At 65.5% G+C, this 905,760-nt stretch carries 815 protein-coding genes, 8 tRNA genes and 12 pseudogenes (2 of these 835 running past the window's edge); 358 read left to right on the plus strand and 477 right to left on the minus strand.

What is annotated here, in order from left to right:
- From ACZK13_RS09310 to ACZK13_RS09325, 4 genes are all read right to left on the minus strand, one after another.
- On the minus strand, positions 1-220 hold the start of the coding sequence (locus tag ACZK13_RS09310; protein WP_014037028.1) for a 1,2-dihydroxy-3-keto-5-methylthiopentene dioxygenase. It extends 338 nt beyond the left edge of the window; the window shows 220 of its 558 coding nt (coding positions 1-220); the start codon lies at positions 218-220; its stop codon lies off the left edge, out of view.
- 92 nt (positions 221-312) lie between these two features.
- Positions 313-954: a methylthioribulose 1-phosphate dehydratase gene (locus tag ACZK13_RS09315; RefSeq protein WP_049424694.1), complete on the minus strand. Its 642-nt coding sequence runs from the start codon at positions 952-954 to the stop codon at positions 313-315.
- 523 nt (positions 955-1,477) lie between these two features.
- Positions 1,478-2,905: an amino acid permease gene (locus ACZK13_RS09320; protein WP_049424691.1), complete on the minus strand. Its 1,428-nt coding sequence runs from the start codon at positions 2,903-2,905 to the stop codon at positions 1,478-1,480.
- An 82-nt stretch (positions 2,906-2,987) separates the two neighbouring features.
- Complete coding sequence (locus ACZK13_RS09325; protein ID WP_478482479.1) at positions 2,988-4,463, minus strand: amino acid permease; 1,476 nt, start codon at positions 4,461-4,463, stop codon at positions 2,988-2,990.
- A gap of 133 nt (positions 4,464-4,596) precedes the next feature.
- On the opposite strand from ACZK13_RS09325, the gene ACZK13_RS09330 reads away from it, so the two are divergent.
- Positions 4,597-5,211: an NUDIX hydrolase gene (locus tag ACZK13_RS09330; protein ID WP_125895397.1), complete on the plus strand. Its 615-nt coding sequence runs from the start codon at positions 4,597-4,599 to the stop codon at positions 5,209-5,211.
- 78 nt (positions 5,212-5,289) lie between these two features.
- On the opposite strand, the gene serA is transcribed toward ACZK13_RS09330, so the two are convergent.
- The gene (gene serA, locus ACZK13_RS09335) at positions 5,290-6,531 is read right to left on the minus strand and encodes a phosphoglycerate dehydrogenase (protein ID WP_014037034.1); all 1,242 of its coding nucleotides are present in this window, start codon (positions 6,529-6,531) and stop codon (positions 5,290-5,292) included.
- Positions 6,532-6,700: 169 nt separating this feature from the next.
- Here serA and ACZK13_RS09340 point away from each other — a divergent pair, with 169 nt between their 5' ends.
- The 3 genes from ACZK13_RS09340 to ACZK13_RS09350 all read left to right on the plus strand — a co-directional run bounded on the left by ACZK13_RS09340 (position 6,701) and on the right by ACZK13_RS09350 (position 10,360).
- Positions 6,701-8,089, plus strand: a complete 1,389-nt coding sequence (locus ACZK13_RS09340; RefSeq protein ID WP_049400143.1) for an FAD-binding oxidoreductase — start codon at positions 6,701-6,703, stop codon at positions 8,087-8,089.
- 62 nt (positions 8,090-8,151) lie between these two features.
- Positions 8,152-8,451: a DUF2388 domain-containing protein gene (locus ACZK13_RS09345; protein ID WP_125895394.1), complete on the plus strand. Its 300-nt coding sequence runs from the start codon at positions 8,152-8,154 to the stop codon at positions 8,449-8,451.
- Positions 8,452-8,461: 10 nt separating this feature from the next.
- A complete protein-coding gene (locus ACZK13_RS09350; RefSeq protein WP_478482480.1) occupies positions 8,462-10,360 on the plus strand; it encodes a DUF7844 domain-containing protein in 1,899 nt (632 codons plus the stop codon).
- On the opposite strand, the gene ACZK13_RS09355 is transcribed toward ACZK13_RS09350, so the two are convergent.
- Positions 10,338-11,414, minus strand: a complete 1,077-nt coding sequence (locus tag ACZK13_RS09355; protein ID WP_032128780.1) for an ATP-binding protein — start codon at positions 11,412-11,414, stop codon at positions 10,338-10,340. The genes ACZK13_RS09350 and ACZK13_RS09355 overlap by 23 nt on opposite strands.
- Entirely contained in the window at positions 11,414-12,130 is a 717-nt protein-coding gene (locus ACZK13_RS09360) for a response regulator (protein ID WP_020424480.1), read from the minus strand. The genes ACZK13_RS09355 and ACZK13_RS09360 overlap by 1 nt, the downstream gene beginning before the upstream one ends.
- A 129-nt stretch (positions 12,131-12,259) precedes the next feature.
- Here ACZK13_RS09360 and ACZK13_RS09365 point away from each other — a divergent pair, with 129 nt between their 5' ends.
- From ACZK13_RS09365 to ACZK13_RS09380, 4 genes are all read left to right on the plus strand, one after another.
- Positions 12,260-13,408 (plus strand): efflux RND transporter periplasmic adaptor subunit, encoded by a 1,149-nt coding sequence (locus ACZK13_RS09365; protein ID WP_125895391.1) that lies wholly within the window; start codon positions 12,260-12,262, stop codon positions 13,406-13,408.
- Between the two features lie 36 nt (positions 13,409-13,444).
- On the plus strand, positions 13,445-16,594 hold the full coding sequence (locus tag ACZK13_RS09370) for a multidrug efflux RND transporter permease subunit (RefSeq protein ID WP_478482481.1): 3,150 nt from the start codon (positions 13,445-13,447) through the stop codon (positions 16,592-16,594).
- Complete coding sequence (locus tag ACZK13_RS09375; RefSeq protein WP_293796829.1) at positions 16,575-16,967, plus strand: nuclear transport factor 2 family protein; 393 nt, start codon at positions 16,575-16,577, stop codon at positions 16,965-16,967. The genes ACZK13_RS09370 and ACZK13_RS09375 overlap by 20 nt, the downstream gene beginning before the upstream one ends.
- Positions 16,968-17,050: 83 nt before the next feature.
- The gene (locus ACZK13_RS09380) at positions 17,051-17,746 is read left to right on the plus strand and encodes a COG3650 family protein (RefSeq protein WP_125895388.1); all 696 of its coding nucleotides are present in this window, start codon (positions 17,051-17,053) and stop codon (positions 17,744-17,746) included.
- Between the two features lie 50 nt (positions 17,747-17,796).
- On the opposite strand, the gene ACZK13_RS09385 is transcribed toward ACZK13_RS09380, so the two are convergent.
- The 6 genes from ACZK13_RS09385 to ACZK13_RS09410 all read right to left on the minus strand — a co-directional run bounded on the left by ACZK13_RS09385 (position 17,797) and on the right by ACZK13_RS09410 (position 21,891).
- The gene (locus ACZK13_RS09385) at positions 17,797-18,330 is read right to left on the minus strand and encodes a hypothetical protein (RefSeq protein ID WP_253144503.1); all 534 of its coding nucleotides are present in this window, start codon (positions 18,328-18,330) and stop codon (positions 17,797-17,799) included.
- Positions 18,320-18,886: an elongation factor P-like protein YeiP gene (gene yeiP, locus ACZK13_RS09390; RefSeq protein WP_005409468.1), complete on the minus strand. Its 567-nt coding sequence runs from the start codon at positions 18,884-18,886 to the stop codon at positions 18,320-18,322. Before yeiP ends, ACZK13_RS09385 begins: the two co-directional genes overlap by 11 nt.
- Positions 18,887-18,934: 48 nt before the next feature.
- A complete protein-coding gene (locus tag ACZK13_RS09395) occupies positions 18,935-19,705 on the minus strand; it encodes an SDR family oxidoreductase (RefSeq protein ID WP_049457458.1) in 771 nt (256 codons plus the stop codon).
- 100 nt (positions 19,706-19,805) lie between these two features.
- Complete coding sequence (locus ACZK13_RS09400) at positions 19,806-20,702, minus strand: hydroxymethylglutaryl-CoA lyase (RefSeq protein WP_049400129.1); 897 nt, start codon at positions 20,700-20,702, stop codon at positions 19,806-19,808.
- Positions 20,699-21,100 (minus strand): VOC family protein, encoded by a 402-nt coding sequence (locus tag ACZK13_RS09405; protein WP_132810027.1) that lies wholly within the window; start codon positions 21,098-21,100, stop codon positions 20,699-20,701. Before ACZK13_RS09405 ends, ACZK13_RS09400 begins: the two co-directional genes overlap by 4 nt.
- Before the next feature lie 2 nt (positions 21,101-21,102).
- A complete protein-coding gene (locus ACZK13_RS09410) occupies positions 21,103-21,891 on the minus strand; it encodes an enoyl-CoA hydratase-related protein (protein WP_478482482.1) in 789 nt (262 codons plus the stop codon).
- A 119-nt stretch (positions 21,892-22,010) separates the two neighbouring features.
- On the opposite strand from ACZK13_RS09410, the gene ACZK13_RS09415 reads away from it, so the two are divergent.
- Genes ACZK13_RS09415 through ACZK13_RS09425 form a run of 3 tightly spaced genes read left to right on the plus strand, consistent with a single transcriptional unit; the run spans position 22,011 to position 24,381 of the window.
- Entirely contained in the window at positions 22,011-22,265 is a 255-nt protein-coding gene (locus ACZK13_RS09415) for a FeoA family protein (protein WP_032128790.1), read from the plus strand.
- On the plus strand, positions 22,262-24,127 hold the full coding sequence (feoB, locus tag ACZK13_RS09420) for a ferrous iron transporter B (protein ID WP_253144507.1): 1,866 nt from the start codon (positions 22,262-22,264) through the stop codon (positions 24,125-24,127). The genes ACZK13_RS09415 and feoB overlap by 4 nt, the downstream gene beginning before the upstream one ends.
- On the plus strand, positions 24,127-24,381 hold the full coding sequence (locus ACZK13_RS09425) for a DUF6587 family protein (protein WP_253144509.1): 255 nt from the start codon (positions 24,127-24,129) through the stop codon (positions 24,379-24,381). Before feoB ends, ACZK13_RS09425 begins: the two co-directional genes overlap by 1 nt.
- Positions 24,382-24,523: 142 nt before the next feature.
- Here ACZK13_RS09425 and ACZK13_RS09430 read toward each other — a convergent pair whose 3' ends face one another.
- From ACZK13_RS09430 to ACZK13_RS09445, 4 genes are all read right to left on the minus strand, one after another.
- Positions 24,524-24,985 (minus strand): DUF4304 domain-containing protein, encoded by a 462-nt coding sequence (locus ACZK13_RS09430; protein WP_346485290.1) that lies wholly within the window; start codon positions 24,983-24,985, stop codon positions 24,524-24,526.
- 116 nt (positions 24,986-25,101) lie between these two features.
- On the minus strand, positions 25,102-25,683 hold the full coding sequence (locus ACZK13_RS09435; RefSeq protein ID WP_253144514.1) for an NAD(P)H-dependent oxidoreductase: 582 nt from the start codon (positions 25,681-25,683) through the stop codon (positions 25,102-25,104).
- 55 nt (positions 25,684-25,738) lie between these two features.
- Complete coding sequence (locus ACZK13_RS09440) at positions 25,739-26,134, minus strand: MerR family transcriptional regulator (RefSeq protein WP_032128795.1); 396 nt, start codon at positions 26,132-26,134, stop codon at positions 25,739-25,741.
- Between the two features lie 4 nt (positions 26,135-26,138).
- Complete coding sequence (locus ACZK13_RS09445) at positions 26,139-26,900, minus strand: 3-oxoacyl-ACP reductase (RefSeq protein WP_430541967.1); 762 nt, start codon at positions 26,898-26,900, stop codon at positions 26,139-26,141.
- Between the two features lie 138 nt (positions 26,901-27,038).
- On the opposite strand from ACZK13_RS09445, the gene ACZK13_RS09450 reads away from it, so the two are divergent.
- The 6 genes from ACZK13_RS09450 (at position 27,039) to recJ (ending at position 35,859) form a co-directional block, all read left to right on the plus strand.
- Positions 27,039-27,719, plus strand: a complete 681-nt coding sequence (locus tag ACZK13_RS09450) for a 4-hydroxy-tetrahydrodipicolinate reductase (protein ID WP_346485321.1) — start codon at positions 27,039-27,041, stop codon at positions 27,717-27,719.
- Positions 27,720-28,027: 308 nt separating this feature from the next.
- The gene (gene carA / locus ACZK13_RS09455) at positions 28,028-29,155 is read left to right on the plus strand and encodes a glutamine-hydrolyzing carbamoyl-phosphate synthase small subunit (protein WP_032128798.1); all 1,128 of its coding nucleotides are present in this window, start codon (positions 28,028-28,030) and stop codon (positions 29,153-29,155) included.
- 148 nt (positions 29,156-29,303) lie between these two features.
- On the plus strand, positions 29,304-32,546 hold the full coding sequence (gene carB, locus ACZK13_RS09460) for a carbamoyl-phosphate synthase large subunit (RefSeq protein WP_032128799.1): 3,243 nt from the start codon (positions 29,304-29,306) through the stop codon (positions 32,544-32,546).
- An 8-nt stretch (positions 32,547-32,554) separates the two neighbouring features.
- Positions 32,555-33,019, plus strand: coding sequence for a transcription elongation factor GreA (greA, locus tag ACZK13_RS09465; RefSeq protein WP_026347191.1), 465 nt, complete (start codon positions 32,555-32,557; stop codon positions 33,017-33,019).
- A 4-nt stretch (positions 33,020-33,023) separates the two neighbouring features.
- Positions 33,024-33,941, plus strand: a complete 918-nt coding sequence (locus ACZK13_RS09470) for a phosphoglycerate mutase (RefSeq protein WP_180837618.1) — start codon at positions 33,024-33,026, stop codon at positions 33,939-33,941.
- Between the two features lie 160 nt (positions 33,942-34,101).
- Positions 34,102-35,859, plus strand: a complete 1,758-nt coding sequence (recJ, locus tag ACZK13_RS09475; protein WP_253144516.1) for a single-stranded-DNA-specific exonuclease RecJ — start codon at positions 34,102-34,104, stop codon at positions 35,857-35,859.
- A gap of 83 nt (positions 35,860-35,942) precedes the next feature.
- On the opposite strand, the gene ACZK13_RS09480 is transcribed toward recJ, so the two are convergent.
- Positions 35,943-36,992 carry a DUF1176 domain-containing protein gene (locus tag ACZK13_RS09480; protein ID WP_253144519.1) on the minus strand — a complete coding sequence of 350 codons (1,050 nt, stop codon included), beginning with the start codon at positions 36,990-36,992 and terminating at the stop codon, positions 35,943-35,945.
- Positions 36,993-37,123: 131 nt separating this feature from the next.
- Between ACZK13_RS09480 and ACZK13_RS09485 the strand changes: the two genes are divergently transcribed.
- Complete coding sequence (locus tag ACZK13_RS09485; RefSeq protein ID WP_253144522.1) at positions 37,124-40,033, plus strand: VIT domain-containing protein; 2,910 nt, start codon at positions 37,124-37,126, stop codon at positions 40,031-40,033.
- Positions 40,034-40,147: 114 nt separating this feature from the next.
- On the opposite strand, the gene ACZK13_RS09490 is transcribed toward ACZK13_RS09485, so the two are convergent.
- Positions 40,148-41,350, minus strand: coding sequence for an acyltransferase family protein (locus ACZK13_RS09490; RefSeq protein ID WP_180837614.1), 1,203 nt, complete (start codon positions 41,348-41,350; stop codon positions 40,148-40,150).
- Positions 41,351-41,525: 175 nt separating this feature from the next.
- Here ACZK13_RS09490 and ACZK13_RS09495 point away from each other — a divergent pair, with 175 nt between their 5' ends.
- The 8 genes from ACZK13_RS09495 (at position 41,526) to ACZK13_RS09530 (ending at position 54,215) form a co-directional block, all read left to right on the plus strand.
- On the plus strand, positions 41,526-42,386 hold the full coding sequence (locus tag ACZK13_RS09495) for a LytTR family DNA-binding domain-containing protein (RefSeq protein ID WP_107432702.1): 861 nt from the start codon (positions 41,526-41,528) through the stop codon (positions 42,384-42,386).
- A 70-nt stretch (positions 42,387-42,456) separates the two neighbouring features.
- A protein-coding gene (gene prfB, locus ACZK13_RS09500; RefSeq protein ID WP_097048047.1) for a peptide chain release factor 2 occupies positions 42,457-43,582 on the plus strand; the annotation gives its coding sequence in 2 pieces (ribosomal slippage) (positions 42,457-42,531 and positions 42,533-43,582; 1,125 coding nt in all).
- Between the two features lie 154 nt (positions 43,583-43,736).
- Positions 43,737-44,519, plus strand: a complete 783-nt coding sequence (locus ACZK13_RS09505; protein ID WP_180837613.1) for a helix-turn-helix transcriptional regulator — start codon at positions 43,737-43,739, stop codon at positions 44,517-44,519.
- A 607-nt stretch (positions 44,520-45,126) separates the two neighbouring features.
- A complete protein-coding gene (locus ACZK13_RS09510) occupies positions 45,127-46,512 on the plus strand; it encodes an NAD-dependent succinate-semialdehyde dehydrogenase (RefSeq protein WP_478482483.1) in 1,386 nt (461 codons plus the stop codon).
- Between the two features lie 63 nt (positions 46,513-46,575).
- Entirely contained in the window at positions 46,576-48,216 is a 1,641-nt protein-coding gene (locus tag ACZK13_RS09515; protein ID WP_478482484.1) for an acetolactate synthase large subunit, read from the plus strand.
- A 432-nt stretch (positions 48,217-48,648) separates the two neighbouring features.
- Complete coding sequence (gene lysS, locus ACZK13_RS09520) at positions 48,649-50,145, plus strand: lysine--tRNA ligase (protein WP_478482516.1); 1,497 nt, start codon at positions 48,649-48,651, stop codon at positions 50,143-50,145.
- Between the two features lie 205 nt (positions 50,146-50,350).
- Positions 50,351-51,490: a cyclic di-GMP phosphodiesterase response regulator RpfG gene (rpfG, locus tag ACZK13_RS09525; RefSeq protein WP_478482485.1), complete on the plus strand. Its 1,140-nt coding sequence runs from the start codon at positions 50,351-50,353 to the stop codon at positions 51,488-51,490.
- Between the two features lies 1 nt (position 51,491).
- Positions 51,492-54,215 carry a response regulator gene (locus tag ACZK13_RS09530; RefSeq protein WP_478482486.1) on the plus strand — a complete coding sequence of 908 codons (2,724 nt, stop codon included), beginning with the start codon at positions 51,492-51,494 and terminating at the stop codon, positions 54,213-54,215.
- A 12-nt stretch (positions 54,216-54,227) separates the two neighbouring features.
- On the opposite strand, the gene rpfF is transcribed toward ACZK13_RS09530, so the two are convergent.
- From rpfF to betI, 5 genes are all read right to left on the minus strand, one after another.
- Positions 54,228-55,097: a diffusible signal factor synthase RpfF gene (gene rpfF / locus ACZK13_RS09535; protein ID WP_012480080.1), complete on the minus strand. Its 870-nt coding sequence runs from the start codon at positions 55,095-55,097 to the stop codon at positions 54,228-54,230.
- Positions 55,098-55,296: 199 nt separating this feature from the next.
- A complete protein-coding gene (locus ACZK13_RS09540; protein ID WP_049399434.1) occupies positions 55,297-56,973 on the minus strand; it encodes a long-chain fatty acid--CoA ligase in 1,677 nt (558 codons plus the stop codon).
- A 222-nt stretch (positions 56,974-57,195) separates the two neighbouring features.
- Positions 57,196-58,878: a choline dehydrogenase gene (betA, locus tag ACZK13_RS09545; RefSeq protein ID WP_014037074.1), complete on the minus strand. Its 1,683-nt coding sequence runs from the start codon at positions 58,876-58,878 to the stop codon at positions 57,196-57,198.
- Between the two features lie 101 nt (positions 58,879-58,979).
- Positions 58,980-60,452 carry a betaine-aldehyde dehydrogenase gene (gene betB, locus ACZK13_RS09550; RefSeq protein WP_478482487.1) on the minus strand — a complete coding sequence of 491 codons (1,473 nt, stop codon included), beginning with the start codon at positions 60,450-60,452 and terminating at the stop codon, positions 58,980-58,982.
- A gap of 38 nt (positions 60,453-60,490) precedes the next feature.
- Positions 60,491-61,081, minus strand: a complete 591-nt coding sequence (gene betI / locus ACZK13_RS09555) for a transcriptional regulator BetI (RefSeq protein ID WP_005416394.1) — start codon at positions 61,079-61,081, stop codon at positions 60,491-60,493.
- Positions 61,082-61,251: 170 nt separating this feature from the next.
- On the opposite strand from betI, the gene ACZK13_RS09560 reads away from it, so the two are divergent.
- Positions 61,252-62,802, plus strand: coding sequence for a BCCT family transporter (locus ACZK13_RS09560; RefSeq protein WP_032129837.1), 1,551 nt, complete (start codon positions 61,252-61,254; stop codon positions 62,800-62,802).
- A 188-nt stretch (positions 62,803-62,990) separates the two neighbouring features.
- Here the strand turns inward: ACZK13_RS09560 and acnA are convergent, their stop codons facing one another.
- Positions 62,991-65,744, minus strand: a complete 2,754-nt coding sequence (gene acnA / locus ACZK13_RS09565; protein WP_125895862.1) for an aconitate hydratase AcnA — start codon at positions 65,742-65,744, stop codon at positions 62,991-62,993.
- A gap of 302 nt (positions 65,745-66,046) precedes the next feature.
- Between acnA and ACZK13_RS09570 the strand changes: the two genes are divergently transcribed.
- The 3 genes from ACZK13_RS09570 to acnB are packed head-to-tail and all read left to right on the plus strand — an operon-like array spanning position 66,047 to position 69,311.
- Positions 66,047-66,271, plus strand: coding sequence for an AbrB/MazE/SpoVT family DNA-binding domain-containing protein (locus tag ACZK13_RS09570; protein WP_005409505.1), 225 nt, complete (start codon positions 66,047-66,049; stop codon positions 66,269-66,271).
- A 6-nt stretch (positions 66,272-66,277) separates the two neighbouring features.
- Positions 66,278-66,676: a type II toxin-antitoxin system VapC family toxin gene (locus tag ACZK13_RS09575; RefSeq protein ID WP_008267153.1), complete on the plus strand. Its 399-nt coding sequence runs from the start codon at positions 66,278-66,280 to the stop codon at positions 66,674-66,676.
- Between the two features lie 43 nt (positions 66,677-66,719).
- The gene (gene acnB / locus ACZK13_RS09580; protein ID WP_478482488.1) at positions 66,720-69,311 is read left to right on the plus strand and encodes a bifunctional aconitate hydratase 2/2-methylisocitrate dehydratase; all 2,592 of its coding nucleotides are present in this window, start codon (positions 66,720-66,722) and stop codon (positions 69,309-69,311) included.
- 273 nt (positions 69,312-69,584) lie between these two features.
- Here acnB and ACZK13_RS09585 read toward each other — a convergent pair whose 3' ends face one another.
- The 63 genes and pseudogenes from ACZK13_RS09585 to ACZK13_RS09895 form a co-directional block, all read right to left on the minus strand.
- Positions 69,585-70,658 (minus strand): protein-glutamate methylesterase/protein-glutamine glutaminase, encoded by a 1,074-nt coding sequence (locus ACZK13_RS09585; RefSeq protein ID WP_153854877.1) that lies wholly within the window; start codon positions 70,656-70,658, stop codon positions 69,585-69,587.
- Positions 70,655-71,251, minus strand: a complete 597-nt coding sequence (gene cheD / locus ACZK13_RS09590; RefSeq protein WP_008264676.1) for a chemoreceptor glutamine deamidase CheD — start codon at positions 71,249-71,251, stop codon at positions 70,655-70,657. Before cheD ends, ACZK13_RS09585 begins: the two co-directional genes overlap by 4 nt.
- On the minus strand, positions 71,248-72,117 hold the full coding sequence (locus tag ACZK13_RS09595) for a CheR family methyltransferase (RefSeq protein WP_050509861.1): 870 nt from the start codon (positions 72,115-72,117) through the stop codon (positions 71,248-71,250). The genes cheD and ACZK13_RS09595 overlap by 4 nt, the downstream gene beginning before the upstream one ends.
- A 37-nt stretch (positions 72,118-72,154) precedes the next feature.
- Entirely contained in the window at positions 72,155-74,428 is a 2,274-nt protein-coding gene (locus tag ACZK13_RS09600; protein WP_180837605.1) for a methyl-accepting chemotaxis protein, read from the minus strand.
- Between the two features lie 737 nt (positions 74,429-75,165).
- Positions 75,166-77,544 carry a methyl-accepting chemotaxis protein gene (locus ACZK13_RS09605; protein WP_478450786.1) on the minus strand — a complete coding sequence of 793 codons (2,379 nt, stop codon included), beginning with the start codon at positions 77,542-77,544 and terminating at the stop codon, positions 75,166-75,168.
- 101 nt (positions 77,545-77,645) lie between these two features.
- Positions 77,646-78,029, minus strand: a complete 384-nt coding sequence (locus ACZK13_RS09610; protein ID WP_010482470.1) for a hypothetical protein — start codon at positions 78,027-78,029, stop codon at positions 77,646-77,648.
- A 136-nt stretch (positions 78,030-78,165) separates the two neighbouring features.
- Positions 78,166-78,657: a chemotaxis protein CheW gene (locus ACZK13_RS09615; protein ID WP_049401162.1), complete on the minus strand. Its 492-nt coding sequence runs from the start codon at positions 78,655-78,657 to the stop codon at positions 78,166-78,168.
- Between the two features lie 243 nt (positions 78,658-78,900).
- Entirely contained in the window at positions 78,901-79,674 is a 774-nt protein-coding gene (locus ACZK13_RS09620) for a flagellar brake protein (RefSeq protein ID WP_032129226.1), read from the minus strand.
- Between the two features lie 158 nt (positions 79,675-79,832).
- Entirely contained in the window at positions 79,833-82,082 is a 2,250-nt protein-coding gene (locus tag ACZK13_RS09625) for a methyl-accepting chemotaxis protein (protein ID WP_125895426.1), read from the minus strand.
- A gap of 351 nt (positions 82,083-82,433) precedes the next feature.
- Positions 82,434-84,422 (minus strand): chemotaxis protein CheA, encoded by a 1,989-nt coding sequence (locus ACZK13_RS09630; RefSeq protein ID WP_032129224.1) that lies wholly within the window; start codon positions 84,420-84,422, stop codon positions 82,434-82,436.
- Between the two features lie 45 nt (positions 84,423-84,467).
- The gene (locus ACZK13_RS09635) at positions 84,468-84,833 is read right to left on the minus strand and encodes a response regulator (RefSeq protein WP_005409521.1); all 366 of its coding nucleotides are present in this window, start codon (positions 84,831-84,833) and stop codon (positions 84,468-84,470) included.
- Positions 84,830-85,138 (minus strand): STAS domain-containing protein, encoded by a 309-nt coding sequence (locus ACZK13_RS09640; protein WP_014037092.1) that lies wholly within the window; start codon positions 85,136-85,138, stop codon positions 84,830-84,832. Before ACZK13_RS09640 ends, ACZK13_RS09635 begins: the two co-directional genes overlap by 4 nt.
- A gap of 285 nt (positions 85,139-85,423) precedes the next feature.
- A complete protein-coding gene (locus tag ACZK13_RS09645; RefSeq protein ID WP_478482489.1) occupies positions 85,424-86,626 on the minus strand; it encodes a chemotaxis protein CheW in 1,203 nt (400 codons plus the stop codon).
- Entirely contained in the window at positions 86,623-87,405 is a 783-nt protein-coding gene (locus ACZK13_RS09650; RefSeq protein ID WP_005413243.1) for a ParA family protein, read from the minus strand. Before ACZK13_RS09650 ends, ACZK13_RS09645 begins: the two co-directional genes overlap by 4 nt.
- A gap of 4 nt (positions 87,406-87,409) precedes the next feature.
- Entirely contained in the window at positions 87,410-88,426 is a 1,017-nt protein-coding gene (gene motD / locus ACZK13_RS09655) for a flagellar motor protein MotD (RefSeq protein ID WP_032129222.1), read from the minus strand.
- Between the two features lies 1 nt (position 88,427).
- Positions 88,428-89,168, minus strand: coding sequence for a flagellar motor protein (locus ACZK13_RS09660; protein WP_253143083.1), 741 nt, complete (start codon positions 89,166-89,168; stop codon positions 88,428-88,430).
- A gap of 101 nt (positions 89,169-89,269) precedes the next feature.
- Complete coding sequence (locus tag ACZK13_RS09665; protein WP_253143084.1) at positions 89,270-91,102, minus strand: chemotaxis protein CheA; 1,833 nt, start codon at positions 91,100-91,102, stop codon at positions 89,270-89,272.
- A 2-nt stretch (positions 91,103-91,104) separates the two neighbouring features.
- Complete coding sequence (locus ACZK13_RS09670; RefSeq protein ID WP_006442968.1) at positions 91,105-91,710, minus strand: protein phosphatase CheZ; 606 nt, start codon at positions 91,708-91,710, stop codon at positions 91,105-91,107.
- Positions 91,710-92,102: a chemotaxis response regulator CheY gene (gene cheY / locus ACZK13_RS09675; RefSeq protein WP_006365466.1), complete on the minus strand. Its 393-nt coding sequence runs from the start codon at positions 92,100-92,102 to the stop codon at positions 91,710-91,712. The genes ACZK13_RS09670 and cheY overlap by 1 nt, the downstream gene beginning before the upstream one ends.
- Positions 92,103-92,159: 57 nt before the next feature.
- Positions 92,160-92,903, minus strand: a complete 744-nt coding sequence (locus ACZK13_RS09680; RefSeq protein WP_049401180.1) for an RNA polymerase sigma factor FliA — start codon at positions 92,901-92,903, stop codon at positions 92,160-92,162.
- Positions 92,900-93,787 carry a MinD/ParA family ATP-binding protein gene (locus tag ACZK13_RS09685; protein ID WP_049401182.1) on the minus strand — a complete coding sequence of 296 codons (888 nt, stop codon included), beginning with the start codon at positions 93,785-93,787 and terminating at the stop codon, positions 92,900-92,902. Before ACZK13_RS09685 ends, ACZK13_RS09680 begins: the two co-directional genes overlap by 4 nt.
- Positions 93,774-95,396, minus strand: coding sequence for a flagellar biosynthesis GTPase FlhF (flhF, locus tag ACZK13_RS09690; RefSeq protein ID WP_201119052.1), 1,623 nt, complete (start codon positions 95,394-95,396; stop codon positions 93,774-93,776). Before flhF ends, ACZK13_RS09685 begins: the two co-directional genes overlap by 14 nt.
- A gap of 145 nt (positions 95,397-95,541) precedes the next feature.
- On the minus strand, positions 95,542-97,602 hold the full coding sequence (gene flhA, locus ACZK13_RS09695; RefSeq protein ID WP_153855598.1) for a flagellar biosynthesis protein FlhA: 2,061 nt from the start codon (positions 97,600-97,602) through the stop codon (positions 95,542-95,544).
- Between the two features lie 44 nt (positions 97,603-97,646).
- Complete coding sequence (gene flhB / locus ACZK13_RS09700; protein WP_107432403.1) at positions 97,647-98,777, minus strand: flagellar biosynthesis protein FlhB; 1,131 nt, start codon at positions 98,775-98,777, stop codon at positions 97,647-97,649.
- A gap of 118 nt (positions 98,778-98,895) precedes the next feature.
- Positions 98,896-101,028: a putative bifunctional diguanylate cyclase/phosphodiesterase gene (locus ACZK13_RS09705; protein WP_121503205.1), complete on the minus strand. Its 2,133-nt coding sequence runs from the start codon at positions 101,026-101,028 to the stop codon at positions 98,896-98,898.
- Between the two features lie 164 nt (positions 101,029-101,192).
- Complete coding sequence (gene fliR, locus ACZK13_RS09710; RefSeq protein WP_253143085.1) at positions 101,193-101,984, minus strand: flagellar biosynthetic protein FliR; 792 nt, start codon at positions 101,982-101,984, stop codon at positions 101,193-101,195.
- Positions 101,985-101,997: 13 nt separating this feature from the next.
- Entirely contained in the window at positions 101,998-102,267 is a 270-nt protein-coding gene (locus ACZK13_RS09715) for a flagellar biosynthetic protein FliQ (protein ID WP_012510965.1), read from the minus strand.
- 82 nt (positions 102,268-102,349) lie between these two features.
- Positions 102,350-103,129: a flagellar type III secretion system pore protein FliP gene (fliP, locus tag ACZK13_RS09720; RefSeq protein ID WP_043395553.1), complete on the minus strand. Its 780-nt coding sequence runs from the start codon at positions 103,127-103,129 to the stop codon at positions 102,350-102,352.
- Position 103,130: 1 nt separating this feature from the next.
- Complete coding sequence (gene fliO, locus ACZK13_RS09725) at positions 103,131-103,550, minus strand: flagellar biosynthetic protein FliO (protein ID WP_125895418.1); 420 nt, start codon at positions 103,548-103,550, stop codon at positions 103,131-103,133.
- On the minus strand, positions 103,547-103,882 hold the full coding sequence (fliN, locus tag ACZK13_RS09730) for a flagellar motor switch protein FliN (RefSeq protein WP_012510967.1): 336 nt from the start codon (positions 103,880-103,882) through the stop codon (positions 103,547-103,549). The genes fliO and fliN overlap by 4 nt, the downstream gene beginning before the upstream one ends.
- Entirely contained in the window at positions 103,879-104,883 is a 1,005-nt protein-coding gene (fliM, locus tag ACZK13_RS09735; RefSeq protein WP_032129211.1) for a flagellar motor switch protein FliM, read from the minus strand. Before fliM ends, fliN begins: the two co-directional genes overlap by 4 nt.
- Positions 104,884-104,893: 10 nt before the next feature.
- Complete coding sequence (locus tag ACZK13_RS09740; protein ID WP_049421892.1) at positions 104,894-105,409, minus strand: flagellar basal body-associated FliL family protein; 516 nt, start codon at positions 105,407-105,409, stop codon at positions 104,894-104,896.
- 192 nt (positions 105,410-105,601) lie between these two features.
- Entirely contained in the window at positions 105,602-106,738 is a 1,137-nt protein-coding gene (locus tag ACZK13_RS09745; protein WP_125895417.1) for a flagellar hook-length control protein FliK, read from the minus strand.
- Positions 106,738-107,205: a flagellar export protein FliJ gene (gene fliJ / locus ACZK13_RS09750; RefSeq protein WP_005416437.1), complete on the minus strand. Its 468-nt coding sequence runs from the start codon at positions 107,203-107,205 to the stop codon at positions 106,738-106,740. The genes ACZK13_RS09745 and fliJ overlap by 1 nt, the downstream gene beginning before the upstream one ends.
- A 3-nt stretch (positions 107,206-107,208) precedes the next feature.
- The gene (locus ACZK13_RS09755) at positions 107,209-108,594 is read right to left on the minus strand and encodes a FliI/YscN family ATPase (protein WP_032129207.1); all 1,386 of its coding nucleotides are present in this window, start codon (positions 108,592-108,594) and stop codon (positions 107,209-107,211) included.
- Positions 108,591-109,232, minus strand: a complete 642-nt coding sequence (locus ACZK13_RS09760; RefSeq protein WP_032129206.1) for a FliH/SctL family protein — start codon at positions 109,230-109,232, stop codon at positions 108,591-108,593. The genes ACZK13_RS09755 and ACZK13_RS09760 overlap by 4 nt, the downstream gene beginning before the upstream one ends.
- Entirely contained in the window at positions 109,229-110,215 is a 987-nt protein-coding gene (fliG, locus tag ACZK13_RS09765) for a flagellar motor switch protein FliG (RefSeq protein WP_024958226.1), read from the minus strand. Before fliG ends, ACZK13_RS09760 begins: the two co-directional genes overlap by 4 nt.
- A 7-nt stretch (positions 110,216-110,222) precedes the next feature.
- Positions 110,223-111,869 (minus strand): flagellar basal-body MS-ring/collar protein FliF, encoded by a 1,647-nt coding sequence (fliF, locus tag ACZK13_RS09770; protein WP_253143086.1) that lies wholly within the window; start codon positions 111,867-111,869, stop codon positions 110,223-110,225.
- A 12-nt stretch (positions 111,870-111,881) separates the two neighbouring features.
- A complete protein-coding gene (gene fliE, locus ACZK13_RS09775; RefSeq protein WP_253143087.1) occupies positions 111,882-112,247 on the minus strand; it encodes a flagellar hook-basal body complex protein FliE in 366 nt (121 codons plus the stop codon).
- Between the two features lie 409 nt (positions 112,248-112,656).
- Positions 112,657-113,073 carry a hypothetical protein gene (locus ACZK13_RS09780; protein ID WP_253143088.1) on the minus strand — a complete coding sequence of 139 codons (417 nt, stop codon included), beginning with the start codon at positions 113,071-113,073 and terminating at the stop codon, positions 112,657-112,659.
- A 189-nt stretch (positions 113,074-113,262) separates the two neighbouring features.
- Positions 113,263-114,768, minus strand: a complete 1,506-nt coding sequence (locus ACZK13_RS09785; RefSeq protein ID WP_049421906.1) for a sigma-54 dependent transcriptional regulator — start codon at positions 114,766-114,768, stop codon at positions 113,263-113,265.
- Positions 114,765-115,142 (minus strand): response regulator, encoded by a 378-nt coding sequence (locus ACZK13_RS09790; protein WP_010485922.1) that lies wholly within the window; start codon positions 115,140-115,142, stop codon positions 114,765-114,767. Before ACZK13_RS09790 ends, ACZK13_RS09785 begins: the two co-directional genes overlap by 4 nt.
- A gap of 14 nt (positions 115,143-115,156) precedes the next feature.
- Positions 115,157-116,566, minus strand: a complete 1,410-nt coding sequence (gene rpoN / locus ACZK13_RS09795) for an RNA polymerase factor sigma-54 (protein ID WP_049398121.1) — start codon at positions 116,564-116,566, stop codon at positions 115,157-115,159.
- A 285-nt stretch (positions 116,567-116,851) separates the two neighbouring features.
- Positions 116,852-117,484: a response regulator gene (locus tag ACZK13_RS09800; RefSeq protein WP_010485918.1), complete on the minus strand. Its 633-nt coding sequence runs from the start codon at positions 117,482-117,484 to the stop codon at positions 116,852-116,854.
- Between the two features lie 91 nt (positions 117,485-117,575).
- On the minus strand, positions 117,576-118,154 hold the full coding sequence (locus ACZK13_RS09805) for a PilZ domain-containing protein (protein WP_253143089.1): 579 nt from the start codon (positions 118,152-118,154) through the stop codon (positions 117,576-117,578).
- Entirely contained in the window at positions 118,151-118,441 is a 291-nt protein-coding gene (locus ACZK13_RS09810; RefSeq protein ID WP_125895720.1) for a hypothetical protein, read from the minus strand. The genes ACZK13_RS09805 and ACZK13_RS09810 overlap by 4 nt, the downstream gene beginning before the upstream one ends.
- On the minus strand, positions 118,438-118,857 hold the full coding sequence (fliS, locus tag ACZK13_RS09815; protein WP_049398118.1) for a flagellar export chaperone FliS: 420 nt from the start codon (positions 118,855-118,857) through the stop codon (positions 118,438-118,440). Before fliS ends, ACZK13_RS09810 begins: the two co-directional genes overlap by 4 nt.
- 125 nt (positions 118,858-118,982) lie before the next feature.
- Complete coding sequence (fliD, locus tag ACZK13_RS09820; RefSeq protein WP_049421909.1) at positions 118,983-120,323, minus strand: flagellar filament capping protein FliD; 1,341 nt, start codon at positions 120,321-120,323, stop codon at positions 118,983-118,985.
- Positions 120,324-120,506: 183 nt separating this feature from the next.
- Positions 120,507-122,051: a flagellin N-terminal helical domain-containing protein gene (locus ACZK13_RS09825; protein ID WP_253143090.1), complete on the minus strand. Its 1,545-nt coding sequence runs from the start codon at positions 122,049-122,051 to the stop codon at positions 120,507-120,509.
- Positions 122,052-122,273: 222 nt separating this feature from the next.
- A complete protein-coding gene (locus tag ACZK13_RS09830; protein WP_317618044.1) occupies positions 122,274-123,056 on the minus strand; it encodes a flagellin in 783 nt (260 codons plus the stop codon).
- A gap of 33 nt (positions 123,057-123,089) precedes the next feature.
- Positions 123,090-123,821: pseudogene (locus ACZK13_RS09835) on the minus strand (flagellin N-terminal helical domain-containing protein); the annotation flags it as partial.
- 86 nt (positions 123,822-123,907) lie between these two features.
- Complete coding sequence (gene flgL / locus ACZK13_RS09840) at positions 123,908-125,116, minus strand: flagellar hook-associated protein FlgL (protein WP_049398114.1); 1,209 nt, start codon at positions 125,114-125,116, stop codon at positions 123,908-123,910.
- Positions 125,113-126,993 (minus strand): flagellar hook-associated protein FlgK, encoded by a 1,881-nt coding sequence (gene flgK, locus ACZK13_RS09845; protein WP_253143091.1) that lies wholly within the window; start codon positions 126,991-126,993, stop codon positions 125,113-125,115. Before flgK ends, flgL begins: the two co-directional genes overlap by 4 nt.
- 8 nt (positions 126,994-127,001) lie before the next feature.
- Positions 127,002-128,201 carry a flagellar assembly peptidoglycan hydrolase FlgJ gene (gene flgJ / locus ACZK13_RS09850; RefSeq protein ID WP_032127379.1) on the minus strand — a complete coding sequence of 400 codons (1,200 nt, stop codon included), beginning with the start codon at positions 128,199-128,201 and terminating at the stop codon, positions 127,002-127,004.
- A 1-nt stretch (position 128,202) separates the two neighbouring features.
- Positions 128,203-129,339: a flagellar basal body P-ring protein FlgI gene (locus tag ACZK13_RS09855; protein ID WP_049421917.1), complete on the minus strand. Its 1,137-nt coding sequence runs from the start codon at positions 129,337-129,339 to the stop codon at positions 128,203-128,205.
- Positions 129,340-129,341: 2 nt separating this feature from the next.
- Complete coding sequence (flgH, locus tag ACZK13_RS09860; RefSeq protein WP_010485899.1) at positions 129,342-130,034, minus strand: flagellar basal body L-ring protein FlgH; 693 nt, start codon at positions 130,032-130,034, stop codon at positions 129,342-129,344.
- A gap of 22 nt (positions 130,035-130,056) precedes the next feature.
- The gene (gene flgG / locus ACZK13_RS09865) at positions 130,057-130,842 is read right to left on the minus strand and encodes a flagellar basal-body rod protein FlgG (protein ID WP_005409571.1); all 786 of its coding nucleotides are present in this window, start codon (positions 130,840-130,842) and stop codon (positions 130,057-130,059) included.
- Between the two features lie 102 nt (positions 130,843-130,944).
- Positions 130,945-131,694 (minus strand): flagellar basal body rod protein FlgF, encoded by a 750-nt coding sequence (locus ACZK13_RS09870; RefSeq protein ID WP_032127377.1) that lies wholly within the window; start codon positions 131,692-131,694, stop codon positions 130,945-130,947.
- A gap of 32 nt (positions 131,695-131,726) precedes the next feature.
- Entirely contained in the window at positions 131,727-132,950 is a 1,224-nt protein-coding gene (gene flgE / locus ACZK13_RS09875; protein WP_107431886.1) for a flagellar hook protein FlgE, read from the minus strand.
- Between the two features lie 32 nt (positions 132,951-132,982).
- Positions 132,983-133,666: a flagellar hook assembly protein FlgD gene (locus ACZK13_RS09880; RefSeq protein WP_253143092.1), complete on the minus strand. Its 684-nt coding sequence runs from the start codon at positions 133,664-133,666 to the stop codon at positions 132,983-132,985.
- Positions 133,667-133,689: 23 nt separating this feature from the next.
- Complete coding sequence (gene flgC, locus ACZK13_RS09885) at positions 133,690-134,097, minus strand: flagellar basal body rod protein FlgC (protein WP_010485892.1); 408 nt, start codon at positions 134,095-134,097, stop codon at positions 133,690-133,692.
- A 3-nt stretch (positions 134,098-134,100) separates the two neighbouring features.
- Positions 134,101-134,496, minus strand: a complete 396-nt coding sequence (gene flgB / locus ACZK13_RS09890) for a flagellar basal body rod protein FlgB (protein ID WP_005409576.1) — start codon at positions 134,494-134,496, stop codon at positions 134,101-134,103.
- A gap of 137 nt (positions 134,497-134,633) precedes the next feature.
- Complete coding sequence (locus ACZK13_RS09895; protein WP_032127374.1) at positions 134,634-135,578, minus strand: chemotaxis protein; 945 nt, start codon at positions 135,576-135,578, stop codon at positions 134,634-134,636.
- 177 nt (positions 135,579-135,755) lie between these two features.
- On the opposite strand from ACZK13_RS09895, the gene flgA reads away from it, so the two are divergent.
- The 4 genes from flgA to ACZK13_RS09915 all read left to right on the plus strand — a co-directional run bounded on the left by flgA (position 135,756) and on the right by ACZK13_RS09915 (position 138,440).
- Positions 135,756-136,412 carry a flagellar basal body P-ring formation chaperone FlgA gene (flgA, locus tag ACZK13_RS09900; protein ID WP_253143093.1) on the plus strand — a complete coding sequence of 219 codons (657 nt, stop codon included), beginning with the start codon at positions 135,756-135,758 and terminating at the stop codon, positions 136,410-136,412.
- A gap of 75 nt (positions 136,413-136,487) precedes the next feature.
- Positions 136,488-136,793 carry a flagellar biosynthesis anti-sigma factor FlgM gene (gene flgM, locus ACZK13_RS09905; protein ID WP_049421929.1) on the plus strand — a complete coding sequence of 102 codons (306 nt, stop codon included), beginning with the start codon at positions 136,488-136,490 and terminating at the stop codon, positions 136,791-136,793.
- The gene (locus ACZK13_RS09910) at positions 136,790-137,128 is read left to right on the plus strand and encodes a flagella protein (protein WP_049399388.1); all 339 of its coding nucleotides are present in this window, start codon (positions 136,790-136,792) and stop codon (positions 137,126-137,128) included. The genes flgM and ACZK13_RS09910 overlap by 4 nt, the downstream gene beginning before the upstream one ends.
- Before the next feature lie 91 nt (positions 137,129-137,219).
- The gene (locus tag ACZK13_RS09915) at positions 137,220-138,440 is read left to right on the plus strand and encodes an ATP-binding protein (protein WP_019337422.1); all 1,221 of its coding nucleotides are present in this window, start codon (positions 137,220-137,222) and stop codon (positions 138,438-138,440) included.
- Between the two features lie 199 nt (positions 138,441-138,639).
- Here the strand turns inward: ACZK13_RS09915 and ACZK13_RS09920 are convergent, their stop codons facing one another.
- The gene (locus tag ACZK13_RS09920; RefSeq protein ID WP_032127372.1) at positions 138,640-140,412 is read right to left on the minus strand and encodes an EAL domain-containing protein; all 1,773 of its coding nucleotides are present in this window, start codon (positions 140,410-140,412) and stop codon (positions 138,640-138,642) included.
- Positions 140,413-140,416: 4 nt separating this feature from the next.
- Positions 140,417-142,519, minus strand: a complete 2,103-nt coding sequence (locus ACZK13_RS09925) for a sensor histidine kinase (RefSeq protein WP_253143094.1) — start codon at positions 142,517-142,519, stop codon at positions 140,417-140,419.
- 131 nt (positions 142,520-142,650) lie between these two features.
- Here ACZK13_RS09925 and ACZK13_RS09930 point away from each other — a divergent pair, with 131 nt between their 5' ends.
- Positions 142,651-145,410 carry a bifunctional diguanylate cyclase/phosphodiesterase gene (locus ACZK13_RS09930; RefSeq protein WP_253143095.1) on the plus strand — a complete coding sequence of 920 codons (2,760 nt, stop codon included), beginning with the start codon at positions 142,651-142,653 and terminating at the stop codon, positions 145,408-145,410.
- Positions 145,411-145,527: 117 nt separating this feature from the next.
- Here the strand turns inward: ACZK13_RS09930 and ACZK13_RS09935 are convergent, their stop codons facing one another.
- The 9 genes from ACZK13_RS09935 to ACZK13_RS09975 form a co-directional block, all read right to left on the minus strand.
- The gene (locus ACZK13_RS09935; protein WP_253143096.1) at positions 145,528-146,055 is read right to left on the minus strand and encodes a hypothetical protein; all 528 of its coding nucleotides are present in this window, start codon (positions 146,053-146,055) and stop codon (positions 145,528-145,530) included.
- Between the two features lie 139 nt (positions 146,056-146,194).
- Positions 146,195-146,659, minus strand: coding sequence for a hypothetical protein (locus tag ACZK13_RS09940; RefSeq protein ID WP_253143097.1), 465 nt, complete (start codon positions 146,657-146,659; stop codon positions 146,195-146,197).
- 112 nt (positions 146,660-146,771) lie between these two features.
- Positions 146,772-147,119 (minus strand): hypothetical protein, encoded by a 348-nt coding sequence (locus tag ACZK13_RS09945; RefSeq protein ID WP_478482490.1) that lies wholly within the window; start codon positions 147,117-147,119, stop codon positions 146,772-146,774.
- A 97-nt stretch (positions 147,120-147,216) separates the two neighbouring features.
- A complete protein-coding gene (locus tag ACZK13_RS09950; RefSeq protein ID WP_049399379.1) occupies positions 147,217-147,432 on the minus strand; it encodes a hypothetical protein in 216 nt (71 codons plus the stop codon).
- 98 nt (positions 147,433-147,530) lie between these two features.
- Complete coding sequence (locus ACZK13_RS09955; RefSeq protein ID WP_005409587.1) at positions 147,531-148,721, minus strand: methyl-accepting chemotaxis protein; 1,191 nt, start codon at positions 148,719-148,721, stop codon at positions 147,531-147,533.
- A gap of 164 nt (positions 148,722-148,885) precedes the next feature.
- Complete coding sequence (gene hflD, locus ACZK13_RS09960; RefSeq protein ID WP_253143099.1) at positions 148,886-149,500, minus strand: high frequency lysogenization protein HflD; 615 nt, start codon at positions 149,498-149,500, stop codon at positions 148,886-148,888.
- A complete protein-coding gene (gene mnmA / locus ACZK13_RS09965; RefSeq protein ID WP_107431878.1) occupies positions 149,497-150,639 on the minus strand; it encodes a tRNA 2-thiouridine(34) synthase MnmA in 1,143 nt (380 codons plus the stop codon). Before mnmA ends, hflD begins: the two co-directional genes overlap by 4 nt.
- Positions 150,636-151,097: an NUDIX hydrolase gene (locus tag ACZK13_RS09970; RefSeq protein WP_180838539.1), complete on the minus strand. Its 462-nt coding sequence runs from the start codon at positions 151,095-151,097 to the stop codon at positions 150,636-150,638. Before ACZK13_RS09970 ends, mnmA begins: the two co-directional genes overlap by 4 nt.
- A gap of 1 nt (position 151,098) precedes the next feature.
- Positions 151,099-151,572, minus strand: a complete 474-nt coding sequence (locus ACZK13_RS09975; protein ID WP_032127360.1) for a hypothetical protein — start codon at positions 151,570-151,572, stop codon at positions 151,099-151,101.
- 112 nt (positions 151,573-151,684) lie between these two features.
- Here ACZK13_RS09975 and clpS point away from each other — a divergent pair, with 112 nt between their 5' ends.
- Positions 151,685-152,011 carry an ATP-dependent Clp protease adapter ClpS gene (gene clpS / locus ACZK13_RS09980; protein WP_006444529.1) on the plus strand — a complete coding sequence of 109 codons (327 nt, stop codon included), beginning with the start codon at positions 151,685-151,687 and terminating at the stop codon, positions 152,009-152,011.
- Positions 152,012-152,149: 138 nt separating this feature from the next.
- Here the strand turns inward: clpS and ACZK13_RS09985 are convergent, their stop codons facing one another.
- The gene (locus ACZK13_RS09985; protein WP_180838538.1) at positions 152,150-152,962 is read right to left on the minus strand and encodes an APH(6) family putative aminoglycoside O-phosphotransferase; all 813 of its coding nucleotides are present in this window, start codon (positions 152,960-152,962) and stop codon (positions 152,150-152,152) included.
- 138 nt (positions 152,963-153,100) lie between these two features.
- Between ACZK13_RS09985 and clpA the strand changes: the two are divergent.
- The 3 genes and pseudogenes from clpA (at position 153,101) to ACZK13_RS10000 (ending at position 156,144) form a co-directional block, all read left to right on the plus strand.
- Positions 153,101-155,387: pseudogene (gene clpA, locus ACZK13_RS09990) on the plus strand (ATP-dependent Clp protease ATP-binding subunit ClpA).
- Between the two features lie 182 nt (positions 155,388-155,569).
- Entirely contained in the window at positions 155,570-155,848 is a 279-nt protein-coding gene (locus ACZK13_RS09995) for a type II toxin-antitoxin system RelE/ParE family toxin (RefSeq protein ID WP_125895706.1), read from the plus strand.
- Between the two features lie 8 nt (positions 155,849-155,856).
- The gene (locus tag ACZK13_RS10000) at positions 155,857-156,144 is read left to right on the plus strand and encodes a HigA family addiction module antitoxin (RefSeq protein WP_032127356.1); all 288 of its coding nucleotides are present in this window, start codon (positions 155,857-155,859) and stop codon (positions 156,142-156,144) included.
- A 48-nt stretch (positions 156,145-156,192) separates the two neighbouring features.
- Here the strand turns inward: ACZK13_RS10000 and ACZK13_RS10005 are convergent, their stop codons facing one another.
- The 4 genes from ACZK13_RS10005 to aat all read right to left on the minus strand — a co-directional run bounded on the left by ACZK13_RS10005 (position 156,193) and on the right by aat (position 158,189).
- Positions 156,193-156,570: a hypothetical protein gene (locus ACZK13_RS10005; protein WP_032127355.1), complete on the minus strand. Its 378-nt coding sequence runs from the start codon at positions 156,568-156,570 to the stop codon at positions 156,193-156,195.
- 129 nt (positions 156,571-156,699) lie between these two features.
- Positions 156,700-156,972, minus strand: coding sequence for a hypothetical protein (locus ACZK13_RS10010; RefSeq protein ID WP_125895705.1), 273 nt, complete (start codon positions 156,970-156,972; stop codon positions 156,700-156,702).
- A 171-nt stretch (positions 156,973-157,143) separates the two neighbouring features.
- Entirely contained in the window at positions 157,144-157,362 is a 219-nt protein-coding gene (infA, locus tag ACZK13_RS10015; protein ID WP_005409596.1) for a translation initiation factor IF-1, read from the minus strand.
- 86 nt (positions 157,363-157,448) lie between these two features.
- Positions 157,449-158,189, minus strand: coding sequence for a leucyl/phenylalanyl-tRNA--protein transferase (gene aat / locus ACZK13_RS10020; RefSeq protein WP_125895704.1), 741 nt, complete (start codon positions 158,187-158,189; stop codon positions 157,449-157,451).
- A 72-nt stretch (positions 158,190-158,261) separates the two neighbouring features.
- Between aat and ACZK13_RS10025 the strand changes: the two genes are divergently transcribed.
- Both ACZK13_RS10025 and ACZK13_RS10030 read left to right on the plus strand, forming a co-directional pair.
- On the plus strand, positions 158,262-159,530 hold the full coding sequence (locus ACZK13_RS10025; RefSeq protein WP_253143100.1) for a hypothetical protein: 1,269 nt from the start codon (positions 158,262-158,264) through the stop codon (positions 159,528-159,530).
- Positions 159,531-159,635: 105 nt separating this feature from the next.
- Positions 159,636-160,913, plus strand: a complete 1,278-nt coding sequence (locus tag ACZK13_RS10030; RefSeq protein WP_253143101.1) for a hypothetical protein — start codon at positions 159,636-159,638, stop codon at positions 160,911-160,913.
- Between the two features lie 21 nt (positions 160,914-160,934).
- On the opposite strand, the gene ACZK13_RS10035 is transcribed toward ACZK13_RS10030, so the two are convergent.
- A complete protein-coding gene (locus ACZK13_RS10035; protein ID WP_253143102.1) occupies positions 160,935-162,059 on the minus strand; it encodes a GNAT family N-acetyltransferase in 1,125 nt (374 codons plus the stop codon).
- A gap of 101 nt (positions 162,060-162,160) precedes the next feature.
- The gene (gene trxB / locus ACZK13_RS10040) at positions 162,161-163,132 is read right to left on the minus strand and encodes a thioredoxin-disulfide reductase (protein WP_197581033.1); all 972 of its coding nucleotides are present in this window, start codon (positions 163,130-163,132) and stop codon (positions 162,161-162,163) included.
- A gap of 233 nt (positions 163,133-163,365) precedes the next feature.
- Between trxB and ACZK13_RS10045 the strand changes: the two genes are divergently transcribed.
- The 5 genes from ACZK13_RS10045 (at position 163,366) to ACZK13_RS10065 (ending at position 170,579) form a co-directional block, all read left to right on the plus strand.
- Positions 163,366-165,726, plus strand: a complete 2,361-nt coding sequence (locus ACZK13_RS10045) for a DNA translocase FtsK (protein ID WP_032127351.1) — start codon at positions 163,366-163,368, stop codon at positions 165,724-165,726.
- A 39-nt stretch (positions 165,727-165,765) separates the two neighbouring features.
- On the plus strand, positions 165,766-167,709 hold the full coding sequence (locus ACZK13_RS10050) for a DUF3857 domain-containing protein (protein ID WP_253143103.1): 1,944 nt from the start codon (positions 165,766-165,768) through the stop codon (positions 167,707-167,709).
- Positions 167,710-167,820: 111 nt separating this feature from the next.
- Complete coding sequence (gene lolA / locus ACZK13_RS10055; protein ID WP_024958744.1) at positions 167,821-168,459, plus strand: outer membrane lipoprotein periplasmic chaperone LolA; 639 nt, start codon at positions 167,821-167,823, stop codon at positions 168,457-168,459.
- 206 nt (positions 168,460-168,665) lie between these two features.
- Positions 168,666-169,964, plus strand: a complete 1,299-nt coding sequence (locus tag ACZK13_RS10060; RefSeq protein WP_253143104.1) for a replication-associated recombination protein A — start codon at positions 168,666-168,668, stop codon at positions 169,962-169,964.
- 225 nt (positions 169,965-170,189) lie between these two features.
- A complete protein-coding gene (locus tag ACZK13_RS10065; RefSeq protein WP_253143105.1) occupies positions 170,190-170,579 on the plus strand; it encodes a DUF805 domain-containing protein in 390 nt (129 codons plus the stop codon).
- Between the two features lie 131 nt (positions 170,580-170,710).
- Here the strand turns inward: ACZK13_RS10065 and ACZK13_RS10070 are convergent, their stop codons facing one another.
- Entirely contained in the window at positions 170,711-171,481 is a 771-nt protein-coding gene (locus ACZK13_RS10070) for a methyltransferase domain-containing protein (protein ID WP_253143106.1), read from the minus strand.
- 278 nt (positions 171,482-171,759) lie between these two features.
- Here ACZK13_RS10070 and ACZK13_RS10075 point away from each other — a divergent pair, with 278 nt between their 5' ends.
- The 9 genes from ACZK13_RS10075 (at position 171,760) to ACZK13_RS10115 (ending at position 181,841) form a co-directional block, all read left to right on the plus strand.
- Positions 171,760-172,788, plus strand: coding sequence for an alpha/beta hydrolase (locus tag ACZK13_RS10075; protein ID WP_253143107.1), 1,029 nt, complete (start codon positions 171,760-171,762; stop codon positions 172,786-172,788).
- Between the two features lie 122 nt (positions 172,789-172,910).
- Positions 172,911-174,287, plus strand: coding sequence for a YncE family protein (locus ACZK13_RS10080; protein ID WP_253143108.1), 1,377 nt, complete (start codon positions 172,911-172,913; stop codon positions 174,285-174,287).
- A gap of 51 nt (positions 174,288-174,338) precedes the next feature.
- Positions 174,339-175,385, plus strand: a complete 1,047-nt coding sequence (locus ACZK13_RS10085) for a heme/hemin ABC transporter substrate-binding protein (protein WP_253143109.1) — start codon at positions 174,339-174,341, stop codon at positions 175,383-175,385.
- On the plus strand, positions 175,382-176,425 hold the full coding sequence (locus ACZK13_RS10090; RefSeq protein ID WP_253143110.1) for a FecCD family ABC transporter permease: 1,044 nt from the start codon (positions 175,382-175,384) through the stop codon (positions 176,423-176,425). The genes ACZK13_RS10085 and ACZK13_RS10090 overlap by 4 nt, the downstream gene beginning before the upstream one ends.
- Positions 176,422-177,183, plus strand: coding sequence for a heme ABC transporter ATP-binding protein (locus tag ACZK13_RS10095; protein ID WP_253143111.1), 762 nt, complete (start codon positions 176,422-176,424; stop codon positions 177,181-177,183). Before ACZK13_RS10090 ends, ACZK13_RS10095 begins: the two co-directional genes overlap by 4 nt.
- A 64-nt stretch (positions 177,184-177,247) precedes the next feature.
- Entirely contained in the window at positions 177,248-177,997 is a 750-nt protein-coding gene (locus ACZK13_RS10100) for a hypothetical protein (protein WP_253143112.1), read from the plus strand.
- A gap of 415 nt (positions 177,998-178,412) precedes the next feature.
- Complete coding sequence (fusA, locus tag ACZK13_RS10105; protein WP_253143113.1) at positions 178,413-180,449, plus strand: elongation factor G; 2,037 nt, start codon at positions 178,413-178,415, stop codon at positions 180,447-180,449.
- Positions 180,450-180,702: 253 nt separating this feature from the next.
- Positions 180,703-180,975: a hypothetical protein gene (locus ACZK13_RS10110; protein WP_005409616.1), complete on the plus strand. Its 273-nt coding sequence runs from the start codon at positions 180,703-180,705 to the stop codon at positions 180,973-180,975.
- Positions 180,976-181,085: 110 nt separating this feature from the next.
- Positions 181,086-181,841, plus strand: a complete 756-nt coding sequence (locus ACZK13_RS10115; protein ID WP_032127340.1) for a SapC family protein — start codon at positions 181,086-181,088, stop codon at positions 181,839-181,841.
- Here ACZK13_RS10115 and ACZK13_RS10120 read toward each other — a convergent pair whose 3' ends face one another.
- From ACZK13_RS10120 to ACZK13_RS10170, 11 genes and pseudogenes are all read right to left on the minus strand, one after another.
- Positions 181,842-184,166 (minus strand): ATP-binding protein, encoded by a 2,325-nt coding sequence (locus tag ACZK13_RS10120; protein WP_253143114.1) that lies wholly within the window; start codon positions 184,164-184,166, stop codon positions 181,842-181,844.
- Positions 184,163-184,909: a LuxR C-terminal-related transcriptional regulator gene (locus ACZK13_RS10125; RefSeq protein ID WP_253143115.1), complete on the minus strand. Its 747-nt coding sequence runs from the start codon at positions 184,907-184,909 to the stop codon at positions 184,163-184,165. The genes ACZK13_RS10120 and ACZK13_RS10125 overlap by 4 nt, the downstream gene beginning before the upstream one ends.
- A gap of 150 nt (positions 184,910-185,059) precedes the next feature.
- Entirely contained in the window at positions 185,060-185,593 is a 534-nt protein-coding gene (locus tag ACZK13_RS10130) for a lipocalin family protein (RefSeq protein ID WP_253143116.1), read from the minus strand.
- 8 nt (positions 185,594-185,601) lie between these two features.
- Positions 185,602-186,677, minus strand: a pseudogene (locus ACZK13_RS10135) (SAM-dependent methyltransferase).
- A complete protein-coding gene (locus tag ACZK13_RS10140; RefSeq protein WP_253143117.1) occupies positions 186,674-187,459 on the minus strand; it encodes a DUF1295 domain-containing protein in 786 nt (261 codons plus the stop codon). The pseudogene ACZK13_RS10135 and the gene ACZK13_RS10140 overlap by 4 nt, the downstream one beginning before the upstream one ends.
- A complete protein-coding gene (locus tag ACZK13_RS10145; protein ID WP_049399330.1) occupies positions 187,456-188,001 on the minus strand; it encodes a DUF2878 domain-containing protein in 546 nt (181 codons plus the stop codon). Before ACZK13_RS10145 ends, ACZK13_RS10140 begins: the two co-directional genes overlap by 4 nt.
- Position 188,002: 1 nt before the next feature.
- On the minus strand, positions 188,003-189,262 hold the full coding sequence (locus ACZK13_RS10150) for a class I SAM-dependent methyltransferase (RefSeq protein WP_253143118.1): 1,260 nt from the start codon (positions 189,260-189,262) through the stop codon (positions 188,003-188,005).
- Complete coding sequence (locus ACZK13_RS10155; protein WP_253143119.1) at positions 189,259-190,026, minus strand: DUF1365 domain-containing protein; 768 nt, start codon at positions 190,024-190,026, stop codon at positions 189,259-189,261. Before ACZK13_RS10155 ends, ACZK13_RS10150 begins: the two co-directional genes overlap by 4 nt.
- Complete coding sequence (locus ACZK13_RS10160) at positions 190,023-191,300, minus strand: NAD(P)/FAD-dependent oxidoreductase (RefSeq protein WP_253143120.1); 1,278 nt, start codon at positions 191,298-191,300, stop codon at positions 190,023-190,025. The genes ACZK13_RS10155 and ACZK13_RS10160 overlap by 4 nt, the downstream gene beginning before the upstream one ends.
- Before the next feature lies 1 nt (position 191,301).
- Positions 191,302-192,252, minus strand: coding sequence for an acyl-CoA desaturase (locus ACZK13_RS10165; protein ID WP_125894033.1), 951 nt, complete (start codon positions 192,250-192,252; stop codon positions 191,302-191,304).
- An 82-nt stretch (positions 192,253-192,334) separates the two neighbouring features.
- Entirely contained in the window at positions 192,335-193,102 is a 768-nt protein-coding gene (locus ACZK13_RS10170; protein ID WP_253143121.1) for a hypothetical protein, read from the minus strand.
- 134 nt (positions 193,103-193,236) lie between these two features.
- Here ACZK13_RS10170 and ACZK13_RS10175 point away from each other — a divergent pair, with 134 nt between their 5' ends.
- The 3 genes from ACZK13_RS10175 to ACZK13_RS10185 are packed head-to-tail and all read left to right on the plus strand — an operon-like array spanning position 193,237 to position 195,237.
- Positions 193,237-193,860: a sigma-70 family RNA polymerase sigma factor gene (locus tag ACZK13_RS10175; protein WP_032127329.1), complete on the plus strand. Its 624-nt coding sequence runs from the start codon at positions 193,237-193,239 to the stop codon at positions 193,858-193,860.
- Positions 193,857-194,531: a ChrR family anti-sigma-E factor gene (locus ACZK13_RS10180; RefSeq protein ID WP_478482491.1), complete on the plus strand. Its 675-nt coding sequence runs from the start codon at positions 193,857-193,859 to the stop codon at positions 194,529-194,531. Before ACZK13_RS10175 ends, ACZK13_RS10180 begins: the two co-directional genes overlap by 4 nt.
- Positions 194,532-194,544: 13 nt before the next feature.
- On the plus strand, positions 194,545-195,237 hold the full coding sequence (locus ACZK13_RS10185) for a Rossmann-fold NAD(P)-binding domain-containing protein (RefSeq protein ID WP_253143266.1): 693 nt from the start codon (positions 194,545-194,547) through the stop codon (positions 195,235-195,237).
- Positions 195,238-195,239: 2 nt separating this feature from the next.
- On the opposite strand, the pseudogene ACZK13_RS10190 reads toward ACZK13_RS10185, so the two are convergent.
- The 3 genes and pseudogenes from ACZK13_RS10190 to ACZK13_RS10200 all read right to left on the minus strand — a co-directional run bounded on the left by ACZK13_RS10190 (position 195,240) and on the right by ACZK13_RS10200 (position 200,335).
- Positions 195,240-197,641 (minus strand): annotated as a pseudogene (locus ACZK13_RS10190) (response regulator).
- A complete protein-coding gene (locus tag ACZK13_RS10195) occupies positions 197,634-198,101 on the minus strand; it encodes a response regulator (protein WP_125894043.1) in 468 nt (155 codons plus the stop codon). The pseudogene ACZK13_RS10190 and the gene ACZK13_RS10195 overlap by 8 nt, the downstream one beginning before the upstream one ends.
- On the minus strand, positions 198,098-200,335 hold the full coding sequence (locus ACZK13_RS10200; protein ID WP_263009988.1) for an ATP-binding protein: 2,238 nt from the start codon (positions 200,333-200,335) through the stop codon (positions 198,098-198,100). Before ACZK13_RS10200 ends, ACZK13_RS10195 begins: the two co-directional genes overlap by 4 nt.
- A 251-nt stretch (positions 200,336-200,586) precedes the next feature.
- Here ACZK13_RS10200 and ACZK13_RS10205 point away from each other — a divergent pair, with 251 nt between their 5' ends.
- On the plus strand, positions 200,587-200,880 hold the full coding sequence (locus ACZK13_RS10205) for a hypothetical protein (RefSeq protein WP_125894047.1): 294 nt from the start codon (positions 200,587-200,589) through the stop codon (positions 200,878-200,880).
- 16 nt (positions 200,881-200,896) lie between these two features.
- Here the strand turns inward: ACZK13_RS10205 and ACZK13_RS10210 are convergent, their stop codons facing one another.
- Together ACZK13_RS10210 and ACZK13_RS10215 are read right to left on the minus strand one after the other, a co-directional pair.
- Positions 200,897-201,382 (minus strand): TspO/MBR family protein, encoded by a 486-nt coding sequence (locus tag ACZK13_RS10210; protein ID WP_125894049.1) that lies wholly within the window; start codon positions 201,380-201,382, stop codon positions 200,897-200,899.
- 70 nt (positions 201,383-201,452) lie between these two features.
- Positions 201,453-203,648, minus strand: coding sequence for a hypothetical protein (locus tag ACZK13_RS10215; RefSeq protein WP_253143124.1), 2,196 nt, complete (start codon positions 203,646-203,648; stop codon positions 201,453-201,455).
- 133 nt (positions 203,649-203,781) lie between these two features.
- Here ACZK13_RS10215 and ACZK13_RS10220 point away from each other — a divergent pair, with 133 nt between their 5' ends.
- Complete coding sequence (locus ACZK13_RS10220; RefSeq protein ID WP_253143125.1) at positions 203,782-204,261, plus strand: GNAT family N-acetyltransferase; 480 nt, start codon at positions 203,782-203,784, stop codon at positions 204,259-204,261.
- 89 nt (positions 204,262-204,350) lie between these two features.
- Here the strand turns inward: ACZK13_RS10220 and ACZK13_RS10225 are convergent, their stop codons facing one another.
- Positions 204,351-204,959, minus strand: a complete 609-nt coding sequence (locus ACZK13_RS10225) for an FMN-dependent NADH-azoreductase (protein WP_125894055.1) — start codon at positions 204,957-204,959, stop codon at positions 204,351-204,353.
- 276 nt (positions 204,960-205,235) lie between these two features.
- Between ACZK13_RS10225 and ACZK13_RS10230 the strand changes: the two genes are divergently transcribed.
- The 4 genes from ACZK13_RS10230 (at position 205,236) to ACZK13_RS10245 (ending at position 208,737) form a co-directional block, all read left to right on the plus strand.
- Positions 205,236-206,180, plus strand: a complete 945-nt coding sequence (locus tag ACZK13_RS10230) for an IS481-like element ISStma3 family transposase (protein ID WP_012510977.1) — start codon at positions 205,236-205,238, stop codon at positions 206,178-206,180.
- A 110-nt stretch (positions 206,181-206,290) separates the two neighbouring features.
- Complete coding sequence (locus ACZK13_RS10235; protein ID WP_125894057.1) at positions 206,291-206,716, plus strand: DoxX family protein; 426 nt, start codon at positions 206,291-206,293, stop codon at positions 206,714-206,716.
- Between the two features lie 89 nt (positions 206,717-206,805).
- Positions 206,806-207,699 carry a LysR family transcriptional regulator gene (locus ACZK13_RS10240; RefSeq protein WP_253143126.1) on the plus strand — a complete coding sequence of 298 codons (894 nt, stop codon included), beginning with the start codon at positions 206,806-206,808 and terminating at the stop codon, positions 207,697-207,699.
- 165 nt (positions 207,700-207,864) lie between these two features.
- A complete protein-coding gene (locus ACZK13_RS10245; protein ID WP_317216585.1) occupies positions 207,865-208,737 on the plus strand; it encodes a pirin family protein in 873 nt (290 codons plus the stop codon).
- Between the two features lie 40 nt (positions 208,738-208,777).
- Here the strand turns inward: ACZK13_RS10245 and ACZK13_RS10250 are convergent, their stop codons facing one another.
- A complete protein-coding gene (locus ACZK13_RS10250) occupies positions 208,778-209,626 on the minus strand; it encodes a helix-turn-helix domain-containing protein (protein WP_346484551.1) in 849 nt (282 codons plus the stop codon).
- A gap of 90 nt (positions 209,627-209,716) precedes the next feature.
- Between ACZK13_RS10250 and ACZK13_RS10255 the strand changes: the two genes are divergently transcribed.
- Positions 209,717-210,178 (plus strand): DUF6265 family protein, encoded by a 462-nt coding sequence (locus tag ACZK13_RS10255; RefSeq protein ID WP_125895913.1) that lies wholly within the window; start codon positions 209,717-209,719, stop codon positions 210,176-210,178.
- On the opposite strand, the gene ACZK13_RS10260 is transcribed toward ACZK13_RS10255, so the two are convergent.
- Positions 210,160-210,648: a DUF3693 domain-containing protein gene (locus ACZK13_RS10260; protein WP_478482492.1), complete on the minus strand. Its 489-nt coding sequence runs from the start codon at positions 210,646-210,648 to the stop codon at positions 210,160-210,162. The genes ACZK13_RS10255 and ACZK13_RS10260 overlap by 19 nt on opposite strands.
- A gap of 132 nt (positions 210,649-210,780) precedes the next feature.
- Here ACZK13_RS10260 and ACZK13_RS10265 point away from each other — a divergent pair, with 132 nt between their 5' ends.
- From ACZK13_RS10265 to ACZK13_RS10310, 10 genes and pseudogenes are all read left to right on the plus strand, one after another.
- A complete protein-coding gene (locus tag ACZK13_RS10265) occupies positions 210,781-210,945 on the plus strand; it encodes a hypothetical protein (RefSeq protein ID WP_187296455.1) in 165 nt (54 codons plus the stop codon).
- Positions 210,942-211,103 carry a hypothetical protein gene (locus ACZK13_RS10270; RefSeq protein WP_187296456.1) on the plus strand — a complete coding sequence of 54 codons (162 nt, stop codon included), beginning with the start codon at positions 210,942-210,944 and terminating at the stop codon, positions 211,101-211,103. The genes ACZK13_RS10265 and ACZK13_RS10270 overlap by 4 nt, the downstream gene beginning before the upstream one ends.
- A 375-nt stretch (positions 211,104-211,478) precedes the next feature.
- Positions 211,479-212,357, plus strand: coding sequence for a rolling circle replication-associated protein (locus ACZK13_RS10275; RefSeq protein WP_187296460.1), 879 nt, complete (start codon positions 211,479-211,481; stop codon positions 212,355-212,357).
- Positions 212,354-212,644, plus strand: coding sequence for a single-stranded DNA-binding protein (locus ACZK13_RS10280; protein ID WP_053443007.1), 291 nt, complete (start codon positions 212,354-212,356; stop codon positions 212,642-212,644). Before ACZK13_RS10275 ends, ACZK13_RS10280 begins: the two co-directional genes overlap by 4 nt.
- Before the next feature lie 3 nt (positions 212,645-212,647).
- Entirely contained in the window at positions 212,648-212,869 is a 222-nt protein-coding gene (locus ACZK13_RS10285; protein WP_053443008.1) for a hypothetical protein, read from the plus strand.
- A 17-nt stretch (positions 212,870-212,886) separates the two neighbouring features.
- Positions 212,887-213,129 carry a hypothetical protein gene (locus ACZK13_RS10290; RefSeq protein WP_053443009.1) on the plus strand — a complete coding sequence of 81 codons (243 nt, stop codon included), beginning with the start codon at positions 212,887-212,889 and terminating at the stop codon, positions 213,127-213,129.
- A gap of 263 nt (positions 213,130-213,392) precedes the next feature.
- A complete protein-coding gene (locus ACZK13_RS10295) occupies positions 213,393-214,637 on the plus strand; it encodes a hypothetical protein (protein WP_478482493.1) in 1,245 nt (414 codons plus the stop codon).
- On the plus strand, positions 214,637-214,957 hold the full coding sequence (locus tag ACZK13_RS10300) for a DUF2523 family protein (RefSeq protein WP_053443011.1): 321 nt from the start codon (positions 214,637-214,639) through the stop codon (positions 214,955-214,957). Before ACZK13_RS10295 ends, ACZK13_RS10300 begins: the two co-directional genes overlap by 1 nt.
- Positions 214,954-215,415: pseudogene (locus tag ACZK13_RS10305) on the plus strand (zonular occludens toxin domain-containing protein); the annotation flags it as partial. The gene ACZK13_RS10300 and the pseudogene ACZK13_RS10305, both read left to right, overlap by 4 nt.
- Positions 215,416-216,140: 725 nt before the next feature.
- On the plus strand, positions 216,141-216,767 hold the full coding sequence (locus tag ACZK13_RS10310) for a TraX family protein (RefSeq protein WP_478482494.1): 627 nt from the start codon (positions 216,141-216,143) through the stop codon (positions 216,765-216,767).
- Here ACZK13_RS10310 and ACZK13_RS10315 read toward each other — a convergent pair.
- From ACZK13_RS10315 to ACZK13_RS10325, 3 genes are all read right to left on the minus strand, one after another.
- Entirely contained in the window at positions 216,764-217,096 is a 333-nt protein-coding gene (locus ACZK13_RS10315) for a hypothetical protein (protein WP_478482495.1), read from the minus strand. The two genes, ACZK13_RS10310 and ACZK13_RS10315, sit on opposite strands and share 4 nt — an antisense overlap.
- 185 nt (positions 217,097-217,281) lie before the next feature.
- The gene (locus tag ACZK13_RS10320) at positions 217,282-217,620 is read right to left on the minus strand and encodes a DUF3653 domain-containing protein (protein WP_478482496.1); all 339 of its coding nucleotides are present in this window, start codon (positions 217,618-217,620) and stop codon (positions 217,282-217,284) included.
- Positions 217,621-218,330: 710 nt separating this feature from the next.
- Positions 218,331-218,612 carry a hypothetical protein gene (locus ACZK13_RS10325; protein ID WP_032966721.1) on the minus strand — a complete coding sequence of 94 codons (282 nt, stop codon included), beginning with the start codon at positions 218,610-218,612 and terminating at the stop codon, positions 218,331-218,333.
- 156 nt (positions 218,613-218,768) lie between these two features.
- On the opposite strand from ACZK13_RS10325, the gene ACZK13_RS10330 reads away from it, so the two are divergent.
- Positions 218,769-219,863: a site-specific integrase gene (locus ACZK13_RS10330; protein ID WP_050557867.1), complete on the plus strand. Its 1,095-nt coding sequence runs from the start codon at positions 218,769-218,771 to the stop codon at positions 219,861-219,863.
- 205 nt (positions 219,864-220,068) lie between these two features.
- Here the strand turns inward: ACZK13_RS10330 and ACZK13_RS10335 are convergent, their stop codons facing one another.
- The 5 genes and pseudogenes from ACZK13_RS10335 to ACZK13_RS10355 form a co-directional block, all read right to left on the minus strand.
- Complete coding sequence (locus ACZK13_RS10335; protein ID WP_032966722.1) at positions 220,069-221,199, minus strand: hypothetical protein; 1,131 nt, start codon at positions 221,197-221,199, stop codon at positions 220,069-220,071.
- On the minus strand, positions 221,196-221,828 hold the full coding sequence (locus ACZK13_RS10340; RefSeq protein ID WP_032966723.1) for a Cap15 family cyclic dinucleotide receptor domain-containing protein: 633 nt from the start codon (positions 221,826-221,828) through the stop codon (positions 221,196-221,198). Before ACZK13_RS10340 ends, ACZK13_RS10335 begins: the two co-directional genes overlap by 4 nt.
- A 245-nt stretch (positions 221,829-222,073) precedes the next feature.
- The gene (locus ACZK13_RS10345) at positions 222,074-222,790 is read right to left on the minus strand and encodes a hypothetical protein (RefSeq protein ID WP_032966726.1); all 717 of its coding nucleotides are present in this window, start codon (positions 222,788-222,790) and stop codon (positions 222,074-222,076) included.
- 283 nt (positions 222,791-223,073) lie between these two features.
- Positions 223,074-223,688: a hypothetical protein gene (locus tag ACZK13_RS10350; RefSeq protein WP_032966728.1), complete on the minus strand. Its 615-nt coding sequence runs from the start codon at positions 223,686-223,688 to the stop codon at positions 223,074-223,076.
- Between the two features lie 438 nt (positions 223,689-224,126).
- Positions 224,127-224,756 (minus strand): annotated as a pseudogene (locus ACZK13_RS10355) (cation efflux transmembrane domain-containing protein).
- Between ACZK13_RS10355 and ACZK13_RS10360 the strand changes: the two are divergent.
- Positions 224,755-225,246 (plus strand): MerR family transcriptional regulator, encoded by a 492-nt coding sequence (locus tag ACZK13_RS10360; protein WP_232418982.1) that lies wholly within the window; start codon positions 224,755-224,757, stop codon positions 225,244-225,246. The pseudogene ACZK13_RS10355 and the gene ACZK13_RS10360 sit on opposite strands and share 2 nt — an antisense overlap.
- Before the next feature lie 19 nt (positions 225,247-225,265).
- Here ACZK13_RS10360 and ACZK13_RS10365 read toward each other — a convergent pair whose 3' ends face one another.
- Positions 225,266-226,747, minus strand: a complete 1,482-nt coding sequence (locus ACZK13_RS10365) for a porin (protein ID WP_005413324.1) — start codon at positions 226,745-226,747, stop codon at positions 225,266-225,268.
- A 32-nt stretch (positions 226,748-226,779) separates the two neighbouring features.
- Positions 226,780-227,808 (minus strand): alpha/beta hydrolase, encoded by a 1,029-nt coding sequence (locus ACZK13_RS10370; RefSeq protein WP_005413325.1) that lies wholly within the window; start codon positions 227,806-227,808, stop codon positions 226,780-226,782.
- A 506-nt stretch (positions 227,809-228,314) separates the two neighbouring features.
- Between ACZK13_RS10370 and ACZK13_RS10375 the strand changes: the two genes are divergently transcribed.
- On the plus strand, positions 228,315-229,802 hold the full coding sequence (locus ACZK13_RS10375) for an EAL domain-containing protein (protein ID WP_232418984.1): 1,488 nt from the start codon (positions 228,315-228,317) through the stop codon (positions 229,800-229,802).
- A 172-nt stretch (positions 229,803-229,974) separates the two neighbouring features.
- Here ACZK13_RS10375 and ACZK13_RS10380 read toward each other — a convergent pair whose 3' ends face one another.
- From ACZK13_RS10380 to ACZK13_RS10400, 5 genes are all read right to left on the minus strand, one after another.
- A complete protein-coding gene (locus tag ACZK13_RS10380) occupies positions 229,975-230,406 on the minus strand; it encodes a BLUF domain-containing protein (RefSeq protein ID WP_032966734.1) in 432 nt (143 codons plus the stop codon).
- Between the two features lie 1,205 nt (positions 230,407-231,611).
- Positions 231,612-233,189 carry a PepSY-associated TM helix domain-containing protein gene (locus ACZK13_RS10385; protein ID WP_005413328.1) on the minus strand — a complete coding sequence of 526 codons (1,578 nt, stop codon included), beginning with the start codon at positions 233,187-233,189 and terminating at the stop codon, positions 231,612-231,614.
- An 8-nt stretch (positions 233,190-233,197) separates the two neighbouring features.
- The gene (locus ACZK13_RS10390) at positions 233,198-233,497 is read right to left on the minus strand and encodes a hypothetical protein (protein ID WP_005413329.1); all 300 of its coding nucleotides are present in this window, start codon (positions 233,495-233,497) and stop codon (positions 233,198-233,200) included.
- On the minus strand, positions 233,484-233,768 hold the full coding sequence (locus ACZK13_RS10395) for a hypothetical protein (protein WP_262238437.1): 285 nt from the start codon (positions 233,766-233,768) through the stop codon (positions 233,484-233,486). Before ACZK13_RS10395 ends, ACZK13_RS10390 begins: the two co-directional genes overlap by 14 nt.
- Positions 233,769-233,835: 67 nt before the next feature.
- Positions 233,836-236,031 (minus strand): TonB-dependent siderophore receptor, encoded by a 2,196-nt coding sequence (locus ACZK13_RS10400; protein ID WP_005413331.1) that lies wholly within the window; start codon positions 236,029-236,031, stop codon positions 233,836-233,838.
- A 1,013-nt stretch (positions 236,032-237,044) separates the two neighbouring features.
- Here ACZK13_RS10400 and ACZK13_RS10405 point away from each other — a divergent pair.
- The gene (locus tag ACZK13_RS10405; RefSeq protein ID WP_080101810.1) at positions 237,045-237,347 is read left to right on the plus strand and encodes a helix-turn-helix domain-containing protein; all 303 of its coding nucleotides are present in this window, start codon (positions 237,045-237,047) and stop codon (positions 237,345-237,347) included.
- A 233-nt stretch (positions 237,348-237,580) separates the two neighbouring features.
- Here the strand turns inward: ACZK13_RS10405 and ACZK13_RS10410 are convergent, their stop codons facing one another.
- The 9 genes from ACZK13_RS10410 to ACZK13_RS10450 all read right to left on the minus strand — a co-directional run bounded on the left by ACZK13_RS10410 (position 237,581) and on the right by ACZK13_RS10450 (position 245,981).
- On the minus strand, positions 237,581-238,198 hold the full coding sequence (locus ACZK13_RS10410) for a flavodoxin family protein (protein WP_080101811.1): 618 nt from the start codon (positions 238,196-238,198) through the stop codon (positions 237,581-237,583).
- 105 nt (positions 238,199-238,303) lie between these two features.
- Positions 238,304-239,344 (minus strand): lipid A deacylase LpxR family protein, encoded by a 1,041-nt coding sequence (locus tag ACZK13_RS10415; RefSeq protein ID WP_162292552.1) that lies wholly within the window; start codon positions 239,342-239,344, stop codon positions 238,304-238,306.
- Between the two features lie 543 nt (positions 239,345-239,887).
- Complete coding sequence (locus tag ACZK13_RS10420; protein WP_050557869.1) at positions 239,888-240,631, minus strand: cation diffusion facilitator family transporter; 744 nt, start codon at positions 240,629-240,631, stop codon at positions 239,888-239,890.
- A gap of 97 nt (positions 240,632-240,728) precedes the next feature.
- A complete protein-coding gene (gfa, locus tag ACZK13_RS10425) occupies positions 240,729-241,304 on the minus strand; it encodes an S-(hydroxymethyl)glutathione synthase (protein ID WP_005413334.1) in 576 nt (191 codons plus the stop codon).
- Positions 241,305-241,360: 56 nt separating this feature from the next.
- Positions 241,361-242,470: an S-(hydroxymethyl)glutathione dehydrogenase/class III alcohol dehydrogenase gene (locus ACZK13_RS10430; RefSeq protein ID WP_005413335.1), complete on the minus strand. Its 1,110-nt coding sequence runs from the start codon at positions 242,468-242,470 to the stop codon at positions 241,361-241,363.
- A gap of 265 nt (positions 242,471-242,735) precedes the next feature.
- Entirely contained in the window at positions 242,736-244,025 is a 1,290-nt protein-coding gene (locus tag ACZK13_RS10435; RefSeq protein WP_032966740.1) for an NAD(P)/FAD-dependent oxidoreductase, read from the minus strand.
- Between the two features lie 72 nt (positions 244,026-244,097).
- Complete coding sequence (locus ACZK13_RS10440) at positions 244,098-244,970, minus strand: carbon-nitrogen hydrolase family protein (protein ID WP_005413337.1); 873 nt, start codon at positions 244,968-244,970, stop codon at positions 244,098-244,100.
- A complete protein-coding gene (locus ACZK13_RS10445) occupies positions 244,967-245,572 on the minus strand; it encodes a GNAT family N-acetyltransferase (RefSeq protein WP_017354477.1) in 606 nt (201 codons plus the stop codon). The genes ACZK13_RS10440 and ACZK13_RS10445 overlap by 4 nt, the downstream gene beginning before the upstream one ends.
- A gap of 1 nt (position 245,573) precedes the next feature.
- Positions 245,574-245,981: a ketosteroid isomerase-related protein gene (locus ACZK13_RS10450; RefSeq protein WP_005413338.1), complete on the minus strand. Its 408-nt coding sequence runs from the start codon at positions 245,979-245,981 to the stop codon at positions 245,574-245,576.
- A gap of 131 nt (positions 245,982-246,112) precedes the next feature.
- Here ACZK13_RS10450 and ACZK13_RS10455 point away from each other — a divergent pair, with 131 nt between their 5' ends.
- Entirely contained in the window at positions 246,113-247,072 is a 960-nt protein-coding gene (locus tag ACZK13_RS10455; RefSeq protein WP_032966742.1) for a LysR family transcriptional regulator, read from the plus strand.
- Between the two features lie 85 nt (positions 247,073-247,157).
- Here the strand turns inward: ACZK13_RS10455 and ACZK13_RS10460 are convergent, their stop codons facing one another.
- From ACZK13_RS10460 to ACZK13_RS10560, 21 genes are all read right to left on the minus strand, one after another.
- Entirely contained in the window at positions 247,158-249,809 is a 2,652-nt protein-coding gene (locus ACZK13_RS10460; protein ID WP_032967168.1) for an excinuclease ABC subunit UvrA, read from the minus strand.
- 41 nt (positions 249,810-249,850) lie between these two features.
- Entirely contained in the window at positions 249,851-251,179 is a 1,329-nt protein-coding gene (locus tag ACZK13_RS10465) for a replication-associated recombination protein A (protein WP_005413341.1), read from the minus strand.
- 54 nt (positions 251,180-251,233) lie between these two features.
- A complete protein-coding gene (locus tag ACZK13_RS10470; protein ID WP_032966743.1) occupies positions 251,234-252,538 on the minus strand; it encodes an NAD(P)/FAD-dependent oxidoreductase in 1,305 nt (434 codons plus the stop codon).
- A gap of 15 nt (positions 252,539-252,553) precedes the next feature.
- Positions 252,554-253,384 carry an S-formylglutathione hydrolase gene (gene fghA / locus ACZK13_RS10475; RefSeq protein WP_005413342.1) on the minus strand — a complete coding sequence of 277 codons (831 nt, stop codon included), beginning with the start codon at positions 253,382-253,384 and terminating at the stop codon, positions 252,554-252,556.
- Positions 253,385-253,452: 68 nt separating this feature from the next.
- Entirely contained in the window at positions 253,453-254,781 is a 1,329-nt protein-coding gene (locus tag ACZK13_RS10480; RefSeq protein WP_005413343.1) for a DUF3422 family protein, read from the minus strand.
- Between the two features lie 504 nt (positions 254,782-255,285).
- A complete protein-coding gene (frmR, locus tag ACZK13_RS10485) occupies positions 255,286-255,561 on the minus strand; it encodes a formaldehyde-responsive transcriptional repressor FrmR (RefSeq protein ID WP_017354484.1) in 276 nt (91 codons plus the stop codon).
- A gap of 212 nt (positions 255,562-255,773) precedes the next feature.
- Positions 255,774-257,753 carry an excinuclease ABC subunit UvrB gene (uvrB, locus tag ACZK13_RS10490; protein WP_005413344.1) on the minus strand — a complete coding sequence of 660 codons (1,980 nt, stop codon included), beginning with the start codon at positions 257,751-257,753 and terminating at the stop codon, positions 255,774-255,776.
- Positions 257,754-257,987: 234 nt separating this feature from the next.
- Positions 257,988-258,923: a bestrophin family protein gene (locus ACZK13_RS10495; RefSeq protein ID WP_238380115.1), complete on the minus strand. Its 936-nt coding sequence runs from the start codon at positions 258,921-258,923 to the stop codon at positions 257,988-257,990.
- 120 nt (positions 258,924-259,043) lie between these two features.
- The gene (locus ACZK13_RS10500; RefSeq protein ID WP_005413345.1) at positions 259,044-261,065 is read right to left on the minus strand and encodes a cache domain-containing protein; all 2,022 of its coding nucleotides are present in this window, start codon (positions 261,063-261,065) and stop codon (positions 259,044-259,046) included.
- A 9-nt stretch (positions 261,066-261,074) separates the two neighbouring features.
- The gene (locus tag ACZK13_RS10505) at positions 261,075-262,472 is read right to left on the minus strand and encodes a sigma-54-dependent transcriptional regulator (RefSeq protein WP_100468442.1); all 1,398 of its coding nucleotides are present in this window, start codon (positions 262,470-262,472) and stop codon (positions 261,075-261,077) included.
- Positions 262,473-262,971: 499 nt separating this feature from the next.
- On the minus strand, positions 262,972-263,817 hold the full coding sequence (locus tag ACZK13_RS10510; RefSeq protein WP_005413346.1) for an ATP-binding cassette domain-containing protein: 846 nt from the start codon (positions 263,815-263,817) through the stop codon (positions 262,972-262,974).
- Entirely contained in the window at positions 263,807-264,490 is a 684-nt protein-coding gene (gene modB, locus ACZK13_RS10515) for a molybdate ABC transporter permease subunit (RefSeq protein WP_005413347.1), read from the minus strand. The genes ACZK13_RS10510 and modB (ACZK13_RS10515) overlap by 11 nt, the downstream gene beginning before the upstream one ends.
- A 3-nt stretch (positions 264,491-264,493) precedes the next feature.
- Positions 264,494-265,237: a molybdate ABC transporter substrate-binding protein gene (gene modA / locus ACZK13_RS10520; protein WP_478482497.1), complete on the minus strand. Its 744-nt coding sequence runs from the start codon at positions 265,235-265,237 to the stop codon at positions 264,494-264,496.
- Positions 265,238-265,324: 87 nt separating this feature from the next.
- A complete protein-coding gene (locus tag ACZK13_RS10525; protein ID WP_032966746.1) occupies positions 265,325-265,684 on the minus strand; it encodes a hypothetical protein in 360 nt (119 codons plus the stop codon).
- Complete coding sequence (mobA, locus tag ACZK13_RS10530; protein WP_005413350.1) at positions 265,681-266,247, minus strand: molybdenum cofactor guanylyltransferase; 567 nt, start codon at positions 266,245-266,247, stop codon at positions 265,681-265,683. Before mobA (ACZK13_RS10530) ends, ACZK13_RS10525 begins: the two co-directional genes overlap by 4 nt.
- Complete coding sequence (locus tag ACZK13_RS10535) at positions 266,213-266,731, minus strand: molybdenum cofactor biosynthesis protein MoaE (protein ID WP_005413351.1); 519 nt, start codon at positions 266,729-266,731, stop codon at positions 266,213-266,215. Before ACZK13_RS10535 ends, mobA (ACZK13_RS10530) begins: the two co-directional genes overlap by 35 nt.
- Before the next feature lie 3 nt (positions 266,732-266,734).
- Entirely contained in the window at positions 266,735-266,995 is a 261-nt protein-coding gene (locus ACZK13_RS10540; RefSeq protein WP_005413352.1) for a MoaD/ThiS family protein, read from the minus strand.
- Positions 266,995-268,248: a molybdopterin molybdotransferase MoeA gene (locus ACZK13_RS10545; protein ID WP_005413353.1), complete on the minus strand. Its 1,254-nt coding sequence runs from the start codon at positions 268,246-268,248 to the stop codon at positions 266,995-266,997. The genes ACZK13_RS10540 and ACZK13_RS10545 overlap by 1 nt, the downstream gene beginning before the upstream one ends.
- Positions 268,245-269,258 (minus strand): bifunctional molybdenum cofactor biosynthesis protein MoaC/MoaB, encoded by a 1,014-nt coding sequence (gene moaCB / locus ACZK13_RS10550; protein WP_032966747.1) that lies wholly within the window; start codon positions 269,256-269,258, stop codon positions 268,245-268,247. The genes ACZK13_RS10545 and moaCB (ACZK13_RS10550) overlap by 4 nt, the downstream gene beginning before the upstream one ends.
- Positions 269,259-269,266: 8 nt before the next feature.
- A complete protein-coding gene (gene moaA / locus ACZK13_RS10555; RefSeq protein ID WP_005413355.1) occupies positions 269,267-270,307 on the minus strand; it encodes a GTP 3',8-cyclase MoaA in 1,041 nt (346 codons plus the stop codon).
- 31 nt (positions 270,308-270,338) lie between these two features.
- Positions 270,339-272,612, minus strand: a complete 2,274-nt coding sequence (locus ACZK13_RS10560; protein WP_005413356.1) for an FdhF/YdeP family oxidoreductase — start codon at positions 272,610-272,612, stop codon at positions 270,339-270,341.
- 477 nt (positions 272,613-273,089) lie between these two features.
- Between ACZK13_RS10560 and fdhD (ACZK13_RS10565) the strand changes: the two genes are divergently transcribed.
- The 3 genes from fdhD (ACZK13_RS10565) (at position 273,090) to cydB (ending at position 276,473) form a co-directional block, all read left to right on the plus strand.
- Positions 273,090-273,950: a formate dehydrogenase accessory sulfurtransferase FdhD gene (gene fdhD / locus ACZK13_RS10565; RefSeq protein ID WP_407073101.1), complete on the plus strand. Its 861-nt coding sequence runs from the start codon at positions 273,090-273,092 to the stop codon at positions 273,948-273,950.
- 109 nt (positions 273,951-274,059) lie between these two features.
- On the plus strand, positions 274,060-275,448 hold the full coding sequence (locus tag ACZK13_RS10570; RefSeq protein WP_005413357.1) for a cytochrome ubiquinol oxidase subunit I: 1,389 nt from the start codon (positions 274,060-274,062) through the stop codon (positions 275,446-275,448).
- Positions 275,449-275,459: 11 nt separating this feature from the next.
- A complete protein-coding gene (gene cydB / locus ACZK13_RS10575) occupies positions 275,460-276,473 on the plus strand; it encodes a cytochrome d ubiquinol oxidase subunit II (RefSeq protein WP_005413358.1) in 1,014 nt (337 codons plus the stop codon).
- A 2,143-nt stretch (positions 276,474-278,616) separates the two neighbouring features.
- Here the strand turns inward: cydB and ACZK13_RS10580 are convergent.
- The 3 genes from ACZK13_RS10580 to ACZK13_RS10590 form a co-directional block, all read right to left on the minus strand.
- Positions 278,617-279,177, minus strand: a complete 561-nt coding sequence (locus tag ACZK13_RS10580; RefSeq protein ID WP_032966748.1) for a cyclin-dependent kinase inhibitor 3 family protein — start codon at positions 279,175-279,177, stop codon at positions 278,617-278,619.
- Positions 279,178-279,272: 95 nt separating this feature from the next.
- Positions 279,273-279,707 carry an NIF family HAD-type phosphatase gene (locus tag ACZK13_RS10585; RefSeq protein WP_032966749.1) on the minus strand — a complete coding sequence of 145 codons (435 nt, stop codon included), beginning with the start codon at positions 279,705-279,707 and terminating at the stop codon, positions 279,273-279,275.
- Positions 279,708-279,802: 95 nt separating this feature from the next.
- Entirely contained in the window at positions 279,803-280,603 is an 801-nt protein-coding gene (locus tag ACZK13_RS10590; RefSeq protein WP_032966750.1) for a hypothetical protein, read from the minus strand.
- Positions 280,604-280,698: 95 nt separating this feature from the next.
- On the opposite strand from ACZK13_RS10590, the gene ACZK13_RS10595 reads away from it, so the two are divergent.
- Positions 280,699-280,944 (plus strand): helix-turn-helix domain-containing protein, encoded by a 246-nt coding sequence (locus ACZK13_RS10595; protein WP_017354505.1) that lies wholly within the window; start codon positions 280,699-280,701, stop codon positions 280,942-280,944.
- Positions 280,945-281,415: 471 nt separating this feature from the next.
- Here the strand turns inward: ACZK13_RS10595 and ACZK13_RS10600 are convergent, their stop codons facing one another.
- Positions 281,416-282,693, minus strand: a complete 1,278-nt coding sequence (locus tag ACZK13_RS10600) for a hypothetical protein (RefSeq protein ID WP_478482498.1) — start codon at positions 282,691-282,693, stop codon at positions 281,416-281,418.
- A gap of 633 nt (positions 282,694-283,326) precedes the next feature.
- On the opposite strand from ACZK13_RS10600, the gene ACZK13_RS10605 reads away from it, so the two are divergent.
- Genes ACZK13_RS10605 through ACZK13_RS10620 form a run of 4 tightly spaced genes read left to right on the plus strand, consistent with a single transcriptional unit; the run spans position 283,327 to position 288,409 of the window.
- Positions 283,327-284,046 (plus strand): hypothetical protein, encoded by a 720-nt coding sequence (locus tag ACZK13_RS10605; protein ID WP_032966753.1) that lies wholly within the window; start codon positions 283,327-283,329, stop codon positions 284,044-284,046.
- Positions 284,039-285,892, plus strand: coding sequence for a hypothetical protein (locus ACZK13_RS10610; RefSeq protein WP_005413361.1), 1,854 nt, complete (start codon positions 284,039-284,041; stop codon positions 285,890-285,892). The genes ACZK13_RS10605 and ACZK13_RS10610 overlap by 8 nt, the downstream gene beginning before the upstream one ends.
- A 57-nt stretch (positions 285,893-285,949) precedes the next feature.
- Positions 285,950-286,954, plus strand: a complete 1,005-nt coding sequence (locus ACZK13_RS10615; RefSeq protein ID WP_005413362.1) for an AAA family ATPase — start codon at positions 285,950-285,952, stop codon at positions 286,952-286,954.
- 15 nt (positions 286,955-286,969) lie between these two features.
- Complete coding sequence (locus ACZK13_RS10620) at positions 286,970-288,409, plus strand: hypothetical protein (RefSeq protein WP_005413363.1); 1,440 nt, start codon at positions 286,970-286,972, stop codon at positions 288,407-288,409.
- A gap of 425 nt (positions 288,410-288,834) precedes the next feature.
- Here the strand turns inward: ACZK13_RS10620 and ACZK13_RS10625 are convergent, their stop codons facing one another.
- A complete protein-coding gene (locus tag ACZK13_RS10625) occupies positions 288,835-289,449 on the minus strand; it encodes a sigma factor-like helix-turn-helix DNA-binding protein (RefSeq protein ID WP_080101813.1) in 615 nt (204 codons plus the stop codon).
- Here ACZK13_RS10625 and ACZK13_RS10630 point away from each other — a divergent pair.
- From ACZK13_RS10630 to ACZK13_RS10640, 3 genes are all read left to right on the plus strand, one after another.
- Positions 289,439-289,648 carry a hypothetical protein gene (locus ACZK13_RS10630; protein WP_128988313.1) on the plus strand — a complete coding sequence of 70 codons (210 nt, stop codon included), beginning with the start codon at positions 289,439-289,441 and terminating at the stop codon, positions 289,646-289,648. The two genes, ACZK13_RS10625 and ACZK13_RS10630, sit on opposite strands and share 11 nt — an antisense overlap.
- Before the next feature lie 132 nt (positions 289,649-289,780).
- Entirely contained in the window at positions 289,781-290,407 is a 627-nt protein-coding gene (locus ACZK13_RS10635) for an SEC-C domain-containing protein (RefSeq protein ID WP_050557871.1), read from the plus strand.
- Positions 290,408-290,820: 413 nt separating this feature from the next.
- The gene (locus tag ACZK13_RS10640; RefSeq protein ID WP_125893261.1) at positions 290,821-291,768 is read left to right on the plus strand and encodes a CXC family chemokine; all 948 of its coding nucleotides are present in this window, start codon (positions 290,821-290,823) and stop codon (positions 291,766-291,768) included.
- A gap of 213 nt (positions 291,769-291,981) precedes the next feature.
- Here ACZK13_RS10640 and ACZK13_RS10645 read toward each other — a convergent pair whose 3' ends face one another.
- Complete coding sequence (locus tag ACZK13_RS10645; protein ID WP_032966756.1) at positions 291,982-294,027, minus strand: helix-turn-helix domain-containing protein; 2,046 nt, start codon at positions 294,025-294,027, stop codon at positions 291,982-291,984.
- Between the two features lie 968 nt (positions 294,028-294,995).
- On the opposite strand from ACZK13_RS10645, the gene ACZK13_RS10650 reads away from it, so the two are divergent.
- Positions 294,996-295,940: a hypothetical protein gene (locus tag ACZK13_RS10650; RefSeq protein WP_478482499.1), complete on the plus strand. Its 945-nt coding sequence runs from the start codon at positions 294,996-294,998 to the stop codon at positions 295,938-295,940.
- Positions 295,941-296,085: 145 nt separating this feature from the next.
- Here ACZK13_RS10650 and ACZK13_RS10655 read toward each other — a convergent pair whose 3' ends face one another.
- On the minus strand, positions 296,086-296,802 hold the full coding sequence (locus ACZK13_RS10655; protein WP_478482500.1) for a hypothetical protein: 717 nt from the start codon (positions 296,800-296,802) through the stop codon (positions 296,086-296,088).
- A 790-nt stretch (positions 296,803-297,592) separates the two neighbouring features.
- Between ACZK13_RS10655 and ACZK13_RS10660 the strand changes: the two genes are divergently transcribed.
- The 8 genes from ACZK13_RS10660 to ACZK13_RS10695 all read left to right on the plus strand — a co-directional run bounded on the left by ACZK13_RS10660 (position 297,593) and on the right by ACZK13_RS10695 (position 306,715).
- A complete protein-coding gene (locus ACZK13_RS10660; protein ID WP_478482501.1) occupies positions 297,593-298,462 on the plus strand; it encodes a hypothetical protein in 870 nt (289 codons plus the stop codon).
- Positions 298,463-298,700: 238 nt separating this feature from the next.
- Positions 298,701-299,144 (plus strand): RidA family protein, encoded by a 444-nt coding sequence (locus ACZK13_RS10665; protein ID WP_478482502.1) that lies wholly within the window; start codon positions 298,701-298,703, stop codon positions 299,142-299,144.
- Positions 299,145-299,360: 216 nt separating this feature from the next.
- On the plus strand, positions 299,361-299,978 hold the full coding sequence (locus ACZK13_RS10670) for a TetR/AcrR family transcriptional regulator (protein ID WP_478482503.1): 618 nt from the start codon (positions 299,361-299,363) through the stop codon (positions 299,976-299,978).
- 77 nt (positions 299,979-300,055) lie between these two features.
- Entirely contained in the window at positions 300,056-301,159 is a 1,104-nt protein-coding gene (locus ACZK13_RS10675; RefSeq protein ID WP_478481595.1) for an efflux RND transporter periplasmic adaptor subunit, read from the plus strand.
- Complete coding sequence (locus ACZK13_RS10680) at positions 301,156-304,251, plus strand: efflux RND transporter permease subunit (RefSeq protein ID WP_478481596.1); 3,096 nt, start codon at positions 301,156-301,158, stop codon at positions 304,249-304,251. Before ACZK13_RS10675 ends, ACZK13_RS10680 begins: the two co-directional genes overlap by 4 nt.
- A 15-nt stretch (positions 304,252-304,266) precedes the next feature.
- Positions 304,267-305,127, plus strand: a complete 861-nt coding sequence (locus ACZK13_RS10685) for an oxidoreductase (RefSeq protein ID WP_478481598.1) — start codon at positions 304,267-304,269, stop codon at positions 305,125-305,127.
- A 109-nt stretch (positions 305,128-305,236) separates the two neighbouring features.
- Positions 305,237-305,716, plus strand: a complete 480-nt coding sequence (locus tag ACZK13_RS10690; protein WP_478481599.1) for a TetR/AcrR family transcriptional regulator — start codon at positions 305,237-305,239, stop codon at positions 305,714-305,716.
- 105 nt (positions 305,717-305,821) lie between these two features.
- Positions 305,822-306,715 (plus strand): NAD(P)/FAD-dependent oxidoreductase, encoded by an 894-nt coding sequence (locus ACZK13_RS10695; protein WP_478481601.1) that lies wholly within the window; start codon positions 305,822-305,824, stop codon positions 306,713-306,715.
- A gap of 112 nt (positions 306,716-306,827) precedes the next feature.
- Here the strand turns inward: ACZK13_RS10695 and ACZK13_RS10700 are convergent, their stop codons facing one another.
- Positions 306,828-307,583, minus strand: a complete 756-nt coding sequence (locus ACZK13_RS10700; protein WP_478481603.1) for a hypothetical protein — start codon at positions 307,581-307,583, stop codon at positions 306,828-306,830.
- Between the two features lie 167 nt (positions 307,584-307,750).
- On the opposite strand from ACZK13_RS10700, the gene ACZK13_RS10705 reads away from it, so the two are divergent.
- From ACZK13_RS10705 to ACZK13_RS10715, 3 genes are all read left to right on the plus strand, one after another.
- Positions 307,751-308,506: a tetratricopeptide repeat protein gene (locus ACZK13_RS10705; protein ID WP_478481604.1), complete on the plus strand. Its 756-nt coding sequence runs from the start codon at positions 307,751-307,753 to the stop codon at positions 308,504-308,506.
- A 455-nt stretch (positions 308,507-308,961) separates the two neighbouring features.
- Complete coding sequence (locus ACZK13_RS10710; protein WP_478481606.1) at positions 308,962-309,318, plus strand: hypothetical protein; 357 nt, start codon at positions 308,962-308,964, stop codon at positions 309,316-309,318.
- Between the two features lie 81 nt (positions 309,319-309,399).
- A complete protein-coding gene (locus tag ACZK13_RS10715) occupies positions 309,400-309,789 on the plus strand; it encodes a hypothetical protein (protein ID WP_478481607.1) in 390 nt (129 codons plus the stop codon).
- A 17-nt stretch (positions 309,790-309,806) separates the two neighbouring features.
- Here the strand turns inward: ACZK13_RS10715 and ACZK13_RS10720 are convergent, their stop codons facing one another.
- From ACZK13_RS10720 to ACZK13_RS10735, 4 genes are all read right to left on the minus strand, one after another.
- Positions 309,807-310,538, minus strand: a complete 732-nt coding sequence (locus ACZK13_RS10720; RefSeq protein WP_478481608.1) for a hypothetical protein — start codon at positions 310,536-310,538, stop codon at positions 309,807-309,809.
- A gap of 60 nt (positions 310,539-310,598) precedes the next feature.
- Positions 310,599-311,696, minus strand: coding sequence for a hypothetical protein (locus ACZK13_RS10725; RefSeq protein WP_478481609.1), 1,098 nt, complete (start codon positions 311,694-311,696; stop codon positions 310,599-310,601).
- A gap of 140 nt (positions 311,697-311,836) precedes the next feature.
- Complete coding sequence (locus tag ACZK13_RS10730) at positions 311,837-312,313, minus strand: nuclear transport factor 2 family protein (RefSeq protein WP_478481610.1); 477 nt, start codon at positions 312,311-312,313, stop codon at positions 311,837-311,839.
- Positions 312,314-312,374: 61 nt separating this feature from the next.
- Positions 312,375-312,941, minus strand: a complete 567-nt coding sequence (locus ACZK13_RS10735) for a TetR/AcrR family transcriptional regulator (protein WP_478481612.1) — start codon at positions 312,939-312,941, stop codon at positions 312,375-312,377.
- A gap of 169 nt (positions 312,942-313,110) precedes the next feature.
- On the opposite strand from ACZK13_RS10735, the gene ACZK13_RS10740 reads away from it, so the two are divergent.
- Both ACZK13_RS10740 and ACZK13_RS10745 read left to right on the plus strand, forming a co-directional pair.
- Positions 313,111-314,064, plus strand: coding sequence for an alpha/beta fold hydrolase (locus tag ACZK13_RS10740; RefSeq protein ID WP_478481614.1), 954 nt, complete (start codon positions 313,111-313,113; stop codon positions 314,062-314,064).
- 826 nt (positions 314,065-314,890) lie between these two features.
- Positions 314,891-316,399 carry a S1 family peptidase gene (locus ACZK13_RS10745; protein ID WP_346484574.1) on the plus strand — a complete coding sequence of 503 codons (1,509 nt, stop codon included), beginning with the start codon at positions 314,891-314,893 and terminating at the stop codon, positions 316,397-316,399.
- A gap of 72 nt (positions 316,400-316,471) precedes the next feature.
- Here the strand turns inward: ACZK13_RS10745 and ACZK13_RS10750 are convergent, their stop codons facing one another.
- The gene (locus ACZK13_RS10750) at positions 316,472-319,117 is read right to left on the minus strand and encodes an excinuclease ABC subunit UvrA (protein ID WP_478481617.1); all 2,646 of its coding nucleotides are present in this window, start codon (positions 319,115-319,117) and stop codon (positions 316,472-316,474) included.
- Between the two features lie 180 nt (positions 319,118-319,297).
- Between ACZK13_RS10750 and ACZK13_RS10755 the strand changes: the two genes are divergently transcribed.
- From ACZK13_RS10755 to ACZK13_RS10770, 4 genes are all read left to right on the plus strand, one after another.
- A complete protein-coding gene (locus tag ACZK13_RS10755) occupies positions 319,298-319,576 on the plus strand; it encodes a hypothetical protein (RefSeq protein ID WP_219630815.1) in 279 nt (92 codons plus the stop codon).
- 123 nt (positions 319,577-319,699) lie between these two features.
- On the plus strand, positions 319,700-319,954 hold the full coding sequence (locus ACZK13_RS10760; RefSeq protein ID WP_049463392.1) for a hypothetical protein: 255 nt from the start codon (positions 319,700-319,702) through the stop codon (positions 319,952-319,954).
- On the plus strand, positions 319,951-320,373 hold the full coding sequence (locus ACZK13_RS10765; RefSeq protein ID WP_071228246.1) for a low affinity iron permease family protein: 423 nt from the start codon (positions 319,951-319,953) through the stop codon (positions 320,371-320,373). Before ACZK13_RS10760 ends, ACZK13_RS10765 begins: the two co-directional genes overlap by 4 nt.
- Before the next feature lie 313 nt (positions 320,374-320,686).
- Positions 320,687-321,184 carry a YciE/YciF ferroxidase family protein gene (locus ACZK13_RS10770; protein ID WP_005416567.1) on the plus strand — a complete coding sequence of 166 codons (498 nt, stop codon included), beginning with the start codon at positions 320,687-320,689 and terminating at the stop codon, positions 321,182-321,184.
- 39 nt (positions 321,185-321,223) lie between these two features.
- Here the strand turns inward: ACZK13_RS10770 and ACZK13_RS10775 are convergent, their stop codons facing one another.
- From ACZK13_RS10775 to ACZK13_RS10790, 4 genes are all read right to left on the minus strand, one after another.
- On the minus strand, positions 321,224-321,958 hold the full coding sequence (locus ACZK13_RS10775; RefSeq protein ID WP_197615156.1) for a DNA-formamidopyrimidine glycosylase family protein: 735 nt from the start codon (positions 321,956-321,958) through the stop codon (positions 321,224-321,226).
- Positions 321,951-322,583 (minus strand): DUF72 domain-containing protein, encoded by a 633-nt coding sequence (locus ACZK13_RS10780; RefSeq protein WP_478481618.1) that lies wholly within the window; start codon positions 322,581-322,583, stop codon positions 321,951-321,953. The genes ACZK13_RS10775 and ACZK13_RS10780 overlap by 8 nt, the downstream gene beginning before the upstream one ends.
- A gap of 125 nt (positions 322,584-322,708) precedes the next feature.
- Positions 322,709-323,176 (minus strand): BLUF domain-containing protein, encoded by a 468-nt coding sequence (locus ACZK13_RS10785; protein WP_478482517.1) that lies wholly within the window; start codon positions 323,174-323,176, stop codon positions 322,709-322,711.
- Positions 323,177-323,413: 237 nt separating this feature from the next.
- The gene (locus tag ACZK13_RS10790) at positions 323,414-323,752 is read right to left on the minus strand and encodes a hypothetical protein (RefSeq protein WP_197615158.1); all 339 of its coding nucleotides are present in this window, start codon (positions 323,750-323,752) and stop codon (positions 323,414-323,416) included.
- Positions 323,753-323,956: 204 nt separating this feature from the next.
- Here ACZK13_RS10790 and ACZK13_RS10795 point away from each other — a divergent pair, with 204 nt between their 5' ends.
- Positions 323,957-324,349, plus strand: coding sequence for a response regulator (locus tag ACZK13_RS10795; protein WP_180837258.1), 393 nt, complete (start codon positions 323,957-323,959; stop codon positions 324,347-324,349).
- Between the two features lie 112 nt (positions 324,350-324,461).
- Here the strand turns inward: ACZK13_RS10795 and ACZK13_RS10800 are convergent, their stop codons facing one another.
- The 7 genes from ACZK13_RS10800 to ACZK13_RS10830 form a co-directional block, all read right to left on the minus strand.
- Positions 324,462-324,890: a BLUF domain-containing protein gene (locus tag ACZK13_RS10800; protein ID WP_049463400.1), complete on the minus strand. Its 429-nt coding sequence runs from the start codon at positions 324,888-324,890 to the stop codon at positions 324,462-324,464.
- A 157-nt stretch (positions 324,891-325,047) separates the two neighbouring features.
- Positions 325,048-325,740: a glycosyltransferase family 2 protein gene (locus ACZK13_RS10805; RefSeq protein ID WP_197615159.1), complete on the minus strand. Its 693-nt coding sequence runs from the start codon at positions 325,738-325,740 to the stop codon at positions 325,048-325,050.
- A complete protein-coding gene (locus tag ACZK13_RS10810) occupies positions 325,737-326,324 on the minus strand; it encodes a class I SAM-dependent DNA methyltransferase (RefSeq protein ID WP_180837078.1) in 588 nt (195 codons plus the stop codon). The genes ACZK13_RS10805 and ACZK13_RS10810 overlap by 4 nt, the downstream gene beginning before the upstream one ends.
- The gene (locus ACZK13_RS10815; protein ID WP_478481620.1) at positions 326,321-327,079 is read right to left on the minus strand and encodes a PIG-L deacetylase family protein; all 759 of its coding nucleotides are present in this window, start codon (positions 327,077-327,079) and stop codon (positions 326,321-326,323) included. The genes ACZK13_RS10810 and ACZK13_RS10815 overlap by 4 nt, the downstream gene beginning before the upstream one ends.
- Positions 327,067-328,008, minus strand: a complete 942-nt coding sequence (locus tag ACZK13_RS10820) for an acyl-CoA dehydrogenase middle domain-containing protein (protein WP_197615162.1) — start codon at positions 328,006-328,008, stop codon at positions 327,067-327,069. Before ACZK13_RS10820 ends, ACZK13_RS10815 begins: the two co-directional genes overlap by 13 nt.
- A 102-nt stretch (positions 328,009-328,110) precedes the next feature.
- Positions 328,111-328,617, minus strand: a complete 507-nt coding sequence (locus ACZK13_RS10825; RefSeq protein ID WP_125893182.1) for a hypothetical protein — start codon at positions 328,615-328,617, stop codon at positions 328,111-328,113.
- A 10-nt stretch (positions 328,618-328,627) separates the two neighbouring features.
- The gene (locus ACZK13_RS10830; RefSeq protein WP_253143150.1) at positions 328,628-329,791 is read right to left on the minus strand and encodes a zinc-dependent alcohol dehydrogenase; all 1,164 of its coding nucleotides are present in this window, start codon (positions 329,789-329,791) and stop codon (positions 328,628-328,630) included.
- 147 nt (positions 329,792-329,938) lie between these two features.
- Between ACZK13_RS10830 and ACZK13_RS10835 the strand changes: the two genes are divergently transcribed.
- From ACZK13_RS10835 to ACZK13_RS10845, 3 genes are all read left to right on the plus strand, one after another.
- Complete coding sequence (locus ACZK13_RS10835) at positions 329,939-330,127, plus strand: hypothetical protein (RefSeq protein ID WP_080355380.1); 189 nt, start codon at positions 329,939-329,941, stop codon at positions 330,125-330,127.
- A 100-nt stretch (positions 330,128-330,227) separates the two neighbouring features.
- Positions 330,228-330,866 carry a DUF6766 family protein gene (locus tag ACZK13_RS10840; protein ID WP_180837084.1) on the plus strand — a complete coding sequence of 213 codons (639 nt, stop codon included), beginning with the start codon at positions 330,228-330,230 and terminating at the stop codon, positions 330,864-330,866.
- Positions 330,867-330,869: 3 nt separating this feature from the next.
- Positions 330,870-331,421 carry a cysteine hydrolase family protein gene (locus tag ACZK13_RS10845; RefSeq protein ID WP_253143151.1) on the plus strand — a complete coding sequence of 184 codons (552 nt, stop codon included), beginning with the start codon at positions 330,870-330,872 and terminating at the stop codon, positions 331,419-331,421.
- 24 nt (positions 331,422-331,445) lie between these two features.
- On the opposite strand, the gene ACZK13_RS10850 is transcribed toward ACZK13_RS10845, so the two are convergent.
- Both ACZK13_RS10850 and ACZK13_RS10855 read right to left on the minus strand, forming a co-directional pair.
- Positions 331,446-331,679: a hypothetical protein gene (locus ACZK13_RS10850; RefSeq protein WP_049422290.1), complete on the minus strand. Its 234-nt coding sequence runs from the start codon at positions 331,677-331,679 to the stop codon at positions 331,446-331,448.
- A gap of 320 nt (positions 331,680-331,999) precedes the next feature.
- Entirely contained in the window at positions 332,000-332,887 is an 888-nt protein-coding gene (locus tag ACZK13_RS10855; RefSeq protein ID WP_006367409.1) for a LysR family transcriptional regulator, read from the minus strand.
- Positions 332,888-333,055: 168 nt separating this feature from the next.
- Between ACZK13_RS10855 and ACZK13_RS10860 the strand changes: the two genes are divergently transcribed.
- From ACZK13_RS10860 to ACZK13_RS10875, 4 genes are read left to right on the plus strand one after another with little or no spacing between them, the layout of a single operon-like run.
- Complete coding sequence (locus tag ACZK13_RS10860; RefSeq protein WP_253143152.1) at positions 333,056-334,285, plus strand: MFS transporter; 1,230 nt, start codon at positions 333,056-333,058, stop codon at positions 334,283-334,285.
- Between the two features lie 11 nt (positions 334,286-334,296).
- Complete coding sequence (locus tag ACZK13_RS10865) at positions 334,297-335,283, plus strand: aldo/keto reductase (RefSeq protein WP_180837090.1); 987 nt, start codon at positions 334,297-334,299, stop codon at positions 335,281-335,283.
- Between the two features lie 25 nt (positions 335,284-335,308).
- Positions 335,309-335,785: a (R)-mandelonitrile lyase gene (locus ACZK13_RS10870; RefSeq protein WP_065723301.1), complete on the plus strand. Its 477-nt coding sequence runs from the start codon at positions 335,309-335,311 to the stop codon at positions 335,783-335,785.
- Entirely contained in the window at positions 335,782-336,819 is a 1,038-nt protein-coding gene (locus ACZK13_RS10875) for an alpha/beta hydrolase (RefSeq protein ID WP_180837092.1), read from the plus strand. Before ACZK13_RS10870 ends, ACZK13_RS10875 begins: the two co-directional genes overlap by 4 nt.
- 21 nt (positions 336,820-336,840) lie before the next feature.
- On the opposite strand, the gene ACZK13_RS10880 is transcribed toward ACZK13_RS10875, so the two are convergent.
- From ACZK13_RS10880 to ACZK13_RS10910, 7 genes are all read right to left on the minus strand, one after another.
- On the minus strand, positions 336,841-338,724 hold the full coding sequence (locus ACZK13_RS10880; RefSeq protein ID WP_478481625.1) for a PepSY-associated TM helix domain-containing protein: 1,884 nt from the start codon (positions 338,722-338,724) through the stop codon (positions 336,841-336,843).
- Between the two features lie 46 nt (positions 338,725-338,770).
- Entirely contained in the window at positions 338,771-341,227 is a 2,457-nt protein-coding gene (locus tag ACZK13_RS10885; protein ID WP_478481626.1) for a TonB-dependent siderophore receptor, read from the minus strand.
- A 108-nt stretch (positions 341,228-341,335) separates the two neighbouring features.
- Positions 341,336-342,379, minus strand: a complete 1,044-nt coding sequence (locus tag ACZK13_RS10890; RefSeq protein WP_253143155.1) for a FecR family protein — start codon at positions 342,377-342,379, stop codon at positions 341,336-341,338.
- Positions 342,376-343,062 (minus strand): RNA polymerase sigma factor, encoded by a 687-nt coding sequence (locus ACZK13_RS10895; RefSeq protein ID WP_253143156.1) that lies wholly within the window; start codon positions 343,060-343,062, stop codon positions 342,376-342,378. Before ACZK13_RS10895 ends, ACZK13_RS10890 begins: the two co-directional genes overlap by 4 nt.
- A gap of 120 nt (positions 343,063-343,182) precedes the next feature.
- On the minus strand, positions 343,183-343,863 hold the full coding sequence (locus ACZK13_RS10900) for a DUF3313 family protein (RefSeq protein WP_478481628.1): 681 nt from the start codon (positions 343,861-343,863) through the stop codon (positions 343,183-343,185).
- A 265-nt stretch (positions 343,864-344,128) separates the two neighbouring features.
- A complete protein-coding gene (locus ACZK13_RS10905; protein ID WP_258015728.1) occupies positions 344,129-344,539 on the minus strand; it encodes a hypothetical protein in 411 nt (136 codons plus the stop codon).
- Between the two features lie 175 nt (positions 344,540-344,714).
- Positions 344,715-345,833, minus strand: coding sequence for an AraC family transcriptional regulator (locus tag ACZK13_RS10910; protein ID WP_263010003.1), 1,119 nt, complete (start codon positions 345,831-345,833; stop codon positions 344,715-344,717).
- Positions 345,834-346,182: 349 nt separating this feature from the next.
- On the opposite strand from ACZK13_RS10910, the gene ACZK13_RS10915 reads away from it, so the two are divergent.
- From ACZK13_RS10915 to ACZK13_RS10935, 5 genes are all read left to right on the plus strand, one after another.
- A complete protein-coding gene (locus tag ACZK13_RS10915) occupies positions 346,183-347,271 on the plus strand; it encodes an efflux RND transporter periplasmic adaptor subunit (protein WP_253143160.1) in 1,089 nt (362 codons plus the stop codon).
- Positions 347,268-350,315 carry an efflux RND transporter permease subunit gene (locus ACZK13_RS10920; RefSeq protein ID WP_180837108.1) on the plus strand — a complete coding sequence of 1,016 codons (3,048 nt, stop codon included), beginning with the start codon at positions 347,268-347,270 and terminating at the stop codon, positions 350,313-350,315. The genes ACZK13_RS10915 and ACZK13_RS10920 overlap by 4 nt, the downstream gene beginning before the upstream one ends.
- A gap of 2 nt (positions 350,316-350,317) precedes the next feature.
- Positions 350,318-351,847, plus strand: coding sequence for a TolC family protein (locus ACZK13_RS10925; RefSeq protein ID WP_180837110.1), 1,530 nt, complete (start codon positions 350,318-350,320; stop codon positions 351,845-351,847).
- Between the two features lie 76 nt (positions 351,848-351,923).
- On the plus strand, positions 351,924-352,499 hold the full coding sequence (locus ACZK13_RS10930) for a TetR/AcrR family transcriptional regulator (RefSeq protein ID WP_478481631.1): 576 nt from the start codon (positions 351,924-351,926) through the stop codon (positions 352,497-352,499).
- 119 nt (positions 352,500-352,618) lie between these two features.
- Positions 352,619-353,212 (plus strand): TetR/AcrR family transcriptional regulator, encoded by a 594-nt coding sequence (locus tag ACZK13_RS10935; RefSeq protein WP_478481633.1) that lies wholly within the window; start codon positions 352,619-352,621, stop codon positions 353,210-353,212.
- A gap of 9 nt (positions 353,213-353,221) precedes the next feature.
- Here the strand turns inward: ACZK13_RS10935 and ACZK13_RS10940 are convergent, their stop codons facing one another.
- Entirely contained in the window at positions 353,222-354,526 is a 1,305-nt protein-coding gene (locus ACZK13_RS10940; RefSeq protein WP_478482518.1) for an NADH-quinone oxidoreductase subunit D, read from the minus strand.
- 128 nt (positions 354,527-354,654) lie between these two features.
- Positions 354,655-355,536: a LysR family transcriptional regulator gene (locus ACZK13_RS10945; protein WP_197615223.1), complete on the minus strand. Its 882-nt coding sequence runs from the start codon at positions 355,534-355,536 to the stop codon at positions 354,655-354,657.
- A gap of 151 nt (positions 355,537-355,687) precedes the next feature.
- Here ACZK13_RS10945 and ACZK13_RS10950 point away from each other — a divergent pair, with 151 nt between their 5' ends.
- Positions 355,688-357,250 (plus strand): MFS transporter, encoded by a 1,563-nt coding sequence (locus tag ACZK13_RS10950; RefSeq protein WP_478481635.1) that lies wholly within the window; start codon positions 355,688-355,690, stop codon positions 357,248-357,250.
- Positions 357,251-357,395: 145 nt separating this feature from the next.
- Here the strand turns inward: ACZK13_RS10950 and ACZK13_RS10955 are convergent, their stop codons facing one another.
- Positions 357,396-358,379, minus strand: coding sequence for a LacI family DNA-binding transcriptional regulator (locus ACZK13_RS10955; protein ID WP_197615175.1), 984 nt, complete (start codon positions 358,377-358,379; stop codon positions 357,396-357,398).
- Between the two features lie 156 nt (positions 358,380-358,535).
- On the opposite strand from ACZK13_RS10955, the gene ptsP reads away from it, so the two are divergent.
- The 5 genes from ptsP to ACZK13_RS10980 all read left to right on the plus strand — a co-directional run bounded on the left by ptsP (position 358,536) and on the right by ACZK13_RS10980 (position 365,744).
- Positions 358,536-361,046 (plus strand): phosphoenolpyruvate--protein phosphotransferase, encoded by a 2,511-nt coding sequence (ptsP, locus tag ACZK13_RS10960; RefSeq protein WP_197615176.1) that lies wholly within the window; start codon positions 358,536-358,538, stop codon positions 361,044-361,046.
- Positions 361,043-361,999 carry a 1-phosphofructokinase gene (gene pfkB / locus ACZK13_RS10965; protein WP_197615177.1) on the plus strand — a complete coding sequence of 319 codons (957 nt, stop codon included), beginning with the start codon at positions 361,043-361,045 and terminating at the stop codon, positions 361,997-361,999. The genes ptsP and pfkB overlap by 4 nt, the downstream gene beginning before the upstream one ends.
- A 74-nt stretch (positions 362,000-362,073) precedes the next feature.
- A complete protein-coding gene (locus ACZK13_RS10970; protein ID WP_478481637.1) occupies positions 362,074-363,780 on the plus strand; it encodes a PTS fructose transporter subunit IIC in 1,707 nt (568 codons plus the stop codon).
- 14 nt (positions 363,781-363,794) lie between these two features.
- Positions 363,795-365,048 (plus strand): carbohydrate porin, encoded by a 1,254-nt coding sequence (locus ACZK13_RS10975; protein ID WP_197615179.1) that lies wholly within the window; start codon positions 363,795-363,797, stop codon positions 365,046-365,048.
- Between the two features lie 96 nt (positions 365,049-365,144).
- Positions 365,145-365,744: a fasciclin domain-containing protein gene (locus ACZK13_RS10980; protein WP_198283157.1), complete on the plus strand. Its 600-nt coding sequence runs from the start codon at positions 365,145-365,147 to the stop codon at positions 365,742-365,744.
- Positions 365,745-365,882: 138 nt separating this feature from the next.
- On the opposite strand, the gene ACZK13_RS10985 is transcribed toward ACZK13_RS10980, so the two are convergent.
- Both ACZK13_RS10985 and ACZK13_RS10990 read right to left on the minus strand, forming a co-directional pair.
- Entirely contained in the window at positions 365,883-366,404 is a 522-nt protein-coding gene (locus ACZK13_RS10985) for a DUF6622 family protein (protein WP_478482519.1), read from the minus strand.
- Positions 366,405-366,500: 96 nt separating this feature from the next.
- Positions 366,501-367,337: a S1 family peptidase gene (locus ACZK13_RS10990; RefSeq protein WP_293793838.1), complete on the minus strand. Its 837-nt coding sequence runs from the start codon at positions 367,335-367,337 to the stop codon at positions 366,501-366,503.
- Between the two features lie 190 nt (positions 367,338-367,527).
- Between ACZK13_RS10990 and ACZK13_RS10995 the strand changes: the two genes are divergently transcribed.
- Positions 367,528-367,806 (plus strand): hypothetical protein, encoded by a 279-nt coding sequence (locus ACZK13_RS10995; protein ID WP_032127271.1) that lies wholly within the window; start codon positions 367,528-367,530, stop codon positions 367,804-367,806.
- Positions 367,807-367,837: 31 nt separating this feature from the next.
- Here the strand turns inward: ACZK13_RS10995 and ACZK13_RS11000 are convergent, their stop codons facing one another.
- Both ACZK13_RS11000 and ACZK13_RS11005 read right to left on the minus strand, forming a co-directional pair.
- Positions 367,838-368,707 carry a methylenetetrahydrofolate reductase gene (locus ACZK13_RS11000; protein ID WP_293793973.1) on the minus strand — a complete coding sequence of 290 codons (870 nt, stop codon included), beginning with the start codon at positions 368,705-368,707 and terminating at the stop codon, positions 367,838-367,840.
- Positions 368,707-369,621, minus strand: coding sequence for a LysR family transcriptional regulator (locus ACZK13_RS11005; RefSeq protein WP_197581239.1), 915 nt, complete (start codon positions 369,619-369,621; stop codon positions 368,707-368,709). The genes ACZK13_RS11000 and ACZK13_RS11005 overlap by 1 nt, the downstream gene beginning before the upstream one ends.
- A gap of 176 nt (positions 369,622-369,797) precedes the next feature.
- Between ACZK13_RS11005 and msuE the strand changes: the two genes are divergently transcribed.
- Genes msuE through ACZK13_RS11020 form a run of 3 tightly spaced genes read left to right on the plus strand, consistent with a single transcriptional unit; the run spans position 369,798 to position 372,488 of the window.
- Positions 369,798-370,379 (plus strand): FMN reductase, encoded by a 582-nt coding sequence (gene msuE, locus ACZK13_RS11010; RefSeq protein ID WP_032127268.1) that lies wholly within the window; start codon positions 369,798-369,800, stop codon positions 370,377-370,379.
- A gap of 58 nt (positions 370,380-370,437) precedes the next feature.
- Positions 370,438-371,415 carry a DUF1852 domain-containing protein gene (locus ACZK13_RS11015; RefSeq protein WP_121503311.1) on the plus strand — a complete coding sequence of 326 codons (978 nt, stop codon included), beginning with the start codon at positions 370,438-370,440 and terminating at the stop codon, positions 371,413-371,415.
- 38 nt (positions 371,416-371,453) lie between these two features.
- A complete protein-coding gene (locus ACZK13_RS11020) occupies positions 371,454-372,488 on the plus strand; it encodes a methionine synthase (RefSeq protein WP_180837136.1) in 1,035 nt (344 codons plus the stop codon).
- Here ACZK13_RS11020 and ACZK13_RS11025 read toward each other — a convergent pair.
- Both ACZK13_RS11025 and ACZK13_RS11030 read right to left on the minus strand, forming a co-directional pair.
- Entirely contained in the window at positions 372,445-373,068 is a 624-nt protein-coding gene (locus tag ACZK13_RS11025) for a hypothetical protein (RefSeq protein WP_258015729.1), read from the minus strand. The two genes, ACZK13_RS11020 and ACZK13_RS11025, sit on opposite strands and share 44 nt — an antisense overlap.
- A gap of 24 nt (positions 373,069-373,092) precedes the next feature.
- On the minus strand, positions 373,093-373,305 hold the full coding sequence (locus ACZK13_RS11030) for a hypothetical protein (protein WP_012511105.1): 213 nt from the start codon (positions 373,303-373,305) through the stop codon (positions 373,093-373,095).
- Between the two features lie 245 nt (positions 373,306-373,550).
- Here ACZK13_RS11030 and ACZK13_RS11035 point away from each other — a divergent pair, with 245 nt between their 5' ends.
- A complete protein-coding gene (locus ACZK13_RS11035) occupies positions 373,551-374,798 on the plus strand; it encodes an arsenic transporter (RefSeq protein WP_180837137.1) in 1,248 nt (415 codons plus the stop codon).
- A 26-nt stretch (positions 374,799-374,824) separates the two neighbouring features.
- On the opposite strand, the gene ACZK13_RS11040 is transcribed toward ACZK13_RS11035, so the two are convergent.
- The gene (locus tag ACZK13_RS11040) at positions 374,825-375,832 is read right to left on the minus strand and encodes a serine hydrolase domain-containing protein (RefSeq protein ID WP_478481639.1); all 1,008 of its coding nucleotides are present in this window, start codon (positions 375,830-375,832) and stop codon (positions 374,825-374,827) included.
- A gap of 248 nt (positions 375,833-376,080) precedes the next feature.
- Positions 376,081-377,733 carry an ABC transporter ATP-binding protein gene (locus ACZK13_RS11045; protein ID WP_180837141.1) on the minus strand — a complete coding sequence of 551 codons (1,653 nt, stop codon included), beginning with the start codon at positions 377,731-377,733 and terminating at the stop codon, positions 376,081-376,083.
- 113 nt (positions 377,734-377,846) lie between these two features.
- On the opposite strand from ACZK13_RS11045, the gene ACZK13_RS11050 reads away from it, so the two are divergent.
- From ACZK13_RS11050 to ACZK13_RS11065, 4 genes are read left to right on the plus strand one after another with little or no spacing between them, the layout of a single operon-like run.
- Entirely contained in the window at positions 377,847-380,237 is a 2,391-nt protein-coding gene (locus ACZK13_RS11050) for a TonB-dependent receptor plug domain-containing protein (protein ID WP_258015731.1), read from the plus strand.
- 6 nt (positions 380,238-380,243) lie between these two features.
- On the plus strand, positions 380,244-381,707 hold the full coding sequence (locus ACZK13_RS11055) for a DUF3526 domain-containing protein (RefSeq protein WP_478481641.1): 1,464 nt from the start codon (positions 380,244-380,246) through the stop codon (positions 381,705-381,707).
- Positions 381,704-383,059, plus strand: coding sequence for an ABC transporter permease subunit (locus ACZK13_RS11060; protein WP_180837147.1), 1,356 nt, complete (start codon positions 381,704-381,706; stop codon positions 383,057-383,059). The genes ACZK13_RS11055 and ACZK13_RS11060 overlap by 4 nt, the downstream gene beginning before the upstream one ends.
- A gap of 12 nt (positions 383,060-383,071) precedes the next feature.
- Complete coding sequence (locus ACZK13_RS11065; RefSeq protein WP_100468543.1) at positions 383,072-383,782, plus strand: ABC transporter ATP-binding protein; 711 nt, start codon at positions 383,072-383,074, stop codon at positions 383,780-383,782.
- On the opposite strand, the gene ACZK13_RS11070 is transcribed toward ACZK13_RS11065, so the two are convergent.
- The 3 genes from ACZK13_RS11070 to ACZK13_RS11080 form a co-directional block, all read right to left on the minus strand.
- Complete coding sequence (locus ACZK13_RS11070) at positions 383,779-385,620, minus strand: asparagine synthase-related protein (RefSeq protein WP_197615183.1); 1,842 nt, start codon at positions 385,618-385,620, stop codon at positions 383,779-383,781. The genes ACZK13_RS11065 and ACZK13_RS11070 overlap by 4 nt on opposite strands.
- A 13-nt stretch (positions 385,621-385,633) precedes the next feature.
- The gene (locus ACZK13_RS11075; RefSeq protein WP_180837151.1) at positions 385,634-386,335 is read right to left on the minus strand and encodes a lasso peptide biosynthesis B2 protein; all 702 of its coding nucleotides are present in this window, start codon (positions 386,333-386,335) and stop codon (positions 385,634-385,636) included.
- A gap of 75 nt (positions 386,336-386,410) precedes the next feature.
- Positions 386,411-386,572 carry a hypothetical protein gene (locus tag ACZK13_RS11080; protein ID WP_012511114.1) on the minus strand — a complete coding sequence of 54 codons (162 nt, stop codon included), beginning with the start codon at positions 386,570-386,572 and terminating at the stop codon, positions 386,411-386,413.
- A gap of 205 nt (positions 386,573-386,777) precedes the next feature.
- Between ACZK13_RS11080 and ACZK13_RS11085 the strand changes: the two genes are divergently transcribed.
- Entirely contained in the window at positions 386,778-387,704 is a 927-nt protein-coding gene (locus ACZK13_RS11085) for a hypothetical protein (RefSeq protein ID WP_180837153.1), read from the plus strand.
- Between the two features lie 471 nt (positions 387,705-388,175).
- Positions 388,176-388,859, plus strand: coding sequence for an AraC family transcriptional regulator (locus tag ACZK13_RS11090; RefSeq protein ID WP_238378259.1), 684 nt, complete (start codon positions 388,176-388,178; stop codon positions 388,857-388,859).
- A gap of 49 nt (positions 388,860-388,908) precedes the next feature.
- On the opposite strand, the gene ACZK13_RS11095 is transcribed toward ACZK13_RS11090, so the two are convergent.
- Positions 388,909-389,913 carry an extracellular catalytic domain type 1 short-chain-length polyhydroxyalkanoate depolymerase gene (locus ACZK13_RS11095; protein WP_478481642.1) on the minus strand — a complete coding sequence of 335 codons (1,005 nt, stop codon included), beginning with the start codon at positions 389,911-389,913 and terminating at the stop codon, positions 388,909-388,911.
- Between the two features lie 221 nt (positions 389,914-390,134).
- Between ACZK13_RS11095 and ACZK13_RS11100 the strand changes: the two genes are divergently transcribed.
- The 4 genes from ACZK13_RS11100 to ACZK13_RS11115 are packed head-to-tail and all read left to right on the plus strand — an operon-like array spanning position 390,135 to position 397,047.
- Positions 390,135-392,297 carry a TonB-dependent receptor gene (locus ACZK13_RS11100; protein WP_478482520.1) on the plus strand — a complete coding sequence of 721 codons (2,163 nt, stop codon included), beginning with the start codon at positions 390,135-390,137 and terminating at the stop codon, positions 392,295-392,297.
- Between the two features lie 32 nt (positions 392,298-392,329).
- Positions 392,330-393,208, plus strand: a complete 879-nt coding sequence (locus ACZK13_RS11105) for an alpha/beta fold hydrolase (RefSeq protein ID WP_180837154.1) — start codon at positions 392,330-392,332, stop codon at positions 393,206-393,208.
- Positions 393,205-393,681 carry a MaoC family dehydratase gene (locus tag ACZK13_RS11110; RefSeq protein WP_180837156.1) on the plus strand — a complete coding sequence of 159 codons (477 nt, stop codon included), beginning with the start codon at positions 393,205-393,207 and terminating at the stop codon, positions 393,679-393,681. The genes ACZK13_RS11105 and ACZK13_RS11110 overlap by 4 nt, the downstream gene beginning before the upstream one ends.
- Before the next feature lie 36 nt (positions 393,682-393,717).
- Positions 393,718-397,047 carry a hybrid sensor histidine kinase/response regulator gene (locus tag ACZK13_RS11115; RefSeq protein WP_180837158.1) on the plus strand — a complete coding sequence of 1,110 codons (3,330 nt, stop codon included), beginning with the start codon at positions 393,718-393,720 and terminating at the stop codon, positions 397,045-397,047.
- A 4-nt stretch (positions 397,048-397,051) separates the two neighbouring features.
- Here ACZK13_RS11115 and ACZK13_RS11120 read toward each other — a convergent pair whose 3' ends face one another.
- Positions 397,052-397,726: a response regulator transcription factor gene (locus ACZK13_RS11120; protein ID WP_180837161.1), complete on the minus strand. Its 675-nt coding sequence runs from the start codon at positions 397,724-397,726 to the stop codon at positions 397,052-397,054.
- 129 nt (positions 397,727-397,855) lie between these two features.
- Between ACZK13_RS11120 and ACZK13_RS11125 the strand changes: the two genes are divergently transcribed.
- Positions 397,856-399,502 carry a fatty acid--CoA ligase gene (locus tag ACZK13_RS11125; RefSeq protein WP_180837163.1) on the plus strand — a complete coding sequence of 549 codons (1,647 nt, stop codon included), beginning with the start codon at positions 397,856-397,858 and terminating at the stop codon, positions 399,500-399,502.
- Positions 399,503-399,629: 127 nt separating this feature from the next.
- Here ACZK13_RS11125 and ACZK13_RS11130 read toward each other — a convergent pair whose 3' ends face one another.
- The 3 genes from ACZK13_RS11130 to ACZK13_RS11140 all read right to left on the minus strand — a co-directional run bounded on the left by ACZK13_RS11130 (position 399,630) and on the right by ACZK13_RS11140 (position 404,037).
- On the minus strand, positions 399,630-400,121 hold the full coding sequence (locus ACZK13_RS11130; protein ID WP_180837165.1) for a hypothetical protein: 492 nt from the start codon (positions 400,119-400,121) through the stop codon (positions 399,630-399,632).
- Between the two features lie 178 nt (positions 400,122-400,299).
- Positions 400,300-401,043, minus strand: a complete 744-nt coding sequence (locus tag ACZK13_RS11135) for a FadR/GntR family transcriptional regulator (protein WP_032127248.1) — start codon at positions 401,041-401,043, stop codon at positions 400,300-400,302.
- 102 nt (positions 401,044-401,145) lie between these two features.
- Positions 401,146-404,037 carry a TonB-dependent receptor gene (locus tag ACZK13_RS11140; protein WP_478481645.1) on the minus strand — a complete coding sequence of 964 codons (2,892 nt, stop codon included), beginning with the start codon at positions 404,035-404,037 and terminating at the stop codon, positions 401,146-401,148.
- Between the two features lie 241 nt (positions 404,038-404,278).
- Here ACZK13_RS11140 and ACZK13_RS11145 point away from each other — a divergent pair, with 241 nt between their 5' ends.
- The 7 genes from ACZK13_RS11145 (at position 404,279) to ACZK13_RS11175 (ending at position 413,287) form a co-directional block, all read left to right on the plus strand.
- Positions 404,279-405,718 (plus strand): polysaccharide lyase 6 family protein, encoded by a 1,440-nt coding sequence (locus ACZK13_RS11145; protein ID WP_180837169.1) that lies wholly within the window; start codon positions 404,279-404,281, stop codon positions 405,716-405,718.
- On the plus strand, positions 405,715-407,943 hold the full coding sequence (locus tag ACZK13_RS11150) for an oligoalginate lyase (RefSeq protein WP_253143188.1): 2,229 nt from the start codon (positions 405,715-405,717) through the stop codon (positions 407,941-407,943). Before ACZK13_RS11145 ends, ACZK13_RS11150 begins: the two co-directional genes overlap by 4 nt.
- Positions 407,940-409,244 (plus strand): MFS transporter, encoded by a 1,305-nt coding sequence (locus tag ACZK13_RS11155; RefSeq protein WP_180837173.1) that lies wholly within the window; start codon positions 407,940-407,942, stop codon positions 409,242-409,244. Before ACZK13_RS11150 ends, ACZK13_RS11155 begins: the two co-directional genes overlap by 4 nt.
- Positions 409,245-409,304: 60 nt before the next feature.
- Positions 409,305-410,057, plus strand: a complete 753-nt coding sequence (locus tag ACZK13_RS11160; protein WP_293793350.1) for an SDR family NAD(P)-dependent oxidoreductase — start codon at positions 409,305-409,307, stop codon at positions 410,055-410,057.
- Positions 410,058-410,078: 21 nt separating this feature from the next.
- Complete coding sequence (locus ACZK13_RS11165; RefSeq protein ID WP_478481647.1) at positions 410,079-411,266, plus strand: GDSL-type esterase/lipase family protein; 1,188 nt, start codon at positions 410,079-410,081, stop codon at positions 411,264-411,266.
- A 10-nt stretch (positions 411,267-411,276) separates the two neighbouring features.
- Positions 411,277-412,296 carry a sugar kinase gene (locus ACZK13_RS11170; RefSeq protein ID WP_125893108.1) on the plus strand — a complete coding sequence of 340 codons (1,020 nt, stop codon included), beginning with the start codon at positions 411,277-411,279 and terminating at the stop codon, positions 412,294-412,296.
- Between the two features lie 61 nt (positions 412,297-412,357).
- Complete coding sequence (locus ACZK13_RS11175) at positions 412,358-413,287, plus strand: DUF6708 domain-containing protein (RefSeq protein ID WP_125893106.1); 930 nt, start codon at positions 412,358-412,360, stop codon at positions 413,285-413,287.
- Between the two features lie 58 nt (positions 413,288-413,345).
- Here ACZK13_RS11175 and ACZK13_RS11180 read toward each other — a convergent pair whose 3' ends face one another.
- Positions 413,346-414,797: a S41 family peptidase gene (locus tag ACZK13_RS11180; protein ID WP_478444641.1), complete on the minus strand. Its 1,452-nt coding sequence runs from the start codon at positions 414,795-414,797 to the stop codon at positions 413,346-413,348.
- 86 nt (positions 414,798-414,883) lie between these two features.
- Positions 414,884-416,458 (minus strand): S15 peptidase family protein, encoded by a 1,575-nt coding sequence (locus ACZK13_RS11185; protein WP_478481648.1) that lies wholly within the window; start codon positions 416,456-416,458, stop codon positions 414,884-414,886.
- 152 nt (positions 416,459-416,610) lie between these two features.
- Between ACZK13_RS11185 and ACZK13_RS11190 the strand changes: the two genes are divergently transcribed.
- Positions 416,611-417,915, plus strand: coding sequence for a hypothetical protein (locus ACZK13_RS11190; RefSeq protein ID WP_430541926.1), 1,305 nt, complete (start codon positions 416,611-416,613; stop codon positions 417,913-417,915).
- Positions 417,916-418,204: 289 nt separating this feature from the next.
- Positions 418,205-418,945, plus strand: coding sequence for a DNA/RNA non-specific endonuclease (locus ACZK13_RS11195; protein ID WP_180837186.1), 741 nt, complete (start codon positions 418,205-418,207; stop codon positions 418,943-418,945).
- 77 nt (positions 418,946-419,022) lie between these two features.
- Here the strand turns inward: ACZK13_RS11195 and ACZK13_RS11200 are convergent, their stop codons facing one another.
- On the minus strand, positions 419,023-419,940 hold the full coding sequence (locus ACZK13_RS11200) for a zinc-dependent alcohol dehydrogenase family protein (protein ID WP_478481649.1): 918 nt from the start codon (positions 419,938-419,940) through the stop codon (positions 419,023-419,025).
- Positions 419,941-420,176: 236 nt separating this feature from the next.
- Here ACZK13_RS11200 and ACZK13_RS11205 point away from each other — a divergent pair, with 236 nt between their 5' ends.
- Positions 420,177-421,106: a LysR family transcriptional regulator gene (locus ACZK13_RS11205; protein ID WP_049401502.1), complete on the plus strand. Its 930-nt coding sequence runs from the start codon at positions 420,177-420,179 to the stop codon at positions 421,104-421,106.
- Positions 421,107-421,140: 34 nt separating this feature from the next.
- Entirely contained in the window at positions 421,141-421,836 is a 696-nt protein-coding gene (locus ACZK13_RS11210) for an HAD family hydrolase (RefSeq protein WP_049401501.1), read from the plus strand.
- A 7-nt stretch (positions 421,837-421,843) separates the two neighbouring features.
- On the opposite strand, the gene ACZK13_RS11215 is transcribed toward ACZK13_RS11210, so the two are convergent.
- The 4 genes from ACZK13_RS11215 to ACZK13_RS11230 are packed head-to-tail and all read right to left on the minus strand — an operon-like array spanning position 421,844 to position 423,897.
- On the minus strand, positions 421,844-422,074 hold the full coding sequence (locus tag ACZK13_RS11215; protein WP_478481651.1) for a hypothetical protein: 231 nt from the start codon (positions 422,072-422,074) through the stop codon (positions 421,844-421,846).
- On the minus strand, positions 422,071-422,496 hold the full coding sequence (locus ACZK13_RS11220; protein WP_180837190.1) for a VOC family protein: 426 nt from the start codon (positions 422,494-422,496) through the stop codon (positions 422,071-422,073). Before ACZK13_RS11220 ends, ACZK13_RS11215 begins: the two co-directional genes overlap by 4 nt.
- Positions 422,497-422,506: 10 nt before the next feature.
- Entirely contained in the window at positions 422,507-422,974 is a 468-nt protein-coding gene (locus tag ACZK13_RS11225) for a helix-turn-helix domain-containing protein (protein ID WP_180837192.1), read from the minus strand.
- Positions 422,971-423,897: a LysR substrate-binding domain-containing protein gene (locus ACZK13_RS11230; RefSeq protein ID WP_180837193.1), complete on the minus strand. Its 927-nt coding sequence runs from the start codon at positions 423,895-423,897 to the stop codon at positions 422,971-422,973. Before ACZK13_RS11230 ends, ACZK13_RS11225 begins: the two co-directional genes overlap by 4 nt.
- Before the next feature lie 91 nt (positions 423,898-423,988).
- Here ACZK13_RS11230 and ACZK13_RS11235 point away from each other — a divergent pair, with 91 nt between their 5' ends.
- The 5 genes and pseudogenes from ACZK13_RS11235 (at position 423,989) to ACZK13_RS11255 (ending at position 426,813) form a co-directional block, all read left to right on the plus strand.
- Positions 423,989-425,029 (plus strand): hypothetical protein, encoded by a 1,041-nt coding sequence (locus tag ACZK13_RS11235; RefSeq protein WP_180837195.1) that lies wholly within the window; start codon positions 423,989-423,991, stop codon positions 425,027-425,029.
- Positions 425,026-425,907, plus strand: a complete 882-nt coding sequence (locus tag ACZK13_RS11240) for a TolB family protein (protein WP_180837197.1) — start codon at positions 425,026-425,028, stop codon at positions 425,905-425,907. The genes ACZK13_RS11235 and ACZK13_RS11240 overlap by 4 nt, the downstream gene beginning before the upstream one ends.
- A gap of 68 nt (positions 425,908-425,975) precedes the next feature.
- Positions 425,976-426,044 (plus strand): annotated as a pseudogene (locus ACZK13_RS11245) (GFA family protein); the annotation flags it as partial.
- Between the two features lie 45 nt (positions 426,045-426,089).
- Positions 426,090-426,512 carry a GFA family protein gene (locus ACZK13_RS11250; protein ID WP_258015734.1) on the plus strand — a complete coding sequence of 141 codons (423 nt, stop codon included), beginning with the start codon at positions 426,090-426,092 and terminating at the stop codon, positions 426,510-426,512.
- Positions 426,505-426,813, plus strand: coding sequence for a DUF6958 family protein (locus ACZK13_RS11255; RefSeq protein WP_180837201.1), 309 nt, complete (start codon positions 426,505-426,507; stop codon positions 426,811-426,813). Before ACZK13_RS11250 ends, ACZK13_RS11255 begins: the two co-directional genes overlap by 8 nt.
- Here the strand turns inward: ACZK13_RS11255 and ACZK13_RS11260 are convergent, their stop codons facing one another.
- Positions 426,814-428,169 carry a sigma-54 interaction domain-containing protein gene (locus ACZK13_RS11260; RefSeq protein ID WP_180837203.1) on the minus strand — a complete coding sequence of 452 codons (1,356 nt, stop codon included), beginning with the start codon at positions 428,167-428,169 and terminating at the stop codon, positions 426,814-426,816.
- A gap of 396 nt (positions 428,170-428,565) precedes the next feature.
- On the opposite strand from ACZK13_RS11260, the gene ACZK13_RS11265 reads away from it, so the two are divergent.
- From ACZK13_RS11265 to ACZK13_RS11290, 6 genes are all read left to right on the plus strand, one after another.
- Positions 428,566-429,096, plus strand: a complete 531-nt coding sequence (locus tag ACZK13_RS11265) for a hypothetical protein (RefSeq protein ID WP_164079503.1) — start codon at positions 428,566-428,568, stop codon at positions 429,094-429,096.
- Positions 429,093-429,710 carry a hypothetical protein gene (locus tag ACZK13_RS11270; RefSeq protein ID WP_180837205.1) on the plus strand — a complete coding sequence of 206 codons (618 nt, stop codon included), beginning with the start codon at positions 429,093-429,095 and terminating at the stop codon, positions 429,708-429,710. Before ACZK13_RS11265 ends, ACZK13_RS11270 begins: the two co-directional genes overlap by 4 nt.
- 43 nt (positions 429,711-429,753) lie before the next feature.
- Positions 429,754-431,070: an adhesin gene (locus ACZK13_RS11275; RefSeq protein ID WP_180837207.1), complete on the plus strand. Its 1,317-nt coding sequence runs from the start codon at positions 429,754-429,756 to the stop codon at positions 431,068-431,070.
- A gap of 99 nt (positions 431,071-431,169) precedes the next feature.
- A complete protein-coding gene (locus tag ACZK13_RS11280; protein WP_180837209.1) occupies positions 431,170-431,874 on the plus strand; it encodes a C39 family peptidase in 705 nt (234 codons plus the stop codon).
- A 13-nt stretch (positions 431,875-431,887) separates the two neighbouring features.
- A complete protein-coding gene (locus ACZK13_RS11285) occupies positions 431,888-432,637 on the plus strand; it encodes a hypothetical protein (RefSeq protein WP_049461055.1) in 750 nt (249 codons plus the stop codon).
- Positions 432,638-432,683: 46 nt separating this feature from the next.
- Positions 432,684-433,976 carry a transporter gene (locus tag ACZK13_RS11290; RefSeq protein WP_032127219.1) on the plus strand — a complete coding sequence of 431 codons (1,293 nt, stop codon included), beginning with the start codon at positions 432,684-432,686 and terminating at the stop codon, positions 433,974-433,976.
- A 61-nt stretch (positions 433,977-434,037) separates the two neighbouring features.
- On the opposite strand, the gene ACZK13_RS11295 is transcribed toward ACZK13_RS11290, so the two are convergent.
- Both ACZK13_RS11295 and ACZK13_RS11300 read right to left on the minus strand, forming a co-directional pair.
- Positions 434,038-435,297, minus strand: a complete 1,260-nt coding sequence (locus ACZK13_RS11295) for a hypothetical protein (RefSeq protein WP_180837211.1) — start codon at positions 435,295-435,297, stop codon at positions 434,038-434,040.
- A gap of 4 nt (positions 435,298-435,301) precedes the next feature.
- Positions 435,302-435,610 carry a Pepco domain-containing protein gene (locus tag ACZK13_RS11300; protein WP_152906899.1) on the minus strand — a complete coding sequence of 103 codons (309 nt, stop codon included), beginning with the start codon at positions 435,608-435,610 and terminating at the stop codon, positions 435,302-435,304.
- A gap of 251 nt (positions 435,611-435,861) precedes the next feature.
- On the opposite strand from ACZK13_RS11300, the gene ACZK13_RS11305 reads away from it, so the two are divergent.
- The 4 genes from ACZK13_RS11305 (at position 435,862) to ACZK13_RS11320 (ending at position 440,569) form a co-directional block, all read left to right on the plus strand.
- Positions 435,862-437,001 (plus strand): SPFH domain-containing protein, encoded by a 1,140-nt coding sequence (locus ACZK13_RS11305; protein WP_180837216.1) that lies wholly within the window; start codon positions 435,862-435,864, stop codon positions 436,999-437,001.
- Positions 437,002-437,021: 20 nt separating this feature from the next.
- Positions 437,022-438,374 (plus strand): TFIIB-type zinc ribbon-containing protein, encoded by a 1,353-nt coding sequence (locus ACZK13_RS11310; protein ID WP_478481657.1) that lies wholly within the window; start codon positions 437,022-437,024, stop codon positions 438,372-438,374.
- Complete coding sequence (locus ACZK13_RS11315; RefSeq protein WP_032127215.1) at positions 438,371-438,628, plus strand: hypothetical protein; 258 nt, start codon at positions 438,371-438,373, stop codon at positions 438,626-438,628. Before ACZK13_RS11310 ends, ACZK13_RS11315 begins: the two co-directional genes overlap by 4 nt.
- A 276-nt stretch (positions 438,629-438,904) precedes the next feature.
- Complete coding sequence (locus ACZK13_RS11320) at positions 438,905-440,569, plus strand: tyrosinase family protein (RefSeq protein ID WP_180837220.1); 1,665 nt, start codon at positions 438,905-438,907, stop codon at positions 440,567-440,569.
- Positions 440,570-440,622: 53 nt separating this feature from the next.
- On the opposite strand, the gene ACZK13_RS11325 is transcribed toward ACZK13_RS11320, so the two are convergent.
- Together ACZK13_RS11325 and ACZK13_RS11330 are read right to left on the minus strand one after the other, a co-directional pair.
- Positions 440,623-441,519 (minus strand): tyrosine-protein phosphatase, encoded by an 897-nt coding sequence (locus ACZK13_RS11325; RefSeq protein WP_180837222.1) that lies wholly within the window; start codon positions 441,517-441,519, stop codon positions 440,623-440,625.
- Positions 441,520-441,536: 17 nt separating this feature from the next.
- Positions 441,537-443,825 (minus strand): TonB-dependent receptor, encoded by a 2,289-nt coding sequence (locus ACZK13_RS11330; RefSeq protein ID WP_478481659.1) that lies wholly within the window; start codon positions 443,823-443,825, stop codon positions 441,537-441,539.
- 123 nt (positions 443,826-443,948) lie between these two features.
- Here ACZK13_RS11330 and ACZK13_RS11335 point away from each other — a divergent pair, with 123 nt between their 5' ends.
- The gene (locus ACZK13_RS11335) at positions 443,949-444,593 is read left to right on the plus strand and encodes a TetR/AcrR family transcriptional regulator (RefSeq protein WP_125894803.1); all 645 of its coding nucleotides are present in this window, start codon (positions 443,949-443,951) and stop codon (positions 444,591-444,593) included.
- Between the two features lie 47 nt (positions 444,594-444,640).
- On the opposite strand, the gene ACZK13_RS11340 is transcribed toward ACZK13_RS11335, so the two are convergent.
- On the minus strand, positions 444,641-444,895 hold the full coding sequence (locus tag ACZK13_RS11340) for a hypothetical protein (protein WP_125894805.1): 255 nt from the start codon (positions 444,893-444,895) through the stop codon (positions 444,641-444,643).
- Positions 444,896-445,121: 226 nt separating this feature from the next.
- Between ACZK13_RS11340 and ACZK13_RS11345 the strand changes: the two genes are divergently transcribed.
- The 3 genes from ACZK13_RS11345 to ACZK13_RS11355 all read left to right on the plus strand — a co-directional run bounded on the left by ACZK13_RS11345 (position 445,122) and on the right by ACZK13_RS11355 (position 448,606).
- Positions 445,122-446,081, plus strand: a complete 960-nt coding sequence (locus tag ACZK13_RS11345) for a cation diffusion facilitator family transporter (protein ID WP_180837228.1) — start codon at positions 445,122-445,124, stop codon at positions 446,079-446,081.
- A gap of 72 nt (positions 446,082-446,153) precedes the next feature.
- Positions 446,154-446,780, plus strand: a complete 627-nt coding sequence (locus ACZK13_RS11350) for a DNA-3-methyladenine glycosylase (RefSeq protein WP_125894809.1) — start codon at positions 446,154-446,156, stop codon at positions 446,778-446,780.
- Between the two features lie 116 nt (positions 446,781-446,896).
- On the plus strand, positions 446,897-448,606 hold the full coding sequence (locus tag ACZK13_RS11355) for a sensor domain-containing diguanylate cyclase (protein WP_125894811.1): 1,710 nt from the start codon (positions 446,897-446,899) through the stop codon (positions 448,604-448,606).
- Between the two features lie 77 nt (positions 448,607-448,683).
- On the opposite strand, the gene ACZK13_RS11360 is transcribed toward ACZK13_RS11355, so the two are convergent.
- Both ACZK13_RS11360 and ACZK13_RS11365 read right to left on the minus strand, forming a co-directional pair.
- A complete protein-coding gene (locus ACZK13_RS11360; protein WP_253143201.1) occupies positions 448,684-450,627 on the minus strand; it encodes a MacB family efflux pump subunit in 1,944 nt (647 codons plus the stop codon).
- A 2-nt stretch (positions 450,628-450,629) separates the two neighbouring features.
- Positions 450,630-451,811, minus strand: a complete 1,182-nt coding sequence (locus ACZK13_RS11365) for an efflux RND transporter periplasmic adaptor subunit (RefSeq protein WP_253143202.1) — start codon at positions 451,809-451,811, stop codon at positions 450,630-450,632.
- Between the two features lie 236 nt (positions 451,812-452,047).
- Between ACZK13_RS11365 and ACZK13_RS11370 the strand changes: the two genes are divergently transcribed.
- The 4 genes from ACZK13_RS11370 (at position 452,048) to ACZK13_RS11385 (ending at position 455,576) form a co-directional block, all read left to right on the plus strand.
- A complete protein-coding gene (locus tag ACZK13_RS11370; RefSeq protein ID WP_253143203.1) occupies positions 452,048-452,614 on the plus strand; it encodes a hypothetical protein in 567 nt (188 codons plus the stop codon).
- A complete protein-coding gene (locus ACZK13_RS11375; RefSeq protein WP_430541927.1) occupies positions 452,611-453,381 on the plus strand; it encodes a response regulator in 771 nt (256 codons plus the stop codon). The genes ACZK13_RS11370 and ACZK13_RS11375 overlap by 4 nt, the downstream gene beginning before the upstream one ends.
- Before the next feature lie 3 nt (positions 453,382-453,384).
- On the plus strand, positions 453,385-454,461 hold the full coding sequence (locus tag ACZK13_RS11380) for an ATP-binding protein (RefSeq protein ID WP_253143205.1): 1,077 nt from the start codon (positions 453,385-453,387) through the stop codon (positions 454,459-454,461).
- Positions 454,462-454,649: 188 nt separating this feature from the next.
- Positions 454,650-455,576, plus strand: coding sequence for an ABC transporter six-transmembrane domain-containing protein (locus ACZK13_RS11385; protein WP_006369083.1), 927 nt, complete (start codon positions 454,650-454,652; stop codon positions 455,574-455,576).
- 594 nt (positions 455,577-456,170) lie between these two features.
- Here the strand turns inward: ACZK13_RS11385 and ACZK13_RS11390 are convergent.
- Positions 456,171-456,785 carry a TetR/AcrR family transcriptional regulator gene (locus ACZK13_RS11390; protein WP_125894821.1) on the minus strand — a complete coding sequence of 205 codons (615 nt, stop codon included), beginning with the start codon at positions 456,783-456,785 and terminating at the stop codon, positions 456,171-456,173.
- Between the two features lie 170 nt (positions 456,786-456,955).
- Between ACZK13_RS11390 and ACZK13_RS11395 the strand changes: the two genes are divergently transcribed.
- The 5 genes from ACZK13_RS11395 (at position 456,956) to ACZK13_RS11415 (ending at position 462,399) form a co-directional block, all read left to right on the plus strand.
- The gene (locus ACZK13_RS11395) at positions 456,956-457,792 is read left to right on the plus strand and encodes a siderophore-interacting protein (protein WP_197615913.1); all 837 of its coding nucleotides are present in this window, start codon (positions 456,956-456,958) and stop codon (positions 457,790-457,792) included.
- 195 nt (positions 457,793-457,987) lie between these two features.
- The gene (locus tag ACZK13_RS11400) at positions 457,988-460,165 is read left to right on the plus strand and encodes a TonB-dependent receptor (RefSeq protein WP_253143206.1); all 2,178 of its coding nucleotides are present in this window, start codon (positions 457,988-457,990) and stop codon (positions 460,163-460,165) included.
- Positions 460,166-460,217: 52 nt separating this feature from the next.
- On the plus strand, positions 460,218-460,517 hold the full coding sequence (locus ACZK13_RS11405; RefSeq protein ID WP_197615915.1) for a DUF3649 domain-containing protein: 300 nt from the start codon (positions 460,218-460,220) through the stop codon (positions 460,515-460,517).
- Positions 460,514-462,124: a PepSY-associated TM helix domain-containing protein gene (locus tag ACZK13_RS11410; protein WP_478481662.1), complete on the plus strand. Its 1,611-nt coding sequence runs from the start codon at positions 460,514-460,516 to the stop codon at positions 462,122-462,124. The genes ACZK13_RS11405 and ACZK13_RS11410 overlap by 4 nt, the downstream gene beginning before the upstream one ends.
- Positions 462,121-462,399: a DUF3325 domain-containing protein gene (locus ACZK13_RS11415; RefSeq protein WP_478444667.1), complete on the plus strand. Its 279-nt coding sequence runs from the start codon at positions 462,121-462,123 to the stop codon at positions 462,397-462,399. Before ACZK13_RS11410 ends, ACZK13_RS11415 begins: the two co-directional genes overlap by 4 nt.
- 302 nt (positions 462,400-462,701) lie before the next feature.
- Here the strand turns inward: ACZK13_RS11415 and ACZK13_RS11420 are convergent, their stop codons facing one another.
- Positions 462,702-463,790, minus strand: a complete 1,089-nt coding sequence (locus tag ACZK13_RS11420) for a DNA glycosylase AlkZ-like family protein (protein ID WP_478444668.1) — start codon at positions 463,788-463,790, stop codon at positions 462,702-462,704.
- Positions 463,791-463,867: 77 nt separating this feature from the next.
- Positions 463,868-464,452 carry a TetR/AcrR family transcriptional regulator gene (locus ACZK13_RS11425; protein ID WP_478444669.1) on the minus strand — a complete coding sequence of 195 codons (585 nt, stop codon included), beginning with the start codon at positions 464,450-464,452 and terminating at the stop codon, positions 463,868-463,870.
- Positions 464,453-464,691: 239 nt separating this feature from the next.
- On the opposite strand from ACZK13_RS11425, the gene ACZK13_RS11430 reads away from it, so the two are divergent.
- Positions 464,692-466,938 carry a TonB-dependent receptor gene (locus ACZK13_RS11430; protein ID WP_253143211.1) on the plus strand — a complete coding sequence of 749 codons (2,247 nt, stop codon included), beginning with the start codon at positions 464,692-464,694 and terminating at the stop codon, positions 466,936-466,938.
- A 67-nt stretch (positions 466,939-467,005) separates the two neighbouring features.
- On the opposite strand, the gene ACZK13_RS11435 is transcribed toward ACZK13_RS11430, so the two are convergent.
- From ACZK13_RS11435 to ACZK13_RS11445, 3 genes are all read right to left on the minus strand, one after another.
- Positions 467,006-469,690, minus strand: a complete 2,685-nt coding sequence (locus ACZK13_RS11435) for a class III lanthionine synthetase LanKC N-terminal domain-containing protein (protein WP_253143212.1) — start codon at positions 469,688-469,690, stop codon at positions 467,006-467,008.
- Between the two features lie 168 nt (positions 469,691-469,858).
- Positions 469,859-469,984 (minus strand): hypothetical protein, encoded by a 126-nt coding sequence (locus ACZK13_RS11440; protein ID WP_012511180.1) that lies wholly within the window; start codon positions 469,982-469,984, stop codon positions 469,859-469,861.
- A 167-nt stretch (positions 469,985-470,151) separates the two neighbouring features.
- Positions 470,152-470,817: a TraX family protein gene (locus tag ACZK13_RS11445; protein ID WP_253143213.1), complete on the minus strand. Its 666-nt coding sequence runs from the start codon at positions 470,815-470,817 to the stop codon at positions 470,152-470,154.
- A 114-nt stretch (positions 470,818-470,931) separates the two neighbouring features.
- On the opposite strand from ACZK13_RS11445, the gene pip reads away from it, so the two are divergent.
- Entirely contained in the window at positions 470,932-471,879 is a 948-nt protein-coding gene (gene pip / locus ACZK13_RS11450) for a prolyl aminopeptidase (protein ID WP_253143214.1), read from the plus strand.
- 56 nt (positions 471,880-471,935) lie between these two features.
- On the opposite strand, the gene ACZK13_RS11455 is transcribed toward pip, so the two are convergent.
- The 5 genes from ACZK13_RS11455 to ACZK13_RS11475 all read right to left on the minus strand — a co-directional run bounded on the left by ACZK13_RS11455 (position 471,936) and on the right by ACZK13_RS11475 (position 478,057).
- Positions 471,936-472,880, minus strand: a complete 945-nt coding sequence (locus ACZK13_RS11455; RefSeq protein ID WP_253143215.1) for an IS481 family transposase — start codon at positions 472,878-472,880, stop codon at positions 471,936-471,938.
- A 121-nt stretch (positions 472,881-473,001) separates the two neighbouring features.
- Complete coding sequence (locus ACZK13_RS11460; RefSeq protein WP_253143216.1) at positions 473,002-474,189, minus strand: hypothetical protein; 1,188 nt, start codon at positions 474,187-474,189, stop codon at positions 473,002-473,004.
- A gap of 80 nt (positions 474,190-474,269) precedes the next feature.
- Complete coding sequence (locus ACZK13_RS11465) at positions 474,270-476,729, minus strand: TcfC E-set like domain-containing protein (RefSeq protein ID WP_478481663.1); 2,460 nt, start codon at positions 476,727-476,729, stop codon at positions 474,270-474,272.
- A gap of 69 nt (positions 476,730-476,798) precedes the next feature.
- Positions 476,799-477,293, minus strand: a complete 495-nt coding sequence (locus tag ACZK13_RS11470; RefSeq protein ID WP_100434714.1) for a CS1 type fimbrial major subunit — start codon at positions 477,291-477,293, stop codon at positions 476,799-476,801.
- A 110-nt stretch (positions 477,294-477,403) separates the two neighbouring features.
- Positions 477,404-478,057 (minus strand): CS1 fimbrial subunit B flags: Precursor, encoded by a 654-nt coding sequence (locus ACZK13_RS11475; protein ID WP_478481665.1) that lies wholly within the window; start codon positions 478,055-478,057, stop codon positions 477,404-477,406.
- Between the two features lie 352 nt (positions 478,058-478,409).
- Between ACZK13_RS11475 and ACZK13_RS11480 the strand changes: the two genes are divergently transcribed.
- The 7 genes from ACZK13_RS11480 to ACZK13_RS11510 all read left to right on the plus strand — a co-directional run bounded on the left by ACZK13_RS11480 (position 478,410) and on the right by ACZK13_RS11510 (position 485,254).
- Entirely contained in the window at positions 478,410-478,709 is a 300-nt protein-coding gene (locus ACZK13_RS11480; protein ID WP_253143219.1) for an EF-hand domain-containing protein, read from the plus strand.
- Between the two features lie 293 nt (positions 478,710-479,002).
- Positions 479,003-479,302 carry a hypothetical protein gene (locus ACZK13_RS11485; RefSeq protein ID WP_032129479.1) on the plus strand — a complete coding sequence of 100 codons (300 nt, stop codon included), beginning with the start codon at positions 479,003-479,005 and terminating at the stop codon, positions 479,300-479,302.
- A gap of 62 nt (positions 479,303-479,364) precedes the next feature.
- Positions 479,365-482,124, plus strand: coding sequence for a magnesium-translocating P-type ATPase (gene mgtA, locus ACZK13_RS11490; RefSeq protein ID WP_253143220.1), 2,760 nt, complete (start codon positions 479,365-479,367; stop codon positions 482,122-482,124).
- Positions 482,125-482,155: 31 nt separating this feature from the next.
- Complete coding sequence (locus ACZK13_RS11495; RefSeq protein WP_012511185.1) at positions 482,156-482,893, plus strand: MgtC/SapB family protein; 738 nt, start codon at positions 482,156-482,158, stop codon at positions 482,891-482,893.
- Positions 482,894-483,022: 129 nt separating this feature from the next.
- Positions 483,023-484,078 (plus strand): sensor histidine kinase, encoded by a 1,056-nt coding sequence (locus tag ACZK13_RS11500; protein ID WP_253143221.1) that lies wholly within the window; start codon positions 483,023-483,025, stop codon positions 484,076-484,078.
- The gene (locus ACZK13_RS11505) at positions 484,071-484,712 is read left to right on the plus strand and encodes a response regulator transcription factor (RefSeq protein ID WP_049401455.1); all 642 of its coding nucleotides are present in this window, start codon (positions 484,071-484,073) and stop codon (positions 484,710-484,712) included. Before ACZK13_RS11500 ends, ACZK13_RS11505 begins: the two co-directional genes overlap by 8 nt.
- Positions 484,709-485,254: a DUF1697 domain-containing protein gene (locus tag ACZK13_RS11510; RefSeq protein WP_253143222.1), complete on the plus strand. Its 546-nt coding sequence runs from the start codon at positions 484,709-484,711 to the stop codon at positions 485,252-485,254. Before ACZK13_RS11505 ends, ACZK13_RS11510 begins: the two co-directional genes overlap by 4 nt.
- Before the next feature lie 99 nt (positions 485,255-485,353).
- On the opposite strand, the gene ACZK13_RS11515 is transcribed toward ACZK13_RS11510, so the two are convergent.
- Positions 485,354-486,526, minus strand: coding sequence for a low temperature requirement protein A (locus ACZK13_RS11515; RefSeq protein WP_253143223.1), 1,173 nt, complete (start codon positions 486,524-486,526; stop codon positions 485,354-485,356).
- Between the two features lie 9 nt (positions 486,527-486,535).
- The gene (locus ACZK13_RS11520) at positions 486,536-486,802 is read right to left on the minus strand and encodes a hypothetical protein (protein ID WP_253143224.1); all 267 of its coding nucleotides are present in this window, start codon (positions 486,800-486,802) and stop codon (positions 486,536-486,538) included.
- A 243-nt stretch (positions 486,803-487,045) separates the two neighbouring features.
- Here ACZK13_RS11520 and ACZK13_RS11525 point away from each other — a divergent pair, with 243 nt between their 5' ends.
- The 4 genes from ACZK13_RS11525 (at position 487,046) to blaL1 (ending at position 491,845) form a co-directional block, all read left to right on the plus strand.
- Positions 487,046-487,528, plus strand: coding sequence for an RNA polymerase sigma factor (locus ACZK13_RS11525; RefSeq protein WP_253143225.1), 483 nt, complete (start codon positions 487,046-487,048; stop codon positions 487,526-487,528).
- Complete coding sequence (locus ACZK13_RS11530; RefSeq protein WP_478481667.1) at positions 487,525-488,376, plus strand: FecR family protein; 852 nt, start codon at positions 487,525-487,527, stop codon at positions 488,374-488,376. The genes ACZK13_RS11525 and ACZK13_RS11530 overlap by 4 nt, the downstream gene beginning before the upstream one ends.
- Positions 488,377-488,447: 71 nt before the next feature.
- Positions 488,448-490,877 carry a TonB-dependent receptor gene (locus ACZK13_RS11535; RefSeq protein WP_478481668.1) on the plus strand — a complete coding sequence of 810 codons (2,430 nt, stop codon included), beginning with the start codon at positions 488,448-488,450 and terminating at the stop codon, positions 490,875-490,877.
- A 95-nt stretch (positions 490,878-490,972) separates the two neighbouring features.
- Positions 490,973-491,845: a L1 family subclass B3 metallo-beta-lactamase gene (gene blaL1, locus ACZK13_RS11540; protein ID WP_125893566.1), complete on the plus strand. Its 873-nt coding sequence runs from the start codon at positions 490,973-490,975 to the stop codon at positions 491,843-491,845.
- A 128-nt stretch (positions 491,846-491,973) separates the two neighbouring features.
- On the opposite strand, the gene ACZK13_RS11545 is transcribed toward blaL1, so the two are convergent.
- The 3 genes from ACZK13_RS11545 to ACZK13_RS11555 all read right to left on the minus strand — a co-directional run bounded on the left by ACZK13_RS11545 (position 491,974) and on the right by ACZK13_RS11555 (position 495,275).
- Positions 491,974-492,513 (minus strand): DUF411 domain-containing protein, encoded by a 540-nt coding sequence (locus ACZK13_RS11545; RefSeq protein ID WP_478481669.1) that lies wholly within the window; start codon positions 492,511-492,513, stop codon positions 491,974-491,976.
- Positions 492,514-492,628: 115 nt separating this feature from the next.
- Entirely contained in the window at positions 492,629-492,964 is a 336-nt protein-coding gene (locus ACZK13_RS11550; protein WP_478482521.1) for a hypothetical protein, read from the minus strand.
- Between the two features lie 25 nt (positions 492,965-492,989).
- Positions 492,990-495,275: an FdhF/YdeP family oxidoreductase gene (locus tag ACZK13_RS11555; RefSeq protein WP_478481670.1), complete on the minus strand. Its 2,286-nt coding sequence runs from the start codon at positions 495,273-495,275 to the stop codon at positions 492,990-492,992.
- A gap of 243 nt (positions 495,276-495,518) precedes the next feature.
- On the opposite strand from ACZK13_RS11555, the gene fdhD (ACZK13_RS11560) reads away from it, so the two are divergent.
- Complete coding sequence (fdhD, locus tag ACZK13_RS11560) at positions 495,519-496,367, plus strand: formate dehydrogenase accessory sulfurtransferase FdhD (protein ID WP_478481672.1); 849 nt, start codon at positions 495,519-495,521, stop codon at positions 496,365-496,367.
- A gap of 38 nt (positions 496,368-496,405) precedes the next feature.
- Here fdhD (ACZK13_RS11560) and ACZK13_RS11565 read toward each other — a convergent pair whose 3' ends face one another.
- A complete protein-coding gene (locus ACZK13_RS11565) occupies positions 496,406-496,942 on the minus strand; it encodes a carboxymuconolactone decarboxylase family protein (RefSeq protein ID WP_125893574.1) in 537 nt (178 codons plus the stop codon).
- 105 nt (positions 496,943-497,047) lie between these two features.
- Between ACZK13_RS11565 and ACZK13_RS11570 the strand changes: the two genes are divergently transcribed.
- The gene (locus ACZK13_RS11570; RefSeq protein WP_478481673.1) at positions 497,048-497,929 is read left to right on the plus strand and encodes an AraC family transcriptional regulator; all 882 of its coding nucleotides are present in this window, start codon (positions 497,048-497,050) and stop codon (positions 497,927-497,929) included.
- Between the two features lie 93 nt (positions 497,930-498,022).
- Here ACZK13_RS11570 and ACZK13_RS11575 read toward each other — a convergent pair whose 3' ends face one another.
- The 8 genes from ACZK13_RS11575 to ACZK13_RS11610 form a co-directional block, all read right to left on the minus strand.
- Positions 498,023-498,583 carry a TetR/AcrR family transcriptional regulator gene (locus ACZK13_RS11575; RefSeq protein ID WP_478481675.1) on the minus strand — a complete coding sequence of 187 codons (561 nt, stop codon included), beginning with the start codon at positions 498,581-498,583 and terminating at the stop codon, positions 498,023-498,025.
- 4 nt (positions 498,584-498,587) lie between these two features.
- On the minus strand, positions 498,588-500,120 hold the full coding sequence (locus ACZK13_RS11580) for an MFS transporter (RefSeq protein ID WP_478481676.1): 1,533 nt from the start codon (positions 500,118-500,120) through the stop codon (positions 498,588-498,590).
- 152 nt (positions 500,121-500,272) lie between these two features.
- A complete protein-coding gene (locus tag ACZK13_RS11585) occupies positions 500,273-501,019 on the minus strand; it encodes a hypothetical protein (protein ID WP_478481678.1) in 747 nt (248 codons plus the stop codon).
- Positions 501,019-501,633 (minus strand): DUF3299 domain-containing protein, encoded by a 615-nt coding sequence (locus ACZK13_RS11590; RefSeq protein ID WP_478477292.1) that lies wholly within the window; start codon positions 501,631-501,633, stop codon positions 501,019-501,021. Before ACZK13_RS11590 ends, ACZK13_RS11585 begins: the two co-directional genes overlap by 1 nt.
- The gene (locus ACZK13_RS11595) at positions 501,623-502,174 is read right to left on the minus strand and encodes a DUF3299 domain-containing protein (protein ID WP_478477294.1); all 552 of its coding nucleotides are present in this window, start codon (positions 502,172-502,174) and stop codon (positions 501,623-501,625) included. The genes ACZK13_RS11590 and ACZK13_RS11595 overlap by 11 nt, the downstream gene beginning before the upstream one ends.
- A 2-nt stretch (positions 502,175-502,176) precedes the next feature.
- A complete protein-coding gene (locus ACZK13_RS11600; protein ID WP_478481680.1) occupies positions 502,177-503,430 on the minus strand; it encodes an ABC transporter permease in 1,254 nt (417 codons plus the stop codon).
- Complete coding sequence (locus tag ACZK13_RS11605; RefSeq protein WP_180838716.1) at positions 503,423-504,118, minus strand: ABC transporter ATP-binding protein; 696 nt, start codon at positions 504,116-504,118, stop codon at positions 503,423-503,425. The genes ACZK13_RS11600 and ACZK13_RS11605 overlap by 8 nt, the downstream gene beginning before the upstream one ends.
- The gene (locus tag ACZK13_RS11610) at positions 504,115-504,648 is read right to left on the minus strand and encodes a ZrgA family zinc uptake protein (protein ID WP_478481681.1); all 534 of its coding nucleotides are present in this window, start codon (positions 504,646-504,648) and stop codon (positions 504,115-504,117) included. The genes ACZK13_RS11605 and ACZK13_RS11610 overlap by 4 nt, the downstream gene beginning before the upstream one ends.
- Before the next feature lie 32 nt (positions 504,649-504,680).
- Here ACZK13_RS11610 and ACZK13_RS11615 point away from each other — a divergent pair, with 32 nt between their 5' ends.
- Entirely contained in the window at positions 504,681-505,157 is a 477-nt protein-coding gene (locus ACZK13_RS11615; RefSeq protein WP_125893594.1) for a MerC domain-containing protein, read from the plus strand.
- Positions 505,158-505,243: 86 nt separating this feature from the next.
- Here the strand turns inward: ACZK13_RS11615 and ACZK13_RS11620 are convergent, their stop codons facing one another.
- Positions 505,244-507,376 (minus strand): TonB-dependent receptor, encoded by a 2,133-nt coding sequence (locus tag ACZK13_RS11620; protein WP_478481682.1) that lies wholly within the window; start codon positions 507,374-507,376, stop codon positions 505,244-505,246.
- 188 nt (positions 507,377-507,564) lie between these two features.
- On the opposite strand from ACZK13_RS11620, the gene ACZK13_RS11625 reads away from it, so the two are divergent.
- From ACZK13_RS11625 to ACZK13_RS11645, 5 genes are all read left to right on the plus strand, one after another.
- Entirely contained in the window at positions 507,565-508,419 is an 855-nt protein-coding gene (locus tag ACZK13_RS11625; RefSeq protein ID WP_478477299.1) for a helix-turn-helix domain-containing protein, read from the plus strand.
- A gap of 99 nt (positions 508,420-508,518) precedes the next feature.
- Positions 508,519-508,896 (plus strand): copper homeostasis periplasmic binding protein CopC, encoded by a 378-nt coding sequence (gene copC, locus ACZK13_RS11630; protein ID WP_125893600.1) that lies wholly within the window; start codon positions 508,519-508,521, stop codon positions 508,894-508,896.
- Positions 508,897-508,906: 10 nt separating this feature from the next.
- Positions 508,907-509,791, plus strand: a complete 885-nt coding sequence (copD, locus tag ACZK13_RS11635; RefSeq protein ID WP_346486696.1) for a copper homeostasis membrane protein CopD — start codon at positions 508,907-508,909, stop codon at positions 509,789-509,791.
- Between the two features lie 45 nt (positions 509,792-509,836).
- Positions 509,837-510,535, plus strand: a complete 699-nt coding sequence (locus tag ACZK13_RS11640) for a heavy metal response regulator transcription factor (protein ID WP_253143237.1) — start codon at positions 509,837-509,839, stop codon at positions 510,533-510,535.
- Entirely contained in the window at positions 510,532-511,899 is a 1,368-nt protein-coding gene (locus tag ACZK13_RS11645; protein WP_346486699.1) for a heavy metal sensor histidine kinase, read from the plus strand. Before ACZK13_RS11640 ends, ACZK13_RS11645 begins: the two co-directional genes overlap by 4 nt.
- 65 nt (positions 511,900-511,964) lie before the next feature.
- On the opposite strand, the gene ACZK13_RS11650 is transcribed toward ACZK13_RS11645, so the two are convergent.
- Entirely contained in the window at positions 511,965-512,858 is an 894-nt protein-coding gene (locus tag ACZK13_RS11650; RefSeq protein WP_197615637.1) for a LysR family transcriptional regulator, read from the minus strand.
- A gap of 106 nt (positions 512,859-512,964) precedes the next feature.
- Between ACZK13_RS11650 and ACZK13_RS11655 the strand changes: the two genes are divergently transcribed.
- Complete coding sequence (locus tag ACZK13_RS11655; protein ID WP_478481683.1) at positions 512,965-513,708, plus strand: SDR family oxidoreductase; 744 nt, start codon at positions 512,965-512,967, stop codon at positions 513,706-513,708.
- 113 nt (positions 513,709-513,821) lie between these two features.
- On the opposite strand, the gene ACZK13_RS11660 is transcribed toward ACZK13_RS11655, so the two are convergent.
- Genes ACZK13_RS11660 through ACZK13_RS11670 form a run of 3 tightly spaced genes read right to left on the minus strand, consistent with a single transcriptional unit; the run spans position 513,822 to position 519,312 of the window.
- Positions 513,822-516,899, minus strand: coding sequence for an efflux RND transporter permease subunit (locus tag ACZK13_RS11660; protein WP_478481685.1), 3,078 nt, complete (start codon positions 516,897-516,899; stop codon positions 513,822-513,824).
- Entirely contained in the window at positions 516,896-518,068 is a 1,173-nt protein-coding gene (locus ACZK13_RS11665) for an efflux RND transporter periplasmic adaptor subunit (RefSeq protein WP_180838008.1), read from the minus strand. Before ACZK13_RS11665 ends, ACZK13_RS11660 begins: the two co-directional genes overlap by 4 nt.
- The gene (locus ACZK13_RS11670; protein WP_478481686.1) at positions 518,065-519,312 is read right to left on the minus strand and encodes a TolC family protein; all 1,248 of its coding nucleotides are present in this window, start codon (positions 519,310-519,312) and stop codon (positions 518,065-518,067) included. The genes ACZK13_RS11665 and ACZK13_RS11670 overlap by 4 nt, the downstream gene beginning before the upstream one ends.
- A 62-nt stretch (positions 519,313-519,374) precedes the next feature.
- Here ACZK13_RS11670 and ACZK13_RS11675 point away from each other — a divergent pair, with 62 nt between their 5' ends.
- Both ACZK13_RS11675 and ACZK13_RS11680 read left to right on the plus strand, forming a co-directional pair.
- Positions 519,375-520,049: a response regulator gene (locus ACZK13_RS11675; RefSeq protein ID WP_006370279.1), complete on the plus strand. Its 675-nt coding sequence runs from the start codon at positions 519,375-519,377 to the stop codon at positions 520,047-520,049.
- Positions 520,042-521,421 (plus strand): sensor histidine kinase N-terminal domain-containing protein, encoded by a 1,380-nt coding sequence (locus tag ACZK13_RS11680; protein ID WP_180838010.1) that lies wholly within the window; start codon positions 520,042-520,044, stop codon positions 521,419-521,421. Before ACZK13_RS11675 ends, ACZK13_RS11680 begins: the two co-directional genes overlap by 8 nt.
- A gap of 435 nt (positions 521,422-521,856) precedes the next feature.
- Here ACZK13_RS11680 and ACZK13_RS11685 read toward each other — a convergent pair whose 3' ends face one another.
- The 3 genes from ACZK13_RS11685 to ACZK13_RS11695 all read right to left on the minus strand — a co-directional run bounded on the left by ACZK13_RS11685 (position 521,857) and on the right by ACZK13_RS11695 (position 525,050).
- Positions 521,857-524,202, minus strand: a complete 2,346-nt coding sequence (locus ACZK13_RS11685) for a GH92 family glycosyl hydrolase (protein WP_478481687.1) — start codon at positions 524,200-524,202, stop codon at positions 521,857-521,859.
- 102 nt (positions 524,203-524,304) lie between these two features.
- The gene (locus tag ACZK13_RS11690; RefSeq protein ID WP_478481689.1) at positions 524,305-524,628 is read right to left on the minus strand and encodes a thioredoxin family protein; all 324 of its coding nucleotides are present in this window, start codon (positions 524,626-524,628) and stop codon (positions 524,305-524,307) included.
- Between the two features lie 5 nt (positions 524,629-524,633).
- Entirely contained in the window at positions 524,634-525,050 is a 417-nt protein-coding gene (locus ACZK13_RS11695; protein WP_293793200.1) for a host attachment family protein, read from the minus strand.
- Positions 525,051-525,212: 162 nt separating this feature from the next.
- Here ACZK13_RS11695 and ACZK13_RS11700 point away from each other — a divergent pair, with 162 nt between their 5' ends.
- The 3 genes from ACZK13_RS11700 to proP all read left to right on the plus strand — a co-directional run bounded on the left by ACZK13_RS11700 (position 525,213) and on the right by proP (position 527,405).
- On the plus strand, positions 525,213-525,440 hold the full coding sequence (locus tag ACZK13_RS11700; protein WP_197615645.1) for a hypothetical protein: 228 nt from the start codon (positions 525,213-525,215) through the stop codon (positions 525,438-525,440).
- 85 nt (positions 525,441-525,525) lie between these two features.
- Positions 525,526-525,654, plus strand: a complete 129-nt coding sequence (locus tag ACZK13_RS11705; RefSeq protein ID WP_256200907.1) for a hypothetical protein — start codon at positions 525,526-525,528, stop codon at positions 525,652-525,654.
- 263 nt (positions 525,655-525,917) lie between these two features.
- Positions 525,918-527,405 carry a glycine betaine/L-proline transporter ProP gene (gene proP / locus ACZK13_RS11710; protein WP_478481691.1) on the plus strand — a complete coding sequence of 496 codons (1,488 nt, stop codon included), beginning with the start codon at positions 525,918-525,920 and terminating at the stop codon, positions 527,403-527,405.
- A gap of 84 nt (positions 527,406-527,489) precedes the next feature.
- On the opposite strand, the gene ACZK13_RS11715 is transcribed toward proP, so the two are convergent.
- From ACZK13_RS11715 to ACZK13_RS11765, 11 genes are all read right to left on the minus strand, one after another.
- The gene (locus ACZK13_RS11715) at positions 527,490-528,107 is read right to left on the minus strand and encodes a hypothetical protein (RefSeq protein ID WP_478481693.1); all 618 of its coding nucleotides are present in this window, start codon (positions 528,105-528,107) and stop codon (positions 527,490-527,492) included.
- Positions 528,108-528,216: 109 nt separating this feature from the next.
- A complete protein-coding gene (locus ACZK13_RS11720; protein ID WP_049462504.1) occupies positions 528,217-528,843 on the minus strand; it encodes an ATPase in 627 nt (208 codons plus the stop codon).
- A 3-nt stretch (positions 528,844-528,846) separates the two neighbouring features.
- Complete coding sequence (locus ACZK13_RS11725; RefSeq protein WP_005413623.1) at positions 528,847-529,188, minus strand: type II toxin-antitoxin system prevent-host-death family antitoxin; 342 nt, start codon at positions 529,186-529,188, stop codon at positions 528,847-528,849.
- Positions 529,189-529,259: 71 nt separating this feature from the next.
- On the minus strand, positions 529,260-530,855 hold the full coding sequence (locus tag ACZK13_RS11730; protein WP_478481695.1) for a sensor histidine kinase: 1,596 nt from the start codon (positions 530,853-530,855) through the stop codon (positions 529,260-529,262).
- A 9-nt stretch (positions 530,856-530,864) separates the two neighbouring features.
- Positions 530,865-531,269 (minus strand): response regulator, encoded by a 405-nt coding sequence (locus ACZK13_RS11735; RefSeq protein WP_019337750.1) that lies wholly within the window; start codon positions 531,267-531,269, stop codon positions 530,865-530,867.
- Between the two features lie 136 nt (positions 531,270-531,405).
- Complete coding sequence (locus ACZK13_RS11740) at positions 531,406-532,860, minus strand: surface lipoprotein assembly modifier (protein WP_180838016.1); 1,455 nt, start codon at positions 532,858-532,860, stop codon at positions 531,406-531,408.
- Between the two features lie 90 nt (positions 532,861-532,950).
- The gene (locus tag ACZK13_RS11745; RefSeq protein ID WP_032129432.1) at positions 532,951-533,715 is read right to left on the minus strand and encodes a Slam-dependent surface lipoprotein; all 765 of its coding nucleotides are present in this window, start codon (positions 533,713-533,715) and stop codon (positions 532,951-532,953) included.
- A gap of 53 nt (positions 533,716-533,768) precedes the next feature.
- Positions 533,769-536,891 (minus strand): TonB-dependent receptor, encoded by a 3,123-nt coding sequence (locus tag ACZK13_RS11750; protein WP_478481697.1) that lies wholly within the window; start codon positions 536,889-536,891, stop codon positions 533,769-533,771.
- A 183-nt stretch (positions 536,892-537,074) separates the two neighbouring features.
- Positions 537,075-538,028: a FecR family protein gene (locus ACZK13_RS11755; RefSeq protein ID WP_478481698.1), complete on the minus strand. Its 954-nt coding sequence runs from the start codon at positions 538,026-538,028 to the stop codon at positions 537,075-537,077.
- Positions 538,029-538,110: 82 nt separating this feature from the next.
- A complete protein-coding gene (locus tag ACZK13_RS11760) occupies positions 538,111-538,614 on the minus strand; it encodes an RNA polymerase sigma factor (RefSeq protein ID WP_049462496.1) in 504 nt (167 codons plus the stop codon).
- A gap of 185 nt (positions 538,615-538,799) precedes the next feature.
- A complete protein-coding gene (locus tag ACZK13_RS11765) occupies positions 538,800-539,726 on the minus strand; it encodes a LysR family transcriptional regulator (protein ID WP_180838019.1) in 927 nt (308 codons plus the stop codon).
- A gap of 151 nt (positions 539,727-539,877) precedes the next feature.
- Here ACZK13_RS11765 and ACZK13_RS11770 point away from each other — a divergent pair, with 151 nt between their 5' ends.
- The 4 genes from ACZK13_RS11770 to ACZK13_RS11785 all read left to right on the plus strand — a co-directional run bounded on the left by ACZK13_RS11770 (position 539,878) and on the right by ACZK13_RS11785 (position 542,707).
- Positions 539,878-540,744, plus strand: coding sequence for a pirin family protein (locus ACZK13_RS11770; protein WP_478444701.1), 867 nt, complete (start codon positions 539,878-539,880; stop codon positions 540,742-540,744).
- Positions 540,745-540,815: 71 nt separating this feature from the next.
- Entirely contained in the window at positions 540,816-541,496 is a 681-nt protein-coding gene (locus ACZK13_RS11775; RefSeq protein ID WP_154263694.1) for a hydrolase, read from the plus strand.
- Positions 541,497-541,550: 54 nt separating this feature from the next.
- Positions 541,551-542,192 carry a hydrolase gene (locus tag ACZK13_RS11780; protein ID WP_180838021.1) on the plus strand — a complete coding sequence of 214 codons (642 nt, stop codon included), beginning with the start codon at positions 541,551-541,553 and terminating at the stop codon, positions 542,190-542,192.
- Between the two features lie 116 nt (positions 542,193-542,308).
- Positions 542,309-542,707 (plus strand): OsmC family protein, encoded by a 399-nt coding sequence (locus ACZK13_RS11785; RefSeq protein ID WP_478481700.1) that lies wholly within the window; start codon positions 542,309-542,311, stop codon positions 542,705-542,707.
- A 28-nt stretch (positions 542,708-542,735) separates the two neighbouring features.
- On the opposite strand, the gene ACZK13_RS11790 is transcribed toward ACZK13_RS11785, so the two are convergent.
- From ACZK13_RS11790 to ACZK13_RS11815, 6 genes are all read right to left on the minus strand, one after another.
- Positions 542,736-543,065, minus strand: a complete 330-nt coding sequence (locus ACZK13_RS11790; RefSeq protein ID WP_478481702.1) for a hypothetical protein — start codon at positions 543,063-543,065, stop codon at positions 542,736-542,738.
- A gap of 97 nt (positions 543,066-543,162) precedes the next feature.
- Positions 543,163-544,908 carry a putative porin gene (locus ACZK13_RS11795; protein ID WP_478481704.1) on the minus strand — a complete coding sequence of 582 codons (1,746 nt, stop codon included), beginning with the start codon at positions 544,906-544,908 and terminating at the stop codon, positions 543,163-543,165.
- A gap of 42 nt (positions 544,909-544,950) precedes the next feature.
- Entirely contained in the window at positions 544,951-545,616 is a 666-nt protein-coding gene (locus ACZK13_RS11800) for a TonB family protein (RefSeq protein WP_136637921.1), read from the minus strand.
- Positions 545,617-545,655: 39 nt separating this feature from the next.
- Entirely contained in the window at positions 545,656-546,069 is a 414-nt protein-coding gene (locus tag ACZK13_RS11805) for an ExbD/TolR family protein (RefSeq protein WP_478481706.1), read from the minus strand.
- 10 nt (positions 546,070-546,079) lie between these two features.
- The gene (locus ACZK13_RS11810; RefSeq protein WP_478481707.1) at positions 546,080-547,864 is read right to left on the minus strand and encodes a DUF2341 domain-containing protein; all 1,785 of its coding nucleotides are present in this window, start codon (positions 547,862-547,864) and stop codon (positions 546,080-546,082) included.
- Positions 547,865-547,902: 38 nt separating this feature from the next.
- Entirely contained in the window at positions 547,903-549,519 is a 1,617-nt protein-coding gene (locus tag ACZK13_RS11815) for a ShlB/FhaC/HecB family hemolysin secretion/activation protein (protein ID WP_049399765.1), read from the minus strand.
- A 201-nt stretch (positions 549,520-549,720) separates the two neighbouring features.
- On the opposite strand from ACZK13_RS11815, the gene ACZK13_RS11820 reads away from it, so the two are divergent.
- Entirely contained in the window at positions 549,721-550,056 is a 336-nt protein-coding gene (locus tag ACZK13_RS11820; RefSeq protein WP_121503439.1) for a hypothetical protein, read from the plus strand.
- 130 nt (positions 550,057-550,186) lie between these two features.
- On the opposite strand, the gene ACZK13_RS11825 is transcribed toward ACZK13_RS11820, so the two are convergent.
- Entirely contained in the window at positions 550,187-550,651 is a 465-nt protein-coding gene (locus tag ACZK13_RS11825; RefSeq protein WP_180838024.1) for a general secretion pathway protein, read from the minus strand.
- A gap of 104 nt (positions 550,652-550,755) precedes the next feature.
- On the opposite strand from ACZK13_RS11825, the gene gspH reads away from it, so the two are divergent.
- From gspH to ACZK13_RS11840, 3 genes are read left to right on the plus strand one after another with little or no spacing between them, the layout of a single operon-like run.
- Positions 550,756-551,202, plus strand: coding sequence for a type II secretion system minor pseudopilin GspH (gene gspH / locus ACZK13_RS11830; protein ID WP_049462512.1), 447 nt, complete (start codon positions 550,756-550,758; stop codon positions 551,200-551,202).
- Positions 551,199-551,561: a type II secretion system minor pseudopilin GspI gene (gene gspI, locus ACZK13_RS11835; protein WP_478481709.1), complete on the plus strand. Its 363-nt coding sequence runs from the start codon at positions 551,199-551,201 to the stop codon at positions 551,559-551,561. Before gspH ends, gspI begins: the two co-directional genes overlap by 4 nt.
- On the plus strand, positions 551,558-552,172 hold the full coding sequence (locus ACZK13_RS11840; protein ID WP_125893654.1) for a prepilin-type N-terminal cleavage/methylation domain-containing protein: 615 nt from the start codon (positions 551,558-551,560) through the stop codon (positions 552,170-552,172). The genes gspI and ACZK13_RS11840 overlap by 4 nt, the downstream gene beginning before the upstream one ends.
- A 378-nt stretch (positions 552,173-552,550) precedes the next feature.
- Here the strand turns inward: ACZK13_RS11840 and ACZK13_RS11845 are convergent, their stop codons facing one another.
- From ACZK13_RS11845 to ACZK13_RS11915, 15 genes and pseudogenes are all read right to left on the minus strand, one after another.
- On the minus strand, positions 552,551-564,949 hold the full coding sequence (locus ACZK13_RS11845; protein WP_478481710.1) for a filamentous haemagglutinin family protein: 12,399 nt from the start codon (positions 564,947-564,949) through the stop codon (positions 552,551-552,553).
- Positions 564,950-565,155: 206 nt separating this feature from the next.
- Positions 565,156-566,350 (minus strand): annotated as a pseudogene (locus ACZK13_RS11850) (substrate-binding domain-containing protein).
- A gap of 217 nt (positions 566,351-566,567) precedes the next feature.
- The gene (gene gspF / locus ACZK13_RS11855) at positions 566,568-567,767 is read right to left on the minus strand and encodes a type II secretion system inner membrane protein GspF (protein WP_180838029.1); all 1,200 of its coding nucleotides are present in this window, start codon (positions 567,765-567,767) and stop codon (positions 566,568-566,570) included.
- Between the two features lie 7 nt (positions 567,768-567,774).
- Entirely contained in the window at positions 567,775-569,208 is a 1,434-nt protein-coding gene (gene gspE, locus ACZK13_RS11860; protein ID WP_329893618.1) for a type II secretion system ATPase GspE, read from the minus strand.
- The gene (gene gspD, locus ACZK13_RS11865) at positions 569,205-571,595 is read right to left on the minus strand and encodes a type II secretion system secretin GspD (protein ID WP_478481712.1); all 2,391 of its coding nucleotides are present in this window, start codon (positions 571,593-571,595) and stop codon (positions 569,205-569,207) included. Before gspD ends, gspE begins: the two co-directional genes overlap by 4 nt.
- Positions 571,592-572,119, minus strand: coding sequence for a type II secretion system protein GspM (gspM, locus tag ACZK13_RS11870; protein ID WP_032128120.1), 528 nt, complete (start codon positions 572,117-572,119; stop codon positions 571,592-571,594). Before gspM ends, gspD begins: the two co-directional genes overlap by 4 nt.
- The gene (gene gspL / locus ACZK13_RS11875; RefSeq protein ID WP_125893664.1) at positions 572,116-573,279 is read right to left on the minus strand and encodes a type II secretion system protein GspL; all 1,164 of its coding nucleotides are present in this window, start codon (positions 573,277-573,279) and stop codon (positions 572,116-572,118) included. The genes gspM and gspL overlap by 4 nt, the downstream gene beginning before the upstream one ends.
- Entirely contained in the window at positions 573,276-574,181 is a 906-nt protein-coding gene (gene gspK, locus ACZK13_RS11880; RefSeq protein ID WP_125893666.1) for a type II secretion system minor pseudopilin GspK, read from the minus strand. The genes gspL and gspK overlap by 4 nt, the downstream gene beginning before the upstream one ends.
- A gap of 9 nt (positions 574,182-574,190) precedes the next feature.
- A complete protein-coding gene (gene gspG / locus ACZK13_RS11885; RefSeq protein ID WP_014037416.1) occupies positions 574,191-574,628 on the minus strand; it encodes a type II secretion system major pseudopilin GspG in 438 nt (145 codons plus the stop codon).
- A gap of 57 nt (positions 574,629-574,685) precedes the next feature.
- Positions 574,686-575,270 carry a hypothetical protein gene (locus ACZK13_RS11890; RefSeq protein WP_125893668.1) on the minus strand — a complete coding sequence of 195 codons (585 nt, stop codon included), beginning with the start codon at positions 575,268-575,270 and terminating at the stop codon, positions 574,686-574,688.
- A gap of 120 nt (positions 575,271-575,390) precedes the next feature.
- Entirely contained in the window at positions 575,391-575,942 is a 552-nt protein-coding gene (locus ACZK13_RS11895; RefSeq protein WP_032128125.1) for a hypothetical protein, read from the minus strand.
- 58 nt (positions 575,943-576,000) lie between these two features.
- Positions 576,001-576,981: a FecR family protein gene (locus tag ACZK13_RS11900; RefSeq protein WP_253143248.1), complete on the minus strand. Its 981-nt coding sequence runs from the start codon at positions 576,979-576,981 to the stop codon at positions 576,001-576,003.
- Positions 576,982-577,050: 69 nt separating this feature from the next.
- The gene (locus ACZK13_RS11905; RefSeq protein WP_032128154.1) at positions 577,051-577,581 is read right to left on the minus strand and encodes an RNA polymerase sigma factor; all 531 of its coding nucleotides are present in this window, start codon (positions 577,579-577,581) and stop codon (positions 577,051-577,053) included.
- Between the two features lie 16 nt (positions 577,582-577,597).
- Positions 577,598-578,278, minus strand: coding sequence for an STN domain-containing protein (locus tag ACZK13_RS11910; protein ID WP_125893671.1), 681 nt, complete (start codon positions 578,276-578,278; stop codon positions 577,598-577,600).
- A gap of 479 nt (positions 578,279-578,757) precedes the next feature.
- Entirely contained in the window at positions 578,758-579,222 is a 465-nt protein-coding gene (locus ACZK13_RS11915; protein ID WP_099553468.1) for an Lrp/AsnC family transcriptional regulator, read from the minus strand.
- 127 nt (positions 579,223-579,349) lie between these two features.
- On the opposite strand from ACZK13_RS11915, the gene ACZK13_RS11920 reads away from it, so the two are divergent.
- The 5 genes from ACZK13_RS11920 (at position 579,350) to ACZK13_RS11940 (ending at position 583,628) form a co-directional block, all read left to right on the plus strand.
- Entirely contained in the window at positions 579,350-580,081 is a 732-nt protein-coding gene (locus ACZK13_RS11920; protein ID WP_253143250.1) for an AzlC family ABC transporter permease, read from the plus strand.
- On the plus strand, positions 580,078-580,392 hold the full coding sequence (locus ACZK13_RS11925; RefSeq protein WP_032128129.1) for an AzlD family protein: 315 nt from the start codon (positions 580,078-580,080) through the stop codon (positions 580,390-580,392). Before ACZK13_RS11920 ends, ACZK13_RS11925 begins: the two co-directional genes overlap by 4 nt.
- 673 nt (positions 580,393-581,065) lie before the next feature.
- Complete coding sequence (locus ACZK13_RS11930) at positions 581,066-581,539, plus strand: hypothetical protein (protein ID WP_125893677.1); 474 nt, start codon at positions 581,066-581,068, stop codon at positions 581,537-581,539.
- A 134-nt stretch (positions 581,540-581,673) separates the two neighbouring features.
- Positions 581,674-582,102, plus strand: a complete 429-nt coding sequence (locus ACZK13_RS11935; RefSeq protein WP_125893679.1) for a PAS domain-containing protein — start codon at positions 581,674-581,676, stop codon at positions 582,100-582,102.
- Positions 582,099-583,628: a diflavin oxidoreductase gene (locus ACZK13_RS11940; RefSeq protein WP_253143251.1), complete on the plus strand. Its 1,530-nt coding sequence runs from the start codon at positions 582,099-582,101 to the stop codon at positions 583,626-583,628. The genes ACZK13_RS11935 and ACZK13_RS11940 overlap by 4 nt, the downstream gene beginning before the upstream one ends.
- Positions 583,629-584,101: 473 nt before the next feature.
- Here the strand turns inward: ACZK13_RS11940 and ACZK13_RS11945 are convergent, their stop codons facing one another.
- The 19 genes from ACZK13_RS11945 to moaA (ACZK13_RS12035) all read right to left on the minus strand — a co-directional run bounded on the left by ACZK13_RS11945 (position 584,102) and on the right by moaA (ACZK13_RS12035) (position 603,982).
- Positions 584,102-584,770, minus strand: a complete 669-nt coding sequence (locus tag ACZK13_RS11945; RefSeq protein WP_125895820.1) for an ATP-binding cassette domain-containing protein — start codon at positions 584,768-584,770, stop codon at positions 584,102-584,104.
- The gene (gene modB / locus ACZK13_RS11950) at positions 584,760-585,443 is read right to left on the minus strand and encodes a molybdate ABC transporter permease subunit (protein WP_049459011.1); all 684 of its coding nucleotides are present in this window, start codon (positions 585,441-585,443) and stop codon (positions 584,760-584,762) included. Before modB (ACZK13_RS11950) ends, ACZK13_RS11945 begins: the two co-directional genes overlap by 11 nt.
- A 3-nt stretch (positions 585,444-585,446) precedes the next feature.
- Positions 585,447-586,190, minus strand: a complete 744-nt coding sequence (modA, locus tag ACZK13_RS11955; protein ID WP_125895821.1) for a molybdate ABC transporter substrate-binding protein — start codon at positions 586,188-586,190, stop codon at positions 585,447-585,449.
- 19 nt (positions 586,191-586,209) lie between these two features.
- Positions 586,210-586,986: a helix-turn-helix domain-containing protein gene (locus ACZK13_RS11960; RefSeq protein ID WP_012511268.1), complete on the minus strand. Its 777-nt coding sequence runs from the start codon at positions 586,984-586,986 to the stop codon at positions 586,210-586,212.
- Positions 586,987-586,997: 11 nt separating this feature from the next.
- Positions 586,998-588,212, minus strand: coding sequence for an oxygen-independent coproporphyrinogen III oxidase (locus tag ACZK13_RS11965; RefSeq protein ID WP_253143252.1), 1,215 nt, complete (start codon positions 588,210-588,212; stop codon positions 586,998-587,000).
- A 142-nt stretch (positions 588,213-588,354) separates the two neighbouring features.
- Positions 588,355-589,686, minus strand: a complete 1,332-nt coding sequence (locus ACZK13_RS11970; RefSeq protein ID WP_478444721.1) for an MFS transporter — start codon at positions 589,684-589,686, stop codon at positions 588,355-588,357.
- A 23-nt stretch (positions 589,687-589,709) separates the two neighbouring features.
- The gene (locus tag ACZK13_RS11975) at positions 589,710-590,609 is read right to left on the minus strand and encodes a peptidylprolyl isomerase (RefSeq protein WP_180838503.1); all 900 of its coding nucleotides are present in this window, start codon (positions 590,607-590,609) and stop codon (positions 589,710-589,712) included.
- Between the two features lie 3 nt (positions 590,610-590,612).
- A complete protein-coding gene (gene narI, locus ACZK13_RS11980; protein ID WP_180838504.1) occupies positions 590,613-591,320 on the minus strand; it encodes a respiratory nitrate reductase subunit gamma in 708 nt (235 codons plus the stop codon).
- Positions 591,317-591,997 (minus strand): nitrate reductase molybdenum cofactor assembly chaperone, encoded by a 681-nt coding sequence (gene narJ / locus ACZK13_RS11985; protein WP_065723459.1) that lies wholly within the window; start codon positions 591,995-591,997, stop codon positions 591,317-591,319. Before narJ ends, narI begins: the two co-directional genes overlap by 4 nt.
- Positions 591,997-593,541: a nitrate reductase subunit beta gene (narH, locus tag ACZK13_RS11990; protein ID WP_253145116.1), complete on the minus strand. Its 1,545-nt coding sequence runs from the start codon at positions 593,539-593,541 to the stop codon at positions 591,997-591,999. The genes narJ and narH overlap by 1 nt, the downstream gene beginning before the upstream one ends.
- A complete protein-coding gene (locus tag ACZK13_RS11995) occupies positions 593,541-597,296 on the minus strand; it encodes a nitrate reductase subunit alpha (RefSeq protein ID WP_253145114.1) in 3,756 nt (1,251 codons plus the stop codon). Before ACZK13_RS11995 ends, narH begins: the two co-directional genes overlap by 1 nt.
- 72 nt (positions 597,297-597,368) lie before the next feature.
- Complete coding sequence (locus tag ACZK13_RS12000; protein WP_253145112.1) at positions 597,369-598,787, minus strand: NarK family nitrate/nitrite MFS transporter; 1,419 nt, start codon at positions 598,785-598,787, stop codon at positions 597,369-597,371.
- A gap of 144 nt (positions 598,788-598,931) precedes the next feature.
- Positions 598,932-599,297, minus strand: a complete 366-nt coding sequence (locus ACZK13_RS12005) for a hypothetical protein (RefSeq protein ID WP_253145110.1) — start codon at positions 599,295-599,297, stop codon at positions 598,932-598,934.
- Positions 599,294-599,842 (minus strand): molybdenum cofactor guanylyltransferase, encoded by a 549-nt coding sequence (mobA, locus tag ACZK13_RS12010; protein WP_478481714.1) that lies wholly within the window; start codon positions 599,840-599,842, stop codon positions 599,294-599,296. The genes ACZK13_RS12005 and mobA (ACZK13_RS12010) overlap by 4 nt, the downstream gene beginning before the upstream one ends.
- Before the next feature lie 138 nt (positions 599,843-599,980).
- Positions 599,981-600,481, minus strand: coding sequence for a molybdenum cofactor biosynthesis protein MoaE (locus ACZK13_RS12015; RefSeq protein WP_049401277.1), 501 nt, complete (start codon positions 600,479-600,481; stop codon positions 599,981-599,983).
- Positions 600,482-600,484: 3 nt separating this feature from the next.
- Positions 600,485-600,745, minus strand: coding sequence for a MoaD/ThiS family protein (locus ACZK13_RS12020; RefSeq protein WP_049444672.1), 261 nt, complete (start codon positions 600,743-600,745; stop codon positions 600,485-600,487).
- On the minus strand, positions 600,745-601,998 hold the full coding sequence (locus ACZK13_RS12025; RefSeq protein ID WP_253145099.1) for a molybdopterin molybdotransferase MoeA: 1,254 nt from the start codon (positions 601,996-601,998) through the stop codon (positions 600,745-600,747). The genes ACZK13_RS12020 and ACZK13_RS12025 overlap by 1 nt, the downstream gene beginning before the upstream one ends.
- Complete coding sequence (moaCB, locus tag ACZK13_RS12030) at positions 601,998-602,993, minus strand: bifunctional molybdenum cofactor biosynthesis protein MoaC/MoaB (RefSeq protein ID WP_043033279.1); 996 nt, start codon at positions 602,991-602,993, stop codon at positions 601,998-602,000. Before moaCB (ACZK13_RS12030) ends, ACZK13_RS12025 begins: the two co-directional genes overlap by 1 nt.
- Before the next feature lie 8 nt (positions 602,994-603,001).
- Entirely contained in the window at positions 603,002-603,982 is a 981-nt protein-coding gene (moaA, locus tag ACZK13_RS12035) for a GTP 3',8-cyclase MoaA (protein ID WP_253145097.1), read from the minus strand.
- Positions 603,983-604,176: 194 nt separating this feature from the next.
- Here moaA (ACZK13_RS12035) and ACZK13_RS12040 point away from each other — a divergent pair, with 194 nt between their 5' ends.
- Positions 604,177-604,581, plus strand: a complete 405-nt coding sequence (locus ACZK13_RS12040) for a ribonucleotide reductase subunit alpha (RefSeq protein WP_317618064.1) — start codon at positions 604,177-604,179, stop codon at positions 604,579-604,581.
- On the opposite strand, the gene ACZK13_RS12045 is transcribed toward ACZK13_RS12040, so the two are convergent.
- Positions 604,575-604,904, minus strand: coding sequence for a hypothetical protein (locus ACZK13_RS12045; RefSeq protein ID WP_253145093.1), 330 nt, complete (start codon positions 604,902-604,904; stop codon positions 604,575-604,577). The genes ACZK13_RS12040 and ACZK13_RS12045 overlap by 7 nt on opposite strands.
- A 567-nt stretch (positions 604,905-605,471) precedes the next feature.
- Between ACZK13_RS12045 and ACZK13_RS12050 the strand changes: the two genes are divergently transcribed.
- The gene (locus ACZK13_RS12050; RefSeq protein ID WP_071227924.1) at positions 605,472-605,846 is read left to right on the plus strand and encodes a hypothetical protein; all 375 of its coding nucleotides are present in this window, start codon (positions 605,472-605,474) and stop codon (positions 605,844-605,846) included.
- A gap of 45 nt (positions 605,847-605,891) precedes the next feature.
- Here ACZK13_RS12050 and ACZK13_RS12055 read toward each other — a convergent pair whose 3' ends face one another.
- Entirely contained in the window at positions 605,892-606,227 is a 336-nt protein-coding gene (locus tag ACZK13_RS12055; RefSeq protein WP_253145091.1) for a DUF6984 family protein, read from the minus strand.
- A 220-nt stretch (positions 606,228-606,447) separates the two neighbouring features.
- Between ACZK13_RS12055 and ACZK13_RS12060 the strand changes: the two are divergent.
- A pseudogene (locus ACZK13_RS12060) lies at positions 606,448-606,709 on the plus strand (IS3 family transposase); the annotation flags it as partial.
- 37 nt (positions 606,710-606,746) lie between these two features.
- Here the strand turns inward: ACZK13_RS12060 and ACZK13_RS12065 are convergent.
- Together ACZK13_RS12065 and ACZK13_RS12070 are read right to left on the minus strand one after the other, a co-directional pair.
- Positions 606,747-607,322 (minus strand): hypothetical protein, encoded by a 576-nt coding sequence (locus tag ACZK13_RS12065; protein WP_229298137.1) that lies wholly within the window; start codon positions 607,320-607,322, stop codon positions 606,747-606,749.
- A 4-nt stretch (positions 607,323-607,326) separates the two neighbouring features.
- On the minus strand, positions 607,327-612,069 hold the full coding sequence (locus tag ACZK13_RS12070; protein ID WP_253145089.1) for an RHS repeat-associated core domain-containing protein: 4,743 nt from the start codon (positions 612,067-612,069) through the stop codon (positions 607,327-607,329).
- A gap of 307 nt (positions 612,070-612,376) precedes the next feature.
- On the opposite strand from ACZK13_RS12070, the gene ACZK13_RS12075 reads away from it, so the two are divergent.
- Positions 612,377-613,318 (plus strand): aspartyl protease family protein, encoded by a 942-nt coding sequence (locus ACZK13_RS12075; RefSeq protein WP_478481716.1) that lies wholly within the window; start codon positions 612,377-612,379, stop codon positions 613,316-613,318.
- A 155-nt stretch (positions 613,319-613,473) separates the two neighbouring features.
- On the opposite strand, the gene arsH is transcribed toward ACZK13_RS12075, so the two are convergent.
- Positions 613,474-614,127 carry an arsenical resistance protein ArsH gene (gene arsH / locus ACZK13_RS12080; protein ID WP_253145085.1) on the minus strand — a complete coding sequence of 218 codons (654 nt, stop codon included), beginning with the start codon at positions 614,125-614,127 and terminating at the stop codon, positions 613,474-613,476.
- Positions 614,128-614,214: 87 nt separating this feature from the next.
- Between arsH and ACZK13_RS12085 the strand changes: the two genes are divergently transcribed.
- From ACZK13_RS12085 to ACZK13_RS12115, 7 genes are all read left to right on the plus strand, one after another.
- Entirely contained in the window at positions 614,215-614,544 is a 330-nt protein-coding gene (locus ACZK13_RS12085) for an ArsR/SmtB family transcription factor (RefSeq protein ID WP_049423024.1), read from the plus strand.
- 15 nt (positions 614,545-614,559) lie between these two features.
- A complete protein-coding gene (locus tag ACZK13_RS12090; protein WP_253145076.1) occupies positions 614,560-615,063 on the plus strand; it encodes an arsenate reductase ArsC in 504 nt (167 codons plus the stop codon).
- A 14-nt stretch (positions 615,064-615,077) separates the two neighbouring features.
- Positions 615,078-616,109, plus strand: coding sequence for an ACR3 family arsenite efflux transporter (arsB, locus tag ACZK13_RS12095; protein WP_253145119.1), 1,032 nt, complete (start codon positions 615,078-615,080; stop codon positions 616,107-616,109).
- Between the two features lie 161 nt (positions 616,110-616,270).
- Entirely contained in the window at positions 616,271-616,618 is a 348-nt protein-coding gene (locus ACZK13_RS12100) for an RcnB family protein (RefSeq protein WP_253145074.1), read from the plus strand.
- Positions 616,619-616,690: 72 nt separating this feature from the next.
- A complete protein-coding gene (locus tag ACZK13_RS12105; protein ID WP_253145064.1) occupies positions 616,691-617,227 on the plus strand; it encodes a Cif family virulence factor in 537 nt (178 codons plus the stop codon).
- A 49-nt stretch (positions 617,228-617,276) separates the two neighbouring features.
- The gene (locus ACZK13_RS12110; RefSeq protein WP_253145055.1) at positions 617,277-617,903 is read left to right on the plus strand and encodes a hypothetical protein; all 627 of its coding nucleotides are present in this window, start codon (positions 617,277-617,279) and stop codon (positions 617,901-617,903) included.
- A gap of 82 nt (positions 617,904-617,985) precedes the next feature.
- Positions 617,986-618,378 (plus strand): diacylglycerol kinase, encoded by a 393-nt coding sequence (locus ACZK13_RS12115; protein ID WP_032129972.1) that lies wholly within the window; start codon positions 617,986-617,988, stop codon positions 618,376-618,378.
- A gap of 49 nt (positions 618,379-618,427) precedes the next feature.
- On the opposite strand, the gene ACZK13_RS12120 is transcribed toward ACZK13_RS12115, so the two are convergent.
- The 4 genes from ACZK13_RS12120 to ACZK13_RS12135 form a co-directional block, all read right to left on the minus strand.
- Entirely contained in the window at positions 618,428-619,183 is a 756-nt protein-coding gene (locus tag ACZK13_RS12120) for a DUF3307 domain-containing protein (protein ID WP_253145053.1), read from the minus strand.
- Positions 619,184-619,279: 96 nt separating this feature from the next.
- Complete coding sequence (locus ACZK13_RS12125) at positions 619,280-619,972, minus strand: hypothetical protein (RefSeq protein ID WP_180838520.1); 693 nt, start codon at positions 619,970-619,972, stop codon at positions 619,280-619,282.
- 2 nt (positions 619,973-619,974) lie between these two features.
- Positions 619,975-620,385 (minus strand): hypothetical protein, encoded by a 411-nt coding sequence (locus ACZK13_RS12130; protein WP_253145051.1) that lies wholly within the window; start codon positions 620,383-620,385, stop codon positions 619,975-619,977.
- A gap of 84 nt (positions 620,386-620,469) precedes the next feature.
- The gene (locus ACZK13_RS12135; protein ID WP_125895728.1) at positions 620,470-621,387 is read right to left on the minus strand and encodes a M14 family metallopeptidase; all 918 of its coding nucleotides are present in this window, start codon (positions 621,385-621,387) and stop codon (positions 620,470-620,472) included.
- 145 nt (positions 621,388-621,532) lie between these two features.
- Here ACZK13_RS12135 and ACZK13_RS12140 point away from each other — a divergent pair, with 145 nt between their 5' ends.
- The 6 genes from ACZK13_RS12140 (at position 621,533) to ACZK13_RS12165 (ending at position 629,576) form a co-directional block, all read left to right on the plus strand.
- Positions 621,533-622,186, plus strand: a complete 654-nt coding sequence (locus tag ACZK13_RS12140; RefSeq protein WP_125895727.1) for a DUF3348 family protein — start codon at positions 621,533-621,535, stop codon at positions 622,184-622,186.
- Positions 622,187-622,196: 10 nt separating this feature from the next.
- Positions 622,197-624,461, plus strand: a complete 2,265-nt coding sequence (locus tag ACZK13_RS12145) for a DUF802 domain-containing protein (RefSeq protein ID WP_180838521.1) — start codon at positions 622,197-622,199, stop codon at positions 624,459-624,461.
- Positions 624,458-625,096 carry an OmpA family protein gene (locus ACZK13_RS12150; protein WP_071227907.1) on the plus strand — a complete coding sequence of 213 codons (639 nt, stop codon included), beginning with the start codon at positions 624,458-624,460 and terminating at the stop codon, positions 625,094-625,096. Before ACZK13_RS12145 ends, ACZK13_RS12150 begins: the two co-directional genes overlap by 4 nt.
- Positions 625,086-625,463 carry a DUF2894 domain-containing protein gene (locus tag ACZK13_RS12155; RefSeq protein ID WP_253145048.1) on the plus strand — a complete coding sequence of 126 codons (378 nt, stop codon included), beginning with the start codon at positions 625,086-625,088 and terminating at the stop codon, positions 625,461-625,463. Before ACZK13_RS12150 ends, ACZK13_RS12155 begins: the two co-directional genes overlap by 11 nt.
- Positions 625,464-625,775: 312 nt before the next feature.
- Positions 625,776-628,094: a TonB-dependent receptor gene (locus ACZK13_RS12160; protein WP_253145047.1), complete on the plus strand. Its 2,319-nt coding sequence runs from the start codon at positions 625,776-625,778 to the stop codon at positions 628,092-628,094.
- A gap of 21 nt (positions 628,095-628,115) precedes the next feature.
- The gene (locus ACZK13_RS12165; RefSeq protein WP_253145045.1) at positions 628,116-629,576 is read left to right on the plus strand and encodes an esterase-like activity of phytase family protein; all 1,461 of its coding nucleotides are present in this window, start codon (positions 628,116-628,118) and stop codon (positions 629,574-629,576) included.
- Positions 629,577-629,689: 113 nt separating this feature from the next.
- On the opposite strand, the gene ACZK13_RS12170 is transcribed toward ACZK13_RS12165, so the two are convergent.
- From ACZK13_RS12170 to ACZK13_RS12210, 9 genes are all read right to left on the minus strand, one after another.
- The gene (locus ACZK13_RS12170) at positions 629,690-630,448 is read right to left on the minus strand and encodes a 2,3-dihydro-2,3-dihydroxybenzoate dehydrogenase (RefSeq protein WP_253145043.1); all 759 of its coding nucleotides are present in this window, start codon (positions 630,446-630,448) and stop codon (positions 629,690-629,692) included.
- Positions 630,439-634,329 (minus strand): amino acid adenylation domain-containing protein, encoded by a 3,891-nt coding sequence (locus tag ACZK13_RS12175; RefSeq protein WP_478481719.1) that lies wholly within the window; start codon positions 634,327-634,329, stop codon positions 630,439-630,441. The genes ACZK13_RS12170 and ACZK13_RS12175 overlap by 10 nt, the downstream gene beginning before the upstream one ends.
- Entirely contained in the window at positions 634,326-634,583 is a 258-nt protein-coding gene (locus tag ACZK13_RS12180; protein ID WP_180844389.1) for a phosphopantetheine-binding protein, read from the minus strand. Before ACZK13_RS12180 ends, ACZK13_RS12175 begins: the two co-directional genes overlap by 4 nt.
- On the minus strand, positions 634,583-635,215 hold the full coding sequence (locus ACZK13_RS12185) for an isochorismatase family protein (protein ID WP_253145040.1): 633 nt from the start codon (positions 635,213-635,215) through the stop codon (positions 634,583-634,585). Before ACZK13_RS12185 ends, ACZK13_RS12180 begins: the two co-directional genes overlap by 1 nt.
- Positions 635,215-636,867: a (2,3-dihydroxybenzoyl)adenylate synthase gene (locus tag ACZK13_RS12190; protein ID WP_253145038.1), complete on the minus strand. Its 1,653-nt coding sequence runs from the start codon at positions 636,865-636,867 to the stop codon at positions 635,215-635,217. The genes ACZK13_RS12185 and ACZK13_RS12190 overlap by 1 nt, the downstream gene beginning before the upstream one ends.
- Positions 636,864-638,057 (minus strand): isochorismate synthase, encoded by a 1,194-nt coding sequence (locus ACZK13_RS12195; RefSeq protein ID WP_253145036.1) that lies wholly within the window; start codon positions 638,055-638,057, stop codon positions 636,864-636,866. The genes ACZK13_RS12190 and ACZK13_RS12195 overlap by 4 nt, the downstream gene beginning before the upstream one ends.
- Positions 638,054-639,250: an MFS transporter gene (locus ACZK13_RS12200; protein ID WP_253145034.1), complete on the minus strand. Its 1,197-nt coding sequence runs from the start codon at positions 639,248-639,250 to the stop codon at positions 638,054-638,056. The genes ACZK13_RS12195 and ACZK13_RS12200 overlap by 4 nt, the downstream gene beginning before the upstream one ends.
- A 154-nt stretch (positions 639,251-639,404) precedes the next feature.
- Positions 639,405-639,716 carry a DUF3817 domain-containing protein gene (locus tag ACZK13_RS12205; protein WP_049462784.1) on the minus strand — a complete coding sequence of 104 codons (312 nt, stop codon included), beginning with the start codon at positions 639,714-639,716 and terminating at the stop codon, positions 639,405-639,407.
- Positions 639,717-639,841: 125 nt separating this feature from the next.
- Positions 639,842-640,777 carry a TIGR03571 family LLM class oxidoreductase gene (locus ACZK13_RS12210; RefSeq protein ID WP_253145031.1) on the minus strand — a complete coding sequence of 312 codons (936 nt, stop codon included), beginning with the start codon at positions 640,775-640,777 and terminating at the stop codon, positions 639,842-639,844.
- A gap of 66 nt (positions 640,778-640,843) precedes the next feature.
- Here ACZK13_RS12210 and ACZK13_RS12215 point away from each other — a divergent pair, with 66 nt between their 5' ends.
- From ACZK13_RS12215 to ACZK13_RS12235, 5 genes are all read left to right on the plus strand, one after another.
- Positions 640,844-641,293: a GNAT family N-acetyltransferase gene (locus ACZK13_RS12215; RefSeq protein WP_253145029.1), complete on the plus strand. Its 450-nt coding sequence runs from the start codon at positions 640,844-640,846 to the stop codon at positions 641,291-641,293.
- A 119-nt stretch (positions 641,294-641,412) separates the two neighbouring features.
- Positions 641,413-642,933, plus strand: a complete 1,521-nt coding sequence (locus tag ACZK13_RS12220; protein ID WP_253145027.1) for a thioredoxin family protein — start codon at positions 641,413-641,415, stop codon at positions 642,931-642,933.
- 284 nt (positions 642,934-643,217) lie between these two features.
- Complete coding sequence (locus tag ACZK13_RS12225; protein WP_049401323.1) at positions 643,218-643,847, plus strand: superoxide dismutase; 630 nt, start codon at positions 643,218-643,220, stop codon at positions 643,845-643,847.
- Positions 643,844-644,419, plus strand: a complete 576-nt coding sequence (locus ACZK13_RS12230) for a flavin reductase family protein (RefSeq protein WP_033833194.1) — start codon at positions 643,844-643,846, stop codon at positions 644,417-644,419. Before ACZK13_RS12225 ends, ACZK13_RS12230 begins: the two co-directional genes overlap by 4 nt.
- Positions 644,419-644,754, plus strand: coding sequence for a tetratricopeptide repeat protein (locus tag ACZK13_RS12235; RefSeq protein WP_032129997.1), 336 nt, complete (start codon positions 644,419-644,421; stop codon positions 644,752-644,754). Before ACZK13_RS12230 ends, ACZK13_RS12235 begins: the two co-directional genes overlap by 1 nt.
- A gap of 5 nt (positions 644,755-644,759) precedes the next feature.
- Here ACZK13_RS12235 and ACZK13_RS12240 read toward each other — a convergent pair whose 3' ends face one another.
- Together ACZK13_RS12240 and ACZK13_RS12245 are read right to left on the minus strand one after the other, a co-directional pair.
- Positions 644,760-645,908, minus strand: a complete 1,149-nt coding sequence (locus tag ACZK13_RS12240; RefSeq protein ID WP_088026244.1) for a fatty acid desaturase family protein — start codon at positions 645,906-645,908, stop codon at positions 644,760-644,762.
- Between the two features lie 11 nt (positions 645,909-645,919).
- Positions 645,920-646,990: a ferredoxin reductase gene (locus tag ACZK13_RS12245; protein WP_253143733.1), complete on the minus strand. Its 1,071-nt coding sequence runs from the start codon at positions 646,988-646,990 to the stop codon at positions 645,920-645,922.
- 92 nt (positions 646,991-647,082) lie between these two features.
- On the opposite strand from ACZK13_RS12245, the gene fabR reads away from it, so the two are divergent.
- The 4 genes from fabR to ACZK13_RS12265 all read left to right on the plus strand — a co-directional run bounded on the left by fabR (position 647,083) and on the right by ACZK13_RS12265 (position 653,503).
- Positions 647,083-647,739 carry an HTH-type transcriptional repressor FabR gene (fabR, locus tag ACZK13_RS12250; protein ID WP_005409961.1) on the plus strand — a complete coding sequence of 219 codons (657 nt, stop codon included), beginning with the start codon at positions 647,083-647,085 and terminating at the stop codon, positions 647,737-647,739.
- A 440-nt stretch (positions 647,740-648,179) separates the two neighbouring features.
- The gene (locus ACZK13_RS12255) at positions 648,180-650,546 is read left to right on the plus strand and encodes an autotransporter family protein (RefSeq protein ID WP_253143732.1); all 2,367 of its coding nucleotides are present in this window, start codon (positions 648,180-648,182) and stop codon (positions 650,544-650,546) included.
- A 259-nt stretch (positions 650,547-650,805) separates the two neighbouring features.
- Entirely contained in the window at positions 650,806-652,965 is a 2,160-nt protein-coding gene (locus ACZK13_RS12260; RefSeq protein WP_253143731.1) for a TonB-dependent receptor plug domain-containing protein, read from the plus strand.
- Positions 652,955-653,503 (plus strand): thioredoxin-like domain-containing protein, encoded by a 549-nt coding sequence (locus ACZK13_RS12265; RefSeq protein ID WP_253143730.1) that lies wholly within the window; start codon positions 652,955-652,957, stop codon positions 653,501-653,503. The genes ACZK13_RS12260 and ACZK13_RS12265 overlap by 11 nt, the downstream gene beginning before the upstream one ends.
- Positions 653,504-653,687: 184 nt before the next feature.
- Here ACZK13_RS12265 and mntR read toward each other — a convergent pair whose 3' ends face one another.
- Positions 653,688-654,158 carry a manganese-binding transcriptional regulator MntR gene (gene mntR / locus ACZK13_RS12270; protein ID WP_006372477.1) on the minus strand — a complete coding sequence of 157 codons (471 nt, stop codon included), beginning with the start codon at positions 654,156-654,158 and terminating at the stop codon, positions 653,688-653,690.
- Positions 654,159-654,274: 116 nt separating this feature from the next.
- Between mntR and ACZK13_RS12275 the strand changes: the two genes are divergently transcribed.
- Entirely contained in the window at positions 654,275-655,606 is a 1,332-nt protein-coding gene (locus tag ACZK13_RS12275; protein ID WP_125894403.1) for an Nramp family divalent metal transporter, read from the plus strand.
- Positions 655,607-655,696: 90 nt separating this feature from the next.
- Here the strand turns inward: ACZK13_RS12275 and ACZK13_RS12280 are convergent, their stop codons facing one another.
- From ACZK13_RS12280 to ACZK13_RS12295, 4 genes are all read right to left on the minus strand, one after another.
- Positions 655,697-656,023, minus strand: a complete 327-nt coding sequence (locus tag ACZK13_RS12280) for a thioredoxin family protein (RefSeq protein ID WP_032130003.1) — start codon at positions 656,021-656,023, stop codon at positions 655,697-655,699.
- Positions 655,995-656,462 (minus strand): flavodoxin, encoded by a 468-nt coding sequence (locus ACZK13_RS12285; RefSeq protein WP_430541952.1) that lies wholly within the window; start codon positions 656,460-656,462, stop codon positions 655,995-655,997. Before ACZK13_RS12285 ends, ACZK13_RS12280 begins: the two co-directional genes overlap by 29 nt.
- A gap of 25 nt (positions 656,463-656,487) precedes the next feature.
- Positions 656,488-657,528, minus strand: a complete 1,041-nt coding sequence (locus ACZK13_RS12290; protein WP_024957408.1) for a ribonucleotide-diphosphate reductase subunit beta — start codon at positions 657,526-657,528, stop codon at positions 656,488-656,490.
- Positions 657,529-657,675: 147 nt separating this feature from the next.
- Positions 657,676-660,039 carry a ribonucleoside-diphosphate reductase subunit alpha gene (locus tag ACZK13_RS12295; protein ID WP_253143729.1) on the minus strand — a complete coding sequence of 788 codons (2,364 nt, stop codon included), beginning with the start codon at positions 660,037-660,039 and terminating at the stop codon, positions 657,676-657,678.
- 433 nt (positions 660,040-660,472) lie between these two features.
- Between ACZK13_RS12295 and ACZK13_RS12300 the strand changes: the two genes are divergently transcribed.
- Together ACZK13_RS12300 and ACZK13_RS12305 are read left to right on the plus strand one after the other, a co-directional pair.
- Positions 660,473-661,450, plus strand: coding sequence for a zinc-binding dehydrogenase (locus ACZK13_RS12300; protein WP_253143728.1), 978 nt, complete (start codon positions 660,473-660,475; stop codon positions 661,448-661,450).
- A 245-nt stretch (positions 661,451-661,695) separates the two neighbouring features.
- On the plus strand, positions 661,696-664,320 hold the full coding sequence (locus ACZK13_RS12305; protein ID WP_478481723.1) for a TonB-dependent receptor: 2,625 nt from the start codon (positions 661,696-661,698) through the stop codon (positions 664,318-664,320).
- Positions 664,321-664,396: 76 nt separating this feature from the next.
- On the opposite strand, the gene betT is transcribed toward ACZK13_RS12305, so the two are convergent.
- Both betT and ACZK13_RS12315 read right to left on the minus strand, forming a co-directional pair.
- Positions 664,397-666,376 (minus strand): choline BCCT transporter BetT, encoded by a 1,980-nt coding sequence (gene betT / locus ACZK13_RS12310; protein WP_049400600.1) that lies wholly within the window; start codon positions 666,374-666,376, stop codon positions 664,397-664,399.
- A gap of 195 nt (positions 666,377-666,571) precedes the next feature.
- Positions 666,572-666,952 carry a VOC family protein gene (locus tag ACZK13_RS12315; RefSeq protein ID WP_006372781.1) on the minus strand — a complete coding sequence of 127 codons (381 nt, stop codon included), beginning with the start codon at positions 666,950-666,952 and terminating at the stop codon, positions 666,572-666,574.
- Positions 666,953-667,097: 145 nt separating this feature from the next.
- Here ACZK13_RS12315 and ACZK13_RS12320 point away from each other — a divergent pair, with 145 nt between their 5' ends.
- The 3 genes from ACZK13_RS12320 to ACZK13_RS12330 all read left to right on the plus strand — a co-directional run bounded on the left by ACZK13_RS12320 (position 667,098) and on the right by ACZK13_RS12330 (position 671,572).
- Positions 667,098-667,616: a sigma-70 family RNA polymerase sigma factor gene (locus ACZK13_RS12320; RefSeq protein WP_032970849.1), complete on the plus strand. Its 519-nt coding sequence runs from the start codon at positions 667,098-667,100 to the stop codon at positions 667,614-667,616.
- The gene (locus ACZK13_RS12325) at positions 667,613-668,557 is read left to right on the plus strand and encodes a FecR family protein (protein ID WP_253143726.1); all 945 of its coding nucleotides are present in this window, start codon (positions 667,613-667,615) and stop codon (positions 668,555-668,557) included. Before ACZK13_RS12320 ends, ACZK13_RS12325 begins: the two co-directional genes overlap by 4 nt.
- 69 nt (positions 668,558-668,626) lie before the next feature.
- A complete protein-coding gene (locus ACZK13_RS12330; RefSeq protein ID WP_253143725.1) occupies positions 668,627-671,572 on the plus strand; it encodes a TonB-dependent receptor in 2,946 nt (981 codons plus the stop codon).
- A 125-nt stretch (positions 671,573-671,697) separates the two neighbouring features.
- On the opposite strand, the gene ACZK13_RS12335 is transcribed toward ACZK13_RS12330, so the two are convergent.
- The gene (locus tag ACZK13_RS12335) at positions 671,698-672,021 is read right to left on the minus strand and encodes a DMT family transporter (RefSeq protein ID WP_125894389.1); all 324 of its coding nucleotides are present in this window, start codon (positions 672,019-672,021) and stop codon (positions 671,698-671,700) included.
- Positions 672,021-672,374 (minus strand): SMR family transporter, encoded by a 354-nt coding sequence (locus ACZK13_RS12340; RefSeq protein ID WP_010485170.1) that lies wholly within the window; start codon positions 672,372-672,374, stop codon positions 672,021-672,023. The genes ACZK13_RS12335 and ACZK13_RS12340 overlap by 1 nt, the downstream gene beginning before the upstream one ends.
- 160 nt (positions 672,375-672,534) lie before the next feature.
- Between ACZK13_RS12340 and ACZK13_RS12345 the strand changes: the two genes are divergently transcribed.
- The gene (locus ACZK13_RS12345; protein WP_253143724.1) at positions 672,535-673,386 is read left to right on the plus strand and encodes a LysR family transcriptional regulator; all 852 of its coding nucleotides are present in this window, start codon (positions 672,535-672,537) and stop codon (positions 673,384-673,386) included.
- A 95-nt stretch (positions 673,387-673,481) separates the two neighbouring features.
- Here the strand turns inward: ACZK13_RS12345 and ACZK13_RS12350 are convergent, their stop codons facing one another.
- Positions 673,482-674,402, minus strand: a complete 921-nt coding sequence (locus tag ACZK13_RS12350) for a M14 family metallopeptidase (RefSeq protein ID WP_253143723.1) — start codon at positions 674,400-674,402, stop codon at positions 673,482-673,484.
- A 131-nt stretch (positions 674,403-674,533) separates the two neighbouring features.
- Between ACZK13_RS12350 and ACZK13_RS12355 the strand changes: the two genes are divergently transcribed.
- The 3 genes from ACZK13_RS12355 (at position 674,534) to ACZK13_RS12365 (ending at position 679,268) form a co-directional block, all read left to right on the plus strand.
- Complete coding sequence (locus tag ACZK13_RS12355; RefSeq protein WP_253143722.1) at positions 674,534-676,615, plus strand: TonB-dependent receptor family protein; 2,082 nt, start codon at positions 674,534-674,536, stop codon at positions 676,613-676,615.
- Between the two features lie 62 nt (positions 676,616-676,677).
- Positions 676,678-678,450 (plus strand): chloride channel protein, encoded by a 1,773-nt coding sequence (locus tag ACZK13_RS12360; RefSeq protein ID WP_478481726.1) that lies wholly within the window; start codon positions 676,678-676,680, stop codon positions 678,448-678,450.
- A 101-nt stretch (positions 678,451-678,551) separates the two neighbouring features.
- Positions 678,552-679,268 (plus strand): MgtC/SapB family protein, encoded by a 717-nt coding sequence (locus tag ACZK13_RS12365; protein ID WP_012511332.1) that lies wholly within the window; start codon positions 678,552-678,554, stop codon positions 679,266-679,268.
- 73 nt (positions 679,269-679,341) lie between these two features.
- On the opposite strand, the gene ACZK13_RS12370 is transcribed toward ACZK13_RS12365, so the two are convergent.
- Positions 679,342-679,749: a MerR family transcriptional regulator gene (locus ACZK13_RS12370; RefSeq protein ID WP_125894379.1), complete on the minus strand. Its 408-nt coding sequence runs from the start codon at positions 679,747-679,749 to the stop codon at positions 679,342-679,344.
- 63 nt (positions 679,750-679,812) lie between these two features.
- Here ACZK13_RS12370 and ACZK13_RS12375 point away from each other — a divergent pair, with 63 nt between their 5' ends.
- On the plus strand, positions 679,813-680,640 hold the full coding sequence (locus ACZK13_RS12375) for a class I SAM-dependent methyltransferase (RefSeq protein ID WP_180844364.1): 828 nt from the start codon (positions 679,813-679,815) through the stop codon (positions 680,638-680,640).
- Positions 680,641-680,725: 85 nt separating this feature from the next.
- On the opposite strand, the gene ACZK13_RS12380 is transcribed toward ACZK13_RS12375, so the two are convergent.
- The 4 genes from ACZK13_RS12380 to ACZK13_RS12395 form a co-directional block, all read right to left on the minus strand.
- Positions 680,726-681,016 carry a DUF6959 family protein gene (locus ACZK13_RS12380; RefSeq protein WP_019659952.1) on the minus strand — a complete coding sequence of 97 codons (291 nt, stop codon included), beginning with the start codon at positions 681,014-681,016 and terminating at the stop codon, positions 680,726-680,728.
- A 121-nt stretch (positions 681,017-681,137) separates the two neighbouring features.
- Positions 681,138-681,974 carry an OmpA family protein gene (locus ACZK13_RS12385; protein ID WP_125894375.1) on the minus strand — a complete coding sequence of 279 codons (837 nt, stop codon included), beginning with the start codon at positions 681,972-681,974 and terminating at the stop codon, positions 681,138-681,140.
- A gap of 61 nt (positions 681,975-682,035) precedes the next feature.
- Positions 682,036-687,063 (minus strand): YadA-like family protein, encoded by a 5,028-nt coding sequence (locus ACZK13_RS12390; protein ID WP_253143720.1) that lies wholly within the window; start codon positions 687,061-687,063, stop codon positions 682,036-682,038.
- Between the two features lie 235 nt (positions 687,064-687,298).
- Positions 687,299-688,279, minus strand: a complete 981-nt coding sequence (locus ACZK13_RS12395; protein ID WP_253143719.1) for an AraC family transcriptional regulator — start codon at positions 688,277-688,279, stop codon at positions 687,299-687,301.
- 686 nt (positions 688,280-688,965) lie between these two features.
- Here ACZK13_RS12395 and ACZK13_RS12400 point away from each other — a divergent pair.
- The 13 genes from ACZK13_RS12400 (at position 688,966) to ACZK13_RS12460 (ending at position 701,553) form a co-directional block, all read left to right on the plus strand.
- Entirely contained in the window at positions 688,966-689,157 is a 192-nt protein-coding gene (locus tag ACZK13_RS12400; protein WP_019337868.1) for a Flp family type IVb pilin, read from the plus strand.
- A 66-nt stretch (positions 689,158-689,223) separates the two neighbouring features.
- Positions 689,224-689,769 (plus strand): A24 family peptidase, encoded by a 546-nt coding sequence (locus ACZK13_RS12405; protein WP_478481728.1) that lies wholly within the window; start codon positions 689,224-689,226, stop codon positions 689,767-689,769.
- Positions 689,766-690,242 carry a TadE/TadG family type IV pilus assembly protein gene (locus ACZK13_RS12410; protein ID WP_049398481.1) on the plus strand — a complete coding sequence of 159 codons (477 nt, stop codon included), beginning with the start codon at positions 689,766-689,768 and terminating at the stop codon, positions 690,240-690,242. The genes ACZK13_RS12405 and ACZK13_RS12410 overlap by 4 nt, the downstream gene beginning before the upstream one ends.
- Positions 690,243-690,265: 23 nt before the next feature.
- Positions 690,266-691,303, plus strand: a complete 1,038-nt coding sequence (gene cpaB / locus ACZK13_RS12415; protein WP_478481730.1) for a Flp pilus assembly protein CpaB — start codon at positions 690,266-690,268, stop codon at positions 691,301-691,303.
- 18 nt (positions 691,304-691,321) lie between these two features.
- A complete protein-coding gene (locus ACZK13_RS12420; RefSeq protein WP_201116484.1) occupies positions 691,322-692,680 on the plus strand; it encodes a type II and III secretion system protein family protein in 1,359 nt (452 codons plus the stop codon).
- A gap of 27 nt (positions 692,681-692,707) precedes the next feature.
- Positions 692,708-693,964: a CpaE/TadZ family protein gene (locus tag ACZK13_RS12425; RefSeq protein WP_317618055.1), complete on the plus strand. Its 1,257-nt coding sequence runs from the start codon at positions 692,708-692,710 to the stop codon at positions 693,962-693,964.
- Entirely contained in the window at positions 693,949-695,298 is a 1,350-nt protein-coding gene (locus ACZK13_RS12430) for a TadA family conjugal transfer-associated ATPase (RefSeq protein WP_049398477.1), read from the plus strand. Before ACZK13_RS12425 ends, ACZK13_RS12430 begins: the two co-directional genes overlap by 16 nt.
- 2 nt (positions 695,299-695,300) lie before the next feature.
- Positions 695,301-696,257, plus strand: a complete 957-nt coding sequence (locus tag ACZK13_RS12435) for a type II secretion system F family protein (protein WP_346485484.1) — start codon at positions 695,301-695,303, stop codon at positions 696,255-696,257.
- Positions 696,258-696,285: 28 nt separating this feature from the next.
- Positions 696,286-697,221: a type II secretion system F family protein gene (locus tag ACZK13_RS12440; protein WP_346485482.1), complete on the plus strand. Its 936-nt coding sequence runs from the start codon at positions 696,286-696,288 to the stop codon at positions 697,219-697,221.
- Positions 697,221-698,117, plus strand: coding sequence for a tetratricopeptide repeat protein (locus ACZK13_RS12445; RefSeq protein WP_478481733.1), 897 nt, complete (start codon positions 697,221-697,223; stop codon positions 698,115-698,117). The genes ACZK13_RS12440 and ACZK13_RS12445 overlap by 1 nt, the downstream gene beginning before the upstream one ends.
- A complete protein-coding gene (locus ACZK13_RS12450) occupies positions 698,114-698,572 on the plus strand; it encodes a DUF3613 domain-containing protein (protein WP_346485479.1) in 459 nt (152 codons plus the stop codon). Before ACZK13_RS12445 ends, ACZK13_RS12450 begins: the two co-directional genes overlap by 4 nt.
- An 8-nt stretch (positions 698,573-698,580) precedes the next feature.
- Complete coding sequence (locus ACZK13_RS12455; protein ID WP_478481735.1) at positions 698,581-700,740, plus strand: TadG family pilus assembly protein; 2,160 nt, start codon at positions 698,581-698,583, stop codon at positions 700,738-700,740.
- Positions 700,741-700,839: 99 nt separating this feature from the next.
- On the plus strand, positions 700,840-701,553 hold the full coding sequence (locus tag ACZK13_RS12460; protein ID WP_478056729.1) for a DUF2968 domain-containing protein: 714 nt from the start codon (positions 700,840-700,842) through the stop codon (positions 701,551-701,553).
- Between the two features lie 69 nt (positions 701,554-701,622).
- Here ACZK13_RS12460 and ACZK13_RS12465 read toward each other — a convergent pair whose 3' ends face one another.
- Positions 701,623-702,009, minus strand: coding sequence for a hypothetical protein (locus ACZK13_RS12465; protein ID WP_478481737.1), 387 nt, complete (start codon positions 702,007-702,009; stop codon positions 701,623-701,625).
- A gap of 186 nt (positions 702,010-702,195) precedes the next feature.
- Between ACZK13_RS12465 and ACZK13_RS12470 the strand changes: the two genes are divergently transcribed.
- Positions 702,196-703,020, plus strand: coding sequence for an alpha/beta fold hydrolase (locus ACZK13_RS12470; RefSeq protein ID WP_049423090.1), 825 nt, complete (start codon positions 702,196-702,198; stop codon positions 703,018-703,020).
- Between the two features lie 158 nt (positions 703,021-703,178).
- On the opposite strand, the gene ACZK13_RS12475 is transcribed toward ACZK13_RS12470, so the two are convergent.
- The 7 genes from ACZK13_RS12475 to ACZK13_RS12505 all read right to left on the minus strand — a co-directional run bounded on the left by ACZK13_RS12475 (position 703,179) and on the right by ACZK13_RS12505 (position 709,958).
- Complete coding sequence (locus ACZK13_RS12475) at positions 703,179-704,828, minus strand: MFS transporter (RefSeq protein ID WP_478481739.1); 1,650 nt, start codon at positions 704,826-704,828, stop codon at positions 703,179-703,181.
- Entirely contained in the window at positions 704,822-706,105 is a 1,284-nt protein-coding gene (locus ACZK13_RS12480; protein ID WP_478481741.1) for an alginate export family protein, read from the minus strand. Before ACZK13_RS12480 ends, ACZK13_RS12475 begins: the two co-directional genes overlap by 7 nt.
- The gene (locus ACZK13_RS12485) at positions 706,084-707,931 is read right to left on the minus strand and encodes an amidohydrolase (protein WP_180844381.1); all 1,848 of its coding nucleotides are present in this window, start codon (positions 707,929-707,931) and stop codon (positions 706,084-706,086) included. The genes ACZK13_RS12480 and ACZK13_RS12485 overlap by 22 nt, the downstream gene beginning before the upstream one ends.
- Before the next feature lie 119 nt (positions 707,932-708,050).
- A complete protein-coding gene (locus ACZK13_RS12490) occupies positions 708,051-708,476 on the minus strand; it encodes a DoxX family protein (protein ID WP_253143712.1) in 426 nt (141 codons plus the stop codon).
- A gap of 2 nt (positions 708,477-708,478) precedes the next feature.
- Positions 708,479-709,135 carry a hydrolase gene (locus ACZK13_RS12495; protein WP_071229098.1) on the minus strand — a complete coding sequence of 219 codons (657 nt, stop codon included), beginning with the start codon at positions 709,133-709,135 and terminating at the stop codon, positions 708,479-708,481.
- Positions 709,132-709,575 carry a helix-turn-helix transcriptional regulator gene (locus ACZK13_RS12500; RefSeq protein WP_053091059.1) on the minus strand — a complete coding sequence of 148 codons (444 nt, stop codon included), beginning with the start codon at positions 709,573-709,575 and terminating at the stop codon, positions 709,132-709,134. Before ACZK13_RS12500 ends, ACZK13_RS12495 begins: the two co-directional genes overlap by 4 nt.
- A 50-nt stretch (positions 709,576-709,625) precedes the next feature.
- Positions 709,626-709,958, minus strand: a complete 333-nt coding sequence (locus tag ACZK13_RS12505) for a hypothetical protein (protein WP_032128091.1) — start codon at positions 709,956-709,958, stop codon at positions 709,626-709,628.
- Between the two features lie 96 nt (positions 709,959-710,054).
- Here ACZK13_RS12505 and ACZK13_RS12510 point away from each other — a divergent pair, with 96 nt between their 5' ends.
- Positions 710,055-713,087, plus strand: coding sequence for a sensor histidine kinase (locus ACZK13_RS12510; RefSeq protein WP_478481742.1), 3,033 nt, complete (start codon positions 710,055-710,057; stop codon positions 713,085-713,087).
- Positions 713,080-713,733 (plus strand): response regulator, encoded by a 654-nt coding sequence (locus ACZK13_RS12515; RefSeq protein ID WP_107432195.1) that lies wholly within the window; start codon positions 713,080-713,082, stop codon positions 713,731-713,733. The genes ACZK13_RS12510 and ACZK13_RS12515 overlap by 8 nt, the downstream gene beginning before the upstream one ends.
- 735 nt (positions 713,734-714,468) lie before the next feature.
- On the opposite strand, the gene ACZK13_RS12520 is transcribed toward ACZK13_RS12515, so the two are convergent.
- Positions 714,469-715,662, minus strand: a complete 1,194-nt coding sequence (locus tag ACZK13_RS12520; protein WP_478481744.1) for an MFS transporter — start codon at positions 715,660-715,662, stop codon at positions 714,469-714,471.
- A 93-nt stretch (positions 715,663-715,755) separates the two neighbouring features.
- Between ACZK13_RS12520 and ACZK13_RS12525 the strand changes: the two genes are divergently transcribed.
- Positions 715,756-716,685 carry a LysR family transcriptional regulator gene (locus ACZK13_RS12525; protein ID WP_478481746.1) on the plus strand — a complete coding sequence of 310 codons (930 nt, stop codon included), beginning with the start codon at positions 715,756-715,758 and terminating at the stop codon, positions 716,683-716,685.
- An 89-nt stretch (positions 716,686-716,774) separates the two neighbouring features.
- Here ACZK13_RS12525 and ACZK13_RS12530 read toward each other — a convergent pair whose 3' ends face one another.
- Entirely contained in the window at positions 716,775-718,232 is a 1,458-nt protein-coding gene (locus tag ACZK13_RS12530; RefSeq protein ID WP_478481748.1) for an amidohydrolase family protein, read from the minus strand.
- Between the two features lie 51 nt (positions 718,233-718,283).
- Positions 718,284-718,985, minus strand: coding sequence for an ankyrin repeat domain-containing protein (locus tag ACZK13_RS12535; RefSeq protein WP_478481750.1), 702 nt, complete (start codon positions 718,983-718,985; stop codon positions 718,284-718,286).
- Between the two features lie 122 nt (positions 718,986-719,107).
- Between ACZK13_RS12535 and ACZK13_RS12540 the strand changes: the two genes are divergently transcribed.
- Both ACZK13_RS12540 and ACZK13_RS12545 read left to right on the plus strand, forming a co-directional pair.
- Complete coding sequence (locus ACZK13_RS12540; RefSeq protein ID WP_478481751.1) at positions 719,108-719,989, plus strand: LysR substrate-binding domain-containing protein; 882 nt, start codon at positions 719,108-719,110, stop codon at positions 719,987-719,989.
- A gap of 132 nt (positions 719,990-720,121) precedes the next feature.
- On the plus strand, positions 720,122-720,559 hold the full coding sequence (locus ACZK13_RS12545; RefSeq protein WP_197616799.1) for a DUF3806 domain-containing protein: 438 nt from the start codon (positions 720,122-720,124) through the stop codon (positions 720,557-720,559).
- Between the two features lie 115 nt (positions 720,560-720,674).
- Here the strand turns inward: ACZK13_RS12545 and ACZK13_RS12550 are convergent, their stop codons facing one another.
- Positions 720,675-721,835 (minus strand): amidohydrolase, encoded by a 1,161-nt coding sequence (locus tag ACZK13_RS12550; RefSeq protein WP_197616801.1) that lies wholly within the window; start codon positions 721,833-721,835, stop codon positions 720,675-720,677.
- A 182-nt stretch (positions 721,836-722,017) separates the two neighbouring features.
- Between ACZK13_RS12550 and ACZK13_RS12555 the strand changes: the two genes are divergently transcribed.
- Positions 722,018-722,659, plus strand: coding sequence for a hypothetical protein (locus ACZK13_RS12555; RefSeq protein ID WP_049398456.1), 642 nt, complete (start codon positions 722,018-722,020; stop codon positions 722,657-722,659).
- A 27-nt stretch (positions 722,660-722,686) separates the two neighbouring features.
- Here the strand turns inward: ACZK13_RS12555 and ACZK13_RS12560 are convergent, their stop codons facing one another.
- Together ACZK13_RS12560 and ACZK13_RS12565 are read right to left on the minus strand one after the other, a co-directional pair.
- Positions 722,687-723,319: a hypothetical protein gene (locus ACZK13_RS12560; protein ID WP_478481752.1), complete on the minus strand. Its 633-nt coding sequence runs from the start codon at positions 723,317-723,319 to the stop codon at positions 722,687-722,689.
- 104 nt (positions 723,320-723,423) lie between these two features.
- On the minus strand, positions 723,424-726,150 hold the full coding sequence (locus ACZK13_RS12565; RefSeq protein WP_478481754.1) for a TonB-dependent receptor plug domain-containing protein: 2,727 nt from the start codon (positions 726,148-726,150) through the stop codon (positions 723,424-723,426).
- 219 nt (positions 726,151-726,369) lie between these two features.
- Here ACZK13_RS12565 and ACZK13_RS12570 point away from each other — a divergent pair, with 219 nt between their 5' ends.
- Positions 726,370-726,969 carry a GNAT family N-acetyltransferase gene (locus tag ACZK13_RS12570; protein WP_125895868.1) on the plus strand — a complete coding sequence of 200 codons (600 nt, stop codon included), beginning with the start codon at positions 726,370-726,372 and terminating at the stop codon, positions 726,967-726,969.
- On the opposite strand, the pseudogene ACZK13_RS12575 reads toward ACZK13_RS12570, so the two are convergent.
- Together ACZK13_RS12575 and ACZK13_RS12580 are read right to left on the minus strand one after the other, a co-directional pair.
- A pseudogene (locus ACZK13_RS12575) lies at positions 726,966-727,740 on the minus strand (CDP-diacylglycerol diphosphatase). The gene ACZK13_RS12570 and the pseudogene ACZK13_RS12575 overlap by 4 nt on opposite strands.
- 67 nt (positions 727,741-727,807) lie before the next feature.
- Positions 727,808-728,464, minus strand: a complete 657-nt coding sequence (locus tag ACZK13_RS12580; protein WP_049463092.1) for a hypothetical protein — start codon at positions 728,462-728,464, stop codon at positions 727,808-727,810.
- A 171-nt stretch (positions 728,465-728,635) separates the two neighbouring features.
- Here ACZK13_RS12580 and ACZK13_RS12585 point away from each other — a divergent pair, with 171 nt between their 5' ends.
- Positions 728,636-728,932 (plus strand): I78 family peptidase inhibitor, encoded by a 297-nt coding sequence (locus ACZK13_RS12585; protein ID WP_006373100.1) that lies wholly within the window; start codon positions 728,636-728,638, stop codon positions 728,930-728,932.
- A 44-nt stretch (positions 728,933-728,976) separates the two neighbouring features.
- On the opposite strand, the gene ACZK13_RS12590 is transcribed toward ACZK13_RS12585, so the two are convergent.
- The 9 genes from ACZK13_RS12590 to ACZK13_RS12630 all read right to left on the minus strand — a co-directional run bounded on the left by ACZK13_RS12590 (position 728,977) and on the right by ACZK13_RS12630 (position 738,614).
- Complete coding sequence (locus ACZK13_RS12590; protein WP_478450857.1) at positions 728,977-729,939, minus strand: IS110 family transposase; 963 nt, start codon at positions 729,937-729,939, stop codon at positions 728,977-728,979.
- A 293-nt stretch (positions 729,940-730,232) separates the two neighbouring features.
- Complete coding sequence (locus tag ACZK13_RS12595) at positions 730,233-731,117, minus strand: hypothetical protein (protein ID WP_125894609.1); 885 nt, start codon at positions 731,115-731,117, stop codon at positions 730,233-730,235.
- 191 nt (positions 731,118-731,308) lie between these two features.
- Positions 731,309-733,015, minus strand: a complete 1,707-nt coding sequence (dld, locus tag ACZK13_RS12600) for a D-lactate dehydrogenase (RefSeq protein WP_125894607.1) — start codon at positions 733,013-733,015, stop codon at positions 731,309-731,311.
- Complete coding sequence (gene lldD / locus ACZK13_RS12605) at positions 733,012-734,151, minus strand: FMN-dependent L-lactate dehydrogenase LldD (RefSeq protein ID WP_125894605.1); 1,140 nt, start codon at positions 734,149-734,151, stop codon at positions 733,012-733,014. Before lldD ends, dld begins: the two co-directional genes overlap by 4 nt.
- Positions 734,152-734,155: 4 nt before the next feature.
- Positions 734,156-734,920: a transcriptional regulator LldR gene (lldR, locus tag ACZK13_RS12610; protein WP_049398449.1), complete on the minus strand. Its 765-nt coding sequence runs from the start codon at positions 734,918-734,920 to the stop codon at positions 734,156-734,158.
- 53 nt (positions 734,921-734,973) lie between these two features.
- Positions 734,974-736,632: an L-lactate permease gene (lldP, locus tag ACZK13_RS12615; protein ID WP_180837660.1), complete on the minus strand. Its 1,659-nt coding sequence runs from the start codon at positions 736,630-736,632 to the stop codon at positions 734,974-734,976.
- 222 nt (positions 736,633-736,854) lie between these two features.
- Positions 736,855-737,307: an MgtC/SapB family protein gene (locus ACZK13_RS12620; protein WP_005410036.1), complete on the minus strand. Its 453-nt coding sequence runs from the start codon at positions 737,305-737,307 to the stop codon at positions 736,855-736,857.
- 159 nt (positions 737,308-737,466) lie between these two features.
- Positions 737,467-738,225 (minus strand): SDR family NAD(P)-dependent oxidoreductase, encoded by a 759-nt coding sequence (locus ACZK13_RS12625; protein ID WP_049398446.1) that lies wholly within the window; start codon positions 738,223-738,225, stop codon positions 737,467-737,469.
- Positions 738,226-738,320: 95 nt separating this feature from the next.
- The gene (locus ACZK13_RS12630) at positions 738,321-738,614 is read right to left on the minus strand and encodes a hypothetical protein (RefSeq protein WP_125894599.1); all 294 of its coding nucleotides are present in this window, start codon (positions 738,612-738,614) and stop codon (positions 738,321-738,323) included.
- A 57-nt stretch (positions 738,615-738,671) separates the two neighbouring features.
- Here ACZK13_RS12630 and ACZK13_RS12635 point away from each other — a divergent pair, with 57 nt between their 5' ends.
- Complete coding sequence (locus ACZK13_RS12635; RefSeq protein WP_125894597.1) at positions 738,672-739,625, plus strand: helix-turn-helix transcriptional regulator; 954 nt, start codon at positions 738,672-738,674, stop codon at positions 739,623-739,625.
- A 404-nt stretch (positions 739,626-740,029) separates the two neighbouring features.
- On the opposite strand, the gene ACZK13_RS12640 is transcribed toward ACZK13_RS12635, so the two are convergent.
- The 3 genes from ACZK13_RS12640 to ACZK13_RS12650 all read right to left on the minus strand — a co-directional run bounded on the left by ACZK13_RS12640 (position 740,030) and on the right by ACZK13_RS12650 (position 743,904).
- A complete protein-coding gene (locus tag ACZK13_RS12640; RefSeq protein WP_253143700.1) occupies positions 740,030-741,940 on the minus strand; it encodes a CocE/NonD family hydrolase in 1,911 nt (636 codons plus the stop codon).
- 219 nt (positions 741,941-742,159) lie between these two features.
- On the minus strand, positions 742,160-742,546 hold the full coding sequence (locus ACZK13_RS12645) for a DUF4440 domain-containing protein (RefSeq protein ID WP_253143699.1): 387 nt from the start codon (positions 742,544-742,546) through the stop codon (positions 742,160-742,162).
- Positions 742,546-743,904 (minus strand): MFS transporter, encoded by a 1,359-nt coding sequence (locus ACZK13_RS12650; RefSeq protein ID WP_125894591.1) that lies wholly within the window; start codon positions 743,902-743,904, stop codon positions 742,546-742,548. Before ACZK13_RS12650 ends, ACZK13_RS12645 begins: the two co-directional genes overlap by 1 nt.
- A gap of 105 nt (positions 743,905-744,009) precedes the next feature.
- Here ACZK13_RS12650 and ACZK13_RS12655 point away from each other — a divergent pair, with 105 nt between their 5' ends.
- Complete coding sequence (locus ACZK13_RS12655) at positions 744,010-744,906, plus strand: LysR family transcriptional regulator (RefSeq protein ID WP_125894589.1); 897 nt, start codon at positions 744,010-744,012, stop codon at positions 744,904-744,906.
- A gap of 99 nt (positions 744,907-745,005) precedes the next feature.
- Here the strand turns inward: ACZK13_RS12655 and ACZK13_RS12660 are convergent, their stop codons facing one another.
- Positions 745,006-747,801, minus strand: a complete 2,796-nt coding sequence (locus ACZK13_RS12660) for a beta-glucosidase family protein (RefSeq protein ID WP_125894587.1) — start codon at positions 747,799-747,801, stop codon at positions 745,006-745,008.
- Positions 747,802-748,138: 337 nt separating this feature from the next.
- Here ACZK13_RS12660 and ACZK13_RS12665 point away from each other — a divergent pair, with 337 nt between their 5' ends.
- The gene (locus ACZK13_RS12665; protein WP_049422820.1) at positions 748,139-748,573 is read left to right on the plus strand and encodes a VOC family protein; all 435 of its coding nucleotides are present in this window, start codon (positions 748,139-748,141) and stop codon (positions 748,571-748,573) included.
- Between the two features lie 283 nt (positions 748,574-748,856).
- A complete protein-coding gene (locus ACZK13_RS12670; protein WP_125894585.1) occupies positions 748,857-749,561 on the plus strand; it encodes an AraC family transcriptional regulator in 705 nt (234 codons plus the stop codon).
- A gap of 9 nt (positions 749,562-749,570) precedes the next feature.
- Here the strand turns inward: ACZK13_RS12670 and ACZK13_RS12675 are convergent, their stop codons facing one another.
- Positions 749,571-750,461, minus strand: a complete 891-nt coding sequence (locus ACZK13_RS12675) for a sterol desaturase family protein (RefSeq protein WP_125894583.1) — start codon at positions 750,459-750,461, stop codon at positions 749,571-749,573.
- A 131-nt stretch (positions 750,462-750,592) separates the two neighbouring features.
- On the opposite strand from ACZK13_RS12675, the gene ACZK13_RS12680 reads away from it, so the two are divergent.
- The 7 genes from ACZK13_RS12680 (at position 750,593) to ACZK13_RS12710 (ending at position 759,364) form a co-directional block, all read left to right on the plus strand.
- Positions 750,593-751,543: a LysR family transcriptional regulator gene (locus ACZK13_RS12680; protein ID WP_185749963.1), complete on the plus strand. Its 951-nt coding sequence runs from the start codon at positions 750,593-750,595 to the stop codon at positions 751,541-751,543.
- Between the two features lie 92 nt (positions 751,544-751,635).
- Positions 751,636-752,286, plus strand: coding sequence for a DsbA family oxidoreductase (locus ACZK13_RS12685; RefSeq protein ID WP_121503545.1), 651 nt, complete (start codon positions 751,636-751,638; stop codon positions 752,284-752,286).
- 35 nt (positions 752,287-752,321) lie between these two features.
- A complete protein-coding gene (locus tag ACZK13_RS12690; protein WP_125894581.1) occupies positions 752,322-753,329 on the plus strand; it encodes a cyclase family protein in 1,008 nt (335 codons plus the stop codon).
- A 296-nt stretch (positions 753,330-753,625) separates the two neighbouring features.
- The gene (imuA, locus tag ACZK13_RS12695) at positions 753,626-754,240 is read left to right on the plus strand and encodes a translesion DNA synthesis-associated protein ImuA (protein WP_125894579.1); all 615 of its coding nucleotides are present in this window, start codon (positions 753,626-753,628) and stop codon (positions 754,238-754,240) included.
- Between the two features lie 9 nt (positions 754,241-754,249).
- Positions 754,250-755,659: a Y-family DNA polymerase gene (locus ACZK13_RS12700; RefSeq protein ID WP_125894577.1), complete on the plus strand. Its 1,410-nt coding sequence runs from the start codon at positions 754,250-754,252 to the stop codon at positions 755,657-755,659.
- Positions 755,660-755,665: 6 nt separating this feature from the next.
- A complete protein-coding gene (locus tag ACZK13_RS12705; protein ID WP_253143697.1) occupies positions 755,666-758,776 on the plus strand; it encodes an error-prone DNA polymerase in 3,111 nt (1,036 codons plus the stop codon).
- An 81-nt stretch (positions 758,777-758,857) separates the two neighbouring features.
- Entirely contained in the window at positions 758,858-759,364 is a 507-nt protein-coding gene (locus ACZK13_RS12710; protein ID WP_006373615.1) for a hypothetical protein, read from the plus strand.
- 134 nt (positions 759,365-759,498) lie between these two features.
- On the opposite strand, the gene ptsJ is transcribed toward ACZK13_RS12710, so the two are convergent.
- Complete coding sequence (gene ptsJ / locus ACZK13_RS12715) at positions 759,499-760,785, minus strand: MocR-like B6 salvage transcription factor PtsJ (protein ID WP_253145284.1); 1,287 nt, start codon at positions 760,783-760,785, stop codon at positions 759,499-759,501.
- Between the two features lie 76 nt (positions 760,786-760,861).
- Between ptsJ and ACZK13_RS12720 the strand changes: the two genes are divergently transcribed.
- The 9 genes from ACZK13_RS12720 to ACZK13_RS12760 all read left to right on the plus strand — a co-directional run bounded on the left by ACZK13_RS12720 (position 760,862) and on the right by ACZK13_RS12760 (position 768,748).
- Complete coding sequence (locus tag ACZK13_RS12720; RefSeq protein WP_253145286.1) at positions 760,862-761,635, plus strand: YggS family pyridoxal phosphate-dependent enzyme; 774 nt, start codon at positions 760,862-760,864, stop codon at positions 761,633-761,635.
- On the plus strand, positions 761,632-762,333 hold the full coding sequence (locus tag ACZK13_RS12725) for a glutamine amidotransferase (RefSeq protein ID WP_253145297.1): 702 nt from the start codon (positions 761,632-761,634) through the stop codon (positions 762,331-762,333). The genes ACZK13_RS12720 and ACZK13_RS12725 overlap by 4 nt, the downstream gene beginning before the upstream one ends.
- Positions 762,330-762,554, plus strand: a complete 225-nt coding sequence (locus ACZK13_RS12730) for a hypothetical protein (RefSeq protein WP_125894569.1) — start codon at positions 762,330-762,332, stop codon at positions 762,552-762,554. Before ACZK13_RS12725 ends, ACZK13_RS12730 begins: the two co-directional genes overlap by 4 nt.
- A 98-nt stretch (positions 762,555-762,652) precedes the next feature.
- Positions 762,653-763,159, plus strand: a complete 507-nt coding sequence (locus ACZK13_RS12735) for a hypothetical protein (protein ID WP_253145300.1) — start codon at positions 762,653-762,655, stop codon at positions 763,157-763,159.
- 127 nt (positions 763,160-763,286) lie between these two features.
- A complete protein-coding gene (locus ACZK13_RS12740; protein ID WP_253145302.1) occupies positions 763,287-763,796 on the plus strand; it encodes an RNA polymerase sigma factor in 510 nt (169 codons plus the stop codon).
- Positions 763,793-764,719, plus strand: coding sequence for a FecR family protein (locus ACZK13_RS12745; RefSeq protein ID WP_032129372.1), 927 nt, complete (start codon positions 763,793-763,795; stop codon positions 764,717-764,719). Before ACZK13_RS12740 ends, ACZK13_RS12745 begins: the two co-directional genes overlap by 4 nt.
- A 64-nt stretch (positions 764,720-764,783) precedes the next feature.
- Entirely contained in the window at positions 764,784-767,255 is a 2,472-nt protein-coding gene (locus tag ACZK13_RS12750) for a TonB-dependent receptor (RefSeq protein ID WP_253145304.1), read from the plus strand.
- Positions 767,242-768,042, plus strand: a complete 801-nt coding sequence (locus ACZK13_RS12755) for a ChaN family lipoprotein (protein ID WP_253145306.1) — start codon at positions 767,242-767,244, stop codon at positions 768,040-768,042. The genes ACZK13_RS12750 and ACZK13_RS12755 overlap by 14 nt, the downstream gene beginning before the upstream one ends.
- Positions 768,035-768,748, plus strand: coding sequence for an energy transducer TonB family protein (locus ACZK13_RS12760; RefSeq protein WP_049398426.1), 714 nt, complete (start codon positions 768,035-768,037; stop codon positions 768,746-768,748). Before ACZK13_RS12755 ends, ACZK13_RS12760 begins: the two co-directional genes overlap by 8 nt.
- Here the strand turns inward: ACZK13_RS12760 and ACZK13_RS12765 are convergent.
- The 8 genes from ACZK13_RS12765 to ACZK13_RS12800 form a co-directional block, all read right to left on the minus strand.
- Complete coding sequence (locus ACZK13_RS12765) at positions 768,745-769,179, minus strand: RidA family protein (protein ID WP_134951330.1); 435 nt, start codon at positions 769,177-769,179, stop codon at positions 768,745-768,747. The two genes, ACZK13_RS12760 and ACZK13_RS12765, sit on opposite strands and share 4 nt — an antisense overlap.
- Before the next feature lie 180 nt (positions 769,180-769,359).
- On the minus strand, positions 769,360-770,262 hold the full coding sequence (locus tag ACZK13_RS12770) for a cation diffusion facilitator family transporter (protein WP_253145308.1): 903 nt from the start codon (positions 770,260-770,262) through the stop codon (positions 769,360-769,362).
- A gap of 28 nt (positions 770,263-770,290) precedes the next feature.
- Positions 770,291-772,579, minus strand: coding sequence for an Orn/Lys/Arg family decarboxylase (locus ACZK13_RS12775; protein ID WP_006373744.1), 2,289 nt, complete (start codon positions 772,577-772,579; stop codon positions 770,291-770,293).
- Between the two features lie 20 nt (positions 772,580-772,599).
- Complete coding sequence (adiC, locus tag ACZK13_RS12780; RefSeq protein WP_006461445.1) at positions 772,600-773,952, minus strand: arginine/agmatine antiporter; 1,353 nt, start codon at positions 773,950-773,952, stop codon at positions 772,600-772,602.
- Between the two features lie 76 nt (positions 773,953-774,028).
- Positions 774,029-775,462, minus strand: a complete 1,434-nt coding sequence (locus ACZK13_RS12785; RefSeq protein ID WP_346486592.1) for a DcaP family trimeric outer membrane transporter — start codon at positions 775,460-775,462, stop codon at positions 774,029-774,031.
- Between the two features lie 517 nt (positions 775,463-775,979).
- The gene (dsbG, locus tag ACZK13_RS12790; RefSeq protein WP_049422839.1) at positions 775,980-776,822 is read right to left on the minus strand and encodes a thiol:disulfide interchange protein DsbG; all 843 of its coding nucleotides are present in this window, start codon (positions 776,820-776,822) and stop codon (positions 775,980-775,982) included.
- A 30-nt stretch (positions 776,823-776,852) separates the two neighbouring features.
- Entirely contained in the window at positions 776,853-777,656 is an 804-nt protein-coding gene (locus tag ACZK13_RS12795; RefSeq protein ID WP_032129380.1) for a TlpA disulfide reductase family protein, read from the minus strand.
- A gap of 80 nt (positions 777,657-777,736) precedes the next feature.
- Entirely contained in the window at positions 777,737-778,804 is a 1,068-nt protein-coding gene (locus ACZK13_RS12800) for a GlxA family transcriptional regulator (protein WP_032129381.1), read from the minus strand.
- Positions 778,805-778,990: 186 nt separating this feature from the next.
- Between ACZK13_RS12800 and ACZK13_RS12805 the strand changes: the two genes are divergently transcribed.
- From ACZK13_RS12805 to ACZK13_RS12835, 7 genes are all read left to right on the plus strand, one after another.
- Entirely contained in the window at positions 778,991-779,404 is a 414-nt protein-coding gene (locus ACZK13_RS12805; protein ID WP_253145312.1) for a heavy metal-responsive transcriptional regulator, read from the plus strand.
- 89 nt (positions 779,405-779,493) lie between these two features.
- Positions 779,494-779,569, plus strand: a tRNA-Ala gene (locus ACZK13_RS12810).
- Between the two features lie 54 nt (positions 779,570-779,623).
- Positions 779,624-779,699, plus strand: a tRNA-Glu gene (locus tag ACZK13_RS12815).
- A gap of 184 nt (positions 779,700-779,883) precedes the next feature.
- Positions 779,884-779,959: transfer RNA gene (locus tag ACZK13_RS12820), tRNA-Ala, on the plus strand.
- A gap of 49 nt (positions 779,960-780,008) precedes the next feature.
- Positions 780,009-780,084 (plus strand) — tRNA-Glu (locus tag ACZK13_RS12825).
- A 46-nt stretch (positions 780,085-780,130) separates the two neighbouring features.
- A tRNA-Ala gene (locus ACZK13_RS12830) sits at positions 780,131-780,206 on the plus strand.
- A gap of 47 nt (positions 780,207-780,253) precedes the next feature.
- Positions 780,254-780,329: transfer RNA gene (locus tag ACZK13_RS12835), tRNA-Glu, on the plus strand.
- A gap of 165 nt (positions 780,330-780,494) precedes the next feature.
- Here ACZK13_RS12835 and ACZK13_RS12840 read toward each other — a convergent pair.
- Positions 780,495-780,911 (minus strand): GNAT family N-acetyltransferase, encoded by a 417-nt coding sequence (locus ACZK13_RS12840; RefSeq protein ID WP_010484960.1) that lies wholly within the window; start codon positions 780,909-780,911, stop codon positions 780,495-780,497.
- Positions 780,912-780,988: 77 nt separating this feature from the next.
- Between ACZK13_RS12840 and ACZK13_RS12845 the strand changes: the two genes are divergently transcribed.
- Positions 780,989-781,945, plus strand: a complete 957-nt coding sequence (locus ACZK13_RS12845; RefSeq protein WP_253145314.1) for an SOS response-associated peptidase family protein — start codon at positions 780,989-780,991, stop codon at positions 781,943-781,945.
- Positions 781,946-781,990: 45 nt separating this feature from the next.
- Here ACZK13_RS12845 and ACZK13_RS12850 read toward each other — a convergent pair whose 3' ends face one another.
- Positions 781,991-782,188 (minus strand): hypothetical protein, encoded by a 198-nt coding sequence (locus tag ACZK13_RS12850; RefSeq protein WP_010484956.1) that lies wholly within the window; start codon positions 782,186-782,188, stop codon positions 781,991-781,993.
- 69 nt (positions 782,189-782,257) lie between these two features.
- Positions 782,258-782,638: a response regulator gene (locus ACZK13_RS12855; protein ID WP_032129385.1), complete on the minus strand. Its 381-nt coding sequence runs from the start codon at positions 782,636-782,638 to the stop codon at positions 782,258-782,260.
- A 132-nt stretch (positions 782,639-782,770) separates the two neighbouring features.
- Between ACZK13_RS12855 and ACZK13_RS12860 the strand changes: the two genes are divergently transcribed.
- The 3 genes from ACZK13_RS12860 to ACZK13_RS12870 all read left to right on the plus strand — a co-directional run bounded on the left by ACZK13_RS12860 (position 782,771) and on the right by ACZK13_RS12870 (position 785,021).
- A tRNA-Leu gene (locus ACZK13_RS12860) sits at positions 782,771-782,856 on the plus strand.
- A 70-nt stretch (positions 782,857-782,926) separates the two neighbouring features.
- The gene (locus tag ACZK13_RS12865; RefSeq protein WP_032129386.1) at positions 782,927-783,469 is read left to right on the plus strand and encodes a GNAT family N-acetyltransferase; all 543 of its coding nucleotides are present in this window, start codon (positions 782,927-782,929) and stop codon (positions 783,467-783,469) included.
- A 115-nt stretch (positions 783,470-783,584) separates the two neighbouring features.
- Positions 783,585-785,021 carry a GGDEF domain-containing protein gene (locus ACZK13_RS12870; RefSeq protein WP_197616933.1) on the plus strand — a complete coding sequence of 479 codons (1,437 nt, stop codon included), beginning with the start codon at positions 783,585-783,587 and terminating at the stop codon, positions 785,019-785,021.
- Here the strand turns inward: ACZK13_RS12870 and ACZK13_RS12875 are convergent.
- Positions 785,018-786,844: a methyl-accepting chemotaxis protein gene (locus tag ACZK13_RS12875; RefSeq protein WP_253145316.1), complete on the minus strand. Its 1,827-nt coding sequence runs from the start codon at positions 786,842-786,844 to the stop codon at positions 785,018-785,020. The two genes, ACZK13_RS12870 and ACZK13_RS12875, sit on opposite strands and share 4 nt — an antisense overlap.
- Before the next feature lie 255 nt (positions 786,845-787,099).
- Positions 787,100-787,702: a GNAT family N-acetyltransferase gene (locus tag ACZK13_RS12880; RefSeq protein ID WP_229655231.1), complete on the minus strand. Its 603-nt coding sequence runs from the start codon at positions 787,700-787,702 to the stop codon at positions 787,100-787,102.
- Between the two features lie 95 nt (positions 787,703-787,797).
- On the opposite strand from ACZK13_RS12880, the gene ACZK13_RS12885 reads away from it, so the two are divergent.
- Positions 787,798-788,886, plus strand: coding sequence for a DUF5694 domain-containing protein (locus ACZK13_RS12885; RefSeq protein WP_121503560.1), 1,089 nt, complete (start codon positions 787,798-787,800; stop codon positions 788,884-788,886).
- 39 nt (positions 788,887-788,925) lie between these two features.
- Here ACZK13_RS12885 and ACZK13_RS12890 read toward each other — a convergent pair whose 3' ends face one another.
- From ACZK13_RS12890 to ACZK13_RS12935, 10 genes are all read right to left on the minus strand, one after another.
- Complete coding sequence (locus ACZK13_RS12890) at positions 788,926-789,156, minus strand: hypothetical protein (RefSeq protein ID WP_049400551.1); 231 nt, start codon at positions 789,154-789,156, stop codon at positions 788,926-788,928.
- A 62-nt stretch (positions 789,157-789,218) separates the two neighbouring features.
- The gene (locus ACZK13_RS12895) at positions 789,219-791,408 is read right to left on the minus strand and encodes a PAS domain S-box protein (protein ID WP_253145318.1); all 2,190 of its coding nucleotides are present in this window, start codon (positions 791,406-791,408) and stop codon (positions 789,219-789,221) included.
- A 207-nt stretch (positions 791,409-791,615) separates the two neighbouring features.
- Positions 791,616-794,003 (minus strand): Tex family protein, encoded by a 2,388-nt coding sequence (locus ACZK13_RS12900; protein WP_253145320.1) that lies wholly within the window; start codon positions 794,001-794,003, stop codon positions 791,616-791,618.
- Between the two features lie 207 nt (positions 794,004-794,210).
- Positions 794,211-794,426, minus strand: a complete 216-nt coding sequence (locus ACZK13_RS12905) for a hypothetical protein (protein ID WP_005410085.1) — start codon at positions 794,424-794,426, stop codon at positions 794,211-794,213.
- Between the two features lie 756 nt (positions 794,427-795,182).
- On the minus strand, positions 795,183-795,587 hold the full coding sequence (locus ACZK13_RS12910) for a hypothetical protein (RefSeq protein ID WP_428993093.1): 405 nt from the start codon (positions 795,585-795,587) through the stop codon (positions 795,183-795,185).
- A gap of 44 nt (positions 795,588-795,631) precedes the next feature.
- Positions 795,632-795,835 (minus strand): PspC domain-containing protein, encoded by a 204-nt coding sequence (locus tag ACZK13_RS12915; RefSeq protein WP_006374017.1) that lies wholly within the window; start codon positions 795,833-795,835, stop codon positions 795,632-795,634.
- Between the two features lie 65 nt (positions 795,836-795,900).
- Entirely contained in the window at positions 795,901-796,272 is a 372-nt protein-coding gene (locus ACZK13_RS12920) for a YfeK family protein (RefSeq protein WP_071229599.1), read from the minus strand.
- Between the two features lie 54 nt (positions 796,273-796,326).
- Entirely contained in the window at positions 796,327-797,394 is a 1,068-nt protein-coding gene (gene phaC / locus ACZK13_RS12925) for a class III poly(R)-hydroxyalkanoic acid synthase subunit PhaC (protein ID WP_478481759.1), read from the minus strand.
- A complete protein-coding gene (gene phaE / locus ACZK13_RS12930) occupies positions 797,391-798,467 on the minus strand; it encodes a class III poly(R)-hydroxyalkanoic acid synthase subunit PhaE (protein WP_125895986.1) in 1,077 nt (358 codons plus the stop codon). Before phaE ends, phaC begins: the two co-directional genes overlap by 4 nt.
- Before the next feature lie 22 nt (positions 798,468-798,489).
- Positions 798,490-799,104 carry a CDP-alcohol phosphatidyltransferase family protein gene (locus tag ACZK13_RS12935; RefSeq protein ID WP_032130352.1) on the minus strand — a complete coding sequence of 205 codons (615 nt, stop codon included), beginning with the start codon at positions 799,102-799,104 and terminating at the stop codon, positions 798,490-798,492.
- A 344-nt stretch (positions 799,105-799,448) separates the two neighbouring features.
- On the opposite strand from ACZK13_RS12935, the gene ACZK13_RS12940 reads away from it, so the two are divergent.
- Positions 799,449-800,099 (plus strand): class I SAM-dependent methyltransferase, encoded by a 651-nt coding sequence (locus tag ACZK13_RS12940; protein WP_253145322.1) that lies wholly within the window; start codon positions 799,449-799,451, stop codon positions 800,097-800,099.
- A 545-nt stretch (positions 800,100-800,644) separates the two neighbouring features.
- Here the strand turns inward: ACZK13_RS12940 and ACZK13_RS12945 are convergent.
- The 5 genes from ACZK13_RS12945 to ppsR form a co-directional block, all read right to left on the minus strand.
- The gene (locus ACZK13_RS12945) at positions 800,645-802,009 is read right to left on the minus strand and encodes an MATE family efflux transporter (protein WP_125893946.1); all 1,365 of its coding nucleotides are present in this window, start codon (positions 802,007-802,009) and stop codon (positions 800,645-800,647) included.
- Positions 802,010-802,127: 118 nt separating this feature from the next.
- Positions 802,128-802,757, minus strand: a complete 630-nt coding sequence (locus ACZK13_RS12950; protein ID WP_253145325.1) for a DUF2239 family protein — start codon at positions 802,755-802,757, stop codon at positions 802,128-802,130.
- 125 nt (positions 802,758-802,882) lie between these two features.
- Positions 802,883-803,371 (minus strand): NUDIX hydrolase, encoded by a 489-nt coding sequence (locus ACZK13_RS12955; protein ID WP_049462146.1) that lies wholly within the window; start codon positions 803,369-803,371, stop codon positions 802,883-802,885.
- Positions 803,372-803,413: 42 nt separating this feature from the next.
- On the minus strand, positions 803,414-803,923 hold the full coding sequence (locus ACZK13_RS12960) for a DUF1249 domain-containing protein (RefSeq protein ID WP_049398213.1): 510 nt from the start codon (positions 803,921-803,923) through the stop codon (positions 803,414-803,416).
- Between the two features lie 148 nt (positions 803,924-804,071).
- Positions 804,072-804,893, minus strand: coding sequence for a posphoenolpyruvate synthetase regulatory kinase/phosphorylase PpsR (ppsR, locus tag ACZK13_RS12965; protein ID WP_006452040.1), 822 nt, complete (start codon positions 804,891-804,893; stop codon positions 804,072-804,074).
- 145 nt (positions 804,894-805,038) lie between these two features.
- Here ppsR and ppsA point away from each other — a divergent pair, with 145 nt between their 5' ends.
- Both ppsA and ACZK13_RS12975 read left to right on the plus strand, forming a co-directional pair.
- Positions 805,039-807,417 (plus strand): phosphoenolpyruvate synthase, encoded by a 2,379-nt coding sequence (gene ppsA / locus ACZK13_RS12970; RefSeq protein ID WP_154263887.1) that lies wholly within the window; start codon positions 805,039-805,041, stop codon positions 807,415-807,417.
- A gap of 130 nt (positions 807,418-807,547) precedes the next feature.
- Entirely contained in the window at positions 807,548-808,441 is an 894-nt protein-coding gene (locus ACZK13_RS12975) for a mechanosensitive ion channel family protein (protein WP_050509854.1), read from the plus strand.
- A gap of 87 nt (positions 808,442-808,528) precedes the next feature.
- Here the strand turns inward: ACZK13_RS12975 and ACZK13_RS12980 are convergent, their stop codons facing one another.
- The 5 genes from ACZK13_RS12980 to ACZK13_RS13000 all read right to left on the minus strand — a co-directional run bounded on the left by ACZK13_RS12980 (position 808,529) and on the right by ACZK13_RS13000 (position 812,425).
- Positions 808,529-809,644, minus strand: coding sequence for an alkene reductase (locus tag ACZK13_RS12980; RefSeq protein ID WP_253144229.1), 1,116 nt, complete (start codon positions 809,642-809,644; stop codon positions 808,529-808,531).
- Positions 809,645-809,783: 139 nt separating this feature from the next.
- A complete protein-coding gene (locus ACZK13_RS12985) occupies positions 809,784-810,659 on the minus strand; it encodes an EcsC family protein (RefSeq protein ID WP_121503571.1) in 876 nt (291 codons plus the stop codon).
- A gap of 159 nt (positions 810,660-810,818) precedes the next feature.
- Complete coding sequence (gene orn / locus ACZK13_RS12990) at positions 810,819-811,391, minus strand: oligoribonuclease (protein ID WP_107431636.1); 573 nt, start codon at positions 811,389-811,391, stop codon at positions 810,819-810,821.
- Between the two features lie 74 nt (positions 811,392-811,465).
- Positions 811,466-811,990 (minus strand): tRNA adenosine(34) deaminase TadA, encoded by a 525-nt coding sequence (gene tadA / locus ACZK13_RS12995; protein WP_253144231.1) that lies wholly within the window; start codon positions 811,988-811,990, stop codon positions 811,466-811,468.
- Positions 811,991-812,065: 75 nt separating this feature from the next.
- Positions 812,066-812,425, minus strand: coding sequence for a winged helix-turn-helix transcriptional regulator (locus ACZK13_RS13000; protein ID WP_253144234.1), 360 nt, complete (start codon positions 812,423-812,425; stop codon positions 812,066-812,068).
- Between the two features lie 78 nt (positions 812,426-812,503).
- On the opposite strand from ACZK13_RS13000, the gene ACZK13_RS13005 reads away from it, so the two are divergent.
- The 3 genes from ACZK13_RS13005 (at position 812,504) to ACZK13_RS13015 (ending at position 814,042) form a co-directional block, all read left to right on the plus strand.
- Positions 812,504-813,271, plus strand: a complete 768-nt coding sequence (locus ACZK13_RS13005; RefSeq protein WP_253144236.1) for an NAD(P)H-dependent oxidoreductase — start codon at positions 812,504-812,506, stop codon at positions 813,269-813,271.
- Between the two features lie 68 nt (positions 813,272-813,339).
- Entirely contained in the window at positions 813,340-813,777 is a 438-nt protein-coding gene (locus tag ACZK13_RS13010) for an acetyltransferase (RefSeq protein ID WP_478481760.1), read from the plus strand.
- Between the two features lie 58 nt (positions 813,778-813,835).
- Positions 813,836-814,042, plus strand: coding sequence for a hypothetical protein (locus tag ACZK13_RS13015; protein ID WP_049413573.1), 207 nt, complete (start codon positions 813,836-813,838; stop codon positions 814,040-814,042).
- 22 nt (positions 814,043-814,064) lie between these two features.
- On the opposite strand, the gene ACZK13_RS13020 is transcribed toward ACZK13_RS13015, so the two are convergent.
- Complete coding sequence (locus tag ACZK13_RS13020) at positions 814,065-814,571, minus strand: GNAT family N-acetyltransferase (protein WP_478481762.1); 507 nt, start codon at positions 814,569-814,571, stop codon at positions 814,065-814,067.
- A 243-nt stretch (positions 814,572-814,814) separates the two neighbouring features.
- On the opposite strand from ACZK13_RS13020, the gene ACZK13_RS13025 reads away from it, so the two are divergent.
- From ACZK13_RS13025 to ACZK13_RS13035, 3 genes are read left to right on the plus strand one after another with little or no spacing between them, the layout of a single operon-like run.
- The gene (locus tag ACZK13_RS13025) at positions 814,815-815,486 is read left to right on the plus strand and encodes a hypothetical protein (protein WP_478481764.1); all 672 of its coding nucleotides are present in this window, start codon (positions 814,815-814,817) and stop codon (positions 815,484-815,486) included.
- Between the two features lie 40 nt (positions 815,487-815,526).
- Positions 815,527-816,180 carry a hypothetical protein gene (locus tag ACZK13_RS13030; RefSeq protein WP_049436610.1) on the plus strand — a complete coding sequence of 218 codons (654 nt, stop codon included), beginning with the start codon at positions 815,527-815,529 and terminating at the stop codon, positions 816,178-816,180.
- Complete coding sequence (locus tag ACZK13_RS13035) at positions 816,177-817,505, plus strand: XVIPCD domain-containing protein (protein ID WP_180837949.1); 1,329 nt, start codon at positions 816,177-816,179, stop codon at positions 817,503-817,505. Before ACZK13_RS13030 ends, ACZK13_RS13035 begins: the two co-directional genes overlap by 4 nt.
- Positions 817,506-817,559: 54 nt before the next feature.
- On the opposite strand, the gene ACZK13_RS13040 is transcribed toward ACZK13_RS13035, so the two are convergent.
- The 22 genes and pseudogenes from ACZK13_RS13040 to ACZK13_RS13145 all read right to left on the minus strand — a co-directional run bounded on the left by ACZK13_RS13040 (position 817,560) and on the right by ACZK13_RS13145 (position 839,316).
- On the minus strand, positions 817,560-818,834 hold the full coding sequence (locus ACZK13_RS13040) for a hypothetical protein (RefSeq protein WP_478482522.1): 1,275 nt from the start codon (positions 818,832-818,834) through the stop codon (positions 817,560-817,562).
- A gap of 97 nt (positions 818,835-818,931) precedes the next feature.
- Complete coding sequence (locus tag ACZK13_RS13045) at positions 818,932-819,939, minus strand: XVIPCD domain-containing protein (protein WP_478481765.1); 1,008 nt, start codon at positions 819,937-819,939, stop codon at positions 818,932-818,934.
- Between the two features lie 57 nt (positions 819,940-819,996).
- Positions 819,997-820,533, minus strand: a complete 537-nt coding sequence (locus ACZK13_RS13050) for a hypothetical protein (RefSeq protein ID WP_032129521.1) — start codon at positions 820,531-820,533, stop codon at positions 819,997-819,999.
- Positions 820,534-820,930: 397 nt separating this feature from the next.
- Positions 820,931-821,068: pseudogene (locus ACZK13_RS13055) on the minus strand (TrbL/VirB6 family protein); the annotation flags it as partial.
- A gap of 495 nt (positions 821,069-821,563) precedes the next feature.
- The gene (locus ACZK13_RS13060) at positions 821,564-822,079 is read right to left on the minus strand and encodes a DUF4189 domain-containing protein (RefSeq protein WP_164080294.1); all 516 of its coding nucleotides are present in this window, start codon (positions 822,077-822,079) and stop codon (positions 821,564-821,566) included.
- A 719-nt stretch (positions 822,080-822,798) separates the two neighbouring features.
- Entirely contained in the window at positions 822,799-823,314 is a 516-nt protein-coding gene (locus ACZK13_RS13065) for a DUF4189 domain-containing protein (protein WP_263010118.1), read from the minus strand.
- 596 nt (positions 823,315-823,910) lie between these two features.
- Positions 823,911-824,423, minus strand: coding sequence for a DUF4189 domain-containing protein (locus ACZK13_RS13070; protein ID WP_182266333.1), 513 nt, complete (start codon positions 824,421-824,423; stop codon positions 823,911-823,913).
- Between the two features lie 58 nt (positions 824,424-824,481).
- Positions 824,482-825,246 (minus strand): annotated as a pseudogene (locus ACZK13_RS13075) (type IV secretion system protein); the annotation flags it as partial.
- A gap of 44 nt (positions 825,247-825,290) precedes the next feature.
- Positions 825,291-825,827, minus strand: coding sequence for a DUF4189 domain-containing protein (locus ACZK13_RS13080; RefSeq protein WP_478481767.1), 537 nt, complete (start codon positions 825,825-825,827; stop codon positions 825,291-825,293).
- A 9-nt stretch (positions 825,828-825,836) separates the two neighbouring features.
- A complete protein-coding gene (locus ACZK13_RS13085; protein ID WP_253144252.1) occupies positions 825,837-826,997 on the minus strand; it encodes a TrbL/VirB6 family protein in 1,161 nt (386 codons plus the stop codon).
- 79 nt (positions 826,998-827,076) lie between these two features.
- Positions 827,077-827,874, minus strand: a complete 798-nt coding sequence (locus ACZK13_RS13090) for a hypothetical protein (protein ID WP_049398226.1) — start codon at positions 827,872-827,874, stop codon at positions 827,077-827,079.
- 59 nt (positions 827,875-827,933) lie between these two features.
- The gene (locus ACZK13_RS13095) at positions 827,934-830,372 is read right to left on the minus strand and encodes a VirB4 family type IV secretion/conjugal transfer ATPase (protein ID WP_032129524.1); all 2,439 of its coding nucleotides are present in this window, start codon (positions 830,370-830,372) and stop codon (positions 827,934-827,936) included.
- 81 nt (positions 830,373-830,453) lie between these two features.
- On the minus strand, positions 830,454-830,762 hold the full coding sequence (locus tag ACZK13_RS13100; RefSeq protein ID WP_006374695.1) for a VirB3 family type IV secretion system protein: 309 nt from the start codon (positions 830,760-830,762) through the stop codon (positions 830,454-830,456).
- Entirely contained in the window at positions 830,755-831,165 is a 411-nt protein-coding gene (locus ACZK13_RS13105) for a TrbC/VirB2 family protein (protein WP_006374697.1), read from the minus strand. Before ACZK13_RS13105 ends, ACZK13_RS13100 begins: the two co-directional genes overlap by 8 nt.
- 73 nt (positions 831,166-831,238) lie before the next feature.
- Positions 831,239-832,222, minus strand: coding sequence for a lytic transglycosylase domain-containing protein (locus tag ACZK13_RS13110; protein ID WP_071227599.1), 984 nt, complete (start codon positions 832,220-832,222; stop codon positions 831,239-831,241).
- A gap of 3 nt (positions 832,223-832,225) precedes the next feature.
- A complete protein-coding gene (gene virB11 / locus ACZK13_RS13115) occupies positions 832,226-833,269 on the minus strand; it encodes a P-type DNA transfer ATPase VirB11 (protein ID WP_049398229.1) in 1,044 nt (347 codons plus the stop codon).
- Between the two features lie 14 nt (positions 833,270-833,283).
- Positions 833,284-834,549: a TrbI/VirB10 family protein gene (locus ACZK13_RS13120; protein ID WP_006374750.1), complete on the minus strand. Its 1,266-nt coding sequence runs from the start codon at positions 834,547-834,549 to the stop codon at positions 833,284-833,286.
- The gene (locus ACZK13_RS13125) at positions 834,546-835,325 is read right to left on the minus strand and encodes a TrbG/VirB9 family P-type conjugative transfer protein (protein ID WP_006374751.1); all 780 of its coding nucleotides are present in this window, start codon (positions 835,323-835,325) and stop codon (positions 834,546-834,548) included. The genes ACZK13_RS13120 and ACZK13_RS13125 overlap by 4 nt, the downstream gene beginning before the upstream one ends.
- Entirely contained in the window at positions 835,322-836,377 is a 1,056-nt protein-coding gene (locus ACZK13_RS13130) for a VirB8 family type IV secretion system protein (RefSeq protein WP_032129528.1), read from the minus strand. The genes ACZK13_RS13125 and ACZK13_RS13130 overlap by 4 nt, the downstream gene beginning before the upstream one ends.
- A 91-nt stretch (positions 836,378-836,468) precedes the next feature.
- The gene (locus tag ACZK13_RS13135; RefSeq protein WP_032129529.1) at positions 836,469-836,915 is read right to left on the minus strand and encodes a hypothetical protein; all 447 of its coding nucleotides are present in this window, start codon (positions 836,913-836,915) and stop codon (positions 836,469-836,471) included.
- A 427-nt stretch (positions 836,916-837,342) separates the two neighbouring features.
- Entirely contained in the window at positions 837,343-839,022 is a 1,680-nt protein-coding gene (locus ACZK13_RS13140; protein WP_478481768.1) for a type IV secretory system conjugative DNA transfer family protein, read from the minus strand.
- 36 nt (positions 839,023-839,058) lie between these two features.
- On the minus strand, positions 839,059-839,316 hold the full coding sequence (locus tag ACZK13_RS13145; protein WP_478481770.1) for a hypothetical protein: 258 nt from the start codon (positions 839,314-839,316) through the stop codon (positions 839,059-839,061).
- A gap of 235 nt (positions 839,317-839,551) precedes the next feature.
- On the opposite strand from ACZK13_RS13145, the gene ACZK13_RS13150 reads away from it, so the two are divergent.
- The gene (locus ACZK13_RS13150) at positions 839,552-840,763 is read left to right on the plus strand and encodes an MFS transporter (protein ID WP_478481772.1); all 1,212 of its coding nucleotides are present in this window, start codon (positions 839,552-839,554) and stop codon (positions 840,761-840,763) included.
- Between the two features lie 16 nt (positions 840,764-840,779).
- Here the strand turns inward: ACZK13_RS13150 and ACZK13_RS13155 are convergent, their stop codons facing one another.
- Entirely contained in the window at positions 840,780-841,259 is a 480-nt protein-coding gene (locus ACZK13_RS13155) for a MerR family transcriptional regulator (protein WP_125893909.1), read from the minus strand.
- Between the two features lie 89 nt (positions 841,260-841,348).
- On the opposite strand from ACZK13_RS13155, the gene ACZK13_RS13160 reads away from it, so the two are divergent.
- The 4 genes from ACZK13_RS13160 to ACZK13_RS13175 all read left to right on the plus strand — a co-directional run bounded on the left by ACZK13_RS13160 (position 841,349) and on the right by ACZK13_RS13175 (position 843,901).
- Positions 841,349-842,587 (plus strand): NADH:flavin oxidoreductase/NADH oxidase family protein, encoded by a 1,239-nt coding sequence (locus ACZK13_RS13160; protein WP_478481773.1) that lies wholly within the window; start codon positions 841,349-841,351, stop codon positions 842,585-842,587.
- 93 nt (positions 842,588-842,680) lie between these two features.
- Positions 842,681-843,157 carry a hypothetical protein gene (locus ACZK13_RS13165; RefSeq protein WP_049398236.1) on the plus strand — a complete coding sequence of 159 codons (477 nt, stop codon included), beginning with the start codon at positions 842,681-842,683 and terminating at the stop codon, positions 843,155-843,157.
- 103 nt (positions 843,158-843,260) lie between these two features.
- On the plus strand, positions 843,261-843,530 hold the full coding sequence (locus ACZK13_RS13170) for a hypothetical protein (RefSeq protein ID WP_010484830.1): 270 nt from the start codon (positions 843,261-843,263) through the stop codon (positions 843,528-843,530).
- A 125-nt stretch (positions 843,531-843,655) separates the two neighbouring features.
- Positions 843,656-843,901, plus strand: a complete 246-nt coding sequence (locus tag ACZK13_RS13175) for a hypothetical protein (RefSeq protein WP_049398237.1) — start codon at positions 843,656-843,658, stop codon at positions 843,899-843,901.
- 45 nt (positions 843,902-843,946) lie between these two features.
- Here the strand turns inward: ACZK13_RS13175 and ACZK13_RS13180 are convergent, their stop codons facing one another.
- Positions 843,947-845,476: an FAD-dependent monooxygenase gene (locus tag ACZK13_RS13180; RefSeq protein ID WP_478481775.1), complete on the minus strand. Its 1,530-nt coding sequence runs from the start codon at positions 845,474-845,476 to the stop codon at positions 843,947-843,949.
- Positions 845,477-845,558: 82 nt separating this feature from the next.
- Here ACZK13_RS13180 and ACZK13_RS13185 point away from each other — a divergent pair, with 82 nt between their 5' ends.
- Both ACZK13_RS13185 and ACZK13_RS13190 read left to right on the plus strand, forming a co-directional pair.
- On the plus strand, positions 845,559-846,203 hold the full coding sequence (locus ACZK13_RS13185) for a TetR/AcrR family transcriptional regulator (RefSeq protein ID WP_478475991.1): 645 nt from the start codon (positions 845,559-845,561) through the stop codon (positions 846,201-846,203).
- Between the two features lie 73 nt (positions 846,204-846,276).
- Positions 846,277-848,418 (plus strand): TonB-dependent siderophore receptor, encoded by a 2,142-nt coding sequence (locus tag ACZK13_RS13190; RefSeq protein WP_478481777.1) that lies wholly within the window; start codon positions 846,277-846,279, stop codon positions 848,416-848,418.
- Between the two features lie 56 nt (positions 848,419-848,474).
- Here the strand turns inward: ACZK13_RS13190 and ACZK13_RS13195 are convergent, their stop codons facing one another.
- Positions 848,475-848,756 carry a hypothetical protein gene (locus tag ACZK13_RS13195; RefSeq protein ID WP_071227584.1) on the minus strand — a complete coding sequence of 94 codons (282 nt, stop codon included), beginning with the start codon at positions 848,754-848,756 and terminating at the stop codon, positions 848,475-848,477.
- 208 nt (positions 848,757-848,964) lie between these two features.
- Here ACZK13_RS13195 and ACZK13_RS13200 point away from each other — a divergent pair, with 208 nt between their 5' ends.
- The 8 genes from ACZK13_RS13200 (at position 848,965) to ACZK13_RS13235 (ending at position 856,218) form a co-directional block, all read left to right on the plus strand.
- A complete protein-coding gene (locus tag ACZK13_RS13200; protein WP_032128606.1) occupies positions 848,965-849,639 on the plus strand; it encodes a response regulator transcription factor in 675 nt (224 codons plus the stop codon).
- Positions 849,639-850,988 carry a sensor histidine kinase gene (locus ACZK13_RS13205; protein ID WP_032128607.1) on the plus strand — a complete coding sequence of 450 codons (1,350 nt, stop codon included), beginning with the start codon at positions 849,639-849,641 and terminating at the stop codon, positions 850,986-850,988. Before ACZK13_RS13200 ends, ACZK13_RS13205 begins: the two co-directional genes overlap by 1 nt.
- A 323-nt stretch (positions 850,989-851,311) precedes the next feature.
- Positions 851,312-851,728, plus strand: a complete 417-nt coding sequence (locus ACZK13_RS13210) for a hypothetical protein (protein WP_478481779.1) — start codon at positions 851,312-851,314, stop codon at positions 851,726-851,728.
- A gap of 135 nt (positions 851,729-851,863) precedes the next feature.
- Positions 851,864-853,054 (plus strand): efflux RND transporter periplasmic adaptor subunit, encoded by a 1,191-nt coding sequence (locus ACZK13_RS13215; RefSeq protein ID WP_478481780.1) that lies wholly within the window; start codon positions 851,864-851,866, stop codon positions 853,052-853,054.
- Positions 853,051-855,015, plus strand: a complete 1,965-nt coding sequence (locus tag ACZK13_RS13220; RefSeq protein ID WP_478481782.1) for a MacB family efflux pump subunit — start codon at positions 853,051-853,053, stop codon at positions 855,013-855,015. Before ACZK13_RS13215 ends, ACZK13_RS13220 begins: the two co-directional genes overlap by 4 nt.
- A 90-nt stretch (positions 855,016-855,105) precedes the next feature.
- Complete coding sequence (locus tag ACZK13_RS13225; protein ID WP_478481784.1) at positions 855,106-855,501, plus strand: hypothetical protein; 396 nt, start codon at positions 855,106-855,108, stop codon at positions 855,499-855,501.
- 26 nt (positions 855,502-855,527) lie between these two features.
- A complete protein-coding gene (locus ACZK13_RS13230) occupies positions 855,528-855,905 on the plus strand; it encodes an EF-hand domain-containing protein (RefSeq protein ID WP_049463021.1) in 378 nt (125 codons plus the stop codon).
- Positions 855,906-856,020: 115 nt separating this feature from the next.
- Entirely contained in the window at positions 856,021-856,218 is a 198-nt protein-coding gene (locus ACZK13_RS13235) for a hypothetical protein (RefSeq protein WP_032128612.1), read from the plus strand.
- Between the two features lie 109 nt (positions 856,219-856,327).
- Here the strand turns inward: ACZK13_RS13235 and ACZK13_RS13240 are convergent, their stop codons facing one another.
- The 4 genes from ACZK13_RS13240 to ACZK13_RS13255 all read right to left on the minus strand — a co-directional run bounded on the left by ACZK13_RS13240 (position 856,328) and on the right by ACZK13_RS13255 (position 859,875).
- Complete coding sequence (locus ACZK13_RS13240; protein WP_478481785.1) at positions 856,328-857,650, minus strand: Smlt3024 family type IV secretion system effector; 1,323 nt, start codon at positions 857,648-857,650, stop codon at positions 856,328-856,330.
- A gap of 31 nt (positions 857,651-857,681) precedes the next feature.
- A complete protein-coding gene (locus ACZK13_RS13245; RefSeq protein WP_478481787.1) occupies positions 857,682-858,545 on the minus strand; it encodes a Smlt3025 familytype IV secretion system inhibitor in 864 nt (287 codons plus the stop codon).
- 76 nt (positions 858,546-858,621) lie between these two features.
- Positions 858,622-859,029, minus strand: a complete 408-nt coding sequence (locus tag ACZK13_RS13250) for a hypothetical protein (protein WP_478481789.1) — start codon at positions 859,027-859,029, stop codon at positions 858,622-858,624.
- A 498-nt stretch (positions 859,030-859,527) separates the two neighbouring features.
- The gene (locus ACZK13_RS13255; RefSeq protein WP_253144280.1) at positions 859,528-859,875 is read right to left on the minus strand and encodes a winged helix-turn-helix transcriptional regulator; all 348 of its coding nucleotides are present in this window, start codon (positions 859,873-859,875) and stop codon (positions 859,528-859,530) included.
- Positions 859,876-859,977: 102 nt separating this feature from the next.
- On the opposite strand from ACZK13_RS13255, the gene acuI reads away from it, so the two are divergent.
- The gene (gene acuI / locus ACZK13_RS13260) at positions 859,978-860,967 is read left to right on the plus strand and encodes an acrylyl-CoA reductase (NADPH) (RefSeq protein ID WP_478481791.1); all 990 of its coding nucleotides are present in this window, start codon (positions 859,978-859,980) and stop codon (positions 860,965-860,967) included.
- Positions 860,968-861,035: 68 nt separating this feature from the next.
- On the opposite strand, the gene ACZK13_RS13265 is transcribed toward acuI, so the two are convergent.
- Positions 861,036-861,770 (minus strand): hypothetical protein, encoded by a 735-nt coding sequence (locus ACZK13_RS13265; RefSeq protein ID WP_229301048.1) that lies wholly within the window; start codon positions 861,768-861,770, stop codon positions 861,036-861,038.
- Positions 861,771-861,949: 179 nt separating this feature from the next.
- On the opposite strand from ACZK13_RS13265, the gene ACZK13_RS13270 reads away from it, so the two are divergent.
- Positions 861,950-864,703, plus strand: a complete 2,754-nt coding sequence (locus tag ACZK13_RS13270; protein ID WP_478482523.1) for a UvrD-helicase domain-containing protein — start codon at positions 861,950-861,952, stop codon at positions 864,701-864,703.
- Positions 864,704-864,835: 132 nt separating this feature from the next.
- Here ACZK13_RS13270 and ACZK13_RS13275 read toward each other — a convergent pair whose 3' ends face one another.
- Positions 864,836-866,167 (minus strand): IS4 family transposase, encoded by a 1,332-nt coding sequence (locus ACZK13_RS13275; RefSeq protein WP_253144285.1) that lies wholly within the window; start codon positions 866,165-866,167, stop codon positions 864,836-864,838.
- A 609-nt stretch (positions 866,168-866,776) separates the two neighbouring features.
- Positions 866,777-866,866 (minus strand) — tRNA-Ser (locus tag ACZK13_RS13280).
- Positions 866,867-866,990: 124 nt separating this feature from the next.
- Here ACZK13_RS13280 and ACZK13_RS13285 point away from each other — a divergent pair.
- Complete coding sequence (locus tag ACZK13_RS13285; protein WP_253144287.1) at positions 866,991-868,061, plus strand: DUF4241 domain-containing protein; 1,071 nt, start codon at positions 866,991-866,993, stop codon at positions 868,059-868,061.
- A gap of 81 nt (positions 868,062-868,142) precedes the next feature.
- Here the strand turns inward: ACZK13_RS13285 and ACZK13_RS13290 are convergent, their stop codons facing one another.
- Complete coding sequence (locus ACZK13_RS13290) at positions 868,143-869,135, minus strand: LysR family transcriptional regulator (protein WP_005410175.1); 993 nt, start codon at positions 869,133-869,135, stop codon at positions 868,143-868,145.
- Positions 869,136-869,257: 122 nt separating this feature from the next.
- Between ACZK13_RS13290 and ACZK13_RS13295 the strand changes: the two genes are divergently transcribed.
- Together ACZK13_RS13295 and ACZK13_RS13300 are read left to right on the plus strand one after the other, a co-directional pair.
- Entirely contained in the window at positions 869,258-869,845 is a 588-nt protein-coding gene (locus tag ACZK13_RS13295; RefSeq protein ID WP_201116706.1) for an FMN-dependent NADH-azoreductase, read from the plus strand.
- A gap of 225 nt (positions 869,846-870,070) precedes the next feature.
- A complete protein-coding gene (locus ACZK13_RS13300) occupies positions 870,071-870,421 on the plus strand; it encodes an SH3 domain-containing protein (RefSeq protein WP_049460795.1) in 351 nt (116 codons plus the stop codon).
- A 142-nt stretch (positions 870,422-870,563) separates the two neighbouring features.
- On the opposite strand, the gene serS is transcribed toward ACZK13_RS13300, so the two are convergent.
- A complete protein-coding gene (gene serS, locus ACZK13_RS13305; RefSeq protein ID WP_032129791.1) occupies positions 870,564-871,844 on the minus strand; it encodes a serine--tRNA ligase in 1,281 nt (426 codons plus the stop codon).
- A gap of 113 nt (positions 871,845-871,957) precedes the next feature.
- Between serS and ACZK13_RS13310 the strand changes: the two genes are divergently transcribed.
- Together ACZK13_RS13310 and ACZK13_RS13315 are read left to right on the plus strand one after the other, a co-directional pair.
- Entirely contained in the window at positions 871,958-872,596 is a 639-nt protein-coding gene (locus ACZK13_RS13310) for an energy transducer TonB (protein ID WP_049399657.1), read from the plus strand.
- A 119-nt stretch (positions 872,597-872,715) separates the two neighbouring features.
- Entirely contained in the window at positions 872,716-873,288 is a 573-nt protein-coding gene (locus ACZK13_RS13315; protein ID WP_032127721.1) for an energy transducer TonB, read from the plus strand.
- Positions 873,289-873,636: 348 nt separating this feature from the next.
- Here ACZK13_RS13315 and aroA read toward each other — a convergent pair whose 3' ends face one another.
- The 4 genes from aroA to ACZK13_RS13335 all read right to left on the minus strand — a co-directional run bounded on the left by aroA (position 873,637) and on the right by ACZK13_RS13335 (position 878,538).
- Positions 873,637-874,944: a 3-phosphoshikimate 1-carboxyvinyltransferase gene (gene aroA / locus ACZK13_RS13320; protein ID WP_253144289.1), complete on the minus strand. Its 1,308-nt coding sequence runs from the start codon at positions 874,942-874,944 to the stop codon at positions 873,637-873,639.
- A gap of 76 nt (positions 874,945-875,020) precedes the next feature.
- On the minus strand, positions 875,021-876,220 hold the full coding sequence (gene pheA / locus ACZK13_RS13325; RefSeq protein WP_253144291.1) for a prephenate dehydratase: 1,200 nt from the start codon (positions 876,218-876,220) through the stop codon (positions 875,021-875,023).
- A gap of 51 nt (positions 876,221-876,271) precedes the next feature.
- Positions 876,272-877,357 (minus strand): 3-phosphoserine/phosphohydroxythreonine transaminase, encoded by a 1,086-nt coding sequence (gene serC / locus ACZK13_RS13330; protein ID WP_253144293.1) that lies wholly within the window; start codon positions 877,355-877,357, stop codon positions 876,272-876,274.
- A gap of 374 nt (positions 877,358-877,731) precedes the next feature.
- Positions 877,732-878,538, minus strand: a complete 807-nt coding sequence (locus ACZK13_RS13335; protein ID WP_253144295.1) for an FHA domain-containing protein — start codon at positions 878,536-878,538, stop codon at positions 877,732-877,734.
- A gap of 125 nt (positions 878,539-878,663) precedes the next feature.
- On the opposite strand from ACZK13_RS13335, the gene ACZK13_RS13340 reads away from it, so the two are divergent.
- From ACZK13_RS13340 to ACZK13_RS13350, 3 genes are all read left to right on the plus strand, one after another.
- Positions 878,664-878,939, plus strand: a complete 276-nt coding sequence (locus tag ACZK13_RS13340; protein ID WP_005417302.1) for a polyhydroxyalkanoic acid system family protein — start codon at positions 878,664-878,666, stop codon at positions 878,937-878,939.
- An 80-nt stretch (positions 878,940-879,019) separates the two neighbouring features.
- Entirely contained in the window at positions 879,020-879,511 is a 492-nt protein-coding gene (locus ACZK13_RS13345; protein ID WP_253144297.1) for a phasin family protein, read from the plus strand.
- Between the two features lie 236 nt (positions 879,512-879,747).
- Positions 879,748-880,758 (plus strand): restriction endonuclease, encoded by a 1,011-nt coding sequence (locus tag ACZK13_RS13350; RefSeq protein WP_253144299.1) that lies wholly within the window; start codon positions 879,748-879,750, stop codon positions 880,756-880,758.
- A gap of 119 nt (positions 880,759-880,877) precedes the next feature.
- Here the strand turns inward: ACZK13_RS13350 and ACZK13_RS13355 are convergent, their stop codons facing one another.
- The 4 genes from ACZK13_RS13355 to ACZK13_RS13370 all read right to left on the minus strand — a co-directional run bounded on the left by ACZK13_RS13355 (position 880,878) and on the right by ACZK13_RS13370 (position 883,662).
- A complete protein-coding gene (locus ACZK13_RS13355; RefSeq protein WP_232528032.1) occupies positions 880,878-881,255 on the minus strand; it encodes a type II toxin-antitoxin system HicB family antitoxin in 378 nt (125 codons plus the stop codon).
- A gap of 23 nt (positions 881,256-881,278) precedes the next feature.
- Positions 881,279-881,461, minus strand: a complete 183-nt coding sequence (locus tag ACZK13_RS13360) for a type II toxin-antitoxin system HicA family toxin (RefSeq protein WP_253144301.1) — start codon at positions 881,459-881,461, stop codon at positions 881,279-881,281.
- A gap of 73 nt (positions 881,462-881,534) precedes the next feature.
- Positions 881,535-882,263, minus strand: coding sequence for a histidine utilization repressor (gene hutC / locus ACZK13_RS13365; RefSeq protein ID WP_253144304.1), 729 nt, complete (start codon positions 882,261-882,263; stop codon positions 881,535-881,537).
- Between the two features lie 28 nt (positions 882,264-882,291).
- Positions 882,292-883,662: a formimidoylglutamate deiminase gene (locus ACZK13_RS13370; RefSeq protein WP_478481794.1), complete on the minus strand. Its 1,371-nt coding sequence runs from the start codon at positions 883,660-883,662 to the stop codon at positions 882,292-882,294.
- A 67-nt stretch (positions 883,663-883,729) separates the two neighbouring features.
- Here ACZK13_RS13370 and hutI point away from each other — a divergent pair, with 67 nt between their 5' ends.
- The 4 genes from hutI to hutU are packed head-to-tail and all read left to right on the plus strand — an operon-like array spanning position 883,730 to position 889,006.
- A complete protein-coding gene (gene hutI / locus ACZK13_RS13375) occupies positions 883,730-884,953 on the plus strand; it encodes an imidazolonepropionase (RefSeq protein ID WP_032127726.1) in 1,224 nt (407 codons plus the stop codon).
- Complete coding sequence (gene hutH, locus ACZK13_RS13380) at positions 884,950-886,491, plus strand: histidine ammonia-lyase (protein WP_253144309.1); 1,542 nt, start codon at positions 884,950-884,952, stop codon at positions 886,489-886,491. The genes hutI and hutH overlap by 4 nt, the downstream gene beginning before the upstream one ends.
- Positions 886,488-887,342: an N-formylglutamate deformylase gene (gene hutG, locus ACZK13_RS13385; RefSeq protein ID WP_253144312.1), complete on the plus strand. Its 855-nt coding sequence runs from the start codon at positions 886,488-886,490 to the stop codon at positions 887,340-887,342. The genes hutH and hutG overlap by 4 nt, the downstream gene beginning before the upstream one ends.
- Positions 887,339-889,006 carry a urocanate hydratase gene (gene hutU / locus ACZK13_RS13390; RefSeq protein ID WP_111150194.1) on the plus strand — a complete coding sequence of 556 codons (1,668 nt, stop codon included), beginning with the start codon at positions 887,339-887,341 and terminating at the stop codon, positions 889,004-889,006. Before hutG ends, hutU begins: the two co-directional genes overlap by 4 nt.
- Before the next feature lie 128 nt (positions 889,007-889,134).
- Here hutU and ACZK13_RS13395 read toward each other — a convergent pair whose 3' ends face one another.
- Positions 889,135-889,803 carry a GAD-like domain-containing protein gene (locus tag ACZK13_RS13395; RefSeq protein WP_253144316.1) on the minus strand — a complete coding sequence of 223 codons (669 nt, stop codon included), beginning with the start codon at positions 889,801-889,803 and terminating at the stop codon, positions 889,135-889,137.
- 189 nt (positions 889,804-889,992) lie between these two features.
- Here ACZK13_RS13395 and ACZK13_RS13400 point away from each other — a divergent pair, with 189 nt between their 5' ends.
- The 3 genes from ACZK13_RS13400 (at position 889,993) to ACZK13_RS13410 (ending at position 894,932) form a co-directional block, all read left to right on the plus strand.
- Positions 889,993-891,429 carry a beta-lactamase family protein gene (locus ACZK13_RS13400; protein WP_253144319.1) on the plus strand — a complete coding sequence of 479 codons (1,437 nt, stop codon included), beginning with the start codon at positions 889,993-889,995 and terminating at the stop codon, positions 891,427-891,429.
- Positions 891,430-891,701: 272 nt separating this feature from the next.
- Complete coding sequence (locus tag ACZK13_RS13405) at positions 891,702-892,664, plus strand: IS110 family transposase (RefSeq protein WP_478481796.1); 963 nt, start codon at positions 891,702-891,704, stop codon at positions 892,662-892,664.
- 156 nt (positions 892,665-892,820) lie between these two features.
- Entirely contained in the window at positions 892,821-894,932 is a 2,112-nt protein-coding gene (locus tag ACZK13_RS13410; protein WP_253144100.1) for a TonB-dependent receptor family protein, read from the plus strand.
- A gap of 46 nt (positions 894,933-894,978) precedes the next feature.
- On the opposite strand, the gene ACZK13_RS13415 is transcribed toward ACZK13_RS13410, so the two are convergent.
- The 6 genes from ACZK13_RS13415 to ACZK13_RS13440 all read right to left on the minus strand — a co-directional run bounded on the left by ACZK13_RS13415 (position 894,979) and on the right by ACZK13_RS13440 (position 899,225).
- Positions 894,979-895,497 carry a hypothetical protein gene (locus ACZK13_RS13415; protein WP_317618056.1) on the minus strand — a complete coding sequence of 173 codons (519 nt, stop codon included), beginning with the start codon at positions 895,495-895,497 and terminating at the stop codon, positions 894,979-894,981.
- A 13-nt stretch (positions 895,498-895,510) separates the two neighbouring features.
- Positions 895,511-896,383 (minus strand): hypothetical protein, encoded by an 873-nt coding sequence (locus tag ACZK13_RS13420; protein ID WP_253144098.1) that lies wholly within the window; start codon positions 896,381-896,383, stop codon positions 895,511-895,513.
- Positions 896,383-897,228 carry an energy transducer TonB gene (locus tag ACZK13_RS13425; protein ID WP_253144096.1) on the minus strand — a complete coding sequence of 282 codons (846 nt, stop codon included), beginning with the start codon at positions 897,226-897,228 and terminating at the stop codon, positions 896,383-896,385. Before ACZK13_RS13425 ends, ACZK13_RS13420 begins: the two co-directional genes overlap by 1 nt.
- 52 nt (positions 897,229-897,280) lie before the next feature.
- Positions 897,281-898,060, minus strand: a complete 780-nt coding sequence (locus ACZK13_RS13430; RefSeq protein WP_253144094.1) for a hypothetical protein — start codon at positions 898,058-898,060, stop codon at positions 897,281-897,283.
- 153 nt (positions 898,061-898,213) lie between these two features.
- A complete protein-coding gene (locus tag ACZK13_RS13435; protein WP_049463189.1) occupies positions 898,214-898,597 on the minus strand; it encodes a nuclear transport factor 2 family protein in 384 nt (127 codons plus the stop codon).
- Positions 898,598-898,649: 52 nt separating this feature from the next.
- Positions 898,650-899,225, minus strand: coding sequence for a TetR/AcrR family transcriptional regulator (locus ACZK13_RS13440; RefSeq protein ID WP_253144092.1), 576 nt, complete (start codon positions 899,223-899,225; stop codon positions 898,650-898,652).
- A gap of 69 nt (positions 899,226-899,294) precedes the next feature.
- On the opposite strand from ACZK13_RS13440, the gene ACZK13_RS13445 reads away from it, so the two are divergent.
- Complete coding sequence (locus ACZK13_RS13445) at positions 899,295-899,840, plus strand: thioesterase family protein (protein WP_012511531.1); 546 nt, start codon at positions 899,295-899,297, stop codon at positions 899,838-899,840.
- A gap of 37 nt (positions 899,841-899,877) precedes the next feature.
- Here ACZK13_RS13445 and ACZK13_RS13450 read toward each other — a convergent pair whose 3' ends face one another.
- Complete coding sequence (locus ACZK13_RS13450) at positions 899,878-900,309, minus strand: hypothetical protein (protein WP_180837537.1); 432 nt, start codon at positions 900,307-900,309, stop codon at positions 899,878-899,880.
- A gap of 68 nt (positions 900,310-900,377) precedes the next feature.
- Positions 900,378-901,508 (minus strand): agmatine deiminase family protein, encoded by a 1,131-nt coding sequence (locus tag ACZK13_RS13455; RefSeq protein ID WP_478481800.1) that lies wholly within the window; start codon positions 901,506-901,508, stop codon positions 900,378-900,380.
- Between the two features lie 105 nt (positions 901,509-901,613).
- On the opposite strand from ACZK13_RS13455, the gene ACZK13_RS13460 reads away from it, so the two are divergent.
- Complete coding sequence (locus ACZK13_RS13460) at positions 901,614-902,474, plus strand: LysR family transcriptional regulator (RefSeq protein WP_253144086.1); 861 nt, start codon at positions 901,614-901,616, stop codon at positions 902,472-902,474.
- Positions 902,475-902,544: 70 nt separating this feature from the next.
- Here ACZK13_RS13460 and ACZK13_RS13465 read toward each other — a convergent pair whose 3' ends face one another.
- From ACZK13_RS13465 to ACZK13_RS13475, 3 genes are all read right to left on the minus strand, one after another.
- Positions 902,545-902,898 (minus strand): hypothetical protein, encoded by a 354-nt coding sequence (locus ACZK13_RS13465; RefSeq protein ID WP_253144084.1) that lies wholly within the window; start codon positions 902,896-902,898, stop codon positions 902,545-902,547.
- 738 nt (positions 902,899-903,636) lie between these two features.
- The gene (locus tag ACZK13_RS13470) at positions 903,637-904,440 is read right to left on the minus strand and encodes an SGNH/GDSL hydrolase family protein (RefSeq protein ID WP_253144082.1); all 804 of its coding nucleotides are present in this window, start codon (positions 904,438-904,440) and stop codon (positions 903,637-903,639) included.
- 49 nt (positions 904,441-904,489) lie between these two features.
- The gene (locus tag ACZK13_RS13475; protein WP_125892057.1) at positions 904,490-905,455 is read right to left on the minus strand and encodes a DUF2268 domain-containing putative Zn-dependent protease; all 966 of its coding nucleotides are present in this window, start codon (positions 905,453-905,455) and stop codon (positions 904,490-904,492) included.
- A 138-nt stretch (positions 905,456-905,593) separates the two neighbouring features.
- Here ACZK13_RS13475 and ACZK13_RS13480 point away from each other — a divergent pair, with 138 nt between their 5' ends.
- Positions 905,594-905,760: the 5' portion of a hypothetical protein gene (locus tag ACZK13_RS13480; protein WP_180837533.1), read on the plus strand. Its footprint extends 817 nt past the window's final position; only the first 167 of its 984 coding nucleotides appear in the window; its start codon is at positions 905,594-905,596; the stop codon falls past the right edge of the window.

Below are 905,760 nucleotides of genomic sequence, written 5' to 3' on the forward strand. Positions count from 1 at the left end.
CGCTCTTGAAGCCGCGCTCGGCAACCAGGCGGTCGATGTCGGCGCGGTAAGCGGCGAACACTTCATCCTGGCTGGCGCCCGGTGCGACCGGTGCGGTGGCCTGCCAGCGCTCGAAGGTGACGCCGATCTTCTGCAGCTCGGCAGCGATGACCGCGCCGTCCTGGGTATCCAGAAGCGGCGATTCGGGGCGGGTGTCGTCGTAGATGCGCAGTCGGCTCATGGCGGCAGCTTGAACGTCTCGGGGGGAAGACAGGGTAGCAGGGTGGGCACGAGGTGCAGATTCCGGATCGGCATCTGCACCTGCGTGCGGGTTCAGCCGCGCAGCTTGCGCAGTTCCAGCTCGCAGTGGAACAGGAACTCGAACGCTTCCAGGTGGCGGCGTGCCTCGGCCATGTCGCGGCCCCAGGCATACAGGCCGTGGCCGTCGATCAGGTAGCCCCACAGGTTCTGACGGTCGAGCAGGTCATCGACCTGCTTCGAAAGCACGTTCATGTCCTGGGTGTTGGCGAACACCGGCACGTCGATGGCCATCTCGTGGGTGCTGTTGCCGGCGAAGGCCTTCAGCAGCTCGTAGCCTTCCAGGCGGATGTGGCCCTGCGGCGCGTACAGGCGCGAGGCGACGGTCTGCACCGGCGAGTGGGTGTGCAGCACGCAGCCGATTTCCGGGAAGCGGCGATACAGCTGGGTGTGCAGCAGGGTTTCGGCGGACGGGCGCAGCGGGCGGCCGACGGCCTGGCCGTCGAAGTCCACCACCATGATGTCGTCCTCGATCAGGCGGCCCTTGTCCTTGCCGGAGACGGTGATCGCGGCGTGGCGGTCGTCCAGGCGGTGGGAGAAGTTGCTGCTGGTGGCCGGGGTCCAGCCGGCGTGGGCCAGTTCGCGGACGTTGTCGATCAGCAGCTGGGCCAGTTCGCTCAGGCGCGCGGTGTCGTACGGGAAGGTGGGGGCGTTCATGCCGGCGATTTTACTGGATTCGGCCAACGGCTGAGCCCCTCGTGGCTGTCTCGCCGGGCTGGATTTCTTGCTTTGGCCGGGCGGGTGGGCTGTGCAGGGGACGCCGTAGACCCTTCCTTGGGGGCTTGGCCGCGGCATCCATGCCGCGGACACCCCTGCACAACCCACCCGCCCGACCACGGACAGGTTCCGTGCGCGTCAGCCACGGAGTGAAGAAGGAAAGGCAGAAGCGGGTCGCGGCGCTGCGCTTGCTCGGAGCCGAGCATGGCTCGGCTCTACAGAGAATTCATTTCCCAGACCGAATTCATCCACGCATGGCGTGGATCCACCGGATGCGCCGGGAGACTGTCATGGGCGGGGAGGCATGGGTTCGCGGGGGTATCCGCGCCATGGATGGCGCGGCTAAGCCTCCATGGACGGATTCACGGCGTCCCCCGCGAACCCATGCCTCCCCGCCAAACCCCTCAGCCCAGCTGTTGCCGTTGCTCCGGGCGGGTGCAGGGCCGCAGGCCCTGCAATCCCTTTACTTCACCCGCAGGCGGCTGTGCCTGAAGCCGTAGCAGAAATAGATCACGAAGCCGACGAACGTCCACACCCCCATCAGCATCCAGTTGTGCATCGTCATCGCCGACAGCAGGGCAAGGCAACTCAGCACGCCCAGGCTGCAGATCAGCCACGCCATCGGCATGCGGAACGGACGCGGCAGGTCCGGCTGGGTGCGGCGCAGGATCAGCACGCCCGCGCACACCGCCGCGAACGCGATCAGCGTGCCCATCGAGGTCAGCTCGCCGAGGATGTCCAGCGGGAACAGCGCCGCCAGCAGCGCGATGCCGATACCGGTGATCACCGTGTTGATGTGCGGGGTACGGTACTTCGGGTGGATCTTGGTGAACACCGGCGGCAACAGGCCGTCGCGGCCCATGATCATGAAGATGCGCGGCTGGCCGATGATCATCACCAGCACCACCGAGGACAGGCCGACCAGTGCGCCGACCTCGACCACCCAGCGCAACCAGCCCAGCTGCGGATGCGCGGCCACCGCGGTCACCACCGGCTCGTCGGTGCCCAGCAGTTGGAACGGCACCAGGCCGGTCATCACTGCGGCCATCGCGATGTACAGCACGGTGCAGATCACCAGCGACAGCATCATGCCGAACGGCATGTCGCGCTGTGGATTCTTCGATTCCTGCGCCGCCACCGACACCGCCTCGAAGCCGATGTAGGCGAAGAACACCATCGCCGCACCGCGCAGCACGCCTTCCATGCCGTACTTGCCGGGGCCTTCGTTGGCCGGAATGAACGGGGTCCAGTTGCTGGTGTCCACGTACTTCCAGCCGACCACGATGACCAGCACGATCAGGCCGGTCTTGAGCACGACCATCGCCATGTTCATCGCCGAGGACTTGCTGATGCCGACGTAGCACAGCCAGGTCAGCAGCAGTACCAGCGCGGCGGCCGGCAGGTTGGCGATCGCGCCGGTGGGGCGCAGCTGTGCATCGAGTGGGGCACTGACCAGCGCCGCCGGTAGATGGATGTCGAACTGGCTGAGCAGGCTGAGGAAATAGCCGGTCCAGCTGACCGCGACCGCCGAGGCGGAGACGCCGTATTCGAGCACCAGCATCCAGCCGATGAACCAGGCCGAGAGCTCGCCGAAGGTGGCGTAGGTGTAGGTGTAGGCGCTGCCGGAGACCGGCACCATCGAGGCGAATTCCGCGTAGGCCAGTGCGCAGAAGGCGCAGCAGATGGCGGCCAGTACGAAGGACAGCATGATGGCCGGGCCGGCGTGGTTGGCGGCGGCCTGGCCGGTGATGACGAAGATGCCGCCGCCGATCACCGCGCCGATACCCAGTGCAGTCAGCCCCCAGGGGCCGAGGTGGCGGCGCAGGCTCAGGCCGTTGGCGTCTTCATGGGCGGCATGCGGGTGCTTGGTGGCCCACAGTTGCTTGAACATGTGTGGTGGTCTTGTCGAAGCGCGCCATGACCGGCGCGCGGGGAAAACGGACGGGCCGGCGCGAGGCCGGCCCGTAGGCGGATCAGGGCGACTTGGCCAGCTTGCTGTTGCGGATGCCGTAGCCCAGGTAGATCAGCAGGCCGAGCAGGGTCCAGCCAACGAACAGGTGCCAGTGCACCACGAACGCCTGCCAGAACAGGAACAGGCAGGTGGCTGCGCCGAGGGGGCAGATGATCCAGACCGCCGGCACGCGGAACGGGCGGTGGATCTCCGGCTTGGCATAGCGCAGCACCAGCACGCCGATGCAGACCGTGGCGAAGGCCAGCAGGGTGCCCATCGAGACCAGTTCGCCCAGCACGTTCAGCGGTACCAGGCCGGCCAGTGCCGCGGCGATCACGCCGACCACGATGGTGGCGACGTACGGGGTGCGGAAGCGGGCGTGGACCCTGCCGAAGAACTTCGGCAGCAGGCCGTCGCGGGAGATGGTGTAGGCGATGCGGGTCTGGCCCATCATCATCACCAGCACCACCGAGGACAGGCCGGCGATGGCGCCGATCTCGACCAGGGTCTTCAGCCAGGACAGGGTCGGGTAGGGTTCCAGCGCGGTGGCCACCGGCTTGTCGGTGCCCAGCAGGTGGTACGGCATCATGCCGGTCAGCACCGCGCAGACGATGATGTAGACAATGGTGCACACGGCCAGCGAGCCGAGCAGGCCGATCGGCATGTTGCGCTGCGGGTCCTTGGTTTCACCGGCGGCGGTGGAGACCGCATCGAAGCCGATGTAGGCGAAGAACACGATGGTGGCCGCACGGAACACGCCGCTCCAGCCGAACTCACCCGCCACGCCGGTGTTTTCCGGGATGAACGGCTGCCAGTTGGCCGGGTCGATGTGGGCCGCGCCGATGCCGATGAACAGGCAGATGACGGTGACCTTGATCGCCACGATGATCGCGTTGACGAAGGCCGATTGGGTCACGCCCACGTACAGCAGGCCGGACACCGCCGCCACGATCAGTACTGCAGGCAGGTTGAACAGCTTGCCTGAGGCGATGAACTCGCTGCCGGTCCAGGCGATCGGGGCTGCGCTGAGCGCATCCGGGAACGGCATGTGCAGCGTGGTGGTGATGAAGCTGATCAGGTACGCCGACCAGCCCACCGCGACCGAGGCCGAGGCGAACAGGTATTCCAGCACCAGGCACCAGCCGATGAACCAGGCCATGCCCTCGCCGAGGGTGGCGTAGGAGTAGGAGTAGGCGCTGCCGGAGACCGGCATCATCGCCGCGAATTCGGCGTAGCACAGGCCCGCCAGGGCGCAGGCGAAACCGGCGATGACGAACGACAGCATCACTGCCGGGCCAGCGTGGTTGGCCGCAGCCTGGCCGGTCAGCACGAAGATACCTGCGCCGATCACCGCACCCACGCCAAGCAGGATGAGGTGTTTAGCCGTGAGGGTCCGTTTCAACGTGGCTTCGCCGTCCAGGCTGCCTTCGATGGGTTCGCCAGCATCGACGTGCCCGGCCGGTTCAACCGGCTTGACCCTCAACAGAGCTTTCAGCATGCAGTACTTCCTAGTGATCGGATTGGGTGGGCCGCCGATACGTTGCCGGCAACCCTGGAATGGTGAAGGCCGCGCGAACGGCCCGCTGTACCTTAGCCAAAGCTGAAGCCAACGCACAAGCGCAATCGCAACAATGAACGGCGATAATGAGCAGTATTTTTCCAAACGCCGCCCATTCATGAGCCAGACCGCCGAAACCCTTGCCGTGCTTGACGATCGCCTGCGTGGCCTGCTGCGGGACTACGCCCGCCGCGAGCCCGCCCACGACGCATTGGCTGCCGAATTCGGCACATTGTTGGACGATCCGGAAGATCCGTTCCGGCGCGAGCGGCTGGCCGGCCACTTCACCGCCAGCTGCTGGCTGGTCAGTGCCGACGGCCAGCGCCTGCTGCTGACCCATCACCGCAAGCTGCAGCGCTGGCTGCAGCTGGGCGGCCACGCCGACGGCGACCGCGACCTGGCCCAGGTGGCGCTGAAGGAAGCTGAGGAGGAATCGGGACTGAGCGGCCTGGTGCTGGAAGACCCGGCCATCTTCGATCTGGACAAGCATTGGATTCCGGAGCGCAAGGACGTGCCGGGGCACTGGCACTACGACGTGCGTTTCGTGATCCGGGCGCTGGGTGGCGAGGCCTTCGTGCTCAGCGAGGAGTCGCTGGAACTGGCCTGGCGGCCGGTGACCGAGGTCGCGGCCGATCCGGAATCGGACGAATCCATGCAGCGCATGGCGCGCCGGTGGCTGACGCGCTGAAAAAAAAGGGGACGGAGGGGATTAAGTCGTTTATCCCGCATGTGCCGCAAACGACTTAATCCCCTCCGTCCCCTTTTTTCAGTACAGGATGCGCGTGCGCAGCGTGCCCGGAATCGCGGCCAGCTCGTCGCGCACGGCGGCGGCTTGTTCCTCGCTGGCGGTGATGTCGATCACCACGTAGCCCACCTTCGGGTCGGTGCGCAGGAACTGGCCGTCGATGTTGACGTTGTGGCGCGAGAAGATCTCGTTGACCTTGGACAGCACGCCCGGCACGTTCTGGTGGATGTGCAGCAGGCGCAGGCTGTCGGCGTGCTCGGGCAGGGTCACTTCCGGGAAATTGACCGCCGACAGGGTGCTGCCGTTGTCGCTGTAGCGCACCAGCTTGGCGGCCACTTCAACGCCGATGTTGTCCTGCGCCTCCAGCGTGCTGCCGCCCACGTGCGGGGTCAGGATCACGTTGTCGTGGCGGGTCAGCGGCGATTCGAAGATATCGCCATTGCCCTTCGGTTCGACCGGGAACACGTCCAGCGCGGCGCCGCCGACGTGGCCGCTGGCCAGGGCCGCGTCCAGCGCATCGATGTCGACCACGGTGCCGCGCGCGGCGTTGATCAGGTGCGCGCCCTTGCGCATCTTCGCCAGCTCGGTGCTGCCGATCATCCACTGCGTGGACGGGGTCTCCGGCACGTGCAGGGTGACGATGTCGGCGCGCGCCAGCAGGTCGTCCAGGCTGGCCGCCGCACGGGCATTGCCCAGTGCCAGCTTGGTTTCCACGTCGTGGAAGATCACCTGCATGCCCAGCGATTCGGCCAGCACGCCGACCTGGGTGCCGATGTGGCCGTAACCGATGATGCCCAGCGTCTTGCCGCGCACTTCATGGCTGCCGCTGGCCGACTTCGACCAGCCGCCGCGATGGCATTCGGCGTTCTTCTGCGGAATGCCACGGGTCAGCATGATCGCTTCGGCGATGACCAGCTCGGCCACGCTGCGGGTGTTGGAGTACGGCGCGTTGAACACCGGGATGCCGGCCAGCTCGGCCGCGTCCAGGTCGACCTGGTTGGTGCCGATGCAGAAGCAGCCCACCGCGATCAGGCGCTTGGCCTCGGCCAGCACTTCGGCGCTGAGCTGGGTGCGCGAACGGATCCCGACGATGTGCGCCTCGGCGATGCGCGCCTTCAGTTCGTCCTCGGGCAGCGCCTTGGTGTGCGCTTCGATCTGGCTGTAGCCGGCGGCGCTGAATACCTCCACGGCGGTCTGGCTGACCCCCTCCAGCAACAGCACGCGGATATCCTGCTTCGGGAACGAGGTCTTCTTCGGCGACATGGGGCGACACGGCCAGTGGGACAGGGGCTGACCACTATGCCAGATCGCAGCGACCATGGTGCAGTGCGCAATTGGTTGCATCCGTAGCTATCTGCACGGCTGCGGGGCTGGACGCTGGCGCGTGCCGCTGGCACGCTTGCCCGTTCTTCACGCACCGCGCTGGACCGTCATGACCGATTCCCGCATTGCCTCGCTGCAACAAGCCTGCCCCGGCCTGAAGCTGAAGACCGATCCGTCCGACCTGGAGCATTACGGGCGCGACTGGACCCGGCGCTGGACGCCGGCGCCGCTGGCGATCGCACTGCCGGCCACGGTCGAGGAAGTGCAGGCGGTGATGCGCTGGAGCGCAGGCGAGGGCGTGGCCGTGGTGCCGTCCGGTGGCCGCACCGGCCTCTCGGGTGGCGCGGTGGCCGCCAACGGCGAGCTGGTGCTCAGCCTGGAACGGATGAACAAGGCACTGGCCTACGACGCGGTCGATCGCACCCTGGTGGTGCAGGCCGGCATGCCGCTGGAGGCCGTGCACAACGCCGCGCTGGATCACGGCCTGATCTACCCGGTGGATTTCGCCGCGCGCGGGTCCTGCTCGATCGGCGGCAACATCGCTACCAATGCCGGTGGCATCCGCGTGATCCGCTACGGCAACACCCGCGAGTGGATCGCCGGGCTGAAAGTGGTCACGGCTGATGGCGAGTTGCTGGAGCTCAACAAGGGCCTGATCAAGAACTCCAGCGGCTACGACTTCCGCCAGCTGCTGATCGGCTCGGAAGGCACGCTGGGCGTGATCGTCGAAGCCACGGTGAAATTGACCGATCCGCCGCCGGCCAGCAATGTGATGCTGCTGGCCGTACCCAGCTTCGAGGTGCTGATGCAGGTATTCGCCGCGTTCCGCGCGCGCCTGCAGCTGCAGGCCTTCGAATTCTTCACCGACCGGGCGCTGGAGCACGTGCTGGCGCATGGCGCGCAGGCGCCGTTCGACGAAGTGCACCCGTATTACGTGGTGACCGAGTTCGCGGCCGGCGACGAGGCCCAGGAAGCGGCGGCGATGGCCGCGTTCGAGGACTGCATGGGCAATGGCTGGGTCAGCGATGGCGTGATCAGTGCCAGCGACGCGCAGGCCGCGCAGCTGTGGCGCCTGCGCGAAGGCATCACTGAGTCGCTTGCCCGTTACAAGCCCTACAAAAACGATGTTTCGGTGCGGATCTCGTCGATGCCGGCGTTCCTGGCCGAGACCCAGGCGCTGATCGGGCAGGCCTATCCGCATTTCGACGTGGTCTGGTTCGGCCACATCGGTGACGGCAATCTGCACATCAATGTGCTCAAGCCGGACGACACCAGCGACGCTGATTTCGTGGCGCAATGCGAGCACGTAACCAAGCTGTTGGCGCAGGTGCTGGCCCGCTTCGATGGCAGCATCTCGGCCGAGCACGGCATCGGCCTGGTCAAGAAGGGCTACCTGGACAGCACCCGCGGCCCGGCCGAGATCGCCCTGATGAAGGCGGTCAAACGCGCGTTCGATCCCCAAGCGCGGCTGAATCCCGGCAAGCTGTTCGACGTTTGAGCCGGGCAAATCCTTCACGCACCCGTTACGCTCCACGCTTCCTAACAACCGGCTTCGAACCGATGACCCGTCCGCTTCTGCTGCTCGCCCTGCTGTCCCTGCCGCTGGCCGGCTTCGCTTCCAGCTTCGCCGGCACGTCGGCCGGTTCGGCCACGGGTGCTTCCTCCGGTTCCTCGGGCAGCAGCTCGGGTGACGACAAGGTGGTGATGGCTGCACGCGACGATGCCGCTGCGTTCGTCGCCAGCGACGGCCAGATCCGTGGCGCTCGCCTGCAGGCGGCGCTTGTCCACCTGCGTGAGCAGAGCACTGCCGCACAGCAGCAGAGCGACCTGGAACTGGCCCGCGCGCTGCTGGCGCGTTGATCCGGGCTGCATGACCTCGGCGTCATCGCTTTCTGTAGAGCCGAGCCATGCTCGGCTGAACGCCCAGCGCACGCGGATCGCAACAGCAGCCGAGCATGGCTTGGCTCTACAGTGGTTTGGGCGGTGGAACGCAGCCACGCACGGCGTGGCTCTACTGCTGATCGCTCATGTCGCGCACGCAGCCGATCGCCTGCAGCTCGATCCTGCAGGGCTGAGCCCTGCACAGCAGCAGGTGGCGACGCAGACCCTGACCGACGTACAGTCATTGTTGCCAGATGGCCTGCTGCGCGCCCTGCCGGCGCAGGTGCAGGTGCGCTGGAGTGATGGCCTTCCCGCCGATGTGCATGGCCGCGCCTTCGCCGGCCGCATCACGTTGCGCCGCGATCTGCTGGATGATGCCGTGCCCGGTGCGCGCCGCGCACGCCGCAGCGCGCTGGTACACGAACTGAGCCATGTTGCCGACCGTACGGCGGCGAACTGGTCGCGCAGTGTGCGCTGGCGTGATCTGGCCGGATGGCAGCGCAAGCCCTGGCATCTCGGCCGTGGCGGCAATGACTTCCGAGACCGTAGTCCCGATGCGTATGAACTGAAAGATCCGGCCGAGTACCTGGCAGTGAACGCCGAGCATTTCGTGCTCGATGGCGAGTTCGCCTGCCGGCGCCCCGCGTTGGCGCAGTGGTACCAGGCTCACTTCGGAACCCCGCCATCGCTGCCGCAGTCGCACTGCGCGACCACGCTGCCCTTGCTCCAGGCCGAATCGGAAGAAGGCGCTGCATCGCTGCTGCACCTCGATCCGGCGCGCGTCTACGCGGTGGACTACCTGTTCGCCGAAGGCAGTGCGCAGCCGATGAGTCGCTGGGGCCACAGCATGCTCCGGCTGGTGATCTGCAAGCCGGGGCGCGCACCTGGGCAGGATTGTCGCCTGGACCTGGAATACCACCGTGTGCTTTCGTTCCGTGCCTTCGTTGGTGACGTGCAGATTTCCAACTGGCGTGGCCTTACCGGTGGCTACCCGTCGCGACTGTTCGTGCTGCCGCTGCAGCAGGTGGTGGATGAGTACACCAAGGTGGAACTGCGCGGGTTGCAGTCGCTGCCGTTGCAGTTGTCGCCCGGCGAGATCGCCAGCCTGCTCGAGCGCACTGCGCAGGTACACTGGAGCTATGACGGGCGCTATTACTTCGTCAGCAACAACTGCGCGGTGGAAACCGCCAAGCTGCTGCAGGCGGGTGTGCCTCGGCTGGGGGAGGCCGGGCTGGCCCAGTTGAGTCCGCGTGGTTTGAAGCGTCGGCTGTCGCAGCTGCATGTGCTGGACGAGCAGGTACTCACGGACCGCAATGCAGCACAGGCGCAGGGTTACTACTTCGCCTCGGCACGCGATCACTACCAGCAGTTATTCGGCGTGGCGGCAGCCCAGCTGGCATTGCCCGCACGCGACGTACGCGGCTGGTTGAAGCTGCCCGCACAGCAGCGTGCGCTGTGGTTGCTGCAGGGCGACCTGCGCGCAAGCGCCGGCCTGCTGCTGCTGGAACAGGCTGCGCAACGCCGCGCCGAGCTGCGCGCGCGCGATGTGCTGAAACGGCGCCTGCTGGCCGCACCGGACAGTGCCGAGACCCGGGGCCTGCGCCAGTTGCTGGAGCAGGGTGGGCAATGGCTGCGCCCGGGTACGCTGCTGGCGGACGGCGGCTACGGGTTGCCGCTGGCCGATGAGCAGGCGGTGCTGGCCGAAGCGGTTGCCACCGCCAGCGCACAGGCGGTGCCGGCCTGGCAGGCGCTGCGCGTACAGCTGCGTCAGCAGCTGCCGGAGAAGCAGCGCAACGAAATGGATGCGATCGACGCCAACCTCGCTGCGCTCGGTGCCCGCCTGCGGGAACAGGCAGCCACGCCGGCTATTGGCGCGGCAGTTCGATAACGAAACGGCTGCCACCAGCGTTGCCCGCCGTGCAGTAGACGCGGCCGCCGTGCGCGTCGGCGATGGCCTTGACCACCGCCAGGCCGAGCCCGCTACCGCCACCCTGGCGCGAACGCGAACCGTCGGCACGCATGAACGGAGAGAAGATGTCGGCGTGCAGCTCAGGGTCGATGCCCGGGCCCTCATCCTCGATCGCTACCTGCACATGGCCCGGTGTGTCATGCACGGCAATCCGCACCTTGCCCGGGCTGGCATAGCGGCGCGCGTTCTCCAGCAGCGCCAGCAGCGCCTGGCGCAGGCGGGTCGGGTCGCAGTGCGCGTTGTGTTCTTCGCGGCTGGTTTCCAGCTCCAGCACGAAGCCGGCGGCGCGGAACTGGGGATCGACCAGGGTCATCACCGAATGCACTTCGGCCACCACGTCGGTACGTGCGCGGCGCACGTCCAGCCGCGCATTGTCGGACAGGCTCAGCACGCGCAGATCCTCGATCAGTCGTGACAGGCCCTCGACCTGGGCGAGCAGGCTGCGGAACTGTGATTCGTCCGGCTGGAAGACGCCCTCGGCCAGGCCCTGCAGGCGGCCGCGCAGGATCGTCACCGGCGTCCGCAGTTCATGGGCGATGGCTGCATGCCACATCGCACGCTCGCTCTCCACGTGCTGCAGCCGCCGCGCCATGGCATTGAAGTCCTCGACCAAGGTGGCCACTTCGCCCGGCGAGTTTTCCTCGACGCTGGCACGAGCGCCGAGGTCGCCGCCCGCGAGCGCGCGCACGCTGTCCACCAGCGAATTCAATGGCGACAGGATGCGATGGGCAAGACGGAACGAGGCGGCGATGGCCAGCGCCAGGCCGGTCAGGATCACGCCGACCATCCATGCCAGTTCAGGGCCGGTCGGCAGCCAGCTTTCCGGCTCCTCGGTAGTGCCGGGGAAGAATTCGACCAGGACCGCATACAGCAGCCACGATGACAGGATCATCATCACGATGACGCCGATCACCATCAGCGACATCGAGACGATGATGTGGCGGCTGAGCCCGGAGCGGCGCAGGCGGGCCATCAGCGGTCGGCCATCAACCGGTAGCCGACGCCACGCACGCTGGCCGGCACGTTGACCATGCCCACTTCATCCAGCTTGCGGCGCAGCTTGCTGACATGGCTGTCGACCGTGCGCTCCAGCGCCTCGCTTTCCGGCAGGCATTCGTGCATCAGTTCACTGCGGCTGAAGATGCGGGTCGGCGCCAGCGCCATGCAGTGCAGCAGCTTGAACTCGGTGAGCGTGAGCAGCACTTCGTGGCTGTAGCCTTCGCCTTCCACGTGTACGGCGTGGGTGGCCGAGTCGATCAGCAGCGGGCCCGCCCGCAGCGCGGTCGGGGCATCCACGCGCGAGGCGCGCAACGTACGCCGCAGCACGGCGCGCACGCGCGCCGCCACTTCGGCCGGATTGAATGGTTTGACCACGTAGTCATCAGCGCCCATGCGCAGTGCGGTCAGCTTGTCCAGGTCCTGGTCCAGTGCGGTCAGCATGATCACCGGCGTCTCGCCGCGCTGGCGCAGCTGGGTCAGCACGCTCCAGCCATCCAGCCGCGGCAGCTGCACGTCGAGCAGGACCAGGTCGGGGCGGGCGCTGCGATGCAGGTCCAGTGCGCTGTGGCCGTCGGCGGCGCGCAGCGTACGCAGTCCTTCGCGTTCCAGATAGGCGGTAAGAATGTCGGCGATCTCGGCCTCATCCTCGACGATCAGGACGAGGGCGGCGAGGGCAGGGGCGGCATGCATGCAGGGGCGGGGCCTTAAGGTGCTTGCCTCCATCGTATCTCCACAGTTCCTCCATCGAAACCCCATCATCGCCACGCACACTGGGTTCTTCAGAACCTATCAGCCGCCCGCGCGGCATTGTGCACAGCAATGAGAACCTTCAGGACTCCGGTCGCGTTGATCGCGGCCCTCGCCCTGGCCATGACGGCCTGCTCCACCCCCGAAGCCACGCCCGAAGCCGCACCCCGCGTGAGCGTGGTTACCGTCGGCCCGCAGGTGGTGCAGCGTGACGACGAACTGCCTGGCCGCGTGGCCGCCGTGCGCACCGCGCAGATCCGAGCGCAGGTGGGTGGCATCGTGCAGCGCCGGCTGTTTGACCAGGGCGCGGAAGTAGACGCCGGCCAGGCCCTGTTCCAGATCGATCCGGCGGCCTTCCGTGCCGATGTCGATTCGGCACTGGCCGCGCTGCAGCGCAGTGAGGCCGCCCTGGGCCGCAGTCGCGTGCAGTCGCAGCGCCTGCATGCACTGGCCGCGGCACAGGCCGTCAGCCAGCAGCATCGCGACGATGCCAGTGCCGAGTACGAACAGGCCCGTGCCGCGGTGAATGAAGCGCGCGCGATCCTGGCCCGTCGCCAGCTCGACCTGCGCTATGCCACGGTCAGCGCGCCGATTGCCGGCCGCATCGACCAGGCGCTGGTGACCGAAGGTGCACTGGTCGGCGTGGCCGATGCCGAGCCGATGGCGGTGGTACAGCAGATCGACCAGGTCTACGTCGATGTGCGCCAGCCGGCGGCCCAGCTGGAATCGCTGCAGCGCAGTGCTGCCGGTGGTGGCGAGCTGCCGGTGACGATCATCGGTGCCGCCGGCAAGCCGCTGCCCGAGCGTGGCCAGATGCTGTTCTCCGGCATCAACGTCGATGCGCGTACCGGTGATGTGATCCTCCGCATCCTGGTCGACAACCCGCAGCGCCAGCTGCTGCCCGGCATGTATGTGCGCGCGAAAGTGCCGCGGGGTGCACCGGCCAGTGCGCTGACCGTGCCGCAGCAGGCCGTGCTGCGCAGCGCCGGTGGCCAGGCTTATGCCTGGGTGATCGGTGGCGATGGCAAGGCGGTGATCCGCACGCTGGAGGTCGACGGCAGCGTTGATCGCCAGTGGCTGGTGCGCACCGGTCTGAAGGCGGGCGAAAAGGTGGTGGTCGAGGGCCAGGAACGCCTGCAGGAAGGCGTGGTGGTCGATGCGCGCGACTGGCAGGTGCCGGTCGCCAGCGCCGGCGCGGTGCAGGCCGGCAGCAAGGGCTGAGCCTTTCCCGGGCCAGCCCCTCCAGGAAAATCCAACATGGCACGTTTCTTCATCGATCGCCCGGTGTTCGCCTGGGTGCTGGCGATCTTCATCATCCTGGCCGGCGTACTGGCGATTCCGCACTTGGCCGTGGAGCGCTATCCGGCGGTCGCGCCGCCCAGTGTCAGCATCTATGCCAGCTACCCGGGGGCCAGCCCGCAGACGCTGAATGATGCGGTGGTCGGGCTGATCGAGCGCGAGCTGTCCAGCGTCAAGCACCTGCTGTACTTCGAATCGTCGGTGGACACCTCCGGCGAAGCCTCGATCACTGCGACCTTCAAGCCCGGTACCAACCCGGAGCTGGCGCAGGTGGACGTGCAGAACCGGATCAAGGCGATCGAGCCGCGCCTGCCGCGCAGCGTGCGCCAGAACGGCCTGTTCGTGGAGGCCGCCGATTCCGGCTTCCTGATGCTGGTCGGCCTGCGTTCGCCGGATGCCAGCGTCAGCGAGGCCGCGCTGGGCGATTTCATGGCGCGCAACATCATCGAAGAGCTGCGCCGCATCGATGGCGTCGGCCGCGTGCAGCTGTTCGGTGCCGAACAGGCGATGCGCGTTTGGCTGGACCCGACCCGGTTGACCGGCTACGGCCTGACCATGGGCGATGTGGCCACCGCCATCGAGCAGCAGAACCTGGAGATCTCGCCCGGACGCATCGGTGATTCGCCGGGTGTTCCAGGCCAGCGCATCACCGTGCCGCTCAGCGCCGATGGGCAGCTGTCCACGCCGGAGCAGTTCGCAGCCATCGTGCTGCGCGCCGGGGCAGACGGTTCACGGGTGGTGCTGGGCGATGTCGCCCGCGTCGAACTGGGCGCGCAGAGCTATGCGTGGGGCACCCGCGAGGATGGCCACCCAGCGACCGCCGCCGGGGTGCAGTTGCGTCCTGGCGCGAACGCAGTGCGCACCGCGTCGGCGGTCCGTGAGCGCATGGCCGAACTGGCGCCGCTGCTGCCGCGCGGCGTGGAGTCGAGCATTCCGTTCGACACCGCACCGTTCGTCAAGATCTCGATCCAGAAGGTGGTGCAGACGCTGCTGGAGGCCATGCTGCTGGTGTTCGCGGTGATGTACCTGTTCCTGCAGAACTGGCGCTACACGCTGATTCCGGCGCTGGTCGCACCGATCGCGCTGCTCGGCACCTTCGCGGTGATGCTGGCACTGGGCTTCTCGATCAACGTGCTGACCATGTTCGGCATGGTGCTGGCGATCGGCATCATCGTCGACGACGCCATCGTGGTGGTCGAGGGCGTGGAACGGATCATGGCCGAGGAAGGACTGCCGCCGCGCGAGGCCACCATCAAGGCGATGCGCGAGCTGACCGGTGCGGTGATCGGCATCACCCTGGTGCTGACCGCCGTGTTTATTCCGATGGCGTTGGCCAGCGGCTCGGTGGGCGCGATCTACCGCCAGTTCACCGTGGCGATGGCGGTGTCGATCCTGTTCTCGGCGCTGCTGGCATTGAGCCTGACGCCGGCGCTGTGCGCGACCCTGCTGCGCCCGAATACCCATGGACACCATGGTCGTGTCGGGCTGTTCGGTGCCTTCAATCGTGGCTTCGAGAAGATGACCGGGCGCTACCAGCGTGGCGTGGCCTCGGTGCTGCAGCGCAGTGGGCGGGTGATGGGCGTGTTCGCCGCACTGGTGGTGGCGCTGCTGCTGGGCCTGCACTGGTTGCCGGGCGCATTCCTGCCGGAAGAAGACCAGGGCTATTTCATGACTTCGATCCAGCTGCCGGCCGAAGCCACCGCCGAGCGCACGCTGGCCGTGGTCGAAGCCTACGAGCGGCACGTGGCCTCGCGTCCGGGCATCGGCTCCAACCAGTCGATCCTCGGCTACAGCTTCTCCGGCTCCGGCCCGAGCGCGGCGCTGACCTACACCATGCTCAAGGACTGGAGCGAGCGTGCAGGCGCCACCGCGGCCGGCGAGGTGGAGGCCGCGCAGAAGGCGATGTCCACGATTGCCGAGGGCGAGGTGATGAGCGTGATGCCGCCGGCGATCGACAGCCTGGGCCGTTCGTCCGGCTTCTCGCTCGCCCTGCAGGCGCGTACTGGGCAGAGCCAGGCCGAACTACGCGCGGCCCTGCAGCAGCTGCTGAAGCTGGCCGAGGCCAGCCCGCTGCTGTCCGAGGTGCATGCCGATGGCCTGCCGGCCGGCACCAGCGTGCGGCTGGACATCGACCGGGCCAAGGCCGAGGCGATGGGCGTGGGCTTCGAACACATCAGCAGCACGCTGTCGGCTGCGATGGGCTCGCAGTACGTCAATGACTTCCCCAACAAGGGCCGGTTGCAGCAGGTGATCCTGCAGGCAGACGCCTCGCACCGGATGGAACTGGAGGACGTGCTGAAGCTGTACGTGCGTAACAGCGAGGGCGGCATGGTGGCGCTGTCCGAACTGGTGACCCCGCACTGGACCGAGGCGCCGCTGCAGCTGCAGCGCTATCTCGGCTTCCCGGCGCTGAATCTGTCCGGCGCCCCGGCCTCCGGCGTGTCGACCGGTCAGGCGATGGCGGAGATGGAGCGGTTGGCGGAGAAGCTGCCGTCTGGCTTCACCCTGCAATGGACCAGCCAGTCGCTGCAGGAGCGCGAATCCGGTGCGCAGGCGCCGTGGCTGTTGCTGCTGTCGATGCTGGTGGTGTTCCTGGTGCTGGCGGCGCTGTACGAGAGCTGGTCGATTCCGCTGGCGGTGATGCTGGTGGTGCCGCTGGGCCTGCTCGGCGCGGTCGCCGCCGTGTTGTTGCGCGGCATGCCCAACGACGTGTTCTTCAAGGTCGGCATGATCACGGTGATCGGGCTGTCGGCGAAGAACGCGATCCTCATCGTCGAGTTCGCACGCCAGCTGCAGCAGCAGGGCCGTGGCCTGGTCGAAGCGGCCTTGGAGGCGGCACGGCTGCGCCTGCGGCCGATCGTGATGACCTCGCTGGCGTTCGCGCTGGGCGTGGTGCCGCTGATGCTGGCGCAGGGCGCATCGAAGGAAACCCAGCAGGCGATCGGAACCGGCGTGTTCGGCGGCATGGTCAGTGCGACCGTGCTGGCGGTGTTCTTCGTGCCGGTCTTCTATGTAGTAGTGCAGGGTGCGCGGCAGTGGATCGCGCAGCGCCTGCGCAGGCGCCGGCCGATGCCGGAAGGAATCGTGGATGGAACGGAACATCGTTGAAGATCTGCACGAGCAACAGTTGATGGCGCTGGAGCAGCGCCTGTGCGCAGCGCTGCTGGAAAATGATCACGATGCGCTGACCGCGCTGGTATCGCCGGCCTTGTTCATGATGGACGGCCATGGCGGCCGCATGCTCGACCTGCCGTGGCTGGGCGATTGGCTGGCCGGTGGCCTGCAGGTACGGAACCTGCAGTTGCACGCGGTGGAAACGCTGCTGTGCGGACGCCTGGCATTGTTGTCCAGTGACGTGCGCTTGTCGGTGCGCGGGCAGGGCCAGGAGCGCGAGCTGAAACTGCGCCTGCTGCGGGTCTGGACCTGCAGTTCCGGCGACAGTGGCGCACAGTTGCTGTCGATGGCGGTGCTGGCCGCGTGAGTGCGGTCAGGCCGCTTTCAGGCCCCGCTCACCGGCAGGTGGTAGGGTCGAAGATCTCTGTAGTGTCGACAAGGAGTCGAGCCATGCGTGTAGTCCCCAGTCTGTTGGCAGCCTCCCTCGGGTTGGTCCTGGCCGCGTGCCAGCCGGCACAGCCACCCGCTGCGGGCGGCACTGATGCCGCGCCGCCGGCCGCGCCCGAACCGGCTGCCAGCACCGGCGCCGGTACCGGCAGCGAGACCATGTACCGGTGTGGTGATCTGAACGTGCGCGCGACCTTCAATGGCGAGGATGCGGCGACGGTAGTGATCGGCGAACGTACCTTCGCCATGACCTCCGAGCGTGCGGCGTCGGGCGCGAAGTATGGCGATGGCCAGGGCAACAGCTTCTGGACCAAGGGCAGCGATGACGGCCTGTTGAGCCTGAAGGGCCAGGCCGATCGCGAGTGCCATGCGGTCGAAGCCACCGAAGGCGATGGCAGCGCCGGCAATGCCGCGTTCCGTGCCACCGGCAATGAACCCGGCTGGCTTGCAGTCGTTGACGGCGATGCGCCGGGCCTGCAGGTGGAAGTCGATTACGGCGAGCGCCGCTTCGATGTGGCCAAGCCCGCCGAGGGGGCCGACGGATGGAGTGGCAAGGCGTCCGACGGTACCGACGTCAAGCTCAGCTTCCAGCGCACCACCTGCCAGGACGACATGAGTGGTGAGGCGTTCGAGGCCAAGGTGAACCTGACCATCGGCACCCGCCAGTACCACGGCTGCGGCAATTTCGGCGCGAAGTAACGCCCGATTCCGCGGATCGGTGACGCCGGGCCATGCCCGGCGTGCATCGATCAGCCCCCGCAGGGCTTCAGGTCGAGATCGAAGTCCAGGTCATAGCGGCCGTTGATCCCGATCAGCGCTGCGCGGACAGCGCAGTCACCGCGATGACGCGCGACCAGATCGGTGAAGTTCTTCTCGCGGCCTTCGCAGTATTTGGCGCTGGCCTCTTCCAGTTCACGGCGACGCTCGTCGTCGTACGGCTCTTCGCCGGCAAAATGCTGGCAGGTGTTCTCGCGCGCGAGGAAGGCCTGCACGTCGGCCGGCATCGCGCAGTAGATGCGCACGTCGTCGACGTCATACCCATCCTCCGGGACCGGACAGCCTGCGGCTGCACGTACCTTGTCCAGGTCCTCTTCGCCCGAGGGCTGCTCGGTAGCGGGCTCCGCTTCGGCGATGGCCTCCACGGCGGCCGGTGCCTCCACCGCTGGTGCGGCGGTCACGGCCGGTTCGGCTGGCGTGGCGTCGGCAGCATTGTCCGCTGCCTGCGGCGAACATGCCGCAAGCAGGGACAGGCAACCGATCAGCGCAAGGCGCTTAGTCGGCACGGCCAGCGAATTCGCCGGTGGCGGTGTTCACCAGCACGCGCTCGCCGTTGACGATGTACTCCGGCACCATGATTTCGATGCCGGTGTTGAGCTTGGCCGGCTTCGGGCGCTTGGTGGCGGTGCCGCCCTTCAGTTCCGGCGGGGTTTCAATCACTTCCAGCACCACCGAGGCCGGCAGCTGGATCGCCACCGGCTGCTCGTCGATCACCTGCACGTAGATGCCGGTCAGGCCGTCGGTGATGTAGCCGGCGTCGTCGCCGATCACGTCCGCGTCCAGGGTGTACGGGGTGTAGTCCTCGTCATCGAGGAACACGAACGCATCGCCGTCCTTGTACGAATAGGTGGACTGGCGGCGCAGCAGTTCGACCTCGACCAGGTTGTCGTCGGCATCGAAGCTGGCATCGAGCTTGTTGCCGCCCGGCACGCTGTACATGATGAAGCGGAAGCGGACGTTGCCGCCGCGACCCTGCGGCGAGCTGCGCTCGATGTCGCGGATCTGGTACACGCCGTTGTTGTACTCGACGACGTTGCCCTTCTTGATGTCGTTGGCTTTCATGGTGATCTAGGTCGTTGGGGGAGGGCGCCGTCCCGGCGCCGGGGGGAATCACTTCGGAGCGAGGCGGGTAGCGCCGTCCAGGCGGATGGTCTCGCCATTGAGGTAGGTGTTGCCGAGGATGAAGCCGACCAGGCTGGCGAAGTCTTCCGGCTTGCCCAGGCGCGACGGGAACGGGATCGACGCGGCCAGCGACTGCTGCACCGCCTCGGGCATGCCGTCGACCATCGGCGTCCAGAACACGCCTGGAGCAATCGTATTGACGCGGATGCCGAAGCGCGACAGTTCGCGCGCCATCGGCAGCGTCATCGACACCACGCCGCCCTTGCTGGCGGCATACGCGGCCTGGCCAATCTGGCCTTCATAGGCGGCGATGCTGGCGGTGTTGATGATCACGCCGCGCTCGCCGTCGGTGCCGGCCTCGTTGTGCTGCATGCGGTTGGCCGCGGCCTTTGCAACGTTGAAGCTGCCGACCAGGTTGACCATCACCGTGCCCTGGAAGCCGGCCAGCGGCATCGGGCCTTCCTTGCCCAGCACGCGGCCAGCGCCGAGGATGCCGGCGCAGTTCATCGCCACGTTCAGGCCGCCGAGGAAATCGTGGGCCTGGTCGATGGCTGCCGAAACGGCCGCTTCATCGCTGACGTTGACGTTGAAATAGCGGGCCTTGTCGGCACCCAGCCCGGCAACGGCGGCTGCGCCCTTGTCGTCGTTGAGGTCGAACAGGGCCACCTTGCCGCCCTGGGCGACGAGGTGCTGGGCCACGGCCAGGCCGAGGCCGGAGACGCCGCCAGTGATCACGGCACGTACGGAAGACAGCTGCATTGAACGGTCCTGCAGGTTCGAGAACCGCCGATTCTAACGGAAGCCGTGACCGCCGCTGTTGTGCACTGCGCCGCCGGTGCAGGGCGGCGCAGTGCAGCGGTCAGCCGGCGGCGGCCAGTGCCTGGCCGGTGCGGCTGGCAGTGGCGCGGCCGAGCAGACCGGCCAGCCAGCGGCCGGTCTCGGCCAGTGCCGGCAGGTCTACGCCGCTGTCCAGGCCCAGGCCCTGCAGCAGGTAGACCACATCCTCGCTGGCGACGTTGCCGCTGGCGCCCTTGGCATACGGGCAGCCACCGGCGCCGGACACCGCGCTGTCAACCACGCGCACGCCTTCTTCCAGGCAGGTGGCGATGTTGGCAATGGCCTGGCCGTAGGTGTCGTGGAAGTGCACGGCCAGTGCCGCCATTGGAATCTCGGCGGCAACCGCCTGCAGCATCGCCCGTGCCTTGCGCGGGGTGCCGACGCCGATGGTGTCGCCCAGCGAGATTTCGTAACAGCCCATCTGGTGCAGGGCGCGCGCCACCCGCACCACGTCGGCCAGTGGCACCTCGCCCTGGTAAGGGCAGCCGAGTACGGTGGACACGTAACCGCGCACGCGCACGCCATCGGCGGCGGCGCGGCGCAGGATCGGCTCGAACCGGGCCAGCGATTCGTCGATGCCGGCATTGGTGTTGGTGCGGTTGAACGCCTCCGAAGCGGCGGTGAACACCGCCACTTCCTCCACGCCCACCGCACGGGCGCGGTCGTAGCCCTGTTCGTTCGGTACCAGCACCGGGTAGTGGATGCCGGCCCGGCGCTGGATGCCGGCGTAGACCTCGGCGGCATCGGCCAGCTGCGGGATCCACTTCGGGCTGACGAAGCTGGTCGCCTCGATGCTGCGCAGGCCGGTGGCCGACAGGCGGTTGATCAGTTCGATCTTGTCGGCGGTGGACACCGACTGCTTTTCGTTCTGCAGACCGTCACGCGGGCCGACCTCGACGATGCGGACGTAGTCGCTCATGCGGCCACCTCGTCGGCAGGGCGGTGGCAGACCGCCTCGATGTTGTTGCCATCCGGGTCGAGCACGAAGGCGCCGTAGTAGTCGGGGTGGTACCACGGGCGCAGGCCCGGCGCGCCGTTGTCGCGACCGCCGGCGGCGAGGGCAGCGGCATGGAAGGCGTCCACCTGGGTGCGGCTGGCGCAGGCGAAGGCCACGTGCACGCCGTGGCTGGCGGTGCCGCCATTGCCGAGCCAGAAGAACGGCTTGCCCTCGCTGCCGAAGCCGATGTGGTCGTGCGCGCCGGTCTGTTCGGCGGTGACTTCCATCACCACGCCGATCTGCAGCGGCGCCAGCGCCTGCAGGAAGAAGGTCTTGCTGCGCGCCAGGTCGGCGCTGGTCAAACCAAGATGATCGAGCATGTTCAGGCTTCCGTGACCCAGTGGGGCGCGCGCTTGTCGAGGAAGGCGCCCAGGCCTTCCTGGCCCTCGGCGGACACCCGCAGGCGCGCGATCAGGGCGGCATTATCGCGATCCAGGGCATCGCGGTCATGGCTGTCACGCACCTGCCGCACCAGCTGCTTGGCGCTGGAAGAAGCGATCGGGCCGGCCTTGTCGAGCAGGGCCAGCTGGCGCTGCACGGCCTCGTCCAGGCGTTCCGGCTCGACCAGCTGGTGGACCAGGCCGATGCGCAGCGCAGTCTCGGCGTCGAAATGCTCGCCGGTGGCGAACCAGCGACGGGCCTGGCGCGGGCCGATGGCCTCGATCACGTAGGGCGAGATCACCGCCGGCAGCAGGCCGAGCCGGCTTTCGGTCAGGCCGAAGCGGGCCGCGGTGCTGGCGATGGCGATGTCGCAGCAGGCGACCAGGCCGACGCCGCCACCGAAGGCCGCGCCGTGGACCCGGGCCAGGGTCGGCTTGGGCAGCTCGTCCAGGGTGCGCATCAGCCGCGCCAGGGCCAGCGAGTCCTCGCGGTTGTCGGCCTCGCTGGCGGCGGCCATGCCACGCATCCAGTGCATGTCGGCGCCGGCCGAGAAGGAGGCGCCGTGGCCGGCCACCACTACCGCGCGCACCGCGTCGTCGCGTCCGGCGGCTTCGAGGGCGCCGGTCAGCCGCGCTATCAAGCCGGCGTCAAAGGCATTGTGCAGCTCGGGCCGGTTCAGCCAGAGGGTGAGGACGGCGCCGCTGCGCTCGATCTGCAAAGCATCGTTCATGGGATTCCAGGGTCACTCCATACCTGTATGGATCATAGCGGGCCATTGGTCATGGGCCATGACGCGACGCGGGAATGTTAGAATCGAGAACCATTTACATCCAGCAGAGAATGCGCTAGATGACGCTGTCCGAACTGCCGCTGCACGCCTCGGCCGTGGTCGAGTCCGTGCAGGACCTCCATGCCAACGATGCCATCGCCCGTCGCCTGCGCGAGCTGGGTTTCGTGAAGGGCGAGGAAGTGCGCCTGGTGGCCAAGGGCCCGGTCGGTGGCGAGCCGCTGCTGGTGCAGGTCGGGTTCACCCGGTTTGCGCTGCGGATCAGTGAAGCCAAGCGCGTCGTGGTCGACGCCAACCGCCAGGAGCGTCGCGCATGACCGCTGCAACTTCTACCGCGCCCCTGCGCATTGCGCTGGTCGGTAACCCCAACAGTGGCAAGACCGCGCTGTTCAACCAGCTGACCGGCAGCCGGCAGAAGGTTGCCAACTACACCGGCGTCACCGTTGAGCGCAAGGAAGGCCGCCTGCGCGCGCCGTCCGGCCGCGAGTTCGCCGTACTCGACCTGCCCGGTGCCTACAGCCTGCACCCGGCCAGCCTGGACGAGGCGATCACCCGTGACCTGTGCCGGGGCTTCTACCCGGGCGAGGCTGCACCGGACGTGCTGCTGTGCGTGATCGACGCCACCAACCTGCGTCTGCACCTGCGCTTCGCGCTGGAACTGCGCGAGCTGGGCAAGCCGATGGTGGTTGCGCTGAACATGGTCGATGCGGCCCAGCGCCGTGGCATCCAGGTGGACGTGGCCGCGCTGGAGCGCGAGCTGGGCGTGCCGGTGGTGGAAACCGTGGCGGTGCGCAAGCAGGGCGCCAAGGCCCTGGTCGAGCGCCTCGATGCGATGGTGCCGCACCTGGATGCGCCGGTGCCGGGCCCGGAAGGTGGCATCGACTACCACGCCAAGGTGCGCGAGATCCTGTCAGTGGCCGTGCGCATGCCGGCACGGACCGCCAAAGTCGACGACGCGCTGGACCGCTGGCTGCTGCACCCGGTGTTCGGCCTGATCAGCCTGGCGGTGGTGATGTTCCTGATCTTCCAGGCGGTGTATGCCTGGGCGACACCGTTGATGGACGGCATCGAGGCCGGTTTCGCCTGGCTTGGTGCCTTCGTCGGCAGCGTGCTGCCGGAAGGCCCGCTGGCCAGCCTGCTGACTGACGGCATCATCGCCGGTGTGGGTGGCGTGGTGGTGTTCCTGCCGCAGATCCTGATCCTGTTCTTCTTCATCCTGGTGCTGGAGGAATCCGGCTACCTGCCGCGTGCGGCGTTCCTGCTCGACCGCATGATGGCCGCCGCCGGCCTGTCCGGCCGCTCGTTCATCCCGCTGCTGTCCAGCTTCGCCTGCGCGGTGCCGGGCATCATGTCCACGCGCAGCATCCAGGACCCGCGTGACCGCCTGGCCACGATCCTGGTGGCGCCGTTGATGACCTGCTCGGCGCGGCTGCCCGTGTACGCGCTGCTGATCGGTGCATTCATTCCGCAGAAGACGGTGTGGGGCGTGTTCAACCAGCAGGGCCTGGTGCTGTTCGGCCTGTACGCGGCGGGCATCCTCAGTGCGCTGGCGATGTCGTGGATCATGAAGAAGTGGCGCCGCGACAAGAGCGAGCACCCGCTGATGCTGGAGCTGCCGTCATACCGCCTGCCGCACGTGCGCGACCTGGCGGTCGGCCTGTACGAGCGCGGCATGATCTTCCTCAAGCGTGTCGGCGGCATCATCCTGGCGCTGACCATCCTGCTGTGGGTGCTGCTGTCGTTCCCGGCGGCTCCGGCCGGCGCCACCATGCCGGCCATCGATTACAGCTATGCGGGCCAGATCGGCCATGCGATGGCGGTGTTCTTCGCGCCGCTGGGCTTCAACTGGCAGATCTGCATTGCGCTGATTCCGGGCCTGGCCGCGCGCGAAGTGGCGGTGTCCTCGCTGGCGACCGTGTACGCGCTGTCCGCAGCCGATGACGATGCCGCCAGCCAGGCGCTGACCCCGCTGATCAGCGATGGCTGGTCGCTGGCCACCGCACTGTCGCTGCTGGTCTGGTACATCTATGCCCCGATGTGCATCTCGACGCTGGCCACCATCAAGCGCGAGACCAACTCGTGGAAGCAGATGGGCTTCGCTGCGTTCTACCTGTTCGCGGCGGCCTACGTGGCGGCGCTGATCACCTACCAGGTGACCAAGGCACTGGGAGGCGGCTGATGGATACCGGCCTGCTGCTGCAGTACCTGATCATCGCGGTGGCCGTGCTGGTCAGTGCCTGGGTGGTGCTGAAGAAGCAGTTCCCCGGCACCGTGCGCAGGCTGCGCGGGGCGCTGGCGCTGGCCCTGCTGAAGCCGGGCCGCGCTGCCTGGCTGCAGGCGCTGGGGCGGAAAATCGCGCCGCCGGCGACGGGCGGTGGTGGTGCCTGTGGCGGTTGCGACAGCTGCGGGCCGACGCCGCCGAAGCAGCACTGACGCTGCTTTTCCTGCCCTGGTGGGTGCGAACCTTGGTTCGCACGCTTGCGGGCTTCATCCACGCATGGCGTGGATCTACTGTGGGTTTTCCGCCACGCATGGCCGCCACGCATGGCGTGGATCTACCGGACCTCGGCTGGATTCAAACCTCTCTACGGATGATCGCGCGGAAACTTCCGTCCTGATTCAATCGCCGCACCGACTCCCTGTTTCCATGGGTTGTCGCGAAGCCCGCCACGTCGGCAAGGGCATCGAGCAGCAGGCATTTCATCCCATCGCGATTGCCGGCCTCCAGCAGATCATCCAGATCCTGCTGGATAAAAGCCCGGCGCAGGCCGGGCGTCTCTTCGATCCGCCAGTCGACATGAGGCGTGGGAATGCTGGAGCGGTATCTGAAGGCGGTTTCAAGGTCGTCAGGCGCGAGGGGATACGCGAGCAGTTCTGGAAAGTAGAGCCCGGCATTCACATAGAAGCCCCGGCTTTCGCTGGCGCGTTGGTGATTGACGACAAGCAGGGCGGCATCCAGCAAGCGGTAGCGGGTCGTCGACGTGCCGGAAAAGCCGGTCTTCCTGGCGCACTTGCTGAAGACAGTCGAGGATTTCATGGGCTTTGCCTGGGCCGTAAGAAGTGCCTACAGCCTTGAGGCGCGGTGCCTGGCGGTCAATTGGCAAACGCGACACATGGAATGTGGCCGGCATTTCATCCACGCATGGCGTGGATCTACCTGGCGCGTGAACCCAGCTCTGCTGCCAACGCCAGCCACTTGCTGCGTTGTGCTGGGGTACTGCTGCGCACCGCACCGAGACGGCTGACCCGCACAGGGCGGATGCCGCAGAATTCCAGGAGGGGGGCGCGGATCTGGGTGATGCCCGGGTCGCGGTAGATCCAGCGGTAGTACCAGGGCGGCGTATCCAGCGTGGTGATCACCCGCGCGCTGCGCCCGGCCAGCAGCCGGTCCCACCACACCGAATCGCGCCGGTAGCGGAAGGCGTACCCCGGCAACAGCACGCGGTCGAAGAAGCCCTTCAGCAGGGCCGGCATCGCGCCCCACCAGGTGGGGTAGACCAGGACCAGATGATCGCAGGCTTCAATCGCATCGGCGGCATCCTGCAGATCGGCTTCCAGTGGCTGGATCTGGCGGTAGCCGTGTCGCAGCACCGGGTCGAATTCAAGGTCGCCCAGTGCGATCAGGCGCACCCGGTGGCCGGCGTTCTCGGCGGCCGTGGCATAGCGCTGGGCGAGCGCGCCGCACAGGCTGTCGCGGTCGGGATGGCCGAGCAGGATCAGGATGGAACGGGACACGGCAACCTCGGGCAATGGAAAGTGCGCGAGGCTGCGGTCTGCCCCAAGGGCAGAGTCAAGCCTGGGTCGTGCAGCCGCTGGGTTCCAGCACGCAGTCATTGCTGCCGGAGAGCAGCCACTGCTGCAGTTCGTCGCTGACCTGCTGCAGGTCGAGCTCGACCTGCGCCAGCCGTGCCCGCTCGCTGGCAATGCGGCTGCGCTGCTGCTCAAGCAGGGTCAGCACTGCCTGCCAGTCGAGCCGCCCGTCGCGGCCCTGCAGGCGCGAGATTGCCGCCAGCGTGATACCCAGCCCCAGCGCCTGGCGGATCAGCTGCACCCAGGCCACGTCCTGTTCGCTGTAGTCGCGGTAGCGGTTCAGTCGTGGCACCGGCGGCAGCAGGCCGCGCGCCTCGTACAGTCGGATGGCCTTGGCGCTGGCACCGGTCAGGCGGCTGACCTCGGAGATGCGCATCGGCTCAGTCCCGCACCAGTCCGCCATCCACCACCAGGTTCTGGCCGGTCACCGCGCGTGACCACGGGCTGGCGAAGAACAGCGCGGCATCGGCGAATTCGGTCGGGGTGGTGACGCTGCGCAGTGGGGTGTTGGCGGCGATGTAGTCGAATACCGCTTCGGGTGTGGCGGCGCTGGCATCGGTGGTGCGCAGCAGGCCGCCGGACAGCATGTTGACGGTGATGCCGTGCGGGCCGAGGTCGCCGGCCAGGGTGCGGGTCAGCGACAGCAGTGCGGCCTTGGCGGCGGTGTAGTCGTGGTAGGGCACCACCGGGTTCTGGAACAGGTTGGTGCCGATGTTGATCACACGGCCGAAGCGGCGGGCCTGCATACCGGGCAGGGCGGCCTGCACGGTGTTCAGCGCGCCATGCACGCTGCCCTCGAACTGCGCCTGGAATGCCGGCCAACCGATTTCCGCGGCGCCGTCGCGGGCATCGCCATTGAACGAGAAAGCGGCCAGCGCGTTGTTGACCACGGTGGTGACACCTTGGCCGAAGTGGGCCAGCGCGTGCTGCAGCATCGCATCGACCTGGGCGCGGTCGGTGACATCGGCCGGCAGCGCGATCGCCTGGCCACCCAGCTCGCTGGCCAGCGCGCGTGCGCCGGCCTCGCTGCGGTGGTAGTTGATGATGACGCGGGCGCCCTGGGCGGCGAAGGCGCGGGCGATGTGCTGGCCAAGGCCGCGACCGGCGCCAGTGACCAGCACCAGCTGTTCGCTGATCTGCATGAAGGAGCTGCCATCCATTGCATGAAAGGGCATGCAGCGTAGCAGCGATGGCGCTTGCCGGAGCGGGCGTGCTGCCGCTAGCCTGCAGGCATGAACCAGACTCCCCTGCGATTGCTCATTCACGGTGCCTCCGGGCGCATGGGCCAGGCCCTGCTGCGGCTGGCCGCCGAACATCCCGAAACCCTGCAGATCGTGGCTGCAGTGACCGGCCGTGCGCCGGCACAGCGCGTGGTCGACGGCGTGCCGTTCTTCGGCGCCAGCGAACTGCCTGGCGCGCCGGTGTTCGATGTGGCGATCGACTTCAGCCTGCCGGAGGGCTTCGACCCGATGCTGGCGCTGTGCGTGGAGCGGGGTGCGGGCCTGGTCTCGGGCACTACTGGCATCTCCAGCACACAGCGGCAGGCGCTGGAGGCCGCGGCGGCGTCCATCCCGCTGGTCTGGGCGTCGAATTTCAGCCTGGGCGTGGCGGTACTGGACGAGCTGGTCGAGCGCGCGGCGCAGGCGCTGGCCGGCTGGGACTGTGACATCGTCGAATCGCACCACACGCAGAAGAAGGACGCGCCGTCGGGCACCGCGCTGACCCTGGGCGCGGCTGCGCAACGGGGCGGGGCGGAGCCGCACTACGCCAGCCTGCGTGCCGGTGACATCGTGGGCGAGCACCTGGTGCAGTTCACCGGTCTGGGCGAGCGCATCGAGCTGGTGCATCGGGCCACCAACCGCGACATCTTCGCCCGCGGCGCCCTGTTCGCCGCCCGCCAGCTGCAGGGCCGGGCCCCGGGCAGCTACCGGGTGCGGGACCTGCTGGACGGCCCCCGGTAACGGTCCAGGCCGATGGTAGATGCCAACCTTGGTTGGCAGGCTTTCCGGGAAGCGCCAACCAAGGTTGGCGTCTACCAGGGTCATGGCGGCCCGCATACGCCGCCGGATTGAAATGAATGCGCAATCGCCTGTTCATGAAGTGCGATAACCGCTGGCGCGAGCGCCCCGGCAGCGCTACAATTCGCACTCGCCGAATCACGAAAGCCGGACCGGTCCCAGACCGCACGTCCGCGCTTTTTTGCAACCGGATTTCCGTGAAGCGCAGGCGTGACTTCGGCAGCCCCCTCGGTAGCCAAAGTGAGATTCCCGTGACCCAAGCCGCAATCCTCGTCCTCGAAGACGGCACCGTATTCGAGGGCGAATCCGTAGGCGCGCCCGGCCTGTCCGTCGGTGAGGTGGTGTTCAACACCGCCATGACCGGCTACCAGGAAGTGCTGACCGACCCGTCCTACGCCCGGCAGATGGTCACGCTGACCTATCCGCATATCGGTAACACCGGCATGACCGACCAGGATAATGAAGCGTCCAAGGTGTGGTCGGCCGGCCTGATCGTGCGCGATGTTCCCCGCCGTCCCAGCAACTGGCGCAGCCAGGTGTCGCTGCAGGACTGGCTGATCCAGCGTGGCGTGGTCGCCATCGCCGGTATCGACACCCGCAAGCTGACCCGCATCCTGCGCGAGAAGGGCGCGCAGAACGGTGCGCTGATGGCCGGTGACATCGACGTGGAAAAGGCACTGGAAGCTGCCCGCAAGTTCCCGGGGCTGAAGGGCATGGATCTGGCCAAGGTCGTCACTACCGAGAAGACCTACACCTGGACCGAGGGCCAGCTGGACCTGGATGCCAACGCCTTCGTCAGCGTGCCGGCCAAGTACAAGGTCGTGGCCTACGATTTCGGCGTGAAGACCAACATCCTGCGCATGCTGGCCGAGCGTGGCTGCGAAGTGACCGTGGTGCCGGCACAGACCCCGGCCGCCGAAGTGCTGGCGCTGAAGCCGGATGGCGTGTTCCTGTCCAATGGCCCGGGTGACCCGGAACCGTGCGACTACGCCATCGAAGCGATCAAGACCTTCATCGACGTGAAGATCCCGACCTTTGGCATCTGCCTTGGCCACCAGCTGCTGGGCCTGGCCTCGGGCGCGCAGACCATGAAGATGGGCCACGGCCACCACGGTGCCAACCACCCGGTGCAGGACCTCGACAGCGGCCGGGTGATGATCACCTCGCAGAACCACGGCTTCGCGATCGATGAAGCGACCCTGCCGGCGACCCTGCGCGTGACCCACCGCTCGCTGTTCGATGGCACCAACCAGGGTGTCGCCCGCACCGACGTGCCGGCGTTCTCGTTCCAGGGCCACCCGGAAGCGTCGCCGGGCCCGACCGATGTCGGTCCGCTGTTCGACCGCTTCGTGGTGCTGATGGAGCAGGCCAAGGCGTGATCAGTACGCCGCCGGCCCCCCGGTGGCGTCGCGATGGACCGTAAACCCCGCAACGCTGCTGCCGCTGGCGCGGCGCTGCGGATCAAGATTCCTGATCGACAGCGTGCGATCACCCCCCTTGTCACGCTGTACTGACTTAGAGAAGAAAATGCCCAAGCGCACTGACCTCAAGACCATCCTCATCATCGGTGCTGGCCCGATCGTCATCGGCCAGGCCTGCGAGTTCGACTACTCCGGCGCCCAGGCCTGCAAGGCCCTGCGTGACGAGGGTTACCGCGTGGTGCTGGTCAACAGCAACCCGGCCACGATCATGACCGACCCGGAGATGGCCGACGCCGTCTACATCGAGCCGATCAACTGGCAGACGGTCGAGAAGATCATCGCCAAGGAAAAGCCCGATGCGCTGCTGCCGACCATGGGTGGCCAGACCGCGTTGAACTGCGCGCTGGACCTGGCCGACAACGGCGTGCTGGAGAAGTACAACGTCGAGCTGATCGGCGCCAAACGCGAAGCGATCCGCATGGCCGAAGACCGCGAGCTGTTCCGCGTCGCCATGGGTGAGATCGGCCTGGAATGCCCGACCGCCGCCGTCGCCCACACCCTGGACGAAGCGCTGGAGATCCAGACCCGCGTCGGTTACCCGACCATCATCCGCCCCAGCTTCACCCTGGGCGGCAGCGGTGGCGGCATCGCCTACAACCGCGAAGAGCTGGTCGAGATCGTCAGCCGCGGCCTGGAACTGTCGCCGACCACCGAAGTGCTGGTGGAAGAGTCGGTGCTGGGCTGGAAGGAGTTCGAGATGGAAGTGGTCCGCGATACCGCGGACAACTGCATCATCGTCTGCTCGATCGAGAACCTGGACCCGATGGGCGTGCACACCGGTGACTCGATCACCGTGGCGCCGGCGCAGACCCTGACCGACAAGGAGTACCAGCGCCTGCGCGATGCCTCCATCGCCGTGCTGCGCAAGATCGGCGTCGATACCGGTGGCTCGAACGTGCAGTTCGGCATCAACCCGAAGACCGGCCGCGTGGTCGTCATCGAGATGAACCCGCGCGTGTCGCGTTCCTCGGCGCTGGCCTCCAAGGCCACCGGCTTCCCGATCGCCAAGGTCGCCGCCAAGCTGGCCGTGGGATACACCCTGGACGAACTGAAGAACGAAATCACCGGTGGCCTGACCCCGGCCTCGTTCGAGCCGTCGATCGACTACGTCGTCACCAAGATCCCGCGTTTCGCCTTCGAGAAGTTCCCGGCCGCCGATGCCCGCCTGACCACCCAGATGAAGTCGGTGGGCGAGGTGATGGCGATGGGCCGTACCTTCCAGGAGTCGGTGCAGAAGGCCCTGCGTGGCCTGGAAACCGGCAAGGTCGGCTTCGACCCGACCGGCCTGGACCTGAGCAACGAAGAAGACCTGCAGACCCTGCGCCGCGAGCTGAAGGCCCCGGGCCCGGAGCGCCTGTTCTTCGTCGCCGATGCGTTCCGTGCCGGCATGAGCGTGGAAGAGATCTACGCACTGTCGTTCATCGATCACTGGTTCCTGGACCAGATCGAGGAAATCATCGCGGCCGAAGCCGAAGTCGCTGCCGGTGGCATCGACGCGCTGGACGCCGCCCGCCTGCGCAAGCTGAAGCGCGCTGGCTTCTCCGACGCGCGCCTGGCGCAGCTGACCGGCACCAACGAAGCCGCCATCCGCGCGCTGCGTCGTGCGCACAAGGTGCGCCCGGTCTACAAGCGCGTGGATTCCTGCGCCGGTGAGTTCTCCACCGGCACCGCCTACCTGTACTCGACCTACGAGGACGAGTGCGAGGCCGCGCCGAGCAACCGCGACAAGATCATGATCCTGGGTGGTGGCCCGAACCGCATCGGCCAGGGCATCGAGTTCGACTACTGCTGCGTGCACGCGGCACTGGCGCTGCGCGAGGATGGCTATGAAACCATCATGGTCAACTGCAACCCGGAAACCGTGTCGACCGACTACGACACCTCCGACCGCCTGTACTTCGAACCGCTGACCCTGGAAGACGTGCTGGAAATCGTCGAACTGGAACAGCCGAAGGGCGTGATCGTGCAGTACGGCGGCCAGACCCCGCTGAAGCTGGCGCGCGCGCTGGAAGCCAACGGCGTGCCGGTGATCGGCACCAGCCCGGACTCCATCGACCTGGCCGAAGACCGTGAGCGCTTCCAGCAGCTGGTCGACAAGCTGGGCCTGAAGCAGCCGCCGAACCGCATCGCCCGCAACGACCAGGAAGCCCTGCTGCTGGCCCGCGAGATCGGCTACCCGTTGGTGGTGCGCCCGAGCTACGTGCTGGGCGGCCGTGCGATGGAAATCGTCTACGGCGAAGCCGACCTGGCCCGCTACGTGCGCGACGCGGTGAAGGTGTCCAACGATTCGCCGGTGCTGCTGGACCGCTTCCTCGACAATGCCGTGGAGTGCGACGTCGACATCATTGCCGATGCCCAGGGCAACGTCCTGATCGGCGGCGTGATGGAGCACATCGAAGAAGCCGGCGTGCACTCGGGCGATTCCTCGTGCTCGCTGCCGCCGTACTCGCTGTCGGCTGAAACCCAGGCCGAGCTGCGTCGCCAGGTGGTGGAACTGGCCAAGGCCCTGAACGTGGTCGGCCTGATGAACACCCAGTTCGCGATCCAGACCAGCGATGAAGGTGCCGACACCATCTACCTGCTGGAAGTGAACCCGCGTGCTTCGCGCACCGTGCCGTTCGTGTCCAAGGCCACCGGCATGCCGCTGGCCAAGATCGCCGCCCGCTGCATGGCCGGCAAGACCCTGGCCGAGCAGGGCGCGACCAAGGAAATCGTGCCGGACTACTACTCGGTGAAGGAGGCGATCTTCCCGTTCGCCAAGTTCCAGGGCGTCGACCCGATCCTCGGGCCGGAGATGCGCTCCACCGGTGAGGTGATGGGCGTCGGCCGCACCTTCAACGCTGCCTTCGCGCGTGCGCAGGAAGCCGGTGGCATCAAGGCACCGCCGGTCGGCAAGGCCTTCGTCTCGGTCCGCGATCCGGACAAGAAGCGCGTTCTGCCGGTGGCCAAGGCGCTGCTGGCGCGTGGCTACAGCCTGGTCGCCACCCGTGGCACCGCCGCGTGGCTGCAGCAGCACGGCATGGACTGCGAGATCATCAACAAGGTGGTCGAAGGCCGTCCGCACATCGTCGACTCGATCAAGAACGGCGAGATCGTCTACATCGTCAACACGACCGAAGGTCGTTCGGCGATCAACGACTCGTTCTCGATCCGTCGCGAGGCGCTGCAGCATCGCGTCACCTACTCGACCACCATTGCCGGCGCCAAGGCGCTGGTGGATTCACTGGAATTCCGCGGCACCGGCCCCGTCTGGTCGCTGCAGGAGCTGCACAAGGAGTTGAATGCATGAGAGCCCCCATCACGATGAAGGGCGCGCAGAAGCTGCGCGACGAACTGGATCACCTGAAGTCGGTCAAGCGCCCGAAGGTCATTGCGGCCATCGCCGAAGCGCGTGAGCATGGCGACCTGAAGGAGAATGCCGAGTACCACGCCGCGCGCGAGGAGCAGGGCTTCATCGAAGGCCGCATCAAGCAGCTGGAAGGCGAGCTGTCGCACGCCGAGATCATCGACGTGAGCAAGCTCAATGCCGGCTCGAAGGTGGTGTTCGGCGCCAGCGTGACCCTGGCCGACGTGGAAACCGACGAAGAGAAGAAGTACCAGATCGTCGGTGACCTGGAAGCGGACATCAAGCTGGGCCTGATCGCCATCTCTTCGCCGGTGGCGCGCGCGATGATCGGCAAGCTGGAAGGCGATTCGATCGTGATCGACGCCCCGGCCGGCCAGCGCGAGTACGAGATCGTCAGCGTCAGCTACGTGGACTGACCCGGTGGCAACGGCGACCCTGCTGTTGCCCGCGCGCAGCCGCTTTGCAGCGGCTGCGCTGCCTGATGACGTGGCGCGTGCCCTGGGCCGCGCCAACGCCTCGCAGTTCGAAGCCGGCGAGCGGGCACAGCTGCAGCGCCATTTCACGGTCGCCGCGCCGCACTGGCCGGTGGCCGCACTGAGCCGCCAGCGTGACGTCGGCGATGCTGCCGGCGCGTGCTGGCTGCGTGCCGATCCGGCCTGCATGGTGCCGGACATGCACGGTGCGCGGATGATGGCCTATGGCGAAACACTGCGGCCGACGCTGGCCGACAGCCTGGCCCTGCTGCCGGTGCTGCAGCCGTTGTTCGCCGATGCCGGGTTCGTGCTCGACGCGCCCGATCCCTCGCGCTGGTACCTGCGGCTTCCGATCGACCTGGCCCTACCGGACTTCGACAGTCCGGACGAGGTGCTGGGCGATGACCTGTTCTCGCACCTGCCGGAAGGCGAGGGCGGTCGCCGCTGGCGGGCGCTCATGACCGAAGCGCAGGTGCTGCTGCACAACCATTCCTGGAACCAGCAGCGCGCCGCGCAGGGACAACAGCCGATCAATTCGCTGTGGTTCTGGGGCGGTGGCGTGATGCCAGTGTCGGTCAACACGGCGCATGCGCAGGTGCGCAGTCGTGATGCCCTGCTGCAGGGCCTGGCTCTGGCGGCGGGCGTGGCCGTGGATGGCGAGCAGGCGGTGGATGCACTGGTCGACCTGCGCCAGCTGCGCTCCCTGCAGCAGCTCGGCAATGATGCGATCCGGCCACTGCTGGCCGCGCTGAAACGCGGCGAGCTGCAGCGACTGGTGCTGGATTTCGAGGATGGCCTGCAGTTTCAGCTGGATCGTGGCCAGCGCTGGCAGTTCTGGAAAAAGCCGCGGCAGCTTCACGATTGAGCGGGATCGGATCCGTTTTCCATGGGAAAACGGCTCTGACCCCCGATGTTTGCCGGGGTTGCCGGCCAGCGGCCGGCACTACCGCCGGAGCCGGGCGCAATCCCGCCAGCCTCTCCCACGCGCGGTATCATCCCTCTGTCTTTCGTAACCGGCGATGCCGATGTCCCTTGCCGCCGATGCCGTGCAGCCCTCCTCTGATACGCCGACGATCCGCCGCCGCGATGCGGTTGCGCCCGCCAACTGGCCGGAGGGCACTCTGCCGTTGCTGGCGCGGCTCTACGCCAGTCGCGGTGCCGGTACCCCGGAGCTGGCGCTGCCGAAGCTGGGCAGCCTGCATGCGCCCGAGCTGCTGACCGGCATCGACGATGCAGTGGGCCTGCTGGTCGAGGCCATCGCCAACGACAAGCGCATCCTGGTGGTCGGCGATTTCGACTGCGATGGTGCTACCGCCTGTGCGGTCGGTGTGCGTGGCCTGCGCATGCTCGGCGCGCAGCATGTCTTCCACGCGGTGCCGAACCGCATGGTGCACGGCTATGGCCTGTCACCTTCACTGGTGGAGGAGTTGGCCGAGCTGCAGCCGGATCTGCTGGTCACGGTCGACCACGGCATTGCCTGCCACGCGGGTGTCATCGCGGCCAAGGCGCGTGGCTGGCAGGTGCTGGTCACCGATCATCATCTTCCCGGTCCGCAGCTGCCGCCTGCCGATGTCATCGTCGATCCGAATCTGGACGGCGATGCCTTCCCCAGCAAGTCGTTGGCCGGTGTCGGCGTGATCTTCTACGTGCTGATGGCGCTGCGCCGGCAGATGCGCGAGGCCGGCGTCTTTGCCGATGGCAAGGGGCCGGACCTGACCACGCTGCTGGACCTGGTGGCGGTGGGCACCGTTGCCGACCTGGTGGCACTGGATCCGAACAACCGTGCGCTGGTCAGTGCGGGCCTACGCCGTCTACGCGCAGGGCAGGGCTGTGTCGGCCTGCGTGCGCTGATCGAAGCCAGTGGCCGTGATGCCGCGCGACTGACCGCCACCGATATCGGCTTCGCACTCGGCCCGCGCCTGAACGCGGCGGGCCGGCTGGAAGACATGGCGCTGGGCATCGCGCTGCTGCTGACCGAAGACCCGCGCCAGGCGCGCGACATCGCGCAGACGCTGGAGCAGATCAATTCGGAACGGCGCGCCGTGCAGCAGTCGATGACTGACGACGCCGAGCAGGCGTTGACCCGCGTGGTGCTGGACATGGCCGGCCAGCGACCGGTGGCGGCCTGCCTGTTCGACGCCGACTGGCATCCCGGCGTGGTCGGCCTGGTCGCGTCGAAGATGAAGGATCGGCTGCATCGCCCGGTGATCGCCTTCGCGCCGGCCGAACCCGGCGCCGACACGCTGCGCGGCTCGGCGCGCTCGATTCCCGGCCTACACATCCGTGACGCACTGGCGCTGGTCGATGCGCGGCATCCGGGTCTGATCGAACGCTTCGGAGGTCACGCCATGGCGGCCGGCCTCAGCCTGCGGCTGGATCACGTCGATGACTTCAAGGCCGCCTTCGTCGCCGTGGTGCTGGAAATGCTCGACCCGGCGGCACTGCAGCAGCAGGTGCTGAGCGATGGCGAACTGGCCGCAGATGAGCTGGATCATCGCCACGCCGATGCCCTGCGGTTGGCCGGACCGTGGGGTCAGGGCTTCCCCGAACCGCTGTTCGATGGCCACTTCGAAGTGGCCAACTGGCGCGTCCTGAAGGAACGCCACCTCAAGCTTGAATTGCGCCTGCCAGGCGTACCCAGCACGATCAACGCGATCCACTTCGGCGGCTGGCACGGTAACGCGCCCGGCCGTCATGTGCATCTGGCCTATCGACTGGCCTGCGATGACTATCGTGGCGGCAGCGCCATCCAGCTGATCGTCGAGCACTGCCTGCCTGCATGAAAAAGGGGACGGAGGGGATTAAGTCGCTTGTGCCTTGTTTGCCACTTGCGACTTAATCCCCTCCGTCCCCTTTTTCTGTGGCGTCAGCGGACCTCGCTGACCAGCATCGGCAGTTCCCAGGTGCCACCGGGCACGCCCCGGCATAGACCCGGTGCCACCTCGGACGTCGCGATGAAGTTCGTCCCGTCCCACGTCCAGGTTGCGTGCGAAATGCAGTCAGCGAGGCCGCGGCCCTTCTGCGCGGCAATGATCTGGCCGTCGGTGTAGTCGATCGCATCGCTGGTCACCCATTGCGCCTGGAACGGCGCGTGCGGGCTGGCGACCCAATAGCCATCGCCGATGTTGTAGGCCCCGCGCCAACACGGGACCGTGACCAGCACATGCTGCGCGTCCAGGCGCCGGACCTGCAGCGGGGAGTTGCTGAGCGGAACGTCGGCATCAGTTTCCTGCAGGCCTTCGCAGCTGTCGTCCTCCAGCGTGGCGCGCAGTGCTGCGCGCAGGGCGGGTGAGGCGGCCAGCCGAGCAAACGCGGGATCATCCGGAGTTGAGTCCAGGGTAGCGGCCTTGCGCACAACCGGCACCGGCAGTGCGGCGGGGACGCTGGATTCAGGCGTGCTGCCCTTGCGCATCACGGCGCCGGGCGTGCCGAGGCGGCCCTGGTACTCATCGATCTTCAGCAGTACCGCCGCGGCACCCTTGTCCGACAGCGGCCAGCGATGGCCAGCGCCATCGGTCACGCTGATTCCACCGCCGCGCACCAATGCGTAAAGCAGTGCGCTGGTCTGCGCAGCAGTCACGCTGTGCCTGCCTGCGCTCTTCAAGGGAGCAAGGACACCCAGGTCCTGTTGCTGGATGCGCAGATGCAGCGCGCCCTTGGGCTGGGTCTGGCCTTCTTCCGGCTGCAGCGTCAGGCGGCCCTGGATGGCCTGATCCGGGCCGCCCTTGCGGGTGAGCAGCACACTCAGGGTGCTGTCATCGTCGGTGGCGTAGCCGGCGGCGCGGCAGGTCAAGGTGTTGTCACAGGCCACGACCCAGTCGTGGTGCTGGAAATACAGGCTTTTGGCCGGAGCCGCAGCAAGGGCCGTCAGGGGGCAGGCCAGTGCCAACAGAGTGGCCAGCAGGGGCAATCGCATCGGCATCCTTGCGCGTGTGGGAGCGTGGGGCATGGTGCCTGTGGATGGGGGCAAAGAAAAGCCGCGCACGGTCCAACCCCATTCCGGCTGTCCGTGCGTTCAAATGTCCACGATCCCTCTGGAGCCCTGTCATGGTCTTCGTCCGTTGCTGCGCTGTGTTGTTGCTGGCCCTCGCGGCCGGGCCTGTCGGCGCTCAGTCGCCACGCATTGCCAGGCCGCAAGCCACCACCCCGCTGTTGATTGCGCCCGCCGCCGAACAGCCGGTGCAACTGCAGCGCGCCCGCATCGAAGGCGAGGTCCAGGCCGGCGTCGCCCAGACCCGGATCACCCTCGAATTCCATAACCCGAACCGGCGCGTGCTGGAGGGCGAGCTGCAGTTCCCGCTGGCCGATGGCCAGCAGATCACGGGCTTCGCGCTGGACATCAACGGTGAACTGCGTGACGCCGTGCCGGTGCCCAAGGACCGTGGCCGCCAGGTATTCGAGGAAATCGCCCGCCGCGGTGTCGACCCGGGCCTGCTGGAACAGACCGCCGGCAACCAGTTCCGCCTGCGCATCTATCCGCTGCCGGCCGGTGGCAGCCGACGCGTGCAGCTGGTGATTCGCGAACCGCTGGCCTTCGCCGGCCAGGGCTGGCAGTGGACGCTGCCGCTGCAGTTCGCCGCTGGCGCTGCATCGGTTGAGCTGAAGCTGCAGGCGCCGGAAGCGGCCACCGCAGGTACGGCTCCGTTCCGTATCAACGCAGGCCGGCTGCAGTGGCAGGGCAGGGGCGCGCAGTTGCCGGCGCAGCTGCAGTGGAGCCTGCCGGCGGCACGTCAGGCACAGGTGCAGGTAGCACCCTGGCAGGATGGTCACTACCTGCTGGCGCAGCTGCCGGTGACGGTCAGCCGCACGCCGCGCACGCTTCCCAGCGAAATCGGCCTGCTGTGGGACGGTTCCGGTTCGGCGGGCCAGCGCGATCGCACACGTGAGTTCGCCTTGCTGGATCGCTATTTCGCAGCGCTGGGTGACGGCACTGTGGCATTGACCGTGCTGCGTGACCGTGCCGAACCGATGCGTCGCTTCCGTGTCCGTGCAGGCAACTGGAGCGAGCTGCGTGCAGCACTGCAGGCCGTACGCCCTGACGGTGCCAGCGCGCTGGCGCAGTGGCAGCCGCAACCGAGCGTGAAGGAATACCTGCTGGTCAGCGATGGCCTGCTGACCTATGGACCGGAAGCACTGCCAGCACTCGCACCGCAGCAGCGCCTGTTCGCGGTCAGCAGTGCTGGTGCGCGAACCGATGTAGTGCGCCTGCGCGGCTGGAGCGAAGCGCATGGCGGTCGCTTTGTCGCGCTGGGCAAGGATGTTGATGCGGCCGCTCGCGAACTGCTGTCGTCGCCGTTGGACGTGCAGGTCGATGCGGGCCGTGGCGTACAGGATGTTGTGATCGATCGTCGCAGCGAGGCCGAAGGCTGGCTATGGCTGCATGCCCGCCTTGCGGCGGACGGCGTGCCGATGCGGGTGCGCGTGGGCGGCGGTGAATGGCAGGCGCTGCCGGCAACGCAGAAGCGTGACGACGGTGAGCTGCTGGCCGGCTTGTGGGCGCAGGCCCGTCTGCAGCAACTCGGCGCCGACCGCCGAGGCAACCGCGAGGCAATGCAACTGCTGTCGCAGCAGTTCGGCCTGGTCGGACCGGACACCTCGCTGATCGTGCTGGAGACCCTGGAGGACTACCTGCGCTACGCGATCCGCCCGTCCGGCAAGCTGCGTGCCGAGTACGATGCCCGCTTCGCACGGCAGGTGAGCGATCGCGCCGCTGCCGATCGCCAGCGCCTGGACCAGGTTGCCGCACGTTGGAAGGAGCGCCAGCAGTGGTGGAACCGAAGCTGGCCGAAGGGAGCGCCTCCGCAGTTGAAGGGCGGGGCGCTGGAAGTTGCATCCGCGGACTACGCGATGGACTCGGCGCCGGTGGCGATGCTCGCCGCGCCGGCCCCTGCGGCACCACCCGCGCCGGCACCGATGGCCGCCGCCGAGCAACGCATGGAAGCCAGCAGCGCGCGTGCACGTCGCTCAGCGTCCGCATCGAACAAAGCACTGGATGTGGTCGCGCTCACCGGCAGCGTTGTCGCTGCATCCGCTGCCGCCAACGAGGGCGAGCTCGGCATCCAGCTGGCGGCCTGGCAGCCGGATTCGGCCATCGCCCGGCGGCTGCGCCAGAGCCCGGCGTCGCAACTGTATGACCGCTACCTGGCCGAGCGCGATGCACATGCCGACAGCAGCGCGTTCTTCCTCGATGTGGCCGATCTGTTGCTGGAGCAGGGCCAGCGCGAACTTGCACTGCGCGTGCTGTCGAACCTGGCCGAGATGGACCTGGACAACCGCCACCTGCTGCGTGTGCTCGGCTACCGGTTGATGCAGGCGGATGCCCCCGCGCTGGCGGTGCCGGTGTTCGAGCAGGTGCTGGCGATGGGCCAGGAAGAACCGCAGAGCTTCCGCGATCTTGGCCTGGCACTGGCGGATGCGGGCAAGCCGCAGCAGGCGTTGGCGCCGCTGTATCAGGTGGTGGTGCGGCCGTGGGACAACCGCTTCGACGGCATCGCCCTGATCGCGCTGGATGAGCTGAACAACCTGGTGGCACGCAGCACGCCACGGCTGGATACCCGCAGCATCGACCCGCGCCTGCTGCAGGCGATGCCGCTGGACCTGCGCGTGGTGCTGTCGTGGGATGCCGACAACAGCGACATGGACCTGTGGGTGACCGACCCGAACGGCGAGCGCGCGTACTACGGCAACCGCCTGACCTACCAAGGCGGGCAGATGTCGCAGGACTTCACCGGCGGCTATGGCCCCGAGCAGTTCTCGCTGCGCAATGCCAAGCCCGGCAAGTACAAGGTGGAGGCCAATTACTTCGGCAGCCGCCAGCAGCTGGTGACCGGTGCGACGACCCTGATGCTGCGGCTGACCACGCACTGGGGCACGCCGAAGCAGAAGGACCAGATGGTCACGATGCGGCTGAAGGACCGCGCCGAGACCGTGCTGGTGGGCGAGTTCGAGGTGAAATGATCGATCCCGGGCTTTTGTAGAGTCGAGCTTGCTCGACTGCCTCAAGGTGGAGCCGAGCCTCGGCTCACGGCAGAAGCAGCCGAGCGCGGGCTCGGCTCTACAACGGCACCGAACTCAGCGCGCCGTTGCGGCGCGTGCAATCGGCGACGCTGGCGGATCGGCACGGAGGCCGAACAGCGGCCGCAGCCAGCGCGAGCGGCGGATCAGCAGCTCGTGGATCAGCAGGCAGCCGCCGATGGTACCGGCCAGCAGCAGGGCCGGTTCCATCCACGGGCCCAGTTGCAGTGGCTTGAGCCAGAACAACAGCACGATGATCAGGCTCTGGTGCAGCATGTACCAGGGATAGATGGCCTCGGTGCAGTACCGCAGCCAGCGGAACGGGCGATCAAGGAACACCTTTCCCCAGCCCAGGATGGCCAGCAGCACGGTCCAGACGTACAGCGACTGGCTGGTCCGGACCTGCAGGTCCCAGAACGGTTCGGGCCATTGCCGCAGGGGGGAATCGGCCGCCAGCACCTGGCCAAGGATGCGCAGGCCCATGTACCAGCCGACCGCCGCCAGTGCCAGCCACAGCGTGGTGCGGCGCAGGGCCACCACCCGTTCCCAGAACAGTGGCTCGCGACTCAGCAGGTAGCCGGCCAGGAACACCGTGGCGTACTTCGCGTGCTGGTACCAGTCGCCGAGCAGGGCATTGGTGGACGGATAGATCGGCTCCAGCCAGATCACCCAGGCCAGCAACAGGGCGAACGGAATGCCAATCAGCAGCGCGGGCGAGGCTGCAACGCGTGCCATCGCGCCGCGCACTACTGTCGTTCCCAGCAATGGCATCAACAGGGCCAGCGCCAGGGTGTAGTTCCACAGGTAGGCCAGGTACCACAGGTGGTTCCAGGTGATGCCGTACTGCCAGCCGGCGAAGCTGCCTTCCGGCCAGGGCCGCACCTGCCAGTAGCGCAGCAGGAAGTGGCCGAAGCCCGGTGCCACATGGCCGTTGGACACGCCTTCGCAGTACGGCTGGATCGGTACGATCACGAACATGCCGAACAGCAGGGGCAACAGCAGCTTCCAGGTGCGCAGGCAGGCGAAGCGCAGCAACCTGCCTTCGGGTCGCATCAGCGCGATGGCGATGCCCGAGATCAGGAACAGCAGTGACATCCGCCAGCGATTGACGAACACCATCGGCCACTGCAGCCATTCGGCCGTGTGCACGCTCTTGAGGTGGAAGCCCCAGTCGTCCACATAGGCCATGGCGGTGTGATAGAGGATCAGCAGGGCGAAGGCGAACACGCGCAGGGCGTCGATGTCGTGGCGTCGGGTCATGGGGGTGGTGTGCCGGAGAGTCGAGCCAAGGTGACGCCGCCCGGTCCGAGCAGCGACTTCCAAGGGGCCGCCGGAAGCCGCGCAGTGACCAATGGCGGGGGTGGTGGGACCAATGGAGCCGCTACCCTCGGTCCCTTGAGGCAGGCTGGAGCACCGCAACGACATGGATGCAGCAATGACCCAGGGCCGACCACCGCGCTGGCGCACGTCAACCCGCCTGCTGGTATGGGCGGCCATCCTGTCCGCTTCAGCAGTGACCAATGCGCTGGTGGAAGTGATGGATGCCGGTCGCCGTGGTGCCGATCTGGGTTTGTGGGAGCCGATGATCTGGGAGTTCAGCAGCCTCGTCCCGATCCTGCTGACCCTGCCGCTGCTGTGGCGGGCCTGCGAGCGTTGGCCGCTGCATGCCGATACCTGGAAGCAGCGATTGCCGCTGTATCTGCTGGCCAGCGTCGGCTGGTCGCTGCTGCACGTGGTGGGGATGATGCTGCTGCGGCACCTGGCCTATGGAGCGCTGGGCTATCGGTACCAGGACGATGCCGGCTGGCTGGAGCGTTTTGCGTACGAATACCTGAAGGATGTACGCACGTTTGCGATGTTCGTGGCACTGGAGCACTTTGCGAGCTGGTTTGGCCGGCGCCGGCAGGGTGAGGCGCACCTGCTGGCCGAGCCCGATGTCGGCCCGCCGGTGGAGCCGGTCGAGCGCCCCCAGCACTTCCTGGTGCGCAAGCTGGGCAAGGAGTTCCTGGTCGCCACCGCCGACGTGGAGTACGCCCAGGCGGCGGGGAACTACGTGAACCTGCGGGTACGCGGCCACGACTACCCGCTGCGGATCACCATGGCGGTGCTGGAGCAGCGGCTGGATCCGGGCGAGTTCCTGCGCCCGCACCGCAGCTGGCTGATCCATCGCGGCCAGCTGCGCTCGATCGAGCCGCTGGACGGGGGCGAGGCCCTGCTGCACATGGCCGATGGAGCCAAAGTGCCCTGCAGCCGGCGCCAGTTGCCGTTGCTGCGGCAGGCGCTGGGGGCAGGGTGAGGCCCTCATTCCGGGCATCCCCGGCCTGCGGTATCATTACCAGTCATCTTTTGAATGCATAACCGCCGACATGATCGAACTGAATCCTGTCCGCCAGCGCATCACCGATCTGACCGATCGCGTGCTGTCGCTTCGGGGGTATCTTTGACTACGACGCCAAGAAAGAGCGTCTTGAAGAAGTAACGCGGGAGCTGGAAAGCCCCGACGTCTGGAACAACGCCGAATACGCCCAGAACCTGGGCCGCGAGCGTTCCAGCCTGGAAAAGACCGTGGGCGGCATCGCCTCGGTGCTGGACGGCCTGGCTGATGCCACCGAACTGCTTGAGCTGGCCGAGTCCGAGCAGGACGAGGACACCGCGCTGGCCGTGGTCGCCGACCTGGACAAGCACCAGTCGCACGTCGAGAAGCTGGAGTTCCAGCGCATGTTCTCCGGCGAGATGGACAATGCTGCCGCGTTCGTCGACATCCAGGCCGGTGCCGGTGGCACCGAAGCCCAGGACTGGGCCGAGATCCTGCTGCGCATGTACCTGCGCTGGTGTGAATCGCGCGGCTGGAAGACCGAGCTGATGGAAGTCTCCGGTGGCGACGTCGCCGGCATCAAGTCGGCTACGCTGCGCGTGGAAGGCGACTATGCCTACGGCTGGCTGAAGACCGAGACCGGCGTGCACCGCCTGGTGCGCAAGTCGCCGTTCGACTCGGACAACCGCCGCCACACCAGCTTCACCTCGGTGTTCGTGTCGCCGGAGATCGATGACAACATCGACATCACCATCAACCCGGCCGACCTGCGTACCGACGTGTACCGTTCGTCCGGTGCCGGTGGCCAGCACGTGAACAAGACCGAGTCGGCGGTGCGAATCACCCACATCCCGACCAATATCGTCGTGGCCTGCCAGACCGGCCGTAGCCAGCACCAGAACCGCGACAACGCGATGAAGATGCTGGCCGCCAAGCTGTACGAGCTGGAGATCCAGAAGCGCAACGCCGAGAAGGACGCCGTGGAAGCCACCAAGTCCGACATCGGCTGGGGCAGCCAGATCCGCAACTACGTGCTCGACCAGAGCCGTATCAAGGACCTGCGTACCGGCATCGAGCGTTCGGATACGCAGAAGGTGCTGGACGGCGACCTGGACGAGTTCGTCGAGGCCAGCCTGAAGGCCGGCCTGGCCGTGGGCTCCAAGCGCGTCGATGCCTGATCGACGTGCCTGCGCGGAGATCGTCACCCTCGCGCGCAACGCCGAGGGTGGCTGAACTGGCTTTACTGTAGAGCTGAGCCATGCTCAGCTGCTGTTCGCGCGGTAGTAGATGCGTCGAGCATGGCTCGACGCTACAACAGGTACGGCGGTAGCGATGATGCGCAGCGAAAGTGAACGCAAGGAACTCGGCGGCTTCCTCAAGGCCTGCCGCGCCCGTGTCGATCCCGCCACGCTCGGCCTGCCGGCCGGGCGCCGGCGTACCCCGGGCCTGAAGCGCGAGGAAGTGGCACTGGCGATCGGGGTCAGTGTCAGCTGGTACACCTGGATCGAGCAGGGCCGCGAAGTGCGCGCCTCGCCCGAAGTGCTGGAGCGCCTGGCGCAGGTACTGCGCATGAGTGACGACGAGCGCGCCTATGCGTTCGCGCTGTCCGGCTACGGCGTGCCACTGGAATCTCCCGACGAAACGGTGACCGATGGCCTGCGCCAACTGGTCGAAGCGATGCAGCCGATCCCGGCTTACGTGCGCAATACCCGTTACGACATCCTGGCGTGGAACCCGGCCATCGCCGAGCTGTTCGTGGATTACAGCCAGCTGGCGCCGCACGAACGCAACACGCTGCGGCTGATGTTCCTGTATCCGCCGTACCGCACGCTGATCCTCAACTGGGAAGAAATGACCCGCGGCCTGCTGGCCGGCTTCCGCGCGGCGATGGCGCAGGCGCCGGACAAGGCCCCGTTCCTGGCGCTGGCCGAGGACATCGCCACGCACAGCGAGGAGTTCCGCCAGTGGTGGCCGGAGCACGACGTGCGCCGGTTCGACGAAGGTGCGAAGAAGCTGAACCACCCAACGCGCGGGTTGCTGGACCTGCAGTACGTGGCGTTGGTGCCGGAGAGCCGGCACGACCTGTCACTGGTGACCTACCTGCCGCGTAGGTAGGGGGTTGTTCGGCAGGGCTTGCAGCCCTGCACCTGCTTCAAGCCGAAGCAACGGCAACAGCAACAGCGAGCTATCCGTGGCTTGGCGGGGCGGTGTCGGAGTGCGGGGACGCCGCAAGTACGTCCGTGTAGGCTTGGCAGCCGCATCCATGCGGCTGACACCCCGCACCCCGACACCGCCCCGCCTCTGACAGATTCCGGCGGCTGTTGGTAGGTGTCGACCTTGGTCGACACATCTGTCAGATATCGAAATTCATCTGAAGTTGGATCCGTTCCGACAGATCGCGGAAAACTGTCGAATGCGGGATGGGTCCGGTTGCGGGGGCGTGAGCCGCATGGATGCGGCGACCGAGCTTACATGGACGTACTTGCAGCGACCCCCGCAACCGGACCCACCCCGCCATCCCGCAGGAAACCAGCTTGTGCTGTTGCTTCGGCTGTTGCTGTTGCTTCGGCGGGTGCAGGGCGCAGCCCTGCCGATAACCCCATTCAGGCAGGTAAGTGCAGGTCACAGGATAAGCAGACGCCTTGTTGTGCCCGTCGATCGGGTCCACATTCCTGTGCAGGAGACGGGCCGCCGCCCGTTGTCGAGACACCAGGAGACCTGCATGTCCGCTGCCCCCAGCACCGCCATTTCCCGCGATCCGGCCACCGGCCAGCAGATCGCCAGCCATCCCTTTGCCACCGACGCCGAACTGGAAACAATCTTGGATCGCGGCCAGGTTGGCTTTGCGGCCTGGAGCGCCAAGAGCCTTGAACAGCGTGCAGACGTACTGCGTGCGATGGCGGTGGTACTGCGCCGTGACCGTGAAAAGCTGGCTGCACTGGCCACCGCCGAAATGGGCAAGGTCCAGGCCGAGTCGCTGGCCGAGATCGAGAAGTGCGCCGTGCTGTGCGACTGGTACGCCGACCACGGCGCGCAGTTCCTGCGCGACGAACCGACCCAGGTGCCCGACGACAAGGCTTACGTGTCCTACCTGCCGCTGGGCGTGGTGCTGGGCATCATGCCGTGGAACTTCCCGTACTGGCAGGTGATGCGCGCGGCGGTACCGATCCTGATGGGCGGCAACGGCTTCCTGCTGAAGCCGGCCGAGAACATCGTCGGTACCGCGCAGCTGCTCGACGCCGCCTGGCGCGATGCCGGTCTGCCGGAAGGCACCTTCATCGCCGCCAACATCAGCCGCGACGGCACCAGCCGCGCGATCGCCGATGACCGCATCGCGGCGGTGACCCTGACCGGCAGCGTGGCCGCCGGCCGCAGCATCGCCGCCCAGGCCGGGCAGGCGCTGAAGAAGGTGGTGCTGGAACTGGGTGGCTCGGATCCGTTCATCGTGCTGGCCGACGCCAATCTGGACGCTGCCGTCGATGCAGCGGTGGCTTCGCGCTTCCAGAACACCGGGCAGGTCTGCATCGCCGGCAAGCGCATCATCGTTGAAGACGCGGTCTACGACCGGTTCGTGGCGCAGTTCTGCCAGAAGGTGCAGGCGCTGACCATCGGCGACGGCCGTGAAGCCGGCAACCGTATCGGCCCGATGGCACGCCAGGACCTGCTGGAGCAGCTGGACGCGCAGGTACGGGCCTCGGTGGACGCGGGCGCGAAGCTGCTGGTTGGCGGCCATCAGCTGGATCGCCCGGGTGCGTTCTACGCGCCCACCGTGCTGGCCGACGTGGAGCCGGGCATGCAGGCTTTCGATACCGAAACCTTTGGTCCGGTTGCCTCGATCAGCCGTGCCCGCGATGCCGACCATGCGGTGGAACTGGCCAACCAGAGCGAGTTCGGCCTCAGCGGCAACCTGTGGAGCGGCGACCGCGCGCGGGCCATGCAGCTGGCGCGCCGGCTGCAGACCGGCGGCGTGTTCGTCAACGGTTTCTCCGCCTCTGACCCGCGCGTGCCGATCGGTGGCGTGAAGAAGAGCGGCTTCGGCCGTGAGCTCTCGCACTTCGGCATCCGCGAATTCGTCAACGCGCAGACGGTGTGGTTCGACAAGCGTTGACGCGTAGCTTCCATCCTTCCTGCAACGATCCATCATCAGTCCAGCGAAAAGGACGGCATTCCAATGTCCAAGGGTTCAGATCTGCTCGTCGCCGCGCTTGAGAACGAAGGCGTCGAGCGTATTTTCGGTATTCCCGGCGAAGAGAATCTCGACGTGGTCGAGTCGCTGCGCCATTCCAGCATCGAGCTGGTCATCACCCGCCACGAACAGGCGGCCGTGTTCATGGCGGCCACCTATGGCCGCCTGACCGGCAAGCCGGGCGTGTGCCTGGCCACGCTTGGCCCGGGCGCGCTCAACTTCACCACCGGTGCCGCCTACGCGCTGCTTGGCGCGTGGCCGGTGATCATGATCACTGGCCAGAAGGGCATCGTCGCCAGCAAGCAGGCGCGTTTCCAGATCGTCGACATCGTCAGCACCATGAAGCCGCTGACCAAGCAGGCGCGGCAGATTGTCTCGGCGCGCACCATTCCGACCATCGTCCGCGAGGCGTTCCGTACCGCGCTGGAAGAGCGCCCGGGCCCGGTGCTGCTGGAGCTGCCCGAAGACATCGCGGCCGATGAGGTCGGGGACGTAGCGCTGATTCCGCCGCACGCGGTGGATCGTCCCATTGCCAGTCCGGAAGCACTGGACCGCGCGGCGGAGATCATCCGCAACGCCAAGCGCCCGCTGCTGATGATCGCCTCGGCGGCGTCGCGGCCGCAGTCCAGCGAAGCGTTGTCGGCATTCGTGCTGCGCGCGGGTATTCCATTCTTCACCACGCAGATGGGCAAGGGTGCGGTGGCCGGTGGTTCGGGCCTGTACATGGGCACCGCCGCGCTGACCGAGCGCGACTACGTGCACATGGCGATCGACCAGGCCGACGTGATCGTGACGATCGGCCACGAGGTCACCGAGAAGCCGCCGTTCGTGATGCGCCCGGGTGGGCCGACCGTGATCCATATCGGCTATTCGCAGGCGGCGGTGGAGCAGGTGTACTTCCCGCAGGTGGAAGTGATCGGTGACATCGGCCGTTCGCTGACCCAGCTGGCCGACCGTATCGAAGGTGCAGTGCCGAACGCCGACGCGCTGCTGCCACTGCGCGCGACCATTCTGGAACACTTGGCTGACCGTGCCGAGGAAGCTGGATTCACCCCGCAGCGGCTGGTGCACGACGTGCGCCATGTGATGCCGCCGGACGGCATCGTGGCGCTGGACAACGGCATGTACAAGATCTGGTTTGCGCGCAATTACCGCACCCAGGTGGCCAATACGCTGCTGCTGGACAACGCGCTGGCGACGATGGGCGCGGGCCTGCCGTCGGCGATCATGGCCTCGATCCTGTACCCGCAGCGGCGGGTGTTGGCGGTGTGCGGCGATGGCGGATTCATGATGAACAGCCAGGAGCTGGAGACCGCGCGTCGGCTGGGCCTGAACCTGGTGGTGCTGATCCTCAACGACGGCGCCTACGGGATGATCCGCTGGAAGCAGGCGGTGGATGGCTTCACCGACTACGGCATGACGTTCAGTAACCCGGATTTCGTGAAGTATGCGGAAGCCTATGGCTGCAAGGGGCATGAGGTGACGGCCAGCGAGCAGTTCATCCCGACGCTGGAGGCGGCGTTCAACGAGGGTGGGGTGCACCTGGTATCGGTGCCGATCGACTACTCGGAGAACCAGCGGGTGCTGGTGGACGAGCTGCGGCAGGCGTTCCCCGGGAACGGTTGACGCCTACCGGGGCATCGGTTCCCCGGAATCCGGTAGGTGTCGACCTTGGTCGACACGCGGACCGCCAACCAAGGTTGGCGGCTACCAGAGCGGCGGGCAGCGGACCTGGTAGGTGTCGACCTTGGTCGACACGCGGACCGCCAACCAAGGTTGGCGGCTACCAGAGCGGCGGGCAGCGGACCTGGTAGGTGTCGACCTTGGTCGACACGATGGAGCGCCAACCAAGGTTGGCGGCTACCAGGCGGGCAGTGGGCCTGGTAGGTGTCGACCTTGGTCGACACACGGACCGCCAACCAAGGTTGGCGACGACCAGGCAGGAGCCCGGCCCAGGGCTGGGGCGGGGCGGTTTTGGTATGCTGGGCAACCGGCTGTGCCGGGCGCAACATCCCCCCTCACTACACGATTCCCGCAGATCCATGAGCGAAGCTACCGATACCCCCCCCCGTTGACGAAAACAAGTTGATCGCCGAGCGCCGCGAGAAACTCAAAACGCTGCGTGGGCAGGGCATCGCGTACCCGAACGATTTCCGTCGCGAGGACTTCGCCGGCCGCCTGCAGGAAGAATTCGCCGACGCCGAGCAGTGGACCGCTGAGGCCCTGGAAGGCAACGGCCGCCAGGTGAAGATGGCGGGCCGCCTGATGGCCAAGCGCATCATGGGCAAGGCCAGTTTCGCGCAGATCCAGGACGAGTCCGGCCGCATCCAGCTGTTCCTGCAGGGCACGGTGCTGGGCGATGCCTACACGGCCTTCAAGGGCTGGGACGTGGGCGACATCATCGCCGTCGAAGGCGGCCTGACCCGTACCAAGACCGGCGAGCTGTCGGTCAAGGCCGAATCGATCCGCCTGCTGACCAAGTCGCTGCGCCCGCTGCCGGACAAGTGGCATGGCCTGGCCGACGTCGAGCAGCGCTACCGCCAGCGCTATGTCGACCTGATCGTGACCCCGGAGTCGCGCGCGGTGTTCATCAAGCGCTCGAAGATCATCCGCGCGATGCGCGCGTGGCTGGACAACCGCGACTTCCTCGAAGTCGAAACGCCGATGATGCATTACATCCCCGGCGGCGCGGCGGCCAAGCCGTTCACCACCCACCACAATGCGCTGGACCTGGACCTGTACCTGCGCGTGGCGCCGGAGCTGTACCTCAAGCGCCTGACCGTGGGTGGCCTGGAGCGCGTGTACGAGATCAACCGCAACTTCCGCAATGAAGGCGTCAGCACCCGCCACAACCCGGAATTCACCATGATGGAGCTGTACGAGGCCTATGCCACGTACAACGAGATCATGGACCTGACCGAAGGCGTGATCCGTGACGTGGCCACGACCGTCAACGGTTCCACCGAAGTGGAGTGGGATGGCGCGAAGATCGACCTGGGCCCGGCGTTCCGCCGCTGGCGCATGGATGAGGCGGTCCGCCACCACAACCCGGAAATCTCGGCCGCTGATTGCACTGACCGCGATGCGCTGCTGCGCCATTGCGAGCGCTTGAACATCCGCGTCAAGCCGTCCTACGGCTGGGGCAAGCTGTTGCTGGAGATCTTCGAGGCCACGGTCGAGCACACCCTGATCCAGCCGACCTTCATCACCGACCATCCGGTCGAGGTCTCGCCGCTGGCCCGTGCCAATGACAACGACCCGGGCTACACCGACCGCTTCGAGCTGTTCGTCAACGGCAAGGAGCTGGCCAACGGCTTCTCCGAACTGAACGACCCGGAAGACCAGGCCCAGCGTTTCCAGGCCCAGGTGGCCGCGAAGGAAGGCGGCGACGACGAGGCGATGCACTACGACGCCGACTACATCCGTGCGCTGGAGTACGGCATGGCCCCGACCGGCGGCCTCGGCATCGGCGTTGATCGCCTGGTGATGCTGCTGACTGGCAGCAGCTCGATCCGTGACGTGCTGCTGTTCCCGTACATGCGTCCGGAGCAGTAAGTCGTCTTTTTGACTCCTGTTTGTGCGCGCCGTCGCGAAATGAGACGGCGCGATTGACGCCTCCCGCACTCGGCGTATCGTTAATGCACTACCTTGACGTCTGTTGTGGCTTGATCGGCGCCAGGGGGAGTGCGCACTGTGGAGAGTCCGCTTCACAATGTGATGACGATCATGAACCGGGACGCATGACACGGGAGTCAGGCCGATGCAGGGTGCGAGCGTTCGCAGCGGCAGGGTATCCTCGCCTGCTGATGATCCAGCATGGTCGAGAAACCAGGCAGAGTACGCGTTGAACATCGTCATTGTTGACGACCAGACGTCCGCCCGGACGATGCTGCGTCACGTCATCGAAGATATCGCGCCGGAACTGAGCGTGTATGACTTCGGTGATCCGTTGACCGCATTGGCCTGGTGCGAGGCGCATCCGGTCGACCTGCTGCTGCTCGATTACCGCATGCCGGAAATGGACGGGCTGGAGTTCGCCCGCCGTTTCCGTCGCCTGCCCAAGCATCGCGACATTCCGGTGATCCTGATCACCGTGGTCGGCGACGAGCCGATCCGTCAGGCGGCGCTGGAAGCGGGGGTCATCGACTTCCTGGTCAAGCCCATCCGCCCGCGCGAACTGCGTGCGCGCTGCTACAACCTGCGGCAGCTGCGCCAGCAGACCGAGAACGTGAAGCAACGCGCCTTGTCGCTGGAGCAGCGCTTGCTGGCCAGCATGCACGAGGTTGAAGAGCGTGAGCGCGAGACCCTGTCGCGATTGGCTCGGGCGATCGAGTTCCGTGATGCTGGCACCAGTGCCTACCTCGAACGCATGGCGCGCGTGGCAGGGCTGATCGCCGAGCAGCTCGGCCTGCCCGAAGACGACGTGCGCCTGATCGAGATGGCCGCGCCGCTGCATGACATGGGCAAGATCGCCATTCCCGATGCAGTGCTGCTCAAGCAGGGCAAGCTCAACGACGAGGAGCTGGCGATCATGCGCCGGCACCCACGCATCGGCCATGAGCTGCTCAGTGGCAGCCAGAACCGCTTCATCCAGGTCGGCGCATTGATCGCGCTGCGCCACCACGAACGTTACGACGGCAGCGGCTACCCGGATGGGCTGGTCGGTGAGGCGATTCCGCTGGAAGCGCGCATCGTCGCCGTGGCCGACGTCTTCGACGCACTCATCTCACCCCGTCCGTACAAGGAAGCATGGACCATGGAAGCCACACTGGCCTATCTGTATGCCCAGCGTGGCCGCCTGTTCGATCCACGCTGCGTGGATGCGCTGATGCGCGGCCACCAGCAGTTGATGGATATCTGCGCCCAGCACTCGACGGCATCGACGCGACCGGGTGGGTGACATGCAGGACCTGTTCGCACGCGTGAAGCGCCGGTTGGCGCAGCGTCCGGATTCGGAGCATGGCCAGGCGATCGTGCGGGTGGCGCTGATCTCGCTGATCCTGGTCTATGTGCTGCTGTCCGGTGCCCGTCTGCATCGGCTGGATCAATACCAGGGCGTGCTGGCAACGGTGCTGACCGGGCTGGGCCTGTCACTGCTGCTGATTGGCTGGTTGCTGTGGAAGCCGGAGCGCTCCGATCCGCGGCGGGTGGCCGGGATGCTGGCCGATTACGGCCTGATCGCGGTCGGCATGATCCAGATGGGTGAGCCGCTGGCGTGGGTGTATGCGGTGGTGATGTGGGTCACGGTGGGCAACGGCCTGCGCTTCGGGCCGCGTTACCTGGCCGCGGCCATCGTGCTGGCGATGGTCAGTTTCGGCACCACCGTGCTGTTGACCCCTTACTGGCAGGCCAACCTGGGGCTGGCCATTTCCCTGTGGTTGGGGTTGCTGGCAGTACCGTTGTGCTGCTCCTCCCTGCTGCGCCGAAGGATGCGACATCCGACCATGGATACGACTCCCGCCGCTGGCTCCGACAAGCGCTCGCTGCTGGCACGCTTCAAGCAACGCCTGTCCGGGCGCGAGGACAGCGAGCACGCGCAGAACCTGATCCGCATCATCATCACTGCGCTGTTCATCAGCTATCTCGGCTGGCGCTCGCTGAGCGGCGGCGGTGAGGCATTGACTGCGACGTGGCTGATCCTCGCCTTCGAGCTGACCATTTCCGCCGGCCTGCTGACCGCGATCCTGGTTAATCCGGGTGTGTCGCATGTGCGCCGGGTGATCGGCATGCTGACCGACTACACCTGCATGGCCTGGATCATGACCATCCAGGGTGAGCCGGCGGCACCGCTGTATGCGGTGATGCTGTGGGTCACGATCGGCAACGGCATGCGCTACGGCAGCACCTACCTGCGCGTGGCCACGGCCATGGGCTGCCTGGCCTTCCTGTGCACGGTGATGCTGTCGCCGTACTGGCGCGGCCACGACTATCTGGGCTGGGGCCTGCTGCTGGGCCTGGGCGCGATTCCGCTGTACTTCGATTCGCTGCTGCATGCCTTGACCCGGGCGGTGGCAGAGGCGCGCCAGGCCAACGAAGCCAAGAGCCGTTTCCTGGCCAACATGAGCCATGAGTTCCGCACGCCGTTGAACGGGCTGGCCGGCATGACCGAAGTGCTGGCCACCACCCGCCTGGACGACGAACAGCGCGAGTGCCTGAACACCATCCAGGCCTCGACCCGCAGTCTGTTGGCGCTGGTGGAAGAGGTGCTGGACATCTCCGCGATCGAAGCCGGCAAGGTGCGCGTGGAGTGGCACGAGTTCGCGCTGGCCGACGTGCTGCAGGCGATCAACCTGATCCTGACCCCGCAGACCCGCTCCAAATCGCTGGACTATCGCGTGCAGGTGGATGACAACGTGCCGCCGCGCCTGCTGGGTGATGCCGGTCATCTGCAGCAGATCCTGCTCAATCTGATGGGTAACGCGGTCAAGTTCACCGACAGCGGCTACGTGCATCTGCGCGTGTCCAGCCCCGATGTGCTGGGTAGCGAGCGGATGCGCCTGCGATTCGAGATCGTCGACAGCGGCATCGGCGTACCGGTGGCGCTGCGCGGCCGGCTGTTCAATGCCTTCGAGCAGGGCGATGTCGGCCTGGCCCGCCGCCATGAAGGCACCGGTCTGGGCACCGCCATTGCCAAGGGCCTGGTCGAGTCGATGGGCGGGCAGGTCGGTTATGCGCCGAACAGCCCGCGCGGCAGCGTGTTCTGGGTCGAGATCACGCTGGACGTCGCAGACACCTCATCAGCCCCGGCGGTTCCGTCCGAGGTGGCTGAAGCCGGCAATGTCATCGCGTTCTCCAATCCCTTCCTGCGCCATCGTGCGCGCGTGCGCAGCCTGCGGGTGCTGGTGGCCGACGACCACGAAGCCAACCGCATGGTGCTGCAGCGGTTGCTGGAGAAGGCCGGCCACAAGGTCACCTGCGTCAATGGCGGCGCCGAAGTGCTCGATGCGTTGGAGCAGGCCAGTTACGACGCAGCGATCGTCGATCTGCACATGCCCGGCATGAGCGGACTGGACCTGCTCAAACAGTTGCGGGTGATGCAGGCCAGTGGCATGCCTTACGTTCCGGTCATGGTGCTGAGCGCGGACGTCACCCCCGAGTCCATCCTGCGTTGCGAGCAGGCCGGTGCGCGCGCCTTCCTTGCCAAGCCCGTGGTGGCCACCCGTCTGCTGGAAGTGCTGGCCGATGTCGCCGCCAACACCCGCGCCGAGTCCGGCATCCAGTCGGTGCCGGCATTGCCGGTTGGCGATGGCGTGCTCGATACCGCGGTGCTGGACGAGCTGGCGTCGCTGGGTATGGGCGATGGCTTCGAACGCAAGTTCATCGACCAGTGCCTGGCGGACGTCGACGCGAGCATGGGCCAGCTGCAGGGCTGCGGCGAGCACCAGGCCTGGGAGGATTTCCGCGAGCACGCACACGCGCTGCGCGGTGTGGCGAGCAACCTGGGGCTTGTCCAGGTTGCCGCCTCCAGTGGCGAAATCATGCGCATGGCGGACTGGCAGCTGAAGGGTGAATGGAACGCCCGCCTCGGCAGCCTGGCGACCGCACTGCGCAACGGCAGGAATGCGTTGGCTGCCCGTAGTGCGGGAGCATCGCACCGCGACGACAGCGAGCGCAGCCCGTCCTGACCCGCCAGACGGTCAGGCCGGGTCGCCATTGCGCCGGGCCTGCGCCCGTACCAGCCGATCCATGGTGCGCAGGGACTTCTCGCCGAGCTGCATGGCGGTGTCCACCCAGATCTCGGTGATCCGCATCATTTCATGCAGCGGCACCATGGTGGCGATCTCGTTGACCTCACGCATCGCCGCCCACGCGTGCGGAATGCGCCGGCTTTCCTTGATCACCTGTTCGACCGCGGCAACGCCTTCGCCCACCGGCACCACGATGTCGACCAGGCCCATCTCCTTCAGCTGGCTGGCGGTGTAGAGGTTGCCTTCCAGCATGATCTTCTCGGCCAGGCGCGGGCTGATCCGCTGGCACAGGAAGGAGTAGGCGCCCATGCCAGGGAACAGGTCGAACAGCACCTCGGGCAGGCCCATCAACACGCCTTCCTCGGCGACGATGGTGTGGCAGCTCAGTGCGGCCTCGAAGCCGCCACCCAGTGCATTGCCCTGGACCAGGGCGATGCTGTGGGCACGGGTGCCCAGGCCGGCATGGAAGGCATGCACGCCGCGCACGCAGCGTTGGGCATAGTCGAGCAGGCGGGCGCGGTCGCCCTCGCGGATCAGGCGGCAGAACAGTTCGAGATCGCCACCCAGGTTGAACACGTCGCTGTCCGAGGCAAGAACGACATGGGGTGACAGAGCGTGCGAGGCGCTGAGGCGATCGCCCAGTTCGCGCTGGTAGTCGACGATGTCATCGACCAGACGCGAGGCGAAGCACGGCCGGCCCGGCTGGTTGACCAGGTTGGCGTGCATGTGGATCCAGTAGACATCCCGCTCGGGTTCTTCGGTGATACGCAGGGTAGGGTGCTGCGAGGGACGGGTGATGATGGGGCGTACTGCGGACATGGGAGTTCTCCGTGTGACCGTCCGGCCAACCGCAGAGCGGACGGAGAGGAGTGAGGGGGCGGGCTGAACGTGCGGCGGCGACTGATTCTATGCACCCGTCGTGAACCGCCCGCAAGCGCTGTACCGGCCATGTTCCGGTAATAAAAAGACCCCGCCGTCTCCGGCGGGGTCCCTGTACTCTCCCGTTGCCCGGAAACCCTTACTGGGCGGGCGTATCACGCAGCTCGCGACGGAGGATCTTGCCGACGTTGGTCTTCGGCAGCTCCTTTCGGAATTCTACGATTCTGGGGTGCTTGTAACCGGTCAGGTTTGCCCGCGCATGTTCCTTGACCATTTCCGCGGTCAGGTTCGGGTCCTTCTTCACGATCACGACCTTGACCACTTCGCCGGACTTTTCGTCCGGGACACCGACGGCGGCGACTTCCAGCACGCCCGGCATCATCGCGATGACGTCTTCGACCTCATTCGGGTACACGTTGAAGCCGGACACCAGGATCATGTCCTTCTTGCGGTCGACGATGTAGAAGAAGCCCTGTTCGTCCATCTTCGCCATGTCGCCGGTGTGCAGCCAGCCGTCCGCATCGATGGCGGTGGCGGTTTCTTCCGGACGCTGCCAGTAGCCCTTCATCACCTGCGGGCCCTTGATGCACAGCTCGCCCACTTCGCCCAGCGCCAGGATGTTGCCGTTGTCGTCCTTGATGCAGGCATCGGTGGACGGGATCGGCAGGCCGATGGCACCGTTGTACTCGGGCAGGGTGAGCGGATTGATGCAGGCCGCGGGCGAGGTCTCGGTCAGGCCATAGGCTTCGACCAGGGTCACGCCGGTGACCTTCTTCCAGCGTTCGGCCACGGCACGTTGCACCGCCATGCCGCCGCCCAGGGTGAACTTGACCGAAGAGAAGTCGATCTCGTCGAAGCCCGGGGTGTTGAGCAGGCCGTTGAACAGCGTGTTGACGCCGGTGATGGCAGTGAAGCGGGTGCCCTTGAGCTCCTTGACGAAGCCCTTCATGTCGCGTGGGTTGGTGATCAGGTGGTTGCAGCCACCGAACTTCATGAAGACCAGCCCGTTCGCGGTCAACGCGAAGATGTGGTACAGCGGCAGGGCAGTGATGATCACTTCCTTGCCCGGCTCGATGCCCGAGGTGGACAGCCACGCCGACGCCTGCTGCATGTTGGCGATCAGGTTGCGGTTGGTCAGCATCGCACCCTTGGCCACGCCGGTGGTCCCGCCGGTGTACTGCAGGAAGGCAATGTCGTCGTGGTCGATCTCGACCGCCGGAAGCGCGTGGCGGCTGCCCAGCTTGAGCGCCTGCTTGAAGCGGACGGCGCCCTTGATGTGGTAGTTGGGCACCATCTTCTTGATGTACTTCAGCACGAAGTTGACGATCGCGCCCTTGGCGCCGAGCAGGTCGCCCAGGCCGGTGGTGACCACGTGCTTGACCGGCGTATCGGCGATGACCTGTTCGACGGTGTCGCCGAAGTTGTCGACCACCACCAGGGCGCTGACGCCGGCATCAACCAGCTGGTGCTTGAGTTCGCGCGCGGTGTACAGCGGGTTGACGTTGACCACGGTCAGGCCGGCGCGCAGCACGCCGAAGGTGGCCACCGGGTACTGCAGGCAGTTGGGCATCATCAGGGCGACGCGGTCACCCTTCTTGAGCTTGAGCTCACCCAGCAGGTAGGCGGCGAACTGGGTGACCAGCGCGTCCGTCTCACCATAGGTGAGGACCTTGCCGAAGCTGGAGTAGGCGGGACGGTCGCGGAATTTCGCGACGGAAGCGTCGAAGACCGAGGCGACCGAATGGAATTCGTTGACGTCGATTTCGGCGGGAACGCCTTTCGGATAGCTCTGCAGCCAGGGACGATCCAGACTCATATTCCCCCTCCAGGAATCGTGATGTTTTAGGTTACGGCCCTGAGCGTATCGATAATGGCCGTTCATTGCAGCATACCCCGCCGTAGGGAAAACGCGAAGAGGCCCCGAGGGGCCTCTTTGCTTGGTAATGCCGGCCGCTGGCCGGCATCTGCGCTCGATCGGGATTCCGGTGGATGCCGGCCAGCGGCCGGCACTACCGCGGCCCCAAGCGGGGCGCTTGCGTCAGCCCTGCTTGCGTACCGGTGCGCCGTTGGCCTTGTAGTACGGCGCGGTGCTGCGGGCCAGCGGGGTGCGGCCACGGATCACGTCGGCCAGCTTCTCGGCCATCATGATGGTCGGCGCGTTGAGGTTGCCGGTCACCACCTGCGGCATGATCGAGGCATCGACGATGCGCAGGCCTTCCAGCCCGTGCACGCGGCCCTGGCCGTCGACCACCGCCATCGGGTCATCGGCATGGCCCATCTTGTTCGAGCACGACGGGTGGTAGGCGGTCTCGGCATGCTCGCGGACGAACGCATCGATCTGCGCATCGGTCTGCAGTGCGCTGCCCGGCGAGATCTCGCGGCCGCTGTACGGCGCCAGTGCCGGCTGCGCGAAGATCTCGCGGGTGATCCGGATCGCCGCGCGGAACTCGCGCCAGTCCTGGTCGTGCGACATGTAGTTGAACAGGATGCTCGGATGTTCGCGCGGATCCTTCGAACGCACGTGGATGCGGCCGCGGCTGGGCGAGCGCATCGAACCGACGTGCATCTGGAAGCTGTGCGCCTTGATCGGGTTGGAGCCGTTGTAATTGATCGCTACCGGCAGGAAGTGGTACTGCAGGTTCGGCCAGTCGAACTCGGCGTCGCTGCGGATGAAGCCGCCGGCTTCGAACTGGTTGCTGGCGCCGATGCCGGTGCCCAGGAACAGCCACTCGGCACCGATGGCCGGCTGGTTGTACAGCTTCAGAGCCGGGGCCAGCGAGACGGGCTTCTTGCACTCGTACTGCAGGTACATCTCCAGGTGATCCTGCAGGTTGGCGCCGACGCCCGGCAGGTGGTGCACCAGGTCGATGTCCAGGCTGCGCAGCAGGTCGGCAGGGCCGACGCCCGAGCGCTGCAGGATCTGCGGCGAGGCGATGGCGCCGCCACACAGCAGCACTTCGCGGCGGGCGGTGGCACGCTGCGGTTGGTCGTTGTGCAGCCACTGCACGCCCACCGCACGCTTGCCCGAGAACAGGATGCGGTCGGTCAGCGCGTGGGTGACGATGGTCAGGTTCGGGCGCGGCTTGGCCAGGTCCAGGTAGCCACGGGCGGTGCTGGAACGACGGCCCTTCGGGGTCACCGTGCGGTCCATCGGGCCGAAGCCTTCCTGCTGGTAGCCGTTGAGGTCGTCGGTGCGCGGGTAGCCGGCCTGCACGCCGGCCTCGACCATCGCAGCGAACAGTTCGTTGTTGCCGGCCTTGGGCGTGGTCACCCGCAGCGGGCCTTCGCCACCGTGGTAGTCGTTGGGGCCGATGTCACGGGTTTCGGCCTTGCGGAAGTACGGCAGGCAGTCCAGGTAGGTCCAGTCTTCCAGGCCCGGCATGCTGGCCCAGTTGTCGTAGTCCATCGCGTTGCCGCGGATGTAGCACATGCCGTTGATCAGCGACGAGCCACCCAGCCCCTTGCCACGGCCGCAGTCCATGCGGCGGTTGTTCATGAAGGGCTCGGGATCGGTCTTGTACGCCCAGTTGTAGCGCTTGCCCTGCAGCGGGAAGGCCAGTGCCGCCGGCATCTGGGTACGGAAGTCGAGCCGGTAGTCCGGGCCACCGGCTTCCAGCAGCAGCACGCTGACATCGGCATCTTCGGTGAGGCGGGTGGCCAGCACGTTGCCGGCCGAACCGGCGCCGATGATGATGTAGTCGTACTCGTTATGGGTGCTCATGGGTGTCTCCTGCAGGCCGGGGCGCGCTGCATGCAGGCGTCCCGGCGGAATGTCGGATCGGCACGATGGCCGGACGTGGGGCGCGCCCGGAGGCGCGCCGGTCAGAACACGCTGGCGTAGTCGCCCAGCTCCACCTGCACCGACTTGATGCGGGTGTAGTGGCCGAGGGTGGAGAGGCCGTTCTCACGGCCGACGCCGGATTCCTTGTAGCCGCCGACCGGCATTTCGGCCGGCGATTCGCCCCAGGTGTTGATCCAGCAGATGCCGGCTTCCAGGCGGTGGATGATGCGATGGGCGCGGCTGACGTCCTTGCTGACCACGCCAGCGGCGAGGCCGAAGGTGGTGTCGTTGGCACGACGCACCACTTCGTCTTCGTCGTCGTAGGCGAGGATGCTCATCACCGGCCCGAAGATCTCTTCCTTGACGATGGTCATGTCATCGCGGCAGTCGGAGAACACGGTCGGCAGCACGTAGGCGCCATTGGCCAGCGCGCCTTCGGTGGCACGGCCGCCACCGGTCAGCAGGCGGGCGCCTTCGGCCTTGCCGCTTTCGATGTAGCGCAGCACGTTTTCCATGTGCGGGAAGCTGGTCAGCGGGCCGAAGTTGGTCTCGGCGGCCATCGGGTCGCCGATGCGGATGCGCTTGACGCGCTCGACCACGGCGGCTTCGAACGCGGCCAGCATGCGGCGCGGCACGAACACGCGGGTGCCGTTGGTGCAGACCTGGCCGGAGCTGAAGAAGTTGGCCATCACCGCGATGTCGGCGGCGCGGTCGAGGTCGGCGTCATCGCAGATCACCAGCGGCGACTTGCCGCCCAGCTCCATGGTCACTTCCTTCAGCGACGAGGATGCGGCGCTGGCCATGACCTTCTTGCCGGTGGCGACGCCGCCGGTGAAGGAGATCTTCTCGATCACCGGGTGCTCGGTCAGCCACTGGCCGATCTCGCGGCCCGGGCCCTGCACGACGTTGAACACGCCGGCCGGCACACCGGCTTCGGTGTAGATCTCGGCCAGGCGGATCGCGGTCAGCGGGGTCACTTCCGACGGCTTGAACACCATCGCGTTGCCGGCGGCCAGGGCCGGGGCCGACTTCCACATGGCGATCTGGATCGGGTAGTTCCACGCGCCGATGCCGGCGACCACGCCCAGCGGCTCGCGGCGGGTGTAGAAGAAGCTCGATTCGCGCAGCGGCAGCTGGATGCCTTCGATGGCCGTGGCCAGGCCAGCGTAGTACTCGACCACGTCGGCACCGGTGACGATGTCCACGGTGGTGGTCTCGGCCAGCGCCTTGCCGGTGTCCAGGGTTTCCAGGTGGGCCAGTTCGTCGTTGCGCTCGCGCAGGATCTCGACGGCGCGGCGCAGGATGCGCGAGCGTTCCATGGCGGTCATCGCCGCCCACACCTTCTGGCCTTCGGCCGCGCTCTGCACGGCGCGTTCGACGTCGGCCTGGCTGGCGACCTGCACTTCAGCGATCACCTCGCCGGTGGCCGGGTTCACGGTCTTGAAGGTCTTGCCGCTGGTGGCATCGACGCGCTGGCCGTGGATGTAGAGCTGTTGGACGGGCAGGGTGGTCATGGGGCGTACTCCTTGGAAGGGGGCGGGTGCTGAAGCGCTTATAGCGCGACTGCCTGCAACTGGAAGTCGATGTAGCCGTAAGCGATGCGCCGGGACTTCTCGGCGTTGAACTGGCCGCCGACCAGGCTGCCGCGCAGCCACAGGCCGTCGATCATCGCGGCCAGGCCACGGGCGGCCAGGCGGGCCTGCGGGTGGGGCAGCAGGCGGTTGAACTGGTGGCACAGGTTGGAGAACAGGCGCTGGTCGTTGGCGCGCTGCAGCCGGGCCAGTTCCGGCTGGTGCATGCTGGCGGCCCAGAAGGTCAGCCAGACGCGCATCGCGGTGCCGTTGATCTGGCTGTCGTCGAAGTTGCCATCGACGATGGCGCGCAGCTGCTCGCGCGGGTCGTCACCAGCGTCGGCACGGTAGCGGGCGACCGCGTCCTTCAGTTCACGCAGGATCTGCCGCATTGCAGCATTGAGCAGGCCGTCCTTGTCGCCGAAGTAGTGGGCGACGATGCCGCTGGACAGCCCTGCTTTCTTCGCGATGGTGGCGACGGTCGCATCGGCCATGCCGATCTCGTCGATGGTCTGGAAAGTGGCCCGGATCAGCTGTTCGCGCCGTACCGGTTCCACGCCTTTCTTCGGCATTGTCTCTCCACGGATTGCGACCCGAAGGATCGGGCTGCCCGCCATTATGCTTTTTATTGATTGAACGTTCAATCAATAAACCCTAGGATGCGCTCGCGCCCCACGCCATGGGCCCGGTTTACCGGTCCGGCCCCGCCCATGTGCCCCCTCGGACTTGATGAGACGACCCCATGTCTTCCCTGGCTCATCCCAAGCGTTCGCCCCTGCGCTTGAACCGTTTTGTCTTCTTCAGCTCTTCGGTGTCGATCGGCATCCTCGGGCTGCTCACCGTTCTTTATCCCGAAAGCAGCGAGCACTGGCTGCAGTGGGCGCAGGCCGAAGTCTCGGCGGCGTTCGGCTGGTGGTACATGCTGCTGATCGTGCTGTGCCTGGGCTTCGTGCTGTGGCTGGCGTTCTCACCGTATGGCCGCATCCGCCTGGGCCACAACGAGGAATCACCGGCCTTCGGTTACGTGGCCTGGGTGTCGATGCTGTTCTCGGCCGGCATCGGCATCGCGCTGCTGTACTACGGCGCCTACGAGCCGCTGGACCACTTCCTCAATCCGCCCGGGCAGCCCGGCGGGACCGTGGCCGCCGGCCGCGAGGCGATGGTGCTGACCTTCCTGCACTGGGGCCTGCACGGCTGGGCGCTGTATGCGCTGGTGGGCGTGGCGCTGGGCTACTTCGCCTACCGCCGCGACCTGCCGCTGGCGCTGCGCTCGGCGCTGTACCCGATCTTCGGTGAGCGCATCCATGGCCGCATCGGCGACATGGTCGATGGCTTCGGCATCCTTGCCACGCTGATCTCGATGGTGACCAACCTCGGCATCGGCGCGCTGGTGGTGCAGTCCGGCCTGGTCTACCTGTTCCACATTCCGGATACGCCGCAGGTGCTGGTGGCAATCGTGCTGGTGATGATGGTGGTGGCCACCATCGGCGTGGTGGCGGGTGTGGAGAAGGGCATTGCCTGGCTCTCCAACCTCAACGTGCGCCTGCTGTGCGGCCTGCTGCTGTTCGTGCTGGTCACCGGCCCGACCCTGCACCTGTTCGATGGTCTGATCCAGAACACCGGCGATTATCTCGGCGCATTCGTGCGCAAGAGCTTCGACATGTACCTCAACGACCCGAAGGGCCGTGAGTGGATGGGCTCGTGGACGCTGTTCTACTGGGCGTGGTGGATCGCCTGGGCGCCGTTCGTCGGTCTTTTCGTGGCGCGCATCTCGCGTGGCCGCACCATCCGTGAAGTGATCATGGGCGTCCTGCTGATCCCGCTCGGCTTCACCCTGGCGTGGCTGTCGATCTTCGGCAACACGGCTATCGACCTGGTGCTCAACCACGGCCAGGCGATCCTGGGTGACGTGGCCCAGCATGATGCGGCGATGACGCTGTTCAAGCTGCTGGAGTACCTGCCCGCCGCGCCGTACGTGGCCGGTGCCGCGGTGGTGATCGGCTTCGTGCTGTTCCTGACTCCGGTCGATTCGGGCACGCTGATGATCGCCAACCTGTGCACGCGTCGCGTCGACGATGGCGTGGAGGACGGCCATGACGCGCCGATCTGGCTGCGCGTGTTCTGGGCAGCCGGCATCACCGTGGCCAGCGTCGGCCTGCTGCTGGCCGGCAACTTCAGTGCGATGCAGACCGCGGTGGTGCTGTGCGGCCTGCCGTTCTCGTTCACCCTGGCGTTCTACATGTGGGGCCTGCTGAAGGCACTGCGCACCGACCCGGACGCACCGCGCCGGTGATCGGGCACCTGGCATCTATCCCGATGCCGTCGGTGACGCAGTAGAGCCAGGCCATGCCTGGCTGCGGAGAAACAGGAAGGGCCGGATCCGCGAGGATCCGGCCCTTCTTCTTGTTGTAGAGCCGAGCCATGCTCGGCTGATGCTGTGGCAATGTAGCCGAGCGCAGGCTCGGCTCTACAGGTGACGCGTTACTTGCTGGCCAGCTGGCGCAGCACGTACTGCAGCAGGCCGCCATGGCGGAAGTACTCGACTTCCTTCGGGGTCAGCAGCATCACCGAGACTTCGAAGGTCTTCTTGGTGCCGTCGGCCTTGGTCGCGGTAACCGTGGCGCGCTTGCTGGCACCGTCCTGCAGGCCGGTGATGTCGATCACTTCCGAACCGTCCAGGCCCAGGCTCTGTGCGTTCTCGCCGTTGCGGAACTGTAGCGGCAGCACGCCCATGCCGACCAGGTTGGAGCGGTGGATGCGCTCGAAGCTCTCTGCCACGACCGCCTTCACCCCCAGCAGCAGGGTGCCCTTGGCCGCCCAGTCACGCGACGAGCCGGTGCCGTATTCCTTGCCGGCCAACACCACCAGCGGCACCTTGTCAGCCTTGTACTTCATGGCTGCATCGTAGATCGCCAGCTTTTCCGGCTGGCCGCCGCCGGCCGGGTAGTACAGGGTGTTGCCGCCTTCCTCGCCACCGAACATCAGGTTCTTGATGCGGATGTTGGCGAAGGTGCCGCGGACCATCACGTCATCGTTGCCGCGGCGGCTGCCGTAGCTGTTGAAGTCGGCCGGCTGCACGCCGCGCTCCTGCAGGAAGCGGCCTGCAGGCGAGTCCTTCTTGATGTTGCCGGCCGGGGAGATGTGGTCGGTGGTGATCGAATCACCGAACAGGCCCATCACGCGTGCACCGTGCACATCGTCGATGCTGCCGGTCTGCATGGTCATGCCATCGAAGTACGGCGGGTTCTTGATGTAGGTGGAGGCATCGCTCCACTCGTACAGGTTGCCGTCCGGCGAAGCGATGGTGTTCCAGCGGGTATCGCCCTTGAACACATCGGCGTAGTTCTGCTTGAACATCTCCGGGCCGATGGTGGCGGCGATGACGTCGCCGATTTCCTTGTTGCTCGGCCAGATGTCGCGCAGGAACACCGGCTGGCCATCGCTGCCGGTACCCAGCGGCTGGGTGGTCAGGTCGATGTCGGTGGTGCCGGCGATGGCATAGGCCACCACCAGCGGCGGGCTGGCCAGGTAGTTCATCTTCACTTCGGGGTGCACGCGGCCCTCGAAGTTGCGGTTGCCGGACAGCACCGAGGTGACCACCAGATCGCCGGTGGCGATGCCGGCGCTGACTTCGGTCGGCAGCGGGCCGGAGTTGCCGATGCAGGTGGTGCAGCCGTAGCCGACCACGTAGAAGCCGATCTTCTCCAGCTCCTTCAGTACGCCGGCCTTTTCCAGGTAATCGGTGACCACGCGCGAACCTGGGCCGAGCGAGGTCTTCACCCACGGCTGGCGGTTCAGGCCCTTGGCGGCCGCGTTGCGGGCCAACAGGCCCGCGCCGATCATCACCGCCGGGTTGGAGGTGTTGGTGCACGAGGTGATGGCCGCGATGACCACCGCGCCGTCCTTCAGGCGGACCTTGCGGCCTTCGGTTTCGATGTCGGCGTAGCCCTTGGCCAGCTGCTCGTTGCCGACCGCGGCACCGCCGCCTTCGTTGACGAACGAGGAGACATCGTCGCTGCGCTTGTCACGGTTGGTGGTCAGGCCAACCAGGGCTTCGCGGTAGTTCTTCTGCACGTCTTCCAGCAGCACACGGTCCTGCGGACGCTTCGGGCCGGCCAGCGACGGCTTCACCGTGCCCATGTCCAGTTCCAGCGTGGTGCTGTACTGCGCGTGCGGGCTGCCCGGTTCGTGCCACAGGCCCTGCGCCTTGGCATAGGCTTCAACCAGATCGATCTGCTCTTCGCTGCGGCCGGACAGGCGCAGGTAGTTCAGCGACTCGGCGTCGATCGGGAAGATGCCGCAGGTGGCGCCGTATTCCGGCGCCATGTTGCCAATGGTGGCGCGGTCGGCCAGCGGCAGGTGCTGCAGGCCGTCACCGTAGAACTCGACGAACTTGCCGACCACGCCCAGCTTGCGCAGCATCTGGGTGACGGTCAGCACCAGGTCGGTGGCGGTGGCGCCCTCGGGCAGCTTGCCGGTCAGCTTGAAGCCGACCACCTGCGGGATCAGCATCGACGACGGCTGGCCGAGCATGGCCGCCTCCGCTTCGATGCCGCCCACGCCCCAGCCCAGCACGCCGATGCCGTTGATCATCGTGGTGTGGCTGTCGGTACCGAACACGGTATCGGGGTAGGCGACCGCCTTGCCGTCCTTGTCCGCCGTCATCACCACGCGGGCCAGGTTCTCCAGGTTCACCTGGTGGACGATGCCGGTGTTCGGCGGCACTACCTTGAAGTTGTCGAAGGCCTTCTGGCCCCAGCGCAGGAAGCCGTAGCGTTCCTGGTTGCGCTGGAACTCGATCTTGCCGTTGAGGTCCAGCGCGTCCGGCTTGCCGAACACGTCGACCTGCACCGAGTGGTCGATGACCAGTTCGGAGGGAATCTGCGGGTTGATCTGCTCAGGCGAGCCGCCGAGCTTGACCACCGCGTCGCGCATCGCGGCGAGGTCGACCACGCAGGGCACGCCGGTGAAGTCCTGCAGGACCACGCGCGCCGGCATGAAGGCGATTTCGGTGTCCGGCTCGGCCGCCGGGTTCCAGCGGGCCACGGCTTCGATGTGGTCCTTGCCGACGGTGATGCCGCCGTCCTCGTGCCGGAGCAGGTTCTCCAGCAGGATCTTCATCGAGTAGGGCAGGTGGGAGATATCGAAGCGCTGGCCCAGCGTGGGCAGGCTGAAGTAGTCGTAGGTCTTGCCGCCGACGTTCAGCTGGCTGCGGGTGGAGAACGAATCGCTCATGCGGGGTAACTCCTTCTTGCGGATGGCTTGCAGTGGCCCGCGCATGGGCGGACCTGCTTGCGGTCGCCGCGGGCCTGACGGCCCCGGTGGTCCCAGTATGAACCCCAGACTGAATGGATTCATCCGGGCCGGGTTCCGGCCTGCGGCATCGGTTCCAGACTACAGGGGAAGGTGTATGGCGTATGTCACGTTTGTGGCCGATCCTTTGCGAGGCAAGGGCTGGCGGGTTGCCGGTCCTGTTCAGGGTGGAAGTATGCCCGGGGAAGTATGTATAATTTGTGCATACTCTGGAGGGCCTACCGATGGAAGCCACTGTTGCAGAACGCGGACAGATCACCCTGCCCAAGGCGGTGCGTGATGCCCTCGGCCTGACCAAGGGCACGCTGCTGAAGGTCGAGCTGGACGGCAGCCGCATCATCCTGCGCAAGAGTGTTGACGATGCCATTTCACGGGCGCGCGGCAAGTTCGCGCTGGACGGTTTCGAATCGTCCGACGCAGCGGTACGTGCGGTGCGTGACGAGGAATAAGCCGTGATGATCGCCGTCGACTCTCCGGTGCTGGTCGAGCTGCTCAGCAATGGCCCGCAGGCCGATGCCGTGGAAGCCATCCTCAGGCAGAGCCTGGTCGGTGGCCGCGTGGTGGTCTGCGGCGCGACCCTGGCCGAGGTCTGCGCATCGCTGCGTGGCGGTGCCGAGGTGCTCGAAGCGCTGGAAGAAATGGGCGTGCACTTCAACCCGATGGAAGCCAAGTCGGCGCTGCGCGCCGGCGAGATGCACCGCCGCCACCGCCAGCGCAGCGGCAGCCGCCGCAGCCTGGACGAATTCATGGTCGGCGCCCACGCACTGCTGCAGTGCGATGGCCTGATCACCTGGAACGACACGTTTTACCGCGACTACTTCAAGGGCCTGAAGCTGATCGTGCCGCAAGCCTGAGCCCATTTTGTTTTCTCAACCTACGCATTACCCGGGAGTTGTCATGTTGGAAGCCTACCGCCACCACGTCGCCGAGCGCGCTGCGCTTGGCATCCCGCCGCTGCCGCTGAGCGCGCAGCAGACGGCCGATGTCATCGAACTGCTGAAGAACCCGCCGCAGGGCGAGGCCGAGTTCCTGCTCGACCTGCTGACCCACCGCGTGCCGGCCGGCGTCGATGACGCGGCCAAGGTCAAGGCCTCGTACCTGGCGGCGATCGCCCTGGGCAGCGAGCAGAACCCGCTGATCAGCCGTGAGCGCGCCACCGAACTGCTGGGCACCATGCTCGGCGGTTACAACGTCGCCCCGCTGGTGCAGCTGCTGGACGATGCCAGCGTCGGCACCATCGCCGCCAACGGTCTGAAGAAGACCCTGCTGGTGTTCGATGCCTTCCATGACGTGCAGGAAAAGGCCAAGGCCGGCAATGCCAACGCCCAGTCCGTGCTGCAGAGCTGGGCCGACGCCGAGTGGTTCACCAGCAACCCGGAAGTGCCGCAGAGCCTGACCGTCACCGTGTTCAAGGTGCCGGGCGAAACCAACACCGACGACCTGTCGCCGGCGCCGGACGCGACCACCCGCCCGGACATCCCGATGCACGCCCTGGCGATGCTGAAGAACAAGCGCGACGACGCGCCGTTCACCCCGGAAGAAGACGGCAAGCGCGGCCCGATCCAGCAGATCCTCGACCTGAAGGACAAGGGTCACCTGGTCGCCTACGTTGGCGACGTGGTCGGCACCGGTTCCTCGCGCAAGTCGGCCACCAACAGCGTGCTGTGGTGGACCGGTGATGACATTCCGTTCATCCCGAACAAGCGCGCCGGTGGCGTCTGCCTGGGTTCGAAGATCGCCCCGATCTTCTACAACACCATGGAAGATGCCGGTGCACTGCCGATCGAGCTGGACGTGTCGAAGATGGAGCACGGCGATGTGGTCGAGCTGCGTCCGTACGAAGGCAAGGCGCTGAAGAACGGTGAAGTGATCGCCGAGTTCCAGGTCAAGTCCGAAGTGCTGTTCGACGAAGTGCGCGCCGGTGGCCGCATTCCGCTGATCATCGGCCGTGGCCTGACCGGCAAGGCACGCGAAGCGCTGGGCCTGGCCCCGACCGACCTGTTCCGCCTGCCGGTGCAGCCGGTCGATACCGGCAAGGGCTTCTCGCTGGCGCAGAAGATGGTTGGCCGCGCCTGTGGCCTGCCGGAAGGCCAGGGCATGCGCCCGGGCACCTATTGCGAACCGAAGATGACCTCGGTCGGCTCGCAGGACACCACTGGCCCGATGACCCGTGACGAGCTGAAGGACCTGGCCTGCCTGGGCTTCTCGGCCGACCTGGTGATGCAGTCGTTCTGCCACACCGCCGCTTACCCGAAGCCGGTGGACGTGAAGACCCACCACACCCTGCCGGAGTTCATCTCCACCCGTGGCGGCGTCTCGCTGCGTCCGGGCGACGGCGTGATCCACAGCTGGCTCAACCGCATGCTGCTGCCGGACACCGTCGGCACCGGTGGTGACTCGCACACCCGTTTCCCGGTGGGCATTTCGTTCCCGGCCGGTTCGGGCCTGGTTGCCTTCGCCGCTGCCACCGGCGTGATGCCGCTGGACATGCCGGAGTCGGTGCTGGTGCGCTTCAAGGGCAAGATGCAGCCGGGCGTGACCCTGCGTGACCTGGTCAACGCGATTCCGCTGTACGCGATCAAGTCGGGCCTGCTGACCGTGGCCAAGGCTGGCAAGAAGAACATCTTCTCCGGTCGCATCCTGGAAATCGAAGGCCTGCCGGAGCTGAAGGTCGAACAGGCGTTCGAACTGTCCGACGCCTCGGCCGAGCGTTCGGCGGCCGGTTGCTCGGTGCGCCTGACCAAGGAGCCGATCATCGAGTACCTCAACAGCAACATCACCCTGCTGAAGTGGATGATCGCCGAGGGTTACCAGGACCCGCGTTCGCTGCAGCGCCGTATCGAGAAGATGGAAGCGTGGCTGGCCAACCCGGAGCTGCTGGAGCCGGATGCCGACGCCGAGTACGCCGCTGTCATTGAGATCGACCTGGCCGACATCCATGAGCCGATCGTGGCCTGCCCGAACGACCCGGACGACGTGAAGACCCTGTCCGAAGTGGCCGGCGCCAAGATCGACGAAGTGTTCATCGGTTCGTGCATGACCAACATCGGTCACTTCCGTGCGGCTGCCAAGCTGCTGGAAGGCAAGCGTGACCTGCCGACCCGCCTGTGGGTGGCCCCGCCGACCAAGATGGATGCCTCGGAGCTGACCAAGGAAGGCGTGTACGGCACCTTCGGCGCCACCGGTGCACGCATGGAAATGCCGGGCTGCTCGCTGTGCATGGGCAACCAGGCGCAGATCCGCGAAGGTTCCACCGCGATGTCGACCTCGACCCGCAACTTCCCGAACCGCCTGGGCCGCAACACCAACGTGTACCTGGGTTCGGCGGAACTGGCGGCGATCTGCTCGCGTCTGGGCCGCATCCCGACCAAGGAGGAGTACATGGCGGACATCGGCGTGATCAACGCCAATGGTGCGGAGATCTACCGCTACATGAACTTCGACCAGATCGAGGAATACCAGGACGTGGCCAAGACGGTCGCCGCCTGATGCGGTAACGAAAAGCCCCCGGCTCGCGCCGGGGGTTTTTTTGTGGGCCGACGACGCATGGTAGTGCCGGCCGCTGGCCGGCAACCCGTTGAAACGAAGAAGCCCCGGTGAAAGCCAGGGTTTTTTTTGTTGCCTGATGGCCTGTAGCACCGAGTCCATGCTTGGCTGCTGTTCGCGCCATGCGCGATGAGTCGAGCGTGGCTCGACTCTACAACGGCATCCACGCATGGCGTGGATCTACTGCAAGCGGAGTCCTTGAGCCGGGGCGCGCAATCAGCCGCGCGCCAGCGCCAGCAACCGTTCCGCAATCCGTTCCAGCGGCACCTGTTCCTCGGCGGCGCCGAGCTTGAACGCGGCACCGGGCATGCCCCAGACCACACTGGTGGCCTCGTCCTGCACCAGCGTCGGTGCGCCGGCCTGACGCATTTCCAGCAGGCCGCGTGCACCGTCATCGCCCATGCCGGTGAGAATGGCACCGATGGCGTTGCCGCCAGCGTTCTGCGCGACCGAGCGGAACAGCACATCGACTGCCGGCTTGTGCCGGTTCACGGCCGGGCCGTCGTCGACCCGGCAGCGCCAGCGCGCACCGTCGCGGATGATGCGAAGGTGCTTGCCACCCGGTGGCAGGTAGGCGTGGCCCGGCAGCACGGCTTCGCCGTCGCTGGCCTCGCGCACGGCCATCGCCGAGTGCCGGTCCAGGCGTTCGGCGAAGGCGCTGCTGAAGCTGGCCGGCAGGTGCTGGGTCATCACCACGGCCGGGCCGTCGGCGGGCATGCCTTCCAGCACCACACGCAGCGCTTCGGTGCCACCGGCCGATGAGCCGATCGCGATCAGCCGGTCGGTGGTGCGGAACTGCGGTGCAGCTGGCCGCATTGCAGGAGCTGCTTCCAGCAGGAGTTTCGGAGCGGCCGCACGCACCAGCGGGCGCACCCGTGAGCGCGCCGCCATCTTGACCTTGGCGATGATCTCGTCGGCGTAGCCCTGCAGGCCGCGCGCCACGTCCAGTTTCGGCTTGGAGACGAAATCCACAGCACCCAATGCCAGTGCCTGCAGGGTGGTGTCGGCGCCGCGTTCGGTCAGCGAGGAGATCATCACCACCGGCAGCGGGTGCAGGCGCATCAGGTTTTCCAGGAACGCCAAGCCGTCCATGCGCGGCATTTCCACGTCCAGGGTGATCACGTCCGGGGCCAGGCGCTTGATCTTCTCGCGCGCCAGCAGCGGGTCGGCGGCGGTGCCGACCACGTCGATGGACGGATCGCTGGACAGGATCTCGGTGAGCATCTGGCGCACGACGGCGGAGTCGTCGACGATCAGGACCCGGCAGGGGGCGTTGCCGGTCAGGGTCATTCGAACAGCTCCACGCCACCGGTGACCGGGGCCTTGGACAGGCGTGCACGCACGGCCGATTCGGTCGCAGCCACTTCGGCTTCATGGGCATGCGGCAGACGCTGCACCACCACGCGGCCGGTATCGGCGAAGAACCAGATCTTGCGCGGATGGATGCCGCACAGGTCTTCGGCGATGATCGGAATGTGCTCGGCCTGCAGGTACTGGCGCACGAACTCGGCGTTGCGGGTGCCGACCGGATTGCTGGTGAACCCCTTGAGCACGTTGGCGCCGCCGAACACCTTGGCCTCGATGCGCTTGCGGTGCGCGCCGCGCTTGAGCATGTCGTTGATCAGCAGTTCCATCGCGTAGCTGCCGTAGCGCGCGGGTGCGCCATCGCCGGCGTTGCCTTCGGGCAGCAGGAAGTGGTTCATGCCGCCGATCTTCAGCACCGGGTCGCGCAGGCAGGCGGCCACGCAGGAGCCGAGTGTAGTGGTCAGCGCGGTGGTGTCGTCGACCACCAGGTACTGGGTCGGCAGCAGCTTGGCCGCAATGGTCTTGAAGCGCGCGTCCTGGTAACGCATCACATCATCGGTACGCAGCGATGCGTTCATGCGCCGGCCTTTGCCGCACGGCGGTACAGGGTGCGTCCGCAGGGCTGGATCAGGTCGGCGGCGTGCAGGTAGTTCTCCGAGTGGCCGGTGTAGAGCAGGCCATCGTCGGACAGGTGCTGCACCAGCCGGCCCAGGATCGCGCGCTGGGTCGGCTTGTCGAAGTAGATCATCACGTTGCGGCAGAACAGCGCATCGAACGGGCCACCGACGTCGTAGCGCGGCGCGAGCAGGTTCAGCGGACGGAACTCGATCAGCTCGCGCAGTGCCGGCAGCACGCGGCACTGGCCCTCGTTGGGGCCGCTGCCGCGCTGGAAGTAGCGGCGGCGCAGGTCCGGGTCGAGGCTGGTGACGCGGTCGATGTTGTAGACGCCACGGCCGGCCGTGGCCAGCACCTGGGTATCGACGTCGGTGGCGATGATGCGTACCGGTGGCTTCAGGGTGCCGAAGGCTTCGCAGGCGGTGATCGCCATCGAGTAGGGCTCTTCGCCGGTGGAGGCGGCGCACGACCACAGCAGCAGCGGCGTGCGGCTGGAGCGCTGCTGCAGCTCCTCGCGCAGCTTGTCGAAGTGGTGCGGCTCACGGAAGAACGAGGTCAGGTTGGTGGTCAGTGCGTTGGTGAACGCCTGCCACTCGTCACCGTCTTCCTGCTCCAGATGGTCCAGATACTGCTGGAAGCTGCGCATGCCCAGCGTGCGCAGGCGGCGCGACAGGCGGCCATAGACCATGTCGCGTTTTGCCGGGGCGAGGGCGATGCCCACGCGCTGGTAGATCAGGTCGCAGACGCGGCGGAAATCACGGTCGGCGAACTCGAATTCGCGCGGGCCGGTGACGATGGGAGTAGGACTTTGCACGGGGGACGTGTCCATCGGCAGAGGCGGCGGCCGAAGCCGCCGCGGGTGGGTCTCAGAATTCCTGCCAGTCGCTGTCGCTGGCGACGAAGGTGCTGGCGTTGCTGCTGCGGCGGACCGGTGCTGGCGTCGGAGCCGGCCGCGGACGCGCCACGGCGGCGGCAACATGCGCCGGCTCGACACGCGCGGCCACTGCCTTCATCGCGGCCGAGACCTGGTTGTCCAGGCGGAAGATCGCCACGGCGTCGGCCAGCTGGCCAGCCTGTTCTTCCATCGCACGTGCGGCGGCGGTGGCTTCTTCCACCAGCGCAGCATTCTGCTGGGTGGTTTCGTCCATCTGCACCACGGTCTGGTTGACCTGCTCGATGCCAGCCGACTGCTCCTGCGAAGCCGCGGAGATCTCGGCCATGATGTCGGTCACGCGCTGCACCGAGGCGACGATCTCGCCCATGGTGCTACCGGCCTGGTGCACAAGGCTGGAGCCTTCGGCGACCTTGCCGACCGAATCATCGATCAGGCCCTTGATCTCCTTGGCCGCGGCGGCCGAGCGCTGGGCGAGGGTACGCACTTCGCTGGCGACCACGGCGAAGCCGCGGCCCTGTTCGCCGGCACGTGCGGCTTCCACTGCGGCGTTCAGCGCCAGGATGTTGGTCTGGAAGGCGATGCCGTCGATGACCGAGATGATCTCGGCGATCTTCTTCGACGAAGCTTCGATGGCCGACATGGTGTTGACCACCTGGCCGACCACGCTGCCGCCTTGGGAAGCAACACCCTGTGCGCCGATCGCCAGCTGATTGGCCTGGCGGGCGTGCTCGGCGTTCTGGCGCACGGTGGAGGTCAGTTCCTCCATTGACGCGGCGGTTTCTTCCAGATTGGCGGCCTGCTGCTCGGTACGGCGCGACAGGTCACTGTTGCCCGAGGCGATCTCACCGGCGGCCAGGGTGATGCTGCCGGCGCTGGCCTGGATCTGGCCGACGATCTGGGTCAGCTGGGTGACGGTGGTGTTGGCGTCGTCCCGCATGCGTGCGAACACGCCCTGGTAGTCGCCGTGCATGCGCGCGGTCAGGTCGCCTTCGGCGATGGCCGACAGCAGCTGCGAGAGCTTGCCGAGGTTGTCATCGCTGACCGCCATCATCGCGTTGAGGTTTTCCAGCATCAGGCGGAAATCGTGATCGAAGCGCTGCGCGTCGCCACGGCGGCTGAAGTCGCCTGCGGCGGCGGCACTGGCCAGCTGCTTGATCTCGGCGTTGATGCGGCCGAGGTTGGCCTTGACCGTGTCGACGGTGGTGGTCATCGCGGCCTTCTCGCCGGGGTAGCGCGCGACGTCGCGGCTCAGATCGCCCACCGCGTACTGCTGCACCACGTCCAGCACATCGTGCAGGGTCTGCACGTGGCCGCCGACCAGGGCATTGGTTTCCTGCACCATCAGCCCGTACTCGCCGGGGAAGGCGCTGGCATCGATGCGGTAGCTCAGTTCGCCGCCGTCGTGGCGACGCGCCATCTCGCGCTGGCCGCTGATCACCGCGTGCAGCTGCTGCTGCATGCCCGACATGGCGTCCAGCAGGCGGCCGGTCTCGTCATGCGGCTGCGGGCCGATGTGGCTGTCCAGCTTGCCGCGGGCGATACCCTCGGCGACGGCCGTTGCCTGCTTCAGCGGTACGGCGATGCGGTTGCCGATGAGCCAGCTCAGGGCCAGCACGATCAGTACCAGCACGCCACCGGAGACGGCCATGATGGCGGTGAACACCAGTGCCTGCTTCTGCACGTCGTCCATGTAGACGCCACTGCTGACCACCCAGTTCCAGGGCGCGAACAGGCCGGCGTAAGCCACCTTCTCGACCTCGCCCTTGCTGCCGGGCTTGGCCCAGCGGTAGTTGACGAAGCCGCCACCGGCCTTGGCTGCTTCCACCTGGTCGTAGTAGATGCGCACGCCGTCGTCGGTGCGGAAGTCCTTCATGTCCTTGCCGACCAGGTCCTTGCGGAACGGGTGCATCAGCAGGCGGTAGCCGGTGTCGTAGATGTTGAAGTAGTAGGCATCGTTATCGGCGCGCATCACTTCCAGCGCCTGCAGGGCGGCGGCCTTGGCAGCGTCCTCGCTGAGCTCGCCGGTACCGGCCAGGCGATGGTAGTGCTGGAGGATGCCGTAGCTGAGTTCGACCTGGGTCTTCAGCGCGGTCTTGCGGGTCTCGGTCAGGTCGAGGTACTGCATGCGGGCGGCGATCACCGAGAGCGCGATCACGCCAAGCGCGATGAGCAGCGTCAGCAGGTTGAGCTTGCGCCGGACGGAGAGGTTGCTGAAGTAGTGTTGCCAGCGATGCATGAGATTCATCGAGCAGGACCAGGTCGAAGCGGGCGGGCGGCGCCGTGCCGGTCACAGCGGGACAAGCGGTGACAACCCCGTTATCGGCCGCGCGGGCGGGGGATTGAGGTGCGGTGTCCGAACGTATTCAGGTTTCCTTGCAGCGGCGGCTGCGGCGCTGCCTGCGGCAGGCTTTTGAAGCAACAGCAACAGCAACAGCAACAGCAACGGCGGTTGGTCGGCTCTGAATTTTCAGTGGGTGGCTGGATCGGGGTGGGCTGGCGGGACACGCCGTAAACCCGTCCTTGGGGGCTCGATGGCGCCATCCATGGCGCCAACGGTCCCGCCAGCCCACCCCGACCCAGCCCTCTCGGCATTCCTGTGACGGACGGCAAGAGCGTTGGCTTTCCAAGTGGGAAGAGGGGGCAGATCCGTTTTCCTGCGGAAAGCGAATCTGAACCCGGAAGCGGTGCTGTTGCTCTTGCTCTTCTTTCTTCAATCCGGGGTGGACGCGCACGGAAACTGTCCGTGGCCGGGAGGGTGGGCTGCGCAGGGGCGTGAGCCGCATGGATGCGGCGACCGAGCTTACATGGACGTACTTGCAGCGGCCCCTGCGCAGCCCACCCTCCCGGCCAACCCTCAGTAGCCACGCGCCTACCGCGACCACCCCGAGGGGCTTCGCCGTTGGCTGGATATCCAGATACCCCGTAAACAAAAACGCCCCAGCGCAGGGCCAGGGCGTTCTCGTACATCAGGTCAGGCAGGCATCAGAATTCCTGCCAGTCTCCATCGGCCAGTTCGGTGGCCATGGGGCGACCACCGGCGGTGCGGCGGGCCGGCGGGGCGACCGGGGCCGGTGCGGCCGGTGCGGCAGCACGCGGGACCGGGGCAGCGGCGATGCGCGGGGCAACCACGGTCTCGGCTTCATCCACCACGAAGATCGACACGGCCTCGCTGAGGTGACCGGCCTGTTCTTCCATTGCGCGTGCGGCGGCGGTGGCTTCTTCCACCAGCGCGGCGTTCTGCTGGGTGGTTTCGTCCATCTGCACCACGGTCTGGTTGACCTGCTCGATGCCAGCACTCTGTTCCTGCGAAGCCGCAGAGATCTCGGCCATGATGTCAGTCACGCGCTGCACCGAGGCGACGATCTCGCCCATGGTGGCGCCGGCCTTGTGCACCAGTGCCGAGCCGTCGTTGACCTTGCCGACCGAATCGTCGATCAGGCCCTTGATCTCCTTGGCCGCGGCGGCCGAGCGCTGGGCGAGGGTACGCACTTCGCTGGCGACCACGGCAAAGCCACGGCCCTGTTCGCCGGCGCGTGCGGCTTCCACCGCGGCGTTCAGCGCCAGGATGTTGGTCTGGAAGGCGATCCCGTCGATGACGCTGATGATCTCGGCGATCTTCTTCGACGAGGCTTCGATGGCCGACATGGTGGTGACCACCTGGCCGACGACTTCACCGCCCTGCGAGGCGACGCCATGCGCGCCGATGGCGAGCTGGTTGGCCTGGCGGGCATGCTCGGCGTTCTGGCGCACGGTGGAGGTCAGCTCCTCCATCGAGGCGGCGGTTTCTTCCAGGTTGGCGGCCTGCTGCTCGGTGCGGCGCGACAGGTCACTGTTGCCCGAGGCGATCTCGCCGGCGGCCGAGCTGATCGCGCGGCTGGACTGCTTGATGCGGGTGACGATCTCGCTCAGCTGCGCGGCGGTCGCGTTGGCGTCGTCGCGCATACGGGCGAACACGCCCTGGTAGTCGCCATGCATGCGAACGGTCAGGTCACCCTGCGACAGCGCGGCGAGCAGGCCGGAGATCTGTTCGATGCTGCCGGCGTTGGCGTCGAGCAGGCCGTTGATCTGCTGGGCCAGCTGCAGGAAGAAGCCTTCCTTGTCGCTGGAATCGATGCGGCCGGACAGGTCGCCGGCAGCAGCCTGGGCGATCACGCGGGCCACTTCGGCTTCCACCTGCGCTTCCTGGGTGCGGTCGCGCCATTCCACCACGTAGCCGACGGTGTCGCCGCCTTCATTGCGGATGGTGGAAACCACCTGGGCGAACTGGGCATCGCCGTACTGCATCGGGCGACGGGCGACGCCGTGTGCCTTCAGGTTGCCCAGCAGGGTCTGGTCCATCTCGCCGCGATGCTCCAGCACGGTGACCGGCTTGCCGATCAGCGAGGCCTGCGCGTCGAAGTCCGGCAGGTCGCGGCGCACGTCGTCCTGGTACTGGCTCAGGGTCTGCTGCAGGGCGCGATTGGTGTAGACGATGGTATTGCTGGTGTCGGTCAGGTACACGCCGGTGGAGCTGTAGTCCAGCGCGGTGCGGATGCGCAGGTTCTCGCGGGCGATGGCCTGGTCGGTTTCGGTGCGCTCGCGCAGGTCGCGCTGCATGCGCTGCATCGCCTGCATCAGTTCGCCCACTTCGTCCTGGCGGCTGACGTCGATGTGGCCATCGAGCTTGCCGCCGGCCACATCGTTGGCAACCGAGACGGCGCCGCGCACGCTGCCGACCAAGGCACGGGCAAACAGCCAGACCAGCACCAGGCCGAGTGCGGCGCCGCCCAGCAGGGCGATCACGGTCAGCACGGCCGAGGCGGAGTAGGTGGATTCGGCCTCTTCGCGCGAGGCGCGGGCGAGGCGGTTGTCTTCGGCGATCAGCGCTTCCAGCGCCGAAGCGGCCTTGCGGTGCTTGGTGCGGGTCTCGCCGACGAAGGTATCGATGGCGTCGTCCGGCAGGTCCAGTTCCAGCATCTCGGTGACGCTGTCATAGGAGGCCAGGGCGTCCTTCCATTCCTTGGCGAAGGTGTCGAACAGCTTCTTCTGCTGTGCGTTGTCGACCAGCTTCGGATAGTCCTTGATCGACTTGTCCATGCTGGTACGCAGCTCGACGGTCTGCTTGCGTGCATCAGCCTTGACGTCGTCACTGGCGCGGATCAGCTGCTGGTAGGCGGCGTTGCGGTATTCACCCAGCATGCCGCGCATCTCGCCGGCCATGCGGATGCTCTCCATGCGAGAACCCGCCAGCTCGGTGGTGACGTTGTTCAGCGAGTGCAGGCCGCGATAGGCGACGATACCCTGCAGCAGCATCACCAGCAGGAGGACACCGAAGGTCAGCAGCAGCTTCGGCATCAGTTTCAGGTTGTTGATCCACGGCATGGGCGTTGCGAGCTCCTAAGGCAGACGCGCCCGGGCATCGGGCCCGGTTGCAGCAGAAACCACGCCGGCACCAGGTCCGGCGTGGTTCGACGGACAGCGGATTACTTGATGTTTGCCAGCTTCAGGCCGGCCGGCGAGCTGACTTCGATTTCGGCGCGCGAGGCGTCGCGCTGGATCTTGCCGATCACGCAGACGGTCTTGCCTTCCAGGGTTTCCAGCGGGAAGGAGAACTTGCCGCGGTTCTCGCCAGCGATGCGGGCCGAGAAGGTGTGGCGCGGGAAGGCGCCGCCCATGTACAGGAAGGTCGGCTGGCCTTCGGAACCTTCTGCATAGCGGGCCTTCTCGACCTTGCCGCAGACCATGCCGTCCTTGCCGACCGAGCGCGGTGCCAGTTCCGGCGGGATCATGTCGGCCGACTGGGCGAACGCGGCGGAAGCAGTGGTGGCCAGGACAGCGGCCGAAACGAACGCAAGCAGGGACTTCATCGAGGTGTATCTCCGGGGATGGTGATGGTCGTTCCGGTTCTGCGCGCTCCTGCGCGACCGGCTTCTGTCCCCCTATCGGCACTGCCGGAGGGAACTGAAGGGGTTTGTGACCAGAACGTGAAGCAGGTCCGTTCGATCAGGCAGCGGCGTCTTCAACGACGCTGGCCTGGCCCATGTCGGCGCTGTCCAGCAGAGTCTCGATGTCGAGCAGGATCAGCATGCGGTCGTCCTGCGTGCCGATGCCGGAGATGAAGCGGGTATCGACGGCGGCGCCGAATTCAGGGGTCGGGCGGATCTGCTCGGCCGACAGCGGGATCACGTCCGAGACGCTGTCGACGACGATGCCGACCACGCGGTCGTCGACGTTCAGCACGATCATCACGGTGAAGGCGTCGTAGCGGGCATCGTCCAGGCGCAGCTTCAGGCGCAGGTCGATCACCGGGACGATGGTGCCGCGCAGGTTGATCACGCCCTTGATGTAGTCCGGTGCATCCGGGACCCGGGTCACCGCGTCATAGCCGCGGATTTCCTGGACCTTGAGGATGTCCACGCCGTAGTGCTCGGCACCGAGGGTGAAGCTGAGGAATTCGCCACCGGCGCTGGCGGCGGAGCTGGTCTTGTCGTTCATCGAGGGGTCCTGGTTCTGCCGGAAGTCCCGGTGTCAGGCTCGATATCGGCCCCTCGTCGGGGGACTTTAGGTGCCGGGGGAAGGCATCCACGCATGGCGTGGATCTACCGGGGAAGATGGGGGCATCCACGCATGGCGTGGATCTACACGGGAAGCGCTAGTGCCGGGCGCTGGCCGGCAACCTGGCAACAATGTGGATGCGGCCATTGCCGGCCAGCGGCCGGCACTACCGGTCGGGAGGCCTTACAGCTCGCCGTTGCGGCGCGCCTTGCGCTGGCGGTCGATGCGGAAGATGTAGCGCTGGATGGCACTGTCGGCGCCACGCGGCAGGATGTCGAAGCGCATGCCCACGCGCTTGATCTCGATGCCATTGGGTTGGCGCTGCGGCAGCAGGTTGCAGACGACCAGCTCGATCTCCAGGTCGGGGCCGTCGGGCAGCGACAGCATCGCCGGGTAGCGCTTCTGCAGGCTGAACACCGCGCAGTCGGTAGGCACGGCCACCGCCAGGCCGCCGCCACTGATGTCCACCACCCGCATCGACAGCGCTTCGGCACGGCTCTCGCCGGCGGGGATCAGCAGCTGGGGTGAATCGGTGACTGGCGTCTCCAGCCGGTACATCTCACGTCGCTGCAGATGGACCAGTTCGTCCGGCAGAGGGGCACGGAAGGCGACGTGGCCGTCGTTGTCCACACGTTGCAGTGCCTGCAGGCGGAACCGCACCAGCACGCGTTCGAGCTGGGCAAAGCACAGCAGATGGTCGGCCTGTTCGGCGGCGCGGTTGGACGCCTCCTGCGGGCTGCCATCGAGCAGCAGGGTGTCGTCGTCCTCGTCGAGCTCAAGCAGCGCGGTCGGGAACGAGCGGTCGCGGCCGTCGATATGCGCATTGATCAGTGATCGCTGGTCGATCAACGATCGCAGCAGCTGCCGCAGCTGGCGCGGATTACGGACCAGGAAACGTTCGTCAGCGGCATCAGCCGCGTGGACATCATGCACTGCAGTGTCGTTGCCGTCGGACATGGAATCTACGGTCAGGGGCGGGCGCCAGCACGCGTTGGCGCGAGGCTCGATGGGGATATCGGCCACTGTGCCCGATTATGAAGTGAGAATTGCATCACTTTCCATGCGTCAGGGGTCGGATCCCTTTCCCGAAGGAAAGGGATCCGACCCCGGGTACATCAGAACTCCTGCCAGTCGCCGTCTGCGGCCAGCGCCGGCTGGGCCGTCGCCGTGCGCAGCGTACGCGCCGGGACCGGCTTTGCGGCCGGTGCGGCGGCTGCGACCTGGCGCGGCACCGGTGCCGCCAGCGGGCGTGCCGGGATGGCCGTCGTGCCCTGTGATGCCAGCCGGAAGCGGGCCACGGCTTCACCCAGCTGCACGGCCTGGTCTTCCATTGCACGTGCGGCAGCGGTGGCTTCTTCCACCAGCGCGGCGTTCTGCTGGGTGGTCTCGTCCATCTGCACCACGGTCTGGTTGACCTGCTCGATGCCGGCCGATTGTTCCTGCGAAGCCGCAGAGATCTCGGCCATGATGTCGGTCACGCGCTGCACCGAGGCGACGATCTCGCCCATGGTGCTGCCGGCCTGGTGCACCAGGCTGGAGCCTTCGGCGACCTTGCCGACCGAATCATCGATCAGGCCCTTGATCTCCTTGGCGGCCGCAGCCGAGCGCTGGGCGAGGGTACGCACTTCGCTGGCGACCACGGCGAAGCCACGGCCCTGTTCGCCGGCACGTGCGGCTTCCACTGCGGCGTTCAGCGCCAGGATGTTGGTCTGGAAGGCGATGCCGTCGATGACCGAGATGATCTCGGCGATCTTCTTCGACGAGGCTTCGATGGCCGACATGGTGGTGACCACCTGGCCGACCACTTCACCGCCCTGCGAGGCGACGCCATGTGCGCCGATGGCGAGCTGATTGGCCTGGCGGGCGTGCTCGGCGTTCTGGCGCACGGTGGAGGTCAGCTCCTCCATCGACGCGGCGGTTTCTTCCAGATTGGCGGCCTGCTGCTCGGTGCGGCGCGACAGATCGCTGTTGCCCGACGCGATCTCGCCAGCGGCGAGGGTGATGCTGGACGCGCTGGCCTGGATCTGGCCGACGATCTGCGTCAGCTGCGCGACGGTGGTGTTGGCGTCGTCACGCATGCGTGCGAACACGCCGTTGAACTGGCCGTCCATGCGCGCGGTCAGGTCGCCGGCGGCGATCGACTGCAGCAGCTGCGAGAGCTGGCCGAGGTTGCCGTCGGCGACCTGCATCATGCTGTTGAGCTGCTCGATCATCACGCGGAAATCGTGATCGAAACGCTGCGCATCACCGCGCTGGCTGAAGTCGCCGGCTGCGGCGGCCGAGGCCAGCTGCTGGATCTGCGTGTTGATGGCCAGCAGGCTGGCCTTGGCCGCATCCATCGACTCGTGCAGGATCGCGCGGCTGCCGGGCAGGCGGCGTGCGTCCGGGGTGAGGTTGCCGGTGGCGTACTGGTTGAGCACGTCGATGGCATCGCGGATCGCGTCGAGATGTTCGAAGATGACCGTGTTGATGCCGCTGGCCAGCTGCCCGTAGACGCCCGGGAAGTCTTCCGGAATGCGATGGCTGATGTCCGGACCGGCGTGCATCTGCGCCATCAGCTGGGTCTGCTCGGAGAAGCGGCGCAGCATCGCGGTCATTTCGGTGGTGGCGGCCAGCATCTTGCCGGCTTCGTCCTTGCTGGTGGCCTGGGTGCTGACGCTGAGATCGCCACGGGCAACGGCCTGGATCGCGTGCACGGCCTTGCCGAGCGGGCCGGTGACGGCGCGCGAGATGACCGTTGCCAGCGCGGCTGCCACCAGCGACAGCAGCACGATGCAGCCGATGATGGCGATCATGCTGGCGCGGTGGGTGGCATTTGCATCGGCGATCTTGGCATCCATCAGGCCGGCGATATGGGTGCCGAGGGTCTTCATCGCAGCGAACAGGTCACGGCGGGCCGGGCGCGACTGTTCGTCGGAGATCTGCCGTGCCAAGGTGCCGTCGCCTGCCGCGACGGCTTCGCGCATGGCCTTGTTGGCAGCGAAGTAGCGGTCCAGCTGTACGTTGGCCGCAGCGTACAGCTCGCGCTCCTTGGCCAGGGCTGGCAGTGCCGAGTAGGCGGCCAGTTCGTCATGTACGGCCTTGGCGGTGTCGTCCATGCGCTTGTAGTAGTCGGCCACCTTGTCAGGCTGGTCGAGCATGCTCAACAGAGCCAGCTCGTAGGTGCGGAACTCGCCGAGTTGCGAGCGCGCCTCGCCGAGATGCTGCACCGAGGGAATATCGTTGCTGGCCATCTCGCCCAGTTGCTTGTTGGCCTCGTTGAGCCGCAGCAGTGCGAATGCGCCGAGGACGAGGGTCATCAAGGTGGTGAGGGTGAACCCCACGGCCAGCTTGCGGGCGATGGGCAGATCGTGGAACCACTTCATGCAGGGTGCTCCAGGTGGGCAGGGCGCCGGCGTCGTTGCGTCGGCTGGGGGGGGTGCAGAGCGAACGGTGGTGCCCGGTGGGGGTTCGGTGACGGCCGTCAAAGCGAAATAGCGGCGCAGTTCGGATGGACTTTATGGACGCAGATCACATTCGGTTGCGTAGGGATGACGTCGCGAAAGTGGTGCCATGACAGGGCTTTCGCTTGAACGGCAAGGTTGCACCCGAAACCTTCGTGCAGACGGAGTTCACGGTATGCCTGGCGAAGCGAGCGCGGTCAGATCGTGGCCGTGCGCGCAAACGAAAACCGCCGCCCCGAAGGGCGGCGGCTCAGTGCACGCATTCAACGTGGATCAGGCGGCCTGCGGCATCCGCAGCGAACGCACCAGACCGCCGATGTCGACGATCAGGGCCACGCGGCCATCGCCAAGGATGGTGGCACCGGATACCCCGCCGATGCGGCGGTAGTTGTTCTCGATGTTCTTCACCACCACCTGCTGCTGACCGACCAGCTCGTCCACTTCCAGCGCAATCTTCTGGCCATCACCTTCAACCACCACCACCAGCGATTCGCTGCCCGGTGCGCGGTTGCCGTAGCCGTAGTACTCGCTCAGCGACAGGATCGGCAGATACTCGCCACGCACGCGCAGCACGCGGCCTTCGCCGGCCATGCTGCGGATGTCCTCGGCCTGCGGCTGCAGGGCCTCAAGCACATAAGCCAGCGGCAGGATCAGGGTTTCACCGGCCACCGCCACGGTCATGCCGTCGAGGATGGCCAGGGTCAGCGGCAGGCGGATCAGCGTGCGGGTGCCAGCGCCGAGGCTGCTTTCGATCTGGACCTCGCCCCCCAGCGCCTGGATGTTGCGGCGGACCACGTCCATGCCAACGCCACGGCCGGACAGGTCGGTGACTGCATCGGCGGTGGAGAAACCCGGCTGGAAAATCAGGTCCCAGACCTGCGAATCGGTCGGGTTGTCCGGCACCGCCAGGCCGCGTTCGGTGGCCTTGGCCAGGATCTTGGCGCGGTCCAGGCCGCGGCCGTCGTCGCTGACTTCGATGACGATATGGCCGCCCTGATGCGAGGCTGCCAGGGTGATCGTGCCGGTCTCGTCCTTGCCCGCACCGCGACGCACGTCGGGCATTTCCAGACCGTGGTCGATCGAGTTGCGCACCAGGTGCACCAGCGGATCGGCGATCTTTTCGATCAGGCCCTTGTCCAGTTCGGTGCCTTCGCCGACGGTGCGCAGGCGGACCTGCTTGCCGAGACGGCTGGACAGGTCGCGGACCAGGCGCGGGAAGCGGCGGAACACCGCATCGACCGGCAGCATGCGCACGCCGATCACCGCTTCCTGCAGATCGCGGGTGTTGCGTTCAAGCTGGTCCAGGCCGGCGAACAGGCTCTCGGCGTGGACCGGGTCCAGCGCGTGCGAGACCTGCTTGAGCATGGCCTGGGTGATGACCAGTTCGCCGACCAGGTTGATCAGCGCATCGACCTTGTCGACGCTGACCCGGATCGAGGTTTCGGCTTCCTGGCCGCCAGCGCTGCTGGCAGCGGCGGCGGGTGCCGCCGGTACAACGGCAGCCGGTGTGGAAGGGGCGGGTGTGGCAGGTGCCTCGGTGGCGAGGCTCGGCGGCGCAGCCGGACGGATGTCCAGTTCGCAGTCGTCCAGCACCCAGGCGAAGGTGTCTTCAATCTTGCTGCGCGGCACCTTGCCAACAAGTCCCAGGTCCCACGCCAGGTGGGCCTCGAGCGGGTCGAGCTGGGCGAAGCCGGGCAGGCGTTCCATGCGCGCGGCGACCTGCAGCGAACCCAGGTGCTCAAGTTCGCGGATGATGCGCAGCGGGTCGTTGCCGCTCATGAACAGCGATGGCGCCGGGGTGAAGCCGATCTGCCAGGCTTCCGGCGTATCGTCCACCTTGGCTGCGGCGGCCGCGGGGGCGCTCGCTGCGGCCTCGCCGGAAAGAACCGCCTCCAGGCGCGCCTTCACCGCAGCAACTGCGGCGGGATCGGCGGCCTGGCCGTGTTCGGCTTCGCGCAGCAGGGCGCGCAGCACGTCCACCGAGGACAGCATGGCGTCGACGGCGTGGCCTTCCAGCGCCCGCTTGCCGGCACGCAGCTCATCGAGCAGCGTTTCCAGCACATGGGTCAGGCCGGCGATCGCATCGAAGCCGAAGGTGCCGGCGCCGCCCTTGATCGAGTGGGCGGCGCGGAACACCGAATTGATGATCTCCGCGTCCTGCTGCCCCGATTCCAGGGCCAGCAGGCCAGCCTCCATCGCGTCGAGGCCTTCGCGGCTCTCCTCGAAGAAGGTGGCGTGGAAGCGTTGCAGGTCCATGCTCATGGCAGTGGTGGTCCGGAAGCGAAGAAGGGGAGCGGTGGCGGGCGATCAGCCCAGCACTTTCTGCACGGTGGCGACCAGCTGTTCCGGATTGAACGGCTTGACCAGCCAGCCGGTGGCACCGGCGGCCTTGCCTTCGGACTTCTTGTCGGCGGCCGATTCGGTGGTCAGCATCAGCAGCGGCGTGAACTTGTAGTCCGGCAGCTGGCGCAGTTCGCGGATCAGCGCGATGCCGTCCATGTTCGGCATGTTGACGTCGGTGACCACCGCATTGAAGCGCTGGCCCTTGGCGCGACCGAGCGCGACCGCGCCGTCTTCAGCTTCTTCGACGGCAAAACCGGCCGAGGTGAGGGCGAAGGACACCATCTGGCGCATTGACGCCGAATCGTCCACCACCAAGATACGTGCGCTCATGCAGCGTTCTCCACAGATTTCAGGTTGTCATGGGTTACGTCCAGGCCCAGGGCCTGGGTGACGCCCAGCAGGCGCGCGGCGTCACGGAAGGTTGCAGTGCAACCGTGGAAGCCGGTGCCGAGGCCTGCCTCGCGGCGGGCCTGCACGAACGCACACAGCACCTGCACGGCGGCCGTGTGGATGCGGGCGACCTGGCTGGCATCCAGGGTCAGCTCGCCTGCCTGCGCCACCAGCGGGGCGAGGCGGTTCTTGAGCTCGGTGGTGCTCTCGATGCCGAGATCCCCACCCAGTTCGACAGTGCTCATCGTTGCTCCGGACAAACGGTTCCGTGATCCATAACGGCACCCCGGCGGGGTTCTTTAGGGGAATCGACGCGGTGCGTCGATGCGGTCGCTGTTGAAAAGGGGACGGAGGGGATTAAGTCGCAACTGGCTCGGCGCTTTGCGCCGATGCGGTGCCTGTCGGGGACGCAAGGCGTTGATCCGTTGGATCAATACCTTACGTCCCCACTGCGTGGTCGCGGTTGCTGAGGGTGGCTGCGGGAGCGCCTGGTCGATTGCGACTTAATCCCCTCCGTCCCCTTTTTTCGTTCAACTCAACAACCGGGTGGCATCCAGCAGGATCATCGGGCGCTGGCTGACCCTGGCGACGCCACGGAACAGGTCGTTGGAGATCTGGCAGATGCGCGCGGTATCGGGTGGCTCGATCTGCGAATCGGTGAGGTTGGCGACATCTTCCACTGCCGACACGCGCAGGCCGATGGTCTCGCCGTCTTCCTCCAGCACCACGATGCGGGTCTGTGAGTCGTCTTCGGCGGCCGCGGCGCCCAGGTGCAGGCCGAGGTCCATCACCGGTACCACCTGGCCACGCAGGTTCATGATGCCCAGCATGGCCGGCGCAGTGCCGCGCAACGGCAGCAGCGGCACCGGCAGCACCACTTCCTGCACTTTCAGCAGTTCCAGTGCATAGGCCTGGGTGCCGCAGCGCAGGCGCAGCCAGCGCGAGGTGCGCTCGCCGGCGCGTCGGTTCTGCGGATGCGGGCTGCTGGCGGGCCGATGTGCCTGTGCCTGCAGCTCCTGCCAGCTGCTCGGGCGGTTGCCTGCTGGCGCGTCCACGGCCACGCGCGGTGGCGGCGCGGCATCGGTGCGTGCAACTGGAGCGGGTGCTGCGACCACGGCCGCTGGTGGCGCAGGAACGTCCTCGCCGCCCGCAGCGGCCTCGAACGCGGCCTCCAGGCCGGGGCTGTCGGTGTGGGCGAGTCGATGGCTGTCGGCCGGATCGGTCTCGTAGATCACTTCGTCCGGCAGGTCGTCCCATGTAGGTTCCGGGCCGGACTTGGCGGTGGCGGGAGCAGGGGCTGTCTCGTGGATCACCTCGTCAGGCGGGTCATCCCAGGTCGGTTCGCGCTCGGGGGCGGCGACAGGCATTGCGGCGGCCTCGAAGGCGGCCTCCAGTGCTGCGTCGTCCTCTGCCGCGGCAGCAGCAACAGTCTCCGTTTCGTAGATCACTTCGGCGGGCAGATCGTCCCAGGTGGGTTCGCGCTCAGCCGTTGCGGCCGCGTCGAAGGCGGCTTCGAGTGCGGCGTTGTCGACGGCAGGCGCAGCGGCGACGGTCTCGGTTTCGTAGATCACCTCGGCCGGCAGGTCATCCCAGGTCGGCTCGCGTTCGCCGTCGGCTGCAATTGCTGGGCACGCTTCGTCGCTCGCCGGCGGCGGTGCAGCCGGTGGTGCCACGGCGATCGCTTCGCCCAGCAGTTCGTCCAGGTAGTCGTCCAGTACACCGGTGCTGTTCATGCGGCCTGCTCCAGGGCACGGGCGTCCTCGCCGAGGATCCAGTTCAGCGCGCGGCGATAGGCGGCCAGGCCGCGGCCCGGGTAATCCTCACCAACGCTCGGCAGGGTCAGGCCGGCGGCGTTGCTGATGCGGGTGTCGATCGGAATCGCGTCTTCCCACACACGGGTGCCGTGACGATCCTGCATCGTGCGCAGCGACTCGTTGCCGGCGCGGGTGCGGCGATCGAACAGGGTCGGCAGGATCGAGATCGGCAACGGGCGGCGGCGCGAACGTTCGACCATCTCGCCGGTGCGGACCATGCCATCCAGGCCATGCAGGGCCAGCGGCTCGGCCTGGGTGGGGATGATCAGGCGATCGGCTGCGGCCAGCGCATTGATCATCAACAGGCCGAGGGTGGGCGCGCAGTCCAGCAGGATGTAGTCGTGCTGGCCCTGGTGGCGCGCAAGCGCATTCTGCAGCGCCAGGCCAAGGCCAGGCTGGTTGGCGCTGCGGCGTTCCAGCGTGGCCAGCGCGGACTGTGCGCAGACATAGTCCAGGCCATGGATGCTGCTGGCATGGCACAGGCTGGAAAGATCGGCGGGCGGGGCGCCGAACAGCTCCAGCACGCCAGCCGGCGGCGGGTCTACCGGTACGCCGAACGCGCGGCTGAGCGAGGCATGCGGATCGAGGTCGATCAGCAGCACGCGATGGCCAAGTGCGGCCAGTCCGCGGCCGAGGGCGAGGGTGGTGGTGGTCTTGCCGACTCCGCCCTTCTGGTTGGCGACTGCCCAGATGCGCATCGGATTACTCCTTCATTGCCGGGGGAACGGCGGCGCCGACGCGGCTGCCAGCCGGCACCGGCGGCAACTTCACCGGTGCGATGGGGGAGGTGGGGGCGGTAGCCGGAGTTGCCGCGGCTTGTTCGGTATCGGTGTTCCGGGTGGCGCCGGTGGCTGCGTTCAGGCGCTGGCCGAGTGGGTCCACCGAGTGCGAGGTGTCGGCCAGGATGATGACCATCACCCGGCGGTTGCGGTTGCGGCCCTGCGCGCTGTCGTTCTCTTCGCGCGGGCGGAACTGGCCGTAGCCGACCATCGCCAGCCGCGACGGCTGCACGCCCTGGTCGGCGAACAGGTGCACCACGCTGGCCGCGCGCCCGGCCGACAGTTCCCAGTTCGACGGGAAGGTGGCGGTGGCGATCGGTACGTTGTCGGTGTGGCCTTCCACGCGCACGCTGTTGGGTACGTCGCGCAGGACCTCGGCCAGGCTGGCCAGGGTCTGCCGCGCATGCACGTCCAGCGCCGCCGAGCCGGTGGGGAACAGGATGTCGCTGTTGATCTCGACTTCGATCCACAGCTCGGTGCGGCGCACGCTGATCATGCCGCGGTCGATCAGCGGCGCCAGTGCGGCGGTCAGGCGGTCCGCGATGCTGTTGAGCTGGCGCTCGGCGCGCGCGATCTGCTCCTGGTTGTGCACCGAAACAGGCATACGCATCTGCGAGGCCATCGACGGCAGCAGGGTCGGGTCGTGCGACGGCGCAGGCGCCGAGGGCCCGATCTTGGTGCCGGACTTGATCACCGAGGGGCTGTCCCAGCCGCCACCCTGCACCTGCTTGTTGCCGACCTGTACCGGATTGATCGTGCGCGGCGCGCCCCCGAAGGCATCGGTCAGCGCGTCGGCCATGATCCGGTACTTGCCTTCGTTCACCGAGGAAATCGCGTACATGACCACGAAGAAGGCGAGCAGCAGCGTCATCAGGTCGGCATAGGGGATCGCCCATGCTTCGTGGTTGGCGTGCTCTTCGTGGTGCTTGCGGCGGGCCATGTCAGTGCAGGAAGCCGGAGAGGTTGGTTTCAATGTTGCGCGGGTTCTCGCCCTGGGCGATCGAGATCAGGCCTTCAATGACCATTTCGCGGTCGCGGGTGTTGTGCGAGATCACACTCTTGAGCTTGGCGGCCACCGGCAGGAACAGCAGGTTGGCCGAGGCGATACCGTAGATGGTGGCGGTGAACGCTGCGGCGATGCCGTGGCCGAGCTTGCTCGGGTCGGCCAGGTTCTTCATCACCGCGATCAGGCCAAGCACGGCACCAATGATGCCCAGCGTCGGTGCATAGATGCCCATCGCTTCGAAGACCTTGGCACCGGCCTGGTCCTGGTGTTCCTGGCTGCCCAGTTCGATTTCCAGCATGTGCCGCATCGATTCGGGTTCGACGCCGTCCACCAGCAGCTGCAGGCCCTTGCGCAGGAACGGGTCCTGCTGTGCTTCCACCTGCGATTCCAGGCCCAGCAGGCCCTGGCGGCGGGCGATGTTGCTCCACTCGACGATCTGCTGGATCAGTTCGCGGCGATCGCTGTGCGGCGGGCGCACGACCCAGCGCACGATCTTGAAGGCATGCTTGAACACCGCCGGCGAGGTGTGCAGCAGGATCGCGGCGACGGTGCCGATGATGACGATCACGAACGCCGCAGGCGACCACAACGACGCCAGGCCGGCGCCCTTGAGGATGCTGCCGCCGACCAGCGAGGCCAGGGCGAGAAAGAGTCCAATGAGGCTGAGTCTATCCATGGTTCCGGTATCGGCGTGTATGAATGGGACTTGAGACACCGGTAGATCGCGTACAGACGGTGGTCACAGTTTTCGGGGCGCCGGGCATGGCCCGGTGGGGTTCATCGCAGCCCGTCCACGTCCAGGATCAGCGCCATGCGACCATCGCCGATCAAGGTTGCACCGGCATAACCGCGCAGGCCGCGCAGCGCTTTCGGCAGCGGCTTGATGACCACTTCCTCACGCCCGCGTACCTGGTCCACGACCAGCCCGAAGCGCGCTTCGCCAGCCTGCAGCACCACGATGGTCAGCAGCGGCGAGGCTGCCGGCGTCACATCCAGCCACTGGCGCAGATCGACCAGCGGCAGCGTGTGCGAGCGGCGGTCGAGCACGGCACGGCCATCGAACCAGCCCAGCGAGGTGCGCGGCGCGTGCAGCACTTCCATCACGCGGGCCAGCGGCAGCGCATAGACGTCCTCGCCGGCCTGCACCAGCAGGGTCGGCAGGATCGCCAGGGTCAGCGGCACGCGGATCAGGAAGCGGCTGCCACGGCCCAGCTCCGACTGGATCTGGATCTGGCCGCTCAGTTCGCGGATGCGTGACTGCACCACGTCCATGCCGACGCCACGACCGGAGATGTCGGTGACCTGCTGCTTGGTCGAGAAGCCGGGCAGGAACACCAGGTGCAGGCACTCCTCGCTGCTCAGGCGCGCGGCGGCTTCCGGATCGATCAGGCCCTTCTCGCGCGCCTTGGCACGCAGCTTTTCCGGGTCGATGCCGGCGCCATCGTCCTGCACCTCGATGCTGACGTAGTCGCCTTCCTGCTGTGCGGACAGGCGCACATGGCCCATCCGTGGCTTGCCCTGTGCCTCGCGCAGGTCGGGCATTTCCACGCCATGGTCGATGGCGTTGCGGACCAGGTGCACCAGCGGGTCGGCCAGCGCTTCCACCAAGTTGCGGTCGAGCTCGGTCTCGGCGCCGATCAGTTCCAGGTCCACTTCCTTCTTCAGCGAGCGGGCGACGTCGCGGGCAACCTTGGGGAAGCGCGAGAACACCTTGCCCACCGGCTGCATGCGGGTGCGCATCACTGCCGACTGCAGGCGGGCGGTGGCGATATCCAGAGTGGACACGGCCCGGTCCAGCTCTTCATCGCGCAGGCGTGCACGCAGGGTCTTGAGCCGATTGCGTGACAGCACCAGTTCGCCGATCAGGTTGACGATCGCGTCCAGGCGCTTGGTGTCCACGCGCACGGTATGTTCGGCCTCGGCCAGCGGCTTGGCGGCCGGCTTCGCCACCGGTGCCGGTGCGGCGACCGGGCGCGGCGCTGCGATCGGTGCCGGTGCCACCACGGCCGCAGGCTTGGTGCCCGGTGCCGCGCCACCGTGCAGCTGGTCGAGCAGGGCTTCGAACTCGTCTTCGCTGATCAGTCCGTCGTCGGCCTTCTTCGCTGGCGCGACCGCGGTCGGCGCGTTGCCACCATGCAGCTGGTCGAGCAGAGCCTCGAATTCGTCGTCGGTGATCAGGTCGCTGCCACCCGCGGTGGGTGCTGCGGCGGCGGCGGGTGCAGCCACGGCACCGCTGTGCACGTCGAACTGTGCGATCAGGTCCGGCGGCGCATAGCCCGGCTCGGTGCCGGAGGAAACCGCGTCCAGCATCGATTGCAGGTAGTCCAGCGATTGCTGGGCCGCGTCGAAGTGGTGGGCCTGCAGCACGGCCTGGCCGGCACGTGCGGCGCCCAGCGCCTCTTCAGCGGCATGGCACAGCTCGACCATGGCGGTGACGCCGAGGAAGCCGGCGCCGCCCTTGAGCGTGTGGTAGCCGCGGAACACCGCGTTGAGCTGGTCGCTGTCCTGCGGTGCCTGCTCCAGCGACACCAGCTGTTCGCCGAGGCGATCCAGGATTTCCTGCGCCTCGATGATGAAATCGGCAGTGATGTCGTCGGATACCGCGCTCATGCTTACAGCCCCAGATCCGACAACAGGTCGTCGGCGTCGTTCTGCGAGACCGCGTGGCGGTCCAGTCCCTTCAGTGCCGGCCCGGCCAGTTCCGGGTCGGTGCGATGCTGTTCCGGCGGCAGGCCGAGCGCGCCGAAGCCTTCGTGCACGCGGCGGACGATGCCGACCACGCGACGGATGATCTGCCCGGTCAGGTCCTGGTAGCTCTGGGTCAGGGCGATCTCGGTCAGGTTGTGGCGGATGCGCTCGAGCTGCGCGTCCTGGCCCGGCTGCAGGCCTTCGGCGCGCAGCTGTTCGGTCAGGCTGCGGCATTCCTCGGCCAGGTCCAGGGTGCGGTGCGTGGCCTGTTCGGTCATCGCCACCACGTGGTCCAGTCGCGCGCAGGCGTCGTCCAGTTCGCCGGCTTCGCTCGGCACGGTCGGCAGTTCGCCCAGCGCCTGTCCCAGCTCGCGGGCCAGCCGCGAGAGGCCGCTCATCATCGGCTGCGTGCGCAGCGCGACCAGCCCGTCGATGCGCTGCCGCCAGGCGGCCTCGTCACCGGACTCGAGTGCGTCCAGGGCTTCCTGCAGGCGCAGGGCGAGGGCGTTCTTGTCGACCGTGGTATCCATCAGGCGCTGGCCGCCAGGCGTTCGAAGATCTTGCCGAGCTTCTCTTCCAGCGTCTGCGCGGTGAACGGCTTGATGATGTAGCCGTTCACGCCGCTCTGGGCGGCTTCGATGATCTGCTCGCGCTTGGCTTCTGCCGTGACCATCAGCACCGGCAGGGTCTTCAGCTTGGCATCGGCACGGATGGCCTTGAGCAGCTCGATGCCGGTCATTACCGGCATGTTCCAGTCGGTGACCACGAAATCGAACGGCTGGCTCTGCAGCAGCGACAGCGCGGCATGCCCGTCCTCGGCTTCGGCGGTATTGGTGAAGCCCAGATCGCCCAGCAGGTTCTTGACGATTCGACGCATGGTCGAGAAGTCGTCGACGATCAGGATGCGCATGTTCTTGTTCAAAGCAGAATTCCTTTGTTGTTCATTCCGGACGGCCGGGGGCAGCCGCCTCGGGGATGTTCATTCTTCGAGGCCTGCGTCGGCAGCCTCGAACAGCTTCAGCCGGCCGCGCAGGCGCAGTACCGCCTGGCCGTGGATCTGGCAGACCCGCGACTCGCTCACGCCGAGCACCGCGCCGATCTCCTTCAGGTTCAGTTCCTGCTCGTAGTACAGCGAGAGCACCAGTTGTTCGCGCTCGGGCAGGTGGCCGATGGCCTTGCCCAGCTCGCGACCGAACTCACCGCGCTCCAGTACCTGCTGCGGGGTCGGCCCGCCCTGGGCGACGGTGTCCAGCTCGCCCTGGTCCTCGATGCGCGATTCCAGGCTCAGCACCTGGCCACGTGCAGCGTCTTCCATCAGCCGCAGGTACTCAGGCAGCGGCATCTCCATCGCGGCGGCCACTTCAGTGGCGCTGGCGGCACGGCCACTGCTCTGTTCCAGGCGGCGGATGGTGGCGGCGGCATCACGTGCACGGCGGTGCACCGAGCGCGGGACCCAGTCACCACGGCGGATCTCGTCGATCATCGAACCACGGATGCGGATCGAGGCGTAGGTCTCGAAAGAAGCACCCTGGTCGGCGTCATAGCTGCGCGAGGCTTCGATCAGTCCCATCATGCCGGCCTGGATCAGGTCGTCGACCTCGACGCTGGCCGGCAGGCGCGCGGCCAGGTGGTGGGCGATGCGCCGCACCAGGTCCGAATGCTGGGCGATGACTTCGTTTGCCGCCGAGCGCTGCACTTCCCTGTACTGGGCTGCGCCTTTCATGCCGTCACCCCACGCTGCTTGAGGATGCGTTCGAGGAAGAACTCGACGCCGCCACGCGGTTCGGTCGGCGCCTGCCAGCGCGCGGTACGGCGCGCGATCTCGGTGATCGCCAGCGCCGCCGGGCTGGACGGATAGGCCTTCACCACCGGCTGCTGGCGCTGCACCGACAGGCGCAGCCAGTCATCCTGCGGCACGCAGCCCAGGTAGTTCAGCGAGACATCGGCAAGGAACTTCTCACAGACGCGGGTCAGCTTTTCGTACAGCACGCGGCCCTCGTTCGGGTCGCGCACCATGTTGGCCACCACCTGGATGCGGTCCACGCCGCGCTCGCGCGACAGCACCTTGATCAGTGCGTAGGCGTCGGTGATCGAGGCCGGCTCGTCACAGACCACCACCACGGTGTCCTGTGCGGCCTGGCAGAAGGTCAGCACGCCATCGGTGATGCCCGCGGCAGTGTCCACCACCATGATGTCCAGCTCGCGCTCCAGTTCGGAGAACACGTTGACCAGGCCAACGTGCTCGGCCGGGGCCAGCTCGGCCATGTGGCGGCGGCCGGATGCGGCCGGGACCACCAGCACGCCGTTCGGGCCTTCGACGATGACGTCATCCAGCGTGCAGCGGCCGGCGACCAGGTCGGCCAGCGTAAAGGTGGGGTTCAGGCCCAGGATCACGTCGATGTTGGCCAGGCCGAGGTCGGCGTCCAGCAGCAGCGTGCGCTTGCCCATTCCAGCCAGGGCCACGGCCAGGTTGGCCGACACATTCGTCTTGCCCACGCCGCCCTTGCCGCCAGTGACCGCAATGGTGCGCACAGGGCCGAGCGGCTCGCTGCGGGTGGCCGACAGCGGGAAGGTCTTGGTCAGCTTGGCGTACTCACGCGACGGCATGGTTCAACTCCGGGTTGCAGGGCATATCGGCCGCGCGGCGCAAATCTTCAAGGCGAAGTACAAGATTGGCTGCACTGGCCCGGTGCAGGTCCTCCGGGACGTCCTGGCCATCGGTCACCCAGGTGATCGGCAGGGCATGGTCCACGGCCACCGACAGGGCGTTGCCGAAGCGGCCGGTCTCGTCCAGCTTGCTCAGTACCAGGCCCTGCAGGTTGGCGGCGCCGAAGCGGCGGACCACCTCGTCCATGTCGCCGAAGCTGGTGTTGGCCGGCAGCACCAGCAGGGTGCGGACCTGGCGGGCGGCACGCAGCCACTGCAGCTGGGCGGCCAGGGCGCGGTCGCGCGGGCCCAGGCCGGCGGTGTCGATCAGCACCAGCTTGTAGTCCTTCAGGCGTTCCAGCAGCTGGTCCAGGTCGGTGCCGCTGTTGGCCTCGTGCACCGCGATGCCGAGCTGGCGGCCGTAGCCGTACAGCTGCTCGCGGGCACCGATGCGGGTGGTGTCGGTGGTGACCAGGGCCACGTCACGCGGCGCGTGCTTCTCGGCGAAGCGCGAGGCCAGCTTGGCGATGGTGGTGGTCTTGCCGGCGCCGGTCGGTCCGACCAGTGCGATCACACCACCTTCTTCCAGCGGGTCGACCGGGGCGATCGGCAGCTTGCGCGAAATCAGCCCCAGCATCAGGCCGCGGCCTCGATGGGCCTCGGTCTCCAGCGGGATCTGCATGGCCACGTCGCGGGCCAGGCCGGCATCGAAGCCATACTCGTCCATCAGGTCCAGCGCGGTGGCGCGCACCGGGCAGCCGCGCAGGCGCTCGTCGGTGAAGCGGTTCATCTCGCGCTCGATCACATGGCGCATGCCGGCCACTTCCTGGCGCAGCTGGCGGATCTCGGCGTCGTCCTGGGCCACCAGGGTCAGTGCCGGGGCTGGGGCCAGCACGGGGGCAGCGCCGGTTTCGTCGCTGGCTTCGACCGGTGCCGGTTCGCTGGCAACGATCCCGGGCTGCGCTTCGGTCACGGCAGCGGTCGGCAGCGGCGGCGGCTGCACGGCCGACGTCGCGCTTTCGTGATGCGTCTCGTGCGGCGGGTCGATCTGGAAGCGGGCGCGGTTGGCCGGTGCGGCGGTGCTGGGCGCCGGTGCGACGATGGCTTCGGCGAACGGAGCGAAGATCTGATCCGGCAGCGCCGGTTCGTTGACGGCGGCGCGTGCCAGGGTGGCGGCGAAGCCGGTGCTGCCGCGGGTCGGCACGATCTCGTCGGCGCTGTCCAGGGTGCGGCCGGTGGCGCCGACCGCAGCGCGGGCGAGGGCAGCCACGGCCGAGGTGGTTGCGGCGACCGGTTCCGGTGCCGGGGTATTGCTGCGGCGGCGGGTGACCGCGGCGATCACCGCGTCGGCGGCGGTGCGCGGCTTCGGCGCCGGCGGCGGAGCGATGTCACGACGCGAGGCTTCCAGTGCACGCTGCACGGCGCTCTCGTCGTAGTTGGCGGCGGCGACGATCTCGATGCCTTCCTCGATCCGGCGGTTGGACAGGATCACGGCGTCAGGACCATGTTCCTTGCGCACCAGGTTCATGGCCGAGCGCATGTCGGCGGCGACGAATCGTTTGATTTTCATGCTGTGGTCACGGGACGAAGACGGCGGGGTGGCGGTCGGAGAACTCGGGTGGTCGGTGGTCTGCACGGTGCGGGTTCCCCTTGGTATCTGTCTGTTGCGTTGGTTCGAAAGTGGTGTCTGTTTTCTGGCGCATCGGAGGGCGGCGTCAGCTGATCGTTCCGACCAGCTTCAGGCGCTTGTCCTCCGGCACCTCGCTGTAGGCCAGGACCGACAGCGACGGAACGCTGTGGCGGACCAGGCGGGCCAGCGCGGCACGCACCGGGCCAGGTACCAGCACGACCGCGGGCTCGTTGCGGGCTTCCTGCTTGCTGACACATTCGGCCAGGCTCTGGTGCAGTCGCTCAGCGAGTCCGGGTTCCAGCGCGGCGCCGTTGCCCTGCGTGGACTCCTGCAAGACACGTTCCAATTGTGGGTTGAGCGTGAACACCGGCAGCTCCGCCGACATTCCGGCGATCTCCTGCACGATGAAACGACCCAGCGCGGTGCGCACCGCGGCGGTCAGTACGGCCGGGTCCTGGCTGTTCGGAGCGTGTTCGACCAGTGCTTCGGCGATCTTGCGCAGCTGGCGGATTGGAATGCGCTCGACCAGCAGGTTCTGCAACACGCGCACCACCGCCGACAGCGGCAGCGCCTTCGGCGTCAGATCTTCGACGAGCTTGGGCGCGCTCTTGGCCAGGTTGGCCAGCAGGTGCTGCACTTCCTCGTGGCCGAGCAGCTCGGGCGCGTGTTCGCGGATCAGGTGCGACAGATGGGTGGCGACCACGGTGGCCGGATCGACCACGGTGTAGCCCAGCGTTTCGGCCTGGGCACGCTGGTGCGGTTGGATCCAGGTCGCGTCCAGGCCGAACGCGGGGTCCTTGCCGGCGATGCCTTCCAGCGCGCCGAGCGCGCTGCCCGGGTCCAGTGCCAGCTCGCGGTCCGGATGGATCTCGGCGGTGGCCACCGGTACGCCGTGCACCAGCACGCGGTAGCCGTTGGCCGGCAGTTCCAGGTTGTCGCGGATGTGCACCGACGGGATCAGGAAGCCGACGTCCTGGGTCAGCTTGCGCCGCACGCCCTTGATGCGTGCCATCAGTTCGCCGCCCTGGCTGCTGTCCACCAGCGGAATCAGCCGGTAGCCGACCTCCAGGCCCAGCGGATCGACCGGGCGCAGTTCGTCCCAGCTCAGTTCGGCAGTCGGAGCCGGCGCGGCCGGGCGGCCGAGTGCGTTGAGCGCGGCAGCGTCATTGCCTGCGGCTGCCGGATCGGTGGCCGCGGCCTTGCCCTTGCGGTAGACCTTCCAGGCGATGAAGCCGAGGATCGCGGACAGTGTCAGGAAAGCGACGTTGGGCATGCCCGGCACCAGGCCGACCACGCCGATGATGCCGGCGGTGATCGCCAGCGCACGGTACTGCCCGAACACCTGGCCGGTCATGGCCTGGGCCATGTCCTGCGAGCGCGAGGCGCGGGTGACCAGCATGGCCACGGCGCTGGAGACCAGCAGCGCCGGCAGCTGCGCCACCAGGCCATCACCAATCGACAGCAGGGTGTAGGTGGCAGCGGCATCGCCAAACGGCATGCCATGCTGCAGCACGCCTACGGCCAGGCCGCCGAGCATGTTGATGAACAGGATCAGGATGCCGGCAATGGCATCACCACGGATGAACTTGCTGGCACCATCCATCGCGCCGTAGAAATCGGCTTCCTCGCGGACTTCCTCGCGGCGCAGCTTGGCTTCTTCACGCGTCAGCAAACCGGCGTTGAGGTCGGCGTCGATCGCCATCTGCTTGCCGGGCATCGCGTCGAGGATGAAGCGCGCGGTCACTTCCGAGACGCGGCCGGCGCCCTTGGTGATGACCACGAAGTTGATGATGGTCAGGATCGCGAACACCACGATGCCCACTGCGTAGTTGCCGCCGATCACGAATTCGCCGAACGCGGCGATGACCTTGCCCGCGGCGTCGTGGCCGTTCTGGCCGTTCAGCAGGATGACGCGGGTGGAGGCGACGTTCAGCGCCAGCCGCAGCATGGTGGTGATCAGCAGCACGATCGGGAAGATCGTGAAATCCAGTGGGCGCTTCACGTAGACCACCGCCAGCAGCACCATCAGCGAGATGGCGATGTTGAAGGTGAACAGCGCATCGAGCACCGGCGCGGCCAGCGGGACCACGACCATGGCCAGCAGGGCCAGCACGATCAGCGGTGCGCCAAGGCCCTGGCGGATCATTTCCAGCGCGCGGCGGGTGTTGAAACCGGTGGAGGGCTGGGCGCTCACGGGCGGCCTCCCTTGCCGAATTCATCCACCTGGATGTGCGGGGCGTCCGGCATCGGGCCAGTGCGCCAGGCGCGCAGCTGGTAGACGTAGGACAGGACCTGGGCGACGGCCGAATACAGTCTCACGGGGATTTCCTTTCCGAGTTGGCCTTCCCGATACAAGGCGCGTGCCAAAGGCGGGGCGGAGACGATCGCCACCTTGTTGCCGTCGGCCACTTCACGGATGCGCAGGGCGGTCTCATCCACACCCAGGGCGACCACTTTGGGGGCGTTCATGGCGCCGCCCTCGTACTTAAGGGCCACCGCGTAGTGGGTGGGGTTGACTACCACCACGTCGGCAGTGGGCACCGCCTCCATCATCCGGCGGTTGGCCATCTGCTGTTGCAGCTGGCGGATGCGGCCCTTGACCTCCGGGCTGCCCTCGCTTTCCTTCATTTCCCGGCGCAGCTCTTCACGGGTCATCTTCAGCTTGCGCATCCAGTTCCAGCGCTGGTAGGGCGCATCGATGGCGGCCAGCACCAGCATGGCGCCGGCGGTGGCCAGCAGCAGGCGCAGGGTGAAGCCGAGCCCGTCGGTGATGGCGGTCTCCAGCGGGTGGTGAATCAGCCCGCGCAGGGTGTCGAAGCCGGTCCACACCACCAGCCCGGCGGCAACGCCGACAAAAGCCACGCGCAACAACGACTTGGTGAACTCGGCGATGGCTTCCGGGCCATACAGGCGCTTGAGCCCGCTCATCGGGTTCATGCGGTTGAAGTCGGGCATCATCGCCTTCTGCGACCAGCGCAGGCCGCCCATCACCAGCGGGGCGACGAAGCTGGCCAGCAGGCAGACCAGCACCAGCGGCGCGATCACCAGCATGAACTGCAGCAGCAGGTCGCCGAAGTGGCCGAACAGTTCCTTCGGGTTCTGCCGCAGGCTCTGCTCTGGGCTGAGTGCATGCTTCATCCAGGCGCTTGCACCACGGCCGATCGAGCCGCTCATGGCCATCACCGCCAGCACGCCGGCGCCGAACACGGCGGCCGTTCCGAGCTCGCGCGAGCGCGGCAGGTTGCCCTGTTCACGGGCGTCGCGCAGGCGTTTTTCGGTAGGTTGTTCGGTCTTTTCGCCGGCGGATTCGTTCTCGGACATCACGGGCACTGCGGCAGGGGATGCCGGGGTGCGTGCAAGAAGTGTTCCGTGATGGGTTCATGTGCCAACCAAGGTTGGCATCTACCAGAGCAAGTGCAGGTGGGAGCGCAGCCTGGATTTACCCCGGCGGGTGCTGCGTCGGCGGGCTCTGCGCCAGTTCCACCCGAGGCCGCGGCAGGTCATGCAGCTGCATGAAGCGCGCCGCATCCACCGGACGGCCGAGCAGGTAGCCCTGCAGGTAATCGCAGCCCAGCCGCTCCAGGTAGGCGCGCTGCGCGGCGGTCTCCACGCCCTCGGCGACGATGTCCATGTCCAGCGCGTGGCCCAGCGCCACGATCGCCGAGACGATCACCACGTCCTCGGCGCTGTGCTCCAGGTCGCGTACGAAGGCGTGGTCGATCTTGATTTCGGTGGCCGGCAACCGCTTCAGGTACAGCAGGCTGGAATAGCCGGTGCCGAAGTCATCGATGGAGATGCCCACGCCCAGTGCCGAGAGCGCCTGCAGCAGGCGCAGGCTGGTATCGGTATCGCGCATCACCGTGCTTTCGGTGATCTCCAGCACCAGGTGGCGTGGGGCAATGTCGTAGCGTTCGATCACTTCACGCACATCCTGCAGCAGGTGCGGCGAACTGAACTGCACCGGCGACAGGTTCACCGACATCGACCAGCCCTCGTGGCCGGCATCGTGCCAGCGGCGCAGCTGCTGGCAGGCCTGGTCCAGCGCCCAGCGCCCGATCTCATTGATCGCACCGCTGCGTTCGGCCAGCCGGATGAAGCGGTCCGGCGGGATCAGGCCATGCTCCGGATGGCGCCAGCGGATCAGCGCTTCGGCACCGGCCACCTTCTGCGTGGCTACCTGGATCTTCGGCTGGTAGTGCAGGAACAGCTGCTCGCTGCCGATGGCCCGGCGCAGGTCGGCCAGCAGCCGGAACTGTTGTTCGGCGCTGTCATTCATCCAGTCGGCGAACAGCACGAAGGCGTTGCGTCCGGATTCCTTGGCCTGGTACATCGCTGCATCGGCAAAGGCCATCAGCTGCCGCTCGCTGGCAGCGTGATCCGGACAGATCGCCACGCCGATGCTGGCGGTCACCTGCAGTTCGTTGTCGGCCAGCAACGGCCCGCTGCCGACCGCCTGCAGGATGCGCCGGGCCAGCGTCGGCAGGTCCTCGTCGTGCTCGATGCGCACCACCAGCACGAATTCGTCACCGCCCAGACGGGCCAGCATGTCGTTGGGCCGAAGCAGCTGGCGCGTGCGTTCGGCCACCGCAACCAACAGTGCATCGCCGGCCTGGTGGCCGTAGGCATCGTTGACCTGCTTGAAGCCATCCAGGTCCATGAACATCACCGCGAAGCGGCTGCCGCCCTGTTCGGCCTCGGCCAGCGCCTGCACGATCCGACGCTGCAGCAGCAGGCGGTTGGGCAGGCGGGTAAGCGGGTCGTGCAGTGCGGCCTGGGTCAGTTCCTGCTGTGCGTCGGTCAGTGAGGTACTCAACAGGGAATTGCGCAGGCGCAGCAGCTGCGCCTCCACCCGCTGGTCCAGCCAGGAGACCACCAGCACCACGGCCAGGATGGCGACGGTCAGCACCACCACCAGCATGGCCAGCCATTCGCTCTGCAGCCCATCGCCGACGGCTGCGCCGCAGATGCTGCCTTCCGGAAAGCGTGCGGCGGCCATGCCGGTGTAGTGCATGCCGACGATGGCCAACCCGAGCAGGCCGGCAGCCGCGAGCCGGTCGCCGACACGGGTGCGCTGCGCGCGCAGGCGGAACGCCACGTACAGCGCCGTCCACGAGGCGGCCACCGCCACCATCAGCGAAAAAAGCAGCCAGCCCGGGTCGTAGTCGATGCCCGGCTGCATGCGCATTGCGGCCATGCCAACGTAATGCATGCCGGCAATGCCGGTGCCCATCAGCAGCGCGCCACCGGCCAACCGCGGGTGGGGCAGGGTACGCAGCGAAACCAGCCATAGCGCGAACACCGATGAGGCGATCGCCAATGCGAGGGAAAGCAGGGTGATCGGCAGGTCGTAGCCGAGCGGAATGGGCAGATCGAAGGCGAGCATGCCGATGAAGTGCATCGACCAGATGCCCAGGCCCATGGCGAAGCCACCACCGAGGCGCCACCACCACGCCGCGCCCTTGCCGGGTGCAGTGACCGTGCGCCCGGCCATCGCCAGCGCGGTGTACGAAGCCATCACGGCCACCAGCAGCGAGATCGCCACCAGCCACGGGTTGTACGTGCCTACCAGCATTCGTCAGTCTCCCGGACCTGCCTGTCGACGGAAACCACGGTGGGGCATGCATGAGGCAGGCCGACGCACGGCGCCGGCCACGTGCGGCATCCCCCCGGTTGCCGCGTATTCACTCTAACGCGCAGACCCGGGGGAAGGGCAAGCAGTAAAACGTGATGATCCGGTCAGTGTGTGACCGTGTCCGCAGCCTGGAAGGCGGCATCGAAGAGGCGCTGTACCGGCGGACCCATTTCCCCGGCCAGCAGCGCCAGCAGGAACAGGCCCAGCAGCAGAGACACTGGCAGGCCGAGCTGGATCGGGTTCAGCGCCGGGGCCGCACGGGCCAGTACGCCGAACGCCAGGTTCACCGCCAGCATTGCCACAGTCAGCGGGATCGCCAGGGTCAATGCGCCGCGCAGTACGGTCAGCAGGAAGGTTGGGGCGATGCTGAAGAAGGCGTGCGGGTCCGGCAGCGGGGCGCCGATCGGCAGCGCCCGGTAGCTGTCCACCACCAGCGAGATCAGCGCCAGGTGCCCGTTGGCGGTGAAGAACAGCAGGCCGAACAGCAGATAGAACCACTGGCCGATCACGCCGGAGGTGCCGCCACGCAATGGGTCACTCATCTGCGCGAAGGCCAGGCCGGTGCCCTGGGCGATCAGTTCGCCGGCCATCGCGCCGGCCTCGAACACCAGCCGAAGCAGGAAGCCGATGGATACGCCGATGGCCAGTTCACGGGCGATGGTAAGGACCGTGGCGGCATCGAAACCGGTCCAGTCCGGTACCGGCAGCAGCAGCGGCGCCAGTGCGATGGCCAGGGTGCCAGCCAGCACCACGCGCACCCGCGCGGGAACGGCACGGGTGCCGACCATCGGCATGGCCATGGCCACTGCGCCGATGCGCAGCATGGTCCACAGCACGGTGCCGATCATGCCGAAGGCCTGCAGGCCGTCGGCAGCCATCTGGGTGGCGGCGTCCATCGAAGCGCGTGTCCTAGCCGATCAGGTGTGGAATGCGCTGGAACAGCAGCGTGGTGAACTCCACCAGGTGGCCGATCAGCAGGCTGCCCAGCGCGAACAGCACCGCGGTCAGCGCCGCCGCCTTGGCAACGAAGGCGATGGTCGGCTCATTGAGCTGGGTCGCGGCCTGCACCACGCCCACCACCACACCGACCACCAGCACGGTGAGCAGCAGCGGGCCGGCCACCCACAACACGGTGATCAGGCCGCCACGCAGTTCGGTCAGGGCAAGTTCGGGAGTCATTCGGGTTCCATCTGCTCATGTAGAGTCGAGCCGCGCTCGACTGTGCTTCTGTAGAGTCGAGTCATGCTCGACTGCCTCTCGATCACGCCGGATTGAAGCTCGCCGCCAAGGTGCCGACGGTCAGCACCCAGCCATCCACCAGCACGAACAGCAGGATCTTGAACGGTGCCGACACCAGCATCGGCGACAGCATCATCATGCCCATCGACATCAGCACGCTGGCCACGACCAGGTCGATGATCACGAACGGAATGAAGATCAGGAAGCCGATCTCGAAGGCGGTCTTCAGTTCACTGGTGACGAACGAGGCGACCAGCACCGGGAACGGGATCGCGTCGGGGCTGGCGTAGGTGCCATGCCCGGCGATGCCGGCAAAGGTCATCAGGTCGGTCTCGCGGATCTGCGCCAGCATGAAGGCGCGTAGCGGCGAGGTGGTCAGCGTCCAGGCGGTCTGGAAGTCGATCTCGCCATTGAGGTAGGGCGCCATGCCGGTGCTCCAGGCCTTGTCCCAGGTCGGCAGCATGATCATTGCGGTGAGGAACAGGGCCAGGCCCAGCAGCACCTGGTTGGACGGCGTCTGTCCGGTGCCCAGTGCCTGGCGCAGCAGGCCCAGCACGATGATGATGCGGGTGAACGAGGTCAGTACCAGCAGCATCGACGGGATCAGGGTGATCGCGGTCATCAGCAGCAGGGTTTGCAGCGGCAGGCTGACCGGTGCACCGCCGATCTTGCCGACGTTGATGTCCGGCAGCGGCGTGGTCGGGGCACCGGGTGCGGCGAATGCCAGCGCCGGCAACAGGCACAGGGCGAGCATCAGCAGCCACGGCATCAGGGTGGCAAGACGGGTACGGGTGACACGCATGTCAGGGATCCTTGCGCAGCCGCTGCTGCAGCAGCTGGGCGAAATTCGGCAGGTTCTTGAAGTCCGGCACGCGCACCGGCGCGGGCGCCGGCAGCGGTTCGGGCAGGGTGTGCAGGGTGTTGATACCGCCGGCGGTGACGCCCAGCAGCAGCTGCTGGCCGTTGACCTCGACCACCACCACGCGCTCCTTGGCACCGACACTCAGGCTGGCCACCACCTTCATGCCGTCGGCCGGGCGGAAGCCGCTGCCGGGCAGGCGCTTTAGCAGCCAGCCGAGGCCGATGACCAGCGCCAGCACGGCCAGCAGCGCCAGCACCGCACCGAACAGGCTCGGTGCGGCGGCCGCGTGCTGGCCGACCTGCGGACCGATCGGTGCGGCGGTCTTGCCGACCGCCAACAGGGTGGAGGCCAGCAGGCTCAACGCAGTCTCCGGATCCGCTCGCTCGGGCTGACCACGTCGGTCAGGCGCACGCCGAAGCGGTCGTTGATCACCACCACCTCGCCGTGGGCGATCAGGGTGCCGTTGACGAACACGTCCAGCGACTCGCCGGCACCGCGTTCCAGTTCCACCACCGAGCCCTGGTTGAGCTGCAGCAGATTGCGGATCGGCAGGCGGGCACGACCGACTTCCAGCGACAGGGTCACCGGCACGTCGAGGATCACGTCCAGGTTGAGGTCGGCGCCGGCCCCTTCTTCGGCCTGCAGGGTGCCGAACTGGGCCGGGGTCGGTTCGAGGGCGTCGATATCGTTCATTGCGGGTCTTCCTGGATGACGGGTGCGCGCGGGCGGGTGCCCGGCGGATGGGTAGCGGTGATCTTCACGGCGTTCATGCCGTTGGCGATGCCGAACTCGCCGGTGAACACCGGGATGTTCTCCACGCACAGCGGCACCTGCGGGCTGAGCTCGATCGGCAGGATGTCGCCGACCTTCAGCTGGGTCAGGTCACGCAGGGTCATGCGCTTGCTGGCCAGTACGCTGGACAGGGTCACCTCGGCGATGTTGAGCTGTTCGCGCAGGGTCTGGCCCCAGCTTTCGTCGCGATCATTGCGGTCGCTCTGGATGCCAGCGTCGAGCAGCTCGCGGATCGGTTCCAGCATCGAATACGGCAGGGTCACATGGATGTCGCCGCCACCGCCGTCGAGCTCGACGTGCAGCCGGCACACCACCACGTACTCGCGCGGCGTCACGATGTTGGCGAAGTGCGGGTTGATCTCCGAGTTGATGTACTCGAAGTCGACATCCATCACCGGTGCCCAGGCCTCGCGCAGGTCGGCGAAGGTCTGCTTCAGCAGCAGGTGGATCACCCGCATTTCGGTGGCGGTGAACTCGCGGCCTTCAATGCGGGTCGGGTAGCGCCCGTCGCCGCCAAAGAAGTTGTCGACGATGGCGAACACCAGGGTCGGTTCGAACACGATCAGGCCGGTACCGCGCAGCGGCTTGAAGCGGATCAGGTTCAGGTTGGTCGGCACATACAGCGAGTGCATGTAGTCGTTGAACTTGATCAGCTCGATGCCGCGCACCGACAGTTCGGCCGAACGGCGGATCAGGTTGAACAGGCCGATCCGCCACAGGCGCGCGAAGCGCTCATGGACCATTTCCAGGGTCGGCATGCGACCGCGGATGATGCGGTCCTGGCTGGCGAAGTCGTACGAACGTGCTTCGCCTGACGGCGGTTCCGCATCGGTCTCGACCGCGCCACTGTCCACGCCGTGGAGCAGGGCATCGATCTCGTCCTGGGACAGCAGATCATTCATCTGTGGGCCCTTACTGGGTCACGAAGCTGGTGAACAGCAGATCGTCGGCGCCGTTGCTGCCGGTCTCGGCCTTGAGCACTTTCTGCACTTCGGCCAGCGAAGCGGCCTGCAGCTTCTGCTTGCCGGCGATGTCGGCGATCTGGTCGGGGCTGACCTGCGAGAACAGCATCAGCAGGCGTGCGCGAATGGCTGGCGCATGCGTCTTGATCGCTTCCAGTGCAGCGGGATCGCGGGTCATCAGCTGCACTTCCAGCTGCAGGTAGCGCGGGCCGTCGACCGGGCCGTTGAGATTGACCACGAAGGCCGGGTCCAGCGCGAAGTACTGCGCCGGTGCCGGAGTACTGGCCTTCTTCGGGGCCTGCGCGGTCTTCTCTTCGTGCTTGGACTGGGTGAAGAACCAGACGCCGCCACCGGCGGCAGCGGCGGCGAGCACGGCCACCAGTGCGGTGATCAGGATCGGACTACGCGGCTTGGCGGCCTTGTCCTTCTCGGCGGTCTTCTTGGTTTTGTCAGCGGCTGCGGCCACGGGGTGAAGCTCCTGAGGGTTGCTTCACCGGGATATGCAAGGGGTGTGCCGGAGCCGGGGCAGAGGGGTGCGACGGAATTCCGTCGGGGTGCCGGTGGGGCCGTGCGGAGCACGCTCCGCACCCACCAACGCGATACTGGTAGGTGCCAACCGTCCCGCTCTGGTGGGTGCCAACCTTGGTTGGCACGTCTGTCAGGCGTACGCGTCCAGCAACCCGCGCTGGCGGATCAACTGCGCGGACGACACGCTGGCCTCGCCCGGCGACGGTTCTCCGTCACCCGCGATGCCGCCGCCACTGGCCTGGCCTGACGCATTGCCGTCACCACCGGGCGCCTGATGACCAACATCAGCATGAGCCAGCTGGAAGCCCTGCTCGCCGAGGAGTTCGCGCAGGCGCGGCAGGCTGCTTTCCAGTGCCTGGCGCACATCCACGTGTGGGCTGCTGAAGCTGGCATGCACCTTGTCGCCGTTCAACTGCAGGCGCACATCGACCGGGCCCATGTCGTCCGGACTCAACCGGATGTGGGCGTGGCCGATCTTCTGGTCGGCCAGCCAGCCCAGGCGCGCGCCGACGGCCTGGTCGAAACCATCGTCACCGAGCACCGGCTTCGGCGTCGGCTCGCCATTGAAGATGGCATTGCCGGTGGCCAGCGCGGCTTTCAGATCCTGCACGGCCGCATTGCTTGGCGCATGCAGCAGCGGCGCTGCGGCACGGTCGCCGATGAAGGTTGCGTCGCTGTCTTCGCCACGTTCGTTGCGCTTGCCGGGCAGCACCAGTTCAGGCAACGGCAGCGTGGCTGTCTGGTCGGTGCCGCTGCTGGTGGTGGACGATGTGGCAGCCGCCGCTGTGGATGGCAGGGCTGCGGCGGCCGGCAGTGCGGCGGGGGCGGGTAGTGCGTTGCCGTCTACGTCGGTAGCCGTTGCGGCCACTGTTGGCAGAGCGGCGGCAGGATCGGCAGGCGCGGGTACCGCCAGCACCAGCCCGGCCAGGCCGAGTGGCGGCCAAGGGGCTTCCTCGGTCGCCGCCGGGGTGTCCTTTTCGGCAACCGGCTTGGCCGGTGCTGTGGGCACCGTGGCGGCGGTCTCTTCGGGGACGGCAGTGCTGTCCGGCCTGCGCTCGGCGCCGGCCTGGCCAGTGCTGTCCGATGCCGGTCCCTGCGTGGACGGCATAGGCGAGTTCGAGGGTTTCGAGGGTGCATCGGCAGCCGGCGAGCCACCGTGCAGCAGTTGGCTGAACTCCTTGTTGCCATCACCGCGTGGCGCGCGGGGTGCGCTGCTGCCGGAATGCTGTGGCTGCGCGTTGGCGCTGCTGGCCAATGGCGCGGGCATCACGAGCGGCCCCCCTGCTCGGCGCCGTCCTGATCTTCGGCCTGCACCAGGCGGGCGCGACGCGCGCCAATGTCGTCCATCTCGCGCTGGTCGCGGCGGTCCGTCACTACCTTTTCCTGTGCGCGGTAGCTGGCGGCCAGCTGTTCCAGCACGGCCTTGTCACGGCTGGCCAGGATCAGGCGGGCGCGCTCGGCTTCCACCTTTTCGCGGTTGCCGTTGACCGTGGCCTGCTGCTGCTCCACCGCACTGTCGAGACGGTCGAGGAAGGCGCGCCGGTTCAGCAGCTGCGCCGGGCTGGTCGCCGCCATCTGCGCGTTCGCGTATTCCTCGGCATAGCGGCGCAGTTCGTCCAGTCGCGATAGATGGGTATCGAGCACGCGCTGGCGTTCGGCCAGATCGCGGGCGACTGCGTCCTCGTGTTCCTGGGCCCGCTTGAGCAGGGGATCGATGCGCTTGGACTGGTTCATGGCTTAACTCTCTTGTTCCACCAGGCGCTGCAGTGCCGCCTGGCTGTGCGGGAGATCTGCGGCCTTGGCGACGTCCTGGCCGAGGAACTCCATGATTTCCGGCCAGCGTTCCAGGGCTTCGTCGGTGGCCGCGTCGTTGCCGCGCTGGTAGGCACCGATGGCGATCAGGTCACGGTTGGCCGAGTAGGCCGAGACCAGCCGCTTCAGCTTGCGGATGCGCAGGCGCCACGGTTCGTCGGCGATTTCCGTGACCACGCGGCTGACCGACGATTCAACGTCGATGGCCGGGTACAGGCCACTGTCGGCCACGCGCCGCGACAGCAGGATGTGGCCGTCGAGGATCGCGCGCGCTGCATCGGCGATTGGATCCTGCGGATCGTCGCCTTCGGTCAGCACCGTGTAGAACGCGGTGATCGAGCCACGGCCCTTGGCACCATTGCCGGCACGCTCGACCAGCGCCGGCAGCTTGGCAAACACCGACGGTGGGTAGCCTCGGGTGGTCGGTGGTTCGCCGACCGACAGGCCGATCTCGCGCTGCGCCTGGGCGAAGCGGGTCAGCGAGTCCATCAGCAACAGCACGTTCAGGCCCTGGTCGCGGAACCATTCGGCGATGGCGGTAGCGCGATAGGCACCATGCAGGCGCGCCAGCGGCGGCCGGTCGGCGGGACTGGCCACCACCACGGCGCGGCGCAGGCCTTCCTCGCCCAGCGTGGTCTCGACGAAGTCGCGTACTTCGCGGCCACGTTCACCGATCAGGCCGACCACGATCACGTCGGCGGCGGTGTAGCGGGTCATCATGCCCAGCAGCGTCGACTTGCCGACGCCGGAACCGGCGAACAGGCCGACACGCTGGCCGCGGCCGATCGGCAGCAGCGCGTTGATCGCGCGCACGCCCACGTCCAGCGGCTGGGTGATCGGCTCACGCGCCAACGGATTGATCGACACGCCGGCCATGCCGACATGGCCCTCGGCGCGGATCGGGCCCTTGCCATCCAGCGGCACGCCGTCGCTGTCGATGACGCGGCCGAGCAGGCCTTCACCCACTTCCACGCCGCCACGGCGCGCGGACGGCACCACCCGCGCATTGGGCAACAGGCCATGCAGCTCTGCGCTGGGCATCAGGTAGGTGCGCTCGCCGGCGAAGCCGACCACTTCGGCATCGACCCAGCCACCATCAACCACTTCCACCTTGCAGCTTGCGCCCAGCGGTGCCTCGCAGCCGACCGCTTCCAGCGTGAGCCCGACCGCGCGGCGCAGCACGCCCTCGCGGATCAGGCCGCGGCCATGGGCAGTATCCACACGCAGGCCATCGAGGCGACGGGCCAGGCGCAGGTTGCGGGCCATGGCCCAGTCGGCCGGTGGCGGCGTCGGCTGCTGATCGGGGTTCATGCATTGGCTCCGGTCTGGCGGATCACCGCGTCCAGCGCGCCGCGCAGGCGGGCTTCCAGGGTGCCGTCGATGCGCACGGCTTCGGCGTGCACGCGAAGATCGCCGCGGCTGAGGCTGGTGTCTGGCACCAGGCGCTGTTGTGGCGGCAGGCTCAACAGCGGGGCGAGGGCGGCGATGTCGTCCGGGTGCAGTCGCACTTCCACTTCCCGGGTGCTGCCACCCACCGCGTCGATGGCCTCACCGACCAGCTGTGCCAGCAGTGCCGGGTCGGCTTCATAGGCGCGGCCGACCAGCGCACCGGCGATGCGTACCGCCAGCTCGCCCAGTGCGCCGACCACTTCGTTCTCCAGCCGCACCAGCGGTCGGCTGAAGTTGTCCAGGATGCCTTCGATCTGCGCGGCGAGACGACGCACCTCCGCCTGGCCCTGGCCGTAGCCTTCGGTATGGCCGTGCTGGAAGCCTTCCTTCTCTGCGCTGTCCTGGATGGCCTGGATTTCCTCCAGGGTCGGCAGCTGCAGCGGCGGCTCCGGCTCGTGTTCCGGGTCCGGCTCGGTGAGTTCGAACGCATCCGCCTGATCCAGCACCGGTTCGGGCTGGGCCAGCAGGTCCGGGGCAAGCCAGCGCACGACGTTGCTCACAGCATGGCCTCCGCGCTGCCACCGATGGTGACGGTGCCTTCATCGGCCATGCGCTTGACGATGGCCAGGATCTCGCGCTGTGCGCCTTCCACGTCGGACAGGCGCACCGGGCCGCGGGCTTCCATGTCTTCCAGCAGGATTTCGGCCGCGCGCTGCGACATGTTGCGGGTGATCTTGTCGCGCACCTTGATGTCGGCACCGCGCAGGGCCAGGCCCAGGCGCTCGCCGCTCACTTCGCGCAGCACCAGCTGCATTTCGCGGTCGTCCAGGTCTACCAGGTCGTCGAACACGAACATCAGGTCCTGGATGCGGTTGCTCAACGGCGCATCGATGCGGGCGATCTCGCCCAGGATCGCCTGGTCCTGGCCGCTGTCCATGAAGTTCAGGATGTTGGCCGCGCACTGCACGCCGCCAATGTTGGACGACTTCAGGTTCTGGTTGCCGGCGAACTGGCGCTCCATGATCTCGTTGAGTTCATTGAGTGCGTTCGGCGGAATGCCGTCGAGGGTGGCGATGCGCAGCAGCACGTCCACGCGGGTACGGTCGGGCAGCAGCTTCAGCGCGTCGGCGGCCTGGTCGGTTTCCAGGTGCGCCATCACGATGGCGATGATCTGCGGGTGCTCGTTGCGCACCAGGTCGGCCACCGCACGCGGGTCCATCCACTTCAGCGCGTCCAGGCCGGTGGTGTTGCGGCCGAGCAGGATGCGGTCGATCAGGTTGCCGGCCTTCTCGCTGCCCAGTGCCTGCACCAGCATGTTGCGGATGTAATCGTCCGAGCCCACGCCCAGCGAGGTCTTCGAGCCCAGCTCCTGGCCGAACTGGTCCATCACCCGTTCCACCTGTTCGCGGGTGATGTCGGTCATGGTGGCCATGGCGATGCCGATTTTCTGAACTTCCTTGGGTTCCATGTGACGCAGCACTTCGGCCGCATCCAGCTCACCCAGCGAAAGCAGCAGTACGGCGGCGCGCTGCACGCCAGTCAGTGCGGCCTCAGTCATTGGCCACCCAGCCCTTGACCACCTGGGCCACGCGCTTGGAGTCGGTCTTCACGGCTTCACGCGCCATCCGCAGTCGTTCCTCATATGAATCCACCGGCAGGGCCAATGCATCCGGCCCGCCCAGGCTGGCCCGGTCGGCGCCCAGCGCCGGCAGCGGCATGCCATCGTCATCGACCAGCTGCACGTCCGCGGTATGCGGCTCCAGTGCCAGCTCGTCGTTCTTCTTGTTCTGGCCGGTGATCGCGCGCAGTGCAGGGCGCAGCACACCGAACAGCAACGCCAGCACCACCACGGCACCCAGCAGCATGCGGCCGGCGTCGTGCACCCACGGCAGCTCCCACCATGCCGGGCCTTCGACCGGCGTGGTGTCACGCACGAACGGGGCGTTCATCACCGACACGGTGTCGCCACGCTCGGCGTTGAAGCCGACGGCCTGCTTGACCAGCGCCTCGACGCGGGTCAGTTCGGCGGCCGACAGCGGCTGCGGGCTCATCTTGCCGTTGGCACCGGCGCGCGGGACGTTGTCCACCAGCACCGCCACCGAGACGCGCTTGATGCGGCCAGCCGGCTGGCGGGTGTGCTGCAGGGTGCGGTCCAGCTCGTAGTTGCGGGTCGCATTCTTGCTGCTTTCGGTCGGGGCCTGCGCAGTGGCCGGTGCGGCCTGCTGGCCCGGCGGGCTGTTGCTGGTCGCGCCCGGCACGCCCTGCGGCCCCGGGGTGCTGGTGGTGTTCTCGCTCATCTGCTCGCTGCGCAGCTTCTGCGGTTCACCGTTGTAGAGCTCACGGGCTTCCTCGGTCACCGAGAAGTCCATGTCCACGCTCACTTCCGGATTGACGCGGCCAGGACCGGTCATCGGCTCCAGCAGCTCGCGGATGCGCTGGTTGAACGAGGTTTCCTGGCGGCGGACCTGCTCGAACTGGGCCGCATTGACCGCCGCTTCGCTGTTCGGGTCGGTGATGCTGAGCATGCGCCCGCTCTGGTCGACCACCGTCACCCGTTCCGGAGCGAGGTCCGGAATGCTGGCCGCGACCATGTGCACGATGGCGTCCACCTGGCTGCGTTCCAGCTGCTGGCCGCCACGCAGTTCCAGGGTGACCGAGGCGCTGGCCACGTCGCGCTGGCGGGTGAAGGCGCTGGGCTTGGGAATGGCCAGGTGCACGCGCGAATCGCGCACCGGGCGCAGCGTGTTGATGGTGCGCGACAGCTCGGTTTCCAGCGCGTGCTGGTAGCGTGCGCTTTCCACGAACTGGCTGACGCCGAAGCCCGGGTCGCGTTCCATCAGCTCGAAGCCGAGCTTGCCGCTGTCGGTCAGGCCGGAGCCGGCCAGCTTCAGGCGGGCGTCGTGCAGGTTCTTTTCCGGCACGGTGATGCCACCGGTGGCCGGGTCGAGCGCGAACGGGATCTGCGCGGCGCGCAGCAGGTCGGTCGCTTCAGCGGTGGCCTTCTGGTCCAGGCCGGTATACAGCGGGACCATGCCGGGCTTCTGCGACCAGAAGAACACGGACAGCCCGGCCGCTACGGCCACGGCGATCATCGCCATCAGTCCGAGCCGACGGGTGATCTGCAGGCTTTGCAGCCGATCGAACCACTGGCCCGCCTTTTCGGCGTTCAGGGATTCCTTGGAGAGCGACAGGGCCATGCGGTTCTATCCTTACAGCGGCATGTTCATCACGTCCTGGTAGGCCTGGACGAGACGGTTGCGGACTTCGACGGTGGCGCGGAAGGCGATCTGGGACTGCTGCGAGGCGACCATGACCTTGGCGAGGTCGGCGCTGGGGTCGCCCATTTCGAAGGCTTTTGCCAGGGCGCCGGATTTCTGTTGCGCGTCGTTGACGCCGGCAATCGCACCACGCAGGGTTTCGGTGAAGCTGACCGGCTGGGCCTGCGGTGCATCCAGCACCGTGCCCGGCAGGGCGTTGCTGCGCGGCGTTTCGCCCAGCGGGTTGAGCGCCGGTTGTCCCATCTGGGTCTGATAGGAGCGGATCTGCGAAAGGATCGACGTGACGGAGTGGGACATCTGCAACGGTTCCAGAAACAGGGGATGGGGTTGTCTGCTGGAGCAGGTGCAAGTGCCGTGCCGAAACCGGTTTTCGATTCAGTGAAGTGAGGGTTTTGGGTGTGCTGGCAGGGCTGCGCCCTGCACCCGCCGAATCAACGGCAACGTCAACGTCAACGGCTGGCGATCCGTGGGGGGCGGGGTGGGTCCGGCTGCGGGGGACGCCGTAAACCCGTCCTTGGGGGCTTGGCCGCGGCATCCATGCCGCGGACACCCCCGCAACCGGACCCACCCCGCCTTCGACAGTTTCACGCTGCTGTCGGAACGGCAGAAGCTGCTCTTGGTGGGTGTCGACCTTGGTCGACACGTTTTGGCCGGCACGGGATCCGACCCAATGGAGGCGCCATTTAACCGGCGTCGGTTTTCTGGCCTATGGCTGCAGGGTCCAACGGCCGGAATTCTGGCGCTGGCGCGGTGCGATAGGGCCGTTGTGCTGGGTGTAGATGAAACGGCCCTGGTGGTCGGTCTGGCAGATCAGCAGCAGGGTGTAGTGGGTAGAGCCGGCCGGGTGGGCTTCGGTCATCTGGATTTCCGCGATATGCGGGGCCAGGCGCTGATAGCGGTAGCTGCCGCCGATGCGGAGGTCGGTGCCGAGGATGTCCAGCACGTACTGGCTGCCGGCAAAGCTGACCTGCACCATGCGTCCGGCATTGGGGTTGTCCGGTGCGTACAGCGGGTCGCTGAGGTTGGTGAACTGGCGTTGGTCCAGCGTGGTGGGCAGGGTGCAGTCGGCGGCGCTGGCCAGGGCCGGGCAGAGCAGGGCGGCGAGCAGGGTGAGGCGATGCATGGTCGGAGCTCCTTGGGATGTCCTTGCCATGCTCCGCACTGCGGCGGTGATGTCTTTAGGAAAACGTGCAAATGCAATGGGGTCAGATCTCTTTCCGCAGGAAAGGGATCTGACCCCAGGTACTGGAAACACCAACGCCCGGGCAAGCCCAGGCGTTCGTGCCCCCTTCATGCTGGTCGCGAGCTTCAGTCAGCCGGCCAGTTCGGCCTGCTCGCGTTCGATGCCGTACTTGCGCAGCTTTTCCACCAGGGTGGTGCGGCGCAGGCCGAGCAGCTGGGCGGCGTGGGCGACGACGCCCTGGGTGCGTTCCAGTGCTTCGTTGATCAGGCCCAGTTCGATGTTGGCCATGTGGTTGCGCAGGTCCATGCCTTCATCGGGCAGCGCCGCCGGTGCTGCGGCGCGATTGACGGCAATGCCGTGCTCCAGCGCCGGTTGGTTGCCGCCGCCCGGGGTGTGGAACGAGAAGCTGCGCAGGTCCAGGCGTTCTTCGCTGGCCGTCGGCTGTACCGGTGCCGGTGCGGCCACCGCTGCCAGTGCAGCGTCGCCACGGTAGCGGGCCGGCAGGTCCTGCACGCGCACCGATCCGCCCGGGTGCAGCACCGCCAGGCGCTCGACCAGGTTGGTCAGTTCGCGCACGTTGCCGGGCCATTCGTAGCCGGCCAGTGCCTGCAGCGCTTCCGGGGTGAAGCGCACTTCGCCACGGCCGGTGCGGGCCAGCTGTGCGGCGATGGTTTCCACCAGCGCCGGCAGGTCTTCGCGACGCTCGCGCAGGGCGGGCACGTCGATCGGGAACACGTTGAGGCGATAGAACAGATCCTCGCGGAACTTGCCTTCAGCAATACGGGTTTCCAGGTCGCGGTGGGTTGCGGCCACAACGCGTACGTTGCAGCGGATGGTCTGGTTGCCACCCACGCGTTCGAAGCTGCGCTCCTGCAGCACGCGCAGCAGCTTCACCTGCATCGGCAGGCTCATGTCGCCGATTTCGTCGAGCAGCAGGGTACCGCCTTCGGCCATTTCGAAACGGCCCTTGCGCGCGGTCAGTGCGCCGGTGAAGGCACCCTTTTCGTGGCCGAACAGTTCGCTTTCCAGCAGGTCGGCCGGAATGGCGCCGCAGTTGATCGCCACGAACGGGCCGTCGCGGCGCGGCGAGCGCTGATGGATGGCGCGCGACACCACTTCCTTGCCGGTACCGGATTCGCCCAGCACGAGCACGGTGGTGTCGAATGCGGCCACCTGTTCGATCATCGTGCGCAACGCAGTCACCGCCGGACCGTTGCCGGTCGGGCCCTGGTCCTGGGCGGCGCCGGCCTGGTGCTCGGCGTCCAGGCGCTTGAGGCTGGCGCGGCGCAGCAGGGCTTCCATCTGCGCATGGCGCAGCGGCGTTTCCAGCGGCCAGATGTTGGCTTCGTGCAGGCCGTGCTGGTGGGCAAAGGCTGCGGCATCACCGTCGGCCAGCAGTACCGGCGGCGGCAGGCTGCTGCCGCCCAGCCAGTTGTACAGCGCGGTGCTGGCAGCGGTGTCGTCCAGGCTGCCGACGATCACGGCCATCCAGTCGTTCTGGCGCTGGCGACCCAGGTCGAAGTCGGCCGCGTCGGAAACCCAGCGCGGGTTGAAATCCATGAATTCCAGCAGGGCAACGGTGCGCTCTGCGCGCACGGCGTCGTTGTCCAGCACCAGGATGCGCGATTCGCTCACGATCGATCCTCCCTGAGGCCTTCCAGGATCGGCATGACTTCCTGGATGTAGGACAGCTTGCTGACAAAATTGTCGGCGCCAGCGCGTAGCGCGTGTTCGCGGTGCTCGGCGTCGTCGAAGTGGCTGGCGATCACGATGTACGGTGCATCGTCCTGCGACTTGATCAGGCGGGTGGCCTGCAGGCCGCCCATTTCCGGCATCGCCAGGTCCATCAGCACCACCTGCGGGCGCAGCGTTTCCGAGCGCTCGATCGCTTCCAGACCGTTGCCGGCGCTGCCGACGATCTGCAGCCAGTCGATCTTGCGGAAATGGCGCATCGCCGCGTTGATGAAGCCCTCGTGGTCATCGACCAGCAGGACCGTGAGCTTGTTCATGTCCAACATCCTTTTCAGCCCACCCGGGCCAGCTGCGGTTGCCTGGCGCCAAGCCGGCGCCGTTCACGGGCCGGGGCGATGTCCAGTTGTTCTCGGTATTTTGCGACGGTTCGGCGGGCAATGTTCACCCCCTGGCGCGACAGCAGGCCGGCGATGGCCTCGTCGGCCAGCGGCCGGCCGGCCGGTTCGGCGTCGATCAGGCGGCGGACCATGGCCTTCACGGCCTGGCCGGAGACGCTGGCGCCTTCCAGGCGCACGGCGAAGAAGTGCTTCAGTTCGAAGGTGCCGCGCGGGGTCTGCAGGAACTTGCCGGTGGTGATGCGCGAGACGGTGGACTCGTGCATGCCGATTTCCTCGGCCACTTCCTTCAGGGTCAGCGGCGCCATGGCCTCCTCGCCACGCACCAGGAACGCGGCCTGGCGCTCGACGATCACCCGCGCGGTGCGCAGCAGGGTGTCGTAGCGCATCGACAGGCCGCGGCTGAACCAGCGCGCTTCCTGCAGCATTTCGCGCAGTGCCGGTGCGGCCTCGCTGGTCTCGGCCAGGGCCTGTTCGTACTGGCTGTTGATCGAGACGCGGCGGCTGGTCGCCGGATTCAGCGCCACCTTCCACTGGTCGTCGGCGTGCCAGGCGACCACGTCCGGCACCACCACGGCATTGCGTTCGGGCAGCAGGCTGTCACCCGGGCGCGGCTGCAGCGAGAGGATCAGGCGCACGGCTTCGCGCACGTCGTCGATCTCGGCGTCGTGCAGGCGGGCGAGGGCGGGGTAGTCGTGCGCGGCCAGCGCGTCGAGCGCGCCATCGAGAATGCGTGCCGCCAGGTGGCGGGCGGGGACTACGCCGTGCAGGCTGCGCAGCTGTGCCTGCAGGCCTTCGCGCAGGTCCTGAGCGGCCATGCCGGCCGGCTCGCCATGCAGCAGCTGCTGACGGATGGCTTCCACGCCGTCGGCGGCGATGTCGAACTGGGCGCTGGCCAGCAGCTGCAGCTGGTCCAGCGGTGCCTGCAGGTAGCCTGCCTCATCGCAATGGTCCAGCCAGAAGGCGGCCACGGCCAGCTCGCGGTCATCCATGTCCAGCGACAGGCGCTGCAGCACGCGCAGCTGCGGGTCGCTCGATTCGCCGGCGGCGATGCGCGCCATGCGGTCGTCGTCGCCGTCCTGCCAGCTGGCGCCGGCCACGTCCCACATCGACGACTCGGGCAGCTCGTCGAACGCAGCGGTTTCCAGCGTGGTGGCGCCGGCCTCGGTGGCTTCGGCGGTGGGTGCTTCAGCCTCTTCGATCTCCAGCAGCGGGTTGGAGTCCAGCAGGCGCTGGATTTCCTGTTCCAGGTGCAGGCCATCAAGCTGCAGCAGCCGGATCGACTGCAGCAACTGCGGGGTGAGGTGAAGTTGTTGGCCCAGCTGGGCCGAGAGTGCAGCCTTCATCGTGGTTCCCCGGCACCGCTCCCCGGCGCCTTGTGGAACGCATCTTGCTTTTGATCCGGCGGGGGCGGAATCAGGGGGTTCCTGAGGGGCTTCGTGAATGTCCTGACAGGGTGTAGGGGTATTCCCTACATTGTCGCGGAATGTTGACGATGATCGCCGCTAAGTTGCTGATTTCCGGTGTGGGTGCCGGGTTAAGCGGGCTGCGCCGTGTACGGATTCCTGTCGGGGCGTGTCGGGGTGACGGGAATTCGTCGTCAGTGCGGATCTGACCTCCTTCGCGGAGGATCACTCCAGCTCGTGCTGGTGGCGCGCGGCCAGCAGCAGCAGATCGTTGGCGCGGCGACAGCCCAGCGACTCCATCATGCGTGCGCGGTGGGTTTCCACTGTCTTGACGCTGATGCCGAGGTCGGCGGCGATTTCCTTGTTGCTTTCGCCCTTGCCGATGCGGCGCAGGATCTCGCGCTGGCGCGGCGACAGTGCGGCGATGCCGGTGGGTTTCTCGCGACCGAGCATCGGTGCCAGCATCTTGGCGGAGATCTGCGGGCTCAGGAACACCTGGCCGGCGTGCGCGGCACGCAGCGCCAGTTCAAGCTCCTGCGGTGCGGCATCCTTGACCAGGAACCCGACCGCACCGCGATCGAGTGCATCGCGTACGTGCGCGGCGTCGTCGTGCATGGTCATCATCACCACCCGCGTGCCGGGGGCGCGCAGGCGGATGTCGCTGAGGGCTTCCAGGCCGGTGCGGCCGGGCAGTGACAGGTCCATCAGGACCACGTCCGGGGCGTGCTGTAGGGCCAGCTGCAGTGCCTGCTCGGCATTGCTGGCCTCGGCGACGAGCTGCACGTCGGCAAACCCCTGCAGCAGCCGCGCCAGGCCGGCGCGGACCAGGGTGTGATCGTCGACGATGAGAACTCGCACAGGCACGTTGGAGGTCCGTGAGGGGAGTCCACCTTAACTTAGCTGAACGGGCGCGCCAAGGGTTGCCCATCCGGCGTCATGGTGGCAGGTTTCAGCGGGCGCGGCGTGCTTCGGCCACCTGGCGGCGATGCAGGCGGAACAGATGCCGCTCCATTGCCATCTCCAGGCCATCGCCAAGACGCTGGAAACGCAGCCACAGATAGTGACCACCGCCACCGTCCGCCGCTTCGGCGATCACGTCCACGGGCAGGTCGATATGGTCAGGCAGCCAGTCGCTGGGCTGCAGGCGCACCAGGCCGGCCTGGCCGGGGCTGGCGCCGCTGCGCGGCCCCAGTTGCAGGCGGATGCCACGGCGCGACCAGCGCACCGGGCGCAGCGTCAGTTCCTGGCCCTGCTGGCGTACCAGACGGCCGAGCAGCACCATCGCCAGATCCAGCTTGGCTTCCAGCCGCTGCAGTTGCAGGCTGGACTCATTGCGGTCGTCGTGCTCGTCAACGCGGCTGTCCTCGACCAGGGCCAGGCTGCGCAGCAGACCTTCGGCACTGCTGGTGCGACCGGCGGCGCTGCCTGCCTGGAACTCGGCCGGCAAGGCCAGCTCGCAGCTGAGCGTTTCGTCGAACAGCTCGCTTTCGGCGGGGTGGTGCAGCGACGTGGTCGGCAGTTGGGTCATGCGAGTGATTCTGCCTGCAGGTAGGCATGCGCCGCGCGAAGGGAGCGGCCGGTGTGCTTCAGGTGAGCTGCGGCTTCATCGCGGAGGGAGATCATGCGCGCCAGTACGCGTTGCTGGTGGTCGCGCAACGCGAGGATGGCGGCATCACTGGGGCGCTCGACAACCAGCGACAGGGCAGCCACGGCTTCCAGGTGTTCGGCCATCAGCCGTTCGCTGGTGTCGTGGTCCTCGCCCTCGAGGCTGGTTTCCAGCGTATCAAGGGCGTCGTGCATAGTCTGAAGGTTCATGGCGCCACCGCTTTGGTGACCTGGCGCTGGTCTGCCGGAATCGCGTTCCAGGCCGAGTCGATCTCCACCATCAAGCCCAGGGCTTCCTTCAGTGCGGTCGGATCGTTGTGCAGGTTGCCCTCGGTCAGGCGCATGATGACGAAGTCGTACAGTGCCGACAGATTGCCGGCAATCTCGCCACCGGCTTCGTGATCGAGCGAGCCGTTGAGGTGGCCGACGATGGCGCAGGCTTCGCCGATGGCCTTGCCCTTGCGCGCCTGGTCATTCTGCTGCAAAGAGGCTTCAGCGGTGCGGATGCGCTCGCAGGCACCGGCCAGCAGCAGCGCTACCAACTTGTGTGGATCGGCATCGACGACCGAGGTGGTCACGCCGACTTTTCGGTACTGCTCGGCGAACTGCCGATTGGAACCGTACATAGGGGAAGTCTCCTGGAATGCCTGCCCATCCGCGTGGGTTGAGGGGTTCGGCACGGGTCTAACGGGTTATCGGCGCAGCCGGGGCTCTTCTTGAGTACCGACTGCGCCGGAAAAATGCCTGGAAATCAGTTGCCGAGCTGCTGGATGAGCGAGCCGCCGGCCGATTGCATCTGTGTGACCATCTTTTCCATCGCGGTGAACTGCTTGGTGTAGCGGTCGGCCACCTTTTCCATGTTCTTGTCCAGCTCGTCCAGCTGCTTTTCCAGTGCCTTGATCTGCTTGTTCAAGGTCGCCGTACGCTGGGTGATCGTGCCGGTGGTCGCGTCCAGGCTGCTCTTGAGCAGTTCGGTCATCGGCTTGCCCAGCGCGCCCTCTGCACCGAACAGCTTGGTGGCGGCCTCCGGGTTCTTCGCCAGCGCGGTGTCGAGCTTGGCGCCATCAAGGCTCATGCTGCCGTCGGCGGCAATGGTGATTCCCAGATCCTTGAGGTCGTTGACGTTCGCACTCAGCTGGGCGCGCAGCTGCTGCTGCAGGCCACGGACCATGGCGTCGCCGGTCATGGTCGAGGCCGTGCGCGTCTCAGCGTTGTAAGCGCTGGAATTCTTCAACGTGGTCTGGATGCCGTTGTAGGCGGTGATGAAGGCCGTGAGATTGGTCTTCAGCGTGCTGTTGTCCGGAGTGACGGTCAGCGTCTGCGTCTCGCCTTCCTTCGCCTTGGTCAGGGTGAGGCTGATGCCGGGTACCAGGTCGGTGATCGTGTTGGAGCTGCTGGTGCGGGTGAAACCATCCACCACCACCACTGCATCCTTGGCGGGCACCATCTCGGTCATCTTCGATGCGGATGTGCCGTCATAGGCCAGCTCGGAGAGTCCGCCATTGCCGCCACTGGCGCTGACCTTCAACGCGCCCTTGCTGCCGGAATCAACGGCGGTCAATACCAGGTGCATGCCATCGTCGGCGGTCACCACGGCCGCGGTGACGCCCTTGCTCTCGGCGGCGGAATTGATCTCGGCTGCGATCTTCTCCATCGTCGCGCCGGGTTCGATGTTCACGCTGATGGACTTGTCGCCGTATGCGATCGTCAGCGTTCCGTCGCCAACCACGGCGTCCTTTGTATACGCCTTGGAGCTGAGCTTCTGGTTCTGTGCCAGGGATTTGACTTCCACCTGGTGGCTGCCCGCAGCGGCCTTGCCGGCGGTCGTGCTGGTGTCCAGGGTCGCAGTGAAGTTCGACTCGGTTGGCGTGCTGACTTTCAGGCCGGGGGTGGCCACACCCTTGACCAGGGTCTTCAGCGCGCTCTGCAGACCTGTCATCCCGCTTTTGATGGTGCCAAGCGCCGAAAGCTTGGCGCTGGCGGCAACACCCGCCGAGTTGATCTGCTTTTCCCGGGGCTCGCGTTCCTTGGCGGTCAGCTGTGCAACCAGGCTGGGAATGTCGAGGCCGGAACCAATCGTGCCGATGGCCATGAGGGGAATCCTTTTTCTTGGACGGGCCGGGCGGGTGTCCTGCACCTGCTATCGGCCTGGGAGGGGCGAGCTTGAGCGTGGAAACGCTCTCCAGCCTTCTGCAAGGCCCATGCCAATCCGCCACCGGGCACGAAGAAGGGGGCTTGCGCCCCCTTCCCGTTGTTGCCTTGTACTACCGCTGGATCAGCGCAGCAGGCTCAGCACGTTCTGGCTGGACTGGTTGGCCTGGGCCAGCATGGCGGTACCGGCCTGCTGCAGGATCTGGTTGCGGGTCAGCTCGGCGGTTTCCGAAGCGTAGTCCACGTCGCGGATGCGGCTGCGGGCAGCCGACATGTTTTCCGACGAGGTGTTCAGGTTCGCAACCACCGAGGTGAAGCGGTTCTGGATCGCACCCAGGTCGGCGCGGGCGGAGTTGATCGAGTTCAGGGCTGCGTCCATCGCCAGGATGGCGTTGTCGGCACCGTCCTTCGAGGAGATGTCGAGATCAGCAAAGCCGGTCTTGGCCCCACCTGCAGCGTAGTTGTTGGTGGCAGCGGCGGTCAGGCCAGTCTGCTCCTTAACCGCAGCGGCATCGTCTCCGCCGGCTACCACGCCGATGGTGAAGTTGCCTTCCTTGCCGGTCAGCTGGACCTTGCCCTCCACCAACGCGGCAGTGACACCGGTTTCATGGGTCTTGGCATTGACGGCATTGACCATCTGAGTGGCGCGGTCGCCTGCATTCTTCGCGCCATCCAATTCAATCGTAACCGGCTGGCCCACAGCACCGTTGACGGTGCCCGCGATGGTGAAGCTGGTCTTGTTGTAGCTTGCCGCTACTGCCTGGGTACCATTCGTCACGGCTGCCGCAAAGCCCGCGCCACCGAAGCCGCTGCCTGCCTGGCCGCCAGTCTGAGCGATGGTGAAGTTCGAACCATCGGCCTTGCTGAATTGAATGTTGTTGCCGGCAACCGTACCGGACACCGAGATACCGGCCGCCTTCAGTGCATCGCTCTTGTCGTTGATCGCGGTCTGGATGTCAGCTGCGCTTACAGCGGTGCCTGCGGCGCGGTCAATGATATCGACGCCACCAACGCTCAGCTTGAATGCAGTGGCACCCGTGGTATCAACTGCAGTGAACGTGCCGGAGACGGCGGAAGTGGACTTGACTGCTTCCACAGCGCCGCCGTCCGGGAGTCCGCCAGTTACCGAAGCGTCATGCGATGCGCTGGTCCAGTTACCCAGCTTGCTGATGTTGGCGTTGGCAACCTGCGAGATGTTGATCGTCTGGCCCTGGTTGGCGCCGATCTGGAATGCCTGGTTGGTGAAGGTACCGTCCAGCAGGTTGGTGCCGTTGAAGTTGGTCTGTTCGGCGACGCGCTGAATTTCCTGCTTCAGCAGCTGCACTTCGGCGTTCAGGGCCTGACGGTCGGAATCAGAGTTGGTGGCGCTGCGCGACTGCACGGCCAGCTCGCGGACGCGCTGCAGGTTGTTGCCGATCTCACCCAGTGCGCCTTCGGCGGTCTGGGCCAGCGAGATGCCGTCGTTGGCGTTGCGGGCGGCCTGGTTGGCGCCGCGGATCTGGGTGGTGAAGCGCTCGGAGATCGCCAGGCCGGCGGCATCGTCCTTGGCGCTGTTGATGCGCATGCCCGAGGACAGGCGCTGAATGGTGGTGGCCAGGTTGGCGCCGCTGGTGCCCAGGTTGCGCTGGGCGTTCAGCGACATGGTGTTGGTGTTGATGACTTGTGCCATGGTGCGGTTTCCTTGTAGGCAGTGTGTCCGGCAGAGCAGCCTGACCGGTTTCGGGGGGCAGTGGCTGGCGTCCCCCCAAGGGGTGTGCTACCGCTGCTGAAATCAATAACGGCACTACCCCTCCGGCCTTTAGCGGAGTTTCGATCCTTTTTTCTCTGGTCAAACGAAAAGGCCCCGCCATCTGCATGGCGGGGCCCGGCTCCAGCTCGAGTGGTGCAGGTATTACGACTGCAGCAGGCGCAGTACGTTCTGCGGCACCTGGTTGGCCTGGGCCAGCATGGCCGTGCCGGCCTGCTGCAGGATCTGCCCGCGGGTCAGTTCGGCGGTTTCCTGTGCGTAGTCAACGTCGCGGATGCGGCTGCGTGCGGCGGACAGGTTCTCCGAATTGGTGTTCAGATTGGCGATGGTCGAGGTGAAGCGGTTCTGGATCGCGCCGAGGTCGGCGCGGGCCGAATTGACCGACTGCAGCGCCGCATCCATGGCGAGGATGGCGTTGTCGGCGTTGGCCTGGTTGGAGATATCCAGTTCTGCAAAGCCCGTCTGGGCCGTACCTGCGGTGAATGCCGTGCCATTGGTGGCGCTGCTGCCTGCCGTCAGGCCAGTGGCATTGGCCAGCGCGGTGGCGCTCAGCGAGCCACCAATGGTGAAGTTGCCTTCCTTGTTTTCCAGCTGCACCTTTCCGTCGATCAGCGATGCGGTGACGCCGGTTTCGTGGGTCTTGGCGTTGATGGCGTTCACCAGCAACGTATTGCGTTCCGAGGCGTTCTTTGCGGCGCCAACGTTGATGTCGACCACGCCACTGCCATCGGCCTTGGTCAGCGTCAGCTGGCCGGCAGTGATGGCGGGGAAATCAGCAGCAATTGCCGGCGTGCCGTTTTGATGGTTGGCGACAAAGGCGCCAGTGGCGAAGCCCTCACCGGTACCAGCGCCGGTGACGGTGATCGGCAGATCATTGCCGTCGGCGCGCGAGAACGCCAAGGTGCCGGCAGCGACGGTGCCACTCATGGTGATGCCGGCGGCGGCCAATGCATCGGACTTGCTGGCCAGTGCTGCGGTAATGTCAGCGGCGGTGACATTGGCGCCAGCAGCAGCGGTATGGATCGAAATGCCGCCTACTGAGAAGCTGAAAGCAGGAGCAGCGGCCGCGACATCATTGAAAATGCCGGAGGTACCCGAGGTCGTCGGAATCGCAGCCTCGGCGCCACCGGTCGCAGTCTTGCCGGCCACGCTTGCCGGGGTCGAGGCACTGGTCCAGTCGCCCAGCTTGTGCACATTCGCATTGGTGATCTGCGAGATGTTGATGGTCTGGCCCTGGTCGGCGCCGATCTGGAAGGCCTGGTTGGTGAAGCTGCCGTCCAGCAGGCTGGTGCCGTTGAAGTTGGTCTGCTCCGCAACGCGCTGGATTTCCTGCTTCAGCAGCTGCACTTCGGCGTTCAGCGCCTGGCGGTCCGAGGCCGAGTTGGTCGCGCTGCGGGCCTGAACGGCCAGTTCGCGGATGCGCTGAAGATTGTTGCCGACTTCGCCCAGTGCGCCTTCAGCGGTCTGCGCCAGCGAGATGCCGTCGTTGGCGTTGCGCGCGGCCTGGTTGATGCCACGGATCTGGGTGGTGAAACGCTCGGAGATCGCCAGACCGGCGGCGTCGTCCTTGGCACTGTTGATGCGCATGCCCGAGGACAGGCGCTGGATCGAGGTGGCCAGCGAGCTGCTGCTGGTGGACAGGTTGCGCTGAGCGTTCAGCGACATGGTGTTGGTGTTGATGATCTGTGCCATGGTGCTTCTCCGTGGTTGCTCGGTTGTTTCGGTGTGGAAGGCGCGGGACGCGCCGTGCTGGAAGACGGATGGAACGGGGAAAGGGACTAGCGGATCTTGTTGAACAGGGACATCGCCTGCATCTGGCTGAAGATCGTCTGGGCGGCTTGAAGGGCGGCGGTCTCCAGCTTGTATTGGCCGATGGCATCGGCGTAATCGAGGTCGCGCATCGTCGAGAGGGTGCTCTTGACGGTGACGGCTGTGGCTTCGCGGGCGCTGGCCGCGGTATCGATGGCGGCCAGCTGGGCGCCGCCCTTGGCGCGGGCGTCGATCATCGTTTCCGAGGCCCTGTTGAGGTCGCGGATGCTGGACTGCAGCGTGTTCTGCAGCGCCGTGCGCTGGCTTTCGGTGGACGGGTCGGTTTCCAGTGCGGCGACCAGTTTGTCCAGGGTGGAGAAGATGTCGCGGCTACCCGCGTCGCTGACGTTGAACTGATCACCGGCGGCTGGCTTGCCCTCGATGCGCATGCGTACGCCGCCAACGACAATGTCCTCGCCGGGTTTGTGGGTTCCGCTGCCGACCACTGTGCCGGTGCCATCAACCACCTCATAGGCACCTTCGGCAGTGCCGGTGAAGCGGACATTGAGCGTGCCGCCGGCCCAGCTGCCGCTGCCGTCACGGCTGACTGAGGTCAACAGGCCACTGCCGGTGTTGCCGGCGGCCGCGCTGGCATCCACACGGCCATCGCCGGTGGGGATGCGCATGAAGATCTCGCTGCCGGGCAGGGCGTCGGAGACCAGTTGGCCCGGTGCCACCTCCACCTGCCGCTGGTTCTGGTCACCGCTGTAGGTCACGGTGCCGCCGCTTCGCTGGAACGGGGCGTCAGCGTCGTTGCTGCCACCGAACAGGTAGCGTCCGCTGCCATCCCGGGAATTGGCCAGCGACAGCAGGCTTTCCTGGATGGTCTTCAGCTCGCTGACGATGGCCTTGAGGTCACTGGCCTTGGGCACCGGGCTGTTGGCCTGGATACTCAACTCCACGGCGCGCGACATGAGCTCATTGACCTGAGCCAAGGCGTTTTCCTGCAGGCCCAGGCGGTTCTGCACGCTGTTGGCGTTCTTGCCGAGCTGCTCGAGCCCGGCCACGACACGGTCCAGGCCAACGGCCGTACCTGCAGCGACCGGGTCGTCCTTGGCGGAGGTGATCTTGCTGCCAGTCGCGATCTGCTGCTCGAGGTGGCTGATTTTCGACTGCTTGGCGAGCATCAGCGACACGGACTGGTTGAACATCATCCCGGTGGAAATTCGGCTGCTCATCGACGGACGGCTCCCAGGATGGTCTGGAACATGTTGTCGGCGGTGGAGATCAGCTGTGAGGCGGCCTGATAGGCCTGCTGCAACCGCAGCATGTCGGCTGCTTCCTCATCCAGGTTGACGCCGGAGATCTCGTCGCGGGCTGCCTGCGCCTTGTCCGTGATGACCTGCTGCGCGTCCAGCGAGTACTCGGCCGAACGTGCCGCCGCGCCGACCTGCGTGGTCAACCCCCCCAGCGCACCGTTGAGGGTGACGGTGCCGCCGTTGAACGCCTTGGCGTCCTCGACCTTGGCCAGCTTTGCCGCGTTGCTGTTGTCCGACGAGCCTGCCGGAGTAGGGCTGATATTGAAGGTGTCGCCGACCTTCGGTGCGCCGTCCAGCACGAAGCTCCAGCCATTGGCGCTGATGGTCTGGCCCGGCGTGTAGGTCTGCGGCGGCCCACCGTTGATGGTGTAGGTGGTCGCCGACGTGAACACGATTGCGGCTGGGTCGCGCAGGTTCGGATTGGATACGTCGTTGACGGTGACGCCGGTCAGCTTCCCGGTGCCGGTGTTGGCCAGTGCAGCCGTACCCTTGACCGCTGCCGCTGCGGCGATGCGGGAGGGATCGGTGATGGCGGTTTCCAGGCTTCCGGCGACGCCCGCGGTCGGCTGCAGGAGGAAACGGTCGTTGGTGGCCGGGGTGCCGCCGACCACCAGCCTGACGCCATTGATCACCAGCGGATCGGCGGTCGTGCCCGTACCGGTCAACGCAACGGTGGCGCCAGTGTCGGCGCGGGTTGCCTGCCACTGGGTGCCGTCGAACTTGAGGACGATGTTCTGTGCCTCCAGCTTGGAGAGGTCACCGTAGGTCGCAGTGAGGCTGCCGGTACCGGTATTGCTCGCGTTGGGCGTGACGCGTGGGTTGCCGATGGTGAAGAAGTCGCCGCCCATCTTGCCGTACAGGTCCACGCCCTGGTGGTGCGCCTGGTTGAAGCTCTCGGCCAGGCCGACGGCGAGCTTGCCCAGTTCGGCCTGGGCCGGTGTCAGCACGGTTTCGCGGAACTCGAGCATGCCGCCGATCTTTCCGCCCACTGCCTTGGGATCGAGCGTGATCGTGTTGCCCTGGGTTTCCAGCGCCAGTTGCAGGCGTTCGGGCTGGTATGGATCGGTCACCGTAGTGACCTTGGACGCGGTCGTGCCCACCACCAGCGCATTGCCGCCTGCGGTATAGACGTTCATCACGCCGCCATCCTGGACGACGGCAGTGCCACCGGTGTAACCGATCAGCTGCGAGATCAGCTGGTCGCGACGGTCGAGCAGGTCCGGCGCCGCGTTGGCCACGTTGCTGCCAATGGCGCCGTTGATCTGCGCAATCTCCTGCGCCAGGCGATTGACTTCCGTGGCGCCGGCAATGAGCCCGTTGTTGACCTCGCTGCTCAGGTTGTTCATCTGCGTGTTGAGCTGCACGAAGCGGCTCGCCAGGGCCTTGCCGCCATCGAGCAGGCTCTGCCGGTCGGCCGTGCCGGCCGCGTTGGACGAAAGGCCACTGACGGCGTCGAAGAAGTTGGACCAGGAGCCGGCGACATTCGTGGCCGGGTCCGAGAACAGGGCATTCACCCGGTCGGCCATGCCCGAAAGCTGCTTCAGGCGTGCCAGCTCGCCGCTGCTGTCGAGCAGGCGCGAGATGGCCAGCTGGTCGGCAGCACGGCGGATATCGGTGATGCGGGTGCCGCTGCCAACGTCCCCAAAGCCGTAGTTCTGCGGATCAGACGTGGCGAAGTCGACCTTCTGCCGGCTGTAGCCAGGGGTGTTGATGTTGGCGACGTTGTGGCTGGTGGTCGCCAACGCACGCTGGAAGGCGAGCAGGGCACCAGTACCGGTGGAAAGTACGCTGGACATGGGGTTCCTCAACGACGAGTGATACCCAGCGCCGCGGTTGCGGTGCTGGCGAAGGTCTGGCCAAGGCGTGAGCCGGCATCGGCGACGGCGCTGACGGCGCGCTCGATGGTCGGTCCGCCGGCGATCGCGGCGATCTTGGCCGCATAGCGCGGATCGGTGGCGTAGCCGGCGCGCTGCAGGCCGCGGGCGAAGCCCTGCACGTCGGTGCCGGCCTGCAGGGCCTGCTGGTAACGCGGGCTGGTCTTCAGCAGGCGCACATAGTCGGCGAAGCTCTCGGCCGGCGAACTGTAGGCGCGGAAGCTGGCGGTCTCGTTGCGGCGCACGCCATCGACATATTCGTGGGTGCCGGCCACGGCGCGCTGGCCGTTCCAGCCATTGGCCTTGATGCCGAACAGGTTGTGCGAAGTGCTGCCGTCGGCATGCTTGATGTGGCGCTTGCCCCAGCCGGTTTCCAGCGCCGCCTGGGCGACCAGGGCGCGGGCATCCACGCCCAGTTCCTTGGCTGCACTCTGCGCGTGCTGCCAGATGCTGGCAACGAAGCCTTCCGGGGTGTGCTCGCCCAGCTGGGCGACGGCGGTACGGGTGGCCATCGCATCGGCCGGGCTGATCGCGGTGCCGCGATTGCTGGCGGTGGCGGACCACTGGTCGCCGTTGGCGGCCCAGTCCTCGCCCTGCAGGCTGCCGATGTACGGATCCTCGGTGCCCAACGAGCGGTGCATGCTGCTGCTCTCGCGGCCGGCGATCAGGTCCAGCGCCTGTTCCATCGGTGCGACTGCCGCCTGCGCACCGTGCTGTGCACCGGCGGCCATCTGCTGCAGCAGGCGCACGGCCTGACTGCCGTCTTCCAGCGGCAGCGACGGTGCCGGCTTGGCCGGTGCATTGAGCTGGTAGGCACGACTGGCCTTGGCCGGGTCCACGCGGGTATCCAGCGCCGGGCCGTCGGCGGCCTGGCCGGACAGCTGCCGGCTGATCATGCCCGACAGGCCCAGGCCCTTGCCGCGGGTCATCGCCTCGGCAATCTTCTGGTCGTACATCTCGCGGAACATCTTGTTTTCGCCGGGGAACAGCGAGTCGCCGAAGCTGGCGTCACGCATGCTCTTGACCAGCATCTGCGCGAACTGGCCTTCCAGCTGGCGCGCGACCTTGTCGATCTTGGCCGGATCGTTCTGTTGCGCCGGGTGCAGATCGAATGCGGGAGTGATACGCATATCAGATCACCTCGAGCTCGGCACTCAGTGCGCCGGCCTGCTTCAGGGCTTCCAGGATCGCGATGAGATCGCCCGGTGCCGCGCCCACGGCGTTCACCGCGTGCACGATCTCGTCCAGGGTGGTGCCGCCGCTGAACTTGAACATGCGGCTGCCGTCGTTGGTGGCGGTGATGGTCGACTGCGGGCTGGCCACGGTGCGGCCGCCGGACAGCGCATTGGGCTGGCTGACGTTGGTGTTTTCCTGGATGGTCACGGTCAGCGAACCATGCGAGATCGCCGCAGGTCCCACGCGCACCTGTTGGCCGATGACCACGGTGCCGGTACGCGAATTGACCACCACCTTGGCCGGGGCGCTGCCGGGGGTCAGTTCCAGGTTCTCGATTCGCGCCAGCAGGCCGATGCGTGCGCCCGGATCGGTCGGCGCGGTAACCGCTACGGTCACGCCGTCGACCGCACGCGCGGCACCTTCGCCGAAGGCGTTGTTGAGCGCGGCAACCATGCGCGAGACCGTGGTGAAGTCGTTGTTGTGCAGGTTCAGGGTGATGTCGCCGCCGTTGGCCAACGGATCGGGCAGGGCACGTTCAACGGTGGCACCGTTGGGAATGCGGCCGACGCTGGGCACGTTCACCGAGACACGGGAACCATCCTTGCCCTGCGCACCAAAGCCGCCGACGATCAGGTTGCCCTGGGCGATGGCATAGATCTGGCCGTCAGCACCGCGCAGCGGCGCCATCAGCAGCGAACCGCCACGCAGCGAGACCGCGTTGCCGATCGAGGACACGGTGATGTCGATCGGCTGGCCCGGCTTGGCGAACGGCGGCAGTTCGGCGTGGATCGCCACGGCGGCCACGTTCTTCAGCTGCGGGTTGACGTTCGGCGGCACGTTGACGCCCAGTTCGCCGAGCAGGTTCTTCAGGCTCTGCACGGTGAAGGGTGCCTGGCTGGTGCGGTCGCCGCTGCCATCCAGGCCGACCACCAGGCCATAACCCACCAGCGCATTGCCGCGCACGCCGCCGACCTGGGCTAGGTCCTTGATGCGCTCGGCGCTGGCAGGGGCAGCCACGACCAGCAGCATCAGCGCGACGAACGACGCCATGCGTCGCTGCCAGGAAGAAGAGGAGAAGAGTTTCATGGCCATACTCAGAACGGCGTCAGGCCGGAGTTGAAGAAGCGGCTCAGCCAGCCCATCGCGTTGGACTGCGCGACGGGACCGCGGCCGCCGTAGACGATGCGGGCCTCGGCCACGCGGCTGGACGGAATGGTGTTGTCCTGGCTGATGTCGCCCGGGCGCACGATGCCCTGCACCTGTACCAGTTCATCGCCCTGGTTGAGCCGCAGGTTCTTCTGCCCCTGCACCACCAGGTTGCCGTTGGGCAGGCGTTGGACCACGGTGACGGTGACGCTGCCCTGCAGGCGGTTGCTCTGCGCGCTGTTGCCCTTGCCGGTGAAGTCACGCGCGCCCTTGGCTGTGGCACTCAGGATGTCCTTGCCGCCGAGGGTGACCGGAGCGCCGAGAATGGACGGCGTTCCCAGGCTCAGGTTCGATTCCTTGTTGGTGGCCGTGTTGGCGCTGGTCTGCGCGGTGGTGTTTTCCAGCAGGGTGATGGTCAACAGGTCGCCAACATCGCGCGCGCGCCGGTCCGAATACAGCTGCAGGGTCGGGCCGGCAGCGTAGATCGCACCGGCGGTCGGCTGTGCCTGCGGCGGCATGATCGGCTGGATCGGTGCCATCGTCGGGTAGGGGCGCACGTCGCCCGCGATCACGCAGCCACCGAGCAGGGCGGCCACGGCGCAGGCGAGAGCAGTGCGGGCGAAGTTGGAAATGGGCGACATGGCGGTTTCCCGATTTGGCCGGTCAGAGCTTGTTGTTGAGATAACCGAGCATCGAGTCGGTGGTGGAGATCGCCTTGGCGTTCATCTCGTAGGCGCGCTGGGTTTCGATCATCGACACCAGCTCTTCCACCACGTTGACGTTGCTGCCTTCCAGCGCGCCCTGCACCACAGTGCCGAGGCCGTTGAGGCCGGGGTTGCCGTTCTGTGCCGGGCCGGACGCAGTGGTCTCCAGGAACAGGTTCTCGCCACGTGCCTGCAGGCCAGCGGGATTGACGAAGTCGGTCAGGGTCAGTGCGCCGACTTCCACCGAGGCGGCGCCGTCGGCCATCTTCACGCTGATGGTGCCATCGGTGCCGATGGTCACCGACTGCGCGCCTTCGGGAATCTGGATGCCCGGCTGCACCGGGTAGCCGCTGTTGGTGACCAGCTCGCTGTCCTGGTTGATCTTGAACGAGCCATCACGGGTGTAGGCCGAGCTGCCATCAGGCATCTGAACTTCGAAGAAGCCGCGGCCATTGACCATCACGTCCAGGGCGCGGCCGGTCTGCTGCTGGCCACCCTGTTCAAAGTTCTTGGCGGTGGCGACCACGCGCACGCCGGTACCCAGCTGCAGGCCGGTGGGCAGCTGCGTCTGCGCCGACGAGGAGCCGCCGGGCTGCCGTACCTGCTGGTACAGCAGGTCTTCAAAACTGGCACGGTCCTGCTTGAAGCCGGTGGTGTTGGTGTTGGCGAGGTTGTTGGAAACCACCGACATGCGCATCTGCTGCGCATCCAGTCCGGTTTTCGCGATCCACAATGCCTGGTTCATCTTCGATGTCCTGTCTGCTGAAGCCGGCCGCGTGGTGCGGCCCTTGTATGCGGGTGTGCAAGCGGTGTGCCAGCGCCGGCATCAACCGGCGCCGGAATTCCGTCAGCTGCCCAGGCGCAGCATGCTGTTGGCGCTGCGCGCGTTTTCGTCGCCGTGCTTGATCACCTGCACCTGCATTTCGTACTGGCGCTGCAGCTGGATCATCTGCACCAGCGCGCCAGCGGCATCCACGTTGCTGCCTTCCAGCTGGCCGCTGTGCACGGCCGTGCCCTGTGCCGGTGCGAACGGCTGCAGCGGGTCGGTGTTGCGGAACAGGCCATCCAGCCCACGCTCCAGGCGTTCATCCGGTGCCTGCACCACTTTGATGCGACCGATCTGCGCCATGGTCTGCGGACCTTCGCCCTGCGGGATGATCGAGAGCGTGCCGTCGGCACCGATCTCCATCGCCTGGTAGGGCGGAATGGCGATCGGGTTGTTGTTGTCATCCAGCACCGGGCGGCCGCTGGAGGTCACCAGCTGGCCGTTCGGCGTCACCGACAACGCCGCGCCGCGCGTGTACGCCTCGCTGCCGTCACTGGACTGCACGGCCAGCCAGGTGCCGGTCTGCAGGGACAGGTCCAGCGGTTTGCCGGTGATGTGCTGCGAACCGGGCGTGCGGTTGAATCCGGCGTCGACATGCAGCGCATCCACCCGCGAGGCAAAGCCCGGGCCACGGATCGGGAAGGCTTCGGTGTTGGCCAGCGCTTCCTTGAAGCCGGGGGTGTCGGAGTTGGCGAGGTTGTGGCTGAGCGTACCCTGCGCCTGCAGGGAGGCGCGGGCACCGGTCATCGCCACGTAAAGGGCTTTATCCATGCGGGGAGTTCCGTGACAGGGTCAGCAGGTCATCAACGGATGTTGATGACGGTCTGGGTGATCTGGTCCTGCGTGGTGATCATCTGCGCGTTGGCCTGGAAGTTGCGCTGCGCGGTGATCATGTTGACCAGCTGCTCGGTGAGGTCGACGGTGGACGCTTCCAGCGAGCCGGCCTGGATCTTGCCGAGGTTGGAGGTGTCCGGCATGCCGGTGCGCGGCGTGCCCGACTCGAACGTCTCCACCCACAGGTTGTTGCCCTTCTGCTCCAGACCCTGCGTGTTGTTGAACGTGGTCAGTGCGACCTGGCCGAGGGGCTTGTCGTCGCCGTTGGAGTAGCGGGCATAGACCACGCCGGTTTCCGACACGGTGATCTCGTTGAGCTTGCCGGCGGCGTAGCCGTCCTGCTGGGTGTTGCGCAGCGCGAACTTCTCGCCGTACTGGGTCGAGCCGCTGATATCCAGCGTCATGTTCAGCTGGCCCGCGCCGGTGGTCGGGGTGAAAGTACCGAGGCTGACCTTGCCGTTGGCAGGATTGGTCAGCTTGCCGCTGTTGTCGAACGTCACCGGGGTCGGTGCGCCGGCCGGCTGGCCATCCACGTAGTTGCGCACGGTCCACTCGTTGGGGTTGGCGCCTTTCACGAAGTACGAGACCTGGATGTGGCTCACGCCCAGCGAGTCGTACACGGTGATGCCGCCGCTGGAGTGGTTGTAGCTGTTGGAGTCGGTCGGATCGAAATTGGTGACCGTCGGTTGCTTGGCGTTGGCGGGCAGGGTGAAACCGACCTTCACTTCGCTGGTCTGCTTCGGCGCGCTGTCGGTAGTCAGCAGCTGCAGGTCCACCAGGCGGCCTGCATCGAAGTTGGTGCCATCGGCGTTCGGCGCGAACACCTGCAGGCGTGCGCCCTGTGGGTTGATCACATAGCCGGCGGAATCGGTCTGGAAGTTGCCGGCACGCGAGTACACGCGCGAGCCGTTCATGTTCATTGTGAAGAAGCCCTCACCGGAGATCGCCATGTCCAGGCTGCGGCCGGTCTGCTCGTTGTGGCCCTGGATGAATTGTTGGGCCACGTTGGAAACACGCACGCCCGAGCCGGTCTGGTTCTTCGACAGGCCGTAGCTGGTGGAGGCGAACAGGTCAGCGAACTCGGCGCGTGATTGCTTGAAGCCGGCGGTATTGACGTTGGCGACGTTGTTGGCGGTGACGCTCAGGTCGGTATTGGCGGCATTGATGCCGGACAGGGAGACGTTGAAGCCCATGGGATGCTCCTGGTAGATGCGGAATGTGCGGCTCAGCTGACGCGGAGCACGTAGTCGATCGGGGCCGTGCCCAGGCCCTTGAGATTCAGGTACAGGCCGTCGGAGCCGACGGTCACGCTCTCCACCGGGGCCTGCACGAAGGTGGACAGCTTGGTGCTCTTGCCGGCGGTGTCGACGTGGTTGGCGACGATGGAGTACTTGCCCGGTTCCATGCGCTTGCCGTTGGCGTCCTTGCCGTCCCACTGAAACGCGGTTTCGCCAGCGGCCTTGGCTTCTACGCTCAGCGAGGTGACCTTGGTGCCGTTGGCATCGGTGATGTCGACGGTCACGATGCCGGCCGAGGGCGCAGCCACCGTGCCTTCGACGCTGCCTTCCTTTTCCAGTACCAGCTTTTCCGACGGCACCAGTACCTGGTGGCCAACCAGCGCAGCACCGCGCAGCACCTGGTCGCTGGCCATCGATTCCTGGAAACCCTTCACCGTCTTGTTCAGATCGGTGATGCCCTGCACGGTGGACATCTGCGCCATCTGCGCGACCATCTGCGTGTTGTCCATCGGCTTCAGCGGATCCTGGTGCTGCAGCTGCTCGGTCATCAGGCGCAGGAAGTCCGCCTGGTCCAGCGTGTTCTTCTTCTTGGTGGCGTTGCTGTTCGGGGCGTTCAGGCCCAGCGCGGAATAGACGTCCTGGCTGGTCTGGTTGTTGACGGCGGTGGTCATGGCGGTATCCGGTGCTGCGGGCCTCAGCGGCCCATGGTCAGGGTGGCCAGGGCCAGTTCCTTGGCGGTGGTCAGCATTTCCACGCCGGCCTGGTAATTGCGCGAGGTCGAGATCAGGTTGACCATCTGCGCCACCGGATCGACGTCGGGCTGGTAGATGTAGCCATCGCCGTCGGCCAGCGGGTGGCCCGGTTCATAGCGCTTGATCGGCGCGGCTTCGCTCTGGGTGATCTCCTTGACCTTCACCGACGTGATGTTCGGATCGTTCTTGCTGGTCACTGCCTGGAAGATCGGTTCCAGCGGCTTGTACACGGCATCGGCGGAACCGGCGACGGTGTCGGCGTTGGAGAGGTTGGAGGCGATGGTGCTCATGCGCACCGACTGCGCCTGCAGCGCGGAGCCGGCGATATCGAATATCGGCAGGTTGCTCATGGCTTATTGCCCCGTGATCGCGGTCAGCATGGAACGCACCTTGCTCTCGACGAAGCTGAGCGAGGCGCGGTATTCGAGTGCGGCGCGGCCATAGGCGGCACGCTCGGCATCGGGATCGACGGTGTTGCCGTCCAGGCTGGGTTGCACGCCTTCGCGCGCGATCTGGAACGGGTTCAGGCCACTACTGATCTCGTAGTGCTGCTCGTGGGTGGTGGCCATCAGGCCATTGGCATCCTGCCCCTGGGCGTGGCGCAGGGCGGCATCGAAGTCCAGGTCCTGGGCCTTGTAGCCGGGAGTGTCGGCATTGCCGAGGTTGCTGGCGATCAGCTTCATCCGCTGTTCGCGCAACGGCATGGCCTGGGCGTGGACGCCCAGGTAGTCGGTAATCAGGTTGCGCACGGTGCACTCCCACAGGAACGTTGCCCGGGAAGCTGCAAGGGGTGTGCCAAATTCGAGAGGGTAGTGCCGGTCGCTGGCCGGCTTCCCGGATTGTCTGTGGTTGCCGGCCAGCGGCCGGCACTACCGGATCAGAGGCCTCAGGCCGCCATCGCGACCTTGCGCAGGCGGTCCAGCACGAAGTCGGCCAGTTCGTGCGGCGAATACTTGGCGACGAAGGCGTTGGCACCGACGCGCTCGACCATCGCATTGTTGAATACGCCCGACAGCGAGGTATGCAGCAGGACATACAGGCCGGCAAGGCCCGGGTGGCGCCGGATTTCCGTCGTCAGCGTATAGCCGTCCATGGCCGGCATTTCGATGTCCGAGATGACCATGGCATAGCGCTCGGCGGGGTTCTCGCCCGAGGCCTGGATCTGCAGCAGGTGGTCCAGCGCCTGCTTGCCGTCGGAAAGCAGGGTGGCACCCACCCCAAGCTGGTCCAACACGCTGCGGATCTGTTGGCGGGCTACACGAGAGTCGTCCACCACCAGCACCTGCAGCTGCGGGCCGTCGGCGGGCATTGCCATCGCCGGGTCGAGTACTGCTTCACCGCGTACCTGGGCGATATCGGCCAGCACGCTTTCAACGTCGATCACCTGGATCAACTCGCCCTGGAAGCGGGTCACCGCCGTCAGATAGCTCGATTCGGCGCCCAGTTCCGGTGGCGGATGGATGTCTTCCACCGCGATGTTGACGATGCGCTCCACGCCGCTGACCAGGAAGCCCTGGATCGAGCGGTTGAACTCGGTGACGACCAGGTAGCCGGGCGAGGTGTCCGCATCGGGCTCACGCTCGGGGTGGCCGATGGCCAGGCCCAGGTCCAGCACCGGCACCGAGCGGCCACGGACGTCGGCCACGCCGGCGAACTGGCTGGGCAGTCCGGGTACCTGGAACAGCTCCGGGCGGCGCAGGACTTCCTGCACCTTGAAGACATTGACGCCAAAAAGCTGACGTCCGCCGAGGCGGAACAGCAGCAGCGCCAGGCGATTGTGGCCGGCCAGTCGGGTCCGCTGGTCGATCCGGTTGAGCAGGTCATGGGACATGGCTGCTGTATCGGCGGGGTGGGCCCCGAACTTGAGCGCTTTTGTAGAGTCGAGCCATGCTCGACTGCTCTGCTCCGGACGGCCAGTCGAGCATGGCTCGACTCTACAGAAGCCGCTCCGTCGATCTGGCACACCCCTTGCACGCACCTGGGCCAGATCCCTTCGACAGGAGGCGCCATGCGCCGGGTCACATCTCTGTTCGCCATCGCGCTGGCGCTGGCCCCGCCGTGGGCGGTTGCCGCCGACTGGCAGCCGGTGGCCAGTATCCGCACCGCCGCGTTGTCGACGCTGCCGGCCGGCAGCGAGGGCGAGGCCCAGGTGGCCGATGCGCTGCGCTTGCCCAGGTGTGCTGGCGCGCTGCAGGTGCAGCCCACCGCCAACACCACGGTTGAAGTCAGCTGCCCCGATGCCGGCGGCTGGCGCCTGTTCGTGCCAGTAAAGGTGCGGCGCAACCAGACCGTGCTGGTGCTCAACCGCGGAATCGGTACTGGAGAATCCCTCACCGCCGCCGATATCACCACTGCCCAGCGTGATGCCGCCCGGATTGCCGGTGCGGTGCTGGCCGATCCGAATGCAGCGATCGGCCGCATCGCCCGCCGTCCGTTGCAGGCCGGAGCCCTGCTGTCGAACAACGATCTGGTGGTGCAGCGTCTCATCAAGCGAGGAGACAATGTGGCCCTGGTTTCGCGTCGCGGCTCGGTCGAGGTCCGTATTGCAGGCCGTGCGATGGGCGATGCCGGTGAAAACGAACGGGTCTCGGTGGAGAACCTGTCCTCGCGGCGGATCGTGCAGGGCACGGTCGATGCCGCCGGTGACGTAATCGTGGCGCGTTGATTTACCGCAAAATATCCCTAAAGATCACGGCCCTGCGGCCGTTATCCCTTGTGAACGGCAACTCCAGGACACCCCATGAGCCAGAAAATCGACGGCAACCTGCAGGTCCCCCAGGCACTGCGCAGCGTGACGACCCCGGCCAACAAGCCCGGCGTCAGCACCGATGCGGCGACGCGCCCGGTCGAAGCGGCCGACAGCCTGCGCCTGACCGGCGAGGCCACCAATCTGCAGGCCATCGAGCGTGAGCTGACCACCGCCCCGGCAATCGACGCCCAGCGTGTGGCCGCAGTGCGCGAGTCGCTGCAGAACGGCACCTACAAGATCAATCCGGACGCGATCGCATCGCGCATGCTTGAGCTGGATCAGCAGCTGCACGGATGACCGCGCCGATGAGCGAACAACTGCAGCGGCTGGCCCAGGCGCTTGACGTTGAACGTCAGGCGCTGGTCGATCATGACGTACACGCGCTGATCCGGGCGACCGGTGCCAAGCTGGAGGCGCTGCGTGCACTGGAAGGCACGCCGCCGCTTGGTGAGGGGGATCACCTCCAGGAACTGGCCGAACGCAACCGAGCCAATGGCGTGCTGCTGTCGCGCCGGCGCCGCGAGGTCGATTGGGCGCTGCGCCAGCTCGGGCGTACCGAGGCCTCCTCCTCCTATGATGCCAAGGGCCAGTCGCATACGGTCACTGCGCGGCGCCCACTCGCCATCGCCTGACGCGACGGCGGTCGCACATCCCACCCCCGCGGGCTGAAGCCCGCCGCACGACCGCGTATATTGGGCGCCTGTTCGAATGCCCCGAGTCGCCGTGTCCGCTGCCAACGCCCTGGTTACCGCCCCCCTTCCGCCGCAGCCGGTGCTGCAGGCGCTGCTTGAGCGCCTGCGCGAAGGGCTGCTGCTGTTCACCGAAGACGGGCAGGTGGCCCTGGCCAACCCGGCCGCGCAGAACCTGCTGGCCAGCGGTGAGGGCGGCGGCCTGCCACCGCCGCAGCGCCTGCGTGAACTGCTGCCGCCTGATGCATTGGAGCAGGCGCGCCAGCATGGTCACTGGAACGGCAGCCTGCCGCTGGGCGAGGGCGTGGTCATCGCCCATCTGTATCACCACGGCCCGGTCGGCCAGGGGCACTTCCTGGCGTTGTTCCGCCATATCGAAGGCCAGGAAGACTACGAACGCGAATTGCAGCAGCGTCATGCAGAGCTGCGGCAGGCCTACCTGCGCCTCAACGGTACCCAGGAAAAACTGCTGCAGTCGGAGAAGATGGCCTCGATCGGCCAGCTCGCCGCAGGCGTCGCGCACGAGATCAACAACCCGATCGGCTACGTGCACTCCAACCTGGGCAGCCTGCAGGAGTACCTGCGCAGCCTGTTCACCGTGATCGAAGCCTACGAGCGCGCATTGCGGGCGCCGGACCCGAAGGCGCTGATCCCGGAGATTGACGATATCCGTGACCGCCTGGACATCGATTTCATCAGCCGCGACCTGCCGCAGCTGATGGCCGAGTCGCGCGAAGGCATCGAGCGGGTGACGCGCATCGTGCGTGATCTGAAGGACTTCTCGTATTCCGGCCGCGACGAGTCGTGGAAGCTGGTCGACCTGCACGCGGGCCTGGAATCGACCATCAACATCATCTGGAACGAGCTGAAGTACAAGGTCACCCTGGTGCGGGAGTTCGGCCAGTTGCCGTTGGTGGAGTGCCTGCCGTCGGAATTGAACCAGGTCTACATGAACCTGCTGCTCAACGCCGGCCACGCCATCGCCGAGCGCGGCACGATCACGGTGCGTACCGGCGTTGATGGCGATCATGTATGGGTCGAGTTTGAAGACACCGGCGGTGGCATCTCGCCGGAACTGCGCCAGCGCATCTTCGATCCGTTCTTCACCACCAAGCCGGTCGGCAGCGGCACCGGCCTGGGCCTGTCGATCTCCTACAGCATCATCAACAAGCACCACGGCCGCATCGACCTGGACAGCACCCCGGGCGTGGGCTCGCGCTTCCGCGTGGTGCTGCCGGTGAAGCAGCCGCGCTGACCGCTTCAGGTAGTGCCGGCCGCTGGCCGGCAACCTCATTGAACCCGGCATCGAGAGCAGCCGGCCAGCGGCCGGCTCTACCAGGGCTTGTCCCAGACCTGGATTCGCGCTTCGGGTAGTGCCGGCCGCTGGCCGGCAACCTCATTGAACCCGACATCCAGAGCAGCCGGCCAGCGGCCGGCGCTACCAGAGGGGATCGTTACCGCAATGGGCGATCCTCGCCGCCATCTCCGCTTTCCACCGGCGCCGGACCGGCGTTGCTGCGGCGCTGTTCCTCATAGGTGCGGAACGCCTGGTGGATGTGCTTGCGCAGCTCGTCGTCGTTCCACGGCTTGGTCAGGAAGCGATAGATCGCACCGCGGTTGATCGCGTCGGTCACGGTGTTCAGATCGGTGTAACCGGACAGCACCAGGCGGATCGTGTCCGGGTACAGCATCTTCACCCGGCCCAGGAACTCGGTGCCGCTCATGTCGCTCATGCGCTGGTCGGACAGGATCACCTGCACGTCATTGATTGCCAGCAGGTCGAACGCATCGCGCACGTTGCCGGCGGCCAGGATGCGGTAGCCGTCGCGACGGAACAGACGCACCAGCGAGCGCAGTACGTTCTCTTCGTCGTCCAGCAATAGCAGCGTGCGGTCGGGACGGGTCTCGGCAAAGGCTTCCGGACGCAGGTAGCGGCGGCGCAGGGTCATGCCGGCGGCATCGGCCGACATCGGTTCGCCGAACAGATAGCCCTGGAACACATCGCAGTCGTTGCGGCGCAGGAAGCCCAGCTGGGCCTGCGATTCCACACCGTTGGCGATCACGGTCATGCCCAGCTGGTGGCCCATGGCGATGATCGCGCGGGCGATGGCGGCCTCGCGGTTGCCGGCCGGTGCGCTCTTGATGAAGCTGCGATCGATCTTCAGCTTGTCCACCGGGTAGCGGACCAGTGCACTCAGGCTGGAATCACCGGTGCCGAAATTGTCCAGGCTCAGGCTGATGCCTTCGTTGCGCAGATTGGCCAGCGTCTCGTGCACGAAGTTGACGTTGTTGGTGAGCGCGCTTTCGTTGATCTCCAGTGTCAGCATCTGTGCCGGCACGCCCGCGGCCTGGATCAGGCCCATGACTTCAGCGAAGAAGTTGGGCCGCAGCAGCTGCAGGGTGGAGACATTCACCGCGATGGTGAAGTCGTCGAAGCCCTGGTCGCGCCACAGGCGTGCCTGCTTCAGTGCGCCTTCCAGCACCCAGGTGCCGATCTGCACGATGATGCCCAGCCGCTCGGCGGTGCGCATGAAGCGCTCCGGCACCAGCATGCCCAGCGTCGGCGACTGCCAGCGCAGCAGCGCTTCCATGCCGACCACGTGGCCATCGCGGGCGCTGACCAGCGGCTGGTAACGCAGTTTCAGTTCGCCGTTGGGAATGGCGTCCACGATCTGGCGGGCGATGATGCTCTCGCTGTGCGCGCTCGGTGGCGTATCCACGGCGTGGATGCGCACCGCGTTGCCGCCTTCGCGGGCCGCCTGGTACAGCGCATCCTCGGCGTGATCAAGCAGGCGCGAGGTGCTGCTGGCATGGTCCGGGCACAGGCTGACACCCAGCTTGCCGGTCATGAACAAGGTGTACGGCAGCACCGACAGCGGCAGCTCCATCTGCTGCCGGATCTCCTCGGCGAAGTCCTCCGGCAATGGCACGTCGGCGGTGCGTGGCACTGCGATCAGGAACTCATCGCTGCCGTGGCGCCACAGCTTGCCGCGACCACGCAGGTAGGACTGCAACCGCTGCGCCACCAGCACCAGGGCCTGGTCACCCACCTCGGCGCTCATGTTTTCGTTGACCGAGGCGAAGTGGTCGATGTCCACGTGCATCAACATCAGTGCGGTGCCGCCCGAGGCCGCCTCGGCGACCATCGCCTGCAGCTCGGGGTTGCCGGCGCCAAGGCGGTCAGGCGCATCATCGATGCTGACCGGGGGCTGGTTGGGATTCCACATAGGCTCAGTAGTCCGGTGACTCAACGGCGGCCATGCTGGCCGCCTGGTAGGGGAGGTGTACGTCGATCAGGGTGCCTTCGCCGTGTGCGGATTCGATCCGCACATGGCCACCGACGCTCTGCGCACGCTCACGCATCACGATCAGGCCCAGCCCGCGCGGACCGTCCGGGTCGAAGCCCTCGCCATCATCACGGATCTGCAGGTGCAGGCCGCGCTGGCCGACATCGCGCAGCTGCAGCTGTACCTGGCTGGCGCGGGCATGGCGCAGGGCATTGGTCAGGCTCTCCTGCGCGATGCGGAAGCAGGCCTGCTCGATGCTGTTGTCAGGACGTTGTGGCAGCGGTTCGATCTCGGCCAGCAGTTCCACCGGCGAGGAACGGAACAGCACCCGTGCCTGCCAGCTCAGTGCGGCCTCCAGGCCCAGGGCATCCAGCTGCGGCGGGCGCAGCAGCGTGGAGATGTCGCGCAGCTTGGCCACGGTGGTGTCGGCCAGGCTGACGATCTGCGCCAGATCCTCGGCGCGGCGCTGTGGATCATGCTCGTCCTGCGCAGCATGGGCGGACAGCTTGATTGCGGTGATCGCCTGGCCGATGTCGTCGTGCAGGTCGCGCGAGATCGCGCGGCGTTCGTCTTCCTGCAGCGAGAACAGTCGGCCGGCCATCGCCTGCAGCTCACGGTTGCTGGTTTCCAGTGCAGTGCGGGTGCGTTCGGAATCGCTCAGGTCGCGCACGATCAGCAGCTTGCAGTCGCGTCCGCCATAACGCACTTCGCCCACCGCCAGGCCGGCATGGAAGCTGCGGCCATCCGCGCGCTGCATCGCCACCATGCTGCTGTGACCGGGCCCCAGGTGTGGTTGGCCTGCACGCAATTGGCTGCGCACGCGGGCCAGATCGGCGCTGTCCACCAGTGCTGACAGGGGTTCGCCCAGCAGGGTGTGGCTGCCATAGCCGAACAGGCTGGCGGCCCAGGCGTTGGCGTACAGCACGTGTTCGTCGGAGAGGATGACCACGCCGTCGGGCAGTACTCGTACCAGCTCGCGGAACTGTTCCTCGCGCTCGCGCAGCAGGCGTCGCGACTGCTCGCGCTCCGTCACGTCCTGCAGGGTGCCCAGCACGCGGTTGCGGCCGGCCTCGTCGATGCCGCTGGCCGCACGCAGATGCACCATCAAGGCGCGCCCATCCATCGACAGCAACGGCAACAGCACGTCCACCTGGACCGGCTCGCCGGAGCAGAGCTCGGCCAGCAGCTGTTCGGTCTGGGTGGCGGTGGCCGGGTCTGCCGGCACCAGCAGTTCGTCGAAGCGATGCCAGCGCCGCGCCTCGGGCGGGCGGCGACCGAGCAGGCGATAGACCTGGTTCGAATAGCGGCCAAGTCCCGTGGAGGGGTCCAGTTCCCAGGCGCCGATGCGCGCCAGCTCGTGGGCTTCTTCGACCCGCGCCAGCGCCTGGTCACGGCGCAGCTGGGCCAGGTCTTCAGCGGTGCGGTCGATGGCAATCAGCAGGCGGGCGTTGTGGCCGTCATAGCTGATGGCGTTGGAGCGCAGCTCCATCTGCCGCAGCGAGCCGTCACGCAGCTGCAGCTGGGTACGCAGGATGCACAGTTCCTCCGGTGCCTCGCGGATCGCTTCCAGCTTGGTCTGCAGCGCCAGGTCCTGGCCTGGCGGCCACAGCGAATCGATGGTCTGCTCCAGCAGTTCGTCACGGTCCCAGCCGAAGGCCGTACAGGCCGCCGGATTGGCATCGAGGATCGCCAGCGTATCGAGGTCGTAGACCAGGATCGGGCCGGGGTTGCCTTCGAACATCTGCCGCAGGCGCAGCTCCGAGGCCTGCTGACGTGCATGGGTGTGCAGCACGTGCTCGGCCAGCGGGCGCAGCAGCAGATACAGCAGGCCCGCGCTGGCAAGGGCGAAGAACGAGCCCTTCAGGCCCTGCCACAAGGCCGCCTGCTGCGGGTCGGGCACCAGTGCCTGCACTGCACTGTCGGTGGAGATCATCCAGGCCAGCGCCATCGCCAGGTAGCTCAGCACCACCCGGCGCCGGTCGCGGCTCAGCGCCTGCGCCATCCGCGGGTCGGGAACTGGGGCGTTGCCGGTCGGTTCTGCGGGCATGGACAGGGCGGAAGAAAGGGGCGCCGGCCATCTTACCGCGCAGGTGCGCCCAGACCACTCAATTATCCGCCGCAGGCGCCGTTAACCACTGCGTGCCCCGCTGACGGGCGTGTCATCCGGAGCAAGATCGCGTGGACCAAGGGATCATCGCCAGCCTGCTGCAGCACCCGCTTGCGTCGGCGCTGGTCATCGTCGACCGCACGGGCCGCCCGCTGGCGGCCAATCCGGCTGCGCGCGAGCACGGCCTGCCGGCGACCGTGGCTGCGTATGCGCCGATGCTGGAAGATCTGCGCCTGATGGCCGCCGATGGCGGCATCGTGGCCTGCACGCTGCCGGGTGGCCCGCACGGTCACTACGACGGCCACCTGCGCGCCGTGCATGATGGCGCCGGCAACCTGCTGGCCTTCACGCTGAGCATTCCAGAGCCGGTGCCGCTCGGCGGCGGTGGGCGCTGGGAGCTGGCGCTGGACAGCGCCGGGCACAGCCTCTGGGACTGGGACATTCCCAGCGACCGTGTGGTGCGCACCCCGGCACTGGGCGATGAAACCGCTACCGAGATTCTGGCCCGCGTGCACAGCGAGGACATCGCCCAGGTGCGGGCTGCACTGGATGAGCATCTGCGTGGCTTGAGCGAGCAGTACAGCGCACAGTTCCGTTTCCGCCAGGCCGATGGCCAGTGGCGTTGGGTACTGGACCGCGGGCGCGTGGTCGCGCGCACCGCCGATGGCCAGCCGCTGCGCATGGTCGGCACGCATACCGAAATCGAACAGCAGAAGCAGCTGGAAGGGCTGCTTCAGGAACAGCAGCTGCACCTGAGCGAGGCCCAGCGCATCGCCAGCATGGGCAGCTGGTCGTTCGACCCCAACAGCGGTCACTTCTGGTGGTCGCCGGAACTGCGTTCGCTGCTGGCGCTGGAGCAGGGCGCCGTGCCCGGCCAGCGCCGCTGGCTGAAGCAGCTGCACCCACGTTCACGTGGCGCACTGCGTGCAGCCTGGCGACGGTTGTGGCGCGATGGCCGTGCCGCCAACCTCGAACTGGAGCTGACCCGTGGCCATGAACCGTCGCAGCACCTGCGGCTGTGGATGCAGCCGCTGCTGGACATGGATGGCCAGCCCAAGCGGCTGCTTGGCCAGGTGCAGAACATCACCGAGCAGCACCAGACCGATGCGCTGATCCGCTGGCGTACCGAGCTGCTCAACCGCGTCTCCGCGCTGGGCCGCATCGGCGGCTGCGAAATCGAGGTGCAGACCCGGCACATGCAGTGGACCGAGGAGTGCTACCGCATCCACGGCCTGCGCAAGGAGCCGATCACTCTCGATCAGGCGCTGGCGCTGTATACCGAGGATTCGCGCAATGCCTTCGAGGCGGCGCTGGGCCGGATCGCTGCGGGTGGACTGCCCGAACAGCTGGACCTGTGCTTCTATCGCCAGTCTGGCCTGCGCGTGTGGGTGCAGGTGCTGATCGAGCTGGATCGCCGCGATGGCCTGCCGCCACGCTTCGTGGTCCTGTTCCGTGACATCACCCGCGAGCGCGAGGCCAACGAGCGCATCGAGCTGCTGGCGCACTACGATCTGCTCACCGGCTTGCCCAATCGCGTGCTGCTCGGCGAGCAGACGGCAGAAGCCATCGAAGAGGCGCGCGACCGCGGCACCTCGCTGGCGATGCTGTTCATCGATCTGGATGGCTTCAAGACCATCAACGACAGCTTCGGTCATGCCACCGGTGATGCGCTGCTGAAGGCTGCCGCCACCCGCCTGCACCAGAACCTTCGCAACAACGACCTGTTCGGCCGCTTCAGTGGCGACGAGTTCATCGTGGTGTTGCGCGACCTGGCCGAGCCGGAAGACGCCGGCCACGTGGCGCGGAAGCTGATCGCTTCGCTGGCCGAGCCATTGCGCCGTGGCGAGACCACGTTGAAGGTCGGTGCCAGCGTCGGCATCGCGATGCTGGGCGATGCGCAGACCGATTTCGATTCACTGCTGCGTGCCGCCGATGCCGCGATGTACGCGGCCAAGGAAGCGGGGCGCAACACCTACCAGTACTACAGCCAGGACGCATTGGCCCGCATCCAGCGCAAGCTCGAGTTGGAGCATGCCCTGCACGGGGCGATCGAACGCGAAGAGTTCAGCCTGGCCTACCAGCCGCTGCTGCATGCGCACCAGGGCGAGCCACCAGCGATCGAGGCACTGCTGCGCTGGCATCGTCCCGGCATCGGCTACTGCAGCCCGGCCGAGTTCATTCCGATTGCAGAGAAGTGCGGCGAGATCGTGCGCATCGGCGACTGGGTACTGAATGAAGCCTGCCGCCAGGCGATCGCCTGGGACCGGGCTGGCCTGTGTTTCGACCGCATCGCGGTCAACGTGTCGGCGGTGCAGTTGCGTGACCGTGGCTTTGCCGAGCGGGTGATCGAGATCTGCCATGCCCACGGCTGGCCGCCGCAGCGGTTGGAGCTGGAGCTGACCGAGTCGGCGCTGATCCGTGACACCGACATCCTGCGCCATTGCTTCGACGTGCTGGAACGGCATGGCGTGCCGCTGGCGGTGGATGATTTCGGTACCGGCTTCTCCAATCTGAACTACCTCAACCGTTTCCCGGTGGGGCGCCTGAAGATCGACCGCAGTTTCGTGCAGGGCATGCTGCATGACTCGGGCACGGCCGAAGTGACCCAGGCCATCGTGCACCTGGGTCACGCGCTGGGCATGAAGGTGGTGGCTGAGGGCGTGGAAACGCACCAGGAAGAAGACATGCTGCGTCGCCAGGGCTGCGACGAGATCCAGGGCTACCTGTACTCGCGCCCGCTCAGCCCGCGCGACCTGGCGCAGTGGCTGCGCCAGCAGCACGCCGCGCCCGGGCGCACCGACGCTGCCAGCGAGGTCGTGCTGGCGCGCTGAGGCTGGCGCCGGGCCATGCCCGTCGGGATCGCCGCACGCCGACGCACCGCTCTGGTAGGTGTCGACCTTGGTCGACACGAATGCCGGTGCTCGCGATCATCCACGCATGGCGTGGATCTACTGCGATGCGGCAACCATTCGCTGCGGAAATTCGGAGCGAAGCCGTGCGCGCACTGCTTCCACCACATGTGCATAGCGTCGGCGCTGGATGAAATAGCCCATGTAGAACAGCAGCAGGGCCACCAGCATCGGCGACGCAGCCGGGCGGACCAGGATGATCGGCACCAGCATCACTGTCAGGCCCAGCGCGAACCAGCTGCACCGCCCGACCACCCGCACCTCCCTGCGTCGTGCGTCGATCATCACCCGCCCGCGCATCAGCGGAAAGTAGCGGCCGCCAAAGCTCGGCGCGAAGCTCTCGCGAAAGGCGATACTGCCGTCCGGCAGCGCGCGGAATACCAGGCGAAGCCAGGTATCGGCCGGCAGATCATGCTCCAACCCGGCCAGCGAAAGCTGCGCCAGCTCTGCGGGCGTAGCGGCGATGCGCTGATTGAACAGGACGATGCCGGTGCGGAAGAAGAACGGCGCCCACAGCACAAGCAGCAGGACTTCGATCAACAGCACGGCGATCAGGGCGATGGCCATCGGTCTTCCATGAACGGGACCTGCGCATCATGCCATAGCGATTTCGCCACCCCAGTAGATCCACGCCATGCGTGGATGTTGCCCGGAACCAGCTACCGTCCTCGCGGGGCGGTCCAGTGAATCGAGCAGTCTCCTGGATTCAATCGTCTTCCACCAGATCGCTGAGATCCAGAATCTGTGGATCAACACTGTGCGCGACGATGCTTCGGAGCATTCCAGCCTTTGGGCGTAGGGCATAGCAATGCATCGTATGGATGGGATTGAATTCCAGCCACGGCCAGGATGAGTGCCCCACGATAACCGGCATGTTGAAATTGATGTCTTTTGGATCATCCAGTGGAAGGGTCCATTTGCCGCCGTGATGCTCCCACACTACATCGCCCAGATATCGTGCAAACACAATCCTCAGGCCATCCTGTTCGTCCTCCGACAACGTTGCAGCCATCGTCGTGTACAGCGTCTCCAGGCGATCAAGGCTCTCCAGGCTGCCGTCAAGGTCGACGCCGCGGAGCTGTGCTTGTTCGATCAGCCATTCAATCTGATCGTCCATGATGATCAGAAACTGTTCGAAGGTTTCTCGCGCTTCTTCCGGATTGAATGCCATGCGGCCACCAGGGAGGGAGAGCGACGAGTGTGCCCCGGGCCTGTGATCCACACCATGCAACAAGTCCGAAAGGGTGGAGGGGCGATCGCATGCACCCACGCATGGCGTGGATCTACCGTTTCATCAATGCGATGCCTGCAATGGAATAGCTGGCGATCAACAGCCCGAACACGTACTCCGCGACGATGATCAGCCAGAAGGTCATCGGCTCGATGTCCCGCCATGCATCAATGGTGCCGGCGCGGTGATGGCTTAGATGGACGTGCCCGGTGTTGATGGCAGTTGCCGCCATCCAGGCACATAGAAAGGCCATCAGCATGAAGAGCAGGCTGCCGAACAGGAATGCGACAGGTCTATGCCGGGGTGGCCGCAAAGTGGCGTAGGCGGGGCGCCAGGTGAAGGTGGCCGCGATGAGCACCATCACAGCAAATCCCAGCCAGGTCATGAACGTGGTGCTCATGCGACGACACTCCGTGTCCAGCCGTAGATGGCATGGGCGGATCATGCCATGGGTTTGGAGCGGGTGGTGGTGAAGACCATCCACGCATGGCGTGGATCTACCTCAAGGCTTCCCCATCCAACCCCAGGTCCCACGCCAGACCCAGCAGCGCGTCGTCCGTGCGGGACAGGGCAGGGCGCGCATCGGCCAGCTGCTGCAGTTCGCGGATCTCCTCACGTGCTACCTCTTCCAGCTGCTGCAACTGCTCACGCACGCTCGCGTTGCGCGGGCGCTCGGTGTCGGCGAGGGAGGGCAGGGCGCGGATCAGGGTCATGGTGCGTGTACAGGATGCATCCAACGGCGGGTTACAGGCAAAGGCCCCGGACGAACCGGGGCCTTGCGGGCTGCCGGCAACGGCAGCGGACATCAGGATCAGAACAGCTCGACGGTGCCGGCGCCCATGCTCTGCTGGGCAACCGGCTTGTGCGGCGGGCGTTCCCATTCGCTGCGCAGTTCGCGCAGGCGGCTGCCGGTGCGCTGCAGGGCGGTGGCGATCTCTTCGTCGAACACGCCGCCATTGCGGTGCAGCAGTTCCTGCAGGGCCACCGCTTCGCGGTTGATCGCGGTCAGGCGGTCCAGGTGGGTGTGCACGCCGCCCAGCGCCTGGGTGGCGATGTCCTCGAACTGCAGGGCGCGCACGGCTTCGGCCACGCTGCCATCGATCGAACGGGCGCACTCGGACACTTCGCGCATGCCGTCACCCAGCGAGGCGTTGATCTGCGCGACGTTGTCGAGCATTGCCGCCGCTTCCTGGCGAGCTTCGCGGGAGCGGTCCATGTCACGCGAGGCCATGTGCGAGACCGTCTCGCGCACCTTGGCGATGGCGTCCTTGGAGCTGTGTGCCAGCTTGCGGATCTGCTCGTTGAAGGTGGTCGAGCGCTCGGACAGGTTGCGCACTTCGTCGGCGACCACCGCGAAGCCACGACCGGCTTCACCGGCACGTGCCGCTTCAATGGCAGCGTTCAGGGCCAGCAGGTTGGTCTGGTCGGCGATCGACTTGACGTCTTCCAGCAGCGCGAAGATGCCATCCAGGTGCTGCGCCATCTGGTCGATGTGCTGCACCGTGGTGCTGCTCTGGCCGCTCACCTGTTCCAGCGCTTCGACCAGCTGTTCCATGCGGTGGCTGGCGTGCTGGGCGAAACGGGCAACGTCGAGGCCGGCATTGCCTTCGTCACCGGCGCGGTCGACGATGCGCGACAGGGCCTGGCTCTGCTGGCGCGACTTGCGGTTCATCGCATCGAAGCTGCCACCGAGGCTGGAGACGGCCTGGCGGATCAGGTCACGGGCGCGTTCCACTTCGCCGCGCGAACCCTCGATCTCGTTGCCGACGAAATTGCGCAGTTCGGTCAGCAGCTGGTCCTGCTCACGCAGGACACGGGCGTGTTCCGGGGAACGGTGTGCCTGGGCGCGGGTGGTCCACCACGCAAAGCCGAGCCAGCTCAGCGTCATCGTGGTCAGGATCGCCCAACGCAGGGCGGCCGGCCATTCGAAACCGATGGCGAAGGGGAGCAGCAGGGTCAGAGCCAGGGGGGCGGCCAGACGGATGAAAATGCGTGAGTACATGGACGTTCTCGGGAGGTGCACGGAGGATGTATCGGCCGTACCCCCTTTCTCTTTAACGTCGAAATGCCTCGAAGTGCATTCTGAATGCGCCGGTTTTCCGACGCCTCGGCGGCTTCGGGGTCAGAGCCCTTTCCTTGCCGGAAAAGGATCCGACCCCATGGGGCTCAGGCCAGCTGGCGGTCCACGGCCTCGATCATCGCCTTGCGGCTGAACAGGAAGTCCCAGTAGCTGCCGCCCAGCTGGCGCCACAGCACTGCCGAGCGCACCGCGGCCAGCAGCAGGGCGCGGATCTCGGCAACCACACTGGCCTGGCCCAGGTAATGCGGGTTGCCCTGCACCATCACCCGCGGCTTCAGGTGGCTGATGGTGTCGGCGTACAGGCCACCCAGGTTGGCCAGCACGTCCGGGTGGCCACTGTCGCCCAGCTCGACGGCTTGGCGCTGGGCGCGTTCGATGCCCGAGGCGACCTTGTTCACGGTGGCGCCGTCCTGCACGAAGCGGCGCTCCAGCTGCAGCACTGACAGGGCCAGCTTGGGCAGGATCGGGTCCTGGCCCTGGCTGCGGAAGTAGTTGTGCAGCAGGCGCAGCCCAGCCTTCAATGCATGGCGGTCACCGAACACCTCCTGCGGCGAAGACGCGTCGACGCGGAACACACTGTCCACGGCGGTGCGCACGGCAGCGGCGTCGGAATGGCCGGTATCGGCGATGCGGCGTACCTGCTGCAGGGCCTGGGCAATGCCGGCCAAAGCCAGGACGCGGTCGTCGACAGTGAAACTCATGCAGCGATTACCTCAAAAGGGGAAGGGGTGGTGCGCAGGCGCTGTTCCAGCGGCGCATCGGTGGCGGCGATCACCGCGCCACCCAGGCACACATCACCGTCATACAGCACCAGTGATTGACCGGGAGTAACGGCGCGCTGCGGGCGCGCAAAGGTGACCAGCACGCTGCCATCGTCCAGCACCTCGACCGTACACGGCTCGTCGGGCTGGCGGTAGCGGGTCTGCGCGGTGCATTCGAAGCGCCGTGCCGGCGGCGCGCCGGCAATCCAGTGCGCGGTTTCCGAGCGCAGGCGGTCGGACAGCATCCACTTGCTGTCGCGGTCCTGGTCCACGTACAGCACGTTGCTGGCCACATCCTTGCCGACCACGTACCACGGCGCGGCCGGGCGGCCACGCACGCCGCCGATGTTCAGGCCCTCGCGCTGGCCCAGGGTGAAATAGAAGACGCCTGGGTGCTCGGCGATCACACTGCCGTCGGCCGGGTCCAGGATCTGCCCGGGCTTGGCCGGCAGGTAGCGGCCGAGGAACTCGCGGAAGTCGCGCTCACCGATGAAGCAGATGCCGGTGGAGTCCTTCTTGGCGTGGGTCGGCAGGCTGACGTCACGCGCGATCCGGCGCAGGTCGGTCTTTTCCAGGTCGCCGATCGGGAACAGGGTGGCCGCCAGCTGCGCCTGGCCCAGCTGGTGCAGGAAGTAGCTCTGGTCCTTGGAGCGGTCGGCACCACGCAGCAGCAGCCACTGGTGGCCGCGCTGGGCCACGCGCGCGTAGTGGCCGGTGGCGATGCGCTCGGCGCCCAGCTCGCGGGCGGCATCCAGGAAGTGCTTGAACTTCACTTCGCGGTTGCACAGCACGTCCGGGTTCGGGGTGCGGCCGGCCGCGTACTCGGCCAGGAAGTGCTCGAACACGCCCTGCCAGTACTCGCTGGAGAAATCACGGAAGTGGAACGGGATACCGAGCAGGCCGCAGACGGCCACTGCATCGCGGCGGTCGTCCTCGGCGCGGCAGTCGCCGCTGCCGTCGTCGGCCCAGTTCTGCATGAACAGACCGGCTACGGCCTCGCCCTGCTGCACCAGCCGCCAGGCGGCGACCGAGGAGTCGACGCCACCGGAGACGCCCACCATCACGCGCGGAGTGCTCATGCGACCTCCCGGACCAGCGAAAGCGGATGGCGCTGGCCACCCAGGAAATCAGCCACCACCTGCCAGACCAGCGGGCTGCGCAGGAGCTCCGTGGCGGCCTGCAGCTCGGCCGGGGTCAGCCACAGCGCGCGATCGATGCCGGTGTCCAGCGGCTGCGCCGGGTCGTGCGAGACCGGACGCGCCGCATAGCAGAAGCGCAGGAAGGTGGTGCCGTCGCCGGCCGTCCACTGGTAGCAGCCGATGAAGTGGGTCAGCTGCACCGTCCAGCCGGTTTCCTCGCGGGTCTCGCGCAGGGCTGCCTCGGCCAGGCTTTCGCCCGGCTCGAGGTGGCCGGCCGGCTGGTTCAGCACCTGGCGGCCGTCGATGGTCTCCTCGACCAGCAGCACGCGGCCGCCGTCGACCACTACGGTGGCGACAGTGGCGTGCGGTGCCCAGCGCGGGTCCGGCGTGGTGTTCAACTCAGAACTCGTCCTTCTTGGTCAGTTCCAGCTCCATGGCGTCGGCGGTGCGGATGGCCGCATCGATGGCGTCGCTGAGCTGGTCGGCCGTGGCATCGGCGTCGATCTTGACCACGAACATGGCGGTGGTGTCCTGCTTCACCCAGCCGCCCATCTTGGCGTCCTGCGAATCTTCCAGCAGGCGGTTGGCTACGGCCACCGGGAACTGCTTGGTCTTGGCGTTGTAGGCCGGCGACCAGATCTCGCGGATGTTGTGGGTGCCGAAATCTTCCACCGACGAGCGCACGTAGACCATCTGGGTGCGATCACCCTCGACGTCGAACACCATGCGGTAGTCGCCGTCCTCGTCGACCTCGTAGGTATAGCCCAGCTTGTCCAGGTGGCGGGCCACGGCCTTGTCGGCCTGGGTCTCGGCGGCGGCGGAGCCGGCGGCGGCCAGGGCGATCAGCAGGGCGGGGAGAAGGGTCCTTTTCATGAAGATCCTGTGAAACAGTGTTGAGAGAGGATGCAATTGTGACGGTGGGCGTGCGTGCCGTCCAATCTGCGGCAGGCCGACGCAGGCTGGCCCGTGCCTCTATAATGGGCAGATGCCCCATGAGTCTTCCCCCGATTCCCATCACGAGCACGGCGTTGCCGTGGAGCCCGCGCGCCCGGAAGTGGCGCCGCCACCGTTCTACCAGGTGATGCTGCTCAACGACGACTACACCCCGATGGATTTCGTGGTGGACGTGCTGCAGCAGTTCTTCAGCATGGACCTGGACAAGGCCACGCAGGTGATGCTGCACGTCCATACCCGTGGCCGCGGCGTGTGCGGGGTGTTCACCCGCGAAGTGGCCGAGACCAAGGTCGCCCAGGTCAACGAGTACTCGCGGATGAACCAGCACCCGCTGCTGTGCACGATGGAAAAGGCCTGACCGGCTGCCGGTTTTCATCCGGGCACATCGACTCCGGACCCGGTGTGCCCACCAAGGTGGGCACCTACCAAGGCAGGGGCCTGTATCGATAATGGATGGGGCGTGCCCACCAAGGTGGGCATCTACCAGAGCGCGGGATCAGCCCTCCGCCAACGCCTCCAGTGCCATCCGCGCCACCGCCTCGTCGACTTCGGCGGGGTCGCCATCATCCCGGAACCACACCGCTGACAGCCCCGCGCTGGCTGCGATCCAACGCAGCAGGCGCGTGCGTTCCAGGCCCGCCAGCGCGCCGACCTGTTCCAGCCGGGTGGCAAACCGCTCGGGTCGGGTGGCCACATGGATGCCGGGGCCGCACAGGTCCGGATTACTGAACATCGTCGTGTAATCGAACGCGCGGTCGCCCAGCAGCCGCTTCGGGTCGATCGCCAACCAGCCGCGCGCGCCGAAATCGAGCACGTTGTCGTGGTGCAGGTCGCCGTGCAGCGGCCGGATCTCCTGTTCCTGCTGCAGCAGTCCCTCCGCCAGTGATCTGCACTGTTCCAGCAGTGGCGGCAGCGCAGCCCTTGGCTGCAGCAGGTCGGCGAACCATGTTCGCAGGCAGACCAGTTCCGCTGGCGGTGCGCTCCGTGGCCGGTGCAGCCGTTGCAGGACCTGGCACAGGATCGTGGTGCAGGTGTCATCGTCGCCCTCGATCGAGCGCTGCCGCAGCGAGTCGCCGCCGGCACGTTCGATCAGGATCGCCGGCCCCTCGTGGGCCAGCAGGCGGGCGGCGCCGTCACCGTTCCACCAACGCAGCAGGCGATGGCTGTTCTGCTCTTCGGTTTCGCTGCTGATCTTCAGCATGGCCGGCTCGCCGGCGGCGGTCAGCACCGGCCAGAGCCGGGCATGGGGCGTTTCGATGGCTGCGCCATCACGCCGCAATCGCCAGCGGCTCAGGTAGGGTTCGCTCATGCTGGGTGGGCTGTCCTGGAGTGAATGAAGATCAATCGATTCGCACTGATAACGCCATCTGAACGCAGCAATCCGCTAGGGTGATGGAAATCGCGTAGTCAGGCCGCATATTGTCCCCATCTGCCGCCGGAGTAATCCATGTTCAGCAAAGACCTCGAACACACCATCGGCCAGTGCTACAAGCGCGCCCGTGAGGCCCGGCATGAGTTCATGACGGTCGAACACCTGCTGTTGGCACTGCTCGACAACCCGTCCGCCCAAGCCGTACTGAAGGCCTGTGGCGCCGACGCCGAACGCCTGCGCCAGGAGCTGGAGCAGGCCATCGAGGCCTCCGTGTCCCGCCTGGCCGAAGATGACGGCCGCGATACCCAGCCGACCCTGGGCTTCCAGCGCGTGTTGCAGCGGGCCGTTTACCACGTGCAGTCCTCGGGCAAGAAGGAGGTCACCGGCGCCAATGTGCTGGTCGCCATCTTCGGCGAGAAGGACTCGCACGCCGTCTACTACCTCAACCAGCAGGATGTCACCCGGCTGGATGTGGTCAATTACCTGTCCCACGGCATCGCCAAGCTGGGCGAGGAAGGCGAGCAGCCGTCGTCCTCCTCCGAGGGCGAAGGCCGCATCGAAGGCGGGGAGGGCGAGCCGAAGGGTGATGCCCTGACCGAGTTCGCCAGCAACCTCAACGAACAGGCCCGGGCCGGTCGCATCGACCCGCTGGTCGGCCGTGCCGACGAGATCGAGCGCACCATCCAGGTCCTGTGCCGCCGCCGCAAGAACAACCCGCTGTACGTGGGTGAGGCGGGCGTAGGCAAGACCGCCATCGCCGAGGGCCTGGCCCGCCGCATCGTCGAGGGCTCGGTGCCCGACGTTCTGGCCGATGCGGTGATCTATTCGCTCGACCTGGGCGCGCTGGTGGCCGGCACCAAGTACCGCGGCGACTTCGAGAAGCGCCTGAAGAGCGTGCTGACCGCGCTGAAGAAGGTGCCCAATGCGGTGCTGTTCATCGACGAGATCCACACCATCATCGGTGCTGGCTCGGCGTCGGGCGGCACCATGGATGCCTCCAACCTGATCAAGCCGGCGCTGGCGTCCGGAGAGCTGCGCTGCATCGGCTCGACCACCTTCCAGGAGTACCGTGGCATCTTCGAGAAGGACCGGGCGCTGGCCCGCCGCTTCCAGAAGATCGACATCGTCGAGCCGACCGTCGGCGAGACCTACGAGATCCTGCAGGGCCTGGAAGTCCAAGTACGAGCTGCACCACGGTGTGACCTATTCCGACGAGGCTCTGCAGGCGGCGGTGGACCTGTCGGTGAAGCACATCGGCGACCGCCTGCTGCCGGACAAGGCCATCGACGTGATCGACGAGGCGGGCGCCCGCCAGCGCCTGCTGCCGGAAGGCCAGCGCAAGGAACTGATCGACGTCGAGGAAGTGGAGGCGATCGTCGCCAAGATGGCGCGTATCCCGACCAAGCAGGTCAGCGCCACCGACAAGGATGTGCTGCAGCACCTGGAGCGCAACCTGAAGATGGTGATCTTCGGCCAGGACCCGGCCATCGAGACGCTGTCCTCGGCGATCAAGCTGGCCCGTTCGGGCCTGGGCAACCCGGAAAAGCCGATCGGCAACTTCCTGTTCGCCGGTCCCACGGGTGTCGGCAAGACCGAGGTGACCAAGCAGCTGGCGCTGCAGCTGGGCATCGAGCTGGTCCGCTTCGACATGTCCGAGTACATGGAGCCGCATTCGATCAGTCGCCTGATCGGTGCGCCTCCGGGCTACGTCGGCTTTGACCAGGGCGGCCTGTTGACCGAGAAGATCGTCAAGACGCCGCACTGCGTGCTGCTGCTGGATGAGATCGAGAAGGCGCACCCGGACATCTTCAACATCCTGTTGCAGGTGATGGACCGCGGCGTGCTGACCGATACCAACGGTCGCGAGGCCAACTTCAAGAACGTCGTGCTGGTGATGACCACCAATGCCGGTGCGGCGCAGGCCTCGCGGCGTTCGATCGGCTTCACCAAGCAGGACCATGCCACCGACGCGATGGAGACCATCCGCCGCAGCTTCACCCCGGAATTCCGCAACCGCCTCGACGCGGTGGTGCAGTTCCAGGCGCTGGGCTTCGAGCACATCCTGCGCGTGGTCGACAAGTTCCTGATCGAGCTGGAGATGTTGCTGCAGGACAAGCACGTCAGCCTGTCGGCCACCCCGACCGCGCGCGACTGGCTGGCCCACCATGGTTTCGACCCGCTGATGGGTGCCCGCCCGATGGCCCGCGTGATCCAGGACAAGATCAAGCGTCCGCTGGCCGACGAGCTGTTGTTCGGCAAGCTGGTCAACGGTGGCAAGGTCAGCATCGATGTCCGCGATGACGAGCTGGTGGTCGAGACCCAGGCTGAGCCGGAGCGGCTGCTGCCGGTCACGGTGGAATGAGCTGATGCCATAGGCTTGGCGTGAAAGACTGGAAATGACAAGGGCGGCTTCGGCCGCCCTTGTTGTTTCCAGGGGACTGTCGTCCGCGGCCTTGCTTGAACGGAACGGAGGTGCCAATGCTGTCTTCTGGTCGCGATAGGGTGTTGCCCTGTTTGTATCGCGAAACGATACAGGATACAGTGATGATCATCGGTTTTCGCCACAGGGGCCTCGAGCGGCTCTACCGTTCCGGCAGTAGCAGTGGAATCCGCCACAGTCACGCCAGCAAGGTGTTGTTGATCCTGTCGATCCTGGATGTTGCTTCGGGTCCTGAGGATCTGGCCATGCCTGGATTGCGTCTGCATAAGCTCCGGGGCGGCCTGAAAGGGCATTGGTCTGTATGGGTCAATGGAAACTGGCGGATTACCTTCCGTTTCGCCGGCAGCGACGTGGAGCTGCTGGATTACCTGGACTATCACTGAGGCCGCGCATGATTCATCACCATCCGCATCCCGGGCAGGCGATCAAGGCAATGGTCTTTGATCCAATGGATCTGTCTGTGACCGAAGCGGCCGAGCGCCTGGCAATGTCGCGGGTAGCCCTTTCGCGGGTTCTGAACGGCAAGGCGGGCATCAGTCCTGACCTGGCCATCCGCCTTGAGATGGCGGGGGTGAGTACTGCGGTTTTCTGGATGGGGCTGCAATCCAGCTACGATCTCTGGTTGGCACGGCAGCGCGCGCAACCGAGAGTGTTGTCGCTGGTTGCCGCGACGCGTTGACGTATATCGCGACAAGGGCGGCTTCGGCCGCCCTTGTCCTGTCTGGGGTCAGCGGCTGCGGCGGCGCGCCTCACGCTTGAATCGCTCGGCATCGATCGGCTCGATGCGTGCAACCTCGCAGCTGCCGCGACCTGTGTCCAGTGCGCTTCGGCCCTCGCTGCACAGCTCGTCAGCTTCTTTGCCGTCGGTCTTGAAGCCGAGGCGGGTGGCCAGTACGGCAGAAGGGCAGCTGTTGCGGAAATGCACAACATAGTGGTCTTCGCCGGAGCGAAGCAGGATGTTCTTGTCGGCGCCGGCGCGAACGATCTGCTGTTCGCCGGTCAGTGATACGCACTGTGCCGGCGCGGTGTCGGCGGCATGGGCGGACGACGCCAGCAGGGTGACGGCAGACAAAGCCAGGGGGATGAGCAGGGAAGACAGGTTCATGGCGGGGCAGGGGGCAGCGATCCGGACTGGATCGGATCCCAAGATGCCGCCGCCGCTGCAAATGCGAATCTGCCGCAAGCAGGGCTGACCGACGCCACGGTGAGATCGGTCACGATGACCTTTGGCGCCTCAGGCCGCGATCGAACGGAATCCCTGCTGGCGCCCCTGGTCGCCGCCGTCTTCGATGACAAAGGCGACCGCCTCGTGCGGAATGTGCAGGCGCTGCTTGAGGGTGCTGCCCATATGCGGAATCTCGCGCTGCACGGCCAGGTACAGCGGGTGCGAGGCGTCCATGCTGGTGCAGACTAGGCAGGGCTGGCCGAACCAGGTGCCGTCCGGGCCCTTGCTGGCGTAGCAGCGGCTGGTGACGGACTGGGGGTCCAGGACGATCAGGTGGGTCATGCGCGCAACGCCTTCTGTGAAGAACGCATTGAGTCTAGAGTCGCGGCGCGATGCGGTATTTCGGACAGGGACGAAAATCGATCGGTCCCGGTGCCGGTCGCTTTCTTCCGCGCACGACAAAGGGCCAGCAGCGAGGCCGGCCCTGTCGGAGTGGCGCAATGCGCCGACCGCTTACTTCATGCGGTAGGTGATACGACCCTTGGTCAGGTCGTACGGGGTCATTTCAACTTTGACCCGGTCACCGGTGAGGATGCGGATGTAGTTCTTGCGCATGCGGCCGGAGATGTGGGCGATGATTTCGTGCCCATTTTCCAGACGAACGCGGAAAGTGGTGTTCGGCAGCGTCTCGCTGACGGTGCCCTCGAACTCGATGGAATCGTCTTTCGACATGTAGTCCTGTGCGGTTCAGAAAACGGCCACGCTGGGCCTAAGGCGCGGTATTTTACGCGTGATGGGCCCGGCTTGCAAAGTTTGTGTTAACCCCCGGCCAAACGCTGTGCTGGCAAGCGTCCTACCGCCTGGGTCCAGGGGCCTTCACGGCCGTCATGGTGTACGGCCTGACGGACGTGCTCCAGGAAGTCCGCGCGCGGCAGGTGCTCGGCGCCCATCCGCAGCAGGTGCGGATTCTCCACCTGGGCATCGATCAGTTCCCAGCCCCAGCCACGCAGGGTGGCTGCCAACGCGGCCAGGGCGATCTTGGAGCCGCCACTGGCGCCACTGAACATGCTCTCGCCGAAGAACATGGCGCCGATCGCGACGCCGTAGATGCCGCCGACCAGTGTCTGCCGATCCCAGACTTCGAAGGAATGGGCGAAGCCAAGGTCGTGCAGTTGGCTGTAGGCCTCGACCATCGCCGGGCTGATCCACGTACCGTCCTGGCCAGGGCGTGGTGCGGCGGCGCAGGCGCGCATCACCTGGCTGAAGGCGGTGTCGGCGGTGATCTCCCACGTGCTGCTGCGCAGCTGGCGGCGGAAGCGGCTGGACAGATGCACGCCGTCGGTGCGGAACACCATGCGCGGGTCCGGCGACCACCACAGGATTGGCTCACCCTCGCTGAACCACGGAAAGATACCGCCGGCGTAGGCATTGAGCAGACGCACCGGATGCAGGTCGCCGCCCACCGCCAGCAGGCCATCGGGCTGGCGCAGTGCGGTCTCGGCCGGAGGGAAGGGGGCGTCCGGCGCATCGGCCAGGCGCCAGGGCAGCTGGCGGGTCATGGGGCCATTGTATTCGTCGTGGTGATTCGTGATGTCTGGCACCATCACTGTTCACCGGCAAGGAGCCTCCGAATGAGTGACTCGATCAGCGCCATCCTCGACCTGCATGACGCCCCGCGCACGCGCAACGACAGCCAAGGCATGCTGCTGTCACTGGCCACTGAACAGCCGCGTCAACTGGGAGAGTTGATGCTGCAGGCGCTGGCGCGGCCTTCGCCGAGCTCGGCCTTCCTCGACATGGCACTGGACCTGCTGCCGGATGACGCGGTGCCCGCGGTCGCGGCCGACGCGTGGCGCCGCTATCGCGCGGGCGAGCGCGGTGACGTGTTGACGAGCGTGATGGAGTTCGCCAGCTATCAGGCGCCGCAGGTGCTGCAGGACGATTGGGAGGCATTGCTGGCGGTCGCCAGTGAGGATGAGGTGCAGTTGGCCACGCAGGTCTGGCAGGGCCTGCCCAGCGCGACGGCCGCGCATTGGGCGCAGGTCCTGGCCGAAGCCGATGACGATCGCGAAACGGCGCGGGCCAGGGCGTTGCTGCTCGCCGCCCAGCCCGAAACCTACGCCATTGCTCGCGGCTACCTGGTCGACTGGGGGCGCTTGGATGCCGAGGTCTGGGCGCACTGGGCCGGCGTCGCCGAAGGTCCGCAGCCGCGTCGCCTACATGGCGAGCGGCCATTTCACTTCCGCTTCGGCCGCGAACAGCATCGCGCGCAGCAGGCGGACGAACCGAGCTGGCGCAAGCGCACCTGGCGCCTGCACCCGACCTGGAATGGTGGGCAGGTACACCATGCTGGGCAGATGGGAGGGCCGCTGGAAGCGCTGTGTAGCAGCTGCCATGCGCCGCTTCAGCGCCTGCTGCAGACCGATGCCGCCGCGCTGCAGCCGGGCGCGTCGGGCGAGATCACGCTGGGGCTGTGCCTGGACTGCTGCGGCTGGGAAGACCCGCCCGTGCGTTTCTATCGCCACGATGCCGACGGTCTGCCCACCTGCCATCCCAGCCAGCACCGTGCGGTGCCGAGTACGCCCACCGACAGTGGCGACCTGATGCGGGCCGAGGTGGGCCTGGTGGCGCTCGAAAGCGCGCGCTGGCAGCAACAGGACTGGGGCCAGTCCAATCATCGGCAGAACCTGTCGCGTGTGGGCGGAGCGCCGAGCTGGGTGCAGAGTGCGTGGTACCCGGCGTGCATCGATTGCGGCGAAGAGATGCCGTTCGTGATGCAGCTGGATTCGACACTGCCGACCACGGGTGAGGGCAGGCTGCTGTGGGGCAGCGGCGGCATGCTCTATACGTTCTGGTGTGCAAAGTGCCGGGTGAGCGGGCACTTCTGGCAGTGCACCTGACGGCCCCGGCTGCCGGAACGCTTCCTTATTTTTTGAGATTTGTTGCATTCCCGTGGGATGCATTGCCAGTCACCCTCTAGGTTTACATGCCCTGAGCTGACCGCCATGACCTGTGTCGTCGCCATGCGAGAGCTGCTTGAAATGGCCCGAATGCCGGAAGGCTCAGATGGAGCCTTGGTTGCGATGCTGGATCTCTATGAGCGTGATCCTGCCGCCATCTCGACACTGCTCATCCTGGCGATGAAGGCTCGTTTGGAGAGGAACGGGATGCTAAGGGCTGCGGCTGAGTTGCTGCCGGATGACAGTGCCGCAGAGGTGTGCCGGTTTGCCTGGAGTGAGTTCAAGAACGGTAGCCGCCACTGGCTGGTGGCCGGGATTGCGGCGCAGGCGGCCTATCGTGTCCCCGGATTGCTTCATGATGACTGGGATGCCGTCCTTCACCTGTCGGCCCACGAGCCAATAGAAGGCCCGTTCTGGTGGGAGCTGCCGATTGAGGTCGGCCGGAGATGGATTCAGAACGCAAGAAGGGCATCGTCGTCTGCTGCTGGCTTGCCCGGATTACCGCTTGAGATGAGTGGGGTTGTGGAGTTCCAGGAGGCCGCGCGTGACCTGTCCGGTTCACGGGATGAGCCGTGGGCGGCAATTGGAAGGGAGGGATTGTCTGGTCTTGAGCTGGGCTCGGGACGCGCGCTGCATGGATGGCGTGGTTTCCACCTGCGTTTCAGTGCACAGCACCAGCGCTTGCAGCTGGCAGAATCCACAAGGGTCGAGCGCCGCCTCCAGCGCCTACATCCCACCTGGAAGGATGGGAATGCGCAGGCAACGGGGCATATGGGCGGTCGCCTGGAAGGGCGATGTGGAATATGCGACTCCCCGTTGCAGCGCTTGCTGGAACTGGAGCTGGCGTTGATCGGCCCCTGCACCCTCTCGAAGGTGACGCTCGGCATATGTCTGGACTGCCCCGACAATGGAGAGTCTGGTTGGTGCCACGGAGATCCCGTGTATTTCCGCCACGATACACAAGGCCTTCCCAGCGCCCATGAATCGCAGGTATTCGATCCGCGGGCATGTCCTGAAACGCCGACCAACCTGATCGAGGCGGAGGTCGATCTGGTCGAGCTTCCGGGGCGGTTCTGGCAACCGCCGAATTATGTGGGTGGCTGGCAGAATTACAGCCGAGTGGGTGGACTGCCATCCTGGATCCAGAGCGGCCTCTATCTGTCCTGTCCCGATTGTTGCCGCACGATGTTCTTTGTCATGCAGCTTGATTCCCACATCCCATTGGACGATGGCTCCCTGATGCAGTGGATGAATGGAGGCATGCTCTACACATTCTGGTGCGACCAGTGCAGGATCAGCGGCCACTACAGCCAGTACAGCTGAACCAGTCGAGCCAGCTCGGCACTACGGCCCTGCGCGGAACGGCCCATGCCCCTGCAGCTCCTGCTGGTAACGCCGCACATTGCGCCGCTCCTGCCGGCACCACTCCTGCAGCGCTTCCGCGAAGTCCGGATCGGCCACCCAGTGCCGGCTGCGCACCAGCGTCGGCAGGAAACCGCGTGCCAGCTTGTGCTCGCCCTGTGCGCCCGGCTCGAAGCGGGTCAGCCCTTCGCGCAGGCAATACTCGATGCCCTGGTAGTAGCAGGCCTCGAAGTGCAGGCCGGGCAGCGTGGCGCCGCCCCAGTAACGGCCGTACAGCGTGTCTCCACCGCGCAGGCATAGCGCGCCGGCAATCGGCTCGCCGTCCTGTTCGGCCAGGAACAGCACCAGCCCCCGACCCAAAGAAATGGCCAGGTGACGCAGGAAGGTCTCGGTCAGCGCCGGGGCATTGCCGTACTCGAGGAACGTCTGCAGGTAGAAGCGGTACATCGCCTGCAGATCGGCGCGGCTCGCTTCATCGCCGTGCACCACGCGGAAGGTGATGCCCTGGCGAACGACCTTGGCCCGTTCCTGGCGGATGTTCTTGCGATGCTTGTGGTTCATCGCACCGAGGAACTGGTCGAACGTGGCCCAGTCGCCCGGGTTCTGCCACTGGAACTGCACGTCCTCGCGCAGCAGCCAGTCATCGCCGAACAGCGCCTCGTCGCCGGCGGTATGGAAGTTGATGTGGGCCGACGACACCCCCAGTGGCGGCAATGCGTCGCGCAATGCCGACAGCAATGCGGCGCGCTCTGAATCGTGACGGGCCAGCAACCTTGGGCCAGTGACCGGCGAGTACGGCACCGCGCCCAGCCACTTCGGATAGTAGTCGCGGCCATGACGGGCATACGCGTTGGCCCAGGCATGGTCGAACACGAATTCGCCGTGGGAGTTGGTCTTCAGGTAGCCCGGAATGGCGCCGACCAAGGTGTCACCTTCCCATAGCGTGAAGTGCCGGGGCTGCCAGCCCCAGTCCTCGCGCAGGCAGCCGTGCTGTTCAAGCCCGGAAAGGAAGGCATGACTGACGAAGGGGTTGCGGCCGTCGTGCAGGGCATCCCAGTCGGTGGCGGAAACGGACTGCAGGGAGTCGAGGAAGCGGAGGGAGGGCATGAGGGAAGGATAGGGCAGATGAAACAGAAAGGCCGACGCACTGGCGTCGGCCTTTTGCCTGAGTCGAGCTTGGCTCGACGCTACAGAAGCAGATCCGCTTCTCAGCCGGCCTTGCCCTGTGCGTCCAGGTAGCGCTCGGCGTCCAGTGCGGCCATGCAGCCGAAACCGGCCGAGGTGATCGCCTGGCGGTAGTGCTGGTCGGCCACGTCGCCGGCGGCGAACACGCCTTCCACCGAGGTCTGGGTGGCATTGCCGCCGAGGCCCGAGCGGATTTCCAGGTAGCCGTTGTTCATCGCCAGCTGGCCGTCGAACAGGGTGGTGTTCGGGTGGTGGCCGATGGCCACGAAGAAGCCGTGGGCGTCTATGTCGCGGGTGCTGCCGTCCAGGGTGGACTTCACGCGCACGCCGGTCACGCCGGCGTCATTGCCCAGCACTTCCTCCACCTGGTGGTGCCAGACGGTCTCGATCTTGCCTTCGGCCACCTTCTTGAACAGCTTGTCCTGCATGATCTTCTCCGCCTTCAGGGTGTCGCGGCGGTGGACCAGGTAGACCTTGCGGGCGATGTTGGACAGGTACAGGGCCTCTTCCACGGCGGTGTTACCGCCGCCGACCACGACCACGTCCTGGTCGCGGTAGAAGAAGCCGTCACAGGTGGCACAGGCGGACACGCCGCGGCCCTTGAACTCGTCCTCGGTCGGGATGCCCAGGTACTTGGCGGTGGCGCCGGTGGCGATGATCAGGGCATCGCAGGTGTACTCGTGGCTGTCGCCGATCAGCTTGAACGGGCGCTGCGACACATCGGCGGTGTGGATGTGGTCGAAGATGACCTCGGTCTCGAAGCGCTCGGCATGGGCCTGCATGCGCGCCATCAGGTCCGGGCCCATCAGGCCGTGGGCGTCACCCGGCCAGTTGTCCACCTCGGTGGTGGTCATCAGCTGGCCACCCTGCTGCAGGCCGGTGATGACGACCGGCTTCAGGTTGGCGCGGGCGGCGTAGACGGCGGCGGTCCAACCGGCCGGGCCGGAACCGAGGATGACGAGGCGCTGGTGGCGGGAGGGCAGGCTGGTGCTCATGTAGACTCGCGAAAAGGTAGATGGGACAAGGCGCTGGCGATGTTTGCGCAGCATCCGTGGCTGGTCATAGAGTGGCGGCTGGGGCAGGGCGATTCAAGCCGATGAACAGAACGCCGTCATCCAGCAGTGGTTCCGGCCCTCTGATTGCCCTGTCAGATGTCGCATAACTGAAAACTGACGCCGTCTCATTTATTATCAATCACTAACAGCGCATTCCAAAGGTATGGTCTAAGGTGGCGAAGCAGGTCCCCGAACGCTCCAAGTCCGACGACAGCAAGGCGTCACGTCGCACGGCCGCGGCGGCGACGACCGACAATCCACGCCGCCAACGCCTCTGGCGCGACCTTGGCCTGATCGCCATCGCGCCGGCGCTGCTGTACCTGGCGGCCAGTCTGTTCACCTATTCAGCGACCGACCCGGGCTGGTCGCACACCGGCAGCGTGGTCGCGCCAGTGCACAACCTCGGCGGCCGCGCCGGCGCCTGGATCGCCGACGTGCTGCTGCAGCTGTTCGGCTACATCGCCTTCCTGCTGCCGGTGGTGCTGGGCGCGCTGGCGTGGATCGCCATGTTCGGCCTCAAGCGCGAGAGCAAGGGCGAGAACGACCTGGACCCGGCGCTGCGCCTGGTCGGCCTGGTCGGCTTCCTGATCGCCGGCACCGGCTTCCTGCATGTGCGCCTGTTCAGTGGCGATGTCTCCAGTGCCGGCGGCATCCTCGGCAAGCTGGTGGGCAACTCGCTCACGGTGGGCTTTGGCGCGCTGGGCGCGAACCTGTTCGTGCTGGTGCTGCTGCTGGCCTCGATCACCCTGGCCACCGGGCTGTCCTGGTTCACGGTGATGGAGAAGATAGGCCGCGGCGTGATGTCGCTGGCGCCGTTGCTGGCGCGCAAGAAGGAAGAAGTCACCGAGTGGCAGCAGACCCGGGTGATGCGCGAGGAGCGCCAGGAAGTGCGCAAGGCCGATGCCGAGGTGCGCGCCAAGCGCGAGCCGGTGAAGATCGAGCCGCGCCCGGAACCGGTGATCGAGAAGAGTGACCGAGCCAAGCGCGACACGCAGATCCCGATGTTCCGTGGCGTCAACGGGGATGGCTCGGACCTGCCGCCGCTCGCGCTGCTGGACGACCCCAAGCCGCAGCCGGTGGGCTACGACAAGGAAACCCTGGACGCGCTGTCGCGGCAGATCGAGTTCAAGCTGAAGGACTTCCGCATCGACGCCCAGGTGGTCGGCGCCAACCCCGGCCCGGTCATCACCCGTTTCGAGATCGAGCCGGCGCCGGGCATCAAGGTCAGCCAGATCAGTTCGCTGGACAAGGACATCGCGCGCGGCCTGTCGGTGAAGTCGGTGCGCGTGGTCGACGTCATTCCGGGCAAATCGGTGATCGGCCTGGAAATTCCCAACGTCACCCGCGAGATGATCTACCTCTCCGAGCTGCTGCGTTCGAAGGAATACGACAAGTCGGCCAGCGTGCTGACCCTGGCGCTGGGCAAGGACATTGCTGGCCGCTCGACCGTGGCCGATCTGGCGCGCATGCCGCACCTGCTGGTGGCCGGTACCACCGGTTCGGGCAAGTCGGTGGCGGTCAACGCGATGGTGCTGAGCCTGCTGTTCAAGGCCTCGCCGAAAGACCTGCGGATGCTGATGATCGACCCGAAGATGCTCGAACTGAGCGTCTACCAGGGCATCCCGCACCTGCTGGCGCCGGTGGTCACCGACATGAAGGAGGCCGCCAACGGCCTGCGCTGGTGCGTGGCCGAGATGGAGCGCCGCTACAAGCTGATGAGCGCGGTGGGCGTGCGCAACCTGGCCGGCTTCAACAAGAAGGTGAAGGAAGCCCAGGACGCCGGCCAGCCGCTGATGGACCCGCTGTTCAAGCCGAACCCGGAACTGGGTGAGGCGCCGCGTCCGCTGGAGACGCTGCCGTTCATCGTCATCTTCATCGACGAATTCGCCGACATGATGATGATCGTCGGCAAGAAGGTGGAAGAGCTGATCGCGCGCCTGGCACAGAAGGCGCGTGCGGCCGGCATCCACCTGATCCTGGCCACGCAGCGCCCGTCGGTGGACGTGATCACCGGCCTGATCAAGGCCAACATCCCGACCCGCATCGCCTTCCAGGTCAGTTCCAAGATCGACTCGCGCACCATCCTCGACCAGTCCGGCGCAGAAACCCTGCTCGGCCACGGCGACATGCTGTACCTGCCGCCGGGTACCGCCATGCCCGAGCGTGTGCACGGCGCCTTCGTCTCCGACGAGGAAGTGCATCGCGTGGTCGAACACCTCAAGGCGATGGGCCCGGCCGATTATGTCGACGGCGTGCTGGACGAGGTGCAGACGATGGGCGACGGCGTGGTCGTCGGTGCCACCGGCCTGCCCGAGAACAGCTCTGCCGGCGATGAGTCCGACCCGTTGTATGACGAAGCGCTGCGGGTGGTCACCGAGACCCGTCGCGCCTCGATTTCCGGCGTGCAGCGCCGGCTGAAGATCGGCTACAACCGTGCAGCGCGACTGATCGAGGCCATGGAAGCGGCCGGCGTGGTCAGCCCGCCCGAGCACAACGGCGACCGCACGGTGCTGGCACCGCCGCCGCCGAAGTAAGACCCGACGTATCCCCCACGACGTCCAAGGAACCGACGCATGCTTCACCCCGTACCAAGCGCGCTGGCACTGGCGCTGGCAGCCTTCCTGGCTGCCGGCCCGGCACTGGCAGACACCGCCACCTCCGCGCCCGCCACGGCGCCGCCTTCAACCAGCGGCGATACCGAAGCCAGCAATAATTTCAGCATTGTCCGCTACCGCGCCGACTATCAGGTGCGGCCGGATGCAGGCAATGTGCAGACCGAAACCTACGAAGTCCTGCTCAAGACCAAGGCCTCGGTCGAGCAGTTCAGCCAGGTTCGGCTGAGCTACAGCGAGAAGATGGAGACGCTGGAAGTACTCGGCGCCTACACCATCACCGCCGACGGCCAGCGCCGCGACGTGCCGGCCGACCGCATCTACACCCAGGAAAGCTATTCCAGCGCCTCGGCGGCGATGTATGCCGACCGCAAGGTGCGGGTGATCGTGTTCCCGAACCTGGCCCCGGGCACGCGCCTGTTCTACCAGGTACGCCGCACCCAGGCCACGCCGTACTTCCCCGGCTACTTCGGCCTGTGGGAAACCTTCAATGTCTTCACCGAGTACGAGGACGCCGAGGTCACCCTGAGTGCGCCGGCCAACCTGCCGATGTTCGTCGACAGCCGCGGCGTGCAGGGTAGTGATCGCCCGACGGTGAAGAACGGCCAGGCACAGTGGCGCTGGCGCTACCAGCGTCGCGAAGCCATGCCAGCACAGAACTGGTCGGCGGCGGGCTGGGAGTTCGGCCCGAACATCATGGCCAGCACCTATCGTGACTGGTCGCAGATGGGTCGCGCCTACCAGCTCAAGGCCGGCCCGGCCGCGCAGGTCACGCCGGAACTGCAGGCGCTGGCCGATGAGATCACCGCTGGCATCAGCGACCGTCGCGATCAGGCCGACGCGTTGTACCGCTGGGTGGCGCAGAACATCCGCTACGTGGCGGTGTACCTGGGCAATGGTGGCCTGGAGCCGAACAGTGCGCAGAGCATCCTCGACAACCACTATGGTGACTGCAAGGACCATGTGACGATCCTGGAGGCGCTGCTGGCGGCCAAGGGCATCGCCAGCTCGCCGGTGCTGATCGGTGCCGGCGGTGGCCCGACGCTGCCGAAGATCCCGGTGCTGGGCCGCTTCAACCACGCCATCACCTACATCCCCGAGTTCGATCTGTACCTGGATTCGACCACGGCGTGGGCGCGCTTCGGGCAGTTGCCGGAAGGTGACCTGGGCGCACCGGTGATGCGTACCCGCGACGCCTCACTGGCGCGCACCCCGGCCAATACGCCGGAGCGCAATGCCACCTCGATGGAGGTGCACTTCACCTTCGACGCCAACGGCAACCTGCGCGGCGAGACGATTCCGAAGCTGGGCGAGAACGCCGAGATCGGCATGCGCGCCCAGTTCTCCCAGCTCAACGCGCAGAACCGTGCGCGCGCTGAAGAGCAGATCATGGCCGCGTCCGGTTTCGATGGGCGAGGGCAGCTGCAGATCCAGGGCGTGCCGGTCGACCTGACCCGGCCGTTTGGCTATCGCATGGCGTTCCAGGCCGAGGACTACGCCGACTTCAGCGTGGCCGGCGGCATGGCCGTGCCGGATCCGCCGGGTGGCGAGTCGGTGCGTGGGCTGTACGCCACTGCCTCGGCGCCGGCCAACGAAACGCCGTTCTACTGCAATGCCAGCCTGCGCGAGGAAACCTATCGCCTGCAGTTCCCGGCCAATGCGCCGATCATCGCCATCCCGGCCAGCCAGCGTTTCGCCAATGCAGCCGGCGAGTACCGGGTGGACTGGAGTCGCGAGGGGCAGGAGGTGATCGTGCACCACCGCTTGCAGCAGAATGCAGTGCGTGGGCCAGAGGCGTTGTGCCAGCCGCAGGACTATCCGGCGTTCCGCGCGCTGTATCGCGAAGTGCGGCGTGGCTTCCGCGGCCAGGTGCTGTACGGCAAGCTGCCGGGATCCGGTGGCTGAATCGCCGATGGACGTTCAGGGCGGCATAATGTCGCCCTGATCGCCCATTCATCTTTCCCCGGGCACACTGGCAACCACCTTTCCTGGCGCCCGCGCCCACAGGATTCCCGCATGAACTTCCGCTTCCGCCGTTTCCTTGCCACCACCACCCTGGCCGTGGCCTGCGCCGCCGCCGGCAGCGCCTGGGCTGGCGCCCGCGATGACCTGAAGACCTTCACCAGCGGCCTGAAGGGCCTGGATGGCCAGTTCAGCCAGCAGGTGTTCGACAGTCGCGGCAAGGTGAAGGAATCGACCAGTGGCCGTGTGGCACTGTCGGCGCCGCGCCTGTTCCGTTGGGAATACGTGCGCCCGCACGAGCAGTTGATCGTGGCTGACGGCAGGAAGGTCTGGATGTACGAGCCGGACCTGGAGCAGGCCACTGTTCGCGAGCAGGGCAAGGAAGAGCAGAACAGCCCACTGACCGCGCTGATCAACCCGGCGCTGCTGGAACAGCAGTACGACGTCAGCGAAGAGGCCGCGCAGCGCGATGGCCTGCAGTGGCTGTCGCTGTCGCCGAAGCGTGAGACCGAAGCCAGCTTCCAGTACGCCGCGCTGGGCTTCAATGCCCAGGGTCTGGCCAAGATGGAAATCACCGATGCGGTTGGTCAGCGCACCGTGATCAGCTTCAGTGGCTGGAAGCGCAACCCGGGCTTCGCGGCGGGCACCTTCAGCTTCACCCCGCCGAAGGGCACCGACGTCATCGGTAATTGATCTGTGGCCCGGCGCAAACGCTCTGGTGGGTGTCAACCGGCACCGTCTTGGTGGGTGTCAACCTTGGTTGACACGCTTTTGATCTGCCGGCCAGCGGCCGGCACTACCGGAATCGTGGCCACCCGGCGCGGTACAATGGCCGTGTGCCAAGACATCGCTCCACTTCATTCCCCGGCCCCGATCTGCTGAGCGTTGATCGGGAACACATGCGCCCGCTGGCCGAGCGCATGAGACCGCGAACCCTCGACGAAATGGTCGGGCAGAAGCGCCTGCTCGCGCCGGACAGTGCGCTGCGCCGCGCGGTCGAATCCGGTCGCGTGCATTCGATGATCCTGTGGGGGCCGCCGGGCTGCGGCAAGACCACGCTGGCCCTGCTGCTGGCCGAATATTCCGACGCCGAGTTCCGTGCGATCTCCGCAGTGCTGTCCGGCCTGCCGGAAGTGCGCCAGGTGCTGGCCGAGGCGGCGCAACGGTTCGCCGAAGGCCGCCGCACCGTGCTGTTCGTGGATGAGGTGCATCGCTTCAACAAGGCGCAGCAGGATGCGTTCCTGCCGCACATCGAGCGCGGCACCATCCTGTTCGTCGGTGCCACCACCGAGAACCCGTCCTTCGAGCTGAACTCGGCGCTGCTGTCGCGCTGCCGCGTGCATGTGCTGGAAGGTGTTTCGCCTACCGACATCGTCGAGGCGCTGGAGCGTGCGCTGGGTGACCGCGAACGCGGCCTGGGCGAGGAGGGCATCGAGGTCGCCCCCGAGCTGCTGCTGGAAGTCGCGACCGCCGCCGACGGCGACGTGCGCCGCGCGCTGACCCTGTTGGAAATCGCTGCCGAGCTGGCGGGCGGGGAGGGTGGTCGCATCACCCCGCAGACCCTGACCCAGGTGCTGGCCGATCGCACCCGTCGCTTCGACAAGGGCGGCGAGCAGTTCTACGACCAGATCTCAGCGCTGCACAAGTCTGTTCGCAGTTCCAACCCGGATGCCGCGCTGTACTGGCTGACCCGGATGCTCGATGGCGGCTGCGATCCGTCCTACCTGGCCCGCCGGCTGACCCGCATGGCCATCGAGGACATCGGTCTGGCCGATCCGCGCGCGCAGAGCATGGCGCTGGAGGCCTGGGACATCTACGAGCGGCTGGGTAGCCCGGAAGGCGAACTCGCGTTCGCTCAGTTGGTGCTGTACCTGGCCAGCACCGCCAAGTCGAATGCAGGCTATGCGGCCTTCAACCAGGCCAAGGCCGATGTGCGCGAGAGTGGCACCGAAGAAGTGCCGCTGCACCTGCGCAATGCGCCGACCAAGCTGATGAAGGAGCTGGGCTATGGTGCCGAGTACCAGTATGACCATGATGCGGAAGGCGGTATCGCACTGGACCAGACCGGCTTCCCGGATGCGATGGGCGAGCGCGTGTATTACAACCCGGTGCCGCGCGGCCTGGAAATCAAGCTGAAGGAAAAGCTGGACAGGCTGCGCGCCGAGCGCGAGGCGGCAAGGGCGGCAAAGGGTCGTTGAGCCCGCTCTTGTAGAGTCGAGCCATGCTCGACTCCGCTCTTGCACGGACTACGGGTGCCTTCTGGAACAGCAGTCGAGCATGGCTCGACTCTACGGAGGGCAATGGCAGTCGAGCATGGCTCGGCTCTACAGGGGGCAATGGCAGTCGAGCATGGTTCGTCGCCACATTGTCCTGTGCGCCTGCATTTGGCACACTCCGCGGCTTCTCTTTCAAGGATCGATGCCGTGCAGGAAATGATTCTGCCGTTGAAGCGCTACGCCCAGTTCGAGGGCCGCGCCAACCGCCGCGAGTACTGGATGTACCAGCTGTTCCTGTTCCTGGTCGCAACCGCGGTGATGCTGCTGGCCGGTGTGCTGGCGATCCTCCTGCGCAACAGTCCCGATGCACTGGCCGGCATTCTGATTGGCATGGTGGCACTGCTGGGCGTGATGTGGCTGGCCACGATCGTGCCGCTGATTGCCGTGACCGTACGCCGCCTGCATGACTGCAATCAGTCGGGCTGGCTGTTCCTGCTGGCGCTGGTGCCGGGCGGTGGCATTGTGATCATGATCTTCTCGCTGCTGCCGGGCACGCCGCAGGAGAATGTTTACGGTCCGGTGCCTTCGGGGCCGTGAGGCTGCGGGAGTCGAGCATGGCTCGACTCTACAGAAGCGGGGGGAGGGGGCGAAGCCGGCGTGATGCCGGCTTCGTCATTTGCAAGGGGGTGTCGGTTGCGCGAGGCAGGATACCGGAGGGGGCTGACGGCCTATGCAGCGCGAGCCGTTATAGGCAAGCCCAGCGGGCTGTCGTGGATGATGCCCCATTGCGGGTATTGGCTATCGTGCAGCTTGACGTCAACAAAGCCGGCTTCCCCCAGCAATCGCACCAGATGAGGATACGAATAGATCCTCAGTTCCAAAGTTGAGCCGTCACCACCATGGAAGGACAGGTCAGAGAATCGTTGCTCCCTGCCATCGCTGGTGATGTTGACAAGAACCCGATCCGCACCTTTGCCCTCGATCCGGTAGTCGTTGAGCTCAGGGAAGTGCTCAATCGTGACCTCGTGAAATCCATAGGGAACGGTGAGCACAAGCAGCCCGCCCGGCTTCAACAATGCCCGCAGGTTTTCGAGCGTGCGCTCGCAGGGCCCATCCACGTGTTCCAGTACATCTGAGCTGACAACAAAGTCATATTTTCCCAGGTAGTGTGCGGCTGGGTGACGGATGTCCAGCATGGGGCGCTTGTGGAAGTAGGTATTGATGTAATCGAACTTGCGCCGCAGGGCATTAGTGTAGATATGGGCGTCGGTCATGCCGATTCCCTTGATCTGTCCGCGCCTGGGGATCCGCTCAAGCACGCGGATCTCCCGCGCTTGGTCCATCTCCGACTGCAGGGCTGCCATGAGGGCACGGAAGCGCAGAGTGGATCCGCAGCCAATACAGCTGCGGGTTTCCCTTTCGGCGATGGCCTCGCGGGATGCTCGCAGGCGGAAACCGCAGATGTTGCACGCGGGCCTCTCGGTGGTCGGTATGCTCACGGGGAAGACGTGTGGGCGAATCGTGTCGAGCCCTTTTCGGGCAAGGCTGCGGCAAATGGCGTACACGCTATGACAGTCCCTGTTCTTGTTGATACCGCCTAGCTTGCCGTATGGCCGTGGCGCGAATCCAGCCTGCCCATTGTCTCGTTTCGTGCCGAAGGCCCTCATGCGCGCGTGATACACAGTGTGACGTTCGATCGATGTGATAATCATTCGCGTTTAAGGTAGACTGCGGTCCCTTGTGAACCGGCGGCCCTGGGCCGCTTCTGCCGCCGCTGATGAAGCATTTCGTCCCGCCTTCGCGCCGTGGTCCACTGGCCCGCGGCCTGGTCGCCTTGATGATGGGTCTGCTCTTGGCCACCCCGTACGTCCATGCGCAGCAGCGCAATCCGCTGCAGAAGATCGGCCACACCGTGCTCGACGAGCCGGCGGTCAGTTATCGCTTCGAGCATTTCGTGGTGGACAGTCCCGACCAGCAACGCCGCTGGCGGGTGAATGTGGCGATCCCGGCCAAGGCCAGCAAGGCGCCGCTGCCGGTGCTGTACGCGCTGGATGGCAATGCCGTGGCGATGGTGCTGGATCAGCCGTTGCTGGCCGAGCTGGCGGCACGCAAGGCGCCGCCGGTACTGGTGCTGATCGGTTATGACAACGACCTGCGCATCGATTCCAAGGCGCGCACCCGCGACTACACCGCGTGGATCGACCGCGCCGACGACGAGAGCGGTACGACCCAGGCGGTCGGTGGCGGTGCTGCCGCGTTCCTGGATGTGATCGAACGCCGCATCAAGCCGGAAGTCGAGCGCCGCGCACGCATTGATACGCAGCAGCAAGCACTCTGGGGCCACTCGCTGGGTGGGTTGTTCGTGCTCAATGCGCTGTACACCCGTCCCGCCGCCTTCCAGTCCTATCTGGCGGCCAGTCCGTCGCTGTGGTGGAGCCAGGGCGCGGCGCTGGGTGATCCGGAACAGCAGTTCGTGCAGAACGTGCATGGCCAGCCAGCAACGCTCTGGCTGATGCTGGGCGGTGCCGAGCGTGTCGGTGATCGCGGCAAGCGCGACATGAACAATCCGCGCGTGGTCGCACACCTGCGCCGCATCGGTGGTGCCACCCCGGATGCGGCGATGCAGCTGTCCGAGCGGTTGGCCAAGGTGCCGGGCATGCGCGTGCAGTACCGCGAGTTCGACGGCCTCGGTCACGGCCCGATGCTGCCTGCGTCGTTCCATGCCGCGTTGCATGAACTGTACGGCGTGACCGACCGCAGCGCCGGTGACGGCGCGCCCAACGGTGGTGACAACGCCGCCGAATGAACCCCTTCGCATGCCACGGCGTGCGACCCCACTACCCAGGCGAGGCTGCCGATGTGCAGCGGCCCAGGCAACCGATGAATCCCGCGTCACGTGGCGCGGCCTACGTGTGCAAGGAGCCTTCCATGTCGTTCCGTCCGTCTTTCCGTCTCACCTCTCTCGCCGCTGGCCTGTTGCTGGCCGTGACCGCTACCGCACAACCGGTGTTCGATCAGCCGGCCAACGCCACCTTCAAGGGCGAGGTCGTCTCGCGCGGTGAGAACGTGGTTCCCGGCAGCACTGCCGACGTGGTCGGTCGCGGTTTCGTGCCGGGCCAGAAAGTCAGCCTGTTGCGTGGCGACAGCGTACTCAACACGCAGCCGCTGGTGGTCGATGCCGATGGCAACTTCAAGACCCAGCTGAGCATTCCGGCCGACGCCGTGCCGGGTACCCACCCGGTGGTGGTGCGCGCCAGCCAGCCGGCTGCAGCCACCGTGCTGAAGCTGCGCGTCTCGCCGCAGCTGCCGCTGTCCGGCCAGGCGCAGTTCGCCACCCAGTCCAACAAGCTGGTGCCGGGCCTGTATCAGTCCGCCTACAGCGCCGCCAGCAACGCGGTGTTCGTGACCTCGGCCGTGGGCCGCCCGCCGGTGACCCAGTCGCAGCTGTTGAAGCTGGACCCGAAGTCGCTGAAGGTGACCAAGGCGATCACCCCGGCGCAGGTGCCGGGCAGCACCAATGGCGCGGTCTACGCGGTCTACGGCGTTGGCGTGGATGACACCAACGGCAATGTATGGGTCACCAACACCCGCCAGAACTCCATCGCGGTCTACCGCCAGAAGGACCTGTCGCTGGTCCGCCAGTTCCCGGTCGATGCCGTGCCGCACGCGCGCGACGTGGTGGTTGATGGCACCCACGGCAAGGTGTTCGCCTCGGCCACGGGCGAGGACCACCTGTCGGTGTTCGACGCCAAGACTCTCAAGGAGCTGCCGGCGGTGACGCTGGAGTCCGGCGTGGACGACGGCAAGTTCACTCCGATGAGCCTGGTGCTGGACGAGAAGGGCGGCAAGCTGTTCACCGTCAGCATCGGCACCCCGGAAGCGGCAGTGATCGACGTGGCCAGCGGCAAGGTCGAGAAGGTCATCGACCTGGGCAACTCGATCAGTGCCTCGGGCGTGGCCTTCGACGCAGCGCGCAACCGCCTGTACGTGGCCTCGCAGGGCACCGACAACCTGCTGATCGTCGATGTGGCCGCCGGCAAGGTGCTGCACGATGTGCCGGTCGGCGCCGGCGCGCTGAACGTCGCCTTCGATGATGCCTCCGGCCTGGCCTACGTCAGCAACCGTGGCGCTGGCACGGTCACCGTGGTGAACGGTGACGGCAAGGTGGTCGCCAACCTCGACGGCGGCACGCTGCCGAACCACGTCCGTGCCGATGGCAAGGGCAACGTGTTCGCGGTGAACAAGTCGCGTGGCGCCGAAGACCCGAAGGGTGACCGCATCACCCGCATCACCCCGAAGCAGTAAGTCACACGGCAGGGCGGCGTGCGCGTCGCCCTGCCAGCAAGGAGAACGAGCATGAACATCGCGTCCCGTCTGCGCCTGTGTGCGCTTCCGTTGGCTGTCTCGCTGGCACTGGCTGCCTGTGGCGGTTCATCGACGCCCTCGGACACCGGCAAGCCGGTTGAACCCGCCGCCGCAACCGCGGCTGGCGAAGCCGCGTTGCCGGCTGGCTGGCAGCGCGTGGCCGGCACCGATATGCCGGCCGTGCGCGATCAGAAGGCTGTGCTGCCGGCCCAGGTGCATTCCGATGACGGCGCCGACGTCGAGGTGACCGATACCAGCCGCATCATTGCCGGTGGTGACGACGTGATCGCGGTGATCGAGGCGCTGGGACTGGACAAGCAGGTGTTCGCCGCGCCGACCAATACCACCACCCAGGCTGGCCTGGCTGCCCCGCACCAGTTCCTGTTCAACCGCACCACTGGCGTGGAGGGCGTGCTGAGCCTGCAGGGCTCGCTGTTCCTCGGCAACAGCCTGCGCCGCCACACCGAGCTGGCGAAGAAACTGCGTGAGGTGGGCGAACCGGCGGTGGTCATCGATGACCTGCAGCCGGCACCGGACAAGGTGCGCAAGGTCGCCGCCGCACTAGGGCTGGCCGAGGCAGGGCAGGCACTTGCCACGCAGGTGCAGCGCCAGCTCGATGAGGCCGCAGCGATTGGCAAGGGCCTGGGCCATGCGCCACGACTGATCCACGTGTCGGCCACCGGCGCCGGTGGCTCGCCGACTGTTGCGGGTGCCGACAGCGCATCGGCGCAGCTGATCGCACTGGCTGGTGGTGTCAACATCGGCACCGAGGCGGGGGTGAAGAACTACTCGCAGCTCAGCAATGAGGGCGTAGTCGCTGCCGCACCGGAGGTGATCCTGGTGACCGAGCATGACCTGCAGCTGTTCGGTGGTGCCGAGGGCTTGTGGAAGGCGTACCCGACGCTGAAGCAGACCCCGGCCGGGCAGGCCAATCGGGTCTGGGTGATGCCGGATGTGCAGCTGAAGTACACCAGTGTCGGATCAGGTGCTGGTGCGCTGGCGCTGGCCAAGGCCCTGGCGGCGTTGCCGAAGGCATGAGTCCGGCGGATCGGCGCCGCCGTCGCGGGCGGACGATGTTGCTGGTGGCGCTGTTCGCACTGCTGGGGGCAGTGCTGGCCTCGTTCGCCGTGGGCCCGCTGCGGCTGCCGCCGATGGAGGTGATGCAGGCGTTGGCGGTGAAGCTGGGTCTGCTCGATCCACAGGCGGTCAGCAGCCGCGATCTCGCTGTGGTCTGGCAGCTGCGTATTCCGCGTGCCCTGTTGGGCGCGATGGTCGGTGCGTCGCTGGCGATGGCCGGTGCCAGCCTACAGGGCCTGTTCGGCAATCCGCTGGCCGATCCCGGCATTGTCGGTGTCAGCCAGGGCGCCGCACTGGGTGCAGTTGCCGCCATCGTGCTGGGTGCTGCGGGCGCGGCCGGTTGGCTGGTGCCGGTGGCCGCGTTCGCTGGCGGCGCACTGGCCATCGGCCTGACCTACGCATTGGCTCGGCCCGGCAAGGGCACGGGCAACGCCACGCTGCTGCTGGTCGGTATCGCGATGGCCGCGTTCTGCTCGGCGCTGATCGGTTTCCTTACATATATCGCCAGCGAAAGCGAGCTGCAGTCGCTGGTGTTCTGGCAGATGGGCTCGCTGGCGCGCGCCAACTGGGCCGATGTGGCGGCCGTGGTGCCGTTGTTCGCCATCGGTGTGTTCGCACTGCAGCGATTGGCTACGCCGCTGGACATGCTGGCGCTGGGCGAACGCCAGGCACAGCACCTCGGGCTGGATGTCACCCGCACGCGTCGCCGCCTGGTGGCGTTCAGTGCGCTGCTGGTGGGTGCGGCGGTGGCGTTTGCTGGTTCGATCAGTTTCGTCGGCCTGGTGGTGCCGCACGTGGCGCGCCTGCTGGTCGGCCCTGGTCATCGCTGGTTGCTGCCGTTGTCCGGCCTGCTGGGTGCACTGCTGATCGTGGTGGCCGACACCGCCGCGCGCACATTGGATCCGCCGGCGGAGATTCCGCTGGGCCTGTTCTCGGCTGCGCTGGGCGCGCCGTTCTTCCTGTGGCTGGTGCTGCAGCAGCGCCGCAAGGCCGCACCATGAGCGTGTTGTTGAAGCTGCACGAAGTGGTGGTGCGCCGCCAGCAGCGCGAGATCCTGCACGGCATTTCGCTGGCGTTTGAACCGGGTACGGTCACCGCACTGGTTGGCCCGAATGGCGCGGGCAAGTCCACGTTGCTGGCTGTGGCGGCAGGTGACCTGCGTGCCGACGCTGGCGAAGTAAGCCTACTCGGCAAGCCGTTGGCCGGTTACAAGGCCGGGCCGCTGGCACGCGAGCGCGCGGTGATGCCGCAGGAGCATGGCGTGCGCTTCGCCTTCAGTGTGGAAGAAGTGGTGGCGATGGGGCGGCTTCCGCATCCGCCGGATCCAGCCGTGGACGACGCCCAGGTGGAAGCGGCAATCGATGCCGCTGAACTGCAGGCGCTGCGCCTGCGTGAGGTGCAGCAGCTGTCCGGTGGCGAGTCCGCCCGGACCACGTTCGCGCGCGTGCTGGCGCAGGACACGCCGCTGCTGCTGCTGGATGAGCCAACCGCAGCGCTGGATCTGCGTCACCAGGAACGCACGCTGCGCAGTGTCCGCGCCTGTGCCGAAGCCGGTGCGTGCGTGATCGTGGTGCTGCACGACCTCAATCTGGCCGCGGGCTATGCCGACCGCATCGTGCTGCTGGAGCAGGGCAGAGTGGCAGCCGATGGCACGCCGTTGCAGGTGCTGACTGAAGAAAACCTGCAGCGGGTCTACCAGCAGGACGTGGTGGTGTTGGAGCATCCAAGGCGTGGGGTGCCGCTGGTGGTTGTGACCTGAGCGTCCAGTCGTTCTGCGCGGCCACGTATCATGTGCAGTTCGTTTTCTTCAATGGACTGATGCAATGATCCGTACTGTTTCACATGGCGTGCTGCTCTCGGCAATGGTCGCCTCCGTATGCGCCGCCAGCACCGCGTCCGCATCCTCGGTCTCCCTGATCAAGGCCGCCGAGCAGGCCTCGCTGATCGAGAGCCGGTATTCCGCCGGCGGGAGTGCTCCGGTGGTTCCGGTGACGACCCGCTATTTCGCCAGTGATGAAGTGCTCATCAGCTGGGATGACCAGCAGGTGCTGATGCTGTGCAGGGAGGCGGTGTACCTGCAGATTCCTGCCGGCAAGGCAGGTGACGTTGCGCTGGACGCTGAACAGCGGCAGATGATTGCCTATCAGGCAATGATGTCCGGCCTGGGTTCGCTTGCGACCGTGGCCGAAGCGGCGGGGGATTCGGTGGTGGTGGCAGACGACGGTAGCGAGACCCGTCGCGCAGGTGAGAGCAGCTGGGCCTACGGGGTGGAACGCCATGACGTCACTACCCAGCGCATGGCCGATGGCGCGCTGCGGATCCGGGCGCGCAAGACCGAGACCGTGAACAAGGCCAAGCCTGCGGAGCCGGACGACATGTTCAGTACCGAAGACGACCAGGCGACGCGACTGTCGGAGCTGGCGCCGGTCGGCAGCTGGACCGAGGTGGTGGTCCATGGCGGCCCGCGCCAGGCGCAGGTGGATCCGACGATGTCGTTGAAGGGATGGATCTCGATGGGGGACGACCAGGCTGCGACCGTGGCTGAGGCGCGCAAGCTGCATGAGTGCAAGTGAGGCAGGGTAGGGGTCAGAGCCCTTTGCCGTGGCAAAGGGATCTGACCCCTTTCATTGTCGGCCTCATCGTTCTATTTATGTGCGCAATATTCACTTGCGCGCCAGATTGGCAGGTCTAGAATGCGCCCCATGAACCGGATGCCGCTCCTGAAGTTTTTCACCCTGACCCGCGCAAGCGCGGAACGGGCGTGTCTGCCTGGAGCCCCACGAGGCCGTTGAAGCGGCCATCACTGGAGCTTCGACAGAGCGCCCTCCGGGGCGCTCTTTTCGTTTCCGCAGTTCCATTTCCCGTAACCCGATGTACCGCAAGGAGAACGTGCCATGCACCAGATCGCAGAGACCGAACGCTAGCCGCGCGCCCTGTCGCCAACCGGGGTGCGCGGCCCCCGAAGTTGGCTTTGCAGGAACCTTTCTCATGAACACACAAGTCCTTTCCCGCCGTCGCAACCTCGGCATCATTGCCCACATCGACGCCGGCAAGACCACGCTGACCGAACGCCTGCTGTGGAAAAGCGGCGAGATTCACCGCGTCGGCGAAGTGCACGACGGCAATGCGACCACCGATTTCTCGGCGATCGAGCGCGAGCGTGGCATCACCATCGGCGCCGCCGCCGTGCAGGCGCAGTGGGCGCCACGCGACCTGCCGCCGCATCGGCTGACCCTGATCGACACTCCCGGCCACATCGACTTCGCCATTGAAGTTGAGCGTTCGCTGCGTGTGCTCGACGGCGCCGTGGCTGTGTTTTCGGCCGTGGATGGCGTGCAGCCGCAGTCGGAAACCGTGTGGCGCCAGGCGCGTCGCCATCGCGTGCCGCTGATCGCCTTCGTCAACAAGATGGATCGCGTCGGCGCCTCGTTCGAGCGCGTGCTGGAGCAGCTGCAGGACAAGCTGCAGGCGCGGCCGTGGGCGCTCGGTGTGCCACTGGGCAGCGAAAGCGACTTCAACGGCTGGGTCGACCTGGTCGATGAGCGCGTGCTGCACTGGCAGGATGGTGCCGTAACCACGGTGACCCCGTGGGACGACGCGGCGCGCACCCTGTGGCAGCCGCAGCGCGACGCACTGGTCGAGGCCGTGGCCGACCACGACGAACTGCTGGCTGATGCCTGGCTGGAAGGTCGCGCAATCGATGCGGAACTGCTGCGGGCGGCGATCCGGCGCGCGACGCTGGCCGGTGCAGGCGTGCCGGTGCTGGCCGGTGCCGCGTTCAAGGACAAGGGCATCGAGACGCTGCTGGATGCGGTGGTCGATTACCTGCCGTCGCCGCTGGATCGGCCTGCAGTCACCGCCGAAAGCGAGAGCGGCGAGGTGGTGCTGCCGCCGGATCCGGACGGTCCGCTGGCGGGCCTGCTGTTCAAGATCACCCACCAGCAGCACGGTGCGCTGAGCTTCGTGCGGCTGTACTCGGGCACCTTGAAGGTCGGTGATGCCGTGGCCAGTTCGCAGCATCCGCAGGGTCGACGTGTCAGTCGCCTGGTGCGGGTGCAGGCCGACCAGACCCACGACATCGAACAGGCCGTGGCCGGTGACATCGTCGCGGTGCTGGGCTGGAAGGATGCCGTCAGCGGTGAAACGCTGAGCGGGCGTGCGCAGCCGCTGCGCCTGGAGAACATCCAGGCACAGGCGCCGGTGCTGGCGTGGCGGCTGGAGCCGGCGCGGGCGGCCGACCTGATCCGGATGGCGCAGGGCCTGGCCAGCCTGGCCCAGGAAGATCCGTCGTTCCGCGTCGAGACCGATCGCGACACGGCGGAGACCCTGGTCTGGGGCATGGGCGAGCTGCACCTGGAGGTGATGGTCGAGCGCCTGCGCAGCGAGTGGAAGGTCGACGTGGGCGTAGGTGCGCCGCGCGTGGCCTACCAGGAGACGCCGCTGCGTGTGATGGCCGGCGTGGTGGGGCGGCTGGTCAAGCAGACCGGTGGCCAGGGCCAGTTCGCGCATGTGGTGCTGGATGTATCGCCGCGCGAGGACGACCAGGTGGTGTTCAACGACCGCATCGTCGGTGGCGTGGTGCCGCGCAGCTTCATCGGGGCGGTGGAGAAGGGCGTGCGTGCCGCGCTGTCGGAAGGTCCGCAGGGCCATCCGGTGGTCGGTATCGAGGTCAGTCTTGTCGATGGCCAGACCCATGCCAAGGACTCGTCGGAGATGGCGTTCCACCGTGCCGGTGCCGAGGCGATCAAGGCGGCGCTGGTGGAGGGCGGTACGCAGCTGCTGGAGCCGGTGATGGCGGTGACGGTGCATTCGCCGTCGGCGTCGGTGGGTGATGTGGTTGGCGACCTCAACCGCCGCCATGGTCGCATTGCCCGCATCGACGACCAGGACGGTCGCGCCGAGGTCAGCGGCTTTGCGCCGCTGGCGCAGCTGGTGGGTTACACCACATCACTGCGTTCGCTCAGCCAGGGGCGGGCCAGCAGTGAGGCGCACCTGCATGGTTACGAGCCGGTACGCGCTGCATGAGGAAAGGCGAGGGGAGCCCGTGAGCGGGCTCCCTTTTTTTGTCGTCGGGAACGCCCATCCACGCATGGCGTGGATCTACCGGGTGATCGGGTTGCAGGCCCTGCAGTAGATCCACGCCATGCGTCGATGAATTCGCATCGACACCGGGATAATGCACTGCATCGCAACAAAACTGCAGAAAAAGCTGGATTAAAGTGATGCCTCACGATAAATTGCGCACCCCCCGTTGCTCGCCGCCGCCCGCACCCCTCTCATGCGTGATGACAAAGACCCCGGAACCCTGGAGCTGACCCTGCCGCGAAAGCGCGGTCGTCCGCCCAAGTTCGGGTACGCAATGAGTGACGCGCAGCGCGCAGCACGCTACCGCGCGCGCCGGGCTGGGCAGGCCAACCACGCCGATGTGCGCTCCTGCTCGGACATGGTGCTGCTGGACAAGATCCGCGCTGCGGTGAGCGCGCGCGACACCGAGCTGGCCGGGTTCCTGGTCCACGTCCTCTGGCAGCGCTACCCCCTGCAGTTGAAATAGGCCGTCGGTGGGGTGGCCGTTGTCATCGAGCTTGTTGATAATGCGGGATTCAGGTTGTTCCCGCTGGCGCGCCCGGGATGGCAGGCGCGCATGATCGAACGGTTCCCAAGATGACGACCACCAGCGACACCACCACCGAAGCGGCGCCGAGCAGCGCCCCCCTGTTCTACACCCGTCCGGTGCCGCTGCAGGCCGATGTGCATGCCGATCTGCGCATCCTGCCGGGCAGGCTCGAGTTTGCCGCCGGCAACAACGCCATTCCGCTGGTGCTGGGCGAGTTCTCGCTGGCCCTGCACCACTTCCCGATCCTGTTCGCCGGCCCGACCGCCGTGCCGATGGCCGCCGTCGGCGTTTCCGATCAGAACCTGTTCATCAAGGACGGCCTGTGGGAAGACGAGGCCTATATCCCGGCCTACCTGCGTCGCCACCCCTTCATCTTCATCGACACCGGTGCAGACAACGACTTCCTGCTGGGCATCGACGAAGAGAGCGCGCGCGTGGTCAAGGGCGGTGACGAAGGCCAGCCGCTGTTCGTTGATGGCAAGGCCACCGACATGGTGCAGCAGGCGTTGGAGTTCTGCGGCCAGTACACCCGCGAACACGAACAGACCCAGGCCTTCTCCAAGGCCCTGATCGACAACGGCCTGCTGGTCGAGCGCAACGCCACCGTGCGCACTCCGGATGGCCGCGAGTTCAATCTCAACGGCTTCCTGGTGGTGGACGTCGAGAAGTTCGTGGCGCTGCCGGAAGCGACCGTGGTCGAGTGGCACCGCAGCGGCTGGCTGGCGCTGATCCACCAGCACCTGATGTCGCTGGGTCGCTTCAATGACCTTACCCGTCGCCAGGTCGAGCGCCTTGCGGCCTGATCAGGTCGATGGTGCGGCTTCCGCCCTGCGGGAGCCGTGCCACTGCTGCAATCCCCGCAGCAGTCGCCGCGCCTCGACCCAGTCAGGCGCGGCTTCATGCCCCAGTTCCCACAGGTCGGCCGCCGTGCCGGCCTGATCCGTTGCCCGGCACATCTGCAGCGTTCCCTGCAGCCGGTGTGCATGATGGAGCAGTGTCGAGGCATCGGCGTCCTGCACGGCCTGTTCAATCCTGGCCAGCTCATGGGCAATGTCCGCAGCGTAATCCGGCGCGGCGCGAGGGGTGTCATCGGGCGCAGTGCCGTGCGCCGAGGGCGGCAGGTCCAGCGCCTGCAGCAGGCTCGCAACCTGCAGCGGCTTGACCAGGATGGCGTCGAAGCCGGCCCTTCGGCAGCGTGCCGCGTGCCGGCGCCCCGTGCGGGCGGACAGGGCAATCACTCGCAGAGGTGCCTGTGCCTGCGCACGCAGCTGCTGCGCCAGTGCATAGCCATCCGAGCCGCGAAGCCCGATATCCAGTACGACCGTGCCGCGCGGTCGTAGCGCTTGCTCGGCCAATGCGGCGTCGGCATCGGCAACCGCGCGTACATCGGCGCCCAGCCGACGCAGTTGCTCTGCGACGACATGCCGGCTGAGTGCATGATCTTCGACAAGGAGCAGGTCGATGCCGGTCAGTGGCGACTGCTGCAGCGGCTCGATGGGCGGCTGATCGCCGTGAACGGCGCGGACCGGCAATCGCAGGGTGAAACGGCTGCCGCGCCCATGCACGCTGTGTGCGGTCAGGTTGCCGCCCATGGCAACGGCCAGTTCGTGCGCAATCGTCAGGCCCAGTCCGCTGCCGCCACGTCTCTGGCCATCCTCGTTCTGCTGGAATGGTCGGAACAGAAGCGCCAGTTGAGTGGGTGCGATGCCGATGCCGCTGTCGATCACATCCAGCAACAGCTCCCGGGGAGACAGGGCGGGTTGTAGTTGCAGGCGCACCTCGATACCGCCGACATCGGTGAATTTCAGTGCATTGCCCAGCAGGTTGTCGACAATCTGGCGCAGTCCATCAGCATCGAGCACAACCACCGGCGCTGGATCGGGCGCGCGATCCAACTGGAGTGACAGCCCTCTCCGCAGTGCCTCCGGCCGGATTGCTTCCAGTGCACGGGCACAGAGTTGGCCGACGTCGCAGGGCGTGGGATGCGGCCTGAAGCTGCCGCTGGCAAGGCGCGAGAACGCAAGCGAGCGATCGAGCAGCCTGCGCAGCGAGTGGCCGGCGGCAAGGGCAGCCGCGAGCAGTTCACGCTGCCCCTTGGGCAGGTGTGACTGGCTCAGCAGGTCGATCGAAGCCAGTACTGTCTGCGCGGAATTGCGCACTTCATGGCTGATCATTCCCGCCGCGCGCCCGAGGCGTTGTTCCGCGCGGCCGATTCGCCAGCGTAACGCCTGCCAGAGCACGGGCAGGCCGATGAGTGCCGCGGCCAGACACAGCAACCAGAGCAGGAGCGGGGAACGCACACGATCCAGTGCGCTCTCGATGGATGTGGGCAGCATCTGCTGCGCCCACAACTCCAGCAGGCCTGCGTGCTCTTCGAGGGTGATGGCGCGCAGCGCCTGATCGATGCGCGCCAGCAGCTGCTGGTCCTCCCGGCGGACAAGCAGGTGCAGATCGGTAGAGAATCCGCTGTCGAACGGGTGCAATTGCAGGTTTCCCGTGAAGTGCTGCCGGATCATCGAGTGCAGCGTTGCTTCCAGGCCGATCGCAGCATCGGCGTTGCCGCTTTCAACAGCGGCCAGGGCCGCATGGCGGTCGGGGAGATGCAGGAGGCGGATCCGGGGGTGGTGGATCGTCAGCCAGTCGGCATAGGGGCCGCCGTCAACCACGGCCAGCAGCTGCGCCCTCACGCCGGTAATGTCACGGGGCGGGCGCCCATCTTTACGCACGGCCAATACCGTCTTGCCGCCATGGAAGGCGCCGGAGGCCATCAGGTCGGGACAGGGAAGCGGGTGATGCGAGGGGCTGCCCATGACCAGCACCAGGTCGGCCTCGTCCCGGCAGACGGCAGCGACCGCTGCGCTCGTGCTGGGGTAGTTGAGATCGCGGAAGCGCAGGCCGGAATGCCGAGCCACAAGCTTGGCATAGCCATGGGCGAGGGTGGGCAGTGCGCTTGAATCCGCCAGCGTTGGGGGGAGCGGTCGCAATGATGGCGCGGTGGCAACCCGCACTTCGCGGCCGGCGGACCATCTCCGCAACTGTGCATCCTCGGCCGATGCAGCCGGCAGCAGGATCAGGGCCAGCAACAACGTGCACGACGTGCGCAGACGGAGGCGAACGCGCCGCCTCATTGGAGCTCCAGCTGCTGCCGCAGTGCATAGATCTCCACGTCATTACGCAACCCGAGCTTGCGCAGGGCGGCGACCTTCTGGGTGCTGACCGTCTTGACGCTGCGGTGGCGGCGCAGCGCGATCTCCGAGACAGTCAGGCCGGCCAGGAGCAGGTCCAGCACTTCGCGTTCATTGCGGCTTAGTTCCTCGCGGCACGCCGGGAACAGGCAATCAGCAGGGAGGCGGCACAGCCCCTGCGAGATGCGCACGATGGCATCAGACAGCATCTCCAGGGGCTCGGACTTGCTGACTACGCCGGAGATGCCGCTCGCCAGCAGGTGGTCGATGCGGGTGGTTGGCGTCAGCGTGGCGAAGGCGAGCAGGGGGATATGTGGAAAACACTTGCGCAGCAGGGGAACCAGCTCATCACTGCTGCGGTCGCCAGGCGCCAGGGTGAGATCGATGATGGCGACATCGACTGCCAGCTGGCGGAGGCTGCCGATGAGCTCGTCGCTGCGGGTGTGGCTGGCGACAATGCTGAAGCGAACGTCGTGAGACAGGTGCAGGGCGGTGCCGCGGCGGACGATTTCGTGATCGTCGAGGAGTGCCAGCCGCAGTCGGCGCGGTGCAGGATATCCATTCATGCGCAGGGAGGTGATCGGCGCCCGCAGGGCGTGGCGAACATTCTGGCGCCGCTGTCGCGTCGAGCATCGAACTTGTTGGAATTTTGCGATTATTCCTAAGAATCGATGCGTAAAGCCCATCAATTCAATGCCGCCGATTGATGAGGTGGATCGTCAGGCCCCAGTTACGCGCTTCGGGGTCGCGAAGCCGGCAGCCGGGTTCCATGTAGACATTGAGATTGATCAACCACTGATGCTTCAGGAAGATCCGCCCGGGGAGAAGGCTCCGCGTCATCTCACCGACTGCGGCACCCGCCTCAGCTTGTGGGTGTCGTAACCCATGGCCGCAATCCGCTCGACCGCTTGCTGGTAGTCACTGTCCGATACCTGCGGGGTGCGGGCCATGTACCAGACGTAATCGCGCTTGCTTCGTGCCACGATGGTCTGATGGTAGCTTTCATCGAGCCAGGCGATCACGTACTCAGCCTGGATCGGCCAGATGAACTGCATGCCCCAGATCGCGCCGTTGCCTTCCTTCTCGACACGGCCGACGGGGTGCATCGACTTCTGTGGCGCGTCGAAGCTGCCTTTGCGGTAAGTGAAGGTGGTCTGGATGCGTCCATCGGGGCGCAGGGCATAGCTCTCCACGGCGTCGAAGGCCTCGCGCTCAGGGCGCGACGGGATATGCGCGATTACGTACCAGTCGCCCATGAAGCGCGTTACATCCACCGATGGCGGACGCGGTAACGGGCGGGTGTCGCTGGAGCTGCAGCCGGAACCGAACAGGCCGACCGCGATCAGGGGGAGCAGCGGAAACATGCGCATCGGGCACCTCAGCGGGGTCGGAACAGATAGTGGGCCACCAGCCACTGCTGGCCGTCGTCGTAGCCGAACAGCTCGGCGCATGCCATCCAGAACATGCGCCAGCGCTGCCACCAGACCTTCGCTGCAGCCTGGCCATAGGTGGCGATCAATACCGGCATCACCCGCTCGCGGGCTGCATCCTGGTTGGCCAGCCAGTGGTCGGCCGTGCGCTGGTAATGGGTGCCGTCCAGCAACCACCGTTGCTCCAGGCGCAGGTCGCGCTGGAAATGCAGCAGTGTGTCGGCCGCCGGCATCAGTCCGCCGGTAAAGAAGTGGCGACCCATCCAGTTGTCGCCGCCGTCTGTCTCGAACGGATACATCAGTGTGCGATGGGCGAAGATGTGCACGAACAGTGCACCGTCCGGTTTCAGCCACCGTGCGATGCCTGCCAGCAGGCGCTGGTAGTTGCGTACGTGCTCGAACATCTCCACCGAGACACAGCGGTCGAACCGGGCCGTCGGCAGGTCAAGCTGGTTGACGTCGCGGGTCATCACCTCGACGTTGCCCAGGCCACGCGCCTGGCACTGCGCCATGATGTACTGGCGTTGGCTGTGCGAGTTGGAGACGGCGGTGATATGCGCCTGCGGGTAACGTTCGGCCATCCACAGGGTCAATGAGCCCCAGCCGCAGCCCAGCTCAAGTATCTGCTGGCCATCGGCCAGTCCGGCGCGCTGGCCGTACAGTTCCAGCATGGCGTCCTCGGCCTGGTCCAGCGTTTCGCGCCCGGTGGCGTAGTAGCAGCTGCTGTACTTCAGCCGCTTGCCCAGGCAGGCCTGGAAGAATGCCGCGGGAACTTCATGTAGTGCTGGCGGTTGGCCGCTTCGGTATGCAGCGCGAGTGGGCTGTCGGCCAGCTCGGTGATGCGCTGGCTGAAGCGTGCCGATTGGCCTTCGATGCCGCCTTCGCTTTCCTCATGCAGGCGTTGCGCGCACAAGCGGCGGATGCCCGCACGCAGCGCCGCATCGGGCACCAGCCCACGTTCGGCCCAGGCGATCAGCCCGGTTTCCGCATCTTCGGCCGGATTCAGTGACGGGATCGCGCTCATGCGGAATGCTCCTTGGAAGAACGGGGGAACCAGGGAAAGAACATCGAGGTAGTGCGCTGGTAGGCGCGGTAGTCGTTGCCGCGGCTGCGCAGCGCTTGCATTTCAGTGAAGGGAATGCCGCTGAGATAGCGCAGGAACACGTACATCAGCAGCGGGCCGGCCCAGGCCAGCCACCACAGTGGCGAGCCGACCGCGAGCAGGACATAGCTGAACCAGTGCAGCCACTCGAAGAAGTAGTTGGGGTGGCGGGAGTAACGCCAGAGCCCCTCGCGGCAGGTGCGGCCCTTGTTCGCCGGGTCGGCGCGGAAGCGGGCCAACTGGCGGTCGGCCAGGCTCTCGCCGCCGACGCTCAGCAGCCAGACAAGTGCGGCGGCCACGATCCACAACGTCGTGGTTGTCTGCGGATTGTCAGCCACCGCGAGGAAGGGCATGGCGAACAGCACGACCAGCAGCGCCTGGGCCATGAAGAAGCCGAAGATCTTGCCTTGATGCCCTTGCCAGTGCTCGCGCAGATAACGGTAGCGGCCGTCTTCCTGTTCGTGGCGGACCCGGTGCCACAGGTGCAAGGCGAGTCGACTGCCCCACAGGCCACCGAGCACGCCGAGCGCCATCCGTGGCGCCGCCGCACCATCGCCGAGCCACGCCAGCAACAGGGCTGATGCGCCCACGCCCTTGGCCCAGAGCACATCGACCACGCCGATGTTGTGATGGCGGCGCTGCCAGGCCCAACCCCAGCTCATCACAAGTACGGCATACAGCAGCACCCACAATAGATTGATCATGACGGTGCTCCTGCCAAGGGCGGCGGGAGGGTGCGGGAGCCGCGACGAGCGGCCATGCACAGCAGCGAAAGCGCGATGCTCCAGCCCACACCCAGCACCAGCAGGCCCTGCCACAGCGGCGCAGTGAAACGGACCGCCTCGAAACCGCGCGCTGCGGAGAGATACGCCAGCGGGGCCAGCAACAGGCCAAACAGGGCTGGCAGGGCAGGGTGGCGCAGCAGGAAGCGCATCGAATTGGTCAGCGTCATCGCAAACGCGGCCCACAACGCCATGATCCAAAGGGGCGGAGTCCAGCCCAGCGGGGCAGCAGCGTAGCGCACGGCGCCGCTGGCGGCGGCACTGGCGTCGACCAGCCACGCGCAGGCCAGCGCCAGCAGCATCAGCCGAAGGTCCAGCCGAGGGTGCGGTGAAGTCAGCAGCTGGCTGCCGATATAGATCGTTGCGGCCAGCAGCGCCGGCCACTGCCAGCCTCGCCCTGCGCCGGCCACGGCACACAGCCAGACCAGCTGGTTGCCAAGCAGATTGGTCCAGAACCGGCGCATGTCAGCGGCTGTCGCCCGCAGCGAGGACGGGCCGGTGGTCCGGACGGGCCAGCAGCAGATGCGAGACGCCGATCGAACGTTCCAGGAAGCCGCCCTCGCAATAGGCCAGATAGAACTCCCACAACCGGCAGAAGTGCGCATCAAAGCCCTGCGCCTGCACCGCAGGCAGCTGGGCCAGGAAGCGCTGGCGCCAGGCGCGCAGGGTCAGTGCGTAGGAGTGGCCGAAGTCCTGCTGGGCGATCAGCTGCAGGTCGCTGGATCGGGTCTTGGCGGCCATGATCGCGTTGATCGATGGGATGAAGCTGCCCGGAAATACATAGCGCTTGATGTAGTCGACGCTGCGCCGGGCCTGTTCGTAGCGATGGTCCTCGATGGTGATGGCCTGCAGCAGGGCAACGCCATCCGGCTTGAGCAGGCGTTGCAGCGTAGCCATGTAGGTGTCCAGGTATTCGGCGCCGATCGCTTCGATCATCTCGATCGACACCAGCTTGTCAAACTGGCCCTGCAGGTCGCGGTAGTCCTGCATCAGCAGCGTGACCTGGTCCTGCAGGCCCGCCGCCTCTACGCGCTGGGCGGCCAGCGCATGCTGTTCCGCGGAGATGGTGGTGGTGGTCACATGGCAGCCATAGTACTGGGCGGCGTGTACCGCGAAACCGCCCCAGCCCGTGCCGATCTCCACCACGCGGTCGCCTGGCTTGAGTTGCAGCTGCTGGCAGATGCGGTCCAGCTTGCGCCGCGAAGCAGATTCCAATGACTCGGATTCGCTGTCGAACATCGCCGACGAGTACATCAGGTCCGGCGACAGGAACAGGGCAAAGAAGTCGTTGCCCAGGTCATAGTGCGCGGCGATATTGCGGCGGCTGCCTTCACGGCTGTTGCGGCGCAGGCGGTTCCAGACCCGCAGCATCCCCCCACCCAAGCGGGCCGGGCCACGCTCCATGCCGTCGAGCAGATCGCGATTGCGCACCAGCAGCCGGATCAGTGCCACCAGATCATCGCAGTGCCACTCGCCCTTGATGTAGCTCTCACCTGCGCCCACGCTGCCTTGCGCAGCAACCTTGCGATAGAACGCCGGGTCATCGATGGTGACGGTGACATGCAGTTCACCACGGGCGTCGCCCAGCCAGACCTCGCCGAGTGCATCGCGCACGCACAGCCGACCGTCGCGCATGGGGGCCAGCTGGGCCAGCAGGCGGCGGCGCAGGAACGCGTCCAAGGCGCCGGGGCGCGGCAGGGCAACCCAGGGAGTCATCGAGTTCATCGCGGTTTCTCGGTAAGAGTGGGGTGGTCGTGCACCGGGTTGCGTTTCAACCACAGCCGCAGTGCGTGCCAGTGAATGGCGGCCACCACCTGGGTGGTCATCAGGGGATAGCAGGCCAGAACCCGGGCCAGCCCGCGGCCATCCAAGGCACGCCGCTGCATGGCCTGGGTGGCATCAAACTGGCGCACGCCGTCCCGCCAGACCTGCATGTGCACGCGCAGGTCCTGGTCGGGGCAGTTGAATCGCCAGTCGTAGCCGCAGTCCATCGGCATGAACGGCGAGACATGGAAGCACTTGTCGAACTGCCAACGCAGTGAGCTGCCTTCGTGCGTGGCGGTAGCGACCGGCAGCACATAGGCGTGCCGTTCCTTCCAGGGCGTGTTGGTGATCTCGGCGACAATGCAGTCCAGCGTGCTGCCGTCGGCCTGGTAGCAGTAGTAGAAACTGACCGGGTTGAACACGTGCCCGGCAAAGCGAAGATGGGTGAGCAGGCGCACCGGGCCGGTCGGCCGGTAGCCAAGCGTGTGGGCAGCGTGATCGCGGATGGCATCGGCCAGTGGCCGTGCGGGATCGCCGAAGTAGTCGCTGCGGCGGAACTCGGCCAGGTTGCGGCGATTGACCGACCACAACCAGCGTCCGGCGAACACCGTATCGAGTTCGTCCAGATCGAGCAGCAGCTGGGCGATGGGGTAACGGAAGGCATGCGGGTGCGGATGATGCCGGCGATGCACCACCTGCCCGATGTAGAGCGCGCTGGCACTCATGCCGCCACCTCATCCGAGGCGGATGCCAGCCGATGTGGAGCGCAGGCCTGCAGGGCATCGACCACGCGGCGGGCGCTGCGGATGCCATCCTCATGGAAGCCCCAGCCCCAATAGGCGCCTGCGAACCACGTATGGCGACGGCCCTGCAGTTCCGCCCAGCGCTGCTGTGCCCGCACCGCGGCGTGGTCGTGCACCGGGTGGGCATAGCGCAGCGTACGCAGTACGTTGGCCGGATCGATTGCCTCGCTGCGGTTGAGGGTAACCACCAGGGGCGTATCGCCGGGCAGGCCCTGCAGCAGGTTCATGCAGTAGCTGACCGTGCAGGGCGCGGCGCGATCCTCTGGCACGTGCGCGTTCCATGCCGCCCACGCCTTGCGGTTGCGCGGCAGCAAAGAGGCATCGGTATGCAGTACGGCCTCGTTGGATTGATAGCGGATGGCGCCAAGGACCTCACGCTCGATGGCATCGGCGTCGGCCAGCAACGCCAGCGCCTGGTCGCTGTGGCAGGCCAGGATCACTTCGTCGAAGGCCTCCGCGCCGGCCGCGCTGTGCACGCGTGCACCCCAGGGCATGCGTTCGACCATCCTGACCGGGCATTGCAGCCGCTCATGCACCCGCCAGCGGCGGCGCAGCGCATCCACGTAGCGCGCCGATCCCCCGCTGACCACCCGCCAGCTCGGGCGCCCGGTCATCTGCAGCATCTGGTGATTGGCCATGAACTGGGCCAGGTAGCGCGCCGGGAAGTCCTGCACGGTGGCGGTCGGTGAGGACCACAGTGCCGAGGCCATCGGCAGCAGGTGCTCGTCGATGAAGGCCTCGCCATAGCGCTGGCTGCGCAGGTACTCGCCGAGCGTGGGGCCGTCTTCCTCGGCCAGCAGCAACGGCGCATCCCGATAGAACCGGCGCAGGTCGGCCAGCATGCCCCAGAATCGAGGTGACACCAGGTTGCGGCGCTGGCAGAACAGGCCATCCAGCGAGGTGGCGTTGTACTCCACGCCGCTGCGCTCGCTGTGCATCGAGAAGCTCATCGTGGTCGGCTGCGAAGCCACACCCAGCTCGTCGAAGAGCGCGGTCAGCAGCGGATAGTGCTGGGGATTGAACACAATGAAGCCGGTGTCCACCGCCATGCGCACGCCATCCACCTGCACATCGTGCGTGTGGGTATGGCCGCCCACGTAATCGTTGGCCTCGAACAGCGTGACGTCGTGCTGGCCATCAAGCCACCAGGCACTGGCCAGCCCCGCGATACCCGAGCCGATGACGGCGATGCGCATGTCAGTACCTCGCCTTGGCCAGGACCCACTCGGGGATGGGCTTGAGACCTTTGACCAGGCCCAGGGCCGCCATCGCGCGCAGTCCGTACCAGGTCAAATCCACTTCCCACCAGCGGAAGCCCTGGCGGACAGTGCCGGGAAAGAAGTGGTGGTTGTTGTGCCAGCCTTCGCCGAAGGTGAGCAGCGCCAGCCAGAGGTTGTTGCGGCTGTCATCGCGTGTGTCGAAGCGGCGGCGGCCGAATCGATGCGCCAGCGAATTGATGGTGACCGTGGCATGGAACAGCACGATGGTGGAGACGAAGAAGCCCCACACCAGCAGCTGTGGGCCGGAGGTGTGCAGGCCCGGTGCCCAGCGCTCCAACCCGGCGCCCAATGCATACAGCGCTGCGGCCAGCAGTACCGGTACGGCCGTATCGAAACGGTCCAGCCAGCGCAGTTCGGGGAAGCGCGCCAGGTCCGGTACCCGTGACAGATCGGTGGCGAACGCCTCGCGGGTCAGGAACCAACCCATGTGGCTGCGCCAGAAGCCGCCCTCGCGTGGCGAGTGCGGATCCAGCGGCTGGTCGGCATGGCGATGGTGATGGCGATGATGGGCGGCCCACCAAAGCGGCCCACGCTGCACGCTGGAGGCGCCGATGACAGCGAACACGAACTGCACCGGCCGCGATGCCTGGAAGGTCCGGTGCGAGAAATAGCGGTGATAGAACGCCGTGATGGCAAACATGCGCACCGCATAGAGCACTGCGGCGACGATCACCGCTGTCCATGAGATTCCGACCCAGAGCACAGCGATGCAGGCCAGGTGCATCAGTGCGAATGGCACGGCGCGCAACCAGTCGATGCGGCCGGGCTGTTCGCCGGTGGTCTCTGCGACGTTGCCGGTGTCGATCCAGCGCTGCAGCGTACGCAGCAGGCGCGAGCGTCGACGGGGGAGGGGCGCTACAGAGGCCATTGGGGGATCTCGGCGGGTGTCGTGTCTACCTGTACGCAGCAGCGCGTGCAATGGATGCGCTGCGACGCGAAGAATCTCGACTTCACCTGGGCGTCACGGCGCAGCGGTCGACCAGAGGATGCGTCCAGGCCTGCTGCCATTCCGCGGCAGTCTGCTCGGCAGCAGGCGAGCTGAAGCGCACCGTCACCTGCGGATAAGTGCCGCGTGCATCGCGCAGGTTGCTGGTACCGCGGAATTCCAGCAGGCGGCGGTCGGTGCTGGCATAGACGAGTGACAGACGCGGGGCGATGCCGCCGTACCAGGTGTCCAGACTGACGTCGATCGACTGCCCATCAATACCCTGCCAACGTACCGGACCGATGCGCCGCACCTGCACCGGGAAGTAGCGCTGCCGCCCAGGCACCAGGAAGGGCAGACTGATGCGTTCGCCGCGCAGCAGCGCCGGCCAGTGCAGGCGCACCGCAGCGTCGAACCCTGCATCGATCACCGCGTCCGGCGGCAGTTCAAGCCGGCGCTGATGCGGCTGGCTGGCGGCATCTTCCTTCCAGGCAATCGACACCGAGTCGCCAGTGGCGTCGACTTCGGCGGTCTGGCCGCTGCGGCGGTCCTGCAGCGAATAGCCCCGTGCCTGCGGGCGGGCGCTGGCGGGCAGATGCTTGCGGGCGAAGGGCTGGCCATCCGGGCACTGGTACAGCACCCAGCGTTCGGCACCCTCCGTTGCCTCGCGCCGCCAGTGCACTTCACGGTAGAGGATGTCGCCCTGCGCGGAGGTGGCCACACCCTCATTTCGCAGCCAGGGTGCCGCCAGCGCGGCGTGGGGCAGGCACAACAGCAGCCAGGCAGTGCGCATGGTGTTCATCCGGAAGCGGAGGTCTCTCAGGTCATACGGCGGGGGCGCCCGGTTGGATGCGCAGTGCCGACTGCATCCAATGGCTGCCCCTGCGCGTACAGAGGAAGACCTTCACCTGCCCGCCGCGAACGCAGATGTACCCTGACGCCGCCAGCACACTCCTCAACTTCGATACCGCACGCACCGTGTCCAGTTCCCAGCAGCCGAGCAGCGAGCCGACGAACTGGGCCGGTGACATGGACGGCGTGGCGCGGCTGCGCGACCGCGAGTGTTTCATGCGGATCTACGACTACTTCATGCCGCGGCTGTGCGTGTACCTGCGCGGCCTGGGCGCACCCGATGCCGTAGCCGAGGAGCTGGCGCAGGAATGCCTGTTGCGCCTATGGCTGCGGGCCGCCGATTTCGATCCGGCACAGGGGGCGCTGAGTACGTGGCTGTATCGCATCGCCCGCAACCTGCATATCGATCGAGTGCGCCGTGAGCGCAGCTGGATGCAGGTGCAGGCGGCAGTGGAGGACGCGGCGACGCTGGATGTGATCGAGCGCAGCAGCGCCGAGCAGTTCGCCGACCAGGCGCGTCTGCGCCAGCGCATCAACGAGCTGCCTGCGGTGCAGGCACGGCTGGTGCGGATGTCCTATTTCGAAGCCAAGAGCCACAGCGAAATCGCCGAAGCGCTGGGTATGCCGCTGGGGACGGTCAAATCGCACCTGCGCCGTGCCTTCCTGCAACTGCAGGCGAAAGTGGGAGGTGTGCTGTGAATCCGCACCACCACCTGCACGAATCCACGCTGATGAGCTATGCCGCCGGTGCGCTGCCGGCGCCGTTGAGCATCGTGGCCGGTGCCCATCTGGAGCAGTGCCCGCATTGCCGTCAGCGCCTGCGCGATGCTGAGGCGATCGGTTCGGTGCTGCTGGAGCAGACCCAGCCGCCTGCAACCGACACGCTGCGCGAACAGTTGCGCGAGGCCATGCTGATGCAGCTGGCCACGGAAACGCCGATGGCCATGGCGGAATCCCTGCGCCCTATGCCGAAGGATCGGCCCGAGGCTGATCCCGATCATCTGCCGGCGTCACTGCATCCCTACTTTGGCACCTCGCTGGGTGACCTGCGCTGGCGTTGGATGGCGCCGGGGGTGCACTGCATCCGGGCCGAGCAGATGCCCTCGCTGATCATGCTGAAGATCGCCCCCGGCAAGTGCCTGCCTATGCACAGCCATGGCCGCAGCGAGCTGACCCAGATCCTGCGCGGTTCCTACAACGACGCGCTGGGGCTGTTCGCGCCGGGTGACGTTGCGGATCTGGACGAGGAGGTGGAGCACCAGCCGGTGACCGCGCCGGGTGTGCCGTGCATCTGCGTGTCTGCGTTGGATGCGCCGTTGGTGTTCAGCGGTTGGCTGGCGCGGAAGATCCAGCGTTTCGTGAAACTCTGAGGCGGGTGCGATGATGGTCGGGACGGGTGCATTACGGATTCTGTTGACCGGTGCCGCAGGCCTGGTCGGGCAGGGTGTGGTGCTGGCCTGCCAGCGCTCACCGCAGGTCTCCCGCCTGACCGCGCTGGTCCGTCACCCCGGCAGTCTGAGCGGTACCGGCAGCGAACTGATTGTCCCGGACTTTCTGCGTATCCAGGAGCGGGTGGAGGAGCTTGCCGGGTTCGATGCATGCCTCTACTGCGCCGGTGCGCCACCGGTCGGCACCGCCGAGGCCGAGTACCGACGCGTTACCGTGGACACCACGCTGGCGGTGGCCCGTGCCTGGGCGGCCGCGAATCCCGAGGGATGCTTTCTGTATGTATCCGGTGCGGGTGCAGACCCTCAGAGCCGGCTGATGCCGCTGAGGGTCAAGGGCGAGACCGAAGTTGCTTTGCAGGCCCTGCCGGTGCGCTCGGTGATGCTGCGCCCGGGTGGCGTCAGGCCGGTCGCGGGAACCGGCACCCGTCATGCCCTGTTGAAGCCCTTGTACTGGGGCGGCGCGCCGTTGATGAAGCTGGCCGGTGCGATTGCGCCTTCGTTGATGACCAGCAATCTGGCCCTGGGCCAGGCGATGATTGCGCTGGCCGCCAGGGAGCATCCGCCGGCCACGGTGGAGTGCGCGGACATCAACCGGATCGCCGCTGGCATGCGCGATCCGGCGTCCTGACCTCAGTGCGGCGTCGCCTCCAGCGCGGTGCGCACCGCCGCTGCAAGATCACTGCGGGTAAACGGCTTTGGCAGCAATGAAACGGCGCGTCCCTGGCTGCCCACCTGGTCGTGGTCGCGTGGATAGCCCGACGTGAACAGGACGGCGACTTCCGGCCAGCGTTCACGTACTTCGTGCACCAGTTCCCAGCCCGACATGCCGGGCATCACCACGTCCGAGAACAGCAGATCCACCTTGGTGTCGGGGCGTTCCAGCAGCCGCCTAGTGCGGAGGGTCCGTCGTGGGCTTCCAGCACGCGGTAGCCGAGCAGCCGCAGCGCATCCACCGTGTGGGCGCGGACATCGTCATTGTCCTCGGCCACCAGAATGGTTTCCTCGCGCGGTGAGTAACCCGCCAGGCCGGTCTGTGGGGTGCGTGCTTCGCAGGGCAGGGACAGCGGAGAGCGCGGGAACATCATGGTGATGCTGGTACCGCCGCCTTCCACCGAGTCGATCAGCACGTGGCCACCGGACTGCTTGACGAAGCCATGCACCATGGACAGGCCAAGCCCGGTGCCGCGGCCAACCTGCTTGGTGGTGAAGAACGGCTCGAACACGCGCGCCAGGGTCGCTGCGTCCATGCCGTGGCCATTGTCGCGCACCCGCAACATCACGTACTCGCCTGGCGTTGCATCGGGAAACAGGGCGGCGTAGTCGTGGTCGAGGTGGCTGTTGTCGACTTCGATCACCAGCCGGCCGCCATGCGGCATCGCATCGCGGGCATTGACCGCCAGGTTCAGTACGGAGGCCTCCAGCTGGCTGATGTCGATCTCCACGCACCAGATGTCCTCGGCGTTGCGGATCTCCAGCTGCACCAGCTCACCCAGTGCACGCTGCAGCATGTCGTGCATGTCCAGCAGGCGTTCGTTGAGGTTGGCGGCCTGGCTGTGCAGCGGCTGGCGACGGGCAAACGCCAGCAGGCGCTGGGTCAGGCTGGCGGCACGGCCGACGCCTTTCAGTGCATTGTCCAGTGCACGGCTGACCATTGCCCCGGGTTCTCCGGCGCGTTCGTTGAGCAGCATGGCGTGCTCGACGTTGCCGGAGATGACCGTCAGGATGTTGTTGAAATCATGGGCGATGCCGCCGGTGAGCTGGCCGACCGCCTCGATCTTCTGTGACTGGCGAAGCGCGTGTTCTGCTTGTAGCCGCGCGGTGGTTTCCACCGCCTCGGAGACCACGGCGGTGACCACGCCTTCGGTATCCAGCAGCGGGCGGAACGAGAAGTCGAAGCTGCGCCGCCCGGTCGGGAGTTCCAGTTCCAGTGCATGCAGCGAACTGCGGCCCTGTACGGCTGCGGCGACGGCCTGGTCGATCAGCGCACTGATGCCATCGGTTGTGGCAAACCAGAGCGATTCGCCGAAGCGCGCGCCAACAGTGTCCTTCTTGTCCGCAAGCACCGCGGCCAGTGACGCGTCATTGGCATCAACCACGCGTCCGGACAGATCCAGCAGCACCTGATGCTGGAAGCTGGATTCGAAGATCGCCTGCAGGCGCCGCTTGCTGGCCCGCAACTCGGCGGTGCGTGCCTGCACCTGTCGCTCGAGAACCTGGTTGTCCTCGCGCAGCGCCAGTTCGGCCTGCTTCAACAGTGAAACATCGCTGCCCATGCAGATGTAGCCGACCACGCTGCCATCGGCCGCATGTTCCGGTACGCAGTCCATCTGCACGAATCGTGATTCGCCGCTGCGGTGGACCAGTTCGACCTGGAAGCTGGTGCGCTCGCCCTGCAGTACCCGCTCCAGGCTGGGCAGGGCGTGCTCGAAGGCGGAAATGCCGCTGACATCCCGTGCCGCGCGACCCAGCAGTTCGGCCAGGCTGACGCCGTGCCAGTCCAGGAACGCCTTGTTCGCGAAGCGGTAGCGATGCGCCGTGTCGAGCTGGGCGATCAGCGCAGGGACGGCATTGGTTACCTGCTGCAACTGCGCCTGGCTGTCGTTCAGTGCGGCCTGCGCCTGCACAAGCTGGGTGCGTTCATGGGCCTCCTGCCGCGCACGACGGATCGCATCCGGCAGGCGCTGCAGGCGCTGCTTGACCACGTAGTCGCGCGCGCCGCGGGTCAGCGCCTGCACGGCCAACTCCTCGGTAAGCGTGCCGGAGACGAAGATGAAGGGCGTCTGCGGAATCCGCTCGCGCGCCAGCGCCAGTGCAGCGTCGCCGTCGAATCCGGGCAGCACATGATCGGCCAGGATCACATCGAAGGCGCGATTCTCAATTGCCTCGATGAAGGCATTGCGGGTCCACAGGCGCTCGGCCTCGAAATCGAGGCCGGCACGCTGCAGCTGTGCGCTGATCAGCTCCGCATCAAGCGCGCTGTCCTCCAGCATGAGGATGCGCAGGCGCTCGCTGCGGCGCGATCCATCACGCATTGTGCTGCCCCGAGCCGTTGGGCCGATGCGGCGGGGGCTGGTTGGTGATGCCCCAGAACATGCCCAGCCCTTGGATGGCGTCGAAGAACTCCTTGAAGTCCACTGGCTTGACCACGAATGCGTTCACGCCCAGTTCGTAACTGCGCACGAGATCCTGTTCTTCGCGCGAAGAGGTCAGCATCACCACCGGGGTGCTGCTCAGCTGTGCGTCACCACGCACCTGTTCCAGCACTTCCAGGCCGTTCACCTTGGGCAGCTTCAGGTCCAGCAGCACCACCACCGGGCCGCCGTGCATGGCGCCGGCGAACTTGCCTTCGCAGCGCAGGTAATCCAGCGCTTCGGCGCCGTCACGTACATGGATGACATCGTTCAGCAACTGGCAACGCGACAGCGCCGCCAGCGTCAGCTCTGCATCCTTGGGGCTGTCCTCTACCAAGAGGATCGGCCGCAGGTCCCTCATGGGTGATCTCCTGTGGAACGGGGTAGGGTGAAGTGGATCGTGGCGCCCTTGCCAGGTTCGCCCTCGGCCCAGGTCCTGCCGCCGTGGCGGCCGACGATGCGGCGCACGTTGGCCAGGCCAATGCCGGTGCCTTCGAATTCCTCGACGTGGTGCAGGCGCTGGAATACGCCGAACAGCTTGTCCACGTAGCGCATGTCGAAGCCACAGCCGTTGTCGCGCACGAAGAAGTGGTCTTCGTCGTCGTTTCGCTGGTGACCGACCTCGATGACCGCCTGCTCGCGCTCGCGGGTGAACTTGATCGCGTTGGCCAGCAGGTTCTGCCAGACCAGGCGCAGCATCGTCGGGTCGGCTTCGACCTCCGGCAACGGCGCAAGCGTCCACTGCACGTCGCGGCCGCTGTAGTCCAGGACCAGGCTCCGGCGCACATCCTCGGCCAGCGCGGCCATATCCAGCCGCGCCCGGCCCAGCGTAGAGCGGCCCATCTGCGAAAAGCTCAGCAGGTCGTCCACCAACGTTCCGGCAGATTTGGCCGACTCCACGATCGTATCCAGGAAGCGGCGCTCGGTATCGTTGAGGCGTTCGCCGGCCGAGCTGCCCAGCAGTTCCGAGTAACCGACGATATGGCGGAATGGCGCGCGCAGGTCATGGCTTACGGAGTAGGAAAACGCTTCGAGTTCCTTGTTGCTGCGGACCAGCTGCTCGTTGAGCTCAGCCATTTCCTCGGCCTTGCGCAGCACGATGTCGACGATGGCCGTGCGCATCTCGTGCGCGGCATCGCGGTCGGCGTCGTTCCACGGCAGGCTGCGCTGCTGCACGGTCTCTTTCCATGCTTCGAATGAACTGCGCGGGGACAGTGCCACGCCGGGCGCCGCCGCTTTGCGTGGGTCGCCCCCCCAGCGCACGGTGTGCACCACTTCCGGGCGGAACCACATCAGATAGCTGTCGTGCAGCTGCGAAATGGACACCGCCAGTACGCCGCTCGCCACGTCGGACAGGCGCGCGCCGGGCGCCCAGTCGGCTGCCAGATGGTCACTGCAGTACGTTTCCTGCCCGGCCTGCTGTGCGGCCAGCCAATCGGCCAGGGCCAGCACGTCGGTCGCGGGCGGGCACTGGCCCACACGCATGCAGTCGCCCTTGTGCACAATGGCGGCGCCTGCGGCACCGGTCAGCGACAGCAGGCTGGCTTCATCGTGGCGCAGCGCAGCCATGAAATCCTCGTCGCCGGCCATGCGTGCCAGCAGCTTGACCAGCACCGAGCGGCGCGCCACGCGTTCTTCGATGGCGCGTGCACGCTCCTTCAGCGCGATTTGCAGCGACAGGATCTGGCCCATGAATTCACAGGCGGTGCGCACGTGATAGGGCAGGCGGCGCGGCTGCATCGTGTGGCAGGACACCAGGCCCCACAGCTGGCCCTCATGCACCAGCGACACCGACATCGACGCGCCGGTGCCCATGTTGCGCATGTACTGCAGGTGCACGGGCGAAACGCTGCGCAGCACGGCCAGGCTCAGGTCGGTGGCCGGCGCGTCGCGGTGCTCCTCGCTGCGCATCAGCGGGGCAGGGGTGTAGTTGTTGTCCGCGATCAGTCGCACCCGGTTGCGCCGATACAGCTCGCGGGCCTGGGCCGGAATGTCCGACTCGGGGAAGCGCAGGTCCAGGTAGGACGGCAACTGGCCGTTGCCATCCTCGGCGACCACGATGCCGTTCCAGCCGGCATCGAACTGGTAGACCAGAGTGCGGTCGAAGCCGGTCAGCCGACGCATGTGCGCGGCCGCCAGCTGGCACAGATCTTCCACGGTGGTAGCCGATTCGATGCCGGTCATCAGTTCGCGGATCGACGGATACAGTTCTTCCAGCGAACCCGGTTGGCCGGGAACCGGTGCCTCCAGCTCGATCAGCAGATCGCTGGCGGAGCGATGCACCAGCAGCTGATGCCGCCCGTGGCCGTCCAGGTGCACAGCGCCTACATGGGCGCTGCTGCCCACCGTGGCCTGCTGGAACAGCGCCTGGAAGGGGGCCAGCACGCCGCCCAGTACCTCGCTGACGTGCTGCATCAACGGTTCGCCGAACTGCTTCAGCAACCCCGGCTGGCTGATGGCGCGCTCACGCACCCGCAGTGACTGAGGCTCCACTACCAGAAGCACCCCATATGGCTGGATGGCACCGGGCGTATGAATCGGTTCGCGCGCACAACGGGACTGGGCGGTGTCGTGCGTGGACTCAGCAGAAGGCATCAAGGGCGGGACTCATGATTCGTGGATGGCTGGAAAGGCCCAGCGTCGCATCCGGCATGCATGGATGGTGAAGCAAAATCGTGCATTCGCCTACCAGCACGTTCGCGTGAAGAGCGTTTCATTCAAACCTGAATTCTTCATCTGACCATTCCAACAGCACTTGCATGTTTCGCGAAAGGTACATGTGCGCTGCACGCGCGCTCGACACCGACTTGCCTAGGGTGAACGCACATTCCTGAGTGACCACGCCCGTGAACCTGCAGACCTTGCCTTCAACGCCATACCGCATGCTTGCCGACAGCTGCCAGTTTGAGCTGCTGGATGTGGATGCCCTGCAGGATCCGGCCAGTGGGCGCCTGCTCCACCTGTACTCGCTGGTTGCGCGCTGCCTGTGCTGCGAGACGGTGTTCAAGGCGGAAGAGGGGCAGGGACTGGTCAGCCACACCGCCGCGCGGGTGGTGCGATGCCCCACGGGTTGTGGCCAGCAGGCGTTCAAGCCGGCATTGCTGCGTGCATGGAAGCCGCAGCGCGTCGCACAGGCCTGAGAGCACTGATACTGGCTCACAGCACCCCGGGATTGGCGCGCCACACCGCGAAGTTCAGCGCCGAGGCAAACGATATCCAGGCCAGGTAAGGCAGCAGCATCACCGCCGCACCGCGATGGATGCGTGCGAAGGCAACGATCGTTGCGCAGACCAGCGTGATCAGTACCAGGATGTCGACGAAGGCCAGCGCTCCCAGCTTCCAGCCGAAGAACAGCCAGCTCCAGAGGGCATTGACGGCCAGCTGCACCAGATAGAGCACCAGGGCCGGTTGCGCGTTGCGCCAGCCGCGTTCGCGCCAGACCAGCCACGCCGCAATGGCCATCATCGCGTAGAGCAGGCTCCACACCGGGCCAAACACGCTGGCAGGCGGTGCCCAGGCAGGCAGGGCGAGGGTGGCGTAGAAGCTGGCGGCGGAGGCCGATGCCCATGCGCCGACTGCGGCCGCCGCAAAGGTGGCCACGCCCCATCCCAGAAGACCCAGAGCCTGTGAACGCCGCTTCATTCCGTACCGCTCCATCCTGCGTTTACCGCTCATACGAACGGAAGCGGCAAATGGATGCAGCCCGGGGCGATCAGTCTGAAGAACCTGCGGCGCTTCCACCTTCGGCAGCCGGCAACAGCGAAGGGCGCTGATCGAACCATTCACGCGCCTTGGCCAGATGCCACTGGCGCTGCTCGCCATCAAGCTCGATGCCGGCGCCCAGCAGCCCCCAGCGCAGATAGAGATCGCCACGCTTGCGCTGCTCCAGCAGATCCAGCCGCGCACGTACCGACAGGCGATCATTCTCGGCCTGCAAGCCGTCGATCAGCAGATGACCCGGGCGCCAACGCAGCGTGGCCTGTGCATCGACCTGGCCGGAGTCGAGCAGGGACAGCGTCCAGCGCGGGTAGTCGGTGCGCTTGGCGAACACGGCCAGCAAGGGGCGTGCATCGCTCAGGGTCAGATCGGTGATAGCGTCCACCTGGAACGGGGACTGCGCGTCGATGCGGCCCCGCTTGAACACGGCGCGGCCTTTCCACGCGCTGCTGGAATCGGTGCCGGCCACCTGCACATTGCGCAGCTCCACGGTGGTGCCGGACAGATCGAAATGGCGCTGGTTGAAGTCCCCGCGGCGAAGCGTCGCGTTCACGTCGACATCGCCGCCCATGTCCAGGCCCGCCACCTTGGCGCTGGCATTGCGACCTAGCAGCCGCGCGGTGCCATGGCCGACGCGGCCATCGGTGTCGAGCGTGGCGTCGCCGCTGAGGCTGCCGGAGCCACGCAGCAGGCGCACCTGTTGAGAGCCAAGGTAGCGGTTGTAGGCGGCCAGGTCCGGGATGGTCGCTTGGCTGAAGCGCAACCGCGCACGAACGCCCTTGCGCAGTTCCTGCAGGCGGCCATCGCCGGTGAGGTCCACGGCCAGGTCGCGACCGTCGAACAGGCGTACATCCTTCGCATCGCTTGGGCGAGCGGTGAAGCGGGGCAGCCGGATCGCCAACTGTGCCTGAGTGGGGCTGCCGGCCTTCAGCTCGCCATGCGCACTGGCCGTGCCGGCCAGCCGCACGCCAGCGACCTCGGCCACGGCGGCAGCCGAAGGGATGTCCACGGTACTGCCTTCGATCAGTTCGCCATTGCGCAGGCGCAGATCTGCTTTCAGGGTGCCGCCGCCATCCAGCTGCAGCCACGGTTTGCGTACGAACAGGGCAGGGATCCAGTTGAGCGAGGTGAAGGTCCATTCGCCGCGCACAGTGCCGGAGCTGCGTTCCAGCAGCTGGGCAGGGTGCTGGAATGGAATCTCGCGCCCGGTGATGTGCAGGTCGGCATCGATGCCAGCGGCCGAATCCGGGCGTGGCGGCAGGCGGGCCTGCAGGCGCAGGTCGTTGGCCACGTTGAGCTGCAGGGCCAGCACGCCGCGATCGGGTGCGCCGTCGCCGAGGTAGAGCGGAACCTGCCAGAGCGCGTGGTCACCAGGTTGCAACTGGCCGTCCAACAGGTGGACCGCCAGTTGCAGGTGACCGGGAACCGGCGAACTGGAGATGCGGGGCGTCTGCGCGTCCGTATCCATGCGCAGGCCCTGGCTGCGCGCATCCACTTCAAGTTGCGCATGCAGCAGCTTCAACTTGGCCAGGCCGGGCGCCTGGTCGCGATAGTGGCGCGGATAGCTGAAGCGCGCGGTCAGATCCATGTCGCCCAGCAGCTGCACGCCGTCATAGCTGGTGTCTGCCTTGCTGAACGAGACTTCGGAATCGAACAGTTCGGACGGGCCGCCGCGCAGCTGCTTGAGGAACCCGACCGTACCCTGGCCCTTGCCGATGATCAGCAGCTTGCCGAGCCGGGCACTGCGGATGCTGTCGCTGTGGATGGCGTCGAAACGCAGGGTCCAGCCTTGGTCGCTACGCGGCGGTGACGGAATGGCGTCCTCGACGCGACTGATCTCGGCCGACACGCCAGTGGCCTGCAATCGCGGAACCCGCACTTCGCGGCGGAACAGGGGCAGGACTGCCAAGCGGGCGCTGGCACGCTCGGCGTGCAGTACGTAGACGGTATGGTTGACGTGACCGCGCATATGCACGTTCCAAGCAATGACGTGGCCCGGCAGCAGCGTGATGGCCGGGCCGGTCGTCATCACGAACTTGTGCGGCTTGCGGTTGGTGACCTGGTCGAACAGCGGGGTGTTGAGGAAGATGTTGCCGGCCAGCAGGTAGAGAACGTACACGCCCAGCAGGATGTAGCCAGCGACGCGCCATCGGCGGAGCCGGTGCGGGATGCGCGCGGGAATAGGTGGCATGTACTGTTCCAACGGCTGGAATTCACTCAACTATTGCGGAACCGATGGCGGTGGCGCGTGAAGCGGGTGCGGGGCGCTTGCTGGATTCTGCTAGTGTCCGCCTTGCCCACTACGCCGATCCGCGAGGAATCGCATGGAAATCCGAGCTGCCACCGACGGTGACTTCGGCGCCATGTGGGCGATTTTCAAGGCGGCCATTGCGATGGAGGATTCGCTCCCGTTCGCCGGCACCTTCGAGGCCGGCACCTTTCGGAGCCATTGGTTCGGAGTGCAGGCGGCCTTTGTGGCCGTTCTGGAAGGGCGCGTGGCCGGAATGTACAAGATGGGCGCCAACTTCCCGGATCTGGGTGCGCATGTGGCCAGCGCCACCTATGTGGTCGATCCTCGGGTACAAGGTCGCGGCATTGGCCGGGCGCTGGTGGAGCACAGTCTTGATCGAGCCAGATCGGAAGGCTTCCTGGCCATGCAGTTCAATTACGTGGTCAGTTCCAATGCGCCAGCGGTTGAGCTGTACCGGAAGCTGGGCTTTGCCGTGGTCGGGACGCTACCGGCGGCGTTTCGGCATCGAACGCTGGGGTTGGTTGATGTATATGTGATGCACCGGTTCCTGTAGACAGCGATATCGCTGTCCATCGGCTTCGGTGCGTCGGGCGGAATGGGATTGAAATGCCGTGGCGATGTGTATCGCCGACGGCACAGCTATCAGGCGAAGACGCGCTCGATGTCCTGCTGGGCGTGCCGCAGTGCCTGTGCGCGCGCATCGTCGCCCATTGCCAGACCTTCGGCCCGGATGAACTGCAGGTCGGTGACGCCGAGGAAGCCGAACAGGCTGGTCAGGTAGGTTTCGTGATGGTCCATGGCCGCACCCGGCACATCACCGGCGTACATGCCGCCGCGGGTGGAGGCGATAAGCACCCGCTTGCCGCCCGCCAGGCCTTCCGGCCCCTGTGCGGTGTAACGGAAGGTCTTGTCGACAATCGCAATGCGGTCGATCCAGGCCTTGAGCTGGCTGGGAATGCTGAAGTTGTACATCGGTGCCCCGATGACGACGACATCGGCCTGCAGGAAGGCATCCAGATCGTCGGCACCGAGCGCCACGTCCTGCTGCAAGGCATCGGCTTCGATGGGGGCGCCCTGGGCAGCGGCAAGGTGGGGCGGAGCAAGGTGGTCGACCGGTGCCAGGGCGAGGTCGCGGTAGGTCACGTTCACGTCGCCATGCTGCTTGCGGGCAGCTTCGATGAGCTGGGCGGTGAGCTGGCGGCTGACCGACTGCTGGCCCAGGATGCTGGAATCAATGTGCAGGAGCTTCATGGCGGTTCTCGTAGTGGAGGGTAGGACGGGCCCGGCGAACGCACTGCCATGGGCCACGGCTGCACTCTATTTCGGGGCATTGGGCCCCACTAGCCGATTGCAGCGGATTTCATTCGTCCACGGATGGGGGCAATCCCGCTGTGGGTGGATTCGTCCATGAATGGACGGGTGAATTCCCCCTGGGGCGGCTAGTTGTGATCTCTCTGTAGGTTGTTCATCCGGGACATCTTTGGAAAATGGTGGTTACCACACCGTTCCAGTCCCCAAAGAGCCCGGATGAACAATCATAAAAATGCCCGTTTGACGCCGTTTAGTCGAGCGCTTCTGGTCCGCCGCATCCTCCACGAGGGCCTACGCCCGGAAGAAGCAGCTCAAGCGTGTGGCGTAAGTGTGCGTACGGCCTACAAGTGGCTGGCCCGATTCCGCCAGTTCGGGGCACCGGGCCTGGAAAACCGCAGCTCACGGCCTCACCAGACGCCGCATGCCACACCTGCTCCGGTAGTCGAGCAAATCAAGGAGCACCGCCGTAAACGGCAGACCTACCTGACCATCTCCAAGGCGCTGGGGGTCGGCCACAGTACGATTTCAAGGCTGATGCGCGCCCACGGCCTCAATCGGTTGTGTCGGCTTGATCCGCCCAAGGAGGTGATCCGATACGAATACGATCAGCCCGGAGGGCTGCTGCATCTGGACATCAAGAAGCTGGGCAACTTCCAGCGGCCAGGGCACAGAACCGATGCCAAGCGCAGGGGAAACGCCGCCGGCGGTGGCTGGGGCTACGTCCACGTGGCCATCGACGATCACTCCCGGGTCGCCTTCAGCAGCGTCCACCCCAACGAACAGGGCGAAACCGCCTGTCAGGCGTTGCTGGGCGCTCTGGAGTACTACGCCAGCCTGGGAATCACCTTCAAGCGGATCCTGACCGACAACGGTGCCTGCTATCGCTCTACCGCCTTTGCCAAGCTGCTCAAATCCCTTGGGATCAAGCACATCAGAACCAAGCCCTACACGCCGCGGACCAATGGCAAAGCCGAGCGCTTCATCCAGACCAGCCTGCGCGAGTGGGCTTACGCCTGCGAGTACGCATCCTCGGACCAGCGCAATTCCGTGTTGAACCAATGGCTGCACCACTACAACTGGCACCGTCCCCATATGGCGATCGGCGGCCAGCCACCTATCTCAAGAGTACGGCTGAACAACGTAGTGGGTTTACACAGCTAGTGGGCGGTGGAAGGGGCGCCTAGAGTGCGTCCCGCTGGCAATGATGATGTCGTCGTTCCTGCCGCTGCCACCGTCCCTCTTGTTTCAACACGCCTCCAGGAAATGCAGACATGTCCACTTATTCCACAACCACCTTTGGTGCCTCGTCCTCCACCCGCCTGCAGGGCGCAGTCGAACTGCTCGGCCGCCTCCTGCTGGTCGCACTGTTCCTGCTGTCGGGATTCGGCAAGCTGAGCGCCTACGAGGCCACGGCGGGGTACATGGCCTCGGTCGGTGTCCCCGCGCTGATGCTGCCGCTGGTGATCCTTGCAGAGGTCGGCGGAGCGCTAGCGATCGCAGCGGGTTGGCAGACCCGGCTGGTCGCCATGTTGCTTGCCGGCTTCACCCTGGCTACCGCCTTCCTGTTCCACAACAACGTTGCTGATCAGACGCAGATGATCATGTTCCTCAAGAATGTCTCCATTGCCGGTGCATTCCTGATGCTGGCCGCCAACGGCGCAGGCCGGTTCAGCCTGGATGCGCGCAAGGCCCGATGAGGGCAGGGCGCTGCGCCGAGCGCCGCGACACCATTTGCAACACAATGCAGGGACCTCCGTACCGGAGGTCGTCTGCATGGAGACCACGGGTGATCGATCTCAATGATGTGGCCCTGTTCGTACAGGTGGCCAAAGCCGGCAGCTTCGCCGAGGCCGCGCGCCGGATCGGCATGCCCTCCAATACTGCCAGCCGGCGCATCCAGCAGCTGGAAGAGCAGCTGGGTGTCCGGCTGCTGCATCGTTCCACCCGCAAGTTGACCCTGACCGATGCCGGTGAGGGCCTGTACGCACGCAGCGTGGAGCAGATCGAGGCGCTGGCGGACGCCACCCTGGAGCTTTCCGAGGGAAGCGAAGTGCCGGTGGGCAAGGTGCGCGTCGCCGCGCCGGTGGACTTCTTCAACTGGTTCCAGCTGGAGTGGGTGCAGTCATTCCTGCAGGCCCATCCACGGGTCCGCCTGGAGTTCGTGCTCAATGACGCGCGCGCCGACCTGGTCGCTGACGGCATCGATGTTGCGATTCGCGCAGGTGCAGTCACCGGGCCAACACTGATCGCGCGCCGGGTGGGCAACAACCGTGCAGTGTTGGTGGCCAGCCCGGCCTACCTGGGGGCACGGGGAGCGCCCAGCTCATTGGAGGAGCTGTCCACGCACGACTGTATCGCCGTGCCCTCGGGCTCAGGGCGCACGCAGTGGCGCTTGATGGGGCCGGATGGCCCCGCCGACGTCGAAGTGCGAGGGCGATTCAGCGCCAACTCGGCCTTGGCCTTGACCAAGGCCTGCGTGGCCGGCATGGGCATCGCGCTGCTGACCGAGGCGATGGTGGCGCAGCCGTTGCGGGAAGGGACGCTGGTCCAGGTCCTGCCCGACTACCGTATTGATGGGCTGGAGTTGTTCGTGGTCTACCAGAGCCGGCGGCAGTTGCCACGCGCCGCCAGCGCGTTTGTCGACTTCGCCACGACCCATCTGATGCTGGGCAACTGGTAAGCACCTGAGCGGGAGGCGCTGCCGCCTCCTCGCGTGGCAGCCATTGCTCCAACGATGGAGGAATGAAATCCGAACTGGCGGGCTACTGCCATGAGTGCTCAGTGCCTACCTTGGGCGTACGACGTCGTCGCGACGTTCGAAACCCGCTTCCAAGGAGACCACGCCATGCTTGCCGTCCACCCCTCCGAATCCACCGCGATGTCTCCGGTCGCCTCCGTGCGCCGCATCGTGCATCGCACCCGCGGCCGCAGCCACGGACCCATCACCCGGCTGGTGAGTCCTTCCGACCTGGGCGAACGTCTCAAGCCGTTCGTCTTCCTCGATCTCATCGACGCGCGCGATCTTTCGCGCGCCGAAGCCCCTGCGCTTGGCCTGCATCCGCACTCGGGCATCGCCACGCTCACCTGGCTGCTGGAAGGGGCCGTCGACTATGAAGACGACCAGGGCCGCCAGGGCAGTATCGAGGCCGGCTGGATGGAGTGGATGCAGGCCGGCAGTGGCGCGTGGCACGGTGGCGGATTCGGTGATTCTGATCGCCTGCGCGGTTTCCAGTTGTGGCTCGCGTTGCCACCTGCATTGGAGCTGGCTGCACCTTTCAGCCGCTACATCGGCCCCGAGCAGATCCTCAGCGAAGGCCCGGTGACCGTATTGCTGGGAGCGTACGGCACGGCCCGCAGCCCCATCGATGCCCCGGCACCGATCAACTACTTTTCGGTGAAACTGCGGGCGGGAGAATCGTGGCGGTTCCAACCGCCGCCGGGACATGACGTAGCCTGGGCCGCCGTGAGCGTGGGCTCGCTGCGTGTGCCCGAAGCGATCGGTGCAGGTGAACTGGTGGTCTTCGAGGAAGGCGGCCACGAGGTCGCGTTCTTCGCCCGCGAGGACACCGAGTTCGTGTTCGGTACCGCAGCACAGCATTCGTATCCGCTGGCAACAGGCTACTACTCGGTCCATACCAGCCCGCAGGCGCTGAAGGCGGGTGAGGCGCGGATCCGGGAGCTGGGGAAGCAGATCCGGACGGCGGGAAGCGCTGGCTGATGGAGTCGGCTCTGGAGCAGGGCAGGAGGGCGGGGCCCAGCTATCCTGAGTGGCCGCTACTGCTTCCGCGCACGAAGGCGGCTGCCAGCCGCAGTGCATCGTCGCTGCCACGATCGCCACGCAGGGCATTCACCAGCCGGCCGGGCGTTACCCCGGTCCAGCGGACAAGATCATGCGTGGCATGGGCCTGGTCGCTGTAGCCGTGACGTGCGGCTGCAGTGGCAATGCTGGTGGCTTCTCCATCCAGGGTGTGCAGAATCGCCTGCAGACGGCGCACACGAGCGTACTCCTTCGGGGGCATGCCCACCGCGGCCAGAAAGCGGGATTGCAGGCCGCGCAGGGACATGCCAAGCCGCCGCGTCAGTTCGGCAATGCGCAGATCGCCCTGCATCGCATCCAGCTGCGCAACCGCCTGTTCGACACGTTCGTCCAGGACGAAGCTGGAACAACGATCCCGCAGGACCTGCCAGAGAGGCTCGGGCGTGTTGGTGGCCGCACTGGCGCGTGCGGCGGCACTGAACGTTTCGGCAAAGGAAGCATCCAGCGTGTAAAGGTCCGGGGCCTGGTCACGAAGGCCGGGCAAGCGGGCACCGGCGATCAAGGCGCTCGCGGCCGGCTGCAGCCGCACACCGATGCAGAACACCGCACCAGCGGCCTGCAAACGGATTGGCCCTGACTGCTGTGCCGCGAAACAGAACGGTAGATCGGAACGGATACGGCCATCTGTGCCATGCAGCTGCAGCGGCACGCCCACTTCGGCCAGCAGCTCGCAACGGCCATCGGGATAGATAACCTGCACGTCATTCCCGGGTGCGTCGTCCTGCAGCCACCAGATGCACTGGACGTGACGGCGGAGGTCGTCGGGGGCAGGGTGCTCGCAGTAGTCCATGCGGCATCGGACGCCATCCTGCGCGTTTTTACAAGCGCCCTCGGTGTCCGTGCCGCTAGCCTGCAGCCAACCCAACCAGGAGGTCAGGACATGTTGAAGTCGAAGGTGGCGGTGCTGGGCGCTGGCCTGGCGTTGGGAAGTGGCGCGGCTATGGCCGCACCGGCCGAGTTCGACTGGCTGGCCGGGCATTGGTGCGGCGGTACCGAGGAGCGCAGGCTTGATGAGGTCTGGCTGCCCGAGGCCGGCGGGGCCTTACTTGGGATGTCACGGACGCTGAGCCACGGCGATATGGAGTCATTCGAGTACATGCGCCTGGTGCCGGCGGGCAAAGCGGCTGGCCTGCATGTGCAGCCCAATGGCGTGGCGCCAACCACGTTCGTCATTGCAGACCATGGCGCGAACTGGGTGGTGTTCGAGAATCCGCAGAATGACTTCCCGAAGCGCATCGAGTACCGGCGTGATGGCACTGCGCTGAAGGCGAGCATCTCCGGTCCGGGTGATGACGGGAAGATCCTGCGGATTCCGTTTGACTATCAACGCTGCGGGGATTGAGTGGGAACGCTGGCCAGGAGTGAAGTCAGGGATCTGAGGACTGGTGAGGCTCTGGCTTCTTGGGTAGCGATCTTGCCCGTAACATAATATACAGAATGCGGCTGATCTGAGCCGGAAAAGCCTTGTGAATCAATGGCTTTAGCGCGGGCGGCGCCTGGTGCTGCGAACACTACCAGCGCCAACACTGCGGCGACCGCGCTCAACCTGTCCAACATCGATTTCCACATCGCGCGCTCGGCCGGGGATGCCGCGCGTTCCGCATGGATGCGTGCCGTCCATGCCGGTCCATCGAGCTTTGCCATGGCGCAAAGCTGCGCAATTCGCTCATCAGGAATGGGATTCCGGGCCTGTCGCCAATTTGAGACGACGGCGCGGGTGACCCCCATGCGCTGAGCTAAAGCATTGTCTGAAGGGAGATTTGTTCCGACACGGGCTTGGTCGAGCAGCTGGTTGACGGCGTCCATGTACACGATTCCGTTGACAGGGTGTATTCGGGGAACTATACATCGGCCCCGTATGCGGGATCGCATACGCCCGCCACCGGCACCCCAAGGCCGTTGGCGGGTTCCCTTGGGGTAGGGGCTTGGGGACGGGGTAGGGCAATGGATGCGCTTATCGGGGTCGTTCTTGCTGGCTGCATTGCGGCCGTCTCCTTCGGGCTGGCGCTGATTCCGCGCCGCCTGTCTGTCGCACTGGCTGCGACTCGATCCAATCCGGCCGCTGAGGGTGCCGTCATCGCCCAGGCACTGGCCGAGGTGCGCCGATGATCCCGGCTCCGCCCATCTTCATCACTGCACCGGTCGTCCAAGTGGCAGGCGATCCGCTCGATCTGTTCCTGCGCGTCAACGTGATCGCATTCGGCGTGTTCGTTCTCTGCGCCTGCGTCGTCATGTGGATTGCCGACGACCGCGAGGCCGGGCGATGAGCGATCTCAAGTTCTGGGCCCCGATTGTGGCGGGCTGGATTGTCGTCGTCGTCTTCATCGGATGGTCAATGGGCATGGAAAGGCGCAAGAAATGACCACCGTCCTCGACAGCCTGTACCGCTGGTTCTTTCGTCTACCCGCGTGCACTCCGGGTCACTGCTACTGCCGACGCACCTGCATCTGCTTGATTCAGGAGCCGGAAGAATGAGCGCTGTCCAGCAGCTGCAATGCGCCTTCTGCGGCAACGTCGTCACCTACCTGTTCAAGGGTGGCTGCTGCTTTGAATGCACCGAGTCGGACGGCCGCATTGAAATTCCACCGACTCCCGTTGATCCGCGCTCCCCAGAGTTGCGGGCATTCGACCTGTCCGTCGCTATGGACAGGGCAGGGCAGCGCAGCGTGGAAATCGCCAACGAGGACATGCGCCGTTCGCAGCGCGCTTCTGGCACGTCCCTGCAAGAGTATTTCCGTGTCGGGGAACTGCTGAAGGGCGACGGCCGCGCAGCGGCCGACGCCCTTGGGCTTGTCTATTACAAAACAAGTGACACGCCGGTCCGTCTTGGCCGGGTCACCATCGAAATTGATCCCCTTCTAGCGAAGGCGCAGCGGCTGCGAAAGTCCGTCATCACCGGAGCACGGCTTCATGACCAAGAGGCGCAAAAAGGTTCGCGCCGTGGCGCGTGGTACTTCCTCACGCTCACCTACAGAGACGGAAGCGATAGCAGCCCTCGTGACGTTAGCGAGCTACTTAAGCGCATGCGCGGCTTCTTCAATCGAACTCGAGATCGGCGAGAACGGTGGAAAGGTGAAGTGTTCCGTTACGTATGGGTCGGCGAACTCACTCAGCGCCTTCGCCCCCATTACCACGTGATGGTGTGGGTGCCCAAGGGCATGTACTTCGGCAAGGTCGATCAGCGCGGCTGGTGGCCTCATGGTTCCAGTCAGATTGAGAGGGCCCGCAACTGCGTCGGCTATCTCGCGAAGTACGCCAGCAAGTTCACCAGCGTCGTGGCAGGCGCATTTCCCAAAGGATTCCGAACCAGTGGCGTCGGTGGACTCAATGAAGAGTCCAGGCGCGAACTGCGTTGGTGGAAAGCACCTAAAGAGGCCCGCGAGGCGCTCGGCGGTGAGGCAGACATCCGCAAGATCAAAGGCGGGTGGTTCGACAAGGCTACCGGGGTGTTCTGGCCGTCCCCGTGGAAAGTCACATTCGCATTCGGCCGGACAATCGCTTGGAAGGTGATCCCAATATGAAAGTTGAAGTCATGACCGATCAGGTCGAAACCCGTTCTTTCCCCGCGCGCGACGGCAAGGCTGCTGTCCATTTCCGTGAGCAGAAAGCTGCCGTGCTTCGCCCCGGAGATTTCCCGCTTCCGTTCAAACTGACGCTGGATGACGACCAGCAGCCCTACAAGCCCGGCACCTACGACCTGTGCCCGACGTCGCTGGAAAGCAACAAGTATGGCGGCCTCGATTTTGGTCGGCGCATTCGTCTTCTGACACCGTCGCCCGCTCCGGGTCCGGTCGCACAGAAGGCCTAAACCATGTCCGATCCGGCGCCCCTCTACGTGGTCGGTTGTGCTGCTGAGAACGTGCAGCAGGACGGCACGTGTTCGGTGCCGGTCTGGATGCCGTACCACCAGCCAGTGTTGCCACCCCTGACATTGGCTGATGGAACCCTTGTCGCGTTCTCCATCGTTGGAGTTTGGGCAATCGGGTTGAAAGCGCGCCTCGTGTTCCGCGCGGCGCGCATAGGGGTCTACTGATGACGAGGAAAATCAAAATGAAGTTCATGAACGCTGCTCGCCGTTTCGGCGCTTCGACCGTCGCCAAGATTGGCGCCGGTACTACCGCTCTTGTCGCGTCGGGCGCCGCTCTGGCCTCTGGCGGTGCGAGTTCCCCAGGTGCGGCCATCGCAGGTGAAATGGCCGGTGGCAAGGCCGATATCGGCGTGGTCATCGGTGCGTGCGCTGTGCTGATCGGCCTGATTCTTGTGTGGGCTTACACCCGCAAGGCTGCGAAGTAAACGGGCTGGTTCTGAAACCGGGGGCGCACGGCAACGTTCGCCCCCTTTTTAATTGGGGGAATCGTCATGGGCTATTTCATAATCGTTGGTATCTGCGGCGCATGTTGGCTGGCGTTTGAGGGCATGTAATGAGGCGTGCCCTACTACTGTTCTTCATGGCAATACTCTGCGTTGGCGGCGTTGCAGTTCCGGAGCGAGCTGAGGCACGCGATGTTGTGAAATGCAATTCGCAGCGCAGTCCGCCGTGCACAATCCCTGAGGCGATGGCCGAGTGCGAGGGGTACAACCCGTTGCCGTATGGCAACTATGTCGCGATCAATAGTCGGCGGTGTGTGCTGGAGAAGAGGGGTAGTGATTACGGCTGGGTGATTCTTGAGGCAGATTTCAAGCTGCACAACGGATCATCTAGTGGCTGGGTAAATAATCAGACCTTCGATTGGCGGCAAAGCTGCGAAGCCAATCAGGGCAAGGTGACGCCGTTCTTTCCGCCTTCGGGCTCAGTTCGTTGCATTGACGGCTGTGAGGTCACTTACCGCGATAACGGCGATGACACCACGACCTACAGCAACAATGGTCGCTACTGTGCAAAGAAGCCCGACTGTGCTGCTCAGGGCAAGAACATGGTGTGGAACGCCATGCTCGGCGTTTGCCAACCTGTGCAGCCCGAATGTCCTCAAGGCAAGGTAAAAGTTGGCAATGCCTGTGCTGAAGAGAAGTCATGTCCTGATGGCATGGCGTTGGTAGCAGGCTCATGCAAGAAGGAAGACAACGAGTGCCCTGCGGGCATGATTCGTAGCCCGCTTGGCAGCTGCATTCCCGGTGATGGTCAGTGCGCCCAGGGTGAGGTGCGAGGGCCAGACGGGACCTGCAAAAGAGACAAGAACAACGACGGGCAGCCTGACACGGATGATCCCGAGAGCTTCTCTGGTGGTGATACATGCGAATCGCCCCCTTCATGTAGTGGGTCGCCAATCATGTGCGGACAAGCTCGCATTCAGTGGCGCATCGAGTGCAACACGCGCCGTAACAACAACATCAGTGGTGGTCAGTGTACGCAGGCCGGTATGCCGACGTGCACTGGTGAGAAATGCAATGCCATGGAGTACACCCAGCTTCTGATGCAATGGCGATCTGCATGTGCCGTGGAGAAGCTGGCTGCCAAGCAAGACACACCAGGCCAAGGCGGTACTCAAGGTGATGCCAATGGCAATGGTGTAGCTGATGTGCTTGAGGGCAGGGGAGGCGTTACCCCAATCGGTGATGGCGCAGCCGACGTTGCCAGCGCAAAAAAGTGGGGCATTCCACTTTCAACCGACAAGCTCGACACCAGCAACATGTTTGGCGGCGGCGGGTCGTGTCCGCAGCCACCTTCAATCACGATCATGGGCAAGACGGTGAGTGCAGGTGACGTCCCATACTTCTGCCGAATTGCAGCGATTCTGCGCGGGCTGATCCTCATCTTTGGTGCGTATACGGCAATTCGGATTCTTATGGGAGCGGTCTTCTAATGGGCATGGTTTCTGACTGGATCGTAGACGCGACAACGTCGCTTGTTGGCAAGCTGAAGGATGCGGCAGCGGGCATGCTGGGAAAGATGCTTGCAACCTTCGGGCTCACTACCGTCACGTTTAATGCACTACTGCCAAAGTTGAAGGAGTTCGTTCTTCAGTTCATTGGCGGCATTGATGGTCAGGCGATGGAAATGCTGTCTTACCTTGGTGTTGGCACGTGCTTTTCGATGATCTTTTCCGCGCTGACGGTGCGCATGGCGTGGAAGATTTTCATCGTGCCTAAGTCAGTTGCCGATGGGCTGGGGTCGGGCTCATGATCTACTGGTACACGGGCCAGCCTGGACACGGAAAGACGCTGCACGGAATTGAGCGGCTTCTTGAATTCAAGGATCAGGGGCGGATTGTGTACGCCTGCAATATCCGTGATTTCGACTACGCTAGAACAGGCGTACTGGAAATGACGCCGGAACAGTTCAAGGACTGGCCGAACTTCTTGCCCGATGGTGCTGTTGCGCTCGTAGATGAGGCGTACGAACACGGCATGCTGCCCAAGCGTCCGACAGGCTCTAAGGTTCCGCATCACGTCGAACAGCTGGCCAAGCACCGCCACAAGGGTCTGGATTTCATCTTCATCAGCCAGTCGCCGGATAAGCAGTGCGATCAGTTCGTGCATGATCTGATTGAGCGCCACGTGCATGTGCGCCGCCGTTTCGGCACGAAGTTTGTCGATCTTCGCGAGTTCGATAAGTTTGAAGCCCGGGCAGAGAAAGCAACGCCGCTGGTCACGAAGCGTCGCACACTGCCCAAGCGACCTATGGGCATGTACAAGTCCACTGAGCTGGACACCACCGAGCGGCGTATCCCCTGGTACGTCATCGCGTTGCCGGTTCTGGCCATTGCCGCCGTCCTTATGATGTATTTCGCGTTCGGGCGCATGGACAAGCGAATGAACGGCGGAGACAACCCCGGAGTCGGCGTTACTGCTCAAGCGGCTACACCGCACGACGGAGCATCGGCGACGGCGGGCGGTGCGGCCGCGCCGAGCCCGGCACAGCCACTCAAGGAATATGTCGACAAGTTCCTCCCGCGCGTCCCATCGCAACCGTGGAGCGCACCTGTCTATGACGGCGCGCTTAGTCTTCCGGCCGAACCGCCGCGCATCTTCTGCATGTCGTCGCTCGGCGGGCAGAACGGTCTTGGCGAACAGGACGATCCCAGCTGTACATGCGTGACGGAGCAGGGGACGCGGTATGAACTGGCGGACGAGCCGACTTGTCGAATGGTTGCGCGTAGTGGTCAGTACGAACCCTACTTGCCCAAGCGCGAAGATCGGCTTGTTGATGGGCAAACGCAGATAAATCGTGGCATGCAGGAAATCAATCAACGCCAGGTTGAAGGCACGGCCATTGCTCGCAGTCAGCGAGCTATGGGGAGTTTTCCGGAGTCTCCGCCCATCAGCACAAGCAGTTATATGACGACACCGCCGGGGGAGAATCGGCTATGACAAGCGGCGGGCGTGAATTGCTTAAGTGGCTGGCGTTGGTGTTGATGACCGGCGACCACGTTGTGAAGGTGCTGGATCTTGGCTATGTGCCGGTGGTTTCGGAGCTTGGCCGGGGCGCGTTCCCGGTCTTCGCGTTGGTGATGGCGTTCAATCTGGCTCAGCCAGGAGCGAACATTTCGAAGTCCGTACAGCGTTTGGCAACTTGGGGCATCGCCGCAACGCCCGTTGCTGTCCTGGCATTCGGCCAGTTGCTACCGCTGAATGTGCTGCTGACGTTCGCTGCGGCCGCTGCTTGTGTGTGGGCCATTGAGCGCCGGTACTGGATTCTGGTCGCGTTCCTTGCGGTCATCGCCCCTGCATGGCTGGACTATGCGTGGCCGGGCGTGTGGCTCGTTCTCGCTGGATGGCGCTGGTATAGAGGGCAGGGTGGTCAACCGTGGTTGGTGTGGGGCTGCATGGGCCTGTTGTGCGCCTACAACGGTAACGCGTGGGCGTTGCTCGCCATTCCAGCGCTGCGGCTGGCCCACTTCAACGTTGCTGTGCCGCGCTCCGGCAAGATCTTCTATGGCTACTACATCGGCCATCTTGTGGCGTTGCTGCTGATCGCAGCCATTCTTGTCTAGCAGGGATCGTTGGGTAGGTCTCGCCAGCCGCCTTCGATTCGCTTGAAACGATGGCCTTGCATACAGCGCTCCCCGTCGCCAAGTGGGCGCTGTTGCACAGTTGGGAGTACACGGTCGAGTTGAATGGTTCTGCGAACCGCAGCTACGTCCGCCGCGTTCTCAGCTTCTAGTTTTCGCATGTCGCGATCTATTTTTGCTTTGAATTCAGCTTCTTCTTGGGTCGTCATCGGGCGCATCAGCTCGCGGGTCATCGCCGCGGCCTGCCGCCGAGCATTCCACTCGATCAGCCCCATAGCGATCACGATAAGTGCCACCGCGGCAACGGCCATGTAGAGCCAGGGCGACGTTGGTTCCTGTCTTGGTGTTGCGTGGCGTTGATGGCTTCGGAACCGGACCTCTTGCAGGTCTGGAGCACTAAAGGTCGGTTCGTGTCGTTCGCGGTCCATACGGTTCCCCAGGTCGTCCTGCGCGCATTCTAGCTGGGGTGTAGGGGCAGCGCCCCTACGGAAGCGCCTCACACGCGCTGACGGCGCTTCGGCCCCGGTACCGGTAGGACTGCTGCTGGCGGCTCGGCGTCGGGGCCAGTCATCGTCACCGATGACCGCTTTTCCCGGCGATGTGCCAAGGCATCAGAGAGGTTCACGACACTGGCGGCGTTGAAGGACAAGGGTTTCCGGGGCTTGCCGATCGCGCGTCCGGCCTCCATCATCCGGCGCCATTCCTGCGCTTGCGCAGCAGTGAGCGACAGCCAGGCCAGATCCTCGGGCAGCAGTTCGCGTCCCTCGGGCGTGACCAGTCGGCCACCCTTAAACGAAAAACCGGCCCAAGGGCCGGTCAGTTTCCGATCACGCACGATCAGGCTCCATGCCAGAGTAGGTGCCGGGGAAGCGGCAAGAGGCGTGCCAGCCACCCCAAGATGATCTGAACATAATATACATTATGCGAAATGCTGTATAGGGCTGTAGCGGCGTTCGTGTCCTCCGCACTGCCCTATGCGAGTGTCAGTTTTCTTGGTTCTTGTTGATTGACGGGGAGAAGTCGCCCCACCTACTACGAAAAGTCGCCCCATTTTCTACGGAAAGTCGCCCCACATTTGACGGAACTCCCATCAAGGCGCCCCTAATTCGACGAAGCTACGAAACTGATGCCCCAGATTTGATCGAACGGCAGACAAGTTGCCCCAAGAGTCTCGGTTGGTGGTTGCTCAATTTAACCTGCGAGTGAACCCTTGTGCCACCGGCGAAGATCGCGGTCTGCGTATCGGTGATTCTGGGCGCTGGGGGAGCAAGCCTTGGCAAATCGCGCGCCGCTCCGCGTGCGGCTAATCTGGGCCTGCAGGCCCGCGCTTCCTGCCCTGATTAAACCGAGATCTGCAGGGGCGCGCTCTTTGATTTTGAGTTTGTCCGATGGCGGGCTCGGGGCTGCATGACTGATGGCAGATGTACGTCACGCTACGGCAGTCTCCAAGGCCAGCATCTTCTTTTGCCGGGATCGCGATAGTTCCAGCTGTGGCGAGGACCATAGTGGTGCCTTGGGAGGCGCCACTGAATACGTCCCTCAGGGTCACAGCCGCTGATTGATCCATGCCCAGGTCGTGTTGGATAGGTAGCCTTGGTGGCTGCCTGTGTAGACATGGGTGACAAAGATCCGGTCGTTCCCATCAAGACGCTGCCTGAGATCGGTGCATAGAGCGTCGGCGGATAGGCTCGTTGAGATCCATCGCACGGTCTCAAGGCCGGGATCGGCGACGTTTTCGTGCCGATTCAGGTGGTTCAGAAACGCTGTCCGCTTTGCTTCGTAGTTCGCTTCGCGGTTCAAGTTCCAGGTCACTACATAGACGGCCATTTCGATCCTTCGAGTGTGACACTCAGTGTGTCGGCGCGATCATAGCAAGTGTGATACACGTCGCGAAAATGGCTGCCCCGCCCTATTCTTTGATGGTTCCGATAAGATATATTTATCGGAACTCGGGAGATTTTTGCGCTATATTTTCAATCACTTATGAGCGACCTCCTGCCAACTCTGACCACCGCGGCTCCTGCCAAACCGACCGTGGCGCAGCTCTCGCAGTCCTCGGCGGACGCGGTACGCGAAGTCTTCGCCGAAGCGGCCTCGGCCAACACCACGCGCAGTTACGCCACCGCATTGCGCTACTGGGCGGCCTGGTACCAAGGCCGCTACGGAGTGGTCATCGCCATGCCGGTCGACGCGTCTTGCGTGATCCAGTTCATCATCGATCATCTGGCCCGGCGCTCAGGCGACGCCCTGACCTGGGAGCTGCCGCCGACACTGGATGCGCTTTTGGTAGAAGGCAAATTCAAGCAGCGCCAAGGACCGCTCAAGCTGTCGACCATCGTCCACCGCGTTGCGGTGCTCTCCAGCGCCCATCAATTGCTCAAGCTGGCCAATCCCTGCGAAAGCAGCGAGGTTCGGCAGCTGTTGGCCAAGGGCCGTCGCGCCGCACATAAGCGCGGCGAGCGGCCGAGCAAGAAGACGGCGATCACTGCGACCGAATTGATGGCGATGATTGCGACCTGTGAGGACGATCTTGTTGGGAAACGTGATCGTGCCCTGCTCTACTTTGCCTTCGCCAGTGGTGGGCGCCGGCGGAGCGAGACGGCCCATGCCGCCTTGAGCAAGCTTGCGCCGATCGACGGCGGGTACCTCTACCACCTGGATGTCGGTAAAACGCTTCAGGAGGGCGTCAAAGCAGGCGGCTCGCCGGACAAGCCCTTGTTAGGTCCACCGGCCGAAGCGCTTCGCACCTGGATCGAAGCGGCTGGACTGCAGGAGGGTGCCCTCTTCCGCCAATTAACACGCGGGAAAGTTGGGGCCGGCTTGTCACCGAAGTCGGTGGCCACCATCATCCAGAATCGCGCACGCGCTGCCGGGTTGGTGGGGAGCTTTGGCGGTCACAGCCTACGATCGGGTTTCGTGACGGAAGGTGCTAGGCAAGGAATTGCCCTGCCAGCCATCATGGCAATGACCGATCACCGATCGGTGGTGAGTGTAATTGGCTACTATCAAGCCGGTGCAGCCGAAACGAATCCGGCGGCCCGAATGCTGGAACGCTCAATAAAGTCAACTTCGGATTGACTGCCTTGGCAGTCGCGGCGAAAGCCGCCCTGCCCGTCAGGGCATCGTCCCGCCCGCCTTGATGACCATGACCGACCATGGGCTGCGGTCAGCGGTCGACCACCTCCGGGCCGGCGCCGTCAACACCAACGCGGCCGCGGGCCTGCTTGATAGTCGCGGGCCGGCCCTTGGTCCTCGATGCCACTACGACTGGGGCGCGCAATTCCTATTGGACGATCACATGCTCCACCGCGCGTCGACTGTTCTCCAGGCTGGGGGATTCCTGCATGTACAGGGTCGAATCCTGTTCCCGCGCCACCTGCCGCAACAGCTTGTCCATCTCCATTGATAGTCGCCACAGCGCGGCAGCTTTCTCGGGCGTATCCAGGATGCGCCGCGAACCATCGGGCGTCATCAGCGCTTGAGCCTCGGTGGGATTGTGATAGCACCAATCCAAGTGCCGTTGCGCCTCCGTCAGGATTGCCAGCTCCCATTGCGCGCCGGCGCGCAGTGCGGCCAGGTCCGCGTGATAGAGCAAGCCGGCGATCTCAAAGCTGGATAAGCCGATCATCGTGCCCTCCTCTTCTGCGTCGGCTTTGACGTTCTTGCATAGCCGGATCGCTTTGCGGAGGCCGCCGAACGCCACAATATCTCGGTCTGACACCCGCTTAATATGGAGAAATGGCAAGTTGTCGATCGTAACGTGGTCGAACTTGTGGTAGATAGAGACGCCACGATCGTATTCCAGTCCACTAAGCTGGTACTGCAACGTATCCCACCACACCGCAGGGACGACATCGACAGGACGAGCTAGCGAGCCGCCGCTGAGCTTGACGGCCTTTGCATTGGTCGCATCTACGTCGACTGCCGGAAAGGCGGCGCGCAAGGCAGACTCGCTCGTGCGACGTAGATCGCGCAGCAACAGCAGGGTGTCGCGAACCGGCGGGGAGTAAGCTCCGCGCTGGGCCCGAACACCGCCTGGCGCGTAATACAACGAACCCAGCCCAATCGTCAGCAGATCCACATCGCTGACGCCCCGAATATGCACATTTAATGGCACCGAACCCTGCAAACGATAGGTGGTGCCGAGTCCTTCGGCCGCCAACCGCTGTCGCAGTTGGTTCTCGACCCGGCTGGCGGTCTCGACGCTGATGCGCGTGTAGTCGGGATCGACCTCCTGCATGGCGCCCAAGGCGTAGCGGGTGGATGGTTTGCCCCCGGCCCGCCGCTCATAGGCCTCCCCCAAGAGCTGCTTGCGGAGGATCTCGACCTGTTGATCCGCGGCAACTGCGGCGGAGCGGTCAGCACCCGATCGCCGGGCGCGCAGCTTCTGGAGCCGATGATCGATTGCGGTCATGATTGGCGCCTCCAGCGCATTCGACCGTAGGTCGCACGCCCTCGACCATTGAAATAGTCACCTTCGGCCTGCTGTTGGTCCGCGCTGACAGTCATGTCGCAGAAGCCTACGTGATTGGCAAGATTAGGTTGATCGATACGCGCATCATTGCGATAGTTATAAAACAACCGGTAGCCACCAGCTTCATCGTGCATCAGTGCCGCGACCACGCTATCGGACCCGGATTGCTCGGTGGTCAAGCGAATTCGTAATCGATCCCAGCTCTGGGCAATAGACACCGTACCGGTCCAGTCTCGCGCCGACGCATCGTCCGCCCCGCCATACGAAGTCCCCTCGCAGCGCCACTGCCCCTGCAGATCGGGGACTTTCAGCAGCCGTGACAGCCAAGGAATTCGCCAGAGGTGGCGGTCGAATAGCCAATAGAGGATCAGGTACACGGCCCCCGCACCGATGAGCGCCATTACCGAGGGCGTCAGGTGCGCAGGTAGGCCGTACCTTGCGGCCAGATCGATCACCCGCAGGACCAAGTAGACAATGCCCGCTGAAATGGCGGCTGCCGCAGTCCCCAAGTAACGGCCGATCTTCGCTCGACTGATCCCGTCCAGCAGGACGTACTCATGACTCCTCATGCCTTCTGCCCCATTGCTTGAGTCACTAATGTGCCGCGCCATATCGGGCGCCCCTAGCGTCATTCACTATAGCCCCGGTCAGTCGCACTGACTGAGACAGGCACCAAGGCTATGGCTTCGGCATCGAATTGCCTATGCGATCTTACGGACATGACTGCTCGCCACCTCTAGAGCAACGCCGTCACGCCCGCACTTCTGGCGTGCAATAATCGTGAAGCGGAACTTGCGCCCAGTTGAGCATTTTGTCATTCATTCTTGTTGATATGAGTGATGTATGCATCAACTTTTCTTATAAGGCCATGAAGGTTTATGGTCGCACGATGAATGAAGTCGTCAATTGAATTCGGGCTGAGCGACAATTCGTCGCCATCGGGCCTAAATAACCTGCCAATTCTTTCGCGGTGCGCCGGCTTTTTCACCATCCCGCCGAAATGGACTATGGTGTGCCGAATCGTAAACATCTCGTCCAACATGCGTGGGCACTGCGTAGTTTCCCAGTTGGACGTTTCAAACTTTAGTGCCAGCTTGAGATGCTTGTAGATGTAATAGATCTTCCTGAGCACCTTGTTGCCGTTTTGCACATCAACATTAAATTCCTTTGCGAACTCGCCATACCTTTCTCCATCTGACTCTTCTAGCCCCATGATTGGGAACAGCGAGCTTACGAAAGCCTCTGTGCATGCGCAGATGCTTACAACGCACTGCCTGCGTACCATCTCGCCATACTCTCCGCCTCGAAGATACGCACTGAGGTCATCAGCGCTTATGATGGTTGTGTAGCCATCAGGAAAATCGTCGCTTAGCCTAGCGAACCCGCTGAGTTCGACCAGCGACAAAAGTTCTTGCGTGTATGTGCTGCCAATTGCAACTTTGGCTACCTGGTCGAGGCTTCTATAGAAATCTTCGCACAGAGAGAGCAAGTCATTGTTTTCGATGTGGATCGAAGTTGCGATGTTTGCCATTGCTGTTTTGCCCGATTTTTCGGCCGAATAGGCGGCCCCGTGAGTCTGACTGCTGATGGTCGATACGATTAAGGGGTTTTACCTAGACTCATGCCTGGGTGAGGCCTGCCACTGCGGCCAAATGCCCTTAGCGTCACGACTTAACTTGGAACGCATTCCCGGCCGCACATCGGTCGCGCCAGGAGTTACCTCAACTATTTCATTGGAGGTCAGTTCCACGATTCCGGCAGAGATGGGGTGAGGCAGGACCGGATCGCAGCCCGAGCCAGTGCGGTGCCACTACCTAAATCCCTCCCAAATCCTTGAGTACGGCCTGCCCTTTCTGCAGGAATCCAACGAGCAGCCGCCCTCCTGCCACCTGCCTCCCCAACTGCTCGTTGAGGTAGCTGGCCTGCAAACGCGCATGGGCCAGGAGATCCGTCTGGGCCATGCTGGGCGTTACGGCTCGGAGCGGTTCGCCTGGCGACGCCAGCTGCCCCCCGATCGACTGGACCACGCAAGGTCGCTGGCTGTCATTTTTGGCATATGCCGTTGCCATCATCCGACGGTTCTTCGGCGACCAGCCACCAAGCACCAACTCGGTTCCGAGCTGCTCGATCGGTAATCCCGCCTCGACGGCCGCCCTCTCGTAGTTCGGCCACAGCTGGTCCACCACCAGCCCCAACTCAGCAGATAGCTGTTCCATTGTGAAATCTGCCCGGAAGCTGGCCTGGAGTACCAGTTCATAAATTCGGAGGAAGAATTGCGTAGAACCTCGCGTAGCAAGCATTAGGTTGTGCTGAGGGATCAGCAGCAGCTTTGCCCCTGCGGAATGTGCCCCTGTGATCGCGTCCTCTGCAAGGGTATCCACTGCGACGACAAGGTGGTCACGAGTGAGCAGAAGGTTGAGGATGCTCATAGCGGGCTCGCTTAGATGTTCGCAGACTATCGCCTTCCACTCCCCTTCCTGTCCAGACTGCCATGACCTCCGAAATCACAGAAATCCTTGATCGCCTCCGTGCATGCGAGGCCGTGCTTGAGATGCACCGCGGCTACCTAAAGGCAATGGAGTATGCGCTGCGGGTTTCGTTTCTAACACACCAAGATCCGGGGGTTCTGCTCGACACGTGGACCAGATTGCTCCCCTCGATCGCTCAAAGTCACGAGAGAGACGGCGGCCAGGAATTTGCGGCCGCATTTCAGCAATCCCTTACAGTTCTCACTGAGCAGATCGGCGCCGAGTGCAATATGCCCTAGGCACCCAAAGCGTAGGGCTCAACGAGGCCGGCAACGTCCGCTCTCGCTCAGCGGCGAGCATTAAAATGGCGCGAGGGCTTCAACCTTTACTACCCTCGCGTCACTCCTTCGTCGTTGTACGACACGCGGGCCATGCTTCTCCAATCACTTCCAGTGCAGATTTGATGAATAGCAGGGCGATCACCGCGCCAGCTACGATGTCCGGCCAGCCGCGTCCGGTCAGCGCAACGACAACGGCAGCCACTAGTACACCGAAGTTGGCTGCGACATCATTGCGGGAGCACTCGAAGGTGCTTTTCATGTTGATGTTGAGCGCGCGGAACCGCCACAGCAATGTCAGGCACACCAGATTGGCCATCAGCGCGATGGCTCCGAACCCCAGCATCAAGCCGCTGGAAGGCGGCACGCCGTGGACCAGCTTGCTGACCACCTCCACCACGATGAAGACAAAAAAGGCCAGGATCAGTAGCCCCTTGGCGAGGACTGCGCCAGCTTCCCAACGCGCCCCCCGGTTCACCGCCCACAGGCTCAGGCCCTATACGATTGCGTCACCCAGCATATCCACCGCATCAGCCTGCAGAGTACTGGAGCGCGCCACGATGCCCGCGCGGAACTCGATGAGGAACATCACCAGATTGATGACGAGCACCGCCACTAGTACGCGTCGCTGCGCACTATGGAGAGCCAAGGCTTCCAGTTCCTGGCGCTTGTGGCCGCAGCAGTGGTCCATGGATGACTCCCGCCAAGCTGTGGCCTGGCTTGAGAAAGGTTCGGACCATCGTTATCAACCCTGTAGCCACTACAAGGTCAAGCCCATGTCCAACCACCTAACCATCGGCCAGCTGGCCCGCGAGACCGGCAGCAAGGCCGAAACCATCCGTTACTACGAAAATATCGGCCTGCTGCAGCCGCCGCTACGGTCCGTGGGCAACTACCGCTACTACGGCGCCCAGGACCAGAGGCGCCTGTCGTTCGTTCGCCGGGCGCGGGAACTGGGCTTCTCCATCGAGCAGATCCGCGAGTTGATTGCCTTTGGTGAACAGCGCGAGCACGAGTGCAGTTCAGTGGATGACGTGGTGAAGGCGCATATCGCCGACATCACACGCCGGATTCGCGACCTGCAGGCGCTGCAGGGCAAACTGAAGCGGATGATCGGCAATTGCCCGGGCGGCCGCGTAGCCGATTGCAGGGTGCTGGAAGCCCTTCAGTCGCAGCCATGACCCTGCTGACCCATCCACATCAGAACGAAACCTGCGCTCGCACGCCCATGGTATTGCCGGAATCAGGCCCCTGGGCGTTGCCGACCTTGTTGTCGGTCTTCCAGTGAACATAGTTCAGCATCAGGCGCGACCAGTTGTTGAGGTACCAGTTCACCCCGAGCGTCCATGCGGTGCCCTCGCCGCCCCGGGCCGCATCGAGAAAGTCGTAGCGGTCATAACGCGCAGCCAGCTCGAAGGCGCCAACGCCACCTTCCTGCACCGGGCGCAATACCCGTGTGGTGCCCCATACCCCGGAGCGGCTGCTGAATCCGGGGCGCTCGCCGGTGATCAGCCAGCCTGCGTAGATCGATGTCGCCCGCTGGTCGACCGAGTCGACCGTACGTGACTCGATGGTGCGGGTGGTTTGTTCGGCGAAGGCCCAGACCGGACCATACACTCCGCCCAGCTCCAGCCCCCAGGCGCGGTTGTCGGTGACGTTGGCGATGGAGCTGGCCGACACGCGCACGTTGCCGTTCCAGCCCAGCGCGATCGGAGAGGTCTTGTTGATGCTGCCCACGTCCTGGCCGAGATTCTCGTACCAGTACCAGCCCCCCAGATGCACGAAGCCTGCCTGCCCGCGTAGTGGGTTCCAGTGTGCGCGCAGCAGATACGCAACGGTGTCGCTGGCCGTGCTGTCATTGCCGATATCGTCGCCGGTCACCGCCACACTGGCGTGCCAGCCATCACCGATCACCTTCGTGGTGACGCCCAGCCCGTAGTACCCGCTCTGCTGGGCTCCGACCGACGCCACCGCATTGCGCTGCATGAAAGGCGTATTGACGCCGCTGGTGCTGCCATCGAGGCCACGGTCCTTGAGCTTGTTGCCCACGTAGATTTCCGTTGGCAGGCCACTCACCCGCGTGTCCCAGGACAGATAGGTGTCCTTCAGCGAGACATCGTTGCCCGCAAAGTCCGCATCGATCTTGTAACCCAGCGGTCCCATCCGGCCTTCGGCACCGAGGCGGCCGCTGGCCAGGTCGGTGCCGGTGATGTTGCGTGCGTCGAACGCGGATCCGTGGGTACTGCTGAAATCGACCATCACCCGGCCGCGGGGGTGGAAGGTGAACTGGCCATCACTGCTGCGGAACTCAGGGCCGCCCTTGCGCCAGCGCACATTGCCACCCCCTCCTCCACCGGTTGCGGCGAGCTGTGCCACCTGTGCCTGCAGAATGGCCATGTCGTCCTGGCGGGTGTCAGCGATGGCCGCAGCCAGCTGCGCATCGACGCCCGCACCGCTGCTGGGTGCCGCGCCGGTACTTTGAGCGGTCCCCTCCAGTGCAGCCAGGCGTGCGCTCAGCTGCTCCAGCAGTGATGCCTGCTCGCGCAGTTGCTTTGCCTGCTGCTGCACCTGCGCACGCAATCCGGCTTCGGTATCGCCAGCCGCGGCCAGCACAGAGGGGGAGGCCAGCAACAGGCAGCCGCCGGCAGCCGCGCCAAGCGCGGCACGATTCAGTGAATTCATGCAGTTCTCCCGAATGAAATACGGTGCGCGGCTCAGTCGCCCGCGCCATCATCGTCAAGCTGAGCTGCAGCGGCGGGTATCGCGCTGGCATCGTGCGGCTGCAGCCGCGCAAGCGGCGGCCCGAGGTAGCCGTGGCTGCGCGCCCAGTTGGCAAAAAGCCGCGGCCACTGCGCCACCAATGTTCCGGGCTTGCCCAGCCCCCAGCTATGGCCTCCGGCTTCGAACAGATGCAGCTCCACCGGAATGCCTGCCGCATGCGTGGCCTGGTACATCGCCACGCTGTGGCCGACATCGACGGTGCGATCGTCCACGGCCTGGGCCAGGAACACCGGCGGCATGTCCTTGCGGACGTGTTGTTCGACCGAATAGGCCTGCTGCGCGTCGCCTTGGCTGGCCAGTTCCCGCTTCGACCGGGTGTGGTCCAGCGGCGCGCGCATTGAAACGACCGGATAGATCATGCCAAGGAAGTCCGGACGCGCGGACAGCTGGTCGGCTGCATCCACCGGCGGATACAACGGCGCATCGAAGCGCGTGGCAACGATCCCGGCGAGATTGCCGCCGGCGGAAAAGCCCAATGCGCCGATGCGCTCCGGATCAACCCGCAGGCTTGCGGCCTGCGCGCGCAGCAGCCGCATGGCGCGCTGGCCATCCTGGAACGGCGAAACCGGTGCCCATCCATCGGCAGGCAGCCGGTAGTACACCACGGCTGCGGTGACACCCAGCGATTGCAGCCACTGCGCGGTCGGCTTGGCGGCGCTGCCGATCTGGATGCGGAAGTAACCCCCGCCGCCGAAGATCACCACGGCTGTTCCGTTCGGTTTCAGCGGTCGGTAGATCTCCATGCGCGCGTCGCTGATTCCCGAGACCGCGCCCTTCGCGCTGCCTTCGACGCCGGTCCGTTCCGGTCCACGCGCGCGTTGCTGCCAGTGGTCCTGCGGCCACAGCGGAACCACCTCGGGTGCCAGTGCAGGCGGCGCCGCTGGCACCGCGCCGGCAAGCAATGGATTCAGCAGGATCAGAAGCACTGCCAGCCCGCGCAGCTTCCCCGCATGCAGACTCATATCACGCCCTCCCGTCGGCCTCTACGGGGGGAAGTGTGCGTCGAGTTGCGCTGGCGACCTATAGCCGGATGGGACTAGCTGGGCCGTGCTCTTCTGTGTGCGCCGCAACATCAAAGTGGACACCTTTGGCTGGAGAGTCGCCATAGGATTTGCCATGACAATACTGTAAGGCTTCCTGGTCTTCTTACCCCTCCCCGCTCCGGCAACTGGCTCTCTACTGCTGATGACAGCGCTGCTGTCCATGGCAAGCGACTCGCGCGATGTTTGGCAGATTATGGCTCGGCTCTACCCGGGCCACTGCGGCGGGATGCCCTCGTAAGCGATACATGCCCCCGCGCTCTTCAAAGCATCTCTGCAGTTCTGTGACAGAGTGCCGATACATCTTAAGCAGCAATGCGATTCTGATTCAGCGCCGGAGGCAGTTCCGTTCAAGGGGGAGCCGATTGACCGCCACCAGCAACCGCACTCGATTCCTGTTGACAATTCTAGGGCCTGTAGCTCTGTCCATGCTAGCGATGCTGATCGTCGCCCAGGCCGTTCTTTACGTGGAGGACAGCGAGTCCACAGAGACCATTGCTGAAGCCGTCGTGGTCCGGGCAGAGACTGTCTCGCAGGCAAGAAGGGTCGCTTCAGACGCGGCGCTAAGGTCTACCTTCGCGTTGTGTTCCGACGCCGACATTCGAGCACTCAAGGAAGTCGCTTTCGATTCCAGTTATATGAGTGACGTGGGCCGGATCCAGGATGATCACCTGCTGTGCAGTGCGCTTTGGGGAAGGATCGTTCCGTTCAAGCTTCCTGCGCCGCACTATTCATCGGGCGATACCAAGCTATGGAATACGTCCGATCTCGTTGGCTCGCCTTACGGAGGCACCAACCTGATCGCCCAGGGCCGGACATTCACGGTGTCATCGCCCTCGTCCTTCGATGGCTTGGACCCGGCGAGAACCAGCACATTCACTGTCGAAACGCGTGATCGCTCCTATGTGTTCCGGAGTGTGGAGCCTGCAGCGGACGCCAGTGAAGCCACATCATCCCGCATACGGCTGAGCCGATGCAGCAACAAGGCAAACGTCTGTGCATTCGTATCACGGCCCCGGCGGGGCATCTGGGACCTTGCCCCCTCTCTGCTCTACACCATCATCGGCATAGGTGCCGCGCTTGGCATTACCTTCTCGTACCTCCTAATTCGTCGAAACAGGACCGCAAGGCAGACGCTCCAGCAGCGCTTCAGCCTTGCCATGCGCCGAAACGAGATCGAGTTGGTGTATCAGCCTCTATACACCGTTGTGGATAGGCACCTTGTCGGGTTCGAAGTGCTAAGCCGCTGGAGCCCAGTTGGCGAAGGCGAAATATCTCCTGGCATCTTCGTACCAATGGCCCGCCAACTTGGCCTGAGTTCAGATCTTTTCCGGTACGTACTGTCGAAGGCGCTGAGAGAGATGGCACCGGCCCTCGCCGGCGAGAATGCACCATACCTGAGCATAAACGCTGAGCCCGTTGACATGGCTTCGGAGGACACTGTTCGTTTCGTCGTAAGCGTCACGCAGCAGGCCGGTGTTCTACCGGATCAGGTCAGGATCGAGATCACCGAACGTGAGGAACTGGTCTGCCCTGGCGTAACCGCACACATGGCAGCGTTGGCAGCATTGGGATTCCGATTCCTCATTGATGACTTCGGAACTGGCAGCTCCAACTTCTCACACTTTGCCCAGTCCCCCTTCATCGGTATCAAGATTGACCGCATGTTCGTATCGGCCATCACCGAGGAATCACCCTTGCGCCCGGTGTTGCCGGGCATATACCAGATCGCTCGCCAGCTCGGCCTGGAGGTGATCGTGGAAGGAGTGGAGACTGCAGAGCAGGATGCATTGCTGCAGCAGATCGCGCCTTCTGCAGTAGGCCAAGGATGGCTATACGGCATGCCTGTCCCGGCTGAAGCCGCCGCTGTCCTGGCCAAATCACACAATGGCGACGAGCCATTCACTGACCCGTGAATGGCTCCTGTTCCACTATGTACCCGCGCCGAGGAATGGCGCAGCAAGACGAAAGACCACTGTTACATGCACGAGCCTTCCCCACTCAGTGCAACCGAACGGTTGATGGTGTTCACACCCATCGCTGTTGACGCCCCGAAAGGGCATCGTCGAGATCGGATCTGAGTCGAACCTATGCGGCCTGCACGTAGGGGGCTACAGCTGCGGCCAGCACATCAATTCCCCACACCGATCCAGCAATTTCCTCAGGCTCACTCTTCTTGAAGCGCGACCAATCGGCCCTTGCCAGCTTGCCCACGAGCAGCTGATCGGCGGGAAGCCGATGCATTGACCAGTAGGGGAACTGCCTCGTAGATACGCGGCCTCTCGCCAGTTCTACGACGCCCGTGTGGCTCGTCGATTGCAGCACGCGCTCATAGACGCTGGCGACCCCATCTTCCGGGCCTTCAAAGTACTGCACGAATCTAGCTCCGTCGTACAGCAGAACTCCCGTCACGCCTGCAACTTTGTTGAACCTCGCAGCATCGGCTACGAGCGCTTCCAGCTGATCAATCGAAAGACCTTCAACTGCTTCGCTTGCGTATACAACGGCCCGAATGGGCATGGTCTTTGCCTTGAAAGAGGGCCACATCGGCACCTATTCACACTCTACCACTCGGCACAAGTAGGGGCCGGGATGCGCATTCTTAACTCTTCAGAATCTGCTGCTCCCATCAACGAACCTAACGCCCGAGCAAGCCGCATTATGGGCGCCCCACGTTCAGGACTTCGTTCATCTTCATGCGCGACATCGGACAGTTCTATGTAACAAGCGTCGAAGGAGTGACCCGTGCAGATGGCACCTTGCTTCAGGTAACCCGCATTGATTGCTCCTGCTTGAAATGCTCACGGCAGTTCAGAGCGACCCCCGGGCATGGACTGGTTGACCTCAATGGTGCTGCAGCTCTCGACTGCCCTGGCTGCGGGAACCACCAGTCGGTCAGTCGTGCCAGGCTTGAGGAATTCAGCTCACAGGGCAGCGAGTAGGCGGCGGCGCTACGGCGCCTCAACATCACGCCCACGTTCCCGATATCTCCTTAGCCGTATCTTTCCGCAATAGACCTACTTCGATGCCCCGATGAGTCACACCGGCATATTCAAGATCACTGATCTCACCTATAGGCTTGGCGCAGAGGGTGGCTTGGCCCGTGCCCTGCAGATTGAAGCCACCTGCACTGCCTGCGGGGCAGCCGGCGTGTGGAACGAGCAAGAGATGGAGCATGTCAAAGGGGGAACCGTGTTGTCCTGCCCCGTCTGCGGTAAGCGCCAAGCAATCAGCAACGCCCGCCTGATTGCCTGTCCATCAGATATCCGTCACCCCCGAAGCTGAACGAGACGTGGTTCACATTTTCCATCGTCTGGCGCGACAATCGTGACAGGGGCCTGTCGGCCCCCGCCACGGGGAGTGGAGCCATGTTCAAGCGAGGGGAAGACGCGTTCCTGGTGCTGGAGCTGCGTGTAAGGGAGTGCGAGCGCCGTATTGCAAAGTCCGATGGCCGAACCAGGGCATTGGAATGCGCCATGCGGGCGGTTGTCTCCAGCGCTTCCAATCCCGCGGCCTTGCGCGCCGCGTGGGCGCAACTGATTCCGATGGTCGTGGAGAGCCATGCCGACGAGCGTAGAGAAGCGACCAACGACTACCTCGATGGACTACGCCAAGGCCTCAAGTTCGTTGCTGAGCAGATTGACGCGGCCGCAGAACGACCCTGCCCTCCTCGGAGATAGTTCCGAAGGCCGATCTAATCCTCGGTCACTTGATCGCGCCCTGCCCTAGGGCGAATTCCCTTCGATGGCCCAAACGCTGTCCTTGTGGCCGACCTTTGCGCGCTTCCTGGATTGCCTCGCCAGTTGCCAGAGAATGGCAGCAGCGACAAACGCGGTCGCGTCCACCGCCACCCCCGCACTTGAATGGTTCCAGGTGCCGGGGACGCCGGCCAAAGCCGCAAGGCTGCCGACCGGGATCAGTGCCGTCACTATCGCGCCAACGTACAGCAGCTCATAAGCGGAGCGCGCGGCCCCACGCAGGAATGCCCAGGCCACTGCCAGCAGGAAGGCCACATAGTAGATGCCTTCGTGCCATGCCGGGACATTGGCAACCAGCCCAGGGAGCCACTTGGTAGCGGCCAGTGTTGCCGAGACGCCGATGACACAGCCTAGGGACACTCCGATGGTCAGAGATCCCAGCACCCGGGTGGATCGCTTCTGCTCCGGCAGGTTGGCATCGCGCTGCTTCTTGCGCCGTGACTCGATCCATAGCAGGTTGCCGGTGTAGAACACGATCGCGCCGCCAAGCCCAAGCAGCAGGTACATCCAGCGCACTGGGTTTCCGCCAAAGCTGCCGAAGTGAAGCATGAAGAAGGCATTGACCGCCGTATCCCAACCGCCCATGTGGCCGGGGAGATCATGCGCATCCACCTCGCCGGTGTAAGGATCCAGATGAGTGCTCATGTAGGTGCGGGCGCGGGTGCCGTAGCGGATATCCAGGCCGGTGACCCGCCCCTCGACCACACTGCCCTTCTGCTGGAAGCCCAGGCTGTAGACCTCGAAACCTGGCAGCTGTGCCTCTACCTTTTCCAGCAGTGCCGGCGCAGGCAGAGGCTGGGCGCCCGGAGCGGGCCCGGCGTCATGCTCCTCGCCCCATTGGATGCCGTTGGGGTAAACCACCTTGTCCTGGATGTCGTAGATCTGATCGTGGAACGCGAATACCACGCAGGTCACAGCCATGATCAGGTGGAACGGCAGGCTGACAATGCCCAGCGCGTTGTGCACATCCAGCCACATGCGCTTGATGTTCCTGCCTACCCTTACGGCGAAGAAGTCTTTCACCAGCGTTGGCAGCAGCACGATGACGCCGGAGATCAATGCCACGGCATACATCAGCGCAATGATGCCCATGATGGGGCGCGAAACCGCATCCGGGAACGGCAGGCCGACAAACTGGTGCAGCGTATCAACAAGCTGCGCCACGGGCGCCTTGCGCAGCTGCTCCACCTGAAGCCGCCCCTTCGCGTCGAAGCTTGCGCCAAATTCGGTGAACTGCCGCGGCTTGTCGCCACGTACTCGCCAGATCACCCGGGCAGGTGCCTCCGGCGAGGTCTGCACCATCACGCTGTAGTTCTTCGCCGCCTCGGGGTGCGCCTTCAGCACGGCCACCAACAGGTCCGGCGCGCGTGCCATCGGCACGGGTGCAGACAGTGTTGAAGGCGGTGTGGCCCATCGCTCCAGCGGCTTCTCGAACATGGTGATCGAGCCGGCATAGAAGGCAACGAACAGCATCAGGCCAGCAAGGATGCCGACCCAGATGTGCACGTCCTTGTAGACCTTGATGATGTCGTTGCGGATTTTCATGTGAGGTCTCAGCCCAGATGGCTTCGCGCCAGCCAGAGCGCGCCAAAGGCCACAGCGTTGGCAGCGCCCAGCCACAGCCAGGCGCGTGCGCTGCTACGGAAAAGGAAAACGAATGACAGGATGGGTGCCCACAGCAGCGCAACCAGCCACATGTTGAACTGGGCTTTGCCACCGCCGCCATCAATGCCGCCGGGCCCGAACCAGGCAAAGAGGCCGGACAAGGCCAGGGAGAGCCCGAAGCCCAGCAGTACGCCGGCGCAGGTCTTTCCGAACCAGTGCCGGCTCTGCAGCTTGTCAGGGCTGGCCATGGGCACCTCCACGCTTTCGTGCGCGCCAGACACCCAGGAAGGGCGCGGCCGACCAGACCAGCATCAGGATCGTCAACCAGGTGAAGAAGGCCGCACCGCTTCCCATCAAAGACAGGAACAACGCCAGCGAGACCAGCGACAAGGTGCTGCCGGGAATCCATTTCCCGCGGACAGGCCAAGGTCCGGCGCGCCGCCACTGCTGCTTCGGTGACGCCAGATAGAACAGCCATGCCCCAGCCACACCCGTGGCTGAAGCCAGCAACGCTATCACGACTGACATTGTGGAAGTCTCATACGAAAGCCCCGTGACCTGGCTGGCCGGTCACGGGGCAGAAGGGTTACCAGGTGAACCGGGCGGTGGCCGTGACGGTACGTCCCGTGCCGAAGAAGCACGAGGAGACACCGCTGCACGTGGTCACGAAACGCTTGTCGGTCAGGTTGCTGACGTTGAGCGCGAACTGCGTGCCGACGCTTCCGATCGCGCCCACGTCGTAACGGATGGCCGCATCCCACATCGTGTAGGACGGAATCAGGTAGACGTTGGCGCTGTCACCGTAGCTTTCGCCGTTATAGCGGACGCCTGCGGCAAGGCTCAGGCCTGCGAGTGCCCCGCCCTGGAAGGTGTAGTCGCCCCACAGCGCGGCAGTCCAGTCCGGGACCATCGCCAACTGCTTGCCCTGATAGCCGTTGTTGCTCTTGGTGACTTCCGAGTCCATCCAGGATGCGGCGCCGATCACGCTGAATCCATCCAGCGGGGTGATGCGGCCTTCCAGTTCAACGCCGCGCACGCGACCTTCGCCATCCTGCACCTGGCACTGGCTGGACCCGGTGGTGCCACAGGTGTTGTGGCTAGGATCCGGATCGTTGGTCAGGATGTTCTGCTGGCGCAGATCGTAGGCCGAAAGCGTGATCAGGCCATCGAATCCAGACGGCTGATATTTCACGCCCACTTCCCACTGCTTGCCGGTGATCGGGTCGAAGGGCGCCCGGTCGAAGGACTGGGTAGCCGTGCTGCCGGCCGGCTGGAACGACTCGGCGTAGCTCAGATACGGGGTCAGGCCGTTGTCAGCCACGAACAGGATGCCCGCGTTGCCGCTGAAGGCTTCGTTCTTGATGCGGCTGGGCGTGCGTGCGCCGTAGCGGTCCGTGGCGACGGTGTACGACTGCGTCCAGGTATCGTCCTTGGTCCAGTCATAACGGCCACCCACGGTGAAGCGCCACTTGTCCAGCGCGATCTGGTCCTGCAGATAGGCGCCGGTCTGGCGGTTCACGCCACCGGAATAACTGATGCTGTTGGTGACCGGAACATAGCCGGTGTAGATGGGATTGAAGATGTCGATCGGCGCCGGATCACGCATCGCACCGCGCGCCGCATCCCAATCGGCCTTCTGCCAGTCCACACCCACCAGCAGCGTGTGTTCGGCCGAGCCGGTCTGGAACTTGCCGGTAATGCGGGTGTCGATCGTGTCGCCTTGGGAGTCGCCCTCGCCCCAGGTGGCGCGCCGCTTCTGGGTGCGTCCGTCCGGGTTCAGGCCGCCATTGGTCACTACGGTGCGGAAGGTCGATTCAACGTTGGTGTGGCGAGCGCCCTGGCTCAGGGTCCAGTTCTCATTGAAGGCATGCTCGAACAGCCAGCCGGCCGTCCAGATCGTGCGGTCGTAGGTGTTCCAGTTCGGTTCGCCAATGAAGGTCCTGTTCTTCATGCGCCCATAGGGGGTGGCCTTGAGCGTTCCGTCCATCGGCAGGAACTGGTAGGTCGAGCCGCCGTCGTCGCGCTGATAGAGGCCCAACACCGTCAGACGGGTGCGCTCGGCGATCTGGAAGGTATAGCTGGGAGCCAGGAACCAATGCTCCTGCTGGGTGTGCTTGATCTGCGTATCACCGTCGCGATACAGGCCCACCAGACGACCCAGATGGCGCTTGTCGTCCGACGCTGCGCCCACATCGAACGCGCTGCTGTACTGACCGTTCCCGTCCAGGCCCAACTGCAGCACCTGCTGCTGGTCGGGGGTCGGGGTCTTGCTGACTTGGTTGACCATGCCACCCGGAGCCACCTGGCCATACATCACGGCCGACGGCCCCTTCAGCACCTCGACGCGCTCCAGGTTCCAGCTGTCCACCATGGTCCGGTTCCACTGGCCACCCTGCGGCGCCCGCATGCCGTCGATGGTGACGTTGTTGCTCCAGCTGCCGGCATCGAAGCCACGGATGCGGAAGTCGTCGACCCGGTTGTCGATGCCGCCGCTTTCCAGGACAACGCCGGCCACGTAGCGCATTGCCTCGTTGAGGTTCTGCACGCCGCGGGCGTCGAGCTCCTCGCGGGCAATGACCGAAACCGATTTGGCCATTTCGGCAACAGGGGTATCGGTCTTGGTCGCGCCGGAGGTGTGGGTGGTCGTTCGATAAGCGTTGACCCGCACGGCATCCAGCGTGGTGGCACTGCCATCGGGTGTCTGCGGTGATGAATCTTCAGCGTGCCCCACCAGCGGCAACGCCAGCATCAGGGCAACGGAAGTGGACAACAGGGTGCGCATGGGCACTCGGGAGGTAAGGGTGATCTTGGACATTGGAGGGCCTACGGTAGGAAGTGCGCCCTAGGCGGCAGCTGCGGCGGCGTTAATTTCGCGTTAAATAATACCAAATGCAAATCGTTCGCACTAGCATCCGGATTCACCTCACCCTTCTCGCGCTCTCCGCTCCTTCGCCCCGGATCGAACCGCGGCGCACCAGCAAGTGCGCGAGGACGCTTCCCAACTACCCCGGCTTAGCTGCGCCCTTCTCCGTACCGGGGTGCCCAATATGTCCACAACGACGGCCACCAACACAACGAAGCTCAGCACTGAACTTGCCGACGGCTGCAATCTGGCCGTGGTCATCAATGTCCGGGCCCTGCAGTTGCGGGGCTGCGCTGTCTCCGAGCAAATGACCGGGAACTGGTACTCGTAGCTTTGCCAACGCCTGGGCCCTCCGTTCGCGACTGCCTGCATTGATTCCCTTTTCGGATCGCGGCGGGCAGGATTGGGGCAATGAGCTTCTCCAGCTTCTGCAGTCCTGCGGATTGGTCCAAAGCATGAGCCGCTTCGCAAATGCTGGCCCAATGCAGTTGCAGAGAGCTTCATGGGCACCCTTAAGACGGAAAAGGCTGCCGATCCGCACTCCCCCGAGAGCGAGCCAGTCAATCCACCGCGGCCTACCCAAGGCCTCTACAATCCACCGGCTGGTCTGTCGGGTGCCAATCCCCCAACACCCATACTTCCGGGCTCATGGTCGTTGCCTTAAGTTGCTTCATGGCGTCCGTTCTGAGGGAGCACGGTCACGTCGCCATGGCGAAGCAACCACCTGTCGCTGCCGCGATCATGCAGCCTACTCAGTACCCGTTGATGTCGAACATCATGGATGCATTTCCAAGTCAGCTACGGTGGAGCAAGCTTGTGTCCTATGTTCCTTAGGGAATTGACTTATGTGGTGCGCCCGGCGGGTAGCTGTCGTGTTGTCTGGTCTAATGCCTTCCTAGGCTAGGACCCTACCCCATCGGAGAAACAGCCCCATGACCACTACGTCCCCTCCTCGCTTGCTGACAGCCACAGAAGTTGGCGTCTGCATCCGCCAGCTCCGTGAGCAGCGCCGCTGGTCACAGGAGCAACTGGCTGTGATAGCAGGACTGAATGTGCGCGCCATTCAGCGGGTTGAACAGGGCAAATCGGCCAGTTTCGACATTCGACGCGCGTTAGCTCACGCCCCTGAACTCAGCGACATCGACGCAATCAGTAAGCCCTTCCGGCTGCCCACGACCGAGGAACTGCAGGCGATGCAGGCACAGGTCGAGGACCGAGTTCGCCACTCTGATTGACTAATATCATGAGTACCGCGACTGCCAAGACTTGTACTCGGAAACCGAGAGGCTCGTTGTCTAACGGACGGCTCGACAATCGCGAATGAAACCACCTCACGAAACTCTCGGGACGGCCCTGGGCAGTTGACGAGCGTGCAGCAAGGGTTGACGCGGCGATTGGCATAGCGCTGGCCAAAGCGAGGGGTGCCGACTAAACGCAGCACTGGCCGGGGGCATTCATGGTTGGTCGGTCACATCAGATCCGTAATTCTGAGATCATCTGGGTCCGATCTTCTGAACCAGGCACGCTTGCGCGCCAAAGGCCGATGCTCGAATGATCGCGCACCTCGTCGAACTATCTCTCGCCCAAGGAGCTCAATAGCTGACTGCTTCCATGATCCTCTGGATGTAGTGACTAGTACGACCTTTTTCCCAGGGAACATGTTGCTCCTAACAAACTCCCAAGCCGGCGGCGCTGGGCAACCACGCCAGATGGGTGTTCCCAAATAGATAGCGTCATAGGGAGCTAGATCCATCCACGCGGGATTTATCCACGCGTCATCAAGCCCCCCATCAGCCATAGCATTCACCCACCCGGCCAAGCCTAATGAGTAGTCAAATGCTTCGACAGCACGCAGATCGGCGTGTAACTGGTCCGCCAGATAACTAGAGGCTAAGGCGGTGTGCCCAGAGCGAGAGTAGTAGACCACCAGGGCATCGGGTAAAGGAGATCTCGATGGGGCCGGCGCCTTTAGCTTCTGAAGTTTCTCCAGCCTTCGTCGCGCTGCCCACACGACACAGCAATCAATCACCTTGATCCCAGCGGCAAGCGCGACGATGACTACGACGAGCTTAGTGATTAGTATCATTCAGTACTCTCCATCATGCACTCCCCCGTTACTTCTGTAGTCGCTCTGCGAGGTACTGCACTCAAGGACATTGCATGGTCGAACACCCGCGATCGTCGCCATCCACTATAGCGAGCGGCTAATAGTGAAGCTTCCGAACACCGGCGACTGGCGCTGGCCATAGAACTCGCGGGTGCTGTGGTAACGCGCCATTGCGAATTTCCAGCGCCCGCGCATCACCGCGATGCCGTAGCCGCCTTGGGCGACCACGTGGCGCTTGTCCACGCTGTGGCTGTTGCGGAAGGTGTTGCCATCCAGGGTGATGTCGCGGATCACCCATGCCGCGTCGGTGGTCGCAAACAGGTGCCAGGACCAGGCGCTGAGGCGGCCGCCACGGGTGGGCGCGGTGTTCTCGCCGGCCGGGCGCAGCGGAGTGCTGCCGAAATCGTCCGGCAGCTTCCAGCCGAAGCGCACTTCGCCACCGGCATTGGCCTTGGTTTCCAGGTTGCCGATCGCACCACCATAGTGGCTGATCGCATCCCAGCCCCAACCACTGGCATTGACGCTGGCATCGGCAGGCCAGCGGCGCATGCGCTCGTGGGTCAGCATGAACACCGGCTCGTTGTGCAGCTGGTTGTCCCAACCCTTGAACTTCTCGTCCCCCAGCGCGTCGTGCACGGCGTTCTGCACCTGCCTGCCCTGGGCCCAGGGCCCGACCACGCCCACGGCCAGCTGGATGGTCTGCAGGCGGTCGCCGCTGCGTGCGTTGAAGCCGAAGCTGGCCAGCAGCACGCCGGCATACGGCCGGTCATCCTCGATCAGGTCGCGGCGGGTCGGGTCGGTGGGGGTGAAGATGGCCTGGCCGATGCTGAAGATCATGTTCTGCTGCTCGAACCTGCCGGGGTGCAGGCCTTCCAGGTACTGGTTCACCCAGCGCGCCATGCGCGGCAGGCACGGGTCGGCGGTGTAGTCGACCAGGTTCGGCGAGACCAGGGTCAGCTGCGCGCCGTTGGTATAGCCCTGGTCTTGGTGGCGGCCACCGAACAGGTCGTTGTCGACGCGGAAGCTGATCTGCGGCGGGTGGTCGCGCATCGCGTCCGGGCCACATTGTTCGGCCGCCTGGGCCACCGGGGCTCGGGCAGCGGCCAGGAACACGAGTGCCGCCATCACAGACAACCGACTAAGCGCCAGTCTTTTCATGGGCTTGCTGCCATTTGACTCAATGTGAGGTTCAATTGAAGATCTAATGCGCTGTCGCAGTAGACCCGGAGGAAGGGGTTTGAGCCATACACCAGGCCATCAGCCGGCCGCACGCCAATTGCTTTCAAAGGCGGCGCATCCCTGCAGCAGTATCTAGCGCTCTTGGGCTCGCCAAGACGTTCGCCTGAGCAAGAGATCGTCCAGGCCCTCCCTAAGTGCCGCAACAGCCGGCGCCCCAGGTGCTGACCTAGACTGAAGGGCACGTCACCTCGCTGCGAAGCAACGTCAGCCGCTCAAGATGGACGTTTCAGAATCACAGTCAGTTTGTTGATCTCTGACTGAGAGAATGGCCACCCCGCCAGCAACTCCGCATCATGTGAGGTGGGGCATATGCGCTCGGCGGGCTCGCCAGATGCGTCCAGGAATGACTCCGGTCGCAGCGAGTTTTGTGGAAGGCTCCCAATCGCAGGGCTAGCCTCCGTGCTGAGCACGGAGGCACCACCGCACTAGCTACTTACGCCGACCTGTCCACGCCGAAATGGAGCTACGAAGCAATCTAATGGCCCAGACTGCGACAACCGACGCGCCGATGAGGCCTGTGATTGAGTCCAGCCATGTCACGTCCCAGATCATTCCCACGACAAGTGCAGTAATTGCGAGTGCCGTTACAGCGGTGTCCGTAGCGACGTGAAGATAGGCCGCACGAAGATTGGGACTCCTGCGCGCACCGGGCCCCTTCTCGTCAGCATGGCGCTCATGCGGAACGTGGCAGTGATCAACCGCAGCACCTTCGCGATGGTAGGCAGAATGTAGCCACCGCGCTGAGAATATATTTGTAATCAAACCCGCAACGGCGATGGCAAGCGCTTCTGAGTACTGAACAGCCTCTGGCGCATGGAGACGCTCCGTCGATTCATAGGCCATCGAAGCGGCAATCCAAAGCATGATCATCGCGCTTACGCTCGCCGCGATGAGCTCAACCGCTAGCACCCGAGCCGCGCGCTCTGGGCGGCTCTGATTCCGCTCAGCGTACCAAGCGATAGAAAGTGCGAACAGGAGCACCAGCACGTGAGAGCTCATGTGCCAGCCATCTGCGAGAAGAGCCATCGAGTTGAAGGCCCATCCTCCAGCAATTTCGACGGACATCATGACCGCAGTGAGAGTCGCGGCCTTCGTAATTGCCCGTGCGTTGCCGGTGCTCTGTACGCCCTGCAGAGTCCGCTCGTGCATTGCGTTGGGGGGAAGCAAGGACATGGTCGAAGACTCCAGGCTCTGAGCGAAAATGTATACGCCGGTGGCGTACTGTCAGGAAATACCGCCCCTTGCATGCAAGGGGCGGCATTTACACTACTTAGGAGAGAACGCCGCTGAGTCGTGCAGCATGCGCGGACAGCGCATCCATGAGCGGCGGGTTCAACACGTCGTACGGCTCCAGGGACAGAGCCTTCAGGCGGCTACGGACGCCGTCCATCTGTTCCGGCCTTGCGCCGCCGCCTTCGATGATCGAAGACACGAATGCGGCGAAGCGCGGTTCTTCCCAGCCCTTCTGTTCGGACAGTTCAACGTGAATGAAATCCAGGCCGTAGAAGGCATGGGACTTGTTCTCGATGCGGCCAAACATGTGGACACCGCAGTCCTTGCACGCGTGGCGCTGGATGGTCGCAGCCGGATCGACAATCGCCAGCTTGTCGGCGTTCGCCGTGATCGAAACGGTATCGCGGGGAACGACACCGACCACGGAGAAGATGGCGCCTTCCGGCTTCCAGCACTTGGTGCAACCACAGGCGTGGTTGTGGGCCACATTGCTTGCGACGGAGATCTCAACCGGCTTGTCAGAGCACAGGCACTTCAGCGTGCCGCCCTTGAAGCCGGCGGTTCCGGCAACGACGCCGGAATCGACCGAGGGATGGATAGTTTGGTGTTGCATGGACTTAAACTCCTATTGTTGGAAGTGCAGCACCGGTTGCCCGGTGCTGCGGTGCATCAGTAGTTGATGACAGTACGAATGGACTTGCCTTCGTGCATGAGTTCGAAGGCTTCGTTGATTGCTTCCAGGCCCATCGTATGGGTCACGAACGGAGCCAGATCGATCTCACCCCGCATGGCGTCTTCGACCATGCCAGGCAGCTGGCTACGGCCCTTCACACCACCGAAGGCACTGCCAATCCAGCGACGACCGGTCACGAGCTGGAACGGACGGGTGGAGATCTCCTGACCAGCACCGGCCACACCGATGACAACGCTCTGGCCCCAGCCGCGGTGTGCACACTCCAGCGCAGAACGCATCACATTGACGTTGCCGATGCACTCGAAGCTGTGATCGACGCCCCAGCCGGTCATCTCAACGATGACTTCTTGAACCGGACGGTCGTAATCCTTCGGGTTCACGAATTCGGTTGCGCCGAACTGCTTGGCCAACTCGAACTTGGACGGGTTGGTGTCCACTGCGATGATGCGACCAGCCTTCGCCTGACGAGCACCCTGGATCACCGCCAGGCCGATGCCACCGAGGCCGAACACGGCCACGCTGTCACCTTCCTGCACCTTGGCCGTGTTGTGCACCGCACCAATGCCAGTGGTGACACCGCAACCGAGCAGGCAGACGTGCTCCGGATTCGCTTCCGGATTGATCTTGGCCAGAGAGACTTCGGCCACGACGGTGTACTCGCTGAAGGTCGAGCAGCCCATGTAGTGATACAGCGGCTGGCCGTTGTAGCTGAAGCGGCTGGTGCCATCAGGCATCACGCCCTTACCCTGGGTGGCGCGTACGGCAACGCACAGGTTGGTCTTGCCGCTCTTGCAGAACAGACACTCACCGCATTCTGCGGTGTACAGCGGGATGACGTGATCGCCGGGCTTCACACTGGTCACGCCCTCGCCCACTTCGACAACGATGCCGGCGCCTTCATGGCCCAGCACCACCGGGAACAGGCCTTCAGGGTCATTGCCCGACAGGGTGAATGCGTCGGTATGGCAGACACCGGTGCTGGTGATCTTCACCAGTACTTCGCCCTTCTTCGGCGGAGCAACATCGATTTCGACGATCTCGAGCGGTTGACCGGGACCGAATGCAACGGCTGCACGGGATTTCATGTGAGTTCTCCTTGGGTGTAACGAGATAAGTGCGACAACGGTCTTTGGGGCGAGCTTGATCAGTGGAACATCGGGCGCGCCGCCCCTGGCGCCGGCTCTAGAACGCGTTTCAATCAGGTCGAATGCGCCTACAGCATTCTTCTTGGCGAGCTGTTGGGACCAAGTATTGGACTTCGATGGATTGCTGTATATGGAATAGATTGGATTTCATAATTCCTATCCATGGAATTATTAACTCACAGCTCCGCCCCCCAGCTCGCCCGCATCAATGCAACTTGAGGCGAGGCTCCGTACTCCGTCCCAATGCGTCTGCCAGCATGCGAGCAACCACCCGGCGTGTACCGAACAGGCTCCTCTGATGCATGCGATACAGTGAGATGTAGAACATCCTGGCCAGCCAGCCCTCGACCTTGAATGACCCCATGAGGTTGCCCATCAGCGTGCCAACGGCGCCCTCCCTCGACAGGGACACCAGCGATCCATAGTCCCGATAGGTGAAGCTGGGCAGCGGGCGCCCCTCGATACGGCGGGCAATTGCCAGCGCAAGGAAGTGAGCCTGCTGATGAGCGGCCTGTGCCCTTGGAGGCACGTTTGTACCGCTGTGTCCATTCGGGCAGGCTGCACAATCCCCGAATGCGAAGATGTTCGGATCCTGCGTTGTCTGCAGCGTTTCAGATACCTCGAGCTGGTTGATGCGATTGGTCTTGAGGTTCCCGAGGGATGCAAGGAAGACGGGAGCACGGATGCCCGCCGCCCATACCTTCAGCCTCGCAGCAACCTTGATGCCATTGGCGAGTTGCAGGCCCTCTTCATCCACCAGGGTGACAGCCGAGCCACACATGACACGAACGCCTTCATGTACAAGTCGCTCGGCTACCGGCAGGCTCACGCGCTCTGGCAGAGCTGGCAGCACTCGCGGACCAGCCTCGATAAGCGTGATCTTCAGATTCTCGGGAGAGATCTTGTCCAGCCCATAAGCGCTAAATTGCCTCGCAGCATCACGCAACTCGGCAGCCAGCTCGACACCGGTGGCACCGGCGCCGACGATCGCAACCTCCAGTGTTTCTGACTTGCCACGCGCTTGCGCGCCCATGTACTCGCTCAGCAGCCGCTTCTGGAAAGCAATGGCGGCATCGGGATCGTCCAGGAACAGGCAATGATCCGCTGCACCGGGAGTTCCAAAGTCGTTCGTTCCGCTACCCACGCTGATCACCAGGGTGTCGTAGGAGATCGAGCGACGGGGCGCAATAACGTTGCCCTCCTCATCGTACAGTGGGGCAAGCTCGATCTTTCTGGACTTCTGATCCAAACCCGTCATCCGCCCCAACTGAAACTGGAAGTGATTCCAGCTAGCCTGGGCGAGATAGTTGAGCTCACTTTCTGCGGCATCCAACGCGCCTGAGGCAACCTCGTGAAGAAGTGGCTTCCACAGATGCGTCATCCGAGCATCGACAAGAGTGACTTTTGCTCGCCCTGAGCGCCCGAGCTTCCGGCCCAGCTGCGTAGCCAGCTCCAGCCCTCCGGCCCCACCACCAACAATGACAATACGATGCATTTTGATTCCCCAGGTATTTGAGTTGCCAGCGACGCCCACGAGCACTTCATGGCTCAGGCATCTAGACGTTGGTTAGTTCAGGACCTCAACGGAATGGAAGCGGAGCTGACCATCCCAATCCTTGTCGACGGCTACCTGCGCTCGTGCACGGCTTGCTTCGAGCGCTGCGAAGTCAATGTCAGCAATCGCCCACTCCTGATCGTCGGAGGTCGCTGCGAGCACGCCGTCACTGGGGAAGCCATGGTCCATCGGTGAGAGGATCATTGCTTCACCGGTGTTGATATCAAGCGCTTCACTCCAGTCGGCGACGCCGGCGGTGACCGCCTTTGCCACAAACATCCGATTCTCAAGCGCTCGCGCTCGGCACCCAACATCGACACGGGTGGCACCGGCGTCGGTGTCGGTGCAACTTGGCACCAACAGCAAGCGCACCCCTGCCTCCTGCTGGAGGCGAACAGGAAGCGGAAATTCGCTGTCATAGCAAACCGCAATCCCGACACGCTTTCCGTCCTGCTCAAACGCCGCGATGCGATCGCCAGGCTCGATGACAACTGCCTGCTTCTCGAAGCCAGTAAGCTGAAGCTTGTCCTGCCATCCGCTGCGACCATCAGCTGTGAACCACCAGGCACGGTTGCGATACATCCCATGGGATGTTGCGGTGAGGAACGTTCCTGCCTGGATGGTCATTCCCAGTTCGACAGCCAAGGTGCTATAGAGCTCACACCATGCGCTCTGATAGATCTGGAGCGACTCCAGGGTGGACCTCAGGCTAAGCTGAAGAGCTTCTGGAAGAGTCGAACCCAGTTCCAGCGACAGGTATTCCGGAAGTACTGCAAGCTCAACTCCTTGTTCCCTTGCGTCATTCAGAATTCGGCGCTGGCGCGCAGCGAACTCGGCAAAGGTCTTCGGACGACCGATCACGTACTTAGCTGCTGCAATCTTCATGTAACGTCCTCCAAGGAACGGAGCCAAAGTGAAAGTGTCTGCTCGGTTTCGTGCGTGGCCCCATGCTGCCGCCAGGGAAGAGCGACCTTCATCGCGCTCTGTTGTGCATACCCACGGCGAGTCCAGAAGCCTTCATTGCTTCGATATCCAGGTGGCCTAAGCGGATCAGTCTCCGACCGAACCACCGACGCGAAAGAAGACCACTTGAAGCCCTTTCGTCGGGCTTGCTCCTCTCTTCGATCAAAGAAGACGTGGCCCAAGCCAGCTCCTCTGTACTCCGGCCTCAGTACGGACTCCCCGCAGTAGAAGACTTCTTCTGGCCGGGGACCGTGCTCCTGGAAGGGACGAATGAAAGCGGCATCGGCGCTCAACAAAGGAAGGCCAGTCGATGCACCTACAACGTCCCTTCCATCCCTGGCCAGGACAACGATGCCCCCGTCAGACGTCGCATAGTTGCGGAGGTAGTGACGCTCATAGTCCATGTCTCCTTCGTACAGGTAGGGATAGCTACTGAATATCTCGATCCGCAGCTGAGCGACGCGATCGAGCCAGTCCTCGATTTCGGTGCCGACCAGTACCTCTACTCGCACGTTGGTAGCCATTTCAGGGCGCCTTGTGGACCTGGGAAATCCAGTCCTCCAGGTTGTAGTAGTTGGTAACGCGCGCAATCTTTCCATCACGGATGTCAAAGAACGCGCCACCGGGAAGAACATAGATCTGCCCTGCCGCTGCAGGGAGACCTTCGTCCGTGTGGTGGTAGAGTCCGTGCACCACGTACTCCGCGCCGGCACGCGCACCATCGCTGCTGTACATCACCACGATGTCGTGAAGCTGCTCGCTGTAGCAGGAATCCATGCGGCTCAGGAACGCGCGGAATGCGTCGATCCCTACTTCGCGATTCCCCTGATTTAGATCGTGCACAACGTCATCAGTGAGCATCGAGAGCATCGCGTCGCGATCACCGCGGTTGAATGCCTGGTAGTACTCTTCGATGTAGTTGAACTTGCTCATCAGGTTCTCCGGTCAGGTGAGGGTGTGGAGGAATTCTGGAGACCTGAAGAATTGTTGTATATGGAATTGATGGGATTTCATAATTCCCTAAAATGGAATAATATGAGCCCAACGACCACGGGGGCCTTGAGATGAACAGCGAGCTGGATCTTCTAAAGACGTTTAGGGCCGCGGCTGAGGCGCCGAGCTTTCGTGAGGCCGCTGTTCGACTGGGAAGCTCTCCTCAGGCCATCACCCGAGCGATACAGGCCCTTGAAAGTCATTACGGGGAGCTGTTGTTCCACCGAAGCACACGCCAGGTTCGCATCACGGCCTTTGGGGAGGATCTCTTACATCAGCTGCGGCCGGCGCTTGAGGGCTTAGACAAGCTGTGGCGCCCGCGAACCAAGGCGACGGCCTCACAGATTGTGGGCACAGTCCGAATTAGTGCCCCTCACAGCATGGGCTCCAGGGCAGTTCTTGCCGCCTTGGATACAGTGACCCAAAGTCACCCGGGAATTGTCTTGGACGTTCGCTTAAGCGATCGGGTTGCAGACGCTGTCGATGAAGGGATCGATGTCGGAATCCGCGTCGGCTTCATGCGTGATAGCAGATTCATTGCGAAGAAGGCAGGAGAGATGCGACTGCACATCGTTGGCTCCCCCGCACTTGTAGAGAGAATCGGAGCACCAGCGGAGACTAGCGAGCTCTCGCGGTTTCCACTGGTTGCGTCGGTGGACATCAATACAGGCAGGCCCTGGCCCTGGTACCTGGCTGGAGGCGTACAGGTGGCGCCGACAGCACCGGCCTTCATTGCAGACAATGCCGACATGGAGATGGCAGGGGTCATTGCGGGCTTGGGGTTTGCCCAACTTGCTGATTACATGGCTGCCCCACTCATTCAGTCAGGTGTTCTGCAGCGTGTGATGGAAGAATTCGATCCTGCCCCGTGGGGCTTGTACGTCTATCGGCCACAACGCGGCCCAGTCTCACCTCGCGTCAGAGTAGTTTTCGATGCACTCCATTCCGCCGTCGGAGCACTACCGAGCCTTATGCAGATGACGCCCTCCCCCACCTCGGCCCTAACGCCATCCAAAGCAGGGAAGCGCTAACGCCGAGTCGCTTGGCCGCTCTCTGATACGGGATCTGGCCACCATGAGCGCCAGGGACGCTCATGGTGGCCAAAAGAGCGTCGGGTCAACCCGCGCGGGCGAGTTCCTCAGCCAAGAAGGGGGCGGTACGGCTTCTCTTCACGCGAGCGACCTGTTTTGGAGTTCCTGCCGCCACGATCTGCCCGCCCGCGTCACCGGCACCTGGACCCACGTCGATTACCCAATCCGCCTGAGCAACGGCACGCATGTCGTGCTCGATCATGACCACCGTATTGCCGGAATCAACGAGCCGCTGGAGCTGCACAAGCAGCCTATCCGCGTCCGAGGCATGGAGGCCCGTAGTAGGTTCATCCAGGACATACAGTGTCCGCCCGCGCTGGCTCCGTTGAAGCTCTGTGGCCAGCTTGATTCGCTGCGCTTCACCACCCGATAGCTCGGTAGCCGGCTGGCCCAGTCGAAGGTATCCAAGGCCGATCTCCTTCAGCAACTGAAGTGGGCGAGCGATCGCGTCCTCATCGCCAAAGAATTCACGTGCATCCTCCACAGTCATCCGCAGAACGTCTGCAATGTTCTTACCGTTCCAAAGCACCTTCAGCGTAGCCTCGTTGTATCGCGCACCGTGGCACGTTGGGCACGGTGCATAGACGCTAGGCATAAACAGCAGCTCGACGCTCACGAATCCCTCCCCTTCGCACGTCTCACAACGTCCCTTGGCCACGTTGAAGGAGAATCGACCTGCGTCGTAACGTCGACGCCGCGCATCTGGTGTTGCGGCAAAAAGCTTTCGAACATGATCGAAAAGGCCGGTGTAAGTCGCGAGATTCGATCGCGGCGTCCGTCCGATTGGCTTCTGATCAACCTGGACGAGACGCTGAATAGCATCGACATCTCCGCCGAGGTGTCCCCCTGTCGTCTCGATGACGGTTGGCCCGTCTGCTGCCCCCGTTTCCACCGCGTCGTCCTCAGGCTCGTGCCCAAGTTGAAGCATCATCAGCTCCGGCAACGCCTGGGCGACGAGGCTGGACTTGCCCGATCCCGAAATCCCGGTCACCGCGGTGAGGATGCCCAAAGGTATCTTTGCATCAATGCGCTTCAGGTTGTGACGCTGGATGCCCTGAAGTTCCAGCCAACCACTCGCTTGACGCTCTTGGCCACTAGGGGGCGGGACCTTGTCAAAGAGGTACAACGCGGTACGTGACTCGTCGATGTCACGAAGACCATCCGGCTCTCCACTGTAGAGCACTTTGCCGCCCCGCTCTCCCGCCTCAGGCCCAACATCCACCAACCACTGGGCACGGCGCATCAGCTCCAGATCGTGCTCCACAACAAATACGGAATTACCACCGTCGCGGAGGCGGTCCAAGGCGTCATAGAGAGCCTGGCTGTCGGAGGGATGAAGGCCTGCCGACGGCTCGTCCAACACGTACACCACGCCAAAGAGCAGCGAGCTCAACTGCGTGGCGAGTCTCAATCGCTGCAACTCGCCAGCGGACAATGTCGGCGTAGCGCGATCCAAAGTTAGATAACCAAGCCCAAGGCCACGCAACTGACTGATTCGGCTCATCACTCCACTAGCGAGGCGCTGCGCGGCCAGGCGCTTCTCCTCCGACAGCGCTGAGGTGCGGCGGACGTCAGGAGACACCGCGTGGACCGCCCGCCCACTGGCCGCCCTATCGGCGCGATCACGACGGGTGGCCTCCTTGTTCGCCTTCCCCCCGCCAGCATGAGCACTGAAGTCTCCTCGAGAAATGGGCTCGAGCAGGGACGCCAGTTGGTCAAGAGGCATCTGCATGAATTGACCAATGTCCACACCCGCAAATGTCACTGACAGCGACTCTGCCTTAAGGCGCTTGCCATGGCAGGTGGGACAAAGCTTTCCCTCCATGTATCGCGATACGCGGCGCCTCATCAGGGCACTTTGCGTGTTAGCAAACGTGTGCAGGACATACCTACGGGCGCCAGTGAAGGTTCCCATGTAGCTTGGCTCAGTCTTACGCTTCAGGGCCGCACGCGTCTCCGCTGGCGTGAACCCAGCATAGACCGGCACAGTGGGCGACTCCTCGGTAAACAGAATCCAATCGCGGTCCTTCTTGGGAAGGTCCTTCCAAGGTCTATCAATGTCGTAGCCCAGCGTCACCAGAATGTCGCGAAGGTTCTGCCCGTGCCATGCAGGTGGCCACGAAGCAATGGCACGCTCACGGATGCTCAGCTTTGGATCCGGCACCATGAGGGCCTCTGTCACCTCGTACACATGGCCAAGGCCATGGCAGGTCGCGCATGCGCCCTGGGGAGTATTGGGTGAGAAGTCCTCGGCATAGAGCATAGGCTGATCAGCCGGATATGCTCCCGCGCGGGAATACATCATACGAATGAGGCTGGATAGCGTGGTGACGCTACCCACCGAAGATCGCGCATTGCTGGCACCACGCTGCTGCTGCAGTGCTACCGCTGGCGGGAGTCCATCGATGGAGTCAACATCAGGGACGCCTGCTTGATCGATTAGGCGTCGAGCATAGGGAGCAACGGACTCAAAGTACCTCCTTTGAGCTTCCGCATAGATTGTCCCGAATGCAAGAGATGACTTCCCGGAACCGGATACACCGGAAAAGACGACCAGTGCGTTGCGAGGAATTGAGACATCAACGTCTCTAAGGTTGTTCTCACGCGCACCGCGCACCTCTACAAGGCCGCTTGCTGCGACACTGCAGGAAGCTTCACCGAATGTGGCGTTTGGCATGTGCATGTCTCTGTAGGTTGTAGACGTTAAGTTCAGCTGGATCACTGGCCCGAAGAGGGATCGGCTTCGGTTTGCGATGCCTCTTCATCCAAGGCTCGCTGCCATGCCTGTCTCTCAGCCAAGGCGCGCTCAGCTCCCCGATCAGTGGGCCGATACCAGTTCGGCCTCTCCACACCCTCCGGCAGGTACGTCTGTCCAGCTGCGTAGCCGTCTGGCTCATGATGCGCGTAGCGATATGCTTGTCGATACCCCATCTGCCTCATAAGCTTCGCTGGAGCATTCCGAAGATGCATGGGAACTGGTAATGATCCGTGCTCCTTGACGAAGGCCCTTGCTAGATCCCAAGCCGCATAGGACGCATTCGACTTGGGGGAGAGCGCCAGATAGGTCGCAGCCTGGGCCAAGACAATTTCACCTTCAGGAGAGCCAAGTCGCTCATACGCCTGCGCAGCGTGGATGGCCAAGTGCAGAGCGCCCGGATCAGCATTTCCGATATCTTCGCTTGCCATAACAATCATTCGACGTGTGACCTGGCTCACGTCCCCGCCCCCATCCAGAATGCGCGCTAGCCAGTAGAGGGAGGCGTCGGGATCAGAGCCACGCAGTGATTTGTGAAACGCGGAGAGCTGCCAATAGAACTCGTCCCCACCCTTATCGAATCGACGCAGTGACGGGCTGGTGGAGCGCTTGGCAAACTCAAGATCCACCTCTTCCACCCGCTTCTCAGAGGCCGCAGTTGAGACCTGCTCGAGAAGATTCAGGAATCTGCGGCCATCACCATCAGCGAAGCCCTTCAGCAGCTGCAATGCGGGATCGGAGAGGTCAACGCCTCGCAAGTGAGGTCTGGCGCGTTCGTAGAGCTTCTCAAGATCTGCGTCAGACAGAGGCTCAAGTGTGTACACCTGCGCGCGCGAAAGCAGCGCCGAGTTAACGGCCAGTCCTGGATGCTCTGTGGTGCCGCCCACCAGCGTGAGTAGCCCTGATTCAACGTGAGGTAGCAGCGCATCCTGCTGGGCCTTGTTGAACCGGTGAATTTCGTCGACGAAAAGTACCGTGGAGCGACCGCGTACGTCGAGTTCGGCCCGCGCATCATCAATGGCCTGCCTGATGTCCTTTACCCCGGCGAGTACGGCGGAGATCGCAATGAAGTGACTGTCAGTCACCATCGCTGCGAGGCGCCCCAGGGTGGTCTTACCGACGCCCGGGGGCCCCCACATGATGAAGGAGTGCAGACTTCTTGCTTCAAAGGCAAGACGCAAAGGCTTCCCCGGCCCCAGCAGGTGCTGCTGCCCAACAAACTCGTCGAGAGACTTCGGTCGTAGCAGTTCGGCCAGGGGTGCCCTTGGTTTCGCTGTGAATAGATCTGCCAAGGTGTTCTCCTTCGGGAAGTCAGTTGCGAGTATGCATTCGGAGCTTCTTGGCCCCTATTTCAGCTTCCCATCCAATGAGCCGCTTGTGGCATTGCTTGCTTTATCACGGAGGATGATGCGAGCTCCTCTGTATCCAACGCTATGATTCCATACCCAGCTCATTGCGACGCTCAGGCGATTTCGCACTCCGATAAGGAAGTAGATGTGAGCGAGCTTCCAGATCCACCATGCGATTCCTCCGCTCAGCTTTAGCTTCCCCATATCGATTACTGCAAGGCTGCGTCCAATCGTGGCGAGGTTGCCCTGGTGCCGGTACTTGAATGCAGCGGTCCTCCGCGCCCCTGTTATCAGCCCTTCAATCTGGCCCGCGACGTACTTGCCTTGTTGCTTGGCCGCCGGCGCGATTCCAGGAACGGTCTTTCCGTCCGCAGTGGCTGATGAAGCAGTGTCCCCAATCACGAAGATGTTGGGGGAACCAGGCACCGTTAGATCAGGGCCGACGATTGCGCGCCCCGCCCGATCTGATTCGGTGTCGAGCCAACGTGCGGCTGGAGACGCCTGAACTCCGGCTGCCCAGACGATTGTGGATGCCGCCAGCTTCTTGCCATTGAGCATCACCCCATCAGAGGCGCACTCTGTGACAGGTGCCCCCAACAAAACGGATACCCCAAGCTTCTCGAGGGCGCGCCTCGTGTACTCGGAGAGCTTTTCAGGAAAGACAGGAAGCAGCCGCGGACCCGCTTCAATGAGAAATACCCGGGTTTTGCTGGGATCAACTGACCGAAAGTCATCCTGCAGCGTGCCTCGCGCCAGCTCCGCGATGGTTCCGGCAAGCTCGACACCTGTAGGCCCGCCACCAATGATCACAAAGGTTTGAAGGGCTTCTCGAACCTCGGGATCATTGCAGAGCTCCGCTTGCTCGAACGCGCTCAGGATCCTGCCTCGAATGGTTGTTGCGTCCTCCAGGCTCTTCAGGCCTGGAGCGTACTTCGACCATTCGTCATGCCCAAAGTAGGCATGTGTCGCTCCCGTAGCGAGCACAAGGGTGTCGTAAGGGTATCGAGTGCCGTCCTGAAGGATCACTTGGCGGGCAGCTTTATCCACACCCTCGACCTCCGCCATGAGGGTCCTCACCTCCGGGCGGTCACGGAACAGATAGCGGATCGGCCATGCAATCTCCGACGGTGACAGTGACGCACCAGCTACCTGGTAGAGCAGCGGCTGGAACAAGTGATAGTTCCGCCGGTCAATGATTGTTACATCGACATCCACTCCTTCAAGGTGCGTGGCGGCCTCCAGTCCGCCGAAGCCCGCCCCAACGATCACAACTTGATGACGATTTCTGGAGGTCTTGATCACGGCAGCACTCCCTAATTAGGTGCTCAGTGCCGATGCGTGGTGCTTGAGGTGATCGGCAATGAAGCTGGAGATGAAGTAGTAGCTATGGTCGTAACCATCGCGAAGGTTCAGCGAAAGCGGATGATTCGCCTTGGCGCATGCATCTCGAAGCAGTTCAGGGCGAAGCTGATTCTGCAAGAAGTCATCACTGAGCCCTTGATCCACCAGTAGGGGCAGGCGCTCCTTTGCATCTGCAATCAGCTCCACGGCGTCATACTGCCGCCACTGCTCCTGATCTCCCCCCAGGTAGGCCGAAAACGCCTTCTGGCCCCAAGGAACCTGGGTGGGCGCCACTATCGGAGAGAAGGCGGATACGCTGCGATAGCGACCTGGGTTTCGCAAAGCGATGACCAAGGCACCGTGGCCGCCCATTGAGTGGCCGCTAATTGAGCGAGCCTGGCTAACAGGGAAGTTCTTCTCAACGAGAGCAGGCAGCTCACTTACAACGTAGTCATACATGCGGTAGTGGTCAGACCACGGTGCCTCGGTGGCATTGACGTAGAACCCCGCGCCTTGGCCGAGATCGTAAGCTGGATCATCCGCGACGGACTCTCCGCGCGGACTTGTATCCGGAGCAACGATGGCAATGCCATGCTCAGCAGCGAGCTGCTGCACTGCAGACTTGGTGATGAAGTTCTGCTCTGTGCACGTCAGGCCAGAGAGCCAGTAGAGAACAGGTACCGGGCCGCTGGACGCCTGTGGAGGGAGATAGACTCCAAACTTCATGGTGCAACCAAGGCTGGATGATTCATGCTGGTAGACGTCCTGCCATCCACCGAAGCTTGCGTGACGCTCAATGCGTTCCATTGTTCTTTCCTCTGAATTGAATTTGATAGGCCATCTATCGCGAATCGAATGTGGCCTTAAGCGAGGCTTTAGGCCTTGTCCTCGACTGCCGAGTCACCGTGTGCATGCCTAATCCTTCGGACAATCCACCAAATCAGCAGCAATACAGCGGGAACCAAGATCGCAGTGACGGTTGCTGCGATGTCATGCGTCCCAGGCAAACCCTTGAGCAGGTATGCGAGAAGACTCACGACGTAGTACGAGATGGCGGCCACCGACAAACCTTCCACCGTCTGCTGCAGGCGCAGCTGAACCTTCGCCCGTTCATTCATGGACGCCAGTAGGTCGCGGTTCTGCCGCTCGAGCTCAACATCAATCCACGACCGAAGGAGCGAGATTGAGCGCGTCAACTTGTCTGAGAGCTTCCCCTGTCGCTCCTTCACTGACTGGCAAGTTCGCATGGCCGGTGCAATCCTTCGATACAAGAAGTCCGCCCAGGTGCTATAGCCGGCAACTTGATCCTCCGCCAACGCATCCAGTCGCTCTTCAACAATTTCGTAGTAAGCCCGACTTGCACCAAACCTATAGAGATTTGCCGCGGCGTCCGCCTCCAACTCTGCAGCCAAGCTGGTCAAATCCGAGAGGAGTACGTCACTGTCACGACGTCCACCGGAGGCCCTGCGCATCTCTTCAGTAATTGCAGCCAGACGCGCCTCCATGCGACGAAGATTCGACGTCATGGAGCGAGTCAGCGGTAGCGCTAGCAGGGCAAGCGTTCGGTATGTCTCGACCTCGAGCAGTCGTTGTGCCAGCGCCCCTGCCCGCGCCGGAGTCAGGCCGCGATCAAGGATGAGCATGTGGGTTAGCCCTTCCTCGTCTTGCCGGAAGTCGGTCACAATGGCCGCGGCACCGTTCTCAACCAGCGAATAGCAGCGGCTGACGGGATCAAAGCAATCTATTTCCTTCTCCGCCTCCGCGGTCCAAGGCAAAAGCCTGACGCTAACAGCCGAGATCACGGGTCCTGGCGGCTTGAACCCCTGTCTAAACGGGTTGTCCCCACAAGGCTCACCTGTTTCTGAGCTCAGTGGTGCGCTCCAGAGGTAGGAAGAGAACTCAGTGTGCTTCTCGCAGTGCAGATCGCCCTCATTCCACGTAAGCGCGTGATGAGGTGTGGTGTGATCCTCGACTGCAGCCCCCATACGACCTGAAAGATCGTCGATCGCGGCACGATCTCGACTCATGTCCCCTTCTGTCATGAAGGAGAGCTGGAGAAGGCTTCGCGGAGACTGGGTGAGCAGGTGCGGTCGCGCATGGACTTCCTCAACGGCGGCGCGGCGGTCCGCGTGCGCCGGCATCCCATATACGTAGCCTTCTGCTGGCGTGCCTGCAGCTTGGCTCAGGCCGGATGGGTCATTCATACATAGCCTCAAGAATGGATGATCTTCTAAACACCGCTCACGGGAGGTCTATCACTTGCTTGTGCGATAGCTCAGCGAAAGGTCGCGTGGTGGAACCGGCTCTGGTGTAGGGCGGTAGTGGGAACCACAACAAGCTGGGAGGACGGCACCGCATAGATCGCAGGCCCTTGCTCTCCCACCTTCCAAGCCAGGCGCGGACCACATGGGAGTCGCAACGAGGCTGGAAGCTCACTTCAAAGGGCCTGCCATGACTCAGTCAGATGCGGAAAGCAACGATGCCGACAGAGATTGCCCGCTCCAAGAAATACAGACAGGCGCAACTCGACTGACATCATCCAGCATGCCTTGGAGCCTCCTGGAAAGGCCTCAACGTCCTAGTCGTGACGCCCTAACCCACGAAGGGGTTAGGAATGGCGGGTTCTACTTGGAAATGAAGTAGTTCGGACACCCATAGATTGCCTCCTCTACTTAGTACTAGCGCCATCAAGCAATGTCGCGAACTGACTAACGGAGATAGGAGCGGACAATAGAGATGGTCTCGTCAATCGACTTCCTTTGAGAGTCGGTGTGGGTGTCGCTATGCGGGAACTCTTCACGCAGATAGCTCTCCAGAACCGTCGCCATCAAACCATTGACCGCCCCGCGCACAGCAGCAAGCTGCTGAAGTACTGCAGCACATTCCGCCCCGCTCTCCAGAGCCTGCTCCAATGCAGCCACCTGTCCGCTGATCCGACGTACGCGGGTAAGGGCCTGCTTTTTCTCCCGAGGGCTGTGAGGCATTGCGCACCTGTCCGTATCACATGAGGGGACGATACTATACTCCCCGATAGTATGCAAGCTAGCAATCTGGGAGGGTCTTTAGCTCCGTCAACTGAGTCTGCGCCTGATTTCGAGCAGCCGCCAGAGGCCAGTGAAAGGCCCCTCTCGCCCCACCCGCACACCAGAAAAGGCGGGCTCCTGCAGGAGCCACGCCCCACCACTCGGGAGAGTGGTTACATGTAGATGAATTGGCGGTATAGCTTGTCTAGCTCCAGCCGGACGAACTCGATCTCCTCCTCGTCCCCGGCATCAGAGAGATCCAGAAGCTGTCGCTCCTTTGATGTAATTCGATCACAGAGATCTTCTAGGCTGGCGCAGAACTCCGCTGAATGGGCTTGCGACCGGTCAGGGCGAGCCTCTGTTGATCCCAACATTCCGCGAGACGTTGACGGGGTGATGCCGAACTCCTCATTGAACGCGATCTGATGCTGTCGCCTGTCATCAGTCTCAGAAATGGCCTGCCGCATCGCACTGGTGATCGTATCGGCATACATGATCGCCTTACCGCGCGAGTTTCTTGCAGCTCGTCCAATCATCTGAATGAGGGCCTGGCTCGACCGAAGGAAGCCCGCCTGGTCCGCATCAACGATAGCGACCAGAGAGGCCTCGGGAATATCGAGCCCCTCTCTCAGCAGGCTGATACCCACTAGCACATCGAACTCGCCGGCCCTCAGCCCATTGATGATCTCAACTCGATCCTCTGCCTTGATATCCGAGTGCATGTACTTCGCACGCACCCCTTGATCCTCGAGGAACTCGCACAGCTCCTCAGCAGACACCTTTGTCAGCGTGGTCACCAAGACCCTGTCGCCCTCTCGTACACAACGGGCGATCTCTGACAGAAGATCGCACCTGTAGCCCTCCCTAGGCCTCACCTCTACCAGCGGATCGAGCAAGCCAGTGGGCCTGATGAGCTGGTCAATCAATCTTCCCTTGGATCTCCCAATCTCATAGGCGCCAGGCGTAGCCGAAACGAAGATCGTCTGGGGCTTGATGGCTTCAAACTCAGAGAAGCTAAGCGGTCTGTTGTTCATTGCCGAAGGTAGACGGAACCCGTACTCGATTAGAGTCTCCTTCCTGCTCTGATCGCTCCTGAACATTGCCGCGATCTGAGGAACCATGACGTGCGACTCGTCAACAAATAGCAGGCCATCCTTCGGGAGGTAGTCCATGAGCGTCGTCGGCCTAGCTCCTGACGGCTTTGAGTTCAGGTAACTGGAGTAGTTCTCCATGCCAGAGCAATATCCCAGCTCCCTCATCATCTCCACGTCGTTCGTGATCTTCTCGTAAAGCCTATTTGCCTCAACGATTCGACCAGATGCGTTGAGCTCCGCCACCCTGGCCTCCAAATCCTTGAGGATGGCCTTCGTAGCCTCATTGATTTCTGTTTTGGGGCTTGCGAAGAGTGTCTTTGGAGAAACGAGGTAGCGCGTCTCATCGCCAAGCTTCTTCCCTGTAACCGCATCAATCCAGATGAGCGACTGCACTCTCCCCTCGTCCGTGAGCTCTACTCTAATTGCCTTGTACTCAGAGTCGGCGGGAAAAATATCGACCACATCGCCAGACACACGGAACGTGCCACGCTTCAGGGTCCGCTCAGTCCTGTCGTACTGAAGCGATGCAAGCCGACGCAGGAAGTCCCTCTGATCCAGCTCGATTCCAAGCGCAAGCTCAACCTGCAGATCCCGGTAGCTCTGTGGGTCTCCCAGTCCATAGATTGAGGACACCGAAGCGACAACAATCACGTCTCTACGCTCAATCAGAGACTTCGTAGTCGATAGTCGAAGCCTCTCAAGGTGATCATTGATGGCTGAGTCTTTCTGGATGTAACGATCGCTACCTGGGATATAGACCTCTGGCTGGAAGAAGTCGTAGTAGGAAACGAAATACTCCACGGCGTTCTCGGGGAACAGCGCCTTCATCTCCCCGTAGAGCTGAGCAGTCAACGTCTTGTTTGGCGCAAGAATGAGCGTGGGTCGCTTCAGCCGATGGATCACATTGGCCATCGTGAAGGTCTTCCCTGACCCTGTAATTCCCTTCAAGGTCTGATGTGTTGCTCCCTCCTCGATGCCAGCAATCAGCCTGGCAATCGCCTCGGGCTGATCCCCCGCCGGCGTATGATCCGAATGCATCACGAACATATCTGTTGACATCACTCTTGCTCCTGCTAGCTCAATTTTTGATCGTTATGGAAGTTAAAGCCGTCTAGAATATTCCGCCGCATACGTGCGGACAGAATCGGATGAGCGACACGAATGCTACCTTTGGGCAAGTTCTTTCCAGGTGAGCCTCGTAATCCATGGCTGACTGACGCTAGGGCATGAGCTTGCCTGCTGGAAAATGCCGGAGCGGCCTCACAAGTGCACCGACCTTCCTCCGCTCACACCTCACTCCTCCCTACGTGGCTGCTGCACTGGCTGCTGTACCGACTCCTGATCGACCACAGTCAGGGCCAGCGTAGACATTAGCTCTGTCTCGATCGTCCTCTGCATTGAGTAGATCGGGAGCGCGTTCGGCGCGGAACTGAATGGCTCCTCCAGCTGACGGCCCAGCGCATCGAGACCAAAAAACGTGTACGCCACAATGAGCACCGGTAGAAAGGTCCACCACCCCAATGTTCCTGCCAGCGCAAAAGGAAGCGTTGTGCAGAATACGATCGCAGTCCGGTGAAGCAGCAGCGAATACGAGAATGGAATCGGAGTATTGAGTATCCTCTCGCACCCACCTTGGATACGAGCCAAGTTGGCAAGCTGCTTATCCAGCACCGAGTACTGAATCGAGTCGATCCTTCCCTCATGAGCCAGATGGGCAAGCTTCAAGCCAATGCCCTGGAGCACAGCGTCCGTCGGATTCGGGCCTTGTGATGCCTTGCCAATATCCCACCAAGGTGCGATCGCATGGGCTTCGTCGGCTCGGCGCAGTCGAGAATAGAGGCCCGCACTGAAGCCACACAGGCCTCGCAGGATCTGTGCTCGGCTGTTTGGATCCAGCAGGGACGTCTGCCTGGCTATCGAGCGACACGCTATGACCAGGTCACCCCAAAGGTGCCTCGCCTCCCACCATCTGGAGTAGCAAGCGTTGTTTCGAAAGCTCATGAATACGGAAAGTGCGATACCAATGAGCGTGAACGGAACGCCACTGAAGCGAGCAAAGATTCCTGGATGCTCCGTTGATGCGAGCACCGCTCCTGCGGTCACAATGCTAATCAGTAGTAGATGCAATGCGATCCTGGGCAGGATGGTACCCCTGACGGCAAACGCAACGTCCCACAACGTCGGCTGCCTTCGCATTCTCGTTTCAACATCTGGGAGACGGTGTGTCATGCCAACCTCTGATTCATTGATCGACTGCTGGCGTCGATACGCCCAGGCAACAAATTCCTTCCACTTGAGTTCGAAATGCGAATGACATCACGCCGTTCGCATGACACTGCTACAGCAGGTCTAATGCAGTTCATCGTCGGCAGCCTCGGGCATCCATAGTTCAATGACCGTCCCTGTCAGGCCGGTTCTCTCCACAGACAGGCTGCCACCGTAGCGGTTGGCAAGCATCTGACTGATGGAAAGACCCAGCCCGGTACCTTGACGATGTTTGGTCGTAAAGAATGGCTCAAAAATTCGGACCAGAATATCCTGAGGAATGCCGCTTCCAGTATCTGAGACTCGCAAAGCGACGCCAGGGTGACCATGAACGTCGTCAACGTCCAACGTCGCCAATCCCAGCGTTCCGCCCTTCTGCATCACATAGATTGCATTGATCATGAGGTTCACAAGAATTTGCTGCAGCTCGCCCCGATTGCCCGTTACGAGCCGTGTGGACAGGAAGTTCTCCTCTATCTTCACGGGATGGCGCTTGATGAGGTGTTGAATCAGGGGCAGCGTCTCCAACATCAGCGTGGCAGGCTCTAGCAGCTCACTATGACCGGAGTACTCACTGGGCTTGGAGAACTGCAGCAACTTGGAAACAATGGTGCTGATACGCCCAATCTGATCCTCAATGAGGTCAATCTCTTCTCCAAACCGCTGACCCTCGGGCTCCCTGATCGAGTCACGCAGAAGCTCGAGGTTCCCCTGCATGACGGCAAGCGGATTGTTGATCTCGTGCGCTATTCCTGCTGCGATCTCGCCAATTGTTGCCAGCTTCTCAGTGACAATCAGGTGCTGGGTCGTCTCTTCCAACCGTCTATTGGCTAGTGCGAGACCAGCAGTTCGCTCCTCTACCCTGGAATTGAGCTCCTCGTTCCAGGCGACCAGCTGTCGTTCCTTCTCTTCCAGCTGACAGAGCAGCTGGTCCAAGTGCGAAGCGACACGTCCGATTTCATCATTGGATGCCCCTGCTCCGGAGCGAGCACTGCGGTCACCCGCCTTGACCCGTCCAATTGCCTGATCCATCCGCTCAAGTGGCTTGAACACGCCGCGAGCGATGTACAGAAAAAGGGGTACGGTGATGACTGCAACAAGCAGGCAACCGAACACGATCGCTCCGATGGAATTTCGACGGGCGGTGGTGAATGGCTCCTCCAGAAAGCCCACGAAGAGCATACCAATGGGTACGCCCCGGCCATTGAGAATGGGCATATAGCCGGCAATGTACCAATCATTGACTACGTAGGCTCTTGCCTGCCAGGTCTTTCCCTGGCCCAGCACGGCCTCGGCCACTTCAGAAGACACCCGTGTCCCCGACGCTGGGTTCCCTCCCGCCAACAACGCGTTGGTGCTGATGCGGGTATCACCAAGGAAGATGGAGGCTATCCCTGTTGCGCCAGTACGCAGGGCCTTATCTCGGTAGACAAGATCAGTGATCTGCTTGATGAATTCGGTGTTGTGGTTCAGCAGGGTACCCGCAATCAAGACGCCGACCTGATTGTTTGGCAGTGCAACCGGCGTTGCAGCTTGAATCATTAGGCCCCGCTTCTCACTCTGGGCCGAATCGACAGGATTCCTTGCGTTATGCGGACGAATGACCTCGGCCCGTGCAGCGAGCTTTGGGGAGATCTCCATCAGATCGTCCCGGCTTACCACCCCCACCTCCACGCTGGACGCCCCCTTCAGGGCCTTTTCGATGACTGACCAGTCCAAGTCAAGCTCAGCTGGCGAGGCCGGCTCGCTACTAGCCAACAAGCGACCGTTTGAATCCAACAGTGCGATGAAGTCTAGTGAACCACCTTGGGCTTTCGACGCTAGTAGGCTGCCAAGCTCTGCATTCTTGTTGACCCCCTGGCTAATGACGCCATGGAAGCTCTGCGAATCAGCAATCGCAGCCAGCGTCGCGCGGTCGTTGACGAGCAGCTGGTTCATGTACTGTCCCGCAACTTTCAGGTCCCCGCCAACCTTCGAGGCGAGCAGTCGGTCGAAGCGCAAATCCCATTGGTAGATGAGTCCGCCGACGATAGCCGGCAGGATCACAAACATTGGAAGGATCGCGATTAGAAGCAGGCGGAAGCGAACTGATCGCGCTCGGTTCATTGCAGATTCCTAGGCTGATACATTCCAACTGGAGCACTTACGATCAATCGTCTTTCGCGATATGCCCAAGATCGTGGCCGCTCTTTCGCGATCTCCGCCAGTCTCTCGAAGCACTGCAAGGATGTGCCTGCGCTCGACCTCCGAGAGCAGCCGGCTTCGTGGGTCAGAGAGTGACTCCAACCGCTCAAGCTGAGTCGGAAAGTGTCCGAGTATCAGGCTACGCTCAACGTAGTTGTGAAGCTCGCGGACGTTCCCGGGCCACGAGTAGCTCTGAAGATATGCCCGGGTCCTTTCGTCGATCGGAATCGGTTGAAGGCCAAGCTGCAGCCCCAGCTCACGCATGAAGCCCGCCGCCAGCTCCAACACATCAGCGCCGCGGTCATGAAGGCGAGGAAGCGACACCTCGAGAACGTTGATGCGATAGTAGAGATCCGACCGGAATGTTCCATTCTTCACTTCCGCAACCAAATTCTTGTTGGTTGAGAAGATGAATCTGACATCGATCGGAATCTCCCGATCTGCGCCAACTGGTCGTATCCGTCTATCTTCAAGCATCCTTAGCAGCTTTCCTTGGAGAGCCAAGGGAAGATCAGCGACTTCGTCAAACAGCAATGTTCCGCCTTCTGCATAGGCGACCAGTCCTTGGCGAGGCGAGTTCGCTCCACTGAACGTTCCTTTGAGACTCCCGAACAGTTCAACGTCAATCAACTCGCTGGGAACAGCTGCACAATTTATTGGAATGAAAGGATGAGATGCCCGTGCGGACAACGCGTGCAGCGATCTTGCGGCAACCTCCTTTCCAGAGCCGGATTCTCCAGTGAACAGCACGCTACTGGGCAGTGGTGCGACCTTCGCGATCAGATCCTTGGTGGCCTGAATCGCACGCGAGCTACCTGTGAGCCTGTCTCGAAGCGCAGCTGGTGCACCGGAGCCATGTAGCTCGTGACGGAGAATGGCATTCTCCCGCCGTAGGCGACCGCGTTCCAGGCAGCGCGATATAGCGGCCAGCAACTGATTGGTTCTGAAAGGCTTGAGAAGAAAATCAGCCGCTCCCGCGCGGATAGCGCCGATAGCGGAATCCAAGTCTGCGTACGCAGTAATCAGAATGAAGTCGGCCAAGACCCCTCCCCTGCGCTGGTCCTCCAGCCACGCGATGCCACTCTTCCCTGGCAACACGTTGTCCACAATCACGATGTCAAAGTGGCGCTCCGTCAGATGCTGCTCCGCTTCAATGGTGTCAGCTGCAGCTTCCACAGCTTTGCATCGCGGTCGCAAGGCACGAACCAAGAAGCTACGCATGCCAGGTTCGTCGTCAACGATCAGTATCGATGAGCGCGCAAGGTCCGGCCATGCAAGATCGCCGTTTGCGCGCTCTTCGGAAGATTGGTTGGCGCTCTTTGGCGTCATGTTTCCCTCAGTACAATTGAAGCGTGGCTAGTTCCGTCGATTCGTGGTCGAGTTCATTTCGATCTTTCGACCGCTAGATGACGGGTGACATATCGAACAAAACACCCCCTCTCACGACGTAGGACGTTGTGCACCAAAGGCCAGTCTGAGACGTTCAATGCTGTCGACCTCAGTCATATGCCAATCCGGAATTCTTGCCCTATGAGCCTCGTATCGACCTCTTGGTGGCCAAACGGACCGGGGGCTCCTCGCCATATTGCCCAGAGCGCCAATGGCCTCCGTGCCCCTCCAAGCCCCTTGGCGGTCGGCCGCCACGGGAGGCTGGAGAAGTCTCGCTCCCTTCGAGCGGATCATTACGCCAATTCGGCCATATGGGAAGCGCTGGGTGCGCGTTGTCCCCGCCTCGGCCGGAGCCACGCAGCGCGGCCAAGCGCGGGCGAGTCGATTCGCCTTGCAAGAAGGTTCAGGCCCTACCGCTCGCCTACCGGCATAGAGATGCCTATGCACCAGGGTCGTCTCCCATTTGCGCGGCTCGCGGGCAGATGTATCGTGGCTTTGGGCTCTCTGAGTCTCCGACCGACTGATAGTTGCTCTTCCCCTCAAGACCCGGGCTTGTTGGGGAGCTGACTAAGGATGGTAGAAGGCGGGGCTGACGGGTCGGCCTCTGACGCGAGCCGGGAGGAGAGGTCAGTCGCCCATTTTCGATGCAGGCGATCTGGCCCCCAAATATCTCAATGTCGTTGGGATCATGGCTGATCAGCAGCAGTGGAATACCGGCCCCGTCCAGCACGGCCTCCAGCTCCTGCCGCAGGTGCTGGCGAAGATCATGGTCCAGCGCGGAGAACGGTTCATCCAGCAGCAGCGCCTGCGGCTGCGTCACCAGGGCGCGTGCCAAGGCGGTACGCTGGCGTTGGCCACCGGAGACCTGCGAGGGCAGCAGATCGCCCACCGTGTCGATGCGGAATGCGTGCAACCACTGCTCCACCGCATCGAAGCGCTGGCCGATCCGCGGATTCAACCACCCCTTCTCCAGACCGAACGCCACGTTCTGGCGCACGCTCAGATGCGGGAACAACGCGTAATCCTGGAACACGTAGCCCAGCCGGCGGCGTTGCGGCGGCAGATCCACGCCGGTGGCCGCATCAAACAGGGTCTGCCCCTGCAGCCGTACATGACCCTGGCCCGGCCGTAGCAGCCCAGCCACCGCCTTCAAAGTCAGGCTCTTGCCGGCGCCTGAAGGCCCGAACAGCACCACCTGCCGCTGCGTGCACTGCAGCGATACGTCCAACACAAAATCCTGGCCGGCCCCCTGCAGGCCGCGCTGCACCTGCAGGTCAAGCCACATCGCGCAGCTCCCGGCGACGCCCGCCCACCAGCCGCGCGGCCAGCAACAGGATCACGATACAGACCACCGAAGTCAGGATCACCAGCGCATTTGCCTTGCCATCCTGGCCGGCCTGCACCGCCTCGTAGATGGCGATCGACAACGTCTGCGTGCGGCCCGGAATGCTGCCCGCCACCATCAGTGTCGCGCCGAACTCGCCCATCGCGCGTGCAAACGCCAGCAACAGGCCAGCGAGTATGCCGCGCCAGGCCAGTGGCAGCGTGATGCGGAAAAACACCGCCGCTTCGGACACACCCAGCGTGCGTGCGGCCTGTTCCAGCTGACCGTCCACTTCCTCGAACGCCGCGCGTGCCGGCTTGAACACCAGCGGCAGCGAGGCCACCGCCGCAGCAATCACTGCAGCCTGCCAGGTGAATACCAGGTTGATGCCGAACCACGACTGCAACCACGCGCCGATCGGGCCGTTGCGACCGATCAGCACCAGCAGGTAATAACCCAGCACGGTCGGTGGCAGCACCATCGGAAGGGTGAGCAGTGAATCCAGCAGCTCACGGCCGGGAAATCGCCGACGCGCCAGCAGCGCGCCCAGTGCCACGCCCAGCACCAGATTGATCGCAGTGGCCCAGCCGGCCACCTTCAGCGACAACCACAGTGCGCTCCAGTCGAGATCCATGCCTCAGGGCTTGCCGAACCCGTGCTTGGCCAGGATCGGCTGGCCCTGTGCCGAACGCACGAAGGCGGTGAAGCGCTTTGCTTCAGCCGGTTGCGCGCTGGCCTTGGTCACCGCCAACGGATAGGCAATGCGCCCCGCCACCGGCACCGCGAAGGCACAGCGCACCCGGTCGGGCATCGCCTGTGCGTCGGTGGCATAGACGAAGCCGGCATCCACTTCACCGCGCGCCACGTAATCCAGCGACTGGCGTACGTTCTGCGTGGTGATGGTCTTGCCCTGCACTGACGGCCACAGGCCTGCCGCTTCCAGCGCGCCCTTGGCATAGCGTCCGACCGGCACGCTGTCCGGGTTGCCCAGCGCGATGCGCTGCACGCCGGCACCGGCCAGATCCTTCAGGGTACGCGGCGAGGCCTTGGCCTGCGGCGGCACCACCACCCACAGCGCATTCACCGCGAACACCTCGCGGGTACCGGCCGCCAGCAGGTCCTGCTGCTGGGCCTGGTCCATCGTGGTTTCGTCGGCCGACGCGAACACATCCACCGGTGCGCCGCGGCTGATCTGCTGCAGCAGTACGCCAGACGCGGCGAAGTTGAAGTCGACCTTGGTCCCCGGGTGCGCCTTCTCATAGGCGGCGCCCAGCTCGCGGAAGCTCTCGGTCAGGCTCGATGCCGCCGACACCGTCAGCTCGGCCGCCCAGGCCGGCACCGTGGCCAGCAGTCCCAGCAACAACAGTCCAGCTCGTTTCATCATTGGTTTCCCCGTTTGGTTGGGTTTAGATCGGTTTCACCGCCTATCCTTGGCATCGCAGGCGCTACATAGGTGGCCCGCCCAGAGCTAGGCAGAGGGTGCACGACGGTGCGGACCTCGTTGGCGCAGGCTGTCTCGTACATCCACATCGAATTGAAGCTGCAGCGAGATGTCATCACCCAGCGCGATGCCAAAACCAAGACCATCACGACAGGGCAAACGTGATGCCAAGGACTGAACCGCTTCGCGAGGAAGCATCAACCGGCAGTACTCGCTCCCCTCCAGAAGCACCGCCTGTTGCCCTGCATGCAGTGATAGCACCATGCCCCAGCCGCGATCGCCGCCGAACCGCGTCAGGTTCTCCACCGATTCGCCGGCCAGCAACTGCGCTAGCTCCTCTTCATCAACGCGCAGACGAACTGCCTGCCGCTGTAGCTGGACTTTCATGATGCAATGAACTCGAGCTCGGTTGAGGTGTTGCAGTTGAGTAGCTGGTCGTATTCGCTATCCGCCAGTGGCAGCTCGATTGCGCCCAAGCGTTCTCGCAGGGCGCGTAGCGAGCGGTGCGCCGCCGGATTCTCGATCAATTCCCGCAACACATGCCGGCAATGGTCATCAATCTGCAACCGCATCGGCAGGGGTTCTTCCGCAAACAGCACACAGGCAGCCGAAGGCGCATCACGTAACCGTTGTAGTAACGCCGGGGTCACATTGGGCGTATCCACCGGAAGCACCAGAGCGGCAGCGTCCGGCATGCACATGGCCACACTGTAGAGCCCGCCCAACGGGCCGCAGCGTGCCACGCGATCAGGAATGCCACCGAAGGCCGGGTAGTTGCCACTCACCCATACCCTTTCCGCACCTGCCTGTCGCAGCAGGCCACGCATGTGCTCTAGCAGGGTTCGCCCGTGCCACGGTAGCAGCGCCTTGTCACGGCCCATCCTGCTGGAAAGACCACCGGCCAGCACGATGCCGTCAGTGGGAATGTTCGTGATCGTGTGCACATTCATGGGCATTGTCATGAGCTTGCGTGGGTTCGTTATCCGCATGGCAGAGACTGCAGCCTTCGGTCCACTCGCTGTCGCCGTCCTCGTAATGCTCCTGCTTCCAGATCGGGCACTGGTGCTTCACCGCCTCGATCAACTGCCGGCAGGCCCGGAACGCCTCGTCTCGATGCGGGCTGCCGGCAGCCACCACCACCGCCACATCGCCAATGCCCAACCGGCCCTTGGCGTGGGCCACATACAGCTTCAGCTTCGGACCGAACGTCGCCTCGACCTCGGCGGCCAGGCGCTTGAACTCGTTCAACACCAACGGCTCGAACAGGTCGTAGGTGATCCCGGTCACCGGCCGGCCGATGTTGACGTCGCGCACCTTGCCGATGAACACGTCGATGCCACCGAAGCCCGGATCAGATACCGCCGCGATGCCTTCGGCCGGATCGATCGCCGCCTGCGCGCGGTCCACCACCTTCGCGATGATCTTCCCGCTCATCGCTCAGCCCCCGCTCACGGGCGGCAGGATCGCCACCCGGCCATCGTCGGGCAGCGCCTCGTGGTCACGCAGCACGCGTTGCTGGTCGGCGAACGCCGAATAATCCAGCAGGCCGGCACGGAAATCCGGCCAGCGCAGCGGCAGCAGTTCGCGCAACGCCTGGCGCAGGTCGGCCACGGTGCCACCGGCCACATCGACGGCGATTTCGCGGCTGGCATCCAGATCGGAAAACGCACCGAACAATTGCAGATTCACCTGTTTCATCATGACTCCTGGCTCACCAGCTGCAGCGGTTCGTGGTGACCCCAGCCCTGCACGCGCACGTAGGTGCCGGCGCTGGCCAGGTCACCCTCGGCCTCCAGCACCACCCAGGCGTTGGCCTGCAGCATGGACATCAAACGGAACGACTCCTGCCCGGACAGCACACGCGCACTCAGGCGCCCCTGCCCGTCCATTTCCACCCGCGCACGCGCGTGGAAGCGCAGGCCCGGCGGCTTTCGCACGTCGGCCTGCAGCGGCAGCTGCAACATGACTTCCGGCGCCAGCCCCAACAGGCGGCGTAGCACCGGCTCGACGAAGAAGCGCTGGCCCACGGCAGCGGAGACCGGGTTGCCCGGCAGGCCGAAGTACAGTGCGCCATTGGGCAGCACCGCGAACAGCAGCGGCTTGCCCGGGCGGATCGCCACCTTGTGGAATACGATGCGTGCACCACGCTCGCGCAGCGCATCCGGAACGAAGTCGTAGCGACCGGCCGAGACCGCGCCGGTACTGATCAACACCTGCGCGCCGGCGGCCAACGCCTCATCCAGCACGGCATTGAACGCGGCCACCTCATCACCCACCGTGCCCTGCCAGACCACCTCGGCACCGGCCGCCTGCAGGCGGCCCACCAGGTAGGGGCGATTGCTGTCACGGATCTGGCCCGATTCCAGCGCCTGCGCCGCCTCGGTCACCAGTTCCTTGCCGGTGGCGATCACCGCCGCCCTCGGCCGCGCCACCACCGCCACCTCACCCACGCCCAGGGCGTGCAGCAGGGTGCGCGCATTGATATCCAGCACCTGCCCGGCCTGCAGCACACGCTCGCCTTCGCTCACGTCCTGGCCGCGCAGGCGCACGTTCTGGCCCGGCTTCACCGTCGCGGTCAGCGCGATGCGGGTCGGCCGGCCCGCGTCGCTGGCAAGGACCTGCACATTCTCGACTGGCACCACCGTATCCAGCCCGGATGGCATGCGTGCGCCGGTCATGATTTCCCACGCACCCTCGCCGCCTTCTGCGCTGGCATCACCGGCGGCCTGCCAGCCCTGCACCGCGAATTCGGTACCCGGCTCGAACACCCGGCCCTCGGCGCGCAGCGCGAAGCCGTCCATCGCCGAGTTGTCGAACGGCGGCAGCGACTGCCCACTGTGGATGTCGGCAGCCAGCGTCCGGCCCGCGGCCTCATGCAGGCGCAGGGTCTCGGCCGGCAGCGCCGTGGCCGCGTCCAGCAGGTGTTGCAGGGCGTCGCTGTAGGCAATCATGCCGCGCCCCCATGGGCATGGCCGCCGCCATCGACCATCGCCAGTGCGTGGCCGAGCACCGGCGCCAGGATGTCCAGGCACTGTGCCGCCGCCTTCGGGCTGCCCGGCAGCGCGAACACCAGCATGCCGCCCAGTTGCACCACCTCGGCGCGGCTCAGCCAGGCCATCGGCGTGTGCTGTGCACTCAGTGCCCGCACCATCTGCGCCAGGCCATGTACCGGCCGCGCGTTCAAGGAACGCAACGCCTCCGGGGTCAAATCACGCGGGCCCAGCCCGGTACCGCCGGTACACAGGCACAGGCGCACGCCCTCGGCGGCCAAGGCCTGCAGGCGGCCCGCCAATGGCTCGATGCCATCGGGCAACACCTCAGCGGCCACCACCTCGCCGCCCAGCTTTTTCAGGCCGGTCACCAGGGTCGGGCCAGAGATATCCTCATAGGTGCCGTCGCTGGCGCGATCGCTCAGCGTGATCACCGCGCAGGCCGCGCCCTCCAGGCCCTTCGGCGCACGCGGCTTGAAACGCGTGCGCTCGGCATCGTCCATGCCGTCGGGGTGCAGCCAGACACCGCGCTTGCCGCCTTCCTTGAACAGCAGGCGGATGCCTTCGATGCGCAGCGCCGGCTCCACCGGCTTGCTCAGGTCGTACAGGGTCAGCAGCGCCGCGTTGACGCCGGCCAGTGCCTCCATCTCCACGCCGGTGCGCGCCTCGCTGGCGCACTCGCACCACACTCGGATCGCCTGCCGTTCCGGTACCGGCGCGCAGAACACCTGCACCAGTTCCAGCGGCAGCGGGTGGCACAGTGGCATCAGCGTCGAGGCCATCTTGGCGCCCTGCAGGCCGGCAATCTCGGCCATCACCAGCGCATCGCCCTTGGGCAGGCGGCGCTCGACGATCAGCGGATAGGCCACCGGACCGGCGTGCAGCTCGCCCACCGCCACCGCCCGTCGGCGGGTGATGCGCTTGTCGCGGACATCGGCCATATGGAAGGCCGCATTCAATTCCCCACTCATCGTGTTGCTCATCCTCCGATGGAGGCCAGGTGCGGGGTCAGCCCGGTCTGGCCCTGGTGCAGTCCATGCCCGGCCGCTTTCAGGCCAAGCTGGGTGGTGATGCGTGCCAGCAGCGCGTCATGGTCGTCGTCGTTCTGCAGCAGCGGCCGCAGCGGCACGCCGAACTCGCCGAACAGGCACAGCCGCAGGTCGCCCTTGGCGGTCACCCGCAGGCGGTTGCAGCCCTTGCAGAAATCACGCGAATACGGCGCGATGATGCCGATGCGGCCGCGATGGTCGGGGTGGCCGAATTCGCGCGCCGGGCCGGCGTCGGCCGCGCGCGGGCGTTCGTGCCAGCCGGCAGCCAGCAGCTGCTCGATCACCACGTCGGCGCGCAGGTGATGGCGCTGGAAATAGGCTTCGTTGTCGCCGGTGCGCATCAGTTCGATGAAGCGCACGCTGAAGGGGCGCTCGCGCAGGTAGTCCATCCACTGCGGCAGCTCATCATCATTCAGGCCACGCAGCAGCACCGCATTGAGCTTGATGGCCGGCAGGCCCAGTGCCTGCGCCAAGGCCAGGCCCTGCTCGATTTCCGGCAACCGGTCATGCCCGGTGATGGTTGCGAAGCGCTCGCGCTGCAGGCTGTCCATGCTCACGTTCAACGCCGTCAGCCCGGCGCGGTGCCAGCCCGGCAGGCGCCGCGGCAGCAGCGTGCCATTGGTGGTGATAGCCACCTTGGCGATGCCCGGCACCGCCGCCACGGTGGCGATGATCTCGTCCAGATCCTTGCGCAGGCTCGGCTCACCGCCGGTCAGGCGGATCTTGCTCATGCCCAGCGCCGCGAACGCACGCACCAGGCGCGCGATTTCATCCACCTGCAGGAAGCGCGGGCGGCCGTCGGCCTGGTAACCGTCGGGCAGGCAGTAGCTGCAACGGAAGTTGCAGGCTTCGGTCAACGACAGGCGCAGGTACGGAAAGCTGCGTCCGAAACCGTCGGTGAGTTGGCGGGGATGACCTGCCAGTGCGCCCTCACCTACCGGCTCTGGCGCCCGAATGAGCTCGGCTGACATTCTTAGTCCTCCCTACGACATGCCGGCGCAATCACTGTGAAATGACCACCCTGACCGGGATCGACTTCGCCGCGGGGGTACCACTGATGCGATCGAAGTAATCCAGAGGTAGCAGTGGATTGAGTTCAGGGTAGTAGCCCGCAATCGCGCCACGCGGCATCGGATAGTCAAGCACAGTCAACCCATCGACCCGCCGGCAGACGCCATCACTGGAGATCGTCTCGAGGCTCACCTGTTCCTCCTTCCCAATCCCTCGTGCTACTCGATCTTCCAGGTTCATGAAGAGGATCATTCGATCGTTGTACACACCGCGATAGCGATCGTTGTAGCTGTAGATTGTCGTGTTGTACTGGTCATGGGAGCGAACCGTGGCCAGCCGAAGCATAGTGGGATCCTCGACCAGGTCGTTCACTTCAAGACCCGGCAACACCAGAATATTGGCCTTCCCGTTAGGTGTCGGCCACTCACGGCGGCGCGGCGGAATGTCCAAGTGGAAGCCACGCGGCGCCTGGATCCGTTCATTGAAGTCTGCGTAGATGCCGGGATAGACCGCCGCGATCAGCTCACGAACATGGTTGTAATCGTGCATGCAAGCTGCCCAGTCGACCTTGCTGTCCGGCAGTGTTGCCATTGCCATGCGGCACACGATCTCAACTTCCGGAAGAACATGTTCACTCACAGGCTCCAGCACTCCACGGGATGCGGTGACATTCGACATGGCATCCTCGATGGTGACAAACTGCTCACCTAGCGGGGTATGGATCCACTCCGAGCGCGCCACCACCGGTAGGATCAGCGCCTCCTTGCCATGCACTAGGTGGCCACGGTTGAGTTTGGTGGCGATGCCAACCGTAAGCTCAAGACCACGCATTGCCCTGTAGGCAATTTCGGTATCAGGAACAGCATGGATGAAGTTCCCGCCCATGCCGATGAAGACCTTGGCGGTTCCAGCCAGCATCGCCTCAATAGACTCAACCACATGGTGCCCATGTTCGCGCGGCGGTTCGAACCCGAACACGTCGCGAACTTGGTCCAGGTAGCGTTGCGTCGGCTTCTCATCAATGCCGACGGTACGGTCGCCTTGCACGTTGGAATGGCCGCGAATAGGAGCAATGCCCGCCCCGGGCTTTCCGAAGTTGCCGCGCAGCATCAGCAGATTGGCAACCTGCTGCAAAAGGCGAGATCCTTGCTGGTGCTGGGTCAGGCCCATGCCATAGCAGATAATGGTCGCACGGGAACGGATGTAGATCTCTGCACAACGCAGAATCTGCTCCTTCTTGATCCCGGACACTTGGAGGATCTGGCTCCACTCCAGGGACATCACTTCTTCACGCAATGCCTCCAGCCCGACGGTGTGCTCGGTCAGGAATTCGTGATCGAGAACAGACTCGCCGGCCGCTTCCCGCTCGAACATAGCCTTCATGATGCCCTTGATCAGGGCCAGGTCACCGCCGATGCGAATGTGTACAAATTCACTGGAAATCGCGGTGGAGCCAAACGTGGCCATTTGCACGACGTCTTGGGGCTCGGCAAAGCGAATCAGCGCACGTTCCGGCATAGGATTGACCGCGACAATTGGAGCATTACGCTTCCGCGCCTCCACCAGGTTGGACATCATTCGTGGTGAGTTGGTGCCTGTGTTCTGGCCGATGACGAAGATGGCCTCAGCATGCTCAAAGTCATCGAGCACGATAGTGCCCTTGCCGACGCCAATTGCCGGCGGCAACCCCCGGCTGGTCGGCTCGTGGCACATGTTCGAGCAGTCCGGGAAGTTGTTGGTTCCGAACTCGCGCACGAAGATCGAGTACAGGAACGCGGCTTCGTTCGGCGTCCTCCCCGAGGTGTAGAACTCAGCCTCATGCGGGCTGGACAGGGCCTGCAGGTGTCGCCCGATCAGCGCGAAGGCTTCATCCCAGCTACAAGGAACGTAATGGTCGGTTACCGGGTCATATCGCATCGGCTCGGTCAATCGACCCTGCATCTCCAGCCAATAGTCGGACTGCGCCATCAGCTCCTGGACAGTGTGCTCCGCGAAGAACTCACGCGTGGCGCGATGCTTGGTTGCCTCCCATGCCAAGGCCTTCGCACCGTTTTCGCAGAACTCCAGCTTCTTGGTGTGATCTGCATCCGGGAAAGCGCAACTGGGGCACTTGAATCCCCCAGGCTGATTCATCGACAAGAGCGCTTTAGATCCCTTGGCAATGACGCTCTGCTGCATCAGAACCTTGGCGGTTGCACCGGCGGCACCCCAACCACCGGCAGGATGGTCGTAGGCTTTGTAACGGGGGATCTTCTGCTCTGACATGACAGGCACTCGCAGCATGCAATTGGGAGTGGGAAAAGTTAAGCACGCGACGGCCTCCCCTTCCACGGACAGTATGTCCACCCTGCCCAGACAAGACGTCCGGCGTACACGCCGGGGATCGAATCGAGGCACTGGTGTCCGATACGAGTGCCTCAACGGACCCGAAGCGCTCATCCTGGCCCTCACCACGAACAGGTCTTCACGCCACCCGCCATCGATTGTAACCATCTAATTTATCGGGCGTTTTCTAGCTACAGACACCTGTAGCGGACAGGCGGACCACAGCCCCTCGAACAGAATGTCGGATCAACTCAGCCAAACTGTCCATCTGCGAACATTTGTAAATTTTGACCGCAGCGGGGTGTACGCCTTGGGATACTCTCCGCACTGTCAAACCACTAAGAAGTCCCCGACCCGAGGGACCCTGCACGCCCAGATCATCGTTACCGGCTTCCCTCCCCGCCAGGCCTCATCTCCATGCAAGCGCCCAGCCCAGTACCTGCCAACGAGCCCTGCGGCATCGCATATCGAAGAACCCTTCGGTGGCGTGGTGGCGAGCGCGGCTCAATCATGGACAGCGTTGCCGAAGAAGTGCCTGTCGCGATGCTCTACAACGACAATCCTTTCTCGGTGATGATGGCCAGCCCAACGGATCTGGAAGACTTTGCGCTGGGCTTTTCCATGACGGAGGGAACAATTTCTGATCCCTCCCAACTTCTCCGGATTGAAGTGAGGCCATCGCTGGAAGGCATTGAGCTGGCGATGGAAGTCACAGATAGTGCGCCCATCGTGTCAATGCCCAAGGACGCCACCCGCAACCTACCCGGGCGTAGCGGTTGCGGGCTATGTGGAGCTAGTCGACTGGAGCAAGTGCTCAGAATGCCTTTGCCAATCGACCGACCCACCACCTACTCCGCCTTGGCGCTACGCGTAGCGCTGTCCTCGCTAGAAGGGCTACAGCCAATGAACGAGGCTGCCGGCTCAACCCACGCAGCAGCGTGGGCTCTCCCGGACGGAGCTATCGAAGTGGTACGCGAAGACGTAGGCAGGCACAACGCACTAGATAAGCTCATTGGTGCAATGAGGCGCTCATCGACTTCAACCAACGAAGGTCTCGTGCTTCTATCTAGCCGTGCTAGCTACGAAATGGTGAGTAAGGCCGCCTATGCAGGCATGGCGATCGTTGCAGCGGTATCGGCACCCACAGCCTTAGCCATAGATCTCGCAAAGGCAGCAGGAATCTGTCTTGTCGGCTTCGCGCGCTCGGATGGCTTCAATATCTATTCACACCCCCAGCGCCTACTCGATTTGGAAGCTGCACACCTAGCAGCCGTATGACACCAGATGACGCCTGCCGTGCAATAAGCAAGGATCTCCGCCGATGAAATTGCCAAGCACGATCGGAACTTGAGCCGCTAGCCACCACCCACCCCCTATTGGGATCGTTATGGACGCCCTCCTCCTTTCCCGAATTCAGTTCGGCTTTCTCATCAGCTTCCATGTGCTCTTCCCTGCCTTCACCATTGGCTTGGCCAGTTGGCTTGGTTTCGTGGAATGGCGCTGGCTTCGAACCCGCAACCCGGTGTGGCGGGATCTGTTCTTCTTCTGGCAGAAGATCTTTGCCGTGTCCTTCGGCATGGGCGTGGTAAGCGGTATCGTCATGGCGTTCCAGTTCGGCACAAACTGGCCTCGTTTGAGCCAGATCGCCGGAACCGTAATCGGCCCCCTACTGACTTACGAGGTCCTGACAGCCTTCTTCCTGGAGGCAAGTTTCCTCGGAGTGATGATGTTCGGCTGGGGGCGAGTATCACCACGCCTGCACTTCTTTTCCACATGCATGGTCGCACTTGGAACGCTCTTTTCAACGTTCTGGATTCTTGCCTCCAACAGCTGGTTGCATACGCCTGCGGGCTACGAAACGATCAACGGAGTGGTCCATCCGGTTGACTGGTTCGAGGTTGTGTTCAATCCATCGTTCCCCTATCGACTGGCCCATATGGCAATAGGGTCATTCATAACAACCTGCTTCGTGGTGGGTGGTGTTGGCGCCTGGTACCTGCGGCGTAAGGAGCACGTCGAAGCCGGCCGCAAGATGCTTGGGGCGGCTGTGATATTTGCGGCCATTACCGTTCCTGTTCATATTTTCGTGGGTGACATGCATGGTCTGAACACCCTCAAGCACCAGCCGATGAAGATCGCAGCGGTAGAGGCTCACTGGCATCAGGGCCAAGAAGGTGAAGGAGTTCCGCTGGTCGTCTTCGCTGTACCAAATGAGAAGGAAGAGCGGAACGATCTTGAGATCGCGATTCCGCGTGTTGGCAGCCTCATCCTGACTCACTCCATGGATGGAACCTTCGCACCGCTGACATCCGTACCGGCGAGCGAACGGCCTCCGGTCACGCCTGTGTTCTTCGCATTCCGGATCATGGTTGGGATAGGCACCCTCATGCTACTGCTCGCCTGGCTTTCTGCTTTCACCCTGGCCCGCCGTAAGCTGTTCGATTCCGGGGCCCTGCTGCGCGCTTGGAACTGGATGCTTCCAAGTGGGTTCGTTGCTTTGGTGGCCGGCTGGTTTGTCACCGAGATGGGGCGCCAGCCTTGGATTGTCTATGGCGTTTTGCGAACGGCTGATGCCGTGGGACCGCAAACGGCCTGGATGACAGCGATCTCACTCGCGGTCTATGTCGCTGGATATGCGTTCGTATTTGGTTGGGGCATCTGGTATCTGGTCAAGATCCTCCGACATGGCCCACATGCCCAAGACGGAAGTCCGTCGCTAGAGGGTGGTGATCGCACACCTGCACGGCCTATCTCGGCCGCTGATCAATCTCTCTGAGGAACGCTGACATGGACTCGATGACCTGGTTGCCCATCGCCTGGTTCGCCGTCATCAGCTTCGGCGTCCTGATGTACGTCGTCCTCGACGGCTTCGTACTCGGTATTGGCATTCTCGCGCCCTTTGCCGAGGATGAAGAGCAGCTCGATGTGATGATGAACACCGCTGCCCCAATATGGGATGGCAACGAAACCTGGCTGGTGCTCGGCGGAGCCGGATTGCTAGCAGCGTTTCCAACAGCCTATGCAGCGCTTCTTTCGGCCCTGTACCTTCCAGTACTTCTGCTGCTTGTATCATTGGTTTTCCGGGGGGTCGCCTTTGAGTTCAGGTTCAAAGCCCATCGCTCCAAGAGGCTTTGGAGCGTGGCTTTCGGCCTTGGCTCGCTTCTGGCCGCGTTCTCTCAAGGAGTGATTCTTGGCACGGTGGTGCAAGGCGTGCCAATGACTGGTGACACCTACGCTGGCGGACCATTCCTATGGTTCAGCCCCTTTGCCATGCTTACCGGAGCAGCCTTGGTTGCCGGCTACGCCTTGCTTGGAGGCACCTGGCTAATCTTGAAGACCGAGGGGCGAACCCAGGCACTTGCCAGGCGCCTGACCCGCCCCCTGGTGGTCGCCGTGATCGTGGCCATGGGGCTCGTGAGCAGCTGGCTGCCGTTCCTTGATCTGCGACTAATGACTCGCTGGTTCAGTGACGGGAATTTCTGGTGGCTGTCCCCCGTCCCCCTTCTTACGCTCGCCGTGGCAGTGGCGCTGTGGCGCGCGGAGAAACGCCCCACTCATGATCTTGCCCCTTTCCTACTGAGCCTGTCGTTGTTTGTCCTGGGCTACCTAGGTCTCGTACTCGGCATGTGGCCGTACCTGCTCCCGCCCGGATTGACGATCTGGGATGCAGCAGCGCCAGTGTCGTCGCTTGGCTTCAGCCTGGTCGGCTTGGCGGTCATGCTTCCGGTCATCCTGGGCTACACCGCCTGGTCATACCGCGTTTTCCGCGGCAAGGTGAGTGCGAGCACGAGCTATCATTGAGCGTGATATACCACCCATTCGCCTGATTAGCCAATACGCCCGGCCTCCCAGAATCGTGTATCGCCCTAAGACACACAGGATGTGATGAATGAGGCCTTCAGCCGACCCTGAATCGTATGCCTTCGGATCGAACTGACTTGAAGGAAAGTCGATGATTCACGGTGAGGTGGTAGAAGAACGCCTCACACCAACGAAGCCGCCTAGAAAGAAGGACTACATCATGTATGGGGCCGCTACGAGATAGCCACCTGACAAGAGTGAGTGGGTCCCTTCCCGACAGCATGGGGCTAAGTAGCTCAACAGTAGAGCCTCTGGCCAACGTGCAAACCCACGGCCGTACGGATCTTAACCATAGGTGGAAGCCCTCCCGCTCAAGCCTACGCCTTTCAGCAAGCTCCGCTCTGAGCTGACGCCGGCGAACTTGGCGGGCTATCTCCAAGTGTGGCGAGTACTCCCCCTTGCCATGATAGGCAACCTTCAGGACGTAGCCCCGGGCCCTGGTAGGAATCGGTGAGTACGAAGCTCGAACACGCGCAAAGAAGTACCCCGCGAAAACGGCAGTTGCGACGAGAACAACATGAAGTTCGCTCGGGGCGATACGGTATCCACTCGCGGTGAAGAACTGGACGCAAACAAGTCCATCACAACCCGTAGGAATCAACGTTCGATACAACGTCGTCCCGGGAACATACAAGAGAAAAATGAAGCCATAGGCGCACCATTTCCAGCAATGAACTCGCTGATCCAGCACCGGCTCCCAACTGAGCTCTCTTTTGGGGCGGCGCAGAACGTAAGCGCCAATGAAGAGCAGCGAAGGAACGCCCAATAGCAGCAGCAGGTCGATGATCTTCTGAATTGAGTACATGGCAGGGTACTTAGAACGTCGCTCCGGAGCTCCTGGGCAAACGGGATGCCATCGACTGGATTCGTGGCCGGGACGACCCGCCAGGAGTCTGGACAGAGCTGTATCGGCCGCGCGACATGGAACTTGAACCACTGATTCGTCCATGCTCAATGGCCTACTCGCGCTCCTCGGCATAGCACGGCTCCCCAAAGAACCTAGAACGCCGCTGGAGGAAGCGACGGGACTTTCACTCACAACTCCAGCGCAGCCACGGACAGCAGTGTGGTGATATCTGAAGATCAGATGGACGCGAACTCGCCTCGCTGCTATGCTGGTGAACTAGGCGAGCGATCTGAGAGACAAGTGGCCTATGTTGTCACCCAACCGACCCTCATTTCGCATTGGCCAGAGTTGGACGATTTCGTTCGTTCAATCGGCCCGTTCTTAGCCTGCGCCTGGTGCGCACTGGAGCGCTCAAGGACCGTAAGCGGGCCTGTTGCCGCCGAGGGCTTGGCCTCAGCCGCACTCGATACGCTTGCCTCACTTCGCGTACTGCAGCGCATTCCCATCGCAGCCCCCAATTCCGGGGCGAGGTCCTTGTATGAGCCTCTGGCATGGACCTATCAGGCCGCTTGGTCACGTCAGGACGTGAGTCTGGAGGCCAGGTTGACCAGTACGCTTACCCGATGGGCTGCCGAATGCCCGTCCACTGCCAAACGGACCTTGGGAACCTCGCTCGCAGAGAGCGAAGCCCGTGCATACCTGGCCAACCTGCTACGCAAGTATCGGCTATCTCCCACGCTGGGCAATGGCCTGAGATCGACCCAGCTCCCGGAGTGGAATGCACTGAGCTTGGGACGCAAGAGGTATGTACTGTGGGCCGGCATGCGCAACGTTGCGTCGGAGTTCCTGAAAGCTCATCTGGACGAGGAGGCCGCCCGTCGGGTACTTGATCGAGAGATCAGCAGGAGATGCACTTGGCTCGTTAGCCGAGTTCAATCGGGAGCACTTGACCCGACTGACTTTTGCTTCGTGCCAGGCCATGGCTGGCGTCAGCCGTTGATCTTGGACGTGGCAATGGAGACCTTTATCCCTCTGGGCAGACAGTACTGGCTGCAGCCAAGTAGCGACTGGAGGCTTTAGCGGATACTCTCCGCGCCGCGTCCACTAGTGGGCGCGCGACCCAGCGAATCCGGTGTCAGCGGTCAACTAGATCGCGTAGGTATCGGTGGCGCCAATAGCCAGGGCCTGGCCTTGAACGACTGATGAGCTCGCCACGCGTTTGATCTGGAAGGGCAACTACGAGCGCAGTCCCTGTGCCCATTGCTGCAGGAACTCCTCCTGGACAGCGGTCTCGATGGCACCCGGCCTGACACGTCGCACCGAGCCAATGGCAGCCTGCGCTGTTCGCTCAGCCCCTGACTGCAGTAGAAGCATCGCTGCGACAGTGCCGGCTCGCCCCAGCCCACCCTTGCAGTGGACCACAATGCGCAGGCCCGAATGCAAACTCCGAACGAGCATTGACCCCAGTACTGGCCATCGTTCGAGCAACCTCTGGTCAGGCGCTGCGCCATCCGTGATTGGAAGGCCATGCCATGAGATGCCCTGCCCTTCAACCACTTGAGGCAAGCACTCGATCCGCAACTCACTGAACTCCCACGGCTCGAGTAGCGTAATCAGGTGGCTGGCTCCCCAACGCTGAATCACAGAGACATCCACATCGATGTCTCTCGCCCATGCCCCCGTCATCGCAACTTCTTGGTACTTACCTGGCGCGAAGGTCACACCAATTGCCCCTCCCCTTTCGCCAACCGGGAGTTCCGCGATAGCTAAAGGGTGGGTCAAACTTGTTCGAATCATGTCGGATCTCCTGAACGACAGCCCATTCCTATGCAGCAACCGGCGCTGCTGGCTGGAAGAGCTGCACCCGCCAACCCACTCACTAAGCACACCAACTACAACGGAACAACCAATCGTTCCTTCAGCATCTCAAGGGCCACTTCCAGGCCGGCGTCATCCGCGTCATATGGAGCGCCGAACAAAGAGACCTCAATCCAATAGCGCTCCTGCCCCGGATGGATGTAGTCCGAGTGATCGTCCAGCAACAGCGCTGCACCCAGGATCGGAGACACATACCGGAGGTCCTTCGTTGCCCCTCCCCAGAATGTATATGGCAACTCAGCGAACCAGCCTGGCGCGCTCCCTTCCTCGACCAGCAGCCGCGAAATCCTGCGGAAAGCTGCCTCAGGGACCGTGGTGTAGATGACCAGATGCTCGAAGAGTTCATGAGCGACCTCAAGGAACTGATAAAGCCCTGGGCGTGGAATCTGGCTGACAGCATTTGAGATCAGCGTCCCCTCGAGATCGAGAGCAAGGATGGTCGGTCGCATTGAGCGCTAGAATCCTCATCAGTAGTTGGACACTTGGATCTGGAGCGTTCCGCGCTGCGCTTGGTCATCGGACGCAGTTGCTGAACGCCAATGAGTCAGATATCTGAGAACTTCTCGGCTTGCTTAAGCTGATTCTCCAGAGAATGGATCTTTTCCCTATAGTTGGCAGCTATGTAGGGCTTGTCATTGAAGTCCAAAGCCGTCTGAGGAATTAGTTCGAGCTCGACTCGCGTTGAAGACGCTTGTCGAATTGCCAGTGTCGACCACGCATCATCACCTTTTACGAAGCCAACATTGAAGCGCGCCGTGACGCCGTGGTTCGGCTTGAGGCCATCAATCGATCGGAAGTCGCTGTGCACCCGCGACTTTGCCGTGGGCTGAGCTTCGCCATTGATGTAGAGCGTCGCCGCCCAGCTGGCCTGGCTGAGCGCCAAAGTTGAGCTATTGGCAATTCGCGCCTCAATGACCGGCTTCGGGCCAAAGAAGCTGTCCTCGATCCGTAACGTTGCGCCACTCGCACGCACTCTTTCTAGTTCGGTGATCGTCGGACGCTGTGTGTTGGCCTGCTCCTGCAGAGCAAGAATTTCTTTTGGATGGGCATCCCTAATCTGCTTGATGTGCCCCCTAACCACCTGTCTTATAGATGCATTCGGGTAGGCCTTGTTCAGCTCAGCCAGATCAAGGTCGGCAACGGCCCAGTTGAAGGCATCCCGCTCATGGGCACTCAGCTCGGCGTCAATCGCGTCAATCGACGCTCTGTATTGCTCCTGCGTGCCGTCAGTGACCAACTTCCTGTCTACTGGACCGCTGCAGGCGGCAACTAGGACCGTCAGAGCAAGCAGCAAGCCCTGCCTGCCCCAGCCAGCTGCGTCGCGTCGACGTTGTTCTTTGATCATGCCCTTCCCCTGTCAATGAGAAGCACAGGATATCTGGTTTTTAGATATCGGAGAACTGGATATAGCTTCTGAAGCCGCTCAACCAGGGTGCGGCCGTGGCCAAGACAATCCATCGCAAGGAATACGCCGCCCTGATTGAGACCGTCAGAGACGCGCGCTTGGCTGCTGGCCTTACCCAAGTACAAGTGTCCAGCAAGCTGGGGCGCAGCCAGTCGTTCATTAGCGATGTTGAGACAGGGAAGCGCAGGGTTGACGTCGTGGAGCTTAGGGACATAGCGCGCCTGACAGGCCTATCCCTGGGCAAGCTCATTGCCGACTTTGAGAAGCGACTCAAAGACTGACTTTACTGAGCTATGGCTCAGTCTTCTTCAGATGCGTACCACTAGGCTCACACATAGTGCCCAGCGGCCGTACCATCACCGCCAATGCGCGCTGGACCTGGTGACCCCGAAAAGCCCTTCCATCGTCGCGGAGGAGGAGCATGCCATCACGAGAACGATGCCATGACCGCTTTGCTTGCCATCCTGGCAATGCTTTCCGGCAGCGCTGCCGCGTGGCTTTGCTACCTGGCCTCACCGCAACAGCAGTACGCGGCCACCTGCCGGCATTGTCCCGAGGAGAGGCTCGTCGACCGTTGTGCCAGACATTTAATGATCGGGCGCCGGCGCGATGGGTCATCTCCGCCCCCTCCCCCTGCCGCGCTCGTCCCGTTCATTCGGCCACTGCAAGGCGCTGAACCTAGGATCTTGGGTAAGGAATACGGAGCTTGTTCAGTGCCCGCCTCCGCGGTGGACATGAGTGATTACAACGATCTACGCACTCTCCATCGGATGGGAGTGCGCCTTGGCGCCACCTGGCTCTTCGTGGGCAGCCATCAAGCGAATAATCGCGTCTTCGGGCAGCAGAGCTTGCCTTCTTCCCGTTGCTAGTACCGAGGTTGCCCACTCCCAGGCAACGTTATTGAAACTGACGGACCGTCGCACGTCTTCGCTGGCGTCTTCGAACGGCACCTTCAGTTTGATTCTCGGCCCCAATCCAAAGCGAAGGTCAAAGCCGTAGTCGACCGAGAGCAGTCGGCGAAGCTCCCGCGTTGGGCCGCCGGGGACGTAGCCCGTCCAGCCATTGGCTTTCATGTGAAGGATGGTGCTGCGCAGCCAATCTGCCTGGGCATTGAGCACTCCCCGGTCCAGTTCGAACTCAACGAACGTGTCAGAGGCCATTGGGAAAACATATCGGATAAGGTACTCGAAAAGTTCCGGTGCGATCGCTCGCAAGCCCGTCACAGTGGCGGCCATCAGCATGATTCCATGCAATGAACGTCCGATGTCAAACGCACGCGACGCATCACCCGCTTCATGGGCTTCCCGAACGAGTACGACGGCAGCAGCGATCGCCTGCAGGTCTGCCTGCCCCTCAAGGCGGATTAGCGGCTGGACCGGGGCGGTGCGCCGAACATAGCGCCCCATCGCCAATGCCCGTTCTTCGAATAGGGCACTTTGGATCGATGGCCGCAGTCGCTTCAGCAGCTTGTCACCGTCGCCACCGATCGGCCGACGCACATCCAGCAGGTCCCAGCTCGGATCCTCCAGCAGGTAGCTAGAACGCGGGACCTGCTGTTCACAGGCATAGACCGTCTCAGCACTTGGGAGGTGCTTCCCCACAGCGTACTTGGCCCACACGTTGTGGTGATACAAGCCATCACGGTAGGTGTGTGGCTGCAGTCGCTGTCCGACGCCGTAGGCGGTGGATTGGTGCAGGCGTATGCGTAGCCCTTCAAACCAAACGCCAGCTCTAAGGACGTTCAACGCCTTCTTCAATGATCTGGGGCGATCGGATTGGGCAAAACACAGCATGTTTTCTAGCCGGGCTTCGTGATAAGGCTTTATCCTTTTCAATGGCTTAGCAGACATCTTGGTGTGGAAATAGAGTAACGATTTACTCCAGCTTGCCATCTGTGCAAAAGCCAATGCAATGACTACGCTAGTGCCATGACTGAGCGTGACACGATCGTGGACCCACTGGCTCGCTTGCTGGAGCAGGATTTGCTGCAGCGCTATGGACCAATGATTGGCCAGGATGATCTGCGGCAAGCCTTGGGCTACAGCTCTTCCGACGCCTTCCGCCAGGCCCTCGCTCGAGGGGTCTTGCCCGTTCCTGTTTTTGCCATCGCACATCGGCGCGGCAAGTTCGCACTGTGCAAGGATGTCGCGCAGTGGTTGGCCCAATTACGACATCACGCACAAGGCGTTGAGTCGGCAGGATGCTAGTAGCCACAGTTTCGCGCCCAGTCGGGGCTGACTGCGTTGTTCGCGCCGACGCCTGCTGCACTTGTCGGCGTCGATGACCCTGTCGGCGTCGTTTACGTAACTGTTGCAGATGGATGCAGCAGAGCCTCGCGCCCGGAGCCGCCCCCCAGTTGCTGACGGTAAGGAGAACATCCTCGCAGACCTAGTTCAGAACTCCGGACCATAGAAATGAAAAATGCCCCCGTTGGCGCGGAGGCATTTGGCCTCTCGTCGGAGCGAGAGGTGGTGAGCACTAGTAGAAGCTGACATCAGGCTCGCGCATTTCTCCCCCCAAGTCAAGTCGCCCAATGCCGGCGGCTGGGCACTCGTGTGCGCTCGCTCGGGCCAGTCGACCCCGGCAGACAAGAGGCGTGCTGAGTTTCCCTGGCCGCGCATGGTGCGAAGCAGCGCACACATGCGCCGCAACAGGAGAAACCAATGACTGCAGGAGCAGCGGCCACCGCCTCGGGCGTGGCCACGTCACATCACGTTGACGCTTCACTGAACTACACACCCCGTCCGCTCAAGCGAGGCCAGCGTAGCCGGCGCGAGGTTTTCGTGTTCCAGTCCCCGCGCAATGGCCGCGTGGTCACCGTCGCCGACGCCAGTGCGTTTGCCTACGCCCTTCTGCTCGAGTTCGATCCAACCGTGCGAACCTACGTGGAAAGGCCGCGGCAGCTTCAAGTAACGAGCAAGAGCCGCATAGACCTGAGCTTCTGGTCGGAGCGAAATGACGGCACCGAGCGATTTGATCTGATCATACCGGCCGCCCGTACTCTGCAGAGCACCACAGGCTCAATGGCGCTGCCGGGAAAGCAGGAGCTCATCGAGATTGGGACTCGCAACGGGGTCAATCTGACACTGGTTACCGAGCACGAGCTGACCTCCCAGTTGTCCCAGATCGCCGTTGCCTACGAGCTGTTGCCACTGGTATGGGATAGCGCCCGTATAAGCGCGCGGGCTGCGATCGCTGAGCAGGTAAAAGAGCTGCTTAAGCGCGCCGCTCGTCTGAGCCTGCTCAGCGTTGCAGCTGCCCTGCCCTATACCTCCAACCAGGTGCGAGCCACGGTGGCCTGGATGGTTCACCAGGGCGTGGTCCACCTGATCGACCATACCCCCGGCGCTTCGGACGCCGTACTGGAGCTCGTCCGTGGCTAATCCTCCCTATCTCTACGATGCCCAGGAGCTGGCCACGTGGTACCGGCCGAATGTGAATGAGGTGCGGGAAGAAGACCGCGACTCCTATCGCCGTGCTGAGGCCGCGCTGCTCGGGGTGGTCACCGGGCAGCTCTCCCTTGCGCGGGCGGCCAAGCTGCACGGACTGTGTCGTAAACGCCTAAGGCGGATGGTAGCCCATGCGCCGGGCGTCCATGCCGACGGCATGGCCAACGGATTTCGCGTATGTGTGCCCTACGGCACCTATCAGCGCATGCCAGGAGCATCAGGCGAGGTGTCTGTTCCTAGCAGTGGCGGGCCCGGAAGCATCGCTCAGCTGCTTCAGGCGCTGCCTGCAGTGCGTGACCTGGTGGAGCGCTTCACAGACCCATTGCCGCCAGGGCGTGCACCAAGGGCATTCTCCCGCCTACATGAGCGCATTTGCGCGGAACTGCGTCGACTGGATCTCTCTGACCACTACCCCCTGAACACGCCTGACCATGGGCGCAGAGCCCTGCTCGACTACCTGCGTCGTGACCGGCTTGCCGCGGTCGTGCCGGGGACGCTGGAGCTGGAGCCTATGGCTGTCCATAAGCTGGAAGACGCCTTCCGAGGCAGGCTGTTTGATCGTACGGAGTTCGACGCGCACCGCATCGATGTCGAAGGCACCTTGAGTGTTGAGCTTCCGGATGGCGGGGTTGCAGAGCGGCCCATCACTACCCTGTGGCTTCTGGTAGAGGTGGAGGTGCGCTCCAGAGCCATTGTCTCGTGGTCCCTGCGCGTTGGTCGTGGCTACAACAACCTCGATGTGGCCACCTGCCTGGCATCGGGACTTCGCCCGTGGTCGCCTCGCGAGCTCACCATTCCTGATCTGGCCTATGCGCCCGGTGCGGGAATGCCAACGGGACTGGAGCCGGCATTGGCCTCCAGGCGCTCGCGCTCGATCGCCCTGGACAACGCCTTGGCCCACTCAGCCCTGGAGCTGGAAGCTTCGATGTGTCGCTCCCGCGGTGGCGTGATCATCTTCGGCCGCGCCCACGAGCCCCGATCTCGGCCTATTGTCGAGCAGCTGTTCTCGCGCTTGGAGCGCGGAGCACTGCGCCGGATCCCTGGCGGCTTTGAGCCTGCCAAGTCCCTAAATGAAAGCAGGCGACGGATAAGCAAAGTCCCTGGGAATGAGCACTACTTCAATCTGGGCGCATTCGAAGAGCTGCTTGACGTCATCATCGCAAACTACAACGCTACGCCGCACCCAGCGCTGGGGAGCCTGTCTCCTCTTCAGTTCCTCAGGACCCAGCCCTGCTCGGCCTTTGCTTTCAGTCCCGATGTCGCCGAGCAGGACGCCGCGGACCTGTGCACGGTCCTGGTTCCGTTGGTCGTGCATGGCAACAGGCCCCAGGGTGTGATGCCCCACGTCAACTACAAATATGTCAAATACCGTGGACCCGGCCTGGATGGGCGCTGGGAGCTGATCGGCAAGACGGTGCTCGCTCGCGTCAATCGCAATGACCTACGTACGTTGACATTGATGAAGAGCGTCACCGCTCCGTTGTGCGGTGTACGCGCTGCAGACCCTTGGGCCCGCACGGCACACGATGAGACGACCCGATCTTTGATCATGCGATGGATCAAGAATCGCGACGGGTTCAGCGTTGCCGGTGCTGATTGCGCAGTTGTGGCCTATGTGGGCTTCCTCAAAAGCAGGATGCAGACCTCACAGCTGGCGGTCGATCAATTGGCGCGCATGGACGCGGCGACACGCCCAGTGTCTCGCCAGGCTGTTGAGCCTGACTGCTACAGCACGGCTATCACGATGGCAACCGACGGCTGGATCAGCCTGGATGAATAGTGCGACGCCTGATCGCCTCCTCGCCAGCTCTGCCACCGCCAACTTCCAGACCTTGCCATGAAACACACCCACAGCAATCCGCTGATTGCCTCCCACCATCCGTTGCTGGTCCCCGATGGTTACCAGATCAACACCAAGCCCACCGAGCGGCTGGCCAATTTCATTCGTAAGAACATCTTTGAAGGACACCACGGGTGCTCGGCCTATGGAGGCGGCGGCGTGGGGAAAACCACCGCCATTGCCTACCTCACCGACAATGCACCGCGCTGGCTGATTGACAGCGACAAATCCCCGATGGGTGTGGCGATGCGGATGGTCATGGCCAGCGGCATTCGTCGCACGGACCGCGCCTTCTGGTCGACCATGAATGATCGGATGGGGATCGGTAGCTCAAGCGCAACCTCAGCAGCGGCAGGGATGGCCAAGCTCAGGAACCTGATCAGCAGCCGCTGCGGCCAAGCCGGCGTGAGCAGGATGGTCCTGTTCATCGACAATGCGCAGCGGATCACCGAGGCCGAGTACGAGTACCTGGAGGATCTGGACAGTATGGTCAGAGAGGACCGGCTGAGCCTGTTCTTGGTGCTGATGCGCCAGAGTGACGCCGAAGGCGTGGACGTGGGCGATGACTGGCGTGATCGTGCAACCCACAGCATCCGGCGCTGGTTCATGGCCACCGCCCCCTTTGGCCCATTGATGGGCCTGGATGAGGCCAAGCATGCCTTGGGCGGTTACGACAGCAGTTGGTGGCCAACGCCTGACATGCCCTACAGCCGCTACTTCGCCCGCTCCGCCTTCGACGGCGGCTGGCGCCTGGCGATGGAGGCCCCGCTGATCTGGCAGGTGATGGGAGAGCTTCGAAAGAAGGGAAAGTTGCCGGAGAGCCAGGCCTGGCCGATGGCAACGTTCACCTTGATGGTGCGTCATTTGCTCCACGACATTGCATTTCGGCAGAAGGACTTCACAGGCTTCACCGCCGACCAGGTGGCCACCGCCCTGCAGAACTGCGGCTATCTGCGGTTGGAGTACGTCCGGGCGCGCATGCGTATGCCTCTGACGAGCTGACGGAAGGAGCACGTAATGGCCTGGAACGACGATATCCAAGGGCAGCCGGCAGTGCCACGCATGATAGGGGCTGACCTCAGCCCCTATCCCTACATCTCCGGCTACGGATTGGCTCAACGCATCACGGCGTTTGCCCTCCCCGCCGGTGTGGAGCTGACGGCCCTTGGCTTCAGGAATCGAAAGGGGATGGATGTTCTGATTGCGACCCAGCGATTGGGCAAGCCCCGATCGAACTTCCTTTGGAGCTTGGCGTTGACCGACACGAAGGTGGGGGCATATTGGGCCCCGGAAGTCTGGTCGCCAACCGACTGCCCAGGATTGTTCTCTCGGCATCCGAGACCGCTTCGGCAATGCTGGGAGTGCGCTGAGCACGGATACCACAGTGCGCTGTTCCAGCTTCCCTCCATCACTCGTTGCCCCTGGCATGGGCTGCGGCTCAGCTGTACCTGCCCGCAGTGCGGTCAAACCCAGTTCGCCCGCTTCAATGATAAAAATGCGCTGGGTGTCTGTGCCTGTGGATACATCGCGATGAACGCCCGGACTGCGCTTGCAGGCATGCGCAGCTTCCCAACGTATCAATGCGCTTCGTGGGCCGAGGTCTACTTGGAGTGGGCCCAGCGTCAGCGGGAAAGACGAGTTCTCTATGTGCCCGAATCCAACCAGGCATGGGATCAGGCCTATGCCGCAGTGGCTGCCCCGCCTGCCTATCTTGTCACTCGGGAGCTGCCTGCCTCTAGAACGGCACCGACACATTTCGTGTTTGAAGGCGTTGGCGCAGATCCTGACCACGATTGCCTGTGGGGCTTCTCGCACCTGGGTGGCCCCCAAGTCTTCCGCTTGACGCCTTTGCCCAAAGGCGTCATTGACCGGCTGGCGGCCATCACGGATCAGGCCGTTGCGGAAGTGGCGAAACAGGAGCGCGAAATGGTGCCAAGCGAAGGTCACGCTCGCCCGCTCGATTCAACGTCAGCGTCGCCGGCCAGAGATCGCACATTCCTTATCGGCCCCTATGGCCTGTCGGAGAGCGGTCATGCTTGGCTCAGCCTGGCGGTAGTGGACAAGGAGCTGACGATTGCCTGCGGAAACGCCCTACTGCACTTTTCTGAGAAACTGCGCACGTCTCTTGAACTGCATCTGTCTCCGCAGGCGAGCGTGGCGTCGGTGCTTGGTTCCATCGGCGGCCGCAGGCACCTTGTGGACGCAATGATGGATTGCGTATGTCGTGCTTATGACCAAGGTCTTAGATCGCGGCTGTGCCACCCCACACAGAAGCCGAAGAATGCGCAGGCCAGCACTCTGGAGGTTCCACTGATTGAACTGCAGATCCGTGATGGGGCCATTGCCAGGGTTCAGGTGGCGTGGGCGCCCTCTCCTTCGGAAAAACGGGCGCCAAGCCTGCCGGCGCCCTGTGACATTCGCGAGGTTTCACCGAGGTCGAAACCGAATTCGGCGTAGAGAAGGGAACGGGAGGGTCTGCGACGACGTGGGTCACATGATCCTTGGAGAAGGTAATCTCTGTCTCTTCGGCCGACAAGGGTGCTCAGAAGCGGAGGCGAGCAGCGACTCGTGCAATTTCAAGCGCTAGGGCTGCGCCTGCGGTCGACTCGCGGCGACGGGGGCGATGGGTCCAGTGTTCGGGACGGTAGTGAGCCTACGCAGGTTTGGTGCATATTCAGGCGTAGCGAAAGCGCTACCTGGTGGCATTTGAGCCAAGATTGGACCGAATTCGGTGAGGCTATGCAAGCTGTTCCGACGGGTGCAGGAAGGGGGCTGTACGTGACGGCCGGAATTTCGACGTTGTCCGATAGCACAGAGACTGGCGATTCTGGATCATCGCGTCACCCCTAGGAATGGCAAATAGAACCGTGAGTGCCGTTTAGCTAGGGAGTTCCTTCTGAACCTACGGATTCCACCATGACCACTGCCTGCCTCGTTTTGACCCAGCCGCCGAGCTGGCGCATGGTGAGCGCCCAGACCAGATTCAGCTGCGCCGCACCGGAGTGGCGAATAGCAGCCCTCGATTGCGTCATGTCCAGCGGGAGCCACTCAGGCAAATGCCCGGCCAGAACCATGGGATCGGCCTCGCTAATCTGGACGATCTGAACCGGAAGCGGACGTCCCAGTATTTCCCGTCCGTAGTCACTTGCCCCTTGGAGCGTGAGAGTTCCTCCGAGCAGGGGGCGCAGTTGCTGCTCAGCCTCTTGGACCGAAACTGGGCCAAGGCCGGCGCATGCCTCAACCAGTGCCTCGAAGCACGCAGCCTCCAAAGGGGTATTCCCCAAGAAGGACAGCTGCCTAGATACAATCTGGCGGATTCTCTCTCGAGTAATCCCGTGCACCTCGCCAATTGCACGCAGGGTGCTCTCATCCTCGCCCTGCCCGCCATAGCGAGCCCTGAAGACCAGGGCATTTCTCTCTGCACGCGATGGTGCATGGGCGCGCCGTGTCAGAATGCTGGCGAGGCCGCATCTCTGGGGAAGTTCAATGGCGACGATTGATTACACGCAAGCGGTCAAATACGACGTTGAGCGGGCTCTCCTCAACAGCCGTCGCACCGTTCTATCGGCGCGGCTGAGTCATGAACGCAACTGCGCTCAGCCCTATGCTCACGCAATAAGCAAACTTCAGGCTGAGATGCGTGATGTTGCCGTGCTTGTTCGCCGGCTCAGTGTCCGGCTGGAGCCAAAACGCTGAGACAGTGACACCGTGCGCCGCTGGCCCGCCCAGTACATGTCAGCGGCGAGGACTCGATGCCAATCTCATCGGAAGAGACGCTGGGGCCGTAGGCTGGAAGAAGTAGACGTAACGACCCCAAGGAGCTTTGCCGTGAGCACAATCACCACTACACCGCCCAAAATCACCATTGCGGTGCGTCGTCTGACCGATTCCGTCGTACTTGGCGCAGAGCCGATCTATCTCCCCGTCCGGCCTGAAGCCGACGCGATCGTGCATGAGTGCTTTCCCAATGTGCAGGCCAAGATCGCCCGGGATGGCGGCCAGATGCTGTGCGGTTGGCAGCTTTGGGAGTGGCCGGATGTGCTGGTGGAGGCAGAGTTCCATGCTGTGTGGGTCAGCCCGTGCGGGGAGCCGATCGACGTCTCGCCAAAGCCCGAAGGTGAAACGCGCATACTGTTCGTTCCGGACCCGGGCAGGCGCTACGAGGGCTTGGCCATCGATAACGTCCGAATGCCGCTGAGCGACGATCTGCTGATCAGGCATTTCATCCAAATGTCCGAGGCCATCGTGGGGGTCATGAATCGAGGCAAGCGAGCAACGCAGTACGGCCACGTCAGCGTTCCCGCCAATGAGATTCAGCCGCTTCTGCAGGCAAGAGCTTTCCTGGGGCAATCACTCGCCGCAGGGCTCCGCGAGCATACGCCGTGCCTATGCGGCAGCGGCCGCAAGTATGCGCGTTGCCATGGTAGCCACGTAGAGGCCTTCTTTGGCTCTTGATGGTGGCGTTCTTGGCTCATTTGAATTGTCGTCAATCCAAAGCAACGCCGTTGCTTCTAGCGCAGCGTCGGTAGCTGGAATCAGTGCGCCCCAAGCGAACTCAGGCCTGGTGGCGACTGATTGCACTCTTCCTAGCGGCGCCCTGGGAACACGAACAATCACCCGCATCGCTCGTTAATTACGACGTGCCCTCCAGGCAAGAGGTGAGTGCTGCATTGCAGCATCCGACCGCGCTGGCACCGAGATCAAGCGGCCACAGCAGATGTCGCCGTTCGAGCGGCCGGACCGCGTTTTTGGCGCTCAGGCCTTGCACTTAAAGGCCTAGTGCAGGAGAACTGCGTCCTGCCAGTTGCCTGCCGTACCCGAAAGGTGTATTAGTAGCAATACTACTAACCGCGCTCTTGGAGGCAATGATGTCTTCTGATTTCGCTCCAGTCCCGCCACGGCCGAAGGGTTGGGACGACCTCTTTGAGATTACCCATGGGCTTCATGGAATCCCTATCGAGGAGATAGAACGCGGGAGAGTCGATTATGAGTACACATTCAGCTCCAACGATCTTCGCCCCTGTGGCCGGCTGGGGTGCGAGCAAAAGCACTGTCATGGCTGGCTTGTCGCCTTGGCTGGAGGGCGTTTCGTCAACATTGGGAACGACTGCGCGTTGAAGTACGCCCAGGCGGGTTTATGGTCGTCAAGCATCAGGAACTATAGAGAGCAGGAAGCCTCCAGAGCTCGGGCGGTCGCGCTTGTAGAGGTGAGAGAGCAAGCGCAGGGGAAGCAGTATTGGTTGGACAATTCTCCTGAAGTTGATCGTGCAATCGCGCTGCTCCAGTCATTCTCAGTTCAAGCCCGCGGCGGGCTTCTTAAGGAGCTTGAACGGCGCGCCGAGCGTGGGCACGTAGACATAGAGAGCGAACGACGGCTGACCGATGATGAAGTTCAGTTGCGACGGGCGATGCTTGCTGGCCGCCGAACAGAAGATGAGCCAATGCCGTATTTGCCCACTGTGGAGAGGGTCGTTGTAGGGCGCATTGAGGGGCTCGAGTGCTTCAAGGGCAACGGAAATCCGGAACGGTTAAGGATGGACCTTCAGCGGTTGGTCGAGACATTGTTGAAGTGGTCTCCCGCACAGAAGGATCGCAGCGCCCAACGCGCCCTGCTTCAAGCGACCCGTGATCTGGCGCCACTGAGCAATCGCTTGAATTCCAGCATTGTTGCAGCTGGGCGATTCTTTACCGAATCCAATCTTGAGACGCTGATGCGCCTGGAAATTATCAGATCTCAGGGCATTCAGTCGATCAAACTTGATGGAGTCGGCGGCGTTATCATTTCTCGCCTGCCGCACTGGAGACAGGCCGCCTAGGCTCCGCGCCAAGTCTCGTAGGTTTGATAGTTCGATTCCGGTGGGCAAGGCGCATGCCAGCCTGGCTAGATCCCTAGCGAAAGCTCGGCGCCCCTCCCCTCAGCCCCCCTTTCCCCGAGTCTTGATCAGTGGGTGAACTGCGAAGGAGCTCGCCTAAACAGCCCAATGTTGTTTCCGAGAGCGATTGGTAAGGCCGCAACCTCTGAGTGAGCTTCAGTTACCCTCTTCAAACTCATCCTCTGTCGCCCCCATGACTTCGACGAGCGCCCTTCTGGTCCTGCCATTGGCGGTTACTTTGTATGCCGTCCCGGCAGTGCCTCCCAACGAAACCACATACTTGATCAAGCCAACCATCCTGGTCTCGGTCAGTGTGAGCATGATGCCACCTGCATCATAGTCGCCCTCTCCCAAATGCAGGAAGGCCTTGGCGGGCACGCCGGCGTAGAGGTTACTCAGCGAGCTCTTGCTAACCGTGTTGACCCAGCTAACGTCGCCGGAGCTGGAGACGCTGACCTCCCGATGGTTGACCAGTGGTCCACTACTAGTTCCTACCCGGCCCTGCGCCTCGGTCAGGCGTGCAGCGTTAATCGGCCAGCCTCGAATTGCAAAGATGCCTCGATCAACTTGGCGCAAGAGGGGCGAGCAAGCCAAGGCAACAGAGAAGGAGATGGCGTTGAGTCCAAGATTTACGACCAATGATTGATGAAGTTCGCTGCGAGAGGCCAGCCCGCCTCGAAGCTTGAGTTCCTCAACGATTGATTGTGCAACTCCCTTCTTGCCCTCACGAGGCGCACCAGGGTTAGCCAGCCGGAAGTCGTCGCCTTGTTGGCAGACTAGAACAGGCGTCTTGGCGAGAACCCTTTGAACGACCTCCATTGGCGGCCAAATGCCGGCATCTTCTGCAACATCAGATGAGGCGCCACGTGAATAGCGTGTTACGCCGCTATAAATGACCTCGATGTCAAGTGCACCCTTTGCATTGGAGAGGATATCGATCGCCCGGTTCACGACTCGATTCGCGCTCCCGTCAACACCAAACCAATACCAGGCTTGATCGTCATCGACCCACTCGAATCCTGGGGCATGAGCGATGATTGAGCGGAACTCATCAGGAGCGATCCAATCTCCGTGCTGGCGCATGGTCAAGGCCCAGACGAGATTGATCTGGGCGGCACCACAATGCCGGATCGCCGCCTTGGACTGCGAAATCCCCGCCACAAACCACGTGGGCAGCTGCCCAGGAAGGACCACCGGATCTCCCTTCTTGATCTGAATGATCTGAACGGGAAGAGATCGCCCGAGCACCTCGCGCCCGTAGTCAATTGCGCCCTGCAAGCTCAGTGTCCCACCCAAGAGACTCCGCAACCGCTCTTCAGCCTCTGGAACTGCAACAGCTCCCAGCTCCTGACACGCCTCTGCTAGTGCATCGAACTGCGCTGTTAGGACGGTGGTCGTCGGAAGGAAGGACAGCTGCTTGTCCACGATCTGACGGATGCGCTCGCGGGTGATTCCATGAATCTCCCCTATGGCACTCAATGTGCTCTCGGAATCTCCCTGCCCGCCATAGCGGGCCCTGAAGACCTGCGCATTTCGCTCGGCATGGGAGGGCGCATGCGCGCGCCGGCTTAACAGACAACCGTTGAATAGAATCTCCTCGTATAGATCCGTCGGAGAAGCCATGGACGCTATCACTTCAGCTTGAATGGCCCGCCCCTGGCGCACGTCGAAATCGGGACCAGGGGGTTCAACGCAGCATGCCTCAGCGATGGCACAGATATCCTTGTACTTAGGAATTCTGCTGATTCCCGGGTTCTCCCATGCTGCCACTGACATATGCGATCGTCCTATGCGGTCCGCCAGCTCCATCTGGGTTAAGCGGCCTCTTGGATTATCGCGGCGCGCGGAGCGGAGCCAAAGCTTCAGCGCATTGCGCGATGCTCGGGGAAGTACAACCGTTTTTTCTGAAGGAGTGAGGTCCAGCACAGTTGGGCAAAGGTAGTCGGCCGCCTGTACTACAAGATCGTGGGCAGGATAGCCGGTAGCGGCGGAGATCTTTTTGATTTCCTCTGGCAGAGGAGTGTCTTGACAATGCAAGCTGAAGAGCTTGACGAGTCGCTTCCTCTGTATCCCTGTCTTTGCATGGATATCCGAGATGCCCTCGGATCGCTGTAACGAGAGCGACATCCAGTTTTTGATGATCTCAACCGCGGACTCGTCTGAAAGCTCTCCTGCTTCGGTACCGATCCACCCGTCCAGCATCTCCCCCTCCCTGCCTTTTACGGCGTTCCTTGGAGATGAATATCGCGTTCCAGCCACCGACTGTCCACTCTGCTGTCGATTGCGCCGTTCAAGAGCGTCAGACTCGGCAACAATAGAGCGCCACGAGGAGCAGCTCTATGATCCGACGGACCTAGCACCCGGGAGAAGGAAGGTGCCGCCGGCCAGCATCACTCGCTCAATTGAGCCCCCTCTCGCGAAATCTGGGGCACATTGCCCGGGGTTCTAGCGCAAGCGGGACACCTTTTCCGGAGTTCGCGGACGATGGGGCGCTTTTTCCGTAGTTCACTAAGAACGGGGCGCATTTATCGTAGTTCGAACTACGGACAGTTCACCCAATCCATGTCGCCAAACTATAAGAATCAATGGCTTGCAGATGGGGGACATCGTCCCCGTCAATCACTTGTCCTTTTGCTTAGGATCGTGCCCCTTGTTGATTCTATTGAGAATTGACGAAGCAGGTAAATCTGTTACCAAGCGCCAAGTAAAAGTGTTCCGCGTTCGAACACAGCGCCTTTGGAACATGAGTCTTTGCTCTTCATCCTACGATCCTATTCCGGCCTGGCATGCCGAGTGCTTCAAGCCAAGATGCAGCCATGCTGCCCGCGCTTGGGCGGGCTCAAGCTAAGGATTCTTTCGAAAGAACTTCAAATGCAGCCATCGCGCCCGCACTTGCACTCCGAAGCGTCAGGTACCATGGCATAGACGCTAAGGCTCAACTTCCGAGACTCCCTCAATGAACGACACTGATCGAGAGATCATGCTGGTTGCCATGTTAATCGTCGGATTTGCGGTCTCATTTGTCTGTTGGGCTGCCTGGCTAGCTCGCAGAACGCGACTTGCGCGGAGTCAGTGGACTGGCCTCCGGCGCAAATAAGGCAGCACAGCGCTATTGTTTTGGGCGTCTGCGAAGGGCCGGATTTGTGCGGTCGGGAGAAGCCATCGAAGGGTTGAAGCCGTTCGTTCCTTACCTCGAGGAACGGCGCAACCCGAACATGATCTTGGTGCCAACCTACGGCGGGAACTCCGAGCTCGACGTCATGCTGGCCGGCCTGTTGCCCGACGACATCCTGGCCAAGGCTGGTCTCGAACGCCGACGCTCTATGATGGGCCTGATGTACATGCACAACGACTTGCCTGCAGACTACGGTGCGCGGGCACGAGCTGCATTTGCGCACTACATCTGGACGCGCTTGTCTCCGCGAGCGCGTTTGGGTCAAGGCGCCTTCAACGCGCGCTCGCCACTGCGACTGCTCGCCGGCGACACCCCATACTGGGCACACCGCCTATATCGCCTGGCACTGGCCAGGCGCGATGAATTCTTCGCTCCCACGACGCACGAAGACGAGACCTGGAAGCCGCTCGCAGAGTTACGCGCCGGTATCTTGGCCGGCCTGCCTGAGGAAGAGAGACACGTGTTCGATATCCAGCGGCCTCTGATGGGCGGCGACGTCTGGGACGAGTTTGATGCCGACGAGCGCGAGGAGGTGCTTCAGAGCGCGATCGACGGCGACGGTGTCCTCGAGTCGCTCGATCCGGTGGTCGAGCTGCTGCACCGCCACCGGACGCACGAGGACTTCTCGGCCGCGAACTCCTGGATCAAAGAGGATTTCGAGCGCAGCTTCTATTCCAAACGGGCGAAATTGAAAGTCGACTTAGTCGAGACCATCGACGATGCACCGGCTTATGCGCTGGAGCCCAACGAGCCGTACGAGCAGGTTCTGTTCCGCGATGTGATCGCAATGCTCGATCAGAAAGAGCGTCGCCTTGTGATAGCCCTGCGGCTCGGCAAGAGTGCCTCCACCATCGCGCGCGAGTCGGGTCTGCGCGGCCACGCGTCGGTTTCGCGACGCATCGCCGCGCTCAAGACGAAGGTCGCCCAACTACTAAATTGAGCTGAAGCGCCAGCGATCGCTCGTCACCGGCGCTTTGGCGACCGCGGAGCCACATGCCGATGGCCATCCCAGCGGCGCCCAGTACGCGCCGACCTTGCCTCGGTGCGAACCATGGCGCCTCCAGAATCCATCGCTCCGTAGCCTGCTACGTCCTACCTGCTGGCTCGAGCCAAAACCGGCAGCTGAAGTTGTTGAGCCGACGATGGAAGGCGTCGGCGCGCGCCTGGAAAGTTTTCGGGATCGCTGCGCCGTCGCCGCCCTGCCGAAAGTACTCGGCAAGCGAATGGAGCCCGTTGTTCATTAGTTGCTCCCACTCGCGCCAAAGCTCGTCCTGCAAATCCTGCGCACGCTGACTGGCGCTCGGTTTTCGCTTTGGGGCCGGCACTGAGTAGTCAGGGTGTGGATCATGCGAGTGAGTGAACGTGATAGTACCGTGCGCCCACTCGGCCTCGGCCGACGGGCGCCAGCGGTAGTGCACCCGCACCGACAGCGTCCTCGTGAAATTGCTCGGTGGAATGATTTGGTCGTCGACGAAGAAGCGCTGACCTTCCATTTCCTGCGTCTCGACCCGCTGCTGCATCTGCCGAACCGCGTTGCCCAAGTTGCTGCCGGCACGGCGGGCGCGCTCACCGGTGTCAGCTAACTTCTTCGTCGCCTTGGCTCCCGCGTAGGCCTGTAGCGCCACATCGAACTCGCGAAGCCTGGCGGCGATAAACGGCCCGCAACTGTCCAGCCGTAAGTCGCGCAATGGCGATCCTAGTCGCCGGGCGTCCAGGGAAGCTGAAATCTCCCGATCCAACGCCTGCACATTGACCTCTCGCAGGGCCTCTTGTTCATCGCACGGAATATTGATGACGCTCAACTCGGACTCCGTATATTGGCGGTGCGGGATGCCGCGATTCTCTTGGTTGGTGGCATGTCCTAGGAACTTGCGCGCGTGCTCGAGAGCAGGGTGTTTGTGTAGATGGCCGGCACATTATCGCTGCGCGCGGGCGCGAAGTCTGGCCAATCCGGGGGGGGGGGCTTGTCCCCGGCCTGGCGCTCCCGCAGGCTTGGCCCGAACCGCGTCGCCAAGCGGGCCTGCGCCGTCGCGAGGCCGCTCGCGGCCCTCGTTCGGCTGGTCTCGGCATGCCCCCTCCCCTGCTCGTTGGCCCGGAGCCGGCCGACTGCTTCCGGGCCAAGCATGGTGAGTCGGGCCTTCAAAGCCTTGAGGGTGGTCGCCAGGGAGTCGCTCTAACCACACTGATGGTCCCGACCGACCATCGGTCGATCACGCAGGCGAAGGACCACTTTCAGTCCGCCAGCACCCTGGTCTCGATTAGCGCCGTCGCGACTGCTGAGATGGCGGTGCGGCACGCTAGGGTGCCGGTAGGCAGTTCGGTAGCTATCGTTCCGCCAACGGCATGTTGCTCGGGGACCGCCGATACCATGCCACTCGCCCACAGCAAGTACTGGGACGCAGAAGATGTCGAAGCAGACACCGGAGCCGCATGGCTGGCTCTCCTCGCCACCGCACACACGCGTTGACCATATCCCGAAAGGAGTCCGTGTAGACGTTCACCGTCTTGAGGGAATGCTTAGCCTTGCCCATCGCTGTCCGCCAGAGTGCGGATGGGCCATGATTGCATGAAGCTTTCCTCTCTTAGCAAGCCATGTCCAGCTCCTCGTCCCCAGAAACCTTGGAAGCCATCGGCCTGAGCGTTGCCTTTGAGGCGCTGCGCGATTTGGTGAACCGGCTGCTGATGGAGTTCTTGCCCTTGACCGGCCACCCCGGGGAAGTGCAGGTGCTCTTCAGATCGACGCCCCATCGCGATCTGTTCTACATCCGCTTGCTGGACTTCGTTCATGAGGGGGGTAGCAAGGCACTTCTAGGCGAAAAGATGTCGTGCCTGGAGGTGCTGGAGCGGGCCGGCGCCAACCCGAGGTTATCCGGCGCGGGGCACGCTCACGCTCTTGCCGACGCCGTCGCAGATCTACGCACTTGGCTCGATGAAGTGATTCATCCAAAGTTCTGGCTGGGAAACATAAACGTCCATGCGAGGCTGTCAGTCACCCGTCTGCAACTACTGAAAATCGCGGGGAATCAAGCCAAGCACAACCTGGCGCGCCTGACGGGCGTTGCGCAGCAGGTGCAAGCCCTGCTTGCTGAGCATGGCCACAACGTTCCATTGGCCCAGATCCCGTTCGCGTTGGATGACTTCCGTGAGCACTTGGGAGAGAACGTCTTTATCTACTACGGAAGCTGGCTGGCAGAACTGATCAATAACATCACATGGGCGTTGTATCGTTACATCCAACCCGTCTACCACCGGTCGGTGGTCTATGAGGACGGACCGATACCCGGGATGTATCGTTTTCTTCCTCTTCCGGGAGTGGTCCCCGATTCTCCCGAGCACTGGTGGTTTCATCGGCTGCTCAATGAAGCTCGGCGCCCTCCCCCCGTCCCCTCTTTCAAAGCGTCGCGCTTCCTGAAGGAACAGTCATCGCTGGAATGGGAGGACGAGGAGCACATGGGTCCGTAGCCGCTTCCTATTCTCAAGGAGCGGGGCTGATCCAGACCGTCCCAATTGCGGGTGATAGCCTGTCGCCCTCAACCTTACCCCCGATAAATCTTCCTAATCCCCTGCCCCGCCGATGTCCGCTTCTGGCCAGGAGCGGACTCTGGGGCTTGCGCAGCTACTCTCGCATTACCCTTTCGGGGCAGGCGGGCTTCCGAGCCTACCGGCAGACTGCTGCCTTTCCTCTAAGAAGGACAACGAAATGAGCACATCCAACCGCAGGACGGCCAGCTTTGGCGTGCCGTGGGAATCGGCATATGGTTACGTGCAGGCGGTGCGCGTGAACAATTCGATCTTCGTGTCAGGCCAGCTCTCACACACGCCGGAGGGCCAACTGGTAGCGCCGGCGGCTCTGGGGGCTGATGGGAAGCCTGCCAACTTCGACACCATGGAGGCGCAGATGAAGCGCACCTATGAGAACGCCCAGGTGTTGTTGGCCGAGCTGGGTGGATCGCTGGCGGATGTGGTGGAAGAAACCCTTTTCGTAATCGATGTGCCGGCTGCGTTCGCCGCCAGCGGCAAGGTCAGGCCTGCCGTCTATGGCCAGGCTGTCCCGCAGGTGGCCAGCAACCTCATCGGAGTTTCGGCGCTCGCCTTCCCCGAACAGTTGATCGAGATCGCGTTCCGGGCTGAAGTGCAGTCGTAGGACGCCTTCTGGATCGAGCGAGCGATGCCATGGGAAGCCCGCATGCCACCAGGCGTGCGGGCTTTCGCTTTTCGGTATTCGGTTTGCAGGTCGCATAGCACATCAGACAGTCCCAGTCCGCTTCCGGCCAGAAGCGCGCATGCGAGCAATTAAGTGACTAGTACCCGCAGTTCGTCACACGTTGATGGTTCATGGAAGCTTGGTTAAGCTTCGCAGATGAACACTGCAACTGCCCCAGCTGGTCCCGGCCGTGGGCCGGCCACGCACGATATCCGCGACCAGATTGTTGTTGCGGCTACTGAACACTTCAGTCACTACGGGTACGAGAAAACCACCGTTTCTGACTTGGCCAAGGCGATCGGCTTTTCAAAGGCGTACGTCTATAAATTCTTCGAATCGAAGCAGGCCATTGGCGAGGCGATCTGCTCCAACTGTCTGGCACAACTTGAACAGGAAATCGGTCAGGCGCTCGAGGGTGTAGAGCAGCCTGCAGAGCGGATGAGGAAGCTTTTCAAGGCATCAACCGAGGCTCACCAGCGGCTCCTCTCCCAGGACCGGAAGCTCTATGAGATCGCGCAGTCAGCTGCCGCAGAGCATTGGCCTTCCGTGCTGGCATACGAAGACAGACTGCGCGCTCTGCTTCAGCAGCTTCTGCTGCAAGGTCGGGATTCAGGTGATTTTGAGCGCAAGACGCCTCTTGATGAAGCGACCGACGCCATCTATCTCGTGCTGCGCCCTTACCTGAACCCTCTCCTATTGCCGCATAGTCTTGACCACAACGATCAGGCCCCCACGCTGCTTTGCAGCCTCGTTCTGCGGAGCTTGTCTCCCTGAAGAGGCTGCTTAGTGACTATTGACTAGTTTGGTCACACGTAGCAAAGTTCCGTCCAAGTCGGATCGACGGAACTCCCATGCGGCAGATTGTTAACAATTCATTATTCATTGCACTTGCCGTTGCCCTGGTCGGCTGCGGTACTGAAGCGCCGCCAGACCCTAGAACAAAGGCGCCCTTGGTCCGCACGGCGACTGTGGGGGGAGACAGCGCTGCGTCTCGCACATTCACAGGAACGGTAGCGGCGCGGGTCCAGAGCGATCTCGGATTCCGCGTTTCAGGGAAGGTATCGCAACGCTTGGTCGATGCTGGACAGAAGGTCCGGCGCGGGCAGGTCCTGATGCGAATCGACCCGGCCGACCTTCAGCTGTCGGCGCAGGCACAGCAGCAGGCCGTCGTAGCCGCACAAGCCCAAGCCCGGCAGGCTATTGCCGATGAGGCGAGGTATCGCACCCTGCTCGGTACGGGCGCCATCTCGGCCTCGTCATACGACCAGAGCAAGGCCGCAGCTGATGCAGCACGCGCCCAGCTCAGTGCCGCCATAGCCCAAGCGCAGGTGGCAAGCAATGCCAATCGCTACGCAGAGTTGCTAGCCGATGCTGACGGAGTCGTCATGGAGACGCTGGCCGAGCCGGGCCAGGTAGTTAGCGCCGGCCAACCCGTCGTCCGACTGGCCAGAGCAGGAGAGCGTGAAGCCATCGTGCAGCTCCCCGAGACACTGCGCCCCGCCTTGGGCACGGTCGGGCAGGCCAAACTCTACGGGGATCGCGGAAGTCCAGTACCTGCCAGACTTAGGCAGCTCTCTGACGCGGCTGACCCGCTGACACGCACCTATGAGGCCCGCTACGTCCTGGACGGCTCGTCGGCAGAGGCTCCTCTGGGCGCCACGGTGACGGTGGAAATCGCAGTTAACGCCTCAGCGACTGCTCCACTTCTGGTGCCGATTGGCGCCCTGTTCGATCCCGGGAAAGGGAACGGGGTTTGGGTACTGGAGGGCAAGCCCGTCAAGGCCGTCTGGCGCCCCGTTCAAGTGGTAGGACTCTCGGATGACATGGCGCAGGTCAAGGGCGATCTGCAATCCGGGCAGAAGGTCATCTCGCTTGGCGCTCATCTCATAAGGAATGGCCAGGTGGTCACGCCCTTGGGTGAGGGCAAGGACGCACGCAATGGAGCTCAGCCATGAGCGAAGGCCGCTTCAATCTTTCCTCGCTGGCAGTTCGCGAGCGCCCCATAACCGTCTTTCTACTGTTCCTGATCACGGTGGCGGGGGTCCTGGCCTTCTTCCAGCTTGGCCGTGCCGAGGATCCCCCGTTCACGATCAAGCAGATGACCGTCGTCACTGCGTGGCCAGGGGCAACGGCGCAGGAAATGCAGGACCTGGTAGCCGAGCCGCTGGAGAAGCGTTTGCAGGAACTGCGTTGGTACGACCGTTCCGAAACCTACACGCGGCCAGGATTGGCCTTCACGATGCTGTCCCTGCGCGATGCGACGCCGCCCTCGCAGGTGCAGGAGGAGTTCTACCAAGCGCGCAAGAAGCTTGGAGACGAGGCAGCGAGACTACCGGCTGGTGTTATCGGGCCGATTCTCAATGACGAATATGCAGACGTGACGTTCGCGCTTTTCGCACTGAAAGCCAAAGGCGAGCCACAGCGGCTTCTGGTACGCGATGCAGAGGTGCTGCGACAGCAGCTGCTGCACGTGCCTGGTGTCAAGAAGGTCAACATCATTGGCGAGCAGCCCGAGCGCATCTTCGTATCCTTCTCGCATGATCGGTTGGCTACCGTAGGCGTCACCCCCCAGGACATATTCACGGCCCTCAACAGCCAGAACCTGCTGACGCCTGCCGGTTCGATCGACACCCGCGGACCGCAGGTCTTCGTTCGGGTGGACGGCGCCTTCGATAGCCTGGAGAAGATCCGTCAGACGCCGATCGTGGCGCGGGGACATACTCTAAAGCTATCCGATGTCGCCACAGTTGAGCGCGGCTACGAAGACCCCGCGACGTTCTTCGTTCGCAACAACGGGGAGCCTGCGCTGCTGCTGGGCGTCGTCATGCGTGACGACTGGAACGGACTGGATCTTGGCAAGGCACTGGAGTCCGAGGTTGGCAAGATCAACGAACAATTGCCTCTTGGCATCTCGCTCACCAAAGTAACCGATCAGGCCGTGAACATCAGTTCGGCGGTCGACGAGTTCATGGTCAAGTTCTTTGTCGCGCTGCTTGTTGTGATGCTGGTTTGCTTCATCAGCATGGGCTGGCGCGTCGGCATCGTTGTCGCAGCGGCCGTGCCCCTGACGCTTGCAGCAGTCTTCGTCATCATGGCCGCCACGGGCAAGAACTTTGACCGCATCACGCTAGGCTCGCTCATCCTGGCCCTGGGGCTGCTTGTGGACGACGCCATCATCGCCATTGAGATGATGGTCGTGAAGATGGAGGAGGGTTACAGTCGTGTGGCTGCCTCGGCCTACGCGTGGAGCCACACTGCTGCACCGATGCTGTCCGGCACGTTGGTCACCGCCATTGGGTTCATGCCCAACGGTTTCGCCCGATCCACCGCAGGCGAATACACCGGCAACATGTTCTGGATTGTTGGCATAGCGCTCATCGTGTCCTGGGTGGTGGCCGTGGTGTTCACGCCCTATCTTGGCGTGAAGCTGCTGCCCGACATCAAGACCGTGGAGGGCGGGCATCAGGCCATCTACAACACTCGCAACTACAACCGCTTCCGCGCATTTCTGACGCGCGTGATCGCGCGCAAATGGCTGGTCGCCGGCGCGGTGGTCGGCCTGTTCGCGCTGGCCGTCATCGGCATGGGCGTGGTCAAGAAGCAGTTCTTTCCTACCTCGGATCGGCCCGAAGTACTGGTCGAGGTGCAGATGCCTTATGGCACCTCCATCCAGCAGACCAGTGCCGCAACGTCGAAAGTCGAGGCCTGGCTGGCAAAGCAGGAAGAGGCACGTATTGTCACCGCCTACATCGGTCAGGGGGCTCCACGCTTCTTCCTGGCGATGGCGCCGGAACTGCCGGACCCGTCGTTTGCCAAAATCGTGGTGCTCGCTGGTGATGACAAGGAGCGCGAAGTTCTGAAGTTCCGGTTGCGCGAAGCAATCGCCAGCGGTCTGGTACCCGAAGCGCAGGTACGGGTCACCCAGATCGTGTTTGGTCCGCCATCCCCGTTCCCGGTCGCCTACCGGGTCATGGGGCCGGACCCGGACAAGTTGCGCGAGCTCGCTGATCAAGTGGGCCTGATCATGCGCAGCAACCCGATGATGCGCACGGTAAATACGGACTGGGGTCCCCGCACTCCGACATTGCACTTTGCGCTGAACCAGGATCGCCTCAATGCCGTGGGACTGACCTCAAACTCGGTGGCCTCGCAACTACAGTTTCTGCTCAGTGGTGCACCGCTCACCGACGTGCGCGAGGACATTCGCTCCGTGCAGGTGGTAGGCCGCGCAGCGGGCGATACGCGCCTGGATCCCGAGAAGATTGCAGACTTCACATTGGTCGGCAGTGCCGGTCAACGCGTCCCGCTCTCGCAGGTGGGAACCGTAGAAGTACGTATGGAGGATCCTATCCTGCGTCGACGTGATCGCACACCCACCATCACGGTCCGCGGCGACATTGCCGAGGGCCTCCAGCCGCCTGATGTCTCGACGGTAGTCCTGAAGGATTTGCAGCCGCTGATCGAGCGGCTCCCGGCCGGCTACCGCATCGAACAGGCCGGTGCGATCGAGGAGTCCGGCAAAGCTACGACGGCGATGCTCCCACTGTTTCCCATCATGATCGCCCTTACCCTACTCATCATCATTCTGCAGGTGCGCTCAATCGCCGCAATGATCATGGTGTTCGCCACCAGTCCGCTAGGCCTCATCGGCGTGGTGCCTACGCTGCTCCTCTTCCAGCAGCCCTTTGGCATCAACGCGCTAGTTGGATTGATCGCGCTGTCGGGCATTCTGATGCGCAACACCCTGATCCTCATCGGGCAGATCCATCAGAACGAGCAGGAAGGGCTGGGTGCATTTGATGCGGTCGTCGAGGCGACTGTGCAGCGGGCGCGCCCAGTCATCCTGACGGCGCTGGCTGCGATTCTGGCCTTCATTCCCCTGACGCATTCGGTGTTCTGGGGAACGCTGGCGTACACGTTGATCGGCGGGACATTGGCAGGAACCGTCCTCACGCTGGTCTTCCTGCCAGCGATGTACGCGATCTGGTTCAAGATCAAGCCATCCCTACCCGATGCAGTCGAGCCGGCGCTCGGGCCTGCGCACTGAGGAGCACTCCATCACATGAACGCGCATCCAATCCAGAATGCAGCCATGGGAAAGAAGATTGTTCTGGTCACCGGCGTCTCTTCCGGAATCGGGCAAGCCAGCGCAAAGGCGCTGGCCAACGCAGGTTGTGTGGTATATGGCAGCGTTCGCCAGCTTGAACATGCGCAGCCGATCAAGGGCGTGACGCTGGTACAGCTTGATGTCCGTGAGCAGGCAAGCATTGATCGTGCAGTGGCCATCATCTTTGCCAGGGAGGGGCGCATTGACGCTCTGGTGAACAACGCGGGTCACAACCTGATTGGTGCAGTGGAGGAGACCGAAGTAGCTGAAGTCGAGTCGTTGTTCGACACGAATGTCCTAGGCGTGATCAGGGCCATTCGGGCCGTACTGCCCTCCATGCGAGCGCAGCGCGCTGGTCAGATCATCAACGTGAGCTCTGTGCTCGGATTTCTCCCTGGACCTTACATGGGCGTTTACGCGGCCAGCAAGCATGCCTTGGAAGGGCTGTCGGAGAGCCTGGATCACGAGGTTCGTCAGTTTGGGATACGGGTCACTCTGGTGCAGCCCTCCTTTACCAACACTGGATTCAAGATGAATACACAACGAGCCAGTACATCCATCGCCGACTACGACTTCGAGCGCGAACTCGCACTGGATGCGATCGCTCGCGCGTCCGATGAGGGCACGGACGCAGCGCTCGTGGCCGGTACCATCGTCGAGGCGGTTCTCGGCAATTGGAAGATGCGTCGCGCACCCGCGGGCCACGCGTCGCTGTTGGCGAAGTTGCGGCGCTTCATGCCTGCCGCGCCAGTGGATGCCAGTCTGCGAAGGGCCTTTGGGCTGACCAAGCCCAAGGCGCATGGCGGGCGCTCCTGAGATGAATGGATCTGCGAAGCGTTGGGAGCGTGCGCGCGCGCATACCCGGGCGTGCATTCTTGAAGCCGCCGCCGAAGCGTTCCAGTCCTCCGGCTACGACAATACGTGCATGCAGCAGATCGCCGATCTCGCGGGGTACACCAAGGCGACTGTTTATGCACACTATCGTGACAAGGCGCACCTCTTCACGGCCGTCATGAATCTTCACGCATCGAGCCTTCCCGAGCTCGTTATACGTACTCACCCTGGGGCGGACCTCAAAGAGGAGTTGGACTATGTCTCCCTGGCGATCCAGAAGCTGGCTCAGGTGGAGGTGTGTCGACGCTTCTGCGGGGCGCTCCGCCATTCCGTAACTGGCACAACCGCTTACGCCGAGCTCTGGAACGCTTACCTTGCCCCCTTTAGGGCATACATTTGCTCGGCCTTGGCTCGCAAGGGAGTCGAGAGGGCAGAAGAGCACGCCAGTCTGTACCTTCAGTTGCTGCTGCAGGCAAATTCCCTGCAGGTGGCGCCGCAGCCGGCGACCAATGCCGGCGCAATGTTGAGCGTGTTTCATCGGGCTTTTCAGCAGTACAGTTCACGTGGATAGATCATCGCAACTGGGTTGCATCCTCTGGCACTTCTTGCGTGCATTGTTGGACCGCATGAGCCAGAGCACCTGCTGCCCTTCCACTGCCATCACGGAGCTATCAGTATGAATGACGTCATTATTATCGGCGGCAGCTTTGCCGGCCTCGCGGCCGCACTTCAGCTTGGCCGCGCCCGTCGGAAAGTCACCGTTCTCGATACCGGCCTGCCGCGCAATCGATTCGCCGGCCATTCGCATGGACTGCTTGGTCACGATCACAAGCCGCCACTGGATATTCTGGCGGAGTCACGGTCGCAGCTGGCCCGTTATCCGGCGATCAGCCTGGTCAAGGCACGTGCCGAAGGCATTTTCGGCACGATCGATGACTTCTCAGTGCTGACGGAGGATGGCATGCGTCTTGGCGCACGCCGCTTGATCCTTAGCTATGGTGTGGTTGACCAGATCCCCGATGTTCCAGGTTTTGCAGAATGCTGGGGAAAATCCGTGGTCCCTTGCCCCTATTGTGACGGTTTTGAGGTTGCGGGACAGCATTGGGGACTCGTCTGGTCCGGCCCGCAGTCGCACAATCAGGCCAGGCTGTTCCTCGACTGGACCGACAGATTGACGGTCATCGCTGATGGTCACGACATTCCTCCCGACATCCGGGTCGATCTGGAGCATCGAAACATATCCGTCGTCGATGGCCGGATGGTCGAGATCGCACATCATGGAGGTCATATCTCTACCGTCAATCTTGATACGGGCAGCAAGGTGGCCGTCGACATCCTGTTTGCGCATCCGCGGAATAGACCTTCGGCAAATCTGCACGAGTCACTGGGCCTCACCACGGTGGAGACGCCCGCCGGCATCACCCTTAAGGTAGACGAGCGCCGCCAGACCAGCGTGCCCGGTATCTACGCCGCGGGCGATCTCACCACGCCCTTCTTGCCCTCGGTAACCCAGGCAACGTCGCAGGGCGCAATGGCGGGAATCTTCGCCCAGCAGTCGATGCTGGCCTGAGAGCATTGATTGGAGATAAGCGCGTATGCCGACAGAATTCAACTGTCTGGTGCAACCGTTACACCCTCGATAAGAATCCGAATCCCGTACTTCGTCCGATGTCTGCTTACGGCTAGAGGAGGTCATCCGGCCTACCCTTGATAAACATCCCTAATCGCGACTGGACTGGCTTTGAGGGCAAAACGGCCTTTCGCACGATCTCCAGTCTGCTCACGTCGCTCACAGGCACAAGAATTGCAGCCTTCCGCGACGGATCCCAAAGCACATAGCTATCACCCAAACGCCCTACTAGGCCCAAGCTGCCTTGCACCTTCTCATCAATGGTCACATTGACCGTGTACTCGCTGCTGCCAGAAGTAATCGACTTGGCGCGCTCGAAGCCAAGCCAGTTTGACGAGATCGGGACATAGACAATCATCACGAGCGCATAGACCAGCCACGGCGAGTCCTTCACGGCGGCCGGCAACACTGGGGACAGGCGCACCACCATTGCACACATGCCCGTCAGCACCACACCTATCAAAACGGGCCAGGCATTGGACAACCAAAGCAAGGCGCCCATTCCAACAAGACAAAGGGCCAGGGTCAGCCACATCAGCAGATTGGCTCGGGACGGCCTCGCTGTCACCTTTCCTTCGACCCACCCTCCAAACAGCAGCGCAATCAGTATGAAGAACAACACCATGCCAATGCCCGCAAGCCCTGCCAGCGCAAGCTCACTCACCGCAACAAACTGAAAGGGATCCAGGCCGAAGTGCCCCCAATACGCCTTCAGATAGAAGGCCCCTTGAATCAAGCCAAACGTGACCAGCGCCGAGCCCCATCCGGCAACATCGGCCATCGTTAGCGCTTTCTGCGTACGCTCCATGCATCCCTTCCATCAAGGCAACCCCGCCACATAGTGACATGCAGCGCTCCGCCTAGCAGAATCCAACCCAATTTACGTGACGCGTCACGCCCAGTCGACACCACCCCATTGGCGACCCACCGCTCCCCCACTATAGTGCCAACCCTCACAAGGACGAGGCGGCACACATGCCCTATATCGGAATCGGACTCCATGTACTGGCAGCCATCTACTTCGCGGTGCACGCCATCCGCTCGGGCCAGAGCCTCTATTGGCTCATCCTGCTCTTCTCGTTCCCGCTGCTGGGCAGCGTCGTCTACTTCCTTGCGATCTACTTCCCGGAAGCCCGCAACTCGCGCGGCGCCCGTCAGGCCATCCGCTCCGCCAAGCAGCTCATGAACCCGGGTCAGGACCTGCGCACCGCACGTGCTGATCTGTCGCGAACGCCCACCGTGCAGAACCGGGTTCGTCTTGGCATGACGCTGCTGGATGCCGGCCAGGCGGAGGAAGCCAGAACCCTGCTTGAGCAGGCCGCAAGCTCGCCACTGGGCGACGACCCCTACATCCTGACCGGCCTGGCGCGTGCTCGCCTCGAGTCCGGGCACGCCGCGCTTGCAGTCGAGACGTTGGACGACCTGTTTGCCCGCCATCCGGACGTGCGCCGCAAGCCGGAACAGACCCTGCTTTACGCGCAGGCACTGGCTGCTGCCCAGTCGCCCGACGCCCGCGCCGCGTTCGAGCGCGCTGTGGAATGCGGAAACGACGCGGCGGCCCGCTGCCTCTACGCCGAGTGGCTGATGGCGCAACCGCAGCCTGCCGACCGTGAGCAGGCCCGCAGCCTGTTCGCCAGCATCATCGACGATGCCCAGCATTGGTCGCGCCATGCGCGCAGCCACAATGCCGCATGGCTGGAGCGGACCAAGGCCGCGTTGAAGGGCCGCTGACGCCTGGCGGCCTTTGGCAACCCTGTCGCATCCGCCTCGTTCACGGCCTCGCCGGGCGGATGCCGACAGCGCGCAGGACTGCACCATCGACATCGCCGATAGCCTTACAGGGCATGGCTCCCGCCTCATTACGCCGCATGCAACGATTCTGAAAATGTTGAAAGTGGTGACGGCATCGGCCTTACTGCATTGGCATCGCGCACAGCCGGGCGTATTCCTTTCCGTGCCACCGAAAACAGGTGGCCGGGATTCGAAACCCCGGTAGTTCGCTGAAGTAAACGCTTGCCAGCCGGCATCACCCTGTGTGGTGCCGGCTGGCAATCCGTCGGCCGGCTATGGCGGGCGGTGCGTGGAGGCCTTGTGCCTGCCGGTTCAGCGAACACCGGGTTTCGAACCACGCACCGTCCGCCACCTTTATCGGTGGCGGCTTCTGCATGCACGCAAGGAGCCCAGCCATGACCCAGCCCCACTCCCCTGCCCCGCACCCGATCTACGACGCGCCCGCCAACGGCCCCGGACTGGATCCGAACACGCTCATCGCCCTGCTGCATAGCATCGGCTCCGGCGCTGCCTCCGATGGCCAGCCCTGGCCGGAGCGCCACCAGATGCCGGGCCGACGCATCGCCCTGGCCGACACCGACTGCTCGCTGGCGGGCCTTCGCGTGGTGTTGGAGATCCTGTTGGCCGCGCAGCGTGCCCGCGAGAACGGTGAACTGGAGCAGTATGTCGGCCCGCGCGTCATGGAGGGGCTGATCATGGCCGGGCTGGGACTCACGGCGCACGCCATCGATCGGGTACGCCCGGAGGGCTGAGTGGCTTGCTGCCGCTGGGCGGCCACAGCGCTGTGCCTCGCGGCAGTGGTCGCGGCACAACCTTGGTGGTCGGCGCCGCCTGTGCCCGAGCCGCTCGCGTTCCAGAGCATCACCGACAATCGCTTTTCTCAGCTGCGCCGCCACGCGGTGCAGTTCGTGGAGGCTCGGCCTCGGCAGGGCTTCCAGTTCGTTGAACGGCAACGGGATGTCTCTTTCCAGATTCGCTGCAACGGCATTCCGGTGCTCTTGCTGGAGAGGCGCTCGCGACATCTGCTGTTGCGTGTCTCACTGGACGCGAAGCAGCGGGCGCCCGCCGTTGTGCGGTTGCGGGCGCTCCTCCAATGGCAACTGGAGCCGTTGGATTACCTGGAGCAGGTGCTGGCTGGCGTGCCGGAACCTGTTCTGTTGGATCGGGTGCTGCAGATTCTTGCTGGTGATGTGTCTGATGGGGCGCGATGTGGCGTGCCGTAGTCGAGCATGGCTCGACTCTACAGAGCCGCGGGCTGCGGCGGCTCAGGTTCGTGGATGGAGCCCTCGAGCAAGGCCACGTAAGTGTCCAGGCGGGTGCGCATGCTGATCAGCATCCAGCCCAACAGGTACAGCAGCAACATGGCGAAGATCAACAATGCGCCGACCAGGCTGACGTCGAAAGCGCCAGCCCAGTCGCCCCATTTCCATCCCCGGAACTGCAGGTAGAGCGCAATCAACAGCGGGAACGGCCCAAGGCGTTGCAGTCCGCCGTACATCAGGCCCATGCGCTCGATCATATTGGTTCGGAGCGTGCTGACGTAGCGCAAGCGTCGCTCGCGCTCAATGCGAGGGAAACTGCGAAGCTCGGTAACCACGGCTTGCCAATGGGCGAAGTCGCCGTCCATCTCCATGGCGTGCGACAACCGTGGCTGACTGAACTGGCGGATGCCTCTGCGGGCGGCCAGAGCGCCTCCAAGAATGAAGCCTCCGATCTCGATCGACAGGCACGCAACAACCACTTTCAACACCACACTGACGGGTAGCCACCGATCAGGCAGCTGGCCACAGAGAATGCCGACGATCGCGGCGGCCAAACCAACGCGAAACGCCCACGTCTCCACCCTGCCCGCCTTGGGGGAGATGCTGAGTTGAACCAGCCCCTGCACCCGCTGGTAGAGCCAGTGGAAGGTCAGTTCCTGTGAATCGGTCTTGGCCGGCGAATCGAGTTCGCCCCCTGTCTGCATGTCCATTGCGTCCCCTGCCCCGGCTACGATGCCGGCCGTAGCATCGTAGCCGACTCACAGCTGCTCTCAGAAATAGAATCCGATATTGAGGTTCAGCCGCGAATGCCAGCGCGAGGGGCCGCCGTTGTTGATGCCGATGCCATCGCCGCCGGCAAACCACATGTTGCGGCCTGCAATCCAGTCGACATAAGTGAGCATCACCCCCTTCTGCAAGCTACAACCGCTAACGTTCTGCCAGGAGTCGCGCACCCCGCTGCTGTGCCCCACCGGGCGCGTCATGCTGAGGTTGTTGTAGCAGGTCAGGTCGTCCAGCCAGCCGCGCGGGCCAAAGGAATAGGCAACGTTGGCACTGGGCACATCGGCCTCGGCCGCGATTTCAAACGGGGCCTGGAATGCCGACAGTGCGATGCGTTCGCCGGGCACGTTATAGCGGTACCGCGCCCATTGCAGCTGCGTGGTCCAGCCATCGCGCTTCCACTGCGCGTGGACGGCCGCGGCCTGATGGTCGTGATGGCGGCGGTTGCGGGTGTTCTGCACCTTGCCTACGAAGGCCGATGCGCCGACCAACAGCTCGCCGCCCGCCCAGTGACGCGATTGCTCAACGCGTGCATTGAATCGCTGCCGTTCGCGATACGGCAACGCATCGGTCTGCGCCACATCGAAGGAATAGCGATCGTAGCGCGCCCCGGTTCCATACTCGTCACCTGAGAACCAGCCGAGGTGCCAGGTGGTATTGCCGGCCTGGTGAATCACCACAACGCCTGGATCATAGTTATCCTCGATGCCCAGGTAATACCCGGACCCGAACCAGAAACTCTGCGAGACCGTGGGCAGCAGGCCGAAGGGCACCTGCTGGATACCGGCCTTCAGCTGCGTGGCATCGGTGAACTGCCAACCCGCATAGGCATGATGGATGGCGTCGAAGCCATCATGCCAACGGTACTGGGCAGAGAAGGAGAAAGGCCCGCTGCCGGCATCGATGTCGGCGCGAAGCAACTCCAGCTGCAGGCGGCTGGTGGGCCCGTAATCGAGCCAGCCATAGTTGAATCGAACTGCGCCACCGAGATCGAAGTGGGGCGCTGCATTGCGGTCTTCGCCGGCCGCGCGCGCTTCGAGCGATGGCGCGACCAGTGCTGCTGCGATGATGATGGGAAATGCCCTCACGGTCGCGTCCTGCCTCCTGTTCTGCGAGTGAAAGCACTCGATTCTAGCCTTGGCGCGCGTCATGCCTCAACGTGAGGCATGACGTACTGCGACGAGTAGGTTACGCAATGGAGGGTGAAGCGAACGTCGGCCAGCCGTGCTCACATACCCAGATCAGACAGCCCCGGGTGATCATCCGGGCGACGCCCCAGTGTCCAGTGGAACTTCCGATCGCTTTCCTTGATCGGCATGTCGTTGATGCACGAAAAGCGGCGCTGCATCAGGCCATCGGTGCCGAATTCCCGGTTCTCGTTTCCATAGGAGCGGAACCAGTTGCCGGAGTCGTCATGCCACTCATAGGCGTAGCGCACGGCAATGCGGTTGTCGGTGAAGGCCCATAGCTCCTTGATCAGCCGGTACTCAAGTTCCTTGTTCCACTTGCGGGCCAGGAACTGCCGGGCCTCCTCGCGGCCATGGGTGAACTCGGCGCGGTTGCGCCACTCGGTGTCCAGCGAATAGGCCAGCGAAACCTTGTCGGCATCGCGGGTGTTCCAGCCGTCTTCGGCAAGACGAACCTTCTCGATGGCCGATTCAGGGGTGAACGGGGGAAGTGGCGGACGGGGTGCTTCAATGGACACGGTGGGGCCTCCAATCAAGTGGATGAACGGGGTGCTTCGACGGGCTTTGATGGCTCGGGCGTCAGCGCCTGGCCTGCTCCAACAACACCTTTGCAACATCCCTTGCAGTGTCTGCGGCGTCGTAGTCGCCCATCACGCGCGAGACGGTGATGGCGCCTTCCATGAGAACCAGCAGCTGCCGCGCCAGTGCTTCCGGCTGCTGGATACCCAGTTGCGTGGTGAGTTCCAGCGTGTAATCCAGCAGCTTCTGCTTGTGATGTCTGGCGATGTGGCGGATCGGATCGTCGGGGTTGCCGACCTCGCCTGCGGTGTTGATGAAGGCACAGCCGCGATAGCCCTCGGACTGGAACCACCCCTTGAGCACGGTGAACATGCCGAGGATGCGTGCTTCCGGGGTTTCGGCCTTGTCGCACTCCTGCTGGAACCAGTCCAGCCAACGCACGTCGCGCGCGTTCAATGCCGCCGCGGCTACCTGGTCCTTGTTTTCGAAGTGACGGTAGATGCTCTTCCGGGCAACGCCGGAGGTCTTCACCAGCAGGTCCATGCCGGTGGCGTGGATTCCGTTCTGGTAGATCAGCGCCTCGGCCGTGGCCAGGATCTTCTGCTGGGTTTCGGTGGTTGTGTTCACGGCGCCAAGGTAGAACGCGCGTTCTACCTTGTCAACGGGCGGCGCGGCGACCTCTCGCGCGGGCGAGCTCGCTCAGGACGATCTATCAAGAAATTCGTACATGTCATCATCCAGGCGCCCGATTTCGGCCGCAAAGTACGTCTCACCACCCACCCATGAGACGCCCCGCATGAAAACCTTCGCCCGCACCTTGGCCATTGCCACCCTCGCCCTGTCGGTCCAGGCCGGCCTGTCCGCGCAGGCCGCCGAACCGGCCAAGCCGGCGGCAGTCACCAGCATCGCGCGCACCGCCAGCTATCTCACCACCGCCGATGGCGTGCAGCTCTACTACAAGGACTGGGGCCCGAAGGACGGCCCGGTCGTTACCTTCAGCCACGGCTGGCCGCTGAACTCGGACAGCTGGGAATCGCAGATGATCTTCCTGGCCAACCACGGCTACCGCGTCATTGCCCATGACCGTCGTGGCCACGGCCGTTCCAGCCAGCCTTGGGATGGCAACGACATGGATCACTACGCCGATGACCTGGCCACGGTGATCAACACGTTGGACCTGCATGACGTCACCCTGGTGGGCTTCTCCACTGGCGGCGGCGAAGTGGCGCGCTACATCGGCCGCCATGGCATCGGTCGGGTGAAGAAGGCGGTGCTGATCAGCTCGGTGCCGCCGTTGATGCTGAAGACCGCCGACAACCCCAATGGCCTGCCGATCGAAGTGTTCGATGGCATCCGCAAGGCGCAGATGGACAACCGCGCGCAGCTGTACAAGGACATCCCGTCGGGCCCGTTCTACGGCTTCAACCGCCCGGGCGCGAAGGTATCGCAGGGCCTGATCGATGCCTGGTGGGCGCAGGGCATGCAGGGTGGCCACAAGAACACGTACGATTCGATCGCTGCATTCTCGGCCACCGATTTCCGCGCCGACCTGAAGAAGTTTGATGTGCCGACGCTGGTCATTCACGGTGACGACGATCAGATCGTGCCGATCGATATCTCCGGCCGCCAGTCGGCGAAGCTGATCAAGGGCGCCAGGCTGATTGTTTACCCGGGCGCGCCGCACGGCCTGACCGACACCCACAAGGACAAGGTCAACCAGGATCTGCTGAGCTTCCTGCAGGAAAAGTAAGCAACAGGGGCTCCGGCAATGCGCCGGAGCCCGTCCCACATAAGCGTGTTTCTGCCCTGCCGCGTGTCCGTTCCCGGTCAGAGCCGTCGCCGCGTGGATTCGGGCGGTGCAGAATTTCATCCGGGCCCGGCTGCAAGGGCGTGGAAATGGCCATGCCAGAACCTCGGCCCCCGACAATAATCCTCCCCCTCCTTCACACAATAACTCTGCTTTACAGGGAGGGAGCGGGTAAGCTGAAAATACGCGTTCGTGAAAGTGGTCACAGTTAACGGCGGGGAAAGTCAATACCTTCAAGTCCGCTGCAACCTAATTGCTGATAATGCGATTGATTTCCAGGCGGACCATCAATCGGTTGTGACATGGAGGTGGGGATGGGCATGGTCTCTGGCAGCTCTTCAGCAACGCTTGCGGCTCTACTTTTTCTGATGACCACCTGCGGCGCATCCGCGACCCCGTCGGCGAGCGCCAGGGAGGCCCGATCACTGGTACTTGTCACGCTCTCGCCTGCGCAAAGTGCGGTCCTTGCAACTGGACTGCTCAGGGGGGTACTGAGGCCAATCAATGGCTGTGTCTACTTCGTGGACCCAGGTGGCACGGCATATCTTGCAGCATGGCCTCACGATTACTCGCTGGCCATGAAGGGCGGCGTTCCCGTAGGCGTGCAGAGCATCCGATCGGGGAAAATAATGGAATTCGGAACCGCCGCATCATTCGGAGGGGGGCATGGAAGTGAACTGCTCCGTTCGAGTCTTGCTGCGTCTATTCCGGCTGCCTGTACGGGCCCACTCATGACGATTCATTTGATGCGTCAGGCAAAGGAGCAGCCATGATTAGTCTGCGCACGAAGCTATCCATGCGTGCCCTGACATTGTCCGCCCTCGGTGCGTTCGCATTCTCCCTGCACGGCCAGCCGATAACTGGCAACCCCACGGCACACACCTACTCGCGAACGTTCAATGTATCTGAGGCCGAAGCAAAATACAGGTCGATGAAATCGATCTCTGCGGCAGGTCTGGAAGCCAGGATTCAGGCATCTGAGCCGGATACGTTTGGTGGCTTGTACGTTGAGCATGAGCCAGAATTCAAGATCGTAGTGCTGTTCACGAATAGGCCGAAAGAGACCTTGGCAAAGTACACGCAGGATCCTGTATTTACCGGCCGCACTTCCGCTCAATCGCTCGAGATGCTCTTGGCGACCCAAGCCGAGGCAGAGGCCCAGCTTCTCGCAAAGAAGGTTGGGTTCGAGTCGGGCGTTGATATCAAGCGGTCCATTGTGACCTTTTACGTGAAGGATGAAGCGGCCGCTAGACGCGCACTCCGACCATTGCTGGGCGCTATCGATTTCATGGCGATCAAGCAAGTGAAAGGCTTTACTGTCACTACCGCAATCTCCGGCGGCCATAAGTTGACCGGTACTGCCTTCAGTTGCACTACTGGCTTCAACGTCTTCGACGCAGATCGTGAGCTTGGCGTCCTCACGGCCGGTCACTGTGACAATACGCTGACCTATCAGGGCATTGCCGCGCCTCTCGTTTTCCAGAGCGAGCAGAACGTAGGCGACTACGATGTCCAGTGGCATAAAGAGCCGCCCAGGGGCCCGCGCCACGCGCAGACAAATGAAATCTCCCTGATCAACGGTCCGTCGCAGACGCTCGAAATAACCAGCACACTTCCCTCCAGTTCGACGCATGTGGGGGATGTGATCTGCAAGAGTGGAATTCACGGCCATTACGCTTGCGGGACCATTGAGGATATGAATTCAAGGTCCAATCATAATGGGGGCATAGGCAGGTACATTCGTGCACGCAACCTTTCTCCAGGTCCTCTCAGCGTCGAAGGTGACAGCGGTGGGCCGGTCTTTTCGAACAATGCGGCCCTCGGCGTCATTCACGGCCGGGGCGGTGAAGACACGGGATTTGAGAACGACCTGTTCTACATGCCCATCGAGCGGGTTTCAGCACTTGGTGTTTCCGTATTGACGGAGGCCTTTGAAGTTACCGGCATCGCAGATCGCACTGAAAATTATTTCAGGCCATTTTCCGTTCCGGTTGCGTACAAGGGAGTTCCGAAGTTCCCGATAGAGTTGACGCTGGAGCGCCCCGTGTGCCCGAGCGGGCCCTGCGAACCCGCCACGGAAACGTTGCCGGACAAGATGCCCTCCCCGCTCAACTACACATGGGCCTGCTTCTACCCCATCGTGCTCTACCCGCCTCCCGTCATTCCCCCTCCCCCGTTGACCTGGAGGGAGCGGATTACCTTGAAGGATGCGTCTGGAATCACCGCCGAGCCCGTTGAGTACAACCTGCACTGCAGTGGATGCCCTGATTGTCCATAGCCCGCATCTGTTGATGAGTGCAGTGCTGGAACCACGTGCGTGGATTCTTCGTCAGCCGAGCATGGCTCGGCTCTACATAAGCGCCAGCTCCCTGGCAAGGAACGGCGCCGTCCTGCTGCCTTTGGCGCGAGCCACCTGTTGCGGCGTTCCTTTCGCGACGATGGTGCCCCCTGCCCCGCCAGCTCCGGGGCCTACGTCAATCACCCAGTCCGCCTGTGCAACCGCCCGCATATCGTGCTCGATCATCACCACGGTATTGCCCGCGTCCACCAGCCGCTGCAGCTGCACCAGCAGCCTGTCCGCATCCGATGCATGCAGGCCGGTAGTGGGTTCGTCCAATACGTACAGCGTGCGCCCGCGCTGGCTGCGCTGCAGCTCGGTGGCCAGCTTGATGCGTTGCGCCTCACCCCCGGAAAGCTCCGTGGCTGGCTGGCCCAGCCGCAGGTAGCCCAGGCCGATCTCCTGCAGCAACTGCAACGGGCGGGAAATGGCCTCTTCCTCGCTGAAGAACGCATGCGCCTGGTCCACCGTCATCTGCAGGACCTCGGCGATGTTGCGGTCATTCCACTGCACCTTCAGCGTGGCGTCGTTGTAACGCGCACCGTGGCAGGTGGGGCACGGCGCATAGACGCTGGGCATGAACAGCAGCTCGACGCTGACGAAACCCTCGCCCTCGCAGGTCTCGCACCGGCCCTTGGCCACGTTGAACGAGAAGCGGCCGGCATCGAAACGGCGGCGGCGCGCGGCCGGCGTTGCGGCGAACAGCTTGCGCACGTGATCGAACAGCCCGGTATAGGTGGCCAGGTTGGAGCGCGGCGTGCGGCCGATGGGCTTCTGGTCGACCTGCACCACCCGCTGGATCGCGTCCATATCGCCTGCCAATGTGCCCCGCGTCGTTTCGATCACGGTCGGTCCGTCGGTGGGCGCGCTATCGGCGCGGTCGTCGGCAGGCTCATGCCCGAGGTGCAGCAGCAACAGCTCGGGCAGCGCCTGCGCCATCAGGCTGGACTTGCCGGAGCCGGAAATGCCGGTCACGGCTGTCAGCAGTCCCAGCGGCACCTGTGCGTCCACGCCCTGCAGGTTGTGGCGGTGGATGCCCTTCAGTTCCAGCCAGCGGTTGGCGCTACGCTGTTGGCTGGCAGGCGCCGGCACCTGGTCGAACAGATACAGGGCCGTGCGTGAATCCTGGATCTGGCGCAGGCCGTCGGGCTCGCCACTGTAGAGAACGCGCCCGCCGTGTTCCCCCGCCTGCGGACCCACATCCACCAGCCACTGCGCGCGGCGCATCAGCTCCAGATCGTGTTCAACAACGAACACCGAGTTGCCGCCGTCGCGCAGCCGTTCCAGTGCGTCGTACAGCGCCTGGCTGTCGGCCGGATGCAGGCCGGCCGAGGGTTCATCAAGCACGTACAGCACGCCAAACAGCAGCGAGCTGAGCTGCGTGGCCAGCCGTAGGCGCTGCAGCTCGCCGGCTGACAGGGTTGGCGTCGCACGGTCCAGCGAGAGATAGCCCAGGCCCAGGTCACGCAGCTGGCGTACACGCGCCATGACTCCGCCTGCCAATCGTTGTGCGGCGAGGCGCTTCTCTTCGGACAAGGCCGAGGTCAGGCGCACGTCCGGAGCGCCCTCGTGGGTCGCCTGGCCACTCGCGGCCCTCCGGGCGCGATCGCGGGGTGTCGCGCTCCTGTTGGTGCGAGCGCCCTTGCTGTGCGCGCCGAAATCACCTTGTGCGATGGGCTCCAGCAGCGCCGCCAGCTGGTCCAGCGGCAGCCGCATGAACTCACCGATATCCACCCCGGCAAAGGTGACCGAGAGCGCCTCCGGCTTCAGGCGCTTTCCGTGGCAGGCCGGGCACAACCGGCCTTCCATGTAGCGCGACACGCGCTTGCGCATCAGCGCGCTCTGGGTATTGGCAAAGGTGTGCAGCACGTAGCGGCGCGCGCCGGTATAGGTGCCCATGTAGCTGGGCTCCTGCTTGCGCTTCAGTGCGGCGCGGGTCTCGGCGGGCGTGAACCCGGCATAGACCGGCACGGTGGGGGCCTGCTCGGTGAACAGGATCCAGTCCCGGTCCTTCTTCGGCAGCTTCTTCCACGGTATGTCGATGTCGTAGCCGAGCGTGACCAGGATGTCGCGCAGGTTCTGGCCATGCCATGCCGGCGGCCAGGAAGCGATGGCGCGCTCACGGATGCTCAGCGACGGGTCCGGAACCATCAGCGCTTCGGTTACTTCGTAGACATGCCCCAGGCCATGGCAGGTGCTGCAGGCGCCCTGTGGCGTATTGGGCGAAAAGTCCTCGGCGTACAGCATGGGCTGGTTGGCCGGGTACGCACCGGCACGCGAGTACATCATGCGCACCAGGCTGGATAGCGTGGTCACGCTGCCCACCGATGAACGCGCATTGCTGGCGCCGCGCTGCTGCAGGGCCACTGCCGGCGGCAGCCCGTCGATGGCATCCACATCGGGCACGCCCGCCTGGTCGATCAGGCGCCTTGCATAGGGCGCGACGGATTCGAAGTAGCGCCGCTGCGCTTCGGCGAACACGGTACCGAAGGCCAACGATGACTTGCCGGAACCTGATACGCCGGAGAAAACCACCAGTGCGTTACGCGGAATGGAAACGTCGACATTCTTGAGGTTGTGCTCGCGGGCACCACGCACCTTGACGCAACCGCTGGCGGCGGCAGCGCATGACGATTCACCAAAGGGGGTGTTGGACATTTCAGCGTTCCTGCATTCGGCGGGCGGGCCGCGCAATGGGCGCGCCCGGTAGGCCATTCTCGCTGCTGCGGAGTGAATGGTGTGAGGGCGCAGGAGGTGGAATGCCACTTTCACCTCCCCTTGCTACGCCGTTGCGCGGCCAAGGGCTAGCGTGAGTCATCTGCACGATAGGAGGCGATCATGCATCCCGATGTACTTGGCTGGATCGCCACGGCGGTCCTGATGGCGACGTTGATCCGGCAGATGGTGAAGCAGTGGCAGTCGCCAAACCCCGAAGCGGTATCGAAGTGGCTGTTCGTGGGCCAGATGACCGCGTCCGCGCTGTTTACGGTGTACAGCGCGATGCTGGGCAGCACCGTCTTCGTGGTCACCAATGCGATGCTGCTGTTGACGGCCGTGGTGGGCCAGGTGATGGCCTGGCGCCGTCGCGGCCGGTGCAACGCTCCCCCGCCCTGCTGATTGTTAACGCGTATTGCCTGAAGGATTGACATCACGTTGCCCCACTCTTGATGGGGCCGCTCACAGTGCACTCCTATGCTGGGCCCGCCACCTGACTGGTGGTGATCAACCTGGAGATTCACCATGCAACGTGATCAGAAAGACCTTCCCCACCCGGACCCGGAAGCGCAGAATCCCGATCCTGTCAGTCCACTGCAGGCGAAGCTGCACAACCGCCGCAACCATGACGAAGCGCTGCAGGAAACCTTCCCCGCCAGTGACCCGATCTCTCCCTTTGTTGCTGCACCAACCCCGGAAGAGCAGGCCAAGCGCCTTGGGGAGCGGGTCACGCTGCCAGACCGCCGCACGGATAAGGAGGCCGCGGGAGGTGACGCGTGATCCGGCGCGGTTTTGCCCGTGTGGCGGCCGCAACGGCACGATTGTCCGGCAGCCTGGGCGCATTCGTCGCCGCGCTGGGGGTGATCATCACCTGGGCCGCCAGCGGGCCGGCCTTCCACTTCAATGATACGTGGCAGCTGGTGGTGAATACGGGAACGACCATCGTGACCTTCCTGATGGTGTTCCTGATCCAGCATACGCAGAACGCCGATACGGCCGCGCTGCACATCAAGCTGGATGAGCTGATCCGGGTCAGCAAGGATGCCAACCAGGAGCTGTTGAACCTGGAATCGATGGAGCCCGCTCACCTTGAAGAGATTCGCCAGCGTTACGAGGCGCTGGCGAAGACCGCGGCAGACATCAAGTTCAAGAAAGAGCGTTGCATGCCCTGCGAGGTGGACGCGGCCGCCGAGGCCTGAAAGGCGCCGCGACGACGGCAGACCCGCGTGTGGATGTCCTGGTGCAAGGCACTGCCTGGCAGGGCCTTGCAGGGCTGTTCCGACGGAGGCCATCGACCGGGGACGCAAGCAGTCCCAAGCTGCGATGCCATCCTGAAGCCATGCCGAAGGCCTGCCGGCATTGAAATGCAGCCACACACAGTGACAGGCGCCGCTTCGTGAAGACGGCGCGCAGGCTTTCTGCTGACGTTCCCATGCAGCCTTCACCTGGCCCCTGCTTTGGCGCAACCGGGCGACGCCTACGCTGAGCGCTCCACTCAACGCGGAGCCCACTATGGCTATCAAGACGGCGGAAGACCTGTTCATCCACGAACTCTCGGACATCTACAGCGCCGAGAAGCAGCTGACCAAGGCCCTCCCGCGCCTGGCCCGTGCGGCCGAGAATCCGGATCTGGCGGCGGCGTTCGAAACGCATCTGGAAGAAACCCAGGGCCAGATCGAGCGCATCGACCAGGTAGTGGAGGTGCTTGGGATCCGCCTGAAGCGCATCAAGTGCGCGGCAATGGAAGGTCTGGTAGAGGAAGGTAAGGAAGTGATCGACAGCATCGACAAGGGCCCTGTGCGCGATGCCGCCCTGATCGGTGGCGCACAGAAGGTCGAGCATTACGAAATTGCGTCCTACGGCACCATCGCCGCGCTGGCCAAACAGCTGGGCTACAAGGATGCCCTTCCCTTGCTGCTGGAGACGCTGGAGGAAGAGAAGGCGACCGATGAAAAGCTGACCCTGCTGGCCAAGGGCGGCGGCAATGCCAAGGCCGCGCAGGCTGCCTGAGCCGCGTCGAATGCAGCCCGGCCGCCATGGAAGGCGGCCTCAGGGTTCGTACAGCACCTGGTCGTTCGGGCAGAAGAATGTGCGCCGCCGGGTGGTACCCATGTACAGCTTGCTGATCGGGCCACCGCAGACCGGGCAGATCCTGCGCGTGTGTACCTGCCAGTGCTTCTTCAGCTCGAAGCGGCGCTTCCACTCCAGGAAATCGAAGCTGTAGGTGCGTGCCTGCGTGATCAAGGCGGTGAGCTTGCGCGGCGGCAGGTTACCCAGGCGAGTGGTCGGGTGCACGCCTATGCGGAACAGCACCTCGTTCTTGATGATGTTACCGACGCCGGCGAAGATTGTCTGGTCCAGAAGCGCGTCACAGACCAGGACGCCTGGCATTGCCTTCAGCTTGCGCCGGGCCAGCTTCGGATCCCAGGCATCGTTCAACACATCCGCGCGCCAATCATAGACGTCGTCCAATGGCTCGCCAATGAGTTTTACGGAACAGGCATAGAAGTTCAGCTCGCCATTGTCGAACTCCAGGGACACCCGCGCAGGGGTTGGCTTCCGTTCGTCGATGCGCCAGCTGCCGAACATCATCAGATGGATGCGCAGGGTCTGGTGGCTGAACTCCAACAGGAAATGCTTGCCCCAGCTTCGAACGGCTTTCACCCTGCGTCCTTGAAGTGGCGACAGATCGATCCGACTGTTCCCTGAAACCGCGCGGACGACGTGCCCTTTGAAATGCCTCGCAGCCTCGCACAGCAGGACGATGGATGGTCCCTCAGGCATGCTCTCCCTCCTGCAGCAGGGCCTGCAGGCGCAGGGCGTTGCTGGTGGCGTGGCCCAGCGCGGTATTGTCCAGTACGAACCAGACTGATCGTTGCGTATCCGATTCGAGCTCTAGCTCCCGCGCCAGGCCCGCCAAGGTCTGTTCGCTGTAGGCGCTTCGATAGATCTGCGGCTGGCCGTGCCAGCGCCAATAGCTCCACGTGCGGTCCCCGCCGGGAATCGCAGCTGAGGGTGCCCGTGCCGGGTCCGCTGCAACCCGGGCAACACCATGGTCGCTCAGCAGGGCGTCCGCTTCCATAGTGAACCAACTGGGATGGCGCGGCTCGCAGGCCACATCGACCTGGGTACGTGCACGCAGACCATGCAGAAATCCCTCCGCCGTCGCCGGTTCGTATGCCAGGCTGGGTGGCAACTGGAGCAGCAGCGGACCCAACCTGTCACCCAGTGCCAGCACGCCATCGAGGAACCGCTGCAGCGGTGGCATTGCATCGCGAAGCCGGTGTTCATGGCTGATCGAGCGCGGCATCTTCACTGCGAAGCGGAAATGGTCCGGCACGCTCGCAGCCCACCGTGCATAGGTGCTGGGCAGGTGCGGACGGTAGAACGAGGAGTTGATCTCGACCATGGGCAGGCGGGTGGCGTAGCGCTGAAGAACGCTATTGCCCTGCCCAAAGGCTCCCTGCGCCGACCGGGACAGCGACCAGCCAGCGCAACCAATGCGTGTCGGACCAGGCGGCGACGGAGCTGTGTTCACCGCGCCACCCAGCCGTCAGGTTCCAGAGCGCTGCTGGCGGCGCCGTCCACATTTGACTGCGTCACCCACAGCAGGCGATCGAGCGCGCTGGTGCCTGAAGCCAGCGCCGATCCGCTGCGCACGAAGCCTGTCCAGTCGGAGATGGCAATCTTTCCCAGCGCCAGTTCATCCACCCGCACGCAGCACATCCGCCAATGGGGGAACTGCCGCCGGCCCACCCTCCCCCGGTTGAGTTCGACCACGCCACTGTGGCTGCCGGCTGCCAGGATCCGCTTGTACGCGCTGCTGATCCCCGCTTCGGGGCCTTCGAGGTACTGCAGGAAGCGGCTGCCATCAAATAACAGCGTACCGGTGACATCGGCGGATTCATTGAACAGCACCGCGTCCATCACAAGCTGCTGCAGTCGTTCCGCAGTCAGGCTGTCGGACGCTTCACTTACATAGGCAATTGCGCGAAGAGGCATGACACCACCGGTTGTTGCAGACAGCCCTACCTTAGCGACGCGCATCGTACGCGCGGTGAGACCGGTGTGGAGGTTGCGTCGAGCTGTGGCGTGGCCGCTGCGCATCGCGTCTACACGCAACGTGCGCTTCAGATGTGCGCACGCGTGCCAGCACATGGCGGGCTTCAGCCGCGACGGCGGCCGGCATGGGCTGACAGTGGCAATCAAGGCGGAATGCCGTATCGGCGCAGGTCGCACTCAGGCGGTCATCGAGCTGGAGAGTGCCGCGCCCGGGAAACCCCTGGGCCTGGCCGGGTCGCGGCCCGGTTCCGCCGAAATCAGCGCCTGCATCACGTGATGCTGGACGCGATTCCCACTCTCCTCCATGCCCACGAAATACACAAAACGGCCATCGAACTTGGCCTGCGCCCCCTCCAGGGCGGTGTTGGCCTGAACGGCTCGCTTCAGCGACTTCATCCATACCCGTTCGGGTGTCCGGTCAAGCTCTACAACAACGGCGGTGCCACCGCAGTCCAGGGACATGCTCTCGACACGCAGCACGCGTGGCGAAGCGGGATCGGTTCCAGGTCGATGCATGGCAGAAGCTCCAGTGTCGAAGATGGCGGCAATAATCCATGGCCGCTGCCAAAATGCCGTCAAGGAACGCCGGGCTCTTTCCACGCCACCTCGACAGCATTGGCGACACCTTCCCAGCTTCGCACCGGGCTGACATTCCACACTCGCAGCCTTGATGCAGCACAGCACACACTGCAGTTCCCGAGGCAATACAGGCATGCGCGCATGCAACCCGATATGAGCCGGCGCAGGTGCAACCTGCTGCTGGTGGAGGATCAGTTCGATCTGGCCGCACTGATGGAGCAGGCGCTCGAAGACGGGGGGGGCCAGGTAACCCATGCGTATAGCGTGTTTGATGCGATGGGGCTGTTGGAGAAGCAGACGTTCGATGGCGCCGTGCTGGATGTGGAGCTTCGTGACGGCGTGGTCTTTCCGGTTGCCGATCGCTTGGCCGAGCTTGGCATCCCGTTCCTGTTTGTGTCTGCGGTCTATGACCAACTGGTGCCGCAGCGCCACCGAAGCGCGGCCTTCGTGGCCAAACCTTTCCACATCGCCCAGTTGCAGCAGGCCGTCCAACGCGTGATGGGCGATGCCTGCACGCCCTTGACCACGCACTGATCCTGCGTCGCAGTCAACTCAGTGGGGTGTCAGCAAGGGAAAACCCGTTTCACTTGTCCTGCGCCGCCCTGCGAAATTCGGGAGGGTCGGCCTACAGCAACGCGTCGACCAGTCAGGCCGCTTTAGCATAGGGTTCGACGATCGAGAGGAGCTTTTCCATCGCGGTAGCTCCCGCCTGGTTCGTCGCCGCCCGCTGGATGAAACTGGTCCAGTCAGCAAGGGCGATCATCCGCAGCTCATCCGCACTGACTGGCAGGCAGCGCATTGGCCAGAACGGCAACCGCCGTTGCCCGACACGCCCGCGAGCAAGCTCCATCAGGTCGGTGTGACTGCCGGCGCCACTGACGCGGGAGAAGGCCACATCCAGCCCATCGGCGGGGCCCTCCATGTATTGCAGGAAGTGCCGGCCGTCGAATAGAAGCACGCCGGTCACACCCGCTGATCGGTTGAAGCGGGCCGCATCTTCCATCAGTGCTTCCAAGCGCGCGGACGTGAATCCAGCGACGGCTTCGCTGACATAGACAATCGCTCTGTTCGGCATGGTGGCGCTCCTGCTCTCCCGGTCGCTCAATCTAAGGCCGGTGTCGTTGAGAGACCGTAAACGCCAAACGTGAATTGGTCACATATTGCCCGGCGAACCGGGGTTTTTAACAGCATTTCCGTTGCATTCCGCCATGGCGCGCCGAAATGCCTGATTTTCAAGTCAACAGGATTGGCTGGCCCGCCGCCGAAGCGGCGCCCGCCGCTCCCATCTCCGCCAGATAGGCTGAAAATCCCCCTGTCGCGCGTCCTGCCAGGCGGGCACTGGTCATGACGAGCGGCGCACCCGCCCACCGCACATCAGCGCCGAGGCGCTGCAATGTCCTCACCAGCTGGACGTCCTCCCCGCAGTGCAGCGGCGAAAAGCCGCCTGCCGCACGATAGGCCTGGGCGGAAACACCCAGGTTCGCACCGTGGATACGCCCATGATCGTCCCCCCATTGCTGCCGCCTCCGGAACGCCTTGCGCAGGCGCTCCTCGGCGCTGCAGTTCGTTGCGATGTCCACCAGCCCGCAGAAGACGTCCGGGCGTGCCTCAAGCTGTGCGATCAGCCACTCAGGAGGTACCTCGCTGTCCGCGTCCGTGCTCGCCAGCCATCTTGCACCCCGACCCAGCAGCTCGGCGGCGGCGGCGGCCCGGGCGATGCCCACGCAGCGTGCATCCAACCGCAGCGTATCAACCCGTTGCTGGGCGCAGATGGATTCCGTGGCGTCCGAACAATCGTCCAGCGCAACAATCACCTCCACCGCTTCGCCACCCAGCCCGGGATTCAGGGCCGCCCTCCTGATCGACTGCAGGCACCGCTCCATGCTGGCGGCCTCGTTGTGGGCCGGAACCAGCACGCCTATCACCGCAGGCCCTCCAGTCGGGCCAACGACATCGCGCCGCGCGTCCAGCCCTGCAGTACGAAGTCCGCGTCGCGATAGTGGAAGGCCTCCTGCAGGCCTTCACCGAGGCATCGATGCACGACCTCGGTGCGGCTCGCGCGCCCCGGGAACGAGGGCAGCCAATGGCAGGCCACCAGCAGTCCATCATCACGAAGCGCTTCCCCGATACCGGTGCGCAGCTCGCGCAGCGCGCCGGCTCCCAGGTAGTAGCCCATTTCGCCGCAGACGATCAGATCGAAGCGGCCCGGCGGCCATTGCTCGGGATGGCTGGCGCAGTGGACCTGCACGTGCGGCAGGTGGGCCAGGTTGCGGCGCGCCTGGAACGCAGCACGCGGGCTGATGTCGGTTGCCAGAAGGCGCTCGCAGCGGGCGGCCAGGGCCTCGGTCAGCACGCCATTGGAACAACCCAGCTCCCACCCGCGAATGAAATGGCGCTGGCTCAGGCTTGCCAGCAGCAGTGCACGCTTGCGTTCTTCATACCATCGGCTTCGGTAGCCGAACGGGTCCTCCTGCTCATGCAGGTCATCGAAGTACGGTTGCGCGCTCATGCCAGGAATACCTCGTAGTTTCGGAAGAATCGGGTCAGTACATGCGCGGGCAGCACCGGAGGGCTGTTCAAGCCCGGCACGTCGCCCGTCTGCGTCCGGAAATGCGCGATCGCGTTTCGTTTCGCGGCCGCCACTGCTGAAATGTCGACCAGTCTGGGCACCTCCCACGCCATATGTGCACAGGCCGGATCCAACCAGTGCCATCCCCAGACCGGGTACTCCAAGCGGCGGCACCTCACCGCCCGGGCGGCGCGGCAGGCAGCACGCCCTGCCGCTTCATGGTCGGGGTGGCCATCAAACCGCCATGGCGCCAGGACCAGGTCACGCGGCTGCAGATGCTGTTGCAGCCAGCCTTCCAGGCCCTGTTCGTGCGTGCTGACCGCGCCGTCGGCGATACCCAGGTGAAATATGGAACCGGCCGGGATGCCGAGTTCGCCAAGGGCCGCGGCAAGCTCCGCCCGCCGTGCCGACCGCAAGCGCCCTGGCGTCCACCACGGCTCGCCCGGATAGCATGCTTCGCCGTCCGTCACGGCAACGACGCTCACCTCCATGCCCTGCCCCACTGCGTGATGGAGCAGTCCGCCACAGCCGAGGATTTCGTCATCCGGGTGCGGCGCGACCACCACCAGGCGGTCATGCCCGGTGCACAGCCCGCTTGCCGGTGTGATCGGCTGCTGCCAGAGCCAATGGCAGCGCAGCCATGCCTGCTCCTGGGTTCCTTCGCCTTGCAGCGGTGCATTGGCTACAGCGCCCATGTCGCCTCCTGGGCCGCCCGCTGCACACCCAACCACTCCCAATCGCGGTCGGCGTGGTTCTGGCGAAGGAACACGGCCAGGTCCGCGCAGCGGTGGGCATGGGCGTCTTCCAGGCACATGGGGGCCGGGCCCAGGGCCCGACCCGCCAGATCCAGCACGCGCGTGGCCGCACGCTCGATCACGCAACGTACCCGCACCACGTCCTCGCGATGCGCCGATTCGGGCTCGGCATCGATGCGTGCCGCCAGTTCGCGAAGCAGCGCCGCGGCCGGCGCCAGCGCGAGGTCCACTTCGCCCAGTAGACGTGCGCGATTTCCCTCGGTGCAGGCGGATCGCATGCGCTCGGCCAGCGCGACCGCTGCGCCAAACCAGACCGCCGCAATACCCGCGCCTCCATGCCAGAAGCCCGGTCGCTGCAGATAGTCATCGCGCGCGCCCAGTATCACCATCGGCGCGGCATCAAAGCGCACGGTGGTGGACGGAATCCCGGCCATGCCGACGGCGGGCCAAGGCTCACCCGACAGCGTCGTCCAGTGCTCCGCCGCGACCTGGCATAGCCACACCCCCTGAGCGCTGCGAACCGTGACCAATGCGGCATCCACCCAGGCGCTGCCCGAACACCAGGGCTTGTCCCCGCGCAGCCTGCCCTCGGCGTCGATGCGGAGTGTGCTCGCCGGGCCCTCTGCGGCCCACACCGCCCACAGTTGGCCTTCAGTAGCCGACGGTGCCTTCAACTCGGCCATGATCGCCTGCGCGTCGTAGTGTGCCTCCAGCACCTTGGCCAGGCAGAGATCTTCGCCCCCCAACGCCGCAAGCGCCCTCCAACGATCCAGTGTCTGCCCGCATCCCGGTAATGGCAGTTCAGGCTGCTGGACGAGTACCTGGCGGGCGCGGTTGATCAATGATGATGGCGGCGTCACATCCTGCATGAGGGCTTCTGCAATGAAGATATGTCATGAACGTAGGCGGCAGGCGGTCACATCACTGTCTTGGAGGTGTGGCGGGCACATGAATGCCCTGCGCAGTGATCCTCACGCACCTGTCCCACGCCGTTGCTGCCTCACGCGCAGGCACTGCTGCAATTCCCACAGCCATGGCAGCACCACCAGCACCAGCGCAGGCAGCAGAACGAGCCACCAGGTCTCAAGCGCCGCAGGATCCATGCTCAGCGACCAACGCGGCTGCGCGTGCCAGCCGACCCAGCCCAGCAGAACCCAGGGCGCGGCATCGAGCACGCTGTGTACGTGCTGCTCCGCTGGACTGATACGCCGGCGACCGTCCGCGCTGACGGTGTCGAAATAGCCGGTGATCGCGTGTGCGGTGACCAGAAGCGCCAGGAGCGCGACGAGTGACCGGGTATTCTCCAGCAGGAGCCATGCCAGAACGCCACTGCCAATCAGCAGTAGCTGCAGCCCGTGCAATGCGCTTTCCCGCAACGCAGAGGTGTGCGGCAGGTCGGTACGCCGGTGGAAATGGAAGTCGAGCCAACCGGCGGCCAACCAGAGCGCATAGACGCACGTCATGATGATCGCGCTCATGTCGGCACGCTCAAGGTGTCAATACGATCTTGCGGCAGTCGTCGTCCTTGGCATCAAACATTGCATAGCCTTGCGCTGCATCGGCCAGGCGCATCCGGTGCGAGATGATGTCACCCGGGTCCAGCTTTCCTTCCATGATTGCGTCGAGCAGTTCCGGCATCAGTCCCTGCACATGGGTCTGCCCCATCTTGAACGTCAGCCCCTTGTCGAACGCGTCACCCAGCAGGAAGCCATGGATGAAGCCGGCGTAGACGCCTGGGATGCTGACCACCCCGCCGCGGCGTGCTGCCGCGATGCACTGCCGGATCGCCACGCCGCTGCTGCCTTCCAGTTTCACGGCGGTCAATGCTGACTCCAGCGCACTGCCCTCGGCCTCGAAGCCTACCGCCTCGATGCAGGCATCCACGCCCCGCCCACTGGTGTGGGCAAGAATGAAATCGGCCGGGTCTTCGATCTCGTTGAAATCGATGGGGGTCACCCCGTAGGCCCGGCGCGCATAGTCCAGGCGGTAACGAAGATGGTCGACCATGAAGATGGTCTCCGCCCCCAGCAGCCGGCAGCAGGCCGCGCTCATCAGCCCTACCGGGCCCGCACCGAAGATGGCCACCGTTGAGCCCGGCTTCACCCCTGCGTTCAGCGCGGCCTGGTAGCCGGTGGGGAGGATGTCAGACAGGAACAGGACCTGCTCGTCGGCTACGCCTTCCGGAATACGTAGCGGGCCCACATTCGCCTTGGGCACGCGCACGAACTCCGCTTGGCCACCGGCAACCCCGCCATACAGATGGCTGTATCCGAACAGCGCGGCCGGCGGCAGAAGGCCCTTCTGATTCAGCGCGGCGCCCTTGCCGGTATTGGTGGTTTCGCAGGCGGCATACTCGGCCAGCCGACAGTGGAAGCACTCACCACAGGCGATCACGAAGGGAATCACCACCCGATCCCCCGGGTTGACCTGGGTGACGCCGCTGCCGACCTCTTCCACGACGCCCATGAATTCGTGGCCCAGCACATCGCCGTCGTGCAGATCGGGAATCTTGCCCCTATACAGATGCAGGTCCGAGCCGCAGATGGCGGTAGCGGTAACACGCAGGATCAGATCGTCGTCAGCCGCCAGTACCGGGTCCGGCACGGTCTCGACACGTACATCCTTGCGGCCGTGGTAGGTCAATGCCTGCATCGCGCTTCTCCAGCAAGAGGGGGTTCCAGCATCGCAACACCCCCTCCCCCTGCGGTGACATCCCGGTGTGCATGGTGTTCATTTCGCGACGTCACCGCGTTAACCGGATTGATTGCACGCTTCAACCTCCTGCTGCAGGAGCAACCCATGACCGACAAACTCCCCTTCAATCCGACCACGGACGTGGATGATCAGTCGAAGGCACATACGCCGGACAAGCGGCGCAATGATCGAGCCAGATGGAAGGAGCACGACATGCCCGACGATGGCGATGGGCCCAAGGCTGTACCCGAGGACTACGAGCGTCCTGATCCCGATCCAACAGGGAAACGTTGAGACCACATCACATTCTGGATGCGCAGCAATCACAAGTCATGGCGCTGCGACCGCGCAAGCTTCATGCATGGTCTCTGGAACAGCCTGAACGAGGTGTTGCATGTGGAAGCGCAACGGTCTCTCGCTGGTGCTGCTTGTGCTCACCGTCGTATTCATTGGTGGGCAGGCAATTGCGGGACATCACGTGCACAACCAGGAGCTGGTGCAGCACGGACGCACGCCGATCGATCTCTGGCACTACTTGGCAACCGGGCATTTCGTCAGCGCCACATTTGAGAACTGGGAGAGCGAATTCCTGCAGATGGGGATGTATGTCCTTCTGACAGTGAGCCTTCGCCAGCGCGGTTCGGCCGAATCGCGGCCCTTGGACCCTGCGCAGGAACAGAATCGCGTCGAGCCGGGGGCCACGCCCTGGCCCGTGAGGCTTGGTGGCGCATGGAAGATCATCTATGGCCATTCGCTTGCGATCGCCTTCGGCCTGTTGTTCCTGACCAGCTTTACGCTCCACGCATTGGGAAGCTGGCGAGCCGAACAAGCCGAGCAGCAGCTGCAGGGCCTGCCAGTGCCGGGCTTTCTCGAGCACCTGGCCAGCAGCACGTTCTGGTTCGAATCCATGCAGAACTGGCAAAGTGAGTTTCTGGCCGTGCTGTCTCTGGTTGTGCTGACCATCTTCCTGCGCCAGAAGGATTCGCCACAGTCCAAGCCGGTCGAAGCGCCCCATGCCCAGACAGGAGATTGAGGCATGGCACGTGCCCCTTCTACCGCCCTGCTGATCATCGACATGTTCAGTCGTTTCGACTTCCCAGGTGCAGATGCGCTGGCGCCAGCGGCAGAGAAGGCGGCCCGGCAGATCCGCTGCCTGAGAGACCACTTCGATGACCAAGGGTGGCCAGTCATCTATGCCAATGACAACTTCTCAGATTGGAAGCGGGACTTCCGCCAGCAAGTGGAGCAGTGCCAGCGGGACGGGGGGACGGCTGCCCGAATTGCCACAACCCTCTCCCCCCTGCCCGGCCACTATTTCGTGCTCAAGCCCAAGCACTCGGCGTTCCTCGCCAGTCCCTTGCCGATTCTGCTGGCCAAGCTGGGAGTACGCCGTCTTTGCCTCACTGGCATGACGGCCGACTCGTGTGTCCTGGCCACGGCGCTGGACGCCAACGCCAGGGAGTTCGAGGTCGTGGTGGCATTGGAAGCTGTGGCGGCGATGCCCTCCCAGAAACGGCGTGCACTGGCAGTGCTGGTGAACTCGGGTGCAGCCCGGGTCGCTCGACTTTCGTCGCTGGTCTCTGCGTAATCGGCAGGGTCAAACCGAGGCAGCTCAGGCCCGGTCCGCTACACCTTGTACACCGGCATGACCGGCGCAATGTGCACAGCAGAAGATCTGGCCCTTTCCTTCAACGCCATGTCCGATAACCGCGCAGTCGCAATGTGCACAGCGCGGTGCGAATGCATGGATGGCGCACTCGAACGAATCGAAGGTTCCGCTGCGTCCGCCCTGCTGCAGGGTGAAACTCTTGTCGTAGTTGTTGCCGCAGACATCACAGGTGGCCATGTCGCACCTCTTTGTGCGTAAGGGAGGTGCAGTGTGGTGAGCGCGGGTGTCGGTGGCCGTGAACGCAGCGTGTCCAGGAGGTCCAGAATACGCATTGCAAGGTACTCGTAGAACGTGCCCCGCCCAGTAGACGGGTGGGCTGTCCAAGCGTGCGTTCTGCCTGGTCAAACTCTTGCCGCGTTCTGCATCGGTTGGGATGCGGCACGTTTCCGGATCGGTAGCGAAGAACCCGCACGCGAGGGCCGGCTGCAGGGCGGCGATCCAGTTCCAGTGAGCCCATCGCGGCTGTGATGCCGGACGGTCATCGAGGCAACATCGACCTAGACCCGCAATGCCTCCAGCACCAGGCTGAACGCCGGGGAAGGCTGCCGCCTGCTCGGGTAATACAGATGATAGCCGGGGAACAGCGGGCACCAGTCCTCCAGTACCCGCACCAGGCGGCCGCTTTCCAGATGGGGTGCCAGCTCATCAACGGGCAGATGCACCAGGCCCAGGCCATCAAGCGCGGCATCGACCATGTGCGGTGACGTGCTGAACACCAGCGGGCCATCCACGCGCACATTGATCTCGCGACCCTTCTTCTCGTACTCCCACACATACAGTCCACCGCTGGTGGGAAGACGGATGTTGATGCACCGGTGACCAGTCAGATCGCCCGGCACCTTCGGCATTCCGTGCGCAGCGAAGTAGCCCGGCGTCCCTGCGGTGGCCATGCGCAGGCGTGGGCCGATGGGCAGGGCGACCATGTCCTTGTCGATGGATTCGCCAAGGCGAACACCGGCGTCGAAGCGGTCGGCAACGATGTCACGCAGTGCATAGCTGACATCGAACTCGATGCGGATGTCCGGATAGCGGTGCAGCAGCGGCATCAGCTTGGGCAGCAGCACCGTGCGCAGTACGTGGTCGCCGCTGGTGATCCTGACCTGCCCGGCCGGTGTGTCCCTCAATGCAGTAAGAGCTTCGAGCTCCATTTCGATGTCGTCGAAGTGGTTGCCGATCGACTGCAGCAGGCGCTCGCCGGCCGTGGTCGGCGAAACGCTGCGCGTCGTGCGCGTCAGCAGCCGAATACCGAGACTCTCTTCCAGGGTCTTGATGGCCTGACTCAGTGCGGACTGGGTAACCCCCAGCACGCCCGCCGCGCGGGTAAAGCTGCCCTCCCGCGCTACGGTCACGAAAGCCAGCAGGTCATTGAAGTTGCGTCGTGCCATGCGTGCAGTGTGTCACAGGAATTAATTAGCACAACTAATTGAGCCATTCGCAATTGATTATCTAATCAAACACCCGCGCGTGGTCCAGACTGGCCCCCTCCCCCACCACGGGAGCTCCGGCAGCCGGAGCTTTCCGCCGTCATCGCGCTTCTGGGCCTGGAAACCTTCATGAGTTCACTCAATCTCCCCCCGACCGGGGCGAGCACGGCCGCGCCTGTTCGCTCGGCATCCCCCAGGGAATGGGGTGCCGTGCTGGCCCTGTCACTCGGCGCCTTCGCGCTGGTCGCTTCCGAATTCATGCCGGTCAGCCTGCTGACGCCCATCGCCACGGACCTGCGGGTCAGTGAAGGCCAGGCCGGACAGGCCATCGCGGTGTCCGGCGGGTTCGCCCTGGTCACCAGCCTGCTGGTCTCGCCACTGGCCGGGCAGCTGGACCGCAAATGGCTGCTGCTGGGCCTCACTACCGCAATGATCCTCTCGGGAACGCTGGCGGCACTGGCGCCCAGCTTCCCGGTGTTCATGCTGGGCCGTGCGCTGATCGGCGTGGCCATCGGTGGCTTCTGGGCCATGTCGGCGGCCACCGCCATGCGCCTGGTTCCTTCGCACCAGGTGCCCCGTGCACTGGCCATCGTCAACGGCGGCAACGCGCTTGCCACGGTCATTGCAGCGCCGATGGGCAGCTACTTCGGCGCCATCATCGGTTGGCGCGGTGCGTTCTTCTCGCTGGTGCCGGTGGCTGTGGTGGCCCTGCTGTGGAAGATCGCCGCGCTGCCATCGATGAAGGCGACCGCCGGGCGCGCTTCCTGGAATGTGTTCGCGCTGTTGAAGCGCCCGCCGGTGGCGTGGGGCATGGCGGGCGTGAGCCTGTTCTTCATGGGCCAGTTCTCGCTGTTCACCTACCTGCGCCCGTTCGTGGAAGCCACGCTGCACGTATCACCTTCGACGTTGTCGCTGTTGCTGCTGTTGATGGGTGCTGCGGGCCTGGCCGGCACGGTGTTGATCGAGCCCTTCATGCACAAGGCACTCTTCCGCACACTGGTGCTGCTGCCCGCACTGATGGCCGTGGTGGCGGTGTGCATGATCCTGCTCGGCAACACGCTGCCGAGGGTGGCGGTGTTGTTCGCCCTGTGGGGCCTGCTTGGCACGTCGGCGCCCGTGGCCTGGTGGTCGTGGCTGGCCCGCACCCTGCCCGATGACGGCGAGGCCGGTGGCGGCCTGATGGTAGCCGTGGTGCAGATGGCCATCGCCATCGGTGCGACCGTGGGCGGCCTGCTGCTGGACCACCAGGGCTACCGCGCCACGTTCTGGTTCAGCGCTGTCCTGCTGTTGGGCTCGGTGGTCACGTCCTGCATCGCTGCGCGCTCGGCGCAGCACCATCGCCTGCCTGTCCATACCTGAAGGAGTCCCCCATGCACTACACCTGTCTGGGCCGATCGGGCCTGAAGATCAGCCGGCTGGGTCTTGGCACCATGAACTTCGGCGAGCTTGCCGACGAGTTAACCAGCTTCGCCATCATGGATGCCGCCGTGGACGCCAGCATCAACTTCTTCGACAGCGCAGACGTCTACGGCGGGCCGCAGTCGCCGGACATGGCGCAGGGCTTCGGCCTCTCCGAAGAGATCATCGGGCGCTGGCTCAAGCGCGGTGGCAAGCGTGACGGCCTGGTACTGGCGACCAAGGTGTACCAGCCGATGGGGCTGGGCCCGAATGATCGCCGGCTGTCGGCGTACCACATCCGCCGCGCCTGCGAGGCCAGCCTGCGCCGGCTGCAGACCGACCACATCGATCTGTACCAGATGCACCACGTGGACCGGGCCACGCCATGGGAAGAAATCTGGCAGGCCATGGAACAGCTGATCCGCGAAGGCAAGATCACCTACGTGGGCAGCAGCAACTTTGCCGGCTGGGACATCGCCACCGCACAGGGCGTGGCTACTGCGCGGCACACCTTCGGCCTGGTGGCCGAGCAGAGCCTGTACAACCTGACCCAGCGCACGGTGGAGCTGGAAGTGATCCCGGCACTGCGCTACCACGGGCTGGGCCTGATTCCCTGGAGCCCGATCGGCATGGGCCTGCTGGGAGGCATGCTGAAGAAGGTCGCCAATGGCCGACGCGCTACCCCGCAGCTCCTGCAGCGTATCGAACAGCTGCGCCCGCAGCTGGAAGCGTATGAAACGTTCTGCGATGAGCTGGGCGAGGTGCCCGCCGACGTGGCGCTGGCCTGGCTGCTGCACAACCCGGTGGTGACCACCGCGCTGAGCGGTCCCCGCACGGTGGACCAGCTTTTGCAGAACCTGAAGGCCCCTGCCCTGAAGCTCTCAGATGCCTCACTGGCTCGACTGGATGCGATCTGGCCTGGCCCCGGTGGCGAGGCGCCCAATGCCTACGCCTGGTAATCCCCCAACTCCTGGAGTACTCCCCATGTCCATGCTTCTCGGCACGTTGATATCCATGGCTGCGCCTGCCACCGGCGGCGGCCCGGCCAGTGACGATCTGAGCATAACGCCTGCTGGCAGCGCATCGTCCGTGGCGGGCCCCGCTGACTACTTCACCGGCAACGTGCGCATCGACGGCGGCTTCCAACGCCCTGCGCCGGCACGCGTAGGCGGTGCGACGGTCACCTTTGAGCCCGGCGCACGCACGGCCTGGCACACCCACCCGCTGGGCCAGACCCTCATCGTGACAGCGGGCGTGGGCTGGGTGCAGCAGTGGGGTCAGCCACGCCAGCAGATCCGTCCGGGTGACACCGTGTGGATCGCCCCGGGCGTGAAGCACTGGCATGGCGCAAGTGCCGCAGTGGCGATGACCCACATCGCGATTGCCGAGGCGGTGGATGGCAGCCCGGTGACGTGGCTGGAGAAAGTAAGCGACGAACAGTATTCGGAGATGCGCGAATGAAGACGCTGCTGCTTTCTCTGGTCCTCGCGGCCATCCCCCTCACTGCAGTTGGACAGGACATGGCCCACGGCGCGGACAACTTCTATCACAGCACTCAGCTCACCAGCGAGAAGGTGCGCTTCAACAACCAGTACCACATGCAGATCGTCGGCAATCTTTACGTGCCGAAGAACCGCAGGCCTGGGCAAGCATTACCCGCCATCATCGTGGGCCATCCCATGGGCGCGGTGAAGGAGCAGAGTGCGGATCTCTACGCACAGAAGCTGGCTGAACAAGGTTTCGTGACCCTGGCTATCGACCAGTCATTCTGGGGTGAAAGTGCGGGCGAGCCCCGCAATGCAGTTGCGCCGGACATCTATGCCGAGGCCTTCAGTGCAGCCGTCGATTACCTGGGCACGCAGCCACAGGTGGATCGCGAACGGATCGGCGTGCTTGGCATCTGCGGCAGTGGCAGTTTCGTGATCAGTGCGGCCAAGATCGACCCGCGCATGAAAGCCATTGCTACCGTCAGCATGTACGACATGGGCGCTGCGAACCGCAGTGCCCTCAACCGCTCGCAGAGCGTTGAGCAGCGCAAGGCCGTGATTGCTGCTGCCGCGCGCCAGCGTTGGGTCGAAGCCGAGGGCGGCGCCGCACAGTACACCTCCGGCACGGTGCATAGGCTTGAGGCAGAAACTCATCCGATCCAGCGCGAGTTCTACGACTTCTACCGAACGCCGCGTGGCGAATTCACGCCGGCCGGCTCATCACCGCAGCTCACCACCCACCCGACGCTGACCAGCAACGTGAAGTTCATGAACTTCTATCCGTTCAACGACATCGAGACCATTTCGCCGCGTCCGATGTTGTTCATTTCGGGTGATCAGGCGCATTCAAAGGAATTCAGCGAGGAGGCCTACCGACTGGCGGGACAGCCGAAGGAACTGTTGTGGGTGAAGGGTGCAGGCCACGTGGATCTGTATGACCGGACCGATCTGATTCCGTTTGCAGCGCTGGGGGCGTTCTTCCGGAAGAGCCTGGACGGAAGCATGTGACAGGCCAACGCCCGCCTGGCCTCACCCCGTCCGCAGCACTGCCACCAGCACCCCCATCAGGGCACTCCCCGCCGCCAGACTCAGCCACACCCTCCCCACCCTGCGGGTACTGAAGACGCCCACAGCAACGGCAATGAACAGCACGAACCCCAGCAGTGAGCTGGCCAGGACCGAAACGGCTGTCCTTACCCCTGCCAGCACGGGCAACAACAACGTCAGTGCCGTGGCCGTAACGGCAGTGATCAGGTATCCGCCCAGCGAGGCGGCCAGCACGCGGCTCGCCACCTGCCAGCGATAGGCCGGTTCCCGCCCGGCCGGAGGCTTGGCCGGGCGCGCCGCCTCCGGTGCCCGGGGCCAGCGGCGCTGCAGCATCAGGGCCATTCTTGCCAGCATCAACCCGAATGCCAGTGCGACCAGCTCCACGCCGGCCTGCTGCCACGCGCCCCGCTGCAGATACATCAGCAGCCCCTGCCCGGTGGTTGCCATGTTCACCAGCGGCAGCGCCAGGCACAGTGCTGCAGCCAGCCACAACTGCTCGATCCAGGCCAGGCGCGGTGGGCGCCACAGCGCGTGCAGCACCGAGGCAGCGCAGGCAGCAAGAAAAATGCGTATTTCCCATGCGCTGCGATCGCTCATTCCCAATGGCAGCAACCGATTGCCATGCAGGTAGACGATGCTTGCCAGCGCCACCCCGGCCAGCGATGCCACGTTGAATGCTTCCACGCAGCGGTAGATGCCCGCCGTGGCCGCGCCGAACTCATGCTCGCTGCGCTTGCGCCGCTTGATGGAGAACAGCAGCGTGCCGATGGCGATCATCGCCGTGCCCAGCAGGCCGCTGATGAAGTACAGCCACTTCATCGGCCAGCCGCCGAAATCGGCCTTGTGCAGTGCTTCGATGGTTTCGTGCACCTGTACGGCACCAATGACATGCGGATGTGCACCATGCTGTTGCAGCAGCGCGCCGCTGGCAGCATCGAACGTCACCCGGCTGGCCTCGGTCAGCAGATGCCTGTCTGCGCGCCCCACGGGCTTGCGACCGATCACCTCCACCACGCTGTGCACGGTGCCGGGCGCCTGGATCACGATCAATGCCGGCGGCTGCCCGATGATGGCCTGCGCGCGTGCCAGCAGGTGCTGCAGGTCCGGCAGTTGCGCGGTGGATACCAGGATGCCTGGCGGAGTCGGCTGCACAGGCGCCAGCTCGGCTTCGTAGCGCGCATAGGCGTCATCGGCATCGCCATAGGCCGCATGCACCGGCCACGGCAGATAGCTGCTGTAGAAGAAGGTCAGCCCGGTGTAGCCGATCATGAACAGGAACGGCAGGGTCAGCACGGCACTCAGGTTGTGCGCATCCAGCCAACTGCGCTGTCCCTTGCCCGGGCGGAAGGTGAAGAAGTCCTTGAAGATGCGTTTATGCACCACCACGCCGGACACCAGCGCCAGCAGCATGCAGGCGGTGATCCAGCCGACCAGCCAGTAGCCGGCCATGCCGCCGTGCAGGGTGTAATGGAAGGACATGAAGTTGCGCCCGCCTTCGGTTTCCCGAAGACGAGGTGGAGGCTGTGGCATGCCGGTGCCGGCATCCACCCAGCCTTCGTGCCCCGTGCCGTCGCCATCCTCCCATGACAGCTCCAGCGGCCAGCCCCGCTGGACAGGCCAACGGATCTGCCATGCCCGGGCATCGGCGGCGTTGGCGGCCAGCCAGTGCTGCGCACGTACCGCCTGCATTTCCGTGTCCACCGCCGGCGAGGAGGCCGGCACGGGGCCGGCCTCCATCCATCGCGTGATCGGCTCACGGAACACGCTGAGCGTGCCGGTCAGGAAGATCGCGCACAGCAGCCAGCCACAGGTAAGGCCGCACCAGGTGTGCAGCCACGACATGCTCTGCCGGAAGCCCGCTTTCATGCCTGCCCCGTGGCGGGCAGGCCGTTGCCCCGCCGGTTGCGGAAGATCACAGCGAGCCGCGCAGCGTCAGCATCAGATTGCGGGGTTCGCCAAAGAAGTTGCCGCGGCGGATCTGGCTGATCATCGCGTAGTAGCGGGTGTCGAACAGGTTGGCCACGTTGACGCCTACGCTCCAGCGCGGATTGATCCGGTAGCCGGCGCGCAGGTCCCACACGGCACGTCCCGCTGCGCCCATGCGCCAGTCCGGGTCGTCGTAGGCCGGATAGGAGTAGCTGCTCTGTGCCGATACACCACCGCCCACGGAGAACGCGTTCCACTTGTCCGGCAGCTGGTAGGACGTCGACAGGCGCAGCAGGTGGCGGGGCGTCTCGGCGCTGATGGTCGCGCCCTCATCGTCGCGGCTGGTGACGTGGGTATAGCCCGCCATCATCTGCCAGCCCGGCGCCAGTTCGCCGCTGGCCTCCAGCTCAAAGCCCTTGCTGCGCAGCTTGCCGCCATTGCGGTAGCAATCGGACGACGCCAGCGAGCCACGGCAGCTGCCCGGGTCGGATTCGTCCACCACGGCGTTGCCGGTCTTACGGATGGAGAACACCGCGGCGGAGACATTCAGGCGGCCATCGTTCAACTCACCCTTCACGCCCAGCTCGTAGTTGGCGCCGATGGCCGGATCCAGCACCGAGCCGGACGCGGTGACGTACGAGCTCTGCGGCTGGAAGGTATCGGCGTAGCTGGCATAGACCGACCATTGCGGACCCAGGTCGTAGACAAGGCCGGCGTACGGGGTGAATTCGTGCTTCTGTTCGTAGTCGCGGCTCTTGGCGCCGGTGAAGCCATCGCTGGACTGGTACTTCACCCAGCTCAGCCGGCCACCCAGCGTGAGGTGCAGCGGTTCTGCCAGCTGCAGACGCAGGTTGCTGTACACGCCGCTCTGCTGGGCGCGGGCGTTTTCTGACCAGTCCCACGCGGGCTGCAGCGGCTGCGCGATGGCGCTGTGGTCGGGTGCGTAGACATTGATCGGCACGTCGATGGCCAGGTCCGCCGAGCTCTGGCGGGTACGCTGGCGCGACCACATCGCGCCCAGCAGCAGCTGATGGCTGCGGCCGAAGGCGTCGAAACTGCCGGTGGTGTGCAGGTCGATGCCATCACTACGCACGCGCGAGCGGTTGAAATAGATGTCATAGAAGCGCGAACCGATGCCGGTGGCGCGGTCCACCCCGCCCAGCGGAACCGCGACACGCTGGTCCAGGTCCGACTCGGTGCGGTTCACCGACAGGCGTGCCTTCCAGCGTTCGTTGAAGCGGTGCTCCGCCTCTGCAAAGGCTTCGTCGACGGAGCCCTCCTGCCGGTTCCAGTCCTGGATGAGCGAGGTGGAACGCTTGATGTCCAGCGCACCGCCATCGGTGTAGCGCGGCAGGCCGAACAGCCAGTAGCCGTCGGTGTCACTGGCCTGATGGCGCAGGCCGAAGGTCAGCGTGGTATCCGTGCCCAGATCGGCATCGATCACCCCATAGGCCACCGGCGTCTTCGATGAGGTGCCCCGCTGGAAGTAATCGCGGTCCTGGTAGGCGGCGACCAGTCGGCCGCGCACGCTGCCGGCGGCATTGAGCGGGCCACCGCCATCGACTTCGACACGGTAGTTGTCCCACGAGCCCACGGTTGCGGCCAGATCCAGATGAGCCTGGTCGCGCGGGCGCTTGCGCACCATGTTGATTGCTCCGCTGGGGTCGGCCGCGCCGAGCATCATGCCACCGGCACCGCGCAGCACTTCAACCCGTTCCAGCACGGCGGTGTCGATCGGCAGCCAGCCCACCGGGGCATAGACGATGCCGGCCACGCCGTCGACCAGATAGTTGCTGTCGTCCACGGTAAAGCTGCGGATCGAGAACTTGTGGTTGCCGAAGTTGCGGGCGGTCTTGGTCACGCCGGTGGTCTGTGCCAGCGCTTCGTCCAGCGTGGTGAGGTTGCGGTCGTCCAGCTGCTGGCGGGTGATCACGCTGACCGACTGCGGGGTCTGGCGGATGCTCTGCCCCAGCTTGCCCAGGCTCAGCTCACGTGCCGTGTAAGCGCCATCGCTTGGGGCATTGGCGGTCACGTTCACCGTCTGCAGGGTGGTCTGGGCCTCCTTGCTGCGCGCAGGTGTTGCTGCTTCCTGGGCCAGGGTGAACACGCCCGGACGGGTGGCATTGACACGCACGCCACTCCCCTCCAGCAGGCGCGCCAGTGCCTCCTGCGGCGTGTAGCTGCCGGTCAAGGCCGGGGCGCGACGGCCCGCCACCGCCGATTCGCTGAACAGCACCTGCTGCCGGGACTGCTCGGAAAAGCGGCGCAGTGCGGCATCCAGCGGTTGCGCCGGAATATCGAACTGCACGCGCGCAGCCGGCTGCGCCTGTGCAATGGTCGGCGCTGCCAGCGCGCTGGAAATGCACAGTGCCAGCAACGGCAGCCGCTTGGCGTGTACCCCCGTAGAGAACGCGCCAGCAACAAGTGCGCGCTTGATCTTCATGTACCCCATTACCGCTCCATCATGCTTGGCCGCTACTGGCCTCACTGGGGTAAACGGAAAATGGCGGTGGGGTGGGAACCCGCGCCGGAAGAAATTTTCGTTCCGGCGTCAGCGGGTGACAGGCCGTTCGTCGATGCGATAGCCGCCCTGGGCAGTGCGGGTCACCTGCACGGGCAACAGATCCGGCAGCGCTTCCAGGAAGGTGGCCGGGGCATCGGTGGCTGCGTAGCCGGAGACCGGCAGGAACTTCAGCCCTGGCTGGCCCAACGTGACGGGATGGCCCAGATACTGCCCGACCTCCTGCGCCACTTCGTCCAGCGGGGTGCGCCGGAACACCAGGCGTCCATTGCGCCAACCGCCAATGCTGTCTGCGCTTGCGGCGATGGGGCGATAAGCAGCGGTGAGCGTGGTAACGGCCAGGCCCTGTTCGGCGCGCAGGCTGACCGGCGAGGCACCTTCGGCGCGATCCGGCTGCACCCGCACGTGCCCATGCAGCACCTTGACCACGACTTCGCCCGGCCCATTGCGCACATTGAAGGCCGTGCCGACCACCGTCACCCGGCTGCGCTGGGCATCGACGGTGAAGGGTCGGTCGGCCGCCGGGGCGACCTCGAAGAACGCCTCGCCCTGGCTGAGCACTACTTCACGGCGGGATCGATAGAAATGCACGGCCAGCGTGCTGCGTGCATTGAGCGAAATCCGTGAGCCGTCCGGCAATTGAAGATCACGTATCTCGCCCGCACCGGTGGCCACGTCCTGTACGTAGCTGGGCGCGGTGTACCAACCGTAGCCGACGTACCCCAAGGCCAGCATTGCCGCGGCGGCAGCCGCCGCAATGCGGGGCAGGCGCCACGAGCGTGCACGCCGCGCCGCCCTGCCCCGCCGTAGAGCGGCAGGTGCAGGTACTGCTGGAGTGATCACCGCATGCGCGTCCGAGGCCAGTACGGGGCGTGGCAGCTGGCCCAGGTCGTGCCAGGTTCTGGTCACATCGGCGAACGCCTGTCGATGTGCTTCGCTCCCGGCCAGCCAGTGCTGCAGGGCCGCCTCGTCCTTCGGTTGCCAGTCCGCATCCTGCCGCCGTACCAGCCACGCGGCCGCCGCCTCATGCAGGGCAAACGGGTCGAAACCTGCGGGAGAAGGGAGATCGGTCATCGGCAGGGAAAATCAGCATCGATGGCAGGCGCCAACGCCTCGCCCGCCTTGGTCGGGCGATGCAGTTCCTGCATCTGTGCCAGAGACGCATAGCGTACCCGCACTTCGCAGTAGGCAACCGCTCGCGACAGGTGCTTGACCACCATGCGGCGGGAGATCTGCATGCGAGCGGCCACGTCCTCCTGGGTCAGCCCATCGAAGCGGCAGAGCACGAAGGCCTCGCGTTGACGTTCCGGCAGCTCGGCCAGCGCTTCTCGCAGGCGCTCCAGGCGCTGCCGCTGGGCGCTGAGCTGCAACGGGCACTGTGATTCATCGCTGGTGATGGCTTGGCCCGCATCCTCGGCATCTGCCAGTGGCAGGGTCTGGAGACGGCGACCTGCGGTGTGCTCACGATACTCATCGGCCACGGTGTTCATCACCGTTCGCCGGAAATAGGCGCCTTGCTGGTCGCACGAGGCCAGTGCAGGGTTTGCCGCCAGCCATTTGACTGCACCGTCGTGCAGGGCGTCCTCACCGTCCGCACCTCTGACACGCGCAAGGCTGCGCAGAATGGGCCCGCGCCAGCGGGCATAGGCTTTCGCAAGGAGGTTCCCGCCCGTTGGCGAGGCGTCTTCCGGAATGCCCGCCTCCGTGGATGAGGCCCGATCCGCGTTGCTGCCCGTGCCCCGGCCTAGCGTGGACACATCACCCTCAGGGCAAATGCCTGCGGTCTGCACAGGTGGGGCGGGGAATTCACGTTGGGAGCCGGAGTTCTGGCCGCCATAGGCGGCGGAAGGGGTGGGATGCCGCAAGTGTAGTGAGAGTCATTTGCAATTGGAACTCCCTACCCCCTCCCTTTCCTGCAGCCGCGGTTCGGATGAGGCCTGGGAACCGGGGTGAAGCGCACGGCAGTTGCGCTCTCCGGGAAGCTGCCGTGATCGCACCATTGGCGCGATGAACTCCACCGCCTCAATCGCGAACCGGCCTGCAAGCGCCTTGGCGTGACCGTCCTGGGTGTAGCTTTTCCGGATGTCCCTCATATCGGCTTCGTCGGCGAGCAGCAGCAGTGCTACCTGCCTGCCAGTGCCTGCGTCGATCGCCTCGATCTCGAGGGAGAGCTGCCCCTTGCTCACCGGTCCCATCAGGACCGATGTGGCAATGTTCAGGCCGACAGACACCTCCTTCACCGAGGTGATCCTTGCAAGCAGCAACAGCCCCGTTCCCGGCCGCCCTGCCCCGCTCCAGCCCAGGCGCCTGTCGATCTGCCGCTGCAGCTGACTGCTTACGGCAGCCTTGAGGCGATCACCGACGCCCGGGCTCAGCGTTGCAGCTACCTCTGGCATCAGCAGGACGGGGGCGAGAGTCACCGTCTGGAAGTGCCCGTGCGTGCTACCCGCTGGCACGATCTCCATCCGACGTTCCCCGTGGATGCTGAGACCTGCATAGGTCCTGGCCTGGTTTGACCTGACCACATGCACCGGACTGCATGCGGCCAGCAACAGCATTCCCACTCCTGCGAGGAGCCGCGGAACCCGCCGCCACAAGCTGCCTTTCGCGACGCGTCCGGAACCGGATGTTCTGGCCAGAGTGGCAGTTCGATCGCCGCCTGATGAATGACGACGGCAGCAGGGAATTGCAGAGTGCATGACTTTCACAGGTTGAGTGGAACGGAATCAATCGAGGTCGAACATCCCCCATGTGCGGGGCTCGCCTTGGCCGGTCCGGAATGCCGGGCCCGACGATTGCAGGGTGTCGGCAGGATGTCGGCAATCACCAATGCAACATGTGCTTCGGATCGAACAGCACGCACGACACTGCCATGATGATCACGACAAGCACCGCGAATCCTGTGGCAATGGCGCCTCTGAGAAATCCAATCCGGATGAGGATGTGCTTCAACAGGGCCACCTCGCCAAGCAGCAGGACAAAGAGAAGTCCTGCTTGTGCTGCGGCAAGCAGTGCATAGACCAATGCCCAGCACCCCCATGCGATGGCCGCCACACGAATGACGGACGCCGGAAGGTCCATCAGCAGCCCCACCACGATCAGCATCGTCACCGCAATGGTGATCGTGCGCATGTTCTCAGCCACGTTCTTCAACGTAGCGCCTTCCCGCGCCAATCGATCGACCTCAAGGAATCTCGCCGCGAGTTTCGATTCAAACAGCCGTATGCGCTTCATGGTTCTACCCAGGTGAAGGAGGGGTGGCTGGAGAGGACTGCACACGCACTGGTGCAATGGACTACAGACGCGCAACCACCACCGGCAGCACGGCCCGGCGGCAGCCCCGACGTCATTGGGTGGCCCGGTCTCTACCGATGGCTACCCGCCGTGCTGGAACCAGGGTGGATGCTGTCTACCTGGATTCCCGGAACTCGGTTGGCAGGCAACCCGCCCAACGCTTGAATGCGCGGCGGAATGCACGGGCGTCGGAATATCCAACCGCGTCTGCAATTTCGGCGATGCTCAACTCTGAGTTCAGCAGGAGATCGCGGGCCCGCTCATACCTCGCTTCGTCCCGAATCTCCCTATAACTGGAATCCTGGCGGCTCAGGCGGCGGCGGAGCGTTCTTTCACTGACATTGATCAGGCTCGCAAGTTCGCTCTGCTTGGTCGTTGACTCGATATCACATCGAAGGTGGCTCGACAGGGATTCAACAATCTCATTGCGGCCCCCTCGCGTTGGAAGAAGTGAATCCAACTGCTCTCGGACAATTCTTGAATTGACCCGATCGAAACCGGGCAAGCGCGCGCTCAGCCAATGTGAGTCTATGGTCAGGCGATTGACGCCAGCATCGAAGCGGACAGGGCACTGGAAGAATCGTCGATAGACTTCAGGATCAGAGGGCTTGGGGAGTGAGAAATCAACCCTGAGTGGCGCGAATGATGGTCCAATTACGTATCTGCTGACCGCAACGAATCCGGCGAACGCGTCCTCGACCAGCACCGACTCCAGTTGAATGTCGAATCGTTTGAACCGGACTTCCATCCTCACTTCCCTTCCCACCTCCTCCACCGTGTGGATCAGCATCGAGCCGATGGCTTGCTGATGGGTGAGGCCGTACGTCAGTGCATCGCCGTAGGTCTCGCAGGTGAGCATTGCCAATCCGGGTACGCCCCAGGAAATGGGCGTCTGTCTGGCTCCCAGTGCCAGGCCCAGCGCAGGTTCGCCCAGCAAACGCTCAGCCCGCATGAACAACTGGCGCATCTGGCGGTAGGACAGCCTCACGTCCCTCATTGATAGATCGCGATAAGTGAAGCCGAGCCCGCGGCATAGCTCTTCCGGAGAGAACCCCCGGTCCTCGACCAAGCCGAGGATTGCCCTCGCCCCGGTAGGCACTATCTCGGCAATCTGCGATTCGCTTGCGGCGTTTGGATCTTCAGAAGCCTGGAGACCGGCAGCATCCAGCGCGGGATCCTCGCCGGCGACAGGCCAGTCCTTGAATGCCGGCAAATTCTTGGGGATAGGGGCCATCACGTCTTCGAAAGGTAGTGCGACGCCCACATAGTCGGGCCGCCAGGGGACCTGTTTCAACGTGGCGGACACATTCTGGCCTTTTGGGTCCCCTGCCCGACCTCCAATGTCCCTTTGAGGGCACCGACAGTAACCATGCCCTCACGTCGCTGACCAGATTCAGGCTGGGACATCTCATGCGACGAGGGATCACCAGGCGCGCCATCTGTCCCAGATGACCTGTTTGAGCCCCCGCGTGTCCACAACTGTCCTGTTCGGGGTGCAGGTGTCCCCCTAAATTTACGCCGCCTGCAGACCTGACCACACCGCGCTGGTCTGTGGAACTGACCACCCATACAAGGAATCGAACGTGAAAACCCATATGACCTGGTCATTGGTGCCTCGTCTCAGCGCGCTGGCCATTGCCCTGTCCGCGATGACGGGATGTTCCGATACACCAGAGAGCGGGACGGCAGAAGCCCGCACCGCGTATGTCGCCTCCGTTCGACAGGCTGCTGGCGATCAGCGCGCTTACATCGGGACCGTGCGTGCCACGCAGCGAGGACAGCTGTCCTTCCCGGTCTCCGGAAAGGTCTCCGCGGTACTTGTTGAACCGGGTGACGTTGTACGCAAGGGACAGGTGCTTGCTCGACTGGATCCGGTCCCCTTTGCAGCGCAGGAGGCGTCCGCTGCCGGCGACGTCGCACGCGCGCAGGCCGCACTGGACGAGGTCCAGCGACGCGTCGAGCGACTGGATGTTGCGCAGAAGGCTGATGCGCTCAGCCCGGCGGAGATGACCGCCGCGAAGGCCGAACTGGCGGCTGCCAATGCGGCCGTCCGCAATGCCCGCGCGCAGCACGAGCTCGCCGGCTGGTCGCAAGGCGAAGCCACGCTGAAGGCAACGTTTGACGGAGTCGTGGCTGCCCGAAACGTTGAAGTTGGACAGTCCGTGGGCCCCGGCGCTGTTGCCATCCAGGTCGATGGTGCGGGCCGCGAGCTGTCTGTCGCGATTCCGGGCACTGCTCCCCTGGCTGTTGGGCAGGTGGTCAACCTGATCAGCGGCTCGGACACCGTGGCGAGCAAGGTGCTCCGTGTCGACGGCCGCGTTGATGCAGGCGGCGTGCGTACCGCATACATCGCAGTGCCCGAGGCGGCGACCGTGGGTTCGACCTGGTCGGTCCGGATCACAGGAACGGATACAGGCCCAGCCAGGCTTCAAGTGCCATTTCGGGCTGTTCTGCCGTCTGCCGTTGGCGGCAAGGGCCAGGTGCTTCGGCTGGCAAAGGATGGCAAGACGACCGAGCTGGCGGAGGTAGATCTGGGTCAGTATCACGGTGACTGGATCGAGGTGAGCGGGCAGATTTCCGCCGGTCAGCGTGTCGTGGTTGCGGGTGCCAAGGCCATCCGTCCGGGCACGCTGATCAAGCCCGTCGAAATGAAGATGGGATCAGAACAATGAGCCTCTCCTCATTCTCGCTGGCGCGCCCCCGCCTGACCTTGCTGGCGATTGTAGCGATCGTCCTCACCGGCCTCATTCTGGCGCTGGACTTCCCATCCACTGAAGAGCCCCCCATCACCATTCGCACGGCGACGGTACTCAGCTTCATGCCGGGCGCCGGCGTGGACCGGGTCGAGCAGCTGGTCGCTCGCCCGATCGAGGAGAGCATTCGTGGCATGCCGGAGGTCAAGCGCATCCGGACGACTGTTCGTCCAGGCTTTGCGTTCACCTACGTTGATCTCTATCCCACCGTGGAATCGGAAAAGATCCCCATCGTGTGGCAGCGTTTGCGCTCGCGCATGGGGGACATCCAGAGCCAGCTTCCCGAGGGAACGATTGGCCCGGTCGTGGACGACGAATTCGGTCGGGTTGCGGTGATGACCATGGGCCTGACCGGCGAAGGCTATAACGCAGGCGAGCTTCGGGCAGAGGCACGCCGCCTGCGCGATGAGCTGTTCCGGCTGCCCGGGGTGGAGCGTGTCTCGCTCCACGGCGTGAGGGACGAGCAGGTCCAGATCATCCTGGACGTGCCTTCCCTGGCTGCGCGTGGGCTCAACCCCAATGTGATTGCCGACGCGGTTTCCAGGCGCAATGTCATTGCGCCGGCAGGTTACGTCGAGATCGGGGGTTCGGAGATCGCGCTCAACGTGAGCGGTGACGCCGACAACCCGTCCCAGCTGAAGAGCACGCCAATTCCGCTGCCGAGGGGTGGCTCGGTGCCCCTGGGCGCCCTTGCGCGAGTGGAACGGGTGACCCAGGACCCGCCGATGACGGGTGCATTCGTGAATGGCACGCCGGCCGTGGTGATAGCGGTCTCCATGGCGCCAGGACTCAACGTAGTCAGCTTCGCCGATCTGCTGCGCGGCGACGTTGAACGGCTTTCGGAAACGCTGCCGGCCGGCATGCAGCTTGTCCAGATCACGGATCAGGCCGAGGTTGTTTCCACCCAGCTGCTGCGTGTTGCCAAGGTTTTCCTGGAGACCCTGGCCATCGTCATGGCGGTCGTCGTGCTGTTCCTTGGAATGAGGACCGGCCTGATCGTCAGCGCCATCGTGCCGACCACGGTGCTGGGGACGATGGCAATCATGAAGATCCTGAACATCGATCTGCACATGATCTCGGTGGGTGCAATCATCATTGCCCTGGGCCTGTTCGTTGACAACGCGATCGTGGTTGCCGAGGACATGGAGCGGCGGCTCTCGCTGGGTGAGTCGCCGGACCAAGCTGCCGCTCACGCAGGCAGCACGATGTTCGTGCCGCTTCTGGTTTCTTCGCTGGCGATCATCCTCGCGTTCATGCCGCTGGCCATCTCCAGCACGGAAACCGGCGAGTATCTGCGCAGCCTCGGCATCGTGATGGCCATCGCGCTGCTGTTGTCGCTGGTCATCGGCGTTACCCTGATTCCGCTGCTGTGCAAGTACTTTGCCCATCACCATGCCGAACTCAGCCGCACCGCACGCGCGGTCGAGCGGCTGACGGGCTGGTACCGGGGCAAGGTCCGCTGGATCCTGGGGCACAAGGCCATCTACATCGGCGTAATGGTTGCACTGCTGGCAACCTCCGGCTGGTTGTTCACCACCGTCCCCAATGAGCTGATGCCGCCGTCCGAGCGCCATCAGCTGCAGATGGCCATCGAGCTGTCCCCGGATTCCAGTCCGGCCAATACGATGGCGGTTGCTCACCAGATCAGCAAGGTACTGGCCGACGAGAAGCTCGTTCCGGAGATCTCCAGCCACGCCCTGTACATGGGCGATGGTGGCCCACGCTTCATTCTGGCACTCAATCCCCCTACTCCTGCAGGACACCGCGCGTATGCCGTGCTGTCACTTGCGAAGGGCGTCAAGCATGAAGCGGCCATTGAGCGGCTGCGTTCTGTGATGGCAACACACTTCCCGGATGTGCGGGTGGAGCCCAAGCGGTTCTCGATGGGGTCTTCGGATGCCGGCGTAGCGACGTTCCGCATCTCCAGCAGCGACGGCGCACATCGGATTGCCGCCGAGAAGCTGCTGCGCACGCTGCAGGACACGCCGGGGATGGTGGATGTATCCAGCGATGCCGAACGCCAGGTTGTCCAGCTTGATGTGGACGTCGATCAACCCAAGGCCCAGGCCGCAGGCATCAGCAGCGCGGACATCGCCAAGAGCATGGACATGCTGCTGACCGGCGCAACGATCTCCCGTTATCGTGAGGGCGACACCGTTCTCCCGGTCATCCTCCGCGGAGAGGCGGCACTGCGCACGGATATCGGCCAGCTTGAGGCACTCCCGATCCAGAAGGCGGATGGCAGCGGAAGCGTGCCCCTGGGCCAGGTGGCCAAGCTTCGGTTGGCGCCGCAGCTGTCTTCAATCCAGCGAGTGAACCAGACGCGCGCGGTCACCGTGCTTGCAAAGAGCTCCGAGCTGACCGCCCAGGGGATCGCGGACAAGGTCGAGCCACTTCTTTCCGAATTCCGCAAGCAGGGCGTGCGGGTTGAACTCGGTGGCGAGATCGAAGAGAGCAAGAGTGCCAACGAAGGCATCGAGAAGCTGCTCCCGCTCTGCCTTGCTGCCATGTTCCTGTTGTTCGTATGGCAGTTCGAGAGCATCCGCAAGAGCCTGATCGTCCTGGCGAGCATTCCGTTCGTGGTCATCGGCGCGACCTTGGCACTCAAGCTGAGTGGCACCAGCCTGACCTTCATCGGAACACTGGGGCTGCTCGCACTTGCCGGCATCATCGTCAACAACGCGATTCTGCTCATCGATGCGATCGACGAAGGCCAGCGCGATGGCTTGCCTCCTCTCCAGGCCATTGAAGAGGCTGCAGCAAAGCGCCTGCGCCCCATCGTCATGACCAAGATGGTCTGCATTCTCGGCCTTGTCCCGCTGCTGCTGTTTGGGGGTTCCATGTGGACCAGCATGTCGATCGTGATGATCGGCGGCCTTGCCCTTGGAACGCTGATCACGCTGGGTCTCATTCCAGCGCTGTATGCCGCGCTCTACCGCATTCACCCGGCCGAGGAGGCATGATCATGTCTATTGGAAATCGAGTTGCCTGCCTGTCGATTGCTGTGCTTGTGGCCCTGTCTTCTGGCTGCGCCTCTGTGGCCCCCAGGACCGAGATCCCTGACGCCGCAGCCCGGCATCATGTGGGCCAGGCACCCACGCCGGCGGCGCTGGACGCGGATGTCCTGCCCGGGACGCCCAACAGGCAATGGTGGAAGGACTTCTCCGACCCCAACCTGGATGCGCTGGTCAGCCTGGCCATGCGCGGGAATCATGACCTGAAGTCTGCCCTTGCCGCCGTGGTGGAAGCGCGCGCACTGGCAGGCGCAGCGCGCAAGGACTATCTGCCGAGCGGTGCGCTGCAGGTCAAGGCCGAAGCCATGCAGTCCGCCCAGATCGAAGCGGATCCCTATCGCCAGGATCTTCCCCGCCCCCCTTCCCAGAGACTGCTGTCCGCCGGACAGATGTTCTCCTGGGAGCTGGATCTGTTTGGGCGCATTGGCACCGCCGCAGCCATGGCCGATCGCAAGGCCGATGCGGCGGCGGCTGACGCGAGATCAGCTGCCGCAGTGCTCCAGGCCGAGGTTGCGAAGAACTACTTCCTGCTCAGGATGGACCAGATCAACCTGTCCTCTCTTGAGCGGGAGGTTGAGCTGAGCAAGGCGCGCGTTGTGCGTGTGAAGGCCCGGTATGCGGCCGGGCTGGTCGATCGCAGGGAGGCACTTGCGGTCGAATCCGAACACGCCGAGCTGGTGGCGCAGGAGGCGGCAACCGCTACCCGGCTGCAGGCGGACAGGGCCGGATTGGCGGTTCTTGCAGGCCGCTCGCCGACCGCGCAGGATGACGCCTGGGAGGCGTTGCTGGCCCCGGCTCCACTGCCGGCCCCACCGGATCTTGCATCGCTTGCGCAGCCGACCGACCTCCTGGCGCGGCGGCCAGACGTCGCCAAGGCCGATGCACTCCTGCGAGCAAGCCTTGGCAACGTCGTACTCGCCGAGCGCGCGCACCTTCCGCGCCTCACGCTGAATGTTTTCGGCGGCATCCTTGCACCGTTCGGTTCGCTGGGCGATTCCAGTGCAAAGCGCTTCTCGGCCGGCCCGGAGCTTCAGTGGGAGTGGCTGAGCTTTGGCCGGAAGAAGGCCAGGGAGGAAGCCGCTCGCGCCGGCAGTGATCAGAACTGGCATGCCTTCGAGCAGACCGTGCTGACGGCGCTGAAGGAGAGTGAGGACTCCCTGCATGCGTGGACGAGTTCCCAGGTCAGGATGCAGCAGGCGGTAAATGCCGAGGCACTCAGCAGCAGATCTTCGGCCTATGCCTCTTCCCGCGTGGACGCCGGAATCGAGCCGAAGGATGCCGGCCTGCAGCAGCAGGCGCTGCACGAAAAGGCGCGCAGAGAGCTTGCGGCGGCACAGGCCGGGCTGCTGATGGCCCACGTGCAGGTGCAGCTGGCGCTGGGGGCATGGCAGCCCGAGAAGGGGGACCCGGAGATTGAAATCGGCAGGCCCATCGCTTCCCGGAAGAGCGCCGAAAGCGAAGCATCCGCGGCGCATCACTGACTGGCTCGAACGGCAACCCGCCAGGCCGTACCGGCCTGGCGGATCGTTCGTCGCCCGCTACATGAGGAAAACTATCTTGAACGCTACCCACAGTTCGTCCGTGCGTGTGCCCGGCATACTCATCCGCGAAACGGCAGCGCTTATCGTCCGCAATGGCCGGTCTTCGGTGACCGTCAGTGAGATTCTCGAATGCTCGGGCGTCAGCCGTGGCGCGATGTTCCATCACTTCTACTGCAAGCAGGATCTCATCGACGCCACTTTCTCGTGCTGGCTGCAGAACTTCAATCAGGATGTGGAACGGAGAATGCGTGCCAACGGGCTCCGCCCCGGCGCATTCACCAACGCCTACGTGGAATCGGTGGTCGAGGGCTGCAGGCGGCACGACGTTGCAATGCTCTCGGCCCTGATCATCCGCCTGGACCTGACCCAGGTATCCGCGTCGCAGTGGATCGAGTGGATGAAGAAGAAGCTGGCCACCGAGCCGTCCGAGGCCGACGATCCCGCGCTGAGGTCTGCGCGTCTCGCTGCCGATGGTCTGTGGCTTGGCTCACTGTCCTGCCCTGTCCCAGCCAATGAACCGAAGATCGACATTCAAACGCCGCAGATCCCGGTGCAGCGCTGTGGCCACGGTCCGTCCCATCGCCTTGTCTAAGGACGCTCAGGACGCGCGGTCGCGCGCTCATCGAACAGCAGGGATGCAACCGTGCCATGGCTAGAAGAACCAGGGAGGACGCACACGCCACGCGTGAGAGGATCCTCGATGCCGCACTGGTGTGCCTGCTGCGCCATGGGCCCGCGGGCGCCACGCTGGAGCTGATCGCCACCGAGTGCGGCCATTCGCGCGGCGCGATCTACTGGCACTTCGGGTCCCGTCAGAACCTGCTGGGTGAACTTTCCGCGCGTGGGCGGCCAGATGCACCCGAGGGACTGCAGGAGGCCGCCATCCGGCAGTGTAGTGACCCGTTCAAGCTTCTGTTTGCGGACCTGGTCAGGGTCTTTGATCACACGCGCCGCACCCCACGCGTTCGCCGGACGGTTGAGCTTCTCCTGCGCTCTGGTGAATCACGTGAGCTGGGCGGCATAGGTGACGTGCTCGCAGCGTGCGCGATGCCGGAGGTCCGCATGCTGGAGCTTGTATACCAGCGTGCAGGAGCACTGGGCCAGCTCCGTGAGGGCGTTGATGCAGCCACCGCGTCGCGCAGCCTTCATGCGATCGCGGTCGGTGTTCTGCTGGGATCAATCCTGGAGCCCGGCATCCTCGACCTGGAGATGGGCGGGGCGCGCACCGTGGAAGACCTGCTCAGGCTGCACATGGCTGTTCCCTTCGCGGCCGCCGGAGCGTGGCTCAGCCCATGCGTGGGCTGACCCGGTTCCTCATCGATCCACTTCGCCGAACACAATGTCGTAGGTGCCAATCATGGCGACGACATCCGCCAGCATGTGGCCCCTGACGATTTCATCCAGAGAAGAGAGATGAGCGAAGCCGGGAGCACGCAGGTGCACCCGGAACGGCTTGTTGGCGCCATCGGAGATCAGGTAGCAACCGAACTCGCCCTTGGGCGCCTCGACCGCTGCGTAGGTCTCACCTGCCGGCACCTGGTAGCCTTCGCTGAAGAGCTTGAAGTGATGGATCAGCGCTTCCATGTCGGACTTCATCTCCTGCCGGGACGGCGGCGCCACCTTGAAGTTCTGGACCATCACCGGGCCGGGGTTGGCGCGAAGCCAGTCGACACATTGCCGGATGATGCGGTTGGACTGCCGCATCTCCGCGACACGGCACAGGTAGCGGTCATAGCAGTCACCGGCGCTGCCAACCGGAATGTCGAAGTCAACGGCATCGTACTTCGCGTAGGGGCGCTTCTTCCTCAGGTCCCACGCCACGCCCGAGCCTCTCAGCATCACCCCGGTCATGCCCCACTCCATGGCCTGCTGCGGGCTCACAACGCCAATGCCCACCGTGCGCTGCTTCCAGATTCTGTTGTCGGTGAGCAGGGTTTCGTACTCATCAATGCGGTTCGGGAACTCGCGGGTGAAATTCTCGATGAAATCGAGCAGCGCCCCTTCTCTCGCGGCGTTCAGCCGCCGCAGCTCCTTCCCCTTCTTCCAGCGTGACTCCTTGTACTTCGGCATCTGGTCAGGCAGATCACGGTACACACCGCCGGGCCGGTAATACGTGGCATGCATTCGAGCGCCGGATACCGCCTCGTAGCAGTCCATCAGCTCTTCGCGTTCCCGGAATGCATAGAGCATCACGGCCATGGCGCCCAGGTCCAGCGCGCCCGTTCCGATGTTCATGAGGTGATTGAGGATACGGGTGATCTCATCGAACATCGTGCGGATGTACTGTGCCCTGATGGGCGCCTCGATTCCCAGAAGGGTTTCAATCGCACGTACGTAGGCGTGTTCATTGCACATCATGGATACGTAGTCCAGCCGATCCATGTAGCCGATGGACTGGTTGAAGGGCTTGGACTCCGCCAGCTTCTCGGTACCCCGGTGCAGCAGGCCCACATGCGGATCCGCGCGCACAACGGTCTCGCCATCCATCTCAAGCACAAGGCGCAGTACCCCATGTGCCGCAGGATGTTGGGGGCCGAGGTTCATCACGTAGTTCCGGATCTCGGTATCCCGCCGATCACCGCGCACGGGAGCGGGGCCGCCCGCCGTCGTCCGCTTCATGTTCATCCAATAGCTTCCGTAGACCGAACGCATTCAGCGGAAGTGCTCAATGCTCCAAGCGTCGATGCTACTTCGACGTGGAAGGCCGGTTATGGACTGCTTGGTCTGGAATGTGCGTGCGCTGCGCTTCAGCCCACCGCGCTGAGTGCGCGGACCGAACACGCGCCATCGCCTGCGCGAAGCAATTGTTCCTCCAACGCTTCGATCGCAGGCGTCCGCACGGCTGCACTGCGCATCAGCCGGAAGCTCGCTGCGGGGAGCACAGGAAGGCCCAGTCCACTGCCCGCAATCATCAGGCCATCCTGGATGTCATCCTGGAGAGCGACAGTGATGGCGAGCCCGGACTTCGCAGCCGATCGCAGGCCCTGCTGGTTCGGCGAGGTAAAGGTGACGCGCCATTCCAGGCCGGCTTCAACAAGTGCTCCGATGCACACGTCGCGGTGCATGCACGGGCTGGGCGCGAGTGCGAGTGGCAGCGTCTTTTCCGGTTCGTGCTCAAATCCCGAACCGATGGCCCAGACGAAACGTGTCCGCCTCAGAACCGGCCACACAACGTCCTCCCGCAGGAACAGGTTCACCGCCAGGTCGAGTGTTCCCGCCTGTATCTGTTCGTTCAGCGCCCCATAGGACTCCACGGCTACATCCAGCCGCACCGCGGGGAACCTGCGGGAGAAGCGCGACAGCATTGCGGTCAGCCGGTCGCCGGCATAGGTCTCCGGCACACCCAGGCGCACTGCCCCGGTAACGGGAGCCCTCTGGAACCGGCGAACCAGCAGGCTCTGGGCAGCAAGAATCTGCTCGGCATGTCGCAGGAAGTCTTCGCCGTCTTCGGTGAGTGTCACGCTTCTCGTGGTCCGTTTCAGCAAGGCGCTGCCCGCCTGCTCTTCCAGCTTCCGGATCTGGTGGCTGATGGCGGACTGGCTGAGGTTCATGCGCTCACCCGCCTTGGTGAAGCCGCCGGTCTCTACGACGGCGACAAAGGCGCGCAGCAGGTCGGGGTCAAAGAACACCGGGGCAATCCATGATGAGGATTGATCAATTCTATTAAATCAAATCATTTTTATCATCATGGAAGTCCCTCCAAGATGGCCGCTCACTTGAAACGCGCAGCTGCAGTCGCCCCGGCAGTGCGCCAGATCCCGGACCTGCCTGAGGAGACCCATGACTTCCCTTTCACCTGCTGCTCGAGACCGCCTGACGCTTTCTGCGGCGTGCTTGGCTTCCCTGATGTTCGGGCTGGAAATCTCCAGCGTGCCAGTCATCCTGCCGATTCTGGAGACAGAGCTTGGCAGCAGCTTCAGCGGCCTGCAGTGGATCATGAATGCCTACACCCTCGCCTGCACGACGGTGCTGATGGCGGCTGGCGCTCTGGCGGATCGGTACGGGCGCAAGCGCATCTTCGTGATCAGCCTGTTGCTGTTCGGCATCACATCCCTGGCCTGCGGCCTTGCTCGAAGCGGAACGGCGTTGATCGTGGCTCGATCACTGCAGGGTGCGGCGGGAGGCGCAATGCTGGTCTGCGTGTTTACAGTGCTTTCCCATCAGTTCAGTGACTCCGCACAGCGCGCCAAGGCCTTTGGCATCTGGGGCGTGGTCTTTGGCATAGGGCTGGGTTTCGGGCCGGTCATTGGTGCTGGCGTTGTTGTCATCAGCAGCTGGAGCTGGGTGTTCCTGGTGCATGCGCCCCTGGCAGTGGGCGCGACGGCTCTCGCCGTTCTGGGCATCCGGGAATCGTGGGCGCCAAGCCAGCGGAAACTGGACCTTGCGGGAATCGTCTCGCTGTCAGTGGCCGTCTTTTCCTTCACCTGGTACATCACCCAGGGCATTCCTGCAGGCCTTGCAAGCGCCTCTTCCAAGGCGGCCGCTCTGGTTGCCGTCATCAGCCTGGCGGTATTCATCGCGGTCGAGCGCAGGGTGCCGGACCCGATGTTCGATTTTTCCATCTTCGGCAACCGGCGCTTCTCGGGCGCATTGCTGGGCTCGATGGGCATGAACTTCAGCTTCTGGCCACTGATGGTGTACCTGCCACTGTTCTTCCAGCACGGACTTGGCTACTCAAGCATCGCGACCGGCCTGTCTGTCCTGGCATACACATTGCCGTCGCTGCTGCTGCCGCCTTACGGCGAGCGTCTCGCTGTACGCTTCGGGCCTGAGCGCGTGATCCCCGCTGGGATGTTTGCCATGGGCGGCGGGATGCTCATGATGGCGATCGGTGCAGGCGCGGAAAACGCGAGCTGGTTGACCCTGCTGCCAGGCTGCATTCTTGCGGGCTCGGGCCTGGGCGTGATCAATACGCCCGTCACCAACACGACGACCAGTTCCGTGCCCAGCGATCGCGCCGGCATGGCATCCGGCATGGACACCAGCGCCAGATTCATCAGCTTGGCCATCAACATCGCGGTGGTGGGGTTGATTCTGGTGAAAGGTACCTACTACGCACTTGAAACGAACCTGCCCGGCGGTGACCCTTCGCATCTGCGGTCGCTTGCGGAGGGATTGTCCGCAGGTACTGCGCACCTGGATGAGCTGGCGGCCACTGGCCAGGCAGTGTCCCTTGACGTAGCGCATCAGTCGCTGCTTTTCGGCTACCGACTGGCCATGGTTTACGCGGGCGCTTGTGCCTGTGCCTTGGCCGTTGTCAGTGCGCTTACGTTCCGGGGCGGTCATCCCGGGATCACATCGTCCGCCAGGAATCGAAACTGCCAGACGACGTCCGAGGATTGAGCTGAACATGCTGCGCCCATGCGTGCGACGCCTGTTCGTAAAACCGGCCACGATCATCGGCGGAATGGGACCGGGCGAAGGAGCAGCCATGATCCACATGTGCGCGAGGGTATCCATCGATGGACGGCCGCAAACAGCCGCGAGGTCATCGCAAGGCCGTTGATCCCCTCACCACGCACCGACCGGTCATCACCAGCCGGCGTACCGGCAGCTCCGGCTCGCGCAGGCGCTCAAGCAACAGCGACATCGCTGCGCGCCCCATCTCTTCGACCGGCTGTTCGATCACGGTGATGCCCGGCTCGACCAGTTCGGTCCAGCGTTCGTTGTCAAAGCCCGCCAGCGCCAGCGCGTCCGGAATTGCCAGGCCTGCACTGCGGGCCGCCTTCAACGCTCCCATGAGCAGCAGGCTGTTGCTGGCGACCAGCGCCTCCGGCCGTGATGGGTCGGCCAGCCACTGATCGAGCGTTGCAATGGCCGCTTCAGCCGTGGGCTCAACTTCGCGGTAATCCGGCTGAAGCCCATGTGTACGCATCGCAGCGAGATAGCCGTCGCGACGCTCGGCCGCCGTGGTGCTGGTGCTGCCGAACAGGCCGCCGATACGGCGATAGCCGCGCGCGACCAGATGCTCGACCAGGCCCGCCATCGCGGCCGGATTGTCGAGCACCACGCTGTCGATCGACCCGCCGGGTGCGGCGCGGTCCACCAGCACCGTCGGATAGCCCAGTGCGAGCCGTTCCAGGCGCCCCACCGTGGTGCGGGTGGGCGCAAAGATCAGTCCACTGATGCGTTCCTCGTGCATCAACTGCAGATACAGCGCCTCGCGCTCGGGGTCCTCGTCGGTGTTGCAGAGGGTGACGCGCAGGCCTTCACGATAGGCAACCTCCTCCACCGCTCGGATCAGCGCCGTGAAGAACGGGTTGCGGATGTCCGCCACGATCAGCCCGATGATGCCGGTGTGCCGGGCACGCAGGCGCCGTGCCTGCAGGTTGGGGTGATAGCCGGTCTGGCGGATCGCCGCCTCCACCCGGCCACGCACGGCCTCGCTGACCGGGCCGCCGCCGAGCACGCGCGACACCGTGGACTTGGAGACCCCCGCCACGCGCGCGACGTCGTTGATGCTGATGCTCATTGGAACCGTTCCCGGAAACTTTTACTGTTCGAGGCCGGATGGCCATTCAGGACAATGCTAACGCCAAAGGACTATTGGCTTTTTGTGCAGTGCACATTGAAATGATGTGTGGGAACGTTCCCAATACGCCATAGCACCCCCTTCCCGGAGCCCGTCTTGCAGCCCTTGACCTCTCCAGCCCCCGTCAGCCGGGAATTGATCCGCCTGGATGCGCGGGCGCTCGACAAGGCCGACGCCATCGCTCAGGTGGCGCAGATGCTGGTCGCCGCCGGCTGCGTTGCGCCGGCTTACGAGGCCAGCATGGGGCGTCGCGAGGCGTTGGCGAACACCTTCCTCGGCCATGGCGTGGCCATTCCGCACGGGCTGGGCGAGGACCGTCACCTGGTGCGCCGCGATGGCATTGCCGTGCTGCAGTTCCCGCAAGGCGTGGAGTGGAATCCGGGCCAGGTCACCCGCTTGGTGGTCGGCATTGCCGCCCAGTCCGATACCCACATCACCCTGCTGCGCCGGCTGACCCGACTCATCCAGGATGACGCAACGCTGCAACGCCTGTTCACCACGGCAGATGCGAGCGAGATCATCAGCGCGCTGACCGGCGATGTTGCGACCACAGCCCCCAATGTGCCGGTGACTGACCTGGCCGACCGTTTCGACTGGACCATCGCCTATCCCAACGGGCTGCACGCACGCCCGGCCACGCGCTGGGCCGAAACAGCGCGCGGCTTCGCGGCCCGCGCACAGGTCCGAGCGGGCGATCAGGCTGCCGATGCCAAGAGCCTGGTGGCGCTGCTGCAGCTCGGGTTGCGCCATGGCGACGCGGTCAGCGTGTCTGCTGAGGGCGCCGATGCCCCTGCCTTGCTGGCCGCGCTGCGCAAGGTCATGGACGGGCTGGTGGCACAGGAAAGGGCCGATGCCGAGCGCGCGGCGCAGCGCAAGGCCGCGCCGGTTGCGGGCTGGAATCCGCCCGACGCACAGGCGGCGATCGTCGGCATCGGCGCCAGCCCAGGCCTGGCGATCGGCCCGGTGCATGTGCTGGCCAGCACGCATGCCGACGTTGCTGACCGCCCCACCCCGCTCGGCGAAGGCGGCGCACGCCTGCAGGAGGCGCTCAGCCGCACCCACCAGCAGCTGGCTGCACTGCAGGACGACACCCAGCGCCGGCTCGGCGCCTCGGATGCGGCAATCTTCAAGGCGCAGGCCGCGCTGCTCGACGACACCGATCTGATTACCCGTACCTGCCAGCTGATGGTCGAAGGCCATGGCGTTGCATGGTCCTGGCACCAGGCCATCGAGCAGGTCGCCTCCGGGCTGACTGCCCTGGGCAATCCGGTGCTGGCCGGGCGCGCCGCCGATCTGCGTGACGTGGGCCGGCGCGTACTGGCACAGCTTGATCCGTCCGCAGCGGGTGGCGGCCTTGCCGACCTGCCTGCTCAACCCTGCATCCTGCTCGCCGCGGACCTGTCGCCGTCCGACACGGCCAACCTCGATACCGGTCGCGTGCTCGGCCTTGCCACCGCACAGGGCGGACCGACCTCGCACACCGCGATCCTCTCACGCACGTTGGGCCTGCCGGCGCTGGTCGCCGCGGGCGCGGAGCTGCTGGCGATCAGCCCGGGCCGCGAGGCGATCATCGATGGCAGCAGCGGGCGCCTCTATCTGTCTCCGTCCGAGGCCGATCTCGCCTCGGCCCGTGCGTGGATCGCCGAACAGCAGCAGATTCGCGAGCGTGAAGCGGCGCAACGCGCGCAGCCGGCACAGACCCCTGACGGCCACCGCATCGACATCGGCGCCAACGTCAACCTGCCCGAGCAGGTGCCGCTGGCACTGGAGCAGGGCGCGGAAGGCGTCGGCCTGATGCGCACCGAATTCCTGTTCCTCGAGCGCGGGAGCACGCCCAGCGAGGATGAGCAGTACGCCACGTACGTGGCGATGGCCAAGGCACTCGACGGCCGCCCGCTGATCGTGCGCGCGCTCGATATCGGTGGCGACAAGCAGGTCGCTCACCTGGAGCTGCCACGCGAGGAAAATCCGTTCCTCGGCGTGCGTGGCGCGCGCCTGCTGCTGCGCCGCCCCGACCTGCTGGAACCACAGCTGCGTGCGCTGTATCGCGCGGCGAAGGACGGCGCACGCCTGTCCATCATGTTTCCGATGATCACCTCGGTGCCCGAGCTGATCGCACTGCGCGCCATCTGCGAACGGTTGCGCGCCGCGCTTGAGGCACCCGAAGTGCCGATCGGGATCATGATTGAAGTCCCTGCCGCAGCAGCCCAGAGCGATGTACTGGCGCGCCATGCCGACTTCTTCTCGATCGGCACCAACGACCTGACCCAGTACGTGCTGGCGATCGACCGCCAGAACCCGGAACTCGCCGCCGAGGCCGACAGCCTGCACCCGGCCGTGCTGCGCGCGATCCGCGCCACGGTGGAAGGTGCACGCCTGCATGGGCGCTGGGTTGGCGTCTGCGGCGGCTTGGCCGGCGATCCCTTCGGTGCAATGCTGCTGGCCGGCCTGGGCGTGGACGAACTGTCGATGACCCCGAACGACATCCCGGCCGTGAAGGCACGCCTGCGTGGCAACGCGATGACCGATCTGCAGGCGTTGGCCAATAGTGCACTCGACTGCGAAACCGCCGAGCAGGTACGTGCCCTCGATGGAGTGCGCGCATGAGCGCCCGCGCCGTCACCGTTACCTTGAACCCGGCGATCGACCAGACCGTGCGGCTGGCGCACCTGCAACCGGGCCATGTGCATCGTGCCCGCAGCACCCGCGACGACGCCGGCGGCAAGGGCATCAACGTGGCCGCCTGCCTGGCCGATTGGGGTGTGCCGACCACCGCGCTGGGCGTGCTCGGCGATGGCAACGACGGCGTGTTCAGCGCACTGTTCGCCGAGCGCGGCATCGCAGACGCTTGCCTGCGCATTGCGGGCCGCACCCGCACCAACATCAAGCTGGTCGAAGAGGCCAACGGCGAGACCACCGACATCAACCTGCCCGGCCTGTCACTGCGTGATGCCGATCTGGACGCGGTATCGCGCCGACTCGACGCCCTGCTCCAGCCGGACCTGCCGGTGGTGCTGTCCGGCAGCCTGCCGTCCGGGCTGCCAGCCGATGCATGGGCGAGACTGCAGGCGCAGGCGAGCGCCGCCGGTGCGCGCGTACTGCTGGACACCAGTGGCGACGCGCTGGCCGCGGCGTTGAGCGGCGCACAGGGCGCACTGCCCTACGCGATCAAGCCCAACCGCCACGAACTGGAGGCTTGGACCGGTACGCCGCTGCCGGATCGCAGCGCCCTGCGGGCCGCAGGCCACGCCTTGGTCGAACGCGGAGTTGCGCTTGTGGCGATCTCGATGGGCGCCGACGGCGCGTTGTTCATTGATCGCAGCGGCGTCCTGATCGCGCGACCGCCGCGACTGGCACGCGGCAGCACGGTCGGTGCTGGCGATGCCATGGTCGCCGGCATCGCCGCCGCCTTGCTGCAGCCCTCCCTCGATCTGGCAGCGTGCGCACGACTGGCGACGGCGTTCTCGATGAGCCGGCTGGAGAGCGGCGACGCGCGACGGCTGGATCCGGCACAGGTGCGCGCGTGGACCGGCGATGTACTGATCGAGCGGTTGGATTGAAACCCCTGCAGAGGGAGCTGCGGCTGGCCCGCCCCCTCCTGCAAGGACGAACCCGAAGAATTCCAGGAGTGCCCATGCAAGCTTCCACCGTAGTCATCGCCGCCGGCGAACGCAGCATCGAGGCGGTGCTTGCCGCCGAAGCGCTGCGCCGCGCCGCCCGCCAGCAAGGGGCTGAACTGGCGATCGAAATCCGCAGCGACCAGGGCGTGACCGGGGCACTGCCCGCCACGCAGGCCGCCGCCGCAACGCAGCTGCTGCTGGTGGGTGACGGCGAGGCGGATCCCGCGCGCTTCGGCAGCGCCCAGATCGTACGCGCCAGCCTCGGTGAGGTGCTGGACGACCCGCTTGCCGTGCTGGCGCAGCTTGCCGCGACGTCCGGAACCGCGCCCGCCGCGGACGCCAGCAAGCACATCGTCGCCGTCACCTCCTGCCCGACCGGCATCGCCCACACGTTCATGGCGGCCGAAGGCCTGCAGCAAGCCGCCAAGGCATTGGGCCACGCGATCCGGGTGGAAACCCAGGGCTCGGTCGGCGCGCAGGACGCATTGAGCGACGAAGAAATCGCTGCCGCCGACCTGGTGCTGATCGCCGCCGACCGCGAAGTCGATCTGTCACGCTTTGCTGGCAAACGCCTGTTCAAGAGCGGCACCAAGCCGGCGATCAATGACGGCCAGAGCCTGATCCGCAAGGCGCTGGCCGAGGCCAGCGTGCAGGCGGGTACGGCGGCTCCAGGCCGCACCACCGAAAAGGCCAAGGTCACCGGTCCCTACAAGCACCTGATGACCGGCGTGTCGTTCATGCTGCCGTTCGTCACTGCCGGTGGCCTGCTGATCGCACTGGCGTTCGCGCTCGGCGGCATCTATGCCTTCGACGATGCACACAAGGGCACGCTGGCTTGGTCGCTGTTCCAGATCGGCGCCAAGTCCGGCTTCATGTTGATGGTGCCGGCGCTGGCCGGTTACATCGCCTACTCCATCGCCGATCGCCCGGGTATCGCGCCGGGCATGATCGGCGGACTGGTGGCAGTCAACATGGATGCGGGCTTCATCGGCGGCATCCTGGCCGGCTTCATCGCCGGCTACGGTGTGCACTGGATCAATCGTGCGCTGCGCCTGCCGCGCAGCCTGGAAGGCCTCAAGCCGGTGTTGATCCTGCCGGTGCTGGGCACGCTGCTGGTCGGCTTGCTGATGATGTATGTGATCGGCACCCCGGTCGCCGGACTGCTGGCCTGGCTGACCGACTGGTTGCGCGGCATGCAGGGCAGCAGCGCGATCCTGCTCGGCCTGCTGCTGGGCGGAATGATGGCGGTGGACATGGGCGGGCCGGTCAACAAGGCCTCCTACGCGTTCTCCACCGCACTGATTTCCAGCCAGGTCTACACGCCGATGGCTGCGACGATGATCGGCGGCATGACGCCGCCGCTGGGCATCGCGTTGGCCACATGGCTGTTCAGCAACCGCTTCACCGCCGAGGAGCGCGGCACCGCCGGTGCCGCGGGCGTGCTCGGCCTCAGCTTCGTGACCGAGGGCGCGATCCCCTACGCCGCACGCGATCCGCTGCGCACCATTCCGGCGCTGATCCTCGGCTCGGCCGTGGCCGGTGCGATCTCGATGGCCGCAGGCGTCGAGCTGAAGGTGCCGCACGGTGGCGTGTTCGTGCTGCCGATCCCGAACGCAGTCACGCACCTTGGCGTCTACCTGCTGGCATTGGTGGCCGGCGTGGCCGTCACCGCCGTCGCGCTGCGCGTCCTCAAGAAGCCGGTCACGGCTCCCACCCTGTAAACGGAACCTCGCCCATGACCTCCCCTTCCCGCCGCCTGTTGCCGTTAGCGATCCTGCTGGCCCTGCCGTCCGTGGCCGCAGCCGCCGACGCGAGTGACGTCTTCACCCCCAAGCTGGCATACACCGGCGAGGCAGCCGCCACGCTCGATGGCGGCAAGCGCGGCGGCACGGCGTATGCCGGCCAGCTGATGTTCGGTGCCGACGTGAACCTGAACGCTGCGTTTGGCTGGCGGGGCGCGACGATCAAGGCCTACGGCATCAACCGCCATGGCACCAACCTGGCCAACAGCCGTACCGGCAACAGCACCTCGGTGCAGGAAATCTACGGCGGCCAGGGCACGCGCCTGGCCAACCTGACGCTTGAACAGAAACTGCTGAACGACCGTTTGGTGCTGGAAGCCGGGCGCAGCGTCGCCAACATCCATCACCTCGGTTCGGAGCTGTGCCAGTACTTCCAGGGCAATTCGGCCTGCGGCAACCCGACCTACGTGTTCCGCACCAGCAGTTTCACCTGGTGGCCGGTATCGAGCTGGATGGCCGATGCCACGGCCTGGGTGACGCCCGATGTCTATGTGCGCGTCGGCGCCTACCAGGTCGATCCCAGCCAGGCCGAGGACGGCCAGCACGGCCTGAAATGGAGTACCAGTCAGGCCACCGGCTGGATCGTGCCCTACACGCTCGGTTGGCGCAGCCCTGCTTCGGCACGACTGAAAGCCCGCTACGAACTCGGTGGCTGGCAGGACAACTCGACCTATCTGGATCCGCTGCGCGATGCCAACGGCACCCCGGCGCTGCTTAGTGGCCAGGACTACGCGAACCGCCGTGGTCGCTCCGGGGTGTTCGCCCGCTTCGAGCAGCAACTCACCGGGGATGGTGCCGGGCGCGGCCTGACCCTGTTCGGTGCGGCGCTCAAGGGCACCTCCGGCCAGCTGATCGAGGATCATTTCCTGCAGGCGGGCGTGGTGCAGAAAGGCACGTTCGCCGGCCGGCCGCAGGACAGCATCGCGTTCGTTGTGACCCAGCAGAAGTACAGCAGCATCGCCTTGGAGGACCTGCGCCTTGCCCGTGCCGCGGCAGGCGGTAGCGGCACGCCGCACGGGAGCCAGGTGATGATGGAACTGAGCTATGGCATCCAGCTCACCCCGCAGCTCCGGATCGCACCGAACCTGCACTACATCGTGCATCCGGACCAGTTCAACGAACCCGCCCGCCAGCGCGACCTGCCGAATGCGTTGATCGCCGGCATGCGGGTTGATTGGAGCCTGTAAGCCAAGCCAATGGCGGCCTTCCTGCCGAACTGCGTGGCGCGAAACGATTGGAGCAGAATCCGCTGCATCCAATCCGCGCCCCGGGCCGTAATGAGGATGCCCGCGCATTGCGGGCGCCAATCCGAGGGTCGCACCGTGAACGCTCTCCAGCGAATTTCCGCCGCAGTCAGCCTCGCCGTCCTTGTTTCAGCAGCTTCTTCCAGCTTCGCCGCCAACACTGTCATGGTTGGTGGCGCAGCGATGTATCCGACCAAGACCATCGTCGAGAACGCCATCAACTCCAAGGACCACACGACCCTGGTCGCCGCAGTCAAGGCGGCGGGCCTGGTCGACACCCTCAACGGGGCGGGTCCCTTCACCGTCTTCGCCCCTACCAATGCAGCCTTTGACAAGCTGCCTGCCGGGACTGTCGACACCTTGGTTAAACCGGAAAACAAGGCACAACTGACCAAGATTCTTACCTACCACGTGGTGCCAGGCACCTACACTTCCGCGCAGCTCGTTGCAGACGCCAGGAAGCATGGCGGGAAGGCGACGCTGAAGACCGTGCAGGGCGAACCACTTACGATCTCTCTCCACGAAGGCAAGCTGTGGGTTATCGATGCCAAGGGAGGCAAAGCGGGCATCAGCATTGCTGATGTAGGCCAGTCCAATGGCGTGATCCACGTGATCGACACTGTACTGATGCCGAAATGATGCGGCTTTGGGCAGCGGGCATCCGGAACGATGCCCGCTACCAGCATGCTGAGCTGGGGGCCCCGCCAGTGGCGGCGCACCTTCCTGCCCGTGCCACTGAAACCAGCATTAGCGTGACGCGTCACGCGCAAATGAGGTTCAGGTTGCCGCTTTCCACCCTTTCGCCGCCGCGTCCAGTCGCAACGAGGCCAGATAGCGGCAGTACTTGCCAATGAAGAGGCCGGTGAAGCCCCCTGACAGCAGCAGGTAGGCCGCACTGGCGCCGGCATTGGCGATCAATGGCGGCGACACCGCGAATGCGACTTCGAAACCGTACTTCACCAGGAACGTGAGCAGCAGCAGGGGCAACACGCTGTAGTCCGCGTTGCGCCAGAGCGTTCCGGTGGCGCCATCCAGGGTCAGCTTCACGTGGCCCAGCAGCAGCCACCCCAGTGCCGCGCCGGTGCCGATGCCGGCCAGCCACTTGCCCCAGGCGCTCCAGGACACTCCATAGCGATGGCTGATCGACCAGGCGCCCCAGACGGTGAACAGCGCAGGCACGACGGCCAGTTTCTGCAGTGACGTTTCGCCCGGCTTCATCGCGGCAATGCCGCGTGTGACCAGGAACGCCAGGAGAAGCCAGACCCAGGCGGGTGTCTGCGAGACGATCTGCTGGAGCATGTTCACGAGCGGTCCCCTTGTGATGAGTGGTAGCGAGGTGTCCTCGCCATGGCGCTCACTATTGGCAATCACGCGGCCCGCGGCCAGTGACAGCTGTCAGTCTTCGAGTGTTACGGAGCGGCGGTAGTCGGGCGCGCCCAGGACGCTCTCGATCCAGCCCACATAGCGCGATACCCGCACGTTGTGCACCACCTGGCCATAGAAGCCGGCTTCAAGAGCATGCTCGGGAACGGCGCTGATCCACGAGCCCAGCCCCACCAGCTGCCACGCGCCGTGTTCCCCGATGACCAGCGGGCCGCCACTGTCGCCGTTGCCCAATACGCCTTCCAGTGGGAGGCCCTGTGGCGGGGCATCGAACCGATACCAGAGGTAGCGATCATTGCCACCGGTAATGGCGTTGTATGCGCGCCGCAGCGATGTGCGATGCGGCCCGCCCGGCACCAGTCCAATCGCCCCATTGCCAGTGGCGCCCTTTCCGATCAAGGCGGCGACCTGCGTGACCTCGGCACTGCCGCGATAGAGCGACACGGGCTGCACATCGTTCACGGGGGCCGTGAGCCTGATCAGCGCAATGTCATCCGATCCGGCCAGGAACGCATGGATCTTCGCCGGGCTCCCCGTGGCCAGTGCTTCCTTGCCCAAGGCTTCCGGCATTCGCCTGTAGCCCGGATGCACGACCACACGTTCCACGCCGTAGTCCTTGCCGTTGATGGCGATGGTCTGCCCCATACCCTTCATCGGTGCGGCATGCGCTGCGGTCAGCACCCACTGCGGGGCGATCAGAACACCCTGCCCTTCACCCGGCATGTCGGCCAGGGCGGGAAATTCTGATCCCTCGATCCGGTAACGGGCATCGTCCACGTCGTGGCGGATGACCATGGCCCCGGCAGCGAGCGGCAGCGCGGCAAGCGCGAGGAACAGCCAGCGGATCATGAGGGCCTTCATCCTTGCGGTCAGTCGCTGCAGCCTAGCCGAACACGCCGGGCCAAGGGGAGGCATCCGACCAGACTCCCGTGTTCGACGACGAATGCGGGAGAACCGGCCCCGAAGCCGGGGCGGCCACAGGCCGTTAACAGCCCCGCTCTATGCTGGAGCCTCATTGGAGACCCATGAGGTACGCGGCATGACCAGACTGCACACCCTGATGTTGACCGGCTGCCTGCTTGCACTGAGCCCACTGGCCTCGGCCGAAACCGTGAACCTGACCAACAGCGCCGACGGTGCCAATCGCGATGCGGGCATCGCGGCGGTCAAGAAGAAGCTGCAGGACGCGTGCACCGACCGCAAGGGCTCGCCCGATGCGGCTTCGTTCGAGGTGGTCTTCGAGAAGACCAGCGAGAACCCGAACGTACCCAAGCCGTACTACGTGGACGGCAAGATGAAGTGCGAACTGCCGGGCTGAAGGGCCCAGCCACGCGATCATCGATAGAGCATCAAACGTTGGCGGTCGACGTGCGCCGCCGGTACCGCTCTATCCAGCCCAGTGATGGCGCAATGCCACCGAACGGGAAGAAGTGCGGGCTGACCGGGCCATGGGCGTCCGTCAGCCCACTCAGCAGGCGATCCATGAACACCTCCGGCCCTGCCGTTCCCAGCAGCCGGCCGATCGAGATGCCGTACCGCGCCAGCATCGATGCACTGGCACCCACGCCGCACATCGCGGCGTAGTGCGCCAGCCGCGCAATGCTGGCCGGGCCCGGCACGCCCACCAGTACCGGAACCGTGATGCCACGGGCGCGCAGCGCATCCAGCCAGGCCAGCACGATATCGGCATCGAAGGCGAACTGGGTGATGATCAGCGGTGCCATGCCTCTCGCCTCGATGGCCTGGCATTTGCGTTCCAACACGTGCCACCGGTCCTCGGCGGTCATCACCGGATGGCCTTCCGGATGCCCGCCGATGGCCACAACCTTGATGCCGTAACGCTCAAGAAGGCCGGTCTCGATGATCGAGGTACTGTCGGCAAACGGCCCTGCGGGCGCGGAAAGATCACCGGCGATCAGCAGGCACTTCTCTACCCCCGCTTCGCTGGTGGCGCGTTCCAGGAACCGCGCAAGCGCCGCACGCGACCCGATGCGGCGGGCAGAGAGATGGGGCATCGGTTCGAAGCCGAGTTCGCGCACCGTGCACGCGGCCGCCAGCCGGGCGTCGTCGTCCTCGCTCGCCAGGTAAGGGATCGAGATCGTCGTTCCCGGAGCGATGCGATCCGCTTCCGCACGCAGTGCCGGCATGGCCTTCGCGCTCACTTCCAGAGAAAACGCGTCGATGAAGGTTTCCGTCCGCTGCGATCCAGGTGCGGGCATCAACGGGCTCCGCCTGCATTGCCGGCGATCGGCGTGCTGTTCCGGGCCAGCTCGACGAAGGCCTGCAGATAGTCGATACCCGTATCGGCCTCACGCGCACCCAGGTAGATCTGCTTGGGAATGCCCTTCGCCCCCAGGCGCACCGGCACCACGTCCATGCGTGCGGCATATTCCTCCACCAGCCAGCGCGGCATCGCGGCCACGCCACGGCCGCTGGCCACCATCTGCATCATGATGTCGGTGGTTTCGATGGTCTTGTGGCGCCGCGGCGTGATGCCGGCCGGCAGCAGGAACTGGTTGTAGATGTCCAGGCGCTCGAACGGCACCGGGTAGCTGATCAGCACTTCCTGGCCGAGCTGGCGCGGCTTTACGTGATCCACCTTGGCCAGGGCGTGATTCCTGGCCACCACCAGCACCTGCTCGTAGTCGAACACGGGCACGAACTTCAGGCCCGGCTTCAGCAGCGGATCGGGCGTGACCAGCAGGTCGATCTCGTAGCCGAACAGCGCGCCAATACCGCCGAACTGGAACTTCTGCTTTACGTCCACATCGACGTCCGGCCAGGCGGCCAGGTACGGCGAGACGATCTTCAGCAGCCACTGGTAGCAGGGATGGCATTCCATGCCGATGCGCAGTGCGCCGCGCTCGCCCTGTGCGAACTGGCCCAGGCGCTCCTCGGCCAGGTCCAGCTGCGGCAGCACGCGGTTGGCCACCGCCAGCAGGTACTGCCCGGCCTGGGTCAAGCGCAGGCTGCGGCCTTCGCGCAGCCAGACATCGGTGCCGAGCTGCTGCTCCAGCTTCTTCATGCTGTGGCTCAGGGCTGACTGGGTCAGGTTGAGCACGCCGGCGGCAGCAGTCAGCGAGCCCTGTTGCTCGACCTGCTGCACGATGCTGAGGTGGATCCGTTCCAACATGACGATGAATACCGCTCATGGATTGGTGAAGTAATACCATTTTACGTCATGGAAGGGCATGACTAGGATCGGGTCATGCCTTCGGTTGCCTGCCAGCCCGGTCACCTCGCCGGCCTGCAGGACTGCGCCCCCGCAGATCGCCCGAAGGAGTTCCCCCTCCTGCTGAAAGCGAACAGATGACCCGCCCCCTCCGTATCGTCGCCGTCTCCGGCGGACTGCAGCGCCCCTCCAGGGCTGCAACCCTGGCCGAGTACCTGCTGGACCTGATCGGCGAGGACGTTGCCTGCGAGCCGCACCTGATCGAGCTGGGCGAACTGGCGCCGCAGTTGGCCGGTGCGCTGTGGCGCTCGCAGCTGCCCGAGGCTGTGGAGCGGCAGCTGGTGGCCGTTGAACAGGCAGACGTACTGGTGGTGGCCACGCCGGTCTACCGCGGTTCGTACACCGGCCTGTTCAAGCACTTCTTCGATTTCATCCACCAGGATGCGCTGGTCGACACCCCCATCCTGCTGGCCGCCACCGGCGGCAGCGAGCGCCACGCACTGGTGATCGACCATCAGCTGCGGCCGCTCTTCAGCTTCTTCCAGGCGCGCACCCTGCCCCTCGGCGTCTACGCCACCGACCGCGATTTCGCCGAGGGCCGCGTGCACAACGAGGCCCTGATCCAGCGCGCACGGCTGGCAGTGCAGCGGGCACTGCCCCTGCTTGCCCTGTCCCATCGCGCAGCGCCTGCCACTGCCGAGACCGCTGCAGTGCTTTGAATGCCGAATGCCAGCGACCCGCATTCGGATGTCACCCCCGCAACCCGGAACGCCGCCCATGACGACCGAGAACTTCACCTTCAGCATCACGCGCATCCCTTTCAACGAGGACTACCAGCCCGCTGACGGCACGCGCATCACCACCAACTTCGCCAACCTGGCTCGCGGCGAGTCCCGCCAGGAGAACCTGCGCAACACGATCAGCATGATCAACAACCGCTTCAACGATCTGGCGCACTGGGACAACCCGAGTGCGGACCGCTACGCCGTTGAGCTGGACATCATCTCGGTGGAGATGCACATCGATGGAGCCGACGGCAGCGATCCGTTCCCGCTGATCGAAGTGCTGCGCCCGACCATCGTCGACACGCACACCGGCGCGCGCACCGAGGGCATCGTCGGCAACAACTTCTCGTCCTATGTGCGCGACTACGACTTCAGCGTGGTACTGCCGGCCAGCAACGAGGGAAAGGCCACCTTCGGCATTCCGGAAGGCTTCGGTGATCTTCACGGCAAGCTGTTCCAGCACTTCCTGGAATCGGAGGCCTACCGCGCCAATTTCAGCAAGGGGCCGGTAATCTGCATCAGCGTCTCCAGCAGCAAGACCTACCATCGTACCGAGAACCACCATCCCATCCTGGGCGTGGAGTATCGCCAGGGCGAGTTCTCCCCCACCGACCAGTACTTCGACAAGATGGGCCTGCAGGTGCGCTATTTCATGCCGCCGGGCAGCGTCGCGCCGCTGGCGTTCTACTTCCAGGGCGACCTGCTGGGCGACTACTCGAACCTGGAGCTGATCGGCACCATCAGCACGATGGAGGCATTCCAGAAGATCTACCGGCCGGAGATCTACAACGCCAATTCCGTGGCCGGCAAGGTCTATCAGCCCAGCCTGAAGCACCAGGACTACTCCTCCACCCGCATCGTCTACGACCGCGAAGAGCGCAGCCAGCTGGCGGTCAAGCAGGGCAAATTCACCGAAGAGCACTTCATCAAGCCGTATCGCGCCGTGCTTGAGCAGTGGGCTGCCCGCTGATCCACCGATTCCCCATTCGCCCCAGGACACAGAACGCAATGTCGACGAAGAAACTGCTCCCTACCTCCACCGCCGGCAGCCTGCCCAAGCCCTCCTGGCTGGCAGAGCCCGAAAAGCTCTGGTCGCCCTGGAAGCTGCAGGATGAAGGCCTGACCGAAGGCAAGCAGGATGCCCTGCGCCTGTCCCTGCAGGAACAGCAGCACGCCGGCATCGATATCGTCAGCGACGGTGAGCAGACCCGGCAGCACTTCGTCACCACCTTCATCGAGCACCTCAGCGGCGTCGATTTCGAGAAGCGCGAAACCGTGCGCATCCGCAACCGCTACGACGCCAGCGTGCCGACCGTGGTCGGTGCCGTGAGCCGGCCCAAGCCGGTGTTCGTGGAGGATGCGAAGTTCCTGCGCCGGCAGACCACGCAACCGATCAAGTGGGCCCTGCCCGGCCCGATGACCATGATCGACACCCTGTACGACGCGCACTACAAGAGCCGAGAGAAGCTGGCCTGGGAATTCGCGAAGATCCTCAACGAGGAAGCGAGGGAGCTGGAAGCCGCTGGCGTCGACATCATCCAGTTCGACGAGCCCGCCTTCAACGTGTTCTTCGACGAAGTGAACGACTGGGGCGTGGCCGCACTGGAGCGTGCGATCGAAGGACTGAAGTGCGAGACCGCCGTGCACATCTGCTACGGCTACGGCATCAAGGCCAACACCGACTGGAAGCAGACGCTGGGCTCGGAGTGGCGCCAGTATGAAGAGTCGTTCCCGAAGCTGCAGACCTCCAACCTCGACATCATCTCGCTGGAATGCCACAACTCGCACGTGCCGATCGACCTGATCGAGCTGGTGCGCGGCAAGAAGGTGATGGTCGGCGCCATCGATGTGGCTTCCAGCACGGTGGAGACGGCTGAAGACGTGGCCAGCACCCTGCGCAAGGCGCTGCAGTTCGTGGATGCCGACAAGCTCTACCCGAGCACCAACTGCGGCATGGCGCCACTGGCCCGTGAAGTGGCACGGGGCAAGCTGCGTGCGCTCAGCGAAGGGGCAAGGATCGTGCGCGAGGAACTTTCGGCGTAGCCTTGGCCGGGAACGCACTCCCTTCCGGCCGCCGGGTTGACGGAGCCTGGCCTGGTATCGACCAGGCTCCACCCCGCCCCGGCACCTCGGGCCTGGCCAGCATCGCCGGGGGCCGCGGCGCCAGCGCCGCCTTGATCCGTCCCATCTCCCCCGCCCCGGCCTCGGCCAGGCGGCGGGCCTGCTGCCGCTGCTCCCGCGTAGGCGCCGGAGGTGATAGAGCACCGGTATCTACCAGCCGCGCCACCGCATCGCGCAACCGCAACTGCGGGCAAAGCCGGGCGGCACACCATCGCTCGGCGTAGCGCTTGGCCTGGCGAGCATTCACGGCGGCCACGACCTTGGGCTGGGGTGATTTCCGCGCGGCGAGGAACAGGCGGACGCCGAGCACGGCATGCGGCACGACGCTGGCCACACAGCGGCCGTTCCACCACAGGTCCCAGCGGTCACCGCTCTGCACCCAGCCGGAGGGCCGGGTAGCGGTCATGAAATCGGGAGGGCTGGAGGGTGAATGCATGGCCCGAAGAATACGGTCGGCCGTCGCATGGAATGAGATTGCGGATTTGCGCTGGCGACCTCTCAACGCTTCTGCCGTAGCGAAGCCCTCTCACCACTCTGGGCCGAGCAGCTTCTCCACCTCGGTTTCGAGCTTCTTTGCGGCTTCGGCCTGCGAGGCTACCTTGATGCACAGCCCGGACTGCGCGGGACCCGGAGTCAACTGGTAGCGGTTGATGGTGCCGCCGCCGTCGCCATCCAGCTCCACCCGGGCCACCAGGGTTCGGCCGTTGGCATTGAAGATCCAGTCCCGGTATTCGGACATCGTTGATTCCATGCGTGAGACTTTGAGTGGCCTTCACTCTAAGCGGAGCGACGGTGAAGAGCGCCCGAAGAAAACGTTCGCGGAGCGTGGGTGCCGGGGGCACGCGGCAAGCAGACAAGCATGGGCTGGGCTCCACAGCTCGGGCGCGGCTCACGGAGTATGATGCCGCCTTCCCCGAACTGCCGTGATTGCAGCGGGCGCGTTCCTGCGAGGTACGCGTCGGCGCCGCTGAGACACCCCGCCCGATGCTCGCTTCCTACTCCTCTTTCCTCATCTGGGCGGCCTTGGCCATTGCCACCGTAGGCCTGCTGTTACGGCCATTCCGCATTCCGGAGTACGTGTGGGCACTGGGGGCTGCTCTTCTGCTTCCACTGCTGGGAGCGATGTCGGTCGGCACGACCTTGCACGCGGTGGCCGAGGGCCGCGATGTCTATCTGTTCCTGGTCGGCATGATGGTGCTGGCCGAACTGGCCCGGCGCGAAGGCCTGTTCGACTGGCTGGCGTTGTACGCGGTCCGTCATGCGGGAGGCTCGGGACGACGCCTGTTCGACCTGGTGTTCCTGGTCGGCACGCTGGTGACCGTGTTTCTTTCCAACGATGCCACGGCGGTGGTGCTGACCCCGGCGGTCTACGCAGCCTGCAAGGCGGCCCGTGCCAACCCCCTGCCCTATCTGTTCGTCTGTGCGTTCATCGCCAATGCGGCCAGCTTCGTGCTGCCCATTTCCAACCCGGCCAATCTGGTGGTGTACGGCCAGCACATGCCGCCCTTGATGCAGTGGCTGGCACAGTTCGCGCTGCCGTCGCTGGCCGCGATCGGCGCCACCTATCTGGTGCTGCGCTGGGTGCATCGGCGCGAGATCGCGCAGCCGCTGGTGGCGGCGCCGGCGCATCGCCCGCTGACCGAAGGCGGCCGGCTGAGCGCGCTGGGCGTGTTGTTCACCGGCACCGTGCTGCTGGTGACCTCCGCACTGAACGGCCCGCTCGGCCTGGCCACGTTCTGCGCAGGCACGCTGAGTGTGGCACTGGTGGCGATGCGCCAACGACGCAGCCCGTTGCCGCTGCTGCGCCATGTGTCATGGGGCGTACTGCCGCTGGTGGCCGGCCTGTTCGTGCTGGTGGAAGCGGTAGCACAGACCGGTGTCATCCAGGCGGCGGCCAGCGCGCTGCAGGCCGTGGCGCAGGCATCACCGCACCAGGCCAGCTGGCTGGCCGGTGGCGCGGCGGCGTTGCTGAGCAACGTGGCCAACAATCTGCCGGTCGGCCTCGCCGCAGGCTCGCTGGGCCAGATGGCCGACCTGCCGGCACAGACCCGCGCCGCATTGCTGGTCGGCGTGGACCTGGGCCCCAACCTGTCGGTGACCGGCTCATTGGCCACGATGCTGTGGCTGGTGGCGCTGCGCCGCGAGGGCGAGCATGTCAGCGCGCTCGACTTCCTGCGCGTCGGCGCGCTGGTGATGCCGCCTGCGCTGATCGGGGCGCTGTTGCTGCTTTAGTCGGGCGCTGCCGGGCGCGCCCCGGACTATGGGGTCTTGCCTGCAGCAATCTTCCCGACCAGGGCATCGATCGCCGCTTCCATGGCATGCGCGGTCTGGTCGCCACTCTGGTTGGTGATCACGAAGATGCCCAGATCGTGCTCGGGCATGATGTAGATGTAGCACTGTGAGCGCGGTACGCCACCGTGGTGGGCATAGAAGACGCCCTTCTGGCGATCGCCGGCGACGATGTTCCAGAAGTAGCCGATGCTGAACTCGTCGTCGAATCTGGCCAGGGCGCGATGCGATTCCTTTACCACCGGCCCATTGGCCAGTTGGAACTGAAGGTACTTCACCATGTCCGGGACGGTTGCTTTGACGTTGCCGGAAGCGCCCCATGGCAACTGTGGCATCGGCGTGGTCGGTACGGGGTTGTCGCTGTGATAGCCGGCCGCCAACCGCGGCGCTTCGGCATCATCCAGCCTGATCCGGAGGCCGGTCATCGCCGCGGAGTCGCTGAAGAAGCCACGCAGCAGTGATGCGTAGTCGGTCTTGTAGGCCACCTCCAGAACATGCGCCGCCAGCTCGGTCCCTGCGCTGGAGTAGGCGTATTCCTTGCCTGGCATCCGCGGGATCTGCACGGCGTGCAGGTCCCGGAGGAAATCCGTCTTGCCGTAGTGCGCGTAGAGCGCATTGAGTTCGCCCGGCGTGCGGTGATCGGTAAAGTCCTCCAGTACCGTGTTCGCGCGCTCCGGCAGCATGTTCGGCAGGCCACTGGTGTGCGACAGCAGGTGGCGGACGCGGATGGGTTGGCCCTGGTACTGCAGGTTGGGATAGTCGCCCTGCAGGTACGTGCGAACGTCATCCTCCAGGCCCACCCTGTCTTCCAGCACCGCATTGGCCATCAAGGTGCCGGCCAGCGTCTTGCTCAGTGAGCCGATCTCATAGAGCGTGGCATCGGTCGGCGCGCCGGCTGTACCGGCCACCATATCGCCGCGATGGCGGATGAAGGTCCTGCCCCGGTACACCACGCCGATGGAGGCCGAGTGCAGCAAGGGCTGCTCGATCAGGGTCTGCGCAACCTCGTCGATCTATGCCCCCGGTTCCTTCGATGGCGCCTTCCCGCCCGTGCATCCGGCACCAAGGAGTACGACGGACACGACGAAGGCATGAAACCAACGTCTGTTTCGAACGGTCATCGAAGTGGCTTCCATGCGTTGGCGCTTGAAGGGCGATCAGGAAAGAGCGCACACGATAGTCGATTGTCGAGACGAACACGCTGGCTGCGGAGCGCCTCCTGGCCCTAAGCATCGCCCCCGAGATCAATCACCCGGTCAGTCGGGCTCACGATGCCGCGCCGATGGGTGATGGCCACCACGGTTACATCGTTCGCCAGTGCGCGGATATGGTCCATGATCTCGCGTTCAGTGGCCTCATCCAGCGCGGAGCTTGCCTCGTCCAGAAACAGGATCGCCGGCTCGCCATACAGTGCACGGGCAATCGCGATGCGTTGGCGTTCCCCGCCGGACAACTTCAGGCCCCGCTCGCCCACCGTGGTTTCCAGCCCCTCGGGCAGCGCCTCGATCAACGGCAGGATCGCAGCCTTGCGTGCGGCATGCCGCAGCCGATCATCATCACGCGCGCGCCCGAGCAGGATGTTGTCGGCCAGGCTTTCGTTGAGCAGGATGACATCCTGCGGAACCACCGCGACAGCGGCATGCCAGGCCGCACGGTCGATCCGGGACAGGTCAAGGCCATCGACCAGGATCCGGCCACGCTGGGGATCGATCGATTTCAGGGCGAGCTTGAACAGCGTCGACTTCCCTGCCCCGGTCGGCCCGATCAGGAAATTGATGCCGCCACGTTCGGCCTCGAAGGACACATCGCTTACCCCGCGACCGTTGCCATAGCGGTGGCTGACCTGCTGGAACTCCAGGCCACCGCTTTCCCCGGCGAAGCGCTGGGCATCGGCCACCTGCTGCTCCTCGGGCGCCGCCCACAAGGTGGAAAGCGGAGCCAGCATGCTCCACGAGCGCGCGACGTCATCGATCGAACGGGCGATCATCTCGAACGGCATGTTGAGCTGGAGCAGCAGCAGATTGAACAGGACGATGTCGCCGACGCTCAGACCGCCGCTCTGGTAGCGCGGCAGCAACAGATGGAAGGTAACGATGAACTCGACCGCCAGGCCGATGCCCAGCAGCGCAATGAAGCCGATCCGCTGCAGTACGTAGGCGCGCCAGCTGTCGCGCACCTCCTGGGCCTTCTGCTCGAAGCGCTGCACCATCCAGGCGCTGCCGCCGAACTGGCGCAGCGTCTCCATGGCATTCATGGCATTGCCGACGAAGCGCGCGTTCTGCTGGCCGGCCTCGACCGCAGCTTCGCGATGGATGCGTGCGCGCCGGGTAGCGATGGCGGAAAGCGTGACGGCTACCGTGCCGTAGGCCAGCACGATGGCCACCACCTGCAGGTTGATCAACGCACCCAGCGTTATCAGCGTCAGCAGGATCTGCAGGGCACTGGGAATGAAGGCCACCAGCCCCAGCTGCACCACGATCTTCAGCGCGCCACGGCCTTTCTCCCCTGCAACCTGCAGCTCGGCGGCGTTGTACTCCAGGAAGAAGCTGTTGGTCTTCTTCAGCAGACGGGCGAAGTAGCGGGTACTGGTGATGAAGCCAAGATTCTCGCCGCTGAGGAACGACAGGTACTGCACGGTGTTCTGCAGGGCGCTGCCAGCGCCAAGCATGACCGCATACAGCAGGAAGCCGCCCGCGAGAGCGCCGACCCCGTCGATGGGCAGACGGTCGATCAGACGTGAGAAAAGATAGGGCGCCGCAACATTGGCCAGGCTGGATAGCACGACACTGCCGGCGATGAGCAGCAGCAGCCTGCGGTCAGCCTTCCAGTACGTGCCCAGGATTTCAGCGACGGGCGGCGGAACAGCAGTCTTCTTCATCGGCCTGGTTCCGGCGTGGACTCAACCCTATAATGATATGCTATAACATATCCATTCAGGAGCGACGTAGCCACGTCGCAGGCCACTTTCGGATGGGATCGATGGACCGGGGAATGACGAACGTATCCGCTGCCATGCCACGCGCGCTCATGGCCCTCAGCATTGCCGCTGCACTGTTGGCCAGCGTGCCTGCGATCGCCCAGAACCCCGGCGATGCCCGGCGTTCGCGGGCCGCAGGCGCAGCACCCGAGGCGCCGACCGCCACCCTGGACAAGGTGCTGGTGGTCGGCAGCAACATCCGCGATGCCACTGGCGGAGGCGCCTCGCCGGTGATCGTGATCGACAAGGAGGCCATCGACCGCACCGGCGTGGCCACCGTGCAGCAGCTGTTCGAGAAACTGCCGCAGAACTTCGGCGGTGGCGCCAATGGTGCCAACGTCGCCAACCTTGGCGTCGACCGCGATACCGGCAACAACTTCGGCCAGGGCACCGCCATCAACCTGCGCGGTCTGGGAACCGGCACCACGTTGACCCTGATCAACGGCCACCGCGTGACCTCGTCGAACCGCTACCAGTACGTGGATGTCTCGCTGATACCGCTGAGTGCGGTGGAACGCGTGGAGATCCTCACCGATGGTGCCTCGGCCATCTATGGCACCGATGCGGTCGGCGGTGTAGTCAACATCATCCTGCGCCGCGACTTCACCGGGTATGAGACCGCTGTGCGTTACGGCGCCGTGACCACCGGCGGCATGGAGGAATACCAGGCCTCGCAGTCGGCAGGCTGGTCGTGGGATGGTGGCCATGTGCTGGCCAACTACGAGTTCCTGAAGCAGAGCAACCTGCCGGCGGTGGACAAGGATTTCTCGAAGAACGTGCGGGTCAAGCCGTACGACCTCTACCCCGGTTCGAAGCGCCACAGCCTGTACGTAGACGGCGTGCAGCAGCTCAGCGATGTGCTGACCCTGAACGTGACCGGCTCGTTCGCCAAGCGCGAGATGGACACCACCATTTCCGGCACGGCCGACGAAACCCGGTTGTTCCCGCATACGCGCCAGTTCGACCTGTTCGCCGGCCTGACACTGGACCTTCCGCGTCAGTGGCTGGCGCGCCTGGATTCGGGGTTCGGCAGGAGCGATGTGTCCTATCAGCGCACCACCATCACCGGCAGTTCGGCCAGTACGGCGCCACCGACCGATACGAACTCCGAATCGCGTTACCTGGACCTGGTCGCCGACGGTGAGCTGTTCAGCCTGCCCGCCGGTGGGGTTCGCGCGGCATTCGGCGCGGGCTATCGCCGCGATGGCTATGAACTGATCGATCACCGCGGCCTGGAAAAGCCGCTCGACCTGCAGCGTACCGTGAGGTCCGCTTTTGCCGAGCTCAACGTTCCGCTGCTGAAGGATCTGCCGGGCGTGCGCAGCCTGTCCCTGACCGCCGCAGCGCGCTATGACGACTACAGCGATTTCGGTTCCACGCTGAACCCCAAGTTTGGCCTGCTGTGGGAGGCGACCCAAGGGCTTTCGTTCCGTACCAGCTACGGCCGCTCCTACCGGGCACCGGTGTACCAGGACATGCAGTTGAACAACACCGTGGTGGTGGCGAACGTGCCCAACCCGAGTGCAGCCAATGGCAACACCATCCTGATGATGCTCTCCAATGGCAATCCCGATCTGGGCCCCGAACGGGCCAAGACCTGGACCGGCGGTTTCTCGTTCGCGCCGCCGTCGCTGCCGGGGCTCAAGATCGATGCGAACTACTACCACATCGAATACGCCGACCGTATCGGCAGCGGCTTCGGCGGCAGCTTCCCGTCGCTGTTCCTGCAGTCCACCGCACCTTACGCAGACATCCTGACCACCAATCCCACGCAGCAGCAGATCCAGCAGGCACGCCAGCTGGGCGTATCGGGGCTGGGCCTGTTCGTCTCGCGCGTGGGGCCGTATGCGTTGCCGCCAGGCATGGACGAAACCAACAGCCAGGTGATCCTCGACAACCGCTTCCGCAACAACGCCTTCACCCGGCAGCGTGGTGTCGACTTCAGCGGATCCTATGGCTTCGATGCCGGCCAGACCCACATCGGGCTGAACCTGGCCGGGCAGTACATCATCGAGTCGAAGCGGCGCGTGACCAGTACGTCGCCCGAGGTGGATGCGGTGAATTCGGTTTACTACCCGGTGGACCTCAAGATGCGCGGTGGCATCGCGCTGAGCCGGCAGCAGGCCGCGGCGGGGATCTTCGTGAACTACGTGGACAGTTATCGCGACCCCGCCAATGTCGCCCGGCCCCACATCAGCTCCTGGACGACCGTAGATCTGAACCTCGCCTACCACTTCGGTGCATCGGCGGACCCGCAGCGTGGCACCTCGCTTGCGTTCAACGTGCAGAACCTGTTCGACCGGGATCCGCCGTTCATCGTCAACAGCATCAACACCGGCTATGACCCCACCAATGCAACAGCGCTGGGTCGCTTCCTGTCCATGACGCTGACGCACCGCTGGTAAGCCGCCATGCGCGCCGAAGCCCCTGCCCTGTCCCGGTCCGTCATGGCCATCCAGCAGGCGTTTGCTGTTGCGGCAACCCAGCTCACGCTGATGTGGCGCGAGCGGCGCGTGCTGTGGCTCGCCCTTGCCCTGTTGCTGATTGCGGGAGCATCGGTGCTCAGTGGTGCTGCACGCCTGACCATGCATGCGCAGGAGCGCCAGGCAATGAGCGAGGAAGAGGCGCGGCTCTGGGACAGCCAGGGCACAATCGACCCGCATAGCGCCGCACATGTGGGGCGTGCCATTGCTGCCCCTGTGCGGCCACTGGCTGCACTGGACCCGGGGCTGACGGACTACCTGGGAACCTCGGTGTTCATCGAAGGCCACGCGCAGAACCCGGCCCGGCACCGTGCCGTGGATGGTGGCACCGCACTCAGCCGCTTCGAGGGTTTCTCTGCGGCGTGGGCGCTGCAGGTGGTGGCGCCGCTGCTGATCATCCTGGCCGGGTTCGCCACACTGTCCGGCGATGTGGCCTGCGAGACGCTGCGCCAGGAACTCGGTACCGGCGCCTCGGCCGGCGTGCTGATCTGTGGACGCTTGATTGCCCTGGCGGCCGCCTCGCTGCTGCTGGTGCTGGCCATGCTGCTGATCAGTCTTCCGGGGCTGTCCATCCAGTACGGCGACGCCACGGATCTTGCCGCCCTGCTCGCACTGGCGGCCGCCTACCTGCTCTATCTGCTGGTGTTCTGTGCACTTACCGTGGGGGTGTCGGCACTTGCCGGCTCGGCACGGACGTCACTGGTCGTGCTGCTCGGCTTCTGGGTGGTGTCCACACTGCTGCTGCCGAGGGTGGCGCCTGCGGTTGCCGAATCCCTGTACCCGACCCCTTCGGCACCGGCGTTCAGGACCGGCGTGACCGAAGAAGCGGAGAACGGCGCGGATGGCCATGACCCGGCCGACAAACGCCTTGATGCCCTGCGCACGGCGTTGATGGCGCGCTACCGGGTCGACAGCGTTGACGACCTGCCGCTGAACTTCCGCGGTGTGGCGCTGGAGTTTGCCGAGGCCAACTCGACGCGCGTCTACAACCGCCATTTCGATCGCCTGCATGCCACCTACCAGCAGCAGGACGCCACCCAGCGCCTGTTTGGCCTTGCCTCGCCGACGCTGGCGCTGCAGTCCTGGTCGCGCGCCTTCGCCGGCACGGATTTCCCGGCGCATCTGGCGTTCCTGCGCGGCGTGGAGGACTACCGTTATCGGTTGATCCAGGCACTCAACCAGGAAGTGAAACTGCACAAGGCACCACAAGGCGGGAAGCATGTGGCCGACATCGCCGGCATCACCCGTTCAGTGCACTACCGGCCGCCGCAACAGACCCTGGCCGGTACCGCTACCGCGCAGCGCGGAAATCTCGTCATTCTGCTGGCCTGGCTGATGCTGGGTTGCGTGGTGGTGCTCATCTCCGCTCGGAAGCTGGGGAGATCGCCATGAACGTTGTGTCGATTGCCCGCTATGAGATCCGCCGATTGCTGCGCGATCGAGCGCTGCCGGTGCTGCTTGTCCTGCTGCTCGGGCTGGGTGCCTACGCCGCGTGGAACGGCCGCGCATGGGTGGACCAGCGGGAGGCGGCCATCGCCCTGATCAAGCAGGAAGAACAACAGACGAAGGAACGCAGCCGGGCATTCGTCGGCAAGGCGCCCTCGGTGCTGCCCCGCACTCAGCCGGTGCTTGCGCCTGCCGCCATGGCACCGCTGTCGATCGGCCAGGCAGACGCCTACCCCTACACCGCCGATGTGGTCGCGCTGGGCGATCCGACCCAGCTGCTCAAGCACGTCTGGGCCGACATCGGCAATCCAGCGGCACGGGCTGCGGGACGGTTCGACCTCGCCTTCGTCATCGTCTTCCTGCTGCCGTTGGTCATTCTCGTGGCCACCCACGATCTGTGGTCCCGTGAGCGCGAGCGCGGCATCGCGGCGCTGGTGCTGTCACAGCCGGTGTCGGCAACGCGCCTGCTGATGGTCAAGGTGCTGGCCCGTGGCCTGATGGTGCTGCTGCCCGCACTGGCCATCCTCCTGGCGGTGACGATCGGGGCCGGCGCGCGCAGTCCTGCGGGCCTGGCCATGCTGGCCCTGACCGTCCTCCTGTACGGCGCGTTCTGGCTGGCCCTTGCACTGCTGATCGGCTGCCTTGCCCGGCGCACCACCGAGGCGGCCATCGCCGCCGGCGCGCTGTGGCTGCTGATCGTGGTCATGGCGCCGTCGCTGGCGCTGGCCACGGTGAATCTGATCGCGCCGCCGCCGTCACAGATGCAGTTCGCCACCGAAGTAAAGGCGATGCAGTCCGATATCGCCACGCGCCAGCGGCGCGAGCATGCGAGGTCGGCGCCAGTGAATTCGCCGTCCCCCGTCATCTCCGACACTGTGCGCCAGGCCTACGCCGATCGGGTTGCAGCTGACCGGGAACTGGAACGCCTGATCGCCTCGCATGCGCAGGCCGAGGCCGCATATCGCCAGGTTCTGGACAAGGTGCGGCTGCTGCTGCCGGCCGTCGCGACACAGGACGCGCTCGACCGCATCGCAGGCTCGGATGCCGACCGCGCGCTCGACTTCCAGGGACAGGTCCACTCCTTCTGGCAGGCGCGGCGGCTGTTGCACAAGGCCTATCTGGATCGTGACGCGCCGCAGACCTTCGAAGAGTACGACACCCTGCCCCGCTTCCAGTTCCACGAAACAGCCGGCGTCGCCCAACGTGGTGTCCTGGCCGATCTCGCCGCACTGATCATTGCCACCCTGCTTGTCCTGCTTGCAGCCGGTGCATTGCGCAGCCGGCTGGCAACGCCCTGAGTAGACGTCCACATGCTGTCTGCAAAAAGCCTGGTCATGGAACACGGTGCACATCGGGCGCTGGATGACGTCAGCTTCGAGGTGAAGCCCGGCGAGATCTTCTGCCTGCTGGGCGCCAACGGCGCCGGCAAGTCGACCACCATCAAGCTGTTCCTTGGCTTTCTGAAACCCACCTCCGGTGCGGCCGAAGTGGACGGTCTCAGTGCGCACCAGCAGCCGCAGGAGGTACGCCGGCGGCTGCTGTACATCCCCGAGACCGTGGCGCTGTACGACGAGCTGACCGGCTACGAGAATCTGGACTACTTCGCGCGCCTGGCCGGTGTCGAGGAACGCTCGCCAGCGCGGTTGAAGGACGCACTCAGGTCCGCCGGCCTGGCGACCGACGCATTCGGGCGACGCGTGGGCCTCTATTCCAAGGGCATGCGGCAGAAGGTCGGCATCGCACTGGCCATCGTCAAGGAAGCCAGGGCCCTGTTGCTGGATGAACCCACCTCGGGCCTGGACCCTACGGCGTCAGCCGAGTTCCACGAGCTGATCGTGCGGGAACGCGATCGCGGCACAGCGATCCTGATGGCCACCCACGATCTGTTCCGTGCCCGTGAGGTGGCGACCACGATCGGCCTGATGCGGGCCGGCCGCCTGCGCAGGACGCTTGATGCCAGCACGATCACCGCGAACGATCTTGAGAGCCTGTACCTGGAAGAAATGAGCCGCAGCGCCTAGGCCACGGCGGCCGCCTGCGCGCCACGCTGGCCGGACCAGCGCCGCAGCCACGCTTCGATGTTGATCTGCGGGCCGAAGATGCCGAGCACCTGCGATGAGTGGTCCGGGCCGACCTGCTGGATGCCGGCATCGGCCAGCGCGCTGTCGAGATAGCCGCGCTTGGCCAGCATGCCGTCAACCAGCAGATTCCTGATGAACTGCTTGTGCCCCTGGGTGACCGCCACGGAGTGATCATCCAGATAGGATTTCACCTTCCGCGACAGCAGCGCATCCGGTAATAGTCCCTTCATTGCACGCCGCGCGATGGTGCGGTCTTCCGCGTCCGCGATGAGCAGGTGCAGCGGAATGCGCGCGAACAGTTCAACAAGCGGCTGCGCACTGATCGGCGATACACCATGCCAGTGGCCGGCGCCTTCGAACGGATCAAGGACGCTGGTCGGGAACACCATCCGGCCGATATGGGCCAGCTTGTAGGGTGATACGCGATGGCCCTGCGCCTGCGCATGCCGCAACCAGGCCGGCTGCAGGCCATCCTGTTCGGCGCGGTCCACCCGCACCCATGGGCACGGTTTGCCCCAACGGCCATTGATGCTGCCTGGCCGCTTGAGCAGACCATGGACCATCGCATCCTTCAGCACGCCGTACAGTGAATCGCCGGACTGCGCGGTTTCGAAGGCGACGCGGAAGAAATCCCGGTCGATGCCGCGCCGCCAGGCGTAGTCGATCGCAGCGGCATTGCCCTTGAAACGCAGGAACACCGCATCACCGCCAACACCGGTGAACTGCACGGTGTCACCGTCGAAGGCCACGTCACGGCGGTGGAGAAGATAGCCGGAACAATGCGCCGGCCGGGCTGTACGCGGGAAGGTCATGATCTCTTCCAGCGCGCAGTGAGGTTGCCTTCGGTACTCGATGTATTCGCAACGCCTGCCCGAGGAATCACTGGCCCCTTGCACTGCCATCCGCGCGAACAGCCGTTCGTCGGCGCCGATGCCATCATCGTAGTGGTGAACACACGTCACCTCCGGTGCCGACGGCGCCTGCAACAGGCCGGCCAGGATGATCGAGGAATCCAGACCGCCCGACAGCTGCAGCTGGATGCGCCGGTGCGGGCTGGCCAGTGCACCGATGCAGCCCAGCAGCGTGGAACGCGCCAGCGACACGGCTTGCTGAAGATCTTCGATCGGCGCGTCGCGGGCCAGCCGCACCACATTCCACTGGCACTGCCGGCCCACCGGTTCGCCGTTCCGGATCGAAACCGCCTCACCGGCTTCGACGGCAGTGACTTCCTCAAAGCCGGTCTGCAGGCCATCACGAAACGGATACAGCAGCGAATAGGACAGGAATGACCAGTCGACGTTGAACTCGCGCAGGCCCAGCAGCAGGCAGTCTTCCATGTTGGAGAAGACCACCGTCAACTGGCCCACGGTGGTCATGTAGCACGGGATCTCCGCGGTGGGATCGCGCAGCACGAACCAACTCGCTGTCTCTGGCTGGTAGCCAAACGCCACGTATCGCCCCCAGTACTGCTGGACGATGCTCCGGCCAAGGCTGCTGCAGGCGGTGTCGGCCGAGCCCGCATCGAGGCGCACGCGGCCGGGCACGGTGCCTTCGCTGAAATCCTTGTGGAACAACGCACCGAGTACCACCAGCGCATCCGATCGACTGGATTCGAAATAGCCGGGGTTGTCACTCTGCGCATAGATCGCAGCACCGTTGTCGTTCAACACGCAACCAATGCCAGGCAGCGCGGCCTCGATGCGTTGCACGGCCTGTTGCGCCTGGGCTGTTGCGGCGTCAGAGAGGGTGTTCCAGAGCACGGCGATGTATCGGTACATGCGTCAGGTTTGGTTACAGCACCAGAATGGGAACCATCCGGCGCAGGTTGAAGGGAATGTCGGTCAGCACGTGATCGCCGTGCTGCAACCAGCAGTGCGCGGCGAACGGCTGGGTTCTGACCGCGAACACCCAGCGCGGCACGATGCCGTACTTCGACAGGAACTCGCGCATCGCCAGGCAGTAGAGAAAGCACTCATCAGTTTTCCTGAAGGCCAGGGGTCGTAGCCAGTCGAACACCCGGACCCGCGACGCCAGTTCTTCAATGCTCACATGCGTGCCGTGGTGGTGATCCGCTCGACGGCGCTCGGCAGACACCGTGGCACTGAAAGGAAGGAATGTTCTGCTGCAGGCGGCATGGGCACACGAGACAATGAAACGACGCAGGTCCCGAGCCATGATCGGTGGACGGCCGCGAGGTGCGCCCTCGCGCACCCAGTACCGTGGCAGCGTAATGGCAGGGCTGGCGGCGGATTTGCCCAGCAGCGGGTCCGCGGTGATCAGGCGGCGGTCGATCAAGGCCTGCAGAAGCCTTGGCGTGCTTGCGTCATCGGACTGCAGGGGCCAATCGAGAACGAGCTTGCCAAGGCCCGCGGCGCCGCGCCTTTCAAGGGAAAGATACTTACCCGTGGCCTGGTCCAGAATCACCATCGCATCGCCGGTGACACAGACGTGGGCGTGCTTTGACAGGAAGTACGGGGCGGCTGCCTGCTCCATCATGCGCTCCTGCGCCGGAACCGGAGAAGCGGTGCATGCAGGGCATGCACCGCAGATGCGACGTTGTGCGGAAGATCAGGGCGACGTGGTCGGGAACACGCCATCCCACAACGTGCCGTGGTTGTGCGCCTTCGTTTCCGAAACCACCGAGCCCAGCTCGATCAGTTCGCCTCCCACACCCTGATCCTCAGGGTTCTGCTGTCCTGCCACTACACCCAGCTCAATCAGCTCGTTCATGAACATCTCCTCTAGTCAGTGGATGTATCCATGCGTTGCGTTGGATCGCGTTGCATTGGATACGGAGCAGCCAAGCCACCATCGCCGCCACAGTGCGGGGCGATTGCCGCCAAGGCATCGAAATGTTACGATATAACATATTATTTTGGCGTGACGAACGACGCCAACGGCCCGCTGTCGATGCGACACATGAGAGGCAAGAGGGATGAACACCGAAATCAGTGCTGACGGGCTGGATCCCACGCTTCTGCTGAAGGGGATGTTTCCCCTGCCGAAGCTCATCCGCTTCGTACGGGAGCGTTGCCCCCCGGGACGCTTCGACGAGGCTGCGCTGGTGGAGGAATGGCGGACGGCACGTGCCGAGGTGCTGAGGCTGCAGCAGAAGGAAGCCGGTGAGGCCGACGCCATCAATGTCCATGCGTTGGCGGATGAGATGCTGCCGCTGGCTGAGCAGACGCTGCGACAACCCTCGATGCACCGGATGACGAGTGTTCTGCCACGCAGTTGGCAGATGGTCGAGATCGATCGACTGGTGATCTTCCAGGAGTGCATCAACCTGCGTCACATCGATCAGTTGGCGGCATCCCTGACCGCCTCGCCCACCGCGCAGGAGGTCATGCAGCTTGTCGCGCGCAGCGGCAGCCATGCACATCCGGAAGTGCGCTTCACCCAGTCCGATGGCAGCTACACCTTCGCGTCCACCTCGAACGACCTGCGCTTCCTCGATGTGGCGACCCTCGATCCGGCTGCCATCGCCGACTACGAGCCGTTCGGCGCAGCCAGCCACGCCGTCGTCATCTATCTGGGTTTCAGTGACAACCTGATCAGCGCCACCCGGTTCGGCAGGCGCATGGTGCTGACCAATGGCTCCCATCGCCTGTACCTGCTGCGCCGGCTCGGGTTCAGCCATGCGCCCTGCCTCGTCACCGATGCCTCCGACAGCGACCTCAGCGAGGTTCTGCTGCCGGCGGCGGTCAAGCAGGATCGCGGATTCTACCTGTCTTCCCCGCGTCCGCCGCTGTTCAAGGACTATGTCGATCCTCGCCTGACCTGCGTCGTGCCGGTCACCCGCAAGCACTACGCTCTGAGGGCCAAGCTCGACCTGCAGAGGATCACGGTTCCGGCGCTGTAATCCTGGGCCGAACCCTCCCCTCCCTGGGGCCACGTCGACAGAGATGGCCGGATTGGTGAATCACCTGGCGGAACTGTCGAATGACGCCTGTCGGGTTGACCCATACGCTTCCCATCCTCAACAAGAGAGGATGTCAGCGTGATTGAACAGCCACGGACCACCGAACCCGCAGGAAAGGACACGCCGATCGTCCATGTCCTGATGGGACTGATCTGTGTCTGGCACCGGCGCCAACCGGGGTCGGCACACGATGACCAGTGAGCGCCACCGTGCTGTGCGGCGTCCCTCTCGGACCTAGGCGCCGCCGTGGAGATTTCGATTGCGGGGCTGAGCGAGGTTGGGCCCGACTATCCGGACCGTGTCGATCTTCCGGTGATGGTGCTTGGGCTGGACCCCATTCCAGATGCCTGGCAGATGCCCTTCCATGCGCACCGGAAGGCACAGCTGCTGGTTGCCACGCGCGGCTTGATCATGCTGGAGACTGCAGCCGGCCTGTGGGTGGTTCCCCCACAGGGTGCGATCTGGATTCCCGGTGGCCTGTCCCATCGGGCCAGCAGCAGTGGGCGGCCGCACGGGTTCGTGGTGTTCGTGGAACCCGGTGTCGTGCCGGGGCTGCCGACGCACTGCGCTGCAATGGCGATCACCCCGTTCATGCAGGCCTTGCTGGAGCGGGCGTCCGCCCTTCCCGGGCACTACGAGCCCGGCAGCGCGCAGGACCGCCTGATGGCCGTGTTCCTGGATGAGCTGATCGCCGCGCCACCGGAGTGGCTCCATCTGCCCATGCCATCCGATGCAAGGTTGCGCCGGCTTGCCAACGCAATGCTGGACACGCCAGCCGAACGGGCAACGCTTGAAGTCTGGGCGAGCCGGATTGGAATGAGCGAGCGCAACATGTCGCGCCTGTTCTCTGGAGAAACCGGTTTAAGCGTAAGGCGCTGGCGCAGGCAGCTGCATGTTGTGGTCGCGCTGCCGCTGCTGGCCAAAGGCAGGACAGTACAGGCCGTTGCGGACCACCTGGGCTATGACAGTGCCGGAGCGTTCGTGACCATGTTCCGCAAGACCGTGGGTGCGCCGCCCAAGCGTTTCCTGGCGGAGCGAGGCACTCGGCAGCGGGCATCGGACGCCGACGATCAGCGGCCGCAGGAGCCACGTTGACGGATGCGGGAGCGCGTGGCTCCCGCACCGGCAAGGATTGTCCTTCCCCTCAGCGCTGGTAGTCCTTCAGGAACAACCAGGTGATCAGCGTGGCATCCGGCCCCTTCGGGTCGGTGAACGGCAGGCCGGACTGGCTGCCGCTCCACGCATGGCCCATGCCCTGCACCACATAGTGCTGCACCAGCGTCCTGCCACCGTAGGCGTAGGTATCCACCGTATACGCACGTCCACCCGGCACCTGGCCGTGATAGGTGCTGGTCGGCACGTACTTCACCGAGTCGTTGTCCAGACCGTCGTCGGCCAGATCATTGGTCTGCAGGAACTGGCGCACGGCCTGCTGGCCGTTCACCGGATTGACGGTGAGATCGGCGCTGCCATGGAACACCAGCACCGGCAGCGGTCGCGGCGACGGCGATCCCGAGCACTGCCAGGCCAGACGGCCATTGCTGTCCGGCGAATAGATGCTGCCGGCCAGCAACGCATAGGCGCTACCGGAAATCGTGGTCGCACCCTTGAACATGCCACCGGAATGGATGGCGCCGGCAGCGAACACATCCGAATAGCAGGCCAGCATGATCGAGGTCATCGCGCCGCCCGCGGAAATGCCGGTGACATACACCCGGTGCGGATCCACGCTGTAGCCCGCTTTCACCTTGTCCACGATGCCGGCCAGGATCGAGGCTTCGCCGCTGTCGCGGGCCTGGTTGATCGGCAGCTGCCAGTTCCAGCAGCGGGCCGGATTGGAGGTGACGTTCTGCCGGGGGTAGACCACGATGAACCCCTCCGTGTCGGCCACATCATTGAAGCCTGACGCCTCGCCCATCAGGTTCGGCCCGGTCACACAGCCATGCAGCACCAGCAGCAGCGGCAGCGGCCGGCTGTCGTCATAGCCGGCCGGCACCCATACCTGGTACTCGCGGGCGCCGAACAGATTGCCGTAAAGGCCGATATCCCAATGACCGGCCGGGCCAGCGGCAACCGCGCTGCCCGCCATCGCCAGCCAGCTGCACAACACCAGCAGTACCGCCTTGATCGAATCGATTCCGGATTTCATGACCAGATCCTCGTGCGTGAGTCGTGGATGAAGGAGTACCGGGGACCGCTTCCGGCTGGGGGCGCGCCCAGTATCCGCATCCACGGGCCGCTGCCGACTGGACCTAGGTCCACTCGCTGCTGGCCGATGACACCGCTAGCCTTGGCTGCAGGGGTGGCAATGGGCCATCCGCACGCTCATGCCTGGGGGAGGACCGAATGAAACGGAATTGTTTGAGTCTCATGATCGGCGCGCTGCTGGCCACGGGGCCGGTACTGGCACAGGAATCACCGACGGCAGGCAGATCCGCTTCGCCGACCAACCTGGACAGCATCAAGGTCACCGCGCGCAAGCGTGAGGAAACCCTGCAGGAGGTGCCGGTTGCCGTCACCGCATTTACCTCCGAGGCGCTGGACAAGATGAATGTCCAGGACATCAGCGACCTCGATGCGCAGGTGCCCAACCTGACCATCTACGCGGCGCGCGGCGCCAGCAGCACGGTCACTGCCTACATCCGTGGCATCGGCCAGTCCGACCCCACCTGGGGCGCGGACCCGGGCGTCGGCATCTACCTGGATGACGTCTACATCGCACGTCCGCAGGGTGCGCTGCTGGATGTGTTCGATGTCTCGCGCATCGAGGTACTGCGCGGCCCGCAGGGCACGCTCTACGGCAAGAACACCATCGGCGGCGCGATCAAGTACATCTCGCGCGGCCTGCCCACCCAGACCGAGGGCTTCGCCCAGATCACCGTGGGCAACTACAGCCAGCTGGATGCGAAGGCGGCCATCGGCGGCCCGATTGGCGGCGCCGACAGTGGCCTGCGCGCCCGCGTGGCGGTGGCCAGCATGAACCACGACGGGTTTGGCGAGAACACCTTCAACGGCCAGCCGGTCAGCGACAAGCAGATCAATGCCGCCCGACTGAACGTCGGCGCGTACGCGGGCGATGACTTCGACGTGCAGTTCGCACTGGACTGGATCGATGACCAGTCCGGCATGCGCGGTTCGAAGATGCTGGCGCCCAATCCGTTCCTGCGCGCATACCCGCCGATGGACAGCCGCTATGACATCCGCTCGGGCATGCGCAACCTCAACAACGTGGAGAGCAAGGGTGCCTCGGCTACGGTGAACTGGCGGCCGAACGAGGACATTGCGCTGAAGTACGTGGTCGCCAAGCGTGAATCGGACAGCGAGGCCAACATCGACTTCGATACCGCGCCGGTCAAGCTGGCCGACGTGGCTGGCACCTATCACGACGACCAGGTCAGCAACGAAGTGCAATTGAACTACGATGCCGGCGGCCGGGTGCGCGGTGTGGTCGGCCTGTACCAGTTCAGTGGCGAGGCGGGCGGCCAGATCCAGAACAACTACTTCAGTGCGCAGTTCGCCGACAACCAGGGCAAGGTGTTGACCGACAGCATCGCGCTGTACGCGGACTGGACCTTCGACCTGACCAGCAAACTCAAGCTGGATGTAGGCGCCCGTTACACCGACGAGGACAAGCGCGCGATCGTGCTGAACCGCCTGTACGCCGACCCGGGTTTCAGCCGGCCGGTGGCGGTGACCGCGGACTTCGACAAGAAGACCAACTTCAAGAACGTCTCGCCCAAGGTCTCGCTGGACTACCAGATCACTCCGGACATCATGGTCTACGGCCTGGCCACGCGTGGCTTCAAGTCCGGTGGCTACAACATCCGCGCCAACGCTGTGGCCGTGCCACGCTCGGCCGAGCCGTTCGACGACGAGACCGTGGACAGCTACGAGGTCGGCAGCAAGATGGCCTTCCTCGACCAGCGCCTGTTCCTCAATCTGTCGGCCTTCTACAACAAGTACAAGGACATCCAGTTGTCGGTGTTCACCGGCCTGGATACCAATGGCGATGGCGTCGATGACTCCTTCTTCGGTGATTTCACCAATGCCGGCGCAGGTACGGTCAAAGGCCTGGAAGTCGAGTACCAGTACCTGCCCAGCCAGCACTGGCTGATTTCCGGCAACCTGGCGTGGCTGGATACCAAGTACGACGAGTACATGGATCGTGGCGTCAACGTGGCCAGGCAGATGAAGTTCACCAACGCGCCGGAGTTCTCGGGCGCGTTCAACGTGGAGTACCGCACCGAGCTGGCCAATGGCAGCAACCTGTCGGCACGGGTGAGCTACAGCTACCAGAGCGAGGTGTGGCCGACCACCGACCTGAGCCCGGTGATCCGCCAGCAGGGCTACGGGCTGGTCAATGCCGGCGTCATCTGGCGCCTGGATGATGCGTGGACCTTCTCGCTGCAGGGCACCAACCTGGCCGACAAGGAATACCGCACCACCGGCTACAACATCCCGGCGGTCGGCACGCTGATTGGCTTCTATGGTCCGCCACGCCAATATAGCCTCAGCGTCCGTTACGATTTCTAGCGCATCCGTTACGATCTCCAGGAAGCTTCTGCATGACGCAGTCTTACGACGACCTTTACTGGAACAGCAATGATGGGTTGCGCCTGCACGCGCGCGACCATGCACCCGATGCGGGGCGGGCAGCGCGTGGCACGGTGGTCTGCATTCCCGGGCTGACCCGCAATGGCGCCGATTTCGATGCGCTTGCCGATGTGCTCACCGCCGAGGGCTGGCGCGTGATCGCGGTCGACCTGCGCGGTCGCGCAGGCTCGGAACGCGCATATGACCCGTCCAGCTACAACCCGCGTGCCTATGCGGATGACATGGTTGCGCTGCTGCGCTCGCAGAACATCGCCAAGGCGGTATTCGTCGGCACCTCGCTGGGCGTGCTGGTGACCATCACCCTCGCCTCGCGCGCGCCCGAGCGGATCGCGGGCGCAGTGCTCAACGATGCCGGCCCCAAGGTGCCGCGTGAGGCGCTGGCACGGATCGGCAAGTACGCCGGCAAGCCGGTGCCGCCGATGGACCTGGTGCAGGCCACCGCTTACGTGGAATCCATCGGCAAGGCCGCGTTCCCTCGCTTCAGTACCGACGACTGGCGGCAGATGGCGGTGCGCACCTTCCGCCCGCGCAGCGATGGACTGCTGGAGCTGGATTACGATCCGGCCGTGATCCGAACGACACGTCCGTGGCTGCTGTGGTTGCTGCGGCCGGTGCTGTGGCGTGCGGTTCGTGGGCTGACCGCACGGGTGCCGGTACTGGTGGTGCGCGGTGCGCTGTCCGACATCCTGCCGGCCGATGTCGCGCGGCAGATGGCGGCCACCTCGGAAAGTGCCCGCCTGGTGGAAGTGCCGGATGTGGGACACGCTCCGATGCTGTCCGAGCCAGAGGCACGTGACGCGATCCTGGCCTTGCTGGAGCGTGTGGCGTGAGTGCGGAGAGCAATCTGCCTCCCGCGCTGCAGGCGTTGCAGCAGTGGGCGGCCAGCGAGCGGGTGAGTGGCGTGACCCACGTGGACCAGGCGCGCATCGATGCCTTTGCCGACGCCACCGGCGACCACAACTGGATCCACGTCGATCCAGGCCGCGCGCAGACGCAGCTGCCGGGCGGGCAGACCATCGCGCACGGTTTCCTGCTGCTCTCGCTCACCGTGCAGGACGATGTGGTCGCCCTCACCGGCTTCCCCGGCATCGCCCATGTGCTCAACTACGGCCTCAACAAGGTCCGCTTCCTGGCGCCGGTACCCAGCGGGTCCGGGGTGCGGGTGCGCTCGCAGCTGGTGTCACTGGACGCGCGCCAGCCGGGCCAGTGGCTGCTGACCCAGCGCAAGGCCGTCGAGCGGGTTGCCGATGGCGAGCTGGCACTGGTCGCTGAGCAGCTGTCACTGATCGTGGTCGTCCCCTAGCACCACCCTGCCCGGTTCTCTCCCTACACTGGAGCGATGTTGACGCCCTCCATCGTCCTCTTCGCCTGCATTGCATGGACCGCACTGCTGTTTGGCGTGGCGCTGTGGGGTGAGCGCCGGGGGCACCGGCTTTCGAAGGCATGGCCGCTCATCTACGCGCTGTCGCTGGCCGTGCACTGCACCGCGTGGACCTACTACGGCGCGGCCTCGCAGGGACTGCAATGGGGCTTCCCCATTCCACCCACCCTGGCCGGCATGGCGTTGATCTTTGCCTTCGGCCTGCCGTTCCTGCTCCGCCTGGGGCGGCTGGCCAAGCAGCACAACAGTGCCACCATCGCTGATCTGGTCGTCGCACGACTGCGTGCCGATCGCGGCCTCGGCTTCACCATCACCCTGGTGGCACTGTTCGGCATCATTCCCTACATCGCCCTGCAGCTGAAAGCCGTCAGTCAGGGCCTGGGCGCGCTGCTGGGCGATCGTTTCGCGCCTGCTGCCGCGCAGCTGGACATGTCGTTCTGGTTCGCCCTGACGATGGCGGCGTTCACCCTGCTGTTCGGTGCACGCAAGGCATCGGCCACCGAGCCCAATCGTGGCATCGTGGTCGCACTGGGGCTGGAGTCGGTATTGAAGCTGGTGGCGCTGCTCGCCATTGGCCTCTATGCGGCGCTGTCGGTGCGCCAGGCGGGCACGCCGCTGCTGGAAAAGATGGCGCAGCTGCCGCCACCGGCCATCATGCCGGACTATCTGACCATGGTCGCGCTGGGGGCGATCTCCGCGTTTACCCTGCCGCACCAGTTCCATGTCGGCGTGGTCGAACTGCGCCAGACCTCGGACCTGAGGACGGCACGCTGGTTGTTCCCGGTCTACCTGCTGCTGATCGGGTTGCCGTCGGTGCCGATGGCGCTGGCCGGTGCCGCGCAGCTGCCCGCATCGGTGTCGCCTGACCTGTACGTGCTGGCGCTGCCGCAGGCCGGTGGCCACCACCTGCTGGCGCTGCTGGCCTATCTGGGCAGCCTGAGCGCCGCCACCGGCATGATGATCCTGTCCGGGCTGACCCTGTCGATCATGCTCGGCAACCATGGCTTCGGCTCACGGTTGCTGGACGGTATTGCCGGCGGTGCCGCGGCGGCCGACCTGCGTCCACGCGTGCTGGCCTTCCGCCGTGCCGGCATCCTCGCCGTGTTCCTGATGTCGTGGCTGTACAGCCGGGCGATGAGCGACACCGAGGCACTCAGCGATTTCGGCCTGATGTCCTTCACCGCCCTCTCGCAGCTGGCGCCGGCGGTCCTGCTGGCGGTGTATCGCCCGCGCACGCCCTCTCCGGCCATCATCGCCGGCATCGTGCTGGGGTCGTTGGCCTGGCTGTGGCTGGTGCTGCTGCCGATGGTGATCCCTGCCTCGCCCCCCGCCTCGGGGCCCGATGACCTGCACTGGCTGTCCGTGGTCTCGCTGCGCCTGCAGTCGGGCCATATCGCCATCAGCATGGGCGCCAGTCTGGCGGTCAACCTGCTGACGGTTGCGCTGGTGTCGCGCGCGGTGCGTCCCTCGTTGCCGCGACGACGGGATGCGGTGGCAGCAGCCTCGCTGCGCAGGACGGCCGGACGCTTCCTCGGCCAGGAGCGGGCCCGGCAACTGATGGATGGGCATGCCGGGCAGCTGCTGGACGACGACCGGGTCATCACCATCGAACGCGAACTGAGCGCCGTGGTCGGCGCGGGCATGGCGCGCCTGCTGGTGGAGGCCGCTCGCGATGGCGGTGCCGCGCCCTTGGATGCGGTGACCCGTGCTGTGGGCGAAGCCACCCAGGCGCTGCGCTTCAACCAGCGCCTGCTGGAAGCGGCGTTGGAAAACATGAGCCAGGGCATCAGCGTGGTCGACGCGCAGCTGCAGCTGGTGGCCTGGAACAGCCGCTACGCCGCGTTGTTCAAGTTTCCGCCCGAGTTGCTGCAGGTCGGGCAGCCGGTGGTCAATCTGACAGCGTGGGCGCTGGCCGAGCTGAAGATCGGTGACGGCCCCGGTGACACTCGCGACAAGGCTTTGCAGCGTCGCGTCGCACACATGCGGCGTGGCACGCCGCATCTGTCCGAACGGATCTTCCCCGACAACACCATCGTCGAGATCCGTGGCAATCCGATGCCCGGCGGTGGCTACGTGGCCACCTTCACCGACGTCACCGCCTTCCGCCGCGCCGAGGAAGCGCTCAAGCGCAGCAATGAAACCCTGGAGCGCCGCGTACAGGACCGCACCGCACGGCTGGAACAGGCAGTGCACGAAGCCGAGCGCGCGAACGTTGCCAAGACACGCTTCCTGACGGCGGTCGGCCACGACCTGATCCAGCCACTGCATGCGGCGCAGCTGCTGACCGATGCGATGTCGCAGCACATCGAATCGGAGTTCCTCGACAGTTTCCTGCGCCAGATCCGTGGTGCGCTGGACTCCACCGACGACCTGCTGTCCGGGCTGCTGGATATCTCCCGGCTTGAGGCGGGTGGACTGGTCGCCGATCCGCGCCCCTTCGCGCTGTCGACCGTCCTGGATCCGCTCGCGCAGGAGTTCGCGGTACTGGCGGCGGCGCGCGGCCTGCAGTTCCGTTACGTGCGGACCCAGGCATGGGTGCACAGTGACCCGCTGCTGCTGCGCCGTGTGCTGCAGAACTTCCTGGCCAATGCCATTCGTTACACCCGCCATGGCGGTGTGTTGCTCGGTGTGCGCCGCCAGGGACAGGCACTGCTGATCGGTGTGCATGACACCGGCCCCGGCATTGCTCCGGAGCAGCAGGCGGTGGTGTTCGAGGAGTTCCACCGGGTCGATCGCAGCAACGGCCAGGGACTGGGCCTGGGCTTGACCATCGCGCACCGCATCGCCGACCTGCTGCACGCACCCCTGCACCTGCGCAGCGTGCCCGAGCACGGCTCGGCCTTCTCGATCAGCGTGCAACGCGCAGCACCCCCTGCGACCCCGCGCAGCTCACCGCCAGCGGCGGGCAGCAGCGCGCTCAAGGGAGTCCGCGTGCTGGTGGTCGACAACGACCCGGACGCACTGGAGGCGATGCGGCAGCTGCTGCTTTCCTGGGGTTGCGATGTCGTCGCGGCAGGCCAAGCCGATGACATCGGACCGTCAGCGCACGAGGCGGCGCTGTGGCTGTTCGACTATCACCTGGATGATGGCGATACCGGTGTTGCGCTGTGGAAGCGGCTGGTAGGCATGCATGGGCCGCGTCCGACAGTGATCCTCAGTGCGGATGCCGGCAGCGATACGCGCGAGGCGGTGCGCGGCGTTGGGCTGTCCCTGCTCAACAAGCCGTTCAAACCGTTGGCGCTGCGCTGGGCGATCAACCACCTGCTGGCGGCCAGCACCACGCCCTGACCGGTCAGGGCTCAGGCAGTTCTTCGATCTGCCGGGACGGATCGGCCAATCCCATTTCGTGCAGCACGCGGATGGCCTGCGCGCGGTTGCGCACGCCCAGCCGCTCCATGATGCGTGTCATGTGTGCCTTGACCGTGCGCAGCTGTACGCCCAGCCGGTCGGCAATCTGCTTGTTGAGCAGGCCCTCGGCCACCAGCCCCAGTACCTTGTACTGATGTGCCGACAGGCTGGCCAGGCGCGCGGCCAGGTCGGCATCCCTGCTGAACGTCGCCACCCGGGCCACCGGTTCGCGCAGCAGCGCCGGGATCCAGCGCTCGCCCACCAGCACGGACTGCAGCGCGGACTGCAGCTCGTTCAAACCCGAGCTCTTGGGCAGATAGCCCGCGGCGCCAAGGTCGATGGCACGCCGGATGACCTGCGGCTCCTCGTTAGCGGAGACGATGATGATCGCCAGGCCCGGCTGCAACGCACGGATCGTGGCCAGCCCGGCCAGTCCGTGGTTGCCCGGCATGTGCAGGTCCAGCAGCATCAGATCGATCGACTGGTTCTCGATCACCTCCAGCACGCTGTCCAGCGAATCAGCTTCGCTGATCTGCAGATCGGCGACCGCCTCTTCCGCCGCGCGATGCAGTGCCGCGCGGAACAAAGGGTGATCGTCGGCGATGAGCAGGGTGGGCATGTCCTGGCGAGATTATCAAATCGGGTGCGCGCGGGAACAGGTACCTAGGTACGCTGGTGCAGCAGGAAGGGCTTGCTAGTGTGGTGCGGAGAAGGCCGGCGACCGCAACGCCGCCCACGAGGAAATGCCATGTCATCCGCTCCCACTCCCGATGCCCATGCCTATCCACTGCTGATCAAGCAGCTGCTGCTGATGCCGCTGGCGGTGAGCCCTGAACAGGAAATCGTCTACGGCGACCAGGTCCGATTCGACTACCGCACCCTGCAGGCGCGCATCGGCCAGCTGGCCGGCCTGTTGACCTCGCTGGGAGTCGGCCACGGCGACACGGTGGCGGTGATGGACTGGGACAGCAACCGCTACCTGGAGGCCTACTTCGCCGTGCCGATGATCGGTGCGGTGCTGATGATGGTGAACGTGCGCCTGGCCCCAGAGCAGATCGCCTACACGCTGAACCACGGCGGGGCGCGGGTGATCCTGGCCAACCGCGAGTTCCTGCCGCTGCTGGACGCCATCGACGAGCAGCTGCCGGACCTGCGCACGCGCATCCTGCTGGACGATGCAGGCGGTCCGCTGCCGCCAGGCTTCGCCACCGAGTACGAAGCGGGGTTGCGCGATGCCACGCCGATCGTCCGCTTCCCGGACTTCGACGAGAACGCCCGTGCCACGGTGTTCTACACCACTGGAACCACCGGGCTGCCCAAGGGCGTGTATTTCAGCCACCGGCAGCTGGTGTTGCATTCGCTGGCGGCGATGGCCGCGCTTGGCGGTGCACCCCGTCAAGGCCGCCTGCATCGCGACGATGTCTACATGCCCATCACCCCGATGTTCCATGTGCACGCGTGGGGCCTGCCCTACGTGGCTACGGCGATGGGCATCAGGCAGGTCTATCCGGGGCGCTACCTGCCTGCGACGCTGCTGGCATTGATCGCCCGTGAGAAGGTGACCTTCTCGCACTGCGTGCCAACCATCCTGCACATGCTGCTGGAGCATCCGGACGCGGCGCAGACCGACCTGGAAGGCTGGAAGGTGATCATCGGCGGTGCCGCCCTGCCGCGTGCGCTGGCGCAGCGTGCGCTGGCGCGGGGCATCGACATCTTCGGCGGCTATGGCATGTCCGAGACCTGCCCTCTGCTCACCATCGCCCAGATCGACGTGGACAGCGTGACCGATGCCGATGAGGTGCTGTCGCTGCGCACCAAGGCCGGCATACCGGTACCACTGGTGGACCTGCGCATCGTCGACCCGGACATGAAGGATGTCGCCCACGATGGCATCGCCACCGGAGAGGTCGTCGTGCGCGCACCCTGGCTCACCCAGGGCTACCTGCACGATCCGGATGCATCTGCAGCACTGTGGGCAGGAGGCTATCTGCATACCGGGGACATCGGCAACATCGATGAATGCGGCTACCTGAGGGTGACCGACCGTATCAAGGATGTGATCAAGACCGGCGGTGAGTGGATCTCCTCGCTCGCCCTGGAGGACATCATCGCCCTGCATCCGGCGGTCAGCGAAGTCGCGGTGATCGGCATCGCCGACACGAAATGGGGCGAGCGGCCGTTGCCGCTGGTGGTCAGGCAGCCTGGCAGTGAGGTGACCGAAGCGGAGATCATCGAACTGGTCGCTGCGCGAAGCCGCTCAGGGGACATCTCACGGTATGCGATTCCGGAACGGGTCAGTTTCGTGGAATCGATCGAGCGGACCAGCGTGGGCAAGATCAACAAGAAGAAGCTGCGTGGGTTGCATGACCCAGCGACTGGCTCGGGCCGTGGGTGATCTCCGCCCGATCGCCGAGGTCAGTGTTCGCACGGCGAGGTATGGAGCGGCACCCCGGAACCATGATCTCCCGAGGTACCACTGTACTGCAGCAGACCTGGTTCAGTTCTGCCAGGACCGGTCACCCTCAGTCGATGCAGGGTCCCTTCGCAGCGATCTCCGTGCCGGATCCCTTCGCACCGATGCTGGCGGGGCCCTGGCATGCGTCAAAGCTGTACTTGATCAGCTTCCACGCCCCACTCGACCACCGGTATGTCCACGACTCGGAAGCACCGCTCGGCAAGGTATTGGAGATCGAGATGACCTCTCCCTCCACACCACGTGCAGGCAATGGAACAGGCGGGCCCGCCGCACCGGCCGGCTTCAGGCTGCCAGCAGACTGATAGCTGTGCGAGATGGCCAGTTCGCCCGTCTGCAACGCCGGCGCGTAGGCGGGCGAATTCCGTTTGATCCAATCGACGATGTAGCCGGCTTCCAGCGAATCCGGCGCGTACGTGGCCTTCGTAACTACAGTGGCGGTCGCGGTGCCCGCGATCGGTCCTGCATTGACGCCCCCACCGGGGACTCCACTCAGTGCCAGCACCAATGGCAGCGCCGCGCCCAACAGCGAGAACTTCATACCCTGCTCCTTGTGTGTATGCAGCTTTCTCAACGGGCCGTCTATGACCCGCGGGCAGTGTAGGCATTGCGGACAGGCTGGGCATCGGCGCAGTCATGCCCATTTCTCATATCCATCAGGCTTCGAGCGCGAGCTGTCCTGCTGAAGGTCGCAGCGCCGATTGTGTTGAACGCGGCGCTCAGATCCGCGTCGTTGCCATGAACCGTTCGCGGTCCTGCTGCGTACGGCGGCGGATCTCCTCCAGCGCCTGGCTTTCGGTCGCCTGCAGCATGGCTTCGAACAGGCGCTGGAAGTGATGGCGCATCGCATTGCGCGCGGCCACTGGATCACGCGCGCGCAGGGCTTCGAAGATCGCCATGTGCTCGTCCGCACGGCTGGCGCCATCATCATGGCAGACCCGGGCATAGACCTCGGTCACCCGCGGCAGTTCGCTGCGCATGCGCCAGATCTGCTGCACGAAGAATTCCACCACCGGGTTGCCGGAAAGCCGTGCGATGGCCAGGTGGAAGCGGCGGTCGTACTCGCCGGCTTCCGCGTCACTCAGGTCGCGACGGCACAGCGCTTCGGCCAACGCCTGCAGCTCGGCAATGCCGGCATCATCCAGATTGCTGGCAGCCAGAGCGGCGGCCTCGGCCTCGAATACCGCGCGGGCGGCGGTGAGGTCGAAGGCGCTGACATCCGGCAGACCGCCGGACGCCTGCGTCGGGCGCGGTTTCACATGCACGCCCGAGCCGATGCGGATGGCGATCCAGCCCTGCGCTTCCAGTGCGATCTCGGCTTCGCGGATGGTGACCCGGCTGACACCGAACCGTTCGGCCAGCTCACGCTCGCCCGGCAGCCGCGAGCCCGGCGGAAATTCGCCATCCTCGATCAGCTTGCGGAGCTTGGCAGCGATGGTCTGGTAAAGGCGGTTGGCGGACATGCGGCTGACCCTTGGCGATTCCTTCCGGGTCCCTGCCCTGCCACCGCGGCCGGCAAGGGTCCGGTTGGAGCGACGGCGCGACCACTGGCCGCGCCGCCCTGTTCAGAACTTGTATCGTACACCGAAATACGCACGCCGCCCGTAGGTCACCACTTCGCGGAAGTTCCCATAAAGCGGCTGGTAGGCCACGCGCGGCTCGTTGGTCAGGTTCATCAGCTCCAGCGACAGCGACAACTGCTTGTTCACCCGGTAGCGCAGGCGCAGGTCCACGCTGGTGTTGTCATCGTAGTAGCGGTTCTGCTGCGCGGTGTTGCCGGTGAAGTCCTGGTAGTAGTGCGAGCGGAACTTGCCGATGGCCTGGATGTTGAAGCGCCCGACGTCCCAGTAGATCGAGCCGGACAGCACGTGCCGCGAGAAACCACTCAGGCCAGCCGGTGGCACGATGGCCGGAATGATCGTGCCATCGCTGGCCAGCTGCTCACCCAGTCGCGAGTCCTGGGTCCGGTAGTCGGCATCGGCGTAGTTGTAGCTCAGCTTGAAACCCAGCCCGTCGAACGGCTTGGGCAGGTACGACAGTCGATGGGTAGCGGTCAGCTCGAAGCCGGTCAGCGTGCTGTCCTCGTCGGTGGTTACCTGCTGCCGCACCGGCACGGTCACGCTCTGGCCGTCGATGGTGTAGGTCTCCGGCACCAGCGCAGTGGCGGTGCCGCCGTTGAACTGCTTCCAGTACGCCGCGCCGGCCAGCATCGTGTCCGGGTTCGGGTACCACTCCAGGGAAAGGTCGCCGTTCCAGGACATCAGCGGCTGCGCGGCGGGGTTGCCGCTGGCGCTGATGTCATCCAGCGCGTCGGCCAGGTTGCCGTAGGTGGCATCACTGCTCACGTTGATGGTGCGCCCGGCACCCAGCGCGGCAATGTCCGGCCGTGACATCGCGCGATATGCACCGACCCGCAGCAACACGTCCGGGCGCAGCTCGAAGGCCGCGTTGAGGCTGGGCAGCAGCTTGTCGTTGCCCGCCTTGAACACCTGCGTGCTGTACTCGCCGGTGGGTTGCAGGCGGATCGTCCCGTCACCGTTGTCCTCGATGCGCAGCCCGGTTCGCACGCCTTCAGAACGAACATCGGTCTTGACCCAGCGCAGGCCGAGGTTGCCGGTCACCGGCAAGCCGAACAGGGTGCTGCTGAACTCACCCATCAGATAGAGCGCGCGTGTCTTCTCGGTGATATCGACATTGTTCGGATCCTGGAAACCCGGATCCAGCCCGCTGTCGAGGCTGCCGCGGAACGACTGGTACAGGCAGTTCGGATCGAAGTACGCCCACGAGGAGATCGTGTTTCCGCTGGCGGCATCCATGAAGTCATCCTGCGGGAAGGGTGCACGGCAGGCCTGGTTGGCGGCGATGATCTTCGCTTTGTCGGCCGCCACGCGCTGGTCGTAGTCGGTTACCAGGGTGTTGTCGCGCAGGCGGTAGTCGGCCTGGCTGGCGCGCACGCCGCCCTTGATGCGGGTGAAGAAACCGGACTCCGGCATGAAGCTGGCATCGAAGCGGCCGGCCTTGATCCTGTGGTCATTCTCGGTGGCGCTGGAGGTCACCCGCGCCGCGCCGGTGTAGGCGTCCCAGTTGTTGGGGTCGAAGTTCGGCGCCAGGGCAACACTGGGCACTTCGCCGTGCCAGTCCCAGTCATAGTCCACGTAGCCGGTGGCACCACTGCTGATACCGGGCACGACGGCATTGTTGACGTCGCGCTGGTTGGCGCGCAGGCGGGTCATGCGCTCGCTGTCGAGGCGATTGGTGTGCGAGTAGGAAAGATCGGTAGACAGCTCCCAGGCCGGGGTCGGGCGCAGGATCAGGTTCAGGCCACCCCCGGTGTATTCCTCGCCACGCCAGTAGCGGTTGGAGGTGGAATCAATCGAGGTGCTGCCGTGCAGGTGGCGCACGATACCGTCTTCGTCAACCTCGCGCTGGGTGATGCCGCGTCGTGCGTTGGACAGGCTCAGATCGCTGCGGTTCTCATACCAGTTGCGCTCGGTGTGCTCGAAGTCGAGGTTCACTTCAACCACATCATTTGGCCGCCACTGCAGCGCGGCGAACTCGCTCTGCCGGTCGTTGCGCTCCTGCTTGAGCCGGTAGATGCGGCTGCTCGGCACCAGGTAGTACGGCGCGCCGTTGGCGATGGCCTGCGCGGACACTTCGTTGCAGTTGGCATTGCCCACGTTCTGCGTGCCATCGCAGGCATACCAGGTGGAACCGCTGGTAATGCTCTCTTCCGGATCGGTGCCGTCCAGGCGCTGGAAGCCCAGCGAGATGCCCAGCTTCTGCCCGTTGCCGAACTCGAACTGATCGATGTAGCTGGCGGTGCCGCGATAGCCGATGCCGTCCTTGTCACGGTACTTGCTGTCGTACTCCGCCCAGCTGCCGCGCAGGTCCAGCTGCACTGCACGCTTGCCGTACTCCAGTGGGCGCACTGTTTCCAGGCCGATGGTGCCGGCCACGCCGCCTTCGATGATGTCGGCGCGCTGGGTCTTGTAGATGGCCACCGTGTTGATCAGCTCGGCCGGGAACATGTTGAAGTTCACCGAGCGGTCGCCGCTGCCGTTGGTGATCTCGCGGCCATTGAAGTTGGTGCTGCTGAGGAAGGCGCCCAGGCCCCGGATCGAGATCTCCGAGGCGCCGGTCTTGTCGCGGGTCGAGGCGGCGCCGGTCAAGGTCTCGATCGCATCGGCCAGCGACGGTGCCGGCAGGTCGCCGATGTCATCGGCCGAGAGCACGTCGGCGATGACCGTGTCGTCGCGCTTCTTGTTGATCGAACTCTGCATTGATTCGCGGATGCCGGTGACCTGCACCTGGTCCAGCGTGGTGGGATCCTGCCCTGACGCGTCCTTGCTGGACTGCGCCTGGGCCGCGGGCATGCCCGCCAGCACGGCAAGCAGCGCCACGATCAGGGGTGTGGGGGACAACGAGATGCTGTGCACTGCTCCGGCGGGTCGCCGCATGGTTTCCTCCTCCCAAAGGATCGCCTGCATGCCAGGCGTGGGACGCAGCTTCGGCACGGCGACATGAAAATGTCAACCAATTGGTATGCGAATGTTCAAATGCCTTTCATCCATACCAGTTGAATGCAATTTAATGTGCTCATGCAGCATGACTTTGCGCGAAAGCTGGCTTACAACGGACCCGGAAGTGGTATGCAGACCCACCCTGAAACGACGGCCCGGCCGTCTCTGGAAGGATTTCATGCGCATTCGTCCGCTTGCTCGACATCCGCTCAACAATCCATCACTGTTTTGCCTGACCACTGGTCTGGCAATGTGCCTGACCACTTCAGCGGCAAGTGCAGCCAGCTGGCTCGTCCACGATGTCGCTGAGTTCACTACCGCCGCCTCGGCGCTGCAGCCCGGCGATGAGATCGTGTTGGCTGACGGCACCTGGACCGACGCGCGATTGCTGCTGAAAGGCCAGGGCACGGCAGCCGCGCCGATCGTGTTGCGCGCGCAGACCGCCGGCAAGGTCGTCCTCAGCGGACGTTCGGACCTGCGCCTGGCGGGTAGCTACCTGCAGGTGTCCAACCTGGTGTTCCGCAACGGCTATACGCCGGGTGATGCGGTGGTGGCGTTCCGCGAATCCAGCAAGGCGGTGGCCCGCCACAGCCGGGTGACCGGCCTGGTGATCGATGACTACACCAACCCCGATGCCAGCGACCAGGACTACTGGGTATCGCTGTATGGCAGCAACAACCGGTTGGATCACAGCCAGCTGCGCGGCAAGACCAACGCCGGGCCCACGGTAGTGGTGGTGCGCGATGCCACCCAGGGCCTGGACAACCAGCACCGCATCGACCACAACTGGTTCGGACCGCGCCCGGCGCTGGGCGTCAACGGCGGCGAAACCCTCCGCGTCGGCACCAGCGACACTTCGTTGAGCGATTCCAACAGTACGGTGGAGAACAACTGGTTCGAAGGCTGCGACGGCGAGACCGAGATCATCAGCAACAAGTCCGGCGGCAATACCTACCGCGGCAACGTGTTCTACCGTTCGGCCGGCGCGCTCACGCTACGCCATGGCAACGGCAACCGGGTGATCGACAACGTGTTCCTGGGCGACGACAAGGCCGGCACCGGCGGCGTGCGCATCATCAATGCCGACCAGACCGTCAGCAACAATTACTTCGAACGATTGGCCGGCTCCAGCAACCGTTCCGCGCTGGCGGTGATGGACGCGCAGGCCGATCCGCCGCTGTCCGGCTATGCGCCGGTGGTGAATGCCACGATCAACCGCAATACCTTCGTGGACGTGGCGAAGATCAGTTTCGGCGTCGGCCATGATGAAGCCAAGGGCATCGTGGTCGCCGCCAGCAACAGCCGCTTCAGCGCCAACCTGATCGTCAACCGCACCAGCAGGAACCCGCCGAATGCCGCCAGTTCGCTGGCCGGCATCGACTTCAGTGGCAACGTGCAGTCACCGGCAGCCAGCACCGTATTCCCGGGCGGCGTAGAGGGGCGTGGCGTCAGCCTGCAGCAGGCTGCCAGCGGATTGTGGGTGGCAGCGCCCGCCCTGCCCGCCGTGGGCGCCGATCCTGCCCTGGCGATGACCGCGCGCGAGGCGACCGGCGTCGACTGGTATCCCAAGGTGGGCGAAGTTGCCCTGTCACGCACCCGCAATGGAGTTGATCGATGAGGTTGCAGCCGCTGTTCGTCTCCCTGGCCCTGGCCACCCCCTTTGCCCTGCTGCCGGCCGCGCCGCTGTTCGCAGCCCCCGCTGCCGCAGCGAGGCAGGCCGACACCGCGCCGGTGCTGGTGACCGCAGCGCAGTGGCAGCGGATGGCCAGCGAAGGCGGCCGCTACCCGTGGTTCGCCAAGGAACAGGCGCGCACGGAAAAATCGCTGAAGAAGATGATGAAGGCCGGCATCGACGTGCCGGTACCGAAGGACAAGGGCGGCGGCCGCACCCATGAACAGCACAAGCGCAACTACCAGGCCCTGATGGCGGCCGGCACCCTGTACCGGCTGACCGGCGACAAGGTCTATGTCGACTACGCGCGCGACATGCTGCTGCAGTACGCCAGGCTCTACCCCACCCTGGGCCCGCACCCCGAAGGCCGCGGACAGATTCCAGGCCGCGTGTTCTGGCAGGTGCTCAACGATTCGGTGTGGCTGGTCAACGCCATCCAGGGCTACGACGCGATCCGCGACGCGCTGTCCGCCGAGGACCGCGACACCATCGAATCGAAGGTGTTCCGGCCGATGGCTGAGTTCCTCGTCAGCGAGCCGAAGAACTACGACCAGATCCACAACCACGCCACCTGGGCGGTGGCCGCCACTGGCATGACCGGCTACGTGCTGCGCGACCCTGAGCTGGTGGAGAAATCGTTGCGCGGCAGCCAGAAGAACGATCAGTTCGGCTTCCTTCGCCAGATCGACCTGCTGTTCTCGCCCGATGGCTATTACGAGGAAGGCCCGTACTACCAGCGCTACGCACTGGCACCGTTCCTGCTGTTCGCCAACGCCATCGAACGCAACGAGCCGCAGCGCAGGATCTTCGCGCGCCGCGACGGCGTGCTGCTGAAGGCGGTGGATGTGCTGGTGCAGTCCAGCTATGACGGCCTGTTCTTCCCGATCAACGATGCCATCCTGGACAAGGGCATCGATACCGAGGAACTGGTGGCCGGTATCGGCATTGCCTATGCGCGCACCGGTGACGACCGCCTGTTGTCGGTGGCCCAGCAGCAGAAACGCCTGCTGTTGTCCCCCGAGGGACTACAGGTGGCGCAAGCACTGGCCGCCAACAAGGCCAAGCCCTTCGATTACCGTCCGATGCTGCTGCGCGATGGCCCGGACGGCGACCGCGGTGGCCTGGCGATCCTGCGCATGAACGGCGAACGCGGCCAGGCGCTGGTGCAGAAGGACACGATGCAGGGCATGGGCCATGGCCACTTCGACAAACTCAACTGGCTGTTCTACGACAACGGCAATCCGGTGGTGACCGACTACGGCGCTGCCCGCTTCCTCAACGTGGAAGCCAAGCGGGGTGGCATCTACCTGGCCGAGAACCGCAGCTGGGCCAAACAGACCGTGGCCCACAACACCCTGGTGGTGGACGAACAGAGCCACTTCAAGGGCGACTGGAAGCGCGGCGAGGAGCATGCCCCGCAGGTGCGCTTCTTCCAGGCCGATGCCGATACCCAGGTTGCCTCGGCGACCATGCGCGATGCCTACCCCGGCGTGGTGTTCACCCGCACCCAGGCGCTGCTGCGCCACCCCGACCTGGGCCTGCCGGTGGTGCTGGACCTGCTGCAGGTGCACGGCGACAAGGCCGCGCGCTACGACCTGCCGCTGCACTTCAACGGCCACATCGTCACCACCGGCTTCGAGGCAGAACACTTCCCCACCCAGCGCCCGGTGCTGGGCAAGGACAACGGCTACCAGCACCTGTGGCTGGATGCACGCAGCACGCCCGGCAGCGAATCGCGTTCCCTGGCGTGGCTGCTGGATGGGCGCTTCTACACCTACCGCTTCGGCAGCAGTGCGCCGGCACAGGCGCTGCTGGTGGAAAGTGGTGCCAACGATCCCGAGTTCAACCTGCGCCGTGAACCGGCCCTGCTGCAGCGCGTGGAAGGCCAGAAGGACGTGACCTTCTTCAGTGTGCTGGAGCCGCATGGCGAGTACAACGGCACCGCCGAGTACGTGCACGGCGCGGACAGCCGCATCAAGGACATCGTGCGCAGCCGGGGCAGCGATGCAGCGGTGATCGAACTGCGCCTGGCCAGCGGTGCACGCATCGCCCTCGGCGTGGCCGACGACAGCAGCGCCAAGGGCGAGCACAGCGTGACCGTGGACGGCCATGCCTACCGCTGGAGCGGCAGCCATGCACGCATGGACCGCAGCAAGGGTGACGGAAAATGAACGGCCCTGCCGTGGTGGCCAACCTGCGCAAGTTGCCGGTGCGTTCAGCAGTGCGCTGGTTGATCGTGGGCCTGATCGCCGTCGCTACGGTCATCAACTACATCGACCGCAATGCACTGGCGGTGATGTGGCCGGAAATCGCCAGGGAAGTAGGCGCGACCAAGGACGACTATGCCCTGCTGGTAACGGTGTTCATGCTGTTCTACGCCGCCGGCCAGTTCCTGTTCGGGCGCCTGTTCGACATGATCGGCACGCGCCTGGGGTTCGCCCTGTCGATCAGCGTGTGGTCGATCTCGATCGCGCTGCACTCGATCACCCATTCGATGCTTTCCTTCAGCCTGGTAAGGGCGATGCTCGGCATCAGCGAAGCGGGTGCGTGGCCCGGCGCGGTCAAAGCCAATGCCGAGTGGTTCCCTGCGCGCGAACGCGCGTTGGCGCAGGGCGTGTTCAACGCGGGTGCGTCGATCGGCGCGATCGTCTCCGCACCCGCCATCGCCGGCCTCTATCTGTGGCTGGGCTGGCGCGGCACCTTCGTGCTGGTCGGTGCGATCGGCTTCCTGTGGCTGCTGCCGTGGCTGTTTGTCTACCGCGCCGGGCCGGACAAGCATCCGTGGGTGAGCGATGCCGAGCGCCGGCTGATCCAGCAAGACCAGGCCGGGCAACAGACAGAGGCGGCGCCCAAAGCCAGCGTGCGCGAGCTGCTGGCCCATCGCCAGAGCTGGGGCATGCTCGCCTGCCGCTTCCTGCTGGATCCCATCTGGTGGCTGTTCGTGTCCTGGCTGCCGATCTATCTCGCTGAAACCTTCGGCTTCGACATCAAGCAGATCGGCCTGTTCGCCTGGGTACCCTTCGTCGGCGCGATGCTGGGCAGCCTCAGTGGCGGCTGGCTGTCGGGTCGCATGATCCGCGCCGGACACAGCGTGGACCGCGCCCGCAAGCTGGCCATCACCCTGGGGTGCGTGATCATGGCGCCTGCACTGCTGGGTGCTGTGCTGGCCAACCAGCCGCTGCTGGCAGTGCTGGCAATCGCTGCGGTGCTGTTCGGCTTCCAGGTAGCCATCGGCAACATCCAGACCCTGCCCGGCGACCTGTTCGACGGCCGTTCGGTGGGCACGCTGGCAGGCCTGGGTGGCCTGGCGGCGGTCGCCGGCACCTTGATCACCACCTGGCTGGTGCCGGTGCTGACCCGCCACTCCTACGCCCCGATCTTCATCCTCGTTGCCGCGCTGGTGCCGCTGTCGCTGGCTGCGCTGTGGTGGTGGACCGGACCTATCCAGAAGCTCGACCGTCGCGGCGGCTGAGCCTGGGTCTCCTTCTTTTCCAAGTACTTCCATTCCCCCGCAAACCAAGGAGTTTTCCGCATGTCGTTCCAGGACAAGGTGGCCATTGTCACCGGTGGTGGCCGCGATATCGGCCGCGCCGTTTCGATCAAACTGGCTGCCGCCGGTGCACGCGTCTGCATCAACTACGCCCATGATGAAGCCAGTGCCCAGGAAACGCTGGCAAAGATCCAGGCGGCCGGTGGCCAGGCCATCGTGCATCGCGCCGACGTCACCGATGCCGCCGCCGTGGCCGGCCTGGTCGCTGCGGTACAGGCCGCGTTCGGCGAGCGTATCGACCTGCTGGTGAACGTGGCCGGTGGCATGGTGCAGCGACGGCCGCTGGCTGACATCGACCCGGCGTTCTTCCACGCCGTGATGGACCTGAATCTGACCTCGACCTACCTGACCACGCACGCGGTGGTGCCACACATGCGCGACGGCGCAGCCATCGTCAACTTCGCCTCCCAGGCAGGTCGTGATGGCGGCGGCCCGGGCGCATCGATCTACGCCACCGCCAAGGCGGCAGTAATGACCTTCACCCGTGCCATGGCCAAGGAGCTGGGGCCGAAGGGCATCCGCGTGAATGCACTGTGCTGCGGCATGATCGCCACCCGCTTCCATGATGAGTTCACCAAGCCGGAAGTGCGCACGGCGGTTGCCGGCGCTACCCCGCTGCGCCGCCAAGGGGCACCGGACGAAGCCGCCGACGCTGCTGTATTCCTGGCCTCGGATGCGGCGGCGTTCATCACCGGCACGAATCTGGACGTCAACGGCGGCACCTACTTCTCCTGACACCTGACCGGACTCCTGCCCATGCAGCGCTGGACACTTCTGTTTTCATTGACGCTCTGCTCCGCCATGACGGCGCCCGCTGTGTGGGCCGCACCCGTGTGGGTCACTGCCTGGACGGCCGCGCCCGCGCCCGACCGCAAGGACGGAACGTCCGATGCGCCGGTACAGTTCGCCGCACAGACCGTGCGCCAGGACATGCGTATCGGCAGCCGTGGCGATGCGCTGCGGCTGCGCATCAGCAACGAGCTCGGCACGGCGCCCTTGCGGGTCGAGGACCTGCGTGTGGGAGTGAAGAACGGCAAGGCCGCACCGCTGCCGGCAACGGTGGATGGCCGCGCGGTCATCGAGGTGCCGGTGGGTGCCGCGCTGCTGAGCGACCCGGTACCGATGCCGGTGGCGGCGCTGCAGGAGATCAGCGTAACGGCCTACTTCCCGCAGCCTACCCATCCCGCCGTGCGCCGCACCGAAGTGCGGGTAGCGGACGGCAGGCAGACATCGGTTGCCGACAGCGTGCGGCTGAGCTACCAGCAGAACGTGTTCTCGGCAGTGATGGTGCAGCGTGATGATCGTCCCCAGGTAATCGTGGCGCTGGGCGATTCCATCACGGAAGGCGCCACCGCACGTCGCAGCACCTTCAACCAGTGGCCGGAGCGGTTGGCGCAGCGCCTGCAGCAGGCCTGCCCGAACCGGTTCGTGGTACTCAACCAGGGCATCAGCGGCAACAAGCTGCTTGACCATGGCCGCAGCCACAGTGCGCTGTCACGATTGGATCGCGATGTGATCGCGGTGGCCGATGCCGATCAGGTGATCCTGTTCGAAGGCATCAATGACATCCGCCACGGCGGTGGCGCGCAGCCGCTGCCTGGACGCAATGCGGCGGACATGCTGCTGGGCTATCAACAGGTTGCGGCGCGGCTGCATGCGCACGGCATCCGCGCCTGGCTGGGTACGTTGACCCCGTTCGGCGGTTCCGAGCGCTACGAGTCCGTGTCCGCCGCCACCCGCACCACGATCAACCAGTGGGCACGCGGCGGCAACAGCGGCTTCGATGGCATCATCGATTTCGATGCCGCACTGCGTGACCCGAAGGCAGCCGAATCGTTGCCCAACGAGATCACCCGCGACCATCTGCATCCCAACGACGAAGGCTACCGGCGCATGGCCGATGCCATCGATCTGCGCATGCTGGGCTGCACCACCCCCGAGTGAGAGAGAACCGATGAGCCGCGTCGTTTGTTTCGGTGAGTTGCTGCTGCGCCTGGGCGCACCCGGTCGTGAACTACTGCTGCAGACGCCGCAGCTGCAGGTTCATGTGGGAGGCGCCGAGGCCAATGTGGCGGTCTCGCTGGCCAGCCTGGGCCACGATGTGCAGATGGTCAGCACAGTACCCGGTAACGCGCTGGGCCGGCATGCCGTGGCCGAGCTGCGGCGGCATGGCGTGGGCGTGGCCGGCGTGCGTGAAGTGGAGGGTGACCGCATGGGCCTGTACTTCCTGGCGACCGGTGCGGTGCAGCGCGCCAGTGAAGTGGTGTATGACCGGGCCGGTTCTGCATTCGCAAACAGCAGCGCCGAGGATCATGCGTGGCCCGCCCTGCTGTCCGGCGCGCACCTGCTGCATGTCTCGGGCGTCAGCCCGGCGCTGGGCGCCAACGTGGCCGAGTCGGTGCTGGGTGCCGTGCGTGCGGCTCGCGCGGCCGGTGTGCAGGTGTCTTTCGACGGCAATTACCGTCCCTCACTGTGGCGACGCTGGGATGGCGACGCAGCGGCGATCCTGCGCGAGCTGTTCGCCGAGGCCGACATTGCCTTTGCCGATCATCGGGACATCGAACTGGTGCTGGGGCTGCACTTCGCGCAGGACGACGCGGTCGCCCGAACCGAAGCCGCTGCCGCCGCTGCCTTTGCCGCGTTCCCGCACCTGCGGTGGCTGGCCTGCACCCAGCGCGAGGTGATCAGCGCCGACCATCACGTGCTCGGTGCGCTGCTTCTGGGACGCGATGGAACCCGCGCGCAGGCCCCTCCGAGGCCGCTGCCCGGCATCGTTGATCGCATCGGCGGTGGCGATGCCTTTGCCGCCGGCGTCCTGCACGGATTGCTGTCCGGTCTGGACGCAGAAAGCACCGTCCGCTTCGGACTGGCCGCGGGCGCGTTGAAGCACGCTGTTCCCGGCGACTTCAGCCCTGCCCGCGAAGCTGAAGTCCGGGCACTGATGGAGAGCCACCCGTTCGACGTTCGTCGCTGATCTCCCCCCGGGAGAATCCCGCTAGAATCCAACGGGCGCCGGAATCGCGCAGGGATCGCCCATGGATTACACCGGATACACGCGCAAGTTTCCCAACAACCGCCCACTGAATGCGTTTGATCGCGAGCACCGCCTGCTGCAGAAGAAGCGGCTGGATGTCGTGCCGCTGGCACAGCTGTGCGTGGTGAAAATGAATTCGAACGGCCTGGTTTCGGTGGATCGCTGGTTCGCCGCGCGTGGCTTTGCAGCCCTGCTGGGCGCGATCGGCATTGCCTTCGGGCTGGGCGGCGTGCTGATGCTGCTCTGGTTGCTGATCGTGAACAGGCTACCCAACGAAAATGGCCTGTGGGAGGCGATATTCATCGGCATGGCGATGCTGGCCGCCTTCACTGCAGCGAGCATCTGGGTGGCTTGCCTCGAGCTGTTCCGCTGGACCTACTATCCGATCGCGCTCGATCGCAAGCACCGGCAGATACACGTGTTCCGGCTGGATGGCACCACCCTCAGCGTGCCCTGGGACCAGGTCTATTTCACGCTTGGCCGCGGAACCGGAACCTTCGGATGGTACAACTGGGATGTCCGCGGACTGATCCTGGACGCGGATGGCGTCACAGTACGGGAGACGTTCGCGTTCTGCATCGCGACCTCTCGCATCGAGAACGCACATGCCCACTGGGAGTTCCTGCGGCGCTACATGGAAGAAGGACCGGCAGCCGTCGTGGACGCGGTGCACTGCTGCATGCCGCTGGACGGCAAGCGCGAGAGCTTCGCGTCCGGCAAGGAGCGAATCTTCGCCGAAGACGCGCAGCTCCCGGGTTTCATGTGGCTCACGATGCTGCCACTCAACTACCTGCACACGATCATGCGCTGGGTGGTGATGCAGACCAGCAGGATTCCGCAGTTTCCACCGGACATCGAGGCGCGCCTGACACCGGACGCCGGTGATCCCTGTGTCCGCGACGCTTCGATGAATCCACCGGACCTGCGCTGACCCAGCGTTGCGTCCGGCAACAGCACGTGGGAATCCCGCGTCATGGGCAGGTGCGTCCTCACAGCGCCAGCAGCCACGCTTCCAGTGCGCGTGTGTCCCGCATGTCGCCGTCAAAGCGACGATCCGGAACATGCGGTTCATTGGAACCGCGCACCCGGCCTCGGAAAACCTTCATCGGTACGGAAATCCTGGCCAGGCCGCTCGGCAGCCGCTCCGGCCTGACATCCATGTAGAGGCTGTCGGCCGAAGTCTCGACGCCGACCTGCATCGCGCCCAGCCGTTTCCACAGATCCAGTGCATCGAGGCAGGCCGAGCCGCAGGAGGCATCGGCCACGATCACCACCCTGCCCCTGCGCAGCGGAGCGGCCGGGCCTGCGGTTGCAGCTGTATCTGCCCTGGCCTCGGATGGCTCGCGCCACACTGCCTCACCCCGGCCGCGTGCCCGTGCCATGCCCGTCGTCACCGATTCCAGCATGCGACGCAGCTCTGGCGACGCGTCGGGCGCCTGCACCAGCTTCTGCAGGAAGCCGCGCAACTGGGCGATGTTGGCCTCGGAGGTCCGCCACTCCACCCAGCTGGGATCGGACAGCGCGTCCACGGCGGCACGGCCCCAGATCAATCGCGCCAGTTCGATGCTCCATTGCGAAGCACCGCCACTGTTGCCACGCACATCCAGCACGACCGACGGTGCCTGCTGCAGTGCTGCGGCTTCTGGAGCAAGCTGCTCGAGCAGCGCGGTCAGTTCCTTGAAGTTCTGCTCCGTAGGGTCGGCATTGAAGCTGCTGGTGGTGATCCAATAGCCACCGCCTGGCATCGTGTGCCAGCCATTGGCCGGGCGGAAGCTGCGCCGGGTATCGGCCAGGCGCGCCTTGCGCTGTGCCGCCTGCAGTGGCTGCCACTGCAGCGCGTAGGGCTTCTCGCGTCCATCCACCTGAAAAACGCAGCTGCGCAGCGTGGACACGAACGGATTGCCCTGCTCCAGCAGCACTTCGCCGCCACCCTGGATGCGGCTGGCCTGCAGGTTCCAGCGCCCGCTGAAGTCACCCACCCGGCGCGCAGCCAGTGTCTGCGCATCGATGCCGTCACAGGACAGCAATCGAGCCCCCAGCGGCGGATGGCCCGGACCACCGTCCACGGTCATGACCACCTGCGCATCACCGTCGAAACCGGTCAGGAACCCCGGCCACTGCGTTGGAAGATCGGGAGCGTCGGCAAGCGCGTTGAGGCTGACGTGACCGTCATTGAAGGAGGCTGCGTAACCCTTCATCGCCCACCAGTAGCCTGCGAAGCTGTCGACATTGGCCGCGCGCGAGCGGGCAAGCGCCGAGGCGGCCTCCAGCTGCGGAACGAAACCCGGATTCCGCAGATCCACGGCGCCCGGATGGCTGCCGCGCATGGCGGCGTCGGCAGCGTCCAGATCCTTCAACAGCGTGTCCGACCAATCGCTCGGCGCGCCTTCCGCGGTGGGCGCCGCAAGCACCGCACCGAGCAGCAGCCCTGCAATGACCATGGATTCATCCCTTTGCCGGAACAACGCCAGTCTCGCAGTTTTCCAGCCTGGCGTACCGCGCCCGCCGCAACGAGCGCGGCCTTCCATCAATGCAACGGCACCTTCAACACTGATGGCGCATTGGCCGGCGAACTGAAAGTCACCGTGCCACCCAGCTGGCTGATGCCCGCGTAGCGCAGGTCCACGGTGTCCACCACCAGGGTCAGGCGGCTGCCGGCCGGAAGGTTCCAGCTGCTGGCTTCCAACCGCAGGTCGATGGTCTTCGCCTGCCCCGGCGTGGCACCACGCAGCGTATAGGGCTTGTGGCTGATCAGCTGGCCGTTGCCCAGCACATCCTCGGCGTACAGGTAGGCGTACAGCGTGGTGTTGGCGCGGCTGAGCGTGACGGTCAAGCGTACCTCCGGCGTTCCATCCAGGCGCTGCGCACTCCACTGGATCGGCCCCTGCCAGACACCTGCGGCGTTGCGGCCCACGAAGGGCACATAGGCACCCGGCGGCAGGTTGATCATCTGCAATGCACCGGAGGCCATCGCCACGCCGGAATTGGCGGCGGTCAGCAGCCCGCTGCCGATCCGGTAACTCCAGCCGGTGCTGCTGCCGCTCGCGACCAGGCCGCCCGTGGGCAGCAGAAGTCCTTTGGGTGCGCTCAGCGCATAGCTGACAGCGCCGGCATTGGTCGCCTGCCAGTTCGGATAGGTACTCCAGCTGCCCTTCTGCGATTTCAGCTGTACTGCAGGCTGGCGGTCGATGCCATTGGCTTCACCCTTGAGGTAATGGTCGAACCAGTCGCCCACCGAATCGTAGACCTCGTTGGGAACACCCAGAGCGCCAAAGGCTTCGTTGAGCGCATGATCGCCATGGCGCAGCTGCAACTGCTTGGGGCCTTTCAACCGGGTGAAGAAATCGACCAGCTGGCCTGGCGGGAACAGGCTGTCGTTGAAGGCGTTGGCGAGGAACACCGCTGGCTGGTTGGCGTTGATCTCATCGATGCTGGACCCGGGGCTGCGCTGCGCCGCCACCGGCAACAGCGAATCCACCGCGCCCTGGTAGTTGCCGACCAGTACATTGCGATTGATGGTCGTCAGTTCCGGTCCCGGGCGGCCGGTGGCCAGGCCGGCTGCCACCAGCAAGGCGATGCCCTGCGCGCTGGGGGTGTCGTTGCTGTACAGCGAGGCCTGCAGATCGGCCCAGCCACTCAGCGCCGCCACGGCCTTGATGCGTGGATCGCGCGCCGCCGCCAGCAGGCTGGTGCCTGCGCCGTAGGAGATGCCCGAAACACCGATCCGGGCCGGATCGGCGCGGGTGTTGTCCAGCGCCCAATCAATCAGGGCGCTGACATCTTCGACCGTGGCTGGCCCTGCGATGTCGATGCTGCCGCCGGACTCCCAGAAACCCCGCGAGCTGTAGCTGATCACCACATAGCCGCGCCGCGCCAGCGACTGCGCCACCCCCACATACTCCACGCTGGGTACCGCCCAGCTGCTGGGCATCACCAGCAGTGGATAGCGCCCGCTGCCCGCGTCCTGCGGTTCGATGACGAAGGCCCCGAGAGGCGTTCCATCCCAGCTGGGAATGGTCCGGTGGGTGGTCTTGACCGTAGCGGCCCAGGCGGTGGGCGCCAGTCCGGTCAGCAGGATCAACAGCAGCAATACCTTGCGCATCGTCGTCTGTCCCCGTCGGTGGTGGCGCAACGGGTTGGACCGTACCAGTGCGAATGGTGGGTGGCACCTTGCGACGCAACATGACGTTTGCTGCATTGCCGGCCTATGGGATCGATGCTATGAGAGCTGGGCCCCAAGGATGAATGGACGTCATGAGGTCACGCTTCCTGCTCTTCGCTGTACTGGCGCTATGTGCGCAACGAACCGTGATGGCCAACGAGCAGGCGTTCTCCGATGCGGCGGCCCGCGAGGTCTTCCGGCGCGCCGAACAGCTCTGCAACGGAGACCGGGGTCGATTGTGGGGTCAATCCCTGTGCGGGCCGATGATGCTGGTGGATCCAAAGAGCCGGCAGGTCATCGCCTCGCAGGCAGACGCACATGGTGCGCTGAAGGAGCGCGGCGATGTGTTCGCAGGCCAGCTTCCGTCTGATGCGATCGTCGCCAACACCGCCGTGGACTGGTCCGGCACACGCTGGACGCAGCTGCTCTGGCCATTGCCGCAGGACGCGTCCAGACGCAGTACGCTGCTGGCTCACGAAATGTTCCATCGCCTGCAGCCGGCGCTGCCCATCATCGCGCCGGCGGAGGGTGGAAACGAACACCTCGACACGCTTGAAGGACGTTACTGGCTGCAGCTGGAATGGCGCGCGCTTGCGGACGCACTTGAATCCACCGATGCAGTAGCGCAGCACGCTGCGATGACGGACGCGCTCGCATTCCGCGCCGAGCGCTACCGCCGGTTCCCTGCGGCCGCGCAGGAAGAAGCGGCGCTGGAATTGAACGAGGGCCTGGCCGAGTACACCGGCGTGTTCGTCGGCAATCCGACGCCGTCGACACGTATCCAGGCGGCACTGCATGACCTTCGCGCACACGTGGGTGATCGCAGCTTCGTCCGCTCTTTCGCCTATGCCACCGGCCCGGCCTATGGCCTGCTGCTGGACCAGGCGGCACCTGGCTGGCGCGGCGACCTCGCCCACCAGGCTCGCGATCTCGGCACGCGTCTGGCCGAAGTGACGCAGGCCCCATTGCAGCTGGACGCGACCGCGCTGGGAGCGGCTGCCGCGCGCTATGACGGGCCGGAGCTGCACGAAGCCGAAACGCTGCGCGAACAGCAGCGCCTTGCGCAGCTGGAACACAACCGTGCGCGCTTCGTGACAGGCCCGGTCGTGCGCCTGGATCTGCGCAACATGCGCATCCAGTTCGATCCCAACACCATGCAGCCGTTGCCAGGGCAAGGCATGGTGTATCCAGCAATGCGGCTGTCCGACATCTGGGGCAGCCTGGATGTCACCGACGGTGCGTTGCTGCAGAGCGACTGGAAGGTCGTATTCGTGCAGGCCCCGGCAAGTGCTGAACCGCCACTGGAGGGGCCGGGGTGGTCGCTAAGCCTGAAGCCGGGATGGTCGCTGGTGCCGGGAACACGCAAGGGCGACTACGTGTTGAAGACGAACCCCTGACCATCGCTACAGGCAGCGCGATGTCCTAGCACGCCTGCGTTTCATCCACGCGCCCCATGATCTGACACATCTCCAGTGCTTGCGCGCTGTCACAGCTTCGTCGTTTCGCCATTGACCGAAAGACGACAGCTTGTGACGCTTACGACACCGCACGGCCTCCGCGGCCCTGTCATCGCGGTCACGTCCCACGCATTCCGCACTACCCGACTCCGCAGTGTCCTCACATGACCTCGCTCCGGCCCGGTCGTGGCGGGCGGCTGCGTCCTGAATCCTCTGCTGGAGAATCGCAATGCGCCTTGCAGGTTTCTTCTTCGCGTTCGTCCTCAGTACCTTCGCCGGTGCCGCCCAGGCCCAGGTCGTCACCCTCAACAAGGGCGGCTTCGTGCTCACCTACGACTGCAGCATCCACAGCGCCACCCGCTACGAATACACGCTCACCGCCGACACCGGCTCCGCCGCGCGCCCGTCCAGCTTCTACAAAGACCCGGACCTGCCGGCCGGCTGCCTCGGCCAGAACAGCACCGCGTCGTATGCCAGCATCCGCAGCGGCTATGACCGCGGCCATCTGGTGACCTCCAACCACATGGACTACAACGCGACCTACATCCGTCGCGCCAACTACATGACCAACATCGTTCCGCAGGTTTCCAGCTTCAATCAGGGCGTCTGGGTGAAGGCCGAAAACGTGGCCGAGTGCTACCGCGACATCGCGCCGGTGGATGTCTACGGCGGCGTTGTCTATGGCGACGCGTCCAACGATTACTTCCTTGCCAGCCACGGCATTCCCACGCCGGAGTTCTTCTGGAAGACGATCATCACCCGCGACCCGAACACCGGCACCGCCAAGGCGATCAGCTGGATCATCCCGAACGAAGCGAACCTGGGCACCCTGGACAGCTACCTGGTGACCATCGCCGACCTCGAGGAGCTGCTGGGCGCCAGCTATGTGGCGATCAACGCGCCCGCTTCGCTGAAGAACATGCTGCCGGCCACCACCTGGCCGCAGCCGGCGGGCTGTGATCTGAGCTGATCCGCCAGGACGCCCGTGCGGTCGCGAATCCGACCGCACAGGCGCACTTCGCCTGGACAGGTACGGCGCAGTTGGATTCAGTGCTCTGCCACCTGCACCACCACTTTGCCGAACGGCCCCTGATGCAGTGCTGCCAGTGCCGCAGGCAGGCCGGCGAACGAATGCACGCTGTCGATGACAGGCTGCAGGCGCTCGCGTTCGATGAAGCCGTTCATCCCCTCGAAGGCCCGGCGATGGCCAACCGAAACCCCCTTCAGGGTCGCGCGGCGCAGCATGAGAGGAACCGCCGGCATGTGCAGGTTGGGATCCTCGAGGAAGCCGATCTGCAGGATGTGCCCGCCCACTGCGAGCGCCTCCACGCTCTGGGCGAGGTTGCCGCCTCCGAGCAGCTCAAGCACATGATCGACGCCCTGCCCTCCGCTCAGCTCCATCGCTCGCGCGCCCCATGCAGGATGCTGCCGCGTGTTGATCGACGCCCATGCACCCAGCCGTTCTGCAAGGGCAAGCTTGCTGCCACTGCGTGAAGTCACGATTACCCGGGCTCCCAGCCGCTGGGCGAACTGCATCCCGAACAAGGAAACGCCACCGGTCCCCTGCACAAGCACGGTCTGGCCAGGAGCGAGTTGGCCGGCCTCGACCAGTGCAAACCAGGCCGTCAGCGCCGCCACCGGCAACGTGCTGGCCTGCAGGTCAGACAACGAGGGGGGCGTAGCGACTGCCACGTCCTCCGGCAGCACCACATACTCCGCCAGCACTCCCGGCAGCGGACCGCCCAGGGACAGTCCGTGCTGCAGCATCTCGGGCGGAGGCGCGCCATCGAGCCACTGCGTCCAGAAATTGCCCATCACCCGCTGGCCAACGCTGAAGCGTCGCGCTGGGCTTCCGGTTTCGACAATGACGCCGGCCATGTCCGAAGCGGGAACAAACGGGTGTGGCAGCGGACCGGACAACAGTCCGCCGTCGATCACCAGGCGATCGCGGTAGTTGAGCGACACGGCACCGACCTTGACCAGTACCTCACCAGGGCCTGGCCTGGGAATGGGGCGCCGTACGCAGCGCAGGTGAGCAAGGCCCGGGGCATCGAGCTCCCAGACCTTCATGGTCGAAACAGACATGGGAAATCACTCATTGGCGCGCGGAAATGCGCCAGGAAAGTCTATTGACGCATGGATGTGTTCAGTGACGGGATATTGTCGATACACTGAATCCATAAATTCCCCAATTGACGCATATGACCAGCTACAGTGCGGCGCGCCTACAGGGCATCAGTGTGTTCGTCCAGGCCGTGGACGCCGGCAGCTTCACCGCAGCCGGTCTGCGCATGGGGCTGAGCAAATCGGCCGTTGGCAAGAGTGTGGCCACGCTGGAGCGGCGACTGGGCACCCGGTTGCTGGATCGCACCACGCGCAGGCTGGCGCTCACTGTCGAGGGCGCCGAGTTCTACCAGGTCTGCCGGCGCATCCTGGCCGAACTGGACGAAGCCGAATCCAACGCAGCGTCGCGGCGGCAAGAGGTTTCCGGCCTGTTGCGGGTCAGCCTGCCGGTAGCGTTCGGGCAGCGCTGGGTGATGCCGGTACTGATCGGACTGGCGCAGCGCCATTCGCGGCTGCAGCTCGATGTCAGCTTCACCGACCGCAGGGTTGATCTGCTCGAGGAAAACGTCGATCTGGCCGTCCGCCTGGGGCCGCTTGACGACAGCAGCTCGCTCTCTGCCCGCGCGCTCGGCCGCCAGCATGCCGTGATATGCGCTGCACCCGGATACCTGGCGGCACGTGGCGTCCCGGTGCGCGCCGAGGATCTTGCCGGACACGACTGCATCACCTTCGGCCGGCAGGGGCACGCGCTGCCCTGGACGGTGCCGGACGGCTCCGGCGGGCTTGTCCAGCACCGCATTGAAGGGCGCCACCGCATCAGTGACGGCGATGCGCTGCGTAGCGCATTGCTGGCCGGGCTGGGCATTGCAGAAGCGACCACCTGGCTGGTGGGGGACGCGCTGCGCAGCGGCGCACTGGTGGCCGTATTCCCTGCCTCGGGTAGCGCGGGCGCGCCCCTGCATGCGCTCTGGCCTACCACCCGCGACCTTGCTCCCAAGGTGCGTGCCGCAGTGGATGCGCTGGTCGAGGCGTTCGTTCCGTCTCCACCGTGGGAAAATACCCGCTGATCGCCCCCATGGCTGTTGTTTCAAGGAGCTGTAGATGTCCCGTTTCCCCTTCGATGCCGTGCTGTTCGACTGCGATGGCGTACTCGTTGATTCCGAGCCGCTGGTCGCCCGCGTGCTTTCGGAAATGCTGACCGAGCGCGGCTGGCCGCTGACCCCGGCGCAGGCCGGTGAGGTGTTCCTGGGCCAGTCCGTGGCCCATCTGGCCGGCCTGATCGAAGAACGCACCGGCAAGCCGTTCACCGAGGAATGGCTGGAAGAGTTCCGCCAGCAGCGCAACCGCGCGTTGGAACGTGACCTGGTTGCCATCCAGGGTGCGCCCGAGGCGGTGCGTGCGATCGCGGTGCTCACCGGCGGCCGGATTGCCTGCGCGTCCGGCGCCGATCTGCACAAGGTGAAGCTGCAGCTGGGCAAGGTCGGCATCCTTGATGCCTTCGGGGCCCACGTGTTCAGCGGCCAGGACATGCCGCACACCAAGCCGCATCCGGATGTCTATCTGGCCGCCGCCGCTGCGCTGGGCGTGGACCCGAAGCGTTGCGCGGTGATCGAGGACACTGTTACCGGTGCAACGGCCGGTGTGGCCGCTGGCGCAACCGTGTTCGGCTTCAGTGAAGGCGGTCCGCACCACAGTACGCCGGAGGCCCTGCGTGCGGCGGGTGCACAGGTGATCTTCCAGCGCATGGAAGACCTGCCCGCCCTGCTTGCCGCCCATGCGGTCGACGCGGTCGCCTGACCTTGCCTCAGCCCGCAGCGCCGAGTGCGGCGCTGCGGCGCCTTCCGGCGTAGTGCAGCACGAACAGGTAAAGGCCGGTGAACAGTTGCAGGAACAGGGGTGGCAACGGCGAGTAGGTGAGCCACGCCGCAGGCTCGCCCTGTCCCATCGCGCGCATTACGAAGTTGGCGATCACCGCCAGGGTGAACACGATCGAGGTCCAACGATGCACGGGCCGTGCCCAGCCACCGCGGCTCATTGCCGGCGCCTCGCTTCGGAACGGGCTTCGATCATCTTCCAGCCATTGCCTGATGGATCGCGGAATCCGGCGTCCACGGCGCCATAGCGCTCGATCGGCTCCTGGGTGAATTCCACGCCCAGCGCCAGCCATTGCGTGTAGCACGCCTGGCAGTCATCCACGGCCAGCACCAGCGGCGGCATTGCGCCCTTGGCCACCAGCTGCTGCAGCGAAAGCGCGGTGGCCGCATCGTGGGTGGGCGGGCCAGGCACGAACAGGCCCAGCTGGAAACCGTCCTGGCCCGGGCTGCGTACCGTCAGCCAGCGGTAGCTGCCGTTGCGTACATCGGTATGCACTTCGAAGCCGAGCTTGCCGACATAGAACGCGAGCGCCTCATCCTGGTCGCGCACATACAGGCCGACCGTGTTCACAGTGTTCGTCATGGGACCTCCCTCAGGTGGGGTCCACGTTAGCAACCGCCTCGCGGCGACGCTTCTCCAAAACTGCGATCTTCAGGTCCGGTCGCTGTGCGGCACGTGCGTGGCATTCCGGCACGCTGGCCGACGCCGCCTGGCCTGCACGCTCACGCTCACGCTCACGCACATTGCCCGGGCTGTCACCGGTGATGTCACGGAAGATGCGGCCAAAGGTGCCCAGGCTGCTCCACCCGGTCTGCACGGCGATTTCGGTGACCGGCAGGTCGGTGTCACGCAACATCGCCACGGCCCGTTCGATGCGGCGGCTGAGAAGATACCGGTGCGGCGGCAACCCGAATGCCTGCTTGAACGAGCGGGCGAAGTGCGCCGGCGACACCGCACTGACCTCGGCCAGGCGTGTGACTGGCCATTCCTCATGGCTGGCCCGGTCCATCCGGTCCTTGGCACGCAGCAGGCGTCGCAGCAGTTCGGGGCTCTGGTTCACGGCGTCACCGCTTGGGCCAGATGATGGCGTGCTGCGTGCCGTGCCTCGGCGGCCTGTTCGACCACCCAGTCACGGAATGCGATGACCTTGGCGCTGCCACTCCGCGCCGAGGGCGCCACGAACCAGAAGCTGCGACCGTCGCTGGCGACACCCGGATGCGCCTGCACCAGGCGCCCGCTCTCCAGCTCGGCCTGGAACAGGATCGGCGAACCGATGGCGATGCCCTGCCCTGCGATCGCGGCACCGACATCCAGATGCTCGACGGCGAAGGGCGTGACCAGACTCCCTGGTGCCGGCGGTGGAAGGTGCCCGTGCGCGGCGAACCACAGGGCCCACCAGTCCGGCCGACCGAGCAGGGGAATCTCCAGCGCGGTGCTGCCCAGCCCACGGGCCGCCGGCAGCAGCGCCGGCGCACACAACGGCATGAAAACGCTGGGGAACAAGGGCGTGGCCTGCAGCCCAGGCCACTCGCCATTCCCGTTGCGGATGGCGGCATCGAAGTGGCCGGCGGCCAGATCCTGCGGCTCTGCCGACAGGTCCAGTTCCAGCAGGAGCTGCCCATGGCGGGCGCGGAACGTACCCAGCCGCGGCGTCAACCAACTGGTGCCCAGCGTTGGCAGTACGGACAGGCGCAGTCGCGCCGCATCCATGCCAGCGGCGCGCATGAAGCTGGCGCGTAGTGCGTCGAATGCCCGGGTGGCTTCCTGCGCGACGCTGGCACCCACCACCGTCAGTTCCACGTGCTGTGCGTGGCGCAGGAACAGGCAGGTACCGGTCTGGGCCTCCAGCCGCCGCACGTGATAGCTCACCGATGCCGCAGTGGTGTCGAGCTCCTCGGCGGCACGCGCGAAGCTGCCCAGCCGCGCCGCCGCCTCGAAGGCGCGGATGGCGGCAAGCGATGGCAGCTGGCGTTGGGTGACCATAAGTGTGACTTAGCCTGAGCCCCGATATCTGCGTGGTCAATCCCCTTCGTACCCGCAACGATGGGGGCACCTTCGGTAGGGGATCACGCATATGGATCGACGGCAGTTCCTGGTCACCCTGGCCGCCACGGCCGCGTCCACCGCCCTGCCCTCCGGATGGGCCCTGGCCAGTCACAGCGAAGACTGGAAATGGTTGCAGGGCAACTGGCTGGTCCGGCACCAACGCCTGAAGGAGCGGCTGGTGGGCGATACCCGCTGGGAGTCCTTCACGGGCGCCAGCGCGGTCTGGCTCACCCTGGGCGGGCTCGGCACCATCGATGACAACGTCATGGCACTGCCTTCGGGTCCCTACAGGGGCCTGGGCGTGCGTGCCTTTGATCCGGTGTCTTCCACGTGGTCGATCTGGTGGATCGATGGCCGCAATCCTGCCCATATCGAAGCCCCCGTACGCGGCGGTTTCAAGGGCGATGCCGGCAACTTTCGCGGCACCGACCGGATCGACGGACGCCCCATCGACGTGTGGTTCCGGTGGCACGCCATCCACGGCGAGGAGCCGTGGTGGGAACAGGCATTCTCCGACGACGCCGGTGCGCACTGGGAGGTGAACTGGCGCAACTGGTTCCGCCGCACGGCTGCGGCCCCCTCTCCGCTTCCGAAGCTGCCGGATGCACCGGGCGATTTTGATTTCCTGGTGGGCCATTGGAACGTGCGCCATCGTCGCCTGCGCGCCCGACTGGCAGGCAGCGATGCGTGGGACGCGTTCAACGGCACCCTGCACAACTGGCCGGTACTGGGAGGATTCGGCAACGTAGGTGACAATCTGATGGACGTGCCAGGAGCGCCGCTGCGTGGCATGGGCATCCGCGCCTGGAATGCGGCTGAGCGGCACTGGCTGAGTTGGTGGCTGGATGGCCGGGAACCGACCCGGATCGGCGCGCCACTGCTCGGCCGTTTCGAGGCCGGTGTCGGTCGCTTCTTCGGCGAAGACCAGCACGACGGACGAGCAATCCAGACGCGGGTGATCTGGTCACGCATTACCCCGCGTTCGGCGCGCTGGGAACAGGCGGCCTCGACCGATGGCGGACGCAGCTGGGAAACCAACTGGGTCAGCGACTTCGAGCGGCAGGCATGAAGGCGCTGCTGGCCGTGATGCTGCTGGTTGCTGCGTCGCCTCCCGCGTCTCCATCCAGGGTGCTACGGATCGTCGGACCCGCCGAGCGCTTCGCCCCGGGCGTTGCATCCACGCAATACGACGAGATTCGACTGACCTTGAGCCCGGACGGTAGAACCGCACTGTGGTTCAGCCGCAACCGGCCCGGCGGTCCAGGCGGGTATGACATCTGGGTCTCCCGCAACGATGGTCAGCGCTGGCGGCCAGCGATGCCGGTGCCGTTCAACTCGCCGGGGCGCGACTTCGATCCCGCCTTTTCCGCCGATGGCCGCGTGGTGTATTTCTGTTCGGATCGAGCAGGCGGCCAGGGTGGTGACGATCTGTATCGGGTCAGCGTGGGGAGCGACGGCCGATTCGGGGAACCGGTCAATCTTGGCCCCGCAGTGAACAGCGCGGCCGATGAGTTCGCGCCGATGCTCTCACCAGACGCAGCCACGCTGCTGTTCTCCAGCAATCGTGCAGGCGGTGCGGGTGGCCATGACCTCTACGTCGCAGCGATGGTCCGTGGCGTGGCGCAGCCCGCGCGGCCGCTGCCCGGAGACCTCAATACCTCGGCGCAGGAGTTCGATGCCACCTTCCTCGGGGATGGCCGTACTGTGGTCTTTGCCCGCGCTCTCGACTTCGGCAGCGCACCGGTGCGCCAGTTCATTGCCTACGAACGTGGAGGCCGTTATGACGCGGGCCATGCATTGCCCTCGCCCTTGAACGAGGCGTCCAGCGACAGCTACGGCGCGATGCTGGATGGCTCGCAACCCGGCACGTTGACCTATTCGGCGCGGCGTGCGGACGGTGCAGGGTTGGACCTGTACCGCATCCACTACCGGATGAAGCGCCCTTGAAGGCGGATGTTGTCGATTCCCGGCACCCCGGTTCGTCGAGAGGATGAATACCCCAGGAGAAAATGCAGATGCCCTCCCATCAGTCCCTTGCCTGCGCCTGCGGCCAGGTCCGCCTGACCGCCACGGGCCAACCCATTGCCACCGTCGAATGCTGCTGCGACAGCTGCCGCAAGGCCGGCGCCATGCTGCAGTCGCTGCCCCGAGCACCCGAAGTACTGGGCCCGCACGGCCAGACGCTTTTCGTAATGCACCGCAAGGATCGCGTCAGCATCGACGCCGGACATTCCATGCTGCGTGCGTTGCGCTTGTCCAGCAGGGGCGGCAGCCGCCGCGTCCTGGCGGGCTGCTGCAATACGCCGCTGTTCCTGGAGTTCAGTGGCGGCCATTGGCTGAGCCTGTATGGCCTGTTGTGGCCCGCATCGGCAAAACCCGCAGTGGAGATGCGGACGATGATCAGTGATCTTCCTGATGCGTCTGTCCTTCCGGACGATGTGCCGAACCTGCAGACCCGGTCGCTGCGGTTCTATGCACGGTTGATGAAGGCGTGGATCGCCATGGGCTTCCGCAGCCCTCGCATCGAAGTCGCGGGAGATAGCCATGTCTGAGCCCGAGCGGATCGAGATCGAGAGCATCACCACGCCCGGGCACACCCAGCGTGTGGATCGTGCCAAGTATCTCGCCATGCGCCATGCCTTGCTGCAGGCCCTGCCTGCGCAACCTCCAGGCCTGACCGTTGCGCAGGCCAAGCAGGCGCTGCTGCCGCACCTGCCCGCCGCCCTGTTCCCGGCAGGCGCCACCGCCGGCTGGTGGTTGAAGGCCGTGCAGCTGGACCTGGAAGCCAAGGGCGTGATCGAGCGCGTCACGGGCAAGCCGTTGCGCCTGTTCCAGCACCTCGCGGCCGGCTGATCAGCGCTGCGCAGGCAGCTCCAACCGGTGCTTGCGGCACAGGCGATACACCGTCACCCGCGAGATCTGCATCTGCCGCGCGCACTCGGAAACGTTGTAGCCGGTCTGGCGCAGGGTCTGCAGTAGCACATCGCGCTCGGCCTGGCCCCGCGCATCGTGCAGCATCGCCCCAGGCAGGACCGCCACCGATGCGCCCAGCTCCAGGTCACGCTCGCTGATCAGCTCGCCCTCGGCCATGATCGCTGCACGCTGCACACGGTTCAGCAGTTCGCGTACGTTGCCGGGCCATTCGAAACGCCGCATGGCCTGCAGTGCGGCCGGCGCAAAGCCGCGTGCACGCACGATGTGGCGCTGCCGGAAACAGCGCAGGAAGTGTTCGGCCAGCAGCTGCACATCGGCACCGCGCTCACGCAATGGTGGCATGAGCAGGCGCAGCACGTTCAGACGGTAGTAGAGATCGCTGCGGAACCGGCCCTGCGCCACCGCGTGTTCCAGTTCCACGTGGGTGGCAGCCAGCACTCTCACATCCGCCCGCAACGGCTGGCTGCTGCCGACGCGCTCGAAGGTGCCTTCCTGCAGTACACGCAACAGGCTGGTCTGTGCCTCCGACGGCAGGTCACCGACTTCGTCCAGAAACACCGTGCCGCCGTGCGCGGATTCGAACACGCCGATCTGCCGCTTGTCGGCACCGGTGAACGAGCCACGTTCGTGGCCGAACAGCTCCGACTGCACCAGGTTGGCCGGAATCGCACCACAGTTCACCGCAATGAAAGGCCTGCCAGCACGCCCCGACAACGCATGCAGCGCATGTGCGGCCAGTTCCTTGCCTGTACCGGTTTCGCCGGTGACCAGCACCGGCAGCTCCACCGGCGCGAACTTATGCAGCACCGTGCGCACCGCATGCAGCGCAGCGCTTTCGCCAATCAATGCGTGCGGTCCCTGCCCGCTGCAGGTTGCGTCGACAGGCGGATCATCTGCGTCGAACTGCTGGCGCATTGCGCAGACCAGATCCTGCAGGCCGAACGGCAGCGTGAAGCGGGCACGGCATCGCTGCAGCAACGGCAGCCAGGCCGCTGAAGCAGGTCCGCCACCCGGTGGCAGTACCGCCAGCCAGGGTAGATGCTGGTGCTGCTCGATCCACGGTACCAGCAGCTGCAGCGCGACCGCATCGAGGTGGCGCAGATCGAGCACGGCGAGCAAGCGATCGCGCCCGCGCAGGCCAATCGCCATGGCGGGATCGGGACGGATGCTGCGCACATACCAGCCTGCTGCCGCCAGCGCACTGCGTTCGTTCGCCAACGGCTCGCCAAACCAGAGCACGCAACGTGACGTTGAAGCCTCCGGGACCGCTGCCATGCTTCCCCCAGCATCCGGACACCGTCGGCGGACTGTCAGGCAATCACCGGCGTGCCGCCCCCCGCCGGGACCTCTACGGCCACCGGGGCGGCCTTTGTTGGGCGGATCCTAGCGCTTCCCTAAACGGCGGCGCAATGAGCAGTGCGTCAAGAAATTCCTGGCTGAAGCGGCACCGTTGCAGACCGCGACGCCACCTGTAACACGGATGCGACAGTCGCCCGCCGCCCTTGCCCTGCAGTGCCTGGGGCTTCGAAATCCCAACAATTCCACGACGTGCCTGTAACAGCGTGGCAGCAGCCCGGTCAGGTGCGGCACGGTGCCGACATTGGCCGGTGGGCACTTCGAAGTTGGCACGGTTGATGCGTGGTTCCGCCGCACCCATCGCGGGAGATCGGCATGGACGGCTCCACCCTGATTCGCGGCCTGGCCGCAGCACTGGCAGTGGCCCTGCTGTCGGTTGGCGCGGGCGCATCCGCATCCGGCGCCCGCCAAGGCGTGAAGGCACAACCGGGCGAGATCGTCCTGCTGCGGGATGTATCCGCGCGCCCGGCATACCGCATGGCACCGCCGGGCATGGCGCTGATTGCCGACCCGAAGCCGCAGCGCGAGATCGCCACCGCATTGGGTGCCGGCGGCACAACAACCGGCATGGACGAGTTGAGCGATGAGGACTATGCCGGCATGGGCGCCGGCCAGGCCGCGTCCATCGCGGCGCCGGGTGGCACCACCGTTGAACGGGTCACCCAGCAGGCCCTGGGCGGCACGCTGGGCCGCAGTGGCGACGGCATGGTCGGCAGCAATCTGGGGGGAGCCATGAGTGGGCCGCTCGGTGCGGTCGGCAGCAGCACCCGCGGTATCGCCGATACCGTGCGCGGCGCACTGGCCCAGTTCCCGCTGCAGGGCACGGCCCCGGCAGGTGGAAAATGAAGGCGCTGCACGGGTTGCTTCTGCTGCTCGCTGCCGCGCCCTGGGCGACCCGGGCCGATGACTACAGCGGCATGCTCGCCTATCTCGACGTGGCCCGCATCGACGGCCACGCACTTGCCGGAACAAATGGCGCCATCGCCGTGAACCAGGCCGCCGGCGACCTCAACGTGCAGGCCAACCTACGGGGTATCGCCAAGGGTGATCGCGCCGACGTCGCGATCAATGCGCGGCAACTGCAGCAGGGCAACCGCGTGCTGTCCGGGCCGCTGCAGGCCACTGCATTCATTGGCGGTGACGCACTGGCCGGTGCCAGTGGCATCGCATCCATCAACCAGGCCAGCGGCATCGCCAACACGACGCTCAACGTCGTCAGCGCGACGCTGGCCCGACAGGGCATACGCGAAACCGACGATACGGTCTTGGCCGCCGAGGGTTCCGCGTTGGCAGGGGGGCGGGACGACACCGGTCACGGCGTCGCGACGGGCACCCGCAGCGCAGGTGTAGCCAGCACCGCACTGCGGGGATTCGACGGGGTCCTGCAACTCAATCAGATCGCGGGCAACGGCAACGACACGGCCAACGTATTGGGCCTGGTCGTGCAGGACCGCCCGTGACAACCACCCAACCGATGCACCACCTGATGAGAGAGAGGGCACCATGAAAGCGACCGTCAAACAGACCATGCTCGCCATGGCGATTGCCACTGCCTCGACCGCCGCTGCGGCCAATGGCTGGGACAACCAGAACGCCAACGCGAACATCAATCACAACCACACCGTCAGCGAAACCCGCAACGACACGCACAACCACACCGACAACGACGTACGCAACCGCACCGTCAATGTCAATGTGCAGAAACACAGCAACATCCAGGCCGACGAACGCAAGGAAAAGAACAACCACGGCGTCGACGTGAACCTGGAGAAGGACCTGCGGCTGAGCACCGACATCAATTTCTCCGGTGACCCGAACATCACCGGCGACATCGACCTCGACTCGGCGGCCATTGCCGTGATCGACAACCGCCAGTCGATCAGCAACAACGCCACCAGCAACAGCCTGGTCACCAACAGTGCTTCCATCGGTGACAGCGTGGGTGCCGGCGCCTCGGGCAATCTCGGCTTCAACGTGGTGTCCGGCGACAACAACGCGCAGGACAATGCCGCGTCGCTGTCCGCTGCCGATGCATCCTTCAGCTTCGGCATGGCCGACGCTGAGGTGTTCGTCAACCAGGCCGGCTTCGGCAACGCCACCATGAACTCCGGTGTCACCAACGCCGCGGGCCTCGGCGGCAATGCCTTCGGTGGTGCTTCGGGCAACATCGGCGTGAACATCGCCTCGGGCAACAACAACGAGCAGAAGAACGCGCTCGCGGCCTCGGTAGCGACCACTGCGGTGGCGCAGTCGAGCATCAGCTCCAACCAGGTCTCCACCGGCAACACGGTCAGCAACGCCGGCTTCGTGCAGTCCTACACGGACACCGTGCAGGTCGGCATGCGTGGCGGCATCAGCGGCCTGACCCTGGCCTATGGCGCGGGCACCTACCGCGGCACCGGCAACGCCTACCAGATGGCCAACTACTATCTGGATACATGGAATGGCGAGCTGCCACATCCGGGTGGCAACAGCACCGGCCACATCGACCTGGACAACGAGATCCAGAACGCCACGATGAACCCCAACCGGCCGGGAGTGGGCGGCCTGGGCTTCGATACGCGTGAGAGTGGCACCAGCCAGTTCGTCGAACTGGGCGTGGCCGATCTGTACGCCAGCCTCAGCGGCACGGTCAGCACCACGCGCTGGGTGAACGTCAACGCCACCAACACCTCGGCGTTGTCCGGCAGTGCCTTCTCCGGCGCCTCCGGCAACATCGGTGTGAACGTTGCTGCGGGCACCGGCAACCTGCAGGCCAACAGCCTGGCCCTGGCCGTCGCCCAGCCCAGCACCGGCGGCGGTGGCGGCAGCGGCGAGTAAGCGCAACACCCCGGCCGTCCGCCAATGGCCGGGTCCCCGGGAGCCCCTGTTCCTCCTCCCCCTTGGGACAGGGGCTCCCCCCTGCTGCCGGAGAACGTGATGATCCGTTGCCGCCTCTCGTTGCGCCTGCTGGCGATGCTGTTGCTGCTGGGTACCGCCTCCGCGTGGGCGGGCGAGGTGCGCTTCAGCGGCGTATTGCCCAATGGCGCGTTGCTGCAGCAGAAGGTGGAGAGCATGCAGGAGCGGCGCTACCGCAACGTGGTGCGGCAGCACACCGATTACAGCTGCGGGGCCGCCGCACTGGCCACCATCCTGCGCCACGCCTACCACCTTGATACTGACGAGGCGACGGTGATCGAGGGGATGATGGGGGTCTCCGATCCCGCTCTGGTAGCCGAGCGCGGCTTCTCGCTGCTCGACATCAAGCGCTACGTGGAATCGCTGGGCATGCGCGGTCGGGGCTACCGCATCGATGAAACACGACTGCGCACCCTTCGCGTGCCAGGACTGGTGTTGATGGACGTGCGCGGTTTCCGCCATTTCGTGGTGCTCAAGCAGGTGCGCAACGGCATTGTGGAAGTGGCCGACCCGATCCTGGGCAACCGCAGCCTGGCCCTTCCGGAGTTCCTGGCCGCCTGGCCATCGCGCGCGGTCTTCGTGGTGATCGGCAGCGACTTCGATCGCAACACCGCTCTTCTGCAACCCAGCGAACGGCCAAGCGCCCGCGCGCTCTACGCGCGGCAAGGGCCGATCACCGATGCCGAACTGGTCGACTTCGGCTTCAGCCACGCCGACCTGTTCTGAAGGAGGTTCGACCATGTTCCGCCAACCGATGATGATGGCTCTGCTGCTGGCCTTCCCTTCCCTGCCTCTGCAGGCGGCAGAGGGTGCTCCCGGTCGCGGCCTGAAGGAAATTCCGGACCCGGAACTGAGCCTGATGCGGGGGCGCTACACCGTGGGTGGCAACAACGTTGCCTGGTTCGGGGTCACCATGGTGTCGCAGTGGCAGGCCAGCAACGGCGCGACGCTGCAGGGCAGCCTCACCCTGGGCATGGACTTCCGTGGTGGTGGCGCGCCGAAGCTGAGTTTCCAGCCCAGCGTGCATGTCACGGCAGCCGATGCGCCGCTGCCCGATACCCACGGACGCAGCATCGACAGCAGCGGCCTGGCCAACGCCAGCGGCCTGGTGCAGAGCGTGCAGGTGGCCGGCGATGGCAATGTCGCGCGCAACGTCACCACGCTGACTGTCCGCGAGGGTGGCGTGCCAGCCGTTCTCTCTGATGGCGCAGGCAACGTCACCGCGCAGCAGGCCGGCGCCAGCGCGACCGCCGTGCTGGAAGGCAACCAGGCACGCCTGCTGCTGCAGGTGGATGGCCAGGGGCTGGTGCAGCAGTGGATCCGCAATGGCAGCGTCGGCCAGGGTATCGCCCTCGCCGGTGACGGCCAGATCGCCAGTAACCAGCTGCGGCTGGAGCTGGTGCGCAACGCCGTGGGCAGCAACCTGCCGTTGAGCCAGAACGTGGCCCAGGCGATTGCGTTGAACCGCGGCATGGGGCCAGGCCAGTAACAGGGCCTGGCATTGGGGGAAACGCTCCACAACGCAGGACACCAACATGCACACCCTGATGAGGATCACCCCGTTGGCGCTGGCGGCGCTGGCGGGCACCGCCCTTGCCGCACCGCCGACGTCCGACGATGGCGCTGACGTGCAGGCCCTGGCCAACCAGCTGGAACAACTGAAGGCCAACTACGCACAGGAAGTGCGGCGGTTACGCGAACTGGACATGCAGGTCCAGGCCATGCAGGCGCGATTGAGCGGGCGGGTTGGCCCGGTCACGGCCCCCCCGGCCGCGCCATTGGCGCAGGCGGCGGCCGCCGCGGTCCCGCCGAGCAGCGAGGGCTACGCCAGTACCGCCGCCGAGGCGCAACAGGCCAAGCAGGAGTCGCGGCGCAGCGTGGACGACGTGAAGCAACAGCAATCGGCCCTGTTCTCCCGCCGCTTCACCATCGAGAACAGCCTCACCTACGCCCGCTACGACCGCAAGCAGCTCACCCTCAACGGCTTCCTCGCGCTGGACGCCATTTTCCTCGGCAATATCGCCATCGAGAACGTGGAGTCCGACTCGCTGACCTACAACGTGGCGGCCCGCTGGGGTGTCAGCCCGAACCTGACCCTGAACCTGGACGTGCCCTACCTGGCCCGGCGCACCGTATACCAGAAGGGCGGCGCCGGCGGAGCAGCGGCCGCCATTGCACAGGAAGAGACCAACGGCAACGGCCTGGGTGATATCGGGCTCAGTGCGAACTACCGGTTGTTCGGCGAACGCGGCTGGCGCCCTGAGACCGTGCTTACCGCCGGCGTCACCGCCCCCACCGGGCGCGCACCCTACGGCCTGGACTGGAAGGTGATCGAGCGCGATGACGACGACTACATCCGCTTCGCCGTGCCGCGCGAGCAACCCACTGGCAATGGCGTATGGCAGGCCAACCTGGGCCTCTCGATGGTGAAGACCGCCGACCCGGCCATCCTGTTTGCCAACATCGGCTACGTGCACTCCATCCCGCGCGGGTTCAACGACATCGACAGTAATCCGGACACGGTGAACCCGGGCGATGTGAAGCTGGGCGGCTCGGTGTACTTCGGCGCAGGCGTGGCCTTCGCATTCAACGAGCGGACCAGCCTGAGCCTGTCCTTCAGTGACCGCATCAGCGCACGCGCTTCCACCCGCTTCCAGGGCGGCAAGTGGATGAAGGTAATCGGCAGTGATGCCAATGCGGCATCACTTAACCTGGGCGTGACCTATGCGCTGAACCAGCACACCACGCTGGTGACGCTGCTGGGCATCGGGCTGACCCCGGATGCGCCGGACTTCACGTTGGCGTTCAAGATTCCGTACATGCTGTAGCTACTTGAACAACTCGTCCCAGCCAGTCATCGGCATGGCTGGGACGGCTGCACTGCCCTCATTATCGGTATCGACTGAATACACACTCCAGAAGTGTGTCCATCGCCTTTGAATAATTGCCCTGCAGACTATAGAGGAGCTTCATCCGGCGAAAGCGCCGTTTGATCTCTTCATCAGAGAATTCAGGCGATCCCGATCGGTTTGCGAGGAAGAACCCATCGATCACCGGACTCAGCACCGCCTCGACGAGCTTTACTGGATAGCCACGCCCAAGAATGGGCCTGATCTCTTCCCGGAATCGGGAGTAGTCAGGGACGTCTTCGAGCGAGCACTCATCAAGAAGTGCATGGATGTCGCATGCGAATGCATCGGCGTCGGCGGAGAACCGCACTTCGATGTCTGGCAACAGATCAGCAGCCCGGGCGAATGCACGATCGATCAGATCTGCAACCAATACGATCTGTTCGAACGTCGCTTCATCCTCACAGCAATCGCGCAGTGCCTGTCGCATCGCCCCAAGCCGATCTGGGAGAGCAGGATGAGAGCCCGCATCAGTCGCATGATCGCCCAAGCGTTCCAGCAAGGACCACGACTGTAGCGCGAACTCCGCAGCTGCATAGTTGAGCATGTGGAAATTCGGATCATCATCACGCGCCGAACTGGCGTGCATCGAGAGCTGCACCGCGATGTAGTCGCAAACAAGCTCCTCCTCCACGGGCCCGACGGCTTCTGGCCGCGCCTCTCGCAGCTTATCCTCAACGTCGCACATCACATGCGCGAGTTCATGTGCAACCAGAAAACGCTGAGCACGCATGGCGAGCTCGCTGGCATAGACGCGCTGATGCTTTGAGATTTCGTAGTCAGGGCCGAAACTACCCTCGCACTGCCACCAGACAATCTCGCCCAGGATGCGCGCCAACTCGTCGAGCTCAAGCCCCTTGGAAGGATTGCTTTCAAGGCGAATGAGCGCACTGGAAAGAGGCCTTGCGACCCGATAGAGATACTCGGGGAGCGCTGATGTCATCACGATGCCGTAACTCCCGTCCTGGAACGTTTGGACGTATACGGCTGGGTTGTACTCGTAGATTTCCGCAGCTGAGATCCGACCATCGTCAAGGCGGCTGATGATGGACTCTGGAAGCAGGGGCCGCAGATCCTGAAGAACCATCTGCACCCGACAGGCGGCATCTGGCAAGCCAGTTGCCGCAGGTAGTTCCAGTTCCTCGGCAATCTCCGCGATCAGCTCCGGGCGCACTTTGCCTAGAGGATGATCCTGCTCCCGCTTCCGACGCTCGATGAAACTGCTGGCCTCAGTACTCATCTCATCAGCCCTTCCGCTTGAGCTTGAGCTTAAGCCCCGCCTGGGTCCCAGCAGAGAACTTCCCGAGCAACTCAACGCCGCCGCTTGCGGTTACGGCCAACGAAAGTTCGATTTCATCCACAACGACTGAAGTCGAGGCCAAAAAGCCGTCCTCCAGCATCTTCGAGAAATGTTCGGCCATCTTCCGGACACTATCATCCATTTCCATGGCACCTACTTCAACCACACGTGCCATGCCCGAACGCATCGACGCCAGGCCGTTTCTTACATTGCCTTCGGAAGGCTCTTCAACCAGAACGCGAATAACATCCATGAATCCCCCTGTTCGTCCGTTGATACTCTGAATTTCATATTGCCTCGCTCGAGGCAGGCTGATTATGTCCCGGCGGGGCGCCCTGACGCCAGATCAATCTACTGCCCGGACCTGCTGAGCCATTCGCGGCACAAGCGGTCGAAGGCAGAGACGGCATTCACCCACCGGCACCACAGCCGCCCCCGGCCACTGCTATATTCAGTCCAGCTCGGCAGGCATGGTGCCTGCCCTCGAATCACAGGGAGTTGGTCATGGGTCTGGTACAGGCGGTGAAGGGTGCGGTCGGCGGTGTGCTGGCCGACCAGTGGAAGGACTTCTACACCGTGCCGGCGGGCCTGCCGTCCACGGCGGCCCTGTTCGCGGCGGTGCCGCAGGGCACCAACGCCGGCCGCGGTTCCAACACCAGCGGCTCGTCCAACATCATCACCAACGGCTCGAAGATCATCGTGCCGGAGGGCTACGGTCTGCTGCTGTTCCAGGACGGCGCGATCACCGCGTTCGTCGCCGAACCGGGCGGCTACGAGTGGCGTTCGGACGACCTGAACTCGCAGTCGATCTTCGCCGGCGACGGCCTGGTCAGCACCTTCATCAAGCAGAGCTGGGAGCGCTTCAAGTTCGGCGGCCAGCCGGGCTCGCAGCAGGCGGCCTACTTCGTCTCGCTGAAGGAACTGCCGGACAACCGCTTCGGCACCCAATCGGAAATCTACTGGGACGACGGCTTCCTCAATACCCAGGTCGGCGCGGTCACGCGTGGTTCGTACACGCTGAAGATCGTCGACCCGATCCTGTTCGTGAAGAACTTCGTACCGGCCAGCTACCTGCAGCCGGGACAGGTATTCGACTTCACCGATCTGGACAACGCCGCGGCCAGCCAGCTGTTCAATGAAGTGGTCGGTTCGCTGGCGCCGGCCTTCAGCCTGTATACCAACGACCCGAGCAAGGGCAACCGCATCACCAAGCTGCAGCAGGACTCGCTGGGCTTCGCGCAGAGCCTGTCGGCTGCGGTCGAACAGGGTTACCAGTGGAAGTCCGACCGTGGCCTGGCCATCGTCAAGACCGCTATCGTCTCGATTGAATACGACGCCAATACCCGCGAACTGCTGAAGACCGTGCAGCGCGCCGATGCGTTGTCCGGTTCGCGCGGCAATTCCAACCTGCAGGCCAGTGTCGCCCAGGGCATCCAGTCGGCCGGCGAGAACGGCGGCGCGGCCGGCCTGGTCGGCGTCGGCATGGCCTCGGGCATGTTCGGAGTGGGTGGCATGCAGCAGCCGGTCACTCCGGCCGCGGATGACCCGGTCGCCAAGCTGAAGAGGGCCAAGGAAATGCTGGACCTGGGCCTGATCACCCAGAGCGACTATGACGCCCTGAAAGCCAAGGCACTGGGCCTGTAACAGCAGGACGCACAACGAACATGTCCGATCCCCGAAACGGCCCACCGCCGCTGCCCGGATCCGCGCCCGCGACGCCGCCGCCCTTGCCGGCGGCGTCGTTGGATGGGCCCGGTTCGCCGCAGGACGTCCCTCCCCTGCCCGGCAGCTTCCCGCTGGACACCTCGAAACTGCCACAGGCCATCCGCGATGAAGTGGAAGCGCCCGATCCTGTGGCCATCGATACTTCGGCCAGCGAGCTGAAGGACGGCCTCAACCGCTGCCCGAAGTGCGGCGCCACCGACATCCGGCCCAAGGCCGGTACCGATATCCTGGTCTGCCTGTACTGCCGTCACGAATGGCATGGCGCACGCGTCGAGGAGGAGTTCGGGCTGGGCGAGGCCATCGACCAGCTGCGCGGCACCGTCATCGCCTCCGGCGCACGCGACATCGATGCCGACACCTCGGCGTTGATGACCTTCAAGTGCACGGGCTGTGGCGCAGAAGTCACGGTCAACACCGAAAGCACGATGACGGCGCGCTGCCACTGGTGCCGCCACGTCTTCGGCGTCAACGAGCAGATTGCCAATGGCGCGGTACCCGATGCGGTGCTGCCCTTCCACATCAAGAAGGACGATGCGGTCGCGCGCATCCGCCAGTTCGTCGACAAGCGCCGGATGTTCGCGCTGAAGGCGTTCAAGGACCAGTTCACCCCTGAAAACGTGGCGGGCGTGTTCCTGCCCTACATGATCGTCGACAGCAATGTCAGCGCTGCGGTGGCCGGCAAAGGCGAGATCAAGACCCGTGAATACACGGTCGGCAGCGAGAAGAACAAGCGCACCCTCTACGACGCCGATGTCTACCAGGTCGAACGCCAGGTCGATTTCACCGTCGACGATCTTCCGCTGGAATCCTCGGCCGAGCGCGGCAACCTGGATACCCGCGCCAACACCAACAACATCATCAACACCATCCTGCCGTTCGATACCAAGAACGCGGTGAAATGGAACGCCTCCTACCTGGCCGGCTTCACTTCGGAGAAGCGCAACCTGGATGTGGAAAAGCTGCGGCCGCGGCTGGAAGACCAGCTGCTGTCGATTGCCCGCGCACAGGTGGAAGGCTCGGTGAAGCGCTACAACCGCGGCGTGCGCTGGGAGCAGGAACAGCTGGAGGTGCATGGCACCCGCTGGGTGTCGATGTACCTGCCGGTCTGGCTGTACTCGTACCATCAGCCTGGCAAGAACGGCGGCATGCTGCACTACATCGCGGTGAACGGCCGTACCGGCGAAACCATGGGCAGCGTGCCCGTGCAGCAATGGAAGATGCTGCTGGCGGCCCTTGCCACCGGCACCGTCATTGAAGCCCTCGCAATTGCCTTCCTGGTGGCATCGACATGAGCGACGACAGTGGCCTCTGGCTGTTGGCGGCAGGTCCGGCCGGCGCAACCGCGCTGTACTGGGCGTTGTACCGCTATTACCGCAACACCGACAAATCGCATTCCTTCGAGCACGAGACCGAAATCGAGGCGCAGCCCGTGACCGGTTCAGACCAGCAGGTGGGCCGGGTCACCGGCACCGAGGAAAAGCGCATACGCGGTGACAACGTGTACGAGTACCGGAAACGGGTGGCAAGGGTGAAACCCGACCAGTAGAGCCAGGCCATGCCTGGCTGATCGACAACGTCGCAACGACGACGGTGAACAGCTTCAGCCGGGCAGATGTGTACGCGCCTGCGACTGTGGCCTGCTTCGCAGATCAGCTCTGTTTGCCATGCCTATACTACCGCCGCTTCCACCCCTGCCATCGTTGCACCTGCCGGTGGAAGCGGCGGGGCTGGATGTCCCCGCCGGGCCGGCCGCCACGCTGCCGCCGGTCCTGCCAGTGATTTGTAACCCAACGCGGTTCAACCAATCACCAGGGGGAAGGCTATGCGCTACACACGTCGTGATTTTCTTGCCACCACCGCCAGCGCTTCATTGGCGTCACTGGTAGCACCCGGGGCCTGGGCCAGCGGTGCTGAGCCGGCCGGCAAGGCCGCACAGGCACGCTACCACCGCTACAACGTCACCAGCCCCGAAGGCCAGCGCATGCTGGCCAGCTATGCACGCGGCATCAAGGCCATGCTGGCATTGCCGGCAGACGATCCACGCAACTGGTTCCGCAACGCCTTCGTGCACCTGATGGACTGCCCGCACGGCAACTGGTGGTTCTACGTCTGGCACCGTGGCTATGTCGGCTACTTCGAACAGACCATCCGCACGCTCAGCGGTGATCCGCAGTTCGCCATGCCCTACTGGGACTGGACCGAGCTGCCACGGATTCCCCCGGCGATGTTCGACGGCGTATTGACGCCCACTGACAGCGCCTACGCGCCGTATACGCGCAACCTGGCGGTCTTCACCCGATTCATGCGCCCGGCGCTGCAGCGCTACTGGGACACGCTGGATGCAGGCCAACGCGGCCAGCTCAAGTTCCGTGGCTACCTCACTGCAGACGATGTCTGGAACGATGTGACCGGCTACAGCGTCGCGGAAAAGACCGGCATCTCGGGCAATGCGGCCTATGCGATCACCTGCGGCGCCCGCTACCTCTGGCGCGAGAATCCCGGCTTCGATGCAAAGACCGCTTCGGCCGTGTCTCCCGACACCATCCACGCGGGGCTGTCGCCGGTCGAGTTCTACAACGACGATGTCAGCCGCAGCTTCACCAGCTCGCGTACGGCCTCGCACGTGGTGCAGCCTGACGGCGCCACGAAATTCTCGGTACTGGAAGGATTCCCGCACAACAAGGTGCACAACTGCATCGGTGGCGTCGGCGCGGTCGATCCCGGCCCCTACGGCAACATGACCAACTTCCTGTCACCACTCGATCCGATCTTCTACCTGCACCACGCCAACATGGACCGCCTGTGGGATGTCTGGAACCAGCTGCAGCAGTCCCGCGGCAAGCCGATCATGCCCGTCAATGTCGACCAGCGGCGCCAGTTCATGAACGAACCGTTCCGCTTCTTCGTCGATGCACAGGGCAAGCCCGTTGGCGAGCGTCCGGCCAGTGCGTTCTTCTCCACCACGGCCTTCGACTACGACTACGTCTACGCGCGCCGCAACGACATGCTGGAGGCGGTCACGCTGCCAGCAGCTGCCGGCGCGGTGCGGCTGGTGCGCGGCACACGCTCCGATGGCGCCGTCCGCGTGGCTGTCCCCAATGAGGCGGTGCGCGCGCACCTGACCACATCGGGCCCGCGCCAGTTGATTGCCGAAGTGACCCTGGAGCGACCACGCGGCTTGAACAATACGCGCGAGTTCGACGTGCTGATCAACGCACCGGCGGGCACCGCCTCCGTGGCGGCCGACAGTCCGTACTACGCCGGCACCGTATCGTTCTTCGGGCCGACCATGGCCGGGATGGATCACAGCCACCCAACCACGTTCGCGGTGCCGCTGCCGCAGAAACTGGGGGCCCTGCAGGCACTGAATGCCGCCGATGGGGGAACGACCACGCTGGAGATCCGCCTGGTCGCATCGTCCGGCCAGGCACCGCAGACATTCCCGGTACTGGATGCCGCCATCCTGGTAGCGCCGCCGCAGCCGTGATGACGCACGGCAGGTGCCGGGCTGTCCGGCACCTGCCCTCGGCCTGGCAGTCTTCAGCCGGCCTGCCCCAGCCGCACCTTCAACTGCTGGATCTCCTGCTCGCTCACTCCGATCGACTTCAGGTACCCTTCCGCACCACCATACTGGCTGTGCAACGCCGCCAGGAACTGCTCCATGTTGTCCGGTGCGGTACCGGCCATACCGGCCATCTTGCGGGCGATCTCGGGGTTCTGCTTGACCAGCGCCATGATCTGCGCGTTCATCGCGCTGTCCTTCGGCTGCCCTTCCAGGTAGTGCGCGGAGATCGCGTAGTTGTGCACGATCTCGGCCTTCGGCACGCCGGCCAGATCCAGCAGCAGGCCAGCGATGATGCCGGTGCGGTCCTTGCCGGCCGTGCAATGGAACAGCACGGCACCATCCTGCTGCGCGGCGATGCGCTGGAACACCTGCTTGAACTGCGGCTGGCTGTGCCCCAGCCACTGCACATAGGCTTCGCCCAGCGAATCCGGGAAACTGGTCATCATCTTCTGCAGGTCCATCTTCTCGGTGCCCATCAGCGAAATGCGCTGGTAGGCAAAGCGATCATCCCTGGCCAGCAGGTCCGGCGACTGCGCCTCTTCATCGGCGGTACGCAGGTCGATATCCAGCTTCACGCCGGCCGCGGCCAGGGCATCGCGGTCGGCATCGGTGAGGCGGCCGAGGTCTGCGGTGCGCACGAACGCATCGGCCGGAATCGGACCGTGGCGGCCCTGCAGGCCGGCGAAGGTACGCACGTTCCAGGCGCCCTGCAGCGGGATCACGCGCTGCGCATCGGCAGCGACGGGCTTCACGTTCGCAACGGCCGTCGGCTTCGCGGCGGCGACCTGCGGCGCATCAGCGGCAGCAGCCGTCGCAGCCATCGGCAGGCTGAGCATCACGGCCAGGACAAGTTCGGTAGAGCGGTGCTTCATGGAATTCTCCGTTCGAATCAGAAGTTGACGGCCACGTCCAGGCCGAAGGTGCGCGGGTCGTTGAAGATGCCGCTCTGGCCCAGCGCTGCGCTGTTGATCTTGTAGAACAGGTGCTGCTCATCCAGCAGGTTGCGCGCCCACAGCGAGAACGACATCGTGGTGCCGGTGCTGTTGACCGGCACATCCACCAGCGCCACCCGTGCGTTCACCACGAACGAGCTGTCGGTCAGCATCTGGTCGTACTCGCTGGTGTAGTAGCCATCGGACCAGTTGCCGTCCACATGGAACTTCAGTGCCGAGAAGTTCGCGAACGGCACCAGGTAGTCGACCGACAGGCTGCCGGCGTTCTTCGGCGCCAGCAGCGGCTGGACCGTTACCTGCACCCCTGCACCGAACGGGTCCGTCGCGGTCTGCGCGTCGATCTTCGTATAGGCGTAGTTGAGGCCGAGGGTGAGGTTGTCCACCGGCATCACGTTGAACTCCAGCTCTGCGCCGCGCGACTTGCCATCGCTCAGTGCATTGGTGGTGACCATGGTGGTGCGGGTTTCGCCGCTGTTCGGGTCGAACGGCAGCGAGAAGTCCACCTGCTTGTGCGCGATGGTCGAATCGAATACCGCCAGGTTCAGGCGCGCGCGGTTGTCCCAGAACTGCGATTTGAAGCCCAGCTCATAGGCCGTCACTTCTTCAGGACCGAACGCGCTGTAGTTGGTCGAGCGCGAGTTGGCACCGCCGGCCTTGAAGCCGGTGCTGTACTTGGCATAGACCATCGCGTGCTCGCCGAGGTCGTAGGCGATATTGACCATCGGGTCGAAACGGCTCCAGCGATCCTTGAACGCAAGGTTGGTCGCCGCACCATTGACGATGTACAGGCTGCCCTTCTTGTCATCGCGGGTATAGCGGCCACCCGCTGTCAGGTGCAACCGCTGCATCGCTTCCGGGGTCCACGTGGCCTGGCCGAAGACGCCCAGGCTGTCGGTCCAGGCCTTGCTGGCGCGATCGATGCGTACCCGCGAGAGATCCAGCGGGTTGGTCGCCGGATTCACGGTGTAGCTGTTGCCACCCGGCCCCCAGACCAGCATGTTCGGGGTCTGCGCATTGTCACCAGCGGTCTCGTGGTAATAGAACGCACCGCCCAGGAACTGCACCTGCGAGGTGTTGCCGATCAGCTGGAATTCCTGGCTGTACTGGTGCTGGTAGACCTGGGCCAGGCTGTAACGCCCGAAGGGTATGCCTGCGCCACCATAGGCCGAAATCGCATCGACCAGGCCCATGTCGAACTGGCCCTGGGTGAGTTCACGGTAGGAACTGATCGACTTCAACTCCAGGTTGTCGTTCAGCGTCCACGACAGGTTCAACAGATGGCCACTGGTCCGTCCGATGTTGTCTTCCTGCGGCCCGCCCAGGATGGCGCTGTCGCGGCGATCCTGGCTGGCGCCGGCCTTCTGCAGGGGGCTGAGGTAGGCGCCTGGCACCAGCACCTGGGTGTGATATGGCGTGGTGGCATCATAGGAGCGATCGAACGCGTACAACAAAGAGAAGTCATCGCTCGGCTGCCACAGCGCACTCAGGCGGGCGCCGCGCTTGTCGTAACTGTTGAAGTCACGCTCGCCGCGCATCGGATTGTCTGTGGTGCCGCCACGCTTGGCCTGCACGGCGTCGATCTTGAAGCTGACATCGCCCACCTTGGGCAGATCCAGGTGCAGCGCACTGTTGTAGCCGCTGAAGTTGGACACGCCCGCGCTGACGTTGCCGCCAAACTCGCCGGTCGGCGCCTTGGTGACAATGCTCACCGCGCCGCCTTCGGTATTGCGGCCGAACAGCGTGCCCTGCGGCCCCTTCAGCACTTCGATGCGCTCCACGTCGTAGAGCATGCTGCCCAGGCCCTGCGCGCGGCCCATGAACACCCCGTCGACGTAGATGCCGACGCCGGCATCGCGGGCCGGTTGGTTGGCGTCGCCGGAGGCACCGATGCCACGGATGCCGATGTTCAGCGCAGAACTACGGGTAGCGAACGGCGTGACCCGCAGTGATGGGATGGAGCCATCGGACAAGTTGCCCAGCGAAATCGCGCTGCGGTCCTTCAGCGCTTCGGCATCGACCACCGATACCGAGATCGGGGTCTCCTGCAGGTTGGTGGCGCGTTTCTGCGCAGTCACCATCACCTGGTCAAGGGCGACCACGGTGCGCGCGGCATCGGCGGATGCCTCGGCGTCGGCGCTGGGACTGTCTTCGGCATGGGCCAGCGCCGGCAGTGCGGCGGCAATGGCGAGGGTGAGCAGCGGGCGGTGCAGCAGGGCGTGGCGCATCGGACTCATTCGCGGAAGGAGAAGGCCGGCGCAGTCTGGGAGGCGGGAATTACAAATGAATGACCGTTCATTCACACCTTTTGTGACGTACTATCCCGCCTCTGGACGCCCCGACTTCATGCAATGACGCCGAAAACCGCCCTAGCCGCACCCGCTGACGCCCCTGCCGCCGCCCATGCCGAAGCCCAGCGCCGGCGCATCCTCGACGCCGCCCAGAAGTGCTTCATCACCCGTGGTTTCCATGCCGGTTCGATCGGCGATATCGCTGCCGAGGCCGAGATCAGCCAGGGGCTGATGTACCGCTATTTCGCCAACAAGCGCGCCCTGATCCTGGCCCTGATCGAGCGCCAGCTGCGCCACGACCAGGCCTCGATCAGCGAGATGCCGGTGGCGTCCGATCTGATTGATGGGCTGCTGGAGTGCTACCAGCAATGGGCGCGCGGCGAAGTGCTGCCGATCCACGGCAATGCCATCGCCAGCGTGGCCCTGTATGCAGAGATCAATGCCGAGGCGCATCGCGACCCGATGCTGGCCGAGGTGCTGCGTACCCATGACAAGCAGACCAGTGCCGCGATCCATGCCTGGTTGCGCCAGCGCGATGCCGATCAGGGCCGGATCGTGGACGAGGAGCAGATTGCAGGCCGCACCCTGCTGCTGCGGCTGCTGGTGGAAGGTCTGGCCATGCGCGCCGTGCGCGATCCGGACCTGCCGCCGGAGCGGGTGCGGGCGCTGCTGGCCGATGCGATTGGTCGTGTGATGGCGGATTGAACGGTAGTGCCGGCCGCTGGCCGGCACCCCGGGCAAAAACGGTGGTATCAGATGAAGAAACGGGCGGGCAGAGCCTTATGCACGGCCTTCGCGCGCTCGCCGAAGTACCAGGTCGCCAGCGCGAGGAACCCGATGACGATCAGCAGCCCGTATCCAGGGCGTCCCCAGCTTGCGATCGGGACTGCGCTTGCCGCTACGAAAAATTTGCCACCCGCAGCGAGCAGGAGGGTGTTGGAGATCCGCGCGACGCTGGCGCAGAGCAACAGACTGAGGAGGGCGGACCAGGAAAATTTGTGATTCATCGAAGTCTCTTCAGGTTACGGAGAATAGTCAACGTCGCTTCGAACACGGTTGGCCACGAGGACTGACCCCAGCGTAGGGCCTGGCGTCTGCATTCCTGCCTCCTAACCGGCTTGATCGCAGCGGCAGTTGGGCGCCTGCCCGGCCCCGGCACATCGGACACGTGCACATCTCGGGGACATGCCCGTCCGCAAGATCAGGCATCCACCTGCCCTCCCCCTTGCCTTGATGTCTGCCCCCACCGGTTCCCGTCTGGTCATCTACGCCGCCCTCGCGGGCAACCTGGCCATTGCCATCGCAAAGTTCATTGCTGCCGGCATCTCCGGCAGCTCGGCCATGCTCAGCGAGGGCGTGCATTCACTGGTCGACACCCTCAATGAGGTACTGCTGCTGTACGGCCTGCGTCGTGCAGGCAAGGCCCCTGACCCGGTACATCCCTTCGGCTATGGCCGCGAGCTGTACTTCTGGAGCTTCATCGTCGCCCTGCTGGTGTTCGCCGCGGGCGCCGGCGTCTCAGCGTACGAGGGCATCCAGCATATCCGGCAGCCGGAGCCGGCCACCAACCACGCGTTGAGCTACGGCGTGCTGGGTATTTCCATCCTGTTCGAGGGCGCTTCCTGGTGGGTGGCGCTGAGAGAATTCCGGCGTACCAAGGGCAAACTCGGCTACTTCGAAGCATTCCGCCGCAGCAAGGACCCGTCCACCTTCACCGTGTTGCTGGAGGACAGTGCCGCCCTTCTGGGCCTGGGCTTCGCGCTGATCGGGCTGCTGGCCGCCCAGCTGCTGGAAATGCCGGTGCTTGATGGCGTTGCATCACTGTGCATCGCCGGCGTGCTGGCCGCAACCGCCTTCCTTCTGGCGCGTGAGACCAAGGGCCTGCTGGTCGGAGAACCTGCCCACCCCGCGGTGGCCGAGCGGATCATGGCGGTGGCCGAAACCGATCCGGACCTGCGTCGCGCGAACGGCGTGACCACCATGCAGATGGGGCCGGAACAGGTCGTGGCGATGCTCAGTGCCGAGTTCGAGGACGATCGGCGGACCCCGCAGATTGAAGCCTGCATCACCCGCATCGAAACGGCGGTGAAGCGGGAGTATCCGGAACTGGTTGCACTGTTCATCAAGCCGCAGACGCCCGAAGTCTATGCCGCGCGGCGCGCGGCACTGGCCGCGCCGCCTGCGCCGGAATGATGCTGCGTCTGCGCCCGTTTCACCTGACCGATGCCACAGTGCCACCGTCTTTCACCCGAGCCTGCCACTACCGTGCCGGACTGGTTGCCCGCTTCACTGCAGATCCTTCCGCGCCGCTTCTACCAGCGCCCTTCGACCGACGTTGCGCCCGAGCTGCTCAACAAGCTGCTGGTACGCAACGATGGTCGCGCGGCGCGCATCGTCGAGGTCGAGGCCTATGCCGGCAGCATCGATCCGGCCGCGCACTCCTATCGCGGGCAGACGCCACGCACCGCCAGCATGTTCGGTGAGGCCGGCCATCTGTATGTCTACTTCACCTACGGCATGCACTGGGGCAGCAACGTGGTCTGCGGCGAAATCGGCGAGGGCGTCGCCGTCCTGCTGCGGGCCGCCGAGCCGATGGCGGGGCTGGAACGAATGCGCGAACTGCGCCCGGCGGCCCGACGTGACCATGATCTGGCCAGCGGCCCCGGCAAGCTCTCGCAGGCCTTCGGGCTGGACCGCGGCTTCGATGGCGCAGACCTGGTGACCGGCAGCCACGGCATTGTCATTGCCTGCGATGGCGTGCCTCCCCCCGAGGATCCGGTGGTCGGGCCCCGCATCGGCATCACCCGTGCGGTGGACTTTCCCTGGCGTTGGCATGTTCGCGACCACCGTCACGTTTCGGTGCGCCCCTCGCGCGGGCCCCGCAAGCCCTGACCGGGATGCGTCACGTCGGCGTCACCCCGTCGTGGCGATACATAACGCGCTACGCACTAGCGTGGTGCATGACAGCCGCCGAAGCCGCCCTCGCCACCCCAGCCTTGAAACGCGCCATGGACGAAGCCGACCGCCTGCTTGAACTCGACCGCCTGCACCTGCTCGACACGCCACCAGAGCCTGTTTTCGATGCGATCGTCGCCGCCGCGCGTGCCGCTACCGGCATGACCATGGCTCTGATTTCAGTTGTTGCCGACGAGCGCCAGTGGTTCAAGGCCAACATCGGGCTGGAAGGTGTCAGCGAAACCGCGCGCGAGATTTCATTCTGCACCCATGCCATACAGCAGGACACGCTGTTCGAGATTCCGGACGCGCGCCAGGACCCGCGCTTCGCCAGCAATCCACTGGTCACCGGCGGCCCGCGCATCCGCCACTACGCGGGGATCTCGCTGGGCTCGGCGCATGGCGCGCGCATAGGAACGCTGTGCCTGCTCGACCCGATGCCGGGCGTTCTGTCTCCCTCCCAGCGCGAATTGATGGTGCATCTGGCCCGGGTCACCACCCAGGTGCTGGAGCAGCGCAGCACGCTGATGGCCCAGGTCGGCCAGGCCAAGGCCCTGCATCGTGAGCTGAAGCGCAGCGAGGATTTCCTGGAACGCACCAACCGCGCGGCCCGGGTGGGCGGCTGGGAGATGGACCTGGTCAGCAACGAAGTGCGCTGGACCCGCGAGACCAAGCAGATCCATGGCGTGCGCAGCAACTTCGAGCCGACGCTCGAAACTGCGCTTTCGTTCTATCGCGAGGACAGCCGAAACATCATCCGCACGGCGGTGCAGCGTTGCATTGATGAAGGCACGTCGTGGGAGGTGCAGCTGCCGATGACCACCGCCGACGGACGAGCCATCTGGACCCGCGTGGTTGGAGGCCGGCAGCAGGTCGATGGCCGGCCGCGGCTGGTCGGGGCCATACAGGACATCACCGAGGAGCGCGCCGCGCTGGATGCACTGGAAGCAAGCGAAACCCGCTACCGGCGGCTGTTCCACTACAGCCTTGGCCTGATCTGCACCCACACGCTGGAGGGCGTGCTGACCTCGGTGAACCCAGCGGCCGTGCAGTCACTGGGCTTCGATGAGAGCTACATGATCGGGCGCAGCTTGTGCGACCTGATGCCGCCGGAGAAGCGGGCCGCGTTCAAGGCGTATCTGGAACGCATCGCAGTCAACCACACCGATGCCGGCGTCATCGAGCTGATCGCCGCCGATGGTACCCGGCATTTCTGGGCGTATCACAACGTGCTCGACAACGAGGCCACCCCACCCTACGTGCTCGGCCATGCGCAGGACGTCACCGCACTGCGGATGCAGGAACAGCAGTTGCGCGAGATGTCCTTCAAGGATCCCCTCACCCAGAGCTACAACCGCCGCTTCCTGCCCCGCCTGGACGAACTGATCGACAAGCCTTGGGCCTGCCTGATGTTCGATCTGGATCATTTCAAGCAGATCAACGACACCCAGGGCCATGCACGGGGTGACACGGTGCTGGTCGAGTTCGCCGCCTTCCTGCGCGCTCCACTGGGGTCAATGGAAAGCGTAGTGCGTATGGGTGGCGACGAGTTCATGGTGGTGCTGACTGCACCGGAACCGGGACGGCTGGCCACGCTGGAGCAGTGGTATGCGCAGCATGCCGGGCAGTCACCCACACCCTTCTCGCTGGGCGCGACCCACCACGCACCCGGCGAGACGGTGGCCGACACCCTGCAGCGCGCCGACAGCCGTCTGTATCGCGAGCGTGCACGCGTGCGCACGCATCCGCGCCCCTCATCCTGAGGCTGCTCCTGTGGAGCCAAAGGCAACGGCTCCTGCCGTTGCCTTCGGCTCCACAAATGCCTGCACCGGGCCTGCGCCTACTCCGCTGCCAGCGCCTGGATCGGGTCCAGTTGTGCCGCGCTGCGCGCCGGGAAGTAGCCGAAGCCAAGCCCGATCGCAGACGAGCACGCCAGCGCGGCAAGCACCGGGCCCGCCGTGAACAGGAACGGCACACCCAGCGACAGCAGGCTGGACAGCGCACCCACGCCGAACGCGAACAGCACCCCCAGCACGCCCCCGAACAGGCAGATCAGCACGGCCTCGATCAGGAACTGGCGCAGGATGTCGCCCTGCCGCGCGCCCACCGCCAGCCGCACGCCGATCTCGCGCACGCGCTCCTTCACCGAGACCAGCATGATGTTCATCACCCCCACCCCGCCGACCACCAGCGCCACTGCTGCGATGGCCGAAACCAACGCTGCCATGGTCTGGCTGGACTTCATCACCGCCTTGCGGATCTGGTCGGCGTTGTAGATGAAGAAGTCACGACGGCCATGCAACCGCTCCAGCTCGGCCCCCAGCGAGGCCTCGGCGGCGTTGGTGGGCACGTCGTCGCGCACACGCACCGTGATGCTCTCCAGGCGCTCGCTGCCCAGCAGCCGCGAGGCCGCCGAGGTATACGGCACGTAGACCGACGGGGTTGCACCGCCAGCGAACGCATTGGCCCCGACCACACCGATCACCTCCACCGGCATGCCGCCCAGCAGCACCGTGCTGCCAATCGGGCTGTCGCTGAACAGCGCTTTGGCGGCCTTCTGGTCGACCACGCCCACGGCACGGTGCGCATGGACTTCGGCGTCGGTGAAGAAGCGGCCGGCCTTCAGCCGCAGCCCACGCACGCGGGGCATGTCGGCCCCCACGCCCAGCACCTGGGTGTTGGCACGCCGGTTGCCCTGCAGCGCTGCCACCGATCCGCTCAGGTTCGGGCTTACGCTGTCCACGTAACTCAATGCCGCAAGATGGTGCGCATCGCCCACCACCAGCGTCTCGATCTCCGCCGAGCGCGGGTCACCGAAATCCGAGCCCGGGAAGATCTCCAGCGTGCTGGCGCCCAGTTCGTTGATCTGAGATTCAACCTGCGCCTGCGCACCCTTGCCCAGCGCAACCACGGTCACCACCGCCGCGACACCGATGATGATGCCGAGCATGGTCAGCAGCGTGCGCAGGCGATGGGCCAGCATCGAGCGCACGGCCATCCGCGCGGCTTCGCGAATCGCATCCATGCGTGCGCGGCGCTCGGTGACCGGCGACACGCCGCGTTCGGTCCCGGGTGTTTCAGCCACAGCACGCGATCCCCGCTCGCCGCGGTCGGTCACCACCCGGCCGTCGGCGATCTCGATCACCCGCGCCGCGTTGGCGGCAATCGCCGAATCGTGTGTCACCAGGATCACCGTGTGGCCCTGTGCATGCAGGCGCTTCAGCTCGGCCATCACCTGCTGGCCACTGGCGTGATCGAGCGCGCCGGTGGGTTCATCGGCCAGCACGATCGCGCCGCCGTTCATCAGCGAACGGGCAATGGACACGCGCTGCTGCTGGCCGCCGGACAGCTGGCTCGGCCGGTTCGCCATGCGTTCGCCCAGCCCCAGCGTCTCCAGCAGCGTGCGTGCACGGGCAGTGCGCACGTCCGCCTCCACGCCGGCATAAACTGCCGGCAGCGCCACGTTCTCGGTGGCACTCAGGTTCTCCATCAGGTTGTAGCGCTGGAAGATGAAGCCGAAATGCTCGCGGCGCAGGCGTGCCAGCGCGTCCGGCGCCATCTGCTCGGTGGCCTCGCCGCTCACCCGATAGCTGCCCCCGGTCGGCCGGTCCAGGCAGCCAAGGATGTTCATCAGCGTGGACTTGCCCGAGCCCGAGGGGCCGATGATGGCGATGAACTCGCCGGCATCGATGCGCAGCGAAACGTCCTTCAGCACCACCACCTCGCCGGCGGCGGAGCGATAGGCGCGCGATACGCCATGCAGTTCCAGCAGTGCGTCGGCCATGCTCACATCCCCAGCAGGCTGGTCGGTTCGGATTCGCCGCCGCTGGGCGCCTGGCCGACCACCACGTTCTCACCCTCGCGCAGGCCGGACAGGATCTGCACGGCGGTGGCGGTGCGCAGGCCGGTCGTCACCGCACGTTCCTGGGCGCGGCCCTTGGTGTCGAGCACGCGCACGGTTCCACGGCTGCCGTCCTTGCCATCCGAATCGGTCAGCGCCGTCAATGGCACCTGCAGCGCGTTGGCAACCCGTGCCAGCTGCAGGGTCACCTTCACCGTCATCGAGGGCTTCAGCTTCAGGCCGGGATTGGCCACGTCGAACAGGCCGGCGTAATACACCGCCTTCGGCGTCTGCGCAGAGCCACCCGCATTGCCGGTGGCGACGTCGGCAATCGAGGAGGGCGCCGGTTCCAGCTGCTGCAGGTGGGATTCATAGCGGCGGCCGCTCGGCCCCAGTGTCGAGAACCACAACGGTTGCCCCGGTGCCACCAGCTCGACGTCGGCCTCGGCGATCTCGGCGCGCACGGTCATCGTATCCATCTGCGCCAGCATCACGATGGTCGGCGTGGTCTGCATCGAGTTCAACGTCTGCCCGGCCTTGGTGACGATGGCCACGATGTAACCGTCGCTGGGCGAAACAATGCGGGTATAGCCCAGGTTGATCCGTGCGGTTTCGACCTGGGTCACGGCCTGCTCGATCTGCGCCTGCAGCGCGGCCACCTCCGAACGTGCCGCATCGCGTGCCACGCGTGCGGCTTCGAAACCTTCCTGTGACACCAGGCGCGACGCCACCAGCTGCGACTGCCGCTGGTAAGCGCGACTGGCCTGCGCGTAGCGGGCCTCGCTGGCGGCATGCTGGGCACGCAGCGTATTGGTAGCCGCCTCGGCGCTGCGCAGTGCGATGCGCTGCGGCTGCGAATCGACCTCGGCGATCAGGTCACCGGCTTGTACGCGCTGGCCCAGCACCACATGCAGGCGCTTGACCTGGCCGGACACCTGCGCACCCACCGCCACCAGCTCCTTGGGATGGACCCGGCCGACCGCCTGTACGGTCTTCTCCAGATCTGCCACCCTTGCCGGCGCAGTGATCAGCGCGGCATCATCGCCGCCGGCGAACGCCCACCATCCAGCGCCGGCGGCCAATGTGGCCACCGTAGCGGCAATGATCCAGGTCCTGCGGTTGCTCATCGAAACGCCCGGCTGCGTGCAGTCGCCCAATGCGACCGCCGAAACCGCAGTCTGGAAGCCGCGGATGGACGTTTCTTGGAGCCACTGTGGAGATTGCATGGAGGCGCGGCAGCCGTTCAGGCACCAGCCCCGCGCCTGAATGCTGCAGCCTGCGTCCACGCAATCTCGACACAATCTCGACCGAGTCTCCATCAACGGTCGCTAGCCTCGTCGGCCTCGCCGACTGCCCGCCTGCCGTGTCCCTTTCCCATCCAGACCTGCCACCCATCGATGTGCGCCGTGCCTACCTGGCGTGGTGTGCGCCTTCGCCGTGGTTGATCGCCGTCGTGTTGGCATCGACCACCAGCTGGATGCTGGCCGCGTCGGATCCGTTACCCCCGCTGCTGGCGGGCTTCGGGGCCGCCGCCCTGGTGGGGTTCCGCAGCGATGGGCCCGGTGGCACCGGCCGTTCCGGCGCTCTCGCGTCGCTGGCGCTGATTGGTCTGGCGGTCTGGGCGGCAACGCACCCGGTCGCCGACGTCACCCTGCATCTACTGGTCGCCCTTGCCACTCTCGCGATCGTCGCCCTGCTGGCACTGCGCCTGCGCGCCATCCTGGGCATGGCCTCGCGGCTGCAGGCCCGGGTAAACACCACCCCCATGGCATCGCGCTGGAGCAAGCTGCCGGCGGCGGTGTCCACCCTGGTGCTGCAGCAGCTGCGCGGCCCAGGTGCAGTGGAACCCAGCCTGCAGCGCACGCTGGTGCTGGCCACCCTGGCCTGGGCTGCCAACGAAGAGGCGCAGGACATGCAGTGCCGACGATGACCCTGCCCCAGATCCCGCCCTTGCCCACCCTTGCCCCGAACCCGCATCACGCAATGAACGATCTCCGTACCCGACAGGCACCCTTGGTGCTGATTGCCGAAGATGAGGGCGAAATCGCCGACATCCTCAGTGCCTACCTGGCCCGTTCCGGCCTGCGCAGCGCCCGCGCCGCCGACGGGGAGGCGGCACTCGCCAGCCACCGCCAACTGCGTCCGGACCTGGTGCTGCTGGATGTGCAGATGCCAAAACTGGATGGCTGGCAGGTGCTGAGCGAACTGCGACGGATCGGCAACACCCCGGTCATCATGCTCACTGCGCTCGACCAGGACGTGGACAAGCTGACCGGGCTGCGCGTGGGCGCCGACGACTACGTGGCCAAGCCATTCAATCCGGCCGAGATCGTCGCCCGCATCCAGGCCGTGCTGCGCCGGAGTTCCCGGACCGTGGTCGAAGCGCCCAACGGACTGATCCGCCAAGGGCCCTTCGAGATCGACCTGCGCAGCCACGAGGTGACCGTGCGCCATGGCGAGCAGGTGCACGAACTGAACTTCACCCTCACCGAGTTCCGGCTGCTGGTGCACATGGCGCGTGCGCCACGGCAGGTACATGCGCGGGCCGATCTCCTGCATGCCTGCCTGCCCGAGGGCGACGCGCAGGAACGCACCGTCGACAGCCATGTCAGCAAACTGCGGCGCAAGCTGGAGGATGTCGGCGTGATCGGCATTCCCGCCACCATCCGCGGCGTCGGCTACCGCTTCCTGGACTGAATGATGAACCCCAAAGGCAAGAGCATCGGACGCCAGATCACGCTGTCCATCACGGTGGCCTCGCTGTGTTCGACGGTGCTGTCGATCAGCGGCTTCTACCTGTTCTATTACCTCATGGAGGTGTTCTATCCGCGCTGGTACGACGAGCCGGAAACGATCATGCCGTCCGGGCTGGAATGGCTGTGGATCGGATTGACCGCCACCGTGGTCGTCATCTTCGCCACGCTGGTCGCCTCGCGCCTGACCCGGCGCATCATCACGCCGTTGAACTCGGTGGCCGAAAGCCTGCGCCGGGTCGCCAGTGGCGATCTGGAAGCGCGTGCACGCGGTGGTGATACCACGATGGCCGAAGCGGCCACGCTGGTCAGCGATTTCAACTCCATGGCAGAACGGCTGAGCCGGATGTCCGAGAACCGGGTGTTCTGGAACGCGGCGATCGCGCATGAACTGCGCACGCCGATGACCATCCTGCGCGGCCGCCTGCAGGGCATCGCCGAAGGCGTGTTCGAGCCGGGGCCTGAGCAGTTCAACAGCATGCTTACCCAGCTGGAAGGCCTGACCCGCATCATCGAGGACCTGCGCGTGGTCAGCCTGGCCGAGAGTGGCCACCTGGATCTGCGCCTGCAGCGCAGCGATGTCAGCGTGCAGGTGGCCGCAGTGGTGGAAGCCATGTCCGAGGCACTGAACGAAAGCGGGTTCTCGGTAACGCTGGACGCACGGCCGTCGCTGGCGGATTGCGATCCTGCACGCATCCGCCAGGCGGTGCTGGCGCTGCTGGAGAACGCGCGTCGCCATGCCATTCCCTGCCCGCTGCGGGTGTACGTGACGCTGGCCGAAGGCCATTGCACCGTCACGGTGGAAGATGGCGGCCCCGGTGTGCCGGACGACCTTCGCGACAGCATCTTCGAAGCCTTCCAGCGCACGGATGTTTCCCGCTCGCGGCAGAGTGGTGGCTCCGGGCTTGGCCTGGCCGTGGTGCGTGCGATTGCCGTGGCCCATCACGGAACAGCGCTATGCCGGGCCACCGAACGTGGTGGCAGTGCCTTCGAAATCCGCTGGCCGGTGCATGCCCGCCGTTGAGGCGGTAGACACTGCCCTGGTAGCGGCCCACCTTGGTGGGCATTTGCATCGCTGAACGGCGCCGGTTTCTCCACGCAATCTCCATCGTCCCTCCATGCCTTCTCCAAAGGGTTGCAGATACTGGGCGCGATCCGGGAGATGGCAGGCATCCGTCCCCTGCCCTGACTCCGACCCACCCAGGCACCCGCATGAAACCCCCACACGATCCGGCGGCCGCCGCCGGCAGCATCGGCCAACAGAACGCGGCCGCCACCCTCAAGGCCATCCTGCGCACCTACCCGTGGCAGCTCACCGGCACGTTCTCGCTGGTGGCGCTGGAGAACGCGCTGCTGCTGGCGTATCCGCTGTTTGCCGGCTTCGCGGTGGACGCGATCATCCGCGGCGACATCGGCCACGCCATCTCCTACGCCGGCGTGGTGCTGTTGTTCTGGCTGGTCGGTGCCGCCCGCCGTGCGGTCGATACCCGTACCTTCACCCGCATCTATGCCGACCTGGCGGTGAATGTGGTACAGGCACAGCGCAGGCTGGGCCACGCCACCTCCACCTCGGCCGCACGCGTGGTGCTGGCCCGCGAGTTCGTCGACTTCTTCGAGAAGCACGTGCCGATCATCGCCACCGCGCTGGTATCGATGTTCGGTGCGGCGGTGATGCTGCTGGTGATCGAACCGCTGGTGGGCGCAGCGAGCCTGATCGCGCTGCTTGGCGCAGTGTTGCTGATGCCGTCGTTCGCACGCCGCAACGAGCAGCTGCATGGGCGGCTGAACAACCGGCTGGAACATGAAATCCGACTGGTTGACCGGGTCAGCCCCTCGGTGTTGCGTCGCCACTACACCACGCTGTCGCGGCTGCGCATCCTGCTCTCCGATCGCGAAGCGGGTGCCTTCGTGGTCGTTGGCGCAGCGGCAGCGGTACTGTTCGCGCTCACCATCGGCCGTCTCGCCACCACCGATGGGGTTACCCCGGGCCATGTGTATGCAGTGATGACCTATCTGTGGACGTTCGTCGGCAGCCTGGATGATGCACCGTCGATGGTGGATCAGCTGGCGCGGTTGAAGGACATCGGCCGCCGCGTCAGCCCCGGCATGGAAGATGCGGAGCACAAGGACGCCGCTTGACCGGTAGATGCCCACCTTGGTGGGCAACGATGTATCGCGGCGCCAACCAAGGTTGGCGACTACCGGGGCAACGGTGCCAACCAGGATTTGCGGTTACCTCGCGGAAGGACATCGGCCGCCGCGTCAGCCCGGGCATGGAAGATGCGGAGCGCAAGGATGTCGCTTGACCGGTAGATGCCCACCTTGGTGGGCACCGACACATCGCGGCGCCAACCAAGGTTGGCGACTACCGGGGCAACGGTGCCAACCAGGATTGGCGGTTACCTCGCGGAAGGACATCGGCCGCCGCGTCAGCCCCGGCATGGAGGATGCGGAGCGCAAGGACGCCGCGTGACCGGTAGATGCCCACCTTGGTGGGCAACGATGTATCGCGGCGCCAACCAAGGTTGGCGACTACCGGGGCAACGGTGCCAACCAGGATTGGCGGTTACCTCGCCGAAGGACATCGGCCGCCGCATCAGCCCGGGCATGGAAGATGCGGAGCGCAAGGATGCCGCTTGACCGGTAGATGCCCACCTTGGTGGGCAACGATGTATCGCGGCGCCAACCAAGGTTGGCGACTACCGGGGCAACGGTGCCAACCAGGATTGGCGGTTACCTCGCGCCTGCCGTGCGCCCGCACATCGCCAATGCACCGATGATCAACGCTTCCATGCTGCGGTCGAACTCGGCCTCCTGCGCCTTCCGATCCAGCGGGCGTCGCGTGGTATCCACCACCGCATGGCGTGAGTACACGGTGTCGGCCAACGCCACGGCGTGATAGGCCACGGTCGACAGCAGCCACGCCGCCTGCTCGAGCGGCAGATCATGCACGCGGCTGAATTCGGCATGGTGGCGCTGGATGCGCGCCAGCATCTCCGGTGTCTTCGCGCCGTGGCTGACCAGGAACGGCGCCAGGCCCGGATTCCCGTCCACCAGCGTCCGCAGTGAACGTTGGAACGCACGCAGATCCTCCTCGATGCTGCGCCGGCCAGCGGCATCCAGTGCCGGTGCCTGCCAACGCTCGAAGATCGCCTCGGCCACCAGCTCGCGCAGTGCCGCCAGATTCGCCACATGCTTGTACAGCGCGATGTGGCTGACCCCCAACGCCGCCGCCACGCCCACGAAGCTCAGCCCCGGCAGCGTCATGGCAATGCCGGCGTCGGCGATGCGCTCGCGGGTGATGGTGGGCGGTCGCCCACGGGCAGCGGTCTTTTTCGGTGCAGCCATGCGGTAACGGTTCCTGCGCGGTGCGCGGGCAAGGGCCGTCATGGTGGTCCGCAGCGACGCCGTGGTCAACGCGTCGCTGCGGTCCGTGGACAGGCCCCGGTTGCGGCACGATCAATTTAGTTTACTATGATGTAACTAATTCGCATTTGCAGTGTCCAGGATCGTTGTCGATGTCCGCGTCCCCCACTTCAATCACCCCGGCCGGGCCGCTGCGCGGCGCCGACCATGATCGCGGCCTGCAGGCGCTGCAGGTCCAGGTGGTCGCGGTTGCACAGCCGTGCGCCAGCCTGCTGCGCCTCGTGGTCCAGCTGCCGGAACATGCAGAACTCGCGCCCTGGCAGCGTGCCAACACCGCCGTGCGCATCCAGCTCGGCGCCACGTTCGGCGATGTGTCACGGATCTACACCGTGCGCAGCCTCGATCCCAACACCCGCCAGTTCACCCTGGACGTAGTGCTGCACGAGGCGCCGGGGCCGATGCTGGCCTGGGTACGTGCGCTGCGCCCCGGTGATGCCTTCGATCTGACCGGACCGCGCCACCATCTGCAGGTACCGCAGCGCGAGGGCACCTGCGCCCTCCTGTTCGCCGACCCAAGCGCCATCCCTGCCCTGTTTGCATTGCTGCAGCAGTGGCCGGCCGACCTGCGCGCAGAGGCCTGGATCGCCTCGGATGATGCATTCCCGGTAGACGAACTGCCCGCCATTGAAGGTGTCCGCGTGCTCCGCCTCGCCACCGGTGACGTGCCGTTGCTGCAGCAGGCGCGCCAACTGCGGCCGGAACCCGGCAGCACGGTCTGGGCGGCCGGCGAGCGCGAGGAAATGCGTGCCCTGCGCCGCCACTTCATCGAAACGGTCGGCCTGCCACGCGCCGACGTTGCCGTGGCCGGCTACTGGAAACGTGGCGAGACCACCACCGAGACCGACCAGCGTCGCCGCCGCAACTACGAGCGCGTGCTGGCACGCGGCGGTGGCCTGCAGGACCTCGACGACCTCGCCGACGATATCTGATCCACCCCGCAGTATCCGCGCCCCGCGCTTCGTTCCACCCAGCCACAGATCGCCCACGCACCTCGCGTGCAGCACTGCCACAGCGGCAGTGCCGTGCCCTCTGCCAGCCATTCCACAGCCCGCGTCGTCCTGCCCCTGCAGGTCACAGACGGCGCCGTGCTGGCCGATCGCACGACCCACCACACGAGAACCGCCATGTCCCTCCCCCTGCGAACCCTGCCCCTCCCACGCCGCTCGGCGCTGTCCCTGGCCGCCCGTGCGGCGTTGCTGCCCACCCTGCTGATCGCCACCGCCGCACACGCCAACGATGCACCCGATGGCGCCCGCCAGTTGCCCACCGTGAACGTGCGCGCCGACAAGACCGCACCCACCGATACCTACGCCGGCGGCCAGGTCACGCGCGGCAGCGGCGTCGGCCTGCTCGGCGAGCTCGACTTCATGGACACGCCGTTCAACACCACCCGCTACACCGCCGACTTCATCGACAACATCCAGGCGCCGGACCTGGTGCGGGTCATCGCACTGACCGACCCCAGCGTCTACAGCAGTGGCTCCAGCGGTGGCATCACCGACTACTTCAACGTCCGCGGTTTCGGTGTCGCCTCGTCGGATATCGGCTTTGGTGGCCTGTACGGGCTGATCCCCTACTACCGCGTCACTCCCGAACTGGCCGAGAGCATCGAAGTGCTGAAGGGCCCGTCCGCGCTGCTCAACGGCATGCCGCCCGGTGGCTCGGTGGGCGGTGCGGTTAACGTGGTACCCAAGCGTGCAGGCGACACGCCGCTGACCCGCTTCACCGCCAGCTACGGCAGCGACGCGCAGTGGGGCGGTCACCTGGATGTCGGCCGCCGCTTCGGCGCGGACAAGCAGTTCGGCGTACGCCTCAATGCCGTGCATCGCGACGGCGACACCGCCACCGACCACCAGCAGCACAAGACGCAGCTCGCATCGCTCGGCCTGGACTGGCGTGGTGAGCGCTCGCAGGTGTCGCTGGACCTGTTCAGCAGCCGCGACCATGTGGATGGCCTCAACCGTGGCGCCTCGCTGGCGCCCGGCCTGGCCGTGCCCCGCCCGCCGAAAGCCAGCACCCTGTTTGCACCGGACTGGACCTTCAGCACCGTCAAGGACCAGGCCGCCGCACTGCGCTGGTCGTTCGACATCAATGACTACCTGCAGGCGCATGCCAGCTACGGCCACGGCCATACCGATTTCGACTCCATCGCCAGTGCCACCACGCTGATCACCAACACCGCCGGCGACTTCCGCAACAACTTCGCCCACCAACGCTTCATCTACAGCAAGGACACCACCGAAGCCGGATTGTCGGCGCGTTTCCGCACCGGCGCGGTCGATCACGCGCTGGCGATCAGTGCAGCCTGGTACCAGCACGACCAGAAGTTCGGCTTCAAGCGCAACCTGCTGGCCCGCGATTGGGTAACCAATATCTACACCCCGCAGTGGGGCCCTGCCATCGACCGCAGCTTCAGTGATGCGTCGCTGCCGAAGACCGCGGAAGTGCGCACCACCAGCTTCGGCATCGCCGATACGCTGTCCTTCATCGATGATCGTGTGCAGCTGACCCTGGGCATCCGTCACCAGACCGTGCTCAGCGATACCTTCGATGGCGGCACAGGCAAGCGCACCGCACGCTACGACGCCAGCGCCAACACCCCGGCCGGTGCACTGCTGTTCAAGGCCAGCGACCGCCTGTCACTGTATGCCAATTACATCGAAGGCCTGAGCCAGGGCAGCACCGCCCCGGCAACCGCCGCCAACGCGGGCGACGTGTTCCCGCCGTTCAAGACCCGCCAGCGCGAGGTCGGTGCCAAGTTCGACTTCGGCCGCTTGGCCAGCGCATTGAGCGTGTACGAGATCGAAAAGCCCAGCTCCTACACCGACCCGGCGACCAACGTGTTCTCGTTCGGAGGCCAGCAACGCAACCGGGGCGTGGAATGGACCGTGTTCGGCCAGGCCACCGAACAGCTGCGCGTGCTCGGTGGCATCGGCTGGCTGCAGCCGAAGCTGACCCGTACCCAGGGCGGCGTCAACGAAGGTCGGTTGGCGACGGCCACACCGCAATGGCAGGGCAAGCTCGGCGTCGAATGGGACGTGCCGACCGTGGCCGGCCTCACCCTCACCGGCAACGCGGTCAGCCTGTCCAAGGGCTACATCACTGCTGACAACAGCCAGTGGGTGGCGGGCCGCACCGTGTTCGATCTCGGTGCCCGCTATGCGACGCAAGCGGCCGGCCATCCGCTGGTACTGCGTGCCACCGTGCAGAACGTGACCAACAAGGCGTACTGGGCGGGCAGCCTCGGCTCGGGGCTGGGTACGCCACGCACCGCCCTGCTGTCGGCCACCATCGATTTCTGATCCTCGTTTCAAGGGCGCCGCGCCATTGCGCGTGGTGCCCTGGAGAAGTGCTTTGACCGTTTCCCGTACCGCCTCCGTGCTGACCTGGCTGCCCCTGGTCTCACGCATCATCGCCGCGTTGTTCGGCGGCTATGTGCTGGCCGCGCTGTGCAGCATCGCCGCACTGACGCTGCCCATTGATGGTCGCCAGGCCGTGTTCACCGGCATGCTGGCCAGCTTCCTGTTGTACGCCGGCGCCGTGGTCTGGGTGTTCGCGGTGCGCTCGGCGTGGCGTGCGTGGCTGGGCCTGATCGTCGCGGCGTTGCCCTTGTGGTTGATCGCACAGACGGTCGGCAACGGAGGCGCTGCATGAGCAAGGTCGATCGCACTCCGAAGCCACGCGGCATCCGCCAGACCATGTCCGACCTGCATATCTGGGTGGGGCTGCTGGCCGGATGGATCCTGTACGCGATGTTCCTCACCGGCACCGCCAGCTACTTCCGCGACGAGCTCTCGCGCTACACCCGCCCGGAAATCGCCACACCGTCCGTGTTGCCGGACGCCGCTGTGGTTGCGCAGCGTACCGTCACGGCGATCATGGCCGACACGCCTGCGGCCAGCCAGATCAACCTCAGCCTGCCGAGCACGCGCATGCCGTGGGTGTCGGCGATGTGGGCCAGCCCGGGCGGGCGTGGCCGGCATGGCTTCGACTCGGGCCTGTTCGACGCCAGCACCGGTGCACCGCTGCAGGCACGTGACACCGGCGGCGGTGACTTCTTCTACGCCTTCCATTTCAATCTGCACTACATGCCAGCCATGTGGGGTCGCTGGATCGTCGGCCTGTGCGCGATGTTCATGCTGGTGGCGATCGTCAGCGGCGTGATCACCCACAAGAAGATCTTCGCCGACTTCTTCACCTTCCGTTGGGGCAAGGGCCAGCGCTCATGGCTGGATGGGCATGCGGCGCTGTCGGTACTCGGCCTGCCGTTCCACTTCATGATCACCTGGAGCGGCCTGGTGATGCTGGCGGTACTGTACATGCCGTGGGGCCTGGCCAAGCTGCCGGACAAGCGCCAGCAGGCCGAGGTCGTCAGCGAGATGCGCCTGTTCCTGCCACCGCAGAAGGCCGCCGGCCACCCTGCTCCGCTCACCAACGTCGGTGCACTGGTGCAGCAGGCCGAGCAGCGCTGGGGAGCCGGCGCGGTGGGCAGCGTGCAGGTGCAGAATCCCGGCGACGAGAACGCACGCGTGGCCGTGGTGCGTGCGCAGTCCAGCCGTGTTTCGACCACCCCGAACTATCTGCTGTTCGACGGCAGCGGTGGGCAGCTGCTGCAGATCAAGGAACACTCGGGCGTTGCCGCCGATACCCAGGGCGTGCTGTATGGCCTGCACCTGGGCCGCTTCGCCGATGCCGCCCTGCGCTGGCTGTACTTCATCGTCAGCCTGGCCGGCACCGCCATGGTCGGCACCGGGCTGGTGCTATGGACGGTCAAGCGCCGCGCGCAGCTGCCTGATCCGCAGCGCCCCTACTTCGGCTTCCGCCTGGTCGAGCGTCTCAACATCGCCACCGTCGCCGGCTTGTCGGTGGCGATGGCGGCCTATCTATGGGCCAACCGCCTGCTGCCCATCACCATGGACGGGCGCGCGGCGTGGGAGGTGCATGTGTTCTTCCTGACCTGGGCGGCCATGTTCGTGCACGCCACGCTGCGCACACCGAAGCGTGCATGGATCGAACAGTTCCTGCTGGCGGCGTTGCTGCTGGCGCTGCTGCCGGTGCTGACTGCGGTGACCACGCTGCATCCGCTGTGGCGCACGCTGGCCGCGGGCGACTGGGCATTCGCTGGCACCGACCTGACCCTACTGGCATTGGCCGCCCTGCACACGCTGCTGGCGTGGCGCACCTGGCGGCATGCGCCGAAGGTGAAGCGTGCACGGCCGTCTGCCGCGCCACGCACTGCGGCACCGGAGGCCAGTGCATGATCCACGTCATTCTGTTCGTGTTGTCGCTGGCCGCGTTCGCCTGCCTGGCACTGGCGATGGAGCGCCATCAGCGGGACGTGTTGCGTCGTGCGTTGAGCGCGCAGGCAACCCAGCAGCTGCGGGCCATAGGTTGGGCGCTGCTGGTGTTCAGCACCGTGTTTGCCATGCGCGGGTTGGGCGTGGGTTCTGGTCTGGCTGCGCTGTCCGGTCACACCAGCGTTGCCGCGGGCGTGGTGGTGTTGGTGATGGTGGCGCATGGGCGGTGGAATCGGTAGATGCCCACCTTGGTGGGCACCGATACACCACGGCGCCAACCAAGGTTGGCGACTACCGGGCCTTAGGAGCGTTGCTTCGGTAGATGCCCACCTTGGTGGGCGCCGATGGAAGCCAGCGCCAACCAAGGTTGGCGACTACCGGGCCTTAGGAGCGTTGCTCTGGTAGATGCCCACCTTGGTGGGCACCGATGGAAGCCAGCGCCAACCAAGGTTGGCGACTACCGGGCCTGCGCGGCGTTGCTTTGGTAGATGCCCACCTTGGTGGGCACCGGGAGCGATAGGCACCCATGCGCCGCTCGGCGCTACAGGAACTCCGCCATGCGCTGCAGTTCGTCTTCAAGCGCGCCGCGAAACACCTTGTCGCGGGCCAGTGACTTGCCGGCGTAGCCCACGCTGGACGCCAGTTCACCGTCGCGTACGCTGAGATTGGCCCAGCCCACCACCTGGTCGTGCCACAGCACCGGCAGCGCGTAGTAGCCGTACTGGCGCTTCGGCGCAGGCGTGTAGGCCTCGAACTTGTAGACCCAGCCCCACAGCAGCTCGAAGCGGCGGCGGTCCCACACCACCGGGTCGAACGGGGCCAGCAGGCGCACCTGATCGTCCGGCACATGCCGGCGCGAGCGCGGGTTTTCGTCGGCCGGCCAGTACCAGGTGGTGCCGTCCAGCGTGCAGCTGGCCAGCTGTTGCTTGGCCAGCTTCAACGCCTGCCGGGTCTGCTCGGCCAGATGTGGCGCGCCGTAGCCCAGCAGGCGCACCAGGTAGGTCAGGCTGGCCGATGGCAGCGGCGCGTACTTGCGTACCACCAGGTCGATCAGGGCGGCGGCGCGTTCGATCTGCGCCTGCTCGCTGGCATCCGCCTCGGCGTGGTCGGCAACCGCATAGATGCGGGTGCCGCTGTCGCGCCGCTTCACCCGCAACAGCCCGCGGTAGTGCATGCCCTCCAGCAGGTGCGTGCTGGCATTGCTGGTGCCGCCCCAGTAGTTGGTCACCCGACCATGCGCGAACGCCTGGTCGACCTCACGCGGATGCACGCTGCCACGCTCGCGCACGAAGGCCAGTACGTCCGCCGCGCGGCGCTGGGTTTCGGCATCCCATTCGCGCTTGGACACGCGCGGGTGCATCAGCGCCAGATGTTCGCGCGGCAGGAAGCCGTAGTTCACCAGGCAATCCTCTTCCACTGGCAGGCGCGCATAACGCCGCTCCAGATCACCGGCACGGTAGTCCTTCACCCGATGGCGCAGGGTCAGGTCCTGCGCACGCGCGGGCGCACGGATCGGATCGGCCTGCACGAAGCCCAGGCGACGGATCGCGGTCAGCAGCGTGGTGGGTTTGAACAGCGTGCGCGCCACCGCGTAGCGGCGCAGATCATCGAGGGTGGGTGTGGCAGGCATGGCTGCATTGTAGATCCACGCCATGCGTGGATGGGGCCGTGGGGAGCCGTGCAACGGCATCCACGCATGGCGTGGATCTACCGAAGTTCCAACACCTCCAGCGAACCGATCACCAGCGCACGCATGCCCTGCTTGAACTCGGTGATCACCTGGCCCTCTTCGTCGTCGGCAATCCCGTAGACCGTATTCGCACCGGCAATGCAGTAGAACGCGATCGTGGCCAGCAGCCAGCGCGCCTTGTCCAGCGGCAGGCCGAACACCTCGGCCACATGGGCCTGGTGCGAGGCGATCTTCTCCAGCATCGGCGTGGTCGCCACCGAACGACGCAGCAGGTACGGCGGCAGCCCGGGGTGCGCTTTCACCACTTCGCACAGCGAATCCACGAACCCCAGCAGGTAAGCCTGCAGACCGCCCGGTGCATCGGCCGACGCTCGCGGAATCTGCCAGCGCTGGAACACCGTGTCGGCCACCAGCCGCTTCAAGGCCTCCAGATTGGCCACGCGCTTGTAGACCGCGGCCTGGGTCACCGCCAGCTCGGCGGCCACGTTGGCCATGGTCAGGTTCGGCAGGCCCAGCTTGATGCCGATGTCGGCCAGACGATCAGGGGTGATGGTGGGCGGACGGCCACGGGCCGACGCCGGGGTTTCAGGGTGCATGTTCATACCGTAGCGAGGGTGCCAGCAAAGGGACCCTCTTGTCCGCTTCATATGGTTTAGTTTAATTTACTCAACTAATTCGGAATGCGTGTGGTTCGCAACACCGCCGCCGTCCGCGATCGAGCCCATGGCTCACTTCCCGCCAGGTCCCCACCCAGCCGACAACCCTGCGCTGCGCCCTCTCCCGTGCTTGCCGATGGCAGCGCGCCAGGCGCGTTCGCACCTGCGATTCACAGGAATCTGGCATGACCGTGTACGACCTTCCCTCTCCGCTGCTACGCGCAGCTGCTGATCCGACCCGCGTGTTGATGCTCCCGCCGGGCATGGCCCGGCGCTACCAGAGCACCCCCAATGCGCGTAGCGGCCAGACGCAGGCGCTGGGCATCCGGATGTCGGCCCTGGCACTGGGCCTGCTGGCATCGTTTGCCGCGCTGGCCGAATCGGCGCCGTCCACCCTGCCCTCGGTGCAAGTGCAGGAACAGCGCCGGGTGACCGGTGACTATGCCGGCGGACAGGTAGCCTCCGGCAGCCGTGTCGGCCTGCTCGGCGACAAGGACTTCATGGACACGCCGTTCAGTACCGTTAGCTACACCGAAGCCTTCATCCGCGACCGCCAGGCCAAGGACCTCACCGACGTCATCGCCGCCACCGACCCCACGGTGTTCAGCAACGGCGTCACCGGTTCCTGGAGCGAGAACTACGCCATCCGCGGCTTCGCTTCCAGCACCAGCGACACCACGTTCAACGGCCTCAGCGGCATGGCACCTTACTACCGCACCTCGCCGGAAATGTTCGAGCGCATCGAGGTCTTGAAGGGCCCGTCCGCCCTGCTCAACGGCATGCCGCCGGGCGGCTCGGTTGGTGGCAGCGTCAACCTGGTACCCAAGCGTGCCGGTGAGCAGCCGTTGCTGCGGATCAGCGCCAACTTCGCCTCCGATGCGCAGTTCGGCACCCATGTGGATGTAGGCCGCCGTCTGGGCGCCGACAAGCAGTTCGGCATCCGCTTCAACGGCGCTTACCGTGATGGCGACGGTGCAGTGGGCAAGCAGAGCAAGAAGGTGCAGCTAGGCTCGCTGGCGCTGGATTGGCGCGGCGAGCGCGCCCGCCTGTCCGCCGATCTGTACAGCGCCGACGACCGCGTCGATGGCCCAGCCCGTGGTGTCGGCCTGGCACCGGGCGTGGCAATTCCGCGGCCGCCGCGTGGCGACACCCTGATCAACCCGGATTGGGCCTACGTGGACAGCCAGGACAAGGGCGCGATGCTGCGTGGCGAGCTGGACATCAACGAACACCTGATGGCCTACCTGGCCTACGGCACCAGCAAGACCGACTACCGCTACAACGGCTCGATCAGCGCGCAGATACTCAACCCGGCCGGTGACTTCACTACCGTGATCGGCCAGCTGGCGTTCGACATCAAGAAGCAGTCAGGTGATGCCGGCCTGGGCGGCAGCTTCCGTACCGGCAGCGTCGGCCACCAATGGGCCGCCAACGTGACCCACTACCAGCACACCCAGAACGACTACGGCCGCCGCAGCGTGCCGGGCTGGGACTGGACCACCAACCTGTACCACCCGGTGTGGGGGCCGGCCGCGCCGTTCGTGGCCCCGCACATCTCGCACACCGAGCTGCAGCTGGACAGCATCGGCTTCGCCGACACCTTGTCCTTCGCCGATGACCGCGTGCAGCTGACCGTAGGCGTGCGTCGGCAGCAGGTGGTCAGCGAAACTTTCAACGTGGCTAGTGGCGTACGCACCTCACGCTATGACGAGAGCGCCACCACCCCTGCCGCCGCGTTGCTGGTGAAGGCCACCGATACGCTTTCGATCTACACCAACTACATCGAAGGCCTAAGCCAGGGCGCCACCGCGCCGATGACCGCCGCCAATGCCGGCGATGTGTTCGCACCATTCCGCACCAAGCAGAAGGAGCTGGGCCTGAAACTGGACCTGGGCAGCTTCGCGCACACCTTCAGCGTGTACGAGATCAAGCGCCCAAGCAGCTACACCGACCCGGTTACGAATATCTTCTCGTTCGGTGGCGAACAGCGGAACCGTGGCGTGGAATGGGGCTTCTTCGGCTCACCACTGGATGGCGTGCGCCTGCTGGGTGGCGTGGCCTACGTGCAGCCCAAGCTGACCCGCACGGCCGGTGGTGTGAACGAAGGCCGCAATGCTACCGCCGTTGCGCAACGCCAGGCGAAGCTGGGCGTTGAATGGGATGTGCCGGCGCTGGAGGGCTTGACCCTGACCGGCAATGCCACCGCGATGTCGAAACAGTACATCAGTGCCGACAACAGTCTGTCGGTGCCGGGGCGCACGCTGTTTGATGTGGGTGCGCGCTACAGCACCACGGTGGCCGGACGACCGCTTGCCCTGAGAGCGAGCGTGAACAACGTGGCCAACAAGGCGTATTGGGGCATGCCGTTGTTGTCCAGCCTGGCGCTGGGTGCACCGAGGACGGTGCTGTTGTCGGCCACGATGGATTTCTGACGGTTCACGATGACTCCATGACAGTCTGGCCCGGCGAACGCCGGGCCAGCTGCTGGAACCCGGCGCTTCAACAGGCGCGAACGCCCAGCAACTCGTCCAGCATGAGAAAGCGACTGCGACGGCTGAGCAGACGGTCCAGGAAGATGCCGATCCCCGAGCCGCCCATGCCGTAGTCATTGCAGATCCGGTAGTGCGCCGGTCCAGCGAATGCGACACCGCCCTCACAGTCGAGTGCGTGCGGCAGGATCGCCTCGGCTTGGTAGTACGCCGCATTGCTGAAGCGCTCGTCCTGCAGCAAGCAGGCCAGATCCAGCAGGTACTCGCCGAACCCGGCATTGCCGCTGTCCTGCCAGATCTTGTTGGTGATCCGCGGGCGCACGGAATGTGCGCAGTCCAGCGCAACATCACGGAACCGCTCGGTGCCTGTGGCGACGTAATGGCGCAGGCATGCCATTCCGACGCCTGCCGAGCCAAAGCGGGTGTGCGGGCTCGCCGGCGCGCCGGCGGCGCCTTCAACATGCGTCGGCCAGACCAGTCTGCCTGCAATGCGAAGACCATGGGCGATATCGAAATCCAACGCCTCGGCCGCGGCCGCCAGGTAACGTCTGTCCCCGGTCACCTTGCCGAGATAGGTCAGGAACAGCGCGATGCCGCTTTGGCCGTCTCCCAGCCCCAGGCCCGTGCGGTCGCCGGCTTTCCAGTAGCGGCCCTGTGGGGCGCGTTGCCCAGCCGCCAGCAGCGTGTCACCGATCCGCGCGGCCACGGCAAGATGGGTCGGATCGCCCAGGCCCTGCCAGGCGTGCAGGTTCAACAGTCCCACTCCGGCTGCACCAAAGTACAGCCCAGGCAGCAGGAGCGCAGATGCATCCTCATTGACCTCATCCAGCAGGCGATGCGCCGCCTCGTGCCGGCCCGCGCAGATCAGCAGCAATGCGACACCACCACGACCGGAATACAGCCCCGAGGGGCAGCGCTGCGGTGTGGCTGCATTCTCGATCCAGTCAAGCACCCCTGGGGCCAGCGTGCCGGTGCGGCGCAGCAGGAAGAACGCAACACCGGTCGCTCCGAACTGGAGCGATACCGGATTGGTCATGAACATCTGCAGCCCTGCAGGCCACAGCCGGTCGGCGCGCGAAAGGTCACAGGTGGATGAAAGGTAGCGCTCGTAGCCTTCAAGCACAGCCGCAATCCGCGTTTCGGTCTGCGCGGCGGCCGGCGGTGCCGCGAGCAGCGCTGACCGTGTCGGGAACATCAACACGCCTGACTGCGGAGAGGGTGCCGTACGCAGGTGCCGCAGTGCACGGCCAATGTCCCAGCGCTGGCCGGGATCCTGATGCGTCAGTCCTACCACGATATCGTGCAGATCCATCGGCAGACCCAGATCGCCCAGCACCTGCTTGAATTTGTGCTCCAGCAGCGCGTCACGGGACAGATCCAGTCCGGACGCACAGAAGGTGATCATGTCGAAGATCAGCGCACCCAATGCATGGTGATCTTCCTGCACGGTCGGCCGCTGCGCCTGCAGCTGCTCCTGCGACGCGTAGCCGGGTGTCCAGCCCTTGGCCCAGTGAGAGTCGTGGCCGATCTCGTGTGCGAACTCCAGATCGATGAACTTCACCTCGCCGGCAGCGGTGAACATGACGTTGCTGCGGGTCAGGTCACGCAGCACCACGCCATGCTCGTGCACCACCTGCAACGCCTCGGCGATCTGGCTGATTCTGCGGCGGAAACGCTCGAATCCGTCGCAGGCACGTTGTTCGTCCTCCGCGAAGTAGAACGCCATCGCACTGTCCCACAGCGAGATCGCATCCAGTTGTTCCTGCACCAGGAACCAGTTGTTCCATTCCTTGAACAGTTCCACGAACACCGGCACCAGGCCGGTTGCCGACAGCTTCTGCAGAATTCTGGCCTCGCGCTTGATGCCATTGACCATGCCATTGACCAGCTCGGCGCCATCCGCATCCGAGAAGCCGCGCACCTCCCGGATGACCACCTTCTGCCCGGTCGTGGTATCGCGCCCACGATAGATGCCACCGGTGCCGTTGAATTTCAGTACACCATGGACCTGGTAGCGGCCATTGAGAACGATGGGGCCTGCCGGCGTCGGCGCTGCGGCAGCGGCAACGAATGGATCGTCGACCCCGGGCGGCAGCCGGAAACCGGCACCACGTACATCCTCGTGCCAGGTACCGTCGGCCAGCAGGTAGCCCTGCTGCAGGCTGCCGTAGGGATCGGGCCGCGAAACACCCGCGTGGGCCCCGTACCGGTAGTAGACGACAGTGCTGTCACGGTATGCGCGATCGGTAAGGACATGAGGCCCGGAAAGACCTTGCGTCACCTGGTACAGGCGCTCGAGAAGTTCCTGGAACTGTTGCCGGTCCCGCGGATAGATCGTGATGAACTTTCCAGCCTGGAAACGCGACCATCCCTTTCCGAGCGAGAGTCCAAGCATGAAGGGATCCGAACAGAACTTGAAGGAAACACCGGCTTCAACGACGACCGGTGTCATCACGGCCAACGTCTGTTCGGCATTCTCCGGAATGCAGGAAAGATGGATCTTCCACCCATGCGGAAGGGCAACATCCTGCGGGGGTCGGCAGAAGGTCCAGAACCCCCGCGGTTGCACTCCCCATCCAGACGGCAGGCAGCTGCGGACAACCGCCCCGTACTCGTCGCTGGGTGCGTAACGATCCGGGGACTCGAAATGCACACTGTCAACCAGCGTGTACAGGCGCGCGGTCACGTCACTCACTGCCAACCTCCTTGTCCAACGGTTACATACACTCCGTACGCGTGGTCCGCAGTCAAACTGCACCGCCCACCCGGGTGGACGGTGCAGAAACTCCTGCGCCGCGAAACCCTGCCTCCAACGCGACAGCCCGTGCCCCGTGGCAGTCAGGATCGGCCGGCTCCCAGTGGCTTACGCCTTGTCGGAGCCTTCATCGATGCCCAGTCCCGAGCTGTACCAGGACAGGCAGACCACACACTCAGCTTCAGCTTCCAGCGACTCGATTTCCAGCGACTGCAGGGCAAGTACGTTGTTCATTCTTCACTTCCTTATTTTGTTGGGAGATGAACACTGCTGAACACGGCGTCATAATCGATCCTCATTAACGCCGCTTGAAACTTATAAGCGCCCCTCCAATTGCTGTCAAACGCGAACGCAGCAATCACATGCGCTCATTCCTGCTAACGATGGCCCGTCCAGCTGCTTCAACTGAACATCCACGCGAACACCGCCAGCACCGCCAGATGCCCCACGTAGTACCCGTAGAACGCCCACCGCCAGCGCGGCAGTTGCCAGGTCACCCGCGCCGCCAGCAGCACTACCGGAATGGCCAGCAGTGCCCAGCCGTTGTGGTTAGCCCAGCACACCGCTGCAAGCCCAACCAGCAACAGCCACCACGCCCGGTGCCGGAACGCGATCCAGGCCAGCAGCACGCTGCCAACCCCGGCCCACTGGTAATCCACGAACATCGGCAACACGCCGGCGGCCAGCAACAGCTGCACCGGCCGATTGTTCGCCAGCGCATGCACGGCCACTGCCGCAAAAGCAAAGGTGAGCAGGATGTTGAGCGGCAACCAGGAACCGAACGCCAGTGCATGCAATGGCTGCGCAATCAGCCCCCATAGTGTTAACCGGCGTATCGACTTGCGCAGGTCGGCCCCCGGCTGGGCCAGGTTGCAGGCCATCACAATTGCGAACAGCGGAAAGGCGATGCGCCCCAGTTCACTGACCACCAGCACATAGCCGCCGAACAGCACCTTGGCCCCATGGTCGCCGGTCATGGCCAGCAGCGCGATCCACTTCAGCAGCTCGCGCGCGCCGCTGCTGAGGACAGGGTCGAAGGTGAACATCCGTGTCGGGGTCGCTTGCATCATCGAAGCTTATGCGCATCGGCAAGCGCATTTCCATCACCGGGCAGGCAACCAACGCTGCCGGGTGCCACGGGCGGGGGTATGCTGGCTGCCCCTGCTTGTGAGACACGCCCCATGCGCACCCTGTATCCCGCCATCGAGCCCTACCGCGAGTTCACCCTGCCAGTGAGCGATCTGCACACCCTGCACATCGAGGAATGCGGCACGCCCGACGGGATTCCGGTGGTGTACCTGCATGGCGGACCGGGTGCCGGCATTTCGCCCACCCATCGCCGCTTCTTCGACCCGGCACGCTACCGCATCGTGCTGATCGACCAGCGTGGCAGCGGACGCTCCACACCGTTCGGCGAGCTGCGCGACAACACCACGCAGGACCTGGTGGCCGACATCGAGAAGGTGCGCGAGCACCTCGGCATCGAGCGTTGGCTGGTCTATGGCGGTTCCTGGGGCTCGACCCTGTCGCTGGCCTACGCGCAGGCACACCCCGAGCGTGCCACCGGCCTGATCGTGCGCGGCGTTTTCTTGGGCCGCGAGATGGAGAACCGCTGGTTCGCCGAGGCCAACGGCGGTGCGCGCTGGATCTTCCCGGAGCGCTGGGATCGCTACGAGGCCTACATTCCAGAAGCCGAGCGTGGCGACATGATTGCGGCCTACTGGGCGCGCATGGACGGCCCGGATGAGGCGACCCGCATCGAAGCCGCGCAGGCCTGGCTGGGCTGGGAAGACAACGCCGCCACCCTGCAGCACGACGTGGATGCTGTTTCCACGGATGACCCGCTGGACACGCTGGCCAAGGCCCGCATCGAAGCGCACTACTTCCGCAACGGCATCTTCCTGGAACCGGACCAACTGCTGCGCGACATCGACCGCATCCGCCATCTGCCCGGCGTGATCGTGCAGGGCCGCTACGACATCATCTGCCCGCCGCGCAGTGCCTGGGAGCTGGCCAAGGCGTGGCCAGAAGCCAGGCTGGAGATGGTGACCTCGGGCCACAGCGCAAACGAGCCGGCGACGGTAGATGCACTAGTGCGCGCCACGGATGCGTTTGCTGACAGGTTCTAAGACACGGGGTAGTGCCGGCCGCTGGCCGGCATCCCAGCGATTGCAGGTAGAGTCGACTAACTGTGTAAACCCACCACGTTGTTCAGTGGAATTCTGGAAATAGGTGGCTGGCAGCCGATCCCCATGTGGGGTCGGTGCCAGTTGTAGTGGTACAGCCAGGCCGGCAGCGCTCCATCCCGCTCATCGGAGCAGGAATAGGCACGGGCGTAGGCCCATTCGCGCAGGCTGGTCTGGATGAAGCGTTCGGCCTTGCCGTTGGTTCTGGGTGTGTAGGGTTTCGTGCGCAGATGGTGCATCCCCAGCTCCTTCACGGTTCGGGCGAATTGGTTGGAGCGATAGCAGGCTCCGTTGTCGGTCAGTACTCGCTCGAAGTGGATGCCTAAGTTTCGGTAGTACTCCACGGTCTGGCGCAAGGCCAAGCAGGCCGTGTCTGCTGTCTCATTAGGATGTACGGTGCTGAAGGCGACTCGGGAGTGGTCGTCAATGGCGACGTGGACGTAGCTCCAGCCACCGCCGCCGGCGTTGCCGCGCCGGTTGGCATCTACCCGGTGCCCGGGCCGTTTGAAGTTGCCGAGCTTCTTCACGTCCAGATGGAGCAGGCCGCCAGGCGCATCGTACTCGTAACGATTGGCTGGCCTGGGAGGTTCCATACGACACAGACGATTGAGTCCGCAGCGGCGCATCAGCCGCGAAATGGTGCTGGACGGGACGCCCGTGGCCTGGCTGATCGTGCGGTAGGTCTGCCGCTCGCGCCGACGTGCCGCAACGTCTTCCACAGTCTCCAAGCTGGTGGCATGCGGCGTGGAGCGCGGCCTGGAGCTACGGTTCTGCAACCCTTCAGTGCCCTCAGCCCGGAACCGGGCCAGCCACTTGTAGGCCGTGCGCACGCTAACGCCGCAGGCCTGAGCAGCTTCCTCGGCGCGCAGGCCCTCTACAACAATGCGGCGGACAAGAAGCTCTCGACTAAATGGCGTCAAACGGGCATTTTTATGGTGGTTCATCCGGGCTCTTTGGCGACTGGACAGGTGTGGTAACCACCATTTTCCAAAGATGCCCCGGATGAACAACCTACCGAGAGATCACAACTAACAGTCAACTCTACCCAGTCGCTCGACGCACCTGTCACGGATCGGCGTCGAACAGCACGGTCATGTTTCCCTCCCAGTGTGACCCCGGCGACCGGAGCATCTCAGCCACCGCCTCGCGACCCGCGGTGAAACGAAGGGACGAACGTCGGTCCCTGATGTAGCCCTCAGATGTGAATCGTGGTGCACGCGTGTCATCGGGTACCAATCGCGTGTTCTGCGCAGCGCTTCCATCTCGTAGATTTCGCATGCCGGGTAGCGTCATATCCACTTCTACTGGCACGAGCCCACCAGCCCGCCCCTCGCGGATCCCACACTGTCCCTCCACCTCATGCTCGCAGCGCAGCTTCACGCTGAAATCCATGGATGAGGTCAGATGGAAGGGCAACTCGTGACGTAGACGCTCAGGCGCATGGCCATGATTTATCCAGCGTGACCAGCCACCTTCTGGAATCAGTTGAGCGCGCAGATCCTGTCCAGGAATGCGCAACTGAAAATCGTGAATCACATCAAAAGCGAACTTCAGACGGATGTAGCGAATGCCCGTGATGTTGTCGCCGAGATCGATATCCGAACTTTCTCCTCCGGCGGTCCACGTTTCGGTCGCGGCGTAGCGGCCGTCCTGAAGTGTCGCTGCACTGGGCAGGTGTACGTCAATCCCGATTCCGACATTGCGATACACATAGGTGCGCCCATTGCGTGCGCGTGTGCTGTAACAGGCCTGAGGATTCTGCGGGTCACGCACCCCCCAGCCCCCTGTCGACCATCCCAATCCACCTGCGCCGCGAATCGCGGTGCAGCCACCACTTACTCCGTAATACCAGGGATCCACCCCATTGGTGAAATTCAGTCGCAGCGAGATGGCGACGAAACTGATCTGGGCCTGGAATGAATGACCGGAATCGACATTGGTGAACGTCACCAGCCTCGGGGACGGGAAGCGCACATAGGTAGTATCGCGTCGTGCCGCATTGTCTCCAGCACCGCTCTTTCGCCAGTATTCGCGATTGCCCAGGTCGAAGATATAGGCGTTGCGTCGCTGGCATTCCGTGGGGCGCCAGGTGCAGAAGCTTCCGCGAGGCGTGGTGTTCTCGAACTCGGTATTGCCTGGGTCCAGAGCGTTTGGCCGAAAACGGCCGGTTACATTGACCTCCACCGTCTGTGCGGACACCCGGGGTACCCATACCGACGAAAGAAGGACGAGAAGAGCGGCGATGATCTTCAAATTGGTAGACCTCGATTGGCATCAGTCAAAACCGGCTCTGTGCACGGCCAACGGATTGGGGCACCCAATCGCGCCCACCATCAGCAGTTCCCCCTGGCGCGGGTAGCGCCCTCTTCCATCGTCAGTACGCAACTGACCAGGTTCGGGTAGCGCAGCTCCACCACTGGCGCTCGTGCACTCAGCTCAAGCGTGAAGAACCCCTCCTCCTGGCTGACGCTGCGCCCGGCGTGGTTGATCACCTGCACGCCCCGCACGCCATTGCCGTCGGCATCGAGCACCTGCCCCATCACCGTGAAGGTGCGCAGCACATCCACAGTGGCGTGCATCACCCCACCCTTGTTGAGGTGATAACGGACAGTGGAAGGCTGAAGGGTGGCCGCCGGTGCGTGCCGCCCCTTGAAATCGAACTGCACGTGACCCGCGCGGTAGGCGGTCACCGGCACGAAGTTGCGCCCCGGCTTCAGTTCAATGCCACCACCAAGGCTGTCGTCGCCGCGCAGCATCACATCGGGATAGTCGCTGCGCACGTCCACGATGATGCCCGTATCCACGCTGCCGCTGCGGCCCTGGCCAAGCACCGCGGCATGGCCAGCGCCGATCACCAGCGTACTGTCCAGGTTGGCACTGCCGCTGACATGGCCCGAGCCCGCGCCACGGTATAGCTGCACGTTTCCCTCCAACAGCGAACTCTGCAGGTAGGCACCTGCACCAGCACCGATGCCGCTGCGCTCGGCACTGATCATGCCGTTCACGCTCTGCAGCAGCTTGCCATCCACACGCTGCGTGGCTGCCGCGCTGACATAGGTATCGCGCTGGCCAGCCTCGCCGGTACGGCTGCCCAGGCTGCCGCTGTAACTGCGACGCTCGCTTCCCAGCGATACGCTGACGGTCAGATCAACGCCGCGCTGCCGACGGTAATGGGTGAAGCGGCTGCCGGGGCGGTCGTAGGCCGACACCCGCCAGTTCACGTCGTGCCTGCCGAACAGGGTCTCCCGGCGCCCATAGGACACATCGATGCCGGTGCCTTTGGTGAAGCCCGAACTGCGCGCCACCCGCAGGCTGGCATTGTCGCGATGGCTGAAGCGATGGGTGACCGACACCGCGGTGGTGTCCTGCCAGCCGCCACGGGTTTCCCAGCGCGGCGCCGAGCCGTCACCGGGCAGGACACGTTGGCGTTGCTCGGCCCAGCTGCGCGCGTGGTTGGCTACCACCGATCCGGCGCGGTAGCGGTACAACCCCTGCAGATCCACGCCGCGCCCGGCATCACTGGAGGTATAGAAGTTGGTGTAGGTGCTGAAGCGGTCACTGGCCTGCCAGTCCATCGACAGACCGGCCGCGTGGCGCGTACCGATCTGCTGCACGGTGGCACCGGCCACCGCACGTGGATGCACCAGGTAGTTGACCACCGCGCCGGCGGCCAGCTTGCCGTCCTGCGGTGCACGGCCGCTATCGAGCAGGCCACGCTGCTGGCCAGCGAACACGCTGTAGCGCCAGCGGCGGCTGGGGTCACTCCAGCGACTGGGCTTGTGGATCGACGCGGTCTCACGGGAGGCCTCGTGGCCATCCTCCACGACGCGTAGTTCCACGTCATAGATGCCACCCGGCAGGCGACGGGTGTCGATCTCCTGGATACCAGGTTTGACCGCCTGCGTGGACAGTAGATTGCCGTCCCGCAGGATCTCCACCACGCCCTCGCGGCTGGCGGTGACATAGACCGGGTACACACTGGGGCTGCGCGTGTCGGCCAGCAGCACGTCCGACGAGCCGAGCATGAAGCCCAGTGCGGTATCGTTCTGCGTGCCGGGTGCGCGCGGCTGCCGGATGATGCCTTCGAAGGTGGGCAGGAAGTAGCCTGCACGCACGAAATGGTCGCCCAGCTCGCGCTGGGCATGCAGGGCACTGAGATAGTGCTCGCGGCTGCCCGGCTGAGCGTAATACTGGTAGCTGCCGACCGTGCTCCAGCGGCCAACACTGCCACGCAGCTCGGCGCTGTAGCGTGCGGACGTCTGTTGCTCCTGGCCGCCATGCACGGCCACGCTGTTGCGGACGATCAGGCCGTGGCTGCCGCGCTCCGGCAGCGCGATGTGGCGCCCTTCCTTCTGCGCACCCGCTGGTGTCAGCAGGCTGAGCAGGGAATTGGACAGGCTGTAGTGCAGCGCTGCCAAGCCCCGGCATTGCTGGCGGCACACACCCAGCGACATCGGCTCGGCCAGCGCCTCGGCCCAGCGCGCCCGCTCCGTCTGCGGCCATGGACTGTCATGGGCTTCGCCAAAGCCGATCAGGTGCACACGATTGTCTTCGTGCAGCAGCACCTCGGCATCACCCAGATAGCGCCCATCCAGCTCTACCCGCACGGTGAGCGGATTGCCGAACAGGTGCTCACGGAACTCCGCGGGCATGCGCTGGCGCTGCTCCAGCAGGCTGGGCAGCTCACCCAGCGCGAGACCGGCGGCATGGCTGGACGCGGCAAACACCACAGCGCCGATGCCAGCAGCCAGTCGTGCGAGGGCCGGATATGCGGGACGGAGGGGAAGTCTCATGGGTGGACGCCTCTGTGCCTGCCCCCCGCATCGACGATGCGGGAGGAAGGGCACGAAGCTGCACGATCGTCAGATGTCGCTTTCGAAGATCATGTGGAACTGGCCGCCGTAGCTGCCCTGCTTGTAGCCATCGGTCGGCACGGTGGGGGTGATGGCGAACGCCAACGACTTGCCGGCCGCCGCCTGTGCGGCATTGGCCACCGTGATCTTGGCGGCCGAGGTGGCCGGCACCACCACGTTGTCCAGCTTCACGGCCAGGTCGACCACGTCGGCGGCCGAGGCCATCTGCGCCGGTGCCGACAGATAGGCGGTGATGGCCGCCGGCGACTTGATGTTGATGACACGGCCGGTCAGATCGCCCAGAGTCTGGCGGGCGGTATCCCAAGGCAGGTTCTGCGGCAGGCCTTCCCAGCCATCGGGGGTGGACACCTGCAGGCCAGCGGTGTTCGGCACATCAGCGGTGACGTTGACGGTGATCGACTTGGTTTCGGTGGCGGCCAGGGCAATGGCCGGGGTGATCAGCAGGGCGGTGGCCGCTGCCAGCAGGGTGGTCTTCAGGGACATGGATGCACTCCAGGTTCAAGGGTAGGAATCAAGGTGCCAGGCAAGGGCAACGCCGTCCCAGCGGGCGCCTGGCAGGCCCGTTCAGGACAGATCCAACGGTGGAAGTGGGCTTAACGGCGTGAGTCGATGCTGCGTTGGCTGTCGCCTTCGCGAAGCTCGAAGCGCAGAAACTGATGCTCGGTAGCCTGCAGCGCATAGCTGTTGCCAGGACGCACATGGGCGATGATTCCCGGCGTGCAGGTATCGGGGCGGTCGCGCTCGCACTGGCGCAGGTTGTCCAACACCACGGTGGCGTTGCCGAGGTTGCGAACCTGTTGTTGCTCGATGAGCGTGTCGTAGCGCGGGTTTTCGGGTGCTATGAAGAAGATCGTGCCGTAGCCGGTGAAAACGCGGATGGCCGAGGTAAGCTCCGCCGCCTCGCGGGCTTGGTCTTCGCTGAGCGAGAATTCCTCGGCTGTCGGCGCCACCGGGATGAAGCGCAACCGGTAGTAGCGCTCTTTATCGCGCGCACCGCGATACACCAGCCGTGTAGCCTGCTGCCCATTGCCTGCGATGATCAGGCGACTGGGGCTGGCGATGACGCCCCGCGCGTCCGGCGTGTTGCGGACCAGCGCGGCGGTATCCACCGGCGTTTCGCTGGCCTTGCCGTCCGCATCGAAGTGCATCTGGGTGACTTCCACGCGCACATAGGCCGTGGCGTCACCGGTGTTGCGGATACGCTTGAGCAGGTTGCTGTGCGTGGGCTGCAGATAGTCGAACAGCACGCCTACGTTGATCTGAGGGGTGGACGCGTGCGCGCTACCAGACAGGATGACCAACAGAATCAATGAGAGAAGACGACGCATGGCGAGCCCGCAGGGAAAGGCGAGCGCGAATTTTCACGACCGCGTCACAACCTCGATATACAAAAAGTTGCAAAAGCCGGACATGTCCTACGCGTTTGAAACGATTCCTAGTTTGCCGATCCCGACCCGCGGGACCGGCGCCATCGCGGTGAACGGCGCCCCACTTGCGTGCACGCCTGCCTGCATTCTTCGCAACCGGCTTACAGTCCCCCGCCGAAGATCCGGCCGTGGCCACCACACCGGTGGACCGCCCCCTCCTCAGGAGCACGCCATGACCGGTTTCCGCTACCTTCCCGCTCTCCTCATCCTCTCGGCCGGCATTCTGCTGGGCGGTTGTTCCAAAACGCAGGAGGCCAGCAAGGCCACCGCGGCCGAGGACGTAACCGAAGTGAAGTTGATTCCAGCCTATGAATCGCTGGACAAGGACAAGGACGGCATCGTCACCCTGGCCGAAGTCGATGCGGTTGCGCCGGACTGGGCAGAACGACTGCACGCCTGCGATACCGATCGCAACAAGACGTTGAGCCGCGGCGAGTACGACGTGTGCAAGCAGACCAGTGCCTCGCATTGATCCCTTGATGCGCCATCGATTGGCGCGATGCTTGCCCGGCTATACCAAGGTATAGCCGGGCTAACCCACGAGCCTCTAGGACTACCCCATTCAGGGGCGGACAATAGCGCCACTGGCCAGGGCAACCCTGGCTGGCTCCCTCCCTTCATGGAGACGCAGATGGACCCCGACCCCGCCGGGCGCCCCGCGCCCCGTATGCCCGCCTGTTGCCTGTTCCTGGCGCCTGCCCGCTGGTCCCTGCCTGCCTGAGTGACGGGGGATCGCCAGGCGCCACCTGCCTGGAGATCACCCCCATGTCCTACAAGATCCTCTACATCACCCTGCGCCGCCTGATCGGCGAGCGCGATGTTGCCGCCCTGCGCAGCCACCTGCTGCAGCACGGCGCCGTGGTTTTCGCCCGTTCGCTGTCGCTCGGTTCGCCGCGCGTGGTCGCCGACGCACTGTCGCTGCTGCCGATCAGCGAACGCATCAACGTGCTGCGCCATCTGCCCTACCCCCTTCGCGATGCGATGAAGCCGCTGTGCATCGGTGGCAGCCAGCGCCTGCACATGCAGCCGTGGTCACCGGCGGTGCTGGCAATGCGCCACGCCTGAACCTTCGCATCCGTTCCGTTCGTGTTCCGGCCGCGGCCGGCTCTGACATTCAAGGAGTTCCCATGAGCCTGCTCAACGCCTGGTTCAATGCCTTCCTGCGCAGCCGTCGCGCAGGCAACCTGTTCGGCCGTCGCGCCATGCCCGAAGCCGGCTTTGGCCCGGGCAGCGCCGAGGCCGCACCGTTCGCGCTCACCACCGGCCTGGTGACCCTGTCGCAGCTGGACGAGCCGCGCCTGCTGGCTGCACTCGACTCGCACGTCGATGGCCTCAGCCCGCACGAGGCCGGGGAGCGACTGGCCACGCTCGGCCCCAACGAAGTGGATCACGAAAAGCCGCTGCCGTGGTGGCGCCATCTGTGGCAGTGCTACCGCAACCCGTTCAACCTGCTGCTGACCGTGCTGGCGGCGGTGTCCTGGCTGACCGAGGACATCAAGGCCACCGTGGTGATTGGTGCGATGGTGCTGCTGTCCACGCTGATCCGCTTCGTGCAGGAAGGCCGCTCCAATCGTGCCGCCGAGCGGCTGAAGGCACTGGTCGGCAATACCGCACGCGTGCTGCGTCGCAATCCGGGCACCGAGGCGGCAGACGTCGCCGACCAGTACTTCGGTGCGCACCTGCACAGCCGTCGCCCGGCGCGGTTGCTGGACCTGCCGATCCGTGAGCTGGTGCCCGGTGATCACATCGTGCTGTCGGCCGGCGACATGATTCCGGCCGACTGCCGCGTGCTGACGGCCAAGGACCTGTTCGTGGCGCAGGCAGCGATGACCGGCGAGTCGCTGCCGGTGGAGAAGTTCGCGCACCCGGGCGACGGCCTGGCCGGTCTGCTGGAGCAGCACAACCTGCTGTTCATGGGCACCAATGTGGTGTCCGGCACCGCCACCGCCGTGGTGCTGGCCACCGGCAACCGTACCTACTTCGGCACCCTGGCCCAGCGCAGCACCGCCACCGACCGCGCGCCGACTGCGTTCCAGGCCGGCGTCAACAGCGTCAGCTGGCTGCTGATCCGCTTCGCGCTGGTGATGGTGCCGTTCGTGCTGCTGATCAACGGCTGGACCAAGGGCGACTGGACCGAGGCGTTCCTGTTCGCGCTGTCGGTGGCGGTGGGCCTGACCCCGGAGATGCTGCCAATGATTGTCACCTCCACCCTGGCCAAAGGTGCGGTGCTGCTGTCGCGGCGCAAGGTGATCGTCAAGCGTCTGGATGCGATCCAGAACTTCGGCGCGATGGAAGTGCTGTGCACCGACAAGACCGGCACCCTCACCCAGGACAAGATCGCGCTGGAACGGCACACCGACGTGTTCGGTCACGATTCGGAGGATGTGCTGAAGTTTGCCTACCTCAACAGCCATTTCCAGACCGGGCTGATCAACCTGCTCGACCGTGCGGTGCTGGAGCACGTGGAGCTGCAGAGCTCGCTGCGGCTGTCGCAGGACTACCACAAGGTGGATGAGATTCCGTTCGACTTCGAGCGCCGCCGCATGTCGGTAGTGGTGTCCGAACGCGAGGACCACCATGAGCTGATCTGCAAGGGTGCGGTGGAGGAAATGCTGGCGGTGTGCAGCACGGTGCGCGAGAACGGCGAGGACAAGCCGTTGGATGAGCAGCGGCTGGCGCGCGTGCGGCAGACCACCGAGGAACTGAACGAACAGGGCCTGCGCGTGGTGGCAGTGGCGATGAAGGAAACTGCTGCCAGCCAGACCGTGTACTCGCAGGCCGACGAATGCGGACTGACCCTGGTCGGCTACGTGGCCTTCCTCGACCCGCCGAAGGAATCGGCTGCGCAGGCGCTGCAGGCGCTGGCCGCGCATGGTGTGGAGGTGAAGGTATTCACCGGTGACAACGAACTGGTGACCGCCCGCGTCTGCGCGCAGGTCGGGCTGGAGGCAGACACCATTCTGACCGGTCCGCAGATCGAGCGCATGGATGACGGCGCGCTGTCGCGGGCGTTGCACCACCACCGCGTGTTTGCTCGCCTGACCCCGCTGCACAAGGAGCGCCTGGTGCGCGAGCTGCGTGCGCAGGGCAAGGTGGTCGGTTTCCTCGGCGACGGCATCAACGATGCGCCGGCACTGCGTGCTGCGGACATCGGCATCAGCGTGGACAGTGCGGTGGACATCGCCAAGGAGGCGGCCGACATCATCCTGCTGGAAAAGAACCTGATGGTGCTGGAGGAAGGTGTCATCCAGGGCCGGCGTACGTTCAACAACATGCTGAAGTACATCCGCATGACCGCCAGCTCCAACTTCGGCAACGTGTTCTCGGTGCTGGTGGCCTCGGCCTTCCTGCCGTTCCTGCCGATGCTGCCGCTGCAGCTGCTGGTACAGAACCTGCTGTACGACATCTCGCAGATCGCCATTCCGTTCGACAACGTGGACGAGGAGCTGGTGCGCAAGCCGCTGAAGTGGAACCCGGCAGACATTGGCCGCTTCATGGTGTTCTTCGGGCCGATCAGCTCGATCTTCGACCTGAGCTGCTTCGCGCTGATGTGGTACGTGTTCGATGCGCGCACACCGGCCGACCAGGGCCTGTTCCAGTCCGGCTGGTTCGTGGTCGGCCTGCTGACCCAGACGCTCATCGTGCACATGATCCGTACGCCGAAGGTGCCGTTCCTGCAGAGCATCGCCGCGCCGCCGCTGCTGGTGATGACCGGCCTGATCATGGCCATAGGCGTGGCCCTGCCGATGAGCCCGCTGGCTGGCTACTTCAAGCTGCAGGCCCTGCCGACCGGCTACTGGCCGTTCCTCGTGGCGATCCTGTTCGGCTACGCGGTGCTGACCACTGTGCTGAAGAAGATCTACATCCGTCGTTACGGCTGGCAGTAAGCGCTCGCCGCCTGGTCCAGGGAGAAGCAGAATGGACATCAATCCGAACCTGCCGGCGTTCAACGCCGGCGCGACCCTGAGCTCGCTGATCAGCCTCTCGGTGGCCTTCGTGCTTGGCACCGTCATCGGCCTGGAGCGGCAGCTGCGCCAACGCACCGCCGGCCTGCGCACCAATACCCTGGTGGCGGTGGGTGCTGCCGTCTTCGTGGACCTGGCCGTGCGTTTCCACGACCTGTACGGCGGTCCGCCGTCGCCGCTGCATGTGGTGGCCTATGTGATCTCCGGTGTCGGCTTCCTCGGTGCCGGCGCGATCATGAAGGACGGCGCCCAGGTGTCTGGCCTCAATACCGCCGCCACCCTGTGGGGCTCGGCGGCGGTGGGTGCCTGCGCGGGTATCAAGCTGCTGCCGGAGGCGGTGCTGGCGGCCGTGTTCGTGCTGGCCGCCAATACCCTGCTGCGGCCGGTGGTGAACCGCATCCAGCGGCAGCCACTGCCGGAAGCGTTCAGCGAGGCGACCTATGCGATCAACGTGGTCTGCCAGCGCGAGCAGCAGGCCGAGGTACTGGATCAGCTGTTGCTGCTGCTGGAGCAGGCGCACTACCCGGTACGCGCGGTGGACCAGCGCCCGTTCGGCGAACGCGACGTGGAGATCGAGGCGGTGCTGTATGCCACCACGGTGGATGCCGGTGAACTGGATGCGGTACTGGCCACGCTGGCGACCACCCCCGGCGTGCTGCAGGGATTCTGGAACGCCAGCCTGGAAGAATAGGTAGCGCGGGGCCATGCCCCGCGAGCGCGCAGCGCGGAGCCGGACGCATTCCGCCGGGCATGGCCCGGCGCTACCGGAACCCAGGGTCACCTTTGCTATTCTTCCACCCCACGCCTGGGAGCCGCCCCGATGCCATCGCTGTCGCCCCGCCGCCCTCTGGTGCTGCTGGCCCTGATCGTCGTGATGGCGGCGATCTTCCTGGTCGATACCGTCACCGATTACGCCGTGGCGGCGGCCTGCTTCTACGCAGCGGTCATCCTCGCTGCATCGCGCGTACTCGCCGCGCGCGGGCTGATCAGCCTGGCCATCGCCTGCATCGCACTCACCGCCCTGAGCTTCTTCCTGACCCGCTTCGGCACCTACCGCATCGGTCTGGTCAACTCGGTGATCGGCATGCTGGTGATCGGCATCACCACCTACCTCGCGTTGAAGATGGAAGCGGCCAAGGCCGCGGTGCAGGAAGCACAGGGCCGGTTGCTGCGGGTGGCGCGCGCATCGACCGTGGGCGAGCTGACCACCTCCATCGCCCATGAAGTGAACCAGCCGCTGGCGGCGATCGCCAGCAGCGCCGAAGCCTGCCAGCGCTGGCTGGCGCAGGACCCACCGAACGTGGACAAGGCACGGCAGACCGTGGCCCGCATCCTGGCCGATGCGCATCGCGCTGGTGACGTGATCGCCCGCATCCGCGGCCTGACCCAGGGCGCGGCACCGGAACGACGCGCCTTCGACCTGAACCAGGCGGTGGAGGAAATGCTGGCACTGTCGCGCAGCGAGCTGGACCAGCACGGCGTGGCCGTGGCCCTGCTGCTCGATGCCGACCTGCCGCTGGTACAGGCCGACCGCGTGCAGGTGCAGCAGGTGATCGGCAACCTGATCCTCAATGCGGTGGATGCGATGGAAGCCGTGCCCGCCGCCGACCGGCGCCTGTCGCTGCTGACCCGGCGTGACGGCCAGCGGGTCAGCCTCAGTGTGCGCGACCGTGGTGTCGGCCTGCCCGCCGATCATCCCGAGCGTGTGTTCGATGCGTTCTGGACCACCAAGTCGCACGGCCTGGGCCTCGGTCTGAGCCTGAGTCGTTCGATGATCGAGGCCAACGACGGCAGGATCCGAGCCGAGCGCCCCAGCGGCGGAGGTGCCTGCTTTGTGTTTGACCTGCCCATCGCCACGAAACTCCCTCATGCGTAAGCCCGCTGCACCCGCCGCCGATCCAGCGCCCATCGTCTATGTGATCGACGACGATCCGTCGGTGCGCGCCGCGCTGGAAGACCTGCTCGCCTCGATGGGCCTGCAGGTACGGGCCTTCGCCTCCACCCAGGCATTCCTCGAGCACGAACTGGAAGATGCACCGGCCTGCCTGGTGCTGGATGTGCGCATGCCCGGCCAGAGTGGGCTGGAGTTCCATCGCACGATGGGCAGCCACGGCCTGCAGCTGCCGGTGGTGTTCATTACCGGCCACGGCGACATCGCAATGGGCGTCAACGCGATCAAGGACGGCGCCATCGAGTTCCTGACCAAGCCGTTCCGTGACCAGGAGCTGCTGGATGCGATCCACAAGGGTATCGACATCGATCGCCAGCGCCGGCGTGACGGCGAGGCACTCGACGCCCTGCAGCAGCGCTGGAACACCCTCAACGCTGGCGAGCGCGAGGTGGTCGACGGTGTGGTGCGCGGCCGCCTCAACAAGCAGATCGCAGGTGACCTCGGGGTCAGCGAGATCACGGTGAAGGTGCGCCGCGCGCAGGTGATGCGCAAGATGGGCGCGCGTACGCTGGTCGACCTGGTGCGCATGTACGACCGCTTGCAGGCAGGTTCCCCATGAGCGTGCATGTCGCGCTGCTACGCGCAGTCAACGTCGGCGGCACCGGCAAGCTCCCGATGTGCGAACTGGTGGCGATGTGCGAGGACGCCGGCTTCACCGACGTCCGCACCTATATCGCCAGCGGCAACGTGGTGTTCCGCAGCGAACTTGACGAAGCCGGCGTGCGGAAAGCCCTTGGCCAACGGCTACATGCATATGCAGGAAAACCGGTGGGTGTATTGGTGCGCTCCGCAGCCGAGATCGCGGCGGTTGCCGCCGACAATCCGTTCCCGCACGCCGCCGGCAATCGCGTGGTCGCGCTGTTCGTGGATGAGATACTGCCTACCGATCCCTTGACCGGGGTGACCGGCCTGCGCGATGAGCAGCTGGCGCTGGGTACCCGCGAGATCTTCGTCCACTATGGTGACGGCATGGCCGACTCACGCCTGCGGATTCCCTATGCCCAGCAGGGCACCGCCCGCAACCTCAACACGGTTGGCAAGCTTGCGGCAATGGCCGCCGCGCTCGGCCAGGTCGCCTCAGGCGGTAAGGGGAGACGGTAGAGTCGACTGTCGGTCAACTATCGCCCGCAGCGCGGGATTTTCCGCAACCTTGTGGAAGAGCAGTCGACCAACATTCGACTCTACCCGGCAGAGGGCTGATCACGCCCGTTGCAGGCGGTGCTTCAACCGCGTATCCATCAACCCCACCGCCAGCAGCACCGCGCTGGTCAACCAACCGGCGGCCAACAGATGGGTCTGCGGCAATACGAAACCCAGCACGCCCAGCGCCACCGCGCCGATCAGATGCGAATACGGTGCGCGTCCGTACACCACCCGCTTGTACAGCGCGCTGCCCAGCAGGTAGATCAACGGGCCGGCCACCAGCACGGCCGCATACACCGGCGTCACCGCAGCGTGCGGGTGGTCCATGACCAGGTCATTGCCCACCGCCGTCGCGATGATCCCGGCGATCAGCAGCGCGTGCACATAGTGGAAGTTGGCGCCCATCCGGCCCGGGTCTTCGGCATGGCTGATGGTCTCTGTGGCGTCGCGGCTGGAGATGCCGAAGTACAGCCACCACATGGCGATCGTGCCGGCGAACGTTGCCAGCACCGCCGACACCACCGCCCCGCTCCACTGTTCGACCTCGCTGAGCACGCCACCGGTCGCCAGCAGCGTCTCGCCCAGTGCGACGATGACGAACAGCTGGCAGCGCTCGGCCAGGTGCCCACCTTCGATGGTCCACTCGCGGGTGTGCGAACGGCCCAGCCCCGGGAACGCGAAGCCGAACATCGGTGAGATGTATTCGCACGCCACCGCCACCGCCCACAGCGCCAACCGCGTATTGCCCTCGGCTGCAGCACCTGCCAGCCAGAAGCAGGCCGACACGCTCACCCAGGCCAGCATGCGACGGAAGTTCGGTGCCAGTGGATGCGTGCGACCGACCTCCAGCAACACGAAGGCGGTGCGCCCGACCTGCATGGTGGCGTAGGCGCCGGCGAACACCCAGGCACGGTCGGCGAAGGCCTCGGGAATGGACGAGGACATCAACAAGGCCAGCAGCATGGTGGCGAACAGCAGGCCGCGGATGCGCGGTGCTTCCGGATCGAACCAGTTACTGACCCAGCAAGCGTACTGCCAGCCCAGCCACACCGCAAACCACAGCACCAGAGTCTGCAGCACGCCGGCCAGGTCCAGGTGGTGCAGCAGGTGGTGGCTGAGCTGGGTGACCGCGAACACGTAGACCAGGTCGAAGAACAGCTCTTCGTAGGTCACGCGCGCGTGGTGGCCATCGCGCTGGCGCAGGGCCGGCAATTGCAGTCGTGTACTCATGGCTTTCCTTCAGCGCGCCAGGCGCCAGTAGAGCAGACCGGCCAGCAGGGCCGGCACCGCGAACACCAGCAGCAGGATCGGCAGTTCTTCGCGCATCCCGTAGCCGGCCTTGCTGACGCCTACCCACATGTTGGCCACCGTCACCAGCAGCCAGGTGGCAATGAACGCGATCAGGGCCGTGGGCAGCTGTGAGGTGCCCACGCTCCACAGCCGCCCGAACAGCAGGAACACCCCAAGCAGCACGACGCCACCCACCATCACCAGAAGCACATGCATGGTCCACCTCCTTGAGCCTGCAGGCAGGCTAGCCGTGGGCGATTCTGCGCTCCAGCCGATGATCGTGGATTCACTTTCCAGGCGCGGCGAACAATCGCCCTGATGATCGAGGCATGGCAAACGAGAACAGTTCCCATTAGTATTGCGTCATTGCGCAGGGATGACCTCCCGGCACCCGCCTTTCACCCTTGCTGCCCGTCCGGATGTCCCAGCCGACACTTCCCCCCACCTGCGCTGCCGCTGGTGACCTCGCTGGTGCGCCACTACGAGGAACTGGTGGACTACCTGCATCGCCGGTTCCGCTCGCCCGGGCTGGCCCGCGAAGTAGTGCACGATGTCTGTGTGCGCCTGCTGGAACGCCCGGCCGCGCATGACGCCCGCCAACCGATCGCGCTGCTGCGCAGGATCGCCCACGATGCGGCGGTCGACCGCTGCCGCGCCGAGGACCTGCGCCGGCACTGGGTGGAGCCCCGCGCCGAGCTTCCCGAAGGCGCCTGTGAGCGCCCCGGACCCGAGCTCCAGGCGCAGGGCCAGCAGGCGCTGCAGCGGCTGACCACCAGCATCGAGCGCATGCCCTGCCGGCGGCAGCAGGTGTTCATCCTGCACAAGATCCATGAACTGCCCCAGGCCGAGGTGGCGCAGCGGATGGGCATCGGCCTGAAGGCAGTGGAACGTCATCTGCGCCTGGCCATGGCCGACTGCCGGCTGCACGGTGCGCTGCGGTGAGCCCTGCATCACCCGATCCGGCAACGCCGTCGGCGCCCGCCGAACCGTCCGCCGAGGACACGCTTGATCAGCACCGGGAGACACTGAAGGAGCGTTTCCCGTTGCCAGGCCCGGAGCAGTTGCAGCGGCGGCGCGGCGGATCTGGCGCAAAACGGGTACTGCCGGTGCTGTTGCTGGCGGTCGCCGCGCTGCTGCTGGCCGACCCGGCCTGGCAGGTGCGTGACTACCAGACCGCCGTCGGCGAGCGCCGCGACATCGAGCTGCCGGACGGCAGCCGCGTGCTGCTCGACGCGGGAACCCACCTGCAGGTCCGTCACCATCTGCGTTCGCGGCAGGTGCTGCTGGCGCAGGGCCATGCGCGCTTCGAGGTGCAGCATTCGGCGTGGCGCCGCTTCCAGGTTGATGCCGGGCCGGTACAGGTACGCAACTACGGCACGGTGTTCGATGTTGACCGTCAGGGCGATCTCAGTGAAGTCACGCTGTGGCGCGGCGAGGTCGGTGTCAGCGTGGATGGCGGCGGCACCGAGCAGCGACTGAAGCCGGGGCAGCGCCTGCTGGCCCAGCCGGGGTCGCTGTCTCCGCCGGAAGCGGTGGATCCGGACCGGGCCGACTGGACCACCGGCCGGCTGCAGTTCGATCGCATGCCGTTGGCCGAGGTGCTGCGCATCCTGCAGCGCTATCACGACCGTCCGATCGTGCTGGACGACCCGGCACTGGGTCCGCTGCAGGTGTCGGGCGTGTTCGATGCCGATCGTGCCGAGACGGCGGTCGCCTTGTTGCCGGAGATCCTGCCGGTCCAGGTGCATACCGCCGCCGACGGCAGCCTGCATCTGCGCGCCCGCGATTGATTGCCACGCCGAGGGTGGGTTGCGCGCCGTCCCATCCGGCAAGTGCTTGAACCCTTCCGAAGGACCCCCGCATGACCCGCCCTGTTCCGCCCGCCGCACTGCGCCGGCTGGCCCCCACCCTGCTCGCTGCCTGCCTGTGTGCGGCGCTGCCCGCCACCGCGCAGACCGCTGCGTCCGCACCCGTCGAACTGCACCTGCCGGCCGGCCCGCTGCAAACTTCGCTCAACTCGCTGGCGCGGCAGAGTGGCATCCAGCTGCTGTTCGCGGCCGACAGCGTGAGCGGCCGCAACGCACCCGCCCTCGACGGTCGCTACACCCCGCACGACGCCCTGCAGCGCCTGCTGGCCGGGCAAGGCCTGGCGATGCAGGAGCGCTCGCCGGGGGTGTTCGTGGTGAGTGCCGCGCCGGTATCCCCCAAGCCCCGCGCTCCGGCCCGGGCCGCGTCATCGGCAGCGTCCCCGGCCACGACCACTTCGCTGGCCCGGGTCACGGTATCGGCCTCGACCGCGCGCATGCCGCAGGGCGAGACCGCGATGCCCAACACCATCACCGTGCTGACCCGCGAGGACATTGCGCAGCAGCTGGCGCTGGGCTCGGATGTCTCGCGCGTGCTGTCGGCGCAGATCCCGGCATTTGCCCCGGCGCGCGAGAAGATGTCCAACTACGGCGAAACCATGCGTGGCCGCGGCATCCTGTACATGGTCGACGGCGTGCCGCAGTCGACGCCGCTGCGCGATGGCTCACGTGATTCGCACACCATCGATCCGGCGATGATCGAACGCATCGAGGTCATCCACGGTGCCAACGCACTGCAGGGCATCGGCGGTACCGGTGGCATCGTCAACATCATCACCCGCAGCGCGCCCAGCGAGCCGGGCGCGTTCCTGCTCGACACCAACGTCAGCTACAGCTCTGCCCTGCCCAGCCGCCACGATGACAATGGCCAGCGCGGCTCTGCACTGGTCGGCGTACGCGGCGAGCAGTTCGATCTGGTGGCCGGCCTGGCCTATGAGAAGCAGGGCCTGTACCACGACGGCGAGGGCCGTTCGATCGGTACCAACGCGCAGGGCGAACTGATGGATTCGACCTCGTCGAACGTGTTCGCCAAGCTGGGCTGGAACATTGCCGAGGGCCACCGCCTGCAGCTGATGGCCAACCGCTACGAGCTGCGCGGGCTGGACAACTACCTGGCGGTGAACGGTGATTACCGCACCGGTCGCCCGACCATTTCGGTGCCCGGCGATACCCCGCTGGAGCCGCCGATGAACCGCTCGCGTTCGTTGACGCTGGACTACAGCGCCGCCGACCTGCTCGGTGGCCGCTTCCAGGCGCAGGCCTTCGCGGTGGACTTCGAAGGCCGCTATGGCGCCAGCCAGTGGGATCCGTGGGGCAACACGGGCGCCAACGCCGCCTGGGACCAGACCCAGAACGAATCGGACAAGCGCGGCTTCAAGCTGACCCAGAGCTGGGCCCGCATCGCCGACACCACGCTGGACGTGACCCTGGGCCTGGACGGCCTGCGCGACAGCACCCACCAGGTACTGCTGGCCAGCGGCATGAACTGGGTGCCGCAGACCACCTACCAGAGCCTGTCGCCGCTGCTGCAGCTGCACTGGTGGCCAACCGACCACCTGATGCTGTCCGGCGGCCTGCGCTACGAAAAGGGAGAGCTGGAAGTAGGCGACTACACCACCCTGCCCCGCTACGGCGCACGCAAGGTAGCTGGCGGCAAGCCGACCATGAGCGAGACCCTGCCCAACTTCGGCGCGGTCTGGTACATCAATGACCGCCTCAACGCCTACGCCTCGTATTCGGAAGGCTACACCGTGGCCGACGTTGGCCGCGTGCTGCGTGCAATCAACCGCGACGGCCAACGCGTAGACAATCTGATTGATCTGTCACCGGTGGTGTCGGACAACCGCGAGATCGGCCTGGAGTACGACGATGGTCGTTTCAGCGGTGACATCGCCTACTACACCTCCGAATCCAAGCTGGGCTCGGTGCTGATCTACGATCCGGGCATCGATGCCTATGCGGTGCAGCGCCAGGCCACCCGCGTGGAGGGCTTCGAAAGCAACCTGCGCCTGCGCCTGGGCGACAGCCGGCTGGGCCTGGGTTATGCACGGGCCAACGGCCGCTACGATGCCGACGTCGATGGCCGCCTCGACAGCGACCTGGCCGGCGTCAACATCGCGCCGAACCGGCTGACCGCATTCTGGGAGCAGAGCTGGACACCACAGCTGAGCACCCGCCTGCAGGCCAGCCACGCCTTCGACCGCGACTTCGACCTGCGTGGCGCGCGGGTGGCGGAGTTCAAGGGTTACACCACGTTGGACCTTGTGGCCCGCTACGTGCTGGACAAGCACGCCTTCACGCTGGGCGTGCAGAACCTGGCGAACAAGCAGTACATCAGCTACTACTCGCAGACCACGCCGTCGAACCCGAGCTATTTTTCGGGCCGCGGCCGGGTGCTGACGCTGGGGTGGCAGTACCGGTACTGATCCATGGCGCCCTTATGGGAGCCATGAAATCTATGCGCGACGCGATGAAGGAGGCCCATGCTAGTTTCTGGGCCTCCTTCAAACGGACGTGAACCATGCGTTTTTCCCTGCTCGCCGTCACACTGGCCGCTGTTCTTCCGGTCGCGCACGCCAGCGCCGCCGAGGCACCCCTGCCGCAGTTGCGGGCCTACACCGTGGATGCTTCCTGGCTGCAGCCGATGGCACCGCTGCAGATTGCCGACCACACCTGGCAGATCGGCACCGAGAACCTGACCGCGCTGCTGGTACAGACCAGCGAAGGTGCGGTGCTGCTGGACGGCGGCATGCCACAGATGGCCGGCCACCTGCTCGACAACATGAAGGCACGCGGCGTGGCACCGCAGGACCTGCGGCTGATCCTGCTCAGCCATGCGCATGCCGACCATGCAGGCCCAGTGGCGGAACTGAAGCGCCGCAGCGGCGCGCATGTGGTCGCCAACGCGGAATCGGCAGTGCTGCTGGCGCGTGGCGGCAGCGATGACCTGCACTTCGGCGATGGCATCACCTACCCGCCTGCCAGTGCAGACCGCATCGTGATGGATGGCGAGGTGGTCGAGGTGGGCGGCATCGAATTCACAGCGCACTTCATGCCCGGGCACACCCCGGGCAGCACCGCGTGGACCTGGAGCGATACCCGCGAGGGCAAGCCGGTGCGCATCGCCTATGCCGACAGCCTGAGTGCACCGGGCTACCAGCTGCAGGGCAATGCGCGCTATCCGCGCCTGGTCGATGACTACAAACGCAGCTTCGCGACGGTGCGGGCGTTGCCCTGTGACGTGTTGCTGACCCCTCATCCGGGTGCCAGCAACTGGGACTACGCCTCCGGCAGCAAGGCCAGCGCCAAGGCACTGACCTGCAAGGCCTACGCGGATGCGGCCGAACAGAAGTTCGACGCGCAGCTGGCCAAGGAAACAGCTGGCGCCCGCTGATTCTGTAGAGTCGAGCTTGCTCGACTGAAGCAGAGCAGTCGAGCACGGCTCGACTCTACAAAGAGCACGCCGAGGGTGGGCTCGGCTCTCCGAAGGGTGCCGGTCAGGACGACCGGCACCGCCGCCTGTCAGCCGCCCTGGCCGTGCTGGGCAAACGGCTCGGTGGTGCCATCGTTGCGCACCAGTTCAACGGTGTACGGCTGCACGTAGCCATCCGGCATTTCCATGCCCGGCGAACCGGCCGGCATGCCCGGCAACACCAGGCCGCGCGCGGCCGGCCGCTCCGCCAGCAGTCGCTTGATGTCTTCGGCCGGGATATGGCCTTCAACCACGTAACCACCGATCTCGGCGGTGTGGCAGGACGCCTTGCCGACCGGCACACCCAGCCGGACCTTGATCGGGTTCATGTCATCGGTATCGCGAACATCCACCTGGAAGCCTTCGGCCTTCAGGTGGTCGACCCAGATACCGCAGCAGCCGCAGCTGGCGGTCTTGTGCACGATGGCGATGGGCAGGGCCGGATCCACCTGCGACGGGCTGGCCTTGATCGGTGCCGCCGGGGCCTCGCTGGCAACCGGCGCAGCAGGCGATTCTTCGGCAGCACGCGCGCAGGCGGTGGTGGCCAGCACGGTGCCCAGCAGCAGGCCGAGGGAGAGAGATCGGTTCATGGTGTTGATTCCTTTGCAGATGCGGGCAACGCGGCCCGCTGCCTGCGCATCGAAGGCACAGGCAGAGTCGAGAAAAGTCGAGCAGCTACGGCAGGCGCTTGAGGCCTGCAGGGAATCACACGATGGGAGGGCGTAGCGGATCCAGCAACGGCGGCGGTGCGCGTTGCTGGGTGCTGGCTGGCAAAGGCGCCTCACGCCAGGGTGACGCTGGCGTTCCGCTCAGGGTGGCCAGCATGCCGAGGCTGGCCGGCGGGCATTCGCACTCATTGCTCTGGCAGGCCGTTGATGCTGCCTCGTCGCAGCATCCGGCCATGGCCGCCAAATGCGGTGCGGCGCAATGGTCCGCGCTGGACTGCACCGCGTACGAGGATGAGGCAATCGCAAGCGCCGGTGCATTCAGCACCAGGGCAAGGAGGAGCATCCATCGCAGCAGCAGGCCAGGCAGGTTCACCCGTTGATGATAGCCGATGAACGCATCACGCAATTGCCTCGGCCATCGCCCGCATCCGCACCGGAATCGACTTGGCCGCCGGCGTGCCGCTGACCCGATCGTAATAGTCCAGCGGCAGCAGCGGGTTCAACTCGGGGTAGTAACCGGCCAGCGCGCCGCGCGGCATCGGGTAGTCCAGTACGGTCAGGCCCTCGATGCGCCGCTGCACGCCATCACCGCTGATGGTCTCCAGGCTGACCAGCGCCTCCTTCTCCAGCCCGCGCTCCAGCCGGTCCTCGATGTTCATGAACAGCACCATGCGATCGTTGTACACGCCGCGGTAGCGGTCGTTGTAGCTGTAGATGGTGGTGTTGTACTGATCGTGCGAGCGCACCGTGGCCAACCGCAGCATCCCGGGATCGTCCACCGGCGCGTCCACGTCCAGGCCTGGCATCACCAGGATGTTGGCCTTGCCGTTGGGCGTGGGCCACACCCGGCGGCGCGGCGGAATGTCCAGGTGGAAGCCGTGCGGCTGCTGGATCCGCTCGTTGAAGCCGGTGTAGATCTCCGGATACACCGCCGCAATCAGCTCGCGGATGGGGGCGTAGTCATGCATGCACCCCGCCCAGTCGACCTTGCTGTGCGGCAATGTTGCCATCGCCATGCGGCAGACGATCTCGACCTCCGGGAGCACGTCCGTGCTGACCGGCTCGAGCACGCCGCGCGAAGCGGTCACGTTCGACATCGCGTCCTCGATGGTGACGAACTGCTCGCCGGCAGGCGTAACGATGCGCTCCGAACGCGCGACCACCGGCAGGATCAAGGCATCGCGGCCGTGCACCAGGTGACCGCGATTGAGCTTGGTGGCGATGCCGACCGTCAGCTCCAGGCCGCGCATGGCCTCGTACGCGCGCGGCGTATCGGGCACGGCGTGGATGAAGTTGCCGCCCATACCGATGAACACCTTGGCGCTGCCGTCCAGCATCGCCTCGATCGATTCGACCACGTGATGACCGTGCTCGCGCGGCGGATTGAAGCCGAACACCTGCTGCACGCGCTCCAGATAGGCCGGCTTGGGTTTCTCGTCGATGCCGACGGTACGATCGCCCTGCACGTTGGAATGGCCACGGATCGGCCCGATGCCGGCACCGGGCTTGCCGAAGTTACCACGCAGCAACAGCAGGTTGGCCACCTGCTGCAGCAGGGTCGAACCATACTGATGCTGGGTCAGGCCCATGCCATAGCAGATCACGGTGGCCTTGGAGCGGATGTAGATCTCGGCGCAGCGGCGGATCTGCGCCTGCGTGATGCCGGAGACCTGCACGATCTCGTTCCAGTCCTGCGCCAGCACGTCATCGCGCAGTGCGTCCAGGCCTACCGTGTGCTCAGCCAGGAAATCGTGGTCAAGCACGCGCTCGCCCTGCGCTTCGCGCTCGAACATCACCTTCATCATGCCCTTGATCAGGGCCAGGTCGCCGCCGATGCGGATGTGCACGAACTCGCTGGTGATCTCGGTCGAACCGAACGTGGCCATCTGCACCATGTCCTGCGGTTCGGCGAAGCGGATCAGCGCACGCTCGGGCATCGGGTTGACCGCCACGATCGGGATGCCGCGTTTGCGCGCCTCGACCAGGTTGCTCATCATCCGCGGCGAATTGGTGCCGGTGTTCTGGCCGATCACGAAGATCGCCTCGGCGTGCTCGAAATCCTGCAGCACGATGGTGCCCTTGCCCACGCCGATGGCCGGCGGCAGGCCGCGGCTGGTCGGCTCGTGGCACATGTTCGAGCAGTCCGGGAAATTGTTGGTGCCGAACTCGCGCACGAAGATCGAATACAGGAATGCAGCTTCGTTGGGCGTGCGGCCGGAGGTGTAGAACTCGGCCTGGTGCGGGCTGTCCAGCGCCTGCAGATGACGGCCGATCAAGGCAAACGCCTCGTCCCAGCTGCAGGGAACGTAATGATCGGTGGACGCGTCGTAGCGCATCGGCTCGGTCAGCCGGCCCTGCATCTCCAGCCAGTAGTCGGTCTGCGCCATCAGTTCGGTGACCGTGTGCTGGGCGAACAGGTCGCGGCCGGCACGGAACTGGGTGGCTTCCCAGGCCAACGCCTTGGCACCGTTCTCGCAGAATTCCAGTTTCTTGCGCTCGTCGGCATCGGGGAACGCACAGCTGGGGCACTTGAAGCCACCGGGCTGGTTCATCGCCAGCAGCGCCTTCGAGCCCTTGCCGATCACGCTCTGCTGCAACAGTACCTTGGCCGTGGCACCGGCGGCACCCCAGCCACCGGCCGGCTGGTTGTAGGGCTTGTAACGCGGCGGCTTCTGCTCGGACATGTTCGGGAACCTGGCGGGAGGAACACAACAATCAACGGCGCGAGATGGGCCGGATGCGGCGTCTGCAGCGCGGCCAGCCTCGCAGTCAAGCACGGACAAGGCCGCTTCGCCAGAGGCAGATGCTGTTTTCAGCGCAGCCTGCCATGACAACGGTTACACCCGCGTCAGCGCCCGGCCACTGCGCTATTCTCGAAGCCGTGGGTGGTCCACCACCTGCGTATTTCCCTTGCCCGGACGCGCTGCATGCCTGACTCGACCCCGCCGCACTCCCCGCCTGCCGGCACGGCCCAGCGTCCGTTGCAGCGCTGGCGCAGCGAGGGGCACCAGCAGCAGGTCGACGTGGTGGCCGAGGAAGTGCCGGTTGCACTGCGCTACAACGGCGCCGCCTTCGCGGTGATGATGGCCACGCCCTGCGACCTGGAAGACTTCGCGCTGGGTTTCTCGCTCAGCGAGGGGTTGATCACTGCGCCCTCGCAACTGCTGTCGATCGAGGTCCGCCCGCAGCTGGAGGGCATCGAGCTGCAGATGACCGTTTCCGAAGACGCACCCGGTGCCGATCTGGATCCGGCCAATGGCCGCCTGCTGCCCGGTCGCGGTGGCTGCGGCCTGTGCGGCACGCGCCAGCTGGAGGATGTGCTGCGCCCGCTGCCGCAGATCCGCGAGCGCCGCACCTATCCTCATGCCGCGTTGCAGCGGGCGCTGGCCACGCTGGCGCAGCATCAGCCGATGAATGCGGTGAGTGGATCGACGCACGCCGCGGCCTGGGCCGATGCCAGCGGGCGGATTGGCTGGGTGCGCGAGGATGTGGGCCGTCACAATGCGTTGGACAAACTGATCGGCGCCCTCCATCACAACGAGCACGCCATCGACGGTGGGTTGCTGGTGATTTCCAGCCGCGCCAGCTATGAGATGGTCAGCAAGGCGATACGTGCGGGTGCCAGCGTGCTGGCAGCGGTGTCTGCGCCGACCGCGCTGGCGATCGACCTGGCGCGCAGCGCGGGACTGTGCCTGGTCGGGTTCGCGCGGGAGAGCGGGTTCAATGTGTATACGCACCCCGAGCGGCTGCAGGCGGACGACAGCCACGATAACTGAGAACGGCCGGGAGCAAGACGCCCCCGGCCTGATGGACCTCAGCGCAGCGCCACCTTGGGGAAGTCCACCGGCACGTCGAACGCCACGTTGACGTAGTTGGTGAACAGGTTGAGCGCCACATGGGCGAGGATCTCGACGATCTGCTCGTCATCGAAGCCGGCTGCGCGCAGCGCCTGCACATCACCGTCGGTGATCTGTGCACGCTGTTCAACCACCTTCAGCGCGAAGTCGAGTGCCGCCGAGGTGGCCGGATCGCTGGACTGGCCGATCTGCGCGGCGGCCATCTGCTCGCTGCTGGCACCAGCCTTGCGACCCAGTGCGGTGTGCGCCGCCAGGCAGTATTCGCAGGCATTGCGGTTGGCGATGGCCACGGCGATCTGCTCACCCAGCAACGGCGACAGGCGACCGCCGCCCAGCGCGCCGAACGAACCCCACATGCTCTGCAGGGCGGCCGGCGAGTTGGCCACGGCGCGGAACATGGCCGGAGTGGCGCCGAACGCGGCGTGGACCTGGCCCAGCAGGGCCTGGCGGTCGGCGGTGGTGTTGGCGGCATCGATCAGGGGGACACGGGACATGGTGGATCTCCTTGGGAAAGCGCCCGGATTGGACGACCCGCTCATCCTAGGTAGACTCTACGGACGTATTGGTCGTAATTAGCCACACATGTTGTCCAGTCGTCCATGAGCATGCCCACCGACACCTCCGCACCCGACCGCCTGTCCTCTCTGCTGGAACGCTTCCGAGTGCAGGCCGCGCTGTTCCACAGCGGACCTCTGTGCGGGCGCCATGTCTTCGAGCCGCAGCCCGGTCGTGCGTTCCTGCACATCCTGCGCCAGGGTGAAATGGAGGTCCGTCACCCCGACGGCGATATCGCGCTGCCGCGGTTGAAGATCGACACCCCGAGCCTGCTGCTGTACCCGCAGCCGCTGCATCATGTGTTCTTCAATGCGCCACTGGATGGCCCGGACTTCACCTGCGCCACACTCGACTTCGATGGCGGCGCGCGCAATCCCATCGTGCAGTCGCTACCGCCGGTGATGGTGGTGCCACTGGCCGCGATCGACGAGCTGGACGACACCCTGCATCTGCTGTTCACCGAGGCCGACCGCCAACGCTGCGGTTCGCGGCTGCTGACCAACCGGCTGTTCGAAGTGGCGCTGATCCAGATCCTGCGCTGGGTGGTGGATCATCCCGATGCGGCCGGGGTCAGCCACGGGCTGATGCGCGGGCTGTCCGATGCGCGGCTGGCCCGTACGCTGGTGGCGATGCACCAGGCGCCACAGGACGAGTGGACGCTGCCGCGCATGGCCGCCACCGCTGGCATGTCGCGCAGCGCCTTTGCAGCGGTGTTCAAGGAGGTGATGCAGGCCACGCCGGCCAGCTATCTGCTGGACTGGCGCCTGAGCCTGGCCTGTGCGCAGCTGCGTGCCGGGGTGGCGGTCAAGCAGGTGGCGATCGAAGTCGGGTTTGCCGATACCGCGTCGTTGTCGAAGGCGTTCCGCAAGCGATTGGGGGCTTCGCCGAGGGCGTGGTTGGCGGCGACCGCAGCACAGGTTGGGTAAATGGAGAAGGGTAGAGTCGACCGCTGGTCGACTATCGCGCGCAGCGCGGGGTTTTCGTGGTCGGAGCGAAGAGCAGTCGAGCATGGCTCGACTCTACAAGGGCGGCGACCCGTCGGGTTTCGCCAGCAGCCCGGCGATGCGTTCGGCCACCTGGGCGCGCACGCTTTCATCCAACTGCCCTTCGTACATCGCTTCATAGATCCACAGGCCATCGGCCGCCAGCCGCGCCACGAAGCTGTCGAGCGCGGCCGGGTCATTCTGTCCGGCCGACGGCGGCAACGGTGCCCAGCGCCGCACTGCCGGTCCCCACGGACGCTCGTCGGCGTCCGGGTCGGCCGATTCGAGCATGAACATCAGCTCGGCACGGGTGGCGCTCTGCGCCGACACACGCACGAAGGTCTGGTAGCGCTCCAGCGCCGTGGCCTCACCTGCGGTCTTGCCCAGCAGCGATTCCATCGACGCTTCCCAGGCCTGCACCAGATGCTCGTCGATGCCGCGCAGCAGCGCCTCGCGCGACGGGAAGTGATACAGCAGGCCGCCGCGGGTCAGTTTGGCCTCGGCCGCCACCGACTCGAAGGTCACCGCACGCACGCCGTCACGATTGATCACGTTGACGGCGGCGTCGAGGATGCGGTCGCGCTTGCTGGTTCTCATCGCGTCATTTTACGCGATCGGCCGCACCCTCGCGGCCACCGACGCGCCCCCGCAGCAGGCGCGCGATGATCGCCGCGCCCACTGCCAGCACTGCCGTGATCACCAGCAGCACGATCTGGTAGCCACGGTCATATGCGGCCGCAGCCAGCGCGAACCACTCGCCCTGCCCGCTTTCGCGTGCGGCATGCAGCGCCTGGGTGAAGCCGTCACGGGCAAGCTCAGGCATGTCCGCCGAGACCGGCAGGAAGGCGCCGTACATTGCCGCACTCAGGCTGCCCAGCATCGCCACCGCGAGCAGGCCACCAAACTCGTAGGACACCTCTTCCACCGACGAGGCCATGCCCGCGCGGTGCGTCGGCACATTGTTGAGGATGGCAGTGGACGCCACCGAGATGGCCGAGCCCATGCCAAAGCCGGTGATCGCCATGCCAGCCACCACCCAGCCAAGGCCGTGCGGGAAGCCGAACGCCACCACGCCGACACCCAGCGCACCTGCGGCCAGGCCGCCGCAGATCAGCGGGCGCAGGCCGACCCGGTGCAGGATGCTGCCACCCAGCAGCGCACTGGGCAGGCTGCCCAGCGCCGCCACCGACACCAGCAGGCCCGCCTGCAGCGGGGTGAAGCCCGCTACCAGTTGGAAGCGCTGGGTGGTGACCAGCTGCAGGCCGGCCATCGCGAACAGGGTGAACACCGCCGACAGCGTGCCGGCCAGGAACGCCGGATTGCGGAAGATCGCGAAGTCCAGCAGCGGGTACGGCAGCTGCTGCTGGCGGCGTGCGAACGCCGCACCCGTAATGACCGCCAACAGCAGCGCACCGGCACCCAGCGCATACGACGGCGGCGTGGCGATCAGCGACTTGATCGCCAGCACCAGGCCGGACAGCGCCGCCAATGCCAGCAACGAAGACACCAGGTCCCACGGCCGCGAGGTATCGCGCTGGCCTTCCGGTGCCAGCAGCAGGGTAGCGACGAAGGCCACCACCACCACCGGCACGTTGATCAGGAACACCGAGCCCCACCAGAAGTGCTGCAGCAGCCAGCCGCCGATGATCGGACCCAGGCCCGCACCGACGATGGCCACCGAGCCCCAGATCGCGATGGCAATGTTGCGCTCGCGCTCTTCGTGGAAGCTCAGGCCGATCAGCGCCAGCGTGGCCGGCATCATTGCCGCTGCACCGACCGCCAGGAACGCACGGGCGGCGATCAGCTGTGCGGCGCTGTCGGCGAAGGCCGCCGCCAGCGAGGCGGTGCCGAAAACCACCAGGCCGATCAGGAACATGCGGCGGTGGCCGATGCGGTCGCCCAGCGTGCCCGCGCCCAGCAGCAGGCCGGCCATCACCAGCGGATAGGCGTTGATGATCCACAGTGCCTGGCCGGCACTGGCCGAGAGTTCCTCGGTCAGGGTGGGCAGTGCGGTGTAGAGCACGGAGTTGTCGAGCGTAACCAGCAGCAGGCCGGCGGCGACGGTGAACAACAGCGCCCAGCGACGGGCACGCGACAGGGCCGGAGCACCGGCCAGGGGCTGGGACAAAGCCATGGGAGAACCTGGTGGGGGTGGAGTACAGCCAGAACTATACCGGATATCCTGTATAGTTATGATCTTCGGAATCCACCAGTTCAGGGTCTGTAGGGGCAAGTCTGCTTGGCTGAACCGCCAGCCAGGCATGGCCTGGCTCTACTGGTAAACGCTTATCGGCAGTCTTCCGGCAGCGCGGCAATCGCCGACACCACCGCACCCTGCATGCCCTGCCCCACGGCCATGTCCAGTTCCCCGCCCGTTGCCCCATGCTGGCGCCGCAGTTCGTCCTCGCACAGCCCGCGCACCCGCGCACGGGCATTGGCGCGCAGGCTGCTGCATCGCCAATCGGTGCCACCCAGCGGCAACACCGAATACACCACGCTGTTGCAGGCGTTACCGGCCCGCTGCTGCAGCGACAGGCCGCCGAAATCACGCGGTTCGCTGCTGCGCTGCGGATCGAAATAGCTGTCCGGGAAGGTGCGCGCGTACTGTTCGATGTCCACCTGCATGCTGCGCCCGCCGGCCAACGGCATCTGCAGCGGCTGGCCACAGCGCGTGGCGTCGGCACGATGCTGGATGTACTGGTAGATCGGCCGGTCCAGCGTTGGATCCTTATGGGTCACCGCACTGACCGCCGCCAGCACCGGCAACGATGCACGATTGGCCATGCGCGCCAGCAGCCCCGTCTGTGCCGGCTGGCAGCGGTCGCGCAACGTTGCCGCAAGCAGGAACAGCACGTCGTTGCGAAAGGCATGGTCATCACCCAGGCGCTGTTCGATGCGCTGGCGGGCATCGGACGAAGGCGGCGGAAATGCGATCGCGGGTGGCGCGATGGGTGCAGCCTGCCGCTGCCACCACACCAGCAGCGCAACCACCACCAGCAAGGCTGCTGCAACGATGGTCCAGCGCGCACGCATCAATTGTGGATCGCCGTCAGTGTCGCCGCAGCCGCGTCGTAGGACGCGCTGGCGATATCCGCATCGAAGCGCTTGACCTGCAGGCGGCCGGCAAGCCGGTACGGGTCCCACAGGTCTCCCAGTGCGATCGGCGTGGACAGGGTCACATGGATGATCTGGTTCGGTGGCGGTGGTGGCACATGGATGCAGGCACCGTAGAACGGCACGAACAGCAGTTCATCTACCAGCCCGGCGTCGTTGGTGCCCAGCGGCACCACGTAGCCATCCAGATCCACCGCGCGACCGTCGACAGCGTCGACCACGCGCGAAGAGCCGAACTGCTTGGCGCGATCCGGGCTGGAATGGTCGATCTCCTGCCCCGGTGGCGTGCCCGAGCCGGTGTCATCGATCAGCCCGCCCACCCCGTCCATGCCATTGCGTGACAGGCCGATCTGCGGCGGCGGGCGCTGGTAGGTCACTTCGTCGGGCCGCAACGCGTCCCAGCGAGCGATGGGCGCTTCGGTCGTGGCCGGCTGTGCCGGTGCTGCGGCGCCGGTGGTGGCTCCCCCACCCGCCTGCGTACACCCCAACAGGCCCAGGCAGCACGCCAGTCCGATCAGGACGCTACGGTTCATACGGCCTCAGCTGCGCATCGCGCATGGTGTAGGCGGAGCCGGCCAGATCATCGTCCAGCCGTTCGGCGCGCAGGGTGCCGGCCAGGAAGAACGGCGAATACATGTCCGGCATCTCGATCGGGTGCGGCAGCACCACGTGCACGATCTGGTTCGGCGGTGGCGGCGGCACATGGATGCAGGCGCCGTAGTACGGCACGAACAGGAATTCGGTCAGCCGCCCGTCCTGCGCATTGGCCAGCGGCACCACGTAACCCGGCAAGCGCACCGGCCGCTGCAATACGGTGTCCACGGTGCGGAACGTACCGAACTGCGGCATGCGCCGGTTGCCGTTGTGCTCGACCTCCGGGCCCTCGCCACGCTCCAGCGCCGCCAGTTCTTCCTTCGGCATCATCTGCAACCAGTCCAGTTCCTGTTCCTCGGCAGCTGCCGGGGCATCGCGATCGATCACCGGCGACGGTGTCAGCGCCTGCACGCCGGTATCGACCGGGTGTTCGCAGGCGCTCAGCACCAGCAAGATTGGCAACAGCGGCAACCAGCGCATGCTCAGCCCCCGGGTGACAGGCCATCGGCCAGCGTGCGCCGATAGGCCAGCAGCGCCGGTACCAGGCCGGCCACCGCGCTGATCGCCAGCACACCTGCGACCCACGCCAGTTCGCGGCCATCCGGCCAGATGTGGGTGATCGACAGGCCAAAGTTGGCCAGCGCCCAGCCACGCCCGGCCAGGCTGGCCACCACCAGTGCGGCCAGTGCGAGCACGCAGGCAAGCGCGCTGGTCGCAACCGCCTCCACCACCAGCAGGCTGGCGATATAGCCAGGGCGTGCACCGATGGCACGCAGCACCGCCATCTCGCGCCGGCGCTCCTGCAGGGTCGAGACCAGCAGCGCCACCAACGAGACCATGCCCAGCAGCACCACCATCGCGCTGATCAGCTGCAGTGCCCGCTCGGCCGTGCCCAGTGACTGCCACAGCTGCTGCAGGGTCACGCCTGGCAGGATCGCCAGCATCGCCTCGTCCGGATATTCGTTGATCCTGCGCTGTACCGAGAACGTGGCGATGCGCGAATTCAGGCCAAGCATGAAGGCGGTGATGCTGGTCGGGGTCAGGTCCAGATGGCGCGCCTGCTCGGCGCTGACGCTCTGGCTGCGCAGCTGCACGCCGGAGCGCCAGTCGACATGGATCGCCTCGATGGCCGGCAGCGAGACCAGCACCGACGAATCGACCGGCGTGCCGGTGCGCTGCAGGATGCCAGCCACACGGAACGGCTTGTCGGCATGCGTGGCCAACGTGACCGCGCCGGTGCCATGGGCCAGCACGATCTCGTCGCCGATGCCGACCTTCTGTGCGTGCGCCACCTCTGCGCCGATCACGGCGTCGTACAGGTCGTCGAACGGCCGCCCCTGTGCAAACGCCAGCGCATGTCCCGCGCCGTAGCGATAGTGCTCGAAGTAGCCGCCACTGGTGCCGACCACCCGGTAGCCGCGCCACGAATCGCCCAGCGACAGTGGCACCGCCCACTTCACCTGCGGCAGCGAGGACAGCTCCTGGTAGGACTGCCAGGACACGTTGTTGGTCGGGTCGCCGATGTGGAACACCGAATACAGCAGCAGGTTCACCGGCCCGGAGCGGGCACCGACGATCAGGTCAGTGCCTGAGACGGTGCTGGCGAAACCTTCATGCGCCTGCGTGCGCACGCGCTCAACACCGAGCAGCAGCACCACGCTGAGGGTGATCACCAGCACGGTGAGGCTGACGCTCAATGCGCGGCTGCGCAGGCTGGCCCAGGCAAGTTCAAGCATGGGTGCCACCTGCGTGATTGATCTGCGACAACGCGATGGTGCGGTCGAACAAGGGCTGCAGGCTTTCATCGTGGCTGACCACCAGAACCGTGGTACCGGCGGCCCGGCACTGTGCGGACATCAGCTGCAGGAAGGCGGTCGCGGCCTCGCGATCCAGTGCCGAGGTCGGCTCGTCGGCCAACAGCACCGCCGGCCGGCCGATCAGCGCACGTGCGGCCGCCACGCGTTGTTGCTGGCCAACACTGAGCGTACCCGCGCGCCGCTGCATCAGCTCGGGATTGAGCTGCAGGGCCTGCAGCAGGCGGGCGATCTCGGCATCCAGCGGCCTACTGATGCGCGCGCTGCGCAGGCGCGAAAAGCGCAGGCCCAGCGCGATGTTGTCGCGTACGCTGAGAAACGGCAGCAGATTGAACTGCTGGAAAATCACGCCCAGGTGATCGGCACGGAAACGATCCCGCGCCGCACCTCCCATGCCCTGCAACGCCTGGCCGGCCACCTCGACACGGCCCTTGCCGGGCATCAGCACACCCGCCAGCAGGCCCAGCAGGGTGCTCTTGCCGCCACCACTCACTCCACGCAACAGCACGCTGCTGCCCTGCTCGATCCACAACTTCGGAATATCCAGCACCAGCCGCATGTCGTAGCCGAACTGCACGTCTTCCAACGCAATCACCGGTGCTGCGCTCACGGAGCCAGCACCACGCGCAGATTGTCCGGGGTCAGCACACTGCGGTTCTGGCCATTTGCGGTTGCGCTGTTGACGATGACTTCGTGCAGGCCGGGGAACAGCACGGGAAGGCGTAAGACGATGGCGCGCAGCTCGGCAGGTTTGGCACAGTGGTACTGCAGCGTTGCGCTGAAACCTGCGTGCCGATGCTGCCCTGGCGGCGGCGCGGCGGCCGTCGCGTCGAAGCCCTCTGCATCGGCTTTACCGCTGGCCAGACGGCAGCCTGCCGCGGTGGGCAAAGTAACCCAGCTGCCACCCTTCAGCACTGCCGTAGCCCGTGCCAGCGCGGCCTGCTCGGTCGCGTTGGCGGGCGGTCGCTCGAAATCAAGTATGCCGATACCCGGTGCCTGCAGGGCGAACTCCAGCGTTCCCTGGTCGAGAGCGAGATCAACAGTGGCCTGGCCGTGCACGTGTGGCGCGTGCTGGCGGACATCGTGTGCCTGGGCCGCGTCGGCAGCCAGCAGCAGGAAAAGAGCAGCAGGAAGCTTCATGGGGGAGACTCCAATTGTTACTATGTAACATAATGGACCACATCCCCCCGACCCCCGCAAGGGCTCTGGCCCAGCCGCCAACTTCGGCACGCTGGCATCCCCGTTTCGATCTGGCCGGCGCCTGGCTGTCGCTGGCCTGCGCCGCCCATTGCATCGCCCTGCCACTGCTGCTGGCCTTCGTGCCAGCGGCAATGATGGCGCTGCGCTCGTTCCAGCACCCCGGCCACGGCGTGATGACGCTGCTGTTGATGATGTCGCGCTGGGAATGGTTGTTCGCATTGATGGCCTCGACGCTGGCGCTGGCCAGTACCACGGCCGGGCTGCACCGGCATGGGCGCTGGCTGCCGGTGCGGCTGGCCGTGGTTGGCGCGATCCTGCTGGTGTCGGCGTCGCTGTACCTGCCCTTGAAGGAATCGCTGCTGTGGCATGGCGTGGCCACCGCCTGCGGTGGCGTGCTGCTGGCATGCGCGCACATCGGCAACCGGCGGGCATTGCACGGCCACAGGTAGCGTTCCGAAGATGCCGGCCAGCGGCCGGCACTACCGTTTCGTTGGACCGGTAGCGCCGGCCGCTGGCCGGCGCGCGGCCCGCCTCCTCAGAAGCGGTACCCCACTTCCGCGCCGAAGATCCGCGGGCTGTCCAACGGGCCGTAGTAGTTGCCGTCGCGCCCGAAGGCCAGGTTGTCGAAGATCAGGCCATTGATGCGGCGCTTGTTGGTCAGGTTCTGCACGAACACCCGCGCGCTCCACGGCCCGGTCTCATAGCCCAGCTGCGCACCAAGTACGGCCACCGCGGGCTGGAACGCGCGGTTACGTTCATCCAGTGCACTGGAGCCAGTGAACTGCGATTCCAGCCGTGCATGGATGCCCGATTCGAACTGATAGCGCGCCGCCAGATAGCCAGTGTAGTGAGGGGTCAGCTTGACCCGCTTGCCATCCAGGTTCTGGTCCACGCTGACCCACAGCTTGGTGTACTTCGCATCGACGTAGCCCACATTCGCCATCAGGGTGAAGCCCGGCAGCACTTCGAACACGCCCTCCAGCTCGGCACCGCGCGAACGGATCGAGGCATCCGAACCGACGTAGTCCGACGAGATCGGGCGGCCGTTGCCATCGGTGGCCACCTGGATCTCCTGCCAGTTGTCCGAGGTGATGTGGAACAGCGCACCACCGATGTGGCCACGACCGCCGGCCAGGTTCATCTTGAAGCCCAGCTCATGGCTCCACATGCGCTCGGACTCGTAGCGCAGCACCTTGTCGTTGACCACATCGCTCTGCGCCGCAGCCAGATTGAAGCCACCCGGAATGTAGCCCTTGGCCGAGGCCGCGTAGAAGGACAGGTCGTCAGTGGCGTCGTAGCGCAGCGACACCCGCGGCAGCGTGGCCGAGAAGGTATGTGCCAGCGCGGCATCGCGGTACAGCACGCGGCCACCGGCGCCCAGATCCAGCGCACCGGCACGCTGTTCGGTGGAGCGCCGTGCCTGCTCATGGCGCAGGCCGGCGCTGGCCGTCAGCTTCGGCACCGCCGGGAAGGTATAGCTGGCGGTGGCGAAGACGCTGTAGTCCTCGCCCTTGGAGGTCTGCCGCGGTGCCAGGTTGTAGCTGTCCAGCCCGTGCAGCGCCGGGCCGACGAAGGTGCCGAGGATCGAATCCTTGCTGTTGCGGTAGGTCGACACACCGGCCATCCAGGTCAGCGCCTGGTCGCTGGGCGAGCTGAAGCGCGCCTCGGCCGTCCATTCCTTCTTCCTGTCGTAGATGCGACCGGCCAATGCCGGGCTGTTGGTCATGTCGAAGTCGTAGCCGGCCGAGGTCACCTCCTCGTCCCGCCAGGAAGCGGCCACGTCCAGCGTGCCGGCCTGCAGCTGCCATTGCGCACTGAGGCCGGCCACCGTTTCGTCCTTTTCGGTGCGCTTGGGCGCGTCGTTGATGTAGGTGAAGTCACCCGCACGGCGCCCGCCATTGAGCGAAGTGCCGTAGGTGCGGTTGTAGAGGCCGGTATCCAGCGGCAGGTATTCATACTCGAACATGCCCGGCGCGCGGGTGCGCAGGTGATAGGCCAGCGCGTTCACCGACACGTAGTCGCTCGGCCGCCAGCGCAGCTTGCCCTGGAGGTAGCCTTCGCCGACCTTGCCGCGCGCACCGGAAGGCGTGAGGTTCTTCAGGTAGGCATCCTCATCGGAGCCCATGAACGCCACCGAGCCGGACAGGCTGCCGTCCCTGCTCAATGGCCCGGCGAGGAAGCCATCCAGGGCCGTGCCGTTGCCATTGCCGAACCAGGTGCTGCGCAGGTTGACCTCGCCCTCGCGCGCATCGGCCGGGCCGCGTGTACGCACCAGCACCAGGCCGGATTCGCTGTTGGCGCCATACAACGTGCCCTGCGGACCGCGCAGCACCTCCACCGACTCGACCTGGTTGAGCACGGCATTGCTCAGTTCGCGGAACGGAATGCCATCGATGTAGACCGAGGCACGATTGACCAGGAATGGATTGGACTCGATGCCGCGGATCGAGATGAACATGTTGCTGAGCTGGCCAATCGCGTTGAACTTGACGTTCGGCGCGAGCTTGTCGAGGTCACGGAACTCGGTGACGCCCGCTTCCTTCAGGGCCTGCCTGTCGAGCACCGTCACCGACAGATCGCTCTTCAGGTAAGGGGTATCGCGCTTGGAACCGGTGACGCGGACACCGTCGAGCGTGGCCGGGTCGGCCTGCTGGGCAAGGGCGGGCAAGGCAGGAACGAGCAGGGATGCTGCGATGAGCGCGGCAGCAGGCGTGGACGACTTCAAAGCGGGAACCTCGACGGATGGAGTGGCGGACGCGCGGGCGGCAGCAGCGCGGGACAGGAGTGTTATTCTGTAACATTCGCACCCTGCCGCCACTCCATTTCCGGCAGCGCCGCTCCATTCCCGGATCCGTGATGCCCGCCCTCGCCGACCAGTTGCTGCAGGAAACCCGGTCGCAGGTCCCTGCTGCCTACGCCAGCGATGACGGGGCGGTGGTGCTGCTGCGCCATCGCTTCGAGGCCAGCGAAGGCGAGATGGGCCATCCGCACCAGCTTCGCCTGGGCCTGGCCGTGGGCGGCGGCGGACGGCTGCAGCAGCGCACCCTCAACGGCCTGCTGCAGGCGCCGTGGCGGCCCGGCCAGTTCAATCTGGTGCTGCCAGGAGACACCGGCACCTATGCCAGCCCCGCGGTCGATCTGCTCGGCATCGCCATCGATACCCACGCCCTCCTCCATGACGCGCGGGCGTTGCAACACCTGCAGCCGCTGGCGGCGCGGCTGCACCACGACCCGGTGATCACTTCGGTGCTGCAGGCCTTGTGGTGCAGCGCGCAGGCCGACGTTTGCCTGCCCGGCTTCCTGGAGCATGGCGCCCAGGTCCTGCTGCATAGCCTGAGCCAGCTTGCCGGTCAGCCGCGCCAGGCGCGTGGCACGGTGTCCCCACTGTCGGCACGACGGTTGCGGCAACTGGAGGCCTACATCGACGCGCAACACGGCCAGGCGCTGACCGTTCCACAGCTGGCCGCTGCAGTGCAGATGGAGGCCGCGACGTTCGGCCGCGCGCTGCGTGCGGCCACTGGCCTGCCGCCCTATGCCTTCCTGACCCAGCACCGCATGCAGCGGGCGCGCGGGGCACTGGCCCAGGGATGCAGCGTCACCGAGGTTGCGCTGGCCAGTGGCTACGCCAATCCCAGCAAGTTCAGCGCGGCGTTCCGGCGTGTGGTCGGTTGTTCGCCGTCAGCATGGATCGCGCAGTCACGGGCCCGGTAGTGCCGGCCGCCAACATTACGAACTGGTAATGTCCAAGTCAGGGCCTCGAAAGGCGGTGGACGTCACCCTGCAGGCCACTTCCTCATCGGTGATCCGCATATGACCCGCTCCCTGTTCCGCGTCGCCCCGCTCGCCCTGCTGCTGTCCGGCCTTTCGGCCGCGCCGCTGGCGCTGGCCCATCCCAGCCTGGTGCGTTCGACGCCAGCGGCCAATGCCACCGTGGCCCCGGCCAGCCAGATCGAGCTGCAGTTCAGTGAGAAGGTGATGCCGCGTGCCACCCGCATCGAACTGAGCATGGACCACGGCCGCATGAAGATGGCGATGCCAACCACGGCGCAGGAGATCTCCGAGGACGGCCACACCCTGCGCGCGCGCTTTGCCAAGCCGCTGCCCGCCGGCAGTTACGCGCTGCAGTGGCGCGCGGTCGGCCAGGACAGCCATCCGATCACCGGCACCTACCGCTTCACCGTGAAGTAAGGCCGCTGCTGTGGCCGAGCTTTCGCCGTATGCGCTGCGGCTGGCGCTGTATCTGGCCCTGATGCTGCTGTTCGGGCGGATGCTGTTCGTCCGCCCCGGACTGCCGCGCAGCGTCTCGCTGGCCCTCGTTCTGGTGGCACTGGTGCTGGTCGGCATCGATGTGGTCACCCGATTGTCCGGCGTGCTTGGCATATCACCGGTCGACATCGATGGCGAGACAGCGCGCTGGTTTCTTACCGGTACGCCGGTGGGCGAGGCGGGACTGCTGCGCATCCTGGCCCTGCTGGCAATGCTGCCGCTGCTGGCAGTCAATCGCCCGGTACAGGGCCTGCGCCGCCCCGCACTGCTGGCACTCTCGACGGTGACCCTGGCCAGCCTCGCCTGGAACGGCCACGCCGCTGCTGGCGATGGGGTCGCTGGCCGGCTGCGTCTTGCTGCCGGCATCGTGCACCTGCTGGCGGCCGGTGCCTGGATCGGTGCGATCGCCGCCATCGTACAGCTGGCACTGCGGCGGGAAGGGCCGAGCCTGCGCGAGCGCACCCACGAACTATGGCAGGCCGCGCACGGCTTCGCCCTGCCCGGCACGATCATCGTCGCCCTGCTGGCGATGACCGGCACCTATACCTATGTCGATCTCGGCGGTTCCATACAGACCCTGACCGGCGCCGCGCATGGACGCTGGCTGCTGCTCAAGCTGGCACTGGTGGGTGGCATGCTGGGCCTGGCCGCGCTGCATCGCTGGCGGCTGGTGCCGGCGCTGGCGGTTTCCATCCGCGGCGGCTGGCAACCCAGGCCACTGCGTTCACTGCGCCACAGCCTGGCCTGCGAATCGGTACTGGCACTGCTGGTGCTGGCCTGTGTCGCGATTCTCGGCACGCTGGATCCGCTGGCATGAGACTGCGCAGCCAGCCCACACCCAAGCTGCGATGATGGGCGCACCATGAAACTGCTGATCGTCGAAGACGAACCCAAGACCGGCAACTACCTGCGCCAGGGCCTGATCGAGGCCGGCTACGTGGTCGATCTCGCCTGCAACGGCGTCGACGGGCTGCACCTGGCCGGTAGCGGCGAGTACCAGCTGGTCATTCTCGATGTGATGCTGCCCGGTCTGGATGGCTGGAATGTGCTGTCGCGGCTGCGCGAGGCCGGCTGGCAGGTGCCGGTACTGTTCCTGACCGCGCGCAGCAGCATCGCCGACCGCGTGCAGGGCCTGGAGCTTGGGGCCGATGATTACCTGGGCAAGCCGTTCGCCTTCGCCGAGCTGCTGGCACGCGTGCGCACGCTGCTACGCCGCGGCCAAGCGGTGCCGCAGGTTGAACGCATCGTCATTGCCGACCTGGTGGTGGATACCCAGCGCCGCCGGGTGGAGCGTGGCGGCCAGCGCATCGCGCTCAGCCAGAAGGAGTACATCCTGCTGGAGCTGCTGGCACGCCGCCGTGGCGAAGTGCTGCCGCGCTCGCTGATCGCCTCGCAGGTGTGGGACATGAACTTCGACAGCGACACCAATGTGATCGACGTGGCGATCCGCCGCCTGCGCGCGAAGATCGACGATGACTTCGACGCCAAGCTGATCGTCACCGTGCGCGGCATGGGCTACGTGCTCGAAGCACCAGACGACGGCGCTGTGAGCAACGGATGAGCCTGCGCCGTTCCATCGCGGTGCGGCTGACGCTGCTGTTCGCCATCGTGGCCACGCTGGTGCTGGCCGCATTGGGCGTGGCCATCTATGTCAGCGCCCGCCATGACCTTGTTGCCCAGGACTTCATCGAACTGGAGAACAAGGTTGCGTTGATCCGCGATATTGCTGGCAATGGGCCCGCCGCCGCACGCGGCCCGCGGTTGGCAGAGGCGCTCAGCCATCATCCCGATATCGCCTTCCACATCGTCAATGGCCACGGAGCCGTGCTGTTCTCGACCGCACCGGCACTGCTGCGCGAGCACGCACGCAGCCAGCCCATCGACGCCGCGCCACGGCGGCACGACTGGATTCTCGACGATGGTCGCTGCATGCATGCCCTGCACCTGCGGCAGACCCTGGCCGACGGCAGCCAGCTGGTCACCCTGCTGGCCATCGATGACGACCGCCATGCCGATTTCCTGCAGCGCTTCCGCCATCTTCTGGCGATCGCCATCATCGGCGCCGCCGTGGCCAGCAGCCTGCTCGGCGGCTACGTAGTGCGACGCACGCTGCGACCGCTGCGCACGTTGGCCGATGAAGCCCGGCAGATCACCGCCGGTCGATTGCAGCGGCGTCTGAGCGCGCGCACGGCACCGGCCGAACTGGAACAGCTGGCGCAGACCCTCAACGGCATGCTGGCGCGCCTGCAGCAGGACTTCGCACGCCTGACCGAATTCTCCGGTGATCTGGCCCACGAGTTGCGCACGCCGATCACCAACATGCTGACCCAGGTACAGGTGGTGCTGGCCCACCCGCGCAGCAACGAGGCCTACCGCGAGACGCTGGCCTCGTGCGCCGAAGAACTGCAGCAGTTGGCGCAAACCGTGGGTGACCTGCTGTACCTGGCGCAGGCCGAGGCACCGGGCGCACTGCCCTCGCGTGAGCCGGTGGCGCTGGATGCGGTGGTGGATTCGCTGCTGGAGTTCTATGACCTGCTGGCCGAGGACCGGCAATTGACCCTGCGCCGCGACGGCGTGGCGAGCGTGGAAGGCAACCGTCTGATGCTGCACCGGGCGATCGCCAATCTGCTGTCGAATGCGTTGAAGCACGCAGCCGTGGGCAGCGAGGTGCGGGTGAAGCTGGTCGAGGGCGATGGCGTGTGCAGGGTCAGCGTGCACAATCTCGGCCCGCCGATTGCCGAAGCAGCACTGCCGCGCCTGTTCGATCGCTTCTATCGCGGCGAGCGTGGCCGCCACGAAGGTGCCGGACTGGGCCTGGCGATCACCCGTGCGATTGCACAGGCGCATGGCGGAACGGTAAGCGTGACCTCCGATGAAACCGGCACCGTGTTCGAGCTGGTGCTGCCAAGCGCATCGGCCCGGTAGTGCCGGCCGCTGGCCGGCAACCTTGGCACATCACGCGTGTTGCAGTTGCCGGCCAGCGGCCGGCACTACCTCATCTGGTCGAACACCCCGGCCACCCAGTCGATGAACACCCGCAGCCGCGGCGACGGTGTGCGGTTGCGGGGGTAGACCAGGCTCAGTGGACTCGGTGTCGGCGGCGCGTCCGGCAACAGCTCGACCAGCTGCCCGCTCGCGATGTAGGGGTCCATCCGGTAGCGCGGTGCCTGGATGATGCCGAGACCCGCCAAGGCGGCACCAAGGAATGCGTCCGCGCCGGAAACCCTCACCCGCGCGGGCAGCGGCACATAGCGCACCTGCCCACCCTGCTGGAACTCAAGCGGAATCAGCTGGCCGGTGGCGCTGGAGCGATAGCCGACCATCTGGTGGCCTTGCTCCAGTGATTCGATGGTCTCGGGCACACCGTGCGCCTGCACATAACCCGGTGCGGCCACCGTAACTTCCCGCAGCATGGTCAACCGGCGCGCCGCCAGATCGCTGTCGGCCAGGGTCCCCACCCGCAACGCCGCATCCACGCCTTCGCGCAGCAGGTCGACATAGCGGTCGCCTTCGCTGACCTCCAGTTCGATCTCGGGGTAATGCTGCAGGAAGTCCGGTAGATGCGGAAACAGCAGATGCCGGCCCAGCGTGCCATGCACTTCAATGCGCAGCGGGCCACGCGGCGGCACGTCACGGAACGCGGCTTCGGCATCGTCCATGTCGGCGATCAGGCGCAGGCAACGCCCATAGAACGCTTCCCCTTCCAGGGTGGGCACCACCAGCCGCGTGGTCCGGTGCAGCAGGCGCACGCCCAGCCGCTGTTCCAGTGCTTTGATCGCATCGGTCACCGTGGCCCGCGGCAGGCCGAGGTCCTCGGAGGCACGGGTGAAGCTGCGGCGCTCGACGATACGGACGAAGGCACGCATGGCCGTGAATCGGTCCATTGTTCGGCAATTCGGATGATGTTGGCGGATTATGCATGATTATCCGAACTGATGAGATGGCGAAGATGGCACTGCGCCAGTCCGGCGCGCCCTGCTGGAACCAACCATGCCCACCTCCTCCGCCCGCCGCGTCGCCCTGGTCACCGGCGGTTCCCGTGGCATCGGCGCGGCCATTTCGCGCCGCCTGGCCGCCGACGGCCATGCCGTGGCGATCAACTACGCCGGCCGCCGCGACGATGCCGAGGCACTGGCCGCCGAACTCACGGCCACTGGCGCGCAGGCCATCGCGCTGCAGGCCGATGTGGCCGACCCGCAGGCGGTGCGCCAGCTGTTCGACGCCATCGAGGCGCGCTTCGGCGGTATCGACGTAGTGGTGAACAGTGCCGGCGTGCTGCAGTTGGCGCCGCTGGCCGACAGCGATGACGCGTTGTTCGAGCGGGTGATCGGCATCAACCTGAAAGGCGCCTTCAACGTGCTGCGCGAGAGCGCGCGACGGGTGCGCGACGGTGGCCGCCTGATCACCCTGTCCACCAGCGTGGTCGGCATCAGACTGGAGCACTACAGCGTGTATGCCGCCAGCAAGGCGGCGGTGGAAACGATGGCAGCGATCCTCAGCAAGGAGCTGCGTGGGCGCAACATCACGGTGAACACGGTGGCTCCCGGCCCGACCGCCACCGACCTGTTCCTGGAGGGCAAGTCACCGGAACTGATCGAGCGGCTGGCGAAGATGAATCCCCTGGAGCGGCTCGGTACGCCGGAGGACATCGCCGGTGCGGTGGCCTTCCTGGCCGGTGCCGATGGCGGGTGGATCAACGGCCAGGTGCTGCGCGCCAATGGCGGGATGGTGTAGGTAGTCGCCCACCTTGGTGGGCGCGTCGCCGCGTGCCCACCAAGGTGGGCACCTACCGGGCCATGCCTGGCGGCCGGGTCGCACCCACGCATGGCGTGGATCTACGGTGCCGATCATCCGGCGCGCGCCTCGCGGCGCCGGTGCACCCAGTAGTACAGCGTCGGCAGCACCAGCAGGGTCAGCAGCATCGCCGACAGCAGGCCACCGATCACCACCACCGCCAGCGGCTTCTGGGTCTCTGCACCGATCGCATGCGAGGTCGCCATCGGCAGCAGGCCGAACATCGCCAGCAGTGCGGTCATCAGCACCGTGCGCAGGCGCTGCAGCGAGCCCTGCACCACCGACTGCAGCAGGTCCATGCCCTGTTCGCGCAGCTGAGCGAAACGACTGAGCATCACTACCCCGTTCAGCACCGCTTGTCCGAACAACGCAATGAATCCGATCGCCGCCGACACTGACAGTGGAATGCCGGTCATCCACAACGCCAGGATGCCGCCGATCATCGCCAGCGGTACGTTGGCCAGGATCAGCGCCGCGCTGCTGATGTCCTTGAAGGCATCGAACAGCAGTACGAAGATGAGCAGCACCGACAGCGGAATCACCCAGCCCAGCCGCTTCATCGCACGCTGCTGGTTCTCGAACTCACCGGACCATTCCAACCGGTAGCCTTCCGGCAGCTGCACGCTGGCATCCACGCGCTTGCGCATGTCGGCCACCACGCTGCCCATGTCCCGCCCGGCGATGAAGATGCTCACTGCCTTCACCCGCTGTGCGTTCTCGCGCGAGATGTTGATCGCGCCGCTGGCCATGCGGAAGTCGGCCACGTCGGACAGCGTCACCGTGTGGCCATCGCCGATGCCCACCGGCACCGTGCGCAGCCGCTGCAGGTCACGATCGGCATCGTCCAGGCGCAACGTGATCGGGAACCTGCGGTCGCCCTCCCACAGCTCGCCGACCTGGCGCCCACCCAGCGCTGTCTCGATCACTTCGTCGATGTCACGCACATTCAGCCCATACCGTGCTGCACGGTCGCGGTCGATCTCGATCTGCAGCTGCGGCAACGAGCCATCGCGGTCAATGAAGGCACTCTCCACGCCCTCCACGCCACGCACCTGGCCCAGGATCGCCTGCGCCTGCCGGTTCAGTACGTCCAGATCCGAGCCACTGACCTTGATCACCACCTGGCCCTTGATCTGCGAGATGCTCTCCAGGATGTTGTCGCGCACCGGCTGTGAGATCGAGAACTCCGGCCCCGGAATGCGCTGCTCCAGCGTGCGCTGCAGGTCGCTCACCAGCTGCCGCTTGTCCACCCCCTTCGGCCATTCCTTCTCCGGCTTCAACGCCACCAGTGCCTCGATCTGGTTGGCGCCCTTGGCATCGGAGCCGTCTTCCGGCCGCCCCAGCTTGGCCACCACCGTCGATACCTGCGGGAAGGTTCCAACCAGCTCGCGGATGCGCCGCGACTGCTGCTGTGCTTCGGCCAGGCTGGTGCTGGGGTCAAGCGTGGCGGTCAGCCAGATCGAGCCCTCGTCCAGCTCGGGCAGGAACTCCGAGCCCAGGCGAGTGCCCAGTGCCAACGTACCCACCAGCAACGCCACTGCGGTCAGCACCACCGCACGTGGCCGGGCCAGTGCGCGCTCCAGGATCGGCCGGTACCAGTCGGTCAGGCGGTCCATCAGCGGGTTGCCGTCGCGCATGCGGTCGCGCCGCAGCCACCAGTAGCAGAACAGCGGCACCACGGTCAGCGCCAGGATCAACGCACCGATCAGGGCCGAGGTCACCGAGTACGCCATCGGCGCGAACATGCGGCCTTCCTGGCGCTGCAGGGTGAAGATCGGGATGTGCGCGGCGATGATGATCAGCATCGAGAAGAACGTCGGCCGGCCCACTTCCGATGCGGCGGAAAGAATGGTCGAGAACCGCGTCTTCCGATCAGCCGTAGGTGGCAGCTTCGACAATCGCGAGACAATGTGCTCGGTGACGATCACCGCGCCATCGATGATGATGCCGAAGTCCATCGCACCCAAGGACAGCAGGTTGGCCGGCACGCCCCACAGGTGCAGGCCTAGGAAGGTCGACAACAGCGCCAGCGGCATCATCGCCGCCACGATCAGCGCGGCGCGGGCGTTGTACAGGAACAGCCACAGCACCAGGAACACCAGCACCGCACCTTCCAGCAGGTTGCGGAAGACGGTCTTCAGCGTGGTCGACACCAGCCACGAGCGGTCGTAGAACGGCTCGATGCTGACCCCGGCCGGCAGCTGGTTCGCTTCGATCTCGGCGATGCGCGCATGCAGGGCGTCGAGTATGTCGGACGGATTCTCGCCCTTGCGCATCAGCACCATGCCGAACACAGCATCGTCATTGTCGTCCTGGCCGACCAGACCCTGCCGTGGCAGGCCGGTATCGGCGATGCTGGCCAGGTCGCGCACCAGGATCGGCGTACCGCCGCGCTGCGCCACCACCACGTTGCCGATGTCACCCGGCGAACGCATCAGGCCCACGCCGCGGATCAGGAACTGCTGCTGGCCGCGCTCCACGTAGCCGCCGCCGGCATTGGAGCTGCCCTTCTCCAGCGCCTCGGCGAATTCACCGAGGCTGATGCCGCGATCACGCAGCTTGTCCAGGTCCGGTTTGACCTGGAAGGTGCGCGCGAACCCGCCGAAGCTGATCACATCGGCCACGCCTGGCACGGTGCGCAGGCTGCGCTCCATCGTCCATTCCTGCACGGTGCGCAGCTGGGTCGGCGTCATGTGCGGGCCCTTGAGTACGTAGCGGTAGATCTCGCCCACCGCCGAACTCATCGCCTCCAGCTCCGGGGTCACGCCCTCCGGCAGCTCCACGCCCTGCAGGCGCTCCAGCACCTGCTGCCGCGCGAAATAGTCGTCGGCCTTGTCGTCGAAGGTCAGGATGATCATCGACAGGCCGAACTGGGTATGCGAGAACACCCGCACCGAATGCGGAATGCCGGACAAGGCCACTTCCAGCGGCATCGTCACTTCGCGTTCCACCTCTTCGGCGGCGCGGCCCGGGTGCAGCGACACCACCGTCACCTGGGTGTCGGAGACGTCCGGGAAGGCCTCCACCGGCAGCACGCGGAACGCGGCGATGCCGCCGCCGATGAACAACAGCAGTGCCAGCATCACCATCAGCGGCTGGCGCAGGCAATAGGCAATCAGGCGATCGATCATGGGGCGGCATGCCCCGCGCCGGTGCTGGCGGCCGCTGGCGCGCTGTCGACCAGCTGCTGCAGCAGCAGGCCCCCTTCGACCACCACCCTGCTGCCAGCCGCCAGACCGTCACGCACCCACAGTCGACCGTCACCCAGCTCCTCGGCGTGCACGGCGTGGCGCACGTAGCGGCCCTTGCCCTCTTCCACGAACACTACCTGCTTGCCGTCGATCAGCAGCACCGCCGCATCGGGCAACGAGACACCGCCCTCGGCCGGCAACGCCACCTGGGCGCGCACATACTGTCCCGCCTTGAAGCCGCGTGCGCGATTGTCCAGCTCGGCGCGCGCCTGCACCACGCGGCGTTCGCTGTCGACGAAGTCATCCACATGCTGCAGGGTCGCCTGCAGCGGCTGGCCATCTGCACCCGGCACGCTCACCTGCATGCCGGCCTTCAAACGTCCGGCCAGGCTTTCGGGAATGTCCAGCAACAGCCACAGGCGGTCCGGATCGCCGATCACTGCCAACGGCTGATCGCTGTCGGGGCTGACCGACATGCCCGGGCTCATCCGCCGCTCCACCAGCACGCCATCGATGGGCGCGCGCAGCGGCAGGCGCTGGTCGACGCGCTGGCCGTTGCCATAGGCCTTGGCGAAGGCGGCCGCGCGTGCATGATCAGCCTGACTGCCAGCGAAGTTTGCCTCGGCCTCGTCCAGTTCACGACCCGACGCCACTCCCGCCGCATGCAGTTCGCGGGTACGGTCCAGTTCCTTGCGTGCCTGCTGCAGCTCGGCGCGACCACGGGCACCTTCAGCCTGAGCCTGGCCGAACTCGGGCGAGGTGATCCAGGCGATGACCTGGCCGGCTTTCACCTTCTGTCCCGGCTGTGCCTCGATGCGCGCTACCTGCCCCGGCAGCGGCGTGTGAAGTGCGCTGGACCGCGTCTCATCCCAGACCACCCGGCCCGGCAGCTGTAGGCTGGCGCTGGCGCCGGCACTGACTGTCTCGCTGCGCAGCACGTCCAGCTGGCGGCTGTCGGCGGGAAACTGGATCTGGCCCGCGCTGACCTGGGGCGCATCCTCGGTATAGGACGCTGGCTCGCGGCCACAGCCGCTCAGCAGGGCCAGCGCCAGCAACGCCGGCAGCACGGCATGTCGCGCCCGTGGGCGATGGGCGACGGTGGACTTCATCGGGATTCTCCTTCGGCAACGGATGTGGCGGCTTCCCAGCGCGCCAGGGCGATGGCATGGTCGGTGCGCGCCTCGATCAGCGCGGCCTCGAAATCGCGCCAGCTGCGGCGCGCATCCAGCAGATCGGTCAGGTTGGCGGCACCGCGCCGGTACGCCAGTTCGATGCCCTGCACCGCCCTGCGTGCGGCGTCGGACTGCAGTCCCTCATAGTCGCTGCGGCGCTGTGCGGCGGACTGCGCGCTGGCCTGCAGCTGGTCCAGCTCGGCGCGTGCTTCGCGCTGCAGCACCTGCAGCTCCAGCGCGGCGCTGTCACGGTCGGCCTCGGCACGCTGGATCGCGCCGCGCGCGCGCGACGGCCCCCCCAGCGGAATGGTCAACGACACGCCCCAGGTAACACCGCTGATGTCGGTCGGCTCTCGTTCGGCCTCCACGCCCAGCTGGATATCGCGATGGCGCTCGCTGCGCGCCAGGGCCACGCCGGCATCGGCGGCCGCCAGGCGCGAGCGTGCAGCGCGAAGATCCACGCGCTGCTGCGCGTCGGAGACACGCACGCTGGGCACGCTGCTGGCAGCCGGCCACGGATCATCGGCGCTGAGGTCCTGGCTGTCGTCGCGTCCAAGCAGCAGGCCCAGCGCATGCCGCGCGTCACGCAGATCCAATGCTGCCTCGCGCGCCGCATCCGCCACAGCCAGGTCGTCCACCGCCAGGCGCGCGCGATCCACCGGCGCCATCGCCCCTGTCGCAACCTGCTTATCCGCCGCCGCCATCTGCTCGGCCGAACTCTGCCGGTTGGCGTCGGCAATCTGGGCCCGCTCCTGCGCGCCCTTCAGGCCGAAATAGGCTTCATGCAGTGCCACCTGTTGTCGGCGACGGGTATCGAGCATCTCCAGCCCTGCGACTTCCAGCAGCGCGTCGGCCTGGCGGATGCGCAACGCACGCTTGCCACCACGTTCCCAGGTCCAGCCCAGGCCCACGGTGCTGTCCACGCGCTTGTCCTGCCAGCGCCCCGGGCCGATGCCATGCCTGGGGCTGACCTTGCTGGTACCGAGCGACAGCTCGGTGGCCGGGCGCAATGCCGCCGTCTGCGCATCGCCCTGCACACCGCGCAGCTCCAGTGCCGCCGCACGCAGGTCAGGGTTGTGTGCGTCCATTGCGCGCTGCGCGTCCTGCAGGGACAGCGCCGAAGCCACAGGCGCGCACAGAAGAGTGGCCAGCACGGCCGCAAGACGAGAGGAGAAATTCATGTGCGTCAAGGTAAGGTGATGCACTTGCGCCAAACTTGCCCCAACCTTGCACGAAGCTTGCAATGCGAATCCTGCTGATCGAAGACGATGCCGCCCTGGCCGATGGACTGATCCGCGCCCTGCAAGGTGCCGGCCATCTGTGCGACCACCTCTCGCGCGGACTGCACGCACCTGCGGCGCTGGCCAGTGCACCCTATGACGTGATGGTGCTGGACCTTTCATTGCCGGACGTGGATGGCCTCGACCTGCTCTCGCGCCTGCGCAACGATGGCGCCACCTTGCCGGTGCTGATCCTGACCGCACGCGATGGCGTGGAGGACCGCATCCTCGGCCTCGACCGCGGTGGTGATGACTACCTGGCAAAACCATTCGCGCTGGGCGAGCTGGAAGCGCGCCTGCGTGCGTTGTCGCGCCGCCGCAGTGACGCACCGGCACAGAAGCGATTGGGCCGGCTGTGCTTCGACAGCATCCGCAACGAAGTGCAGGTGGACGGCCAGCGTATCGAGCTGACCGCGCGCGAGCTGTCGCTGGTCGAAGCGTTGATGCAGCACCCCGGCCGCACCGTGACCAAGCAGCGCCTGTTCGATGCGCTTTACAGCTGGGACCACGAGGCCAACCTGTCGGTGATCGAGGTGCACGTCAGCCGCCTGCGCCGCAAGCTGGAGCAGGCCCGCGCCGGCGTCGGCATCCGCATGCTGCGCGGCCTCGGCTACCGGCTGGAGGCCGTGGGTGACTGAGCGCGTGCACAGCCTGCGTGGCCTGTTGCTGCGGCGCCTGTGGCTGCCGCTGCTGGTACTGCTGCTGTGCAGTGCGGTGGGTTCATTCGCGTTGGCGCGCTTCTATGCCGGCCAGGTCTACGACCGCTGGCTGCTGGACTCGGCGATGTCATTGTCCGAGCTGGTGACGGTGCAGGACGGCCGCGCATCCATCGAGATCACCCCGGCGGTATCACGCATGTTCACCTGGGACACCGCCGACGAAGTGCATGGCGAGGTGGTCGACGCCGCAGGAGGGCGCCTGTATGGCGATCTGCCCGAGGCATTGCCGCGTCCGGCGAGCGCCGCCGCGAATGACGATGCGGTCTACTACGATGCGCGTCTGCGTGGTCAACCGGTGCGCATGGTCGAAGTGGTGGTCAGCGCCGGGCCGGGCCATGACATCCGGCTGCGCGTGGCCGAGACGCTGCGCAAGCGCCACCGGCTGGAACGCAAGCTGCTGCTGACCAGCGTGCCGTTCCAGGCCGCGATCCTGGCACTGGCGGCGTGGCTGGCCTGGTCCGGCACCGGCGCCGCCGCAGGCCACGCCAACCTGGTCGCACGGAAGCTGGCCAGCCCGCGGCCGGATCCGTTGGCACCGCTGGATCCGGCGCAGGAGGCACCGCGCGAACTGTGGCCGGCGGTTGAGGCCTACAACGCCCTGCTGCAGCGCCTGGACGCGATGCAGGATGCGCAGCGGCGCTTCGTCAGCAACGCCGCACATCAACTGCGCACACCGTTGGCGGCCATGCAGGTGGAGCTGGAGAGCTCATTGCGCCAGCATGATCCGCAGGCCCAGCAGCTGGCGCTGTCCGGCACGCTGGCCGGGTTGGCCCGCTTGCAGCATCTGGTCAACCAACTGCTGATGTTGAGCCGCTCCGAAGATCCACATGGCAGCGCACTGCCGCTGCAGCCAGTGGACCTGGCCGCGTTGGCGCGTGGCGTGGTGGAGCGCTATGCGGACCGCGCATTGGCTGCAGGCGTGGACCTGGGTTATGACGGGCCCGACGACGGCGTGCAGGTACAGGGCGATCCGCAGCTGCTGCGCGAGGCGTTAGGCAACCTGCTGGACAACGCGCTGCGCTACGGTTCCCTACCAGGTGTGATCACCCTCGGCCTTCGGCAGGAGACCGAAGGCGTACAGGTATGGGTGGACGATGATGGCGCCGGCATTGCCGAAGCCGAGCGCACGCGCGTCACGGAACGCTTCTACCGGGCCAGCACAGAAGGCGACGGCTGCGGACTGGGATTGGCGATCGTGGCCGAGATCGCGCAGCGGCATGATGCGGCGCTGGTGATCGATACCGCCCCGATCGGTGGCGCGCGGGTGGGGATGCGGTTTCGATCCCGCTGACGTCCTGCGTGCCAACCAAGGTTGGCACCCACCCGGTCACGCCATCCGGTAGACGCCCACCTTGGTGGGCGCTGTTGACGTCCCGCATGCCAACCAAGGTTGGCACCTACCAAAGGCACCCCAGCCGGCGGATTCCGGTAGACGCCAACCTTGGTTGGCGCCGTTGATGTCCTGCATGCCAACCAAGGTTGGCACCTACCAAAGGCACCCCTCCGGCGGATCCCGGTAGATGCCCACCTTGGTTGGCGCTGTTGACGTCCCGTGTGCCAACCGAGGTTGGCACCTACCAAAAGCACCCAGCCGGCGGATTCCGGTAGACGCCAACCTTGGTTGGCGCCGTTGATGTTCTGCATGCCAACCAAGGTTGGCACCTACCAAAGACACCCCTCCGGCGGATCCCGGTAGATGCCAACCTTGGTTGGCGCCTACCCATCATCAACGGCTCATCGAATACGGCGCCTGCGCGCCCTGCCCCGGCCAGTCCCTGTTCGGCTCGGCCTGCATGCTGAAGCGCAGTTCGCCACCTGCCAGGATCTCGTCGTGGCGCAGGAAGGTGCGCTGCAATGGCTTGCCGTTGAGGCTCACATTGCCCACATAGGTGTGCTTGTCATCCAGTCCATCGGCCACGATGGTGAACGTCTTGCCGTTCGGCAGGCGCATTGCGGTCTTCGGCAGGAACGGGCGACCCAGGATGTACTCGCCCGAGCCCGGGGCCACCGGGTAGAAGCCCAAGGCGGTGAACACGTACCACGCCGACATCTGGCCGACGTCATCATTGCCGGCCAGGCCATCGGGGCGGTCGGCGTACTGGGTATCCATGATCTGCTTCAGGCGCGCCTGCGTGCGCCACGGCTGGCCGGCATACGAATACAGGTAGGCGACGTGGTGGCTGGGCTCGTTGCCGTGCGCATACCAGCCGATCAGCCCGGTGATGTCTTCCATGTGCTCGAAGATGGACGGGTCGACCTTGGCGTTGAACACCTCGTCCAGGCGCGCGAGCAGCTTGTCACTGCCACCGTGCGCTGCCGCCAGACCGGCCACATCCTGCGGCACGTACCAGGAGTACTGCCAGGCATTGCCCTCGGTGTAGTCGGTGCCGTATCCACTGGCGCTGGGGTCGAATGGCGTGCGGAAGCTGCCATCGCGCTTGCGTGCGCGCATGAAGCCAGTGTCTTTGTCGAAGGCGTTGCGCCAGTTGCCGGCGCGCTTGTCGAAGGTGGCCGCAACATCGGTCTTGCCCATCGCCTGTGCCATGCGCGCGATGGTCCAGTCGTCGAAGGCGTACTCCAGTGTCTTGCTGGCCGCTTCGCCTTCCTCGTCGATCGGCACATAGCCCAGCTCGCGGTACTGCGCGATGCCGTCGTAGGGCCCGTAGTTGGCGGTCTCGACCATCGCCTTCAGTGCCTTGTCGGCGTCGAAGCCGCGGATGCCCTTCACGTAGGCGTCGGCGATCACCGGCACGGCGTGGTAGCCGATCATGCACCAGTCTTCCAGGCCATGGAATGACCACACCGGCAGCATGCCGTACGGGCTGTGCTCATGGTGGGCCAGCATCGAATTGACGAAGTCGCTGTTGCGCTTCTCCGGCTGCACCAGCGTCAGCAGCGGATGCAGCGCGCGGTAGGTATCCCACAGCGAGAACGTGGAGTAGTTGGTGTAGCCCTTGGCCTGGTGCACCGCGTTGTCCGAACCGCGGTACTGGCCATCGGCATCCATGAACAACGTCGGCCCCAGCATCGTGTGGTACAGCGCGGTATAGGCGCTGCGTCGCGCATGTTCCGGCGCATCGATATCGAGCACCGACAGCGCCTGCGTCCATACCTGCTTTGCCTGCGCGCGAACGCGGTCAAAATCGAAGTCCGCCACTTCCGCGTCAAGGTTTGCGATGGCACCAGCTTCACTGACCGGCGAGATCGCCACCTTGACCACCAGCGGTGCATCCAGTTTGCCGAAGGCGAAGGTGCCGACCAGCTGGCGCCCCTCGATCTGTGCGCGCTGCGCCGGATCCTTCTCGCCCGGCGGCGGGAAGCCCTTGTAGACAATGTCCTGCTCGGTGTTGTGCAGCTCATGCCCGGAAAGCGGCCGCGAGAAACGCATCGCGAAATACAGCTGGCGGCCCGGCGCCCAGCCACGGGTTTCGCGGAAGCCGGTCACCGTGCCATCGGCGCGCACCCGCACCCGCGACCACAGCACCTTGCCCGGGTAGTCGTACATGCTGGTGCGCATGTCCAGCAGCACCTTGGCGTCGGTCCCCTTGGGGAAGGCATAGCGGTGCACGCCCACGCGCGCACTGGTGGTCAGTTCGGCGCGCACCTTGTAGTCATCCAGGGTGACTGCGTAGTAGCCCGGCTCGGCCTTCTCGTCGTCGTGGCGGAAACGCGAGGCGTAGCCGCTGCGCGGCTTTTCCGGATCACCGCGCTCCAGGCCGGGAGTGCCGGTGAACGGCATCAGCAGGATGTCGCCGAGGTCCGAATGACCGGTTCCGGAAAAATGCGTGTGCGAGAAGCCGACGATGCTGCTGTCGTCGTAGCGATAGCCGGCTGCCCAGCCATAGGCCTTTTCGCGTGGCTGGATGCGTGTGTCCGGGCTGAGCTGGACCATGCCGAACGGCACCGTGGCACCCGGGTAGGTGTGGCCTTCACCTCCAGTACCAATGAACGGGTCGACCGAGGCGTAGGCCTTGTCGGCGGCGGTTTTGGCGGGAGCGGCCAACGTCAGGCCGGAAGCGAGCATTGCCGTGGCGGCGACAGCAATCAGGAGACGACGGTCCAGCGTGGGCATCGGCGTTTGGATCGATTCAGGTGGTAGCCGGATGCTAGCACCGGGCCTGTCACGCCGCATGCTGCAGTGCGACTGCCCGGTGTCCCGCGCCGGGTTCAATCATCAACCGGGAAGCGCGCTCTGCAACGACATGAGGTCCGCACTGTCCAGCGACCTCACCACCCGCGCGACCTCTTCTCCATCGCGCAGCAGCACCACTGTCGGCCACAGCTTCACCTTGAACGCTCGCCCCAATGGCCTTCCCTTGCCATCCTCGATCTTCCAATGCGGCAGATCGTTCGCTTCGACGAAGGCCTGCAACGCGGGCTGCGCGGCCTGGCAATGACCGCACCAGGGCGCACCGAACTCCAGCACCTGCCACCCAGCCTGCGCCGCCACCCCCGCAAAGGTGGGCTCGTTCGGAAGGTGATCACGCATGAACGGCATGAGCGCTACGCCACCAGTGCCTTCTGGATGTCTTCCAGCGGCGCGTTGGTCAGGTCCTTGGCAATATCCCCGAGCAATCGCGCCTGGACCTCTTTATGCAGCAGCGGACGAATGCGACCCAGCGTGGTCGGGTCGGCGATCAACACCAGGTGCGCATAGCGGTTCTTCAAGGCATCCTCATTGAGCTGTTCGGCCACCTGCTTGGCGAACGTCGCCTCGTTGAGCTGCGAGACCGACATGTCCTTCGGCACGGCACCCGCAGGCCCCTGCCCGGACACGCCCTGCTCACTGATGTCCTGCAGGCGCAGCTCGCCCTCCTGTTTCAGGGTCAACTGATGGTTGCTGCCCACGTTGGTAAACACCCGTGCCGAACCACCGTCGGCTACCACGATCAGCGTTCCTTCGGGAATCGTCCGCGCCATTGCATCCTCCATCAATTTGAAAAGTGGGTGTGTGCTCCACCTTATGCACGCCGATGTCACCAGAGCGCGTACAGGATGTGATTCCGTCATCGCAATCTGAAATCCGCCCTAAATTTACCGGGAGGCCTGCCGCTATGGCCTCCATCATCGCGAGGAACCTCTGTGCACGCTGGCTCACTGTTCCACATCTGCTTCGCCACCAGCCTGGCCATTGCCGGCTGCGCCGGCTGCATCCACCAGTTCCTGCAGGGCCAACCGTTTTTCGCCCTGGCCATCATGCTCTCGGTGCTCACGATGATCGGCGCCGCACTGGTCACGCGGAAACTGGCACTGCCGGGCGCCTTGGCGATTACCTGCACGGTGTTCGGTTTGCTGGCGAAGTCGGCCTGAGCCTTCTGAACAGGCGACGTGGAACACAGCGTGCAGATCAGCCCGCTTCGCTGCACGCTCACGCCGGTGCCGTTATGATGAACGGATGATCGACACGACCCACTACGTGACGGGCGCACCTGTTACGTGGGAAGCACTGCCGACCGGCGCTTCGCTTGCCACGATTGCTCCCGCCCTGCATTTCCATCGCCTCGCGCTGGATCCCGGCGGATGACGCCCGCAGGCCCACGGCCTGCCATCCCCACACGCTGATGTGACACGCGGCTGCCAACTGCGCGGCCGTTGTGATCCCGTTGCCGCGTTTCCGCCCTTGCGGCGGTGCTTTGCCGTGCGCGTGGCGTTGCGCCTGCACACATTCCCCGGCCCCCACGCCCCCTTCCGATGCCCCTGCGCCACTTGCGCCTGCATCGCCGTTTCCGATTTCCGGGACACACCACAGCACCCATTCCCCTATTCCATACCTACAAGGGAGCCCCTATGCAGGACACGCCCGATTCCCATGCCCACTTCGGCTGGTTCAAACGCCGCCGCCACCTGAAGGTCGATGAGATCACCGTCGTCGACAAGCCCATGCTCAAGCGCGCCGTCGGTGCCGCTGCACTCGGCAATGCCATGGAGTGGTTCGACTTCGGTGTCTACGGCTATCTGGCCGTCACCATCGGCCAGGTGTTCTTCCCGTCGAGCAATCCCACCGCACAGGTGATCGCAGCCTTCGCCACCTTCACCGTGGCATTCCTGGTGCGTCCACTCGGCGGCCTGGTGTTCGGCCCGCTCGGCGACCGCTATGGGCGCCAGAAGGTGCTGGCGTTCACCATGATCCTGATGGCGCTGGGTACCTTTGCGATCGGCCTGATTCCTTCCTACGAGCGGATCGGCATCTGGGCACCGGTGCTGTTGCTGCTGGCGCGTGTGGTGCAGGGCTTTTCCACCGGCGGCGAGTATGGCGGTGCGGCCACCTTCATCGCCGAGTATTCCACCGACCGCAACCGCGGCCTGATGGGCAGCTGGCTGGAGTTCGGTACGCTGGGCGGATACATCGCCGGCGCCGGTACCGTGACCGCGCTGCACATGCTGTTGAGCAGCGAACAGATGCTGGACTGGGGCTGGCGCATTCCATTCCTGGTGGCCGGCCCGCTGGGCCTGCTCGGCCTGTACATGCGCATGAAGCTGGAAGAGACCCCGGCATTCCGCGCCTTCGCCGAGGAAGCCGAGAAGCGCGAACATGATCGGCCCGGGCTTGGCGCGCTGTTCCAGGTGCACGGCCGCCAGCTGCTGGTGTGCATGGGCCTGGTGCTGGTGTTCAACGTCACCGACTACATGCTGTTGACCTACATGCCCAGCTACCTCAGCGTCACCATGGGCTACGCCGAGAGCAAGGGCCTGCTGCTGATCATCATCGTGATGCTGGTGATGATGCCGCTGAACATTGTCGGCGGGTTGTTCAGTGACAGGCTGGGCCGCCGCCCGATGATCATCGGCGCCTGCATCGCGCTGCTGGTACTGGCGATTCCATGCCTGCTGCTGGTCGGCAGCGGCAACGACTGGATGATCTTCCTTGGCCTGATGCTGCTGGGCCTGGCGCTGGTGTGCTTCACCAGTTCGATGCCGTCCACGCTGCCGGCGCTGTTCTATACCCCGGTGCGCTACAGCGCGCTGTCGATCGCCTTCAACGTCTCGGTATCGTTGTTCGGTGGCACCACGCCGCTGGTGACCGCGTGGCTGGTGGAACGTACCGGCGACCCGCTGGTGCCGGCCTACTACCTGATGGGCGCGGCGGTGGTCGGCCTGATCACGATGCTGTTCGTGAAGGAAACCGCCGGCCTGCCGTTGCGTGGTTCACCGCCGGCCGTCGGCAGCGACAGGGAAGCTGCGGCGCTGTTGAAGAGCGATGTGCCGGTCACGGTGGACCCGAGCCTGCCGCCGCTGCCGGACGTTGCTGAGCCCGAGCACGTGAAGCCGGCCTGAGGCTCGCCGCGAAATGCCACACGCATGGCCTGGATCTACATGGGGCCTGTGGCGCCGGGCGGATACGCCCGGCGCTACCTGGCGCTATTTCTTGATGCGGGTCAGCTTCCCCGGCATCCAACGCAGCGTCCATGTGTAGTTTCCGTCCGGCGGACAGACGTGGCGGTTCGGGCTCTTCCATTCGCAGACCGTCGCCCCGGCACTGACGGTGAAATCGACAATGATGCGATCACCCTGGATGCGGATCGCGCGGATGGCGCCTGGAATCTGTTCAACCGCGTCGTCACCATAGCCATACTGGCGGATGGCGGCATAGTCCTCTGCTTCCACCGGCGACAGGCTGTTCGGGTTCTCCTGGCCGCGCGGATCGTTTGCCGTCAGCGCCGTCATCACCGCCACCACATTGCGTTGCGCGAAGCTGCCGCCGGTGTAGGTGGACGTGTAGAAATACACGACCTCGGCACGGCCATCGCCATCGAGGTCGGCAACAGCGGTCCACACCGGACGGAAATCGGATTCAATGTCGTCGCCGGGAATCAGCCGCAGGTTGGCTTCGGCGGCGCGGTAGGCCTGTACCAGGCTGGGCGGCGGCGCCACCCGCTTGGACGCGGCAGGCGCGGCCGTCGCCGTCAGGCTGGACAGCGCCAGCGCAGCAAGCACCAGACAGATCGAAGTGGAGCGGAACGTCGCAGGTCCGTGCATGTCGTCCTCCATGAGTGTGCGGTCAGTCTAACCGCAGCTCCGGTGGCGCCCAGTCGTGCACGGCGCGGTTTCGCGCGATGCGTGAAAGACATCCACACATGGCGTGGATCTACTGCGGGGTGTCCAACTCCATCGCACGCATCACGATGGGTTTGGCCCAGTCCGGCGTGTGCAGCAGTTCGGCCACCGAGACCGGATACTGCAGCTGGCCGCGCTCCATCGCCAGAACCGGGAGGGGCGCGACGCAGCCTTCTGCGTCGGCCGGCGCGCTGTTGTCGTAGACATGCAGCTCAGCCAGGTGCGGCAGCAGGTCCAACAGGTTCTCGCGCGCCGAATCGAAGCGGGCGTGGATCTTTTCCACCGGAATATCGTGGCCACCGGCCTCTACTCGCGCCGCCACGCGGGCGATGTGCAGCTCGACCGTGGCCAGGCCACAGAACCAGATCGCGACGTGATGGTGCTCGCAGGCCTCGCGAAGCAGGCGTGGAATGGTGTTGCCACCCAACGTGGTCTCGAAGGCGAAGTCCGTGCCATCAGCCATGGCCTGGCGCAGGCGGCGGGTGCCTTCCTGCCAGGCCTCGGCATTGGCTTCGGGCAGCGGCCAGCCAGCCTCGACCAGGCGGCGGGTGAACGAATCGGGGTTGAACCAGCTCAGTCCTTCGGCTTCCAGCCAGGTACCCAGCAGCGAACTTTTGCCGGCGCCATTGACGCCGGCCAGCACCAGGATCCGCCCCATCGTTCAGAGCGGACGGCCGAGGGTGACCTTGCGGCCACGGCGGATCGGCTGGCCCAGCACCTTGCCCAGCCCCTCACCGCGCTGCAGGCTGGCCAGGGTCTGGTCGAACTCACCGCGCAGGCGCAGCAGTTCTTCACTGCGCTCACCGGCGTCACCGCCGGCGGCCTTGGCCAGCAGCTCCTGATACGTGCGGATATCCACGATCACCGCTTCGGGATGATTATGGTTGGTGATGACCAGCGCCTGCTTCTCGCGCACGGTGCGCATCAGGCTCGGCCAGCCCCGGGTCTTCACCGACGAGGCCGGGGCCTTCTCAAGGCCTGGCAGATCCAGCGGCAGGGTCATGGCACGGCTCCAGACAGAAGTGGACTATGGCCACTATACCCAATTTGGCCAAATTGGGGATAAATAGACCTTTACCTGACGGAACCCTCCGCCGCCGCGCCCGGCGCATCGGTCTGCAGCAGGCTGTCGCGCTCCCGCAGCGGGAAGCGGATCCAGGCATCCAGGCCTTGTGGGCCAAAGCGCAGCTCCCCGCTGCCAGCCAGCTCGTACGGCACGCGCTGCTCGATCAGCGCCCGGCCCAGGCCGCGCTGGCGTGGCAGCTCCCAGTCCTCCACCTCGGCATGACGCTCGCACCAGTGCAGGCCCAGCCATGGCTGGCCGGCCTGAACCTGCAGATCCCAGGTGACCTCGATCCGGCCATCCTCATGGGTGAGCGCGCCATGCCTCAGCGCGTTGGTCGCTAATTCGTGGATCGCCAGGGACAGTACTTCGGCTGCTTTCGGCGGCAGCAGCACGTCCTCGCCCTGCAGGCGGTAGGCGGCCGCTGCAGGCGTCTGCGCAGCGATCTCCTCGTCGAGCATGCCACGCAGGCAGACGCCGGCATTGGCACCACGGGTCAGCAGGCTCTGCGTGCGTGCCAGCGACATCAGTCGCCCGCACAACCGTTCAGCGTATTCATCCACACTGCTGACCGACTCGCGGGTCCGCCAGGCAATGGCATGGATGGTCGACATGATGTTGCGCACCCGGTGCTGCAGTTCGGCCAGCAATACCGATTGACGCTCAGTGGCACGCTTGAGGTCGTCGATGTCCACCGCGATGGCAAATACCCCGCTGACCTCACCGTCGCCATCGCGCAGGGGCGCGGCAGCGACCCGGGTCCAGCGCGCGCGGCCATCATCATGCAGGTACTGGAACTCCAGCCCCGGCACCACGGTCTCGCCGCGCATTGCGCGGGCGATGGCGAAGTCGTGCGCCTCGATGGCGTTACCGTCCGCATGCCACCCACGCCATCGATGCAGGTTCACCTCATCCGTGGAAGGCACCTTGCCGCTGGGCAGGTAGGCACGCATCTGGTCGTTGGACAGCTGCAAGCGCCCCTCGGTGTCGACAATGCAGACACCTACCGGCAGCACCTTGAAGGCCAATGCCAGGCGCCGGTCCGCCTCCCGCCGCTTCTGCTCTTCGCGCTCGCGTGCCAATTGGGCCACATGTGCCGCTGTGGTCTCGAACATGGTCACCAACACGCCGTTGATGCGCCCCTCCTCGCCACGGATCGGGCTGTAGGTAATGGTGAACCAGACGTCCTCCAACCACCCGCGGCGCGCCAGGGGATAGAGTTTGTCCTCGTAAGTGATGGTTTCGCCCTGCCAGACGCGCTGGTAGATCGGCCCGTTGATATGCCACACCTCGGGCCAGCACTCGCGGGTCGGCTGGCCGAGCCCGCCGGGATGCTTGTCGGCCAGGATCTCGGCATAACCATCGTTGTAGAGCTGCACCAGCTGCTCGCCCCACAGCACGATCATCGGGAAGCCGTGGGCCAGCATCAGGTCGACGGTGGCGCGCAGGTGGGGCGGCCACTGCTCACAGGCGCCCAATGGCGTGGACGACCAGTCATGGCGGGCGATGCGCGCGGCCATGCAATCGTGGCGCGCATGCAGGCGCGGCGCAGGCGGCATCGAGCCACGCAGCTTGGCAGCGTGGATGCCTTCAGGACGGCGCGACATGCCGCGCAATCAGGCGATGCCCGCAGAGACCTGCGGCGCCGCCACCAGCCCGGCCAGCTGCTGCACCAGGGTTTCGATGTGATAAGGCTTGGTACAGCGCGGCGCGCTGGCGAAGCGGCTGGGCAAGTTGTCGTCGTAACCGGAGGTCAGCAGAAAGGGCGTACCGGCCTCGGCCAGCCGATCGGCCAGCGGATAGACCTGCTCACCGCCCAGGTTGATGTCCAGCAATGCCACATCGATGGGATGGGTATCGACCAGCTGCCCCAGCGCCTGCAGGTCACCAGCCGGCCCCACCACCTGTGCGCCTTTCAGCTCCAGATAGTCGACCAGGAACATTGCGATGGCGAATTCATCCTCCGCCACCAGTACACGCAGCCCTTTCAGGCCCTCTGGCTTGTTACCCGCTTCCAGCACGACCGGCGCTCCTCGATACACGCGGCCCAGCTCTGCCGCAACGCCCGCAGGATGCGCGAACCGGGCTACAAGAGCGCGTGATGATGGATGAAGATCGTGGCCACGGCCCGTTCACCGCGGCATTGCAGCGGCGTGTTCAGAAGGCCCGCTCCCACTTCAGGCTGAGCAGGCTGCGGTCGTGGCTGTACAGCCAGCCAACGTTGCTGTCGATGCGCGCGTAGCGCAGGCTCAGGCTGGGTACCAGCCCGGCCACGGCAAGGCGCTCGCTGCGCACGATGGCGATCAGGTTCTGTTCGCTGTCCTCACGCCGCGCCTCCAGCAGCGGACTCCACGCGTCGTAGTCGCGCTCGCGCAACGAGACGAATACGGTGGCGGTGGTGCCACTCCATTGCCGCGCTGCACCCAGCCGCACGCCGCGCTGGCGATAGCCGTTGGCTGGGTTGGCGGCGCTGCTGTCACTCAGGTCCAGCCCGGCAAAGAGGGTCCAGCGCGGGTTGAGCGCACGGAACCAGGTGGCATACACCGCGGCCAGCTCACCGTCGTAATTGCTGGCCAGGCCACGCTGGCGATAGCGCTGGCGCTTCCAGTCGGCCTCCAGCTTGAGCAGGCTGCGCGCGTCCAGCGCATATTGCCATTCGCCATGCAGCCCGCTACCGCCTTGCAGGGCCCGGTTGCCGAGGCCCTGATAGTCATAGCTGGGGGCGATCTGCAGGGTATGCCGTGCGCTACGCCAGCTGTAACCCGCCTGCACGTTGGCATTGAGCTCGTTGTAGGCGCTGTGCCCACGCCATGCCTGGCCGAATGCGAGGCCACGCACGTACACGCCATGGTGGCCCTTCAAGGCCCAGCGACGTTCGAGGTTACCGTCGTAGTCCAGGCCCATGGCGCGCTGGGCATCGGGAAGATTGCGCTGAATGATGCAGGTGTCGCCTACCCCGAACAGGCAGGTGCGGCTGGCCGAACTGCGGTTGATGTTGTCGCTCCATGCCGGGCCGGCGGACAGCGCGCCTTTCCAGCGCTGGCGCGCCTGCAGCGCAGCCAGATAGGCGTCCACCCGTCCGCGTACACCTGCGGTGGCGGGGTCATCGGCACTGATGGCATCCGCGATCGCCGTGAACAACGCCACCGCATCGCGATCGCGCTGGTCTTCGGCGTAGACGCGCGCAAGTTCAAGGCGGGCCGGCAGGAAATCCGGCTGTGCCTCCAGCAGCGCCTCGTACTCGTTGGCCGCGCGATGGTGATTGCCGGCCACCCGCGCCAGGCCGCCCTGCGCATAGTGGCGCAGCAACGGGTCGTGGCCAGGCAGTTCGATGTATTCATCCAGGAAGCGTTGCGCGGCGCCCCATTGCTGATGCTGCAGCGACAGGTACAGCGCCTGGCCCAGATCATCGACCGTGCGCTCCACGCGCAGGGTCTGGCCGTCGATGGTGATGGTCGGTCGCTCCGACTCGGCCTGCTGCAGGCGCTGCTGGTCCTGCTGCTGGTGGCGCAGGTCGGTGCCCTGTTCGAGCACGCGGCGAAGATCGTCCTGCTGGGCGCGCACGTCGGCGGCCGCCAGCAGCAGTACGACAAGGAAGATGGGATGGCGCATGGTCGATCCGTGGTGGTGCATGCAGCGGGCCGAAGCAGGGACTGGCGGATCGCGGCTTGTCCCTGCCCTGCCCCGTCAGGGGCGTGGCAATCAGTTCTTGCTGCCGCCGAAGGCGGTGTCGTACTGGCTGTTGCCGCTGAAGGTGGCGATACCGGCCAGGGCGGCCGCGTTGGCGCCGAAGAACTGCCCCTGGGTGGTGCCGGCAACGCTGCCGTTGGCGGTGGCCGAACCGGCGAACGATGCGTCGGCACTGTTGATGTTGGCAACGATGGCCAGGTTCAGGCCGTTGCCCGACAGCGCACCATCCAGGGTGCCGGCGCCGAAGTCGGCGTCGAAGGTGCCGCTCAGCAGGTTGCTGCCGTTGAACTTGTTCAGGCCAGCAACGGTGTAGGACGCCACGCCAGCAGGCAACGTGGTGCCGGCGCGGTCACCGACGAAGTAGACCTGGCGGTTGTTGAAGCCACCGGCGGCGCCATCCTTGGACCACTCACCGAACCAGACATCGCCACTGCCGACCTTGACGAAGTTGAAGTGGCCCATGCCGGCGTGGCTGCCCGGTGCGCCGGTGATCGGCATGGCCAGGGTACGTACCGTCACGCCATTGACGGTGGTGGGTGCCGAGTAGGCGCTCAGGCCCTGGAAGTCCACCGGCTTGGCCTGGGACACGGTACCGACACCGATACCGGCCTTGCCAGCGCGGTGCGGGCCGCCATTGACCTGCGATTCGCCAACCGCCACATACAGCTCGGCATCGGTCTTGGCACTGGCGGCACCGACGATATCGGCAGCATGCGCGGCACCGACCAGAGCCAGCGAGGCAGCAACGGCGAGAACCGAACGGGAGATCATTTTCATGGTATTGCTCCTTGGTTGAGGGAACTACGGGTACAACGCTTGAAGGTGGGAGATCAGAAGCGTGCGGTGACGCCGAGCTTCAGGGTGCGACCCGGAGCCGGCAGCGTGGACCGCGTGGCTGGATCGACGTAGTAGCGGTTGCCGAGGTTGCTGCCGACCAGTTCGACGCTGGCATGCTCGTTGAAGCGCCAGCGCGCATAGGCATCGACGGTGGTGATGTTTCCCCAGGTGAACGGCACGTTCTGCCAGAGCAGGCCGCTGCCACCGCTCAGCAAACGGTCACGGTAGGCCTGCAGATCAGGGTTCTCGTGGCGCTGGTAGTGCACGATGCGGCTGCCAAGCTCCAGGCGTTCATCGAACAGGCGCGTGCCCAGCGACCAGTTGATCGACAGCTTGGGAATGGCCTGGGTCAGCAGGTAGCCACCGACGAAACCATCCTGCACGCAGTTCGGGACCAGGCCGCGGTTCGCATCCAGGAGCACCGCCGTGCTCTCGTCACACACCTCGTTTTCCAGCGTGCGGGTGATGCCCAGATCGGTGAAGAAGCGCCGGTTGTCGAAGCGGGCCTGCAGTTCGATGCCACGGATGGTCTGCTTGTCGATGTTGTCGAACAGGAAGTTGCCATCGCGCTCGATCACGTCACGGGTCTTGTGCACGTAGTACGCCAGCTTGACGTCGGCATCGGCGGTGTTGCCGAACAGGGCCGACAGGTTGTGCACGTAGCCCACTTCGTAGTTGTAGGCGTGCTCGGGCTTGAGCGCATGCAGCGGATTGAGGCTGCCGGAGAAGGCGATCGTGCTTTCGAACATGCTCGGGAAGCGCACCGCTTCGCTGTAACGCACGTAGGCACGGGCGGCCGGGGACAGGTGTGCAGTGGCCGAGAAGGTCGGCAGCCAGGCATGGTCGCGGCGGCGGCTGTTGCGTGCATCGACCGGCTGCGACTGTACGCTGTTACCGATGTTGCAGACCTGGTCGCTGCCGGCGAACACCGGCTGCACGCCGGGAATGGCCGCCACTTCGCCATTGAGGCACGGATTGCCGGCGCGGGTGTAGTTGCCATCGGCATCGGGCAGCCAGGGCCGCGTGTACCTGACCGGACGCGGCGTCTCGTACGGCGCCAGCAAGGCACGGATGCTGTCATCGATGAACCAGCCCATGCCGCGCTTTTCCCATACGGCGCGGCGTGCTTCCAACGCGTCGATGCGGGCCTGCAGATTGGCGGGACGGGGCGGCAACTCGTTCACGGTGTACTGCGCCTCCTTGCCACCTACGCCCTTGGTCAGCAGCTCGGGGTGCGCTTCGAGGAAATCGTCGAAGGCCCAGTAGCGGCTGTAGCGCACGCCTGCATTGAGGGTAAGGAAGTCAACCGGCCGCCACTCCAGGGTGAGGTAGCCCTCGCCCTCCTGTCGGCGCCCGGCACGCGGGAACATGCGCCAGCCATCGGTGGTACCGAAGTACGGATCGCTCGAGCCGAGCTTCTCGTACTGCCAGTTGCCACCCACGGTCAGGTCCAGGGTCGAATGCAGGGCGAAGCGGTTGCTCAGGATCAGGCCGGTGCGGTCGTTGCGCGCGTTGGCCAGCGCGGTGTTGCGCAGGATCGGGCTGGCGTCCGGGTTCCAAGCCGGATTACCCACTGCGAAGTTCGGGAAGCCGCCAGCACTGTAGGTATCGCTGTCCGTCTCCGTGCGCCACAGGTTGGCGTAGAGGTCCAGCCAGCGGCTGCCGGCCGGCTGGAAGCGGTATTCCAGGTTCCAGGCATCGGACGCAACCCGGCTGAGCGGCCACTGGATGCGTCCGTAGTCGGGCGCGGACAGGATGCGCGACGGCATGATCTCGCCGTAGTGCGACAGCGTGCGCCGCCAGGTGGCCTTCAGCTGCTGGTCGTCGTTGATCTGCCAGGTTCCCTTGACCAGCCACGACTCCTGTTCGCTGGAGGTATTGGGCACTTCATCGCCCGGTTTGAAGTAACGCGCCAGCGTGGTGATGTAGTCGATGCCCTGGTACTCGTACTGCTCGCGCCGGTCCTGGTCGTAGTACGCGCCCCCCTTGCTGCCGGAGAAGTAGTTGCCGCGCTTGCGCCAGGCGTAGGCAGCCATCAGGTCGACGTTGTCGCCGCGTACGCCCAGTGCCAACCGCCAGGCCTGGTCTTCGCCATCGAAGGGGTTGTTGCCACTGCGCGACTTCACCGGCACCACCAGGGTGCGGTCGTCATAGGGTGAGTTCGGCGAGCCCTGCGGGAACCCCGGCACCGTGCGGTAATCCTCGCCGGTGTGCAGGCGCGGCAGGCGTGGCGCGACCGCATTGCTGCTGCCTTCGATCTTCAGCTCCCCGCCGAAGCGTTCGCCGGCAGCAACAATGTCGTCAACGTCGATGGTCTTGATCACCAGCGCACCACCGATCCCGCTGTGCACATCGCGCACCAGCCCTGGCCCCTTGATGACCTGGATGCCACCAATCAGGTTGGGATCGATGTAGTTGCGGTTGCTGACGCCGTTGTAGCCACGCCAGACCGTGAGCGCCTGTTCGCCGCCATCGATGCTGACCGGCACCCGCCCGGGCCCCTGGATGCCACGGATATTGACGTCCAGCGCGCCGCTGTTGCGCGCATCGCCACTGAACACACCGACCAGATCCTTGACCACGTCGGCCGGATTGGAGCCACGGTAACGTTCCACCCGGTCGCGCCCCGAATACGCCGTGGTCATGTCCAGCGCGAACACATCGTCGTAGCCACGCCGATCGCGGGCCTCACCCCCTTCCGACTGAAGGCGACCGGCCACGTCCAGTGTTTCGGTCACCCGCACCCCTTCGCCCTCACCCGCCTCCGCTGCGGCCCGCAGGCTCCAGGTACCGTCCATGCCGCGCTGTGCACGCACGCCGCTGCCGCGCAACAGCTGCTGCAGGGCCTGCATCTGGCTGTACTCGCCACTCACCGCACTGGAGCGGCGGCCCTCCACCAGGTCACTGCGGAACACCACCTGCACATCGGCCTGGCGGCCAAAGGCACGTACGGCATCAGCCAGTGGCTGCTCCGGAATGGCGTACTGGCGCAGCGGCGCGACGATCGCCGGTTGTGCCTGCACGGTCGGCACCCAGGCCAGCGGCAGCAATGCGGTGGAAACGGCCAGGGCCAGAACGGTGGCGCGACGATGACAGGCGGATGCCGTGGACGGCATGGACAGGAACTCCTCAAGCGTGGCTGGACCACGGGCACATCCGGTGCCGGTGGTGTGTCTGGCTTGAGGAAAAACGGTGTTTCGCTCTGGCTATACCTCTATAGACAGCGGGACACTGCAGGTGCCCACGGCTTTTTTCATGTTTTTTTCATGCGGCCCGTTCATCCAGGTGCTGCGCGGGCCTCACCACACCACCAGCGCGCCGCCGGGCAAGCGCTGCACTCGCAGTCCTGCCTGCGCGGCCACCGCATCGATGGCCGTCTCCGGCTGCCGCAGGTGGAACAAGCCACTGACCCGTACGCCTGCACCCTGCCCACCCAGTACCCAGACCGGGGCGCGATGGTAGCGCGCCAGATCGGCGATGGCCTGCGTGGCCGACTGATCATCGATCACTACCTCGCCCCGCCGCCATGGCGCCACGGCCTCGGGATCTTCCAGCCGCACAGACTGCAGCCAGCGACCGTCACGGAACACGCGTGACTGCCCCGCATGCAGGCGCTGTACGCTGCCATCGCCCGGACGCACGTCGACCACACCCTCGCTGACCTGGGTGGTGACCGTGGTATCCAGCATCGACACACTGAAGGCAGTACCGATGTCACGGACCAGGCCGCCCGCCGCCTCGACCTGGAACGGTCGCGCCTCATGGGCCACCTGGAACCAGGCCTGGCCGCGCAGCAGGCGCAGGTGCCGCTGCTGGCCATCGAACGCAACCGCCAATGCGGTGCCCGCATCGAGCACGGCGGTGCTGCCGTCTTCCAGCTGCACCACGCGTGGTGTATCGCTGCTGCGCAGGTCACTGCGTGCCAGCAACAGCGCCTGCGGTGCGGCCGCGACCATCAGAACCACAGCGGCGGCACTGGCCAGCAGCCATGGCAGGCGGCGCGGCGCGATCGGGCGCAGGCCCTCGCGATCGGTGGTGAGCTCGGGCAGCGCCGCCAGCACCTCGGGCCCGGCGGCATCCAGCCCCCGCCAGAACGCCGTCTGCTGGCGCCAGGCCAGCGCATGGCGTGGATCGGCCTGCAGCCAGCGCTGCAGGGTTCGTTGCTGGCGTTCCGGCAGCGGGCCTGCACTGCACCGGATCACCCAGCGCAACGCCTGCCTGGCCTGACGCGGCGAGGGTTCGGACGTGGTCATGGTTGTGGCCTGCCGCACCACGAACGGGTGCGCTTTCCTGTTGTGACAACGGCGGGCGCGATCTGCCCACTGCAATCGCCGCTCATCGATGCATTCCCTGCTGGTGCTGCTGGATCAACAGTGCCGCGCGCAGCACATGCTTGCCGACCAGGCTCTTGGAAATACCCAGCCGTGTCGCGATCTCGCGCTCGCTCAGGCCCAGGTAGCGGTTGAGCACGAAGCACTCGCGGACCTGCGCTGGCAGCGCGAGGATGGTCTGGGTGATCTCGCGCAGCTGTGCCTGGTCCAGTGCCTGGGCCTCGCCGTCGTGGCCCGCCTCGGCCATGTCGGCGGCGTACTCGGCCATCGCGCGCCGCTCGCGGGCGTCGGCCTGGCTGCGGTTGAGCGCATGGTGATAGGCCATCCGGTACAGATAGCCGCGCGGCTCCAGGATCGGTGGATCACCGGGCACGCTGCTGGCCTTCAGGTACAGGTTCTGCAGGGTGTCCTCGGTACTGGCCGGGTCGAGATAGCGCGCGATGAAGCGAGACAACGCACGGCGCTCGCGGATCAGCAGCTCGACCAGCGCCAGGGCATTGGGAGACATAGGTGCCAAGGCCGGACCGGGGAATGATGGGCGTGATGGCGACGGTCCGGACATGGATTGTGGGCTGCGCGGCCGCAGGCGGCAAGCGAAAGCCTGTCGCGCGGCACCAGGATCATCCACACATGGCGTGGATCTCCCAGGCGGCGCCGGATCCAGTAGATCCACGCCATGCGTGGATGCGGAGCCTACGGTTCGTCCAACGCCTCGAAACGCTCGGCGAGGTAATCGATCAACGCACGCACTGCCGGCAGCAGCCCACGCCGCGAAGGGAACACCGCATGCACGATGCCGTGCTTCGGCACCCACTCCGGCAGCACCGGCACCAGCGCGCCGCTGTCCAGCTCATCGGTGATCATCATCCGCGGCAGCATCAACAGCCCGACCCCGGCCACCGCGGCTGCGCGCAGCGCGATCATGTCATCGCTGACCAGGCGCGGGCGGTGATGCACGCTGGCCTGCACGTCGTCCGGCCCGATGTACTCCCACACATGCTGCTGACTGGGCGAGGCCAGATCGACGGTCGGCATCATCGCCAGGTCGGCCGGCACCTGCGGCGTACCCAACCGTTGCAGCAGCGCCGGGCTGGCACTGGTGCACCAGACCCGGCGTGCCAGCACGCGCACCACCAGGTCGCTGTCTTCCAATGGCGGCGGCCTTACCCGGATCGCCACGTCCACACCCTCGCCCACCACGTCCACGCGGCGGTTGGTGGCGTCCAGCTGCATCGTCACCTGCGGATGCAGGGCCAGGAAGTCGGCCAGCATCGGGCCGATGCGCGCGTGCAGGATCGCGATCGGGCACGCCAGGCGGATGGTGCCGCGCGGCTCGGCGCGTGACATCGCAATCGCTTCTTCGGCCGCTTCCGCCTCGACCAGCATTGCCTTGCAATGGCGGTAGTAGTCCTGGCCGACCTCGGTGACCGAGAAACGCCGGGTCGAGCGCTGGATCAGGCGCACGCCCAACCGTTCTTCCAGCAGCGCGATGCGCCGGCTCAGTTTCGACTTGGGCATCGCCAGCGCCCGCCCGGCCTGCGAGAAGCCGCCGTGCTCGACCACCATGGCGAAATAGAACAGGTCGTTGAGGTCACAACGGCGGATATCTGCGATGAACACGGGGCGATCTCCTGCGGCCCACGGCCTGCCGCCATTGTTCACCAGATGGGACTATGACGGCAAATATTGGCGTCTACCGGCCCAATTGTCGCGGCGATATCGTCTCCTGCAACGAAGAACAGCGGCCGGCAGCCCCGGCCAGGAGATCGCCATGAAGCGTGTCACCGGTACCTACAGCGCCCCCCGCCCGCACTGGGTGGGCGATGGATTCCCCGCCCGCTCGATGTTTTCCTACAACACCCACGGCCAGCACCTGAGCCCGTTCCTGCTGCTGGACTATGCCGGCCCGTACACCTTCGCCCCCAGCGATACCCCGCGTGGGGTCGGCCAGCATCCGCACCGCGGTTTCGAGACGGTCACCATCGTCTATGAGGGCGAGGTCGCGCATCGCGATTCGACCGGTGCCGGCGGCACCATCGGCCCGGGTGACGTGCAGTGGATGACGGCGGCCTCCGGCATTCTCCACGAGGAATTCCACACACCGGAATTCAGCAAGCGCGGCGGCACGCTGGACATGGTCCAGCTTTGGGTCAACCTGCCGGCGCGGGACAAGATGGGCGCACCGGGCTACCAGACCCTGCTTGACGCAGAGATCCCCTCGGTGGATCTGCCTGAGGGCGCCGGCCGCGTGCGTGTCATCGCGGGCCGCTTCGACCGCCACGCCGGTCCGGCACGTACCCACACGCCGATGGATGTCTGGGACATCCGCCTGCAGCAGGGCCACCACGCCGAACTGCCGGTGGCCGATGGCCGCACGCTGGCGGTGGTGGTGCTGAAGGGCTCGGTCCGGATCAACGGCGGCCAGCCGGTCGGCGAGGCGCAGCTGGTCACCTTCGATCGCAGCGGCGAGGACGTGTTCGTCGACGCCGACAGCGACGCCACTGTGCTGCTGCTCAGCGGCGAGCCGATCGACGAGCCGGTGGTGGGCTATGGCCCGTTCGTGATGAACAGCCAGGCCGAGATCGCACAGGCGGTCAACGACTTCAACAGCGGCCGTTTCGGCCGGATCGCGCACTGAGCGCTTCCGCGCGGCGGGCGATGACCCGTCGCGCCAATGGGCCAACGCCCACCTTCCCCAGGAGACTGACCATGAGTACCCCCGCCAACTTCAATGGTGCCCGCCCGGTGATCGATCCGGACAACGCCGCGATGCTGCTGATCGACCACCAGAGCGGCCTGTTCCAGACCATCGGTGACATGCCATTCACCAGCGTGCGCGCCCACGCCACTGCGCTGGCGAAGATGGCCACGCTGGCAAAGATGCCGGTGATCACCACCGCCTCGGTCCCGCAGGGCCCGAACGGTCCGCTGATTCCGGAGATCCATGAGGCCGCCCCGCATGCCCAGTATGTAGCGCGTAAGGGTGAGATCAATGCCTGGGACAACCCTGAGTTCGTTGCTGCGGTGAAGGCTACCGGCCGCAAGCAGCTGATCATTGCCGGCACCATCACCAGCGTGTGCATGGCCTTCCCGTCGATCGCCGCCGTGGCCGATGGCTACCAGGTGTTCGCGGTGATCGATGCCTCGGGCACCTATTCGAAGATGGCCGAAGAGATCACCCTGGCCCGCGTGGTGCAGGCCGGCGTGGTGCCGATGGACACCGCCGCGGTGGCCTCGGAAATCCAGCGCAGCTGGAACCGCGACGATGCCCAGCAGTGGGCCGAGGTCTACACGAAGATCTTCCCGAACTACCAGCTGCTGATCGAAAGCTACCTGAAGGCGCAGGACGTGCAGAAGAACCACGAGCAGCTGGATTCGCAGCGCAGCTGAGCTGCCCCCGGGGTGCCGGCCAGCCGCCGGCCCCCTCCCAACCGGAGACCCACCATGTCCAGTGAACCGATCCGCGACCCGGCCAGCGACCACCTGCTGACCCCGCAGAATTCCGCCTTCATCATCATCGACTACCAGCCGGTGCAGGTGAACTCCATCGCCTCGATGGACCGCCAGCTGCTGGTCAACAACATCGTCGGCACCGCCAAGGCCGCTGTGGCTTACGGTCTGCCGATCGTGCATTCGACGGTCAACGTCAAGACCGGCCTGAACAAGCCGCCGATTCCGCAGCTGCGCAAGGTGCTGGGCGACTACCCCACCTACGACCGCACCACCATCAATTCCTGGGAAGACGTCGAGTTCCGCCAGGCGGTGGAAGCCACCGGCCGTCGCAAGCTGATCATGACCGCGCTGTGGACCGAAGCCTGCCTGACTTTCCCGGCGCTGGACGCCTTGAAGGAAGGCTATGAGGTGTACGTGGTGGTCGACGCCGTCGGTGGCACTTCGCTGGCCGCGCACGATGCCGCGTTGCGCCGCATCGAACAGGCAGGTGGCCAGCTGATCAGCGTGCCGCAGCTGTTCTGCGAACTGCAGCGCGACTGGGCCCGCTCAGAAACGGTGCCGGCGTTCATGAACCTCTTCATCGAAACCGGTGGTACGGCAGGCATCCAGTTCTCGTACGATCGTACCGAGTGATTGGGTGGCGGCGCTGGCCTTGGCTGGCGCCGCCTTTGGGAGCAGTCGAGCATGGCTCGACGCTACAGTGGGTTTGGTCGAGCGTGGCTCGACGCTAGAGACAGATGGAGAATGTGATGGCCTACGCGCGCATTGTTTCGACCGGCGACAACTACCTGCACCACATCAGCAATGGAAGCTTTGATGTAGACGCGGACGAGCCCGCCTCGCTGGGCGGTCAGGGCAAGGGCTTCGCGCCCTTCGATCTGTACCTGGCCTCGCTGGCCGCCTGCACCGCCATCACCCTGCGCATGTACGCGCAACGCAAGGACTGGGAGCTGGGCGAGTTCCATGCCGAGCTGCGTTCGGAACGCGATGCGGATGGACGCTTCCACGTGCACCGCGTGCTGCATGCCAGCGCCGAGCTGAGCGATGCGCAGTGGCAGCGGTTGCTGGAGGTGGTGGAAAAGACCCCGGTGACGCTGGTGATGCGCGAAGGTGCGCGCATCACCAGTGAGCGCGGGGGCGCAGCGTAACCCCATCCACGCGTGGCGTGGATCTGCTTCAGCGCCGCGAATGCAGCACGGTGCGCCGGCGCATGGCGTTGAATTCCTGCTCCACCTGCTGGATGTCCTCGGCCTGGAAACCGGCCGCATCCAGCAGCTGGTCGGCGGCAGCCGCCGCCAGCGGATCATCGTCACGCTGGCGCCAGCAGCGCGCCGGCAGGAAATAGCCCACTTCGCTGCGCCCGCGCATGATCACCACCGGCCGGCCCGCATACAGCAGGAACTCGGCCAGGTGCTGGCGCAGGCCCTCCACTGAAACATAGGCCGGTCCAACACCCAGCATCTGGCTGGACGGTTCGGGACTTTCGAACAGCTTGCGACGGCTCATCCATTCCTCCTTTGTGCAACGCGTGGTCTCCTTTCCTTAGACGGGTGCATCGCTGCGCCCCCGCCACGCTTCGCGTGATGCCCATCACGCCATCCGCTTAGAAGCCGGTGTTGAACTCCAGCTGAAACACGTCGATCGACAGCGGCGCGCCGGACACTTCCTTGGCCGCCATCCACTTGCCGCTGATCCAGCTGCGCGCGTCGAGCGCGTAGGCACCGCCCACGTAGTAGCCGCGGGCATTGGTGCCACCCAGGTGGAAGTTCGGGTCGTTGTAGGCGTCGGGCAGCGCGTCGGCCTCGATATGCTTATAGCCCAGCAGTGCCTGCCACTGGCCCTTCTCCTTCAGCTCGGTAGCACCGAAGGTGGCCTGCAGCATCCAGGCGGTGTCGCCGCTGCGGAAGGTATCGATGCTGGCAGTACCGCCGGCGCCGTAGTTGTTGACGATGCCGCTGTTGGCTCGGCGGAACATCGCCTGCTTGTCGTAAGCCAGGTTGCGGATGAAGTCGCCTTCCAGGCGCATGCCGATGTCCTGCGCCAGCTGCGTATCCCAGCGCAGGTTCAATGTGGCCAGGCGGAATTCCGACGCCAGGCCGACATACTGCGGGGTGGGCGTGTTGGCCGGGTCCAGCGGATTGCGCGCGATGTCGCGGATCAGCATCAGGGTGTTGCCCTTCTGCATGAACGCCGGGCGCGACCAGTCGGTGTCGCAGCCCACCGCGCCTGCATACAGTGCGCACGGCGAGGACAGGCGGCCGCTGATGTTCTTGAAGTCGTAGTAACCCAGCGCCGCGCGCAGCGCGTTGTCGTCGTTGAAGCGCCAGTTCACGCCCACCTGCGCACCGGACAGCCACTTGTTCTCGTTCGGGGTCTTGACCCGGCTCTGGCTCGGCGAACTGTCGGAGGTGTACTCCAGCGGTACCACCGCGAGGTTGCCGAACAGGTCGAGGTCGCCACCATCGAAGTCATACTTCAGGTTCGCGGCCAGGCCATCGAAGTTGAGATCGTTGGAGAACAGCGTGTCACTGGTCCAGAACGGGTTGCCGAAGCGGCCACCGCGTACGGTCACCCAGTCGGCCGGGCTGTAGGCCAGCCAGGCCTGGTCCAGCCACACGTCCTTCTTGCTCAGGCCACCACCCAGCTGTTCGGTGGTCGACACCGGGCCATTGCTGCTGCCACTGGCCAGGCGTACGCCGGCGGTAGTGTGCTGGCCGATGGTCGCTTCGATGCCGAGACGGGCACGGATGCGCCACAGGTTGCGGCGGTCCTGGCGGGTGTTGAGCAGCGGTGGCAGCTGCAGGTTGGTGTTGGTGTTCGTATCGAAGCCGTTGCCGGAATTGATCGACGCCCAGTTGCTCACGATGTCGCTGTTGCGCTCGGAGTAGAAGCGCGACTCGCTGCGTACACGCATGTCACCGGTGACCTTGATGCGCTTGGTCCATTCGGCCACTTCGTTGGGTGCCGCCCAGCCTTCCGCCTTGGCCTGCGCCATCACGTCCTGGCGCACCTCGTCACGAATGCCGTCGCGTACGCTCTGCGGCACGTAGGGCACGCGCACGTCGCCGGCTTCCAGGGCCACGCCACCGCTGGCGGCCGTGCTGCCGCTGGCTGCGGTGCGTTGTGCGGCCACCGCTTCGGCTTCGGCCTGCACCAACAACGCCTGGCCGTCTTCGGGCTTCAGTGCACCACTGGCGATCAGGCCCTTGATCAGCTTGACCATGGTGGTTTCGGCGGCCATCGCACCGGCCGGTGCAGCCAGGCTGAGCAGCACGGCGCAGCACAGCAGCGCCCGTCGGGCCGGCCGCGGGCGGCGGGAGTCGGTTCGTGCGCGGACGTGGTCGTTCATCACGGTTCTCATCGAAAGAAGGGGAATCATGGAAGTCTGGAATCAGGCCCCGGGCCGGCGGCCCTGGATCAGGACGCGGGCGGGGAAATCGAGTGACGGCGGCGGTGCCTGGTCGACCTTGCCGATGCGTCGCAGCGCGTCGAGCACGGCCGCGTCGGCCTCCTCGTTGCCACTGCCACGCACCAGCTCGACCTTCTCCAGCCGACCGTCCGTGGCCAGCCACACATTCACCTGCAGCTGGAACGCCAGGCGCTTGACCTTGTCGTCGCGCGAGATCGCCTGCTGCATCAGGTAGCCGAGGTAGCGACCGTAGGTGGCATTGCCGGCGCCGCCACGGCCGACGCCCGACGAGCCACCGCCACTGCCGGACTGGATGCCGAAGTTGTCACCGCCAGCCTGCGCATCGGCATTCATCGTCACCGGGTCAGCGTTGTCCGGGGTTGGCGTCGGCTCTTCAGCAGGCGTCGGCTGATCCAGCGGCTCCGGCTCGGGCATCGTCTCTTCCGGCGGCGTTTCCGGCTCCGGCGGCTTTTCCGGCGGCGGCGGTGGCGGCGGAGGCGGCGGGGGCAGTGCCAGCATCGGCGGCTGCACCACCGGCCGACGGGTGCTGGCGGTGTCCTTGAACAGCAGCCACCACACCGCGATGCCGAGTACCAGCAAGGCGGCCAGCACCAGCGCGACGGTCACCAGCAACTGGCGACCGCGCATGCCGGACTCCGGCCGAGGGGGTTGATGGGCCGTCATGCCTCAGCCCTGCGCCTTGCCGGTGACCAGGCCGACCTGGGCCAGCTCCAGCCGCCGCAGCAGGTCCAGTACCTCGACCACGCGGGCGTACTGCACCTGTGCGTCACCGCGCACGATCACCGGGAAGTCCGGTGTGGTCGCGCGCTCGGTACGGAGGCGGTCTTCCAGCTCAGCCATGGTCACCGGGTAGGCATCCAGGAACACCTGGCCGCTGGGGTCGATGGTGATCGCCTTGGTCTTAGGCTTCTCCAACGCCGTGATGTTGCTGGCCTTCGGCAGGTTGACCTCGATGCCGGGAATGGAGGCGTTGCTGGTCAGGATGAAGATCACCAGCACCACCAGCAACACGTCCACGAAGGGCGTCACGTTGATGCCCTTCTCGCGCTTCTTGATGCCGAACTTCGCCTTCTGGCCCATGGCGCGCCCCTCAGCCCTGGACCGCGGCCGGGCCGCGCCCGTCCTGCTCTTCGGCCAGGCGCGCGGCGAACTCGTCGATGAACACCGCCATGTCGGCGCCGATCGCCTCGGCACGCGCGCCCAGGTAGTTATAGCCGAACAGCGCCGGAATCGCGACGCCGAGGCCGGCAGCGGTACACAGCAGCGCCGCGGCCATGCCGGGCGCCACCGAGTTGATGTCCACCGCGCCGGCCATCGCCGCCACCACGAACACCAGCATGATGCCGATCACGGTGCCGAACAGGCCCACGTAGGGCGCACCTTCGATGGTGGTCGACAGCCAGTTCATGCGCCGTGCCATTGCTTCCTGCTCGCGCACCATCACCGCATCCATCGAGGCACGGATCGCGGCGATGGTGGCACCGCTCAGGTAGCCACTGTTGCCATCGCGCTGGTGGCGCTGCTGCATTTCATCGATGGCCACCTGGTAGATGCGCCACAGCGAGCCGTCATGCATCGCGGTCGGCGCCTTGCCCTGGCGGTCCATCTCGGACAGAGTGCGCAGCGGCACACCGGACAACTTGCCGAAGCTCTCGGTGAATACCGCGTTGGCCTTGCTGGTGCGGCCGAAGTGGCGGCTCTTGGCAATCATGATCGCCCATGACATCAGCATCATCAGGCCGAGGATGGCGACCACCACCCAGGCATCGAACGGCATCGCCTTGAGGATGAAGCCGAAGTGGCTCTGGCCGGCCGACTGCTCGTCGGCGCCGTAGCTGATCAGGCGCGAGTCGGCGCCCTGAGCGGTGGCATCGGCCAGCAGCAGCGCGGCTGGACGTGCAACCCGCGAGACGCGCAACTCATCCAGCGCACCTTCGAAGTTGGCCAGCGGCTGCGCCGCGCCCGGCGCATCGGCGCCCACCACCGGCGCGGTACCCAGCGCCGGCAGCTCGCCGCTCAGCTGGGCCACTACACGGCCGTTGAGGTACAGCTGCAGCGCACCCTTCTCCGCGGTCAGTGCCACGTGCGCCCACTGCCCTTCCGGAATCGGCTGTGCCGGCGTGCTGCGCTGGCCATTGAGCTGAACGAACGGCACGCGGTTCTCGATACCGACCACCAGCTCGGAGGCGCCATCGCGACGGGCGTAGATCGCCTGCGCCGCATTGTTGCTGCCCGGCTTGATCCAGGCCGAGAGGGTCAACGGCGCCCCCGCTTCCTGTGCCAGCGAGGCGCTGGCCGGCAACGGCAGCGGGCCTGCGCCCAACTGCACGCCACGGCCGATCACCGAACCTTCGGACGGCGGCACCACAGCACCGGCATTGTTGCCGTAGGCGGTGGCGTCGCGTGCAGGCGCATTGGCTTCGGCGAAGTGGTAGACCAGCGTGTAGTCCGGGTCGAACACCTGCTGGCCGTTGCCGCTGGCCGGGGCCTTCTCGTTGCCGTAGTACATCCAGATCGTCTGCGGCGCCGCGGCGCTGACCGCCGGCACGTCCACCCAGACCAGGGCCAGGCCCAGCTTGGGATCGAACTGCTCGATCTGGTGGGCCAGCACGGTGCGGCCATCACCCGAGACGAAGCGCAGGTCATTGCCCGCATCCTGGGTGCCGTCAAAACCGAAGTTGCCGGTATGCAGGCGCAGCAGCAGCGGCGTACGGCCCGGGTCACCGGCCAGGCCCGCACCCTGCGGGCCGGCATCGACGGTAATCGGCTTGCGGTACTTCCATTCGGCCTGCCACCAATTGGCATCGGCCGCAGCAGCAGGCAGCGCAACCAGCGCGGCCAGCAGCAACAACACTCGGGAAAGCAAACGGTCCATGCGAAGGGTCTCCGGAGAACGCATGTTCAAGGGAAGGGTCAGTAACTGGTGCTGATGTTGAAATGCAGGCGCGGGTCGTCCTTGCGCGTGACCGGGCCATCGGCATAAGGCCAGGCGTAGTCCAGGCGCAGCTGCAGGTGCTCACCCAGGCGCAGCTGCGCGCCCAGGCCGACCGAGGCCAGGTTGTACTTGTCACGCTGCTCGGGCAGCGGCTGGCGCAGGCGCAGGTAGGCGGCGTCGGCAAAGCTGTAGACGCGCAGATCCGTGCCGCTCCACAGCGACCACGCCGGGGTACGCCATTCCAGGCTGGCCAGGCCGCCGTAGTCGCCGATCGCCTCGGCCGACAGATAGCCGCGCACGGTGTACATGCCACCGGCGGCGAACTGCTCGGCCGACACCAGCGGTGCGTCGGTCACCTGCAGCGAGCCGCGCGCGTACCACTGCCAATCGCTGCCGAAGGTGTGGGTGTTGGCCACATCGGCCTTGAACGCGATGAAACTGGGGTCCGCCCAGTAGCGCTTCTGCCCGAATCCGATGGCATCGCTGCCATAGCCGAACAGGCGGCGGGTACCGGCCACCAGCTGGGTATTGATGCTCAACTGATCCTGCTCGCCCTGGCGCACACCGACAAACGCCAGGGTGATCGGCGCGTACTTCAGCGGCGTCTTCAGGCTCTCCTTGCCCATCTGCGTGTCTTCCTCGGTGTCCTTGAAGTCCACGCCGAGGCTGAGCTGGCGCCACCACTGGCTGCTGCCGGCCAGTCGATAGTTGAGCTTGAGACCGATCGAATGGCCGTTGCCGATTACATTGGTTCCGGTGCCGGTACCCACCTGCCCACCCGCGTTCAGCACGCGGCTGTCGGACTTGTAGCCGGACGCTTCCAGGCTCCACGGCGTGCCCTCGAACGGCATCATGTACGAGGCCGAGAACACCTTGGCCTGCTTGGTATCTTCCGGCGCCAGGTACACGCCGATGTTGGCGCTGTGCCCGCGCTTCCACAGGTTGTCGTAGGCCAGCGATGCACTCAGGCGCAGCTTCTCGGTGTCGGCGCTGTGGTCGTTGTTGAGCGCCGCGCTGGCACGCCACGGCGACTTCTCCTCGACCTGCAGGTCCACATCCATCGTGCCCGGCACCTGGCCCTCGCGCACCAGCGGCATCACCTGCCGACGTCCACCTTCATTCAGCGCGGTCAGTTCCTTCTGCGCCTGGTCGAAGTCCGGCACCTTGCCCTCGGCAAGTGCCGGCACGCGTTCGCGGATGCGTTCGGGCGATTCGTGCTTCGTGCCTACGACCCGCAGCTGCCCGATCGGCGTCTGCTGCACCTTCAGCAGCACGACGCCGCCACTGACCTGCTGCTCGGGCAGCTCGACGTAGACCGACTGGTAGCCTGCCTGCTGGTACAGCGCATTGACGGCATCGCGCGCCTTCTCGACATCGGCCAGGGTCTTGCCCGGGCCGAGGAACGGCTCCACCGCACGTTCGATCTGGCGCGGATCGAGCACGGTGTTGCCGCGCACGATGTATTCATTGATGTTCACGCTGGGCGCAGGCGCCGCGTCCTGCGCGAACAATGGCAGCGGCATCGCGGCCAGAGCCAGCACCAGCGGATGCAGGCGCAGCGGAAGGCGGACGGCTCGGCACGGAACAGGAGTCATCGAAGGCATCGCGTCGTATCGAAGGGAGTGGCCAGGGAGCGGCGCGTGGGTCTACCAACAGGACGTGTACGTCGCGTCAAAGCCGCCAATAGTTTTGTGACATCACTGTCATCTTTTGACAGCGCCGGAACAGTTGCAGGCGGACACTGTCTTCGCCATACGTCTTCATTGCTGAGCGTCGGTTTTCGCAGGAGATTCAAGATGAGTGAGTCGTTGGAGGCGGGCCTTCGCCCTGCCCTCGCCCTTGCCTTGTTGCTGGCGTTGCCATCGGCCTGGGCCGGAGAGGCGAAGAAGCAGGACGATGCCGCGCCGTGCATCGAAGTACAGGTCAACGGCGAGCGCATCCCCGCCTGGGAGTGCCTGCAACGCAAACTGGCCCCGGCGCCGAAATCGGCGAAGTCACCGGCACTGCCTGAAGCCGAACGCCTGATGCGGCAGCCGGGCAACCAGCTGATGCAGTACAACCTGGAAGGCACACGACAGCGCATGGGCGATGCCTTTGGTCGTTCGGTGGAACCGCAGCGTCCGGCGCGTTGAGCCTGCGCAGCCGTGGAGCCGGGCCCGCGCTCGGCAGGATTTTGTAGAGTCGAGCCATGCTCCACTGGATTTTGTAGAGTCGAGCCTTGCTCGACTGTTCTTCCAGACGCAGCCGAGCGTGGGCTCGGCTCTACAGGGAGCTGGCGGGCACGATGCCATCGGTCGGCACCGCTGGCAGCGCGGGCACCGGCAGGCTGCGCGATTGCCCGGCCTGGTTCAGTTCCACTGCGCTGGCACTGATGCTGGCCAGTACCGTGCAGGGTCCGAGTCTTTGGCCGGGCGCATACGCTTCCGCTGGGCGTCCATCTACCGAGAGCAGGGCCAATGGCGCATGGTCACCCGCCATCACGCCCAGCACGACCACCTCGGTCTGCACCGCACCGGGCGACAGCAGCCGCACCAGTGGCAGGCTGGCCACTGCATCGAACATCGGCCGTACCGGCGCCTCGGCATGCGCTTCGCTCGCGGCCGCCGCTGGCGCCACCGCAGACAGGGTGACGCTCCAATAGGCCACCACGGCCAGCAGCAGCGTCGCCGCCAGCAGGGTCAACATCCGATTCCGATCCCAGCGCCTGCCGTCCATGTTCCACATCATCGCCACGTTCGTGTCCGCCTACGCTAGCAGGTGCGGCTGACGCTTTTGTTTCATCATGCGGGCCTACGCTGGCACGCATCGGCAAGGGACAGGAGGCAATGTCGATGCGACGCATCCCGCGTGGTTTCACCCTGCTGGAACTGATGGTGGTGCTGGTGATCATCGGCATCTGCACGGCAGGCATCGGCCTGGGCCTGGGCAGCCTGCTCGACCCCGCGCGCCAGCTGCGGCAGGAAGGCGAACGACTGGCGCAGCGCCTGCAGGTGGCGCGCGACGAGGCCCGCATCGATGGCCGCCCCCTGCGCTGGCAGGCCGACGCCGCCGGCTATCGTTTCAGCCGCCTCGAAGGCAGCCGCTGGGTCACCGTTGAACGCGATGATCTGCTGCGTCCACAGAAGTGGCAGGCTGCAGGCATCGCGGTGCAGCCCACCAACGCCATCGAGCTGAGCCCGGAGTGGATCGGTACCGCCTGGGAGCTTGGACTGTCGCTGGACGGCCGCGCACTGCGTCTTCGTGATGATGGCAGCGGACAATTGCAGGTCGTGCAGTGAAGCAGACGGCGTGCGGATTCACCCTGATCGAGGTGCTGATCGCGCTGGCGATCGTATCGATTGCACTGGCTGCGGTGATGCGCTCGGTGGCAGTGGCGACCGACGATCAGTCATGGCTGCGCGACCGTCGCCTGGCGCTGTTGTGCGCGCAGGACCGCTGGCAGGAGCTGCGCCTCGTCGGGCAGCCGCCGCGGGATGCGCGGCAGCGCTGTGTGCAGGGACGCGGCAGCTTCCTGGTCCTGCAGCATCTGGGCACTGGCAGCGACGGGCAGCCGCAACTGGAATTGACCGTGGTGGCCGAAGATGCACCGCGACAGTCGCTGGCCCGGATGCAGCTGCCGTGGACGGCGGCGCAATGAGGCGCGCCGTGCGTGGCTTCACCCTGATCGAGGTGATGATCGCGATCACCATCATGGGCGTGCTGGCGCTGATCTGCTGGCGTGCGCTGGACAGCGTGGCCAGCAGCGACCAGCGCCTGCGCCAGGCCGATGCCGAGACCACGACGGCGCTGCGCGTGCTGCAGCAGTTCCAGCGCGATATTGAAATGCGTGCCGACGATGCGCTGATGAATGGCGCGGTGCGCCCGGCAGATCGTCCGCAGCGATTGCTGCCCCCGTCGCTGGTGAGCGAGCGGCACCCGGATGGCAGCTTCGCGCTGGAGATCACCCGCAGTGTCGGCAGTGATGGGCTGCACTGGCAGCGGGTGCGCTGGTGGCGGCAGGGCAGCACGCTGTGGCGGGCCAGTGGTGCGGCTACGGACCGGTATCCCCTGCCCGCACCAGATCCGTCGAAGGGCATTGCGGTGGCGCGCGATGTGCAGCGGTTCGAGGTGCGGGCGTGGCAGCCTGGAACGGGATGGGCCGTGTTGCCGAGCGAGGGCGAGGTATTGCCGGCCACCGGACTTGAACTGCGGTTGGGCCTGCGCGATGGGCGTGGGCCGTTGAGTTACCGGCGGGTACTGGAGCTTTAAGATTGGTTCGTGGCACCGCATCCACGCATGGCGTGGATCTACTGCCGAGCTGCTTCTACTGCAGAGCCTGCTCTGGTGGGTGCCGACCGTTGGTCGGCACTGACGCTGTCCGGGCATCCACGCATGGCGAGGATCTACCGCCGACCAAGGTCGGCATCTACCGTGACACATGCGCGTCCCTCCTGCCGCCGGGCGCTCTCCTGCACCCGGCGGCGCTGTGTCAGTGGTCCTCACCGCTGATGGCCTCTCCCTGCCCTCCGTGCCGTCCTGGCTGGGGCCGCCACCGTTCCCTGGCGGCTGGCCCGATGCTGCAGCCCGATGCGGTGCACCGGGCAATGCGTGCCGACCAAGGTCGGCACCTACCGTGGCGTGCAATGCCTATCGGCGCTGCGTGCCTTCGTCGCGGCTTGCCTGCGGGAACTGGAAGGCGCTGTTGGCGTCGTAGCCGCTGTTGGCAGTGGTACCGCGTGCCGGCGGCGCAATGCTGCTGGTGCCACTGCCGAAGCCGAGGATCTGCACGCTGATCACCGATGGCTGGTTGCGCCGCGCGTCGTCCTGGCTCTTGCGCATCACGTCCTGTGCGGCCTGGCTGGCACTGTTCGCTGCAGCACTGGCCGACGCCAGCGCATTGACGTTCACCGTGGCCAACACCGGCAGGCCCTTGCTCTCACCCTGCACCTGGATGTTGGCCGCGTTGAGCACCTGCAGCGCGGCAAGGTTGATGTTGCCCGAAACACGGATGCCCGCTTCGCCCGCATCGATGGTGCCCAGCGGCGCGATCAGGTCGACGTCGCCCGGCGGCACTTCGGCGATGGGGTTCAAGGTGGCGATGCCTGCGCCACTGGCGGGAGCCTGCGGCGACAGGATCACATTGCCCCAGCCGTCATAGACGCGACGCGGCGGCGTGTACAACAAGGTGGTCCGCGAACCGCGACCGGCATTGATGTCACCCTGCTCCGACCAGGCCAGGATGTCACCGCCGAACGTCGTCATCACCCGCGACAGGCCCAGCAGCACGCTGTCCTGGCTGAACAGCCGGATGTCACCCTGCCCTTGGGTCACCAGCCCGGCACTGGCCGGTGGCACCACGCCCTGCACACCCACCACGATCTGTCCGCCCGGTGCCATCAGCTCGATGTTGCCACCGGCTTCGGTACGTACGCCGGCGCCGCCATACATCAGGATATCGCCGGTGCGTTGGATCGTCGCACCTGCTGCATCCTTGTCCGGCATCAGCGTGGCGATGGCCTCACGGCCCCGCAGGTAAGAACCAACACGTGGCCCATTCCGATCGTTGTACTCGCGGCCGCCTTCGCGCAGTTCGGCGTAGTAGACCTGGCGCAGGAACATCCGTTGCTGTTCGCTCGGCAACCGGTCGAACGCAGCCAGCGCCTCGGCGCCGTCGACGGCCAGGCCGAAGCGCTGCTGCAGCCACTGCTTCAACTCCTTGTCATAGATCTTCACCGCCTTGCCGGGCTGCGATGCCAGCGACTGCGCCGGGTCGGCCAGGTTGACCGGGTCCAGGTAGCGCGTGCGCAGTGCATCGAAGTCAATGCCCTGATTGCCGGCAGTCACTGCGATGCTGGCACCGGGACGGGCATCGCCCTGGACGACGCCACCCAGGCTCACGATGCTTCCGGCCTCTTCCTGGCGCAGCTGCCGGCCCGCACTCACTTCAACGTTGCCAGGGCCGGCCACCGTCAGGTTGCTGCGGATGATGTCCCGGCCCGCCTCGATCCCGCTGATATCGGTACCGCTGGTGTTGAGCGCGGTGACGTTCGCATTGATCACGTCGCGACCGGCGCGCAGCTGTACGGCCGAGCCCGCTTCGTACCAGTCGAACAGTGTCCGGCTCTCCTCGCCGATGTTCCGCCTCAATTGCCTGCGCCCGCCGCTGCCCAACCCGATGATGTCACCGGCAACGGCATAGAAGCGGCTGGGCGACGTGGGCCGGGACGTCAGCGCACCCGTGGTCGGAGTACTGGGGCCGAACGCGAACAAGGGCAGGTTCGCCGACGGATCCGCTCCCTGCACCCCATCGTCGGAGAGATTGTGGCCGACCCGGGTCAGGCTGGCGCCCCGCTGGGCCACGAATGCAGGATCAAACGGGCCAGGCAGGCGGGCGTCGCTACCGGAACGTGCAATGCCGGTGGCGTTGATCGCGGCATGGATCGAGCCTCCGGCCAGAACATCGAGCTGGCCGCTGGCCGAAGGCGCGAGCAGGATCACATCGCCCGTAGTCGCCCCTGGTCCGAGACCTCGAAGCGGGGCGCTGATGATGTCACCACTCGCTGCCACCGCGCTGAACCTGGACGGATACAGCCAGTAATTGATGCTGGCGGGAACGGATTGCTCGCGCAGCGCGATGCCTTCAGCGAACATGTTGCTACCGGTTGCATGCAGAGTTCCGGCCAGGCTGGGTGCGAGATTTCCGCCTGCCGAGAACAGGTCCAGTGCCGTGCCTCGGGTCCAGAGCGAGAACCACGTCGTGCCAGCTGCATGCTGGCCATCGCCCAGAACCACGTCGTTGTAGTTGGCCGTCGGTACACGCCCTGCATCTGCGGCGCCACCGAGAACAATGTCACCACGGGCCTGCAGGCGGGCAGTGGAATCACCCAGAATGAGCAGGGGCCCCGCCATCGCCACCGGGGCGTCCGCCACGAACGGATCCATCAGGCCCAGCGTTCCGTAGCTGCTCTGTATCGCGCTGAGGCCACCGATGCGTGCCGCCTGCAGCAGGGTGCTGCCGCGCAGGTTGGTCATCGCGCCATTGAGATCCAGATCCTGCAGGAAACTCTCCGGCTGCTGCGCGCTGGCGCGCAGGCCAGGATTCAACGCACCGCCACTGCGCAGGGTCAGGTCGCCGCCACCGGTCAGATGCAGCTCACCATTGCTGACGCGCCCGGTCGACCCTACCGCAGCGACAATCGCGCTGGAATGAGGCGCGGTCAACAGACCCAGGGCATTGCCCATCGGGTCGAGCACGCCCGCGTGGCGGCCCGCTTCCAGTGACAGATTGCCGCCTCCCAGCGTGCCGAAGCCGGTGAACCCGACCATGCGGGGAGCTGCGTCCGCTTCGGCGCCCACGGTGCTGTACGTGCCGAAGTTGATCCACCAGCTCGTCGGTGTTGCCTGGACGCCTTCGGTGGTGCCCGTACCCTGCCGCCACAACCAGCCGCCCACGGCTGCGCTTGAATGCCCGGCCTGGTCGCGCTGCGCCGTACCGGATTCGGACCGGGCGGTCCAGGCGTCGCCGATGATGTCGCGCCCGGCTTCAACCCTGAGATCGCCGCCATGGTCGGGATACCACGCACGGTAACTGGCCAGTGCCGCATCATAGTTGCCCGAGACCTGGTTCTTTCCCAGCAGCGAGGTGTGCCAGGGCGCAGCCGTTCGCACCGGATTGAACTGGGGGTCGCTGCCATCGCCCAGCAGCGTCGGCGCACCTGCGGTGTACACGCCGAAGCCGGACTTCATGCGCACGTCCTGCGCGGCCAGCAGTGCCAGATCACCCTTGCCGGTACGCAGCACGCTCCAGGCCGGTGCGCCCAGGCGCTTGCCGTAGGTGGTGACTTCGGTAAGCGTGCCGCCGCCGTAGCAGTAGCCCATTGCCGCGCAGATCTCTTCCTCCGACATGCCCATCTCGGCGCCCAGTTCCGTAGCCGGGCGACCGACCCAGGATTCATCGCCCCACCATGCCAGCGAGCCTTCCTTGTCCACCAGGCGCGGGGCGGGGCCGCAGAAGGCGCCTGCGCCACAGATCTCCGCCTCGGTGGTCCCGATGATCTCGGCCACCTCGGCAGGTGACTTTCCGGCCAGACTCTCATCGCCCCACCAGTACAGAGAACCTTCCAAATTGACGATTCGATCACCCTTCCATTCCGTCGTCTTGGTCACCGTCCCGATGGTGCTGTAGTGGCTGTCGGCCAGCACGATGCTGCCGTCACTTCCCCAGCTGCGGGTACGCGGATCGGCAGCGGTCGTATCGGCACCGGCCACTGCAGTCAGATCCCACGAGGTGGTGCCTTCGGGCAGCATCGCCGCCAGCGCCCAGTTTCGCCCCTGGCGCCCGCTGGCGTCGGCCGCCCGCAGCTTCACCGGTGCATCGCCTGGCAGCTCCACCTTGGTCATCGACGGGATGATCGCACCGGCATGCAGGTTCAGCGCGCCTGAAAGCTTCATCGCCATGGGCAGGGTGACGCCGGCCGGCCACACCTGTGCGGCCAACGGCGCCGGCGTGCGCAGGCGGAAACCGGCACCCAGTCGGGCACCGGACTGCAAGGCCAGCGCCTCTGCCAGCACGGTGCCGGCCGCCATCACCTGCCCGCTGTCTGTGGTCACTACCGCGCCCAGCACGGTACCGGCCGGCAGCAGGAGCGGTCCGGACAACACCATCTCTGCCGGCAGCACGGTTCCCGCGGGCAGGGTCACGGCCTCGAAGGGAAGTGCATAGTTCAGCGTCGCGCCAGCACGGAATTCGGTGCCGCGCTGCAGCTGTACACCTTCGCCGGGCACGATCAGGTCGCCACCGAACGCCGTGTTGGGCGTACCGGCACTGCGCCCCTCCAGCAGCACCCAGCCGTCCTCATCGGGATTGGCAGGCGGCGGCGCGAATCCATCGTTGATGCTGCCGTAGACGTTGATATCGCCTTCGGCGCGCAGCACCAGCGCTGCCGATTCACCGAAGCCTCGGCGCGCTGGATCGGTCCGGTTCGACTGCGGTCCGTAGCGGTAGCCGGACAGATCGATATCGCCGGCCACGACCAGATCGCCACGCGGGTTGTCACTGCTGGTCCGCGCCACGATCTGCACGCCGGGACGCAGGCGATAGCTGCCCAGTGCGGCAGTGCGCTGCTGCAATCCCGCATTGGCCAGTGCGGCATTCATCCACTGGCTGTTGTCCGGGTCCACAACCGTGTCCAGCCAATGCTGGTTGATCACCTGCGGACGATGGCCATGCACGTCCGGAGCGCTTGTCAACGGCGCCGAATCATAGCTGCGGAAGGCGTTGACCTGGAGATCGGCGGCACCGGCGATGCGGAGTCCGCTGGCCACGTCAATCGCAGCGTCGTTGCTGCCCACGCGTGGCACGTTGAGCTTGACGCTGCCGCGTGCGCGGCCATCGTTCTGACCCGGGCTGCTACCCGTGGCCACCGAGGTGCCGGCGCGCAGGTCCATCGATGAGGTCGCGCCCAGCTGCAGGCTGCCACTGGCCGAGGTCAGTTCGATCATCGCCCGGTTCGGGCTGTCGATGATCTTGCCGTAACTATCGACGCGCAAGGCGCTGCCATGCGCGTCCAATGTGCCGTCGATACGCAACACATCGCGGGCGGACAGGCGGATGCTGCCGACCTGTTCGCCACTGGCATCAATGCGGCCATTGACGAGCAGGCTGCCGCCATCGACGCTGATATCCACGTTGCGTGCCTTCACTTCATCGCCAATCACCAGGCCGCCTTCGCTCAACTGGAACGTCCGGCCACCGGTAATGCCACCGGCGGTAAGCCGGGTGTTCAGGCCGGAGAAGTCCTGCAACTGGCGTGCACGCACTACCAGCTCGCCGCCGTCGTAGGGCACTTCAGTGCCACCGGCGTCGTAGCGGCCGCTGGCTCCGCCAAGCAACGTGCCTGCCAGATCCACACGGCCGCCCTGCGCGCCCAGCGCAGCGACCGTCAAGCGGCCGCCGCGGTTGTTGCGGGCAGAAAGATCGATGCGCGACGCCGCGTCGGCAACGATGTCACCGTCACGGCTCGACAGCGCTACGTCGCCGCCCCAACTGTACTTGTCCACGTCGAACAGGCTGACCTTCCGCCCCGCCATGTCCAGCACTGCATTGCTGCCAAGCGCCACGCCCTGGCGGGCATTGGCTTCGAACCGGCCGGACGCCAGCGCCACCCGGCTGTCGATCACAACGCGTTCGGCCGTGATGGACAACTCCGCACCCAACGCATCGCTGCCCGCGGTTGCCGCAGCACCGCGCACCTGCACCGTACCGCCATTGCGGATTGCCAGCTGAGCGCCCGCACTGCCGGTCAGCAGCGGGGTAACGATATCCAGCGCGCCGCCGCTGAACTGCCAGCCGCTGCCTGCCACGTAATCGCCCTGCCGCTGGAAGACATCCAGGCTGCCCTTGCCGGAGAACAACATGCGATCCGATGCTGCCAGGGTAACGCCGGCGAAGCCGAGCACCTGGCGATCCGCGGCCACCGACGAACTGGGCCGGGTAAAGGGCGCACGCCCCAGCTCCAGCACCCGTGCATTGATTTCCAGCTGCCCTTGGCCAAGCCGGCCCACCATCGCCTCGCCGGCCGGCTGGGTCTGCTCACCGCCGGGCAACGTGGTGCCGGCCAGCGTACCGTCCCAGACCAGCGTATCGGCGAAGATGCGCGCGTGGTCGGCCGCAGAGCCGTAGCCATGAATGGCAGGGGCGCCCAGCACCAGGCTGCGCAGGCTGCTGCGTCCGGTTGCGCCCTCACGGGTGTCCAGGTCCACGCTGCCGAAGACATTGATGGCATCGCGCGCGGTCAGGCTGAGGGCCTCCAGCGCCGGCGCGCCGGTCGCGGTGTTTCCCCGCAGCAATCGCTGCAACACCTCCTGGTTCATGGTCATGCCCGCCGGCAGGGCGCCGGCCGCCGCTGCCGCCGCAATGGCCTCGGCGCTGCCGAGATTGAGCGCCGACATGCCCAGGCCGAGCTGGCGCGTGCCGTAGCTCACCGCGTCGCCAATGCTCAGCGCGCCGTCGGTGACCACGTTGATGCTGCCTGCCGACAGCAACCGGGTCTGGCCATTGCAGTCCACCACGCATCCGCCGATGTCGATCGCCACCGGACCGCCGGCACTGCCGCCCTGCGCACTGAGCGCCGTCAAGCGCTGGTTGGACACGGCAAGCAGGCCGCCCGACACCAGGTAGGGCGCCGTGGGCTGTGCCACGCGCGAGGTATTTGCCCCGGTCAAGGTATCGATCGAAGCGCCCTGCTCCACCAGGATTCCCTTGCCTCCGAACGCGGCCGACAGAAGCACTTCCTGCGCCGTCAGGTTGACGCCGTTGCGCACCACGATGTGCTGCGCCCTGCCCTCCAGCGAATGGGTCGTCGCGTCACGCCGCAGCACGCCGCCGATCAGCATCGTCTCCGGGCGGAACGCATTGAGCGCCGAATCGAAGAGGGTGGCGCCGCTGCCGCTGCCGGCACTACCGCCTTCGGTGGCAATCTCCAACGTCGCCTCATTGGAGGCGAGCAGATTGACCGAAAGCGTGCCGCCCCGCCCGTCATTGCTGCCGGCGTTGAAGCGCGACACGCCTTGGAAGATCGCGGCTGGCACGCTCGAACGTCCGGCGCCCTCACCCAGTGCCAGGCTGAGGTTGCCGGCGTCCGTAGGCCGCCAGCGCAGCGCTTCACCACGCCGCTCAGCCACGCCCTGTACGAACGCGCTGTAGGGGGTCTCGTTGTAGCTGGCATGGCGGCGCACCACATCCGCCGGCGTCAGCACCAGATCGGTGAGCAGCGATGAAACTCCACCGCCCAGGCTCTGCGCCTGGTGTCCACTGACGCGCCAGGAACCCGTGCCGGTCGCCACTGCCTGGCGGCTGCCGACGGCGCTTTCGGCGCCAATTTCGACGCGGAATGCGCCCTTCTGCAGTGCGTAGCTGGCCGGCAGCAGCATGTAGGTTCCCGCCGGGAGGCCGGGAACCCCGGCAGGTATGACGATCTGCTGGCCGATGCGCGGATCGGTGCTGCCATCAGCAATCGCCTGCGGCGCCTGCGTGTCCGAGCGTCCCGGCATGATCGCGTAGACCGCATTGTCGCTGCCGCTGAAGCGGTAGCGCGGGTTCGCATCCGCCAGCGCGTGCCTCAGGATGTCCACCGAGCCGCCGCGCCCCGCCACGAATGCGGCACCGGACAGCTCGCCTCCGCCGGAGACGTCCAGCACACTGCCCGCCACGCCATTGAAAGCGTTGGCGACGATGTCGATACCGATCGGGATGTTGGTCGAGCCGGGGCCCAGCACATCGAAGTCGGCACCGTTACGGCGCCAGCCCACACCATCCACGGTACCGCCAAACGGCAGCTGCAGGCCGGCACCGCTCACCGACGTCACGCTGCCTGCAAGCAGGTCGACGCGGCTGGCCGCATCGGCGTTGAATTCCCTGCCGCCCAGCTGTACATGGCCCCACGGCGCCTGCACATTGCCGCCCTGCACCACCGTCGCCGCCACCAGCTCCAGGCTTCCGAACGCAGAGTCCGGTGCCGGTTGCGCGCCGCCTGCAATGCCATGGATGCGCAGTACGGCGTCGGGGTTCTGCCAGGACGGCAGGCCTGAAGGCCCGATGTCGGGTACGCCCGCCACGATGCGTCCCTTGGCCCGGGCCGCCGGATACATGCGTGCGGCGCTGATATCGATCGAACCCGGGCTTGCAAGCGTGGATTCCCGTGAACTACTGGCGACCGCGGCCAGCATGCGAATGTCACCGCGGCTGCGCAGCGCGACCTGATCAAATCCCGCCAGCCAGGTGACGTCGCGCAGGTCGATCAGATCGGCGCTCACGTCCAGGCGATGCTGGCGGCCGCTGTCGAACGCTGCCTCCAGTGGGCGCAACGTGCCTTCCCCGGCCGGCTGCCACCAGCGCCCCTGCGCAAGGCGGACATATGGCGCGCCCAGTTGCAGGCGGCCGCCCTCGCTGTTGCTCGGGACGAGGCCGAGGTAACGCTCATTCAAGCCCTGAATGCGCAGGCTCTGGTCCATGCGCAGATTGACATCTCCCTGGGCGCGGATGTCGCCGAACAGGGCCAGATGATCGAAACCACCGGCCTCGATCTGCTCCACCGACAGTGCCGCATGGCCGTACTCAAGGCGTGCAGGCAGGTCGGTCGTCTGCGCGGCGTGCTGGGTCAGCGAGATCACCCTCGGCGCCAGCACTTCCTTGTTCATTGCCGTTCTGCCGTAGGTTCCGCCACCGAAGGCAACGCCGAGGGTGCCACCGCGCGCGCCGTCGCCGCCCGCTGCTGCCTCCAGGTCGCCCTGCAGGTACAGCGCATTGCCGGCGCGCAGCACGATACTGCCGCCGTCGCTGTCCACCCGGGTGCGCCCGCTGCCATCAATGTCCAGCAGCGCCGAAGCACCGGACGCGTCCAGCCGCGCACCGCGCTCCACCACCACGAAGGTATCGGGCGGCAAGTGGCGTACGTTGTCCTGGTCTTCCCAGTCCAACGCCCCCCCGATCTCGATCGTTCCGCCCTTGCGCACCTGTCCGCGCAATGTCCCGCGCGCGTCGGGCAGGGAAACGCTGTCGCCGCTCACGTCCAGCAGGGCGCCCTCGGCAATCGTCCAGCGACGTTCGCGGCGTTGATCGCCACGCACACCGGTCGGATCGAATGCCTCGTCCAGGCGGATACGGCCGCCGGCCGCCTTCAGACTGCCAGCCACGTCCAGGTTGCCGGCGCTGAACAGTTCGATCGTCTGGCCGGCATCGACCTCGATCCTTGCGCCCTTGCCAACGCGCAGATCGGCCGTGGACAGCAGATGCCCCGCGCGCAGTGCCAGGCTCGCGCCGCCGCGCTGCGATACGCGTCCGCTTGTCGGATCGGCCTCATACAACGATGGCATCCAAGCCTGCACGCCCTGCTCGCGGGCCAGTGCCTGTTGTGCGCCCTCGGCCAGGCGCAGCGCCGGTCGTTCCACCGTTAGCTGAGTACCGTCTTCAACTGTCAAACCGTTGTGACCGGCGATGTCATAGCGGGCAAAGCCACTCCTGAACAGTGCTGACTGCAATCGCAACGACGCCGCCGATGCATCCGTGCCAGGCGCGCCGATAGACACCGCACCGCCTGTTGCCAGCGTGAAATTGCCGCTTCCATTGCCGAGCGCGCTGAAGCCTGCGCCATCGCCGATACGGATCCGCCCGCTGCCGTCGGTGGCAACCTCGGTGCTGGCCGCGAGCAGGCTGACACTGCCGCCCTTGCCTACGCGCCCTTTGCCACTGCCATCGATCGCGCCGCCGGCATCGACAAGAATCGCTGCCCCTTCACCCACACGGATGTCGTGACTGCTGTTGAAGCGCATCTGTCCACCGTCGATCCACGCCTGCGCGGGGTCGCCATCCGGCGCAGCAAGCGCGTTACTCCAACTGCCGCCAAGATCGATCCGTGCGCCCGCCGCAACATCCACCGCGCCGCGTCCGGACCTCAGCAGGGCCGTGGGCCCGCCGAGCGCCGGAAGCAGGTTGCCGGCCTCCACCTGCCCGCCGGCAATCTGCACCGTTCCACCGAAGCTGACGCGGCTTGCAGTGAGCCCAAGCCGGCCGCCCTCCTGCAACCTGAGCGTGCCATCCAGGTCGATGCGGCCCGCCGAAGCGAGGTCCACCTGCCCCCAACGCTGGGCGCTCAGGACCTCACTGTCCAACCACACGGTATTGCGCTGTGTTTCCCCGATCGGCACCTGCAACGTCCATGACCGGGTGTCGGCCTCGAGCGCTCCGATGCGGATCTGCGAATCGAACACTGCACTTCGGCCAGTGTTGTCGAAACGCCCGAGCCAGAGCTGGGCGTTTCGGGCCGCGGCCGTCTGTGCCTGCACGTACCCGTCCTGCGCCTGGTCCGGGCGGCGGGTCTGCTGCAGGCCCTGGAAGGCCACCGTATCCACCTGGCCCTGCAGGACAGCCGTGGGCGCCGAGATCAGCAGACGGCCAGCATCGCGTCCCACGGTATAGCCATTGTCGAAACGCTGGGTGGGTGCCACCAGCGGATTGCGGAACGATTCGGTCACCCCCCACCGTTCCTGCTTCACTTCATAGCCCTGGTACAGACCGTCGTACAGCATCTCGGCCGGTGCATCATCAAGCCGGTACAACTGCCCGTCGCGGCCACGCAGCCAGCTCTGCTGCACCACGCCGGACTGCACATCCAGGCTGCCACCGGCCAGATTGATGCGCGAACCGGCGTGGCTGACGACTTCCTTGCCTGCCAGCTGGACGGTTCCACCCTGTGCTGCCCATTCGCTGATCGAATGCCCCTGATTGTCCAGGTAGCCCCCCACTTCCAGCAGGCCGCCGCCGGCATACCAGCGCGTACCTTCATAGCCGCCGGTACCGGCGGCGACTTCGGTCAACTGGCGGCGGTCGATCCACACCTCGCTGCTGATCAGCTTGCCGCTGTCACGGTTGTCTGGCGAATCGCGCAACTCATTGCCCTGCACCTTCACCTTGACGTTGTTGCTTTCCATCGCCACCTGCACGCCCACCGCACCGGAGACGTCCACGCGCGCGCCATCATCCAGATAGCTGCGCCGGCTGGCGTCGGCGATCACCTGGCCGCCGGTGGCCACTGCCAGTGCGCCGGCCTGGAAGTTCACATCGCCGCCGGAGACGACTTCGATGCGCGATTGCTCGCGGCGATCCTGCAGGCGCGAAAGATTGTCGAAGGTGCCGCTGCTGCTGGAACCGCGCAGCTTGTCCTGCTCGGTGGATTCCTTGATGAGCGCGTCGCGCTGGCTGTCCAGCGCCGTGCTCTTGCCATCGTCTTCCAGCAGTACTGCAGTGGTCGAGCCGGAGGCCAGGGTCACACTGCCCGCCGCATCGGACGCCGAGTTCAACAGGTGCACCGTACCGCGCTGATTCAGCGTGGTGGACGCGACTGCAACGCCAGCCTGTTCGACCCGGCGTCCAGCCAGGGTGATGTCACCTTCGCGCGCCTGGATCAGGCCACTGTTGCGAACGCCGCCCGCCGTACTGTCAGCGATGAAGCGCGGGGCAATCTCATTGCCTCGGGTGGTGGACGCGGTGTTCTGGGCGGTGCCCATGCCGCGACGGATCACGAAACTGTCACCGGCGGCGAGCTGGGCCTGGCCTTTTCGAGTCTCGATCTGTCCGGCGTTCTCCACACTGTGGCCGGCCAGCAGTACATAGCCACCGCCTCGGGTGGCCGTGGTCGGTTCGTGCGTGGAGATGCGTGCACCGCGCTCGACCATGACCTTGCCCACGGCGTCGGTCAGCGCCGAGGTGTTCGCGTCGGCACTGTACAGGCCGTGCTCACGGAACTGCGCGTCGCTGATGCGCGCTGCCGCCGCCACCAGATTGCGGACATTGACCTGGCTGTTGTTGCCGAACACCACACCATTGCGGTTGGCCACGAACACCGTGCCATTGGCCTTCAGCTGGCCAAGGATCTGGCTGGGCCTTGCGGCGGGATCGTTGACCCGGTTCAACACGGCCCAGTCGGGGTTCTGCAGGAAATTCAGTGTGGTGTTGCCACCAATGTTGAAGGTTTCCCAGTTCAGGATCGCTTGGTCGGCTGTCTGCTCAATGTTGACCAGCACCCGCCCGTCGGCGGCCTGCGACTGGATCGCCTCGCGGGCGTTGATCCAGCCGCGGGTCAGCGGATTCTCGTCGACCTTCAGGCCATCCTTGCCCAGGCCATCGGCGATCACGAAGCCCGCCTCGCGGCGCGCCTGCCGTGCCTGTTCCTGCAGGCGCTGCTGCAGGGCGATGGCCTGCGCGGCCGTACCAAGGTTGTCGATCGACTGCTGCAGCTTCTGCCGTGCCGCATCCTGCTGCTGCGCGGGTAGCTGGAACTGGATCGGCACGCCATTGGGCATGCGCCCGCTCTGTGCCGCCGCGCCCTGCGCCGCACCGCGCTCGGCGAACCAGCCGGGGCTGAACGCCTGTTGGGCCTGAGTGGCCGGAGCCACCACGCTGCCCAGGGCCACTGCGACGGCCCAGGCCATCGGATGGCTGCGCCACAAGGCAGCAGGGAAACGGGCGGTGGGCGAATGCGGGTGAGACATCGGGGACCTCGTCAACCTGATGGGCCGCGTCGGCGGCGGCGTGTGTACGGATGGGCCTGCTCGAGGCACGCCCTGCACCTCATAGACGGTGGTAGCGGTGTGAAGGCGACACGCCCATCACTGTCATGCAGCGGACAGACGCAGAAGGCGCCGGCATTGCTGCCGGCGCCCTTGTACGTCTCCTGCAACTACAGAAGCAATCGCAGTTACAGCGGACGACCGATGCCCGAGCAGGTGCTCGGATTGTTCACCGCACCGGCGTTGGTGGCGGTGGCAAAGCGAGCACGGACCGCATCACGCCATGCCTTGGTCAGCGGGATGAACTTGTGCGCGCGGATGGCGTCGTCGTTCGGGCCCTGCTCCACACCGTTGACCACGGTGCTGCCGTAATGGCGGGTCAGGAAGCCGCGCACATTGGCGCCCACGGTGGCGTTCTTGTAGCACTGGCCGAACACGAAGTTGGTGTAGCCAGCGATCGGATAGCCCGCGCTCGGGTTGCCGAACACCGGAACCCAGTTCGCGGGTGTTCTCTGCAGCGGTGCCGGTCGGCGGCGCAGCGGTTTCCAGCGTGGCCTGCACGCTCACTTCATCCGGCGAGAAGCTCTTGACCTTGGCGACCTTGGTGGCATCGGTCAGGCTCGGGATGACGTCCGGGCCGACGTAGCCGACGCGGCCGTCAACGGCATAGACAGCGTTGTACAGCGCGGTGCCACCGGTGGCCGGGGCAGCGACGAAGTTCGACGGCACGGTGGTGAACAGGTTGGCGAAGGTCGACTGCACCGAGAACGCCGGCACGCCGTTGGCCAGCTTCAGGTTGGTGCCCGACACGTCAGCCGGCTGGCAGGCGCTGGTCAGGAAGCGGGTCAGCAGTTCGCTGGTGCCGCTGCTCTCGCCACGGTAGACAACCTGGATGGCACCGGTACGGCCCAGGCCCGCCAGCTGGCTCCAGTTGTTGATCTTGCCGGAGAAGATGCCGCAGATCTGGGTCACCGACAGGTCAACGGCCGAACCGGCCTTGTTGAACGGAATCGTGACCGAGGTGGCCACCGACGGGATCTGCACCAGGGCGCCGTAGCGGTTGGCATCGCCGGACACGTTGTAGGTGCTGTTGTAGGTGTTCAGCTCGGTGCTGCTCAGCACCGAATCGCTACCGGCGAAGTGCACGGTACCGGTGGTGGAGAACAGCGCCGAGTTGTTTTCCAGGAAGGCCTTCTTGCCGGTACCCGAGCCGGTCACGGCGTAGCTGAAGTTGGCCGGCAGGATGCTGTCAGCCGAACCCTTGTAGAGGTCGGCCGGCAGCGAGGCGCCGCCACCGGTGACGGCAGTCTGCGCCGAAGCGGCACCGGCGGTGGCGAGCAGCGCGGTAGCAACCAGCGCGGCCAGGGTCTTGTACTTGTTCATGATCTTCTCCTGAAGGGTTTACTGCGAAGGGAAACGCCAAGGGAGGAACGGTCACTACACGCCTGCTGCCGCCGAGGGCCTCCCAGCCCACTCTGCGGCGACGTGGCTATGCTGGTCCGCGCCGATGACAGGCCGCTTAAGAAACCTGTGGAAGATCGAAAAAAGGTGTGGAGGATTGTGTGGAGAATCGAAAGCGTGCCGTGATGCGCGTTGCGCATCACTGGACCAATTGATTCATTTCCATGATCGGCATCAGCACGGCCAGCACGATCGTCAGCACCACGCCGCCCATCACCAGGATCATGGTCGGTTCCAGCAGCGCGGTCAGCGCCATCGCGCGACGCTCGATCTCGCGCGAGATCGTCTGTGCAGCGCGGTCCAGCAGTGGCGCCAGCGAGCCGGTCTTCTCACCGCTGGCCACCAGGTGCACCAGGATAGGCGGATACACCTTCTGCACCTTCAACGCAGCACCCAGTGCCGCACCTTCGCGCACGCGCGCGGACACGTCATCGGCACAGCGTGCCAGCAGCGCATTGCCAAGCGTCTGCCGCGCCGCCTCCAAGGCACGCAGCAGTGGCACACCGGCATCCAGCAGGATCGCCAGCGTCGAGGCAAAGCGCGCACTGTTCACGCCCAGCACGAAACGCCCGACCATCGGCACCCGCAGCAGCATCGCGTCCCATCGCAGGCGCAGTTCGGGCCGGCGCAACGCCAACCGCCATGCCACCACCAGCGCAGCGATGCCCAGCCCCACCCACACGCCCCAGCTGCGCACGAACGCGCTGGCGGCCAGCATCACCTGGGTCAGCATCGGCAGCGTCTGCCGCGCCTGCACGAACGCGGTCACCACCTGCGGCACTACGTAGCTGAGCAGGAAGATCACGATCGCCACCGACACCAGGCTGATCGCCGCTGGGTAGATGAAGGCGGTCAGTACTTTGGCCTGCAGCGCGTTGCGTTCTTCGATGTAGTCGGCAAGGCGCTCCATCACCCGCGCCAGGTCACCGGAGTCTTCACCTGCGCCCACCAGCGCCCGATAGATCGGCGGGAAATCGCGCGGCCGCGCGGCCAGCGCCACGGTCAGGCGCTGGCCGGCACGCACGTCGGCGCGTACGGCGGTGAGTGCCTGGGCCACATGCGGGCGCTCGGCCTGTTCGATCACCGCAGTCAATGCGGCTTCCAACGGCAGGCTCGCGGCCAGCAGGCTGGCCAGCTGGCGCGTGGCCCAGGCCAGCTCGCTGGCAGACAGCCGGCGGGCGCCCCAGCCACTGCCCGCACCGCGCGCCGCGCTGACCTGCACGGGTGTCAGCCCGCGACCGCGCAGCAGCTGGCGTGCGCCGCGCGGGCTGTCGGCGTCCAGCTGACCCTTCTCGATGCGGCCCTGCGCGTTGGCAGCCTGGTAGTCGAACAGTGCCATGCAGGCCTCAGTCGTCGCCCGTGACGCGCAGGATCTCTTCCAGCGTGGTCACCCCGCTGTCGACCCAACGCTGGCCGTCCTGGCGCAAGGTCCGCATGCCGGCACGCCGCGCCGCCTCGCGCAGCGCAGGTTCACCCTGCCCTTCATGGATCAGCGCACGCACGCGATCGTCCACCACGAACAGCTCGTGGATGCCGGTACGCCCCCGGTAGCCGCTGTTGGCACAGGCCGCGCAGCCCACCGCGCGCCACACGGTACGGCCGTCGCCATCCACCTCGGCACGCCGGCATTGCGTGCACAGCCGCCGCACCAGCCGCTGCGCCAGTACGCCGCGCAGCGACGAGGCCAGCAGGAATGGCTCCACGCCCATGTCGGCAAGGCGGGTCACTGCCGAGATCGCGTCGTTGGTGTGCAGGGACGCCAGCACGCCATGGCCGGTCAGCGACGACTGCACCGCAATCTGCGCGGTCTCCAGGTCGCGGATCTCACCGATCATGATGGTGTCCGGATCCTGGCGCAGGATCGCGCGCAGCGCCGTGCCGAAGCTCATGCCGATACGCGCGTTGACCTGGATCTGGCCGATGCCGGCGAAGTCATACTCCACCGGGTCTTCCACGGTGAGGATGTTGCTGGTGCTGCTGTCGAGCTGGCCCAGCGCCGCGTACAGCGAGGTGGTCTTGCCGCTGCCGGTCGGCCCGGTGACCAGCACGATGCCATGCGGCTGCCGGATCAGGCCGGTGAATGTGGCCAGGGTGTCATCGGCCATGCCCAGCCGCTGCAGCTGCAGGCGGCCGGCATCCTTTTCCAGCAGGCGCAGCACGGCGCGTTCGCCATGCCCAGTCGGCACCGTGGAGACGCGGATGTCCAGCGGCCGACCGCCCACGCGGATCGCAATGCGCCCGTCCTGCGGCAGGCGCTTCTCGGCGATATCCAGGTGCGCCATGATCTTGATGCGCGATACCAGCGCCGCGTGCAGTGCGCGCCGCGGCTGCACCATGTCGCGCAGGGTGCCGTCCACCCGGTAGCGCACCACCGAATGGGTCTCGAATGGTTCGATGTGCAGATCGCTGGCGCCATCGCGTGCGGCCTGTGCCAGCAGCGCGTTGATCATGCGGATCACCGGCGCATCGTCCTGCGCGTCCAGCAGGTCGGTGACTTCCGGCATGTCCTGCATCAGCCGGTCCAGATCGACTTCGCTTTCAGCGGCACCGACCACGGCAGCGGCATCGCCGCCGTCACGGTACTGCTCACCCAGCCGCTGCTGCCAGGCCGCTGCATCCAGCGCCTGGAACGGCAGCGGGCCATGCCGTCGGCGCAGTTCGGCCACGGCCCACGCGGCGGTTTCGGCGGTACCCAGCAGCACCGACTCGCCGCCAACTTCGGACAGCATCACGCCATGGCTGCGCACCCAGGCGTACGGCAGTGGCGCGGCGGTGCTCACGGCCCGATCACCAGTTCCGGCGTGTAGCCCAGCCCGCGCAGCTGCTGCAGCGCCGGATCCAGCGTCGCCGGGTCGCGCGGCAATCGCACCCGCAGGCGTTGCCCGCTCTCACCCGGCGTCGCTTCGGCATAGGCCTGCAGGCCCAGTGCCCGCACCTGCGCCACGCCTTGGCTGGCACGCGCGGGGTCCAACCCCTGCGCGAACTGCACCAGCTGCGCATCGCCGTCACCGGACGGGTACAGCGCCGCCAGGCTGCTGTTCTGCAGCGGCTGGCCCTGGCCATCGCGCGCATTGCCCTGGCCGAGTACAGACAGGTCCTGCGGCGGCAGCTGCGGTGCCGACAGCGCCGGCAGCGCCCAGCTCTGCACCGGCTGCGCACCGGCCTGCGCGTTGCGCATGTAGTCGTAGCGGTCGCGGGTCAGGCGCTGGCCGGCGGCCGGATCACGCACCACGTGCGGGCGCAGGAACACCATCAGGTTGGTCTTGGCGCGCTTGCGGGTATCACTGCGGAACAAGGCGCCCAGCACCGGGATCTTTCCCAGCCCCGGCACCGCATCACGGCCGTGGCTCACACTGTCTTCCAGCAGGCCACCCAACACCATGATCTGGCCATCGTCCAGCAGCACGCTGGTATCCAGGGCGCGCTTGTTGGTGATGATGCCGGCCGTGCTGTTCGCGCTCTGCGCGTCGATGCTGCTGACTTCCTGGTAGATGTCCAGCTTCACCGTGCCGCCCTCGGAGATCTGCGGGCGCACCCGCAGCTTCAGGCCCACGTCCTCGCGCACGATGGTCTGGAACGGGTTGTTGCTGCCGCCACCACCGTCGGTCACGTAGCGGCCGCTGACGAACGGCACGGTCTGCCCGACCATGATGCTGGCCGCTTCGTTGTCCAGCGTCATCAGGTTCGGCGTGGACAGGATGTTGGCACCGCCCTTGCTCTGCAGCGCGTTGGCCAACGCCTTCATGTTGAGGATCTGGCCGACGCCGGGCAGGTTGATGGTGCCGTCGATGACGCCGATCTTCAGGCCATCCTTGGGCAGCACGTCCAGGGTGGTGCGTGCGGTGGTGTTCAGCCCGCTGCCACCGGTGGTGCCGCCGAAGTGGGTGCCGCCGAAGGTGCGGCCATTGCCCAGCATCCACTGCACGCCCAGTTCGGCCGCGTCGGTCTGGTTGACCTCCACGATAAGGCTTTCCACCAGCACCTGTGCACGGCGCTGGTCGAGCTGGTCGATCACCCGCCGCAGGTTGCGGTACACCGGTTCCGGTGCCGAGATCAGCAGCGTGTTGGTGGCCACGTCCGCCTGCACCGAAATGCCGTTCTGACTGAAACCGGTGCTGCCGGCATCGATCGGGTCGCGGCGGTTCGGGTCCAGCCGCTGCGATTCCAGCGCATTGCCACCGGTCTTGGCCTGCTGCGGCTGCGACGGCTGCGACGGCTGCGACGGTGTGGCGCGGTTGGCGTCACCCGGCAGTGGCGTGATGCCTTCGTTGCTGCCCATTGCCGGTGCATCGCTCTGCCCGGCCACCACGCCGCGCAGCACGCCGGCGAGCTGATTGGCCTGGGCATTGCGCAGGTAGACCACATGCAGGTTGCCGGACTCGTCCTGCGCGCGGTCCAGCTTCTCCACCAACTGCCGCGCCAGGCGCGTTCGGCCCGGGCTGCTGGAACGCAGCAGCACGCTGTTGCTGCGGGGGTCGGCCATCACCACCACCTTCTGGCTGGGCTCGGCGCCCTGCGCATCCAGCAGCGGCGCGACCATCGCTGCCACGTCAACGGCAATGCCCTGCTGCAGCTTCACCACATCGGTGTCCATGCCGGCCGGTGTATCGACGCTGGCGATCACCCGCGCGATGCGCTCCAGGTTGTCGGCATAGTCGGTGATCACCAGGGTGTTGTTGCCCGGGTTGGCGGTGATCGGATTGTCCGGGCTGATCATCGGCCGCAGCACCGCCACCAGCGCGGCTGCGTTCTCGTAGCGCAGCGCGAAGGTGCGCGTGGCCACCTCGCCGCCGGCCCCGCCCGCGCCCACACGGCCACCGAGCAGCTTGGCCTCGGCCTGCGGCACCACCCGGCTGACACCGCCGTTCTCGACCACGGCAAAGCCACGCATGCGCAGTGCGCCCAGCAGCAACTGGTACGCCTGGGTACGGCTGACCGGGCCATCAGAAACCACGGTCATCTTGCCGGTCACCCGCGGGTCGACCAGGAACTGGCGACCGGTGAAGCGCGCCGCCATGCGCAGTACGCCGCCGATATCGGTATCCACCAGGTTCAACTGCACCGGTTCATCGGGGGCGTCCTGCGCCTGTGCCGGTGCAACAACGTGAGCGCCACCCACGATCAGGGCCAGTACAGTGCTGCAGGCAAGGCTGCGCATCGCCCTCATGAATGGCCACCCGCAGTGAGTGCCATCACGATGTTTCCGGATATCCGTGCCGCCGGCATGTTCGCATCCCCTGTGCGTGTCAGTTGCAGTTGCTGCAGTTCGATGGCCGGATCGGCCAGCACGGGCAGCAGCCAGTTCCACAGTGCGTCAGCAGGTACGGCCTGCACCTGCAGGTGCCAACGCCCGTCGCGTGCTTCGACATGCAGTCCATCGGCGAGGCCGGCGGACTTGATTCCATTACGCAGCGCGGCCAGCGTCGGGCGCTGCCCCTGCACCTGCTGCTGGCGTTCGCGTGCACGCAGCAGCGGCGCCAGTGCGCGCGCCTGCGCCTGCAGCCGCGGCAGCTCAGCCTGCCAGTGCGCACGCTGTTTCAGCAGCGGCTCCAGCCAGAAGGACCACAGCCCCGCTGCCAGCAGCGCCAGCACCATCACCCACAGCATCCAGCGGTCGCGCGGCGGCAGGTGCTGCCAGCGTCGCTGCAGACCGGCCACACCCTCGCCCAGGCGCACGGCTCTGGCGGTCACTGTCCGCCCCCGCTCACGCGCAGGCGTCCACCGGCCTCGCGCGCCAGCTGCAGGCCCTGCGCCTGCGCCGCCTGCTGCCACTGTTCCAGCCGCTGTGCGTCATCGGCTACCGCCTGCGCATCGGCGTCCAGCTCCAGTTCCAGCTGGCCGGGTTGATAGCGCAGGCCGCGCACCTGGCCGCCCAACTCCGGAATCGCCTGCAGCGTCGTTGCGACCTGCCGCTGCACCCGTGGCAACGGCGGCGCCGGCAACGGCACGGCCAGCGCGCGCCGCGCCTGCAGCACCGGGTCCACCACATCGGTGATCTCCGGAAAGTGCGAACTGAACTGCCGCGCCATGTCCTGCTGCAACGCCTCGCCCTCGCTGCGCCAGCGCGAGACCTGCAGCTGCAGCCCAAGCGCAGCCAGTAACACCGCCGCCAATGCGAGGCCGATCGCCACGCGTGGTGCCTGCCTGCTGCGACCCGGCAGTGGCAACGACCACGCCGGCACGGGTCCGCACGCCTGCCGTTCATGCGCGACCACGGTGGCCGGCAGGTTCTCCGGCCACACCGACGGCACGCTGTCGATCCACTGCACGGCCTGCACCCCGGATTGCTGAAGACGCGCCGCGAGCGACTGCAGCACCGCCGCTGTGTCGCGCCCACCGCACCACTGCACGAAACCACGATCGCGCCCGCAGCGCACCAGCAGATGCTCACCGGCAGCCTGCAGCGTTGCCTGGCCGTTCTGCCACGGCAGCAGCAGCGGCGTCGGATACAGCGCCTGAAGCTGCAGTGCGCACGAGGCCAGCAGCTGCTGCGCCTGCAGGACCGCCTGCTGGCCGAGCCAGGCCACCGGAACCGTGCCGTCCGCCGCCTGCGCACCGTGTGCCAACGCGACCTCCTGCAGGTCATCCAGCAGCATCGCCTCTACTTCGCCCTGCAGTGCGGCCTGCAGCCTGCGGCCCGACAGTGGCGGCAGCTGCAGTTCCAGCAGGATCAGGTCCTGCGGATCGAGACAGGCCAGCACCTCGGCCTGCGGATGACGTTGCCCGAGCACGGCCAAGCCCTCGCGGCCATGGGCCAGCACCCCACCCTTGTGCAACTGCGCCCACTCGACCGTACTGTCGGCGCGCAGGTGTTCCAGCGCCGGCAGGCGCACCCTCAGCTGCACGCTCATGCTCCAATCCTCGTCCACACACGCTGCACGCGCACACTGTCATCGCGGTACTCGCGCCAGATCAGGGCCCGGAAGTCGACCGCATTGCCATCGGCCTGTACCTGGCCGACGGCAAGGAACCACTCGCTATGAATGCCAAGCGGCACCACGGCCATCTGCGCGTTGCTCAGTTGCAGACGATTGGCGATATCGCCGCGGTTGAGCAGCCAGTGGCCACCGTCGCGCTCACCGAGTAGCGCCTGCAGGCGCCCCGGCTCCACGCCGGGAGTGACCGCCTGCAACACGCTGATGTCACTGGTGTTGGCATTGACCAGGGTCTGGGCCGGCAGCACCACGGTGCGCCGTGCCAGTGCCTGCACCGCCACTGGGTCGGCGCCCGCCAGGGCCTGCTCGATCACCGATTCACGCGGCAACGGCGCCTGCGCCTGCAGATCGCCATCACGCAGCCGCGCCTGGATGTGGTCGGCAGCAGATGCACAGGCACCCTGCCCCAGTCCCTGCCCGGCACACAGCGCGATGAACGCGCGCCGTGCCTCCGGGTCCGGCTTGCCATAGGCCAGCAGGTTGCGCAGGTTGAACATGGACTGTGCATCGACCAGCTGCAACTGCACCGGCAGCGGCGCCTGCAGCGTCAGTGGACGCGCCCAACGGCCGCTGCGCACCGTGGTCAACTGCTCCTTTACATCGTCACGCAGCTGCTGCGCCGCGCGCTCCAGGGTGGCATCGACCGCCATGCGCACCTGCGCACGCAGCTGGTCGCCACGCAGCGCACGCAGCTGTGCCGACTGCCGGGTCAGCAGTGCAGTGGCAATCACCGCCACCAATGCCACCACCAGCAGGGCGACGATCACCGCCATGCCGCGCTGGCGGGTGCACGGGACCGAACGCGTCCGGGCTGTCATCTGCACGCCTCACAGCTGCCAGGAGCCGATGTCCGCGTTCCCGGCGTCGCCACCGGGCTTGCTGTCCGCACCCAGCGAGAACACATCGATGTCGCCGTGGGTTCCGGGAATCTGGTACTGGTACGGATGGCCCCATGGGTCATTCGGCAGGCGATCCAGATACGGTGTCACCGGCATCGCACCGCTGCCCTGCGGCGGCTTCACCAGCGCCTGCAGGCCCTGTTCGGCGCTGGGATAGCGACCGTTGTCCAGCTTGAACAACTTCAATGCCTGCATCAGCGCCGCGATGTCCTGACGCGCCGCCACCACGCGCGCCTGGTCGGGACGGTCCATCAACCGCGGCACGATCAACGCGGCAAGAATGCCGATGATCACCACCACCACCATGATCTCGATCAGGCTGAAACCCTGTTGCCGAGCCCTGCGACCACCCACTTGCCTTGCCATTGTTCCGCCCTCGTCATCCTGGAAGAGACCGCTGCGCCATGGTCAGCGGTGCATGTGTCAGTACGATAAACATCCGCCTGCTATTCGCTGCGCGCGTGCCTGTGCAGGCGCAACACGTGTAGCCGGGGCACATGCAGACTCGAACAGGTGCTGCGGCACGCTGGCCAGCGCATCGTCGATGCAGCCGCGCAGCAACGGGTGCGCGCAGGCCTGCAGCAGGCGCACGCACTGCATCGGCGACCACGCGGTGCCATGGTCGAGGCCGATGAACATCCGGTAGACCTGGTGGTAACGCAGATCGTCGTACACGCGCTGCGCACTGTTGAGATCACGCACGACCACCAGCAACGCCGCACGTTGCAGCTGCCGCACATCGCCCGCGTCAAGCGGCAGCGCGTTCATGGCCGCCTCGGGCCAGGGCCGCAGCTGCAGATCGAGGGCGCGCCGCAACGCCGCCAGCGGATGCGCGCTGCTGTCCAGTGCCGCCCAGCGCGCCGCATCGGCCCAGGCGTCACTGGACAGTACCCAGACCCACGAGTGCCCATAGCGCTGCACGTTCACGGGCGTATGCCGTGCCTGTTCCAGCGACTGGCTCAGGTGACGATCCAGCTCCAGCATGCTGATCCTGCGACTGTCTGCCATCGGCGCCGCCCGTGCTCCGCGACGCGTGGTGCGTCGTACTCTGGAGAAGACGTCAGCAAGGCAGGTGAAGCGACAACGCGAATGCGTCTCTGTGCGCTGCGTGGCGCTTCATCAGCAACGTCATCGCAGCGTCATCTGCCTGCAGGCTTCGCGCTCCAGTCGCGGCGCTTCGCCCCCGCAACGGCGCGCCAGTATCGCCACATCGCTGCGTGCGGCGAACGTTGCCAGTGCATTGGACATATCCACGTCATCGCACCATGACGCCATCGCAACACGCAGCGCCGGCAGCTGCCAGCCGTCCATCACGCCATGGCTGCCGGCCACGAACCAGTGCCAAAGACGATGATGCTGTACCTGCTCGTGCAGTTGCACCAGATCGTCGATGCCGTGCATGCCCATCAGCAGCAGCACGCGCGCCATCGCCGCAGGCGGCAGCGTGCCGGCCTCAGCGAGGGGCAGCACCTGCTGCTGCAGCCGCAGCAGCATCGCCAACGGGTGCGACTGCGGATCGAAGTCCAGCAGCACGGCCTGTTGCTGCCACTGCGCGTCGGACACCACGCACACCCATGGCGAGCCGTAGCGATGCACCATCAAGGGCCGTCGCTGCGTGGTTTCCAGCAACGCCGACAGGTTGCGGCGCAGATCCAGCACACCGATGGTCTCGTTGCGCATCCTTGGCGTCTCCTTGCTTGCAACAGCCCTGCACGGCGCGCACGGCCAGCGTCTTCATCTAACCAAGGACGGCAATGCCACCCGGAAAGCGACGCAGATCCAGCGACATCGTCAGTCGCAGCTGCTCCAGCGCCGCGTCCGGATCATCGATGCGGAAGCGACCGCTGACCGGGGCCCGCGCCAATGCCGATTCGCCCAGCAGCACCTTGCCGCGGCGGTAGCGGTTGATTTCATCCACCACCTCGCGCAAGGGAGCGCGACGGAACACCAGCATGCCCTCGGTCCAGGCGCTCACTTCCGAGGCCAGGGCTTCGGCCACCACGCCACTGAGGCGCTCGTCGTATTGGGTCTGCTGGCCCGCCTGCAGCTGCAGGCGGCCCTGCGGGTGCTCGATGCGGGCGCTGCCCTGCAGGCAGGTCACCCGTACCTGGCCGTGGGTGTTGCGGACGTCCAGGCGCACCGCACCTTCATCGGCAATCACGCAGCCCGGCCCCGCGAACAGGGCGAGGCGCAGGCCTGCCTGGGTTTCGATCGCGGCCTGGCCCTGCACCAGCTCGAAGCCTTCGCCCTGCGTGTCCGAACGACGGCGCAGGCTGCTCTGCGTATCCAGTTCGATCTTCAGCAGCGGCAAGGGCGAGATCTGCAGTCGCTCACCGGTGCCAGTATGGAAATCGGCAGCCATGGCTGTCACCGAGGGCCACAGCCCCAGCGGCGGGCGGATCGCCGCCACCACTACCAGACTGGCCGGGGCGGCAATCGCGGCGCCCAGGAAGGCACGCCGGCTCCAGCGCTGGGACGGCGTCGGCGCGACCGGCTGGCGCGCAGCGGCGGGCAGCTGTTCGCCCGCCAGGCGTACCTGCTCCCATTGCCGGCGCGCACGGCCGAATGCTTCGCGATGACGCGGATCAGCCTCGCACCACTCACGGAACCTGCGCCCATCGGCGGCGGTGGCCTCGCCCGAGGTCAGCCGCACCACCCACGCGTGGGCCTGACGCTCGACGGCATCCAGCGGGCGTTGCGGGCGATCGTCAGGATCCATGGGGGCTCATGCCGGACCCGCACGCTGCGGGGTTCTGCTCGGCGTCAAAGTGTAGACGGATGCCGCCGCTCAGAACCGCACCTGACGCCCCTGCCCGCTGCGCTCGGCCAGGTAGTCCTGGGCCGCTTTCAGCTCGCGCTGCACAAGCCGCAGCGACACGCCCAGCTGGTCGGCGACGTCGCGCTGCTGCAGGCCATCGACGCGGATCGCCAGCAGGATGCGGCGTCGGCGCTCGGGCATGCGCTGCAGCAGGCCGACCATGTCCTCCAGCGCGAAATCCAGTTCGGCCGCCTGCGCCGGGCCCGGTGCAGGGTCGGCCATCTCCATCAGCGTATCCACCTCTTCCAGGCTCAGCAGGCGGTGGTCGGCACGCTGGCGGTCGATCACCGTGTTCATCGCCATGCGCAACAGGTAGGCCGCGGGATTCTGCACGGCATCCAGGCGGTCACGGCGCGCACTCAGGCGCATCCAGGTGTCCTGCAGCGCATCGCCGGCCAGCTCCTCCGAGCCCAGCTTGCGCACCAGGCGGCGCTTCAGCTCGTCGTAGGCCCCCAGAAGGTGGTCCATCAGGTCAACTGCCCCAGCCGTACCGTTGCTCATGTTCGAATCCTTGAAGTCATGGAAGGGGCGCGCGCCGACCACAGTCGTGGTCGGTGCCGGAAGGTCGGATCTGCAGCGTCACCGGCTGCGGCAGCGCGGCGGCATCGGGCGCAAGCACCAGGCCCTGCAGCGCCTGCAGCAGGCGTGCATCGCGGCGGGCGCTGCCACTGCCTGAGAGCAGCTCGGGCGCATGCACCTGGCCTTCGCCGTCGACGTGGAAGCGCAGCGTCGCGGCATAGCGGCCGGGCGCGATCTCGGGGTCGTCACAGAACACCGCACGCAGGCGCTGCTGCAGCCCGCCATAGCGACGCCGACGCTCGGCCTCGGGAAGTTCGGCACCAGTACCGGGTTCGGCGACCGAGGGCGTGCCCCGGCGCAGCACCACGCGCTGCTCACCGATCATCTCGGCCTCGATGCCGGTGTCCTGCAGCAGCATCTGCAAGGCAGGCAGCGGCGCAAGGCTGGCGCGCAGCGCATGGCTGCTACGGCCGGCGGCAAGATCGCCCGGGTACATCACCGACCACCCGCTGATGACGCTGAAGCGCTCGACCGCCTGCTCCAGCGGCTGCGCAGGGATGTCGTAGGCATGAACACCGTCCCGCGCCACAGCGGCAAAGGACAGCAGCAGCCATGCGGCGATGGCCACCTTCCAAGTTCTGACCGCATGGTGTCCATTCAGCCCCCTGACGTAGAACACATGACCCTCGGCAGCGACAGCAGCTGCAGTGGACGCGCGCCACGACCGGAACCCCGGCCCGCGCGCGACCAGCAAGCGGGCTCAAACCGTACCGGGGCCAGATGTCATTGCGATGACCGCTGCCTACGCCCGGCGTTGAGCCAGGCTCCGTGAACCCAGTCACGCATCAGGAATCAATGAATCGAACAGACATGTCCATCTGCTCCCGGGGTCAGAGCCCGTTGCACAGCAACGGGATCCGACCCCAACAGGTCGCGGGGAACTGTCAGGCGCGGGGCGGTGTGGGCAGGCAGGACCGTTGGCGCCATGGATGGCGCCATCGAGCCCCCATGGATGGGTCTACGGCGTGTCCTGCCTGGCCACACCGCCCCGCCGCCCTGGGAACATCGCCGTTGCGGCTGCTGTTGCTCCTGAGGTTGCCGGCCAGCGGCCGGCACTACCGCGGGTGCCGGGTGCAACCCGGCCGGAACCACCCATCCTCAAAGCGGCAGCTGGGTGGTCTGCTTGATCCGCTGCATCGGAATCTCGGTCTTGGTGTTCTGCACCCCGGTGATCCGGTTCAGGTGCTGCATCTGGAACTGCCGGTAAGCATCCAGGTCCGCCACCGCCACCCGCAGCAGGAAATCGCAGTCACCGGCCATCAGATGGCATTCAAGCACTTCCGGGAACGACTTGATGCTGTTGATGAAGTGGTTGGTGGTGTCCTCGTCCTGCCCGCGCAGCCACACTCGCACGAACACCGTGAAGCCACGACCCACCTTCGCCTCATTCAGCAGGGCCACGTAGCGGTCGATGTAGCCGCCCTCCTCCAGCAGCCGCACCCGCCGCAGGCAGGCCGAGGGCGAAAGGCCCACCAGCCGGGCCAGCTCCAGGTTTTGCAGCCGTCCGTCACGCTGCAGGGCATCGAGGATGCGGCGATCGAGGTTGTCGAGCTGATACTGCACGGGATTTCACCTTTGGCGACCTTAGCCGCATGGAATCTCAATATTCCCGAATTGAATGGCATCAACGCAACCCGATTTCGCGATCGGACCGCTAGCATGGGCCACCCCCACCTCGTTGTGCCGTTCCATGGACGCCCGTACCACCCTCCCCCTGCCCGATACCTGCGATACCGCCCCGCGCGCCGAATTCCTGCGCGGCCTGCGCGCCGCCGTACCGGTGATGATCGGCTTCATTCCCTTCGCCCTGGTGCTCGGCGCCCAGGCCGCCCAGAAAGGCCTCAGCGCCCTGGAAGTGCCGCTGATGACCGGCCTCAACTTCGCCGGTGGCTCGGAGTTCGCCGCCGTCGAACTGTGGACCTCGCCGCTGCATATCGCGCTGATCGTGGCGATCACCGCGCTGGTCAACAGCCGCCACCTGCTGATGGGCGCCAGCCTGGCCCCGCTGCTGCAGCACCTGCCGCGCCGCCGCGTGCTGCCGGCGCTGTTCTTCATGTGCGACGAGAGCTGGGCGATGGGCGTGGCCGATGCGCGCCGCCGTGCGCTCGGCTTCAGCCTGGCCTATTACCTGGGCGTGTCGGCAGGCCTGTACACGGTCTGGGTGGCCTGTACCGCGCTGGGCGCGATCGTCGGCCCGATGCTGGTCGACATCCACGCCTATGGTTTCGACATGGCCTTCCCGGCCGTGTTCCTGGTGCTGCTGCGCGGCATGTGGCAGGGCATGAAAGCAGCGCGCCCGTGGCTGGTCAGCCTGGTGGTGGCCGCTGCCACCTACCTGCTGGTGCCGGGTGCGTGGTACGTGGCCAGTGGCGCACTGGCCGGCCTGGCGGCCGCCTGGCTGCTGGCGGAGGACGCAGCATGATCTTCAACGGCCTGATCCACTGGACCTCGGTGCTGACCATCGTGCTGATGGCCGCTGCCACCTACCTGACCCGCATCATCGGCTTCCTCGCGCTGCGCAACCGCACGCTGAGCAAGCGCGCAGTGACGGTGATGGAAGCCGCGCCGGGCTGCGTGCTGATCTCGGTGATCGCGCCCGACTTCGTCGCCGACAAGCCCGCCGACCTCGCCGCGCTGGCGATCACCCTGCTGGCCGCCACGCGGCTGTCGATGCTGCCGACGGTGCTGATCGGCGTGGTATCGGCCGGTGTGCTGCGCTATCTGATGGGCTGACGCACGCGCGAGTTCCCCGCGTGTGTGTGACTGGAAGCGCGACGGTCGCTATCAGCTCGACCTGCACATTTGCGTGCCGCCTCAAACGTGGCCCGGAGCCACCTACTGGAGGTGTTTGAAAAAATTCCGATTGCCTGATCGAGCCTGAGCCGGTACGGATCGACTGCCGAATCAGCGGGTTGAGCTGATCGGTCAATCGACGTCCAACGTGGAGAGTACCAATGAGCAATCTGCGAGTTGTCGTGGCAGCAATCGGTATCACCCTCACATCTACTCGCGGGCTGCCCCTCTGATGCAGCGCCGTCAGTCCAGGCGTACCCAACCGGGCCTCCCCCTCGGGCTCTATGCTGGGCTGGCGGCAATCCTTCTGGCCACAAGTGCGTGCCAATCCATCCAGCTGCCTCCCCGGAACCTGGTCAGTACCGATGGAGGGTATGCCACCCTGCTGCGAGGCCCTACCTCACATCTGAAGATCAGCACAGTGTCGGTGCTACCCGGTCCAGAAAGCTCGGAGTATCCCAATCGATCCATCGAGTGCGGATGGTCATCCGTCGCAACTCGAGTCCTCTGGGAAGATCGAGCGCTTTCAGCCATGCAGGCGTCGCGGCTCTGCGAGGCCGCCGCACGATCCGCTGGATTGCCGCTCCAGGCCAATGGGCAGGAACGGACACCAATGCGCTATCAGCTCACGATCGTAAGTGACGGAGGCGGCATCTGGCGACAGCTGCCAGGACCAGAGCCGCAGGGCCAGATGGTCGGTTTCTGGTTTCCCTCCGGTCCCGACACCGACTCGCTGCGCAGGCGCGTGATCGCCACCACCGCCCATGAGTTCCAGCATATCGCCACCGCATTGGCAGGACAGCCTCGGCGCGGCGGGCAGCGCGAACCAGACGCCTATCTGGCAGGCGCATGTGCCCAGCTGATGATCGAACGCGCCGTTGCACGTGCGGATCTGCCTGGCGGACACGATCCGCGAGCTGATCCGTTTCTGCCATCGGCAGCCAGGCGCTCCGCGCATGCAGGCAGTACGACCGGGGGAGCGCTGCTGCGGTTCTTCGGTGACGCGGACACCTTGCACATCAATGAGGGAGGCCGCCACCTGATGCGGCATTGCCACGAGACGATCGGCTTTCCCCTGCAGCAGTGAACGCTCCCTGCGACACCCGGTCGCAGGCCATCCCGCCACCCGCTTGATCAATGTCAAACCGCCCGCCGCCGCGCGGGCGTATCTCTATGCAGGAACCCAATACGCCGGTGTCACCGGCATCCAAAGGACCTGCGATGAGCTACACCCCCGACAACGCCCAGCTGCTGAGTGCCATGCAGAACGTCATGGTGATCTCCACCACCGACCTGCAGGGCAACATCACCTACGCCAACGACCTGTTCTGCACGCTCACCGGGTTCGCGCGCGAGGAGCTGATCGGCCAGCCGCACAGCATCGTGCGCCATCCTGATGTGCCCAAGGCGGTCTACAAGGACATGTGGGACACCATCAAGGCCGGCAAGACCTGGACCGGCATCGTGCCCAACCTTGGCAAGGGTGGCGTGCTCTACGTGGTGGACACCACCGTGCAGCCGCTGTTCGACGCCGACGGCAACATCACCTCGTACATCAGCATCCGCCGCGTGGTGAACGACCTGATGCAGAACTACGACCTGGTCGAGTTCAGCAAGGAAAAGTTCGACGACTTCTACGAGGCCGCGTGAACGCCCTCCCGACCAGTACGCCCTTCAGCCGCCTGCTGGTGGGTTTCGCGTCCGAGTCGGGCAATGCCCGCGCCCTGGCCCAGCGCCTGGGCGCGGACCTGCAGCCGCACGGGCCGCAGGTGCTTCCGTTCAACGACATCGACGTGGCCAGCCTCGGCCACGGCGATGTGCTGCTGGCGATCTCCAGCTCGTTCGGCGATGGCGAACCGCCGGCCAACGGCGAACAGTTCTTTGAAACCCTGCGCCAGACGCCGACGCTGAGCGGCCTTCGCTATGCGGTGTTCGGCCTCGGCGACACCGGCTACCCCAGCTTCTGCGGCTTCACCAAGGCGCTGGATGCCGCGCTGAGCGAGCGCCAGGCGCAGCCACTGCTGCATCGCGTCGATGCCGACCTGGGCTACGAGCAGTTCTTCCAGCAATGGCAGCCGGTGCTGGGCCAGGTGCTGGACGGCGACGTGAACGCTGGCCAGGACCTGCACCTGCAGGTGACTGCCTATGGCGAAGACAATGCGTTTGCCGCCCGCATTCTCGAACGCCGCCGCTTGAACAGCAGCGACCCGGCCGCCTGGCATCTGCAGCTGGACATTGCCGGCAGTGGCATGGCGTATCGCGCCGGTGACACCCTGCACGTGGTACCCGAGAACGACCCTGCCCTGCTGCAGGCATTGGCCACCTGGTATGGCGACACCGCCACCGTGACCGCCCTGCATGACCGCGAGCTGCGCCTGCTGAGCAAGGGCGTGCTGCGCGAGCTGGCCAAGCTAGGTGGCAGCGAGGTACTGAAGGGCCTGCTGAAGGTCAGCCAGAAGCGCGAACTGGAAGCCTACCTGCACGGCCTGGACCTGCTGGACGTACTGCAGGACCACGCCACGCCGGCCAGCGTGCCGCTGGCCCGCCTGCGCGAGCTGCTGTCACCGCGCCTGCCGCGCGCCTACTCGATCGCCTCCCACCCCTGCAACGACCAGCTGAGCCTGTGCGTGCGCGAAGTACGCTACACCCTGCGCGGTCGCGAGCGCCTTGGCACCGCCACCGGCAGCCTGCTGCACGGTGGCGACCGTGCCCGTGTGTACTGCCGCTCCAACCCTGGCTTCCATCTGCCCGATACCGGCGAGGCACCGCTGCTGCTGGTCGGCACCGGCACCGGCATCGCACCGTTGATGGGCCTGATGCAGGAGCTGCAGGCCGGTGTCTGCGAACGCGAAGTGCACCTGGTGTTCGGCGAGAAGCACAGCCAGCACGATTACCTGTACCGCGAACAGCTGCAGGACTGGCGCGCGCGCGGTGTGCTGGCCGGCCTGCATACCGCGTTCTCGCGCGATGGCGCCGAAAAGGTCTATGTGCAGCATGTGCTGCAGCAGCGCGCCGCCGAAGTGCGCGACATGCTGGCCCGCGGCGGGCATCTGTACCTGTGCGGCAACAAGAGCCACCTGGAAGGCGCGGTGCGCGAGGCCATCGATGCCATCAGTGGCGAAGGGCACTGGGACGCGCTGCGGGGCGAAGGCCGCACGCACTGCGAGCTGTATTGATCCATTCCACTGGATTGCGCGAACGCTGGAATGGTAGAGCCGGCCGCTGGCCGGCTGCTCCGGATTCCATGGTTGCCAGCCAGCGGCCGGCACTACCATCAGATGCAACCATTCATCGCTTGAGCGTCGCGGAACTCCTGAACCGGTAGAGCCGGCCGCTGGCCGGCTGCCCCAGATTCCATGGTTGCCGGCCAGCGGCCGGCACGACCATCAGATGCAACCATTCATCGCCTGAGCGTCGCGGAACTCCTGAACCGGTAGAGCCGGCCGCTGGCCGGCTGCCCCAGATTCCATGGTTGCCGGCCAGCGGCCGGCACTACCATCAGATGCAACCATTCATCGCCTGAGCGTCGCGGAACTCCTGAACCGGTAGAGCCGGCCGCTGGCCGGCTGCTCCGGATTCCATGGTTGCCGGCCAGCGGCCGGCACTACCATCAGATGTAGCCATCCATCGCCCTTGCGTCCATCGCGGGTCAACCGCCGACGATACGACCATCCACCACGCGTGCTACCTGCTGGCCGAACATGGCCACATCCTGCGGGTCGTGGCTGATCAACAGCAACGGAATGCCAGTATTGTCCAGCACCGTCTCCAGCTCCTGGCGCAGGTGCTGGCGCAGGTCATGATCCAGCGCGGAGAACGGCTCATCCAGCAGCAGCGCCTGCGGCTGCGTCACCAATGCACGTGCCAAGGCGGTGCGCTGACGCTGGCCGCCGGATACCTGCGACGGCAGCAGATCACCGACCGTGTCGATGCGGAATGCGTGCAGCCACTGCTCCACCGCATCGAAGCGCTGGCCAGCCCGCGGATTCAACCAGCCCTTCTGCAGACCGAACGCCACGTTCTGGCGCACGCTCAGGTGCGGGAACAGCGCGTAATCCTGGAACACGTAGCCCAGCCGGCGGCGTTGCGGCGGCAGATCCACGCCGGTGGCCGCATCGAACAGGGTCTGCCCCTGCAGCCGTACATGCCCCTGGCCCGGCCGTAGCAGCCCGGCCACCGCCTTCAGGGTCAGGCTCTTGCCGGCGCCCGAAGGCCCGAACAGCACCACCTGCCGCTGCGTGCACTGCAGCGACACGTCCAACACGAAATCCTGGCCGGCCGCCTGCAGCCGACGCTGCACCTGCAGGTCAAGCCACATCACGCAGCTCCCGGCGACGCCCGCCCACCAGCCGTGCGGCCAGCAGCAGGATCACGATGCACACCACCGAGGTCAGGATCACCAGCGCATTGGCCTTGCCGTCCTGGCCGGCCTGCACCGCTTCGTAGATGGCGATCGACAGCGTCTGCGTGCGGCCCGGAATGCTGCCAGCCACCATCAGAGTGGCGCCGAACTCGCCCATCGCACGTGCAAACGCCAGCAGCAGGCCGGCGAGGATGCCACGCCAGGCCAGCGGCAGCGTGATGCGGAAGAACACCGCCGCTTCGGACACACCGAGCGTGCGTGCGGCCTGCTCCAGCTGTCCGTCCACTTCCTCGAACGCCGCGCGTGCCGGCTTGAACACCAGCGGCAGCGAGGCCACTGCGGCGGCGATCACTGCAGCCTGCCAGGTAAACACCAGGTTGATGCCGAACCACGACTGCAACCACGCACCGATCGGTCCGTTACGGCCGATCAGCACCAGCAGGTAATAGCCCAGCACCGTCGGCGGCAACACCATTGGCAGGGTCAGCAGCGAATCCAGCAGCTCACGGCCGGGAAAGCGCCGCCGCGCCAGTAGTGCGCCCAGCGCCACGCCCACTACAAGATTGATCGCGGTGGCCCAGCCGGCCACCTTCAGCGACAACCCCAGTGCGCTCCAGTCGAGATCCATGCCTCAGGGCTTGCCGAACCCGTGCCTGGCCAGGATCGCCTGGCCCTGTGCCGAACGCACGAAGGCGGTGAAGCGCTTGGCCTCGGCCGGCTGCGCGCTGGCCTTGGTCACCGCCAGCGGATAGGCGATGCGCCCGGCCACCGGCACCGCGAAGGCACGACGCACGCGGTCGGGCATGGCCTGCGCATCGGTGGCATAGACGAAACCGGCATCCACTTCACCACGCGCCACGTAGTCCAGCGACTGGCGCACGTTCTGGGTGGTGATGACCCTGCCCTGCACCGACGGCCACAGGCCCGCCGCTTCCAGCGCGCCCTTGGCGTAGCGACCGACCGGCACGCTGTCCGGGTTACCCAGTGCGATGCGCTGCACGCCGGCACCGGTCAGGTCCTTCAAGCTACGCGGCGCGACCTTGGCCTGCGGCGGCACCACCACCCACAGCGCGTTCACCGCGAACACCTCGCGGGTACCGGCCGCCAGCAGGTCCTGCTGCTGGGCCTGGTCCATCGTGGTTTCATCGGCCGAGGCGAACACGTCCACCGGCGCGCCACGACTGATCTGCTGCAGCAGCACGCCTGAGGCGGCGAAGTTGAAATCGACCTTGGTTCCCGGGTGCGCCTTCTCATAGGCGGCGCCGAGTTCGCGGAAGCTCTCGGTCAGGCTCGATGCCGCCGACACCGTCAGGTCGGCCGCACAGGCCGGCACCGTGGTCAGCAGTCCCAGCAACAACAGTCCAGCGCGCTTCATCGTCGGCTCCCGGCCAGGTTCAGTTCGGATCGGATTCGTCGGCCACCGCCAGCGCCGCCAGGCGCTCGGGCTGCAGCAGCAGGATCTCACGCTGTTTCACCGCGATGATCCCATCATCGCTCAGGCGACGCAGCACGCGGCTGGCGGTTTCCGGCGCCATCCGCAGGTAATTGGCAATCTCGGTGCGTGCCATCGTCAGGTTGAAGCGCGTGGCGGAAAAACCGCGCCGCGCGTAACGCTCGGACATGTCGAGCAGGAACGCCGCCATGCGCTCTTCGGTACGGTGATTCGCGGCCAGCGTGGCGACCTTGCCGATCTCCGCACTGAGCAGGCTGAACAGCTTGGCCTGCAGCCCCGGCATGCGTGTGGCCAGCAGGCTCAGCTTGGGGAACGAAATGCGGCACAGGTGCACGGTGTCCAGCGCCACCGCATTGCAGGGGAAGCGCGAGCCGTGGATCGCATTGAGGCCGATCACTTCGCCCGGCAGGCTGAAGCCCAGCACCTGCTCGTTGCCCTGGCTGTCATCGACGAAGGTCTTGACCATACCGGCGCGCACCGCAGCAATCGAATCGAACGATTCGCCAGCGCGGAAGATGTAGTCACCCGCATGGAACGGGCCAACGTGGTCGACCAGGACGTGCAGATCGCCCAGCGCGGTCTTGTCATAACCCTGCGACATGCAGGCATCGGAAAATGCACAGGTACTGCAGAAGTGCAGCGCGTCGCCATCATCGGCGGCGGCGGGGTTCGGCGTGGCCCGGCCGAGGCGGCCTTGGGAAGGCGGAGTTGAAGACATCGGGGCAGGACTCAAGCGATGGCGGCCGCCGGCCGGAAGCATGCGGCCATCATACGCCACAGCAACCGCCCTTCTTCGGCCAGCCGCAGCACGCGTGCATCCCACTGCGCCCAGCCGCGCGCCAGCAGCGGCGACAGCGCCGGCAGCTGTTCGGCGAAGCATTCTTCGAACGGTTCATCATTGCGCCACTCGAAGGCGGCCGCATCGAGCGCATGATCGCAGGCGATGCTCTGCGCCACCTCGGCCGCCATCCGCTCGTCCTCGGACAGGATCAGGCCCGCGGCCACGCCCATGTGACCGGACTGCAGGCGCGCCCGCCATTCACCCAGCTCGTCCTCCAGCCGGTAGAACACTTCGCCGATCTGGCTGCAGGCGGACAGGCCGAGCCCGATGAAATCACTGCGGTCACGCCGTGGCACACCCGCCAGGTCGCAATGGCGCTGGCCGTCACCCGGCCCATGCGGGTTGGGCAGGTCGCCGCGCTGGTAGTGGTCACCACCGATCGGTTCGTAACCGGCCGCGCGCAGCAGCCGCCAGGCCTGCAGCCAATGCGCTGCCGACGGACGCTGCGGCAGCGCGCACGGTGCCGGCAGCAGGATGCGCTCGGGTGCTTCGGCCAGCACTTCGTGCAGGCGCTCGATGAAACCCACATCCTCAGACCCAGGTACCCGAAGCTGGTAGTAGCGCGCGGTGAAACCCACCTGCCGCGCCTGTGCCAGCAAGGTCGGCCCCGGCGCATCGGCACGGTCGATCACATTCAGGCGGGTGCAGCCCACCGCACGCAGCTGCGCTGGTGACAGCGCGCTGCCCGCGTCCAGGCGCACTTCCACCTGGGGCCGTGCCACGGTGCGCAGGTGCTGCGGCACCGCATCCAGCAGCTGGCCCAGCTGGGGTGGCGGCAAGGTCTCGGCCAAGCCCAGCTGCAGCACCATCGCCACTACTTCGCGGTCCTCGGCCAGGGCATCGGCCTGCAGCTGCAGGGCCAGCAGCAACATGTCCAGATACGCCTGTGGCGGCACATCGCGCCCACCACGACCGGCCTGGAAGCCGAGCGTCAAGCCACGCGGGATCAGGTGCTCATTGCTGGCGCGCACGGCGGCGCGCCAGCCGCTTTCGCCAAACCCGGTGCTGAACTGGTCAGCCGGCGGAAACAGCACATGCCGGGGTTGCCGCAGCAATGCCGCCTGCAGCGCAGTGTCCTCACTCTCATCGACGTGGAAGCTCATGGCACACATCTTCGGGCGTTCCTCTTCGCGTGGCCCTGATTGAAATCAAGCGTGGCGCATCGGTGGGTTCATGCCGGCCAGCGGCCGGCACTACCCTTTCACCCGCTACCCGGTAGTGCCGGCCGCTGGCCGGCAACCCCCTTTACCTGCCACGCACCCGCTCGGCGGCGGCCGCATCGATGGCTTCGGGCAGGTCGGTCTCGCGATCGATCTGCGGGAAGTGACGGCGTTCCATGCGACGGATCGCAAAGTGCATCCACGCCAGTGCAGCCGCCACCAGCACGAACAGCAGCATGAAACAACTGCTCCAGATGCCCACGGCATCGTTCAATGCCCCGAATACGATCGGCAGGATGAAGCCACCCAGGCCGCCGATCATGCCGACCACACCGCCCACTGCACCCACGTGCTTGGGGTAATACACCGGAATGTGCTTGTAGACCGCTGCCTTGCCCAGCGACATGAAGAAGCCCAGCACGAACACCAGCAAGGTGAACATCACCACGCCGATGGCCAGATGGAAGTGGATCGGGCCGTGGATGCCCTTCACCACGTACTCGGTATCCGGGTAGGCCAGCAGGAAGGTGCAGATGGCCGACACGCCGAAGGTCCAGTACATCACCCGCCGCGCGCCCATCCGGTCCGACATCCAGCCACCGACCACGCGGAACAGGCTGGCCGGGATCGAGTAGCACGCCGCCAGCATGCCGGCGTGGCCCACGTCCATGCCGTAGGCGCCCACCAGATAGTGCGGCAGCCACAGCGCCAGCGCCACGAAACCGCCGAACACGAAGAAGTAGTACAGCGAGAACCGCCACACCTGCAGGTTCTTCAGCGGCGCCATCTGCTCGGCGAACGGAACCGGCTTCACGCCCTCGCGGCGGCGCTGCTCCAGCGACGGGTCTTCCTTGCTGAAGAGGAAGAACAGCACCGCAGTGACGGCCAGCGCGACCGCCCAGACCTTGGCAACCATGGTCCAACCCGCGGCCACCATCACCAGCGGCGCCAACAGCTTGGTCACCGCCGAGCCGATGTTGCCGGCACCGAAGATGCCCAGCGCGGTGCCCTGCTTGCTGGCCGGGAACCACTTCGAGACGTAGGCCACGCCCACCGAGAAGTTGCCGCCGGCGATGCCCACGCACAGCGCGGCGATCAGGAACTGGGTGTAGGTCTGCGCATAGGTCAGCATCCAGGTGGCCACGGCGCCACACAGCATCACCAGCACCATCACCTTGCGGCCACCGAACTGGTCGGACCAGATGCCGAGGAAGACGCGGCTGACCGAACCGGTCAGTACCGGCGTGGCGATCAACAGGCCGAACTGGGTGTCATTCAAACCGAGCTGTTGACTGATCTGGATGCCGATGATTGAAAAGATCATCCACACCGCGAAGCACACGGTGAAGGCGAACGTGCTCAGCCACAGCGCACGCTGCTGCTGCCCGGCACTGGCGGGGGCAAGGGCCTGGTTCATGGGGTCTCCTCGTTCAATGGGGGTCAGCCGATATCTGCTTCGGCTTCGATCTCATCCAGCCCGCGCACCGGGTAGCGTTCCTGCAGCTGCAGCAGATAGGCCTGCACCTCGCGCTGGCGTACCTGCAGTTCCAGGTAATCACGCAGCTGCGGCAGCACCGCCTCGAACGACTGTGGCTGGCCTTCCTCGCGGGCATCGACGCAGACCACGTGGTAGCCCCAGCGCGATTCCACCGGGAATCCAGCCAGGCCCTCGCGCAGGCGGAACACCTGGCGGTCGAACTCCGGCGTGGTCTGCCCGCGCTGCAACCAGCCCAGGTCGCCGCCCTCGCTGCTGGAGGGGCAGCGCGAATGGCGCAGGGCAAAATCGGCGAACAGGTGCGGCGACTCCTTCAGCAGTCCGGCCAGCCGCTCGCCTTCGGTGCGTGCGGCGAAGCGCCCGGCCACGTCGTCGGCCGCCGCCGCCAGCAGGATATGGCGCAGGCGCACGCGGTCAGGCGAGCGGAAGCGCTCCGGGTTCTGCTCAAAGTAGCGGCGGCAGTCCTCGTCGGTCGGCACGCGGTCTTCGATCGCGTCTTCCAGCAGTTGCTGGATCAGCACTTCCTCGTCGCTGACCCGGTTGCCCTCCGGCGCCTGCAGGCCCAGCCGCTGCGCTTCCAGACGCAGCAGCTCGCGCACCACCAGGGCACGCGCCGCTTCGGCGCGTGACTGTTCCGGGCGCATCGCCCGATGGTGCTGCATCTCGCGGGCGATGTCGGCCTCGCTGATCGCGGTCTCGTCCACGAACAGCCGGCACGGTGCCGGCTGCCCGAGCGAGCGCGGCCCCTGCTCTGCCGCGTCGTGGTGATGCGAATGCGCCTCGGCAGGCACCGGTGCGGTGGAGTCGATCACGGTGATCGGCAGGAATTTCGGCAGGCTGCCCATGGTTTACTCCCGCGGACCGTAGCGCAGCGTGGCCTGGCGGCGGCGCACCACCTGGTACGGCCGCCACAGGTAGCTGATCGGAATGCTCCACACGTGCACCAGGCGGGTGAACGGCGCGATCAGGAACAGGGTCAGGCCCAGGAAGATATGCATCTTGTAGACCCAGCTGACGCCCTCGATGTAGTCGGCGGCACCGGCGCGGAAGGTCACGATGTGCTGCGCCCATTCGGCCAGCTGCACCATCACCCCACCGTCCAGGTGGCCGGATGAGACGCGGATGCTGTACAGGCCCAGGCACAGCTGGGCGAACAGCAGCACCAGCACCAGGGTGTCACCGAAACTGCCGGTGGCCCGAACACGCGCATTGAACAGGCGGCGTACCAGCAGGATGCTGATGCCGATGAAGCACAGCGCGCCGAACACGCCGCCCACCACCATCGCCAGCATCTGCTTCTGCGACGATGTGATGAAGTGCTCGTACACCGCGTGCGGGGTCAGCAGGCCGACCAGATGGCCACCGAGGATGGCCAGGATGCCGATGTGGAAGCAGTTGCTGCCGATCCGCATGCCCTTGTCTGACAGCATCTGGCTGGAGCCGGTGCGCCAGGTGTACATGGCCTTGTCGTAGCGCGCCCAGCTGCCGATCAGCAGCACCGCCACGGCGATGTATGGGTAGTGCTGGAAGGCGAATTGATGCAGGGAGTAACTCATGGCTGGACCTCTCGATGCGAAGGACGGGCCGGCGAACGCACGGGCGGCTTGCAGTCCTCGGCAGGGGCTTCGGCGCCGAAGCGCACCGCCTCCTCCTCCCACAAGCGGTCCATGGCCTCGGCGGTATCGTCGCGGACTTCCTCGCTGGCACGCTGGCGCAGCGCCTGCAGATCGGCCTTGCCGTCGCCGGCTTCGACCAGGATCTCGAACAGCACCCGGTGCGGCAGCTCACGCTCGGCGGCACGCGCCGCCAGCATCCCGGCGATATGGCCGATGTGGTGCAGCCACTCGCGGGCCTCGCTGCCAGGGCGATGGGCCAGGAACTCCAGCAGCAGCGGCAGGTAGTCCGGCAGCTCGCGCGCATCCAGTTCGAAGCCGTTGCGGCGGTAGGTCTCGACCAGATCGACCATGGCCTGGCCGCGGTCGCGCGACTCGCCATGGATGTGTTCGAACAGCAGCAGGCTCATCGAGCGGCCGCGGTCGAAACTGGCCAGCCACGCCGCCTGCGCATCCAGCGCATCGGTAGCCAGCAGCTGCTGCACGAAGCTGCGCAGCTGCTGGCGGCGGGCGGCGCCCAGCGCCGGGTCGTCGCAGGCGGCGAGGAGTTCTTCGCCGTGCTGCCATAGTTCTTCACGGGGGTAATCCAGCAACACCCCGACCAGCTTGAGCACGCTCATCACACCACCTCCTTGCGGCGATGATTGGGGCCGTTGTCCACCACGAACGTTGTGCTCTTGCGCTGGCCGAACAGATCGGCCGGGCTGTCACCGTTGCAGCCGTTGCCGAAGGTGAGGCCGCAGCCGCCGCGCTCGCCGAAGGCATCGTTGGCGTACTCGCGGTGGCCAGAGGGAATCACGAAACGGTCCTCGTAATTGGCGATGGCCAGGTAGCGATACATCTCTTCGACCTGGGCAATGCTCAGCCCGGTCTGCTCCAGCACTGCGGTGTCTTCCACGCCGTCTACGTTCTTGGCCCGGCGCCAGGCACGCATCGCCATCAGCCGCTCCAGCGCGCGCACCACCGGCGCCTCGTCACCCGCCGTCAGCAGGTTGGCCAGGTAGCGCATCGGGATACGCAGCGAGGCCACGTCCGGCAGTTCACCGCTCATGCCCACGCGGCCACGTTCGGCGGCCGACTGGATCGGAGACAGCGGTGGCACATACCAGACCATCGGCAGCGTGCGGTATTCCGGGTGCAGCGGCAGCGCCAGCTTCCAGTCGATCGCCAGCTTGTACACCGGCGACTGCCTGGCCGCATCCAGCCAGCTGTCCGGGATCCCTTCCTTGCGCGCGGCGGCGATCACCGCCGGATCATTCGGGTCCAGGAAGATGTCCAGGTGGGCCTGGTACAGGTCCTTCTCGGCGGCCACCGAGGCCGCCTCGGCGATGCGGTCGGCGTCGTACAGCATCACGCCGAGGTAGCGGATGCGGCCCACGCAGGTTTCCGAGCACACGGTCGGCTCGCCCATCTCGATGCGCGGGTAGCAGAAGATGCACTTCTCCGACTTGCCGCTCTTCCAGTTGTAGTAGATCTTCTTGTACGGGCAGGCCGAGACGCACATGCGCCAACCGCGGCACTTGTCCTGATCAATCAGCACGATGCCGTCTTCCTCGCGCTTGTAGATCGCGCCCGACGGGCACGCCGACACGCACGCAGGGTTCAGGCAGTGCTCGCACAGGCGCGGCAGGTACATCATGAAGGTCTTCTCGAAGGCGCCGTAGATCTCCTTCTGCACCTGGTCGAAGTTGTAGTCGCGCGAGCGCTTGCTGAACTCCGAACCCAGGATCTCCTCCCAGTTCGGGCCCCACTCGATCTTCTGCATGCGCTCGCCACTGATCAGCGAACGCGGCCGCGCGGTGGGCTGGTGCTGGCTGTCCTTGGCGGCGTGCAGGTTCTGGTAGTCGAAATCAAACGGCTCGTAGTAGTCGTCGATCTGTGGCAGGTCCGGGTTGGCGAAGATCTTGGCCAGCATGCGCCAGCGGCCACCGGCACGCGGCACCAGCTTGCCGGCGCGGGTGCGTACCCAGCCGCCGTTCCACTTGTCCTGGTTCTCCCATTCCTTGGGGTAGCCGATGCCCGGCTTGGTTTCCACGTTGTTGAACCAGGCGTACTCGACGCCCTCGCGCGAGGTCCAGACGTTCTTGCAGGTGATCGAGCAGGTATGGCAGCCGATGCACTTGTCCAGGTTCAGCACCATCGCGATCTGTGCACGGACCTTCATCACACCACCTCCTTGCTGGCCGATGCCGAAGCGCCAGCGGGCTGTTCATCGTCCAACCAATCGACCTTGTCCATCTTGCGCACGATCACGAACTCGTCGCGGTTGGTGCCGCACGTGCCGTAGTAGTTGAAGCCGTACGCCAGCTGCGCGTAGCCGCCGATCATGTGGGTGGGCTTGAGCACGATGCGGGTCACCGAGTTGTGGATGCCGCCGCGGGTCCCGGAAATCTCCGAGCCCGGCACGTTGATGATGCGTTCCTGGGCGTGGTACATCATCGCCATGCCCGGCATCACGCGCTGGCTGACCACCGCACGCGCGGCAATCGCACCGTTGACGTTGAACAGCTCGATCCAGTCGTTGTCGACGATGCCGGCACTGCGCGCGTCGTCCTCGCTCAGCCACACGATCGGGCCACCGCGCGACAGCGTCTGCATGATCAGGTTGTCGCTGTAGGTGCTGTGGATGCCCCACTTCTGGTGTGGCGTGATCCAGTTCAGCACGATCTCCTTGTTGCCGTTCGGGCGCTGGTTCAGCAGCGGCTCCACCGTGCGCGTGTTGACCGGCGGCCGGTAGCCCATGAAGGCCTCGCCGAAGTCGATCATCCACTCGTGGTCCTGGTAGAACTGCTGGCGACCGGTCACCGTGCGCCACGGAATCAGCTCGTGCACGTTGGTATAGCCGGCGTTGTAGCTGACGTTGTCGTCTTCCAGGCCCGACCAGATCGGCGAGGAAATGATCTTGCGCGGCTGTGCCTGGATGTCACGGAAGCGGATCGCCTCGTGCTCCTTGCCCACCGCCAGGTGGGTATGCTCGCGGCCGGTGAAGGTCCCCAGCGATTCCCACGCCTTCACTGCGACGTGGCCATTGGTTTCCGGCGCCAGGTGCAGGATCACCTCGGCCGCGTCGATCGCGGTCGAAATGGCCGGGCGGCCCTGGCTCACGCCCGCGTCGTGCACGGTGTGGTTGAGCTTGCCGAGGAATTCGACCTCGTGCTTCGTGTCCCAGCTCATGCCCTTGCCGCCGTTGCCCAGCTTGTCCAGCAGCGGGCCGAGCGAGGTGAACTTGCGGTACAGGTTCGGGTAGTCGCGCTCCACCACCGTCATCGACGGCATGGTCTGGCCCGGGATGGCCTCGCACTCGCCCTTCTTCCAGTCGGCCACGCCGAACGGCATGCCCAGCTCGTTCGGGGTGTCATGCAGGGTCGGCACCAGCACCAGATCCTTCTCCACGCCCAGCACACCCGGCGCCATTTCGCTTACGGTGCGGGCGACCTCCTTGAAGATCTCCCAGTCGCTGCGCGATTCCCAGGCCGGATCCACCGCCTTCGACAGCGGGTGGATGAACGGGTGCATGTCCGAGGTGTTGAGGTCGTCCTTTTCGTACCAGGTGGCCGTGGGCAGCACGATGTCCGAGTACAGCGCGGTGGTGCACATGCGGAAGTCGAGCGTGACCAGCAGGTCCAGCTTGCCTTCCGGTGCCTCGTCACGCCACGTCACTTCCTCCGGCTTGATCGCCCCCATCTCGCCAAGGTCCTTGCCCTGCAGGCCATGACGCGTGCCGAGCAGGTGCCGCAGCATGTACTCGTGGCCCTTGCCCGACGAACCCAACAGGTTCGAGCGCCAGATGAACATCATCCGCGGATGGTTCTGCTGTGCATCCGGATCGGCGAAGGCGAAGTCCAGCGAGCCGTCCTTGAACTTGCCCAGCGCGTAGTCGGCCGGGGCAACACCCGCCGCTTCGGCCTCGCGTACCAGCTGCAGCGGGTTGCGGTCCAGCTGCGGCGCACACGGCAGCCAGCCCATGCGCACCGCGCGCAGGTTGAGGTCGGCCAGGCTGCCGCTGTACTTGCTCGCATCCGCCAGCGGCGACAGCAGCTCGTCCACCTGCAGCTTCTCGTAGCGCCATTGCCCGGTGTTGAAGTAGAAGAACGAGGTGCCGTTCATGTGGCGCGGCGGGCGGCTCCAATCCAGGCCGAAGGCCAGCGGCTGCCAGCCGGTCTGCGGGCGCAGCTTTTCCTGGCCCACGTAATGCGCCCAGCCGCCACCTGTCTGGCCCACGCAACCGCACATGATCAGCATGTTGATCAGGCCGCGGTAGTTCATATCGTTGTGGAACCAATGATTCATCCCGGCGCCGACGATGATCATCGAACGGCCATGGGTCTTGTCGGCGGTACGTGCGAACTCGCGGGCGATCTCGATCACCTCGGCGCGCGACACGCCGGTGATGCGCTCCTGCCAGGCTGGGGTGCCCGGCACCATGTCGTCGAAGCTCGATGCCACATTGCCGCCGCCAAAGCCACGGTCCACGCCGTACTGGGCCAGCAGCAGGTCGTAGACCGTGGCCACCAGGGTTTCGCCACCCTCGGCCGTGGCCAGCCGGCGCACCGGAATGTTGCGCTCAAGCACGTCGTCGGCCGGCGCGGCGGTCCAGCCGTCGGTCTCGATGCCACCGAAGTACGGGAAGCTCACCGCCTCGATGCCCTCATGGCCATCGGCCAGGCTCAGGCGCAGACGCGTCTCGGCGCCCTTGCTCTCCTTCTCCTCGATGTTCCACTTGCCCTTCTCGCCCCAGCGGAAGCCGATCGAGCCGTTCGGCACCACGATCTGGCCGCTGGTCTCGTCATAGGCCAGCGTCTTCCAGTCCGGGTTGTTGGCTTCACCCAGCCCGCCCAGTTCACTGGCACGCAGGAAACGGCCCGCCACCAGGCGGCCGTCGTCGCGGCGCTCCAGGCGCACCAGCATCGGCATGTCCGAGTACTGCCGGCAATAGTCCTGGAAGTACTGCGAGGGCGAATCGACGTGGAACTCGCGCAGGATCACATGGCCGAAGGCGAAGGCCAGCGCCGCATCGGTGCCCTGCTTGGGGTGCAGCCAGTGATCGGTCAGCTTGGCCAGCTCGGAATAGTCCGGGCAGATCGCCACCGTCTTGGTGCCGTTGTAGCGCGCCTCGGTGAAGAAGTGCGCATCGGGCGTACGCGTCTGCGGCACGTTCGAGCCCCAGGCGATGATGTAGCGGCTGTTGTACCAGTCGGCCGATTCGGGCACGTCGGTCTGCTCGCCCCAGATCTGCGGCGAGGCCGGCGGAAGGTCGCAGTACCAGTCGTAGAAGGACAGGCAGGCGCCGCCCAGCAGCGACAGGTAACGCGCGCCGGCGGCGTAGGACACCATCGACATCGCCGGAATCGGCGAGAACCCGACCACGCGGTCCGGGCCGTACTGCTTCACCGTGTACAGGTTGGAGGCGGCGATGATCTCGTTGGCCTCTTCCCACTGCAGGCGCACGAAGCCGCCCATGCCGCGGCGGGTCTTGTACGAACGCGCCTTTTCCTTGTCCTCCACGATGCTGGCCCAGGCATCGACCGGGCCCTTGCTCTTGCGCGCCTCGCGCCACAGGCGCAGCAGCGTGCCGCGGATCAGCGGGTACTTCAGCCGGTTGGCGCTGTACAGGTACCAGGAATAGCTGGCGCCACGCGGGCAGCCACGCGGTTCGTGGTTGGGCAGGTCCGGGCGCGTACGCGGGTAGTCGGTCTGCTGCGTTTCCCAGGTGACCAGGCCGTTCTTGACGTAGATCTTCCAGCTGCACGAACCGGTGCAGTTCACGCCGTGGGTGGAACGCACGATCTTGTCGTACTGCCAACGGGCGCGGTAGCTGTTTTCCCAGTCACGGCCTTCGCTCTTGGCGAATCCGTGGCCATCGGCAAAGGTCTGGGGGTCACGCTTGAAGAACTGCAAGCGATCGAGGAAATAACTCATCGGGGGTCTCCCTTTGCGGACATCGGCATCGTGGCTGTGTGTGTCATCTGGCTGCGGTGCGTTTTCATGTCGTCAGCAGGGTGTCTCGGCACCGCGCCGGTAGTACCACCACCAGGTCACGGCCAGACAGGTGACATAGAAAACAACGAATCCGTACAGCGCCATGTCGGGGCTGCCGGTCAAGGTGATGGACGAGCCGTAGCTCTTGGGAATGAAGAAGCCGCCATAGGCGCCGATCGCACCGGAGAAGCCGACCACCGCGGCCGACTCGATGCTGGCCTGGTGGGCAGCAGCAGCCTTGCCCTCGGCGTTGTCGTTGGCCGACCAGCGCTCATGCAGGGTGCGGAAGATCACCGGAATCATGCGGAAGGTGGTGCCGTTGCCGATGCCACTGAGCACGAACAGCGCCATGAAGCTGAGCAGGAAGCCATGGAAGTTGCCGCCCTGGCCGTGACTGGACAGGAAGTGCAGCACACCGAACACGGCGGCGATCATCAGCGCGAACACCCAGAAAGTCAGGCGTGCGCCGCCCCAGCGGTCGGCCATGCTGCCGCCCACCGAACGCATCAACGCACCCAGCAGCGGGCCGATGAAGGCGTAGGCCAGCGGGTTCACGTCCGGGAACTGGCTCTTCACCAGCATCGGGAAGCCGGCCGAGAAGCCGATGTAGGAACCGAAGGTGCCGATGTACAACCAGCACATCAGCCAGTTGTGCTTGCGGCGGAAGATCACCGCCTGCTCGGAGAACGACGAGCGGGCGCTGGTCAGGTCGTTCATGCCGAACCAGGCCGCGATGGCGCACAGCGCGATGGCCGGCACCCAGATGAAACCGGCGTTCTGCAGGAACAGCGGCGCCCCACCCTCCACCGTGGGCTGCGGCGCACCACCCAGCGCACCGAACACGCCCACGGTGATGACCAGCGGGATCACCGCCTGCGCCACCGACACGCCCACATTGCCCAGGCCGGCGTTCAGGCCCAGCGCCAGGCCCTGCTTCTGCTTGGGGTAGAAGAAGGAGATGTTGGACATCGACGACGAGAAGTTCGCGCCACCGAACCCACACAGGATCGCGATGGCCACGAACACCCCGTACGGCGTGGCCGGGTCCTGTACCGCGAAGCCGAGCCAGAGCGTCGGTGCCAGCAGCGACGCGGTCGACAGCGCGGTCCAGCGGCGGCCGCCGAAAATCGGGATCACGAACGAATAGAAGATGCGCAGCGTGGCGCCGGACAGGCTGGGCAGCGCCACCAGCCAGAACAGCTGGTCGGTGCTGAAGTTGAAGCCGATCTTCGGCAGGCTGATCGACACCGCCGAGAACAGCACCCAGACCGAGAAGGCCAGCAGCAGCGAGGGGATCGAGATGACCAGGTTGCGGGTGGCGACCCGCTTGCCGGTGAGCTCCCAGTAGCCGGGGTCCTCCGGCGTCCAGTCGCTGATGACGCGACCCGGACGGGCAGTGCTGCGGACAACAGGATCGCTACCGACGGTCATACATGGCTCCAAGGCTGTGGAATGACGTGGGTATTGCTTTCAAGTTGTGACCCGTCGTCATGCAGCCATTAGGCCGCGCAGCAACAACGACGGGGTTGATCTGGATCAATCAGGGGCCGGTTTCCGCCGTGCCCCTGACAAATGTCAAACCGGTGAAGCGGTGTTGCGGCGGGTCACCCCGCGCTGGCGCACGCTGTCGCGCACGTCCACATCGAACTGCAGCTGAAGCTGGCCGCCGTCTTCCAGGGCAATGTCGAATGGCAGCCCATCCCGGCACGGCAACCGCGCCGCCAAGGCCTCGACGGCCGGGCGCGGCAGTACCAGGCGGCAGAAGGTGCCCCCGTCCAGCAGCACGGGCTGCTCGCCGCCATGCAGCGACACCGCCATGCCCCAGCCCTCGATACCGCCGAAGCGGGTCATGTTCTCGACCGATTCACCGGCCAGCAGGCGCGCCAGTTCGGCCTCATCCAGGCGAAGCCGTACTGATTGGTCCTGCAACTGCACTTTCATGACGCAACATCCTCCCATTGTTCGGGGGTATTGCAGTTGACCAGGCAGGCTTCGTCAACGCTTTCCAGCAGCAGCGCGTGCATCTGCAGGCGGCGCTGGAAGGCCTGTACCGAGCGGCGTCCGTCCGCATCATCCAGCATCGCGGCCAGCACGCTACGAGTGGCATTGTCCACATTCAACAGCATGGGAAAGGGATGCCCGTCAAAGATCGTGCATGCGCCCCGCCCCTCGGCGGCCAGCCGTTGCAGCAGCCGCGGCGCCAGCAACGGCGTATCCACCGCTACCACCCAGGCCGGGCCATCGGGCATCTGCTGCACCACGCTGTGCAGTCCACCCAGGGGACCGCAGCGCGCCACCTGATCGGGGATGCCGCCGAAGGCCGGATAGTCGCCGCTCACCCACACCCGTTCGGCGCCGGCCTGCAGCAGCAGGCCACGCATGTGTTCCAGCAGCGTGCGCCCCTGCCACGGCAGCAGCGCCTTGTCGCGCCCCATCCGGCTGGACAGGCCGCCGGCCAGCACGATGCCGTTGATGGTTCCATTCATGGTAGAGCCACACCATGCGTGGCTGCGCCGGTTGGATACGCGGGAACGGCCCCATCCACGCATGGCGTGGATCTACTGAACCCCACGGCCATCCAGACATTCGGTGGTAGAGCCACGCCATGCGTGGCTGCAGCGGACTCAATGGTGGTGGTCGTGCGCATGGTCATGGGCGTGTGCGGGTTCGCTGTCCGCGTGGCACAGGCTGCAGCCCTCGCTCCACTCGCTGTCGCCGTCCTCGTAATGCTCCTGCTTCCAGATCGGGCACTGGTGCTTCACCACCTCGATCAACTGCCGGCAGGCCCGGAATGCCTCGTCGCGGTGCGGGCTGCCCGCAGCCACCACCACCGCCACATCGCCAATGCCCAACCGGCCCTTGGCATGGGCCACATACAGCTTCAGCTTCGGACCGAACGTCGCCTCGACCTCGGCGGCCAAGCGCTTGAACTCGTTCAGCACCAGCGGCTCGAACAGGTCATAGGTAATCCCGTTCACCGGGCGGCCGATGTTGACGTCGCGCACCTTGCCGATGAACACATCGATGCCACCGAAACCCGGATCGGACACCGCAGCGATGCCCTCGGCCGGATCGATCGACGCCTGCGCGCGATCCACCACCTTGGCGATGATCTTCTCGCTCATCGCTCAGCCCCCGCTTACCGGCGGCAGGATCGCCACCCGACCATCGTCGGGCAGCGCTTCATGGTCGCGCAGCACACGTTGCTGGTCGGCGAACGCCGAGTAGTCCAGCAGGCCCGCGCGGAAGCCCGGCCAACGCGTCGGCAGCAGCTCGCGCAGCGCCTGGCGCAGGTCGGCCACGGTGCTACCAGCCACCTCCACCGCGATCTCGCGGCTGGCATCCAGATCGGAAAACGCACCAAACAACTGCAGATTCACCTGTTTCATCATGACTCCTGGCTCGCCAGCTGCACCGGGTCATGGTGACCCCAGCCCTGTACCTGCACCGGCGTGCCAGCGATGGCCAGGTCTCCCTCGGCCTCCAGCACCACCCAGGCGTTGGCCTGCAGCATGGACATCAAACGGAACGATTCCTGCCCGGACAGCACGCGCGCACTCAGGCGCCCCTGACCGTCCACTTCCACCCGCGCACGCGCATGGAAGCGCAGGCCCGGCGGCGTGCGCACGTCAGCCTGCAGCGGCAGCTGCAACACGGCTTCCGGTGCCAGCCCCAGCAGGCGGCGCAGCACCGGCTCGACGAAGAAGCGCTGGCCGACGGCGGCCGAAACCGGGTTGCCCGGCAGGCCGAAATACAGGGCACCATTGGGCAGCACCGCAAACAGCAGCGGCTTGCCCGGGCGGATCGCCACCTTGTGGAACACGATGCGCGCACCACGGCCGCGCAGCGCATCGGGAACGAAATCGTAGCGGCCGGCCGACACCGCGCCCGTGCTGATCAGCAGCTGCGCGCCGGCAGCCAGCGCTTCATCCAGCACCGCATTGAACGCGGCCACGTCATCGCCCACGGTGCCCTGCCAGACCACTTCGGCACCCGCGGCCTGCAGGCGGCCGACCAGATACGGCCGGTTGCTGTCACGGATCTGGCCGGATTCCAGCGTCTGCGCCGCCTCGGTCACCAACTCCTTGCCGGTGGCGATCACTGCCGCCTTCGGCCGCGCCACCACCGCCACCTGGCCCACGCCGATGGCATGCAGCAGGGTGCGCGCATTGATGTCCAGCACCTGCCCGGCCTGCAGCACACGTTCGCCGTCGCTCACATCCTGGCCGCGCAGGCGCACGTTCTGGCCCGGCTTCACCGTGCCCTTCAAGGCGATGCGGGTCGGGCGTCCATCCTCGCTGGCGAGGACGTCCACGTTCTCGACCGGCACCACCGTATCCAGCCCGGACGGCATGCGCGCACCGGTCATGATTTCCCAGGCACCCTCGCCACCTTCGGCACCTGCATCGCCGGCTGCCTGCCAACCCTGCACGGCAAATTCGGTACCGGCCTCGAACGCCGTGCCGTTGGCGCGCAGCGCGAAGCCGTCCATCGCCGAATTGTCGAACGGCGGCAGCGACTGCGCGCTGTGGATGTCACGGGCCAGCGTGCGGCCCGCGGCCTCATGCAGCGGCAGATGCTCGGCCGGCAGCGGCTTGGCCGCGTCCAGCAGGTGCTGCAAGGCATCGCTGTAGGCAATCATCAGTGGCCATCCCCCTCGACCATCGCCAGGGCATGGCCCAGTACCGGCGCCAGGATATCCAGGCACTGCGCCGCCGCCTTCGGGCTGCCGGGCAATGCGAACACCAGCATGTTGCCCAGCTGTACCACCTCGGCGCGGCTCAACCAGGCCATCGGCGTGTGCTGCGCACTCAGGGCCCGCACCATCTGCGCCAGGCCATGCACGGGCCGCGCGTTCAAGGAACGCAGCGCCTCCGGGGTCAGGTCACGCGGGCCCAGCCCGGTACCACCGGTACACAGGCACAGGCGCACGCCCTCGGCAGCCAAGGCCTGCAGGCGGCCCGCCAACGGCTCGATGCCATCGGGCAGCACTTCGGCGGCCACTACGTCGCCACCCAGCTTTCTCAGGCCGGTCACCAGGGTCGGGCCGGACACATCCTCATAAGTGCCTTCGCTGGCGCGATCGCTCAGCGTAATCACCGCGCAGGCCGCACCCTCCAACCCCTTAGGTGCACGTGGGTTGAAACGCACGCGCTCGGCCTCGTCCATGCCATCCGGGTGCAGCCAGACCCCGCGCTTGCCGCCTTCCTTGAACAGCAGGCGGATGCCTTCGATGCGCAGTGCCGGTTCCACTGGCTTGCTCAGGTCGTACAGGGTCAGCAACGCCGCGTTGACACCAGCCAGCGCCTCCATCTCGACGCCGGTGCGTGCCTCGCTGGCGCACTCGCACCACACGCGGATCGCCTGCCGCTCCGGCACCGGTGCGCAGAACACCTGCACCAGTTCCAGCGGCAGCGGATGGCACAGCGGCATCAGCATCGACGCCATCTTGGCGCCCTGCAGGCCGGCAATCTCGGCCATCACCAGCGCATCGCCTTTGGGCAGGCGGCGCTCGACGATCAGCGGATAGGCCACTGGACCGGCATGCAGCTCGCCCACCGCCACCGCACGGCGGCGGCTGATGCGCTTGTTACGGACATCGGCCATATGGAAGGCCGCGTTCAATTCCCCACTCATCGTGTTGCTCATCCTCCGATGGAGGCCAGGTGCGGGGTCAGCCCGGTCTGGCCCTGGTGCAGTCCATGCCCGGCCGCTTTCAGGCCAAGCTGTGTGGTGATGCGTGCCAGCAGCGCGTCATGGTCCTCATCGCGCTGCAGCAGCGGGCGCAGCGGTACGCCGAACTCGCCGAACAGGCACAGCCGCAGGTCGCCCTTGGCGGTCACCCGCAGGCGGTTGCAGCCCTTGCAGAAGTCACGCGAATACGGGGCGATGATGCCGATGCTGCCGCGATGGTCGGGGTGGCCGAACTCACGCGCCGGGCCGGCATCGGCCGCGCGTGGACGCTCGTGCCAGCCTGCGGCAAGCAGCTGCTCGATCACCACGTCGGCACGCAGGTGGTGGCGCTGGAAATAGGCTTCGTTGTCGCCGGTGCGCATCAGCTCGATGAAGCGCACGCTGAAAGGACGGTCACGCAGGTAGTCCATCCACTGCGGCAGCTCGTCGTCGTTCAGGCCGCGCAGCAGCACCGCGTTGAGCTTGATCGCCGGCAGGCCCAACGCCTGCGCCAGGGCCAGGCCCTGTTCGATCTCCGGCAGGCGGTCATGCCCGGTGATGGTCTTGAAGCGTTCGCGCTGCAGGCTGTCCATGCTCACGTTCAGCGCGGTCAGGCCGGCGCGATGCCAGCCCGGCAGGCGACGCGGCAGCAGCGTGCCATTGGTGGTGATGGCCACCTTGCGGACGCCCGGCACCGCCGCCACGGTGGCGATGATCTCGTCCAGGTCCTTGCGCAGGCTGGGCTCGCCACCAGTCAGGCGGATCTTGCTCATGCCCAGCGCGGCAAACGCACGCACCAGCCGCGCGATTTCATCCACCTGCAGGAAGCGCGGGCGGCCATCGGCCTGGTAACCGTCGGGCAGGCAGTAGCTGCAACGGAAGTTGCAGGCTTCGGTCAACGACAGGCGCAGGTACGGAAAGCTGCGTCCGAAACCGTCGGTGAGTTGGCTCATGGCTGGTCCACCTTGTTGCTCCACCGTCTTGCCTGTACCCGGAACGGCCCGGAAACCCTCGTCTGCTGGAACGATTGCCAGAGTACGCGGCAGTCAGTTCCATGGGCATGACTTAAATCAATCGTCTTCGGCCCTGCGCGGCAGGCGTTGTGGCAGCATGCGGCTTTCCGTGCAGCGGGCGTGTGACAACCCTCATGATAATGAACGATTTCCAGCAGCTGCTGCACGCCGCAGGCCAGCAGGCTGAACCGCAACGTTTGCTGTTCGTATTCGTGCGCGCCGAGCTGCCCGAATCGCCCACCGACGACCAGCGCGACCGGCATGACCGCCGCGAGGGCGGCACCCTGTCGCCGGTGCTGTGCGTGGACAAGCTGCCGGCCGAGGTACCCAGCTTCCAGGCGCTGGCGGCCGAGTCGACCACCACCGGCATCGACTGGGACCTGGTCTTCGTGGCGGCGCTGGACGGCCGCGCCGGTTTCGCGCCCAACAGCGATGAGGCCGCGCGCCCGCTGCAGCTGATGGTCAACGCCATCCATGACGGTCAGATCGGCCGCTTCGCCGCCTTCGACCGGGGCGGCGAGCCTGTTCAGTTCTATTGAGCCACCAGCTGCAGGGTCAGGAAGAAGATCACCAGCACGGTGTTCAGGCCCCAGGCCACGGTCAGCCCGCGTGCGGCCACGCCCAGGTTGGGGTTGTGCGCGGTGGGCGCCGCCCGCCAGACCGCCGGGATGATCCAGCCCGTATAGAGCAGCAGCACGGCAAACACTCCCACCAGCAGCGACGTGCGCTGGTTGGCCAACGCCCAGAGGGCCACGGCCCACAGAATGTTGCTGGGAATCACGCCCTGCAGCCAGAACACACTCCAGAGGCGCGAACGGCCTTGGGTGTCGGGGGTTGGGTGCAGCGAAGCGGTCGCGGTCATAAGTCTCCTTCTGGTTAGGAAACGTGCTGGACCAGCCTGCGCTTGGTGGCTGGGAACGTCAACCCGAGTCGCACGTCACGCTTTGGCGCTGGGGGGAGCCAGCGACGCTCGACTCAGGCCCCTGCGGAGCCTGTCGCCATCGCCCCGCCACACCCGTGCCCTTCCCTCCCCCAACCTCGACACCTGTCGCAGATTGCACGGTGTGGACGGATCACCACGCCAGCCAGCGCTGGCAGTGCTTAACAGCGTGGGAGAATGCCGAAAGCGTCTCCAATCGAGTGATGTTTGCAACTCTTCTGATTGGCATTGCACAGCGCCAGGGGCTCAGATGGCGTGCCACCGGAAAAGGGTGGCCGGGCTTCGAATCCCGTGTTGGCTTTGAGTAAGTGCGCTTGCCAGCCGGCGTCACCATGCGTGGCGCCGGCTGGCAATCCGTCTGCCGGCTATGGCGGGCGGTGCGTTGGGGGCGTTCGCGCCCGCCGGCTTGAAGCCAACCCGGATTCGAACCACGTACCGCCCGCCACCTTTCGGGTGGCGGCTACCGATTGCCCTGCACGGAGCTCTGCCATGAACGAATCGGACTTCCCCCATCTGCACGCCTATCGCAGTACCGCCCACGACGACGGTTCGCCACAGGCTGCGCCCGCAGTGGACAGGAACACCTTCATTGCCAATCTCAACCGCATCGGCTCCGGTGCGGCGGCCGATGGCCAACGGTGGCCGGAGCGGCATCAACTCCCCGGCCGCTGCCTGGCCCTGGCCGATGCCGATTGCGCGTTGAGCGGGTTGCGTGTGGTGCTGGAAATGCTGCTGGCGGCGGAGCGCACCCGCCAGAACGGCGAACCGGAAGAGTACGTGGGCGACCGGGTGATGGAGGGGTTGGTACTGGCCAGCCAGTCATTGTGCGCGCAGGCGGTGGGGCGGTTGCAGCCTGAAGGGTGAATGCCATGCGCCACGGCCTTCAGCGAGGACCGCTTTCAGCAGGCGTCAGTGCTTGCTGAAAGCACTTCTCAGATCGACGCCGATGATCGAAGAGAAGTCCACCTTCCACAGCTCCAGCTCGAAGAGCTGATCGTGATTATCCAGGCACAGGGTGACTCTCACCGGCACGCCGTCAGCATCGGCAAGCATGGCCGTAGCAATGTCACTGCCGAAAAGCTGGGTCGTGCTGGACAGGAACACCACGCCCCCGAATCCGACGACACCCACATCCTCCACCTGAGCGAGCGCCAGATCCTTCAACAACCGTTCGGACAGCTCGGTCGTCTCCGGCAGCAGCCTGTGGATGAGGGAGACCTCGTCGGGGATGAGGAACCTGGGCACGGGATGTCCTTCAGGGCACTGCACCCGCCATCGGCAGATGCTCGATCCGCCATGTCCTGGCGTAGATGAGAATGACGCTTCCGGTCGAGCTGGTCTCGAGACGGAAACACTTCAGGCCGGACAGCGGATAGCCGACCGCCTTCCAACGATCAAGAAGATCAGCAAGTCCCGGCTCGTTATCGTCAACCCTGGCGAACTCAATTCGCTCTTCACCCAGTAAAACTGGCAGAGCGTTCTGCGCGAGCAGACATCCTGTGCAGCATGAGCCGGATAGGAAACAGCCATGACAACGCATCGATGGAGAACTTCTTCCAGCGACAGTAGCGGGAACATACAAAGCAGAGGATCTAAAGCAATCACGACGAGACACGCGCAAACGTCGCCCTGCACATCGAGATGTTCTAGAACCCAAGACAGCGCCACGGCTCCAGCGACGAGCCGCCCCAATAAAGTTCGAGACGCAGCAGGCACTTGGCGGCTGATGGCTACCCGGGAAACACTGGACGATTAACCTTTGGATCAGGCCCCGCCCAGCTTCTTAACATTCTTCTCCTTCACCACGTCCAGCATCGATTTGACCGCCTCAACTCCATGATTCAGGGCCACTATTAGAGAATCGCAAAGTTTCAGATCATGATCATCCAACGCCGGGACTAGTTCCTTCAGCAACTTCAGCGCTAGATCCGTCTTCCCCAATAGCGCCAATGCAGTTGCATGATTGATATGAGCGTGAGCACCTCTCAAGCCCCGCGTCTCAAGAAATGATGCAAATTCCATCAAGGTCATTGAAGACTTCGCTTCAATAACGTTTCGCAGCTCGATCGATGAAAGAATGCTCTCAACCACATCATCGTCTGCCATTTGATCCCTTCCGATAAACGGCCGATCCGCGATTCGGCTGCTGTAGGAAAGATGCGGCCCAAAGGAGTCAAACAATGGAAATACAAAATTCCATACATAGAGCCCCCTTGGGACGAACTCCAGAACAATTCCTTGTGCCACATAGTCATAGTCACTTCGGAAAAAATATCCGCTTGACCCGCCGATCAGGCCGGACCTTTTCCGCAGAAGGCTGCAAATGTATCGCTTGTTCATCTTATCAACGGCCTTCAGGCTTAAGTTCCACCACGAGAGTTCCCTCGGGGAGATTCTTGACGTACTTATTGTACTGATCCCAGGAGATGTAAGCCCAACCAGTCTTCAGATCGAAGATGGCTTGAGGTGCATCAACTGGGCCGTACACAGCGTCCGCCCGTGAGGACCCCGGGTACCCATACCTAACAACCCTACGGCCAGCGTAGCTCACCTCAGTCGCATACTGAGACGTCGGGCATGTGGTATCCACCAGGCGCTTGAACTCACTATGGATGAGCGTTCCGCGTATCCAAGGCAGTGAGCAACGCCATCCACAGGTGGCGTCAATGGTGGACGCTGCTTGGTTTGCCAGCCTCTGGAGCCGATTTCCGACCGCCTGCAACTCCGGTGAAACAGGTACGGCCTGAGGTATGTATTTTTTATCGGCCAAGCCTAGCGGATCGACACGGCCAGTGGGATCTCCGCTTCCATACGCGAACGAGTGCAGTCCACCCATCAACCCAATCGGATCGCTCTGGGTATACCGCCCCACTGCCGGGTCGTATTCCCTCCGATAGTTGTAGAACAGCCCACTCGCATCCGTCGCCTGTTGGCCCGGGAATCGCAGCGCCAACTCGAATGCCACGCCATCGCCGTCCGGGTCGGTACTCGGAATCTGGTTGCCGAACACCTCGCTCTTGTTGCTCCACTCCCAGATCGCCACATCGCGCGCCGGGTCGATCACCACGCGCGGCGTACCCAGATGGTCCGGCTGGATGTAGGCCAACTCCGGCACACCTGCGCTTGGCACGCTGATCAGCGCCACCGGGTAGTTGTCCAGCCAGATGGCCTGCTGCTGCGCCTGGCCCGTGGCCGAGTAGTTGCCCAGCCACTGCCCTGATTCGTTATACAGGGTGATCTGTGCAGCGCCACCAGCCGGGGTGCGCAGCACGCGCTCGCCGCGATGGTTGTAGGCGTAGCTTTCCAGTACGGCGTTGCCTTGCTTCACCGCGTTCATGCGGTTGGCATCGTTGTAGATGAACGTCTTGCCGCCGATGCTGGTGGTGTTGCCCACCGCGTCATGGTTGCGCGCTTCACCATCCACCGCAGTCAGGCGATGACTGGTTGCGGGATAGGTGTAGCTGGCAGTGCCTGCCGACGTGGTCAGCGCGGTGCGATTGCCGGTGGCGTCGTAGGCATAGGTTTCAATCGGCGTGCCGGTCGCACCGTCCTGGGTCTGGGTCAGGCGACCCAGCGCGTCGTAGGCGTACTTGGCCAGTACCGTCGAGCCAGTGCCGTTCTTCAGCTCGGTGATCGAACCGACCGGATCATAGCCGTAGCCCAGCGACAGGCCACCTGCGGCCGGGTCATGTACCGCCTGCGGGCGGTAGTCCAGATCCAGCGGACGCTGCAGCTGGCGGCCATTGCCGTAGGTCCAGCCGGTCGCCGGACCGAAGGCTGCATAGCTCACGTTGTTCACCACGATCTGGCGCGCCTGGCCGGGCCGGGTCAGGCCGATCTGGCTAATGCGGCCCTGGATATCACGCACGTAGTCGGCCACGCTGCCGTCGGGGTAGGTCAACGCAGTCAGACGGCCCGACTTGCTGTAGGCGTAGCGCAGCGTGCTGGCCACACCATTGACGGTCTGCACCTTGCGGGTGACCTGACCGAAGCGGTCATGGCAGTACTGGGTGCTGCCGTTGGCATGCAGCACCTGCCCCAGCCGCCCCTTGGCGAAGCGCTCGTCGGCGGCGCAGGCCGCTGGCGCCACGTCATAGCTGTAGCCTACGTCCAGATTGGGGTCCGGATAGGCGACTCCGATCAAACGGTTCAGCGCATCGTAGTGATAGGTGGCGGTGACGCCGCGCGCGTCGGTAGCGGTCTTGCGATTGCCTGCCGCGTCCACGGTGTAGCTGCTGGCGCCACTGTCCGGGCTGACCTGTCCGGTCAGATCACCGAAGCCGTTGTAGGCGTAGGTGGTGTGCAGGCCCTTCGGATCAGTGACCTGGGTGACCTGGTCCAGCGCGTTGTACTGGCTGCGGATCTCCGCCGCGACGCCGCCCACGTCCTGCAGGGTCTGGGCCAGGCGGTTCAGCGGGTCGTACTGCTGGCTGGTCACGCGCTGCAGTGCGTCGGTCACCGTCTGCAGGTTGCCGTTGGCATCGTAGGCAAAGCCGGTAGCGTGATTGCCTGCGTCCTTCAGCGCGGTCAGCTGGCCGAGCGTGTTGAACGTGCGTGCCAGGGTACGGCGCAGCGTGCCACCGGTGTCCAGCGTGTCTTCCTTGAGGCGGTTGCCGGCATTGTCCAGTGTGTAGTGAATCGTGTTGCCTGCGTTGTCCTCGATGTCGGTCAAGCGCAGCGCAGCATCGTAGACGTAGGAAACGCTGCTGCCATCCGGCTCGGTGATCTTCTGCACCTGGCCCGTCGGCCAATAGCTCAGCTGGGTGACCCGATCCTCGGCAGTGGTCGCGCCGCGTACGGTGATCGAGGTCGGCCAGCCGCGAGCATGGTACGTGTAATCGGTGACCACGCCGTTGGCGTCCTTGACCGACAACGGCCGCCCGAACGCGTCGTAGGCCAAGGTCTCGACCGTCTGGCCCAGCGCATTGGTCACGCTGCGCAGGTCGCCCTTCCGGTAGCCACAGGTAGCGTTGGTCGCGCAACCCGCATCATCCGCCGGGTAGTAGGCGTAGGTAACGGCATCAACCACATCCGTGCGCGGACCATCCACGCTCTTCAGCAGCCCTTCCACAGGGCAGCTCCCTGCCGCAGCCACGTCCGCGGCTTCGCAATACGTGTAGCTGGTGATGCGCGTCTGACCTGACGCGATGTCGGTCACCGTGTTGGTTGTCGGCTGACGCCGGGTATTGAAGGACGTTCGGGTTTCACGATTGCCGACGCGGGTGGTCAGTACCGCATTGGTTTCGACGTCGCGCGCGGTGGTCACCACCCGCTGTTCGGGCAGGCCGACCGCTTCGGTCACGGTATGGATGCTGACGGCACGACCGCTCACCGGATCGGTGCCCTGCGCATAGGTGTGCTTGGTCTGGATGCCGCGGCGATCGGTGTAGGTATCCAGGCGCCGGCGGAAGTCGACACTCTGGTCGTAGTAGGTCCGGCTGACGGTTCCCTGCGAATCACTCAGGCCGGTTACCTTGCGCGACGGCGCGGTGTCGCCGCCGGGTGTCAGGGTGTAGTCGGTCTGCCGCCCAAGCGCGTCGGTCACGACTGCACCGCCGTTGGGGCTGTAGGCCAGTGTCACACCATCGGCACCGCCGGCATGCTGACTGGAGATCACACGGCCGATGGAATCGTAGGTAAAGGTGCTGTAGCGGCGACCGTCCTCGGCGGTGATACCCGTCAGGTGCTGGGGGAAAGCCTGGTTCTCGTAGTGATACGTCCGCACGCCACCACCCGCATAGGTCACCGTGGCGACCTGGTTCTGCGGCGTGTAGGTATAGGTGGCGAGCGCAATGCCTTCGACCAGCACCGAACTGATCAGCGCCTCATAGTCGCTGGACTGGTAAACGAACTCCAGTGTGCGGCCACTGCTGTGCGTGACCGCCGCAAGGCGGTCGCTGTCGTCGTAGATGTAGGTCAGCGACGTGCCATCCGGGAAGCGCTTGGCGGCAAGACGCCCGTCCGCGCCGAAGGTAGAGATGGAATCCGCCGAGTACAGTGTCCAGTTGCCGTTCTGGACCAGACGATCCCCACTGTCGTCGTCCGCCTCATAGGCTTGGCCGACCTTCTTGAATGCACGCTGGAAACCGGTGCTTTCAATGATGCCCACACTGTCAACGCCATCCAGTGCCAGGTGGGCGCCCAGCGAATGGGTCCAGCCATAGCCGAAGCCACCGGATGAGGTGGAGATGCCGGAGTGATAGAAGCGCGTCAGCGCGATCCAGCCCAGATCGAAGTCCTGCGCGATCTCGTACTTCTCGCCCGTTTTGACATCACATGGGTTGCCGACATTGCCGTCGCAGGTACCGCCGTTGGAGGCCGGGTCATTGTCGGGAATCGGACTCATGTTCGCAGCTGTATCGTTGCGGGACATGGGGCAGCTACCGTTGCCGCCGTCCTTGTCGCACTTTTGCGACTTCGAGGTGATGGTCGCAACGAATTCTTCGCTGACGCAGGCGTTGTGCTTGTTGGACCACTGCGTGAAGGGGATCGGGCAGTTCAAGCGTCGCATGCGAGCAAGCCCTGTCGTTCCTGCGTCGAAGGGCACGCACGGAGACTCCGCCGAATTGCTGCCCAGCATGCCGGTGACCCGGTACTCCCTGACCTCCGAAATTCCGTCCATCCCTGGAGCAGTTGGGCCCCATTCTCCTTCCGGCACAGCAGTTTCCCCAGGACACTGGGGATTGATGTCCTGCAAGTCTGCAATGAGCGCTTCCAGCACTTCCTCTTCGGACAGGAAGCCACCATCACCCGCGCCGTAGTAGGTCCAGTCAGGGTCGGATGGCTGCGTCTTTCCCATCCAGTAGGTAATCGACGTGTTTCCGTTCAAGTCCACGACTTTCGACTTGATCTTGTCGACGTACTGCCAGCCGAACTGGAACTCCGGCGGGAACGGGCTGGGCGCCGGCAGATTCTTGATGGCGGCCACCGCCGCCTGCTGGGTCTTGTATTGGGTCGCATCGCCTCCGGGCTGCGAAATACGCCAGGTGATCTTGCTTTCCTGCGCCTGTGCCACAGCAGGGGCGACGAAGCCGACGGCAACAATCGCCAGCACGGCACGCGAGAGGGTCTTCAGTCGTTCCAACATCCCTGTTCTCCTTCCTGGACGAACACAGCGCCGGCGGGAACGAGAACGCGGGGGTAGAGCCCCATCACGTCATGCTTCGGATCGTCCCTGGTCCGGAATGCGGCAGTGCCACATGCCGCCTTTATCGTTGAAGACGGTGACATATTCAAGTCAAGGCCCGCGACATCCGTCACATTTCCACCCGCGCGGATTCCAGATCCAGCCGATTACCGCGACAGCTTTCGGAGCAGCCTGCGGGCAGGAAACATCTGCAACCGCCTGCATCCCTCACGCATCAGAAGATCCTGGACACCCATGGAACAGGATCATGAGGCGCATTCCCCCGCATCGCCGTACCGTACTGGGCACTCGCCGTTGGCCCAGCACTGCCATCGCCATCCTCACTCTGCTGACGCTTCCCCTGGCCACCCTCGCCTCCCCCGTGCTGGAGAGCGCCTGTTCCCTCGCCGCCTGCCCGGGCGAGCGCATCATCGACGTTCCCTTCGACGTCATCGACGGGCGCATCCATGTGGAGGTGCAGGTCAACGGCAGCGGCCCGTACCGCTTCGCCATCGATACCGGCGCCAGCGGCATGGCCCGCGCGGACGCCCGCCTGGTCCGTCAACTGGCGCTGCCGGCGGACGCCAGCACTCACCACTCCGACGGCGTGCAGACAGCGCGGGCCGACACAGTGCGCATCGACGCCCTGGCGCTCGACGGGCTGCGCCACAGCGACGTGACCGCGCTCACCCGCGACTACAACGCACGGCAATCCAAAGACGCAGTGTTCGACGGCATCCTTGCGCGCGGATTCTTCGCTGATGGCGTGCTGATCATCGACTACCCGCAACGGCGCCTGCAGTTCCGCCGCGACATCGATCTCCTGCCCGCGCAACCAGACACGCTGGCCTATGCACGCGCCTTCCGCATCCCGGTGAAGATTGGAGCAGTCAGCACGGAGGCGCAGCTGGACACCGGCGCCAACGTCGCGATGGTGCTGCCCACTGCACTCTTCCGGCAGGCCGCCGGTACCGCAGTGACCACCGGGGATCGACTGACCCTCAGTCACGGCGAGGTCGATGGCGGACGCGCACGGCTGGATGCCACCGTATTGATTGGCGGCCTGGCACTGCAGGGGCTGCACGTACGGGTGTCCGACCGCTATCCCGAGGCGGTGGTGGGCGCCCATGCGCTGCAGGAAGCGGTGGTGCTGATCGATCAGCGCAGCCAACAGGTGGCGATCTGCCCAAGCAGGCACCACCGCAACTGAGTCACTGTCGGCGTGCTGCCCGCCATGCCGGCCACGCTTCAGCGATCACGCCCACTGCCGACCTCAGGAACAACAGGGCGATCACTGCACCGACGACAATGTCCGGCCAGCCGCGCCCGGTCATAGCCACGCCACCTGCGGCCACCAGCACGCCCTCAGACGCCGGTCGCCCCCGCCGCCCGCGCCAGCTCGGCCGCCAGCGCATCGCCCTTGCGCTCGCTGTAACGGTCCACGAGGTAGTCGGCGCGGCCGCGGGTGAGCAGCGTGAACTTCACCAGTTCTTCGACCACATCCACCACACGATCGTAGTAGGGCGAAGGCTTCATCCGCCCGTCTTCGTCGAACTCCTGCCAGGCCTTGGCCACCGACGACTGGTTGGGAATGGTCAGCATGCGCATCCAGCGGCCCAGTACCCGCAGCGTATTGACCGTGTTGAACGACTGCGAGCCGCCGCAGACCTGCATCACCGCCAGCGTCCTGCCCTGGGTCGGCCGCACGCTGCCATCTTCCAGTGGCAGCCAGTCGATCTGGTTCTTGAACACGCCGGTCACCGTGCCGTGCCGCTCCGGGCTGACCCACACCTGCCCTTCCGACCAGTGCGACCACTCGCGCAGCCGCTGCACTTCCGGATGCCCCTTGTCCACGCTGTCCAGCAGCGGCAAGGCATGTGGATCGAACACGCGCGTGTCGCAGCCCAGATGCTGCAGCAGGCGTTCGGCCTCCAGTGCCAGCTTGCGGCTGAACGACTGCGGCCGCAGTGAGCCGTACAACAGCAGGATGCGTGGCGGCCCCTGGCGTTCGGCGGCCAACCGCTGGTGATCAGGGAAGCGAGGCTTCCCTCAGATGGGGCAACGAAGGACTTGTGATCGGCTTATTCATTCGACTATTCTAGAAATATGGAAACATCGAATGCAATCGCTGCGCTCACCGCGCTCGGCCACGCCACCCGCCTGGCGGCCTTCCGCCTGCTGGTCGAAGCCGGCCCGGCCGGTCGCATGGCCGGCGACATCGCCACAGCCCTCCAGGTTCCGCCCGCCACCCTCAGCTTCCACCTGAAGGAGCTGGTACAGGCCGGACTGGTCGAGAGCGAGAGCCAGGGCCGCCACGTCTGCTACCGCGCGAACTTCAGCGCAATGACCGGCCTGATCGAGTACCTCACGCACAACTGCTGCGCCGGTTCGCCCAGCGAACAGTGCACGCCGTCGGGCAATCCCTGCAGCTGCTGATACGGAAACGCCACCATGTCCCGCTCCATCCTGTTTCTCTGTACCGGCAACAGCGCGCGCAGCGTGCTGGCCGAAGCCACCTTGCGCGCATGGGGCGGCGACCGCTTCACGGCCTTCAGTGCCGGCAGCCACCCGACCGGCCAGGTCAATCCATTCGCGCTTGCACAGCTGCGCGCGGAAGGCATTCCGGTGGCGGGACTGCGCAGCAAATCCTGGGATGAGTTCGCTGATGCCGCCCCCATGGATCTTGTGATCACCGTCTGCGATGCGGCGGCAGCGGAAGCCTGCCCCGTGGTGTTCGGTGACTTCATCCGCAGCCATTGGGGCCTGCCGGACCCGGCCGAGGCAGAGGGCAGCGCTGCCGACAAGGCCGCCGCCTTCGCCCACGCGCATGCCATCGTGAAGGCACGCGTGCAGGCCCTGCTGGCGCTGCCCGGGCACGTGTGGCAAGACCGCGGAATGCTGCAGCAGGCGCTGGACCAGATCGGCCATCTGCTGCCGGCAGCGCGCACGCAATGAGCACAGGGGCACCGATGGGCCTGTTCGAGCGCCACCTGACGCTCTGGGTCGCGCTGTGCATCATCACCGGCACGCTGCTCGGGCACGTCCTGCCAGGTGCTTTCGCCTCCCTGGCGGCGGCTGAAGTGGCCAAGGTCAACCTTCCGGTGGCGGTGCTGATCTGGCTGATGATCATTCCGATGCTGCTGAGGGTGGATTTCGGTGCCATGCGCCAGCTGGGCCAGCACTGGAAAGGCATCGGGGTGACGCTGTTCATCAACTGGGCGGTGAAGCCATTCTCGATGGCGCTGCTGGGCTGGCTCTTCCTGCGCCACGTCTTTGCGGACTGGCTGCCCGCCGGCCAGATCGACAGCTACATCGCCGGCCTGATCCTGCTGGCGGCCGCGCCCTGCACGGCCATGGTGTTCGTATGGAGCAACCTGTGCCGCGGCGATGCCAACTTCACGCTGAGCCAGGTGGCACTGAACGACGCGATCATGGTGGTGGCCTATGCGCCGGTGGTGGCGCTGCTGCTGGGGCTGTCGGCCATCACCGTACCGTGGGATACGTTGCTGCTGTCGGTCGGCCTGTACATCGTGGTTCCGGTACTGGTGGCCGCATTGCTGCGGCGCTGGATCCTGTCGCGCCATGGCGAATCCGGGCTGCAGACGGCGCTGCGCCAGCTGGGGCCACTGTCACTGTCGGCGCTACTGCTGACGCTGGTGCTGCTGTTCGGGTTCCAGGGCCAGCAGATCGTGCAGCAGCCGATGGTGATTGCGTTGATCGCGATCCCGATCCTGATCCAGGTCTATTTCACCTCCGGCCTGGCCTACCTGCTCAACCGGCGCCTGGGTGTGGCGCATTGTGTGGCCGGGCCGTCGGCACTGATCGGCGCCAGCAACTTCTTCGAACTGGCGGTGGCGACGGCCGTGGGCCTTTTCGGTGTCCACTCCGGTGCGGCGCTGGCCACGGTGGTGGGGGTGCTGATTGAAGTACCCGTGATGCTTTCGGTGGTGAAGATCGTGAATCGATCGCGCGACTGGTATGAGGTACGCGAGCGCGCCTGAGGCAGCCATGCCGGAGGCCGCTGCGTCGTGCCCGAGCCGCCAGTTGCAACGCCGTGGAATGCGCCCTGCTGCAACGGTGACAGCTCAAAAGTCCGTTCACACTCCCTGATCCATACTTCACGGCACGACGCCGCATGCAGCGGCAAGGCCCGGAGGTTGCGATGAACACCACACGCCTGTTCGCCATTGCATTGACCACCGCTGCCGCGCTGGCCGCGGCACCGGCCTTCGCCGATCCGCCGCACCATGCGCGCGGCAACGGGCCACCGCCGCACGCCGGTGGCCCGCACAATCGTGATGCGCCGCCGCCAGGCTGGCAGAAGAAGGCCTGGCGCCGCGGCGAGCGCCTGCCATGGGCGGAAGTGGACCGCCGTTACTGGGTGGATGACTATGCGCGCTACCACCTGCGCGAGCCGGGCCGCGACCAGCGTTGGGTCCGGCAGTCCGATAGCGAGTACCTGTTGGTGGAGATTGCTACCGGGTTGATCATCGACGCGCTGCATCGTTGAATGAGGGGATCCGCCGGGGCACTGATGTAACGAAACGTCCCGACAGCATCCCCTTGTCCCCGGAAGCTGCAGATGCAGACATCAAGAGCACCACTCGCCCTCCTCGCGCTTCTGCTGTCAGCGTCGCCAGGCCATGCCGGCAACAACAGTCCAGCCCACAATCCAGCTGATGAAAAAGCCATCGAACAGGTGGTCGAATCGTTCCGCACTTCGCTGATCAACAAGGACAAGCCGACCTACATGGGCCTGTTCTTCTCCGACAAACCGGAAGACATCGGCTGGCAGTACGTCTCCGAGGATGTGCGCCTGCAGGACATCCGCAAAGCGAAGCCCGATGCGATCAAGGCACGGCAGATTCCCGCCAACAACTTCATCGCGCTGATCGACGGGGTCGTTGCGTCGCCGAAACCGAAGGAGGAGACATTCTCCAATACGAAGATCGAAACGGATGGCGATGTGGCCTCGGTGTCGTTTGACTACAGCTTCCACGACGATGGAGTGAAGACCAACTGGGGCAAGGAAATGTGGCAGCTGATCCGTACCGAACAGGGCTGGAAGATCTTCTCGGTGATCTATTCGATCCGCGATTCACGCAGCCCGGCCGAATGAGTGATCTGTCAGACTGGTGCCCACCGTTCGTCCATGCCAGCCAGACCCGATGACCCGGATTGCCGACCTCAACGCCGACCAGCTCGCCCACCACGCGCTCAACATCTTCATCGCCCAGGGCCGTCACGTGGAAGGCGCACGGGTGATCTACCGGGCGCTGCAGCTGGACCCGGACCATCCCGCTGCACTGCGCTGCCTGAGCGATTTCCTGGCCCACCAGGGCACCGAGCCGTTCGCAGCGGCCACGCTGGAGCACGCGCTGTCCGGCGCCGTTCCTCTGAATGACGATGCGCGCCGGATGCTGGATGACCTGCGCTTCCTCGACATCTGGTCCTGGGGATTCTCCCGGCACGTCTCCGGCGAAACCAACCTCAGCGGCGAAGCATTCAAGAACCGCGAGGATTTCGTGTTCGATGGCCCGGCCTATGCGGCCTTCCTCAACACGGTCACCGAGCCGGCCGGTTCGTTGGAGGGCGCCTTCCAGGCGGCCGTCCGCATCTGCGGGCTGATGTCCGGCCTGCTGCGCCACCCGGAGAAGGACAATCCGGCGTTCGATGATGTGCTGCGATCCTCCGCCTTCGTCGAGACCGAGGCGTACCCGGCATGGCTGGCCTCGCCGACGGACGATCTGGATGCCCTCGACCAGACCATCCAGGCGCAGCGCCAGGCCGGCTGAAGGAAAATCCAACGGGCGTCCGACGCTTTCCCGACGCCCGCCTGCACATCCTGTCGTGAGATCACTTCATGGCAGGACCGGCATGCAGCCACCCTCCCCCAAGGACAGCGGTAAATACCCGCATGGCAAGACCGGCCTTCGCCGCATCTTCTACACGCTGATCCATTCGCGCGACGGCTTCATCGCCACCTTCCGTGGCGAAGCCGCCTTCCGGCAGCTGTTGCTGCTGCATGCGCTGCTGATCGCCACCGCGTTCCTGCTGGACATCAGCCAGGTCGAACGCGCCGTGGTGCTGGCGGTCTGCTTCATCAGCCTGCTGGTGGAGCTGCTGAACTCGGCCATCGAAGCGGTGGTCGACCGCATCTCGCTTGACCACCACCCACTGTCCAAGAACGCCAAGGACATGGGCAGCGCCGCCCAGACCACAGCACTGCTGATGGTCGGCACGGTGTGGGGCGTGATCCTGCTGGGTTAGCTCGCGCCCGACCCGCCGGGCATGGCCCGGTGCCACAACGCCGCAGCCGCTAGCGCCAATGCGAGATCGCGAGCTTGGTCAACATGGTTGCGGCGATGGCCCAACCGAAGCTCAGCATGGTACCGATGATCACATATTCGGTGTGTGCCCGCGCCTGCCGGTCGGCGAAGCGCAGCACCGATTTGGCGGCCAGCATCAACCCCACGCCCTCCGGCTGGCCCAGCAGCAGGAACATGAAGATCAGGCCTCTTTCCAGCCGCCCGATATAGCGCCCTGCGGTCTGCATGCCCTTGTGATCGTCGCCCTGCACGGCTGCGGTCGTAGGCGCCGATTCGGCGCTTCCCATATTGAGTCCTGCCGTGAACGGCGCAAGCAGCTTCTCCACCAGGACGCCGCCGACGTTGACCACCAGGATCAAGCCGCTCGCGATCAACATGCCCTGATACATCAACAGTTGGACCTGGGTCGGGATCATCCCGTACCAGCCATTGCGGGCAACGTGAGGGAACATCAACGCGATCGACACGATGAAGGCGATATGCACCAACTGGTCAATGACGAATGCGTGCACGCCATCGGGGAGCCAATGCACCTTGATCCAGTCCATCACCGCATGGCTGAAACCGATGATGAGATAGACCCATGGGTTGATTGAACCGGTCAGCGCGGCGATGACGAGCAGCACCACTGCTACGTGCAGCAGCAGGCCATGCAGTTCCTGCTTGCGCGCGATCATCTTCGTGGTCTGAAGCACGAAATCGGCGACAAGGTGAGCAGTCAACAGTACGAGCAGCGATTCAAGCATGTCCTTTCTGCCTGTGAGTCCTTCCTGTGGCTCGCTTCGCGATAGCCAAGTCGCCGCCATAAGCAACGAAATTTAGTTGCTTAAGCCAAAGCAACGCTATTTAGTTGCTTTTCCAGAGCCGTGAACACTCCCGTACGGCTGCATCAGTGCACGTTCAGCCGCGGTGATCAGCTCCAGCAAGGCAAAGACACCAGCATCGTGATAGACCCGGTTAACCGATTGTCGGTGCCGGTTCAACGCATTGGCAGCTTCCAACTGCGAGGGGGCATCGGGGATCAGAAACAACGACGCCACCTCAGCCTGACTGCGTGTCCAGCGCGCGACAATAACATCGCAGGCAGACACCACTGCCGGTAACCAGTACAGATCCTCCCGTTGTACTGGCAGGGCTACGTCCATGTCCTGCGTGCGCCCCATGGATTCAAGCAACCGACCGGACAGCACGAATGCCTCACCCAGCGAACGCGACACCGCCTTCCGGTCCAATGCCTCTACCGTACCCAGTCCAATCGCGATCCGCGTGCGCGCCCGCGACTCCGACGCGGCAAGCTTGGCCTTGATCCAGGTCGCCAACCTCAGGAAACCGTGCGGCTGGGTGACCGCCAGCTGCCAGGCATCGCCCCGGTAGAACTCAGGGCCGACAATGCCCGGCAAAGGCCACTCCATGGCCTGGGCCACGGCAACGGAAATCACTTCACGGACGTCATCAATGGTGGCCGCGTCCATCTCCGTGGACTTGACCAAGTCGCCGGTAAGCACGGCAATCAGATCAGACGATGTATCGGGCATGTTCATACCTTGGGCTGCACAGGCTGTACCTCACAGGACATCTGCGGCTGGGCAGCGCCGGCCACATCTGTGCCGGGCCCGCTCAACGCCATTCTACCGTCGTAGCGGTTGATCACTGCCTGCAGCCTGCCCGCGCCAGCGACCTGCGGAAAATCCAGCCGATACAGGTTCGCCTCCACCTCCAGCTTGCCCGCGCGCGCGCTCGGACGGTTGACCCAGACCACCGACGCTTGGCCGGAGTCCAGGATCAACACCATCGGCGCCTGGGGCGTGGCGTTTGTGCTGCTGCAGGACAGCTGGATCACCCGCGGCGGCGTCAGATCGAGCGCCGACAGCTTGCATCCACCGAGTGCGGTCGTCGCCACCAGGACCGATACGAGTGATGGCCGGAGCAGAATCTTGGTCGTGGTCATCGCCCGATCGTAACCCGACAATCGATCCTATGACCCGGCGCATCGTGCAGGAACCTGCCGGGTCCGCTTGCACGTCCACGTGCCTTACTTCGTCAGGGCGAAATCCAGGCCTGCGCACACCGCCGCCACCTGCGCATCATTGCATTCCTGCGGGTTGGTGCGCGGGCTGTCCGGGTAGACCTCGGTGGTTGTGGCAAAGCGCGCGTCGGTGAAGCCGGCGCAGGCGCCGATCGAACGCGACTCACCCCAGACCACGCCTGGCGACTGCAGCGGCAGGCCGACCAGGTTGCCTTCGGCGTCTGCCGGGGCGATGTGAGTGACCGGGGCGACGGCGGTGATCAATGCCTTCTGGAACTCGGCCTGCGGATCTTCGCTGTTGCCGATCACGTAGAAGCCATCCGGAATGGTGTCGCGCTCGAACGGCTTGCCGTCGCGGGCGCAGCGCGCCGGATCGAACTCGTGCAGGTCGCTGTCGGTGGTCTCGTGCAGGTCCAGGTGCACCAGCAGGTTCGGCTTGCGCTCGGCCACCCAGCGCATCAGCGCGGCGGCTTCCTCGATCTGGCCGCCGTCACGGAAGCTGCGGTTCGGGTCGATGGCATCCGGGTTCCAGCGCTGGATGCGCTCGTAGCCCCACGGGCTGACGCACGGCGCCACGATCAGGTTCAGCCGGCCCAGGTAACGCTCGGCCTGCTGTTCCAGGAACTGCAGCGCGCCGTGCACGCCGCTGGTCTCGTAGCCATGCACGCCACCGGTGATCAACGCGGTCGGCAGCGCCGGGTTCCAGTCGTGGTTGACCACGGCGAACAGCGGGTAATGGTCAGGTGCATAGTCCAGCTGACCGTACTGGATCACATCGAAGCTGTCGTCCAGGCGTTCAAGGGCGGCCACCACGTCGTCGTGGTAGCTGCGCTGACGCTGCTGGCGCGCCCGCCACTGTGCGCGTTCCGCGTCGCCCCAGGGCTGTCCGGGGGTGCCGATCGGGTAGAACTGCGCAACAGTCATTGGGTACTCCAAGGGTCGAACGGGATGGGTGCAGCCGGTCATTCTAAGCCTTGTCGCGCCTGCGGGTCCCCTCCCCCCGCCCCGCCTTCATCCAGGCAGGGTCATCTGGTTGTAAAATCAACGGTTTTTGGCCCCTCACCCCTTGATGGCGAACGCAGCGCAGCCGGTCCTGGGTGGACCGGAATTCCTCCGCCTGCTCGCCCGTCTCAGCGACGGCGCGATGCCGGCCAGCAGTCCCGCCCTGACCGATCGCCTCGGCCAGTGGGTGGACTGGAGCCGTGCCGTGGCCCTGTCCGGGGCGCTCGGCGGACGCCTGCCCGAGCCGGGCGAGGCCACCGAAGCGGCCGGGGATGTGCTGGACGACTGCGCCCAGGCCCATGCCAGCCTGCTGGCCTCGATCAGTGAGGATGCCGAGGCCGAGCGCCTGCTGGACCTGGCCGAAGCCGCCGCCGCACCCAATTTCGCCTCGCTGCGCCAGCGCTACCGGGTGCTGCAGCAGGCCATCCAGACCGCCACCGGGCGCCTGCGCGGCCGCCTGCGCGACCAGCTGGTGCAGGTTTCACCCGAGCTGGCACGGCTGGCCGAGGTCGATGCGGTGATGGAACAGACCCTCACCCCGCGCGAGCACAGCCTGCTGGCCACTGCGCCGGCGGTGCTCGGCGCCCGCTTTGAACGCGTGCACGGCCAGCCCGGCTGGCGCGCGGCCTTCCGCCATGACATGCGCATCCTGCTGCTTGCCGAGCTGCAGCTGCGCTTCCACCCGATCGAAGGGCTGCAAGACGCCCTGCGCTCCCACTGACCGGAACACCATGTCCAGAACTGCTTTCCATGTCGTTGTTTTCCTTGTCGGCCTGCTGGCCGTGTGCTGGATCGGCATTGGCTACGTTTCGGTGCATCCGCTGGGTGCAGCGGTGGCGGCAATCATCGCGGCCTGCTACATCGCCGGTGGCGTGGAGCTGTACCGCTATCGGCAGGCCAGCAACGGCCTGCGCAGCGCGCTGAGCGATCTCTCCAGCGCGAAGGAAAGCCTTGCCCCCTGGCTGGAGCGCGTGCCGATGGGCCTGCGCAACGCCGTGCGCCTGCGCGTGGAAGGCGAGCGCACCGCCCTGCCCGCGCCGGTGCTGACCCCGTACCTGGTTGGCCTGCTGGTGCTGCTGGGCATGCTCGGCACCCTGCTGGGCATGATGGACACGCTGCGCGGCACTGGCCTGGCCCTGCAGAGCGCGACCGACATGGCCGCCATCCGCGGCTCGCTGGCCTCGCCGGTGCAGGGCCTGGCCGTGGCATTCGGCACCTCGATCGCCGGTGTGGCCAGCTCGGCCATGCTCGGCCTGCTGGCGGCGCTGCTGCGCCGTGACCGCCTGCAGGCCGTGCAGCAGCTGGACCGTGCCATTGCCGGCGACCTGCACCCGTACTCGCAGGCCTGGCAGCGCGCCGAATCGCTGCGCCTGCTGCAGGCACAATCTGCCGCGCTGCCGGCGCTGGTCGACCGCCTGCAGGCGATGACCAGCACCTTCGAACAGCACAGTGCGGCCGCCAATGAGCGCCTGCTTGCCGGCCAGGCCGAGTTCCTGACCCAGAGCCAGGCGCTGCAGGAACGCCTGGCGGTCTCGCTGCAGCAGTCGCTACGCGAAGGTGCCGAGGCCAGCGCCGCCGCCATCGGTGGCGCGCTGCAGCCGATGGCCGAGACCACGCTGGCCGGCCTGGCCCACCATGGTGAGGCGTTGCATGCGCGTGTCGAGCAGGCGGTGCAGCAGCAGCTGACTGGCCTGAGCGACGGTTTCGAGCGCAGCCGCGTCGCTACCGAAGCCAGCTGGGCCAAGGTGGTGAGCGAGCAGACCCAGGCACAACAGGCGCTGGTGAGTGATCTGCGCCAGCACCTGCAGGCCTTCAGCGATGGCCAGGGCACGCAGGCGGAAGCACTGGTCGCGCGCATTGGCGAGCGCCTGCAGGCCGATGCCAGCGGCAATGCCGAGGCCTGGCGCGCCGCCGCCGAACAGCAGCAGGCATTGAATACCGCGCTGGTCGAACGCCAGCAGCAGGCATTGCTGGCCACCAGCGAGCATCTGGACGCGCGTGCGCAGGCGCTGCTGCAGGCACTGGAACAGCATCACAGCGCCAGCCAGTCGCTGCTGCAGGATCATGAAGAGCAGCGCTCGCAGCAGTGGCAGGCCGCGCAGGCCGCCGCCGCGACCGCGCACGCCGAACTGCAGGCCAGCCTGGACAGCCGCGAGCAGCAGCGCCAGGCACGCTGGGATGCGGTCAGTGCCGAACTGCAGCAGGCCCACGCCGCGCTGCAGGCCCAGCTGCAGGCCGGCGACGAACAGCGCCTGCAGCGCTGGAGCGATGCCCTGCAGCACGTTTCCACGGAGCTGGCCGAACGCCTGCAGGCCAACGGCGAACGCCTAGCCGCGCAGCAGCAGCAGGTCTGCGACACGTTGGCCGAGACCGCACAGCAGATCGGCGAGAACGGTCGCGCGCAGGCCAGCGCCACGCTGGCCGAAGTGTCCACCCTGCTGCAGACCGCGGCCGCTGCACCGAAGGCCGCCGCCGACGTCATCAACGAGCTGCGCAGCACGCTCTCCGAGAGCCTGGTGCGCGACAACGCGATGCTGGAAGAACGCGGCCGGCTGCTGGCCACCGTGCAGACCCTGCTGGATGCGATCAACCATGCCTCGCACGAACAGCGCACCGCCGTGGACGCGCTGGTCGGTGGTTCGGCCGAGCTGCTGGAACGCGTCGGCAACCGCTTCACCGACCATATCGCCGCCGAGACCGGCAAGCTGGATGGCATTGCCGCAGCGCTCAGAGGCAGCGCCGGTGACGTCGGCCAGCTGGCTGGCGCCTTCGGCGATGCGGTTGCGCAGTTCGGCAGCGCCTCCACCGAGTTGTCCGGCCGCCTGGAACAGATCGGCGGCGCACTGGATGCCTCGCTGGCGCGCAGCGACGAGCAGCTGGCCTACTACGTGGCGCAGGCGCGCGAGGTGGTCGACCTCAGCCTGCTGTCGCAGAAGCAGGTGATGGAAGAACTGCAGCAGCTGGCCGCGCGCCGCGGCAAGGCCGGCAGCGCATGAGCGACGAGCTGGAGGTCGACGGCGGCTCACACGCCCCGATCTGGGCCGCCTTTGGCGACCTGATGTCGGTGCTGCTGGGTGCGTTCGTGCTGATACTCGTCGGTGTGGTCGCCGTGCAGCTGGAGCTGTCGCAGCGGCTGGACCAGGAAGTGAAGCAGCGCCAGGCCGAAGCCAAGCGCCTGCAGACCCTGGAACAGGCACTGGCCGGCCCGTTGGCCGCCGGTCGCGTGACCTTGGTCGATGGCCGCATCGGTATCAGCGGCAGCGTGCTGTTCGCACTGAACTCCGACCAGCTGCAGCCGGAAGGCCAGGAGCTGCTGCGCAGCCTGGCCGCGCCGCTGGCCGCCTACCTGGGCACGCGCGAAGAGATCCTGATGGTCAGCGGCTTCACCGATGACGCGCCGGTACGCGAAGGCAACCGGCGTTTCGCCGACAACTGGGAGCTGTCGGCGCAGCGGTCGCTGACCGTGACCCGCACGTTGATTGCCGATGGCGTACCGGCCGATGCGGTGTTTGCCGCCGCGTTCGGCAGCGAGCAGCCGGTCAGCTCCAATGCCAGCGAAGATGGCCGCGCGCGCAACCGTCGCGTGGAAATTGCGCCGATTGCCAAGCCCAAGGCCGCGGATGCCAAGTAAGCCGCCCGCACTGGATGGCCTGCGCGCACTGGTGCGCGATCTCGATGCAGGATCGCGTTCGCTGCCGCATTACCCGCAGGTGCCGATGCTGCAGCAGGTGCAGCGCGAGTGGTCGGAACTGCGCAGCGAACTACAGGTACGCCGCTCGCTGCGCACCGAGGCCCCGGCCGATGGCGGTCCGCTGAATTCGGCGGTACTGGTGCAGCGCATGCTGGACACGATGCAGGCGACCAGCCCTGGCTACCTGCGGCATTTCATCGACTACGTGGACACCCTATCCTGGCTGCAGGCGCTGCAGGATGGTGCCGCCAGCGGTGCAGATACCGCGAAGCCGAAGCGTACGCGCAAGCCGCGCAACGCGGGCTGATCGCGCGTTGATGCCAACCTCGTTCGGCACCCCTGGATACGACAATCCTGTTCCGCGCTCCTGGTAGACGCCAACCTTGGTTGGCGCTCCACCAACGATGCCGCGCATGCCAACCAAGGTTGGCATCTACCAATGCACGCGTCGGCATGCACGCGTGTAGCGGTGTCACCAGACAGTCATCTGTCTAGCGCACCATTTTCACGTTGACCCACGGCGCCTGCAGCGCCACCGGTCGCATCGCTTGTCTCCCCTTTTGAACTCCATGAGCTCCGCGCCCGTGCGGTGGCTCGTGCCTGCCTGAGTGTCCGTAACATGACGAAGACTTTGTTGGCCGCTGCGCTGTCGATCGCGCTCGCTCCCGCGGCTTGGGCGCAGGATGCTGCCCCGACCTCCACTGGCACGTCCGCCACCGATCTCGATGCGGTTTCGGTGATCGGCAGCGGTGAAGCGCGCCAGGTGCAGCGCATCACCCGCGAGAACCTCGACATCCTGCCGCCGGGCACCAGCCTGCAGAAGACGCTCAATCTACTGCCTGGCGTCAACGCGCAATCGGCCGATGCGCTGGGCACCAACGAGCAGTCGATGACACTGAGCCTGCGCGGCTTCAACTCCACCCGTCTCGGTTACACGCTCGACGGCGTGCCGCTGGGCGACGGCGCGTACAACAACTACAACGGCCTGACCATCAACCGTGCGCTGATCAGCGAGAACATGGCCGGCGCGGAACTGGCGGTGGGCATCGGCAGCCTCGGCACGCCGTCCACCAGCAACCTCGGCGGCACCATCTCGTATACCTCTGACCGCCCGGCCCAGGAGTTGGGTGGCCGCGTGGTGCAGACCTTCGGCAGCGATGCCAACCGCCGCACCTTCGTGCGCGTGGACAGCGGCGAGTACAACGGCTTCTCCGGCTATGTTTCCGGCATGAATGCCGTCTCCGATCTGTGGAACGACCAGACCGCCTACAACAAATCCACCACCAAGCAGTTCAACGCCAAGGGCGTGTGGAACTTTGGCCGCGGCCAGATCACCGGTTTCGTCGATACCTCGCGCACCACCCAGGCGGACTACTTCTACCTGTCCAAGGACGAGATGTCGCGCGGCCTGGGCTGGGACTGGGGCGGCTACGCGCCGGACTGGAACAAGGCGGTGGCCAAGGCCTACTGCAACACCGCCAGCTTCAATGCGAAGAAGTGCGACAGCAGCGGCCCGGACAAGGATGCCGATGGTGCCTTCACCGCCGGCCAGATCCTGCGTGACGACAACCTGTACTACCTGGCCGGCGACTTCTTCCTGGCCGATGGCTTCAGCCTGCGCGCCCTGGCCTACCACCACGATGACCGCGGCGAAGGCCACAACTGGAACAGCGGCGCGTGGTCGAACAAGGGCACCGCGCAGGAGATTCCGATCATCTTCCGCAACACCATCTACACCATCGACCGCGATGGCGGCACGCTGTCGTTCGACTGGGAGCTGGGCGCGCACCGCATCGAAGGCGGCGTCTGGTACGAGCGCAACACCAGCAGCGCCGAGCGCTACCAGACCGCCGTGGACGGCCCGCGTGACCTGAGTGGCATGAACACCCTGCCCTCAGACGTCGGCGTGTTTGCCCAACGCACCCGCTGGAAGACTCACCAGTTCTTCCTGAAGGACACCTGGCGCCTGCTCGATGACCGCCTGACTCTGGAGTTCGGGGCCAAGAGCCCGCACGCCACCTCCGATGCACAAGCGCTGCCGGGCGATGCGAAGACGCCGATCTCGCCGACCTCGAACAACCAGTTCGCCACCGGTTCGTTGAAGGCCAGCAAGAATTTCCTGCCCAGCGTTGGTGCCAACTTCCGCCTGGCCGAGCACCACGAGATCTTCGCCAGCTACGCCGAGAACATCGCCATGTTCCAGGGCGGCTTCAAGCTCGGTCCGCAGGCGGTCAGCCAGGCGACCTGGAACGCTCAGGGCAACCTGAAGCCGGAGGAGTCACGCTCGCTGGAAGCCGGCTACCGCTTCGTCACCGATACCCTGCAGGCCTCGATCGCGGCCTACAGCGTGCGCTTCGACAACCGCCTGCTGCAGTACAACCCCTGTGATTCGCGCCAGCCGGTGGGCCCGACCTGCGGCAACCGCTTCTACAACGTCGGCGGCGTCGACAGCCGCGGTGCCGAGCTGACCGTGCTGTGGACCCCGAACGAGCACTTCAGCTGGTACACCTCGGCCTCGCTGAACCGTTCGACCTACGCTTCCAACTACGTGCAGGCCGGTGTGGAGCAGCAGATCAAGGGCAAGATCCAGACCGACACGCCCAAGCAGCTGCTGGCCACCGAGATCACCTGGCGCGACAACGGCTGGTTCGCCAGCCTGCGTGGCAAGTACACCGGCGAGCGCTTCTACACCTACACCAACGACCAGGGCTTCGGCGGCTTCACCGTATTCGACCTGGCCGGTGGCTATGACTTCGGGCAGGTCGGCTTCGCCAAGGGCATGCGCCTGTCGTTCAACGTGACCAACCTGACCAACAAGCGCTACGCCAGCAACCTGGATTCGAGCGTGTTCGCACCCAGCGACCCGGCCGGCAAGCTGTACGTGTTCCATGCCTCGGCACCGCGCCAGGTGTTCGGTACGATCGACCTTCGCTTCTGATCGACCACCCGGAGTCCACCGATGCTCGCGACCGCCCTGCTGCTGGCCACCCTCTCCGCCAGCGGATACTCCGCTCCGCATGAGGCAACGGGTGCACCACCGCGCACCCTGCAGCTGGGCGGTCGTACCTATGTCGACAAGGGCCTGGTCGCCGCCGGGCGATTGCCCGCGGGCACGGTGGACTTCCTCGGCGACACGCTGGGCTCGTTCTCGTCGCTGGCGGTGCAGCCCGGCACCTGGAAGCGCACCACCAAGGGCTACGAAGGCGTGCTCTGGACACTGCCCGACCGCGGTCGTAATGATCCCGAGGCCGGCCTGTTCTACGACTACGCCGGCCGCGTGGAACGCATGCAGCTGCGTATCGACGTTTCCCCTGGCAAGCCCAGTGCGCTCGGCACGCTGACGATGGTGCCGGACAGGGGCGTGGTGCTGAAGGACTTCAACGGTCAGCCGTTCACCGGTGCCGACCCGGGGGACCACACGATCACGCAGCGCGAGGTGGTGCTGCCCTCGCCCGCCAGCGGCGCAGGCGCGGGCAAGGTCTCGCTGGATGCCGAGTCGCTGCAGTTCACCGCCGATGGCCACTTCTACATCGGCGACGAGTACACCGCCAACGTCTACTACTTCGATGCGCATGGTCAGCTGCAGGGTGTGATCGTGGCGCCGCCGGCGATCCGTCCGCAGCGCGATGGCAAGCCAGCCTTTGGTTCGCTGGCGGCGCCGCAGACTGGGCGCCACAACAACCAGGGCGTGGAAGGCATGGGCCTGTCCCCCGACGGTACCCGCCTGTTCGTGGCCCTTCAGAGCGCGACGCTGCAGGACAGCGCAAAAGGCAACGCGGCCGGGCGCATCAACACCCGCGTGCTGGTCTACGACGTGACGGCCTCGCCGACGCCGCAGCAACCGATCGGCCATTACGTGATGGCCCTGCCCGCCTATGCACACGACGGCAAGGGCAAGCTGGACCGTACCGCCGCGCAGAGCGAGCTGCGTGCACTGGATGCCCACCGCTTCCTGCTGCTGGCCCGCGATGGCAACGGTCTGGGCAAGGACGGCGATGACCCGATCGTCTACAAGTCGGTGCTGCTGGTGGATGTGGCCGATGCCAGCAACCTGGCAGGAAGCAACTATGAGTCCGGTACGGCCTCGGTGCTGGCCGACCCGGCGGGCACCGTGTTGAAGGACGGCATCGTGCCCGCACGCAGCGACGAACTGCTGAACCTGCTCGACCGCCCGCAGCTGGCGCGTGCCGGCCTTGACCTGGACACCAAGCGCGGCCCGCATGCCGGGCTGCTCTCGGAAAAGTGGGAAGCCATGGACGTACTGCCAGCGCTGGACCCGCAGCATCCGAACGACATGCTGTTGCTGATCGGCAACGACAACGACTTCATCGCCCGCCGCTGCCGCATGCAGGGCCAATCCTGCGACAGCGCGTACGACAACGACAACCGTGTGCTGGTGTACCGACTGACCCTGCCCTGAGACGTCGCCGGGCATGGCCCGGCGCTACCGGAATAACCCGATACACCCTGTAGAGTCGAGCCATGCTCGACTCATGCCGCAAGGCAGTCGAGCATGGCTCGACTCTACAAAGCTCACCCGCGCAGGGTGGCGCCGCCGTCCACGTACAGGTCGCTCATCGCCACGTGCCCTGCCTGCTCGGAGAGCAGGAACATCACCGAGTGCGCGATGTCTTCCGGGGTGGCCAGCTTGCGCAGCGGGATGCCGGCCTTGTAGGTCTCCAGACTGCCGGCAATCACCCGCTCGGCACCGTGCTCGTCCTGCCACATGCCGGTCTGCATCGGGGTCAGCGTTGAACCCGGGGCGACGATATTGCAGCGGATGCCCAGCGGCGCCAGCTCCAGCCCGAGGCAGCGGGTGAACATCGTGGCGGCGGCCTTGGACGCGGCATAGGCGGCCATGCCGTGCCGCGGCACGCCGGCGGCGTTCGAACTGACGGTGACGATCGCGCCCTGACCACGCGGTGACATCACCCGCGCCAGCGCACGCCCAACATGGAACACGCCATCCGCATTGACTGCGAACACCCGGCGCCAGTCGGCATCTGTTGTCTCAGTAACGGCACCCACCTGCAGAACCCCGGCCACGCTAGCGGCGAGGCCGATCGGCCCAATGCTGGCTTCTACACGATCCACCAGTGCATCCACCGCCGCGCTGTCGGTCACATCGAGGGCAAATGCCTGCACACGTGCATCCGCGACCACGGGCGCCTCGCGATCGGTTGCCACCACCGTGCAGCCGGCCTCGGCCAACAGCCGTACCAGGGCCTCGCCGATGCCGCCGGCGGCGCCGGTCACCAGTGCCACGCGACCTTCAAAGCCGGTCAACTGCATGTTGCGATCTCCTGTTGCTCATCCCAGTGGCGCAGGCGCGCCGACAACCACGGTGCCAGCTGCGCCACCGCATCGCGTCCGGTCAGCTCGGCATGCAGGAACGGCAGTTCCAGCGCCTGCACCTTGCGCGCGTGCGTGCGCCACAACGCCGACTGCAGCTGCGGCCGCGTCTGATGATCCCGACCAGCGCGCACGTGCACCAGCGTGCCGTCGAACGGTTGGTGGATGTGTTCGCGGATCAACCGGTTGGTGCCGGTCACCGCACGCACCACGCCATCGAGCACTACATCCGGCAGACTGCCGAGCGCACTACCACCGCGACGCAGGAAGGCAAGAATGCGTTCACGGCTGTCCAGCTCCGGATGCGCCTCCGGGTCATGGCCTGCAATCGCCAGCAGCGCACGCAATGCGGCGATGGCATCGGGTTCCGGCTCAGCCCGCCAGCATTCGCTGGGGTAGGCGTCGAGCAGCACCAGTTCACCGACTTCACGCCCGATTTCATGCAGACGCACCGCCATCGCCTGGGCGAGGATGCCGCCCACCGACCAGCCCAGCAGATGCACCGGTCCCTTCGGTTGCAGCGTGACCACCCGCTGCACATAGTCATTGGCCATGGCTTCGATGCTGGACGGCAACGGTTGCTTCGGATCCAGCGCGGGCGACTGCAGGCCATATACCGGGCGTGCCGGCTGCAAGGCGCGCGCCAGCGTTCGGTAGTTCCAGGCGATGCCACCGGCCGGGTGCAGCACGAACAACGGAGTGGGCCCATCAGCGTCAGTCGCAGCCAGCGAGATCACCGGGCCCAATGCGTGGTCGGCCAGCACCGGCGGCTCCTCAATACGCGTTGCCAGTGCGGCCACGGTCGGCTGTTCGAACAAGGCACCAAGGCCGAGGTCGCAGCGCCAGCGTTGTTCGATCGCCAGCAGCAGGTGCACCGCGGACAGCGAGTCGCCGCCGAGGCTGAAGAAGTCCGCATCGACCGCCACGGGCGCTTCACGCCCGAGTGCCTGGGCAAACAGCACCGCCAGCTCCTGTTCCAGCGGCGTGCGCGGCGCCAGTCCGGCAATCTCGTTCTGCGGCGGCTTCGGCAACGCGTTGCGGTCGAGCTTGCCGTTGGCGGTCACCGGCCACTGATCCACGCCAACGAACGCCGACGGCACCATGTAGTCCGGCACGCGCGTGGCCAGGTGGCTGCGCAGCATCACGGCATCGGCAAGCGCCGCTGGCACATAGGCCACCAGCCGGGCATCGCCCGGCGTGTCCTGGCGCAGCAGCACCTCCACCCGATCCATGCCCGGCAGCTCGCGCAATGCCGCTTCAATTTCACCGAGCTCGATGCGCAGGCCGCGCAGCTTCACCTGGTGGTCGCTGCGGCCCAGGTATTCGACTGCGCCGTCGCTCCGCCAACGCCCCACGTCGCCGGTGCGGTAGATGCGCTCCCCTGGCAGGAAGGGATCGGCCAGGAAGCGTTCGGCGGTCAGGTCATCGCGGCCGAGATAGCCACGCGCCAGCTGCACGCCGCCCAGATACAGGTCGCCCGGCACACCCACCGGCAGCGGCTGCATCCGCGCGTCAAGCACGTACAGGCGTGTGTTCCAGACCGGGAAGCCGATCGGTACCGGCCGTGAGCGGTCCTGCGCCGAGGCCGGCCAGTAGCTCACGTCCACTGCCGCTTCGGTCGGGCCATACAGGTTGTGCAGTTCGGCCTGCACGCGCCCATGGAAACGATCGCGCAGCGATGCGTCCAGCGCCTCGCCACTGGTGAACACGCGGCGCAGCTGCAGGCCTTCGGAGGCCGGCGCGGCAAGGAACGCGTCGAGCATCGACGGCACGAAATGTGCGATGGTGATGTCGTGGGCACGCACAAGCCGTGCCAGCTCGGTCGGATCACGATGCGCGTCCGGACCCGCCACCACCAGCGTCGCGCCGCACAGCAGCGGCAGGAAGAATTCCCAGACCGAAACATCGAAGGTCGCCGGGGTCTTCTGCAGAACACGGTCATCGGAACGGATGCCGTAGTGCTCGCGCATCCACAGCAGGCGATTGACGATGGCACGGTGCTCGATGACCACGCCCTTCGGCTCGCCGGTCGAACCGGAGGTATAGATCACATAGGCTGCATCGCTGGGCGCCGGATCGGCCCACGGTGCTGCGAAACTCAGCGCGGTCCATTGATCGGGGGCAAGCACCGGCACGCCGTCCATGCGCGCCGATACCTCTGCCGCAGCCAGTACGCACGCCGGCTGCGCCGAGGAGAGAATGCGCGCGAGGCGCTCATCGGGATGGGCAAGATCCAGCGGCAGGTAGGCAGCGCCCGCACGCAGGACCGCCACCAGCGAGATCACCAATTCCAGCGAGCGTGGCAGCGCCACCGCCACTACGCTGCCAGGCCCAACACCCATCGAGCGCAGCTGCGCGGCCAGTGCGAAGCTGCGCACCTCCAGCGTGGCGTGGTCCAGCTCGGCATCGCCGAAGACCAGCGCGGGCGCGTGCGGATCACGGTCCATGCCCTGCTGCAGCAGTTCAACCAACGTGGTGGGTGGCAGCGCATGTGCAGTGGCATTGAAAGCATGCACCACCTGCTGCGCTTCTGCGACGGTGGCCAGCGGCACCGCCGCGATGTCTCCGGCCTCCAGCGCCGCCGATACGAAATGCAGCAACCGGGTCGCGTGCGCCTCGACATCCTCCCGACTGTACAACGCGGGATTGGCTTCGATCTCCAGGTCCAGCAGGTGCTGGCCATCGCCACGGAAACCCAGCGTCAGATCATCCACCGGACCGGTGCACAGCACCTCCAGCGTCGCCTGCACGCCGTTCAGTGCCAGTGGCTTGTAGAACGGCTGCACATTCACCAGCGGACCGTGCAGGCGCTGCTGCGCGCCCACCAGGCCCAGGTCGCGGCGCAACTGCTCGCCACGGTAGCGGCCGTGCTTGCGGCCCTGGCTGAGCTGCCGGCCCAATGCCCGGGTAAACGCCTCGACACTGCCCTCGCCGGCCGCCACCCGCAGCGGCAGCACATTCATCACCATCGCCGGCACCCGCGCCGATGCGTTGCCGAGCCGCCCCATGTAGGGCACCCCCAGCACCACTTCATCGGCGGCGCTCATCCGCCGCAGGTACTCGGCCGACAACGCGGCCAGCACATCCGGCCAGGGCTGCAGCCAACGCACCGATGCCTGCAGCAGCTGCTCACGGAATGCAGCATCGAGCGGCTGCACCCAGCGCAGCGCGTCGTCACTGGCCGCGAGCGTACCGGCCAGGCCCGCGCCCGCCGGCGCGCCCTGCATCTGCTCGCGCCACCACTGCCCGGCCTGCGTGCGACGCGGGTCGGCACGATAGGTGGCATCATCGGCCAGCACGCCCGCCAGTCCCGGCAGTGCCTCACCCGCACGACCGGCATACAAGGCGCATACGCGATCAGTGAACAGCGCCATGCCATAGCCATCGGCTGCAAGGTGATGCACACGCAGATACCAGACCCAGCGCTGCCCACCCAGATCGAACAACACCTGCTGGCTTATGCGGTCGCGGGTCGGATCGACCGCGCTGAGCCGGTCGGCCTGCATCACGGCACGCGCCGCCGATGCCGGCTCGGCCTCGACGGATAGATCACGCAGCGAAAGCAACGGCACGTGTGCCGGGTCATGCCACTGCAGCGGCTGACCATCGCCCCCCTCGGCAAACCGCAGTGCGAAGGCCTCGGTTTCAACCGCCGCCCGGTTGGCAGCCGCCATGAATGCGGCCACGTCCAGCGCACCCTCGATCCACACGGCATGCGCGGTATTGAACGACGGACTCTCCGGTGCCAGCCGCTGCGCGAACCACAGTCCGGCCTGGGCCTCGGTCAGTGCCACCGGTGTGGCCAGCACAGCGACGTTCATGCGTTCTGCGCGGCCTGCAGCGTCTGCACCACACCCCACCACTGGCGCAGCGTGGTGTGTTCGGCCAACTGCGAGAACTCCAGCGGCAACCCGGTGTTGCCCCAGGCCAGGACCAGGCCGAGCATGCGCATCGAGTCCAGGTCCAGATCGATCAGGTTGTCGTCGTCACCGATCTCTGCCGGCGTGCACTCCAGCACCCGCGCAACGTCGGCACGCATCCGCTCCAGATCCAGCGCATCACCCGTGGCAGCCATCACAGCACCTCCAGCAACTGATCGGTGGTCATCGGCACGCCACAGGTGCGTGCGATCCAGTGCAGCGCCTGATCGTGATCGGCACGCGAAAAGTCCGCCACCGCATCGGCGGCGATGAAGGCCTCGATGTCACGCTGGAACGCCTCCACCACGGTCGCGGTGCAGCCGATATGCGCGTACACGCCGGTCACCAGCAGCTGGTCGCGGCCACGCACCCGCATCAGCGTCTCCAGGTTGCTGCGCTGGAACGCGCTGTAGCGGTGCTTCACCAGCACGTGCTCACCCGGCTGCGGTGCCAGCGCCTCGATGATCGGTTCATGGTCGGCGCTGCGGCGCATTCCGGGCCCCCACAGATCGGCCTGCAGGCCACGGTCACGGCGATCCTGCTCGCCATGCTGGGCGGTGTAGAACACGGGAATGCCGTGCGCGCGGCAATGCGCCAGCAGGCGCACGATATTGTCCACCGCCGGCCGCAGCGGCGTACTACCGGCGTCGAATGCCGCCAGGAAGTAGCGCTGCATGTCATGCACCAGCAGCGCAATACGATCACGCTGCGGGCGCCACGGGCCACGGGCCTGCGGCAGTTCGGCGGCGGTCGGCAAGGGGTAATCGGTGATACGGGGCAGCGCCATCAGCGCGTTCCTCCTGTCTGTTGCAGATGACGCGCACGCAGCTGCGCACGCAGTTCGCGGCGGCTGATCTTGCCGACCGCGGTAGTATCGAAACTGTCGACGAACACGACCTGGTCCGGCACCTTGAACGCCGCCAGGCCGCGCGTACGCATCCAGGCTTTCAGTGCCGGCGCCTTGATCGGCTCCCCCTGCTGGATCACGAACGCGCAGCTGCGCTCACCGAGATACTCGTCGGGAATGGAGACCACGGCGGCGTCGAACACGCCGGGGTGGGCCAGCAGGTGATCTTCAATCTCCTCGGCGGAGATCTTCTCGCCCGCGCGGTTGATGTGGTCACCGGCACGGCCCTGCACCACCAGATAGCCGCCGGGCAACTGCTGCACGCGGTCACCGGTTCGGTAGAAACCGTCGTCGGTGAACGAGCGCGCGTTGGCCACCGCATCGTTGTGATAGCCACGGATGGTGTACGGGCCGCGGGTCAGCAGATGGCCCACTTCGCCTTCGGCCACCGGCTGGTCGTGGTCATCGACCACGCGCACTTCGTCGTCCGGACTGATCGGACGGCCCTGGCAGGCCACGATCAGTTCCTCCGGATCATCCAGGCGGGTGTAGTTGACCAGGCCTTCGGCCATCCCGAACACCTGCTGCAGGGTACAGCCCAGACCGTCGATCACCCGCCGCGCAGCTTCCGGCACCAGCTTGGCGCCGCCCACCTGCAGTACCTGCAGGCTGGACAGATCGTGCGGAGTGGTTGCCGCCGCCTGCGCCCACAGCAGCGCCAGCGGCGGCACCAGTCCGCAGCAGGTCACCTGTTCGCGGGCGATCAGCGGGAAGGCCGCATCCGGGCCGGGACCTGGGCTGAGCACCACGCGGGCGCCGGCATACAGCGCACCGAAGAAGCCGGGCGAACTCATCGGGAAGTTGTGCGCGGCCGGCAGCGCGACCAGGTAGACGCTGTCGCGGTCGATGCCGCAGAGGTCATTGCTGGCGCGGAACGAGTAGATGTAGTCGTCGTGCGTGCGCGGGATCAGCTTGGACAGGCCGGTGCTGCCACCGGAGATCTGCAGGAACGCCACCGACTGCGGATCCGGGTCGGCCGGCAGCTCGCTGCGATCGCCCTGCAGCGCCTGCAGCGCGGTGAACTCCGCCGCATCGCCATCGATGACCACGTGGCGCAGCGCCGGCACCTCGGCCTGCAGCGCCCGCGCCAGCCCGCGATGATCAAAGCCATCGTGCAGGTCGGCAGTGATGTAGGCACTGGCCTCGGCCTTGTTGGCGAAGTGCACCAGCTCGGTGAAGCGATGCGCCGGCAACGCGTATACCGGCACCAGACCCGCACGGAACAGACCACAGACCGTGGTGATGAAGCCTGCGGTGTTGCCCAGCTGCACCAGCACCCGCTCACCGGGCTGCAGGCCGAGTGCCAGCAGTCCGGAACCAATGCGACCGGCTTCGTGCCACAGCTGCGCGTAGCTCAGGCGGACATCACCGGCGACCACCGCGATGTCATCCGCATAGCGTTCCGCGCGCTCGCGCAGGAATGCCGGGAAGGTCTCGCCGCGCCAGTGACCGGCCTCGCGATAGCGCGCCGCCAGCGCATCGGGCCATACCTGCTTCAGTGGCAGGCGGGAGGAATCAATGGAGGTAGTCATGCGGCAGGCTCGATGACGGGCGCGGATTCATGGACACCCAGCGCGTTCAACAGGGCAGCGAACTTCGCCGCGGTTTCGGCCACCTCGGCCTCGGGTTCCGATTCGGCGACGATGCCGGCACCGGCATACAAGCGCAGCTGCGTGCCCTGCAGGCGTGCGCAGCGGATCGCCACGTACCAGTCGCCGTCGCCCTGCGCATCCAGCCAGCCCACGGCGCCGGCGTAGAAGCCGCGCGGCACCGGTTCCAGTTCGCGGATGCGCTGCAGTGCCGCCAGCCGCGGCGTACCGCAGACCGCCGGCGTGGGGTGCAGCTGTGCCAGCAGTTCGGCGGCAGACGTCTGCGGATCCTTCAGGGTGGCATGGATCCGGGTGCCCAGGTGCCACATGCTGGCGGTGGCATGCAGCACCGGCCGTGGCTGTGCATCGATGTGGCTGCAGTACGGTGCCAGGCCCTCGACGATGGCGTCCACCACATGGCGATGCTCGTCATGGTCCTTGGTCGAGGCCAGCAGCGCCTGCGCGGCACGCTCGTCCTCGGCAGCATCGGCGCTGCGGCGTGCTGACCCGGCGAGCGGATGCGACAGCAGTTCGGCACCGCGCTTGCGCAGCAGCAGTTCCGGGGTTGCCCCCACCAGCCACGCCGGCGCCTGGCCCAGCTCCACCGGCAACGGCACCGCGTAGGTCGCCACCGACGGATCCGCGCCCAGGCGTGCCAGCAGCACGTCCGGCGACAGCGCCTGGCGGGTGCGTGCCAACAGGCTGCGCGCCAGCACCACCTTGTGCAGGTTCTGCTCGGGCGCACGCAGGACCTGCACCGCCGCGGCAACCGCTGACGCATAGTCCTGCGGCACAGGCTCGGCCCGCAGGGCGCCGTCCAGCGGCGGTGCGGCCTGCGGTTGCAATGCCAGCGCAGGCAACAGGCGCTCGGGCTGGTACAACGCATCGTCCGCACGCGGTTCGAACGGCACCGCGCCAACCAACAGGCCCGGACCACCGCGCTGCTGGGCAAAGAACTCCGAAACGCGCTCTGCCAGCGTCGCCAGTGCACCGACCGGCAGCGCGGCGCGGCACCCGCGTGCGTGCACGTGCTGGCCCGCATGCTGCAGCAGGAACAGCGACGCGTCGTCGGTGTTCTCCTGCGGCGCTGGCGCAGCCTCTGGCCACGCGCCCTGCATCAGGGAATCGTTCATGGGGTCTCCTTCATCCGATGCGCTGCGACCAGCGCGCACAGCAACAGCAGCAGCGCGCCCACCAGCAGGTAAGGCAGGCTGGGCCCGCCGCGATACAACAGCGTGCCGAGCATCGGCCCGGCCACCATGCCCAGCCCCTGCGCGGCCGCCACCGTGCCGGCCGCGGCGCCCTGCTCGTGCGCCTCCACCGCATCGGCGGCCAGCGCCTGGAACGAGGGGAATACGAAACCCATGCCGAACGCGGCCAGCGCGTACGCCGCCGGCAACTGCCAGGCCTGCTGCACGCCCGCCACCGAAGCGAAGCCGATGCCGGAAATGAGCGCGCCGAGGACGATCCAGCGGCGTGGATGTACCTCCAGCCTCATCACCAGCGCCTGCGCCAGGATCAGGCCGACGCCAACCGCTGTGAGTGCAATGCCGGCCATGCGCGCGCCCGCCGCTGCATCCAGGCCGAGGCGGTCGATCGCGAAGAAGCCGACCGTGACCTGCGCGATGGTCACCGAGACCATGGCGATGAACGCCGCCAGCTGTGGCAGGCGCAGGCGCGGGTCGAGACGGCTCATCGGCTGGCGGCGTTGCGCAGAAGCGCTCTCCACCGGCGGTGTGGCCGGCAACCGCCACGCCAGCAATGCCAGCGCAAGCAGCGGCAACAATGCGGCCACATACAGCGCCAGCGACAGATTCGTATAGGCCAGCCAGCCAGCGGCGGCCGGGCCAAGCACCATCCCCAGTGCGTTGGCGCTGCCCAGGCGGGCGAGGAATTTCGCACGCTGCCCGGTCGGTGCCTTGTCAGCGATCAGCGCGGCAGCGGTAGGAGGCACCGCGGCGTAGAACAGGCCAATCAGGCCACGCGCACCGACCAGCACCAGCACCGATACCAATACAGGCGGCACCGCCTGCAGAGCCACGTCGATGAACACCGCCAGCGCGATGTAGACCACGGTGTAGGCACTCATCGCCAGCATCAGCACGCGCTTGCGGCCGATGCGGTCGCTGAGCTGGCCCCACGGGCGCGCGGCCAGCATCCACAACACACCGGCGGCGGTGACCGAGAGGCCGGCATGCCACTCGGACAAGCCGAGCATGCGGACCACCGGGCCGATCACGGCGACGAAGGACATCATCGCCATGGTGCCGATCAGGGCAGCCAACACCAGCGCCGGCAAGCCGGGAACGACGGGACGTGCGTGCATGAAACACCAGCCGTAACAGGAAAGGATGGCCGGGTGCGTCTGTACGCCCCCGCCCGGCATCAGTCCTGCTCAGGGCCCGATGCCATCCTCAAATGATAACGGCTCGTATTTGCATTTGATACCCATTCTCTTGAATGGGCATGCAACAGTGGGTTCAGCGCATTGCACGCAGGCCCAGCAGACCACGACGCTTGAACCACCACTCCAGCGGCAGCGTCACCAGCGGCGGGATCGCCGCCAGCAGTGCCAGGGCACTGGCCCACCACGGCCAGCGTAGCCGCACCGCCGCGAACAGAGTGACCGCCACATAGGCCAGGAAGGCCACGCCGTGCAGGGGCCCGAACAACTTGACCAGCGCAACGTTGGCCATCGGGCCGTACTTCATCCACATGCCGATGAGCAGGCCGGCCCAGGTCACGGCCTCGATGAAAGCGACCACCGCGAACAGGCGTCCAGTCGGGTGCATGGGGGAACGTTGGGTCACGCGGAGCTCCAGCATCGGGATATCAAATGCGAATGATACGCAGATGCGAACCCCATGTAGAGTCGAGCCGTGCTCGACTGCTGGAACGTGTCCACCAAGGTGGACACCTACCGGAGCGCGTGCGGCAGAACCTGCTCGCCGATCTCGCGCAGCACCGCGTCCATCGACCGCCCGTTGTCGACCAGGTTGAACATCACATGCGCCACGCCCTGCGCATGCACGCGCCGCAGATAGTCGCGCAGCCCATCGCGGCCGACCTTCAGGCCCAGCGGCAATGGCTCGGCGGGCGCCTGCGGATCCGCCTGCAGGTCCAGCTGCATCGACTGCACGAACGGCTTGCCTGCCCCGCCACGCTGCACCAGCGCCTGCTGCCACAGGCCGATGCGCCCTTCCTGCGCAACCTCCTCGCGGTGATAGGTGGCCCAGCCTTCGGCCTCACGCGCGATCCATTGCAGGCTCTGCCGCGCAGTACCCACCACCAGCATCGGAATGCGCGTTGCCGGCGCCGGCAGCACGTCGAAACCACCGGTCGCCTGCAGTACGGCGGTCCGCTCATCGGTCTCCGGTGACAGCGCTGCGCGCAACAACGTCCAACGCTCACGGAACGTCGCCGCCCTGCCCTCCAGATCCTCGCCGAACGCGGCAAATTCTTCCGGGCGGTCACCCGAACCCAGCCCGAGCACGAAGCGCCCGCCACTGATCCGATCCAGGCTCAGCGCCGACTTCGCCACCTGCAACGGCTGCCGCAGCGGCAGCACAATGGCTGCGCTGCCGACCACGATGCGCTCTGTCGCTGCAGCCAGCATGCCCAGCCACAGGAACGGGTCATCCAGCGCACTCGCTGTTGCATCCGGGCCCTGCGGCACCATCAATGGCACGTCGCGCGTCCATAGCGCGGCGAAGCCAAGATCATCGGCCAGCCGTGCGATGCGCCGCGCCTCGTCCGGGTCGGCCAGTCCATGCGCCGCAACCGGCGTCATCAGGCCCAGGCTCAGTCCTTGTTGAGGAAACAACGAAGCATGGGCGGGATTGAATTCACTCATGACGCCAGCTTAGCCTGCAGGTCTGCGGCAACGATGATGCGCCGCCCACTACAGGAAGAACACTGCATGCCAAGGATCCGCCCTGCCCACGCCGATGACCTGCCTGCGATCAGCGCGGTATGCCTGGCCGCGTTCAACGAGGCAGTGGCGCCGTCTCTCAGCGCGGCCGGCATCGCCGCCTTCGGCAGTGTCGCAGCAGCCGATGCGTTTGGTGCGCGCCTGCAGGGTGACAACCACATCCTGGTGGCCGAACAGGATGCGCGCGTAATCGGCATGGTCGAACTGAAGGAGGGCCGGCACCTGGCAATGCTGTTCGTCGATCCCGCGTGCCAGGGCCAAGGTATCGGCCATGCCTTGTTCGAAGCCGTGCTGCCGCAGGTACGCGAGCCGGTACTGACGGTGCGCGCCTCGCTCAACGCAGTGCCTACCTACCTGCGCTATGGCTTTGTGCTGGATGGGGAGGTCGGCGAGTTCAACGGGCTGGTGTACCAGCAGATGGTGCGGGCAGCGGCCTGAAGGCATCCGCCCGGCAATGCCCGGTGGGCGTCATGCCCTGCGGCACGCCTGTCATAAGCAAACTGAATCAGCAGGCTCCCCGGCGGTTCCTACAATGGCCTGTCACCCTGCCCTTCGAGATGCTGCCGATGCGCGTCGCGCTTTCCGTGTTGCTGCTGGCTTCGGCGCTGAGCGCCTGCACCCCGGCCCCGGTATCCACCGCCAACTCTGCCGAGGCACCCGCGCCGGCATCCGCCATCGCCTGGCGCCAGGGCGATGTGGACGATGCCTTCGCCGAAGCCGCCGACAGCGGCAAGCCGGTGCTGCTGTACTGGGGTGCGGTCTGGTGCCCGCCGTGCAACCAGCTCAAGGCGGGCCTGTTCAAGGACCCGGCCTTCATCGCGCTGACCAGCAAATTCGTTCCCGTCTACCTGGATGGCGACGAGGAAGGTGCGCAGGCCTGGGGCGAACGCTTCGGCGTACGCGGCTATCCGACCCTGATCGTGCTGGACCCACAGCGCAACGAAATCACCCGCGTGGCCGGTGGCAATGACGCCGCCGAACTGACCCGGGCCCTGACCGTCGCTGCAGGCCGCCGCAGTGCTGTTGCCGCCACCTTGGCCACCGCGCTGGCAACGCCGGACCGGCTGGCCGCCGAAGACTGGCAGGTGCTGGGCGACTATGGCTGGGAAGTGGACGCCAACCGCCTGGCCGGCGAGCGCAGGAGCCAGGATGTGCTGCGCCAGTTGTCCAGGGCGGCACCCGACGCCGCCCTGCAGCGCCGTTTCGCCCTGCTGGCTCTGGCTACAGCCGAAAAGCCCGATACCTCGCCCACCGAAGTGCGCGAGCTGCTGCAGGCCGTACTGGCACAACCGGCGGAAGTGCGCCGCAACCGTGAGTTGCTCGGCTATGCAGGTGTGCAGCTGGTCAAGCAGGCCAGTGCAGGCCCGGCCACGTCCAACACCCTGGGCCAGCAATTGCTGGTCGCACTGGAGCGCGCCGATGCCGAGCGCGGTGATCGCGCCGACGACGCGTTGTCGCGTGCGCTGACCGAAGTATCGCTGGCCCGCCAGCAGCAGCCGAAGGGCGCACTGCCCGCGGCGCTGGTCGAGCGGGTCAAGCAGCGCGTGGCCGCTGCCGATGCCACCGCCACCGATGCGCATGCACGCCAGGCCACGATCAGCAGCGCGGTGTACGCATTGCGCCAGGTAGGTGACGACGCGGGTGCCGAGGCGCTGTTGCTGGCCGAGCTGAAGCGCAGCGAGCAGCCGTACTACTACATGCCCGAACTGGCCGAACTGGCCGAGCAGCGCGGCGATACCGCCGGCGCGCTGGAGTGGCTGAAGCGCGCCTACGATGGTGCGCAGGGCCCGGCCACCCGCGTGCAGTGGGGCGTGCTGTACGTGGAAGGCCTGCTGAAGCTGGCGCCGGACGATGCACCACGCATCGAGCAGGCGACCGCGTCGCTGATCGCCGAGCTGGAGGCACAGCCGTCGGGTTACCACCAGCGCACCCGCCAGCGCTTCGAGCGACTTGCCGGGCAGTTGAAGGCGTGGAGCGGCAAGCACCAGGGTGCGGAGACGCTGGCACGGCTGCAGCAGCGGATGCAGCAGGCGTGCGGTGACCAGGTGGATGGCGCGTGCAAGGACTGGTTGAGTTGAGTTGATGAAAGCGCTGGCGGCGGGTTCGCCTGCCGGCGCTTTTGTTGATCCGTGTGGGAGGGGGTGGGGGCAGCGCATCAGCGCGCCGGTGAGGGTTCGGAAAGCGGGTTCTGGTAGTGCCGGCCGCTGGCCGGCAACCCGACCTTCGCTGAATGCCGGCCAGCGGCCGGCACTACCATGCCTCGGCCTTGACCTCTTGATCTCTTGACCTCAACCATTGTTGAGGTGCGATAACAGTCTCCCCACGGCCAGCCCTCTTGGCCTTCCCCACGGAGATTGCTTCGATGTCGTACTCGCTTCCCCCGCTCCCCTATGCCTATGACGCCCTCGAGCCGCACTTCGATGCGCGCACGATGGAAATCCATCACAGCAAGCACCACCAGACCTACGTCAACAACCTCAATGCCGCCATCGAGCAGGCCGGCATCGCCGAGCAGCCGGTCGAGGCGCTGATCGCCAACCTCGATGCAGTGCCCGAGGCGCAGCGTGGCGCAGTCCGCAACAACGGCGGTGGCCACGCCAACCACAGCCTGTTCTGGACCGTGCTCAGCGCCAACGGCGGCACGCCCGATGATGAGCTGGCCGCCGCCATCGGCCGCGATCTGGGTGGCTTCGATGCCTTCAAGGAGGCCTTCACCAAGGCCGCGCAGACCCGCTTCGGCAGTGGCTGGGCCTGGCTGACCAGCGATCGCGACGGCCGCCTGAAGGTTGAAAGCAGCGCCAACCAGGACAGCCCGTTGATGGGCGCTACGGTCGGCCTGTCCGGCAATACCCCGATCCTCGCACTGGATGTCTGGGAACACGCCTACTACCTGCACTACCAGAACCGCCGCCCGGACTACATCGGTGCGTTCTTCAACATCATCAACTGGGCCGAGGTCGGCCGGCGCTACCGCCAGGCCAGGGCCTCATGAGCGGCGAGACACTGCCGTACGCCGGGCCGTGGGCGGGGGTATTCCCCGCCCCGGCCCCGGTGCCGTCGGTCGAGATGCCGCCGCGCGCACTGCGGCGGCTGCTCGGCCACTTTCCTACCGGCGTGGCCATCGTCTGCGCACGCGATGCGCAGGGCAAGCCCATCGGCCTGACCATCAATTCGTTCGTGCCGGTGTCATTGCAGCCGCCACTGGTGCTGTGGAACCTGGCGTTGCACGCGCAGAGTCTTTCCACCTTCCAGCGCGCCACCCGCTTTGCGATCAGCGTGCTGGCGGCCGACCAGGAAGCACTGGCCCGGCGCTTTGCCGATCCGCAGGTACGCAACCGCTTCGACGGTCTGGCATTGCTGGATGACGACGAGGACGCCCCGCCACGCATCGCCGGTGCGGTAGCGCATCTCACCTGCACCCGCCATGCGCAGTGGCCGGTAGGCGATCACCTGCTGCTGGCCGGCCGCATCATCGAAGTGCACGAGAACGGCGGCGCGCCACTGCTGTTCCATCGCGGCCGCTTCCAGCCGGGACCGGCCGAGCTGCTGGTGGAGGTGCGCTGATGAACATCGAGGCTCTGGAATGCATGCTGGCCAGCGGCAAGGACGGCGCGCTGCTGCGCTTCGGCCTGGGCAAGGGCTGGCTGGATGCCGGCAACCCGGTGCGCGCAGCGACCCATCTGGGCCGTTGCGTGGTCCTTGATCCGCAGTATTCGGCAGCGTGGAAGCTGCTGGGCAAGGCCTGGCTGGCCAGTGGCCAGCCGCAGGCGGCGCGCGAAGCGTGGCAACGCGGTTTGAGCGTGGCCGGCAGCAAGGGCGACCAGCAGGCACGCAAGGAAATGCAGGTATTCCTGCGACGCCTGGACCGCGAGCAGGCGGATCTGGCGAAAGCGGGCTGAGTCGATCAGCCCGCGTTGGCCGATGCCGGTGCGGACATGATGTCCGACATCGGCAGGCGGCGCGGCTTGCTCGGGAACGCGTGGCGCAGGATGCGCCAGACCACCTGGCCGAACTGGCGCGGCAGCGAGCCGTTGTTGTAGTGCTGGCCGTAGCGGCGGCAGATGTCCTTCACTTCCTTGGCGATGGCCGCATAGCGGTTGGCCGGCAGGTCCGGGTAGAAGTGGTGCTCGATCTGGTGGCTGAGGTTGCCCGACAGCACGTTGATCAGGAAGCCGCCGCTGATGTTGGACGAACCGCGCAGCTGGCGCAGGTACCAGTGACCGCGCGACTCATTGCGTAGGCACTCCTTCGGGAAGGTTTCCGATTCAGCGGTGAAGTGGCCGCAGAAGATGATCACATAGGTCCAGATGTTGCGCAGGCCGTTGGCGACCAGGTTGCCCAGCATCACCGTGAGGAAGAACGGACCGGCCAGCAGCGGAAAGAACACGTAGTCCTTCAGAACCTGGCGCAGCATCTTGCGCGCCACCGGGCGGGTCTGCATCCACATCGCACGGCCACTGATGCGGCCCTTCAGCCAACGGCCCAGGCGCAGGTCCTGCGCGGCCACGCCCCACTGGAACAGCAGCGCGAAGATCGGCGCGATGATCGGCTGCAGCAGGTAGAACGGCTTCCAGCGCTGTTCCGGGAAGATGCGCAGCAGGCCGTAGCCGATGTCATCGTCCATGCCACGCACGTTGGTGTAGGTGTGGTGGCGGAAATTGTGGGTCTTGCGCCAGTTGTCGGCGGTGGCAACGATGTCCCACTCGTAGGTGTTGCCGTTGAGCTTGGGGTCGCCGGTCCAGTCGAACTGGCCGTGCATGACGTTGTGGCCCAGTTCCATGTTCTCCAGGATCTTCGACAGCGCCAGCAGCAGCGTGCCGGTGATCGCGGCCGGCCACAGCAGCGGCATCCAGAACAGTGGCGAGAACGCCGCCAGGAACAGCAGGCCACGGCCACCCACGCCGAACCAGCGCACGGCGGCGGCCACGCGGCGGATGTAGCGGGTATCGGAGGCGCCGAGGCTGCCGATCACACGGTCGCGGATCGCATCGAGTTCCTCACCGAAGGCATGCATCTCGGCGGTGCTCAGGGCACGGTCGGTAGCGCGGGTCATGGCAGACGTCCTCAGAGATCCAGGGTCAGGTCGGTGGTCGGTGCGCTCACGCAGATCCGCACCGGCTGTGCCGATTCGGACTGCAGGTCGCCGGTGCGCAGGTGGCGGGTGGCGCCACTGACGCGGTCACAGCTGCAGCTGTTGCAGATACCCATGCGGCAGCCGTGTTTGGGCTTGATGCCATGGGCTTCGAGGCTTTCCAGCAGCGAGCGGCCACGCGGTACGCTCAACTGTCGGCCACTGCGCGCAAGCGTCAGCGACACCTCACCTTCGCTGCTGGCATCGCGCAACGGCGCCGGCGGGGTGAAGGCTTCGGCCTGGAAGCCGGCCACCTGATGTGCCAGGCGTTCACGCGCGGCGGCAACGAAGCCGTCCGGGCCGCAGGCCAGCACATGGCGCTGCGCCAACGGCGTGTCATCGCCGGCCACCTGCAGATCATGGGTATCGATACGCGCGGCCGGCACCTCACCCTCGCGGGTGGTCAGCAGGTGTACGCGCAGGTTCGGATGCGCTGCGGCCAGCCCCTGCAGTTCATCACGGAACTGCAGATGGGCAGCGGTGCGCTCCCAGTAGAACAGGTCCACCGGCGCCGCCAGCGGGCGCTGGCAGGTGTCGCGCAGCAGGCTGCGCATCGGCGTGATGCCACTGCCGGCCGCCAGCAGCAGCACTGGCGCCGCGGCCGGCATATGGAATTCGCCGAAGGCGGCATCGAGGCGGAATAGTTCGCCCGGCTGCGCATGATTGACCAGATGCTGGCTGACCCGGCCGCCATCGACCGCCTTGACGGTGATCGCCAGCTCGCGCCGACCGAGTGCGGTGGGGCTGTAGCTGCGCTGCCACAGGCGCCCTTCAATCTCGACGCCGAGAGTGACGTGCTGGCCAGCGCGCATGCCGGCCCAGTGCCGGTTGGTGCGCAGGACCAGGGTCGCCGCGCCCTCGCCGGCCGGCTCGCGCCGGACCAGGCGGGCCACCGGCTCGCGCAGGGTCCACAGGGGATTGAGCTGGCCCGCCCAGAAATCGAACAGCGACGGCGAGACCCAGCGGTACGGAGAGAACAGGGACGGACGGACGACAGCGCTCATGGGCGCACTATACGGGCGCACATACACCTGTGTATACATGTGTATATTGAACCGGATTGGGTATGATTCAGCCTCGCCCCACCGGAACCCCCATGGCCGCCGCCACCGCCTTGTCGACGCCCGAAGATGCCAACAGCCCGGCCCGCCGTACGGTGAGCCGTGAGGATCTGCTGGCAGCCGCCCTGAAACTGATCGGGCCGCACCGCAGCCTGTCCACGCTCAGCCTGCGCGAAGTGGCGCGTGAGGCAGGCATCGCGCCGAACAGCTTCTACCGGCAGTTCCGCGACATGGACGAACTGGCCGTGGCGCTGATCGATGCGGCCGGCCGCTCGCTGCGCACCATCATCGGCGAGGCCCGGCAGCGCGCTACCTCCACCGCCACCAGCGTGGTGCGGGTCTCGGTGGAGACCTTCATGGAACAGCTGCGCGCCGACGACAAGCTGCTGCACGTGCTGCTGCGCGAGGGCGCGGTCGGCTCGGACGACTTCAAGCACGCGGTCGAACGCGAGCTGCACTATTTCGAGGAAGAGCTGCAGCACGACCTGGTGCGCCTGGCCGCACTGGATGGCGCCGTACTGCATGCCCCGGAACTGGTGGCCAAGGCCATCACCCGGCTGGTGTTCGCGATGGGTGCCACCGCCATGGACCTGCCACCGGAGAAGGATCCGGAGCTGGTCGAACAGATCTCCACGATGATCCGCATGATCATCGTCGGCGCCCGTACCCCCGCCGCGTTCCGCCGCGGCTGATCGAGGCCCCTGAGTCGGATCCCTTTCCAGAGGAAAGGGCTCTGACCCGCCCCAGCTCCATGAAGCCCGCCACGCAGCGCCACGGCGCCGATGAACTGTGGCCGCTGTCACGGATCTAGATTGCAGATGCGCAGCTTGAGCATCCTGCACGCGCCATTCACTGCGCTCTCACGCACGCTGAATTATTCAGACCACGCGCTCCATTCAGTTTGGTGAGTTATTGAACGGGGTTTGAATCCGGCAAGTGCCGCTGCAGTCGTTTCAGATTAATTGCATGGCCCAGGCAAGACCCGATCCGCACAGTGCCGCCTCCGGTCCTGCGGATGCAGGTCCACCCCAATAAGCTTCAAGGAGAAACACCCATGCGCATGATGCAGTTCACGCCGTCCACTTCTTTCACCTGCGCCCCGCTGGGGCTGGCAATTGCCACAAGCCTTTTGTTGGCCGCTACGCCAAACGCACAGGCCATTATCCTTGTTGGCAACGGCCAGACCGTGACCCTCAACCCAGGAGATCCACGCGAAGGGGACGCTGCACAGGTCTCGGGCGGTACGCTCATCGTCAACGGTGCCGCCATCGGAGAGATTCAGGCCGCCCACAGCAGCGGCAATCCGGCCCAGCTGCTGCTGAGCAATGCAACGGTAAACACGGCGGGGAGCACCGTGACCAACGGGCTCCGCAACAGCACGGCAATCATCCAGGATTCCACCATCAATGGCCGGTTCGCGCTTGCAACCGATGTCGGTGCCAACTCGCTCCCACGCAGCAAGTTGACCGCCATCCGCAGCAGTTTCGGCCGTTCGGGGCTGCTTGGGCTGGGCGCCAACGCGGGCGCCACACTGGAGTCGCAGGGAAGCACATTCCGCGGTACCAGTGGTATTTCCATCGGCGGTGCCGTGGTCAACCTGCGCGCAGGATCAACCGTCATCGGAGACACGTCGGGCCTCAACATCTCCTACAACTCGACCGCATCCGGACGTGCCGACAATCAGGCAACCTGGGGCGTCCTCATCGACGCCTCTCGCGTGGAGTCGGGTAGCGGCCCGGCCATCCTCGTCCGTCGCAGTGACATCAACGAGACTGTCCGCATCACCGCTCAGAACGGCGCCACGCTTACCGGCGGCAACGGCGTAATGATCGAAGCGCGCGACAACGCCCTGCTCGACTTCACCGCCCGCACCTCCACGCTCAACGGCGACATCACCATCGCCGATACAGCCACCGCAAAGATCAGCCTGCTCAACGGTCTCGACCTCACCGGCCGCATCCTCGGCCCGGCCGACGTCATCGTCGACCAGGGCGGTCGCTGGATGCTGTCCGGCGACAGCAACACCGGTAATCTCACTCTGGGTGCAGGCAGCGACATCCTGCTCGGGCCGGGTGAGTTCCGCCAGCTGACCGTCAACGGAAACTATGTCGGCCAGGGCGGCACGCTGCACTTCAATACGGTGATGGCCGCCGACGATGCGCCGACTTCGAAGGTGCACGTCACCGGCGATGCAAGCGGCAGCACCCGGATCGTGGTCAACAACATCAATGGCGCCGGTGCGCAGACCATCAACGGCATTCCGCTGGTGCAGGTCGATGGCACCTCCACCGCAACCTTCGCCATGCAGGGCCGCGCCATCGGCGGCATGTACGAGTATTTCCTGCGCAAGGGCACTCCGGGCGCGACCAACGGCAATTGGTACCTGACCTCGGCCTACACCGGCAATCCGTGCGACATCAATCCGGCGCTGCCGGAGTGCCAGGGCACTGGTCCGGTGGATCCGGTCGATCCTGTTGACCCGGTCGATCCTGTTGACCCGGTCGATCCTGTTGACCCGGTCGATCCGGTCGATCCGGTCGATCCGGTGGACCCGGTCAATCCCGTCGATCCGGTCCCCGTGCTGCGTCCGGAGCCGGGCGCGTACCTGGCCAACCAGGCCGCGGCCGTGCAGATGTTCCAGCTGCGCCGCCACGACCGCGGCGAGCCCGGCTTCGACCGCGCCCGCATCGGCACCTGGGTGCGCGCCGGGCGTGACCAGCTGCAGGCGAACGTGGCCGGCCAGGTTGACGCCCGTACCCACATCAACACCCTGCAGCTGGGCAGCGATGTCTGGCGCTGGGGCGATGGCCGTGGCCAGGTCGGCGTGATGCTGGGCACCGGCGAGGCGACCACGCAGGCGGTGTCGACGCTGAGCGGTTATGGCACCCGCGGCAAGGTCAAGGGCAAGTCGGCCGGTGTCTACCTGGGCTGGGTGCAGGATGCACAGAGCAGTGCCGGCCTGTATGTGGACGGCTGGCTGCAGGCGGCACGCTTCGACAACGAGGTGCAGGGCGAAGGCATCGCCCGCGAGACCTACGACTCCAGGACCCGCAGCGCATCGCTGGAAGCCGGATATGCCTGGGCCATCCGCAGCAGTGAGGCCAGCACGCTGTACCTGCAGCCGCAGGCGCAGCTGACCTGGACCGACTACGACGGCGACAGCCTGGTCGAAAACAATGGCACCACGGTCGAGGATGGTCGCGGCGGCGGCCTCAACAGCCGCCTCGGCGTACGCCTGTTTGGCCAGGGCACGCTGCAGGCCAACCGCGTGCAGCCGTTCCTGGCGGCGAACTGGCTGCGTGGCGAGCGCGATGAGGCCATGCGCTTCAACAGCGAGTCGCTGAGCGCGAAGACGCCGGAGAACCGCTACGAAGTGCAGGCCGGTGCCCAGCTTCAGCTGGGCCAGCGCTGGAGCGCATGGGGTGACCTGCGTGTACAGCGTGGCGACAGCGGCTATCGCAACCACGGTGCCCAGGTGGGCCTGCGCGCCGCCTGGTAAGCCCCTCGCCGCCCTGGGACCAGCCCAGGGCGGCGTTTCTCGATTTCCCTCGCACCTTGCCGGGCATGACATCCGGCAGGGTTCTGGCGCTCAATTGTAATGTTATAACACCGTCGTCCGCGATGTTCTGATCCTGCTTTCGGCTTCTTGATTGCACGGACTTATTTATATAGCCGTTGCTATATCTATGAGCCTCTGCTTTCATATGCGTCAGCCAGGTCGCCCTCGCCGCCTTTCCTCTCCCAAGGACGACGCCCTCATGCCCGTTTCCAGACCCCTTTCCCGCCGGCTGCCTCTGGCTGCCGCCATCGCCCTGACCCTGCCGCTGCCTGCGCTGGCAGCCACACCGAAGCCGACCGAGCTGGACCGTGTGCAGGTCAAGGTCAGCACTGCAACCCGCAGCGAACGCCTGCTGTCCGATGTCCCGATCCGCACAGAAGTGCTGCGCAAGGAAGACATCGCGCTGCGCGCGGCCACTGACTTCTCGCGTGCCGCAGAGCTGATCAACGGCCTGCGCGTGGAAAGCAACTGCCAGAACTGCAACACCAGCGAGGTACAGCTGCTGGGCCTGCCCGGCGCCTACAACCAGCTGTTGTTCGATGGCATCCCGCTGCTGTCCACGCTGGGCAGCGTGTACGGCCTGGAACAGATTCCGGCCGGGTTCGTCGACCGCATCGAAGTGGTCAAGGGCGGCGGCTCGGCGCTGTACGGCCCGGGCGCGGTGGCCGGTGTGATCAACCTGATCCCGCCGCTGCCGGCGCGCAGCGGTGGCCATGTGCAAGCCGGCGTGGATGTGCTGAAAGGCACGCCGCAGAAGAACGCCGATGTGCGCCTCGACCTGGTGGCCAAGGACGCCGATGCCGGTCTGTCGGTGATCGCCCAGCGCAACTGGAACAGCGGCATCGACTACAACGGTGACGGCTACACCGAGATCACCCGTAAGAACCTCAAGGTCGGCGGACTGCAGGCCTGGTATGCGCCCACACCGGGCACACGGCTGCGCCTGGACCTGCAACTGACCGATGAAACCCGCCGCGGCGGCAACCGCCTGGACCAGCCCGAGTACCTGGCCAACATCGCCGAATCGCTGGATACGAAGTACCGGCGCGGCAGCGTGTCGTGGGACCAGGAGATCAATGCCGACGTCGATTTCCGCCTGGCCTATGCCTTCGCCGACATCGACCGTGACAGCTTCTATGGCGGCCTGGGCGATGTGGTCACCGATCCGTCTGCGCCTGGCTATGACCCGTCGCAGCTGGATCCGAACGTAGCCGGCAGCGCCGCCTCACGCTCATGGCGCCAGTACGGCCGCACCCACAACCCGCTGCACTACATCGACAGTCAGTTGAACTGGCGGTTGGGTGCGCACGCGCTGGCCTTCGGCGTGCAGTACAAGCACGAGTCACTGCGCGACGACAACCGCACCGGTGACGGGCAGCGCCTGGCAGTGCTGGAGGATGCCACTTTCCACAACCTGGGCGCCTTCATCCAGGACGAGTGGAGCCTGCGCGACAACGTCGACCTGGTGCTGGGTGCGCGCGTGGACAAGAGCTCGGAGCTGGACAGCGCGGTGTTCTCGCCGCGCATCGCGCTGGCCTGGCAGGCCACGCCCAACCTGAAGTGGCGGGCAGGCGTTGCCACTGGCTTCCGTGCACCGGAAATCTTCGTCGAGGATGTGCATGTCGATACGCTGGGTGGCGAACAGGTGCGCGTGCGCAACACCGACGGCCTGAAGGAAGAGCGCGCGTTGACCACCCTGTTCGGCTTCGACTGGCGATCTGACCCGGCCAATCCGGTGTGGAGCTGGGATGCCACCGCCTCGTATGCGCGCATCCGCGACACCTTCGCACTGGGCGAGATCCAGCGCGGCGATGACGGACAGCTCAGTCAGCTGCGCTACAACGCGTCCGGTTCCAACGTGCTGGGGGCGGAAACCAACCTGGGCTGGCAGCCGTCGCCACAGTGGCGCCTGACCGCGGGTGCCTCGTGGTACCGCTCGCGCTTCCGCGAACCGCAGCGCATCTTCGACGACACCGGCGACGGCGGCGACACCGTGATCGAAAGCCGGGACTACCTGAAGACCCCACGCTGGACCGGCCTGGCCCAGCTCAGCTGGATGCCGGCCGAGCCGTGGGAGACCTTCGTCGCGCTGCGCCACACCGGGCCGATGTCGGTGCTGAACAACCGGCTGGGCGAACTGCACCGCACGCGTTCATTCCTGGTGACCGATCTGGGTGCGCGCTGGCACCGTCACCTGGGCGCGCAGGCGCAGCAGGAAGTGTCGGTGGCCGCAGGCGTCAAGAACGTGTTCGACCAGCGCCAGAAGGATCTGGAGGTGGGTGCGTTGCGTGACAGCGACTATGTCTATGGGCCGCGCTTCGCGCGCTCGTGGTACGTCAACCTGCGCTATGCGTTCTAAGCCGCTACGAGCGTTGTTGCTGGCCTGTGCCGTGCTGCTGGCCGCACCGGCGATGGCTGCGGACCTCCACGCGCAGGTCTCGGCCTCGCTGGTGCGGCCGGATCAGCGCTCGCTGCGGCCGATGCAGTGGTCATCGCCACCGAAGCTGGTGGCGTTGTACTTCGGCGCCGACTGGTGCGCGCCCTGCCATGCCTTCGTACCCACACTGCGCAGCGTGCGTGACGCATTGCGCGAGGCCGGCGCCGATACCGAAGTGGTGTACGTCAGCCTGGATGAGAGCGAGGCCGCGCTGCGCCGCTACATGCACGCGCAGGACATGCCGTGGCCGGTGCTGGACCCGCGCCGTGCCGCGCGCATGCCGGCACTGCAGGCGTTGGCTGGGCTGGCACCGCCGAATCTGGTGCTGATCGATGCCGACGGCAGGGTGCTGGCCAATGGCTGGCAAGGGCGCCGCTACGAAGGCCTGCAACCGGTGTTGAAGGAATGGGCGAAACACGCGTGCGCGCAGCAGCAGGCCCGATGTCCGCCTGGATTGTAGGGTCGCTCGAACAAAAGCAGATTCCGCAAGTAGATCCACGCCATGCGTGGATGCATTTGTAGAGTCGAGCCATGCTCGACTGATTCCATCACCGCGCGAACGGCAGCCGAGCATGGCTCGGCTCTACAGAACACCTGATTCCGCCACCACACGGACACCCGCCGGGCATGGCCCGGCGCTACCGTTACGGCGCCTCGCCCTCGGCCTTGCGCACGAACGCTTCGAACAGCGCCAGTGTCTGCTCGCTTACATGGTGCTCGATACCCTCGGCATCGCGCCGCGCGGTATCCGGGTCCACGCCCAGCGCCAGCAGGAAACGCTCCACGGTCTGATGGCGCTGGCGGCTGGCATGCGCCAGCGCCTCGCCTTCCGGGGTCAGGAACACGCCGCGGTACGGCCGCTGCACCACCCAGCCATCACGGGCCAGCCGCCGCAGCATCTTCGCCACGGTGGGCTGGGCTACGCCCAGCCGGGTGGCGATGTCGACCTGGCGGGCCTCGCCGCCGTCGGCCAGCAGGTCCGAGATCAGCTCGACATAGTCCTCCACCAGCTCCATCCGGTGCGCCTCGCGCACTTGCCGGAAGCTCTCGACCTGGCGCTCGGCCTCGATCAAGGGGGTGCTTTTCAGCGATGTCGAATCGTCGGTCTTGCCCACGCCTGCGCCTGTCCTTCCGGTTGTTCCGGTGTTGAACCTGAATTCTGGACCAGTAACGCGATAAAGACGATTGTTTCACATTGCTAATGACTATAGCAGGAGCTATATTCGGAGCCATGAACACCCTGGCACCCCGCGACCCTTCGGCCTCCACTGCGGCCAGCCTGGGTGCGCTCAACGCCTCGGTGGCGGTGCCCGACAAGGGCCATTGGTGGTTCCGCCTGCTGGCCTTCCTCGGCCCGGGCTACATGATCTCGGTCGGCTACATGGACCCGGGCAACTGGGCCACCGACCTCGCCGGCGGTTCGCGCTTCGGCTACCTGCTGCTGTCGGTCATCCTCATTTCCAACCTGATGGCGGTGATCCTGCAGGCGCTGTCGGCGCGGCTCGGCATCGCCACCGGCATGGACCTGGCCCAGGCCTGCCGCGCGCGTTACCCCAAGCCGGTGAACCTGGCGCTGTGGGCGCTGTGCGAGGCGGCGATCATCGCCTGCGACCTGGCCGAAGTGATCGGCACCGCGATCGCGCTGAAGCTGCTGTTCGACCTGCCGTTGCTGTGGGGCGCGGTGATCACCGCCCTGGACACGCTGCTGGTGCTGCTGCTGATGAACCGCGGTTTCCGTGCGCTGGAAGCCTTCGTGATCGCATTGCTGATGGTGATCTTCGCCTGCTTCATGGTGCAGATCGCGCTGGCCGCACCGCCGGTGATGGAAGTGCTGGGCGGTTTCATTCCGCGCGCGCAGGTGGTAACTGATCCGCACGCGCTGTACATCGCCATCGGCATCATTGGTGCCACGGTGATGCCGCACAATCTCTATCTGCACTCGTCCATCGTGCAGACCCGTGCCTACCCGCGCACCGATGAAGGCCGACGCAGCGCGCTGCGCTGGGCAGTGACCGACAGCACCCTTGCACTGACCCTGGCACTGTTCATCAACGCCAGCATCCTGATCCTGGCGGCGGCGGTGTTCCATGCCAATGGCCGATTTGATGTGGAAGACATCGAGCAGGCGCACCAGCTGCTGGCGCCCATGCTGGGCGTGGGCGCCGCTGCGACGCTGTTTGCAATTGCGCTGCTGGCCTCGGGCCTGAATTCAACGGTGACCGCCACGCTGGCCGGCCAGATCGTGATGGAAGGCTTCCTGCACCTGCGTCTGCCGCCGTGGCTGCGGCGGCTGATCACGCGGGCGCTGGCGATCATTCCGGTGGTGGTGGTGATCATGCTGTTCGGCGACCAGGGCGCGGTAAAGCTGCTGGTGCTGAGCCAGGTGGTGCTGTCGATGCAGTTGCCGTTCGCGATCATCCCGCTGGTGCGGATCGTGACCGACAAGGTGACGATGGGCGCGCTGGTGGCCCCGCGCTGGCTGGGCAGCATCGCCTGGGTGATCGCGCTGGTGATCGTGGCGTTGAACGTGAAGCTGCTGGTGGATACCTTCAGCGGCCAGTAGATCCACGCCATGCGTGGATGCCTTTGTAGAGTCGAGCCATGCTCGACTCATTCCATCACCGCGCGAACAGCAGTCGAGCATGGCTCGACTCTACAGATGCAGCGCAATGGCGGCCTCAATCTGCTGCGGCGACTGGAACCCGGCCAGGCGGGTGCGTTCGTCGCCGTCACGGAACAGGGACAGCGTCGGCGTCTGCCGCAACCCCAGTCCCCTGAAGAACGCTTCACCCAGCACTTCCAGCTGCACGCGCAGCAGGGTGATGCCCTGCCCTGCACTGCTGGTCGCCACGCGGTGCAGCGACATCTCCAGCATCCGGCACCCTGGGCACTGGTCCTTGTGGAAATCCACCAGCACCCTCGGATGTTCGGCCAGCAGCTGCTGGAACTGCTCAGGCGTGGTGGCGTCGATGATCTGCATCGGTGTTGCTCCAGTAATGGGCCAGGACCGCGTCGGTCCAGGCCTCGATGGCCGCGGCATGGCGAACGCCATGCGGCATCTGTTCGATCTCCAGCGGCGGGTAGTCGCTGTGGAAGTAGCGGATCAGCCGGTGCACGGCGCCGCAGTAGTACTCCTGCCCCCACTGCGTCTCGCCGGTACCGAACACCGCCAGCTGCCGTGGCCGCTCGCCGCGCTCGGCGATGCCGGCCACCCAGGCTTTCATCTCCGACGGCGTGCGGCCGGCGTTGTCGGTCCAGCAGCCCAGCAACACCAGGTCGGCCTCATCGGCGGCCAGAGGCGGTGCCTGGCGCAGGTCGTCGGCCTCCTGCCAGTGCACCGCATGGCCCGCTGCGCGGCAACGCTCCGCAATCTGCCGAGCGAGCTCGCGGGTGTTGCCGCTCAACGAGGCGACCACCAGCAGGATGCTCAGCGCTTCGCTGGGCTCAGAGGTCGTCGAAGCCGTTGTCGACGTTGGTCTTCTTGTAACTTGCATTGCGCATCTCGAAGAAGTCGGTCTTGGTTTCGGTGAAGTTGTCGGCGTAGGCCTTGATCCACGGCATCACGTTGTCGGTGGTGTCGCTGTACAGGCGCTCGATGCCGAGCATGCCGGCCATCTTGTTGGCGCGGTACTTCACGTAGCGCACCATCTCGTCCACGTCGATGCCATCGATGCCGTCCAGCACCTCCGACGACCACTGCGTCTCCAGCTCGATCGCATGCTCGAACGATTGGTGCACGTAGGCGGTCAGCTCGTTGGTCTGCAGCTCAGGGTTCTCGCCGATGATGGCGCGGATCAGCTCGCTGATGAACTTGGTATGCGCCAGCTCGTCGCGGTTGATGAAGCTGATGATCTTGCCGGTGCCGTTCATGCGGTTCTGCCGCACCATGTTGTAGAAGTAGGCGAAACCGGAATAGAAGTTGATGCCTTCCAGGATCGAGGACTGGATCAGCGACTTCAGCAGGGTCTCGGCGGTCTTCTCGCGCATGAAGTCGTCATACGCGCCCATGATCGGTGCGTTGCGCTTGATGATGGTCGGATGGGTGCGGGCGATCTCGAAGATGCGGTTCTGGTTCGGCAGGTCGGTGATCGAGGCCAGCACGTAGCTGTAGCTCTCGTTGTGGATCACTTCCTGCTGGCCGATGATCGCTGCATTGGCATGCGCGGCGGGATCGGTGATGTACTCGGCCACGTTGTAGATGAAGCGGGTCTGCGGTGAGTCGAGCGTGGCCAGCAGGCCGATGATGGAGTCGTAGGCGTTCTTTTCGCGTGCGTTGAGCTCGCCGTACTGGCGGGCATCGAGCTTCATGTCGACCTCGTCGGGAATCCAGAAGTTGGTCGACAGCTCCTTGTAGGCCCGATAGAACGACGGGTACGGAATGTCGTTCCAGTTGAGGATGCCGCTGGTGCGGCCGTTGATGATGCCGGTGCTGCGGTTGGGATGGCGCGGTTCGAGGATCTTGATGCGGTCGAGGGGGGTTGCCATGGGTTCCTGCCTTCGTTCTCTTTCTATCGTGTTGCCGGCCAGCGGCCGGCACTACCATGGATCGCGGGGTTGCCGGCCAGCGGCCGGCACTACCGTAGATCGCGGGGTTGCCGGCCAGCGGCCGGCACTACCGTGGGTCGCCGGTGGTCAGCTGGAGCACCACTCGCATTCGCTGATGTCGATGTCGTTGGAGCGCACGTAGTAGGTGCTCTTCAGGCCTTCGCGCCAGGCACTCAGGTGCAGCTCCAGCAGCGTGCTGGCGCGGATCGTGCTGGGCACGTACAGGTTGAAGCTGATCGACTGGTCGACGTGGCGCTGGCGGCGCGCGTTCTGGCGCACGCTGGCGAACTGGTCGACCTTGTAGGCACCCTTCTCGTAGTACGGCCAGGTCTCCAGCGACAGGCCCGGTGCAGCCACCGGACGCCGGAAATCCTTCTTTTCCTCGTAGTAGAACGCGCTGTAGATCGGGTCGATCGATGCGGTGGAACCGGCAATCTGCGCGGTGCTCATGTTCGGCGCGACGGCCAGCAGCCAACCGTTGCGCAGGCCGTGCGTGGCGACCTCGCGGGCCAGGCTGTCCCAGGCCGCGCCGCTGTAGTCGCGATCGCTGAAGTAGCGGCCGTTGTGCCAGTCGCTGCCGGCGAACATCGGGTAGCTGCCCTTTTCCTTTGCCAGCTGCGCGCTGGCCTGGATGGTCAGGAAGTTGATGCGCTCGTAGAGGCGGTCGGCCAGCTCTTCGGCATCCGGCGATTCCCACTGGATCGCCTGCTGCGCCAGCAGGTGGTGCCAGCCGAACGTGCCCAGGCCGATGGCGCGGTACTTGCGGTTGGTGATGGTGGCCTGCGGCACCGGCAACGCGTTGAGGTCGATCACGTTGTCGAGCATGCGCACCTGGATCGGGATCAGGCGCTCCAGCACATCGGTGGCCAGCAGGTCATCCGGCGCACTGATCGCCCGGCCGAGGTTGATCGAGGAGAGGTTGCAGACCACGAAGTCACCGGCACGGCGTGTGGTGACGATCTGGTCGCCGCTGACGATCTCCTGGATCATCCGCGTCGGGCTCATGTTCTGCAGGATCTCGGTGCACAGGTTGCTGGAATAGATCATGCCCGCGTGCTTGTTCGGGTTCCGGCGGTTGACCTCGTCGCGGTAGAACAGGAACGGGTTGCCGGTCTCCAGCTGGCTGAGCATGATCCGCTTGAACAGATCGATGGCCTTCACCGTGCGGCGGCTGATGCGCTCATCGGCCACCAGCTCGGCGTAGCGGTCACGGAAGCTGCCCGAACCACGCTTCTCGTCGTAGAAGTCCTGCAGGTACCAGCCCTTGGCCTGCTTCACCTCGTGCGGGTCGAACAGGTACCAGTCGGCGCGACGCTCGACCGCTTCCATGAACAGGTCCGGCACGCACACCGAGGTGAACACATCGTGCGCGCGCAGACGCTGGTCCCCATTGTTGAGGCGCAGGTCCATGAAGGCTTCGATGTCGCGGTGCCAGATGTCCAGGTACACCGCCACCGCACCCTTACGCTGGCCGAGCTGATCAACAGACACCGCAGTGTTGTTGAGCTGCTTGATCCACGGCACCACGCCGCCGGAGGAATTGGCCACGCCACGGATCGGCGCGCCGCTGCTGCGCACATAGCCCAGATAGGCTCCAACACCACCGCCGTGCTTGGACACACGGGCGATATCGGTGTTGGAGTCATAGATGCCCTGCAGGCTGTCGTCCACCGTGTCGATGAAGCAGCTCGACAACTGCCCGCCCACCTTGCCGGCATTGGCCAGGGTCGGTGTGGCCACCGTCATGTACAGGTTGGACAGCGCCCAGTACGCCTCTCCGACCAGCTGCATGCGCCGCTCGCGCGGCTTTTCCTCCTGCATCAGGTACAGCGCGATGGTCAGCCAGCGCTCCTGCGGCAGTTCGTAGACCTCACGGCTGCGGTCGCTGGCCAGGTAGCGCGTGGCCAGCAGGTACAGGCCGTTGTACGCGAACAGGCGATCGCGTTCCGGATCGATCATCTCGCCGGCCTGCTGCAATTCTTCCTTCGAGTAGCAGCGCAGGATGTCGTTGCTGTAGATGCCGCGATCGGCCAGGCTTTCCTGCAGGCCCACGTAGGAGCCGTACTTCAGGCCGACGTCGTAGAAGCGGTTGCGGCTGGCGCGCTTGTACAGGCGACGCAGGTAGATGCGCGCGGCAAACTGTTCCCACTCCGGCGCGACCAGGTCCACGCGCGATTCGGCCTCGCGGATCAGCAGATCGACCAGGTCATCGGCGCTGATGCTCGGTTTGCGTTCGACCATCGCCTGCACTACGCGGCGGTAGTCGCTCACATCCAGCTGCGGGAACTCGGCATGCACGGCGTCGATGCTGCGCTGCAGGCGCTCGGCCTCGAACGGCAGGCGACGGTTGCCGGCCTCCTTGGTGATCCAGGTCGGCACGCGCTCGCCACCGGCGCGCAAGGCGTCGCCAGCGCCGGCCAGATCGGCCACGCGGAAGGTACTGTCGGTCATGGTGGTGAAACTCCAGGCTCGCACGCGCGTCGGCGGTCGATGCCATGGCGGCCCTGCACGCGATACCGGCGCACGGGGCGGTCGGGGTGGGATGCCAAAGCGCGGGAACACCAGATCGTCGGCAACAGCCTGCGCCTGCGGCCGGTATCCGGGCCGTGGGGGCGATCTGGGTCCGCACGATGGCGGCCGCGTCGACACGGCAAGCCTTCAGGGGCGGGCCGCGGGACGTTTGCTGCATGTCCGGCGGCGGCGGCTGACCGGGAGTGACGGCCACAACATAGTGGGGATACTCGGAGCCGTCAACACAAGATGCGGTAATCAGCACATGTCGCGACGATCAGTCGCAGGATGCCGTGTTGCACCGGCGGCGCCTTGTCGACATCCCCTGCGTCCCCAGTTCGGTACAACATCAACTTTCCCCGGAACACCGCCCATGCGCGCTGCCCAGTACCCCTCCTTCGGCGACCCGGCCGACGTCCTCGCCATTGCCGATGCCGCCCTGCCCGAGCCCGGCCCCGGCGAGGTGCGCATCCGCACCGTGCTGGCCTCGATCCACAACCACGACCTGCTGACCGTGCGCGGCCTGTATGGCTACAAGCCGACGCTGCCGGCGATCGGGGGCAGTGAAGCACTGGGCGTGGTCGATGCACTCGGCGATGGCGTCGACGGCCTGCAGATCGGCCAGCGGGTGGCCGCCGCCTCGGTGCACGGCACCTGGGCCGAGGCCTTCATCGCCCCGGCACGCATGGTGATTCCGATGCCGGAGGCGATCCCGGACGAAATGGCCGCGCAGCTGATCGCCATGCCGCTGAGCGCGCTGATGCTGCTGGAATTCCTGCACGTCGAAGCAGGCCAGTGGATCGTGCAGAACACCGCCAACGGCGCGGTGGGCAAATCGCTGGCGATGCTGGCGCGGGCGCGTGGCGTGCATGTGGCCAACCTGGTGCGCAATGCCGATGCGGTCGCACAGTTGCAGGCATTGGGCATCGATCATGTGTTCGACACCTCGGTGGACGGCTGGAAGGATCGCGTGCGTGAGGCGACCGGCGAAGCGCAGGCCGCGGCCGCGGTGGATTCCATCGGCGGCGACGCCAGCGGCGATCTGGTCGACCTGCTTGGCCACCACGGCACCCTGGTGTCGTTCGGTGTGATGAGCGGCGAACCCATGCGCATTCCCGCCGGCGGCCTGATCTACAAGGAAGCCACGGTGAAGGGCTTCTGGGGCAGCAAGATCAGCCAGGCGATGGCGGTGGAGGACAAGCGCCGGCTGGTTGGCGAACTGCTGAAGCGCGCGGCGAGCGGCGAACTGACCCTGCCGGTGGAGCAGATCTTCGCACTGGACGACATCGCCCAGGCAGCAAAGGCCGGTGCGGGTTCGGGCCGCAATGGCAAGGTGCTGCTGCGGCCGTGATGGGCTGGCACTGCCTTCTGTAGAGCCGAGCCATGCTCGGCTGCTTTCCTGTCAGTGTGCGGAGCCGAGCGTAGGCTCGGCTCTACAGGAGCGTGCGGACCAACGGTCCGCACCCACCGAGAGCAAGAAGCAGCCACTTCGTTAAGAACCTGTGATGTATAACTGAATGCGCTTTCGTCATTGGAAGGCGCACGTGGCTGCGTGCGGTACTGACGGCTCCTCCCCCGTTCGGCGTTGTCGCTTCCATGTACCGCACCACCCTGAACCTGCTTGCCGGCGCGATCGCGCTGGGACTCACCGCCGGCGCTGCCGGCGCCGCTGAAACCGCCGACACCGGCAAGGACAGCACCACCCTCGGCACCGTGCTGGTGACCGGCTCCAACATCAAGCGCAGCGATACCGCCGGGCCCAACCCGGTGCAGATCGTCAGCCGCGAACAGATCGAACAGACCGGTCGCTCCACCCTTACCGATGTGCTGCGCAACCTGTCGGCCAATGCCGGCAACAGCTTCGACGAGCAGTACACCGGCAGCTTCGCCGCCGGTTCTGCATCGATCGGCCTGCGTGGCCTGTCACCGAAGAACACGCTGGTGCTGGTCAACGGCTATCGGGTGTCCAACTTCGGCTTCGCGCTCAACACCCAGGACACCTTCGTTGACCTCAATGCGCTGCCGATCAGTGCGGTCGAGCGCATCGAAGTGCTGAAGGATGGCGCCTCGGCGGTGTACGGCTCCGACGCCATCGCCGGCGTCATCAACATCATCCTGCGCAAGAACTTCCAGGGCGTGGAGGTCGGCGGCGGCTTCGGTACCGCCACCCAGGGCGGCCTGAACGAACGCAAGGCCAACCTGCTGGCCGGCTTCGGTGATCTGGAACAGCAGGGCTGGAACGTGCTGTTCGGGCTGGATCTGCTCAAGCGCGACCGCCTCGATGGCGATGACCGTGCCTATACCCGCAGCGGCGATTTCCGCGACAAGCCCGGTGGTCGCCTGGCCGGGTGGTCCACTGCCGGTGGCAACTGGCTGAGCAACCCGCGTGCGCCGCAACCGTTCGCCAACTGCCCCGACGGCAGCCAGCTGCGCCCGTACAGCGACTTCGGCAGCACCCTGCCCGGCCAGGCCTGCGCCTTCAATGCGCAGCCGTTCAAGACCCTGCAGCCCGGCGCCGAGCGCCTGCAGGCGTCGCTGAGTGCGACCTACCGCTTCAATGACAGCGTCGAGGCCTTCGCCGATGTGCTGTACAGCCACAACAAGGCCGACCAGATCTTCAGCGCGCCACTGACCGTCGGGCCGGGCCTGCGTGCCTACAACCCGGCCACCGGCACCCTGATCGATGTGCCGGCGGTGCTGCCGGTCGGCCACCCGAACAACCCGGGCAGCACGCCGCTGCCGTTCGAGTACACCTTCTTCGATCTCGGCCCACGCCTGAAGGACAACACCCAGGTGTTCTACCGTGCCCTGGCCGGGGTGCGCGGCAGTGGCGAGCGCTGGGATTGGGAAGTAGCAGCGCTGACCTCGCAGAGTGCACAGCGCGAGTACGTCGACAACTTCGTCAACCGCTACGCCTTCGAGCAGATCCTGCGCGATGGCAGCTACAACTTCCTCAACCCGTCCAGCACGCCCGGGGCGCTGGATGCACTGCGCCTGCAGACCAAGCGTCCGGGCTGGTACAAGCTGCACGCGTTGAACGTAAAGGCGTCGACCACGCTGTGGGAGCTGCCGGCCGGTGCAGTCGGCTTCGCCTGGGGCGCCGAGTTCCGCAAGGAATCATTGGATGCGCGCACCAGCGCACAGGTGCTGTCGGGTACCGAGCTGCGCCCGGCCATCAACGTGGTCAACGGCGAGCGCCAGGTCAGTGCCGCCTACGCCGAACTGAGCGTGCCGCTGCACCGCACTCTGGAGCTGCAGGTGGCCGGTCGTGGCGATCACTATGACGACTTCGGCAAGGCGTTCTCGCCGAAGGTGGCGCTGCGCTGGCAGCCGCTGGACAGCCTGCTGCTGCGCGGCTCGTTCTCGCGCGGCTTCCGTGCACCGTCGCTGCCCGAAATCGCGCCGGGCCAGACCGTCAGCTACGGCTCGGTGATCGATCCGTTCGACCCACTGCAACCGGGCGGCAGCCGCGGCGTGACCAACATCCGCACCGGCAACCCTGACCTGAAGGCCGAGCGCTCGCGTAACTTCAACGTGGGTGCGGTGTGGTCGCCGGATGGCGATACCAGCATCGGCCTGGACTGGTACCGCATCGAACAGGACAACCTGGTCAAGCCTGACAGTGCGCAGTTCATCGTCGACAACCCGACCCTGTTCCCGGGCCGCGTACAACGCGAGAACGGACGCATCCAGTTCATCACCAACCAGTACGCCAACCAGGGCGAACTGACCACCTCGGGGCTGGATCTGGACGCCAGCCGCACCTTCCGCACCGACGGTTGGGGCAACTTCACCGTCGCCGGCAGCTGGACCCACCTGCTCAGCTTCAAGCAGCCGCTGGTGGCCGGCCAGGCCCCGTATGAAGGGGCTGGCAACAACCGCCATGGCGCGCTGCCGCGCACCCGCGGCACCACCTCGTTGAACTGGGCGGTGGGCGACTGGAGCAGCACGCTGAGCCTGCAGTACGTGAGTGGCTACGACCAGCGTGTGGCGACGGCCACCAGCAACCCGGGGCTGCGTGACCGCATCAAGCCGTATCACCAGCTGGATCTTTACGTGGCCTACGAAGGTATTCCCAACACCACGCTGTCGCTGTCGGTGCTGAACCTGACCGACAAGGACCCGCCGTTCGACCCGGCCGGTGGCTCCAACGGTTTCGACATCAGCCAGTACAACCTGCGCGGGCAGTTCGTCTCGCTGGGGGCGCGCTACCGGTTCTGATGCGATATCGGGGCGGCGGTGATGCGCCGCCCCGTTCGCGTTGCCGGCCAGCGGCCGGCACTACCATCAACGTGCATCAGCGGCTCAGGTGCAGGAACTGCAGGTGCCGTTCGTACTGGCTGATGATGTCGTTGATGATCTGCTTGCGGCTGTAGCCGACCAGGTCGTAGTCCTGACTGCCTTCGAACAGGTGCACTTCAGCGCGGTAGTAGCGCTGGTTGCGCAGCTGCTGCGCGGCGAACGACGGGGTCAGGTAGCCACTCAGGATCACCCGGTACAGGAAGTCCTGCTGCTCGCCGTGGTTCACCGTCAACTCCATGTCGCCGGCCTCGAAGCGCGTCGCCACATCCCAGCCCTGCCCGCGCAGCTGTTCGGCCACCGCTTCCATCGCCGGCTTCACGGTGTCGTCCATGAAGCGGTAGACCTGGTCGCGCACCGGGAAGTGCATGGCCTGGCTCAGGCGCTGGCGCCAGCCCTGGTGGTGGCGGTCGTCACCGATCAGCGGCGAGGGACGGTACTGCAGCGCGCGCTTGCGGTGCGATTCGTCACTGAAGGCGCGGGTCAGGCCCCACATCATCAGCAACAACACCGCCGAGAACGGCAGCGACGCCAGCACCACTGCCGATTTCAGCGCATCGATGCTGCCGGCCAGCAGCAACCCGGCGGTCAGCACCGCGATGACCGTGCCCCAGAACACGCGCAGCCAACGCGGACCATCATCCTCCGGCGCCCCGCCATGCGAGGACAACGTGGACAGCACCACCGCGCCGGAGTCAGCCGATGTCACGAAGAAAATGAAACTGACGAACACCGTCACCGCGATCACTGCCTTGCTCCACGGGTAGCCGTCCAGCAGCGCGTACAGCACAGTGGGTGGATCATCCACCGCCAGTTGCGCCAGTTGCTGCTGGCCATGGTGCAGCACCTGGTCCAGTGCACTGTTGCCGAAGATCGACAGCCACGCCAAGGTGAAGCCGAGCGGGATCAGCAGGACGCCGAACACGAATTCGCGGATGGTGCGGCCACGCGAGATGCGGGCGATGAACAGGCCGACGAACGGCGCCCAGCCGATCCACCAGGCCCAGTAGAACACCGTCCAGCCGCCCAGCCATTCCGGTCGGCCGCCATAGGCGTACACATCGAAACTCTTGCCGACCACGCTGCCGAGGTAGTCGCCCAGGTTCTGCATCAGCGTGCTGAGCAGATACTGGGTGGGGCCGGCGCACAGCATGAACAGCACCAGCGCGATCGCCAGCAGCATGTTGATGTTGGCCATCCAGCGCACGCCCTTCTCCACGCCTGAAACGGCCACAGCCACCGCCGCGCCCATCATGCTGACCACCAGGATGATCTGCACCAGGTTGGAGTGCGGGATGTTGAACAGGTGCGACAGGCCGGCGTTGAGGTGCAGCACGCCGAAGCCCATGTCGGCGCCGATGCCGAACACGGTGGCGACAATGCCCAGCGCGTCCACGGTGTAGCCGATCGGGCCATTGATGCGCTTGCCGATCAGCGGGTACAGCGCCGAACGCAGGGCCAGCGGCAGGTTGTGGCGGTAGGCGAAGTAGGCCATCGCCATCGCAGCGAGTGCGAACACGCCCCAACCGTGCAGGCCCCAGTGCAGGAACAGCAGCTGCATGGCCTGGCGCGCGCCGGCCTCACCGGCCGCCGGATCGCCCTGTGGCGGCTGCAGGTAATGGGTCAGCGGTTCGGAGACGCAGAAGAAGAACAGGGTGATGCTGATGCCGGCGGCGAACAGCATGCCGGCCCAGGAGAGATAGCTGAACTCCGGCTCGTCATGGTCGGCACCGAGCTTGATGCCACCGTACTTGGACAGCGCCACGCCGACCACGAACACCAGGTAGAGGGTCATCGCCAGCAGGTAGTACCAACCGACATTGAGTGCGGCCCAGTCCTGCGCCTTGACCAGAAGGCGGCCCGCACCGAGCGGGAACAGGCTGACAAACAGCGCGAACGCCACGACAACGATCGCCGCGAAGGCGAACACAGGTCGAAGAGTGCGCACCGGGGATTGTTGCGGCTCCAGTACTTCCATGGGGCGGCGTTCTCCGGTAGATCAAAGGGTTAGCCGACCGATTCTGGCTGAACCGCAGTGGACAGAGCATGAAGTTGCAGCCTGTGGTCACAGGCCCGGCCCACCATTCCGTGTTATCACGCGCGCGCCGAAGCGCGCCTGCGAGCGCGGCCGCGCGCGGACCGCGTGCATCGCGGCCACGCGCGTACTGTCCAATCACGACATCACATGCACCGCGCACAGCTTGTTGCCATCCGGATCGCGAAGGTAGGCCAGGAACAGCTGCCGCCCGGCCATGTTGCGGATGCCGGCCGGGTCTTCGATGGCGGTGCCACCGTGGCTTACGCCTGCGTCCTGCCAGCCACGCACGGCATCGGCGCTGTCCAGGGTGAAGCCGATGGTGCCGCCATTGGCATGGCAGGCCGGCTCGCCATCGATCGGTGCGGTGACGATGAACATGCGACCGTCCTTGAAATACACCAGGCGCCCCTTGTCATCGAAGACACCCGGACGGGCGCCCAATGCGGTGAACAGGGCATCGTAGAAGCGATGGGCGACGTCCATGTCGTTGGTTCCAACGGTGATGTGGCTGAACATGCGGGCACTCCCTGCGGAAAGACCGCAGTGTCGGCGAGCGAGGCGGTCATCGCAAACGCCCTGGCCACTGCCACCTGCGCAGGGTTTGTCGTGCGCCGCGCGACCATTCTATAATGGGAATCATTCTCATTAATGATCGATGCCGATGGCCGTGCCCGCCGCCTCCAGCACTGCGCTGGCGGGGTTCTACCGCGAACACCATGGCTGGCTGCTGGGCTGGCTGCGCCGCCGCACCCACAACGCCGACTGCGCCGCCGACCTGACCCAGGACACCTTCGTGCGCCTGCTCAGCCGTCGTGTCGATCCGTCCGAACTGCGCCTGCCGCGTGCCTATCTCAGCACCATCGCGCACGCGCTGCTGGTCAATCACTGGCAGCGCGCGGATCTGGAGCGCGCCTACCTGACGGCCTTGGCCGCGCAGCCGGAGCCGGTGCATCCATCGGCGGAGGAGCGCACGCAGGCGCTGCAGCTGCTGCATGCCATCGCCGACATGCTGTCCGGCCTGGCCGAACGCCCACGCCGTGCGTTCCTGCTGGCACGACTGTCTGGCCTGGGCTATGCGGAGATCGGCCAGCAACTGGGCGTGTCCGAGCGCATGGTCAAGAAGTACATGGCGCAGGCGATGCTGCATTGCCTGCGCCTGTCCGGCGACGCCACGGCATGAATGCCGCACTGGCCAGCCCGGCGCTGGAGCAGGCGGCAGAGTGGTTCGCGCTGCGACAGCAGGGCTGGAGTGACAGCGACCAGCAGCGATGGCACGCATGGCTGCATGCCGATGCTGGCCACGCCGACGCGTGGCGCCGGGTCGAGACGGTCTGGCAGTCCTTTGCTCCACTGTCGGCACCGGCTGCTGCCACGGCACTCGATGCTGCCGGACGTCGCCGCCGTCGCGCGCTTCGCAGCCTCGGTGGCGCCCTCGGCATCGGTGCGGTCTCCCTGCTCGGCCTGCACGGGCTGCGCGAACAACGCGGCCTGCAGACACAGCGCACCGCTGCCGGGCATACCGGGCAGTGGACGCTGATCGACGGCAGCCAGCTGTGGCTCAACGCCGACAGTGAAGTCACGATCGACATCGGCAGCGGCCGCCGCGCCCTGCATCTGCTGCGTGGCGAGCTGCTGCTGCAGACCGGCCACCATCCCGCATTCACCGGTCTGCCCCTGACCGTGCATGTGCCGGGCGCACGCCTGCAGCCGATCGGCACCCGCTTCGCGGTCGGTCGCGAAGCGCAGGGCAGCCGGTTGGATGTATTCGAGGGCGCGGTGCGCTGCCTGCCGATGTTTGGTGCGGCGCTGGATGTGGCTGCCGGAGGCGCGGTGCGGATCGGCCCGATGGGCGGGCTCACAACGGTCGCTGCCGATCCTCTGCGCGGTGACTGGCAGGACGGACGACTGCAGGTACAGGACACGCCTTTGATCCGCGTCATCGATGAGCTGGCCCGCCACCATCAGGGCTATCTTGGCTGTGATCCGGCGCTCGCCGCATTGAAAGTCACGGCAGTACTGCCACGCCTGGACAGCACCCAGGCGCTGCATCTGCTGGCCCGCGCCCTGCCGATCCGTGTCGAGCAGCGCTGGCCGTGGTGGACCGTCGTGCGTTCGCTTTGAAATCGCGGTTCCCTTTCTGCGCGCTCACCGGGCACTACAAGGGAACCCATTGCGGATGTTGCCGCCCCCATGAAACTGCCCTGCCCCTCCCCTCGCCCCCTGGCCATCGCGCTGTGCCTGGCCATGGCCTCCCCGTGCCTGCTGCCGGCCTCGGTCCATGCACAGGAGACCGCCGCGGTCCGCTGGCAGATTGCGCCCGGCCCGCTCGACCAGGCCCTGACCGCGTTCGGCCAGCAATCGGGCCTGTCCATCGCCGCCGACGCACGCCTGACCCGCGGCCGCCACAGCAGCGGCGTGCAGGCCACGCTCGGTACTGACGCCGCATTGGCGCAGCTGCTGGCCGGCACCGGCCTGGCCTTCCAGCGTGATGCCAGCGGTGTGGTGCTGCAGGCGGCACCCACCGCTGAAGCCGGGGTACGCCAGATCGGCACCCTGCGCGTGGCCGGCCAGGCCAGCGAAGGCGCTTCACCGTGGGGCCTCGCCGATGCCGATGCGGTCTACCGTGACAGCGGCTCGCGCGTGCACCTGGACCATCAGCAACTGGAACGCTTCCGCGGCCAGTCGATCGGCGACGTGCTGGCCGGTGCGGTGGGCGTGCACACCGCTGACGTTCGCAACGGCGGTGCGCTGGACGTCAACATCCGCGGCCTGCAGGGCCAGAACCGGGTGCCGGTGATCATCGACGGCGGCCAGCAGGCCATCGACGTGTACCGCGGCTATGCCGGCGTGCAGCAGCGCAGCTATCTCGATCCCGATCTGATCAGTGCGGTCAGCATTGAAAAGGGACCAAGCCTGGCCGCCAACGCCGCCAGCGCGATCGGCGGCGTGGTCTACATGGAGACGCTGAAGGTCGATGACATCCTCGACGATGGCCAGACCTGGGGCCTGCGCGTGCGCGGCGGCGTGGCCGACAACAGCATCGACCGCACCCGCACCTTCAAGCAGATCGCGCGCGGCAGCGAAAACCGCAACAGCCTGCGCGACCCGCGCGACTGGAATGGCAGCGTGGCCTTCGCCCAGCGTGGCGAAGACTGGCAGCTGGTCGCGGCCTATGCGCGGCGCCGCCAGGGCAACTTCTTCGCCGGCAGCAACGGTGCGCATCGCTACGACAACCAGCACCTGTCCAGCGGCGGTACCGGCATGTCCAGCCAGGCCGTATCCAAGCTCTTCCATCCGGGCGATGAGGTGCTCAACACGCATACCGACAACGAATCGGCATTGCTGAAATTCACCTGGACGCCCAACCCGGACCAGCGGTTGGAGCTGAGCCACCGCTACTTCAACTCCAGCTTCGGCGAGATCATGCCGTCGGCGATCGGACGCGTGGGTGAGTCCAATGAATGGGTGACCTACGTGGATAAGGCCAACACCATGTTCCAGTTCGAGCCGGGAAAAATGCGGGTCAACGCCACCTCGCTGCGCCACCGCTACCGGCCCGAGGCACATCCGTGGCTGGACCTGAGCAGCACGCTGTGGTTTACCACCGCCACCAGCCGCATGTTCAACAGCAACATCGCCAACACGCCGCTGTTCAAGGACGTGCCCAACGACCAGATGCCGGACACGCTGGGCGAAACCTACGGCCCGGGACTGCAGTCGGACGTGAAGACCCAGCGCTGGGGCGTGGACAGCAGCAACACCACGCGCTTCAGCAATGCTCTGGGCGACTGGACGCTGCGCTATGGCGCGTCCTTCCAGCACGAGGACACGGCGCCCAACTCACCGGTGCTGCCGGTGGATTTCAACAACAACCGCTACCTGCGCTCGGGCACACGCCGCGAAGCCAGCGTCGTCGCCTCGCTGCAGTGGCAGCCCTGGGACTGGCTGTCGCTGACTGCCGGCGGCCGCTTCACCGACTACCGCACCCGCGACCGCAACCGCGTCGCTTTCGTCAGTGAATCGCGCGACCTGCGCTACACGTTCGCGCGCCTGAGCAAGGGCGGCCAGCTGCTGCCGGGCTGGTACAAGGAGTGGTACCCGGATGCACAGGGCAACTACACCTACGACTCGCTGCGCGCCACGCCCTATGGCGACAGCACGCTGGGCCAGGCCTACGATTTCGACGGCTTCATTCCTGATCCGCGCGGTGCCAACGGTTTCTATACCAAGCAGATTCCCACCGCCTGGGGCTACAAGCCGGCGATCCGGCGCTCCGGCCACGGCTTCGCGCCCTATGCCGAAGCACGCTTCAACCTCGATCAGGACATGTTCTTCTACGTGAAGTACGCGCAGGGCTGGAAGATGCCCAGCCTGTTCGAGTCGACGCTGGGCAACAGCACCTCGGCACCGGTGGCCGACCTGAAGCCGGAGAAGAACCGCTCGTGGGACATCGGCTTCAGCCTGCTCAAGCAGGACCTGTGGCGCGACGGCGACCGCCTGGCGTTCAAGGTTGCCTGGTTCAAGAACGATATCGACAACGCGATCACCCGTCGCTTCGATTCCAGCAACTGGGCGTTCTACGTCGACAACGTCGACAACTACACCGTGTCCGGCTACGAGCTGCAGTCCGGCTATGACGCCGGCATCGCCTACCTGGACCTGTCGGCCAGCTACTATCAGCGCGCGCGCACCTGCGATGCGGCCACCGCCAAGCGCCTGCGCGAAGACCCGTATGCGAAGTGGAGCAAGCTGGACACCACGCCGGACTGCGTGGACGGCGGCTTCGGCACCTCGTTCGTCAACGCACAGAACCCGCCGAAGTACTCGATCCACAGCACGCTCGGCTTCCGCCTGTTCGACAAGCGGCTGGATACCGGCATCCGCCGTACCTACAACAGCGGCCCCACCCACGAACTGGACAAGCCCTGGAACACCACCGGTTCGACCGGCCTGCAGAACATCTACCTGCCGACCGCGATCTATGACTTCTACGCACGCTGGCAGTTCACGCCGCGCAGCGAAGTGGAGCTGGTGGTCAGCAATCTGCGCAACACCTACTACATGGACACGCTGGCGATGAGCCTGATGCCGGGCCCGGGCCGCACCACGCGGCTGAACTTCACCGCACGCTTCTGACTGCTTCAGAAACAGCAACGCCCCGGGGAGATCATCCCCGGGGCGCTTGATTGCGGCGGCTCACGCTCTGGAAGGGGCCAACCGTGGTTCTGGTAGGCGCCAACCTTGGTTGGCGCAACGATGCATCACTTCGCGGTACTCAGCAGCAGCACTGCAATAGTGACCAGCGCAATGCCGACCCAGCCGATCGGACGCAGGCGGTTGCCGAACAATAGGCGGCCGCAGGTGGCGGTACCGATCACGCCGATCGCACCCCACATCGCATAGGCGGTAGCCAGGTCCATGTAGCGCACCGCTTGGCCGAGCAGGGCGAAGGCGATCCAGACCATGACGATTGCAGCGACGCCCCAGCGCCAGCGGCGGAAACCTTCCGACTTGGCCACCATCATGTTGGCGGCGACGTCGATCAAGGCCGAACAGATCACGAAAAAAAACGCCAAGGTATTCATCAGTGCGCCTCCCCGAGGGTGACGCAGACGATGCCGACCACTGCCAGCACCAGGCCGGCCAGCTGCTGCAGCGACAGGCTTTCACCAAAGACGGTGAGGCCGACCACAGTGAGCAGGGTCAGGCCGAGGCCTTCCCACACTGCGTAGGCCACGCCCACGGCGATGCGGCGCACCGACTGCGCGAGGAAGAAATAGGACAGCGCCAGCGCGCCGGCCATGATCAGATAGCCGGTCCAGCCGCCATCGCGAGCGGCATGGGCCATGAACGAGGTGCCGACCACTTCGGCGACGATCGCCACGGTCAGGCAGGCCCAGGCGACCAGCGCGCCACGGGCGGGAACAGTACGGGACATGTGAAGCTCCTTGCAGGGCGGGGACCACGCCGCCTCATCAATGGATCCACGCCGAGCGTGGAGGGTCCGGAACGCCCCGCAGACGGGGGCGACGGAAGCAAGTATCATCGCCTTTTACGGTGGTATCAAAATGGATTCCATCGACAGGAGCGATGGATCAATGCCCTACTCCCCTGAATCCCTGCAGGCCTTCGTGGAAGCCGCGGCGCTGGGCTCGTTCTCGGCGGCGGCGCGGCGCCTGCGCAAGACCCAATCGACGGTCAGCACCGCCATCGCCCACCTGGAAGCCGACCTGGGCGTGAGCCTGTTCGACCGCAGCGGGCGCTACCCGCAGCTGACCGAGGCCGGGCGCCAGGTACTTGGGCACGCGCAGGAAATCCTGGCTGCCGATGCCCGCCTGCAGCAGTTGAGCGTACGCCTGGCCGCACCGGTCGAACCGCGCCTGACCGTGGCGTTCTCCGACGTCTACCAACTGGACCCGGAACAACGGGGGCTGCAACGCTTCGCCGAGGCGTTCCCGGAGATCGAGCTGGAATGGCTGGATGCCGAGGGCGAGGACGTGCTGGAACTGGTAAGCAACGGACGCGCCGCGCTGGGTCTGCTGCCACGGCAGGAGCACTATCCGGACGGACTGGTGGCACGTCCGCTGGCGCACCACAGCGAGCTGTCGGTGTATGTGGCGCGCGAGCATCCGCTGGCCAGCGCTGGCCGTCGCGCCGCCGCACAGCTGGCGCGGCATAGACAGGTGCGCTTGAGCGCGGAAGTCGATCAATCCCGCGTGGTCACCGGCCTGGCCTGGACCGCCACCGACTACCTGATGGTGATGGAAATGGCCGAGGACGGCCTCGGCTGGGCCGAACTACCGCGCGCACTGGTACAGCGCTACGACCGCGGGCGGCTGGTGGAACTGGTACTGCCCGGCTGGCCACGGCGCATCCACAGCGACCTGCTGTGGCGCCGCGACGCGCCGCCAGGCCCAGCCGCACTATGGTGGGCCGACGCGCTGGGGTGAAAAGGGGACGGAGGGGATTAAGTCGTTTGTGGCACAAACGACTTAATCCCCTCCGTCCCCTTTTTCAGTTGCCGGCCAGCGGCCGGCACTACCGATCAGCGGTGCGCTAGCGCGTAATCCAGCGCCGAGCACACCGCCGCCACCTGTGCGTCGTTGCACTGCTGCGGGGTCGCGCGCGGGCTGTCTGGGTAGACCTCGGTGGTGGTGGTGTACTTCGCCCCGGTAATGCCGGCGCACAGGCCCAGCTTCACCAGCGGGTACTCGATCACGCCATGCGCCACCACCGGCGAACCGATGATCTCGCCCTTGTCGTCGGCCGGCGCGATGTGAGTAACCTTTTCCACTGCGGCGATCACCGCCTGCTGGAAGGCCGCCTGCGGGGCCTCGCTGTCGTCCACCAGATAGAAGCCATCCGGAATCAGGCCCGGCTCGAACGGCTTGCCGTCGCGCGCCGCCAGCGCCGGGCGGAACTCGCTCTCGTCGCTGTCGGTGGTTTCGTGCAGGTCGATGTGCAGCACGAACTGGCCCTTGATCGGTGTGATCAGCTCGATCAACGCGGTCGACTCACGGGCCGGGCCATCGGCGCGGAAATTGCGGTTCGGGTCGATCGCATCGAAGTTCCAGCGGTTGATGCGCTCGAAGCCCCACGGATTCACGCACGGCGCCACCAGCAGGTTGGCCTTGCCGGCGTAATCGGCCGCGTGCTTTTCGAGAAACTCCAGCGCGCCCATCACGCCGCTGGTCTCGTAGCCGTGCACGCCACCGGTGACCAGCGCGGCCGGCAGCGCCGGGTTCCAGTCGCGGCTGCGCAGGGCGAACAGTGTGTAGGTCTCGCCGGCGTAATCGAGCTGGCCATAGGCCACCTTGTCGAAGCGCAATGCCAGGGCTTCGATGCGCGGCAGCACTTCCTCGTCATAGCGACGCAGGCGCCGCTGGCGGCCACGCCACGCCTCCCGTTCCGCCGCTCCCCACGGCTTGCCAGGGGTTCCGACGGGGTAGAAAGCGGCTTGGGACATGGCAGATCTCAGCGAGTCAGGAAGCAATCACCTACTTTACCATCGGCCCGTCAGCATGAACCGGAGGCGCATTCCATTGGCGAATGGAATCAGCAATAATTCTCATTTACGACCTTCCACAACCCGCACCGATGCCCACCCACGCCCCGCAAACGGCCCGCCTGCCACTGGCTGCCGCCCTCGCCCTGTGCCTGATTCCGGCCGCCAGCGCCTTCGCCCAGGACGGCGCCACCACGCTGGACAGCATCCAGGTTTCCGGCAGCTGGCTGGGCACCGGCCTGCATGACAGCGTCAAGCGCTTCGCCGGCGCACGGACGGTGGTCGACCGCCAGCGCATCGAGGCCAGCGGCGCGGCCAGCATCGGCGATGCCATGCGCCGCATCCCCGGCGTGCAGGTCACCGACAACTCCGGCACCGCCGGCAGTTCGGTCTCGCTGAACATCGGCGTGCGCGGCCTGACCGGGCGCTACTCGCCGCGCTCGACCGTACTGCTGGATGGTGTACCGCTGGCGGTGGCGCCGTATGGCCAGCCGCAGCTGTCGTTCGCACCGACCAGCCTGTCCAACATCGAGTCGATCGACGTGGTGCGTGGCGGCGGCGCGGTGCGCTACGGGCCGCAGAACGTGGGCGGCATCATCAACTTCAGTACCCGCGCCATTCCCACCGGTGCCGGCCTGCACGGTGAGGCCGGCGTGCGCTACACCGCCTACGACCACGGCGGCGGCGACAGCACCCAGTACAACGCCTTCCTCGGCGGCACCGGCGACAACGGCCTGGGCGCGGCCCTGCTGTACTCCGGCCAGGATGGCCGCGGCTGGCGCCAGGGCAGCGATGACCGTTTCAACGACCTCGCGCTGAAGTTCGCGTACGCCATCGACGAACAGCAGGAACTGCGCGCCAAGCTCTCCTACTACGATGTGCGCTCGCTGACCCCGGGTGGCCTGACCCGCGCCCAGTACGAAGCCGACCCGTTCCAGAACACACGCCCCACCGATTTCTGGAAAGGCCACCGCACCGGCATCGACCTGGGCTACACCAATACGCTCTCGGCCAACAGCGAGTTCGAGGTACTGGCCTATTACAACGAAAGCAGCCGTGCCAGCTCGCTGATCAACGCCGCCAATACCCAGCTGACCGTGCAGCCGCGCGACTACCGTGTGCTCGGCATCGAGCCGCGCTACACCCAGCGCCTGCACTGGGGCGCCAGCGTGCACGACATCACCGCCGGCTACCGCTTCCTGCGAGAGCGTGGCAACGACCGCAGCTACACAGTCACCCGCCGCACCGGCGCGGCCAGTGCCACCACCCGCTTCGACAACGCCACCGACGCACACGCCTTCTACATCGACGACCGCATCGCGATCGGCCAGTGGCGGATCACCCCGGGCGTGCGCATGGAGTGGATCGACATGGACCGCCGCCAGGCGGGTGGCGCGGCGACCTTCAGCAGCCGCAACGACAAGGCCCTGCCCTCGATCAACGTCGCCTACCTGCTGACTCCGCAGCTGACCGTGTTCGGCAACTACACCACCTCGTTCGGGCCGGTGCAGAACATCCAGCTGAACTCACAGACCGCCAGCAACCCGCTGAATCCGGAAATCGCCAAGACCACCGAACTCGGTGCGCGCTGGCAGGACGGTGCACTGCGCGCGGAAGTGACCGTGTTCAAGATGCGCTTCGACAACCAGATCCTGCAGGTGCCAGGCATCACCCCGCCGACCTTCCAGAACATCGGCGCCACCGACCACAAGGGCGTGGAAAGCGCGCTGGAGTACCGCTTCGCCGAAGACAGCGCACTGGCCGGTCTGGAGCTGTACGCCAACTACACCTGGACCAAGGCGATCCAGCAGTCCGGCGACAACCGTGGCCTGGACGTGCCGTTCTACTCGCGCGACACCGACAGCGTCGGCGCACGCTATGCACTGGCCGGCTGGACCTTCAATGTCTCCAGCACCCACCAGAGCGGCCAGTTCTCCGACGCCGCCAACACCTGGGCCGAGAGCGCCGATGCGCGCGTGGGCCGCGTGCCGGGCGTACGCCTGTGGAACGCGCAGGTGGCCTGGCAGGTGCCGGGACTGGGTGACAGCGAGATCGCGCTGGGCGTGAACAACCTGGCCGACAAGCGCTGGTATACCCGCAACGTCGATGGCAACGCCGGCCGCATGGTGGCTGCGCCGCGCACCTTCTACGTGCAGGGCCGCTACCGCTTCTGACGCAGTAACCGCCCGATGCAGTGACGGCGGCGATCACGGTGGCGGCGTATCATGCCGCCACCATGTCACTGCCTGTTTCGCCATCGCGCCTGCATGCGGCCTTCCAGGGCCTGCGCCTGCGGCTGCGCGGCAGTGACTTGTGGTTCATTGCGCTTGCCCTGCTGGTCGGCCTGATCGCCGGCTACCTGACCTTGCTGCAGTCCGGCATCGCACGCTGGCTGCAGGGCACTCTGTACGGGCTGGACGACGGCATGCGCCTGAGCTCCCTGCCCTCGCTGACCTGGACCGCGCTGCTGGTGCTGCCGCTCGGTGGCCTGCTGGTCGGGCTGGTCAGCCTGGCTGCGACCCGGCTCAAGCGGCCCCTGCTCGATGCGGTGGAAGCCAACGCCCTGCATGGCGGCCGCATGTCGATGCGCGACAACCTGATCGTGCTGACCCAGACCCTGCTGTCCAACGGCTGTGGCGCCTCGGTCGGACTGGAAGCGTCGTACACGCAGATGGGCGCGGGCAGCGGCTCGCAGCTGGGCCGGGTGATGCGCCTGCGCCGCAACGATGTGCGCATCCTGGTCGGCGCCGGTGCCGCCGGTGCCATCGCCGCCGCCTTCGGTGCACCGCTGGCTGGTGCGTTCTACGCCTTCGAGATCGTCATCGGCGCCTACACCCCGGCCGCGCTGGCCCCGGTGGCGGTCGCTGCATTGGCTGGCGCATTCGTGGCCGACCAGGCCGGCATCGAGGCCTACCTGCTGCCGGCCGCCTCGACGATTGATGTCCGCGCCGCCGACTACGCCATCTACGGTCTGCTCGGCTGCTGCTGCGCGATGGTCGGCATCGCGGTGATGCGGTTGATCGCCTCGATCGAAGGCACGGTCAAGCGCAGCCCGTTGCCACTGTGGGGCCGGCCGGTGGTGGGCGGCCTGCTGCTGATTCCGCTGGCACTGGCCAGCCCACAGGTGCTGTCGTCCGGCCATGGCGCGCTGCACCTGGACCTGACCACGCATCTGCCACTGATCTGGATCGGCGGCCTGCTGACCCTGAAGTGCCTGGCCTCGGGCATCTCGCTGGGCTTCGGCTTCCGCGGTGGCCTGTTCTTCGCCTCGTTGTTCATGGGCACCCTGGTCGGTGCCCTGTTCGCCGGCCTGCTGGCGATGGCCACCGGCGTGCCGGTGATCGACGCCACCTCGGCCGCACTGGCCGGGATGGCAGCGCTGGCCGCTGCGGTGGTCGGCGCACCGATGACCATGGCCATGCTGGTGCTGGAAGGCACCCACGACTTCCTGCTGACCAGCGTGGTGATGAGTGCGGTGCTGGTCTCCAGCACGCTCGTGCGGCAGTGGTTCGGCTATTCGTTCTCGACCTGGCGCATGCACCTGCGCGGCGAGACCATCAAGAGCGCCCGCGACGTGGGCTGGGTGCAGAACCTCAACGCCGGCCGGTTGATGCGCAAGGGCGTGGCCACCGCGCCGGCCGACCTCGACGCCTCCGCCTTCCGCCAGCGCTTCCCGCTGGGCTCGGGCAGCCGCGTGATCCTGATCGACAGCGAAGGCCATTACGCCGGCATCGTGCAGATTCCGCACGTCTACGGCGACGGCGTGAAGCCCGAAACCACGATCGGCGAACTGGCGGAAAACCGCGACGTGTCACTGCTGCCAAGCGCGGACGTGGTCACCGTGATGCAGCGCTTCGACCACACCCAGGCCGACGAACTGGCCGTGGTCGCCGCCGACGGCCAGGTGCTGGGCGTGGTCTCCGAAGCCTTCGTACGCAAGAGCTACGCCGAGGAACTGGACAAGCGCCAGCGCGAACTGATGGGCGAGCGCGTCGAGGACACCGACTGACCCCGCAAAAAAGGGGACGGAGGGGATTAAGTCGTTTCTGGCCCCTCGAAATCCACGCATGGCGTGGATCTACTGTCACCTCGACCGGGTAGACTCCGGCCATGCGCTTCATTGAAACCTTCCAGGCCGGTCCCTTCGCCGACACCGTGGTCAGCCTGCTGGCCGCCTTCGTGCTGGGCACGCTGATCGGCGCCGAGCGCCAGTACCGCCAACGCACCGCCGGCCTGCGCACCAACGTGCTGGTGGCGGTCGGCGCCGCTGCCTTCGTCGACCTGGGCATGCGCATCGCCGGCAGCGCCGAGGCGGTGCGGGTGATCTCCTACGTGGTCTCCGGCGTCGGCTTCCTCGGTGCCGGCGTGATCATGAAGGAAGGCATGAACGTGCGCGGGCTGAACACCGCCGCCACGTTGTGGTGCTCGGCGGCGGTCGGCAGCTGTACCGGCGCGGACATGCTGGCCGAGGGCGTGCTGCTGACGGTCTTGATCATCGCCGGCAACACCCTGCTGCGGCCGCTGGTGAATGCGATCAACCGCATCCCGATCAACGAGACGGCCACCGAGGCCACCTACGAGGTGCGCCTGAGTGTGGATGCCGAAGCGGTGCCACGTGTACGCGAACGCCTGGTCGATGCGCTGGAAGCGGCGCAGTATCCGGTCGGTGATGTGCAGGTGGTCGAGCATGCCGACGCGCCCACCGATGTGATCGCGGTGCTGGTCAGTACCGCCGTGAGTGCCGATGAGCTGGACGTGGTGCTGGCGCGGATGGAGCATGTGCCTGGCGTGCTGCATGCCACCTGGGAAATCAGTACCCGCGATTGATTCATCCACGCATGGCGTGGATCTACCGAGGTCGTGGTGCAGTAGATCCACGCCATGCGTGGATGCGCTTCTCTCACCCACCCGCCATGCGCTGCTGGGCCCTCAACAACTTGCGGAACGAACCGCACTGGCGCGCGTCCTGTGCTTCCGGGCAGGCCGCCGCGCGCTGTAGATGACGGCGCACCCGCTGCAGCTGGGAGATCTGCTGCTGCAACACATCGGCCTGTGCCAGCAGGGCTTCGCGATCCAGCGTAATGCATCCGTGCTGAGGCGGCAGCGACAACCCGATCTGCTGCAGCGACAACCCGGCCGACCGGCCAAGGCCGATCAACGCCAGGCGCTCCAGCACCTGCTCGTCGTACTGCCGGCGCAGGCCGCGACGGCCCAGCGACTGCAACAACCCGAGCTGCTCGTAGTAACGCAGGGTCGAGGCCGGCACGCCGCTGCGCTTCACCACCTCGCCGATATCCAGTTCACGCATGGGCTTGACCTCAAGTCGCCTTCAAGCATCAACCTATGGGCAACTTCCCGGCAGGACAAGGCCATGGCCAGTACATCCCCCGTTGATCAGAATGCGCTCTGGAATGGCCCTGGCGGCCAGATCTGGGTCGCCCAGCAGGCCATCCTCGACGGTCTGTTCCAGCCGATGGCCGACCTGCTGGTGGCCGAGCTTCCGCAAACCGTCACGCAACTGCTCGATATCGGCTGTGGCACCGGCGCCAGCCTGCTGGCATCAGCCGCCGCTCGCCCGGCGACACACAGCACCGGCCTGGACATCTCCGCGCCGATGCTGGCACTGGCCCGCCAGCGCGCCGAGGCGGCCGGACTGGACGCGGACTTCATCGTGGCCGATGCGCAGCAGCATCCGCTGCCCTCCGCGCACTTCGACTGGATCCAGTCGCGGCTGGGTGTGATGTTCTTCGAGGATACCGAGGCCGCCTTCGCCAACCTGCATCGTGCTGCAACGCCAGGCGCTGGGCTGCGTTTCATCGCCTGGCGCAGTGCCGACGAGAACCCGTTCATGACCACGGCCGAACGCGCGATCGGCGATGCACTTGAGCTTCCGCCGCGGGTGCCAGGAGCACCCGGCCAGTTCGCCTTTGCCGATGGCCAGCGCGTGCAGCGCCTGTTGCAGGCCGCCGGCTGGAAGGATGTGGAGTTGGTCGCGGTAGACCTGCCGTGCTCGATCGCCCGCGATGAACTGCCGACCTATGTCGGCCAGCTGGGCCCGTTGGGCTTGGCGCTGCGGAACCTGCCCGAAGACCGCGCCGACGCACTTCGAAACAAGGCGCTGGCCGCGTTCGCGCCCTTCATCGAAGGCGACCGTGTGCGCGTCGATGCCGCCTGTTGGCTGGTCCGCGCCCGCGCCTGATACAAAAAAGGGGACGGAGGGGATTAAGTCGTTTCCGGCACAGCCGGGGCAAGAACGACTTAATCCCCTCCGTCCCCTTTTTCTACTACAGCGCCTCGCCGGCGTCCGCCAGGCGCGATTCAATCAGCGCATACCACTGCTGCAGCACGTCGATCAGCATGTCCAGCTCGGCGTCGGTGCGCTGTGCGCGCCCACTGCGCAGGCAGGCCTGCGCTTCCTGCAGCTGGGCGAGGAAGCCGGCCACGGTATCGGCCTGCAGGATCAACCCCGGCAGGCGCCGCCCGGGAATGCGCACCACCGCATGATTGCCGAGCTGGCCGTACACACTCAGTGTGGTTTCCGTCTTCATGGAAAGAGGCAGGAATTGGGCGTTCATCGCGTGCACCATGGAAAACCTGAGCCGCCGGCAGGCGTGGACAACGGGGGAGACGTGGCCACGTCCTGCCGACGGTCAGGGGGGACTCGAGATACCGGGGCGTGGCCCCGGTGCGGGACTCTCAGCGCGGCTGGGCCATTCCGGCGATCTGCACGCGCCGGTTCGGCGCCAGGCAGGCGATCAGCTCGCGACGGTTGCGCTGCTCGCACTGCACGATCGGCTCGGCCGCGCCGCGTCCTTCGGCACTGATGCTGGCTGCAGGCACGCCGCCCTGCACCAGCGCGCTGCGCACGGCCTCGGCACGTCGCTGCGACAGGGCCTGGTTGTAGCTGGCACTGCCGATACGGTCGGTATACCCGGTCACCCGGATTGACTGCACCTGACTGGCCTCGCGCACCTGCGCCAGCACGCCCTGCACGGCCTGCTGGCCTTCGGCACTGAGCACCGCGCTGTCGAAACCGAACAGCGCATCGGCGGACAGGCGCAACGGCTGCTCCGGCAACGGCGCCGGTGCAGGCGGGGCCGGCGGCCGCGGCGGGTCCAGCACCGCCGCACATGATTCAGGCTTCCAGTAGCCACCCTGGGCGATGCCCTTGCTGTCGAATCGCACCTGGAACTGGCAGGTGAAGTACTCCGCGCCCTGCGCAGTGCGGAAGTTGAACAGGTAGTTCCACTCGCGCACGCCCCACATGCCCTCGTTGAAATGCGGCGTGCCCAGCAGCGTGTACAGCTGGCGCTTGCTCATGCCCGGCGCGAAGCGGCGCAGGTCGGCGACGTCGGGATAGATGCCTTCCTTCAGCGAGGCCTTCGAGGCCTCCGGGAACTGCACGGCGGTGGTTTCGGCAGGACCTTCGGCGGCCGGCGCATGGCTGCGGCAGGCGGCCAGCAGGCCCATTCCCAGGACCAGGCCCAGCACTGCGGCCATCTGGCCGGTGCGGGCGATGCGATGCTGTTTCATGTCATTCCCCCTTTGGACGTTTCCGCGATGCCGGGCCGCGCGTGCGGCCCGGCGGCGGGGATCACCACTGGATGCCGGCACCGACGGCCACACCGGCCTCGCCACGGCTGTTGGTGGAGCCGCTGAACTTGTAGATCCAGCGCCCTCCTTCGGAGACACCGGAGATACCAACCGCCACGCCCGACTCGCCGTTGTAGCTGCCGGCGGCGACCGAGGCCATGCTGCGGCCCGCTTCGCTGGGCTGCGGCAGTGCTGCGGTGGCCATTGCCGAGGCGATACCGGCCGAGGCGCGGTTGTCGGTCTTGCGCAGGTCGCGCTCGAAGCCACCCATGCGCTCGTCGGTGTAGGCCTTCGACCAGTCCAGGGTCTGCGCCATGCCCGACTTCAGCTGGTCGACGTTGACTGCGTCGGTACCGGCGGTGCCGGCGGCGACGTTACGCACCGTGGTCGGGCCGCTGTTGGTGCTGCCCAGCGTGACACTGTTGTAGTTGGTCGCGCCGTTCACCGTGGTGTCGTAACGGATCGTACCCTGCTGCGAGGCCTGCAGCTGGCGTACGTTGACCGCGTCGGTCGCCTGCGAACCGTCGGCCACGTTGACCACCTGGCGTTCGGCACCGGCGGCACCCACTGAGACCGTGTTGGCCCGGTTCGCCACCGAACCCGCACCCAGCGCCACCGAGTTGTCGGCCTGCGCCTGCGAGCCATTGCCCAGCGCGGTCGAGTTGGCACCGGCGGCGGTGGAGCCTGCGCCACCTGCGGCCGAGTTTGCACCGCTGGCGGACGGATCGGCCAGGTTGTTGGTGTTGTTGGCGCGGAAGCTGCCGGCCACGTTGGTGATGTTCTGGATCTTCTGGTCGGTGTACTTCTTCGATTCGTCGATGGCGTAGTTCACGCCGTTCTTCAGCTGACCGACATTGGTTGCGTCGTACGTATCGGAACCGTCGGCGACATGGGTGATCTTGCGCTCGCTGCCGGTGCTGCCGACCGAAACCTCACCGGCCGAGTTGCTGGCGCCGGTCTGGCCATAGGCGCCGGTGTAGCCGCTCTGCGCACCGACGCTGGCCACCGACCCGGCACCCAGGGCGACGCTGTTGCCGGCACTGGCGCTGGCTCCGTTGCCGACCGCCACGCTGTTGGCACCGGCCGCACTGGCCTGCGGGCCGACCGCCACCGCTTCCGCACCGGCAGCCGTTGCAGGCGCTGCGGTCGAGTTCACTGCCAGGTAGGCACTGCCACCGCTGTTGTTGGTGATGCGTTGGTTGAGGACCTTCAGCGAGCCGTCCACCGCAGTGAAGGCGGCGGTGACATTGTTGTAGTCGCCGCTGGTAAAGGTGCCGTCGGTGGCGATGCTGGAGATGCTGAACTTCGGCGCGGTCCACACGTTGGTGGTGCCGTTGTACGCGGTGGTGCCACCGAAGTAGTTGGCGATGGTGCTGTTCGTGCTGAACAGCTGGTCGCCGGTGATGGCATCACTGCTGCCGGCCAGGATGCTGCCGGCGGCGACGTTGGTGATCTTCACCGCGCCGGTGCCGGTACCCGTCAGCGTCACGCTGTTGAGCACGTTGCCACTGCCATCGACGTCGTACTTCACGGCCAGCTTGTCGATCTCCCCGGTCTGGTCGGCGACGTTGGCCAGCGAGTTGCTGACCGCATCGAAGGCGGTACCGACGTCGTTGTAGCTGCCCTTGGTCACGGTGCCGTTGGCGGCGACGTTGTTGATCGAGTAGGTCGGTGCGGTCAGCACGCCGCTGGCGTTGACCGCCGCGCCACCACCGAGGTGGGTGGCCACGGCCTGGTTGGCCGCAAACAGCTGGGCACCGTTGATGGCCTCGCTGCTGGTGGCACTGACCTGGCCCGGGCCGAGATTACGCAGCGTGGTGGCCGTGCCGGTCTGGCCCAGCGTGGCACTGGCGTAGTTGACGCTGCCATCGCCATTGAGGTCATAGCGCAGTGCCCCCTGTTCCGACGCCTGCAGCTGGCCGACATTGACCGCATCGGTGGCGGCGGTACCCGCAGCCAGGTTGGTGACCTGACGCTCGGCACCGGCGGCACCGATGGACACGCTGTTGGCACGGTCAGCCAGGCTGCCGGCACCCACCGCGATGCTGTTGGCGGCGGTGGCGCGGGCGTTGGTACCGACCGCGATCGAGTCGGCGCCGCTGGCCAGTGCCTCGGTACCGGTCGAGTTCACCCGCAGATACTTGGTGCCACCGTTGCGGATGTCGGTGATCTGCGTGTTGAGATTGACCAGCGAACCATCGACCGCGGCGAAGGCATCGGTGGCGTTCTCATACAGACCCTTGGCGATCGCACCGCCGGTGGAGATGGTGCTGATCTCGAACAGTGGTGCGGTGAAGGCACCGCTGGCCGGATCGAAGGCTGCGCGACCGCCGAAGAAGCTGGCGATTGCCGCATTGGTCGCCGCCAACTGGCCGCCATTGACCGCTTCCAGGCTGCCGGCGGTGACCGCACCGCCGGCCAGGTTGCCGATGGTGGTAGTGCCGGTGCCCGCACCGAGCGTGACGCGGCGATAGTTCGGATTGCCGGCACCGTCCAGATCGTAGGTCACCGCAGCGGCCGCCACATCATCGATCAGGCTGATGGCACCCTTCAGCTGGGCCACGTTGACCGCATCGGTATTGACACTACCGGCGGCCACGTTGGTGATCTGGCGCTCACCGCCACCGGCGGTACCCACCGACACTTCACCGGCCGAGACCTGCGGCGCAGTGAGGCCATAGGCGCTGTAGCTGGCCTGGGCGCCGCGCAGCGCGGCCGAGCGGTAGCCCAGTGCGACCGAGTTGGCCTGGTTCGACGTCGCCTCGGCACCGAGCAGGGTCTGCCCGTTGGCCGTGCCCACCGCACTGTCGCCGACGATCACCGAATGGCCCATGCGTGCGGCGTAGTCCGCGGTCGGCACACCGGTCGGGTTGCTCGGATCATTGGTGCCGGCGCCCGGGAAGGCGACGTTGGCATCGACCTTCGGCAGCTCGTGGCGGGCATTGGCGCCGATCACCACTTCCTTCGAACCGTTGGCAAAGGCGCCGTCACCCATCAGCACCTGGTAGTCCTGCGCCGCATTGACTGCCCAGCAGGAGATGTCGGCGAGGACGATATCCAGGCACTTGGCCGCCCATGCCGGCGAATCCTTCGGCAGCAGCAGCCCGAGCAGGCCGCCGGGATTGCCGTTGTTGATGTTGTAGATGTAGCTGTCGGAGGTGACACCGCCGATCAGGGTCAGGTGCGAGCTGCCGCCGGTGACGGCGCCGCCCAGGCCATTGAGGGTGCTGCCGACCGGCGACAGGTTGACCACCGGCAGGCCCAGCACATTGACCGTCGAGTAGGTCTGCATCACGTTGGCGTTGCTGAGCTTGAGGTTGCCGTTGCTCAGGTAGCCGTTGCCACCGAACAGGCTGGTGGTGGTCGGGCCGATCAGCTGCCCGACATTGCCGACCAGGCCACCGGTGCCGATGATCAGGCCCGCGTTCGGATCGGCCGGAGCCGGCGCCTTCGGGCTGGTCGGCGGGATCGCCGAGGGCTTGGTCAGGCCGAGACCGCCGAGGGTGCCGCCGACCAGGCCGCCTACGGCACTGCCGAGATTGCCGATGGTGCCGTTGAGGTTGCCATTGAGCAGGTTGCCGACGGCGCCGCCGACATTGCCAAGCGTATCGCCCAGCAGGCCACCGAGGCCGCCGGTGCTGCCACCTGTAGCGCCATTGAGTACACCGCCGACGGTGCTGCCCACCGCACCCACTGTATTGTTGAGCGTGCCGCCCACGGCGCCACCAACTGCACCCACCGTGCCAGCCGCACCATTGAGTGCGCCGCCGACGGTGCTGCCGACCGAACCGACCGTGCCGTTGAGCGCACCACCCACAGTGCCGCCGACTGCACCCACCGTGCCAACCGCACCATTGAGTGCGCCGCCGACGGTGCTGCCGACCGAACCGACCGTGCCGTTGAGTGCACCACCCACAGTGCCGCCGACTGCACCAACCGTGCCAACGGCGCCATTGAGCGTGCTGCCCACTGCTCCGCCCACCGCACCAACCGTGTTGCCGACGGTGCCATCAAGCACGCCACCCACGGCGCCACCTGCCGCGCCGACAACGCCGCCCACCAGGCCACCCACGCCCAGTGCGCTGTTCTGCGCTGCCACAGTCGCTTGGCCGGCCAGCTTCAGATTGCGGTCGGCCACGACTTCCTGGCCATCGGGCGCCTGCACGCGCACTTTGCCGGCAACACCGGTATCGAAAGCTGCGGTGATCGCACGATCATGGGTCTCGCCCGGCAGCTCCTCCTTTGCCGGCAACGTGACCGCCGCCGTCGCCTTGACCTGCCCCTGACCATCGATCTGGTGGCCCGCCAGCTTCAGCTGCGAATCCACCTTGCCGTCAACGGACGCCTTGAGGCCGGACAGCGAGCCAGCGGATGCGCCAGCAACAGCGGCGGCCGCCTTGGCACCGGTATCGATCGAGGCCACCTGGGCACCGGCGATGCCAACCCTGGCCTTCGCCTGCGCATCCGCAGCCACACCGAGCGGCGCATGCGCGGACGGCGCAACGTTGGCCGCCAGCGAGGCATCCATCTTCGCCACATTGGACGCTGCGTGCCCCAGCCCGACATTGGCGCGAACATCGGCGGCCAGTGCAGGAACCGCGACCTGCTTCGGCGCGGCGTTCGCCGCCAGCTTCACCTGTACGGTAGCCGGCAGCACGTCGCGCACGATCGGCAGCGAGGTCGTACTCAGCTGCAGGCCCACACGCGCGTCCGCGCTGATCGCCGGACTGCTTTGCGCCTGGCGCGATGCCGCGGCCAGCGCGACTTCTGCGTCGACCTTGACCGGCATCGGCTGCGCGTACTTCGCGGCCAGTGCCTGCAGATCACGCAGCGACTGATTGGATTCGGATGCTCCTGCATGCCCGCTGGCCAGCGCACACAGCAGGGCCAGGGCCAGTGCGGTCGGCATCAGCAGGACACTGCGCGGATCGCGGGCGGCGCTGCCGCCGCTATCGCCGGTGGCCAGTTCCGAAGCCACAACCAGAGCATTGAGCTGGCGGTTCCATACACGCCGGTAGATGCGGTTCATGAGCATTTCCCCCGTAGGCGAACAACTGGAATGTCAGTGGACTTGCCGTTAGGCAGGTGACTGACATTTCAGCGTTTGCAACGGCGGCTGCGCACTTCATTCCGGCACGGCAATCGCGCATTCCGGCAAATCCACGGTCGGAATCGGCAGCCAGTTATGCAGAAGCGGCAACCATATCGGCAAGCGGATATGCAATTCCGGCAGGAACCGCCGGGAAACCCTTATGGGGCCTGGATCAGGCGGGCTGGCCGATCTGCGCGGGTGCGCGCATCAGCGTGTCACGCGGCAGTTCACCGAAGACCTTGCGGTAGTTGTCGGCGAAACGCGAAAGGTCCCACAGGCCACAACTGAGGGCGATGGCCTTGACCGAACGGCGGCTGGAATCGGCCATCGACAGGCTGCGGCAGGCTGCGCACAGGCGCAGCATCGACAGGTAACGATTGGGCGACGTACCGAACAGGTCCTCGAACGCGTAGCGCAACCCACGCTCACTGACACCGGCAGCGTCGCAGATCTCATTCATGTAGATATTGCGGCGCAGGTTGAGGCGCATGAAGTTTTCCGCCCGCTGTGCGATCAGATAATGCGTGCGCCGCGCACGGCTGCAACCTGGGCGTTCAGCGGAACCCGCACCCAGCAGTGCCTGCACGTGTTCGTGCAGCAGCCGCTCGGTTTCTTCCGGCTGCAGGCCCGTGCCCTGGCCCAGCTGCAGGTGCAGCTGCTGGTAATGCTGTGCCAGCGGGGCGGCCTCGCTGGCGAGATTGAACAGTGAAAGCGCCTGTCCGGCCGGCGGCGTGCTGCGCAGGCTCAATTCGGTCAGCTTGCGTTGCACCCGTGCCACCGGCACCAGCATCAGGGTCATATGCGTGCCCGGGCTCAGGGTGAACTCGCTGATGCCCTCGGGCATCACGGTCAGCGCCATCCCAGGGGAAAGCGGTACGCCATGGCACCAGCTCAGGGTTTCATCGGTCGCATGCAGATACCCCAGCATCGCCCAGTCCGGCGGCAGCATGAAACGTCCACGGCAATGGAATCCACAGCTGATGCTGCAGAACAACGCCTCCTCGTGCACGCGTGACGCGAAGGCCGCCCGCGGCCCATTGCCATCGAGCAGAAGCAGTTCGACATCACATACACGAAGCACGCCGCTCAGCGTCGCCAGGTCGATCGACCGCAGGCCGCTGTCGTCGCTGTCTCCTACCCCACCATCGACCATGACAGTGTCGTCCCCCCGATTATCCGCCGTGCGGTACGGCCCCCACTGCCTGACAGGGCGCGCACCTCTCATGGAATCTCTTCCATCACCGGGATGCGCGCCGCCAAGGTGCGCACCCCAAAAGAAACGCGAGTACTTGAATGCGAGTATGCCCGATAATTCAACGGGGTAAACATCTGCACCGCGTTGAATAAGATGGATACAGAGGTGAAAATCAGAATGTCGCGTTTGGCACAGTTTTCGCATGCGACCTGAAGCCTGCCTCACATTATCTGCACGTCGATGAATCGTTGTGCGGGCGAACGGATTTCCGTCACAGAACCCGGCTTGAAAATTAAGGAGCAATGGGATTCTGCCGAATTTGCATATAGGTTCCGGTTGCAGCCGGCCGCCATTCAGGCAAAGTCGATAACACGGTGATCCGGTCTTTGATAATGACCGCACCCAGGGGGACAGCATGACCATGCACGTATCGCTCGACACGTCGACCACCGGCCCCGCGCCGCGCGGTCGCGGTTGCGCGAACGGCGTCCCGCCTGGAAACGATCACCCTGCTTGAGCACAGCGGGTCCATCCCGCCGTGCCTCCTCCGCCAGGACGTGCGGAGGTCCACGGACGATCCCGGCGGAGCCGGGCCACCGCCCACCAGGTGTCCTGTAGCAGACAGGTAGAGGGAGACAAACGTCATGAACGCATCGATCCGCAAGTTCCTGAAGGAAGAAGATGGCGTCACTGCACTCGAGTACGGCCTGCTGGCGGCTGTGATTGCGGGTGTCCTGATCGCACTGGGCAGCACGCAGATCAAGGATTTCTTCGAAACGCTCTTTGAGAATCTCACCAAGCTTGCCGACAAGGCATCGGGCAACACGCCGGCCTGAGCCGCGTCCCAGGCTGATCAGGGACAGCAACTGCTGAGCGTCCACTGACGGACAATGGAGGGTGCGATGACACTGCTGGGATTGCTGGCCATCGGTGTGTGCCTGCGGATCGCGATCAGCGATCTGTACGCCCGTCGGGTGCCCAACGCCTGGCTGCTGTCCGCATGCACGATCACCGTTGTCGTGCTCATCGCCGGACAGTTCAACGCGCCGCGCCTGCCGTGGGCTTCCCACGTTGCCGGCGCGGCGCTCGGCCTGGTCGCATTGCTGCCTTTCCATGCAGTGCGCTGGATGGGCGCCGGTGATGTCAAATTCTTTTCGGTACTGGGATTGATGCTGGGCTGGCAGGCACTGCTGCCGATCTGGATCGCGGCCAGCCTGGCAGCGGGCGCACATGCCGCACTGGTGCTGGTATCGCGACGGTTGGGCCCAGTACTGCCCATCGGCCTTCAAACCCATATGCTTCGGGCAAGTTCGCAATGGCATTCGCACCCGGCGCTGCGCGGGATGCAGAGCGCCCGCCAGGGACGCCAAGGCATTCCCTACGCCGCCTACCTGGCGGTATCCGCCATCGCCTGGGTCCTGATCAGCACGTACGGAGGCGTGGCATGAACATCCACAACCGACGCCGGCAACGTGGCGCGGCCAGCATCGAGTTCGCGCTGATGTTGATGCTGGGCCTGCTGCCGCTGCTGCTGTTCACATTCTCCGGCGTAATGATCATGGCGGCCCAGCAGACGTTGGCAACCGCCTCGGCCGAGGGTGCACGTGCATCGCTGCGCTATGGCAGCGCCAACGAACGCCGTACCGCCGCCTGCGTTGCGGCGCGTAGTTCGATGCAGTGGCTGCTGAACTTCTCGGGTCAGCCGGTCGACTGCAGCAATGGCGGAAACAACGCCATTCTGGTCTCCGCGCAGGCCCCCTGCGCCGGACTGGCCAGCGCCCAGTGCATGACCGTGACGGTCAGCTACGACTACGCAAGCCATCCCTTCCTGCCCGGCACCGCCACGCTTTACAAGTGGGTGATGCGGGCTCCCATCCGCAGCGTCGCGGTCGCTCAGCTCGACCTCGGCAGCGGCAACTGACGTTCGGTACAGGAGACGGTTCCATGCTCAAGTTGACCCGCATTGCTGCCGTCGCCCTGATCGGGCTGGCCGTGCTGCTGGCGGTGATCGCCTTGATGATCGGGCGCAAGCCGGCCGCACCGGCCACGGTTGCCCCGGTAGCGCAGAGCGAAGCCCAGACGATCACCGTGGTGGAAGCGGTGGCGCGACTGCCGGCCGGCGAACCGATCTCTGCCAACGGATTGCGTCTCGCACAGCGCAGCGCCCCGGTTGCCGGTGCCGCCACCAGCATTTCCGCCGTGGTCGGAAAGGTGCCGGTGCAGGACATCGCCGAAGGCACGGCGATCAGCAGCAATGCACTCGCGCAGGGATTCTCGCTGCAGCTGCGCCCCGGGGAACGCGCACTGGCGGTCCCGGTCGACGAGCTGGTGGGGGCCGGCAACCGCATCCTGCCCGGTGATTTCGTCGACGTGTTCCTCAACCTGCGCACTGCCCAATCCACTGCCGGCGGCCCGGCCGACGCAGCACAGACGCGCCTGCTGCTGTCGCGCCTGCGCGTGCTCAGCTATGGCCAACAGGACATCGCCCCGGCCAACCATGACGCTGTTTCCAGCAACGAGGCCGATGGCCGCAACGATCCACGCGCCGCCGACATCACCGGAAGCAGCAGCACCCAGAGCACGGGCAGCGGGACCGCCCAGCCGGCACGCAGCGCGGTACTGGCGGTGCCGGTGGCCGATGCCAACCGGCTGCTGCTGGGTGCACAGCAGGGCAAGCTGTTCCTCGCCCTGCGCAACCCTGCCGATTCCGGCCAGCCCGATCTGGCGCTGTTCCCGCAGGCACGCGGGGTGATTGATCCACTGCGTGGCCTGGATGCGGAACAGCAGCTTGCGCTGCAGCGGCCAGAGAATCACGCCTTCGCCGGCATCGACGGCGATGCATTGGCCGGCCGCAGCAACGCGCCCGCGCGCAGCACCCAGGATGCCCCGGCACGCGTACCCGCACCACGCCGCAGCGCCCCACGCGCATCGGGCATCGAAATCATCCGAGGTGACAGCTCCACCCCCCGTGGTTCCCTTTGACCTGCATCGAGCGCATCCATGACCGAACGTCGCCGCAGTCCACGCCCTTCCCCCCGCCAGCGCTGGCTGGCCCTGCTGCTGGTGCTGCTGGCACCGGCGACAAGCGTGGCCGCCGACGACCTGGTGCTGCAGGCGCGTGAGCAGCGCCCCTGGACGCTGCCGGGCGATCTGGAGCGGGTCGCCATTGCCGATCCGGGCGTGGCCGATATCGTGATGCTGCGCGGCCAGCGCCAGGCCCTGCTGGTCGGCAAGGCGCCGGGCACCACCACGCTCCTGCTCTGGCACCGCAAGCAGACCGAACCACAGCGCCTGCAGGTGCGGGTACAAAGTGCGGTGCAGGGTGCCGCCGACGCCGGCGCGAACGGGCTGGTATTCACCCAGCAGGACAATCAGGGCCTGCTGCAGGGAAGCACCGAGAGCGTGCTGTCGCACATGCAGGCGCAGAAGACTGCCGCCATGGCCCTGGGCAAGGATGGCCTGCTTGCCGACGCATCCACAGTGAGCAGCGGCGGCGTGGTCCAGGTCGAAGTCAAGGTGGTCGAGTTCAACAAGACCGCACTGAAGCAGATCGGCATCAGCTTCCAGAACCGCAATGGCAACTTCGCCTACGGCTTCGCCCGCCCGGGCGGCCAGCTGCCGGGCAATACCGGCATCCTGCCCGGCATGAAGGAAGGCAACTCCGGCAACGAAGCCGAATCGCCCATTTCTTCGGCCTTCCGCCTGGTGTTCGGCTCGACCAAGGGCCTGTGGAATGCCGACGTCGACCTGCTGCAGAGCAATGGCATGGCGCGTGTGCTGGCCGAGCCGACACTGGTCGCGCTGTCCGGGCAGAGCGCCAGTTTCCTGGCCGGCGGCGAGCTGCCGATCCTGGAACCGCAGGGGCTGGGCACCACCACCATCACCTACAAGCCCTTCGGCATCGGCCTGACCGTGACACCGACGGTACTGGCACCGAACCGCATCGCCCTCAAAGTCGCACCGGAAGCCAGCGACCTGGACTACAGCAACGCCATCGCGCTCAACGGCGTGCAGATTCCCTCCATCACCACCCGCCGCGCCGACACCACGGTCGAACTGGGCGATGGCGAGAGCTTCGTGATCGGTGGCCTGGTCAGTTCCAACGTGGTTTCCAGCGTCGGCAAGATCCCGCTGCTGGGTGACCTGCCGATCATCGGCTCGTTCTTCCGCAACTTCGACTACAAGCGCCAGGACAAGGAACTGGTGATCATCGTCACGCCACGCCTGGTGAAGCCGCTGGCACGCAACACCGAGCTGCCGCTGCCCGGCGACCGCGAGGCCAAGCCGCACATGCCCGAATGGGGCGCCTGGCTGCTGGGTCCGATCAGCCAGGACCCGGTGCCCGGCTTCTCACGCTGATTCCATGATGCCTGCGATACCACGCCCATGCCCTACGCCACTGCCCAGCCGCTGCATCCGCAAGGACCGCCGATGAACCTGGTCCTGTACGGAATGGATCGCGAACTGCTGCCCCGGCTGGCGGCGAAACTGCCGCCAACCACCACCCTGCACTGGCAGGACAGCAGCACGCCGACCTCCGCCCAGGACCTGCAACGCGGGCCGCAGAGCCTTGTGCTGCTCGACTTCCGCCCGGAACATGCGGCCGCCTCCAGCGTGCTGGCGCAGCAACTGCAGCAGACCGAGCCGGATCTGGCATTGGTTGCAGTCGGTGCCACCAGTGCCGGCCAGGTGGAAGGCGTTGTCATCGCATTGCGGGCGGGCCTGCGTGATGTGCTGGACCTGGACAGCGACAACGTCGGCATCGAGGCCGCGCTGCGTCGCGCCCTGTCACCACGACCGGCCGCCGCCGCGCAGCAGGCGCACAAGGCCCGCCTGATCGTCCTGCTGGGCGTGCGCGCCGGGGTCGGCACCAGTACGCTGGCCGCGCATCTTGCGGTGCTGGCACAGCAGACCCGTGCACTGGCACAGGGCGAGGCACTGCAGCAGGATGGCCTGCTGATGGAGCTGGCCCAGCCTTCGGGCGACCTCGCCCTGTACCTCAACCTGGACAGCCGCTTCCACTACGAAGACGCGCTGCGCAACGCCAGCCGCATCGACGCCACCCTCGCCCGTACGGCCATGGCCCGTCACGATTCCGGACTGGTGCTGCTGGACCGCGCCAGCGGCAGCGATGCGGTACCGCCGTCCGATCCGGGTGCGCTGCTGCAGCGCCTGCGCACCGTGTTCGCCAGCGTGCTGTGTGATGCCGGTGGCTGCCCGCTGCGACAGCTGCCGCCGCTGCTGCTGGACCAGGCCGACGAGATCTGGCTGGTCACCGATGCCTCCATTGCCACGCTGGTGTCGCTCGACCAGGCACTGAAGCATCTTGCCGGGCAGCGCGAACGCGAGAAGCGCCTGCAGCTGGTGATCAACCGCCACGATGACAGCAGCGGCATGAGCCCGGAGCAGATCGCGCGCCGCTTCGAGGTTCCCCTGCTGGCCACGCTTCCCGAACGACCGCGCGTGCGCCTGGCTGCCAGCCAGGGTCACCTGCTGCTGCAGGATGCGCCGCGCGACCCCTACCTGCGTGCCCTCGCTCCGCTGGTTTCGCGCCTGGATCCGGCTGCCTGCCCGGTCCAGGCGCAGGGCCTGCGGGAAAGACTCTCCCTTGCCCTGGGTGGATCGCAATGGAAGACAAGGTAACCCCGTTCCCGCATGCCGTTGCCCGGCCGGTGCTGCCCGAAAGCTCGCCGGGCCATCAGCCGTTCGCGCAGACCGAGCAGTACCAGAAGGTGCTGTCGGCCGCGCATGAGCACCTGCTCAACAGCATCGAGGACGAGCGCATCGACATCGATTCCTGGGCCCCCGACACCATCGCCCGCTGGGTGCAGGTGCAGACGGTGGGCTTCATCCAGGAGTGGCGCATCCCGATCAACGAAGAGGAGATGCAGGTGGTTGCCGACGGCCTGGTCAAGGAGCTGACCGGCTTCGGCCCGCTGGACGACCTGCTGCACGACCCGTCCATCGAAGACATCCTGATCAACGGTTTCAAGGATGTGCACGTGTCCCAGGGCGGCCAGCTCAAGCGGGCCACCCAGCGCTTCACCGACGATACGCATCTGCTGCGCATCCTGCGCCGCATCCTCGCCCCGCTTGGGCGCCGCCTGGATGACTCCAATCCGATGGTCGATGCGCGCCTGCCCAACGGCGGCCGTCTCAACGCGATCATCTCGCCACTGGCGGTGGATGGACCGATGGTGTCCATCCGCAAGTTCCGCAAGGACCCGTTCACCCCCGATGAACTGCTGGCCAAGGGCACCTTCGATGCGCCGATGCAGGCCTTGCTGAAGGCGATGGTACTGGGGCGCTGCAACATCCTGGTGTCCGGCGGAACCAGCTCGGGCAAGACCTCGCTGCTGAACGCCCTGGCCAGCTACGTCCCCGCGAACGAGCGCGTGATCACCGTCGAAGACACCGCCGAGCTCTCGCTCAACCACCCGCATGTAGTTCGCCTGGAAAGCCGTATCGGCGGCGCCGAAGGCCACGGTGCGGTCAGCATCCGCGATCTGGTCCGCAACAGCCTGCGCATGCGCCCCGACCGCATCGTCGTCGGCGAGGTACGCGGTGCCGAGGTGCTGGAAATGCTGCAGGCGATGAACACCGGCCACGACGGCTCGATGGCCACCATCCACGCCAATTCGCCCCGCGACTGCCTGTACCGGATCGAGATGCTGGCCGGCTTTGCCGGCTTCCAGGGCAGCGAGGACAGCCTGCGCCGGCAGATTGCCAGTGCCATCGACTTCATCGTGCAGATCTCGCGCCTGGGCAGCGGGCGCCGCGTGCTGGTCTCGATCACCGAGATCACCGGGGTCAGCGACAACCTGATCACCACCCAGGAAATGTTCCGCCACGAGCTGCAGATCGACGGCAACGGCAAAGAGATCGATCGCTGGGTCGGGCTGGGCTTCCATCCGCACTCGCACAAGCTGGAGCCGTTCCGCCAGCAGCTGCGCGAATCGCTCTACGGAGACTTCTGAGCATGGGAACCGGCGCGCTGCTGGGCATGCTGAGCATCATCGCGGTGCTGCTGGCGCTGGCAGCCTGGCTGTGGGGCACGGCCAGCAGCCGTGAGCAGCGCCAGGTTTCAATGCGGCACGCCGAGCAGCAGCTTTCGCGCGGAAGCGCCACGGGCGGAGCACCCGCCGGGCCGTCCGTCACCGCTGCCAACGACCCGGCGCGGCCCGCCAGCGCCGGGCGCCGCGTGCTGCCGCTGGATGGCCTGCTGCAGCGCGCAGGGCTGCCGACCGGCTGGAAAATTCCCATCATGCTGCTGGTACCGGGGCTGGTACTGTCGGTGGTGGCGATGCTGCGGCTGGGCACCGCATGGATGTTTCCGCTGACCCTGCTGCTGTACCTGCTTGGCTGCTGGCTGTGGGTGATGCGGCGGACCACGAAGCTGCGTGCGCAACTGCTGCATCAGCTGCCGGACTTCCTCGACAACCTGGTGCGGCTGACCGCACTGGGCAACAGCCTGCAGGCCGCGTTCCAGGTTGCGTCGATGCAGACGAGCGCGCCGTTGCGCGGGCTGCTGGACACCACGGTGCGCTTTGCACGCAGCGGCATGGAGCTGGACCGTGCACTCGCACAGGCCTCGCATCCCTATCGCATGGATGTGCTGAAGGTGTTGTCGGTGGTGATCGGTGTCAGCGTGCGCATCGGCGGGCGCTCCGACCAGATCCTGCAGCGCATGGGCGATTTCATGCGCGATCTGGAACAGGCCCAGCAGGAGCTTGCAGCGACCACCTCGGAGACGCGGATGTCAGCGTGGGTGCTAGGCCTGTTGCCACCGGCCTGCGCGGTATTGATGGCGATCACCAGCCCGGACTTCTTCCAGCCGGTGCTGCACGATCCGCTCGGCCACAAGATCCTGCTGCTTGCACTGGGCATGGAACTTGTCGGTGGCTTCCTGCTGTATCGCTTGGCCAAGTCGCTATGAACCCCCTTCGCCCCGCCGGAGACAACCGATGAGCGCCAGCGCCTGGTTCGCCCTCTCCCTGCTCGTGCTGGCCGCCGGTATCGCCCTGCTCGGTATCGGCGGCTGGGTACGCAGCCATCGTGAGCAACGTACAACGGCCACCTTGAAGACCGCCCTGCAGCCGCGCGAGGCGTCCCGTGACACCGAGCCTGCGCGGCACGATTCGCTGGGCTGGCTGGAACGCTTCGGCCGTGCCCTCAGCGGCGGCCGGCTGGAAACGGCGTTGCTGGCCAATGAAGACCGGCTGCTGTTGGATCTGGCCGGGTGGAACACCCGCCGCGGTACGGCCATCTACCTCGGCCTGCGCCTGCTGCTGGCCGTGCTGGTGCTGGTACTGGTGCTGACATTCAGCAGCGTCACCGGGCTGGCCAGGATAATGGTGATCATCGGCGCCCTCGCCGCCGGCCTGCTGCTGCCCAAGTTCGTTCTCTCCTCCTGGGTGAAACGGCGCCGACGAGCGGTCGACAACGAGCTGCCGCTGCTGATCGACCTGCTGCGTCTGCTGCAAGGCGTGGGCTTCAGCATGGACCAGAGCCTGCAGACGCTCGGCGACAAGCTGCGCGATGCATTGCCGGTCCTCGGCGGCGAGCTGCAGGAGGCCAACATCGCCTATACCCACGGCCGCACGCGCGCACAATCCCTGCGCCGGCTGAGCGAGGTCTATGCCGACGATGACCTGACCAGCCTGATGCAGCTGATCCTGCAGGTGCACGCCCATGGCGGCGCGGTGCAGGAGCCCCTGCGGCAGTTCAGCGTCCGCCTGCGCGAACAGCGTCGCAACACGCTGAAGGAAAAGGTCGGCAAGCTCTCGGTGAAGATGACCGTGGTGATGATGCTGACCCTGCTGCCAGCGTTGATGCTGGTCCTTGCCGGTCCGGCGCTGGTCGCGCTGGCCACCACCATGTCCAAGATGGGGTCCCCCTGATGCCTGCCCTGCGCACTTCCTGCCTGATTGTTGCCCTGGCTGCCGTTGCCGGCGCCAGCGGCTGTGCATCGACCACGCCGAAGTACCTGCGCGCGCCCAGCCTGGCCGCGCCCGAACCGGCACCGCAGGACAGCCGCAATGCCTACCTGGAGCTGATCGAGCGCATGCAGCAGCAAGGCGCATGGTATGCCTCGCTCGCCCACGTCGACGCCTTCCGCCAGCGCTACGGCGATCCGCCGGCGTTGCGCCTGCTGCAGGCCGACGCGCTGCGCGAGACCGGCCAGGCCGATGCCGCGGTCACCCTGTACCGCGATCTTTCCAGTGGCCCCCAGGCCGCCGCGGCCGCCCATGGCCTGGGCCTGATTGCCGCGCGCCGCGACGACGACGCCGGCAGTGAGCAGGCGTTGGCGCGGGCGACCGAACTGCAGCCATTGAATACAAGTTATCTCGGCGACCTGGGCTATGCGCGGCTGCGCGCCGGGCAGTTCGAGCGCGCGCGCGAACCCCTGGCCAAGGCGCTGGAGCTGTCGCCGGGCAATGCCAAGGCCACCGCCAACCTCGCCCTCTGGGCGGTACTGCGGGGCGACACCGCCACTGCCGAACGCCTCGCCCAGCAAGCGAACCTCAACGACGAGACCCGGCTCAGCATCCAGCAACAGGCGGCGCAGATCCGTACCCGCCTGCAGCAGCGCCAGGCCGCAGCGGCAGCCGCCGCAGTCGTGCCGGCCACTGCCCGTGCTCTCGTCAGCGATGCCGCCGGCAACCCGCCCGGCGCCACGCGACTGGCGGCGGAACCGCGCCGCGACAGCCGCGATGAACGCGATCCGCAGCGCCTGCCGCCCTCGATGCTGGAACGCTTCAGCGCCTCCGACCACCCGAACGGGAACACACCATGACCGCGACGCCCCTGACCCGACGCCTGCTGCCCGTTCTGATCTGCCTGCTGCCAGCCGCCGCCGTGCAGGCGCAGCAACAGCCGCTGACCGGGCAGATGCTTGGCGGCAGCACGCCGGCTGCGTCGTCTTCGCAGCCGCTGCAGTCCGAGTCACTGCCCACCGTGGACCTGGCGGCCCCGCCAGCACCGGTGCCGCAGGCGGCGCCTGCAGCAGTGGCCAACACCGACGGCAGCACTGCAGCCCCGCGGCCCGGCCGCAGCCAGATCGGCGATACCACGCGCAACCTGTTCCGCCTGCAGGCATCGGGGCAACAAGCCGGACAGCACCTGCCGATCCTCGGCGACCAGGCGACGCTGAGCTACGCCCGCTACATGAAGAGTTTCGAACACGAGATCCCGGACTTCTTTGAAGCCGATGTCGCCAAGTCCAAGGGATCATCCTCATCCGGACGCTGAGGTAGGCCATGAAACGCCCACGCCAGTTCAGTTTCAGCCGCCCACGGGGCGGCATGTCGATCACCATGATGCTGGTCATGCTGGCACTGCTGGCGATGCTGGGCCTGATCGAGATCGGTTACCTGTTCTGGGCCAAGCGCGATGCACAGAAAGTCGCTGATCTGGCCGCACTGGCCGGAGCGCAGCGACTGGAACTGTGCACCTCGGACAACAGCGACAACAGTGCTGCGCGGCAGAGCGCACTCACCCAGAACACCTTCGCAGGAAGCCTGGAAATCCGCTGCGGAAACTGGAACGTGACCCGCGCCACCGAAGGGCACTTCAGCCCGGTCGTCGATGCAGCGAATCAACGCAACGCCGTCCGTGTCATCACCCGCCGCGCGGTGCTTCCCTTCTTCGGGCAGAACAGCAGCCTGCCGACCGTGACCGCCCAGGCGGTGGCGCGCCGTGCAGAACCGGCGGCGGTTTTCAGTGTCGGCTCGCAACTGCTGCGCATCAATGGCAACACGCCACTGGGAAATGTCCTGAAACTGGTGGGCGCCGACCTCGACAAGACCACCCTGCTCGGCTACGACGGCCTTGCACAGGCGCATATCACCCCGAATGGACTGCTGCAGGCACTGGGCATTCCGATCGACGTCAACATGGGCGTGGCGGAGTTCAACAATCTGCTGGCCGGCCGCAAGGTCAAGCTGGGCAAGATCCTTCAGGCGACCGTTGACCTGCTCACCCAGCAGGGCGTTGCCCACGTGGACCTGAGTGCACTGGAGAATGCCCTGGTCGTGAAGGGCATCGACCTCAAGCAGCTGGAGGTGAAACTCGGCTCCGATGACAGCGGTGGCGGCCTGTTCGCACGCGTGGTCGCGCCGGATGGAACGATTTCCAGCGCGCTGCAGGCCGATGTCAATGTGCTGGACCTGATCGGCACCAGCATCAGCATCGCCAATGGCGGCCGTGCGGTCTCGGTCGATGAACTCAACCTGCTGGGCCTGGTCAATGCCAAAGCCGCCGTGGTGGAACCGCCGTCCATCGCCATCGGTGGCATTGGCTCGCGCGCTTACAACGCGCAGATCCGTGTCTTCCTCGACATCGACACCAACAACATTCCCGTTGCAGGCGGCGTGCTTTCACTGCTGGGCATCCGCCTGAAGCTGCCGGTCCATGCGGACGTGACCAATGCAATGGCGACCCTGACCAGCCTGCAATGTGGCAGCACGCCTCCCACGGCGACGATCAAGGTAGAGTCTTCCGTACTGCGCGCCTGCGTCGGCAAGGTGGCCGACAGCGAGCGGTTCTCCAAGCAGAATGTCTGTGGCGACACCCTGCAGAAGGAACAGATGCTCACACTGCTCGGCGCCCCGTTGATCAATGACAGCATCAAGGTCAATACGCTGACCGACACGCAAAGCCTCACCCTCCCCGCCGGCGCGACCGGTTCAACCCAGGTCAACTCCCTGGAGGTGGGCACCGCCGTGTCCGAGCTGGTCAGCGAACTGCTGCGCGTACTGTCCGGCATGCTCGATCCGCGCGACGATGGCATGAGCCAGGGCTCGACCGCAGCGCAGTTGGCCGATCGCTACCTGAAAGCAGCCAACGTTGGTCGCAAGCGATACGATGTTGACGCAACCATCAAGCTGCTGGAATTCGGAGACAGCACGCAGGGATTGAAACCACTTGGAAACTGGGACATCACCAAGGGGGTACCTACCAGCTGTGTGCTGGTGACCTGCATGGTCGACGGCAAGGTCTGGCAAGGATTCCGCAACGCAGTGACCGGGGTTGGCTCGGGGCTCCTCGATGGCGTACTGGGAGCGCTTGTGGGTGGGCTGCTGGTCAAGCAGTGCAACAGCCTGATTGGCGCGCTGGATGACACCACCTACAACAACTGCATGAAGTACAACCTGACTTCCTACCTGCAGACCGCCGATGCCGGCTTCCTGGACCAGTTCGCCGGCGACGGCGTCACCGCCCCCGGCAATGGCCCGGTCAGTTGTTCGGGCCTGCTGTGCTTGCTGCTGAAGCCCGCCCTGGACGTCCTGAAGCCGCTGCTCAACAGCGTCGGCTCCCTGCTGCGCTCGCTGCTGGCGCAGGTGCTGGGCCTGGAACTGGGCCGTACGGATGTGCATGTCCAGTCCATCCAGTGCACGCCCGCACAGCTGGTCTACTGACCCGTGACGGGCGCCCTTGGCGGCGCCCGCGCACATGCTAGACTCCCGGCGGGGAACCACCTTCATCTCAACCCACACTCATCCGTGGATGGTCTAGACATGCGAGAAACTTCAGGGGGCGCGGTCTTCGCCCGGCACGCGCGCGGCGCGGCACTGCTGGCCGTGGCCATGATGCTGGTGGCACCGGCGGCGATGGCTGCCCGTGGCGACCGCGAAGCAGCCGCAGAGCCGGCCGCACGTACCGCACCGGTGGTGCGCAACACTGTTGACGAGCTCAAGCAGCTGATGGATGCCCGCCAGCTGACCGAGCTGCGCACCACCTACAACGGCAACTACGGCGCCAGCCTGCTGTTCAATGCCAACACCCTGACCTATTACGTCGCCCTGTTCCAGGAGAAGAACTTCTGGCGGGTGATCAAGACCGATGCCGTCGACAACGCCGAGCGTGTCTACCGCACCTTCGCGCAGCAGTCAGAGCAGCTGGCCCAGGTCTACATCGACACCACCCGACTGGAAGCCGGCAAGCGCTATACCGAGCGCCTGGTGGCCTACAATGAGGAGCGCCTGCGCACGCTGCAGCAGGAAATGGAACAGCAGCAGGCACAGTCGGCCCAGGTCAGCGCTGCCCTGCAGCAGGCCCAGCAGCAGGCGGTCAGCCTGAGCAGCGATGTGCAGAGCACCAACAGCCAGCTGGATTCCCTGCAGCGCCGCATCCAGATCCTGCAGGCCGAACAGGGCAACCCGGAGCTGAGTCTGCCCAAGCCGGACAGCGTGCCCTCGCCGTCACCGGCGGCCGCCAGCGACGGTCGCTGAGGTCCAGCGCCTGGCGTGCCGTCCAACGGCGCCTACGGGCGCCGTTGTCGTTTCCGGCACCATTCCATTTCAACGGCACGCCTCATGCACGGCATCGTCCAGTTGCCGGCGCTGCACGAAGTCCATGCGCTTGCCATTGGCCAGCACCTTCCCACGATGCTGCCGCGCGCGCTCACAGGCGGCGGGATCCGCGCTGATCGGTATCACTGCAGCCCGCGCACGCCGCTGCTGCACCTCACGCGGACGCATTGAAGCTGGGCTCGCGGCCTTGGCCGCGCTCGCACCTGTCGAGGGCGGCTCCGCCGGCACCTCCCAGCGCCATTCCGCGCGCCCCTGGCACGGCGTCTGCTGGTAGACCGGATGCGGCCCGTCCACACATTTGTAGACGTTGGTCTGAGCATGCGCCCCCGTGGCCAGCAGCAGGTACAACAGCGGGCTCCAACACGCGTTCGACATTGCAGGCTCCTCGTCAGGGCTGCCGCCATCCTCGATGCCGGCACGGCTTCGTGCCAGAGCGATACACGTCACATCCGGCGTAATCCAGCACAGCCGTGCAAGTCGTGGGTCTGGCGCTGCGCTGTACTGCCGGAGGCACCGGCATCCACGCCAGCGCCCTCCCTCCCTTCCGTCAAGGAAACCACAATGAGCAACTTCGTCACCGTCGCCGACGGCGCGCGCATCTTCTACAAGGATTGGGGTACCGGCCAGCCGATCGTGTTCGCGCACGGCTGGCCGCTGTCGTCCGATGCCTGGGACCCGCAGATGCTGTTCATGGGCCAGAACGGCTTCCGCGTGATCGCTCACGACCGTCGCAGCCACGGCCGCTCCAGCCAGACCTGGGACGGCAACAACATGGACACCTACGCCGACGACCTGGCCGCCGTGCTCGAGGCGCTGGACCTGAAGGACGCGATCCTGGTCGGCCACTCCACCGGTGGCGGCGAAGTGGCCCATTACATCGGGCGCCACGGCAGCAAGCGCGTGGCCAAGGTGGTGCTGGTCGGCGCCGTGCCGCCGCTGATGCTGAAGACCGATGCCAACCCGGCCGGTACCCCGCTGGAAGTCTTCGACGGCATCCGCAAGGGCACCGGCGGTGACCGCTCGCAGTTCTTCAAGGACCTGACCACGCCGTTCTTCGGCGCCAACCGCGACGGCAACAGCGTTACCCAGGGCATGCGTGATTCGTTCTGGCTGCAGGGCATGCTCGGTGGCGTCAAGGGCCAGTACGACTGCGTGCACGAATTCTCGGAAGTGGATTACACCGAGGACCTGAAGAAGATCGATGTGCCAGCGCTGGTGGTGCATGGCGATGACGACCAGATCGTGCCGTTCGATGCCTCAGCCAAGCTGTCCTCGCAGATCATCAAGGACGCCGAGTTGAAGGTGTACGCCGGTGCGCCGCACGGCCTGACCGTCACCCACGCCGACCGGTTCAACGCCGACCTGCTGGCGTTCGCACGCGGGTGAGGCACTGCGGCGGCGCCACCCAGCGCCGCCGCCCCTGTGGTAGAGCCGGCCGCTGGCCGGCTGCGCAGGATCGGGATGGATTGATCGCGCAAAAAGGGGACGGAGGGGATTAAGTCGTTTGTGCACAAACGACTTAATCCCCTCCGTCCCCTTTTTTGTCAGATATCGCTGTGGTGGTGCGGGACCCCGGTCTTCGGCAGCGGGTCATGCCCGCCCACGAAGTGGCGCACCACCGGTGCACGCTCACCGCGATGCAGCCCGCGCAGCACTTCCTGGATCGCCTTGTCATCGGCGGTGATGCGCTCGTGCTGGCGCAGGTGCTCCAGCCACGATGGGGTCACGAAATACTCCAGGTGGATGCCCGGACTGGCCACATCCTCGACCACGCCCCAGACCACCGCGCCATCGCGGCGGCGGATCGTGCCCAGCGCGCGCATCTGCGCCTGGAACGCGGCGCGGTCAGCCTCGTCGATGCGGTACTCCAGGGTGACCAGTACCGGGCCGCGATCGTTGGATACCGGCACCGACAGTTCCGGTGCCGGCCAGTGTCCCGCCGGGCGCAGGTTCAGATCCTCGGTGCCAGCGATGCGCACGCGCCACACCAGCAATCCGCCGATCACCGCACCCGCGGCAGCCACCAGCAAGGCCAGCTCCGGCGAGGTGCGCTGCGCCAGTGCACCCCAGCTCAGGCCACCAGCCGCCATGCCAGCGGAAAACACCATGATGTACAGCGCCAGTGCACGCGCCCGTACCCACGCTGGCACTGCGGTCTGCGCGGCAATCTGCAGCGACGACAGCACGGTGATCCAGGCAAAGCCATTGATCAGCATCACCAATGGCAGCACGTACCAGCTGCGGGTCAGCGCCAGCCCGACCAGGCTGAGCGCCAGCGACAGCGTGGCCAACAGCACCAGCATGTCGCGATCCATCTGCGCGCGCAGCTTCGGCAGCAACAACGCACCACCCACGGCACCGATCCCGATGCAGCCGAGCAGCATGCCGTACTGCCCCGCCCCACCCTGCATCTGGCCGCGCACCACCACCGGCAGCAGTGCATTCATTGCTGCAGCAAAGAAGAAGAAGCCGACCGACTTGATCAACACCGCCTGCAGGCGCCCGGCGCGGCTGGCATAGCGCAGGCCCGCCTTCAGGCCGGCACCGAAGCCTTCCGGCGGCAGGCTGGACTGTTTCGGGTCGCGCTTCCAGCCCCACACCACGAACAGCATCGCGGCAAAGGTGATGGCGTTGAAACCGAAGGCCCAGACCGCACCGAGCTGGGCCACGATTACGCCACCGATGGCCGGGCCGATCGAGCGTGCGATGTTGATGCCGATCGAGTTCAGCGCCACCGCCGAGGCCAGCATCGGCTGCGGCACCAACTCGGAAACGATCGCCGCCTGTGCCGGCATCGCCATCGCCGCACCGCAGCCCATGCAGAAGGTCAGCAGCACCAGCAGCTGCGGCGTCAGCATGTCCATCGCGGTCAGGGCCGCCATTACCGCGGCGACCAGCAGCATCCAGCCCTGGGTGGCCAGCAGGTACTTTCGGCGGTCGACGATGTCGGCCAGGGTGCCGGCGGCCAGCGCCAGCAGCACGATCGGCACCGTGGTGGCCGACTGCACCAGAGCCACCATCAGTGGTGAGCCGGTGCGCTCGGCCATTACCCAGGCGGCGGCCACATCGTTGACCCAGGTGCCGATGTTGCTGGCCAGGATCGCCAGCCAGATCGAGCGGAACATCCGGATTTTCAGCGGGGACCAGGCACCTGCGGCCTGTGGCGGGGGTTGCGACGCGGTTGCGTTCACCATTGCCATGCTCCAACGATCGAGGCGAACAGCGTGTCCTGGCCTCCGGCCTGCTTCAGCGCAGGACCGGCGTCGACCCAGGCCAGCTGCAGCTGCCATTGCCAGTGTTCGCTGGCCTGCCAGCGGGTTTCGGATTTGTACTGATTACCGATGCGGCACGCGCCACCGGCGCTGCCCGGCAAGGCCACCAGCGGTGCCGGCGTGGTGTAGACCGCATCGGCGCGCCGATGCTTCCACGCCATCTGTACGCCCAGCTCCGTCGTCACCGCGTCGTGCAGGCGCAGGGTCAGGGTCGGCTGGACGTCCATCAGGTTGGCCGGGGCCATCAGGCTGGCCTCGCTGAAATAGGCCGACTTCGGAAACAAGGCGTTGAAGGTTCCCAGGCGGCCGTCATGCAGGTTGCCATCGCCACTGGCGATGTCGGCCTTCAACCCCAGCCGCGGTTGCAGCGGCAGGTTCGTCCAGCGCCACCCCGTATCGGTCGCCAGCGTCCAGGCGCGGATATCGAGCCTGCCGGCGGTCGTCCGCAGTTCACCGCCCTGCGCCACCAGCTCACTGTTCCAGTCCAGTGCACCGGCCTGGCCGAACCAGCGCGTGCCCAGAGTGTGCCGACGTTCGGTACCCACACCCGCGGCGAAGCGCGCGCCCTCACGGCGGTAGTCCAGAAGATACAGATCCCACTGACCCGCCCGCTGCCCGCGCGCCGTCGTGGCATACGCGCCCCAGAGATGCGCGCCGTGTTCGCCGCGATCATCGAAGGCACCTGGTCGGTTCTCCACCGGACGCAGCGCCATCAGATCCAACGTGCCGAAGCGGCCTTTCCATCCCGCACGTGCACCGTCGAACGCCAAGCGGATGTTCGGCCCGTCGCGCACCGACAGCAGCCGTGAACTGCCATAGCCGGCTTCCTGCCGGCCGAGTTGCAGATGGAAGCCATCGCGCTGCCAGCGCCAGTACGCCTGCTGCACATCCAGCGCGCTGCGGTCGGTGCGACCCGGGCCGCCGGCCTTGCCATTCTCCCCATGCACACCCAGCTGCAGCTTCGCCTGCCAGGTGTCTTCCACATAGGTGGCCGATGCCAAGGCACGCAGCAGGCCATAGGCATCCTCGCTGCCGCCAATGCCGAACCGGGTCGGGTCGTAGTACAGCCCACGCACACGCAGCGACGCATCCCATTGCAGTTGGCCGTCACCGGCGTCGCTGCAATGACCGCCGTCGCAGGCCTGCACCAGCGACGGTGCGGCCAGCAATGCCAGGCTCAGAACGCGAAGCACGAGCATCCCATCGCGCCCCAGAACGCGGTCAGGTCATCGGTGGGCGCCGCGTGCCGGGCCGCATGACCATGAGCACCGTGAGTGCTGCAGGCTACGCCGTGATGGTGACGATGGGCGGCGGCCAACCCGGTGGCGGTACCGCCGACGTGGTAGCCGCCGAACCGGTTGACCGGCGACCAGTTGGGCATCGCCGGCGGCAGCTGCGGCGCAAGCCCTGCATAGTCGGCGTCGGCATGCACGATGCGGCCACCGACCACGGTCAACACGCTGGTGATGTCGGCGATCTGCGCATCATCCACGCGGAAGAAATCGGCCGAGAGCAGGATGAAATCGGCCAACTGGCCGACCTTCAACGTACCCTTCACTGCTTCGTCGCCGGAGAACCAGGCACTGCCCTGGGTCCACAGGCGCAGCGCCTGCTCGCGTTCGAGCAGGTTCTCATCGCCATACAGGGCCAGCCCGCCGACGGTGCGCCCGGTCACCAGCCAGGACAACGCCACCCATGGGTTGTAGCTGGCCACACGGGTGGCATCAGTTCCAGCACCGACCGGCACGCCTTCGGCCAGCATGCGCTTGACCGGCGGCGTATGCCGCGCGGCCTGCACGCCGTAGCGCTCGACGAAGGCTTCGCCCTGATAGGCCATGCGATGCTGCACGGCGATGCCGCCACCCAGCGCACGGATGCGCTCGATGTTGCGCGGGGTGATGGTTTCGGCGTGATCGATGAACCAGTGCAGGCCATCGAACGGCACCTCGCGGTTGACCTGTTCGTACACATCGAGGATGCGGGTGATGCTCTCGTCGTACGTCGCATGGATGCGGAACGGCCAACGCTTCTCGACCAGCAGCTTCACCACATCGTGCAGTTCCGGCTCCAGCTCCGGCGGCAGTTCCGGGCGCGGCTCGTTGAACAACTCGAAGTCGGCCGCGGAGAACACCAGCATCTCGCCGGCACCGTTGTGGCGCAGCAGGTCATCACCCTGCCGCGGCTGCAGCATCTCGCTCCATCCGCGGAAGTCATCCACTTCCTTGCCCTTGTTCTGGGTGAACAGGTTGTAGGCGATGCGCACGGTCAGCTGGTCATCGCGGTGCAGCTGCTCGATGACCTGGTAGTCCTCGGGGTAGTTCTGGAAACCACCGCCGGCGTCGATCACCGAGGTGATGCCGAGCCGGTTCAGTTCACGCATGAAGTGACGCGTCGAATTGGCCTGGTACTCGATCGGCAGGCGCGGCCCCTTGGCCAGCGTCGCGTACAGGATCAGCGCATTCGGCTTGGCCAGCAGCAGCCCGGTCGGGTTGCCCAGCGAATCACGCACGATCTGGCCGCCCGGCGGATCCGGGGTGTCCTTGGTATAGCCACAGGCACGCAGTGCGGCGCGGTTGAGCAGCGCACGGTCGTACAGGTGCAGCAGGAACACCGGCGTGTCCGGCGCGATGTCGTTGAGCTCCTGCAGCGTGGGCAGGCGCTTCTCGTTGAACTGGGTGGCGGTGAAGCCACCGACCACGCGCACCCACTGCGGCGCGGGCGTGCGGTCGACCTGCGCCTTCAGCATGTCCAAGGCATCGCCCAGCGAACGCAGGCCGTCCCAGCGCAGTTCCAGGTTGTAGTTCAGGCCACCACGTATCAGGTGGGTATGGCTGTCGTTGAGGCCGGGCAGCAGGCGCCGGCCCTGGGCGTCGATCAGGGTCGCTTCATTGCCCCAGCCACGCATGATCTCCTCGTCGCTGCCGACGGCAACGATGCGCCCTTCCTGCACGGCCAGCGCCTGTGCATGCGGCTGCTGCGGGTCGAGGGTGGTGATGCGGGCATTGCGGATGACCAGCGTGCTCATGCGACGCTCCTTGGAAGTGGAATCGAGTGCGGCACCGGCACGGCCGGCCAGACCCAGCGCCACCGCGGCGCTGCCGGCCAGCACCACGTTGCGGCGGCCGTGATCGAGTGGATCGTGACTCATGCGAGATCTCCCGGAAGGCGTTGGCCGTCCAGTGCCCAGGCGCCGGGCCCGGTCAGCGCGAGGGCCAGCAGTACCGTGGTCCACATCAACGGGTACTCACTGCCGCCGCGCATCCAGAACCAGCCCTTGGGCAGGGCCAACAGAACGGTGAAGCCGATGAAGGCCGCCGCTGCAAGCGCGGCGACGCGGGTCTGCCAGCCCAGCAGCACGGCCAGCCCTGACAGCACCTGCAGCAGGGCCAGCAGCAGCGGCAGCGGTGCCCCCGCTGGCAGGCCGAAGCCGCGCAGTTCGGTGGCGAAGCCGGCCAGCCCAGGACCGCCGAACCAACCGAACAGCTTGCCCAGCGCGTGTGGCAGCAGGAATCCCCCGGCTACCGCGCGCAGCATCAGCAGGGCCAGGTCGAGGCCATGGCCAGCCAGCATGCTCAGTGCCCGCCTTCCTGCGCGCCGAACATGCGCTTGGCGTACTGGATGCCGATGCCATAGCCACCGGCGTGGTCGCGGGCGATGCCGGTGGTCAGCTCGTAGGTCTCGCCACGCGCCCAGTCACGCTGCAGCTCCAACAGGTACTGCACGCTGGTCATCGGCACTGCACCGGCCTGCACCATGCGGGTGATCGCACGCTCGTGGGCTTCTTCGCTGACATCGCCGCAGGCATCGGTGATCACGTAGACCTCGAAACCCTGCGCCAGCGCCGACAGCGCCGGGCCGACGATGCAGACGCTGGTCCACAGGCCGGCAACGACCAGGCGACGCTTGCCGATGCGGTTGATCTCATCGATCACCGGCTGGTCTTCCCAGGTGTTCATCGAGGTGCGGTCGAACACCGGCTGGCCCGGGAAGATCTCCGGCAGTTCCGGGAACATCGGGCCGGAGAACGACGCTTCGGCGACGGTGGTCAGCAGCACCGGCACGTTGAAGCCCTTGGCACCCTTGCTGATCAGCGACACGTTGTTGCGCAGCGCGGAGATATCGATGGTGTGGGTGGCGAATGCCATCTGCGACTGGAAGTCGATCAGCACCAGGGCATGGTCGGTGGGCGACAACAGGGCCGGGGCGGGCGTGGCGGTGGCAAGGCTCATGGTTGGACTCCGTTGGAAACACGATCAGGGGGAAGCAACAGGGCCGCATCGCCGGCCAGGTACTGGCCGGGGCTGCAGCCGGTCTCGGCGCGGAAGCTGCGGACGAAATGGCTCTGGTCGAAGAAGCCCAGCTGCTGCGCCAGGCAGGACATCGGCAGCTGCGCGACCGGCAACAACTGGCGCGCACGTTCGATGCGACGACGGCGCACGTAGCGCAGCGGGCTTGCACCGGTACCGGTCCGGAACAGGCGCACCAGATGGAAGCGGCTGACGCAGGCGGCTGCGGCCAGCTCGGTCACCCGCAGCGGCTGCGACAGGTGCTCATCGACATAGCGCAGGGCGCGCTGCAATGCGGCGGCCTGCTGCGGTGCCAGCGCCACGGCGGGCGGATCGGGCGAAAAGACGGTGGCCATGCGGGACGCCGCGAGGGGGTGCCCCATGGTGCGTGGCCGCCGCACGATGCCCTACCCCCGTCGGTCGAGGCCAGCACCTACCCGAATGGGGGAGGCCGACGCCCGAGCAGGCGACGACCGAACAACCGCGCATCCAGTGAATAGGCGCCAGGGCCCAACATCAACAGCGCCAAGGGCAGCACCACCTGTGACCACGGCGCCTGCTGCGCGAACAGGCCCACGGCCGCCATCAGCACGGCCAGTGGCGTCAACACACCCAGCGTGAGCATCGGCACTGCCAGCAGGCACAGCGCCGACCACCCGCCCGCATGCGTGCCGGGCGTGCACAGTGCGGCGGACAGGCACAGCCGCAGCCACAGCAGGCCGATGCCCGGCCCGCGGTCGGGGAACATCACGAACAGGCGCTGCATGGCCAGGCTCCACAGGGCATGCCGGCGTGATAACCGACCGCGGCGGCGACCGCCTACCCCGTTCGGGTCACCCCGGACTGCCCCGCACCTGCCAGAATGCGCGCCATGCGTGGCCGCCCCTTCCCGTTCCTGCGTCGCCTGCCGACGCTGCTGACGTGCCTGCTGCTGTTGACCGCCCTGCCCGCTTTTGCCGTGCAGCGCCCGCCGGTGAGCGGCGGGCTGCCCGGTTACGAGCATACCGCGTGGCGGGTCGGCCAGGGTGCACCCGGCGATATCTGGGACATCACCCAGGACCGCGACGGCCTGCTGTGGCTGGCCACCGGCTCGGGCCTGTACCGCTTTGATGGCCGTCGCTTCGAACGGCAGGCAGCGCCCGTCGGCAGCCAGTTCCCGTCCACCAACATGGTCACGCTGGCGCATGCCGCCGACGGTGCCCTGTGGATCGGCTACTTCCAGGCCGGCATCAGCCGGTTCGCACAGGGGAGGCTGCACAACTACGGCCGCGAGCAGGGGGTGCCGGTCGGCGTGGTCCCACGCTTCAGCCAGGATCGCCAGGGCCAGCTGTGGGCGGCGATCAATGGCGGGCTGCGCCGCTTTAATGGACAGCGCTGGCAGCCACTGCCGGCCGCAGCCGGCCTGCCCGAACGCCGTGTGCAGTGGGTGCTGCACGACAGCCGGGGCAGGTTCTGGGTGCTGGCCGACCTGAAGATCTGGATGCGTGCGGCCGGCCAGACCACGTTCGAGGACACCGGCATCGCGGTCTCGCAGATGGCAACGCTGGCCGAAAGCCCGCAGGGTGAAGTGTGGTTGGCCGACCGGGTGCGCGGCACCTTACCTACCCTGGCCAACGCGCAGGGCCTGTTGGCGGCCAGCGAACGTGAAGCGCGGCGTCTTCCGGAACTGGTTGCTGCACGCCTGCAGTTCACTGCCGATGGCGCGCTGTGGGCCACGATGAGCCCGCACGGCGGCGTCGCCCGCATCACCTTCGACGGCAGCCGCGCCGTGCGCATGGAGCGTTTCGATTCGCCGCACGGGCTGACCGCCACCTCCGCGGTGCCGATCATCGTCGATCGCGAAGGCAATCTCTGGGTCGGCACCAACCTCGGCCTCAACCGCTTCCGCGCACGCAGCGTGCACACCCTGGCAGTGGGCCCGAGTGATCCCTACCGCTCGCTGGTGCGGGCCAGCGATGGCCGCGTGTATGGCTATGGCGAAGACCTCAAACCCTACGATCTGCGGCGCACTCTGCTGGATGGCAGTGCCCCGCAGCTGCAGGCCGCCGCGCGCCAGGCACCCACGCCGATCTGGCAGTTCGACTGGGTCAATCTTGCGCGCACGGTCGCCGGCCACACCTCGTTGATCCCGCTGCCGGCCCCGTTCACCGGGCAACCGCTGCACGCCCTGCTGTTCCCCGACGACGCGCAGGCCTGGGTATGCACGGGTGAACGCGGCGTCCTGCACTACCTGCATGGCCAATGGCAGCGCGAGGTCCGCCTGCCCGAGCAGGCCTGCTCATCGCTGGCGCTGGATGCCCATGGCCAGCTTCTGCTCGGCTATGCCGACGGCCGCCTGCGCCGGATGAGCGCGGGCCACATCGAGAGCTTCGATGCCAGCCAGGGCCTGTCGGTGGGGCCGATCACCGCAATGCTGCATCACCAGGACCTGCTGCTGGTCGCCGGCGAAGCCGGTCTGGCTGCGCGCGTTGGCAACGGTCGTTTCGTTCCGGTGCGAACCGACATGGCCGGTGTACTGGAAGGCATCACCGGCATGGTGGCCGATCCGAACGGACACCTCTGGTTCAATGGCAGCCGTGGCCTGGTCCGGCTGGGGAGCGATCAGCTGCGACGGACGCTGCGGACCGGGCTGCCGGTGACGCCACGCCTGTTCGATGCAGTGGATGGCATGCCGGGCATCGCCCTGCAGAGCGGACCGATCGCCACCGCCACGCTGGCCGATGACGGACTGCTGTGGCTGGCCACCAACCAGGGCCTGGCCTGGCTGGACACCACCCGCTCGCACGTCAACACCATGGCGCCCAGCGTGCGCATCGGCGAAGTGCTGTATGGCAGTGAGCACGAGCCACTGCGCGATGGCCTGCGCCTTCCGGCCGGCACCAGCCAATTGCAGATCGATTACGTGGCGCTGTCGCTGGCGCGCCCGGAGCGCAACCGCTACCGCTATCGCCTGTCCGGCGTCGACGACGGCTGGCAGGATGCCGGCAGCAGCACCCGCGCGTATTACACCAACCTCGCTCCGGGCAACTACCGGTTCGAGGTGGAAGCCGCCAACGAAGACGGCATCTGGAGCACTGCACCGGCCAGTCGCAGCTTCCGCATCGCCCCCACTTTCATGCAGACGGTGTGGTTCAAGCTGCTGTGTGCGGCCGCGATCCTCGCACTGCTGGTGATGGCGGTGCGCATCCGCAGCGGGCAGCTGGCCGCGCTGTTCCGCGCGCGCCTGCAGGAACGCAATGGCGAACGCGAACGCATCGCACGCGACCTGCACGACACCCTGCTGCAGGGCAGCCAGGGCCTGATCCTGCGCCTGCACGCGATCAGCCAGTCGCCGCAGACCCCGGAGCCGGTACGCGGCCAGCTGGAATCTGCGATGCAACTGGCCGAGCGCAACCTGGCCGAGGGCCGCGAGCGGGTCAATGCCCTGCGTGAGGGACCGTTCGCTGGCCGCGACCTCGCTTCGGCACTGGCCGATGTGCACGCCGAGTACGCCGGGCATGGCACCAACCCACTGCGCCTGACCGTGGAAGGTGCAACGCCACCGCTGCAGGCCGACGCGGCCGAAGAAGTGTTCCTGATCGGGCGTGAGGCGATCCGCAATGCGTTGCGTCACGCCAACGCCAGCGCCATCGAAGTGGAGCTGTCCTACGGCACGCGGTGCTTCCTGCTGCACGTGCGCGACGATGGCGTCGGCATCGCCGACGACAATGCCGGCCATGGTCATTGGGGCCTGCAGGGCATGCGTGAGCGCGCGCAGCGCCTCGGTGCGGAACTACAGCTGTGGACCCGCGCCGGACTGGGAACCGAAGTCGCGCTGGCGGTTCCCGCCCGGCGCCTGTATCACCGCCGCCCATCGCGCTGGCGCTGGCCCTGGAGTAAAGCAAACCATGACTGAGTCCCCTGCCCTGATCGGCGTGCTGGTGGTCGACGACCACCCGCTGCTGCGTGACGGCCTGGCGGCGCTGCTGGGCGCACAACCCGATCTGCGCCTGCTCGGCGAAGCCGCCGATGGCGAGGAAGCCATCGCCTGCTACCAGCGGCTGCAGCCCGACGTGGTGCTGATGGACCTGCAGATGCCACGGCTGGATGGTGTGGAAGCGATCGTGCGGATCCGCGCGATGGACCCGCGCGCGCGCATCATCGTGCTGACCACCTACCGTGGTGACGTACGCGCGGTCCGCGCGCTGCAGGCCGGCGCCAGCGCCTATCTGCTGAAGGACATGCTGCGCCATGAGCTGGTCGATACGATCCGCATGGTCGCTGGCGGCCGCCGCGCACCGATTCCCCCGGCGGTGGCGGCCAGCATCGCCGCGCATGTGGTGGAAGACCGGTTGTCGCCGCGCGAAACCGAGGTACTGAGGCATGTAGCCGGCGGCCTGTCGAACAAGCGCATCGGCGAGCGCATGCAGATTTCCGAGCAGACGGTGAAGGCGCACATGAAGAGCCTGATGGACAAGCTGGGCGTGGGTGATCGCACGCATGCGGTGACCCAGGCGCTGCGGCGCGGGATCATCAGCCTGGACGACAGCGGTCACGATTAGGGGGTTGTTCGGCAGGGCTTGCAGCCCTGCACCCGCGGTAGTGCCGGCCGCTGGCCGGCAACCTCAGGAGCAACAACAGCAACAGCGGGCTTTCCATGGGATGGCGGGGTGGTGTCGGAGTGCGGGGACGCTGCAAGTCCCCCTCCGGGGCCCGGCCCAGCCGCTGGCGGCTGTGCGTTCGGGCGCTTGCGAAGCCGTGCTTCGCAAGCAAAGCGCCCTCACCCATGTAAGCTCGGTCGCCGCTTGCTCGTGTGCGCTGTCCTGCGCACACGGCAAGACCGGGGTTGGGCGTCCTGCCCAACCCGTCGGGCGCATGCGCCCGACCCATGCGGCTCACGCCCCCGCAACCGGACCCACCCCGCCTTCGACAGTTGGCCGCGATCTGTCGGAACGGCGTATTGCCCTGGTGGGTGTAGACCTTGGTCGACACAGTAGATCCACGCCATGCGTGGATGACTCATTCGATATCTGACAGATATTTCGACCAAGGTCGACACCTACCAACAGCCACCGGAATCTGTCAGAGGTGGGGCGGTGTCGGAGTGCGGGGTGTCAGCCGCATGGATGCGGCTGCCAAGCCTACAAGGACGTACTTGCGGCGTCCCCGCACTCCGACACCGCCCCACCACCCAACAGGAAACCCGCCGTTGCTGTTGCTGTTGCTGTTGCTGTTGCTGTTGCTGTTGCTCCAGCTTCCAGCAGGTGCAGGGCTGCAAGCCCTGCCGAACACCATCCTTACCTCAAACGCAGCAGCAGGCTGCCACCCGCGCACACCACCGCCAGCCAGGCCACGCCGTTCCAACCCCACTGCGCCAGCGCCAGGCTGCCCAGCGCACCACCGGCGGCCATGCCGATGAACATGCCCGTGAACAGCAACGCATTGAGCCGGCTGCGTGCCGGCGGCACCAGTCCGTAGACCAGCGTCTGGTGCGCCACCAGCGCCGACTGGAAGCCGAAGTCGAACAGCAGCGCACTCACCACCAGCAGCGGTAGCAGCGCAGCGGCCGGCAGCCACGACTCGGTCAACAGCAGGCCAAAGCCCAGCAACGCCACCGCGATCGCCAGCCGCGCCACCGCGTGGCAACCCAAGCGATCGGCGAATCGACCCGCAAACGGCGCGGCCAATGCGCCGGCCGCACCGGCAATGCCGAATGCCCCCGCTGCGGCACTACCCAGCCCCAACCGTGCATGCAGCATCAGCGCGAGGGTTGACCAGAACGCGCTGAAGCCCACCGCCAGCAACGACTGGCTGGCCACCGCACGGCGCAGCTGCGGCTGCTCCCGCCACAACGCCAGCAACGAACCCAACAACGCCGGATAGCGCAGCGAGCTGGTCGGTGCGAAGCGCGGCAGCGCACGCGCCATCACCGCTCCCATCGCCGCCACTGATACCGCGGCCAGCACGAACTGCGTGCGCCAACCCCGCGCCTCGGCCACTACGCCACTGACCACCCGTGACAACAGGATGCCGAGCAGCAGGCCGGTCATCACCCGGCCGACGATCTGGCCGCGCTGCACATCCGGCGCCAGCACCGCTGCAGCCGGCACGATGTCCTGCGCCAGCGTGGCCATCAGCCCGACCAGCAGGCTGGCCATCAGCAGGCCCGGCAGGTGGCCAGCCATCGCAGCAGCGCCCAATGCCAACGCCAGCAACGCGGACTTCCACAGGATCAGGTTGCGGCGGTCGAAGCGGTCGCCCAACGGCGCCAGCAGCAGGATGCCAAGTGCATAGCCGAGCTGGGTCAAGGTCGGTACCAGGCCGGCGGCGCGCTCACCGGCGCCGAGGTCCCGGGCGATCAGTCCCAGCATCGGCTGGCTGTAATAGAGCGAAGCGACCGAAAAGCCAGCGCCGGCCGCCATTGCCAGCACCAGCGGGGTGGAGGGTGCGGTCGTGGGTGCCGCAGCGACGGACAGCGCGGGGGTAGACATGGGGGAGTCCGGTGGTGGAAGTGGGCGTATCCTGCCGGTATTCGCCAAACGTCTGTAGCAGTCTTCATTACATATCCTTCATACGCCACACGCATGAATGACCTCGCCACCGGCGCCGATCGCCTGGATCTGCTGCGCACCTTCCTGCGCATCGTCGATGCCGGCAGCCTGTCTGCCGCGGCCGTGCAGCTGGGCACCACCCAGCCGACAGTCAGCCGCCGCCTTCAGGCCCTGGAGCGACAGCTCGGCCTGCGCCTGCTGCAGCGCTCCACCCACGGCCTGCAGCTGACCGAGGATGGCCTACGCTGCCAGCGTCATGCGCAACGTGTGATCGACGAGTGGGAGTCGCTGCAGGCCGAGCTGCACGGCGAACCGGAAACGCTGCGTGGACGCCTGCGGGTGATGGTGCCGCACGCCTTCGGCCAGGCGCAGCTGCTGCCGACCATGCTCGCGTTCCTCGCCCAGCACCCGCAGCTGAGCCTGGAGTGGATCCTCGAGGATCGGCGCCCGGACTTCATCGCAGAAGGCATCGACTGCGCGGTGCGGGTGGGCCCCGTCGACGAACCGCGCATGGTCGCACTACCGCTCGCCGAAGTGCCGCGCATCGTCGTGGCAGCACCCTCGCTGGTGCAGGCCACCGCGATCAGCACTCCAGAACAGGCGCAGTCACTGCCGTGGATCTCGCTGGTCACCTACTACCGCGAACGCCTGCTGCTGCATGACGCACAGGGCCGCGCGCATACGCTGTCGATCAGCCCGCGCCTGCTCAGCGACAACCTGTTCGTGGTGCAGCAGGCCGCATGTGCGGGGCTGGGCGCAGCGGTGGTCTCGGCCTGGCTGGTGGCCGACGATCTCGCACAAGGGCGGTTGGTGCAGCTGCTGCCGGACTGGCAGGCGCCGGCACTGCCGGTACACGTGGTGTTTCCCGCCGCGCGCCAGCAGCCGCCGCGGCTGCGCGCCTTCATCGATGCGATGAAGGCCGCGCTGCCGCAATTGCATGGAATGCGGCCGGCGCCGCGTTAGGTCATCGGCCGCATCATCCACGCATGGCGTGGATCTACTGATGGTACGGGTAGATCCACGCCATGCGTGGATTCTGCCCCGCCACGCAATCAGTTGGCCTTGGCCGCCTCGGCATTCCACGCTGCGACCTTGGCCTTGGTGTCGGCCAGCATCTTGTCCAGTGCGGCGCGGTCATACACGTTGCCGCGCAGGATCACGCTGTCGATCTTTTCGGTGGCAGCAATGTCCTGCAGTGGGTTGGCGGTCAGCAGTACCAGATCGGCGGCCTTGCCCTGTGCGACACCACCGTAGCGGTCCATCTGGCCGAACCAGGCCGGGCCGGAACGGGTTGCGGCCGACAGCGCCTGCGGTGCGCTCAGGCCTTCCTTCACGAACAGCTGCAATTCCTGGTGCAGGGCGATGCCCGGGAAGTTGAACGAGTTGAGGAAGCCCGCATCGGTGCCCGCAATGATCGTCACACCGGCTTCCTGCAGCATCGGCAGCACCGCGGCCACCTGGTGGTACTGCGCGTGGCGCGCTTCGATCTGTGCCGGCGTGGCCTTCGCCGCGCGGTCCACGCGCCACTGGTAGGTCGCGCGCAGGCCCGGGCCGATGTAGGCCAGGTACGGATCGTTGGCGTGGTCATCCTGGTCAAGGAAATCGAGGATGCGGCCACCATTGAGGGTCGGGGTCACGAACACGCCGCGCTTGGCGAAATCGCGGTAGGCGTGCATCGCCGTGTCACGATCGAAGCTGGCGTCGAGGCGGCGGTTGGCTTCGGCGCGGTCGATGCGGCCGGCACCGAAGTCGGCGGCGATCTGCGCTTCATCCTTGCTGCCTGCCTTGAATGCGTAGTCCAGATGCTCGATCGAGGCCAGGCCCGCATCGACCGCCTGCTCCACGGTCAGTGCCATCGGAATATGCCCCGAGGCCTTGAAGCCGGCCTTGCGCGCAGCACTGGCCGAGTACAGGAACAGTTCCGGCTTCAGCGTGCTGTCGGTGATCTTCACGAAATCAACCTTGTCGTGCTGCAGGCGGGTGATCGCCTTGTCGGCGTCAGCCTCGCTACCCACCTCGATCGTGCCCTTCCAGACCGGCTTGATGCCTTCGATCTTCGCGCCCGAACTCAGCAGGCGCGGGCCGAACAGCGTGCCCTTGGCGATCTCGCCACGCCACTGCAGTACCTGTTCGGGCAGGTCGCCGGAGCAGTCACGCACGGTGGTGATGCCGTGCGCGATGTACAGCGGCAGCAGCGCCTTGTTCTCTTCGATCAGCCCCGGGCCACCACCGAAGTGCACGTGCATGTCCCACAGGCCCGGGATCAGGTACTTGCCCTTGGCATCGATCTGGCGGGCCGCGCTCCACTGGCTGCGCAGCTGCGCGTCCGGGCCGACGGCGACGATGTCCTCGCCACGGATCACCACGCTCTGCCCGGCCAAGGTGCTGGCGTGCTCGACATCGACCACGGTGGCATTGCGGATCAGCAGGTCGGCGCGCTCGGCAGCAGACGCCGACAGCGGCGCCACCGCAAGGAGGATGGCAAGGGACAACGGACGGGAACGGAACATGGACAGCATCCTGATGGGCACGCCCAGCGTGCGGGTGGAAGGGGTTTGCATTCAGCGCACCGCGCCGTGCTGGCGCAGCAGGGTTTCAATTCCGGTATAGCCGCGCTGGCGCGCGTGCGCCAGCGGCGTTACGCCGTCGCCGTCGGCCAGCTCAGGGTCGGCACCTGCCTCCAGCAGCAGCTGCACGATCTGTACATGGCGCGCACCACCGTCACCCAGCAGGATTGCTTCCAGCAGCGCGGTCCAGTGCAGGCGGTTGACATGGTCCACCTCAACACCGGCACGCAGCAGCGTGCGCACAGTGGCGACGTGGCCGCGCTCGGCGGCGGGAATCAATGCGGTGCCGCCATAGCGGTTGGTGCTGCGCAGATCGGCGCCATGCGCCAGGGTCATCGCCAGGATCTCGTCCAGGCCACGCGCGCCGGCGTACAGGTAGGCGCTGTCCTGCATGGCGTCCTTGGCATTGACGTCGGCGCCGGCTTCGATCAGTTCACGCGCGGCGTCTACATTGTTGCCATGCGTGGCCAGCAGCAGCGCGGTGCGGCCCTGGCCATCGCGCGCCTCCAGCGTGGCGCCATCCTCGATCACCTGTCGCAGCGCATCGGCATCGCCACGGCTGGCAGCATCGCGCAGGCGGCCATCGACGTCGGCTTTGGACGTTGCGGTGCAGGCCGGGGAGACCATGGCCAGCAGGAACAACAGCAGCACGCGCGCGAACGGCGCAGGCCAGCCAGGGGAACGATGGACGCGCATGACGGTGTCTCCTCATGACCGTCGCCACGGAGCGCCGTGCGACGGTAGCAACAGCCGGGCATTGCCGGCCCCTGCCCTGCATGGTAGAAGTCGGCATTGGTATCCAGAAGTGAAATGTTCAAATGCAAGACAGTGCCAAATCGAATAGAACCCTGTTCGAACTGGACCTGCTGCGGGCGCTGGTGATGGTGGCCGACTGCGGCAGCTTCACCACTGCGGCCACGCGCCTGCATTCGACCCAGTCCACGGTCAGTCAGAAGGTGCGCCGGCTGGAGGAACTGGCCGGGCATCGCCTGCTCGAACGCGGCCACCGCGACGTACACCCCACCGATGCCGGCCACACCCTGCTCGGCTACGCGCGGCGCATGCTCGACCTGAACGAGGAAATGGCACAGGCGCTGGCCGGCGCCACCGTGGAAACCGCGGTGCGCATCGGTGTGCCCGAGGACTTCGTCAACGCGCAGACCACACGCATGCTGGCCGCTTTCAGCCGTCGCCACTCGCAGGTGAAGCTGGAGATCAGCAGCGGCCTCAGCCGTGACCTCGCGCAGGGCTTCGACCACGGCGAGCTGGACCTGGTGCTGGTCAAGCAACGCCGCAACAGCCGCCAGGCGGTGCATTGCCGGCGCGAGCCGATGCACTGGATCGACAGCCTGCGCAGCAGCTGCCTGCAGCAGGACCCGCTGCCGCTGGTCACCTTCCCGCCACGCGGGCTGTACCGCGACGAGATGATCCACGCCGTGGAGGCGCTGGGCCTGCGCTGGCGCATCGCCTTCACCAGTTCGTCGCTGAGTGGCATCCAGGGTGCGGTGGCCGATGGCATCGGCATCAGCCTGCTGCCGCGCCGCGCGGTCACCCGCGAACACCGCATCATCGATGGCGAGCGCGAGCTGCCGGTGATCGACAACTACGAGATCGGCCTGCTGCATCGCTCCGATGCCGAGGATGCCGTGCGAGCGCTGGCCAGCGAACTGTGGCGGCAGGTGCAACGCGAACCGGACTGACCACGGTAGATCCACGCCATGCGTGGATGCCTTTCGCGCATCACGCATCGAAACATGGTCACTCCGGCCGTATAGCGGGCAACAATCGCCCCGTAGAGTGCCGGTTGTTTCCGTGCCCCACGGCGCCCTGCCATGTCCGACGAAATCCCCACCCGCTTCGATCCCCTGCCTACAGCCCTGCAGACGCATCTGCAGCACCAGCGTTCGCTGATCGCCGCGCGCGTGGCCGCCGGCTTTCCGACGTTGCCGGTGCAATGGCCGCTGGCGGCCACCACGCTGCAGCGCGTGGTCGATGCCGAGCTGATCGACCGTGATGACGGCGATGGCTGGGAAGCGCTGGGCGTGGCGTTCGGTGACACCCTGGCCCAACGCGTGCCGGGCCTGGCCTGGATGCAGGTCACCGATGCCTGGGGCATCGACGCGGTGCTGCGCTATGCCGACAGCAGCCTGCAGATCGGCGCCAGCACGCTGCTGCTCAAGCGCGTCGAGCAGGGCGAGATCATCGACATCGCCCATCTGCTGGCGTGGCTTGAGGAATTCATCGCCACCCGCGCCGACGATTACGCCTGAAAAGCTGCCGAGCATGGCTCGGCGCAACCGGAACTGGCGTGGCGTCGTGGGTAGATCCACGCCATGCGTGGATGGAACCACCGCGCGGCCACATTCATCCACGCATGGCCTGGATCTACAGCCAACGGCCATCAACCACCACGCGGCGCTCCACCGGCACCCCGGCCACAGCGGCCGGGCCGTGGTCGGCACGCACCGCCACGAATGTGGCCGGATGCCCTTCCACAAGACCGTACTGCGGCAGCCCGATCACCTGCGCGGCATGGGTGGTCACCATGTCCAGCGCCAGCATCAGGTCGGCATCGGTATGGAAGCCGGAGCGGTAGCCCAGCAGCATCGCGCGTTGCAACAGGTCGCCGTTGCCATACGGCCACCAGCAGTCACGGATGTTGTCGTTGCCCGCGAACACGCGCACACCGGCATCATGCAGCGCGCGCAGCGGCGGGAATGGATGATCCCCCGGCGCGTTGCTCATGATCGCCACACCCGCCGTCGCCAGCGCCTCGCCCACCTGCAGCGCGCGTGCCAGCGGCACCTCGCCCAGCGAATAGGCATGGCTGACCGCCACCCGACCCTGCAGGCCAGCGGCCCGGGTGCGCGCGGCGATGCGCAGCAGCTGCGCCAGACCGGTTTCGCCGGGCTCATGCAGATGGATGTCCAGCTGAACGCCGTAACGCTCCGCCAAGCCGAACAGCAGCGCCAGCTGGCCTTCGGCATCACCGTCGAGCGTGGTCGGGTCGATGCCGCCGAGCACCTCCACGCCCGCAGCAAGGGCCTGCTCAAGCACCGCTGCGGTACCCGCGCAGGACATCACCCCGGCCTGCGGGAACGCCACCAGCTGGATGCGCATGATGTCGGCACAGCGCAATGCGGCCTCGCGTACCGCCTCCAGGTGGCGCAGGCCGGTGCTGCCATCGATATCGACATGGCAGCGCATTGCCACTGTGCCGAAGCCGCTGCATTGGCGGATCAGCGCCTCGGCGCGATCGACCATCGGCGCCGCAGCCGCCACTGCCGCCTTTTCCACCGCCAACCGCTCACGCAGGCTGTTCACCGGCTGGTGCGGGTGCCAACGGTCGCCGACGAAACTCTTGTCCAGGTGGATATGGCCGTCGACCAGCCCGGGCAGCACCGCAAAGCCCTGCAGGTCGATGCATTCCGCCGCGTCGGCCGGCGCGGCCTCGCCATTGAGCCCGCTGATGCGGCCATCACGGATATGGAAATGCAGTGGCGCACCGTCGCGGTCGACACCGCCATGGACGAACTGGAGGGTCATCGGGAACTCCCGGAATGCCAAGAATGGTGCCATCGTGCGCCTCGCCGCAGCCATCGGCCAACGAAATATCTGGATGGCACGCATTCATCAGAACGATGACTGCCCTGCGACAACCGGTCGCAGCCACGCCGTGAACACCCCTGAACGGGTAACATGGGCGCCTGTTTCCGCTGTGATGCCGCATGGGCCCGTCCGACCGCCACGATCGTCTCCGCCGCTGGCAGGCCGCGTCCCTGCTTGCCGCCGCCCCGATCGCCAGCCTGTCCGCCACCGATGCAGCGGCTGCCGCGCCGCTGCAGTCACCGCCGGGCCAGCAGCGCATCGCCCCGGCAGCGCTGGTCGAGCGCCTGCACCAGCGCGTGCTGTCCGGGCAGAGCGCCACCGCCACGCTGGAACACTGGTGTGCCGAACATGGCCTGGCCGAACAGGCGCGGGTGCGCGCCGTGCGCATACACGGCCAGGACAAGCCTGCCCCCGCCGACGTGCTGCAGGCGCTGGGCGTGAAGCCGGGTACCGACCTGCGCTATCGCCGCGTGCAGCTGGTCTGCGGCAGCCGCGTGCTGTCCGAGGCCGACAACTGGTACCTGCCTGGTCACCTCAGCCCGGCCATGAACCAGGTGCTGGACAGCACCGACGAACCGTTCGGTCGCGTGGTCGGCCCGCTCGGCTTCCAGCGCCAGACCCTGGCTGACCAGACGTTCTGGCCGCCGCGGGGCGAAGGCGATCACGGCGTGATCCTGGAAGTGCGTGCCCTGCTGCGCGACCGCCAGCAGCAGCCTTTCAGCTACGTCATCGAGTCGTACCTGCAGCAGGCGCTTCCGTAACGCGCCGCGGCGCCGGGCATCCGCCGGCTACGGGCCCGTGATGGCGTTGGCTGCAGGATCCACCGAGAACACGAAGCGCCCACCACGCTGGTCCCTGCCCCATGTCATCGGCGCCGTGGTCAGACTGTAGACCGGGGCCGCCTTGTCCGTGCCGATCGCCTCGGACCAGGCACTGAAATCCTCATCGGTACGACTTCGGATCTCGCCAACACACAGGCTGTAGCCACAGGCGAAAGACACCAGCGTGCCGTCGCTGCCGATGAGCCGGGTCGCGGCCGTCCTGTGGAGCCGGGTCAGGTCCTGCACTTCCGGGTGGCCAGCCGCATCGCGCTCGAACTGGCTGATCGCCTGCGCGAAAGCCTTGTCGGAACCCAGCAGCGCCTCGCTCTTCTGCACGGACACCGCACCCTCGCTCAGCAGCATGCGCTCGCCCTCGAGGAAGTGCCCCTCCGGTTGCGCGAGCCCAGCGGCAGCCGTCGTGGCACTCGATGCCGTTGCCGCGCGCGCTGATACAGCATCGGTCGCGGGGTTGGAAAGGGACGGCGCAGGCGCGGCATTGGCCACCTCCGCGGCATCCTCCACGCTGGCCGCCTGCCTGCCACTGCAACCTGCAATGGCCAGCACGGCAATCACGCTCCACCCCCTGACATCCATGCGCATCCTCCTCCGGGTAGCGCCACAGCATGCCACGCGCGCAGCGGCAACACGGGTGCACTGCACAAAGAAAAGCCCAGCAATGCTGGGCCTTTCGTTCGCCTGCGGAATCAGCGGAACCGGTAGTCCAGTTGCACCCAGTACTGGCGGCCATATGGGTCGTAGTTGCCAACCGGATAGAACGGCCAGCCGCCTCCGTTCTTGTCCGCCGGCGGGCGGCTGTCACGCAGGTTGTTGACGATCACACCCACCGACAGGTTCTCGCCGAACTGGCGGAACACGCTGGCGTTGTACGTCATGTACGGCGCGATGCGGCCACTGCCATCGGTCTTCGGCAGCGAGCCGAAGCGGTTGCCGTACAGCGTGGTGGTCCAGTCACCCTGGTTCCAGGTGATGCTGCCGTTGGCCTTGCTGCGCCACTGGTAGTCATCCAGCGAATTGCGGATGTCACGCTCCGGATCATCGGAGAACTGTCGGTATTTGTGCTCCAGCACCACGGTGTAGGCCAGGCGCGTGGTGAAGCGGCCATAGCGGCCGGCATCGAAACGCCAGTTGCCCTTCAGGTCCAGGCCGCGAACCGATTCGGAGGCCGCATTGATCGGATTGATCAGCACACGGGTCACCTGGTCCGGCTGCACCGTGGCATTGGACGGATTGCGGATCACCCGCGACAGCGCGTCCTGGCACAGCGGCGAACCGATATCGCGCGCTTCGCCGCCCAGCGTCCGGCCCAGGCGGCAATCGGCCTCATCACGCAGGATGCGGCTGGTATCGAGGCTGGTCACTTCGTTGTCGATGCGGATGTCGTAGTAGTCAGCGCTGAAATCCAGGCCGGACAGCGGCGACCAGACCACGCCGAAACCATACGACTTGGCCGATTCCGGCTGCAGCTGCGCATTGGCGCGGTTGCTGTAATCAATCGACAGGCCGTTGTAATCGCAGTTGTCGTACGACTGGCCCGCCGTGCGGCAGCGCCAGTAATCGGTCATGCCCGGGTTGTAGCCGCGGGTTTCGGTGGCAAACACGTAGTTCATGTCCGGCGCACGGAAGCTGGTCGCCGCCGTACCACGGATCAGCAGGCTCTCGATCGGACGGAACTCGACGCCGAAACTCCAGGTGGCCTTGCCGATGTGCTCGCCACCGGCACGGTACTGGTCATAACGACCGGCCAGGGTGGTGGTCAGCGACTGCAGCAGCGGCAATTGCAGCTCCACACCTGCAGCGTAGCGGTCACGCTCGCCACCGGCGCCGACGCCTGCACTGGTGTTCCAGAACTCGCCGCTGCCCAGGCGCGGGTCCGGTCGGTTGCGATAGCCCTGGCTGCCGGCCTCGACCACCGCTGCCAGCGCCGCATCGCCCCCAGGCAGCGCGAACAGGCGGCCGTTGACGCTGGCGCTGAAGGTCTGCAGCCATGCCGCGTTACGGCTTTCCTGGTAGTCGGACAGCCCCTCGTATTCGTTCGGGGTCAACGGCTGGAACAGGCGCGACGGGTCCGGCGCATAGACCTCAACGCCGTTGCGCACACCCAGCTTCGGGCCGAGCAGGTATTCGTTGATGCCGGCCAGCAGCACCGGGCGGCGGGTGCGGTTCTCGTATCGCGAGCGGCTGTAGACCGCCTCATAGTCCCAGCCGCTGTCGCCGATCTGGCCACGTGCACCGACGTTGAACGACCACGAGTTTTCCAGGAAGCGGTTGGCATTGCGCGGCAGGCCGCCGATTTCCTCCGGCGCGAAGCGCCGGTACCAGCTTTCCAGGTTGCCGGTGGTCTGGTTGTAGAAGTAGTTGCGGGCCGAGGTCCAGGTCGGCGCACGCGTGTTGTTGTAGATCCGCGCGCTGCCCACGGCGACATCGGCGAACAGGTCAGTGGTCTCGTTGACGTGGAAGGTCAGCAGGCCATAGCCATTGAGGTTGCGCTTCTGGGTCTGCACGGTCCAGTAGCTGGCGGCGGCCTCGTTGCTGCCGCAGTACCAGCCCTGGCGAGGGTTGAAGGCGCGGAACACGCTGCCGCCATAGATGTCAGACGCCCCGTCGCAGCCAGTGACGCCCGGATCGATGTTGCGGCCGGTGGCGGCATTGCGGCGATAGGCGATCGCGGTCGCCTGCGGTGCCTTGCCGGCCGGATCATCGTCCAGCGAATCCATGAAATCGCGCTGGCGCGCGTGGATCGCCTTGCGCACATCGAACTCGAAGCCGAACAGCGCATCCCAACGCTCGCCGGAACTACCACCGACCACCTGCGCGCGCTGGTTGTCGCCGCCACCCTGCTGGGTGCCACCGGCGCGCACATTCACATCCACGCCCTCAAAGCGGTCCTTGAGGATGATGTTGACCACGCCGGCGATCGCATCGGAGCCGTATACCGCCGATGCACCTGCCGCCAGGACCTCGATGCGCTCGATCAGCGCACTGGGAATGTTGGCCAGGTTGACCACGTTCACCGACCCTTCGTAGGCCAGCGGGTAGTCGGCCTGACGGCGGCCGTTGACCAGCACCAGCGTGCGGTTCGGGCCCAGCCCGCGCAGGTTGATGGTGTTGGCAGCCGGGGTGAAGGTGTTGCCGAAGTCCTCGCCCTGTACGTTGCCGGTGTTCTCGGTCAGCGCGCTCAGTGCGTCGAAGGCATTGCGGTAGCCCTGCGCATCGATCTGTTCGCGGCTGATCACCGTCACCGGCGACGGGCCCTCCACACTGGCGCGTGGAATGCGCGAGCCGGTGACCTTCACTTCCTGCAATGTGGTGGGTGCGCTTTCCTGCGCGAAGGCCGGCAGCGAGACCAGCATCAGGGACGACAGTGCGAGCACCAGCGGACGCGGGCGCAGCGCCTTGTGGGAGGCGGACATGGGCTTCCTGGGGAGTTGGGCGGGTGGTGGTACGGGGGCAGCGGCCTGTACGGCGCATAACGATCCCGTAACGAAAGTGTCCTGAATGGGGGGTTTCAACGGAAATGACCAGGCCTGATGGCCTTATGCCTGAACCGAATCAGACCCGCAGTGCCATCCACCACACTTTTGCAATGTTTTGAATGGTGCAGGGCTGCAGGCACGGCCATCGTGCCCCGGATGATGACCCCGTACCCCACTTCCCCCCTTCCCCCATTGCGCCCGGTGCTGCGCCGTCACCTGCTGCAGCTGCAGGCCGCACCGGTCACCCTGCGCCCTTTCCAGCGTGCCGACCTGCCGCGCTGGCGCCTGTTCGATGACCGCCGCCGGCGCGGCCGCCGCGATCCGTCCGTCATCGATGAGGAAGCGCGCTTCCTCGCCCACATGCATCGCTCACGCCTGGAACAGGACAACGACCAGCTGCTGCTGGGTGTGTTCGATGACGAGCACGGCAACGTACTGGACCAGCTGCACGTACGGCTGCAATCACTACACGCGCGCAGCGCCGAACTGCTGTCGCTGCAGCATTGGCACCCGCATGCCGACGCGACGCTGCAGGCGCTGTGTCCGTTCTTGTTCGAGGACGTCGGCCTGCATCGCCTGTTCGTGATGCTGCCACCGGACTGCAGTGATCCGTTCGCCACCGCGCTGCGGGCCTTCGGCTTCGAGCAGGAAGGCCTGCTGCGCGACCATCATCTGGATCTGGATGGCTGGCAGGATCGCCAGCTGCTGGCGCTGACCGCCCCCATGTGGCGGAGCAAGCACAGCGTGCTGGACTAGCGCACCCGCTCCAGCGCGTTGCCGGCACCGGTCAGCACCGAGCAGGCGTGGTCCTGCAGCTCTTCGGCGCTGGCCTCGTTGCCGGTGCCCGCGTCCACACGGGTGGCCAGCAGGATGAAGCCCGGGACGCCCTGCACGGCGTCCCGGCCCGCCACAACCAGGCTCCACTGGCCGACGTCGTCCACGCCTGCGAGGTCGTAGGCCAGCAGATTGAGCGGATTGGCGGTCAGTTCTGCGCCCGGCAGCAGGCGTGCCTGGTACTGATGGCCGCGCAGCAGCACCGGCAGCGGTGTCCACTGGCTGCCCAGAGCGGCAGCATGCGTGTCCAGCGCCTGCAGCACGTCGGCACGCAGGCAATCCACGTGAATGCAGCTGATGTTGCGAGCGGCCATGCGGTGAATTCAGCGCCAGGCTGGCAACGTTGCGCGGCAGCGGTTGGCCCAGCGCCCGTTCGGTGTGGGTGCGGGCCAGCCAGGCCGCGCCGAAGTAGTTGGGTGCACCACGCTGGTACAGGCTGCGGCTCTCGATGCCGCTGACCTTGTCCAGCGGCATCAGCAGGAACTGGTAGTCGCCGTGCGCGTCCTTGACCAGCACATCGCGGCGGTCTGCTGCCGTCTCCACCCGCAGGCAATCGCCACGCGGGCCTTCGGCGCCCTGGCAGTCACGTTCAATCAATCGCCACAATGCATCGGAATGGGCCGGCGGCGGAGGCGCGCTGGCACAGGCAGACAACAGCAGCAGGGACGACAGCAGGAAGGGGCGCAAGGACACGGCACGACTCACGGAGCAGGCACGGCAGACAGCGCCGCGCTGCATTCTAGCCAGTGCAACGCTGCAATCAGTAGGTGCCGAACGGCACTTCAACCACGATCGGGGCGGCACCCTCGCCGGCCTGCAGGCTGTAGCGGTCCAGCGCGCCATCGTCATCGGCGTGCGGCTGGCGCTGGAAATGCAGCGGGTAGCGGCTGTCCCCCAGGCGCACGGCACTGCCGTCGGCCTCCAGCGCGGCACCTTCCGGAATCAGCAGACCGCCCAGGTCGCTGTAGGCGCCAGGTACATCGGCGAAGCTGTAGTCGGCCAGCTCGTCCACCCGCTGCATCGCATAGACGTGCGGCACATAGGGTCGTGCAGGGCTACGGCCATTGCTCAGGTCCGTCACCCAGGCCTGCGGCAGGTGGTACTCCCCGCGCAGCGCAGCGACGCCCAGCGAGGGGCTGGCCACCTGCAGGCAGCACACCGCCCGCTTGCCCTCGCGGTCGAGGATGGCGAAACGGTCGCCGCGGGTGGCCGCCTGCGGCAGCATGGCGAAGGCCAGGTTACGCTGCGCCGGCGCGTAGCCGGATTCGGTCTGCAGGTTGCGCCAGGCGCCGAATACCGGGGATTGGACCTGCTCGGGTTCCGGATCGGCAGCGGAGGCGGCAAACGCCACGCCCAGCAACGACAACATCAGGGCCGTCATTGTCTTGTCCTTGCCGCGGAAACTGCCTGCCGTCATACCGTATCCAACACCTGCGCCGGAAAGGCCCGGCCTGCCCGCTGGCGTACTGCCAGCTATTCCTCTCACTATGCAATGACCACGCTGTGCCGGCAATGACCGGGGCGCTGACGCCTTTCGCACGCTCGGTGCTATCGTTCCCGCCATCTTCCCCTGCGCAGGAGCGCTCGCATGTCTGCATTCCGTCTGTCCCTGTTGCTGCCGGCCTCCGCCCTGCTGCTGTCGGCCTGCGTCAGCACCCCTGGCCCGGAAGTCAAAGGCAGTGGCCGCTGCGACGCCAGCCAGCTGGGCTGGGCGATCGGCCAGCCGGCCAACGAGCCCAACATCCGTCGCCTGTCCCGCGAGAGCGGTGCCGGCCTGGTCAACCCGATCGGCCCCAGCACCATCACCACCAAGGACATCCGCCCGGACCGCCTGCGCGTGTTCGTGGACAAGGACAACATCATCACGTCCACCCGCTGCGAGTAAGCGCGGCAGCGGGCTTTTGTAGAGTCGAGATCCTATGTTCGCGGTCAAGCCTGCTGGAAGCAGGCTTGACCCACCTTCAGCATGGCCGGATCGAAGTCCCGGCCGCTTTTGAAGACACCCCAGGCGATCCTGGCCAGCTTTCTGGCCAGGATGTTGAAGACGGCGGTGCTGGGGTGACCGCGTTTTGACAGCTCGTCGTAGAGCGGTTGCCCCCGGCGACACCGCTTGAGCCCCATTGCGGCCATGTAGAGCATCTGGCGCAGCACTGGCGCGCCCTGTTTGGACAGCCGACGCCGTCCCGTTCTGCCGCCAGACTCGTTGGGCCGGGGATCCAGGCCCGTGCAGGCGATCCACGCGTTGGCGTTGGCCAACGGCCAGCGCGTCATGTAGTAAATCAGGTGAGCGGCGACGGCAGGGCCGATACCAGGGATGGTCAACAGGCGCTTGTAGAGCGCGCCATGCTCTCCATCGCGACCCAAGCGCTGCAGTTCGCTTTCCAGCTCGGACAGCGTCCCAGCCAGAGCGCAGAACAGATCTGACAGCTCCCCGGGGGCACTTTTGCTTACCCCGAAGGATTGCTCCAGGCGCGCGCGTGTCTTTACCAGCGTCTGCCGCTTGCGCAGCAAATCGTGCATCTGCTGCTGCTCGTCGGTACGCGGTACGTATTCACGCAGGCGATCGCTCTCCTTCTTCACGTACCGGGCGATCGCTTCGGCGTCCATGGCGTCCGTCTTGCCACGCGAGCCCGTCGCCCGGCCGTAGTACTTGATCAGACGTGGATTGATCACATAGACAACGTGGCCTGCCTGGCCAGCCATCGGAGCCAACAACTCGTAGTACCGCCCCGTCGCCTCCATGCCAATCCGGCATCGCTGGGGCAAGGTGTTGAGCCACTGGGCTATGCCGGCCCGGGTGTTGGCGATCCTGTCGCCGGCCTTGCGGTCGGCCACTGCCGGTACGAACTCCTTGGAGTCCACGTCCACGCCAATATCGAGAGAATCAGACATTTGTACGGCTCCCAGCTATCTTTAAGGGGCTGGGGTGGTACCGCACCGACGTTAGCTTGCCTACATCGACGATCCCCTTTGGGGGCCGTACGATCCTTTATCGACGTTCGTGTGCGGGATGGGGATCGCTCGACTCGTCTGTCGGCTAGTATCCGCAGATGCATGCTTGACGGTCCCTCCACCCTGGCTCCTACATACCGCGTAGGAGCCGGGAGGAACATACAAGCCATGCTCGACTGGCTTTTCGGATGGGTCGCGCAGAAAACCAGTCGAGCATGGCTCGACTCTACATTTCAGGGTTCGGTATACCCCGCACAATCCGGCAGCGCCTGGTCGGGGTGGAATACCCCATCGCTGAAGCGGAACAGCCGCGTGTAGGTGCACGCCGGGTCCTGCTCGGTGCGCAGATCCTGCTTCTTCAACGGCCCCTTGGCCAGCGAATCCTCGAAGCGCGAAACACCGGCCGGGAACCGGGTCGCCACGGTCTGGTAGCGCAGCACCGGCATGCCCTCGGCGACCGTATCCAGCGCCAGCTTCGCCGAGAAGCCGTATTCGTCATGGCAGGCACCTGCGCGCTGCTTGATGTCCTGTTCGCTGAAACAGGCGCGGATCATCGCATTGCCCAGCCATGGCACGGTCAACACGTCGTCGTCCACCTGGATGTCGTCCTGCAGGTGGCGCACGCGTGCCAGTTGCAGCGTGGACGCGTCGGCACCTCCACCGGAGTAAATGGCGCTGAACGTGACGATGCCACCCACCAGCACATTCTGGCGGGCGCGCTGCTGCGGGTCGGTCACCGGTTCATCGCTGCCCACGCCAGGTGCCAGCCGCACGATCCACGGCCACAGCGACAGCTCGCTTTCCTGCGGCACGTCGATGCTGACGTGGTAGGTGTGTGGCGTGCCCTGGCCCGGTTCCTTCTCAAGTACTTCCAGCACGGTCGGCCGGTCACCATCTTTGGCAACCGGCTGCACGCGCACGCACCAGTTGCCGTCCCGCGTGCACTCGTAGAGCCCCGCCGGCCCCGTCTCATTGGCGATCAGCACCTGCCCCAACGGCTCCATCACGTTGCCCGCAGCGTCACGCTGCTGCGGCAGGATCGAGCCCTGCGTCAGCGCCAGCATCGGGGTGGCCAGCAGTGCAACGCACACGGTCGTGCGGGCAAGGACGGGGGGCATGGATGAGATTCCTGCTCGTGGAATCCAGATGGTAACCGCTGCTCCGGTAGAGTCGAGCTTGCTCGACTTTGCATTTGTAGAGTCGAGCTTGCTCGACTTTGCATTTGTAGAGTCGAGCTTGCTCGACTGTGCTTGTCGGGAAGTGCAGCCGAGCATAGGCTCGGCTCTACAGTAAAGCCACGCTGTATCCGTCAATGCCCACTACAGTCGCAGCTACCCCACCCTTTTTCCTTCGAGGTCTGGCCGATACCGGGGTTGAAGGTGTTGCTCGGGTCCAGCTGCTTGTAGAACCCGGCCAGCGCCGGCTTGGCCGGGTACAGGTGGCCGACGTTGTGCTCGGCTGGATACTCGGCGCCACGCTGGTCCAGCAACGCCCACATCGCATGCTCGATCGCCATCGGGTCTTCGCCTTTGCGCGCGATGTAGTCCTGGTGGAACACGTGGCACAGGAAGTGCCCGTAATACAGTTTGTGCAGCAGGCGGCCATCGATATCGACCGGCAGCTGCTCGAACCAGTCGGCATCATCGCGGCGCAGGGCGATGTCCAGCGCGACGATGTCCTGCACCTGGTCGCGGTGTACCTCGCGGTAGCGCACCGCGGCGCCGGCCACAGCGAAGCGATGCAGGAACGCCTTGCGCCCCTCATCGGCCGTGCAGTGGAAGTAGCCGCCCTCATGGTCGGCGAAGAAGCCGCGCAGCCAGGCCTCGGTTTCCGCGGCGTCCTGCGCGGAGACCTTCAGCAGCAGATGATGCTCGTAGCGCTGGCGGAACTCGCCCATGCGCTTGGGCAGGTGCGAGGGCAGCAGGCCAGTCAGCACCTGCATCACCCGGTCGGTCACCCCGCGCAGGCCCAACCGTTCGAACCAGCCATCGACGAGGCTCTTCAGTGCGAAGGCGGCCGGCACGCGGGCGGTGCCGAGGCGGTCGATCAGCAGGAAACTGTCCTTGCCGTAGCGCTCGCCGATGTCATAGGCATCGCGGTGGATGTATTCGCCGGCAATCGGCAAGCGTTCGAAGCCGGTCAGCAGTTGGCGTCGGATCGCGGTGAGGCTGTCGGTGCGGTTGCTGCCGATATAGAAGACCTCGGCGGCCTCCTTCTCGAAGGTATCCAGGCGCACCGCGAATACTGCCAGCTTGCCGGCAGACCCCGCTGCCTCGAAGTGGCGGCTGGGGTCGGCATTGAAGCGTGCTGGCGTATCGGCATCGACCCGGCGCACTTCCTCGGCGTAGCGTGGATCGGAGGCGGCGCGGCCATCGCCGTCCCCAACGTCGGCAGCACGGTAGTCACCCGCCTGCACGCGCTGCAGGATCTGCTCGGGCGTATCGCCCAGCGCGATGCCCAGATGGTTGACCAGCTGCAGCTGGCCCTGCGCATCGACCTGCGCATACAGTGCCAGCTCGGTGTAGGCCGGGCCACGGCGCACCAGCGCGCCGCCGGAGTTGTTGCAGATGCCACCGAGTACCGACGCACCGATGCAGGACGAGCCGATCACCGAATGCGGTTCGCGGCCGAGCGGTGCCAGCGTCTGCTCCAGGCGGTCCAGCGTCGCGCCAGGCAGGCACAGCACCTGGCGGCCCTCGTTCAACAGCTGGATGCCGGTCAGGCGCAGCGTGCTGACCAGCACGATCGGACGCCCATAGTCGTTGCCATCCGGGGTCGAGCCACCGGTCAGGCCGGTGTTGGCCGCCTGCAGGATGATCGCTGCCCCGCCCTGCACCGCCGCCTGCAGCACACGCCACAGCTCCAGCAGCGTCCCCGGGCGCACCACCGCCAGCACCGGGCCGTCGCCGAAACGGTAGCCACGGCGGAAACGGCGGGTGGCCTTGTCGCCGGTCAGTACATGGCGGTTGCCGACCGCATCGCGCAACTGCGCCAGCACGGCATCGTGGCCACTCACGGCAGGTTGACCAGCGAATCGCGGCCGATGTCAGCGACGCGGCGCGCACCGGTCAGTGTCATCGCCACGCGCATTTCCTTGGCAATCAGGTCCAGCAGGTTGGCCACGCCCGCCTCGCCCTGCGCTGCAAGTGCATAGACGAAGGCACGGCCCAGCAGCACGGTATCGGCACCCAACGCCAGCATGCGCACCACGTCCAGGCCGGTGCGGATGCCGGAATCGGCGAGGATCTTCAGGTCGCCCTGCACCGCATCGGCAATCGCCGGCAATGCACGCGCGGTGGACAGCACGCCGTCGAGCTGGCGGCCACCGTGGTTGGAGACCACGATGCCATCGGCGCCGAACTTGACCGCATCACGTGCGTCATCCGGGTCGAGGATGCCCTTGATCACCATTGGGCCCTTCCAGAACTCGCGGATCCACTCCAGGTCCTTCCACGAAATGGAGGGATCAAAGTTGCTGCCCAACCAACCGATGTAATCCTCCAGCCCGGTCGGGTTGCCGCGGTAGGTGGAGATGTTGCCCAGATCATGCGGGCGGCCGAACAGGCCCACGTCCCACGCCCAGTGCGGGTGGGTGATGGCCTGGCCGATGCGGCGCAGCGAGGCATTCGGGCCGCTCATGCCCGAGTGGGCATCGCGGTAGCGCGCACCCGGCACCGGCATATCCACGGTGAACACCAGGGTGGTCACGCCCGCAGCCTGCGCCCGCTCCAGCGCGTTGCGCATGAAACCACGGTCGCGCAGTACATACAGCTGGAACCACATCGGCCGCTGGATGGCCGGTGCCACTTCCTCGATCGGGCACACCGATACGGTGGACAGGGTGAACGGGATGCCACGGCTGTCGGCCGCGCGCGCCGCCTGCACCTCGCCGCGCCGGGCATACATGCCGGTCAGGCCGACCGGCGCAAGTGCCACCGGCATCGCCAGCGTTTCGCCGAACAGTTCGGTTTCCAGGCTCAGGTCGGACATGTTGCGCAGGATGCGCTGGCGCAGCGCGATGTCGGACAGGTCGGAAACGTTGCGCTTCAGCGTGTGCTCGGCATACGCGCCGCCATCGATGTAGTGGAACAGGAACGGCGGCAGCCGGCGTTGCGCTGCGGCACGGTAATCGGTGGAGGCGGAGATGATCATGGGGTCAACCGTGTGGGGAAGGTAGACGCGAGGCCCGCGCACGCCGGGCTTCGTTGTCATCGAGGGTGCGCAGCGTGGTGTGCACGAACTCGAGGTGGGCATGCGCGGCGGCGCGCGCGCGTTCGGGGTCGCCGGCCAGCACCGCGTCCATCATCTCGCGGTGCTGGTCGGACAACGGCGAGAAGGTCCTCGCCGAGGTGTAGAGCTTTTCGCGGCTCTGCGAGATGTTGGTCTGCAGCAGGTCGAACAGGCCGCGCATCACCTGCAGCAGCACCAGGTTGTGCGAGGCCTCGGCGATGGACAGGTGGAAGGCCGCATCAGCCTCGGCTTCACCGGTGGGGTCATCCTTGCCGTGCGCGTCCATCATGGTCTGGAAGGCCTGCGCGATGCGCGTACGATCCTCATCGGTGGCGCGCAACGCTGCATGCCAGGCGGTGGCGCCTTCCAGCGCGTGGCGGATCTCCAGCACGTCGAAGCGGTATTCCGGGTCGCCCTGGAACAGCGGCAGGTACGGCGCCAGCGGTTCATCCAGCGCCTGCCGCGCGCGCGCCGCGGGTTCGGCCACGTAGGTGCCGCCACCGACCCGTGCGGTCAGCAGGCCCTGGCTGGCCAACTGCGCGATGGCCTCGCGCAACGCCGTTCGCGAGACCCCCAGCTGCACCGCCAGGGTGCGTTCGGCCGGCAGCCGGTCACCCGGCTGCAGCCGCTGTTCCTGCACCAGGCCGCGCAGCTGCGCGGCCACCTTGTCCGAAATACGTTGCGTGCTCATGGCGTCATTGTGGCCCGAAGCGCGCAGCGGGTGGTCGGCTGACCGTGCATGGCTCAGGGAATCATCCAGGTCAGCCAGTAAGCCTGGGCCAGGGTGATCAGGCCGACCATCGTGGTGAAGATCAGGCTGTGCTTGACCGTGAAACGGAACAGGTCCGATTCCTTGCCGGCCAGGCCGACCGCCGCGCAGGCAATGGCGATCGACTGCGGCGAGATCATCTTGCCGGTCACGCCACCAGTGGTGTTGGCCGCCACCAGCAGCACGTCGGACACGCCGATCTGCTGCGCGGTGGTGGCCTGCAGTGCCGAGAACAAGGCATTGGACGAAGTATCCGAGCCGGTCAGGAACACGCCCAACCAGCCCAGGAACGGCGAGAAGAACGGGAACGCATCACCGGTGTGCGCCAGTGCCAGGGCCAGCGTCGCCGACAGGCCCGAGTAATTGGCGATGAAGGCGAAGGCCAGCACCATGCCGATCGAGTAGATCGGCATGCGCAGCTCACGCACGGTCTCACCGAAGGTCTGCAGCGCCGAACGGGCCGGCATGCGCAGCGCGATGATGGCGATCACCGCGGCGAGGATGATCGAGGTGCCGGTGGCCGAGAACCAGTCGAACTTGTAGATCGCCTCGTAGCTGAGCGGTGCATCCACGATCGGCGGCATCTTCTGCACCATCTGGTCCAGGCCCGGCACCGGGATCTTCAGCACCCAGCTTTCCAGCGGGCCGCCCGCCGCGAACAGCGACTTGAACGGCTTGATGCTCCACAGCGTGACCATCGCAGTGAGGATCAGGAACGGCGACCAAGCCTTGGCGATCTGGCTGACGCTGTAGCGCGGCGCCTCCAGTGCCTGTGCGGCCGCCTCGGCGCTGGTTTCGGTGTCGAAACGGAAGATCCGCACCGGCTTCCAGCGGCGCAGGAACAGCGTCAGGCAGACCAGCGAGGCCAGCGACGCGGTGATGTCCGGCAGCTCCGGGCCGATGAAGTTGGAGGTCAGATACTGCGCGATGGCGAACGAACCACCGGCCACCAGCACTGCCGGCCAGGTTTCCTTGATGCCGCGCCAGCCATCCATGATCGCCATGATCCAGAACAGCACGATGATCGTAAGGAACGGCAGCTGGCGCCCAGCCATCTGACCGATCTCGAAGGCATCCAGACCGGTGACCTGCCCGGCCACGATGATCGGAATGCCCATCGCACCAAAGGCGACCGGCGCGGTGTTGACGATCAGGCACAGGCCGGCGGCATACAGCGGTTTGAAGCCCAACCCGACCAGCAGTGCCGCGGTGATCGCCACCGGTGCACCAAAGCCGGCTGCCCCCTCCAGGAAGGCACCGAAGGCGAAGCCGACCATCAGCATCTGCAGGCGCTGGTCCTCGGTGACCGACAGGATCGAGGCGCGGATGATGTCGAACTGCCCGGTCTTGACCGAGACTTTATAGAGGAATACCGCGCCGATGATGATCCAGGCGATCGGCCACAGGCCGTAGACGAAGCCGAAACCGGCCGCGCCCAGCGCCTGGCTCAGCGGCATGCGGTAGAACAGCAGGGCGACGCCGAGCGCGATGGCCACGGTGATCGTGCCGGCCAGCCAGCCCTTCATGCGCAGCACGGCCAGGGCGACGAAGAAGAACGCGATCGGCAGCAGCGCGATCAGGCTGGACAACCACAGGTTGCCGGCGGGGTCGTACAGGTGTTGCCAGGGCTGCATGAGGGCTCTCGACTGGGGCGGGATGTGCTCCACCGCAGGCGGTGGGTCGCCATGGTCGTCGATTATTGGTATTACCAATAATGATTTCGATCAGACCACTTGCAGCGGATTTAACCGCCGCTCCGACGAAGCGCCTATTAGACCATAGGGCTAGATGCCATATTGGTCCGACCATTTAGATCCCGTGATAGTGCCGGCCGCTTGCCGGCAATTCGAGATTCCCTACGAAATCCGCTTCTCCAACCGCCGCATCACCGCCAGCACCAGCACGCACAGCACGCTCACCCCGATGGCAATCACGTACTTGCCGATGCCCACGGCGATGCCGATGGCCGCCGCCATGATCAGCGAGCTGGCCGTGGTCAGGCCGCTGACCTGATCCTCGCGTGACCCACGCAGAATGGTGCCGGCGGCAACGAAGCCGACGCAGGCGACCACGGCTTCGATCAGGCGCACCGGGTCGACCTGCAGCAGGTCGCGGTAACGCTCCTGCTGGAAATGCTCTGCCACTGAATCGCCGAGTCCAACAATCAGCGCAGCAGCGCCGGCAATCAGCATGTGGGTGCGCAGGCCCGCAGCGTGCTTGCCCATCTCGCGCTCGACACCGAGCACGCCGCCGAACAGCATTGCTGCGGCCACGCGCAGCAGGATCGAGACATCCTGGGTGAGTTCCATGGGCAGGCTCCGGGCGTTTCCCGGAGCGTTGCTCGGCAGCCGTGGGATGGCGGTGAAGACGATGGCACGCCCTCTTCACCGCATGCTTCACCGCGCGCGCTCATCCACGCATGGCCTGGATCTACTGGCCATCGCCATGCGTAACCTTCACGCACTCGATCATTGCGCCAGATAACCACCATCGATCGCATAGTATGTGCCGGTCGCGAACGAGGCGTCGTCGCTGGCCAGCCAGGCAACCAGCGCCGCCACTTCCTCGGCCGTGCCCAGTCGCTTCAACGCGTGGCGGCCTTCCAGCGTGGCGCGCACCTTGGGGTCCATCTTCTCCAGCAGTGGTGTGCTGATGAAGCCCGGGCCGACCGCGTTGACACGGATGCCGTCGGCTGCATGCTCCCAGGCGGCGGTCTGGGTCAGCCCGACCACGCCGTGCTTGGCCGCCACGTACGCGGTGGAACCGGCATAGCCCACCTGGCCCAGGATCGAGGCCATGTTGATGATGCTGCCACCGGTTCCGGCCGTGCGCATCGCCTGGATCTGCGCACGCTGGCACAGGAACACACTGGTGAGGTTGACGTCGATTACCCGCTGCCAGCCATCGATCGGATAGTCACCGCTGCTTGCGGCCGGCCCGCCGATACCGGCGTTGTTGACTGCCACATGCAGGCCGTCGAGTTCCTTGATCGTGCGCTGCACCGCCGCCTCCACGGCCGCGTCGTCTGTAACGTCCAGCGCAATGCCGATGGCCTGTGCACCGGCACTGCGCAGCTGCGTCACGGTGGCATCGACTGCATCCTGCTTCAGGTCCCAGACCGAAATACGGGCACCGGATGCGGCCAGCGTCTGCGCCACGGCCAGGCCGATACCGGACACGCCGCCGGTTACGATCGCGGTCTTGCCGGTGAGCTGGTAGTCAATCATCTGCGTTCTCCATCAGTGGGGGTATCGATGTGACCTGCAATGGCCAACCGCCCCACCCTACGCGCCCGCTCGTGATGGCCCGGCCGACATCACGTCTACGGGTGATCGTTCCAGCCATGAAACCTCAACTCAAGTTGATGTATGGAATTGCGTACGGATATGCATGCAAAACGCTGGCGTATGTTCGGCGGCATTTTCACTTTGGCCGTAATCGTCAATCGTTTTGACCATATTGAAATCAAAAGCGCGCGAATCAAGGCGACAATGGGAAACGTTTCCAGTTTCTTCGACACATTCCATTCAACCTGGTGTTCCCCCACCATCCAGCGTGCCCACGCCCCTGCTTCCCAGCATGTCTGCACGGGTAACGACGGGATCTGCATCTGCATTGCAGAGCGCGTGGGCGAGGTAATGCCAGCGTCCACCTCCAAAGCACGTGCCGAGCGATGTCCCGATATTTCACTTTTGCTGATTACCGCCGCTTCGGCCACCGCCATGGCTTCGATTACCGCGCCGACCCGGCCCACCTGCGTGACGACCAGTGGGCCGGCCATGGCGAGGTCAACGAGCAGTTCCTGCGCGGCGGCATGAGCCTGATCGCCTCCGACGTCCATAATCGCTTCCCTTATGTCGCCACCGCCCAGCAGAGTCCCGGCCTGGCCATCCGCGTGATGCTGCAGGGCCAGGTTGATGTGCGCATTCCGCGACGTGGTGGTTTCACCCTGCGTGCTGGTACGGCGATGACCGCGCACCACCGCGAACAGGTTGAGATGACGGGTGCGCATCCTGGCGAAACGCGCATGCGCGGCGTCAGCGTGATGGTGCCCGGCCAGATCGATCCGGACCTGTTCCAGCTGCCACAGTTGGAGACCGCGCTCAACACCCACCTGGAATGCCGCCACTGGGCCATTCCGCATACCCTGCTGCCGGTGCTGGGCCAGCTGTTCGAAAGCCCATGGGAGGACGGCATCGACGCGTTGTGGCGCGAAGGCGTCGCACTGCAGCTGCTGGCCGTTGGGCTGAAGGCCGAGGATCTGCAGACCGACCATGTACGAACGCTGCGGGCTGGCCAGCGCGAGCGCCTGGAGCGCGTGCGTGCCTACCTGCATGACGATCCCAGCCACGCCCATAGTCTGATCGAACTGGCCCAGCTGGCCTGCATGAGCCCAAGCTCGCTGCGCCGTCATTTCGCCCAGCAGTACGGCTGCTCGGTGTTCGACTACCTGCACGAACAACGCATGCGCCACGCCGAGCAGGGCCTGCGCGAAGACGGCTGGACTGTCGAGCAGGCTGCGGCCGCCAGTGGTTACCGCCACCCCAGCAACTTCGCGGCTGCATTCCGCAAGCGTTTCGGACTGGTACCCAGCCGCTGGCGCACCGGACCCTCAAAGGTCGGATAGCAGCTTCTGCTTCACGCCATCGCGGATGCCGGCCAGCGGCCGGCACGACCGCAGCCGCCTGAATCGACCTGCCATGGCTCCGCTCTGGTAGGTGTCGACCTTGGTCGACACGCTTTCACGCCATCGCGGATGCCGGCCAGCGGCCGGCACGACCGCGGCCGCCTGAATCGACCTTCCATGGCTCCGCTCTGGTAGGTGTCGACCTTGGTCGACACGCTTTCACACCATCCCAGATGCCGGCAAGCGGCCGGCACGATCGCGGCCGCCTGAATCGAACTTCCATGGCTCCGCTCTGGTAGGTGTCGACCTTGGTCGACACGCTCTCACACCATCACGGATGCCGGCCAGCGGCCGGCACGACCGCGCACCGCCGGGTATCGCGCACCCGGCGCACCTCATCAACCTCAATACACCGGCAGATCGATGTAACTGGCCTGCGCCGCGCTGTGCCAGACCCGCTGCGTGGCCTTCTGGTAATCGCCGGGCTTGGCCAGGTAGACGTTCGGCACGTAGGTCTGCGGGTTGCGGTCATACAGCGGGAACAGACTGGACTGCACCTGCACCATCACCCGGTGCCCCTTCTGGAAGGTGTGGTTGGCGTTGGGCAGGTCGAAGCGGTACGGCAGCACCTCGTTGGCGGCCAGCGGCTTCGGATCGCTGAAGCTCTCGCGATAGCGGCCACGGAAGATCGCCAGCGACACCGGCAGCTCGTAGCCGCCCATCTCCGGCGTCGACGCTTCCTGGTCCGGATACACGTCGATCAGCTTCACCACCCAGTCGCTGTCGGTGCCACTGGTCGACGCCTGCAGGTGCACCACCGGTGCGCCGCCGATGCGCAGCGGCGCGGTCAGCGGTTCGGTGATGAAGGTCAGCACGTCCGGGCGGCCATCAACGAAACGCTGATCCTTGACCAGCCAGGTGGTCCACATGTCACGGTCACCGAAACGGACCGGGCGCGGCACGAACGGCACCGGCTTGGCCGGGTCGGACACGTATTCCTCGAAGTCGCCCTCGCCCGCCGCCGGTGCCTGGAACGCCAGCTTGCCGCCAGCACGCAGGTACAGCGGCTTGCTGCTGGCAGCACAACCCTTGTCGCAGCTGCGTGGCCAGCCCTTCAGGCGATCCCAGTGGTTCTCGCCGGTGTTGTAGATCAGCACCGGCGGCGTATCCGCCTTCGGCGCACCGTCCACCAGGTACTGGTCAAAGAACGGCTTGAGCACATCACGGCGGAACTGCAGCGCGGTATCACCATCGAACTTCAGCGCGCCCAGCTCGCTGCCACTGTAGTTCACCTGGCTGTGCCGCCACGGCCCCATCACCAGATAGTTGCGGTTGTTGCCGCTGTCGCGCCCTTCCATTGCCTGGTAGGCGTGGTTGGCACCCCACATGTCCTCCTGATCCCACAGACCCTGCAGCCACATGGTCGGCACCTTCAATGGCGTCTTCGCCATCACCGCGTCCAGCGCCTGGCCCTGCCAGAAGCCGTCATAGGCCGGGTGCTCCACCAGTTTCTTCCACCAGGTCAGCTGGTCCACGCCGGTGAAACGCGCGTAGTCGCCGGCCGAACCGATACGCAGGAAGGTGCTGTAGTCATCGTAGCCGAGGCTGGGCAGCGGCGTGCCCTTGCCCCGCTTCTCGGTCTGCATCGCGAAGTAGTTGAAATTGACCTGGCGGAACGCGCCGTAGTTGAGCCAGTCGTCGCCCATCCAGCCATCCACCATCGGGCTCTGCGGCGCGGCCACCTTCAGCGCCGGGTGCGGATCGGTCAGCGCCATCACCACGGTGAAGCCCTCGTACGACGAGCCGAGCATACCGACCTTGCCGTTGCTCTCCGGCACGTTCTTCACCAGCCAGTCGATGGTGTCCCAGGCGTCGGTGGAGTGGTCCACCCTGGTGTTGTTCAACGGTCCGCGCAGCGGCCGGGTCATCACGTAATCACCCTCGGAGCCATACTTGCCGCGGATGTCCTGGAATACGCGGATGTAACCGCCATCGACAAATACCTCGTCGCCCTGCGGCAGCAGGTCGCGCATGCGCGGCGAATCACTGCGGCTGGCGCGGCCGGCAGCATCGTAAGGCGTGCGGGTGAGCAGGATCGGGGCATTGCGCGCGCCCTTGGGCACCACGATCACCGTATACAGCTTGGCGCCATCGCGCATCGGCACCATCACCACGCGCTTGTCGTAGTCACGACCGACATCAGGGGCAACGAAGGGCTTGCCGCTGATGTCCGGGGTCATCGGCGGGGTTTTGGCGGCCAGCACGGTGCTGGACAGGCAAAGGGCAATGGCTACAGCGACGGCACGCACACGCATGGACAACCCCTCCCGGCAGGAAAGCCTCAAGCCTACTCCTGCCTTGAGCCGTGAAGTGTGTGCAGGCTTTGCATTCTGCGGTGGATGCAGGCAGGACTGATGGCACATGTGCGACCAGCTGCTGCGCTCGTCGGCAACCGGTAGTGCCGGCCGCTGGCCGGCAACTTCATCCACCTCGGGCACGGTACGCGGTTGCCGGCCAGCGGCCGGCACTACCGATCAGGCTGCCGGCACTTCGTGCAACGCCAGCCAGCGCCAACGCCCCTGTTCCTGGCGCAGCAGCGCCAGCGATTCCCGCCATACGGGCTCGCCGCCATCGATCGCATGCCCTTCGCGATAGCGCAGCACCGCCAGCGGTGATGGCGCCTCCACCGCCTGCACGGCGTCGATGGAAATCTGCAGCCCTGGACGCGCGCCATGGCCACCCGCGAACAGTGCCTGCAAGGCATTCCGATCCAGCCTTTGGCCAGCGATACCGACCATGCTGAAGTCTGCACAGAAATGCGCCATCAGGTCCTCCAGCGCGTCGGTGCCGGCGTCGGCGCGGAACCAGGCCTGCAGCTTGTCGTGCAGGTGGTGGACTTCGTGTTCTGCGGTGGTATCCATCAGGTGTTCTCCGGTTGCGAAAGGGTGAGCAACTGCGGCCGGCGCAGCAGCGCCATCGGCAACAGGGTCAGTACGGCGGCCAGACCCAGCGCCGCGCCGGTGGCGCGGGCCGGCAGCCACTGCATGGCCAAGGCCAGCAGCAACGCAATGGCAGCGGTACCCAGGCAGAAACTGAGCTGGCGGTTGAGGTTCCAGAGCGCACTGGCATCGCCCAATGCTTCGCCCTCGACCCCATGGAAGGCCAGCGTCTGCGCCGTGCTGCTGCACAGGCTGCCGCCAGCGCCCATCAAGGCAAACAGCAATGCGGCAATGGCAAAGACCGGGTGTGGCAGCAGCGCCATCAACAACAGGCCGCAGGCCTGCAGGAGCATGCCCGCACGCAGCACTGTGGCCGGGCCGAAGCGGGTCAGCAGGCGCTTGCTGGCCGTGATCGCAATGGCCGAGGCCAGCGCCCACGGCAGCATCAGCGCGCCGATGCGCGCGGCACTATAGCCGGCCTGGTGCAACTGCAGGGTACTGACCAGCTGGCTGCCGATGAACACGCCGGGTACGGCCAGGTAGACCAGCATCGCCAGGCGCAGCCCGCGATGGGACAGCAGCGACCAGCGCAGCAGTGGCTGCGCCTGCTGCCGTGCATGCCGCAGGTGAGCCGCCGCCAACAGCATTGCGATCAACAGCAGTACGGCACCGGCGGTCCGATGTCCGGGCTCGCCCAGCCAAGTCAACGCCAGCAGCAGCGCGCCCAGCGCCGCCATCGCGGTGGACAGCGCATAGGCCTGCAGGCGTGGCGCACTACGCGCGCCATCGGCCGGCATCCACGCCAGCACCAGTCCAATCGCCACCACGGCCAGCGGCAGGCTGGCCCAGAGCACACCGCGCCAGGACAACCACTGCACCAGCAGCCCACCGAGCGCAGGCGCCAGTGCCGGCACCAGCAGCGCCACCAGCAGGATGCGGCGGGTCAGCGCGCCACGCTGGTCAGGCGTGCACTGTCGGTACGCTGCCGCTTGTGCCACCGGAATCAGCAGGCCACCAGCCAGGCCCTGCAGCAGGCGCCAGCCCAACAGCCAGCCAATACCCGGTTCAGCCCCGGCCAACACTGCGGAGGCGGCGAACAGCAGCAACGCCACCAGCAGCAGGCGACGCTCACCGCAGCGTGCGGCCAGCCAGGGCGCCAGCGGAATCACCACGCTCAGGCCCAGCATGTAGGCGGTGCCGACCCAGGCCAGGGTACCGACGTCGGCATGCAGTTCCGCCGCCAGCGCCGGATAGGCCACCGTGGCGATGAACATGTTGACCAGATCCAGAGCGAACACCAGCAGGAAGATGGCCTCATGGCGCAGGCGGGGGGACGGCATCGGCGACGCTCCAGCAGGGAAGCGGCCAGCATGCCGTGCGGGCCTTGTTGGAAAAACACGACAGCAACTGCAACACTGTCAAATCTGCTTTGACAATGAATTGCCATGGTCAGCCTTGATCGCTTCGATATCTTCCGTGCAGTGGTCGAGGCCGGCAGCCTGACCGCTGCCGCCGATCGCCTGGGCCTGAGCCGTGCGGTGGTCAGCTTCAACCTGAAGCGGCTGGAGCAGGAGCTGGGCGTGACCCTGCTGCTGCGCAGTACCCGCCACCTGGCCCTGACCGAGGCCGGCGAACAGTTCCTGCAGCACTGCGTGCAGGCGCTGGACGCCGCACAGGCGGCGATCGATGCCGCCCGCCGCGACCAGCATCAGCTGCAGGGCGTGCTGCGCCTGACCACCACCCCAGAGTACGCCCAGCTGCGCCTGATTCCTGCGTTGGAGGCGTTCCGTGCGCGGCATCCGGCCCTGCAGCTGCACCTGTCGACCTCACCGGCACCGGCCGATCTGATTCCCGAACGCTTCGATCTGGCCATCCGCCTCGGCCGCCTGCCCGATTCGGGCCTGCACGCCAGCGAACTGGAACGGCACCCACTGTGCGCGGTGGCGGCTCCGTCCCTGCTGGCACGCCTGCCCTCTGCCGATGCTGCCGATGACCCCGTGCAGCTGGGCACCCTGCCCCGCCTCGGCTACCCACGCCTGGCCGACGTGCCGGTGATTGCACCTGACGGCAGCGACGCCCTGTTCGCCACCAACCCGGGCAACGCGGTGGTGCGCGTGAATGGCGCCAGCAGCCTGCGCGCCTTCGCCGTGGCCGGCGCCGGGGTCACCGTGCTGCCACGCTGGCTGATCCAGGACGACCTGGCCCAGGACCGGCTGCGCCCGGTGCTGCGCCAGCACCGGTTCCCGCAGCAGAGCGTGTACGCGGTCTACCCGCACAGCACGCAGCCCTCACCGAAGGTGCGGCAGCTGATCGATTTCCTGCGCGGGTGGTTTGTCACCTGAAAAAAGGGGACGGAGGGGATTAAGTCGTTTATGCATAAACGACTTAATCCCCTCCGTCCCCTTTTTGCATGGCCCCTTGCGGGGCCATGCCTTCAGGCATCAGCGCAGCACCTGCTCCACCAGCTGCACATCCACCGTCTGCAGCGGTTCGGCGGCGTTGCGCGACAGCTGCACCTGGTAGGTGCCGCCATCGATCTTCCACTGGCGGGCCTGCGCATCGTAGTGAGCCAGCGTCTTCGGCTCGGCTTCGATGCGGATGCGGCGCTGTTCACCCGGCTGCAGGGTCACCTTGTCGTAGCCGATCAGGCGGATCGGCGTGGTGCTGCCGGCCGGCAGCTTCAGGTACAGCTGGGCGACGTCGGCACCGGCGCGCTTGCCGGTGTTGCGGATGTCGACGCTGGCGACCAGGCGCGAACCCTCCACGCTCACCTTCAGGTTTTCATAGGCGAAGGAGGTGTAGGACAGGCCGTGGCCGAAGGCGAAGGTCGGGGTCAGGCCCTTGGCTGCCATCCACTTGTAGCCGACGTTGGCGCCTTCGATATCGAAATCGAACACATCACCGAACGGCTTGGCCGGCTTGAAGCCGAGGCCGTCGATGTGCGGGCGCGGCAGCTGCGATTCGTCCACCACCCAAGTCACCGGCAGGCGGCCGGACGGATTGACCTGGCCGGTCAGCAGCGCGGCAATGCCTTCGCCACCGCGGATGCCCGGGTACCAGGCCTGCAGCATCGCCGGCACCTGCGCCAGCCACGGCGTGCGCACCGGGCCGTTGGTTTCCAGCACCAGCACGGTTTTCGGGTTGGCCTTGGCCACGGCCGAGATCAGTGCGTCCTGATTATCCGGCAGCTGCATGTCCGGCAGGTCCACCGATTCGGCCGCCCACTGGGTGGCAAACACGATGGCCACATCGGCCTGCGCGGCTGCCTTGGCCGCAGCGGCGGCGTTGGTGCCGTCCACATACTCGATGGTTGCATCCGGACGTGCCGCACGCAGCGATTCCAGCGGCGAGGACGGGTGGAAGATCACCGGGCCCGGCCAGGTGGTCGGCAGCACGCCCGGCACCGCGTTGGTGCCCTTGGCGGTCACGCCCACCATCGACGAACCACCGCCACCGATCACGCCCTTGTCGGCATGACCGCCGATGATGACGATGCGCTTCACGCTGTCGGCCAGCGGCAGCAGGTTGCCTTCATTGCGCAGCAGCACGCTGCCTTCTTCCACCGTGCGCTGGGCGACGGCGAAGCCAGCCTCGGCATCGACCTTCTGGTGCTGCGGCGGGTTGTCGAAGTTGCCGTGCAGGAACATCGTGCGCAGGATGCGCGCCACCATGTCGTTCAGGCGCGCCTGCGGCACCACGCCACCATGCACGGCCAGGCGCAGCGGTTCGTCAAAGAACACTGCCGCATCGAACACTTCACCGGCCGACTGCTGGTCCAGGCCGGCCAGCGCTGCCTTGGAACCGCTGTGCACGCCGCCCCAGTCGGACATCACGAAACCGGGGAACTTCCATTCCTGCTTCAGCACCTGATTCATCAGGTAGCCGTTCTCGCAGCCGTAGGTACCGTTGATCTTGTTGTACGAGCACATCGCCACGCCCGGGCGGCCGGCGTCCAGCGCGATCTCGAAGGCCAGTAGGTCCGACTCGTGCATGGCCTGTTCGCCGATGCGCACGTCGTGGAAGTTGCGGCGGGTCTCCATGTCGTTCAGCGCGAAGTGCTTCATCGAGGAGATCACGTGCTGGCTCTGCACGCCCTGGATCAGCGCGCCGACCATCGAACCGGCCAGCAGCGGGTCTTCACCGGCATATTCGAAGTTGCGGCCGTTGCGAGGGTCGCGCTGCAGGTTGACGCTGCCGGACAGCAGGATGTTGAAGCGCTGCTGCCACGCTTCGCGGCCCATGGTCGCGCCGCCGGCAAAGGCGACCGCACGGTTCCAGGTGGAGGCGGTGGACGGGCCCGACGGCATTGCCGTGGCGAAGTCACCCGGGCGGATGCCACCCGGATTGGTCACGCCGACGCCGGCATCGGCCGACTGCTGCGATGGAATGCCCAGCCGCGCTACGCCCGGCACGAAACCGGCCGACCCGACCGCGCCTTCCGGCAGCGGGCCACCGTCCTTGCCCAGCCCGAAGTAGCTGTGCAGCATCTGGAACTTCTCATCCTCGGTCATCGCCTTCAGCAGCAGCGCAGCGCGTGCATCGGCGTTGAGGGTGGTGTCCATCCACGGCGTGTCGCCATGCTTGTCGGCGGCATAGGCCAGGGTCAGCAGCGTGGCACGCAGGGCGCTGCCTTCCACCTTGAACGGTGCACTGCTGGCGGCCTGGAAGCCGTCGCTGAAATAGCTGGCATCGGCCTCCAGCGCCACACGTGCCGGGTCGAAGCCTGCGGCCTTGGCCGATTCACCGGCCACCGCGCCGAGCAGCACCGCCGGTGCGCCCAGCCGCGAACACGTGACCAGCGCCGGCAGCTGCGCGGCACCTGCACCAGCATCGGTGTAGACCGCCACGGCATGGCGACCGTCATCCAGGCGCAGGTAGTTCAGGCCCGGCTGGTCCGGGCCGGATTCAGCAGCAATCGGCAGCCGGGTCAGCACGGCCTGGCCGCGCTGGGTCTGGCCATCGTCCTTGCCCGCAGCAATGAAGCGGTACGCGTAGCCCAGGCCATCGGCCAGCACCTGCAGCGGATCGACCTGGCCGATGCCGCGCTGCACCTGGCGCACGCTCACCGCGTCCACCTGCAGGGTCTTCAGCTGGGCGGCCAGGGCCGGCATGGCCTCGGCGGTCGGGGCCTGTTCCAGGGTCAGCACAGTGAACGCGGCGGGGTCGGCCCAGGCCGGGGCGGCCAGTGCGGCTGACAGGGCCAGGGACAGTGCAAGCGGCTTTGTAAACGTTTTCATCGGCAGGCGTAATTCCGTTGCCAAGGCAATCGGTCCAGGGAAAGTGCCGCCGAAGGGTGCAGCGTTCATGCCGCGCAGGGGTTGCCAGGCAACGTCCCGCAGGCCGAAGGACGGGCTGGTCTGCGCCTGGGACCCTCCTCCCGGCGTGACAACCTGCCTGTCCGGGCCGCGCAGGGCGACCTAATCATGTGAAGATTGTGCGAGGGCGTTCACACCTGTCAACAGGACCTAAGTCACAGGCCGACCCCAGCCACTGGTTATCAGGCCATCACCGGCGGTCATCAGCGCGCCGCGCGAGGCTGCTGATAATGGAGATCCCTGGCCACGAATCGAGCCCATGACCGTACACCGCGACTTCGATCATCTCTGGCGCGACCGCTGTGACACCTCCAGCCAACGCGCGCCGCGCGTGCTGATCCGGGTGTTCGTGGCCCCCGGTGAGCTGGAGCGCAGCGTGGCGTTCTACGAGCAGTTGCAGGGCGTGGTGGCCGATGCCGGGTTCCCGTTTCCGGAGGCCGGCCTGCGTCTGGCGATGGTCGGTGCGTTCCTGTTGATCGAGGGCAGCAAGGCGGCGCTGGCGCCCTTCACTTCGACCACGGGGACGCTGCTGGTCGATGACGTTCGGCCCTATCACGACAAGCTGGTGGCGGCTGGCGCTGAAATCATCTTCCCGCTGCAGGTGGTACCGACCGGGGCGGCGTTCAATGCGGTGCATCCCGATGGCACCGTGGTCGAGTACGTGCATCACCGGCCGGATCCGCAGGGGCGGTGAGGGTGCGCGCGGCCGGGCTGCGCCCGGCACCCGCAGAGGCAACGGCCAACGCTACAGCAGAATCAAATGCCGCATTCCGTGGGATGGCGGGGCACTGTGGGTCTGCGGGGACGGCGCAAGTACGTCCATGTAGCCTTGGTCGCCGCATCCATGCGGCTCACACCCCGCAAACCCACAGTGCCCCGCCTTCGACAGCTGGCTGGTGGCCAGTAGATCCACGCCATGCGTGGATGCTTTTCAAATCAACACGAGATATTCGATTCCGGTGGAGGTCCATCCACGCATGGCGTGGATCTACAATTCCTCCATGTCCTCTCCCGCCCTGCCCTGGAATGGCACGCTGCTGCTGGATGCTCACGTGGCCGTGCTGCAGGGCCACGCCGGTGGCAGCGATACGCACGCGCACTACGCCCATCAACTGTTGCTGAGCGAAGCCGCGCTCTGGCAGGTCGAGGTCGCTGGCGTACGGCAGCAGGGCCAACGGCTGTGGCTGCCGTCATTCCAGCCGCACGCAATCCTGTCGGCGCCGGAAGCGGGCTGTACGGTGTTCCTCGAGCCCGCACATGCCGATCCCGGGCAGATCGAGCAGCACCTGCACGCGCTGCCGGGCAACGCGCTGGAGCTGCACGACTGGCTGCCACGGCTGAGCCGCCCGCAACCACTGGACCGCCGCGTGCAGGCCGCGCTGTCCCGTATCGCCCAGCACCTGCCCGGGCCGGTGCCAGCCGCCGATATCGCCGAGGCGGCACATCTGTCGACCAGCCAGCTGCATCGACGCTTCCAGTCCGATCTGGCGGTGACCCTGCGCGGCTGGGTGCTGTGGCAACGGCTGCGCAGCGCACTGATGCATCATCTGCGCGGGCACAGCCTGACCGACAGCGCGCACGCGGCCGGATTCGCTGACCTGGCCCATCTGTCGCGCAGCCTGCGCCGCATGTTCGGCATCGGTGCCGCGCAGCTGCAGGGCCTGCAGCTGCACGCGGCCTGACACGCCCCATCATCCGCGCCTGCGCAGACCTTCCGGCAACTCCGGTACCTCGCCATGCGGCAGTTCGCGGAACGGCGCCAGCAGCTGTCCGGGATAATCGCGCGGATAGTCCGGCTGGCTGCCGATGCCGAGGTCGCGTTGCTGCAGCCGATAGCCGGGCGCATCGAAGGCGGTCCCCAGCAGGTGATCCCAGACAGTCAGGAACAGGCCGAAGTTGACGTCGCCGGCGGTGCCGTAACGCATGTGGTGGAAGCGGTGCAGCGGCGCCCAGGCCATCACCCGGCCCAGCACGCCGGGACGCATGTCCACGTTGGAATGCTGCAGCAGCAGCTGGATGGCAATGGCGAACGCCAACACCGCGGCTACCGGCATCGGCAGGCCCAACAGCAGCAGCGGCAGCACGCCGCCCACCGCTTCGGCCGCCTGGTGCAGCGGGTGTTTCATCAGACCGTTGAAGCCATACATGCGGGTCACGCTGTGATGCACCGCATGCAGCCGCCACAGCCAGCCGATGCGATGGCTGGCATAGTGCACCAGGGTGATGCCGAGATCGGCGCAGATGACGGCCAGCAGCACCTGCAGCGCGAATGGCCACTGCAGCGGCCAGGCCTGCCACGGAATGATGGCTGCCAGCAGCGGAACCGCAGCGATCGACAGCAGGTTCAGGCTTTCGTTGACCAGCGCATGCAGGGTGTCACGCAGGCTGTCGCCCTGGTCGTGGTTGAACGCGGGGTCATACGGCCAGGCACGTTCGGCAGCGAACGAAACCGGGATGGCAACCGCGAGCAGGGCCAGCAACCACAACGGGTCACCGTGACAGTGGCCGACCCATACGATGGCGGCGGCAACGAACCCCAGCAGGAACAGCGGGGCATACAGGCGGAGCATCCAGTGCTTCATGGGCAATCCGGAAAGTAAGGGGCCTGCATGCTGGCGCGGCATGCGGGTGGCCGGCTTGAACAAACGGCGCAACCCGGCGCGCCTCTGGTGGATGACCATCGTGGACGGCACCACGTTTCCCGCATCCACGCATGGCGTGGATCTACAATGGCGGCCTCATCGCGCCCGAGACCGGCATGGATTCCTTCAACCTGATGCGTGCCTTCCGCCGCATCGTCGAACGCGGCGGGCTGGCCCGTGCCGCCGAAGACCTGGGCATGTCGCCGGCCGGGCTCAGCAAGCAGCTGCGCACGCTGGAAGCGCACCTGGGCGTGGTACTGCTGCAGCGGACCACGCGGCGCATGAGCCTGACCGAAACCGGCCACGCCTATTACCGCGAATGCTGCCGCCTGCTCGACGAGCTGGAAGCACTGGAACGCGGCATCGCCGAACAGCGCGGCGACGTGGCCGGGCGCCTGCGCGTGAACGCGCCGCAGTCGTTCGCGCTGAGCACGCTGTCGCCGCTGCTGCCACGCTTCCTGCAGCAGCATCCGCAACTGTCGCTGGACCTTGTGATGGAAGACCGCCTGCTTGATGCGGTGGGCGAAGGTTTCGATGTGTCGCTGCGGTTGCGTGCCGAGCTGGACGACTCGCGACTGGTAGCGCGCCGCCTGGCCTCGTTGCAGCAGGTGCTGTGCGCGGCTCCGTCCTACCTTCAGCAGCATCCGGCACCGCAGGCAGTGGACGATCTGCAGACGCACAGCGTGCTGGCCTACAGCCTGTCCGACTCGCCCGGCAGCTGGCCGCTGCTCGGCCCTGATGGGCAGGTAACGATCACCCTGCCAGCGCGCGTCACCGTCAACAACAGCCTGCTGCTGCGCGACCTGCTGGTGGCCGGCATGGGCATCGGCGCCCTGCCCTCGTTCCTGGCGGCACCGGCGCTGGCCCGTGGCGAACTGCAGCAGGTGCTGCCCGACCACCGCTATCCGCCGCGCTTCGTGCATGCGGTCTACCCCACCTCGCGCCACCTGCAGCCCAAGGTGCGTGCCTTCATCGATTTCCTGCACGCCGAGCTGCCCGGCTGCGCCGGCCTGGATTCGTAACCGCCAGCGAAAACTGAGCTGCCCGCGGCGTGCTGTTTCAGACGCGCCGCGCTGCCTACTCTGCCGCCTCCCCTCTCACCGATGGCAGGCAGATGTCTTCCGTTCCTTCCCCCGCCACCGCCGCGCCGGTGGTCGATTTCTTCCACGACGTGGTCTGCGGCTGGTGCTTCGTGCTGGCCCCGCGCCTGCAGCAGGTCTCCGCCGAACTCGGCATCCAGGTGCGTCACCGCAGCTTCGTGCTGCAGGACTCGCGCGCGCAGATGGTCGAGGTGTTCGGCTCGATGGAGCGCGCCAAGGCGATCATCCTGCGCCACTGGACCGACTGCGCCGCGCATGAAGACACCGCGCGCATCGATATCGAAGGCATGCGTGCACAGGACTTCGAGTATCCGTCCGGCTGGCTCGGCGCACTGGCCTGCCAGGCCGCCGGCATGCTCGGTGGCAACGACGCCCATGGCGCGATGTTCGATGCCGTGCAGTGGGCGCACCTGCACCAGCACCGCAACATCGGCGACGCCGAAGTACTGCTGGATATCGCCGAAGCACTGGGCCACCCGCGTGGCGCCTTCGCTGACCACATGCGCAGCGACGCAGTGCGCCAGCGCGTGCAGGCCGACCGTGCCGAAGCCGCGACCCTCGGCATCCGCTCCATTCCCACCGTGATCGGCGGCAACGGCCTGCGCCTGCAGACCCTGCCGCTGCCGCAACTGCGCCAAGCCCTGGCGCACCTGGTCGCGGCCTGAGCCGCACCGTCCCCCACCCTGCAAGGAGATTCCCCATGACCCCACGTACCCTGGCCACCGCGCTGGCCCTGCTGCTGGCCGGCACCGCCGCTTCCACCACCGTATCCGCGCACGAACGCGTTCCCTCCGGCCAGCAGGTCGGCACCAGCCCCTGGGGGCCGAAGGACGAGATCGGCCGCCTCAACCTGATCACCGACGCCTCGCGTGCGGCGATCCTGTCGCGGGTGAGCGGCGGCAAGGCCTATGACCTGGCCACCGAATACTACGTTGGCATGCCCAGCTGGCAGGATGCCGGCGACCCGCACTACCAGTTCTGGATGACCCACACCCCGCGCGGCACGGTGATGGACGACCCGATGGGCGTGGGTGAAACCATGAACCTCACCCGCAGCTACACCGGCACCGCATTCTCGATGTACAGCCACACCGGCACCCACATCGATGCGCTGAACCACTTCGGCATCCACGGAAAGATCTGGAACGGCTTCGAGGCCGACAAGCACCTCGGTGACCGTGGCTGGAACGTCACCGGCATCGAGAAATTCCCGCCGCTGATCGCGCGTGGCGTGCTGATCGACGTGGCCGGCGCCAAGGGCGTGGACATGCTGCCGGACAGCTACCGCGTCACCCGGCAGGACCTGAAGGATGCGCTGGCACGCCAGCAGGTGAAGCTGCAGCAGGGCGACGTGGTGCTGATCCGCACCGGCCGCATGCGCCTGTTCGAACAGCCCAAGGCCTACATGGCCAACCCGCCGGGCATGGGCCTGGACGCGGCGCGCTTCCTGGTGGAGGACAGCGGCGCGATGATCGTCGGCGCCGACAACCTCAGCTTCGAGACCTTCCCCTCGGAGGTGTCCGACGACTACGTGCCGCTGCACACCTACCTGCTGGCCCAGCAGGGCGCGCCGATCATCGAGCTGGTGGCGCTGGACGAACTGGCCCGCGACAAGGTCTATGAGTTCGCCTTCATCGGTGGCCCGCTGAAGATCCGCGGCGGTGATGCCGCGCCGCTGCGCCCGGTGGCGCTGCCGGTGCGCCCGTAACCGGGAGTGCCCGTGCCTGTAGGTGCCGACCCTGGTCGGCACCGTTTTCCCATCCACGCATGGCGTGGATCTACTGGAGAGAACCCTGGTAGATCCACGCCATGCGTGGATGCTTTAGCCCTTCAGCAACCTGAAACCCGACCTTCCGATTTCATTAGTAATTCTACTCACAAGGCGAGTAGCATGTCCGGTCTCAGCCCCTGATACCGGCCCGTCGATACTCGCGCCATGCCTGCCGTTTCCGCCCGTTCCTGCCGCTTCAAGCCAACCCGGCGCCTCCCTTGGAGGATCGGCTGATGGGTGCTGTCGTCGCCCTCGACCGGCTGCTGGACGGGCGCCAGCTGTGGCGCGGCCCAGCCCGCCAGGGGCCGGCCAGCGACCACTTGGCCAGTGGCCATCCGGCGCTGGACGCACGCCTGCCCGGCGGTGGCTGGCCGGCCAGCGGGCTGTGCGAGGTGCTGCAGGCCGCGCCCGGCGTCGGCGAGCTGGCGCTGGTCTGGCCGGCGCTGGCGAAGCTGAGCCAGCGCGACCGCCCGATCGTGCTGGTCGCCCCGCCCTACCGCCCGCATGCCCCGGCCTGGGCGGCGGCCGGGCTGGACCTGGCCCAGCTGCAGATCATCCACGCCGCACCGAAACAGGCGCTGTGGGCCGCCGAACAGTGCCTGCGCTCTGCGGCCTGCGCGGCGGTGCTGTGCTGGCCACACCAGGCCGACGACCGCTCACTGCGCCGGCTGCAGGTGGCTGCCGACAGCGGCCAGTGCCTGGGCTTCGTGTTCCGCGAGGCGCAGGCAGCGCGCAACCCCTCCCCGGCCAGCCTGCGCCTGCAGCTCAACCACGGCCAGGTGCGGGTGCTGAAGTGCCGTGGCGGCCTGCCACCGGCGCAGCCGTTGCCACTGGCCATCGCCCACTGAGGCCGCGTCATGCATTGGGCCTGCCTGTTGTTGCCGCAGCTGGCACTGGACAGCGTGCTGCGCCTGCAGCCGGACCCGCAGCGGCCACTGGTGCTGCTGCAGGGGCCGGCGCAGCGTCGCGTGCTGCGCGCGGTCAGCCCGTCGGCACGCGCAGCGGGACTGCGCCCGGGCATGCTGCTGTCGGCCGCACAGGTGCTGGTGCAGGACATGTACCTGCACGACTACGACCCGAACGCCGAACAGCACACCCGGCAGCTGCTGGCCAGTTGGGCCTACGCCTACAGCTCGCAGGTCAGCCTCGATTTTCCGCACGCGCTGGTCATGGAGATCGGCGCCAGTCGCGCCCTGTTCGGTGACTGGCTGACGATCGAAAAGCGCCTGCGCGGCGAACTGCATGAGCTTGGTTTCCGCCACCGCCTGGTGGCCGCGCCCACCGCGCATGCCGCGCGCGTGCTGGCCAACGTCCACGACGGCCTCAGCATCGATGCGCAGCAGCTGCCAGCGGCACTGGCGCAGCTGCCGTTGCCGCGTTGCGGCCTGCCCAGCGAAGCGGTGACCGTGCTCGGTCGTTCCGGTCTGCGCACGCTGGGTGCGGTGCTCGAACTGCCGCGCGACAGCCTGGCCCGGCGCTTCGCCCCCGAGGTGCTGCAGCAGCTGGACGCATTGCGTGGCCTGCCCACCGCGCCACTGCGCTACTACCAGCCACCGGATCGTTTCGATGCGCGCATCGAATTCGAATACGAGATCGAATCCAGCCAGGCCCTGCTGTTCCCGCTGCGCCGCCTGCTGCTGGACCTGGCGGCCTTCCTGTGCTCGCGCGATGGCGGCGTACAGCGCTTCGACCTGCACTTCGAGCATGACCTGCTGCCGGCCAGCGTGCTGACCATCGGCCTGCTGGCACCCGAGCGCGATCCCGCGCTGCTGTTCGAGATCGCGCGCAACCGCATGGAAGCGTTCGCCCTGCCCGCTGGCAGCCGCGCACTGCGCCTGCAGGCCGAACAGCTGCCACCGTTCGTGCCCGCCGCGCGTGACCTGTTCGATACCCGGCCGGCACAGGCGATGCCCTGGAACCAGCTGCGCGAGCGCCTGCGGGCGCGGCTGGGCGATGACGCCGTGCAGCCGCTGGCGGTGCAGGCCGACCATCGCCCCGAACGCGCCAGTGGCACCCAGCCGCCGGCCAAGTCTCCGTCGTACTGGCCGCTGCGCCCTGGCTGGCTGCTGGACACCCCACAACCGCTGCGTGATCCGCGCCTGCGCATCGTCACCGGGCCGGAGCGGATCGAATCGGGCTGGTGGGACCAGGCCGATGCGCGCCGCGATTACTACGTGGTGGAAACCGCGCATGGCCAGCGCGGCTGGGCTTTCCGTGACCGCAATGATCCGCATGCGCCGTGGATGCTGCACGGCTGGTTCGGCTGAGCCGCCATGCACAGCGAACTGCCCGGCTACGCCGAACTGCACTGCCTGTCGGCCTTCAGTTTCCAGCGTGGCGCCTCGATCGCCGAAGAACTGTTCGCGCGCGCTGCCGGCCAGGGCTACCGCGCGTTGGCGATCACCGACGAATGCTCGCTGGCCGGCATCGTGCGTGCCTGGCAGGCGGCGAAGACGCATGGCGTGGCGCTGATCGTCGGCGCCGAATTCCAGATCGAGGACGGGCCGAAGCTGGCCCTGCTGTGCACCGACCAGGCCGCCTATGCTGGTCTCTGCCAGTTGATCACCACCTGCCGGCGGCGCGCGGCCAAGGGCGAATACCGCTGCCTGCGCGAGGACCTGCTCGGCCTGCCCGACGGCCTGCTGTGCCTGTGGCTGGACCGGCAACCGGCCGCCATCGATCTGGAACTGTTGCGCACCGGCTTCGATGATCGCCTGTGGCTGGCGGTGGAGCTGCACCATGAGCATGACGACGCGCGTCGCCTGCAGCAGCTGCAGGCCTTCGGCGAACGCCACCACCTGCCGCTGGTGGCCAGTGGTGATGTGCACATGCACGTGCGACGCCGCCGCGCCCTGCAGGACACCCTGACCGCGATCCGCCACCGCTGCAGCGTGGCCGAGGCCGGCTGGCGCCTGTTTCCCAACGGCGAGCGCCACCTGCGCCCGCGTACCGCACTGGCCCAGCTGTATCCGCCCGAACTGCTGGCCGAGACCCTGCGCATCGCCGAGCGTTGCCACTTCACGCTGGAGCAGCTGCAGTACACCTATCCGCGCGAGCTGGTGCCCGAGGGCCACGACCCGGACAGCTGGCTGCGCGTGCTGGTCGAGCGCGGCATCCCGTGGCGCTGGAAAGGCGGCATCGAACCGGCACAACGCAAACAGATCGAGCACGAACTGGCATTGATCCGGGAAAAGAACTACGCCTCGTACTTCCTCACCGTGCAGGACATCGTGCGCTTCGCGCGCAGCCAGGACATCCTCTGCCAGGGTCGTGGCTCGGCGGCCAACTCCGCGGTGTGCTTCGTACTGGGCGTGACCGAGATCGACCCGGCACGCAGCAACCTGCTGTTCGAGCGCTTCATCTCCGCCGAGCGCGACGAACCACCGGATATCGACATCGACTTCGAACACGAGCGCCGCGAGGAAGTGCTGCAGTACGTGTTCAAGCGCTATGGCCGCGAGCGCGCGGCGTTGACCGCGGTGGCGATCAGCTACCGTGGCCGCAGCGCGATCCGCGACGTGGCCCGTGCGCTTGGCCTGCCGATGGACCAGGTCAACGAACTGGGCGCGGCGATGGACCACTGGGGCGGCCATGTGCCGCTGCCGGAGACCCTGCGCGAGCGCGGCTTCGATCCGGAAACCCCGCTGATGCGGCGGTTGCTGGCGCTGACCGCCGAACTGATCGACTTCCCGCGCCACCTGTCGCAGCACCCGGGCGGCTTCGTGATTTCCGAGCATCCCCTGTCAACCCTGGTGCCGGTGGAGAACGCGGCGATGGCCGACCGCACCGTCATCCAGTGGGACAAGGACGATCTGGATGCCACCGGCCTGATGAAGGTCGACTGCCTGGCGCTGGGCATGCTCACCGCCATCCGCAAGTGCCTGGCGATGCTGCAGCAGCATGGCCTGCACGAAGGACGCATGGATGCGATTCCTCCCAAGGATACGAAGACCTACGACATGATCTGCGCCGCCGACACCATCGGCGTATTCCAGATCGAGTCGCGCGCGCAGATGGCGATGCTGCCGCGCCTGCAGCCGCGCACCTTCTACGACCTGGTGATCGAAGTGGCGATCGTGCGCCCTGGCCCGATCCAGGGTGACATGGTGCACCCCTACCTGGAACGGCGAAGGATCCTGCGCGAGCAGGGTCCTGACGCGTTGAACGATCCAGACAATCCACTCTATCCAGCGCGGCTGGAACGCGTGTTCGCGCGCACCCTCGGCGTGCCACTGTTCCAGGAACAGGTCATGCAGTTGGCGGTGGAAGCGGCCGGCTACACGCCGGGCCAGGCCGATGCCCTGCGCCGCTCGATGGCGGCGTGGAAGCGCCGTGGCGGCCTGGAACCGCATCGCGAGAAGCTGCTGGCCGGCATGCTCAAGAACGGCTTCAGCCGCGAGTACGGCGAGCACCTGTTCGAACAGATCAAGGGCTTCGGTGACTACGGTTTTCCGGAAAGTCACGCCGCCAGTTTCGCCCTGCTGACCTATAACAGTTGCTGGCTGAAGTGCCATCACCCGGCCGCGTTCACCGCCAGCCTGATCAACAGCCAGCCATTGGGTTTCTACAGCCCCGACCAGCTGCTGCAGGATGCGCGCCGGCATGGCATCCGCGTGTTGCCGGTGGACGTGCGCCACAGCGACTGGGACTGCACGCTGGATTTCAGCAAGGGTCCGGCCGCGATCCGGCTCGGCCTGCGCCTGGTCGATGGCTGCAACGAGCCCGCCGTGCAGGCCATCATGCGTGAACGTGCGCGGCGCCCGTTCGACGATGTGGGTGACCTGTGCCAGCGTACCGCTCTGGACCGCCGCCAGCAGGGCCTGCTGGCCGATGCCGGGGCGCTGCGTGGGCTCAGCGGCCATCGCCATCGTGCGCGCTGGGATATCTCCGGTGTGGAAAACCGGTTGCCGCTGTTCGACCAGACCCGCGCCACCACCGAAGCCCGCGTGCCACTGCCCCTGCCCAGCGCCTGGGAAGACATGCAGGCCGATTACCGCAGCACCGGCACCACGCTGGGCCGCCATCCGATCTCGTTCCTGCGCGCGCAACTGCGCAGCCGTGGCTGCCTGGATGCCGCACAACTGGCTGCCCACGGCCATGGCCGGCGCGTGCGCATCGCCGGCCTGGTGCGCATGCGCCAGCGCCCGCAGACCGCCAGTGGCGTCACCTTCCTCACCCTTGAAGACGAGACCGGCATGATCAACGCCGTGGTCTGGCGGCACCTGGCCGATCGCCAGCACCGGGTGCTGGTCGATACCCAGCTGATGCAGATCGATGGCCGCCTGGAACGCGTCGATGGCGTGCAGCACGTCATCGTGCAGCGCATGCACTGCCTGGATGAACTGCTGCAGGGACTGCGCAGCCACAGCCGCGATTTCCATTGACGATACACAACGTCACACAACGAACTGGCCATTGCCGGTCTGCATCCGCTATCGTCGGCACATCCAAGGAAGGACGACCCGATGTCCCGTGCGCTGCTGCTGACCACCCTGGTGGTCTCGACCCTCGCCCTGCTTGTTTCCGGCTGGACCGCCTGGAGCCTGCATCGCAGCCAATCGCCACAGCGCATCATCGAGGCACGCGGGCTGATCATTCACGATGCAAGCGGCCAGCCGCGGGTGATCCTCGGCGCACCGGTTCCCGATCCGCTCAGCCAGGGCCGCACCCAGGGGCCGCGCGCCACCGCCCTGTCCGGCCTGATCCTGCTCGGTCCCGACGGCTCCGAACGCGGCGGCTACGGCACCAGCGACCGCGGCGGCGAAGCCCTGCTCACCCTGGACGATGCCACCGGCACCACCGAAGTGTTCAAGGTCGTCGCCAATCCGGACCGTGGCGCCAGCCTCATGGTCAAGCACCAGAACAACACCGGCGCCATGCTCACCTCCTGGCAGGGCAAGCCGGAGCTGATGTTCGTCGATGACAGCGGCCAGTCCTACTACGTGCGCCCGGGCGCGAACGCCGCGCCTTGATCTGCTTCTGTAGCGTCGAACCATGCTCGACTACCGGTCATGTAGAGTCGAGCCATGCTCGACTGCTTCTACCAACAGCAGCCGAGCATGGCTCGGCTCTACAAAGGCGAAGCAAAGCCGAGCATGGCCCGACGCTACAAACCACACACCGCCGCCAGGTCATCGGCCAGCTGCCGCAGCTGCGCCGGTCCCAGCGCCGAACACGTAATGCGCAGACCATGGCCCGGTGCCGCCACCGCGAACACTTCGCCTGCACGCACATGCCATCCACGCGAGGCCAGCGCCAGCACGTGTGGGTGGCTGTCGGCCGGCAACGGCAGCCACAGGTTCAATCCTTCCATCGGCTGCGGCGTCGGCATGCCATGCGCGCGCAGCAGCTCCTGTAGCGACTGCAGGCGCTGCTGGTAGCGCTCACCCGCCGAGGCGATCTTCGCCCGCTGCGTTACCGACGCCAGCACCGAAGTCGCTGCATCCTGCAGCAGGTGGCTGACCCAGCCGGTGCCGGACGCCAATCGCAGCCGCAACCGCGATGCGGTCTCCTCATCGCAGGCCAGCCAGGCCAGCCGCAGGTCCGGACCCAGTGGTTTGGACAACGAACGCAGCAGCGCCCAGCGCCGGCCATCCAGCGGCAGCACTGAGTGATAGGCCTGCTGCGAGAGCAGTGCGTAGTGATCGTCAATCAGCACCGCCACCTGCGGGTAGGCCGCCAGCAACTGCCGCAACGCCCGTGCCCGCTTCGCATCCAGGCTGGCCCCGGTCGGGTTGTGTGCCCGCGGGGTCAGCAGCACCGCGCGTGCGCCGGCCTCCAGCGCCTGCCGCAGCGAATCGACCTGCATGCCATGCGCGTCCACCGCCACCGGCAACGGCGCGTGGCCCACAGCATTGAGCACATTGAGGCTACCGAGGAAGCATGGATCCTCCACCGCGATGCGGTCTCCTGGCAGCAACCACGCCGCCAGCAGGCGCTCGATGCCATCAACCGCGCCATGGGTCAGCTCCAGCGCATAGCCCTCCGGGCAGTCCGCATCCAGCGAGGCCCTTGCCAGCGCCTGCAACCTCGGGTCGACCGTGCCTACGCCGTACAAACGCGGCGCGGCCGGGGCCAGGCGCAGGTTCGGCAGCAGGCGCGGATCCGGATTGCCACCGGCCAGGTCCTGCAGCGCCAGCCCGGGCGTACTGCCCTCGCGCGCCAGCGTCGGCGGCAATCCGCGCACCACCGTGCCACGGCGGCCCGCCGTGCTGGCCAGGCCCGCCGCATCCAGGCGCTTGTAGGCAGCGGCCACGGTGTTGCGGTTCACGCCCAGTTGCTCGGCCAGTTCACGCACCGGCGGCAGCACGCTGCCGGCCGGCAGGCGGCCCTTGCCGATGCCGTCGCGGATGCTGTCGAAGATCGACTCGGCGCTATGCCCGGTGATTTTCATTTTGTCCTATGCCAAAATATATCTTGTCCTGTGCCAGTGTATCCCACCCTGGCCATCCTGCATTGGAGGTGCCCGCATGCCCCTTGCCGCTGCCGACTGGCCCGTCGCCCAGTCCGTTGAACAGATCGCCGCCAACCTGGTCACGGTGCGCCAACGCATCGCCGATGCCTGCGCGCGCGTCGGCCGGGACCCGTCCAGCGTGCGCCTGCTGCCGGTCAGCAAGACCGTCGATGACGCCCGCATCCGCATGGCGGTGGCCGCAGGCTGCCGCGAACTAGGCGAGAACAAGGTGCAGGAGGCGCAGCGCAAGGCCGAAACGATGGCCGACCTGGGCGTGCACTGGTCGGTGATCGGCCATCTGCAGACCAACAAGGCGCGCTACGTGGCGCGCTTTGCCAGCGAGTTCCAGGCGCTGGACAGCCTGCGCGTGGCCGAGGCTCTGCAGCAGCGCCTGCAACTGGAAGACCGCACGCTGGATGTGTTCGTGCAGGTCAACACCTCGGCCGAGCCGAGCAAGTACGGACTGGAACCCGACGCGGTCGAGGCCTTCGTGCAGCAGCTGCCGGCCTTCGATCGCCTGCGTGTGCGCGGCCTGATGACCCTGGCCATCTTCACCCCCGACGTCGAGCGCGTGCGCGCCTGCTTCGTGCGCCTGCGCGAACTGCGCGACCAGCTGCAACGCACCGCCCCGCCCGGCCTTGACCTGTCGCAGCTGTCGATGGGCATGTCCGGTGATTTCGAAGTGGCCATCGAGGAAGGTGCCACCGTGGTCCGCGTCGGCCAGGCCATCTTCGGCGCCCGCGCCACCCCGGACAGCTTCTACTGGCCGAACAGCGGAGCCCCGGCATGAAGCACGCAGTCGTTCTGCAACACGTCGCCTTCGAAGACCTCGGCACCCTGCAGCCTTTGCTGTTGGCACAAGGCTGGCAGCTGCAGGTGCTGCAGGCCGGCGTCGATGCGCTCGATCCGGCCGAAGTGGCCGACCTGCTGGTGGTGCTGGGCGGCCCCATCAGTGCCAATGACACAGAGACCTATCCCTTCGTCACCGACAGCATCGCCCTGCTGCAGCGCCGGCTGCAGCAGCAGCGGCCAACCCTGGGCATCTGCCTGGGTGCACAGCTGATGGCGCGCGCACTCGGTGCCAGTGTCGCTCCCAGCGGCGGCAAGGAAATCGGCTTTGCGCCACTGCTGCTGACCGATGAAGGCCAGCGTTCACCGCTGCAGGCCCTGCAGGGCATTCCGGTACTGCATTGGCATGGTGAGGCGTTCGAGCTTCCGGCCGGTGCACGCCGCCTGGCCAGCACGCCGGCCTGCCGTCACCAGGCCTTCGCCATCGGCCATCACGCGCTGGCCCTGCAATGCCATCCGGAACTGGACGCGCGCCAGTTCGAGCGTTGGCTGATTGGTCACACGCTGGAGCTGGCCCAGGCCGGCATCGATCCGAATGATCTGCGCGCGCAGGCGCGTCGCTATGGCGCACCACTGGCCGCGGCCGCCACCGCGATGTTCGACCATTGGCTGCAGGACCTGCCGGAGACACCGCGATGAACTATCGATTGCAGATCCACCGCGATGGCGCCTATTGGGGCCACTTCGACTGCAGCGGCCCTGATGCCCTGCAGCGCATGGACGCCATCGCCGCACAACTGCCTGCGGATCAGGGCTTCCAGTTGAAACGGCAGAAAGGTGTTGGCGAAGAGCGCATCCTGTCCAGCAATGCCGACGGCCTGCGCGTACTGGCTTCGCAGATCCAGTACCGCGACCTCTGACGATCGTCACGGTAGTGCCGGCCGCTGGCCGGCATTCGAATCTACCGGCCAGCGGCCGGCACTACCCCGGCTGTTCGGCCGCGTGCGAAGCTTCACCGATGCTGACCCTGCAACGCGGCAACCACCACGGACTGCTCATCGCCCCGCGCTGGCCCTCCACCCGCATCCAACTGGAAGAAGAGGTACTGCAACGCCTGCTCGACGCGCAGGCAATGCTGCCTGTGGGGCTGCGGCTACTGCTCACCCGTGGCTTCGAACCCAGCCACAGCCGTCTCGGTGGCTTCCGCCGCCTGGTGCGTCGGCTCGGCATCACCCTCTTCCGTGCCTGTTATCCGCAGCGCCAGGATGAAGTCGACGCCATCTTCGGTGCCAACGGCCACGACATCGATGGCCGTCATGTCGATGTCTCACTGGTACTGCACGGCAAGCGGCTGCGGCTGCTGCCCCTGGGCGTGTTCACCCCGCCGCGCTGGCAGCACCGCCGCATCGCCCGGTATGCCGAGCCGGTCGCACGAGCGAAGCGCAGCCTGCAGCACTGCGGCTTCGAGCTGCATCACAACCCCACCGAAGCGCTGCAGATCCACTGCGATTACCCCCCACGATGACCCCCGCGGCTGGCTGCGCATCGTCCGCCGCTCGCCTCGTTGATGCAAATGATTCTCTTTTGCTGTAAGGTGCAGCCGCTGCCCTTGCCGCCGCGGGCTGTTCCCTTTCCCAGTTGTCGCCCGCCCCGTGTCCACGCCTGTCGAACCGACGGATGTCGCGCAGCTGTGCGCGGCCCATTACCGGCCGCTGCACGCCCATGTCCGCCGCAAACTCCCGCAACGCAGCGACGCCGATGACGTCGTCCAGGAAACCTGGCTGCGTGTCGTCAAGGTCGCCGCCAGTGGCCTGCTGATCAATGGCCGCGCGTACCTGTACCGTGTTGCCCACAACCTGATTGCCGACCATTACCGGCAACGCCAGCGCCGTCGCGAAGAAGCGCTGGATGACACGCAGTTGCATGCCATCGCCGATCCTGCGCCGCTGCCCGAGCAGCGACTGCTCGACGCCGAACAGCTGCGCCACCTCGACGCGATCATCGCCGCGCTGCCACCGCGCTCGCGCCAGGTGTTCCTGCTGGCGCGGGTTGAACAGTTGGCGCTGGCCGAGATCGGGCGCCAGCTCGGCATCAGCCGGCAGACCGCGCATGGCCATCTGCTGCGCGCACTGGTCGCCCTGCAGCAGGTGCCCGGCGCATGAGCCTGGACGCGATCGCGCGCGAAGCTGCACGCTGGTGGCTGGACGGGCACGACGGTGGCCGCGACGAGAACGCGTTCGAGCAGTGGTACCAGGCCGACCCTCGCCATGCTGCGCAGTACCAGCATCTGCAACACCTGTGGCAGGCCGGTGCGACGCTGCCCAGCCTGCAGCGGCAACAGCAGCGCAGGCAACGCCGTCGCCTGCGCGAAGCCGGCATTGCGGTTCTGTTGCTGTGCGCGCTGGGTCTCTACAGCCGCCATGTGTCGCCGCCCGTAGCGCAGGTCCTGCGAACGGCCGCTGGCGAGATCCGCGAGGAGACCCTTCGGGATGGCTCGCATGTCCTGCTGTCACCCGGCAGCGAAGTGAAGGTGCGCATCGATGGGCAGCGCCGCCAGCTCCAGCTGCAGCGCGGCCAGGCCTGGTTCCAGGTCGCCGCCGATGCCGACCGGCCCTTCCAGGTGCATACCCCACAGGGCACCGTCACTGCACTGGGGACCGCATTCGATCTTGCCGTGCAGGGCAACAGCAGCGTGGTCACCGTTACCGAGCATCGCGTGCGCGTGGACAGCGGCAACGTCAGCATGCTGGCTGACCACGGCGAACAGCTGCGCTTCGATGGGCAGGCAACAGCCCATGCAACAACGACCGCCCCCGGAGCATTGGCCTGGCGCGAGCGGCGCCTGCATTGGGTCTCGGCCCCACTGGCCGACGTCACGCAGGGCCTGGACCGCTGGCATGGCGGGCACACGTGGGTCGTCGGCGAGCAGCTGCGCCAGCAGCCGGTCACCCTGCTTGGCAGTGCCGACGGTGCGGCCGGCAACCGCGACCAGTTGGCCACTCAGTTGCAGGTGCGCGTGCTGCGCCTCGGCGCGGGCATACAGGTGTGGCTGCCGCCACGCAGGGAACAGCGTGATGGACCCTGACATCCGGCCTGCGGCTGCGTCTACCCAGGATGACGACGCTCTGCGTCAGCCCCTGGAGCCCCCGATGCTGTGCCCCCGCCCCCTTGTCCTCGCCCTGTCGCTGGCCTGTACCAGTGCCCTTCCGCTACTGCCCGGCAGTGCCCACGCACAGACCGCCACCCGTACCTACAATCTGCCCGCACAACCGCTGGCGGCCGCGCTGGACGCCTACAGCCGGCTGACCGGCGTCGATCTGGTGATCGGCGCGGCGCTGCCCGCTGGCCATTCGGCGCCTGCGCTGCGCGGTGACTTCGACGATGCGCAGGCCCTGTCGCGCCTGTTGGCAGGCAGCGGCCTGCGCCCGCGCTTCGTCGATGCGCGTCGTGCCGCCCTGGAGCCGGCACCGGCTGAACGCGCCGATGGCAGCCGTCGCACTGGCCCGCTGCGGGTGCAGGGTACTACCGCACACGGTCAGGCACCGGGTGCCGGCGCCAGTCAATATGTACCGGCCACCCGCGATGGCTTTGCGCCCCCGGTCGGCAGCGAGCGCGTGGCGATGGCCGAACGCCAGGAAGGCAACAGCCTGCTGCGCTCGATGCCCGGCACCCACAGCTTCCATTCGCGCAGCCAGCCGGGCCTGCAGGTCAACATCCGCGGCATGACCGGTGCCGGCCGGGTCAACACCATGATCGACGGTGTCACCCAGACCTTCCGCAACAATGCCGGGCACGGCTCGGGCGGCCCGTTCGCCTATGTCGATCCCTTCCTGCTGGCCGGTGTGGACGTGCAGCGCGGTGCGGTCGCCGGTGGTGATGGCGCCGGCACGCTGGCCGGCAGTGCCAACTTCCGCACGCTGGACATCGACGATCTGCTCGGCGAGGGGCGCGACTGGGGCCTGCGTGCGGGCTACCGCCACGGCAACAACGGCTACGGCAGTGGCCGTACCTTCGCCGGTGCCTGGCGCCACAGCGAAGAGGGTGGCGACCGCCAGTTCGGCCTGCTGGCCGCCGCCAGCAGCAGCCGCAGCAGCGAATACGCGACCGCACGCGGGCAGAAGAACAACGCCGACCCGGGCAGCCAGCAGCCCAGCAGCTGGCTGTTGAAGGCGCGCCTGCAGCCCAGCGACCAGCATCGGCTGGACCTGAGCCACATGCGTTACGAAAACGACTTCTACCACAACTATCCGTGGCAGATTTCCGCGCGCAACCAGCGCGCCAGTTACCACTACACACCCTATTCGCCGTGGATCGACCTGCGTGCGACCTTCGCCAGCAACAAGACCCGGCTGTTCTACCCGCCGGTGGAGGACTCCAGCTACATCGGCCGCCGCACCCACAGCAGCCTTAGCAGCTGGACCGTGGACAACACCAGCCGCTTCGACATCGGTGCACTGCAGGCGCGCTGGAACACCGGCATCAAGCACCAATCGGACATCTATGTGGCCGATACGCCCATCCTGCGCGGTGCCAACCCGCAGGGTCGCAGCCAGCTGGACAGTGTGTTCAGCACGCTGGAGCTGCAGTACGACATCTATGCCCTGACCGCAGGACTGCGCCAGGACCGCTTCGGCATCCGTGGTCACATCCCGGTGTGCTCGGATGTGCCCGGCCAGTGCGCGGAGATCAATGGCGGCGACATCGACGTGCGTCGCACAGAGCGCGCACTCAGCCCGAGCCTGGCGGTTTCACTGCAGGCCACCGACTGGCTGCAGCTGTTCGCCGAGGTCTCGCGCACGTCGCGGCCGCCGCGCGTGCAGGAAATGTTCTTCGAGAAGATCCCGCTGGAGGACGCCAGCGTCGCCGACGGCATCGGCGCCAATCCGTTCCTGCGCCGCGAGCGCTCGCGCAACCTGCAGTTCGGCGCCAACCTCAGCACCGACTCGCTGCTGGTCGACGGTGACCTGGCACAACTGCGGGTCACCCGCTTCGACAACCGCATCCGCGACTACATCAAGCCGCAGTACCTGCTGATCGTGCATCCGCCGGAAGTGGAACCGTTCGTGGTGCCGATCGACAGCGATCCGCAGCTCAATGCCTGGACCGATGTGCTGGACGCCGACGACTTCAGCGCCACCACGCGCTGGATGAACCACCCCGGCGTGGTGCGCATGCGCGGCATCGAACTGGAAGCCCATTACGCCAGCGAGCACTACCACGCCACGCTGAGCTGGACCCGCTCGCGCACCAGCGCGCCGGCCATCGAGTTCGTCAACCTGGAAGACATCACCGCCCTGCCCGACCGCTACTGGACGCTGGACGTGGGCGGCCGCTGGTGGCAGCAGCGCGTGCAGGCCGGCCTGCGCGCCGAATACTCCGGGCCCACCGAAGAAGGCTACGACTTCTTCCAGACCCGCAAGACCGGCGGCACCGGCGTGCTGCTGGACTTCTACGCCAGCTTCAAGCCGCAGGCCAACACCACGCTGTGGCTGAACATCGAAAACCTGCAGAACAAGGCCTATGACAACAATGCCTCGATCGACAGCATCTTCAGTCCGATTCTGGACCGCGGCAACGGCCGTGGCCGCACCGTCTCGATGGGCGTCAATGTGGCGTTCTAGCCGCCACTGGCTGCCGCTGTGCCTGCTCGCGCTCGCGTCGATGGCCAGCGCGCAGCCGATGCCCGGCAAGGTGCTGGACCTCGCCAGCGGCCAGACCCTGGACGAAGCTGCGTTCGTGAAGCGCGCAGCGAACGCTCCGCGACTGCTGCTGGGCGAACGCCACGACCTGGCCGGTGACCACGCTGCCCAGCGCTGGCTGCTGCACGCGCTGCAGCAGCAGCGTCCACAAGGCGCGCTGGTGCTGGAGATGATTGCCAGCGAACGCCAGCCGCGCCTGCAGCGGGTGCAGCGCTGGCTGGCCAAGGGCAACCATGCCGACGGTGCACGCCTGCAGGAGCTGCTGGGCTGGGATACACGATGGCCGTGGACCGCCTACGGCGGGCTGGTGCAGGACGCCACCGCTGCCGGCATCCCCTTGTTCGGCGGCAATCTCGCGCGCGTCGAGGTCAACGCCCACCTGGCGTCCGCTGATGCAGTGCGGTTCCCGGTGCCCGCCGCCCGCCAACGCCTGTCGGATGTGGTTCTGGCCCAGCACGCAGACGCGGCACCGATGCTGGAAGGGATGCTGGCCGTGCAACAGGCCCGCGACACGCGCATGGCACAGGTGCTGACCGCAGCACCCGCACCCGCGCTGCTGGTAGCCGGTCGCTGGCATGTGCTGCGCGGCACCGGGGTGCCGGGCTACCTGCCACCGGATACGCCTGCGCTGGCGATCGCATTGGCCTCGCCGGGTGAAACCGTCGGTGCTGCTGATGCCGATCTGCTGTGGGTGCTGGACGATGAGTGAGCGCGGCCAACACTGGCAGGCGATCGTGATCACCGTCGTCCTGCACCTGCTGCCCCTGCTGCTGTTGGTGCACTGGGTTGCAATGCCGCCGATGCTGCCACCGCCGGAGCAGGACGTGCGCATCAGCCTGCGCCTGCTGGCACCGGCCACGCCGCCACAGCCCGTAGAGGAGCGCCAGGCCGATACCCCCAGCCAGGCGCAGCAGGCGCGTGCATCGCAACCGACAAAGTCGCCCCCGCCACCGAAGCCCACCGCCGCGCGCGAGGGCGAGTTGGCCGCCAGCGAAACGGGCGGGACGGGTCGAAAGCCGCTGCCGGTCGCCCCGCCTGCGGCCGCGACCGATGCAAGTCCCGCACCGGCATCGATCACGGCCGCGCCGCCCGCTCCAGACGCGCCACCGGCGGACTTCCAGGCCGGCGCCGCCAGCGACCAGTGGGAAGCCCGCCTGATGGCGCGGCTGGAGCGTTACCGCTATTACCCTGCCGCCGCGCGCTCGCGCCGGCAGCAGGGCACTGCCTGGGTCAGGGCCAGCATCGACCGCGAAGGTCGCCTGCTGGCGCTGCGGCTGGAGCAGTCCAGTGGCCAGCCGATGCTCGATGACGCTGCGCTGCAGACCTTCCGTCGCGCGCAGCCGCTGCCGCCCATTCCCGATGAACTGAAGGCACCGCAGGAACTGGTGGTGCCGGTGGAGTACTACCTGCGCTAGGCGGCGTAGGCCTCCGCCTCGATCTCGAACAGCATGCCGTCCAACGCCAGTCGCGGCACCGGGATCAGCGTGCAGGTGGGCGCCGCGCGGTTCGGCCAGCGCCGTCGCACCTGGTGGGCAATGATGCCCAGCCGGTCCTCATCGTGGTCGACCACCAGGATGCGCAGCCGCGCCACATCGGCCAGACTTGCCTGCGCCGATCGCAGCGCGGTCTGCAGGTTGTCCAGCGCCTGCCCGACCTGTTCTTCGAAGCTGGGCGAGAGGCGGCCCTGGGCATCTTCGCCGCCCTGCCCTGCGACATGGATCACCCGTGCCGGCAGGCGCACCACCGCCACGTGTGAGTAGCCGTTGGCCGAAGGATCGTAGAGGCCCGGTGGATTGAACAGTTCCAGCAGGCCATGGCTGAGGTCCGGTGTGGTCAGCAGGTTCATGCCGCGCGCCTCGTGGGGGATGCCGGCAGTCTGTGACCTCAACTCCGGTTGAGGTCAAATGGGTCCTGTGCAACAGAGTAGTCCGCCATGCGCAACGATCGCGCGTTCCCGTGGACTCGAGCCTGCTCGACTTCCACCGACCAGAAGCAGTCGAGCAAGCTCGACTCTACAGAAGCGTGGTCACGTCCACGCTGGGTCTGCGGTGAAATCAATGGTCAACCAGAACGTGCTGCCCCGCGCATCCAGCCGCACTGCAATCTCGTCACGCATCGCATCGACCTCGCCCACTGAACCCAGCGGCGTGGCCGGGTCGGCCAGCACGTGGATCTCGATGAAGCGCATCCGCCCCATCTTCGCCACATGGCTGGTGAAACCGGCATAGCCACGCTCGGCGACGAACGCCTGCATCACCCGCTGCACGCGCCGGTCCAGATCATCCGGTGCCACCTGCAGCACTTCGCGCATGGCCTTCCAGGCACCCCGCGCCGGCACCGGCAACACCGCCAGGCTGATCAACGCCAGCACGATCGAATCCAGGTACGGCACCCAGTGATGCCACTCGCCACCGTGCAGGACCAGCGCCAACACAAAGGCCAGTACCACTGCCAGGCTCATCAACCCGCCCAGCAGCCAGCCCCGTACATCCAGCCACAACAGCGCGGAGCGCAGATGCCGCGCCCGCTGCGCGACGAACGCCGCCATCGCCAGGTTGCTGGCACTCAGCAACGCCGCCCACCACAGCGCGGGCCCGAACTTCACTTCGTGCCCGCCCGTGGTCAAACCGATCACGGCGTTGGCCAGCGCATACACGCAGGCCAGCGACAGGATCACACCGCCCAGCGCCTCGACCATCGGCTCCAGGTGCCAGTAGCCGTACTGGAAGCGCGGGCTCTGCTCCCGCGCCACCAGCCGCAGCACCGACAACGACACCAGGGTCAGGGCGACATCGACCAGGCTGTACACGCCGTCGAACAGGATGGCCTGCGATCCCACCAGCAGGCCACCGATGAAGCCGACCGCGCTCACCGCCAGGGTGACCCCGATCGAGAACGTCAGGATGCGTTGCTCGCGCGCGGTATCCATCGTTCGCCGAACGGCCGACCGTTGCCGGTCAGGCCTTCAGCACCTCCACCTTGTACGAAACCGCATCACCCTCCTGCTCGATGATGAGCCCGTGCACGTCCGACTCGAAGCCCGGGAAACGCGCATTCTGCTCGCGGGCGATGCGCAGCGACTGGATGATCGGCTCGTCGCTGTCACCGAAACGCTCACCCGGCATGATGGTCGGGATGCCCGGCGGGTACGGCACCAGCATGGTCGCCGCAATGCGGCCACTGATCTGCTCGATGTCGACCCGTTCGATCTCGCCCTTCACCAGGTGGTTGTAGGCATCGGCCGGGGTCATCACCGGCGTCGGCAGATCCACGTACATCTCGCGCATCACCTTGGCCACGGCGAATTCCTGGTTGAACGCATGCAGCGCGTCGCACAGGTCACGTAGGCCCCAGCCGGCGTAGGCATTCGGATAGTCGGCGGCCAGCGTCGGCAGTGCCTGGCTCAGCGGCGCATTGCGATCGTAGAGCTCCTTGAACGCCATCAGCTCGGTGACCAGGGTGCTCCACTTGCCCTTGGTGATGCCCATCGAGAACAGGAACAGCACCGAGTACAGGTTGGTCTTCTCCACGGTGATGCCGCGGCCCCACAGGAACTTGCTCAGCACCGCCGCCGGGATGCCCAGCTTGCCCATGCTGCCGTCCATCGCCAGGCCCGGCGTCAGCAGGGTCACCTTGATCGGATCGATCAGCACATAGTCATCGACCAGGTTCTCGAAACCGTGCCAGTGCGCATCCGGCTGCAGGTACCACTCCTCGCGCTTGGCCACCAGCGGCGCCGGTGTATCGCCCTTGTCCAGGCTGCGCTCGACCTGGGTCGGCTGCCACACGCTGAACCACCAGTCGTCGCGACCGAGGTCGTCGCGCACGTGCAGCATCGCGCGGCGGAAGGCGATGGCCTCGTCGTGCATTTCCTGTACAAGCGAGCGGCCCGCGTCGCCTTCCATCATCTTCGAGGCCACGTCACAGGCCGCGATCACCCCGTAGTGCGGGCTGGTCGAGGTGTGCATCATGAACGACTCGTTGAAACGCTCGGCATCCAGGTTGCGCTGCGCCGAGTTGCGCACGTGGATCATCGACGCCTGCGAGAACGCGGCCAGCAGCTTGTGGGTGGAATGCGTGGTGAAGATGATCGCATCCTGCTCGCGCGGCTTGCCCTTGGCCATGCCGTAGTGGTTCTCGTAGAACGGATGGAACGCAGCATAGGCGTACCACGCTTCGTCGAAATGCAGGAAGTCGACCGCGCTGCCGATCTCGTCGGCGATCTTCTCGGCGTTGTAGCACAGGCCGTCGTAGGTCGAGTTGGTGACCACCGCGATGCGCGGCTTGGAGCCGGCCTTGTAGGCCTGGCTGGCCAGCGGGTTGGCAGCGATGCGCTGCTGCAGCGACTCCGGCGTGAACTGGTCCAGGCTGATCGGGCCGATGATGCCGTGCGCGTTGCGGCTGGGCGTGAAGTACACCGGCACCGCACCGGTCATGATCAGCGCGTGCAGCAGCGACTTGTGGCAGTTGCGATCGACGAACACCACGTCACCGCGCGCCACCGTGCCATGCCAGACGATCTTGTTGGCGGTGGAGGTACCATTGGTGACGAAGAAGGTATGGTCGGCACCGAAGTTGCGTGCGGCCTCGTTCTCGGCGTCCTTGATCGGGCCGGTGTGGTCGAGCAGCGAACCCAGTTCCGGCACCGAGATCGACAGATCGCTGCGCAGGGTGTTCTCGCCGTAGAACTGATGGAATGCACGACCGACCGGCGACTTGGTGAACGCCACGCCGCCGGCATGGCCTGGCGTGTGCCAGGAGTAGTTCGACTCGGCCGCATGGTGGATCAATGCCTTGAAGAACGGCGGCAGCAGGTTCTTCATGTAGTCTTCGGCCGCGCGCATCACCTGCCGCGAGATGAAGCTCTTGGTATCTTCGAACAGGAAGATGAAACCGTGGATGTACTTGAGCAGCTTGCTCGGCACCTTCTCGATGGTGCGGCGCTCGCCGTACAGGAACACCGGCAGATTGGCGCGGCGTGCGCTCTGCTCGCGCAGGAAGGCGGTCAGGCGCTGGAACTCGCCATCCACCTCTTCACTGCCGTCGATCGAGATCAGCACCGCCGAGGCCGCCACGTAGGTGCGGGCACCGGCGCGGGCATCATCCAGGTTCAGGCCGCACAGCACGCGCTGGTCGTTGCTGCGCAGCTCTTCCACCAGGGCGCGGATCAGGATGCCACCGATGCGCGGCGACTCGTAGTCGTTGTCGATGACAATGACCGGGTAATCCAGGGACTTGAAGTACACGTTGATTCTCCTTGACTAACTCAGGAACGCTGGGCGCCGGCGCTGATGGCCGATGCCTCGCGGGCGCGCTGCCGCTGCTGGCGGCGCTCCTCGCTGAAGAAGGGATAGAACACGGTGATGAACAGCACGAACAGGAAGGCGTACTGCACGATGGTTCCCGACGAGCCGTAGATCGCCCACAGGCAGTACACGACGGTCAGGCTGGTCAGTGTCCAGAACGCACCGGTGTGAACCAGAGTGTGCGAACGCTCGACCACGAAGTAGCAGGCCACGCACGAGTAGATGTAGGGCAGCAGAGTCAGCACCACCGCCGCCGACGTGATCACGTCGAACTGGGCCGATGCGGTTTCCGAGGTGGAGGTTACCAGCACCGCCAGGGTCATCAGCACCGCCACGATCAGCACGCCCTTGACCGGCACGTCGTCCTTGTTGGTCTTGCTGAAGATGCTCGGGAACAGGCCATCATCGGAGGCCGCCTTGGCACTCTGTGCGGTCAGCAGGATCCAGCCGCCCAGCGAACCGGCAGCGCCGATGAAGGCACACAGGCTCACCAGCGCGCCACCCCAGCCACCGACGGCCTTGGCGGCAGCCAGTGCAAACGGTGCATCAGAAGTCTGCAGCTCGCCATTGGGCACCATGCCCATGATCACCGACGAACTGGCGATGTAGGCGATGGCAGCCAGGAACACGCCCGCCAGGGTGGCGCGGGCCACGTTCTTTTCCGGATTCTCCACCACGCCGGCAGTCACCGAAGCGGATTCGACGCCGATGAAGGCCCACAGGGTCAGTGCCGCGGCACTGGAGATCGCGCCGAAGTTGGATTCACCGGACACGTTGTAGGCGCCCTTGAAGATGTCGGCATCGAAGAAGAACCAGCCGAAGATGGCGATACCCAGGATCGGCACCAGCGCGAAGCTGGTGGTGACCGTCTGCACGCGGCTGACGAAGGCCGGGCCGATCATGTTGGCGAAGCTCAGCGCCCACACCAGCACAAGCACCGCGATGCAGCGCACCAGCGGCTCGGACAGGATCGGGAAGAAGTAGCTGAAGTAGCCCACCGCCGCGATAGGAATGGCGACGTTGCCGATCCAGTTGGCGAACCAGTAGATGGTATTGGTCTGGAAGCCCATGTACGGCCCGAACCAGTCACGCGCATAGGCATAGGGACCGCCGGCCTTCGGTGCCAGCTTGCCCAGCTTGGCGAATACGAAGGCCAGCAGCAGCGCACCGGCGGTGGTGATCAGCCAGCCCCAGATCGAGGCGGTGCCGATCTTGGCCAGACTGGACGGCAACAGGAACACGCCTGAGCCCATCATGTTGCCGGCGACGAGGAAGGTGGCTCCGACCACCCCGATTTTCTTTGCTTCTGCCATGACAATCTCCTGTACTGGCATGAGCCCGGTACAACCGGGCGTGGGGACGGTTACGCTGGCGTACGACCGCTGGCGCCTATTTGATGAAGTTGTATTGCAGACTGCCCTGCACCCGGACCGTGTCGCCGCGCGCGCCGCTCTGCTGTTCCAGGCGGCCGTACAGCAGCTCCATGCCCATCGTCCACGACGGTGCCGGGCTCCAGATCAGGTTGAACACGCCGTAGCGGCTCTGCCGGAATGCATCGGCCGCCAGTGCGGCATTCCGCTCCAGGGTCAGCTGGCCGAAGATCAGGTTCGAACGCCACAGCTCGGACCAGTAGTGGGTGTAGCCAACGAACCCACCGTGCAGGTCCAGCGCATCAAGGCGGCCATCGGCACCGACCACCGCGTCCAGCCCGGAGCCGGTCAGGTCGGCGGTGTAACGGCTGAGGCCGCGCCCGCCGAGGGCACCGAACAGCAGCAGGTCGCGCTCGCCTACCGAGGCCGAACCGCTGAGTTGCAGGCCACCGGCCATACGCCGGTCGCGCTCGCCATCGCCGTCATAGGCCAGGCTGCGTGCCACCGCACCCAGCTGCAGGTGGCCCCAGTCGCGCTCCATGCGCGCGGTCACCGTCACGTCGGGCAGGCGGTTCACTGCGGCTCGCTCATCGCTGGCGCCGGCCAGTTCGGTCTTCGGATCTTCGGCGGCGACGGTCAGGGTGTTGCCCTTGCCCATCGCGAAACTGTGGTGGATGCCCGCCACCAACAGGTAGCCGGCACCACCGGGCCCTGCGAAGTCCAATGTGTCAGGCAGGCTGTCCGGATCCATGAAGCTGGAGTAGCCGTAACCGGCGTAGGTATTGCCCAGCTGGCCATAGGCATGGCGCAGCCGGAATTCGTAGCCGTCACTGCTACCGAAGAAGTCATTCTCCAGGTAGAAGCGCAGGTTGCCGTGCGTGGTCGGACGACGCGCCTCGAAGCTGAAGCGGGTCTGCTTGGCATGGATGTTGAAGTTCGAGACATCACGATGACTGCCACCGACCGGCATCGACGAGGGAATGAACTGATCCTCATCCCCCGCTGCACGCGAATCGGCGATGGCATCCAGCTTGGCGTAGCCGCCGATACGGATCACCGTGTCAGTACCCGGAATGGCGAAGAAGCCCTTCAGATCCGGATCGGTCGGGCCGGCCGCACTGTCCGGTCGCGACGCGGCGGTGGACGGATCGGCCACCGATTCGCGCTGCGGCAGCACCGGCTGTGCCACGCCCGGTACCTGGGTGGGGTGCAGCAGGTTGGCAGTGCTGGCAGGCGCGACCACGGCGGCGGGTGCCTGTGCTGTAGCAGGCGCAACGGTTGCGTCGCGCTGCTCAAGGCGGTCCAAACGCTGCTGCATGCCCTCCAGCGCCTGCCGCATGGCCGCAATCTCACGACGCAGCGCCTGCGCGTCCTCCTTGTCATCCACCTGTGCATACGCCGGCGTGATCGCCAGTGCTGTCACACAGGCCAGGCTCAGTACCGCCACGCGCATTGCATCCTCCCTGGACGACCCCTGTTTGCAGCACGCAGACAGGACGCACGCATGCGCCACTCCGGCCTCGTGCTGCCGTTGCTGGAAATGCGGATACTGCGTCGACGACACCGGCCAGCCTGCGCATGGCAGGCAACAGGACGATGACACTGTCCTGCCCGCACCGATGTCGACGCCATCAAGGCCGCGCTGCCAGAGAGGTGGCGACCGCAGCGGTCTGGGTAACAAGCACGGAGTGAGAGTGTCGTGAATGGCTGTGCCAGCCGACCCTGATCAGGGCGTGGCGAGCGCGGCATCCATCGCGCATTGACGCTGTATTCCATGCGTCACAGGCTAATCCGCCTGTCGTTTTTGGCCTTGATTGGAATCAAGGCGGGATGCTTGATGTCAGTCACGATTCAGACGTGACGATGAACCACTGTTGCGCGGGCCCGCAACCGCAATGCCCGCCATGGAATGCGACAGGCCCGCATGCTGCCATGCGGGCCTGCGCAATGTTTCATGGGGCTGGCGCCACTCAGCGCGGGCCAAGCACCGTCTGCAGATCGGCACCCTGCGGCAGACCCGCACGACGCTGCACCTGGCCCTGTGCGTCCTGGAACAGGATGCCCGGTGTGCCCTGGAAGCCCATCTCGATCATCAGCACCTGATTGGCGTCGAGCTTGCCAGCGATCTCGCGGCTGATGTTCGGCAGCGCCTTGATGCCACCGCGATCAAAATCGTGCTCGTTCTGCAGCAGCGCTGCGCTCGGGTCACGCGCGGCAAGGATCGCCGCGGCCTTGGCCGGGCTGTCCTCGCGGATCACGCCGACCATGATGTGACGCAGCTGCACCTTGCCGGCATCGACCCACGGCCGTGCCGCTTCCCAGAACTTGTGGCAGTACGGGCAGTTGGCATCGCTGAAGGTGTAGACCACGCGCGGCGCATCGGCCTTGCCATCACGCACCCAGGCGCTGGCTTCCAGCTTGGTCCACATCTTGGCCGACATCGGCGAAGCCACCAGCTTTTCAACGGCCTCAGCGGCTACATCGTTGCCCTCCGCATCGAACAGGCTGCCGACCAGTACGTGCTTGCCATCAGCGGTGACATAGGCCGCTGCCGGCTGCTGGCCGCCGACCACGCCGGCGAAGCCCCGCAGGCCACCAGGGGCATCGAATTCTGCGACGACCTCGAAACCATGCTTCTCGATGCCCTTCAGCACCGCAGGGCGATCGCCCTTGTTGGCCGTGGCTGTGGCGCTCGCTGCCGGTGCCGCGGCGGTCTTGCCCGGTGGCGTCTGTGCCTGGCTGCAGGCGGCCAATGCCAGCAGGACCGGCAGCAACAGCACCGCAGGAGCGGTGCGCAGGGAAGTCGACAACATGGGAACTCCGTAGTGAGATGCCCGCGCAGGCTACCGCAGCCGGCGCAGTTTGTGTTCAAGACCGGCTGCCGTCAGTTCGCCGAGGTGCAGTTCACGCAGGCGCCCTTCGGCATCGAAGAACAGGGTCGAGGGATAGGCCTGCACGCCCAGCACCGTGGATGCCGCAGCGTCATCATCGAGCAAAACGTTGTGCAGCAGCAGCCGTTCGCGCGCAACGAAACCCTGGACCTCCTCAAGGGTTTCACCCTGGTTGAGGAACACGAACTGCACGTCCGCATGCGCCTGCTGCGCCGCAGCCAGGACCGGCATCTCGCGCCGGCAGGGCCCGCACCAAGTCGCCCAGAGATTCAGCACAAGCGGTTTTCCCCGGAACTGCTGCAGATCCACCCTGCCCCCTTGCAGATCAGCAACCTGCAGTACCGGCAAGGGCATCTGCCGCTCCTGCCATGCGGACAGCAGCTGACTGCCGCCCGCCCATAGCAGCACACCCGCCAACGCCGCGCCCAGCACCGGGGCGCGCAACGCCCGCCATGGGCGCACCCGCCACAGCCCCCATGCCGACCCCGCAACCAGGACAACCACCAGGTGGTAGCCACCATCGGCAATCTGCAGAATGCTCCACGGCGCCTCGCGATACAGGGCGAAGTTCAAGGCCACGAAGCTGATGCGACCACACAGCAGGCCCACCAGCAGCATGTCCAGAACCATGCTGGGTGCAGAAGGCAGCGGCATGCCGTCCTTCCTGCGTGGCCACAGACGCGCCACGGCCATGGCAATCACTACGCACACGAGAATCAACACCACCGGCATCGGCACCGGCCCAACGCTCGACATCAGACCACCTGTTCAATCGTCCACTGACTGCATGGTCGAAGTGTCGCGCTCCGGTTGCAAGCGCGACGATGCCGCCGACATCAGGCCGCGCTGCGCCCCAGTTGCATCACCGACGGCGATTGCAGCCCGCGCAGGCTGCCTGCCACCGACGGCATCAAGGGCCGCTCGCGACGCTTGCTGCTGACGTGACGCCGATAGTTGGCCGGCGTCATGCCAACGATGCGCAGGAACAACCGGCGGAAAGCACTTTGATCAGCGTAGCCGACACCCCACGCCACCTCATCGATACCCGCCCCCTGCTGCAGCAGGGTCTGCGCCTTGGCGATGCGCAGCCGTTGGCAGTATTCGATCGGCCGCAGGCCGGTGGCCTTGAGAAACCGCCGCTGCAGTGTGCGCGGCTCCAGCCCGGAGACCTCGCAGATCGCGGCAAGGGTGGCGCCGCGTGCCGCCGTGGTGTGCAGCCAGCGCTGTGCCTTCAGCACATCACGATCGCCATGTGCGAAGTTGGCGCTGAAGCGCTCCAGGTCCTGCTGGATCGTGGCGGGCACGGTGATGCCCAGTTGCTGTGCGACCGCACTGGCCACGCCCTGCCCGTGCAGCCGGTACAACAATCGCAGGCCAAGGAAGCGCCAGGCCTGGGCCCCGCCGACCGTCAGCAGGTCACCGTCATCCACCAGCGCCCGCTCGCTCGGCACCCAGCTCGCGGCCTGCGCCTGCAGGCCTGGATGGCGCCCGAGATCAGGGCCACTGACCGTACGCCCGGCCAGCAACCCGGCGCGTGCCAGCACGCTGACGCCATCACTGGCGGCGGCCAGCAGACTGCCGCCGTCATAGTGCGCGCGCAGCCAGTCCAGCAGGACCTCGTCCGCGCGCAGGCACGCGCCGGCACTGATCTGGCCGGGAACCGCGATCACAGCCGGGATTGCCGCATCGAGCATTTCCGCACCCGCAATACGATGCACCCCGGTCTGGCTGGCCGGCACGATCCAGCGGGTGACCAGCACCCGCTTGAACGGCCGACGCTGCTGCTGGGCCAAGCGATTGGCAACGTGCGCCATTTCGGCCAGTACGGAGGCGGCAGACGGATCACCTCCCGGGTATTCAACCACCGCGATCTCGACGAATCCTTCGTTCCTGAATCCTTCCACAGACCACCTCCTCGGTTCGTTGCAGGCCATCGAACGGCCGGTTCAGGCGAAGGGTAGGAACTGGTCCATCGGCGGGGCTATGAAGAAAGTTGCAAAGTGCGCTGAATGCCCGCACCCGGGCCAAGCCTTGACTCTCGACCAGACTCCAGGCTTCACAATGGTCGGCAGCCCCTGCAGGAATCCGCCATGAACATTGGACAACTGGCCCGCCAGGCGGGCGTACCGATCGATACGGTGCGCTACTACGAACGACAGCAGCTGCTGCCGACTGCGGCCCGCTCGGCGGGTGGCTACCGCATCTTCGGCGAGCAGGACCTGCGCCGGCTGCGATTCATCCGCCGCGCCAAGGCGCTGGGCTTCAGCCTTGAAGAGATCGGCGAGTTGCTCGCATTGAGCGATCGCCACTCGCAGGACATGGGCAGCGTGCGCGACACCGCGCAGGCGCGCCTGCAGGACATCGCACAGCGGATGGCGGAGCTGCAACGCATGCACACTGCACTTTCGCTGCTGGTCGACGCCTGCCCAGGTCACGGCGCGCTGGACCAGTGCCCGATCCTGGCGGCACTGACCGACGACGCTGCACAGCCGAAAGGCGACTGACATCGGCTTCGCAACGCACGTGAAGAAAAGTGCAACAAATGCTTGCCAACCCCCTGGGGCAAGGCTATTATTTCGCTCCTCAGCGACGTGGGGCCATAGCTCAGCTGGGAGAGCGCCTGCATGGCATGCAGGAGGTCAGCGGTTCGATCCCGCTTGGCTCCACCAATCTTTCGGCATTAGGCCGTCGAAAGGTCGCTAAAGAACATTGATGAGAATTGCGTCCCCATCGTCTAGAGGCCTAGGACATCACCCTTTCACGGTGGCGACCGGGGTTCGAATCCCCGTGGGGACGCCACTCATCACGAACAACGAGGACCCGGCCGATAACCGGGTCTTTTTTGTTCACCGCCTACCGGCATTCAGGTTGTGGCGTTGCGGTTCCCCTGCCCTCGTGGTCGCGGTTGAACCGGAACGAAAAAAGCTCAAAAAAAGCTTCCACAAACGTGAACACGCAGGTATGATAGGCGGCTCGGTAACACGGGGCCATAGCTCAGCTGGGAGAGCGCCTGCATGGCATGCAGGAGGTCAGCGGTTCGATCCCGCTTGGCTCCACCACTTTCGACATTAGGCCGTCGAAAGTTCTACAACTTGAAGTTTTTCGTGCGTCCCCATCGTCTAGAGGCCTAGGACATCACCCTTTCACGGTGGCGACCGGGGTTCGAATCCCCGTGGGGACGCCAGTTTCAAAACGGACTCTGCTCCCGGCAGATCATCCGGAGTTTTATTGGGGCCATAGCTCAGCTGGGAGAGCGCCTGCATGGCATGCAGGAGGTCAGCGGTTCGATCCCGCTTGGCTCCACCACTTCGACATTAGGCCGTCGAAGGATCTACAACTTGAAGTTTTCGTGCGTCCCCATCGTCTAGAGGCCTAGGACATCACCCTTTCACGGTGGCGACCGGGGTTCGAATCCCCGTGGGGACGCCAATTCTTTAAAACCCCGGCTTCGGCCGGGGTTTTTCTTTGCCTGTGATTCCTGGGAAGGCCCTATCCACGCATGGCGCGGATCTACTGCAGGGCCGGGATGGATCCGGCGGCCGGTTGGCCCAGTAGATCCACGCCATGCGTGGATGGCTTCAACTCGGCCACACCTCAGAACCGGCGATACATCCCGATCGATGCAGGTGCGGTGGGTGCGAAACCAAACTGCGCGTACAACCGGTGCGCTTCACCATCCGCCAGAAGGCTGACGTATGCCGACGGCGGCAGGTTCGCCTGCATCCAGCCCTCCAGGCGACGCATCACTTCCTTGCCCAGGCCCTGCCCCTGCAGGCGCGGCAACACAGCGATATCGCAGACCTGCAGGTGGCAGCCCCCATCGCCGACGATGCGCCCCATCGCCACCAGCTCGTTACCCTGGTAGGCACACACGCCATACAGGGTATTGGGCAGCGCGCGTGCCGCCGCCTCCTGGCTCTTGGCACTGAGGCCCGCCAGCACACGCAGCTGGCAATAGTCTTCGACCGTGGGCACGGCGTCGCGGAACTGGCAGGCGACGGAATCATTCATGCGCTATCTCCCTGTAGGTCGGGCTATCCTGCCTCATCCATGTCGCAGCTGCTGCGACCCACGCCCGCAGAGTTCCCATGTGCTATTCCGCCCTCATCCGCGCCGACTACGCCAAGCTGGTGCGCGAGTTCGGCGCCATCCTGTCGCTGGAAGAATTCGCGGAGCTGTACGCGCACGATCCTGGCAAGAAGCGCCCCAGAACTCCCAAGGCGATGGATGACGGCTTCGCTGGCGCGCGCACCGAGCAGGGCCGCGACATCGTCGCGAAAATCCAGCAGTGGCATGCGCAGGAACGCCAGGATCTGGAAGCGGAGCTGGCCCGCCAGCGCGAGCGACGCGATATTGCCAATGCCACGCTGGCGACCCGCCCCACCCAGAAGGCACGCAACGACCTGCGCGTGGCCGGCAACCGCATCGATCGTGCGCAGGCTCGGCTGGAAGATCTGCACCGGGTGCAGCTGCTGCCGCGCGACAACCGTATTTTCCCCGGTACCTACGCACCGGTGATGGTCAGCGAGAGCGGCAAACGCGTGATCAAGCCGATGCGCTACCAGTGCCGGCTGCCGGACAAGCCTGCGCGCAACGACGTGCTGTATCCGGGCACCTACAACGCGCGGCGCGACAGCCTGGAAGGCTATTGGCGCGGTGCGTTCGGGCTGCGCCACGGCGTGGTGGTGGTGCAGGCGTTCTATGAGCACGTGCCACGCCATGCCATCGCCGGCCGTACGCTGGGTGCCGATGAGAAGGATCAGGACGTGGTGCTGGAGTTCCGGCCCGATCCCCCGCGCGACCTGCTGCTGGCCTGCCTGTGGGCGGAATGGGAAGGACCGGAAGGTCGCCTCCTGTCATTTGCCACGATCACCGACACGCCTCCGCACGACGTCGCCGCTGCGGGCCATGACCGCGGCGTCGTTCCCATCCGCAAGGAACACCTCGATCCCTGGCTCAATCCCGATCCGGATGACCTGGCGCGGCAGTACCGCATCCTCGACGACCGCGAGGAGATCCGCTACGTATACGAAGAAGCGGGCTGAACACCGCGCACAGATGAAAAACCCCGCCTGGGCGGGGTTCATGGATCAGGGATTGCCGCCGCACATCGCCTCTTCGCAGAAGGCCTGTTCCTGCAGGCATTGTTCGACCTCTCCACCCCGCGCGATGCAGCTCTTGTAGAGCTGGAAACAGGGCTGGCCACACCACGCGGCAGAGGCCGTACCACCGAAGACCGCCATCGAAAGGACACCCGCAGCAACCATGCGCTTGATCCACTTCTTCATGCCACTCTCCTTGTAGGCCTGAGCATTCAGGCCCGGGCAGGATACGCCCACCGCTTCAGCACGCGCCAATCAGGCGCTGGCGCTGGCGCGGCCCACTGCGCGTACCAGCGCTTGGCTCAGATCTGCCGAGAGATAGGGCTTGACCAGCAGCACGCCGGCCAGCATCGGCTCGGGCAGCTGCTCGGCCTGCATCCCGGTGGCCAGCACGAACGGCACTCCGCGCGCCGACAGTGCCGCAGCCACCGGCTCGCTGGTCTCATTGCGGGCCAGGCGGTAATCGAGCAGGGCCACGTCCGGGGTCGACGCCTGCAGCAGGCGCAGCGCTTCAGCCACGCTCGCGGCCAGCCCCACCACCGTCGCACCGGCATGCACCAGCTGCATCTGCAGCAGTGCGGCACTCATCTCGTCGTTCTCGACCACCAGCACCCTCAGGTCCTGCAACACTGTCATCGGCTACCGCTCCTGGAGGCATTCAAGCCGCCGCAGTATAGCCATGACAGGGCCGAAGCCGACAGGACGCGCCCCGATCGGCCTCCCCACTATGAAAGCCGTGCCGACCTCGGTTACACTCGCACGCTGCCTGCCGGTGTGGCGGAATGGTATACGCAGCTGACTCAAAATCAGCCGGGGGTGACCCCATGAAGGTTCGAGTCCTTTCACCGGCACCACTGCATCAAAGGCCAGGTCCCCGACCTGGCCTTTTGCATTTTCAGGACCGGAGCGCCGACACTGGCGACGATGCCAACGCCCGCCCTGCCCACGCTCCCCGCCACCCTGCCCGCACGGCTGCGTCCACTGCACGTGGATGATGCTGCCGCCTGGGCCGGCTATCTCTCGCTGCCGGGCGTGACCGAGCACACCAGCTGGGGCGACGTTTCCGAAAGAGCACTGCGCTGCCAGATCGCCGGTTACCTGCCCACGGCAACGGACCAGCGCTGGGCGCTGGTGGGCGCCGACAGCCAGCTGATCGGCACCGTTGGCCTGAACGGAATCGACCTGTCGCATGGCCGCGGCGAACTTGCCTATGATCTCGATCCGCGCTGGCAGGGTCAGGGACTGGCCACGCACGCAGCACGCGCGGTGCTCGAATGGGGCCATGCCGCACTCGCTCTGGTCCGAATCCAGGCGACTGTCCTGGACAGCAACGCCCGCTCGATCGCCGTGCTGGAACGCCTCGGCATGCAGCGCGAAGGCCTGCTGCGCGCTTACCGGCGGGTTCGAGGACAGCCCCGTGACTTCTGGATGTACGCCCGCGTCGAAGGCTCCGCGTCACCATGCTGAAACACAACTGCGACTTCCGGCAAGCTTTGGAATAGACGCAGCGCACACTTTTCTTGCAAGCCACACGTGCTTCTGCCTATCGTGATCCCAGCCGGAGCTGGGGGCGGGGGAATGCATGACGTTGCGTGCGGCACTGTTTTTTCTGGTCACGCACGCGCTCGTCATTGCCTTTGTTGGCCCGCAGGACCCGGTCGGCTCCTACCTGATGCTGATCACTGCGCCGTTGCTGGCTGCACTGGCCTGCGTGCGGCGTGCGCGTGACAGCCGCCAGGCGGCCTGCAAATGGCGGACGCTGGGCGCTGCCGTGGGCCTGTTCTCGCTGGCCCTGCTCGCCCTGCTGTACCGCAATGTGGCCGGCCTCGATCCTGCGCAGATGACCGTGTCTTCGCTGATCCTGTACGTGTTCTACCGCATCCCCCTGACCTACGTAGCCGCCAGCCCGGGCGGCGGCAACCGCTGCATCCGCGCGGTGGACCTGCTGATCATCGCGCTGCTGTGGTTGTTGTACTTCGGGCACACGCGGGCGATGGCGCATTTCAACGCCGCATTGTGGACGCAGTGCCTGAACGCCATGAGCAACCTACAGAACAGCCTGGTGTTCTGCTTCGCGCTGATCCGCTTCCTGGCCGAGGACAATCCCGACCGCCGCGATTTCTTCCGGACACTTGCGATCTACGCGCTGGGCTATTTCCTGCTGGCGTTCTACATCAACACCTACCAGCCGCAGCTGCCTGACGGCAACTGGGGGGACCTGCTGATCAGCGGACTGTTCGTGGTGCTGGCCGTCATGGCCGCCAGCAAGCGCCGCTATCCGGCGGTGGAGGTATCGCGCAGCCTGCGCCGCATCGTCGACGCCGGCGTGCCGTTGATGCTGCCCTTGCTGCTGATGATGGTGGCGCTGCTGGTCGCGCGCCTGCAGCCCACCCTGGCCACGGTGGGCTTCATTGGTGCCATGCTCGGTTATGCCCTGCGCAGCGTGCTGAGCCAGGTGGAGATCCAGCGCCAGCGCGATGAGCTGGAAACGCTGGCGCGGCGCGATCCGCTGACTGGGCTGGGCAACCGCCGCAGCTTCGACGAATCTCTTGGCAATGCCCGTGGCCGCGCACGCCGCCAGGGACTCGGGCTGGCGGTACTGATGATCGACATCGACCACTTCAAACGGCTCAATGACACCTATGGCCATCCGGAGGGCGATCGTCGCCTGCAGTCGGTCGCCGCCATTCTTGATGGCTGCCTGCAACGAGGTGACGATCTGCTGGCGCGCTATGGCGGCGAAGAGTTCATCGCCGCCCTGCCCTCGCCCGATGCCGCCCACGCACTGGGCCTGGGCGAACGGCTGCGCGCTTCGGTCGAAGCCGCAGCCCTGCCCGCCCCCGAGGCCACCGTCACCATCAGCATCGGCGTGGCCTGGCAGGCACCCGGCGAAGACCGCGATCCGCGCGACCTGGTCGAACGCGCCGACCAGGCCCTGTATCGCGCCAAACATGCCGGTCGCAACTGCGTACGCGGCGACGCCGATAGCAAGGAAGACCCGTCCGGTCGCCGTGCCTAGACCGCGTGCAGCCCCGCTGTTCCGTGCCGGTGCCCGGCCCCGCCCTGCACGCGGAAGCTGGCCACGGTCTGCAGCAGCTGCGCCGACTGCTCTTCCATGCTGCGCGCCGCCGCCGACGCCTCCTCGACCAGGGCCGCGTTCTGCTGGGTGCCCTGATCGATCAGGTCGACCGCATGATTCATCTGCTGGATATCGTCGCTCTGCTGCTGCGAGGCCGTGCTGATTTCAGTCATCAGGTCACTGACCCGGCGCACGTTGGTCACGATTTCATCCATGGTACGGCCCGCGCTCTCAACCTGCGCCGTGCCGGCGCCCACATTGGCAACCGACTCATCGATCAGGTGCTTGATCTCCTTGGCTGCGCTGGCCGAACGCTGCGACAGCTCGCGGATCTCAGTGGCAACCACGGCAAAGCCGCGGCCATGTTCACCGGCACGCGCAGCCTCCACCGCTGCGTTCAGCGCGAGAATGTTGGTCTGGAAGGCGATGCCGTCGATCACTCCGATGATGTCGACGATGCGCCGCGACGAGGCATTGATCACCGCCATCGTCTCGACCACCTCATGCACCACAGTGCCGCCTCGTGCGGCGACGTCGGCCGCTCCGCCGGCCAGCTGGCTGGCCTGGCGCGCGTTGGTGGCCGTGCGCTGCACGGTCTCGGCCAGGCCTTTCATCGACACAGCGGTTTCCTCCAGCGAGGCCGCCTGCTGCTCGGTACGCTGCGAGAGGTCGCTGTTGCCCTGTGCGATTTCGGTCGCGCCGACTGCGATGGTGTCCGCGGCGAACTTGATCTGGCCGATGATCGCGGCCATCGCCTCGACCAGCGAATTCACGCCTTCGCACAGTTCGGCGATCGACCCGTTCTTGTCGGCGGTGGCCACGCGCTGGGTCAGATCGCCCTGCTTGGCGGCAGCCACCACCTCGCGGGTCTGCGCCACGGCGCGCTGCATGGCCTGGTTCTCGTGCACCTGCGCGGTGATGTCGGTGGCGTACTTGACGACCTTGAACGGCTTGCCATTGAGGTCCAGGATCGGGTTGTAGGATGCCTGAATCCAGACCTCGCGCCCGCCCTTGCCCAGGCGCCGATACTGGCCGGCGTCATATTCGCCGCGCCCGAGCTTCTCCCAGAACTGGCGATACTCGACGCTGCTGCGATGCTCAGGCTCGACAAACAACGAATGGTGCTGCCCGCGCACTTCGTCCAGGCTGTAGCCGGTAGCGGCCAGGAAATTGCCATTGGCCGACAGGATGCGGCCATCCATGCTGAACTCGATCACCGCCTGCGATTTGGCGATCGCGGCCAGTTGCCCCGCCGAGTCGGCCGCCTGCAGCTTCTGCGCGGTGATGTCGGTCGCGAACTTGACCACCTTGTACGGCCGCCCCTGGCGGTCCAGCACCGGGTTGTACGAAGCCTGGATCCAGATCTCGCGCTGACCTTTGCCGAAGCGGCGGTACTGTCCGGCGTCATATTCGCCACGCCCCAGGCGCACCCAGAAGTCGCGGTATTCCGCGCTGCGCGCCTGCTCGGGGTCGACGAACAGGGAGTGATGCTTGCCCTGGATCTCCTCCAGCCGGTAACCCATCGCCTGCAGGAAATTGTCATTGGCCCGCAGGATGGTGCCGTCGAGCGCGAACTCGATGACGGCCTGCACGCGATGCAGCGCGGCCACCTGCGCTTCCAGCTCGGTGCGGTCGGTCATCGCCGCCTCTGTGCTGGTGCGTTGCTGCGGCGCCAGCACGCCAAGCAGCGCACGCCACGGCGACCAACGGGTATGCAGCTCGGCCGGCGCCTGCGCGCCTGCCGTGAAGCCTGGAATGAGCATTGTCTGATCCTCGGTGTCCGGTAAGCGGTTGTGACCCGACGGGCGGGATGCCCGGCGGCAACATCAGTTGCCAGGGACTACAGGTGCCAACGGGCACCTCTCGAGCGACTGCCAAGAACGTCTGCTGCGGGTGCGATCGGCATCTGGAAGCGGCGGAACACACTGCGCGGACCGCCCGTCGGGGGCAGCCTGGGGTCCTGCGGCGGGTGACTGGAGCGGGATCCAGAGGGAGTATCGGCGACGCCGTCGGCCGCTTTAGCGGGATTCCGCGACGTCCGTCGCAACTCTGTGCATTGCAGCGGGAATGCGGTAGACGATTGCCGTGTACTTCACGCCCTGCTCACGTGCCACTGCCTGCCCACCAAGGGACTCAGCCAATGCACGGCTGGACCGGTTCCGTTCCGCCACCGGGTAGCGGAACGCAGCACAGCGAAGGCGCCCAGAGGCCGCCGACCACACCGCCGCCACTGCCTCGCGGCCATAGCCGTGCCCATGCATCACTTCTGCGATCCAGATGCCCAGTTCGGGTTCTGCTTCACGGGCTCGATGCAGGCCTGCCAGACCCAGGAATACCCCATCCCCGCGCCTGCGGATCACCAACGTGATGTCGGTCCCGTCGGCGATGGTAAGCAGCCACGTCCGCCAGACGGCAGCAAACGCCTCCTTCGAGGGGGGCGGCTCAAACGCCATATAGCGGGTCAGCCCGGGTGTGATTGCCACAAATGCCTCGTCGGCGTCACCGGGCGTGAATGGCCGGAGGTGCAGCCGCGGACTGTCGATGGTCCAGTCGTCCAATGTCATCTTCTGCATCGCCTGGGCATTGCGTACAGCATCGCTCAGCAGAAGGATGCAGCTCAAGGCAGAAAGGTTTACATGACCAATGCGGGATTCCCCAGCAGGAGAAAATGACCAGCATGAAGGTCCCGCAGGATGCTTATCGACATGGAGATCGCATGTTCCCTCGCTTTGCCAGCCTTCTCTTCCTGGCCCTGTGCAGCAGCAGCGCGCTGGCCAACGACGCCGCCTATCGACCCGCCTTCCACCCCGACCAGCTGAAGGGACCACCCGCAGGACGCCCGAACGAAGTGCTGGTGCTGGGCAGCCCGCACCTGTCCAGCCTGCCGGAGACCTTCACGCCGGCGATGCTGGAACCTCTGCTGCAGCGCCTGGAAGCCTGGCGGCCCACCGCGATCGCGGTGGAGAACCTGTCCGGCCTGCAGTGTGACTTCATGCGCCGCAATCCGGCCCGATACGCGGAGAGCGTAGCGGACTACTGCGTCGATCCGGCACCGGCGCAGGCCGCCACCGGCCTGGACGTGCCCAGCGCCAACGTGGAGATGGAACGCCTGCTTGCGGATTGGCCGAAGGCGCCAACCGCTGCCCAGCGGCGCCGATTGGCCGCCGTGTTCCTGGCCGCGGGCGAAAGCAGCTCGGCAGTCGTCCAATGGCTGCGGCTGTCCAGGGAAGAGCGACGTGCTTCGGACAGCCTGACACCGGAACTGGTGCAGTTCCTCGACACGCGCATGGCCCGCCGCAACGAGGCCGGACTGGTGGCCGGCGTACTTGCGGCACGCCTGGGGCTGGAGCGCCTGTGGTCGGTCGACGACCACACTGCAGATTCGCCAACACCGGAATCGCAGCAGAAGGCCTACGCTGCCGCCATACGCGGTGCCTGGGACAATTCCTTCGTCAAAGCGCGCAGGGCGGCCGATGAACGACTGGAGGCCAATCTTGCTCAACCGGATGGATTGCTCGCAATGTATCGCGCCTACAACACACCCGAGGCCGCGATGGTGGCCTTCAACAGCGATTTCGGCGCGACCCTCGTCGAGCCCTCGCCGGAAGGCTTCGGCCGCAACTACGTGGGCTACTGGGAAACCCGCAACCTGCGCATGGTCGCCAACATGCGCGACATCCTGGGCCAGCATCCAGGCACCCGCATGCTGACGATCGTCGGTGCCTCGCACAAGGGCTACTACGAGGCTTACCTCGATCTGATGCACGACGTGCAGCTGGTCAGTTCGGATGAAGTACTGCGCTGACGCAACATGACGTGGAGGATGCGGTGACCATCCACCGCATCACTCCACCGCGTTCCTGCCCGTCCGCCACAGCACGATGCTGGCGGCACCGATACAGGACAGCGTGAACACCAGCAGGGCGACCGCGCCGCCCTGCAGTACCGGCAGCAGGGCCTGCGCGTGAAGGTCGCCGCGCAGCTGTTCCGCACGCAGGCAGGCGGCCAGCGCGAGGCACCAGCCAACCATCGCCGGGGCGTAGGCCCGCATCGCAACCGGGTTCCAGACCTTCATGGGATCACCTGCATGAGTGGATGTGCGCGCAGTATTCGCGCACGCCCTCTCACAGGCTGAGATCAGCCCTCGGCGGCTTCGGAATCATCGCCGGGCAGCTCACTGGCCTCGCCCTGCACCTGTACGTTGTTGCGACCCATTGCCTTGGCCCGGTAACACTGGGCATCAGCCGCTGCCACGGCCTGGTCCACGCTCATCCCACCCGCCAATGGCGCGATACCGATGCTGGCACCCACATGCAGGCGGTCCCGGTCCCACGGAATCGACAGCGACGCCAGGGTGTGCAGCAGTTCACCGCCGATGCGCGCGGCACGACGCGGCGTGCAGCCAGACAGGATCACTGCGAATTCGTCGCCGCCCAGACGCGCCACTACGTCCGAATCGCGCACACCGTGGCGCAGCACGCTGGCCACCGCCCACAGCACGGCATCGCCAGCCAGATGGCCCCAGGTGTCGTTGACCGGCTTGAAGCGGTCCAGGTCGATGTACATCAACGACGCGGCCTGGCCAGTTCGCTCGACGCGGGTGATCGCCTGCTGCAGATGCACCTCGAAACCGCGACGGTTGCTCAGCTCGGTGAGCGGATCGATCTCGGCCAGATGGCGCGCTTCGCGCTGGCGCGCGCGCTGCTGGGTGTCATCACGCAGTACCCACACTGCACCGCGTACACGACCTTCATCATCGCGCAGCCAGGCACGGGTCAGGTCGACCGGGATCGTGGCCGTGCCCAGGCGCAGCAGAAGATCGGCGTGCAGGTCCACCGCATTGCTTTCCGGGTCCAGCAGGACCGACACATCCAGTACCGAGCCGGGCGCATATTCGGTGGTCAGTGCCAGCACGTCCTGCACCTTGTGCCCGGCCAGCGACAGCGCGCCATCACCCGCCAGGGTGCGTACTGCGGCGGCATTGGCGTAGTCGATACGGCCATCCAGGCTGACACTGAGCACCAGGTCGGCAACCGCATCAAGCGTGATACGGCTGCGCTGCTCGCTCTCGAACAGGCGCTGCTCGCTGCTGCGCTGGGCGCTGATGTCCTGGATCTGCGACACGAAATGCAGCGGTTCACCGTGCTCGGTGCGCACCAGCGACACCGACAGCCGCGCCCAGATCACCTTGCCGTCGCGATCGAGATAGCGCTTTTCCAGGTGGTAGTGGCTGCGCCGCCCGGCCAGCAGATCCTGCACCAGGGCCAGGTCGGTCTGCAGGTCATCGGGGTGGGTCAGGCGCTGGAAATCAACCTGCAGCAGTTCTTCGCGGGGGTAGCCCAGGATCCGGCACAGTGCGTCATTGACGTCCAGCCAGCGTCCTTCCAGCGACACCAGCGCCATGCCCAGCGCCGCCGACGTGAACGCACCGGCGAATTTCTCTGCCGACAGGCGTGCTTCGGCGCGCGCCTGCAGGATCTCGGTGATGTCGATGGACATGCCGACATAGCCGATCCGCGCGCCGCCGGCACCATCCATGCGGCTGATCGACAAGCGCACCTGGCGTGGCTGGCCATCCTTGCGCCGCAGTGTCCACTGCCGTGAATAGGTCTGCTCATCGGCGCGGGCGCTGAGTGCTTCAAACGCGCCCGGCAGGCTTCCGTCCGCAGCCGCCAGCGGACGCAGCCAGGCCGCCAGCTCGTCCGGATCGTGGAAATCACCCAGTCGCCGCTGGCCGACCACTTCTTCCGCGCTGTAACCCAGCAGGCGTTCCGCGCCGGTATTGAACAGGGTGATGGTGCCTTCGGTATCGGTCGCGATCACCGCCACCTCATCGGACGCGTCGACCACGGCCTGCAATCGCTGCCGGCTCTCGGCCGCATCCTGCCGCGCCTGCTGCAGCTCGGTCACGTCGGCGTGCGCACCGGCCATCCACAGCGGTCGTCCCTGCCCGTCCCATTCGAACACGCGGCCACGGTCGTGGATCCACATCCACTGGCCGTTCTTGTGGCGCATGCGCAACAGGCAGACATAGTTGTCGCTGCGGCCTTCGAAATGGTCCTCGAGCGCCGCGTCGGACAGGGCGATATCGTCGGGATGGACCAGCGTCAGGAACGTCTTCTGGCACACCGGCTCCAGTTCTTCCAGCCGATAGCCGACAATCTCCGCCCAGCGCGCATTGACCCGCATTTCGCCGGTCTGCACGTTCCATTCCCAGGTACCGGCAGCGGTGCCGTCGATGATCATGGCCAGGCGCCGGCGCTCCTCTGCCAGTTCCTGCAGGCGCCGCTCGAGCAGCCCGTTGCCGTTGTTTCCCTGGCCCGCCATCAATCCGGTCCCCGGCCCGCACAGGCGGGCAGCAGCCGCAGCACAACGCTGCAGCCCTCAACGAAGACAACGGGTCCTGCTGGCGTCATGGCCCTCCCCAGCGACAGCGGGGAGGCCAAACGCCCCCCTCAGGCGCAAGTGTGCGCAATCACGGGGAAAATCGACAAGTCCCCCGCCACGAATCAAGCGTGACGGGGGACACGGTCCTCAACTGCGCTTGGCGCGGGCGAAGGCCTCCGCCAGGGCGTTGTTGGCCGGGGGCGCGGACTGAGCGGGACGGCCGCCATTGCCCTGGCCCCGGTTTGGCCCGCGGTTCTGGCCGCCTGCGTCGCGGCGCGGCCCCTGCCCCTGGCCGCGGTCATCGCGCTGGCCCGGGCGGCTGGTGGCCTGGCCCGGGGTATCGTCCAGGCGCCGGGTCAGGGCGATGCGCTTGCGCGCCACGTCCACCTCCAGCACCTTCACCTTGACGATATCGCCGGCCTTGACCACGTCGCGCGGGTCCTTCACGAACGTATCGGAGAGCGCCGAAATGTGGATCAGGCCGTCCTGGTGCACGCCGATATCGACAAAGGCGCCGAAGGCCGCGACGTTGCTGACCACGCCTTCCAGCACCATGCCCTCGCGCAGGTCCTTGATGTCCTCGACGCCCTCGGCGAAGCGCGCCGCCTTGAACTCCGGACGCGGGTCACGGCCCGGCTTTTCCAGTTCCTTCAGGATGTCGCGCACGGTCGGCACGCCGAAGGTGTCGTCGGTGAACTGTTCTGCCTTCAGGCCGCGCAGGAAGCTGCCATCACCGATCAGCGCCTTGATCGGGCGCGCGGTGCTGGCCACGATGCGCTCGACCACCGGGTAGGCTTCGGGGTGCACCGCCGAGGCGTCCAGCGGCTGGTCACCATCGGCGATACGCAGGAAGCCGGCGCACTGCTCGAAGGTCTTCTCGCCCAGGCGCGCGACCTTCAGCAGGTCCTTGCGACGCTTGAACGGGCCATTGTCGTCACGATGGCGCACGATGTTCTCGGCCACCGTGGACGACAGGCCGGACACGCGCGACAGCAGCGCGGCCGAAGCGGTGTTCACGTACACGCCCACGGCATTCACGCAGTCCTCGACCCGCGCATCCAGCGCCCGTGCCAGGCGGTACTGGTCCACGTCGTGCTGGTACTGGCCGACACCGATCGCCTTGGGTTCGATCTTGACCAGTTCGGCCAGCGGATCCTGCAGGCGGCGCGCGATGGACACCGCGCCACGCAGCGACACGTCCAGCCCCGGGAATTCCTTGGCCGCGAACTCGGACGCCGAGTACACCGACGCGCCCGCCTCGCTGACCACCACCTTCTGCAGCTTCGGGTTGGCGGCAGCCTTGATCGCTTCGCCGGCCAGCTTGTCGGTTTCGCGGCTGGCGGTGCCGTTGCCGATCGCGATCAGTTCCACGTTGTGCTTGGCGCACAGCTGCTTGATCGTCTGCAGCGACTGGTCCCACTGGCGGCGCGGCTCGTGCGGGTAGATGGTGTCGGTGGCGACCAGCTTGCCGGTGGCATCGACCACGGCAATCTTGCAGCCGGTGCGGATGCCCGGATCCAGCCCGAGTACGGTCTTCGGGCCCGCCGGCGCGGCCAGCAGCAGGTCCTTCAGGTTGTCGCCGAACACTGCGATGGCTTCGGCCTCGGCCTTTTCGCGTGCCTGGTTGAACAGGTCCAGCAGCAGATGGGTGTGCAGCTTGGCACGCCAGGTCAGGCGGCAGGCATCCAGCAGCCAGCGGTCGGCGGCGCGGCCCTGATCGGCGATGCCGGCCTTGCGCGCCACGCGTCCTTCGGCGTACTGGTGGCCGGCCTCGGCCTCGTTGCCCGGGTCCAGCTCCAGGAACAGGATCTCCTCGCGGCGCGCACGGAACAGCGCCAGCAAGCGGTGCGAGGGAATCTTCGCCAGTGCCTCGGCGTGTTCGAAATAGTCACGGTACTTGGCGCCTTCGGTTTCCTTGCCCTCGGCCACGCGGGCACGGATCACGCCGGTCTCGCCCAGCCAGGTGCGCAGCTCACCGACCAGCGCGGCATCTTCGCCCCAGCGCTCCATCAGGATCGCGCGTGCACCTTCCAGCGCAGCCTTGGTGTCGGCCACGCCCTTGTCGGTGTCGACGAAGGAAGCCGCGAAGACCTGAGGGTCCTGCGTCGGGTCGGCCAGCAGGCCATCAGCCAGCGGTTCCAGACCGGCCTCGCGGGCGATCTGGGCGCGGGTACGGCGCTTGGGCTTGTACGGCAGGTACAGGTCTTCCAGCCGGCTCTTGGTGTCGGCGGCCAGGATGTCGTTGCGCAGTTCGTCGCTGAGCTTGCCCTGCTCACCGATGCTGGCCAGCACCGCCGCGCGACGGTCTTCCAGTTCGCGCAGGTAGGTCAGGCGCACTTCCAGGTTGCGCAGCTGGGTGTCGTCCAGGCCCCCGGTCACTTCCTTGCGGTAGCGCGCGATGAACGGAACGCTGGCGCCCTCGTCGAGCAGGCCGACGGCGGCACGTACCTGGGCGGACTGGGCACCGATCTCGTCGGCGATGGTCTGGGCGATCTGCTGGGCGAGCGCGCTCTGGGCGTTCTTGGCGTCGTGCATTGCTTCAGGTCTGTGCCGCGTTACGGGAAGACCCCATTCTGGCAATCCACGACGGAGCCGGACAAGGCATTGACAGGGGGCGAGGTTCAGCGGTGAGGCCGGAGTGGACGCCGGCATCCTGGCGAAAAGAGGGCTCGGACTGGCCCTGGGCTGGGATGCCGGCGCGGGCGCGCGATGGTGGGCGCGCCCTGCCGCGTGTTGCGGAGGTCAGCGGTAGTGGCGGGCGGCGCGCTGCATGACGATCTCGTCACGCATGCCTTCCAGGGCCATCAGGCGGACCTTGCCGACACCCTGCAGTTCCATGAACCGCTCCGTGTAGAACTCCGGCCCCAGCGCGGTGTCGGCGCGGGATTTGCTGAAGCCGTAGGGCACCACGCCCTTCTCGCCATCCTTGCTACCACCGACATAAAGAACGATTGCCATGTGATGTATTCCTCCAAATTGCTACTGCGTACTGCACTCGATGAGCGATGCTGCGAGCTCATCGAGGGAGAGCTTACCGCGTCGAACCTGACTGGAACGTCACGAAGGCTAATGACGATCGGTTGCATGCAGATGACTGCGGGATCGCAGCAGAATGCTTACGGATCTTTAACTTCCGACTAACGAATCGGGGGTTTCCAGCCAACGGCGCAGCCCCTCGTGGGTGGTTTGGGATGATCGCGGAAAGCCGGTTTCCTGTGGGCTGCCCGGGTGGGTGGGGCTGGCGGGGACGCCGTGAACCCGTCCCTGGGGGCTTAGCCGCGGCATCCATGCCGCGGATACCCCGCCAGCCCCACCCACCCGGCCGTTGACAGATTTCTGCTGCGTCTACCACCCACGGAGAAGAAAAAAGAAGATCAAAAGCAAAAGCAGCCTGGCTGGCCGCTTTTTGTAGAGCCGAGCCCACGCTCGGCTGCTTTCAGACCAGTCCGCGAAGCCGACCGCAGGCTCGGCTCGCGAGCAAGCGCAGCGCGCGACCCGCTTCTGCTGTTCTTTTTCTTCTCCGTGGCTGGACGCGCACGGAAACTGTCAGAGGCCGGGTGGGGTGGGTTCGCGGGACCGTTGGCGCCATGGATGGCGCCATCGAGCCCCCAGGGACGGGTTTACGGCGTGTCCCGCGAACCCACCCCGCCCGGCCCAATCACATGAAACGTATTCCGCGACCAAGCCACGAGGGGCTGCGCCGTTGGCTGGAACCTACGGCCACCAGCCACGCCCGAACCGGGCGAAATGATCGGCCGCGCGCTCGAACGGGTTGCGCGCACTCACCCCGCCACACAGCAGGTACACCGGCAGGTACAGCGGCCCCAGCACCATGTATTGGTACACGTGCGCGCGTTCGTGGTCATCCAGCCGGATCAGCGGCTCCACGCCCCACCCCGCCTGGTGCGCATAGGTGCGGCAGGAAATGCCCAGGTCATGCCCGGTGTGCAGGATCACATTGCCCAGGGTGATCGCCCCACCCGGCCCCCACGGCCAGCGATCGAACACCAACGCGCTGTCACGGCCGCTCCAGCGCAGCGTCGCCCCGCCAAGCATGCCGGCCAGTCCACCGATCAGGCCGAGCAGTGAATTGGGGGACGTCCACACCGCGCCCAGCACCTGCAGCGCGCGCAGCCAGACCGGCCGGGGCGTCACGGGAGTCTTCAATCGGCCTCGTTGGGAATCAGCAGCCACAGGATCAGGTAGACCAGGATGCCAGGGAAGGCCGCCGAACCGATCGAGACCAGCACGAACACGATCCGCACCAACGTGGGATTCCAGCCGAAGCGATGGGCGATGCCGCCCATCACGCCGGCGATCATGCGGTCGTTCAATGAACGCGACAGCGTGCGCGGCGTGGTGTTCATGGCGGTTCTCCTGGGCTACGGGAAAAAGCAGTCGAACATGGCTCGACTCTACACCGCCCCTATGTCTACGGCGTGCGGTGGCGCAGGGCCTGCAGGCGGGCGCCGAACCAGGCGGCTGCAGTCTGTTCAGGCTGCCCCGGGCACTGGATGCGATAGGGCTTGCCGCTCATGCTGCTCTGGCTGGCGGCGCGCTCGATGAACTGCTCGGCGCTGTCCACCATGTTCTTCTTCAGCAGGTAATCGTACTTGCGCTGCAGGTGCGACCGCGCATCGCTGCCGTCGTACCAGCTGCCATTGCGCTGGAACCGGCACTGGGAGCCGTCCAGGCTGGAGATCAGCTGGGCGATCTCCCGGCGTGCATCCGTACTGGGTGCGGCGTGGGCAACAGGTGCTGCCAGCAGCAGCGTGGCAAGCAGCAGCGTGAACCGTTGCGACATCATTATTCTCCAAGGCAGTCGAGCAAGCTCGACTCTACAAAAGCGAAGCAAGCCTTACACGTCGCGCGCCTTCAACCAGCCATCGATCGTGGCCGGCACTTCGCGCTGCGCGCGACCGGACACGTAGATGCCGATATGGCCGCCACGGAAACTGGACTCGGTGTAGTCGTCCGTGCCCAGGCGCCCGCGCATCGCGCGCGAGGCGTCCGGCGGCACCAGATGATCCTGCTCGGCGTAGATGTTCAGCACCGGCAGCGTCACCTGCGACAGGTCCACTGCTTCCTCGCCGATCCTTACCGTGCCGTTCATCAGCCCGTTGCCCTGGTAGAACTGCTTGATGAAGTCGCGGAACGCCTCGCCCGCCAGGTCCGGTGAATCGAAGATCCACTTCTCCATGCGCAGGAAATCCTCCAGCGCCGCCTTGTCATCGAGGATGTCTAGCAGGCCGACGTACTTCTGCACGTTCAGGCGGAACGGCTTGAGCATCAGGTAACTGGCATTCATCAGGTCGGCCGGGATGTTGCCCAGCGTGTCAACCAACAGGTCCACATCCACCTGCCGCGCCCAGTGCGAGAGCATGTTGTCGGCGGTGTGGAAATCGACCGGGGTGACCATGGTGATCAGCTTGCCCAGCTTCTGCCGGCGCAGCGCGGCGTAGCACAGCGCGAACACGCCGCCCTGGCAGATGCCGAGCAGGTCGACCGGTCCACCACTGCGCGCGCGCAGCGCATCGACCGCGCCATCGATGTAGCGCAGCAGATAGTCCTCCAGGGTCTGGAAGCGCTCCGAGCGATCCGGGTAACCCCAGTCCAGCACGTAGACGTCCTGCCCCAGCGCCAGCAGCTTCTGCACCAGTGAGCGATCGGCCTGCAGGTCGACCATGTACGGCCGGTTGACCAGCGCGTAGACGATCAGCAACGGCGTGCGCCGGGTCGGTGCCTGTTCGCCGACGAAGCGGTACAGCACCACCTTGCCGTCGCGCCAGACTTCCTCGCGGGCGGTGACGCCATAGTCCACGTCTTCCACCTGCGGCAGCAGCTTCAGCCCTTCCATCAGCTTGCGCTGCATGGCCAGGGTTTCCTGCATCAGGTCATCGGCGTTGAAGCCCAGCGGTCCTTTCATCGGTCACGCGTCCGCGTGGAAGTACGGGGCGCTGCCTTTGGTGCAGCCTTCTTCGCAGGCGCCTTTTTCGCAGCCGCCTTCTTTGCCGGCGCGGCCTTCTTCGCGGCCTTGCGCGCGACCGGCTTCACCTTCGCCGGCGCCGGCTGTGCCACCGGATCGACCTCGCCCGTACCGGCCATGGCCACCACCTGTGCCTGCAGGCGGCGCAGGCTGCGCTCCAGCTCAGCGATGCGGCGGTGCGCGGCGTCCATCTCACTGCGGGTCGGCAGGCCGATCCGTTCACTCATCTGTTCCACCTCGTGCTGCAGGCCGGCGCGCAGGCGCATCTGAGCGTTGCCCAGCGCGGCATACACCTGCTGGAACGGTTCGGACATGGCGACCTTGGCGTAGGCCTCCTCGGCCACTTCAATCCACAGGTCGAACATCGCGCGGGCGCTGGTCAACTGGCTGCCCGGCTGCTCGTGCTCGGCCAGGCGCTGCTCGAACAGCGCGAAGGCCTCGTCCAGCGCCTGCTTGATCTGATCGACATAGGCGCGCGAATGCTGCTGGTATTCCTCCTGCGCCCGCAGCAGCGCCTGCCAGCGCGCCTGGTGCTCGCGGCCGGGCCCGAACGCCGGGCTCTGCAGCCACGGACCGGCCTGCAGCTGGAACTGCTGCAGCCAGGCGGCAAACTCCGGTACAGCGGCGCCAGCGTGGGTGCTGCCACGGGCGCCCTGCAGCATCCACTGCAGCATGCCGTCGCCCTGCCCCTGCACCGCCTCGCGCCAGGCTTGTGCCACATCGGCACTGCTGGCGTCGCGGCCGGCGAAACGCGCGGCCACTTCCTGCATGGTGCCGTACCAGCTGCCCGCCTGTTCGCGGAAGCGGCGCACGGCATCTTCCGGCGCGCCCTGCCCCTGCTCGGGCAACAGCTGGCCCCACCAGTCGAACAACCGCTGCCAGCTGCCGGGATCGTCACCAGCCGGTGCGCCGGGCGTGCTCGCATGGCGCAGGGCATCGCCCCAGGCGCTGAAGTACTGCCGGGCCAGGGTTTCGAAATCACTGCTGCCGGCGTCGTGGGCCGAGCTGGTCATCGCAGGCCTCCGCAGGGCTGGCTCATGGCTTGGGGATACGCAGGGTCTTGCTGATCATCAGCGACCCGGACAGGGCGAACAACAGCACCATCGGGTGCAGCTGCCACGGGCCGATCTGCCACTGGCCGAACCAGATGTTCTGGCCGATGGCATCGGTACCGGCGGCGATCGCCAGCACGATCACCAGCACCAGGCTGGTCGGGATCGGGGTGCCCTCGAAATACGCGACCTTGCCCTCGTCGCCGGCCAGCGCCTCGGCGGTGACGTTGTAGCGCGCCAGGCGGCTGACGCCGCAGCAGACGAAATAGCTCAGCACCAGCCAGTCCCAGCCGCCCTGCATGCCGCAGGCGTAGGCCAGCGCCGCCGGGGCCACACCGAAGGAGATCACGTCGGACAGCGAGTCCAGCTCGCGGCCCAGGGTGGAGCTGGACTTGCGCCAGCGCGCGATGCGCCCGTCGAGGGCGTCGAAAATGAAAGCCAGCGGGATCAACGCCATGCCGAACAGCAGGTAGCCGCGCTCGCCGTCCTGCAGGAAGCGCATTGCGGCAAAGACCGCACCGGTGCCGCAGAAAGCATTGGCCAGGGTGAACCAGTCGGCCAGCTGGAATTCGCGCAGCATCGAGAAGTGACGTTTCATGGGGTCTCACGGAGCATCAAGGCCCACAGGTTACCGCGAGCGCCGCCACTGGCGACAGCGCTGGCAGGCCCCAGCCTTCACCGCTCCCTCACCTGTCCTCACCGGCGGTGAATTTTTCGCCACCCATCTTGACAGCCTAGGGGGGTGGCGCCTGTCGCGGCTTATCCACAAAGTTGCCCACGCGTAATCCACACCCCCTGTGGACAACCAGATCTCACCGACTGCGACGCTGGACATTTCCTCATCACCCCGAAGCGGGGTTTCCCTACTTCCCAAGCCACAAGGTCGGCGCTATGGTCACCGGCGGACCCGCCGCCGCCACGTCCGAAACTCTGCAACGGACGATGATGATGCTGGATGCTCCCACTCTGGCCGCACAGCTGCGGCAGCCCCATGGCGAGGCCGCGCTGGCGGTGGCTGACTCGATGAACCGCAGCAACGGCGCACTCAACCTGGCCGCGATCGGGCTGCTGGCCGTCGGTACTGGCGAACGGGTCCTGGAGATCGGCCCCGGCAATGCGGCCTTCGCGCCGCTGATGCTGCAGGCCACCGACAGCCACTATCTGGGTATTGAGCTGTCCACCGCCATGGTCGAGGCCGGCAACCAACGCCTGGCTAACGCCGGGTTGGCCGAGCGTGCCGCGATGCGACACGGCGACGCTCATGCGCTGCCGGTCGCCGATGCCGCGATGGATGCCGCGCTGGCGGTCAACACCCTGTACTTCTGGCCGAACCTGGCGCCGGTGCTGGACGAGCTGGCGCGGGTGCTGCGCCGGGGCGGCCGCCTGTGCCTGGCCTTTGGCGACGCCAGCTTCATGCGCAGCCTGCCATTTGCTGCCGACTTCCAACTGCATGAGCTGGACGCGGTGGAGCTGGCGCTGCGGGTATCGGGCTTCCGCGTCTCGGCCTGGCGCAGCCACCGGGAATCTGCAGCCGGTAATGACGGCCAGATCCGCGAAAAGCACTTCCATCTGCTGCTGGCACAGCGGCGCTGAAGTGGTAGAGCCGGCCGCTGGCCGGCTGCCGCGGCATTCCGGATTGCCGGCCAGCGGCCGGCACTACCCAGCCTGTACCCGCCGCCAGCGAGCAACACAGAACACCTGCATCACCAGTGGCCGACCCACCGCAGCCGCCGCAACGACTGTGATCCGAACGCGTGGTAGAGCCGGCCGCTGGCCGGCTGCCCGGACCGTTCCGCGTTGCCGGCCAGCGGCCGGCACTACCCAGCCTGTACCCGCCGCCAGCGAGCAACACAGAACACCTGCATCACCAGTGGCCGACCCACCGCAGCCGCCGCAACGACTGTGATCCGACCGCGTGGTAGAGCCGGCCGCAGGCCGGCTGCCCGGACCGTTCCGCGTTGCCGGCCAGCGGCCGGCACTACCCAGCCCGCACCCGGCGCCAGCGAGCGAAACAGAACACCTGCATCACCAGTGGCCAACCCACCGCAGCCGCCGCAAGACTGTGATCCGACCGCGTGGTAGAGCCGGCCGCAGGCCGGCTGCCCGGACCGTTCCGCGTTGCCGGCCAGCGGCCGGCACTACCCAGCCTGCACCCGCCGCCGCCAATGCGCGAAGCAGAACACCTGCATCACCAGCATCGCCAGCAGCCCCAGTGGCCACGCCCACCACAGCCCGGCCAGACCATGCCGCGCCTGCAACCACATCGCCAACGGCAGCTCCAGCAGCAGTACCGCTGCCATGCCCAGCAACGCTGGCAGCAAAACCGTGCCACTGCCTCGCATCACTCCGACCAGCACCGCGCTGCCTCCCATCGCCAGCACGCCCCATACCACCGTGCGCAGCTGCGATGCGGCCAATTCGCGCACCTCTGCGGCCGCCAGAATCAGCCCGGTCAGCCAGGGCGCCAGCGCCATCACCAGCAGCACCACCACGCTCAGCATCGCCAGCCCAAGCAGCACACCGGTGCGAGCGATGGCGGGCAGCCGTGCCGTACGCCCCGCGCCCATCGCATGCGCCGCGAGGATGGTGGCGGTGATCCCCAGCGACATCGCAGGCAGTTGCACCCAGCTCATCAACTGGTTGACCGCACCGTAGGCGGCCGTGGCCGTGTAGCCGTAGCGGTTGATCCAGCCCAGCAACACGATTTCGGCAATGGCCAGGCTGAGCATCTGCAGCGATGACGGTACGCCGATGCGCAGCATCGCGCGGATGAGCACGCCATCGAAACGGATGGCACGCAGCAGCTCACGTCCCGGCGCCAACGGGTGCTCCATCCTCTGCCACCGCCACATAAGCCAGGCCAGGGCCAGCAGCGAGGCAAACGCCGCCGAGACTGCCGCACTGGCCGAACCCAGCTGCGGCAGGCCGGCCCAGCCGAGGATCAGCAGCGGCGTGCACAGCAGGCCGACCACCGTTGCCAGCAGCAGCGCATGCAGCGGTGTCTTCGCATCGCCCACCGCGCGGCTCACCGCAGTGGCCAGCCACAGCAGGAAGAACACCGGTGCCGTCAGCAACAGCACGCGTGCGTAGACAATGGACTCACTGAGGACCGCTGCCGGCGTGCCCAACGCCGCCAGCAGTTGTGGCGCGAAGCCGCCGCCCACAGCCATCACCAGCACCGACAGCAGCAGGATCAGCGCCACCGCGCTGCCAGCCACGGCGCGTGCCTGCTGCGGGCGGCCCGCACCCCAGGCCTGGCCGATCAGCACCATCGCACCGGTCGCCAGGCCCATTACCAGGGCCAACAGCAGGAAGAAGACCGGAAAGAACGCAGCCGCTGCAGCCACTGCCTGTGTGCCGAGCAGATGGCCGAGGTAAATGTTGTCCAGCGTGCCTGCGGCCAGCTGCAGCGCATTGGTCAGCAGCATCGGCAGCAGCAGGGTCAGATAGGTGCGCCACAGCGGGGGTGCTGCCGGAGGTATCGGATGTACAGGGGGGCTCATGGGGTTCTCTGGGCAAGGCGCCGCCCTGCCCGGCGTTTCCGCCAGCAAAGCACGCACAGGGGAAGCGGGCCTGGACCCGCGGTCAGGTGGGGCCGTCGCTCAGCAACGGCGCGATGGCTCAGCCGTCGGCGTGGTCCGCAGGATCGTCGAAGGCCAGGCGCAGAGCGTGGGCGCACACATCCGCGGGCCAACTCCGCAACGCCGCTTCCAGGCCCGCGCGGTCATGCGCGAACAGGACACGGATCGCCTCCTCGAAACCCGGCAGGTCACCGGCGATGGTCTGCAGGAAGTGATAGGCACGCTCGCTGTCACGACGCTGGCGGTCCTTGTCAGCACCGGCACGGCTGGCCGCCTCCACCAGCTTGCGCAGCACCACCGAGGCACCGCCAGGCTGCTCGGCCAGCCACGCCCAATGGCGCGGCAGCAAGGTCACTTCTCGGGCGACCACACCCAGCTTGGGGCGGCCACGGCCACGTGGGGTTGCGGGCGCCTCTTCGGCAGTGACGTCGGCATCCGTCCCCACGGCGGCGGGAAACGCTTCGTTTACCCGCGCCAGGAGTTCTGCGTCGCTGCCACGCGTATCGAAATCACGGGTGCGGCCGGTGGCGTTGTCGAACACCAGCAGCGGACCGGCAGCGTTGTCGACACGCAGTTGCTTCAGCGCCAGCGCGGCCACTTCCGGCGTACCGGAAGCGACCAGGCGATGGCCGTCGAAACAACTGAAGGGAGGAAGTCGGGACGCAGGCATGGCAACGGCATCAGAGGCGATGCGCGAATATTGCCCGGGTAATTCTCTCCCGTCAATATTGCCCGGGTATTAATTTGCCAGAAGAGCGTGCCGACCAAAGGTTGGCAGCTACCCGATTTCCCGGCTCACAGGCGGCTGAAGGACCAGCTCACCATGCGCCCGTCCTTGTACGGCATCACGCCGTGGAACGGGCGCGGGTCGGCGTCGAACACCAGCGGCAGGAAGTTGCGGTCGCCCTCCCACATCGGCAGGGTGTCCAACTTGTCCAGGTCCACCCACTCCAGCGTGCCTTCGTGGTTGCCGCCGTGCGGGGTGCCCTCGAATCCATCGATGACGAACACGAAACCCAGCCAATCCTCGCCGTGCTTGCCGAAGCCTGGCCAGCTGATGGTGCCGCGCAGGCGCATGCCGGTGCAGTCGATGCCGGCTTCCTCGGCGATCTCGCGGCGCATGCTGGCCGCCACATCCTCGTCCGCTTCGATCTTGCCGCCCAGGCCGTTGTACTTGCCCAGGTGGTGGTCACCGGGACGGGTATTGCGGTGGATCATCAGCACCTGGCGACGATCAGGCGACAGCACATAGCCCAGGGTGGCGACGATCGGGGTGTACGGCATGGGGCAGCATCCAGCGGCAGGTCAGCCGTGGATTATGGCCGATCAGCGCACCAGCGACAGGCGGCGCTCGGCAGGTGTGCCAGCACCGTCGGGATCGCGGCGCAGGGTGGCCACGCCGTGGCCGCGCTCGGCCAGGTACTCCAGCCACTTGCCGAGGAAGGTGTTCATCCGCATGCGGTGGCTGATCAGCTCCGCCGGCGGCGGATACAGGCCCATCGTGTCCTGCCAGCGGCGGCCTACGTAGCAATGGGTGGTCTCGGCCTGGCGCGCGTCACGGTACAGACGCACATAGGCCGACGGATCCGGCTCACCGGTGACCGGGTCGGCCAGGTCGTAGGTCAGGCGCAGTTCCACCGTGTAGCGGTGGCACTCGATCACGTCCAGGCGGACATCCAGGCCGTCGCCGATCGAGGAAATGTAGCTGCCCGCCACCAGTCCGGCCGGTTCGAACAGACGCACCAGATGGCGGTAGTTTTCCGCGTACAGGCCCATGAGCCAGCTCAGCCGGCTCAGGCGGGGAATGCGTTCGGTGCGGGGCAAGGCTCGGGCCATGGGTCGATCCTACACGTTGGTGCTTCAACGTGGGGGCGCGCACGTGCAAGCCAACCCCTGGGTAGTGCCGGCCGCTGGCCGGCAGCTCTGCATCGCGGCCGAGGGTTCATCCACCAGCCGGCCAGCGGCCGGCTCTACCAGACGAGGATCAATACAGCTCGCGCTGCAGCCCCAGCGTAGCCAGCACCTTGCTGGAAATCTCCTCGATCGAGGTATGGGTGGTGCTCAGGGTCGGGATCCGCTCCATCTGGAACATCACCTCGGCCGCAGCCACCTCGCGCTTGCAGGTGTCCAGGTTTGCGTAGCGCGAGTTCGGGCGGCGCTCCTGGCGGATCTGCTGCAGCCGGTCCGGGTCGATGGTCAGGCCGAACAGCTTGCGCCGGTAGTTGCGCAGGCGCGGCGGCAGGCGGTCGCTTTCCAGGTCTTCGTCGGTCAGCGGGTAATTGGCCGCGCGCACCCCGTAATGCAGGGCCAGGTAGATGCAGGTGGGCGTCTTGCCGGCGCGTGACACCGCCACCAGGATCACGTCGGCATCGTCGTAGTTCACCGCGATGCCATCGTCATGGGTCAGGGCGAAGTTCATCGCGTTGATGCGGCGGTGGTAGGTGTCGAAATCCACCATGCCGTGCGCCTGGCCGACCCGGGCCAGGCGCGGGCTGGCCAGTTCACGCTCCAGCGGCTCGATGAACGGCGCGAACACATCCAGCATCAACGCCCCGCTGTCGGCCAGGATCAGGCTCAGGCTCTGGTCCACGCAGGAGTTCACCACGATCGGCCGGACCTGGTACCGCTCCCCTGCCGCCTGGATCCGGGCACAGGCTTCACGCGCTTTTTCGGGGTCGTCGACAAACGACATGCGGTCGGTAATGAAGCTGAACCCGGAGAACTGGGTAAGCAGGCTATGCCCAATGGTTTCAGCGGTGATACCGGTTCCATCGGAAACGTAGAACACCGGACGGATGGTCGACATGCGCGCTTTTACCCCCTACGAAGCCTAAAAAGGCCGCCAGCACAAGCTTGTGCCGACGGTACTCTGCCCGGCATCATATCGGCTTCTTCCTACGGACGCGGCCATTCCAGCCCGCCTCGGGCGATGGCCAAACGGAGCATCGCGCTTGAACGAGAACATCCTGTGGTTGCACGAACTGCGTCTGGCCGATCTGGCCCGCGTAGGCGGCAAGAATTCGTCGCTGGGCGAGATGATCGGCAACCTGGCCGGTCTGGGCGTTTCGGTGCCGGGCGGTTATGCCACCACCGCTGAAGCCTTCAAGGACTTCATCGCGCACAACGATCTGTCCAAGCGCATCTTCGACAAGCTGGCCACGCTGGACGTCGAGGACGTCAACGCGCTGACCGCAGCGGGCAAGGAAATCCGCACCTGGGTGATCGATGCCCCGCTGCAGCCGCAGCTGGACCAGGACATCCGCACTGCCTACGCCCAGTTGAGCGCCGACAATGGCGGCGGCGACGTGGCCGTGGCCGTGCGTTCGTCGGCCACCGCCGAGGATCTGCCGGATGCCTCCTTCGCCGGCCAGCAGGAAACCTTCCTCAACGTCACCGGTGCCGACGACGTCGTGCACAAGGTCAAGGAAGTGTTCGCCTCGCTGTACAACGACCGTGCCATCGCCTATCGCGTGCACCACGGTTTCAAGCATGAGGACGTGTTCCTGTCCGCCGGCGTGCAGCTGATGGTGCGTTCGGGCGTCGGTTCCTCCGGCGTGCTGTTCACCCTGGACACCGAGTCCGGCTTCCGCGACGTGGTGTTCGTCACATCGTCCTTCGGCCTGGGCGAAATGGTCGTGCAGGGCGCGGTCAACCCGGACGAGTACTACGTCTACAAGCCCACCCTGCAGGCCGGCAAGCCGGCGATCCTGCGCCGCTCGCTCGGCAGCAAGGCCATCCGCATGGTGTATTCGGATGTTCCGGGTGAGCGCGTCAGGATCGAGGACACCCCGGTCGAACTGCGCAACACCTTCTCGATCAGCGACGAGGACGTACAGGAACTGTCCAAGCAGGCGCTGGTCATCGAAAAGCACTACGGCCGCCCGATGGACATCGAGTGGGCCAAGGACGGTGTCAGCGGCAAGCTGTTCATCGTGCAGGCCCGCCCGGAAACGGTGAAGTCGCGCAGCCATGCCACCCAGATCGAGCGCTTCGCGCTGACCGAAAAGGGCGGCAATGTGCTGGCCGAAGGTCGTGCCGTCGGCGCCAAGATCGGCTCGGGCGTGGCCCGCGTGGTCAAGACGCTGGAAGACATGAACCGCGTGCAGCCGGGCGACGTGCTGATCGCCGACATGACCGATCCCGATTGGGAGCCGGTGATGAAGCGCGCCTCGGCCATCGTCACCAACCGTGGTGGCCGTACCTGCCACGCCGCGATCATCGCGCGCGAGCTGGGCGTGCCGGCCGTGGTCGGTTCGGGCAATGCCACCAAGGTGATCGAAGATGGCCAGCTGGTCACCGTCAGCTGCGCTGAAGGCGATACCGGCTTCATCTACGAAGGCAAGCTGGGCTTCGAGCGCACCACCACCGATCTGGGCAACATGCCGCCGGCACCGCTGAAGATCATGATGAACGTGGCCAACCCGGAACGTGCCTTCGACTTCGGCCAGCTGCCGAACGCCGGCATCGGCCTGGCCCGTCTGGAAATGATCATCGCCAGCCACATCGGCATCCACCCGAACGCGCTGCTGGAATACGACCGCCAGGATGCGGCAACCAAGAAGAAGATCGACGAGAAGATCGCCGGTTACGGTGATCCGGTCAGCTTCTACGTGGATCGCCTGGCCGAAGGCATCGCCACCCTCACCGCCTCGGTCGCACCGAACGCCGTGATCGTGCGCCTGTCGGACTTCAAGTCCAACGAGTACGCCAACCTGATCGGCGGCAGCAACTACGAGCCGCACGAAGAGAACCCGATGATCGGCTTCCGCGGCGCCAGCCGTTACGTCGATCCGAGCTTCTCGGCCGCCTTCGCGCTGGAGTGCAAGGCCGTGCTGCGCGTGCGCAACGAAATGGGCCTGGACAACCTGTGGGTCATGATTCCGTTCGTGCGCACCCTGGAAGAAGGCCGCAAGGTCATCGAGGTGCTGGAACAGAACGGCCTGAAGCAGGGCGAGAACGGCCTGAAGATCATCATGATGTGCGAAGTGCCGTCCAACGCACTGCTCGCCGATGAGTTCCTGGAGATCTTCGACGGCTTCTCGATCGGCTCCAACGACCTGACCCAGCTCAGCCTGGGCCTGGACCGCGATTCGTCGATCGTCGCGCACCTGTTCGACGAACGTAACCCGGCAGTGAAGAAGCTGCTGTCGATGGCGATCAAGTCTGCACGTGCCAAGGGCAAGTACGTCGGCATCTGCGGCCAGGGCCCGTCCGATCACCCGGATCTGGCCGAGTGGCTGATGCAGGAAGGCATCGAGTCGGTGTCGCTGAACCCGGACACCGTGGTCGATACCTGGCTGCGCCTGGCCAAGCTGAAGGCCAACGGCTGATGCCGTGATGGGCTGACGTCGTGTTCATCGGCGTCGGCCCATACTGCTGCTGCACGCAAGCCCCGCCTCTGCGGGGCTTCGTGTTTCTGGCGTCTGCGCGCGCCACCTCCCCCGCTGCAAAGGAGCCCGCATGCTCGCCACTGCCCCACCCGCCCCCGCCGCAACACCCTGGTTCCACTCCCTCGATTGGGAACGCCTGCTGGAGACCTACGGCGTGCCATTGCTGGCCGCGATCGTGGTGCTGCTGGTCGGCATGTGGGTGGCACGACGCCTGTCCAATGCGATGCCACGCGCCACCGCGCGCATGGGCGTGGACCCGATGCTGGGCAACTTCCTGCGCAACGTGGTGTACGCCGCGTCGCTGGTGATCGTGGTGGTGCTGGCAATCGGCACGCTGGGCGTGCAGATCACCCCGCTGCTGGCCGTGCTTGGCACCGCCGGCCTGGCGGTAGGCCTGGCGCTGAAGGATTCGCTGTCCAACATCGCCTCGGGCGTGATGCTGGTGACGCTGCGCCCGTTCCGCGTCGGTGATGTGGTGACGGTAGCCGGGCAGACCGGCACGGTGCGCGAAGTGCGCATCTTCCAGACCGTCATCACCGGTGCCGACAATCAGCACACCACCATTCCGAACACGCTGATCACCGCTGCGCCGATCATCAACCTGACCGCCGAGCCGACCCGCCGCGTCGAACTGGTGGTGGGCATCGGCTATGAAGACAACATCCAGCTGGCGCGCGACACCGCGCTGGCGCTGATGAAGGCCGACCCGCGCGTGTTGCAGACGCCGGCACCGGACGTGGTGGTGTACGAGCTGGGCGCGCACGCGATCAATCTCGGCATCCGCTGCTACGTGAAGTCGGCCGACTGGTTCGGTACCAAGGTCACGCTGCTGGAACAGCTCAAGCTGGGCTTCGACAAGGCCGGCATCAACATCCCGTATCCGCAGCAGGACATGCACCTGTACCTGCATGGCAAGGATGGCGGCGTGGTCGAGGCCGACGCGCTGGTGCGCGACAAGCCCTGATCCGACACAGAAATGCCGGCCAGCGGCCGGCACTACCCTGCCCCGCGCGCCCCGGTAGTGCCGGCCGCTGGCCGGCAACCTCCAGGATCAGGCGGCGACGCTTTCTTCCAGCGCTGGGTAATCGGTGAAGCCGATCGCGCCTCCGCCGAAGAACGTCGCCCGATCCGGCGGGTTCAATTCCGCACCCAGACGCAGGCGCTCCGGCAGATCCGGGTTGGCGATGAACGGCCGGCCGAAGCCGATCAGGTCGGCCCAGCCCTCAGACAGTGCCTGCTCGGCGCGCTCGGCGGTGTACTTGCCGGCGTAGATCAGGGTGCCCGGGTAGACCATGCGCAGCGCCTGCTTGAACGCCACCGGCATCAGCGGTGCGTCATCCCAGTCGGCTTCGGCGATGTGCAGGTAGCCCACGCCCAGCGCACCCAGCAGGTGCGCCGCGGCCAGGTAGGTAGCCTGCGGCGTATCGTCCACCGCGCCCTGCAGCGTCGTCAGCGGCGCCAGACGAACACCGACGCGGTCACCACCGGCTACTGCAGTCACCGCCTGCACGACCTCGCGCAGGAAACGCAGCCGGTTCTGCAGCGAGCCGCCATAACCGTCGCTGCGCTGGTTGGCCTGCGAGTCGATGAACTGGTTGATCAGGTAGCCATTGGCTCCGTGCAGCTCAACGCCATCGAAGCCGGCGGCCAGCGCATTGCGGGTGGCCTGCGCGTAGTCGGCGATGATGCCTGGAATCTCGGCCTCGGCCAGCGCGCGCGGCATCGAGTGCTGGATCATCTCGCCCACGCCCGCTTCCGGGCCGGCGCCGGTGGGGTCGACAAACACCTTCACGCCCTCGGCCAGCAGCGCCGACGACGACACCGGCGCGGCACCACCGGGCTGCAGCGCGACGTGCGAGACCCGGCCCACATGCCACAGCTGGGCGTAGATGCGACCGCCGGCAGCGTGCACGGCGTCGGTCACCTGGCGCCAGCCCTGCACCTGCTCGCCACTGTGGATGCCCGGGGTCCAGGCGTAACCCTGGCCCTGCGGGCTGATCTGGGTACCTTCGCTGACGATCAGGCCCGCGCTGGCCCGCTGCGCGTAGTAGGCGGCCATTTCCGCGGTGGCAACGTTGCCGTCGGCAGCGCGCGAGCGGGTCATCGGCGGCATGACGATTCGGTTGGGCAGGGTCAAGGCGCCCAGGCGGTGGGAGGTGAACAACATGGCGGACATCTCTTGCGGGGGGAGTGCCAGCAAGAATGGGGACCGCCTGCGAAAGGCAACAGGCGTGTTGTGGCAAAACAGTTGTGCCCGGCAGGCAAGGATGGCCTGGCATGAAGGCTCATCCATGCATGGCGTGGATCTACTCCAGGCGGGGTTCCATCCTGATCGTGCCATGCGCTACGCGGTCATAGCAGGTGCGCACCACGTCTTCGCCGTACTTGAGCTCCAGCCGGCGCACGATGAAGTGGCCGCGCGCCATGTCCTGGTAGTAATCGGTGAACATCGTATTGAGCGTCGCACCGGCAGCGGCACCCACGATCGGCACCGCCTGTGCGGCGAATTTCTCGGTGACCACCACGCCGAAGCGCGCGGCCACCTTCTCCACCATCTTCGCCAGCAGCTTGCCGGCTTCCTTCGGTGCCACGCCCAGGGTCAGGTCGCGGCCGGTCACCACGCGCCCGGCCAGCTCAGCCGACAGATGGCGCATCACATCGGTGGTGAAGCCCCGGGCCAGGTAATAACCAGTTTCGCTGGCGTCATCGCGCGGCGAGTTGCCACCCAGCGCGAACACCTCCAGGCAGGCCTGGCGGGTACTGAACTCGGACAGGTCGAAGCCCTCGCTGCGGGCCACGTCGGCCACCGCGCGCATCATGATGGTGGTCGACACCGGCAGCTCGATAAACAGCGCGGCAAAGCCAAAGGCGCCGCCCACCGCACCGGAAGTCGCTGCGGCCAGCTTGTGCCAGCGGGTGGACGCCCCCTTGCCGGGGGTGTTGTCCATGCTCCACAGCGCCGCCTGCGCCGACTTGGTCAGCGCCGCCTGCACCGCGCCGTGGATGCGGTTGGAGACCGAGCTGGGCAGCGCCTTCACCGCGAACTCCAGCGGCGTGCCGACCAGATTGGCCATGCGCGCGGTCAGGGTCGGCGCTTCCAGCAGGGCCACCGCCCGCTGCAGGTCAGACCAGTCGCGGGCGTCATGGGCAATGTCGCGGGGAAGCAGGATGGGCTCGTTCATGGCGCTGATCTTAGCGCCAGGGAGTTGAACGGAGGGTGGTGCCGGCCGCTGGCCGGCAACCTGATACACGTCACGAAGGCCGCTGAATTGCCGGCCAGCGGCCGGCACTACCAGTTCGCGTGTCACCCGGTAGCGCCGGGCCATGCCCGGCGTCGTTGTTCAGGCAACCGGCAGCCCCGACAGCGCGCCCATGAACTGGCGGTAGTGACGCAGCTCGGCGATGGAGTCATGCACATCGCTCAGCGCGGTGTGGTTGCTGTTCTTGCCAACGCCAGCGGCCACGGTCGGCGCCCAGCGCTTGGCCAGCTCCTTCACCGTGGACACGTCCAGGTTGCGGTAGTGGAAGTACTTCTCCAGGCGCGGCATCTGGCGGTGCAGGAAGCGGCGGTCCTGGCAGATCGAGTTGCCGCACATCGGCGACAGGCCGGCCGGAATCCACTGCGCCAGGAAATTCACGGTCTGTGCCTCAGCCTGGGCAAGGGTCACCGTGCTGTCCACCACACGCTGCCACAGGCCCGAGCGGCGGTGCTGGTTGCGGTTCCACTCGTCCATCGCTTCCAGCGTTTCCAGCGGATGGTGGATGGCGAATTCTGGACCTTCAGCCAGCACGTTGAGCTGGGCGTCGGTGACCACGGTGGCGATCTCGATGATCGAATCGTTGTCGGTATCCAACCCGGTCATTTCCAGGTCGATCCAGATCAGTCGTTCGTTGGCCGCGCCGTTGTCCGCCATGTGTCGCCTCGTTGCTGGGCAGGCGCGCGGCCTACCGGTGATGGAAAGAGGCGCCCATCATACCCGTTCGCCCCTCAGCCCTCGCTGGCGTGGTCTTCCAGCAACAGCGGCGGCTTGCCGCGCTTGGCGCGGAAATAGTTGGTCAGGCGCATGCTGGCTTCCTTGGCCAGCACCCCACCGTGGATCTCCACCCGGTGGTTGTGGCGACCATCGCCGAGCAGGTCGAACACACTGCCGCAGGCCCCGGTCTTGGGATCGCTGGCACCGTAGACCAGTCGTGCAATGCGCGCGTGCACGATCGCCATCGCGCACATTGCGCACGGCTCCAGGGTCACATACAGGGTGCTGCCGAGCAGGCGATGGTTGGCGAGCAGTTTTCCACCTGAACGCATGGCCACGATTTCGGCGTGCGCGCTGGGGTCGTGCGAAGCAATGTTGAGGTTCCAGCCCTCACCCAGCAGTTGGCCGTCGGCACTGACCAGCACCGCACCCACCGGGATCTCGTCGAACTCGCGTTGTGCGCGCTCGGCCAGCGCCAACGCGTGGCGCATCCAGTGTTCATCGGCGTCGTGCACCGGTACACCCAGGGCATCGGTCATGGCGGTTCTCGCGTATCAACTGGGCCAGGATGGCCGCCGGGGAGGCATTGTACGCCCGGGGCCGTGCAGGCGCCGCTAACGCGCGTCGAAGCGCTCGCGGGCCGCGTCCAGGGCCGGAAAATTATGCTCGGCCCAACGGTCCAGGGCCGCAAGCGTGTCGACCAGAGTGCGTGCGATCGTGGTCAACCGGTACTCCACGTGCAGTGGCTTGCTGCCCAGATCGCAGCGCTCGATCAGGCCGTTGCGCTCCAGCTGCCGCAGGGTCTGGGTCAGCACCTTCTGCGAGATGCCTTCGATCTTCCGCAGCAGCGCACCATTGCGTTGCGGCCCTTCGGCCAACGCCGGCAGCAGCAGCATCACCCACTTGCCGGAGATCAGTGCCAGCGCATCGCGCGCCGAGCAGTCGGCGGCATAGACATCACCGGGAAAGGCCATGGTTACCTCAAAGTGCGTAATTGCCGGGGCATGCCGGCATCGCGAGGATGGTCGCACACTCCACGAACACCTCGCCCCATGCGCGCCCTGATCCTGCTGGCCCACCCCGAACCCCGTTCCTTCAATGCCCACCTGGCCATGCAGGCGGCCGAGCAGCTGCGGCACGACCATCTGCAGGTGGACATGGTCGACCTGTATGCAGAAGGCTTCGATCCGCTGGAAGCGGCCTGGCACCATCCACGGCGCCTGCAGCCCGAGCGCTTCGATGCCCAGCGCGAACAACGCTACAGCGCCGAACACGACCAGTTGCCCGCCGATGTGCGGCATCACCTGCAGCTGCTGCAGGCCGCGGACCTGGTGATCCTGCAGTTCCCACTGTGGTGGTTTGCGGCGCCGGCCATCCTCAAGGGCTGGCTGGACCGCGTGCTGGTCTACGGGCCGATGTACAACAGCCGGCAACGCCACGAGCGCGGCGTGATGCAGGGCAAGCGTGCGTTGCTGAGCGTCACCACCGGCTCTTCGGCGCGGGCGTGCGCGGTCGATGGCCGCGAAGGCGATACCCGGCTATTGCTGTGGCCGTTGATGTACAGCCTGCGCTACGTCGGCTTCGAGGTGATGGAGCCGCATATGGTGCACGGCGTGCGCTCAGGGCTTGCAGCGGAACGCGTGCAGGCCCACGACGAAGTATTGGTTGCATCCACCCTTTCCTACCGCGAGCGACTGTCGCGATGGCGGCAGTGGCCGACCGTGCCCTTCAACAACAGTGAGGACTTCGAGGATGGTGTGGCGCTGCGCGCGGAAGCGACTGCCTACAGTCCCTTCATCCGCCATCGCAACGCCGGATGAACCCGCACCTGCAGGCACGGCCGGAAAGCTTCACAATGCGTATTCCTGTCAAGCACCTTGGTGAACACATGACCACCCTCCGTCCCTCTCGCGCCGACGACGGCGCCGCCCTTTTCGATCTCTGGCGCCGCGCCGTCGACGCCACCCACGACTTCCTCAGTACCGAAGACCGCCAGGCCATCGACGCCGAAGTCGCCGGTTTCCTGCCGCAGGCGCCGATGACCGTTGCTGTCGATGCACAGGATCGGCCGCTGGGCTTCATGCTGATCGACGGCACGCACATGGAAGCGCTGTTCATCGATCCGGACGTACGTGGCACCGGGATCGGTCGGCAGCTGTTGCAGCATGCACTGGCCCTGCACCCGCAGCTGAGCACCGACGTCAACGCACAGAACGCGCAGGCCGTGGGCTTCTACCTGCGCATGGGCTTTGTCGAAACCGGTCGTTCGCCGCTGGATTCGCAGGGCCGCCCGTATCCGCTGATCCACCTTCGGCATAAGGCCTGACATCCGTTGGCAGCAGCTGCGTGCTAGCGTGGCTGCTTTCGATCAAGGAATGCCGTACATGGATGGTGCAAAAGCCCTGTTGACCCTGTTTGCGCTGGGCATCAGCCTGATCTGGATCCTGGTGCCGTTCGCCATCTTCGCCGTGCGCAACCTGCTGCGTGAGGTACTGGTCGAGCAGCGTCGTACCAATGAACTTCTCGAGCATATCGGCGGCTACCGCATTCCGAAACCGCAACCCGAACCGACCGTCTGGCGCGCGCCCTGAGCGGGCGCACGCCCGCCGTGGCTCAGGCTGTCGCCTCGAAGGCCGGTGAGTACTGCACCTCGCCCTGAGCCGGCGGAGGCTGCAGGCAAAGCGCCTGGAAGTACTCCGCCGGCACGCCCGGCAACACCAGGCCCGGCTCGGCACGGAAGCCGAAGCGCCCGTAATAGGCCGGCTCGCCCAGCAATACACAGCCATGCGCACCCTGCTGACGCAGTGCTTCAAGTGCGGCGCGCATCAGGGCCGCACCGATGCCCTGCCCCTGCCACGCGGGCACTACCGAGATCGGGCCCAGACCAAACCAGCCCGTGCTGCCATCGCTGACCGTCACCGGCGACAGGGCAATGTGACCGACCACCTGGCCCTGAGTTTCGGCGACCAGCGAAATGCTCAACTCCCCGCGGGTGCGCAGGGCGTCGACGATGAACTGCTCGGTGTGGCTGCTGTGCGGGGCTTCGCGGAAGGCGGCCTCGGTGAGTGCATGGATGGCGGCGTGGTCGGCCGTGGTTTCGGTGCGGATCATGCAGTTCAAGAGAACGCCTTTGATAATGTGATGAGTGCGTGAATTATTGATTCACGTCGCAGATTCAACCGCGAGCAGCCCCTGCCAGCAAGGCCAACGCGACGCCCGAATCCCCTGTGCTGCAATCGATTCGCCGGAATACACCGCATCGCGCGCGTCAAAAACCCGTCGCGACGGTGGCGCAGCGTTCCTGACACGCTCCATAATCGAGAAACCTGTCACCCAGGAAGGATATATGGACATGGACGCACGATGCAGGATCAGGCCATGGGAGTAGCGCTCCCTGAAAGGAAAAGGCAGCCGCTGCTGGCGTTGCTCGCCCTTATCCCACTGGCCGCATGCTCGCCCTATGCTGATGCCGAGCGCGACGTCGCCGCTGGTGGGCGCGGCCTGGCCAAACTCAACCCATCACCGCAGCAAGGCTACGAGCTGGTGCTGACACTGAAGGATGCCCCCGGTCCCTTCGCGGTGGTCGAGGGCGTTGCCCAGTACGACGTCAGCAACCACAAGGACTGCGGCCGGGTCCTGAGGGCGACCGGTACCGCCAGCCGTATTACCAGCCAGGAGCTCGTCACACTGCGCCAGGTGGGCGAGAACGAATACCGCGGCACGTTCTACCTCGACCGCATGCAGGACGAGGATTACTACGGGCGTGGTGTCTGCCATTGGGCGCTGACGGGAGTCGGTGCGATGTTGCGCGCTACGACCGGCGAGGCGGATACGCGATTCCTGACGTTCATCGACAAGGAGCGCATGGACGCGGGGAGCCGGGTGACGCGGCACTACCCACGCGCCGACTACCCCCGAATCGAAGAGATCACCGGATACGGAGCGAGCGGCGAGGAAGATCCTTCCAGCTATCGCGCCGATCTGCGCAATGCGTTGTTCTCAACCACCACCACTGTGCAGAAGCTCATGCCATGAGCCGCCAGTTCCACAACCCCTACCCCCAAGGAGGCCGACATTGCGCCACAAGATGATTCCGTGCCTTGCTCTGCTTCTGTTGACCGCCTGCAACCCGGAGACCGCCATGAACCAGGAACGTGCCGCTGCTGAAGCCGATGTCGCCCAGGGTGGGCGCGGCCTCGCCAAGCTCAACCCCAGCCCGCGCAAGGCCTATGAACTGGTACTGCGCCTGAAGGATGCACCCGGCGATTTCGCACTGGTCAAGGGCGTAGCGCAGTACGACGTCACCAACGAAGACCAGTGCGGCCACATCGAGCCGGCCACCGGCACAGCCGCACGTATCACCAGCCAGGAACCGGTGGAGCTGCGCAAGGTCGCTGAGGGCGAGTACCGCGGCACGCTGTATGTGGACCGCATGCTGGATGAGGACTACTACGGTCGTGGCGTCTGCAAGTGGGAGTTCACCGGTGCCGGGGCAATGCTGAAGGCGACGGGTGCCGAAGAAGAGACCCGCTTCCTCACTTTCGTCGACGCCAAGCCGCTGACCGAAGGTGGCGCCCATACGCTCTACTATCCGGATCTGGTCTATCCGAAGGCAGATCGCGTTCCCAACTTCCCAGCCAGTGGCGAGCCCGATCGCAGCAACTACGCCCCTGATCTGCAGGACAAGCTGTTTACGATCACCCTCTCCGCAAGTGAGGTGGCGCCGTGACCATCACCTCTCAGGACTACGCCGCGTTATCCAATGACGCCTACAAGGATCGGGCCGTCGGCCGACGTGAACCCGGCCAAGAAGAAAAAGTCACGTTAAACGGCCATGAGTACAAGATACTTGAGCATGTCAACAATCGTCTCAACGGCTATCAGGGCACCGTCTATCAGCGCGTAGACACCAAAGAGATCGTCATTGCGCATCGTGGCACCGAGCAGATCGCTCGCGATGCGATTCTGACCGACGGCGGCATGGTGGTTGCGCGCACCAACGTGCAGGCGCCTGACGCGATTGCTTTGACACAGAGGACGCTCGAAGGCGCCGCGCTTCAATCCCGCTTGAACGGTGTGCCCGCGCCCCAGGTCACCGTCACAGGCCACTCCCTCGGCGGTGCCCTGGCCCAGATCACCTCGCACCACTTCAACGTCAAGGGCGAGACCTTCAATGCCTACGGCGCGGTCAGCCTCAGCTACCGCATTCCGGAAGGCGGCAACACCATGATCAACCACGTCATGGCCTCCGATCCGGTCAGCGCTGCCTCGCCGCACTTTGGCCAGGTCCGCATCTACGCCAAGCCCGACGAGATCAAGACGCTGGCAGCGAACGGCTTCAGCAATCACGCCCTGCGTGATCTGATTCCAGACCGTCCGATCATCGCGGCCACCAGTTCATTCGGCGCGCACAAACTGGGCAACTTCCTCAACGAAGGCTCGGTGCTGAAGCACCCGGAAACGCAGAAGCTGGCGAAAGACAACGCCAAGATGATCGAGGAGTACCGCGACGACGTGGAATCACTGCGTCGTGGCGTCACCCGCGCGGCACGCGGCATCCCTGGCGGCGCCATCGATCTGTACGACCACATCCGTGGCCCGCTGCAACCCGGTGAGCCGGCCCGTCGCGAGGCGGAGAAGAACGGCCATCACACCAGCATGCTGCGCATGGACGATGCCAATCACCTGGGCAACCCGCTGTTCAACGACGCGATCCGTGGCGTGCATGCGCAGGACGTTCGTGTCGGCCGCGTGCCGGATGTGATGAGTACGCAGTTGGCCGGCAGCCTGGCGGCGGAGATGCACGCTGCAGGCGGCAAGCGCATCGACGAAGTGGTGATGAATGCCGATGCCTCGCGCAGCTTCGCGGTGCAGGGCCAGGGCGGCGACCCGGCGCATCTGCGCGTGTCGGTGGACACGGCCGTGGCGATGAACACCCCGCTGGAGCAGAGCAGCCAGCGCATTGATCAGCAAGCCGCGGGACAGCGCCTAGCACAGGACCGCGATCAGCAACTGGAACAACAGCAGAACCAGACCCGCAGCATGCAGGCCTGATGAACAGCGCGGGAGCCGGTCATTCCGGCTCCCGCGTCACTTCGGCCCTCTGCCTCAGGGGCTGGAGGCCGCGACCGGCGCGGACGCACCGGCGGTCACGAACAGATCCGGCCCGGAATCCGGGAAGCCACCACAGGCGCGATCGCCCGGTGCTACCGGATCACAGGGCCACTGCGCCCGCGCGACCTTCTCACGCAGCTCGAAGCGATCCCCAGTCCAGACCACGAAGGCCAGGTGCTCGCGGTTCCAGTCACTGTAGGCACGCGGACCGACCTTCTGCGCCGTCTCCGGGTACTGCACGAACCAGCGCATGGCCGGGCCGTACTGCAACTTGCTGTGGTCCAGGCTGATCCGGCCGTCGCGCGACAGCTGCCGCGCACGATCGGCCTCCGTCACCTGGGGCATGGCCGGCATGGCATCGGCGGTCACATCCCTCGGCGCGGCGTCCCCGCGAACCTGGTACACACGCTGGGCCACATAGGCCTCGCGGCAGTCACCCGCTGGCACACGTACCGGCTCCGCGCCGTACTCATCGCGGTTGGCAACCCGGTCGCTGCAGGTGAACGGTGCCGACACCAGATAGAACGTGCTGTCGGCGTCGCGTCCTTCCAGCGAGCGCACCCAGATGTCGCCCATCCGCGCGATGAAGTCCGGGCGCTGGCCGTAGCCCGGCACCGCCTTGAACCAAACCTTCTGTTGCACCTCACGCTCGCGCCAGCTGCGCGGCAGGTGGATGTCCTGCTGGGGCAGCGCGACCAGCAGCGCGGCCAGATGCGCCGGCATCGTGCCTTGGCAGGCGCCGATCAGCAGCTCGCCCTGGGCCGCCAGCCGCCCAGCCAGATCCACCGGGCAGCGGGCACCAAGCGCACGCTCGGTCGCCTGCTCGGGCGGCAACGGCGCGATGACCAAGGCGGGTGGCGCGGGAGCTACCGCCGGGACGGCTGGCTCGACGACAGCAGGCGGTGCAGCGACAGGCGCCGCCGCTGCGGGTGCAACGGGCACAGGCGTCGGGTCTGCAGCCGGCGCCGGCTGCGCGTCCACCACTGGTGTCGCAGGAGGTGTCACGGCAGCCGGTACATCGGGAGCCGGCGCCGCGACAACGGCTTCGGTGGCCATGGGCGCTGCAACAGGTGCCATCCCTGCAGGCGCGTCAACGATCGCCTCGGCGGCGATGGGCGCCTCCACGACGGGCGCCGCTGTCTCCTGAGCCTGAGCCTGTGCCGACGCTGCGGCAAGTCCAAGTGACAGAAGCCAGAGCGGCGGCAGGCGGCGCACGGATGCATTGCAGCGGACAGCGGCGTGCCGGGCATTCGAGGGAACGATTCGCATGTGGTGTCCTTCCGAGTGGGTTTCCATGTCGGCGCCACAGGGCGCCACGCGTCGTACGTAAAGCGCCGGCGGGTCCCCTGCCCGCCGGCATCAGGTGTTACAGGGATCGAGAACGCTGCTCCTGCTCGCGGGCGAGCGCGGCCGCCGGGTCCTGCTGGGCGACACTGGCAGCCAACTGCTGGCTGCTCTGCGCCAGCGGCTGCTGGGCGGCCTGCTCCCGGTCAACGGACGCACGCAGCATCGCCGGATCTCCCAGCGCGCCCTGCACCGCAAACAGCGTGCGCCCGTCGTTGCCCGCCAGCAGATGATCGATACGCGACAGGCCGGCCTTCTGCGCGCTCAACGCCAGTGCGCCGGCGGCATTGTCCAGTTCCTGCTCACTGCGCAGTCCGCTCTGCGCCCCCATCTGCTGCAGGTGCTGGCGTGCCCCCTGGAACAGGGCGTGTCCCGGCTCGCCCGGCTGCGACATGTCGCGCAGGGTGGCCTGCTGCGCCGGCGCCCCGACTTCGCCCCGCTCCAGCCGCGCCATCACATCAGGCGTCAGCTTCTGCTGCCACGCATCGAATCGCTGCTGGCGGGCCTCGATGCCGTTAAGGCCACCATTGATCGCGCGCGTCGCTTCGCGCACATCCTCGCGCGCCGCCTCCGGTACCCGCGCCTGCCACTGCCACACCGCAATACGGCCTGCGTGCTCGGGTTGCGCGGCCAGCTCCGGGTGATTCACCAGGTCCAGATCCAGCGCCTTTCCGGCACGCTCGTAATTCTCCTTGCCAACCAGCGGGAGATAGCCGCGACCGTGATACTTCAATGCGTCGCCGGGCGCATCATTGCCCATGCGCCCGCCGTACATCAGCTCGGCCAGATTCTCCGGACGGCCGCGCAACGCCTCCTGGCGGGCGTCCTCAAGCGCGCCATTGCCATTGCGCCACGCCGCTTCCACCGGGATCTGCGAGATACCCCGGGTGAAGTTGAAACTTTCATTGAGCCGGCTCAGGCCACGGGACTCGTGCCCGGCCTGCGCCATGAAGTTGGCCAGTTCCCGGGACGAGGTGATGCCGGCCTCCGTGGCCTGCCGCAGCAACTGCGACTCTCTATCCTGCGACACGGTGAAACTCCTGCTCGATCATCGTTGGGTACTCCCGCCTCCTCACAGGCATGGCACTCAGGGCAAGCTCACGTCGGCGACAACGGACGGATCGAAATCCTCGAACCGCACCCGACCAAGTTCGGCCGCCGAGAAATCGCGTGTATGACTGGCCTCGGTCTCGGTGTCGACCACCCTGCGCTGCACGCCATGCACCCAACAGGCCTCGTCGGCCGGAACGTAGCGGAACGTGTAGATGCTGCTCCAGCGCTCACGGCTCCCGCCGTTGGTGATCACACTGAACGCGCCATCCTCGATGGTCACGTACGCGAAGGGGTCGCCGGCAATGCCCCCACGGGTGGAGCACGGCACCAGCTTGTCGTTGCGCGCGGCCAACTGCCATCGGCCCGCGGCGTCACCCAGCAGCAGCAACAACACCCGGTTAGGACCGTGCTCGCCGGGCACCAAGCCGTCGGGTGCCGGTTGATCGATCACCAGCAACTGGTCGTCGATCCCGTTGCCGGTGAGATCGCCGCGTACCGCCTCCAGCAGGTTCGCGCCGGACGGAACGAACGCCAAGGCATTGTCCATGTGTACGCCACTCCCCTTCTGCATCCCCTGCGACTCCTTCAATCCTGACTTTCCAGTACCCGCGCGACGACCGGGAAACCATGCGCTGCGCTGCAGGCTCCGGTTTCCACCATGGCGGATGATAGCCCCGGCCCTGCGGCGTCTGCGATGGTCGCAATCAACATCCGCATCGTGGGTCGTCAGAGTCCTCATGGACGGAAAAGCTCCTGCGTTCGATGGCACCGATGCGTCGGGATTTTGACGCGCACGCAGCTTACTTCGAGGAGGCGGGGCTCGTCGAAGGGAGCTTGGGATGAAAAGCGCACTTGATCACAGAAAAAGCGCAGTTAACGTGAATGGTGGCTTATCCGAAAAACAGATCCGCGGTGGATGGCGCCGGGGATGCATCGCCTCCCGCAGCCCCGCCGGCCTGAGGTTGCGCGGAAAGCGTGCGCTGCTTATCGCGCCCGAACATGCCCATGCTGGTGGCAACGGCCACAATCAACGCTGCCCGCGCCATGTTGGTTACCAGGACCATCGTCGAGTCGCGGCTGCGACCGGTGATTATCCGGTAGTCTTGCGGCCCTTTTCCACAGCGCAGCAAACGGGCATCCCCCCCCCTAAGAAAGATGCGCCTTTCGCATCGCATTCTGGATGCCGTCGTTCTCGATCAAACTTCTCGGCGTGCAGCTTCTTCAGCCGCAGGCTCTCACCCCAGACTCTCGAGTCGCTTGGTGCCAAGTGCTTTCATGCCACCAAATTTCCTCACCGCAGGTCGGAACGACGCCTTTTCACGTCCAATCCCCTTGCCATTGAGGATTGGTCTCCAATCCGCCTCGCACTCAATCCCGGGGCGATGCGAGATCCAGCATCTGATCCGCTGTCACTCATCCTTCCGCCACCACGCACCCGAGTTACGGAAGCCGATTCGCCTCTACGCCAAACGCCCGAGCCAGCGCGCAACTACCGGGCACCTCACCATTTCGACCTGCCTGACATTCAATCTTCCGGATTCTTTCCATAAAGGACTGTGCCAGGACGCCAGTCGGACGACCACAGACTCGCTATTGGATTTTTAGAATTCCTCGAAGATCGGCTCAGAGCAAGCGGAGTAGACGGCAGCACAATCGCTCCCTCCTTTCGAGGCACAGAGGCGGGAGGCAAACTCCGTGGCACTCTCGATCGTTGCACCGGTACCAAACTGCGTGGTTCCACCTGTGCCCGAGCTGGCGACAACGGCGGCCACGCATTGATTCTTATATGTAATTGTAACCTTACATCCCACTCCGCCGGATTCAGCACACTTCCTCTGCGCCTCTTCAACGGCCTCCGTCTTCCGTACCCGCCCTGTTGAGGAGCCAGAGGCGCCCGACGGCGCCAATGATATTGCGCCCCAAGTCTTGATCCATTTACCCGTCGCTCTGGGCCCACTGGTAGCTGCACCTTCGCCTCCAGGAATCGGGGCGCAACCACCGACTCCCTTCCCTCCGATCGGGTACTGCCCAGGAGGACATCGCCCCTCAGCCCGAGCCTCAAGGGCCGATGTGGCGAACATGAACACCAACGGCGCTAGCAAATGGATCATTCTCATCAGGCAACTCTCCTTACACAGACAACGCGCATCTCCGCGGGCTAAATAGGTGCCTTGGCAAATCGGCCTGTATCCGACGGCCTATCGGCAACATGTGGAGATCCAGTTGATCTACCCATCTGCCCCACGCCGCTTGCTCCATGCCCGGTGCTCCCCTTCTCTGGAGCCGGAGGCGTGTAATAACTACCCGGCGGCTGCCCACTCGGGCCCGGCGCCTGCTCAACCGGGCTGCCACCTATCTGCGAATATGCCATGAAGCTACCCAAGGTACCCTGGAAGAACATGGCCGCCATTGGGGATATTCAGAATAGTGTCCGTCAGGATCAAGCCCACGCCCCCCCCCTTCTGCGCCGCGCAGCGTCATCCGCAATGCTCTTCGCCAAAGTCCTCATCGACGGGAAAGCGCCTGCGATTGAGGGCCAGATGCGTCATCATTTCTGACGCGCACGCAGCCTACTTCGAGGAGAGGTTGCTCGTCGAACGGAACTTGGCGTGTTCACCAGCGCCGTTGTTCAGAACGAATCCGACGCCAAAATTACCATGTCCCAGACGAGGGCGACCCCATACAACTGCACTCAGGTGATTAGTGACGACACCTAACCCTACCAACTAGATCAGCTGCTCCAGCTCGCCGAAAAATGAGATGGCCTGCTTTTCGGCAGGCCATCCCCATGCAAAGGCCGATTCAAGAATCTCACCTGTGATTCGACTGGCATAGCTCAGAAAGATTCAAATATTGGCTCAGCACAATCCGTGTACAACACCTTGCATTGCCCTCCACCGTTCTTCGCACAGTAGGAGAGAACCCGACTGGTCGCCTCCTCTCTTGAGCCGGCGACTGAAATAGAAACTATTCCCTTGCTGCCCGGCTCAGGGTCAGCATATGCGATGCACTGGTTCTTGTACGTTGTATCGATCTTGCAGTCTTTCGCTCCATGTGTCGCGCACCGAGCAAGCGCTTCTGAGACAGCCTCTCGCTTGGAACGCCTTCCAACGGAAGCCCCCATATCGCCCGTGCTTGCCGCCCCAGCAATGGCCCCCCAAGTCTTGATCCAACGCCCAGTAGCAATGGGGCCGCTCTGGACGCCACCGGTACCGGAGCCCGGAATAGGTGCGCATCCACCTACGCCCTGACCACCAATGGGGTACTGCCCTGGCGGACAACGCCCTTCCGCTCTCGCCTCACCCGCCACAAACAAACATAGGAGCAAGCCGACAAGAATGAGAGGAAACATGTATTTCACACTTCTACTCCGTACGCTTGGGGGCTATTGATTGCCGGGATGTGCAGCTCTGAGACCGGTTTCGGCAACCCTGGAGGATTCCGACGACGGAAGGGTTGAACGTGCGGTCGCATGTCGATCATGCGCCCCACTGTCTTGGCCGGACTGCCCCTTTTCCGGCGCGGCCGACGTGTAGTAACTACCCGGCGGCTGTCCACTAGGGCCCGGCGCCTGCGCAACCGGGCTGCCACCTATCTGCGAATATGCCATGAAGCTACCCAAGGTACCCTTGAAGAACATGGCCGCCATTGGGGATAGTCAGAATAGTGTTCGTCAGGATCAAGCCCACGCCCCCCCCTTCTGCGCCGCGCAGCGTCATCCGCAATGCTCTTCGCCAAAGTCCTCATCGACGGGAAAGCGCCTGCGATTGAGGGCCAGATGCGTCAGCATTTTTGACGCGCACGCAGCCCACTTCTTCGGGCATGGGACCGAACTCCCGAATTCAGCTTCGAGAGTTCATTTCATGATGGCCCCAGCCACTCAGATCCCTCTACCAAAGTGCGATAGGTGTTGGACGTCGGATGTGTCAACCCAGCTCCATAGAGCAATCAGAACTCTTGGAAGATTGGCTCACTGCAATCCGTGTACTTGATCGTGCACTGCCCACCGCCGTGAGCAGCACAGTACTTCAGAACCTCAGTGGAAGCGGCCTCTCTCGTTGGACCACCGGCCATTGAAATCAATCCTTTAGAGCCCGGAGCCGGATCCGCATAAGCGACGCACTGGTTTTTATACGTTATCCCTACAGAGCAATCTTTCGCACCATATGTCGCACAGCGGGACTGAGCCTCAGCGACGGCCTCGGCCTTTGATCTCTTTCCAACCGAAGCTCCCACATCACCGGTCACAACAGATCGGGATATGGCTCCCCAGGTCTTGATCCACTTACCTATCGCACGCGGCCCGGAACTCCCCTCACCCTGAGAGGCTGGAATCGGGGCACAGCCACCCGCACCCTGCCCGCCAATCGGATACTGACCTGGCGGGCAGCGCCCCTCCCCATATGCAACTAGTGGGGCAAGGAACAGGAGAATCAGCAATAGAAAATTATTCATTCTCATAAGAAACCACTCGACAGCAGATCAAGAATTTGCGCCAACTTCCCGGCGACGCATCAAGTTAACGATTCACCCCGCGAAGGCCCGTGTCGTGAATCGTTGGCGCTGAGTTCTGTGGCAAGGTCATGCGAGCTGTCCCGGCAGCCGCATCCTGACCCGCCGTCGGAGCGTCAGTACTGTTAGAGGGCTTCGGAGGAGCGTAATAGCTCCCTGCCGGTTGGCCATTCGGACCAGGCGACACAGCCCCAGCACTGCCACCTATCTGCGAATATGCCATGAAGCTACCCAAGGTGCCCTGGAAGAACATGGCCGCCATTGGGGGCGCAGTCAGAATCAGGGTCGTCAGGATCAATCCCATGCCGCCCTGCTGCATCGCCTGACTGGTCATGCCGTCGCTGGACGCGCCCATCAGCGGAAACTTGTTCACCAGCGCTGTCACCCAGAACGAGGCGGACACGCGAATCACCATCTCCAGTGCGATCGACACCATTGCCGCCAGCACCGCCATCGAGAACATGGTTCCGATGCCATAGAACAACCATCGCTGGAACAACTGCTTGGTCTGGTCGAACAGAAGGCAAAGAATGAACAACGGCCCGAATCCGATGAACAACGCCATTGCTACTTCGTAGCGCAGAAGCATTGAACCCGCAGTTACCGCTGGACCACCGGTGCCGAGGCCGATGAACCACATGGCCCGGGTCTTGTCTTCCTGCAATCCAGGGTCATTCAGAATCTTGATGCCATCAATACTGGACAGCGCCACCTGCATCCAAGCCAGACTCTTGTCGATCTGCTCTTCCGGTGCCTGGTCTTTTCCGGCTAATCAGGCATTTCTACGTTTTCAGCCAGAAACTCATAAGCGCAACCTCAGAAGGCATCAAACTCAGGCTCGGTGCATCCAGAATAAATCACTTTACAGCCATCGCTCCCCTGTTTTAAGCACGCATCCACAGCCATCTTACTCGCAGCATCAACAGATGCCGCACGCGCAAACGTGGAGCCACCAAATCTTGCATCACTGGGGGATACGAATGCTGCACATTGATTATTGAACTCCAATACCACCCTGCAATCCGTAGCCCCCCGCTGTGCGCAATTAGCAAGGGACTCCGAAGCCGCATCCCTCTTCTTTCGCTTACCGAGAGCCACGCCGACATCGCCCCCCTTCGCTAAAGCGATGGCCCCCCAAGTCTTGATCCAACGCCCTGTCGCAACAGGCGACGCTTGGCCTGCTCCAGTGGTACCACCTGGGATGGGAGCACAGGCGCCGACTCCCTGACCGCCAATTGGATACTGACCAGGAGGACACCTACCTTCTGCATTGGCCGTCTGTGGCAATTGGCAGGCAATGATTCCCACACCCAGCAGGAGTACTACACCTGAATAGACACGAATTGACTTCATTTCCGGCCTCTAGTTCGAAGCTAAGCCTTTACGACCAGTATCAGAATTGCCTGACCCAACTGTGGAGTTGCTGCCAGTGACTACGACATTGCTCCCAACTGAAGTCGATCCACCCGATTGACTGCCACCGCTCGTCGACGGCTTGTCCGGCGTGTAATAACTACCCGGCGGCTGCCCGCTCGGGCCCGGCGCCTGCGCAACCGGGCTGCCACCTATCTGCGAATATGCCATGAAGCTACCCAAGGTGCCCTGGAAGAACATGGCCGCCATTGGGGGCGCAGTCAGAATCAGGGTCGTCAGGATCAATCCCATGCCGCCCTGCTGCATCGCCTGACTGGTCATGCCGTCGCTGGACGCGCCCATCAGCGGGAACTTGTTCACCAGCGCCGTCACCCAGAACGACGCAGACACGCGAATCACCATGTCCAGCGCAATCGAGACCATGGCTGCCAATACCGCCATGGAGAACATGGTTCCAATGCCGTAGAACAGCCATCGCTGGAACAACTGCTTGGTCTGGTCGAACAGAAGGCAAAGAATGAACAATGGCCCGAATCCAATGAACAACGCCATTGCTACTTCGTAGAGCAGAAGCATTGAACCCGCAGTTACCGCTGGACCACCGGTGCCGAGGCCGATGAACCACATGGCCCGGGTCTTGTCTTCCTGCAATCCAGGGTCATTCAGAATCTTGATGCCATCAATGCTGGACAGCGCCACCTGCATCCAAGCCAGACTCTTGTCGATCTGCTCTTCCGGCTTCTGATCCTTGCCAGTGACAACATGGGTGATCAGCCCCTTCACGTCCTCGGTCAGGAACTCATGAAGATCGCGCCCGAACATGCCCATGCTGGTGGCAACGGCAACAATCAATGCTGCGCGCGCCATGTTGGTTACCAGGACCATCATCGAATCGCGGCTGCGGCCTGTAACGATTCGATAGCCTTGGATCAGCACCCACAAGGTCATGAGGGTCAGCGCGATGCCGCCCACCCACGCCATCATGTTGTCCATCAGGTCGAAGCCGAACTTGCCGATTCTGTCCCGCAGGTAGTCCAGGATCAGCTTGAAGAACACGAAATCGCCAATCGACTGGACACGCGCGACGTGCCCCATCAGATCCTGGAATCCGCCCGAAAAATCAAAGTTGGCAATCGACCTGATCGTCATACCCACATTCCCTTGGTAATACTGCAATCACATGAGGGGCGACGCAGACGCGCGCACCCTTGGTGCTCCATTCCATGCATCAGTCGATGGACAGCGCTGCCTTCAGCGCCGCCGTCTTGACCAGATCACTGGCAATGGTCTTCATCGGGTCGCCCTTCAGCGCTGCCTGTGCGACGACCTTCTGATTGGCTTCCATCACCTCGATGTAGGCATCGTAGGCCTTCTGCTGTGCCTCGAAGGACTTTGCCTTGGCTGCCATGTCGTTCGCGGTGCGCAACGTGTCGTTCTGCGTTGCGTTGACGTTGCCGAGCAGATTGCTGACATTTCGCTGCTTCTCGATTGCATCGAGGCTATCGAAGAACGACGGCATCGTCTTGAGCATGAAGTCCACCGCATCGTTGTACTTGCGGTTCTGCATCATCCGGATGTTCACGCAGATCTGTTGCTGCTGATCTTTCCAATCGCCCTTGAAATTGAAAACGACCCGGGTCGCGAGAGTCTTCAGGTCGGTGCCGATTCCGCAGGTCTCGGCAACCAGATAATTGGGTGGCACCGGCGTCAGCGGGGCGGAATCCGGCAACCCGAAGGAATTCACGATGCCCTGGATCTGGACCATCGTCTCCTGGTACTCCTTGATCGTCTGCGCCCAGTCCCGTGCCCACTGGGTGTTCTCCTTGACGAACTGGTACTTCTCCTGGAAACGGGCCTGGTACGTATTGATCTGATTGAGGATGTGCTGCCACAGCGCAGGACCCGTTTCCTGCACCGGGCCGATGGCGCCCGCATTGGTCGCTGAGAGGGCCAAGGCAACGCCGAGCACCTTGGCCATCGGCTTGAGTACCTTGCGGGCGCTGGCCCGACGCTTGACGTTGTTCATTGGGAAACTCCTGTTGTTCTGATTGACGTCCACTTGCCTGTCTCCTGCTCGCACGGCCATCAGGCCGCGTCGGACCGGGGTTCCTTTCCCGATCCCTTCCGGTTCTTGTAGAAATCTTCCAGCCACTGCTCCGGGCTGAGCTCGTCTACAGTGACGCGATTGCGGACCGCGGCCGTCTGCAGGACCCGATGCATGACATCGATGTTGTCGGTCGAAGCTGAGATCACCGACAGGATGTCGTCCATGCCGCGCAGGTTGAGCTGGCACACGCTGGAGGCATGGCCCTGCTTGACCAGGAAGCAGCGCGAGCGCTCGTCCAATGCGGTCACCACCCTGAACTCGGCCTCGGTCAGCTTCAGGCCGTCCATATAGTCGCTCTTGCTGGCATTCGGGTTCGGCAGCAGGATCAGGGTAGCGGTCTGCTCGATCAGGGCGGCGGAGATATCGCTCTTCAGCGCATCTTCCGGGCTCTGCGTAGCGAAGATGCCGAGACCGTTCTGCTTACGGATGGTCTTCTGCTTGTTCTTCGCGAACTCCTTCAGGCCACCTTCGCCGTCCAGGATCTTCCAGAATTCGTCCATCACATAGATCAGCGGACGACCGTCGATCAGCGACTCCAAGCGGTGCAGCAGGTAATTGATCACCGGCACGCGCACTTCAGGATTGTCGATGATGTCGGTGTAGTCGAAGCCGATGATGTTGGCCTTGCTCAGGTCAACGGTATCGATCGGATTATCGAACACCCAGCCCAGCGAGTTGCCCGAGGTCCAGCGGCGCATGCGCGCGTAGAGGCCATCGTCGCCCATATTGGGCAGGCTCTTCTGGAAGTTGGTCATGCTGCGCAGGTGCATCGGCGTATCGAGCATGCTCTCCACCGCGCGGTAGATATCCTCTTCCTCACGGGCGCTGTACTCGCGCTTGCCGGCCAGCACCTTGATCAGGTCAGCCAGGAACTGCAGGTTGGCTTCGTTGTTCTCGCACTGGAACGGGTTGAAGCCGGTCGGTGCGCCGTTCTCCAGGGCCAGATAGTTGCCACCGCAGGCGCGCACGAAGATCTCCGCGCCGCGGTCCTTGTCGAAGAAGAAGATGGTCGGCGACGGCTCGTACTTCTGCACCTGGCTGAGCAGGAAGTTGATCAGCGCGGTTTTACCGGTACCGGACTTGCCGATCACCATGGTATTGGCGATCGCCTTCTCACCCAGCGAATTCTCCGAGGGATGGGTCGCATGGAAATTGAAGTAGTACGGCTGGCCATTGGTGGTCTGCAGCGTGGTGACGCAGTCGCCCCACGGGTTGTTGTGCTGCTTACCGGTGGCGAAGTTGTGCAGCGGCGACAGACCCAGGAAGTTCAGCGAGCTGACGTTGGCCAGTCGAGTGCGGTAGCGCCAGTTGCCCGGCAGCTGCGAATAGAAGGACGAAGTAACGGCCAGGTCTTCCTTGGTCGATACGAAACCGGCATTGGAAAGCTCGGCGCGGGTCGAGGCGACGTTCTGCGAAAGCTTGGCCTGGGTGTCGCCGTAGACCGCCATGATGAAGTGATACTCACCCAGCACGAAGTTGCCCGACGACAGCTGATCCATGGCCTGGTCCAGCTCGACGATCTGGCTGACCGCCTTGTCGCCGGAGGAGATCATCATGCCCTTGGTGCGGTCGAGCACCTTCAGCGCGTCCTGGCGCCCCATCGGGCTGAACGAATGGGTGATGACGTATTCGTAGTCGAGGTACTTCAGGCCGTTGAGGATGCCCGGGTAAGTCCCCTCGGCATACTCCTTGATGTTCAGAATGGCGCCGTAGTGATTGGCACCGTTGGGAGTATTGATCGCAAAATCGCCCGTCTTGGCCGAGAACATGTGGCGACTGACCGGCAGGTAATCCTTGATCGGTGCCGACAGCACCGGCACCGGCTCGTCGATGCGATTGATCAGGTAACCGAACAGCTCCAGCGTTTCCGAGAACACCACGCCATTCTTGGCTTCGTACATACCCAGGCGATACGGCGCGTAGTCGCGGATCACGGCCTCGACGTTGCCGGCCAGTTCCATCAACTTCTCTACCGCCTGCTCCTGCTCGGCGCGCAGCTTCTCCACGTTCGCCGACTTTTCGACGAAGCGTTTGCCCGCCACCACCGGGCGATAGATCATGGTCAGGTACAGCTCGTTCTGCATGATGCGCTGCGAGGACAGCATGCCCATGTACTGGTCGGAAACGTCCTGGTTGAAGCGCTGCCTGTAGTTGCTCTTGCCCTTCAACGTGCGACGGCGACGGATGTCGTGCACCCAGAAAGCGACGTTGACAAAGTCAGGCGCGCGCAACGTCTGCAGCAGACGGTTGAACGTGTTGTGGCGATGCTCGAGCTCCCACTCCTCTCGGCCGACAAACGGCAGCCCTTCCAGATGCCAGGTCAGCAGGTAGTCGCCGCCCGTGGTCTTGACCACGTTCGGGGCGACATGCGACGACAACGGGATGAACTCACTGATGGAGGTGTCAGGGCTGAACATACGACTGCTTCCAAAGAGGTACTGCCAAGAAGTTTCAAGAGACCTGGCGGGCGCGGATGCCCGCCAGGCCGGATCCGGACCTCAATCCATTCGGGCCGGCTTGTTGCGGTAATGGTTGGGGTTGAGCACCCACATGCCATCGTGCTCCTGCACGTTGCGCACCTTCAGCTTGAACATCAGGCGCAGGCCCAGCAGACGGAAGATCATTTCGTCACGCTTGGCCATGTGCCGCATGATGAAGACCGCCACCGGAATGGTGAGCAGGAACCAGAAGTTCGTGTACATGCTGAGCAGCAACAGCCCGCCTGCCACCATGAAGAATGGCAGGTAGGGAACGCCCAGGAACATCGCTGGACGCGTGCAGCCGCGGAACACGACGTTCTTATGCACTGTAGTACTGGATCACGTGGTTGATCAGGTAGGAGGTGCTGGTGCCACCACCGCACTTGCCGTCGCTGCCATCACCCAGCAGCATGCGCGCGATCTGGCCTGCGGCGCCGATCAGCACGCCACCGATCAGGATCGGGGCGACGTCAGCGATGCGCTTGTGCGCGAAGGCGATCTGGTAACCAGCGAAGATCACCGCGATGGTGACCACGGCGATCGAGGCGATGTTCAGCAGGCCGTTGATGTTGTTGAAGAAGCTGCAGACCTTCTTGTCGGTGCCGCCGAAGTCGGTGGCGCCGTTGGCGAAGACTTGCGGGGCAAACAGTGCGCCGACGAACAGAGTGGCCATCAGCAGGGTCTTCAGCGTGCGCTGGGCCTGGACGAGGTCGAGATTGGATCGCTTCATGGATTGATTTCCTTGTTGATGGACTAACACAACTGAATCGACCAGCCGGGGGACTGGCCGTACCACGACTTCGTCAGAACACGAAGGCCGCATCCCCTGCGGGAATCTGCTGCACCGGTGCGGACTGTGCCGGTGCGTTATATGAACTGCCATTGCCGGCCACTGGCTGATTGCGCTCATTCCAGGGCCGCAACATCACAGGGCCCTCGTTGCTGCCACCTGCAGCACCTGGCAACTGCTGCGGCATGGCCATCGCCTGCGCCGGACCCTGCTGAGGCAGCTGCTGCGGCATGCCACCGGCCTGTTGCTGCGGATAGGCGGCCCCTTGGGTGGGCTGCGCCTGCGGCTGCATCATCCGATCCACCGAGCCCAGTACCACTTTGGAAAGCGCCTGGTCGGCGATGTTCAGCAGGCTGCCCCGCGCCATTGCACCGGTGGACGGATACACGACATACGCACGTGCCGGGTCTTCCGACGGCACGTACACCGGGCCACTCGCCTGCGCAACGATGCGCGCCTGCGCCGGCGAAGCGAGCTGCGGGTGATGCTCGACCTTCACGCTGCGGCGTTCGCCGCGACTCACCACGTCGATCGGTGCAACACCATTGCTGGCAAGCTGCTGCCCGCGGCGCATCGAGTCATAGACCTTCTGCACATAGCCATGGCGGAAGCCGGTCTCGAAATTGCCCGAGTAGTAGCAACTGAATGACTTGCCCCAGTCACCACCGGAGCGCTTGTAGCACTCGGCGAGGATCCGAGAACCCGCTTGCAGGTTCGGGCATTGCTGGAAAGCCTTCTCGTAGGAATCCAGACCGTACTTGCCGAGGTTATAGCGGTTGACCTGGGCCAGCCCGATGGAGAAGTTGTAGCCTTTCTCTTCCAGCATCCGAACCGTCGCCAGTGCCTCGTCCAGCGCCTTGGGCTGGCGCACCAGAGCGCCACCGACTACGCCGATGGCATAAGGGTTGCGTGACGATTCAACGTTGATGACGTGCTGCATCACGTCCATCGACACCGCCATCTCCGGGCACGCCATCATCTCCAGTCCTGGCAGCATCCTTCAGCCCTCCTGCCCCTGGGCACGCCCAGGATTGAAATCGATACCGGTGATGTAGCGCGAACCGGCGTGCGCTTTGATATGCACGACGATGTCGATGGTCATCATCAACAGTCGCTTGATCACGTTGAACTCCAGGCCCGAACCTTCGGTGGAGGCCTTCACCATGAGGGCCAACTGGTCCCAGGTCTGCTCCGGACTGCCTGCATGGCAGCTGGTGATCGAACCCGGGTGGCCCGATGCGCAGTTGCGGATGAAGTAGAACGCCTCGTCACCGCGCAGCTCGGCCAGGATGATGCGCTCGGGCTTCATGCGCAGGCAGGCTTCCATGCAGCTCTTGGCACTGACATTGCTGGTGCTCTGCCCACCCTTGGAGTACAGCAGGTGCACCACATTGGGTTGGGTCAGAAACAGCTCGCGCGCGTCCTCGATCGTGACCAGGCGTTCGTTGTCCGGAATATGATTGACCAGCGCTTTCATGAAGGTGGTCTTGCCGCTACCGGTCGCACCGGATACCACGATGTTCTTGCGGTACATCACCGCACGCCGGAAGAACTCGGCGTACTCGCGCTGCTGACGCAGCTCCAGCAGCTCGCGATCCTGCTCGCTGATGCTGCCATCGCTTTCCAGGATCTGGTTGAAGAACCCATCTTCGTGATACTGGCTGAGCGACTTGGTGTGCTTGGACGGCAGACGGATGGTGATCGACACCTTGCCTGCATCGCACGCCGGCGGAATCACGAACTGGGCACGCTGGCCGGTGGGAAACGTGAGCGAGACCACCGGATCGGCATCGGTGATGCGCTGGCCGGTGTTGCTCTCGTTCACCACCGCCGTGCAGAACTGCCGGGCCCGCTCGAAGGTCAGGCCCGGCACGTCCACCCGTTGCCACCCTGCCCGGGTTTCCAGGTACAGCTCACCGGGACGGTTGATGCAGATTTCCGTCACCTCCGGCGAGGTCATGTACTCGGCAATACCCAGCACTTCGTATTGATAGCGCAGGAAATCGCTGGAGACGAGGGCAAGGGGTGACACTTCAGCGTCCATGATCGTTCGTTGGGTTACCGGCGAGGATGCAGCACGCTCGTGAAGTCGACGTCCTTGGCGACGTACACATTCACGATGGTGCCTTGGTTGATGGTCACGGTCGGCGGGCGACGTTGGCTGAGCGACTCGTTGGCCAGGCGTTCCATGGTGCGCGCGGTGGCGCTCTCATAGGGCGACTGGATGGTCATGCCGTTGTTGGCCACCGTGGTGGTCTCCGGGCCATGTTCGGCGGCGGCGTACTTGAACGCGTCGGCCAACAGGCTGATCATCAGCGCCGACGCGATACGGCTGCCCCAGTGCGCGCTGTACTGGCCCGGGTGGCCTGCGCCACCCAGCTGATCAACGCCCGGGCTGGACATTGCCACGTCAATACCGTTCGGCGTGGTGATGCGGTCCCAGATCACTTCCACCCGCTTGCCGGTAGGACCACCGCCATAGGCGCCATAGATCTTGGAGCCCTTCGGCAGCAGCAGATTGCGGCCGTTGATCGAGTACACCGGCTCTGTCACCAGGCACGAGGTGTAGCCCGCGATGTCAGTGATGATGCGGGTTTCCAGTACACAGCGCAGATAGGTTCCTCGCACCAGCAGCGCATCGGGGCTGCGGATGTAGCTGGCATTGGACACGTCATCCACGTCGGGGCCACGACGCACGCGCGCTGGCGCTGCATTCTGCTGCCCGTTCATCTGCTGCAGCATTGCCCGCGTGTATTCGTCCATGCCCGCCTGCTGCGAGCGCTCCTCATCCTGTGAACCGCCATTGCCAACGAAACCGTCGGCACTGGCACCCATCCGACGTTCGGCAAGCGTCGGACCACGAGGGCCCGCGGAGCGATCTTCCAACGTCACTGGCGGCTCAGGGCGACTCGGCCCCAATGGAGGCGGCGGCAACATCGGAATCGGATCAACGGGCTGCATTGCCTGCGCCGGACCCGGATCGGTCTGGACAGCATCCGGCAGTGTTGGCGTGCTCGCGCGCGCAACATCCGGCACCTTCGGCGCATCGTCCTTGTCTTGGCCCTTGCGGAAAAGCAGGAAGCCCATGGCAACAAGCAGCACCACGATACCGCCCAGGAACAGCAGCGCCTTGCGGTTCAATCGCTGCTCTTCAGCCGAGCGCAGCTGCGGCGCGGCCGCGTCCAGATCCGGTGCAGGCTCAGCCTGGGTCGTGCCGAAGTACGGATTCGTCTGCGCCTCCGGAGCAGCCTGTGCACCGTACGGACTCTGGCTCTCGTCGCGTCCGTTGTTCGGGTCGTTTCCGGGAGTGTTCTGCTGGCTCATTTCTTCACGTTCCTTCGCAGGCCGACGACGAAGTCGCCGTGGCGGATGACCAGGTACGGGTAGGTCCCGTGCACGATCAGCGTATTGCCTTCAACCGTGGTGTTGACCACGAAGTCTTCACCGTATTCCGTTTCACGACCGAACACGGCCGGGAAGATACCGGTCTTGTACTCCGGCGAATTCGGTAGTTTCAGGTAGGTGAAACGGCTGTCGTCGTAGGCGTTGACCGGGATCAGCCAACCCATCTTCTTCGCCTTGCTGGTCGAATAGGAGTAGTTGAAGTTGTACTGGCGGTCCTTGGCCAGTTCAGAGCTCAACAGCGGCTGCGCCTCCTCTTCCACCGCTTCCTGCGCGACGCCGAACACGGTGTCGTTCGGGTAGGTGAAGGCGATCTTGTACTGCACGCCAGCACGACGGGCCTGTTCCAGCTGGCGCCAGTCAGTGGCCACCACCTTGAGCTCGAAGATGTAGGAATGGGTCTCGGTGCGCACCATCATGTTGGTGTCGACGTCGACGTTCTTCGGCTTGAGATAGAACACGTTCTCGCGACGGGTCAGTTCCCAGCCGCTGCTGAAGCCGGTGCTGTAGTCGAGGATCTTCTCGTTCGGGCTCAACTCGATCTGGGTGGTCAGGCCCAGGCCGGTGCGAACCGGATAGATGCGGTCCTTCTCGTACTCGTAATGGTCCACCGCCTGCGCCATCGCCGCTGCTGAAAACAACAGCGACAACATCGACAGCAGCGCCAGTGCGCTTCCCCTGATATTTCGACTACTCATCGGTTGCTTGCTCCATCAGCAGTTCCGGTGGAATTGTTCTGCGCCGGCCTCATGGCCGGCTGTCCGGGCATGGCCTGCCCCGGCATTGCTTGCCCCTGCACCGGCTGACCCGGCATGGGCTGCCCCTGTACGGGCTGACCCGGCATCGGCTGGCCCGGCGTCGGGCCATTGGCCGGGACGGCGACCGGCTGGCCGGTGGCCGGATCGATCATCGTGGCCGCGGCCGGGTTGTTGGGATCGTAGACACCCTGGGCCTGCTGCGCGGCCTGTGCAGCCTGCTGCGCCTGCGCCTGCATGGCGCCGTCATCCGGCACCGGGACGCCACGGGAATAGTCGTTGTCGACGCGATACTCGGTGACCTGGAAGGCCAGCGGATTGAGGATGCGATCCTGCTCGGACAGCGCCAGGTTCTGGTTGTAGCCGAAGCGCATCGTCACCAGCTGGTTGTCCAGGTAGGTGGCAACGCCAGTGCGCTTGTCCAGCAGGCTGCGCTGGATGCGCACCGAAGCGCCGCGGAAGCTGCCGTTCGCTTCGGCGCCCAGCGGCGTGATGCTGAGGATCTTGACCCGGATGGCACGTTCGCGGCCATACATGACGAACGGGTTCTGCGGGTTGTTGCCGGCATAGCGCACGCGCATGGACTGCGCCACCGGATCGGTGGACATCACGAACACCAGTTCCCAATCGCGCAGGCCCATCACCGCCGAGTCGTACGACTCGCGCGCCAGTACGTACTGGGCCACATTGCTGCGATTGATCGCTTCGTTGCTGGTAATCGTCTCGCCCTGGAAGGTCCCGCTCAGGCGTGCGACCGTCGCGGTACCCGTGTACGCATCGGCCATCACCAGGAACGGCACCTTCTCCTTCAGCGGCAGCATGTAGTAGTAGCCGCCCGCCAGTGCGAGCGACATCAGCAACGAGCCCGTGGCGACCCACCAGGCACGGCGCTCGCTGCGACGCGCCATGTCGGCCACGGTGATCTCGTAGCTGACCGCCTTGGCGACCGACTGCTCGACCTTGGGACTGTTGCCGGGATCCTTCTTGCGGAACATGGATTCTTCCGTACTGCTGAAACATCAATGGGCATGGAGCCCCTGCGACAGGCGCGCGGGGAGCGGCACGTTCGATGGTTTCGAGGTGGACTCAGGTGCCGCTGTTGGAATCAGCGCCCTGCGCCGACGCGGTGGGCGTCGAGCCTGCGCTCTGCACAACGATCTGGTTGCCAACAATGGAGACGGAGATGCCTTGCGCCGAATACGCCGAAGTCAGATCGATCACGGCCTGCTGCGCATTGGTGGTGTCGATCTTCGAGACCGCGCCATACAGCGTGAAGTCCGAGCTGAGGCGGTAGTCCAGTGTTCGTCCGGAATCCTTTGCCCAGCGCTCGAGCATGGCTTTGAGCGTGCCATCCATCGGCGAGGCCTGGTAGACGTAGCTGGAATACAGCGGGATCTCGGTCGTCGCCACGGCAAAGCGGTTGACCGGCTTCCAGCGCCCACCGAAATCGGGGGCGGACTTGGTGGCACACCCTGCCACCATCAGCGCCGCAACTGCGGCGATGGAGATTTTCGCGATAAACGCCTGATTCATACGGGCTTCACTTTGACGTACGAAAAAGCAGTCCCGAGCGTTGGTTCCCTGGCCGTCCGGCGCTGCATGGCGCACGCCGGAATCGGGGAGACGCGCTGGCATGCAGCACACCTGCCCCGGCTCCCCTGCAGCCCGAAAGCTGCCAACCAGGTCGCGGGGCCGCCAGACGTTGCCGACGACACACCCGCACACCCTCACCAACGTCGAAACCATCCTTGTTTCCATGGCACAAACTCCTGGCCACCCTGCGTTACAACTTTTGCCATCCAGCACACACTTCTGGATGACGCACACAGAGTTACACAACCACGCGTCAATTCCATGTCAGACAAGTCTGAAAATCTATGAACAGATGCCGAATTTTTGACTCAGCTCACGCTTTCACGTCGGTGAATATGAATCTACGTCACAAATTTAGCGACGTGAATTAGACGTTAAGCATCGGAACGTCGACCTTCGGCAGCAGCCGCGATGTGAAATAGCGATCCTTGTAATAGCGGATCTTGTCGCACTTCACCGGATGCGGTATGCCCTCGTAGAGGAATACTTCCTTGTCCGGCCCCATCGCCTTCAGCTCCTGCGGCAGCATCAGTGCACGCCGCTCTTCGGTGAAGTTATGGGTCTTCTCACGGGCATGGGTGACGTTCTTCTTGCGGACGGTGGTGTAGCCCAGCATGTCCGAGTAGTCGTTGGCGTCCTGCTGCTCGCGCGGCGCGTACAGGATCTGCAGTGCGTGGTTGGTGATGATCGTGCGTGACACTTCCCGGCCGTAGGTGGCATCAAGCTGGGACATGCTCTGGATGATCGGCAGCAGGCGGATGTTGTAACCGGCCATGTAGGACACCGCCGAGGCGATGATCTCGACCTTGCCGATCGAGGTAAATTCGTCCATCAACAGCAGGCACTGGAACTTCAGGTCCGGGTTGGACTTGGGCAGTTCCTTGGTGTTGAGGTTGATCAACTGGCTGAAGAACAGGTTGATGATCAGCCGGCTCTCGGCCAGCTTGTTGGGCTGGATGCCGATATAGATGGTCATCTTCTTCCTGCGCACATCGGTCAGCAGGAAGTCGTTGCTGCTGGTGGCCTTGTCCAGCACCGGATTGATCCAGGGATTGAGCGGCTCCTTGAAGGTGCCCAGGATCGAGGCGAAGGTCTCGTCGGCCTGGGACAGCATGTTGGCGAACGCCGAACGCGCGTTGGCGCTGAGGAACGACCGCTCCGACAATGCCTTGAGGTACTTCTTCAGATCGGTGCCGTCCCCCGACGACAACCGGTAGACAGCGCCCAGCGTGGGCGTCCCCGAGCCGCCCGGGAAACCGCTGCTGCGCTCGTCGTCCCAGTTTTCGAACAGATACAGGGTGAAGGCCATGAACGCGTTGCGCGCCTGGCTGACCCAGAATTTCTGGTCCTCGGCCCCGTCCGGATACAACATCGCGGCGATGCTCATCAGGTCCGAGACACGGAACGCCGGGTCATCGGAAACATAGCTGAGCGGGTTCCAGCGGTGCGTGCGCCGATCTTCGGCGAAAGGATTGAACAGGTAGATCTCCTGCCCTTGACTGGCACGCCAGCCACTGGTCAGGTCGAAGTTCTCCTGCTTGATGTCCAGCACCACCAGCGATTCGCCGTACTCCAGCAGGTTCGGGATGACGACGCCCACGCCCTTGCCTGAACGGGTGGGCGCTGCAAGGATCACGAACTGCTGGCCGTCCAGCCGCACCAGCTTGCCGCCATGGCTGCCAACCACGATGCTCTGGCCGGTCTTCTTGAACATGCCGTGCTTGGACAGGTCGGCGCCGGTGGCAAAGCGCGCGTCGCCGTGCAACGAGCGCTTGTCCTTCTTCAGCAGCAGCACCAGGCCGGTCACCAGCAGCACCAGCAGCGGCAGGCCGAAACCGAGATAACCAGCCCACTTGATCTTGCCCACGAAGGGCGCGACCTGTGGCTGGCCCAGCGCGTTGAAGTACTGGTAGTAGGTGTTCCATGTGAACAGCTTGGTGTCCAACCCCAGCAACAACAGGGTCAGGTAACCGGAAAACACGAAACCAAGCAGCAGGGTCGCCAGCGTGATGATGGCGATGAGCAGATACTTCTTACTGGGCAACACCCGGATCCTCCATGATGCGCACAAGGGCGCGACGGCCTAGCGGCGGCGCCAGCGCGACGCCTTCTTCCGCAGGTGGTTTTCGTTCTCCAGCCCGGGCTCTTCGCCCTCTTCACGCGCCAGTGCCTGCAGGCGTTGGCGCGCTTCGGCCAGCGACATCAGGTCGGTCAGACGATCCCCATCGTCGGCGACGACCGCATGGCCGACCACATCGCCCGGAGCGTACACCGGCGCGTAGGACACCGCTACCAGCTGATAGCGGCCGCGCGTCTCCAGCACATGCATGAATTCCTGCATCGACATCCTCCTTGTTCCAGCACTCCGCAGCCCCTGTGTTTCGCATCATGCCGACGTCCATGTCGTCATTACATGCAGGACGCCGACAACAATGCGCCGAACCTGCTTTCGTACCGAGCCCGTGCCCGGCTTGCCGCAACCCCACGGATCAAACGCTGATTTACCCCCAGCGTGGCTGCTGCTGTTGCGGTGCAGCAGTACAATGCACGGCTCCCCGCCCCCATCGCGCCCCCGCATGAGCCCCAACTCTTCCCTGGCTGCGCGGCTGACGCCCCGTCAGCGCACCCTGATCATCCTTGCCCTGTCCCTGGGCGGCTTCGCCATCGGTACCAGCGAGTTCGCCAGCATGGGCCTGATGCTGGAGATCAGCCGTGGCCTGTCGATCAGCGAAACCCAGGTCGGCCACCTGATCAGCGCCTATGCCATCGGCGTGGTCGTCGGTGCGCCGATCCTCGCCTTCGTCGGCGCCAGCTTCCCGCGCCGCAAGCTGCTGCTGGCACTGATGGGCTTCTATGCTGTCGGCAACCTGGCCAGCGCACTGGCACCGAACTACGGCACGATGCTGATCGCACGTTTCGTTGCCGGCCTGCCGCATGGGGCCTACTTCGGCGTGGCGATGCTGGTGGCCGCCGCGATCAGTCCGGCCGGCCAGCGCGGCCAGGCGATGTCGCGCGTACTGCTGGGCCTGTCGATCGCGATCCTGGTCGGCAATCCGCTGACCACCTGGCTGGGCCAGCAGCTGAGCTGGCGCACCGCCTTTGCCCTGGTCAGCATGCTGGCCATCGCCACCGTGGCGATGATCGCGCGCTTCCTGCTGCCCGACCCGGACGAGGTGCGCACCTCGCCGATGCGCGAACTGCGCGCCTTCAACACCACCCAGGTGTGGCTGGCACTGGCGATCGGCGCGGTCGGTTTCGCCGGCATGTTCTGCGTGTTCACCTACCTGGCGCCGACCCTGGTGCAGGTCACCGGCGTGGCCGAATCGTGGATGCCGCTGGCGGTGGGCGTGTTCGGCATCGGCGCGATCATCGGCAACATCGCCGGTGGCTGGCTGGTCGACAGGTTCCACTTCAAGGCCGCCGCGGTGGTGCTGCTGTGGTCGATCGTGATGCTGCTGCTGTATCCGCTGGCCGCGCAATCGGTGTGGACCATCGGCCCGATGATCATCACCGTCGGCACCATGGGTGCGCTGGCTGCGGTGCTGCAGACCCGCCTGATGGACGTGGCCGGCGAAGCACAGACCCTGGCTGCCGCCTCCAACCATGCCGCCTTCAATACCGCCAACGCGCTCGGCCCGTGGCTGGGTGGCATGGCGATCAGCGCCGGCTTCAGCCCGGCCAGCACCGGCTACGTCGGTGCGGCCACCGCCATCGGCGGCCTGCTGCTGTGGTGCGTGGCGGTGATGCTGGACAAGAAGCGCAAGAGCGCCGTCGCCGGCAGCCTCTGAACATCGCGCCGGATCGTCATTCGCTGCCCGTGCGGCGGCGGCGATCCGGCCGCAGCAACGCGGTATCGCCGGCCGCCAGGGTCGTCCGCGCCAGCTCACCACGCTTCACCCGGTCCAGCACCCGCTGCGAATTGGCCGCGCAATCGATGCCCTCCGGCCGCGCCTGGATATCTTCGATCAGGGCCAGCAGGTGCGCACGGCTCTCTGACAGCCGCAACTGCAGCGCTTCGATGTCGGCCACCTTCTGCTGCAGCATCGTGATCAGTACCTCGTGCTGCCACTGGCCCATGTCCGGCGGCAACAGCGCGCGGATCTCTTCCAGGCTGAAACCGGCGCGCTGCGCACCGGTGATCAGTTCCAGCAGCAGCACCGCCTGCTCCGGATAATCGCGGTAGCCGTTGGCCTGGCGCTGGACCACCAACAACCCGGCCTCTTCGTAGAAGCGGATGCGCGACGCTGCCAGGCCCGTGCGGCGGGCCAGCTCACCGATCTTCATCTGCCTGAATCCTCGACATGGAAGCCTGTTGACCTTCAATCAAACTTGAAGGTTAGCGTAGCCCCATTCCCCTGTCCTGGAGCTGTCCGATGTCGCTGTTCTCGCCCCTGGCACTGCCCTCCGGTGCCGTCATCCGCAACCGCATCGCCAAGGCGGCGATGGAGGAAAACATGGCCGACGCTGACCACGCTCCGTCCGAAGCGCTGCTGCAGCTGTACCAGCGCTGGGCCGACGGCGGCGCCGGACTGATCATCACCGGCAACGTGATGGTCGATGGGCGCGCCATGACTGGGCCCGGCGGCGTGGTACTGGAGGATGACCGCCACCTCGACCGCTTCACTGCCTGGGCGGACACTGCCCGCTCGCGGGGTGCGCAGATGTGGATGCAGATCAATCACCCGGGGCGGCAGATGCCGGCCGCACTCGGTCAACCCGCGCTCGCGCCGTCGGCCGTTGCATTGCAGATGGGCGCGCTGTCCAAGCAGTTCGCACCGCCGAAGGCGATGACCGAGGACGACATCGACTCGGTGATCGCGCGCTTCATCCGCAGTGCCGAACTGGCCGAGCGTGCCGGTTTCAGTGGCGTGGAGATCCATGCCGCGCACGGCTACCTGCTCAGCCAGTTCCTGTCACCGCTGTCGAACCGGCGCGAGGACCACTGGGGCGGCAGCCTGGAAAACCGTGCGCGCTTGCTGCTGGAGATCGTGCAGGGTGTACGCGCGTCGGTGGCGCCCACATTCGTGGTGGCGGTGAAGCTCAACTCCGCCGATTTCCAGCGCGGCGGTTTCTCGCCCGAGGATGCGCGCGCCGTGGTGGAGATGCTGGCCCCCCTCGGTGTGGATCTGGTCGAGCTGTCCGGCGGCAGCTATGAAGCACCGGCCATGACCGGCGCCGCACGCGACGATCGCAGCGTGGCCCGCGAAGCGTACTTCCTCGAATTCGCACGCGAGATCGCCACGGTGGCAACGATGCCGTTGATGGTCACCGGCGGCATCCGCCGCCGCGAGGTGGCAGAACAGGTGCTGGCCAGCGGCGTGGCTATGGTCGGCATCGCCACCGCCCTGGCGATCGAGCCGGATCTGCCACAGCAATGGCAGCAGGGCCGCGACCCGGCGCCGACGCTGCGCAACATCAACTGGCGCAGCAAGCCGCTGGCGGCCAGCGCGCACATGGCCGCAGTGAAGTATCAGCTGGGCCGGTTGAGCCGGCGCCACCCCACCGCACCCACGGTTTCACCGGTATGGGCACTGCTGCTGGCACAGGCGGCCACAAAGTGCCGGACCCGCCGCTACAGGCGCTGGATCAGTGCCCGCGCCATCGCACATTGAGCCGCGCGGTCTTCTCATCGCTGCAGCGATGCGCCACCATCTGCAGGATCGGCGGCGGTCCGCCGCCGGTCGCAGCACGCAGAAGGAACCACCGTGGCAGCAGGATCAACCAGGAACCGCGAAAAGCTGCTCGATGACCTGCTCTCGCTGGGCCGCAACTGGGCACTTGCCATCGCCATCGCCGGTGCCGGGGCTGCCGTCCACTACAACGAATCGGTCTACGAGGCCGGGCTCTGGCGCGGCCTGTTGCCCACGCTCTGCTTCCTGGTCGCGATCATCTGGATCGTGCTCAGCATCATCCGCTTCGACCTGACCATCCAGCAGCACTTCGAGCGCAAGCTGTCGCGCTGGCTCAGCCGCCTGCTGTATGTCGTGCTGCTCGGCACCGGCATCACGGCCGTGTTCTTCGTCACCGAGCTGGCAGAGAACAACCATATTGCGCGGATGTGCGACTCGGTAGCCAACGAACCCGGCAGCCGCATCCACAGGTCGGCCGAATGCCAGCGCCTGTATCAGCACCGCGCTGCCTACCGGCAACGGTTGGAATCGGCCGAGGGTGAGTTCGACTGAGGCCTGCATCGGCCCTGCATCGCGTGCGCGAAAAACACATGGCGTGGATATGTGATCGGGCACAGTGGCTGCGCCTCCCTTGCAGCAAACGAACGCCGCCGACATGCACCACCCGCCCGCCCCTGCCCGTCACGATGCCATCGCTCTGCAGGCTGGCGTGCTCGGCAGTGTGCTGGGCGTGACACTGTTCAAGGCGATCGCACTGTCAGCGCTGGCGAGTGGCTCTTTGATGGTGATCGGGCTGTGGCTGCTGGCCTGTGCGCTGCTGGCTGCCTGGGCACTGGCCGCCTGCCTGGCCTGCCTTGCGCTCAGCCGGCGCGTATTCGTGCTGATGCTGGCGCTGAGCATGATGCTGATGATCTGCGTGGCCTGACAGCAGCAGGCGCCGGACTATCGCGCATCTGTTACAGAATAACAAGTGTGATTGGTCGGATTGTCTGCGCCCGGTGTCACGGATTTGAATTCCATGGCCAGCCCGGCACCACCCGAGACCCTCCCATGAACCTGCAGCCCCTGCTCCGCACCACCCTCGTCGCCATCACTCTGGCCTCGCTCAGCGCCTGTGCAACCTATGACGACAGCAACATGCATCAGGCCTGCCAGGAGTCGCCGCATCTGAAGGACCTGCCGCGCGAAGTGGCTGCCCGCGAGAGCCGCTGCAACAAGAGCATGGAAGTGTGGTCGAGCGAGCGCAAGGGCAGTGACCGGCCGATCGACCTGAGCGGCAAGAAGAAGGATCTGTAACCGCACCCGGCGCAGCCCACATCGGCTGCGCCTCCGCCCTGTACGTCAGTCAGCCTCCGGCAGTCCGAACCCGCGCTGCAACGCTTGGCGCAACCCTGCCTGATCACCTCCCGCATCGCAGGCCCACGCGACAATTCCATCGGGCCTCACCAGTACCGCCCCCAGGCCGAGCGCATCGTCCACCGCCGAGGCAATGCGGGTGAACGGCTGCCGCCAACGGTCGACGGGGTTGTACGAAGCGCCGTTCTCATCGAGCACAAGCAACACCCCCTGCCCCGTCCTCAGCACCTCTCCCATGCGGCGGCCATCGGCCAGCAGGAAGTCCGGCACGCTGCGACCGGCCAATGGATGGCCATCGCCCAGATCGAGCTGTTGCGACACGCCCCAGACCCGTTCGGCCAGATAGGTGGCGCCATCGCGGGTGCCGGCCAGATCGGCCATGACCGCCGCCAACGCGCGCGAACCGGCTCCAGGACGCATCAGCGCAACCTGCGCGCGCGACCAGTCCAGTACGTTGGCGCCAATTGGATGCCGTTCCGCGTGATAGCTGTCCAGCAGCGCCACGTCAGCGTCACCGCGTATCACGCTAGCGAGTTTCCAGCCCAGGTTCATCGCATCGCCGATGCCCAGATTCAGGCCCTGCCCTCCCAACGGGGAATGCACGTGCGCAGCGTCGCCTGCCAGCAGCACGCGGCCGTTGCGATAGGCGCTGGCCTGGCGCGCACCATCGGTCCAGGTGCTGTGCAGATGCAGCGCGGTGATGGTCACGTCGCGGGCAGACACACGTCGCAGCAGCGATTGCGCTTCATCCAGCGCGAGAGGTTTTCGATGCCCGGCACCGCCATCGAAATCGGCAAGCGCGAGCACACCGGGGGGATTGAAATTGCACATGCCCTGCGCGGTGTACTGACGGCCCGGGGTCAGCACGCCGGGATCTTCCAGATCGACCTGCAGCGAATGACCGGTGAATTCGGGATCCGTGCCGATGAAACTGAAACCGCATTGCTTGCGCACGGTGCTGCGGCCTCCATCGCAACCTACCAGCCAGCGACCACGTACCGCCCCGTCAGCGGTCTCGATCTCCACTTCGGTTGCACCGGCGCGCACCGCCTGTACCGCACGCCCGCGTTCGATGCGCACGCCCAGCGTGGTCGCACGTTCGGCCAAGACCGTTTCCAGGGCCTGCAGCTCCACCGCCATCTGGCTGCCCACCGGCGACGGCAGGCGCCAGGTCCAGCGCGTGCGGTCGACGTCGTCCAAGGCAAACGGTATTCCGGCGAAGTGGCCGCCCAGCGCCCGCGGCTGCGCGAGCCAATGGGCGGTGCCGGGCGGCGGCGCCCCCTTCTCGGGCTTGAGCACCTGTGTCGCGGCGACCGCGTCCAACAGGCCGCGCCGATCCAATGCCTCCAGCGTAGAGGCGTTCAAGCCGCGCAGCCCGAATGGCAAGCGCTTCAACGGCGAGCCGGCGGACCTGGCCTGTTCCAGCACCAGCACTGAACACCCGGCCTGGGCCAGTTCACAGGACAGGAACAGGCCCACCGGGCCAGCACCGGCAATGACGACGTCGTACAGCATGGGGAATCCTTGTGAGCGCCGGGTCGGCGCTCTGGCGGGTCAAATGTTACACTCGGTGTACGTTTCCACAAGTGAATCGCCCATGACCCCGCCTCCAGGTCGTCGCGAACAGCGCAAGGCCGAGACCCGACAAGCGATTTCGGACGTCGCCACCGAGCTGATCATCCGGCGTGGCTTCGAGGCCGTCTCCATGTCCGAAATCGCCGAAGCCGCGGGCGTCTCACGCAAGACGGTCTTCAACTACTTCGCCAGCAAGGAAGACCTGGTGTTCGATCGCGATGAGGAGGCGCGCATGCTGCTGCGCGAGGGCATGATGGCGCGCAGCGGCATGACCCCGCTGGCGGCCTTCCAGTCACTGGTGCGCGAGTTGCTGGAGGCTGGCCATCCGCTGCTGCGCATCAATGCCGGCGCTGCCGCCTTTTGGGGCACCGTGGCGGAGAGCCCGGTACTGGTCGCGCACGCGCGACGGCTGCAGACGCAGTTGACTGACGACCTGGCGCGATTGATGGCCGACGCTGCCGGCCGGCCAGAACATGACGCCGAAGCGCGATTGGGCGCGGCCATGCTGCTGGCGTCGATGGTGGCGGCCTATGAGAAGGGATTGGCAAGCCAACTGCAGGGCGAGGACCCGCGTGAGGCCATGCTGCAGCTGATCGTGCGCGGCGCCACCGGGGTACTGGTGGCCTTGGCGGGCACCCCGTATACGGACCCCGGCGCGCGTCCATAACGCATTCGGGGGATAGGTCACGAAGTGTTGCAAATGTTAATCTTTCTCATTTGCAGACACACCCCCTCTCCCGATGCCTTTTCCAATGCCCCTGCAACGCGCCTTGTGCCTGGCACTGACCCTGCCCCTGGCAACCCTTGCCCATGCTGTCGAGCCCTCCACTCCCGCGCCAAAGGACCTGGACAAGGTCGAAGTTCGCGGACGTGCACAGACCCTGTACCGGGTGGACGATGCTGCGGTCGGCACCCGCACGGATACACCGCTGGAGCTGGTCCCACAATCGATCCAGGTCATCCCGCGTGAACTGATCGACGATCAAGCCGCGCGTCAGGTGACCGACCTCTATCGCAGCATCAGCGGCATCAGCTACTTCAGCTATGCCGGGGTGACCCTGCGCGGCTTCCGCCAGGAGAACGTGCTGTATGACGGCCTGCGCGGCGACCCGTATGCAGGTTTCTCGGTCCCGCAGTTGTTCAACATCGAGCGCGTGGAAGTGCTGAAGGGACCGGCAGGTGCGCTGTATGGCGGTGGTGATGCAGGCGGCGTCATCAACTATGTAACCCGCAAACCGAAAGCCAGTGCCGGACACAACATCGAGATCCAGCTGGGCGACAAGAACTTCCGTGCCGGATCGATCGAGGGTACCGGGTCGTTGAATGCCTCCGGCGGCGTGCGCTATCGCGCCGGGCTGTATGCCGACAGTGAAAAGGGCGTGCGCTGGAACACCGACAGCGAAAGCGTGATCGGCGACGCCTCGCTGGCCTTCGACATCGGCCAGACCGGCGAGCTGGTGCTGCAGTTCACCGACATCACCCAGAACCTCGGCGGCAATCGCCTGCGCGGCGTGCCGGTGAATGATGCGGGCACCTTCCTGACCGATCGCCGCTGGAACCACAACGAGGCCAGCGACTTCCTCGACATGCGCGCCAAAGTGGCGCTGGCGCAGTACCGCTTCGCACCGCGCGACAACCTGGATGTGGATTTTGCCGCTCGCTGGTTCAGCAACAACGAGCACCAGATGTACCACGAGCCGATGGGCCTGATCGATCGTGACCGCGATGGCGTGGCCGAGTGGATGACCCGCCAGCTGCGCAACCAGATCCGCGACAACGAAGCATTCACTGCCAACGGTAATGCAGTCTGGCGGGTGACCACCGGCACCGTCGAGCACAAGGTGTTGTTCGGTGCGGACGTGTATCAGCTGGATGCGGATTTCACTGCACAGACCGCCAACAGCGCCGACCTTGCACGTGGTGCGGGGCCGGTGCGCGGCATCGACCTGTTCAATCCCGTGTACGGCGACAGTACCTGGCACGACTACAACCTGGCGGCCCTGCCCTGGCGCAGCACGTCCACCCGCAGCAAGCGCTATGGCGGCTACCTGCAGGACGAACTGGCACTGGGCACACGCTGGCATGTGCTGGCCGGGTTGCGCTGGGATGGCTTCAAGGACGACGACCGCATTGCCGGCAGCAGCGTGGATGGCAACGACCTCAGCTGGCGGCTGGGGAGCACGTTCACCGTGCGCGAGGGCCTGAATGTCTACGCCAACGTGGCCAGCGGCTTCGTACCGCAGAGTGCTGCCAACCAGAACCCCGCCGCTGGCGGGCCGTTCGATGCAGAACGCAGCAAGCAGTGGGAAGTGGGCATGAAGTCCCTGCTGGCCGACCGTGTGACCTTGAACATGGCCGCCTACCGGATCGACCGCAGCAATATCGTGCAGGCCACCGGCGAAGTGATCGGTGGCGTGAACCAGTTGGCCGCGCTGGGCCTGGTGCGCAGTACCGGCATGGAGCTGGATTTGCTGGCCGACCTCACCGAGCGCTGGGTGCTGAATCTGACCTACGCCTACAACGATGCGCGGGTGAAGGATGCAGGCCCGAATGGCATCACCAACGCTTCCGGCGACCGATTCGCCAATGCGCCACGCAACAAGCTGGGAATGTGGACGCGTTATGACCTTCCGGCGATCAACTCCGCCATCGGCTTTGGCATGGATCACGTTGGCGAGCGCGTCAGCCTGGACGGGCAGACGGTCAAGGCCTACACCGTGTTCGACATGAGCTGGAAGACCACATGGAAGCAGTGGCAGTTCCAGGCCAACGTCAAGAACCTGTTCGACAAGGTGTACGCGGCCAGTGGCTTCATCGAACGCAACGGGCATTTCCCGGGCGAGCCACGGCGGGTGTATATGCAGGCGGCTTACAGCTTCTGACGCAGAGCTGGGGGCGGTGATGATGGGGAGGTGGCAACCCACCTCCCCTGTGGGTGTCAGTGCGAGCAGGCCACCAGCATCGAGCGGGTGGCCATCTGGGTGGAGGTGAAGCCGTTCTTGTTGCCCACCGCGATGGCGTTGCCGTCGTCGCCATCCTTGCTGAAGACTACATAGCCGCCTGGGCACATCTGTCCGGCCTTCTCGTAGCAGCCACTCCAGGAACTGGAGCCGCTGCAGTCGATGGAGACGCCGCGCCGGCCATCGGGTGTAACGGTCATCTTCGCGGTGGTACAGCCACCCAACGCGGCCACGAGCAACAACGGAACGAACAACTTCATGGGTACTCCAGGGATTGGGGGCAGCGAGTGGGCGCCAAGGCTGGAGTACCTGGATTGCGCGAACCTTGCGCCGACAGCGTGTTTCCTGCGTCACCACAGCCGTGCGGAAGATCGGGAAGGCACGCCATGTTCACGCAATGTTCCTGTAATACGGTGCCGGCGCGTGCCGAACCGGCCTGCCACGCCCCTTCCTGCCCAAGCCCTGCCGATGCACATCCTGCTGATCGAAGACGAAGCCGAACTGGCCGCCACCCTGAAATCCGCCCTGCAGCGCGAGCGCTACGTGGTGGACCTGGCCAACACGCTGGCGCTGGCCCGCGAAGCGGCCCTGTGCGGATCGCACGATCTGGTGCTGCTGGACCGCACCCTGCCCGACGGTGACGGGCTGGGATTGATTTCCCTGCTGCGTGAGCGCAACCCCGGGGTGCCGATCATCGTGCTGAGCGCGCTGGGCCAGCTGCCGGACCGCATCGCCGGCCTGGATGAGGGCGCGGACGACTATCTGACCAAGCCCTTCGCACTTGAGGAACTGTTCGCCCGCATCCGCGCTGCAGGGCGCCGGCCGAGCGGCATGCAGGTGGAACTGGTCAGCATCGGCCGGTTGGTGTTCGACCCGGCATCGGGTGAAGCCAGTGTGGGCGGGCAACGGCTTGAGCTGCCGCGCCGCGAGATCCGTGTGCTGACCGCGTTGGCCCGGCGGCTGGGGCGCACCGTGCTCCGCGAGTCGATCGAAATGGCAGTGTATGGATTCGATGACGGCATCCATTCCAACACGCTCGACTCGCACGTCTCGCGCCTTCGCCGCAAGCTGGCCGATGCCGATGCAGGAGTAGAGATACACGCCATCCGTGGCGTCGGCTATCTGATGCGGGAAGCCAAGTAATGGCGCGCCGTCCCTCGCTGAAGCGCCCGTTGATCGTCAAAACGCTGATCTATCAGCTGCTGGCGTTGCTGGTGGCGTTCTTCGCGCTGCTGATGGTGCTGATACGTGCCGACAGCGGTGGCTACTACACCATCCAGACCTTCGCGCCGGTGGCGGCCGACGCGGTGCACCGCGACCGCAATGGCGACCTCTACGTGCAGAACACGCCGGAACTGGCCGAACTGCTGAAGGTCGTTCCCGGTGCATGGTTCATCGCCGAGGATGAGCACGGCCACCACGTTACGTTCGGGCCTGTGCCGCCGGCCTATGCCTCGCTGGTAGGCGCACTGGATGGCATCCCCTTTGGCGACCTGCGCGGGCGCGACCGCAGCGATGGCCTGGCCGTCGTGGTCCGCCAGCACAGCGGGCCGGCCGGCAAGCTGACCATCATGGCCCATGGCGAAACCGATACGCTGACCTGGCAGATGGCGTTGGCGGCACACATCATCACCCTGCCGATCTTCCTGCTGCTGGGCCTGGCCACCATCGTCCTGACACCGATCATCGTGAGACGAGCCCTGGCCGGGGTGGAGCGCATCGCCCAGGAAGCCCGCAACATCTCCGCCAGTCGGCGCGGTGTCCGCCTGACAGAAACCGCGGTGCCGGTGGAGATCGCTCCGTTGGTGACGGCGGTGAATGAAGCACTGGAGCGGCTGGACGAGGGGCACGAGCGGCAACGCCGCTTCATCGCAGCCGCCGCGCATGAGCTGCGTACCCCCATTGCGATTCTGAGGGTGAAGGTCGATGCGGCCGACGACGCCACCTCGCGCAACCTGGCCGTGGAAGTGGCACGGTTGGCGACGCTGGCAGAGCAGTTGCTGGATCTGCACCGCATGGACGAAGACGGGCCGAAGGAAACCATCAACCTGGCGCGGGTGGCCAAACGGGTGGCCGCCGATCTGGCGCCGCTGTTGATCCAGTCGGACAAGACCGTAGCCGTGGCGGTGGAATCGCACTTCCCGGTGTTCGGCGAGACCGGCGCAGTGGAGCGGGTAATCTCCAACCTGGTGCTGAATGCCGCCGAACATGGCGGACGCCAGATCATCGTGCGCGTTCAGGGCAGCTGCCTGGAGGTCGAGGACGACGGCCCCGGCATACCGGTCGACCAGCGCGAACGGGTTTTCGAACCCTTCCAGCGGCTGCGGCCGCGGCAGACAGGCGCAGGCCTGGGGTTGAACCTGGTGCGCCAGGTGATCGACCGCCACGGAGGCCACGTCACGATTCTGGATGCGCCTGGCGGTGGTGCATTGATCCGTGTTGAGTTTCCACTGCACCCGGGCGTGACCAGCGCGCCACCGCTGGAGCACTGAACACACCGCGTGCACCTGTGTAACTGGCACCTGTCCATGCGATGCCGGTAGCGAGGACAGGCAAGGTTGCGGCAATGTTCGCTGCACAGCATCGGGGTGTGGCACCTGCCGTGCCACCGCGTTCCGATCTGACAGGAAGCCTGCATGTGACCCAGGGAGCTCCGCCACCGTCCTCTTCCACGCGCACTGTGCCACCGCGGAATTCGCCGGGCCTTACCGCTGCCGCATGGAATCGCCACCCGCGTACTGGCCGCGCGCTCGGCCTGGAACATTGGCCGCATTGGCTGCGGGCAGTTCCCGAAACCGAGCGCGCAGGTGTATTGATGCGGCTGTTCGGCGCCTTGTTCCTGCTGCTGCCCGGCATTGCACTGGTGGCTTCAACGTACAGGCACGCGAGCGCTGCGGCGGCCGCTGCTGTGCTCCTGTTCGTTGCCGTGCATGCTGCGCTGCATGGGTTGGCGGCATGGCGTGCGGCAACCTCGCGCCCGATGCCACCACTGCTGCGCGTCCTGGATGGTCATGCCGCCGGGATAATGATTGCCAGCGCGCTGCTGATCAGCATCGGTGCAGGGATGACGAAGCTGCCTGTTCCAGCATTCTTCTGGTTGTTGGCCGGCGCGGTGAGTCAACTCTTCGCTGCGCGATTGGCAGGTCACCGGCTGCGCAATGCACTGCTGGTTCTCGGTAGCGCCCTGCAGTTCATCGCCGTAGCATTGCTCGCCCTTCTTGCCGCACGCTGACACAGCGATAGCCCCGCAAGGTTCACGCAACCCAGCGCATCGAGACTCGACGGCCAACCCCGTCTGCCACGCCAGACGTGTGTCTCTACTGCCGCGAGGACCCGCGATGACCTGTCTCTACTGGATGCTGCGACGATGAGCGCCGCACCACGCAAGCGCCGCCGCGCGCTCCTGATTGCTACCGCCCTGCTGTGCAGCGCACTGATTCTGTTCGCATGGTTGCGGCCGACACCACCACCGCAACTGCAGGTTGCACCCGTCGTTCGAGGCAACATCGAACAGGTGGTGGAAGCCACTGGCACGCTGAAGCCCTCGCGGCTGGTCAGCGTGGGTGCGCAGGTCTCCGGCCGCATCGACACCCTGCATGTGAAACTGGGCGACAAAGTGAAAGCCGGCGATCCCATCGCCGATATCGATTCGCGTACTCAGCGCAATGCACTACTGAGCGCGCAGGCCGCACAGCGCGCCGCGCGCGCCAACCGCGATGCACTGACCACCGACCTGCGCCAGTTCGAATTGACACTGCATCGGCAGCAGCAACTGGCTGCCGCGCAACTGGTGGCCCGCGCCGACTTCGATGCAGCCAAGGCCAAGGTCGACGCCACCCGTGAACAGATCGCTGCGTTGAACGGTGAAGTTGCGCGCCGACAGACCGACGTCGATGTCGCGCAGACCAATCTGGAGTACACCCGCATCACCGCCCCTACCGACGGCACCGTACTGGCCGTGGTCGCGCGCCAGGGGCAGACCGTGAATGCGGTGCAGAGCGCACCGACCATCGTGATGCTGGGCAATCAGGACGTGATGACGGTGTACGCCGAGATCTCCGAGGCTGACGTCGTACACACCGCTGTTGGGCAGGAGGCGTTCTTCACCATTCTTGGTGATGCCGGCCGCCGCTACAGCAGCAGGCTTCGGGATATAGCGCCAGCACCGGAATCGATCACCAACGAAGACAGTTCCAGCCTCGCCGCACCGGCGGTGTCGGGTGGCAGCCGCACGGCCATGTACTACAACGGCCAGTTCGACGTGGACAACGCCGATGGCCGCCTGCGCAGCTACATGACCGCGCAGGTTCGCATCGTGCTGGGCCGCGCCAACGACGTACTGACCATTCCCTCGGCCGCATTGGGGGCGCGCGCCGTCGATGGCAGCTACAGCGTGCAGGTCCGTGGTGCCGACGGCCGCGCCAGCACGCGGCGCATCACCACCGGGCTGGATGACCAGATCCAGGTGGAAGTACGCGACGGGCTGAAGGAAGGCGAACAGGTCGTGCTGGCGCAGGCCAACGTCGAAGCCACCAGCGCACCCGCGCAACCCAAATGAGTACGACCATGACCGAGCCACTGCTGCGCGTTCGCGGCGTACGCCGTGAATTTGCCGCGGGCGAGCAGACACTGGTGGTACTCGACGGCATCGACCTGGATATTCACGCAGGTGAACTGGTGGCCATCGTAGGCCAATCCGGTTCGGGCAAGTCCACGCTGATGAACATCCTGGGTTGCCTGGATCGCCCTTCCGCCGGCGTCTATCAGATCGCCGGGCGCGAGACCGCGCAGATGTCGCCTGATGAACTGGCCGAACTACGCCGCGAGCACTTCGGCTTCATCTTCCAGCGCTACCACCTGCTGACCGATCTGACTGCACTGAGCAATGTGGAGGTGCCTGCGATCTACGCCGGCATGCCTGCCGAAGCACGCCATGCACGGGCAGCCACCCTTCTGTCGCGGCTGGGTCTGGGCGAGCGTATGCAGCATCTCCCTGGCGAGCTCTCGGGCGGCCAGCAGCAACGCGTTTCGATTGCGCGTGCGCTGATGAATGGGGGCGCGGTGATCTTCGCCGACGAACCCACAGGTGCGCTGGATACGCATTCCGGCAAAGAGGTGATGAAGATCCTCGGCGAGCTGCACGCGGAGGGTCATACCGTGGTGCTGGTCACGCATGACATGGCCGTGGCCGAGCATGCGCAGCGCATCATCGAAATCCGCGATGGGCGGATCGTGGATGATCGTGCAACCGGTACTCCTCTGGCAGCGGGCGTGGCGACGCCAGCCGTGCCCCAATCCGTGGGTAGCAGCGGCTGGCAGGTCTGGCGGGACCGGTTCGCTGAAGCCTTCCGCATGGCACTGCGCGCGATGAACGCCCACCGCATGCGCACCTTCCTGACCATGCTCGGAATCATCATCGGCATTGCTTCGGTCGTGGCGGTGGTAGCACTGGGCACCGGTGCACGGCAGGCCATCCTGTCCAACATCTCCTCGTTGGGTACCAACACGATCGAGATCCATCCCGGTTCCGGTTTTGGCGACCTGCACTCGGCGCGGGTGGAAACACTCACCCCCGGCGACAGCGTGGCCCTGGCCCGGCAGCCATTCGTGGACAGCGCCACCCCGGGTGTTGCCACCAGCGGCACCGCCCTGCGCGGCAACCGCTCTGCCAGTGTGCAGGTGCAGGGCGTCAGCGAGCAGTACTTCCGCGTGCATGGCCTGAAGCTCGGCGAGGGCGCCTTCTTCGGTCCACCCGGCGTGGCCGGCTACCAGCAGGTGGTGGTGATCGACGCCAATACCCGCGCACGCTTCTTCGCCGCGACCGACAACCCGATCGGGCAGACCCTGCTGCTGGGCAATGTTCCAGTGCGCGTGTTGGGTGTGGTGAAGAAGGACGCCGGTGCGGCCGGTGATGCATCGCTGCTGCGGGTATGGCTGCCCTACACCACCGCAATGGCGCGCGTACTGGGGCAGAGCCACGTCTCCAGCATCACCGTGCGCGTCTCGGATGCGATCAGCATGGAAGCGGCTGAGCAGGCCATCGCGCGACTGCTGACTCGCCGCCACGGCAGCACCGATTTCTACATGAGCAACAACGCGCAGATCCGTAGATCCATTGAACAGACCACCGGCATCCTGACCATGATGATCAGCTCCATCGCTGCCATCGCACTGGTGGTGGGCGGAATCGGGGTCATGAACATCATGCTGGTCTCGGTGACCGAGCGAACCCGCGAGATCGGCGTGCGCATGGCGGTGGGCGCGCGGCGCAGCGACATCCTGCAGCAGTTCCTGATCGAATCGGTGCTGGTCTGCCTGCTCGGTGGCGTGCTCGGCATCGGCGTGGCGCTGGCGCTGGGCGCGGTGATGGAGCTGGCCGATGCGGGCTTCAGCCTGGTGTTCTCCGTCAATTCGATTCTTGCTGCATTCGTGTGTTCCAGCCTGATCGGCGTTGGTTTCGGCTTCCTGCCGGCACGCCGTGCCGCACAGCTGGATCCTGTGGAGGCGCTGGTTCGATAGCCGCTGCAATTGCTCGCCCTGACGGCAGGTTCACGCAATGTCTGCAGGGTGTACTACGGCTACCAACGATGTCCGCACAGGAGCTGGACGATGTTTCTGAAGACAGGAAGAACCGCGCTGATTCTGGCGGTCGCTGCGCAGCTGGTATTGATGCCGTACGCCGGCGACGCCCATGCGCAGCGAGGCGACCGCTACAACCCGCACTGGAACCAGGACTACCGCGATCGGGAGCGCGATGCATGGGAACGGCGCGAACGTGAGCGGAATCATGAGCGCGAACGCGAGCGCCGGCACGATGCCAAGACCGCCAGTGTCGTGGTGGGCGTGGTAGGTGCAGCGGTGGTGGCCGGCGTGATTGCCGCTGCCGCCAAACGTGAGCGTGAGACCCGCGAGCGCGCCGACTACTGCATGAACCGCTACGGCAACTACGACCGCCGCAACGACACCTATCGCGGCGCCGACGGCTACACCTATCCCTGCCGCTGATCTGCAATTCTCAAGGAGAATCACCCATGACCAGGATCACTCTGTTGATCGCCCTGTGCACTGCCCCGTTGCTGGCCCAGGCCTCACCGGCCGACCCGAAGCAGGCCTACATCGACGCCACATTCACCGCCATGGATGCCAACAACGACGGACGCGTCGACAAGACCGAGTACGCGACATTTCAGCAGGAACGTTTCAGCAAGCAGGCCGATTCCATCGACGCCGCGTTTTCCGCGATGGACAGGAACAAAGACGGCAGGATCAGCAAGGAGGAAGCCAACGTGGTGCCGGAGATCGCGAAGTACTTCGCGGGCCTGGACACCGATGGTGATGGCTATCTGTCGCTGAAGGAAATGCAACAGGCCATGGTTGCCGCTCAGACTGCAGACGCACCAACAAAGTAAATCCAGGGCGGGGCGCTGAAGATGGATACCCATCCGGGCTCGGTGCGGGTTGAATACACCCTCTTCCCACGTTAGCCTCCGAGGTGCCCAAGGAGGGCTATCAACGGAGTGAAGCATGAAGATTGGATTCAAGCTGTCTGTTGCTATTGCGGCTGCTGCACTGACCCTGGGAATCGGCAGTGCCTCCGCGCAGTCCCGCTGTACCCCGTGCTACACCGCCTACGAGGCCTGCCTCGCAGCGGGCAATGGCGAGAAGGTGTGCTACCCGGCTTTTGCCCGCTGCCTGCGGAACAGCGGCTGCACCATCCCGTAAGTCACGCACTGCCGTGATGTGTGCCGGCCCCCATTTCGGGGGCTGGCATTGGCTGCCAGGCGCTGCCCCTTGCTACTGAAGAGGTTCCATACGCGTGGGCGGAGTGATTTCATCCCATCCGCATCGCGTTATTTTCGCGCGCCTGCATTTCGATATCCTGCTGGTGTTGCCCGACGGTCTGCTGCCGCTCCAGACTGGCGGCTTCCATCTGCTGCAACGACTGCGCAACCGGCGTATGCACTGCTACATCTGTTGGCATTGAAACGCGCAGGTGGGCGGGATCGTTCATCTCGCCCTGCACCACGAACACGTTCCGCCCTGCGGGAGCGTCGGCCGTCTGGGCGCTCAGCAGCACGTGATCGGCGCGTTCAAGCTGGTTGCGGCGGGCCAAGGCCATCACGCTCGCCACAAGACGCTCGCTGTTCTCATCGTGGGTGCGCCCGGCGCTGGCATCGATCGCGGCAACGCCTTCGCGCACCTGCTGCATCAATGCGTACTCCCGATGGCCTGGGCCGATGTCCGCCAGGCGGGTCGGCGCCTGTGAGGGATCCGGCACGTCGTCCGCCGCTGCGGTCAGCGGGCTGCGGGTAATGTTCCGATACGGGTCGTCCGGGTGGAACTGGGTACGTTTTTCCTGGCGTTCCAGACGAACCTCGCGCGCGTCGTTGAGTTCAGCGATACGGGCGGGATCGATGATCTCGCGCAGCGACATGTGACCGCCGCCCGCATTGACGCTGGCCCATTTTCTGTCGGCTTCGAAGTACACCGCGTAGTAGCTGTTGCCGCCGATGACGTTCGGATCGACCGCTGAGCGCCCCTCCAGTGCCTGGGTGGCTTCCAGCACGCTCAACCGGGTCAGGTACTGCCCGCCCTTCGCCCATCCCATCTGGCTGATGGCATCAACGCTGGTGTTGCCTACGCGCGGGCCTCCGGCGTAGTCGTTGTCGAGCATGTTGGTCCAGATCTGCTCCAGCTTCTCGGGGCCGCTCTTCTGCTCAGCCGCCTGCAGCAGCACGCGCGGCGTCCAGCAGTTGGGATCAAGCTCATGCCGTTCAAATGCCCGATCGTGGGCCAGCATCACATCCTTGCCGGGAAGATTCAGTGCCAGGTCTGGGCGGCGCTCGTTCATCCACTGCTGCCGCAATTCAAGATCTCTTTCGAGCAGGGTCTGCCCAAAGGACTCCCACTGCCGCTCGGTCAACTGTGCATTTGAGAAACGCGATCCCTCATCCTGTTGGGTCTTCGCGTAGTTCTGTGCATAGGTGTTCGCTACACGTCCCGGAAGGCTGTCATTGCGTACAACACCCAGTGCCAGCGTCCCGTAGCCATCGGCTCCCGGCTGCTGCGACAGGTAGTTCCAGTAAAGCTCGCGGTTGCCGTCTCTGGCATAGCTGCCAAGGACTCTGAGATCGCGTTCGGTCAATCCACTCATACCCTGTCCCTTCTCTTCCTTGATTCACCGATCACTGGGACCGGGTGCGCGCGATGACATCCCTGACAACCTCTTCCATACGCTTCCAGTCCTTCAGAAACGCTCTCTTGTAGTCCAGGCTGACGGACAGCTTGTTGTCGATGTCCACGAAATAATGAACGCAGCCGGCTGCCACTTCTCCTGGCTCACTGATCACCTCGCTTCCCTCCAGCCGCACGCCGTCGCGTCGGAATTCCTTGCCGTCACATTTGATGAACGAGCTGATCCGGCCGTCGGCCTGGCGTGCGATGTACCAGTCTCTCTCGTAGGCGGGATTGCGGACAGGCGGCTTCCCGTACCGCGCCTCATGCTTCTTCGCGTACACCACCATCTTCGCTTCATCGATTGCATAGGGCGTCAGACCCAAGGTCTCCGGCTGTGCAACGCGTTGATCGAGACGGTCCCTGGGATCCTCCCTTTCCACAGAGCCCTCCTCCGTGATGGCTTCATTTGACGACAGCCTTGAGAGCAGTGTTTCGACGGGAACCCGATCAACGTAGTTGATCCGAATGGGAATCTCCTTCCGGAAATCATTCGTACGCGGATTGGCCCGGGCACCCGGCGCCGTCGGCTTCATGTCCGGCCACTCGATGACCAGCGTCACACCCTCGCCCGGCCACGGCGCGATCTGGCTGTCCAGGTAGTTGGCCGGAATGCGGAAGGTGTTCGGCCCGAGCTTCGCGTCCACGGGCGCATCGGTATAGGTGTGGCCGTTGATCGTGCGGCCGGTCTGCGTTGTGCCGGACATGGCGGGATTCCTTTCGTGTTCGGTGGACGGTGGCCGTGCACATGCGCTGGCACTCACTGCGATGGCAAGTGCAAGCGGCAGGCAACGGCGGGGGGACATCACGTGCATGGGCATTCCATTGCAGGGTTCCGGCGCCACTATAGGGAAGTGGGTGTCAACGGAACAGGAACCGCATCGCAGCCGTTCACGGCACCATGCAGCGTTCCAGCTGCAGCGACAGGGCCTGGCAGGCGTTGAACAGGCCGTCGACCAGCGCTGCAGACGGGCAGCAGGCGGGATCGTCGCTCTCCCGCGCCACATGCGCGGCATGCAGCAAGGCGATAAGCGCAGTGATGCCCGACGCGCTGCGGGTGGCCAGGGCCAGATCGAAGGCCCGGCCTGGGCTAAGCCGGGTTTCGGTCCAGGGCTGGCCGTCGGCGCGCAGATTGCCGCCATGCCCTTGAAGGTGCGCGAAGAACGCTGAGGGTGCGACGGACTCCGCAGATTCACAGAGAGCGTCTTCGAGCTTCTCGGCCAGGGCCGCGGGAAGATCGCGCACTGCGGTGCCGAGCAGCTCGCGCAGGCGGGGAACGTCAGGGGTACGGTCAGGCATGGCGACAACCTCACGGTGTGGCCACCTGCAGATGCAAGGTGGCGGACGGTGCGGGTTGGCGTGCCGGATACGTAGTACGAAAGCCGACGGGCCCTAAGACCCCCACGCACCGTCCGCCATGAACAGGCAGAAGATGCATTGTCGTGACCGCAACATCAGTTGCAAGCACGATGCCGTGTACTACGTAAGTTCGGGACGCCAATCCCGGCCAGAGCGAGTGCCTTGGCGCGGGCATGATTGCCGCACTGAACCTGCACTGGGAAGCAGGAAAATCCCGCGCGGATACGGTCTTACGCCGGTAGCGTCACGGCATGGCGGGTTATCCATCGACTGATGCACTTCGCCATCAGACGTGCCCGGCTGTTGTGCACTACCCGGCCCCCCTATCCAGCCATATGCGACACATGCACCGAAAAATACACTGACCATTGGTGACAGCTGCCGTTGGCGAAACGGGCATGCGCACGCAGCGAAGGAGCGTACGCGCCTCCTCATCCTTCAGCTGTTGGCATCCGCATTCTTATGGCCGCGATAGGTTTCACCCCACTCGCGCATGGCCAGCAGTACCGGCACCAGCGTGCGCCCGAATTCGGAAAGCTCGTACTCCACCTTCGGCGGCACTTCCGGGTACACGTGGCGGATCACCACGCCGTCAGCCTCCAGTTCCCGCAGCTGGCTGGTCAGCATGGACTGGGTGGCGTTGGGCACACGCCGCGTCAGCTCCATGAAGCGTCGCTTGCCTGTCATCAGGTGAAACAGAATGATCGGCTTCCACACGCCGCCCATCACCGACAGCGTGACTTCCACCGCGCAACCGCTCTTGCCGTCCCAACGCCTGCTACGCATGCATACTCCGGAAAACCATAGTACCTACGGAAAATCATCGTTCTTGTTGCGATAACGGTGCGAGCCTAGCATGGGCTCATCCACTGAACGTGAGACCGCACCATGAGTTTCAAGGCACTGCTGACCCGCAAGACCAACGACGGCGTTTCCACGGAGCTGGTCGATTTCGATGAAGCCAACCTGATGGATGGCGACGTGCTGGTGCAGGTCGAGTACTCCACGCTGAACTACAAGGACGCGCTGGCCCTCACCGGCACGCGCCCGGTGATCCGGACGTTCCCGTTGATCCCTGGCGTCGATCTGGCTGGCGTTGTACTGGAATCGGGCAATGCCGGTTTCCAACCCGGTGACCGCGTGGTGTTGAACGGCTGGGATCTCAGCATGGGCCACCACGGCGGCCTCGCCCAGCGTGCCCGTGTTCGCGGCGAATGGCTCAACAGGATTCCCGCCAACCTGAGCACCCGCGACGCCATGGCCATCGGCACAGCAGGCTATACCGCCATGCTGTGCGTGCTGGCACTGGAAGATGCAGGCGTGACGCCCGGGAAGGGCGATGTGCTGGTCACCGGCGCCAACGGCGGCGTCGGCTCGATTGCGGTGGCGATCCTGTCCAAGCTTGGCTATCGCGTAGTGGCTGCCACCGGGCGACCTGAACACGCCGAGTATCTGCACAGCCTGGGCGCCGCCGAGATCATTGATCGCGCGCAGCTTTCAGCCCCGCGCGAGCGGCCGGTGAGTGCCGAGCGCTGGGCCGGCGTGGTCGATGTGGCGGGCGGCCCTACCCTCGTCAACGCCATTGCCGAGACGAAGTACCGAGGCACCGTGGCCGCCTGCGGGCTTGCGCAGAGTGATGAGCTGCATGGCTCGGTGCTGCCCTTCATTCTGCGCAACGTGACGCTTGCCGGCGTGGATTCGGTGAATGCGCCGCAGGCCATCCGCCAGCGCGCGTGGGATCGTCTTGCCACCGATCTGGACCCGCAGAAGCTGGAAAGCACCGTGCAGTTGATCGGGCTTGCCGGCGTGCTGGACGTCTACGACCAGATCATTCCGGGCAAGGTGCGTGGGCGGATTGTTGTGGATGTGAATGCGTGACGGCAGGCAGTCCCGCGGTGGCACGCTGCCGCCGCGGGGCCGATGCCATGCTGTGCGTCAATGCAGCGCTATTCTGAAACTTCAATCGGCAGCTTGCATTCGCTGCGGAACTTCCCCGCTTTCCGGTCCAGTTCAGCACGTAGCTTCGGAATCTTCGCCAGCTTGCTGCGCATCGTCGCGATGGGCAGCACGCCCTTGGCGTAACTTTCCGTCACACCCAGAGCGTTAGGCGCACCGCGGATGTGCCACACTAGTTTTTCCAGGCCCGTACCGTAAGCCAGCAGCGTATCCAAAGACAGAAAAGCCCTTCCGCCGAGGTTTCCGTTTCGGAGGCGATTCCAGTCCATATTGCCTGTCAGGCTGGTGGAGTAGACCGAAAACTGCTTGTTCGGATCTTCCGACCGATACAGGTGTATCCAGGTGTGTCCGGGATCCTTCGGCTCCTGGCCGATTTCCTTGGCGTCAAAACGGAAACCCATGACCACTACGACCTCAGCCTCTGGAACAGCCTTCTGGCGCGTCGCGTCTTGTGGCCAGTAGTAATTCAGGGTCCAGCTGCTGGCCATGCCAGTGCCGAATGGCGTGCTATTTGACGTCCATTCGTAGGTGTCGCGCGATGCCGTGGCACCCGTTGCTGCGTCCACCTCCCGGGACACACTCCATGTTCCGTCCGCTTCCTCAGTCCAGAAGCCACAGAACAGTGATGGGGTGGACGATTGCGCCGCCGCAGGCAGTGCTGCCAAAGACAGTACAACAGCCAGAAGGCAGTTGCGGCCAGATGTAGAGAACATTCCTGCAGGCATTGGATTCCTTCCCGGGGCGCCATCCACGGAGTAGTCGGAGCCATCCGCTACGGCATGGCGACAGCCTAACCCACTCCGACCACACGGCAACAGTCACGCGCCTGATCAAGCCCCCTTATCATGGGGCTGTAAGGGCACTTTACGCCCAGTGACGTACGCAAGGTAGTATCTGGATGTCTATGGAATGGCGCCCCTCGGGCTGGGGCCAGCGTGTGACCCGCTCGCCGGACTGGCGGCTGCGGCTGGATGGCGAGCATGTCGAGCTTCTGATTGAAGGCCGGCAGTACCGCCAACACATCGATGATGACCAGCGTGTGCGGATTCTTCCGGGCCTGTTCTGGGCCAGGGTTGCGCTGCAGAGCGAGGACGGCGAAACGCTGTCCGTGGACGGCCTGCCCAACGGCCAAGCTTCCCGCCTCGCGGCTGCTGTCCAGCAGGTGCTCTTCGCGCGCACCACACGCGGGCGCAAGGCGCTTTTCGAGGACATCCTGGAGCAGATCCAATCGTGGCTGGCCGAGGCCGACGCCCTCACTGACCGGGGCACCGCCGGCCGCCGCTGGATCACCCACGAACAGCAGCACATCCTGCTGGCCGAGCGCCCCACCCTGCCCTTGTCGCCGGCCGAGCTGGAACGGCTGTTCCTTGATGAGGATGTGCACGACGACCTGCACTCTCATAGCCATCGTGCCGCATTGGATGCCCTGCACGACTGGCAGCTGGATTGGCCCGCCGTATGGGGGGACGCCAATGCGACCATGGCGACGCGGGAGCTGGTGCTGGCCAAGGACTTCCTGGACCGGGTCGAGAGCAAGCCGCTGACCGAGGAACAGTCCCGCGCCGTCATCTGCTTCGACAACCGGGTCCAGGTCGTGGCCGCGGCCGGTTCCGGCAAGACCTCCACCATGGTCGCCAAGGCCGCTTATGCCATTGACCGCGGCTTTGTCGAACCCGAACGCATCGTGATGCTCGCCTTCAACAAGGATGCCGCCAGGGAGCTTGAAGAGCGCGCGCAGCGATCCTTCGACCGGCTCGGCATGGGCGACACCGTGGTTGAAGCCCGGACCTTCCACGCCCTCGGCCTAGCCATCGTCGCCAAGGCCACCGGACGCAAGCCCGACATCCCCGAATGGACCACTGACGCCACATTGGGCTTCAACAAGCTGGCCGAACTGGTGGACGATCTGAAGGATCGCTCGACCCACTTCCGTACCCAATGGGACATGTTCCGCCTGGTGTTCGGGCGCGACCTGCCGCCATTCGGCGCGGAAATGGAGGCCGATGGCTACGACCGCGATGGCACGCCCTACATCCGTACCCTGCAGGGGGAACGGGTGAAGAGCCTGGAAGAGTGCGTCATCGCCGACTGGCTCTTCTACAACGGCGTGACGTACGACTACGAGCGACGCTACGAGTTCGACACCGCGACAGACACCCATCGCCAGTATCGCCCCGACTTCTATTACGCGGACGCCGGGCTGTATCACGAGCACTTTGCGCTGGATGCTGATGGTCAGCCGCCGGAACATGTTTCCGACTATGCCGAAGGCATGCGCTGGAAACGCCAGCAGCATGCAGCGCGCGGCACGGCCCTTGTCGAGACAACCTCATTTGGCCTGCGTAGCGGAGAGGCGCTGCGCCATCTGGCTGAGAAACTGGGCGACTCCAGCGTTGAGCTCGACCCGAACCCCGACCGCGAGCTGCCCGAGCAGGGCGCCAAGCCCATGCCGGACGCTGACCTGATCGGGCTGATGCGCACGTTCATTGCCCACGCCAAGAGCAATTGCCTGACGCTGGATGACATGGCCGAGCGCCTGCGGCAGATGCCCGAAGATCAGTTCAAGGAACGGCATCGGCGCTTCCTGGAGATTGCCAGCCCCGTGTTCCAGGCTTGGGACAACGCACTGGCTGACGAGCACGGCATCGATTTCGAAGACATGCTCAACATGGCGGCCGGACTGCTGGAACAGGACCGCTATGAATCGCCCTACGAACTGGTGATGGCCGACGAATTCCAGGATGCCTCGCGCGCCCGCGCCCGTCTCTGCCGAGCATTGGTCAGTAAACCAGGGCGCTACCTGTTTGCGGTAGGCGATGACTGGCAGTCGATCAATCGCTTCGCCGGCGCCGACGTTTCAGTGATGACCGGATTCCGCGAGTGGATGGGACAGGGCCAGGTGCTAAAACTGGAGCAGACATTCCGCTGCCCGCAGGCGCTCTGCGATGCGTCCAGCCGCTTCATCGGCCGGAATCCAGCGCAGATTGCCAAGACGGTTCGGTCTGCTGCACCGGCGCTGGGCCCGGTGCTGCAGGCCTTCCAGATGACCCGGCGCGAGGAAATGCAGGATGGTGTTCGCCAGTACCTCGCCAGACTGCATCAGCAGTTGTTGTCCGGGGCCTTGCCGCAGGGACACAACGGACGCGTGACGGTGTTTATCCTGGGGCGCTACCGCGCGGATCGCAGCACAGTACCTTCAGACTGGAAGACTGCGTTCGGCAGCACGATGGACGTCGAGTTCCTGACCGCACATCGATCGAAGGGACGCGAGGCGGATTATGTGATTCTGTCCGGGATGGTGAATCGCGGCTTCCCTAGCCTGCGGTCGGATGATCCTGTGCTTTCCCTGGCGATGCCGGATGGGGATACCTATCCGCTGAGCGAAGAGCGGCGGTTGTTCTATGTGGCGCTGACGCGTGCGCGACGGTCGGTTGCGATGTTCACACTGCAGGGGAAGCGTTCGCCGTTCCTCGATGAGCTGGTGAAGGATGGGGCAGTGGAAGTGACGAGCCTGTCTGGCGTCGCCATCAACGAGGAACGCTGCCCGGTGTGCAAGGTGGGCGTGTTTGTGGAGCGGAATGGACCGCACGGGGCCTTCCGGTCGTGCTCCAGCTATCCGTTGTGCCACAACAAGCCGAAGGGTGGGCATCGGGGATGAATGCATCCCGCTACCTCCACGTATGCCCGCCTGCATCAGCGCACACAGGCACCGTCTCGGTTTCGCCCCCGGCATGGTGCGCGCCATGGCGTTTCCGGGAACGAAAAAGCCCCGGCAAGACCGTAATGCTGTTCACTTAAGCGGTGCAGCCTTGCGATCGACGGGATAACGGGTTTTGGAGATCTTCACCGTCCTCGGCGTTGTTGGCCGGGGACGGTGCTCCAGGAAGAGGCTGGCGACGCCGGATCGCAGCTGGGATAAACGCCTTCCGGTAGCCGAAGCGGGTTGTGCCGCCGCCATCACGATCAGCTGCGCGGAGATGTAGTGGCAGGCAGGTTTGAAACGTATCTCCGAGGGTGCGCGCCCGTAGGCAACCGCTGCTTGGCTGGCCTCCCGGCGGATGATGTTGTACGCCAAAAGCAGGCCCCAGACTTCCTGATACACCAGCTCGACGGTCTTGCTGCGCAGGGTGATGGCATTGCGCTGCATTGAGCTTTTAAGGTCCCTGAAACCGAGCTCGATTTCCCAGCGCTCCTGATAGAGCTCGGCTACGGCCTTTGTGCTGTACGTCTCTGCCGGTAGCGAGGTCAGCACCGTTTTCAGCTTGCCCTGATGCTCATAGCTCACTTCGCGCACCCGCCAGTGCGTGGGCAGCGCAGGATTTTTCTTCCGCGCCTGCGCAGAGACGCGCATTTCCAGCAACCGATCATGCGCGTTGTAACGCTCCACTTGCTCAGATGCCAGATGGCTACGCGAGGGCGTGAGCCAGTGCCGCTGATTGCCAGTGCGCGCCAACCCCAACAGCAGATCCGCGCCCCAGAAACCCTTGTCCAACAAGGTAATTGAGCGATCTGGAATCTTCTCGACGAAGTCCTGGGCCAAGCGCATTTCGCCGCGACGATAAGGGCTGAGCCGAGCGTCGAGCATGATGTGCGAGCGCACGTTCATCAGCGCTACCAGCCGCATCAGCGGATAAGGCGTCTGGCGTTCGGTGCCGGTATTGCCAGAGCCAAAATGCGCGCGCAGTTCCGGTGTATCTGCGGTGCGCAACAGAGCACCATCAATGGCCAGAACCTGCAGACCCTGCCAGTCATCGCCGGGGTAGCGCTCGGCTCCCCAATGCTGGCCGCATCTGCGGAAAAGATCCTCCACTGGATCAGCGCCAAGCCGCGCGCGAGCCTGGCTGATGCCGCTGCGTGCAGGCAGATCCAGCGACGCAAGGCCTTGGGCACAGATGTTCAGCCGCCTGGCCACCTCATGCACCGGCTCGTCGCGGAACACGGCCATACCCAGCACCAGCCAAAGCACCTGATCGCTGGGCAGTCTGCGTCTGCGGATTGTGGCCTGCGACGAGAGCTCCAGCGCGCTGGACACCCACTCCACCGGAATGTTCTGGGTGAAGGTGCTCAGGTCGGAGAAATTGAACAGTTCACCAAGGTCGAGCAATTGCTGTTGGACGCCCACAAAAAATCCGATGCCAGGAAACTGGCATCGGATTCTGAGTTGCCCGGCGGCTTAAGTGAACAGCATTACGGCAAGACCGAGGCTTTTGTCTGGAGGGTGGCAAGGTTGCAGGGTATCGAAAGGCCCCCACACGTCCCCGCCGCGCCCTGCTACGGAATAATGCAGCCGTTCAGACGCAAGCATTGCATATAGTTCCGGGTACAGATACTCAGATCTGTACCTGACGCCTCGCATGCAATGTATTGGACCTCGCAGACGGAACAAGGGCCGGGCGCTTTCGCCGTGGCGCTGCTGATTCCAAAGGTCAACGCACAGGCCGCAACAGCAACAGAAAGCTTGAATCCAATCTTCATGCCATGACTCCGTTGGTCGCCCTCCTTGGGCATCCGAAGCCTAGCGCGGGTGGATGGCACATTCAAATTGCCTGGCACCAGCGCCAACGTCAGCGTTTGTGCACCTGGAACGATTACCGTCCTTGAATGAAGCAATTCCCTGTTGGCAGAGGAATGCACCGGTTTATTCGTTTACCTGACCCTCGTGACCGGATGGTTGGCCAGCGAGGGGCATGGATGAAAAAAGCCCCTGTTTCCAGGGGCTCTTTGAAACAACTGGCGGAGAGAGTGGGATTCGAACCCACGGAAGGTTTGACCCTTCGCCGGTTTTCAAGACCGGTGCCTTAAACCGCTCGGCCATCTCTCCAATCGGGTCCCGGTCGCCCGGGCAGCGCCGTATTCTCGCACGTGAAGGGCATTTGCCCAAGACCACCCTTGCCCCCGCCCTTCGCATCCGGCACGGTGGTGCCTTCACTGCAATCGGAGCCCCCATGGCCCACCTCGACCTGGCCAACCTGCGCACCACCCTGCTGGACGACACCCAGCTGGCCGCAGTGGCCCTGCACCGCACCTTGGCCGGCCACCTGCCGGTCAGCAGCGGGCATCTGGTGGTCTGCGATCCGCTGGTCCAGGCCGAGGCGCCGGCGCTGGCCGACTACACCGCTCCTGCGGGCCGGCATCCGGTCGAGATCATCGTGCACAGCGGCCGCCCGGCGCTGGCCGTGGTCTGGTTCAAGCCCCGCGAAGCCCTCACTGCGTCTGCCCTGCACTGGCAGATGGCGCGCTGGACCACGCAGGACCTCACTGGACTGGATGAGGACAGCTTCATTGGCTATCCGGTCGACGCCGGTATCGGTTGCTTCATGGACACCGACACCCAGCAGGCGCTGCTGGCCCTGATCGAACAGGCCGATGGCGACGAAGAGAGTGAATGGCCGGATGCACTGATCGATCACGATGGCCTGGATGAAGGCGCCGAGTACCGCCCCTGGGGCGAAGACTCGCCGCACGGCCTGGTGGTATTCACCAGTGGCTGGGGCGACGGTGTCTATCCCAGCTATTGGGCGCTGGATACGTCCGGCATTCCAGTCGCCCTGGTCACCGATTTCCTGTGCATCGAGGGCGGTGATGGGCGCGACGAGCGCGAGATTGCCGATCAGGCCTATCGCGACAACCTGCCGCCTGCGGAAGCCGAGGCACTGGCGCGGCTGGTGGCCGCCGTGGAGCGCGATGACGCGGAGGCGCTGCGAGCCCTGCTGAAGGATGTGCCGCAGCGCGCCAACCAGATCGAACCGGGCTGTGGCGGCACCGCGCTGTTCGAGGCGATCCGCCTGGACCGTCCGCAGGCATTGCGGGTGCTGTTGCAGAACGGTGCATTGCCGGCGATGCCCGAGCGCCTGCACATGAGCAAGGTGACCAGCTACTTGGATTACGCCCGCTTCCTGAAGAAGCCGCGCAGCGCGGAGCTGATGGCGGTCCTGGAAGCGCCGGTCATTGCCGAGCCCAGGCCAGCCGCACCGCCGCGGCGCAGCTTCTGGGACCGGCTGTTCGGCCGGAAGTGACCGGGGCCGGAAAGCAGCAACGCCGGGCATGGCCCGGCGCTACCGTTTCACAGATCGGCGGTGCAGTTGCGGCCAGGTGCCTCAGCCCGCATCCACTGCCAACGCGCCCAGCGCACTGGCCTTGATCCGCTCCTTGGCCTTTTCACAGGCGCCACCGCAATCCAGGCGCGAGGCCTCCAGCTGCGGCGGCAGGTGCTCGGCCAGGAAGTCGATGAACACGCGCACCGCCGGCAGCAGGCCGCGGCGCGAGGCGAACACGGCGTGACACACGCCCTGCGGCAGCGACCAGTCCGGCAGCACCACTTCCAGTTCGCCGTTGCGCACCGCATCGGCGCACACGGTTTCCGGCAGCATGGTGATGCCGAAGCCGTCCTTCACCATGCTCTGCAGCAGCGGGAAGTCGAAGCCGGCCACGCGCGGCTGCAGGTCGACCCGGCGCACTTCGCCTTCCGGGCCATGCAGCTCCCAGCGCTGGCGTGCTTCGTCTTCGCTGATGCTTAGGGTGACGTGCTGGGTCAGCTCTTCAGGATCCTTCGGCCGGCCGGCGCGATCCAAGTACTTCGGGCTGGCCACCAGCAGTTCCTGCACCTGTCCGAAGCTGCGCATCACCAGGCTGCCATCGTCGTCCAGGCGCGAGCGCACGCGCAGGGCCACGTCGTAGCCTTCATTGATGATGTCCACGCGGCGGTTGCTGATGTTCAACTGCAGGCGCACCTTCGGGTACTGCTCAAGGAACTTGGGCAGCAGCTTGGGCAGCTGCATCTGCGCCAGCGATACCGGCACGCTGGCGCGCACCACGCCGCGCGGTTCCGCGCTGAGGCGGTCCACCACTTCGCGTGCGGCCTGTGCCTCGGCCAGCATCGTCTGCGCGTGGCGGTGCACGCTGGTGCCGACATCGGTGACGGCGAAACGACGCGTGGAGCGCTGCAGCAGGCGAACGCCCAAGTCGGTTTCCAGCTGGCTGATGCGGCGGCTCAGGCGCGACTTGGGGATACCCAGTGCGCGCTCGGCGGCGGCGAATCCGCCATGGTCGACCACCATCGCGAAGTAGTACAGATCATTCAGGTCATGCATGCCCGAGTTCCATATCTAGAACAATACGTGGCATTCAACCACCTTTATTCCGCCTTTGCAACAACCTATCGTTCTCTCCGTCGGCGGCAAGTCCGCCACCTCTCCCGAACATAGGTACTGCCATGAAGCTTCTGCACATCGACGCCAGCGTGCTTGGCGACAACTCCGTCTCCCGCCACCTGACCGCCGCCGTGGTGGCCCAGTTCACGCAGCAGATCGACGGCCTGCAGGTTGATTATCGCGATCTTGACGCCAATCCGGTACCGCATCTGCGCAGCGGATCGCTTGCCAGGACCGACGCTGCCGAAGCCGCCGATGCTGAACAGGTACTCGAGCAGTTCCTTTCGGCCGATATCGTGGTGATCGGCGCGCCGATGTACAACTTCAGCATTCCGTCCACCCTGAAGGCCTGGATCGACCGCGTGGCCGTGGCCGGGCGCACCTTCAAGTACACCGAGAACGGTCCGGTCGGCCTGGCCGGTGGCAAGCGGGTGATCATCGCCAGCAGCCGTGGCGGCATCTACACCGATTCGCCCGCGGACTTCCAGGAGCCGTTCCTGCGCCAGACGTTTGCCTTCTGGGGCATCAACGATGTCGAGTTCGTACGTGCCGAAGGCATCGCCTACTCGCCGCAGCACCGCGAAGACGCCATTGCCGGCGCACTGGCTGCGCTGCCGTCGCACGAAGCGGCCGAGGCCGCCGCGGCGTAACGCGTTCCAGCGTTCGGCGCCGCTCTCTCTCCTCGTCGAGGCGCTGAACGCGGGCCGGGATCCCCTCCCCCATCCCGGCCCACCCTGGCGGCCCCGCTTTGCGGGGCCGTTTTTTTGTGGCGTATGGACTGAGCGCTACGTCATCCACGCATGGCGTGGCTCTACCGCACGTGCGCATGGATACGCTGCCATGCGCGACGCTCACCAGAACGTTAGGCTGGGGCCATGAACTACATCGTGACCACTGCACACCGCAGCGAATTTCCGCACCCGATCACCCTGCGCCGTGGCCAGGCGCTGGTGGTGGGCGAACGTTATGAAGGGCCTGAAGGCTGGGAAGACTGGTTCCTGTGCGAGGCAGAGGGCCAGCAGCCGGGATTCGTGCCCGCGCCGGTGATCGGCCGCGACGCGCAGGGTGGCGCATTTGCCACGGAAGACTACTGTGCGCGCGAACTGGATGTGGATCCCGGGCAGCTGCTGCGTGGCGAGCGCACGCTCAATGGCTGGGCGTGGTGCGTGCCGGAGACGGGCGAACCGGGCTGGGTGCCGTTGGAGAAGGTGCGGGTTGTGGAGTGATCACGGTGGTTCATCCACGCATGGCGTGGATGTAGCCCGCATTGTAGATCCACGCCATGCGTGGATACGGTGCCATGCAAGCATGGCACCCACCAGAGCCGCAGCAGTGCCATGCAAGCATGGCACCCACCCCATCAGGCTATCAGCCGATGGTTTCCAGGCCACCCATGTACGGGCGCAGGGCCTCCGGCACGGTGATGCTGCCGTCGGCGTTCTGGTAGTTCTCCATCACCGCGATCATCGCGCGGCCCACCGCCACGCCCGAACCGTTCAGGGTATGCGCCAGTTCCGGTTTGCCGGTGGCCGGGTTGCGCCAGCGGGCCTGCATGCGGCGGGCCTGGAAGTCACCACAGTTCGAGCACGAGGAGATCTCGCGGTAGGTCTCCTGCGACGGCAGCCAGACTTCCAGGTCGTAGGTCTTCACCGCCGAGAAGCCCATGTCGCCGGTGCACAGCAGCACCTTGCGGTACGGCAGGCCGAGCTTTTCCAGCACCACTTCGGCGCAACGGGTCATGCGCTGGTGTTCGGCGTCGCTGTCTTCCGGGCGGCTGATCGAGACCAGCTCGACCTTCTCGAACTGGTGCTGGCGGATCATGCCGCGCACGTCGCGGCCACCGCTGCCGGCCTCGGCACGGAAGCACATCGAGTGGGCGGTCATGCGCAGCGGCAGGCGTTCGGCATCGACGATCTCATCGCGCACGATGTTGGTCAGCGGTACTTCCGAGGTCGGGATCAGGTAGCGCGTGGAGTCGCCCACGGCGGTCTTGAACAGGTCGTCCTCGAACTTCGGCAGCTGGCTGGTGCCGCGCAGCGAATCGGCGTTGACCAGCAGCGGCACGTTGGTTTCCTCGTAGCCGTGCTCACCGGTGTGCAGGTCGACCATGAACTGCGCCAGCGCACGGTGCAGGCGCGCAATCGGGCCGCGCAGCACGGTGAAGCGCGAACCGGACAGCTTGGCGGCGGTTTCGCCGTCCAGCCAACCGTTGCGGGCGCCCAGTTCGACGTGATCGAGCACCTTGAAGTCGAACTGGCGCGGGGTTCCCCAGCGCGCCTGCTCGACGTTGTCGTTCTCGTCGGCACCGGCCGGCACGTCATCGGCCGGCAGGTTCGGAATGCCCATCGAAATGGCATCGATCTTCTCGCGCAGCTCGTCCAGCGCCACTTCCGAAGCCTTCAGCTCGTCGGCGAAGGCAGCGACCTCGGCCATGATGGCCGAGACGTCCTCGCCCTTGGCCTTGGCCTGGCCGATGGCCTTGGAACGGCTGTTGCGCAGGCTCTGCAGCTCCTGGGTCCGCACCTGGATGCGCTTGCGATCAGCCTCCAGGGACTCCAGGGCAGACACGTCGAGCTCGAAGCCGCGGCTGGTGCGCAGGCGTTCGGCGAGGTCGGCGGGCTGGTGGCGGAGCAGGGCTGGATCAAGCATGGCAGGTGTCGTGGTGGGTATCAGGGATGGGATTATCGCTTGTTATACGGATTTCTGCCGCCCGGTTCATTCCCGGCGTGGCAGAATCGGGCTATTCCGTACTGGTCCGGTCCATGTCTGCACCCCGCTCGTCGTCCGCCAAGTCGTTCACTGTGCATATCCCGCGCAACGCCCTGAAGATCGCCGGCATCGCCTTCGGCGTGGGCGTGCTGCTGTTCGTGCTGGTCTGGCTGACCGGCCGTGACAAGGAGTTCTTCCGCGCCGACCCGGCCGCACAGACCCCGCAGGAAACCGCCCAGGTCGAGCCCCTGCCGGAACCCTTGGCCGCTGCGGCCGGTTCCAGCGACATGCCTGACGCCAAGCCGGCACCGGTGGAGGAAGAAGCGCCGAAGCTGGTCGAAACCGCTCCGCCGCCACCCGCCCCGATCGCCGAGCCGGCCCCGGCCGCCCCGGGCGCTGCGCCGGCTGCGACCAGCAACAGCCAGCCGATGCCGATTGCCGGCCAGTCGCCGCCGCCGTCGTACCCCGCCGCGGCCCTGCGCGCTGGCGAAACCGGCACCGTGGTGGTACGCGTGGATGTGGATGCCACCGGCTATCCCAACAACGCCACGGTGATCCAGCGCAGTGGTTCACGCGACCTCGACCGTGCCGCCACCGACGCCGTGCGGCGCTGGCGATTCACCCCGGCACAGAGCAACGGCCAGGCCGTGCCCGGCAGCATTGAAGTGCCGTTCGACTTCAAGACGCAGTAACTGAACGCTTTCCGGCAGGCAAACTGAACCCTTCCGGTGGCGTTGACGCAGCGCTGACACTTCCCGTCCGTGGCTCGGGCAACACTTCCCACGTCGTCAGTTGACGGAAGGAGTTTGCGATGACCGCCACCACCCATGAAGACCTTCATTCGCCGCAGCTGCAGCAGGATTCCAGCGTGCAGCACAAGCCCACGTCGCCCTGGATGTGGATCGCGCTGATCGTGGCGATGTTTGCGGCCGCCCTGCTGTGGCTGCGCCATTCCAACCAGGAGGATGTGGCGCCGGCACCGGTCGGTGAGCGCATGTTGCCCGCCCCTGAGCAGGCTGCGGTGACCGATGCAGCAGCACCTGCAACGCGCCAGGCCGCCCCGGCCTCCAGCCAGCACAAGACTGCGCCGGTCGCGCGTAATCGCGAAGCACGCCCTCTGGCCAGCAACCGCATGCCCACCTACCCCGCTGCCGCACTGCGCAGTGGCGTGCAGGGCAGCGTGATCGCCAGCCTGAATGTTGATACCCGTGGCAATGTCGCCAACGCTGCGATCGTTTCGCGCAGCGGCGAGCGCAGCCGCGACCTGGACCGTGCGGTGCTGAACACCGTGCAGAACTGGAAGTTCCAGCCTGCGGTGCATGACGGCCGCGCAGTAGCAAGCGTGGTGCGGGTCCCGGTGGATTTCCGTACCGAGCAGCGTTGATCGCGGACGAGGGGTTCGTGATGTTTCGACGGAGGCTTCGGCCTCCGTCTTTTTATGCGGAAAGGCGTGCCGACCAAGGTCGGCACCTACCGGGTGATGTGAGCGTGCCAACCAAGGTTGGCACCCACCGGGTGAGATGAGCGTGCCAACCAAGGTTGGCACCTACCGGGTGAGGTGAGCCTGCCGACCAAGGTTGGCACCTACCGGGTGATGTGAGCCTGCCAACCAAGGTTGGCACCTACCGGGCGATATGAGCGTGCCGACCAAGGTCGGCACCTACCGGGTGATGTGAGCGTGCCAACCAAGGTTGGCACCCACCGGGTTACGTCATCCGCCGGGCGTGGCCGCTCAGGCCAGGTTGAACCCGGCGCTGCGCGCCAGGCCATCGAAGTCCGGGAAGGAGGTGGCGACGTTGGCGATATCGTTGATGCGCACTTCGCCGTCACTGATCTGGCCGGCGATGGCGAAGGCCATGGCGATGCGATGGTCACCGTGGCTTTCGATGGTGCCACTGCCCAGGCGCACGCCGCCGTGCAGGGTGGCGCCGTCTTCGGTTTCATCCACCTGCATGCCCAGCGCGCGCAGGCCGGTGGCCATCGCGGCAAGGCGGTCGGATTCCTTCACCCGCAGCTCGGCCGCACCGCTCACCACGGTCTGGCCTTCGGCGGCCGCAGCGGCCACGAACAGCGCCGGGAACTCGTCAATCATGTCCGGCACCAGTGCTTCCGGAATGCGTGCGCCCTTCAACTGAGCGTAGCGCACCACCAGGTCGGCCACCGGCTCACCGCCCTGCTCGGCCGGATTTTCTTCGGTGATGTCCGCCCCCATCAGGCGCAGCGCGTGCAGCAGGCCGGTGCGGCGCGGGTTCAGGCCGACCTGCTTCAGGCGCAGCTCGGAGCCCGGAATGATGCTGGCAGCCACCAGATAGAACGCAGCCGAAGAGAAGTCCGCCGGCACCACGATGTCAGTCGCGCGCAGGCGCTGACCACCACGCAGGCGTGCTTTACCGGGCGAGAATTCGATGTCCACGCCGAACGCGGACAGCATACGCTCGGTGTAGTCGCGGGTCGGGTGCGGTTCGGTCACCTGGGTTTCGCCCTGCGCGTACAGGCCGGCCAACAGCACCGCCGACTTGATCTGCGCGCTGGCCACCGGCGAGGCGAAGTCGATGCCGTGCAGCGATTGCCCGCCATGCACGTGCAGCGGCGGCGTCCCGTCTTCCTGGGTGTCGATCTTCGCGCCCATCTGCGACAGCGGGCCGGTCACGCGGCGCATCGGGCGGCCGGACAGCGACTCATCGCCGATCAGCGTGCAGTCGAATGCCTGGCCCGCCAGCAGACCGGCCAACAGGCGCATGCCGGTGCCCGCGTTGCCGCAGTCCAGCGGCGCATCCGGCGCCTTCAGGCCGTCGATACCGACGCCGTGCACGATGCGCTGCGACGGGCTGGGGATTTCGATGCGCACGCCCAGCTGGCTGAAGATGCGCGCAGTGGCGCGGGTGTCCTCGCCTTCCAGGAAACCCTCGATATGCGAGGTGCCATCGGCCAGCGCGGCGAACATCACCGAGCGGTGCGAGACCGACTTGTCTCCGGGAATGGTCAGGCTGCCCTGCAGCGGCTGGCCCTTGCGGGCAATCCAGTGTTGCGCGTTGCTCATCGTTCGATCATTCCGTAAACGCCGGCAGCACCGGCGATGCATCAGGGGGCGGCAGCCGCAGCCACCGCAGCAGCACTCAGGGCACGGCCACCGGATAGGAGCCGAGCACCTTGATCTGCGCCGAGTGCGCTTCCAGTTCGGCCAGCGCGGCCTGCATCGGCGCGTCGTCGATGTGGCCGGCCAGGTCGATGAAGAAGCCGTATTCCCACTTGCCGTGGTGCGACGGACGCGACTCGATGCGGTTCATGCTGATGCCGTGGCGGGCGAACGGGCTGAGCACGTCGAACAGCGCACCGGGCTTGTCATGGATGAACACCAGCACCGACGTGCGGTCGTGGCCGGAGGTCGGGAAGATGTTGCGACCCACCACCAGGAAGCGGGTGGTGTTGTCGGCGTCGTTCTGGATCGGCTTGGTGACCACCTTCTTCAGGCCGTACACGTGGCCGGCACTCTCGCCACCGATGGCCGCCGCGTCATCGGCGTTGCGCGCACGGCGCGCACCTTCGGCATTGCTCGACACCGGAATTTTCTCGGCCTTCGGCAGGTTGGCGCGCAGCCAGGCCGAGGTCTGCATGAACGACTGCGGGTGCGCATAGATGCGCTCGATGTCCTCGATGCGGCCGCTGCGCGACATCAGGTACTGCTGCACGCGCAGTTCCACTTCGCCACAGATCTTCAGGTTGGAGGTCAGGAACATGTCCAGGGTGATCTGGATGGTGCCCTGCCCGGAATTCTCCACTGGCACCACGCCGAAATCGGCGTTGCCCGCTTCCACTTCCTGGAACACTTCTTCGATGCTGGCCATCGGCAGGCCCAGCGCCGAGCGGCCGAAGTGCTTGAGCACGGCCTGCTGGCTGAAGGTGCCTTCCGGGCCGAGGTAGCCGATTTTCAGCGGCTCCTGCTGGGCCAGGCAGGCCGACATGATCTCGCGGTAGACGTGCACCAGCAGCTCATCGCTGAGCGGGCCTTCGTTACGGTCCACCACCATGCGCAGCACCTGCGCTTCGCGCTCGGGACGGTAGTAGTCGACGGCGGCGGCGAGCTTGCCCTTGGCCCTGCCGACCTGGTGGGCGAAGCGCGCGCGCTCGGCGATCAGGCTCTGGATGTCGCGGTCGATCTGGTCGATCTTCGAGCGCACATCGGCCAGCGCCAGCGGCGCCAGGGTGGGTGCCGGGTTCGACGCGGCCTTGGCCTTGCCCTTCGCCTTGGTGGGCGCGCTGTCCTTGGCCGGTTCGGCCTTCTTCGGCGCCTTCTTGCTGGATTTGCTGCTTGCCATCGGAGTTCCTTGTTGCGGGGCACGCACCCGACGGTGCGCGCCGTTCATTGCTCAACCGTGACGCTGCTGGAAATCGGCCATGAAGGCGACCAGCGCCTCGGCCCCGGCCAGCGGCATGGCGTTGTACAGCGAGGCGCGGATGCCCCCGACCACCTTGTGCCCCTTCAGCGCCAGCAGGCCGGCGGCCTTCGCTTCGGCGACGAAACGGGCATCAAGCTCGGCATTGGGCAGGAAGAACGGGATGTTCATCCGCGAGCGTGCCGGGTGTGCGACCTCGTTGCGGTAGAAGCCCCCGGAACCATCGATGGCGCCGTATACCAGCGCGGCCTTGGCGGCATTGCGCTTGGCGAACTCGGCCACGCCACCTTCGGCCAGCATCCACTTGAACACCAGGCCGGCCAGGTACCAGTTCCAGGTCGGCGGGGTGTTGAGCATCGAATCGCGGGCGACATGCGAGCGGTAGTCGAAGATGTCCGCGCGCGGCTGGCCGCTGCGCTCGAGCAGATCGCGGCGGATGATCATCACCGCGATGCCGACCGGGCCCAGGTTCTTCTGCGCGCCGGCGTAGATCACGCCATAACGGCGCACATCCAGCGGTTCGCTGGCGATGGACGAGCTGAAGTCGGCGATCAGCGGGACGCTGCCGGTGTCGGGCACATCACGGAACTCGACGCCGTGGATGGTTTCGTTGGCGGTGATGTGCACGTAGGCGGCATCGGGCGACAGCTGCCAGTCGGCGCGCGGCGGCAGCGTGCGGTAACCATCGGCCTCGCTGCTGGCGGCGATGTTGACGTCGACGTAGACACCGGCCTGCTTGACCGCCGTCTTGCCCCAGTGACCACTGACCACGTAATCGGCACGCTGGCCGGGGGTGGCGAAGTTGAGCGGGATCAGCGCCTGCTGGGTGGTGGCACCACCGGACAGGAACAGCACCGCATAGTCTTCGGGGATGTCGAGCAGGCGACGCAGGTCGGCCTCGGCCTCGGCGGCCACGGACATGAACTCCGCGCCGCGATGGCTCATTTCCACGATCGAGGCACCGGTACCGTGCCAGTCCAGCATTTCCGCCTGCGCCTGGCGCAGGACCGATTCCGGCAAGGTTGCAGGGCCGGCACTGAAGTTGAACGCGCGCGTCATGTCACACCTGTGGGGCAAGATCCCTAGTATGCCGCAGTGCACCAGCCTTGCGGCCTTGTGCGGCAAGGGAAATTTGGTTTCATTGGAATCCATTGGCCAGCAGCATTGCCCCGGTAGTCGCCGACCTTGGTCGGCGTACGCCGTCAGGCGTCATCCCCACCGGAGAAGCGTGCCGACCAAGGTCGGCACCTGCCAGAGCGGATCCAGCGGACTCAGGCCAGGAGCAATGCCCCGGTAGTCGCCAACCTTGGTCGGCGTACGCCGTCAGGCGTCATGCCCGCCGAAGGAGCGTGCCGACCGAGGTCGGCACCCACCAGGAGCGGGGAGATGAAGACCGTCCCGGTAGCGCCGGGCCATGCCCGGCGAATGCAGGCTCAGCGCGCGCCGAACCAGAGCAGCAGGCTGAGCACCGCCGCCAGCAGCAGCGCACTCACCAGCAGCCACGGCCAGCGCCGGACCTTGCGCGGCGCGGCCGGCATCACCGGCGCCTGCTCGGCGTCCTGGCTGGACTCGTCTTCATCCGGCAGCGGGCGCCGGCGCGGGTCATGCGGCACTTCCAGCACGAACCGGTGCTGGCCATCGAACACCACCTGGTCGCCGGCCTGCAGCCAGCAGTGGCGCACGGCCACGCCATTGACCCGTGTGCCATCGGCACTGCCCAGGTCACGCAACAGCACGCGCTCGCCGTGCACTTCCACGCGGGCGTGCTGTTCGGCGAAGGCCGGTTCATTGATCTCGATGTCAGCGTCGCCACCGCGGCCGATCAGGCGGGACCGCGACAGCGTGAAGCTGCGGCCATGGTGCAGGCCACCGACACCGCGCAGCAGGCGCTGCTGCTCATTGGTGCCGTCACCGCTGTTCGGTGCGGGGGCCTGCAGCAGGCTCTCCACCTCGCCCTGCAGGACCATTTCCACGCCGTCCACATACACCGCATCGCCCGCACGCAGCAGCGCCATGCGCCGCACCGGGCGACCGTTCACATGAATGCCGCGGATACCGTTGCCGACCTGCAGCCAGAGGCCGCGATCATCCACGCAGAACTGCGCCAGCAGCAGGGCACCGTGGCCGGCGTCGCCGAGCCTCACACTGCCATTGGCCTGGCGCACGATGCGTTGCACCCCGGGCCGCAGCGGCTGGTCGGGCTGTTGTTGTTGGCTGAAGTGAACAAGCAGGTTCTGCACGCGGCGCAGCCTAGCAGGTTGGTCGCCAACGAAGAAGAACCCACGATGAGTGCTTGGCGCGAAGGCCCTCGATGCGCACAATGCTCGCCCTCATTGATCATCCCCGCTTTGCGCCAGGAGCCTGCATGTCCACCATCGATGTCCGCCACGCCCACGCCCTGCCCGATGCACAGGCGCGCGCCGCGATCGAACAGGTCGCCGCCAAGCTGTCCGAGCGCTTCGGCCTGAAGTCGTCCTGGACTGCCGACGTACTGAATTTCTCCGGCAGCGGCGTGGACGGTGCGATCGAGCTGCAGCCGGGCGCCGTGCGCGTCACGGCCAAGCTGGGCTTCCTGCTGTCGGCGATGAAGGGCATGGTCGAAGGCGAGATCCAGCGCGTTCTGAAGGAAAAGCTGGGCTGAACCCCGGCGGCGGCCATCACGGCCGTGCAACGCCAACGCGCGCTACTCTCGGGGCAGGCCCAACTCCCACGGGAAGTGCGATGAACCACTACGAGAACGACGACCGCCGCAACGACGACGCCTCTTTCGGTGACCAGGCCGAGCGCTTCTCGCGCAAGCTGAGTGACTCGGCGCAGCAGGTCTGGTTGGCCGGCCTGGGCGCTCTTGGCCGTGCACAGGCCGAAGGCAGCCGCTTCTTCGACGGCCTGGTGAAGGAAGGTGAAGCCTGGGAAGCCCGCCGCCGTGAACGCAACAGCGAACAGGGCCCGGGGTGGCGCGACAACGTTGAAACGTCGCTGGACGAGGCCCGCGAGAAGGCTTCCGGTACCTGGAACAAGGTCGAAAAAGCGTTCGACGACCAGGTGCAGGGCGTACTCAAGCGCCTGCACGTGCCCACCGCCGACGAGGTGACTGCGCTGGAGGCGCGCATCGACGCACTGCAGGCACGCCTGGCCAAGCTGGAGAATCGCGACGCGTCGGGCACTGATGCACCTGCACCGGGCAGCCATCAGTCGCCAGGCAGCGTGCCCTGACCGACCATTGTTGCAATGCAATAAATTTTGATTGACAATCGCGAGCAACCCGCCAATCGCTTCGGCTGCCGTTTGTTCCCTCCCCTCACGGCTTCAGGATTGGCGGGTTTTTCGTGCCTGCGGTATTCCGAATTGCGTGCTCCATCACGCTTCCTGTCAGGAACCTCCTGACTCAGCGGCACGGCGCGACCTTTACACTGTCGCCTTCGCATTCGCCCCTTCCGCGCACCTCCTGCATGCTCCCTTGGATCCTGGCCCTGCTGTCGGCCCTGCTTACCTGTTCCCTGGCTGTTGTCTATCTGTGGTGGATCAAGCGGCGGCAAAAGGAGATGCAACTCGGCCTGCAGGCCCTGGCGGGCATGCACTGGCGCGAGTTCTCGGTACTGGTCAAGCGCATGCTGCGCGAGCAGCGCGGCCTGCGCGAACTGGATGACCCGGGCGAGGAATCCCGTGAGCCCAGCAGCGATTTCCTGCTCAGCGACGGCCCCAACAGCTGGCTGGTCTCGTGCAAGCACGGCTTGGCCTATCGCATCGGCACCGCCGCGGTGAACGAACTGGGCGCGGCCGCGCGCCTGGCCGGCGCCCGCGGCGGCGTGCTGCTGACCGAAGGCCGGATGGAACGCGACGGCCGCAGCGCCGCCGAAAAGCAGGCGGTCGAGGTGCTGGACGGCCCGCGCCTGTGGCCGTTGCTGCAGCCCTATCTACCGGCGGAAATCGAAACCCGTGTGCGCGCCAGCGCCCGCCATGAAGCCCTGCGCCGCATTGCTATAGCCGCGCTCGCCGCGGTGACGCTGGGCCTGCTGGTGGGATTGAGCCTGCAAGGGCTGCATGTGCAGGACGCCCCGCCCGTTGCCGAGGTGGCGGTCGCCCCCGCGCCGGTCGCGCCTGCGGTTGAAGCGGCGCCCGAACCGGCGCCGGCCCCCGCCACCACGCCGCCGACCACGCTGCCTGCGCCGGCCACACCCTCAACCGATGCGCGCAGCAATCCCAACCCGGATGCCGCCACGCTGGAGCGCTTCCAGGCCGATCTGTCCCGTGCCTTGGCCGGCAAACCCGGCATCGCCAGCGGTGTCTGGCTGACCCGGCAGACGCTGGCGATCAACCGTACCGGCGAGCTGGACGCGGTGTGGCCGCGGGTCTGCGAGGAAGTCCTGCACTACCCCGCCCTGCGCAACGTGCGCATCCAGCTCAACGCCCGCCCCGGCGTGGATGAGCCGGTGCGCTGGCGGCAGTGCGCCACGTATTGATTGGGGTGTCCGTAGATCGACGCCATGCATGGATGCCTTTGTAGCGTCGAGCCACGCTCGACTCATCGCGCATCGCGCCAACAGCAGCCGAGCATGGCTCGGCTCTACATGGCGCCTGCTCAGCCCAATGCTGCGAGATGGGCGATGTAACTGGAGCGCGATTCACCTGCCGCTCTGGCCTGCGCATCCAGCCTCGCCAGGATCCGGCGTGGCAGGCTGATGTTGACCCGCTCGATGGTGTCGTCCAGCAGGGCCGGATCAATGCAGATGTACGCAAGAATCCAACGGATGTCCTTGGATGCCTCGGCGGCGATTTTCTGTGGCGCGGAAGGTGTCGGAATCGAGCGCCCGTCATCCAGGGCCGCATCAATCCAGGCGAGCGCAGCCTCCTCGGCAGCGCTGAGCGCCTCCTCAAGCGTGTCGGCCGCCGAGAAGCACCCCGGCAGATCCGGAACGACCACACCCCACGCGGTGCGCTCATCGCCTGCCTCGATCAAGACTGGATATCGCATGGGCCCTCCTACGTCAGTCCTGCGAGCTTCCGCAACGCCTGCACCAGCCCTTTCCCCAGATCCTTCCTAGGGTGAGGCATGGTGATGATGTGAGGGTGCTGCGGGTGCACGAATACATGATGGGATCCGCGAATCCGGCGACAGGTCCAACCTGCCGCCTCCAGATCCCGGATGAGGTCCCTGCTCTTCATACGGGGACGATACACATCGTACACACGCCTCGACAGAGTTCAAGGCGACAGCGTGTCCCGAGCGGGGCCGACCCTACCTTGCGCCAGGCGCGAAGCGCGCCACCAGGTCCCAGGCATCGCCGAGGAACACCTGGCGCACACGGGTGATCGGCTGTTCGCCGCGCCAGGTCAGGCGCTCGATCACCAGGCAGGCGGTACCGGGCTTCACCTCCAGCAGCTTGGCGGTGGCGGTATCCGCGCCCCAGGCGCTGATGCGGTGCTGGGCACGGGTCCAGGACACGTTCTGCAGCAGCCAGCTGCCCGGCGCGGTGGTACTGAAGTCGACCTCCAGCACCTCCGGCACGCCCACCGGGCTGATCAGGCGGTGCTCCAGCGCCAGCGGGCGGCCGTCGGCCAGGTGCAGGCAGCGCATCGCCAGCAGCATTTCGCTGCCGGCCAGCTCGACTTCACCGGCATTGCCGGCATCTGCAAGGCGCAGGTCGCGCTGCAGCAGACGATAGGCGTACTGATGGCCACGCGAACCCACTTCCATCGCGATGTCGGGAATCTCCAGCGCCACCTGTTCCAGGTGCGGGGGCTGTCGCGCCACGAACGAACCAGCGCGGCGGCGACGCTCGATCATGCCGCTCTCGGCCAGCGCGGTCAGCACCTTGTTCACGGTCATCCGTGAGCAGCCATACTGCTCCATCAGCTCGTGTTCGTACGGAATACGGAAGCCCGGCGCCCACTCTCCGCTGAGGATGCGGCTTTCCAGATCGCTGCGGATACGCTGGTTGAGCGTGGCGGACTTGCTGGCCTTCACGTAATGGGGTCTCGGTGGCGGGAGGCGATCAGCCCAGCACGCCGCGCAGGGCGGCAGCGAAGGCGGTGGTGATCGCCTCGCGCTGCAGGTGGCGGCCGTCGGCCACGCACTGGCGGCCATGGCGCCAGACCGATCGCAGCGCGCCATTACGTGCGGCGAACACCCAGCTGTCAAGCCATGCGTCATCCTGCCGCGCCTGTAGCGCGGGGTGTGCGGCATCCAGCTCGACCAGGTCGGCACTGGCGCCAACCTGCAGCCCGGCGGCCACGCCCAACGCCTGTGCACCGCCGTGCAGCGCACCCTCGAACAGGAAGCGGCCGCTGCTGCGGCTGGCATCCGGGGCCAGTACGTTGCGCCCGCGCAGGGTCAGGCGCTGACCGTACTCGAGCAGTCGCAGTTCTTCAGCCGCGTCGATCAGCACATTGGAATCGGAGCCGACACCGAAGCGCCCACCCTCGCGCGCGAACGCCTGCATCGGGAACAGGCCGTCGCCAAGGTTGGCTTCGGTGATCGGGCACAGGCCGGCCACCGCCTGGCTGGCCACGATGGCGGCGCGCTCATCGTCGGTGATGTGGGTGGCATGCACCAGGCACCAGCGCGCATCCACCGGCGCATGGTCGTACAGCCACTGCACCGGGCGCTGGCCGCTCCAGGCCAGGCAGGCCTCGACTTCGCGCACCTGTTCGGCGATGTGGATGTGCACCGGGCCGTCGGTCAGCGGAAGCAACGCACTCAGTTCTTCGCCGGTGACCGCGCGCAGGCTGTGCGGGGCGATGCCGAGCACCGCATCGGGCAGCGCGGCCAAAGACGGCTTGGCGGCGTCCAGCAGATGCGCAAATCCCTCTACGTCGTGGATCAGGCGTCGCTGCGCGGGGTTCGGTGCCGCCCCGCCGAAATCGGCATGTGCATAGAACACCGGCAGCAGGGTCAGGCCGATACCGGTCTGGTCGGCCGCCGCCGCAATCCGCGCGCTCATCTCGGCACGGTTGGCATACGGCCGGCCGTCAGCATCGTGGTGCAGGTAGTGGAATTCACCGACGCGGGTGAAGCCGCTTTCCAGCATTTCCATGTAGGCCTGGGCGGCGATGGCCTGCACCGCGTCCGGGCGCAGATGGGCCAGGAAGCGATACATCAGCTCGCGCCAGCTCCAGAAGCTGTCACCGTCGCCGCCGCCGATCTCGGTCAGCCCGGCCATGCCGCGCTGGAACGCATGGCTGTGCAGGTTGGGCAGGCCCGGCACCAGGATGCCGACGCGGGTATCGCCCGCCTGCGCGCCCTGCCCCGTACTGATCGCCGTGATGCGACCGTCCCGCACCTGCAGGCGGACATCGCGGGCCCAGCCCTCGACCAGCAGGGCGTGGGCGGCATGGAAACTGTGCGGGGAACGCGAATCGGACATGGCTGGACAACCCGAAATGGACGCCTATATTGTATAGACATATAAGCACAGCCGCGTTGTGGATGCCATGCACGTCGATACCCTCTGGTCCAACGTTCACCTGATCACCCTCGATGGCGAGGGGCTGGGTGTCATCCGCGATGGCGTACTGGCCTGCGCCAACGGCCGCATCGTCCATGTCGGCGCGGCCGGCAGCGATGCCCACCTGCAGCCGACCACCCGCATCGACGGCGAAGGCCGCTGGATTTCGCCCGGCCTGATCGACTGCCACACCCACCTGGTCTACGCCGGCAACCGCGCCAACGAATTCGAGCAGCGCCTGCAGGGCGTCAGCTATGCCGACATCGCCCGTGCCGGCGGCGGCATCGTCTCCACCGTGCGCGCCACCCGCGCCGCCACACCGGAACAGCTGGCCAGTGAAAGCCGGCCGCGCCTGCTGGCAATGCGCGCCGAGGGCGTGACCACCCTCGAGATCAAATCCGGCTACGGCCTGACCCTGCCCGACGAGCGCAAGCAGCTGCAGGTGGCGCGTGCGCTGGGCGAGGAATGCCGGGTCAACGTGGTGACCACCTTCCTGGGCGCACACGCGATTCCACCGGGCCGCGAAGCACAGGAGTACACCGACGAGGTGTGCAACGTGATGATTCCGGCCATCGCCGCCGAAGGCCTGGCCGAAGCGGCGGATGTGTTCTGCGAGAACATCGCGTTCTCGCCGGCGCAGGCGCGGCAGGTCTTCGAAGCGGCACGCGCCAACGGGCTGGCAGTGAAGATCCACGCCGAGCAGCTGAGCAACCAGCATGGCGCCGAACTGGCCGCCAGCTTCGGTGCACTCTCGGCCGACCATATCGAACACCTGGACGATGCCGGCATCGCCGCGATGGCCGCGGCCGGTACCGTGGCGGTGCTGCTGCCCGGCGCCTTCTATTTCACCCGCGATACCACCCTGCCACCGATCGCGGCGCTGCGTGCGGCCGGCGTGCCGTTGGCGCTGGCCACCGACAGCAACCCCGGTACCTCGCCACTGACCAGCCCGCTGCTGGCGATGAACATGGGCGCGACCCTGTTCCGCCTGACCGTGGACGAATGCATCGCCGGCTTCACCCGTGAGGCGGCGCGCGCATTGGGCCGTGGCGATCGCGTCGGTCGCCTCGCCATCGGCATGGACTGCGACCTGGCGATCTGGGACATCGACGCCCCCGCCGATCTGGTCTATCGCATTGGATTCAACCCGCTGCACGCGCGCGTGGTGCGCGGACAGCCCGACCTGCCTGCCTCCTGGAGCAACACATGAGCAACACCCTGGTTCTTCGCCCCGGCCATGTCACCCTCGCCCAGTGGCGGCAGGCCTATCGCGGTGCGCCGCTTGCACTGGACCCGGCCGCGCTGCCGGTGGTGCGTGCCAGTGCCGCGACTGTGGCCGCCATCGTCGCCAAGGGCGCGCCGGTCTATGGCATCAACACCGGCTTCGGCAAGCTGGCCAGCGTGCGCATCGAGCGCGAAGACCTGGCGACCCTGCAGCGGAACATCGTGCTCTCGCACGCTGCCGGTGTTGGCGAGCCGATGCCCGCCAGCGTGGTGCGCCTGATGATGGCGCTGAAGCTGGTCAGCCTGGCGCAGGGTGCTTCGGGCATCCGCGAGGAAACCCTGCTGCTGCTGGAAGCAATGCTGGTCAAGGGCGTGCTGCCGGTGGTGCCCGCACAGGGCTCGGTGGGTGCCTCGGGTGACCTGGCGCCGCTCTCGCACCTGGCCAGCGTGATGCTGGGCGTCGGCGAAGCCTTCATCGGTGACGAACGCCTACCGGCGGTCGACGCACTGGCACGTGTCGGCCTGCAACCGATCGAGCTGGGCGCGAAGGAAGGCCTGGCCCTGCTCAACGGCACCCAGTTCTCCACCGCCTATGCGCTGGCCGGCCTGTTCGAGATCGAAACCGTCTTCCAGGCCGCGTTGGTCACCGGCGCGCTGTCGGTGGAAGCGGCCAAGGGCTCGGATACCCCGTTCGACCCGCGCATCCATGCCATCCGCGGCCAGCGCGGGCAGATCGCCACGGCCGCCACCCTGCGCACGTTGATGCAGGGCTCGGACATCCGCGAATCGCATCGTGACAACGACGTACGCGTACAGGATCCGTACTGCCTGCGCTGCCAGCCGCAGGTGATGGGCGCAGCGCTGGACATCCTGCGCCAGGCCGCGACCACGCTGGAAATCGAAGCCAACGGCGTCTCCGACAATCCGCTGGTGTTCACCGATACCGGCGAAGCACTGTCCGGGGGCAACTTCCACGCCGAACCGGTGGCCTTCGCCGCCGACATGCTGGCGATGGCGGTGTGCGAGATCGGTTCGATCAGCGAGCGCCGCCTGGCGATGCTGGTCGACCCGGCGCTGTCCGGCCTGCCGGCGTTCCTGACCCCACGCCCGGGCCTGAATTCCGGCTTCATGATTCCACAGGTGACCGCCGCCGCGCTGGTCTCGGAAAACAAGCAGCGCGCCTACCCGGCCAGCGTCGATTCGATCCCGACCTCGGCCAATCAGGAAGACCATGTGTCGATGGCCGCACACGGTGCGCGCCGCCTGATGCAGATGGCCGAGAACGCCGCCAACGTGATCGGCATCGAGCTGCTGGCCGCCGCGCAGGGCTGCGACTTCCACGCCCCGCTGCGCTCCAGCACCGCGCTGGAAGCCGTGCGCGCCACCCTGCGTGCGCAGGTGCCGACGCTGGAAGAAGACCGCTACTTCCACCCGGACATGGTGACCGCCACCAACCTGGTGCGCAGTGGCGCGCTGGCGCAGGGCTTGGCCGGGCTTCTGCCAACCGTGGAACCGCAGGCATGAGTGCCCATCCCGAATGGCTGACGGTGCACGAAGGCGATGCCCCGTTGATCGTCAGCTTCCCGCATACGGGCAGCGAACTGCCGCACGACCTGATCGGCGACTACCACTCACCGTGGCTGGCCCGCCGCGATGCCGACTGGTGGGTGCACGAACTGTACGACTTCGTGCGCGGCATGGGCGCGACCACGGTGCGCTCGGCGATCTCACGTTCGGTGATCGATCTCAATCGTGATCCCAGCGGTGTGTCGCTGTACCCAGGCCAGAACACCACCGGCCTGTGCCCGCTGACCACCTTCGACAACCAGCCGCTGTACCACGCGGGCCGCGAACCGGATGACGTGGAAATTGCGCGCCGCCGCGACGCGTATTTCCTGCCCTACCACGATGCGCTGGCCGCACAGATCACGCGCCTGCGCGCACGCCACGGCACCGTGGTGGTGTATGACGCGCACTCGATCCGCTCGCATATCCCGCACCTGTTCGATGGCGAGCTGCCGCAGTTCAACCTGGGCACCGCCGGTCCCTCCGGTGCGCCGGACACGTCCTGCGACAACGCCTTGAGCGATGTGGTGGAGAACCTGCTGAAGATCAGTGGCATGAGCCAGGTGCGCAACGGCCGCTTCAAGGGCGGCTGGATCACCCGCCACTACAGCAACGTCGCCGGCGGCGTGCACAGCCTGCAGATGGAGCTGGCCTGCCGCGGCTACATGCACGAACCCCTGCCGGACCAGGTGGACGAACACAGCTGGCCCACCCCGCTCGACCCCGACCACGCCGCACCGCTGCGCCACACCCTGGCGCAGGTGCTCAACGCCTGCCTTGAATTCGCTACGAACCGGAGCGCCGCATGACCCGCAACGACCCGTCCCGCACCATCGCCGCGCCGACCGGCACCACGCTGAACGCCAAGAGCTGGCTGACCGAAGCGCCGCTGCGCATGCTGATGAACAACCTGCACCCGGACGTGGCCGAGCGCCCGCAGGAACTGGTGGTGTACGGCGGCATCGGCCGCGCCGCGCGCGACTGGGAGAGCTTCGACGCCATCGTCGAAACCCTCAAGCGCCTGGACGATGACCAGACCCTGCTGGTGCAGTCGGGCAAGCCGGTGGGCGTGTTCCGCACCCACGCCGATGCGCCGCGCGTGCTGATCGCCAATTCCAACCTGGTGCCGCGCTGGGCCAACTGGGACCACTTCAACGAGCTGGATAAAAAGGGCCTGGCCATGTACGGCCAGATGACCGCCGGCAGCTGGATCTACATCGGCGCGCAGGGCATCGTACAGGGCACCTACGAGACCTTCGTGGAAATGGGACGCCAGCACTTCGGTGGCGACCTGACCGGGAAGTGGCTGTTCACCGGCGGCCTGGGCGGCATGGGTGGCGCGCAGCCGCTGGCTGCCGTAATGGCCGGCGCGTCCTGCCTGGCCGTCGAGTGCCGCAAGAGCAGCATCGACATGCGCCTGCGCACCGGCTACTTGGATACCTGGACCGACAACCTGGACGAAGCGCTGCGGCTGATCGATGAATCGTGCAAGGCCGGTACGCCGAAGTCGGTGGGCCTGCTCGGCAACGTCGCCGACGTACTGGCTGAACTGCTCAAGCGCGGCGTGAAGCCGGACCTGCTGACCGATCAGACCTCCGCGCACGACCCGGTGAACGGCTACCTGCCGCAGGGCTGGACGGTCGAGCAGTGGGATGAGAAACGTGTCTCCGCGCCCAAGGAAGTGGAGAAAGCCGCGCGCGCGTCGATGGCCAACCACATCCGCGCCATGCTTGGCTTCCACGCGCTGGGCGTGCCGACCGTGGACTACGGCAACAACCTGCGGCAGATGGCACTGGAGGAAGGCGTGGCCAATGCCTTCGACTTCCCCGGTTTCGTGCCGGCCTACATCCGCCCGCTGTTCTGCCGAGGCATCGGCCCGTTCCGCTGGGCCGCACTGAGCGGCGATCCGGAAGACATCGCCAAGACCGATGCCAAGGTGAAGGAACTGATTCCGGACAACCCGCACCTGCACCGCTGGCTGGACATGGCTGCCGAGAAGATCAAGTTCCAGGGCCTGCCCGCGCGCATCTGCTGGGTGGGTCTGGGTGACCGCGATCGCCTCGGCCTGGCCTTCAACGAGATGGTGGCCAACGGCGAGCTGAAGGCGCCGGTGGTGATCGGCCGCGACCACCTGGACAGCGGCAGCGTTGCCTCGCCGAACCGCGAAACCGAAGCGATGGCCGACGGTTCCGATGCCGTGTCCGACTGGCCGCTGCTGAACGCCCTGCTCAACACCGCCAGCGGCGCCACCTGGGTGTCGCTGCACCATGGCGGCGGCGTCGGCATGGGCTTCTCGCAGCACGCCGGCATGGTGATCGTCTGCGACGGCACCGAAGCGGCGGCCAAACGGATTGGCCGCGTGCTGTGGAACGACCCCGCGACCGGCGTGATGCGCCATGCCGATGCGGGCTATGAGATCGCAATCGACTGCGCGAAGGAAAAGGGACTGGATCTGCCGGGCATCCTCGGCTGATCGCAGGGGTGCCGGCCAGCGGCCAGCACTACCGGAAGGCACCTGTAGAGCCGAGCCATGCTCGGCTCAATGCTTCCAGGGAAGGCAGCCGAGCATGGGCTCGGCTCTACATGATTGGGTCCTTCGGATCACTTCCGGGCCAGCGGTTTCACATTGTTCGCATAGCGTGGAAACGCAGGCGCGGCGAACTCCCTCAGCATGTGCAGGTGCGGCTGAAGCTTGAACCTGCGCAGATTGCCAATGGCTACTTCGCCGCCGCAAACCAGCGCTGGCTCAAAGCCATACATCTCATCCGCCATCAAGTGCCCGCAAGTGCTCACAACCCTGTCGAAAGGCAGCTCTTCGGCCCCATCCATCAGATCAAAGTCGTCAAGCTCCGCGCAAGCGAAGAATGCCTTGATGCCACCCTCCTGCCGTGCGAGAGACTTGGGTCTCAAACAGTTCTGAAGAGCAAATACTTCACTGCGGATCGGATCGATGCTCACGCCAGCGCCTGATGCTTCGCCGCACAGGTAGAGCCGTCCAAACCCGCTTCTGGCAAACACATGGTAGGTATCGATCAGGGGAAATGGCGTACCAGACAACCACATGTGCATCAGGCCTTCGTAGTCCTCGGGATTCACCGTCCACAGCCGTCCATTGCCATAGTTCGCCCATCCATCCCGACGCCAATAGCTCAAGAGCGAATCAGGCAAGATGCCCGCCCACTTGGAGAACGCGGTCTCTGGCACCGGATCGTGTTCAGTTGCCTCACCGAAGCTCTCGATGAAGAGCGCGAAATCTTCATCATCTTCCATTGTCCCTCCCATCTTGGACTGTTTCGTCGGCGTGGACTGAGGCGCTCTTATATCTGGTGCTTCATCAGATTCTAAGAGCTGTTTACGACAGACCATTGGAAATTCATTCATTCACATTGCCGCCAGCCCCGCTTGACCCGCTCTCCCGCCGTGACCAACATGCGCCATCACCGCTGACGGATCACCGCGATGTACCGCACCCTTGCTGCCGCATTGCTCTGTGCCCTGTTCGCCGTTCCGATCGCTTCGGCGCGTGAGTCCCCTGGCGATCTTTCCAATCAGCTCGACACCCAACTGCAGGCCAACCGCGAGCGCTACGGCATCGCCGGCCAGGCGGTACTGGTCGCACACAATGGCCAAGTGCTCTACCAGGGCGCCAGCGGCGAGCGCGACCCGGCCACGCATGCACCGGCCACCGTCGATACCATCTTCGCCGCGCAGTCGATGGCCAAGCTGCTGACCAGCACGCTGGTGATGCAACTGGTGGATCAGGGCAAGGTGGATCTGGATGCGCCGGCCAGTCGCTATGTGCCGGACCTGCCATCAGCATGGCAGACCATTCACGTACGCGATTTCCTCAACCACAGCTCGGGTATCGGCGAGTATTACGACCGGGTGGACAACCGCTGGGTGAGCAAGGGCTACACCGGAGTGGCGCCTAACCTTGGCGCTGCACTGAAGGTGGCCGGCGCGGCACCGATGCAGTTCGCCGCCGGCAGCCGCGTGCAGTACACCCAGGCCAACTACCTGGTGCTGACGGCGTTGCTGGAAGCGCACTACCGCAAGCCCTACCCGGCCATCGCGCGCGAACGCATCCTGCAACCGCTGAAGATGACCAGCACCTCATGGGGCGTCACCAGCATGCCAGCCACGCGCGCGGCGGTGCCTTACATCGGCAAGGACGGCCAACTGCAGCCGGCCAATGAAGCCCCCTGGCCGAACTACGGTTGGGGACACGCCGACCTGCAGACCACCGTGGGCGACATGAACCGTTTCCTGCAGGCGCTGGCGACCGGCAAGCTGCTGCGCACGGCGACCCTGGAAAAACTCTGGCAGCCGCAGAAACTGGCCGGCGGTGGCAGCAATTTCTTCTCCACCGGTTGGGATACCACCCGCAGCGACGGCTACACCCAGGTCGGCCACGATGGCGGCACCCGTGTACGTGCGCGGCTGGCCTACAAGGGCACGCTGGCCAACGGCTACTGGGTGTTCGTGTACCTGACCAACGGCAGCGCACGCAATGTCTGGTCGAGCACGCTGGTGGAGAGCACGATGGCGGTCGCCGCACCGCGGGAGTTCCCGCATGCGGTGCTGTCCGAGCGGCTGATCGCGTATGCGCTGGATGACAGTGAGGATGCGGCAGAAGCAGTGCATCGCTGGCTGCGCGACAGCAATAAGGTTGCTGCCAGCGAACTGGAACGCGCGATCAATGCCGATGCGTACGCGGTCCGCGAAAGCCTCGGGGCACGCAAGGCGGTGAAGGTGTTCGCTCTCAATACCGAGCTGTATCCGAATTCGGCCAATGCGTGGGACAGCCTCGCGGAATGCCACGCCGCGCTGGGTGAGAGGGAAACGGCTGACCGGCTGTATGCAAAGGCCAAGGCGCTGGCGAAGCCGGCTCTGTAGAGTCGAGCCGTGCTCGACTCCGGGACACAGAGGCAGTCGAGCAAGGCTTGTATGTTCCTCCCGGCTCCTACGCGGTATGTAGGAGCCAGGGTGGAGGGACCGTCAAGCATGCATCTGCGGATACTAGCCGACAGACGAGTCGAGCGATCCCCATCCCGCACACGAACGTCGATAAAGGATCGTACGGCCCCCAAAGGGGATCGTCGATGTAGGCAAGCTAACGTCGGTGCGGTACCACCCCAGCCCCTTAAAGATAGCTGGGAGCCGTACAAATGTCTGATTCTCTCGATATTGGCGTGGACGTGGACTCCAAGGAGTTCGTACCGGCAGTGGCCGACCGCAAGGCCGGCGACAGGATCGCCAACACCCGGGCCGGCATAGCCCAGTGGCTCAACACCTTGCCCCAGCGATGCCGGATTGGCATGGAGGCGACGGGGCGGTATTACGAGTTGTTGGCTCGGATGGCTGGCCAGGCAGGCCACGTTGTCTATGTGATCAATCCACGTCTGATCAAGTACTACGGCCGGGCGACGGGCTCGCGTGGCAAGACGGACGCCATGGACGCCGAAGCGATCGCCCGGTACGTGAAGAAGGAGAACGATCGCCTGCGTGAATACGTACCGCGTACCGACGAGCAGCAGCAGATGCACGATTTGCTGCGCAAGCGGCAGACGCTGGTAAAGACACGCGCGCGCCTGGAGCAATCCTTCGGGGTAAGCAAAAGTGCCCCCGGGGAGCTGTCAGATCTGTTCTGCGCTCTGGCTGGGACGCTGTCCGAGCTGGAAAGCGAACTGCAGCGCTTGGGTCGCGATGGAGAGCATGGCACGCTCTACAAGCGCCTGTTGACCATCCCTGGTATCGGCCCCGCCGTCGCCGCTCACCTGATCTACTACATGACGCGCTGGCCGTTGGCCAACGCCAACGCGTGGATCGCCTGCACCGGCCTGGATCCCCGGCCTAACGAGTCTGGCGGCAGAACGGGACGGCGTCGGCTGTCCAAACAGGGCGCGCCAGTGCTGCGCCAGATGCTCTACATGGCCGCCATGGGGCTCAAGCGGTGTCGTCGGGGGCAACCGCTCTACGACGAGCTGTCAAAACGCGGTCACCCCAGCACCGCCGTCTTCAACATCCTGGCCAGAAAGCTGGCCAAGATCGCCTGGGGTGTCTTCAAAAGCGGCCGGGACTTCGATCCGGCCATGCTGAAGGTGGGTCAAGCCTGCTTCCAGCAGGCTTGACCACGAACATAGGATCTCGACTCTACAGAAAGCGAAAGACAGTCGAGCAAGCTCGACTCTACAAGGAGCGCGGGCGGCCATACGCCGCCGATGGGTGACGTGACGCCGCCGACCTGTTAACTTGCGCGCCACTTTCGTGGTTTACAGCATTCCCGCATGTCGCTCTCGTCGTACCGCCCCGCCCCGTCGCTGTTGTTCCTGGCCGTTTCTTTTGGCCTCTCCTCCATCGCCGCTGCGGCCCCGCAGGCCACCACGCTGGATGCGGTGCAGGTCACCGCTGCCGCCGATGCCAGCGCGCAGGCGCGCGAGACGCTGAAGCGCGTACCCGGCGCCGGCAACGTGATTGACGTAGCCAAGGGGGACAGCCGCTTGTCCAGCAGCGCCGATGTGCTGGCCTACCAGCCAGGCATCAGCGCGCAGTCGCCGGGCAACGAGGGCACCAAAATCTCGATCCGTGGCTCGGGCATCAACCGTGGCCCGGGCGCGCACGCCTCGGGCATTGCGGTGTCGATCGACGGTCTGCCACTGACCGGCCCAGGCGGCACGCCCTACGAGCTGCTGGAACCGCTGTGGTTGTCGCGCGTGGAAGTCCTGCGCGGCGCCAATGGTTTCGAGCGTGGCGCCTTGGCACTGGGCGGTGCCATCGACTACGTCAGCCGCAGCGGCCGCGATTCGGCGGGCGTGCAGCTGCACTACGAAGCCGGCAGCCGTGGCTACCAGAAGCGCGGCATCAGCTGGGGCGGCGTCAGTGGCGATGTCGATTACTTCCTGGCCTACACCGATACCGAGTTCGATGGCTATCAGCGCCATGCGCGCGGCGACGGCAAGGGCGCGATGGCCAACATCGGCTGGCAGATCACGCCCGACCTGCAGACGCGCTTCTTCGTGCGCTACCGCGAAACCAATCACGAAACACCCGGTCGCCTGACCCGCGACCAGATCCGCAATGACCCGCACGCGGCGAACCCAGCCAACCTGGCCATCGATGCACGTCGCCCGCAGCCCGGCAGCACGTGGGTGGGCAACGTCACCACGCTGCAGATCGATGAGGATTCCTCGCTGCAGGCGGGACTGGTCTATCACACGTACCCGATGGACTTGAACGAGAGCCTGTACCGCCAGCAGCTGGACTACGCCAACCTCAACGCCACACTGGACTACCGCCACCGCCACCGGCTGTTCGGCCTGGACAGCGAAACCACGGTCGGCCTGCGCGTCACCCACGATCTGGACGCCGATGTGCGCGAGTCGCTGCGTTTTGCCAGCAACGGCTATGCCACCGGCACGCGCACGCGTGACTTCCGCCACCACGGCACCGACAGCACGCTGCACGTTGGCAATACCCTCACCTTCAATGACCGCCTGCGCATGCAGACCGGGCTGGCACTGATCAACACCCGTCGGAATGTACAGGTGACCTGGCCGAGCAGCGGCGGCCGCCTGCGCGACCACGACTGGGACTACGCGCCGCGACTGGGCTTCACCTGGCAGCACAGCGCGCAGACCCAGTGGTTCGGCAACCTCAGCCGTTCGGTGGAGGCGCCGCACCCGTGGTCGATGATCTGGGGCTCGAACCAGTACTTCGGGCCGGGCAATGGCCCGTCCACCGGCCGCCAGCGCGCGCCGGTGCCGATGCAGAACCAGACCGCCACCACGCTGGAACTGGGCGCGCGCGGTGACGCGGCGCTGGGTCGCTGGGAACTGACCGGCTACTACGCGCACGTAAACCACGAACTGCTGAGCGTCGAACTGCAGCCGGTACCGAACCTGTTCATCGCCGAGAACAACGCCAGCCCCACCGTACACCGCGGCATCGAAGCCGGATTGGACAGCACCCTGTGGCAGGGAGCGCCGGGCCGCCTGTCGCTGCGCCAGGCGTACACCTTCAGTGACTTCCGCTATCGCCACGATGCGCGTTTCGGCAGCAACCGCCTGCCCGGCCTGCCGCGCCACGCTTACCAAGCCGAGCTGCGCTTCGATCACGCGTCCGGCCTGTACGCTGCGCTCATTACCGAGTACGCCTCGCGCATCGCCGTGGACTACGCCAACAGCTATTGGGCCGACAGCCATGTGATCTTCGGCAGCCGCATCGGCTACGACGCACCCGGTGGCCGCTGGCAGGCCTGGGCGGAGATGCGCAACATCGGCAACCGCCACTACGCCGCCACGGTCACGCCAGGCTACAACGATGCCGGCAAGGATATTGCCCGCTCGACGCCGGGCGAAGGCCGTGGCATCTACGCTGGTGTGCGTTTGCGCTTTGACTGATGACCGCAGGCGGCGCCGGGTGTGATCCAGCGCCGCCGTTTCAATGTCAGCTGATGCGCCACGCCGGCAGGCGCTCGCTGCGTTTCCAGATGGAAGGCGCGAAGCCGATCAGCACCATCGCCGCCAGCCACTTCGGTGAGGTAGTGAGCAGTGTCGATGTGAGCGAGCCATCGACGGGGGCGGCCATTTCCTGCCACGGGTTGTAGCCCAGGTAGACGACGCTGCCAGCCCACCACAGCAACGCCACACCGACACCCACCAGCAACAGGGCCAGCGTGCGGCAGGTCCATCGTTGCGAGGTGGTGCCCCATTCGCGGGATACCGCCACCAGCAGGCCCACCACCAGCAGCGAAATCAGGGCCACCAGGCCGATATCGACCTTGGGCCCAATGCGCTCATAAGTGCAGGCGCGGCATTGCGCCTCTTCCGCGGCAGTAGCGGCTTCGGCGCCATCGGCCTGCCCGGCTGCAGGCTGTGCCAGTGCTGCAAACGGCAACAACACCGCCAGCAGCACCAACATGGTCCAACGAAACAACATCCTGTTCCTGCGTGCAGCGACATCCATGCGCTCTTCCTCGTCAGTGGTTGTACGTCCAGGGCCGCAGTACGCGGCCGTCCCATACGCCGCCCAGACCCCGTTCCGGGGGTTCGGCCATCCAGCGTCCTTGTTCCCGATGCAGTACGACAAGCTCCCGGTAGACGAAATCGTCGAAACACGAATCCCAGGCGACCGCGATCATAGCCCACAGCCCATCGACGCTGAAAACGGGCCGGGTCAGATAGACGACGTGGTCGTATGTCCGAGTCGGCCCATGCACCGTTGCCCCGCACCCCTGCTCCCGCAGCGCTCGAAGCCCCGCGCTGTCCATCCGCTGCACACCGGCCAATGCGGCCGCAGGCACTGGCGTGGAACGGCGATTGGCGGGAACCAGGTCCGCCTGCAGCTGCAACCGCAGCGCATGGATGTCCTGCGGCCACCAATCGTCCAGCGGCAGGACCAGATCGTCCACCTCCTGGCAGGTGGAGGCACTGCTGCCCGGCCAGCAATAGGGCAAGGTCTGCTCCATCACGTAGATGTCCTCCCCCACCGGGTCGGTCAACTGTGGCTGCTCCTGCGGGCGCCATCGATCGACGCGCATGGACGGCGTCTGCGGTGCGGTGGGCACCTCGCTCAGCGGCGATGGCAGAACTGGTGTTGGCTGCGGCTCTGGCGGAGGTGGAGGGGAGAAAGGCGGCCTCTGCCGGATCGCCAGCGCCATCGCCTCCGCCTGCATCTGCGCCGTTCCCAGGTTGACCAATGGCGGACCGATCGCCTGCTGCCACCTCGGGCGCAGGCTGCAGACTCCGGCCATGAGAGCCAAAGCCGACAGCGCCGCCGCCAACGACGCAATGCGTCGCCAGACGATCCGTTGTTGGCAGTCACGGTCCGGCTTGAACGAGGTATCTGTCATCACGACTCCGGCAACACGGGCCACAGGCCGTGGCCAAAGCTCATATAGCGGACAGGATCCACTCGAACACGCTCCCATCCGCCCTTGCTGCGGTGCAGAAGGTAGAGGACGCGCATCGCCGATCCTCCACTGCACAGATCCGAGGCGATCGATGCCATTGCCCAGTTCCCGTCCAGGCTGAACACAGGGCGCTGCAGATAGACAACGCCCAGATCCGGATTGCCCGGGCCACCCGTGCATCCCTCGACGCCGCGTGCGCGCCGTTGCTGAAGCTCGTCCCACGTCATCCGTTGCGCTCGCACATGCGCAAGCTCAAACGCGAGGTCGGGTACGCGTACAGCCCGGCGGTTCGCAACCTGCAGCATCGCCTCCAGATGCTGCTGAAGTTGAAAGGACGCCGCACTGTCATCATCGCGCCACTCGACGACGCTGTGACGAACGTGGCAGACCGGGACGGGGTCTCCTTCACCGCAGGAAGGCGCAGTCCATTCCATCACTGCAAATGGCATGTCGGGTTCCCAGCCGCGCGGCTCGAAGTGTGCTGGCGCGACATCTGCCAGTGGCACCTCAGCGGTCGCGAACGCACTGTTGCCGGTCAGCATCGGGGAGGAGACTGCCTTCATTGGAATCGGTGGTACTGGCGGCTTTCCTGGCGGTGTCGGTCGCAGGTCGATGAGCTCTGCCATCACCTCGGCCTGCATCCGTGCCGTTCCCAGATTGATCGGAGGCGGGCTGACATCCTGCCGCCACTGCGGGCGCACGCTGGCCATCAGCGCTGTGCCAGCAGCCACGAACAGGACGACCGCTGTCGTCAGGATGCGCTTCCGTGCAATGCGCTGTCGCATGAAGCTCCTCGAAGAAATGAAGCAGGTTGGGATATCGGCCGGGAACGTGGCGCTACACTGCTTGAATGACCTGCAGCAGGTGGGTCGCTCCTGGAGCCAGCGTCTGCGCAAGCCAACCCAGCACAGCAAAGAACAGCAGCAGGCCGAGCAGCGGCCAGATCGTGTGCGTCACGCATACCCGCCACCATCCCTGCTCCTGCATGCCCTGCATGCGCCGGTACAGGCCTCCGGCGATGGCCGCGTCCACCAGCAGCTCAGCCATCAGCACTGGCGCCGACCACACAACCCACACGCTGGCCAGCAGAACGGTCGCCAGCAGCGCGACGAGGCCGAGGATCGCGAGCAACGGCAGGCCCGCTTCGTCTTCGGCCAGGCCGGTCAATGGCAGCTCACCGGCATCGTCGCCGCTGACCCGCGCCGACTCATTCCACGAAGCTGACGCGCCGCCACCTCCAGAACGGCCACCGACGCCGCTCCACGGTGATTCCAAGGCACTTCCACGAGGCGATGGGCTACCACTGCCCACATCCGGCGACAGGCCATCCAGCACGTTGTCCCAGCGCCAGCGGATCCAGATCCACATCAGCAGCAGGAATACGCCATAAGCCAGCAGCACGGCCATCGGGTAGCGCAGCAGCATCGCGTCGATACCGGCCAGACGCAGCAGGTGCGAGGCGAGGAAACCGGCCGCACCGGTCAGGGCCACGATCAGCGCCATCTGCAGGCGCGGCCAGCCGAGCTGCTGCAGATGCTGCCGCGCGCGCACGACTTCACTGCCGCGATTAGCCGGCAGCTTCAATGGGCTGCGTGTAAAGAAACGGGTGCGTTTCATCGGCGCCGCTGGATGCCGCAGATCGTGCAGCGTGGAAGCTCGAAAACCTGATACTGCATGCGGACATCCTTGCCGGGCACGCGTAAGCGGTGGTGGGCGGATTCTACCGCGGGCAGGTCCGCTGTCCAGACGGCGGACCTGTGCCATCGATCTTCAGCTGCGGTCGATGATCCGCACGATGCGACCGTCCTCAAAAGCGAACTCGCTGCGTCCCTGCAGGGCCAGTTCCGTGCCCGCACTGGGGCCATCGGGAATGTCCTGCGCGAACACGCCACGCCAGCCGATCCTGGCCAGCGCCATGCCATCCTCGAAGGTCAACTCGAGCAACCGCTGCTCGCGCTCGCGGAACAACGGCGCCGATTGCCGTGCCAGTTCGCCGAAGGCATCGATGCCTTCGGTGACCATCGTCAGCTGGCTGCCGCTGTGGTTCTCGAAACGCACGTTATGCGCCAGCACCGCCAGCATGGCGTCGATGTCGAAGCGGTTGTAGGCCTGCAGGTAGTGCTCGATCAGGTGACGGCAGTGCGATTCGTCCATGGCGGCGTCCAGTCAGGGCCTGCGCCGAGTCTCCCGCGACCGTGCCGCCGGATCAAGGCCGCGCGGCGGCCTTCAGCAACTGCGCGGCCACCTGGTCGAACGGGGCGATGTCCTGCAGTGCGCGGCTCATCGCCACCGCACCTTCCACGCTGGCAATCACCAGACTGGCCAGCCCACCTGCGGCGGCCGGATCGTGTCCGTCGGCGACGAACGCTGCGGCCAGATGGCCGTGCCAGCGCGCGAATACCTCTGCAGCTGCCGCGCGCGGCTGGCTGTGCACCGCGTCAACCGGCTCCTCCACCGCAGCGGCCAACACCGGGCAGCCGGCGCGGAAATCCGTGCGCAGCAGGCGCTCGCGCCACATCGTCAGGAACTGCTGCAGGCCCTGCACCGCCCCGCCCTTCAGCAGCTCCACCAGCAACGCTTCGACCTTGTCGCCGGCCATATGGGTGGCACGCGCCAACAGCTCCTGCTTGCCGCCGGGAAAGTGGTGATAGGTGGAGCCCAGCGGTGCCTCGGCCAGCTTGGTGACCTCACGGATGCTGGTGGCATTGAGACCCACGCGCGCCAGCATCTGTGCCGCAGCATCAATCACGCGTTGTGGCGCATCAGAGGGACGCGGGCTCACGGGAGGCTCCTTGCCAGGACAGTCGTCATAGATTAGCGTACCGGCGACTCTATAACAGTCGTCATAACCATGAATCTCTGGTTCCGCCTGCTCCACCTGCTCCTGTGCAGCCTGTTCCGGCCCAAGCTGGAGGCCCCGTTCGGGGTCTCGCGGCTGCAGTTCCGGGTACTGCCCAATGACCTGGACAGCAACCTGCACATGACCAACGGCCGCTACTGGAACATCTTCGACCTGGGCCGGCTGGACCTGATCCTGCGCATGGGCCTGGGCCGGGTGGCGCTGCGCGAGAAGTGGGCACCGATCGTCGGCGCCGGCACCATCCAGTTCCGCCGCGAGCTGAAGCCGTTCCAGCGCTTCACCCTGGAAACGCGGCTGGTGGGCTGGGTCGGCTCGCGCGGCATCATGGAGCAGCGCGTGCTGATCGGGGCCGAGCAGAAGATCGCCACGCGCGCGCTGCTGGTCACCGGCATCTACGACCGCCGCGCGCGGCAGTTCCTGGGCATGCCGAAGATGATGGAAGCGATCGGCGTGGTCGCCCCGCCGTCGCCGCCGCTCAGTGCAGCCGCCGAGGCGCTGCTGGCTGCCGATGCGGCGTTGAAGCAGGACGACGCCTGAGCGGGCTGGATGTGCGCGCCATGCAGGTGCTGCCGCCTCAGCCCGGCAGCCGCAAAACTCCGACCACACCACAGGCGACGCCTGCCAGCAGGATCGAGTAGATCAACCACACCGGCCCACCCTGCGAATAGCCGAAGATCACCCATGCCTCACGGATCGGACGGCGGGTCATCCAGGGAATCAGCAGCAGCGCCAACAGCGGCAGACCGCAACTCATGCCGGTAGCCAGCAGCAATGGAAGTGAATCCGTACTGGCGTAGTGACCCAACGGCCAGATCAACAGGCCGCTGATCAACCCGAGCAGGAAAAGCGCGTTTGCACTCCAGATGGAAGCGCGATGGCGGCGTCGCAGGTAGACCAGACTATGGCCGCGGTAGTGACTGGGAAGTCGACCGGCAGCTCGCCGTGCAATCATCGTGGCGATACTGCCGCCGACCAATCCACTCCATATACCCGTATCCAGATCCATCTGCTCCCCCGAGCATGTGTATCTGGAGCATCATGACATGACCTCCGGCGCGTCAACGCAACAGTGGACTACACCTTCGGCATGTTCTTGGTCACGCAATGGATGCCGCCACCGCCACCGGCGATGGCATCGATATCCACCTGCTCGATCACGCGGCCGGGATACATGTCTTCCAGTAGTTCGCGGCAGAATCCATCGGCTTCGTCGTCACCGAACTGCGGCGCGACCACCGCGCCGTTGATCGGCAGGTAGTTGATGTAGCCCATCGCAAGATCATCGTTGTCGCGGGTATGCACGTTATCGCGCCCGTCCAGCGGCGGCGGCAGCGTATGCACCTGCAGGCGACGGCCATCGGCATCGGTGGCCCCGCGCAGGATCCGCAGATGCTCGCGGGTCAGGTCGTAATCGTAGGACTCCGGATCGTTGTCCAGATTGGCGATCACCACGCCCGGGCGTACGAAGCGCGCATAGAAGTCCACGTGCGCATCGGTGATGTCCTTGCCGGCGATGCCGGGCAGCCAGATCACCTTGCGCAGGCCCAGGTGATGCTTCAGCTCGGCCTCGATATCCGCGCGCGACCAGTCCGGATTGCGATTGCGGTTGACCCAGCAGCTTTCGGTGAGGATGGCCGTGCCATGGCCATCGACTTCGATGCCACCGCCCTCGCCCACCAGATCGCTTTCCAGCAGCGTCGCGCCAGTCACCTGCGCCAGCCACGGCGCCACCGCGCCATCGTTGCGCGCGCTCTGCTTGCCGCCCCAGCCATTGAAGTTGAAGTCGACCAGGCCCAGCCCGCCCTGGTCATCGGTGACGAAGCACCCACCATAGTCGCGCACCCAGATGTCATCCAGCGGCACCTCGAGGAACTCGATGTTGTCGCGGCCACAGCGATCCTGCGCCTGCTTCAACTGCGCCGGGCGGCACAGCACGCTAACCGGCTGGTGGCGGGCGATGGTACGGGCCAGCCGCGCCACGACGGTGTTCACCGCATCGGCCTGCGCGCCCCACACCTGCGGCTGCGCGGCAAAGGCCAGGAACACGCGTTCCTGTGGGCCGTGCTCGTCCGGCATGCGCCAAGTCCCCGCACCTGGCCCTGCTGCAGCCACGCGACCCGGCAGCCCGGCCAGGCCCAGAGCAGCCAGGCCGCCAAGACCGGCGGCGCCCGCCAGCTGGGTGAGGAAGTGACGACGGTTGCTCATGACAGGCTCCATGGCCGGTGTGGGATGGGCGCTATGCTGCGCTTGCCGACACATAAGAACAAACGATAGATTCAGCCATCAATTGAACAGTTCTACTTATCTGAAATGCTCAAGCACTGGCCACCACTGAACGCCCTGCGGGGTTTCGAGGCTGCGGCCCGGCTGGGCAGTTTCCACCGTGCGGCGGAGGAACTGCACCTGACCCAGTCGGCCATCAGCCAGCAGATCCGGGGTCTGGAAGCGTCGCTGCAGCAGCCGTTGTTCTTCCGGCAGGGCCGCAGCGTCACCCTCACCGATGCCGGCATCGACCTGCTGGAAACAACGCAGGCGCTGCTGCGGCAGCTGGCCAGCGGCATCCGCCGGCTCGATCAGTACCGCAAGCCCAATCAACTGATCGTCAACACCAGCCCGGCCTTCGCCCGACACTGGCTGGTGCCACGCCTGGCCGGGTTCCACCGCCTGCACCCCGACGCCGATCTGTGGTTGCTGACCAGCGAGGAAGCGCCGGACATGACCACGCAGACGCTGGACGTGGCGGTACGCGATGACCTCGACTCACAGGCGCAGTGCCAGCACCGCGTGCTGCTGCAGGATCGTCTCTATCCGGCCTGCCATCCCAAGCTGCTGGCGACGCCCGTGCACGAACGTCTCACCCTGCATGGCGAGCGTGAGATGGACTGGAGCCAATGGCAGGTACAGGGTGGCGCCGATGTCGGCCAGCGTCGCGAGGGAATGAATTTCTCCGAGCCTGGGCAACTATTGGATGCCGCGTGCCAAGGGCTGGGTATCGCCTTGGTCAGCGAGCTGCTGAGCGCGCGTGCGTGCGAACAAGGCCTACTGCAAGCCCTGGATGATGCACGCGTGCGCGGCCCACGCTGGAGTTGGCTGGTACATGAGGAGAGTGCAGCCGATCCGCTGGTGATCAGTTTCTGCGAGTGGTTGTTGGGGAGCCTGCCGAATGACTAGCAGCATCGACCGATTGCGCCACGTCATTTCCCTGGGCCACTCTTCGGCGACCCTTGCCTCATTGCCATTGCTATGTGTTTATGAATTCGTAGCACAGCTCGTTTGGCGCTGCGCCGAAAAAAACAACATGTAAGATGGCCTCGTTGGGCTCGTCGTTTTCAAGCACATAGAACTCCGCTGAAATGTCACCCGCTGTGCTTTCGTACGCAACGATTAGAGGAAACTCTTCGTACTGGCTCGCTAGCGGTGGCACTGACAATTTTGCGCTCGGCGGAAAGTACACCAGCAACGCCTCAAATATCTCACTGATCACTGGGGCGGACAGATTGAACTTGATCATCAGTGTATCTGTGTCTCGATTTGACAGAGCGCTGACAAACTCATCCAACTGAGCGTATTGGGTCGCGCCGACTTCTGCTAACATTTTTTCTCCATTGACCGTGACACTGGCGCTGGCATGCCGTGCCGTGCGGACACCCAAACACGCTGATTATCGAAGGCCAAGATGTCGCGCACCTGACAGCAGGAGCAGGTCGCCCTCCCGATCCCATCAGCGTTGAAGGCTATTGCGATGTCACCACCGATCTCGCGATTGCAGAATTCAGCACCCGTTTCAATCTACGCGAGTGCGACTCGACTGCTCTCCAGTTCCAGCCATCTACGGCAGGAAGACCTACGCCGGCTCGCTCTCTACCAAGTGCTACGCGCTCCGATAAAACGCAGATTCTTGCCGACATGCTGGCATCTGGAGATAGAGGCAAATGAACGTTAATCAGCCCCCATCCGCCTATGGTGAACCGGTGTTTTCCGCGATCCGGCCCCTTGATCAGTTCAACCTTCCGGACACTGACTTCTCCACACATATCAGGATATTGAACTGCAACGAAAACAGCTCCACCTTTTGCTTCGCGGAGCAACTTCGCATAGCTATAGAGCTCTTCAGCGCTACTGAATCGTTGAAAATCCTCTCCAGGAGCCGAGTAAAATTCAGTGACAAGCGAAGGACTTCGCTCAAAAACTGCCCTTGCGACCGCTTCCACCACCGCGAGAGAAACTCCGGGCATCGCTTTTTCCGGTTTCAAGCACAAGTGAGTCATTCTTCCGCAGACAAGCCCCCCAGTCGCGAGGCAATCTCGTCAACGCCTGACGCATAAAGCCAGATCTATGGACCTCTGAATTTCTCATCATTCAGTGCAACGCCAACCGCCGCCTCGGCCAACGGCGCCATCACCGCATAGCCCTTCGCCGTAGGATGCACGCCGTCCTCCGCCAACTGCGGGTCCAGTCCGCCGATCGCATTGGCCATCGGCGTGTAGTAGTCCAGATAGACCAGCTGCTGTGCATCGGCATAGCGCTTCAATGCCGTGTTCAATGCACGCACCTTGGGCGCAGGTGCTGTGCCCGGCAGCCACGGGTAATCGCTGACCGGCAGCACTGATGCCAGCACTACGCCGATGCCATGTGCACGGGCAAGGTCCACCATCGCGTGCAGGTTGTCTTCGATCATCGCCTGCGTGGATGGGCCAGTGTTGCCTGCAATGTCGTTGGTGCCGGCCAGGATCACCACCACCTGTGGCTTCAGTGCCAGTACGTCCTGCGGGAAACGCACCAGCATCTGCGCCGTGGTCTGGCCGCTGATGCCGCGGTTGAGCCAGCCCTTGCCGGGGAAGAAACCGGCACTGCCCTCCCTGCCCCAGCCCTCGGTGATGGAGTCACCGAAGAACACCACGCGCGGCTGGCCGGGCACCGCATCAGGTAGGCGCGCATTGGCATCACGATAGCGTTGCAGCTCCGGCCAATCGGCCAGGCGCTGCTGCATGAAGCGCACTTCGTCGGGGCGTAGCCGGTCGATGGGCGTCTGCAGTAGCGGGTTGACTGCGACGGCCTCAGCGGCGCCCAGCGGAGAAGCCAACGCGAGGCCCAACGTCACGACAGTGGCAGTGGCAAGCTCAACAGGTCCACGCATGCGGGTACTCCTGAAATCATCTTCAGCAGTCTAACGCCCCACCCTGTGCTCAGCGTGCAGCCGTACGCGCCGCCACACCCGTGACTTTCGCCGGCATCCACATACCCGGCGTCCAGCCGCTGGCGGCCAGGATCGCCTTCGGGTTGTCCTGCTGGATCAGCGCACGCACCGCGTCACGCTTGTTCTTGGCCTGCAGGTAATAGGCCTTGGCGATGCGGTATCCCACCCAGTACCCGAGGTCATAGGGCTCCTGCGAACCGGGCTTGTAGTTGTACAGCCACGGCGACAGATCGGTGCTATCCAGATCCAGCGCGAATGCGCTTTCGATATGCACTTCCCGACCACGGGTCCAGGCCGCATGGCGCCCGTTGCCGACGTTGCCGGAAATCAGTTCGGCGATGAACTCAGCAATGCCCTCGCCCAACGAAACACGCAGCACCGTCGCATGCGGGTCGCCCGGCTCGAAGTCGGTCAGGCCGGTCTGCTGGATGTGCACGTACTCGTGCGCGATCACATGCACGAAGCGGTCCTGCACATTGGGATTCATGAAATCGGCTGCGCACAGCGCTTCCAGGCCGATGATCACGCCGCTTTTCGAGGTCAACCCTACCGGACGACCACGGCCGACGGCGATGGTCACCGGCGGAAACGCAGCCTGCGGATAGATGGCCTGCAGGTTGGAAAACACCTGCGTCAGACGTTGTTTCACCGCCGGCAGTTCGGCCAGGCAGCTTCGCCCCTGCACATACAGCTCCGGCTGGCTGGCGATGGACTCGGCAATGCGCTCGGGGGTGACCCGGCGCGCCTTGGCCAGCTCGGCCAGGCCCGCCGAACCCTCGGCCATGTAGCCACGCAACTGCGCAACGCTGGGTTTGCCACCTGCGTTGTCGTACAGCGCGTAGAAACGGCTGACATCGTCAGTGACAATCTGCGGCCCGACCGGTGCCGCCGCCGTGGCCATGCCAACCACCCCGGCACAGGCCAGGGCCAACAGGCCGCGCAGGATCATGGACATCGCTCCGTCCTTGGTGGAGTGCATGCGAAGCGCGCAATCTATCACTCCGGCCCGGCCGCCGCAGCAAGCAGATGCGGGCACCCCGGCGCTGTGCCAGACTCGCGTTGGCACCTGCCACGGAAGATAGAGCACCCCGCGATGATGATCGTTCCCGCCTACTGGGCCGAAGCCCGCCTGCAGGCCCGTTTCCGTGGCCGGCCGGTGGTGGTGCGCCGCTTCGGCTGGTCCGACGAAGGCCCTGCCGAGGCGCAGGTGCACGCCGACCGCCGCGCCAATGAAGCCCTCAATGCCATCCTCGCCGGACA

The sequence above is a fragment of the Stenotrophomonas sp. 99219_Sma genome, from assembly GCF_056480785.1.

Excerpts from the sequence above, each read along its gene's own strand:
- ACZK13_RS12985 (WP_121503571.1), bottom strand. The coding sequence starts at position 810,659 with ATGAACGAGCCCATCCTGCTTCCCCGCGACATTGCCCATGACGCCCGC.
- ACZK13_RS09510 (WP_478482483.1), top strand. The coding sequence starts at position 45,127 with ATGTCCGCTGCCCCCAGCACCGCCATTTCCCGCGATCCGGCCACCGGC.
- ACZK13_RS11565 (WP_125893574.1), bottom strand. The coding sequence starts at position 496,942 with ATGTCCCGTGTCCCCCTGATCGATGCCGCCAACACCACCGCCGACCGC.
- ACZK13_RS10140 (WP_253143117.1), bottom strand. The coding sequence starts at position 187,459 with ATGATCAATCTATTGTGGGTGCTGCTGTATGCCGTACTTGTGATGAGC.
- ACZK13_RS10970 (WP_478481637.1), top strand. The coding sequence starts at position 362,074 with ATGCAAGCTTCCACCGTAGTCATCGCCGCCGGCGAACGCAGCATCGAG.
- cheD (WP_008264676.1), bottom strand. The coding sequence starts at position 71,251 with ATGAACGCATCGCTGCGTACCGATGATGTGATGCGTTACCAGGACGCG.
- ACZK13_RS12345 (WP_253143724.1), top strand. The coding sequence starts at position 672,535 with ATGCCCTACTCCCCTGAATCCCTGCAGGCCTTCGTGGAAGCCGCGGCG.
- ACZK13_RS11495 (WP_012511185.1), top strand. The coding sequence starts at position 482,156 with ATGGACATCAATCCGAACCTGCCGGCGTTCAACGCCGGCGCGACCCTG.
- ACZK13_RS12455 (WP_478481735.1), top strand. The coding sequence starts at position 698,581 with ATGAAACGCCCACGCCAGTTCAGTTTCAGCCGCCCACGGGGCGGCATG.
- ACZK13_RS11185 (WP_478481648.1), bottom strand. The coding sequence starts at position 416,458 with ATGCGCAAGGTATTGCTGCTGTTGATCCTGCTGACCGGACTGGCGCCC.
- ACZK13_RS12090 (WP_253145076.1), top strand. The coding sequence starts at position 614,560 with ATGTCCCGCTCCATCCTGTTTCTCTGTACCGGCAACAGCGCGCGCAGC.
- ACZK13_RS09540 (WP_049399434.1), bottom strand. The coding sequence starts at position 56,973 with ATGAGTCTGGATCGTCCCTGGCTGCAGAGCTATCCGAAAGGCGTTCCC.
- ACZK13_RS10760 (WP_049463392.1), top strand. The coding sequence starts at position 319,700 with ATGCAACGTGATCAGAAAGACCTTCCCCACCCGGACCCGGAAGCGCAG.
- ACZK13_RS11180 (WP_478444641.1), bottom strand. The coding sequence starts at position 414,797 with ATGGTCATTGCAGGGCTGCTGCTCGGTGCGGTGCTTGCGGCGCCCACC.
- ACZK13_RS13405 (WP_478481796.1), top strand. The coding sequence starts at position 891,702 with ATGTCTGATTCTCTCGATATTGGCGTGGACGTGGACTCCAAGGAGTTC.
- ACZK13_RS10855 (WP_006367409.1), bottom strand. The coding sequence starts at position 332,887 with ATGGCACGACGCAACTTCAATGACCTGCTGGCTTTCGTGACCGTAGCG.
- ACZK13_RS13360 (WP_253144301.1), bottom strand. The coding sequence starts at position 881,461 with ATGAAGAGCAGGGACCTCATCCGGGATCTGGAGGCGGCAGGTTGGACC.
- ACZK13_RS13445 (WP_012511531.1), top strand. The coding sequence starts at position 899,295 with ATGAATCTCTGGTTCCGCCTGCTCCACCTGCTCCTGTGCAGCCTGTTC.
- ACZK13_RS10995 (WP_032127271.1), top strand. The coding sequence starts at position 367,528 with ATGACCAGACTGCACACCCTGATGTTGACCGGCTGCCTGCTTGCACTG.
- ACZK13_RS09975 (WP_032127360.1), bottom strand. The coding sequence starts at position 151,572 with ATGAAAAGGACCCTTCTCCCCGCCCTGCTGATCGCCCTGGCCGCCGCC.
- ACZK13_RS13410 (WP_253144100.1), top strand. The coding sequence starts at position 892,821 with ATGTCGCTCTCGTCGTACCGCCCCGCCCCGTCGCTGTTGTTCCTGGCC.
- ACZK13_RS10215 (WP_253143124.1), bottom strand. The coding sequence starts at position 203,648 with ATGCCACCTATTCCCGCGCGCATCCCGCACCGGCTCCGCCGATGGCGC.
- ACZK13_RS12245 (WP_253143733.1), bottom strand. The coding sequence starts at position 646,990 with ATGAGCGCTGTCGTCCGTCCGTCCCTGTTCTCTCCGTACCGCTGGGTC.
- flhA (WP_153855598.1), bottom strand. The coding sequence starts at position 97,602 with ATGATCCGCCAGGGCCTTGGCGCACCGCTGATCGTGCTGGCCCTGCTG.
- ACZK13_RS12525 (WP_478481746.1), top strand. The coding sequence starts at position 715,756 with ATGAATGACCTCGCCACCGGCGCCGATCGCCTGGATCTGCTGCGCACC.
- ACZK13_RS09650 (WP_005413243.1), bottom strand. The coding sequence starts at position 87,405 with ATGCGCATCTGGGCAGTCGCCAACCAGAAGGGCGGAGTCGGCAAGACC.
- ACZK13_RS11080 (WP_012511114.1), bottom strand. The coding sequence starts at position 386,572 with ATGAACGAGCTGATTGAGCTGGGTGTAGTGGCAGGACAGCAGAACCCT.
- ACZK13_RS12840 (WP_010484960.1), bottom strand. The coding sequence starts at position 780,911 with ATGAATGATTCCGTCGCCTGCCAGTTCCGCGACGCCGTGCCCACGGTC.
- phaC (WP_478481759.1), bottom strand. The coding sequence starts at position 797,394 with ATGAAAGGACCGCTGGGCTTCAACGCCGATGACCTGATGCAGGAAACC.
- ACZK13_RS10175 (WP_032127329.1), top strand. The coding sequence starts at position 193,237 with ATGTACCCTGACGCCGCCAGCACACTCCTCAACTTCGATACCGCACGC.
- ACZK13_RS12875 (WP_253145316.1), bottom strand. The coding sequence starts at position 786,844 with ATGCTCATTCCAGGCTTCACGGCAGGCGCGCAGGCGCCGGCCGAGCTG.
- ACZK13_RS10120 (WP_253143114.1), bottom strand. The coding sequence starts at position 184,166 with ATGAGGCGGCGCGTTCGCCTCCGTCTGCGCACGTCGTGCACGTTGTTG.
- ACZK13_RS10770 (WP_005416567.1), top strand. The coding sequence starts at position 320,687 with ATGGCTATCAAGACGGCGGAAGACCTGTTCATCCACGAACTCTCGGAC.
- acnB (WP_478482488.1), top strand. The coding sequence starts at position 66,720 with ATGTTGGAAGCCTACCGCCACCACGTCGCCGAGCGCGCTGCGCTTGGC.
- ACZK13_RS12330 (WP_253143725.1), top strand. The coding sequence starts at position 668,627 with ATGAAACTGCCCTGCCCCTCCCCTCGCCCCCTGGCCATCGCGCTGTGC.
- ACZK13_RS09985 (WP_180838538.1), bottom strand. The coding sequence starts at position 152,962 with ATGAGCGAACCCTACCTGAGCCGCTGGCGATTGCGGCGTGATGGCGCA.
- ACZK13_RS09480 (WP_253144519.1), bottom strand. The coding sequence starts at position 36,992 with ATGCGATTGCCCCTGCTGGCCACTCTGTTGGCACTGGCCTGCCCCCTG.
- ACZK13_RS09405 (WP_132810027.1), bottom strand. The coding sequence starts at position 21,100 with ATGCTCGATCATCTTGGTTTGACCAGCGCCGACCTGGCGCGCAGCAAG.
- ACZK13_RS11375 (WP_430541927.1), top strand. The coding sequence starts at position 452,611 with ATGACCCTGCCCCAGATCCCGCCCTTGCCCACCCTTGCCCCGAACCCG.
- ACZK13_RS11045 (WP_180837141.1), bottom strand. The coding sequence starts at position 377,733 with ATGAAGAAGACTGCTGTTCCGCCGCCCGTCGCTGAAATCCTGGGCACG.
- ACZK13_RS12275 (WP_125894403.1), top strand. The coding sequence starts at position 654,275 with ATGAACACCCTGGCACCCCGCGACCCTTCGGCCTCCACTGCGGCCAGC.
- ACZK13_RS12760 (WP_049398426.1), top strand. The coding sequence starts at position 768,035 with ATGAGTGAGCGCGGCCAACACTGGCAGGCGATCGTGATCACCGTCGTC.
- ACZK13_RS11800 (WP_136637921.1), bottom strand. The coding sequence starts at position 545,616 with ATGCGCGGTCGCCAGTTGCTGGTGACCGTCGCGCTGGTGCTGGCCGCC.
- ACZK13_RS11050 (WP_258015731.1), top strand. The coding sequence starts at position 377,847 with ATGACGAACGTATCCGCTGCCATGCCACGCGCGCTCATGGCCCTCAGC.
- ACZK13_RS11775 (WP_154263694.1), top strand. The coding sequence starts at position 540,816 with ATGAGTACCCCCGCCAACTTCAATGGTGCCCGCCCGGTGATCGATCCG.
- ACZK13_RS10315 (WP_478482495.1), bottom strand. The coding sequence starts at position 217,096 with ATGGCCGTTGCCGCGGTGGCACTTATCGTGATCGCTATGGGGCTGATC.
- ACZK13_RS11170 (WP_125893108.1), top strand. The coding sequence starts at position 411,277 with ATGAGCCGCGTCGTTTGTTTCGGTGAGTTGCTGCTGCGCCTGGGCGCA.
- ACZK13_RS09995 (WP_125895706.1), top strand. The coding sequence starts at position 155,570 with ATGATCATCGGTTTTCGCCACAGGGGCCTCGAGCGGCTCTACCGTTCC.
- ACZK13_RS12130 (WP_253145051.1), bottom strand. The coding sequence starts at position 620,385 with ATGACCACGACCAAGATTCTGCTCCGGCCATCACTCGTATCGGTCCTG.
- motD (WP_032129222.1), bottom strand. The coding sequence starts at position 88,426 with ATGGCCCGCCGCAAGCACCACGAAGAGCACGCCAACCACGAAGCATGG.
- ACZK13_RS12850 (WP_010484956.1), bottom strand. The coding sequence starts at position 782,188 with ATGAAGAAGTGGATCAAGCGCATGGTTGCTGCGGGTGTCCTTTCGATG.
- ACZK13_RS10390 (WP_005413329.1), bottom strand. The coding sequence starts at position 233,497 with ATGGCCAGCCCTGACAAGCTGCAGAGCCGGCACTGGTTCGGAAAGACC.
- ACZK13_RS10095 (WP_253143111.1), top strand. The coding sequence starts at position 176,422 with ATGAGCGTGTTGTTGAAGCTGCACGAAGTGGTGGTGCGCCGCCAGCAG.
- ACZK13_RS10920 (WP_180837108.1), top strand. The coding sequence starts at position 347,268 with ATGAGCCTCTCCTCATTCTCGCTGGCGCGCCCCCGCCTGACCTTGCTG.
- ACZK13_RS09935 (WP_253143096.1), bottom strand. The coding sequence starts at position 146,055 with ATGGCCATCGCCCTGATCGCCGTGCTGTTGATCGAAGTCCTGCTGCTT.
- ACZK13_RS13145 (WP_478481770.1), bottom strand. The coding sequence starts at position 839,316 with ATGCAGGAATTCATGCATGTGCTGGAGACGCGCGGCCGCTATCAGCTG.
- ACZK13_RS10720 (WP_478481608.1), bottom strand. The coding sequence starts at position 310,538 with ATGGACATGCAGACAGGGGGCGAACTCGATTCGCCGGCCAAGACCGAT.
- ACZK13_RS10775 (WP_197615156.1), bottom strand. The coding sequence starts at position 321,958 with ATGCCTGAGGGACCATCCATCGTCCTGCTGTGCGAGGCTGCGAGGCAT.
- ACZK13_RS11090 (WP_238378259.1), top strand. The coding sequence starts at position 388,176 with ATGCTGGAGACTGCAGCCGGCCTGTGGGTGGTTCCCCCACAGGGTGCG.
- ACZK13_RS11925 (WP_032128129.1), top strand. The coding sequence starts at position 580,078 with ATGATCTTCAACGGCCTGATCCACTGGACCTCGGTGCTGACCATCGTG.
- ACZK13_RS12725 (WP_253145297.1), top strand. The coding sequence starts at position 761,632 with ATGAAGCACGCAGTCGTTCTGCAACACGTCGCCTTCGAAGACCTCGGC.
- ACZK13_RS11750 (WP_478481697.1), bottom strand. The coding sequence starts at position 536,891 with ATGCCGTCCACGGCATCCGCCTGTCATCGTCGCGCCACCGTTCTGGCC.
- ACZK13_RS12085 (WP_049423024.1), top strand. The coding sequence starts at position 614,215 with ATGGAAACATCGAATGCAATCGCTGCGCTCACCGCGCTCGGCCACGCC.
- ACZK13_RS12490 (WP_253143712.1), bottom strand. The coding sequence starts at position 708,476 with ATGCTGGCTGGCCATGGCCTCGACCTGGCCCTGCTGATGCTGCGCGCG.
- ACZK13_RS10150 (WP_253143118.1), bottom strand. The coding sequence starts at position 189,262 with ATGAACTCGATGACTCCCTGGGTTGCCCTGCCGCGCCCCGGCGCCTTG.
- ACZK13_RS11240 (WP_180837197.1), top strand. The coding sequence starts at position 425,026 with ATGAAGGCGCTGCTGGCCGTGATGCTGCTGGTTGCTGCGTCGCCTCCC.
- ACZK13_RS12365 (WP_012511332.1), top strand. The coding sequence starts at position 678,552 with ATGCGCTTCATTGAAACCTTCCAGGCCGGTCCCTTCGCCGACACCGTG.
- ACZK13_RS13205 (WP_032128607.1), top strand. The coding sequence starts at position 849,639 with ATGGCGCGCCGTCCCTCGCTGAAGCGCCCGTTGATCGTCAAAACGCTG.
- ACZK13_RS11805 (WP_478481706.1), bottom strand. The coding sequence starts at position 546,069 with ATGGGCCAGAAGGCGAAGTTCGGCATCAAGAAGCGCGAGAAGGGCATC.
- ACZK13_RS09515 (WP_478482484.1), top strand. The coding sequence starts at position 46,576 with ATGTCCAAGGGTTCAGATCTGCTCGTCGCCGCGCTTGAGAACGAAGGC.
- ACZK13_RS09810 (WP_125895720.1), bottom strand. The coding sequence starts at position 118,441 with ATGAACCTTCAGACTATGCACGACGCCCTTGATACGCTGGAAACCAGC.
- ACZK13_RS11395 (WP_197615913.1), top strand. The coding sequence starts at position 456,956 with ATGTCCGCGTCCCCCACTTCAATCACCCCGGCCGGGCCGCTGCGCGGC.
- ACZK13_RS10685 (WP_478481598.1), top strand. The coding sequence starts at position 304,267 with ATGAACGCGCATCCAATCCAGAATGCAGCCATGGGAAAGAAGATTGTT.
- flgC (WP_010485892.1), bottom strand. The coding sequence starts at position 134,097 with ATGAGCAACCTGCCGATATTCGATATCGCCGGCTCCGCGCTGCAGGCG.
- ACZK13_RS10480 (WP_005413343.1), bottom strand. The coding sequence starts at position 254,781 with ATGAATGACCCATCCGGCCTGAGCCAAGCTGCAGGCACGCCAGCAGAA.
- ACZK13_RS11615 (WP_125893594.1), top strand. The coding sequence starts at position 504,681 with ATGGACCACATCCCCCCGACCCCCGCAAGGGCTCTGGCCCAGCCGCCA.
- ACZK13_RS10630 (WP_128988313.1), top strand. The coding sequence starts at position 289,439 with ATGGCGACGATTGATTACACGCAAGCGGTCAAATACGACGTTGAGCGG.
- ACZK13_RS10300 (WP_053443011.1), top strand. The coding sequence starts at position 214,637 with ATGGGCATGGTTTCTGACTGGATCGTAGACGCGACAACGTCGCTTGTT.
- ACZK13_RS09350 (WP_478482480.1), top strand. The coding sequence starts at position 8,462 with ATGACCTCGGCGTCATCGCTTTCTGTAGAGCCGAGCCATGCTCGGCTG.
- gspG (WP_014037416.1), bottom strand. The coding sequence starts at position 574,628 with ATGGCAAGGCAAGTGGGTGGTCGCAGGGCTCGGCAACAGGGTTTCAGC.
- ACZK13_RS13150 (WP_478481772.1), top strand. The coding sequence starts at position 839,552 with ATGAGCCCCAACTCTTCCCTGGCTGCGCGGCTGACGCCCCGTCAGCGC.
- ACZK13_RS10415 (WP_162292552.1), bottom strand. The coding sequence starts at position 239,344 with ATGGCGGCACTCGTGTTCCTGGCCGCTGCCCGAGCCCCGGTGGCCCAG.
- ACZK13_RS10200 (WP_263009988.1), bottom strand. The coding sequence starts at position 200,335 with ATGCCTTCTGCTGAGTCCACGCACGACACCGCCCAGTCCCGTTGTGCG.
- ACZK13_RS11900 (WP_253143248.1), bottom strand. The coding sequence starts at position 576,981 with ATGGATCCTGACGATCGCCCGCAACGCCCGCTGGATGCCGTCGAGCGT.
- ACZK13_RS12700 (WP_125894577.1), top strand. The coding sequence starts at position 754,250 with ATGCATTGGGCCTGCCTGTTGTTGCCGCAGCTGGCACTGGACAGCGTG.
- ACZK13_RS12940 (WP_253145322.1), top strand. The coding sequence starts at position 799,449 with ATGATGATGCTGGATGCTCCCACTCTGGCCGCACAGCTGCGGCAGCCC.
- ACZK13_RS09880 (WP_253143092.1), bottom strand. The coding sequence starts at position 133,666 with ATGACCACCGCCGTCAACAACCAGACCAGCCAGGACGTCTATTCCGCG.
- ACZK13_RS10860 (WP_253143152.1), top strand. The coding sequence starts at position 333,056 with ATGAGTTCACTCAATCTCCCCCCGACCGGGGCGAGCACGGCCGCGCCT.
- ACZK13_RS13230 (WP_049463021.1), top strand. The coding sequence starts at position 855,528 with ATGACCAGGATCACTCTGTTGATCGCCCTGTGCACTGCCCCGTTGCTG.
- betI (WP_005416394.1), bottom strand. The coding sequence starts at position 61,081 with ATGCCGAAGAAAGGCGTGGAACCGGTACGGCGCGAACAGCTGATCCGG.
- ACZK13_RS10295 (WP_478482493.1), top strand. The coding sequence starts at position 213,393 with ATGGCCGAGTGCGAGGGGTACAACCCGTTGCCGTATGGCAACTATGTC.
- ACZK13_RS10445 (WP_017354477.1), bottom strand. The coding sequence starts at position 245,572 with ATGGCTACCAACGTGCGAGTAGAGGTACTGGTCGGCACCGAAATCGAG.
- ACZK13_RS13225 (WP_478481784.1), top strand. The coding sequence starts at position 855,106 with ATGTTTCTGAAGACAGGAAGAACCGCGCTGATTCTGGCGGTCGCTGCG.
- gspF (WP_180838029.1), bottom strand. The coding sequence starts at position 567,767 with ATGGCACTGTTCGACTACCAGGCTGCCAACGCGCAGGGCCGCATCGAG.
- recJ (WP_253144516.1), top strand. The coding sequence starts at position 34,102 with ATGTCCCTTGCCGCCGATGCCGTGCAGCCCTCCTCTGATACGCCGACG.
- fliS (WP_049398118.1), bottom strand. The coding sequence starts at position 118,857 with ATGTACGGTTCCAATCGGCAGTTCGCCGAGCAGTACCGAAAAGTCGGC.
- ACZK13_RS09615 (WP_049401162.1), bottom strand. The coding sequence starts at position 78,657 with ATGAACGACAAGACCAGCTCCGCCGCCAGCGCCGGTGGCGAATTCCTC.
- ACZK13_RS13470 (WP_253144082.1), bottom strand. The coding sequence starts at position 904,440 with ATGCGTGGACCTGTTGAGCTTGCCACTGCCACTGTCGTGACGTTGGGC.
- ACZK13_RS12655 (WP_125894589.1), top strand. The coding sequence starts at position 744,010 with ATGGTCAGCCTTGATCGCTTCGATATCTTCCGTGCAGTGGTCGAGGCC.
- cpaB (WP_478481730.1), top strand. The coding sequence starts at position 690,266 with ATGCTCAAGTTGACCCGCATTGCTGCCGTCGCCCTGATCGGGCTGGCC.
- ACZK13_RS11795 (WP_478481704.1), bottom strand. The coding sequence starts at position 544,908 with ATGAACGACCACGTCCGCGCACGAACCGACTCCCGCCGCCCGCGGCCG.
- ACZK13_RS13475 (WP_125892057.1), bottom strand. The coding sequence starts at position 905,455 with ATGTCCATGATCCTGCGCGGCCTGTTGGCCCTGGCCTGTGCCGGGGTG.
- ACZK13_RS12795 (WP_032129380.1), bottom strand. The coding sequence starts at position 777,656 with ATGTCGAGCGTTGGGCCGGTGCCGATGCCGGTGGTGTTGATTCTCGTG.
- ACZK13_RS11510 (WP_253143222.1), top strand. The coding sequence starts at position 484,709 with ATGAGCGTGCATGTCGCGCTGCTACGCGCAGTCAACGTCGGCGGCACC.
- ACZK13_RS11825 (WP_180838024.1), bottom strand. The coding sequence starts at position 550,651 with ATGATGTGGAACATGGACGGCAGGCGCTGGGATCGGAATCGGATGTTG.
- ACZK13_RS11030 (WP_012511105.1), bottom strand. The coding sequence starts at position 373,305 with ATGTCCGAATACCGGGACTGGATCTTCAATGCCAACGGCCGAACCCTG.
- ACZK13_RS13250 (WP_478481789.1), bottom strand. The coding sequence starts at position 859,029 with ATGCCTGACCGTACCCCTGACGTTCCCCGCCTGCGCGAGCTGCTCGGC.
- ACZK13_RS12160 (WP_253145047.1), top strand. The coding sequence starts at position 625,776 with ATGACGAAGACTTTGTTGGCCGCTGCGCTGTCGATCGCGCTCGCTCCC.
- ACZK13_RS12905 (WP_005410085.1), bottom strand. The coding sequence starts at position 794,426 with ATGGCAATCGTTCTTTATGTCGGTGGTAGCAAGGATGGCGAGAAGGGC.
- flgL (WP_049398114.1), bottom strand. The coding sequence starts at position 125,116 with ATGAGCAGCCGAATTTCCACCGGGATGATGTTCAACCAGTCCGTGTCG.
- ACZK13_RS10670 (WP_478482503.1), top strand. The coding sequence starts at position 299,361 with ATGAACACTGCAACTGCCCCAGCTGGTCCCGGCCGTGGGCCGGCCACG.
- ACZK13_RS12335 (WP_125894389.1), bottom strand. The coding sequence starts at position 672,021 with ATGAATACCTTGGCGTTTTTTTTCGTGATCTGTTCGGCCTTGATCGAC.
- ACZK13_RS10950 (WP_478481635.1), top strand. The coding sequence starts at position 355,688 with ATGACTTCCCTTTCACCTGCTGCTCGAGACCGCCTGACGCTTTCTGCG.
- fdhD (WP_478481672.1), top strand. The coding sequence starts at position 495,519 with ATGCCTGACTCGACCCCGCCGCACTCCCCGCCTGCCGGCACGGCCCAG.
- ACZK13_RS12150 (WP_071227907.1), top strand. The coding sequence starts at position 624,458 with ATGAGCGACGAGCTGGAGGTCGACGGCGGCTCACACGCCCCGATCTGG.
- ACZK13_RS11820 (WP_121503439.1), top strand. The coding sequence starts at position 549,721 with ATGAGTGAGTCGTTGGAGGCGGGCCTTCGCCCTGCCCTCGCCCTTGCC.
- fusA (WP_253143113.1), top strand. The coding sequence starts at position 178,413 with ATGAACACACAAGTCCTTTCCCGCCGTCGCAACCTCGGCATCATTGCC.
- ACZK13_RS11095 (WP_478481642.1), bottom strand. The coding sequence starts at position 389,913 with ATGAAATCCGGAATCGATTCGATCAAGGCGGTACTGCTGGTGTTGTGC.
- ACZK13_RS10230 (WP_012510977.1), top strand. The coding sequence starts at position 205,236 with ATGAACAATCATAAAAATGCCCGTTTGACGCCGTTTAGTCGAGCGCTT.
- ACZK13_RS09325 (WP_478482479.1), bottom strand. The coding sequence starts at position 4,463 with ATGCTGAAAGCTCTGTTGAGGGTCAAGCCGGTTGAACCGGCCGGGCAC.
- ACZK13_RS09415 (WP_032128790.1), top strand. The coding sequence starts at position 22,011 with ATGACGCTGTCCGAACTGCCGCTGCACGCCTCGGCCGTGGTCGAGTCC.
- ACZK13_RS12200 (WP_253145034.1), bottom strand. The coding sequence starts at position 639,250 with ATGCACGCACGTCCCGTCGTTCCCGGCTTGCCGGCGCTGGTGTTGGCT.
- ACZK13_RS09440 (WP_032128795.1), bottom strand. The coding sequence starts at position 26,134 with ATGCGCATCTCCGAGGTCAGCCGCCTGACCGGTGCCAGCGCCAAGGCC.
- ACZK13_RS12585 (WP_006373100.1), top strand. The coding sequence starts at position 728,636 with ATGTCTGCATTCCGTCTGTCCCTGTTGCTGCCGGCCTCCGCCCTGCTG.
- ACZK13_RS11595 (WP_478477294.1), bottom strand. The coding sequence starts at position 502,174 with ATGCGCTGGTTGCCGCTGTTGCCAATCTTGCTGGTGCTGAGCGCCTGC.
- ACZK13_RS10115 (WP_032127340.1), top strand. The coding sequence starts at position 181,086 with ATGACGACCACCAGCGACACCACCACCGAAGCGGCGCCGAGCAGCGCC.
- ACZK13_RS12265 (WP_253143730.1), top strand. The coding sequence starts at position 652,955 with ATGCGTTCTAAGCCGCTACGAGCGTTGTTGCTGGCCTGTGCCGTGCTG.
- ACZK13_RS09745 (WP_125895417.1), bottom strand. The coding sequence starts at position 106,738 with ATGCCCGCGCCATTGGCCAGCAGCGCCAACGCGCAGCCACAGCATTCC.
- feoB (WP_253144507.1), top strand. The coding sequence starts at position 22,262 with ATGACCGCTGCAACTTCTACCGCGCCCCTGCGCATTGCGCTGGTCGGT.
- ACZK13_RS11575 (WP_478481675.1), bottom strand. The coding sequence starts at position 498,583 with ATGAGAACCAGCAAGCGCGACCGCATCCTCGACGCCGCCGTCAACGTG.
- ACZK13_RS13215 (WP_478481780.1), top strand. The coding sequence starts at position 851,864 with ATGAGCGCCGCACCACGCAAGCGCCGCCGCGCGCTCCTGATTGCTACC.
- ACZK13_RS11260 (WP_180837203.1), bottom strand. The coding sequence starts at position 428,169 with ATGGCAGCGGTCCCGGAGGCTTCAACGTCACGTTGCGTGCTCTGGTTT.
- ACZK13_RS13290 (WP_005410175.1), bottom strand. The coding sequence starts at position 869,135 with ATGCATGACCTGAATGATCTGTACTACTTCGCGATGGTGGTCGACCAT.
- ACZK13_RS10780 (WP_478481618.1), bottom strand. The coding sequence starts at position 322,583 with ATGGTCGAGATCAACTCCTCGTTCTACCGTCCGCACCTGCCCAGCACC.
- ACZK13_RS11055 (WP_478481641.1), top strand. The coding sequence starts at position 380,244 with ATGCGCGCCGAAGCCCCTGCCCTGTCCCGGTCCGTCATGGCCATCCAG.
- ACZK13_RS10675 (WP_478481595.1), top strand. The coding sequence starts at position 300,056 with ATGCGGCAGATTGTTAACAATTCATTATTCATTGCACTTGCCGTTGCC.
- ACZK13_RS12805 (WP_253145312.1), top strand. The coding sequence starts at position 778,991 with ATGAACATTGGACAACTGGCCCGCCAGGCGGGCGTACCGATCGATACG.
- ACZK13_RS12480 (WP_478481741.1), bottom strand. The coding sequence starts at position 706,105 with ATGCTCGTGCTTCGCGTTCTGAGCCTGGCATTGCTGGCCGCACCGTCG.
- aat (WP_125895704.1), bottom strand. The coding sequence starts at position 158,189 with ATGACCCGCCAGCTGCCCTGGCGCCTGGCCGATGCGCCGGACGCCCCC.
- ACZK13_RS11145 (WP_180837169.1), top strand. The coding sequence starts at position 404,279 with ATGCGCATTCGTCCGCTTGCTCGACATCCGCTCAACAATCCATCACTG.
- ACZK13_RS11135 (WP_032127248.1), bottom strand. The coding sequence starts at position 401,043 with ATGTCCGCCAACCGCCTTTACCAGACCATCGCTGCCAAGCTCCGCAAG.
- acuI (WP_478481791.1), top strand. The coding sequence starts at position 859,978 with ATGAGTTTCAAGGCACTGCTGACCCGCAAGACCAACGACGGCGTTTCC.
- fliR (WP_253143085.1), bottom strand. The coding sequence starts at position 101,984 with ATGGACGCCGCCACCCAGATGGCTGCCGACGGCCTGCAGGCCTTCGGC.
- ACZK13_RS11640 (WP_253143237.1), top strand. The coding sequence starts at position 509,837 with ATGAAACTGCTGATCGTCGAAGACGAACCCAAGACCGGCAACTACCTG.
- ACZK13_RS12385 (WP_125894375.1), bottom strand. The coding sequence starts at position 681,974 with ATGAAACAGCATCGCATCGCCCGCACCGGCCAGATGGCCGCAGTGCTG.
- ACZK13_RS12845 (WP_253145314.1), top strand. The coding sequence starts at position 780,989 with ATGTGCTATTCCGCCCTCATCCGCGCCGACTACGCCAAGCTGGTGCGC.
- ACZK13_RS11810 (WP_478481707.1), bottom strand. The coding sequence starts at position 547,864 with ATGGACCGTTTGCTTTCCCGAGTGTTGTTGCTGCTGGCCGCGCTGGTT.
- ACZK13_RS13300 (WP_049460795.1), top strand. The coding sequence starts at position 870,071 with ATGAACTACATCGTGACCACTGCACACCGCAGCGAATTTCCGCACCCG.
- ACZK13_RS09485 (WP_253144522.1), top strand. The coding sequence starts at position 37,124 with ATGGTCTTCGTCCGTTGCTGCGCTGTGTTGTTGCTGGCCCTCGCGGCC.
- ACZK13_RS13245 (WP_478481787.1), bottom strand. The coding sequence starts at position 858,545 with ATGCACGTGATGTCCCCCCGCCGTTGCCTGCCGCTTGCACTTGCCATC.
- ACZK13_RS10570 (WP_005413357.1), top strand. The coding sequence starts at position 274,060 with ATGGACGCCCTCCTCCTTTCCCGAATTCAGTTCGGCTTTCTCATCAGC.
- ACZK13_RS12105 (WP_253145064.1), top strand. The coding sequence starts at position 616,691 with ATGCAGACATCAAGAGCACCACTCGCCCTCCTCGCGCTTCTGCTGTCA.
- ACZK13_RS09425 (WP_253144509.1), top strand. The coding sequence starts at position 24,127 with ATGGATACCGGCCTGCTGCTGCAGTACCTGATCATCGCGGTGGCCGTG.
- ACZK13_RS11815 (WP_049399765.1), bottom strand. The coding sequence starts at position 549,519 with ATGACTCCTGTTCCGTGCCGAGCCGTCCGCCTTCCGCTGCGCCTGCAT.
- ACZK13_RS11610 (WP_478481681.1), bottom strand. The coding sequence starts at position 504,648 with ATGAAGCTTCCTGCTGCTCTTTTCCTGCTGCTGGCTGCCGACGCGGCC.
- ACZK13_RS10510 (WP_005413346.1), bottom strand. The coding sequence starts at position 263,817 with ATGTGGCTTGACCTGCAGGTGCAGCGCGGCCTGCAGGGGGCCGGCCAG.
- ACZK13_RS10335 (WP_032966722.1), bottom strand. The coding sequence starts at position 221,199 with ATGACCGCAATCGATCATCGGCTCCAGAAGCTGCGCGCCCGGCGATCG.
- virB11 (WP_049398229.1), bottom strand. The coding sequence starts at position 833,269 with ATGGACGCTGAAGTGTCACCCCTTGCCCTCGTCTCCAGCGATTTCCTG.
- ACZK13_RS10235 (WP_125894057.1), top strand. The coding sequence starts at position 206,291 with ATGTCCACTTATTCCACAACCACCTTTGGTGCCTCGTCCTCCACCCGC.
- ACZK13_RS13400 (WP_253144319.1), top strand. The coding sequence starts at position 889,993 with ATGTACCGCACCCTTGCTGCCGCATTGCTCTGTGCCCTGTTCGCCGTT.
- ACZK13_RS10210 (WP_125894049.1), bottom strand. The coding sequence starts at position 201,382 with ATGAAGCGGCGTTCACAGGCTCTGGGTCTTCTGGGATGGGGCGTGGCC.
- ACZK13_RS11235 (WP_180837195.1), top strand. The coding sequence starts at position 423,989 with ATGGATCGACGGCAGTTCCTGGTCACCCTGGCCGCCACGGCCGCGTCC.
- acnA (WP_125895862.1), bottom strand. The coding sequence starts at position 65,744 with ATGAGCGATTCGTTCTCCACCCGCAGCCAGCTGAACGTCGGCGGCAAG.
- ACZK13_RS10795 (WP_180837258.1), top strand. The coding sequence starts at position 323,957 with ATGCAACCCGATATGAGCCGGCGCAGGTGCAACCTGCTGCTGGTGGAG.
- ACZK13_RS11755 (WP_478481698.1), bottom strand. The coding sequence starts at position 538,028 with ATGACCACGTCCGAACCCTCGCCGCGTCAGGCCAGGCAGGCGTTGCGC.
- ACZK13_RS12470 (WP_049423090.1), top strand. The coding sequence starts at position 702,196 with ATGAGCAACTTCGTCACCGTCGCCGACGGCGCGCGCATCTTCTACAAG.
- ACZK13_RS12115 (WP_032129972.1), top strand. The coding sequence starts at position 617,986 with ATGCAGCCACCCTCCCCCAAGGACAGCGGTAAATACCCGCATGGCAAG.
- ACZK13_RS10405 (WP_080101810.1), top strand. The coding sequence starts at position 237,045 with ATGACCACTACGTCCCCTCCTCGCTTGCTGACAGCCACAGAAGTTGGC.
- ACZK13_RS12420 (WP_201116484.1), top strand. The coding sequence starts at position 691,322 with ATGACCGAACGTCGCCGCAGTCCACGCCCTTCCCCCCGCCAGCGCTGG.
- ACZK13_RS10440 (WP_005413337.1), bottom strand. The coding sequence starts at position 244,970 with ATGAAGATTGCAGCAGCTAAGTACGTGATCGGTCGTCCGAAGACCTTT.
- pfkB (WP_197615177.1), top strand. The coding sequence starts at position 361,043 with ATGAGCGCCCGCGCCGTCACCGTTACCTTGAACCCGGCGATCGACCAG.
- ACZK13_RS11600 (WP_478481680.1), bottom strand. The coding sequence starts at position 503,430 with ATGCTTGAACTTGCCTGGGCCAGCCTGCGCAGCCGCGCATTGAGCGTC.
- ACZK13_RS10985 (WP_478482519.1), bottom strand. The coding sequence starts at position 366,404 with ATGCTCCAGCAGATCGTCTCGCAGACACCCGCCTGGGTCTGGCTTCTC.
- ACZK13_RS09330 (WP_125895397.1), top strand. The coding sequence starts at position 4,597 with ATGAACGGCGATAATGAGCAGTATTTTTCCAAACGCCGCCCATTCATG.
- ACZK13_RS10500 (WP_005413345.1), bottom strand. The coding sequence starts at position 261,065 with ATGAACCGAGCGCGATCAGTTCGCTTCCGCCTGCTTCTAATCGCGATC.
- ACZK13_RS12950 (WP_253145325.1), bottom strand. The coding sequence starts at position 802,757 with ATGCCTGCGTCCCGACTTCCTCCCTTCAGTTGTTTCGACGGCCATCGC.
- ACZK13_RS11790 (WP_478481702.1), bottom strand. The coding sequence starts at position 543,065 with ATGAGCCGTCGCAAGCTGTTCGAAAGTCCCGAACCGTCCAGCCAGATG.
- ACZK13_RS10850 (WP_049422290.1), bottom strand. The coding sequence starts at position 331,679 with ATGGCCACCTGTGATGTCTGCGGCAACAACTACGACAAGAGTTTCACC.
- ACZK13_RS12260 (WP_253143731.1), top strand. The coding sequence starts at position 650,806 with ATGCCCGTTTCCAGACCCCTTTCCCGCCGGCTGCCTCTGGCTGCCGCC.
- ACZK13_RS13370 (WP_478481794.1), bottom strand. The coding sequence starts at position 883,662 with ATGTCCGATTCGCGTTCCCCGCACAGTTTCCATGCCGCCCACGCCCTG.
- ACZK13_RS10540 (WP_005413352.1), bottom strand. The coding sequence starts at position 266,995 with ATGAAACAGGTGAATCTGCAATTGTTCGGTGCGTTTTCCGATCTGGAT.
- clpS (WP_006444529.1), top strand. The coding sequence starts at position 151,685 with ATGCCCCATGAGTCTTCCCCCGATTCCCATCACGAGCACGGCGTTGCC.
- ACZK13_RS12635 (WP_125894597.1), top strand. The coding sequence starts at position 738,672 with ATGTCCCGATATTTCACTTTTGCTGATTACCGCCGCTTCGGCCACCGC.
- ACZK13_RS11730 (WP_478481695.1), bottom strand. The coding sequence starts at position 530,855 with ATGTCGCGCCGTCCTGAAGGCATCCACGCTGCCAAGCTGCGTGGCTCG.
- serS (WP_032129791.1), bottom strand. The coding sequence starts at position 871,844 with ATGCTTGATCCAGCCCTGCTCCGCCACCAGCCCGCCGACCTCGCCGAA.
- ACZK13_RS11300 (WP_152906899.1), bottom strand. The coding sequence starts at position 435,610 with ATGGATGTTATTCGCGTTCTGGTTGAAGAGCCTTCCGAAGGCAATGTA.
- ACZK13_RS13175 (WP_049398237.1), top strand. The coding sequence starts at position 843,656 with ATGAACCTGCAGCCCCTGCTCCGCACCACCCTCGTCGCCATCACTCTG.
- ACZK13_RS13240 (WP_478481785.1), bottom strand. The coding sequence starts at position 857,650 with ATGAGTGGATTGACCGAACGCGATCTCAGAGTCCTTGGCAGCTATGCC.
- ACZK13_RS13345 (WP_253144297.1), top strand. The coding sequence starts at position 879,020 with ATGAACCACTACGAGAACGACGACCGCCGCAACGACGACGCCTCTTTC.
- ACZK13_RS10290 (WP_053443009.1), top strand. The coding sequence starts at position 212,887 with ATGAAGTTCATGAACGCTGCTCGCCGTTTCGGCGCTTCGACCGTCGCC.
- ACZK13_RS10495 (WP_238380115.1), bottom strand. The coding sequence starts at position 258,923 with ATGACACACCGTCTCCCAGATGTTGAAACGAGAATGCGAAGGCAGCCG.
- ACZK13_RS10700 (WP_478481603.1), bottom strand. The coding sequence starts at position 307,583 with ATGGAGCGTACGCAGAAAGCGCTAACGATGGCCGATGTTGCCGGATGG.
- ACZK13_RS10025 (WP_253143100.1), top strand. The coding sequence starts at position 158,262 with ATGAGTGACTCGATCAGCGCCATCCTCGACCTGCATGACGCCCCGCGC.
- ACZK13_RS10155 (WP_253143119.1), bottom strand. The coding sequence starts at position 190,026 with ATGAGTGCCAGCGCGCTCTACATCGGGCAGGTGGTGCATCGCCGGCAT.
- hutU (WP_111150194.1), top strand. The coding sequence starts at position 887,339 with ATGACCCGCAACGACCCGTCCCGCACCATCGCCGCGCCGACCGGCACC.
- ACZK13_RS12730 (WP_125894569.1), top strand. The coding sequence starts at position 762,330 with ATGAACTATCGATTGCAGATCCACCGCGATGGCGCCTATTGGGGCCAC.
- ACZK13_RS10360 (WP_232418982.1), top strand. The coding sequence starts at position 224,755 with ATGGATGACTCCCGCCAAGCTGTGGCCTGGCTTGAGAAAGGTTCGGAC.
- ACZK13_RS12890 (WP_049400551.1), bottom strand. The coding sequence starts at position 789,156 with ATGAAGGTCTGGAACCCGGTTGCGATGCGGGCCTACGCCCCGGCGATG.
- ACZK13_RS13015 (WP_049413573.1), top strand. The coding sequence starts at position 813,836 with ATGGATGGTGCAAAAGCCCTGTTGACCCTGTTTGCGCTGGGCATCAGC.
- ACZK13_RS11535 (WP_478481668.1), top strand. The coding sequence starts at position 488,448 with ATGACCCGCCCTGTTCCGCCCGCCGCACTGCGCCGGCTGGCCCCCACC.
- ACZK13_RS12230 (WP_033833194.1), top strand. The coding sequence starts at position 643,844 with ATGAGCGGCGAGACACTGCCGTACGCCGGGCCGTGGGCGGGGGTATTC.
- ACZK13_RS10875 (WP_180837092.1), top strand. The coding sequence starts at position 335,782 with ATGAAGACGCTGCTGCTTTCTCTGGTCCTCGCGGCCATCCCCCTCACT.
- ACZK13_RS11705 (WP_256200907.1), top strand. The coding sequence starts at position 525,526 with ATGATCGACACGACCCACTACGTGACGGGCGCACCTGTTACGTGGGAA.
- ACZK13_RS11690 (WP_478481689.1), bottom strand. The coding sequence starts at position 524,628 with ATGCCGTTCATGCGTGATCACCTTCCGAACGAGCCCACCTTTGCGGGG.
- ACZK13_RS11935 (WP_125893679.1), top strand. The coding sequence starts at position 581,674 with ATGAGCTACACCCCCGACAACGCCCAGCTGCTGAGTGCCATGCAGAAC.
- ACZK13_RS11465 (WP_478481663.1), bottom strand. The coding sequence starts at position 476,729 with ATGAGACTTCCCCTCCGTCCCGCATATCCGGCCCTCGCACGACTGGCT.
- flgE (WP_107431886.1), bottom strand. The coding sequence starts at position 132,950 with ATGGGCTTCAACGTCTCCCTGTCCGGCATCAATGCCGCCAATACCGAC.
- modB (WP_049459011.1), bottom strand. The coding sequence starts at position 585,443 with ATGGATCTCGACTGGAGCGCACTGGGGTTGTCGCTGAAGGTGGCCGGC.
- ACZK13_RS12690 (WP_125894581.1), top strand. The coding sequence starts at position 752,322 with ATGACCCCACGTACCCTGGCCACCGCGCTGGCCCTGCTGCTGGCCGGC.
- ACZK13_RS09825 (WP_253143090.1), bottom strand. The coding sequence starts at position 122,051 with ATGGCACAAGTCATCAACACCAACACCATGTCGCTGAACGCCCAGCGC.
- flgG (WP_005409571.1), bottom strand. The coding sequence starts at position 130,842 with ATGAACCAGGCATTGTGGATCGCGAAAACCGGACTGGATGCGCAGCAG.
- ACZK13_RS12425 (WP_317618055.1), top strand. The coding sequence starts at position 692,708 with ATGCCCTACGCCACTGCCCAGCCGCTGCATCCGCAAGGACCGCCGATG.
- ACZK13_RS10905 (WP_258015728.1), bottom strand. The coding sequence starts at position 344,539 with ATGAAGCGCATACGGCTGTTTGAATCGAAACTCGCGGCGAGATTCCTT.
- ACZK13_RS12660 (WP_125894587.1), bottom strand. The coding sequence starts at position 747,801 with ATGAAAACGTTTACAAAGCCGCTTGCACTGTCCCTGGCCCTGTCAGCC.
- ACZK13_RS10505 (WP_100468442.1), bottom strand. The coding sequence starts at position 262,472 with ATGACGCCAAAGAGCGCCAACCAATCTTCCGAAGAGCGCGCAAACGGC.
- ACZK13_RS12545 (WP_197616799.1), top strand. The coding sequence starts at position 720,122 with ATGTCCGACGAAATCCCCACCCGCTTCGATCCCCTGCCTACAGCCCTG.
- ACZK13_RS12145 (WP_180838521.1), top strand. The coding sequence starts at position 622,197 with ATGTCCAGAACTGCTTTCCATGTCGTTGTTTTCCTTGTCGGCCTGCTG.
- ACZK13_RS09920 (WP_032127372.1), bottom strand. The coding sequence starts at position 140,412 with ATGTGGAATCCCAACCAGCCCCCGGTCAGCATCGATGATGCGCCTGAC.
- ACZK13_RS11585 (WP_478481678.1), bottom strand. The coding sequence starts at position 501,019 with ATGCGTGCGCGCTGGACCATCGTTGCAGCAGCCTTGCTGGTGGTGGTT.
- ACZK13_RS09895 (WP_032127374.1), bottom strand. The coding sequence starts at position 135,578 with ATGTCCCATGACCTGCTCAACCGGATCGACCAGCGGACCCGACTGGCC.
- mnmA (WP_107431878.1), bottom strand. The coding sequence starts at position 150,639 with ATGAGCACTCCGCGCGTGATGGTGGGCGTCTCCGGTGGCGTCGACTCC.
- ACZK13_RS13110 (WP_071227599.1), bottom strand. The coding sequence starts at position 832,222 with ATGCTGCCAGGACTGGAGATGATGGCGTGCCCGGAGATGGCGGTGTCG.
- ACZK13_RS11125 (WP_180837163.1), top strand. The coding sequence starts at position 397,856 with ATGTCATCCGCTCCCACTCCCGATGCCCATGCCTATCCACTGCTGATC.
- ACZK13_RS12590 (WP_478450857.1), bottom strand. The coding sequence starts at position 729,939 with ATGTCTGATTCTCTCGATATTGGCGTGGACGTGGACTCCAAGGAGTTC.
- rpoN (WP_049398121.1), bottom strand. The coding sequence starts at position 116,566 with ATGAAGGCTGCACTCTCGGCCCAGCTGGGCCAACAACTTCACCTCACC.
- ACZK13_RS13185 (WP_478475991.1), top strand. The coding sequence starts at position 845,559 with ATGACCCCGCCTCCAGGTCGTCGCGAACAGCGCAAGGCCGAGACCCGA.
- ACZK13_RS12320 (WP_032970849.1), top strand. The coding sequence starts at position 667,098 with ATGGCCGTGCCCGCCGCCTCCAGCACTGCGCTGGCGGGGTTCTACCGC.
- ACZK13_RS12620 (WP_005410036.1), bottom strand. The coding sequence starts at position 737,307 with ATGGAACTCACCCAGGATGTCTCGATCCTGCTGCGCGTGGCCGCAGCA.
- ACZK13_RS09410 (WP_478482482.1), bottom strand. The coding sequence starts at position 21,891 with ATGAACGATGCTTTGCAGATCGAGCGCAGCGGCGCCGTCCTCACCCTC.
- ACZK13_RS09715 (WP_012510965.1), bottom strand. The coding sequence starts at position 102,267 with ATGACTCCCGAACTTGCCCTGACCGAACTGCGTGGCGGCCTGATCACC.
- ACZK13_RS12595 (WP_125894609.1), bottom strand. The coding sequence starts at position 731,117 with ATGCCCCCCGTCCTTGCCCGCACGACCGTGTGCGTTGCACTGCTGGCC.
- ACZK13_RS10955 (WP_197615175.1), bottom strand. The coding sequence starts at position 358,379 with ATGAGCATCAGCATCAACGACGTCGCGCGCGTGGCGGGGGTCTCCAAG.
- ACZK13_RS13190 (WP_478481777.1), top strand. The coding sequence starts at position 846,277 with ATGCCTTTTCCAATGCCCCTGCAACGCGCCTTGTGCCTGGCACTGACC.
- ACZK13_RS11515 (WP_253143223.1), bottom strand. The coding sequence starts at position 486,526 with ATGAGTACACGACTGCAATTGCCGGCCCTGCGCCAGCGCGATGGCCAC.
- ACZK13_RS11315 (WP_032127215.1), top strand. The coding sequence starts at position 438,371 with ATGAGCGACGACAGTGGCCTCTGGCTGTTGGCGGCAGGTCCGGCCGGC.
- ACZK13_RS10375 (WP_232418984.1), top strand. The coding sequence starts at position 228,315 with ATGCTAGCGATGCTGATCGTCGCCCAGGCCGTTCTTTACGTGGAGGAC.
- ACZK13_RS09585 (WP_153854877.1), bottom strand. The coding sequence starts at position 70,658 with ATGACCCTGACCGGCAACGCCCCCTGCCGGGTCCTGATCGTCGACGAC.
- ACZK13_RS12640 (WP_253143700.1), bottom strand. The coding sequence starts at position 741,940 with ATGCGTGTGCGTGCCGTCGCTGTAGCCATTGCCCTTTGCCTGTCCAGC.
- ACZK13_RS11975 (WP_180838503.1), bottom strand. The coding sequence starts at position 590,609 with ATGGGCAGCCTGCCGAAATTCCTGCCGATCACCGTGATCGACTCCACC.
- ACZK13_RS10030 (WP_253143101.1), top strand. The coding sequence starts at position 159,636 with ATGACCTGTGTCGTCGCCATGCGAGAGCTGCTTGAAATGGCCCGAATG.
- ACZK13_RS12290 (WP_024957408.1), bottom strand. The coding sequence starts at position 657,528 with ATGGCAACCCCCCTCGACCGCATCAAGATCCTCGAACCGCGCCATCCC.
- ACZK13_RS12120 (WP_253145053.1), bottom strand. The coding sequence starts at position 619,183 with ATGCTTGAATCGCTGCTCGTACTGTTGACTGCTCACCTTGTCGCCGAT.
- ACZK13_RS12400 (WP_019337868.1), top strand. The coding sequence starts at position 688,966 with ATGAACGCATCGATCCGCAAGTTCCTGAAGGAAGAAGATGGCGTCACT.
- ACZK13_RS13455 (WP_478481800.1), bottom strand. The coding sequence starts at position 901,508 with ATGAGCAACCGTCGTCACTTCCTCACCCAGCTGGCGGGCGCCGCCGGT.
- hutG (WP_253144312.1), top strand. The coding sequence starts at position 886,488 with ATGAGTGCCCATCCCGAATGGCTGACGGTGCACGAAGGCGATGCCCCG.
- ACZK13_RS13310 (WP_049399657.1), top strand. The coding sequence starts at position 871,958 with ATGTCTGCACCCCGCTCGTCGTCCGCCAAGTCGTTCACTGTGCATATC.
- ACZK13_RS11330 (WP_478481659.1), bottom strand. The coding sequence starts at position 443,825 with ATGCGCCACGCCCTGCTGCACCGCCCGCTGCTCACCCTCGCCATTGCC.
- ACZK13_RS09395 (WP_049457458.1), bottom strand. The coding sequence starts at position 19,705 with ATGCAGCTGTCTTCCGTACGTGCCGTGATCACTGGCGGCGTCTCCGGC.
- ACZK13_RS09635 (WP_005409521.1), bottom strand. The coding sequence starts at position 84,833 with ATGAGCGCACGTATCTTGGTGGTGGACGATTCGGCGTCAATGCGCCAG.
- ACZK13_RS10000 (WP_032127356.1), top strand. The coding sequence starts at position 155,857 with ATGATTCATCACCATCCGCATCCCGGGCAGGCGATCAAGGCAATGGTC.
- ACZK13_RS12980 (WP_253144229.1), bottom strand. The coding sequence starts at position 809,644 with ATGTTGTTCACCTCCCACCGCCTGGGCGCCTTGACCCTGCCCAACCGA.
- fliE (WP_253143087.1), bottom strand. The coding sequence starts at position 112,247 with ATGTCCCACTCCGTCACGTCGATCCTTTCGCAGATCCGCTCCTATCAG.
- ACZK13_RS12355 (WP_253143722.1), top strand. The coding sequence starts at position 674,534 with ATGCCCACCCACGCCCCGCAAACGGCCCGCCTGCCACTGGCTGCCGCC.
- ACZK13_RS11590 (WP_478477292.1), bottom strand. The coding sequence starts at position 501,633 with ATGAACCGTAGCGTCCTGATCGGACTGGCGTGCTGCCTGGGCCTGTTG.
- ptsJ (WP_253145284.1), bottom strand. The coding sequence starts at position 760,785 with ATGAAAATCACCGGGCATAGCGCCGAGTCGATCTTCGACAGCATCCGC.
- ACZK13_RS11000 (WP_293793973.1), bottom strand. The coding sequence starts at position 368,707 with ATGCCCGCACCTGGATCGCAGCGGACGGAAACCTTCATCGACGCGTTT.
- pip (WP_253143214.1), top strand. The coding sequence starts at position 470,932 with ATGCGCACCCTGTATCCCGCCATCGAGCCCTACCGCGAGTTCACCCTG.
- ACZK13_RS12175 (WP_478481719.1), bottom strand. The coding sequence starts at position 634,329 with ATGAACGTCGCTGTGCTGGCCACACCGGTGGCACTGACCGAGGCCCAG.
- ACZK13_RS12300 (WP_253143728.1), top strand. The coding sequence starts at position 660,473 with ATGCGCGCTGCCCAGTACCCCTCCTTCGGCGACCCGGCCGACGTCCTC.
- ACZK13_RS11325 (WP_180837222.1), bottom strand. The coding sequence starts at position 441,519 with ATGAAGCACCGCTCTACCGAACTTGTCCTGGCCGTGATGCTCAGCCTG.
- ACZK13_RS11250 (WP_258015734.1), top strand. The coding sequence starts at position 426,090 with ATGCTGCAGTCGCTGCCCCGAGCACCCGAAGTACTGGGCCCGCACGGC.
- ACZK13_RS13155 (WP_125893909.1), bottom strand. The coding sequence starts at position 841,259 with ATGAAGATCGGTGAGCTGGCCCGCCGCACGGGCCTGGCAGCGTCGCGC.
- ACZK13_RS12630 (WP_125894599.1), bottom strand. The coding sequence starts at position 738,614 with ATGCAGATGCAGATCCCGTCGTTACCCGTGCAGACATGCTGGGAAGCA.
- flgH (WP_010485899.1), bottom strand. The coding sequence starts at position 130,034 with ATGTCGCCCATTTCCAACTTCGCCCGCACTGCTCTCGCCTGCGCCGTG.
- ACZK13_RS13430 (WP_253144094.1), bottom strand. The coding sequence starts at position 898,060 with ATGAAACGCACCCGTTTCTTTACACGCAGCCCATTGAAGCTGCCGGCT.
- ACZK13_RS13090 (WP_049398226.1), bottom strand. The coding sequence starts at position 827,874 with ATGAACAACGTCAAGCGTCGGGCCAGCGCCCGCAAGGTACTCAAGCCG.
- ACZK13_RS10075 (WP_253143107.1), top strand. The coding sequence starts at position 171,760 with ATGAAGCATTTCGTCCCGCCTTCGCGCCGTGGTCCACTGGCCCGCGGC.
- fabR (WP_005409961.1), top strand. The coding sequence starts at position 647,083 with ATGGCCGCCGCCACCGCCTTGTCGACGCCCGAAGATGCCAACAGCCCG.
- ACZK13_RS10665 (WP_478482502.1), top strand. The coding sequence starts at position 298,701 with ATGAGCACATCCAACCGCAGGACGGCCAGCTTTGGCGTGCCGTGGGAA.
- ACZK13_RS12665 (WP_049422820.1), top strand. The coding sequence starts at position 748,139 with ATGACCGTACACCGCGACTTCGATCATCTCTGGCGCGACCGCTGTGAC.
- ACZK13_RS12510 (WP_478481742.1), top strand. The coding sequence starts at position 710,055 with ATGCGCGCCATGCGTGGCCGCCCCTTCCCGTTCCTGCGTCGCCTGCCG.
- ACZK13_RS09705 (WP_121503205.1), bottom strand. The coding sequence starts at position 101,028 with ATGCTGGTAGGCACGTACAACCCGTGGCTGGTGGCGATCTCGCTGCTG.
- mobA (WP_478481714.1), bottom strand. The coding sequence starts at position 599,842 with ATGAATGGAACCATCAACGGCATCGTGCTGGCCGGCGGCCTGTCCAGC.
- ACZK13_RS11385 (WP_006369083.1), top strand. The coding sequence starts at position 454,650 with ATGAAACCCCCACACGATCCGGCGGCCGCCGCCGGCAGCATCGGCCAA.
- ACZK13_RS10350 (WP_032966728.1), bottom strand. The coding sequence starts at position 223,688 with ATGAGCATCCTCAACCTTCTGCTCACTCGTGACCACCTTGTCGTCGCA.
- ACZK13_RS12855 (WP_032129385.1), bottom strand. The coding sequence starts at position 782,638 with ATGACAGTGTTGCAGGACCTGAGGGTGCTGGTGGTCGAGAACGACGAG.
- ACZK13_RS10880 (WP_478481625.1), bottom strand. The coding sequence starts at position 338,724 with ATGAAAGCGGGCTTCCGGCAGAGCATGTCGTGGCTGCACACCTGGTGC.
- aroA (WP_253144289.1), bottom strand. The coding sequence starts at position 874,944 with ATGAGCAACGCGCAACACTGGATTGCCCGCAAGGGCCAGCCGCTGCAG.
- ACZK13_RS10980 (WP_198283157.1), top strand. The coding sequence starts at position 365,145 with ATGCCCGCGCATTGCGGGCGCCAATCCGAGGGTCGCACCGTGAACGCT.
- ACZK13_RS12325 (WP_253143726.1), top strand. The coding sequence starts at position 667,613 with ATGAATGCCGCACTGGCCAGCCCGGCGCTGGAGCAGGCGGCAGAGTGG.
- ACZK13_RS11720 (WP_049462504.1), bottom strand. The coding sequence starts at position 528,843 with ATGGGGCGGATCCTGGTGCTGGCCGGCGTCAATGGCGCCGGCAAAAGT.
- ACZK13_RS09955 (WP_005409587.1), bottom strand. The coding sequence starts at position 148,721 with ATGTACTCACGCATTTTCATCCGTCTGGCCGCCCCCCTGGCTCTGACC.
- ACZK13_RS13170 (WP_010484830.1), top strand. The coding sequence starts at position 843,261 with ATGCACCACCCGCCCGCCCCTGCCCGTCACGATGCCATCGCTCTGCAG.
- rpfG (WP_478482485.1), top strand. The coding sequence starts at position 50,351 with ATGCAGGGTGCGAGCGTTCGCAGCGGCAGGGTATCCTCGCCTGCTGAT.
- ACZK13_RS11970 (WP_478444721.1), bottom strand. The coding sequence starts at position 589,686 with ATGAACCAGGCCCTTGCCCCCGCCAGTGCCGGGCAGCAGCAGCGTGCG.
- ACZK13_RS12945 (WP_125893946.1), bottom strand. The coding sequence starts at position 802,009 with ATGAGCCCCCCTGTACATCCGATACCTCCGGCAGCACCCCCGCTGTGG.
- ACZK13_RS12500 (WP_053091059.1), bottom strand. The coding sequence starts at position 709,575 with ATGGGGCACCCCCTCGCGGCGTCCCGCATGGCCACCGTCTTTTCGCCC.
- ACZK13_RS13220 (WP_478481782.1), top strand. The coding sequence starts at position 853,051 with ATGAGTACGACCATGACCGAGCCACTGCTGCGCGTTCGCGGCGTACGC.
- ACZK13_RS12625 (WP_049398446.1), bottom strand. The coding sequence starts at position 738,225 with ATGATTGACTACCAGCTCACCGGCAAGACCGCGATCGTAACCGGCGGC.
- ACZK13_RS13195 (WP_071227584.1), bottom strand. The coding sequence starts at position 848,756 with ATGAAGTTGTTCGTTCCGTTGTTGCTCGTGGCCGCGTTGGGTGGCTGT.
- ACZK13_RS12315 (WP_006372781.1), bottom strand. The coding sequence starts at position 666,952 with ATGTTCAGCCACATCACCGTTGGAACCAACGACATGGACGTCGCCCAT.
- ACZK13_RS13270 (WP_478482523.1), top strand. The coding sequence starts at position 861,950 with ATGGAATGGCGCCCCTCGGGCTGGGGCCAGCGTGTGACCCGCTCGCCG.
- ACZK13_RS12785 (WP_346486592.1), bottom strand. The coding sequence starts at position 775,462 with ATGCGCGTGGCGGTACTGAGCCTGGCCTGTGTGACAGCACTGGCGATC.
- modA (WP_125895821.1), bottom strand. The coding sequence starts at position 586,190 with ATGAAGCGCGCTGGACTGTTGTTGCTGGGACTGCTGACCACGGTGCCG.
- ACZK13_RS11625 (WP_478477299.1), top strand. The coding sequence starts at position 507,565 with ATGCCCGCCCTCGCCGACCAGTTGCTGCAGGAAACCCGGTCGCAGGTC.
- ACZK13_RS12770 (WP_253145308.1), bottom strand. The coding sequence starts at position 770,262 with ATGGATACCGCGCGCGAGCAACGCATCCTGACGTTCTCGATCGGGGTC.
- ACZK13_RS09450 (WP_346485321.1), top strand. The coding sequence starts at position 27,039 with ATGGGCCAGGCCCTGCTGCGGCTGGCCGCCGAACATCCCGAAACCCTG.
- ACZK13_RS12215 (WP_253145029.1), top strand. The coding sequence starts at position 640,844 with ATGCCAAGGATCCGCCCTGCCCACGCCGATGACCTGCCTGCGATCAGC.
- ACZK13_RS11320 (WP_180837220.1), top strand. The coding sequence starts at position 438,905 with ATGCGCTACACACGTCGTGATTTTCTTGCCACCACCGCCAGCGCTTCA.
- ACZK13_RS12025 (WP_253145099.1), bottom strand. The coding sequence starts at position 601,998 with ATGATTGCCTACAGCGATGCCTTGCAGCACCTGCTGGACGCGGCCAAG.
- ACZK13_RS09630 (WP_032129224.1), bottom strand. The coding sequence starts at position 84,422 with ATGAGCATGGACCTGCAACGCTTCCACGCCACCTTCTTCGAGGAGAGC.
- ACZK13_RS10460 (WP_032967168.1), bottom strand. The coding sequence starts at position 249,809 with ATGCCAAACGCCACATTCGGTGAAGCTTCCTGCAGTGTCGCAGCAAGC.
- ACZK13_RS11070 (WP_197615183.1), bottom strand. The coding sequence starts at position 385,620 with ATGTACCGATACATCGCCGTGCTCTGGAACACCCTCTCTGACGCCGCA.
- ACZK13_RS12885 (WP_121503560.1), top strand. The coding sequence starts at position 787,798 with ATGTTCCCTCGCTTTGCCAGCCTTCTCTTCCTGGCCCTGTGCAGCAGC.
- ACZK13_RS13285 (WP_253144287.1), top strand. The coding sequence starts at position 866,991 with ATGGCCCACCTCGACCTGGCCAACCTGCGCACCACCCTGCTGGACGAC.
- flhF (WP_201119052.1), bottom strand. The coding sequence starts at position 95,396 with ATGAAAATCAAACGATTCGTCGCCGCCGACATGCGCTCGGCCATGAAC.
- ACZK13_RS11445 (WP_253143213.1), bottom strand. The coding sequence starts at position 470,817 with ATGCAAGCGACCCCGACACGGATGTTCACCTTCGACCCTGTCCTCAGC.
- ACZK13_RS10050 (WP_253143103.1), top strand. The coding sequence starts at position 165,766 with ATGCTTCACCCCGTACCAAGCGCGCTGGCACTGGCGCTGGCAGCCTTC.
- ACZK13_RS11570 (WP_478481673.1), top strand. The coding sequence starts at position 497,048 with ATGAGCATGCCCACCGACACCTCCGCACCCGACCGCCTGTCCTCTCTG.
- ACZK13_RS11505 (WP_049401455.1), top strand. The coding sequence starts at position 484,071 with ATGCGTAAGCCCGCTGCACCCGCCGCCGATCCAGCGCCCATCGTCTAT.
- ACZK13_RS10420 (WP_050557869.1), bottom strand. The coding sequence starts at position 240,631 with ATGTCCTTGCTTCCCCCCAACGCAATGCACGAGCGGACTCTGCAGGGC.
- fdhD (WP_407073101.1), top strand. The coding sequence starts at position 273,090 with ATGCAAGCGCCCAGCCCAGTACCTGCCAACGAGCCCTGCGGCATCGCA.
- ACZK13_RS11270 (WP_180837205.1), top strand. The coding sequence starts at position 429,093 with ATGAAGGCGCTGCACGGGTTGCTTCTGCTGCTCGCTGCCGCGCCCTGG.
- fliN (WP_012510967.1), bottom strand. The coding sequence starts at position 103,882 with ATGAACGATATCGACGCCCTCGAACCGACCCCGGCCCAGTTCGGCACC.
- ACZK13_RS10900 (WP_478481628.1), bottom strand. The coding sequence starts at position 343,863 with ATGCTGTTGCTGGCCGCATGCAGTCCGGTGCATGTGGTCAGGTCAAAC.
- ACZK13_RS13425 (WP_253144096.1), bottom strand. The coding sequence starts at position 897,228 with ATGCGACAGCGCATTGCACGGAAGCGCATCCTGACGACAGCGGTCGTC.
- ACZK13_RS13135 (WP_032129529.1), bottom strand. The coding sequence starts at position 836,915 with ATGAATCAGGCGTTTATCGCGAAAATCTCCATCGCCGCAGTTGCGGCG.
- ACZK13_RS13450 (WP_180837537.1), bottom strand. The coding sequence starts at position 900,309 with ATGGATCTGGATACGGGTATATGGAGTGGATTGGTCGGCGGCAGTATC.
- ACZK13_RS11210 (WP_049401501.1), top strand. The coding sequence starts at position 421,141 with ATGTCCCGTTTCCCCTTCGATGCCGTGCTGTTCGACTGCGATGGCGTA.
- ACZK13_RS13210 (WP_478481779.1), top strand. The coding sequence starts at position 851,312 with ATGCGGCTGTTCGGCGCCTTGTTCCTGCTGCTGCCCGGCATTGCACTG.
- ACZK13_RS10580 (WP_032966748.1), bottom strand. The coding sequence starts at position 279,177 with ATGATTCGAACAAGTTTGACCCACCCTTTAGCTATCGCGGAACTCCCG.
- ACZK13_RS11165 (WP_478481647.1), top strand. The coding sequence starts at position 410,079 with ATGCAGCGCTGGACACTTCTGTTTTCATTGACGCTCTGCTCCGCCATG.
- ACZK13_RS12530 (WP_478481748.1), bottom strand. The coding sequence starts at position 718,232 with ATGTTCCGTTCCCGTCCGTTGTCCCTTGCCATCCTCCTTGCGGTGGCG.
- ACZK13_RS10270 (WP_187296456.1), top strand. The coding sequence starts at position 210,942 with ATGATCCCGGCTCCGCCCATCTTCATCACTGCACCGGTCGTCCAAGTG.
- ACZK13_RS12000 (WP_253145112.1), bottom strand. The coding sequence starts at position 598,787 with ATGACCGTCGGTAGCGATCCTGTTGTCCGCAGCACTGCCCGTCCGGGT.
- ACZK13_RS12645 (WP_253143699.1), bottom strand. The coding sequence starts at position 742,546 with ATGGATACCACCGCAGAACACGAAGTCCACCACCTGCACGACAAGCTG.
- ACZK13_RS13460 (WP_253144086.1), top strand. The coding sequence starts at position 901,614 with ATGCTCAAGCACTGGCCACCACTGAACGCCCTGCGGGGTTTCGAGGCT.
- ACZK13_RS10430 (WP_005413335.1), bottom strand. The coding sequence starts at position 242,470 with ATGAAATCCCGTGCAGCCGTTGCATTCGGTCCCGGTCAACCGCTCGAG.
- ACZK13_RS11105 (WP_180837154.1), top strand. The coding sequence starts at position 392,330 with ATGACGCAGTCTTACGACGACCTTTACTGGAACAGCAATGATGGGTTG.
- ACZK13_RS11500 (WP_253143221.1), top strand. The coding sequence starts at position 483,023 with ATGCCATCGCTGTCGCCCCGCCGCCCTCTGGTGCTGCTGGCCCTGATC.
- ACZK13_RS10195 (WP_125894043.1), bottom strand. The coding sequence starts at position 198,101 with ATGAGGGACCTGCGGCCGATCCTCTTGGTAGAGGACAGCCCCAAGGAT.
- proP (WP_478481691.1), top strand. The coding sequence starts at position 525,918 with ATGCAGGACACGCCCGATTCCCATGCCCACTTCGGCTGGTTCAAACGC.
- ACZK13_RS09680 (WP_049401180.1), bottom strand. The coding sequence starts at position 92,903 with ATGAAAGGCGCAGCCCAGTACAGGGAAGTGCAGCGCTCGGCGGCAAAC.
- ACZK13_RS13465 (WP_253144084.1), bottom strand. The coding sequence starts at position 902,898 with ATGTTAGCAGAAGTCGGCGCGACCCAATACGCTCAGTTGGATGAGTTT.
- ACZK13_RS12765 (WP_134951330.1), bottom strand. The coding sequence starts at position 769,179 with ATGAACCTGCTGACCACACCGGACCTCAGCCATGGCCTGCTGGAACTG.
- ACZK13_RS12685 (WP_121503545.1), top strand. The coding sequence starts at position 751,636 with ATGTCTTCCGTTCCTTCCCCCGCCACCGCCGCGCCGGTGGTCGATTTC.
- ACZK13_RS10170 (WP_253143121.1), bottom strand. The coding sequence starts at position 193,102 with ATGCGCACTGCCTGGCTGCTGTTGTGCCTGCCCCACGCCGCGCTGGCG.
- ACZK13_RS11695 (WP_293793200.1), bottom strand. The coding sequence starts at position 525,050 with ATGGCGCGGACGATTCCCGAAGGAACGCTGATCGTGGTAGCCGACGGT.
- flgJ (WP_032127379.1), bottom strand. The coding sequence starts at position 128,201 with ATGCGTATCACTCCCGCATTCGATCTGCACCCGGCGCAACAGAACGAT.
- ACZK13_RS13435 (WP_049463189.1), bottom strand. The coding sequence starts at position 898,597 with ATGGACGAATCGCACTGCCGTCACCTGATCGAGCACTACCTGCAGGCC.
- ACZK13_RS13340 (WP_005417302.1), top strand. The coding sequence starts at position 878,664 with ATGTCCACCATCGATGTCCGCCACGCCCACGCCCTGCCCGATGCACAG.
- ACZK13_RS11160 (WP_293793350.1), top strand. The coding sequence starts at position 409,305 with ATGTCGTTCCAGGACAAGGTGGCCATTGTCACCGGTGGTGGCCGCGAT.
- ACZK13_RS12065 (WP_229298137.1), bottom strand. The coding sequence starts at position 607,322 with ATGAACAAGCGATACATTTGCAGCCTTCTGCGGAAAAGGTCCGGCCTG.
- rpfF (WP_012480080.1), bottom strand. The coding sequence starts at position 55,097 with ATGTCCGCAGTACGCCCCATCATCACCCGTCCCTCGCAGCACCCTACC.
- ACZK13_RS11410 (WP_478481662.1), top strand. The coding sequence starts at position 460,514 with ATGAGCAAGGTCGATCGCACTCCGAAGCCACGCGGCATCCGCCAGACC.
- ACZK13_RS09530 (WP_478482486.1), top strand. The coding sequence starts at position 51,492 with ATGCAGGACCTGTTCGCACGCGTGAAGCGCCGGTTGGCGCAGCGTCCG.
- ACZK13_RS09575 (WP_008267153.1), top strand. The coding sequence starts at position 66,278 with ATGATCGCCGTCGACTCTCCGGTGCTGGTCGAGCTGCTCAGCAATGGC.
- ACZK13_RS09600 (WP_180837605.1), bottom strand. The coding sequence starts at position 74,428 with ATGAATCTCATGCATCGCTGGCAACACTACTTCAGCAACCTCTCCGTC.
- ACZK13_RS09370 (WP_478482481.1), top strand. The coding sequence starts at position 13,445 with ATGGCACGTTTCTTCATCGATCGCCCGGTGTTCGCCTGGGTGCTGGCG.
- adiC (WP_006461445.1), bottom strand. The coding sequence starts at position 773,952 with ATGGCAGAAGCAAAGAAAATCGGGGTGGTCGGAGCCACCTTCCTCGTC.
- ACZK13_RS12410 (WP_049398481.1), top strand. The coding sequence starts at position 689,766 with ATGAACATCCACAACCGACGCCGGCAACGTGGCGCGGCCAGCATCGAG.
- moaCB (WP_032966747.1), bottom strand. The coding sequence starts at position 269,258 with ATGAGTGGGGAATTGAATGCGGCCTTCCATATGGCCGATGTCCGCGAC.
- ACZK13_RS09755 (WP_032129207.1), bottom strand. The coding sequence starts at position 108,594 with ATGAACCCCGATCAGCAGCCGACGCCGCCACCGGCCGACTGGGCCATG.
- ACZK13_RS12360 (WP_478481726.1), top strand. The coding sequence starts at position 676,678 with ATGTCACTGCCTGTTTCGCCATCGCGCCTGCATGCGGCCTTCCAGGGC.
- ACZK13_RS09855 (WP_049421917.1), bottom strand. The coding sequence starts at position 129,339 with ATGGCCATGAAACTCTTCTCCTCTTCTTCCTGGCAGCGACGCATGGCG.
- ACZK13_RS12540 (WP_478481751.1), top strand. The coding sequence starts at position 719,108 with ATGCAAGACAGTGCCAAATCGAATAGAACCCTGTTCGAACTGGACCTG.
- ACZK13_RS11415 (WP_478444667.1), top strand. The coding sequence starts at position 462,121 with ATGATCCACGTCATTCTGTTCGTGTTGTCGCTGGCCGCGTTCGCCTGC.
- ACZK13_RS12125 (WP_180838520.1), bottom strand. The coding sequence starts at position 619,972 with ATGCCCGATACATCGTCTGATCTGATTGCCGTGCTTACCGGCGACTTG.
- ACZK13_RS11425 (WP_478444669.1), bottom strand. The coding sequence starts at position 464,452 with ATGAACATGCACCCTGAAACCCCGGCGTCGGCCCGTGGCCGTCCGCCC.
- orn (WP_107431636.1), bottom strand. The coding sequence starts at position 811,391 with ATGGCGGACAACGGCGCGGCCAACGAACGACTGATCTGGATCGACCTG.
- ACZK13_RS11335 (WP_125894803.1), top strand. The coding sequence starts at position 443,949 with ATGACGCCGAAAACCGCCCTAGCCGCACCCGCTGACGCCCCTGCCGCC.
- betA (WP_014037074.1), bottom strand. The coding sequence starts at position 58,878 with ATGAGCACCCATAACGAGTACGACTACATCATCATCGGCGCCGGTTCG.
- ACZK13_RS13235 (WP_032128612.1), top strand. The coding sequence starts at position 856,021 with ATGAAGATTGGATTCAAGCTGTCTGTTGCTATTGCGGCTGCTGCACTG.
- ACZK13_RS11905 (WP_032128154.1), bottom strand. The coding sequence starts at position 577,581 with ATGAGCAACGGTACGGCTGGGGCAGTTGACCTGATGGACCACCTTCTG.
- ACZK13_RS11355 (WP_125894811.1), top strand. The coding sequence starts at position 446,897 with ATGGACGAAGCCGACCGCCTGCTTGAACTCGACCGCCTGCACCTGCTC.
- ACZK13_RS12515 (WP_107432195.1), top strand. The coding sequence starts at position 713,080 with ATGACTGAGTCCCCTGCCCTGATCGGCGTGCTGGTGGTCGACGACCAC.
- ACZK13_RS11060 (WP_180837147.1), top strand. The coding sequence starts at position 381,704 with ATGAACGTTGTGTCGATTGCCCGCTATGAGATCCGCCGATTGCTGCGC.
- ACZK13_RS09340 (WP_049400143.1), top strand. The coding sequence starts at position 6,701 with ATGACCGATTCCCGCATTGCCTCGCTGCAACAAGCCTGCCCCGGCCTG.
- ACZK13_RS11760 (WP_049462496.1), bottom strand. The coding sequence starts at position 538,614 with ATGTCTCCCAATGCCCTGGCGCTGGTCGAGCTGCTGATCCGCGAGCGC.
- ACZK13_RS10035 (WP_253143102.1), bottom strand. The coding sequence starts at position 162,059 with ATGCCCTCCCTCCGCTTCCTCGACTCCCTGCAGTCCGTTTCCGCCACC.
- ACZK13_RS11205 (WP_049401502.1), top strand. The coding sequence starts at position 420,177 with ATGACCAGCTACAGTGCGGCGCGCCTACAGGGCATCAGTGTGTTCGTC.
- ACZK13_RS13070 (WP_182266333.1), bottom strand. The coding sequence starts at position 824,423 with ATGAGAATGAATAATTTTCTATTGCTGATTCTCCTGTTCCTTGCCCCA.
- ACZK13_RS12155 (WP_253145048.1), top strand. The coding sequence starts at position 625,086 with ATGCCAAGTAAGCCGCCCGCACTGGATGGCCTGCGCGCACTGGTGCGC.
- ACZK13_RS11670 (WP_478481686.1), bottom strand. The coding sequence starts at position 519,312 with ATGAATTTCTCCTCTCGTCTTGCGGCCGTGCTGGCCACTCTTCTGTGC.
- ACZK13_RS10545 (WP_005413353.1), bottom strand. The coding sequence starts at position 268,248 with ATGATTGCCTACAGCGACGCCCTGCAACACCTGCTGGACGCGGCCACG.
- tadA (WP_253144231.1), bottom strand. The coding sequence starts at position 811,990 with ATGACCGATGCCCTGGGTGTACCGGTGCACGACGCCGATGAACACTGG.
- ACZK13_RS12220 (WP_253145027.1), top strand. The coding sequence starts at position 641,413 with ATGCTGCCGATGCGCGTCGCGCTTTCCGTGTTGCTGCTGGCTTCGGCG.
- ACZK13_RS11005 (WP_197581239.1), bottom strand. The coding sequence starts at position 369,621 with ATGTTGGAACGGATCCACCTCAGCATCGTGCAGCAGGTCGAGCAACAG.
- ACZK13_RS10535 (WP_005413351.1), bottom strand. The coding sequence starts at position 266,731 with ATGAGCGGGAAGATCATCGCGAAGGTGGTGGACCGCGCGCAGGCGGCG.
- ACZK13_RS10910 (WP_263010003.1), bottom strand. The coding sequence starts at position 345,833 with ATGGCCCCTATCCCCAAGAATTTGCCGGCATTCAAGGACTGGCCTGTC.
- ACZK13_RS12915 (WP_006374017.1), bottom strand. The coding sequence starts at position 795,835 with ATGAACACCACGCCGCGCACGCTGTCGCGTTCATTGAACGACCGCATG.
- ACZK13_RS11230 (WP_180837193.1), bottom strand. The coding sequence starts at position 423,897 with ATGGTCACCCAACGCCAGCTGCCATCGCTTGCCGCCATCCGCGCCTTC.
- ACZK13_RS10310 (WP_478482494.1), top strand. The coding sequence starts at position 216,141 with ATGACAAGCGGCGGGCGTGAATTGCTTAAGTGGCTGGCGTTGGTGTTG.
- ACZK13_RS10940 (WP_478482518.1), bottom strand. The coding sequence starts at position 354,526 with ATGAAGCGGACGACGGCGGGCGGCCCCGCTCCCGTGCGCGGTGATCGG.
- ACZK13_RS11995 (WP_253145114.1), bottom strand. The coding sequence starts at position 597,296 with ATGAGTTATTTCCTCGATCGCTTGCAGTTCTTCAAGCGTGACCCCCAG.
- ACZK13_RS11665 (WP_180838008.1), bottom strand. The coding sequence starts at position 518,068 with ATGAAGTCCACCGTCGCCCATCGCCCACGGGCGCGACATGCCGTGCTG.
- ACZK13_RS09790 (WP_010485922.1), bottom strand. The coding sequence starts at position 115,142 with ATGAACAAGCTCACGGTCCTGCTGGTCGATGACCACGAGGGCTTCATC.
- ACZK13_RS13005 (WP_253144236.1), top strand. The coding sequence starts at position 812,504 with ATGCGCGCCCTGATCCTGCTGGCCCACCCCGAACCCCGTTCCTTCAAT.
- gspL (WP_125893664.1), bottom strand. The coding sequence starts at position 573,279 with ATGAGCGTGCAGCTGAGGGTGCGCCTGCCGGCGCTGGAACACCTGCGC.
- ACZK13_RS11430 (WP_253143211.1), top strand. The coding sequence starts at position 464,692 with ATGACCGTGTACGACCTTCCCTCTCCGCTGCTACGCGCAGCTGCTGAT.
- betT (WP_049400600.1), bottom strand. The coding sequence starts at position 666,376 with ATGGAAGTACTGGAGCCGCAACAATCCCCGGTGCGCACTCTTCGACCT.
- ACZK13_RS12920 (WP_071229599.1), bottom strand. The coding sequence starts at position 796,272 with ATGTCGCAACGGTTCACGCTGCTGCTTGCCACGCTGCTGCTGGCAGCA.
- ACZK13_RS12040 (WP_317618064.1), top strand. The coding sequence starts at position 604,177 with ATGATAATGAACGATTTCCAGCAGCTGCTGCACGCCGCAGGCCAGCAG.
- ACZK13_RS11120 (WP_180837161.1), bottom strand. The coding sequence starts at position 397,726 with ATGCCCACCCTGCTCATCGCCGACGATCACCCTTTGTTCCGCGCGGCA.
- ACZK13_RS10845 (WP_253143151.1), top strand. The coding sequence starts at position 330,870 with ATGGCACGTGCCCCTTCTACCGCCCTGCTGATCATCGACATGTTCAGT.
- ACZK13_RS12680 (WP_185749963.1), top strand. The coding sequence starts at position 750,593 with ATGGCGTGGATCTACAATGGCGGCCTCATCGCGCCCGAGACCGGCATG.
- ACZK13_RS12430 (WP_049398477.1), top strand. The coding sequence starts at position 693,949 with ATGGAAGACAAGGTAACCCCGTTCCCGCATGCCGTTGCCCGGCCGGTG.
- ACZK13_RS12070 (WP_253145089.1), bottom strand. The coding sequence starts at position 612,069 with ATGTTGGAACGACTGAAGACCCTCTCGCGTGCCGTGCTGGCGATTGTT.
- ACZK13_RS12435 (WP_346485484.1), top strand. The coding sequence starts at position 695,301 with ATGGGAACCGGCGCGCTGCTGGGCATGCTGAGCATCATCGCGGTGCTG.
- ACZK13_RS10835 (WP_080355380.1), top strand. The coding sequence starts at position 329,939 with ATGACCGACAAACTCCCCTTCAATCCGACCACGGACGTGGATGATCAG.
- ACZK13_RS12520 (WP_478481744.1), bottom strand. The coding sequence starts at position 715,662 with ATGTCTACCCCCGCGCTGTCCGTCGCTGCGGCACCCACGACCGCACCC.
- ACZK13_RS10005 (WP_032127355.1), bottom strand. The coding sequence starts at position 156,570 with ATGAACCTGTCTTCCCTGCTCATCCCCCTGGCTTTGTCTGCCGTCACC.
- ACZK13_RS12015 (WP_049401277.1), bottom strand. The coding sequence starts at position 600,481 with ATGAGCGAGAAGATCATCGCCAAGGTGGTGGATCGCGCGCAGGCGTCG.
- ACZK13_RS12170 (WP_253145043.1), bottom strand. The coding sequence starts at position 630,448 with ATGCAGTTGACCGGCTTTGAAGGTCGCGTGGCACTGGTGACCGGCGCC.
- ACZK13_RS11920 (WP_253143250.1), top strand. The coding sequence starts at position 579,350 with ATGGACGCCCGTACCACCCTCCCCCTGCCCGATACCTGCGATACCGCC.
- ACZK13_RS12560 (WP_478481752.1), bottom strand. The coding sequence starts at position 723,319 with ATGCGCATGGATGTCAGGGGGTGGAGCGTGATTGCCGTGCTGGCCATT.
- ACZK13_RS10455 (WP_032966742.1), top strand. The coding sequence starts at position 246,113 with ATGAACAGCGAGCTGGATCTTCTAAAGACGTTTAGGGCCGCGGCTGAG.
- ACZK13_RS11840 (WP_125893654.1), top strand. The coding sequence starts at position 551,558 with ATGAGGCGCGCCGTGCGTGGCTTCACCCTGATCGAGGTGATGATCGCG.
- ACZK13_RS10245 (WP_317216585.1), top strand. The coding sequence starts at position 207,865 with ATGCTTGCCGTCCACCCCTCCGAATCCACCGCGATGTCTCCGGTCGCC.
- ACZK13_RS11220 (WP_180837190.1), bottom strand. The coding sequence starts at position 422,496 with ATGACGAACACTGTGAACACGGTCGGCCTGTATGTGCGCGACCAGGAT.
- ACZK13_RS12100 (WP_253145074.1), top strand. The coding sequence starts at position 616,271 with ATGAACACCACACGCCTGTTCGCCATTGCATTGACCACCGCTGCCGCG.
- ACZK13_RS10990 (WP_293793838.1), bottom strand. The coding sequence starts at position 367,337 with ATGATCCGCTGGCTGTTCCTCGCGCTTGCCGCGCTGCCGCTCGCTGCC.
- ACZK13_RS09430 (WP_346485290.1), bottom strand. The coding sequence starts at position 24,985 with ATGAAATCCTCGACTGTCTTCAGCAAGTGCGCCAGGAAGACCGGCTTT.
- fliP (WP_043395553.1), bottom strand. The coding sequence starts at position 103,129 with ATGCGTGTCACCCGTACCCGTCTTGCCACCCTGATGCCGTGGCTGCTG.
- ACZK13_RS11215 (WP_478481651.1), bottom strand. The coding sequence starts at position 422,074 with ATGAGCCGCGGTGGCTGGGCACGGCCCGTGCATCGTTGGACCTCGATC.
- ACZK13_RS10255 (WP_125895913.1), top strand. The coding sequence starts at position 209,717 with ATGTTGAAGTCGAAGGTGGCGGTGCTGGGCGCTGGCCTGGCGTTGGGA.
- ACZK13_RS12900 (WP_253145320.1), bottom strand. The coding sequence starts at position 794,003 with ATGCACGACGCCAAGAACGCCCAGAGCGCGCTCGCCCAGCAGATCGCC.
- ACZK13_RS12075 (WP_478481716.1), top strand. The coding sequence starts at position 612,377 with ATGAGGCGCATTCCCCCGCATCGCCGTACCGTACTGGGCACTCGCCGT.
- pheA (WP_253144291.1), bottom strand. The coding sequence starts at position 876,220 with ATGGCAAGCAGCAAATCCAGCAAGAAGGCGCCGAAGAAGGCCGAACCG.
- ACZK13_RS12395 (WP_253143719.1), bottom strand. The coding sequence starts at position 688,279 with ATGGTCGATGGTGGGGTAGGAGACAGCGACGACAGCGGCCTGCGGTCG.
- ACZK13_RS09940 (WP_253143097.1), bottom strand. The coding sequence starts at position 146,659 with ATGGCATTCAATCCGGAAGAAGCGCGAGAAACCTTCGAACAGTTTCTG.
- ACZK13_RS10080 (WP_253143108.1), top strand. The coding sequence starts at position 172,911 with ATGTCGTTCCGTCCGTCTTTCCGTCTCACCTCTCTCGCCGCTGGCCTG.
- ACZK13_RS13295 (WP_201116706.1), top strand. The coding sequence starts at position 869,258 with ATGAAGCTTCTGCACATCGACGCCAGCGTGCTTGGCGACAACTCCGTC.
- ACZK13_RS10615 (WP_005413362.1), top strand. The coding sequence starts at position 285,950 with ATGAAACACACCCACAGCAATCCGCTGATTGCCTCCCACCATCCGTTG.
- ACZK13_RS10785 (WP_478482517.1), bottom strand. The coding sequence starts at position 323,176 with ATGCCTCTTCGCGCAATTGCCTATGTAAGTGAAGCGTCCGACAGCCTG.
- ACZK13_RS10265 (WP_187296455.1), top strand. The coding sequence starts at position 210,781 with ATGGATGCGCTTATCGGGGTCGTTCTTGCTGGCTGCATTGCGGCCGTC.
- ACZK13_RS13160 (WP_478481773.1), top strand. The coding sequence starts at position 841,349 with ATGTCGCTGTTCTCGCCCCTGGCACTGCCCTCCGGTGCCGTCATCCGC.
- ACZK13_RS12180 (WP_180844389.1), bottom strand. The coding sequence starts at position 634,583 with ATGGCTGCCACGGGTGATGCGCTGGATCTGGAGCGGATGCGTGCCGAC.
- ACZK13_RS11155 (WP_180837173.1), top strand. The coding sequence starts at position 407,940 with ATGAACGGCCCTGCCGTGGTGGCCAACCTGCGCAAGTTGCCGGTGCGT.
- ACZK13_RS12235 (WP_032129997.1), top strand. The coding sequence starts at position 644,419 with ATGAACATCGAGGCTCTGGAATGCATGCTGGCCAGCGGCAAGGACGGC.
- ACZK13_RS12380 (WP_019659952.1), bottom strand. The coding sequence starts at position 681,016 with ATGAACGCCCAATTCCTGCCTCTTTCCATGAAGACGGAAACCACACTG.
- ACZK13_RS11280 (WP_180837209.1), top strand. The coding sequence starts at position 431,170 with ATGATCCGTTGCCGCCTCTCGTTGCGCCTGCTGGCGATGCTGTTGCTG.
- ACZK13_RS12140 (WP_125895727.1), top strand. The coding sequence starts at position 621,533 with ATGGCGAACGCAGCGCAGCCGGTCCTGGGTGGACCGGAATTCCTCCGC.
- msuE (WP_032127268.1), top strand. The coding sequence starts at position 369,798 with ATGACCCGCCCCCTCCGTATCGTCGCCGTCTCCGGCGGACTGCAGCGC.
- mobA (WP_005413350.1), bottom strand. The coding sequence starts at position 266,247 with ATGAATGTGCACACGATCACGAACATTCCCACTGACGGCATCGTGCTG.
- ACZK13_RS11020 (WP_180837136.1), top strand. The coding sequence starts at position 371,454 with ATGTCGACGAAGAAACTGCTCCCTACCTCCACCGCCGGCAGCCTGCCC.
- ACZK13_RS12440 (WP_346485482.1), top strand. The coding sequence starts at position 696,286 with ATGAGCGCCAGCGCCTGGTTCGCCCTCTCCCTGCTCGTGCTGGCCGCC.
- ACZK13_RS10410 (WP_080101811.1), bottom strand. The coding sequence starts at position 238,198 with ATGATACTAATCACTAAGCTCGTCGTAGTCATCGTCGCGCTTGCCGCT.
- ACZK13_RS09870 (WP_032127377.1), bottom strand. The coding sequence starts at position 131,694 with ATGGATAAAGCCCTTTACGTGGCGATGACCGGTGCCCGCGCCTCCCTG.
- ACZK13_RS09445 (WP_430541967.1), bottom strand. The coding sequence starts at position 26,900 with ATGCAGATCAGCGAACAGCTGGTGCTGGTCACTGGCGCCGGTCGCGGC.
- ACZK13_RS11365 (WP_253143202.1), bottom strand. The coding sequence starts at position 451,811 with ATGAGCAACCGCAGGACCTGGATCATTGCCGCTACGGTGGCCACATTG.
- fghA (WP_005413342.1), bottom strand. The coding sequence starts at position 253,384 with ATGGAACGCATTGAGCGTCACGCAAGCTTCGGTGGATGGCAGGACGTC.
- ACZK13_RS10800 (WP_049463400.1), bottom strand. The coding sequence starts at position 324,890 with ATGCCGAACAGAGCGATTGTCTATGTCAGCGAAGCCGTCGCTGGATTC.
- fliD (WP_049421909.1), bottom strand. The coding sequence starts at position 120,323 with ATGGCCATCGGCACGATTGGTTCCGGCCTCGACATTCCCAGCCTGGTT.
- ACZK13_RS13315 (WP_032127721.1), top strand. The coding sequence starts at position 872,716 with ATGACCGCCACCACCCATGAAGACCTTCATTCGCCGCAGCTGCAGCAG.
- ACZK13_RS10750 (WP_478481617.1), bottom strand. The coding sequence starts at position 319,117 with ATGTCCAACACCCCCTTTGGTGAATCGTCATGCGCTGCCGCCGCCAGC.
- ACZK13_RS13040 (WP_478482522.1), bottom strand. The coding sequence starts at position 818,834 with ATGCGAATCGTTCCCTCGAATGCCCGGCACGCCGCTGTCCGCTGCAAT.
- ACZK13_RS12960 (WP_049398213.1), bottom strand. The coding sequence starts at position 803,923 with ATGGCCCGAGCCTTGCCCCGCACCGAACGCATTCCCCGCCTGAGCCGG.
- ACZK13_RS10165 (WP_125894033.1), bottom strand. The coding sequence starts at position 192,252 with ATGGCCTCTGTAGCGCCCCTCCCCCGTCGACGCTCGCGCCTGCTGCGT.
- ACZK13_RS09910 (WP_049399388.1), top strand. The coding sequence starts at position 136,790 with ATGACCGCGCCGATGAGCGAACAACTGCAGCGGCTGGCCCAGGCGCTT.
- ACZK13_RS11380 (WP_253143205.1), top strand. The coding sequence starts at position 453,385 with ATGAACCCCAAAGGCAAGAGCATCGGACGCCAGATCACGCTGTCCATC.
- gfa (WP_005413334.1), bottom strand. The coding sequence starts at position 241,304 with ATGCAACACCAAACTATCCATCCCTCGGTCGATTCCGGCGTCGTTGCC.
- betB (WP_478482487.1), bottom strand. The coding sequence starts at position 60,452 with ATGACCACCCTGCCCGTCCAACAGCTCTACATCCACGGCCAGCGCGTC.
- ACZK13_RS09345 (WP_125895394.1), top strand. The coding sequence starts at position 8,152 with ATGACCCGTCCGCTTCTGCTGCTCGCCCTGCTGTCCCTGCCGCTGGCC.
- ACZK13_RS11485 (WP_032129479.1), top strand. The coding sequence starts at position 479,003 with ATGTCCTACAAGATCCTCTACATCACCCTGCGCCGCCTGATCGGCGAG.
- ACZK13_RS12570 (WP_125895868.1), top strand. The coding sequence starts at position 726,370 with ATGATGACCCCGTACCCCACTTCCCCCCTTCCCCCATTGCGCCCGGTG.
- ACZK13_RS10385 (WP_005413328.1), bottom strand. The coding sequence starts at position 233,189 with ATGAAAATCCGCAACGACATCATCAAGGTCTACAAGGACGTGCACATC.
- ACZK13_RS10380 (WP_032966734.1), bottom strand. The coding sequence starts at position 230,406 with ATGCCCATTCGGGCCGTTGTATACGCAAGCGAAGCAGTTGAAGGTCTT.
- ACZK13_RS11140 (WP_478481645.1), bottom strand. The coding sequence starts at position 404,037 with ATGCGGCGACCCGCCGGAGCAGTGCACAGCATCTCGTTGTCCCCCACA.
- ACZK13_RS10130 (WP_253143116.1), bottom strand. The coding sequence starts at position 185,593 with ATGCGCATGTTTCCGCTGCTCCCCCTGATCGCGGTCGGCCTGTTCGGT.
- ACZK13_RS10345 (WP_032966726.1), bottom strand. The coding sequence starts at position 222,790 with ATGGCAAACATCGCAACTTCGATCCACATCGAAAACAATGACTTGCTC.
- ACZK13_RS11895 (WP_032128125.1), bottom strand. The coding sequence starts at position 575,942 with ATGCGCAACGAGACCATCGGTGTGCTGGATCTGCGCCGCAACCTGTCG.
- ACZK13_RS10865 (WP_180837090.1), top strand. The coding sequence starts at position 334,297 with ATGCACTACACCTGTCTGGGCCGATCGGGCCTGAAGATCAGCCGGCTG.
- ACZK13_RS10400 (WP_005413331.1), bottom strand. The coding sequence starts at position 236,031 with ATGCGCACCCTGTTGTCCACTTCCGTTGCCCTGATGCTGGCGTTGCCG.
- ACZK13_RS12895 (WP_253145318.1), bottom strand. The coding sequence starts at position 791,408 with ATGGCGGGCCAGGGAAACAACGGCAACGGGCTGCTCGAGCGGCGCCTG.
- ACZK13_RS10740 (WP_478481614.1), top strand. The coding sequence starts at position 313,111 with ATGAAAACCTTCGCCCGCACCTTGGCCATTGCCACCCTCGCCCTGTCG.
- ACZK13_RS10885 (WP_478481626.1), bottom strand. The coding sequence starts at position 341,227 with ATGAAGATCAAGCGCGCACTTGTTGCTGGCGCGTTCTCTACGGGGGTA.
- ACZK13_RS13105 (WP_006374697.1), bottom strand. The coding sequence starts at position 831,165 with ATGAAGCGATCCAATCTCGACCTCGTCCAGGCCCAGCGCACGCTGAAG.
- ACZK13_RS10815 (WP_478481620.1), bottom strand. The coding sequence starts at position 327,079 with ATGGGCGCTGTAGCCAATGCACCGCTGCAAGGCGAAGGAACCCAGGAG.
- ACZK13_RS10790 (WP_197615158.1), bottom strand. The coding sequence starts at position 323,752 with ATGCATCGACCTGGAACCGATCCCGCTTCGCCACGCGTGCTGCGTGTC.
- ACZK13_RS12050 (WP_071227924.1), top strand. The coding sequence starts at position 605,472 with ATGAACGAATCGGACTTCCCCCATCTGCACGCCTATCGCAGTACCGCC.
- ACZK13_RS12710 (WP_006373615.1), top strand. The coding sequence starts at position 758,858 with ATGTCCCGTGCGCTGCTGCTGACCACCCTGGTGGTCTCGACCCTCGCC.
- ACZK13_RS10585 (WP_032966749.1), bottom strand. The coding sequence starts at position 279,707 with ATGCGACCGACCATCCTTGCTCTCGATCTCGAGGGGACGCTGATCTCA.
- ACZK13_RS11075 (WP_180837151.1), bottom strand. The coding sequence starts at position 386,335 with ATGGAGCAGGCAGCCGCCCCGTACTTCCTGTCAAAGCACGCCCACGTC.
- ACZK13_RS11845 (WP_478481710.1), bottom strand. The coding sequence starts at position 564,949 with ATGTCTCACCCGCATTCGCCCACCGCCCGTTTCCCTGCTGCCTTGTGG.
- lldD (WP_125894605.1), bottom strand. The coding sequence starts at position 734,151 with ATGATCATCTCCGCCTCCACCGATTACCGTGCCGCAGCGCAACGCCGG.
- ACZK13_RS10660 (WP_478482501.1), top strand. The coding sequence starts at position 297,593 with ATGTCCAGCTCCTCGTCCCCAGAAACCTTGGAAGCCATCGGCCTGAGC.
- ACZK13_RS10705 (WP_478481604.1), top strand. The coding sequence starts at position 307,751 with ATGCCCTATATCGGAATCGGACTCCATGTACTGGCAGCCATCTACTTC.
- ACZK13_RS12555 (WP_049398456.1), top strand. The coding sequence starts at position 722,018 with ATGGGCCCGTCCGACCGCCACGATCGTCTCCGCCGCTGGCAGGCCGCG.
- ACZK13_RS12565 (WP_478481754.1), bottom strand. The coding sequence starts at position 726,150 with ATGTCCGCCTCCCACAAGGCGCTGCGCCCGCGTCCGCTGGTGCTCGCA.
- ACZK13_RS12375 (WP_180844364.1), top strand. The coding sequence starts at position 679,813 with ATGGCCAGTACATCCCCCGTTGATCAGAATGCGCTCTGGAATGGCCCT.
- ACZK13_RS12650 (WP_125894591.1), bottom strand. The coding sequence starts at position 743,904 with ATGCCGTCCCCCCGCCTGCGCCATGAGGCCATCTTCCTGCTGGTGTTC.
- ACZK13_RS12535 (WP_478481750.1), bottom strand. The coding sequence starts at position 718,985 with ATGCGCGTCCATCGTTCCCCTGGCTGGCCTGCGCCGTTCGCGCGCGTG.
- fliF (WP_253143086.1), bottom strand. The coding sequence starts at position 111,869 with ATGGCCCTGTCGCTCTCCAAGGAATCCCTGAACGCCGAAAAGGCGGGC.
- flhB (WP_107432403.1), bottom strand. The coding sequence starts at position 98,777 with ATGTCCGAGAACGAATCCGCCGGCGAAAAGACCGAACAACCTACCGAA.
- ACZK13_RS10830 (WP_253143150.1), bottom strand. The coding sequence starts at position 329,791 with ATGCAGGCATTGACCTACCACGGCCGCAAGGATGTACGTGTCGAGACC.
- ACZK13_RS09560 (WP_032129837.1), top strand. The coding sequence starts at position 61,252 with ATGTCTTCCCTGGCTCATCCCAAGCGTTCGCCCCTGCGCTTGAACCGT.
- moaCB (WP_043033279.1), bottom strand. The coding sequence starts at position 602,993 with ATGAGTGGGGAATTGAACGCGGCCTTCCATATGGCCGATGTCCGTAAC.
- ACZK13_RS09505 (WP_180837613.1), top strand. The coding sequence starts at position 43,737 with ATGATGCGCAGCGAAAGTGAACGCAAGGAACTCGGCGGCTTCCTCAAG.
- ACZK13_RS10870 (WP_065723301.1), top strand. The coding sequence starts at position 335,309 with ATGTCCATGCTTCTCGGCACGTTGATATCCATGGCTGCGCCTGCCACC.
- gspK (WP_125893666.1), bottom strand. The coding sequence starts at position 574,181 with ATGACAGCCCGGACGCGTTCGGTCCCGTGCACCCGCCAGCGCGGCATG.
- ACZK13_RS13060 (WP_164080294.1), bottom strand. The coding sequence starts at position 822,079 with ATGAGAATGATCCATTTGCTAGCGCCGTTGGTGTTCATGTTCGCCACA.
- ACZK13_RS10525 (WP_032966746.1), bottom strand. The coding sequence starts at position 265,684 with ATGAAAGTCCAGCTACAGCGGCAGGCAGTTCGTCTGCGCGTTGATGAA.
- ACZK13_RS10620 (WP_005413363.1), top strand. The coding sequence starts at position 286,970 with ATGGCCTGGAACGACGATATCCAAGGGCAGCCGGCAGTGCCACGCATG.
- fliM (WP_032129211.1), bottom strand. The coding sequence starts at position 104,883 with ATGAATGATCTGCTGTCCCAGGACGAGATCGATGCCCTGCTCCACGGC.
- ACZK13_RS09645 (WP_478482489.1), bottom strand. The coding sequence starts at position 86,626 with ATGAACAGCACCGGTGTACTGGACGACTACCTGGACGAACTGCTGGGC.
- ACZK13_RS13095 (WP_032129524.1), bottom strand. The coding sequence starts at position 830,372 with ATGTTCAGCCCTGACACCTCCATCAGTGAGTTCATCCCGTTGTCGTCG.
- ACZK13_RS12745 (WP_032129372.1), top strand. The coding sequence starts at position 763,793 with ATGAGCCTGGACGCGATCGCGCGCGAAGCTGCACGCTGGTGGCTGGAC.
- ACZK13_RS10605 (WP_032966753.1), top strand. The coding sequence starts at position 283,327 with ATGACTGCAGGAGCAGCGGCCACCGCCTCGGGCGTGGCCACGTCACAT.
- arsB (WP_253145119.1), top strand. The coding sequence starts at position 615,078 with ATGGGCCTGTTCGAGCGCCACCTGACGCTCTGGGTCGCGCTGTGCATC.
- ACZK13_RS10890 (WP_253143155.1), bottom strand. The coding sequence starts at position 342,379 with ATGACCGATCTCCCTTCTCCCGCAGGTTTCGACCCGTTTGCCCTGCAT.
- ACZK13_RS10145 (WP_049399330.1), bottom strand. The coding sequence starts at position 188,001 with ATGCGCCGGTTCTGGACCAATCTGCTTGGCAACCAGCTGGTCTGGCTG.
- lolA (WP_024958744.1), top strand. The coding sequence starts at position 167,821 with ATGAACTTCCGCTTCCGCCGTTTCCTTGCCACCACCACCCTGGCCGTG.
- ACZK13_RS12240 (WP_088026244.1), bottom strand. The coding sequence starts at position 645,908 with ATGACCCGCGCTACCGACCGTGCCCTGAGCACCGCCGAGATGCATGCC.
- ACZK13_RS09595 (WP_050509861.1), bottom strand. The coding sequence starts at position 72,117 with ATGGACACGTCCCCCGTGCAAAGTCCTACTCCCATCGTCACCGGCCCG.
- ACZK13_RS10280 (WP_053443007.1), top strand. The coding sequence starts at position 212,354 with ATGAAAGTTGAAGTCATGACCGATCAGGTCGAAACCCGTTCTTTCCCC.
- ACZK13_RS09950 (WP_049399379.1), bottom strand. The coding sequence starts at position 147,432 with ATGACCCTGATCCGCGCCCTGCCCTCCCTCGCCGACACCGAGCGCCCG.
- ACZK13_RS09670 (WP_006442968.1), bottom strand. The coding sequence starts at position 91,710 with ATGGATACCACGGTCGACAAGAACGCCCTCGCCCTGCGCCTGCAGGAA.
- serC (WP_253144293.1), bottom strand. The coding sequence starts at position 877,357 with ATGACGCGCGCGTTCAACTTCAGTGCCGGCCCTGCAACCTTGCCGGAA.
- ACZK13_RS09945 (WP_478482490.1), bottom strand. The coding sequence starts at position 147,119 with ATGAGCACCACGTTCATGACCTGGCTGGGATTTGCTGTGATGGTGCTC.
- trxB (WP_197581033.1), bottom strand. The coding sequence starts at position 163,132 with ATGAGCACCAGCCTGCCCTCCCGCCACCAGCGCCTCGTCATCCTCGGT.
- cydB (WP_005413358.1), top strand. The coding sequence starts at position 275,460 with ATGGACTCGATGACCTGGTTGCCCATCGCCTGGTTCGCCGTCATCAGC.
- ACZK13_RS11285 (WP_049461055.1), top strand. The coding sequence starts at position 431,888 with ATGTTCCGCCAACCGATGATGATGGCTCTGCTGCTGGCCTTCCCTTCC.
- ACZK13_RS10640 (WP_125893261.1), top strand. The coding sequence starts at position 290,821 with ATGTCTTCTGATTTCGCTCCAGTCCCGCCACGGCCGAAGGGTTGGGAC.
- ACZK13_RS09625 (WP_125895426.1), bottom strand. The coding sequence starts at position 82,082 with ATGAAGTGGTTCCACGATCTGCCCATCGCCCGCAAGCTGGCCGTGGGG.
- hutH (WP_253144309.1), top strand. The coding sequence starts at position 884,950 with ATGAGCAACACCCTGGTTCTTCGCCCCGGCCATGTCACCCTCGCCCAG.
- ACZK13_RS11085 (WP_180837153.1), top strand. The coding sequence starts at position 386,778 with ATGAACACCGAAATCAGTGCTGACGGGCTGGATCCCACGCTTCTGCTG.
- ACZK13_RS10330 (WP_050557867.1), top strand. The coding sequence starts at position 218,769 with ATGAGCGACCTCCTGCCAACTCTGACCACCGCGGCTCCTGCCAAACCG.
- flgA (WP_253143093.1), top strand. The coding sequence starts at position 135,756 with ATGCGCCGGGTCACATCTCTGTTCGCCATCGCGCTGGCGCTGGCCCCG.
- ACZK13_RS10185 (WP_253143266.1), top strand. The coding sequence starts at position 194,545 with ATGGTCGGGACGGGTGCATTACGGATTCTGTTGACCGGTGCCGCAGGC.
- ACZK13_RS12295 (WP_253143729.1), bottom strand. The coding sequence starts at position 660,039 with ATGACCGACAGTACCTTCCGCGTGGCCGATCTGGCCGGCGCTGGCGAC.
- ACZK13_RS10435 (WP_032966740.1), bottom strand. The coding sequence starts at position 244,025 with ATGCATCGTATTGTCATTGTTGGTGGTGGGGCCGGAGGGCTGGAGCTG.
- ACZK13_RS12280 (WP_032130003.1), bottom strand. The coding sequence starts at position 656,023 with ATGCAGATCATCGACGCCACCACGCCTGAGCAGTTCCAGCAGCTGCTG.
- ACZK13_RS11255 (WP_180837201.1), top strand. The coding sequence starts at position 426,505 with ATGTCTGAGCCCGAGCGGATCGAGATCGAGAGCATCACCACGCCCGGG.
- gspD (WP_478481712.1), bottom strand. The coding sequence starts at position 571,595 with ATGAGGGCGATGCGCAGCCTTGCCTGCAGCACTGTACTGGCCCTGATC.
- ACZK13_RS11065 (WP_100468543.1), top strand. The coding sequence starts at position 383,072 with ATGCTGTCTGCAAAAAGCCTGGTCATGGAACACGGTGCACATCGGGCG.
- ACZK13_RS10840 (WP_180837084.1), top strand. The coding sequence starts at position 330,228 with ATGTGGAAGCGCAACGGTCTCTCGCTGGTGCTGCTTGTGCTCACCGTC.
- ACZK13_RS11555 (WP_478481670.1), bottom strand. The coding sequence starts at position 495,275 with ATGTCCGAGCAGAAGCCGCCGCGTTACAAGCCCTACAACCAGCCGGCC.
- ACZK13_RS09610 (WP_010482470.1), bottom strand. The coding sequence starts at position 78,029 with ATGAAGTCCCTGCTTGCGTTCGTTTCGGCCGCTGTCCTGGCCACCACT.
- ACZK13_RS11785 (WP_478481700.1), top strand. The coding sequence starts at position 542,309 with ATGGCCTACGCGCGCATTGTTTCGACCGGCGACAACTACCTGCACCAC.
- ACZK13_RS11195 (WP_180837186.1), top strand. The coding sequence starts at position 418,205 with ATGCGCCTTGCAGGTTTCTTCTTCGCGTTCGTCCTCAGTACCTTCGCC.
- ACZK13_RS12135 (WP_125895728.1), bottom strand. The coding sequence starts at position 621,387 with ATGACTGTTGCGCAGTTCTACCCGATCGGCACCCCCGGACAGCCCTGG.
- yeiP (WP_005409468.1), bottom strand. The coding sequence starts at position 18,886 with ATGAAAGCCAACGACATCAAGAAGGGCAACGTCGTCGAGTACAACAAC.
- lldR (WP_049398449.1), bottom strand. The coding sequence starts at position 734,920 with ATGAGCACGCAACGTATTTCGGACAAGGTGGCCGCGCAGCTGCGCGGC.
- ACZK13_RS12495 (WP_071229098.1), bottom strand. The coding sequence starts at position 709,135 with ATGAGCCTTGCCACCGCCACGCCCGCCCCGGCCCTGTTGTCGCCCACC.
- ACZK13_RS09605 (WP_478450786.1), bottom strand. The coding sequence starts at position 77,544 with ATGCCGTGGATCAACAACCTGAAACTGATGCCGAAGCTGCTGCTGACC.
- ACZK13_RS10365 (WP_005413324.1), bottom strand. The coding sequence starts at position 226,747 with ATGAATTCACTGAATCGTGCCGCGCTTGGCGCGGCTGCCGGCGGCTGC.
- ACZK13_RS12935 (WP_032130352.1), bottom strand. The coding sequence starts at position 799,104 with ATGAAACGTCACTTCTCGATGCTGCGCGAATTCCAGCTGGCCGACTGG.
- ACZK13_RS09665 (WP_253143084.1), bottom strand. The coding sequence starts at position 91,102 with ATGAGCGCGGTATCCGACGACATCACTGCCGATTTCATCATCGAGGCG.
- ACZK13_RS10100 (WP_253143112.1), top strand. The coding sequence starts at position 177,248 with ATGATCCGTACTGTTTCACATGGCGTGCTGCTCTCGGCAATGGTCGCC.
- ACZK13_RS10590 (WP_032966750.1), bottom strand. The coding sequence starts at position 280,603 with ATGATCAAAGAACAACGTCGACGCGACGCAGCTGGCTGGGGCAGGCAG.
- ACZK13_RS11725 (WP_005413623.1), bottom strand. The coding sequence starts at position 529,188 with ATGACCCTGCCGCTGGATCTGCCAGGCCTTGAGAAGGCCCCGGCCTCG.
- ACZK13_RS13415 (WP_317618056.1), bottom strand. The coding sequence starts at position 895,497 with ATGGATGTCGCTGCACGCAGGAACAGGATGTTGTTTCGTTGGACCATG.
- ACZK13_RS11420 (WP_478444668.1), bottom strand. The coding sequence starts at position 463,790 with ATGCCTGCCACACCCACCCTCGATGATCTGCGCCGCTACGCGGTGGCG.
- ACZK13_RS11945 (WP_125895820.1), bottom strand. The coding sequence starts at position 584,770 with ATGTGGCTTGACCTGCAGGTGCAGCGTCGGCTGCAGGCGGCCGGCCAG.
- ACZK13_RS11345 (WP_180837228.1), top strand. The coding sequence starts at position 445,122 with ATGTCTGCCCCCACCGGTTCCCGTCTGGTCATCTACGCCGCCCTCGCG.
- infA (WP_005409596.1), bottom strand. The coding sequence starts at position 157,362 with ATGTCGAAAGACGATTCCATCGAGTTCGAGGGCACCGTCAGCGAGACG.
- ACZK13_RS09925 (WP_253143094.1), bottom strand. The coding sequence starts at position 142,519 with ATGCCCGCAGAACCGACCGGCAACGCCCCAGTTCCCGACCCGCGGATG.
- ACZK13_RS12465 (WP_478481737.1), bottom strand. The coding sequence starts at position 702,009 with ATGTCGAACGCGTGTTGGAGCCCGCTGTTGTACCTGCTGCTGGCCACG.
- ACZK13_RS10275 (WP_187296460.1), top strand. The coding sequence starts at position 211,479 with ATGGACAGGGCAGGGCAGCGCAGCGTGGAAATCGCCAACGAGGACATG.
- ACZK13_RS12185 (WP_253145040.1), bottom strand. The coding sequence starts at position 635,215 with ATGGCGCTGCCCCGTATCACCGATTACCCCTTGCCGACCGCCGCCGAA.
- ACZK13_RS11645 (WP_346486699.1), top strand. The coding sequence starts at position 510,532 with ATGAGCCTGCGCCGTTCCATCGCGGTGCGGCTGACGCTGCTGTTCGCC.
- ACZK13_RS12350 (WP_253143723.1), bottom strand. The coding sequence starts at position 674,402 with ATGTCCCAAGCCGCTTTCTACCCCGTCGGAACCCCTGGCAAGCCGTGG.
- ACZK13_RS12460 (WP_478056729.1), top strand. The coding sequence starts at position 700,840 with ATGCGAGAAACTTCAGGGGGCGCGGTCTTCGCCCGGCACGCGCGCGGC.
- ACZK13_RS13025 (WP_478481764.1), top strand. The coding sequence starts at position 814,815 with ATGCAGGATCAGGCCATGGGAGTAGCGCTCCCTGAAAGGAAAAGGCAG.
- ACZK13_RS09320 (WP_049424691.1), bottom strand. The coding sequence starts at position 2,905 with ATGTTCAAGCAACTGTGGGCCACCAAGCACCCGCATGCCGCCCATGAA.
- ACZK13_RS11310 (WP_478481657.1), top strand. The coding sequence starts at position 437,022 with ATGTCCGATCCCCGAAACGGCCCACCGCCGCTGCCCGGATCCGCGCCC.
- modB (WP_005413347.1), bottom strand. The coding sequence starts at position 264,490 with ATGGATCTCGACTGGAGCGCACTGTGGTTGTCGCTGAAGGTGGCCGGC.
- ACZK13_RS12865 (WP_032129386.1), top strand. The coding sequence starts at position 782,927 with ATGCCAACGCCCGCCCTGCCCACGCTCCCCGCCACCCTGCCCGCACGG.
- ACZK13_RS10125 (WP_253143115.1), bottom strand. The coding sequence starts at position 184,909 with ATGGGCTTTACGCATCGATTCTTAGGAATAATCGCAAAATTCCAACAA.
- ACZK13_RS10745 (WP_346484574.1), top strand. The coding sequence starts at position 314,891 with ATGATTAGTCTGCGCACGAAGCTATCCATGCGTGCCCTGACATTGTCC.
- ACZK13_RS12720 (WP_253145286.1), top strand. The coding sequence starts at position 760,862 with ATGCCCCTTGCCGCTGCCGACTGGCCCGTCGCCCAGTCCGTTGAACAG.
- fliJ (WP_005416437.1), bottom strand. The coding sequence starts at position 107,205 with ATGAACCAGTCCAAGCGCATCGATCCCCTGCTCAAGCGGGCCCAGGAA.
- ACZK13_RS11960 (WP_012511268.1), bottom strand. The coding sequence starts at position 586,986 with ATGTCTTCAACTCCGCCTTCCCAAGGCCGCCTCGGCCGGGCCACGCCG.
- ACZK13_RS12675 (WP_125894583.1), bottom strand. The coding sequence starts at position 750,461 with ATGAAGCACTGGATGCTCCGCCTGTATGCCCCGCTGTTCCTGCTGGGG.
- ACZK13_RS13265 (WP_229301048.1), bottom strand. The coding sequence starts at position 861,770 with ATGCCTGCAGGAATGTTCTCTACATCTGGCCGCAACTGCCTTCTGGCT.
- ACZK13_RS10090 (WP_253143110.1), top strand. The coding sequence starts at position 175,382 with ATGAGTCCGGCGGATCGGCGCCGCCGTCGCGGGCGGACGATGTTGCTG.
- ACZK13_RS10285 (WP_053443008.1), top strand. The coding sequence starts at position 212,648 with ATGTCCGATCCGGCGCCCCTCTACGTGGTCGGTTGTGCTGCTGAGAAC.
- ACZK13_RS09490 (WP_180837614.1), bottom strand. The coding sequence starts at position 41,350 with ATGACCCGACGCCACGACATCGACGCCCTGCGCGTGTTCGCCTTCGCC.
- mgtA (WP_253143220.1), top strand. The coding sequence starts at position 479,365 with ATGAGCCTGCTCAACGCCTGGTTCAATGCCTTCCTGCGCAGCCGTCGC.
- narH (WP_253145116.1), bottom strand. The coding sequence starts at position 593,541 with ATGAAGGTCCGTGCACAGATCGCGATGGTGCTGAACCTGGACAAGTGC.
- hflD (WP_253143099.1), bottom strand. The coding sequence starts at position 149,500 with ATGAGTTTCACTGTCGACGACCGCGTCCTGGCTTTGGCCGGCATTGCC.
- ACZK13_RS12505 (WP_032128091.1), bottom strand. The coding sequence starts at position 709,958 with ATGCAGCGCCTGTTCGTGATGTTCCCCGACCGCGGGCCGGGCATCGGC.
- ppsR (WP_006452040.1), bottom strand. The coding sequence starts at position 804,893 with ATGTCGACCATCCGTCCGGTGTTCTACGTTTCCGATGGAACCGGTATC.
- ACZK13_RS12370 (WP_125894379.1), bottom strand. The coding sequence starts at position 679,749 with ATGCGTGAACTGGATATCGGCGAGGTGGTGAAGCGCAGCGGCGTGCCG.
- ACZK13_RS12020 (WP_049444672.1), bottom strand. The coding sequence starts at position 600,745 with ATGAAACAGGTGAATCTGCAGTTGTTTGGTGCGTTTTCCGATCTGGAT.
- ACZK13_RS11675 (WP_006370279.1), top strand. The coding sequence starts at position 519,375 with ATGCGAATCCTGCTGATCGAAGACGATGCCGCCCTGGCCGATGGACTG.
- ACZK13_RS11035 (WP_180837137.1), top strand. The coding sequence starts at position 373,551 with ATGCTCGCTTCCTACTCCTCTTTCCTCATCTGGGCGGCCTTGGCCATT.
- ACZK13_RS12445 (WP_478481733.1), top strand. The coding sequence starts at position 697,221 with ATGCCTGCCCTGCGCACTTCCTGCCTGATTGTTGCCCTGGCTGCCGTT.
- ACZK13_RS10925 (WP_180837110.1), top strand. The coding sequence starts at position 350,318 with ATGTCTATTGGAAATCGAGTTGCCTGCCTGTCGATTGCTGTGCTTGTG.
- ACZK13_RS09400 (WP_049400129.1), bottom strand. The coding sequence starts at position 20,702 with ATGAGCGACTACGTCCGCATCGTCGAGGTCGGCCCGCGTGACGGTCTG.
- ACZK13_RS10820 (WP_197615162.1), bottom strand. The coding sequence starts at position 328,008 with ATGCAGGATGTGACGCCGCCATCATCATTGATCAACCGCGCCCGCCAG.
- ACZK13_RS11455 (WP_253143215.1), bottom strand. The coding sequence starts at position 472,880 with ATGAACCACCATAAAAATGCCCGTTTGACGCCATTTAGTCGAGAGCTT.
- ACZK13_RS11770 (WP_478444701.1), top strand. The coding sequence starts at position 539,878 with ATGAAGCGTGTCACCGGTACCTACAGCGCCCCCCGCCCGCACTGGGTG.
- ACZK13_RS12205 (WP_049462784.1), bottom strand. The coding sequence starts at position 639,716 with ATGCACCCGACTGGACGCCTGTTCGCGGTGGTCGCTTTCATCGAGGCC.
- ACZK13_RS11685 (WP_478481687.1), bottom strand. The coding sequence starts at position 524,202 with ATGCCCACGCTGGACCGTCGTCTCCTGATTGCTGTCGCCGCCACGGCA.
- ACZK13_RS11745 (WP_032129432.1), bottom strand. The coding sequence starts at position 533,715 with ATGAAAATGATCTCCCGTTCGGTTCTCGCCGTTGCTGCCTCGCTGGCT.
- moaA (WP_005413355.1), bottom strand. The coding sequence starts at position 270,307 with ATGTCAGCCGAGCTCATTCGGGCGCCAGAGCCGGTAGGTGAGGGCGCA.
- ACZK13_RS11150 (WP_253143188.1), top strand. The coding sequence starts at position 405,715 with ATGAGGTTGCAGCCGCTGTTCGTCTCCCTGGCCCTGGCCACCCCCTTT.
- flgK (WP_253143091.1), bottom strand. The coding sequence starts at position 126,993 with ATGTCCAGCGTACTTTCCACCGGTACTGGTGCCCTGCTCGCCTTCCAG.
- moaA (WP_253145097.1), bottom strand. The coding sequence starts at position 603,982 with ATGAGCCAACTCACCGACGGTTTCGGACGCAGCTTTCCGTACCTGCGC.
- ACZK13_RS09620 (WP_032129226.1), bottom strand. The coding sequence starts at position 79,674 with ATGTCCGACGGCAACGACACTGCAGTGCATGATGTCCACGCGGCTGAT.
- ACZK13_RS12580 (WP_049463092.1), bottom strand. The coding sequence starts at position 728,464 with ATGACGGCAGGCAGTTTCCGCGGCAAGGACAAGACAATGACGGCCCTG.
- ACZK13_RS13180 (WP_478481775.1), bottom strand. The coding sequence starts at position 845,476 with ATGCTGTACGACGTCGTCATTGCCGGTGCTGGCCCGGTGGGCCTGTTC.
- ACZK13_RS11545 (WP_478481669.1), bottom strand. The coding sequence starts at position 492,513 with ATGAACCGATCTCTCTCCCTCGGCCTGCTGCTGGGCACCGTGCTGGCC.
- ACZK13_RS10010 (WP_125895705.1), bottom strand. The coding sequence starts at position 156,972 with ATGACCCACCTGATCGTCCTGGACCCCCAGTCCGTCACCAGCCGCTGC.
- ACZK13_RS12705 (WP_253143697.1), top strand. The coding sequence starts at position 755,666 with ATGCACAGCGAACTGCCCGGCTACGCCGAACTGCACTGCCTGTCGGCC.
- narJ (WP_065723459.1), bottom strand. The coding sequence starts at position 591,997 with ATGAGCGTGCTCAAGCTGGTCGGGGTGTTGCTGGATTACCCCCGTGAA.
- ACZK13_RS10110 (WP_005409616.1), top strand. The coding sequence starts at position 180,703 with ATGCGTGATGACAAAGACCCCGGAACCCTGGAGCTGACCCTGCCGCGA.
- carB (WP_032128799.1), top strand. The coding sequence starts at position 29,304 with ATGCCCAAGCGCACTGACCTCAAGACCATCCTCATCATCGGTGCTGGC.
- ACZK13_RS11715 (WP_478481693.1), bottom strand. The coding sequence starts at position 528,107 with ATGCACGGACCTGCGACGTTCCGCTCCACTTCGATCTGTCTGGTGCTT.
- ACZK13_RS10695 (WP_478481601.1), top strand. The coding sequence starts at position 305,822 with ATGAATGACGTCATTATTATCGGCGGCAGCTTTGCCGGCCTCGCGGCC.
- ACZK13_RS12110 (WP_253145055.1), top strand. The coding sequence starts at position 617,277 with ATGACCCGGATTGCCGACCTCAACGCCGACCAGCTCGCCCACCACGCG.
- ACZK13_RS12305 (WP_478481723.1), top strand. The coding sequence starts at position 661,696 with ATGTACCGCACCACCCTGAACCTGCTTGCCGGCGCGATCGCGCTGGGA.
- ACZK13_RS12955 (WP_049462146.1), bottom strand. The coding sequence starts at position 803,371 with ATGCCGTACACCCCGATCGTCGCCACCCTGGGCTATGTGCTGTCGCCT.
- ACZK13_RS12755 (WP_253145306.1), top strand. The coding sequence starts at position 767,242 with ATGTGGCGTTCTAGCCGCCACTGGCTGCCGCTGTGCCTGCTCGCGCTC.
- ACZK13_RS11470 (WP_100434714.1), bottom strand. The coding sequence starts at position 477,293 with ATGTCCCTGAAGACCACCCTGCTGGCAGCGGCCACCGCCCTGCTGATC.
- ACZK13_RS11290 (WP_032127219.1), top strand. The coding sequence starts at position 432,684 with ATGCACACCCTGATGAGGATCACCCCGTTGGCGCTGGCGGCGCTGGCG.
- ACZK13_RS09780 (WP_253143088.1), bottom strand. The coding sequence starts at position 113,073 with ATGCATCGCCTCACCCTGCTCGCCGCCCTGCTCTGCCCGGCCCTGGCC.
- ACZK13_RS12485 (WP_180844381.1), bottom strand. The coding sequence starts at position 707,931 with ATGAGCACGCTGGTCATCCGCAATGCCCGCATCACCACCCTCGACCCG.
- blaL1 (WP_125893566.1), top strand. The coding sequence starts at position 490,973 with ATGCGTTTTTCCCTGCTCGCCGTCACACTGGCCGCTGTTCTTCCGGTC.
- ACZK13_RS11660 (WP_478481685.1), bottom strand. The coding sequence starts at position 516,899 with ATGATCGATCGCCTGATTGCCTATTGCCTGCGCCAGCCGCTGATGGTG.
- ACZK13_RS12210 (WP_253145031.1), bottom strand. The coding sequence starts at position 640,777 with ATGAGTGAATTCAATCCCGCCCATGCTTCGTTGTTTCCTCAACAAGGA.
- ACZK13_RS12670 (WP_125894585.1), top strand. The coding sequence starts at position 748,857 with ATGGCGTGGATCTACAATTCCTCCATGTCCTCTCCCGCCCTGCCCTGG.
- ACZK13_RS12225 (WP_049401323.1), top strand. The coding sequence starts at position 643,218 with ATGTCGTACTCGCTTCCCCCGCTCCCCTATGCCTATGACGCCCTCGAG.
- imuA (WP_125894579.1), top strand. The coding sequence starts at position 753,626 with ATGGGTGCTGTCGTCGCCCTCGACCGGCTGCTGGACGGGCGCCAGCTG.
- ACZK13_RS11340 (WP_125894805.1), bottom strand. The coding sequence starts at position 444,895 with ATGAATCACAAATTTTCCTGGTCCGCCCTCCTCAGTCTGTTGCTCTGC.
- ACZK13_RS11390 (WP_125894821.1), bottom strand. The coding sequence starts at position 456,785 with ATGGCTGCACCGAAAAAGACCGCTGCCCGTGGGCGACCGCCCACCATC.
- ACZK13_RS13420 (WP_253144098.1), bottom strand. The coding sequence starts at position 896,383 with ATGACAGATACCTCGTTCAAGCCGGACCGTGACTGCCAACAACGGATC.
- ACZK13_RS11965 (WP_253143252.1), bottom strand. The coding sequence starts at position 588,212 with ATGAGCTTCCACGTCGATGAGAGTGAGGACACTGCGCTGCAGGCGGCA.
- ACZK13_RS12475 (WP_478481739.1), bottom strand. The coding sequence starts at position 704,828 with ATGGTGAACGCAACCGCGTCGCAACCCCCGCCACAGGCCGCAGGTGCC.
- ACZK13_RS10340 (WP_032966723.1), bottom strand. The coding sequence starts at position 221,828 with ATGAGGAGTCATGAGTACGTCCTGCTGGACGGGATCAGTCGAGCGAAG.
- ACZK13_RS13120 (WP_006374750.1), bottom strand. The coding sequence starts at position 834,549 with ATGAGCCAGCAGAACACTCCCGGAAACGACCCGAACAACGGACGCGAC.
- ACZK13_RS12450 (WP_346485479.1), top strand. The coding sequence starts at position 698,114 with ATGACCGCGACGCCCCTGACCCGACGCCTGCTGCCCGTTCTGATCTGC.
- ACZK13_RS10810 (WP_180837078.1), bottom strand. The coding sequence starts at position 326,324 with ATGAGCGCGCAACCGTACTTCGATGACCTGCATGAGCAGGAGGACCCG.
- ACZK13_RS11265 (WP_164079503.1), top strand. The coding sequence starts at position 428,566 with ATGGACGGCTCCACCCTGATTCGCGGCCTGGCCGCAGCACTGGCAGTG.
- ACZK13_RS11655 (WP_478481683.1), top strand. The coding sequence starts at position 512,965 with ATGCCCACCTCCTCCGCCCGCCGCGTCGCCCTGGTCACCGGCGGTTCC.
- ACZK13_RS10325 (WP_032966721.1), bottom strand. The coding sequence starts at position 218,612 with ATGGCCGTCTATGTAGTGACCTGGAACTTGAACCGCGAAGCGAACTAC.
- ACZK13_RS10710 (WP_478481606.1), top strand. The coding sequence starts at position 308,962 with ATGACCCAGCCCCACTCCCCTGCCCCGCACCCGATCTACGACGCGCCC.
- ACZK13_RS11580 (WP_478481676.1), bottom strand. The coding sequence starts at position 500,120 with ATGGCTTTGTCCCAGCCCCTGGCCGGTGCTCCGGCCCTGTCGCGTGCC.
- ACZK13_RS11130 (WP_180837165.1), bottom strand. The coding sequence starts at position 400,121 with ATGAAGTTCTCGCTGTTGGGCGCGGCGCTGCCATTGGTGCTGGCACTG.
- copC (WP_125893600.1), top strand. The coding sequence starts at position 508,519 with ATGACCCGCTCCCTGTTCCGCGTCGCCCCGCTCGCCCTGCTGCTGTCC.
- uvrB (WP_005413344.1), bottom strand. The coding sequence starts at position 257,753 with ATGTCAACAGATATGTTCGTGATGCATTCGGATCATACGCCGGCGGGG.
- ACZK13_RS12750 (WP_253145304.1), top strand. The coding sequence starts at position 764,784 with ATGCTGTGCCCCCGCCCCCTTGTCCTCGCCCTGTCGCTGGCCTGTACC.
- gspH (WP_049462512.1), top strand. The coding sequence starts at position 550,756 with ATGCGACGCATCCCGCGTGGTTTCACCCTGCTGGAACTGATGGTGGTG.
- ACZK13_RS11440 (WP_012511180.1), bottom strand. The coding sequence starts at position 469,984 with ATGAACAACGTACTTGCCCTGCAGTCGCTGGAAATCGAGTCGCTGGAA.
- ACZK13_RS13200 (WP_032128606.1), top strand. The coding sequence starts at position 848,965 with ATGCACATCCTGCTGATCGAAGACGAAGCCGAACTGGCCGCCACCCTG.
- ACZK13_RS11175 (WP_125893106.1), top strand. The coding sequence starts at position 412,358 with ATGGATTACACCGGATACACGCGCAAGTTTCCCAACAACCGCCCACTG.
- lldP (WP_180837660.1), bottom strand. The coding sequence starts at position 736,632 with ATGCAGCCCTGGCAACACCTGTACGACCCCGCCGGCAACCTGTGGTTG.
- ACZK13_RS11740 (WP_180838016.1), bottom strand. The coding sequence starts at position 532,860 with ATGCGCCATCCCATCTTCCTTGTCGTACTGCTGCTGGCGGCCGCCGAC.
- ACZK13_RS11275 (WP_180837207.1), top strand. The coding sequence starts at position 429,754 with ATGAAAGCGACCGTCAAACAGACCATGCTCGCCATGGCGATTGCCACT.
- ACZK13_RS09495 (WP_107432702.1), top strand. The coding sequence starts at position 41,526 with ATGACCCAGGGCCGACCACCGCGCTGGCGCACGTCAACCCGCCTGCTG.
- ACZK13_RS11115 (WP_180837158.1), top strand. The coding sequence starts at position 393,718 with ATGTTGACGCCCTCCATCGTCCTCTTCGCCTGCATTGCATGGACCGCA.
- hutI (WP_032127726.1), top strand. The coding sequence starts at position 883,730 with ATGCACGTCGATACCCTCTGGTCCAACGTTCACCTGATCACCCTCGAT.
- ACZK13_RS09375 (WP_293796829.1), top strand. The coding sequence starts at position 16,575 with ATGGAACGGAACATCGTTGAAGATCTGCACGAGCAACAGTTGATGGCG.
- ACZK13_RS09805 (WP_253143089.1), bottom strand. The coding sequence starts at position 118,154 with ATGACCCAACTGCCGACCACGTCGCTGCACCACCCCGCCGAAAGCGAG.
- ACZK13_RS09360 (WP_020424480.1), bottom strand. The coding sequence starts at position 12,130 with ATGCATGCCGCCCCTGCCCTCGCCGCCCTCGTCCTGATCGTCGAGGAT.
- ACZK13_RS10450 (WP_005413338.1), bottom strand. The coding sequence starts at position 245,981 with ATGAGCAAGTTCAACTACATCGAAGAGTACTACCAGGCATTCAACCGC.
- ACZK13_RS11890 (WP_125893668.1), bottom strand. The coding sequence starts at position 575,270 with ATGGCAGACAGTCGCAGGATCAGCATGCTGGAGCTGGATCGTCACCTG.
- ACZK13_RS12550 (WP_197616801.1), bottom strand. The coding sequence starts at position 721,835 with ATGACCCTCCAGTTCGTCCATGGCGGTGTCGACCGCGACGGTGCGCCA.
- ACZK13_RS10645 (WP_032966756.1), bottom strand. The coding sequence starts at position 294,027 with ATGCTGGACGGGTGGATCGGTACCGAAGCAGGAGAGCTTTCAGACGAG.
- ACZK13_RS09640 (WP_014037092.1), bottom strand. The coding sequence starts at position 85,138 with ATGAGCACTGTCGAACTGGGTGGGGATCTCGGCATCGAGAGCACCACC.
- ACZK13_RS09685 (WP_049401182.1), bottom strand. The coding sequence starts at position 93,787 with ATGCCGTCGCGTGAGTACGCCAAGCTGACCAAGACCTTCCCGCTGTCG.
- ACZK13_RS11100 (WP_478482520.1), top strand. The coding sequence starts at position 390,135 with ATGATCGGCGCGCTGCTGGCCACGGGGCCGGTACTGGCACAGGAATCA.
- ACZK13_RS11930 (WP_125893677.1), top strand. The coding sequence starts at position 581,066 with ATGCGCTATCAGCTCACGATCGTAAGTGACGGAGGCGGCATCTGGCGA.
- modA (WP_478482497.1), bottom strand. The coding sequence starts at position 265,237 with ATGAAACGAGCTGGACTGTTGTTGCTGGGACTGCTGGCCACGGTGCCG.
- ACZK13_RS12190 (WP_253145038.1), bottom strand. The coding sequence starts at position 636,867 with ATGACTACCTCCATTGATTCCTCCCGCCTGCCACTGAAGCAGGTATGG.
- ACZK13_RS13255 (WP_253144280.1), bottom strand. The coding sequence starts at position 859,875 with ATGCGTAGCAGGCGTTGGGACGGCAAGAGCGGTTGCGCGGTGGAAGTC.
- narI (WP_180838504.1), bottom strand. The coding sequence starts at position 591,320 with ATGAGTTACTCCCTGCATCAATTCGCCTTCCAGCACTACCCATACATC.
- ACZK13_RS09380 (WP_125895388.1), top strand. The coding sequence starts at position 17,051 with ATGCGTGTAGTCCCCAGTCTGTTGGCAGCCTCCCTCGGGTTGGTCCTG.
- ACZK13_RS11295 (WP_180837211.1), bottom strand. The coding sequence starts at position 435,297 with ATGAGTACTGAGGCCAGCAGTTTCATCGAGCGTCGGAAGCGGGAGCAG.
- ACZK13_RS12735 (WP_253145300.1), top strand. The coding sequence starts at position 762,653 with ATGCTGACCCTGCAACGCGGCAACCACCACGGACTGCTCATCGCCCCG.
- ACZK13_RS10975 (WP_197615179.1), top strand. The coding sequence starts at position 363,795 with ATGACCTCCCCTTCCCGCCGCCTGTTGCCGTTAGCGATCCTGCTGGCC.
- ACZK13_RS11305 (WP_180837216.1), top strand. The coding sequence starts at position 435,862 with ATGGGTCTGGTACAGGCGGTGAAGGGTGCGGTCGGCGGTGTGCTGGCC.
- ACZK13_RS13085 (WP_253144252.1), bottom strand. The coding sequence starts at position 826,997 with ATGACGATCAGGTCGATTGCCAACTTTGATTTTTCGGGCGGATTCCAG.
- ACZK13_RS09570 (WP_005409505.1), top strand. The coding sequence starts at position 66,047 with ATGGAAGCCACTGTTGCAGAACGCGGACAGATCACCCTGCCCAAGGCG.
- ACZK13_RS09315 (WP_049424694.1), bottom strand. The coding sequence starts at position 954 with ATGAACGCCCCCACCTTCCCGTACGACACCGCGCGCCTGAGCGAACTG.
- ACZK13_RS12195 (WP_253145036.1), bottom strand. The coding sequence starts at position 638,057 with ATGAACGATTCCCTGATGCAGGGCGCGTGGCCAGAGGCTGCGCCAGCG.
- ACZK13_RS10250 (WP_346484551.1), bottom strand. The coding sequence starts at position 209,626 with ATGGACTACTGCGAGCACCCTGCCCCCGACGACCTCCGCCGTCACGTC.
- ACZK13_RS12045 (WP_253145093.1), bottom strand. The coding sequence starts at position 604,904 with ATGACCGCGACCGCTTCGCTGCACCCAACCCCCGACACCCAAGGCCGT.
- ACZK13_RS13050 (WP_032129521.1), bottom strand. The coding sequence starts at position 820,533 with ATGCAGAAGGGGAGTGGCGTACACATGGACAATGCCTTGGCGTTCGTT.
- ACZK13_RS10560 (WP_005413356.1), bottom strand. The coding sequence starts at position 272,612 with ATGTCAGAGCAGAAGATCCCCCGTTACAAAGCCTACGACCATCCTGCC.
- ACZK13_RS12975 (WP_050509854.1), top strand. The coding sequence starts at position 807,548 with ATGCTCGCCACTGCCCCACCCGCCCCCGCCGCAACACCCTGGTTCCAC.
- flgM (WP_049421929.1), top strand. The coding sequence starts at position 136,488 with ATGAGCCAGAAAATCGACGGCAACCTGCAGGTCCCCCAGGCACTGCGC.
- ACZK13_RS12405 (WP_478481728.1), top strand. The coding sequence starts at position 689,224 with ATGACACTGCTGGGATTGCTGGCCATCGGTGTGTGCCTGCGGATCGCG.
- ACZK13_RS13125 (WP_006374751.1), bottom strand. The coding sequence starts at position 835,325 with ATGAGTAGTCGAAATATCAGGGGAAGCGCACTGGCGCTGCTGTCGATG.
- ACZK13_RS10220 (WP_253143125.1), top strand. The coding sequence starts at position 203,782 with ATGGAAATCCGAGCTGCCACCGACGGTGACTTCGGCGCCATGTGGGCG.
- ACZK13_RS12005 (WP_253145110.1), bottom strand. The coding sequence starts at position 599,297 with ATGAAAGTGCAGTTGCAGGACCAATCAGTACGGCTTCGCCTGGATGAG.
- ACZK13_RS09365 (WP_125895391.1), top strand. The coding sequence starts at position 12,260 with ATGAGAACCTTCAGGACTCCGGTCGCGTTGATCGCGGCCCTCGCCCTG.
- ACZK13_RS12340 (WP_010485170.1), bottom strand. The coding sequence starts at position 672,374 with ATGTCCCGTACTGTTCCCGCCCGTGGCGCGCTGGTCGCCTGGGCCTGC.
- phaE (WP_125895986.1), bottom strand. The coding sequence starts at position 798,467 with ATGACCAGCTCGGCCCACGACGCCGGCAGCAGTGATTTCGAAACCCTG.
- ACZK13_RS10160 (WP_253143120.1), bottom strand. The coding sequence starts at position 191,300 with ATGCGCATCGCCGTCATCGGCTCGGGTATCGCGGGGCTGGCCAGTGCC.
- frmR (WP_017354484.1), bottom strand. The coding sequence starts at position 255,561 with ATGCCTCACAGCCCTCGGGAGAAAAAGCAGGCCCTTACCCGCGTACGT.
- ACZK13_RS10060 (WP_253143104.1), top strand. The coding sequence starts at position 168,666 with ATGCGCCCGCTGGCCGAGCGCATGAGACCGCGAACCCTCGACGAAATG.
- ACZK13_RS13395 (WP_253144316.1), bottom strand. The coding sequence starts at position 889,803 with ATGGAAGATGATGAAGATTTCGCGCTCTTCATCGAGAGCTTCGGTGAG.
- ACZK13_RS09830 (WP_317618044.1), bottom strand. The coding sequence starts at position 123,056 with ATGAGTGGCACCGTCGCTGCCGGCACCTTGGCGTTCTCGCGCGCCGAC.
- ACZK13_RS10370 (WP_005413325.1), bottom strand. The coding sequence starts at position 227,808 with ATGAGTCTGCATGCGGGGAAGCTGCGCGGGCTGGCAGTGCTTCTGATC.
- ACZK13_RS13010 (WP_478481760.1), top strand. The coding sequence starts at position 813,340 with ATGACCACCCTCCGTCCCTCTCGCGCCGACGACGGCGCCGCCCTTTTC.
- ACZK13_RS10680 (WP_478481596.1), top strand. The coding sequence starts at position 301,156 with ATGAGCGAAGGCCGCTTCAATCTTTCCTCGCTGGCAGTTCGCGAGCGC.
- ACZK13_RS11650 (WP_197615637.1), bottom strand. The coding sequence starts at position 512,858 with ATGGACCGATTCACGGCCATGCGTGCCTTCGTCCGTATCGTCGAGCGC.
- ACZK13_RS11480 (WP_253143219.1), top strand. The coding sequence starts at position 478,410 with ATGACCGGTTTCCGCTACCTTCCCGCTCTCCTCATCCTCTCGGCCGGC.
- ACZK13_RS12165 (WP_253145045.1), top strand. The coding sequence starts at position 628,116 with ATGCTCGCGACCGCCCTGCTGCTGGCCACCCTCTCCGCCAGCGGATAC.
- ACZK13_RS13080 (WP_478481767.1), bottom strand. The coding sequence starts at position 825,827 with ATGAAGTCAATTCGTGTCTATTCAGGTGTAGTACTCCTGCTGGGTGTG.
- ACZK13_RS11190 (WP_430541926.1), top strand. The coding sequence starts at position 416,611 with ATGAGGTCACGCTTCCTGCTCTTCGCTGTACTGGCGCTATGTGCGCAA.
- ACZK13_RS09660 (WP_253143083.1), bottom strand. The coding sequence starts at position 89,168 with ATGGATAGACTCAGCCTCATTGGACTCTTTCTCGCCCTGGCCTCGCTG.
- ACZK13_RS10085 (WP_253143109.1), top strand. The coding sequence starts at position 174,339 with ATGAACATCGCGTCCCGTCTGCGCCTGTGTGCGCTTCCGTTGGCTGTC.
- ACZK13_RS10825 (WP_125893182.1), bottom strand. The coding sequence starts at position 328,617 with ATGAGCGCGATCATCATGACGTGCGTCTATGCGCTCTGGTTGGCCGCC.
- ACZK13_RS11520 (WP_253143224.1), bottom strand. The coding sequence starts at position 486,802 with ATGCATGTGCTTCTGGTGATGGTGGGTGGCGTCGTGCTGCTTGGGGTG.
- ACZK13_RS10755 (WP_219630815.1), top strand. The coding sequence starts at position 319,298 with ATGCATCCCGATGTACTTGGCTGGATCGCCACGGCGGTCCTGATGGCG.
- ACZK13_RS13130 (WP_032129528.1), bottom strand. The coding sequence starts at position 836,377 with ATGTTCCGCAAGAAGGATCCCGGCAACAGTCCCAAGGTCGAGCAGTCG.
- ACZK13_RS13350 (WP_253144299.1), top strand. The coding sequence starts at position 879,748 with ATGCTCCCTTGGATCCTGGCCCTGCTGTCGGCCCTGCTTACCTGTTCC.
- serA (WP_014037034.1), bottom strand. The coding sequence starts at position 6,531 with ATGTCGCCGAAGAAGACCTCGTTCCCGAAGCAGGATATCCGCGTGCTG.
- dsbG (WP_049422839.1), bottom strand. The coding sequence starts at position 776,822 with ATGTTGTCGACTTCCCTGCGCACCGCTCCTGCGGTGCTGTTGCTGCCG.
- ACZK13_RS13065 (WP_263010118.1), bottom strand. The coding sequence starts at position 823,314 with ATGTTTCCTCTCATTCTTGTCGGCTTGCTCCTATGTTTGTTTGTGGCG.
- ACZK13_RS09355 (WP_032128780.1), bottom strand. The coding sequence starts at position 11,414 with ATGGCCCGCCTGCGCCGCTCCGGGCTCAGCCGCCACATCATCGTCTCG.
- ACZK13_RS10690 (WP_478481599.1), top strand. The coding sequence starts at position 305,237 with ATGCAGCAGATCGCCGATCTCGCGGGGTACACCAAGGCGACTGTTTAT.
- ACZK13_RS10225 (WP_125894055.1), bottom strand. The coding sequence starts at position 204,959 with ATGAAGCTCCTGCACATTGATTCCAGCATCCTGGGCCAGCAGTCGGTC.
- ACZK13_RS11015 (WP_121503311.1), top strand. The coding sequence starts at position 370,438 with ATGACGACCGAGAACTTCACCTTCAGCATCACGCGCATCCCTTTCAAC.
- ACZK13_RS11400 (WP_253143206.1), top strand. The coding sequence starts at position 457,988 with ATGTCCCTCCCCCTGCGAACCCTGCCCCTCCCACGCCGCTCGGCGCTG.
- ACZK13_RS12390 (WP_253143720.1), bottom strand. The coding sequence starts at position 687,063 with ATGAACCGCATCTACCGGCGTGTATGGAACCGCCAGCTCAATGCTCTG.
- ACZK13_RS13000 (WP_253144234.1), bottom strand. The coding sequence starts at position 812,425 with ATGGCCTTTCCCGGTGATGTCTATGCCGCCGACTGCTCGGCGCGCGAT.
- ACZK13_RS12870 (WP_197616933.1), top strand. The coding sequence starts at position 783,585 with ATGACGTTGCGTGCGGCACTGTTTTTTCTGGTCACGCACGCGCTCGTC.
- ACZK13_RS11360 (WP_253143201.1), bottom strand. The coding sequence starts at position 450,627 with ATGGCCGACGCACTGCTGGAACTGCATGGCGTATCGCGCGCCTATCGC.
- ACZK13_RS11780 (WP_180838021.1), top strand. The coding sequence starts at position 541,551 with ATGTCCAGTGAACCGATCCGCGACCCGGCCAGCGACCACCTGCTGACC.